The 922,746-nt window shown below is 50.9% G+C and carries 818 protein-coding genes, 2 tRNA genes, 12 pseudogenes and 2 riboswitches (2 of these 834 running past the window's edge); of the genes and pseudogenes, 399 read left to right on the forward strand and 433 right to left on the reverse strand.

Translation table 11 applies throughout. The features are described from left to right. Nucleotides 1-1,106, reverse strand: partial view of a cobyric acid synthase gene (locus VFA_RS10475; RefSeq protein ID WP_004726756.1) — the 5' portion only. Its footprint begins 379 nt before the window's first position; only the first 1,106 of its 1,485 coding nucleotides appear in the window; its start codon is at nucleotides 1,104-1,106; the stop codon falls past the left edge of the window. A 165-nt stretch (nucleotides 1,107-1,271) separates the two neighbouring features. On the opposite strand from VFA_RS10475, the gene VFA_RS10480 reads away from it, so the two are divergent. From VFA_RS10480 to VFA_RS10490, 3 genes are all read left to right on the forward strand, one after another. Then, on the forward strand, nucleotides 1,272-1,643 hold the full coding sequence (locus tag VFA_RS10480) for a YgiW/YdeI family stress tolerance OB fold protein (RefSeq protein WP_004726757.1): 372 nt from the start codon (nucleotides 1,272-1,274) through the stop codon (nucleotides 1,641-1,643). Between the two features lie 151 nt (nucleotides 1,644-1,794). Further along, entirely contained in the window at nucleotides 1,795-2,319 is a 525-nt protein-coding gene (locus tag VFA_RS10485) for a hypothetical protein (RefSeq protein WP_004726759.1), read from the forward strand. Nucleotides 2,320-2,443: 124 nt separating this feature from the next. Beyond that, nucleotides 2,444-3,124: a PilZ domain-containing protein gene (locus VFA_RS10490; RefSeq protein ID WP_004726760.1), complete on the forward strand. Its 681-nt coding sequence runs from the start codon at nucleotides 2,444-2,446 to the stop codon at nucleotides 3,122-3,124. Here VFA_RS10490 and luxQ read toward each other — a convergent pair. The 5 genes from luxQ to VFA_RS10515 all read right to left on the reverse strand — a co-directional run bounded on the left by luxQ (nucleotide 3,121) and on the right by VFA_RS10515 (nucleotide 8,412). Further along, nucleotides 3,121-5,697: a quorum-sensing autoinducer 2 sensor kinase/phosphatase LuxQ gene (gene luxQ, locus VFA_RS10495; RefSeq protein ID WP_038151558.1), complete on the reverse strand. Its 2,577-nt coding sequence runs from the start codon at nucleotides 5,695-5,697 to the stop codon at nucleotides 3,121-3,123. The genes VFA_RS10490 and luxQ overlap by 4 nt on opposite strands. Nucleotides 5,698-5,717: 20 nt before the next feature. Then, nucleotides 5,718-6,815, reverse strand: a complete 1,098-nt coding sequence (locus tag VFA_RS10500) for an autoinducer 2-binding periplasmic protein LuxP (RefSeq protein ID WP_004726763.1) — start codon at nucleotides 6,813-6,815, stop codon at nucleotides 5,718-5,720. A gap of 419 nt (nucleotides 6,816-7,234) precedes the next feature. Then, the gene (locus VFA_RS10505; RefSeq protein ID WP_004726765.1) at nucleotides 7,235-7,525 is read right to left on the reverse strand and encodes a GIY-YIG nuclease family protein; all 291 of its coding nucleotides are present in this window, start codon (nucleotides 7,523-7,525) and stop codon (nucleotides 7,235-7,237) included. A gap of 10 nt (nucleotides 7,526-7,535) precedes the next feature. Beyond that, nucleotides 7,536-8,171 carry a YceH family protein gene (locus VFA_RS10510; protein WP_004726766.1) on the reverse strand — a complete coding sequence of 212 codons (636 nt, stop codon included), beginning with the start codon at nucleotides 8,169-8,171 and terminating at the stop codon, nucleotides 7,536-7,538. A gap of 43 nt (nucleotides 8,172-8,214) precedes the next feature. Next, on the reverse strand, nucleotides 8,215-8,412 hold the full coding sequence (locus VFA_RS10515) for a hypothetical protein (protein ID WP_004726768.1): 198 nt from the start codon (nucleotides 8,410-8,412) through the stop codon (nucleotides 8,215-8,217). Between the two features lie 189 nt (nucleotides 8,413-8,601). Here VFA_RS10515 and VFA_RS10520 point away from each other — a divergent pair, with 189 nt between their 5' ends. Further along, nucleotides 8,602-8,919: a DUF496 family protein gene (locus VFA_RS10520; protein WP_004726770.1), complete on the forward strand. Its 318-nt coding sequence runs from the start codon at nucleotides 8,602-8,604 to the stop codon at nucleotides 8,917-8,919. Between the two features lie 161 nt (nucleotides 8,920-9,080). Here VFA_RS10520 and VFA_RS10525 read toward each other — a convergent pair whose 3' ends face one another. Continuing rightward, entirely contained in the window at nucleotides 9,081-10,049 is a 969-nt protein-coding gene (locus VFA_RS10525; protein WP_004726771.1) for a phage integrase, read from the reverse strand. A gap of 317 nt (nucleotides 10,050-10,366) precedes the next feature. Between VFA_RS10525 and VFA_RS10530 the strand changes: the two genes are divergently transcribed. From VFA_RS10530 to VFA_RS10550, 5 genes are all read left to right on the forward strand, one after another. Then, nucleotides 10,367-11,158 (forward strand): DUF3800 domain-containing protein, encoded by a 792-nt coding sequence (locus VFA_RS10530; RefSeq protein ID WP_004726773.1) that lies wholly within the window; start codon nucleotides 10,367-10,369, stop codon nucleotides 11,156-11,158. Between the two features lie 66 nt (nucleotides 11,159-11,224). Further along, nucleotides 11,225-12,070: an FRG domain-containing protein gene (locus VFA_RS10535; RefSeq protein ID WP_004726775.1), complete on the forward strand. Its 846-nt coding sequence runs from the start codon at nucleotides 11,225-11,227 to the stop codon at nucleotides 12,068-12,070. A gap of 138 nt (nucleotides 12,071-12,208) precedes the next feature. After that, nucleotides 12,209-12,769, forward strand: a complete 561-nt coding sequence (locus VFA_RS10540; protein WP_038151560.1) for a transglutaminase-like domain-containing protein — start codon at nucleotides 12,209-12,211, stop codon at nucleotides 12,767-12,769. 154 nt (nucleotides 12,770-12,923) lie between these two features. Beyond that, entirely contained in the window at nucleotides 12,924-13,895 is a 972-nt protein-coding gene (locus VFA_RS10545; RefSeq protein WP_004726778.1) for a DUF4917 family protein, read from the forward strand. A 66-nt stretch (nucleotides 13,896-13,961) separates the two neighbouring features. Continuing rightward, the gene (locus VFA_RS10550; RefSeq protein ID WP_038151562.1) at nucleotides 13,962-14,543 is read left to right on the forward strand and encodes a hypothetical protein; all 582 of its coding nucleotides are present in this window, start codon (nucleotides 13,962-13,964) and stop codon (nucleotides 14,541-14,543) included. Nucleotides 14,544-14,689: 146 nt separating this feature from the next. On the opposite strand, the gene VFA_RS10555 is transcribed toward VFA_RS10550, so the two are convergent. Together VFA_RS10555 and VFA_RS10565 are read right to left on the reverse strand one after the other, a co-directional pair. Beyond that, the gene (locus VFA_RS10555) at nucleotides 14,690-14,983 is read right to left on the reverse strand and encodes a hypothetical protein (RefSeq protein ID WP_038151563.1); all 294 of its coding nucleotides are present in this window, start codon (nucleotides 14,981-14,983) and stop codon (nucleotides 14,690-14,692) included. Between the two features lie 331 nt (nucleotides 14,984-15,314). After that, nucleotides 15,315-16,040: a phage repressor protein gene (locus VFA_RS10565; protein ID WP_038151567.1), complete on the reverse strand. Its 726-nt coding sequence runs from the start codon at nucleotides 16,038-16,040 to the stop codon at nucleotides 15,315-15,317. A gap of 147 nt (nucleotides 16,041-16,187) precedes the next feature. Here VFA_RS10565 and VFA_RS10570 point away from each other — a divergent pair, with 147 nt between their 5' ends. The 21 genes and pseudogenes from VFA_RS10570 to VFA_RS24030 all read left to right on the forward strand — a co-directional run bounded on the left by VFA_RS10570 (nucleotide 16,188) and on the right by VFA_RS24030 (nucleotide 30,934). Beyond that, nucleotides 16,188-16,646, forward strand: coding sequence for a MerR family transcriptional regulator (locus tag VFA_RS10570; protein WP_004726785.1), 459 nt, complete (start codon nucleotides 16,188-16,190; stop codon nucleotides 16,644-16,646). Nucleotides 16,647-16,703: 57 nt separating this feature from the next. Beyond that, nucleotides 16,704-17,243, forward strand: a complete 540-nt coding sequence (locus VFA_RS10575; protein ID WP_004726786.1) for a phage regulatory CII family protein — start codon at nucleotides 16,704-16,706, stop codon at nucleotides 17,241-17,243. Between the two features lie 9 nt (nucleotides 17,244-17,252). Beyond that, entirely contained in the window at nucleotides 17,253-17,585 is a 333-nt protein-coding gene (locus tag VFA_RS10580; protein ID WP_004726788.1) for a hypothetical protein, read from the forward strand. Between the two features lie 72 nt (nucleotides 17,586-17,657). Further along, the gene (locus VFA_RS10585) at nucleotides 17,658-17,969 is read left to right on the forward strand and encodes a hypothetical protein (RefSeq protein WP_004726790.1); all 312 of its coding nucleotides are present in this window, start codon (nucleotides 17,658-17,660) and stop codon (nucleotides 17,967-17,969) included. Continuing rightward, the gene (locus tag VFA_RS10590) at nucleotides 17,951-18,178 is read left to right on the forward strand and encodes a motility associated factor glycosyltransferase family protein (protein ID WP_004726793.1); all 228 of its coding nucleotides are present in this window, start codon (nucleotides 17,951-17,953) and stop codon (nucleotides 18,176-18,178) included. The genes VFA_RS10585 and VFA_RS10590 overlap by 19 nt, the downstream gene beginning before the upstream one ends. Further along, on the forward strand, nucleotides 18,175-20,805 hold the full coding sequence (locus VFA_RS10595; RefSeq protein ID WP_004726795.1) for a replication endonuclease: 2,631 nt from the start codon (nucleotides 18,175-18,177) through the stop codon (nucleotides 20,803-20,805). The genes VFA_RS10590 and VFA_RS10595 overlap by 4 nt, the downstream gene beginning before the upstream one ends. A gap of 9 nt (nucleotides 20,806-20,814) precedes the next feature. Beyond that, nucleotides 20,815-21,066, forward strand: coding sequence for an Ogr/Delta-like zinc finger protein (locus VFA_RS10600; RefSeq protein ID WP_004726797.1), 252 nt, complete (start codon nucleotides 20,815-20,817; stop codon nucleotides 21,064-21,066). Between the two features lie 248 nt (nucleotides 21,067-21,314). After that, nucleotides 21,315-21,671: a terminase large subunit domain-containing protein gene (locus VFA_RS24295; RefSeq protein WP_222748245.1), complete on the forward strand. Its 357-nt coding sequence runs from the start codon at nucleotides 21,315-21,317 to the stop codon at nucleotides 21,669-21,671. 784 nt (nucleotides 21,672-22,455) lie between these two features. Continuing rightward, on the forward strand, nucleotides 22,456-23,646 hold the full coding sequence (locus VFA_RS10615) for a DNA circularization N-terminal domain-containing protein (RefSeq protein ID WP_004726801.1): 1,191 nt from the start codon (nucleotides 22,456-22,458) through the stop codon (nucleotides 23,644-23,646). Further along, entirely contained in the window at nucleotides 23,643-24,581 is a 939-nt protein-coding gene (locus VFA_RS10620) for a hypothetical protein (RefSeq protein ID WP_004726803.1), read from the forward strand. Before VFA_RS10615 ends, VFA_RS10620 begins: the two co-directional genes overlap by 4 nt. Continuing rightward, the gene (locus tag VFA_RS10625; RefSeq protein ID WP_004726805.1) at nucleotides 24,574-25,149 is read left to right on the forward strand and encodes a phage baseplate assembly protein V; all 576 of its coding nucleotides are present in this window, start codon (nucleotides 24,574-24,576) and stop codon (nucleotides 25,147-25,149) included. Before VFA_RS10620 ends, VFA_RS10625 begins: the two co-directional genes overlap by 8 nt. Then, nucleotides 25,146-25,532: a phage GP46 family protein gene (locus VFA_RS10630; protein WP_014257429.1), complete on the forward strand. Its 387-nt coding sequence runs from the start codon at nucleotides 25,146-25,148 to the stop codon at nucleotides 25,530-25,532. The genes VFA_RS10625 and VFA_RS10630 overlap by 4 nt, the downstream gene beginning before the upstream one ends. Continuing rightward, a complete protein-coding gene (locus VFA_RS10635) occupies nucleotides 25,529-26,575 on the forward strand; it encodes a baseplate J/gp47 family protein (RefSeq protein ID WP_004726809.1) in 1,047 nt (348 codons plus the stop codon). The genes VFA_RS10630 and VFA_RS10635 overlap by 4 nt, the downstream gene beginning before the upstream one ends. Beyond that, on the forward strand, nucleotides 26,557-27,036 hold the full coding sequence (locus VFA_RS10640; RefSeq protein WP_004726811.1) for a hypothetical protein: 480 nt from the start codon (nucleotides 26,557-26,559) through the stop codon (nucleotides 27,034-27,036). Before VFA_RS10635 ends, VFA_RS10640 begins: the two co-directional genes overlap by 19 nt. Beyond that, a complete protein-coding gene (locus VFA_RS24020) occupies nucleotides 27,033-28,265 on the forward strand; it encodes a phage tail-collar fiber domain-containing protein (protein ID WP_004726813.1) in 1,233 nt (410 codons plus the stop codon). The genes VFA_RS10640 and VFA_RS24020 overlap by 4 nt, the downstream gene beginning before the upstream one ends. Next, nucleotides 28,262-28,825 carry a hypothetical protein gene (locus VFA_RS10650; protein WP_140209446.1) on the forward strand — a complete coding sequence of 188 codons (564 nt, stop codon included), beginning with the start codon at nucleotides 28,262-28,264 and terminating at the stop codon, nucleotides 28,823-28,825. Before VFA_RS24020 ends, VFA_RS10650 begins: the two co-directional genes overlap by 4 nt. A 115-nt stretch (nucleotides 28,826-28,940) precedes the next feature. After that, nucleotides 28,941-29,357, forward strand: coding sequence for a glycoside hydrolase family protein (locus VFA_RS10655; protein ID WP_004726816.1), 417 nt, complete (start codon nucleotides 28,941-28,943; stop codon nucleotides 29,355-29,357). A gap of 10 nt (nucleotides 29,358-29,367) precedes the next feature. Further along, the gene (locus tag VFA_RS10660; protein WP_004726817.1) at nucleotides 29,368-29,598 is read left to right on the forward strand and encodes a hypothetical protein; all 231 of its coding nucleotides are present in this window, start codon (nucleotides 29,368-29,370) and stop codon (nucleotides 29,596-29,598) included. Then, nucleotides 29,589-29,840: a hypothetical protein gene (locus tag VFA_RS10665; protein ID WP_004726819.1), complete on the forward strand. Its 252-nt coding sequence runs from the start codon at nucleotides 29,589-29,591 to the stop codon at nucleotides 29,838-29,840. The genes VFA_RS10660 and VFA_RS10665 overlap by 10 nt, the downstream gene beginning before the upstream one ends. A 694-nt stretch (nucleotides 29,841-30,534) precedes the next feature. Continuing rightward, nucleotides 30,535-30,636, forward strand: a pseudogene (locus VFA_RS24025) (KilA-N domain-containing protein); the annotation flags it as partial. 115 nt (nucleotides 30,637-30,751) lie between these two features. Continuing rightward, entirely contained in the window at nucleotides 30,752-30,934 is a 183-nt protein-coding gene (locus VFA_RS24030; RefSeq protein WP_004726823.1) for a hypothetical protein, read from the forward strand. Nucleotides 30,935-31,063: 129 nt separating this feature from the next. Here the strand turns inward: VFA_RS24030 and VFA_RS10680 are convergent, their stop codons facing one another. Beyond that, nucleotides 31,064-31,552 (reverse strand): hypothetical protein, encoded by a 489-nt coding sequence (locus VFA_RS10680; RefSeq protein ID WP_038151579.1) that lies wholly within the window; start codon nucleotides 31,550-31,552, stop codon nucleotides 31,064-31,066. A 112-nt stretch (nucleotides 31,553-31,664) separates the two neighbouring features. Continuing rightward, nucleotides 31,665-31,967: a hypothetical protein gene (locus VFA_RS10685; protein WP_038151580.1), complete on the reverse strand. Its 303-nt coding sequence runs from the start codon at nucleotides 31,965-31,967 to the stop codon at nucleotides 31,665-31,667. Between the two features lie 613 nt (nucleotides 31,968-32,580). Between VFA_RS10685 and VFA_RS10690 the strand changes: the two genes are divergently transcribed. After that, on the forward strand, nucleotides 32,581-33,198 hold the full coding sequence (locus tag VFA_RS10690) for a KilA-N domain-containing protein (protein ID WP_038151583.1): 618 nt from the start codon (nucleotides 32,581-32,583) through the stop codon (nucleotides 33,196-33,198). 168 nt (nucleotides 33,199-33,366) lie between these two features. Here the strand turns inward: VFA_RS10690 and VFA_RS10695 are convergent, their stop codons facing one another. From VFA_RS10695 to VFA_RS10705, 3 genes are all read right to left on the reverse strand, one after another. After that, nucleotides 33,367-34,482, reverse strand: a complete 1,116-nt coding sequence (locus VFA_RS10695; protein WP_140209447.1) for an alpha/beta hydrolase — start codon at nucleotides 34,480-34,482, stop codon at nucleotides 33,367-33,369. A 227-nt stretch (nucleotides 34,483-34,709) separates the two neighbouring features. Continuing rightward, nucleotides 34,710-35,675 (reverse strand): phage portal protein, encoded by a 966-nt coding sequence (locus VFA_RS10700; protein WP_004726828.1) that lies wholly within the window; start codon nucleotides 35,673-35,675, stop codon nucleotides 34,710-34,712. A 10-nt stretch (nucleotides 35,676-35,685) separates the two neighbouring features. Beyond that, nucleotides 35,686-37,410 carry a terminase large subunit domain-containing protein gene (locus VFA_RS10705; RefSeq protein ID WP_004726830.1) on the reverse strand — a complete coding sequence of 575 codons (1,725 nt, stop codon included), beginning with the start codon at nucleotides 37,408-37,410 and terminating at the stop codon, nucleotides 35,686-35,688. A gap of 170 nt (nucleotides 37,411-37,580) precedes the next feature. Here VFA_RS10705 and VFA_RS10710 point away from each other — a divergent pair, with 170 nt between their 5' ends. The 20 genes from VFA_RS10710 (at nucleotide 37,581) to VFA_RS10805 (ending at nucleotide 51,706) form a co-directional block, all read left to right on the forward strand. After that, nucleotides 37,581-38,408 carry a GPO family capsid scaffolding protein gene (locus tag VFA_RS10710; protein WP_004726833.1) on the forward strand — a complete coding sequence of 276 codons (828 nt, stop codon included), beginning with the start codon at nucleotides 37,581-37,583 and terminating at the stop codon, nucleotides 38,406-38,408. A 42-nt stretch (nucleotides 38,409-38,450) separates the two neighbouring features. Then, nucleotides 38,451-39,488, forward strand: a complete 1,038-nt coding sequence (locus VFA_RS10715; RefSeq protein WP_004726835.1) for a phage major capsid protein, P2 family — start codon at nucleotides 38,451-38,453, stop codon at nucleotides 39,486-39,488. Between the two features lie 108 nt (nucleotides 39,489-39,596). Further along, on the forward strand, nucleotides 39,597-40,046 hold the full coding sequence (locus VFA_RS10720; RefSeq protein ID WP_004726837.1) for a head completion/stabilization protein: 450 nt from the start codon (nucleotides 39,597-39,599) through the stop codon (nucleotides 40,044-40,046). Continuing rightward, the gene (locus tag VFA_RS10725) at nucleotides 40,046-40,510 is read left to right on the forward strand and encodes a phage tail protein (RefSeq protein ID WP_004726838.1); all 465 of its coding nucleotides are present in this window, start codon (nucleotides 40,046-40,048) and stop codon (nucleotides 40,508-40,510) included. The genes VFA_RS10720 and VFA_RS10725 overlap by 1 nt, the downstream gene beginning before the upstream one ends. After that, a complete protein-coding gene (locus VFA_RS10730; RefSeq protein ID WP_004726840.1) occupies nucleotides 40,507-41,043 on the forward strand; it encodes a phage virion morphogenesis family protein in 537 nt (178 codons plus the stop codon). The genes VFA_RS10725 and VFA_RS10730 overlap by 4 nt, the downstream gene beginning before the upstream one ends. Continuing rightward, on the forward strand, nucleotides 41,044-41,226 hold the full coding sequence (locus VFA_RS10735) for a DUF2635 domain-containing protein (protein ID WP_004726841.1): 183 nt from the start codon (nucleotides 41,044-41,046) through the stop codon (nucleotides 41,224-41,226). Beyond that, nucleotides 41,223-42,356 (forward strand): phage tail sheath subtilisin-like domain-containing protein, encoded by a 1,134-nt coding sequence (locus VFA_RS10740; RefSeq protein WP_004726842.1) that lies wholly within the window; start codon nucleotides 41,223-41,225, stop codon nucleotides 42,354-42,356. Before VFA_RS10735 ends, VFA_RS10740 begins: the two co-directional genes overlap by 4 nt. Before the next feature lie 3 nt (nucleotides 42,357-42,359). Beyond that, the gene (locus tag VFA_RS10745) at nucleotides 42,360-42,725 is read left to right on the forward strand and encodes a phage tail tube protein (protein WP_004726844.1); all 366 of its coding nucleotides are present in this window, start codon (nucleotides 42,360-42,362) and stop codon (nucleotides 42,723-42,725) included. 10 nt (nucleotides 42,726-42,735) lie between these two features. Continuing rightward, nucleotides 42,736-43,443 carry a phage terminase small subunit gene (gpM, locus tag VFA_RS10750; RefSeq protein ID WP_004726846.1) on the forward strand — a complete coding sequence of 236 codons (708 nt, stop codon included), beginning with the start codon at nucleotides 42,736-42,738 and terminating at the stop codon, nucleotides 43,441-43,443. After that, a complete protein-coding gene (locus VFA_RS10755) occupies nucleotides 43,427-43,714 on the forward strand; it encodes a phage tail assembly protein (protein WP_004726847.1) in 288 nt (95 codons plus the stop codon). The genes gpM and VFA_RS10755 overlap by 17 nt, the downstream gene beginning before the upstream one ends. 35 nt (nucleotides 43,715-43,749) lie before the next feature. Then, nucleotides 43,750-43,857: a GpE family phage tail protein gene (locus VFA_RS23190; RefSeq protein WP_081454447.1), complete on the forward strand. Its 108-nt coding sequence runs from the start codon at nucleotides 43,750-43,752 to the stop codon at nucleotides 43,855-43,857. 28 nt (nucleotides 43,858-43,885) lie between these two features. Beyond that, nucleotides 43,886-45,772 (forward strand): phage tail tape measure protein, encoded by a 1,887-nt coding sequence (locus VFA_RS10760; protein WP_004726848.1) that lies wholly within the window; start codon nucleotides 43,886-43,888, stop codon nucleotides 45,770-45,772. 415 nt (nucleotides 45,773-46,187) lie between these two features. After that, on the forward strand, nucleotides 46,188-46,694 hold the full coding sequence (locus VFA_RS10765; protein WP_038151587.1) for a hypothetical protein: 507 nt from the start codon (nucleotides 46,188-46,190) through the stop codon (nucleotides 46,692-46,694). Nucleotides 46,695-46,805: 111 nt separating this feature from the next. Next, nucleotides 46,806-47,777 (forward strand): nucleotidyltransferase domain-containing protein, encoded by a 972-nt coding sequence (locus VFA_RS10770; RefSeq protein WP_004726849.1) that lies wholly within the window; start codon nucleotides 46,806-46,808, stop codon nucleotides 47,775-47,777. After that, on the forward strand, nucleotides 47,778-48,164 hold the full coding sequence (locus VFA_RS10775; protein WP_038151590.1) for a hypothetical protein: 387 nt from the start codon (nucleotides 47,778-47,780) through the stop codon (nucleotides 48,162-48,164). 156 nt (nucleotides 48,165-48,320) lie between these two features. After that, complete coding sequence (locus tag VFA_RS10780) at nucleotides 48,321-49,166, forward strand: hypothetical protein (protein ID WP_115333281.1); 846 nt, start codon at nucleotides 48,321-48,323, stop codon at nucleotides 49,164-49,166. A 39-nt stretch (nucleotides 49,167-49,205) separates the two neighbouring features. Further along, a complete protein-coding gene (locus VFA_RS10785) occupies nucleotides 49,206-49,637 on the forward strand; it encodes a hypothetical protein (protein WP_038151592.1) in 432 nt (143 codons plus the stop codon). Nucleotides 49,638-49,764: 127 nt separating this feature from the next. Next, nucleotides 49,765-50,232, forward strand: coding sequence for an Sbal_3080 family lipoprotein (locus VFA_RS10790; protein WP_038151596.1), 468 nt, complete (start codon nucleotides 49,765-49,767; stop codon nucleotides 50,230-50,232). 141 nt (nucleotides 50,233-50,373) lie between these two features. After that, complete coding sequence (locus VFA_RS10795) at nucleotides 50,374-50,739, forward strand: hypothetical protein (RefSeq protein WP_081454448.1); 366 nt, start codon at nucleotides 50,374-50,376, stop codon at nucleotides 50,737-50,739. 706 nt (nucleotides 50,740-51,445) lie between these two features. Continuing rightward, complete coding sequence (locus tag VFA_RS10805) at nucleotides 51,446-51,706, forward strand: YgjV family protein (protein WP_004726851.1); 261 nt, start codon at nucleotides 51,446-51,448, stop codon at nucleotides 51,704-51,706. 117 nt (nucleotides 51,707-51,823) lie between these two features. On the opposite strand, the gene glpK is transcribed toward VFA_RS10805, so the two are convergent. Both glpK and VFA_RS10815 read right to left on the reverse strand, forming a co-directional pair. Continuing rightward, nucleotides 51,824-53,344 (reverse strand): glycerol kinase GlpK, encoded by a 1,521-nt coding sequence (gene glpK / locus VFA_RS10810; RefSeq protein WP_004726852.1) that lies wholly within the window; start codon nucleotides 53,342-53,344, stop codon nucleotides 51,824-51,826. 51 nt (nucleotides 53,345-53,395) lie between these two features. Continuing rightward, nucleotides 53,396-54,250, reverse strand: a complete 855-nt coding sequence (locus VFA_RS10815; protein WP_004726853.1) for an MIP/aquaporin family protein — start codon at nucleotides 54,248-54,250, stop codon at nucleotides 53,396-53,398. Between the two features lie 533 nt (nucleotides 54,251-54,783). Between VFA_RS10815 and glpA the strand changes: the two genes are divergently transcribed. The 3 genes from glpA to glpC are packed head-to-tail and all read left to right on the forward strand — an operon-like array spanning nucleotide 54,784 to nucleotide 58,999. After that, nucleotides 54,784-56,454, forward strand: a complete 1,671-nt coding sequence (gene glpA, locus VFA_RS10820; protein ID WP_004726854.1) for an anaerobic glycerol-3-phosphate dehydrogenase subunit A — start codon at nucleotides 54,784-54,786, stop codon at nucleotides 56,452-56,454. Beyond that, complete coding sequence (gene glpB / locus VFA_RS10825) at nucleotides 56,451-57,776, forward strand: glycerol-3-phosphate dehydrogenase subunit GlpB (RefSeq protein ID WP_004726855.1); 1,326 nt, start codon at nucleotides 56,451-56,453, stop codon at nucleotides 57,774-57,776. The genes glpA and glpB overlap by 4 nt, the downstream gene beginning before the upstream one ends. Then, a complete protein-coding gene (gene glpC / locus VFA_RS10830) occupies nucleotides 57,773-58,999 on the forward strand; it encodes an anaerobic glycerol-3-phosphate dehydrogenase subunit GlpC (RefSeq protein WP_004726856.1) in 1,227 nt (408 codons plus the stop codon). Before glpB ends, glpC begins: the two co-directional genes overlap by 4 nt. 146 nt (nucleotides 59,000-59,145) lie before the next feature. Here glpC and VFA_RS10835 read toward each other — a convergent pair whose 3' ends face one another. The 14 genes from VFA_RS10835 to VFA_RS10900 form a co-directional block, all read right to left on the reverse strand. Then, entirely contained in the window at nucleotides 59,146-60,621 is a 1,476-nt protein-coding gene (locus VFA_RS10835; protein WP_004726857.1) for a DUF4832 domain-containing protein, read from the reverse strand. Next, the gene (locus VFA_RS10840) at nucleotides 60,618-61,025 is read right to left on the reverse strand and encodes a hypothetical protein (protein ID WP_038151604.1); all 408 of its coding nucleotides are present in this window, start codon (nucleotides 61,023-61,025) and stop codon (nucleotides 60,618-60,620) included. Before VFA_RS10840 ends, VFA_RS10835 begins: the two co-directional genes overlap by 4 nt. Continuing rightward, nucleotides 61,026-62,126 (reverse strand): glycosyltransferase family 4 protein, encoded by a 1,101-nt coding sequence (locus VFA_RS10845; protein ID WP_004726859.1) that lies wholly within the window; start codon nucleotides 62,124-62,126, stop codon nucleotides 61,026-61,028. It abuts the gene before it with no gap. Between the two features lies 1 nt (nucleotide 62,127). Continuing rightward, nucleotides 62,128-63,339 (reverse strand): glycosyltransferase family 4 protein, encoded by a 1,212-nt coding sequence (locus VFA_RS10850; RefSeq protein ID WP_004726860.1) that lies wholly within the window; start codon nucleotides 63,337-63,339, stop codon nucleotides 62,128-62,130. Next, nucleotides 63,336-64,334: a glycosyltransferase family 2 protein gene (locus VFA_RS10855; RefSeq protein ID WP_004726861.1), complete on the reverse strand. Its 999-nt coding sequence runs from the start codon at nucleotides 64,332-64,334 to the stop codon at nucleotides 63,336-63,338. The genes VFA_RS10850 and VFA_RS10855 overlap by 4 nt, the downstream gene beginning before the upstream one ends. Continuing rightward, nucleotides 64,327-65,706, reverse strand: a complete 1,380-nt coding sequence (locus VFA_RS10860) for a hypothetical protein (RefSeq protein WP_004726862.1) — start codon at nucleotides 65,704-65,706, stop codon at nucleotides 64,327-64,329. The genes VFA_RS10855 and VFA_RS10860 overlap by 8 nt, the downstream gene beginning before the upstream one ends. Then, nucleotides 65,699-66,931 (reverse strand): lipopolysaccharide biosynthesis protein, encoded by a 1,233-nt coding sequence (locus tag VFA_RS10865; RefSeq protein WP_014257466.1) that lies wholly within the window; start codon nucleotides 66,929-66,931, stop codon nucleotides 65,699-65,701. Before VFA_RS10865 ends, VFA_RS10860 begins: the two co-directional genes overlap by 8 nt. A 4-nt stretch (nucleotides 66,932-66,935) precedes the next feature. Continuing rightward, nucleotides 66,936-69,080 (reverse strand): GumC family protein, encoded by a 2,145-nt coding sequence (locus tag VFA_RS10870; RefSeq protein ID WP_038151607.1) that lies wholly within the window; start codon nucleotides 69,078-69,080, stop codon nucleotides 66,936-66,938. Nucleotide 69,081: 1 nt separating this feature from the next. Then, the gene (locus VFA_RS10875; RefSeq protein WP_004726865.1) at nucleotides 69,082-69,657 is read right to left on the reverse strand and encodes a polysaccharide biosynthesis/export family protein; all 576 of its coding nucleotides are present in this window, start codon (nucleotides 69,655-69,657) and stop codon (nucleotides 69,082-69,084) included. Further along, a complete protein-coding gene (locus VFA_RS10880; protein ID WP_004726866.1) occupies nucleotides 69,658-70,944 on the reverse strand; it encodes an outer membrane beta-barrel protein in 1,287 nt (428 codons plus the stop codon). Next, the gene (locus VFA_RS10885; RefSeq protein ID WP_004726867.1) at nucleotides 70,928-72,343 is read right to left on the reverse strand and encodes an undecaprenyl-phosphate glucose phosphotransferase; all 1,416 of its coding nucleotides are present in this window, start codon (nucleotides 72,341-72,343) and stop codon (nucleotides 70,928-70,930) included. Before VFA_RS10885 ends, VFA_RS10880 begins: the two co-directional genes overlap by 17 nt. A gap of 230 nt (nucleotides 72,344-72,573) precedes the next feature. Continuing rightward, complete coding sequence (locus VFA_RS10890) at nucleotides 72,574-75,726, reverse strand: efflux RND transporter permease subunit (RefSeq protein WP_004726868.1); 3,153 nt, start codon at nucleotides 75,724-75,726, stop codon at nucleotides 72,574-72,576. A 9-nt stretch (nucleotides 75,727-75,735) separates the two neighbouring features. After that, on the reverse strand, nucleotides 75,736-76,857 hold the full coding sequence (locus VFA_RS10895; RefSeq protein ID WP_038151608.1) for an efflux RND transporter periplasmic adaptor subunit: 1,122 nt from the start codon (nucleotides 76,855-76,857) through the stop codon (nucleotides 75,736-75,738). A 175-nt stretch (nucleotides 76,858-77,032) separates the two neighbouring features. After that, on the reverse strand, nucleotides 77,033-78,124 hold the full coding sequence (locus tag VFA_RS10900) for a ketoacyl-ACP synthase III (protein ID WP_004726870.1): 1,092 nt from the start codon (nucleotides 78,122-78,124) through the stop codon (nucleotides 77,033-77,035). Between the two features lie 265 nt (nucleotides 78,125-78,389). Here VFA_RS10900 and trxC point away from each other — a divergent pair, with 265 nt between their 5' ends. Both trxC and VFA_RS10910 read left to right on the forward strand, forming a co-directional pair. Next, complete coding sequence (trxC, locus tag VFA_RS10905; protein WP_004726871.1) at nucleotides 78,390-78,824, forward strand: thioredoxin TrxC; 435 nt, start codon at nucleotides 78,390-78,392, stop codon at nucleotides 78,822-78,824. A gap of 197 nt (nucleotides 78,825-79,021) precedes the next feature. Then, nucleotides 79,022-80,176: an MFS transporter gene (locus tag VFA_RS10910; RefSeq protein WP_004726872.1), complete on the forward strand. Its 1,155-nt coding sequence runs from the start codon at nucleotides 79,022-79,024 to the stop codon at nucleotides 80,174-80,176. A gap of 122 nt (nucleotides 80,177-80,298) precedes the next feature. Here the strand turns inward: VFA_RS10910 and VFA_RS10915 are convergent, their stop codons facing one another. After that, nucleotides 80,299-80,694 (reverse strand): nitrous oxide-stimulated promoter family protein, encoded by a 396-nt coding sequence (locus VFA_RS10915; protein WP_004726873.1) that lies wholly within the window; start codon nucleotides 80,692-80,694, stop codon nucleotides 80,299-80,301. A 106-nt stretch (nucleotides 80,695-80,800) separates the two neighbouring features. On the opposite strand from VFA_RS10915, the gene VFA_RS10920 reads away from it, so the two are divergent. Further along, a complete protein-coding gene (locus VFA_RS10920) occupies nucleotides 80,801-80,980 on the forward strand; it encodes a DUF2986 domain-containing protein (RefSeq protein ID WP_004726874.1) in 180 nt (59 codons plus the stop codon). Here VFA_RS10920 and VFA_RS10925 read toward each other — a convergent pair. Then, the gene (locus VFA_RS10925; RefSeq protein ID WP_004726875.1) at nucleotides 80,969-81,442 is read right to left on the reverse strand and encodes a LabA-like NYN domain-containing protein; all 474 of its coding nucleotides are present in this window, start codon (nucleotides 81,440-81,442) and stop codon (nucleotides 80,969-80,971) included. The two genes, VFA_RS10920 and VFA_RS10925, sit on opposite strands and share 12 nt — an antisense overlap. A gap of 200 nt (nucleotides 81,443-81,642) precedes the next feature. Between VFA_RS10925 and VFA_RS10930 the strand changes: the two genes are divergently transcribed. Then, nucleotides 81,643-82,074: a DUF4174 domain-containing protein gene (locus tag VFA_RS10930; RefSeq protein WP_004726876.1), complete on the forward strand. Its 432-nt coding sequence runs from the start codon at nucleotides 81,643-81,645 to the stop codon at nucleotides 82,072-82,074. On the opposite strand, the gene cobA is transcribed toward VFA_RS10930, so the two are convergent. From cobA to nirB, 4 genes are all read right to left on the reverse strand, one after another. Next, nucleotides 82,075-82,797, reverse strand: coding sequence for a uroporphyrinogen-III C-methyltransferase (gene cobA / locus VFA_RS10935; protein WP_004726877.1), 723 nt, complete (start codon nucleotides 82,795-82,797; stop codon nucleotides 82,075-82,077). 257 nt (nucleotides 82,798-83,054) lie between these two features. Continuing rightward, a complete protein-coding gene (locus tag VFA_RS10940; RefSeq protein WP_004726878.1) occupies nucleotides 83,055-83,867 on the reverse strand; it encodes a formate/nitrite transporter family protein in 813 nt (270 codons plus the stop codon). 162 nt (nucleotides 83,868-84,029) lie between these two features. Further along, entirely contained in the window at nucleotides 84,030-84,353 is a 324-nt protein-coding gene (nirD, locus tag VFA_RS10945) for a nitrite reductase small subunit NirD (protein ID WP_004726879.1), read from the reverse strand. A gap of 13 nt (nucleotides 84,354-84,366) precedes the next feature. Further along, a complete protein-coding gene (nirB, locus tag VFA_RS10950) occupies nucleotides 84,367-86,928 on the reverse strand; it encodes a nitrite reductase large subunit NirB (protein ID WP_004726880.1) in 2,562 nt (853 codons plus the stop codon). Between the two features lie 738 nt (nucleotides 86,929-87,666). On the opposite strand from nirB, the gene VFA_RS10955 reads away from it, so the two are divergent. Then, on the forward strand, nucleotides 87,667-87,858 hold the full coding sequence (locus VFA_RS10955) for a hypothetical protein (RefSeq protein WP_038151613.1): 192 nt from the start codon (nucleotides 87,667-87,669) through the stop codon (nucleotides 87,856-87,858). A gap of 139 nt (nucleotides 87,859-87,997) precedes the next feature. Next, nucleotides 87,998-89,812 (forward strand): hypothetical protein, encoded by a 1,815-nt coding sequence (locus VFA_RS10960; protein WP_004726882.1) that lies wholly within the window; start codon nucleotides 87,998-88,000, stop codon nucleotides 89,810-89,812. A gap of 157 nt (nucleotides 89,813-89,969) precedes the next feature. Here VFA_RS10960 and VFA_RS10965 read toward each other — a convergent pair whose 3' ends face one another. Further along, nucleotides 89,970-91,988, reverse strand: coding sequence for an Ig-like domain-containing protein (locus VFA_RS10965; RefSeq protein WP_004726883.1), 2,019 nt, complete (start codon nucleotides 91,986-91,988; stop codon nucleotides 89,970-89,972). Nucleotides 91,989-93,495: 1,507 nt separating this feature from the next. Between VFA_RS10965 and VFA_RS10970 the strand changes: the two genes are divergently transcribed. After that, complete coding sequence (locus VFA_RS10970) at nucleotides 93,496-95,082, forward strand: BCCT family transporter (RefSeq protein ID WP_004726884.1); 1,587 nt, start codon at nucleotides 93,496-93,498, stop codon at nucleotides 95,080-95,082. A gap of 59 nt (nucleotides 95,083-95,141) precedes the next feature. Here the strand turns inward: VFA_RS10970 and artM are convergent, their stop codons facing one another. The 13 genes from artM to VFA_RS11035 form a co-directional block, all read right to left on the reverse strand. Next, a complete protein-coding gene (artM, locus tag VFA_RS10975; protein ID WP_004726885.1) occupies nucleotides 95,142-95,810 on the reverse strand; it encodes an arginine ABC transporter permease ArtM in 669 nt (222 codons plus the stop codon). Beyond that, nucleotides 95,807-96,496: an arginine ABC transporter permease ArtQ gene (gene artQ / locus VFA_RS10980; RefSeq protein WP_004726886.1), complete on the reverse strand. Its 690-nt coding sequence runs from the start codon at nucleotides 96,494-96,496 to the stop codon at nucleotides 95,807-95,809. Before artQ ends, artM begins: the two co-directional genes overlap by 4 nt. Nucleotide 96,497: 1 nt before the next feature. Next, nucleotides 96,498-97,229 (reverse strand): arginine ABC transporter substrate-binding protein, encoded by a 732-nt coding sequence (locus VFA_RS10985; RefSeq protein ID WP_004726887.1) that lies wholly within the window; start codon nucleotides 97,227-97,229, stop codon nucleotides 96,498-96,500. A 49-nt stretch (nucleotides 97,230-97,278) separates the two neighbouring features. After that, complete coding sequence (artP, locus tag VFA_RS10990) at nucleotides 97,279-98,007, reverse strand: arginine ABC transporter ATP-binding protein ArtP (protein WP_086027315.1); 729 nt, start codon at nucleotides 98,005-98,007, stop codon at nucleotides 97,279-97,281. 313 nt (nucleotides 98,008-98,320) lie between these two features. After that, a tRNA-Cys gene (locus VFA_RS10995) sits at nucleotides 98,321-98,394 on the reverse strand. Between the two features lie 22 nt (nucleotides 98,395-98,416). After that, nucleotides 98,417-98,503 (reverse strand) — tRNA-Leu (locus tag VFA_RS11000). A 347-nt stretch (nucleotides 98,504-98,850) separates the two neighbouring features. Beyond that, nucleotides 98,851-100,164 (reverse strand): DUF3644 domain-containing protein, encoded by a 1,314-nt coding sequence (locus tag VFA_RS11005; protein WP_004726889.1) that lies wholly within the window; start codon nucleotides 100,162-100,164, stop codon nucleotides 98,851-98,853. 23 nt (nucleotides 100,165-100,187) lie between these two features. Continuing rightward, a complete protein-coding gene (locus tag VFA_RS11010; protein WP_004726890.1) occupies nucleotides 100,188-101,717 on the reverse strand; it encodes an SNIPE associated domain-containing protein in 1,530 nt (509 codons plus the stop codon). A 398-nt stretch (nucleotides 101,718-102,115) separates the two neighbouring features. Further along, complete coding sequence (locus VFA_RS11015) at nucleotides 102,116-104,272, reverse strand: TonB-dependent receptor (protein WP_004726891.1); 2,157 nt, start codon at nucleotides 104,270-104,272, stop codon at nucleotides 102,116-102,118. 396 nt (nucleotides 104,273-104,668) lie between these two features. Next, nucleotides 104,669-105,634: a GntR family transcriptional regulator gene (locus VFA_RS11020; RefSeq protein ID WP_004726892.1), complete on the reverse strand. Its 966-nt coding sequence runs from the start codon at nucleotides 105,632-105,634 to the stop codon at nucleotides 104,669-104,671. Nucleotides 105,635-105,833: 199 nt separating this feature from the next. Then, complete coding sequence (gene fhuB / locus VFA_RS11025; RefSeq protein WP_370447181.1) at nucleotides 105,834-107,789, reverse strand: Fe(3+)-hydroxamate ABC transporter permease FhuB; 1,956 nt, start codon at nucleotides 107,787-107,789, stop codon at nucleotides 105,834-105,836. Nucleotides 107,790-107,828: 39 nt separating this feature from the next. After that, nucleotides 107,829-108,722, reverse strand: a complete 894-nt coding sequence (locus tag VFA_RS11030) for an iron-siderophore ABC transporter substrate-binding protein (RefSeq protein ID WP_004726894.1) — start codon at nucleotides 108,720-108,722, stop codon at nucleotides 107,829-107,831. Between the two features lie 17 nt (nucleotides 108,723-108,739). Then, nucleotides 108,740-109,507: an ABC transporter ATP-binding protein gene (locus VFA_RS11035; RefSeq protein ID WP_004726895.1), complete on the reverse strand. Its 768-nt coding sequence runs from the start codon at nucleotides 109,505-109,507 to the stop codon at nucleotides 108,740-108,742. A 623-nt stretch (nucleotides 109,508-110,130) separates the two neighbouring features. Between VFA_RS11035 and VFA_RS11040 the strand changes: the two genes are divergently transcribed. Together VFA_RS11040 and alr are read left to right on the forward strand one after the other, a co-directional pair. After that, nucleotides 110,131-111,762, forward strand: coding sequence for a methyl-accepting chemotaxis protein (locus VFA_RS11040; protein WP_004726896.1), 1,632 nt, complete (start codon nucleotides 110,131-110,133; stop codon nucleotides 111,760-111,762). A 94-nt stretch (nucleotides 111,763-111,856) separates the two neighbouring features. Then, the gene (gene alr / locus VFA_RS11045; protein WP_004726897.1) at nucleotides 111,857-113,086 is read left to right on the forward strand and encodes an alanine racemase; all 1,230 of its coding nucleotides are present in this window, start codon (nucleotides 111,857-111,859) and stop codon (nucleotides 113,084-113,086) included. Between the two features lie 43 nt (nucleotides 113,087-113,129). Here the strand turns inward: alr and VFA_RS11050 are convergent, their stop codons facing one another. The 8 genes from VFA_RS11050 to dalD form a co-directional block, all read right to left on the reverse strand. Continuing rightward, nucleotides 113,130-114,062, reverse strand: a complete 933-nt coding sequence (locus VFA_RS11050) for a LysR family transcriptional regulator (protein ID WP_004726898.1) — start codon at nucleotides 114,060-114,062, stop codon at nucleotides 113,130-113,132. An 86-nt stretch (nucleotides 114,063-114,148) separates the two neighbouring features. Then, nucleotides 114,149-115,627: a BCCT family transporter gene (locus VFA_RS11055; RefSeq protein WP_232281704.1), complete on the reverse strand. Its 1,479-nt coding sequence runs from the start codon at nucleotides 115,625-115,627 to the stop codon at nucleotides 114,149-114,151. A 49-nt stretch (nucleotides 115,628-115,676) separates the two neighbouring features. Then, nucleotides 115,677-116,522 (reverse strand): NAD(P)H-binding protein, encoded by an 846-nt coding sequence (locus tag VFA_RS11060; protein ID WP_004726900.1) that lies wholly within the window; start codon nucleotides 116,520-116,522, stop codon nucleotides 115,677-115,679. 123 nt (nucleotides 116,523-116,645) lie between these two features. Further along, nucleotides 116,646-117,305, reverse strand: a complete 660-nt coding sequence (locus VFA_RS11065; RefSeq protein WP_004726901.1) for an NAD(P)H-dependent oxidoreductase — start codon at nucleotides 117,303-117,305, stop codon at nucleotides 116,646-116,648. Nucleotides 117,306-117,497: 192 nt separating this feature from the next. Beyond that, nucleotides 117,498-118,157 carry a hexitol phosphatase HxpB gene (gene hxpB / locus VFA_RS11070; RefSeq protein ID WP_004726902.1) on the reverse strand — a complete coding sequence of 220 codons (660 nt, stop codon included), beginning with the start codon at nucleotides 118,155-118,157 and terminating at the stop codon, nucleotides 117,498-117,500. A 63-nt stretch (nucleotides 118,158-118,220) separates the two neighbouring features. After that, complete coding sequence (locus VFA_RS11075) at nucleotides 118,221-119,495, reverse strand: MFS transporter (RefSeq protein WP_004726903.1); 1,275 nt, start codon at nucleotides 119,493-119,495, stop codon at nucleotides 118,221-118,223. A gap of 116 nt (nucleotides 119,496-119,611) precedes the next feature. Further along, nucleotides 119,612-121,072, reverse strand: a complete 1,461-nt coding sequence (xylB, locus tag VFA_RS11080; protein WP_004726905.1) for a xylulokinase — start codon at nucleotides 121,070-121,072, stop codon at nucleotides 119,612-119,614. 9 nt (nucleotides 121,073-121,081) lie between these two features. Beyond that, the gene (gene dalD, locus VFA_RS11085) at nucleotides 121,082-122,449 is read right to left on the reverse strand and encodes a D-arabinitol 4-dehydrogenase (RefSeq protein ID WP_004726907.1); all 1,368 of its coding nucleotides are present in this window, start codon (nucleotides 122,447-122,449) and stop codon (nucleotides 121,082-121,084) included. Nucleotides 122,450-122,684: 235 nt separating this feature from the next. Here dalD and VFA_RS11090 point away from each other — a divergent pair, with 235 nt between their 5' ends. Both VFA_RS11090 and VFA_RS11100 read left to right on the forward strand, forming a co-directional pair. Then, nucleotides 122,685-123,626: a sugar-binding transcriptional regulator gene (locus VFA_RS11090; protein WP_004726908.1), complete on the forward strand. Its 942-nt coding sequence runs from the start codon at nucleotides 122,685-122,687 to the stop codon at nucleotides 123,624-123,626. Nucleotides 123,627-124,115: 489 nt separating this feature from the next. Continuing rightward, a complete protein-coding gene (locus VFA_RS11100; protein ID WP_004726910.1) occupies nucleotides 124,116-125,588 on the forward strand; it encodes a C69 family dipeptidase in 1,473 nt (490 codons plus the stop codon). A 258-nt stretch (nucleotides 125,589-125,846) separates the two neighbouring features. Here the strand turns inward: VFA_RS11100 and cydB are convergent, their stop codons facing one another. The 3 genes from cydB to VFA_RS11115 form a co-directional block, all read right to left on the reverse strand. Next, entirely contained in the window at nucleotides 125,847-126,863 is a 1,017-nt protein-coding gene (gene cydB / locus VFA_RS11105) for a cytochrome d ubiquinol oxidase subunit II (protein WP_004726912.1), read from the reverse strand. Between the two features lie 11 nt (nucleotides 126,864-126,874). Next, the gene (locus VFA_RS11110) at nucleotides 126,875-128,239 is read right to left on the reverse strand and encodes a cytochrome ubiquinol oxidase subunit I (protein WP_004726917.1); all 1,365 of its coding nucleotides are present in this window, start codon (nucleotides 128,237-128,239) and stop codon (nucleotides 126,875-126,877) included. An 85-nt stretch (nucleotides 128,240-128,324) separates the two neighbouring features. After that, entirely contained in the window at nucleotides 128,325-130,649 is a 2,325-nt protein-coding gene (locus VFA_RS11115; RefSeq protein WP_004726918.1) for an FdhF/YdeP family oxidoreductase, read from the reverse strand. A 775-nt stretch (nucleotides 130,650-131,424) separates the two neighbouring features. On the opposite strand from VFA_RS11115, the gene VFA_RS11120 reads away from it, so the two are divergent. The 3 genes from VFA_RS11120 (at nucleotide 131,425) to fdhD (ending at nucleotide 134,290) form a co-directional block, all read left to right on the forward strand. Then, nucleotides 131,425-132,324 (forward strand): bestrophin family protein, encoded by a 900-nt coding sequence (locus VFA_RS11120; protein WP_004726920.1) that lies wholly within the window; start codon nucleotides 131,425-131,427, stop codon nucleotides 132,322-132,324. A 188-nt stretch (nucleotides 132,325-132,512) separates the two neighbouring features. Next, nucleotides 132,513-133,415: a LysR family transcriptional regulator gene (locus tag VFA_RS11125; RefSeq protein ID WP_004726921.1), complete on the forward strand. Its 903-nt coding sequence runs from the start codon at nucleotides 132,513-132,515 to the stop codon at nucleotides 133,413-133,415. Nucleotides 133,416-133,429: 14 nt separating this feature from the next. After that, complete coding sequence (gene fdhD / locus VFA_RS11130; protein ID WP_004726922.1) at nucleotides 133,430-134,290, forward strand: formate dehydrogenase accessory sulfurtransferase FdhD; 861 nt, start codon at nucleotides 133,430-133,432, stop codon at nucleotides 134,288-134,290. Nucleotides 134,291-134,567: 277 nt separating this feature from the next. Here the strand turns inward: fdhD and VFA_RS23195 are convergent, their stop codons facing one another. Together VFA_RS23195 and VFA_RS11135 are read right to left on the reverse strand one after the other, a co-directional pair. Then, nucleotides 134,568-134,717: a DUF2474 domain-containing protein gene (locus VFA_RS23195; protein ID WP_004726923.1), complete on the reverse strand. Its 150-nt coding sequence runs from the start codon at nucleotides 134,715-134,717 to the stop codon at nucleotides 134,568-134,570. 344 nt (nucleotides 134,718-135,061) lie between these two features. Continuing rightward, nucleotides 135,062-135,973: a LysR family transcriptional regulator gene (locus tag VFA_RS11135; protein WP_004726924.1), complete on the reverse strand. Its 912-nt coding sequence runs from the start codon at nucleotides 135,971-135,973 to the stop codon at nucleotides 135,062-135,064. 103 nt (nucleotides 135,974-136,076) lie between these two features. Between VFA_RS11135 and VFA_RS11140 the strand changes: the two genes are divergently transcribed. Then, nucleotides 136,077-137,063, forward strand: a complete 987-nt coding sequence (locus VFA_RS11140) for an LLM class flavin-dependent oxidoreductase (protein WP_004726925.1) — start codon at nucleotides 136,077-136,079, stop codon at nucleotides 137,061-137,063. Nucleotides 137,064-137,152: 89 nt separating this feature from the next. On the opposite strand, the gene VFA_RS11145 is transcribed toward VFA_RS11140, so the two are convergent. From VFA_RS11145 to VFA_RS11190, 10 genes are all read right to left on the reverse strand, one after another. After that, a complete protein-coding gene (locus VFA_RS11145) occupies nucleotides 137,153-137,578 on the reverse strand; it encodes a VOC family protein (protein ID WP_004726926.1) in 426 nt (141 codons plus the stop codon). Between the two features lie 123 nt (nucleotides 137,579-137,701). Beyond that, nucleotides 137,702-138,499: a slipin family protein gene (locus VFA_RS11150; protein WP_004726927.1), complete on the reverse strand. Its 798-nt coding sequence runs from the start codon at nucleotides 138,497-138,499 to the stop codon at nucleotides 137,702-137,704. 10 nt (nucleotides 138,500-138,509) lie between these two features. Further along, nucleotides 138,510-139,850, reverse strand: a complete 1,341-nt coding sequence (locus VFA_RS11155) for an NfeD family protein (protein ID WP_004726928.1) — start codon at nucleotides 139,848-139,850, stop codon at nucleotides 138,510-138,512. A gap of 68 nt (nucleotides 139,851-139,918) precedes the next feature. Continuing rightward, complete coding sequence (locus tag VFA_RS11160) at nucleotides 139,919-140,329, reverse strand: DUF2000 family protein (protein WP_004726929.1); 411 nt, start codon at nucleotides 140,327-140,329, stop codon at nucleotides 139,919-139,921. 37 nt (nucleotides 140,330-140,366) lie between these two features. Then, the gene (locus tag VFA_RS11165; RefSeq protein WP_038151619.1) at nucleotides 140,367-140,966 is read right to left on the reverse strand and encodes a LysE family translocator; all 600 of its coding nucleotides are present in this window, start codon (nucleotides 140,964-140,966) and stop codon (nucleotides 140,367-140,369) included. 57 nt (nucleotides 140,967-141,023) lie between these two features. Continuing rightward, nucleotides 141,024-141,857 carry a helix-turn-helix domain-containing protein gene (locus VFA_RS11170; protein ID WP_004726931.1) on the reverse strand — a complete coding sequence of 278 codons (834 nt, stop codon included), beginning with the start codon at nucleotides 141,855-141,857 and terminating at the stop codon, nucleotides 141,024-141,026. A gap of 184 nt (nucleotides 141,858-142,041) precedes the next feature. Then, nucleotides 142,042-142,413: a hypothetical protein gene (locus VFA_RS11175; RefSeq protein WP_004726933.1), complete on the reverse strand. Its 372-nt coding sequence runs from the start codon at nucleotides 142,411-142,413 to the stop codon at nucleotides 142,042-142,044. Between the two features lie 218 nt (nucleotides 142,414-142,631). Next, nucleotides 142,632-143,822 (reverse strand): acetate/propionate family kinase, encoded by a 1,191-nt coding sequence (locus VFA_RS11180; RefSeq protein WP_004726934.1) that lies wholly within the window; start codon nucleotides 143,820-143,822, stop codon nucleotides 142,632-142,634. 275 nt (nucleotides 143,823-144,097) lie between these two features. After that, nucleotides 144,098-144,400, reverse strand: coding sequence for a DUF2218 domain-containing protein (locus VFA_RS11185; RefSeq protein ID WP_004726935.1), 303 nt, complete (start codon nucleotides 144,398-144,400; stop codon nucleotides 144,098-144,100). Between the two features lie 41 nt (nucleotides 144,401-144,441). Next, nucleotides 144,442-146,433, reverse strand: coding sequence for a TonB-dependent siderophore receptor (locus VFA_RS11190; RefSeq protein WP_004726936.1), 1,992 nt, complete (start codon nucleotides 146,431-146,433; stop codon nucleotides 144,442-144,444). Nucleotides 146,434-146,611: 178 nt separating this feature from the next. On the opposite strand from VFA_RS11190, the gene VFA_RS11195 reads away from it, so the two are divergent. Beyond that, nucleotides 146,612-147,559 carry a helix-turn-helix transcriptional regulator gene (locus tag VFA_RS11195; RefSeq protein WP_004726937.1) on the forward strand — a complete coding sequence of 316 codons (948 nt, stop codon included), beginning with the start codon at nucleotides 146,612-146,614 and terminating at the stop codon, nucleotides 147,557-147,559. Between the two features lie 18 nt (nucleotides 147,560-147,577). Here VFA_RS11195 and vctC read toward each other — a convergent pair whose 3' ends face one another. The 5 genes from vctC to VFA_RS11220 all read right to left on the reverse strand — a co-directional run bounded on the left by vctC (nucleotide 147,578) and on the right by VFA_RS11220 (nucleotide 152,146). Continuing rightward, entirely contained in the window at nucleotides 147,578-148,339 is a 762-nt protein-coding gene (gene vctC, locus VFA_RS11200) for an iron chelate ABC transporter ATP-binding protein VctC (RefSeq protein WP_004726938.1), read from the reverse strand. Nucleotides 148,340-148,341: 2 nt separating this feature from the next. Continuing rightward, entirely contained in the window at nucleotides 148,342-149,292 is a 951-nt protein-coding gene (vctG, locus tag VFA_RS11205; protein WP_004726939.1) for an iron chelate uptake ABC transporter permease subunit VctG, read from the reverse strand. Continuing rightward, nucleotides 149,282-150,220, reverse strand: coding sequence for an iron chelate uptake ABC transporter permease subunit VctD (vctD, locus tag VFA_RS11210; protein ID WP_038151623.1), 939 nt, complete (start codon nucleotides 150,218-150,220; stop codon nucleotides 149,282-149,284). Before vctD ends, vctG begins: the two co-directional genes overlap by 11 nt. Nucleotides 150,221-150,279: 59 nt before the next feature. Next, nucleotides 150,280-151,191 (reverse strand): siderophore ABC transporter substrate-binding protein, encoded by a 912-nt coding sequence (locus VFA_RS11215; RefSeq protein WP_004726941.1) that lies wholly within the window; start codon nucleotides 151,189-151,191, stop codon nucleotides 150,280-150,282. 178 nt (nucleotides 151,192-151,369) lie between these two features. Beyond that, nucleotides 151,370-152,146 (reverse strand): class II glutamine amidotransferase, encoded by a 777-nt coding sequence (locus tag VFA_RS11220; protein WP_004726942.1) that lies wholly within the window; start codon nucleotides 152,144-152,146, stop codon nucleotides 151,370-151,372. 578 nt (nucleotides 152,147-152,724) lie between these two features. Between VFA_RS11220 and VFA_RS11225 the strand changes: the two genes are divergently transcribed. Beyond that, complete coding sequence (locus VFA_RS11225; RefSeq protein WP_038151625.1) at nucleotides 152,725-152,997, forward strand: hypothetical protein; 273 nt, start codon at nucleotides 152,725-152,727, stop codon at nucleotides 152,995-152,997. Nucleotides 152,998-153,079: 82 nt separating this feature from the next. Further along, nucleotides 153,080-155,836, forward strand: a complete 2,757-nt coding sequence (locus VFA_RS11230) for an immune inhibitor A domain-containing protein (RefSeq protein WP_004726944.1) — start codon at nucleotides 153,080-153,082, stop codon at nucleotides 155,834-155,836. A gap of 125 nt (nucleotides 155,837-155,961) precedes the next feature. On the opposite strand, the gene VFA_RS11235 is transcribed toward VFA_RS11230, so the two are convergent. The 4 genes from VFA_RS11235 to VFA_RS11250 form a co-directional block, all read right to left on the reverse strand. Then, the gene (locus tag VFA_RS11235; protein ID WP_004726945.1) at nucleotides 155,962-156,816 is read right to left on the reverse strand and encodes a lipase secretion chaperone; all 855 of its coding nucleotides are present in this window, start codon (nucleotides 156,814-156,816) and stop codon (nucleotides 155,962-155,964) included. A 9-nt stretch (nucleotides 156,817-156,825) separates the two neighbouring features. Continuing rightward, nucleotides 156,826-157,764: a lipase family alpha/beta hydrolase gene (locus tag VFA_RS11240; protein ID WP_004726946.1), complete on the reverse strand. Its 939-nt coding sequence runs from the start codon at nucleotides 157,762-157,764 to the stop codon at nucleotides 156,826-156,828. 284 nt (nucleotides 157,765-158,048) lie between these two features. Beyond that, on the reverse strand, nucleotides 158,049-160,049 hold the full coding sequence (locus VFA_RS11245; RefSeq protein WP_004726947.1) for a methyl-accepting chemotaxis protein: 2,001 nt from the start codon (nucleotides 160,047-160,049) through the stop codon (nucleotides 158,049-158,051). Between the two features lie 124 nt (nucleotides 160,050-160,173). Beyond that, nucleotides 160,174-160,629: an Lrp/AsnC family transcriptional regulator gene (locus tag VFA_RS11250; protein ID WP_038152219.1), complete on the reverse strand. Its 456-nt coding sequence runs from the start codon at nucleotides 160,627-160,629 to the stop codon at nucleotides 160,174-160,176. Between the two features lie 174 nt (nucleotides 160,630-160,803). Here VFA_RS11250 and VFA_RS11255 point away from each other — a divergent pair, with 174 nt between their 5' ends. Further along, nucleotides 160,804-161,733 carry a DMT family transporter gene (locus VFA_RS11255; RefSeq protein ID WP_232281705.1) on the forward strand — a complete coding sequence of 310 codons (930 nt, stop codon included), beginning with the start codon at nucleotides 160,804-160,806 and terminating at the stop codon, nucleotides 161,731-161,733. Nucleotides 161,734-161,749: 16 nt separating this feature from the next. On the opposite strand, the gene VFA_RS11260 is transcribed toward VFA_RS11255, so the two are convergent. Beyond that, complete coding sequence (locus VFA_RS11260; RefSeq protein WP_004726950.1) at nucleotides 161,750-162,004, reverse strand: hypothetical protein; 255 nt, start codon at nucleotides 162,002-162,004, stop codon at nucleotides 161,750-161,752. A 158-nt stretch (nucleotides 162,005-162,162) separates the two neighbouring features. Here VFA_RS11260 and VFA_RS11265 point away from each other — a divergent pair, with 158 nt between their 5' ends. Both VFA_RS11265 and emrD read left to right on the forward strand, forming a co-directional pair. Further along, nucleotides 162,163-162,471, forward strand: a complete 309-nt coding sequence (locus VFA_RS11265) for a cysteine-rich CWC family protein (RefSeq protein WP_038151627.1) — start codon at nucleotides 162,163-162,165, stop codon at nucleotides 162,469-162,471. Between the two features lie 193 nt (nucleotides 162,472-162,664). Further along, nucleotides 162,665-163,870 (forward strand): multidrug efflux MFS transporter EmrD, encoded by a 1,206-nt coding sequence (gene emrD / locus VFA_RS11270; protein WP_004726952.1) that lies wholly within the window; start codon nucleotides 162,665-162,667, stop codon nucleotides 163,868-163,870. 124 nt (nucleotides 163,871-163,994) lie between these two features. On the opposite strand, the gene VFA_RS11275 is transcribed toward emrD, so the two are convergent. Beyond that, on the reverse strand, nucleotides 163,995-164,339 hold the full coding sequence (locus tag VFA_RS11275) for a HopJ type III effector protein (RefSeq protein ID WP_004726953.1): 345 nt from the start codon (nucleotides 164,337-164,339) through the stop codon (nucleotides 163,995-163,997). 377 nt (nucleotides 164,340-164,716) lie between these two features. Between VFA_RS11275 and VFA_RS11280 the strand changes: the two genes are divergently transcribed. Continuing rightward, nucleotides 164,717-166,714 (forward strand): methyl-accepting chemotaxis protein, encoded by a 1,998-nt coding sequence (locus VFA_RS11280; RefSeq protein WP_038151629.1) that lies wholly within the window; start codon nucleotides 164,717-164,719, stop codon nucleotides 166,712-166,714. 151 nt (nucleotides 166,715-166,865) lie between these two features. Here the strand turns inward: VFA_RS11280 and VFA_RS11285 are convergent, their stop codons facing one another. Next, a complete protein-coding gene (locus VFA_RS11285) occupies nucleotides 166,866-167,360 on the reverse strand; it encodes a hypothetical protein (protein ID WP_038151631.1) in 495 nt (164 codons plus the stop codon). A 35-nt stretch (nucleotides 167,361-167,395) separates the two neighbouring features. Beyond that, entirely contained in the window at nucleotides 167,396-167,908 is a 513-nt protein-coding gene (locus tag VFA_RS11290; RefSeq protein WP_004726956.1) for a nicotinate-nicotinamide nucleotide adenylyltransferase, read from the reverse strand. A 103-nt stretch (nucleotides 167,909-168,011) separates the two neighbouring features. Between VFA_RS11290 and nadE the strand changes: the two genes are divergently transcribed. Together nadE and VFA_RS11300 are read left to right on the forward strand one after the other, a co-directional pair. Further along, nucleotides 168,012-168,842: an ammonia-dependent NAD(+) synthetase gene (nadE, locus tag VFA_RS11295; RefSeq protein WP_004726957.1), complete on the forward strand. Its 831-nt coding sequence runs from the start codon at nucleotides 168,012-168,014 to the stop codon at nucleotides 168,840-168,842. Nucleotides 168,843-169,125: 283 nt separating this feature from the next. Beyond that, nucleotides 169,126-170,451, forward strand: coding sequence for an anaerobic C4-dicarboxylate transporter (locus tag VFA_RS11300; protein WP_038151633.1), 1,326 nt, complete (start codon nucleotides 169,126-169,128; stop codon nucleotides 170,449-170,451). 98 nt (nucleotides 170,452-170,549) lie between these two features. Here the strand turns inward: VFA_RS11300 and VFA_RS11305 are convergent, their stop codons facing one another. The 3 genes from VFA_RS11305 to VFA_RS11315 form a co-directional block, all read right to left on the reverse strand. Beyond that, nucleotides 170,550-171,320 carry a LytR/AlgR family response regulator transcription factor gene (locus VFA_RS11305; protein WP_004726959.1) on the reverse strand — a complete coding sequence of 257 codons (771 nt, stop codon included), beginning with the start codon at nucleotides 171,318-171,320 and terminating at the stop codon, nucleotides 170,550-170,552. Then, nucleotides 171,310-172,362, reverse strand: a complete 1,053-nt coding sequence (locus VFA_RS11310; RefSeq protein WP_004726960.1) for a sensor histidine kinase — start codon at nucleotides 172,360-172,362, stop codon at nucleotides 171,310-171,312. Before VFA_RS11310 ends, VFA_RS11305 begins: the two co-directional genes overlap by 11 nt. A gap of 285 nt (nucleotides 172,363-172,647) precedes the next feature. Then, nucleotides 172,648-173,556, reverse strand: a complete 909-nt coding sequence (locus VFA_RS11315; RefSeq protein WP_004726962.1) for an aldo/keto reductase — start codon at nucleotides 173,554-173,556, stop codon at nucleotides 172,648-172,650. Nucleotides 173,557-173,653: 97 nt separating this feature from the next. Between VFA_RS11315 and VFA_RS11320 the strand changes: the two genes are divergently transcribed. Beyond that, nucleotides 173,654-174,073, forward strand: coding sequence for a hypothetical protein (locus VFA_RS11320; protein ID WP_004726963.1), 420 nt, complete (start codon nucleotides 173,654-173,656; stop codon nucleotides 174,071-174,073). Here the strand turns inward: VFA_RS11320 and VFA_RS11325 are convergent. After that, a complete protein-coding gene (locus VFA_RS11325; RefSeq protein ID WP_004726964.1) occupies nucleotides 174,042-174,590 on the reverse strand; it encodes a hypothetical protein in 549 nt (182 codons plus the stop codon). The two genes, VFA_RS11320 and VFA_RS11325, sit on opposite strands and share 32 nt — an antisense overlap. Before the next feature lie 287 nt (nucleotides 174,591-174,877). On the opposite strand from VFA_RS11325, the gene VFA_RS11330 reads away from it, so the two are divergent. Next, on the forward strand, nucleotides 174,878-176,923 hold the full coding sequence (locus VFA_RS11330; protein WP_004726965.1) for an alpha-amylase: 2,046 nt from the start codon (nucleotides 174,878-174,880) through the stop codon (nucleotides 176,921-176,923). 77 nt (nucleotides 176,924-177,000) lie between these two features. Here VFA_RS11330 and VFA_RS11335 read toward each other — a convergent pair whose 3' ends face one another. Continuing rightward, entirely contained in the window at nucleotides 177,001-178,827 is a 1,827-nt protein-coding gene (locus tag VFA_RS11335) for a M4 family metallopeptidase (protein WP_004726966.1), read from the reverse strand. Nucleotides 178,828-179,177: 350 nt separating this feature from the next. Continuing rightward, nucleotides 179,178-179,822: an outer membrane protein OmpW gene (gene ompW / locus VFA_RS11340; protein ID WP_004726967.1), complete on the reverse strand. Its 645-nt coding sequence runs from the start codon at nucleotides 179,820-179,822 to the stop codon at nucleotides 179,178-179,180. A 439-nt stretch (nucleotides 179,823-180,261) separates the two neighbouring features. Here ompW and VFA_RS11345 point away from each other — a divergent pair, with 439 nt between their 5' ends. The 3 genes from VFA_RS11345 (at nucleotide 180,262) to VFA_RS11355 (ending at nucleotide 182,712) form a co-directional block, all read left to right on the forward strand. Next, nucleotides 180,262-180,606, forward strand: coding sequence for a DUF3316 domain-containing protein (locus tag VFA_RS11345; protein WP_004726968.1), 345 nt, complete (start codon nucleotides 180,262-180,264; stop codon nucleotides 180,604-180,606). A gap of 260 nt (nucleotides 180,607-180,866) precedes the next feature. After that, complete coding sequence (locus tag VFA_RS11350; protein ID WP_004726969.1) at nucleotides 180,867-182,270, forward strand: HD-GYP domain-containing protein; 1,404 nt, start codon at nucleotides 180,867-180,869, stop codon at nucleotides 182,268-182,270. Between the two features lie 103 nt (nucleotides 182,271-182,373). After that, nucleotides 182,374-182,712: a hypothetical protein gene (locus VFA_RS11355; protein ID WP_004726970.1), complete on the forward strand. Its 339-nt coding sequence runs from the start codon at nucleotides 182,374-182,376 to the stop codon at nucleotides 182,710-182,712. A 317-nt stretch (nucleotides 182,713-183,029) separates the two neighbouring features. Here the strand turns inward: VFA_RS11355 and VFA_RS11360 are convergent, their stop codons facing one another. Both VFA_RS11360 and VFA_RS11365 read right to left on the reverse strand, forming a co-directional pair. After that, nucleotides 183,030-184,235, reverse strand: a complete 1,206-nt coding sequence (locus VFA_RS11360; RefSeq protein ID WP_004726971.1) for a cellulase family glycosylhydrolase — start codon at nucleotides 184,233-184,235, stop codon at nucleotides 183,030-183,032. A gap of 144 nt (nucleotides 184,236-184,379) precedes the next feature. Continuing rightward, entirely contained in the window at nucleotides 184,380-185,654 is a 1,275-nt protein-coding gene (locus VFA_RS11365) for an ABC transporter substrate-binding protein (RefSeq protein ID WP_000834890.1), read from the reverse strand. A 327-nt stretch (nucleotides 185,655-185,981) separates the two neighbouring features. Between VFA_RS11365 and VFA_RS11370 the strand changes: the two genes are divergently transcribed. Next, on the forward strand, nucleotides 185,982-187,985 hold the full coding sequence (locus tag VFA_RS11370) for a cellulase family glycosylhydrolase (protein WP_001179672.1): 2,004 nt from the start codon (nucleotides 185,982-185,984) through the stop codon (nucleotides 187,983-187,985). A 121-nt stretch (nucleotides 187,986-188,106) separates the two neighbouring features. Here the strand turns inward: VFA_RS11370 and manA are convergent, their stop codons facing one another. From manA to VFA_RS11435, 13 genes are all read right to left on the reverse strand, one after another. Then, nucleotides 188,107-189,300, reverse strand: a complete 1,194-nt coding sequence (manA, locus tag VFA_RS11375) for a mannose-6-phosphate isomerase, class I (RefSeq protein ID WP_000569777.1) — start codon at nucleotides 189,298-189,300, stop codon at nucleotides 188,107-188,109. 42 nt (nucleotides 189,301-189,342) lie between these two features. Then, nucleotides 189,343-191,316 carry a methyl-accepting chemotaxis protein gene (locus VFA_RS11380; protein WP_004726972.1) on the reverse strand — a complete coding sequence of 658 codons (1,974 nt, stop codon included), beginning with the start codon at nucleotides 191,314-191,316 and terminating at the stop codon, nucleotides 189,343-189,345. 77 nt (nucleotides 191,317-191,393) lie between these two features. Next, on the reverse strand, nucleotides 191,394-192,683 hold the full coding sequence (locus VFA_RS11385) for a carbohydrate porin (protein ID WP_000773470.1): 1,290 nt from the start codon (nucleotides 192,681-192,683) through the stop codon (nucleotides 191,394-191,396). A 302-nt stretch (nucleotides 192,684-192,985) separates the two neighbouring features. Continuing rightward, nucleotides 192,986-194,158 (reverse strand): glycoside hydrolase family 130 protein, encoded by a 1,173-nt coding sequence (locus tag VFA_RS11390; RefSeq protein WP_004726973.1) that lies wholly within the window; start codon nucleotides 194,156-194,158, stop codon nucleotides 192,986-192,988. A 127-nt stretch (nucleotides 194,159-194,285) separates the two neighbouring features. Beyond that, complete coding sequence (locus tag VFA_RS11395; protein ID WP_000111640.1) at nucleotides 194,286-195,278, reverse strand: glycoside hydrolase family 130 protein; 993 nt, start codon at nucleotides 195,276-195,278, stop codon at nucleotides 194,286-194,288. Nucleotides 195,279-195,315: 37 nt separating this feature from the next. Beyond that, nucleotides 195,316-196,680, reverse strand: a complete 1,365-nt coding sequence (locus tag VFA_RS11400; RefSeq protein WP_000429531.1) for a phosphohexomutase domain-containing protein — start codon at nucleotides 196,678-196,680, stop codon at nucleotides 195,316-195,318. A 188-nt stretch (nucleotides 196,681-196,868) separates the two neighbouring features. Further along, nucleotides 196,869-197,873, reverse strand: a complete 1,005-nt coding sequence (locus VFA_RS11405; protein WP_038151639.1) for a LacI family DNA-binding transcriptional regulator — start codon at nucleotides 197,871-197,873, stop codon at nucleotides 196,869-196,871. Nucleotides 197,874-198,021: 148 nt separating this feature from the next. Beyond that, entirely contained in the window at nucleotides 198,022-199,104 is a 1,083-nt protein-coding gene (locus tag VFA_RS11410) for an ABC transporter ATP-binding protein (protein ID WP_004726975.1), read from the reverse strand. 16 nt (nucleotides 199,105-199,120) lie between these two features. Next, the gene (locus VFA_RS11415; protein WP_004726976.1) at nucleotides 199,121-200,341 is read right to left on the reverse strand and encodes an AGE family epimerase/isomerase; all 1,221 of its coding nucleotides are present in this window, start codon (nucleotides 200,339-200,341) and stop codon (nucleotides 199,121-199,123) included. Between the two features lie 20 nt (nucleotides 200,342-200,361). Continuing rightward, nucleotides 200,362-200,979, reverse strand: coding sequence for a YesL family protein (locus VFA_RS11420; RefSeq protein WP_316244997.1), 618 nt, complete (start codon nucleotides 200,977-200,979; stop codon nucleotides 200,362-200,364). Between the two features lie 2 nt (nucleotides 200,980-200,981). Continuing rightward, complete coding sequence (locus tag VFA_RS11425; RefSeq protein WP_004726978.1) at nucleotides 200,982-201,920, reverse strand: carbohydrate ABC transporter permease; 939 nt, start codon at nucleotides 201,918-201,920, stop codon at nucleotides 200,982-200,984. A gap of 1 nt (nucleotide 201,921) precedes the next feature. Then, a complete protein-coding gene (locus tag VFA_RS11430) occupies nucleotides 201,922-202,794 on the reverse strand; it encodes a carbohydrate ABC transporter permease (RefSeq protein ID WP_000482741.1) in 873 nt (290 codons plus the stop codon). 255 nt (nucleotides 202,795-203,049) lie between these two features. Further along, complete coding sequence (locus tag VFA_RS11435; RefSeq protein WP_004726979.1) at nucleotides 203,050-203,898, reverse strand: helix-turn-helix domain-containing protein; 849 nt, start codon at nucleotides 203,896-203,898, stop codon at nucleotides 203,050-203,052. A gap of 121 nt (nucleotides 203,899-204,019) precedes the next feature. Between VFA_RS11435 and VFA_RS11440 the strand changes: the two genes are divergently transcribed. The 9 genes and pseudogenes from VFA_RS11440 (at nucleotide 204,020) to VFA_RS11480 (ending at nucleotide 214,624) form a co-directional block, all read left to right on the forward strand. Then, nucleotides 204,020-205,387, forward strand: a complete 1,368-nt coding sequence (locus VFA_RS11440; RefSeq protein WP_004726980.1) for an MATE family efflux transporter — start codon at nucleotides 204,020-204,022, stop codon at nucleotides 205,385-205,387. 151 nt (nucleotides 205,388-205,538) lie between these two features. After that, nucleotides 205,539-205,646, forward strand: a riboswitch (TPP riboswitch). A 96-nt stretch (nucleotides 205,647-205,742) separates the two neighbouring features. Next, nucleotides 205,743-206,603 (forward strand): bifunctional hydroxymethylpyrimidine kinase/phosphomethylpyrimidine kinase, encoded by an 861-nt coding sequence (gene thiD / locus VFA_RS11445; RefSeq protein WP_004726981.1) that lies wholly within the window; start codon nucleotides 205,743-205,745, stop codon nucleotides 206,601-206,603. A 49-nt stretch (nucleotides 206,604-206,652) separates the two neighbouring features. Next, nucleotides 206,653-207,423: an ABC transporter ATP-binding protein gene (locus VFA_RS11450; RefSeq protein WP_086027300.1), complete on the forward strand. Its 771-nt coding sequence runs from the start codon at nucleotides 206,653-206,655 to the stop codon at nucleotides 207,421-207,423. Between the two features lie 67 nt (nucleotides 207,424-207,490). After that, nucleotides 207,491-208,216 (forward strand): annotated as a pseudogene (locus tag VFA_RS11455) (ABC transporter permease); the annotation flags it as partial. Between the two features lie 24 nt (nucleotides 208,217-208,240). Next, the gene (locus VFA_RS11460; RefSeq protein ID WP_004726984.1) at nucleotides 208,241-209,194 is read left to right on the forward strand and encodes an ABC transporter substrate-binding protein; all 954 of its coding nucleotides are present in this window, start codon (nucleotides 208,241-208,243) and stop codon (nucleotides 209,192-209,194) included. Between the two features lie 15 nt (nucleotides 209,195-209,209). Then, nucleotides 209,210-209,902, forward strand: coding sequence for a thiaminase II (gene tenA, locus VFA_RS11465; RefSeq protein WP_004726985.1), 693 nt, complete (start codon nucleotides 209,210-209,212; stop codon nucleotides 209,900-209,902). Beyond that, nucleotides 209,892-210,686: a hydroxyethylthiazole kinase gene (gene thiM / locus VFA_RS11470; protein WP_004726986.1), complete on the forward strand. Its 795-nt coding sequence runs from the start codon at nucleotides 209,892-209,894 to the stop codon at nucleotides 210,684-210,686. Before tenA ends, thiM begins: the two co-directional genes overlap by 11 nt. Nucleotides 210,687-211,091: 405 nt before the next feature. Further along, nucleotides 211,092-212,831 (forward strand): ABC transporter ATP-binding protein, encoded by a 1,740-nt coding sequence (locus tag VFA_RS11475; protein WP_004726989.1) that lies wholly within the window; start codon nucleotides 211,092-211,094, stop codon nucleotides 212,829-212,831. Continuing rightward, entirely contained in the window at nucleotides 212,828-214,624 is a 1,797-nt protein-coding gene (locus VFA_RS11480; protein WP_004726990.1) for an ABC transporter ATP-binding protein, read from the forward strand. The genes VFA_RS11475 and VFA_RS11480 overlap by 4 nt, the downstream gene beginning before the upstream one ends. Before the next feature lie 253 nt (nucleotides 214,625-214,877). On the opposite strand, the gene VFA_RS11485 is transcribed toward VFA_RS11480, so the two are convergent. After that, complete coding sequence (locus VFA_RS11485) at nucleotides 214,878-215,126, reverse strand: DUF3297 family protein (protein ID WP_004726992.1); 249 nt, start codon at nucleotides 215,124-215,126, stop codon at nucleotides 214,878-214,880. Nucleotides 215,127-215,315: 189 nt separating this feature from the next. Between VFA_RS11485 and VFA_RS11490 the strand changes: the two genes are divergently transcribed. After that, nucleotides 215,316-216,836 (forward strand): EAL domain-containing protein, encoded by a 1,521-nt coding sequence (locus VFA_RS11490; RefSeq protein WP_232281706.1) that lies wholly within the window; start codon nucleotides 215,316-215,318, stop codon nucleotides 216,834-216,836. Between the two features lie 103 nt (nucleotides 216,837-216,939). Here the strand turns inward: VFA_RS11490 and mtgA are convergent, their stop codons facing one another. The 8 genes from mtgA to exaC form a co-directional block, all read right to left on the reverse strand. Continuing rightward, entirely contained in the window at nucleotides 216,940-217,605 is a 666-nt protein-coding gene (gene mtgA, locus VFA_RS11495; RefSeq protein ID WP_004726994.1) for a monofunctional biosynthetic peptidoglycan transglycosylase, read from the reverse strand. A 212-nt stretch (nucleotides 217,606-217,817) separates the two neighbouring features. Further along, complete coding sequence (locus VFA_RS11500) at nucleotides 217,818-218,321, reverse strand: DinB family protein (RefSeq protein ID WP_004726995.1); 504 nt, start codon at nucleotides 218,319-218,321, stop codon at nucleotides 217,818-217,820. A gap of 303 nt (nucleotides 218,322-218,624) precedes the next feature. After that, nucleotides 218,625-219,008, reverse strand: coding sequence for a DUF1090 domain-containing protein (locus VFA_RS11505; protein WP_004726996.1), 384 nt, complete (start codon nucleotides 219,006-219,008; stop codon nucleotides 218,625-218,627). A gap of 480 nt (nucleotides 219,009-219,488) precedes the next feature. Then, nucleotides 219,489-219,704: a hypothetical protein gene (locus VFA_RS23005; RefSeq protein WP_014257562.1), complete on the reverse strand. Its 216-nt coding sequence runs from the start codon at nucleotides 219,702-219,704 to the stop codon at nucleotides 219,489-219,491. A 290-nt stretch (nucleotides 219,705-219,994) separates the two neighbouring features. Next, the gene (gene cspE / locus VFA_RS11510) at nucleotides 219,995-220,207 is read right to left on the reverse strand and encodes a transcription antiterminator/RNA stability regulator CspE (RefSeq protein ID WP_004726999.1); all 213 of its coding nucleotides are present in this window, start codon (nucleotides 220,205-220,207) and stop codon (nucleotides 219,995-219,997) included. Nucleotides 220,208-220,497: 290 nt separating this feature from the next. After that, a complete protein-coding gene (tdh, locus tag VFA_RS11515; RefSeq protein ID WP_004727000.1) occupies nucleotides 220,498-221,529 on the reverse strand; it encodes an L-threonine 3-dehydrogenase in 1,032 nt (343 codons plus the stop codon). Between the two features lie 79 nt (nucleotides 221,530-221,608). Beyond that, a complete protein-coding gene (locus VFA_RS11520) occupies nucleotides 221,609-222,802 on the reverse strand; it encodes a glycine C-acetyltransferase (RefSeq protein WP_004727001.1) in 1,194 nt (397 codons plus the stop codon). Nucleotides 222,803-223,057: 255 nt separating this feature from the next. After that, nucleotides 223,058-224,578: an acetaldehyde dehydrogenase ExaC gene (gene exaC, locus VFA_RS11525; protein ID WP_004727002.1), complete on the reverse strand. Its 1,521-nt coding sequence runs from the start codon at nucleotides 224,576-224,578 to the stop codon at nucleotides 223,058-223,060. A gap of 295 nt (nucleotides 224,579-224,873) precedes the next feature. Here exaC and VFA_RS11530 point away from each other — a divergent pair, with 295 nt between their 5' ends. From VFA_RS11530 to gloA2, 3 genes are all read left to right on the forward strand, one after another. Next, the gene (locus VFA_RS11530; protein ID WP_004727003.1) at nucleotides 224,874-226,622 is read left to right on the forward strand and encodes a sigma-54-dependent Fis family transcriptional regulator; all 1,749 of its coding nucleotides are present in this window, start codon (nucleotides 224,874-224,876) and stop codon (nucleotides 226,620-226,622) included. Between the two features lie 434 nt (nucleotides 226,623-227,056). Continuing rightward, on the forward strand, nucleotides 227,057-227,986 hold the full coding sequence (locus VFA_RS11540; RefSeq protein WP_004727005.1) for a LysR family transcriptional regulator: 930 nt from the start codon (nucleotides 227,057-227,059) through the stop codon (nucleotides 227,984-227,986). 3 nt (nucleotides 227,987-227,989) lie between these two features. Continuing rightward, nucleotides 227,990-228,373, forward strand: coding sequence for an SMU1112c/YaeR family gloxylase I-like metalloprotein (gene gloA2, locus VFA_RS11545; RefSeq protein ID WP_004727006.1), 384 nt, complete (start codon nucleotides 227,990-227,992; stop codon nucleotides 228,371-228,373). Between the two features lie 59 nt (nucleotides 228,374-228,432). On the opposite strand, the gene VFA_RS11550 is transcribed toward gloA2, so the two are convergent. The 5 genes from VFA_RS11550 to VFA_RS11570 form a co-directional block, all read right to left on the reverse strand. Beyond that, a complete protein-coding gene (locus tag VFA_RS11550; protein ID WP_004727007.1) occupies nucleotides 228,433-229,878 on the reverse strand; it encodes a PepSY-associated TM helix domain-containing protein in 1,446 nt (481 codons plus the stop codon). Between the two features lie 107 nt (nucleotides 229,879-229,985). After that, nucleotides 229,986-230,342, reverse strand: a complete 357-nt coding sequence (locus VFA_RS23905; protein WP_038151647.1) for a hypothetical protein — start codon at nucleotides 230,340-230,342, stop codon at nucleotides 229,986-229,988. Between the two features lie 106 nt (nucleotides 230,343-230,448). Continuing rightward, on the reverse strand, nucleotides 230,449-230,835 hold the full coding sequence (locus VFA_RS11560) for a cytochrome b562 (RefSeq protein WP_004727008.1): 387 nt from the start codon (nucleotides 230,833-230,835) through the stop codon (nucleotides 230,449-230,451). A 115-nt stretch (nucleotides 230,836-230,950) separates the two neighbouring features. After that, nucleotides 230,951-231,706 carry a phosphatase gene (locus tag VFA_RS11565; protein ID WP_004727009.1) on the reverse strand — a complete coding sequence of 252 codons (756 nt, stop codon included), beginning with the start codon at nucleotides 231,704-231,706 and terminating at the stop codon, nucleotides 230,951-230,953. A 215-nt stretch (nucleotides 231,707-231,921) separates the two neighbouring features. Further along, a complete protein-coding gene (locus tag VFA_RS11570) occupies nucleotides 231,922-232,371 on the reverse strand; it encodes an SRPBCC family protein (RefSeq protein WP_004727010.1) in 450 nt (149 codons plus the stop codon). A 353-nt stretch (nucleotides 232,372-232,724) separates the two neighbouring features. Between VFA_RS11570 and VFA_RS11575 the strand changes: the two genes are divergently transcribed. The 5 genes from VFA_RS11575 (at nucleotide 232,725) to VFA_RS23910 (ending at nucleotide 239,830) form a co-directional block, all read left to right on the forward strand. Further along, a complete protein-coding gene (locus tag VFA_RS11575; protein WP_004727012.1) occupies nucleotides 232,725-235,601 on the forward strand; it encodes an HD domain-containing phosphohydrolase in 2,877 nt (958 codons plus the stop codon). Between the two features lie 292 nt (nucleotides 235,602-235,893). Further along, nucleotides 235,894-237,396 (forward strand): glucose-6-phosphate dehydrogenase, encoded by a 1,503-nt coding sequence (gene zwf / locus VFA_RS11580; RefSeq protein WP_004727013.1) that lies wholly within the window; start codon nucleotides 235,894-235,896, stop codon nucleotides 237,394-237,396. Further along, the gene (gene pgl / locus VFA_RS11585; protein ID WP_004727014.1) at nucleotides 237,393-238,109 is read left to right on the forward strand and encodes a 6-phosphogluconolactonase; all 717 of its coding nucleotides are present in this window, start codon (nucleotides 237,393-237,395) and stop codon (nucleotides 238,107-238,109) included. The genes zwf and pgl overlap by 4 nt, the downstream gene beginning before the upstream one ends. Nucleotides 238,110-238,123: 14 nt before the next feature. Further along, the gene (gene gnd / locus VFA_RS11590) at nucleotides 238,124-239,572 is read left to right on the forward strand and encodes a decarboxylating NADP(+)-dependent phosphogluconate dehydrogenase (protein ID WP_004727015.1); all 1,449 of its coding nucleotides are present in this window, start codon (nucleotides 238,124-238,126) and stop codon (nucleotides 239,570-239,572) included. A gap of 120 nt (nucleotides 239,573-239,692) precedes the next feature. After that, the gene (locus VFA_RS23910; RefSeq protein WP_004727016.1) at nucleotides 239,693-239,830 is read left to right on the forward strand and encodes a hypothetical protein; all 138 of its coding nucleotides are present in this window, start codon (nucleotides 239,693-239,695) and stop codon (nucleotides 239,828-239,830) included. A gap of 92 nt (nucleotides 239,831-239,922) precedes the next feature. On the opposite strand, the gene VFA_RS11595 is transcribed toward VFA_RS23910, so the two are convergent. The 3 genes from VFA_RS11595 to VFA_RS11605 all read right to left on the reverse strand — a co-directional run bounded on the left by VFA_RS11595 (nucleotide 239,923) and on the right by VFA_RS11605 (nucleotide 243,124). After that, nucleotides 239,923-240,165 (reverse strand): hypothetical protein, encoded by a 243-nt coding sequence (locus VFA_RS11595; RefSeq protein WP_004727017.1) that lies wholly within the window; start codon nucleotides 240,163-240,165, stop codon nucleotides 239,923-239,925. Between the two features lie 182 nt (nucleotides 240,166-240,347). Further along, nucleotides 240,348-242,087 (reverse strand): methyl-accepting chemotaxis protein, encoded by a 1,740-nt coding sequence (locus VFA_RS11600; protein ID WP_004727018.1) that lies wholly within the window; start codon nucleotides 242,085-242,087, stop codon nucleotides 240,348-240,350. Nucleotides 242,088-242,221: 134 nt separating this feature from the next. Next, the gene (locus VFA_RS11605) at nucleotides 242,222-243,124 is read right to left on the reverse strand and encodes a LysR family transcriptional regulator (RefSeq protein WP_004727019.1); all 903 of its coding nucleotides are present in this window, start codon (nucleotides 243,122-243,124) and stop codon (nucleotides 242,222-242,224) included. 108 nt (nucleotides 243,125-243,232) lie between these two features. Here VFA_RS11605 and VFA_RS11610 point away from each other — a divergent pair, with 108 nt between their 5' ends. The 4 genes from VFA_RS11610 (at nucleotide 243,233) to VFA_RS11625 (ending at nucleotide 247,151) form a co-directional block, all read left to right on the forward strand. Continuing rightward, entirely contained in the window at nucleotides 243,233-244,093 is an 861-nt protein-coding gene (locus VFA_RS11610) for an MBL fold metallo-hydrolase (protein WP_004727020.1), read from the forward strand. Further along, nucleotides 244,087-244,716, forward strand: a complete 630-nt coding sequence (locus tag VFA_RS11615) for a DsbA family protein (protein ID WP_004727021.1) — start codon at nucleotides 244,087-244,089, stop codon at nucleotides 244,714-244,716. Before VFA_RS11610 ends, VFA_RS11615 begins: the two co-directional genes overlap by 7 nt. 178 nt (nucleotides 244,717-244,894) lie before the next feature. Further along, nucleotides 244,895-245,815, forward strand: coding sequence for a homocysteine S-methyltransferase family protein (locus VFA_RS11620; protein ID WP_038151651.1), 921 nt, complete (start codon nucleotides 244,895-244,897; stop codon nucleotides 245,813-245,815). Then, a complete protein-coding gene (locus VFA_RS11625; protein ID WP_232281707.1) occupies nucleotides 245,757-247,151 on the forward strand; it encodes a basic amino acid/polyamine antiporter in 1,395 nt (464 codons plus the stop codon). Before VFA_RS11620 ends, VFA_RS11625 begins: the two co-directional genes overlap by 59 nt. Here the strand turns inward: VFA_RS11625 and VFA_RS11630 are convergent. The 4 genes from VFA_RS11630 to VFA_RS11645 all read right to left on the reverse strand — a co-directional run bounded on the left by VFA_RS11630 (nucleotide 247,148) and on the right by VFA_RS11645 (nucleotide 252,154). Further along, the gene (locus VFA_RS11630) at nucleotides 247,148-248,047 is read right to left on the reverse strand and encodes a DUF6279 family lipoprotein (protein ID WP_004727024.1); all 900 of its coding nucleotides are present in this window, start codon (nucleotides 248,045-248,047) and stop codon (nucleotides 247,148-247,150) included. The two genes, VFA_RS11625 and VFA_RS11630, sit on opposite strands and share 4 nt — an antisense overlap. Nucleotides 248,048-248,327: 280 nt before the next feature. Beyond that, nucleotides 248,328-249,476 (reverse strand): glycerate kinase, encoded by a 1,149-nt coding sequence (locus tag VFA_RS11635; RefSeq protein ID WP_004727025.1) that lies wholly within the window; start codon nucleotides 249,474-249,476, stop codon nucleotides 248,328-248,330. 34 nt (nucleotides 249,477-249,510) lie between these two features. Continuing rightward, nucleotides 249,511-250,863: a GntP family permease gene (locus VFA_RS11640; RefSeq protein WP_004727026.1), complete on the reverse strand. Its 1,353-nt coding sequence runs from the start codon at nucleotides 250,861-250,863 to the stop codon at nucleotides 249,511-249,513. A 157-nt stretch (nucleotides 250,864-251,020) separates the two neighbouring features. Next, entirely contained in the window at nucleotides 251,021-252,154 is a 1,134-nt protein-coding gene (locus VFA_RS11645) for a sugar diacid recognition domain-containing protein (protein WP_172475440.1), read from the reverse strand. Nucleotides 252,155-252,329: 175 nt separating this feature from the next. On the opposite strand from VFA_RS11645, the gene VFA_RS11650 reads away from it, so the two are divergent. Continuing rightward, entirely contained in the window at nucleotides 252,330-253,316 is a 987-nt protein-coding gene (locus VFA_RS11650; RefSeq protein WP_004727028.1) for a 2-hydroxyacid dehydrogenase, read from the forward strand. 30 nt (nucleotides 253,317-253,346) lie between these two features. On the opposite strand, the gene VFA_RS11655 is transcribed toward VFA_RS11650, so the two are convergent. After that, entirely contained in the window at nucleotides 253,347-255,062 is a 1,716-nt protein-coding gene (locus tag VFA_RS11655; protein ID WP_004727029.1) for an ABC transporter substrate-binding protein, read from the reverse strand. Nucleotides 255,063-255,152: 90 nt separating this feature from the next. Between VFA_RS11655 and VFA_RS11660 the strand changes: the two genes are divergently transcribed. Then, nucleotides 255,153-256,364 carry an MFS transporter gene (locus VFA_RS11660; protein WP_038151655.1) on the forward strand — a complete coding sequence of 404 codons (1,212 nt, stop codon included), beginning with the start codon at nucleotides 255,153-255,155 and terminating at the stop codon, nucleotides 256,362-256,364. 28 nt (nucleotides 256,365-256,392) lie between these two features. Continuing rightward, nucleotides 256,393-256,845 carry a GNAT family N-acetyltransferase gene (locus VFA_RS11665; protein WP_004727031.1) on the forward strand — a complete coding sequence of 151 codons (453 nt, stop codon included), beginning with the start codon at nucleotides 256,393-256,395 and terminating at the stop codon, nucleotides 256,843-256,845. A gap of 38 nt (nucleotides 256,846-256,883) precedes the next feature. Here VFA_RS11665 and VFA_RS11670 read toward each other — a convergent pair whose 3' ends face one another. Genes VFA_RS11670 through VFA_RS11680 form a run of 3 tightly spaced genes read right to left on the reverse strand, consistent with a single transcriptional unit; the run spans nucleotide 256,884 to nucleotide 259,048 of the window. Beyond that, nucleotides 256,884-257,570 (reverse strand): carbonic anhydrase family protein, encoded by a 687-nt coding sequence (locus tag VFA_RS11670; RefSeq protein ID WP_004727032.1) that lies wholly within the window; start codon nucleotides 257,568-257,570, stop codon nucleotides 256,884-256,886. Nucleotides 257,571-257,623: 53 nt separating this feature from the next. Beyond that, a complete protein-coding gene (locus tag VFA_RS11675; RefSeq protein WP_004727033.1) occupies nucleotides 257,624-258,283 on the reverse strand; it encodes a response regulator transcription factor in 660 nt (219 codons plus the stop codon). A 24-nt stretch (nucleotides 258,284-258,307) separates the two neighbouring features. Continuing rightward, nucleotides 258,308-259,048: an EAL domain-containing protein gene (locus tag VFA_RS11680; protein ID WP_004727034.1), complete on the reverse strand. Its 741-nt coding sequence runs from the start codon at nucleotides 259,046-259,048 to the stop codon at nucleotides 258,308-258,310. A 332-nt stretch (nucleotides 259,049-259,380) separates the two neighbouring features. Between VFA_RS11680 and VFA_RS11685 the strand changes: the two genes are divergently transcribed. Together VFA_RS11685 and VFA_RS11690 are read left to right on the forward strand one after the other, a co-directional pair. Beyond that, nucleotides 259,381-260,169, forward strand: coding sequence for a winged helix-turn-helix domain-containing protein (locus VFA_RS11685; protein WP_004727035.1), 789 nt, complete (start codon nucleotides 259,381-259,383; stop codon nucleotides 260,167-260,169). Then, nucleotides 260,147-260,623, forward strand: coding sequence for a hypothetical protein (locus tag VFA_RS11690; protein ID WP_231623380.1), 477 nt, complete (start codon nucleotides 260,147-260,149; stop codon nucleotides 260,621-260,623). Before VFA_RS11685 ends, VFA_RS11690 begins: the two co-directional genes overlap by 23 nt. A gap of 6 nt (nucleotides 260,624-260,629) precedes the next feature. On the opposite strand, the gene VFA_RS11695 is transcribed toward VFA_RS11690, so the two are convergent. The 6 genes from VFA_RS11695 to VFA_RS11720 form a co-directional block, all read right to left on the reverse strand. Next, nucleotides 260,630-260,920 (reverse strand): hypothetical protein, encoded by a 291-nt coding sequence (locus tag VFA_RS11695; protein WP_231623381.1) that lies wholly within the window; start codon nucleotides 260,918-260,920, stop codon nucleotides 260,630-260,632. Next, nucleotides 260,913-261,986 (reverse strand): fimbrial protein, encoded by a 1,074-nt coding sequence (locus tag VFA_RS11700; RefSeq protein WP_004727038.1) that lies wholly within the window; start codon nucleotides 261,984-261,986, stop codon nucleotides 260,913-260,915. The genes VFA_RS11695 and VFA_RS11700 overlap by 8 nt, the downstream gene beginning before the upstream one ends. A 77-nt stretch (nucleotides 261,987-262,063) precedes the next feature. After that, entirely contained in the window at nucleotides 262,064-263,140 is a 1,077-nt protein-coding gene (locus tag VFA_RS11705; protein WP_004727039.1) for a fimbrial protein, read from the reverse strand. Next, nucleotides 263,131-265,491, reverse strand: coding sequence for a fimbria/pilus outer membrane usher protein (locus VFA_RS11710; RefSeq protein WP_232281708.1), 2,361 nt, complete (start codon nucleotides 265,489-265,491; stop codon nucleotides 263,131-263,133). The genes VFA_RS11705 and VFA_RS11710 overlap by 10 nt, the downstream gene beginning before the upstream one ends. A gap of 75 nt (nucleotides 265,492-265,566) precedes the next feature. After that, entirely contained in the window at nucleotides 265,567-266,250 is a 684-nt protein-coding gene (locus tag VFA_RS11715; RefSeq protein ID WP_004727041.1) for a fimbrial biogenesis chaperone, read from the reverse strand. A gap of 51 nt (nucleotides 266,251-266,301) precedes the next feature. Further along, a complete protein-coding gene (locus tag VFA_RS11720) occupies nucleotides 266,302-266,862 on the reverse strand; it encodes a fimbrial protein (protein WP_004727042.1) in 561 nt (186 codons plus the stop codon). A gap of 667 nt (nucleotides 266,863-267,529) precedes the next feature. Between VFA_RS11720 and VFA_RS11725 the strand changes: the two genes are divergently transcribed. Next, on the forward strand, nucleotides 267,530-268,480 hold the full coding sequence (locus VFA_RS11725) for an OmpA family protein (RefSeq protein WP_004727043.1): 951 nt from the start codon (nucleotides 267,530-267,532) through the stop codon (nucleotides 268,478-268,480). Nucleotides 268,481-268,628: 148 nt separating this feature from the next. Here VFA_RS11725 and VFA_RS11730 read toward each other — a convergent pair whose 3' ends face one another. The 9 genes from VFA_RS11730 to VFA_RS11770 form a co-directional block, all read right to left on the reverse strand. Continuing rightward, on the reverse strand, nucleotides 268,629-270,695 hold the full coding sequence (locus VFA_RS11730) for an FUSC family protein (protein ID WP_004727044.1): 2,067 nt from the start codon (nucleotides 270,693-270,695) through the stop codon (nucleotides 268,629-268,631). Nucleotides 270,696-270,700: 5 nt separating this feature from the next. Beyond that, nucleotides 270,701-271,564, reverse strand: a complete 864-nt coding sequence (locus VFA_RS11735; protein ID WP_038152227.1) for an efflux RND transporter periplasmic adaptor subunit — start codon at nucleotides 271,562-271,564, stop codon at nucleotides 270,701-270,703. Between the two features lie 8 nt (nucleotides 271,565-271,572). Further along, nucleotides 271,573-271,773, reverse strand: coding sequence for a DUF1656 domain-containing protein (locus tag VFA_RS11740; protein ID WP_014257601.1), 201 nt, complete (start codon nucleotides 271,771-271,773; stop codon nucleotides 271,573-271,575). Nucleotides 271,774-272,275: 502 nt separating this feature from the next. Further along, complete coding sequence (locus VFA_RS11745; RefSeq protein WP_004727046.1) at nucleotides 272,276-272,623, reverse strand: helix-turn-helix domain-containing protein; 348 nt, start codon at nucleotides 272,621-272,623, stop codon at nucleotides 272,276-272,278. A 232-nt stretch (nucleotides 272,624-272,855) separates the two neighbouring features. Then, nucleotides 272,856-274,028 (reverse strand): D-alanyl-D-alanine carboxypeptidase family protein, encoded by a 1,173-nt coding sequence (locus VFA_RS11750; protein ID WP_004727048.1) that lies wholly within the window; start codon nucleotides 274,026-274,028, stop codon nucleotides 272,856-272,858. Between the two features lie 329 nt (nucleotides 274,029-274,357). After that, nucleotides 274,358-275,083, reverse strand: coding sequence for an amino acid ABC transporter ATP-binding protein (locus VFA_RS11755; RefSeq protein WP_004727049.1), 726 nt, complete (start codon nucleotides 275,081-275,083; stop codon nucleotides 274,358-274,360). Nucleotides 275,084-275,102: 19 nt separating this feature from the next. Further along, nucleotides 275,103-276,047 (reverse strand): amino acid ABC transporter permease, encoded by a 945-nt coding sequence (locus VFA_RS11760; RefSeq protein WP_004727050.1) that lies wholly within the window; start codon nucleotides 276,045-276,047, stop codon nucleotides 275,103-275,105. Nucleotides 276,048-276,123: 76 nt separating this feature from the next. Further along, on the reverse strand, nucleotides 276,124-276,933 hold the full coding sequence (locus tag VFA_RS11765; RefSeq protein ID WP_004727051.1) for a transporter substrate-binding domain-containing protein: 810 nt from the start codon (nucleotides 276,931-276,933) through the stop codon (nucleotides 276,124-276,126). A gap of 182 nt (nucleotides 276,934-277,115) precedes the next feature. After that, the gene (locus VFA_RS11770; protein ID WP_004727052.1) at nucleotides 277,116-278,345 is read right to left on the reverse strand and encodes a trans-sulfuration enzyme family protein; all 1,230 of its coding nucleotides are present in this window, start codon (nucleotides 278,343-278,345) and stop codon (nucleotides 277,116-277,118) included. 145 nt (nucleotides 278,346-278,490) lie between these two features. Here VFA_RS11770 and VFA_RS11775 point away from each other — a divergent pair, with 145 nt between their 5' ends. Further along, nucleotides 278,491-278,964, forward strand: a complete 474-nt coding sequence (locus VFA_RS11775; protein WP_232281709.1) for an Lrp/AsnC family transcriptional regulator — start codon at nucleotides 278,491-278,493, stop codon at nucleotides 278,962-278,964. A gap of 71 nt (nucleotides 278,965-279,035) precedes the next feature. Here the strand turns inward: VFA_RS11775 and speB are convergent, their stop codons facing one another. The 3 genes from speB to VFA_RS11790 all read right to left on the reverse strand — a co-directional run bounded on the left by speB (nucleotide 279,036) and on the right by VFA_RS11790 (nucleotide 282,897). Continuing rightward, complete coding sequence (speB, locus tag VFA_RS11780; RefSeq protein WP_004727054.1) at nucleotides 279,036-279,962, reverse strand: agmatinase; 927 nt, start codon at nucleotides 279,960-279,962, stop codon at nucleotides 279,036-279,038. Further along, nucleotides 279,963-281,873: an arginine decarboxylase gene (speA, locus tag VFA_RS11785; protein ID WP_004727055.1), complete on the reverse strand. Its 1,911-nt coding sequence runs from the start codon at nucleotides 281,871-281,873 to the stop codon at nucleotides 279,963-279,965. 178 nt (nucleotides 281,874-282,051) lie between these two features. Beyond that, nucleotides 282,052-282,897, reverse strand: a complete 846-nt coding sequence (locus tag VFA_RS11790) for a tetratricopeptide repeat protein (protein ID WP_274612736.1) — start codon at nucleotides 282,895-282,897, stop codon at nucleotides 282,052-282,054. A gap of 304 nt (nucleotides 282,898-283,201) precedes the next feature. Here VFA_RS11790 and proV point away from each other — a divergent pair, with 304 nt between their 5' ends. The 4 genes from proV to VFA_RS11810 all read left to right on the forward strand — a co-directional run bounded on the left by proV (nucleotide 283,202) and on the right by VFA_RS11810 (nucleotide 287,085). Next, the gene (gene proV, locus VFA_RS11795) at nucleotides 283,202-284,389 is read left to right on the forward strand and encodes a glycine betaine/L-proline ABC transporter ATP-binding protein ProV (RefSeq protein WP_038151666.1); all 1,188 of its coding nucleotides are present in this window, start codon (nucleotides 283,202-283,204) and stop codon (nucleotides 284,387-284,389) included. 38 nt (nucleotides 284,390-284,427) lie between these two features. Next, nucleotides 284,428-285,534, forward strand: coding sequence for a glycine betaine/L-proline ABC transporter permease ProW (gene proW / locus VFA_RS11800; protein ID WP_004727058.1), 1,107 nt, complete (start codon nucleotides 284,428-284,430; stop codon nucleotides 285,532-285,534). Then, nucleotides 285,531-286,535: a glycine betaine/L-proline ABC transporter substrate-binding protein ProX gene (proX, locus tag VFA_RS11805; RefSeq protein WP_038151668.1), complete on the forward strand. Its 1,005-nt coding sequence runs from the start codon at nucleotides 285,531-285,533 to the stop codon at nucleotides 286,533-286,535. Before proW ends, proX begins: the two co-directional genes overlap by 4 nt. Nucleotides 286,536-286,596: 61 nt before the next feature. Then, nucleotides 286,597-287,085, forward strand: a complete 489-nt coding sequence (locus VFA_RS11810) for a MarR family winged helix-turn-helix transcriptional regulator (protein WP_004727060.1) — start codon at nucleotides 286,597-286,599, stop codon at nucleotides 287,083-287,085. A gap of 19 nt (nucleotides 287,086-287,104) precedes the next feature. Here the strand turns inward: VFA_RS11810 and VFA_RS11815 are convergent, their stop codons facing one another. Then, nucleotides 287,105-289,462: a methyl-accepting chemotaxis protein gene (locus tag VFA_RS11815; RefSeq protein ID WP_004727061.1), complete on the reverse strand. Its 2,358-nt coding sequence runs from the start codon at nucleotides 289,460-289,462 to the stop codon at nucleotides 287,105-287,107. 330 nt (nucleotides 289,463-289,792) lie between these two features. Here VFA_RS11815 and VFA_RS11820 point away from each other — a divergent pair, with 330 nt between their 5' ends. The 6 genes from VFA_RS11820 (at nucleotide 289,793) to hemB (ending at nucleotide 295,495) form a co-directional block, all read left to right on the forward strand. Continuing rightward, complete coding sequence (locus VFA_RS11820; RefSeq protein WP_004727062.1) at nucleotides 289,793-290,368, forward strand: mechanosensitive ion channel domain-containing protein; 576 nt, start codon at nucleotides 289,793-289,795, stop codon at nucleotides 290,366-290,368. Beyond that, the gene (locus tag VFA_RS11825; protein WP_004727063.1) at nucleotides 290,365-291,714 is read left to right on the forward strand and encodes a magnesium transporter; all 1,350 of its coding nucleotides are present in this window, start codon (nucleotides 290,365-290,367) and stop codon (nucleotides 291,712-291,714) included. The genes VFA_RS11820 and VFA_RS11825 overlap by 4 nt, the downstream gene beginning before the upstream one ends. A gap of 331 nt (nucleotides 291,715-292,045) precedes the next feature. Further along, entirely contained in the window at nucleotides 292,046-292,336 is a 291-nt protein-coding gene (locus VFA_RS11835; protein ID WP_004727064.1) for a co-chaperone GroES, read from the forward strand. 30 nt (nucleotides 292,337-292,366) lie between these two features. Then, nucleotides 292,367-293,959 (forward strand): chaperonin GroEL, encoded by a 1,593-nt coding sequence (gene groL / locus VFA_RS11840; protein WP_004727065.1) that lies wholly within the window; start codon nucleotides 292,367-292,369, stop codon nucleotides 293,957-293,959. Between the two features lie 54 nt (nucleotides 293,960-294,013). After that, a complete protein-coding gene (locus VFA_RS11845) occupies nucleotides 294,014-294,229 on the forward strand; it encodes a hypothetical protein (RefSeq protein ID WP_004727066.1) in 216 nt (71 codons plus the stop codon). 279 nt (nucleotides 294,230-294,508) lie between these two features. After that, the gene (hemB, locus tag VFA_RS11850; RefSeq protein ID WP_004727067.1) at nucleotides 294,509-295,495 is read left to right on the forward strand and encodes a porphobilinogen synthase; all 987 of its coding nucleotides are present in this window, start codon (nucleotides 294,509-294,511) and stop codon (nucleotides 295,493-295,495) included. 112 nt (nucleotides 295,496-295,607) lie between these two features. On the opposite strand, the gene VFA_RS11855 is transcribed toward hemB, so the two are convergent. Continuing rightward, entirely contained in the window at nucleotides 295,608-296,555 is a 948-nt protein-coding gene (locus VFA_RS11855; protein WP_004727068.1) for a GGDEF domain-containing protein, read from the reverse strand. A 30-nt stretch (nucleotides 296,556-296,585) separates the two neighbouring features. Next, nucleotides 296,586-297,713 (reverse strand): HD domain-containing phosphohydrolase, encoded by a 1,128-nt coding sequence (locus tag VFA_RS11860; RefSeq protein WP_004727069.1) that lies wholly within the window; start codon nucleotides 297,711-297,713, stop codon nucleotides 296,586-296,588. A 364-nt stretch (nucleotides 297,714-298,077) separates the two neighbouring features. On the opposite strand from VFA_RS11860, the gene VFA_RS11865 reads away from it, so the two are divergent. Further along, nucleotides 298,078-298,797, forward strand: coding sequence for a prephenate dehydratase domain-containing protein (locus VFA_RS11865; RefSeq protein WP_050780262.1), 720 nt, complete (start codon nucleotides 298,078-298,080; stop codon nucleotides 298,795-298,797). Between the two features lie 107 nt (nucleotides 298,798-298,904). Here the strand turns inward: VFA_RS11865 and VFA_RS11870 are convergent, their stop codons facing one another. Next, the gene (locus VFA_RS11870; RefSeq protein ID WP_004727071.1) at nucleotides 298,905-299,876 is read right to left on the reverse strand and encodes a LysR substrate-binding domain-containing protein; all 972 of its coding nucleotides are present in this window, start codon (nucleotides 299,874-299,876) and stop codon (nucleotides 298,905-298,907) included. A 92-nt stretch (nucleotides 299,877-299,968) separates the two neighbouring features. Here VFA_RS11870 and VFA_RS11875 point away from each other — a divergent pair, with 92 nt between their 5' ends. Next, the gene (locus VFA_RS11875; RefSeq protein ID WP_232281710.1) at nucleotides 299,969-300,547 is read left to right on the forward strand and encodes a ribosome recycling factor family protein; all 579 of its coding nucleotides are present in this window, start codon (nucleotides 299,969-299,971) and stop codon (nucleotides 300,545-300,547) included. A 46-nt stretch (nucleotides 300,548-300,593) separates the two neighbouring features. Here the strand turns inward: VFA_RS11875 and VFA_RS11880 are convergent, their stop codons facing one another. From VFA_RS11880 to ectA, 5 genes are all read right to left on the reverse strand, one after another. Continuing rightward, nucleotides 300,594-301,397, reverse strand: coding sequence for a Cof-type HAD-IIB family hydrolase (locus VFA_RS11880; protein ID WP_004727074.1), 804 nt, complete (start codon nucleotides 301,395-301,397; stop codon nucleotides 300,594-300,596). Between the two features lie 428 nt (nucleotides 301,398-301,825). Next, a complete protein-coding gene (locus VFA_RS11885) occupies nucleotides 301,826-303,262 on the reverse strand; it encodes an aspartate kinase (RefSeq protein ID WP_004727075.1) in 1,437 nt (478 codons plus the stop codon). Between the two features lie 83 nt (nucleotides 303,263-303,345). Beyond that, on the reverse strand, nucleotides 303,346-303,738 hold the full coding sequence (locus tag VFA_RS11890) for an ectoine synthase (RefSeq protein ID WP_004727076.1): 393 nt from the start codon (nucleotides 303,736-303,738) through the stop codon (nucleotides 303,346-303,348). 9 nt (nucleotides 303,739-303,747) lie between these two features. After that, nucleotides 303,748-305,013 (reverse strand): diaminobutyrate--2-oxoglutarate transaminase, encoded by a 1,266-nt coding sequence (gene ectB, locus VFA_RS11895; RefSeq protein ID WP_004727077.1) that lies wholly within the window; start codon nucleotides 305,011-305,013, stop codon nucleotides 303,748-303,750. 11 nt (nucleotides 305,014-305,024) lie between these two features. Then, complete coding sequence (gene ectA / locus VFA_RS11900; protein ID WP_004727078.1) at nucleotides 305,025-305,591, reverse strand: diaminobutyrate acetyltransferase; 567 nt, start codon at nucleotides 305,589-305,591, stop codon at nucleotides 305,025-305,027. Between the two features lie 602 nt (nucleotides 305,592-306,193). On the opposite strand from ectA, the gene VFA_RS11905 reads away from it, so the two are divergent. Further along, entirely contained in the window at nucleotides 306,194-307,093 is a 900-nt protein-coding gene (locus VFA_RS11905) for an AraC family transcriptional regulator (RefSeq protein WP_004727079.1), read from the forward strand. Between the two features lie 96 nt (nucleotides 307,094-307,189). Here VFA_RS11905 and VFA_RS11910 read toward each other — a convergent pair whose 3' ends face one another. Together VFA_RS11910 and VFA_RS11915 are read right to left on the reverse strand one after the other, a co-directional pair. Next, the gene (locus tag VFA_RS11910) at nucleotides 307,190-307,957 is read right to left on the reverse strand and encodes a TerC family protein (protein ID WP_004727080.1); all 768 of its coding nucleotides are present in this window, start codon (nucleotides 307,955-307,957) and stop codon (nucleotides 307,190-307,192) included. Nucleotides 307,958-308,154: 197 nt separating this feature from the next. Continuing rightward, nucleotides 308,155-309,012, reverse strand: a complete 858-nt coding sequence (locus VFA_RS11915) for an AraC family transcriptional regulator (RefSeq protein WP_038152230.1) — start codon at nucleotides 309,010-309,012, stop codon at nucleotides 308,155-308,157. A gap of 97 nt (nucleotides 309,013-309,109) precedes the next feature. Between VFA_RS11915 and VFA_RS11920 the strand changes: the two genes are divergently transcribed. Beyond that, nucleotides 309,110-310,513 carry an MATE family efflux transporter gene (locus VFA_RS11920; protein WP_004727082.1) on the forward strand — a complete coding sequence of 468 codons (1,404 nt, stop codon included), beginning with the start codon at nucleotides 309,110-309,112 and terminating at the stop codon, nucleotides 310,511-310,513. A gap of 120 nt (nucleotides 310,514-310,633) precedes the next feature. Here VFA_RS11920 and VFA_RS11925 read toward each other — a convergent pair whose 3' ends face one another. Next, a complete protein-coding gene (locus VFA_RS11925; protein WP_004727083.1) occupies nucleotides 310,634-310,978 on the reverse strand; it encodes a 4a-hydroxytetrahydrobiopterin dehydratase in 345 nt (114 codons plus the stop codon). Continuing rightward, nucleotides 310,971-311,762 (reverse strand): phenylalanine 4-monooxygenase, encoded by a 792-nt coding sequence (gene phhA / locus VFA_RS11930; RefSeq protein WP_004727084.1) that lies wholly within the window; start codon nucleotides 311,760-311,762, stop codon nucleotides 310,971-310,973. Before phhA ends, VFA_RS11925 begins: the two co-directional genes overlap by 8 nt. Nucleotides 311,763-311,991: 229 nt before the next feature. On the opposite strand from phhA, the gene VFA_RS11935 reads away from it, so the two are divergent. Both VFA_RS11935 and VFA_RS11940 read left to right on the forward strand, forming a co-directional pair. Beyond that, complete coding sequence (locus VFA_RS11935; RefSeq protein WP_004727085.1) at nucleotides 311,992-313,977, forward strand: acetoacetate--CoA ligase; 1,986 nt, start codon at nucleotides 311,992-311,994, stop codon at nucleotides 313,975-313,977. 117 nt (nucleotides 313,978-314,094) lie between these two features. Further along, nucleotides 314,095-315,018, forward strand: coding sequence for a LysR family transcriptional regulator (locus VFA_RS11940; protein WP_014257632.1), 924 nt, complete (start codon nucleotides 314,095-314,097; stop codon nucleotides 315,016-315,018). A gap of 248 nt (nucleotides 315,019-315,266) precedes the next feature. Here the strand turns inward: VFA_RS11940 and VFA_RS11945 are convergent, their stop codons facing one another. The 8 genes from VFA_RS11945 to VFA_RS11980 all read right to left on the reverse strand — a co-directional run bounded on the left by VFA_RS11945 (nucleotide 315,267) and on the right by VFA_RS11980 (nucleotide 322,404). Continuing rightward, nucleotides 315,267-316,685, reverse strand: coding sequence for an ATP-binding protein (locus VFA_RS11945; protein WP_004727087.1), 1,419 nt, complete (start codon nucleotides 316,683-316,685; stop codon nucleotides 315,267-315,269). Beyond that, entirely contained in the window at nucleotides 316,675-317,331 is a 657-nt protein-coding gene (locus tag VFA_RS11950; protein ID WP_004727088.1) for a response regulator, read from the reverse strand. Before VFA_RS11950 ends, VFA_RS11945 begins: the two co-directional genes overlap by 11 nt. 2 nt (nucleotides 317,332-317,333) lie before the next feature. Beyond that, on the reverse strand, nucleotides 317,334-317,969 hold the full coding sequence (locus VFA_RS11955; RefSeq protein ID WP_004727089.1) for a tetratricopeptide repeat protein: 636 nt from the start codon (nucleotides 317,967-317,969) through the stop codon (nucleotides 317,334-317,336). Continuing rightward, nucleotides 317,966-318,811, reverse strand: a complete 846-nt coding sequence (locus VFA_RS11960; protein WP_004727090.1) for an SDR family oxidoreductase — start codon at nucleotides 318,809-318,811, stop codon at nucleotides 317,966-317,968. The genes VFA_RS11955 and VFA_RS11960 overlap by 4 nt, the downstream gene beginning before the upstream one ends. A gap of 10 nt (nucleotides 318,812-318,821) precedes the next feature. Then, entirely contained in the window at nucleotides 318,822-319,505 is a 684-nt protein-coding gene (locus VFA_RS24045) for a TenA family transcriptional regulator (RefSeq protein ID WP_004727091.1), read from the reverse strand. Between the two features lie 48 nt (nucleotides 319,506-319,553). Continuing rightward, complete coding sequence (locus VFA_RS11970; RefSeq protein ID WP_004727092.1) at nucleotides 319,554-321,077, reverse strand: AMP-binding protein; 1,524 nt, start codon at nucleotides 321,075-321,077, stop codon at nucleotides 319,554-319,556. Then, a complete protein-coding gene (locus tag VFA_RS11975) occupies nucleotides 321,077-321,694 on the reverse strand; it encodes a thermostable hemolysin (protein WP_004727093.1) in 618 nt (205 codons plus the stop codon). The genes VFA_RS11970 and VFA_RS11975 overlap by 1 nt, the downstream gene beginning before the upstream one ends. Nucleotides 321,695-321,822: 128 nt before the next feature. Then, nucleotides 321,823-322,404 (reverse strand): class I SAM-dependent DNA methyltransferase, encoded by a 582-nt coding sequence (locus tag VFA_RS11980; protein WP_004727094.1) that lies wholly within the window; start codon nucleotides 322,402-322,404, stop codon nucleotides 321,823-321,825. A 280-nt stretch (nucleotides 322,405-322,684) separates the two neighbouring features. Between VFA_RS11980 and VFA_RS11985 the strand changes: the two genes are divergently transcribed. Next, a complete protein-coding gene (locus VFA_RS11985) occupies nucleotides 322,685-323,563 on the forward strand; it encodes a LysR family transcriptional regulator (protein ID WP_004727095.1) in 879 nt (292 codons plus the stop codon). A gap of 202 nt (nucleotides 323,564-323,765) precedes the next feature. Beyond that, nucleotides 323,766-324,665 carry a cation diffusion facilitator family transporter gene (locus VFA_RS11990; RefSeq protein ID WP_038151678.1) on the forward strand — a complete coding sequence of 300 codons (900 nt, stop codon included), beginning with the start codon at nucleotides 323,766-323,768 and terminating at the stop codon, nucleotides 324,663-324,665. Nucleotides 324,666-324,800: 135 nt separating this feature from the next. Here VFA_RS11990 and VFA_RS11995 read toward each other — a convergent pair whose 3' ends face one another. After that, entirely contained in the window at nucleotides 324,801-325,844 is a 1,044-nt protein-coding gene (locus VFA_RS11995; protein WP_004727097.1) for a GMP reductase, read from the reverse strand. A 566-nt stretch (nucleotides 325,845-326,410) separates the two neighbouring features. Between VFA_RS11995 and VFA_RS12000 the strand changes: the two genes are divergently transcribed. Both VFA_RS12000 and VFA_RS12005 read left to right on the forward strand, forming a co-directional pair. Then, entirely contained in the window at nucleotides 326,411-326,968 is a 558-nt protein-coding gene (locus VFA_RS12000) for an outer membrane beta-barrel protein (protein WP_038151681.1), read from the forward strand. A 144-nt stretch (nucleotides 326,969-327,112) separates the two neighbouring features. Further along, the gene (locus VFA_RS12005; RefSeq protein WP_004727099.1) at nucleotides 327,113-328,108 is read left to right on the forward strand and encodes a 2-hydroxyacid dehydrogenase; all 996 of its coding nucleotides are present in this window, start codon (nucleotides 327,113-327,115) and stop codon (nucleotides 328,106-328,108) included. Here VFA_RS12005 and VFA_RS12010 read toward each other — a convergent pair. Together VFA_RS12010 and VFA_RS12015 are read right to left on the reverse strand one after the other, a co-directional pair. Then, the gene (locus VFA_RS12010; RefSeq protein ID WP_004727100.1) at nucleotides 328,097-329,569 is read right to left on the reverse strand and encodes a bifunctional ADP-dependent NAD(P)H-hydrate dehydratase/NAD(P)H-hydrate epimerase; all 1,473 of its coding nucleotides are present in this window, start codon (nucleotides 329,567-329,569) and stop codon (nucleotides 328,097-328,099) included. The two genes, VFA_RS12005 and VFA_RS12010, sit on opposite strands and share 12 nt — an antisense overlap. A gap of 216 nt (nucleotides 329,570-329,785) precedes the next feature. Beyond that, nucleotides 329,786-330,460 (reverse strand): response regulator transcription factor, encoded by a 675-nt coding sequence (locus tag VFA_RS12015; protein ID WP_014257641.1) that lies wholly within the window; start codon nucleotides 330,458-330,460, stop codon nucleotides 329,786-329,788. A gap of 578 nt (nucleotides 330,461-331,038) precedes the next feature. On the opposite strand from VFA_RS12015, the gene VFA_RS12020 reads away from it, so the two are divergent. Both VFA_RS12020 and VFA_RS12025 read left to right on the forward strand, forming a co-directional pair. Further along, nucleotides 331,039-331,662, forward strand: coding sequence for a response regulator transcription factor (locus VFA_RS12020; RefSeq protein WP_014257642.1), 624 nt, complete (start codon nucleotides 331,039-331,041; stop codon nucleotides 331,660-331,662). A gap of 3 nt (nucleotides 331,663-331,665) precedes the next feature. After that, on the forward strand, nucleotides 331,666-335,238 hold the full coding sequence (locus VFA_RS12025; protein ID WP_004727102.1) for an ATP-binding protein: 3,573 nt from the start codon (nucleotides 331,666-331,668) through the stop codon (nucleotides 335,236-335,238). A gap of 57 nt (nucleotides 335,239-335,295) precedes the next feature. Here the strand turns inward: VFA_RS12025 and VFA_RS12030 are convergent, their stop codons facing one another. The 5 genes from VFA_RS12030 to VFA_RS12050 form a co-directional block, all read right to left on the reverse strand. Beyond that, nucleotides 335,296-336,468, reverse strand: a complete 1,173-nt coding sequence (locus VFA_RS12030; protein ID WP_038151683.1) for an EAL domain-containing protein — start codon at nucleotides 336,466-336,468, stop codon at nucleotides 335,296-335,298. Nucleotides 336,469-336,675: 207 nt separating this feature from the next. Then, the gene (locus VFA_RS12035) at nucleotides 336,676-337,116 is read right to left on the reverse strand and encodes a PAS domain-containing protein (protein WP_004727104.1); all 441 of its coding nucleotides are present in this window, start codon (nucleotides 337,114-337,116) and stop codon (nucleotides 336,676-336,678) included. Continuing rightward, nucleotides 337,116-338,120 carry a response regulator gene (locus VFA_RS12040; RefSeq protein WP_004727105.1) on the reverse strand — a complete coding sequence of 335 codons (1,005 nt, stop codon included), beginning with the start codon at nucleotides 338,118-338,120 and terminating at the stop codon, nucleotides 337,116-337,118. The genes VFA_RS12035 and VFA_RS12040 overlap by 1 nt, the downstream gene beginning before the upstream one ends. 112 nt (nucleotides 338,121-338,232) lie before the next feature. Further along, nucleotides 338,233-338,472: a hypothetical protein gene (locus VFA_RS12045; RefSeq protein WP_004727106.1), complete on the reverse strand. Its 240-nt coding sequence runs from the start codon at nucleotides 338,470-338,472 to the stop codon at nucleotides 338,233-338,235. A gap of 185 nt (nucleotides 338,473-338,657) precedes the next feature. Next, entirely contained in the window at nucleotides 338,658-339,014 is a 357-nt protein-coding gene (locus VFA_RS12050; RefSeq protein ID WP_004727107.1) for a hypothetical protein, read from the reverse strand. Nucleotides 339,015-339,505: 491 nt separating this feature from the next. Here VFA_RS12050 and VFA_RS12055 point away from each other — a divergent pair, with 491 nt between their 5' ends. After that, complete coding sequence (locus tag VFA_RS12055) at nucleotides 339,506-340,669, forward strand: threonine/serine exporter family protein (protein WP_004727108.1); 1,164 nt, start codon at nucleotides 339,506-339,508, stop codon at nucleotides 340,667-340,669. A gap of 165 nt (nucleotides 340,670-340,834) precedes the next feature. On the opposite strand, the pseudogene VFA_RS12060 reads toward VFA_RS12055, so the two are convergent. Further along, nucleotides 340,835-341,032: pseudogene (locus VFA_RS12060) on the reverse strand (alternative ribosome-rescue factor A); the annotation flags it as partial. Nucleotides 341,033-341,440: 408 nt separating this feature from the next. Here VFA_RS12060 and VFA_RS12065 point away from each other — a divergent pair. From VFA_RS12065 to VFA_RS12075, 3 genes are all read left to right on the forward strand, one after another. Continuing rightward, nucleotides 341,441-341,650: a cold-shock protein gene (locus VFA_RS12065; protein ID WP_004727110.1), complete on the forward strand. Its 210-nt coding sequence runs from the start codon at nucleotides 341,441-341,443 to the stop codon at nucleotides 341,648-341,650. A 114-nt stretch (nucleotides 341,651-341,764) separates the two neighbouring features. Beyond that, nucleotides 341,765-342,307, forward strand: coding sequence for a YaeQ family protein (locus VFA_RS12070; RefSeq protein WP_004727111.1), 543 nt, complete (start codon nucleotides 341,765-341,767; stop codon nucleotides 342,305-342,307). Between the two features lie 197 nt (nucleotides 342,308-342,504). Next, nucleotides 342,505-343,614 (forward strand): GGDEF domain-containing protein, encoded by a 1,110-nt coding sequence (locus VFA_RS12075; protein ID WP_004727112.1) that lies wholly within the window; start codon nucleotides 342,505-342,507, stop codon nucleotides 343,612-343,614. A 149-nt stretch (nucleotides 343,615-343,763) separates the two neighbouring features. Here the strand turns inward: VFA_RS12075 and hmpA are convergent, their stop codons facing one another. Next, nucleotides 343,764-344,948 (reverse strand): NO-inducible flavohemoprotein, encoded by a 1,185-nt coding sequence (hmpA, locus tag VFA_RS12080; protein ID WP_004727113.1) that lies wholly within the window; start codon nucleotides 344,946-344,948, stop codon nucleotides 343,764-343,766. A gap of 241 nt (nucleotides 344,949-345,189) precedes the next feature. Between hmpA and norR the strand changes: the two genes are divergently transcribed. Further along, nucleotides 345,190-346,776: a nitric oxide reductase transcriptional regulator NorR gene (gene norR / locus VFA_RS12085; RefSeq protein ID WP_004727114.1), complete on the forward strand. Its 1,587-nt coding sequence runs from the start codon at nucleotides 345,190-345,192 to the stop codon at nucleotides 346,774-346,776. Between the two features lie 60 nt (nucleotides 346,777-346,836). On the opposite strand, the gene VFA_RS12090 is transcribed toward norR, so the two are convergent. The 5 genes from VFA_RS12090 to VFA_RS12110 all read right to left on the reverse strand — a co-directional run bounded on the left by VFA_RS12090 (nucleotide 346,837) and on the right by VFA_RS12110 (nucleotide 353,847). Then, nucleotides 346,837-347,706 carry a mechanosensitive ion channel family protein gene (locus tag VFA_RS12090; RefSeq protein ID WP_004727115.1) on the reverse strand — a complete coding sequence of 290 codons (870 nt, stop codon included), beginning with the start codon at nucleotides 347,704-347,706 and terminating at the stop codon, nucleotides 346,837-346,839. 277 nt (nucleotides 347,707-347,983) lie between these two features. Continuing rightward, a complete protein-coding gene (gene pepT / locus VFA_RS12095; protein ID WP_004727116.1) occupies nucleotides 347,984-349,219 on the reverse strand; it encodes a peptidase T in 1,236 nt (411 codons plus the stop codon). Nucleotides 349,220-349,432: 213 nt separating this feature from the next. Next, nucleotides 349,433-350,641, reverse strand: coding sequence for a NupC/NupG family nucleoside CNT transporter (locus tag VFA_RS12100; protein WP_004727117.1), 1,209 nt, complete (start codon nucleotides 350,639-350,641; stop codon nucleotides 349,433-349,435). Between the two features lie 632 nt (nucleotides 350,642-351,273). Next, nucleotides 351,274-352,233, reverse strand: a complete 960-nt coding sequence (locus VFA_RS12105; RefSeq protein ID WP_004727118.1) for a DUF4382 domain-containing protein — start codon at nucleotides 352,231-352,233, stop codon at nucleotides 351,274-351,276. Between the two features lie 240 nt (nucleotides 352,234-352,473). Then, nucleotides 352,474-353,847, reverse strand: coding sequence for an alpha-amylase family glycosyl hydrolase (locus VFA_RS12110; protein WP_004727120.1), 1,374 nt, complete (start codon nucleotides 353,845-353,847; stop codon nucleotides 352,474-352,476). 315 nt (nucleotides 353,848-354,162) lie between these two features. Here VFA_RS12110 and VFA_RS12115 point away from each other — a divergent pair, with 315 nt between their 5' ends. Then, the gene (locus VFA_RS12115) at nucleotides 354,163-354,816 is read left to right on the forward strand and encodes a DsbA family oxidoreductase (protein WP_004727121.1); all 654 of its coding nucleotides are present in this window, start codon (nucleotides 354,163-354,165) and stop codon (nucleotides 354,814-354,816) included. A 106-nt stretch (nucleotides 354,817-354,922) separates the two neighbouring features. On the opposite strand, the gene VFA_RS12120 is transcribed toward VFA_RS12115, so the two are convergent. After that, the gene (locus tag VFA_RS12120; protein ID WP_004727123.1) at nucleotides 354,923-355,123 is read right to left on the reverse strand and encodes a restriction endonuclease subunit S domain-containing protein; all 201 of its coding nucleotides are present in this window, start codon (nucleotides 355,121-355,123) and stop codon (nucleotides 354,923-354,925) included. A 62-nt stretch (nucleotides 355,124-355,185) separates the two neighbouring features. Beyond that, entirely contained in the window at nucleotides 355,186-357,102 is a 1,917-nt protein-coding gene (locus VFA_RS12125) for a methyl-accepting chemotaxis protein (protein WP_004727124.1), read from the reverse strand. Nucleotides 357,103-357,403: 301 nt separating this feature from the next. Here VFA_RS12125 and VFA_RS12130 point away from each other — a divergent pair, with 301 nt between their 5' ends. The 7 genes from VFA_RS12130 to VFA_RS12160 all read left to right on the forward strand — a co-directional run bounded on the left by VFA_RS12130 (nucleotide 357,404) and on the right by VFA_RS12160 (nucleotide 365,131). Beyond that, nucleotides 357,404-358,360, forward strand: a complete 957-nt coding sequence (locus tag VFA_RS12130) for an AAA family ATPase (RefSeq protein ID WP_004727125.1) — start codon at nucleotides 357,404-357,406, stop codon at nucleotides 358,358-358,360. A 9-nt stretch (nucleotides 358,361-358,369) separates the two neighbouring features. Continuing rightward, nucleotides 358,370-359,293: a DUF58 domain-containing protein gene (locus VFA_RS12135; protein ID WP_004727126.1), complete on the forward strand. Its 924-nt coding sequence runs from the start codon at nucleotides 358,370-358,372 to the stop codon at nucleotides 359,291-359,293. A 7-nt stretch (nucleotides 359,294-359,300) separates the two neighbouring features. Next, nucleotides 359,301-359,786 (forward strand): DUF4381 domain-containing protein, encoded by a 486-nt coding sequence (locus tag VFA_RS12140; RefSeq protein WP_014257658.1) that lies wholly within the window; start codon nucleotides 359,301-359,303, stop codon nucleotides 359,784-359,786. Then, entirely contained in the window at nucleotides 359,773-360,741 is a 969-nt protein-coding gene (locus VFA_RS12145; protein WP_004727128.1) for a vWA domain-containing protein, read from the forward strand. Before VFA_RS12140 ends, VFA_RS12145 begins: the two co-directional genes overlap by 14 nt. Then, nucleotides 360,734-362,677, forward strand: coding sequence for a VWA domain-containing protein (locus tag VFA_RS12150; protein WP_004727129.1), 1,944 nt, complete (start codon nucleotides 360,734-360,736; stop codon nucleotides 362,675-362,677). The genes VFA_RS12145 and VFA_RS12150 overlap by 8 nt, the downstream gene beginning before the upstream one ends. 2 nt (nucleotides 362,678-362,679) lie before the next feature. After that, a complete protein-coding gene (locus tag VFA_RS12155) occupies nucleotides 362,680-364,338 on the forward strand; it encodes a BatD family protein (RefSeq protein ID WP_232281711.1) in 1,659 nt (552 codons plus the stop codon). A 73-nt stretch (nucleotides 364,339-364,411) separates the two neighbouring features. Continuing rightward, complete coding sequence (locus VFA_RS12160) at nucleotides 364,412-365,131, forward strand: SIMPL domain-containing protein (RefSeq protein ID WP_004727131.1); 720 nt, start codon at nucleotides 364,412-364,414, stop codon at nucleotides 365,129-365,131. 25 nt (nucleotides 365,132-365,156) lie between these two features. Here the strand turns inward: VFA_RS12160 and VFA_RS12165 are convergent, their stop codons facing one another. Further along, entirely contained in the window at nucleotides 365,157-367,283 is a 2,127-nt protein-coding gene (locus tag VFA_RS12165; RefSeq protein WP_038151687.1) for a GGDEF domain-containing protein, read from the reverse strand. A 303-nt stretch (nucleotides 367,284-367,586) separates the two neighbouring features. Between VFA_RS12165 and VFA_RS12170 the strand changes: the two genes are divergently transcribed. The 3 genes from VFA_RS12170 to VFA_RS12180 all read left to right on the forward strand — a co-directional run bounded on the left by VFA_RS12170 (nucleotide 367,587) and on the right by VFA_RS12180 (nucleotide 373,098). After that, nucleotides 367,587-368,066: a L,D-transpeptidase family protein gene (locus tag VFA_RS12170; RefSeq protein WP_004727133.1), complete on the forward strand. Its 480-nt coding sequence runs from the start codon at nucleotides 367,587-367,589 to the stop codon at nucleotides 368,064-368,066. A 288-nt stretch (nucleotides 368,067-368,354) separates the two neighbouring features. Then, nucleotides 368,355-372,161, forward strand: a complete 3,807-nt coding sequence (locus VFA_RS12175; RefSeq protein ID WP_004727134.1) for a response regulator — start codon at nucleotides 368,355-368,357, stop codon at nucleotides 372,159-372,161. Beyond that, on the forward strand, nucleotides 372,151-373,098 hold the full coding sequence (locus VFA_RS12180; RefSeq protein ID WP_038151690.1) for a diguanylate cyclase: 948 nt from the start codon (nucleotides 372,151-372,153) through the stop codon (nucleotides 373,096-373,098). Before VFA_RS12175 ends, VFA_RS12180 begins: the two co-directional genes overlap by 11 nt. A 113-nt stretch (nucleotides 373,099-373,211) precedes the next feature. Here the strand turns inward: VFA_RS12180 and astE are convergent, their stop codons facing one another. The 12 genes from astE to VFA_RS12240 form a co-directional block, all read right to left on the reverse strand. Continuing rightward, the gene (gene astE / locus VFA_RS12185; protein ID WP_004727136.1) at nucleotides 373,212-374,204 is read right to left on the reverse strand and encodes a succinylglutamate desuccinylase; all 993 of its coding nucleotides are present in this window, start codon (nucleotides 374,202-374,204) and stop codon (nucleotides 373,212-373,214) included. Between the two features lie 9 nt (nucleotides 374,205-374,213). Beyond that, entirely contained in the window at nucleotides 374,214-375,563 is a 1,350-nt protein-coding gene (gene astB / locus VFA_RS12190; RefSeq protein ID WP_004727137.1) for an N-succinylarginine dihydrolase, read from the reverse strand. A gap of 24 nt (nucleotides 375,564-375,587) precedes the next feature. Then, nucleotides 375,588-377,060: a succinylglutamate-semialdehyde dehydrogenase gene (astD, locus tag VFA_RS12195; protein WP_004727138.1), complete on the reverse strand. Its 1,473-nt coding sequence runs from the start codon at nucleotides 377,058-377,060 to the stop codon at nucleotides 375,588-375,590. After that, nucleotides 377,047-378,090: an arginine N-succinyltransferase gene (astA, locus tag VFA_RS12200; protein ID WP_004727139.1), complete on the reverse strand. Its 1,044-nt coding sequence runs from the start codon at nucleotides 378,088-378,090 to the stop codon at nucleotides 377,047-377,049. Before astA ends, astD begins: the two co-directional genes overlap by 14 nt. Nucleotides 378,091-378,127: 37 nt before the next feature. Beyond that, on the reverse strand, nucleotides 378,128-379,141 hold the full coding sequence (locus VFA_RS12205) for an arginine N-succinyltransferase (RefSeq protein WP_004727140.1): 1,014 nt from the start codon (nucleotides 379,139-379,141) through the stop codon (nucleotides 378,128-378,130). A gap of 3 nt (nucleotides 379,142-379,144) precedes the next feature. Continuing rightward, a complete protein-coding gene (locus tag VFA_RS12210; protein WP_004727141.1) occupies nucleotides 379,145-380,359 on the reverse strand; it encodes a bifunctional succinylornithine transaminase/acetylornithine transaminase in 1,215 nt (404 codons plus the stop codon). A 179-nt stretch (nucleotides 380,360-380,538) separates the two neighbouring features. After that, nucleotides 380,539-381,645 carry a GlxA family transcriptional regulator gene (locus VFA_RS12215; protein WP_232281712.1) on the reverse strand — a complete coding sequence of 369 codons (1,107 nt, stop codon included), beginning with the start codon at nucleotides 381,643-381,645 and terminating at the stop codon, nucleotides 380,539-380,541. 579 nt (nucleotides 381,646-382,224) lie between these two features. Continuing rightward, nucleotides 382,225-383,211 (reverse strand): N-acetyl-D-Glu racemase DgcA, encoded by a 987-nt coding sequence (gene dgcA / locus VFA_RS12220; RefSeq protein WP_004727145.1) that lies wholly within the window; start codon nucleotides 383,209-383,211, stop codon nucleotides 382,225-382,227. After that, nucleotides 383,204-384,226 (reverse strand): N-acetyltransferase DgcN, encoded by a 1,023-nt coding sequence (gene dgcN, locus VFA_RS12225; protein WP_004727146.1) that lies wholly within the window; start codon nucleotides 384,224-384,226, stop codon nucleotides 383,204-383,206. Before dgcN ends, dgcA begins: the two co-directional genes overlap by 8 nt. Before the next feature lie 82 nt (nucleotides 384,227-384,308). Continuing rightward, complete coding sequence (locus VFA_RS12230; protein ID WP_004727147.1) at nucleotides 384,309-385,028, reverse strand: ABC transporter permease; 720 nt, start codon at nucleotides 385,026-385,028, stop codon at nucleotides 384,309-384,311. A 10-nt stretch (nucleotides 385,029-385,038) separates the two neighbouring features. Then, nucleotides 385,039-385,755: an ABC transporter permease gene (locus VFA_RS12235; RefSeq protein ID WP_004727148.1), complete on the reverse strand. Its 717-nt coding sequence runs from the start codon at nucleotides 385,753-385,755 to the stop codon at nucleotides 385,039-385,041. Between the two features lie 61 nt (nucleotides 385,756-385,816). Then, on the reverse strand, nucleotides 385,817-386,599 hold the full coding sequence (locus VFA_RS12240; protein ID WP_232281713.1) for a transporter substrate-binding domain-containing protein: 783 nt from the start codon (nucleotides 386,597-386,599) through the stop codon (nucleotides 385,817-385,819). Nucleotides 386,600-386,829: 230 nt separating this feature from the next. Here VFA_RS12240 and VFA_RS12245 point away from each other — a divergent pair, with 230 nt between their 5' ends. Then, entirely contained in the window at nucleotides 386,830-387,828 is a 999-nt protein-coding gene (locus VFA_RS12245) for a LysR family transcriptional regulator (protein ID WP_004727150.1), read from the forward strand. Between the two features lie 29 nt (nucleotides 387,829-387,857). Here VFA_RS12245 and VFA_RS12250 read toward each other — a convergent pair whose 3' ends face one another. The 5 genes and pseudogenes from VFA_RS12250 to VFA_RS12270 all read right to left on the reverse strand — a co-directional run bounded on the left by VFA_RS12250 (nucleotide 387,858) and on the right by VFA_RS12270 (nucleotide 390,299). Further along, nucleotides 387,858-388,460: a DJ-1/PfpI family protein gene (locus VFA_RS12250; RefSeq protein WP_004727151.1), complete on the reverse strand. Its 603-nt coding sequence runs from the start codon at nucleotides 388,458-388,460 to the stop codon at nucleotides 387,858-387,860. 61 nt (nucleotides 388,461-388,521) lie between these two features. Beyond that, a pseudogene (locus VFA_RS12255) lies at nucleotides 388,522-389,022 on the reverse strand (GNAT family N-acetyltransferase); the annotation flags it as partial. After that, on the reverse strand, nucleotides 389,019-389,456 hold the full coding sequence (locus tag VFA_RS12260; protein WP_004727153.1) for a GNAT family N-acetyltransferase: 438 nt from the start codon (nucleotides 389,454-389,456) through the stop codon (nucleotides 389,019-389,021). The gene VFA_RS12260 and the pseudogene VFA_RS12255, both read right to left, overlap by 4 nt. Nucleotides 389,457-389,491: 35 nt before the next feature. Further along, nucleotides 389,492-389,890 (reverse strand): SRPBCC family protein, encoded by a 399-nt coding sequence (locus tag VFA_RS12265; RefSeq protein WP_004727154.1) that lies wholly within the window; start codon nucleotides 389,888-389,890, stop codon nucleotides 389,492-389,494. A 76-nt stretch (nucleotides 389,891-389,966) separates the two neighbouring features. Continuing rightward, nucleotides 389,967-390,299 (reverse strand): YggL 50S ribosome-binding family protein, encoded by a 333-nt coding sequence (locus VFA_RS12270; protein WP_050780263.1) that lies wholly within the window; start codon nucleotides 390,297-390,299, stop codon nucleotides 389,967-389,969. A gap of 236 nt (nucleotides 390,300-390,535) precedes the next feature. On the opposite strand from VFA_RS12270, the gene VFA_RS12275 reads away from it, so the two are divergent. Next, nucleotides 390,536-390,955, forward strand: coding sequence for a universal stress protein (locus VFA_RS12275; RefSeq protein ID WP_004727156.1), 420 nt, complete (start codon nucleotides 390,536-390,538; stop codon nucleotides 390,953-390,955). Nucleotides 390,956-391,048: 93 nt separating this feature from the next. On the opposite strand, the gene arfB is transcribed toward VFA_RS12275, so the two are convergent. Next, nucleotides 391,049-391,462, reverse strand: coding sequence for an alternative ribosome rescue aminoacyl-tRNA hydrolase ArfB (arfB, locus tag VFA_RS12280; RefSeq protein WP_004727157.1), 414 nt, complete (start codon nucleotides 391,460-391,462; stop codon nucleotides 391,049-391,051). 4 nt (nucleotides 391,463-391,466) lie between these two features. Next, nucleotides 391,467-391,682, reverse strand: a complete 216-nt coding sequence (locus VFA_RS12285) for a DUF3820 family protein (protein ID WP_004727158.1) — start codon at nucleotides 391,680-391,682, stop codon at nucleotides 391,467-391,469. A gap of 106 nt (nucleotides 391,683-391,788) precedes the next feature. Here VFA_RS12285 and VFA_RS12290 point away from each other — a divergent pair, with 106 nt between their 5' ends. Further along, nucleotides 391,789-392,193 (forward strand): cystatin domain-containing protein, encoded by a 405-nt coding sequence (locus VFA_RS12290; protein WP_038151695.1) that lies wholly within the window; start codon nucleotides 391,789-391,791, stop codon nucleotides 392,191-392,193. A gap of 102 nt (nucleotides 392,194-392,295) precedes the next feature. On the opposite strand, the gene lhgO is transcribed toward VFA_RS12290, so the two are convergent. The 4 genes from lhgO to VFA_RS12310 all read right to left on the reverse strand — a co-directional run bounded on the left by lhgO (nucleotide 392,296) and on the right by VFA_RS12310 (nucleotide 398,526). Beyond that, nucleotides 392,296-393,531, reverse strand: a complete 1,236-nt coding sequence (lhgO, locus tag VFA_RS12295; protein WP_004727160.1) for an L-2-hydroxyglutarate oxidase — start codon at nucleotides 393,529-393,531, stop codon at nucleotides 392,296-392,298. Nucleotides 393,532-393,540: 9 nt separating this feature from the next. Further along, the gene (locus VFA_RS12300; protein ID WP_038151697.1) at nucleotides 393,541-395,661 is read right to left on the reverse strand and encodes a TRAP transporter permease; all 2,121 of its coding nucleotides are present in this window, start codon (nucleotides 395,659-395,661) and stop codon (nucleotides 393,541-393,543) included. 105 nt (nucleotides 395,662-395,766) lie between these two features. Continuing rightward, a complete protein-coding gene (locus VFA_RS12305) occupies nucleotides 395,767-396,774 on the reverse strand; it encodes a TAXI family TRAP transporter solute-binding subunit (RefSeq protein WP_004727162.1) in 1,008 nt (335 codons plus the stop codon). A gap of 363 nt (nucleotides 396,775-397,137) precedes the next feature. Further along, nucleotides 397,138-398,526, reverse strand: a complete 1,389-nt coding sequence (locus VFA_RS12310) for a sigma-54-dependent transcriptional regulator (RefSeq protein WP_004727163.1) — start codon at nucleotides 398,524-398,526, stop codon at nucleotides 397,138-397,140. Nucleotides 398,527-398,716: 190 nt separating this feature from the next. On the opposite strand from VFA_RS12310, the gene VFA_RS12315 reads away from it, so the two are divergent. Further along, a complete protein-coding gene (locus VFA_RS12315; protein WP_004727164.1) occupies nucleotides 398,717-400,789 on the forward strand; it encodes a sensor histidine kinase in 2,073 nt (690 codons plus the stop codon). 136 nt (nucleotides 400,790-400,925) lie between these two features. Here VFA_RS12315 and VFA_RS12320 read toward each other — a convergent pair whose 3' ends face one another. After that, entirely contained in the window at nucleotides 400,926-402,056 is a 1,131-nt protein-coding gene (locus VFA_RS12320; protein WP_004727165.1) for a lytic polysaccharide monooxygenase, read from the reverse strand. 36 nt (nucleotides 402,057-402,092) lie between these two features. On the opposite strand from VFA_RS12320, the gene VFA_RS23790 reads away from it, so the two are divergent. Together VFA_RS23790 and VFA_RS12325 are read left to right on the forward strand one after the other, a co-directional pair. Beyond that, nucleotides 402,093-402,545 carry a hypothetical protein gene (locus tag VFA_RS23790; RefSeq protein ID WP_140209448.1) on the forward strand — a complete coding sequence of 151 codons (453 nt, stop codon included), beginning with the start codon at nucleotides 402,093-402,095 and terminating at the stop codon, nucleotides 402,543-402,545. Nucleotides 402,546-402,611: 66 nt separating this feature from the next. Then, complete coding sequence (locus VFA_RS12325; protein WP_004727166.1) at nucleotides 402,612-402,959, forward strand: DUF3316 domain-containing protein; 348 nt, start codon at nucleotides 402,612-402,614, stop codon at nucleotides 402,957-402,959. A gap of 136 nt (nucleotides 402,960-403,095) precedes the next feature. Here VFA_RS12325 and VFA_RS12330 read toward each other — a convergent pair whose 3' ends face one another. Then, a complete protein-coding gene (locus VFA_RS12330; protein WP_038151701.1) occupies nucleotides 403,096-404,661 on the reverse strand; it encodes a methyl-accepting chemotaxis protein in 1,566 nt (521 codons plus the stop codon). Nucleotides 404,662-404,966: 305 nt separating this feature from the next. Here VFA_RS12330 and VFA_RS12335 point away from each other — a divergent pair, with 305 nt between their 5' ends. The 3 genes from VFA_RS12335 to glpQ all read left to right on the forward strand — a co-directional run bounded on the left by VFA_RS12335 (nucleotide 404,967) and on the right by glpQ (nucleotide 409,075). Further along, complete coding sequence (locus VFA_RS12335) at nucleotides 404,967-406,172, forward strand: diguanylate cyclase domain-containing protein (RefSeq protein ID WP_004727168.1); 1,206 nt, start codon at nucleotides 404,967-404,969, stop codon at nucleotides 406,170-406,172. A 310-nt stretch (nucleotides 406,173-406,482) separates the two neighbouring features. Continuing rightward, a complete protein-coding gene (gene glpT, locus VFA_RS12340; RefSeq protein WP_004727169.1) occupies nucleotides 406,483-407,853 on the forward strand; it encodes a glycerol-3-phosphate transporter in 1,371 nt (456 codons plus the stop codon). A gap of 166 nt (nucleotides 407,854-408,019) precedes the next feature. Further along, nucleotides 408,020-409,075, forward strand: coding sequence for a glycerophosphodiester phosphodiesterase (gene glpQ, locus VFA_RS12345; protein ID WP_038151703.1), 1,056 nt, complete (start codon nucleotides 408,020-408,022; stop codon nucleotides 409,073-409,075). Between the two features lie 116 nt (nucleotides 409,076-409,191). Here the strand turns inward: glpQ and xapA are convergent, their stop codons facing one another. Beyond that, nucleotides 409,192-410,022 carry a xanthosine phosphorylase gene (xapA, locus tag VFA_RS12350; RefSeq protein ID WP_172475442.1) on the reverse strand — a complete coding sequence of 277 codons (831 nt, stop codon included), beginning with the start codon at nucleotides 410,020-410,022 and terminating at the stop codon, nucleotides 409,192-409,194. Nucleotides 410,023-410,129: 107 nt separating this feature from the next. Between xapA and VFA_RS12355 the strand changes: the two genes are divergently transcribed. Beyond that, complete coding sequence (locus VFA_RS12355) at nucleotides 410,130-411,050, forward strand: LysR family transcriptional regulator (protein WP_232281714.1); 921 nt, start codon at nucleotides 410,130-410,132, stop codon at nucleotides 411,048-411,050. Between the two features lie 45 nt (nucleotides 411,051-411,095). On the opposite strand, the gene VFA_RS12360 is transcribed toward VFA_RS12355, so the two are convergent. The 6 genes from VFA_RS12360 to rbsD form a co-directional block, all read right to left on the reverse strand. Continuing rightward, a complete protein-coding gene (locus VFA_RS12360) occupies nucleotides 411,096-412,100 on the reverse strand; it encodes a substrate-binding domain-containing protein (protein ID WP_004727173.1) in 1,005 nt (334 codons plus the stop codon). 16 nt (nucleotides 412,101-412,116) lie between these two features. After that, complete coding sequence (gene rbsK, locus VFA_RS12365) at nucleotides 412,117-413,034, reverse strand: ribokinase (protein ID WP_004727174.1); 918 nt, start codon at nucleotides 413,032-413,034, stop codon at nucleotides 412,117-412,119. A 168-nt stretch (nucleotides 413,035-413,202) separates the two neighbouring features. Continuing rightward, nucleotides 413,203-414,081: a ribose ABC transporter substrate-binding protein RbsB gene (gene rbsB / locus VFA_RS12370; RefSeq protein WP_004727175.1), complete on the reverse strand. Its 879-nt coding sequence runs from the start codon at nucleotides 414,079-414,081 to the stop codon at nucleotides 413,203-413,205. 62 nt (nucleotides 414,082-414,143) lie between these two features. Then, complete coding sequence (gene rbsC, locus VFA_RS12375) at nucleotides 414,144-415,127, reverse strand: ribose ABC transporter permease (protein WP_014258007.1); 984 nt, start codon at nucleotides 415,125-415,127, stop codon at nucleotides 414,144-414,146. Further along, nucleotides 415,124-416,629 carry a ribose ABC transporter ATP-binding protein RbsA gene (rbsA, locus tag VFA_RS12380; protein ID WP_004727177.1) on the reverse strand — a complete coding sequence of 502 codons (1,506 nt, stop codon included), beginning with the start codon at nucleotides 416,627-416,629 and terminating at the stop codon, nucleotides 415,124-415,126. The genes rbsC and rbsA overlap by 4 nt, the downstream gene beginning before the upstream one ends. A 31-nt stretch (nucleotides 416,630-416,660) precedes the next feature. Further along, nucleotides 416,661-417,080 carry a D-ribose pyranase gene (gene rbsD / locus VFA_RS12385; protein WP_038151706.1) on the reverse strand — a complete coding sequence of 140 codons (420 nt, stop codon included), beginning with the start codon at nucleotides 417,078-417,080 and terminating at the stop codon, nucleotides 416,661-416,663. Between the two features lie 408 nt (nucleotides 417,081-417,488). Here rbsD and VFA_RS12395 point away from each other — a divergent pair, with 408 nt between their 5' ends. Further along, entirely contained in the window at nucleotides 417,489-417,752 is a 264-nt protein-coding gene (locus tag VFA_RS12395; protein WP_038152245.1) for a DUF3012 domain-containing protein, read from the forward strand. 102 nt (nucleotides 417,753-417,854) lie between these two features. Here the strand turns inward: VFA_RS12395 and VFA_RS12400 are convergent, their stop codons facing one another. From VFA_RS12400 to VFA_RS12495, 20 genes and pseudogenes are all read right to left on the reverse strand, one after another. Continuing rightward, nucleotides 417,855-418,436 carry a hypothetical protein gene (locus tag VFA_RS12400; RefSeq protein ID WP_038151711.1) on the reverse strand — a complete coding sequence of 194 codons (582 nt, stop codon included), beginning with the start codon at nucleotides 418,434-418,436 and terminating at the stop codon, nucleotides 417,855-417,857. A 737-nt stretch (nucleotides 418,437-419,173) separates the two neighbouring features. After that, nucleotides 419,174-421,663: pseudogene (tssI, locus tag VFA_RS12405) on the reverse strand (type VI secretion system tip protein TssI/VgrG); the annotation flags it as partial. A 186-nt stretch (nucleotides 421,664-421,849) separates the two neighbouring features. Next, nucleotides 421,850-423,127 carry a type VI secretion system ImpA family N-terminal domain-containing protein gene (locus VFA_RS12410; RefSeq protein ID WP_004727181.1) on the reverse strand — a complete coding sequence of 426 codons (1,278 nt, stop codon included), beginning with the start codon at nucleotides 423,125-423,127 and terminating at the stop codon, nucleotides 421,850-421,852. A 52-nt stretch (nucleotides 423,128-423,179) separates the two neighbouring features. Further along, nucleotides 423,180-426,725, reverse strand: coding sequence for a type VI secretion system membrane subunit TssM (tssM, locus tag VFA_RS12415; protein ID WP_038151712.1), 3,546 nt, complete (start codon nucleotides 426,723-426,725; stop codon nucleotides 423,180-423,182). Between the two features lie 18 nt (nucleotides 426,726-426,743). Next, on the reverse strand, nucleotides 426,744-428,144 hold the full coding sequence (tssA, locus tag VFA_RS12420) for a type VI secretion system protein TssA (RefSeq protein ID WP_004727183.1): 1,401 nt from the start codon (nucleotides 428,142-428,144) through the stop codon (nucleotides 426,744-426,746). A gap of 9 nt (nucleotides 428,145-428,153) precedes the next feature. Then, entirely contained in the window at nucleotides 428,154-428,765 is a 612-nt protein-coding gene (gene vasI / locus VFA_RS12425; protein ID WP_004727184.1) for a type VI secretion system-associated protein VasI, read from the reverse strand. Between the two features lie 44 nt (nucleotides 428,766-428,809). Next, the gene (locus tag VFA_RS12430) at nucleotides 428,810-430,399 is read right to left on the reverse strand and encodes a sigma-54 interaction domain-containing protein (protein WP_004727185.1); all 1,590 of its coding nucleotides are present in this window, start codon (nucleotides 430,397-430,399) and stop codon (nucleotides 428,810-428,812) included. A gap of 2 nt (nucleotides 430,400-430,401) precedes the next feature. Then, entirely contained in the window at nucleotides 430,402-433,014 is a 2,613-nt protein-coding gene (gene tssH, locus VFA_RS12435; RefSeq protein ID WP_004727186.1) for a type VI secretion system ATPase TssH, read from the reverse strand. A gap of 26 nt (nucleotides 433,015-433,040) precedes the next feature. Further along, entirely contained in the window at nucleotides 433,041-433,814 is a 774-nt protein-coding gene (gene vasF, locus VFA_RS12440; protein WP_004727187.1) for a type VI protein secretion system protein VasF, read from the reverse strand. A 2-nt stretch (nucleotides 433,815-433,816) separates the two neighbouring features. Continuing rightward, complete coding sequence (gene tssK / locus VFA_RS12445; RefSeq protein ID WP_004727188.1) at nucleotides 433,817-435,151, reverse strand: type VI secretion system baseplate subunit TssK; 1,335 nt, start codon at nucleotides 435,149-435,151, stop codon at nucleotides 433,817-433,819. Between the two features lie 6 nt (nucleotides 435,152-435,157). Beyond that, a complete protein-coding gene (gene tssJ / locus VFA_RS12450; protein ID WP_004727189.1) occupies nucleotides 435,158-435,634 on the reverse strand; it encodes a type VI secretion system lipoprotein TssJ in 477 nt (158 codons plus the stop codon). Between the two features lie 2 nt (nucleotides 435,635-435,636). Further along, on the reverse strand, nucleotides 435,637-437,124 hold the full coding sequence (gene tagH, locus VFA_RS12455; RefSeq protein ID WP_004727190.1) for a type VI secretion system-associated FHA domain protein TagH: 1,488 nt from the start codon (nucleotides 437,122-437,124) through the stop codon (nucleotides 435,637-435,639). Between the two features lie 3 nt (nucleotides 437,125-437,127). Then, nucleotides 437,128-438,144, reverse strand: coding sequence for a type VI secretion system baseplate subunit TssG (tssG, locus tag VFA_RS12460; protein ID WP_086027303.1), 1,017 nt, complete (start codon nucleotides 438,142-438,144; stop codon nucleotides 437,128-437,130). Next, nucleotides 438,108-439,877, reverse strand: a complete 1,770-nt coding sequence (gene tssF, locus VFA_RS12465) for a type VI secretion system baseplate subunit TssF (RefSeq protein ID WP_004727192.1) — start codon at nucleotides 439,875-439,877, stop codon at nucleotides 438,108-438,110. Before tssF (VFA_RS12465) ends, tssG begins: the two co-directional genes overlap by 37 nt. A 5-nt stretch (nucleotides 439,878-439,882) precedes the next feature. After that, nucleotides 439,883-440,320, reverse strand: a complete 438-nt coding sequence (gene tssE / locus VFA_RS12470; RefSeq protein ID WP_004727193.1) for a type VI secretion system baseplate subunit TssE — start codon at nucleotides 440,318-440,320, stop codon at nucleotides 439,883-439,885. 2 nt (nucleotides 440,321-440,322) lie between these two features. Next, nucleotides 440,323-441,798, reverse strand: coding sequence for a type VI secretion system contractile sheath large subunit (gene tssC / locus VFA_RS12475; protein ID WP_004727194.1), 1,476 nt, complete (start codon nucleotides 441,796-441,798; stop codon nucleotides 440,323-440,325). Between the two features lie 46 nt (nucleotides 441,799-441,844). Then, nucleotides 441,845-442,354 carry a type VI secretion system contractile sheath small subunit gene (tssB, locus tag VFA_RS12480; protein ID WP_004727195.1) on the reverse strand — a complete coding sequence of 170 codons (510 nt, stop codon included), beginning with the start codon at nucleotides 442,352-442,354 and terminating at the stop codon, nucleotides 441,845-441,847. Between the two features lie 404 nt (nucleotides 442,355-442,758). Next, complete coding sequence (locus VFA_RS12485; protein WP_004727196.1) at nucleotides 442,759-443,766, reverse strand: SEL1-like repeat protein; 1,008 nt, start codon at nucleotides 443,764-443,766, stop codon at nucleotides 442,759-442,761. Then, nucleotides 443,750-444,034 carry a type VI secretion system PAAR protein gene (locus tag VFA_RS12490; RefSeq protein ID WP_004727197.1) on the reverse strand — a complete coding sequence of 95 codons (285 nt, stop codon included), beginning with the start codon at nucleotides 444,032-444,034 and terminating at the stop codon, nucleotides 443,750-443,752. Before VFA_RS12490 ends, VFA_RS12485 begins: the two co-directional genes overlap by 17 nt. A gap of 423 nt (nucleotides 444,035-444,457) precedes the next feature. Further along, nucleotides 444,458-444,901 (reverse strand): Lrp/AsnC family transcriptional regulator, encoded by a 444-nt coding sequence (locus VFA_RS12495; RefSeq protein ID WP_004727198.1) that lies wholly within the window; start codon nucleotides 444,899-444,901, stop codon nucleotides 444,458-444,460. Between the two features lie 109 nt (nucleotides 444,902-445,010). Between VFA_RS12495 and VFA_RS12500 the strand changes: the two genes are divergently transcribed. Further along, nucleotides 445,011-445,598 carry a LysE family translocator gene (locus tag VFA_RS12500; protein WP_004727199.1) on the forward strand — a complete coding sequence of 196 codons (588 nt, stop codon included), beginning with the start codon at nucleotides 445,011-445,013 and terminating at the stop codon, nucleotides 445,596-445,598. A gap of 7 nt (nucleotides 445,599-445,605) precedes the next feature. Here VFA_RS12500 and VFA_RS12505 read toward each other — a convergent pair whose 3' ends face one another. Next, nucleotides 445,606-446,022, reverse strand: a complete 417-nt coding sequence (locus VFA_RS12505) for a MarR family winged helix-turn-helix transcriptional regulator (protein ID WP_004727200.1) — start codon at nucleotides 446,020-446,022, stop codon at nucleotides 445,606-445,608. A 10-nt stretch (nucleotides 446,023-446,032) separates the two neighbouring features. Next, nucleotides 446,033-446,956: a CDF family Co(II)/Ni(II) efflux transporter DmeF gene (dmeF, locus tag VFA_RS12510; protein ID WP_004727201.1), complete on the reverse strand. Its 924-nt coding sequence runs from the start codon at nucleotides 446,954-446,956 to the stop codon at nucleotides 446,033-446,035. 133 nt (nucleotides 446,957-447,089) lie between these two features. On the opposite strand from dmeF, the gene VFA_RS12515 reads away from it, so the two are divergent. From VFA_RS12515 to VFA_RS12535, 5 genes are all read left to right on the forward strand, one after another. Continuing rightward, nucleotides 447,090-447,935 (forward strand): DMT family transporter, encoded by an 846-nt coding sequence (locus tag VFA_RS12515; protein ID WP_004727202.1) that lies wholly within the window; start codon nucleotides 447,090-447,092, stop codon nucleotides 447,933-447,935. Between the two features lie 78 nt (nucleotides 447,936-448,013). Then, on the forward strand, nucleotides 448,014-449,690 hold the full coding sequence (locus VFA_RS12520; RefSeq protein ID WP_004727203.1) for an RluA family pseudouridine synthase: 1,677 nt from the start codon (nucleotides 448,014-448,016) through the stop codon (nucleotides 449,688-449,690). A gap of 136 nt (nucleotides 449,691-449,826) precedes the next feature. Then, nucleotides 449,827-450,426 carry a TetR/AcrR family transcriptional regulator gene (locus VFA_RS12525; protein ID WP_004727204.1) on the forward strand — a complete coding sequence of 200 codons (600 nt, stop codon included), beginning with the start codon at nucleotides 449,827-449,829 and terminating at the stop codon, nucleotides 450,424-450,426. Between the two features lie 89 nt (nucleotides 450,427-450,515). Beyond that, complete coding sequence (locus tag VFA_RS12530; protein WP_004727205.1) at nucleotides 450,516-451,550, forward strand: NADP-dependent oxidoreductase; 1,035 nt, start codon at nucleotides 450,516-450,518, stop codon at nucleotides 451,548-451,550. 10 nt (nucleotides 451,551-451,560) lie between these two features. Then, nucleotides 451,561-452,181 carry a glutathione S-transferase family protein gene (locus tag VFA_RS12535; protein ID WP_004727206.1) on the forward strand — a complete coding sequence of 207 codons (621 nt, stop codon included), beginning with the start codon at nucleotides 451,561-451,563 and terminating at the stop codon, nucleotides 452,179-452,181. A gap of 58 nt (nucleotides 452,182-452,239) precedes the next feature. On the opposite strand, the gene VFA_RS12540 is transcribed toward VFA_RS12535, so the two are convergent. Next, on the reverse strand, nucleotides 452,240-453,979 hold the full coding sequence (locus VFA_RS12540) for a SulP family inorganic anion transporter (RefSeq protein ID WP_004727207.1): 1,740 nt from the start codon (nucleotides 453,977-453,979) through the stop codon (nucleotides 452,240-452,242). Nucleotides 453,980-454,261: 282 nt separating this feature from the next. Between VFA_RS12540 and VFA_RS12545 the strand changes: the two genes are divergently transcribed. Further along, nucleotides 454,262-454,918: an HAD family hydrolase gene (locus tag VFA_RS12545; protein WP_004727208.1), complete on the forward strand. Its 657-nt coding sequence runs from the start codon at nucleotides 454,262-454,264 to the stop codon at nucleotides 454,916-454,918. A gap of 26 nt (nucleotides 454,919-454,944) precedes the next feature. Here the strand turns inward: VFA_RS12545 and VFA_RS12550 are convergent, their stop codons facing one another. Next, complete coding sequence (locus VFA_RS12550; RefSeq protein WP_004727209.1) at nucleotides 454,945-455,664, reverse strand: UTRA domain-containing protein; 720 nt, start codon at nucleotides 455,662-455,664, stop codon at nucleotides 454,945-454,947. 211 nt (nucleotides 455,665-455,875) lie between these two features. Here VFA_RS12550 and VFA_RS12555 point away from each other — a divergent pair, with 211 nt between their 5' ends. The 7 genes from VFA_RS12555 (at nucleotide 455,876) to VFA_RS12585 (ending at nucleotide 462,757) form a co-directional block, all read left to right on the forward strand. Continuing rightward, nucleotides 455,876-456,928, forward strand: coding sequence for an ABC transporter substrate-binding protein (locus VFA_RS12555; RefSeq protein ID WP_004727210.1), 1,053 nt, complete (start codon nucleotides 455,876-455,878; stop codon nucleotides 456,926-456,928). A gap of 9 nt (nucleotides 456,929-456,937) precedes the next feature. After that, the gene (locus VFA_RS12560) at nucleotides 456,938-457,744 is read left to right on the forward strand and encodes an alkaline phosphatase family protein (RefSeq protein WP_004727211.1); all 807 of its coding nucleotides are present in this window, start codon (nucleotides 456,938-456,940) and stop codon (nucleotides 457,742-457,744) included. Next, entirely contained in the window at nucleotides 457,744-458,643 is a 900-nt protein-coding gene (locus VFA_RS12565; protein ID WP_038152249.1) for an ABC transporter permease, read from the forward strand. The genes VFA_RS12560 and VFA_RS12565 overlap by 1 nt, the downstream gene beginning before the upstream one ends. After that, complete coding sequence (locus tag VFA_RS12570; RefSeq protein WP_004727213.1) at nucleotides 458,630-459,415, forward strand: ABC transporter permease; 786 nt, start codon at nucleotides 458,630-458,632, stop codon at nucleotides 459,413-459,415. Before VFA_RS12565 ends, VFA_RS12570 begins: the two co-directional genes overlap by 14 nt. Continuing rightward, nucleotides 459,412-460,431: an ABC transporter ATP-binding protein gene (locus VFA_RS12575; protein WP_004727214.1), complete on the forward strand. Its 1,020-nt coding sequence runs from the start codon at nucleotides 459,412-459,414 to the stop codon at nucleotides 460,429-460,431. Before VFA_RS12570 ends, VFA_RS12575 begins: the two co-directional genes overlap by 4 nt. Beyond that, nucleotides 460,432-461,091, forward strand: a complete 660-nt coding sequence (locus VFA_RS12580; RefSeq protein ID WP_004727215.1) for an HAD family hydrolase — start codon at nucleotides 460,432-460,434, stop codon at nucleotides 461,089-461,091. Between the two features lie 133 nt (nucleotides 461,092-461,224). Continuing rightward, nucleotides 461,225-462,757, forward strand: a complete 1,533-nt coding sequence (locus VFA_RS12585) for an EAL domain-containing protein (protein ID WP_004727216.1) — start codon at nucleotides 461,225-461,227, stop codon at nucleotides 462,755-462,757. Between the two features lie 39 nt (nucleotides 462,758-462,796). Here the strand turns inward: VFA_RS12585 and dkgB are convergent, their stop codons facing one another. From dkgB to VFA_RS12600, 3 genes are all read right to left on the reverse strand, one after another. Then, nucleotides 462,797-463,597 carry a 2,5-didehydrogluconate reductase DkgB gene (gene dkgB / locus VFA_RS12590; RefSeq protein WP_004727217.1) on the reverse strand — a complete coding sequence of 267 codons (801 nt, stop codon included), beginning with the start codon at nucleotides 463,595-463,597 and terminating at the stop codon, nucleotides 462,797-462,799. A gap of 38 nt (nucleotides 463,598-463,635) precedes the next feature. Next, nucleotides 463,636-464,736, reverse strand: coding sequence for an alkene reductase (locus tag VFA_RS12595; protein WP_004727218.1), 1,101 nt, complete (start codon nucleotides 464,734-464,736; stop codon nucleotides 463,636-463,638). A 149-nt stretch (nucleotides 464,737-464,885) separates the two neighbouring features. Further along, complete coding sequence (locus tag VFA_RS12600) at nucleotides 464,886-465,767, reverse strand: LysR family transcriptional regulator (protein WP_004727219.1); 882 nt, start codon at nucleotides 465,765-465,767, stop codon at nucleotides 464,886-464,888. 140 nt (nucleotides 465,768-465,907) lie between these two features. Between VFA_RS12600 and VFA_RS12605 the strand changes: the two genes are divergently transcribed. Then, the gene (locus VFA_RS12605) at nucleotides 465,908-467,089 is read left to right on the forward strand and encodes an MFS transporter (RefSeq protein ID WP_004727220.1); all 1,182 of its coding nucleotides are present in this window, start codon (nucleotides 465,908-465,910) and stop codon (nucleotides 467,087-467,089) included. Nucleotides 467,090-467,191: 102 nt separating this feature from the next. Next, nucleotides 467,192-467,737 (forward strand): nucleotidyltransferase family protein, encoded by a 546-nt coding sequence (locus tag VFA_RS12610; protein WP_050780264.1) that lies wholly within the window; start codon nucleotides 467,192-467,194, stop codon nucleotides 467,735-467,737. 52 nt (nucleotides 467,738-467,789) lie between these two features. Here the strand turns inward: VFA_RS12610 and VFA_RS12615 are convergent, their stop codons facing one another. After that, nucleotides 467,790-468,743 carry a DMT family transporter gene (locus VFA_RS12615; RefSeq protein WP_004727222.1) on the reverse strand — a complete coding sequence of 318 codons (954 nt, stop codon included), beginning with the start codon at nucleotides 468,741-468,743 and terminating at the stop codon, nucleotides 467,790-467,792. Nucleotides 468,744-468,847: 104 nt separating this feature from the next. On the opposite strand from VFA_RS12615, the gene VFA_RS12620 reads away from it, so the two are divergent. Together VFA_RS12620 and VFA_RS12625 are read left to right on the forward strand one after the other, a co-directional pair. Continuing rightward, nucleotides 468,848-469,639: an AraC family transcriptional regulator gene (locus VFA_RS12620; protein ID WP_004727223.1), complete on the forward strand. Its 792-nt coding sequence runs from the start codon at nucleotides 468,848-468,850 to the stop codon at nucleotides 469,637-469,639. 87 nt (nucleotides 469,640-469,726) lie between these two features. Beyond that, nucleotides 469,727-470,101, forward strand: a complete 375-nt coding sequence (locus VFA_RS12625; protein ID WP_004727224.1) for a rhodanese-like domain-containing protein — start codon at nucleotides 469,727-469,729, stop codon at nucleotides 470,099-470,101. Between the two features lie 11 nt (nucleotides 470,102-470,112). Here the strand turns inward: VFA_RS12625 and VFA_RS12630 are convergent, their stop codons facing one another. Continuing rightward, nucleotides 470,113-471,063 carry an OmpA family protein gene (locus tag VFA_RS12630; RefSeq protein WP_004727225.1) on the reverse strand — a complete coding sequence of 317 codons (951 nt, stop codon included), beginning with the start codon at nucleotides 471,061-471,063 and terminating at the stop codon, nucleotides 470,113-470,115. Between the two features lie 231 nt (nucleotides 471,064-471,294). Between VFA_RS12630 and VFA_RS23200 the strand changes: the two genes are divergently transcribed. Genes VFA_RS23200 through VFA_RS23205 form a run of 5 tightly spaced genes read left to right on the forward strand, consistent with a single transcriptional unit; the run spans nucleotide 471,295 to nucleotide 476,392 of the window. After that, nucleotides 471,295-471,846 carry a fimbrial protein gene (locus VFA_RS23200; protein WP_115333267.1) on the forward strand — a complete coding sequence of 184 codons (552 nt, stop codon included), beginning with the start codon at nucleotides 471,295-471,297 and terminating at the stop codon, nucleotides 471,844-471,846. 41 nt (nucleotides 471,847-471,887) lie between these two features. Beyond that, nucleotides 471,888-474,335 (forward strand): fimbria/pilus outer membrane usher protein, encoded by a 2,448-nt coding sequence (locus tag VFA_RS12640; protein WP_004727227.1) that lies wholly within the window; start codon nucleotides 471,888-471,890, stop codon nucleotides 474,333-474,335. Next, a complete protein-coding gene (locus VFA_RS12645; RefSeq protein ID WP_038151717.1) occupies nucleotides 474,328-475,041 on the forward strand; it encodes a fimbrial biogenesis chaperone in 714 nt (237 codons plus the stop codon). Before VFA_RS12640 ends, VFA_RS12645 begins: the two co-directional genes overlap by 8 nt. Continuing rightward, nucleotides 474,983-475,525 carry a fimbrial protein gene (locus VFA_RS12650; protein WP_157132495.1) on the forward strand — a complete coding sequence of 181 codons (543 nt, stop codon included), beginning with the start codon at nucleotides 474,983-474,985 and terminating at the stop codon, nucleotides 475,523-475,525. Before VFA_RS12645 ends, VFA_RS12650 begins: the two co-directional genes overlap by 59 nt. A gap of 6 nt (nucleotides 475,526-475,531) precedes the next feature. Beyond that, nucleotides 475,532-476,392 carry a hypothetical protein gene (locus VFA_RS23205; protein WP_004727229.1) on the forward strand — a complete coding sequence of 287 codons (861 nt, stop codon included), beginning with the start codon at nucleotides 475,532-475,534 and terminating at the stop codon, nucleotides 476,390-476,392. Here the strand turns inward: VFA_RS23205 and VFA_RS12655 are convergent. Beyond that, complete coding sequence (locus VFA_RS12655; RefSeq protein ID WP_140209450.1) at nucleotides 476,389-476,991, reverse strand: hypothetical protein; 603 nt, start codon at nucleotides 476,989-476,991, stop codon at nucleotides 476,389-476,391. The genes VFA_RS23205 and VFA_RS12655 overlap by 4 nt on opposite strands. Before the next feature lie 6 nt (nucleotides 476,992-476,997). After that, on the reverse strand, nucleotides 476,998-477,540 hold the full coding sequence (locus tag VFA_RS12660) for a winged helix-turn-helix domain-containing protein (protein WP_038151725.1): 543 nt from the start codon (nucleotides 477,538-477,540) through the stop codon (nucleotides 476,998-477,000). Nucleotides 477,541-477,943: 403 nt separating this feature from the next. Here VFA_RS12660 and VFA_RS12665 point away from each other — a divergent pair, with 403 nt between their 5' ends. Beyond that, nucleotides 477,944-478,339 (forward strand): hypothetical protein, encoded by a 396-nt coding sequence (locus VFA_RS12665; RefSeq protein WP_038151728.1) that lies wholly within the window; start codon nucleotides 477,944-477,946, stop codon nucleotides 478,337-478,339. Nucleotides 478,340-478,403: 64 nt separating this feature from the next. On the opposite strand, the gene VFA_RS12670 is transcribed toward VFA_RS12665, so the two are convergent. Beyond that, complete coding sequence (locus tag VFA_RS12670; RefSeq protein WP_004727230.1) at nucleotides 478,404-479,534, reverse strand: amidohydrolase; 1,131 nt, start codon at nucleotides 479,532-479,534, stop codon at nucleotides 478,404-478,406. Nucleotides 479,535-479,706: 172 nt separating this feature from the next. Here VFA_RS12670 and VFA_RS12675 point away from each other — a divergent pair, with 172 nt between their 5' ends. The 3 genes from VFA_RS12675 to VFA_RS12685 all read left to right on the forward strand — a co-directional run bounded on the left by VFA_RS12675 (nucleotide 479,707) and on the right by VFA_RS12685 (nucleotide 483,334). Beyond that, complete coding sequence (locus tag VFA_RS12675) at nucleotides 479,707-480,549, forward strand: helix-turn-helix transcriptional regulator (protein ID WP_004727231.1); 843 nt, start codon at nucleotides 479,707-479,709, stop codon at nucleotides 480,547-480,549. An 86-nt stretch (nucleotides 480,550-480,635) separates the two neighbouring features. Then, a complete protein-coding gene (tyrS, locus tag VFA_RS12680) occupies nucleotides 480,636-481,898 on the forward strand; it encodes a tyrosine--tRNA ligase (RefSeq protein WP_004727232.1) in 1,263 nt (420 codons plus the stop codon). Nucleotides 481,899-482,239: 341 nt separating this feature from the next. After that, nucleotides 482,240-483,334: a methyl-accepting chemotaxis protein gene (locus tag VFA_RS12685; protein ID WP_004727233.1), complete on the forward strand. Its 1,095-nt coding sequence runs from the start codon at nucleotides 482,240-482,242 to the stop codon at nucleotides 483,332-483,334. A 25-nt stretch (nucleotides 483,335-483,359) separates the two neighbouring features. Here the strand turns inward: VFA_RS12685 and VFA_RS12690 are convergent, their stop codons facing one another. The 5 genes from VFA_RS12690 to pncB all read right to left on the reverse strand — a co-directional run bounded on the left by VFA_RS12690 (nucleotide 483,360) and on the right by pncB (nucleotide 489,344). Further along, nucleotides 483,360-483,830, reverse strand: a complete 471-nt coding sequence (locus tag VFA_RS12690; RefSeq protein ID WP_004727234.1) for a heme-degrading domain-containing protein — start codon at nucleotides 483,828-483,830, stop codon at nucleotides 483,360-483,362. Then, nucleotides 483,827-484,867, reverse strand: coding sequence for an oxidoreductase (locus VFA_RS12695; RefSeq protein ID WP_004727235.1), 1,041 nt, complete (start codon nucleotides 484,865-484,867; stop codon nucleotides 483,827-483,829). The genes VFA_RS12690 and VFA_RS12695 overlap by 4 nt, the downstream gene beginning before the upstream one ends. Before the next feature lies 1 nt (nucleotide 484,868). Beyond that, nucleotides 484,869-485,636 (reverse strand): DeoR/GlpR family DNA-binding transcription regulator, encoded by a 768-nt coding sequence (locus VFA_RS12700; protein WP_004727236.1) that lies wholly within the window; start codon nucleotides 485,634-485,636, stop codon nucleotides 484,869-484,871. Between the two features lie 179 nt (nucleotides 485,637-485,815). After that, on the reverse strand, nucleotides 485,816-487,723 hold the full coding sequence (locus tag VFA_RS12705) for a BCCT family transporter (RefSeq protein WP_004727237.1): 1,908 nt from the start codon (nucleotides 487,721-487,723) through the stop codon (nucleotides 485,816-485,818). 313 nt (nucleotides 487,724-488,036) lie between these two features. Then, a complete protein-coding gene (gene pncB, locus VFA_RS12710) occupies nucleotides 488,037-489,344 on the reverse strand; it encodes a nicotinate phosphoribosyltransferase (protein ID WP_004727238.1) in 1,308 nt (435 codons plus the stop codon). 388 nt (nucleotides 489,345-489,732) lie between these two features. On the opposite strand from pncB, the gene VFA_RS12715 reads away from it, so the two are divergent. Together VFA_RS12715 and VFA_RS12720 are read left to right on the forward strand one after the other, a co-directional pair. After that, nucleotides 489,733-490,449 (forward strand): NUDIX hydrolase, encoded by a 717-nt coding sequence (locus VFA_RS12715; RefSeq protein ID WP_004727239.1) that lies wholly within the window; start codon nucleotides 489,733-489,735, stop codon nucleotides 490,447-490,449. Between the two features lie 143 nt (nucleotides 490,450-490,592). Further along, complete coding sequence (locus VFA_RS12720; protein WP_004727240.1) at nucleotides 490,593-491,882, forward strand: hypothetical protein; 1,290 nt, start codon at nucleotides 490,593-490,595, stop codon at nucleotides 491,880-491,882. A 91-nt stretch (nucleotides 491,883-491,973) separates the two neighbouring features. On the opposite strand, the gene VFA_RS12725 is transcribed toward VFA_RS12720, so the two are convergent. Next, on the reverse strand, nucleotides 491,974-494,196 hold the full coding sequence (locus VFA_RS12725) for a leukocidin family pore-forming toxin (protein WP_153811103.1): 2,223 nt from the start codon (nucleotides 494,194-494,196) through the stop codon (nucleotides 491,974-491,976). Between the two features lie 735 nt (nucleotides 494,197-494,931). Between VFA_RS12725 and VFA_RS12730 the strand changes: the two genes are divergently transcribed. Further along, nucleotides 494,932-496,188, forward strand: a complete 1,257-nt coding sequence (locus tag VFA_RS12730; protein ID WP_004727243.1) for an SGNH/GDSL hydrolase family protein — start codon at nucleotides 494,932-494,934, stop codon at nucleotides 496,186-496,188. 152 nt (nucleotides 496,189-496,340) lie between these two features. Here VFA_RS12730 and VFA_RS12735 read toward each other — a convergent pair whose 3' ends face one another. Further along, the gene (locus tag VFA_RS12735) at nucleotides 496,341-496,958 is read right to left on the reverse strand and encodes a YagU family protein (RefSeq protein WP_004727245.1); all 618 of its coding nucleotides are present in this window, start codon (nucleotides 496,956-496,958) and stop codon (nucleotides 496,341-496,343) included. A gap of 334 nt (nucleotides 496,959-497,292) precedes the next feature. Continuing rightward, nucleotides 497,293-498,195 carry an EamA family transporter gene (locus VFA_RS12740; protein WP_004727247.1) on the reverse strand — a complete coding sequence of 301 codons (903 nt, stop codon included), beginning with the start codon at nucleotides 498,193-498,195 and terminating at the stop codon, nucleotides 497,293-497,295. Between the two features lie 104 nt (nucleotides 498,196-498,299). Here VFA_RS12740 and VFA_RS12745 point away from each other — a divergent pair, with 104 nt between their 5' ends. The 5 genes from VFA_RS12745 to VFA_RS12765 all read left to right on the forward strand — a co-directional run bounded on the left by VFA_RS12745 (nucleotide 498,300) and on the right by VFA_RS12765 (nucleotide 503,238). After that, the gene (locus tag VFA_RS12745) at nucleotides 498,300-499,676 is read left to right on the forward strand and encodes an aminotransferase-like domain-containing protein (protein ID WP_004727248.1); all 1,377 of its coding nucleotides are present in this window, start codon (nucleotides 498,300-498,302) and stop codon (nucleotides 499,674-499,676) included. A 161-nt stretch (nucleotides 499,677-499,837) separates the two neighbouring features. Next, nucleotides 499,838-500,377, forward strand: coding sequence for a hypothetical protein (locus VFA_RS12750; RefSeq protein WP_004727249.1), 540 nt, complete (start codon nucleotides 499,838-499,840; stop codon nucleotides 500,375-500,377). Between the two features lie 113 nt (nucleotides 500,378-500,490). Then, on the forward strand, nucleotides 500,491-501,285 hold the full coding sequence (locus tag VFA_RS12755) for a PhzF family phenazine biosynthesis protein (RefSeq protein WP_004727250.1): 795 nt from the start codon (nucleotides 500,491-500,493) through the stop codon (nucleotides 501,283-501,285). A gap of 136 nt (nucleotides 501,286-501,421) precedes the next feature. Further along, nucleotides 501,422-502,141: an AraC family transcriptional regulator gene (locus tag VFA_RS12760; protein WP_004727252.1), complete on the forward strand. Its 720-nt coding sequence runs from the start codon at nucleotides 501,422-501,424 to the stop codon at nucleotides 502,139-502,141. A 170-nt stretch (nucleotides 502,142-502,311) separates the two neighbouring features. After that, a complete protein-coding gene (locus VFA_RS12765; protein WP_050780265.1) occupies nucleotides 502,312-503,238 on the forward strand; it encodes a DMT family transporter in 927 nt (308 codons plus the stop codon). 18 nt (nucleotides 503,239-503,256) lie between these two features. Here VFA_RS12765 and VFA_RS12770 read toward each other — a convergent pair whose 3' ends face one another. From VFA_RS12770 to VFA_RS12780, 3 genes are all read right to left on the reverse strand, one after another. Then, nucleotides 503,257-506,142, reverse strand: coding sequence for an alkaline phosphatase family protein (locus tag VFA_RS12770; RefSeq protein WP_004727254.1), 2,886 nt, complete (start codon nucleotides 506,140-506,142; stop codon nucleotides 503,257-503,259). A 21-nt stretch (nucleotides 506,143-506,163) separates the two neighbouring features. Continuing rightward, nucleotides 506,164-507,243, reverse strand: a complete 1,080-nt coding sequence (locus VFA_RS12775) for a threonine aldolase family protein (protein WP_004727255.1) — start codon at nucleotides 507,241-507,243, stop codon at nucleotides 506,164-506,166. 118 nt (nucleotides 507,244-507,361) lie between these two features. Beyond that, nucleotides 507,362-508,336, reverse strand: coding sequence for a GGDEF domain-containing protein (locus VFA_RS12780; RefSeq protein ID WP_004727256.1), 975 nt, complete (start codon nucleotides 508,334-508,336; stop codon nucleotides 507,362-507,364). 159 nt (nucleotides 508,337-508,495) lie between these two features. Here VFA_RS12780 and VFA_RS12785 point away from each other — a divergent pair, with 159 nt between their 5' ends. Beyond that, the gene (locus VFA_RS12785) at nucleotides 508,496-509,845 is read left to right on the forward strand and encodes an MATE family efflux transporter (RefSeq protein WP_004727257.1); all 1,350 of its coding nucleotides are present in this window, start codon (nucleotides 508,496-508,498) and stop codon (nucleotides 509,843-509,845) included. An 84-nt stretch (nucleotides 509,846-509,929) separates the two neighbouring features. Here VFA_RS12785 and aroG read toward each other — a convergent pair whose 3' ends face one another. Together aroG and VFA_RS12795 are read right to left on the reverse strand one after the other, a co-directional pair. Continuing rightward, on the reverse strand, nucleotides 509,930-510,982 hold the full coding sequence (gene aroG / locus VFA_RS12790) for a 3-deoxy-7-phosphoheptulonate synthase AroG (protein ID WP_004727258.1): 1,053 nt from the start codon (nucleotides 510,980-510,982) through the stop codon (nucleotides 509,930-509,932). Between the two features lie 174 nt (nucleotides 510,983-511,156). Further along, nucleotides 511,157-511,765, reverse strand: a complete 609-nt coding sequence (locus tag VFA_RS12795) for a TetR/AcrR family transcriptional regulator (protein ID WP_004727259.1) — start codon at nucleotides 511,763-511,765, stop codon at nucleotides 511,157-511,159. Between the two features lie 189 nt (nucleotides 511,766-511,954). Between VFA_RS12795 and VFA_RS12800 the strand changes: the two genes are divergently transcribed. Beyond that, nucleotides 511,955-513,019 carry an MBL fold metallo-hydrolase gene (locus tag VFA_RS12800; RefSeq protein ID WP_004727260.1) on the forward strand — a complete coding sequence of 355 codons (1,065 nt, stop codon included), beginning with the start codon at nucleotides 511,955-511,957 and terminating at the stop codon, nucleotides 513,017-513,019. A 38-nt stretch (nucleotides 513,020-513,057) separates the two neighbouring features. Here the strand turns inward: VFA_RS12800 and cyoE (VFA_RS12805) are convergent, their stop codons facing one another. The 4 genes from cyoE (VFA_RS12805) to VFA_RS12820 are packed head-to-tail and all read right to left on the reverse strand — an operon-like array spanning nucleotide 513,058 to nucleotide 516,292. Next, nucleotides 513,058-513,954, reverse strand: a complete 897-nt coding sequence (cyoE, locus tag VFA_RS12805) for a heme o synthase (RefSeq protein ID WP_004727261.1) — start codon at nucleotides 513,952-513,954, stop codon at nucleotides 513,058-513,060. After that, nucleotides 513,947-514,996: a COX15/CtaA family protein gene (locus VFA_RS12810; RefSeq protein ID WP_004727262.1), complete on the reverse strand. Its 1,050-nt coding sequence runs from the start codon at nucleotides 514,994-514,996 to the stop codon at nucleotides 513,947-513,949. The genes cyoE (VFA_RS12805) and VFA_RS12810 overlap by 8 nt, the downstream gene beginning before the upstream one ends. Nucleotides 514,997-515,015: 19 nt before the next feature. Next, complete coding sequence (locus VFA_RS12815) at nucleotides 515,016-515,558, reverse strand: hypothetical protein (protein WP_004727263.1); 543 nt, start codon at nucleotides 515,556-515,558, stop codon at nucleotides 515,016-515,018. Then, nucleotides 515,555-516,292 carry an SURF1 family protein gene (locus VFA_RS12820; RefSeq protein ID WP_232281715.1) on the reverse strand — a complete coding sequence of 246 codons (738 nt, stop codon included), beginning with the start codon at nucleotides 516,290-516,292 and terminating at the stop codon, nucleotides 515,555-515,557. The genes VFA_RS12815 and VFA_RS12820 overlap by 4 nt, the downstream gene beginning before the upstream one ends. Between VFA_RS12820 and VFA_RS12825 the strand changes: the two genes are divergently transcribed. After that, nucleotides 516,291-516,518, forward strand: coding sequence for a DUF2909 family protein (locus tag VFA_RS12825; RefSeq protein ID WP_004727265.1), 228 nt, complete (start codon nucleotides 516,291-516,293; stop codon nucleotides 516,516-516,518). The two genes, VFA_RS12820 and VFA_RS12825, sit on opposite strands and share 2 nt — an antisense overlap. A gap of 12 nt (nucleotides 516,519-516,530) precedes the next feature. On the opposite strand, the gene VFA_RS12830 is transcribed toward VFA_RS12825, so the two are convergent. The 4 genes from VFA_RS12830 to coxB are packed head-to-tail and all read right to left on the reverse strand — an operon-like array spanning nucleotide 516,531 to nucleotide 520,831. Continuing rightward, entirely contained in the window at nucleotides 516,531-517,415 is an 885-nt protein-coding gene (locus VFA_RS12830; protein WP_004727266.1) for a cytochrome c oxidase subunit 3, read from the reverse strand. Continuing rightward, a complete protein-coding gene (locus VFA_RS12835) occupies nucleotides 517,412-518,011 on the reverse strand; it encodes a cytochrome c oxidase assembly protein (RefSeq protein WP_004727267.1) in 600 nt (199 codons plus the stop codon). The genes VFA_RS12830 and VFA_RS12835 overlap by 4 nt, the downstream gene beginning before the upstream one ends. A 10-nt stretch (nucleotides 518,012-518,021) precedes the next feature. Further along, a complete protein-coding gene (gene ctaD, locus VFA_RS12840) occupies nucleotides 518,022-519,665 on the reverse strand; it encodes a cytochrome c oxidase subunit I (protein ID WP_004727268.1) in 1,644 nt (547 codons plus the stop codon). Further along, nucleotides 519,662-520,831, reverse strand: a complete 1,170-nt coding sequence (coxB, locus tag VFA_RS12845) for a cytochrome c oxidase subunit II (protein WP_004727269.1) — start codon at nucleotides 520,829-520,831, stop codon at nucleotides 519,662-519,664. Before coxB ends, ctaD begins: the two co-directional genes overlap by 4 nt. Before the next feature lie 314 nt (nucleotides 520,832-521,145). Here coxB and VFA_RS12850 point away from each other — a divergent pair, with 314 nt between their 5' ends. After that, on the forward strand, nucleotides 521,146-522,852 hold the full coding sequence (locus VFA_RS12850; RefSeq protein WP_004727270.1) for a phospho-sugar mutase: 1,707 nt from the start codon (nucleotides 521,146-521,148) through the stop codon (nucleotides 522,850-522,852). 72 nt (nucleotides 522,853-522,924) lie between these two features. Here VFA_RS12850 and VFA_RS12855 read toward each other — a convergent pair whose 3' ends face one another. After that, complete coding sequence (locus VFA_RS12855) at nucleotides 522,925-523,968, reverse strand: alkene reductase (RefSeq protein WP_004727271.1); 1,044 nt, start codon at nucleotides 523,966-523,968, stop codon at nucleotides 522,925-522,927. Nucleotides 523,969-524,119: 151 nt separating this feature from the next. Between VFA_RS12855 and VFA_RS12860 the strand changes: the two genes are divergently transcribed. Continuing rightward, a complete protein-coding gene (locus VFA_RS12860; RefSeq protein ID WP_038151732.1) occupies nucleotides 524,120-524,698 on the forward strand; it encodes a TetR/AcrR family transcriptional regulator in 579 nt (192 codons plus the stop codon). 72 nt (nucleotides 524,699-524,770) lie between these two features. Here VFA_RS12860 and VFA_RS12865 read toward each other — a convergent pair whose 3' ends face one another. Beyond that, nucleotides 524,771-525,403, reverse strand: a complete 633-nt coding sequence (locus VFA_RS12865; protein WP_004727273.1) for a LysE family translocator — start codon at nucleotides 525,401-525,403, stop codon at nucleotides 524,771-524,773. Between the two features lie 188 nt (nucleotides 525,404-525,591). Here VFA_RS12865 and VFA_RS12870 point away from each other — a divergent pair, with 188 nt between their 5' ends. The 3 genes from VFA_RS12870 to VFA_RS12880 all read left to right on the forward strand — a co-directional run bounded on the left by VFA_RS12870 (nucleotide 525,592) and on the right by VFA_RS12880 (nucleotide 527,624). Beyond that, nucleotides 525,592-526,428, forward strand: coding sequence for an AraC family transcriptional regulator (locus VFA_RS12870; RefSeq protein WP_038152265.1), 837 nt, complete (start codon nucleotides 525,592-525,594; stop codon nucleotides 526,426-526,428). 156 nt (nucleotides 526,429-526,584) lie between these two features. After that, the gene (locus tag VFA_RS12875) at nucleotides 526,585-527,307 is read left to right on the forward strand and encodes an AzlC family ABC transporter permease (protein WP_038151734.1); all 723 of its coding nucleotides are present in this window, start codon (nucleotides 526,585-526,587) and stop codon (nucleotides 527,305-527,307) included. After that, entirely contained in the window at nucleotides 527,304-527,624 is a 321-nt protein-coding gene (locus tag VFA_RS12880) for an AzlD domain-containing protein (RefSeq protein WP_004727277.1), read from the forward strand. The genes VFA_RS12875 and VFA_RS12880 overlap by 4 nt, the downstream gene beginning before the upstream one ends. A gap of 31 nt (nucleotides 527,625-527,655) precedes the next feature. Here the strand turns inward: VFA_RS12880 and VFA_RS12885 are convergent, their stop codons facing one another. Both VFA_RS12885 and ohrR read right to left on the reverse strand, forming a co-directional pair. Further along, entirely contained in the window at nucleotides 527,656-528,270 is a 615-nt protein-coding gene (locus VFA_RS12885; protein ID WP_004727278.1) for a fumarylacetoacetate hydrolase family protein, read from the reverse strand. A 104-nt stretch (nucleotides 528,271-528,374) separates the two neighbouring features. Further along, a complete protein-coding gene (ohrR, locus tag VFA_RS12890; RefSeq protein ID WP_004727279.1) occupies nucleotides 528,375-528,851 on the reverse strand; it encodes a transcriptional regulator OhrR in 477 nt (158 codons plus the stop codon). 123 nt (nucleotides 528,852-528,974) lie between these two features. Here ohrR and ohr point away from each other — a divergent pair, with 123 nt between their 5' ends. The 3 genes from ohr to VFA_RS12905 all read left to right on the forward strand — a co-directional run bounded on the left by ohr (nucleotide 528,975) and on the right by VFA_RS12905 (nucleotide 531,751). Continuing rightward, entirely contained in the window at nucleotides 528,975-529,400 is a 426-nt protein-coding gene (gene ohr / locus VFA_RS12895; RefSeq protein WP_004727280.1) for an organic hydroperoxide reductase Ohr, read from the forward strand. Between the two features lie 175 nt (nucleotides 529,401-529,575). After that, a complete protein-coding gene (locus VFA_RS12900; RefSeq protein ID WP_004727281.1) occupies nucleotides 529,576-530,550 on the forward strand; it encodes a porin in 975 nt (324 codons plus the stop codon). Between the two features lie 586 nt (nucleotides 530,551-531,136). Further along, nucleotides 531,137-531,751: a glutaredoxin gene (locus VFA_RS12905; RefSeq protein ID WP_004727283.1), complete on the forward strand. Its 615-nt coding sequence runs from the start codon at nucleotides 531,137-531,139 to the stop codon at nucleotides 531,749-531,751. Nucleotides 531,752-531,818: 67 nt separating this feature from the next. Here the strand turns inward: VFA_RS12905 and VFA_RS24160 are convergent, their stop codons facing one another. From VFA_RS24160 to VFA_RS12915, 3 genes are all read right to left on the reverse strand, one after another. Next, a complete protein-coding gene (locus tag VFA_RS24160) occupies nucleotides 531,819-531,953 on the reverse strand; it encodes a hypothetical protein (RefSeq protein WP_004727284.1) in 135 nt (44 codons plus the stop codon). A 109-nt stretch (nucleotides 531,954-532,062) separates the two neighbouring features. Beyond that, nucleotides 532,063-532,413: a hypothetical protein gene (locus VFA_RS12910; RefSeq protein WP_004727285.1), complete on the reverse strand. Its 351-nt coding sequence runs from the start codon at nucleotides 532,411-532,413 to the stop codon at nucleotides 532,063-532,065. Between the two features lie 89 nt (nucleotides 532,414-532,502). Beyond that, nucleotides 532,503-533,708, reverse strand: coding sequence for a multidrug effflux MFS transporter (locus VFA_RS12915; protein ID WP_038151738.1), 1,206 nt, complete (start codon nucleotides 533,706-533,708; stop codon nucleotides 532,503-532,505). Between the two features lie 87 nt (nucleotides 533,709-533,795). On the opposite strand from VFA_RS12915, the gene VFA_RS12920 reads away from it, so the two are divergent. Next, nucleotides 533,796-534,692: a LysR family transcriptional regulator gene (locus VFA_RS12920; protein ID WP_004727287.1), complete on the forward strand. Its 897-nt coding sequence runs from the start codon at nucleotides 533,796-533,798 to the stop codon at nucleotides 534,690-534,692. Nucleotides 534,693-534,905: 213 nt separating this feature from the next. After that, complete coding sequence (locus VFA_RS12925; RefSeq protein ID WP_038151740.1) at nucleotides 534,906-536,738, forward strand: putative bifunctional diguanylate cyclase/phosphodiesterase; 1,833 nt, start codon at nucleotides 534,906-534,908, stop codon at nucleotides 536,736-536,738. Nucleotides 536,739-536,766: 28 nt separating this feature from the next. On the opposite strand, the gene VFA_RS12930 is transcribed toward VFA_RS12925, so the two are convergent. From VFA_RS12930 to VFA_RS12940, 3 genes are all read right to left on the reverse strand, one after another. Next, nucleotides 536,767-538,080 (reverse strand): peptidoglycan DD-metalloendopeptidase family protein, encoded by a 1,314-nt coding sequence (locus tag VFA_RS12930; RefSeq protein ID WP_086027305.1) that lies wholly within the window; start codon nucleotides 538,078-538,080, stop codon nucleotides 536,767-536,769. 176 nt (nucleotides 538,081-538,256) lie between these two features. Then, the gene (locus VFA_RS12935; RefSeq protein ID WP_004727290.1) at nucleotides 538,257-538,556 is read right to left on the reverse strand and encodes an isoamylase early set domain-containing protein; all 300 of its coding nucleotides are present in this window, start codon (nucleotides 538,554-538,556) and stop codon (nucleotides 538,257-538,259) included. Between the two features lie 156 nt (nucleotides 538,557-538,712). Then, entirely contained in the window at nucleotides 538,713-539,339 is a 627-nt protein-coding gene (locus VFA_RS12940) for a hypothetical protein (protein ID WP_004727291.1), read from the reverse strand. 319 nt (nucleotides 539,340-539,658) lie between these two features. Here VFA_RS12940 and VFA_RS12945 point away from each other — a divergent pair, with 319 nt between their 5' ends. From VFA_RS12945 to VFA_RS12960, 4 genes and pseudogenes are all read left to right on the forward strand, one after another. Next, nucleotides 539,659-541,335: a SulP family inorganic anion transporter gene (locus VFA_RS12945; RefSeq protein ID WP_004727292.1), complete on the forward strand. Its 1,677-nt coding sequence runs from the start codon at nucleotides 539,659-539,661 to the stop codon at nucleotides 541,333-541,335. A 376-nt stretch (nucleotides 541,336-541,711) separates the two neighbouring features. Next, the gene (locus VFA_RS12950) at nucleotides 541,712-543,091 is read left to right on the forward strand and encodes a YjiH family protein (RefSeq protein WP_014257923.1); all 1,380 of its coding nucleotides are present in this window, start codon (nucleotides 541,712-541,714) and stop codon (nucleotides 543,089-543,091) included. Between the two features lie 192 nt (nucleotides 543,092-543,283). Then, nucleotides 543,284-543,754, forward strand: a pseudogene (locus VFA_RS24205) (putative pterin-binding protein). Further along, nucleotides 543,747-544,844: a GGDEF domain-containing protein gene (locus VFA_RS12960; protein ID WP_004727296.1), complete on the forward strand. Its 1,098-nt coding sequence runs from the start codon at nucleotides 543,747-543,749 to the stop codon at nucleotides 544,842-544,844. Before VFA_RS24205 ends, VFA_RS12960 begins: the two are co-directional and overlap by 8 nt. 48 nt (nucleotides 544,845-544,892) lie before the next feature. Here the strand turns inward: VFA_RS12960 and pstB are convergent, their stop codons facing one another. From pstB to VFA_RS12980, 4 genes are all read right to left on the reverse strand, one after another. After that, nucleotides 544,893-545,642, reverse strand: coding sequence for a phosphate ABC transporter ATP-binding protein PstB (pstB, locus tag VFA_RS12965; protein WP_004727297.1), 750 nt, complete (start codon nucleotides 545,640-545,642; stop codon nucleotides 544,893-544,895). 36 nt (nucleotides 545,643-545,678) lie between these two features. After that, nucleotides 545,679-546,542, reverse strand: coding sequence for a phosphate ABC transporter permease PstA (gene pstA / locus VFA_RS12970; RefSeq protein WP_004727298.1), 864 nt, complete (start codon nucleotides 546,540-546,542; stop codon nucleotides 545,679-545,681). 5 nt (nucleotides 546,543-546,547) lie between these two features. Further along, entirely contained in the window at nucleotides 546,548-547,480 is a 933-nt protein-coding gene (gene pstC, locus VFA_RS12975) for a phosphate ABC transporter permease subunit PstC (RefSeq protein WP_038151743.1), read from the reverse strand. Between the two features lie 88 nt (nucleotides 547,481-547,568). Next, nucleotides 547,569-548,390 carry a phosphate ABC transporter substrate-binding protein gene (locus tag VFA_RS12980; RefSeq protein WP_004727300.1) on the reverse strand — a complete coding sequence of 274 codons (822 nt, stop codon included), beginning with the start codon at nucleotides 548,388-548,390 and terminating at the stop codon, nucleotides 547,569-547,571. Nucleotides 548,391-548,768: 378 nt separating this feature from the next. Between VFA_RS12980 and VFA_RS12985 the strand changes: the two genes are divergently transcribed. Continuing rightward, nucleotides 548,769-550,409 (forward strand): methyl-accepting chemotaxis protein, encoded by a 1,641-nt coding sequence (locus VFA_RS12985; protein ID WP_004727301.1) that lies wholly within the window; start codon nucleotides 548,769-548,771, stop codon nucleotides 550,407-550,409. Between the two features lie 118 nt (nucleotides 550,410-550,527). Here VFA_RS12985 and VFA_RS12990 read toward each other — a convergent pair whose 3' ends face one another. Further along, nucleotides 550,528-551,868, reverse strand: a complete 1,341-nt coding sequence (locus VFA_RS12990) for a DEAD/DEAH box helicase (RefSeq protein WP_167498035.1) — start codon at nucleotides 551,866-551,868, stop codon at nucleotides 550,528-550,530. Nucleotides 551,869-552,182: 314 nt separating this feature from the next. On the opposite strand from VFA_RS12990, the gene VFA_RS12995 reads away from it, so the two are divergent. Continuing rightward, on the forward strand, nucleotides 552,183-552,452 hold the full coding sequence (locus VFA_RS12995) for an Lpp/OprI family alanine-zipper lipoprotein (RefSeq protein WP_004727303.1): 270 nt from the start codon (nucleotides 552,183-552,185) through the stop codon (nucleotides 552,450-552,452). 813 nt (nucleotides 552,453-553,265) lie between these two features. On the opposite strand, the gene VFA_RS23010 is transcribed toward VFA_RS12995, so the two are convergent. The 3 genes and pseudogenes from VFA_RS23010 to VFA_RS23805 all read right to left on the reverse strand — a co-directional run bounded on the left by VFA_RS23010 (nucleotide 553,266) and on the right by VFA_RS23805 (nucleotide 554,605). Continuing rightward, the gene (locus VFA_RS23010; protein ID WP_140209451.1) at nucleotides 553,266-553,898 is read right to left on the reverse strand and encodes an SH3 domain-containing protein; all 633 of its coding nucleotides are present in this window, start codon (nucleotides 553,896-553,898) and stop codon (nucleotides 553,266-553,268) included. A gap of 100 nt (nucleotides 553,899-553,998) precedes the next feature. Further along, nucleotides 553,999-554,198, reverse strand: a pseudogene (locus VFA_RS24060) (hypothetical protein). 215 nt (nucleotides 554,199-554,413) lie between these two features. Continuing rightward, nucleotides 554,414-554,605 (reverse strand): hypothetical protein, encoded by a 192-nt coding sequence (locus tag VFA_RS23805; protein ID WP_004727304.1) that lies wholly within the window; start codon nucleotides 554,603-554,605, stop codon nucleotides 554,414-554,416. A gap of 328 nt (nucleotides 554,606-554,933) precedes the next feature. Here VFA_RS23805 and VFA_RS13015 point away from each other — a divergent pair, with 328 nt between their 5' ends. From VFA_RS13015 to VFA_RS13040, 6 genes are all read left to right on the forward strand, one after another. Further along, the gene (locus VFA_RS13015) at nucleotides 554,934-555,578 is read left to right on the forward strand and encodes a phage repressor protein CI (RefSeq protein WP_038151747.1); all 645 of its coding nucleotides are present in this window, start codon (nucleotides 554,934-554,936) and stop codon (nucleotides 555,576-555,578) included. A gap of 145 nt (nucleotides 555,579-555,723) precedes the next feature. After that, entirely contained in the window at nucleotides 555,724-556,875 is a 1,152-nt protein-coding gene (locus VFA_RS13020; RefSeq protein ID WP_004727306.1) for a DNA cytosine methyltransferase, read from the forward strand. Nucleotides 556,876-556,975: 100 nt separating this feature from the next. Beyond that, nucleotides 556,976-558,949, forward strand: coding sequence for a DUF262 domain-containing protein (locus VFA_RS13025; protein WP_004727307.1), 1,974 nt, complete (start codon nucleotides 556,976-556,978; stop codon nucleotides 558,947-558,949). Beyond that, the gene (locus VFA_RS13030) at nucleotides 558,946-560,079 is read left to right on the forward strand and encodes an AAA family ATPase (protein WP_004727308.1); all 1,134 of its coding nucleotides are present in this window, start codon (nucleotides 558,946-558,948) and stop codon (nucleotides 560,077-560,079) included. Before VFA_RS13025 ends, VFA_RS13030 begins: the two co-directional genes overlap by 4 nt. Further along, nucleotides 560,076-561,020, forward strand: coding sequence for a hypothetical protein (locus VFA_RS13035; RefSeq protein ID WP_004727309.1), 945 nt, complete (start codon nucleotides 560,076-560,078; stop codon nucleotides 561,018-561,020). The genes VFA_RS13030 and VFA_RS13035 overlap by 4 nt, the downstream gene beginning before the upstream one ends. A 103-nt stretch (nucleotides 561,021-561,123) precedes the next feature. Further along, nucleotides 561,124-562,167, forward strand: coding sequence for a phage integrase (locus VFA_RS13040; RefSeq protein WP_004727310.1), 1,044 nt, complete (start codon nucleotides 561,124-561,126; stop codon nucleotides 562,165-562,167). Between the two features lie 251 nt (nucleotides 562,168-562,418). Here VFA_RS13040 and VFA_RS13045 read toward each other — a convergent pair whose 3' ends face one another. From VFA_RS13045 to VFA_RS13060, 4 genes are read right to left on the reverse strand one after another with little or no spacing between them, the layout of a single operon-like run. Further along, on the reverse strand, nucleotides 562,419-563,345 hold the full coding sequence (locus VFA_RS13045) for a L,D-transpeptidase family protein (RefSeq protein WP_004727311.1): 927 nt from the start codon (nucleotides 563,343-563,345) through the stop codon (nucleotides 562,419-562,421). After that, a complete protein-coding gene (phrB, locus tag VFA_RS13050; RefSeq protein WP_004727312.1) occupies nucleotides 563,335-564,762 on the reverse strand; it encodes a deoxyribodipyrimidine photo-lyase in 1,428 nt (475 codons plus the stop codon). The genes VFA_RS13045 and phrB overlap by 11 nt, the downstream gene beginning before the upstream one ends. 9 nt (nucleotides 564,763-564,771) lie before the next feature. Beyond that, on the reverse strand, nucleotides 564,772-565,572 hold the full coding sequence (locus VFA_RS13055) for a MerR family transcriptional regulator (protein WP_004727313.1): 801 nt from the start codon (nucleotides 565,570-565,572) through the stop codon (nucleotides 564,772-564,774). Continuing rightward, nucleotides 565,562-566,515 carry a YbgA family protein gene (locus VFA_RS13060; protein ID WP_004727314.1) on the reverse strand — a complete coding sequence of 318 codons (954 nt, stop codon included), beginning with the start codon at nucleotides 566,513-566,515 and terminating at the stop codon, nucleotides 565,562-565,564. Before VFA_RS13060 ends, VFA_RS13055 begins: the two co-directional genes overlap by 11 nt. Before the next feature lie 303 nt (nucleotides 566,516-566,818). Between VFA_RS13060 and deoD the strand changes: the two genes are divergently transcribed. The 6 genes from deoD (at nucleotide 566,819) to VFA_RS13090 (ending at nucleotide 573,993) form a co-directional block, all read left to right on the forward strand. Beyond that, nucleotides 566,819-567,529, forward strand: coding sequence for a purine-nucleoside phosphorylase (gene deoD, locus VFA_RS13065; protein ID WP_004727315.1), 711 nt, complete (start codon nucleotides 566,819-566,821; stop codon nucleotides 567,527-567,529). A 67-nt stretch (nucleotides 567,530-567,596) separates the two neighbouring features. Then, a complete protein-coding gene (locus tag VFA_RS13070; RefSeq protein WP_004727316.1) occupies nucleotides 567,597-569,066 on the forward strand; it encodes a hypothetical protein in 1,470 nt (489 codons plus the stop codon). 161 nt (nucleotides 569,067-569,227) lie between these two features. Then, complete coding sequence (locus VFA_RS13075; protein WP_004727317.1) at nucleotides 569,228-570,715, forward strand: tetratricopeptide repeat protein; 1,488 nt, start codon at nucleotides 569,228-569,230, stop codon at nucleotides 570,713-570,715. Then, nucleotides 570,696-572,276 carry a GGDEF domain-containing protein gene (locus tag VFA_RS13080; protein WP_004727318.1) on the forward strand — a complete coding sequence of 527 codons (1,581 nt, stop codon included), beginning with the start codon at nucleotides 570,696-570,698 and terminating at the stop codon, nucleotides 572,274-572,276. Before VFA_RS13075 ends, VFA_RS13080 begins: the two co-directional genes overlap by 20 nt. Nucleotides 572,277-572,485: 209 nt before the next feature. After that, the gene (locus VFA_RS13085) at nucleotides 572,486-572,863 is read left to right on the forward strand and encodes a DUF3302 domain-containing protein (protein WP_038151750.1); all 378 of its coding nucleotides are present in this window, start codon (nucleotides 572,486-572,488) and stop codon (nucleotides 572,861-572,863) included. Further along, the gene (locus VFA_RS13090; RefSeq protein ID WP_004727321.1) at nucleotides 572,863-573,993 is read left to right on the forward strand and encodes an HlyD family secretion protein; all 1,131 of its coding nucleotides are present in this window, start codon (nucleotides 572,863-572,865) and stop codon (nucleotides 573,991-573,993) included. Before VFA_RS13085 ends, VFA_RS13090 begins: the two co-directional genes overlap by 1 nt. Nucleotides 573,994-574,045: 52 nt before the next feature. Here the strand turns inward: VFA_RS13090 and VFA_RS13095 are convergent, their stop codons facing one another. Next, entirely contained in the window at nucleotides 574,046-575,221 is a 1,176-nt protein-coding gene (locus VFA_RS13095; RefSeq protein WP_004727322.1) for an MFS transporter, read from the reverse strand. A 140-nt stretch (nucleotides 575,222-575,361) separates the two neighbouring features. Between VFA_RS13095 and VFA_RS13100 the strand changes: the two genes are divergently transcribed. The 3 genes from VFA_RS13100 to VFA_RS13110 all read left to right on the forward strand — a co-directional run bounded on the left by VFA_RS13100 (nucleotide 575,362) and on the right by VFA_RS13110 (nucleotide 577,194). Further along, on the forward strand, nucleotides 575,362-576,330 hold the full coding sequence (locus tag VFA_RS13100; RefSeq protein ID WP_004727323.1) for an endonuclease/exonuclease/phosphatase family protein: 969 nt from the start codon (nucleotides 575,362-575,364) through the stop codon (nucleotides 576,328-576,330). Between the two features lie 115 nt (nucleotides 576,331-576,445). Beyond that, on the forward strand, nucleotides 576,446-576,937 hold the full coding sequence (locus VFA_RS13105) for a GNAT family N-acetyltransferase (protein ID WP_004727324.1): 492 nt from the start codon (nucleotides 576,446-576,448) through the stop codon (nucleotides 576,935-576,937). A 71-nt stretch (nucleotides 576,938-577,008) separates the two neighbouring features. After that, nucleotides 577,009-577,194 carry a hypothetical protein gene (locus VFA_RS13110; protein ID WP_004727325.1) on the forward strand — a complete coding sequence of 62 codons (186 nt, stop codon included), beginning with the start codon at nucleotides 577,009-577,011 and terminating at the stop codon, nucleotides 577,192-577,194. Here the strand turns inward: VFA_RS13110 and VFA_RS13115 are convergent. After that, nucleotides 577,185-577,469, reverse strand: coding sequence for a GNAT family N-acetyltransferase (locus VFA_RS13115; RefSeq protein WP_004727326.1), 285 nt, complete (start codon nucleotides 577,467-577,469; stop codon nucleotides 577,185-577,187). The two genes, VFA_RS13110 and VFA_RS13115, sit on opposite strands and share 10 nt — an antisense overlap. Nucleotides 577,470-577,603: 134 nt before the next feature. Between VFA_RS13115 and VFA_RS13120 the strand changes: the two genes are divergently transcribed. Next, entirely contained in the window at nucleotides 577,604-578,353 is a 750-nt protein-coding gene (locus VFA_RS13120; protein WP_004727327.1) for a flagellar brake protein, read from the forward strand. Between the two features lie 80 nt (nucleotides 578,354-578,433). On the opposite strand, the gene gltS is transcribed toward VFA_RS13120, so the two are convergent. Next, nucleotides 578,434-579,660, reverse strand: coding sequence for a sodium/glutamate symporter (gene gltS / locus VFA_RS13125; protein ID WP_004727328.1), 1,227 nt, complete (start codon nucleotides 579,658-579,660; stop codon nucleotides 578,434-578,436). A 580-nt stretch (nucleotides 579,661-580,240) separates the two neighbouring features. On the opposite strand from gltS, the gene VFA_RS13130 reads away from it, so the two are divergent. The 6 genes from VFA_RS13130 to sstT all read left to right on the forward strand — a co-directional run bounded on the left by VFA_RS13130 (nucleotide 580,241) and on the right by sstT (nucleotide 585,618). Further along, nucleotides 580,241-581,161 (forward strand): polyprenyl-phosphate transporter, encoded by a 921-nt coding sequence (locus VFA_RS13130; RefSeq protein WP_004727329.1) that lies wholly within the window; start codon nucleotides 580,241-580,243, stop codon nucleotides 581,159-581,161. 191 nt (nucleotides 581,162-581,352) lie between these two features. Continuing rightward, nucleotides 581,353-581,781, forward strand: coding sequence for a hypothetical protein (locus VFA_RS13135; protein ID WP_004727330.1), 429 nt, complete (start codon nucleotides 581,353-581,355; stop codon nucleotides 581,779-581,781). Then, entirely contained in the window at nucleotides 581,778-582,374 is a 597-nt protein-coding gene (locus tag VFA_RS13140) for an SCO family protein (protein ID WP_004727331.1), read from the forward strand. Before VFA_RS13135 ends, VFA_RS13140 begins: the two co-directional genes overlap by 4 nt. A gap of 4 nt (nucleotides 582,375-582,378) precedes the next feature. Beyond that, on the forward strand, nucleotides 582,379-582,822 hold the full coding sequence (locus VFA_RS13145) for a copper chaperone PCu(A)C (RefSeq protein WP_004727332.1): 444 nt from the start codon (nucleotides 582,379-582,381) through the stop codon (nucleotides 582,820-582,822). Nucleotides 582,823-583,122: 300 nt separating this feature from the next. Next, the gene (gene rsgA / locus VFA_RS13150; RefSeq protein ID WP_004727333.1) at nucleotides 583,123-584,163 is read left to right on the forward strand and encodes a ribosome small subunit-dependent GTPase A; all 1,041 of its coding nucleotides are present in this window, start codon (nucleotides 583,123-583,125) and stop codon (nucleotides 584,161-584,163) included. A gap of 237 nt (nucleotides 584,164-584,400) precedes the next feature. Next, nucleotides 584,401-585,618, forward strand: coding sequence for a serine/threonine transporter SstT (sstT, locus tag VFA_RS13155; protein WP_004727334.1), 1,218 nt, complete (start codon nucleotides 584,401-584,403; stop codon nucleotides 585,616-585,618). A gap of 73 nt (nucleotides 585,619-585,691) precedes the next feature. On the opposite strand, the gene VFA_RS13160 is transcribed toward sstT, so the two are convergent. From VFA_RS13160 to VFA_RS13170, 3 genes are all read right to left on the reverse strand, one after another. Then, on the reverse strand, nucleotides 585,692-586,855 hold the full coding sequence (locus VFA_RS13160; protein ID WP_004727335.1) for a tetratricopeptide repeat protein: 1,164 nt from the start codon (nucleotides 586,853-586,855) through the stop codon (nucleotides 585,692-585,694). A gap of 186 nt (nucleotides 586,856-587,041) precedes the next feature. Next, the gene (locus VFA_RS13165) at nucleotides 587,042-587,872 is read right to left on the reverse strand and encodes a MalM family protein (protein WP_004727336.1); all 831 of its coding nucleotides are present in this window, start codon (nucleotides 587,870-587,872) and stop codon (nucleotides 587,042-587,044) included. A 76-nt stretch (nucleotides 587,873-587,948) separates the two neighbouring features. Further along, complete coding sequence (locus VFA_RS13170; RefSeq protein ID WP_004727337.1) at nucleotides 587,949-589,256, reverse strand: carbohydrate porin; 1,308 nt, start codon at nucleotides 589,254-589,256, stop codon at nucleotides 587,949-587,951. Nucleotides 589,257-589,696: 440 nt separating this feature from the next. Here VFA_RS13170 and glgX point away from each other — a divergent pair, with 440 nt between their 5' ends. The 3 genes from glgX to VFA_RS13185 all read left to right on the forward strand — a co-directional run bounded on the left by glgX (nucleotide 589,697) and on the right by VFA_RS13185 (nucleotide 594,679). Further along, a complete protein-coding gene (glgX, locus tag VFA_RS13175) occupies nucleotides 589,697-591,691 on the forward strand; it encodes a glycogen debranching protein GlgX (RefSeq protein ID WP_038151754.1) in 1,995 nt (664 codons plus the stop codon). A gap of 338 nt (nucleotides 591,692-592,029) precedes the next feature. Further along, on the forward strand, nucleotides 592,030-593,877 hold the full coding sequence (locus tag VFA_RS13180) for an ABC transporter ATP-binding protein (protein ID WP_004727339.1): 1,848 nt from the start codon (nucleotides 592,030-592,032) through the stop codon (nucleotides 593,875-593,877). 97 nt (nucleotides 593,878-593,974) lie between these two features. Then, on the forward strand, nucleotides 593,975-594,679 hold the full coding sequence (locus tag VFA_RS13185) for a DUF445 domain-containing protein (RefSeq protein ID WP_004727340.1): 705 nt from the start codon (nucleotides 593,975-593,977) through the stop codon (nucleotides 594,677-594,679). 65 nt (nucleotides 594,680-594,744) lie between these two features. Here VFA_RS13185 and VFA_RS13190 read toward each other — a convergent pair whose 3' ends face one another. Together VFA_RS13190 and VFA_RS13195 are read right to left on the reverse strand one after the other, a co-directional pair. Then, the gene (locus tag VFA_RS13190) at nucleotides 594,745-595,497 is read right to left on the reverse strand and encodes a phosphatase PAP2 family protein (protein WP_004727341.1); all 753 of its coding nucleotides are present in this window, start codon (nucleotides 595,495-595,497) and stop codon (nucleotides 594,745-594,747) included. 173 nt (nucleotides 595,498-595,670) lie between these two features. Further along, nucleotides 595,671-597,548 (reverse strand): PhoX family protein, encoded by a 1,878-nt coding sequence (locus VFA_RS13195; RefSeq protein WP_004727342.1) that lies wholly within the window; start codon nucleotides 597,546-597,548, stop codon nucleotides 595,671-595,673. 308 nt (nucleotides 597,549-597,856) lie between these two features. Here VFA_RS13195 and fdhF point away from each other — a divergent pair, with 308 nt between their 5' ends. Then, complete coding sequence (fdhF, locus tag VFA_RS13205; RefSeq protein WP_004727343.1) at nucleotides 597,857-601,987, forward strand: formate dehydrogenase subunit alpha; 4,131 nt, start codon at nucleotides 597,857-597,859, stop codon at nucleotides 601,985-601,987. An 80-nt stretch (nucleotides 601,988-602,067) separates the two neighbouring features. On the opposite strand, the gene VFA_RS13210 is transcribed toward fdhF, so the two are convergent. The 8 genes from VFA_RS13210 to VFA_RS13250 all read right to left on the reverse strand — a co-directional run bounded on the left by VFA_RS13210 (nucleotide 602,068) and on the right by VFA_RS13250 (nucleotide 612,547). Beyond that, nucleotides 602,068-602,904, reverse strand: a complete 837-nt coding sequence (locus VFA_RS13210) for an arginase family protein (protein WP_004727344.1) — start codon at nucleotides 602,902-602,904, stop codon at nucleotides 602,068-602,070. Nucleotides 602,905-602,910: 6 nt separating this feature from the next. Beyond that, nucleotides 602,911-603,645, reverse strand: coding sequence for an IclR family transcriptional regulator (locus VFA_RS13215; protein WP_004727345.1), 735 nt, complete (start codon nucleotides 603,643-603,645; stop codon nucleotides 602,911-602,913). Nucleotides 603,646-603,914: 269 nt separating this feature from the next. Next, the gene (locus VFA_RS13225; RefSeq protein ID WP_004727346.1) at nucleotides 603,915-605,801 is read right to left on the reverse strand and encodes a methyl-accepting chemotaxis protein; all 1,887 of its coding nucleotides are present in this window, start codon (nucleotides 605,799-605,801) and stop codon (nucleotides 603,915-603,917) included. A 269-nt stretch (nucleotides 605,802-606,070) separates the two neighbouring features. After that, nucleotides 606,071-606,925: a hypothetical protein gene (locus VFA_RS13230; protein WP_004727347.1), complete on the reverse strand. Its 855-nt coding sequence runs from the start codon at nucleotides 606,923-606,925 to the stop codon at nucleotides 606,071-606,073. Beyond that, nucleotides 606,925-607,788, reverse strand: coding sequence for an ABC transporter ATP-binding protein (locus tag VFA_RS13235; protein ID WP_038151762.1), 864 nt, complete (start codon nucleotides 607,786-607,788; stop codon nucleotides 606,925-606,927). The genes VFA_RS13230 and VFA_RS13235 overlap by 1 nt, the downstream gene beginning before the upstream one ends. Further along, a complete protein-coding gene (locus tag VFA_RS13240; RefSeq protein WP_004727349.1) occupies nucleotides 607,785-608,156 on the reverse strand; it encodes a GntR family transcriptional regulator in 372 nt (123 codons plus the stop codon). Before VFA_RS13240 ends, VFA_RS13235 begins: the two co-directional genes overlap by 4 nt. Before the next feature lie 135 nt (nucleotides 608,157-608,291). Further along, on the reverse strand, nucleotides 608,292-610,832 hold the full coding sequence (locus VFA_RS13245; protein ID WP_004727350.1) for a glycosyl hydrolase family 18 protein: 2,541 nt from the start codon (nucleotides 610,830-610,832) through the stop codon (nucleotides 608,292-608,294). Between the two features lie 317 nt (nucleotides 610,833-611,149). Beyond that, nucleotides 611,150-612,547, reverse strand: a complete 1,398-nt coding sequence (locus VFA_RS13250; protein ID WP_004727351.1) for a tryptophanase — start codon at nucleotides 612,545-612,547, stop codon at nucleotides 611,150-611,152. 447 nt (nucleotides 612,548-612,994) lie between these two features. Here VFA_RS13250 and VFA_RS13255 point away from each other — a divergent pair, with 447 nt between their 5' ends. Next, nucleotides 612,995-613,615: a DUF2057 family protein gene (locus VFA_RS13255; RefSeq protein ID WP_004727353.1), complete on the forward strand. Its 621-nt coding sequence runs from the start codon at nucleotides 612,995-612,997 to the stop codon at nucleotides 613,613-613,615. 52 nt (nucleotides 613,616-613,667) lie between these two features. On the opposite strand, the gene VFA_RS13260 is transcribed toward VFA_RS13255, so the two are convergent. Beyond that, a complete protein-coding gene (locus VFA_RS13260) occupies nucleotides 613,668-614,945 on the reverse strand; it encodes an HD-GYP domain-containing protein (RefSeq protein ID WP_038151766.1) in 1,278 nt (425 codons plus the stop codon). 232 nt (nucleotides 614,946-615,177) lie between these two features. On the opposite strand from VFA_RS13260, the gene VFA_RS13265 reads away from it, so the two are divergent. Further along, nucleotides 615,178-615,726, forward strand: a complete 549-nt coding sequence (locus VFA_RS13265; RefSeq protein ID WP_004727355.1) for a GNAT family N-acetyltransferase — start codon at nucleotides 615,178-615,180, stop codon at nucleotides 615,724-615,726. 27 nt (nucleotides 615,727-615,753) lie between these two features. Here the strand turns inward: VFA_RS13265 and VFA_RS13270 are convergent, their stop codons facing one another. The 3 genes from VFA_RS13270 to VFA_RS13280 all read right to left on the reverse strand — a co-directional run bounded on the left by VFA_RS13270 (nucleotide 615,754) and on the right by VFA_RS13280 (nucleotide 618,893). Then, nucleotides 615,754-617,142 (reverse strand): SLC13 family permease, encoded by a 1,389-nt coding sequence (locus VFA_RS13270; protein WP_004727356.1) that lies wholly within the window; start codon nucleotides 617,140-617,142, stop codon nucleotides 615,754-615,756. Between the two features lie 197 nt (nucleotides 617,143-617,339). Continuing rightward, complete coding sequence (locus VFA_RS13275) at nucleotides 617,340-618,197, reverse strand: alpha/beta hydrolase (protein WP_004727357.1); 858 nt, start codon at nucleotides 618,195-618,197, stop codon at nucleotides 617,340-617,342. Nucleotides 618,198-618,299: 102 nt separating this feature from the next. Beyond that, nucleotides 618,300-618,893 carry a TetR/AcrR family transcriptional regulator gene (locus VFA_RS13280; RefSeq protein WP_004727358.1) on the reverse strand — a complete coding sequence of 198 codons (594 nt, stop codon included), beginning with the start codon at nucleotides 618,891-618,893 and terminating at the stop codon, nucleotides 618,300-618,302. Nucleotides 618,894-619,019: 126 nt separating this feature from the next. On the opposite strand from VFA_RS13280, the gene VFA_RS13285 reads away from it, so the two are divergent. Both VFA_RS13285 and VFA_RS13290 read left to right on the forward strand, forming a co-directional pair. Then, a complete protein-coding gene (locus tag VFA_RS13285; protein ID WP_004727359.1) occupies nucleotides 619,020-619,976 on the forward strand; it encodes an AEC family transporter in 957 nt (318 codons plus the stop codon). Nucleotides 619,977-620,153: 177 nt separating this feature from the next. Beyond that, entirely contained in the window at nucleotides 620,154-620,792 is a 639-nt protein-coding gene (locus tag VFA_RS13290; RefSeq protein WP_038151767.1) for an START domain-containing protein, read from the forward strand. On the opposite strand, the gene VFA_RS13295 is transcribed toward VFA_RS13290, so the two are convergent. The 10 genes from VFA_RS13295 to VFA_RS13335 form a co-directional block, all read right to left on the reverse strand. Continuing rightward, nucleotides 620,793-621,179 carry an MAPEG family protein gene (locus VFA_RS13295; protein ID WP_038151771.1) on the reverse strand — a complete coding sequence of 129 codons (387 nt, stop codon included), beginning with the start codon at nucleotides 621,177-621,179 and terminating at the stop codon, nucleotides 620,793-620,795. 78 nt (nucleotides 621,180-621,257) lie between these two features. Beyond that, a complete protein-coding gene (locus VFA_RS24165; protein ID WP_256619732.1) occupies nucleotides 621,258-621,392 on the reverse strand; it encodes an MAPEG family protein in 135 nt (44 codons plus the stop codon). Nucleotides 621,393-621,440: 48 nt separating this feature from the next. Continuing rightward, nucleotides 621,441-622,547: a hypothetical protein gene (locus VFA_RS13300; RefSeq protein WP_004727361.1), complete on the reverse strand. Its 1,107-nt coding sequence runs from the start codon at nucleotides 622,545-622,547 to the stop codon at nucleotides 621,441-621,443. Beyond that, nucleotides 622,531-626,214 carry a LysM peptidoglycan-binding domain-containing protein gene (locus tag VFA_RS13305; protein ID WP_004727362.1) on the reverse strand — a complete coding sequence of 1,228 codons (3,684 nt, stop codon included), beginning with the start codon at nucleotides 626,212-626,214 and terminating at the stop codon, nucleotides 622,531-622,533. Before VFA_RS13305 ends, VFA_RS13300 begins: the two co-directional genes overlap by 17 nt. 2 nt (nucleotides 626,215-626,216) lie before the next feature. Then, nucleotides 626,217-626,744, reverse strand: coding sequence for a DUF4123 domain-containing protein (locus VFA_RS13310; RefSeq protein WP_038151773.1), 528 nt, complete (start codon nucleotides 626,742-626,744; stop codon nucleotides 626,217-626,219). After that, the gene (locus tag VFA_RS13315) at nucleotides 626,741-628,837 is read right to left on the reverse strand and encodes a type VI secretion system Vgr family protein (protein WP_004727363.1); all 2,097 of its coding nucleotides are present in this window, start codon (nucleotides 628,835-628,837) and stop codon (nucleotides 626,741-626,743) included. Before VFA_RS13315 ends, VFA_RS13310 begins: the two co-directional genes overlap by 4 nt. 151 nt (nucleotides 628,838-628,988) lie before the next feature. Next, nucleotides 628,989-629,507 (reverse strand): type VI secretion system effector Hcp-2, encoded by a 519-nt coding sequence (hcp-2, locus tag VFA_RS13320; protein ID WP_004726027.1) that lies wholly within the window; start codon nucleotides 629,505-629,507, stop codon nucleotides 628,989-628,991. 293 nt (nucleotides 629,508-629,800) lie between these two features. Next, the gene (gene glgB / locus VFA_RS13325) at nucleotides 629,801-631,990 is read right to left on the reverse strand and encodes a 1,4-alpha-glucan branching protein GlgB (protein ID WP_038151775.1); all 2,190 of its coding nucleotides are present in this window, start codon (nucleotides 631,988-631,990) and stop codon (nucleotides 629,801-629,803) included. 164 nt (nucleotides 631,991-632,154) lie between these two features. Then, on the reverse strand, nucleotides 632,155-634,335 hold the full coding sequence (gene malQ, locus VFA_RS13330; protein ID WP_004727365.1) for a 4-alpha-glucanotransferase: 2,181 nt from the start codon (nucleotides 634,333-634,335) through the stop codon (nucleotides 632,155-632,157). Between the two features lie 107 nt (nucleotides 634,336-634,442). Further along, nucleotides 634,443-636,896 carry a glycogen/starch/alpha-glucan phosphorylase gene (locus VFA_RS13335; protein WP_004727366.1) on the reverse strand — a complete coding sequence of 818 codons (2,454 nt, stop codon included), beginning with the start codon at nucleotides 636,894-636,896 and terminating at the stop codon, nucleotides 634,443-634,445. 532 nt (nucleotides 636,897-637,428) lie between these two features. Here VFA_RS13335 and malT point away from each other — a divergent pair. After that, complete coding sequence (gene malT / locus VFA_RS13340) at nucleotides 637,429-640,137, forward strand: HTH-type transcriptional regulator MalT (RefSeq protein ID WP_038151779.1); 2,709 nt, start codon at nucleotides 637,429-637,431, stop codon at nucleotides 640,135-640,137. A gap of 63 nt (nucleotides 640,138-640,200) precedes the next feature. Here the strand turns inward: malT and VFA_RS13345 are convergent, their stop codons facing one another. From VFA_RS13345 to cyoA, 6 genes are all read right to left on the reverse strand, one after another. After that, entirely contained in the window at nucleotides 640,201-640,557 is a 357-nt protein-coding gene (locus VFA_RS13345; RefSeq protein ID WP_004727368.1) for a YibL family ribosome-associated protein, read from the reverse strand. Nucleotides 640,558-640,701: 144 nt separating this feature from the next. Then, a complete protein-coding gene (gene cyoE / locus VFA_RS13350; RefSeq protein WP_004727369.1) occupies nucleotides 640,702-641,568 on the reverse strand; it encodes a heme o synthase in 867 nt (288 codons plus the stop codon). A 10-nt stretch (nucleotides 641,569-641,578) separates the two neighbouring features. Continuing rightward, nucleotides 641,579-641,893 (reverse strand): cytochrome o ubiquinol oxidase subunit IV, encoded by a 315-nt coding sequence (gene cyoD / locus VFA_RS13355; protein ID WP_004727370.1) that lies wholly within the window; start codon nucleotides 641,891-641,893, stop codon nucleotides 641,579-641,581. Continuing rightward, entirely contained in the window at nucleotides 641,890-642,492 is a 603-nt protein-coding gene (gene cyoC, locus VFA_RS13360) for a cytochrome o ubiquinol oxidase subunit III (protein ID WP_004727371.1), read from the reverse strand. The genes cyoD and cyoC overlap by 4 nt, the downstream gene beginning before the upstream one ends. Beyond that, a complete protein-coding gene (gene cyoB / locus VFA_RS13365) occupies nucleotides 642,482-644,521 on the reverse strand; it encodes a cytochrome o ubiquinol oxidase subunit I (protein ID WP_038151782.1) in 2,040 nt (679 codons plus the stop codon). Before cyoB ends, cyoC begins: the two co-directional genes overlap by 11 nt. Before the next feature lie 6 nt (nucleotides 644,522-644,527). Beyond that, nucleotides 644,528-645,445: a ubiquinol oxidase subunit II gene (gene cyoA, locus VFA_RS13370; RefSeq protein WP_049781848.1), complete on the reverse strand. Its 918-nt coding sequence runs from the start codon at nucleotides 645,443-645,445 to the stop codon at nucleotides 644,528-644,530. A 426-nt stretch (nucleotides 645,446-645,871) separates the two neighbouring features. Here cyoA and VFA_RS13375 point away from each other — a divergent pair, with 426 nt between their 5' ends. Then, entirely contained in the window at nucleotides 645,872-646,261 is a 390-nt protein-coding gene (locus tag VFA_RS13375; protein WP_038151784.1) for a thiol-disulfide oxidoreductase DCC family protein, read from the forward strand. A 123-nt stretch (nucleotides 646,262-646,384) separates the two neighbouring features. Further along, on the forward strand, nucleotides 646,385-648,046 hold the full coding sequence (locus VFA_RS13380) for a methyl-accepting chemotaxis protein (RefSeq protein WP_004727375.1): 1,662 nt from the start codon (nucleotides 646,385-646,387) through the stop codon (nucleotides 648,044-648,046). 69 nt (nucleotides 648,047-648,115) lie between these two features. Here the strand turns inward: VFA_RS13380 and VFA_RS13385 are convergent, their stop codons facing one another. Together VFA_RS13385 and VFA_RS13390 are read right to left on the reverse strand one after the other, a co-directional pair. Next, complete coding sequence (locus VFA_RS13385) at nucleotides 648,116-648,991, reverse strand: NAD(P)-dependent oxidoreductase (protein ID WP_004727376.1); 876 nt, start codon at nucleotides 648,989-648,991, stop codon at nucleotides 648,116-648,118. A 1-nt stretch (nucleotide 648,992) separates the two neighbouring features. Beyond that, nucleotides 648,993-649,904: a LysR family transcriptional regulator gene (locus VFA_RS13390; protein WP_050780267.1), complete on the reverse strand. Its 912-nt coding sequence runs from the start codon at nucleotides 649,902-649,904 to the stop codon at nucleotides 648,993-648,995. A gap of 86 nt (nucleotides 649,905-649,990) precedes the next feature. Here VFA_RS13390 and VFA_RS13395 point away from each other — a divergent pair, with 86 nt between their 5' ends. Continuing rightward, a complete protein-coding gene (locus VFA_RS13395) occupies nucleotides 649,991-650,254 on the forward strand; it encodes a DUF2798 domain-containing protein (RefSeq protein ID WP_172475443.1) in 264 nt (87 codons plus the stop codon). Between the two features lie 25 nt (nucleotides 650,255-650,279). Here VFA_RS13395 and VFA_RS13400 read toward each other — a convergent pair whose 3' ends face one another. The 4 genes from VFA_RS13400 to VFA_RS13415 form a co-directional block, all read right to left on the reverse strand. Then, a complete protein-coding gene (locus VFA_RS13400; protein ID WP_004727379.1) occupies nucleotides 650,280-650,999 on the reverse strand; it encodes a YebC/PmpR family DNA-binding transcriptional regulator in 720 nt (239 codons plus the stop codon). Nucleotides 651,000-651,075: 76 nt separating this feature from the next. Next, nucleotides 651,076-651,285: a DUF3283 family protein gene (locus tag VFA_RS13405; RefSeq protein ID WP_004727380.1), complete on the reverse strand. Its 210-nt coding sequence runs from the start codon at nucleotides 651,283-651,285 to the stop codon at nucleotides 651,076-651,078. Nucleotides 651,286-651,445: 160 nt separating this feature from the next. Beyond that, a complete protein-coding gene (locus tag VFA_RS13410; protein ID WP_004727381.1) occupies nucleotides 651,446-651,643 on the reverse strand; it encodes a PA3496 family putative envelope integrity protein in 198 nt (65 codons plus the stop codon). 815 nt (nucleotides 651,644-652,458) lie between these two features. Beyond that, nucleotides 652,459-654,435: a replication initiator protein RctB domain-containing protein gene (locus tag VFA_RS13415; protein WP_004727382.1), complete on the reverse strand. Its 1,977-nt coding sequence runs from the start codon at nucleotides 654,433-654,435 to the stop codon at nucleotides 652,459-652,461. Nucleotides 654,436-655,709: 1,274 nt separating this feature from the next. Here VFA_RS13415 and VFA_RS13420 point away from each other — a divergent pair. Both VFA_RS13420 and VFA_RS13425 read left to right on the forward strand, forming a co-directional pair. Continuing rightward, the gene (locus tag VFA_RS13420; RefSeq protein WP_004727384.1) at nucleotides 655,710-656,927 is read left to right on the forward strand and encodes an AAA family ATPase; all 1,218 of its coding nucleotides are present in this window, start codon (nucleotides 655,710-655,712) and stop codon (nucleotides 656,925-656,927) included. 7 nt (nucleotides 656,928-656,934) lie between these two features. Then, nucleotides 656,935-657,906: a ParB/RepB/Spo0J family partition protein gene (locus VFA_RS13425; protein ID WP_004727385.1), complete on the forward strand. Its 972-nt coding sequence runs from the start codon at nucleotides 656,935-656,937 to the stop codon at nucleotides 657,904-657,906. Between the two features lie 83 nt (nucleotides 657,907-657,989). Here VFA_RS13425 and VFA_RS13430 read toward each other — a convergent pair whose 3' ends face one another. Continuing rightward, nucleotides 657,990-659,024 (reverse strand): ABC transporter substrate-binding protein, encoded by a 1,035-nt coding sequence (locus VFA_RS13430; protein ID WP_004727386.1) that lies wholly within the window; start codon nucleotides 659,022-659,024, stop codon nucleotides 657,990-657,992. A 221-nt stretch (nucleotides 659,025-659,245) separates the two neighbouring features. On the opposite strand from VFA_RS13430, the gene VFA_RS13435 reads away from it, so the two are divergent. From VFA_RS13435 to pdxH, 15 genes and pseudogenes are all read left to right on the forward strand, one after another. After that, entirely contained in the window at nucleotides 659,246-661,300 is a 2,055-nt protein-coding gene (locus VFA_RS13435) for a tRNA(Met) cytidine acetyltransferase TmcA domain-containing protein (RefSeq protein WP_004727387.1), read from the forward strand. Nucleotides 661,301-661,584: 284 nt separating this feature from the next. Continuing rightward, entirely contained in the window at nucleotides 661,585-661,869 is a 285-nt protein-coding gene (locus VFA_RS13440) for an STAS domain-containing protein (protein WP_004727388.1), read from the forward strand. Then, the gene (locus VFA_RS13445) at nucleotides 661,869-662,228 is read left to right on the forward strand and encodes a response regulator (RefSeq protein ID WP_004727389.1); all 360 of its coding nucleotides are present in this window, start codon (nucleotides 661,869-661,871) and stop codon (nucleotides 662,226-662,228) included. Before VFA_RS13440 ends, VFA_RS13445 begins: the two co-directional genes overlap by 1 nt. 57 nt (nucleotides 662,229-662,285) lie before the next feature. Beyond that, nucleotides 662,286-664,472 (forward strand): chemotaxis protein CheA, encoded by a 2,187-nt coding sequence (locus tag VFA_RS13450; protein WP_038151788.1) that lies wholly within the window; start codon nucleotides 662,286-662,288, stop codon nucleotides 664,470-664,472. A 58-nt stretch (nucleotides 664,473-664,530) separates the two neighbouring features. Then, a pseudogene (locus tag VFA_RS23225) lies at nucleotides 664,531-665,023 on the forward strand (chemotaxis protein CheW). Then, the gene (locus tag VFA_RS13455) at nucleotides 665,023-665,487 is read left to right on the forward strand and encodes a chemotaxis protein CheW (protein ID WP_038152282.1); all 465 of its coding nucleotides are present in this window, start codon (nucleotides 665,023-665,025) and stop codon (nucleotides 665,485-665,487) included. Before VFA_RS23225 ends, VFA_RS13455 begins: the two are co-directional and overlap by 1 nt. 10 nt (nucleotides 665,488-665,497) lie before the next feature. Beyond that, on the forward strand, nucleotides 665,498-667,915 hold the full coding sequence (gene aer2 / locus VFA_RS13460; RefSeq protein WP_004727392.1) for an aerotaxis transducer Aer2: 2,418 nt from the start codon (nucleotides 665,498-665,500) through the stop codon (nucleotides 667,913-667,915). Between the two features lie 14 nt (nucleotides 667,916-667,929). Continuing rightward, nucleotides 667,930-668,760: a CheR family methyltransferase gene (locus VFA_RS13465; RefSeq protein WP_004727393.1), complete on the forward strand. Its 831-nt coding sequence runs from the start codon at nucleotides 667,930-667,932 to the stop codon at nucleotides 668,758-668,760. A 6-nt stretch (nucleotides 668,761-668,766) separates the two neighbouring features. Continuing rightward, nucleotides 668,767-669,414: a chemotaxis protein CheD gene (locus tag VFA_RS13470; protein ID WP_004727394.1), complete on the forward strand. Its 648-nt coding sequence runs from the start codon at nucleotides 668,767-668,769 to the stop codon at nucleotides 669,412-669,414. Continuing rightward, a complete protein-coding gene (locus VFA_RS13475) occupies nucleotides 669,411-670,457 on the forward strand; it encodes a protein-glutamate methylesterase/protein-glutamine glutaminase (RefSeq protein ID WP_004727395.1) in 1,047 nt (348 codons plus the stop codon). Before VFA_RS13470 ends, VFA_RS13475 begins: the two co-directional genes overlap by 4 nt. 27 nt (nucleotides 670,458-670,484) lie before the next feature. Continuing rightward, nucleotides 670,485-671,675 (forward strand): methyl-accepting chemotaxis protein, encoded by a 1,191-nt coding sequence (locus VFA_RS13480; RefSeq protein WP_004727396.1) that lies wholly within the window; start codon nucleotides 670,485-670,487, stop codon nucleotides 671,673-671,675. A gap of 9 nt (nucleotides 671,676-671,684) precedes the next feature. Continuing rightward, complete coding sequence (locus tag VFA_RS13485; RefSeq protein WP_004727397.1) at nucleotides 671,685-671,984, forward strand: STAS domain-containing protein; 300 nt, start codon at nucleotides 671,685-671,687, stop codon at nucleotides 671,982-671,984. Nucleotides 671,985-672,010: 26 nt separating this feature from the next. Beyond that, entirely contained in the window at nucleotides 672,011-673,702 is a 1,692-nt protein-coding gene (locus tag VFA_RS13490; RefSeq protein WP_172475444.1) for an ATP-binding SpoIIE family protein phosphatase, read from the forward strand. A gap of 148 nt (nucleotides 673,703-673,850) precedes the next feature. Beyond that, nucleotides 673,851-675,524 carry a DUF342 domain-containing protein gene (locus tag VFA_RS13495; protein WP_004727399.1) on the forward strand — a complete coding sequence of 558 codons (1,674 nt, stop codon included), beginning with the start codon at nucleotides 673,851-673,853 and terminating at the stop codon, nucleotides 675,522-675,524. A gap of 148 nt (nucleotides 675,525-675,672) precedes the next feature. Next, entirely contained in the window at nucleotides 675,673-676,308 is a 636-nt protein-coding gene (pdxH, locus tag VFA_RS13500; RefSeq protein WP_004727400.1) for a pyridoxamine 5'-phosphate oxidase, read from the forward strand. A gap of 32 nt (nucleotides 676,309-676,340) precedes the next feature. On the opposite strand, the gene VFA_RS13505 is transcribed toward pdxH, so the two are convergent. From VFA_RS13505 to VFA_RS13515, 3 genes and pseudogenes are all read right to left on the reverse strand, one after another. Next, the gene (locus tag VFA_RS13505; protein WP_004727401.1) at nucleotides 676,341-677,060 is read right to left on the reverse strand and encodes a helix-turn-helix transcriptional regulator; all 720 of its coding nucleotides are present in this window, start codon (nucleotides 677,058-677,060) and stop codon (nucleotides 676,341-676,343) included. Nucleotides 677,061-677,371: 311 nt separating this feature from the next. Further along, on the reverse strand, nucleotides 677,372-679,192 hold the full coding sequence (locus VFA_RS13510; protein WP_038151793.1) for an SUMF1/EgtB/PvdO family nonheme iron enzyme: 1,821 nt from the start codon (nucleotides 679,190-679,192) through the stop codon (nucleotides 677,372-677,374). A gap of 145 nt (nucleotides 679,193-679,337) precedes the next feature. Beyond that, nucleotides 679,338-680,444 (reverse strand): annotated as a pseudogene (locus tag VFA_RS13515) (PEGA domain-containing protein). A 428-nt stretch (nucleotides 680,445-680,872) separates the two neighbouring features. Here VFA_RS13515 and VFA_RS13520 point away from each other — a divergent pair. From VFA_RS13520 to VFA_RS13570, 11 genes are all read left to right on the forward strand, one after another. After that, the gene (locus tag VFA_RS13520) at nucleotides 680,873-681,697 is read left to right on the forward strand and encodes an AraC family transcriptional regulator (RefSeq protein WP_014257857.1); all 825 of its coding nucleotides are present in this window, start codon (nucleotides 680,873-680,875) and stop codon (nucleotides 681,695-681,697) included. Nucleotides 681,698-681,968: 271 nt separating this feature from the next. Continuing rightward, on the forward strand, nucleotides 681,969-685,088 hold the full coding sequence (gene putA, locus VFA_RS13525; RefSeq protein WP_004727404.1) for a bifunctional proline dehydrogenase/L-glutamate gamma-semialdehyde dehydrogenase PutA: 3,120 nt from the start codon (nucleotides 681,969-681,971) through the stop codon (nucleotides 685,086-685,088). A gap of 24 nt (nucleotides 685,089-685,112) precedes the next feature. Further along, a complete protein-coding gene (locus VFA_RS13530; protein WP_004727405.1) occupies nucleotides 685,113-685,811 on the forward strand; it encodes a 1-pyrroline-5-carboxylate dehydrogenase in 699 nt (232 codons plus the stop codon). 72 nt (nucleotides 685,812-685,883) lie between these two features. Next, nucleotides 685,884-687,374 carry a sodium/proline symporter PutP gene (gene putP, locus VFA_RS13535; protein ID WP_004727406.1) on the forward strand — a complete coding sequence of 497 codons (1,491 nt, stop codon included), beginning with the start codon at nucleotides 685,884-685,886 and terminating at the stop codon, nucleotides 687,372-687,374. Between the two features lie 216 nt (nucleotides 687,375-687,590). Beyond that, nucleotides 687,591-687,818: a hypothetical protein gene (locus VFA_RS13540; RefSeq protein ID WP_014257854.1), complete on the forward strand. Its 228-nt coding sequence runs from the start codon at nucleotides 687,591-687,593 to the stop codon at nucleotides 687,816-687,818. Between the two features lie 197 nt (nucleotides 687,819-688,015). Then, nucleotides 688,016-689,905, forward strand: coding sequence for a methyl-accepting chemotaxis protein (locus tag VFA_RS13545; protein ID WP_038151796.1), 1,890 nt, complete (start codon nucleotides 688,016-688,018; stop codon nucleotides 689,903-689,905). 146 nt (nucleotides 689,906-690,051) lie between these two features. After that, the gene (locus VFA_RS13550; protein WP_004727409.1) at nucleotides 690,052-690,528 is read left to right on the forward strand and encodes an Lrp/AsnC family transcriptional regulator; all 477 of its coding nucleotides are present in this window, start codon (nucleotides 690,052-690,054) and stop codon (nucleotides 690,526-690,528) included. A gap of 12 nt (nucleotides 690,529-690,540) precedes the next feature. Then, the gene (locus VFA_RS13555; RefSeq protein WP_004727410.1) at nucleotides 690,541-691,971 is read left to right on the forward strand and encodes a coniferyl aldehyde dehydrogenase; all 1,431 of its coding nucleotides are present in this window, start codon (nucleotides 690,541-690,543) and stop codon (nucleotides 691,969-691,971) included. 127 nt (nucleotides 691,972-692,098) lie between these two features. Continuing rightward, nucleotides 692,099-692,239: riboswitch (FMN riboswitch) on the forward strand. 112 nt (nucleotides 692,240-692,351) lie between these two features. Further along, entirely contained in the window at nucleotides 692,352-693,008 is a 657-nt protein-coding gene (gene ribB, locus VFA_RS13560; protein ID WP_004727411.1) for a 3,4-dihydroxy-2-butanone-4-phosphate synthase, read from the forward strand. Between the two features lie 361 nt (nucleotides 693,009-693,369). Continuing rightward, on the forward strand, nucleotides 693,370-694,452 hold the full coding sequence (locus VFA_RS13565; RefSeq protein WP_004727412.1) for a glycosyltransferase family 9 protein: 1,083 nt from the start codon (nucleotides 693,370-693,372) through the stop codon (nucleotides 694,450-694,452). Between the two features lie 202 nt (nucleotides 694,453-694,654). Further along, a complete protein-coding gene (locus VFA_RS13570; RefSeq protein WP_004727413.1) occupies nucleotides 694,655-695,848 on the forward strand; it encodes a DEAD/DEAH box helicase in 1,194 nt (397 codons plus the stop codon). A 105-nt stretch (nucleotides 695,849-695,953) separates the two neighbouring features. On the opposite strand, the gene VFA_RS13575 is transcribed toward VFA_RS13570, so the two are convergent. Further along, entirely contained in the window at nucleotides 695,954-697,141 is a 1,188-nt protein-coding gene (locus VFA_RS13575; protein ID WP_004727414.1) for an MFS transporter, read from the reverse strand. Between the two features lie 281 nt (nucleotides 697,142-697,422). Here VFA_RS13575 and VFA_RS13580 point away from each other — a divergent pair, with 281 nt between their 5' ends. Together VFA_RS13580 and VFA_RS13585 are read left to right on the forward strand one after the other, a co-directional pair. After that, entirely contained in the window at nucleotides 697,423-698,391 is a 969-nt protein-coding gene (locus VFA_RS13580) for a LysR substrate-binding domain-containing protein (protein WP_038151799.1), read from the forward strand. A gap of 341 nt (nucleotides 698,392-698,732) precedes the next feature. After that, nucleotides 698,733-699,464, forward strand: coding sequence for a class I SAM-dependent methyltransferase (locus VFA_RS13585; RefSeq protein WP_004727416.1), 732 nt, complete (start codon nucleotides 698,733-698,735; stop codon nucleotides 699,462-699,464). 93 nt (nucleotides 699,465-699,557) lie between these two features. Here the strand turns inward: VFA_RS13585 and VFA_RS13590 are convergent, their stop codons facing one another. Continuing rightward, nucleotides 699,558-700,439, reverse strand: coding sequence for a GNAT family N-acetyltransferase (locus VFA_RS13590; protein ID WP_004727417.1), 882 nt, complete (start codon nucleotides 700,437-700,439; stop codon nucleotides 699,558-699,560). 179 nt (nucleotides 700,440-700,618) lie between these two features. Between VFA_RS13590 and VFA_RS13595 the strand changes: the two genes are divergently transcribed. Then, a complete protein-coding gene (locus tag VFA_RS13595) occupies nucleotides 700,619-701,035 on the forward strand; it encodes a MerR family transcriptional regulator (RefSeq protein ID WP_038151802.1) in 417 nt (138 codons plus the stop codon). 66 nt (nucleotides 701,036-701,101) lie between these two features. Here the strand turns inward: VFA_RS13595 and VFA_RS13600 are convergent, their stop codons facing one another. Continuing rightward, the gene (locus tag VFA_RS13600) at nucleotides 701,102-701,341 is read right to left on the reverse strand and encodes an RNA recognition motif domain-containing protein (RefSeq protein WP_004727419.1); all 240 of its coding nucleotides are present in this window, start codon (nucleotides 701,339-701,341) and stop codon (nucleotides 701,102-701,104) included. A 109-nt stretch (nucleotides 701,342-701,450) separates the two neighbouring features. Further along, nucleotides 701,451-702,692, reverse strand: a complete 1,242-nt coding sequence (locus VFA_RS13605; RefSeq protein ID WP_004727420.1) for an aminotransferase class V-fold PLP-dependent enzyme — start codon at nucleotides 702,690-702,692, stop codon at nucleotides 701,451-701,453. A gap of 137 nt (nucleotides 702,693-702,829) precedes the next feature. Here VFA_RS13605 and VFA_RS13610 point away from each other — a divergent pair, with 137 nt between their 5' ends. Then, the gene (locus tag VFA_RS13610) at nucleotides 702,830-703,300 is read left to right on the forward strand and encodes an Lrp/AsnC family transcriptional regulator (RefSeq protein ID WP_004727421.1); all 471 of its coding nucleotides are present in this window, start codon (nucleotides 702,830-702,832) and stop codon (nucleotides 703,298-703,300) included. 91 nt (nucleotides 703,301-703,391) lie between these two features. Here VFA_RS13610 and VFA_RS13615 read toward each other — a convergent pair whose 3' ends face one another. Genes VFA_RS13615 through ltnD form a run of 6 tightly spaced genes read right to left on the reverse strand, consistent with a single transcriptional unit; the run spans nucleotide 703,392 to nucleotide 709,480 of the window. Beyond that, nucleotides 703,392-704,894, reverse strand: coding sequence for a GntP family permease (locus VFA_RS13615; RefSeq protein WP_004727422.1), 1,503 nt, complete (start codon nucleotides 704,892-704,894; stop codon nucleotides 703,392-703,394). Beyond that, nucleotides 704,895-705,866 carry a D-erythronate dehydrogenase gene (gene denD / locus VFA_RS13620; protein ID WP_004727423.1) on the reverse strand — a complete coding sequence of 324 codons (972 nt, stop codon included), beginning with the start codon at nucleotides 705,864-705,866 and terminating at the stop codon, nucleotides 704,895-704,897. A 44-nt stretch (nucleotides 705,867-705,910) separates the two neighbouring features. Beyond that, nucleotides 705,911-706,687: a 2-oxo-tetronate isomerase gene (otnI, locus tag VFA_RS13625; protein ID WP_004727424.1), complete on the reverse strand. Its 777-nt coding sequence runs from the start codon at nucleotides 706,685-706,687 to the stop codon at nucleotides 705,911-705,913. Further along, nucleotides 706,687-707,319: a 3-oxo-tetronate 4-phosphate decarboxylase gene (gene otnC, locus VFA_RS13630; RefSeq protein ID WP_004727425.1), complete on the reverse strand. Its 633-nt coding sequence runs from the start codon at nucleotides 707,317-707,319 to the stop codon at nucleotides 706,687-706,689. Before otnC ends, otnI begins: the two co-directional genes overlap by 1 nt. After that, on the reverse strand, nucleotides 707,316-708,572 hold the full coding sequence (gene otnK / locus VFA_RS13635; RefSeq protein WP_004727426.1) for a 3-oxo-tetronate kinase: 1,257 nt from the start codon (nucleotides 708,570-708,572) through the stop codon (nucleotides 707,316-707,318). The genes otnC and otnK overlap by 4 nt, the downstream gene beginning before the upstream one ends. 2 nt (nucleotides 708,573-708,574) lie before the next feature. Beyond that, on the reverse strand, nucleotides 708,575-709,480 hold the full coding sequence (gene ltnD, locus VFA_RS13640) for an L-threonate dehydrogenase (protein WP_004727427.1): 906 nt from the start codon (nucleotides 709,478-709,480) through the stop codon (nucleotides 708,575-708,577). A gap of 266 nt (nucleotides 709,481-709,746) precedes the next feature. Between ltnD and VFA_RS13645 the strand changes: the two genes are divergently transcribed. From VFA_RS13645 to solA, 3 genes are all read left to right on the forward strand, one after another. Continuing rightward, entirely contained in the window at nucleotides 709,747-710,547 is an 801-nt protein-coding gene (locus VFA_RS13645; RefSeq protein WP_004727428.1) for a DeoR/GlpR family DNA-binding transcription regulator, read from the forward strand. Nucleotides 710,548-710,784: 237 nt separating this feature from the next. Further along, entirely contained in the window at nucleotides 710,785-712,098 is a 1,314-nt protein-coding gene (locus VFA_RS13650) for a methyl-accepting chemotaxis protein (RefSeq protein WP_004727429.1), read from the forward strand. Between the two features lie 99 nt (nucleotides 712,099-712,197). Beyond that, the gene (solA, locus tag VFA_RS13655; RefSeq protein ID WP_232281716.1) at nucleotides 712,198-713,331 is read left to right on the forward strand and encodes an N-methyl-L-tryptophan oxidase; all 1,134 of its coding nucleotides are present in this window, start codon (nucleotides 712,198-712,200) and stop codon (nucleotides 713,329-713,331) included. A 72-nt stretch (nucleotides 713,332-713,403) separates the two neighbouring features. Here solA and VFA_RS13660 read toward each other — a convergent pair whose 3' ends face one another. Beyond that, nucleotides 713,404-714,297: a LysR family transcriptional regulator gene (locus tag VFA_RS13660; protein ID WP_004727431.1), complete on the reverse strand. Its 894-nt coding sequence runs from the start codon at nucleotides 714,295-714,297 to the stop codon at nucleotides 713,404-713,406. A gap of 142 nt (nucleotides 714,298-714,439) precedes the next feature. On the opposite strand from VFA_RS13660, the gene VFA_RS13665 reads away from it, so the two are divergent. Next, nucleotides 714,440-715,075 (forward strand): NAD(P)-dependent oxidoreductase, encoded by a 636-nt coding sequence (locus VFA_RS13665; protein WP_004727432.1) that lies wholly within the window; start codon nucleotides 714,440-714,442, stop codon nucleotides 715,073-715,075. Between the two features lie 73 nt (nucleotides 715,076-715,148). On the opposite strand, the gene VFA_RS13670 is transcribed toward VFA_RS13665, so the two are convergent. Together VFA_RS13670 and VFA_RS13675 are read right to left on the reverse strand one after the other, a co-directional pair. Then, a complete protein-coding gene (locus tag VFA_RS13670; RefSeq protein WP_004727433.1) occupies nucleotides 715,149-716,048 on the reverse strand; it encodes a DMT family transporter in 900 nt (299 codons plus the stop codon). A 132-nt stretch (nucleotides 716,049-716,180) separates the two neighbouring features. After that, nucleotides 716,181-717,146, reverse strand: a complete 966-nt coding sequence (locus VFA_RS13675; RefSeq protein ID WP_004727434.1) for a GlxA family transcriptional regulator — start codon at nucleotides 717,144-717,146, stop codon at nucleotides 716,181-716,183. A 111-nt stretch (nucleotides 717,147-717,257) separates the two neighbouring features. Here VFA_RS13675 and VFA_RS13680 point away from each other — a divergent pair, with 111 nt between their 5' ends. Then, a complete protein-coding gene (locus tag VFA_RS13680; RefSeq protein WP_004727435.1) occupies nucleotides 717,258-717,764 on the forward strand; it encodes a cysteine hydrolase family protein in 507 nt (168 codons plus the stop codon). Between the two features lie 49 nt (nucleotides 717,765-717,813). Here the strand turns inward: VFA_RS13680 and VFA_RS13685 are convergent, their stop codons facing one another. Continuing rightward, on the reverse strand, nucleotides 717,814-718,749 hold the full coding sequence (locus VFA_RS13685) for a helix-turn-helix domain-containing protein (protein WP_004727436.1): 936 nt from the start codon (nucleotides 718,747-718,749) through the stop codon (nucleotides 717,814-717,816). Nucleotides 718,750-718,927: 178 nt separating this feature from the next. On the opposite strand from VFA_RS13685, the gene VFA_RS13690 reads away from it, so the two are divergent. The 4 genes from VFA_RS13690 (at nucleotide 718,928) to VFA_RS13705 (ending at nucleotide 721,019) form a co-directional block, all read left to right on the forward strand. Then, nucleotides 718,928-719,323 carry a rhodanese-like domain-containing protein gene (locus VFA_RS13690; RefSeq protein ID WP_004727438.1) on the forward strand — a complete coding sequence of 132 codons (396 nt, stop codon included), beginning with the start codon at nucleotides 718,928-718,930 and terminating at the stop codon, nucleotides 719,321-719,323. A gap of 180 nt (nucleotides 719,324-719,503) precedes the next feature. Next, nucleotides 719,504-720,226 (forward strand): sulfite exporter TauE/SafE family protein, encoded by a 723-nt coding sequence (locus tag VFA_RS13695; protein ID WP_004727439.1) that lies wholly within the window; start codon nucleotides 719,504-719,506, stop codon nucleotides 720,224-720,226. Nucleotides 720,227-720,287: 61 nt separating this feature from the next. Continuing rightward, the gene (locus tag VFA_RS13700) at nucleotides 720,288-720,578 is read left to right on the forward strand and encodes an antibiotic biosynthesis monooxygenase family protein (protein WP_004727440.1); all 291 of its coding nucleotides are present in this window, start codon (nucleotides 720,288-720,290) and stop codon (nucleotides 720,576-720,578) included. 9 nt (nucleotides 720,579-720,587) lie between these two features. After that, a complete protein-coding gene (locus tag VFA_RS13705; RefSeq protein WP_004727441.1) occupies nucleotides 720,588-721,019 on the forward strand; it encodes a YccF domain-containing protein in 432 nt (143 codons plus the stop codon). Here the strand turns inward: VFA_RS13705 and VFA_RS13710 are convergent. Continuing rightward, nucleotides 721,016-721,612 (reverse strand): LysE family translocator, encoded by a 597-nt coding sequence (locus VFA_RS13710; RefSeq protein WP_004727442.1) that lies wholly within the window; start codon nucleotides 721,610-721,612, stop codon nucleotides 721,016-721,018. The two genes, VFA_RS13705 and VFA_RS13710, sit on opposite strands and share 4 nt — an antisense overlap. Before the next feature lie 159 nt (nucleotides 721,613-721,771). Between VFA_RS13710 and VFA_RS13715 the strand changes: the two genes are divergently transcribed. Next, on the forward strand, nucleotides 721,772-723,136 hold the full coding sequence (locus VFA_RS13715; protein ID WP_004727443.1) for an aminotransferase-like domain-containing protein: 1,365 nt from the start codon (nucleotides 721,772-721,774) through the stop codon (nucleotides 723,134-723,136). On the opposite strand, the gene VFA_RS13720 is transcribed toward VFA_RS13715, so the two are convergent. Next, a complete protein-coding gene (locus VFA_RS13720) occupies nucleotides 723,133-724,569 on the reverse strand; it encodes a sensor domain-containing diguanylate cyclase (RefSeq protein ID WP_004727444.1) in 1,437 nt (478 codons plus the stop codon). The genes VFA_RS13715 and VFA_RS13720 overlap by 4 nt on opposite strands. Before the next feature lie 224 nt (nucleotides 724,570-724,793). After that, a complete protein-coding gene (locus tag VFA_RS13725; RefSeq protein ID WP_004727445.1) occupies nucleotides 724,794-725,660 on the reverse strand; it encodes a hypothetical protein in 867 nt (288 codons plus the stop codon). A gap of 208 nt (nucleotides 725,661-725,868) precedes the next feature. Here VFA_RS13725 and VFA_RS13730 point away from each other — a divergent pair, with 208 nt between their 5' ends. After that, entirely contained in the window at nucleotides 725,869-726,993 is a 1,125-nt protein-coding gene (locus VFA_RS13730; RefSeq protein ID WP_038151807.1) for a hypothetical protein, read from the forward strand. Nucleotides 726,994-727,082: 89 nt separating this feature from the next. Here VFA_RS13730 and VFA_RS13735 read toward each other — a convergent pair whose 3' ends face one another. Continuing rightward, nucleotides 727,083-727,997: a LysR family transcriptional regulator gene (locus tag VFA_RS13735; RefSeq protein WP_004727448.1), complete on the reverse strand. Its 915-nt coding sequence runs from the start codon at nucleotides 727,995-727,997 to the stop codon at nucleotides 727,083-727,085. Nucleotides 727,998-728,135: 138 nt separating this feature from the next. Between VFA_RS13735 and VFA_RS13740 the strand changes: the two genes are divergently transcribed. Next, nucleotides 728,136-728,855, forward strand: a complete 720-nt coding sequence (locus VFA_RS13740) for an SDR family oxidoreductase (RefSeq protein ID WP_004727449.1) — start codon at nucleotides 728,136-728,138, stop codon at nucleotides 728,853-728,855. Here VFA_RS13740 and VFA_RS23810 read toward each other — a convergent pair. After that, the gene (locus VFA_RS23810) at nucleotides 728,839-729,123 is read right to left on the reverse strand and encodes a hypothetical protein (RefSeq protein ID WP_140209452.1); all 285 of its coding nucleotides are present in this window, start codon (nucleotides 729,121-729,123) and stop codon (nucleotides 728,839-728,841) included. The two genes, VFA_RS13740 and VFA_RS23810, sit on opposite strands and share 17 nt — an antisense overlap. A 479-nt stretch (nucleotides 729,124-729,602) precedes the next feature. Here VFA_RS23810 and VFA_RS13745 point away from each other — a divergent pair, with 479 nt between their 5' ends. Both VFA_RS13745 and VFA_RS13750 read left to right on the forward strand, forming a co-directional pair. Continuing rightward, complete coding sequence (locus VFA_RS13745; protein WP_004727451.1) at nucleotides 729,603-730,709, forward strand: hypothetical protein; 1,107 nt, start codon at nucleotides 729,603-729,605, stop codon at nucleotides 730,707-730,709. 1,018 nt (nucleotides 730,710-731,727) lie between these two features. After that, nucleotides 731,728-732,384 carry a Qnr family pentapeptide repeat protein gene (locus tag VFA_RS13750; RefSeq protein WP_038151811.1) on the forward strand — a complete coding sequence of 219 codons (657 nt, stop codon included), beginning with the start codon at nucleotides 731,728-731,730 and terminating at the stop codon, nucleotides 732,382-732,384. 96 nt (nucleotides 732,385-732,480) lie between these two features. Here the strand turns inward: VFA_RS13750 and VFA_RS13755 are convergent, their stop codons facing one another. After that, nucleotides 732,481-733,386, reverse strand: coding sequence for a LysR family transcriptional regulator (locus tag VFA_RS13755; protein ID WP_172475436.1), 906 nt, complete (start codon nucleotides 733,384-733,386; stop codon nucleotides 732,481-732,483). A gap of 107 nt (nucleotides 733,387-733,493) precedes the next feature. On the opposite strand from VFA_RS13755, the gene accD reads away from it, so the two are divergent. From accD to VFA_RS13800, 9 genes are all read left to right on the forward strand, one after another. Next, complete coding sequence (accD, locus tag VFA_RS13760; RefSeq protein WP_004727454.1) at nucleotides 733,494-734,360, forward strand: acetyl-CoA carboxylase, carboxyltransferase subunit beta; 867 nt, start codon at nucleotides 733,494-733,496, stop codon at nucleotides 734,358-734,360. Between the two features lie 322 nt (nucleotides 734,361-734,682). Continuing rightward, the gene (locus VFA_RS13765; RefSeq protein ID WP_232281717.1) at nucleotides 734,683-735,312 is read left to right on the forward strand and encodes an ArsR/SmtB family transcription factor; all 630 of its coding nucleotides are present in this window, start codon (nucleotides 734,683-734,685) and stop codon (nucleotides 735,310-735,312) included. Nucleotides 735,313-735,565: 253 nt separating this feature from the next. Then, the gene (gene lpdA, locus VFA_RS13770) at nucleotides 735,566-736,960 is read left to right on the forward strand and encodes a dihydrolipoyl dehydrogenase (RefSeq protein WP_004727456.1); all 1,395 of its coding nucleotides are present in this window, start codon (nucleotides 735,566-735,568) and stop codon (nucleotides 736,958-736,960) included. 422 nt (nucleotides 736,961-737,382) lie between these two features. Continuing rightward, nucleotides 737,383-738,567 carry an MFS transporter gene (locus VFA_RS13775; protein ID WP_038151814.1) on the forward strand — a complete coding sequence of 395 codons (1,185 nt, stop codon included), beginning with the start codon at nucleotides 737,383-737,385 and terminating at the stop codon, nucleotides 738,565-738,567. A gap of 40 nt (nucleotides 738,568-738,607) precedes the next feature. Beyond that, nucleotides 738,608-739,036, forward strand: a complete 429-nt coding sequence (locus VFA_RS13780; protein ID WP_004727458.1) for an OsmC family protein — start codon at nucleotides 738,608-738,610, stop codon at nucleotides 739,034-739,036. An 11-nt stretch (nucleotides 739,037-739,047) separates the two neighbouring features. Beyond that, complete coding sequence (locus VFA_RS13785) at nucleotides 739,048-739,371, forward strand: thioredoxin family protein (RefSeq protein WP_038151816.1); 324 nt, start codon at nucleotides 739,048-739,050, stop codon at nucleotides 739,369-739,371. Between the two features lie 100 nt (nucleotides 739,372-739,471). After that, complete coding sequence (locus VFA_RS13790; protein WP_004727460.1) at nucleotides 739,472-739,798, forward strand: thioredoxin family protein; 327 nt, start codon at nucleotides 739,472-739,474, stop codon at nucleotides 739,796-739,798. A 16-nt stretch (nucleotides 739,799-739,814) separates the two neighbouring features. Next, nucleotides 739,815-740,786, forward strand: coding sequence for a thioredoxin-disulfide reductase (gene trxB, locus VFA_RS13795; RefSeq protein WP_004727461.1), 972 nt, complete (start codon nucleotides 739,815-739,817; stop codon nucleotides 740,784-740,786). Nucleotides 740,787-740,925: 139 nt separating this feature from the next. Then, on the forward strand, nucleotides 740,926-741,516 hold the full coding sequence (locus VFA_RS13800; RefSeq protein WP_014257812.1) for a TetR/AcrR family transcriptional regulator: 591 nt from the start codon (nucleotides 740,926-740,928) through the stop codon (nucleotides 741,514-741,516). Nucleotides 741,517-741,628: 112 nt separating this feature from the next. Here the strand turns inward: VFA_RS13800 and VFA_RS24300 are convergent. Beyond that, nucleotides 741,629-741,685, reverse strand: a pseudogene (locus VFA_RS24300) (GlyGly-CTERM sorting domain-containing protein); the annotation flags it as partial. An 82-nt stretch (nucleotides 741,686-741,767) separates the two neighbouring features. On the opposite strand from VFA_RS24300, the gene VFA_RS13805 reads away from it, so the two are divergent. Next, nucleotides 741,768-742,412, forward strand: a complete 645-nt coding sequence (locus VFA_RS13805; RefSeq protein ID WP_004727462.1) for a CatB-related O-acetyltransferase — start codon at nucleotides 741,768-741,770, stop codon at nucleotides 742,410-742,412. Between the two features lie 190 nt (nucleotides 742,413-742,602). On the opposite strand, the gene VFA_RS13810 is transcribed toward VFA_RS13805, so the two are convergent. The 3 genes from VFA_RS13810 to VFA_RS13820 form a co-directional block, all read right to left on the reverse strand. After that, nucleotides 742,603-743,220, reverse strand: a complete 618-nt coding sequence (locus tag VFA_RS13810; RefSeq protein WP_004727463.1) for a 3'-5' exonuclease — start codon at nucleotides 743,218-743,220, stop codon at nucleotides 742,603-742,605. A gap of 107 nt (nucleotides 743,221-743,327) precedes the next feature. Continuing rightward, nucleotides 743,328-744,110, reverse strand: coding sequence for a GNAT family N-acetyltransferase (locus VFA_RS13815; protein WP_004727465.1), 783 nt, complete (start codon nucleotides 744,108-744,110; stop codon nucleotides 743,328-743,330). Nucleotides 744,111-744,128: 18 nt separating this feature from the next. Further along, on the reverse strand, nucleotides 744,129-744,608 hold the full coding sequence (locus VFA_RS13820; protein WP_004727466.1) for a pyridoxamine 5'-phosphate oxidase family protein: 480 nt from the start codon (nucleotides 744,606-744,608) through the stop codon (nucleotides 744,129-744,131). 208 nt (nucleotides 744,609-744,816) lie between these two features. On the opposite strand from VFA_RS13820, the gene yegD reads away from it, so the two are divergent. From yegD to VFA_RS13865, 9 genes are all read left to right on the forward strand, one after another. Then, nucleotides 744,817-746,169, forward strand: coding sequence for a molecular chaperone (gene yegD / locus VFA_RS13825; protein ID WP_004727467.1), 1,353 nt, complete (start codon nucleotides 744,817-744,819; stop codon nucleotides 746,167-746,169). A 109-nt stretch (nucleotides 746,170-746,278) separates the two neighbouring features. Beyond that, nucleotides 746,279-747,295 carry a lipoate--protein ligase gene (locus VFA_RS13830; RefSeq protein WP_004727468.1) on the forward strand — a complete coding sequence of 339 codons (1,017 nt, stop codon included), beginning with the start codon at nucleotides 746,279-746,281 and terminating at the stop codon, nucleotides 747,293-747,295. Nucleotides 747,296-747,898: 603 nt separating this feature from the next. Then, complete coding sequence (locus VFA_RS13835) at nucleotides 747,899-750,349, forward strand: DmsA/YnfE/YnfF family dimethyl sulfoxide reductase (RefSeq protein WP_014257805.1); 2,451 nt, start codon at nucleotides 747,899-747,901, stop codon at nucleotides 750,347-750,349. After that, a complete protein-coding gene (locus VFA_RS13840; protein ID WP_004727470.1) occupies nucleotides 750,346-750,975 on the forward strand; it encodes a DMSO/selenate family reductase complex B subunit in 630 nt (209 codons plus the stop codon). The genes VFA_RS13835 and VFA_RS13840 overlap by 4 nt, the downstream gene beginning before the upstream one ends. Then, nucleotides 750,975-751,826: a dimethyl sulfoxide reductase anchor subunit family protein gene (locus VFA_RS13845; RefSeq protein ID WP_004727471.1), complete on the forward strand. Its 852-nt coding sequence runs from the start codon at nucleotides 750,975-750,977 to the stop codon at nucleotides 751,824-751,826. The genes VFA_RS13840 and VFA_RS13845 overlap by 1 nt, the downstream gene beginning before the upstream one ends. A 61-nt stretch (nucleotides 751,827-751,887) precedes the next feature. Next, nucleotides 751,888-752,499, forward strand: a complete 612-nt coding sequence (locus tag VFA_RS13850; protein WP_038151818.1) for a molecular chaperone TorD family protein — start codon at nucleotides 751,888-751,890, stop codon at nucleotides 752,497-752,499. After that, nucleotides 752,456-752,992: a 4Fe-4S dicluster domain-containing protein gene (locus tag VFA_RS13855; RefSeq protein WP_232281718.1), complete on the forward strand. Its 537-nt coding sequence runs from the start codon at nucleotides 752,456-752,458 to the stop codon at nucleotides 752,990-752,992. The genes VFA_RS13850 and VFA_RS13855 overlap by 44 nt, the downstream gene beginning before the upstream one ends. A gap of 78 nt (nucleotides 752,993-753,070) precedes the next feature. Further along, nucleotides 753,071-753,550 (forward strand): aminoacyl-tRNA deacylase, encoded by a 480-nt coding sequence (locus VFA_RS13860; protein ID WP_038151820.1) that lies wholly within the window; start codon nucleotides 753,071-753,073, stop codon nucleotides 753,548-753,550. Nucleotides 753,551-753,702: 152 nt separating this feature from the next. Next, on the forward strand, nucleotides 753,703-754,629 hold the full coding sequence (locus VFA_RS13865; protein WP_004727475.1) for a LysR family transcriptional regulator: 927 nt from the start codon (nucleotides 753,703-753,705) through the stop codon (nucleotides 754,627-754,629). Nucleotides 754,630-754,699: 70 nt separating this feature from the next. Here the strand turns inward: VFA_RS13865 and VFA_RS13870 are convergent, their stop codons facing one another. The 4 genes from VFA_RS13870 to VFA_RS13885 all read right to left on the reverse strand — a co-directional run bounded on the left by VFA_RS13870 (nucleotide 754,700) and on the right by VFA_RS13885 (nucleotide 759,065). Further along, nucleotides 754,700-756,211, reverse strand: a complete 1,512-nt coding sequence (locus VFA_RS13870) for an AbgT family transporter (protein ID WP_004727476.1) — start codon at nucleotides 756,209-756,211, stop codon at nucleotides 754,700-754,702. Nucleotides 756,212-756,262: 51 nt separating this feature from the next. Then, complete coding sequence (locus VFA_RS13875) at nucleotides 756,263-757,438, reverse strand: M20 aminoacylase family protein (RefSeq protein ID WP_004727477.1); 1,176 nt, start codon at nucleotides 757,436-757,438, stop codon at nucleotides 756,263-756,265. 214 nt (nucleotides 757,439-757,652) lie between these two features. Continuing rightward, entirely contained in the window at nucleotides 757,653-757,832 is a 180-nt protein-coding gene (locus tag VFA_RS13880) for a hypothetical protein (RefSeq protein WP_004727478.1), read from the reverse strand. 150 nt (nucleotides 757,833-757,982) lie between these two features. Continuing rightward, the gene (locus VFA_RS13885) at nucleotides 757,983-759,065 is read right to left on the reverse strand and encodes a glycerol dehydrogenase (RefSeq protein ID WP_004727479.1); all 1,083 of its coding nucleotides are present in this window, start codon (nucleotides 759,063-759,065) and stop codon (nucleotides 757,983-757,985) included. 355 nt (nucleotides 759,066-759,420) lie between these two features. On the opposite strand from VFA_RS13885, the gene dhaK reads away from it, so the two are divergent. Genes dhaK through ptsP form a run of 3 tightly spaced genes read left to right on the forward strand, consistent with a single transcriptional unit; the run spans nucleotide 759,421 to nucleotide 763,543 of the window. Then, complete coding sequence (gene dhaK / locus VFA_RS13890; protein ID WP_038152285.1) at nucleotides 759,421-760,479, forward strand: dihydroxyacetone kinase subunit DhaK; 1,059 nt, start codon at nucleotides 759,421-759,423, stop codon at nucleotides 760,477-760,479. A 12-nt stretch (nucleotides 760,480-760,491) separates the two neighbouring features. Then, on the forward strand, nucleotides 760,492-761,127 hold the full coding sequence (gene dhaL, locus VFA_RS13895) for a dihydroxyacetone kinase subunit DhaL (RefSeq protein WP_004727481.1): 636 nt from the start codon (nucleotides 760,492-760,494) through the stop codon (nucleotides 761,125-761,127). A 13-nt stretch (nucleotides 761,128-761,140) separates the two neighbouring features. Beyond that, a complete protein-coding gene (gene ptsP, locus VFA_RS13900; RefSeq protein WP_038151824.1) occupies nucleotides 761,141-763,543 on the forward strand; it encodes a phosphoenolpyruvate--protein phosphotransferase in 2,403 nt (800 codons plus the stop codon). Nucleotides 763,544-763,632: 89 nt separating this feature from the next. Here ptsP and dhaR read toward each other — a convergent pair whose 3' ends face one another. The 5 genes from dhaR to VFA_RS13925 form a co-directional block, all read right to left on the reverse strand. Further along, entirely contained in the window at nucleotides 763,633-765,561 is a 1,929-nt protein-coding gene (dhaR, locus tag VFA_RS13905) for a dihydroxyacetone kinase operon transcriptional regulator DhaR (protein ID WP_004727483.1), read from the reverse strand. A 179-nt stretch (nucleotides 765,562-765,740) separates the two neighbouring features. Further along, entirely contained in the window at nucleotides 765,741-766,682 is a 942-nt protein-coding gene (locus tag VFA_RS13910) for a Gfo/Idh/MocA family protein (RefSeq protein WP_004727484.1), read from the reverse strand. A gap of 109 nt (nucleotides 766,683-766,791) precedes the next feature. Continuing rightward, nucleotides 766,792-767,325, reverse strand: a complete 534-nt coding sequence (locus tag VFA_RS13915; protein ID WP_004727485.1) for an MltR family transcriptional regulator — start codon at nucleotides 767,323-767,325, stop codon at nucleotides 766,792-766,794. A gap of 61 nt (nucleotides 767,326-767,386) precedes the next feature. Further along, nucleotides 767,387-768,535: a mannitol-1-phosphate 5-dehydrogenase gene (locus VFA_RS13920; RefSeq protein WP_004727486.1), complete on the reverse strand. Its 1,149-nt coding sequence runs from the start codon at nucleotides 768,533-768,535 to the stop codon at nucleotides 767,387-767,389. Nucleotides 768,536-768,648: 113 nt separating this feature from the next. Further along, nucleotides 768,649-770,616, reverse strand: coding sequence for a PTS mannitol transporter subunit IICBA (locus VFA_RS13925; protein WP_004727487.1), 1,968 nt, complete (start codon nucleotides 770,614-770,616; stop codon nucleotides 768,649-768,651). A 904-nt stretch (nucleotides 770,617-771,520) separates the two neighbouring features. On the opposite strand from VFA_RS13925, the gene VFA_RS13930 reads away from it, so the two are divergent. Both VFA_RS13930 and VFA_RS13935 read left to right on the forward strand, forming a co-directional pair. Beyond that, nucleotides 771,521-772,468, forward strand: coding sequence for a M23 family metallopeptidase (locus VFA_RS13930; RefSeq protein WP_004727488.1), 948 nt, complete (start codon nucleotides 771,521-771,523; stop codon nucleotides 772,466-772,468). Nucleotides 772,469-772,476: 8 nt separating this feature from the next. Further along, nucleotides 772,477-772,782 (forward strand): bactofilin family protein, encoded by a 306-nt coding sequence (locus VFA_RS13935; protein ID WP_004727489.1) that lies wholly within the window; start codon nucleotides 772,477-772,479, stop codon nucleotides 772,780-772,782. Between the two features lie 104 nt (nucleotides 772,783-772,886). Here the strand turns inward: VFA_RS13935 and VFA_RS13940 are convergent, their stop codons facing one another. Together VFA_RS13940 and nagB are read right to left on the reverse strand one after the other, a co-directional pair. Next, on the reverse strand, nucleotides 772,887-774,671 hold the full coding sequence (locus VFA_RS13940; RefSeq protein WP_004727490.1) for a M28 family peptidase: 1,785 nt from the start codon (nucleotides 774,669-774,671) through the stop codon (nucleotides 772,887-772,889). 284 nt (nucleotides 774,672-774,955) lie between these two features. Further along, nucleotides 774,956-775,756: a glucosamine-6-phosphate deaminase gene (gene nagB, locus VFA_RS13945; protein WP_004727491.1), complete on the reverse strand. Its 801-nt coding sequence runs from the start codon at nucleotides 775,754-775,756 to the stop codon at nucleotides 774,956-774,958. 318 nt (nucleotides 775,757-776,074) lie between these two features. Between nagB and VFA_RS13950 the strand changes: the two genes are divergently transcribed. Continuing rightward, nucleotides 776,075-776,326 (forward strand): DUF3081 domain-containing protein, encoded by a 252-nt coding sequence (locus VFA_RS13950; protein WP_004727493.1) that lies wholly within the window; start codon nucleotides 776,075-776,077, stop codon nucleotides 776,324-776,326. An 85-nt stretch (nucleotides 776,327-776,411) separates the two neighbouring features. On the opposite strand, the gene VFA_RS13955 is transcribed toward VFA_RS13950, so the two are convergent. Together VFA_RS13955 and VFA_RS13960 are read right to left on the reverse strand one after the other, a co-directional pair. Then, nucleotides 776,412-778,400: a flavohemoglobin expression-modulating QEGLA motif protein gene (locus VFA_RS13955; protein WP_004727494.1), complete on the reverse strand. Its 1,989-nt coding sequence runs from the start codon at nucleotides 778,398-778,400 to the stop codon at nucleotides 776,412-776,414. Between the two features lie 73 nt (nucleotides 778,401-778,473). Then, nucleotides 778,474-778,833 (reverse strand): MaoP family protein, encoded by a 360-nt coding sequence (locus VFA_RS13960; RefSeq protein WP_038151827.1) that lies wholly within the window; start codon nucleotides 778,831-778,833, stop codon nucleotides 778,474-778,476. Between the two features lie 150 nt (nucleotides 778,834-778,983). Here VFA_RS13960 and VFA_RS13965 point away from each other — a divergent pair, with 150 nt between their 5' ends. Continuing rightward, on the forward strand, nucleotides 778,984-779,871 hold the full coding sequence (locus tag VFA_RS13965; protein WP_004727496.1) for a LysR family transcriptional regulator: 888 nt from the start codon (nucleotides 778,984-778,986) through the stop codon (nucleotides 779,869-779,871). Nucleotides 779,872-779,967: 96 nt separating this feature from the next. On the opposite strand, the gene VFA_RS13970 is transcribed toward VFA_RS13965, so the two are convergent. From VFA_RS13970 to VFA_RS13980, 3 genes are all read right to left on the reverse strand, one after another. Continuing rightward, on the reverse strand, nucleotides 779,968-781,245 hold the full coding sequence (locus tag VFA_RS13970) for a cytosine deaminase (protein ID WP_004727497.1): 1,278 nt from the start codon (nucleotides 781,243-781,245) through the stop codon (nucleotides 779,968-779,970). Nucleotides 781,246-781,254: 9 nt separating this feature from the next. Further along, nucleotides 781,255-782,493 carry a cytosine permease gene (gene codB / locus VFA_RS13975; RefSeq protein WP_004727498.1) on the reverse strand — a complete coding sequence of 413 codons (1,239 nt, stop codon included), beginning with the start codon at nucleotides 782,491-782,493 and terminating at the stop codon, nucleotides 781,255-781,257. A gap of 475 nt (nucleotides 782,494-782,968) precedes the next feature. Further along, entirely contained in the window at nucleotides 782,969-783,406 is a 438-nt protein-coding gene (locus VFA_RS13980) for a DoxX family protein (RefSeq protein ID WP_004727499.1), read from the reverse strand. 274 nt (nucleotides 783,407-783,680) lie between these two features. Here VFA_RS13980 and VFA_RS13985 point away from each other — a divergent pair, with 274 nt between their 5' ends. Genes VFA_RS13985 through VFA_RS13995 form a run of 3 tightly spaced genes read left to right on the forward strand, consistent with a single transcriptional unit; the run spans nucleotide 783,681 to nucleotide 785,936 of the window. Then, the gene (locus VFA_RS13985; protein ID WP_004727500.1) at nucleotides 783,681-785,045 is read left to right on the forward strand and encodes a DNA-3-methyladenine glycosylase 2 family protein; all 1,365 of its coding nucleotides are present in this window, start codon (nucleotides 783,681-783,683) and stop codon (nucleotides 785,043-785,045) included. A 1-nt stretch (nucleotide 785,046) separates the two neighbouring features. Continuing rightward, nucleotides 785,047-785,520, forward strand: a complete 474-nt coding sequence (locus VFA_RS13990) for a methylated-DNA--[protein]-cysteine S-methyltransferase (protein ID WP_004727501.1) — start codon at nucleotides 785,047-785,049, stop codon at nucleotides 785,518-785,520. A gap of 23 nt (nucleotides 785,521-785,543) precedes the next feature. Next, complete coding sequence (locus VFA_RS13995) at nucleotides 785,544-785,936, forward strand: hypothetical protein (protein WP_370447173.1); 393 nt, start codon at nucleotides 785,544-785,546, stop codon at nucleotides 785,934-785,936. 8 nt (nucleotides 785,937-785,944) lie between these two features. Here VFA_RS13995 and nhaD read toward each other — a convergent pair whose 3' ends face one another. Then, a complete protein-coding gene (gene nhaD / locus VFA_RS14000) occupies nucleotides 785,945-787,387 on the reverse strand; it encodes a sodium:proton antiporter NhaD (RefSeq protein WP_004727503.1) in 1,443 nt (480 codons plus the stop codon). A gap of 136 nt (nucleotides 787,388-787,523) precedes the next feature. Next, nucleotides 787,524-788,822: a dicarboxylate/amino acid:cation symporter gene (locus VFA_RS14005; protein WP_004727504.1), complete on the reverse strand. Its 1,299-nt coding sequence runs from the start codon at nucleotides 788,820-788,822 to the stop codon at nucleotides 787,524-787,526. Nucleotides 788,823-789,154: 332 nt separating this feature from the next. Here VFA_RS14005 and VFA_RS14010 point away from each other — a divergent pair, with 332 nt between their 5' ends. Further along, on the forward strand, nucleotides 789,155-789,427 hold the full coding sequence (locus VFA_RS14010; protein ID WP_140209453.1) for a hypothetical protein: 273 nt from the start codon (nucleotides 789,155-789,157) through the stop codon (nucleotides 789,425-789,427). A 112-nt stretch (nucleotides 789,428-789,539) separates the two neighbouring features. Next, the gene (locus VFA_RS14015) at nucleotides 789,540-790,430 is read left to right on the forward strand and encodes a helix-turn-helix domain-containing protein (protein WP_231623359.1); all 891 of its coding nucleotides are present in this window, start codon (nucleotides 789,540-789,542) and stop codon (nucleotides 790,428-790,430) included. Nucleotides 790,431-790,527: 97 nt separating this feature from the next. Here VFA_RS14015 and VFA_RS14020 read toward each other — a convergent pair whose 3' ends face one another. The 7 genes from VFA_RS14020 to hisC all read right to left on the reverse strand — a co-directional run bounded on the left by VFA_RS14020 (nucleotide 790,528) and on the right by hisC (nucleotide 797,710). Next, nucleotides 790,528-791,421: a DMT family transporter gene (locus VFA_RS14020; RefSeq protein WP_004727507.1), complete on the reverse strand. Its 894-nt coding sequence runs from the start codon at nucleotides 791,419-791,421 to the stop codon at nucleotides 790,528-790,530. 160 nt (nucleotides 791,422-791,581) lie between these two features. Continuing rightward, nucleotides 791,582-792,895, reverse strand: coding sequence for an alpha/beta fold hydrolase (locus VFA_RS14025; RefSeq protein WP_004727508.1), 1,314 nt, complete (start codon nucleotides 792,893-792,895; stop codon nucleotides 791,582-791,584). A gap of 115 nt (nucleotides 792,896-793,010) precedes the next feature. Continuing rightward, the gene (locus tag VFA_RS14030; RefSeq protein ID WP_038151833.1) at nucleotides 793,011-794,054 is read right to left on the reverse strand and encodes a DUF2955 domain-containing protein; all 1,044 of its coding nucleotides are present in this window, start codon (nucleotides 794,052-794,054) and stop codon (nucleotides 793,011-793,013) included. Nucleotides 794,055-794,066: 12 nt separating this feature from the next. Continuing rightward, the gene (locus VFA_RS14035) at nucleotides 794,067-795,125 is read right to left on the reverse strand and encodes an HlyD family secretion protein (protein ID WP_004727510.1); all 1,059 of its coding nucleotides are present in this window, start codon (nucleotides 795,123-795,125) and stop codon (nucleotides 794,067-794,069) included. A 20-nt stretch (nucleotides 795,126-795,145) separates the two neighbouring features. Further along, a complete protein-coding gene (gene slyA, locus VFA_RS14040) occupies nucleotides 795,146-795,616 on the reverse strand; it encodes a transcriptional regulator SlyA (protein ID WP_004727511.1) in 471 nt (156 codons plus the stop codon). Between the two features lie 223 nt (nucleotides 795,617-795,839). Further along, nucleotides 795,840-796,613, reverse strand: coding sequence for an ABC transporter substrate-binding protein (locus VFA_RS14045; RefSeq protein WP_004727512.1), 774 nt, complete (start codon nucleotides 796,611-796,613; stop codon nucleotides 795,840-795,842). Between the two features lie 23 nt (nucleotides 796,614-796,636). After that, the gene (gene hisC, locus VFA_RS14050; protein ID WP_038151835.1) at nucleotides 796,637-797,710 is read right to left on the reverse strand and encodes a histidinol-phosphate transaminase; all 1,074 of its coding nucleotides are present in this window, start codon (nucleotides 797,708-797,710) and stop codon (nucleotides 796,637-796,639) included. A 182-nt stretch (nucleotides 797,711-797,892) separates the two neighbouring features. Between hisC and VFA_RS14055 the strand changes: the two genes are divergently transcribed. After that, the gene (locus tag VFA_RS14055; RefSeq protein ID WP_004727514.1) at nucleotides 797,893-798,780 is read left to right on the forward strand and encodes a LysR substrate-binding domain-containing protein; all 888 of its coding nucleotides are present in this window, start codon (nucleotides 797,893-797,895) and stop codon (nucleotides 798,778-798,780) included. A 114-nt stretch (nucleotides 798,781-798,894) separates the two neighbouring features. Then, nucleotides 798,895-799,230 (forward strand): DUF134 domain-containing protein, encoded by a 336-nt coding sequence (locus VFA_RS14060; protein WP_004727515.1) that lies wholly within the window; start codon nucleotides 798,895-798,897, stop codon nucleotides 799,228-799,230. Here VFA_RS14060 and VFA_RS14065 read toward each other — a convergent pair. Continuing rightward, a complete protein-coding gene (locus VFA_RS14065) occupies nucleotides 799,227-799,838 on the reverse strand; it encodes an outer membrane beta-barrel protein (RefSeq protein WP_004727516.1) in 612 nt (203 codons plus the stop codon). The genes VFA_RS14060 and VFA_RS14065 overlap by 4 nt on opposite strands. Nucleotides 799,839-799,947: 109 nt before the next feature. After that, nucleotides 799,948-800,844 (reverse strand): LysR family transcriptional regulator, encoded by an 897-nt coding sequence (locus VFA_RS14070; protein ID WP_004727517.1) that lies wholly within the window; start codon nucleotides 800,842-800,844, stop codon nucleotides 799,948-799,950. 133 nt (nucleotides 800,845-800,977) lie between these two features. Between VFA_RS14070 and VFA_RS14075 the strand changes: the two genes are divergently transcribed. After that, nucleotides 800,978-801,787, forward strand: coding sequence for a DODA-type extradiol aromatic ring-opening family dioxygenase (locus tag VFA_RS14075; protein ID WP_004727518.1), 810 nt, complete (start codon nucleotides 800,978-800,980; stop codon nucleotides 801,785-801,787). A 346-nt stretch (nucleotides 801,788-802,133) separates the two neighbouring features. On the opposite strand, the gene VFA_RS14080 is transcribed toward VFA_RS14075, so the two are convergent. Beyond that, nucleotides 802,134-802,757 carry an esterase/lipase family protein gene (locus tag VFA_RS14080; RefSeq protein WP_004727519.1) on the reverse strand — a complete coding sequence of 208 codons (624 nt, stop codon included), beginning with the start codon at nucleotides 802,755-802,757 and terminating at the stop codon, nucleotides 802,134-802,136. A 178-nt stretch (nucleotides 802,758-802,935) separates the two neighbouring features. Beyond that, complete coding sequence (locus tag VFA_RS14085) at nucleotides 802,936-803,247, reverse strand: hypothetical protein (RefSeq protein WP_004727520.1); 312 nt, start codon at nucleotides 803,245-803,247, stop codon at nucleotides 802,936-802,938. Nucleotides 803,248-803,510: 263 nt separating this feature from the next. Here VFA_RS14085 and VFA_RS14090 point away from each other — a divergent pair, with 263 nt between their 5' ends. The 6 genes from VFA_RS14090 to VFA_RS14115 all read left to right on the forward strand — a co-directional run bounded on the left by VFA_RS14090 (nucleotide 803,511) and on the right by VFA_RS14115 (nucleotide 810,758). Continuing rightward, nucleotides 803,511-805,664 (forward strand): TonB-dependent siderophore receptor, encoded by a 2,154-nt coding sequence (locus tag VFA_RS14090; protein ID WP_004727521.1) that lies wholly within the window; start codon nucleotides 803,511-803,513, stop codon nucleotides 805,662-805,664. A 184-nt stretch (nucleotides 805,665-805,848) separates the two neighbouring features. Further along, nucleotides 805,849-806,748 carry a Fe(3+) dicitrate ABC transporter substrate-binding protein gene (locus VFA_RS14095; protein WP_004727522.1) on the forward strand — a complete coding sequence of 300 codons (900 nt, stop codon included), beginning with the start codon at nucleotides 805,849-805,851 and terminating at the stop codon, nucleotides 806,746-806,748. Next, a complete protein-coding gene (locus VFA_RS14100; protein WP_004727523.1) occupies nucleotides 806,748-807,749 on the forward strand; it encodes an iron chelate uptake ABC transporter family permease subunit in 1,002 nt (333 codons plus the stop codon). Before VFA_RS14095 ends, VFA_RS14100 begins: the two co-directional genes overlap by 1 nt. Beyond that, a complete protein-coding gene (gene fecD / locus VFA_RS14105) occupies nucleotides 807,746-808,708 on the forward strand; it encodes a Fe(3+) dicitrate ABC transporter permease subunit FecD (protein ID WP_004727524.1) in 963 nt (320 codons plus the stop codon). The genes VFA_RS14100 and fecD overlap by 4 nt, the downstream gene beginning before the upstream one ends. A 3-nt stretch (nucleotides 808,709-808,711) precedes the next feature. After that, nucleotides 808,712-809,479 (forward strand): Fe(3+) dicitrate ABC transporter ATP-binding protein FecE, encoded by a 768-nt coding sequence (gene fecE, locus VFA_RS14110; RefSeq protein WP_004727525.1) that lies wholly within the window; start codon nucleotides 808,712-808,714, stop codon nucleotides 809,477-809,479. Between the two features lie 193 nt (nucleotides 809,480-809,672). Further along, on the forward strand, nucleotides 809,673-810,758 hold the full coding sequence (locus tag VFA_RS14115) for a protein kinase family protein (RefSeq protein WP_004727526.1): 1,086 nt from the start codon (nucleotides 809,673-809,675) through the stop codon (nucleotides 810,756-810,758). Nucleotides 810,759-810,824: 66 nt separating this feature from the next. Here the strand turns inward: VFA_RS14115 and VFA_RS14120 are convergent, their stop codons facing one another. Next, complete coding sequence (locus tag VFA_RS14120) at nucleotides 810,825-811,751, reverse strand: LysR family transcriptional regulator (RefSeq protein WP_004727527.1); 927 nt, start codon at nucleotides 811,749-811,751, stop codon at nucleotides 810,825-810,827. Between the two features lie 119 nt (nucleotides 811,752-811,870). Here VFA_RS14120 and VFA_RS14125 point away from each other — a divergent pair, with 119 nt between their 5' ends. The 3 genes from VFA_RS14125 (at nucleotide 811,871) to map (ending at nucleotide 813,788) form a co-directional block, all read left to right on the forward strand. Next, entirely contained in the window at nucleotides 811,871-812,629 is a 759-nt protein-coding gene (locus tag VFA_RS14125) for an SDR family NAD(P)-dependent oxidoreductase (RefSeq protein ID WP_004727528.1), read from the forward strand. 156 nt (nucleotides 812,630-812,785) lie between these two features. After that, complete coding sequence (locus VFA_RS14130) at nucleotides 812,786-813,013, forward strand: ParD-like family protein (protein WP_038152288.1); 228 nt, start codon at nucleotides 812,786-812,788, stop codon at nucleotides 813,011-813,013. Then, complete coding sequence (gene map, locus VFA_RS14135) at nucleotides 813,003-813,788, forward strand: type I methionyl aminopeptidase (RefSeq protein WP_004727530.1); 786 nt, start codon at nucleotides 813,003-813,005, stop codon at nucleotides 813,786-813,788. Before VFA_RS14130 ends, map begins: the two co-directional genes overlap by 11 nt. Nucleotides 813,789-813,837: 49 nt before the next feature. Here the strand turns inward: map and VFA_RS14140 are convergent, their stop codons facing one another. From VFA_RS14140 to VFA_RS14170, 7 genes are all read right to left on the reverse strand, one after another. Next, the gene (locus VFA_RS14140) at nucleotides 813,838-814,269 is read right to left on the reverse strand and encodes a GNAT family N-acetyltransferase (RefSeq protein ID WP_004727531.1); all 432 of its coding nucleotides are present in this window, start codon (nucleotides 814,267-814,269) and stop codon (nucleotides 813,838-813,840) included. 176 nt (nucleotides 814,270-814,445) lie between these two features. Further along, nucleotides 814,446-814,940, reverse strand: coding sequence for a GNAT family N-acetyltransferase (locus VFA_RS14145; RefSeq protein WP_232281719.1), 495 nt, complete (start codon nucleotides 814,938-814,940; stop codon nucleotides 814,446-814,448). A gap of 32 nt (nucleotides 814,941-814,972) precedes the next feature. After that, nucleotides 814,973-815,317 (reverse strand): YajD family HNH nuclease, encoded by a 345-nt coding sequence (locus VFA_RS14150; RefSeq protein WP_004727533.1) that lies wholly within the window; start codon nucleotides 815,315-815,317, stop codon nucleotides 814,973-814,975. A 197-nt stretch (nucleotides 815,318-815,514) separates the two neighbouring features. Continuing rightward, the gene (locus VFA_RS14155) at nucleotides 815,515-816,417 is read right to left on the reverse strand and encodes an NAD(P)-dependent oxidoreductase (protein ID WP_004727534.1); all 903 of its coding nucleotides are present in this window, start codon (nucleotides 816,415-816,417) and stop codon (nucleotides 815,515-815,517) included. Between the two features lie 83 nt (nucleotides 816,418-816,500). Continuing rightward, the gene (locus VFA_RS14160) at nucleotides 816,501-817,037 is read right to left on the reverse strand and encodes a Crp/Fnr family transcriptional regulator (RefSeq protein ID WP_004727535.1); all 537 of its coding nucleotides are present in this window, start codon (nucleotides 817,035-817,037) and stop codon (nucleotides 816,501-816,503) included. 217 nt (nucleotides 817,038-817,254) lie between these two features. Further along, on the reverse strand, nucleotides 817,255-817,740 hold the full coding sequence (locus VFA_RS14165; RefSeq protein WP_004727536.1) for a VOC family protein: 486 nt from the start codon (nucleotides 817,738-817,740) through the stop codon (nucleotides 817,255-817,257). 209 nt (nucleotides 817,741-817,949) lie between these two features. Next, nucleotides 817,950-818,978, reverse strand: a complete 1,029-nt coding sequence (locus VFA_RS14170; RefSeq protein ID WP_004727537.1) for a helix-turn-helix domain-containing protein — start codon at nucleotides 818,976-818,978, stop codon at nucleotides 817,950-817,952. Between the two features lie 222 nt (nucleotides 818,979-819,200). Between VFA_RS14170 and VFA_RS14175 the strand changes: the two genes are divergently transcribed. The 3 genes from VFA_RS14175 (at nucleotide 819,201) to VFA_RS14185 (ending at nucleotide 820,686) form a co-directional block, all read left to right on the forward strand. After that, nucleotides 819,201-819,542 (forward strand): DUF805 domain-containing protein, encoded by a 342-nt coding sequence (locus VFA_RS14175; protein WP_004727539.1) that lies wholly within the window; start codon nucleotides 819,201-819,203, stop codon nucleotides 819,540-819,542. A 13-nt stretch (nucleotides 819,543-819,555) separates the two neighbouring features. Next, a complete protein-coding gene (locus VFA_RS14180) occupies nucleotides 819,556-820,137 on the forward strand; it encodes a hypothetical protein (protein WP_004727540.1) in 582 nt (193 codons plus the stop codon). Nucleotides 820,138-820,269: 132 nt separating this feature from the next. After that, the gene (locus VFA_RS14185; protein ID WP_004727541.1) at nucleotides 820,270-820,686 is read left to right on the forward strand and encodes a PaaI family thioesterase; all 417 of its coding nucleotides are present in this window, start codon (nucleotides 820,270-820,272) and stop codon (nucleotides 820,684-820,686) included. Here VFA_RS14185 and dsdA read toward each other — a convergent pair. Next, nucleotides 820,683-821,993 (reverse strand): D-serine ammonia-lyase, encoded by a 1,311-nt coding sequence (gene dsdA, locus VFA_RS14190; protein ID WP_004727542.1) that lies wholly within the window; start codon nucleotides 821,991-821,993, stop codon nucleotides 820,683-820,685. The two genes, VFA_RS14185 and dsdA, sit on opposite strands and share 4 nt — an antisense overlap. A 174-nt stretch (nucleotides 821,994-822,167) precedes the next feature. Between dsdA and VFA_RS14195 the strand changes: the two genes are divergently transcribed. Both VFA_RS14195 and VFA_RS14200 read left to right on the forward strand, forming a co-directional pair. Next, on the forward strand, nucleotides 822,168-822,629 hold the full coding sequence (locus VFA_RS14195; protein WP_004727543.1) for a carboxymuconolactone decarboxylase family protein: 462 nt from the start codon (nucleotides 822,168-822,170) through the stop codon (nucleotides 822,627-822,629). Nucleotides 822,630-822,650: 21 nt separating this feature from the next. After that, complete coding sequence (locus tag VFA_RS14200; RefSeq protein ID WP_004727544.1) at nucleotides 822,651-823,382, forward strand: helix-turn-helix domain-containing protein; 732 nt, start codon at nucleotides 822,651-822,653, stop codon at nucleotides 823,380-823,382. A 67-nt stretch (nucleotides 823,383-823,449) separates the two neighbouring features. On the opposite strand, the gene ppsA is transcribed toward VFA_RS14200, so the two are convergent. After that, on the reverse strand, nucleotides 823,450-825,840 hold the full coding sequence (gene ppsA, locus VFA_RS14205) for a phosphoenolpyruvate synthase (protein ID WP_004727545.1): 2,391 nt from the start codon (nucleotides 825,838-825,840) through the stop codon (nucleotides 823,450-823,452). Between the two features lie 155 nt (nucleotides 825,841-825,995). Between ppsA and ppsR the strand changes: the two genes are divergently transcribed. Then, nucleotides 825,996-826,829 carry a posphoenolpyruvate synthetase regulatory kinase/phosphorylase PpsR gene (ppsR, locus tag VFA_RS14210; protein ID WP_014257746.1) on the forward strand — a complete coding sequence of 278 codons (834 nt, stop codon included), beginning with the start codon at nucleotides 825,996-825,998 and terminating at the stop codon, nucleotides 826,827-826,829. Nucleotides 826,830-826,915: 86 nt separating this feature from the next. On the opposite strand, the gene VFA_RS14215 is transcribed toward ppsR, so the two are convergent. The 3 genes from VFA_RS14215 to VFA_RS14225 form a co-directional block, all read right to left on the reverse strand. Next, nucleotides 826,916-829,774, reverse strand: coding sequence for an FAD-binding and (Fe-S)-binding domain-containing protein (locus VFA_RS14215; protein WP_004727547.1), 2,859 nt, complete (start codon nucleotides 829,772-829,774; stop codon nucleotides 826,916-826,918). A 56-nt stretch (nucleotides 829,775-829,830) separates the two neighbouring features. Next, nucleotides 829,831-830,967, reverse strand: coding sequence for an FMN-dependent L-lactate dehydrogenase LldD (gene lldD, locus VFA_RS14220; RefSeq protein WP_004727548.1), 1,137 nt, complete (start codon nucleotides 830,965-830,967; stop codon nucleotides 829,831-829,833). A 114-nt stretch (nucleotides 830,968-831,081) separates the two neighbouring features. Continuing rightward, complete coding sequence (locus tag VFA_RS14225) at nucleotides 831,082-832,734, reverse strand: L-lactate permease (protein ID WP_370447174.1); 1,653 nt, start codon at nucleotides 832,732-832,734, stop codon at nucleotides 831,082-831,084. A gap of 1 nt (nucleotide 832,735) precedes the next feature. On the opposite strand from VFA_RS14225, the pseudogene VFA_RS24305 reads away from it, so the two are divergent. Together VFA_RS24305 and VFA_RS14230 are read left to right on the forward strand one after the other, a co-directional pair. Then, nucleotides 832,736-832,813 (forward strand): annotated as a pseudogene (locus VFA_RS24305) (deoxyribodipyrimidine photolyase); the annotation flags it as partial. Nucleotides 832,814-832,980: 167 nt separating this feature from the next. Continuing rightward, nucleotides 832,981-833,880, forward strand: coding sequence for a LysR family transcriptional regulator (locus VFA_RS14230; protein WP_004727550.1), 900 nt, complete (start codon nucleotides 832,981-832,983; stop codon nucleotides 833,878-833,880). A gap of 163 nt (nucleotides 833,881-834,043) precedes the next feature. Here the strand turns inward: VFA_RS14230 and VFA_RS14235 are convergent, their stop codons facing one another. Together VFA_RS14235 and VFA_RS14240 are read right to left on the reverse strand one after the other, a co-directional pair. Next, nucleotides 834,044-835,663: an ABC transporter ATP-binding protein gene (locus tag VFA_RS14235; protein ID WP_004727551.1), complete on the reverse strand. Its 1,620-nt coding sequence runs from the start codon at nucleotides 835,661-835,663 to the stop codon at nucleotides 834,044-834,046. 12 nt (nucleotides 835,664-835,675) lie between these two features. Beyond that, nucleotides 835,676-836,170 carry a hypothetical protein gene (locus VFA_RS14240; protein ID WP_004727552.1) on the reverse strand — a complete coding sequence of 165 codons (495 nt, stop codon included), beginning with the start codon at nucleotides 836,168-836,170 and terminating at the stop codon, nucleotides 835,676-835,678. A 234-nt stretch (nucleotides 836,171-836,404) separates the two neighbouring features. Here VFA_RS14240 and VFA_RS14245 point away from each other — a divergent pair, with 234 nt between their 5' ends. From VFA_RS14245 to VFA_RS14255, 3 genes are all read left to right on the forward strand, one after another. After that, a complete protein-coding gene (locus VFA_RS14245) occupies nucleotides 836,405-838,765 on the forward strand; it encodes a Lon protease family protein (protein ID WP_004727553.1) in 2,361 nt (786 codons plus the stop codon). A gap of 258 nt (nucleotides 838,766-839,023) precedes the next feature. Next, a complete protein-coding gene (locus VFA_RS14250) occupies nucleotides 839,024-840,652 on the forward strand; it encodes a methyl-accepting chemotaxis protein (RefSeq protein WP_038151838.1) in 1,629 nt (542 codons plus the stop codon). 250 nt (nucleotides 840,653-840,902) lie between these two features. Continuing rightward, on the forward strand, nucleotides 840,903-842,147 hold the full coding sequence (locus VFA_RS14255) for an MDR family MFS transporter (RefSeq protein ID WP_004727555.1): 1,245 nt from the start codon (nucleotides 840,903-840,905) through the stop codon (nucleotides 842,145-842,147). A gap of 63 nt (nucleotides 842,148-842,210) precedes the next feature. On the opposite strand, the gene VFA_RS14260 is transcribed toward VFA_RS14255, so the two are convergent. Continuing rightward, nucleotides 842,211-843,311, reverse strand: coding sequence for a mechanosensitive ion channel family protein (locus VFA_RS14260; RefSeq protein ID WP_004727556.1), 1,101 nt, complete (start codon nucleotides 843,309-843,311; stop codon nucleotides 842,211-842,213). A 205-nt stretch (nucleotides 843,312-843,516) separates the two neighbouring features. Between VFA_RS14260 and VFA_RS14265 the strand changes: the two genes are divergently transcribed. Together VFA_RS14265 and VFA_RS14270 are read left to right on the forward strand one after the other, a co-directional pair. Next, nucleotides 843,517-844,179 (forward strand): potassium channel family protein, encoded by a 663-nt coding sequence (locus VFA_RS14265; RefSeq protein WP_004727557.1) that lies wholly within the window; start codon nucleotides 843,517-843,519, stop codon nucleotides 844,177-844,179. After that, nucleotides 844,176-845,543 (forward strand): TrkH family potassium uptake protein, encoded by a 1,368-nt coding sequence (locus VFA_RS14270; RefSeq protein ID WP_004727558.1) that lies wholly within the window; start codon nucleotides 844,176-844,178, stop codon nucleotides 845,541-845,543. The genes VFA_RS14265 and VFA_RS14270 overlap by 4 nt, the downstream gene beginning before the upstream one ends. Nucleotides 845,544-845,560: 17 nt before the next feature. On the opposite strand, the gene VFA_RS14275 is transcribed toward VFA_RS14270, so the two are convergent. Further along, entirely contained in the window at nucleotides 845,561-846,055 is a 495-nt protein-coding gene (locus VFA_RS14275) for a DUF2850 domain-containing protein (protein WP_004727559.1), read from the reverse strand. A 440-nt stretch (nucleotides 846,056-846,495) separates the two neighbouring features. On the opposite strand from VFA_RS14275, the gene ppnP reads away from it, so the two are divergent. The 26 genes and pseudogenes from ppnP (at nucleotide 846,496) to VFA_RS14405 (ending at nucleotide 877,862) form a co-directional block, all read left to right on the forward strand. Continuing rightward, complete coding sequence (ppnP, locus tag VFA_RS14280) at nucleotides 846,496-846,777, forward strand: pyrimidine/purine nucleoside phosphorylase (RefSeq protein ID WP_004727560.1); 282 nt, start codon at nucleotides 846,496-846,498, stop codon at nucleotides 846,775-846,777. A gap of 384 nt (nucleotides 846,778-847,161) precedes the next feature. Further along, entirely contained in the window at nucleotides 847,162-847,968 is an 807-nt protein-coding gene (locus tag VFA_RS14285; protein WP_004727561.1) for a hypothetical protein, read from the forward strand. Continuing rightward, nucleotides 847,965-850,076 carry an MFS transporter gene (locus VFA_RS14290; protein WP_004727562.1) on the forward strand — a complete coding sequence of 704 codons (2,112 nt, stop codon included), beginning with the start codon at nucleotides 847,965-847,967 and terminating at the stop codon, nucleotides 850,074-850,076. The genes VFA_RS14285 and VFA_RS14290 overlap by 4 nt, the downstream gene beginning before the upstream one ends. Then, nucleotides 850,073-851,080, forward strand: a complete 1,008-nt coding sequence (locus VFA_RS14295) for an ABC transporter substrate-binding protein (protein ID WP_004727563.1) — start codon at nucleotides 850,073-850,075, stop codon at nucleotides 851,078-851,080. The genes VFA_RS14290 and VFA_RS14295 overlap by 4 nt, the downstream gene beginning before the upstream one ends. A 39-nt stretch (nucleotides 851,081-851,119) precedes the next feature. After that, a complete protein-coding gene (locus VFA_RS14300) occupies nucleotides 851,120-853,183 on the forward strand; it encodes a type VI secretion system Vgr family protein (RefSeq protein ID WP_004727564.1) in 2,064 nt (687 codons plus the stop codon). A 2-nt stretch (nucleotides 853,184-853,185) separates the two neighbouring features. Continuing rightward, nucleotides 853,186-853,767 (forward strand): DUF6931 family protein, encoded by a 582-nt coding sequence (locus VFA_RS14305; protein WP_004727565.1) that lies wholly within the window; start codon nucleotides 853,186-853,188, stop codon nucleotides 853,765-853,767. Beyond that, nucleotides 853,767-854,057, forward strand: a complete 291-nt coding sequence (locus tag VFA_RS14310) for a PAAR domain-containing protein (protein ID WP_014257732.1) — start codon at nucleotides 853,767-853,769, stop codon at nucleotides 854,055-854,057. The genes VFA_RS14305 and VFA_RS14310 overlap by 1 nt, the downstream gene beginning before the upstream one ends. Before the next feature lie 52 nt (nucleotides 854,058-854,109). Continuing rightward, a complete protein-coding gene (locus VFA_RS14315; protein WP_004727567.1) occupies nucleotides 854,110-855,189 on the forward strand; it encodes a hypothetical protein in 1,080 nt (359 codons plus the stop codon). 32 nt (nucleotides 855,190-855,221) lie between these two features. After that, nucleotides 855,222-856,562, forward strand: a complete 1,341-nt coding sequence (locus tag VFA_RS14320; RefSeq protein WP_004727568.1) for a type VI secretion system protein TssA — start codon at nucleotides 855,222-855,224, stop codon at nucleotides 856,560-856,562. A 150-nt stretch (nucleotides 856,563-856,712) separates the two neighbouring features. Beyond that, nucleotides 856,713-857,237, forward strand: a complete 525-nt coding sequence (locus VFA_RS14325; protein ID WP_004727569.1) for a type VI secretion system tube protein Hcp — start codon at nucleotides 856,713-856,715, stop codon at nucleotides 857,235-857,237. Between the two features lie 23 nt (nucleotides 857,238-857,260). Beyond that, complete coding sequence (gene tssB / locus VFA_RS14330; RefSeq protein WP_004727570.1) at nucleotides 857,261-857,767, forward strand: type VI secretion system contractile sheath small subunit; 507 nt, start codon at nucleotides 857,261-857,263, stop codon at nucleotides 857,765-857,767. Then, nucleotides 857,764-859,241, forward strand: a pseudogene (tssC, locus tag VFA_RS14335) (type VI secretion system contractile sheath large subunit). Before tssB (VFA_RS14330) ends, tssC (VFA_RS14335) begins: the two are co-directional and overlap by 4 nt. A 19-nt stretch (nucleotides 859,242-859,260) precedes the next feature. Further along, complete coding sequence (locus VFA_RS14340) at nucleotides 859,261-860,694, forward strand: type VI secretion system contractile sheath domain-containing protein (RefSeq protein ID WP_232281720.1); 1,434 nt, start codon at nucleotides 859,261-859,263, stop codon at nucleotides 860,692-860,694. Continuing rightward, complete coding sequence (tssE, locus tag VFA_RS14345) at nucleotides 860,691-861,113, forward strand: type VI secretion system baseplate subunit TssE (protein WP_004727572.1); 423 nt, start codon at nucleotides 860,691-860,693, stop codon at nucleotides 861,111-861,113. Before VFA_RS14340 ends, tssE (VFA_RS14345) begins: the two co-directional genes overlap by 4 nt. Next, on the forward strand, nucleotides 861,106-862,881 hold the full coding sequence (gene tssF, locus VFA_RS14350) for a type VI secretion system baseplate subunit TssF (protein WP_004727573.1): 1,776 nt from the start codon (nucleotides 861,106-861,108) through the stop codon (nucleotides 862,879-862,881). Before tssE (VFA_RS14345) ends, tssF (VFA_RS14350) begins: the two co-directional genes overlap by 8 nt. Then, on the forward strand, nucleotides 862,872-863,897 hold the full coding sequence (locus tag VFA_RS14355) for a type VI secretion system baseplate subunit TssG (RefSeq protein ID WP_004727574.1): 1,026 nt from the start codon (nucleotides 862,872-862,874) through the stop codon (nucleotides 863,895-863,897). The genes tssF (VFA_RS14350) and VFA_RS14355 overlap by 10 nt, the downstream gene beginning before the upstream one ends. After that, nucleotides 863,863-866,481, forward strand: coding sequence for a type VI secretion system ATPase TssH (gene tssH, locus VFA_RS14360; RefSeq protein ID WP_004727575.1), 2,619 nt, complete (start codon nucleotides 863,863-863,865; stop codon nucleotides 866,479-866,481). Before VFA_RS14355 ends, tssH (VFA_RS14360) begins: the two co-directional genes overlap by 35 nt. Continuing rightward, the gene (locus VFA_RS14365; RefSeq protein WP_004727576.1) at nucleotides 866,478-867,212 is read left to right on the forward strand and encodes a type 2 periplasmic-binding domain-containing protein; all 735 of its coding nucleotides are present in this window, start codon (nucleotides 866,478-866,480) and stop codon (nucleotides 867,210-867,212) included. The genes tssH (VFA_RS14360) and VFA_RS14365 overlap by 4 nt, the downstream gene beginning before the upstream one ends. Nucleotides 867,213-867,220: 8 nt before the next feature. Then, the gene (locus tag VFA_RS14370; protein ID WP_004727577.1) at nucleotides 867,221-868,210 is read left to right on the forward strand and encodes a type VI secretion system-associated FHA domain protein; all 990 of its coding nucleotides are present in this window, start codon (nucleotides 867,221-867,223) and stop codon (nucleotides 868,208-868,210) included. Next, complete coding sequence (gene tssJ / locus VFA_RS14375) at nucleotides 868,207-868,722, forward strand: type VI secretion system lipoprotein TssJ (protein WP_004727578.1); 516 nt, start codon at nucleotides 868,207-868,209, stop codon at nucleotides 868,720-868,722. Before VFA_RS14370 ends, tssJ (VFA_RS14375) begins: the two co-directional genes overlap by 4 nt. A gap of 10 nt (nucleotides 868,723-868,732) precedes the next feature. Beyond that, entirely contained in the window at nucleotides 868,733-870,058 is a 1,326-nt protein-coding gene (gene tssK / locus VFA_RS14380; RefSeq protein ID WP_038151842.1) for a type VI secretion system baseplate subunit TssK, read from the forward strand. A gap of 4 nt (nucleotides 870,059-870,062) precedes the next feature. Then, complete coding sequence (gene icmH, locus VFA_RS14385; RefSeq protein WP_004727580.1) at nucleotides 870,063-871,280, forward strand: type IVB secretion system protein IcmH/DotU; 1,218 nt, start codon at nucleotides 870,063-870,065, stop codon at nucleotides 871,278-871,280. A gap of 12 nt (nucleotides 871,281-871,292) precedes the next feature. After that, nucleotides 871,293-874,703, forward strand: a complete 3,411-nt coding sequence (tssM, locus tag VFA_RS14390; RefSeq protein ID WP_004727581.1) for a type VI secretion system membrane subunit TssM — start codon at nucleotides 871,293-871,295, stop codon at nucleotides 874,701-874,703. Beyond that, entirely contained in the window at nucleotides 874,700-875,503 is an 804-nt protein-coding gene (locus VFA_RS14395; RefSeq protein ID WP_081454452.1) for a protein kinase family protein, read from the forward strand. The genes tssM (VFA_RS14390) and VFA_RS14395 overlap by 4 nt, the downstream gene beginning before the upstream one ends. Then, nucleotides 875,497-876,897 carry an ATP-binding protein gene (locus VFA_RS14400; protein WP_004727583.1) on the forward strand — a complete coding sequence of 467 codons (1,401 nt, stop codon included), beginning with the start codon at nucleotides 875,497-875,499 and terminating at the stop codon, nucleotides 876,895-876,897. The genes VFA_RS14395 and VFA_RS14400 overlap by 7 nt, the downstream gene beginning before the upstream one ends. A gap of 278 nt (nucleotides 876,898-877,175) precedes the next feature. After that, entirely contained in the window at nucleotides 877,176-877,862 is a 687-nt protein-coding gene (locus VFA_RS14405; protein WP_004727584.1) for a response regulator, read from the forward strand. Nucleotides 877,863-878,020: 158 nt separating this feature from the next. Here VFA_RS14405 and VFA_RS14410 read toward each other — a convergent pair whose 3' ends face one another. Next, nucleotides 878,021-878,869 (reverse strand): pirin family protein, encoded by an 849-nt coding sequence (locus VFA_RS14410; protein ID WP_004727585.1) that lies wholly within the window; start codon nucleotides 878,867-878,869, stop codon nucleotides 878,021-878,023. A gap of 221 nt (nucleotides 878,870-879,090) precedes the next feature. On the opposite strand from VFA_RS14410, the gene VFA_RS14415 reads away from it, so the two are divergent. After that, complete coding sequence (locus VFA_RS14415; protein WP_004727586.1) at nucleotides 879,091-879,384, forward strand: hypothetical protein; 294 nt, start codon at nucleotides 879,091-879,093, stop codon at nucleotides 879,382-879,384. 28 nt (nucleotides 879,385-879,412) lie between these two features. Here the strand turns inward: VFA_RS14415 and VFA_RS14420 are convergent, their stop codons facing one another. Both VFA_RS14420 and VFA_RS14425 read right to left on the reverse strand, forming a co-directional pair. Next, entirely contained in the window at nucleotides 879,413-880,651 is a 1,239-nt protein-coding gene (locus VFA_RS14420) for a diguanylate cyclase (protein WP_004727587.1), read from the reverse strand. Nucleotides 880,652-880,767: 116 nt separating this feature from the next. Continuing rightward, on the reverse strand, nucleotides 880,768-881,664 hold the full coding sequence (locus VFA_RS14425) for a LysR substrate-binding domain-containing protein (RefSeq protein ID WP_004727588.1): 897 nt from the start codon (nucleotides 881,662-881,664) through the stop codon (nucleotides 880,768-880,770). Nucleotides 881,665-881,756: 92 nt separating this feature from the next. Between VFA_RS14425 and VFA_RS14430 the strand changes: the two genes are divergently transcribed. Further along, nucleotides 881,757-882,674: a DMT family transporter gene (locus VFA_RS14430; RefSeq protein ID WP_004727589.1), complete on the forward strand. Its 918-nt coding sequence runs from the start codon at nucleotides 881,757-881,759 to the stop codon at nucleotides 882,672-882,674. Between the two features lie 147 nt (nucleotides 882,675-882,821). Here VFA_RS14430 and VFA_RS14435 read toward each other — a convergent pair whose 3' ends face one another. Next, a complete protein-coding gene (locus tag VFA_RS14435) occupies nucleotides 882,822-883,931 on the reverse strand; it encodes a DUF3541 domain-containing protein (RefSeq protein ID WP_004727590.1) in 1,110 nt (369 codons plus the stop codon). Nucleotides 883,932-884,037: 106 nt separating this feature from the next. Further along, entirely contained in the window at nucleotides 884,038-884,652 is a 615-nt protein-coding gene (locus tag VFA_RS14440; RefSeq protein WP_004727591.1) for an alpha-ketoglutarate-dependent dioxygenase AlkB family protein, read from the reverse strand. A 132-nt stretch (nucleotides 884,653-884,784) separates the two neighbouring features. On the opposite strand from VFA_RS14440, the gene VFA_RS14445 reads away from it, so the two are divergent. Both VFA_RS14445 and VFA_RS14450 read left to right on the forward strand, forming a co-directional pair. Further along, the gene (locus tag VFA_RS14445) at nucleotides 884,785-886,146 is read left to right on the forward strand and encodes a diguanylate cyclase (RefSeq protein ID WP_004727592.1); all 1,362 of its coding nucleotides are present in this window, start codon (nucleotides 884,785-884,787) and stop codon (nucleotides 886,144-886,146) included. Between the two features lie 33 nt (nucleotides 886,147-886,179). Further along, nucleotides 886,180-886,614, forward strand: coding sequence for an Mpo1 family 2-hydroxy fatty acid dioxygenase (locus VFA_RS14450; protein WP_004727593.1), 435 nt, complete (start codon nucleotides 886,180-886,182; stop codon nucleotides 886,612-886,614). A gap of 271 nt (nucleotides 886,615-886,885) precedes the next feature. Here VFA_RS14450 and VFA_RS14455 read toward each other — a convergent pair whose 3' ends face one another. Beyond that, complete coding sequence (locus VFA_RS14455) at nucleotides 886,886-888,400, reverse strand: DUF3612 domain-containing protein (protein ID WP_081454237.1); 1,515 nt, start codon at nucleotides 888,398-888,400, stop codon at nucleotides 886,886-886,888. Between the two features lie 158 nt (nucleotides 888,401-888,558). Between VFA_RS14455 and VFA_RS14460 the strand changes: the two genes are divergently transcribed. Continuing rightward, nucleotides 888,559-889,137 (forward strand): aldolase/citrate lyase/malate synthase family protein, encoded by a 579-nt coding sequence (locus VFA_RS14460; protein ID WP_004727595.1) that lies wholly within the window; start codon nucleotides 888,559-888,561, stop codon nucleotides 889,135-889,137. A gap of 117 nt (nucleotides 889,138-889,254) precedes the next feature. On the opposite strand, the gene VFA_RS14465 is transcribed toward VFA_RS14460, so the two are convergent. After that, nucleotides 889,255-890,271, reverse strand: coding sequence for a GGDEF domain-containing protein (locus VFA_RS14465; protein ID WP_038151845.1), 1,017 nt, complete (start codon nucleotides 890,269-890,271; stop codon nucleotides 889,255-889,257). 201 nt (nucleotides 890,272-890,472) lie between these two features. Continuing rightward, nucleotides 890,473-891,369, reverse strand: coding sequence for a DMT family transporter (locus tag VFA_RS14470; protein ID WP_004727597.1), 897 nt, complete (start codon nucleotides 891,367-891,369; stop codon nucleotides 890,473-890,475). Nucleotides 891,370-891,484: 115 nt separating this feature from the next. Between VFA_RS14470 and VFA_RS14475 the strand changes: the two genes are divergently transcribed. Continuing rightward, entirely contained in the window at nucleotides 891,485-891,967 is a 483-nt protein-coding gene (locus VFA_RS14475; RefSeq protein ID WP_004727598.1) for a MarR family winged helix-turn-helix transcriptional regulator, read from the forward strand. Nucleotides 891,968-892,005: 38 nt separating this feature from the next. Beyond that, complete coding sequence (locus VFA_RS14480) at nucleotides 892,006-892,386, forward strand: MmcQ/YjbR family DNA-binding protein (RefSeq protein ID WP_004727599.1); 381 nt, start codon at nucleotides 892,006-892,008, stop codon at nucleotides 892,384-892,386. Here the strand turns inward: VFA_RS14480 and VFA_RS14485 are convergent. Beyond that, nucleotides 892,383-893,306 (reverse strand): chemotaxis protein, encoded by a 924-nt coding sequence (locus VFA_RS14485; RefSeq protein ID WP_038151848.1) that lies wholly within the window; start codon nucleotides 893,304-893,306, stop codon nucleotides 892,383-892,385. The genes VFA_RS14480 and VFA_RS14485 overlap by 4 nt on opposite strands. A gap of 259 nt (nucleotides 893,307-893,565) precedes the next feature. Here VFA_RS14485 and ppiC point away from each other — a divergent pair, with 259 nt between their 5' ends. Next, entirely contained in the window at nucleotides 893,566-893,844 is a 279-nt protein-coding gene (ppiC, locus tag VFA_RS14490) for a peptidylprolyl isomerase PpiC (RefSeq protein WP_004727601.1), read from the forward strand. Between the two features lie 187 nt (nucleotides 893,845-894,031). Here ppiC and VFA_RS14495 read toward each other — a convergent pair whose 3' ends face one another. Beyond that, nucleotides 894,032-894,286 carry a hypothetical protein gene (locus tag VFA_RS14495; protein WP_004727602.1) on the reverse strand — a complete coding sequence of 85 codons (255 nt, stop codon included), beginning with the start codon at nucleotides 894,284-894,286 and terminating at the stop codon, nucleotides 894,032-894,034. A gap of 452 nt (nucleotides 894,287-894,738) precedes the next feature. Here VFA_RS14495 and VFA_RS23915 point away from each other — a divergent pair, with 452 nt between their 5' ends. Then, a complete protein-coding gene (locus tag VFA_RS23915; RefSeq protein ID WP_081454453.1) occupies nucleotides 894,739-895,422 on the forward strand; it encodes a cold-shock protein in 684 nt (227 codons plus the stop codon). Between the two features lie 189 nt (nucleotides 895,423-895,611). Here the strand turns inward: VFA_RS23915 and VFA_RS14505 are convergent, their stop codons facing one another. Then, nucleotides 895,612-896,520, reverse strand: a complete 909-nt coding sequence (locus VFA_RS14505) for a hypothetical protein (protein WP_232281721.1) — start codon at nucleotides 896,518-896,520, stop codon at nucleotides 895,612-895,614. Nucleotides 896,521-896,977: 457 nt separating this feature from the next. Between VFA_RS14505 and VFA_RS14510 the strand changes: the two genes are divergently transcribed. From VFA_RS14510 to VFA_RS14540, 6 genes are all read left to right on the forward strand, one after another. Beyond that, the gene (locus VFA_RS14510) at nucleotides 896,978-897,457 is read left to right on the forward strand and encodes a YehS family protein (RefSeq protein WP_004727605.1); all 480 of its coding nucleotides are present in this window, start codon (nucleotides 896,978-896,980) and stop codon (nucleotides 897,455-897,457) included. Between the two features lie 632 nt (nucleotides 897,458-898,089). After that, nucleotides 898,090-901,440, forward strand: coding sequence for a glycosyltransferase family 2 protein (locus VFA_RS14515; RefSeq protein ID WP_004727606.1), 3,351 nt, complete (start codon nucleotides 898,090-898,092; stop codon nucleotides 901,438-901,440). Between the two features lie 2 nt (nucleotides 901,441-901,442). After that, nucleotides 901,443-902,501, forward strand: a complete 1,059-nt coding sequence (gene ribA / locus VFA_RS23240; protein ID WP_004727607.1) for a GTP cyclohydrolase II RibA — start codon at nucleotides 901,443-901,445, stop codon at nucleotides 902,499-902,501. After that, entirely contained in the window at nucleotides 902,489-903,925 is a 1,437-nt protein-coding gene (locus VFA_RS14530; protein WP_004727608.1) for an asparagine synthetase B family protein, read from the forward strand. Before ribA ends, VFA_RS14530 begins: the two co-directional genes overlap by 13 nt. Further along, nucleotides 903,922-904,611 (forward strand): arylamine N-acetyltransferase family protein, encoded by a 690-nt coding sequence (locus tag VFA_RS14535; RefSeq protein ID WP_038151850.1) that lies wholly within the window; start codon nucleotides 903,922-903,924, stop codon nucleotides 904,609-904,611. The genes VFA_RS14530 and VFA_RS14535 overlap by 4 nt, the downstream gene beginning before the upstream one ends. 772 nt (nucleotides 904,612-905,383) lie before the next feature. After that, nucleotides 905,384-906,649, forward strand: a complete 1,266-nt coding sequence (locus tag VFA_RS14540) for a RidA family protein (RefSeq protein ID WP_004727609.1) — start codon at nucleotides 905,384-905,386, stop codon at nucleotides 906,647-906,649. Nucleotides 906,650-906,813: 164 nt separating this feature from the next. Here the strand turns inward: VFA_RS14540 and VFA_RS14545 are convergent, their stop codons facing one another. Next, the gene (locus VFA_RS14545) at nucleotides 906,814-907,779 is read right to left on the reverse strand and encodes a nitrilase family protein (RefSeq protein WP_004727610.1); all 966 of its coding nucleotides are present in this window, start codon (nucleotides 907,777-907,779) and stop codon (nucleotides 906,814-906,816) included. 99 nt (nucleotides 907,780-907,878) lie between these two features. Between VFA_RS14545 and VFA_RS14550 the strand changes: the two genes are divergently transcribed. Then, nucleotides 907,879-908,748: a LysR family transcriptional regulator gene (locus tag VFA_RS14550; protein ID WP_004727611.1), complete on the forward strand. Its 870-nt coding sequence runs from the start codon at nucleotides 907,879-907,881 to the stop codon at nucleotides 908,746-908,748. Nucleotides 908,749-908,849: 101 nt separating this feature from the next. On the opposite strand, the gene VFA_RS14555 is transcribed toward VFA_RS14550, so the two are convergent. Further along, a complete protein-coding gene (locus VFA_RS14555; RefSeq protein ID WP_004727612.1) occupies nucleotides 908,850-909,674 on the reverse strand; it encodes a helix-turn-helix transcriptional regulator in 825 nt (274 codons plus the stop codon). A gap of 98 nt (nucleotides 909,675-909,772) precedes the next feature. On the opposite strand from VFA_RS14555, the gene VFA_RS14560 reads away from it, so the two are divergent. Together VFA_RS14560 and VFA_RS14565 are read left to right on the forward strand one after the other, a co-directional pair. Beyond that, on the forward strand, nucleotides 909,773-910,489 hold the full coding sequence (locus VFA_RS14560) for a type 1 glutamine amidotransferase (protein WP_004727613.1): 717 nt from the start codon (nucleotides 909,773-909,775) through the stop codon (nucleotides 910,487-910,489). An 89-nt stretch (nucleotides 910,490-910,578) separates the two neighbouring features. Then, nucleotides 910,579-911,343, forward strand: a complete 765-nt coding sequence (locus VFA_RS14565) for an AraC family transcriptional regulator (RefSeq protein ID WP_038151852.1) — start codon at nucleotides 910,579-910,581, stop codon at nucleotides 911,341-911,343. A gap of 58 nt (nucleotides 911,344-911,401) precedes the next feature. On the opposite strand, the gene leuA is transcribed toward VFA_RS14565, so the two are convergent. Continuing rightward, nucleotides 911,402-913,096, reverse strand: coding sequence for a 2-isopropylmalate synthase (gene leuA, locus VFA_RS14570; protein WP_004727615.1), 1,695 nt, complete (start codon nucleotides 913,094-913,096; stop codon nucleotides 911,402-911,404). Between the two features lie 193 nt (nucleotides 913,097-913,289). Further along, nucleotides 913,290-913,496 carry a hypothetical protein gene (locus VFA_RS14575; RefSeq protein ID WP_004727616.1) on the reverse strand — a complete coding sequence of 69 codons (207 nt, stop codon included), beginning with the start codon at nucleotides 913,494-913,496 and terminating at the stop codon, nucleotides 913,290-913,292. 121 nt (nucleotides 913,497-913,617) lie between these two features. On the opposite strand from VFA_RS14575, the gene VFA_RS14580 reads away from it, so the two are divergent. Next, nucleotides 913,618-914,136 carry a TetR/AcrR family transcriptional regulator gene (locus tag VFA_RS14580; RefSeq protein WP_038152307.1) on the forward strand — a complete coding sequence of 173 codons (519 nt, stop codon included), beginning with the start codon at nucleotides 913,618-913,620 and terminating at the stop codon, nucleotides 914,134-914,136. On the opposite strand, the gene rarD is transcribed toward VFA_RS14580, so the two are convergent. Beyond that, nucleotides 914,125-915,150 (reverse strand): EamA family transporter RarD, encoded by a 1,026-nt coding sequence (gene rarD / locus VFA_RS14585; RefSeq protein WP_004727618.1) that lies wholly within the window; start codon nucleotides 915,148-915,150, stop codon nucleotides 914,125-914,127. The two genes, VFA_RS14580 and rarD, sit on opposite strands and share 12 nt — an antisense overlap. A 108-nt stretch (nucleotides 915,151-915,258) precedes the next feature. Here rarD and VFA_RS14590 point away from each other — a divergent pair, with 108 nt between their 5' ends. Beyond that, nucleotides 915,259-915,711, forward strand: coding sequence for an Lrp/AsnC family transcriptional regulator (locus VFA_RS14590; protein WP_004727619.1), 453 nt, complete (start codon nucleotides 915,259-915,261; stop codon nucleotides 915,709-915,711). A 307-nt stretch (nucleotides 915,712-916,018) separates the two neighbouring features. Beyond that, a complete protein-coding gene (locus VFA_RS14595) occupies nucleotides 916,019-916,690 on the forward strand; it encodes a LuxR C-terminal-related transcriptional regulator (protein WP_004727620.1) in 672 nt (223 codons plus the stop codon). Nucleotides 916,691-916,884: 194 nt separating this feature from the next. On the opposite strand, the gene VFA_RS14600 is transcribed toward VFA_RS14595, so the two are convergent. The 5 genes from VFA_RS14600 to VFA_RS14620 form a co-directional block, all read right to left on the reverse strand. Next, nucleotides 916,885-917,205, reverse strand: coding sequence for a heavy metal-binding domain-containing protein (locus VFA_RS14600; protein WP_004727621.1), 321 nt, complete (start codon nucleotides 917,203-917,205; stop codon nucleotides 916,885-916,887). Nucleotides 917,206-917,342: 137 nt separating this feature from the next. Continuing rightward, a complete protein-coding gene (locus VFA_RS14605) occupies nucleotides 917,343-918,506 on the reverse strand; it encodes an oligogalacturonate lyase family protein (protein ID WP_038151855.1) in 1,164 nt (387 codons plus the stop codon). A gap of 62 nt (nucleotides 918,507-918,568) precedes the next feature. Next, entirely contained in the window at nucleotides 918,569-920,338 is a 1,770-nt protein-coding gene (locus VFA_RS14610) for a sodium:solute symporter family protein (RefSeq protein WP_004727623.1), read from the reverse strand. A gap of 377 nt (nucleotides 920,339-920,715) precedes the next feature. Continuing rightward, entirely contained in the window at nucleotides 920,716-922,176 is a 1,461-nt protein-coding gene (locus tag VFA_RS14615) for an EmmdR/YeeO family multidrug/toxin efflux MATE transporter (protein ID WP_140209454.1), read from the reverse strand. Between the two features lie 33 nt (nucleotides 922,177-922,209). Continuing rightward, nucleotides 922,210-922,746: the end of a pectate disaccharide-lyase gene (locus VFA_RS14620; RefSeq protein ID WP_004727625.1), read on the reverse strand. 1,101 nt of this gene lie beyond the right edge of the window; 537 of the gene's 1,638 nt are visible here — the last part of the coding sequence; its start codon lies off the right edge, out of view; the stop codon is at nucleotides 922,210-922,212.

Below are 922,746 nucleotides of genomic sequence, written 5' to 3' on the forward strand. Positions count from 1 at the left end.
GTTAGCGTGGTTTCCATCGCCAATAGCCCAAGGCCTTGCGTGCTGCCGGGTTGACCTTCCACGCCATCTGGGTCATGCACCCAGTCTCCCAGCATCTGATAACCACCACAGATGCCCATCACTTTGCCGCCAAGGCGTAGATGACGCTGAATATCTTTGTCCCAACCTTGCTGCTTCAGGTATTCCAAATCGGCACGTGTCGATTTACTCCCCGGCAAAATAATGAGGTCCGCACGGTCCAAACGTTCACCTTTGCCGACATACCGCAAGTTGATGTCTGGGTTGAGTCGTAATGCATCAAAATCGGTGTGATTACTGATGCGCGTAAACACGGGCACCACCACATTGAGCTTCACCGCTGCGCCCACCACTTGGTTGGCGGTAATCGCATCTTCCGCTTCGAGATCAAAACCGTGTAAATAAGGCAACACGCCAATCACCGGTTTGCCGGTTTTCTCTTCCAGCCAATCGAGCCCCGATTGCAGCAAGCCAATGTCCCCCCGAAAACGGTTAATCACAAACCCTTTCACTCGCTGCTGTTCCGATTCCGATAACAGCGCCAGCGTGCCATACAGGTGAGCAAAAACACCGCCACGGTCGATGTCTGCGACAATAATCACCGGCACGTCCGCTGCTTCAGCAAAGCCCATGTTGGCAATATCATTTTCGCGCAGGTTGATTTCAGCCGGGCTACCTGCCCCTTCAATCATGATGCTGTCGTAGTCTTGTTGCAGGCGGGAGAACGAATCAAGCACAGTGTGCATCGCCACTTTCTTGTAATCGTGGTAGCCATTGGCTTCCATGTTACTCAATGCGCGCCCTTGTAAAATCACTTGGGCACCGGTATCTGAATTGGGTTTGAGGAGCACGGGGTTCATGTGCACGCTCGGGTCAATGCCGCACGCGAGTGCTTGCACAGCCTGAGCACGGCCGATTTCACCACCATCTGACGTCACGGCACTGTTGAGTGCCATATTTTGCGGCTTGAAAGGGGCAACTCGAATCCCCTTGCGGGCAAGCACACGGCACAGACCTGCCACCAACACACTTTTACCGGCGTCAGAAGTTGTGCCCTGTACCATCAGAGCGTTTAGCGACGATTCCATAATTCTGCTGATTGTGAAGTTTGTCTCATTGTATACCTGTTGAATATAAAGAAAAGTGGCACGTTAAATGAACCGAAGATTAATGGTTAAATCAGCCTTGATTCAATGTGATCATGTTGAAATCCCCTTATTGAACCAATAACAGCAAACAATAAGGAAACTCCCATGAAAAAATCCAACGTACTTTTCGCTGCATCTGCACTGATTTTGGCTCCCACCCTGGCATTCGCCGGTGAAAAGCACCACGGCAATACCGTGCAGTTTAACGGCCCGGTTGAAGTCACTTCCGTCCAATCGTTACTCGATGAAAGCACATGGTTTGGCGACAAAGATGTTGTGGTTGAAGGGCATCTGCTGCGCCAAGTGCGTAAAGACACCTTCGTATTCTCCGATGGCAACACCGAGATTCAAGTTGAATTGGATGACGACATCATCCTCAAACAACCCCTTGATCCTCAGACTAAAGTGCGTCTGTACGGCGAATTTGAGAACGGTCGCACGCCAGAAATCGAAGTCGATCATATTCAACTTCTTTAGGCCTCACGGGGTAAAATTTGTCCTGATGCTCATTTTTGCCGCGCCAACCCCGGCAAGTGACGTTATAAGATTGAATTATTTGATGAAATGGCCTGTAATTTGCAGGCCATTATTCTATATTTGAAATCTATTTGATTTAGGACGAACACCCATGCTTAAAAGAACCTGCCTGGCTGGCCTTATCGCAATTGCCAGTGTCCTGCCAACCACGGCATCAGCCAATAACTTTAACTACAACTTTTTGGAAGTGAGGACCGCGCTGAGTCCTGAATCATTTGGTGGAGAATTCAGCACGTTTTTTACCGAAAACTCCCATTTCGTTGGCCGTTTAGATTCCCGCTTTGAGGGCGATTGGGATTTGGCGGGCGGCATTGGCTTCAATGGCCCATTGAACCAGTTTGCTGACGTATACGGCCAAATGCTGATCCACAGCATTCGCGGCAACAGCGACGAAAACCACGAAACCGAAACCAACATGGAAATCAACATCGGCACACGCATTTGGCTCACCAGCCAAATCGAAGGTCATGCACGGATTGGCCGCAACGATGACAACTCCGTGTTCATCGCCGGGGTTCGCTTCCATTCCACGCAGCAAATGGTACTCAATGCCGAAGCGCGTAACGCAGGCGTTTGGGGGCCACAGATCAGCATGGGCGTTCGTTTCCAATTCTAAATCCTGACTTTCGCTTAACGCTTTTCACTCATTCTGATCAATGAGAACGATGGTAAATGTAATATAATCTATCGGGTCAGGTCGTTTTTCTGATCTGAACCGATAGATTAGGACAAGAAACCCCATGGCGACATCAAGCTCCACTGAACCTGCCGATCTCACCAAATTCCTCAAACCCGGAATGAAAATTTCCGCCACCATTCAATTTGGGCCGGATGACAGCTTTGCATTCTCCACCACACTGATTGGGTTTAAAGGTGAGCAATTTCTGATTCTAGATATGCCCCACAAAGTCCATGAAAGCTTGGTGATGCGTAAACTCTCGAATGTCCAGATTGTGCTTCGTGGTGTATGCGACACGGAGCTGGGCCATGTGATTGCATTTAAAACGTCGATTCTGCAGGCGATTTCGTCACCACACACGTTGTTTTTCCTGCGCCCGCCCAAGCATTTCGTCACGAAGACCATTCGCGAGCATGAGCGTTATAAGATTTCGATGCCGGTGACCTTAACCGAGCAAACCGATCAGCTAGAAAAATCGTTCAACGGCACGCTGGTCGACTTTTCCGTCTCGGGTTGTGGCATCTTTGTTTTAGGGGAAAACGAGTTGACACTAAACAATGCCGTTCGCTTTAGCTGTGAGCTGGATTCGTTGCTGCCCGAGGACCTCACGAGCCACATTGCCAACATTCGTCGTCAGCATAAAGGGCACATGATCGGCGTGCAATTTGATACCCCACTCGCGATGTCGGATGAATTGAAGATGGCGATGTTTGACCAAACCTTCAAGCATGCCACGGTCTAACGTTCGGTCACCGCAAGCTCGGCGGCATGCGTTTTGAAATTCACCAAGGCTTGATGCAAGGTCTCTTCTTTGATGGGTTTCACAATGACGTATTCTGCACCCGCCGACATAAAGGCCTCTTGCGTTTCCGCCATACCATCGGCAGTACACGCGTAGACCGGCATCGCCAGCCCCATGTCATGTTTGATGATGCGCGTGGCATCCACACCATCGAGATACGGCAGTTGGTTGTCCATTAAGATCAGATCGTAGGGCTGATGTTTCACTTTCTCGATCGCTTGCAATCCATCAGTCACCCAATCCACATTCATGCCGTATTTTTTGCAAAACGCACGTGCGATGAAGGCATTGGTGTGATTGTCTTCCACCAAGAGCACGTTGACGACTCCGTCAAACAACTCATAGCGTGACTTGCCTTCGTTGTGTGCGACGGTTTGCGTTTCGGCGGTCACAATCTCCAACGGCAATTCGATGGTAAACCGCGTGCCAACGCCAAAGCTCGACTTCACTTCAATCGAACCGCCGAGCATTTCAATCAAGCTATGTACAATCGCCAGCCCAAGGCCGCTGCCGCCATATTCACGCGTGTTGGTCGATTCCGCCTGCACAAACGGTTCAAAAATGAGCGCTAAATCTTGCTCACGAATCCCAATACCGGTATCTAAAACGGTAATCTCAAGTTTCGCGCCCGCTTCAGTCTCTAAAAGATGAAGCTGAATATTGATGGCGCCCTCATGGGTGAACTTCACCGAATTGTTGAGCAGGTTAAACAGGATCTGATTGAGTCGCACTTGATCGGTGCGCACCACCAAATCGTCGCCAATATTGGTGTTGAGAGTCAGCGTTAAGCCTTTTTCACGACACAAAGGCCGATAGATGCGTTCAATGGCAGACACCACATCCACCAACGGGAAATCCGCTTTCTGGATGCGAAATTTGCCTTGCTCAATCTTAGAGAAATCAAGAATGTCATTCAGCACCGCCAATAGATGCTCACCACTGCTGCACAGCACGTTGACCTGTTCGGCCTGCTCTTTCTCCGTGACTGTGCGTTTCAGCAGTTGCGAAACGCCCAAAATGCCATTCAGTGGCGTGCGCAATTCATGACTCATTTTCGCCAGAAAATCAGCCCGAACGCGCGCCGACTCTTCCGCCTCTTTACGCGCAATGCGGCTTTGTTTTTCGGCCTCAGCAATGGAAGTGACGTCTTGACCTTGCGTGATAATCGATTCAATGCGGTTTTCAACCACAATGGGAGACAAGTTCCACAAGATCACTCGGCCATCCACTTCCGTATTCACTTCTTTGAGGATTTCCCCTTGCGCCGCCAATTTAATTTGTGGAATCAGTTGGCGTTTCAGCACTGAAAACAGCGAATGATCGTCGGCGTTATTGCGCAGAAAGTGCGAATGTGCTGACGGGTTCATACGAATCAATTCGCCCTCAGCCGTCCATAAAATGGTGGGTGACAGCGCAAAATTAAACAAATCTTCGAACTGTTTCTCTTGATCGGATAAGCGCTGAAAGGTGTGCTCCAACGTTCGGCCAAAGTGGTCGAATTCATAGATTTTCGAGCCGGGGAAGAAGTCATCCAAGCCCCGCTCCGCCACTTTGTGGGTGTAGGTCATCAAACCATCGATTTCGGATTCAATCCTACGCTGCAACCACCAGCGCGTGAGAATGGACACCCCAACCATCGCCACCAAAGCAAACACCATCCAGAAATAGTAGTTGTTGCGCAGGCTCAGGGCGTTTTCGTTGCTTTGCACAGAATAGATGCTGAGATAGGTCGGCACCCCTTCCACTTCCAGCGCCGTTTTGGCCACCATATTTTTGTCGTACAAGGCATCGCTCAGGCCATCTTCCAGCACATCAAAGGTCGAATAGGATTCATCGCCATTGAGTGTTGAAGCCAACACCTCAGAGCCCACCGTTAAAATCAGGTTTTGCGAGTTACTGCTGTCGCGGATGGTTTCAATCAACGTGAAGTTGTTGTTGAGCACGGTACTGACATACAAAAAGCCAATCACTTCACCCGTTGCCGTATCCACAATCGGTGAGCGGCGAACCAATAAATACGCCGTGCCCAGCACCGATGGCGTTTGAATCAGATGCCAGTTGCTGCTGATCGACACTTTGCGAATGATCTTATTGAGCTCTTTGGGGGGAACGCCGTAAAACTGCGAATTGCCATCTTCCCATACCATCTCTTTGAGGTCGGTGATGAAACGAATGTCTGGTGTATTGTTGAGTTCGAGCTGATCGACGCTCAAGAAATACTGATCCAACGCAGCGCCGCTGTCGCTGTTTAACGCTTGAATAAGACTGGCATTTTTCGCGCTGCTGTCTTGGTGAATTTGCAACGTGGCGAGACGATAATTAAACAGGTTTTGAATCAGACTGGAGGTTTGGGTCGAGGTGCGTGCCACTTCTTGCGAAATCAAGCGGCTGCTGATTTGATAGCTCTGGAAAAGTACCGTCAATGTGAGCGCGCCGAGCACAGTGACAATGGCTCGGCTGATGAAGGTCGCTATTTTTCTTTTCTGTTTGACTGTACTAGCCCTGATGCTCACTCAGTGTTCCCTGTTGCCGACTAACGGTCGGAATAACGAAAGGCGCGTTGCTTAAACAAACCAATTTTTTTCGGCTGATCGTCTTTGGTCACGATCTCAAAGTCACCGGAATACACCACGGGCACGGCCAAACCTTCCAAATCACGTTTGATCGCTTCCGCCATCGCAATGCCGGTATCATCATTGATTCTCATGACAGTAACATCAAGATGACCTTCATCCAAGGCTTCTAGCTCTGCCGAGCCACCACCCCAGCCGTTCACCTGAATATCTTCACGTTTTAGCGCTTGTAGCGCCTTGGCTGCGCCCAGTGCCACATCGGTGGAACAGGCGTAAATAAATTTAATATCCGGGTCATTTTTGACAATGTTAACAGTGGCTTCATAGCCACTTTCTTGGGTCGCTTTGGTGTAATACGACGAGGCCAGCTGGTAATCGCCCGTGCTTTCCATCTGCTGAATGAAAGTGTCGCCACGCGCATCGCTGACGTACCCTTCAGAAAAATACAGCACCGAATACTTGCTGCCTTTGGGCACATGTTCGCGATAATACTGCGCAAGTTGCTGCGCACCGAGTTCATGGTCAAACCCAACGTACATCATCGGCTGGCGTTCATCCCAGTCTCGAACCGGCGTGGTGATATTCTGCAAAATCAATTTGGTCGGTGACGAATTCAGAACGTGTTCAATAAACTTGCGGTGGCGCGTTGTATCCAGCGTGAAAATCAAATAATCCGTGTTGTTCTTCACCGCTTCCATCAACGACAAGCTTTGTTGACGAGTGTCTTGGTTCGGGCGCGTAAACACCTGATTAATCTGGTATTCAATACCTAACTCTTCCAATCGCATTTCAAACGCTTTGATGTTGCGCACCCAGTAATCGGAGATCTGCTGCCCCGGATAAACCACCGAAATGGTCACCGGCGTTTGTTGTTTGACCGTCAGCCGCTGAGACGATTGACGCACCGCATCAGACAACGACTCCGTCAGTGCCTTTTGTTGCGGATTGGCATTCAGAAATTCCTGATAATGCCAGTAACCATTCAGCACTTGTGATGAATACGAAGAGGCAAAAGGAGTGAAACCAAGTAAAAGAGAAAGAAAAAGCGTTTTCTTCATTCCACACATTCCGTCGTTCTGTTGATCATGTCCATCAACAAAGTTTATGAACTGCTTGGCATAACAAGGAAAGAATTCCCTAAAATATCAAGCAAATAATAACGTTTAAGATTATTAAGCATACGGCCCGCAATTAATAGCGCGTAGCACGAAAAAATCATAAAAACATTCAGCAAGTGACTAAATTAACAGCAATTTCTTTAAACCGCATAACATATTTCATCTATCTTATGACCGAATATTATGTCAGCCAGAGAAAATACAGCGCAGCCGAACGCCCGAGCAATGCTTCACCCACAACCCATTAGCTAGGCTAATGGATTTTATTATGAAACTTCACTCTTAAAACGATTGATATGGATAAAGATTAATACAGAGAATCGAATTTCGCCTGTCAAAAGGCAAAAATGATTGGGGACTTAATTCAGTGAAGGCAGTGGATGCTGATCCAAGATCAGACGCTCTTTTTGTACTTTAGAGAGCTGCTTGATGCGGTACTCCAGTTTGAGCGCATCACCTTTGCTTGGGCCAATTTCATGTTGCCAAGCCAGCGTCAACGGTCCTTTGCCCCGCAGCGCTTTGGCACCTTGCCCTTTTTGATGCTGAGTAAAGCGCCGTGCGACATCCGTCGTGATGCCGCAATACAGCGCGTTACTGGAAGTCCGAACCAGATAAATCCACCAGCTCGGACTCGAGATGTCTTCGTTCATGCCGAAGCGGTTACAGCTTTTGTTCGATCAACGCGCGCAGTTCCGCCACTTCGTCTCGCAGCGCCGCCACTTCTTGTTCTAACGCTTCAAGCTGTGAGTTGGACGGTTCGCTGTCGGCAAAGCTTGCCAATGCATCAACATCCACATCGCCAGAAAACAGGTGCTGATAACGAGACTCACGCTTGCCCGGTTCACGTGGCAATTTCACCACCAATGAGCGATTGGCCAGCGCTTCCAGCACCGCTTCGGTTTCTTTTACGTCAGTAAAATTACATAAACGGTTCGTGCGCGTTCTCAGCTCACCCGGCGTTTGCGCGCCGCGCAGGAGCAAACAGCAAACCACGCCAAGCTCTTGCTCATTCAATTTCAAGTCGCCAAATTCGGTGTTGCAAAAACGGTGCTGGTATTTTGAGGCGCGGCTATTAAACGCACTTTCGTCACTCACCAAACGACGCGCGATCAACGCTTCAACCGTATCTTGCACATCCGCGTCCGATAACGACAACACAGGTTCGCGATTGCTCTTCTGATTACACGCAGTGGTCAAGCTGTTGAGCGTGAGCGGGTAATGATCTGGGGTGGTAATTTCCTTTTCAATCAGGCAACCAATGACACGGGCCTCTAGCGGGGAAAGTTCGTTACTCATTTTCGTTTCCTTCTTTTATCGAGGCTAGCCTCGTCTCCCATTCTTAATGTTCTGAAGTCGGTGAAAATCGCACAATGCGTCCGTTTTCATCAATCATGACAACTTTAGAACGGTTTAATTCAATTTCTACTAATTCAAGGCGTTGCCGTTCGCTGATATAGGCTTGACGCAGTTTTGGCCGCAAATCTGGCTTGGCCGATTGCTCGTCGAGTTGGGGAACAACAATTTCTGAAGATTGCATGCTCGAATCATTGTTTCGTCATCAATGGAGCCCATGATATAGCGCAATTTCAGGCAAGTACAATCTCTGCGAAGACCGAGTGACTATTTATTGGTCAAGGTGTCGTCAGGTTTGATCTAAAGGCTGTTATGAGCCTTGATGTTGTGTTTTAATCATTGACAGTTGCATTCATTTTAGGAAAAGGGACCTATGAACAGCGTATTTGAAATCGTGAGTCTGGCTCGCCGCAAAAACAAACTAAAACGTGAACTTCTAGACAACGAGAAGAAAGTTCGTGACAACCGTAAACGTGTTGATTTGCTAGAAAACCTGGTGGATTACATCAAACCTGACATGACTCAGGAAGAAGTGATCGCGATTGTGAAAAACATGAAAGCGGATTACGAAGATCGTGTGGACGACCACATCATCAAAAGTGCAGAAATCTCTAAAGAACGCCGTGAAATCAGCCGTCGCATTCGCGAGCTGACCGAACAAGACAAACTGATTCATCAAGGCAAAAAATAAACCTGATGCTTGAGTTTAAAACCCGCCCATTGGCGGGTTTTTTATTCCCGCCACACCTAGCAAACCCCAGTATTTTCAATGCCTCCAGACATACTCAATCACCTTTATATGTATCGATGTATAGTCTATGTGGTCAATTTGTGGATCATTTTCAGGCCACTTTAAAGGCTGTTTAAGGGGTTGAATCTGACTGCGTCTTGCAGGTAATCCGGCGCGAAATGCGCGTAGGTCATCGTTTGTTGAATCGTCGCGTGGCCGAGTATTTTTTGCAGCGTGAGGATGTTGCCGCCGTTCATCATAAAGTGGCTGGCGAACGTATGGCGAAGGACGTGGGCAGCCTGCCCTTTGGGTAAATCGAAATTGCACTGTTTGAGCTGCACATAGAACTCGGCGTAACAATCTTTGAACAGTCGGCCAGATTTGCCTGTGACGATTTCATCTTGCAGTTCTTGGCTGATCGGCACCGTGCGGTCTTTCCCGTTCTTGGTATCGAGAAAGGTCACTTTGCCATGGCTGACCGTGCTGCCCTTTAACTCCTCCGCTTCGCCCCATCTGGCCCCTGTTGCCAAACAGAGCTTGGCAACCTTGTAGCTATCGCCGGAAAGCACACTGAGCAAGTGATTCATTTCATCAACCGAGAGAAATGCCATTTCGCGCGTTTTGGGGACTTTCAACTTGAAGCCAGAAACCGGGTGCGGGTTGTGGAACTCCTTCACCGCGATGAGCGCGGTAAACACGTTGCTCAAACAGTTCATTTTGCGATTAAAGGTAGTCATCGCCCTGCCCTTGTTAAGCTGAGCCATTCGGTAATCTGCGAGCAGTTTGTGGGTGATCTGGTGCGCTTTAGGAAAGCCGAGTTCTTTGTCGACCAGTTTCACTTCCTTCAGGTAGGCTTCGGCGGTTTTCTTCGATTGCCCTTCGTACTTCCACCACAGTGCAATCAACTCACTTAAAGTGCGGCGATCGGCAGGCTTCTCTAACCACTCTTTATCATGGGCCGTCGCCAGAACATGCTTTTCATATTGGGTGGCTTCAAACTTGGTATCGAACTGGCGGCGGTAGCGCTTACCGTTCCGGCCCTGTGGCCGCAAGTCAACCAACCACTTCTTGCCCTCTTTCTTAATGCTCATAATCTGCTCACTCAACAACATGAACAGAAATAATAAATCACAACTGTACATAAACACAGTGTTTAACTCACACAGAAATGCACATTGATGCGTAATTGTGGTGATAAAGACCAAACCGATCACACCAAAAGACGCAGTCGTTTGATACTGTTGATGTGTGTCAGTTGTGAACACATGAGGCTACCAAAGCGTATGTGCCCAATTTGGCAAGGTGTATTAGATAAACACTGTCTGCATTTTGTTCTGGATTTATACAGACAAAGTCTAGTTAAAAGAGACTGTTAAGTGCTTTCGAGTAATTTGTACATGGAGGTGAAATGCAAGATGGTAAATTAATTTGGCATGTAGCGTGTGATGAATCAGGCGTAGATGGTCAGAAATATTATGGTTTTGGTTCACTTTGGATGAAGTATCAAAGACGCGGAGACTTCGTTCGAATTATTCGAGAGCTAAGAGAAAAGCATAAATATGACAATGAAATTAAGTGGCAAAAGGCTCATAAAAAGCATTATGCTGATTTTTATGAAGATCTAATAGAAACTTTCTTCAAGCATCAATGGTTAGCTTTTCACTGTATTGTTATACGAAAGGGCATGGTTGACAAAAAGTATCACGACGGTGACTACGACCTAGCAATGCGCAAGCATTTCACAAAATTAATTCAAACTAAAATAAGTTCAATTCACAAAGCTCACCCTCAACGAAAATGTGAGTTTCGTATTGAAGTAGATCCTTTGCCTTCGCGCTACAAAAAAGCAGATGAGGCATTTCATAAAATCGCAAATAGCATGCTCAAAAATCAATTTGGTGGTGAAGTACCGATTCGTTCGGTTGTAACTAAAGATTCTAAGGAGTCGGAGCAAATTCAAATTGCCGACTTTTTATTAGGTGCAGTAATGAGTGCATTCCAAGGTAAGGCTAGTTCTCCCGCCAAGCTGAAAGTTGCTGAAAATATTGCGAGTTATCTGGGGTGGGATACTTTACTGCACGATACTAAACCGCATGAGCGAAAGTTTAATATTTGGTATTTTTATGATCCTACTAAAGGACCTCGTGAAGTTGAAACAAAAGAAGTTAAGTTAAAGTACCCGCTTCCAAAACGCACTTAACAAAGCGTTTAAGAGCGATTCCGCAACGCGGCGTTATAAATCAAAAAGAAGAAAGAAGAAGGTTGTATGGGTTTCGAAAAAGCTAATTTTGTTGGTTCTCAATGGGTTGATGTTAATGGGACAAAAGTCCTTCACGTTGAAGAATCGCATGCATTGATAATGGCAGCAGGCTATTTAAAACATAATTCACTTGAAGGGGTGTATTTTAGAGGTCAGTCTAATATTTATCCTGAGTTAAGACCCGCATTGTATCGAGGGATCGATAGTGATGCCGCAAAATATAGGCGGGAAAGTAAGTTACTGGCGAAGATCGATGATTATAAATCTAAATGTAACTGCCTTGTTAAAATGAATAATTACGTTCCTGAGCCTTTACTACAGCACTATGGTTTACAAACAACGTGGTTAGATTTGGTAGACAATATTTGGGTTGCGTTGTGGTTTGCATGTCATGAAGCTAAAGTTACTCGGGATGGACACTTCCTGCACTTTCAAAAGCGAATAGTTAACTCTGATAATCAGTATGCTTATATATATCTAGTCGGAGCGGACTTGGACAAGCGTAATAAAGGGAAGCCTGGATATTGGAATGGTGAAAACACCGAGCTAATTGACCTACGAATAGCCGCACCTTCATACTTCTTGCGTCCGCATGCACAACACGGATTATTATTCCGCTGTAAAGGCAAAGAGAATGGAAGACCGTTGGACTATTCAAAACAGGTTAGAGGATTGGTTCGAATCCCACTTGAAAAAGCTATGGACTGGTTGGGTGAAGGGCATGTAGTTGGCATCCATTCTTTGTTTCCGCCAGCTTATTATGATAACGGATACAAGATCTTGCTTCAGTCTGGAGTGACTTTTGACAACAAAGAAAAATACATAGGAGTTGTTCATTCCGTGGGTGCTTGATTTATAACAATCTGTTTAAGAGTGATTCGCAACGCGTGGCATTTTCGCTATGCGTTGTGTTTAGTGTTTAAGGTGGCATGCTGTAGCATCGGCATTGCGTTGCTCACACCTTAACAGGGCGTTAGAGAGAGTGATGATATGGAAAGTTGGTTAGCAATTATCAATCGTAATATTCAGAATAAAAATGACGAAATCATTTCTCAACTTTATTCAGAGTTGCTTCAGTTTATAGTTGAAACTGAGTACAAAGGTGGTTGTCATGATACATCTGCCGTTCTACATGTTGTGTTGAATGAACTTGGTATTAAGAACTCACTCTGTATCGGTGAAGTGAAAACGGGTGAGAAATATTTCGACCATTCGTGGATAGAAATTGATGGCAAGATCTATGATGCTGCGATTTGCATGCCATTAGATGGTGGTCGCTGGCATCCTCCTGTGTTTGCTTCCATAGATTTGGATAGCGAAACTAAAACCGAGCTGGGTTATGGTATCCCTTCTCCAGTAGGGTTGGATGAACCAGCTAGGAGCATAGCGCAAATAAACTTAGGTAACTATGCGTTACAAGACCCCATGCCTAATCGCTTGTGGTTTATGGCAGAACAGTTTGCCTCAGAGTTAGGGTATGAACTGGATGCAGAAGAATTGGCGCAAAAATACGCTTCAAAGCTTCGAGTATTACGTGGGGACTCTCTCTAACAAACAATTTAAGAGTGATTCGGCACGTGTGGCATTTTTACTATGCGTTGGTTTTAGTGGTTAAGGTGGTATGCGGCGGCTTCGGTATTGCGTGCCTCACACCTTAATTGGGCGTTATGTGTCTGATATTTCGGAATTGTAAGGTAGTTGTTAGATGGATAATTTAATAGAAATAAAGCAGTGGAAAGATGTTGACGATGATTCATGGCGAAATCTGTTATTAGGAAATGGCTTTAGTATTGGAATTAGTGATAAGTTTCATTATTGGACTTTGTTAGATAACGTTAAAAAGCTCGGAATCAAAATGTATCCGCATGCCCAAGAGATATTTGAGAAGGTAGATACGGTCAATTTTGAAGAGGTTTTAAGGATTATTTACCATGCATATATTGTTAACTTTTACAATCTCGATGCAATAAAGTCGCTATATCTGAATGTTAGAAAATCGCTAATAGAAGCTGTAAATGCATCACACGTGACCTATGGCGGTGTACCGGCACTAAATATAAACACTCAGCTTAGGAAATTTCGCTCGATATATACGACTAATTATGACTTAATTCCTTATTGGTCAGTGATGAAATCCAATAGTGACAGTTTTTGTGATTTTTTTTGGAACAAAGCGTGTGTCTTTAATTTATCTGACACTAACATAATTGGTTCTAAATCAGCCTTATATTATCTTCATGGTGCAATACACCTTCAAGAGTCACCTGACGGTTACACATTTAAGGTTACAGCGACCCAAGAGACATCGATCTCTGAAATTATCGATGAGTCAGGCTTCAAAGACACTCCATTGTTTATTTCTGAAGGTAAATCTGAATTCAAGTTAAGGCGCATACGCTCAAACGATTACTTGAATTTTTGCTACAACCGATTTTCTAAAGCGCCAGGTAACTTTGTTGTTTTTGGGCATTCACTAAGCGAGGACTATGATGCTCATATCTTGAGTGCTTTAAAGGAAAATAATGCTGAAAAAATCGCCATTAGCGTGTTCACAGGGATGGAGGAAAAAGATAAATCAAAGTTTATCAATGAAGTTCAAACCTACTTTCACGGTTCAAAGAAAGAGATTGTATTCTTTGATTCTAGCTCCCATCCTTTGGGGCAGGTAAAAACATAACAAAGCGTTTAAGAGCAATTCCGCAACGCGGCGTTATGCCTCAGAGGTCATCAGGAAAAATAGATAATGGAATTAAGACCAACCAAAGCCGAAGAGCAATTTCTTAGCTTAGGATACAACCGATTTTATGATCTTTTTGATGAGGTCATGGCTGATGACTTCTGGGATAAAGACTCTCGCTATAGGTTTAGCAGAGTATCGAGTGTTTTTGCTGTTTACGCTGAAATCTTGTCATATGAACCATTTCAATATGTCCTTAAAGATTTGAAAGTTACACGTCCTCCTATGGAGTCGGAGATTGGTGGTCCTATGTTTAAGTTTGTTCGCAATGTATTGGCTCACTTTCCCTTTTTCGATACATGGGATGATGTTTGGATTAGTAGAGACTTAGTAAATTGGCAACGAGAGGGACTAACGATCGACAAGTTTCTCAAAAAATACGTTGGCTCTAAAGAAGTTAAATATCGGTTCTGGGAGTCCAAGAAAAAGCGAATGACTTACATGAGCATAAACTTCCCGTCAGAGTATGGTGAAAATAGAATCCATTTAAAGGATATGCTTTCAGAAAAAGACGGAGTGAAGTTCTGTCTAATAATGATGCGTCAAATTTTAAATACGCAGGTAGAGTCCGTGGGTGAAAAGGCATAACAAAGCATTTAAGAGTGATTTCCAACGCATGGTACTTTAGGTTTCATGTTTCCGCGTTGATAGCCGACGCTTAATACCCACATACAGCAACGGCTCCAGAGTGATCATAAACCATCACTTTGGAGCCATTGTAACTTTCAGGTTCTTCAGCCAAGGCCATCTTTAGCAGGCTCAGACTCTACGAAAATTCCCGCTTTCTCTTTCTTGTTGAAATAATATTCAACTTCTTCTTTGGTATGATGACCTTCGAGTGTGATCGATGTGTTGTCTGCATACTGAATATGTACTTTTCGGTTTTGCTTCGTTCTAATCCACGCAATTAGAACACTCGCAATTGAGGCATAAGGTACCGTGTTGATTAACAGTGATAAGATATCTGGAACGGCTACACTAAAGCGCTTCACATTTCCTAGTTGGTTTTCAACACTTTCTTTAGTCACAATTCTGAAAGCTCACTTAAGTCTTCCGGATTTCCATCTATGCTGAGGTATCGTGACATGTATTTATTTTCCTTATCGAGTAAGACCTTCACCATCCGCTTACAGATATTCTTTATGCTTTTAGAAAAGGCTTTCGTGTTCCTAGTAACAGGTAAAGCGTATTGGGTCGGCAGTATTACCCCACCCCAAAATCCAGCCGAAAAAGATAAAAGCTCATTGCCTGTAGATGCGAGAATCTTCGAGTTATCTCAAGTAGACAAAATCTACGAACGTAACTCTCTCAATGATTAATTCCAAAACGCAAAAAGCCACCTATCAGGTGGCTCCATTTTTAAAAAATCTTCTTAAACACTGGCGCGATGGCTTTGCCGATAATCTTAAAGTTGCGCCCGTTCTTGTGGTTGATCTCGAATGACTCGTAGGTCGGGTTGTCTGAAATCACCTGGTAAATCCCTTTCGGAATGTTCCATTTCAAACGTTTTACGTAGACCGCATCGTCGATGCGAATCACGTATACCCCATCCGTGACCGGGTGTTGTAGTTCGCGGGTATCAACCAGCAGCCTGTCTTTGTGGCTGAGGGTGGGTTCCATCGAATTGCCGTCAACGTAGATGATGGCTGCACAGTTCGGTGCAAGGCCAAACTCGGCCAGCAGGCTTTTGGGAATGATGAGCTTGTCTATCTGGTACTCGCTGTGCACCAGTGAGCCCGCCCCTGCTGCTGCGTGAACGTCAAACACGGGTAATTCGCACCAGTCTCTGACTTCCGCCAGTGGCACGATTTTAGAAACATTACTTGGTTCTGGAGCTTCCTCTTTTGTAGGTGCTTCCAGTGCCATCAGCGCTTTTGCTTCGCCTGGGTCCGTGATGTATCTCTCAATTAACTGCTTTTTTACGTCAGCATGGAAATTAGAGATATGGTATTCAAACGCCCGCCCCTGCCCTGACGCCTTTCTTCTTAACCATTTGTTTCTTTTAGATTTTTGGCTAATACCCTCTAGGGTATTAGGCGTACCGTCGAGCTCAACTAGCTCATTACTGGTATACCATTCGCGCATAAGTACCTTATTTAGCCCTTAATCTATACCTTAATTGATCATTTAATTGAGCAAAATTAACCAAACACAAGTAAGCACAACTGCACACGATGAAGTTTTGAAGGCATCTACGTGAGCATTTATGCACAGTTATGTATGGAAGATACCATGACCCCGCTGATTAAACTAGATATGCCGTACCTGCCGATCGAAGAGTATGCGCGACGTCAACATATTGATTTGGTTGAGTCGGAGCAACTGATTGAGGCCGGAAAGCTGCCCATGAAGGCCGCGACACGCTGCGAGAAGAAGCGCTTCGTCAATATGGTCACCCTTTCACGCATGCGTTTGTGTAAAGAGTTCAAAGACCAACCTGACCTATTGGAGAAGCTAAATATGCACGTTTCAATTCAACCCGATTCCCCGATCCTCCCTACCTGTGAACTGGCCCGCCGTTGGGGTGTGTCTGAAAACTCGATTCGCAACATGATTCGCGAAGGAAAGCTGCCTGTGATTGAGCGCGATGGCGCCAAGGGCAAGCACTACGTGAACATGGGCGCGCTGTGGCAACACGCCATTGAAGATTCTGAAAAGCCTGAAAACGACCACTTTTATCATTCGTTTTAAGTGAGCAGCCATTGCGGCTGTGAGCTCATTTCACTTGCGACAAGGTGAGTATCAAATATGGACATGAACACTTCAATGTACGTTTTCCTTGAGGGCAAACAAAAGGCATTTGATGAGGCGTGCTGCGCGTTCCGGGCGGCCAACAAGGTGTCGGCCATTGCCGCTGCTGTTGGCTTAGATGCATCGGTGCTGCGCAATAAGCTCAACCCAGAGCAGCCCCATGTTCTGACGTGCGCCGAGCTGGTTGCTATCACCAAAGCCAGTGGCGACTACACCATCATCAATTCTCTTTTGCTTGGCCTTGGTGTGGTGACCGCACAACTGCCACAAGAAGAGAAAACCGAAACCTTCCTCAAGCGGGTGCTGGAACATTCAATGCTGTCGGGCGACCTGTCGCGCATGGCATTAGACCATGGCGGCGACACCCGCCTGCCCCGCACGACCCGACACAAAATTATCTCAAAGGCACAGGCCAGCATCGGCAACCTGATGCTTTTAATTTCTGATCTTGAAAACCGCACCTCTGGGGCGACGCCGTTCTTTGCGATGAGCGTGGATTTTATCACCCAAGGCGCGCCAATTCCGGGCCTGTCCTAAGGAGCCAAGATGAATCAGCTAGCCAGAAACGCACACACCCAACACACGCCGCCAGCGCAAGAGAGCATCGCCGCGTGCAAATCGCTGTTTAACGGCGCCGCCACGCGCTGCCAGTTGAAGAAGATGTTCAACGAGCTGCCAGAGAAAAGCCGTGGTTTGGTGCTGATCGCCGGCGGCCTGCCCGCACGCGATTACAACCGAGAATTCGAATCGTTCGATGACCTGGAACTTCAAAAAATCCGCACCGGAATGCAGTACCTGAAAAACCTGACGGTCACGTTCGACAGCAAGGTTGGCGATGTTCGCCGCCTCAAGCACTACCAGTTCAGCAACACCCATTAACCTAGCCAACCTTTGCCCCCGTGGTATTCCTCTAGGAATGGGGGCCTTTTTCGTCTCAGCGTAGGAGCAAAGATGATGAATGACCCAGTAACCAAAGCCGCGTTTGAACGCGCGATTCTCGCCACCATCACCAGCCTGTATGAGCTGGCCATCGACAGCGCCGATGTGATGAGCGTGCGTATCGAATATTCCTCAAGCATGAAGATGTTGAACGTGGTGATCTTCTCCGCCACCACAACCGACCACGCCCACAGCATTGTGTTGCTCGATAGCAAACAAGCCCTGAAAGACCTGTTGGACATCGAAGATGACCTGATTGAGCGCATCGCTGCGCGTCGCGATGAGTTGGATAAGGAGAAAACGCAATGCAATACGCCGCAGTAATGCTGTGTTCCGATGGCGGAGTGATCCGCCACGAACAAACCCAAGAAGTCGCCAACATTCTGATTGGCGATTTCGATTCGATGGACGATGCCGTACATCAGGCATGCGCCGAGCTAAACTGCAAACACCTTCGCAATGGCGTGATCAGCAAAGGCGAAGGCAAACCGGGCTTTATGTTGGTGACTACGCAAGAGCTGGAGTCTGTGTGAACACCCTCACCGCCCCCGCTGAAATCGACCTATACGAATTCCCATGGCAAGCCCCTTTAACGGAAGTTGAAGCGGGCTGCTTTGGTGATCGCCGATTCAATGAAGTAATCCAGCCAGATAGCCTGAGTGTACTTGAACGCAAACTGTTTGAAGCCAACCCGGACGATTTTTCCTGGGCGCAATCGCGCATCCAAGACTTGCCCGATTACCTGACCAAATACTTCGTCACACGCTACATCAGCGTGTTTGAAAAACTCGGCCGTAAAGAGGCCAACATTTTCCTGCGTGAACGCATGGCACCCGCAACGGAACGCGCGCAAAAGGTCTTGGAAAAATACAGCAAACTACCCACCACGCAAAAAGTGGCGATGTTCTCTAAAGAATTCGAAAGCGGCGATAACGCATTCGCCTCCGTGTACTTTACAGAGCACAGCCTGCCTGAAGACTTTCAGCGCCCTCAGCTCTCTTTTGACTTCGACCAAGCCGAAAAACATACCAAGCCAGAGAAGAACCGCAGCGTTGCCGAACTTGAACCAGACGAACTCAGAGACATGGCATTCAAGCTGTCGCAAATCGCCTCTGCCCGTCACCAACGCTTTGCGGCTTCCGCCATCAAAGAAGTGAAAGCGGATCTGGCGAAGCGCGAGGTCAAAGCCTCTGAATCGAAAATCGGCGAGATTGCTGTGGTGAACACCTACCACAAGCTGGCGGCTTTCGTGAATGAGTTCGGCATCAAAGCGCCCCGCAAGCGCAAGAAGCAAACCGAACTAACGGCCCTGAACGACATCTCAAGAATGCTCGATGAAAAATGGTGGCGCGGCCGATTAGTGCACATTCGCAAAATCATGCGTGAGCATCTGGCAATCGCCATGGGGCAAGTGAGCTACAAAGCCTCGCCTTATGCCTCTTGGGATTGTGTCCGTGAGCATCAGGAGCAGCAGAAAGCCAACTATGAATACATTAAGCAGTGCCAGCTCATCGACGAGATTACGGGCGAAGAAGCCGACTTGTGGGACATGGCGAAAAAGAGCCTGTCGAATCCGGCTATCCGCCGCCATGAGCTGATGGTGCGCTGCCGAGGCTGCGAAGACATCGGCAATGAGCTTGAGCTGCAAGGTTTGTTTCTCACGCTCACTTCGCCGTCCAAGTACCACAACAGCTACAAGAAAGGCGGCTTTATCGACCATTGGAACGGCGCTAGCCCGCGCGATACACAAGCCTACCTTAACAATGTGTGGCAGCGCATTCGCGCCAAGCTAGGCCGTGAAGAAATTCGCTGGTTCGGGGTTCGTGTGGCCGAGCCGCATCACGATGGCACGCCGCACTGGCATTTGCTCATCTGGGTGAAGCCGGAAGATGTCGCGCAGGTGCGTGATGTGTTCATTTCCTACGCCGTCGAGGAAGACAAGGAAGAGCTTTTCCCACAGTTCGACCGCAATCCAAAACGCGCCGAGAAGAAACAGGCCTTTCACGGGCCGTTCAACTACAAGCCACGCTGCGACTTTGGCTATATCGACCCAGCCAAAGGCACGGCAACCGGCTACATCGCCAAATACATTTCCAAAAACATCGACGGCTTTGCCATGGATGATGAGATGTCCGACGAAACAGGCAAGCCCGTGAAAGACATGGCCAAGAATGTGAACGCCTGGAAAAGCCGCTGGGGTATCCGCCAGTTTCAGTTTTTTGGTGGCGCTCCGGTCACGACTTACCGCGAGCTGCGACGTTTTGCCAACAATGACAAAGCCAGCTTTAACCAGTACCTCACTCAGCTGAACTATGAAGAGCTGCTGACCATTTACGAAGAGTTGGACGTCCGCGAAGGCCTCAAGTTGATCGGTCCGCCTATTCCGGCAGAGCTGATTCGCCGCCATAAGAAGTTCGACAGCAAGTATCTGTTTGTGCTGCTCACGCAGGTTTATCAGGCCGATCTGGAACACGAAAACGGCACCGTCACGGAAGTGATGAAAGCCGCCGACCGTGGCCAGTGGCGCGATTACATCATGGGCCAAGGTGGCCCGTTCGTGAAACGTGCCGATCTGCTGATCACCAACGTTTATGAAGAGTTGCCGTTTGCCTCTCCGCACGGCGAAACCGTTCGCAAGTTGGATGGGTTTGACGCTTCCGGCGTGTTCATCAAAACACGCCTCAGAGTCTGGACGATTAAACAGAAATCCAAGGTTGACGATGATGCGGAAGCGATCGCCCAAGGGAGCGCAGCGACCGTCATTGGCGGCACCGCCGCCTCTCGGAGTTCTGTCAATAACTGTACGGAGCCCCGCGAGGATCAGGTCAGCGATCAGCTCACCAGGTTGTTAGCACCAGAACGAAGAAAGGCGAATAAACCGCCAAATATTGATGAAGCGGCACTGGCCGCACTCAGAAAAGGCAGTTCAATTCGCATCGATGATGAACGAAGTATCCAAATCCGCCCTGCGGAGGTAGACGAGTACGGCGAAAAACGCCCGGCTCAGCTGGTCGAAGTCAGCCGAGTGCCTGCCGATGATTTGTCGTGGATGAAATTTGAAGGTTGGGATGAAGTGTTAGCCCAACCTGAAACCAAAGAGTATCAACAACCGGACCTGTCGTTCTTCCCAGAACTGGAAGACGACTGGCCGTTAGCGTGAGGAGATCCCATGTTAATCACTTGCCCTATTTGCGGAAGCAAAGCACGTATTGCGACGTCCAAAGCGATGAGTAACGAAACGCGCGAAGCCTATTGCCAATGTCTGAACCTAAACTGCGGTCGTGCGTTTACCACGCTGACCACGGTTAACCGCATTATTGAACCGACTGGCGCCAAACCAGACCCAGAACTGCAACCGGAGCTGTGCAAGGGAGATGTGGATCAGATGGACATCTTCAGTGCCTTTGAGCAAATCCAATAAACCGGAAGTCTAGACTGCATGAAAATTAATGTCATTCCATCACAGCGTCTGAACGCACTATTGGATGTTCTGCCTCTGCGCGAAATTCCAGAGCAAACAAGATCGGCACTGAGGCTCGTCTTTGAGTCAGGTTATTCATACGAACTCGCGTCCCTGAGAACGGGCGTATCGAGCAAGCGTATCTCTCTGGCTGCTCGCAAATTAGACCAAATAGATAGGATACTTCTCAAAGCATATAGGTTGTCATGATGAACATAGATTCAATCGAATTGCACATTTGCAAAAATGCCCTAGTCGACGCGATTCAAACAAAGGAAAATCAGATATTCTTGTCTGCGTCGACAGATGAGAGCGAGAGGATTCGAGAGCGTATCATTGAGTTGGCGAGCTCGTACGGGCTGACTCTGTCTGGAAACCCGCTTATATTGCCCAATGGTACAACGCTGACGTTCTTACTCCCTAACAGCCAAACATCTGCAGGCTATTCAGGAAATGTTTATGTGTTCAACTGCTTTGATGACACTAACTTTTCCTATATAAATGAATTAGTTTCGTCATGGACAATGCTCAAGAAACATCGAGCTATATTTTTATCCATTGGCTAATCACCCAATATTTTTACTTCTCATTTCGGGACTATCGATGGTCAATATTCAAATCTTGAGACGCGAAGCACTTAGGCTTCGTACTGCAATGGATTCCTGTGACAAAGATTCCTCTACGATATTGACTAATTCCTTTCCCATCATGAACTGTAAATTCGCCTCACTGTTGCTCGCTTTTCACTACTTTCAACGTCTAAACAACATAGAAATAACCTGCGTAACGGGTTATGGCGAGAATATGGTTTCACACGTTTGGTTGGAGATAGAAGAACATGTAGTTGATATTACTGGTGATCAGTTCAACTTGATTGATCATGTTCAACTCAATGAAAAGATACTCAAGTACAGACCTTTCTCCAAAATCCACGTAACCAAAGTTACTCAGAGTTACTTACCCATAGTGTTCAAAAGAACGGAGAGAATAGGTTTAGACAAAGATTTTTCGGATTTCAAAGCGAGCTTTATCGACAAAATGAAGTCTTCTTACTCTACCCTAATTGTGTAAAGATCTTCTTTTCAAAAAAAACGATCAAAAACGCACGTTTGCGATCCCGGCGCTTCTCTAAATCCCCAATCTAAAACAGCCCTGAGTTCAGTTCCCATCAGGGCTGTGGTGCAATAACCCTACCTAATTATTTTGCGTCTCTGATTGCGCAAAATTGCAGTGCTGAATTTTGGTGCGGAGGGAGGGGTGAGTCCGAATTAGGCCTGAGCGCCCTTCCCCGCCATCATTTTTCCAGCCTGCTGCCTTCTTTGATTTGTTTAAGATGAAGTGAGAGCTTTCATGTGGGAACGACAGTACGAGCGCGGGCGATGGAACGGGCATCAGCTCAACATCCTGGCGACTGCCATTGATGGCGGCCAGCGCCTGCACGTCAGCGAAATTCCCTACGCCGAACTACCCAACATCCGTGTGATGGGCAGTAAATCCCGCACCATCAAACTCGATGTCGTCTTTGTCGGCGCCGACTCGCTGGCCGATGCCAACGCATTCATTGCTAACCTGGAGTCTTCCCCTGCCGGAGAGCTGGAGCACCCGTGGCTGGGCGAACTGACGCTGGTGTTCGACACCTTTTCCCAAAGCATTAGCACCAAGCGCGGTGTGGTCACACTCAGCCTGAGCTTTGTCCGTGCCGGCACGCAGCCGACCATCAACACGTCAGCGACCGTTCGGGTGAAGCAACAGGCCAGCGCAGTGGAAAGTGTCTCAGCGCAGTCGTTCGCCCGTGATGTAAAAAGCCTCAGCGTGGCCGACATCAACCAGACTCAGAACGATTTCACTCAGTCACTCAACGTGTTGGTGGACATCACCCACCGCCTGAACCTCGCCGATGACAAGCTGCAAAGCATCAACTCAGCCATCAACGAAGCGTTTGGTGCCATCAGCAGCATCAGCAGTGCGCCGGATAAGTTCGCCACGCTGTTGAGCACCGCCGTTGATCGCGTCGCTGAGGGCGTTCAGTCTGAGCCTGACTCCGACAGTGAGGCCGTCGACAACGCGCGCACTGCGCAGCAGCTGATGTTGGGTCAGGTCAAAGAGGACGCTGTTACCCCTCATCACAACATTCAGATGGTGACCGGAGCCGTGAAGGTCAGCAAAGATGTCACCCGTTTGGAGAAGCAGGACCAGTTTGATATCACTGCCGTGAGCAAACAGCCAGCCATCATTCAAAGCGACCTCTCGGCGCTGATTGACGGCATTGATGAACGCGTGACAGAAACAACAAACGTCTCAACGGTTGAGAGCTTAGACATCTTCGATGCATTGACAGCGCTGAAAGGCGGCATTCAGACGCAGCATGACAAAGTCATCAAGGGTACTGCGGCGCACCGCGTAATTGAGCAGCCGCGCAGCAAACCCGCCCTGACCATCGCGCACGACCAGTACACGGCAGAGCCGATCGTTACCGCGATGAATGCGTTGCAGCACCCTCTGTTTCTGCGTGGTGACATTGCCGTGAGGAACCCGCAATGACCCAGCTTACGATGCACATCAATGGCGCGCAGACCGCGTTTTATTCGGCTGAGCTCAGCTACTCTCTTGAGCAGCTCGCGCACACCTTTCGCTGCAAGGTGCCAATGATGGCCATTAACCAGCCACTGCCGGTGAGCTTCTACCTCGACGGCCAGCTCATCCTGAAAGGACAAATTGACCAGGTAGAGTCTGCCACCGATTCAGGCAGCCGCTCAGTCACCATCACTGGCCGCTCCGTCAGTGCCAACATGATTGACTCGCGCATCACCATGGACGCGCTTTACGACCAGCCGATGGACAAATTACTGCGCCGTCTGGCCGCTCCGTTTGGCTTACAGGTAGAGAGTCTGGTCTCCGCGTTGAAGGCCGTACCTGAGTTTCAGATCAACGCAGAGTCGCCAGTAGAAAACATCGCACAGCTCATTCGAGAGCAAGGCTTGGCGCTGATTGAACGCAATGGTGTACTGACGATTGAGAACACCGCGCACAGCATCATTCAGGGCATCGGGCTTGAAGTCGGCAACAACATCGAACGCCTTGAAATTGCCCGTCAATTCCATACCCGCTTTCACCGCACCGAAGTTCAGGGCGCGTGGGACGATGCCAGCGCGGCGGTCACCGCAGCCGATGTTGATGCTTCGCGCACGCGGGTGATTATCTGCGATCAGTTACAGTCTGCCGACGCGTGTTTATCCCGCGCCCGATACGAACACAACCTTGCGATTGCGCAGAGCCTGACGGCCTCAGCAAGCATTGCCGGACTGTTCCCGGCACTCGCCATCGACGGACTCAACCGGGTCATCCGGGTTATCGACAAGACACAGCAGTTCAGTGAAATGTTGGTCATCAAAGCCTTGAGCCTGTCCGTCTCGGAAAGCGCACAAACCACTTCGATAACACTGTTCCGGCCATTCAGGGAGCAAAGCGATGTCTGACACACTGCTGGCTCGTTTGATGAGCCGAATTAAGAATCTGGTTGGCACCGGCACAGTCACAGGTGCGGAGACGCAGTGGCTACAGATTAAGACCGCCACGGGCCGCACCAACGATCGCATCCGTCGCGTGCACAACTACGGCTTTATGAGCCGTCCGTTAGTGGGCGCCAAAACCTACAACCTGTTTATCGGGGGCGTCACCGCGCGCGGTATCACGGTGAATGTGGAAGACGAACGTTACCAGATGGCGCTGCAACCGGGAGAGGTCGCCATGCTCGATGACAAGGGGAATCTGGTCCATTTCACCGCAGACGGTATCAAGGTGAACACCAAGGCAAAACTGGATATCACGGCCGCAGGCGATGTCAGCGTGACTGCGCCCAAAGTGGATGTCACCGCCCCCCAAGTTTCGTTCTCCGGCAATGTGGACATCGGCGGCAACCTCAACGTCGCGGGCAGCGTTGGCGGCAGCTCCGGCAAGTTTGCGGGCGTTACAGTGGAAACCCACACTCACGACTATCTGGACGACAACAACCAACGCACTTCTGACGGGCCAAACAAATCATGAACTATTTCCGTTTAAATGCGGTCACGGCACCGATGAACTCTGAGGAAGGCATGACACACGCCGTCTGGCAGAGCATTTACAACCACAGCGAGTCGACACAGAACGACCGCGCGCGAATGGCCGAAGACGAACGCGGCGGCAACTGGAGCGACGAACTGCTGAGCATCGTAGGCTCACGCGACTGGACCCTGCGCCGCGATAAGCTCACTCCGCAGACGCTCGTCATGGCCAAACGCTTTTATGAAGAGGCGCTGGCCTGGCTCATCACAGAGGGCCACGCCAAAGCCGTGACGGTTTCCGTCTGGGAAGCGAAACCCAATCAGATGGGGCGTGATGTGATCATTACCCTCACCGATGACACCACGTTTAAGGTCACACTATGAGTACACAACGCAGCCTGCAGACACTCATCGATCGCGCCAAATCGACACTGATGGCGAAAACCGGGCAGAACACACCGGCGATCGATGCCATCGCGTGCGCGATTGCGGCCGTGAGTTACGGTCAGTACGGCTATCAGGATTTGCTGTTTCGCCAGCTTCACCCGGAAACCTGCTCCGAAGCCTGGCTTTATCTGCATGCCAATCGTCATGGCACGCCGCGCCTGCTGCCCACGTTCGCATCAGGCACCGTCCGGTTTACTCAGCTTGGTGGTGTGGTGGTCATTCCCAAAGCAACTTTGCTGACCGATGCTACCGGCAATGAATACGAAACCACCCAAGAGCAATACAGTGACGTGCCGGTCAGCGTGATTGCGCGCGTGTCCGGCACGGCCAGCAATCTGCCAGCCGGAAGTACCCTGACCCTGTCCGAAGGCTTAGGCGGTATCGACCCGAATCAGGTTCAGAGCCTTGGCATTGAGGGCGGCGCCGACATCGAAACTCTCGAACACTGGCGCGCCCGGGTGATTGTGGCCTACGAGAAAAACGACCTGATCGGCAAAGCGGAGGATTATGAAGCCTGGGCAACGTCTGCCCATGCCGATGTCGACTTTGCCTGGGCACTGGATAACACCCCGGAGCGCGGCATGGTGGAAGTGTATATCGGCCGCCGCACAGCAGACCCGACACTGAGCAGCGAAGTGATAATCCTTGTTCAGCAGACCTTCGAAGCGCATCGTCTGGCAGGTTGTCATCCCATCGCCTTACTGCCTGAGCATGTTCTGCTGAACATTGAGATTCAGGGCATTGAAGATCAGTCTGTCCGTGATGACGTGGTCACTGCGCTGCAGAGCCTGACACAAAGCAAAATGGGCAAAATCAACACCGCGACGGGCAATCCTGAATCCATCACGCCGACGGAAATTGTGCTGACGGTGTCGAATGTCACCACCAACTTCATTGTGAAATCACCAACCGATGAAGTGACGATTCAGAGCCATCAGATTCATGTATTAGGAGACGTTACATGGACACCTCCAGCGTAATCATCGATTACAGCGCGGAAGACTTTGCGCAGGCCATCCGCGCCCTGTTGCCCAAAGGGCAATACTGGCAGGAAGTCGACAACCCGGAGCTGACCAGCCTGATTGAAGCAATGGCCACCGACTTCAAAGCCACGCACGATGACATTGAACTGTCTCTGCTGACTGACTTTCAGGAAGCGCTGTTCGGCTGGAAAATCAGCGACTATCAGGCGCTGCTGTACACCCAGGCCGGCGATGATGCCGGAACCGTCTCTGATGACCGGACCACGCCGAATCTGATTTATGTCGCGCTGCAGGAAGATGCCCGAATCTCATGCGCGCAGGCCTGGGCCGCGTTTGAGGAAAAGCGTCTGCCGCATACTGAAATTACCTGGACGTATCAGTCCCGGCTTGATGTCCATCATCAGCTTGCTAACTGCCGGCATATCCGCAATCAACACAATTACGAGGTCACCCAATGAGCTTACTCATCACCCATGCCGGGATTGCCGCCGCGATTCGTGCCGGTGATCTGGGCATTGAATACAAAATCACTCACATCAGCATCGGCTCTGCCGGTTATGTTCCGAATCCGGAGCAGACCGCACTCGTTGCTGAAATCCGGAAAAAAGCCATTACCCGCGGCGCGTTGGTGGCACAAGGCCAACTGCATTTTGAAACGGTCTGGGATGGCGAAGAAGAGTTTGAAGGCAAAGAGCTGGGTTACTGGCTGGAAGACGGGACGCTGTTCGCGGTCGACAGTCGTGACGGAGAGATCATCACCTACAAACGCAAAAACACCGTGGTCACCGAAGCGTGTGAACTGAATCTGTCGGCATCCACCATTGAGAACATCACGGTGGAGTTTCTTGGTTCTCCTTACGCAACAGAGCAAGTATCCGGTACAGCGAAAATCGCTACTTCTGATCTTGTGATTGCAGGAGTCGATGACACGACTATCGTGACACCGAAGAAACTGAACAAGAAAATGGCAGCTCATAAGGAGGAAGATAACCCTCATGTTCAATACCCTTTAGCGGCTATGACTCAAGGCCTGCCATACAGCAATACCCGCATCTATTATCTAGGCGAAGTCTGCTATACCAAAGACGAGGAAACAGGCAAAGTCAGCTATTGGGAGTGGTATTCCAACACCGAATCATTAGCAGGTAAAGACCCTCTGGATCAAGCGAATCGTCGACCGGGCTGGTCTGACACCACAAAACCTTTTTATTGGAAACCTTTCTCCTCCAAAACACCGGGTGAAACCATGGCTTGGGATAGTGAATTGGTTCCAGAACATATGATTGTAGCAATGGGACAGCAACTTCCCGTGACTGTCTATCACTCTCTAGCAGCAGCCAAGCCAGAATGGATTGATGATACAAATCCATTGGTCCTTAATATCCCGGACCGACGAGGACGATTTACTCGTGCTGCCGATGGATCTCATTGGCTTGCTGGGCAATCTCATGATGATGCAATCCGAAACATCACCGGTTCGTTCAATGCCAGTGGTACTACTGGTTCTGCATCTTCAACTAAAACTCAAGGGGCTATTGCTCTAAGCAATACGTCATCATGGCCCAATTATGTGAATGGTCAATCTGGGGCTGGCTACAATTTATTGTTTGATGCATCGAATGTCGTTCCGACATCGGAAGAAAACCAACCTAAAGGTTATATTGAATGGATGGGATACGCGCTATGAATCAGTATTATTACAACTACAACAAAGACACATTAATCGTTAACCAAACACCCCTGTCAGCGAATTGCTACTCCGCCATACCGGAATTCCCCAAAAACGCTCTATTAACTGCGCCATTACCACCAAAAGAAGGTTTTGCTGTAAGAGTTTGTGAATTCAAGGATGGGAGACCAACAAGCACAGAATATGTGATAGACAACAGAGGGAAAAACATCTTCCACACTGAATCCCCTTCCCTATCAAAAAGAATGGAAGAATTAGGTGACCTTGAAGATGGCTGGACGCTTTCAGCGCCTTCAACGCCTTATGATGAATGGGATAAACTTAAAGGCTGGGTAACGAATAGACAAAATCAATATGAATCTGATTTAGAAAAAGTCAGAGAAATACGTGAGCTACTCTATACGCAGATTGTGGATCGCCTGAACAATGAAGCGAAAATGATTCGCCGTGTGGAAGGTAATGAGGCAAAAGCCGCTGAATATGAAGCTCAGGCGGATGCCGCTTATCTGAAAATTCGGGCCGACAATCCTTGGCCTGTTGCACCAATCACCGAATAACCAAACCCGGCCTCAGCGCCGGGTTTTCTACATCCCCCATCTAGAAACCGCTTCAATATCAGTGAGTAATTCGGGGCGATACACTGGCCTTTGTTCATTCAACGAAGGTTAAACCATGAAAGCACTGGCAACCCAACTCATCAAAAAACACGAAGGGCTGCGGCTGAAACCTTACCGCTGCAGCAATCAAAAACTCACCATTGGCTACGGCCGCAACCTGCAGGATAACGGCATCAGCCAACAAGAAGCGGAAACCCTGCTTCAGCACGACCTCGATGCCGCGGTGAAAGAGGCAGAAACGCTGCCCTATTTCGCATCGCTTAACGAAGCGCGTCAGGCGGTCATCGTCGACATGATTTTCAACCTTGGCCTACCCCGTTTTGGCATGTTCAAGAAAATGATCGCCGCCATCGAGCAGCAACTCTGGCATGTGGCCGCCAACGAAATGCTCAATAGCCGCTGGGCACGTCAGGTTGGCAAACGGGCGAAGACACTCAGTGAAATGATGCGCACCGGCGCGCCGCTGCAATAAGGAGAGCACCATGAACTTTTTAACCAGTATCCTCGGCAAAACACTATGGGAAGTTCTGAAAGGTCTGTTTTTTCAGGTTGCCTGGAAAGTCATTCTGGAACGCTTTGCCAGCCGCCTGGTAATTTGGGGATTAGAGAAAATCAAAACCCTGTCCACCAATGATGTGACGCAGGAAACCGTGAACGACATCATCCTGTCGCTGAAAGGCAAAAAACTCAAAGAGGTCGAGCAATGGGAATGACGTTGGACCCAAGCTGGGTGAATGCGGTACTCGCCTTTGGCACGTTCGTGACGTTGATCCTGAGTTTACTGATTGGTTACCTGTTCCGGTTGTCCAAAGAACTGGGCGAATACAAAACCCATGTGGCAGAAACCTACGCGACGAAGGATGATGTCAAAGAACTCGGTGATCGGATTGAACGCAGCATGGTGAAAGAATTCGACCGGATTCATTCCCTACTGCAAGGGAGAGAAGTCGCCTAGTCCGTCGGGAGCCACAAGGTTCCCGTTCCCACTATTGAATCGAGAACTGACCCAGACTTTCACCTTGGCCATTCAAAATTTCTCCGGAGCTCGATTGCTCACAGAATGAAAAACTCACGTTTCTATCAAAAATGGGCAACTTTTGACAAACGTGTCGTCTCAAAATGTCGCTATTCAGTTGGTGAATCAACCCAGACCATCGCTGTTCGTTGTGATTTAGGTAAAATTCTATTTTGAACATTCTTGTTTCTTTCCTTGTACGGATTCTTGTCCACGATTGGTATGATACCAATAGATTTGTCGGCTGGTTCGTCTAGCCATAATAAATTCAACTTTTGTTTGGTTTACGGTAAGGCAGCATGACATTTGATAGTGACAGTCGTGCGAACCTCAAAATACTTCGATAAAAAATGTATAGGGATACTTAAGCTATTTGATGGAATATAAAGAGAAAGTAATCGCAGGTATGTGACGAAAGGATTCGAAAAGATACAGGGAAGAGACTTGAACTTGATGTTACATGAATAGCTCATATTTTATGAGCAAGGCACACTATACACGCAACAAACTAAATAGATAGTTTTTTCTTAGGGCATAACCATCCATAAACGTGGTGATAGCGTAAGCTCTGCTCTGGATGAATACAACTCCACGCCACAAAAGCCTACGCGATCTATGTCTCGAACATCAACTTTGGGTATGCAAAGAACTGGTCTACGCCTACGCGATGTGGATTAGCGCCAGGTTTCACCTGCAAGTCATCCGCGCATTCGACGCAATCACAAGCCAACCGCAAATTGCACCGTCCGGTGTCACTCTCACCGCCAAACAAGCCCGGCTCTTACAATGTGCCTTTTCGCAGTTTGACGAACTCAAAGCGCCACGGGGAAAGCTACCGCCAGTATCAAACTATGCAGCAGCAAATCAACATGATGCGTTCGTTTTGCGATCATATGGAAAGCGAGCTTAAAGCGTTTCACTCGCAGGTAGACGCAGAAATTGATGCGATTAATCACATCAACTTATACAAGGGAATGGTGTTGGAATATCAAGGCGCTGACGAACTAAAGCGCTTCATTGAGCAAAAACATTGATGAAAAATGACTGAGCCTAGGCAACGTGAGGTTGTTCTAGGCTCTGGTGGGCAGGCACATACACAGGCTTACTCAAACTAAAAAGGTCAGGAGTTGGGAATCACTCTTAGACAAATTGGTATGTGTTTTTTACTGGTAAAGAAACTCTAAAGTGTTATTTTTCCCAAATATCCAAAAAGAATTTTTCTTACAGCCGTCTAAACGGTTTCCTTTTTTGTCATAAATATTTACAGTAGTAAAAAACTTCATATCCTCAGCATGTTCAACGTGTGCTTTGCAAGAATCTTCAGATATTTCATTAACTTGAATCTTAAATCCTTCGTAGTTATCCCCTATAGAGGAGATTGTTATATCTTCGTCCCACGAATCCTGTATAAAACTATGATTAATACTTTCATTATCTAAATATTTGTAGTTTTCATCTTCAGAAAAATACTTAACAATATCTCGACCAAGTTGAGATATACGATACGGACGAGACAGTTCATTCTTACCTGTTTCATATGTATCAACTGTATCCTTAACTAATATCACACTTTCCATTTTTGGAGATCCAGCATAGCTAAATAGCGATAAACTAGTAGAAATTACAAAGAGAAACCTACTTAATATTCGCATTAATTTATTCCTTTTTTACTTATAGTTGACCACAAAATGTCCTGTTAAGGCGTGAGCAACGCATAGCGAAAATGCCATGCGTTGCGAATCCGTTTCGAAGCGTTCGTTAGCTTTATTTTGATGCCTCAACTACATTTTTTGCAGGCTTAAATATACACACAGCCCCTCCTGTAGTTAAACTTACGTTGTGACTTAAATCACAATTCAATGCTACAAACATAATTGGGAGCTGCTCATTTCCAAATGAGTTTGGTAGAAACGCAATTTTGCTTCCTTCTTTGCACTTACCTTCATTGTCAACAGCTTTCCAACTTACAGCTGTACACAGTGTTTCTTGATCAATGCCAAAAGCATTTACTTGTAAGGGAATAGATAAAACAAGAGATGTTAAGAGGGCTTTATTGATAATTTTCATATAGAAACTCCATTATATTTAAAATATCCAATGATGATTTTGTTTCGAATTTAAAGCTAAGATTTATCAGTGCGTATGCGTGTCTAACTCGTTAAACCAGTTAAAACGCGCACAGTTAACTAGTTGTTTTGCAGAAAATTATCAGTTTTCCATCAATAAAACCATGCAATATTGCACATATATGCAATTCCCCAAACCTATAATCTAACCCCATGTAACAGGCCGGAAGCGAGTTGCGGCAGCTTGCCAGGACTGATGGCGTCGTGCACAGTTACGCACATTTGTGTGTGGTAAAGCATTGACACCCTACCCTCGCCGCCCTTACCCTATCGCTGTACTGGCAAAATCCAGTACCGGGATTGAGACCCCGCTAATGATCACCGGCACATAAGTGCCAGCGTTTGCTGGTTTTTTTATGTGTGGCTTCGGCACACCTGTACATGGTGAATTTGCTGCGATTATGCGCAAATACATCTCATCAATGGTGGGCTGGGCGGGGCAGCCTTCGGGCTGGCCGTATCGGTGGTGCGGTAGTCTCAACCCTGTTCAGTCCATCACCCGAAGATTGAGACCTTTGCGTGATGGTAAGCAATCCTAATCACCGGAGGTCGCTATGACCCATCTATCTATTCTTTCCAAAGATATCCGCATCTTAGACGGCTTGTATTCTCTGAATGACCTGCATAAAGCAAGCGGAAACAAAGCCAAACACGCCCCTTTTCGATTCATGCGTAATGAACAAACCGTTGAACTAATCGCTGAAATAGAGCGATCACCAGATCTGGTGATCGGTTGCAAAGTGTTACGAGGTGGGAAACTCCAAGGAACTTGGGTATGCAAAGAACTGGTCTACGCCTACGCGATGTGGATTAGCGCCAGGTTTCACCTGCAAGTCATCCGCGCGTTCGACGCACTCACAAGCCAACCGCAAATTGCACCATCCGGTGTCACTCTTACCGCCAAACAAGCCCGATTCTTACAATGTGCCTTTTCGCAGTTTGACGAACTCAAAGCGCGCCACGGGGAAAGCTACCGCCAGTATCAAACCATGCAGCAGCAAATCAACATGATGCGTTCGTTTTGCGATCATATGGAAAGCGAGCTTAAAGCGTTTCGCTCGCAGGTAGATGCGGAAGTTGATGCGATTAACCACATCAACTTATACAAAGGGATGGTGTTGGAATATCAAGGCGCCGACGAACTAAAGCGCTTCATAGAGCAAAAACATTGATGATAATTGACCTGAGCCTAGGCAACGTGGTGTTGTTCTAGGCTCAGGTGGATATGAATAAACTCACATTTGGACAAAGACACGTTATAGATAAAAACAATGTATAAAAAATATAGGAGAAGCACCTAACTTGCTTGGTTCTGTAGTGACGTCCCCCTGATTTGAGCCTTATTTCTTAAACTGCCAATAAGTGCCATTGCTGTTTTCAACTGGCTCTAATCCAGCTCTTTCAAATGCTCGCTTATGATGATGAATAAGGCTATAAATATCCATCATGACAGGCCGAACTTCAGCAAAAGTTGAGTGGTTAAGGAAACCTACACCAACATTGGTCACATCAATAGTATCAATACCTTCTACGATTACTGGCTCCCCACCTGAATAGCCTGCTCTTGAGTAACCGCCATGTATTGTCTTAGACATCATAAGTGCAACGTCCGTTGAAGAAACATACAAGGTAACCGAGCTGTTTTTACTTACCATTTTAGGGGCTATATCTTTCTTGAAAAGATCAGCATCAATATCAGGGGCGGCCAAAATAATCTCTTTGATTCGGCTCTTTGCCGAAGGAATGTCATCCATAACATCAAGGTATGCCTGTGTAAGTGCACGGGTTCCCATGCTATGAGCAATCAAATAGATGTTTTGGGATGTCGTTTTTTCTAATACTTGGGTAATGAAATTCTTTATGTTGCCCTGAGACCACCTGATGTTATTTTCATCAGTCATATAAGACTTCTCTTTCGCTTGAGATGGCCAACTGTAGAACACTGGTGCACCTTTAAAACTTAGATCATAAGCTATCTGAGCAGTTCTAAGTGCAGCATCCTCAAATGACACATTATATCCATGAATAAAGATAAGAAGATTTTCAGAATCAACAAACTGTGAACGTAACCTGTTAAAATATAGTGACTTATTAAGTATTTCTGTTTTCCTCAACATCAGATGGTCATCTGGATCCTCTGAAAACTCCAGTTTCCAATATGCTGGCCTTTCAATCTCTCCAATCTTGTGACCTTTAGGGATACTAACTTCAGCCACTCCATAGGTTATATCTTTCGATCTTCGTGTCCCAAATGAAGTATTGTTCTCTGTATTATCAACACGTTGGCGATCTGTCGCATAGTACACATCCATAACGACATGATTAGGTCTATCGTCTGCTGGACCGAATAACTCCATAAGCCAACACATCACCCCCCCACAAGCTTGCGTGACTTCTCCGCCAATAGCAGCACTAGCTTGACCGGAGCCAGCAGGGCCCGCAGTATCAACTGCCATAACATTAGTATCTTCCGCTGGTCTCGTAGAGTCAGATTGGCTGACACAACCTATAAGAATCAGTCCGGCTAAGAGACTGACGATTAATTTGTTACACTTCAAAATATAATCCTTTATCTAAGAAATAACTCTGATTGGAAAAGGCCAAATAGTTAGATTGCTGGGGCAGGTTACTATATTCCTCCGACTCAGAATAGATTGGCGGATTCTTAAATTGGTTTGAGGCTTCAGCTCTCTTTTACCAAACTCACGTACTCGTTGAGTTTCAACACTTCACTCCCCACAAAATCGTTCAATTCAGCCAGTGAATCAATCAGTGGCAGCAGCTCGTTTTTATGGAACAGCCAGTCCACCTTGTTAAGGTCGAGTGAGGTAATGCTTTCACGGCGAATGCTCATCAGCTCGATCGGTACGCGGTGCAGGGCCAATACGTCGTTCATCGTCTGGTTCTTCACGTCTTTGAACGAATCTTTTGCTTCCACCTGGCCGATGGGTTTAAGTTCCGGCGCTTTGGTGTCCTTACCCTTGGCATTCACAAACAGGTTTTTGAACGCCATCCCCTCTTTGGCCTGCAGCTTGTTGCGAATGTCGTTCTCTGTATCCTTGGTCATGCTAGGCTCGTTCATATACAGCAGGTAACCTGCGTGGGAACCATTGCGGTAATACTGGCGGCGGAACAGCGTGGCATCATCGTTGAGCCAAATAGAGGTCAGCCCGCTGACGTGTTGCGGCAGGCCGTACAACTCCTGCGCCACATCGTATTCAGCCAGGTGAAAAATCTGCCCGTCGCGATAATCAATCCGCCCTTCATTGCTGTAGGCGCGGGGCTTATAGGTGTAACCTAAATCACCTCGGCGGCGCATGTAGAGCGCCGGAAGGTGTCTGATGTGAACCACCTGCCCGAACAGGTTGCGCACCACCTGAAAGTAGCCGTTGCCAAAGGTGAGGTAGTCCTGAATAAACCGTTTCAGGTCGCGGCGCGGCAGTACGTCGCTCACCGTAACGGCGTACGTCAGCGTGTTGCGTTTAAACTCAATCGCGCTCGAGTGCATCGGATTCACGCGCAGCGCTTTGGCCAGCGTATCAAGTGCAATCGGCGGCTCGTACAAATCATCAATCAGCGCCACTTCAAGGTAGCTGAGAATATCGCTATTCATCACACTGACCGGGTTAGAAAATTCAATCTCAATCACGTTCTGTCTCCTAGAAGAACGACACCGTGGTGTCATCCTCACTGTGAATATCAATCGGCTCCCAGTGCATCACATGCATCGAAGCCCAGGCCAGGTCAGCGTGCGAGCCCACCTTGCTGCGGTTAGAAATAAAGGTCACCTGATTGCTGGCTTTGGTGGTCTGCTGGCGAATCATCAAAAAGGAATGCACTAGGTCATCCCATTCGCCGTCGAACTGCAGGCGCCCGTCGTTGATGATTTCGCGCGCCTTGTACACCATCATCCGTTTCACTTCCGGCGAGTAATCCAGCTCAATCAGGCTCGGGTAGAACTTGCGCACCAGCTCGGCCACCGCCGACCCGACGCCGCTGACATCAATCGCCAGGTGCACCACGTTGTATTTTTCGGTCATGGCTTTAATCGCGAGCGCTTGCTGCTCGTAGCTGGAGCCTTTCAGGCGCGCCCGTTCAATCAGCCGGAACACGCCGCCTTTGCGTTTGGGTTTGAGCGCAACCACCAATCCGGCATCGTCGGACCCTTCGCCCTGACCGCCGCCGCGCGGGTCATAACCCACCAACACTTCGGCATTGCCCGCAGGCCGCGCTTTGTTGTGGTCCACGTCCTTCCACAGCGATGAATCGGTTTTACACGCCAGCAGCGCTTTGAGCGCAAAGATGGACGCCGAATCATCGAGAAACACGCAACGCAGCAGGTTGTCGAATACGGTTTTGTCCGGGTACTTACGGCGCAGTTTCTCCATGTTGAAGAACGTGGCGCCTTTCTCAATCGCGTCATCAATGGTGATGATCTGGCGGAAAATGCCATCAACGCCCAGCGAGCCGTTCTTAAGCGCCGAATGGCTGATGTCAATGCCTTGCTCTTTCTTGCCCTGCCACTTCGGATACGCTTCATGCGCCACGGTCGACGGCGTCGACAAATACGTGGTGCGGTACTTGTCGTGAATCGACATCCCGCCCGCGTAATCGTCCAGCTCACCAAATTTGGGGATCCAGAACACTTCATCGAAATAGACATGGCCGTTGAAGCCCTGCGATGTGCGGGCGTTGGTGGAGAGGAAGTAAAACGTCGCGCCGTTGGAGAGTTGCAGCTCATCTTTGCCTTTGAGCTCCACGTCGCCAATCTCCAGCGCGAAACGGCGGATGTAGTTTTTGAAGATCTCAGACTGTTTGCGCGAGGCCGACAAAAACACCTGGTTGTCGTCGTTCAGTACCGCATCCTCAAACGCTTCATAGGCGAAGTAATACGTCAGGCCAATCTGGCGCGATTTGAGGTAGAAGCGGAACTCGTTCAGTTCGGGATTGCACTTGTGGGCGTGGATGTCTTTCTGGTACTCGAAAAACGTCTTCTCTCGAAACTCGTCCAGCACCGTTCGGGTGATGTGCGACACGTCGTTCTTCACCTTGTTCGGCTTGCGGCCGCGCTTGTTGCCTTCGCTGTGGCTGCTCGCAGGCCGATGCTGCCGGCTCTCGGCTTCATCGCGTTTGCGCTTTTGTGCCAGCAGCATTTCCAGCTCTTTGAGCTGCTCATCGTGCTTTTGGTCAAGCCACAGCAGATAGGCAATCCGCTGGCGCAGCATCAGCTCTACGGGCGCATCGTCCCGCATCGCTTTCCAGTCAAATTTCGAAATCCATTGCTGGACGGTTCGCACGGCAACGCCCACCGCCTGCGCGACTTCGGCAGGTTTGTACTGACGCAGATACAGCCCAAGCGCTTTGGTTTGGTCTGCAGTGTACATCGGGGAGGATTGCTCAATAGCCAGATTCGTTTTCATGCTGGCAGTGTGCAACAGAGCCCGCCGCGACTCAGCAGAGAGACTTTCTATATCGGGTATCTAGAATCGCCGTGAATACAAAAAGTTAAGGCCATTGGTTAGATTGGAATCATCGAAACGAGAAGAGATATTCCATGTTTAAGTCAGAGCCAATTTGCATTCTGAAAGCTGGCCCCACTGTCGACGGGCGAGATATCCCGCAGAAAGTGATTGACGATATCGCGGAAACGTACAACCCAACCAATTATGCCGCGCGAATCAATGACGACCACTACGACAGTGGCTGGAAAGGCGGCACCGTATTGTCGGTAGAAAAACGCGATGACGAACTGTGGGCTGAAATCAAACCCAACTCTCACCTGCTGCGAAACATCGAAAACGGTCAGTTGCTGCATACCTCATGTGAGTATCAGGAAGATTTCGCGAATAGCGGAAAAGCTTACTTAACCGGACTTGCCTTCACGGACAAACCCGCCTCGCTGGGTACCACGCAAGTGCATTTATCGGCCAAACGCAATGCAAAAAATGTGTTTCTTGTCTGTACCGGTCAAACGGTGAATTACAACGCATTGCATGTTTCACAACCCGACTTGTCCGATGAAGACACGTCGCTGTTTCAAAAATTCAAAAGCTGGCTCAAAGGCGAAAACGCGCCCGAGCAGCTCTCTCACACTGAGGAAGAAGACGACATGAACAAAGAAACCGAAGAGCTGCTGCAGCAACAAATTGAGCAGAACACCAAGCTGAGCGATCAGCTCGGCCAACTGGTGCAGACACTCAGCGCCAAAGAGCAGCCCGCAGAGCCGGAAGTTAAAGACGAGCCGCAGAAAAGCGAGCTGGAAGAAAAAGTTGAAAAGCTCTCCTCCCAGCTTGGCGAACTGACCACCAAACTGAGCAGCATCACGGATGAGCAGGCGCGCATCCTTGCGGGTCAGGATGCGGAACCCGAACAGTACCTGTAAGCGCCGGCTTTAGTCTCTCACCCCATTTGTATAGGTAAACACATGCAAGAGCATACCAAAAAGAAACTGAGCGCCTACGTTCAGGCGGTCGCGCAGCAAAACGGCGTCGAGAACGCCACCGAGATGTTTAACGTCTCGCCGAACGGCACCCAGCGCATCATCGCGGCCATTCGTGAAAGCAACTGGTTCCTGAGCCGCATCAACATCATCACCGTGAAAAACCAGATTGGTGAAGCGATTGGTCTGGGTGTGAGCGGCATGATTGCCAGCCGCACCGACACCTCCGGCGACGGCGAGCGCAAGCCGAAAGACTACCACGGCATGAAAGCCATGCCTTACGCCTGCGTGCAGACCAACTTCGACACGGCGATCCGCTATGCCAAGCTCGATGCCTGGGCGCACATGAAGAGCTTCAACCAGATTGTCTCCAAACACACCCGCGAGCAGATCGACGCCAACAAAATCACCGTCGGCTGGTTTGGTCAAACCGCGGCCGCGGATACGGATGCCACCGCCAACCCGAACGGCGAAGACGTCAACAAAGGCTGGTTCCAGGCGATGCGCGAGCACAACGCCGAACGTTTAATCACCGAAGGTGCGGAAGGCTCCGGCGTTATCCGAATTGGTGAAGGCGGCGACTTTACCAACCTCGATCTGGCGGTGCTGAACCTGAAAAATCTGCTGCACCCGGCATGCGAAAACGACTCTGACCTGGTTGCCATCATCGGCTCTGATCTGCTGGCCTATGAGAAAGCCAAGTTCTACGACGCGCACGGCAATACGCCGACAGAAAAGAGCAAGATTCAGGAGCGTCAGGTCATCGGTACCTATGGCGGCCTGCCTGCGGTGTCGGTTCCGGGCTTCCCGTCAACGGGCATCATGGTGACCAGCTACAACAACCTGTCTATCTACATTCAGGAAGACTCGGTTCGCCGCACGGTCGGTAAGAAAAACGACGCCAAAGACCAGATGGAAAACTTTGAGTCGATGAACATGGCCTACGTCATCGAGCAACTTGAAAAGGTGGCGGCGGTCGAGTTCGGCAACGTCAAACTGAAAATCAACGGGGCGTGGGTATAACCGCGCCAGACTGACACCCTCCAATGCAGGCTCTGTCACGTTATCAGTCTGGCTCCTACACAGATTGTTATTCGTGCACTGCTGCCTGCATTCCCTCAAAGGTGATGTATGGAATTTATCGGCAATAAAAGCGATCTGTATGCCTCCGAGCTGCCCACCACGGATAACTTTCCTGCGCTCAAAATTTCAGAGTTTCAGTCTCTGTTTCATTTCCTCAGCAATGAGACAGAGGCAGGCATTCTGCAACAGGCGAAAGTCTCGCGCATTAAGGTGCACCGCGAACTTGTGAATACCATCGCGCAGTACGAGAGCCTTGCCGCGCTCTCAAAGGACAAATTCGGCGATGAAGAATCCGGCACCACGCTCTACACCCAGGCGGTGTTTGCGCTGACGGCCAGCGAGCTGATCGGCATCCGCCTCAGCTCCGATGCCACCGCCGAAGCGGCCGAGCGTCAGGAAGCGCTGAGCAGCAAGAAATACCATTGCGAGGTGCAATACCGCCAAGCGGTGGACCTGCTGCTTCACGGGCAGGAAACCTACTGTTTTGAGGTGGTGTGATGAAAGCGCTGCAAAGTTTAACGGACCTGTTCAGAAAGCACGTGATTGATGCCAAGAACTTCACCGTCTGGGCCGAAGACGGTGCGCTGTTCTGCACTCAGGGCGACAGCGTCGACGGGTTTGAGCTTGAGTACACCGCCATCGTGTTCATGCAGGATGTCAGAGTGCAGCCGCACATTCTGATGATGCACTTAGTCTCCTGGATGAATACGCACGACCCGTACCGGATGGAAAAAGGGTTGCCGTTTCCGACCTTCGCCACCGAGCTGCTGGATAACGGCCGCTGCGACATCAAAATCAAGATTGACCTGCGGGAAGCCTTTGCACTGCAAGCCCACCCGCAAGGAAACTGGAAGCAACACGGCGAGCGTTTTGAATGCGTGGGCGATTTTGCTGCCCGTGTCGACGAAGACGACCTGAACGAACTGGTGCTGTTTGTCGGCCATCTGGATGACTTGCCATGAACGAACTCACACTGAAAACACCGGAGCAGCTCACTCAGGTGGTCGAGCGTCTGGTGCTGACCGCCACTGACAAACTGGATTTGAACCGGCGCATGGCCAATCGCGCGCGCCAGTTCTTCCGCGCTCAAATCCGGGCGCAGCGGGACATTGAGAATAACCCGTACCAGAGCCGCACGGGCCGCAAAAAAGTGAGTCTGCGGGACGGGACGTCACGCCATACCGTCAACAACAAGAACATGTTGATGGGCCTGTCGAAATCCCTGCGCACGCAGGCCGATGAACACCATTTTGAAGTGGGTCTTGCGGGCGTCGCCGGGCGCATCGGCCAGGAACACAATCAAGGCAGCCAGCTCTCGTTTACCACCCGCGTGAATGGCTTCTTCGACAGCAGGACCGGACGCTGGCAAGGCGGGCGGCGGGTCAAGCAGAACTATCAGATGCCCCGACGTACCTTCATCGGCTGGACGCCGGAGATCGAACGCGAGCTGCTCGCCATGGCGGCCGAGCACTTTACAACTGACGTGGAAAGTTAAATGCAAACCATCAAAGTCAAACCACAAAAAGGGTTACTGGTTCGTGACCCGGATACCCGCGAGCCGTTAAAGACCGCGGGCGAAGAGAAGCCGCGTAACCCTTATTGGCTGCGTCGCATTAAAGATAAATCCGTCGTGCTCGTCACCACGAAAACGGCAACGAATAAGGAGAACGGCCAATGAGCATCAGCTTCTCAGAAGTTCCGGCCAGCGCTTATGTGCCCGGCATGTATGTCGAAATCGACAACAGCCTGGCCAACAGTGCGGAAGACCAGCAACTGTGCCTAGTGATCGGCAACGCGGTTGCGGGTGCCTCGGTGGCGCCCAACACCGTCGTATTGTGTATGGATGAAACCAAAGCGCAGGTGCAGTTCGGCGCTTCAGACATCGTCGACATGGTGACCTACTTTCGCAAGCAGGATGAAAGCATGCCCGTCTACGCCATCAGCGTGGACGCGGCCGATACCATGTCAGCACTGGCGGCTCTGGGTGATGTGCAGTACCACCACATCCTCTGCTCGCTCAATGATGACACCACCATCCGCGACTTGGGCGAGTTTCTGGAGAAACGTTATCAGGCGCTGCAGCAGATCCCAGGTGTGGCTTATATCCCGAAAAAAGGCACCCATGCGGAGCTGATTACCTTTGCCAATAAAAGCAACTGCCCGCTGATCAGCTTTATGCCGGTGAATGCGCTCGGTAACTCTGCCAATGAAGCCCTGTCGGATGCAGCGGCGATCGGTGCCTGGGCGGGACAAATTGCGCCGTCACTGGCTAACGACCCGTGCCGCCCGCTGCAAACACTCAAGATGAACGGCGTCTACTCCGTTGCGGACACCGAGTTTGACTGGGCCGAGCGTAATCTGCTGCTCCATGAAGGGATGGGCACGTACGTCGTCACCTCCACCAAAGAGGTGCAGGTGGAGCGCGCGGTCACCGCTTACACCGAAAACGCATCAGGCATCGCCGACAACAGCTACCTCGACATCATGACGCCGGCTACGGCGATGTATTTTCGTCAGAAACAACGCTCGCGCATCTTAAGCAAATACGCCCGTTTCAAAGTGGCCAAAGACGGCACCCGCTTTGCGCCGGGACAGGCGATTGTCACGCCCAGTATGTTCAAAACCGAGCTGCTGGCGCTGTACAAAGAGCTGGAATACAACGGCATCGTGCAGGACTTCGACGGCTACAAGAAGTCGCTCATTGTTGAGCTCGATGACACCAACAAGCAGCGGATCAACTATCAGGACTCACCGCAGTTCGTGAACGGATTGATCATCGTTGCCGGCAAAATTCAATTCAGGAAGTAAGCCATGGGAACCACAATCACCAGCCGCGCCGTGCTGAACGCCGGCTCTCTGGGCCGCCTGCCCATTAAAGAAGGCGCAGAAATCGGGTTTGGTAACCTCAAGCGTGAAGCGGTCATGGGCGATGACGGCGTGCTGGGACACAGCGAAGTGTACGACGGCGCGCCCTACATCAAAGCCACCATCGTGCATGCCAAAGCGACCGATGAAGACGCCATCAAAGCGTTCGTGGATGAAAACATCACCCTTGAACTCAACAGCGGCAAAGTTTACACCCTCACGGATGCCTGGACGGTGGACCCGCTTACGCTGAACGTCAAAGACGGCCAGCTGGAAGTGCTGTTCAACGGCTACGAGCTCATTTCGCAATAAGGAGCGTGACATGCTATCGATCTTGTTAAAACGTCAGGCTCAGCAACAAAAGGCGGCTCAGGCCAATCCGCTGCCAGCCGTGGCGCAACCCGTAGCGACGGGCAAAAGCGCCCGCCCGACGCTGGCCGACAAACCGTGGGAAGAAACGCAGGCCATGCTTAAACAGGATTTGGCGTTCCTGCGCACTCTGGCCGGCTCTCAGGAAAAAGACCCGTACAAAGCCGAGCTGGTGAAGAAATACCAGCCGCTGGTTGAGAAGCTTCTCACTACTCATACCGACCTCGGCAATCTCGATGTGGTGTGGTGGTTCTATCAGTGGCAGGTCGATTTAGGCCAACTGACGACGGTACACGACAGCTTCCGGGCGGCCATCGACATGGGACTGGAAACGCCGGACAGCTGGAAGTCAAACGGCCAGACCGCGTTCTGCGACATCGTGTTTCAGTACTCGCACAGTGCCTCGAAAGAGAAGCTGGCGTTTAACCGCGACTACCTGCTCCAGGCTGTCACCGATTTGCAGGCCGGAAACCTCGCCACCAACGCGCCGCTCAAAGTGAAGATGTTCCGTCTGGCAGGTGACTGGTATGACGCAGACGGCGACACAGAGAAAGCGTACGCGCTGTTTGATGCGGTGATGAAACTCGACCCGAACAAAGGCGGTCGCAAGACCCGGCTCAACGAACTGAAGGAAGAACTCGGTTATGGCAACTCCGATTAACAATCAGGCTGAAGTGAAAACGGCCACACTGGCCACCCCTATCGTGAAAGATGGCGTGGAAATCAACACGGTGGACATTCGCAAACCGCATTCAGGCAACCTGCGCGGGCTCAGCCTGATTGATGTGTGTGAGATGAAATTTGAGGCCGGCGAAATCCTGCTGCCGCGCATTTCGTCTCTGACTGAGCGCGATGTGCTGAACCTGCCACCGGAGAACTGGGCGCCACTTTTGACCACCATCGCCTCTTTTTTCGTGAATACGGAACTCTGATAAACCGGGTTGAGGACTACTACGCCGACATCGCCATGGCTTTTCACTGGCCGCCGAGCGAAATAGACGCCCTCAGCTACGACGATTTATTACTGTTCCGCGAGCTGGCACGGCAACGAACCGAAACACAAGAGAGCGATTAGCTCTCTTTTTTGTATGAAGGACATCCGGATGAAGATGAACCTCTCCGTGGTGATGGGACTGAAAGACAAAGTGTCCGCGCCACTCAAAGGCATGGCGAGTGATTCCGACCACTACGCCAAAGCCATCAAAAAGATTCAGAAAGCGCAGGCGGATGACTCGGCCGCGATCGGCATGATTGGCTCATTCAAAAACACCAAAAAGGCGATGAGCCAGAATGCGCTTGCGATGGCATCGGCCAGTGAAAAACTTCGGGAGCTGCAAGCCAACGCGGCAGCAGCGGGTAAACCGACCGCCGCCCTCACTGAGAAAATTGCCAAACAGCAGCAGCGGGTCGATAAGCTCACACAGCAGCAGGACCAGTACAAAACACACCTGGTCAAATTGGGTGGTGAGCTGAAAAAGACAGGCGTCAAAGTGCACGACCTCGATGGCGAGAACAAGCGGCTGGAAAGTCGCTACAAAAAGCACGGCGCGGAAATTGACAAGCTGACAAAAAGGTACAATCGATTTCGGCTCGCGGTGACCCCTCTGCAAAAACTCAATAGCATGATCCGCCTGCCCAATGTGGCTGGTTCCGCACTCGGGAAAGGGACCGCCCTGCTCGGAGGTTTCAGCCTGGCCGGACTGGCAGCCGAGGTGAACAGCAGCGCGGCAGAGATGGACAAACTTGCCAAGAAATCCGCCAACCTCAATCTGCCGATCGGCGAACTGCAGGCCATGCAATCGCAGGCCGAACACGCGGGCGTGAGCGCCGATGCGCTGTCGGCCTCGATGACCCGCTTTACCCGTCGTCTGGGTGTACTCCAAACCACCGGAGCGGGCGCACTGGGCAGTTATCTGAAAAAGAGTAAGAACGCCGCGTTCCGCGATTTACAGGGCGCGAAAGATACGCAGGAAGCCTATCAGATGCTGCTGGAGTCTTTCTCTAAACTTAAAACCGCGCAGGAGCAGATGGCGTTTGCGGATGCCGCCTTTGGTGACAGCGGGCGGGAAATGCTCATCATGCTGCGAGAAGGCACGCAGGGGCTGACTGCTGCGCGTCAGGAATTCAACGATTTGGGTGGTGGTGCTACCGCCGAAGATGCGGCAAAAGCCGAAGCGTACAACGACGCAGTGCAGCGCATTTCAGAAAGCCTGCGCTCGATTAAGTTTGCCGCGCTGGCGCCGATTATGGAGAAAGCTACCAGGCTGTTTACCGAGTTCTCGGAGAAATTCAAAAACACCCAGTGGCGCACCGAGTTTATGGACAAAGTGATTCAGACCGTCAACGGGCTGTATCAGGCGCTGGAGTTCTTGGGTAAAGGGCTGATTTTTGTTACGCAGAACTTCAAAGGCATTATCACCATGTTGGCGATCGCCAAAGTGGCGCTGATTGGCCTCAATGCGGTGATCATGGCCAACCCGATTGGCATGATGGTCACGGCGATTGGTGCCGCAATTATTGCCATTACCTATCTGGTGGATAAGTTCATCGGCTTAGACAAAGTTGTCAACTGGGTGAAGGATCAATTCAGCGGACTGTGGGACGGGATTAAGAAGCTCATCAACCTGCTGCCGGACTCTCTCATTCCTGACGGCTGGAAAACTGGTTTGGACGATGCCGGCACAGAAGTCGATAACCTGGCGAACAAACTCGACAGTATCAAAGACAAGAACGCCACGCTGGGAATTGTAACCAACGAAACCCGCAACCAAACAGACCGCACCAAAGCCTATACTGACGGACAAAGCAGCGGCCTATCGGCTGCCAAACCGAACAATCCCTATCAGCCAATCAAGAGCCAGACGTTGAACAGCCGATCGGAAGTCGCACTGACAATTAAGTCAGACAAACCGGTGACGGTGGACAAGGCAAAGAGCGACAAAGGAACCGATCTAAATCTGGATGTCGGAAACTTAGGCTGGAGCTATTAGAACCACACCTGAGGACAAAATGTGGTCATTAAATTTATACAAGCAATATAAATCAATTACTTAAATTGAATATCAGCCCGCCCATTGGCGGGTTTTTGTTTATCTGTATGAATTCAGACCAGATCTGGCAGTGACCTACTGTTTACCCTCTTTCTTGATGCTCATAATCTGATCAACCAAACGAATGCACATTGATGCGTAATTATGGTGATAAAACCCAAATCGATCACACCAAAAGACTCACTCGTCTGATACTGTTGATGCGTTTCATTTGTCAGCTTTGAAACATGAAACTACTAAAGCGTATGTGGCCAGTTTGGTATGGTGTATTAGATAGACACTGTCTGTATTTTGTTCTGAGCTTATACAGATTAGGCCAAATTAAAAGAGACTGTTAGCATTCATGAGGAAATAAATGAGTATTGTAGATGATTTGAAAAGTTTGGATACGAATGCTGTAGTTATCATTTCTGTGTTTTTCGTATCTTTTATCGCACCAGCATTTTTACTAATTTATAAGTTGAATAAACCAATTTTTATTCAGTTGGATACAATTAAGTTAATTATACTGTCTATATCCATTGCATCACCCAGTTTCCTGTTTCTGTTTATTGTAACTTGGGTTTCGGATGCAGTCTTAGTGCATTTTAAGTATTACCCAGCGGGGCACTTAGGAACAATGGCGGACTGGTTTGTTTTACAGGGCATGTCGAACACATCAATTTTATATATAGTATCTTTCTTAACTTATGCGTTTGATTTAACTGTTAAAAGCGTTGTTTGGTGGATGGTCGGCTTAATCGTGTTATATACAATCCATGAGTTCTGGCGTGTATTAGTAGTTGCGAAACGACCTGAATTCAAGGCTAGTGCACTGCGTATGAGCCCAAATGCTAACAAAGCGTTTAAGAGTGATTCGTAACGCGTGGCATTTTCACTTTGCGTTGAGCATCGTGTTTAAGGCGCAATATTGAGGCTGTGGTGTTGCGTTACTCACACCTTAACGCGGCGTTAGTTTTTATTAGAGGTTTAGATGTCCCAAGATTTAGTTTTGAAGCAAATCCTACTAACAAAGCTGAACAATGTATTGAACCCGAATTATGTTAACAAAATTATACTGTTAACATTTACCCTAGGGGCGACTTTAATTGGAAAAAATCTTTTAATTGAGCTTTTGTTATCTTTGGAGCTGATTACACGTGACTTTGTGCTTAAAGTGCAACTGTCTGATGGAGCGAGTACTACAGTTTTCTACGTAGGAGTGTTGTTTGTGCTTGTTTCACTTTGGCTGTTCTACAAAGCCCATCTTGAGCAAGGTGATAAAAGTTGCAAGCAGTTTGCTTCTCTAAAGAAAGCCACACCAACATTAATAAAATTAATAGAAGAGAATGAGCGCGTATTTAAAGAATGTGGTCCTAATTCATCTCAGCACAATCAAGAAGAACTGCGTATGGAGTTTTCTGTGTGGAACAATGCTAAATTAGAGATTATTTTACCCAATAATGCGAAAATCTATCAAATAATCAGCACTATAAAGAGATTCACACCTGTAGAAAAACGCATTATCGACAAAATGAAATCACATATTGAGCACTTTAAAGTTCATGTTGAAAATGGCGGCATTGATTATTCCAACCACCAGTTTCCACAAGAGTTTGCTGACCTAATTTATAGCTATAAGAAAGTAAGTAAAGCTCATCTACGTAGAAAAGAAAAATTGTCTGGTTGGTTACAGAGTGAGCTCTCAGGGTTGGATTTGGAAAGTGTGTATCTGTTTGGTAGCTTTTTGTACAACGAAAATTATCATGATATAGATATTTTAATAAAAACCAACTCATCTACTTTTGTAGGCATCAAAGAAGTGGCAAATCAACTCAAAGGTATTGTGGATAAGTGTAAAACCGAGAAAGGTGAAAGTTTGCATCTTTCTGTATTTAGTGAAATTGAGAAAGAAAGTTTCCTTTCTTTCAAGAGCAAAATTAAAAATTTGGAACAGGTAATTTAAATGGGAAAAGATCTACATTCTTCAATCCTGCCATTCTGGGAAAGAGCTTTAAACAACCATTCTAACGTTGCGTCGTGGGAAAGAGTTACAGACCCATCGGACTATATCTATAGAGTTACGCGCGTAAGAGGTGGAGACATATTGATCCTTGCTTCGGATTGTTACCGCTACAGTCTTACTGATTTCTTAACTAGAAATGAACACATTGGCGCAGGGACTATGATTTACATGGCGAAACCTGAATCAAACTATTGCCTTGAAGTAGCTGATGCTTGCAAAGAAGAGCATGTAACTATTGGTATGCTTGGTGAAATACTCGGAGCCTTAAATATAGATTCACACTGGAATTGGGAATCAAGAGACAGAAAAGAACGTCGTAAAAGATAAAAACTAACAAACGCTTTAAGACGGATTTGCAACACTAGGCAGCTTTGGTTTTAATTGGCTTTTGTGTTTACGGCGCAATAATTGAGTGTTGTGGTAGCGTTGCTCATACCTTAATGTGGCGTTATGTGTTCGCGCACAAATGTGGGAGGAACTTCAGTGACTTTAAAACAAAAATTTCAGTATAAATTACTTCCTAAAGTTGTAGATAAATACATTGAGTTCCGAAATTCATGTATCGAAAAAAATCTACGTAAGCTCAAAGTTACTTCAATTTTAGTGGACAACACAGTTCTGTTTCACGGTGTTACTCATGAAACCGCATGGATATCAAATGGTAGAAAAAAGTGGGGCGATACTACAATAGATACTGGTTACCTATCTAGAATTCCAGTGCATAGAAAAGGTTGCAAATATCGTGAATTTGCCTCAATTAAATATTTGCCAAGTATTGTAGATTTAGCTAGGCGTGGTGTAATTGAACTGTGTCTTTCTGATGAATTGAAAGATGAACAATTAACTCAACCTATGGGAAGATTTCGAGGCTATAGGATGTTTGATAGCTCATTATTTAAAGCGCTTGATATGCGAGTTATCCATGACCCCGATTATACATTTGCTATTGGCTCTGGCTGTAGAAGTCTTGAAGAGCAAAGAAAAGATAGGTTGGCATCAAAATCTGACCCACTTTATCATGACTTAATTCGAGTGCTAGGTAAGAAAAACTCACAGGATATCTGGCATATTGTCACGGCGGAAAGAAATGACTGCTACTGTTTTTTAACTATGGATTTTAAGTTGGTAAAAAACCTAGAAGCACAGAAGAATAACCCTGCAGTTAGATCGTTAAAAACTAAGGTTCTGACGCCAGAGCAATTTGGTGTAGAAGTTAATCTGCCGTCAATTTCTCCCCGTTTTTACTCGTACCATATGGCAGATTGCCCCGTGAATAGCGAACTTAACTGGCACGATTCGAAAAGACAGAAGCCGAGAAAAAACACATAACAAAGCGTTTAAACGGGGCTAGATTTCACAGGAAGTATTATGCTTGAATTACCTTATGCGAAAGAAACATTTACCGTTGCTTTTACTGCTTTATTTAGTTTTATAATTTCATACCTTTTCTTTAAAAGGCAGGAAAAATTAGAAAAAAGAAAGGTGTTTTATGAAGCAGCATCATCGATGATAATCAAGTATATAGATGAGCTTATGTTTGCGTTATCTGATTTATCATACTCTACCAAGGACAATGAAGATGCTCTAAGAATAGCGTTAATGAATGTAGTAAAGAAAAAACAAAATGTTGTTGAGAGTCGCCTCCTTCTGCTAAATGACAAAGACTTAGTTAATGAATTTGATTTGTTTCTTCAAGTATGTACAGCTTATAGTATCAATACTGGGTTCACAAAACCTAATAATGTGCCTATAACATTGGTTACAGTTCAAGCACATAAGGTATTGAAAAAATTATTATAAAATCTAACAATCTGTTTAAGAGTGATTCGCAACGCTTGGCATTTTCGCTTCGCTCACACCTTAATGGGGCATTATGCAGCTAATTGCAATTCAAGAAAAATAATAGTTCTATTTAAAGAGAAGTAACATGTACAAGAAACTACTTATCCTTAGTCTACCTGTGTTTTTGGCAGCATGCGCTACTCCGAAGTATACAGCGGAAGCAATCTCGCAAGAGAATCAGAGTAAAGAGATCACTATTGTCAAAGATAACGCGACACGAGAGATCTTCTTAGATTCAATGCAAGAGTGGTGTTTGGATACTGCGCATAAATGTACTGTTGTAAGTGATGGAACTACACCGAAAAGTTCGGAGCTTACACTTACCTATATATCACGTTGGAGCTGGGACTTCAGAACGTTTATCGCAGATGCCAAAGTTAAAGCGTATAAAAATAGCGAGAAAGTCGGTGAAGTCGAATTCAAGGCACCAAATAGTGCAAATTCAGATAAGTGGGGAGATGACCGTAAACGAATCATCGCAATGATGGATTTGTTGTTTGGTAAGCAGACCGTAAGTGAAGCTCAGTCCAAAATTAAGTCAGGTGAAATGTAACAGTATAACAAACCGTTTAAAAGTGACTCGCAACATGTGGCATTTTTACTATGCGTTGCGTTTAATGTTTAAGGTGATTGGTATTGCGTTGCTGCTCCCCTTAACAGAGCATTATTTTTGTATTTCAATGAGGAGTTTAAGTTGAAGAAGTTTACCATAATTATTGGATTATTTTTTTCTAGCATTGTATTTGCTGCCGAGCCTAGCTTTTCAGGGGTGTTTTACAGTGACTACCCTGGCGGTTTGACTGATAAAAATTGGACTGGCTATCCATCTCACAATGCATCTTACGCCGGAGATGGATATCTTTTCCAAAAGAATACTGACTCTGTCAATTATGTATCTAATCAAAAAAATTTGTTTATCAAAAACGCTCGAGAAGAAGCAAAAGAATTCGCGGTTTCTAATAAAAAAAATTCCTATGCTGTCGTAAACATGTCTTTCCAAGTTGTTAGAACTGAAAATACGACTGAGCTATACGCCGATTACTATGTTGTTGCGTGGTAGATTAATATTTTTGGGTAACCTGAAACATACAACAACGGCTCCAGAATGCTCATAAACCATCACTTTGGAGCCTTTGTAACTTTCACGCAGAACCCTCAACCAAGGCCATTTTTAGCAGGCGCAGACTCTACGAAAATTTCCGTCTTCTCTTTCTTGTTGAAATAATATTCAACTTCCTCTTTAGTATGATGACCTTCGAGTGTGATTGATGTGTTGTCTGCATACTGAATATGTACTATTCGGTTTTGCTTCGTTCTAATCCACGCAATTAGAACACTCGCAATTGAGGCATAAGGTACCGTGTTGATTAGATATCTGGAACGGCTACACTAAAGCGCTTCACCTTTCCCAAGTGGTTTTCAACACTTTCTTTAGTCAACAATTCTGAAAGTTCACTTAAGCCCACTTCAAACGCTCTATAGACACGCCTCGTCAGTTTCACCCGCTCCCTCACCCTGCCCTTTTGCTTACTTTTTGGACCAACAGAATTGGGTAATGACAAAACTGTGAACAGCATTAAACGTTTGCGTAATCGCTAACCTTCACCGAACTCGTTTTTGAGGGTTTTATCACAATAACCCTGTTGTTATAGTAATCATAGAAAACAACCGAACCATTCGAGGCATGGAGCATCCTCACTTATCTCACGACGAGAAGATTGGTACCGACACTGACACTGTTCGGCAAACTTAAAGAGGGTCAAAAAATGGACATGAACATGGTTGAAATCATGGGCTACGCGGCATCAATCGGCGTGGCTATCTCACTTACGATGAAAGACATCGTCAAACTTCGCGTTTTGAACTTTATCGGCTGTGCACTATTTGTTGTGTACGGTTTGATGATTAACGCATGGCCCGTGGTCGCGACCAACGCGTTCATTGCGTGCGTTAACGTATATTTCCTGTTCAAAATGCAGCAAGAAAAGAAGGCTGACAAAGCCGAAGGCGTGCAAAACGCCGCTTAAATAAAAATAAAAAAAAGACGTGTAAAAAAAGCCCGGGCAATTGCCCGGGCTTTTACTTTTCCCCGATAACCGCTTCCCCCCTACGAAGAAACGGTCATTCACACAATGGTTGTTACATTACTCTTCTTCGTGATGTAACTCAGCCCATGCTTGCGCACATTTCACCGCGCGTTTCCAACCTTTGTAACGACGTTGACGTTTCTCTTCATCGTGGTGAGGTTCAAAACTGCGATCAATTTCGGCTTTATCTTTCAATTCTTCCAAGTCATCCCAGAAACCAACAGCCAAGCCCGCCAAATAAGCGGCACCCAGTGCTGTGACTTCGGTGACTTTTGGACGATGTACTTCGGTATCCAGCACATCAGATTGGAACTGCATCAGGAAGTTGTTGGCAACCGCACCGCCATCCACACGCAGTGCAGACAGGCGAATGCCGGAGTCTGCTTGCATCGCATCTAGGACGTCACGAGTTTGGTAAGCAATACTTTCCAATGTTGCACGGATGATGTGGTTTGAGTTCACGCCGCGAGTCAGGCCCACAATGGTGCCACGTGCGTAAGCATCCCAATATGGTGCGCCAAGGCCCGTAAATGCAGGCACCACGTACACACCGTTTGAGGTGTCTACTTTGGTTGCGAAGTATTCTGAGTCGTGCGCATCAGAGATCAGTTTCAGCTCATCACGCAGCCACTGAATAGAAGCGCCGCCCATGAATACTGCACCTTCCAGTGCGTAAGCCGGTTCGCCTTTCGGACCACAAGCCAGAGTCGTCAGCAGACCATTTCTTGACGTCACTTTTTCCTGACCGGTGTTCATCAGCAGGAAGCAGCCTGTGCCGTAGGTGTTTTTCGCCTGACCCGCTTTCACACACATTTGGCCGTACAGCGCCGCTTGTTGGTCACCCGCAATCCCTGCGATTGGAATACGCGTACCGCCTTTACCACCGATGTTGGTTTGGCCGTACACTTCTGAAGAGCGCTTCACTTCTGGCATCATTGCCAGCGGAATGCCGAACTCTTTCAGGATCTTCTCATCCCACTGCAGTGAGTTGATGTTAAACAGCATGGTACGCGATGCGTTGGTGTAATCAGTCACGTGTACGCGACCTTGGGTCATTTTCCACACCAACCATGTATCGACGGTACCAAACAGTAGTTTGCCCGATTCAGCCGCTTCGCGTGCGCCTTCAACGTTGTCCAGAATCCACTTGATTTTGGTGCCCGAGAAGTACGGGTCAAGCACCAAGCCGGTGTTTTCGCGAATGTACGCTTCCAGTCCGTCACGAGATTTCAGCTCTTCACAGATTTCAGCCGTACGGCGACACTGCCATACGATGGCGTTGTAAATCGGTTTGCCTGTTTCTTTGTCCCAAACGATGGTGGTTTCACGTTGGTTGGTAATACCAATCGCCGCGACTTCATCACTACGGATCCCCGCTTTGCCCAGCGCTTCAACCAGCGTTGAACTTTGCGTCGCGTAGATTTCCATTGGATCATGCTCAACCCAACCCGCTTCTGGGTAGATTTGAGTGAATTCACGCTGAGAAACGCTCACAATATTTGCATCGTGGTCGAGTACAACAGCTCGCGAGCTGGTGGTGCCCTGATCTAATGCAACCACATATTTCTGCTCAGTCATGGTTTATTCCTTATAGTTTCACGTTCTTGCTAACTTCGAATTACTTTCATTTTAGACGTGTGCTTGTTCACTTTCTTCCACGTCATCACACTGGTTCGGGATAGTACAGCCCGTTCCCACGGTTGGAAGATAAACCGCGATAAATTTCGGATATGCCCACGCACCAAAACATGCACCTAAAATTGGCGCTGCAATCGGGACGATGAAATATGGGATGTCTTTGGCGCCGCTCAGTGCATAATCCCAACCGGCCAGGTAAGCGAACAGCTTCGGACCGAAGTCACGCGCTGGGTTCATTGCAAAACCAGTTAGTGGACCAAGCGAGCCGCCGATGATTGCAATCAGAATACCGATCAACAATGGGTTCAGCGCATTACGGTGTGCACCGTTGTTTTCATCGCCCAGTGCCAAAATCGCAAACATCAGTACGGCTGTAATGGTAAATTCGACCGCGAACGCACCGCCAAACGACAAGGCAGCATTCGGATACGTCGAGAAGATACCCGCAGTGGCCAATGCTTCTTGGCTGCTACGTACAAAATTGTGCGCGATTTCGTAATCGGTAAAAAGGTTGCTGTACAAGCCGTAAACCAATGCTGCCGAGCAGAAGGCACCCAGCACTTGCGCCACAATATAAGGAACCACTTTCGCTTTATCAAAACCATGGAAAGCGGCCAGAGCGATCGTTACCGCGGGGTTAATGTGAGCCCCTGAGACACCAGCTGTACAGTAGATGGCGATGGCAACGCCCATGCCCCACATGATACTGATTTCCCATTGACCAAATTGTGCGCTAGTCAGCACGAGTGCTGCCACACAACCCACACCGAAGAAAATCAGCAGTCCGGTGCCGATAAACTCCGCGATACACTCTCCTAAAAGAGTATGTTGTTTTGTTCGAGTCATAAGTAAGAGTCCTGTTTATAGTTATGTACACAAACTTTGTGTGGGGCAAATCTGACACAGAAGAGCACTCTCGAAAATCGAATAAGGAAATTTATGAGCGTTCGAGCACAAATTTGTTAATGTCAAACTCGTTTTTTGTTAATTGGCGCATCATTTTGATCATTTCATCAGTAGGGTTAGTTTTTATCGCGCCATTTTCTAATCAAGAAACCCTAATAAACTGAGCAATTGCTTATTAAACAAGGCATCATACGTTTTCATTTGCCAACAACGTTCTTGACTCCGCTTGCACATCAGACCAGCTCGTTAGCGCATTTATTCCTGTTTTCATCGATTTACATGTAACAAATATGTGCCTAACCCTGTTAAATATCAGCAACATTGTTGGTTAATTTCTCCACACCGACACGAAACAATCACCAAAACTATCAATTTAACGCTCGTTCGCGCTTTTGTGAGCAATATATCGAACGTAAATGATAAAAAAAGACATACTAGTTGTAAGTTTATTAAAGTTGCATAAGGTAAAGGTCATGACGGCTTATCAACGAATGGAAACCGACGTTGTCATCATTGGCGGCGGCGCGACCGGCACAGGCATCATGCGAGACTGCGCATTGCGAGGCATCGCGTGCATTCTGCTAGAGAAAGATGACATCGCCTCCGGCACCACAGGTCGTAACCACGGCTTGCTGCACTCTGGCGCGCGCTATGCCGTCACTGATGCAGAATCGGCCAAAGAATGCATTCAGGAAAACCAAACGCTCAAACGCATCGCTCGCCATTGTGTGGAAGCGACCGATGGCCTATTCATTACCCTGCCTGAAGACGAACTCAGCTTTCAAGACACCTTTATTCAGGCTTGCGGCAATGCTGGTATCGAAGCGACCCGTTTAACGCCGAGAGAAGCACTCGCGCTCGAACCGAACGTGAACCCAGCGCTGATCGGCGCGGTAAAAGTACCTGACGGCACGCTGGATCCGTTCCGTTTGTGTGCCTCAAACGTCCTTGATGCCAAAGAGCACGGCGCGCGCATGTTCAACCGCACCATCGTCACCAGTTTGATTCGCCAAGGCGATACCATACTCGGTGTACGCTGTTTGCAATTGGGCACCAACCAACAGTTTGAAATCTTTGCCAAAGAAGTGATCAACGCCGCAGGCATTTGGGGACAACATATCTGCGAATATGCTGACCTCAACATCAAGATGTTCCCTGCCAAGGGTTCGCTGTTGATCCTCGATTACCGCATCAATAACTTAGTGATCAACCGTTGCCGTAAACCTTCTGATGCCGACATTCTGGTGCCCGGCGACACCATTTCACTCATCGGCACCACGTCCGAACACATTGATTACGACCAGATCGATAACTTGCACGTCACCGAACGTGACGTGGATGTGCTGCTGGCAGAAGGTGCGAAACTTGCGCCGATCATGGCCAATACGCGCGTGCTGCGTGCCTACGCGGGGGTACGTCCTTTGGTATCGGTAGATGACGATGGCAGTGGCCGGAATATCAGCCGCGGCATCGTTTTGCTCGATCACCAAGAGCGCGACGGCCTCAAAGGCCTCACCACCATTACCGGCGGCAAACTGATGACCTACCGCTTAATGGCGGAATGGGCGACCGACTTAGTGGCGAAGAAACTGGGCAACACTCAAGCGTGCGAAACCCACACGCGCCCACTGCCGGGGTCAAACGAAACGCCAAAAGCCATCAAGAAAACCGCCAGCATCGCCAAACCGGTGTATGAATCCGCCATTTATCGCCATGGTGAACGCGCCACGCAATTCTTGTCTGACGATGCCAAGAGCCAAGCGATTATTTGTGAATGTGAAATGGTCACCGCGGGCGAAATTGAATACGCGATTAAACAGCTCGACGTCAACAACTTGGTCGATCTACGCCGCCGCACTCGCTTAGGCATGGGCCCTTGTCAGGGCGAACTGTGCAGCTACCGTGCGGCCAGCCTGTTTTCCGAATATGGTCAGGTCGATGGCTGTCAATCGAGCGAATTGTTGGTCGATTTTCTGGAAGAGCGCTGGAAAGGCATCAAACCCATTTTCTGGGGGGATGCGCTGCGCGAAGCGGAATTCAGCTATTGGATTTACGAAGGATTACTCGGTGCCAGCGACCTGCCCCAGCCCGCTCAATCAGAACACCCTCAAGCAGAACAACAAAAACAGGAGGCGGAATTATGATGCATTATGATGTGGCCGTGATCGGCGGCGGCATTGCGGGTTATACCGCTGCAATTCGCAGCCTGCAAGCTTGCAAAAAAACCGTGCTCATCAATCAAGGCCAAAGCGCGTTGCATTTCTCTTCCGGCTCCATTGATGTGCTGGCGAAATTGCCAGATGGCAGCGCGGTCACCCACCCGTTTGATGCCCTCGACGCATTGCAGCAACAAGCGCCGTCCCATCCGTACAACACGGTGGGTCGCAGCACGCTGCAAAAAGGGCTGGAATGGTTTCGTCAAACGCTCGCTACCGCGAACGTGCCGCTATCGCATCAAGATGATTTGGCCAATCACGGGCGCATCACGCCGCTTGGTACGCTCAAAGCGACTTGGCTATCGCAGCCATTTGTTTACCAACACCGCCAAGAAGTTTCGTTTGAGCGTATTGTGGTGGTTTCAATCGATGGCTATCGCGATTTTCAGCCACAAATGCTGAAAGATAACCTTCACCAGCATCCCGATTTTCAAGGCGTGCCGATTCACACGGTCACCCTGTCGATTCCGGGGTTTGACGGATACCGCCGCAACCCAAATGAGCTGCGCTCAATCGACATTGCACGTTTGCTGAAACACGATGCCGCGTGGACCGCGCTATGCGATGGTTTGATGCGTGCAGCCAATCGCAACGACTTGGTGATCATGCCCGCGATCATGGGCAACGGCGATGGCCTAACGCTGCTCTCGAAGCTACGCGACACCACGCAACTGCAATTTCACGAAGTACCGACCATGCCACCATCGCTGCTGGGTATTCGCATTGAAGAGGCGCTCAGTCGCACCTTCCTGTTGCTGGGTGGCATTCATCTCAAAGGCGACAAAGTGGTCAACGGCACGTTTGACGGCGAGCGTCTGGTTAGCCTGCAAACGCAAAACCTGCGCGACATGGCCATCAGCGCTGACAACTACATCATGGCAACCGGCAGCTATTTCAGCCAAGGGTTGCATGCCGAGCAACACGCCATCCAAGAACCGATCTTTGGCTTGCAAGTGACGCATAAACCAGCGCGCGTTGATTGGCGCAATCCGGCCTTCTTTGCCGACCGTTCACACCCTTTTATGGCATTCGGTGTCGAAACCAACGCGCAGCTGAACCCACAGCGCAGCGGCGTCACCATTAAAAACTTGTACTGCTGCGGCTCCATGTTGTCGGGTTACGATCCCGTGTTTGAAGGGTGCGGTGGCGGCGTCGCGATTGGCACCGCCTACCACGCCATCATGCAATGCCTAGAACCTCAATTGTCAGCGTCTCACCCAAACCCATTCGATCAGGAGGTGCTCGCATGAACGCGCCATTTTCAAAAGCTGCTCCTCTGAACACCAGCTTTGACCAATGTATTAAATGCACCGTCTGCACGGTGTACTGCCCCGTGGCAAAAGCCAACCCAGATTACCCAGGCCCGAAACAGTGCGGGCCGGATGGCGAGCGCCTGCGCATTAAAAACCCGGAATATTACGACGAAGCGCTTAAATACTGCACCAACTGCAAACGCTGCGAAACGGCGTGTCCATCTGGGGTGAAAATCGGCGACATCATCGCCGTCGCGCGGGGTAAACATGGCAAGAAACCGCTCAATCCGAAACTGATGCGTGACTACGTGCTGAGCCACACCGACCTGTTCGGCTCACTGGCCACGCCATTTGCACCAGTGGTGAACTTCGCCACATCGATGCCACTGGTGAAAAAGATCATGCACAAAACCATCGGCGTGCATGACCACAAAGCGTTGCCGAAATACTCGCACGGCACGTTCCGTCGCTGGTTTAAACAAAATTGCACCAGCCAGCCGCTGTATCAGCGCCAAGTCACCTACTTTCATGGCTGCTACGTCAACTACAACCACCCACAATTGGGCAAAGATCTGGTGAAGGTGTTGAATGCGATGAATATTGGCGTGCGCTTGCTGAACAACGAGAAATGCTGCGGCGTGCCTTTGATTGCCAACGGTTTTCATGACAAAGCGCGTAAAAACGCATTGCTGAACGTGAAGAACATGGAAACTGCGGTCAATGAATATCATACCAAAGTGATTTCAACCTCCTCGACCTGCTCGTTCACGCTGCAACAGGAATACCCGCATGTGCTCGGCGTCGACAACAGCCAAGTGTCCAACGACATTGAATACGTCACGCGCTTCCTACTGAAAGAGTTTATGAATGGCAATGCGCCGAAAATGAAACCGGTCAACCTCAAAGTGGTTTATCACACGCCTTGTCACTTGGAACGCAGTGGCAACGTGATGTTTACCATTGAGTTGCTGCGCATGATTCCGGGCCTAGAACTGATTGTCCTCGATAGCGAATGCTGCGGTTTGGCGGGCACCTACGGCTTCAAAGAAGAGAACTATGATGTGTCGATGAAAATCGGCTCGCACCTGTTTGACTCGATCAAAGCCTCCGATGCTGATTTTGCGATCACCGACTGCGAAACCTGTAAATGGCAAATCGAAGAGAACACCGCGCTGGAAACCATTCACCCCGTCAGCTTGCTGGCACAAGCACTGGCTTAGTCTCCCAACCCCAAAAAGGCGTCTTCAAAGAAAGTCGTTTCAACGCTCAACGTACAAAAAAGCGGGCATTGCCCGCTTTTCTTCTGTCACTTTCGTTTTTCGTTTGCTGCTGTATATCGCACCACAGCATAGCGAAGGCTGTCGACCTAACGAATGGTTACGTCAGATAAGCGATACCAGCCCGATGCCTGCAACCCTTCATTGGCCAGATTCACTTCTGCCTCAGCATGGCGATCGACCAAGGCCAACTCAAGGTAGTAATGGCCGGTGGGGATCGTTTCAGGCAAAGTGAAACTGCTGGAGGTCGCGTGTTCACCCGGCAGCCAACGCATAACATCTGCGGTTGAGACGTTGAAAAACGCGGTTTCTTCGTCCTCATTCACCAATCGATACGCCAGATAATGGTGCTGATACGGTGGCGCATTTCCTTCGTTCACAAGCAAGGCCTGAACCGTCATGGTCGCGCCCGGCGTCAATTCAGCAGGGTGCACCAGCGTGTCCACACGCAGACGATAGCCAATTTGAGTCAACGCATCGTCCAACAAATCACGATACTGAGTCGGCACCACGTGCGATTTCAGGTTCAATGTCGAAGCGTGCTGCGCAATCGCCCAATCTAAGCTCGCTTTCACTTGCTCGCGGGTGTAATTGTACTTGCTCCACCATTCCGACATATTGCCGCACGTTTCCAAGGAAATTGGCGCGGTTTGCCATGCCTGATTGAACTTGGCATAGGTTTGCTGAGCCATGGCAAGACGATAAGGATAGTCGTCAACCATATGGCTCCATGTGTCGGAGAAGTTATGCCAGTCGCCCCAGCAGTCTGCGCGCCAACCTGCGCCCTTCTCAACCGCGTAAGCCAAGCTGTTTTCGCCGCTGATTAACATCACTTTAGGCGTGTTGGGAAACGCCGCAAAATGCATGTCGATCAACTTATTCAAATCATTGTCACTGTAGCGCTGATGCAACGACTCCAGCTCAGTAAAGTTACTGTTGTGCCATTCCCCCCAAGAGCCAACCATGCCGATATCGATGTGACTCAAGTTGGTGTTGCCGTCGTAACGCTGACCAAACGCATTGAGCAGTTTTTCCACATAGTGCAGATACAAGCTGTCATCGAGATCCGGCACGAAGGTTTTGCCATCGGACGTCCAGTTCCCGCGAATGCCTTTTTTAATCAGCCAATCTGGAATTTTGCTGCCGCTTTCAGGGCCGTCTGCCGTCATAAAACGCAGCGCCACCATTTGTGATGGCAACGCGGCACGGTTTTGCGCTAGCAAACGGTCAACCATACCAAAGGCGTATTCGCCCTCTTCCGGCTCCAAATCGGTCCAGTAAAAACGAAAGTAATCCACGCCAGACTCGGGATAGAGCTCCAGCGGCAGTGGCACTTCCCAGTTGTTATGAAACGTTTCAACCCCAATGCCCGGGTTGGTGATCGGCCCCGACAATGCCGCCGGATGCACGGTAATTTTCTGCTCATCACGCGATACCGACGCGGTCGATGACGACGACGCATTCTTGCTCTCCGCCTGACACGCTGAAAGTGGCAACATCATCAGCAAAACCAACCCCGCTTGACTGGCCAAATTCAGCCGACACGCTGCTGTTCGTTGTTTCATTGCATTAACCCTTTAAACCAATCCCAAATCCCGAGTGAGTAGTTGGGAAAAATATCAATGCCCATGGCGGATTTGATCAAGTACAGCGCAAGGAATGACAAACCTAACAGCGCGAGCAGCCCGACAATCATCAAGGATGTCACGACAAAATTCGCCCATTTGGATTCCGACGGGCGCAGTTGATGACGGCGATCGCGCCCCATCAACAACACCAGGTAATACCGTTTACCAAACCAAGGTAAACTCTTGCGTACATCAACGCCGTGACGATGTACCAAGCCCACGCTTTTGATCGCGTGTTCAATCGCTTGTTTCTGTGTATCGGTGAGCTCTGCTGCCACTCGTTCATCAAGCGCATGATAGAACTGCGTCACCGTTTTGTTCTCTTTTACGGGTGTTGACACTTATTGCCCCACAACTTTTTGATACACCTGCATGGTTTGCTGCGCGATTTTTTCCCAGTCGTATTTGGCTAGGTACTCGGCGTAGTCCACACGGGCTTCTTCACTTAATGCACTGAGTTTTTCACCTAATGCAGCCACATTGCCAACCGGGAAATAACAGGTTGGATCCAAGGCCACTTCCGTGTTCGCCGGAATGTCACTCACCAGCGCAGGCAGCGAGAAGGACATGGCTTCAAGCAATGCGATCGGTAACCCCTCGTGATAAGACGGCATCACAAACAGTCGCGCTTGCGAAAATACCGCTTTGAGTGCGTCCCCTTTGAGAAAACCGGTCATGATCACGCCCGGCGTGCTACGCGCTTTCTCTTTCAGCGCAGCGCTGTAAGGGGTTTCATGGTCAGTATCGCCCACCAGCACCAACGGCATGCTGAGTCCGGATTCACGATAAGCATCAATCAAATCATGAAAGCCTTTTTCCTCGACGAAGCGGCCCACGGCCACCAAGTAGTTTTGCGCCGTCAACTGATACTCACTCAACGTGGCGTTGATACTTTCGGCGCTGAGCGCCTCGGGCGCAAGCACACCGTTGTAGATCAAGTTGGCGTCGAAACGCTGATATTTTTGCTGCAAAATGCGATTAATGACTTCAGAAATCACAATCACTTCATTGGCCCATTTCGCGGCAAATTTTTCGCCAAGCATCAAAATTTTCTTGGCAAATCCGCCCCATTTCTGACGGTCATAATCTGGGCCGTGATGGGTAAACACCACTTTTTTGCCCAACAAACGCAGTAGCGGCACCACTAAACCCGGGCCGATGGCGTGCACATGCACCACATCCGAACCATCAAACAGGGTCGAAAACGCAGCCAAGGTCGAATGTACAATCGCTTCCAGCGACTTTTTCTTCGGCGCCCAAATGGCTTTGGTTTGCACGCCCAAATAACTGGAGCGTTTGTATGGCACATACGGCGAACGCGCGATCACACACACCTCCACCCCAAACTGTTTCACCAATTCAGGATAAAGATGCTGACAATGGGTTTCGACGCCCCCCAACACATCGGGAATGCCCCGCGTGCCCAATACAGTAATTTTCATGTTAAGCGGCCTCACCAACGAGTTGCTGATACAAATCTAATAAACGTTGTTCATGGGTGGTCAGTGAGTATTTATTCAGTAGTCGCTGACGTGCGTGACGCCCCATATCAACCGCGGCGTCTTTCTGGATGGCAAACTGATCCATCACCTCGGCTAACGACGCCGGGTTACCCGCTTCAAACAAACGGCCTTCCACGCCGTCTCTCACCTGCTCCGGGATCCCGCCGATGTTGGCGCCGATCACGGGTTTGCCATACGCCATTGCTTCTAATACGGACATGGAGCAGTTTTCATAACACTCTGAGGGCACAATCACCGCACTGGCTTTTTTGATCAAGCTGTGCAGCGCGTCGCCACTTTGAAATCCGAGAAAATCGATGTCGCTGTGCGCGGCCTTCAATGGTTCATACAACGGCCCGTCGCCCACCACTTTCAATGGCATACGCTTTTGCGATTGTTGATAAGCCTTCGCTAAGGTCGCCACGCCTTTTTCTTGGCTCAGACGGCCCAGATACAAGAAATAGCCCTCATCGCTGCAACCGGTGGTGTCGACGTGTTCATCAATCCCATTGACGATCACATCGATACGATTGTTCGGTAACTTTTGGCGAATGATGTTGGCCAGAAACTCACTGGGCGACACAATCACATCCAGCGCTTGGTAGTTCCCAGCCATTGATTGATACACCGCCTCCAGCGACAACAGTGCGCTCTTAAACAGTGATCCTTGCTGGCAGCGGTAACGGCACGCATTCCACACCGAACCATGCAGACACGCTTCACACGTGTGACCATCGCGATACATGGTGTAACTCGGACACGCGATTTTGGTGTCATGCGCGGTCAACACGGTTTTGCAGCCTAAAGACTTCGCCACTTTAATGATCGACGGTGTCAATTGGTGGTAAATGTTGTGAAAATGCACCACATCCGGGCGTTCTTGTTCAATCAGCACGCGAATTTTTTCACACGCTTCGCGATTGTGAATGAAATCCAACGCAGTACGCAGGCTGCCCATCAAGCCGTGACCGTCGTAGTAATCGACGTTGGAGACAAAGAAATCTTTGTACGCAGAGTCGACGTTTTTCTCATGTTGCATAGAAAAATCGACGATGATAGCGCCAGATTTCATCAGCATCTCACGCTCTTGGAAAAAGACGGTTTCAGCGCCCCCTTTCAAAAAGAAGAATTTATTGACCAACAAAATTTTCATTGCTCTTCTCCTCGAATCACACGATTTTCCGGTGCGACCGCAGGATCTTTGAGCGACACGCCCAAGCCCCGTAAAAACCCAATCGAAAACATGGTGAGGTTAATGACACTCATGGCCGCATCTTTCAGTGAGCGGTTTTTCATGGTTTTCAGCGCAAAGAAGGCGACCAGTGGCAGCAACGCAATGCCAAACCACATCCACGACAAGCACAGCAACGCAAACAGCACGCCCAGTAAATATACGGTGAAAATCACTTCGTTCTTCACTTCTTTCACCGCATGCATGAAATGAGGTTGCCCCCACGACGATTTAAGCAGCTCACCCGGCGCGCACAGGTAACGGCTGCGCCAGCGGTGTCGCAACAACGCAAAGGTCGACATCACGTGCGAGGTGTGGTGGAAATAAGGCACGTCCAAACGGCGCAATTTAAAACCGGCATGGATCAGGCGCATGCCGAGTTCCGCCTCTTCGTAAGCGTGTAAATTGCGGTTGGTGAGGTAGCCGATTTCATCAATCGCCGATTTACGATAAAGACCACCGCCCGCCAAGTGATCATTATCCCCCAGCGGGTAGATCAGGTGCAGACGCTGTTTACGTGATTTGAATTCGTAACTCACTGCTTCATCCATTTCGACTTCGCCTGCAACCCCAGCATAATCTGGATGGGTGTGCAGAAATTCGATGCCTTTTTCGATGAACCCAGGCGCCAATTGCATGTCACCATCCAACAGCAACAAGAATTCACCCTGTGCATGCAAATAGCCGAGCTGGTGCCCAACGCCACAACAGCGCTCTTCCCCATTCACTAAAGTCACCACCGTCGCCCCCAATTCCAGCGCAATGTGTTGGGTGTTGTCACTCGACAAACTGTCGGCGACGATAATTTCATGCGGGTACGCATGCAGATTTTCACGAATACTGTTGATGGTCTTCGCGATCCCTTTGGCTTCGTTGTAAGTCTTGATAATGACGGAGACGGTAGGAATTTCACTCATAAGAACGCTCTCCCAGTGTGAGTACAGACTTGCGGATCACTAAAGCTGCACCTAGAGAAAAGAAAAACATAAATTGCATCATCGGAACCAACATTAAGATCTGGCTATAAGGAATACTCATTAATCCTGCAAGACCAAACGCAATGTACGCCGGTTGGTAGGCCACAAGTTGGATATCGGCCAAATCCATGTTGGCCCCATGCAGCATCGGTTTCGGAATACACACCCAAACCACCATACCAACCACCAACAGAAACAAACATGTGCCAATTAAACCGATTTCCCACAACAACATGCTCATGGAGGTAGAATCTAAAAGCACATTAAACACATTATTGAGGAAACCTGGCGCGACCGAACTACCATGGTTTGTGGCATTCAGCCCATAGCCGAACAATAGACTCGGCAGACCATATAAATCACTGTTTTTCAGCCAGAAAAATACGGTGGTCATGCGGCCTAACTCACCATTTTCCATGATGAAGTTCGGGTCAAAAATATATTCCATCGATTCAATGAACAGTTCAAACGCGCCTTTGCTCGGGTCAGCACCAAACGCCGATGAATACGACGAAGCAAGCGCAAAGACCGCCAACACCAGCAAGGCCACCGAACCACCGATCATGATTAAGATGATTTTGGCGTTATACCGTTTCATGCCATGCATGTAGCTCGGTACAAACCAAACAAATGCCAATAGGATGGGCGCAATGAGAATGACGAATTTCACCTCACCCAAAATGCACATGATGAATGCGGAAATCACGTGAAACGCGGTGCTGGTTTTACTCGCCACCCCGTGGCGGTATTCCGACACCTTCAACAGCATGATCAGCAAACAAAACAGACCGAGCGCGGCGGTATTCCCTCCGCCCATCGGGTCGCCGCCAAAAGTGCCCACCACCGAGTCCCACATTTCGAACTCGCCTTTGATGGCAACACGTTTGGGCACCACCACCATGAGCTGGTAGAGCATCACCGGAAACTGGGCATAGAAAATCCAGTACATTGTGCGAGTCAAGCGATGGATCTGCGACTCGCGGCAAAAGCCCATCAACAAACAAAACATCACCAGTGCAATCGCCAGTTCATTTTTCAAACCAACAATCGTGACCACCACGCCGTTTTGCAGCACGGTGGAGACCGTGGCCATTGCAAAGAAAGCGACAAACACCACAGCAATGATCCGCTCGCGGTGATCAAGCACAAACGGCGTGTAGCGCGTTTGCAGCATCATCAGCAATAACATGGCGCAGGCCAGCACAAACGGCAGCCACAACACCGCGCTGATCCCAGTGAAATATTGCACCATGCCGCAGACCACCAGTGTGACCCACAGGTAAATCTGCATGTAGAAACCGTTATTAAGCATCCGAGCCGTCCATTGACTCACGCATCTCGCGCGCGCGTTGATTGACTTTCAAGTAGATGAAGCCGTAACGCACGGCCGAAAGCACCGCAAACGCCAAAACCGACATGCCATAATCTGGGTGGAAATATGGCAACACCACAAACGCCAGCACAACGGCTGCCAATTGCTCAATTTGGATGCGCAAAAAGTAGCGCGGCGAGCCAAACACCAGTTCAATCACAGTTAACGGACACACGGCCAACGCCGGAAACAGATAGGGCAACATGTAGCGCGATGTCGGAACCGATTCGACCCACTCATGGCTCACCCAATGCTGCGCGTAAGCAAATTCCATCACCAAAGGATAGAAGAGGAATACGCCCGCAGTGGCGACCAAACCCAGGACAAACAGCAGCTTGCGAACCTTAATGAATTCCGGATAGTTGAAACGCTGATGACGAAAATCAATCGACCATTTGGAGAAAATTGAGTTGCGCACGGCGTTGCCGACGATCACCACTGGCGACAAACAGAACCGGCTCACCACGGCAAAATAACCCGCAGTGACTGACGAGAACCAAAAGTTAATCAGCACCATCGGCAAGTTGTTATTGGCCATCGCCAGCACTTCAGCACTACCCACTTTCGAGATGTGATGATGATTGGCGCGATAGAAGTGACTCAGTTGTGTCCAAGAAAAATGACTCACGCGCACTTGTTTGAGCGGTGTGGAATAACCCAGCCACACAATGATCAAACCAAACGCCAGCGATGCCCACGCCCAGTAGAACCAGATCGCCACATCAGACAGCGCAATCATCGAGATCACAACGATCGACATCGAAATCCGTTGCAGCGCCAGCAGCGCCATTTTTTCATCGCGCATCAGCAAGTTTTCAGAAATCAGCACCCACGCGTGAACCACAGTTAAGAGATAAAACAAGCCAAACGGCTTATCAAACAGCACCACCACGACCGCGGTAAACGGCAGGGCCAGAATCAGGCTCTGCAACAAGCAAAACACGATATTCTGCACCAGCAGGTCATCGTGCTGCTTGGGCAGGAGCAATTGGGAAGCGAAGGTACACACCTGCGCCCCAATCAATACGATGCTGTAGGTCAGTGCGTAGATCCCAACCTCACCCATGCCGTAGCGATGAGAGATGAGCCACAACGATGCCGCGCCAATCACTTGCGACAGCACCGAAGACCCGGCGATGGTTGAGATGCTTCTAAGCAGACTCATAGGTTTACTCCGCCGTTGCGAACGTCGTGAAACTTCCCTGAGTGATAAATCGCTTGCTCTCCTCGCCTTGCAGGTTTTCTGCATTCACTTGGTTGAGCACTGCGCCGACCACATCAATGTTGTCGCTGTGTAGCTTACGCAAATCATGGACAATCGCAGGTGCCTGACGTTGCTCTGCGCGCACCACCACCAACACCGTATCCACAGCTTGCGCTGCCAATTGGCTGTCTTTACTGTCGCTCAATGCGGGCAGGTTGACGATCACACAATCGTATTGCCCTTTGAGTTGGTTCATTAAAGCGCTGTAACGCTCGTGAGCAAACAGCACCAACGGTGATGCGGTCCACTCGCCGCGTGGCAAGAAATCGCATTGCGAACTCAAGGGTTGAATCAGCGTCTCAAGGTCATGCTGGTTGTTCACCCACTGCGCCACGCCAAGGGGTTCGGGTTGCGGGTTCGCGACCACGCTAAACGACAAGGCGCCAGTGCCACGATAATCCAGATCCACCAGCAGTGTGCGCTCATTTTGGCTCCACGCTTTTGCCAGCAATTGCGCCAGCATTGACGCCCCTTCTTGCACCGTACTCGATGCAACCCCAATCACACGCGCTTGCGGCGCAGCCAGTCGAATGGCCGTTTTCAGGCCCAGAATCGTTTCCATCGCATACGGATTGGACTCAATCAGATTGACCAAATGTTCGCGCGGCTCTTCGCCATCAAAGTGCGGAATATCGGCCAGCGGTTTCAGCCCCAGTTTCGGTTGCACTTGGCTGAGCATATAGATCTTGCGATCCAGCCCGGCGCGAATGATCAAATACAGAATGCACAGCGCAGGCGTTAGAATGGCGACCATCGCCAACAACAACGCTTTGTTCGGTTTTTGAGGACGTTCTGCCGCTGCAGCGGGGTCATAAAGCACCGCATCCGGTTCGCGGTATTGCGAGGTTAAGCTTTGCTCTTTACTGCGCAGGAACAGTTGACGATACAAGTCTTCTGTTTTGTCCAAATCGGTTTTCAAGCTTTCATACTGGTCACGTTTGGCAACTAAGGTTTTGAAATCATCTTTTTGTACTTTAGCCAACGCTTTGTAGCGGTTTTCTTTCGCTAAATCGGTTTGGTACTGTTTCAACAAACCTTCTTTTAACTCTTGTAGCAGCAAGCGAGTTTGATCTTCAATCGCTTGAATTTGCGCTTTGGCTTCCAGCACTTTGTTGTGTTTTGGACCATAACGTAGCCCCAAGTCAGCCAGGTGACGTTTGGCTTGGATCAGCGCGATGCGCAGATCTTGCATTTGTGGATGGCCCGAAACTTCTGGCATCGACGCAATATCTTCAATCGGCGCATCCATGTTACGCGCCACGATTTCATATTGTGCTTGAGACGCTAAACGGCGTTCTTTGGCATCGGCGAGCTTGTTGGTCACAATGCCCAGTTCTTCGGTTTCATACCCGTCAATACCGCGAAACGTCAGCAGCCCATTCTTATCAAGAAAGCGCTCCATCTCTTTTTTCTTTGCCGTCACTTGCTGGCGCAGATCTTTCATCTGCTCTTGGTTCCAGCGCAGCGCATTTTCGGTTTTCTCTACTTTTTGATCGACGGTGTAGTCGATAAACGCTTTCGACACGCCGTTCGCAATGCGCGCAGCTTCTTGCGGCTCTTTGGATTCAAATGAGACGTACACCAGTTGCGTTTGACGCACCACCGTAAACGTGATGTCTTCACGCAGCACTTTCAGTGCTTTCTCCATACGCTCTGATTCAGACAGCGTCCACTCTGGATGAGACTCATCCAATGGCTTATCCCCGTTGTAACGGGCATCTTCATCCATTTTGAGCATTTTGATGGCGCGTTCGAGCACCACGCGGGATTGCATGAGGTTGTATTGCGTTTCGTAATAGGCACTGCGCGTTGAATCGTAACCGTCGACTTGCTCAATCGGCGTCGCGTTGTCTTCCTGTGCTTTAATCAGCACTGTCGCGGTCGAAATGTATTTCGAACTCATCGACATCACCAACGGCACGCACGCGCCCGTCACAAGCACAGTCGCCAGAATGACTTTCCATCCATGTTTTTTTAGCGATTTAACCAGCGGCGCGAAATCAATGCTGCTTTCCATTTTCTTGCCGCTTTCTACCATTCCTACTGACATATTAGAAAAAACTCTGTTCGACGATGATGGTGTCACCGGGTTGAATAAGGTGCGTTAACTCGACTTTTTTTATTAGTTCATGGTTTGAAGCAACGCGGATGTTGATGTCTTTGCGATCGGCCCGATCGGTGAAGCCGCCCGCTAACGCGATGGCTTGTTCAACCGTTAAATTCGGCTGGTATTCGTACCCGTTCGGTTGTTCAACCTCGCCTGAGACGTAAATTTTTCGAAACTCGGCCAAGTTCACCGTCACCATTGGGTTGAGCAAATAATCGCCCCGTAAACGGTTTTCGATGTCCGCTTCCACTTGTGACGGCGTTTTGCCAGTCAGCGTGATTTCACCGATGTACGGGAAGTTGACCACGCCCGCTTTCGATATTTTCAACTTCATCGACATGTCTGGTTCGCCGTGAACAATAATGTCGATCATATCGCCCGTCCCGAGATGGTAATCCTGCAGCTCACGTGCTGGGGCATCATCCACAGATTGTGCTGAGGGTGACGGCGTCTCTTGAGCCGACACAGGCGATACCACCAGCCACATCAAACTCAACCATGCAATAACTAATGCTCGCATCTAAATCTGTACCTTTAATTGCAACTGAATCAGAGATTGTTCATACCCCAAGTGTCGTAGCACCTGAGTGTTTCCGTTATTAATAAAGAATGCGTCCGTCTCTTTATTGGAACGCATATCGCTCCATTGATAATTCATTTCAAGACGTATCGAGGGTCGGAAATCGTATCCAATCGTCACTTTCGCAACTTGGTTTTTATCAAAACGGTCTTTGTTAGGAATACGATAATCATCGGTTTGATAACCGTAATCTAACGTGGTGGAAAAGCGATCAACCCACCAATAATGCGTCCATGCGATGCCATATTTGTTATCCAAAACATAGCCGCCTTCCTGCTCGGGATCTTTCACTTTTTGCCAAGTGTAGAGTGTAAACTCAGAATGCTTGACTGGCTTCCAGTTTGCTTCGATATCCCAGTTAAAACCTTTAAAATCCTCGGCATTCTCATCATTGGGAAACTCCTTGTAGAGCAAGGCAACGTTCCCCTCGATGGTGGTCTTGCCGGTACGCTCACTTTTTAACCCAAACAGCAAATAGTATTCATTACTGCGCTTGTTGCTGGCGTGCTCGTAGTGGCGTCGGTTGGTAATAAAACTGTAGCGAAAACGGCTTTTGCTGCTGTATTGGTCAAACAGATCAACCACTAAACTGTCTTCCCGCCACTCCTGCTCCAGCAAGTAGTCGTAAAACGCTGGCGATGCCTGTTCGATGTCGTCAGTGTCGCGAAAATGGAGCTGCTTGCGTTGCAATAACACTTCCAATTTACCGCGACCTTCTGGCGCGCCGTAACTGTAGCGAACGCTGGTATCAAGCAGCGAATTTTTCAATCCTTGTTCGTCAAAGCCATATTCAGCGAATTGACTGTCGGTAAAGCCTTCCGACATGTCCTGACCACGCTTTTCTTGGCCTAACGTTTGCGAGATGTTGAGCGTGAGTCCGTGCATGCGCCCAAAACGCCACGCGTTGTCCATCATGAAAAAATGGCGATCGTAATCGTCCGCCGCAGAGTCGTCATAGCGACGAAACTCGCCGCTGTACATCAGGGTGTATTTGTCTTCGCCCCGTTCCCCCACCGCCTGCAAGGTTGGGGTGACGGTCCAGAAATCCGAAGCCACGGCCGGTGCAGCGTTTTGTTGGTAGGTCACGTTGTCGTCGTGACCATAATCCACACCCACTTGGCTTTGGAAATCAATGCCCGCCGGCCCAATATGGGACTTGGGGGTTAACTCTGCGTGCGCGGCCGGAACCAACGCCGCAATGCATAACGCACTAGTAAGCCGTCTCACTCACAAAGCCTTTAAATACGGTCAAAAAGATAATTTTGATGTCGAGCCACAGGCTCCAGTTTTGCATGTATTGAATGTCGTAACGTACACGTTTTTCCATTTTGTCGACCGTTTCCGTTTCACCACGGTAACCGTTGATTTGCGCCCAACCGGTAATACCCGGTTTGATTTTGTGGCGAATCATATAGTTATCAACAATCTTACGGTACTGCTCATTGTGTGCGACCGCATGTGGACGCGGACCAACGATGGACATTGAGCCCTGCAGCACGTTGAGGAATTGAGGCAATTCATCGAGCGATGTCCGGCGAATGAAAGCACCAAACTTGGTCACGCGTGGATCGTTTTTGGTCGCTTGGGTCACCACCGCATCGTTTTCCATCACTTTCATCGAGCGGAATTTCCACACTTTGATTTTCTTACCGCCCAAACCGTAACGGTCTTGCTTAAACAGCACTGGGCCAGGTGAGCTCAGTTTCACGCCAACCGCCACCGCAATGAGAACGGGAGAAATCAGCAATGCAATCATCGAACCAATCACAATGTCTTCGATACGTTTGATCACTTTACCCATGCCATCAAATGGCGAGCTGAAAATACTGAAGGTTTGTACGCCGCCAATGCGTTTCAACTGCGACACATTCAGATTGTAGGTGTAAAGGTCTGGCACCAGATAGGTATCCACTGTGCTGTCTGACAATTCATCCAGATAGTGACGAATGCGATCGCGTGCCACCATCGGCAGCGCAATGAACACTTCGTCGATCCCGCCCTCTTTGGCCAGTTCAATCAGTGGCGCGACTTTGCCTTTCATCGGCGAGCGAATCGGGTACGCAAAGCGGTTTTCGTTGCGATCATCGTAGAAGGTGATTTCGAGATCTTGCGGGCGATGCGCACGCATCAAGGCACGTTCAATGGTCAAACCGCCGGGGGTCAAACCAATCACTGCCACGCGGCGCTTTTTATTCATCGATTTACGCACCAAACGCACGATTGAGATGGTGACCATGCGCACAGCAGCCAAACACACCAGCAGCAGCACGTACCATTGATAAAAAATGGTGTTGTTCAAATTGGTGATGGTGTACCCATCCAGATTGCGGAAAGTGTATTTCACCACCTGCATCGCCAAGGCGGCAACAATCAACGTACACACTAAACGAACGAATGATCGACGAACTCGGCTCAGCACACTGTGTGCGTACAGGTTGATGTATTCGCCGGCAAGAAGAAAGATAACAGAAAACAGGAAAGCAGCCGTCGCATCGATGGCGGTTTCTTTTGCACCAATCAAACGAATGATAAAGGTGAGAGAGATATTAATGATCAGAAAATCGACGATTTTGAGTAAAGTCGCATAGCCATCGCCTGCCAATTGCAACGCTTTTCTTGATTTCATGGATGAATCGCCTAGTTAGAGGTACTCTACAACTACAACATGTTGCAGATAAACATACTACAGATGATTTGTGACTACCATGTTCCTGCGGCGAATTTCAGTCTCCATCCCAAAAATCACGGCGATAGATTAGAAGATTATTGAAAAGCAAAATGTCAATTTTGAGTCAGGATTAGAGTAGAAGCACTACCACCACGGAACTCGGCGGTAGTGCTTTGATCTACGACAAATTATTCGTCATCTAAATCCACTAAACGTGTGTTTCCATGATGAATTTTCTCACGTTGGCGTTGCACCAATGCATAAAATCCAGGAATCAAAAACGTACCGGCAAGCAGCACACACAACAAGCCGCCGACCAGCGAAATCCCCAGCGAGTTTTGGCTGACATGACCTGCGCCAGACGCGAAGATCAGCGGGAAAATGCCGAGGATAAACGACCAAGACGTCATGTTCACCGCACGAAAACGCAGTTTGCCGCCATCAATCGCCGCTTGTTCAATCGGCAGGTCTTTCTCTTCACGTTCCATCTTGGCAAATTCTACAATCAAGATGGCGTTCTTCGCCGCCAGTGCAATCAATAACACCAAACCAATTTGCGCGTACAAGTTCAGCGCGGTTCCGGTCAGGGTCAACGCAATAAACGAGCCCAACGTCGCCACTGGCACCACCAAAATGATCGCCAGCGGAATACTCCAGCTTTCATACTGCGCCACCATGAACAGGTAGATGAAGATCAGCGCCAGTGCAAACGCGTAAATCGCTTGGTTGCCCGCCAAAACTTCCTGATACGCCATTCCGGTCCACTCATATTGGTAACCTTGTGGCAGCGTTTGCGCAGCAACACGTTCCATTGCAGCCAGCGCATCACCACTGGAGTAACCCGGCGCAGGTTGACCTTGAATGATCGCGCTGCGATACATGTTGTAACGCCACGCCACATCTGGCTCAAACACTTCGCTGTAGCTGACTAAGGTGCTGAGGGGAATCATGTCCCCAGACGCCGAGCGCACGTGGAAATGGTTCAAATCGTCCATTGAGTTTCGATGTTCGCTGTCGGCTTGCATCGTTACGCGGAAGTTTTTACCGAACATGGTGAAGTCGTTGACGTACATCGACCCCAAATTGCCTTGCATGGTTTGGAAAATGTCCGACAGCGAAATCCCCAGCTGTTTGGCTTTTTCACGGTCGATATCGACGTAGTAATGCGGCACGTTGGCACGGAAGGTACTGAACGCGTAAGCGATTTCCGGCTGCTGCATCGCAGTGCGAATCACATCGTCCATCACCATGGCCAAATCGTTTCGGCTTCGGCCCAGCGCATCTTCGAGCACAAATTCAAACCCGGAAGCAGCCCCCATGCCCGGTACGGCCGGTGGCCCCATGGCAAATACGATCGCTTGCGGCAAGGTTTGCGCCGCATGGCCGTTGATGCGCATGGAAATGGCGTTCGCCGAGTGATCGCCCGGTAACGCGCGGCGCGTTTCCCAATCATGCAGTTTGATAAACATCGACGCACCGTTCGACGCCGCGGCCCCCGTCATAAACGAGTAACCGTTCGCCACGGTCACGCCATCCACGCCCGGCTCTTTCTCGACCATCGCCATCAGTTGCGCAGTGGTCTCTTCAGTGCGAGACAACGACGCCGAATCCGGCAACTGAACGTTAACCAGCAAAATGCCTTTGTCTTCTTGCGGTACAAACGCGGTCGACGTGTTTTTCGCCATCCAGCTCACTGCACCAACGGCAACCACAAAGAACACGATCAGCATCAGGCTTTTCTTCACCAGAATGCCAGCAATTTGTCCGTAGCGATTCGTCACGTGTTCAAGGCCGCGGTTAAACGCTTTGAACCAGCGCGCAGTGTTATCACCGCCCTGCTTCAGCACCATCGCACACAGCGCTGGCGATAGCGTTAACGCGTTGATCGAAGAGATCACCACCGAAATACAGATGGTTAGGGCGAACTGGCGATACATGATGCCGGTGATGCCCGGTAGCATGGCCACAGGCAGGAACACCGCAAGCAGAACCAGGGTTGAGGTGATGATGGGGCCGGTCACCTCTTTCATCGCCATCAAGGTCGCTTGGCGCGGGCTGAGTGTTGGGTCTTTGGCCATCGTGGTATCGACGTTTTCGATCACCAGAATCGCATCGTCCACCACGATACCAATCGCCAGAATCAAACCAAACAGCGTCACCGTGTTGATGGTGAATCCGGTCATCAGCATGACCGCAAACGTGCCGATCAACGACACCGGAATTGCGACCACCGGAATCAAGGTCGAACGGAAGCTACCCAAGAACAGGTACGTGACCGCAATCACCAGAATAATCGCTTCCACCAACGTTTTGACAACGCTTTTGATCGACTCAGCCACGAACAGTGTGGTGTCATAACTGGTCTCATACACCATGCCGTCCGGGAAGTTACCGCTGAGGGTTTCCAGCATGTCCATCACGGCTTGGCCACTTTCCAGCGCGTTCGCATCCGATTGCAGCGACAAGGCAACAATCGAGGAATCACGGCCACGGAATTTACCATTGCCATCGTAGAACTTCTTGCCCAGCTCAATGCGAGCAATGTCTTTCAGGTAGATGCTCGAACCATCGTTATTGGCACGCAGCACGACATTTTCAAACTCTTGCACCGATTCCAAGCGACCTTTGGTCACAAGGTTAAACTGCACGTCCTGCGCATGGTTGTAGGGCGCAGCACCAATACGCCCAGCGGCAACCTGCACGTTCTGTTCGGCCAACGCCGCATACACATCCGAGGTGGTCAGTTTCAGACTGGCCATTTTCTTCGGATCCAGCCACACGCGCATCGCGTATTCACCGCCGCCAATCACGTTGACTTCACTGATACCTTTAACGCGCGCCAGTTGGTCTTTGACGTTCAAGTTCACATAGTTGGTGAGGAACATGTCGTCGTAGCGGCCATCGGGTGAGAAGAAGTTCAGCACCATCAGCAAATCTGGCGAACGCTTTTTCACTGTCACGCCAACCATGCGCACTTCTTGCGGCAGTTTCGATTCGATCTGCGCCACACGGTTTTGTACGTTGACCTGAGCCATGTCCGGATCCGTGCCGACATCGAACGTCACCGTCAGGTTATACGATCCGTCATTGGCACTTTTCGACGACATGTAGATCATGTTTTCGACGCCGTTGACCGAGGTTTCAATCGGGTCGGCGACCGCTTGTTCAACCACCTCCGCGCTGGCGCCGGTGTAGAATGCTGTAACGCTCACCGACGGCGGACTGATTTTAGGATATTCCGCAACCGGCAGGATCGACAACGCGATCGCGCCCGCCAGCGTCAGAATAATCGAAATGACCAGCGCAAATTTGGGGCGCTGAATAAAGAAACGACTGAGCATAACGTCCCCTTACTCTTGAGTCGCAGGCTGAGGACGCACCGTCAGACCGTTGCGCACACGTTGTAACCCTTGAGTGATCACCACGTCGTCGCTGCTAATGCCAGACTTAATCACGATGCCTTGCGGCAGTTGCGTGCCCAGTTCAACATTGCGGCGCTCCGCGACATTGCCTTCGCTCAGCACCATCACATAATGACCTTCCAAGTCCATTTGAACCGCTTTGCGCGGGATCACCACCACGTCGCTGGCATGCTTGCTACGCAGCATCACGTTGACATGCTGGCCTGGCAAAAGGCGATGCTCAGGGTTAGGCACCAAGGCGCGCATGGCAATTGTTCCGGTGTTGACGTCGATGCGGTTGCCGAGAAAATCCAGTTTCCCGAGGTGGGGATACAGTTCGCCATTTTCCAGCACCACTTGCACGTCTACGCCGTTCGCTTCGCTCGACCCATCGCCCTGCACTTTGTCCATGGCAAACGCCAAACGCTCACGTTCACTGATGTTAAAGCGGGTACGAATCGGGTCTAGGCTCACCAATGTGGTCAGCACGCCACTAGAGGGCGACAGCAGGTCACCTTGGCTCACTTTGCTGCTACTGATGCGGCCCGTAAATGGCGCGCGAATTTCGGTGTACGAGAGATTCACTTCCGCCAAGTTAAGCTGGGCGCGAGCCGCTTCCACCGCCGCTTCTGCGCCGAGTAAATTGGCATTCAAGTTATCAAATTCAGACTGAGAAATACTGCCGCGAGGCAACAGGGTTTGCGCGCGTTTAAAGTCCATGTCGGCTTTCTTTAGCCCGGCCTGAGCCTGAGCGAGCGCGGCTTTTGCGCTGGCAACTTGCGCCGTGAATGAGGATGGCTCAATGCTGTACAGCAGTTGGCCTTTTTCGACAATCTGGCCTTCCGCGAAATGACGCGCTTGCAAATAACCCGTCACCTGCGCGGTGATGGCCGTATCTTCCATCGCTTCCGCGCGGCCAATGTAGGTCGTGCTCGGTTGATACGCTAAGACATCAACGGGCGCCGTGACCACCAACGGAGCGTTGGCCGGGGCAGCAACCTGGGTTGCATCCTGACAACCCGCTAATAAAAAAACCGCTGTCGTAGCGGCGAATAGAGTACTTTTTTTCATGACAAACCAATTTATCGATCTTGATGCATGCAATCTAGGCAAAGGGTTTGCAAGAAATGTCCGAGGATTATCAAGAGAATCGGGGGAATTGTATCAGTCTGTAAGTTCTGAAAATGGCGTGTAAAGGCCAATAAAAAAGGGCGATGAACGCCCCTTTTTCAATAATCTGCACCAATCAATCAGCGGCGTGATGACGCTTGCAGTGCTCGATTGCATTTTCCAACAATTGCAATGCGGTTTGCTCGCATGCTGGCAGCGTGGCCTCGCTACGCGACAGCGGTGTGACACGTTCGCCCCATTTAATGTGGCCAGCGCCCCATGTCAGCCCAGCGCCAAATGCCGCCAACAGAAGGTTATCACCCGGTTTGATTTTGCCAAGCTCCAGTGCTTCACACAGCGCAATCGGCACCGTGGCCGCCGACGTGTTGCCGTAGTTCTGAATGTTCACAAACGCTTTGGCTTGATCGATGCCCGACAAATCACACAAGGTTTGAATAATGCGGATGTTCGCTTGATGCGGAATCACCACATCAATGTCGTCTTTGCTCAGGCCACTGCGCGCCAGCACTTGCTGCGCTGCAGCGCCCATGCCTTTCACCGCACGTTTGAAGATTTCTCTGCCGACAAAATCAAACGTCCAGTACCCGTTTTCTTCATCAAAACGATCCATCGCAGTACCAAATTTCGGCACGGCCAGAATATCACGCCCCGCCGCATCACAGCCGATTTGCGCATCTTGCAGGCCAACCGGCGCGTCCGTGCGGCTCAATACAGCAGCGCCCGCGCCATCACCAAATAGCACGGCGGTGTCACGTTTAGTCCAATCCAAATAGAATGACAGACGCTCTGCACCAATCACCAGCGCATGGCGATAGTTGCTGGCTTGAATCAAGCGTGTCGCGGTTTCCAGACCATACACGAAGCCGGTACAGGCAGCATTGAGGTCAAACGCAGCCGCTGCGGTAATCCCTAAGTTCTGTTGCACTTTCGAGGCAATGTTTGGGATCAGAGAGTCCGGTGAGCAGGTCGCCACAATGATGAGGTCAATATCGTTGGCATCAAGGCCGGCACATGCCAGCGCATGTTTCGCAGCCACAGTCGCAAGATCGGAGGTGTTCACATGGCTAATGCGGCGATTTTCAATCCCGGTACGCGAGCGAATCCACTCATCGTTGGTTTCAAGAAAGGTACCCAGATCGTCATTGGAGAGCGTCGCGGGTGGCAGGCACTTACCCCAACCCGTGATTTCGGCATAAAACTTAGTCATTGTAATCCTGTTTTTTGTTGTCGTTATCTATTGTAATCGCGCAACCTGCCCCCACATGTTGTGTTAGAGAAAGTGAGAATGAGCAGGCGAACTGTGTCTCTTCATAACATCACGCACAAAAGAAATACACAATTCGACGACCATTGAAATTTGCGCAAACGCGTAAATTATACGCTGATTTGCCCCCGAACGTTAAGGGTTCAGCCCAACAACCCGCCGTTTCGAAGCTTCGGGGATGCAACCAGCAACTGATTGAGAGGAAGTTATGACCACATTCAACACACGTTGCCCATCTTGCCACGGCCTGAACCGTGTCCCAACAGAACGCATCTCAGAAAGCCCCAATTGCGGCAAATGTCAGGCCTCGTTGCTTGATGGTGCACCGATTGAAGGCACCGAGGCCAACTTTGACGCCTTATTGCAAAGCGCACAGCCGGTAGTGGTCGATTTTTGGGCGCCGTGGTGCAACCCGTGTGTCGGTTTCGCGCCCATTTTTAGTGACGTGGCGGAAGCTCGCAAAGGCCAAGTTCGCTTCGTGAAAATCGACACCGAAAGCCAGCAGAATTTGGCGGCAAAATTTCAGATTCGCAGCATTCCAACCATTATGGTGTTCAAAAACGGTCAAAGAGTCGATGTGATCAACGGCGCGTTGCCAAAATCCCAGTTTGATCAATGGCTCAACCAAGCGTTAAATAAATAACTCCAGAGCAAAAACAGACAATAAAGTTGGCATTTTTTACTGAATTATGCCAACTTAACCCCTCATTTCACTGCTTGGCAGATTGATAAAATTTGTTAATCGTCAAGACCATAATTTTTCGTTTTACCTTTCCTGTCTTTAGTTCCATATTCGCCGCGAAAATCCCCTGTTCTTCCACTTGATTTCGAGGCTACGCCGTGAATACGTCCGCTGTTCCTGCGCAACGCATTTCAGTGCCAGTCATTGCTTTGGCGCTGTACGCGATCGCGTCTGGCTACTTGATGAGCTTGATCCCGCTCATGCTTTCTCACTATGGACTAGAAGAATCGTTGGCCAGTTGGCTGGCGAGTGTGTTCTATGCAGGTTTACTGCTGGGCGCGATGATCATGGAACCGTTTGTCAATCGTCTGGGTCACCGGATGGCATTTATTTGGTGTTTGGCCATTTTGCTGCTGTCGATTGTGGCATTGCCCTCAATGCCGTTTGCCTCGGCATGGCTGATCACACGCTTTATCGCGGGTGTCGCGGTTGCTGGCGTATTTGTAGTGGTGGAATCTTGGTTGTTGCACGGTGACGAATCTGGTCGTGCAAAACGTTTGGGCATCTACATGGCGTCGCTGTACGGCGGCACCGCGATTGGTCAATTGGGCATCGGCGTACTGGGCATCTCTGGTGGCGTGCCGTTCATTGCCATCACCACACTGCTGCTGTTAGCGTCTGTGGTTTTGATTTACGGTGAATCCGATCAACCGCCAGCACAACATTCTGCCAGCTTGTCGTGGAAACAGATGAGCAAATTGAGCCATGCAGCCATTATCGGTTGTTTGGTGTCGGGCCTCACCTTAGGCGCCATCTACGGCTTAATGCCGGTGGAATTGGCATCCCGTGGCATCGGCAACACACAAATCGGCACCTTGATGGCCTTGGTCATTTTGGGCGCGATGGCGGTGCAACCGATGGTGCCTTGGCTGTCTAAATTTTTGGGGCGTAAATTGCTGATGGCGATGTTCTGCCTTGTGGGCGCAGGTGCAACCGCACTGCCTTTGATTTACTCAGGCCTCAATATGTTGGCGGCCGGTCTGTTTTTGCTGGGTATGGCGACATTCGCGATTTACCCAATTGCGATCAACCTTGGCTGTGACAAACTGGATGCAAGCTACATTGTTTCCGCAACCCAAGTGATGCTGTTTAGCTACAGCGTGGGTTCTGTGGCAGGCCCAGTATTGGCCGACTGGTTTATGCAAGGCACACAAGGCCTATTGGGCTACCTGTTTGTGACCCTGTTGGCAACGTGTATCTACATGTTGATGTCGAGCGTGAAAACCAAACGCGAATGGGTGGCCGGCGAATAACGCCAGCACATCAAATACACATATCGTATTCAGAAAAGGCAAGCTTCGGCTTGCCTTTTTTATTGGCGTGATTCGTCGTTAGCGAGATTTGCGCCTGTGAGTTGGTGTTTCGTGGCAGAGATTCATTTCACCTGTTGACGCTGATGACGATTAGACTGGTTCGCCGGAGGCTTGGCCGGCACTCGGCGGCGCTCATGCAGCAAGTGACGCACCGCCAAAATGGGATGATGCAGTAACATTCGCGGCCCCGCGTAGCGCATCACCGCTCGCATCTGCGCTTTGGGTTCGGGCTTATAACAATGAATCGGGCAACGATTGCAAGTTGGCTTGTGCTGACCATAGGGGCAGCGATCAAGGCGTACCTCTGCGTAATGTTGCAGCGCGCGACACGCTTCGCAGAGTCCATCCTCACCTTTGATCTCACTTGGATGATGCGCTTTGCAGTAAATCTGCAGCATGCCGTGCACCGTTTTAAACTCCGTCAACAACGCGCCGCCCAGCAGCGATGACAATGCCATGTAGTCACCCTTTCAAACCAATCGAAAACCGTGTACGCGGCTGTTGAGCTTACGGCTGAAAACAAGTAAGCTCCGCACCTCGCAACCTTGACTCCCAGAGCCAGAGATGAACCGTAAAAAGAGAATCAACCAAATTTTAAAAACGAAGCTGAAAAAGCAAAACGCGAAACTGCACAACAGCAACAAGCCTCGTTATATTTCTAAAGCTGAACGCGCCAAGATGGAAGCGGAACAAGCGGCCGCAGACGCGACCGTGGACGAAAGCGTCACCCCATCAGAGGAGTAACGCACCTTCAATCGTGACGTAGCGATTGGCGGCGTCAACCAAGCTTCTCGCCGTCAATCCTGGCACACCATACACTTCTACTTGCTTGCCGTATTTATCCTGAATACGCTTGGCTAGAATATCGAAATCCCCGTCACCCGAGACCAGTACCACCGTATCCACGTCGGGTGCCAGCTCAATCGCATCTAAAGTAATCCCAACATCCCAATCCCCCTTCGCGCTGCCATCAGAACGTTGAATGTAAGGTTTCAACATCACTTCAAAGCCGATGCCCCGCAAAATATGGTGGAACTGACGTTGGCGGCTGTCGTTGGAGGCAATCGCGTATGCGTTGGCTTTGACGACATGGCGACCGTTCGTCACCTGTTGCCAAAAATGGTTATAGTTAAAGTGTCGCTGGTAGCGTTCTTTGCAGGTGTAGTACACGTTCTGAACATCCACCAAAATGGCAATCGTTTCCATAATTTTCGTCTGTGCTGCGCGGGCTGGTGAACTCGGGCTCCCGAAGGAACGTAAGAGTAACAAGACCCGAATGTCTTAAAAGGCGGTAAGTGTGCGACCTTACCACACAACTTGCCTTGAACGCGAAAGTTGACGTCACGCGGATACCTGTCATCCAGCCATTGTGACCCTTGGACATCGCCACAGGAGGACGTATGAGAATGAAGTTATGGGCTCTTTGCCTAAGCGCCCTGCCGCTGCTGGCCTTCGCCTACCCACTGAACTCGAATGCATGGTCACATCGCAGCGTGCTGTTCTTCGCGCCAACGGAAGATGATTATGTGCGTCAGTTCTTACTGGAGACCCTGATGCACGAATGCGAACTGGAAGAGCGTGACGTTGTCACCATAGTCATCACCGAAGACGGCTTCAGCTATCCCACTTGGCTTAAACACGAATTCAACCTGCAGGATGTGTCGATGATTTATCGTGTCCCGACCGGCAGTCACACCACGCTGCTCGTTGGCAAAGATGGTGAAGAAAAACTGCGTTGGGGCAAAACCACCGACTGGATGCAGGTGAAAAAGACCATTGATGCCATGCCGATGCGCCAACAAGAGATGCAGCGACGCGTTAGCCGCTGCCAAATCTGATCAGCCTTTAAACCATTTGAGCTTCTCGTGCAGGCTGGTGACGCTGCCCACCACAATCAGCGCTGGGCTCTCGGCCTGTTGCGCCAACTGAGGCAAAGTAGCCAGATTGCCGCGGTAAACGCGCTGCTGCGCCGTCGTGCCCCGTTCAATAATGGCGCATGCGGTGTCACCGCTTAGTCCCGCATTAAGCAGTTGTTCGGTAATGTGCGGGCTCTGTTTGAGGCCCATGTAAAACACCAAGGTTTGGTTGCTTTGCGCCAGAGATTGCCAGTTGATGGGTTGACCATCTTTTTGCAAATGACCGGTGATGAACTGCACGCTCTGCGCGTGATCGCGATGGGTCAGCGGAATGCCCGCGTAGGCCGTTGCTCCGGCCGCTGCGGTGATGCCCGGTACAACGTCATACGCAATCTGGTTATCCGCCAGCACTTCAAGCTCTTCACCGCCACGACCAAAGATAAACGAGTCGCCGCCTTTCAGACGCACCACGCGCTTACCTTCGCGCGCTTTATCGACCAGAATCTGGTTGATTTGATCTTGCGGCACGCAGTGAAAATCGAGTTGTTTGCCCACATAAATGCGTTCTGCGTTTTGCGGGGCTAAATCCAGAATCGCTTGAGACACCAACCGGTCGTACACCAGCACTTGCGCGTGCTGAATCACGCGCAGCGCTTTCACGGTCAGCAGATCCGGATCGCCCGGTCCGGCACCAACCAAAGACACAAAGCCAGCGCATGCCTCTGGGCATTCCTCTGAGCATTCCTTTGTGAATAGCTCAGTAGGAAGCGAGGTCGAGTGAGATGTGGGATGAGTCGTCATAGCAGCATCAATCCATTCAAATTTGAGTATAAAAAGTCACCCTCTGCGCCGCTGGCGGTGGAATGATGACTTGTTATCGTCAAACCTCAGTTGTGATCTCCTCGCTCGGGTTTACAGCGCGCGAGGGAAAGGCTCCGCTTGCGCGCGGAGCCTCAGCTCAATTATTTAGTGCTCAACGCTGGTGCTGTTTTGGCGTGAGTCAGGTAGAGCGGAATGGCGGTAAACAGCAGACCACCAACAATGTTACCCAGAATGGTTGGGATCAGGTTGAAGTTCAACCAAGTCGCGATACCAAAGTCAGCGCCAAGCATCATGCCCAGTGGGAACAGGAACATATTCACCACCGCGTGTTCAAATACCAACGCGAAGAAGATGAAGATGGGCAGCCACATGGCGGCAATTTTACCCGCGACGCTGCGCGCGGTCATGTTACCAATCACGCCCAGACACACCATCAGGTTACACAGAATGCCGCGCACAAAACAGGTGATCCAACCGTCTACGCCCAGATTTTCAAACCCCACCGTCCGTGCAGTGGCCACTTTAATAAAAGTTTGACCCACAGCGTTCGGCTCGACACTGAAGTTCATGGTCAGTGAAAGCGCAATCAACGCTGCGACAATCAGCGAACCGATCAGGTTGCCTAACCCGACCAAACCCCAGCAGCGCAGCACGCGTCCCCACGTAGCCCCTGGGCGGTTGTCGAGTTTTGCCAGCGGCGCCAAGCCAAACACACCAGTCACCAGGTCATACCCCATCAGGCTTAGAATACAAAAGCCCACCGGGAAGACCAGCGCGCCCACCAAGCCAATGCCGGTTTGGGTGATGGCAGTAATCGCGACGACAACCGCCAAGGAGAGAATGATCCCGGCCATGGTGCCGCGCAAAATCAAATCACGCGCCGCAGTTTTGATTTTGGCTTCGCCAACGTCCACCATGGTTTGAACAAATTCAGCGGGTTTTAATGCAGACATAAGTGTGTCCCTATCTAAAAAGTGAAATTTAAAAGTGAAAATTGAATAGAGAAAGGCATCGAGAACATCGCTATAAACGGGGGGCTGATGCGTCAAGAAACCTTTGTCTATTGAATCGTCGATGGAGCGACATCCCTCCTCCGCAGAGGAGGGATGGTCTGATTACGCGGCGATTTCCACGTCACCGTTCACCACTTGGGCGCGATACGCTTTCACGCTGAACTGCGCATCTTCCATACACAAGCCCGTGCTCAGATTAAAGCGCTGCTTCTTCAGCGGGCTAGCCACCCACAGCTCGCCTTGATGTTCACAAATCAAGCCGCGTGACAGCACATTGGACTGAAAGTACGGGTCCGTATTGCTGATCGCCAATACCGCTTCAGCCTCAGTTGGACGAAAGACGGCAACCTGCTCGCCATTGACCAGTGCACACACGCCAGTGCCTGGAATGATGTCGTTGATGTGACAGATTTTTTCAAAAGACATAATCCACCTTCCCTTATGCTTCAGTCGCCGCGACGTGCAGAATGTCGCCTTTGGCTTGCGGATGTTTTTCAGTAAATGTCGCCGGACGATGCTGCGCACGCTCTGGCACAAACACCACGTTGTCATCACGCTGGTCTGAGTTAATGAAGTGCGCGAAACGCGTCAGTTGCGATTCATCGTTAATGGTCGCAGTCCACTCACATTCGTACTCGGCCACCAGTTTGGCAACGTCGGCTTCAAGCTGGTCGTTGATGCCCAGTTTGTCGTCCACAATCACTTCGCGCAGGTAGTCGACGCCACCATCCAGATTGTCCATCCAGACTGAGGTACGTTGCAGCGGCGCCGCGGTGCGAATGTAGAACATCATGAAACGGTCGATGTATTTAATCAGTGTTTCACGGTCAAGATCGCTTGCCAGCAAATCCGCGTGACGCGGTTTCATGCCGCCGTTCCCACACACGTACATGTTCCAGCCCGCGTCGGTAGCGATGATGCCCAGATCTTTGCCCTGCGCTTCCGCACACTCACGCGTACAACCCGACACACCAAACTTCATCTTGTGCGGCGTACGAATGCCTTTGTAGCGATTCTCAATAAATGACCCTAAACCGACGGAGTCTTGCACGCCGTAACGACACCAAGTTGAACCGACACAAGTTTTCGCCATGCGCAGTGCTTTGGCATAGGCTTGACCGGTTTCAAATCCAGCTTCAATCAGTTTGCGCCAGATGGCTGGCAGGTCATCTTTTTGCGCACCGAACAGGCCGATACGCTGCGCACCAGTCACTTTGGTGTACAGCTTGTACTCTGCCGCCACAGCCGCGAGCGCGCCCAAGGCTTGCGGCGTCACTTCACCGCCTGCCATACGAGGAATGACTGAGTAAGTGCCGTCTTTTTGAATGTTGCCAAGGAAGTTGTCGTTGGTGTCGTGCAGCTTCACCAGTTGGGGTTTCAGAATGTGCTCGCCCCAGCAAGAGGCCAGAATTGAACCCACCAACGGTTTACACACTTCACAGCCGTAACCTTGGCCATGTTTTTCCAACAACTCATCAAAGGTTTTGATCTCTTCGATGCGAATCAGGTGGAACAGCTCTTGGCGTGAATACGCAAAGTGGCCACACACATCGTTCTTCACTTCGATGCCTGATTTCGCCAGTTCCGCATTCAGTACCGACGTCACCAGTGGAATACAACCACCACACCCAGTGCCAGCCCCTGTCGCTGCTTTGACTTCTGCCAACGTATGACACCCATTGGCCACCGCTTGCGCGATTTTGCCTTTGGTAACATCGAAACAAGAGCAGATCACCGCGCTTTCCGGTAGCGCGTCTGCGCCCAGAGCGGGTTTCTCTGCGCCAGCATGCGCCGGCAGAATCAGCGTATCCGGATGTTTTGGCAGCTCAATTTCGTTAAGCATCAGTTGTAGCAAGTCACCGTAGTCAGCGGTGTCGCCCACCAGCACGGCGCCCAGCAGTTTTTTACCATCTTCAGAAACGATAATGCGCTTGTACACTTCCTCTTCTTCGTTCTGGTAAACGTAGCTTTTGCAATTGGGCGTGCGGCCATTGGCATCGCCGATGGAGCCCACTTTTACGCCCAACAATTTCAGTTTGGCGCTCATGTCTGCGCCTTCAAAACGGCTGTCGTTGCCGACGATGTGATCCACCGCGACGGTCGCCATTTTGTAACCCGGCGCGACAAGACCGAAGAATTTCTCGTTCCACGACGCACATTCGCCAATGGCGTAGATATCCGGATCGGAGGTTTGGCAGTGATCGTTGATGGCGATACCACCGCGCGGTGCGATGTCTAGCCCCATTTGACGCGCCAGCTTGTCTTGCGGACGAATACCGGTTGAGAACACGATGAAGTCCACTTCCAGCTCAGAGCCGTCGGCAAACTTCATGGTGTTGCGCGCCGTGGTGCCTTGCGCCACGATTTCTTGCGTGTTTTTGCTGGTGTGAACCTGCACGCCCATGTGCTCAATTTTGTTACGCAGTTGCAAGCCACCTTGCAGATCCAACTGCTCAGCCATCAGCACCGGGGCAAATTCAATCACGTGGGTTTGCACGCCGAGCGCTTTGAGCGCGCCAGCCGCTTCAAGACCCAGCAGACCACCACCGACCACTACGCCGCTCTTGCTTTTCTTCGCGCACGCTTCGATTTCTTTGAGATCTTCAATGGTGCGGTAAACGAAACAGTCTTTGCCTTCGTTGCCTTGGATTGGTGGCACAAACGGATACGAACCGGTGGCCAGAATCAGTTTGTCATATTGGACTTCACGGCCCGCACTGGAGTAAACCGTGCGCTGCTCGCGATTGATGTTGATTGCACGTTCACCCATGTGGACTTTGATGCCGTGCTTTTCATAGAAACCCGTTTTAACCAGCGACAGCTCTTCTGCGGTGTGGTGGGAAAAATAGGAGGAAAGGTGCACACGGTCATAGGCGACGCGCGGCTCCTCACAGAAAACAGTGACGTCGAGTTCAGACGCATCCATTTTCTCCACGAGATCTTCGATATAGCGATGGCCGACCATGCCGTTACCGATGATCACTAGCTTCAACTTGCTCATACGGATTCCTAGATAATTGTCATATTTCGTTAAGCAAGATTGTTAATTATGAAAGAAAATGAATTCATGATGTAAATCAATTACAAAATTAAACTACCCTAAAGGGGTAGTATGATGATTCACAACTCATTAACAGCAAGGCATTTGCCATCACACCTTCGCCATTGCTCGGGGCCATTCAGCCAAGACAATCATTACCAAATTGAAAGTAGCAGACAAAAAAATAGGTCACCCACAGGTCACCGATACTTTCTGAACCCAGCGCATCAATGATGGCTGGATGGGTTGCATCTGTTCATCGTGTAAGTCGGCATAAAAGTGAGCATTGATGCCTCACGAGCCCGTGAAATACGGCCTTCGCACCATAAAAGTGTTTCATGTGTTACATGCTAATGTAACAGTTCACACCACCGCACCCGCGCCGTGGCCTTTTGCTAACTCATTCGTTTATCTCGTGTTTTATACGAAACGATGAGTTTCACGCCACATCCCATCAACCATGGTGTGACACCGCAAGTGTCCGCGGACAGTTCACCAAATCACAATCCTCATGATTTTCAATCCATTAAGATCAGGATCGCTTCTTGCCTTTTAACCCGCATCCGCCTTATCGGCAGACCCGTTTCAAACGCTACCAGCAATTTGGCCTTTGAAGCAGATCCGTAGTTTGACCCGGTCATTCAGCCGTATCACACCATGCGACTTGCTCAACGTCGCTGACTCTTTGGAGAAAAAGTCATGAAACACATTCATTTAAAAGCGCTTGTCCTTGCTGCAGCTTTGGCTGCTTCAAGTGTTGGTGTCAGTTTTGCCGCAACATCGAACCACGCAAACCAAGCACCCGGAGCCAACACCAACACCATCATCACCATGCCAACCACATCGTACCGGCCTTGTGACGAACCCGATACCTGTCGTGATTTGGGTTAACAGTGCATCCGACAGGCACCGTTTCAATCACTAACCAAGGTGCTTGTGCGCTGATCATGTTCGGTGCCAAGCCCTGATATGCGGTAAGCGTCATCACTTACCGCCTTGCCTTGTGCGAAAGCACATAAGGAGCAATAAGATGAACATCATACAGGCTCGGAAGTTCCTTCTGGCCGGTATCAGTGCGTTATTTGCAGCGTTACTCAGCTTTTCCGTGATGGCTTCTCTTCCAGGATTGGATCATGAAGAAATGGAGATGGATGGTAACGTTGAAGATACAAACTTTGATGGTCTTCCAGACTGGGAAACCATTAACGACCAAGCCACTTTGGTCGGTATCGCAGAGTTCTTCCAAAAAGATAAAAACGGCACCGACGAAATCTTCTGGAAAGGTAGTTCCAAAGATGAAATCGACATCACCGAATGGTGGTTCCGTTCCGGCTCACCCCAGCCAAAAGATGACTTTACTAACGCTTATGCTGCGGCGTTTTACAACGATCAAGGCGAATTGTTGCTGTACTACGGTGCCGATCGCTACGCCAACAACGGTGATATGTACGTCGGTTTCTGGTTCCTACAAAGTAACGTCGGCATTCCAGAAGGTCAGGCACGGGGCGAGTTCTACGGCGCTCACGCTGACGGCGACATCTTGGTGTTGATCTCGTTTCCGCAATCGGCCGCGGGTAAACCTTACATTCAAGTATTGGAATGGCAAAGCGGCGGTGGAGATGTGGCCACCAACTTAGTTGAACGGTTTGTCACCTTTGGCGACCCGAAAGATCCAAGCTTTGTTGGCGCAAAATGTGGTGAAAGTTTCCTTGGAAACGACTTGGTGTGTGGGATTGCCAATGAAGAACCGGTGCCCTTACCCAATGTGGCAGGCTGGACTTATCAAGCCAAAACCGGGGAAACCAACGAGTTTCCATATGAATCGTTTGTCGAAGGCCGCCTCAATCTGAGCCAACTCTTTTTAGGCCGTGACATTCCTTGTTTCTCCAGCTTCTTGGTGGAATCGCGTGCTTCACGATCCATTGATGCCAGCTTGGCTGACTTCGTCGTCGGCAGTTTTGAGTTGTGTAGTATCGATGTGTCGAAAACCTGTAGCACCGCCAGTTTTAACAACGATGGTACGTTCAATGTGGACTACACCATTCAAGTGAAAAACACTGGCCCAGGGACCATTGATGGCTCACAAATCGTGACCATTGATGACACCCCAAGTGACGGCACCCCATTTATGCTGACCAATAGCGCGGCAGGTTACGGCGCGGGCTCAGTCTGGGAAGTCAACGAAGTACTCAACATCATGGGTTCGTACGTGTCTGATGTGAACGGGGGCACCAACTATGTCACCGCCAGCGTCACCACCGGCCCAACGTCGTCCATTTCCGATTCGCTGGATGCGGCGGTTCCGTGTGATGCGTTGCAATTGACGCCATTGCTAACCATCAGTAAAGCCTGTGATGCGTACCTCGAAGCCACGGGCGGACTATTGGCCGTCGCGAAACAGTATGAAATCGAAGTGTGTAACACCGGTAACGTCCCATTAGACGTCACCAGTTTGACCGATGACAAAGACGCCTCACTCAATGCCAGCTTCGATCTGGATTATGCACTGAGCTGTAACGACCCATCCGATACCAGCTGTGGGGCGGGTAATGAATGTGCGCTGTTTAATTCAGAAAGTAACCTGTACGCCTGTCGAAATACCGCAACCACGGAGTGGATGCCAGCAGGCAGCGGAGGCGACATTTGTGTGGTCACGTCCGGTTCGTACTACCCAAGTTCACTGGCTGAACTGGTGGGCATGAACGGCACATTGTCGAATCAAGCGACAGTCAAAGCCACATCGCCCGTCGCAGACACTGGCTTGCTGAGCACCGTCGGACAACAATCCGACCCAGCAACCTGTGATTTGTGCCCAGCACCAACCACACCGCCAGCCTCGAATTAATGGGCTGACAGACAGTGAATGAGCTGACAGACCATGAATCAGCTGACACACAAAAGGGGCGATAAATCGCCCCTTTTTATGCAATGGATACAACTGATGTAATGGAGATAACTGATGCAATAGATACCGCGCTGGGTGATTGTCTGTTGCGATCCGTTTAACGCGTTTTACCTTTCCCGCCTTTTGACCCCGAAGTGGTCTCCGAACCGGAACCAGTACTGCTCTTTTGCAGCTCGATGTTCACGGTCGCGGTCGCGGTCGCGGTTCCATCAGTGATGGTGTAAGTAAAACTGTCCGTCGACTTGAACGATTTCGCAGGCACGTACGTCAGCGTACCGTCACCATTGGCATAGACCGTCCCTTTGCTGCCTTGACTAACCGACACCAGTTGCAAGTTGTCGCCATCGGCGTCGTAGTCATTACTCAGCACATCAATGGTGACCGCGGTGATGCTGTTGATGATGACCGTTTCACCCATCGCTTGTGGCGCTTGGTTGGCCGTGCCAGTGTCGCTGCTCGTCACTCGCACTTGATTGGTCGCACTGCTTGTGGCGCTGCTACCTGAGCGTTGCGCGTTTGCTTGCACCCAATAGTCCGCTGCGTCTGCGTCGCTTGGCACCATCACACTCATGCTCACTTGCTGCGTTTCACCCGGCTGTAAAGTCAGTTGGGTTTGACTCAAGTCTGCGCTCCATCCGGTGGGCAGCGTGTCACTGAACGTGAACGTTGCCGAGCCACACTCGCTGGCATCATTGTTGGTCACCGAGTACGTGAATTGGACGGCGTCCCCCGCCTGAGCATTGACGATCGCGGTGCTGCTGGCCGTCAGTGTCGCCGATTCAACTGTGCACGTTGCCGCGCTTTCATTGCCATACAGCACCTCCAACGTGACACTGGCAGCGTCTGACGACACCACGCTGATGCTGATACCGTTGTGTGCATCTTGGTAGGTCTGCCCCGGATGTAAGCTGATGTCATACCAATCCGACCCTTCATCAGTCGCACTTTCTGGCGTTGTATCTAGCAACAAACTGCTGCTTGGCGTGTTGTCTGTGCCTTCACGCAAACGCACGCCATCCAGATAGTGCGCATAGTAAGTCCCAAACGCACCATCAAACCCAACCGCTTGACGGTATTCAATGTAGTACCATTCCGCATTACCGCTGGCATTGATGCCCTTCAACACTTTCAGCGTTTTGGGCGCGCTGTTATCGCTTTCTTCAAACACCGACAACGTCACCAAGCCGCTGCTTTGCAACGTCACCACGCGGTTGTCTAACCAGCCCAACTGCTCTTTGTGGAAGCTGTTGAAATGCGTGGTGTAGGTTGCGTTCCCCATGGCGCTTAAGGTATCGCCATACTCGGTCACGGTGCAGTTGCTGCCATCGGTGACGGCCGTGCCACACTCTTTTTTGTTAGCATGATACAGCCCCAAGTTATGGCCCAGTTCATGGAATACGGTGTCGGCGGCAAAGCGGCGAATAAAGGTATTTTTGCCCGACACTTCGGCCTTGCCCGACCAAGAGCACGCGCCGTAGTAAGGCATCAGGTACATCACATGATCATAGGCGTTTACGTCGTAGCCACTGCTCGCCAAAACAGCTTGTGCTTTCATCGCCAGATCCGGTGTTTTGCAGCTGGTGGTGTCGTAATCAACCACAATGGAAGGCGCAACCTGCCCTGTCAGGCTCATCGCGCCGTAAGAAGTTTCTTGGAAAAATTGATTGGCTTGGTTGAGCACCAGCTCACTGATCTCCGACGTGGTGTAACGATCAACGTCATAAGATGGCGCATGTACTTCGACGACTAAAATCGTACGCTCGCCACTGATTGCCGTTGAGTTGGTTGACGTCACTGTGGTTGTGGTTGACGAAGACGACCCCGTAGATAAAAGCGTGATGCCTTCATCGTCGACAGCGAACTTGTCGTTGTTCGCTTGACCGTGCAAACGCACATGCTGACCCGATTTCAACCAACCGGGATTGTGGGCTAAGGCGATTTCACTGCGATTGTTCTGATTGTCGATGAGCCAATATTTCAGCTGACTATGACCTTGAAAATCTTCATACTCGATACTTAACGTCCCTTCCAGCGCAGTGGTTTGTGCTGCGTAAGCGGTATTTACAGACATAAGGACGCCGATGGACGCAAACAGGCCCAGCGAAAATTGGTTCATATCAAACCTCGCGGTAAAGCAAAAACACAGAGAAGAGTCATTCGAGTTTGCGACAGCAAATCGCTGATATAAATAAAATTGCATACCACTGCAATTTTTATTTAATGATCAGAGAAATATCTCTACATTTATAGGGTGTATAACAGTTTCATTGCAATCGCGTACATATATTCCATTGCAATGACGATCTTGTGAATTAAATTAAATCTAAATCCCCCCTCAATATAAACCAATGAATATTGAGAGCATCACTAAATCATAAAACTCATGTCACTCACGAGATGCTTTATCAGTAACCAGTCGCATATTTCTATTTAGCTTGCCGAATAAAATACCTCTTGAGCGGTGAGAATACTAACAAAACCACTGGTTAAAATTCAACCAATTTTATTTATAAAATGATAAATAAATAGAAATCGACGGAGAATCAAAAACCTACAAATAAAAATAAATGGTGAAATTCATTTTCCATCAAATGAAGAGAAATTAGACTAACAGCTCGAAAAAAGACAACATTCCTTTGTCATGAATACAATAAATATCAAAAAGTTGATTCACGAAATGACAAACTTTTGACAATGACAAAAAAACGTCATTTTATCTCTAACTGATATTTAATTCAGGGAAGAAATACCATCATACGACGATATACACATGGCAACACATCGATTATAAACGGAGAACATGAATTTTATTAATTGTCGATATCATATTGCCTTTTATAAAATATAACAAAATTAATACCCCTAAGATTAACACACTCAATAAAATACCAATCGTTTAAAAACAAACTGTATTTAAATGATTCATCAACATTCCAACTTTGATATTTAAAACAGCTACGTCGTTGTTTCTAGATTCAATTTTTCTCATCCGTACGGCATCATCAACGCAGCAACAAAATAAATTCTCTTGCTCATTCATTGCCCTCAGATGGTTTATTTAAAGCCCCCCCTCAAGTCGGATCCACACCGAAATAGAGCGCGTCGATTGACGTAACAATTCGCGACTATTGTTCATTTTGGTTATTTTATGAACAATATTTATCATCCGCCGTCACCACATCCACCATGAATCCGCGCTGCTCGGCCGCCAACGTTATCCACCCAAACAAGTGAAACCTGACAGCCTGGGCAGATCGCATGGCGTGGATCACACTGCCAATCAAGCCAATCGGCAGACCATTCCTCTATCGAGCTTATCAATCGCCCTTCCTCGTGAGCCTCCGCCACAACGTCACCTTAACATGTGCGAATGACTGCATTGCTCTCGACATCGGACCGAACAAACAAATCTTTCGTACACATAATGATTTACGTTAAAAATGAAGACGTTTAAACCGTCTCAAAAGCCAAAAACATTGACTAATTTGACTTTAATGCTCATTTTTAGTTATTATTTCGCCAACAAAAATAATTCGAGTACAAATCAATTTAATTTTTAACCTGCTATCTGGCCTTGTTGAGACAAGCAATTTGGATAGAGCACAAAACATTTGAGCGATTTTATGGAAGATGCTTTAAAGAAATACAGTATAGAAACGACCGACTATCAGGTGGGTCAAGACAACATTCAGAAATGGGGCTTTGACGTCCACAACGCCGTGTTTGGTATCAGTGCAGGATTGATCATTCTGTTTCTGGCCTCACTGCTGATTGTTGACCCGATCACCGCCAAAGACGCACTGAACGCGTTGAAGAACGGCATCATTGACGACTTCAGCGCCTTCTTTATGTGGGTGACCAACTTTTTCCTCCTTTTCACCTTTGCATTGATGGTTTCTCCTTTTGGTAAAATCCGCATCGGCGGTAAAGATGCCGTGCCGGATCATTCCCGCGTCTCTTGGTTATCGATGCTTTTTGCCGCCGGGATGGGGATCGGCTTGTTGTTCTGGAGTGTTGCCGAACCAACCGCTTACTTCACCGATTGGTGGGGCACGCCATTGAACGTTGAACCCTACACACCAGAAGCCAAATCGCTGGCGATGGGCGCCACGATGTTCCACTGGGGCATCCATGGCTGGGCCATTTATGCGATTGTTGCATTGGCGTTGGCTTTCTTCGCGTTCAATAAAGGTTTACCGCTTTCCATTCGCAGTGTGTTCTACCCTATTTTTGGTGACCGCGCGTGGGGCTGGCTTGGCCACACGATAGACATCATGGCCGTGTTGGCCACGTTATTTGGTTTGGCGACCTCGTTGGGCCTAGGCGCACAACAAGCCACCAGCGGCATTAACTACATTTTTGGTACCGATGGCGGCATCGGCATGCAGCTTGCTGTGATTGTGTTTGTCACCCTCATTGCCATCATTTCCGTGATTCGAGGCATCGATGGCGGCGTCAAAGTGCTCAGTAACGTCAACATGGCGTTTGCGTTTGCCTTGCTCATCTTCATTATCGCCGTCACTTTCGACACGGCCATCACGTCCATTCCTGAGACGTTCATGGCGTACGCGCAAAACATCATTGGTTTGAGTAACCCGCACGGTCGTGAAGACCAAGTGTGGATGAATGGCTGGTCTGTCTTTTACTGGGCTTGGTGGATTTCATGGTCACCATTTGTCGGCATGTTTATCGCACGCGTCTCTCGTGGTCGTACCGTCCGTGAATTCCTGTGTGCCGTAGTGTTCATCCCAACCCTACTCACACTGATTTGGATGGCTGTTTTTGGTGGCATCGCCCTTGATCAGGTGGCGAACAAAGTGGGTGAACTGGGCGCACATGGCCTGACCGACATTTCGCTGACCCTGTTCCACGTGTATGAACAGTTGCCATTTGGTCGTGTGATTTCGATGATCTCGATTGTGTTGATTCTGATCTTCTTTATTACATCGTCTGATTCAGGCTCACTGGTGATCGACAGCATCACCGCTGGCGGTAAAGTGGATGCACCGATTCCGCAACGCATTTTCTGGGCGAGTGTTGAAGGGGCGATTGCAGCCGTGATGCTTTGGATTGGTGGTAAAGAGGCGCTGCAAGCACTGCAATCTGGCGTGGTCGCCACCGCCCTGCCATTCAGCTTTGTGTTGTTGCTGATGTGCATCAGCTTGGTGAAAGGGTTACGCACCGAACAAGCACTCTACGCCCAACCCTAACGCACTTTAAAACGCAAAAAGGTCAGCCTCGGCTGACCTTTTTTAGTGTGTCGCATCAATTAATACGCTTCAAACGCTAACGCTTTGCGCTCGATCTGGCGAAACACCAACGTCAGCAATCCATTGACGCTCAAGTAGAACAGCCCCGCGACACCAAACACGGTTAATGTATCGTAGGTTTGCGCATTGATGCGCTGCGCATAACCCATCAAATCCATGATGGTAATCGTGCTTGCCAGCGACGTGCCCTTAAACACCAAAATGACTTCATTGGAATATGCTGGCACAGCGCGGCGCAAGGCGTATGGCAGCAACACACGCAGCGTTGCTATTTTATTCATACCCAGCGCGCGGCAAGCTTGCCATTGCCCATCTGGAATCGCGTTGAACGCCCCTTTAAACAGTTGCGAGCTGTACGCGGCCGTGTTGAGCGCCAACGCCACCATGGCACAGAACCAAGGCTTGCTGAGCCACACCCACAGCACGCTTTCGCGAATCCATTCAAACTGACCCGGTCCGTAATAAACCAAGAAGATCTGCACCAACAGCGGCGTTCCGGTGAACAGCGTGATCACCGCGCGGCTCACCCAATGCAGCAGCGGCGTGCGCATCACCAAAGACACCGTCATCAGCAATGAGAGCAAACAGCCCACCAACAGCGAGGCAGCCGTTAACTGTAAGCTGGTGCCTAAACCTTCGAAAAGTTGCCAAAGATGCTGTTCTTTCATGCGCTTGCTCCTTCTTGGGAACTCATGCCTTGCACGGCGAATTTCTTATCGATCACTTTCACGGCGCGTTGGGTGATCAACGTGATCACCAAATACACCGCCGCGGCTGTGGCGTACCACGTAAAGGCTTCGTGAGTCGCCGCAGAGGTCAACTGCGCTTGCTTGAGCAAATCGGTCACCCCGATCAACGACACCAACGCCGTATCTTTCAGCAGCACCAACCACTGGTTCATCAGCCCTGGCAGCGCATGTCGCACCGCTTGAGGCAACACAATGCGAAAAAACGCACGGCCCGGAGAAATACCTAAGGCACTAGCCGCCTCACGCTGACCTCGACCCACCGCTTTCAGTGCGCCACGCAACGTTTGCGCAGCGTACGAGGCAAAAATCAAAGAGAGGGCGATGACCCCAGAAATAAACGGACTGATCTCGATAAACTCGCCGGTGATCAGAAACAGCACCTGCGTTGAACCAAAATAGATAAACAGCACCACCAATAGCTCCGGCAGGCCGCGGATCACCATCACCAACAACGTCGTTGGCCATTTGATCAGTTTCATTTTGGCCATTTCGCCACTGGCGAACAGTAACGCTAATAACAAACCGACCAGCAAGCTGGCAAACGCGATTTGCAGCGTCATCCAGCTTGCGTGTACCAGCGATAAAGAGTAGCCCGTTAATGCCATCTTACTTTCCGAAATACTTATTGAAGATCGAGGCGTACACGCCGTTCTCTTTGACTGCGCTCAACGCGTTGTTCAGTTGTTCCAATAGCGCTTGATTGTCTTTGTTGACGGCAATACCAAAGCCGTTGCCAAAGTATTGTGCGTTCGTCACGTGCTCACCAACATAAGTCAGGTTGCTGTCGCCTTTAAACCACTCAGCCACCACCGCAGTGTCCCCGAACACGGAATCAATACGGCCGTTTTTCATGTCGATAAACGCATCTTGATAGCTTGAGTAAGGGACCGCGACCACATCCGGTAACTGCTCAAGCAGGTAACTTTGGTGAGTCGAACCATTTTGCACGCCGACACGCTTGCCTTTCAGCGCCGCTTGATCAGCCACTTTGCCCGACAATGACACGAAAGCAGCAGAGTTATCGTAATAAGGATGAGAAAAGTTCACCTGCTCTAAACGCGCTTCAGTAATGTCCATCGCTGAAATCGCTGCATCGTAACGCTTAAATTTCAGTGCTGGGATCAAGCTATCGAACGCTTGGTTGTGGAAACTACATTTGGCTTCCAGTTGTTGACACAGCGCATTCGCCAAATCGACGTCAAACCCTTGAATTTGGTTATTTTCATCCACGAATTCAAACGGTGCGTAGGTCGCTTCCATTACGAATTTGATCTCTTGCTGCGCGCTCGCGCTGGCTGAAACCAAACCAATCAAAGATGCTAAAAGGATCTTCTTCATTGCAATACTCCAACTTTTGCAGGACTGGCACGTGAAGCCAGAGGGATAATTAGTGTTTTAGATAATCCGCAAACTGTTGCGTTTGCGGCTGGGTAAATGCTTCGTGAGTGCCGTGTTCAATGATGCGGCCTTTCTCCAGGTACAACACATGGCTGGCGATTTTCTTGGCGAAATCCACTTCATGCGTCACCACCACTTGAGTGATACCAGTACCACTTAACTCTTTGATAATTTTGACCACTTGGTTGGTGATCTCCGGATCAAGCGCTGCGGTCGGTTCATCAAACAACAACACATCGGGTTTCATCATTAATGCACGCGCAATGGCGATACGCTGCTGTTGGCCACCCGACAGTTGCAACGGCCACGCATCGGCTTTATCAGCCAGTTGCAGCGTCGTCAGGATCTCAATCGCTTGCTGCTTGGCTTGCGTTTTATCCAGACCCGACACTTTCACTGGGGCTTCAATCAGGTTTTCCATGACCGTCATGTGCGGCCACAAATGATATTGCTGAAACACCATGCCGACTTTGCGACGCAGCGCTAACCCTTGCTGCTCAGAAGGGTTCTGAGAAAAATCGAACGATTGGTTGGCGATGTTGAGTCGGCCGCTATCGGCTGTTTCCAGCAGATTCAGCACTCGCAGCAGCGAACTCTTGCCAGCCCCACTTGGGCCAAGCAACACCAAGGTTTCGCCCTTCGCGCACTCAAAACTGATATCGTTCAGTACTTGCGTTGTACCGTATGACTTATTTACACCATCAACCCGAATATTCATGCCTAAATTCTGCATTAATTACCAATTATCGGTAATACTACTACGACCGCGTTTTTATGCAATAAAAATGTATAAAAATGGAAATGATGAGTTTTTTGTATAGATATGTTGCGAGAATGTAGTAAGAACGACTAATTCAAGGCAATGGCAGTAGAATTGAAAAATCACAGCGAGTTCAACACGAATCCAACGATTCACGCGAACAATTGCGAGCAATCGATGAGAGCATCAAACGAAAGATGTAAAAGAGAAAATCAAATGGAAGATATAAAAAGGAAGTGGTACGAAGAAATCAGATCATGAAGAAGAGAAATGGAGGCGCGTCCCGGAGTCGAACCGAGGTCCACGGATTTGCAATCCGCTGCATGGCCACTCTGCCAACGCGCCTCAATGGATGGTATCTGATTGATGGTGCCCCGGGCCGGACTTGAACCGGCACAACTCGAAAGTCGAGGGATTTTAAATCCCTTGTGTCTACCAATTTCACCACCAGGGCAACGCAATCATGCGATGGTAACACCATCCGTTCCAGCAACATCATTGCGGGAACGGGGCGTACTTTAACGGATTGAATGTTCAGGTCAACAAAATAATTCATATTTATCAACCGAATGAACAACAAACACTCCACGCGGTATGTTTTGCGCCCAATGCGGATAATGATTGAACGTAAAATTATCGGAAAAGCAGGCTAACAGACAATAAGGTCAGCTCCGTTTCACACATACTTTCAAGCAGAGCAATTGCAGGAAATGAGTTCTAACGAAACTTTTTTTAGACGCAGAATGGGCACCAAACCTAACAAAGATATGTGTTTAAGATAGGAGCCCACTTTGCGATACTTCATGCTTTTTGTTTGACTCTTCTATTTAGTTTAGCTTTAGCTTGCTCTAGATATTTCTCATCGTCCGTGATCCTTGAGAGAATCTCTTCAACCGCCTGCTGTGAGTATATATGTCGGTTTGCCATTGCCTGAAAATGATGGAATTCGTTGTTGGTTTTCTTCCAGTTTAATTTTTCCACCACGGCTTGAAAGCAATTGCTATTAAACGTCAGGTCGCCATTTTTGTCGCGAGCGACCAAACAACGGCTCAATTTTTCGGCAGCAAATTTTTTTAGTTGTTCGTTGATTACCCTAATAGCAGAATTTTGGCTATATATATGCGACTTCTCAGGGTCAACAGCCTTTTGGACAATTAGAGCATTTCGCAGTTGTTCAATATCACCGGATTTACCATTAGCTTTTGCAATGATTACCTGACCTTGCTCATCATCCTTTGCATAGACAAGTGAAACATTGATAGGAATAGCGAACTCAATATCATTCGCTTGTTCGATCTCGTGTTCAACCGTCTTCGCTAGTTCCAATATATCTTCTGCTGCTTGACCATAGTAACTTGTCAACAGTGATTTAGGTGGTAATTTAAAATCACCAACCAAAGAAATCATTCCGGAGTGCTGTGATTGCAAGAAAGGCACCTCAGTAAACTGTTCAAATTTTGTAGAGTAGTTGATCACTCCCGATTGAAATACTCTAGAGGCCAACCCCTGTAATTCAGGTATCAAAAGGTGCACAGCATCATCACGCCAACCAGCAATCAACTCTACGTTTTTTCTAGTGTTGTCATTATTTTTGAAAACCTTGTCCAAGCATTTCCGTAAAGGAATAGTTTGCTTAATCCCTTTTTTGGTTGGGTTACTGTAAATAGCTAACTCCCCCTCACGTTCAATGATCATCGCTTTTAACAGCTGTTCCCATGCGGTGGAAAATAACATTACAAAGCCATCTAACTTGTTTTCTAAAGAAGGTCGATTGTACAATTCTAAAGCTAACATCATGTTATCACGGGATTTCTTTATGAGTGCCTTCGCCAGATTTGATTTACATCTATGACCAAGTTCTTGGTAATGTTTACTTTGAGATAAGCGCTTTTTAAACTCAATAAAATTGATATCAAGCGTATTTATTGATTCATATTTATCATCACCAATAAAAGTTAGAAATTGTGTTATCTGGCCTTTACCAAAATAGGACTTGAACGTAGAAGCCTTCCAACCGGTCGCATCAATTACGTCCTGCTTTGTAAAATATTTTTGCTGCAATTGTTTACGCTGCAAAAATTCGAAGAAGTGTTTCTGTGCTGTATCTCTCGACATATAATGACCCGATTCACCTAGCCCTAAAGTACATCGGCAAACTCTGGGAGCCTGCTAGAAGTGACTATTTCTTCCTCATCCAACTTCCCTTCTTTCAAAAGCTGCTGCTTTTTCATGGCCTTTGTCTCGTAATAATCCTGCGCGACCGCTGTTTCAATGAATTCTACAACCTCATCAGTAAACCCTTGGACCGCTTGCTTAATTTCATCGAGAGATACGTTAAAGAACTCCTTACGCCTATTCACCATGTTTAATCGACGCGAATCGAATTTATCGTGTAAGTTCTTCTCTAGTGCTGGAGCATCAGTGGTGTGGATCATTGCATGAACGTCGAAAGTAAACGGAACGGAAGCATCACCAAGCTCTTTTACTCGATCCATCGGCTCTAAGCGTCTCGTCATACCAATTTTGTATACTTCTTCGCCAAAAGAGCCAATATTGGAAATAATGTAGACATGACCTTGTTTGGTTTGTTCAGCCATAGACTGCGCGCGTTGATGCTTACGTTCAGCCTCCTCAAGGCTTGCTTGCAACTCAGCTATTTGAGACTCCAAAGCGGCTTTTGCTTCATCACTAGCCTCCGTAAGCTCTTGTCTGGCTGTTTCTAGTGCTTTCTGATAGCGTTTTTCCTCCTTGATAGCGTCCGCTTCGGCTTTCTTGATCTCCGCTTCTATCTTCGCCTCTTCACGCATTTGGGCTTTTATTTCTGCTTGTTCCTCTTTTTCTCGCTGTCTCTTCTCATGATATTCATAAGTTAATTGAAGTTCTTTTAGCTTCTCATCCAAATAACGCTCAGTAATTGAAATTGCATTCGACTCATTCAGTTGATTGATGGCAGAAAATGCTTTTCGAATACGCTCTTCCATCTTAACGACATTCTTCCATGTGCAGTTTGCAATCGCAGCTTCACATTCATTATTAAATGCTCGGGCAGTCAAACGTATCCCTTTGTTCGTCATTTTCTTACCTTCTGTTCGAGATCCATCGACAGTCCAATCACGGTAACAATAGATGGCACCGCTTGACGAATGCTCTCTTAACAATGATTTTTGACGTTCCTTACAACTCTTAATTGCTTCTTTAAACCTCTCAGATACATCAAAATCGAACTTAGGTTCATAAAAACCTAGTTCAATTAACTCTACGTCTTCGCTAAAGATGGCTATTTGTTTACTTAGCGCGTCATAGGTATTTTTCTTGTTTTTATAATCCATTCGCAGATTTTTGATCTGATCTTCAATATTTAGCTGATCTTTAGAAAGCTGCGCTTTCTGCGCCTCCAATTTTTCTAGCTCCTGCTTTGATCGCGCTTCAATTTCTGATTTCTCTAGCACTAGCTCTGATCTTATCTTTTCGCATTCCGCATCAAGGTCTATTACTTTTGCGTATTTTTCTTCGTATTCCTCTATCAAGCTTGTTGCTGAAGATACTTTTGTTCTTTCTTTCCTCAGCTCGTCTCGCAACCGTTTAATTTTTTGACTACTGATCAATAAGACGACCAACAAAATGACAACACCGACGATAGCCCCGTGTATTACTGAAATTTGTTCCATTTACCCAGCCTTTATCACTAATTTCATTAGCCATAAAACATAGCGTATATTAGCAACTCATTATTTTATCTGGTTCACAGACCAAGTCTCTTAAGTGGTTGCTGTTGATCTAGCATACCTATCGTCAATGAATATATTGCCCATATTTATCTGAAAAGCGACGAACAACCTGAATAAAGGAAAAACCATCACGAGAGTTCAACAAGATAAGTCGTTAATGATTGATTTATCGTTACCGGATTAGAGCACCAAAACACTGGGAAAATTGATAGAAAGAATTTTCTAAATGAAGTCGTTGACTAGGTAGGCTGCAGAATGAACAACAAACACGCCACGCGGTATGTTTTGCGCCCAATGCGGATAATGATTGGGCGCAAATTTGGGTGTGACGGGATGGGTTAGAAGGTCACTTGGTAGTTGAGTGTGTAGGTGCGACCACGACCTTTGTAGTCATACGCGGCGGCATCATACTGCGCCGAGTACAAGATTTGTGCGCGCTGACCCCAAATGGTGGTGTAATCGCGGTCAAACAGGTTTTGGATACCAAAACCTAAGCTACCGACAGGCAATTGATAGCTGCCGACCAAATCAAACACGGTGTAGCCGTTGAGTTTGTTATCCGAGGCATCGGTGTAGTCAAACATGGTTTGGCTCTGCACTTTAACAGCCAGCGCGTTGTCCACCCAACGGGCCCAAGCGTTCGCTTTTGAGGTGCTGGCTTCACCGGCGGTGTAATCTTCCCAACCGTCGTCGCCTTTGACTTCCGAAATCACATAATGACCCGACGCGCCCAGCTGAATGTTTTGGTGTACCCAATAAGAGGCGAGCGCTTCTAGACCGTAGACGCGTTTCTTATCTTCAATTTCTTCAATCAGCATGGTGGTTCTGTTGTAAGTCACCGATTTATCCGATTGAGAATAGTACGCCGCTGTTTGTAAGTTGAACGCACCCGTATCGAAGCGGTAACCCAATTCTACACTGTCGGTTTTAATGCCCGACATTTTCGAATTGTTGACGTTGATGCTGTCGTTCAACTGCCAATGATCGCCCACCAATGAATAACTGCCTTGGCCGTAGTATTTGGCCGGATCGGCGAGATCAAAACCTTGGGAGAAACTCGCCCAGATTTGAGAATCACGGTTGAGGTGATAAATGGTGCCAAGGTTGAACAAGCCCACGCTGTAGTCGGTTTCGCCCCCCGGAACGGCGTCAGCCGAAGTGCCATTGCCCGCCGCAATTTGGCGTTGTTGGCTGTAACCGACGAAGTCATCAATCTTGTTTTGCAGGTATTGATAGCGCACGCCCCCATCAACGCTCCAGTCGTCGGTGATGGCATAATCGGCTTGGACAAAACCCGCAACGGAAAGTACTTCGACACCGGGGTAACGGCCGACTTGCGCATAGGTTTTGTTGATCAAGTTACCCGAATTGTTCGCGATGGTGGAATCGTACAGCGCTTGGTTGCTGTCAAGTTTGTCTTGATACGCATCCACGCCATACACAAGGTTTAACTTGTTAAAGCTTTTGGCCAGCGCCGCTTTGAGTGAAATCACATCAGTGATCTGTTGACCCGAAGATTGGTAGTAAGGTGTGTAAGTCTGGTCTTCTTTTCGGTACGACGCTTCGGCGATCAATTGATGGCCGAGGAACTGTTCATCGACATACGATGCGCTCAGCATGATGCGTTCGGTACCATGCTCGCGATCTGAATCGAACCCTTTGCGCACATCAACAAATTTGTTGTTCACAATGTACAAGCCGTACGGCGAATCTTGTTGGCTGTCGTAGTATTGCGCCAGCAAATTCAACTTCTTGGTTTCCGAGAGATTCACGCCCACCGTGGTGAGGAGATCGACCGTTTCGTTGTATTGCAGCGAGCCTTGCGAAATATCTGGGGTGACGATGATGCCATTGCCGTCGTAGAACCCTTGCGTTTTGGTATAAACCACCGAAGCGCGCGCTTGAACGGTGTCATTACCGCCGGCAATGGACTGACCGATTTTGTAGTCGGCATCTTCGTTGGAATTAAAGCCCGATGTGCCGCCGACGAAGGTTTCCAATTCCAACTCAGGGCTTTGCGCTTTCTTGGTGATGATGTTGATGACACCGCCGGATGCGCCCGCGCCATACAGTGACGTGGCACCAGACAGCACTTCAATGCGATCGATGTTAAACGGATCAATCGAATCCAGATGACGGCTGATGTGACGTGACGATTGCAGCGACACACCATCAATCATCACCAACATGTTGCGGCCACGTAGGTTTTGTCCGTAGTTGGTGCGCGCGCCACTGCTGACATCCAGTGACGGAATGGCCGTTGCCAAAATTTCGCCAAGTGATTTACCGCCGCGGTATTCCTGTTCAATCTGCGCCGATTCGATGTACCACACCGTGCCGGGAATGTCGCTGATCGCTTTGGGAGTGCGGCTTGCCACCACCACCACTTTCTCTTGTGCTTTAATCTCTTCTGCTTGGGCTGAAAATACGGTCGTTGCAGCGGTGACCGCGGCAGCAATGGTACAAAGTTTGAAACTGCGTGTTAGAAATTCCATTTTATTCTCTGTGTTGAATCTCAGGCAAAGCGCCACGAATTCTGCGACTCATGTGCGTATTTTGACCGTGGTTTGGCTCAATAAGCGCATCGTCCGATGTGAGCTGACTCGGACGCGCTTACGCTCGTGAAAAGACACAAAATGCGATGATGCATACGGGCTGACCGTTCAAACCGCACGCTTCAACGCCATGATCAAGCGATGAACGCCACTGCTTTTCTGATTACAAATAAGAATCATTATTATTGTACTTTCGCATTCAAAAAACAATACACAAGCGTACAATTATTTATAATTTGGATAATTAAAGGAATAACCCATCATCTGGGTGAAACGCCTGGCAGGGAAAAACAAGAAGTAATTCAGCCGAGATAACCTCGGCTGAACAAAAGAAAGTTATTGAAATGAATGGGATTTGCTTGCGATGCTGTCGATCAGCGCTTCACGTTGAAGCGGCGTGACGTTCATGACGTCGTTATAGGTCCGTGTCATGACGCGAATGTCATTCTCCAGCAATTGAACCAGTTTTTTCGCCGCAGCCTGATTCTCTCCATCCAATACAAGCTCGATGATATCCAATCGGCGCTGGCACGCTTTGCTCACCGACGACTGCAGATGCATCGAGACCAGATCGGTCGCTTTGCGCAACCGGTTATGTTGCTGCATGGTGCCAAGCAAAAATCGATTTCCGGAACACGCCGCAAGTAACTCATGAAACTCGGCACTGAGGTGAAACAACTGGCTGGCATTGATACTTTGCGGGCTGGCGATCGCCTGCTGATGTTTGTCTCGGCAGCGTTCAAACGCCGCGCGATCCAACTGCCAACTCGGCTCCAATAAACCTGCAGGTTCAAAAATCAAACGACAGCGATAGCTTTCGGTGTGGCGTTCCAATGTATTGAGCACGCCATCCAAGTGCCATTTATATCCGGGACTGCGGCGCACAATGGCATCGTTTTCCAACAGTCGCAGCACCTGTTGAATCTCGCCGCGATTGGCGTCATAGCGCTGCTGCAACTCCTTTTCGGAGAAGGTGGATTCCATGTCGCCAAAAAACAGGTCGGTCAACAAACGCAGATAGAGTTCATCCAATCGCGATTGCTGACTGCTCACATTGTCGATCGCTTGTATTTCGGTGGCATCCACCAACAGCACAAACCCTTTGTAAGGCACCGCTTTGCAAATGCCCCGCTCACACAAGTGCTTGAGTACCGTGCGCACCGGCGTGCGCGATACTTCAAACGCTTGCGCCAGTGACGATTCATTCAGGCTGCTGCCGGCTTTCAACTCGTCCGCTTTAAATCGGGACACCATTTTAAACAGCAGTTCTTGTTGCAGCCGCGTATTGGCGCTCTTATCCATATCCGTGATCACATCGATTGATTGTTGGCTTTATGGTAAACACAAAGCTGCCCCTTTGCCAAAATTGTATTTTCGCAACCAGAATACAATCTGCTTTTACATACTGTTAGTACAAACGGTTCATATAATCCGTTAGTACAAACCAACCACTTGGCAGTCCAACGGAACAATCCAACTGAAGGGGCAAGCCGTGAGCGGGTTAGCGTCTCATGAGGTAAAGGAAGTAGCCGCCGCCGATCAGCGATGCGAGTAACCCTGCGGGGAATTGCCAAGGAAACCACAAGGTTCGACCGATCCAATCCGCGCACACCATAATGATTGCGCCGAGCAAAGCGGCGGTCAGCAGTTGAGGCACAGCGCGATATTGATGCAGCGAACGCGCCATGTGCGGCGCCAACAGGCCAATGAAGCTCAGGGGGCCAATCACAATCGTGCACAGTGTCGTCAGCCCCGCCACCAACAAAAGCAGTACCAGACGCACCATTTTGACATCAACGCCAATGCTTTGGGCGGTGGTGTTGCCCAAGCCAATCAGTTCAATCCAGCGATGCAGGCTCAGCGCCAACGCGCCGATGATGGTCACGCCAACCGCCAGTAAAGTAACATCTTGCGCGGCCACCAGATAAGTCGACCCTGACAGCCAAGTGAGCAGCGCGGTCGCGTTGTCGCCACCCGAACTCATTACCACACGCAGCAAGGCATCCAAGCCAGCGCTCAGTGCAATACCGGTTAACAAGGTTTGCGTGGGCGCAAAATTGTGCTTTCTGCCCATCGCCCACACCAACGCTGTTACGGACACCGCGCCCAAACACCCCAGCAACATTTGCTGCTCACGGCTCACGGTTAGCCCCAATTGCGTTCCTAGCACTAACGCCAGCGCCGCGCCAGAGCTGATGCCCAATACTTCTGGGCTCGCCATCGGGTTATTGGAAATGCGTTGAATAATAGTGCCCGCGAACGCTAAGCCGATTCCCGCCCCCAGTGCAACCAGCACGCGAGGCGCGCGCAGTTCAAACAACGAGGGCGTGAGTGCGAAATTCCACCCCGCTTGGTTTTTCCCCACCACCACCGCAAAAATACACAAGCCGATCAACACCATCGCCAAGATCAGCAGCACTTTGCGGCAATCAACAAACTGATAATGGCCGACTGATTCCGATCGTGCTTTGAGTTCCGATTTCAAATGGGTGCGTTGCAGCAACCACAATAAAAATGGCGCGCCCAGCAAGGCGGTCATCGCGCCAGTCGGTAGCAGTTCACCGCCCGCGCCTGAAAACGGCTGAACCACAAGATCCACCATTAGCAGCAGCGTGCTGCCGATCGCGCCACTCAGCGCAATTTGTTGGGTTAACGTTCTCGCGCCCAGCATGCGCGCAATAGCTGGCGCAACGATACCGACAAAGCCAATCAACCCCACTTCACTCACCACTGCGGCGGTCATGAATATTGCCAGTGACAAACACAGCAGCTTGATTTGCTTAATATTGACGCCCAATGACGTCGCCACTTGGTCGCCAAACTGCAATGCTGATAACGGGCGTTGCAACATAAGCAACAACCCCGCTGGCAAAAACACCGCAGGTAGCAACGTTTGAGTGCTCGACCAATCATTCTGATTGAGCGCGCCGGCGCCCCACACGAATAAGCTGGTCAAGCGCTGTTCATGCAACATCAACATCATGGTATTAAGGGAGCCAAGAAACAGGCTGACCACCATCCCTGCTAACACCATGTGCAGCGGCGAATAGCCTCGGGAAGCGCTGAGCGCAAACACCAATCCGGTGGCCATGCATCCGCCCATGAAGGCTGGAACAAAGCCCGGCACACTCCATTGTATCGGCACAAACAACATGCCAAGAATGATGCCAAACTCCGCGCCAGCCGCGACGCCGAGTGTGGTGGGCGAAGCGATCGGGTTGCGCAGCACAAACTGCATCACGCATCCGGCAACCGCCAACGCAAAGCCACACAACAGTGCCATGCTCAAGCGTGGTAAATAAGTTAGCTGAGTGATCAAATGCTGGTAGTTCGATGCATCGAAATGAAACAGCGTGTCCCAGATCAGGCCGATGCCCTCGGCATACGGCGCGGTCATATGAAGCATTACGCCGATGAACGCGATTACCGCAACCAACGGGAAGACGGTGCGACTCATCGGCAACATTTGGCGAGGCGGGGTTTGTACGCTATCCATTTATTGGCCAATCAACTGTTGCGTAATGTGGTCACTAAAGCGCTGCGCTGCGATTAAACCGCCAAAAGTCCAAATCGCGGGCAGTTCGTAGACTGAATCACTGCGGGTGAATGCCATGGCTTGCCACAACGGCGACTGCGTCAGTTGCTGATGTGCAGTCGGCTCCAAAGGCCCGAAGATCATCACGCGGCTATGTTGGTGCTCAGCCACTTTGGCAATGCCCGCGGTGGTAAAGCCCCACAGGTTCGTGGCTTCCTGCCAGTCGTTCTTGAGCCCCATCGCGCGGATCGTCGCATCCGCCAACGAGCCTTGGCTGTGAATGCGCAGCGTTTTGTCGTTGATAAAACGCACAAACAGCAACGGCTTATCGGCGGCGCCAGCCATGCGTACTTTGTCACCATTGGCCGCCAAACGTTGCTTGGTTTGTTCAATCACGTGCTCAGCTTGGGCTTGTTTATCCAACAGCAACCCCAACGAGCGCGTCGTAGATTGCGCAGCTTGCAGCGGCGCACGTTGATCGTCATACAAGGTATACACCAACACCGGGGCGATTTTATTGAGCTGCGCGTACGCGGCGGCCATGTGTTTGCTGATCAAAATGACATCGGGTTTGAGCTCGGTGAGTAACTCCAAATTCGGTTCGCGGCGAGAGCCCACATCCGTCACAGCTTGTGGCAATGTCGGTTCCACCACCCACTGGCGGTACCCTGCTGCATCAGCCACGCCGATGGGTTGCACGCCCAAACTCAATACGGTTTCTGCCAATCCCCAATCCAAGGCGATGACGTTTTGAGGCGGCGACTCGAACGACGCCACCCCCATTTCATGCGTCACGTCGAAGGCATACGAAGAAAAAGTGCAGATTGAAAGCAGCAATACGATGACTTTATTCACAATGAAGTCCTTGTCATTTAAGGGATATAACTGATGGGCGTACCGGTTTTCGGATGCGGGAACAGCGCCAATTCCATACCGTAGATCTGTTGCAGCGTGGCTGGTGTCATTAATTCGTCTGGCGTGCCGGAGGCAATCACCTTCCCGCCCCGAAGCGCGATCAAGGTGTCGCTGAATTTGGCCGCCATGTTCACATCGTGCAGCACCATAATCACGGTAAGATTTAACGTACGATTCAACTCTTTGATCAGTGCCAGTAGTTCGTATTGATGCGCCACGTCCAGTGCCGATGTCGGTTCATCGAGCAAAATGCATTGGCTCTGCTGCGCCAGTAGCATCGCCACCCAAGCACGTTGCCGCTCACCGCCAGACAGCGTCGCCACAAATCGATCCGCAAACGCATTTAAACCCACCTGCGTAATGGCTTGCTCGACAATATGATGATCGTCTTTGCTATAGCGGCCAAATGCGCCTTTCCATGGATAACGCCCAAAGCGCACCAGTTCACGTACGGTGACACCGTCGGTGATCGGCGGATGCTGCGGCAAGTAAGCCACACGGTGAGCAAATTCAAGATGAGAGTATGAAGCAACGCTTTGTTGGTCGTAGAACACCTGTCCCTGCGTGGGCGCATTCTGGCGACTCAACAGCTTGATCAATGTCGATTTACCACAGCCATTATGTCCCAGCAATGTGGTGATTTTTTGGGGTTCAAAGGTGAGCGTGGTCGGCGATAAAATCGTCTTCCCGTCTATATCAAAGGACGCATCGACAAGTTGGTACATGGCGGATTACAACGTGAGTGATCAGTGATGAGCCCAGCATGTTAACAGATGACAATATGAATGATAACTATTTTCATAACTAATCCTTATGCCTCGTACTCACCCCAACCGTCTCATTCGTCGTCCGGATTGCGCAGCACGTCGCCACTCAAATCCCCCCATGTTGAGCAGCGTTCGGCACATTTACGCCAACCATCCCATCAGATTCGAGATTGATTTCTATTTTTTCACCAAGATTTGAAGCGTATTCACATGATTTTTTCAGAATAAAAAAACATATTTTCCGCGCACTCGTTTGCGTGATAAAAAATGAATACACCCAAATAAACACCTACCCCTTTAGGGTTAGTTTAATTGACGTTTTTATTTAAATTTTGCGTAAATAAATACAATTGCACGATATTTATTCATCGTCATAATTATGACTGCGTCAAAATTTACATGTTTATGGCATGTATCAAATTATTAACATAAATTATTTTATATTTAATCAATAATCCATATCGAAAATCGAATCGATTAATGGTAACTTGCACGCCTTGCGGTAAAAATACGGATCAAATTTACATATACGGACATGGTTTACTTTGTAATCAAAATAATAAATCAAGGTATATCAAGATATGTTTATCAAGAATCTTTCGATAGCAAAGAAGATTTCTTTTTCTTTTCTGATCATCGCTCTGATTAATATTGCCTTCGGCGTGTTCTTATCGACAGAACTGAAGAGTATTAAGGCAGAACTGCTGAACTACACCGACGACACCTTGCCTGCCGTGGAACGTGTAGACGCGATTCGCGATGATCTTTCGCGTTGGAGACGCTCTCAATTTGTCGCGTATACATTAGATGACGCTGATAAAATAAGTAATCAAATTGCGGGAAACATTCGCAAAAGAAACGAAATTGCTCGTGAATTAGAAGCTTACGGAAAAACTGTTTGGCCGGGAGAAGAAGAGCAAACGTTTAAACGAATCATGCGTAACTGGGAAATTTATCTCGGTACGATGGATCAATATAACGCCGCCATGTTAGCGAACGACAAAGTCAAAGCACAACCTATTCTTGCCTCATCTTTATCTGCTTTCCAAGACCTTGACGCTGAACTGGGCGAACTGATTCAAGTGCTTAAAAAAGCCATGGAAGATAATAAACGTCATATTCTGACCTCGGTAAATGACTTAAGTACGTCTTCAATTACAAGCAACATCATTATTCTCGTCATGATGATTGCAATGACGTTGGTATTAACTCGTCTGATCTGTGGCCCACTTAAATTAGTGGTAGAACAAGCGAACTTGATTGCGAAAGGCGATCTCTCCAGCAGCATCGATCGCGACGCCATCGGCAACGACGAATTGGGCGAACTGGCTGATGCCACCAGCAAAATGCAAGACGACCTGCGCCAAGTGATCGACAACGTGATTGCCGCAGTCACTCAATTGAGCAGCGCTGTGGAAGAAATGACGCAAATTTCCGATTTGTCTGCGGCGGGCATGAAAGATCAGCAACTGCAAATCACTCACATCGCCACCGCGATGACTGAGATGAAAGCGGCGGTAGCCGACGTCGCACGCAACACTGATGAATCCGCCCGCCAAGCCAGTGAAGCCAATGAGCGAACACAGCACGGCGTGCGTGAAACGCAGCATATGGTCGATACCATTGAAGACGTGGCGAACGTGATCGGCAATGCTGGTGACACCGTGACCGAGCTGGAACTGCAATCCAGCAAGATCAACGTGATTGTGGATGTGATTCGCGACATTGCTGACCAAACCAACCTGCTGGCATTGAACGCCGCGATTGAAGCTGCACGTGCCGGTGAATCAGGCCGTGGTTTTGCTGTGGTGGCTGATGAAGTGCGCACACTGGCAGGCCGCACGCAGCAATCGACCGCAGAAATCACCACCATCATCGAGCAGTTGCAAACGCTGGCCAAAGACGCCAAATCAGCGACCGAATTGTCACGCACCAGCATCACCGGCTGCGCGCAACAAGGCCTGCAATCGAAGCAGTTGATGGGTGAAATCGAAAGTGCGATTGCCGACATTTCGGACATGGGCAGTCAAATCGCGACCGCCTGTAACCAACAAGATTCAGTCGCAGAAGAACTCAGCCGCAGCATTGAAAACATCCACTTTGCTTCGCAGGAAGTTTCGCAAGGCTCAGAGCAAACGGCGCAAGCCTGCCGCGAACTCAGCCAGTTGTCTGTGTCGCTCCAAGAAGTCATGGGACGTTTTAAACTGAGCTGATCGTCACGCACTCCGGCGCCGTCGGAGTGCATGATTTCCGCTGTCTGATCCGTAGATTTACCCAACCACTCACGTATTTTCGTATGGAGACATTATGCGCATTAAACAAACCTTCCTTGCTTTGTCCATCGCTGCCGCCACTTTCGCGACCGCTACACCAGCGCTCAGCGCGCCTTTACATATTGCCAGCGACGACAATCAGCAACAGAACATCCAAGCAGCCAACGCTTGGCTTGAAATCAACTTGACGCAATTTCGCGACAACATCGAACAGTTCAAATCGAAGATGAACAACCACACTAAAATTTGTGCGGTGATGAAAGCCAACGCTTACGGCAATGGCATTCAAGGTTTGATGCCAACCATTCTAGAGCAGCAAATTCCTTGCGTGGCGATTGCCAGCAACGCCGAAGCGCAAGCCGTGCGCGACAGCGGTTTTAAAGGTGAATTGATGCGTGTTCGTTCCGCCAGCCTGGGCGAAATCAAAGACGCGATGCACTTGAACGTCGAAGAGCTGATTGGTAGCGCAGAGCAAGCTAAAGCGCTGTCTGCTTTGGCGAAAAAGGCCGGTCACGACATCAAGGTACACCTAGCACTGAACGACGGAGGCATGGGTCGCAACGGGATTGATATGACCACCGACGCGGGCAAAAAAGAATCACTACAAATCGCGGCCGCCAAAGGCGTGCGCATTGTCGGTATCATGACCCATTTCCCAAGCTACGATGCGGACGAAGTGCGCCAAAAACTGGCGTCATTCAACACCCATTCAGCATGGTTGATCAAAGAAGCGAAACTGAACCGCGAAGACATCCTGCTGCACGTGGCGAACTCGTTCACCGCGCTGAATGTGCCAGAAGCGCAACTGGATATGGTGCGTCCGGGCGGCGTCCTGTACGGCGATCAGCCAACCAATCCAGAATACCCATCAATCGTGTCATTCAAAACGCGCGTGGCATCACTGCACCACCTACCGAAAAACAGCACCGTGGGTTATGACAGCACCTTCACCACGCAGCAAGACAGCCTGATGGCGAACATTCCGGTCGGTTACTCAGATGGTTACCCACGTAAAATGGGCAACAAAGCGCAGGTGATCATTAACGGTCAACGTGCCAACGTGGTGGGTGTGGCGTCGATGAACACCACCATGGTGGACGTGACTCATATCAAAGGCGTGAAAGCGGGCAGCGAAGTGGTGTTGTTTGGTCATTCACAAGGCGAAACTATTTCTGCCTCGGAAATGGAAAACAACGCTGACGTGATTTTCCCTGAACTTTACACTTTGTGGGGCAGCGCGAACCCACGGGTTTACGTGAAATAAGCTTCCGTTCTCAAGTTAAAAGCGAGCTATTCAGCTCGCTTTTTTAGTTCATATCGACATAGTCGAGCCAGAATGGCCGCTCGCCGAGGTGGTTCAGCAGCAAACTGACAAAATCATCAACCAACAAGCTGCGCTGGCGATTGGGATAGATGGCGTAGATGCCGGTACTCATGGTGGAAATCACATAATCCGGCAGCAATTGCACTAACCCCGCCTCTTCTAATGACTCTTCCAAACCAAACATGTCAATCAGTCCATACCCGACGCCCTTTTTGATCGACTCCACCACCAGCTTCACATCATTGACTTTGAAGTTGCCTTTCATGGTCAGGTTAAGCATCTCTTGGCTGCTCGGTTCGCAACTGATGGTCAGTTTATCCAACGTCACATCGCCATTGGCGTAAATCACCGCAGGTAGCGCAATTAATGCCTCAGGGCTTTGCGGCAAGCCATGTTTCGCCACGAAATCATTGGACGCGATCAGCACAAAATTGGTGTTGGTGATCTTCTTGGCGATCAAGTTGGAATCGGCCAATTTGCCGATTCGAATGGCGACATCAAACTTATCCGCAATAATGTCGGCGCGTTTGTCATCTAAGATCAGCGTCAGCTCTACATCCGGGTATTTGCCAATGAACGCATCCAGCACCGGCTGTAAATAGCGCTGGCCGAAGTAGTTAGGCGCAGCAATTTTGATGCTACCACTCGGTGTTAATTGATGCGTTTCGGCAATGCGCTGAATATTGTTGAGTGTGTCTTCCAACACTTGTGCTTGCTGATAGATCTGCTCCCCCACCGGCGTTAGTGAAATGGTGCGGGTTGAACGATTAAGCAATTGCACGCCCAAGCTCTGTTCCAGTTTTTTGATCTGCTTTGACAGCGCCGAGTTATCCATATCATGCAATAACGCCGCTTTGGTAAATGACCCCTGACGAACCACATCGACAAACAGAGACAACTGGTGACTAATTGACATAGATTATCCAATCAAAAAAGCAATAAAGGGTGAAGCCGTTCTATCTAAACAATGCATGTCTAAACAATGCATGGTGAGTGACGGCTTTAGGCAGTCGACGATTGATATTGTTTGACCATATCATTCAACATAGAAACGATTTGCACAATGAGAACAAACGTGAAAGGTAGCGCTCCGGCAATGGCGACCTGTTTGTTGAGGTTCACATCGTTGATATAGATCAGACTGAGCGATAAGCCCAGCAGTACAACCGCCCAGAGCATGGTGTTTCTTTTCCCAGTTTTTCCATCCAACATACCGCAAACCAGTAACGCAGAATCAGCGCTGGTAATGATAAAAGTGATTAACAAAACAATCGCGAGGCAGGCAATCATGCTGCCATGCGGCAATTGGTCCAAAAACAGAAACAAGCCTTGCGTATAATCCAGATCCACAGCATCAATAATTAGACTAGCAGAGGCTTGTTCCAAAGCCGTACCACCAAACACCGTGAACCATAAAACTGAGGCCAATGACGGTACAAGCGCGACACACAGAATAAACTGGCGAACCGTCCGACCTTGGCTAATTCTTGCGATGAAAGGGCCAACAAAGGGCGCCCAGGCGATCCACCAGACAATATAGATAATCGTCCAGCCCACACTCCATTGCTCATCGTTGGGCGCAAGTGAAAATGAAACGTCGGGTAAGATTTCGACGTAGCGAGCCGTAGATGACAGCACGCGATTTAGAATCGTGATGGGGTCAAATGACATCACGACAAACATCATCATCACCAATAGAAGCACGATGTTGAGTTGACTCAGTCGCTTAATTCCCTTGTTTAACCCCAGTAATGATGAGCCTGTAAAGCAGATAGAAATCAAAAAGATGATGCTGTACCTAAACAGCACAGAGTCTGCATTGACACCAAAAATATTCTCCACACCCGCCTGAATCAAAGCAATGGTATTGGCAAACGTCCCCGCGACACCAAACAGAATCGCCACAATGGCCAACCAATCCATGGTCACAAATAAACCGCGTTTAGACTCAGCATTCACACTGGAAGAAATGAACAAAGGTCGCCCGCGATTAAACGTAAACCACGCGATGGTAAGCCCAGCCAACGCATAGATACACCATGCATGTAGTCCCCAGTGGAAATAAGTCAGCGCCAAAGCGTTGTCGATTTTATCTGCAGGCGAAATGCCAAAAGCAGGCATATGAGCAAAATGTGACGTTGGCTCCGCGACGCCCCAAAAGACCAATCCTGATCCCATGCCACAGGTAAACAGCATGGTTATCCAACTAAACGTTGAGAATTCAACCTTGGCCGCTTGCCCCCCTAATTTGATATTCCCTATCGGGCTCATTGCAATCAGCAAGCACACAAAAATCGTAGCGGACGAGAACAACAAGAAGCTGAGACCAAAACGTTCAACGAAGGTTTGCGTGACATGAGAAATCGCGGAAATGCTATAGCGTGGAAATGCGATGAGAACCAGAGATAACAGCGTAACAACAATGAAACCATAGTGCTCATAATGTAGCTGAAATCTGCGTCGGGTAACTGATGAGTTCATAGTATTGATCTTAAGTTGTTGTCTAAATGCCACTTGTCGTGGCATTTATTTATGATTTCAAACGTTGAAAGTACTCATCCCACGTGATGTGTTGCCTGCCCGCTGCAGCGTAAAACTGACTTTCATTGTTCAGTTGGTTGGTCTGAATGCTCTCATATATGCCACCCACCACATTCCCTAAGAAATCGCCCAATTCAGGAATACGGCTCAATCTAAATGCTTCAGTATCCATTGGAACATAAACTAAGTGCGTATTAAAAGTTTCATTTAAATAACGCACCAATTGATACTGGCTCATTGGCTGACCATTGAGATTGTAAATCTGGCCATTGTGCTTATCGTCGGTCAGAAGTTTCGCGTAGGCATAAGCCAATTCATCACGCGTGGTATAACTACATAAGCCATCTCCGGCACTATTTGCCACTTCACCGGCGGCAACGTATTCATTCAAATATTCCACGTCCGGTTCGATGTAAATCCCATTGCGCCCAATAACCCAATCCAATCCAGATTGCTGAAGCATCAACTCGGTTTTTCGGTTACTTTGCACCACAGGAGAAAACGCAGTGTCGTGCTCTGCCCCTTGAATACTGGTATAAACGATTTTACGAACACCAGCTCGCTGCGCCGCCGTAATGACATTGCGATGTTGAATCATGCGTTCATCTGCATGGCTCATACTCGTCACCATCAATAACGTATCAATGCCTTGCAGTGATTTTTCAAGCTGTGCCTGTTGATTGTAATCGCCTGGACGAACCTCAACACCCAACGACATCGCTCTTTCAACGGTACGCGCGAGCGCTACCACTTGATGAGATGGCGTAAACTGAAGCAGTGCTTTGACAACGGCTGAGCCTAATTGTCCACTGGCTGCTGCGATGGCTATTTTCATCTTACTTTCCTCGACAAAGCGTAGCATCTCACTACGCTTTGTCACTGATACTCAAAGACCCAATACATGGTTCGATAAAGTGTGAGTCACGTTTTAATGCATGTACTCATCATCTATCTAAAATCAAAGAACAGTCAGAACGTCTTCCATTGGCAAACGCGCTTTTGGCAAGCCATGGTTGTAGTCCTCCAGCTCTAGGTGGTAACCCATTGCGACTGCCACATCACACACATACCCATCCAGCTCTTCGCTGAACACTTCGCCAATCAGCGCTTGGTCGACACCTTCCATCGGAGTGGAATCGATGCCCAGACGCGCCAGCACGTGTAAAAGGTTACCCAATGCGATGTATGTTTGCGCTTTGGTCCAGTGACCGTTGAAGCCGTTTTCGTCGGTGTTGGACTCGGCAAAGGTATACGCACCATTGAGGAAACCGTCGTAACGCTCCGCTGGCAGGTGACCTGAAGAGACTTCAACGTCCGCAACTTTGCGATAATCTTCTTTAGTGAATTTAGGGTTGTATGCCAGCAACACGGTGTGCGACGCCGCTTTCGCGTGCGGTTGGTTGAACTGGTGCATGCGGGAAAATGTGTCGTGGAAACGCTGCTTCGCGGCATCACTCTCAATCACAATGAACTTCCAAGGCTGTGCATTGATCGATGAAGCCGACAGGCGCAGCGCCTCTTTGATGATCGCCATATCGTCAGATGAGATTTTTTTGTTCGCATCATAACGTTTGGCTGTGTAACGTTTAGTTAGGTCGGCAATAATTTGGTTAGACATGGTATTTCCCCGCAAAAATAATGGATGCTTGGCTCTCGCTCAAGCTGGCGACTGAGTCGCTGTGTTTTCAAAGTGATTGCATTATGCGTCGGAATCCGCGGGGATTCGATTGCCAACACTGCCAAACATTGTGGAACTAAAAATCCATAATCAACGCAACCACTGAGGCTTATTTAACCACAATTACGCCTATCATGACGCTCGGCACTGGGTACGCAAGGCGTCAATCACCGCTGTCAGGTTGAAAAATTGAGCGTCAGCAATGGCAAAGCGCGCTTGGTCAGCATGTGGTGATACCAAATACGTGGTCATCTGGGCGCGTTTGGCCGCAGTTAAGCCGGTAAAGCTGTCTTCAATCACCAAGCAATCCGGCACCGCAACGTCGAGCTTACGAGCAGCGGTCAAGTACACATCCGGTTGCGGCTTGCCGTGCTTTTCATCTTCCGCACTGCAAATCACGCTAAATTTGTCCCACAGCGCTAAACGATCAAACACCGCTTGGATCACCACATGGTTTGAAGAGGTCGCGAGCGCAATGCGCATGCCTTGTTCGGCAAAAAATCGCAAGGCGTCGTAGACACCAGCCATCGCTTCGCCCGTTGCCGAAATGCGCTGACATAGCTTGGTCAGAATCAGGGTTTCTAACACTTGTGAATCAACCGACAGCGAATACGTTTGACACCAGGTGCGTGCGATCTCATCAATGCGCTTGCCCATGGTCAGTTGTTCGCAGTCCTGACGGGTGATCGCCACACCAAACCCAGCCAACGATTCAATCTGCGCTTCTTGCCACAGCGGCTCGGAGTCAATGATCACGCCATCCATATCAAAAATTACTGCTTTCTTGTTCATACTTACCTCAAAAAAAATAAAAAAGGGATGGCAATCAAAGCCATTGCCATACCCTAAACCGTGTTATGCAACGGTGACTTTACCTGAATCAACAAATTCGGTTTCAAATCCAGGTTGCTCCACCTTGATGCGATAGGTGAAGAAAAACGCCAGCACGTACAAGGCAGTATAGGCAATCACGACCCCGATGGTGCTGAAGTACGGCAACACGATCACCGCAATCGCTGGTGCCAAAAAGTTCGATAAACCAGCCGACAGGTTGTACACCGAAATCGCCGCGCCTTTATGATTCGGCTCCAAGGCCGGAAAAACGGCGGCCATTGGCACAAATGCGGCGACAAAAATACCCAGCGCAATCGCCGGGATCAGCGCCATAGCGAAGTTATTGCCAAAGTGCTGCGGAATGTAATAGAACGCAAGGCTCGACAGCGCCATGCCCACACACCCAAACCAGCGCACCACTTTCAACCAACCCAGTTTTTCGCCCATGATGCCCCAGAAGACATTGGAAAAGATGGTGGTGAAGAAGAAGACCGCCCACACCTGAAGCCATTCGGATGTCGTAAAGCCTAAATCGTCGACAAACATCATCGGCATGATGACCGCAAAACCAAACAGCGACAGCGTATTGATGATGCGAACAAAGCTGGAATAGAGCACATTTTTGTTGGTGTAAAGCAGCGTCACGGCGCGGCTGAGCTCGGTCAGTTTCTGCTTGGTGGTGAGATTGTGCATGTGCGTTGGCGTTTTCACCTTGCGCAGCGCAATCATGGCAATCAAACCGCCAGCGGCACAAAACGCCAGTGACAGCCACAAAGTACCCAGCTCGCCAATCCAAGGAATAGTGAAACTTGGAATGTAGCTTCCGGCCACGCCGATGCCGATCGAATACACCGTCCAGAACCAACCCAGCGCGGAACTGACACCATCACTGCGCACGTTGTGCACAATCACCACAATGAAGGAGTAGAGGAACAGCGGATAAGCAAAGCCGCGAATGCCGTAGAACAGCAAAATGAGCGCGTAGTTTGACTGCCCTAACCCGAAGGTTAAGAACAGAACGTGGAAAGTACACCACAGCAAAAAGCCGATTTTCATTGTTTTCTGCGGTGTGATGATTTCTGCGACCACACCGGACACCCAAGCTGCCAGCGCAGCGGCTAAACCATACAGCGTAAAGGCAAAAGAGGACTGCGCTGGCGTAAAGCCCAACTCAGTGATGTAGTGCGACAGGAATGCCAGCTCAAAGCCATCGCCGGTCATAAAGATGGCAATCGCGATGTATCCCCAGATCAGATTGAGCGGCAATCCAAGCCACTGTTTGCTTACGTTTTCCATATATTCCTCGTTTCGTAGGGTAAAGGAATCCCACGCCCCTTTGCAGGGGCGCAGTCCATGAGGTTTGTGATGATTCTTCTAAAAATTCTTTTTAAATAGGCTCTTAATGGCCGAGGTTATGACCGTAAGGCCAAATCGTTTTGATAAAGGGCGCGGAACCGGGCATAGCGCTCGCTCAACACGGGCTTGCGATCCGCGCAAGGTTGGTAAATGCGGTGAATGTCTGGCTTTTTACACACCTGTGCCACGGTTTTACCGGACGCCAAACATGCCAGACGCGCTGCGCCCAGTGCGCCGCCGGTTTCACCGCCTTTGTGCGTCACAATCGGCAGGCCAAGGGTGTCTGCCAGCAATTGCGCCCAGAATGGGCTGCGAGCGCCCCCGCCGACCAACGAACACTGGTCAATCTGGGTGCCGCTGTCTTGCAAGACGCGCAGACCATCGGCAATCCCAAAGCTCACACCTTCAATCACGGCATAACCCAACAACGCGCGATGGGTTGAATGGCTCATGCTGTGGAACATGCCCATGGCTTGCGGGTCGTTGTGCGGCGTGCGTTCCCCAGAGAGGTAAGGCAAGAACAGCGGCGCTTTGGCTTTTTCTTCCTCACTCAATTGCTCGATGTCCGCCAGCAGTTCCACCTCGGTCGTTCCGACAATGCGGCAGAACCACTGCAAACAACTGGCGGCACTGAGCATGACGCTCATCTGATGCCAACGCTGTGGCAATACATGACAAAACGCGTGCACCGCCGATTGAGGCGCGGGGCGATATTGTTCGTTCACCACAAACAGCACTCCAGATGTGCCCAAGGAGATAAACGCATCGCCCGGATTTACCGCGCCAACACCAATCGCACTCACGGCGTTATCACCGCCGCCACCAGCAACAATCACCGATGGACTCAAGCCCCATTTGTGCGCCATCTCCGCCGAGAGCGACGCCGACACATCGCACCCTTCCACCAATTCAGGCATCTGAGCGCGCGTCAGTTGGCATGTATCCAGCAGCGCATCGGACCAATCGCGCTTGGCGACATCCAGCCACAAGGTGCCGGCCGAATCCGACATATCCGAGACTTTGCGTCCGGTCATTTTGAGGCGCAGATAATCTTTTGGCAGTAGCACGGTCTGAATGCGCGCAAAGTTTTCCGGTTCATGTTTACGCACCCAAATCAGCTTCGGTGCGGTAAACCCCGGCATGGCCAAGTTGCCCGCAATGTCATGCAAATCCGGTGCTGCCGCTTCCAGTTCCGCGCACTCTTCGTGGCAACGCGTGTCGTTCCACAAAATCGCCGGGCGAATCACTGCGTCGTGGTCATCCAGCAACACAGCACCATGCATCTGCCCCGACAGGCCAATCGCTTTGATTGCGCCCCAATGTTCGGTGCACTTTTCTCGCAACGCGCCAATCAGATAGTTAGTCGCTTCCCACCACTCTTGCGGCGCTTGCTCAGACCAATGCGGATGCGGGCGTTGAATCGTCAGCGGCGCGCTGTGCGTGGCGACGGTTTCACCGTGCTCATCAATCACCAGCGCTTTCACTTCCGACGTACCAAGGTCAATTCCTAAATACATACCTGCTCCTTACTGAATCATGGGGTAAACGGCGGCGATTTTTTCGCGCAGCAGCGCTTCAAATTCAGCGCGCTCAGCCAATTCACCAAACAATGCTTTGTCATGTGCATAGACTGCAATTGGGTCTACCGACTCAAACATCGCATGCACTGCCGCCGCATCCAGAATGCCGTCTTGATACTCATAAGGCAGCTTGCCTTGGTGCCACTGCTGCATAAACACGAAGAACAACGCAGGCAACATCGCGGTTGCTTGCGGCGCGACGCCACGTTGGTAACACTCGATCATCGTTGGGGTGATCATCGCCGGAATTTTCGAGAAACCGTCTGCCGCCACACGCTGGTTGGTGTCTTTGATGTATGGGTTAGTAAAACGCTCTAACACCACATCACGATACGTGGGCAGGTCGATACCGTTGTCACCCAAGCAAGGGATCACATCCTGCGTCACGTAATCATGCGCAATTTTGTAGATGCTCTTGGTCAGCGTGCTGTCGTGAATAAACGACTGCCCCAGCAAGGTGCCCGCCCACGCAATGCAGCTGTGCGATGAGTTGAGAATGCGGATTTTCGCTTCTTCATACGGGATCACTGAATCCACCATTTCAACGCCCACCGTTTCCAGCGCTGGCCGAGCGTCTTTAAAGTTGTCTTCAATCACCCATTGAATAAAGGTTTCGCCCATCACGGGCGCTTGATCATCAATGCCCGTTTGCTGTTTGATGCGAGCCGGTAGATCAGCCGCTGGGCGCGGCGTGATGCGATCGACCATCGTATTCGGACAGGTGGTGTTCTCTTTCACCCATTGCAACACATCGGTTTTGCCAGTCAGCGTCAGAAACTCCATCAACCCATCGCGAAAACGTTCGCCGTTGTGACGCACGTTGTCACAGTTAAGCAGCGTCACCGGGCCTGCCTCGTCCGCCATGCGGCGCTCAAGAATTTTCGTCACGGTGCCGTAAATGGTTTGATGACCGCCGTTGAGATCAGCGTTTAAGACCGCACTGTCGACATCCAGCGTATGGTCGGTTTTGAGGTAGTAGCCCCCTTCGGTCACGGTAAAAGCGATGACTTTCGTCTGCGCTTTGGCCCCTTCGTCAATCAGCGGTGCCAGATCAGCTTGCCAAGGCAGCAGCGTTTGAATCGACTTGATGACTTCGTAGTGACGCTCACCCGCCGGACTCACGGTTTCCAGCACGTATTCGCCGTTTTGCGCTCGCAACGCGTCGACGGTGGCTTCGGCATCATTGCGAATGTTGCCCGCAGCGATATGCCAGCGTTGATCGCCCGATGCCAACAATTTGTGCAGATACCACGCTTGGTGCGCGCGGTGAAATGAACCCAGACCGATGTGAAGCCACGTGTATTGGTTTGTCATGATGATTCCTCGTTCTTATTGAATGACGCCACTCTAATCGATCAAATTATCAAATAAAGAGCCATAGATCACAAATGAACAAAAGACCGCTAATGGGTCTTTTGTTCATTTGTGAGTAATTGATAGCTATTGCACTCCGCAAGCGTTCGCGAGAAGATACGAGGTATTCGCGCGCCCAAGACGAAAAATCAAAGCTTTAGAACAGGCGCAAGACATTGAATAGTAAGGATGAAACGTGGCAAGAGACGACAGTTTTAAAACCGACCAAATGGTGCGTGCCGCTTGGATGTATTACATCTCCGGCCGCAATCAGAGCGATATTGCGTCTGAACTCGGTTTATCCCGTCCGGTGGTACAACGTTTGATTGCGGCGGCCAAAGAGGAAGGCATTGTTTCGGTTGGCCTGCACCACCCGATTTCAACCTGTTTAGATTACGCAGAACTGCTGAAAGCGAAGTATCAACTGGTGGAGTGCAACATCGTCCCGACCACCAGCGGCGAGGAAACCTTAGATAACGTGTCGTTTGGCTGCTTTCAGTTGATGTCGAAATACGTCAAAGACCAACAGAATCAAATCATCGGTATCGGCTCGGGACTGACGCTGAAAAAAGCGATCAACCGGATTGATTTCGAATCGCCCAATAGCCAATGCGTGGCGTTGATCAGCGCGATGGGCGTGAATGGTCAATGTAACTACTACGATGATGTACCGCTGATTCTGGCGCGGAAAATTCGCGCCAACTATTACCAGTTGCCTGCACCGCGTTACGCCCTGTCAGCCGATGAACTGAAAGTTTGGACAGGCATGCGTGTGTTTGAAGAAGTCGCCGCCGTTGCCAGCAACGCCAACGTGGTGTTTATCGGTATTGGCTCATTGAGTAAAGCAAGCCCAATCATCCAAGATGGCTTTATCTCCGCCGATAAGGCCGACGAGCTAAATCAACAAGGCGCCGTGGGAGAAATTCTCGGCCGCTTCATCAACGCCCAAGGTGACGTGATTGATTGCGCCATCAACACCTTCATCACCAGCCATGATATTCGCAGCAACGACTGCCCACGCATCGGCGCTGCCTGTGGTGAAGACAAACGCCCCGCCATTCTCGCCGCGCTGCGCGGTCGCTGGATCAACGGTTTGGTCACCGACGAAACCACCGCCCGCTGGCTGTTGACTCAATAGATAGCAAAAAGGAACGCTCAGCGTTCCTTTTTCATTGCATCGCACTCTCGCCACTTAACCCATCCTGATATGGATTAAATCCTTCAACATATCCATTTCGTTACGCGTCAGCTTGGCCTGAGACATTGGTTGTTCAACACCCATCAGCATGCCTCGATTTTCAAGATGCTGCACATTCAAATGTTCAGCACGACGCTTTTCCCCTCACTTTCAATGCGAAAGTTATCTATATTTAAATATGCAAAAACGCATATTTTTCAAATAATTATCCATAAAAACAAATACTACTTATGTGATCAATTGATGAATATTTGTTCTTCTTGGCAGTTACACTCCAAATGCAACATTCTGATGAATACTACTCGAGTTGGATCTCAATCTTATTTATCTTACCCCTGAGAACCGACCCGGTAGAGATAACAACAATAAATTCTGCAAATACAACAGACATGAACTTCGGTTCTTTCACATGATATGCGGAGAATAAAGATGAAAACTTGGTCTGTAACTTTTTTAGCCAGCGCAGTGGCCATTGCGCTTAGTGGCAACGCTCTCGCTTGTACCGGAATCATCGTTGGTAAAGGTGCTTCAACCGACGGCAGTATTATGATTGCCCGCAACGAAGACTTTGGTATCAATAACTGGAACAAGTATTTAGAGTATCGCCCTGCACAGGACAACGAAGAGGGAGATTGGACGCTGGGTAACGGACTTGTTGTTCCTATGCCTAAACACTTCTTCGCCTACTCAGCGATACCAGATTGGGATGCCAAAACTGTCGATGGCGACGGTAAATTTTACGAAGAACGCGGCGTCAATGAGCACAATGTCGCTATTTCGGCGACAACCAGCGTAGAGATCAACGAGAAAGTCGCGAAAGTCGATCCTTTGGTCGAAAATGGCGTAATCGAAGCCATCATTCCTACCCTACTTCTTCCTCAATCTACCAGTGCTAAGCAAGCGGTTGAGCTACTTGGCAACTACGTTGAGACCTATGGTGCTGGTGAAGGAAACAGCCTGTACATTGCCGATATCAATGAAGCTTGGCTGTTTGAGATCGGTTCAGGTCACCATTGGATCGCAGTAAAAGTACCTGATGATAGCTACGCAATGATTGCTAACGGTTTACGTGTTCATGGTGTGGATTTATCGAGTAAAGATGTCCTGCACTCAAAAGGCATGTTTGAGTTTGTTTCTGATCACAAGTTACTCGACAAGGCGGACAAGACGTCATTTAACTTCGCAAAAGCGTTTGGCGTCGTTGGCGATGAGTACAATACCGACCGAGAATGGTTAGGACAAAAGATGCTAACGCCTTCAAAACATCAGCAAAGCCGCATCGCTCAGTACCCACTGTTTATGAAGCCAGATGAGAAAATCTCAGTTGAGGATGTCGCAGAGTTATTGAGTGCGACCTACAAAGGCACCGTGTTGGAAGGGAAGAGCACACGTCCAATCCGCGTAGAGCGTCAGGTAGAATCGCATATTATTCAGCTAAGAGAGCAAATGCCAAAAGAACTTCAGGGCGTTATCTGGCAAAGCTTTGGCGTACTTCCTGAATCTGTGCTCGTCCCCCTTTACTCGACGTTGACCGACTATCCAAAAGCGTACCAAGTTGGTGATGACACCTATAGCGACGACTCCGCATACTGGCAGTTCCGAAGCTTAACCGCACTCGCAGCGGCGAATCCAGACAAGTATCTACCTCTACTTAAGGAAACTTGGGATAAGGAAGAAATACGCTTGTACAAACAAGTCGCGAATTTAGATAAGACACTAACGACGATGTACAAAGAGGATAAACAAGCTGCACTAGATATGGCCGCTGACTATTCTTATGGACAGCTTAAACGTACGTTGGACATAGCAACGGACATCCGTTACAAAATGATGACTGACTTAACTAAGAGCACTGAGAAAAAGTACTCTGAAGAAGAGTTCAAAAAGATCATGAGTTTGTGAACCTAAGATTCTAGCAAACACGTTGTAGATGAAATCCGCCTGTCTAGCGCGGATTTCATTTAAAAAATAATGTGTGTGATGCATAGAGATGGTTTCAATTTTCTTAGCTGAAGATCGAGCTTGTCATTTTGCTCTTGAAACCTCTCTTTCCTGATCTGGTCGTGCTGAGATACCTCTTCACTCAGGGAGTTTGATCAGATAACTCCGTCATCCTGTCTATCAGTGTCATCTGAAGCCCTTTTTATGGGCGGGACGGTGTTAGTGATACGCCTCGCCCACCTGCACTTTGCCGCGAAAGACGTAGTAACCCCAAGCGGTGTACGCCAGAATTACGGGCAGGATAAACAGCACGCCTATCAACGCAAACAGTTGGCTGGAAAGCGGTGACGCCGCCTGCCAGAAGTCAACCGATGGCGGAATGATGGTCGGCCAAATGCTGATCATCAGACTCACATAGCCGAGTGCAATCAAAAACAGCGTGGCAACAAACGGTTTGTAAGAGTGGCGTTTGCGCAGATTACGCAGAATCAGCGCCACGGCAATCACCGCCAACACTTCCACTGACGCCGTAAAGACCCAGTGATGACCGCTCAGCCATAAGTTAGCGACTTGCGGGTTTAACCACGCGGTCCACACCGCCACCATCGCAATCATCACGATCAACGCGTAAGTCAGCGGGCGGCTGTAGTGGCGCATTTTGCTCTCCAGCATGCCGTCGGTTTTCATCAGCAACCAGGTACTGCCCAGCAGCGCGTAGGTCAGCGTCAAACCCAACCCACACAGCAGTGGAAACGGCGCCAACCAGTCAAAATCACCACCGGCAAACTGGCGGTTCACCACGGGAATGCCCGCGACGTAAGTGCCCAGTGCGACGCCTTGGAAAAACGCCGCCATGATCGAGCCACCAATGAACGCTTTATCCCACCAGTGACGCGATTTCGCTGACGCTTTAAAGCGAAACTCAAACGCGACGCCACGGAAAATCAGCCCTGCTAACACCAGCACCAGCGGCAGATACAGCGCTTCCAGAATGACGGAATACGCCAATGGGAATGCGGCGTACAACGTCGCACCGCCAAACACCAGCCAGGTTTCGTTGCCATCCCACACTGGCGCGACCGTGTTCATCATCACATCGCGCTCTTTCGGGTCGGAGATGAACGGAAAAAGAATGCCTAAGCCTAAGTCAAAGCCATCGAGAATCACGTACAGCAGCAAGCCAAACGCGATGATCACGGCCCAAATCACGGATAAATCGATACCTTGAATGGTCATGTTGTCCTCCTTTATTTCGCCAGACTGAGCGGGTCATCGCTCACGCGTTCTTGCTCAACCGCTGTCGGGCCTTTGCCCACCAGACGCATCATGTAGGTGATCCCGACGGTAAACACCGAGAAGTAAATGATGACAAACAGCGCCAGCGTGATACTCATCTGCAATACATCATGGTTCGACGCCGCATCGCGGGTGCGCATCATGCCGTACACCACCCATGGCTGACGGCCGATTTCGGTCGTGAACCAGCCTGCCAGCAGCGCAATCAGTCCCGATGGCCCCATCAGCAGGACAAAGCGATGGAACAACTTGGTGTCGTAGAGTTTGCCTTTGCGACGCAGCCACAACGCAGTCAGGGCAGACAGAATCATCAACATGCCAAGGCCAGCCATCACGCGGAAACTCCAGAACACGATGGTTGAATTGGGTCGGTCTTCTTTCGCAAAGCTTTTCAGCGCCGGGATCTGTTTCTCCAGGCTGTGGGTCAGAATTAAGCTGCCCAGATACGGCACTTCAAGGCTGAAGCGGGTTTTCTCCGCGTCCATATCCGGAATCCCGAACAGGATCAACGGCGTCGCTTCGCCCGGTTTGTTTTCCCAGTGCCCTTCAATCGCCGCAATTTTCGCGGGTTGATGCTCAAGCGTATTTAAACCGTGTGCATCGCCCACCACCGCTTGCAGTGGTGCCACCAGCAGAATCATCCACATCGCCATGGAGAACATTTTTTTCACTTCAGCACTCTTGCGACCGCGCAGTAAATGCCAGGCCGCTGAAGCGGCAACAAAGAATGCCGTCGACAGGAAGGCAGCCAATGCCATGTGCGCCAGTCGGTAAGGGAATGACGGGTTGAACACGATTTTAAACCAGTCGACAGGCACCACGCGGCCATCCACAATTTCAATGCCTTGCGGGGTCTGCATCCAACTGTTGGATGACAGGATCCAGAACGTTGAAATCAGCGTGCCGATCGCCACCATCACCGTGGCAAAGAAGTGCATGCGGCGGCTGACTTTGTGCCAGCCAAACAGCATGACACCCAAAAATCCGGCTTCGAGAAAAAAGGCCGTCAGCACTTCGTAGGTCAGAAGTGGGCCGGTGACACTGCCGGCAAAATCAGAAAAGCGCGCCCAGTTGGTGCCAAATTCGTACGACATCACCAAGCCGGACACCACGCCCATGCCAAAGTTAACGGCAAAAATTTTGCACCAGAAGTGATACAGGTTTTTGTACACCGGATTGCCGGTTTTCATCCAGCGCCATTCCAGCACCGCGAGAAAACTGGCCAGCCCAATGGTGATCGCCGGAAAAATAATGTGAAACGACACCGTGAACGCAAACTGAATGCGCGCCAGGTCGAGAGCCTCTAAATGAAACATACCAGAATCCTTAATCTTTCAGAGGTCGCTGACCCTGCCGCACAACACAAGGCAGGGCCAATGAGATAAACAGAAGTAAACCGAATTACAGTGCAGTGGTTGGAATCACGCTGCTTGGTTTGGCTTTTTCCAGTTTGATGGCCACAAACTTGGAGGTCGGCGTAAAGGTGCGGTCGCCGTAGCTATCGAGCGGTACCAGCGGATTGGTTTCCGGGTAATACGCCGCGGCCTGCCCGGTTGGCATGTCATACGCCACCAGTTCAAAACCGCTGACACGGCGCTCCAACCCGTCGTCCCACAAGGTCACCAAGTCCACTTTATCGCCCGGTTCATAGCCCAGACGACGAATGTCCTCTGCGTTGACGAACACCACATCACGCATACCAAACACGCCGCGATAACGGTCATCCAGCCCATACAACGTGGTGTTGTACTGATCGTGGGAACGCAGGGTTTGCAGGATCAGATCCGGCGCATCGCCGCGTTGAATCACGTTTTCGTTCACCAGTTGCTCCGGCAGCGCTGGCGCAGCAAACTGCGCTTTCCCGCTGGCGGTATTCCATTCACGACGGGCCGCCGTATTACCCAGGTAAAAACCGCCCGGATGCTGCAAACGCTGATTGAAGTTTTCAAACCCGGGAATGGTGTCAGCGATCAAATCACGAATGTGACTGTAATCAGCGATCGCCCAGTCCCAGTCGATTGGGAAATTACCCAGTGTCGCTTTGGCAATCCCCGCCAGAATCGCAGGCTCAGAACGTAGAGATGGCGAGCGCGCTTTGAGCTGGCCATAGGAGAGGTGCACCATGCTGAAAGTATCTTCAACCGTCACGCCCTGCGGGCCGTTGGCCTGAATATCGATTTCAGTACGGCCAAGGCATGGCAGGATCAACGCATCGCGACCAGTCACCAGATGTGAACGGTTCAGTTTGGTGGCGATGTGTACGGTCAGCTCGCAGTTGCGCAGCGCATCATGAGTACGTGATGTATCCGGCGTCGCCTGCGCAAAGTTACCGCCAAGGCCGATAAACACTTTGGCGCGCTTCTCTTCCATCGCCTTGATGGCAAGCACGGCGTTATGGCCATGTTCGCGCGGCACTTTGAATTGGAAGCGTTTTTCCAGCGCATCTAACAGAAACTCCGGCGGCTGTTCATCAATCCCCATGGTGCGGTCACCCTGCACATTACTGTGACCGCGCACCGGTGATAACCCGGCACCCGGTTTGCCAACGTTCCCGCGCAGCAGCTGCAAATTCACCACTTCCTGAATGGTCGGCACAGAGTGACGGTGCTGAGTCAACCCCATCGCCCAGCACATCACCACACGTTCAGCACGGCGATACATACGCGCCAGCACTTCGATTTCATCGAGTCCCAAACCCGATTGCTGAGTGATGTGTTTCCACGAGGTACGATCGACAACGTTTAAGTAAGCCTCCACACCCGTCGTGTGCTCACGAATAAAATCGTGGTCGAAAACCGGCGCCTCACCCAATGCTTGCGCTTCGCGCTCCCATTGCAGCAGAAACTTCGCCATACCGCGGAACACAGCCATATCCCCGCCCAAAGCGGGGCGGAAATAAGCACTACTGGTCGGCTCCGAGCCGTTGCTCAGCATTTCAATCGGGTGTTGTGGGTGTTGGAAACGTTCCAAACCGCGTTCTTTGAGCGGGTTCAGACAGATCACCTGTGCGCCGCGTTTAACCGCTTCACGCAAAGGTTCAAGCATACGCGGGTGGTTGGTCCCCGGGTTCTGGCCGATGACAAAAATCGCATCCGCCAATTCCAAATCTTTAAATACCACCGTCCCTTTGCCGACCCCGATGGTGTCGGACATGCCAATCCCACTGGCTTCGTGGCACATGTTTGAACAGTCAGGGAAGTTATTGGTGCCAAACGCTCGCACAAACAGTTGATAAATGTACGCCGCCTCATTGCTGGCACGACCAGAGGTGTAAAATTCCGCTTCGTCCGGAGACGCCAGCGCGTTGAGATGGCGTGCGACCATCGCAAACGCATCGTCCCAGGAGATTTCGACGTAGTGATCAGTTTCAGAATCATAACGCATCGGATGACTCAGGCGGCCCTGGTATTCCAGCCAGTAATCGGTTTGTTTCGCCAGTTCCGAAACGCTGTATTTGGCAAAGAAATCCGGATCCACAAGACGGCTGGTGGATTCCCAGTTGACGGCTTTTGCGCCGTTTTCGCAGAAATTCACCATCCCGCTTTCCGGCGATTCACCCCACGCACATCCCGGACAATCGAAGCCGCCGTTCTGGTTGGTTTTCAACATCGCTCTCAGGTTACGAAACGCATTCTCACTGCCTAACCAGCTTTTGGTGACCGCTTTGAGCGCGCCCCAGCCTGCTGCAGGTCCGGGATACGCTTTAATGTGTTCCTTTTGGTTCATGACGACACTCCTCTCTAGGAATTTCAATGAACGATGCGTTATTTACCGGTGAGCGATGGCAAATATGATTTCGACCATTTGTGCTTATATTGATGCACAAAGATGCACGAAATAAATAAGGTTCATTGAGTTGTAATTAAACACAACCAACGATATTTTTTGGTCGTGCCTTTTATTTTCCTAGAGCGTAAATCGTATTTTCACGACCGTCCAATTGAACTTATTGAATTAATCATCGACGAAATCTATCACTCAGACAAAGCAGAAATAACCACACAAAAAGTAATTTATTGATTCATTATTCAATGAAAGCAGACGTTATTTTTAATCTCGACTCACGCTCAAGACGCATACATTTCGAATAAGCACACCGATGCACTTGTTCGAGTAACTCACTCTAAATTCGGCACTTATTTTTACTTCAAATACGGAACCAACCATGGGTTTCGCGTGATAGAAACGCTCTATCACGTGATAAAAACAACTGATTTGACCCGGGGTGTTTTCGATCTTACTCTTGATTCAGATCAAAAAACATGCAGATTTTAATCGCAATCGAGTCAGTTTTTGTATCCGTTTTTGTATCCGTTTTTGTATCCGTTGTTGTCAGTGTGCTAAATCAGACCTTCGACAAAATAGCGTTTTTAAAAAGCATGTGAGATGCCATTCAACCGGCATCATCAATAGGATTAAAATAGAATATTGTCGCCATTGAACACTTCAACAATAATATTCTGCTTAAAGTAACGTTAAAACTATTACTCATGGAAAAATCATGATCGTTCATCCTAAACCTAATTTAACGAACATTTTATTTTCATTAAAAGGTTCCATTGCAAAACGTATTGCTAAACGCAGTTTTATGATCACCGCTCTGGCGTCATTAATTGTGTTAGTGGAAGGGATGTTGCCGACATTTTTTACCCATGTGAATGCCACGCCGTTTACTTTGTTGGGTATTTCGCTGTCCATCTTTATGAGTTTTCGTAACAATGCCTGTTACTCACGTTGGTGGGAAGGTCGTCAGGCGTGGGGACACGTGATTACCGAAGTGCGCTCATTTACCCGCGCCAGTGAAGTGATTGACGATGAAGCATTACGTACGTCGCTGTTAAAAGAGCTGTGCGGTTTTACCCACGCGTTGGCGGCGCGGCTGCGTAACGAAGATGAGTATCAGGCTGCGAAAGACTGGCTCAGTCAAGGGGCAGAGACATACGGACACAACGTCAGCGACGGAATTTTGCGCCATATCAGTCGCGGCTATTCCAAGCTCGCCAAAGCAGGCAGCATCAGTGAGTGGCGTTATGTGGTGCTGGAAGAGCGGTTGCAACACCTGTCGGAGGCACAAGCAACGTGTGAACGTATAAAAAGTACGCCACTGCCCTTTCCGTACACCTTGCTCTTTCACCGCACCAACTACATTTTCTGTTTGTTGTTGCCGTTTGCGATGGCAGAACCGTTGGGCTGGATTGCGCCGATTTTTACCACCATCGTCAGCTACACCTTTTTTGGTTTAGATGCGATTGGGGACGAACTGGAAGATCCCTTTGGCCGTGATGAAAACGATCTGCCAATGGATGCGCTGGTCAGAATTATTGAACGTGACGTTTTGGACGCGCTCAACGTGGCGGAGCTGCCACCGATTTTGCAACCGGTTGATTATGTGCTCAACTAGTCGAAACGCATAGCCACCCCAACGGATTTGGCGCAGCGGACACCGCTGCCACTTCAAGTCCGGCGGGTATAAGATAATAAGTACTGAGCACACTCAGTCTGTCAGTCTCAACACAAGTGGCCGAATAACAATACGAGCACGACAACGTGCCGCCCAAGTAAAAAACACCGGCCGCTTAAGGAAGCATTATGGACATTAAGCAATTGAAATATCTCATTGCACTCGACGAAACCCAACACTTTGGGCAAGCCGCTGCAATGTGCCACATCACGCAGCCCACTTTGTCGATGCGCATTCGCAATCTGGAAGACGAGCTGCAACTGACCCTGATTAACCGCGGTCAGCGTTTTGAAGGGTTTACTGAAGCGGGCGACCGCATTCTGGCCTGGGCGCGCAGCGTGCTCGCTGCCCACGATGGGTTACAGGCAGAAGCAGCGAATTGCCGCGGCCAGTTGGTGGGCAGCCTGCGTTTTGGCATGGTGCCGCTGGCGAGCCTGAATCCCATGGCACTGCTTGAGCCGCTGTCTAAACGCTACCCTGAACTGCGGTATCAGTTGTGCTCGGTGACGTCTGAACAGGTGATTGACGGCCTCAACCGCAATCAGTTGGATTTGGGCTTGTGCTATCTCGATCAGGTCGATACCACCCATTTTGAAGTGATTGAACTGGCGGCTACCAGCATGGGGCTGCTGCACGATACCCGTCATTTCGGATTTGCTGACACGCAGATGGATTGGGAAAGCCTCGGCCATATTCCGCTGGGTTTGCTGACCAAAGGGATGCATTACCGCCAGTCGATTGACATGAGCTTTAGCAGCAAAGGGATTGAGCCACATATTCAGGTGGAGAGTGATTCCACCTTTCAGTTACTGCAAGCGGTCCATGCCGGGTTGTGCTGCGCCATCATGCCACTGAACAGCGGTATGGAGACCATGAACGAGCACTTGCGCATGATTCCGATTGCACAGGCCGAAGTGCATTCACGCATCGGCTTACTGATGCGCAAAACCGAGCCGCGCTCCGCGTTGGCTGAGCGTTGCTTTGCCAAAGCACAGAAAATTTTTGCTGCCAACCACAACGTGTCGGATTAAACCGGGAGATCACCATGACGTGCACTGTGACTCAACTGACCGAACTGGCTGAAGCGAATTTCGCTCCGCCCGCCCCTGATCAATATGGCTATGTCGAAATGAATGCCGAACACACCCAAGGCGTCAATGCGCTAGCCAGTGAAACGGCGTTGTCGATCAGCTACAACGGCATCAGCCACGCAGTCATGATGGTGACGCCCGGCAACCTTGAAGATTTCGTCAAAGGATTCAGCATCAGCAGCGGCATCGTCGAGGCTGCCAGCGAAATCCACGACGTGCAATTGAGCATGGGGGCAGAGTCTCATCATGCCGCCGTCGACATCGCCAATCGCGCCTTCTGGTCGCTGAAAACCCAGCGTCGCCAACTGGCCGGCACCAGCGGTTGTGGCATTTGTGGTGTCGAAGCGCTGGATCAAGCGCTGCCATCGTTAACGCCGCTGTCTCCTGTTGCGCCACCGAATCCGGTTCTGTTCAACGGATTGCGCGATCGTATTCAACAAGCACAGGTTCTGGCCCGTCATAGTGGCGCGTTGCACGCGGCTTTATATGCCAACGAACGAGGCGAGATCACGCTGTGCCGCGAAGATATTGGCCGCCATAACGCATTGGATAAATTGATTGGTGCGATGGTCAATGACAAAGTGAATCCACAACACGGCTTTGTGGTGATGACCAGTCGCTGCAGCCTGGAACTGATTCACAAAGCGGTGCGCGCCAAAATCGCCACCTTAGTGACTTTGTCGGCACCGACGGCGTTGACCGTGCAATGGGCACGTCGCCATCATCTGAACCTGATTCATCTGCCAAAAGGCAGCGCACCGCGCTTATACAGCCCGGCCCCGGTCAGCAGCAATATTGTCGGTCTGCACCGTTAATTTCTACTGCGGAGACAACGTGCTCCGCGGTTATTTTCACTTTCTCGATTATTTTTACTTTCTCGATAATGGATACCCCAATCACCTTGGGTAACAAGGGTATGTTTACGTTGTTCCTCTTCGCAACGACTTGAGATAAATAATTCTATTTCCGACGGAATTATTTATCTCTTTTTTTTACCCCGAATATCGATAATAAAAAAGCGAACAACGTCATCGTCATTCGCCTTATTTCTTCTCGCACAATTGAAACATTAAAATCTGCTTTGCCAACGATTCAGTGGCTACTCATCCCTGCAGCAGACATCAGGGCACGAAAGCCCATGGCGACAACGCCCAGCGTCAGCACACTGCCCGTCCAGATGGCGCCCATCCACAGCAGGTCCATCGCCGTTGAACGCGGTTTCTCTTTCAAATGATGATTCATGATCGACTCCCAATAATAGATTCACCAACGGAAAGTTATTTCCGTCAGCCGAATCAATACAGACTTGATTCATCCATATTAATCCTCGCGTCACTTGGGTCAAATCGGTTTAATAAATAGACTCATCGATGTCATCAATCACTAAAAATAATACGTTGAACCCCCGATGAATTTAATTTGCACCTTTCATTATTATGTATCCTCAAACTAATTGGAGTTGCAGGTAGGCGGCGAGCGATTTAATCCCCATGAGCATAGATCAACTATGTGATTGGGTCGGGCTGGCGCACCAGTTAAGTCGTGAAGCCAACACCGCTGCAACTTCAATTAGGCAGAGGATATGTTTAATCGAATTGGCCTTGCTGCGCAAACTCTACCAACTCATCAATCACAAAGCGGACTTTCGGCAATAAATGGCGGTTCTTCGGCCATACGGCGTGAATCGGCGATGAACCTGCACAATGGCCCGGTAACACCTCCTGCAATCGGCCCGCTTGCAAATCATCACGAATCAGCCACAGCGGCAACTGGGAAATTCCGCAGCCAGCGATCACGGCTTCACGTATCGCGTCGCCGTCACTGAATTCATGGGTCGCTGGCGGCTTAAAACGCACAGTTTCGCCGTCGCAGTTTTTCACTACCCACGAGAGCGGCTGATTCTGCTTTAAACTCACCACGCAGTCGTGATTTTTCAGATCATCAAAACTGGATGGCACGCCACGGCGCGCCACATAATCCGGCGCCGCACACATCACCATTTTTTGTACCGTCAGATGACGCGCCACCAGCCCGCTGCTTTCCTGCAGTTCACCAATGCGCACCACCACATCCAGCCCTTCTTCGACGATATCGACAAAGCGTTCGTTGAACGTCACTGCCAGCGACAGTTCCGGATACTGTGCGCTCATGGCCAAGAGCAAAGGCAGCACCTTTTTGCGCCCGAATGCCGCAGGAAGATCAATCCGCAGCTTACCCGATGGCTTGTCGACTTTGGCTTGCAACAGCGCTTCAGCGCACTCAAGCTGCCCCAGAATATCGAGGCAGCTTTTGAGGTACGCCTCCCCTTCCGGCGTCAGTGTCAGTTGACGCGTGGAACGATGCAGCAGCTTGACGCCAAGGCGCTCTTCCAAACGCGACACGCTTTTCGCCACCGCAGATTTAGTGAGGTTGAGCCGCTCGGCAGCGGCGGTGAACGTTTTGTGCTGAGCGGTGCAGACAAACGCTGTGATGCCGCTGAAATGATCGTCTTTACGCATAATTGTAGAACTGAATTCAACATAGAATCGATTTGAAGGCAGTTTATCTTAGTTAAAGAAACAGGCATAGTCTCATCATTACTGATAACAAGAATGAGTCGTCATGCCTTTACCTCCGTTTTCGATTCTGGATTTGGCTCCGGTTTCAGAAGGTTCTGATTTCCATCAGACATTTCAACAGTCCGTTTCGTTGGCTCAACACGCCGAAAAGCTTGGCTATCAACGTTTCTGGATGGCCGAACACCACAACATGCCAGACATCGCCAGCGCCGCGACCGCTGTGCTGCTCAGCCACATTGGCGCGCAAACCGACACCATTCGCCTGGGTTCCGGCGGCATTATGCTGCCCAACCATGCGCCGCTGATTATTTCAGAACAATTCGGCACGCTGGACGCCTTGTATCCGGGCCGGATTGATTTGGGTCTTGGCCGCGCGCCGGGCACCGATTACCCGACGATGCATGCACTGCGCCGCGATCCTGAGCGAATGGATCCTGATTTTGATGAACTGCTGGAAGAGCTGCAGTTTTTTATGGGGCCGATTTCTGATAACCAGCCGGTCCGTTCGTTCCCGGGTAACAATGCCAAGGTGCCTTTGTGGCTATTAGGATCAAGCACTTACAGCGCGCGCCTTGCCGGTATGAAGGGGCTGCCTTTTGCTTTTGCGGCTCACTTTGCACCGGATGCGATGCTGCGTGCGTTGGAGATTTACCGCGAACACTTCCGCCCGTCGGAACAACTCGACCAACCTTACGCCATGATTGGGGTGAACATCATTGTGGCAGAAACCGACCGTCAGGCGCAGTATCTGGGCACGACGGAGAAACAGAAGTTTCTCAAGATGATTCGTGGTGGGCGCGACAAGCTGCCGCCACCGGTGATGAGCATGGATCCACTGTGGTTGCCGCATGAGCAGCGTCAGGTGGAAAGTCAACTGCGTGAATCGATTCACGGCAGTCCGGACACGGTGCGTCGCCGCATTGAAGCACTCGTTGAACGCACAGGCGCTGATGAGATCATGGTCAACGCGATGATTTATGATCATCAGGAGAAGCTGCGTTCTTACGAACTGCTGGCGGAATTGCGCTAAACGTTTCCAGCACACCCCGTGTCAGGGGAGTCAGCATTCAACGTCAAAAGCCGTGTGAACACACGGCTTTTGGTTTGTTGCGAGCAAAACTATTTAGCAAACAGCTGACTCATATCTTTGAACGCTTTGAATTCCAACGCGTTGCCGCACGGGTCGAAGAAAAACATCGTGGCCTGCTCGCCAACCTGCCCCTGAAAGCGAATATACGGCTCAATCACGAACTCGACCTGATGCGATTTCAACCGCTCTGCCAGCGCTTCCCAATCGTTCCACGCCAAAACCACACCAAAGTGCGGCACCGGCACATCATGGCCATCGACGGGGTTGGTCACTGCCCGCTCCTGAACGGCCGTTTTCGGGTGGTAGTGAATCACTAACTGATGACCGAAGAAATTGAAATCGACCCAACGCTCAGCCGAGCGCCCCTCTTCCAGACCAAACACCTGATTGTAAAACTGACGTGCAAGCGAAACATCGTAAACCGGAATGGCCAAATGAAACGGCTGTAAACTCATGCAAACTTCCTTGGTTATAAATCGCATTATGGGAATGCGGTGTTACGCTATCTCATTGAAAAAGCGCAAATCACCACACTTAAAGATAGGCGATTTGCGCCAAGTTGCACGCCAGAAATCTCGTTATGACTCGGGGTCTTTTTTATCTGGCTGATTGAGTTTCTGAAACAAGCCTTCCATCAATGTCGTTGGCATGGGAAACAGAATGGTCGAGCTTTTCTCACCCGCGATTTCCGTCAGCGTTTGCAGGTAGCGCAGCAATATCGCGTTCGGCTCTGCCGCCAAGCGATTCGCCGCTTCCACCAGTTTTTCAGACGCTTCCATTTCCCCCGAGGCGTGAATCACTTTCGCACGACGTGTCCGTTCCGCTTCGGCCTGACGGGCAATGGCGCGAATCATCGACTCGTTCAAATCAACGTGTTTGATTTCTACATTCGACACCTTAATGCCCCACCCTTCCGTACGCGCATCCAGAATCGCCTGAATGTCCGCATTGAGCATTTCGCGGTTGGCCAGCATTTCATCCAGCTCATGTTGACCAAGCACCGATCGCAAGGTGGTTTGCGCCAATTGAGACGTAGCTTGGAGATAGTTTTCTACGTTGATGATCGCCTTTTGCGAATCGACAACGCGAAAATAGATCACGGCATTGACGCGCACCGAAACGTTGTCACGGCTGATGACGTCCTGACTCGGCACATCCATCACAACGGTGCGCAGATCCACCCGCACCATTTGTTGAATGACCGGAATAACGATAATCAGCCCCGGACCTTTGACCTTCTGGAAGCGGCCAAGAAAGAAAATCACGCCACGCTCATACTCGCGTAAAATTCGAAACAGCCGCACGGCAATCAGCACGATCAACACCAGAAGCAGAATCGGTGTCAGCAGCTCAGTGTTTACTGGAATAGCCGGCATAGCCGCCTCCTTATTTTTTGGTCACTTGTAAGGTCAACCCGTCTACGGCAACCACCCGAATCAGGTCACCTTTGCGCAGCGGGACATCGCTCAGCGCTTCCCAGCGCTCCCCATCGACATGGACAAAACCTTGGCCTTCAAAGCTATCGAGCGCCATGCCTTCCATCCCCAACATTGCTTCCTGGCCGCTCACCACCTGTTTTCGTCTCAGCTCCATCACTCGGCTGAGAACGAAGATGATCAGCGCCGCCGAGACGGCCGCGATACTGTAAATCAGCCCCAGAGACACTTGCAGTTCCGGCAAATCGCTGTCGATCAAAAACACCGAACCAAGCACAAATGCCACGATTCCACCGATGCCCAGTAAACCGAAACTTGGCAGAAACGATTCAGCAATAAACAGCGCGATCCCGAGCAGCATGAGTCCCATGCCGACGTAGTTCACCGGCAGCAGTTGGAAGGCATAGAGCGCAATTAACAATGAAATCGCCCCGGTGATGCCAGCAATACCGAAGCTTGGGGTGTAGAACTCAAGCAGCAGACCGTACACGCCAATCATCATCAGGATATAAGCCACATTCGGGTCGGTGATGGTGGCAAGAAACTGATTGCGCAGATCCGGCTCGCGAGTCTCGAGTTGTGCCTTATCGACATGGAGACTGACAGCGCGGTGATTCACATCCAGCGTTTGTCCGTTCACGGCATTCAGTAAATCCTGCGGCGATTCGGCCATCACATTGATGACATTCATCTCCAACGCTTCAATCGCAGACAACGTCGCCGCATCGCGCACCGCTTTTTCAGCCCATTCCACATTGCGCCCGCGCAGCTGTGCCAGCGAACGAATGTAGGCAATCGAATCATTGAGTACCTTTTTCTCCATCGCGGTCGGTTCGCTCGGTTTATCCTGCTGCTCACCGCCACCTGGCGACGGGCCGCCAATTTGAACCGGGGTTGCAGCGCCGAGCGTGGTCGCTGGCGCCATCGCAGCAATGTGGCAGGCATAGAGAATGTAGGTACCGGCACTGGCGGCGCGTGCGCCCGGCGGATAGACCAGACACAACACCGGAATGTCGGAGGCGAGAATATGTTGGTTAATGTCGCGAAGGGTCGAGCTGAGGCCGCCCGGGGTGTCGAGCGTCACAATCACGGCTGGGGTATTCACTTGCTGATTGGCGCGCTGAAGCTCTTTGATGACGTAATCCCCTACAGCAGGGCCGATGGCACCACTGATGGCGATCACTGGAACGGTTTGAGAAGGCGCCGCTGGCGCATTCGTTGTATCAGCCGTCGCCAGTGTTGAAAAACTCAGAAGGCTGGTGAGCAGCACTTCCATCACCCGACGATACATACGCAGTTCCGATACAAAACTCTACTTTGAGTGTAGTCGAAAATGCGCACTCAGTCGGGCGACGCGATTTAATCGTGCAATTTGGCGCCTTTAAACACTTTATCGACTTGCTTCTTCTCGCCAAACATCGCCAGCCCAACCAACGGTAATTGCTCGCTCGTGTATTGGCTGACCGTTTGGCGGTTCGCTTCGTCATGACCGGAGGCGAACATGTCTTCGACAAAAATCGCCGTCTCCGCTTGCGCGCGATTGGCGCGTTGAATAAACGTAGCGAGCTTTTCTCGGCTCGCTTTGAGCACAATGATCGGCTGCACGCACAGAGGCAGGTATGCGTTGCCTGAAGCATCGCGATAACACTCCCCAGTTTTCACTTGCGGGCTACCGGTCACGCCGCCGGACAGAAAACTGACCACATTCAATTTCTGCCAAGTTGGCAAATCGTCCGCCACCACAATGGCGAATTTGGTATCAAACTGCATGCTCTTTCCCTTTGAATAGACTTGATTCATGATGGTGTTATAAAAACGCGCTCAGCCCCATGCTCACGGCCACGAACATCAGAAACAGCGCCATGAGCTTATTGATGATGGTGAGGTAACTCGCCTGACGAATGTTGTTGCCCAGCAGTCGACCGAAGATGAAATAAGACCAAGGCGCGCCAAAGGCAAACACCGCAAGCCCCACACACCAAGCAAATAAGCTCACACCTGCAATCCCCGCCGCAGGAAACTGTACCGTTGCGACAGGCAGCGCAACCGTGATGCCTTTGGGATTGAGCAGTTGCATCATCAATCCATCGCGAAATGTCAGCGCGCGCACTTCGTTATTTTTATCTTCACCGCTGTTGCCTTGAATCACTTGCGCGCGGAAGATTTTGATGGCCAGCCAGAAGATATACAGCCCGCCTAGCACTGATGCACCTTGCAGCAGCGATTCATTCATGATGCGCTCGCCAATCAAGGAAACGCTAAAAAACAGGATGAACATCGCGACGGCAACGCCGAAAAAGAAGCCAAAAATACGTTGTTGTTTTTGAATGCCATGATTGAGGCCAATAGCATTCACCGGCCCAGGCGTGTACATCACGCCAAAGGCATAAAGAATTATGTCTGTCATGGGGTGCTCTGAGAGTGGTTAAGATTGACGAATCAGACGATTCGTTGTCGTTAAGAGTCAGCTATCGCTGGCGTGCAGTTGTCGCTGATATTGATGCGGCGTGATGCCAAACACCCGTTTGAATTTGCGATTGAGATGGCTGACATCCGCAAAGCCTAAGTCGATTGCCACATCCGACGCTTTGTCGCCCACTTCCAGCGCTTGCTTGGCGCGGTTCACCCGGCAATTGAGTACGAACTGATGCGGCGTCATACCGAACTGTTCGTTAAACAGGCGGATAAAGTGGAATTTCGACATGTTGGCAGCTTGGCAAATGTCATCCACACTCAGCTTTTGATCGAGGTTGCTGAGGATGTACTCTTTCGCGCGCAGCAGAAGCGTATCTTTGCGGCCATGATCATGTCCGGCGTTGAGCGAGCCGCCCCCCAAGCGGAGCATCGATTGGGCAATCGCCAGCAGCGCCGCTTCTTCCTCTAATGCAGACAACGTCGGTTGGCGCATCATCTGGCTCAAATTCAGCACTTGATGGCGCAGCACTTCATCATGAAACAGCGATTGCTTGAGGCGTGCCTGATCGGGCGTAATTTGTCCCAAAGATTGCATCATCGCCATCAGCGTGTGCTGCGGAATATAAAGCATCTCGTATTCCAGCGCCGAGCGTTCCCCCGCGCAGCCGTCATGCACCTGCTCCGGGTTAAAGATCATCACATTGCCGACATTGCTTTTGTGATACGCGCCGCCGCTGAAAAAATCCTGACGCCCTTTGCGAGTCACACCAATGCTGTACTCTTCATGAGCATGCTTATCGTAGCTGAACTCCTTCATTCGGGCAGAAAAGGCGCTCAGACCATCGGTATGCTGGCTGGGAAGATACTGAAACTGCTCTTGCATGAGGTTCATTCACTCGCGTTCATCAATAGAGCCAGTATAGAAACGCGCGCCGCGATTGAATAGAACAAAATTGCGAACTTTCACGACGAAAAAGCCAGAGACAAAAAAAGCGAACCCGAGTAAAAAGGCCACGCGTGCCGAATCACTTTGTAAGCAGATGGTGAGGTATTTCTAGCAGCCACGCTTAGATGATTGAGTCAACACACGCTTTTCGTACCGTCTTCTGAAACTCTCGGACCGTTACTTCACCTTTTATTTTGGGTTCATCTTCTTCTTCATCGAAATAAACCAACGGGTCGACAACGTCCTCGTCTTTAAGCTCAACATCTATAGCCGCTTCCACATCAACAACCACAAGTATGATGCCATAAACATCCGCTTCAAAATTCTGATCATAGAAGGTCTTATCCAGCTCGATGTCATCCGAATGAACATCAAAAACCTTCGCCATTGCTTCTAATACTTTCGCATTTACTGCATCACAGTTAGCCGCCAAAACAATATTTGAGTACGAAATAGCTAACATTGAGCAGGCGATAAGTTTCAGATATTTCATGTTTTCCTCGTTGAGACCTAACCGTGTCTTCAACAGACATTGTCTATAAAATTTGTTCATCCAATGCAGATACCGTAGCAGCATACGGCTCTGCCTGTCTTTACGCGCAGGCTGTTATTATGCGCAGGCGTTGCGACGGTCTATTCCTTACAAAGCATAAAAAAGCGAACCCGAAGGTTCGCTTAAACATCATACGATGTGTGGAGCAATGCGTGTGATTACAGCAGCGCAACCGATTGTTGAGCAATCACGAACTCTTCGTTGGTTGGAATCACCATCGCCAATTTAGAGTCGGCTGTTGTCACAGTACCTGACTGACCAAAGCGCGCCGCCGCATTGCCAGCTTCGTCTTCTTGGTAGCCAAATACTTTTAGATACTTCAGGATTTCGCTGCGAATTGGCAGTGAGTTTTCACCAATCCCACCGGTGAACACAATGGCATCCACTTCTTCACCAATCGCGACCATGTATGAACCGATGTATTTGGCCACGCGGTAAGTAAAGATATCAAACGCCAGTTTGGCACGTGGGTTGCCGTTGTCCATCGCTTCCAGCACGCCACGAGCATCGCTGGTGATGCCAGACACGCCAAGGAAACCTGATTTTTTGTTCAGCATTTCAAACAGTTCTTCTTGTTTCCAGCCTTTGCGGAACAAGAATTCGATCACGCTTGGGTCCAAATCACCACAACGTGTGCCCATCATCAGGCCGGCAAGCGGTGTTAAGCCCATGCTGGTGTCAATGCATTGACCATTTTTAATCGCACTGACTGACGCGCCGTTACCAAGGTGAACCGTAATGAAGTTGCTTTCTTCAACAGGTTTGTTGATGGCTTTCGCGGCCTCACGGCTCACGTAGTAGTGGCTTGTGCCGTGTGCGCCATAACGACGAACTTTATGCTCTTGGTACAGCTCGTATGGCAGCGCGTAAACGAACGCTTTCTCTGGCATGGTTTGGTGGAAAGCCGTGTCGAAAACAGCAAATTGAGGCAGATTCGGGAACGCTTCCATCGCTGCGCGCATACCCGCCGCGTTGGCTTTGTTGTGCAGTGGGGCCAGTTCAGCAAGACGTTCAACGTCAGCAATCACAGACTCATCCACTCGAACTGTTTCTTTAAAGGTTTCGCCACCTGCAACGATGCGGTGACCCACAGCGACAAACTTAGAACTTAGGCCCAGCGTTTCAAGCAGAGCCACCACGCGGTTGACTGCGTATTTGTGATGGTTCCCGCCAGCAGGAATCGCTTCTTCGGTTTTCTCACCTTGATATTTCCAGCTAATGACCGCTTCTGGCAAACCAAAGCATTCACCAAGACCTGACACCAATGCATCACCCGATTGAGAATCGATGACTGCGAATTTAAGTGAGGAGCTACCTGAGTTGATGACCAACACATACGAGTTCGACATGGGTTTGTATCCTGTTTCCGACTGAGAGTTCGAAGCTTGAGCTTCTCCATTTACGGTTACCATTATTCAATAATTTTTGAATCTTTCAACTTTGTTTTAGTCTTTTCTGTGATTGAAACGGTTTTTTGTTGATCTTTGACAAGCATTTATTTTTTTTGAGGGCGGAATTATTTCGACCTGTCACAGATTGGTGCATAAAAAAGGCCCCGACCATCACGGGCGGAGCCTTTGTTTCCTAGCTTTTCTTGATGTTGTTATGAATATTATTTTAGTGTTTATGCAACCAGAATCTCATCCCAGTCGAGTTGAATCGGTTCACGGCGGGCAAACATCACAATATGTTCGTTGATGATTGCTTGCTGCACCGCGACCTTTTCTTCACTGTCGCTCTGGCAAACAAAAGTCAGACACTGCTGCGCGTCGTCGAGTGACAAAGTCGTCACACCGGATGGAAATTCCACACGGCCTTGCACCTCATCCCATTGCGCGGGGACTTTTCGGGCAAAATGGCGGCAAAGGGTCACCAAATATTTGGCGACGTGTTCAGAGTGTAATTCGGCTTTAGCTTGGTATTGCATCACTTATCCTTCATGCTGCCCGCACGCTCGCGGGCAAAGGGTTAGAACTGGTACGAGGCGGAAATTTTCACGCTGCGACCCGGTTCGTAATCATTCATTGTCCCTGCGCGAGCGTTCACCCCGGTGCGGGAGGCGTGGGACACATACAGCTCGTCAAAGATATTATCGATACCAAAGGTGACGGTCAGATCAGGCACGGCGTAAGGCATCCACTGCGCGTACAGGTTGTGCGTGTCATACCCTTCTTTCTTATCGCTGTCCTCTTCGACGTTGGTTTCATCCAGCACCACGATAGATGTCCAACCAAACAGTGTGTCGATGGTATCAGCGTGGTAGCCAAGGTTCAGAGCAATGCTGTCACCCATGTCGGCGCTTCGGCCGTTGGCATCCAGCATTGGGCCGCCGTTTGATTTGTCACGGGTGTCAGCGCGTGAGTAAGACAGACGTGAGCTAAACGCTTGGTAGGCGTACGTCGCACTCACTTCAAAGCCTTTAATCACCACATCACCGGCATTCTCAAAACGATATCCAGACACAGCACCGTCATAAGTTTGCGTGATGTAATCGTCGATTTCAGTGCGGAACATGGTCAGGTTCGCGGCGATGAAGTGATCATCAATGCGCTTATCAAAACGCACACCACCTTGCGTGTTCAGACCCGATTCGGCTTTGATGCCGTCTGCCAGATAAGAAGTTTGCTGATACATCACGAATGATTCCAGCAGCTCTGGAGCATTAAACAGCGAACGCGCGTTCGCAAACAGTGTCCAATCGGAATCAACCGCCCATTCGGTGCCTAACGACCAAGTGACGTCATCAAAGCTCTTGGTTTCGCTCACCGCTTTGCGCTTCACATCGTCGTAGCGCAGACCTGCCGTGATGTTCCAACTCTCGGTCAATGACAGCGTGTTTTCCGCGAAAATGGCGTTCGACAAGCGAGACTCATCCATGTATGACGCGCCGGCGTACGTGCTCTTGCTGGTTTGGTCGACCACGTCAGCGCCGTAAACCACGCGGTTATCTAAGCTCAGCAGTTGATAATCAGACTGGAACTTGGCACTCAAGCCCACGTTGCGGTTAGTAGCAGTGTTGGTCGCTTTAGGACGCGGCCAATTGCCCGTGATATGGCTTTCATCACGTTCGATTTCGGTTTCGCTGCTGTACAGCGTGACGGTGCCGCTGTGCTTTTCTTTTGTCAGTTTGTATGACGCAGTGACAGTGTCACGATTATATTTGGTTGGCAGCAGGTCATCAGCTGTCAGGTTGGTGTTCGCTGAACCGTTCATATCCGGACGTGGGCTGTAATCGCCGTCATCGCGGTACACGTCATAGGCCAATTGAAAGCGGTGACCCGGTGCCGGTTCAAAACCAACTTTCCCCAAAATGTTATAGGTATCGCCTTCCACACCAAACGTCTTATCGCCGTTGCCGTTTTCGAAGTCACCGCGAGAGATGCCTTGTGCGTAAAGCATGGCGTCGACTTTATCACTCAGTTGACCGTACACGGTCACCGAGCCTTGCTCGCTGTCATTGGAGTTGTAACCGCCAAACACGCGAACCCCGAACTTCTCGTTGCCGCGCAGCAGATCTTTGGCATCTTTGGTTTCGAAATAGACCGCGCCGCCAAGGCCACTTTGCGTCACCGAGTTGTTACCCACTTGAATATCGGCTGATTTTAAAATGTCTGGGTTCAACGTGAGGTTGCCGATGTGGTGGAACATGTTGGCGTGCTGTGATGCGCCATCCAGACGAATATCGAGATCCGTTTCGTTCAGGCCACGAATGTTGATGCGTTGGTTGACCGAGTGTGTCCCGCCGACATCCACACCGGGAATGTCGCGCAGTAGGTCGGACATATGATCCGCCTGTTTCAAACTGAGGTCATCTGTGCCCAGAGATTCTGAACTACTTGATACTTTTGTGCCCCAAACCACGACGTTGTCGGCCTGAGTCTCTTCTTGTTGGGCAAAAGCCATATTGCTTAGCGCAGCGCCGATCGCCAAACAGACCACTGACTTGTGAATAGAACGCATTTTCTACATTCCTTATGTTTTAGTTATGAAAATACAAATGATAATAATTCGCAAGCATGTTAGAGTGACGCCCATAGAATGAGAAGATCAATAGGTTATGCAAAACCGCATAACACTTATGAGAAATAACCGTATGTCAGTCAGTCAACGTCAGGAAATCCCCCCAAAAAAGGTCACGATGACCCGAAAACTGCAACAGGATGATAAGCAGATTATTGTCAGTCACGGCCAGAGGCACGCTGCCACATTGGCCGAAGGATCGTACATCAGCTATAGCAATGAAGGCGCTTTTCGTTTGCATGGCGGGATCAGCCACGAACTGACGAATTCCAATGTGATCGCCACAACACCGGCGTCCGTGATCATCACCTTGCTGTTGGAAGGTCGTTTGATCTTTGGTTACGACGATCTGGAGTTTGATTTAGATGCCGCCACGCAAGCACAAGGCGTGATTGTCAACTTCACGCAGCCTGCAAGCTTTCGTCGCCAACTGCAAAAAGACAATCAGGTGGTCAAACTCAACATCATTCTCGAACAAGCCTGGCTGAGTAAACGCATTGGCACCCCCTGCCCGCTGACGCAGTTTATTCAGCAAGACAAAGCGTGTTGTGCGCTGACTTTGAGTGAAGCGATGGTGCAAGGCGTGCGACGTGTGTTGGCCATGCCAAAGCCGCAAACCTTATTGGAAACATTACATTTGGAGCACGCGGCCATTGATCTGGTGCTAAGCGCGGTTGCGCAGATCCCCCCACAATCAGACGTGGCAATGCCGCCCACAGAAGTACGCGGTTACTGCTCGCAAATGGGCCAGATTGTCCACTTTCTGGATCAGCACCTGTACGAGGAATTACCACTCGATGCACTGGCGCAGCATATGGCGATGAGCACCTCGAACCTGCAACGCCGATTCAAGCAGCAAATGGGCATGACGGTGGCAAACTATGTGCGCCAACGACGCCTCAACAACGCCCGTCAACAACTTGAGCGTGGCTACGTAACCATCACCGAAGCGGCGTATGAAGCGGGTTATCATCACCCGTCCAACTTTACAGCGGCATTTAAAAAAGCCTTTGGTGAATCACCGCAGGCTTTTATGACTAACTTGTCTTCGGAAGCGTTGGCCTAAGCACAAGACCAGCAGGCATCAGTGCGTGTGGTACAAACACATGCGCTTGCCTTCAATTTCCAATACACGGAATGGCGTTTCGTAGATATCACCCAGCACGTCTTCGCGAATCACCTCTTCCACACTGCCCGTCGCCACCACTTCGCCTTTCTTAAGCGCAATGATGCAATCGGAGTAGCAGGACGCAAAGTTGATGTCGTGGATCACCACCACAACAGCTTTATTCAGCTCGTGCGCCAAACGTTGAATCGTCGCCATGATTTGCAGCGAATGTTTGATATCGAGGTTATTCAATGGCTCATCGAGGAACACATAATCGGTATCTTGGGCGATCACCATGGCAATGAAGGCCAATTGGCGCTGACCGCCGCTCAGCTCATCGAGGTATTTGTGTTGAATGCTTTGCAGATCCAGATAAGCGATAGATTGATCGATCACGTCCTGATCACGCGCATCTAATTTGCCTTGTGAATAAGGGAAACGGCCGAACGACACCAACTCGCGCACCGTAAAACGCATCGTCAGTGTATTGGCCTGACGCAGCACCGACAGCTTTCTCGCCAGCGCTTTGGTATCCCAATCCACCAGCTCTTTGCTGTCGATCCACACTTTCCCTTCGTCGCGATTCACCAAGCGGCTCGCCATCGAGAGCAGCGTACTTTTCCCGGCACCATTGGGGCCGATAATAGACGTGACCTTGCCTTTTTCAAACTCAGCGCTGGCGTCTTTCACCACCGCGTGTTGGCCAAATATTTTTGTCAGTTTATCGAGTTGAATCATCGCTAGACCACTTTGTTACGAATCAGAAGAGACAGGAAGTAGATGCCACCAACGAAGTTGATGATGACGCTGAGTGTGGTGCCAAAATAGAACACTTTTTCGACGATCCACTGACCAGCCAGCAGCGCAAATACCGACATCGCCGAGCAGGCAATCAGCAGCACGCGATGCTGATAAGATTTAAACCATTCGCGCGTCAGGTTGGTGACCAAAATGCCGAAGAACATGATCGGGCCAATCAGTGCCGTTGAGATAGAAATCAGCACTGCGCTCAGCATCAACACATTCCGCGTGGTTTTACGCACATCCACCCCAAGGCTGACGGCGTTGTCGTTATCCAACCAGAACACATCCAGCACGCGGTGCATGCGAAACAGCAAGTAAGAAACCGCGAGCAGCAGCGGCGTGGCAAAGTACACCAAGCTCACTTTCACGTTGTTAAAGCTGGCAAACATGTTGGCTTGCACCGAGGCAAAATCGTTCGGGTCCATCAGCATAATGAGAAAGGAAGCGATATTGGAGAACAACTGCCCCAGAATCACGCCCAGCAGCAGCAACGCAATCAGGTTGCGCTTCTCTTTGCTGAAATAGAACGTAAACAGCACGGTCGAAAAGCCCAGCATCGCCGCAACCGACAACGAGAAGTTGAGGTAAGCGTTCATCGCAAAGCTGCTCAAGCCACCAAACAGCGCCACAATCCCCACCTGGACAAACAGATACAAGGAATCAAAGCCCATGATGCTCGGCGTCAGGATGCGGTTGTGGGTGATGGTTTGAAATGCCAGCGACGACTGTGCAATCGCAATCCCAGCCAACACAATCGCCAGCACTTTGGGCACGCGGCGCGACAAGAAATACTGATAGTTATCTGGCGTCAGGCCGACACCGATAAATGCGGCGGCAAACACCATGGCCAGCACAATCAGCAGGGTGAGTTTGAGTTTATCGTGCATGGCGCTGGCCTCGCAGAATCAGCGCAATAAACGCCACACCACCAAAAATACTGATGATCATAGAAATTGGAACTTCATACGGGAAGATAATCACGCGGCCAATCAGGTCGCACAGCAGCACCAACAACGCGCCGAAAATGGCGGTGCGCGGAATGTTGAGTCGCAAGTTGTCGCCGTAGTAATAGCTCACCACGTTCGGCACAATCAGACCCAAAAATGGCAGCTGACCAACAATCATCACCACCGTCGCCGACATCACCGACACCAGACAGACGCCAATCACCAACACTTGCTGATAGTTCAGACCCAAGTTGACAGCAAAGTCTTTACCCATGCCGACAGCAGAAATGCGCGCGGCATACAGATAACTGAAGATCGCGACGGGAATGGCGATATACAACAATTCATAATTGCCTTTGAGCAGGTTGGCGAAGTTGGCCACCGCCCAGCCCGAGAGGTTTTGCACCGCGTCGTATTTGTAGGCGATGAACGTGGCCGCCGAGCTGACGACGTTGCCGAAAATGATCCCGACCAACGGCACAAAGATGGCATTCTTAAACTGAATGCGCTGGATGAACTGGACAAAAATCAGCGTGCCCGCCATCGAGACAGCGAAAATCAACCACAAGTTGTTGCCATCGCCAAAGATAACGAGGCTTAACACGTAGCCCAACATCGCACACTCGATGGTGCCGGACGTAGACGGCGCGGCAAAACGGTTCTGGCTGATTTGCTGCATGATCAGGCCCGCGATACTTAACCCCGCACCGGCCAGTAAGACGGCAAGAAGACGTGGCGCACGGCTGGTCAACAGCAGGTTCCAACTGTTGGCATCGCCATTCATCAAGGCGATAAAAGACAAATCGCCCACCCCCACAAATAGTGAAGATAGGCTAATCAGCACAAAAACAAGCAATAATCTTTTCAAAACTAACCTCAGCTTGCTGGCTTGCAGCCTGCGCGTTCAGCAGGCTGCGCCATCGCTTATTACAGCAGACCGATCGACTGCTTCATGTCCACCACCATTTGTTCGGTCGCTTTCACGCCGGAAATAGAGATGTACCAAGCATTGAGGTCAAGGTAAGTCATGTGTTGGTTTTTGTAAGCGTCGGTCGCTTTCACCAGATCGTTTTCAAACTCGCGATGGGTGTTGCTCTTGCCCTTGTTAACCAGTTTGTCGCGGTCGATGATAAACAGCGTTTGCGGGTTGTGTTCACGAATGAATTCGTAAGAGATCAGGTCACCATGGCGGCCGCCCTGCTTGACCTTCACATTTTCGTGGAAACCGAAGTCACGATAAATCGCCGAGAAACGCGATTCAGCACCGAACGTTGTTAGATTGCCCCCGGAACTCATCACGGTGAGCGCGTTCACTTCATGCGTTTGCGTGTAATCCTTCACCGCTTTGAACTGCGCGTTGATTTCCGCAATTTTGGCATTCACTTGATCTTCGATGCCGAAAACCTTGCCTAGGTTTTGCCACTGTTCCTGCGTGCTTTCCCAGTAGCCTTTGCTGTCGTCAGCAGCAAACACGATGGTCGGTGCAATCTTCGACAATTCGCCGTAACTGGTGGCTGCACGTGGGCCGATGATGATGACATCTGGCTTCTGCATGTAGATTGATTCGAAATCCGGTTCAAACAACGAGCCCGCTTGACCGTATTGATTGCCTTTGTATTTCTCAAGATACGGGGGCAACTGAGGAACTTTTGAAACCGCTACCGGCTGAATCCCGAAACTGTCGACGGCATCCAACACACCCAGACCAATCACCACCACGCGTTGTGGTTTCTGCTCGAGCGTGGTTTTCCCCATCTGGTGTTCAATGGTTACCTGCGCCGCATGGGCAGAGAAAGACATCACCAAGGCCAAAGACGTCAAACTGAGAACGGATTTCATAATCTTCCTTTTTATTAATTATTGCGATGAATTTTGATAAGCATTCGCATTAAGATGGCGCAACTATACCCATATCGAAGTGTTGCCGCAACTGAGTTGCGTCACTTCTGTTTGTAAATCTGTGTAAAAGAAGGAAGATGTTGATCTGACGTTAAATAACATCAGATCAACCGGTGATTTATGCGGCTTGAACAGCAGAAAATGTGAACGTTTTACAATGCGTATCATCGACGTGCGTGATGGTTTGTGGCGCCACGATGAGCCACCCCGGTTCACTGTCGAGCGGTTCCGATGCGAGAATAATGCCGTCGTCCACCACTTTCGTGAACACGGTCGGTGGGTGTTGGTCTGAACTGTAACGCACCAACCAGAACTGCTGACCATCGGAAATACAAATCGAAGCTTTGAACGGCGTCTGCACTCCCTTCTCGCTCATCACCTGTTCAATCTCGGCGATGGTGAGGCGAATCGCCTCCACTGGGTTGTCGATCAATCCATTTTTCATCATCAGCAAAAAGATCAATTCGCTGTCGGTGGTTCCGGTACGTTTGACGTACAGCGATTCTGGCAACAAACGCTCCAGCGTGTATTTCACTTTGTCATATTCGCCAATCTGACCGTTGTGCAGAAACATCCAGTTATCCAAGATAAACGGATGGCAATTGCGACGCGATACCTGCGTGCCGGTGGACGAACGCACGTGCGCCATAAACCGGTGCGACCGAATATGATGCGCGAGTGAGCGCAGGTTTTCGTCGCTCCACGCGGGAAGCACTTCATGAAATTGCCCGGGCGTACTGCGTTCCGTGTACCACCCCAACCCAAACCCATCGGCATTCACGCGCGTTACCGCTTTGCGCGCTTCAATACTTTGATGAACCAAGGAGTGTTCCGGTTGATAAACCAGTTGATCGAGATAGATAGGATGGCCTTGATAGGCGAGCCAGCGGCACATGACAAATACGTCCTCCAGACAGCAAGATGCTTCAATTAACCACGTTTATCAAACGCAGGCAATATCCAGACAAAAATTGTTTTTATTGCCCATCCAAGCGTCAATTTTATCGACCATGGTTGCACTTAATTCGAGCAAGAATCACTGTTCTCATCAGGGTTGCACCACCATAAAGCAAGGTATTCATTTGTTTACATTTTCCACAGGCAAATCCATAGATAATAAATATGAATCGAGTTCAAACTTTCGTCACCCGCGTTTTGCACGCCTTGTTGAGTCAACCGTTAGTTATTTTATCAATCTCAGTGATCCCTCAAATTAAAGTAAAAACTCTAAAACACTTGATTGGCCGACGTTGTCACAATCATTCCTGCAGATTAATTAAGTTATTTATCTATTAAATATTTAAACATCATGAATAATTAAATAACTGACTCATCAATATTAATCTTTATTTCATGTTCACTGATTCTGTGTAATTTGGAATGGCTATTTCAGAGATCCATTCTTTCATCTTGTCGATGAAATAACCTCGCTATAAATTGTTACAAATATTTCACACACGTAGAGTTGACTTGATGAAGGTTATTTTTACATCCCTATTCATGCTGGCAACCGTTCAAGCCCATGCCCATGTTAGTACCACCGCACAGCCCGATGACGAACGTTTACTCGCGGCCTTAATTGAGCGTGGTGTGATTTGCCAAGGGCTCACGGCCGAACAACAACAACGTGCGTTAACGATTTATTTAAATAAAAAACACAACAACAAAAATCCCAATCATAAAGAAACCAATTCTTCTTCAGACCCTAACCCGACTGAACACTGTATTTCTCCGGACACCGAATAAATACATAAAAAAGAATTCATGCAGGCAGCGTTTTCTGTCGGCATGTTTGCACCATAAATATGGGAAATAATAAGGAAATAGAATGAAAAACATGAGGAAAACCTTGCTTGCCTCCGCAGTGGCTTCTTGGTTTAGCGTCGGTGCATTGGCACAAACCCCGGTGGACATGGGGGTCGTTAACGAAGACAAATTGATCGACATGTTGGTCCGCAACGGCACCGTGAGCGCAGATGCAACCGCAGCAGAAAAACGTCACGCATTGGATCTTTATCTCGAGAGCAAAATTCGCTCCGGCTTTAAAGGTGACGCTCAGTTTGGCAAAAAGGCGCTGGAACAACGCGCAAAAGTGCTGAAGGTGATCAAGAAAGAAAAAGGCATGCACAAAGCCAGTGTGTTCGCGCTGGAAATTGGCCAGCAGCGAACCGATAAAGTGCTGGCGTTGCTGATTGACTTCCCAGATCTGCCGTGGAACGACAACCAGCTCACCAAAGCGCATACCGAAATGCTCTACGACAATTACGATGCCGCGCACTATCAGGATTTGCTGTTTTCAGACACCGGCTACGCCGGACCGAATGGTGAAAACCTGATCTCGATGCGTCAGTACTACCAAAATGAATCAGGCAAGAGTTACAGCGTGGCAGGTCAAGCCGCAGGCTGGTATCGCGCCTCCAAAAATGCAGCTTATTACGGTGGCAACTCGCCAGCAACCGACAGTGATATGCACGCACAAGAACTGGTGCGTGAAGCGTTGGATCAACTGGCGCAAGATCCCAACATCAACCTTGCAGACTACGATGTCGAAGACCGTTACGACTACGATGGCGACGGCAACTACCGTGAGCCCGATGGCGTCATTGATCACCTGATGGTGTTCCACGCCTCTGTGGGCGAGGAAGCCGGTGGGGGCGTGCTGGGCGCGGATGCAATTTGGTCCCACCGCTACAACCTCGGCCAGTATCATGTCTTAAAAGGCACCAGCAGCACCGTACCGGGACGCTTTAATGGTCAATACGCCGCGTACGATTACACCATTCAGCCGATTGATGCCGCGGCCGGGGTATGTGCCCACGAATATGGCCACGATTTGGGCCTGCCGGATGAATACGACACCCAATACACGGGCAAAGGTGAACCGGTCTCTTACTGGTCCATCATGTCGTCTGGCAGCTGGGCGGGTAAAATCGGCGGCACGCAGCCCACCGCGTTCTCCGCGTGGTCCAAGCAATTTCTACAAACCGCAATTGGCGGCCGCTGGATCAACGACGACCAGATTTCCATCGACGATCTGAAAAAAGGCGCGCGCACCTTTACCCTGTTCCAAACCACCGACAACGCACGTCCGAACTTGGTGAAAGTGAATCTGCCGATGAAACGCACTGAAGGCATTCAGCCGTACGAAGGCCAATACGCGTTTTACTCCAACAAAGGCGACAGTCTAAACAACCGCATGAGTCGTCAAATTACGATTCCAGCGGGCAGCAGCGCGATGCTGACGTTTAAAGCGTGGTATCAGATTGAACAAGATTACGACTTTGCACGCGTGTTGATTAACGGCCAGCCGATTCAAGGCAACATCACGTCGATGGATGACCCGAATAACACAGGCCTCGCACCAGCCATTGGGGGGGAGTCAAACGGTTGGGTGGATGCGCAGTTCGATTTGTCGGCGTGGGTAGGCCAAACGGTTGAGCTGGGTTTTGACTATGTGACAGATGGCGGTCTGGCGATGGAAGGATTGTACATCGACAATCTGGCGCTGGATGTCGACGGCAGCATCACTGCGCTAGATGATGCAGAAAACGGTTCAACGTTTGCGCTCAACGGCTACACCACCAACGACGGGTTCCACGAAGCCAACCATTATTACCTGCTGCAATGGCGCAGCCACAACAACGTCGATGAAGGTTTGGCCAACATCAAACGCATGGGTCAGTTGATCAGCTTTGAACCGGGTCTGCTGGTGTGGTATGTGGATGAATCGTACAAAGACAACTGGGTCGGTAAACACCCAGGTGAAGGCTGGCTCGGCGTGGTCGATGCAGACCAAAACGCGATGGTGTGGTCGAACAGCGGTGAAGCGGCGCAAACCCGATTCCAAGTGCGTGACGCTGCTTTCTCACTGTTTGACCAAGCGCCAATGCGTCTAGAAAGTGCCGATGGTGATGTGCTGGAAGATGTGAGCTTGATTGGCAACGCCAACTTCGCCGATGGTCAAGATTACAGCTCGCCGCTCGCACCAGATTCTGGCCGTTTACTGACTGAATTTGGCCTGCAAATCGACATCGTGAATCAGAGCCAAGACAATGAATTTGGTGTGGTTCGTCTGTCACGCGCCAACACGGCCAATGTGCCGCCAACCGCGAACTTCGAACTGGATGTGAATGGTCTGAGCGTCAATGCGCACAACCACAGTCAAGATTCGGATGGCGAACTGGCCAGCTACGCGTGGGATTTTGGCAACGGCGAAACCAGTGATGCCATGGCACCAAGTTGGCGTTATGACGCCGCGGGCACCTACACCGTTCGCCTCACCGTGACCGATGATCAGGGTGAGAGCGACACTGTCACTCAAACCATTACCGTCGTGCAACCGAACCTGCCGCCACAAGCGAGCGCACGTTATGTGCATTTGGGTCGCTGGGTCACCATGTGGTCAACCAGCAGCGACAGCGATGGTCGCATCGTCGACACCGAATGGACGCTGCCGAACGGCAAAATTAAACGGGGTCGTGTGTTTACCGCCATTCTGCCGCGCGCAAGCGAGCAGGTCGTCACACTCAAAGTGATGGACGATGACGGCGCAAGCACCACCACCACCATTTCTCTTGATCTGTAAGTCCCACCTTATGTTTCTTGCATAGAAACAGTTGAGCGCAACGCCCGTTGCGCTCTTTTTTTGCTCATCGCGCTGTACTTTTTTGCGGTCATTGTTTTTTGCGGTCATTGTTTTTGCGATCATTGTTATTGCGTTTGCATGCGTTCCAACGCTTCCACTCTACGCCATTGCTTGGCATCAAAGCGCGCTTCACGCAACGCGGTAATTTGCTGCGTTTTTTGCGCCTCACTCAAGTGACTGTCGGCAAGCAGTGCCGCGCGCTCTGCCAGATAAACCGCCAACGTCTGCTGAAACTGCGTGCGCTGCGCATCCAATGCACTCAAGCGCTCTGCGCCAGCTTCTCCCACCGCCGCGACGCGAGCAAGATAACGCGACTGTTCATCATTATCGCCATCTGCGTTGTAGAGTCGGTTCACCAAATCGGTATTGTGTTCACTGCGCTGAATATAATCGGCTTGCTCTGCCACAACGCTTTGCCATTGCGATTTGGCATCTGCAACATCGCTGGCCTCACCAGCAATTCGCAGCTTTTCCATCGCCAGATGCCGGAGCTGATTCTCTTCGCCAAACAAATGCTGTTGTTGCTCCGACGTAAAAAACTGTAATTGCAACGCGAGGATCTGCTGATTGAGCGCCGATAGTGCGGCGTGATCCAGCGCGTTAATGGGCACCGACGGTTCAAGCTCCGCCAACGCCTGTTTATAGCGAACAAATTGCTCAAACAGCGCCCCATCGACCAAAAAGCCGTTGGTTTGCTGCTCGTAATTGGCGACGTGGTGCTCTATCGCCTTTAAATCGCCTTCTCCCAAACCAGACACAAAATAGTCGAGCAGATCTCGCGGTGAAGATTCATCCAACTCGGTATCGCTTTGCGACGCCACCTGCATCGCAACCGGTGGCGCGGCGTCGGAAGGCCAAAAGGCCGCACTGAGGCTCCCCAATACGGCCACTATTCCTAAACACAGTGCGGTCTTTTGCATGTCGACTCCTTACAAACCTTGCAGTTTCAAACGATTAGCGTGCTGGCGGTACAAAGTAACAGGGTCAGTTTCAAACAGGTGATGAATACCGAGCAAGCCGTTGATTTCATCCAAATGATTCATGGCGTAATCGTCTCGAATCACCTGGCCTAAATGGGCACTGCACGCCCCCACCAAGCCGTCACTCGGGCCATCAAACGCCAGCCCTAACACGGTCATCGCCGCATCGGTAGGATCAAGCGCGTTGGTAAACGTTGATGCACCAGTCCACGAGTAATAACGCACGCCGTTTACTTCATAATCGCCTTCGCCGCATGCCGTCGCGGGAATGCCTTCCGGGTAGTTTTGGTTGAACGCCAGTGAGCCTTCCGTGGTCAGCGCATCCAGCGATGCCAACGCATCTTGTTCCAGATCGCCACCCCCAGAGAGCAGATTGATCAGCGCCACCAACCCATCGGCCAATTTAACCGCTAAGGCTTCCGTGACTGAGTCTTGCGGAATGGTATTGCGCACCAAATCCGCTACCGCCGAGCCTTTATTCACGCCGCCAATACTGGTGGCCGAGGCGACTAAGTCGGGACGAACCGAGGCCACGTAACGCACCGTCGGACCGCCATGACTATGGCCCATCAAGTTGACTTTTTCCGCGCCCGTGGCAGCCAGCAGCGTTTCGACCTGCGCCAAGAGCTGTTCACCGCGTAATTCGGTGCTGTTGGTGGCAGACACCTGCGCGACATACACCGTTGCGCCATCTTTGGTTAATGATTGCGGAATACCGTAGAAGTAATCCACGCCAGCCAAGGTATCGAAACCAAACAACCCATGAACCAGCACGATGGGGTATTTGGTGTGGGTATAGCCTGTTTGATCGAGCGCACTTGCACTGGTGGCGGCCAGTGACAACGAGCTGAACAGGCAGAGAGCAGAAAGTAATAGTTTATTTTTCAAATGATCTTCCTTCTTATTCGGGGATCGGCGCCTGAGAACAAGGCGCAGACATCGGACCTCTGAGGAGCAATCTAACGTTAGAAGAAAGAGACAAATTTACCGATGACCACAAACGCGCTTCGTGAAGCGGAGTCCATATTCAACAGATTCAATAAACATCATCAACGTAATTCCAATAAAACATAGAACGCTTGAATGAAAGACAAGAAGGGAAAGAGGAAGGGAACGAGGAAGAAAACGAGAAGGCAGCGCCACGTGCCGATCGCACGCAGCGCCTATCGATATTACGCCAGTTTAAACTGCGCCATTTCGTGGTTCAGGTCAGCGACTTGTTCACGCACTTGCTGCGAGGTTTGGTTGGAACGCTGGCTGATCGCCGCCACATCTTCCACCGCATGCGTCACACCATGCATCAGGCTGGTGATCGCTTGGGTGGCTTGCGTCTGCTGCTCTGCCGCGCTGGTCAGCTGTGCCATTTGATCGTTCAGCATCGCAATCTGTGTCGTGGTGGATTCCAGCTTCACCACCGCTTCTTCGATGTGCTGCGCGCCGACGCCAGCAATTTGCTGACCTTGCTGAATCTCGTTCACCACCGAAGCGGTCGACGACTGAATCGCCTGCACAATCTGGTTAATCTCGGTGGTCGATTGCGTGGTGCGCGTGGCCAGCAAACGGACTTCATCCGCCACCACCGCAAACCCGCGACCATAGTCACCCGCCCGCGCCGCTTCAATGGCAGCGTTCAAGGCCAGCAAGTTGGTTTGCTCCGCCAAGCCTTCAATCACTTCGGTCACTTTGCCAATCGCTGCACTTTCCTGACTGAGTTGGCTCACCAGCACGTTGGCGTTTTCAATCGTCTCATGCAGCGTCTGCATGGTCTGTTTGTTGCGAACCAGCGACGCTTTCCCCTGTGCAATTTCGCGTTGTGATGCCGACAGCGTGTCAACCGAACGCTGCGCCTGCTCCAATGTGTGCGTGGTCGATTGCGCGACATCGGATAACTCTGCGTCCATTTCGGTAATGTGTTGCTGCTGGTTTTTCACCTGCGTTAGGGTCTGCTGGCTGGAATCAAGCAGCGCAGTCATGCTCTCGCTCACCTGATTGGCTTTGTCGGTCACGCCGCGCACAATGCCCGCCAAAGAGGCGTTCATGCGGTTGATTGATTCAGTGAGTGCCGACAGTTCATCATTGCCCTGTACGGCGAGCGGTTGCTGCGACACATCGCCTGCGGCAATGCGCTGCGCGCGCTGTGAAATCTCCGATACGCGGCGGCCAATGCTGCGCCCCATGTAATTGGATATCGCCAATGCTGCAACAATCACCAGTACCAGCGCGACAACCAGAAACGTCAGCACTTGATGAATGGACGCTTCAATGCCCTGCCCACTGCGATCAGCCTTTTGCTGTTGCGCGGCCACCACATTGTCTAAGCTCGCAGCCAGCGCACTGGCCGCAGGGAGCAGCTTTTGAGCCATCTCTTGGTTGGCCACGTTCCAATCCGGTGACTGGCGCAGCGCAATGGTTTGATCTGCCAAGGGGAAATAGAGCTGCTGCATCTCTTTGAACAGATCCCACAATGAGCGGTCGCTGTCGTCTAGCAGATCGAGTTTGTCTTCAATCTCACGGACCGACTGATTGTGCGCCTTGATAAAGTCGTGATACTTGCTCAAATATTCCGGCTTGCCATAAAGCAAAAAATCGCGCATCGCCGATAACGAGTTGGCCAACGAGTTGTAGCTGTCGGCATACACTTTAAACAGGCGCTTGCGGTCATCGCCCTCTTTCTTCGACGCTTCGTCGTTGATCAAGCCTTGAATCTGATCCAGCGCGACTTCTGCAATCGGCGCAGCTTCGTTGATAAAGAGGTTATGCGCTGGCAAGTTTTCCGGGCTGTGCGCCAGTTCGATAATCTGATGGACGGAGGTTTTCACCGCATCCCATTGCTCAACCACCGTTTGATAATCCTGCGCAGCAATCAGCGTTTCGAGCACCGGCAAGCTCTCATCGGTTTGCGCGATGATGGTATTTAACTGCTGTTTGAGCGTTTCACCCGCGGCTTCGTCACTGCCCAACAACATATAGGCGCGCACGCTGGATAACGTGGCTTGAATCGATTGTTGAATGCCGCGACTGGTGTCGACGGTCGGCAAATCAGAATTCAGAAGGGATTGCGTGTGGCGTTCTAATACCGACACACTGCGATAGGTCATCGCGGCAGACGCGACAAATAAAAGGGCCAACAACAAAAAACTGAGCTGCAACTTCCCTGAAATCGTTAGCTTCATCCATAAGCTCCTGTACAACGTTAGGCGGTCACTATAACGTTAAAATTCTGTTACGCAAACCGAGTCACCAGAGATACCGTCATGCGCAACGGACGGATATCAAATCCCATGCACGTCCATCTGGTTAACGAAACACGGGCAACGAGCCAGCCTGTTTCACCTGACGCATCGCCAGATGAGTATGAATGTCTTTGACGTTGTCCAATTGCTGCACTTTGCGAATAAAGCGCTCGTAACCCACCAGATCCGGGCTGACCACTTCCAGCAGATAATCGTACGCGCCCGACACCACGTGCGCGCTGATCACTTCATCCATCTCCACCAGCGCCGATTCAAATTCATCAATCGAACTGGCTTGATGATTATTGAGACTGACTTCGACAAACACCGTCATGCCGATGCCGACCGCTTTGCGATTCAGCGTCGCCTGATAACCATCAATCACACCTTCATCTTCGAGCCGCTTGATGCGCCGCGCGCAGGGAGAGGCTGACAACCCGACCAGCTCCGCCAATTCAGCCGTCGAGAGTCGGCCTTGTTTTTGAATCAGCGCCAGCAAGTGGCGATCAATTCTGTCCATTTTCATCATTTGGTGATTTCCAGCGTTATTTCCATATTTATTGATGGAATCCATCAATAATTCCATTTATATAAACTAAATTCGCCGAATATCAGCGTCAAGTTCTCGTGATAATAAAACCCTCGGCCGATTGTGCGCATGGCACGCGGCACCACCGATCATCAGGGATGACTTATGCTTTCAGGATACTTGGCCATGGTGGCCACACTGCTGCTTTGGGCGGGCTTTTTCTTATCACTGCGCGAAGGGGCCATGAGTGCGCTGACACCGGCCGATATCGCGCTGACGCGCTTTTTGATTCCCGCCATACTGTTGTTGCCGTTTGTGATGAAAGCCAGAGCACAAATAGCGATGGTGCCCAAGCGCTACTTGCTCGGCATGTTTATCGGTTGCGGCCTGCCTTACCTGCTGTTAACCGGCAGCGCGATGCACTTTGTGCCAGTTTCCGATGGCAGCACACTGGTTCCGGGCACCCTGCCGCTCTTTGTCTCCGGCATTGCGGTATGGCTGTTTCATCAGCCGCTGAGTCAGCATCGTATCTTTGGGTTGGTGTTGGTCTTGGGGGGAATTGGCGTGTTTCTCTCCACCAGCGCCATGGATTATCAGAGTGACAAACTGTTGGGTCACTTGCTGTTTCTGCTGGGCAGTTTGATGTGGGCCGTATTTACCATCTGCGCTCGTGTCGCGAACCTGCATTCACTGGCCGCAGCCGGATTCATTTCCCTGTTGTCCGTCACCTTGCTGCTCGCGCTGATCGCCACTGGCGTGCTGCCAAGCCATTTAGCGCAAACGCCGATCTCGGCTTGGCCATGGCAAACGCTATTTGGCCACAGCTTAATTCAAGGTTTGGGAGCCGGTGTGATTGCCGCCTTTACTTACCTGCATGCGGTGACCACACTCGGTGCAGAGCGCTCTGCGGCATTTGGTTCAGCCACGCCAGCCCTTGCGACGCTATTGGCGATACCACTCTTTGGCGAGATGCCAAGCACACTCATATGGGTCGGGTTGGGATTGGTCAGCTGCGGCAGCTTAATTGCTAGCAACGTGTTGATGAAATATGACGCGTCACTGGCGTATCAACCACCGCAACACGGTCGGAATTGATGGAACAGGCACGCCGTCAGCGAACCACTTCCAAAATTAACGGCACCACCACACACAGGCCAAACAGCGTGTTGGCCTTATCGCTGTAGCGTAAATGGATCAGAAATGGCGAGGCGACAAACAGCGTCACCAACACTGGCACGGCGCTAATCACACCCAACAGATAGAGCGCCACCAGCAGGACAGACAAAGTGACCGTCCAGCGCACCGGCACCAGCAGCTTCTTTCCTAATCCAAACATAAATACCAAGGCAGCAAGCAAAGGTAACATCAAAACACCTTTATGATATTAATTCTCATTTAGATTCATCATAGTCACGCGCCGCCACAAAAGCAATAGCCGCACAACGAAAGATCGACCGCCTCCAGTTGGGTCACGGCACAACTTCAGGTATATTTCCGGTTCACTCACTCAAGAAGTTCGCTGTTATGAAAACCCCATGTATCGCCGCCTGTAAAAACAATGGCGGAATCTGCTCTGGTTGCCGCCGCACGATGGATGAAATTATTCAGTGGCGCCATCTGTCCGACGACGAGCGCGACACCATCATGCAGCGATTATCCGGTCAACAATCCACCCACACTTGCCCTGCTTGCGGCGAGCCAGCACATTGCGACATCATCGCGGGGAAAAGCACCTGTTGGTGTTTTGACGTCGAAAAACGCGACGTGTCTGCCCAGCAAGAAAGCTCGGTTTGCCTGTGTCGAAAATGCTTAGAAAAACAGCCGATTGAATAATAATTTCGCATTACTTTTTCTAATTCAAAACATAGATTTTTATCTTGCTTAAGATCACATTTTTCGATTGCTTAAGCACTCCACCCTCACTAATATCTCGCGCCGAGAGCATCGCTTTCCTTCCCGCTCTCATTAGTCATATTTTTGAAATTTATCTTTCTCGCGTTATTGATGTTGTTGGGTGGAGAAAAAGATGTCTGCAACATTTCCGTTAGCTAAACTGACGTTCCTGATCGCCATTCTGACCGCTGTTGGTCAGATGACTCAGACCATGTATGTGCCTTCCATTGGTCACATGGCCGATGATTTTCTGGTGTCTGCCGCATCGCTGCAGGCGGTAATGGCGTGCTATCTGATCCCGTATGGTCTGTCGCAGTTTGTCTACGGTCCGCTGTCCGATCGTTTGGGCCGTAAACCGATCATCATCGCGGGTCTGGCCATTTACATCGTAGGTTCATTGGTCGCGCTATTTGCCCATGACTACGCTTGGTTCTTGGCAGGTAGCTTTATTCAAGGCTTGGGGATTGGTTGTGGCGGTGCGATGTCTCGTACATTAACACGCGACTGCTTTACCGGCGCAGAACTGCATCACGCGAACAGCCTGATCAGCATGTGTTTGATTTTTTCTCCGCTGATCGCGCCAGTATTGGGTGGTTACCTGACTGAATTCTTTGGTTGGCGTTCAAGCTACCTGTTCTTGTCGCTGTTTGCGATTGCCGTGGTCATTACCATGATGACCAGCATGGTCGAAACGCTGCCAAAAGAGCGTCGTAAAAAAGAGTCGGTACTGCACAGCTACAGCTACGTGATGTCCGATCACCGCTTTCAAGGTTACTTGATTTGCCTTGTCGCCACCTTTGCTGGTGTGGCGGTATTTGAAGGCGCGGCCGGCGTGCTGCTGGGTGGTGTTCTGGCGCTGCCAGCAACCACCGTGAGCTTGTTGTTCGTCACCCCAATTCCGGGTTATCTGGCCGGTGCGTGGCTGTCCAATGTGATTGCACAACGTGCCAGTGAAAAACGCGCACTACAAGTCGGCTTGTTCGCAATTATGCTGGGTTCGATGATCGTGTTGATCCCTGGTTTGATGGATCACACCACGGCCCCCACTTTAATTGGCGGTGCAACGGTGTATTTCTTGGGTGCTGGTATTTTGTTCCCTGCGGCAACCACGGGCGCGTTAACACCGCTGCCTTACCATGCTGGTACTGGCGGTGCGATTCTGGGTGGCATGCAAAACTTGGGCGCTGGCTTGGCGACCTTGATGGCATCCATGTTCCCAGCATCCAACCAACTGCCACTGGGCGTGATTATGATGGTGATGTCGGTGCTGGCGCTGCTTGGACTACGCCGCGTGTACAAACGCCACGATCCATCCAAACACATGCCACTGGCGATCTAACGCCACGCATCAATGACCTAACGTCAAAGACCCAACGTCAAAAAGGGAGGCTCATGGCCTCCCTTTTGTTTGTCTGATCTATTTGTCTTGTGGACCACGTTTCTCGTGGCTCACTTCGCGTGACTTATTTGGCGCGTAGCGCCTCGCCTTCAAAGGTCACGCCATCCCAACCAAAGCGCATGAAGTTGCGAATGTTCTGATGATCCGCATTCTCCGGGTGCTGCAACACATCCTGACGGTAAAAATCACCAAAGCAAGCGAGCGTGGCTTGCGGGCTTAGTTGATGAAGCTGCGCAAAGGCAAAAATCTTACATGAACCGTTGTTCTGGTTCGCTTCGTTGCGGGTCTCGCCATTGTCAAACGTCGTTGGCGTGAAATCGTAATGCGCATCAATGGTCGCAATGACCTCAGCAAATACAACGCATTCAGGTTGCTCATTCAGTTGCGTCAGTAGCGCGCTCAGTTCCATGTCAGTCTATTCCTGTTGAGATCGAAAACCCGCAGTCTAAAGAAATTTAACTGCGGTGAAAACCGATGCACGGATTGAATCCATCACTGCATTTCCATTCAATCGGATCTAGCGCACAAAATTGAAGCAAAAACAGCGCCCGTATTGCCCCTGTTGCAGCATCAATGGGCGCACAATCAAGTCATGCGCTCGCATGAGGATTCAATTATTGCGTGAATGCATCCGTTGTGTTCTTTAATCCTTGTCTACACTAATGTTTTATATCAGAAAGACTGCTTTACCTAAGAAGCAATGTTTTAACTAAGAACCGATGTTTTACCTAAGAACGGATGTTTTACCCAAGAACTCAATAATAAATTAACTCGTCAGAGGGCAACATGAAAAAACTATTGCGGCATTTCCCTGTGTACAGGGTGGTTACGCTGATTGCAGGCCTACCTATCGCCATTGCATTGATACTTGCGACGTTGAACGTGCTCGACCTCAGAAACCATGTGGAAGTCGCTGAGCATGACCAAGAAACCGTCAACCTCATTCTGCTCTACGATAACCTCGCACACAATCTGGCGTTAGAACGCGGCCTCACTGCCGGTGTACTTGGCGCTAAAGGCCAAGGCCCACAAGTCGAGCAACTTCGTCAGCAGCGCAGCAAAACCGATACACACGTGAAAGCGCTGCAAAACTTTGCCCCCAAAACACTCGATCCACAATTAACGCGCACATTAAAAGCCGATGTCCTCAATCAACTGACGCAACTCTCCGACGTGCGTAAACAAGTTGATGCCCTCGCGCCCACCATTTCTCCGTTTGCCTACTACTCCAACCTCAATCAACTGGCAATCGATGATGCGCAAGTCCTGCTCTCCACCATCGATGACGTCAATGTGGCCGAAATGGGCAGCTCATTAATTGCCATCGTGATCATGAAAGAGCGCGCCGGACAAGTTCGCGGCGCGCTCAATGGGGCGTTTGCGCGCAAAGCATCGACGCCCGCGCAATACACCGCAGTCAACGGGTATATTGAATCCGGGAAATATGCAGAACGCATGGCAACCCTGACGATGCCCCCCGCGTTGAACCAGAAGCTGACGCAAGCCAAAAACACCGACATTTGGAAAAATGTGGAAGCGATTCAACGCGCCTATTTGGCCCAAAGTGACACGTTAAATGCCTTGCAAGGCCCTGCGCCGTCGGAATGGTTTGGCGCCGCAACCGAACGCATCAAACTGATTAACCAACTACGAAACGACATTCAGCAACAAATGACCACCCTATCGGCCACGCAAGCAGAACAAGCCATTTGGAACCAAAACATCATCTTGGTGATCAGTATCATCGTGGGATTTGTGTTGATTTGGAGTTTGGTCACCAGTGTGATGACGCTGCGCGAGCGCGTGGGGAAACTCAACAAAACACTGCACGCCATGGCATCCCAACGCGATTTGAGTGTCTCTTTGGCTTCACCCGGTCAAGATGAAATATCGCAGATCTCGCAGAGCGTGAATGGTTTAACCACCAACATTCGTAGCCTGCTGTCCGATGTCACCACCACCAACGAACACAGCGCGGAACGCCTGACCAAAATTGTCCGCAGCGCGCAAGATCTCGGAAAGAGCAGCAGCGCGACAACGGCCAAATGCGAAAACATCGCTGCGGCAATGACTGAGCTGTCGCAATCCAGTGTTGAAATTGCGCAGTCGTCGGAACGAGCGTTGGAAGAAACCCGACAAATGACCCAACGGGTGGTCGAGTGCCAAGATCAAAGCCAATCATCATTCAAAGCGGTTGAAGCCTTGGTGCAGCAAATCGAACAGACGCAAACCTGCATGACCGAGCTGGAAAAAGACGCCATGAGCGTGAGTAAAATCGTCGATACCATCAATGGCATTTCAGAACAGACCAACCTGCTGGCCCTCAACGCCGCCATTGAAGCGGCGCGCGCTGGTGAACACGGGCGCGGTTTTGCCGTGGTCTCCTCTGAAGTGCGCGATTTGGCGCAACGCAGTAAAGACGCGACGGAGCACATCAGCCAACTGCTCGGCAATATCACCAACAACACGGCCACAGCAGTAAACAACATGGAGAAAAGCCGCGAAGCGACTCACGACACCTTTGCGTCCGTATCGACCGTGACCAACAGCGTGGCGGCGCTGGAAAGTGTGATTGAAGAAGTCAACGCACACATCACCAGCATCGCGAACGCCACCATTGAGCAATCCAAAGCCAGTGAAGCGGTCGACCAAGACGTCGACATTCTGGCTGACATTGCCCAGCAAACCGGTGAACTGGCCCAACAAATGAATCACATTGTCAGCAGCTATCATGGTGAAGTGGATCGCGTGAAACAGCAGCTCGGCGCATTCAAACTGAGTTAAGCGGGAATGCCAAAGTACTACGAAGATAAAAAGTACTGCGCAGATAAACCGTCTTAGACAACGCAATACACCATCAGGTGCAGATACAAAACGGCGCAGACACAAAAAAAGGTCATCTCACGATGACCTTTTTTACCATATGCTTCACGGCTTAAAATGGCACTTCAACCTGCATAAACCAATCGGCTTGATACACTTCGTGCCAACGATAATCTAGGCGAACACGCGGTTCTCCCGTTTTCTTCTGGCCAAACCCCAAGCTCAGCTTGAGGCCATGGCTCTTCACCCACTCTTCAGTGGTCATTTGTTCTTCACGTGCAGCCAAATCCGCCGGCATCCAAACGCCCACACCCAGATAACTGTTGTCCATCTGTTGGGTCAAAAATGGGCTACTGTCGTTGACATCAGCAGCCAACCAACCATCCCAATATTCACCACTGCTTGGTGTTGCATCCGCTTCGGCATCAAACGTTAACAGATGTTCCGAGCCCGGTTCTTCACTATTGAGAGAAACGCAAATGCCGGCGTTCTCCATGTAGTTGATCTCAACGAGTTCTTCTGAGGGCGTTGCCGAAGTATATAAGTCGCAGTCCAACGCCAAGGTCGGCAGAGAGAAAAGTGCTAATAACAACACACACTTTTTCATGGTTCACGACTCCAGCCCAACACGGGCAAAAATAATTAATACACGCTGAGTTTTTGCAGTAACTGTGCCACTGAAGGGGTTGTCATGGTGGAGATGTCCCCTTTTTCAGCTAAACGCTGGCGAATGTCCGTACTGCGTACTTTGACTTTTTCCGGACAGGCCATCACGGACCAACGCTGTAAAATCTCTTGAGATTTAAAAAACTTACCGAAATTGAACAAATTATCAGGTCCGACCACGAAAGTAATGTCAGCGTGAGGAAAGATTTCCTGTAAACGCGTCAAAACCGCGTAAGTCGTGACACTTTCACCCGGTTGGATCAAATCCTGTTCAACTGTACTTCGTTCTAACTTATGAGATGAAAAATCACCAATAAAAGCATCAATAAGGTTGCAGCGGATCTCATAATTCAGCATTTCCTTGCCCCAAGCATGAGAAATGCTCGGCACGAGTAAAATGCGATCAAAATGTTCAAGTGAGTCAATGACGCTCTTGTGGCCCAACGTGGGTGGGTTAAAAGCGCTGCCAAAAACAGCAATTTTTTCCATCTTTTTCCCGATTAAGAGTGAAAACGGCATTCACGGTTTTCTAATTGAATGTTTGCGGTATGATACTACTAAATGTTTATTGCTTGCAGGAAAAGGAACGCTAATGGAACAAATTATCCGCGAAGAGATGCGAGTGCTACCAAGCATCGATCCAGCATTCGAAATTGAACGCCGTGTTGGCTTTATTAAACGCAAACTGACTGAATCTGGCTGCAAAGCACTCGTTCTTGGCATCAGTGGCGGTATCGATTCCACCACATGCGGTCGTTTGGCCCAATTGGCGGTGGATGCCCTCAACCAAGAGCACGGCACTGACCAATACAAATTCGTTGCCGTTCGCCTGCCTTACGGTGCACAAAAAGATGAAGATGAAGCGCAGCAAGCGCTGGCTTTCATTCAACCGACCTTCTCAGTTTCCGTGAACATCAAAGCGGGTGTCGATGGCTTGCACGCCGCATCACATGACGCATTGGCTGGCACGGGGCTGATCCCAAGCGAAGCGGCGAAAATTGATTTCGTCAAAGGCAACGTCAAAGCGCGTGCTCGCATGGTGGCACAATATGAAATCGCCGGGTACGTGGGTGGTTTGGTGCTGGGGACCGATCATTCAGCCGAAAACATCACCGGCTTCTACACCAAATTTGGTGACGGTGCGTGTGACCTTGCGCCGCTGTTTGGTTTAAGCAAACGTCAAGTTCGCCAAGTCGCCGCAGCACTGGGTGCGCCAGAGCTGCTGGTTCACAAAACCCCAACGGCGGATTTGGAAGAGCTCGCGCCGCAAAAAGCGGATGAAGATGCGTTGAACCTGACTTACGAACAGATCGATGATTTCCTCGAAGGCAAACCGGTCACTCAAGCGGTGATTGACCGTTTAGTGAGCATTTACAAAGCCACGCAGCACAAACGTCAACCCATTCCGACCATCTACGACTAAACGCGTTGCATATTTTGCGTTGTTTTATGCATCAAATTACATAAGTTCTTGTAAAGCCAAGCCTTCTGCGCTTGGCTTTTTATTCACAGGACACACATTGTGGCACAACATTCTCGCTACAAAATCACTCCCAATATCATTACTTATCAATCAAATACCGTGACTGTCCTCCCATTACTTTCATTCCATTTTTTGTAGCCCAAGTTGTGTGAACCAAGCTTCATATTTTTTGTGAATAGCGTCGGAAAATATATTCATCTCTCATTTCATAAGGTTCACAAATATGTTGTACATGGAGTTCTTGTTCCTCCTAATAATGCTGTACATCGGCTCGCGGTATGGCGGTATTGGCCTCGGCGTTGTATCGGGTATCGGTCTGACGGTCGAAGTCTTTATCTTCAAGATGCCGCCCACGTCACCACCCATCACCGTTATGCTTATCATTCTTGCGGTGGTCACGTGTGCTTCGATTTTGGAAGCCGCTGGCGGCCTGAAATATATGCTGCAAGTGGCGGAGCGCTTGCTGCGTAAAAACCCCAAACGCGTCACCATCATTGCGCCGCTGGTCACTTACTGTATGACTTTCCTGCTCGGTACCGGTCACGCGGTTTACTCCATCATGCCTATCATCGGCGACGTGGCGTTGAAAAACGGCATTCGTCCTGAACGCCCAATGGCGGCGGCTTCTGTGGCATCGCAAATCGCCATCACCGCGTCTCCGATTTCGGCGGCAGTGGTGTACTACTTGGCGGAGCTGTCCAACATCAACCACAACATCACACTACTGTCGATTCTGATGGTCTCTGTACCAGCCACGCTGTTCGGAACCGTGCTGATGTCGCTTTACAGCCTGCGTCGCGGTAAAGAGCTGGAAGATGACAAAGAGTACCAAGCGCGCCTGCAAGATCCGGTATTGCGTGAAAAGATCTTCAGCACCACAGCCACATCGTTGAATGAACAACTGCCGACATCAGCGAAGAACTCCGTGCTGCTGTTCATCCTGTCGATCATTGTGATTGTACTGGTGGCGATGTTCCCAGAAGTGCGTCAAATCGGTGATGCAAAACCGATTAACATGGCAACCGTCATTCAGATGATGATGCTGTGTTTCGGCGGTATCATTTTGCTGGTCACCAAAGTAAATCCGAAAACCGTGCCGGAAGGTGTGGTGTTCAAATCAGGGATGGTGGCGGCGATTGCGATTTTTGGTATCGCATGGATGTCGGATACCTACTTCCAATACGCGATGCCGCAGTTCCGCTCTGGCATCATTGATATGGTGAACGCCTACCCTTGGACGTTCGCGCTGGCACTGTTCATCGTGTCCGTAGTGGTGAACTCACAAGCGGTGGTGGCAAAAATGATGCTGCCGGTGGGCTTAGCGCTGGGCTTAGAACCTGCCCTGCTGATCGGTTTGATGCCTGCGCTGTACGGTTACTTCTTCATTCCGAACTACCCGTCTGATATCGCCACGGTGAACTTCGATATCACCGGCACCACCAAGATCGGTAAGTGGTACTTCAACCACTCCTTTATGGCGCCGGGTTTGGTGGGCGTGATTGGTGGCTGTTGTATGGGCTACGTCCTGGGTCAAATTGTGATTGGCTAACAAACCAATGCATACAAGAAAAGCGGACTTTAGGTCCGCTTTTTATTTTTGAATCACTTTTGATCTTGAACCAAGCCTATGTGAACGGGATTTGACCGCTATTTAAATTGACCTTGCAGTGCCCGGCTCACCGCCAGTTTTCGCTCCCCGATATAAACGTACATTTTGCCGGTGAACTCCTTTTTCACTTTATCCACCTTAGCGACATTGACGGCGACTGCGCGATGGATTTGCCAAAATTGGTCGGGATTGAGCTGCGCCAACAGCTCCTTTAGCGATGCGCGCAGTAGATACGCTTCGATTCCGCGCTCACCTTGCGTATACACCGACAGGTATTTGTCTTCGGCCTTGAGATACAGCACATCTGCCGCGGCAATCAAATGAATCTCCTCACCTTTGCTCGCTTTCAACCAAGTCAAATAACCGGGTTGGCGGTTGAGCTTTGAGAGTTGAGAGATCAGCTGCGTCATGTCCGGCGCAGTTTGCTCGGCGCTTTGTAATCGCTGCTGCAACCGTTCACAACACTGCTGCAAACGAGATTCGCTCACCGGTTTAAGCAGATAGTCTGCCGCGTTGGTGTCAAAAGCGCGCAGCGCGTACTCATCAAAGGCCGTCACAAACACCACCAGCGGCGGCTTGACCAGCGCCTTGAGTTGATTCGCCAAAGCTATGCCATCGAGCTTGGGCATTTTGATGTCCAGAAACACAATATCGGGCTGATGCTGATGAATCGCGTCAAGTGCGGTTTCCCCATTGTCCGCCGTCGCTACCACATGGAGTTGTGGCCACAACTCAGCCAACGATTGATTCAAATGGCGGCGCAGCAGCGGTTCATCGTCTGCAATCAGCGCGGTCACGTCAGGCCACATCGTGCTCTCCTTGTAAATGTGTCATCGCGTGTTCAGCGATTCGAATCGTGGCGGTCACGCCGTCTTTGGCGTTCTGAGTCAGCGTAAACTTAGCATCTCGGTCAAACAGCCCCTGAAGACGCTGGCGCACATTCTCCAGCGCGATACCATTGCCTTTGGGAATCTCACCAAGCCCGGCGCCATTGTCTGAAACGGTCAGCACAATCGCATCCTGCAGGCGTTCAATCGTCACATTCACTTCTCCACCCTCCGCTTTGGGTTCAATGCCATGCTCGATCGCATTTTCCACCAGCGGTTGCAACAACATCGGCGGCAAGCAGAGCGCGTGCCACTGCGGATCGTTAGGTAAGCTATAGCGCAGACGATTTCCCAAACGAATCGATTGAATCCCTAGATAAGCATCAATCAGTTCCAGTTCGTCTTTGAGGGTCGAAACACCCTCGCGATGGCGCATTGAACTGCGCAATAAATCGGTTAGTTTTTCCAGCATACGCTGCGCTTTGTGCGGTTCGCTGGCAATCAGCGCGTTCACATTCGCGAGCGTATTAAACAGAAAATGCGGTTCAATCTGGCTTTGCAGCTGTTTGAGCTGGCTCAGCAGCAAGGCTTTTTCCTGTTCGCTCTGACGACGTTTCGCCACTTCGAGCGCATTTTCCGCCACCAGCTTTTGCTCATGAGCGTAAAAATAGAAAAAGCACAGCGCGGTAAACATCAACCCCAACATCATCACCGGTTTAAGCGCCGCAAGCGTGTCGAAGCCCGGGTATTGATTCAACCAGATGTACGCGTTGGTGGTGCCAAACACCATGGCGCCAGCCAACGCAAGCAGGTTCACGTGACGGGTAGAGAGCGAGGGAAACACCGCGCCCAGCACCAGTGCGCACAGATACGCACTCACACCGTAACCAAAGCTGATGATGAGATGGCCGCGAAGCGGACTTGGCCAAATCGCCTGCGTACCGAGCGCAATCACAAAGCAAAACAGCGCGGTGAAGGTCAGGCTCTTGCCATGACGTTTTAGCCAAAGAGTTGTGTCTGTCATAAGACGATTCCTTTATCAATGAGTGGATCCTAAACAGTTCAGGCGGGTTTGCCTATGCACGCCCTGCAATGCCGCTCGTGAAACGTGCGGCACCTCCCTTTTCTGTGTGGTCAGGAATCAGATTAAAGCGATTGAAAAACTCATTTGGCGCTTTGCGACGAACGGTCATCCGCTGGCGTGAACGGTTACCCGCCACCGTCATTGGCGCGGTGAAATCGAACCTGCGACATGAAGTGACAAAAAAACCAGCCCGAGGGCTGGTTTTTATCTGTTCCGCAGCGTGGTCTATGGCACGCCATGACCTTTCGACGCCACCCAAACACGATACCATTGTTCGCGAGTCAGTGTCAGATCCAATGCATCCACCGCGGCTTGTACACGCTCGATTTTACCCGAGCCGATGATGGGCAGCGGTTTCGATGGCAGTGCGCGTACCCACGCGTAAATCACTTGATCAATGCTTGCAGCGCCTAACTCTTCACGCAGCGTTTCTAACACCGCGCGCACCCGTTTCGCCTGCTCAGATTCACCATTAAAGATAGCGCCGCCGCCTAAACAAGACCATGCCATCGGACGCGTGCGCAGCATCTGCATTTGGTCCAGCGTGCCATCATGGGCGACGTCAAAGTTCAGCGGGTTGATTTCCACCTGATTGGTTACCAGTGGTTTGCCCAAACGCGATTGCAGTAAATCAAACTGCGCTGGCGTGAAGTTCGACACACCAAAGTGTTTCACTTTGCCCACTTTATGCAGTTCGGCAAACGCCTCGGCCACTTCATCGGCATCCATCAGCACATCTGGGCGGTGAATCAGCAGCACATCAATGTCATTGACACCCAAGCGTTCCAGCGAGTTGTTCACCGATTGGTAAATGTGCGCGGCACTGGTGTCGTAATGATTGATCGTACGTTCAGGGAATTTAGCGCTGCACAGCTTGATGTCACACTTAGTGACAATCTGCATCTGTTCACGCAAAGACGGTTCCAACGCCAACGCTTCACCGAACAGTTGTTCACACGCGTAGTTACCGTATATATCGGCGTGATCAACTGTGGTGATCCCAAGCTCGAGGTGCTGCTTCAGGAAGGTCAAACGTTCTTGCGGTGTCATCCCCCATTCGCCCAGACGCCAGTATCCTTGTACTAGCTCAGAAAATTCCGGGCCTTGAGAGGCAATCGTGACTTTCGCAACCATGGTTTTACTCCTTTTCTCTCTTTGGCCAACATCCTAAGCTTGTTTCCCAGCCACCTCAACGGATAGACTGGAGAAGTTCGAACTGGAGTACGAAGTTGTGAGTTTTGCGACACGTTTACAAATATTAATTGGCGAAGAAAGTATCAGCGGGTTTGCGCGTCGCGTCGAGCTGTCAGAAGGTTTGATTCGCAAATATCTCAAAGGCAGTGAGCCGAGCCTGACTAAAGCGAATCAGATTGCGATGCGCGCCAATTGCTCATTGGAATGGCTGGCGACCGGTTGCGGTTACTTGTATCGCCAAGCTGAAGTGGTAGATATGGACGCCTACGCGCTGGCGCATCAATACGTCACCGGAAATGCGCTGCCTCTTGACCAGCAAGAGCAGCAGCGACTGATCATCTCAGGATATCAATACTTACGCGCGCATAAAAAATCCGATGGCTATCTCGACGAAGCGGCCATGGCGGCATTTTTGCAGCGTCACCCTAAGGAGCGAACGCCGTCTGCGTCAAAGTAAGCGACATCGTCACACCATCGGTGAACAACGTGGCTTGCGCGTCTTGATGCTGCCATGTCAGCGTTTTAGGGAACGCCCGCGCCTGTTGATTGAGAAACAGCACCAACGCTTTATCCGTGTCTTCCCAGCTTTGTGTTTGCCGCTGCTGCGCCACATCAAAGCGGGCCTGCGCCAGTTGAGCGTTTTGAAGCTGAAAGCCATCTTTGCGTAACCCAAGCTGCAATTGGCTCCAGTGATGCTGACTGTAATCGGCGTGCAGCACCATCTCACTGCGATGATCTGGGTGAAACGTCACCTCCGCCCACACTGGGGTCGCATAATAGGCAAACGGCTCGCTGCACCACGCATTCACCGACGGCATCGCACTGCATTCCATCCACTCGCTGCGCTCAGAAAACGCCACCTCAGTTACCGCTTGTCCCGCCAGATAAGGCTGCAGAAAGTCCGGATGCGCCGCGACTGACGTGAGGCTCCAACACCCCATCACCGCCACACTCATCCAGTGCCATTTATTCATGGGCTTCTCCTCTTTGACGCCAGTGTGCCGCCAATCAGACACCAAAACAAGCGCCCGACGATCTACGCCCTAAAACGATAAAACGTGAGTCAGTTCAAGCTCTTGGGGCGTAGGTTTGAGAATGATGTGTCGACAAAATAGACGAGGTAATGTGGAACATGAATAATTCCAACACAGCCCAACCTACTGAATTTCGTGACCTCAACGGCAAAGTAATGGCTACCGCTTTGCGTTGGTTGAGCGAGACCTCTGTAGTCAGGGACGATGAAACAAGGACTTGATAGAGTATGAAACTCAGCACCCTAACACTGGCGTTACTCGCTGTGGCGCCGACCGTCATGGCCTCGCCCAACTTGGCCATATCCACCACCACCAACAGCCGCGATTTTCCGCTCAGTAGCGAAGAGCCGCTGGTCATTCCACTCACCAAAGATGACTACACGCTGCGTATCACCGGCGTCGAGGGTCAATGTGAGGCGCCCGCCGATCAACGCGTTAAATTCAACTCACCCATCGCGCTTAATTGTGGCAGCGCAACTGAACTGCCGCTAAAGATTCGTTTTACGGGAGAGTACGCGTTCAGTTATGACGCCAAGGCCCATACGCTGACGTTTGTACGTCAGGCCACGACCTCGACCAAAACCGAATTCAAACGCCCGATTCCGAATGTCACCTGCGAAGTGTACCAAGGGGGCGATGTGACGCTGGCGCTGGGCAACACCTACGCCGATGGCACCCAACTCAAAGATGCCTTTACCCAACAAGTCGTTACTGTGCAGCAGGGCAAAGTCACGCTCACCCCATCAAAAACCAGCGGCGGTTTGGTGTTGTTAGAGCCGGTGGAAGCCAAAGCGCAACCTTTCACCTATCGGAACGCCAACATTTACTTTGTGATGGTTGACCGCTTTAAGAACGGCGACCCAAGCAACGATCACAGCTATGGCCGCAAAAGCGATGGCAAAGATGAAGTCGGCACCTTTCATGGCGGCGACTTAAAAGGCGTGATCGCCAAGCTTGATTACATCAAGAGCCTTGGCACCGACGCCATCTGGCTCTCTCCGATTGTTGAGCAGGTACGCGGCTTTGTTGGCGGCGGCGACAGCGGCTCATTTCCGTTTTACGCCTATCACGGCTACTGGACGCGTGATTTCACCAAAATCGATGAAAACTTCGGGGTGGATGACGACCTGAAAACATTGGTCACTGAGGCGCACAAACGTGGCATGAAAGTGCTGCTAGATGCGGTGATTAACCACACCGGTTATGCGACGCTGGCTGATTTGCAATTCGACGGCGTTGACGTGGTCAATCCGCGCAACTTACCGAAAAACTGGGCCGATTGGGCGCCTCAAGCCGGTGAAAACTGGCACAGCTTCCACCAAAACATCAACTACCAAAGCAACCATTGGCGCGATTGGTGGGGCGGCGATTGGGTTCGAGCGGGCCTTCCCGGTTATCCCAAACCGGGCTCTAGCGACATCACCATGTCACTGGCTGGGTTGCCCGATTTTCGCACCGAATCGACTGACTACGTGACGCCGCCCAAATGGCTGCTCAACAACCCGGGCACTCGCGTGGTCGCCAAAGACAACTACACCGTATCGGATTACTTGATTGAATGGCAAAGCGACTGGGTAAAACGCTTTGGCGTGGATGGCTACCGCGTGGATACCGTGAAACACGTGGAAGGGGATGTGTGGAAGCGCCTGAAACAGAAAGCGAGTGAAAGCCTCGATGAATGGCGTGCCGCCAATGGCCAGCAAGGCGAACCATTCTGGATGATGGGTGAAGTGTGGGGCCATCGCGCTTACCGCAGCCCTTACTTCGATGATGGATTTGACGCGCTGATCAACTTCGACATTCAAAAACGCATGGATACCGGCGCAGCGTGTCTGAGCCAAATGGCGATGGTGTACCGCGACTATGCCGAAACGCTGGCGAAGTACCCCGATTTCAACCCGGTCAGCTACATGTCTTCGCACGATACCGAGCTATTCTATGGCCGTTTCAAATCGCTCGACATGCAGCGGAACGCAGCCAATGCGTTACTGCTGACTCCGGGCGCAGTGCAAGTCTATTACGGTGATGAAGTCGCACGAGAAGTCGGCCCTTATGCCGATGATTTCCATCAGGGCACTCGCTCTAGCATGAACTGGGATTTGGATGCGGATCGCCAAGCGCTGCTGAGCCATTGGCAAACTGTCGGCCAGTTCCGTCACCGCCATCCGGCCATTGGTGGAGGCGAACATCAGGTCATCGAACAAAAAAATGCGTATGTGTTCTCGCGTACGCTGGGCGATGACAAAGTTGTGGTTGCGTTTGTCGGCCGCTAGCTCAGCCATCCAAAGAAAAAATAAAGCGCACTCAGTGAGTGCGCTTTTTCTTAAGGGAAATAACAAGGGAGCAATAATTAGTCCAGACGCAGCGTCACACCGGAGTAGGCGCTGTAGCCTTTCAGCATCACGTGATACGTGGTGCCTGCAACAGCCGAGATCGAACACTGCTCGTTATTGCCCGAACGATATGGACGGCAATCCCAAGAACTGGTGGTCGGTTTACTGCCCGCTTTCACGTACAGATCCACATCACCCGAACCAGAACTGATCGAGACCGTCGCGGTTGTCGCGCTGTTCACCGTAAAGGTGTAGAACGATTCAGAACCCGCAGAACCAGAAAGACCAGTCACGGGTTGGCCTTTAACAAGTTCATTGCCAGAATCCACAGAACATGACGAGTTCACGCCAACCGTGGTAAAGGCCGCAGTCACATCATTGACGTTGTAACCCAAATCTTGCGCAGCTTTCACCACACCACACGCGCCTTCATCAAAGGTGCTGTTTGGCGTCCAGTAGAGTTGGTTTGCCACGGCAAACACTTCAAAACCTTTGCGCACATCCCAACCTTGTTTGTTCGAAAGCAAGTAGAACGCACGGTTGAACACACCGCTTGAATGGTGCACGTCGATGCCGCTGTAGTACTGAGAAGCGTGATCAATCGAGCTGCCATCTTTCGACGGCGTATCGAAGTAGCGCAGGCCGCCGGACGACTTAAAGATGTCGCTGCCGACCACCCAGTCTACCGAACCGCGCATGTAGTATTCCGCCGCTTCGCCCGCGATATCCGAGTAGGCTTCGTTGATACCGCCTGACATACCTTCATATACCAGACCTGAGTTTTGCTCAGTAAAGCCATGGCTGACTTCGTGCGCACTCACGTTGATGTCCACCAGCGGATAAAAGGTTGAATAGCCGTCACCAAACGTCATGGCAGAGCCATCCCAGAACGCGTTCTCATAATTGCTGCCGTAATGCACACGCATGGTTAGCTGAAACGTCAGCGGCGAGGTATTCAACCAATCGTTGTACATGTCGAACACCACTTTACCGAAGTAGTGGGCGTCATTGAGCGGCGAATAGGCACCATTCACCGCTTTGTAATCGTTGTAGTTACTGCTGTTGTTACAGTCGTAGCTGTAGGCTGTCGTGCCTGATGTTTTGTTCTTTAGGTCTACGGTTTTGACCGCAGAACTCAGCATGGTACAGGTTGAACCGGTTTTACTCACCGCAAATCCCGGATAATCGGTGCCGTATTGATACATGCCTGTTTTCTGGTTACCGCCAGGGCCAGTGCCCGTCGCTTCCGCGTGCGCCAAACCATCCCACTGTTTCACCACGTCGCCACTGTTGGCATCAATGAAGTAGAAAGGACGCGCAGGCGTATCGGACGCCACAAAGAAGTTCACCAGATACACCAGTTGTGCCTGCTGCTGGTCATCCAAGCGCACCATCAATACCGCCGATTGATTTTCCATCGGCAGATCCTGCCCCGTAAATGACGCGTTGGCGGCGCTAAAATTGTCTGCTGCTTTGGCGATGGCCTGCTTCTCATCGAGCGTCGGCTTAACGGTGGCAACATCGGCTTCAATGCCCTGTGCCATCATGCCCTGCACTTTGGTGATCCCTTTACTCGATTCGGTCGAAACCACCGCCGTGTTGAATACCGGAACGCCGTGATACAACTGCTGATAACGCACTTTCACTTTTCCGTTGGGCAGTTGAATGGTTTTGATGGCCTGATAGCCATTGGCAGGCGTGACGATGCTGCCTTTTTGTGCCACTAATGTTTGCTGAAACTGACCACTGTCTTCGACGGCGACCCATTGCGCTGCCGAAACCGGGAAAGCCATCACCGTACCGACTGCGAGTAAGCCTTTAACTTGACGTTGTAATGTTTTCATTTCTCATTCCTAGAGAGTGTGAAAATAGGTAGATTGCCTTGATTCAATTGGCATCTGTTGACCTGCGACATTCGTCGCCCATTGAAAGTGGAACAAGAAAATCCAGCTCGCCACTCGAGCAAAAAAATAATTTGCACCCGATGTTCAAGAAAACTGACAGTCACACCATGGAATGAGGGAGCATTGATAAACCCATCAGGAAAATCTGGCTTATCAATCAAAAGTTTATATTCAATTGATAAATATATGCAAACAAAGGCATACACATCTTTATCAATAAATTTTGTCCCGACAGGCACAAAAAAAGGGCAGCTATCGCTGCCCTTTCCAATAAAAATATCGATTAAAAATCAGAACTTATAACCACCTGCGATCATGAAGACCCATGGGTTGATTTTCACATCAGTTGAGTATGATGTGCCGCCTGCTTTGTATTTCGCAGTAGTTTCGATGTTGGCGTACCACGCTGATGCGTTCAGGAACCAGTTGTCGTTGATCTTGTAGTCCATACCGATGTTCGCCGCCAGACCCCAAGAGTCATCCAGTTTCAGATCGCTCAAACCTGCTCCTTCACCGGTGCTATTGAATTTCTCGTCGAAGAACACGGTGTAGTTGATACCCGCACCCACGTATGGACGGAAATCAGACTGAGGCTCACCGAAGTAGTATTGCAGCATGAATGTTGGCGGTAGATGTTTAGTTTCACCGATTTTACCCAGACCGCCTAGGTCCGTCGAAATATCGTGAGAGAAAGGAGACGCGGCCAGCACTTCAAAACTGATGTTGTTGGTTATCATGTAACCCAGCGTTAAGCCTAACTGTGTGTTGCTATCCACTTTCAGCTCTTCTTGGCTACCCAGAATTTTATCACTGCTGTCATTTGGGACGACTGACGCTAAACCAGCACGAACAATAAAGTCACCTTCTTGATGAGCCAGAACGTTTGCTGAAGCCAACGCTGAAAGTACAGCAAGTCCACAAAGTGTTTTTTTCATTATTTGATTTCCTTTTTCTTGGGCTAGAGTTTGTAATTCTTATGTGGCGCACAGTAGCACAGAGAGACCACACATTTTTGATGGAAATCAATTTGTAAAATTTATTGCTACAAATAGTGAGAAAATGCAGGGTTCATCACTTTTTATTGCAATTAAAAAACAATTATCTAATGCAACTTTCGCGTGCGTCACGTGTCCCCATTCGAACCACACTTGACTTGGATCAATTTTGATGAAATTTGTCTGTCGAGAATTTGAACCCATTCTGCACTTATGCCGCCGAATCGCGGGGAATGACGGGCCACATTGAATGTGATAATTATCACAACACCACGTGCTATCTGTGGATAATTTGCTGATCTTTTGACCTTTTGCTAACACCGCCCCAGCGGATCACGAAGACAATAACGACGTAAATTGAAACTTGAATGGAGTAAGTATGAAGAAGATCATTCTGCTGCTTGCCGCCATGTTGTTTAGTAGCGTTGCGCTTTCCGGAATGCGTTTCGGTGCCCCACAAACCAATTTGAGTACCGCCAGTTACCAGACACAACAGCAAGCCGCCGAAGCCGGCGAGGCCATGATGGCCAACCTCAAAGCAATGCCCTCGCAAGAACTGCTCAAAGTGCTGCCCATCTACGATGACAACGTAGACAGCAAAAGCGTGCGGATCAGCCAAATTCGACGCAGCGTCAAACCGGTTGCAGAGCAAAACGGTCAAATTGAATTTCAAAGCGTCTTGACCATCGACTACCGCTATCAATATTACCCACACGACGATTAATCGTTCCCGCCTGATGAGTTCCCTGCTCATCAGGAATTTCTATTGCTTGCCTCTTGACCATCGAGGCCAGCACCCTTTCATCATCGAATAGGCCAAATGCCTGAAACTTCGCATGCAATCACCCGCTCATCATTCCCGTGACTGAACGCTCAAAATTGCACTGATGAATCCACGACAGCATTTTTATTGTTTGTTTGTCATTCGATGACAATGCAAGGTTGCACTATATTTTTTATTTATGTCTTGATGAGTAGCGTTCGATGTTATTACAAGGTTCGAATCTCAATATGCCTTTAGCCGAGCTGGTTTCTTCATTGACAGTGGCGCTAGATATGACCGAAGGACAGCCCCCAGAGCACAGTATGCGTTGCTGCTGGATTGGCATGCATATTGGTGAGCGAATGAACCTCTCATCATCGGAGCTTCATGACCTGTATTTTACGTTACTTCTCAAAGATGCTGGCTGCAGCAGCAATGCTGCTCGAATCTGTGAACTCTACGCCACCGATGATCTTACATTTAAACAACAATATAAAACGGCCGGTACGAGCCTGACGAGTGCGATTAATTTCGTATTGAAAAATGCAGGCTCGGGTGAGCATTGGCGTAAGCGTATCTCTACCACGATTGATATTTTGAAAAATGGGAAAGATTATGCTCAAGAACTGATTCAAACGCGTTGTACAAAAGGCGCTGAAGTAGCTCGTGAGCTTTTGTTCAGTGAAAGTGTGGCCCAAGGAATACAACATTTGGATGAGCACTGGGACGGTTCAGGTCGTCCTGATGGATTAGTGCGTGATCACATCCCATTATTTTCAAGAATTGCCCTACTCGCTCAAGTGATGGATGTTTTTCAACGTGAACATGATTTGAATATCGCATTTTCTGAACTCGAAAGTCGTTCCGGAAACTGGCTAGATCCTCACTTAGTCGTGATGGCTAAGCAGTTGAAAGACAATCCTGAGTTCATCAGCGCACTCAATGCCTCATCCATCGTCCCTTTTGTCCTATCTATGTCACCCGCCCAAGCGATGATTCCATTAGATGATGATTATTTCGATCGAATTGTGACGGCTTTCGGCAAAATCATTGATGCCAAGAGTCCTTTTACCTCCGGACACAGCTCTAGAGTCGCTATTTTTAGTACGCTCATCGCCGAAGAACTCAAGATAGACGCAGAAGATCGACTATGGCTAAAACGAGCAGCACTCTTACATGATCTAGGCAAACTCGGGGTCAGTAATACGATTTTAGACAAACCTGGGAAGTTGGATGATGACGAGTGGGCAAAAATACAAAATCACGCGGTGTTTACCCGAGAGATCATTGAAAAAATATCCCCGTTAAAACAGTTTGCCAAAATGGCCGCGGCTCATCATGAAAAATTAGATGGCACAGGCTATCCCGATCAATTGCTTGCCGATGAAATTTCGATGATGACACGGATTATTACGACAGCAGATATTTTTGACGCCATTACGGCTGAACGCCCTTATCGAGGAGCGATTCCAATTCCCAAAACTTTAGAAATCATGGAAGAAAATGTGGGGACGGCCATCGACCCATTGTGCTTTAATGCACTCAAAGCGGCACTCAGCAAACTTCCTGAGAAGTACATGAAAGATATTGGTATGAGCGGGGTTCCCGCGTCACCGATGCTCTAAATGCATGCTCAAAAACAAGGATGCCGCCGCGCCTGACTAAATCCCTACGACGTTCTCGCCTGATAGTGATAACATCGCCGCATCAGAATGAGCGAGAAACACCATGTTTATCCACCACGTGAACGACATCGACTGGCTGGTGATCACAGCCTTTGAAGAACTGAAACCGCTATTCATCGAAGATGCTGGCGCCATCCCCGAATACTTCTCGACCACCAGCGAATTAAGCCTGATTGACCAAGCTAGGCGCGCTTACGGATATTTGCCGGCACTGCGCGGCGTCATCACCGATACCGGCACCTTTCAAAGCGAAGATAACGACGAAGATTTGAACCCACAACTTGCCTGCCTCGTTGAAGGGCGTGGCCGAGTATTTATCTATCACGGCGGCTTTGTGGCGTTTGTGGACGACGAACAAACCTTCATTACTCGAATGAACTGAACATCATTCAGTCTGTTGAAATCGACGAATAGAACGGTGGTAGCGTTGCGCCACTAAGAAAAGTCATTTTGCGGTTCATTAGCGTGATACATCCCAAACAAGGAGTGGGGCAATAACTCTTGCTTTCCATTCCAGCTAGCCCTCCCGGCCGCTGAATAGTGACCGCAAACACCGCAGTATGAATACTCAAAGCCTATATGAGCATATTCCTAATACATTTCCACAGTCATCGTTGTTGAATGTCTCAGTCCATAAGCATCCTGCATACTTAAAAGGATGCTTATGAACTACAACTAGCCATGTCGAGAATACGCTAATCAATAATCTGCGTTAGAACCTTTCACAACACACGATTCGTTATTTTCCCATCCCCAACCGTCACCATCTGGATCAGATGATTCAGATGAACAATAAGCATAACCATTAGGAGCGGTTTCATTTGAGTCTTGAACGATACAGCTTTGCTCATTTTCCCACCCCCAACCATCACCATCAGGGTCAAGGGAAGATGAACTACAAATGGGATACTGAGTACTTTCGCCAGAACAATCATCTTTACACGTAAAAACTGTTGCGATCTGAGAAGTCGATTTTATTCCATTTTCGCCATTGATTAATGTATTACCCCACTTCGTATAAGAATCATTATTCCAATTATTGACAATATCCAAATCAGCTGTCGAATCATCATTTCCTGACCACGACCAACCGATATATCCTAAACTTAATGTTTCTGTTCGTTCCATGATAGCGCTTTCATCTACATTAGACCCTTTATGTGTCGCCGCAAATTCACCCACAACAAGAGAGAGTCCTTTATTGATAAAAGACGAGATATAATTATTTACAGTGCTATAATCGCCGTAAACTTCATACATATGCACACTAAAAATTATATTATGTAAAGGATCTGAATCTAAAATCGAGGTGGCATTATCTAACATTATATTTTGCCAATCTTGTCCCCAATTCGGTGCATCGACCATGATGACATGATTCATACCTTCACTTCTTAACCGGTTAATTGCATCTTTATGTGCCTTTACCCAATCACTACTAATGATTCCATTACCGAACGGTTCATTGCCTAAGTTAATAATAACGTAGTTTTCTTCACCAATTAGTTTTTCTTTAATTTCGATCCAATAATCCGCCGCAGAATTCAAATCAGCTGCGCTGCTTTCTTCACCGTAACCTGTCGTATCATGCACCTCTAAGACTGCAATCAAGTTGTATGATTTAGCTAGTTGGATAATATTGCCAACCTCTTCGGCACTAGTCTTATTCCATCGATGTCCGTTGCTCAATACGATCCTCACCGTATTAGCTCCTGTTGATGATATACCCTGCAATGCAGTTTCTAGCTTATCTGCATACCAAGCATGAGCGTGATTAATGCCTCGGATCTTAAATGGGATTCCATTGTATTCATAAAGCACACTGCCAGAAACATAAAGCCCAGCAAAAACCGTATTAGAAAATAAAAATAAAAGCGTTACTATGCAAAAATTAAAATATTTCATTTCTATATCCTTAGATTATAACGTTAGTTCGTTCTAAGTGTTTTTCCAACAACTATATAGAAAATACTCAGTAAAAATTTAAAAAAAAGGTCGCTCCCCCGAACGACCTTGGCTATAAGCCAATTTATGCTGCCGCAATTCAAACTACTTCATTACCCGTTTTTTAGCGCGCTCCCAACGTGAGTCCAACTTTTCAAGAGCTTCATTAAAGTTTTTAGATGTAATCACATCTTGAATATATCCGCCTGAATAGAAATCGATTTTCGAGCGATTAGTTACTTCAATAAATGTCGATGAGTTAACAGGAGTTTGAATTACATTAGGTTCATAACTCATATATTCATTGAGCTGTTCTAAAGATGGTTTCTTGCTTTTTAACGTAGGAATAAAGCCTGCAATTTTCTCGAAATCTGAATCTTCAATCAGATATTTAAGATAAGCCTTAGCTGTCTCTTTGTTATTTGAAAACTTACTAACAGCATAACCCCAGTCGTGATTCATTTGCGCATTCAACTCACCTTTATCATTTGAAGGCATTGGCATGAAACCGATGTTGTTCGACGCAGCGCCACGCTCAATCACTTGAGGGATAACCCAGTTTCCTAGGTAATACATACCCGCATCACCTTTTGCGATAGCATTCTTGGAGTCTTCCCAAGAATTCGTCATCAAGTCCTTTTCAGTCAACCCATCATCGATTAACTTTTTAAGTACACTCAATGATTTGTTGTAAGCAGTGTCACCTGAAAACGGCTTATCCTGAGTAAGCATTCGTTCATATACACCATCGTTACCTTCCACAACCAATGGGAATTTATCCCATTGTTGGAGCGGCCATTGAGCACCAAAATTGATATAGAGCGGGATCTGACCATTTGCTTTGATCTTTTGTGCCGCATCAAAAAAGTCAGATAGCGTCTTAATTGGCACTTCAACGCCAGCTTTCTCAAGAACTTCTTTATTGTAAACTAGACCTTCAACCGAGTTACCCATTGAGATGCCATACGCATTGCCATTGTTCTCCCAAGCATCATAAAAATAAACTTGTTCCGGTGAATAAAGGGCGTTCAAGGGTTCATAGAAATTTCCATATTGTTCTGAAGGAACAGAAGGAAGAATCAGAACGAGGTCACCATAATCACCGGTATTCATCCTTGGACGTAAACCGCCTTGATAGTCAGCAAAACCAATCACTTTCACTTCAGTAACGTTGGGATAGATATCTTTAAACTCTTTCTCATATCGCTTATAGACTCCCGCCTCAACAAGGTCAGTACGGTTCGTATAGAACGTAATTGATCCTTTCACTAGAGCTTGATTGATCCCATCGGTCACGACAGCATGTGCCATACCATTAGTCCCGAGCGTGATTGCTCCGGCGATGAGTGTCTTTGTAATTGTGGGTACAAATGATTTCATTCTCTATCTCCATGTGTATCAAAGCCGATACTTGGTTGTTTTGTTTGCCTAAATATTAACGTTACGATTTTATTAATCTAGTTGAAATGCATTGATACGTGAGCAAAATCACCACAAGATTCAGAGTTTAGTAATAAAAATTTAATTAAATTCAATAAAAACAGCATCATAGTTAATTAACCATAACAATAATTAAATTGAGACGGCAGTCACAAAGCGTCATATTTATTGAAGTAAAACACATAATCGAAACGTTACCATTAATTTTGCATCGAGTTTTGAGGACAATAGCATTGTTAAAAATACAAACATTAAAAAGGACTATGTATGCAGAACATCCGCTATGCTCTACCCCTATTGACGATCATTGCAGGTTGTAGTGGTGGTGGGGTCACATCAACACATCCCTTTCCTACCGACTCAATGAACAATTTTGTTGTCCAACAAGGCCAATCATTCATGGTTGGCGGGCAACCATTTCGTATCGTTGGCACGAACAATTACTACATGCATTATGCATCGCATGACATGATTGATTCCGTCTTAGACGATGCAAAAGACATGGGACTGAACACCATACGCGTTTGGGGATTTATGGAAGGAGTTAGCCATGGGCATACCATGCAACCCGAACCAGGAATATATACCCCACCGGCCGGCGTTAAAAGCGCTTTAGAGAAACTGGACTATACAGTTTCAGAGGCGAAGAAACGTGGTATTCGGGTGGTTATCGTACTGACGAACAACTGGGGCGATTTTGGTGGAATGCAACAATATGTCGACTGGTTTAACGGCACTCATCATGATGATTTTTACAAAGACATCAATATTAAAGACGCCTATAAAAACTACGTAAAACATCTCATAGAACATAAAAACCGCTATACAGGTATTATCAATAAAGACGAACCAACCATCTTAACTTGGGAGCTGGCAAACGAACCTAGAGCACAATCAGATAACACGGGTGAGTTGCTGCTTAATTGGACCAAAGAGATGAGTGACTTTGTTCGAGAGCTTGCACCGCATCAATTGATCGCTCTAGGGTCTGAAGGCTTTTTCAACCGCGAAGGCAATACAGACTGGACATATAATGGCGGTGAAGGTGTCGATTGGGAACGTATCATCACGCTGCCCAATATCAACTACGGTACATTCCATTTGTACCCTGAACACTGGGGAAAACATAACGCCGAAGAATGGGGAACCCAGTGGATCAAGGAGCATGCAAAAGCCGCGAAGAAAGCTAACAAACCGGCTGTACTTGAAGAGTATGGCATTGGCAAGAATGAGCCACAGAATCGAGACTTCATCTATCATAAATGGACAAATACAGCCTATCAAGCAGGCCTAGCTGGCAGTATGTTTTGGATTTTAACCGGTACAGACCCCGATCAACCCAATAACCTGTACCCTGATTATGATGGCTTTAGAATCTTAAATGATGGTGGTCGCACGGCACAGATCCTCACCAACCATTCGAAGCAAATGAGAGGAGTGGAATACTCAACAAAAGACACCGTGTATCTCACGTACCCAATTGACGGAATGAAGATATCTGAACCAACGTTTACTGCGCGCAGTTATCCAATGCCTAAGCTAGGCAATAAAATCACAAAAATGCAGCTAAGAATTCCGGAGAATGATTTAACTGTAGATATGGTTGATACCAATGGCGACGGATATTTTGAAGCAAATTTGGTTTCTGCCGATATTGGGTATGGAGCCAAAACATTTATCACCGTCGCAACATTTGCTGAAGGTGAGCGTCAAACCGATAAAGCAAGCGTTGACATTAATCGACCAATTAAGGGATATGAAGTCGAGACTAAATACGATTTTAGTGATCGCACAACTCAAGGATGGCAAAAAGACGGCACATGGCAAGCCAGTTGGAATACTCCCGCGATTGAAGTATCTGAAAAATTGGGCAAGCCAATGCTACAACTCAATGTAGATTGGTCTGGTAAACATGACTGGGAAGAGCTCAAGATTCGAAACCAAGCAGTTTCTAATTTTTCACAACATACCAAGATGCGCTACACACTCTACGTTCCCGTCAACAACGACGATAAAGGTGGCCTGAGACCTTATGCAGCTCTCGGTGATGGTTGGGTTAAGCTTGATGCTGACAAACATCGAGTTCAAGTTAAAGACCTAGATAAAGTGAAAATGGGTGGTCAATATTTTTATAAACAAGTCGTAGAAATCAACTTAGGGGATCTATCCAAGAAATTACCTGATATGTTTGTTTGTATTGTCGGTGATAAATTCCCACTGAACGGTTCAATCTACATTGAAGACATCGAGTTTCTTAAACCTGTCTACTAAAGAAGATAAACTAGATACTAAAACGCCAGCTATACTGCTGGCGTTTTAGCTGGTGACTTCCTGTGTCTTAACATCGGAGAAGGCTAAGGCCCTATTGCTGATCCGACATAAATGAATTGAATTAAGAAAAAACTCTGGCTGACACAGAAGCTCGATAAATCAAAGCATCTGAAGTTGCATGGATAACATTGACTTCTTCTGGACGTTGATAGAAAGCACTACCAGAGCGAGAATAATGGTGATGATTTCCGAGTCTAATTTCTCCACTTAGAACAAACCAAATACAAGCTCCCAGCTCATCCGGAGTAGTAAGCGATTGACCCTTATCTAGTCGATATTCTCTTAGTTGGAAATCATCTGATTCTACAATGTAATCTAATCCTCCATCCAAACTCGGTTTACCGGCTAAAGTCTTCGGCACAATTGGAGAAAATTTAGTGATAGCCAGCAGTTCTTGGATATCAATATGCTTAGGCGTAAGCCCACAGCGCACTACGTTGTCTGAATTCGCCATTAACTCAAGATTCTGACCTTCAAGATAAGCATGCGGCACCCCAGCATCCTGAAAAACAACGCCACCTTTTGGAACATACATCAGGTTCATAATAAAAATCATGATCAAACCAGGGTCAAGCGGTCTAGCTTTTTTCTGAATAATTTCTACCGATCTCATAAACCAAAAAAGTGGCTCGGATTTAGAAATTTCATTTTGATGATAAGCGTTGCGATACTGCTCAATCACAGGAAGAAGCAAAGACCGGATCCTATCCGCTGGCAACGCGAAAATTGACGATACAAACCCTTGAATCCCTAGATCTGAATACAAGCGAACTAACGGGTCGAAAGACTTAAACAAACTAAGTTCATTCAAAGCTTCCGTAACGTTACGAAATCCATGTAGCAGATAGAAATCGGAAAGTGCGAGCATCAGCTCCGGCTTATGGTTCTCATCCATATAACTTCTCAATTGAACCGGAATTCCCAGAGAGTGCTCTCGAAGAAATCCCTGTTTAGCTTGCTCCAGTGTGGGATGAACTTGAATAGATAAAGGCTCCTTAACATCAAGGATTTTAAACAAATATGGCAGTTGAGTACCAAAACGTTGAACCAACTTTTTACCTAGACGATATTCAGGGGAAGCTTCTATCCATTTTGAAAGCGATGATCCGTCAACAAGCATAGAAGAGCCGGACTTATGATCGCCAAGCCACAACTCTGCCATAGGCATATCTGATAAATCTGAATCTGTCATCATGGAAATGTAATGATGACCACCCCATTCGTAGTTCTTAATCACACCTTTAATTTCAATCATACTCTCACCTCAAAATAAAATAACATCAACAATAAAAATCAATTACGTTAGAAATTTATTTAGCTCTTCTTTCTGACCATTAGATAGGCTTAATAAGCTATGACTCGCTCCAGAAACGTTATCTAAATATTCGACACTCTTATCAAACCCTAGAACAACAGAAGAAACAGAATTCGCAATATGTCCACATGATTGAAACTGCTCCTGAGCATATTGAGCAACAATATCTGTCTGTTGAACTAACTCCGAGACATGTTCACTAATATCAGATATTGCCGCTTTAGTTTGTTGTAAGTCCTTTGAATTTTTTTTCATTTGTTCAGTACAAACAGACATGCTTTCTACAGCATTAGAACTAGCCATATTCAATGCTTCAATTAGTTTTTGTATTTTATTGGTGGATTGCGTTGTTTGTTTGGCCAAATTACTGACTTCATCAGATACAACAGAAAAACCTCGTCCATAACTTCCTGCCCTAGCGGCCTCAATAGCAGCATTGAGTGCCAACAAATTCGTTTGGCTAGCAATATCATTAATAACATCGACAATATTTCTAATATCTTTCGTCCTAAACTCAACCTCTGAAATAGTCAGTGAACTTTCTTTAATCATCTCGCTCAACAAGTCATTTCCATCCACACTGCCATCGATTAAGCAAATGGCATCATCAACAGAGTTACTTATTCCTCGTGTATGATTTCTCGTGTTATTTATATAACTTTCCGTTTCTTTACTTGTTTGTTCTAACTGTTCAGAAGCTGCTGATATAGAATGTACAGCTAATACTTGACTATTGTTAAGACCCCGCAGGTTGTCTACACAACGTGCATTATCTTCACTTGATGAGAATATGCTCAAATTGTTCGACTTTACTTTATTTATCAACTCTCTGTTAGTAACAATTACTTCATTTAATTGGTGAATAAGTAAAGAAAACTCGAGACTCCACCCCTGGCAAGTCACAGATTGGGAATAATTCCCTTTAATTAACCCTTGAAGCACATCAAGTAAATAATTGATTGGCGTTTTTATTTTTCTTGCTAAAATACAAGCTGAAACAACAATAACAGTACAACAAAGGAATAAGGACACTAGCTGAATTTTAACAATGGAATCAAGTGTTATAGAGATATCTTTCTTTACGACCTCGTTACTTTTACTTGCGTCGTTTCTGATTTCGATTAATTTTCTCGACAATTCTTCTTTCTTTTCAAGATAATTAACATTTAACTGTTCAAGTTCATCATTATACCGTATGACATTTAACTTGGACTGAGGAATGCTATTTTCAGAAAAGAGGATTCTCATTAACTTATCATTCGAACTTATATAATCTTTTTCATTTCTAATCGATGGTAATTCTTCATAAAGAAACTCTTCATCATCCTCAATTAGACTTTTGAGGTTATTCATCTGGTTGACAACTGTTTTTGCTTCGACTTCATCATCGACAAACAAAATCTTATTCGTCATTGCTATGGATGCGTTTATTTTTTCGAGATATGACTCTATATCTTTAATTAAAAACTCATCAGGCTCATTAGACATTGTCAATGTTCGTTTAATTATAATAGCCGATGAAACGGAAATATTTTCCATTTCATTTCGATCTGTTTTTATTTTATTTTCTTTATCAAGGATTAATTTTTTAATTGATATTTTTTGTTCAATAACTTCCTTTAAATCATCAGCAATATTTTCTAGATAATTCACATCAGCAAGGTGAGATGAAGACAATGAATTGATAAAGGCATCCATTTTCTCATGTAAATAAAAAATTTCATTATTAATAATATTGGCATCATTAGCATTCATAACAGTTGACAGTTGAATATCAATATTTTGACTTTCACTTTGTAGCTGACTGGCTACTTCATTCAAAGAAAGCGATTTATTGATTGCGAACTCAATGTCATCCTTCGCTGAATTTGAATGATAGATTACGAATGAGTTCGTCAATGTAAGAATCAATAGAACACTAACAAAGGCTATTATAATTTGGGTTACAACTTTCATGGCATTCCTTCACCAATATTAAAAAAGGAGAGAGCAATGCTCTCTCCAAAGAAGGACAGTAAATCTACATAGATAACCTAGAACCAAACTTCCGCTTGAATACCGAAGTTCAATGTATCTGTTTCACCATTACGAGTGTAACCAGAATCAATTTTTGACGATGCACCATCATCCCATTTCGCATAAGTGACAAAAGCACGAATTTGTGGACGAGCCCAGAAGCCAGTTTCCAGCATCAATGTTGGAGCGATAGTTGCCTTATAGAAGCCACCATCTGCGCCGTCAGCAACGTCTTCTTTAATATGCTCATAACCAAGTTCATACTGCATTGCGAAATTTTTGGTGATTTGGTTATGTGGGCGAACGCCAATTGCGTAGATATCGCGATCTGCACCAGTTTTGGTACCGGCCCATGGCGCATAATCTGAATCACTCTGATAAAACGCAAAAGTAGATAGCTCCCAAGACTCACTTAGATTTGCTAGGCCATCAAAAACAATACGCGCTGACTTAGCGTCTTTAGCATTACCAAAACCCCAACCGTTTTTACCCAGTGAATCCCCCGCAGCAAGACCTTCACCATATTGAGCAGTAATGCGAGAGTAGCCGTTCGTTAAGCCATAAAAGCCATCGAAGTTATAAACCGCGGTCAATCCCAAACCACTTGTAGGACCATTTTGACGCCACGAGCTTTTCTCCATTGTGTGCCCTACAACTTGGAAATCTAAACCTGAATCAGCGATTTTTTTGAACCAAACATTAAGAGAAATATCTTCTGGATAACCTTGGGTCGAGCTATCGTCAGGATCTGCAGAGTTTTCGCCACTAGGGGTAAAAGCGTAAACACCTACGTCCATTTTTGCGAAGCCAACATCAATTTTGTCAACGCCACCACCGGTACCGTTGTATTGAATGTACTCCCAATCGTATTGATGGCTCGATGTGTTAGATGAACTGTATCGTTTACCTGCCCAAAACACACTCTCTGGCGCAAACGAAAACCCGCCCATTTCAACGTAGCCTTCGCGGAACTGAATGTCATGATCATCCCCATCAACACAGTTCCAGTCTGCTGTACACTTCGTTTCGTGCGTCAAGTTCGCTCTTACTCGAGCCCATGTTCCTTCGTCAGTGGTAATTTTGATTGTAGGCAAAAGCTCGATTTTGGTGTTTTGTTCGTTCCCAAGACGGAATTTACCGTAATTGGTAAAAAGCCCTAGGGAGTTGGAGCGTGTTCCATCACCGTTGAGTAATAGACCCGATTTGAGATAACCGTGTAGCTCTCCTGAAGTCTCTAAAGCAAGCGCAGGGGCAGACGCTACAAATAATCCAAGGATGATACCTTTTGCTAATTTATTTAGTTTCATAGTGCTTCTTCTTATCGTTACTGTTTGAAATTCAAAAAGACCCACCCAACAAAATCCTTTTACTTACTGGCTTCATTTGGGTTGAGGTAACTATACCAAAACAAAAAATGGTAACGTTACGATTTCGATCACCATTTATGATTGAGAATATAAGTTATGATCATAAATGAGATCCAAGATCTATTTCCATGTGATTACCTAATATTAATATTCTATAAGCATCACATTTTTATTTTTTTATATAACTTAGATCACAAATAATATTATAGATAAATAAAAAGAGCACATACGTGCTCTTAGCGTCATACATATTTTTCGTTTGACTTAATTAATTCAATTCTTTGAGCAACACATTGATATGATGTTAACGGATCTTCTGGTGTATTCATCACATAATCGACCAACTGATCGACAGTTGTGGTTAATACATGACAACGAGTATCTGATGATGCGTAGTAGATAAACACTTCACCATTGTCTCGAGCAATTAATCCATTGCAAAACACGACGTTGGACACATCGCCTACCCGCTCCTCTCCTTCAGGAGCCAAAAAGTATCCGCTAGGTCGATGGATCACTTTCGTTGGGTTATCGAGTGCAGTCATAAAACTATAGAGAACATAACGAAGACCTGCGGCAGTATTGCGCACACCATGAGCAATGTGTAACCACCCTTGACTCGTCTTAATTGGCGCTGGTCCTTGACCATTCTTAGATTCTTTTATTGTATGGTAAGTCTTTGGATCAATGACATATTCCATGTCAACCACAGCACTTTCCATAGAATCGGTGTACCCCCAGCCAATGCCACCACCACTGCCCGCTTCAATAAAGCTATCTTGTGGTCGTGTGTAAAGTGCATACTTGCCGTCTACAAACTCAGGATGCAGAACAACATTACGTTGTTGCGCCGAACGAGTTTTAAGATCTGGTAAACGCTGCCAGGTTTTTAAATCAGTAGTACGTACAATGCCACACTGTGCTACAGCCGAAGACTCATCGCCTTTGGGAGCTTCAGGATCTTTTCGCTCAGTGCAAAACAGGCCATAAATGTACCCATCTTCATGCTTCACTAAACGCATGTCGTAAACATTTGTATCAGGCTCAATCGTCTGCGGAATAACACAAGGTTTATCCCAGAATTTGAAACCATCAACACCGTTTTCTGATTCCGCTACGGCAAAAAAAGACTTACGATCATGTCCTTCAACACGCGCAACTAAGTAAAACTTCCCATTTAACTCGATAGCACCTGGGTTTAATACAGCATTAATACCTAGGCGTTCCATCAAAAAAGGATTCGTTTCTGGATTCAGATCATAACGCCAAGCCAATGGTGCATGTGCCGCTGTCAATACAGGTTTTTTGTAGCGATAAAAAATTCCATTTCCTGGAGTAATTGGTGAATTTTCATATTCATTATTACGAGAAAAATCTGATTTCAAATCAGAAAGTCTTTGGCTAAAAATAGACATATTTGACCCTAAATTTTAAAACAGACATCATCATCAGACGATGAATGACAATCGTTATAATGATGACAAATAAAAACTTAACGTTACGATTTATCATCATTATGTGCTTGATATTTAAAGTTTGACGTTAGAAAACTTCAGATTTTGTTTTTAATTCACGCATGAGGTCATCAACAGTTGTGTAGGCGACAGCTGAATAGGTATCAGCCGCTCCATAATAAACTGCGATTCGTCCCGTTTCAGAGTCCGCCAACGCGGCACATGGGAAGGCAACGTTCGGAACAAAACCTGTTGTTTCATAGCTCTTTTCAGGCGTTAAAATGTAGTCTCGAGTACGGTATTTCACTTTCCATGGTTCATCTAAATCAAGTAATGCAGCACCAAAACTGTATACAAAACCATTGCATGTCCCAGATACGCCATGATAAATCATCAACCACCCTTCCGAGGTTTCGATAGGAATAGGCCCAGCACCAATCTTGGTTCCCTGCCACCAGCCATTGCCACCTTTGCCCATCACATGGCGATGTTTACCCCAGTATTCCATGTCATTTGAATGGCTTAGGAAAATATCGCCAAACGGAGTGTGGCCGGAATCAGAAGGACGATTCAACATCAGAAATTGACCATTGACCTTACGAGGGAACAAAACACCGTTGCGGTTAAATGGCACACATGCATTTTCTAAACGCGTAAACGTTTTGAAATCACGAGTCATACCAACACCCAACGTGGCACCATGGTCATCAGTACACCAAGTCACGTAGTAAATGTCCTCGATTTTTACAACTCGCGGATCATAGGCGTATGTGGGTTGAAAAGGCTTTCCGTCAACATCTAACCATTGGATAGGATCTTGTTGAAATTCCCAATTCAATCCATTTTTTGAATGCCCAACATGCAAATGCGGACGACCATTTTTATAATCACAACGAAATACACCGATAAACTCGCCATTAAACGGTACGACGGCAGAGTTATACACTCGAGCAGCGGCAGGAAACGGGTTCCAGTCGATGATAGGATTCTCAGAGTGACGCCACATAACCCCTTCTTCGCCAACAGGCTTCTCTTGCCAAGGCATGTTAGGAATTGCATCACCAATAATTTTTACAGACATTTTATTCTCCAAACTTAAAAATCAAAAAAAGAAGGTACTACTGTTGTAACAGCGCCAGAATCTGATTTGTTTTCTGTTCAACTAAGATAGGGTTACGCTTCGATTCAACGTTCAAACGAACAACAGGCTCAGTGTTGGAGGAGCGTAGATTAAATCGCCAATCTTCAAATTCCATACTGATACCATCAGTAATATCTGTCACAACCGCACTATCAATGAAGGCATCCCAGACTCGGTTAACCGCAACTTCAGGATTCGGAACAGTACGATTTATCTCGCCCGAAATTGGATAGCAGGTTTGAGCTTTGGATACGAATTGAGATAAGCTCAAACCTGTTTTTGATACGAGTTCAGCAATCAATAACCAAGGCAGCATACCCGAGTCACAATAAGCGAAGTCTCGGAAATAATGGTGTGCAGACATTTCCCCACCATAGACAGCGTCCTCTTGACGCATTCGCTCTTTGATAAACGCATGCCCAGTTTTTGATTGAATGGCAACACCACCAGAATTCGAAACTACATCGATGGTATTCCACGTTAATCGAGGGTCATGGATGATCTTTGCACCCGGTTCTTTATCAAGAAACGCTTGAGCCAACATACCTACGATGTAATAACCTTCGATAAAACAACCGTTTTCATCAAATAAAAAACAGCGGTCAACATCACCATCCCAAGCAACACCAAAATCGGCTTTCTTTTCGATAACGGCGTCAATTGTCGCTTGTCGATTGTCAGGTAATAATGGGTTCGGTATCCCATTAGGGAAATTGCCGTCAGGCGTATGATTGATTTTTATGAACTCAAACGGTAAATGAGCTTCTAGATTGTCAATCATATGGCCAGCGGCACCATTGCCTGCATTCACGACGATACGCAATGGCCTTAGTTCGCTTTTATTGATGTAACCAAGCAAATGTTTCGTATACTCACCCGATATATCGTAACGTTTCGATTTTTTGTCATAAAGAGCAATATCGTTGGAAGGTAAATAGGGTTGGGACTGTACGAGCGCCTTAATGTCATTTAAACCCGTGTCACCGCTAATCGGTTTGGATTGTTCGCGAACAAGCTTCATTCCGTTGTATTCTTTCGGATTATGGCTAGCAGTCACCATGATGCCGCCATCGAGGTTTAAATGGCTCGTCGCAAAATAGACCTCTTCTGTTCCAACTAAACCTAGGTCAATGACTTCAGAACCACCATCGATCAGCCCCTTGCGAAGTGAAGATGCCAAAGACTCACTACTTAAACGAATATCGTAGCCAACCGCGACTTGTTTTGCCTGAAGATACTCCGCGTATGCTCGACCAATTCGGTAAGCAATATCTTCATTCAATTCATCTGGCAGCCGACCTCGAATGTCATAAGCTTTAAATGCTTGGACTAAGTTTTCCATTATTCTCTCCAAAAATCGTAACGTTACCATTTTTGAGTTTTTGCCAAAAAGTTTCAAGAACATCTGCATTATTTAGACAATAAGTGTGATGTATATTGAGTTTTAACAGGCGAAACAACACTAAAAAGAAAGCCAGAACTTCTCGTTCTGGCTCTAAAATGAAAGGCTTACGATTGCACCGTAATTAGTTATCGAGGATATAGCGTTGTTTTTTCGACATATCTCAGATCTTTTGGATCCGCCCCCTCAACACACTTGACGATGTAGCGAGACAACATCTTACCGACACTGTGAAAATCTTGCCTTAAACCCGGAATTGGCGGCATAAAAAAGCTAGGCAAATCACACGTTTCTACCGCAATCAATTCTATGTCTTTTCCGATCTGTTTACCCGCATCTTGAATCCCGGCAATCATACCGCAAGCACTGATCTCAGAACCACAGATGATACCGTCTGGAGCATTCTCTCCTTCCATCAATCGTTTTGCGTAATCTCGATAGTTATCAACATCAGTGTCAAAGATAATGTCTTTGTCTTTGGCAAAAGACATTCCGTATTCCATGGATGCCCTTTTGACACCGTAATACTTATGCCAGGCGTAGGTATATACTTGTGAGGAGCTGAGCAAACGAATATGCTCACATCCTTTGTCGTATAGATAACTTGCCGCTCGATACCCGATATCATAGTTATCGATATCGACATATGCGTGCTCGACACTCATCTCCGTCTGACCAAAAGTGACAAATGGAATACCTTGCTCGTGGAGATATGTCACTCGTTCGTCTTGAGTCAGAGTCAGGTTAAAAATAATACCACCAGCCAAGTTGTTTTCTACAGCATATTTGACCGGAATCAGCGGATCCTGTCCCGGTTCTAAAGGTAACACTGTCAGATGGAATGGTGTTCCCTCAAGGCCCGCAGTCAACCCGGCGATGAGCGCTAGAGTACCGACATCACCGACAATATCACCGGGTTTTGTCACCGGTAAAATCGCACAAATATTGTAGTTGATCCCCGTTCTCAATCCTAAACCAGAAAGATTCGGTCGATACCCTAGCTTTTCTGCTGCTGCTTTTACTTTGTCTTTCGTGGGTTGTTTGACATCATCTCCGTCTTTCAAAGCACGAGAGACCGTGGTAACCGATAATCCAGTAAACTCAGCAATAGTTTTTAACGTAGCTTTAGACATAAATTTCTTCGGGCTGCAAAAATTCGTAACGTTAAGAAAGTGTCGCATTGAAGCAATCAGGACTCAAGTCTATGTTGGTAAAATTTTAACTGAATCAAAAAAAACAGGCAGTTAATGCCTGTTCTTATTAGTGGAGAGTATAGATAGACTAAATTCGTTCTTCAGTAGCAGCACAGAAAATCGATACGTTTTGAAGATTCAAATGCAGATTGAGCGATTCTCCATTCTTGATTTGCTGGTTAGCATCGAGCTTAGATCTCAGCGGTTGCCCATACATATCAAACTCCGCAAGTGTTTCAGAACCGGTCATCTCAAAAGCGTTGACTGGCAACTGAATCTCAAAATGGCTATTGAGCGGTGATTGAGTCACATGTTCAGGACGAATACCAAATAACACTTTACGATCACTTACCGGCTTCTCTGAAAACTCATACCCATCCACAGGGATCCATACATTATCAACCAGTACCCCCCATCGATCGCCCTCTTTATACAACAGACCTTTCAACAAATTGATCTGCGGTGCTCCCACAAACTTCGCGACAAACACATTCGCTGGCTTGTTGTAAATCTCATAAGGTGTCCCGATTTGCTGTGGGATACCTTTATTCAGCAGTACGATTTTGGTCGCCAGAGTCATCGCCTCAATTTGGTCATGAGTCACATAGATGATCGTTGAGTCCAAAGTCGCATGTAGCTTTTTCAACTCGAGCCTCATCTCACCACGTAGTTTTGCATCGAGGTTAGATAATGGTTCATCAAACAAGAACACTTTGGGCTGTCGCATCAATGCTCGACCAATGGCAACACGTTGTCTTTGTCCACCAGACAATTGAGCCGGCGTTCGGTCAAGCAAATGACCAATTTGCAACATATCAGCAACTTCTTTCACACGCTGCGCTATCTGGTCAGCTGGCTTCTTATTAATTTTCATACCGAAGCCGATATTTTCACTGACCGTCATATGAGGGAACAGCGCGTAGGATTGAAATACCATAGCGATATCACGATCTTTAGGGTCTGCGAGCGTCACGTCTTTACCGCCAATCACCACTTGGCCAGAAGTGACATCTTCTAATCCAGCGATAAGGCGAAGCAGAGTCGACTTACCGCAGCCAGAAGGCCCCAGAAGCACCGTGAAGCCTCCAGCTTCCATTTCCAAATCAATGTCATTTAGGATGACCGTTTTACCAAAAGATTTATTTAGTTTTTTTACTTCTACAGCATGCATGTTGTCATCCTCACGTTTATACAATTGTGGCCTTTTGAGCAGCACCGACTAACTCAATTCGTTTGATCATTTCAATACAAGCACGCCCGTTATGATATGGGCATTTCCAAGGCTCAACTTTAGGGGTCTCCTTGTAGGGTTTCCCATACCGATTGACTTTCCAAAACCACTCACCGTTTAGGCGATCTTTTAGCTGCCCTTTAATGACGTTCCAGCACATCTGAGCGTTTTCTAGAAACATTGGCGCTTGTTTTTTCTGATATGCATTGAAAAATCCAACCATGGCTTCTGCCTGAACCCACCAAATCCGGTCGGAGTCAAGTAAATGACCTTCCCGCAACTCATTGAAAACGGCGCCGTCTTTATCAACGCCTTCAGTACTCGTCACTATCGCCATTTCATAGCTTTGGTCAACAATCTGCGTCAACAATTGCTCGTTGTTTAACTCATGAGCCGCTAGATCGATAAGCCAGGAACCCTCAATGTCATGCCCATAGGACACATCCTTAGAAACGCAGCGCCAATCACGGGTAAAAAACAGGCCATAATGCATATTCTCATCCACAACTTTTGTGGACATCAATGTACATAACATTTCTAGCTTTTCTGCTACCTTTGGAAGTTGTGTTGCTTGGTGAAGCACGGTGTACGCTTCTAATACATGTAAGTGCGTGTTCATTGATTTTTCAGCGAGGATGCCTTCTGCAGTGTCACACACCAGCTGATTCTCTATTGGGTTCCAATACCGATCAAATGCTTCTCGGTAACCACCGTATGCCACATCAAAGGCATGTTTCTCTATCAAGTCAAAGAGCGATAATGCTGTATCTAAAGCCGTTTGATTGCCTGTCGCTAAATAGAATTCGCACAACGCATAAATAGCAAATCCTTGATTATAAACATGCTTCTGCGAATCCGTAACGTTACCATTTTTATCTAAAAGCCAATAGACGCCACCATTTTCCTTGTCGATCGCTTTATCCACAAGGAATTGGTAGCAATGCTCAGCAGCTCGTAGATACGCTTCTTTTTTTAAGACTCGGTATGCGGCAGAAAACGTCCACAATATTCTTGAATGGAGTAGAACAGCTTTGTCATGCTCCGGATCAATGTTACCAACAAAATCAGCAAAACAGTAAAATCCACCTAGATTTGTATCTTGGAATTTTAGCCAAAAATCTAGAATATGCTCAGCTTCTGCCGCAATCTCATTTTTAAACTTATTTAAATCTAACATAATTTCTCTCGTAATTTTGGTTATGAATCATACGCATTGTATTGGAATTCACTATTTTTCAACCAAAGTAAGGCAATTGTGCAAAAACATATAGGTGAAAGACCGAATAACAAAAAAATTATCGGAAAGAACAAACCAAACAATACAAATATCATCCCTACCAAAATCGTCATTAGGAATGTCTGCTTATCATTTATCAACAATGATAAAGCACTAACAAAATTATTTTTTATTCCATCTGTATCATAAATACTGATTTGAATCATCAAATAGTATATTAATGCGATTAGTAATAACGTTAAAGGGAAGAAACTTATTGCTATAAGCGAATATAATTCACTTAAATTTATTATTCCCCAATTTACGTACCAGAGAAGTGACAATGTAGGTATTAATACTGCCCAACCAACTTTATTACTTCGTAAAAATTCACGTTTAAAGACAGTCCACATCGTCTTGAGCGTCGATTTTTCAGCACCGTTAAGATATTGTCGGATGATGAAACACATTGTGACGGTCGCAGGGAAAAAACCAAAGACAACACCACCGATTAGTGTGAACAAAACCCATGTAATATTCAACCAAACCAAACGCGATAACCACCGACAAAAATTGATCAAAGGCGACGTTGACATCATCTTTATCCCTTCACCGCACCGTTAGTTACACCCGCATAAATTTGCTTCTGTAGGGATAGGAAGATGACGACCGAAGGTACAAGAATAATAATAATTCCTGCAGATATTGTGGTCCATTCCGTACCGAATACCGATGTAAATTTATAGAGAGCTGTCGATACTGTTACCTGTGAAGATTCTGGCAAGTACAACAAAGGGAAATAAAAATCGTTGTAGATAAAAATAGTTCGTAGGATGATGATGGTCGCGATAGCTGGTTTCAACAAAGGCAGAATAATCTTTCTATAGATAAGAAAATACGATGCCCCTTCCATTTTTGCGGCCTCATCAAGTTCGACAGGAATACCTTTCATGAATTGAAGGAAAACATAGATCATTACAACATCAGCACCAATATATAATAATACGACTGAAGCTTTATTATTGATTAATCCCAATGACTTGATAACTTCGAAGGTCGCGACTTGTGTGGTAACCGCAGGTATAACCATAGCAACAACGTAAGCTAATAAAACTAACTTCTTCCCACGAAATTCAAATCTCGATAACACATAGGCAACTTGGGTTCCGAAGACGATAGTAAAAAACAACGAAATTAATAAAATAGTCCCGGTATTGAGAAAAGCTAAACCGAGATCACCATCGGTAAACACTTTAATATAATTACTAAAGTTAAGAAACGAATCAGGTATACCAACCTTACTCGTATTATAATACTCATCCAGTGTCTTAAACGATGCCATAAGAACAGAATATGGTGGTACAAGTACAGCTAATGAAGCCAAAGCTAATGTGAGATACTTAAAACCTGACCAAAATACCCATGAAGGATTTGACATATTTTTTCTAAAACGGGCTTTTCGCATTTCTCGTTTAGAACGCTCAACTCTATTGATAACCAGTTGCTCTTCATATGTCGTTGCAGTGGTTTGTTCAGACATATCAGTTTTCTCCTTTAAACAACACTTTTTGAAGAATCATAAACAAGACAACGATCATCAGCAGTAGCACTGCCATCGCAGAGGCAAGGCCAAAATCATTGAAATTGAATGCAGTTTCCAATGTAGCCATTACAAAGGTCTTGGTTCCGTTTGCACCTTTCGTAATGATCATAGGGATTTCAAACACCGACAGGGACCCCACAAATGCTAACAGCACTTGCAATCCGATCACGAGTTTAATGGAAGGTAACGTAATAAAGCGGAATTGTTGCCATTCACTAGCCCCTTCAATTCGTGCGGCTTCATATTGGTCTTGCGGAATCGACTGTAAGACACCAAAAAATAGAATTAGGTTAAAGCCCAAATAACGCCAAATCGATGCTGCAACAAGCGCCCAGTTAACAACATTGCGATCCATTAACCAAGGCTTAATCCAATCATCCAAACCAATCAAGATCAAGAAGCTATCTAACGCGCCATCGACTTGGTAGAAAATTTGAAAAACCATCGAGGCCGCGACTGCATTCAAAACAAACGGGATAAAAAGTAGTGTCTTAAACAAATTCCGGCCAGCGAGTTTGGAATTGACCAGTACAGCAAACCACAGTGACAGAGTCAGTTGAATGACCGCGCCTGCAAAGTAGTACAACGTCACTAACAAAGGATTCAACTGATCAGGTTCTTCCCATAAGTACGTATAATTTTCTAGACCAATAAAATTTTTGACTGGTGCATAACCATCCCAGTCGGTAACACTCATGTAAAACAGTTGGCTGGCAGGGTAATACGAAAAGGTAAATAGTAATGTCAATGGTATCGCCAAGAACATGACAATAATCAACCTCTGCTGCTGCTTTAACGTTAAGTTAAACATAAAAACTCCCAATAACGTCCAACCTTCAACTAGTTCAGTCAGACTAATTCATCTCATTCCCGAACAAATCTTAACGTTACGATTTTGTCATCGCAATCAACTATAAGCGTCACATAAGGTTAATGTGAAACGGATCAATAAACAGTACCTCTCCACCCTATCATTTGTGATCAAAGCCCACATATGTCCGCTTTGTTAAAGAAACAAGATTCTCTCCTAATTATGAGAACCCAACAAAATCGAAACGTTACGAATTTAAGTTAATTTGCTTGGTAATAATGATGCTCTGTAGTGAGTAGGCGGCTTTCCAAAGTGCTTTTTAAACCGATGAGTGAAGTTATTAGGGTCTTTGTAACCTAATCGTAAAGCAATCATCGCTATCGACCAATCTTTGTGGCTCAGCAAATCCGTCGCTTTTTTCATGCGTAAAGTTAAAAGATAATCACGCGGCGACATACCAACAAGCTGCTTAACAACACGATTTAACTGTTCTTCACTCAGAAAAGTAAGTTCAGCGATTGTCGACACTTTCCAATCAAGATGCAGTTGCGATTCGACGCTATTCAACACACTAAGTACCCGCATATGAGTATCTGAAATATTCGCGGTAACACTAGACAATACTTTCGCCAACTCACTTAGCATCATGTTCCTAAAAGCAGAACGGCCGCCAATTTCTCTGTAAATCAACGAAGTAAGAGACCAAATAGATTCACAAGCATCAAAGTGAATAACCGGACGATTGATTCGTAACAAATTTGTCCAAGTGTCTGAACTATGTAAAAGGAGCCAAACCATTTTCCAAGACTTGCATGGGTAAGCAAGCTCAAAACAAAATGGCTTCTCACTCGGTAGTACTGTGATTGTATTGGGCAATATATCAAAAACACCTTCATCTGTAGAAAGTACTCCCGCGCCTTCTAATGTCACCAGCACAGTATGAATATCAGGCCGAGAGCGCTCGACTCGATAACCCTCTTTAAGATGAGCAAGACCAGCCATGAAAATATCATACTGCTTCATCTCTGCGATATCGGACGCAACAAGGAAGCGCTCTTCACATTCGGCAGCAAGATAAACTTCATCATTCCAAATTTTACACATTGCTTAACCTCTCACATGACGGATTCGAACAGATTTTCACCTGAACACAACATTCTCAATCGTTATTCGTTCGCTTAAAGTTCGCACATCCAAATTCATTCAACGATGAGACGTAGCCTACATGTTTCAAATCGATAATAAAGACAAAAATTTGCTTTCTCAAACGGTCAGAATCGGCCTGCCCGTTGCAATACAAAGTGCTTTAGTCGCAATACTGTCTTTAGCTGACGTATTGATGGTGAGTAACTTTGGGACAGAAGCGACCGCGGCGGTCGGTCTTGCGTCTAAATGGCACTTCGTCGCTATCATGCTTATGGCGGGTCTATCGACTGCAAGTGGCATTTTAATTGCACAATTTTGGGGGAAGAACGACCCAACATCAGCCAAAACGGTCACCATAATTGCTATCAAAGCCGGAACGATTCTTTTGACCCCCATCAGTGTCATATTTGTTGTGTTTTCGGATCATATACTTCATATCCAAACCAATGACATGAATGTCGTCCGACTCGGTTCTGAATATCTGTGGTACGCATCCCCCGTATTACTTCTGACCCATTTAGTTATCGTATTCGAGTCAACCATGCGCTCTACGAATGACGCTTTTACACCCTTACTTATCGCAATAATGACGATTGCCATCAACATCATACTGAATTACGGTCTGATATCTGGAAATCTTGGTATGCCAGCATTAGGTGTTGCCGGAGCCGCCTTAGCGACCACAATATCAAGGATTGTCCAGCTTGCCGTTTTTTTGAGTTACTTTCATATCAAACGACATTGGCTACAGTCAGTCTCTCAACTTAGAGATAGCGCCACGCTTAGAATCACTTATAGAAGACTAGCCATTCCAGCTGTTGCAAACTCATTGTTGTGGGCCATGGGAACAATGGTCTATCAGACGATTTTTGGCCACATGGGAACATTGGAACTTGCGGTATACAGCACATTAGGCCCATTTGAATCGCTGTGTTATTCGTTGTTCTTTGGGCTTTCTGTCGCTTGTTCTGTCATGATTGGACAACGTTTAGGCGGGAAAAATTATGACGATGCATTCAAGACATCCGTGATGTTTACTAAGGTCTTTGGCTTACTCGGTATTATTTCATCTGCTGTTTTGCTTTTACTACAACCTTTGCTTTTACGCTTATTGGCAATGGACTCAGAACAATTTTTGCCAATCTCAAAACCCGCAATAACAATACTAAGTATCGCTGTCAGTCTGAAAATGATTAACATGATTATGATCAATGGCATTTTAAGATCAGGAGGCGACAATGCATTCTGTTTACGCACCGATTTCGTGGCAATGTGGCTGTGTGGTATACCCATTACAGCTGTCGGCGCATTTTTCATGCAGATGGATTTCCAATACGTCTACGCACTCATGCTCGTTGAAGAATTCATTAAGTTGTTTATGTGTTGGCGACGCTATCGAACAAAAGTCTGGCTTCGAGATTTGACTGATGAAATCGTTCTAAGTTAGAAAAAAAGTTCATCCTGCCGCTAAAACGGTTATTGCTCTATCACAATTCATGTTTAATGGCACCGAGTCTATTCACACGGATCCATCATTCACCTTAAACACGAACACTGAAAAAACGTATCCCTTGGTGATGTGTCCTGTTATCATCCAAGCGAAATAGTCGGGGGGCCACGCTGAACGCGTTGGCTGAGATCGAAATTCGAGACCCGTTGAACCTGATTCAGTTAGCACTGACGTAGGGAACTATCAGCATTTGCCTTCGCCGAACTTCCTTTGGCGAGCAGCGGCTAATCGGGAAATCGATCGGCGAGCGCGGTAAAAGTCAGTTCCTATACGTCTGGTTATAGGAGCGACCATGACGCAGCATTCACAGCCTTATTCACACCAAACGCCATCCACAACAACACCGCCAGTCGTGTTGACGATCGCTGGTTCAGACAGCGGCGGTGGCGCGGGCATTCAGGCCGACATCAAAGCCATGTCGGCAACAGGCAGTTTTGCCTGCTCTGTCATTACCGCCATTACCTCGCAAAATACACAAGGCGTCTCCGCCATTTTCCCAATTCCACTCGATCATGTGGAAAGCCAACTCGATGCCGTGTTTACCGACCTCAATATCGTGGCCGTTAAAATCGGCATGCTGGCCGATGCCAATATCATCAACGTGGTCACGAACAAAATTAAACAGTACCAACCCAAGCACCTGGTGATAGACCCCGTGATGGTCGCCACCAGCGGTGATTTATTGCTCGAACACGCCGCAATCAGCACGTTAAAAGAAGCGCTCATTCCGCTTGCGGACATCATCACACCCAATCTTCCAGAAGGTGCCGCGTTAACGGGAAAACCGGTTCCCAACTCTGAAGCTGAAATGAATGCGATGATTGACGATCTTCGTGCGCTTGGCGCCAAAGCGATATTGCTCAAAGGCGGTCATTTGGAAGACGATGAAAGCAGCAATGACCTGCTGATCACGCCAGATGCAGTGGAACTGATTCGTGCAACACGTTTTCCCACGCAAAACACGCACGGCACAGGCTGCACGCTTTCTTCTGCGATCGCCTCTTACCTTGGCCAAGGCAACAACCTCCACAAAGCCGTACATTTGGCGAAACAGTATATCTCTCAAGCCATCGCCCATGCCGATGAACTAGACGTCGGCCAAGGTCGCGGCCCGGTTCACCACTTCTTTGCAGGTCACGCGAATGTTCGTTAATACGACGACGTCCGTGAATACGATGAAGTCCATGAATACAGTGAAGTCCATGAATGCAACGAGATCCGAGAATCGCATTGGCATTCAGTTTACCAACGCCCGTCTGCAATACAACGACAGTGCCACACCCACACTTGCAGGCGTCAATATGACCCTTCCTGCCGGGCAGTGGACCGTCTTATTGGGGCGAAGTGGCTGCGGGAAAACCACCCTGTTGCGTTATCTCGCCGGTCTGCTCGATGAGCAGGTGATGTGGCAAGGCGAACTGACGACCACAGACGGCATTGCGCTGCACAACCGCATCGCTTACATGGCGCAGCAAGATTTGTTGTTGCCGTGGCTCAACGTGCTCAACAACGTCTGCCTGAGTTCCCGCTTTTCTCACGCTCGCTCAAATCAAGTTGTTGAGCAACAGCGAGCGATGCAATTGCTCGAACAGGTTGGATTAGCTGACTACGCCGATGCCAAACCCGCCCAGCTTTCCGGCGGAATGCGTCAACGCGTGGCACTGGCGCGCACGCTGATGCAGGACAAACCATTCGTTTTGATGGATGAACCCTTTTCCGCGCTCGATGCGGTGACCCGCCACAAGCTGCAAACCTTATCGGCCACACTGCTCCAAGGAAAAACCGTCGTCCTGATTACCCACGATCCGCAAGAAGCCGTTCGTCTCGCCAACCAGCTGTATGTGCTGCAAGGTACACCCGCACACGCGCAACATCTGCAAACGCCAGATTCATTGCCTCCGCGCGTACTGGATGGTGAATGTGCCACCTTGCAACAAGCAATTTTGGATCAACTGGAGAGCGATTATGCGTGAGATGACTCAATACAACGCCGTCTCGACCCGCATTCGTAAGAAAGAACGAGTCACGCATCCGATGCTACGCGTGGCGATCAGCACGGCGGTCATCTTGGGCTTGTGGCAACTGATTGTTGTGGCGTTCCAGATGCCAAGCTTCATTTTGCCAGCCCCCGTGGATGTGCTGCATCGATTGGTTTCACGCTACGACGTGTTGCTTGCGCACACCTGGGTCACCGCGCAGGAAATCCTGCTGGGGCTTGGGCTTGGCTTGTCGATGGGGTTGCTGTTTGCACTGCAAATGTTGTTGTTCGAACCGCTCAAACGTTGGTTACTTCCCTTGCTTATCGCCAGCCAAGCAATTCCGGTGTTTGCTATCGCGCCGGTGCTGATGCTTTGGCTTGGTTACGGCATCGCATCAAAAGTGGTGATGGCCGCAATCATCATCTTCTTTCCTGTGACGACGTGCTGTTACGACGGTTTACGCAATACCCCAACCGGCTATCTGGATTTGGCCAAAACCATGGGGGCGTCGAAATGGCAACTGCTGCGCCACATTCAATTACCTGCGACGCTGCCAACCTTGGCCTCGGGTATCCGTGTCGCGGTGGTGATCGCGCCGATTGGCGCAGTCGTCGGCGAGTGGGTCGGCTCAAGCGAAGGTTTGGGGTATCTGATGCTGCAAGCCAACGCGCGTATGATCATCGACGAGATGTTTGCAGCGCTGTTTATCCTCGCCGTGCTGTCCATCGCACTCTACTTCATCACCGACAAATTATTAAAAACAGCCATCCCCTGGGAAAACAAATAGGCATAACTTCAAAGGAATAACGCCATGAATAAAAACAAACTGATGAGCGCAGCCGCGCTGCTTGCTGCCATGATCTCAACGAACGTGATGGCAGCCGAAAAAGAGCTGACGCTGATGTTAGATTGGTTCGTGAACCCAAACCACGGCCCCATCGTCATTGCCAAAGAGCGTGGCTACTTCAAAGCGCAGGGGCTGAACGTCAACATTCAAGAGCCGGCCGATCCAAGCACGCCACCGAAACTGGTCGCGGCAGGCAAAGTGGATATGGCAATTTCATACCAGCCCAGCCTGACCATGGATGTCGCAGCCGGGCTGCCGCTGATTCGCTCAGCAACGCTCATCGCAACCCCACTCAATACCATGATGGTGCTGGACAACGGCAAAAACGATCGCCTTGCGGATCTCAAAGGCAAGAAGATCGGGATTTCGATTGCGGGAAATGAAGAAGCAACCATCGGCACCATGCTGGCGCAAGAGAACGTGAAATTGTCTGATGTTCAGATCATCAACGTCGGTTGGGCCCTCTCTTCCGCGCTTGCATCGGGTAAAGTGGACGCCATTTGGGGCGGACTACGTAACTTCGAAACCAACCAACTTGCCTTGGAAGGTTACCAAGCCAAAGCCTTTTTCCCAGAAGAGCACGGCGTGCCGACCTATGATGAATTAGTTTTCGTTGCAAATGCAAAAACGTACGACAAAGCAGCCATCAAAGCCTTTAACACCGCACTTGAACAAGCGGTCACGTACATCGTGAACCATCCACAAACCGCTTGGAAAGAGTTCGTCGCCTACGCGCCCGACACGCTAAACAACGAACTGAACCAACGCGCTTGGAATGACACACTCACCCGTTTTGCGCTTCGCCCGTCAGCAGTTGATCTGAAACGTTACGACGATTATGCCAAATTCATGTACGCACAACACATCATCGACACGCTTCCTAAAGCAAAAGATTACGTCCCGAACTTTGACGAATAACGAGGCAACCCAGCCATGACATACCAAGATTTGATCGACGCTTGCCACGAGGATTGGCAGGCATACACGGAGCATGCTTTCGTGCAGCAATTGGGCAGCGGCACGCTGGCTCAGCCTTGTTTTTTGCATTACCTAAAACAGGACTTTTTATTTCTAAAACAATACGCTCGCGCCTATGCATTGGCGATTTACAAAGCGCGCACCTTGACTGACATGCGCCGCGCACTGCCAAGTGTTCACGCGCTGTTGGACTCAGAAATCGCGCATCACGTCACGTACTGTGGTCAATGGGGATTGACGGAATCCGATCTGGAAAATGAAGCAGAAGATTTTGGCACCGTGGCCTACACACGTTATGTGTTGGATGCAGGAATGACCGGAGATTTGGTTGACCTATACGCCGCATTAGCGCCCTGCTCTATCGGCTATGCCGTGATTGGTCAAATGCTGATGGACGATCAAAATACGCTGATCGACGGCAACCCGTACGCCAGTTGGATCACCCTTTATGGCGGTGAAGAGTTCCAGTCTGGCGTTGCCCAAGGTGCCGCGCACTTTAATGAGCTCTTGGCTGAAATCGACATCAACAGCCAGCGCGGCCAGAACCTCATTCAGGTCTTCAAAACCGCGACGCGAATGGAAGTTGCATTCTGGCAACAAGGTTTGAACGCTCAGCACTCGTCATCGGAGAATCAACATGCTTACTGAACAAATCACGCAAGCCTTGAGCGCAGTGCGCCAACACAAACCCTTGGTCGTGAACATCACCAATTACGTGGTGATGAACAACACGGCAAACGCGCTGCTTGCGATCGGTGCATCTCCCATCATGGCGCATTCCCAGCAAGAGATGGCAGAAATGATGTCATTTGCAGGAGCGCTGGTGATCAACATTGGCACGCTCGATAGCGTTTGGACACCCCGCATGCTGTTTGCCGTCGAACAAGCGAATCTCAACGGGAAAGTCGTCGTCCTTGATCCCGTCGGTTGCGGCGCAAGTACATTGCGCACCGACACCTCCCGCCAAATCGCACGCTTGGCAGAGAAGCTCATTATTCGAGGGAATGCATCAGAGATCATTGCGCTGGCGGGTGAACAAGCGACAAGTAAAGGGGTCGATGCTTTAGATAGCAGCGATGCTGCCTTGGGCGCGGCGCAGTGCCTCGTGGCGGAATATGGCGCCAACGTGGTGATTTCTGGCGAGACCGATTATATCGTGACTAAATCGCAGACCATCACCCTCAGCAATGGCCATGCGATGATGCCCTACGTCACGGGCATGGGATGTACACTGTCCGCACTCACGGGAGCGTTTGCCGCCATCGGTGACGAAACCGGTTTGGCAGCAGCGGCCGTGCTTGGTGTCGCGGGTGAAATCGCCGCGGAACAAGCACGCGGGCCCGGCAGCTTGCAATTCATCTTGTTAGATACCTTGTATCAACTTGATGAGCACACCTTAGCGAATCGACTCAACATTCAACGTCTTTCTTAATGAAACGATGAATTGATGAAATAAGTACTGCATCATCTTGAGGAAGGGCGCTCCATCGCCCTTCCTTTTATCATTTCCTCTTTGACCAGCCTCTTGAATACTGGCGACCAGTGAACTGCCAGCGGCTTCGCAAAATCGTATTCATATCTCCTTATTTTTTGCCTATTCGTCCAATCCGGCGCTTGGCCGGGGTGTGCGTATTTATCCAACGCACCGCTTGCGTTATGATTGGCGAAAACAAAAGCAATTAAACAAATACGGACACTGCGCCGAGCCTTTCACGCTTTCATTCCCTCGTTCCAACCTGACGTTTTAACGCGGTTCAATAAAAGTGCCCCTGCGCTGGTGACGCCTCGCTGCGTGACTGAGAACGGCCGTATCATTGTCTCGTCTGGACTGTCACTCATGCAATTATTTCAACACCTGAAGTGGTTTTTCCGCCAGCATCGCTGGACCTATGCGTTGGCGCTCTCGATGCTTTTTGCCGTCGCGATGCTCAACATGGCGGTGCCGTGGTTTATCGGTCACGCGATTGATAAGCTCTTGGAAACCCGTGATTTTTCTCAAGCAGAATATTACCTGTTTGCCCTTGTTGGCGTCAGTATTCTGGTTTATCTGTTGCGCTACGGCTGGCGTCGCGTGCTGTTTGGTACGTCTTACCAACTCGGCAATATTCTGCGCGAGCGCTTTTATCATCGCTTACTGCGACAAGGCCAAGCGTTCTATAACCTGCACTCCACGGGCGACTTAATGGCGCGCGCCACCAACGACATTGATGCGGTGGAAATGGCGGCCGGTGAAGGGATTTTGTCCGGTTTTGATGGCCTGATGACCTTCATTTTGGTGTTGGTGATGATGTTTGTATTTATCGACTGGCAACTGGCGGTGCTGGCGATTTTGCCTTTCCCGTTTATGGGATATGGCTTCTACAAGCTTTCGAACCGCATTCACTACCAATTCAAAGACACACTCGATACCTTTTCGACCCTTAACGAACAAGCGCAGCAATCGGTGGCTGGCATTCGCATGATCAAATCCATGGGTCGCGAAACCATCGAAGCCAACAAATTTGAACAGATTGCCGAACAAGCCGCGCAAACCACGTACAAAGTGCAGCGCTCAGAGGCGCTGTTCGACCCAATCATTCAGCTCAGCTTAGGTGCCGCCTTATTGATTGCGCTGCTGGTCGGCGGCTGGCAGATCAGCAACGGCGCCCTCACGGTTGGGCAACTGACCAGTTTCACGCTCTATCTTTCTGAGCTGATTTGGCCGATGTACGCGTTCGGCTGGTTGATGAACATTCTGCAACGCGGAAATGCGGCCATTGGCCGTTTGGAAGCGCTTTTGAACCTGCCCGATTCCATTGACGATCGCGGCACCACTCAGCCCAGCGGCTATGCGCTTGATATCGACCAACTGCGCTTTCAGTACCCAGATACCCAACACCCCTCGCTCAACGATATTTCCGTCCGTGTCGATGAGAACCATGTGCTGGGCATCGCCGGTGCCACTGGCGCAGGTAAATCGACCTTGTTGCATTTGCTGATGCGTTATTGGGAGGCCGAGCAAGGCGCGATCCTCGTGGGCGGCGTGCCGATTCAGTCCATTCCGTTAAGCGAGTTGCGCAGTTTGTATGCGTACGTGCCGCAGGATGCATTTTTGTTCAGCATGAACATCATGGAAAACATTCGAATCGGGCGCAGCAACGCCACGGATGACGAGGTATACCAAGCCGCTCAACTGGCCGCGATTCACGACGATATTGAGCAATTCCCTGACGGCTATCAAACGCTGGTTGGCGAACGCGGCGTAACGCTTTCCGGCGGTCAGCGCCAGCGTATTTCGATTGCGCGCGCTTTGATCAGCCAAGCGCCGATTCTGGTGCTGGATGATGCGCTGTCGGCAGTCGACATCAAAACTGAGAAAGTGATCATCGAACACTTACAGCAACGACGCGAGCAAACCCTCATCGTGGTGAGTCATCGCTTATCTGCGATTGAACGTGCCGACAACATTGTGGTGTTGGCACATGGCGAAGTGATTGAAAAAGGCACGCACCGCGAGCTGATTCGTCAAGATGGTTGGTACGCACGCATGGCCGCTTATCAACAAATGGAGCAAGCTTTGGAGAACGAATTACAATGAGTACCCAACCGACACAAGCCAAAAGCTCCGGCTCACTGAAATTGTTGATGAGCTATGTATTTGCTGAAAAAGCCCTGTTCATCAAAACCTTGCTGTTGGTGGTCTTGGCCACCGCGTTTGACGTGCTTGGGCCAATGCTGAGCAAAGTGTTCATCGATGAATTCGTCATGCAGGATCATTACCCGCTGTGGCCTGTGGTGGGCGTGATCAGCCTGTTCGTTTTTTCGGTGCTGATGGGAACCTACCTCAAATACAAGCAGACGCTGCGTTTTCTGGATATTGCATTAAATGCCGTGCTCGATATTCGTAAGCGATTGTTTAAACACGTGTTGACGCTGCCGGTGTCTTTCTTTGATTACGCGCGTACCGGGCAATTGGTGAGCCGACTGACCAACGACACCGAATCGATCAAAGACATTTACGTGCAGTTTTTGTCGAACATTCTCGCCAACTTGATCATGCTGATCGGGATTTTAACCGCCATGGCCATTTTGGACATTCAGCTGATGCTGGTCGCGTTGCTGCTGATCCCGGCGGTGGTGATCCTGATTTATCTTTACCAGAAATTCAGTGTCAAAGCGGTCACCGAAAGCCGTCAACTGCGCTCAGACATTAACTCAACCATGAATGAGTCGATCTCTGGCATGACGGTGATTCAAGCCACCAATCAGCAACACGCCAAGCTCGAACAATTTCAAGCCATCAACCAGGGCTACTACACCACGCGACTAAAATCAGTCACCGTCGGCTCTTTATTACTGCGTCCGGCGATCAACTTGTTGAGCATTTTGGTGCTCGGCGGAGTGGTGTGGTTCTTTGGTTTGAAAGTGGTGCAAGGCGTGGCCGAAATCGGCGTGCTGTATGCGTATCTGAACTATTTGGGACGCTTTACCGAGCCCTTGGTTGAGATCACGCAGCGCTTTAGTCTCTACCAGCAAGCCATTGTGGCGGGCGATCGCGTACATGAATTGCTGCAAGAGCCAGCGGCCAATGAAGGCACTGCGCGCTGGCATGAGATTTCGCGCGGCGACCTGAGCATTGAGCAACTGACGTTCAGTTATCAAAAAGACAAACCCGTTCTGCACAACATCGATGTCTCCGTCGATGCGGGGCACTTCTACGCCATCGTCGGCCATACCGGCAGCGGTAAATCGACGCTCCTTAACTTGCTGCTCAATTTCTATCAGCCTCAATCCGGCAACATTTGCATTGATGGCCATCCCTTGAATGAGTATGACCCGCACACGCTGCGCCAAGGCATTGGCTTTATTCCACAAGAGCCGTTTGTGTTGGCCACCACCGTATTCGACAACATCGACATGGGAAGAAATTTGACTCAAGAAGCGGTGGAACGTGCCGCCAAACAGGCGCACCTGCATGACGTGATTTGCGCGATGAACGACGGGTATCAAACCGAACTCGGCGAAGGCGGATTGCGCCTCTCGACCGGTCAGCGCCAGCAGTTGATCATCGCCCGCGCGTTAGCCGGATCCCCCAAAATTCTGCTACTGGATGAAGCGACCGCCAACATCGATAGCGAAACCGAACACGTGGTGCAACGTGCGTTGAATGAACTGCGCGGCAAAGTGACGTTGATTGTGGTTGCGCACCGCTTGTCGACCATTCATCACGCCGACAAAATTCTGGTACTGGATAAAGGGCAGTTGATCGAGCAAGGCAATCACCAACAGCTGATGACTCTCCAGAACGGACGTTACCGCGCGATGTATGAGCTGCAACAACAAGAGCAAATGGTGGCGCAAGCCGAGCAAAGCCGATACGTTTCCGCCTAGCGCTCTGCTTGATGCTCAAGATGCGTTCAGCGCAGCAAGCAGGGGGAAAACCACATGCAGAAGATAGCTTCCCTGCACAGACAATAGCTTCCGCGCATAGAAAATCACTTCGCGCATAAGAAATAGATTCCGCGGGTCGAAAATCGTTTCGCGCATAAAAAAGGCCGCCGAGTGTGCACTCCGCGGCCATTTCTTTATTCAGTGCCAACATCAAGCTGACAGGGCTTCGCCGCCCCATGGGCAGCGACAACCATTATTTGTAGTACGCTTCGACCGTGCCTTTCAGCGTCATCAGCAGCGGTTGACCACGACGGTCGAGTGCTTTTGGCGCAGCAACTTTTACCCAGCCTTCGCTGATGCAGTATTCTTCAACATCAGTACGCTCTTTGCCGTTGAAGCGAATGCCGATTTGGTGCTCAAAGCATTCCGCAACAAAATGTGGGCTGCGAGGATTACCGGCGAGGCGATCGGGTAGTGCTGGTTTTGCAGTCGTGTCGTTCATAGTATTGACCCAGTGTCATGAAAAAGTGCGCCATTTTAGACAAAGCGCTGCGTAGGCTCAAGCAAACAATCTCGCTTTGTGCGCGCGAATGCGCTTTATCTGACACAAATAATAGCGCGGAATGATTGTATCCGACGTCATCTCTGAGCATACTGATGATTCTGTTTCGTTTGGATGACATAGGCAATCATGGCAAATCAGGCACTCACAAGGCTGGCCATATTCCTCGCCGCTTTTATCATCACTTTAGGTCTTATCGAAGTGACGGCTTACTCTGTTCAGAAAGATGAACAAATCCGCTTCGCCCACGAAGTATTGCACGAAGCCGAAGACGCCTCCGAACAAATCACGGATGCGCTCACCGTCACCAATACCATCGCTGAACCCAGTTGTGATACCGCCACCATGACGGTGATTCGCCAGTTGGTTCACGAAAATTCTGAAATCTACGACATCGGCTTCATGAACGACGAGTCCGTGCTATGTACTGCGAATTGGGGGCGATTTCCCCCCGTCGATATCGGCCACAAATTCCAAACCGCATTCAAAGGCTATCGTTTTTACAAGCAAGTCGAACATCTGTTTCCCGTCGACGACAAGTATGATTTAACTCGCTTGAACCACTTCGTCACCTTGACGATTCCCGATCAGTATCAGCACTTGATGCAGCGCATGCCCAAGTTTCGTTTCAGCGTTGAATCGGCCACACATGAACACATTTTCACTCAGTACACGCCCGGCTCTCACTACGGAAACGACTTCCCTGCCCTTCGCATTGACACCGAAACCTGCAGTGACAAATTCAATTATTGTGTCCATACCGCCAATACCAAAGCAGGATTAGCGAATTACTCGCTCGATATGCTGCTGATTTGTATCGCGCTCGCGCTGCTGTTCAGTTTGCTGCTCGCCTACTTTTTCTGGACATTCATGGGCCGTCGCCACTCCATGGAGCAGCGCTTTCGGGAAGCATTGTCGCAGAAAAAATTGTACATGGAGTACCAGCCGATTGTGGTGGCGCGCGATCAGCGCATTAAGGCCGTCGAAAGTTTGGTGCGTTGGGAAGACAGCCAATATGGCCGCGTGTCGCCAGAACTCTTTATTGGCATTGCTGAAAAATTGTCGCTGTACCCACAATTGGCCTACTTCATCGTTGAGCGCTCCATCAGTGAAATGGCGCCCATCATGCGAGAACATCCCGATTTAGCGCTCGGCATCAACATCACTGCGTTCGAACTTCAAGACCCGCACTTTCTGCCGTATCTTGACAAACTGACCACCGAATATGGGATTCCAAACGCCAAGATTAAGATAGAAATTACCGAACGAATCGACCTTCCGCTACTCGAATTGGCCGACTTCTCGCGAGATGCAAAAGCGATGGGATTCGTGGTGGTGCTGGATGATTTTGGCACCGGCGTAGCGAACTTGGTGTGGTTGACGGAAATGGACTTCGACTACATCAAAGTTGACCGCGTGTTTGTGAATGCGCTCAACTACGACATCAAACGCAACATCGTGCGCCCGGTGATGGAACTCCTCACCAACCTCAACAAACAAGTCATTTTCGAAGGGGTTGAAACGGAACATGAGTTCAACATCATCAAAGACAACTACCCCGACGCCTCAATTCAGGGGTGGTACTTCTATAAGTCACTGCCGTCTGGTGAACTTCGTGACGTGCTCAATGCGCGCAAACCTCGCGGCTAGGCAAACCTCGCAGCTAGCCACGCATCGTGAGTGCAAAAGAGCGAGCACAACCAGCGCCAGGTGATGAAGAATGAGCTGCGCCCATCAAGGACGAATGAATCAGCTATAAAGCGACGGCGCCAAGGTTTTGCATTTGACGCAATACCCAGTTCACACGCTGCTGCACATACTGCGTCATCGGGTACGGTTGAATTCGGTACGGATTGGGTAAAACCACGGCCAGTTGCGCCGCTTGGTAACGCGTTAAATGCGCCGCCGACACGCCAAAGTAGTGTTCACTGGCTGCTTGAATGCCATAAATCCCCGGTCCGAATTCCACCACATTGAGGTACATCTCCATGATGCGCGCTTTGCCCCAAATCAGTTCCAATAACAGTGAAATGTACAGCTCATAGGCTTTGCGCACATAGGTGTGGCTTGGGAACAAAAACACATTTTTCGCAGTTTGTTGGGTGATGGTACTCGCCCCGCGATCGGGGCCGTTCTCACCTCGATTTTTGATTACCGACGCTAACGCATGGGTGTCGATGCCCCAATGCTCTGGAAAACGTTGATCTTCAGACGCCATCACCGCCAAAGGCAACAGCGGCGATGCTGAGGCCAAGGGAATCCATTGATGTTGTGTGTGTGACGGATAGCCTTGCGGTGGAAACAGCATGCGCGACACCTGCCAGCCCCAAAAGGGCGGGTTCACGAATTTCAGCACCATCACCAGCACCACCGGCACGCCCAATGTTAGGACGATGGCGGTCATCAACAATCGTTTCATCCGACGTCGAATTCTTCGAATCAACACATTCACCTTTTGCCTTTTCCTCGCCGTTCACCGACGTTGAAGCACGACTCAAAAGCGCTCAGTTAATACCATCTCGCGCAATCAGTTGTCCGTTGTATGTAAAAGTGGTGACAAATTTACCGACTCAATAACATCAAGACACATTGCAATCAGCCGAGCAAACACAAGCAAACATCGCTGCAGCGTTAACGCGCAGCGCCTGAACGTCGCTGTGGCTCCGCTTGATGCAAGTACCGCGTGAACGTATCGCGTGGGCGCTCAAGCCCGTTTTCGGCCAGCACCCGCGATGCCATACCACGATGATTGCTGCCATGAGTCAACAAATGCAACAAGATCTCTTCCACACTCAATTGGCCAGAATCGCCATCCACAAAGGTAAAGGTCACGACACGTTGCAACGCTTCTGCACTCGCGGTTTGCGCAAACGTCTCCAACCATGAATCGTGGACGTCCATGGTTTGGCGCAGTTCGGCAATGGTCGGGGTTTCGGGGGTGTTGTCGGCGCGGTGTTGCTCCGGCTCGCCCTGAATGCGGCTGATGAACAAGCTATCCACCACCGTTGTATGATTTAAAATACGCACAAAAAACGTTGCGTCGTGCTCAGGCAATTGAGAAAACTGCTGCTCCCCCAACGCCAACAACTCACGGTTCGCCCACTTCTTATATTGAAACGCTTTGCCAAACTGCATCATTTATCCTTATCGGTTGTCTTTTCCATCGCCCTCACGGCTTCATTGATTGGGCGGAATGCTCACAGCCAATCAACCGACAAACACGTTACTCGGATTCCTCACGGACGTCGATAGGGAATAAACCCCGAAGCCGTCATTGTTCAGATGGGATTAAGTCGATAAGTGTACAAAGCGGGTTTGCAAAGCGGGGTGTCGCGGGATGAACCATAAGCATGGCTGAAACACAGATGGGGTTGAAGTGTGACGTCAGCGGAAAAGCGCAACGCGCCCTTCCGCGAACGAAATGACCTGCGTATGAGTTTACTTGAGCAGTTCAGCTTTCGCTTCTTCAAGCTCGGCTTTGGCTTCTTCTAGTTTTTGCATTCTTTTCTTGATCTTATCTTGCTTGCCGGATGCTTGAGCATCTTTCAGATCTTGAATTCGCTCTTCAACTTCTCGTTCTTGCTTTTGCACCTTCGCTTGTCGATCGCGGAGCAATCCTTCGTCGGTACAGTGTTGACGAACTTGGCTGAGCGCTTCTTCCAATCCTTCCAATTTACGTTGATTATCGTACTTTTTGGCTGACTCGATTTGCTCCAAAATGGCGTGTTCTTTAGCAGCGCACCCTTTTAAAGCGCCATCAGCCAATGCATGCGACAGTGGCAATAACGCCAACAAACCAACACAAAGCGACTTTTTAATCATACAACCACCTTTTATTTATGAAGGAGTGAGTATGCCATAGGTACGAGAGTTGAAAGTCCACACTTTGCAAAACTTCCCTTACAAATTGCTCACAGAAGGATTCATTTTGCAGGTATTTCTATCGACCATGTCACCAATAAACAGGCAACGCAACAATGAAAGCACGCGCAAGCCAAAGTGGTAAGCCGTCGCACGATTTGAATCGATGATTGGAAGTCACTTAAGAGTCAATGGCAGAGAGCATTGAGGTCTCAGAATAAACAGATGACTTCATGATTGGTCATCCGTTTATTCTGACCGTTAGCGATCACTGGTTCATACCACAACGTTCGGTTCTGATTGCGCGTGGATTTTTATATTTTGCATCAGTGTATGGTTCACATCACTGTCGCTGTCAGAAGCGTGGGAACTCAGTCGATCGTAGGGGTAGCGGTTCTAAGCAGGAAAGCTTTGAATGCACTTAATGTGGATGAGATAAAATTATTTTGAGTTGTTAATGTAGCGCTCAGCACTCGCAAATAGCTTATTACATAGCTTTTCCTGAGCAACATATTCTGCTGAACCTTTGGTCATCGACTCAAGAACTTCTTTCGCATCTTGGTACTCTTTGACCATGACAGCAAATCGTTCTTCAAAGTTATTTTTCTGCATTTTGCTGCTCGATTTCTTGCTCGATTTTCTTACAGGCTTTCTCATATCGTTTCTTACCTTATCTTAACCAAAATGGTATCTGCTCGTTCTAATCGATGAGCGTCAGTGCTTTCGTATGTGATGCAGATGAATTAGAACGCTCATTGGCACTTGAATTCATCACCAAGGTGCATGGCCGGTTGGATGCCGAACGATGAAGTGATTGATCATGGCGTCGTTTCCGTTCACGCAGAACAGAACCCCATCGATCATTCGATTGGCGTTTCGAGTATGGGAGTGGTGATGATATAAAGAAAAAAGATCCCTTCTGTTGAAGGGATCTTTTTATAGAATTCTTAGATTACAGTAACGTTGCCAGCTTGTGGGCCTTTGTTACCTTGTTCTACATTAAAAGAAACCTTTTGGCCTTCAGCTAATGTTTTGAAGCCTTCGCTGGCAATTGAACGGAAGTGAACGAACAGGTCAGCGCCGCCGTTGTCAGGAGTGATAAAACCAAAACCTTTAGTTTCGTTGAACCATTTTACTGTGCCAGTTGCTTGATTTGACATATCTATCTCATTGTGTTGATTGAATTAAAAGGTAAGCTACTAAATAAGGAATGAAGAAAAAGTATCGCAGGATAGATTGACCGACTTTCATCGGAAAACCTAAGAAGATCTTGAACTAAACATACTATCTTATAGCCCACCATTAGAGCTGCGAATACTATACACGAAACACACAGAATAGATACGCATTTCTTCATTAATTTTTTCTTACCATCGACCAAGCTGTGTCAGGTCATTATTGAAAGCAAACAAAAAGCGCCCCAATCGGAGCGCTTTCTTATTTGAATGGGTTATTCCCAATCCAGAATCACTTTACCGGAAGCGCCGCTGCGCATCGCGTCGAAGCCTTTTTGGAAGTCATCCACTTTGAAATGGTGCGTGATGATTGGCGTTAGATCTAGGCCAGATTGAATCAGGCTTGCCATCTTGTACCAAGTCTCAAACATTTCGCGGCCGTAGATGCCTTTGATCACCAAGCCTTTGAAAATCACTTGGTTCCAGTCGATCGCCATGTCTGATGGTGGAATCCCCAACAGGGCGATACGACCACCGTGGTTCATGGTTTTTAGCATGGAACTGAACGCGCTTGGTACGCCAGACATTTCCAGACCAACGTCGAAACCTTCGGTCATGCCCAGCTCAGCCATCACGTCTTCCAGCTTTTGCTCAGCAACGTTCACTGCGCGGGTGACGCCCATTTTACGCGCCAGATCCAAACGGTATTCGTTCACATCGGTGATCACCACATGACGTGCGCCCACGTGTTTTGCAACCGCTGCCGCCATAATGCCAATTGGGCCTGCGCCCGTGATCAGCACGTCTTCACCCACCAGGTCAAACGACAGTGCCGTGTGCACAGCGTTGCCGAACGGGTCGAAGATGGATGCGAGATCGTCTGAGATGCCTTCTGGGATCTTGAACGCGTTGAATGCTGGAATCACCAAGTACTCAGCAAATGCGCCAGTGCGGTTCACGCCGACACCAATGGTGTTGCGGCACAAATGCGTGCGGCCACCACGGCAGTTACGGCAGTGACCACACGTGATGTGGCCTTCGCCAGAAACACGGTCGCCGATGCTGAAACCGCGAACTTCCTGACCAATCGCAACCACTTCACCCACATATTCATGGCCGACCACCATCGGGACTGGAATGGTTTTTTGTGACCAGTCGTCCCAGTTGTAGATGTGGACGTCTGTACCGCAGATCGCGGTTTTCTTAATCTTGATCAGCAGATCGTTGTGGCCCATTTCGGGTTTATCCACTTCGGTCATCCAGATGCCTTGTTCAGGCTTTAGCTTCGAGAGCGCTTTGATTTTCATACTATTCACCCAATATTGCCCCGCTCAGTGCGAGGCAAAAAATTCCCTATTCTTCGTTATCACTAATGGCCGTGAAAACTTAGATGATGCCCATGTCTTGACCGACTTCGATAAAGGCATCAATCGCTTTATCCAGTTGCTCGCGCGTGTGCGCTGCAGACATCTGAGTACGGATACGAGCCTGACCTTTTGGTACCACTGGGAACGAGAAGCCAATCACGTAGATGCCTTTTGCCAGAGCGCGCTCAGCAAATTCCGCTGCAACTTTTGCATCACCTAGCATGATTGGGATGATCGCGTGGTCAGCACCCGCCATGGTAAAGCCCGCATTCGTCATGCGCGCGCGGAAGTGCGCCGCGTTGTCCCACAAGTGTTTACGCAGATCGCCGCTTTCTTGCAGCAGATCCAGCACGCGAATCGATGCAGACACAATCGCCGGCGCCACAGAGTTCGAGAACAGGTATGGACGAGAGCGCTGACGCAGCCAGTCGATCACTTCTTTCTTACCTGAGGTGTAACCGCCTGAAGCGCCGCCCATGGCTTTGCCCAGCGTCCCGGTAATGATGTCGATGCGGTCAATCACATTGTGGTATTCGTGCGTACCACGACCGTTTTCGCCCATAAAGCCAACCGCGTGAGAGTCATCAACCATCACCAGCGCGTTGTATTTGTCTGCCAGATCACAGATAGCCGGTAGGTTTGCGACCACGCCATCCATTGAGAAGACTCCGTCGGTCACGATCAACTTGTGACGCGCGCCTGCAGCATCAGCGGCAATCAGCTGCTCTTCCAGCTCTTGCATGTTGTTGTTGCTGTAACGAAAACGCATCGCTTTACACAGGCGAACACCGTCGATGATCGACGCATGGTTCAGCGCGTCAGAAATGATGGCGTCTTCTTTGTCTAGCAGCGTTTCGAACAGGCCAGCATTGGCATCGAAACAGGAGGTGTAAAGAATGGTGTCTTCTTTGCCCAAGAATTCAGACAGCTTCTGCTCTAGGGTTTTGTGCGTGTCTTGTGTGCCGCAAATGAAACGCACAGACGCCATACCAAAACCGTGAGAGTCCATACCCGCTTTCGCCGCTTCAATCAGCGATGGGTGGTTTGCTAGGCCCAAGTAGTTGTTGGCACAGAAGTTCAGGACTTCTTCGCCAGACGCGATGTGCACCGCCGCTTGCTGCTGAGAGGTGATCACTCGTTCGGCTTTGTAAAGACCCTCAGCTTTCACTTCCTCAAGCTGATCGCGAATCTGTTGGTAAAAAGCAGAAGACATTGCATTTTCCTTCTTGTTTTTTCTTTGCCTTGCGGCATGTAGGGTCAGTGAACGGATCTTTTCGGTCGATCCATTTACACTGTAAAAATTCAACTCTTCTAAGTGTAATCCAAGCACCGAAAAGGGATTATCCTGCTTTGCGGAAAAGCATTGGTGATTTGAAATCACAAATAAACTCTATTATTCCTCTATCGCCGAAAAAAGAGACAAAAAAAGCGCCTTATCAAAGGCGCTTGGGTTAGATTTTTAAACGATTTAGAAGAAGCCGAGTGGATTCACATCGTAGCTCACCAACAGGTTTTTAGTGTTCTGGTAGTGATCCAGCATCATTTTATGGGTTTCACGACCGATACCAGATTTCTTATAGCCGCCGAACGCCGCATGCGCCGGATAAGCGTGGTAACAGTTGATCCACACGCGACCCGCTTCGATGTTGCGTCCCATGCGATACGCGAGGTTAGTATCACGAGTCCACACCCCTGCGCCCAAGCCATATTCCGTGTCGTTGGCAATCGCCAGCGCTTCCGCTTCATCTTTAAAGGTGGTGATCGCAATGACCGGACCAAAGATCTCTTCTTGGAACACGCGCATCTTGTTGTGACCGGCCAGCATGGTTGGCTGAATGTAGTACCCTTGGCTGATGTCGCCCTGTTGATGCGCGACTTCACCGCCACACAACACTTGCGCCCCTTCCTGACGGCCAATTTCGAGGTAGCTCAGGATCTTATCAAACTGCTCTTGCGATGCCTGCGCGCCCACTTGAGTATCGCTGTCTAACGGGTTTCCTTGTTTGATGGTTTTCGCGCGATCCACCAGCTTGGCGATGAACTTGTCGTAAATCGATTCGTGGATCAACACACGCGACGGACAAGTACACACTTCGCCCTGATTGAAGAAGGCCAGTAACGTCCCTTCCAGACATTTTTCCAGATACGCATCTTCGTGATCGAACACATCGGCGAAGTAGATATTCGGTGATTTACCGCCCAGCTCCACCGTCGATGGAATCAAGCTCTCGGCTGCGCATTTCAGAATGTGGTGTCCGACATCGGTTGAACCGGTAAACGCCAGTTTGGCGATGCGATTACTGGTCGCCAGCGCCTGCCCCGCTTCTGCGCCATAACCGTTCACCACGTTCACCACGCCCGGGGGCAGCAGATCACCAATGGTTTCCATCAGCACCAGAATCGACGTCGGCGTTTGTTCTGCCGGTTTGAGCACCACACAACACCCGGCGGCAATCGCCGGTGCGAGTTTCCACGCCGCCATCAGCATCGGGAAGTTCCATGGAATGATCTGCCCGACCACACCAATCGGCTCTGGGAAGTGATACGCAGCGGTGTTGGCATCAATTTCTGCCGCACTGCCTTCTTGAGCGCGAATACAGCCGGCAAAATAACGGAAGTGATCGACCACCAAAGGCAAGTCTGCCGCGAGCGTCTCACGAATCGGTTTGCCGTTTTCCCACGTTTCAACAAAAGCCAGTGTCTCGAGATTCGCTTCCACGCGATCGGCGATTTTGAGCAGAATATTGGCGCGCTCAGCCACGCTAGTTTTGCCCCACTGCGCGCGCACTTCGTGCGCTGCATCAAGCGCTAAGTTAATGTCTTCGGCACTGGAGCGCGCCACTTGGCAGTAGGCCTGCCCGTTCACCGGTGACACGTTATCAAAGTACTCACCATTGACCGGTTTCACCCATTGGCCACCAATGTAGTTATCGTAATGGCTCTTGAAGTTGAAAATCGCATTGCTGGTTCCTGGTTGCGCATAAATCATCGTTCGATCCTTCTCACTTTCTCATTCACGTTAGGTTGTTGTTCGGGTGTCGCGTTTTCCTTTTCATTCCGCCCTTTAGGGAAGTGTTTAAAACAGACAAACGGCGCACCTTCTTCACTTCGTAACGCAAATCACACGCCAAGATGCGAATTCTTGTTGTTAATAAAATGTAAAACTATGATTAACAAAATGATTAAAAGATCAGTACTGAAATGGAATCGCTGTTCGGGAACTGCCACCCGATGTTCCAGTGTCCCAAAATGACACACAGCCACTGTGACAACATGGAACAGTTATGCAAATTCAAACCGTTAACCAAGATTGGCTCACCACTTCCTGGCATCGCAGCCAAGAAGCCGGGCTGACACAGCGAACCCGGCCGGAGCATATTCGCCTGCCGAACGATGAGCTGAAAGAACGTCAATGGCGCGCCACATCGCTGCTGTCTGCCGTCGAGCAACACGCGCTGCCGCTGTTCAACCAAATGTGTGCACGCAGTGACAGTCGATTAATTCTGACCGATGGCGAAGGGGTGATTCTGGCCACTTGGGGCCAGCAACGTTTCCATGAAAAGCTCACTGAAATCTCACTCGAGTCCGGCGCCTGTTGGCAGGAGAACATCAAAGGCACGAATGCGATTGGCACCGCGATTGTCGAAGCGCGCCCCGTGACCATCATCGGCAACCAGCACTACATTCGTCAGCATCATTTCATCAGCTGTTCGGCGTGTCCGCTGTTTAATCATCACGGTGAATTGCTCGGTATTCTCGATATCACCAGCGAGCAACAGCAGCACGATCTCTCCACGCAAGTTCTGGTACAGAATATGGTTCAGTTAGTGGAGAACCATCTATTGTGTGATATTCCGCAAGGCGCAACGCGCATTGATCTTGCCTACGACCGCTCGCTACTCAATAGCGGCTGGCAAGGTATCGTCATTGCCGATGAAAGCGGAAAAGTCCTGGCCCATAACCACATCGCCGCGCAACTATTAGCGCAAAACTCGGTGGTGGGACATACCATTGAAACGCTGTTTGATACCCAGCACAGCAAGTTTGTGTTTGAAAAGCATGCGCTCAACACCAAACCGCATCGCACTCAGGCCTATTCTGCCGCCTGCGATCTGCATTTTGGTGACAGCAACGTCGAACAAGCGTGGCAACAAGCCAATAAACTGATCGATAAAGACATTCCATTGCTGATCCTCGGTGAAACTGGGGTCGGCAAAGGCGAGTTTGTGAAAGCATTGCACAAACGCAGTTCGCGCCACAGCAAACATCTAGTCAGCGTCAATTGCGGCGCACTGCCCAAAGATTTGATTGAATCGGAACTGTTTGGCTATGTCGCGGGCGCCTTTACCGGCGCCAACAGCAAAGGCTATCAGGGGAAAATTCGCCAAGCCGATCAGGGCATTCTGTTTCTAGATGAAATCGCCGACCTGCCGTTGGAAGCGCAGTCGCGCCTGTTGCATGTACTGCAAGATAAGGTCGTGGTACCGGTGGGATCGAATCACAACTTCCCAGTGGACATTCAAATCATCGCTGCAACCCACAAAGACCTTGAGCAAGCGATGACCGAAGGTCGTTTTCGTCAGGATTTGTACTACCGCCTCAACGGATTGATTCTGCAACTGCCGTCCCTGCGTGAGCGACAAGACAAAGCCGCGCTGATTGAGCAGATCCACCACAAATATCGTATTGGCGCACAAGCACTCTGCCCTCACCTGATGACACTGCTGTGCAGCTACCCTTGGCCGGGAAACATTCGTGAACTGGATAATGTGATGAAAGTGTCGTCGCTGCTCGCTTGTGATGAACCCCAATTACGCCTTGAACACGTGCCCGGTCATATGACGGAATCACTCACGTTGAGCAGCTCCAAGGGTGACACGCCGAGGGTAAACGATCTAAAATCAACCGTCGACGACACATTATTGCAGGCCTATCAAGCCAACCAAGGCAACATCAGTCGAACATCAAAAATGTTGGGTATCAGCCGAAACACGCTGTATCGAAAACTCAAATCGCTGGGCATTTTGACCTGATCCACCCCGAGCGTGAAATTGCTGTTTTTACCCGTCAGGCTCACTTTTCAGCGCGAGCCTATGGGTTTGTACAAAGTTGACATTTTCGCGCAAATTCGCGCTTTTTAATGGTGATATTTATGACTTCAATTCACCAATCGAGCATAATAAATTTTATCCTTATCAATTATTTAGCCCTCAACGGTCGTTCTATCGGCTCGATGAATACAATTCTTTGGCACAGCGCACAGATTGAGATATTAAAAACGATACTCGGACACGCATTGGTCATAAATCTGCCAAAATAATGCACTTTTGTCACACTAACCGCACGATTACCGATAAACTCGTCGGCTAGCTGTTTGCCACTCTGTCCCGTTGCACAAGGAAACTGTGGCAGCAATAGAGAGCATTTGAACCATGAATTTTTTGGCAATTGAAGAAGTAGAAAGACCATGCTAAATACCAAACTCATTGGCCTACTTCCTGACTTAGCGACATTTATTTTGGTGGTAAATGAGGGCAGTTTTACCGCGGCTGCCAACAAGCTTGGGGTGACCCCTTCAGCACTGAGTAAATTGATCACTCGTCTGGAACTGGCACTGTCCGTCAAGCTGTTTGAACGCACCACCCGCAAGCTGATCATCACGCAGGCCGGGCAAAAAGTGTACGACCAGTGTTTGGTGATGGTGAACGCCGCCCAGCAGGCTGTGGAGCTGTCCAGTTCGGACCACACCGAACCCTCAGGCGCACTGACCGTCGCGGCGCCAGAAGCATTTCTCAACTCGGTACTGCAACCGTTTGTGGTGCCATTTTTGAAAAAATACCCGCAGATCCAGCTGAAATTACGCGCCGCCGATGGCGAAATTGATCTGTTCAAACACAACATTGATGTGGCGTTTAAACTGACTGATAAACCAGACGAAAATCTGGTCTTGCGCGAGCTGTGCAAAACCAACTTGGTTTTGTGTGCCAGCCCAGATTATCTGGCCGAACGAGGCACGCCTAAGCACCCCACCCAACTCACTGAGCACGATTGCTTGTATTTGGCCGAAACCGACAAAGATCACCTGTGGGATTTTCTCAAAGACGATGAGTTTCACACCGTCCCTGTGAGCGGGCGCTATGCCGTCAACCATTCGCAAATGCGTTTGAATGGGGTGAAAAATGGCTTGGGCATCGGCATCTTTCATGACTTCGTGGTACAAGATGCGTTGGCAGAAGGCAAAGTGGTGCAACTGCTCAAAGATTGGACCATCAAAAGCAACTATCATGGCGCCATCGCCATGCAGTACGCGCAAACCAAATACATGCCAGCTCGCCTACGCGTGTTCATCGATTATGTCATGAAGCACCTCAGTCCGAAGCTGAACGAAAAAGGATAGTCCATGCTGAAACGGATTCACCACGCCGCCATTATTTGTTCTGACTATGCTCGCTCAAAAGCTTTCTATACAGAAGTGCTGGGGCTGGAGATTGTTGCAGAGAATTACCGCGCCGCACGTGATTCCTACAAATTGGATTTAGCCTTGCCCGACGGCTCGCAAATTGAGTTGTTTTCGTTTCCGGATTCACCGCAACGCCCAAGTTACCCAGAAGCACAAGGCCTGCGCCATCTGGCGTTTGCCGTAGACGATGTGATGCAGGCTAAACAGCATCTCGAAGAGCAAGGCATTCACGTCGAACCCGTGCGCATTGATGAGTACACCGGACGCGCATACACCTTTTTTCAAGACCCGGACGGCTTGCCGCTCGAACTGTATCAAGCATAACGACACAAAAAAGCCAGAGGATGAACTCTGGCTTTTTCATTTCATGACAGCATCAAGGCTTATTGCAGGGCATTGCGTAGCTTTTCAACTCGGCTGAAGAGCAGCCAATCACATAGCAGTACGGTCACAATCGTTGCGCCCGCCAGCGGAAACGCCACACCAATCACCACCAGTGTCACCAGCCCCACTTTCCAGATGCCCGCTTGCGCAAAACGCGGCGGCACGCCCAGCTTGCCTTTCCCAACCGGGCGACGAATCCACCACATCACGATGCCACTGAGCGCAATCAACGCAAACGCGACACAAAATGCGACGTTCAGGTATTTATTCAATGCACTGAGATCGCCCTGATGAAGTGACACTCCCGCCGCCATCGCTTTGGCAAGCGGCGTGTAATCTTGCCAGGTGACATCCATCAGCAGTTCGCCGGAGTATTGATCAAAATGCGACGTGCGATCGTTGCGCGGATCGGTAATGTCGCCCGCCATGGTGTTCGCCGCCACGGTGTACACGCCGGTTTCATTCTTAGGGAAGTAAACGCGGTAATGCGCAAACCCTAACGTTGTAGCTTTGGTGATGATGGTGTCGATGTTGACCGCATTCGAAGCCATCATGTGCGCCGCCTCCATGCCCATTTTGGAGTGGTCATGCGCCGCTTCAGGTTCAGCCGATTGCGGCATCGGCGTGTGTTCCAGGTTCCAAGGCATCTCTTCTTCTGAGCCGTGATTCAAACTGGCGTGTGTCACCAGTGTTGAGGTCGGTTTTTGCCCCCACGTGTAATAGGTTGGAAACGTGTTCCATGCCTGCACCAGCGTTTTTCCCCACAAACCGGTCCACGAAAGCCCCGAAATCAAGAAGAACAACAACACAATTGACAGCACGCCACCCAAATTGGCGTGTAGGTCCCGCATCACGATGCGTGTACCACTGCCAAAACGAATTTTCAGAAACCCGGCCTTGCTCGCGTTATCCCGTGGCCACCACAGGTACAAACCGCTCACCAACAGCAAAATGCCCAGGCTGGCTGCGATTTCTAACAGATAATCGCCAGTATCGCCAATCAGCAACGTGGCGTGAATCGAGTTCGCCAGTTGATACCAGCTTTCAGAACGATCGATGGTTCCCAGTACGTGGCCTGAATATGGATTGACGGTCACAAATCGTTCGACACCGTCAGCCATTTGCACGGAGAATTTATTGGCGATGTCTGCAGATGTCGACGGCAAGAACTGGGTGACCACCGCATCGGGAAATGCGTTTTGCACCGCCATCAACTGGCGAGACACCGCCACACTGTGATGCTGCGGAATAACGTGCAACAGTTCGCTATAACGCGCTTGTTCGATTTCATCATCAAACAACATCACCAAGCCCGTCAGAGAAAGAATCAACATAAATGGGACGACGAACAGGCCAGCATAAAAGTGCCAGCGCCAAGTGAGAAAATAGAGCGATTTTCCGCGCGACGCAGAATCGGGTTGAGGCTTTGAAGCGTTGCTCAACATGAGTTTTCCTTTTGAATAAACGCAAAACACCCTCTTCAATACTAGATTGAAAGGGCGCCATACGTGTGACTTTACTGATTTATTTATAAGTATTATGAGAATGATTTTTACGAGGCAGCGGACTGGGGCGGGCCGCGAGGCACCTGCCGTTCAAATCGTACACTTAGAGCCAAAAAAGTGTAGCGGTCTGAAATGACAGCGCTCTGTGTGGTGTTGGGTCGTGTTGTTGGAAGCTTGTCAGTATGAAAATTCGAGAAATGGGCAAACGGACATGGTTTACCGTGTTGCGTTTGCGGCTTGCCATCGTCCACCTTCACCAGTTCAAAACCGTTGATGGTACAGAGGGTTGCCCAAACGCCCGCGTGACTGCCGTGCGCATTAATCACAGGCATGAGTGTCACCAATATCCAACTCAGGATACTGGCACGTAACATCATGCGGTGAAATGGCCGGTGGCGGATCATATCGATTCTCAAATCAAATGGTCCGCCACTATATCGGCTCATCAATAAAATAACAGTGCTAATACTCAGAAATTTAACAAAACCTGCGAATTTCTAAGGATATCCATTAACCAAACAGACGTTGCCAGATACTGGGATTGCGCTTGTCGTGGTACTCTTCGCGCAAACCATCCACCTCTTGCAGGCTGGTTTTGGCGGCGTCAAACTCACCATTATCCAGCTCGTTTTCAATCTTATCTAGCGTCACGCTCAGCTTGTTGAAGCCTTCCAAATACACATCCTGCTTCTCAGGTGGATACTCGCCCTGCTTGGCCTGTGCGACCAATTGCGTCAGTTCTGCGATCGGCGCTTGCATCGCTTCACTGGTTTGCGCTTCAGCGGCATGCTTAAACGCGGTTTTCATCTGTTTCATGATCTGCTTGAGATCCGAATCCGCCGCGAACGCCTGTGTGGCCATGAGCAAGCCAGCCGCCAAAATCATTGCTTTTTTCATTGTTTTTCTCTTCCTTTTTTAGGTTTGGGGACAGTCTACGCCATCCCTCTGGTGATGTTCAGCGCGAAATTGTTTCAAATGCTAAAGCATCGGGTATGAATCACCGGGCTTGCGATTAACGCTGTGCATGCAACGCTTGGAACTCGTCGATCGGTTGACGGCCGCGCGTTTGCAAAAATTGCAGGAACTGACTGGTGGAATGGGTAATCACTTTCTCGGGGGCGATGCCAACTTTGTCGAGCAGCTCGCTGGCTAACGTCAGGTTGCCCACATCGTGGCAGAAATGCGCATCGCTGCCGGTGGTGATCCACGCGCCGGCCGCTTTCGCCACTTCTGCAATTTGGTAGCAGCGATCCACGCTGCCTACGCGGCTGTGTCCTTTCAGCGTGCTGTTGTTGATTTCAATGGCGACATGGTGCTCTGCCGCGCAGTGAATCACGCTGTCAAAATCAAAGTCGAAATGGGGATTGCCTAAGTGACCCAACGCATCCACACGACCACTTTGAATCACGTTCAGCAGCGCTTCGGTATGATCGCGTTTGTCTGATGGGCGAAAAACAGGCTCATGAAAACTGGCGATCACCCAATCGAGGTTTTGATCCACGGAAGGATGGAGATCGACCTCGCCTTTGGTGTTCATGATGTTAGATTCCACACCACGGATGATGGCAACCCCTTCCAGAAAACGAGGCAGAATGCGTTGGTTGGAGAAGAACCAGTAGTGCGGCGCACCGGGCATCGATTCGGCGTGATCGGTGGTGCAGAACATGGCCAATCCGCGTTCGGAAGCGGCTTTGGCATTTTCGATTAACGTGCTGTAAGCATGACCACTGGCATAGGTATGAGTGTGTGTATCGACGGCTAATTTCATTTCGCTATTCCCTGACTCCATAATGAGAGCAGTTTATCAGCCAGTTCCGGTGGTTACCAATAAACCAAGGCACACGCGCAGAATTCGAGCGAACGCCTCAATGCCCGCCAGGCAATATATTCATCAAAGGAATAGGATTGAACGATTCTGCTGGCAAAACCGTCTGTTCGCTTCATCTGTTGTTTATTCCGTCTGCTGTTCACTTCGTCTGTTGTTCACTTCATCCGTTGTTCACATAGCAGCTTGATCATCGGTAGCGCCTTTTCCCACCCATCATTAAACATGCTGACAAAGTCTGCATGCGTGGTGACCGTGACGCGCAATAGCACGCTGCCCGCTTGCGGAATGATGTGATAACACTCCGTCGACCCAATCCATTTGCGCGCCATGTCACTGTCAATGTCTTGAACGTGCTCTGGCGTGAAGATCGCCACATGGTGATACGCCAGCGACTGACCCGGTTCAACCGTATCCAGCACCGCACGCGTACCGCCGAGTTGTGGGTCAAAAAATTTCATGTCAGCGCCTTCGCGCCATTCACCGCTAAAACGCGATTGCGGCGAAAACGCAGTCGCCCATTGCGTGTAGAGCTCCAGCTCCGTCAACATCTGCCACACTTGGTTTGGGTCGGACTGAATTTCAATCTGGTAATTCAACGTTAACATGCCGTTTGCCTCACTGATTCCGTGTTTCGATCACCTTGGGTTTTCCTGCCCGATTCTTCGCACTCGTCTCTTCAACATCCCATCGATTCAACATCCCTTAGTTTAACGGATTGGTTTAACGGATGGCTTAACGGATTGGTGTGATGAATGAATGTGATGGATTGAAAAATCGTCGCTTGGGTAAAGTTATAGATGACGCGGACAACAAACCGAGCGGTTTTCATTCGCTGCACCCGATATCTGTGAACCCATATGGGTTTTTCTCAAAATTGAACGCACGCAATATGCTGATATTTTTGCAAGTTACCTAAGTTGAACAATACTTATACCATCGTTTAACTATGGAATGGTTTATGACGAAGCGCCTCTATCCGCTGAGCATTCAAATCAGCAGCTTATTTCTGATATTAGTCACATTGATCGGTGCTGCTCTGATTGCCATCAGCTACCAACATTCACAACAATTATTGACCACCAGTGCGAAAGAAATCAGCCACGAAAATAGTCGAAAACTGGAAGCGGCGTTTCGCCAAAGCGCTTCCCCCATTCTGGCCACATTGGACTTTATGGCGTTCAGCGATTTTATCGACAAAGAGCGCCACGCCAATGACGAAGCGCGCTGGCTCGGCTCGTTAAAACTGGTGTTTGAGCGCAATGAAGACTTGGTTGCGCTGTACTTTGGCAACGATGACGGCGATTTCACCATGATTCGTCCGCTATTAACGCCTGAAGCGCGCGAACGCTTTGAAGCACCACCAGAAGCCTCGTTGTTTATCAACCAAACGAAAGTCGATGGCACCAACAACATCTACTTCCTCAACTCAGAATTTGAGCTGATTGACCAACGCCAGATGCGCAACAATGAGTACGACCCGCGCCAGCGACCTTGGTATCAATCGGCACAAAATGACGGTGCCATTCGCCTCACCGAACCTTACTTCTTCTACTTCCTCAAAACCCATGGGGTGACGCTGTCGCGCCGCTCGGTCGATGGAAAAAAAGTAGTCGCTGCCGATTTCACGCTGGATTCGCTCTCCAACCAAATTGCGCGCATTGGCTACTCGGCCAACACCAAACTGGCGCTGTTTGACCACCAATTCCGCCTGCTCGCGGAACATAACACGGCGATGGCCGTCGGCGACGACGCACCGGACACCAAAACCAAGCTGGCCTCTGGCATCTTTGCCTCAGTCGCCAATCGCATCAGTAGCCAAACCTTGTATGAAACCACCGACTTTGAAGGCGAGGATTGGTCAATCACCCTCACGCCCGTCACGCTCAACAATCACGTGCATCTGCTGTTAGCCGAAGCGACGCCGCAAAACGATCTGCTCGCGTCGTTGTTATCGATGCGCGACAAACAAGTCGCCGTCGCGATTGCGCTGCTGGCCATCTGCTTTGTGTTGGTGTGGTTGGTGGCGACCCGTTTGGCCAGCCCGCTGACCAATCTGGTGATTCAGACCGACAACATCGCGCGTTTTGACTTTAAAAAGACGCGCTACCCCAAAAGCGTGATCAAAGAGGTCGCCGACTTAACCCAATCCATCGAACTGATGGAACACACGCTGCACGATTTGTTGCGCTTGCTGCGCGATACGGCGTCGAACCAGCAGTTTGATGTGTTAGCCAAAACCATCACGCATCAAAGTTATTTGGTCACACGTGCAGAAACCATTTTGCTCTACACCTACTCCAACGAGAAACAGCAATTCGCCACCGTGGCCAATCACGCCATCATTCCGTTCAAAATTGATCTCAATGATTTGGTGCAAGACACGCCGTGGCTGCTGGCAGAGCTACGCAAAGGCGAAATTGTTCACCTCACACGTGACGACAACATTCTGCGCAAACATAAAGATCAGCTCTACAACAGCGACATTTACCTATTCCCGCTGCTCAATCGCGCCAAACAGTTGGTCGGGGTGCTCAACCTCGGTTATGAACGCACCACCACCAAAGCCCAACTCGACAAACACGCGTTTCTGCGTGAGGTGCTGAGCTTTGCGGAAATAGCCAAAGACAACATCGACAAGATGCAACAGCAAAAAGACATGCTCAATGCCTTTATTGCCCTGATTGCATCGGCCATCGATACCAAGTCGCCATACACAGGCGGCCACTGTCAGCGCGTGCCGGAGCTGACGAAAATGCTCACCGAAGCCGCCGCCAAAGATAACCACTACTTCCCCCATTTCAAGATGAGCAGCGAACAGTGGGAAGAACTGATGTTGGCCGCATGGATGCACGATTGCGGCAAAGTCACCACACCCGAATATGTGGTCGACAAGGCCACCAAACTGGAAACCATTTACGACCGCATTCACGAAATTCGCATGCGTTTTGAATTACTCAAATTGCAGGCAGAAAGCGACTACTGGCAAGCGCTCGCGAGCGGCGGCGATGCCAACGCGTTGAAGGCTGAATTGGATGCCACACAAGCCACCTTGGATGAGGAGTTTGCCTTTGTCGCCAACTGCAACATCGGCGGCGAATTCATGAGTGATGAAGACATTGAACGCCTCAGTCAGATTGCCCAGCGTCAATGGAAGCGCACACTGGATGACCAACTCGGTATTTCTTGGTTGGAAAGCGAACGCTGCGACGAAAAAGCCGATCTGCCCGTGATGGAACATTTACTCGCCGACAAAGCGGTGCATTGCGTGCCTTGGGAGGCCGGGAAACGCCCGCAAGATGCGTGGCTGGAAGAGTTCATCCTCAAACCCGGGGCGCTACAACACAACCGCGGTGAACTATACAACCTCAGCATTCGCCGTGGCACCTTGACCGAAGAAGAGCGTTTTATCATCAATGACCACATCGTGCAGACCATTGTGATGCTGCAACGCCTGCCCTATCCAGAGCACCTAAAAAATGTGCCGGATATTGCCGGCGGTCACCATGAACGCATGGATGGCAAAGGCTATCCGCGTGGGCTCCATGAAGATGAGCTGTCGATTCCAGCGCGCGTGATGGCGATTGCTGATGTGTTTGAAGCGCTCACCTCCAATGATCGCCCGTACAAAAAAGCCAAAACCCTGTCGGAATCAATCAACATCATGACCAGCATGGCGACCTCCGGACATATCGATCCCAAACTCTACGTGCTGTTCCTCGAAAAAAGTATTCACCAAGCGTATGCCGAGCGTTTTCTTGACGACGAACAGCGCAATGAAGTCGATATCGCCGAGCACATCAAGCGCGTCAAAGCCTACATGAAAGCGCAGTTCTAACTAGAGCAATCACTCTATATGCAATCAAAGCGGCCAAATTCGGCCGCTTCCTTTAAAATGAACCACTTACCTAAAAAACGACTCAATATTTAATCGATTGCGTTATCAATAGTTGATGTGTGTCAAATAGTCGTAGACAATAGACACCCGGGCGAGATCGCAAATCTACTTGTATTTGTGATCTCGCTATCGGTTTTGTCTATATGAATGATAGGCACGGCCTTCTTTCTATTTGTGTATTGCGCTGCTAGGGTTGGCGCATGCTAACTACCTCGTTTTTAAGGGAAAGATGATGGTAATACCTGAAAACAGCAGCATCGTGATTTTTGGTGCTTCGGGAGACTTGACGTACCGCAAGTTGATTCCTGCTCTGTATCACTTGTATGCGAGCAAACAACTGCCAGAATCCTTTGCTATTTTGGGCGTAAGCCGAACTGAATACAGCGATGAGTCATACCGCGAGAAGTTAAAGCGCTCACTCAAGGAACTGGAGAAGACAGAACCTGAGATTCTTGAAGCCTTCTGTGAACATCTTCACTATCAAGCAATCAATACATCCGATGTGGATGATTACGCGAAACTCACCACTCGCCTTGATCAACTTGCTGACAAGTACGATCAAACGGAACGCAATACACTTTTCTACCTTGCGACCCCACCAAGCCTTTACGGCGTGATTCCTGGGTGTCTTGCCGCTCACGGATTGAACGAAGAGAAAAACGGCTGGAAACGTCTGATCATCGAAAAACCATTTGGTTACGATCTGAAGTCGGCGCAAGAGCTGGATATCGAAATCCACAACCATTTCAAAGAGCACCAGATCTACCGTATCGACCACTACTTGGGTAAAGAAACGGTCCAAAACCTGCTGGTATTCCGCTTTGCCAACGGCATGTTTGAACCTCTGTGGAACCGCAACTTCATCGACTACGTTGAAATCACAGGCGCGGAATTCCTTGGTGTGGAAGAACGTGGCGGTTACTACGATGGATCAGGCGCCGTACGCGACATGTTCCAAAACCACCTGCTGCAAGTCTTGGCCATGGTCGGTATGGAACCCCCAGCGGCGATCAACGCCAACTCGATTCGTAACGAAGTCAACAAAGTGCTGCAAAGCCTGCAACCTTTGTCAGACGAGGATCTGCGCAAGAACTTGGTGCTGGGCCAGTACACCGAATCGGAAGTGCGCGGTCAGTTTCTACCGGGTTACCGAAATGAACATGGCGTTGCAGAAGATTCACGTACCGAAACGTATGTGGCGCTGAAAATGTTCATCAACAACTGGCGTTGGAATGGCGTGCCATTCTACGTGCGCTCGGGTAAACGCCTGCCAACACGCGTGACCGAAGTGGTTATTCACTTCAAACGCACACCGCACCCAGTCTTTGGTCAAAACGCACCGGAAAACAAACTGATTATTCGTATTCAGCCGGACGAAGGCATCCTGATGAGCTTTGGTTTGAAAGAGCCAGGCGCAGGCTTCAAGGCGAAAGAAGTATCGATGAACTTCCACTACACATCGCTTGAAGAGACCACGATGCTGACCGCTTACGAGCGTTTGCTGCTGGACGCGCTGAACGGTGATGCGACTCTGTTTGCCCGTACCGATGCGGTGGAAGCGTGTTGGAAGTTTGTTCAGCCAATTTTGGACTTCAAACAAGACCCGCAATCCCTGTATGGTTATGCGTGTGGTACGTGGGGGCCAAAAGAGTCTGACGAGCTGTTGACCAACGACGGCCGCGACTGGCGTTACCCATGTAAAAACCTGACGAACACGGACTACTGCGAACTATGATCAATCATAAGATTTTTCCAACTGCCGATGCGGTGGTTGAATCCTTAGCGAATGACATGAAAGCGTACAGCGAGCTCGGTCGCCCTGTGCACATCTCACTGTCTGGCGGCAGCACACCTAAAATGCTGTTCAAACTGCTGGCTTCTGACGCATACGCCACTACAATTCAGTGGCACAATCTGCACTTCTGGTGGGGCGATGAACGCTGCGTTGCACCAGACGATGCCGAGAGCAACTACGGTGAAGCCAACGCGCTGCTGTTTAGCCACATCGACTTGCCTGCAGCCAACATTCACCGCATTCTGGGTGAAAACGAGCCACAAGCTGAAGCGCAGCGCTTCGCGCAAGAAATGGCAGACATCATTCCATCAGAAAACGGCACACCCGTGTTTGATTGGATTCTGTTGGGTGTTGGCGCCGATGGCCATACCGCATCGCTATTTCCGGGCAAAACCAACTACGACGATGAACATCTGTCGCTGGTTGCAACGCATCCGGAATCCGGCCAGCTTCGCGTGTCAAAAACGGCGAAAGTGCTGGAAGCAGCAAAACGTATCAGTTATCTCGTTCTTGGCGCTGGTAAAGCCGAGATCGTTTATGAAATTCACACAACTCCAGCCGAAGATCTGCCTTACCCGGCAGCAAAAATCCAGTCCACGACTGGTGAAACGGAGTGGTATTTAGATTTAGACGCAGCAACGAAGATTGCGTGAAGGAGAGAAATAAAATGAAAGGTGATATCGGTGTAATTGGCTTGGCAGTAATGGGCCAAAACCTAATCCTGAACATGAACGACCACGGCTTTAAAGTGGTTGCGCACAACCGTACTGCGGCCAAAGTTGACGAATTCTTGGAAGGCCCTGCCAAAGGCACCAACATCGTTGGCGCTTACACGCTGCAAGAGCTGGTCGACAAACTTGAAACACCACGTAAAGTGATGCTAATGGTGCGTGCTGGTGCCGTGGTTGATGCGTTCATCGATCAACTGGTTCCTCTGCTAGACAAAGGCGACATCATCATCGACGGTGGTAACACCAACTACCCAGATACCAACCGCCGCGTTGCTGCGCTGCGCGAAAAAGGCATTCACTTCATCGGTACTGGCGTATCCGGCGGTGAAGAAGGTGCGCGTTTCGGACCATCGATCATGCCTGGTGGCGCACCAGAAGCATGGCCAGCAGTGAAACCGATTTTCCAAGCAATCTCTGCAAAAACTGACTCAGGCGAGCCATGCTGTGATTGGGTAGGTAACGACGGTGCAGGTCACTTCGTGAAAATGGTTCACAACGGTATCGAATACGGCGACATGCAGCTGATCACTGAAGCGTACCAGTTCATGAAAGATGGCCTGGGTATGACTGCAGAAGAGATGCAAGCCGTATTTGCAGACTGGAACACCACCGAACTGAACAGCTACTTGGTAGAAATCACCGCAGACATCCTTGGCTACAAAGATGAAGACGGTGAAGCGCTGGTTGAGAAAATTCTCGACACGGCAGGCCAAAAAGGTACCGGTAAATGGACAGGTATCAACGCACTGGATCTGGGTATTCCACTAACGCTGATCTCTGAATCTGTATTTGCGCGCTGCTTGTCTGCACTGAAAGACCAACGTGTTGAAGCCGAAAAACTGTTTGGCAAAACCATCACGCCAGTTGAAGGTGACAAACAAGTGTGGGTTGATGCACTGCGTCAAGCGCTGCTGGCTTCAAAAATCATCTCTTACGCACAAGGCTTTATGCTGATGCGTGAAGCATCAAACGAAAACGGCTGGGATCTGAACTACGGTAACGTTGCGCTGATGTGGCGCGGTGGTTGTATCATCCGTTCTGCATTCCTGGGCAACATCCGTGATGCATACGAAGCAAACCCAGACCTAGTATTCCTAGGCTCTGATGATTACTTCAAAGGCATCCTGACAGGTAGCCTAGCCGCATGGCGTAAAGTGGCAGCGAAATCGCTAGAAGCGGGTATTCCAATGCCATGTACCACATCCGCACTGACCTTCCTGGATGGTTACACCACCGCTCGTCTGCCAGCGAACCTGCTGCAGGCGCAACGTGACTACTTCGGCGCGCACACCTATGAGCGTACTGACCGTGCACGTGGTGAGTTCTTCCACACCAACTGGACCGGTACAGGCGGTGATACTGCGTCGACAACTTACGACGTATAAGACGTAACTTGGGGCCATATCACCCCCAAGCCTACGCCTGACAATAGAGCATCAAGGAGGATGTTAACATCGTTAACATCCTTTATTTTTTGCTCAGATTTCCTACTTAGAGAACTAACAATGACCTCAAATATTGACTATGTTTTCGTTCCAAAGGGTTTGGAACAAGAAGCGGGTAAGGAAAAAAAACCACTGTCTGAGCAAGAAGCGAAGCGTCTTGCCATGGTGCAAAAAGCACAACAACAAGGCGGTTTATAAGTAAACCCACACATGAAAAAAGCACCCTTGGGGTGCTTTTTTATTTGGTGCAGTGCGTCGCGATGGACTCTGAGCGGCCATCCGCCGCGCTTTCATCCTTTGTGCTTTGGCTTGTGTCCTTTGCCCGGATTGTTTTTGCCTTTGAAACTGCGATGTTCTGGTGGCTCAGCCTTGGGCTTTTTGGCGTCACACTCACCCGCCCCAATCGTGATGCCTTGGGTCGACACTTCCAAGCAATCCGCCGAGAGCGTCACCGGCTCATTGATGAGTTCGACCTTTGCTTGCGCAGCGCCACACAGCGTCGTGAGCACCATAACCATGCCAATACGTTTCATTTCTCTTCCTTATCAAACAGACTCGCACGCATTGAACCCGACTCTCATTTTCGGCTCAATATGCCGCTCGAACCCTGACAAGAAAATCACGTGCTACACACCGTTCGCTAAAAACCGTGGATAAAAAACGAGCGCCATGGGCGCTCGTTGTCATTGAGGATGATGAAAAATGCTCAGCACATTTACTGTACTTTAAACTGCCCGACAACGTGCGATAGGCCGTTCGACGTGTCTCCCAATTCACGGCTGATCACATCGGTATCCGACGCGTTGTGATTGAGTTGACCAATCAGGTTTTGAATCGCCGCCATATTGCGGCTGATTTCCCCGGTCACTTGGCTTTGCTGCTCCGCAGACGTTGCCATCAGCGTGTTGAGGTCGTTGATTTCCACCACCGACGTGGTCACCGTGTTGAGTGAGGTCATCACCTTGTGCGTGCTATTCGATGTGGCTTCACAGCTGCGACGCGTCGATTCCATCTTGGTCACTACGTTGTCGCTGGTTTGACGTAGTTTCGACAGCATATCGTTGATCTGCGCTGTGCTTTGCTGCGTGCGCGCAGCCAAGGCGCGAACTTCATCAGCCACCACCGCAAAGCCACGGCCCTGTTCACCCGCACGCGCCGCTTCAATGGCTGCGTTGAGTGCCAGCAAGTTCGTTTGCTCTGCAATGTCGCCAATCACTTGCAACACGGTGCTGATCTGTTTGGTGTCTTCGCTCATCGCACCAATGGTGTGCGACATTTCTGCCACATCAGATTCCAACTCACTGACACTGCTCACAGCATCATTGACGGTGTGTTTCGATTCATCAGCGTACGTATTGGTGCGTTCGGTGAGTTTGGCCGCATCGGAGGCACTTTGCGCAATCGATGCCGCGGTGGCGCTCATCTCTTCAATCGCAGCAATCACTTGCTCGGTTTCCACCGTGTGCGATTGCAACATCTGAACGTTAGACGCCGATTGGCTGCTGAGCTGGTTCACCGCACCATCAATTTGCGACGAGGAACTGGAGACCTGAATGAACATGCCTTGCAGCTGTTCAATAAAGCGGTTGATGGAGGCGGAGATCTGGCCAATTTCGTCTTTCGACGTGGCTTCCAAGCGCTGCGTCAAATCACCGTTGCCTTGTGACAAACCGGCCACCAAATCTTTCAGACGCAACAGAGGTTTAAATGCAAAATGCAGCATCAGCACACTGAGCGGAATGATGATCGCAGCGCTCGCCAACAATGCCAAGGTGATCATCCAGTTCAAGCGGTTGGTGTTGCTTTGAATCTTATCCAAATCGATATACCCGGTCAGCGTCCAGTTTTGATCGCCCACTTTCACTTCGCGAGAAATCGGGATCAAGTTCGTACCGCTTTTATTAGAAAAGATCGTGACGTTGTTGCTAGAGGTCAATTCAAGGTAGCTGCCTTCCAGCGAATAGTTCTTCAGCACACTTGTCAGCTCATTCAAATCGAGCACAAAAAAGTTGACCGAATCATCCACGCGTTTGACCGAAATCGTCAGCATCGGATGCCCGTCTTCGATTTCAACCGGGCTGATGGTCGGTTCCATGCCTTGTGTTTCGGCCAGCCCAATATATTTCTGCGCTTTGGCATCATCCATTGAGCCGGTGTCATCAAAAGCATATCCGCTCACAATCTTAATGATGCGGTAAAAGCCGGAATTCTCTTTGGTATCGACAATGTCCATCATGCTGAAGTTCAAGCTGCTCGCGAGGGCAATTTTTGCGCCCAGTTCGCTATTGAGCTTGTGATCAACCAAGTCGATGTTGTGGGTAATGTTTTTGGTGTCTGACTGATAAATGTAACCACTGATAAAGTGGTTCACGCTCAGGTATGAGACAAGGATGGTGACGGTAATGATCGAGACTATTAAAAGTATTAATTTATTTTTAAACGAAAAGTTTTGCATGACACTTTACATCCATCAAAGTGATCTTAGTCCATGGGTATCCTACACATTGCAGTGCATCTGAAATGTAATGAAAATGTTTCTTATATTCATCTAAACAACATGCTATGCGAGCTTTGTTTTTCATGCAAATACTAAAGTTTAATATTCTGCCACTGATTGTATTTAAAATAGTCAACAAGGTGATCAATTAAGCTGCGCACGGCCGGAGCCAAATGTTTGCGCGATGGGTAGAGTGCATAAATATCCATCACACTCGGTTGCCATTGCGCTAACACCGGCACCAACTCGCCGCGCGCCAACGCGCTCTGCACCAAATAGGTCGGTTGCATGCTCACCCCCATTCCCAACACGGCGGCACTGAGCAACGTGGTTGCTTCATTGGCGGTCAGGGCGCAGTGCACTTCCACCGCGGCTTGTTCACTTCCGCGGGTCAAATTCCACACATGGCGATCAAAGTTTTTGTACCCCAAGCAACGATGCTGCGCTAAATCGGCAGGCGTGCGAATGTCACTGGCGTTTTCTAGGTAATCAGGCGAAGCCACCAGCACCGAATCACAGCGCCCGATGCGACGACCAATCAACGACGGATCCGGATTGGCTGCGATACGAATTGCCAAGTCTATGCGTTCCGTTACCAAGTCGGCAGCTCGGTCTTGTACATCAATGTCGATTTCCACCTGCGGGTGATCAGCCAAAAACGAATTGACCGCAGGGATCAATTGTGAAAAGCCAAACGACATGCTGGTTGCCACCCGAACTTTGCCTCGCAGCTCATCGCGATTGAGCAAACGGTGTTGCAACCCTTCCGCTTGATCCACCCAAAGTGCCACTTCCGCCAAGCACTCTTCACCCGCAGTGGTTAACGACACTTTGCGCGTGGTGCGATTGAGCAATCGTACATTCAGCCAGCTCTCCATCGCATCGATGTAACGCGTCACCATAGGGCGTGACATCTCCAAGCGATCCGCCGTGGCGGTAAAACTGTTGGTTGTCGCCACATCAATAAACACTTTGGCCGCAATCAGTCTGTCCATAATTAGCTCGATTTAAGAAACAATGATGCTAATTATTCGCTATATATCCGAACAAGTCCAATCCGTACACTGCGCTCATCAACTCAACGAAGTGAATAGGACAACAACATGAAAACCACAATCGCATTAAGCACAACACTCCTGATGTCTGCTGGCACAATGGCGGCACAACCTTTGACGCTGGATATCTACAACGCCGATGGCAACAGCTTCCATGTCAACTCAACTCTGGTGTACGGTGAAACCGAAGCGATGGTGATCGACACTGGCTTTACCAAAGCCGACGCGCTGCGCATCGCCGCCAAAGTGGCCGATTCAGGTAAAACACTGACCACCATCTTTATCAGCCAAGCGGATCCGGATTACTACTTTGGCGCGGAAGTGCTGCATGAACTGTATCCGAACGCAAAAGTGCTGACCACGCCAGCGGTGCGAGCCACGATTGAAGAGAATTTGGCTGGCAAACTGGCTTTCTGGGCACCGAAAATGGGCAGCAACGCACCGGTGAAACCGGTATTGCCGACGGCGTATAACGGTCATACCCTGAACATCGATGGTCGCACCATTGAAATCCGTGGCAGCAAAGGCGAACTGAATCATCGCCCTTACTTGTGGATTCCAGCCAATCAGGCGATTCTAGGCAACGTGGCCGTCTACGGGAACGTGCATTTATGGATGGCCGACGCGCAAAGCGATGCAGAGCGTCAGGCATGGACTCAGCAGTTGTCTGACATGGCCGCGCTGAAACCGAAAATGGTCATTCCGGGCCACATGATGCCGGGCACCAAAACCGACAGCAGCGCGATCAAATTCTCACAACAGTATCTGGCTGATTTTGCGAATGCGAAAGCGCACAGCAAAAATAGCCAGCAACTGATTGAAATCATGCAACAAGGTTACCCGACCGCTGGCTTGCCAATGGCACTGGAAATCGGCGCGAAAGTACATACAGGAGAGATGCAATGGTAACGGCTCACTATATTTTTGATCCGATGTGTGGCTGGTGTTACGGCGCCACCGCATTGATGGAAACCTTGGCAGCGCATCCCGACGTGAACTTGGTGATGCATCCGCGCGGCATGATGACACGCCGCCCCCTGAGTGATGACTTTCGCCAACACATTTTGGAAGCAGACCAACGCATCGCGGGCCTCACGCGCCAACCGTTTGGTGACGCCTACATCGCCAGAGTGCGCAGCGGTGAAACCATCATGCTCGATTCGTACCTCACGGCGCAGGCGATTTTGGCCGCCGATATCGCAGAGCAATCACCATTTGCGATGTTGAAACGCATTCAGCAAGGACATTATGTTCACGGCTTTGCGGTTGCAGAGCGCAACGTACTTGATGGCATCGCCACTGACATGGGCATCGACGCCGAGTCTTGGCAGCGCGCCATGCAAGCAGCAGAAACATCGTTGATGGCGGAAATCGAGCGCACGCAAATGCTGATGTCACAATGGGGGCTGGGCGGTTTTCCATCCTTGGTGTTAGAACAAGACGGACAGTTCAAATCCGTGCCAGTCAGCCACTATTACGGCCGCCAAGACGATTGGCAAGCCTTGTGGCAATCCATCACAGCCAAGGCCTAACCCACACCTCACAACGCACCGATCTCGGTGCGTTTTTCTTTTGATTGCACCTGTCCAAACGAACTTTTTTTGAATCCAATCACTTTTTCTGTTGAATCTGACTACACGAACCTTTACTTTAATAGACGTCTAAACGTCCTTACGTTTAAACATCTAATAAAAATAACGAGGTATTACTATGTCAAATCATGCTGTCAGTGTTCTCGACGGGGGAATGGGTCGAGAGTTGGAAAAACGTGGCGCGCCGTTCCGCCAGCCTGAGTGGTCCGCACTGGCAATGATCGAAGCACCGGAAATCGTGCGGGACGTTCACCGTGCGTTTATTCAAAGTGGCGCCGACGTGATCACCACCAACAGTTATGCGCTGGTTCCTTTTCATATTGGCGAAGCCCGTTTTCACCAGGAAGCACAACTGCTCGCACACCGCGCGGGCGATGTGGCACGTCAAGCGGTTCAGCTGGAAGGCCAAGCAACGCGCGTTGCGGGCTCTATTCCGCCGCTGTTTGGTTCTTACCGCGCCGATCTATTTGATGCATCGCGCGTTGCGGAGATTGCCACACCGTTGATCAACGGCTTAGCGCCGCACGTCGATTTCTGGCTGGCAGAAACGCAAAGCCTGATTGGGGAATCGGTCGCGGTGAAAGCGCTGTTGGATGCGCAGGATACACAACACAAACCGCTGTGGGTATCGTTCACCCTTGAAGACGCAGAGCCGACTGATGTGCCGCGTCTGCGCTCGGGCGAAACCGTGGCTGAAGCAATTCACGCTATGATCGCCCTCAACGTCAGTGCAATTCTGTTTAACTGCTGCCAACCCGAGGTGATTGAAGAAGCGCTCGCGATCGCGGCTGGCATTCTCAAAACAACCGGCGCGCAGCAGATTCAATTGGGCGCGTATGCCAACGCGTTTCCTCCTCAACCGAAAGATGCGACCGCCAACGATGGCCTCGACGAGCTGCGCGCCGATCTCACCCCGCCCGCTTATTTGCTGTGGGCTGAAAAGTGGCAACAACAAGGGGCGAGCTTGATTGGCGGCTGCTGTGGCATTGGCCCAGAGCACATCGCAACGCTCAGCCAACACTTCAGCCACGCTGGGTGATGGCATGCAGAACACACAAAAAATTGGTTTAACGGCGCTCACCGCGCTGGTGTTTAGCTCCATGGTGGGCGCAGGCATTTTCAGCCTGCCGCAGAACATGGCCGAAGTGGCAGGCGTGGATGCAATTCTCACGGGTTGGCTCATCACCGGCGTGGGTATTTTGCTGCTGGCGGGCTGTTTTCTTCATCTCTCGCGCCTAAAGCCGGAGCTGGATGGCGGTATTTACACCTATGCGCGCACTGGCTTTGGCGACGTGGCGGGCTTTCTCTCCGCGTGGGGTTACTGGCTGTGCGCCACCATCGGCGTGGTTGGCTATTTGGTGGTGGCCTTTGCCGCCATCGGCGCGTTTGTGGACACCCCCGACTCGGTGTGGTTTGGCGATGGCAATACGCTCCCGGCGTTCATCGGTGAATCCATCATTTTGTGGTCGGTACACTATTTGGTGCTGCGCGGCGTCAAACAAGCAGCATTCATCAACCTACTCGCCACGCTGGCCAAAAGCCTGCCACTGATTGCGTTTATCATTTTGGCGTATCTGGCGTTTGAACCCGCGACGTTCAATCTCGATCGCGCAGGCCGCTCACTCGACACCCCATTTATGGATCAGGTGAAAAGCACCATGCTGATCACGCTGTGGGTCTTCACCGGCATTGAAGGGGCGATCGTGTTGTCGATTCGAGCCAAACGCCGCGAAGACATCGGCAAAGCAACCTACCTTGGCGTAATCTTCGCGCTGGTGTTGTACGTGGCGATTACATTGCTCTCTCTCGGTGTGATGAGCCGTGGTGAGGTCGCGGCATTGAGCAACCCGTCGATGTCTGGCTTGATGGCGCACATGAGTGGCAGCCTCGGTCAATGGTTCATTAGTCTTGGGTTGATTGTGTCCGTGCTGGCTTCGTATTTAAGCTGGATTCTCTACTCCGCCGAAGTGCCTTGTACCGCTGCACAGCACGGCGCCTTTCCGCGCTTTTTTGCCAAGCAAAATGAGCAAGGCACCTCGACTGCATCCCTCACTCTGACCAGCCTGACCGTACAACTCTGTTTGGGGCTGATTTTATGGACGGGCAAGAGCTACAACACCTTGGTGTTGGTCTCTACGTCGATGATTCTGGTGCCGTACTTTTTGGTGGGTGCTTATCTGGTGAAAGTGGCGTTTGAACAACGCTGCCGCTGGCGCATCAAAGCCATTGGTTTGGGGGCCAGCGTCTATGGATTGTGGTTGATTTATGCTGCAGGGCTCAACAGTTTGGCACTCTCGACCCTGCTCTACATTCCAGGGTTGATGGTGTTTTTCTACAGCCGTCGTAAGCATCGCCAACTGGCGCTGCAACCTTAACCCTGTTCTTTCGTTTGCTCTGCCCTTTGCTTGGTAAAGGGCAGACGCGCACTGCTCTTGGCATCGGCATTTAGCTCCTGCGCCAACTGCTTCCAACCCTGCACTTCATTGCGAAAATAGCGCACTTGCTTGGGTGTTGCCAAACGCACAATCCTCACCACATACGCATTCCCGACGCCATCGTTATACGCCTGCTTGGCTTTCAGCACCGGGCTGTAATACTGCTCTGGCTCAAACAACAAGGTTTGCAGATGCGCGGTAAATCGTGCTTCATCATGGCGTTCATCAAGCAGCAGGCGGAGTTCATGGCGCAAACGGGTTTGAAACGCCATCCAGTCGTGGGGCGTCACCTGCACCTCATTCGCCCACTGGGTCACCAATGTTTGCTGCACTGGCGTTAAATCGCCCAACCACTGCGCCATCCGCTCGGAGAGACGTTCGACGTAACGGTTGCGGATCTCAGGCTCGCTGAGTCCCTGATATTTATCGGCGAATTTCTGATGGCGCTTGGCCACCCCCTGTAAAAACTCCTCAGCCTGCGCCTCGCTGAGGGTATTGGCAAGCTGATACACATCGGGCAAAAACTTCACCAGCAAGCGTTGGTAGTGCTCATTGATCAACGCTTGCTGCTGCTGGAGATCGCGCTCGGTAAAATGTGTTGGATCGAACGCCAACCACTGATCCAACTGGTCAATGTAGGCCGGTAACTCCGCGCTTTGATGCCACTGACTAAGCAGCATAATGCGATCGCTGAGCCGATCTTCCTGCGCGTCGGTCAGATCGACGTAATCTTCCAGATAGTCGATCACGAACCAGTCGATGTTGTGATACACAAATTTAGTGCCGCATCCCACCAGCAGCATTGTGCTGAGCAGAAGCGTTGTCCATTTCGCCATGCCGTTTTATCCCTGTTGCTTTGTGAGTAACCATAGTCACTGAAATCACATGATGCGACTTTCGCACACGCTGATGAGTTCTCTGTGTTCATGCCACACCCGGCAGCGATGAACTTAGGTGATGTAAGAAAGCCGATCATTACTTATTCCTTAAACACCAAAAAGACCTAAAAAAGAATGACAGTATGGAAAATAATTCCACAATTACCCCAAAATAAAACGGCACAACAGGGTGAGTGTTGTGCCGTTGAGGCCGGATCAACCGCGCCTAACGATGGTGTCAATGAGCGCGTGGCGGACGGGCGATATGCCACAATCGGGCGACGTTTTCGGCCAAATCAGCGAGGTTGAAGTCGGACTCTTTGAGCGCATCATCTAGCGTCATGGCCCGTGGTACCGCGGCAAACACGGCGTCGATGCCGCACTCATACACGGCTTGGTAGTTGTCACCCGTGCAGCCTGACAGTGCAATCACCGGAATATCAAACCGCTTGGCCACTTGCGCCACGCCCATCGGGGTTTTGCCATGAACCGTTTGGCTATCAATGCGCCCTTCGCCGGTGATCACCAGATCCGCACCCTCAACCAACTCAGCCAATTTGACCGTTTCGAGCACGATGTCGATACCCGGCTTGAGCACCGCTTGCGTATAGCCCAATAGCGCCGCGCCCATACCGCCTGCCGCGCCCGCGCCCGCCGCATCGATGACGCTTTTACCGGTCGCGTGTTGGGTGAGGACACCAAAGTTCTTGAGCGCATCATCCAACAATGCAACATCCGTCGCGGTGGCCCCTTTTTGCGGGCCAAAGATGGCCGATGCGCCTTTCGGGCCACACAGCGGATTGTTCACATCGCTGGCGACCAGAATTTCACACTGGCTTAGCCTTGGGTCGAGCGCTTTGAGATCAATCTGCGCCAGTTCCGTCAGGCCGCCACCGGTCAGCGCAATGCTATCGCCATCCCGTTTGAGAAAGCGCCCCCCCAATGCGGCCAACATGCCAACTCCGGCGTCGTTGGTTGCACTGCCGCCCAAGCCGATGATTAAACGTTTCACGCCGTGATCCAGCGCATGACGAATCAGCTCACCCGTGCCAAAACTGGTGGTCAGTTTCGGGTCACGCTGCGCAAGCGGCACATGGTGTAACCCGCTTGCTGCCGCCATTTCAATCACTGCGGTCTGGCCATCGCCCAACATGCCATAGAAAGCATCAACGGGCTTGTTTTGCGGCCCTTTGACGGCGAGATGCACCAAGTGACCTTCGGTGGCATCCACCAACGACTGAACCGTACCTTCACCGCCATCCGCCACGGGCACGGAGACAAATTCAGCGTCCTGCCACACTCGCGCGAGCCCGGCATGGATGGCGTCACTGACCTGTTTCGCCGTTAAACTTTCTTTAAACGAATCTGGGGCGATAACCACTTTCATATCACTCTCCTCAATTAAATGACAACAAGACGAATTACAACAGGATCAAGCTCAATAGATAGACGACGATCATTGCTGTCACGCCCTGCACCAACGTTGCCATGGTCTGCGCGCGGTACGCAAGGCCGACACTCATGCGGCTAAATTGCGACACCACCCAGAAGAAACTGTCGTTGGCGTGCGATACCGTCATCGCACCCGCGCCAATTGCCATCACGGTGAGCACGCGGCCCATTTCGGAATCTAGCCCCAATTGGCTTAGCATAGGCGCCACCAAAGCCGACGTGGTTACCAGTGCCACCGTCGAAGAACCCTGCGCCGATTTCAATGCCGCCGCGACGATAAATGGCATGAAGATGCCCACACCCAGAGCCGATAACGTGGTGCCAAGGTAGTCGCCCAGTGGCGTCGCTTTCAATACCGCGCCAAACGCGCCGCCTGCACCAGTGATGAGCAAAATCGGCGCTGCGGCTGTAATGCCTTGGCTGATGCGTTCACCAAATTCCGCCACTTTGTTGTCGGATTTAAGCAGGCTAACCGACAAGAATAGACCAATCAGCAGTGCCGTCAGTGGCTGACCCAAAAAGCTCAGCAGCTCAAAGAGTACGCCTTCACCCAGCGGATGGCTTGGGAATTTCGCCACCGAGCCCAAACAAATCAGCAGAATCGGCACGAAAATCGGTGCAAATGCCTGAGTGGCGCTTGGCAGCTTGCCATACGACGCTTTCAGCGCTTTCCAGTCTTGTTTCAGGTGTTCTTCATGATCGAGACCATCCGGCTCTACGGATTTGAAACGGTTCGCCCACAGCATGCCGGCAATCGCCGCTACGGCTGCGACAAACACGCCCACCGCGATCACCAAGCCCAGGTTGGACTCCAGCCCGAGGTTGCCTGCGGCCGCAATCGGCCCCGGCGTCGGTGGTACAAAAGTATGCGTGGCGTAAAGGCCCGTCGCCAACGCTACACTCATGGCGACGCTAGACGTGCGCAGGCGTTTGGCGAGCGACTCTTTAAGCGAGTTAAGGATCACAAACCCAGAATCACAGAACACCGGAATCGAGACGATGTAACCGATGATGCTCATGGTCAAGGTGGGGAAACGCTCGCCGAGCAGTTTAATCACGGTGTCCGCCATGGTGATGGCCGCGCCGCTTTTCTCTAAAATCACGCCGATGATGGTGCCAAGCACGATCACCAGACCAATGTAGCCCAGAATGCCACCAAAGCCAGAAGCGATGGTTTTCGCAATGCTCTCTGCCGGCAGTCCATAGGCAAACGCCGCGAGAAATGCCGCGACGATCAGTGCTAAAAAGGGGTGTAACTTAAACTTGGTGGTCGCGAGCACGATAAACGCGATCACTGCCAGCAGAATCAGGATAAGACTCATAATAACTCCATGTCATTTTTATCAGGTTCAGGCCTCAAAACGGGCCTGTGTAGGGTGAGTCTATTATCCGAACTCTGCGCCCCGATTCCTTTAGGCAAGTCGCCAAATAAACAGGGTGAATCATTGTAACATTTTGTGCATGCGCACAAATTGCGCCTCATTCTGAGATCTGACACGCAATATATAGTTCCACCAGCCCCACGAAACTTTGGGTCGAGATTCCGGTGATGTCGGTGATCTTATCCAACCGATACCGCAGCGTATTGCGATGGATATAGAGCACGTTGGCGCACTCAGACAAATTACCGCCACAGACAAACAAGGTGTGCAGCGTTTTCATCAATTGACCGGAACGATCCCGCTGTTTGAGTTTGTCCACCGACTCGCACAACTGCTCGCCCTGCCAATAGTCGCGTAGCGGCGACATCAGCACTGGCAGCCGCAACGTCTCAAACAGATGCTTGTGTTGCTTGGGGTGTTTTTCTTTGCCCAGCCGCAGCACCTGTTTGGCGCTCTGGTAAGAAAGATGCAGCGCATTGGGGTCAAGGAACATCTGCCCCAGCGCGATATCGTAGCCGTCGATCTGGTGCTCCCTGAGGCGAGCGATCAATTTATCGATGCGCAAGCTCTCATCATCGCTGGTCCAGTGCTCGGGATGTTTGACCGGTTTGAGCACCACAATTTCGTTCATCGACACCACCGCGACCAAATTGTCGCGCTCCGGATGCTCGAGCAAGTCAACCACCTGACGCACGCTGTCGACATGCTTTGCAGCGGTTTGCTGGCGAAATTCAATCACCACCGCCACGCGCGGTTGGGTGACATCCAGCGACAAACGCGTCGCCCACGCCGTCAGCTCATCTTGATTCAATTGGTCGTTGATCCAAGCGGTGATGAACTCTTCACGGTGGCGGCGATCCCATTGTAACTGCTCAACCAGTTCCGCTTGGTCGATGATCATCTCTGCACTCATTTTGACCAAATTGGCAAACTCACGAATTTCATCCGGCTCCCCCGTCACACCGACTACGCCCACGACCTGCGCGCCCTGTTTCAGCAGCATGTTGATGCCCGGCTTCACCCCTTTCAACGACTGACAACTGTGGGAATTGAGTTCGATGGAATCCCCATGCTTGAGCGCCAGAATGGCGCCATCATGCACATGGCCAAGGCGGTCGCGGTCACCGCTGCCGATGATGATGCCCGCGTGATTCATGACGTTGATGTTGTAGCCAATGATCGACATGGTGCGATCAACGATCTGCTGCGCCAAGTTTGCATCTAACATGATGTTCTGTCCTAATGATCAAATGGGTCACCGATGAGCTTATATACGTTAATCGTATGAACGTCTTTTTCAATCGCTGTTTTTGTGAGTACGCACAACACCGATTCGGTCGTCACGCCGATCGCCCGTTGCTGCGCAGACTTTTCGATGCTTCCATTCGTCAGTTAAGGAGAACCCGATGAAACCTCAAGTTGTGCTGTACAAATCCCTGCCCCCCGACGCGCTGCGCACGTTACAAAACCACTTCGATGTCATTCAATTTGATGGCGTTCATGACGACAATTTCGCTGCGTTTAAGCAGGCGTTAACTCAGGCTGAAGGCTTGATTGGCAACGGCGTAGAGATGACGCCTGAATTGCTTGATGGCGCGCCTAAGCTGAAAGCCGCGGCCACCATTTCGGTCGGCACCGACCAGTTCGATCTCGACTATTTGAGCCAACGTGGCATTCCACTGATTCACACACCGGGCGTGCTCGATGAAACCGTTGCTGATACGGTGATTTTACTGGCGCTCGGCGCAGCGCGGCGCGCAGGAGAAATGTCCGCAATGGTCAAGGCAGGTCGCTGGACACAGAACCTCACTCCAGCGCAGTTTGGCGTCGATTTTCACGGCAAAACGCTTGGCATTGTGGGCATGGGACGCATTGGCTACGCCGTCGCCAAACGGGCGTACTATGGGTTTGGTATGTCGATTTACTACCATAACCGCTCCATCAATGGAGAAGCAGAACACGATTTCGGTGCGCTGCGGATGTCGTTGGATGATCTGTTACAAGTGTCTGATTTTGTGGTGGTGTTGGTACCGCTCAGCGAAGCGACGGAGAAACTGATTGGGGCCAAAGCGTTCAGCTTGATGAAACCCAGTGCGGTATTTGTCAATGCCGCGCGCGGCAAAGTGGTAGATGAGCAGGCGCTGATTCATGCCCTGCAAACCGGGCAGATTCGTGCTGCCGGGTTGGATGTGTTTGAAACCGAACCCCTGCCCGCCTCGTCCCCACTGACGCAGCTCGACAACGCCTTTTTGCTGCCACATATCGGCTCAGCCACCACTGAAACGCGCCTGAAGATGGTGCACTGCGCGGTCGATGGGTTGATCGCCGCAATGCGTGGCGATTACTCGCAATCTTGCGCCAATCGACGCCAACTCGAACACCCGGACGCGTAACCCGCAAAACGCGCCCTCGGGCGCGCTTTGTTAGGGCGTGATCACCACTTCTGAAAAATCCACCCAGCCATTGGCCAGCAGTTCGCTGGTGCTCACCGATTTGGCCACCGATAAAGTTTGCTGCACATGAAAGCGCGGCAAATAGAGTCCTTTTTTGATGAGCTTCTTCTCCAGCGCTTGGTAAGCTTTGAAACGCTTGGCTTCGGTCAACGGATAAATCGCCGCCAACGCCTCGTGAAGCCACTGCTGCTGGGCCGGCGTCATGCACGCTTGCAAGCTGGTGCTGGCCAATAACCATCCTAACCACGACATGTCCGCGTCATCGCCAAACACTTCACCAGACAAAATGATGTCGGCGTGTTGCAGCGTCGCCTGTTGGCAAAATTCAGGAAACGGCAACACCGACACCTCACAGGCAATCCCCAACTCACGCAACGCCGTCGCCAAATGATGTGCATAGTCGATGTGCTGGCCCAACGCGTACGTCAGCAGTTGTAGGGGCTGCGGCGGTTTGCCTAACTCATCCGCCCATTGCTGCGCTTGATGAAGGTTTGCCGTCAGTCGCGCCGATGGCGACGACAACATCCCTTCCGCTTTGGCCACCTCATCTGCAAACGATGCGGGCACGCCGAGCGCATCCAGGATTGCCATCAGCTTCTTCCGGCGACTTAAACTGCCCAGCCACGGCGAACGATTGGCGTTGAGCAGTATATATTCGCAGCCCGCTTCCCATTGCGCTCTCTGTTCGTAATCGGCCGCCTGAGCACGCGGCTCCAGCAATGGGTGGAACAGGTGGCTGTTAGGGGCAAACTCTTTGGCTTTGTCCCCGACATTCCACACCTCGATGCCATCCACCCACGGGCGATAACCGTGATAATACCGCGACACGTTCATCAAGGTGCGCCACTCCGTTTGCTCAACCAACTCAAATGGGCCGCTGCCAATCACTTGCCCTTCGCGGTCTGCATCCCCCTTGAGCCACAATGCGATGCCCATCGCGCCCGCACACAGCAGTTTGGGCAAAAGCGTCGCTTCTACCGAACTGATGATCTCGAGTCGGTAGCGATCCTGCACCTCAATCGCATCAATCAATTGATATAGCGAACGATAATGTTCAGATGTGGTGACCAACCGCGTGAAGTGTTGCTGCACGGAGTGCGCAGTCAGTGGCTCGCCATTGTGAAAGTACAGCCCTTTGCGCAGAGTGATGGCCATGCCCCGTTCGGTGGTCTGAAAGGTCTGCGCCAAATCGCCACGATAACCGCGCGCTTGCGCATCAAAACGCAGCAAGTTCGCATACAAATAGCGAGCAAGGTGTTGTTCGGTACGGCGAGTAATATCAATGGGATCAAGTGCATGCGTGCCGCGATAAAACGGGATTTGCAAAATATCGTCACGGTGGGCGTGCGACTGGTGCCGCGCGATGTATGCCGCAATAAATGCGTCGCGTTGGGCGGGCGCAATCAAGCTGATCGCCATCGCCACCTTCCCCTCTTCAATCCAGCGACGGGCTTTGTTTTCCAACATCGGTTGCGGATCTTTGAGTAAGGTGACAATCGGGAAATTACCGCGCCCCACGGAAGATTGCCAACGGATGATGCCGTTGCCCACCAGTTTTTTCACCACCAACTGCGCGTTGCGTTTGGTGCATCCCAACTCCTGCGTCAGGCGATCCAGTGAGAGCGGCACCGGGGCTGCAACAACCAACTGGTCGCGCAAAAAAGCCAGTGCTTTCCAGTAATGCATAAAGACGAAATCCTTTTTCTATCTTTCTATTTTTATTCATCTTTTATTTTCGATAATGATTCAACAACTTCGGTTAAAAAGGAACCAAAAATGAATACGTTAACGGATTATCGAACCTCTATCTGGAAAAGTTCCAGTTTTGTCATTCTATTCTCTAGTGCTTTTTTTGTCGCTTTGGGAAGTAAAATATACGACTTAGCTCTCCCATTGTTGGTCTACGAACTCACGCAATCGTCCCATATGATGGGCTGGATGCGAGCGGTTGAATTTCTGCCCAACCTCTTACTGGCGCTGTTCATCGGCGTGTGGGTGGATCGCTGTGACAAGAAATCGTGGTCGCAAGCCATGTTGCTGGGTCAAATCCTCACTATTTTGCTCTCCTACTCGGCGGTGAGCTGGATGGCGGAGCCGCTGTATGTGCTGTTTCCGTGCGCGTTTTTGATGATGGCGTTTAACTACGGCTATCACAATGCGCGCATGGCGATGCTCAAATTGGCACTGCCGCACGCGCAGCAAAATACCGCCACGGCGCGCATGAGTTCGCTCTACAGCTTGATGGAAACTGTCGGGCCGGTGTTGTCCGGCGCGCTGCTGCTGTTGTCTGAGCTGCATCAAATCTTTCTTGGTTTAGCGCTGTTGTGGTTGCTGGCGTATTGGCAACTGAATCGCCTGACGTTGGAAACTCCTCAAGTGAGTGAGCACCCACCCGTGTGGCAAGCGCTGCGCGAGGGATGGCACGTGCTCTACCACGAAAAGAACATGTGGCGGATCACGCTGGCAGTGATGGTGATTAACACCATCGGTTCGATCTTTTGGATTCAGTCGATCTACATTGCCAAAGCAGACTTATCGCTGAGTGCCATCGACATCGGCTATATGGTTGCTGCTTCAGGCATTGGCGGCGTGTTGAGCGCATTTGTCGCCGACACGGTACGGCGTCAAATCGGCCTTGGAAAACTGCTCATTATCAGTATTGCACTGGAATCGATTGGGTTCATTCTGCCCGTACTGAGCCAAACGCCAATGATGTTGATCGTGGCATTCTTCTGGGTCTCTGCGGTGGGTCTGTTTAGCAACATTTGTATCTGGAGTTACCGCCAAGAGGCATTTTCGCAGCAGCACTTGGGCCGCATTGCTGGGCTGACGGGCTCACTGTTTAAACTGTTGATGCCGTTTGGTTTGGCCGCATCCGGCTACTTAATGACACGGTATGGTTCAACGATGCTGTTCAGTGCCTGCTTCGTGGTGCAATTTGTAGTGGCGATTTTTTTGCTTTTCAGTAGAGTGAGAGCGATACCGTAATCGACGCGCGAACCACTGGACATACTCGATGAAGCTCTCTTTTCGCCCCGCCACCGACGCCGATGATGAATTTGCTTTTGAGCTCAGAAAGGCCACCGAGCACGATTTGGTGACGCAAACTTTTGGATGGGATGAAGCGTTGCAGCGAGCGCTTCATCGTCAAGAATGGAAATCGGGATTACCAACCCTCATTTGCGCCGACGACCAACCGATCGGCACCTACATGCTGCATGACAAAAATGACACACTCTATTTTTCGCGCTTTTTCATTCTGCCAGCCTATCAAGGCCAAGGCATTGGCAGCCAAGTTCTGCGAGACATCACCGAGTTTTCGAACCAAGCCAAGCGGCCGTGTTTGCTGTGCTACCTGCAAGGCAACCGCGCCGCTCATCTCTATCAACGCTTTGGTTTTCAGGTGTATCGCGAAGACGCGCCGTTCGTCTATATGAAATACAGCCCCGTCAGCCACACGGCGCCATAAAGCAGCGCCGTGAATAAACGCGCACCCTCAACGACCCATTAAGTATCGGAATGCGCCATAGAACGATGTGATGGGCTGCCCGCGTGCACCAAGCGGTCAACTAACGTGGGCGGCAGCGGCCGCGAATCATGCAAAACCAGCCAACGCACATCACCTTCGCAGCTCCGCTGCTCTCGATAAGCCCCTTTGACGCACACGTAATCATTCGAAGCGGGCAATAATGTGTCGATGGGAAACGGCTGGCTAAACTCATGGTTCAGCAGCCGATCTGACGAGAGGCTGTCTACATACCGCTTAAACCGCAGGCTTTGCTGATCGCGTTGATACAGCATCGTCAGGATCATCAGATGCCCCGCGGCATCTGCGTTCACAAAATGCGCTTCCATCGTGTCGCTGCCCTCGTCATCGTGGGTAAACGAGTCAAAATGCAGATGAATCTGCTGTAAGTGGTAGGCAGTTCCCCCCACGTACAGTTGGTTTTGGCCGTTAAAGCCTAACACCAGCACATCGTTGGTTAAGGTGGAGGAAATCACCTGTCCGGCGTATAACCGAGTGATGGCGTGGGCATCTCGAATAACCAATTGCCCTAGAAAATCGTAATCCAACACCAGCTCAGGGGCGTGTTGGGATGACTGAAAATCATCATCAAAATGGTGAGGCGCTGGCGCTGAACATTTCCATAACAGCAGGCAGAGCGCGATGAAGGCAAGCGTCCAATTCTTCATGAAACGAGGAATCCATAGTCAAACAAAAACGGGCATCACACGTCAGGCCGCGGCTATCGCTTAATGCAATAACCGACGCCATAAATGGTTTCGATGCCAATGTCCGGAAAGTACTCTCTCAAGCGTAAAATATGCGTATCCACAGTGCGCGTGTTGAGTGAACAGGAGTATCCCCAAACTTTTTCCAGCAATTCTGAACGCGAAAACACCTTACCGATATTCAGCGAAAGGAAGAAAAGCAGCTCAAATGCCTTTTTGGACAGATGATAACGGTCGCCTTTGTACCAAGTTTCCCAAGTCACGCGATTGATCGAAAAACCGACATCAGAAAACTCAACCTGATATCGGACCTCGCGATCTTTGGAAAACTTTCTGAGATGCGCTTTCACACGCGCATACATCTCGAGGCCAGAAAAAGGGCAATCCAGAAAATCGATCGCCCCGCTATCGAGCCATCTCACCTTGTCTGCGACCGTACACCCGTCACCGACCATCATCACCGGCACGTTTTTCAACGCCAGCAACATGGGCAGATCAAACGTGGACTGGTCTTTTTTCACATGCCAAATCACCAAATCTGCTTTTAACCAATCGGACTTGGCAGAAAAGAGTTTACGGTGATGCACACATGCGTAACCTACGATTTCAAAACTTAAGACCAACGCCGAAGCGATGGCATTATCTTGATCAATAATAAGAATATTTTTAGACAAAGCGACAACCTAGAAATGAATAGACTAAATAGTATTTTTTAAATTAAGCACTCGTATTTCCGCCCAATAATGCCCTTGAGCAAGATCAGCTTTCGTTGAGCGAACTAACTTCAAATCTTTTTCAGTTTCAATACCTTCGATCAATACATGGCCACAGAAATTTTTACTCTTTGCAATCAAAAAATTGAGAAGCTTTTTATTTTTTCTTAATGTCCAAAATGTTTCTTTATCAATTTTTCCACCATAGAAATGAATCCCCGCGTCAATGAAGAAATCCATCAGGTCTTCGTTCAAATCATCAGCCCAGAGTTCCACCCCTAATGCTTGAAGTTTTTTCACTTGATAACGCAGCTGATTGATTTCAATGGGTTCAAATTGATAGACATCGTGAAGATCCTGTAATTCCACAGAAATTGAAGTTGGAATCATGCCAATGGTTTTTATCTCTAAGAGCAAATCATTGGTTAATATCTCTCTCAATGGGAGATTGATGTAGATACGACAATTCGTAATGTCTTTAATCAACTCCAACTGATTAAAAAAAAGACATTTCTTCGTTGAATATTCCAGACGGCCAAATGAGGCCTCTACGTCAATATTCGGCTCACACACCGAAAGCATTTCATAAGCAATTGTGGTAAGGTTATCCAAATCAACGATCGGTTCAAACTTCAAATCGTTAATAAATGGGACATCGATTTTTATATTGTCTATAGCTATTTTCACGTCATTGAATGATGTGAAATTTATGTTTGGATAAATCATTATTATATTTCACCGACCAATACTTTCTCATAACTGATTTGCCACCGTCATTGGCGCATATCGGCAAGCATCGATAGCAAGACGAGCGGCTTGGGATAAGATACATAAGAAAAACCTAAACAAATACATTATAAAGGTATTTGAATCATATCTAGCATTTTTATCTGTTTAATTTAACTTTTTAAACAATTGATGCTAATATTTATGTTTGTACAGCATTTACTATTAATATCAAAAAGCATAATTCAACCGTATAAAAAACAACCACATCAACTGGTAACTATTTGATTTAATGCTATAATGTTTTCAGTTTACAATGTTGGAAAAAGCGAATGAAATTGCTTCTCAATCATACGGTCATCTATAACTCAAGCGATGGCACGCTCAAGCTATCAGATGCAGAATCCGATCATGAAAGCCTCACGCTGACACCAACCGCTAATCGTTTATTGGAATTATTGTCAAAACATCACGGTACACCAATGGAACGTGATGTTTTATTGATGGAAGGTTGGGATAAGTTTGGATTAAAGGGGTCGTACAGTTCACTCAATCAATATATTAGTCAACTGCGAAAGACGTTGCATAAATTTACGGGCGTGGATGATATTATTTTAACCATTCCTAAAGTTGGATTTATGCTGAACAACGAGTTCCCTATTAAAAACATGGACCCGGAACCCATTGCTGTATCGGAATCAACGGCCAAAGCACATCATGCCCCCAAGAAAAAAGTTACATTCAAGAAATATCTATACCCATTTCTTTACACCAGTTTATTTGGCGTACTGGTCACGGGCACGACTATCATTTCCAAAAAGTTTTATCAAGATGCTTACCATATCGGTAAAATTGAGCAATGTGATGTGTATAATTTTAGAAAGCGTTCCGATGAAGGCATCGCCTTTCAATTATCCATTCTCAAAGAAGAAATGCAGAAGTTGAATATTCATTGTGGTAAGACAGAAAAAGTTTTTTTCCATAGTCAAAACAGCTTATTTTACGGTCACTCTGGTCGACTGTTTTTCTCTAAATGTTTTTTAGTGGATGGCAAGTTTTCTGCTTGTGAGAATTACTATTACTACCAATGGAAGAAAAATGAAAAAATTAATCACCTTTAGTTTAATCGCTTCAATTTCCGCTGGGTATCTTTACTATGATTATGATAAGGCGAGATATTTGTCGTCGACTTGTCGAGCCACGCTCAATTATTATAACAGCGATGACATTAACAATGATTTTTCCATGTATGCTGATATCGCATTTACGTTCCATAAAAACAAAACGGGAACCGTGTTTATCTCGGGCGATGCTGTGTATCAAGGGCAACGATACGTGATTCATAAACGAGAGAATTTCAATTACGAACACATTGATAATAACAATTACACCTTCTCTATCAATCAATCCGAGAGTTTGTTCAAAGACGGCATGCAAAACGATGTCATGGATAAATACTTACCCTCTTTGATTGTGGGTACATCGCGTTCCATAACCTTGGAAATGATCAACGTGAACACCCTGCTCATTTCAAATCGCTATGCCCCCGTTCTCACTTGCGTCATTGATCAATAAAGCGCCCTAAGGCGCTTTATTCATTCGAATTAAGTTTTCGTGATCATCAAAATAATAGTTATCTTGATAATCGATAATATCTTGATTTCGTTGTAACATTCGGTCGATTTTCATCTGCACGAATGGTTGATGAGGGCATAAAAACAGATTCTGATTAAAGATAAATACGCGCCCATCAGACATACAATAGACACAGTTTTTATTAATGGAACAGTGGAAGTTTTTCCCGGTATTTTTCAGCAGTGCCTTAGCGACACAACGTTTGATATCGTCATTTTTATTCATCGTATTAATCATAATTTATCATCACTGTGGCCGTCGCTTCGACGCTTCCCTGCTGAGGTTTAGCGTCGTAGATGGCATACGCGGCGTAGATCGAGACTTGCTCCACGTCAGAAAAGATGTCGTCTTCATCGATGTCCAACACCAAATCGGCATCGTTCACCGCCGTTCGACTGTTCGAAAGTTTGATAGGGTGACCACTCGCGTTCAGCAGGTTGATCCCGACGCCAGTCGATGACGACGTCGTGCTGCGCAAGACCGTCTGGTTATCGTTCACGATGTCTCCGCTGTACAACCAAGCATTGATGTCATTGAGTGCCGTATGGTTAGCACCACCACGACAATTAAAGCTCAGCACAAAGGGCGTTTTCGGCGACGTGCCGTTGCGAATACTCTCAATGGAAGTTCTATCTAGCGTGATGGTTTGCCCTGGCACATTGCACGTCGTTGCCGTCGGCTGGTACACCACCGTCAGTTCTTCATACGCCAGCCATTTCTTGGTTCCCCAATTGCCCGTTGACCACGATTGATAAGCATCAAGGCTGCCGTGTTGCTCTGAAGCCAACATCACCGTGGGAATGACCAGTTTATTATTGGATGTTTCGAGGGAATAACTTGGCGCTATCGGCAACTTGCCAAGGTATCGGAACGTTAAACGATAGCTCACATTGATCACTGAACTATTGATACTGAATGAACCGGCTAAAGTGGACACCGTGCCGGACGAATTCAACAACTGTGATTCAACCAACACCCATTCATCGACCCCCGAGGTTTTGTCGATGAAATGCAGATAAAGCCCGCTATTGGCCAAACTTAAGGGGTTGATGTAATAAATTGGATTGCTGCCGATCTTTTCGCACCAGCCATAGCCATTAAATTGCGCGCGATAAACAAACGAGGCGCTGGTGCTGCCACTCATGAACATATCGGAATAATTGTACGACCCTTTACTGGAAGGCCATGGCGCGCGCGCGTTACTAAACACCGACTGTCCATCGATGGCGTAGCAGGTATCTGCGGCGTGCGCCCAATACGAGAGCATCACCAGCACACACATCAGCGCGATTTTTCTTACCATCCAACTGCTCATAAACACTTCACAATATAATCAAATTTTCTTGTGCTTCCTTGCCCCCATGGTCATCCATCTCCTGATTAGTCGTAGCCAATAATAACCGTCGCGGTAGCTTGTACAGTGCCTGGGGTCGGGTTATCGCCATAAATAGCGTATGTGGCAAACGGGTAGGCCGTTTCCGAGGCATCGAACACTTTACCCGCTTCAACATCCAGTAAAATATCCGCGTCGTTGATGGCCGTTTGGCTGTTCGAGAGTTTGATCGGGTTGCCTCGGTAGTCCGTGATCACAATACCAATATCGTTTGCCGTCGATGCGCTATTACGCAACACATCCGGATCAGTACTGACAATATCCGCACTGTACAGCCAAGCCGTCACGTTTCTTGATGCCACGCCGTTGGTCGTTCCGCCACACGAGAAATCCAGGACAAACAAGCGGCGGCTGGCATTGCCACGACGAATTGCATCAATCGAAGTTTCAGGCAATGCAACCGTTTGATCCAACACGGTACACGTTGTGTGGTTCGGCGAATACGTCACGGTGAGGTCTTGATATGCCAACCATGACGTGCGACCCCAAGCATTGTTATTCCAAGCGGTGAATGCTTTTTGATCAGAACGGCTTTCTCCAGCCGCGGCTACTGGCGCAATATCGATATTGCCAGTTCGAGTACTGATCGCATTGGTTGCATCAAAAGGAAGGACATAATCCAATAGTTCAAATGTCATGGTATATGTCACGTTATAGCCCAAGGAATGCACACCAGAAACACCATTCACACCTTCATAGGCTTTGGAGATTTGCGTCGTCACTTTAATTGAATGTGAGCCGTCCTCATCGTGAAATGTAATGAAATAGGCGTCTTCACCAGACCCCATAATCGGTGAGTGGTAATAGACATAGTCCGTCACACCGTACGTACAAAACATACTGCCACTCCAGTTGGTGGTGAGCGTGACATTGACTTTTTTGGTCGTTGTAAACGCTTCGGACAAATCAAGGCTGTTGTGGCCTACATACGGCGCGCGGCCGATGATCGCCACCGATCCGGGAATACAAGTGTCACCCAATAGACCAGCCGACACCGCTGGCGAGAACAGCGAAGTCAAACCACTCATCAACAGCGTGAGCAATAACCAGCGATTTATAAACATACGGCTTTCTCTGTCGTCGAAGGCGTTAATACACACGTCATTGGACGCCCTTGTTTCTGATACACAACGGTCAATTTTTCTGGGTATTGTTCGCTACGCACGGCAATTCGTCCGCCCTGCAGCACATACCCAGCCACTTCGCCGTCACTATTTAACACATCCGAACCAAAGGGTAATGGCGCGCCTTGGCTGTCGCTGGCGGCAAACACATAGTTCTTACGAACATCCGTTTGGTACGTCACTTTTGAAATACTGCCTTTGACCGGTGCAATGTATTTCACGTTTCCGCTGATTTCCCCCTCGCCCGTTTGGTTCTGGATGCGATAGGTATTTTTGCGATACGCCGCAGCGGAAGCGATTAACGCGCGGCCTTCGGCATCGGTTTCAATGCTGGCATTGTTGTTGATCATCGCCCCTTCGACGCCCGGCGCTTCCAAGATCACGAAGTTCGTACCACTTTGTGAGGTCGCCAACACGCCGCCGTCATAAGCCACCACACTGCCACTCATGCCAAGTGAAACTTGTCGCTGCGTTTCAGATTCACCATAACTGCCGTTGAGGTACGCCTTTGACCCGCGATGTGACCCGTAGACACTCGCATAAGATTTTGAATAGCGATCGTGCCCGGCGTTCACACTGTAAGAATCGACCCCATCCGAACCACTGAGTGACACATCTGACGATGCGTAGTCACGGCCGTCGAAATTCACGCGCGATGCAAAACGGGTATTGTGACCCAAACTGCTCAACGGGATCGAGACAGACAACGCGATCCGATCGTCGGTCGTTTTGACATCGGTGTAATCGGCGTAGCTGTAACTGCGTGTCGCAGAAATGGTGTAGCTGGTCTGGTGATACGTGGTGCTGTAACTCAAGTTATATTGCTTATCAAACGTGTCGTGATTCACGCGACGCGTAAAATAACCATCAAAATAGAGACGGCCCCAGTGATCGCCGAACGGTTGACTGACATTAAAGCTGTACCGCTCTTTGGTGCGGCTGTTGATGGCCGATTCACTGACCGCATCTTTAATGCGGTAATAATCACGCAGCGTCAAATATTCATCCGTTTGGTAGTAATAACTCGCCAGCGTTAAGTTGGTGCGCGTCGAAAAATACTTACTGTAGGACAACTTATATTTTTGCCCTTGATAGGTATCGAGGTACGTCATGTCGGCAAAAGCGGTTTCCACATCAAACGAGAACGAACCGATATTCGGCACCGAAATGGCGCTACCCAACAAATACGACTGATAACCCTTACTTTGGGTTGTCCCCACATAACCGGTGAGGTAATTGTTCAACCCACGCGAGTATTCCCCCTGCGCAAACAAATCGTCGGTGTAGTCGTAATCGAGATAACCAATATTGATGTTGTAATCCGATGACCCTGAACGCAGCATGCCTGGCACGGTGGAATATGGCACCACGTAAGACTCGTTGCGGCCGCTGGCGTACGTCAGCGTGACGTCCAGATCGCTACGCGATCCCGTCGGCATCAGGTCATCAATCTCATAGTCGCCCGCAGGAATGTTGAGCACTTCCACCACGCGGCCATCTTGAGAAATCGTCACCACAGCCGCTTCCGTCGCAACGCCTCGAATCACGGGCATATACTGGCCGTAAGAATCCGGCAACATGCGCATGTCTTTTCTCAGCGAGAGACCTTGATAGGTATTGGTATCAAAGTAGCTGCTATAAGACGACTGTTTACCGACGCGAAGCACAGAGTCGATGTCAATCAGTGGTTTTTCCACGTAACGATAGGTGTTGGTGTACGAGGTGCTATCCACCGCATCGCCATTGAGTGACCCCACTTCGATGAAGTGAAAACCATACAGATTGATCCCGCCGTTGAGAGAGGCAAACAGGTTTTCGTTATCTGTATGGTTTTCTTTATAGTAATAATTGGAGTAGTTGACGTTGTAGTTGAGATAAGCGCCATTGATACCATGATCCCAACGCTCTTTTGACACCCAATTCGAGTCGGTGTTGGAAACAAAGGCTTGAGGAATCGTCAGGCGAATTTTGAACCCATTTGGGTCAAAGGTGAATGAACCGCCTTTGAGGAGCGCATTCACATTCACCGCCTTTTGTTTGGCATCAAGGTCGAATGCATCGAGCTTCAGCCCAAACGTTTCGACATCGTTATAGTCGACATACAAGTTTTCTTTGGTGCCATCTTGCACATCAACCGTGAACTTCCCGATCCATTTATCATTGATAAATAAATCGAAATCGTAACGTCCCGGGGTAATTTCTACATTGGAGTTCCATTTTTGCGCAGACGATTTCCCCACCAAAAAGCTTGAGTTAAACGACGCAGCATAGGCAGTATGAGAAAGCGTCATCGCAGCAACAGAACAAAAAACGACAGAATATAAAGAGCGACCACGAAATCGATGAATGCCTTGCATACTGAACTCTTACAAAAGAACTGACTTCTTACTTCCATAGTCATCTAGCCAGACGACCTTATATTGTCCTGAGTGATCCAGTGTGACGCCATCCACCGCATGGCAGCTGAACGGCTTAATCATAAAGGACTGCTCGAGAATTCTTTGATTGTCCTTCTCCATATCAACCACACTGACGTGCAATGGAGAACGATTTTCTAAACAGTTCCCCGCCACATTGACGCTGAGGTTTTGGCCGACAAATTCTTCCGAGGCGTCCAATCCTGCAGGGCGGTAAAACAGTTTGATTCTGGTTCTGAGCGCGACTTGTAAATAATTTTGTTCGCCACGTTCAGCACCATCCGGAATAGGCGGAATATCCAGTACATTAATCCAAAATACCGATTCGCGATCTTTGGCAATATGATGAGTATCACCGACACGACGAATTTTAATTTCCTGACCATTTTCCGGACCGATTTTTACAATCGGCGGTAAAATCACAAAAGGCACGTCAATCTCTTCAGGGCTTGCCTCTATTTGACCATCATCAATCCAACTTTGGACGAGATGCGTCGTCGGGCTGCGGTTAATTAACTGAAAAGATGCTTCTTTTGCATCGTGACTAAATACAACTCGAGTTCCATTGATAATGACACTGGCATGAGCGTTCCCTGTCATTAACGCCAGAACTAAAAGCAGTGTTTTTTTCATTCGTGCCTCTGTGATTGGATCAGGAGGAGCGAACTCCTCCTTGTCATTTAATTATTGGTAATCAAATGTGTATGTTGCGCTAGTCACAACAGTACCTGCTGTTGCAGCATCTTGACCGGCAAAGTTGTAGTAGTTCGCGAAGTAAGAAATGGTACCGTCCGCTACATTTTCGCCAAGACCAGTAGCCACGGCTTTGTTGAGGTCAACTTTCCCAGCAGCAGTACCATCAGAAGTAATCGTAATACCAACACCAGTTGCTGTACCTGTGTCATTTTTTAGGTACAACTCATCATCAGAAATGTTCGAACCACTGAATGTAATGTGCAGAGATTCAGTGCCACCGTCAGTGTAACCAGTACAACCGGCCACTTTCATATCAAATTGTTTCGCACCTGCGCTTGCTACGCCTGGATTTGCAATGTCAGTCAGTGCTACAGGAGATAGTGTGACTGTGAAATCTTTGTCACCGCTGGTGGTCACGTCACACGTGGTATCAGTGACAGAACCAGTGAAAGAAATCGTACCACCCGCAACTGCAGTGCTGGTCGCAGCCATTGCGCCATTTGCTGAAAGTAGAAGACCGAAAGCTGACGCGACTAGCGTTTTTTTCATTAGCGTGTTCATTAGATAATTAACCTCAAATAATGCTCTTTTTATAATCAGAATGTGAACGGGATTTCATAACTCCCTCACCACGAAGCGAATTAAACATCAGAATATTTATCTTGTAAACACCACTAAATTTCCAATAAACACCGCACTGTAAGCTATTTTGCAGTGTTTAATTTTGTTAAATAACCAACAACCAGTACAAGCGCAAAGATTAGAGTAATTGATCTATTTCCAAATTTATGAAGTCACTGAATTTGATCCAGTTTCGCTTTTTTTAATTTTTTCTAAAAAAAAGAAATTTATTGGTTCGAATAAACAATAAAATAACAACATCAACAAATCATCAACGCGAAATTGATCTAAAACAATAAAATCAATTGATATTAGTTATTAATTCGATAGGTAAAACATTACAAAATAAGAAAAGACCATGTCGCCGTTTACAAATACTTTAAATTTTAAATTTCCCGGTCGTTGCATTCGCATGAAACCAATTTTATTTCTATCTCCTTAAATTGATCTAGTTTCCTATTTTTCTTTATTGCGGGAATTTGTTCACAACGTTCTGACATGAGTTTTGACTCGAGTTTCAACAATATTGTGCAACCTGATTTTTCAATGTTGCTTGGATTCATTTGAAATTACTTTAACTAGGAAAGAGGTCTTCATGCGTCAACAGCATGTGTTGCTCAGTCTTTTATGTGTCTCCGTTTCCTCGACCGCTGCGCCTTATTACCTTGGCGTAAAAATCGGGAAATCGTGGTTGTCTGAACAATGCCAATCATCGGAAGAAAATTGTGTCACCGATAATCCGGCTTACGGGCTGTTTGCGGGCTATCACGTCAACGACACGTTGGCATTAGAAAGCAGCTATGAAGATTTAGGGACATTCACGGTGAAGTCGTTGCACAGCGACACCATTCGTTTACTCACGCTCGCGCCAAAATTGACGTTCCCAATCGTTGATGACTATCGCTGGTACGTCAAAGCGGGGATGGCGTATGCCAATACATCTGGCCACAGTGACGGCTCTTGGTTTGCCGCAACAGGGGTGGAATATGACCTGAGACCCCAAATGACATTGCGCGTGGAATACAGCGTGGCAACCGATGTCAATGATGGCACCAACCGTTATACGATGAATGGTGCCGCAGTGGGCATCCGCTATGCATTCGGTGCCAGCAATAAGCCGCGTTCGCTTCACGATGCGGTCGAAACAACCTCGTTCATTGCGCCTGCCGCCCCCCAAACCACACCGCCGGTTTCAAGCGAGAGAACCACGACCTATACCTACGATGCGCTGAGTTTTGACAGCAGCAGCTTAAATGCCACGCAGCAACAAGCATTAAGCACGCTTGCCGAAAAATTAAACCAGCAACCCCAAGCGCAAGTTCTGATCATCGGCCACACCGATTCGACAGGCAGCGACGCGTACAACACCAAGCTATCAACGCGCCGAGCGCAAGCCGCTGCCGACGTGCTGATGGAAAACCAAGTCGCCGAACATCGCATCAAAGTGTTCGGTGAAGGCCAAACACGTCCTATTGATACCAACACAACCCCAGCGGGACGTGCGCACAACCGCCGCGTAGAGGTTCAAATCAACATTGCCCCCTAAAACAAGCACCAAATGGCACCATAAGGCATGACACCAGTAAAATGGCGTCGTAAAAATTGCCTCGAGCAGAGACCACCGCAGAAAATAGTGCCTTAGAAAATAAAAAGGCAGTGCCGAAGCACTGCCTGAGTTCACATCCTTGTGGGACTTAATTTTGTCGCGCTGCCTGATTCTCAGCAATGGTTCGCGCGCTGCGCTCAAATGTCATCGCCAACCGTTCAAACATCCCTTCCACAATTTCAAATTGTCCTTTCGCGAGCTGTTCCTCCCGCAACACATTCAGTAAGGCATCACTCACTTGGCCAAACGGCGCATGCGTTTTGCCTTTCGAACACCAGAAGAATGCATCCGCCAACGCTTGCTGCCATTCATCCAGCAACCGTTCGACCAAAGGATTCTTGGCACCGTTGACCAATCGACGCAGGCGAATCGACACGTGCCCTAAATTCAGCCCGGTTAATGCCAAGTCGGTAATGTCACGCGTGCGGCTCGCCATGCTTTTGTCGTACGTCGCAATACGCAGCAATCGGTCGCCCATGCGCGCATTGAACCAATGATCCGGCGCAGGATGCGACATCAACTCACGTAAATCCTTTTGCGTCGCACGCATCAGCCGGTGTTGCATCAGTTGTAGCCCCGGGCCGGTGATCATCTTAAACATCCAGTACAACACGGTCACCCCGACAAATATCGACAGCGCATTGCTCAAGGTTGAATCGATAGAAAACGCGCGCGTCATGTCGTTGCTCGGGCTGATCAAGATGGTAAACGGAATGCAAAATCCGAGGCCGTAAGGCAGGGTCGGACGATTGGCCAGCGCAAGCAAACCAAAGAAATAAGGGCCAGCCAGAATCATCACCAGCAACTCGTAATCACCACTGCTTTGCGCCAGCAGCCCCAAGCCGTAGAAAATCGCCACCGGCACCGCGACCATCACCCCCATCAGCAAACGCTGCAGCACAATCATTAAAATGGTGAGGGGCAAGCGCGCCATCATGATGGAGAAAATGACTGGCAAAATCATCATCATCAGCACGGCGCTTGAGCCTGTGCCCACCCATAACCCCGCGCCGACGGCAAACACCGCCATGGTGCGCAGGCCAGTAATCAGCCCCACCAGCGGATCTTTGTACGGTTTGAGATTGGGCGCATTCAACAGCACCGGCGATTTGCTGATCAGTGCGTTATAGCCTTTCAGAATCATGACCAAATCGGCGCTGAGTTCGAGCGATACTTTCATTAAACGCGATTGCAGTGGCGTCAGGTCAACGGCTTGGTTGCTGTACACCAACTGGCGACGACGCAAGGTTTGCGCCAAGTGGTAGCACGCCGCGTAATCGGTGGTCGCTTGCATGCGGCTAAACATCTCGCCCATCTCTGCCATCATCTCTGCCAGCTTGTCACCAATCAACTCTGGGTGTTTCCGCTGTAAACGGCCAAAGATTTGAATCACCGCCAGCAGCGACAACGTCTTGTTGCAAATAAGACTGGCCGCTTTACTCTGCCCCGGTCCTTCCGGCCCTTCGTACACCACACCACTCAAATCATCACTCATCACCGCAATGGACTCGAGAATTGAATCAATGTGTTGATGTCGGTTTTCGTGCGAGCCGTTTTTGTCGAGTTCTAAGCTCAAGTAGCTGAGCGTCTGGTTGATCACATTGCGCGCATGAAGACGCAGGCCATCTTTCACTTTGACCGGGAAAATCAGCTTGCTGACCAACGCCGCGCAAATCGCACCGACAATAATTTCACTGACACGCGCTTGCGCCACCTGAAAAATGGACTGACTGCTGACGGTCGACGGTTGCACCATCACCAACAGCACAATCAGACACGCGGTAATGCCTGCCATGGCAAAGGCGTAAATGAAGTTAACCCGGCGCACCATGGCGCCCATCCCAGAGTTAAACCCGAGCCATAACGCCAGCAACGGCAACGCGATTTCCGGATACGGCGCAAACCAGTTCAGAATCGCAATGCCGACAAGCCCGCCGATGAGAGTGCCCACAATCTGACACAAGCCTTTCTCGATAACCAAGCCACCTTCAGGGCGAATCTGCAAGAAGACCGCCGACACCAACGCCCAATATGGTCGATCGAGATTGAGGAACATCGCGATATAGAGCGAGAGCGCCATCGCGATAACCCCTTTGATCGCAAACATCACCGCCCGTTTGTCGGGCATGAGCAGGCTGTTGAGCAACACACCCATGCGCTTTACTCAGCCTCTTGCAAGTAGATAGACACGGTCATCCCCGCGCTGATGTTGATGCCTTCTGGCAGCGGGTCGAGTTTGATGTCCACCGGAATGCGTTGTGCCAATCGCACCCAGTTAAAGGTTTGCTGCACTTGCGGCAACAACTGACCATTGCTGCTGGTGTTGCTGTCTGCAATCGCTTTGCCGATGCTCACCACCGACCCTGTCAGCGGCTCGCCACCACTCATCAAACTGATTTTGGCGGTTTGCCCCACTTTGATCAGCGGCAGTTTGGTCTCTTCAAAATACCCGGTGACATAAAAGGAGTTGGCTTTCACCAGCGAAATCACCGAACTGCCCTGACTGACGTAGTTTCCTTCGCGCAGATTGAGGTTAATCAGCGTGCCATCCGCCGGCGCATGAACTTGTGTGCGATCGAGGTTGATCTGCGCGCTGTGCAACTGCGCTTTGGCAATGTCTAAGCTTGCCTGCGCCAATTCAGTATTGATACGTGCACTTTCCACCGTCTCTTCACTGATCAGTTTTCTGTCAGTCAGTTGTTGGCGACGATGGTACTGATGACGCGCCAAGTCGAGTGAATACTGTTTATTCTCCACTTGTGCGGTCAGCTCTTTAATTTTGGCCTGATACCGAGTGTCATCGACGCGAAAAATCAACTCCCCTTTGGTCACGGGTTGGTTGTCTTTGACCTTCACTTCCTTCACCCATCCCGACACATCCGGCGCAACGGTAATCACTTCAGCACGAATACGCCCGTCACGCGTCCAAGGCGAGTAAAGGTAATGGTTCCAGACCCAATGACCCGCGATAACCGCCACAATGACGATCACCAGTGTCAGTGACATTCGAAATAGTTTTCCCATGCGCAACATTAACTCCCGAAATAATGGACGACGACAGCCAGATAACAAACAAACAGACCCACCTCAAACCACGCGGCTTTCCACAATTGATGGTATACACCGGTTTTATGAAGGACGAAGCGGGTTAAACAGGAAAGGATGAACGCCATCGGTGCAAACAACACCAACGGGCTGAACAACAAGCCTCCCAGCGCTAATTCTTCAAACATAACGAAATAATCTCAATGAGTTAGATTAGAAGTATAGAACAGTAGAATTCAGAATCAGCCACAGTGCGCAAGATTTGAAGCAAAGCATTGGCTCGATACTGAACTTCATCACCTTCTCGTCGCCTCTACCGAACGAATGTATGGATAGACGAAAGATGACCAGAAAGGGTCCGCAAGGATGCGGAACGGCTTAACGTGGTGACATGAAGGCTGGCGACTGGATTTATTCTTAGTGTGTTGCCATTCTGCGCCTGTGTTTCATTCCTGACAAGCACCAATCAGGACGCAGACTATTCACTTTCAAGAACAAATTGTAGGTAGTGAAGCGATAAAAAAGCCGGGGCAAGACCCGGCTCCGAAGCGATACATGGTTCTGTGGCGATACATCGTTCTAAGACAAACCATAGTTCTGAGACAAACCATCTCTGGTTACGGTGACTCTCAAACCAACGGCGCCCCTAAAAAGTAGCGTTGATGCCAAAGGCCGCATGAGCCGCCTCACTCAACGTGCCAAATGGGTATATTCAATAATCACTTGGTTGCCATCAACCATCACGCGCTGAATCTCACCATCGACAGTCACGCGGTTTTGCAAGTGAACCAGATGCTCACCCGCGATAAATTTGTTCTTCAACGTCGGCAACACGTTGTGCGGTTCTACATGCAACTGCTGACAAAACTGGGTCACAAATGCCATCGTCAGCGGCGCATTGCCTCGCAGAATATTTGAAAATTCAACCTGGCTTACGCCCAATCGTTTGGTCATTTCCATCTGCGTCATGTGCATTTTTGCCTTTTGGGACATCCAAACATCGTACAGAGCAATACGATCCTCTGGGCCAAACTCCATTGTGTTTCCTCGATTCATTCTTTCATGCGATGAAAATGACAAAAACCCATAAATCGTATGTCAATCGAAAGTGAGTTTCTGTCCAAGATTTGCTACAGGTCGAGGGTTTGGAAGCCAGATCGCCACCAATGTCATGGCTACGTTGTGGCCAAAACAGCCACATGACAAGACCGAATTGGCCACAAAAAAGGCCCGCATTCGCGGGCCGTTGGAATCAATCAGGGGTCAAATTTTATGAAAATAGGCCAGCAATAAAGCGCTTGATCCAATCCATCGATTGTTTGAACCAACTGCCTTTTTCCACACTTTCTAGCGCAACCAAAGGCGCTTCGCCCACTTTACGTTGCCCGATCTGGTAGATCACTTTGCCGACCACATCCCCTTGTTGAATCGGCGCTTTCAAATCGCGATCCAATTCGATCAAGCCGCTCAATTGTGACATTTCGCCTTTGTTCACCGTCAGATACGTGGTCTGTGCGACCCCAATGGCCAAGTCATCACGCTCCCCCATCCAGACGCGCGCGTTCTCGATCGTCTCGCCCTGTTTGTGCGGCGCAACGGTATCAAAGAAACGGAACCCGTAGCTGAGCAGTTGCTTGCTGTCCGATTCACGGCTCTTCATGCTGTTGGCGCCCATCACGGCCGAAATCAAACGCATGTTCCCGTTGGTTGCCGACGTCACTAAGCTGTACCCAGCGCCACTGGTAAATCCGGTTTTCATGCCATCGACGTTCATGCTGCGATCGCGCAGTAATCCGTTGCGGTTGTATTGGGTAATGCCGTTGTAAGTGAACGAGGTTTCGCTGTAGATCGGGTAGATCTCGGGCAAATCACGAATGATCGCTTGCGCGAGCTTTGCGATGTCATAAGGTGTGGTGTAAAGGCCATCGCTATCAAGCCCGTGGGGGTTTGTAAAGGCAGTATTGTTGAGCCCCAAACGCTGCGCCCACGAGTTCATCAGATCCACAAACGCGTTTTCAGAGCCCGCAACGTGCTCGGCAATCGCCACACTCGCGTCGTTCCCCGATTGCACAATCAGGCCGCGATACAGATCCATCATGTTGACGCTGGTGCCAACCTCGATAAACATTTTCGATGAATCGGGGAAATTCTTCGCCCACGCTTTTTGGCTGATGGTGACTTGATCCGTCGGTTTGATATTGCCACGCTTCATCTCCTGACCTGCAACGTATGACGTCATCAGTTTGGTCAGGCTGGCGGGGTTCATTTTTTCATTGGCGTTGTGTTCCACCAGCACCTGGCCAGTGTTGTAATCCATCAGCACATACCCCTTGGCTGACAGTTGTGGCGGGTTGGGAACAACGATCGGCGCTGCAAAGCTCGTGGCCGATAATAAAGACATACAAGTCGCGGACAGCGCGACGATTAATCCGGTTCTATTCATATCCCGCATCCAAGAATCACAAAGTGTAAACCTAAAACGCCAAGTAGTGCGTGTGATGGCTGGCGGTGATAGACCGGCGCAAACCAGTTCACAGCTTGAATTCGGTCAGCTACTTGGGCGTGCTAGTATAGCGAAGCGGCAAAGTATCACGCGCCATCTTTACTTACTCTTACAGAGGTGTAAATGATCGTAACAAGGCCACGAACTCAAGCAGCAAGCATGAGCCAAGCTGCCCATAAATTCAGCGAAATCGCCTTAAACTGTGCTTTGCTTAACAAAAAACCGAGCCCTGTCGAGGCTCGGTTTGTCAGGAATGAACGGGGAAATCGTTACAAAACTTTCGCAAGGAATTGTTGCAAGCGCGGGTGCGCCGGGCTATCAAACACCGCATGCGGGTTATCATCCACCAATAGCTTGCCATCTTCCATAAACAGCACGCGATCTGCCACTTCACGGGCAAAGCCCATTTCGTGAGTCACGATCACCATGGTCATGCCCTCTTTGGCCAATCCTTTGATCACGTCCAACACTTCCCCCACCATTTCTGGGTCAAGGGCCGATGTCGGTTCATCGAACAGCATTAAATCCGGTTTCATCGCCAGCGCGCGAGCAATCGCCACCCGTTGCTGCTGACCGCCGGACAAGTGCGACGGGAAGTTGTTCATGCGATCGTCCAGACCGACACGCTTGATCAGCTGCTTGGCATCCGCTTCCACTTCGGCTGTCGGACGCTTGGACACTTTGAGCGGTGCCAGCATCACGTTCTGCAGCGCCGTCATGTGCGGGAACAAGTTGAAGCTTTGAAACACCATGCCAACGTTCTGACGCAGCACGTTGATGTCGGTGGTTTTGGCGTACATGTCAAAACCATCCACAATGATGGTGCCAGAAGAGATCTCTTCCAACTGATTCAGGGTGCGTAAAAAGGTCGATTTACCGGAGCCCGATGGGCCGATGATCACCACCACTTCGCCGCGTTTCACGGTCGTCGAGACGGATTTCAACGCATGACAACCGTTGGGATAAAATTTGTCGACGTTGTTGGCGTACACCATATCGACGCCGTTGTATTCACTAGTCACTGGCCGATAACCTCTTCTCTAAACGTTGAATAGCCCAAGACAGGGTACCGGTCACCAGCAAATAAAGTGCTGCGACGGTGAACCACACTTCAAATGGAGCAAAACTACCACTCACCACTTCACGACCCGCTTTGGTCAAGTCGGTAATCGAGATCACCGAGACCAGTGACGAGTCTTTGATCAGGTTGATGAACTGGCCCGCGAGCGGAGGCAAAGTGCGTTTGAGCGCCTGCGGCAAGATCACGTAACGCATCGCTTTGGGATAAGTCATACCAAGCGAGCGCGCCGCTTCCATTTGACCATTTGGAATCGCCTGAATGCCCGCACGCACAATTTCCGCCACGTACGCCCCAGTAAACACCGACAGCGCGACCACGCCCGCAGTAAAGCGATCAAAATCAAGCACCGTGCCGATAAAGAAGTAGACGATAAAAATTTGCACCAAGAGTGGCGTGCCGCGAATCAATTCCACGTAGGTTAACGCGAGATTTCTGGCCGTTTGATTTTTGGCCACCCGCATCAAGCCAAAGATGAGGCCAAGCAGTACGGCAAAAATCAAGGAGATGAAGGAGATTTCGATGGTCACCCACAAACCATGTGCAATCGGGCCGAATTTCCATTCATTGAGCTGGGCAACGGTGTCCCCTTGAAAAATCAGGTCCCCTTCGCCAACAAGTAAGTGTGTGTAATGTTCAATCACTTGTGGGGTATTTTGCCCATCAAGTGTAATCACCAACTGACCATCTTGGAGCGATGCGGTGCCGTCGCCCGTTGCACGAATTTCCTGCATTTCGGTGTTCACGACGTAAGGCCACAAACGGTCCCAGTGCCAGTTGTAATTGATGCTGCGTCCGGAGAAATAAATCGCTCCCACCAGCAGCGCCATGATCAGGACATAAATACCATGTCCGACCCATGTTGAGGATTTAGACTGCATCACTCAGATTCTCTTTATTCTTTTCAATACACCGGGCAAACGGCTTGCCCGGTTATGGTCGATAATCGTCGTGCGATTATTGAACGTCTTTCAGCCAGCTGTCTGACTTAAACCATTTGTCGTACACGCGATCATACGTGCCGTCGCCTTTGATTTGACGCAGGTAGTTGTCCAAGAAGTTGAGGAAGTTCGGATCGTTTTGACGAATCGCCCAACCCAGCGGTTCATAGGTGAACGGTTCAGCCAAGTGAACCACTTTGCCTTCGTTTTGCGCGCTGTAGATGGCGTTGTATGGGAAGTCGTAAACAAACGCATCCGCTTTGCCGTTCACCACTTGCAGCACGGCGTCTACTTCGGTGTCGTAAAGGTCAAGTTTCGCGTTCGGTACGTATTTTTTCGCCGCTTCGACGCCCGTTGTACCTAGTTTGGTCGCGATGGTGTATTTCGGATCGTTCAGGTCCTTGTAACTCTTCACCTTCCCTTCCAGTTTTGGCGACAACACAACAGACTGGCCAATCACAATGTAAGGCGTTGCGAAGTTCACTTTCAGGTTTCGTTCGGCAGTCACGGTCATGCCGCCCATGATGATGTCACATTTGCCCGTCAGCATGGCGGGAATGATGCCGTCCCACGCGGTGTTCACTGGGGTAAATTTCACGCCCATGGAACGCGCCATGTGCTTGCCTAAATCGATATCAAAGCCGATGTAGCGGCCATCTTTAGTCTTCATCTCAAACGGCATATAGCCAGCATCGAAACACACTTTCAGTTCACCGGTGTTCAGCACATTTTCCAACGCTGACTCAGACGCCATCGCTTGATTGGCACCCAGTAATGAGCAAGCCACTGCCAGCCCCGCTGCCGTAGACTTCATGAAGTTTTTCATAGTATCCCTTATGTAAGAATTGTTATGTTGTCGTTCGTCCAATGACACATACGATGTTGTGTTACTGCATGTCACGCGCACGCGATTGACATCAGATCCTTACAGATAATGCGATACAATATGGCAACATTTCAACAACTTTTCGAATTTATCACTAATATTTTAGAATAAATATGCAACCATTACCTGAGAGCTAGTTCGAGATCCCGGATTAAATCTGTCGCGGATTCCAAGCCAATGGACAGCCTGACGATGCCTTGCCCAGCATCACGACAGAAATGTGCTTTTTGCTCCGGTGTAAATCGATAAGTCGATGCATCTAGATCATCAGTTCTCATCACCACCGCTAAACTGCGTTGATGACCCATGGAAAAAGCGTAATAAAACATCGCCGATTCGTTCGCAAAACGCTGCTCGATCAAATCGATGTCATCCACTTGGAATGCAATAATGCCGCCAAAATGATCCATTTGTTGTTGAGCCAGTGAAAATTGCGGATGCGAGGCCAACCCCGGATACAACACCCGAGTGACACGAGGATGATTTTCCAGCCACTGCGCGATGCATTGCGCCGTTTCACACACGGTTTGCATGCGCGGATACAGGGTTTCCATACCCCGCATAATGAGCCATGCACTTTGCGCCGCCAACGTCGCCCCCAAGTAGATACCCGCCAGCGATCGTATCTTTTGGATCAATAACTTAGATCCAAGCACACACCCACCCAGCACATCGCCATGCCCATTGATGAACTTGGTCAGCGAATGAACCACGATGTCTGCGCCGAGGGTGAGTGGTCGAGTGATGACTGGCGTTGACAGGGTCGAATCGGCGCAAAGCAACACGCCGTGCGCTTGAAGCAGCGTCGCCAGCGCGGCGATGTCCGTCAGTCGCAACAATGGATTGCACGGCGTTTCAATGTGCACCAGTTTTGTGCTTTTTCGCAGCGCACGTTGCACAGTCTCAGTGCAAGTTGTATCCACCACCGACACCTCGATGCCATACAAAGGCAGGATTTGCGTCGCGAATTCATACACGCCCGCATAGCAAACATCGCTGATGATGAGGTGATCGCCCGCGCGCAGCAGAGACAAAAAGACCGCCGATATCGCCGCCATGCCCGTCGCGGTCGCCATGGCATCCTCGGCTTGTTCCAACACGGCCAAACGCTGCTCCAGCAAGCGCACCGTGGGATTGGTCCACCCCGCATAGAGAAACGGCGCATCCGCCACATCCCCCACACCTTGAGCGGAGAACGCCCCGAGTGCCGGGTCAAACACATGGTTCACCGACATCACCACATTCGGCGCAATGGCTGCCGTTGATGGGTCCGCCGCGATCATCGCGTGAACAGCCTGCGTTTGCGGCGAGCTGGATTGAAAGCGAGAAACTTGAGCCTCATTTTTGTGCATAATTATGCAACTCCATTTGTTAAATTTTAATTTAAACATTGAAGCTATTGTGGATTTCAATCACTCACAAAAATCAGCTATCCTAGCCCGCTGAATGCAGAAACTCCGCGTTTTCACGCGCGATTTGCGGCATAGCCGCGCAAGGATGATGATGACCCCAACACTGGATGCCTTTGACCATAAAATTCTAGAGCTGATGCAGCGCAATTGCCGGCTTGCCAGCGACCTGATTGCCGAGCACATTGGGCTCTCGCCATCGGCGGTGCAGCGGCGCATCAAACGGCTACGTGAAGTGGGCGTGATTCAAGCAGAGGTGGCGATTGTCGACCCGGCCGTCACGACCCACACCATGACCTTTCTTGCGGGGTTGGAAATCGACCGAGAGAACTACGCCGTATTGAGTCAATTTCGGCGCTGGGCGGAGCAACAACACCTGATCCAGCAGGTGTTTTATGTCACCGGTAGTGTCGACCTGATGCTGGTGATCACCGCGCCCAATGCCAAAGCCTACGATGGTTTTATGGAAGCACTCATGGCGCTTTACCCGCAGATCCGCCGCGTTACCACCAACGTGGTGCTCGATACGCCAAAGAGAAGCTTGTACGTGCCGCTGGGCTAAAGCCCGCGGCATTCAAATAACACGCATAAAAAAACCGAGGCCATGGCCTCGGTTTTTCGTGGTGCTGAACGTTACTCAGCCGGTTTGTTGGATGCCCACACGTAGAGCAGTTCCAGTGCGATGGTCGCCCCTGCCAGAGAGGTCAGATCGCTCTGATCGTACGGCGGTGACACTTCCACCACGTCCATCCCCACCATGTTGATGCCTTTCAGGGCGCGAATGATCTTCAAGATTTTGTCTGAAGTCAGACCGCCACACACTGGCGTCCCCGTCCCCGGCGCAAACGCAGGATCCAGACAGTCGATATCGAATGTCAGGTACACGGGCTTGTCACCCACGATGTGTTTGATTTGACCTACAATCTCATCCACCGACATGTCGTTGGCTTGCATCGCGTTGATCACATTAAAGCCGTGACCTTCTTGCTTGTATTCGGTACGAATGCCGACTTGCACCGAATGTTTCGGTGAAATCAAGCCTTCTTTCGGCGCATGATAGAACATGGTGCCGTGGTCGTACGCACTGCCGTTCGCGTAAGTATCGGTGTGGGCGTCAAAATGAATCAATGCCATTTCACCGTGATGTTTCGCGTAAGCACGCAGGATAGGCAGTGTGATGAAATGGTCACCGCCGAGCGCCAACATGGTTTTGCCGCTTTTCAAGATCTCGTTGGTCGCCGCTTCCAAGCGATATGTGAAATCTTCTGCGTCACCACAGTCAAACACCAAATCCCCTGCATCCACCACATTGATGCGATTGAACAGGTTAAAATCCCACGGGAATTTTTTGCCTTCCCACGCGAGGTTCACCGACGCGCGACGAATCGCATCCGGCCCCATGCGCGCGCCAGGACGACCCGAGGTCGCCATGTCTAGCGGCACACCCAGCACCACGACATCAGCGTCAGTATCAATGGGGTTGCGTTCGTAAGGACGACGCACAAACGTCATCGCATTTGAATACAGTGAATAATCAGTTTTAGTAAACAAATCATTCATTTAGAAATCCTCTAGATAGGTATAACCGCTCAAACCTTGTTCTAGCTCAGCCAAAACAGTCGTTTGTTCTTCAGCCGCCACGCGCTGGCTCACCAGTTGGCGGTAATTCATGCGAATGGCGTCCACATCAATATGGACGTAACGCATCATGTCTTCGACTGTATCACCTTCGTTCACGAACGTCAGATCAGACTCGCCTTGGTCAGTGATGTTCACCACCACACTGTGAGTGTCGCCAAACAAGTTGTGCATGTCACCCAAAATTTCCTGATACGCACCCACCAAGAAGAAGCCCATTAGGTAGGGTTGATCAGGCGTCCACGCTGGTACAGGCAACGTGGTTTCAATGCCTTGGCCTTCAACGTATTGCTCAACCGCGCCGTCTGAGTCACAGGTGATATCGAGCATCACCGCGCGGCGATCTTCCACGTTTTCCAGTCCAGACAATGGCAGCACCGGGAACACTTGGTCGATGCCCCATGCATCTGGCAACGACTGGAACAGCGAGAAGTTCACGAAGAACTTGTCGGCCAAGCGCTCTTGCAGCTCATCCAGAATCGGACGGTGGAAGCGGTTCTTGTTGCTCATTTTCAGGCGCAAGTCGTGGTAAATACGCAGTGACAACTGCTCGACCCACGCACGGTGTTGCAGGTTGATCACGCCTGTAGCAAACAGGCTGTGCGCTTCCGACAAATCGCTTTGCGTGTCGTTATAAATTTCAATCAATGCGCGCGCATCGGTGCCTTCATGCAGGTTTTCCCAGCTGCGCCACATGTTTTGCATCAGCAGCGGAGCATCCTCGGCTGGTGCTTCAATCGCTTCTGGTTTGTACGCTTCTGCCCCGATCACGTTGGTGATCAGCACCGCGTGGTGCGCGGTCAGCGAACGGCCCGATTCTGAAATAATGGTCGGCATCGGCTGGCTGTACAGATTACACATGTCGCCCACGGTGTTGACGATGTTGCGTGCGTATTCCAACAACCCATAGTTCATTGAGTTCGAGGATTGGCTACGTGTGCCGTCGTAATCGACCGCCAAGCCGCCGCCCACATCAAAGTACTGAATTTGTGCACCCAGCTCACGCAGTTCGCAGTAGAAACGTGCCGCTTCGTTCACGCCGTTACGCACGTCGCGAATGTTCGCCATTTGCGATCCCAAGTGGAAGTGCACCAGTTGCAGCGCATCCAGCTGTTGTTCCGCTTTCAAACGTTCAATCACAGTCAGCACTTGAGACGCGGCCAAGCCAAATTTCGACTTTTCGCCACCGCTGGATTGCCATTTACCGGCGCCTTGCGAGGCCAGACGAATACGCAGTCCCAAACGCGGTTTCACGCCGAGACTCTTCGCTTCTTTCAGCACCAGATCCAGTTCAGACAGCTTCTCTAAGACGATAAAGACTTTGTGGCCGAGCTTTTCGCCGATCAGCGCCAAGCGCATGTATTCGCGGTCTTTGTAACCGTTACACACGATCACCGAGCTCGCTTGTTGCGCCATCGCTAGCACAGCCAGCAGTTCAGGCTTACTGCCCGCTTCCAGACCCAATTGCTTGGTTTCCAGTTCAGCTTGGCTCGCCAGAATCTCATCCACGACTTCTTTTTGTTGGTTCACTTTGATGGGGTAAACCAACAGGTATTTGTTCGGGTAGTCATACTCTTCAATGGCCTGGTTAAAGGCATCACAGATGTTGTGCACGCGTTGGTGCAGGATCTGCGGAAAACGCACCAGCACCGGCAAATTCAAATTACGCGCTTCGAGCTGTTTTACAATCGAACTGAGTTGCGTGGGGTGTGCACCGTCTTTTCGCGGTGACACATACACTTCACCGTGATCATCGATGCCAAAGAAGCCCTGGCTCCAGTAATGAACGTTGTAATCAGCGCGAACGCTGTCTAATTTGGATTGTTGTTCCACATCATATCTCGCAAGAACAAAGAGAATGTAGTGGTTTCGAGGATCGAAACCACGCCTGACACCCTTGATGTCACGCGCTTTATCGGTGAAAACCTAGGGTGTGTCTAATGATAATAATTTGTCGTTAGGACAAGTGTTGGTTATCACACATAAGTTTTCAAATTTCTGTGTAAACCATTCATTCTGTTTGTGAACCGCTGACCAAAAGATCGAATTTTTTATTCCCGTACAGCGATTCAAAATCCGCCTCATCGGCAAGCAAATCGCGCAGGGATGGGATGATATCAATCGCGCGTTGGATGTCTTCCAGCGCTTGCTCTTCCGACCCCAAGCGTGCATACGCACAAGCGCGCTGATACAAGGCTGGGCCGTTATTGTCATCCAGTTCGAGCACGCGGTTACACAGGCTCATCGCCCAGTGGTACTCTTTGATTTCCATCGCCGCATCCGCTTTGTAGGTCAGCGCTTCCAAGTCGCCCGGGCGAATCTTGAGAATTTCATCGTACACTTCGATGCGTTGATCGGCCGTTTGCACACTCTGTGCCCGTAACCACAAGTTGTGAATTTCGTTGATGATCTCAATTTCACGGTTGTTTTCAGAGATAATGCGTGTCTTGCGTTTTAAATCACGCTCCAACGCAACAAACTTCCGCTCGTACTCCACCGCGATTTTATTCAACCGCTTATCGGCCATTTCTCTGGTGTTGTGTTTCACTTCTCGCAGCGATTGCCACCCCACCAGCGCCACCAGCGAAGCCACGCCCGCGATAATGTAGAAGAAATAGGTGACGGTCACGTTGGCATAGTTCATCGATTTATCGGCAACCGTCAGTTCGCGGTCAGTGATTTGCACGATCAAACGGCGTTCCAGATCTTGCTGATCTTGACGCAGTGATTTGAGCTCATCGAGGATATAACGCTCCATCAACGGGCGATCAAGCACGGCGGTTTCAGAATAGGCAGGCGCCTTAGCCGGCGCAGATTGCTCCTTTGCTGCCCACACATTGGCAGCCACTATCGTCATCAAACATCCCACTACTAACCAAATTTTCTGCACGCATTGCTCCTTACACCTGTTTGAGATTACGAAGACGGCATGTTGAACTCGTGTTGACCGTCACAATTAAAACCCACACGAAACATTCTAACTCAAATTAAATGTAAATTTTTTAGAATTTAATTTAACCCATTAAATCAATAAGATAACTAAAACATGAACAATAAATCGCTGAAAGTCGCCTTGATAATTGCCAATTCAATGTTTAGTGTACTATACATATTTACAATTTATCGTCGCACACATTCGACGACAACAAAGGATGTAAATGATGTCAGCTATGCTTGAAGTCAAGAACCTCTTTAAAGTGTTTGGAGAGACACCGGACGAGGCGTTTACTCTCATTGAACAGGGTTTAAATAAAGATCAGATATTTGAGCAAACGGGCCTAACCGTCGGGGTTAAGGACGTTTCCTTGTCAATCAACGAGGGTGAAATTTTCGTCATCATGGGCCTTTCCGGTTCGGGGAAATCGACCCTCGTGCGTCTGCTCAATCGCCTGATCGAACCCACCCGCGGCAGCGTGCTGCTCAAAGGCAAAGATATTGCCCATATCTCCGATACCGAACTGCGAGAAGTTCGTCGTCAAAACATTTCGATGGTGTTTCAAAATTTCGCGTTGATGCCGCACATGACGGTGATTGAAAACGCCGCGTTTGGTTTGGAACTGGCAGGCGTGCCGGAGCAAACGCGTCACCAAGCCGCAAAAGCTGCGCTGGAACGCGTGGGGCTCGATGCCTATTGCGAATCCTACCCTGATGAACTGTCGGGCGGGATGAAGCAGCGGGTCGGGCTGGCGCGTGCGCTGACCAATGATCCAGACATTTTGTTGATGGACGAAGCATTTTCGGCCCTCGACCCGTTAATTCGAACCGAAATGCAAGATGAATTGATTCGCCTTCAAAACGATGACAAACGCACCATTGTGTTTATTTCCCACGATTTGGACGAAGCCATGCGCATCGGCGACCGGATTGCCATCATGCAAGATGGCGTGGTGGTGCAAGTGGGCACGCCAGATGAAATCCTGCATCAACCCGCCAATGATTACGTCAGTTCCTTCTTCCGCGGCGTGAATGTGGCCAGCGTGTTCTGCGCCAAAGACATTGCGCGCAAGAAACCGGCGGCAATGTTTAAAAAACACGACAACGACGGCCCAGCGGCAGCCATGCAGATGCTGCTCGACCACGATCGCGACTACGGCATCGTGGTCGACCGCGCCAACAAATACACCGGCATTGTCTCGCTCGAATCCCTGCAAGAGGCGAAACGCGAACAGCGCTCGCTCAGCAGCGCCCTGCTGCCTGACACCATCACCATTTCGCCTGAAATTTCGGTGGGTGATTTGATTGGTCAGGTGGCTGAAGTGCCTTATGCCGTACCGGTGGTCGATGACGACGGACACTACTACGGCGTGATCACCAAAACACGCTTGCTGCAGACACTCGATCGCGAATAAACGCCACTCAGGACAATCTTGGTCAATAGGAAAGAATCATGACAACGGAAACCACAGTTTCAGCGGCACAGGCAGCCGACCCTTGGGGCGCTGCCACGCAAGCTGCAACCACTACTGATCCTTGGTCGACAGGCACCAGCGCTGCCGCCAGCAGCGATTGGCTCACGGCGGCCGCTCCCGCCGACACGCCTTTTGATTGGATGCACCCTTTTCAGGACGCCATTTTACCGTTCGACAGCTGGGTCGAAACCGCACTCAACTGGCTGGTGACGCACGGACGCCCGCTGTTTCAGGCGATTCGCGTACCAATCGATTTCATTCTCAGCTCATTTCAAACCGCGTTGGTCTCCACCCCTGCGCCCATCATGCTGCTGATCCTGTTTCTCATCGCTTGGCAACTGGCTGGGTCGCGCATGGGGATCGCGTCATTCTTATCACTGATGGTGATTGGTCTGATTGGTGCTTGGGACCAAGCCATGGTCACGCTGGCGCTGGTTATGACATCGGTCTTCTTCTGCTTGCTGATCGGGATGCCGCTTGGGATCTGGCTGGCGCGCAGTGACACGGCGGCCAAAATCGTCAGGCCAATACTGGATGCAATGCAAACCACCCCAGCTTTCGTTTACTTGGTGCCTATCGTGATGCTGTTTGGTATCGGGAACGTGCCGGGCGTGGTGGTGACCATCATCTTCGCGCTGCCACCAATTGTGCGTTTGACCATTTTAGGCATTCAACAAGTGCCGGAAGAGCTGATTGAAGCAGGTCACGCGTTTGGTGCCAGCCCGAAACAGATGTTGTATCGCATTCAATTGCCACTGGCGATGCCCACCATCATGGCTGGCGTCAACCAAACTTTGATGCTGTCGCTGTCCATGGTGGTGATCGCCTCCATGATCGCCGTCGGCGGTTTGGGTCAAATGGTGCTGCGCGGCATTGGCCGACTCGACATGGGACTTGCCGCCGTGGGTGGCTTGGGCATCGTGATTCTGGCCATTTTGCTGGATCGCATCACCCAAACCATTGGCGCCAATAGTCGAGATAAGAAAACCCATTGGTATGAGAAAGGCCCTGCCTCACTCGCCTACCAACTGAAACTGAAGTTCACACACACCGAAGGTCAGAAAAAACTAGGAGAACAGAAATGAACGTAGCATGGAAGACAATGCTCACCACGGGACTTGTGGCCGGCACAACGCTCTCAGCCTCGGCTTGGGCGAAACTGCCGGGCGATGGCATTACAGTGCAACCGGTTCAGTCGACAGTGGCTGAAGAGACGTTCCAAACGCTGATTGTGAATAAAGCGATGGAAGCGCTCGGTTACACCGTACTGCCCACCAAAGAAGTGGATTACAACGTGGGTTACACCTCCATCAGTGAAGGCGACGCCACCTATCTTGCCGTGAACTGGGCGCCGCTGCACGAAGGCAAATACATCGCCGCGGGTGGTGATTCAAAGTTCTACCGTAAAGGCGATTACATTGCCGGGGCAGCGCAGGGCTACCTGATTGACAAAAAGACGGCCGATCAATACCACATCACCAACATTGAACAATTGAAAGATCCCAAAATCGCCAAACTGTTTGATGCCAACGACGACGGCAAAGCCGATCTCACCGGCTGTAACCCAGGTTGGGGCTGTGAGAGCGTGGTGGAACACCAGATGGATGCGTTTGGCCTGCGTGACACAGTCACCCACAACCAAGGCAACTACGCGGCGATCATCGCCGACACCATTTCGCGTTACAAAAAAGGCGATTCGATTCTGTACTACACCTGGACACCGTATTGGGTAAGTGGCGTTTTGGTACCGGGGAAAGACGTGGTGTGGTTGGAAGTGCCTTTCTCATCGCTACCGGGCGATCGTAAAGACATCGACACCACACTGCCGAATGGCAAAAACTACGGCTTCCAGATGAACTCGATGAAGATCGTGGCCAACAAGCAATTTGCAGAGCAAAACCCAGCGGCTGCTAAATTGTTTGAAATCATGAAGCTCAACATCAACGATGTGAGTGCCGAAAACATGATGATGAGCCAAGGACACAATTCAGAGAAAGACATCGAAGCGCACGCGAACGGTTGGATCAAAGCACACCAGAAACTGTTTGATTCTTGGGTCGCCACTGCAAAACAAGCCGCCAAATAATAACAATGGCTCAGGCAGCGTGCTGACCGGCTCGCTGCCTCTATGCCTAATGGAGGATGACTTGGATATTCACGAGGAAGTATTAGTCTCAATTCGCCAAATTATTCGCGCCATCGATCTGCATTCTAAAAAGCTCAACAAAGATTATGGCCTAACCAGTCCGCAGTTACTGCTGATGAGGGCGATCAAAGCCGAACCCAGCATGACGATTCGCCAATTGTCGGTGGCCACCAACATGAGTCAGGCAACCGCCACCAGCATTTTGGACCGACTGGAAAAACGGGAACTGGTGATTCGGGAACGCGACACCATCGACAAACGCAAAGTCCACGCGATGCTCACCGCACGCGGGGAACACATTCTGTCTGAAGCGCCGCAACTGCTGCAAGATGATTTTGTTCAGCGATTTCAATCGCTCGATGCGTGGGAGCAAACGTTGTTGCTGTCATCGCTGCAACGCCTGTCCCGCATGATGAATGCGCCGGAAGCAACCACCCGCGTCGAACCCTTATTGCTGGCGATTGACGCAGAGTCGTTGGATCTCTCCTAACCCGCAGGCGCTGCTCCAGTTAATCATCGCTGCGAACTTTCGCGCGTCTTGCGGTCGAGAAATCTTCCTTCGTCACTTGGAACAGGCTGGCGAATGATTGCAATCTCGTCCCCATTTTATTGATGTCTTCGCCAATCACCGCACTATCTTCAATCGCATGTTGAATCACATCAAACTGCTTATCCATGTGCGAGAAATGGCTGGAGACCACATTCAGTTGTTGATCCTGTTCGCTGATCGCACCGCCAATTTTCTCCACATGCAGTGAAATATTGGCAATCGCCTCTTCAATCTGATGCCACGTCTCCTGCGCCTGATTCACCCGTTCTGCGCAAGCGGTGGCTGATTCCAAACTGTCACTCATCACGTTCTCAACGCGCTGGGTACTGGTTCGAATCGCACCAATCAGTTCACTTACGCTGTCGGTCGAAGCGCGGGTTTTCACCGAGAGGTTACGCACTTCATCAGCCACCACCGCAAACCCGCGTCCCTGCTCGCCAGCGCGAGCTGCCTCAATCGCGGCGTTCAACGCCAGTAAGTTGGTTTGCTCTGCGATGTCGTTGATCACTACGATCACTTGGCGAATTTTCTCCGCATCGACGGTGAGGTTGCTCACCGCTTGTGCCACCAGCGATAGGTCGCTGCTGAGTTTGTCCATTTGCGACACCGTTTCGACCACCGATGCGCGACCGCTGCCCAGCACGGTGACTGTATTTCCGGACGCGTGTTGAATGCCTTCCAGCTCGCCACTCACCAAACGGCTGATTTCCGCCGAATGCATCATCTGATCTTGCACCTGCTGCGACTGATGATGCATCGAGTTGGAGGCCTTGGTCAGTTTCACATTCACATCGTTCACGTCCTGCGACATCGGCTCCATGCGCGTGATGGAACCCAGCAACGTCGAAAAGGTATTGTCCAGATGATCAATGAACGCATTAAAGCTACGCGATAGCGCCGTCACTTCATCATTGCCTTTCTCTTCCAAGCGGTAGCGCAAATCGCCCGAACCAGAGCCCAGTTGTTTCACAGCTTCCAACATGCGATGCAGCGGCGCCAGAATGGAATGCGACATCAACCACCCGATGCCCAAACCAATCAAAATGGCGGGCACCAGCATGTACAGCACCGCATTTTTGATGTGTGTTTTCAATGTGGTCAAAAACGCCATCGCTTCCGCTTCATCAATTTCACTCAAGAGCACCCATTTCAGCCCGTACAGCTCCAGCGGCGCGTACGCCGAAAGTACCGGAATATCGCGATAATCTCGAATCAACTCAAAACCAGTTTCGCCAGCCAGTGCTTTGTTGACCGCTGTGGAATCGACGGTTTGCAAGCCAATCGATGTTGAAAGCGCATCCATCTTCGCCAACGTCGCGCTGTCAGCGCCGAGCGTTTTCATCAGCGCGAGGTAACCTGCTTTGTCTTCAATGACAAAACGCGAGTTCGAACGCATGATTTTGTCGCTGCCGACTAAATAGGTTTCACCCGACGCACCCAGCCCCGATTTTTTCCAATCTTGGTTGTGGGTCATGATGTTGTTAATCACATCCAGCGGCATCTGCATGATCAGCACGCCGACGGTTTGTCCGTTTTCACGAATGGGCGCGCTGACAAATGCTGCCTGCGCTTCGTAGGAGGGCGTGTAAGGTCTGAAATCGGTGAAGAAGCTGCCGGAAGAAAGCTGCATCGCACCGCGATACGCGTCAGCCAAGCCGCTGTCTTTATAAGGGCCAGATTTGAGCGAGGTGGCAAAGTCGAGCTCTTTGTACGCGCTGTACACCACGAAACCGGTGTTGGCATCGACCAGAAACACATCGTAAAAACCAAAGTTTTTAATGAAGTCGGTGAAGAAAGGATGATAGGTTTGATGCAGGGCATCATATTCGCCCCCCTGCTCACCGGTGGTGAGTTTGTCCTTGCTACCCAGCGGATTGGGGTTGAGGGCAATGTATTGGTTTTGCAGTGTTTTAGCGCGCTCAGAAATTTGGCCAAACAAACCATCCGCATTGATGCGATCGACGGTGTTGATCTCTTGATAGCGAGCCGCAAACTCATTGCGGTAGTAGCCTTTCAGCGCGTCACTGGACGTGGTACTGAGCGGATAATCCATAAACGCTTGGGTAAAGCCGACCACCGCGTCCCGAACACTCAAGTCATGAGACATATTCTGCGCCTGCGCATCCACCGTATCAAAATAGCGCTGAATCTGTGACGCGGTTTCATTGCGTGAGATCACCAATTTATCTCTGGCGGCTTTTGCCAGCGTTTCAGAAGCATCTTGGTACACAAACCAGCCCAGCGCCACACAACTGACCGCCGTGAAGCACGCCGCCACCACCACATAACTGATAAACATTTTGCTGCGTAATTTCATCCGCCCATCCCTTGAAAGAAAAAACCCTGCTAATGCTTAGGTTTAGTCTAATTCCCTTGCCTACGAATGGGCTTTCGGCGGATTAGTGACTTTTGTCACATATGAGTGTTGTTGCTTCTAACCCTTTATTAGTAATAAAAGCATCAATGCGCGATCCGTGTGCACTGAATTGCCTGAAAATCCGGTATTGCGCCGTGACGCAGCATTGATCCCCTGATTCACCCACCCGCTTGCTGACGAAAGCAGCGCTTACGTGGGTTGTCACAGAAATCCGGTTGTAATTCACCGGTTTTCAGTTATTTTGAACAAAACCCTGTTTCTCACTATGTTATGGACTACATCGCCTTACTCAATTTAATGCAAGATTACTATCAGTGGCTGTTCACGCTGCTGATGCTGCTTCTCTATCCGAAAGTCGCCAAAGTGACGCTGCGTGTGTTTGAAAAAACCGTGATTGGTCGTGACGACGTGCATCGCGTTAAACGCGCACGCTGGCTGATCAAAACCGCTCTGTTGATTGCGCTGTTGATGACCCTCATGATCATGTGGGGGATTGAACTGCGCGGGTTGCTGGTCGTCGGTTCTTCCATTTTTGCGCTGCTGGGTGTGGGTTTGTTTGCCAGTTGGTCGCTGCTGAGTAACGTGACCTCGTTTTTTACCCTGTTTGTGCAGAACTATTGCCGTATCGGGTTATGGGTACGCGTGGTCGACGGCGCGAACTTTGTCGAAGGCAAAATCATCGACATGACGTTTTTGAACGTGGTGCTAGAAACCCTAGATGGCAACCGCGTGCTGTATCCGAACAACTTGTTTATTGTTCGCCCAGTCATTGTCCTGAGTAAAGCGCCAGAAAAAGCCGCCAAGAAAGCCGAGAAAAAACAGTTACCGATTGGAGTCAAACGTTGAGCGAGTATCAAGATCTATCCCAACAAATTGAAGCGCTCGCCAAAGCCGAAAATGATGAGCAGCAGGTCTCGCTGCTAGGCGAAATGGTTGAAAATGGCTTGGATGAAGGCCCACTGGCGCTGATTCTCGAAGCGTTTCCCGTCGATGACCGTGTGCGTTTGTGGCGCAGCTTGCCACTGGAACTGCACATCGATGTATTGACCGAAATGCGCGCCGATGTGCGTGTGTCGATCATCAAAGCGTTGTCTGAAGTCGAACTGAAACTGACGCTGGCCAAACTCGACAACCTGTCGCTGATCGAGTGGGAAGACTCCCTGCCCGACGACATTGTCACCGAAGCGCTGCGCTTAATCAGCCGCGACGAGCTGGAACTGTACGATCAAGCCAACGAATTCAACGATGACGAAATCGGCCACTGGGCTGACCGAAAACTTTATACCCTGCCGTTTAGCATCAGCGTCAACCGCGCCAAGATCCTGCTCGATAAATACCATTTGGAATCGCCGCAATACATTTACCTCATCAACAAAGCCAAGAAATTTCGTGGTCTGGTGGCGTTCAGCGACATTCTGTTGGCCGAAGGCACCACACAGCTTAAAGCATTGAAGAAAGAAGATTTGGTGCTGATCAACGCGCATCAATCGCTGTCTGATGCGGTCGAAGCGTTGGAGCACGCCGTGTTGCCCATCGTTCCGGTGGTCAGCGATGACGATACCCTGATCGGCGAAATTGACTGGCACTTTGCACTGGGCACGCAACGTGAAATCTACGAATCGCGCTTGATGGCCGGTACCGGTATGGATGAAGGCGATGACCTGTTTGCGCCGGTGGTCCGCAGCTCCAAGCGCCGCGGCGTATGGCTGGGCATCAACCTTTTGACCGCGATTCTGGCGTCGATGACCATCGGTTTATTTGAGAATGTGATTTCGCAAGTGGTGGCGCTGGCGGTGCTCATGCCGATTGTCGCTTCCATGGGTGGCATTGCAGGGAGCCAAACGCTCACCTTGATGGTGCGTGCGATGGCGCTCAATCAGGTCACTACCGGGAACCGCTTTGCGCTATTGAAAAACGAATTGGGCATCGGCTCGATTAACGGCGTGGTGTGGGCGCTGATCATCGGCGGCGTGGCCGGATTATGGTTCCAATCTACCCTGATTGGCTGCACCATCTCGCTCGCAATTGTGGTCAACATCATCACCGCCGCGCTGTTTGGCGTACTGATTCCGATCATCCTCGATAAATTTAAGCTCGATCCGGCTTTGGCTGGTTCGGTGATCCTCACCACCGTCACCGACGTGGTTGGCTTTTTCGCCTTCCTCGGCACGGCGAGTTTGGTCATGCTGTAATCCTGACGCCTCGCTTCGCGGGGCGTTTTTTTTCGCGGGCGTTGTTGTTCCTGGTCGTTTTTTCAAGGTCACTTTTTTTACTGTCACTTTTTTCACGGACATAGTGCGCCCCAACTGCACGTTTTCGGCCAAAAATTTTTTTAAAAAATTTTATTTTTCCCCTCTTGAAGTTCAATTTTTTTACCCTATTTATATCCACGAGCGGCAGTGATGCCACACCGTATCTGGGTTCGCTCTCCTTTCTCGCGTTGGACACCCCAGCGCACCGCGACCCCATATACGTTTGTCTTTTATTTTCGATGAAAACGATTTTAAGTAGGAGGCACTCCCAATGAACATTCGTCCTTTACATGACAAATTGATTGTTGAGCGACTTGAGGTCGACAACACATCTGAGGGCGGAATCGTACTGACATCCAAATCGGCGCAAAAATCAAACCGCGGTAAAGTGCTGGCGGTCGGTCAAGGCCGTCTGCTCGACAGCGGCGAACGTGCGGCGATGGCAGTCAAAGTGAATGACCACATCATCTTCCACGATGGGTATGGTGTGAAAACCGAGAAAATAGACGGGCATGACTACCTCATCCTGTCTGAATCAGACGTATTGGCGATTATTGAATAATTTTGTTGTGAGTTTTTAAGGAGAGACACAATGACAGCAAAAGACGTTTTATTCTCTAACGACGCTCGACAAAAAATGCTCACCGGGGTGAACTTGTTGGCCAATGCCGTGAAAGTCACGCTCGGTCCCAAAGGTCGCAATGTGGTGCTGGATAAATCTTTCGGCGCACCGACCATCACCAAAGATGGGGTTTCCGTAGCCAAAGAGATCGAACTGGAAGACAAGTTCGAAAACATGGGCGCGCAAATGCTCAAACAAGTGGCGTCCAAAGCCAACGACGAAGCAGGCGATGGCACCACCACCGCGACCGTATTAGCGCAATCGCTCATCAACGAAGGCCTCAAAGCCGTGGCGGCGGGCATGAACCCGATGGATCTCAAACGCGGTATCGACAAAGCCGTCGAAGCCGCAGTCGACAAACTACAGCACATGGCCCAACCATGCAGCGACAAACACGCCATCACCCAAGTGGGCAGCATTTCAGCCAACAGCGATCGCGCGATTGGTGAAATCATTGCTGAGGCGATGGAAAAAGTGGGTCGCAATGGCGTCATCACCGTGGAAGAAGGTCAGGCGCTGCAAAACGAATTGTCAGTGGTCGAAGGCATGCAATTTGATCGCGGCTACCTATCGCCCTACTTCATCACCGACGCCGAGTCCGGCGTGGTTGAATTGGACAACCCATACATCCTGTTGGTCGATAAGAAAATCAACAACATTCGCGAGCTGATCCCGCTCTTAGAAGCCGTCGCGAAAGCCGCTCGCTCGCTGCTGATCATTGCCGAAGATGTAGAAGGCGAAGCCTTGGCAACATTGGTGGTGAACAGCATGCGCGGCATTGTCAAAGCCGCTGCGGTGAAAGCGCCGGGCTTTGGTGACCATCGCAAAGCGATGCTGGAAGACATTGCCGTGCTCACCGCAGGCCGTGTGATCGCGGAAGAGATTGGCCTTGAACTGGAGAAAGCGACGCTCGACGATCTCGGCAGCGCGAAAAAAGTCACCATCAGCAAAGACACCACCACCATCGTCGATGGCGCAGCAGATGAGCGTGCAATTCACGATCGCGTGGCGCAGATCCAGCACCAGTTGGACAACACCACGTCACAATATGATCGCGACAAGTTGCAACAGCGCATTGCCAAACTGTCTGGCGGCGTAGCGGTGATCAAGATTGGCGCGGCAACTGAAGTCGAGATGAAAGAGAAGAAAGATCGCGTGGACGATGCACTGCACGCCACTCGCGCAGCCGTCGAAGAAGGCATCGTGGCTGGCGGCGGTGTAGCGCTGACCAAAATTGCCAAATCGCTCAGCGATCTGCAAGGCGACAACGATGATCAAAACGTCGGCATTCGCGTCGCACTGCGTGCGATGGAAGAACCGTTGCGTCAAATCGCCATCAACGCGGGTGACGAAGGGTCTGTTGTCGCCAACGCCGTGAAGGCAGGCGACGACCACTACGGTTACAACGCAGCGACGGGTGAATACGGCAACATGATTGAACTGGGCATTCTTGACCCAGCGAAAGTCACTCGTTCTGCATTGCAATATGCCGCCAGTGTCGCAGGCCTGATGATCACCACCGAAGCGATGGTGACAGATGCGCCTAAAGCGCCCGAGGCTTAATCGTGAAATAGATTGAGGGGGCATCCCCCTCCCCCTCAATCAAGTGAGGTGAAGATGAAACAGTATCCAGCGCTGCATTTAGAAATTGCCGAAACCGCCGCAGGCCCCGGTTCCCCCACCTGGCCTGCGGTGCAGAATTTCCCTCGTATTCACCGTGACGCAATCTTCTCGCTGCCGCCAGCGCGCGTGTCCCCCGCTCAGCCCCGTATCTGGGTAATCACGTTCGATCTGGCCAAGCTCGCCGAGCTGATTCACCGCACACTTCACTGATGCCCTCCCTGACCCGCCTCGCGCGGGTCAGTTTTTATCGCCGCGTTGACACCATGTAAAGTTCATCGAACAACCCCGCATGCAGTCAATATCCAGATAACACTACACATTCATCCCTCAGCCGTTACTATGTAGGGGCTTTCTGCAACCTCGTTGCCTTTCAAGCACTCCTTGTTGCCAATCCGTCATGAAGACACGCTCAATGCCGCCGAAGGATTCCGCCGCTCAGGCACTGTGGCTATTGGCATGATCCAGACAATAAAAAAGAAGGTGTCTCCAATGGAAAGTCAGTCTCATCAAGTATTAATGAAACGTCCACGCCGCCTGCGCGCGCATCAACACATTCGTCACATGGTGCAGGAAACCCAGCTCAACAAGAGCGATTTGATTCAACCCATTTTTGTCGAAGAAGGTATTGACGCGCCCGTCGCGATTGACGCGCTACCCGGCGTATGCCGTATTCCAGAATCCCACATCGCCGATGAAGTGACGGCGCTGTATGAACTCGGCATTCGCTACGTGATGCCATTTGGCATTTCGCATCACAAAGATGAGTGTGGCTCCGACACATGGCACGACAACGGCTTGCTCAGTCGCATGATCAAAGCGATCAAAACCGCATGCCCCGACATGATTGTGATCCCCGACATCTGTTTTTGTGAATACACCACGCATGGCCATTGCGGGGTAGTGCACGACGGGTCAGTCGATAACGACAAAACCGTTGAGAACCTCGTGAAGCAGTCTGTTGCAGCAGCGAAAGCAGGCGCAGACATGTTGGCGCCATCTGCAATGATGGATGGCCAAGTCGGCGCGATTCGCCGTGGCCTCGATGCGGCAGGGTTCCCGAACGTGAGCATCATGGCGCACGCGATCAAATTTGCCTCCGCATTCTATGGCCCATTCCGCTCCGCGGTGGAATGCACGCTGGAAGGCAACCGCGATACCTATCAAGCCGATCCGCACAATGGCCGCCAAGCCTTGGTTGAAGCGGCATTGGATGAAGAAGAAGGCGCAGATATTCTGATGGTGAAACCCGGCACGCCGTATCTGGATGTACTGAAATCGCTCAGCGACAACACGCGCCTGCCACTGGCGGTGTATCAAGTCAGCGGTGAATACGCGATTTTGAAAACAGCGGCACAAGCTGGTCTGTTAGATGAGAAACGCGCGGTACTGGAAACCATGATTGGCTTTAAACGCGCTGGCGCGAGTGTGATAGTCACCTACTACGCGAAAGAGCTGGCGCAGTGGCTGAGTGAATAATTCCGTCATCAACCAATTGCCCGTCACCGTGACGGGCAATATTTTAATAACGATGTTTTGATCGTGAGACTTTAATAACAATACTTTGATAACGATCCTGGGATAACAATGCTTAGGCGCTGACCCAGCGAACACCATTCTTCCCGCTGCGTTTCACTTGATACATGGCTTCATCTGCCCGTTCATAAAGGGTGTCAAAGTCATGCTGCCCCGGCGCAAACTCGCACACACCAATACTCAACCCAATCTGCGCTTTGCCATTTTCCAGCACCACCGGTTCGGCGACCTGAGTCAGTAACTGATCGGTCAATGTATTCAGCGCCTGCGTTTCTTCTTGCTCGCACAACAGAACAAACTCATCGCCACCAAGACGCGCAATCACCGACTGTGGCGGCGCAAACTGCTTCAACCATTCTGCCACGACCACCAGCACCGCATCGCCCGCTTTGTGGCCGAGATGATCGTTGACCGTCTTGAAGTTATCGATATCGATAAACACCATCGCCGCCAGCGATTCGGACTTAGCGTGATTGATGCGGTTAAATTCACTGTGCAGCGCTTTGCGATTAAGCAGATTGGTGAGCGGATCCTGACGCGCTAAACGCGACAATTCCTGTTCGTAGCGTTTTTCGTTGGTGATGTCGATATGCGTGCCCATGATGCGTAGCGGCGAACCATCCTCGGCGTATTCAACGATACGCCCGCGATCCGACACCCAACTGTGACTGCCATCTTTGTGCAGCATGCGATGCACCACCTGATAGGTATCCGCGCGGCCTTGCAGATGATCCTCAAGCGCACCGACGGCGAGATCGTAATCGTCCGGATGCAATTTGCTTTTCCACGTTTCAACATTGGCTTCCAACTCGTTGGGTTGAAAGCCGAGCATTTTGCCCCACTCCATGTTGAATATGCGCAGGCGCCCCGTCGGGACATGTTGTTCCCACAAGCAGAGCCCAGTGCCATCCAGCGCGGCATTGAGCTTCTCTTCTAAGCGCTGCTTGTCACGAGTGAGCTGCGCTACCTGTTGTTCCAGCAGTGTGATGCGATCTTGTTCCATGCTCTTGTTTGGGTGTCACTCTCCGAACCCTTAGTCTGCCACAGTTTCCGGTTGAGTCGCATCCTCGAATTGATGACGAATGTGCAACATGCTATCGAGATGCTCGAGAAAGCAATCCAACAAAAGCGGATCGAAATGCTTTGCACGATTCTCGCGCAGGTATGCCACCACCTCAGCCACACTCCAAGCCCGTTTGTAAGGGCGCGTCGATAGTAGCGCATCAAACACATCACAAATCGCCACTATGCGCCCTTCCAGCGGGATCTCTTCTCCCGCCAGCCCCGCCGGATACCCGGAACCATCCCACTTTTCATGGTGTGTGAGCGAAATGCGGCGCGCCATACGAATCAGCTCGGATTTGTTGTCAGGAATGATGTCACCGCCAATGGCCGGATGTTGTTGCATCAATTTCCACTCATCCGCATCGAGTTTGCCCGGCTTGAGTAAAATCTCATCCGGCACACCAATTTTACCCACATCGTGCAGCGGGCTGGCGATTTGAATCATCTTGCACCAGTGCGCCGGTTGTCCCAGCGCTTTGGCCAGTTCAAAGCTCATGCGGCTGATGCGTTTAATGTGTTCGCCAGTTTCGTTGTCACGAAATTCACCCGCTTTGGCAAGGGCAAAATTGAGTTCGTAAGCCAGCTCTTCCAACTCAAAACAGGCGGTATCGTAATACACCGCGGTGGCGAGTCCTAAATCCAAGAAGATGGCACGATTGAGCGCCGACATGTAGCGATGAATGTTGTCGATGTTGGGGGCGAGCGATTGGTAGACCACGCGCGCCAATTGACTCATCACAATGCAATACGCGCCAGAATACACCTTAAAATCGATGCCAAGCCGTTGATGGGTTTGACCAATGCGAATGGTCGCGTTGTAGTAATTCACGCCAAAGTGACCGCGAAACACATAAAGCATCAAGTGGTCACGCAAATGCCCACGGGCGCGCACGATTGATTGTTCGTTTTGGTAAAATTGCGCCGTTTCCGGACAACTGCCGAGATGATCGTACACAAACGCCAACACCTCATCGATGTTGCGTTCCATGATCCAGTAATACTCGCGCAGTGCATCCACCGTTTGCTGATCAATGGCCAAATACGATGCCCATCGACGAATCGCATTGCCTGGATCCGAGCCAAAAGCCACTTCCATAATCCACCTGACTATTTTTCATTGTAATTATTCGTATGTGCTGCACAAAAACCATACTTTTTGTGTAGTTAATGTACGGATATAACAAAAGCGTCTGCGCTCTTAAAGAGCCGCATCGACCAAGTCCTTATTTTTTATAAGAGTATTTGCACAGGTTCACATTATGATTGGAATCGACTTCACACGTTTCATTTTGTTCGTGCCACAAGTTCGACGTCTGCTTCGTCGCGCAAAGACAAGGTCAAGGAAGCCCGATTGCGTGAAGCGAGATCGGCCTTTGTCAAAAAAATGTTGCAATAATGCTTCTCGGCCGAATGATTAAATAATAAGCTCTAAGTTCCATATAATAATAAGGAGATTTATCGTGAGACGATTGGTATCCCCCTTCTTACTCAGTTCGGCTTTATTGGCATTTTCAGGGTTCGCTTGTGCAGCCAACCACATTTACGTTCAAGCGTCGAAAGGCAGTTTTAACGATGCCGCGATCAGCAAACTATTTGAGCAACAACCGGCTCTCAAAGCGGACGTTGATTTTTCCGGCACACCACTCAATACCTTCATGCAGGCCGATTTAAATGATGGCTTGGCCTTTAGTGCGGTGGAAAATTCTACCATCAATGGTCGCTTGGTTCAGGCCACGGTTGAGGCGCTACAACAATACAAAGTGGTCGCGGTGAAAGCATTTATTGCCACACCGATTGAAATGTGTGTGCTAATGAACACGCACGATGTCGAGGCCAAACGCTCGATTGCCTTGATCGCGTCACACCCTGCGGCGCTCAAGCAGATTGATACTTGGAAACATCACTTGAAAGCGAAAGAACTCGCCGTGCCAGAAGGCACCGCCGCCGCCGCGCAGCGTGTATCCGATGGTGAAATGCCCGATGGCACCGCCGCTATTGGCGCGTGTGTGCTGGAAAAAGTCTACCCCAATCTAGTAGTGGTGGAACAAGGCGTACAGGATAACAAGAACAATAAAACGTCATTCTTGTTGATGGATGTGGAGAAGCGAATCTCGCCGATTGGGGAAAGCGACGCGCGCAAAGAACTCGAAAGCGCGATTGAAAAAGGCCAATTACTGTAAGTTTAGCCAAGAGGACAGTTTCTCAAAAAGGTCAGTTTCGGGAAGACATACCGACTGCACGCGGTATGTCTTCAATGACCATGAGGAGGCGGAAAAGAAGCTGCGCGTTACTGATAAGTCATCAGATCGCGATCATCAAACCATTTGGTCAGTTCTGCTCGCGGCAGATGGGAGGTATTTTGAATCACATTTTTGGTTAAATGCGGCGCAAATTTCTCAATAAAGTCATACATGTACTGCTGCAAATAGGTGTTTTTGTTATAACACAACCAAGCGTAACAATCCGGCACCAACCCTTCCAGCGAACGCACCGTAATCGAGTCACTTAGCGCGTGTGTCGCCACTGATGCGATGATGCCAATGCCCACCCCTAAACTCACATACTCTTTGATCACTTCCGCATCCATCGCCGTGACGATGTATTTCGGTGTCAGACCTTTTTGCTTAAACGCATCATCAATCGCGCCACGCCCGGTCGACTTGAGTTCGTAACTGATGAGTTTTTCCTGCGCCAACTGCTCGAGCGTGATGTTCTCTGCTGTCGCCAACGGATGGTTGGACGGCACAATCAGCGCCAGTGACCATTTGTAAGCGGGCAGCACAGCTAAATCCATCTGCTCATCGACGTCCTGCGCCACAATCGAGAAATCGTACGGGCCAGAAGGCAGCGTATTGCCACGGGTTTCCGGCTCAATCGTCCCCATGTGCAGCGACACTTTCGGGTATTTTTTCATAAAGAAGTGCACCGTTTCCGGCAACAGGAACTTCGCAATCGCATTGGTGGTGTAGACATTCACTCGTCCCATATCTGGCGAGGTCACACTGGCCGAGAGCGCTTTGATGCGTTCTTCGATTTCCAGCATTTTGCTGGCTTCACGAATGATCTGGCTGCCGATTTCGGTCGCGCCGGAAAGGTGTTTACCTTGGCGCTCAAAAATCTGCACACCCAGCTCATCTTCCAGCAACGCAACTTGCTTACTGATCCCCGGCTGAGAGGTGAATAATTTGTCTGACGTTAACGAGATATTGTATCCATTCCGCTGGATCTCGCGGATATAGCGCAGTTGCTGTAGCTTCATTGTGTACTCCTAGGTCACAAAATGATTGCATAACAATCACTTAAATGAGCCATTAGTTATACAGGATTCGACGAGTTCGAGCTAGTCTAACAATGAATAAAAAGCGCGGCCATCACGCGCGCATGCAACACTGCCACCGCTCGATTCACCAAACGGCAAAAGGGCGATTCCGCGCAGAGACGATTTGCTTTAAGATCCAAATCGTTCACGCTCACCACGCTTCGGTCACACACCAACCGCAGCCACACCGCCATGAGGAATCCTCCCGTTTGGTTACCAAAGTCTCTGATTCGATGCTGACAATTGCCCTACCTTCGCTGATCCATCGCATTGGTCGCGAGCACGCCACCGCTTTACAAGCGTTTGCTACTGAGCACCGCTGCACCCTCAAACGGGTACGCCGCTCGCGCAACTGGCAATGTCAGGGCGAGCCGGAAGATATGCTGTTGTTGCTGCGTACCATTCAAGCGAGTGAGATGGCGTTGTCGGTGTCGTTTGTGGTGACCAAACTCGAATCTGGCATTCAGCCGTATCGACAAGACACGCTCAGTGAACGACTGGCGCATTTCGTGCGGGAGAATCCGGCGATGACGTTGGCCGAATTGATGGAAAAAACGGACTGTACCGTGGCTCAAGCCAGAGCGGCGCGCGAAGCGCAAGAAACGTGGTAAACCAGCACATACATCGATGACTGGTTTACCTGAACGTGGGCGAAAATTAGGCTTCGCTAAGCAGCGCTTTGATAATGGTCAGCACACCGCCGTCACGGTTACTTGGCGCGCGGAAACGGGCGTACGTTTTCACCTGCTCATGCGCGTTCTCGACCGCGTACGAGTAGTAGCTGGCTTGCAACATTTCAACATCGTTGAAGTAGTCGCCAAACGTCATGGTTTCCTGCTCGGTAAAGTGGAACTTCGCTTGCAGTTGCTTAATGGCTGTGCCTTTTGATGCTTCGGCATTCATGACATCCAGCCAGATTTTCGCACTCACCACCACTTTATGGCTGTCGCCAAATTTCGCGTTGATGCTTGGGTAAACCCATTGTTCCGTGCCATCAAAATGACAAATCGCCACTTTAATGAAATCGTCCTCAACCGATAGTAGATCCGACACCGACTCGCAGCGATGGTAGTACTTTTGAATTTCTTCCATCGCCTGTGGATCTTGGGTTTCAATATAAGCGGAGCGCTTACCACACAACACCACATGCGTGCCTGCAATGCTTCTTGCGGCATTGATGATGTCGGCAATCGCGACTTTGTCGATCGTGCTGCTGTAAAGCTCTTCACCTTTGTACATCACCAAGGTGCCGTTTTCAGCGATAAACATGATGCGATCCTGAATTTCCGCGAAGGTATCCAGCAAGCTGTAATACTGGCGACCAGACGCCGCAGCGAACAAAATGCCGCGTTCATCCAACTGTTTGTGCAGGGAGAAAAATTCTGGGTCGAGCTGGCCTTTCTCGTCGAGAAGCGTGCCATCCATATCGGTGGCGATGAATTTAATAATGCGTTGTGACATAAAATGAAAACTCATAGATTCAAAAATGCGTGGGCTGGGCCATCCTACCATATTCCGCCGCGGCTTATTTAGTTTGCTGTCAGAATGCATGAGAATCCGATTCAACCGACACAGCCATTCGGCAGGCGTGATCATTTACGCGATTAAAACTCAAAAATAATTGTAATAAACTCAAAAAATGTTTAGTTTTAAGGCGGATTTATTTGAGGAAGTGTCATTATGAGCTTTAAACAAGCCTACCTGTTTTACCTAACTTGCGCCGCCACCATCAGCTTTGGTTTTTCGTTTCTGGTGCTTTACCTAGCAATCAACAGCTAAGTATCCTATCGCTGAACACGATAAGCATTAAAAAGCCGCTGCAGAGACGATCTGCGGCGGCTTTATATTTGGCTTGAAGAGACCACGTGACGTGGCTTTAAGAAACAACGTTATGCGGCTTTCACCGATTTGGTATTCGTCGCGCTTGGACGAGCTTTTTCACGAATGAGCGCTTCGTGTAGCGCGCAAATCGCGCTGTTGTAATCACTGTCTTCAACCACAAATTGCACGTTCACATTGCGCATCGAAGAGTGCGCCGCCATCGGATTCACATTCAGTTCCGCCAAAGCGTGCATGCCGCGCGCTAACGCTTGGTTGGTGTTGATGTTCGCACCAATGGCCGAAATCAACGCCACCATTTTCCCAGAGATCGACGCGTTCGGGTAACGCTTCTCCGCTTTGTACAACACCTGATTGAGGTTATCGCTGGTGCCGCTTAAAAAGTACGTCATCGAGTTGGCATTCATCTCTTTTCCAACCAAATGCACTTTGGCTTCAGCGATGATTTCCATCAAGTCGTAGCTCACGTTATCCACTTTGCCGACCATGCTCTGATCAAACATGTGCAGCGCAAACACCTTGTTGCGCCCGGCAATGATTTCAACCTTATTGTCTTCCGGTTGATGATGATTGGAAATCAGCGTACCCGGGTGGTCGGGTTCAAAGGTATTTTTCACCCGCAGCTCAATGCCCTGATTGCGCAGACCCGCTGCCGCATTGGGGTGAATCGCTTCCATGCCGAGGTTAGCCAGTTGATCGGCCACATCAAAGTTGGTCAGCCCCATGGGGCGTACTTTCTCTGGCCCCACGACGCGTGGGTCGGCCGAGCTGAGGTGATACTCTTTATGAATGATCGCTTGGTCCGCATGCGTCAGCGCAGCAATGCGGCTGAATGTCATCTCGCTGTATCCACGATCGTAAGTTTTCATCAAGCCTTCATCGCAATAGGCATAGCCCGTCACGATCGGCAGCTCTGTCGAAACATCAATCTCTTCGAAAGCGCGCAGAATCACCTCATCCAGACGACCTTGCGTGCCTTCGTTCCACCCCGACAGGTCGACAAATCGCGCGTTGATGCCGAGCGTTTTCAATTTCAGAGTCGTGTTGTACGCACTGTGCGCTTCACCAATCGACGACAGAAACTCGCGAATTTGGGGTAGATAATGACGCAATGAAAACTGCCCGTATTGGCAGGTTTCAAGAATATTATTGATGCAGTTCACTGCTTCAGAAATGCGGGAACGAATGAACTTATCGGCGCGAATCCGGCTCATGGGATCGGCAAACAAGTGTTCATTGGTCAGCAACATACGCTGTTCCAGCTCGTACATTGCATCCGTCCAACTGTCGTCGCGTTTCGCGATCATTTGATAAATGCCGGGCTTGCCAGTGCGTTTGCACTCCAACAGCGCATCGGTCATGCCCGAGTAAGCCGACACAACAAACACGCGGTCGTACGGATCGCTCGGTTTAAGCAGAATATTATCAAGGACCGCGTCAAACGCAGTCATGGAAGTACCACCGATCTTTTCTACGGTGTAAGACATGGGGTCTCCTCGTTATTTTAAATTTACAGGGTGTGGCGTGCGTCAGGTTGCCAGCAGGCGCCAGCAACCTCAGTCAGCCTGCACTAATCGGCGATGGGGTAAACGCCGTTTTCATCGTGCACTTCCGCCCCTGTCAGCGGCGGGTTAAACACGCACGCCATGACCATATCGGCACCTTTGTAGGCGCGCAGGTAATGTTCATCGTGTTTATCCAAGATGTAGAGCGTTCCCGGTTTAATCGGGTAAGTTTCACCACCCACCACCGCAATTTCGCCCTCACCGGACATGCAGTAAACGGATTCCAGATGGTTTTGGTAGTGAATGTGGGTTTCAGTGCCTTTGTAGATGGTCGTGATGTGGAATGAAAAGCCCATCTGATCGTCTTTGAGCAACATGCGGACACTTTCCCACGTTCCGGTTTCAGCAACGATACGGCGTTCGCTTTGGCGACATTCATCCAAGGTTCTTACAATCATGACTCTTCCTTATGAGGCTTTTTTAATGAATTGAGGGGCGATGTGTTCCACCGCGCGTTCGAAAATGGCCAGGCCTTGTTCCAGCTCGGCTTCACTGATGGTCAGCGGACAGAAAAACTTCACCACTTCATCATTCGGGCCGGCGGTTTCAATCACCATGCCTTGACGAAAACATTCGCGAGCAATTTTTTCTGCGATGTCGCCATGTTGACAGGCGATCCCTTGCATCAGGCCACGTCCTTTAAGACGCGTAAACAGCTCGGGGAAGCGGCGCAATGCGGTTTGAATCGTGCGCGTGACTTGCTGCGCTCGCTCTTGAATATGCTGAGCAAAATCATCGGTCGCCCAATAGGTTTCCAGCGCTTTCGCTGCCGTCACAAACGCGTGGTTGTTGCCACGGAATGTGCCGTTGTGCTCACCCGGTTTCCACTGATCCAGCTCGGGCTTAAACAGCACCACCGCCAGCGGTAAACCGTAACCGCCGATCGATTTCGATAGCGTCACGATGTCGGGTTCAATCCCCGCAGGTTCAAAACTAAAGAAGGTGCCCGTACGGCCACAACCGGCCTGAATGTCATCGACAATCACCAGCACGCCATGTGCTTTACACAGCTTACTCAGGCGTTGCAGCCACTCATTGGATGCAGCGTTCAAACCGCCTTCCCCTTGCACCGCTTCCACCAAAACTGCGGCTGGCTTATCCAAGCCAGACGAGTTGTCGTTCAGCATGGTTTCAAACAGCGCAAGGCCATCGATATCGGCATAGCCGTCATACGGCAGACGCGTGACGCCAGAAAGGCCAAGCCCCGCACCACCGCGATGATGCTGGTTCCCCGTCGCCGCCAATGCGCCGTAAGAACAGCCGTGAAATCCGTTGGTGAAGGCCACAATATTGGCGCGTCCGGTGACTTTACGTGCCAACTTCATGGCCGCTTCAACGGCGTTGGTGCCGGTTGGACCCGTGAATTGCACTTTGTAATTCAGGTCGCGAGGTTCAAAGATGTAGGTTTGCAACGCATGCAGGAATTCCGCTTTCGCTTCCGAATGCATGTCCAGACCGTGCGTGATGCCATCTTTGTCGATGTACTCAAGCAGTGCTTGTTTAAAAATGGCGTTGTTATGGCCATAGTTCAGCGAGCCAGCGCCCGCCAGAAAATCGAGGTAAGCATCACCATCTTTGGTATACAGCCAGCTTCCTTTTGCGGTGGAAAACACCACAGGGAAATGGTTAGCATAAGATTGAACGTTTGATTCTTTCTTCTTAAAGATATCCATAACGATGGGATTTATCCTTTTCGGTTGGTTCGTGGATTAAGGGGGATTCGGTACAGGTATTCGGTGTCGTGCTCGCCATTAAAATGGCGGGTTTCATCAAGAAACGTTGACACTTCACCCCGTTCACCGTGGGCCCGATCCAATTTCTTAAACAGGCTCCAAGAGCCGTTGTTGTCTCGAGTAATGGTGGTTTCCAACACCTCAATGTCGGTTAGCTCATCGCGAGTCAATAACTCGTTCAGCATATGGAAAGCCAGACCCATTCCGCGTGCGTTTTCATGCACCGCGACTTGCCAAATAAACAGTTCGCCCGGTTTATCCGGCTTGCGATAGGCTGAAACGAAACCCACCATGTCGCCATTGCGCTCGGCGACCACACAGGTACTTTGAAAGTGAGTGGATTGCAGGAAGTTACAGTAAGCGGAGTTCTCATCCAGCGGCGAGCACTGAGACACTAACTCATGTACGCGCTTGCCATCCGTTCGATTGGGAGTTCGGAACGTCCACTCTTCCTGAGCGTTGTGCATAATTTCAGGGTATGCAACCCATGGTGCTGCTGTAATCATTGTCTGCCACATATCAATTCAATTAGAACTCTAAACAAATTCCTTTTATAAACTAACAGCTCAAATGATTATTTCAACCCCACGATATAAAAAATAATAATGGATAATTCAATAAAACCATCCTAATCAATCGATTATCCCATGTAATTTAATATATCGGACACAACAAAAATAGTTAGACATGTAATCAAAATGACAATCACATAACAATACGATGTCAAAGTGATTAAGTTACATTGCTATCACTAGCAATTTGAACGCAATTCGCATTTTGCATTCGCATAATGCAATTGATTGAGCAAAAATAGGGCTTAAATCGACCAAAATCGTTCAATATATAGTCAAAACAGTGCTCTGAAAGTTGGCACATATACTGCATTATATTAGTCGACCCTTATTAAGCCGAGGGTCACCTAGCCAACTGACGTTGTTAGTGAATACATTTTGTTCACACTATATATCAGCCAATCGTGCTCATTACGATTGGCTATTTTTTTGCCTGCAATTCGCGATTGAGATCGTGGCTGAGAGCTTTGGCACACTTCTTAACACAGCGCTTTACCTCCTCAATTTCCACAGTAAAGTAAACACGTCAATGACCATCAGAATTGCCCATGAAAACGGACTATCAAAAACGCTTACTGCCCGTCATTCGCTTTCTCGAAACGAACTTCGATCAGCCCTTTAATTTGGAAGCGGTCGCGCGTATGGCGTGTCTCTCCCCTTATCATTTTCATCGTATTTTTAAGGCGGTGGTTGGCGAAACGCTCAACGACTATCTGCGCCGTTTGAGAATGGAAAAAGCCGCCAACCAGCTATTTTATAAAAAGAAAACGGTGGTTGAAGTGGCTTTGTCTATGGGCTTTTCCAGCTCGCAGGCGTTTGCCAAAGCGTTCAAACAACATTTTGGCCTGACCGCCAGCCAGGTGCGTGAATGCGACAATTTGGAGGCGTTTACCCTATTGCTGAAAAATAGCAAGATAGGACACACATTGCGCAAGGATGGACACGCGTTCGATGCGCCGGGCACGTATCATGACCAAACATTGAACACAAGGAGTCAGCACATGGAGCTACACACTTTTGAACCCAGCGGTTTGGCATTCGTGCGCGTAACCGGGCCGTATGGCGAAAACTACGATCCCGCCATTGGCACGTTGTATGGTTGGGCAGGCCCGGCCGGATTGGCGCACCACACATCAATTTTCATTTATCACGATAACCCAGAGCTCACGCCCGCCGACAAATGTCGTACCGACATCTGCCTGCAAGTGCCCACAGGCACCGACGTACCAGCGCATATCGAATACACTGAGTTTACGGGTGGGAAATACGCGACGATTCGCCGCACCGTGACGGACAAATCTCAATATGTGCAGTATTGGAATGAGTTGATGGAGAACGTGGTTGAACAAGGCCTCGATTGCGACGATCGGCCGTGCTTTGAGCTGTATCACGACTGCAACTTAGAAACGGGCGTCGCCGACGTGAGTTTCTGCACCGCCATTCGCTAGCTTCATCCATCACGCTGTTTAGAAACCATCAGGGGAAGCCAACGCTTCCCCTTTTTTGATGTTTGTTCTGTCGAATTGCCATTGATGTTGCCGGGCTTACCGCAGCAACATCTGACGTCCGTCCATGCGCAGTGGTCGCACGCGCTGAATGCTCAGTGCCTGTTTTTTCTTCCACTGAATGTGGCACAGCTCCATCACCAGACCAAACGCCATGGCAAAGTAGACGTAGCCTTTGTTGATATGCAGTTCAAAACCTTCAGCCATCAACAGGCCGCCCAGCAATACCAAGAACAGCAGTGCCAAAGTTTTGAAACCGGGGTAACGGCTGACCAAGGCGTTAATCTTGGCGGCAGTTAACATCATGATCACCGCAGAGACCAGAATCGCCGCTACCATCACTGGAATATCGTTGGTCAAACCGACGGCCGTGATCACCGAGTCCATCGAGAACACCGCATCCACCGCCACAATTTGCAGCAGCACCACCGTCAATCCAGCGCTCACGTTGGCACGGGCATGCTGCTCGACTTCAGTCAGCCAAGACCACAGCTCTTTCGCCGCTTTGACAAGTAGGAAGGCGCCACCGCCAATCAAAATGAAATCACGGCCAGAGAACGCGTTCCCCAAGACCGTCACGATAGGGCTGGTCAAAGACATTACCCAACTGATCGAAAACACCAAACCGATTCGCGCGGTCACGGCCAGCGCAATACCTAAATTGCGCGCCAGTGCTCGCTGATGCAGCGGCAAGCGTTCACACAGTACGGAGATAAACACCACGTTGTCGACACCCAATACCACTTCCAATGCCAGCAGTGTGGCGAAGATGGCCCAGGTTTCAGGTTGGAGAAACAGTTCTAACACACGGCCTCCTGAGAAAAGGAAGCGGAGTTAAGGGAAAAAAGAAGTGAAGTTGGTCGCCTTAAGGGGTCGTCCATTCGTTGTTATAACCTCTATGACTTAGGAGGCATCAGTAAATCATTGCACCCTTTGTTGAGCAAGATCTCCATTTGTAACAAGCTGTAAAACAGCCTATTTTCGGCATGCTGCGGTGTGGGAAATTATAGTTTGGCGCCGTTTTGATACTCATAACGATGCTGGCGGGGCGTTTTTCCGCTCCAGCGTTTAAAGCGTGTACTGAAGTTGGCACTGTTGGGATAGCCCACCATTTCGCCGATATGTTGCACCGACCAATCGGAGCGCGCCAGCAAACGAGCAGCGTACTCCATGCGCAGCCGCGTCAAGTGCGCTTTGGGGCTGTGATGATAGTAAGTTTGACTCAAACGATGCAGGTGCGGCACGGAACACGGCACCAAGGCCGCCAGTTGTTCCACGCTCCATTCACGATGCAGTTGCTTTTGCACCTGCTCAAACGCGCGATTCAATCGCACTGCCATGCGTGGCTGAGGATGGGGCGTCGGGGAATTCAACAACACATTGATTTGTGCAACCGCGTATTGGGCGATAGTTTCGCCGAGTTCGGCAGGCAACGATAGAGTACGCACCAAGGTTTGCGTACAGGAAAACATCACATCAGTCACGGGCGTCAGATCGTAGCGAATTGTCGCATCAACCACACAAGGCCAATCGCGCTGGGGTGACAAAAACAGCCACGCCAATTGCCAATCTTCTTCTTCAATACCAAAGCCATTCTCAACGCCCGCAGGCACCACGATCATCGAACCAGGCTCCAACACATAACGCTCTTGCCCGCTTTGCAACCAACCTTTGCCCTTCACGGTAAACAGCAACATGTGCTGCCCGGGTGACTTCCGATACACGCTAAAAGACTCGCGACAGGTGGCTAACCCACACTGAACAATGCCGCTCTGCTCAAGGTGCAACGCATGCTCCTGATCGATCACCTGATGGGTGGTTTGATCGGAAATTCGATAATGTTCTTGCGTGTCCTGAATCATGAGAGTTTGGCAAATATTTGGGATGGAATTGAACAATACAAAGGAACGCTCTGCCCCTACACTGACAGCGTTCATTTCTTCGAGTGAGATCGCACCCATGTTGGCCTCTTTTCATCATCTGGATCGCCCGTTCTGGCAAAAACTGATCAGCATTGGCGTGCCCGTGTCCATGCAATCTATGCTGTTTTCACTGCTGGGTGTGGTGGATATTTTTATGGTCAGCCAACTGGGTGAAGCCGCCACCGCCGCCGTCGGGGTGGGCAACCGAATCTTCTTTTTCAACTTGATCGTCATTGTTGGCGCGAGCAGCGCAGTAAGCGTGTTGGCGTCGCAATACTTTGGCGCGGGTAATCTCGATGGCGTGCGCCGCACACTCGCCCAATCGTGGGTGGTCGCCCTTGGATTCACGCTGCCATTTATGGCGCTGTATCTGATATCGCCACAATCGGTGGTGTCGATGATTGCCTCAGACCCCGAATACATCGCTTTGGCGACCGATTACTTGTGGGTCACCGGGGCAAGTTTGTTCTGCACTGCCTTGGTGGTGCCGGTTGAGGGCGTGTTGCGTTCGGTTGGCGAAGCCAAACTGCCGACCCGCGTCAGCATCATTGCCATCATCATCAATGCGATCCTCAACACGCTGCTGATCTTCGGCCTGTTCGGTTTCCCTGAACTGGGCGTTTTGGGCGCGGGAATTGGAACCTCGGTTTCTCGCGTGTGCCAGACCGCCATGTTGTTTTACGCGTTGCACCGCCGTTACCCGCACCTGCTGCCGACACGAACACATTGGCAGCAAGCGAAGCTGCGCCTACACCGCGTACGCTACTACAAAGTCGCGTGGCCGATGATTGTGCACGACACGGGTTGGGCCGCGGGCATTCTGGCGTATAACGTGATTGTCGGTCAGTTGGGCGTATCAGAGCTGGCGATCATCTCGTTGCTTTCACCGATAGAAAGCGTGTTGATCTCGGCGTTTATGGGATTTGCGGTCGCTGCCTCAATCATTTTGGGCAATGAAATTGGCGCTCAGAATTATCAACGCGTCGAGAACACCGCGTGGTGGTACGTGATTACGAGCTGCGTGCTGGCGTTGCTGTTGGCACTACTTTGCTATCTCGCCAAACCAGCACTGGCATGGCTCATCAGCCATAGCCCGCTGGAAGATTCAGCCATGGCATTGAATGTGTGTTTGGTGATGGCATTTGGCATGGTGCTACGCGTGTTCAACATGGTTGGCATTGGCGGCGTGCTGAAAAGCGGCGGCGATATTCGCTACAGCATCTTTATTGACCTGTTCGGCCAATGGGCCATTGGGATTCCGCTCGCTTACTTCACCGGTTTGGTACTCGGGTGGCCGCTGCACTGGGTGTTGATGGCAATTTGGCTGGAAGAGGTCGCCAAGATTTTCCTGACCACGCAGCGCATTCACTCCAAACGCTGGATCAACAACCTGATTGGCGACAGTGAATCGCCATCGCTCATCGCGCAGCAAGCGAAATGAAAACAGCCTGACGCGCAACAACGTTCGCGCGTCAGGCGTAATTAAGCAAGACTGAGGTCTGATTGGCATCGACTGTGATTAGAACCGATGCCGTGCAATCGCCACGCAATCGCAGTCCAACTATGACGACATGGACGCAGTCACGCGGTCGCATTTGGCAGCGCAAATGAAATCATTTTTGTGCAGCCCTTTGATTGAATGGCTCCACCAAGTCACGGTCACTTTTCCCCACTCAAGCACGATGCTGGGATGGTGGAATTCGTCTTCAGCAAGCTGAGCAATCTGATTGGCGAATGCCCAAGCCAGCTTGAAATTCTTAAAGCGATACGCTTTTTCCAATTGTGGAATGCCGTCGCGGTGGATCAGCGCCCAGCCTTCAAGTTCGCTTAACAGCGTTTGCTGTTCGTCCTGAGTTAACGCTATCGCATCAGCGCTGCACGCTTCGCAACGTAATTCATCAAGCATGTGTTTCTTCCTTCGGGGTAAATAAAGGGGGCAGCAGTCCTGCCGCCATGGCCTGTTCAACATGGCCCATCAGATCGGTCTGACTGAGCTGATACAACTGGCGAATATCGTCCAAGACGTAGTACACCGGCTGCATGATATCAATGCGGTACGGGGTGCGCAGGACGTTGTGCACGTTAAAACGCTCCTGTGTCGGAATGGGGCTATCGAGCGAATAGATTGTTTCGCCCGGCGATGAAAGAATCCCGCCCCCATAAATTTTGGTGTGATTTCCCTCGTTCACCAACCCAAACTCCACCGTAAACCAGTAGAGACGCGCCAGATAAGCCCGCTGCTGCGGTGTGGCGTTTTTGCCCAGTTGCCCATAAGTATGGGTGAACGCGGCAAAATCGGGATGCGTTAACATGGCGCAATGGCCGAAGATCTCATGGAAGAAATCCGGTTCTTGCAAGTAGTCAAACTCCTCACGGCGGCGCAAAAACGTCGCGACGGGGAATTGCTTCTCTGCCAGCAGCGCAAAGAAGCGATCAAAATTGATCAGTGCTGGCACAGGTGACACTTGCCATCCCGTTTCTCGCAGCAACACGCGATTAATTTCCGGCAATTGCGGCACGTAGTCGAGGGGCAGATTGAGCATCTCCAACCCATCAAGGTAAGCCTGACAAGCACGCGAACGAATGACCGATTGTTGGCGCACAACCAAGTCGTGCCAAATGGCATCTTCCTCGGGATCCCAATCGACAAATCCTTTGTGATTCACTGGTTTGGAATGATACGTCGTCATCACCCCATCTCCTTAACAACCTCGTTACATTAAGCCTATCGCCTTCGATTTTGGCTGCCAATGATCCGCTCTGAATACCCGCACAAAGCAGTGTAACATTTTATTTACATTCACTATTTTTTTGCTTATATATCAGCGATCTGATCATTGGCCGCAGGTTTGACTTTACGGAAAAATGGTCAAAACTTGATGCATTGCAGAAAAAAGAAAACCAATCATCGAGGATGTTATGTCAAACGCCACGCCCCTTTGGACGCCCAGTCAGGACCGAATCAACGCTTCCAACCTGCAGCAGTTTCTTCGTCACATCAACATGCAAGGCGAAGCGTTTGAGAGTTATGACCAATTGCACCGGTGGTCGGTAGCCGACAAGAAAAAATTCTGGCTCGAGGTGTGGCAATTTTGCGATGTGATTGGGTATTGCGGCGACTGCATTCATGGCGAAGGGATCGCGCGCTGGGATGAATTTGAACCCGCCAGAGACACCATTTGGTTTCCTCAGGCGCAGCTCAATTACGCAGAGAATTTACTCTCTTATGCCTATCAGCAGCCCGATGGGGTGGCCATTTGGTTTAAAAATGAAAATGGCCAAAGCCGCAAGCTGACTTGGCAGCAAGTGTGCGATCAAGTTTCCATCGTTCAGCAATGGTTAACCCAAAACGGCGTGGGCCGCGGCGATGTGGTCGCTGGCTATCTGCCCTATCTGCCCGAAAGCGTGATTGCCATGTTGGCGACCACCAGCCTAGGCGCAATTTGGACGTCAACCTCGCCTGATTTTGGCGTCGAAAGCGTGGTGGAGCGCTTTGGTCAGGTGCAACCGAAAATTCTGTTTTGCTGTAATGGCTACCGCTTCGGCGGCAAAAACCATGTGATGGAAGAACGCAACGCCAGCATTGTCGCGGCGATCCCGTCGATCGAAAATACCTGTCAAATCGAATACCTCCAGCAGCGCAGTTACAGCCAAGATTTCAACGATAGTTTTTCTGACTGGCCAGCGATCCTCGCCAGCTATTTGCCGCGCGGTATTGAGTTTGAACGCGTGGGGTTTAACGATCCGCTGTTTATCCTCTACTCCTCCGGCACCACTGGCCAACCCAAATGCATCGCGCATTCCGTCGGCGGCACGGTGCTGAACCACCTCAAAGAGCATCAACTGCACTGCGATATTCAACCGGGCGATCGGGTCTTTTATTACACCACATGCGGCTGGATGATGTGGAATTGGCACGTGTCCGCGCTGGCAAGTGGCGCAACCTTAGTGATTTATGACGGCAGCCCGATGTACCCACAGCCGGGCGTGTTGTGGGAGTTGGCTCAAGAAACCCAAATGACGCTGTTTGGCACATCAGCCAAATACATTGAAGCGTTGCAAAAAAGTCACTTCTCGCCCAGTGATTTCTACGATTTAAGCGCGCTGAAAACAATTTGTTCGACGGGCTCGGTGCTCTACCCCGAGCAATTTGAGTACGTCTACGCCGACATTAAAGCCGATTTACATTTGGCATCTATTTCGGGTGGTACCGATATTTGTGGCTGCTTTGTGTTAGGAAATCCAATCTCGCCGGTCTACCGCGGTGAATGTCAGGGCGCGGGACTTGGCCTTGACGTGGCGGTGTACAACGATACCGGCATTGCCGTGAGCCAACAGCGCGGCGAACTGGTGTGTCGCAACAGTTTTCCCAACCAACCGATTGGCTTTTGGCATGATGATGGCGAACGCTATCACCACGCGTATTGGGACAAGTACCCCGGTGTTTGGCATCATGGCGATGAAATTGAATGGACAGCGCAACGCGGTTATCGCTTTTATGGACGCAGTGACACCACGCTCAATCCGGGCGGCGTTCGGATCGGAACGGCGGAAATTTATCAGCAAGTCAATCAGTTAGATGAAATTGTCGATTCGATTGCGGTCGGTCAAAAACAGGGCAATGACGAAGCCATCGTGCTGTTTGTGCAGTTGGATAGCAAAACCTTTTTAACCGATGAGCTGAAAGAGAAGATTCGTAAAACCCTGCGCGCCCACTGCTCGCCACGCCACGTGCCAGCGTCCATTTATCCTATCAGTGAGGTGCCGCGCACCAAATCGGGCAAGTTGGTTGAGCTGGCGGTCAAGCAGACTTTGCAAGGCCAACCGGTGAAGAATATTGGCGCTATTGCCAACCCGATGGTGTTACAAGAAATAGAGCAGCTGTTTGAAAAGCATGAGGTTTAGCCACCAACATGCACATAAACATGAACGATACTTCATGCTGGCGTGAGCAATTTTCATTACTGTATTTTTCTTCAATAATGCTATGCTTGCGCCACCGTATTCTGCTTTATTTATTTTATGGATTATATTCATCTATCGAGATTCAGTTTAAAGCACCTGACGGCACTGCACGTGATGCTCAGCACACGCAGTGTGACGCAGACCGCCGCCCGCCTGTGCGTGAGCCCGTCCAGCATCAGTAAGATTCTGGCCCAGTTACGTGAGTTACTCGATGATGACCTGTTCTATCGTGATAGCAACCAGTTGATTCCAACCCCTTACGCGTTGCAAATGGGCCCGGCTGTTCACAGTATTCTATCCAGCATGAATGGCCTGTTGCATCAGGCAAACTTCGACCCCAAACAGTACAGTGGGCACTATCGGCTGGCGATGCGCGAAAGTACGTTGGAGCTGTTTGCAGAAGACATTGCCAACATCATTTCCGAATGCTCACCCAATCTTTCATTAACCATTCATTCCAAAGAGTATTACGGATTTGAAGCGCTGCAGCGCGGCGTGATTGATTTCATGATTCTGCCGCACGACATCAGCCAACCGCCGACATACGCGCAGGACTTGGTGTGGCATGTGATCACCGACGATGAGATGGTGTGTTTAATGCGGCCAACGCATCCGCTGGCAGATAAAGAGATGACCACGGAAGATTATCTCTCATACAAACACATCGCGATTTTGGATAAGGAACTCAGCGAACCCTTCTTTGAGAAGAACCTCGCTCAACGGCATAAATCGCGTCAGGTGAGTGTGACGACCGCCGATTTCGGCGCGGCCGCCATCATGTGTCAGCACACCGATTTGCTGTTTACCTGTTCAAAACATTGGGCAGAGCGCGCGCATCAGGCGCAAGGCTTAGTCTGCAAGCCGCTGCCGTTCGATTACGGCACCGTGGCGTACAGTTTGGTGTGGAACAAACCGAGCATGAACGATCAGGCGATGAAGTGGCTGTGCAAGCAACTGACCAAAGGTCAGTGCGGCTGCTAAGTGAAATAGGGCAAACAGAAAAGTAAAAAGGTCAGCAAACGCTGACCTTTTTACTTTTCTGTTTTTGATTTTATTTATGTCAAACCCTAGCCATGAGTTGTTAGTCAATAAACAGATTTCGATGATGAAATCAGCCAAACGATAAGTTTCGCTACTAATTTCATATCTGCAGTGTATGTATTCTGAGGGATTTCCGACAGTGAAATTACGTAAATAGTCAATTTACGTTTTGGAAAAACCTTGCAGGACTAGGCTTTAGGCAGGACTACCCAGAAAGTATTACGCTCATTTTCTCTTGGCATCAAGGTGATCGTGCCGTGATGCAGCTTAGCAATGTCCTTAGTAATGGACATACCCAGACCGGCCCCATCCCCTTTTTCGGTGTTGGCTCGGTAGAAGTTTTCAAACAGTTTCTCACGGGTCTCCTCGCTCAGCGCTTCCCCCGTATCGCTGACCCACACATTCACAACCTGACCTTCCTCTTGCACCTCAACTTTGATCTGTCTGCCTGCCCCCGAGTAACGAATGGCGTTATCCACCAAGTTGGTAAATAGAATCCGCAGCAGGGATTCATCCCCCAACACAAAAATATCGTCGCCGTCGAGAGAGAGCTCTTGTTGATTGCGCAGCGCAAGCGGCACCAGTTCGGCAATCACACCTTGCACCAGCTTCGTCAGGTTGATGCTGGAGAACGTTAAATCATGGATGCTTTCCACCCGCGCCAACATCAGCAACTGTTGAATAAGGCGATCCGTGCGCTCAATGCCGCGCAGAATATTGCTTAAATCGGATTTCAACTGCGCTTCATTTTGGCTCAGCAGGGCGTTTTCCGCATTCAATCGCAACACCGTCAACGGCGTTTTCAATTCGTGAGCAGCCATGCGGGTAAAGCGTCGTTCACGCTGCCACGCCTGATCCAACTCGGCCAGCAATCTATTTAACGAGTCCACCAGCGGAGAGAGTTCCTGCGTGGGGTTCGACACGTAAATGCTATCAAGCTTGTTGGCACTACGCTGGGTAATGGCGCGTTTGAGCTCAGAAATAGGTTCAAAATGTTTGCCAATCAGCAAGGCCATCACCAAAGCCAGACAGGGAATCAAAATCAGTTGCGGCAAGGCGGTTGAGAGCGCCAATTCGCGGCTCATCTCGTCTCGAATCGACTGTTTCTCCGCCACAATCACGTATTCTGGCTGAGTATGATATTGCGTCGGCAGCGGTAATTGAAAAAAGCGCCATGGCTTGCCCTCAATATCCAGATAGCCAAACCCGGCGTAGCGCGGATCGTGCGCAACCCGGCTGATCGTGGGAATGGAACTCCACACCAGCTCCCCACTGAGGTAAAACTGAATCAGAATATTGCGCTCATAAGGATGACCGAAAGTGGTGGGCGAATCGCCGCCTTTGGATTGCTTGGCAATGCGCGCCATCCAAGTATCAAGAATCTCGCTGGCGCGGCGTGCTTCCAGCCCGTCTTCTTTGACGGGTATCCCCAGCAACAGCATTTTAGCCGACTGCCCTAAACGGGCATCATACACTTCTTCAATCTCGTGCTGCGACGCGGAAAAGCTGAAAAACAGTGACACAAGGATCAGCACCGTCGACAGCAAGACCACGGCGATGGTGAGACGTTTCTTGATTGAAAACGCGTATTCCGCACTATTTTTCAATGATGTACCCTACACCACGAATGTTTTTGATCACGTGATTTGACACCTTTTTCCGCAGATTATGAATATGCACCTCGATGGCATTGTCGCTCGCCCCTTCATCCCAGCCGTGCAGGGATTGTTGCAGTTGCTCTTTGCTCAGGACACGACCCGCGTGCGTCATCAACGACGCCAACAATTTGAACTCGTTATTGGTGAGTTTCAGGCGGTTGCCCTGAAAATCCACCGACTGTTCAGACAGCGACAACGATAACTCCCCCACGTCGATGCGCGTGTCACAGTAACCCGATTGACGGCGAATCAGTACCCGCAAGCGCGCCATCAACTCTTCCAGCGCGAACGGTTTGATCAGGTAATCATCGGCGCCGCCATCCAACCCTTTCACGCGATCGTCAATGTCATCGCGCGCGGTCAGAATCAATATCGGCAGCGTAAAACCAGCGCGGCGAATGTGACGCAGCACCATCAACCCATCAATATCCGGCAGGGTGAGATCGAGGATCACCGCCATAAACTGCTCGGTTTTGAGCACGGTCTCGACGCCCGAGCCGCGCTCGACCCAATCGACGGTGTAACCGTGGCGACTCAACGAGGTCACCATTGAGCGGCCTAATAAAACATCATCTTCGACAAGCAGCAAACGCATTTCTAATTCAACGCTCCCAGTTTCTTCGCGATCTCTTGTTGTCGCCCTTGATCAGCCAGCGGACGCGTTGGACGCGGTTTGGCCTGCTGGGCTTTGGTCAAATACTGAATCGCTTCGGCTTTGCGGCCGTCCTGCGCCAGAAAATCACCATAAAAATAGTTCGGATCGATGCCATCAGGATTGATTTCCAAAGCTTTTTTCAGCATCGCTTCCGCTTTGTCATCGTCGCCAAAGCCAATTGGCCAACCCGGTACTTGATAGTATAGCGAACCTAAACTGGTATACGCGGAGCCATCTAACGTTTCTGGCGCTGTTTCAATCACTTGTTCCAGTAACACTTTGGCCTCTTTCACCAACGACAAGGCGCCCAAACCGCCATCCGCCCCAGCAAGGGACGATTTATTGATCGCCAGCCAAACTTTCAGTTCCTGACGCTCGGGCGCGGCTTTTAATGCCTCTTCGTTCCGTTGGATCAGATTTTCCAAGCAATACACCTGATGATCTTTGTCCTTCGATTGATACTGACACACGGCCCATTTTTTCTGAATGGTTTGCAGCGGGTCAGCACCGGCGGCTGCGACAGACATGGTTGCACCTAAAGTTAAAGCTGCGATGCTCAGCGTGATCGTCCGTTTCATCGTTCGTCCCTCATGATGTGCGGTGAGCGAGGCGGCTGCACCGCTCCCGGCGTGATGTAGTGATGAATGGTGTCTTGTTGTTTGCGAATCGAGGCAGACACCACCGTGGGAATCAGCTGGTTTAAGCGCGCAAACAACTTTTCCGGCCACCCAATCCACATTGACGCGCGCTCTTTTTCCAAGATGGACACCACATGGCGTGCGACGACACTTGGCGCATCGCTGCGGTTGCCCAAATCACGATTCATTTGCGTAACACGGTCATCATTGAGATCGGTGTTGGTCGCCCTTGGCGCCAGATACAACACGCGAATTCCCGCGCCATCTAACTCGCGATCCAACGCCTCGCTGAATCGCTGTACGCCCGCTTTCGCGGCGCAGTAGCTGGTGTAACCCGGAAAACCAATCGAACCGAAGGTCGAGCCGATGTTCAGGATGATGCCCGGGCGTTGCAACCAACTCAACGCCGACTGACTGGTCAACATCGGTGTCATCAGATTCAGGTGGATCTCTTCGCGCAGTGATTTCGCGCTGCGCTGAGCCAGAAAACTAAACTGGTTATTGCCCGCATTGTTAATCAGCACATCGATGCGCTGATCGCGTTGAACCTGTTCAAGCGCGAAGGCTTTAAGCACATCTTCGCTATCAGGATGTTGGAAATCGATGGCCAGAACGTGATGACGCTCTGGACACTCAAGGCTGTTTTTCAGCGCTTCCAACTTATTGCGGCTGCGCGCCACTAAGATTAGGGCGGCACCTTTCGCTTCCAGCGCTTGGGCGATTTCTCGGCCAATGCCACCTGAAGCACCAGTTAACAGCACCCGTTTACCTTGTAAGTTCATCGTCTTGTCCTCACGCCGCGTGTTGGAATGCATGCGGTGTCAGCTCACGAAGCATCTCGCCGTAGAGTCGAAACACCATGTTGGCTGAATCGATGATCGCTTGTTGATCGACCGGATCGGTAATTTGGTTCATCAACCCTTCAAACAGTTGAATGTGGTCTTGATCCAGCACGCTGTGCGACGTTAGATAACTCATGGCATTCTCCGGCAAATTTAGCGTCTGTTTCACCAAGGCGGCGACCTCACCGCCCACCCCGACACTGGTGCCTTCCAGCACCCAAACCATGCCAAACAAAGCGATGGGATTGACGCGATCGATTTGGTGATAGAGATAAGCCACCATCAATTCAATCGGCGCGCCCACTCGGCCCTGAGCCTGATTGGCTCGTACCAAGTCAGCGTCAGCACCACACGCAGTGATGTCGTTGAGGATCCATTCGTGATGCCCACTCTCTTCGTCGATGTATTCCCCAACAGCTTGGCGCAGCCATTCATATTTCTCGGGCAAGCGTCCACCACACGCCATCAACAGCGGCACCGTGTGTTTGACGTGATGAAACGCCTGCGTCAAAAATGCCACGTAGGTTGCGCGGTCAATGTCGCCACGGGCACATTGGGCGAAAATCGGCGCCTGTAATAAGGTTTGCTGCGCAGCTTGCGTTTGCTGTTTTAGTGTTTGGAAGAATTCACTCATGCTGTTTTCCTCTTTCCATTCGGGTCAATGGCGATTGAGTCCCACGGCTCAACCCCACGATTCATGCTGTTGCGTTGTGTGATTCGAGTTACTCGTGTCATTCAAGTTGGTCGTGATGATGTGCTGCCCGCCAACAGGAAGCTGCGCCAGCCAATGTTCAAATTGTGCCCGCACTGGTCGCCCATTGGCAGTGTATAACCCAGGCTGCTGTTTGAGCCCAGCCAGCGTCACCACTTTGCCAATGCGGGCATAGTCCGGCAGCGCGGCATTGAGCTTGCGTAAGCTGACCGCCACAATTTCGGGCTGATTGCTGTCGACCACCGCCGTGAGGGTCGATTGTCCTTCCCCTACCACCACCATGCTATGCAGCGCGGGCAACACTTGCGCTTCCGATTCCAGCCACTCCGGCGACACGTTGCGCCCAAACGCGGTGATGATTTGATTTTTCTTGCGGCCATTGATGGTGAGAAAACCCTGCGCATCCAGATGTCCCAAATCGCCAGTGGCCAACCATGTTTGCGTAAACGCTTCGCCGATATAACCCAGTGCCACGTTACCGCGCACCAGCACTTCACCATCATCAGCAATTTTCACCTCGACATGCGGCAGCACGCGGCCACTGGTACCCGGTTTGTGAGCGCTGGGCGTGTTCAAACTCACCACGGAAGCACATTCCGATAAGCCGTATCCTTCAAATGCAGGAATGCCCAATGCGCGTGCCTTGTTTAGCAAGGCTGGCGTGACACGAGCGCCGCCGACCGCGACAAACTCAAGCGAACGCGCCAACGTTGGGTTCAACGTAACAATATGAATCAGCGCCATCAGCAGTGCGGGGGTTAACACCAAACTGCTGGGTTGATACTGACTGAGCGCGACCGCAAACTGATTGGGATTGAACTGACTTGAGCCAGACAGCCCCACATTTTCCCCTGGCACCACCACCGACGTAGCACCGAGCAACATCGGTACGTAAATGCCGGTAATGTTCTCCAGCAAAGTGGACAGTGGCAGTAAAATCAGGTGCGTTTTGCAGCGCGTTTCCGTCGCGATCGCATCGGCCAATGCGCCACTGACTTGCGCCAGTTGTTCATCGCTCAAGCAGACGCCTTTGGGTTGCCCAGTCGAGCCTGAGGTGAACGTGATTTTGCTGCTTTCAGGTAACCAATGAGCGCCATGAGCATGTGAATTGCGCCACAATGGCAAGCCTTCCAATTGCCCCAGCAGTTCCGGTTGTAAGCTGTGCCATTCACCAATCAATACATCGGCGCCTGAACGCTCCAAGGTATGCACGATTTGGGTTTCACTAAAAAACATCGGTACGGGCACGACCGGAATGCGCGCCTGCATCGCGGCCAAATCGGTAATCACCCACCCCAAGCTATTTTCAGCGCGCAGTGCGATGCAGCGCGCTTCAAGCTGTGTGAGCAGCGCTGCCGCTTCTTTGACACGCACCCACAACGTCAGATAACTGATGGATTCGATCTGTTGTGTGCGCTCGCTGTAACCTTGAAATGCAATCGCATCGGGCGTCGTTTCCGCGCGTTGGGCCAATGCCTGTAAAATGGTGTTCATCAGAAACCTCCGCTTAAACGATGTTTGCGGTCGGAAAACAGCGCCTGCAAATGCACCAAAGCGCCTTTCAGATTACCGGCGACAATGCGCGGCTGATAGTGGTAATAGCTGCCCCAAATCGTGTGGGCATCTGGAATACGAGTGGGATCGGCCTCAGCCAAGATGGTCGGGTCCAACCCCAAACGACACATCATGGCGTAGAGCGGGTCGGTGGCGGTAAAAATGCACCATTCAAAGCCCTGTTCGACCAGCTTTTGCGTCATCAACAGAAAATGCAGGGAGGAAAACCCTTTGGAAAACGAAGCCAATTGGCCAAATTCGATCAATTGAGTGCGCTCGACGGGACGCTTGAACGTGTTGGCAAGTAAGGCGTCCGCCGGGTGATCTAAATATTGCTCAAGAAACAGCGCCTCGTCGCTGGCAACACGGTAACCACACAAGGACTTAATGTGGTCATCATCCATCAACGCCATGAAGGTCGGCATAAAGCAATTGAGACGCGCATCAAACGCCAATGAATAACGTTGCGCGATATAGTGTTCGACTTCATCCCGCTTGGGATGGTTACGATCAATGATCGCCAGTTCAAGCGCGTGATCGTGAAAAAAGTCTTTCATTCAGAAGCCCTCTCTGTGCCCGACACCATGAGCTTATGGCGGCAAGCTTAAGAGACACTTAAGAATCTTAAGAAAACAAAAAAGCCGCGGCAGAAATCCTGTCGCGGCTTAATTTAGTCAATAAATTTCTATTTTCGGCCGACGCCCATCACCACGGGCATCACGCCTTGTGGCGTTTTCACGTCAAACACTTTGCTCACTTCAACCGTCGCAAAGCCCGCTTGCGTTAGCATGGCGTGCGCATCACGTTCGCTTAAGCCGAAGTCCGGATCGTTGTCGTCCACCAGCCAATCCCAGTGCACAAATAAACCGCCTTCGTCTAGCAAGGTGTAGATGATTTCAGCCATTTCTTCATGGTTCGGCACAAAACCGCACACTGAAGAGGCAACCACCACATCAAACTGCTTGCGAAACGCCGGATGCTGCGCAACCAAGCCACGCGTTAAGTGGTCCACTACCGGCTCCACATTCACCAGCTCTTTCTTGTCCAACTCTTCAATCATGGCTTCGGACGCATCCAAAGCCACAATGTCTTTTGCCACTGGTGACATCAGTTGACTTAGCAAACCCGTGCCGCAACCAAAATCAAGCACGTGCTTGCCTTCAAGCGAAATGAGCTTATTCAGTTGCTGAAAAACGTTCTGCGCAAAAACGGTTGTCGCTTCGTCTTTTTCCCAATCCGCTGCGTATTCGTCCCAGTCGTGTGCCATCATGGCCTCCGTGTTACTTCTTGTATTCGGGCAAATGTGCCCAAGTGACCTCAAATTGGCAGGCTCATTTCCTGAATGCACAAGCATTTAGGTTAAACCCGTAAGTTTGAGACTACTCGAACACACCAAGATTAAACCAAAACGGAGTAAAGTTCATAGAGTTACAACGCAATCTTGCGCAAGAAAATCTGAATTTGAGTCAATTGGCGAATATTAGAGCAGATAGGCAGCCTGACGAAAATTGTTTATGATTCGGCAACTTCTATCCAATGAGTCTGCTATGAACCTGTCCCAAATTGAAGCTTTCTGCACCATCGCCAATACGGGCTCGGTTTCCGAGGCTGCCCGCCAGCTTGAGTGTAACCGCACCAAGCTGAGCATGGCGATCAAAGCATTTGAAACCGAGCTGGGTGTCGAACTGTTTACGCGCACCGGCAACAACCTCACGTTGTCTGAGGCGGGGAAAGCCATCTACAAAGATTGCGAGAACATGCTCATCACATCGACCCGCATTCGCCGCACCTGTTCGCAAGTTTCTGATGAGTTTGCCGCCGAGATGTGGATTGCTCGTGATGACTCGCTGCCGGACTCGTTGTGGCAAGATCTGGCGCACTCACTTAATAAGCTCTTTCCCAACACCTCCTTTAACATCGTGTTGGCTTCCAGCGGTGACTTGGCAAACTTGGTCTCGACCCAACAAGTCGACTTTGCTTTTGGGGTTGACTACGAACGTCTCGATGACCCACGCATCGGTTATCAGCCACTCGGTAAAATCCGGATGATGTCGGTGTGCAGCACCACACACCCGCTCACCAAAATCAAACGCGTGACCGATGAAGACCTGCGTAAATCGATGCAAGCAGTGATGGTGTACCTCAACGAACGTGATAACTCCAGCCTAGAGCCCTTTTCTCGCCGCTACATCGGCTTTTCAAGCTTTGAATACATGTTGAGTACCATCCTGACCGAAAGTGCCTGGGGCGTGCTGCCAGAGCCGTTGATTCGTCACCATTTACGCGAACAGCGATTGGCCGTGATTCGCCACACTTACGGTTTGACTCAGGAAGACTATTGTATGTTTAGCGTCGCCGGCAGTTCAGAAAACCCGGCCATGGTTTGGCTTGCTGACAAGCTCAGTGACTATCTATTTGACTTCTAATCGCTGTTTATTTTGCACTCGACTGGCGAAAGGCCAGTCAGTGTCAATATTATTGACAGAAATTTAAACTCATAACTCATTGATATTTAAAAACTAAATCTAAAACCCTTCAAAACTACCTGTTCAAAAAAGCAAATCACCATTGTAAAGCTCGGCCGATCAGCCAAAATAACCTCAGTTATCCAACAGGTATAAAAATAAAATGAGTGCTCCAAAAAGTTTTAACGAAAACCGTGTTCTGACCCTCTCAGCCCTTTTCGCATCTATGTTTGCTGTAGCTGGTCTTGTTGTCGGTCTGCTTGTAGGCTCTCTGGTTATCGTGTTCGACGGTGTTTATTCTCTCGTCAGCCTACTGTTAACAATCTTGTCGCTAGTGGCGGCACGCTACATCAGAAAACCTTCTGATTCTGAGTTCCCATTCGGACGAGCATTGTTTGAACCAGCCGTGATTGCGGTCAAAGGTACCGTCATTCTGATGCTTGTCTGTTACTCACTGTACTCTGCGATCGGTTCTATGTTTACCGGTGGTCGTGAAGTCGATGCGTCTATCGCAACTGTATTTGGTGCCATCAACGTGATTGGTTGTGCCATCGCTTGGTGGTACATGGTGTCACTGAGCAAGAAACACTCTTCTGGCCTTATCGGCGCTGAAGTAAAACAGTGGCAGATGGATACACTGCTGAGTTTAGCGGTAACAGTCGGCTTCGTGGTCGCATGGTTGATGACTCTGACACCGATGGCAAATTACGCGGTCTACGCTGACCCAGTGATGATGCTTGCTATGTCGTTCTACTTCATCAAAGTTCCGTTTGACATGCTACGCTCAGCAATGCGTGAAATCTTCCTGATGTCACCAAGCGAAGAGATTTGCCAAACCGTTGACCAAAGTGTGGTTGTGGCCTGTGAAGAGTCCGATCAGGAAATTGAATTGGTCGGTGTAACGAAAGTTGGTCATGAGCTTTGGGTTGACGTTGATATCTACCCAGAAGACAACTGTGACACGATTCTGGTTGAAGACATCGAACAAACGCGTCAAACCATCGAAAAACATCTCGAAAAATTGCCGCTGAAACTGCAAATTACCGTAAACATCGCAAGTTAACGACAATTGATAAGAACCCGCCGAACGGCGGGTTTTTTATTTGGCGTGACATTCGTATCAAGCAAACATTGAGATAAAAAAGAGCCGCTAAAAGCGGCTCTCAATCGTTGGTATTTTCGAATAATCTTGGCCGGATCACTCTTTACCGAAGACGTTGTTCTCTTGCTCTTGTACGCGGATGAACGTGGTACGCTTGGTTAGCTCTTTCAGCTTTGCTGCGCCTACGTAGGTACAGGTTGAACGCACACCGCCGAGGATGTCTTGAATCGTGCCGTGCACGCTGCCACGGTATGGCAATAGGACGGTTTTTCCTTCAGCTGCGCGGTAGCCCGCGACGCCGCCAGAGTGTTTGTCCATCGCGCTCTTAGAAGACATGCCGTAGAACTTCATGAACTTCTCGCCATCTTTGTCGATGATCTCGCCGCCTGACTCTTCGTGACCAGCCAGCATGCCGCCCAACATCACGAAATCTGCGCCGCCACCGAACGCTTTTGACACATCGCCAGCGCATGAACAGCCGCCGTCACCGATGATTACGCCGCCAAGGCCGTGCGCTGCGTCGCCACATTCAATGATGGCAGACAGTTGTGGGTAACCCACACCGGTTTTCACGCGCGTGGTACATACGGAACCTGGGCCAATGCCTACTTTCACGATGTCTGCACCGGCCAGAATCAGCTCTTCACACATGTCGCCTGTGACCACGTTACCAGCCGAGATCACTTTGTCTGGGAAGGCTGCGCGCACGCGCTCTACGTATTCCACCAAGTGCTCTGAGTAGCCGTTCGCGATGTCGATACAGATGAAGATGAATTCATCAGACAGCGCCATGATGTCTTGCGTTTTTTGGAAATCAGCATCCGACGTTCCGGTTGAAACCATCACGTTGTTTAGCGTTGCTTTGTCTGCTGTTTTTGCAAACTCCGCCCAGTCCGCCACTGTGTAGTGTTTATGAACCGCGGTCATTACACCATGCTCAGCGAGGGCTTTCGCCATGGCAAAGCTGCCCACTGAATCCATGTTCGCCGCTATAACTGGCACGCCAGACCATTGACGGCCACTATGCTTGAAGGTAAACTCGCGGGTTAAATTTACTTGAGAACGGCTTTTCAGGGTTGAACGTTTCGGGCGAAACAGGACATCTTTAAAACCTAACTTAAGTTCTTGTTCGATACGCATTGTGTAATTCCTTGATTGATTCACAGTTTGTGTCTCTGTTTGCAGAGTGCGTTGTACTTCGGTTGGCAGACTTCAGTACTTTTCGGACACAAAAAAACCGGAGCGTTGGCAGACGCTCCGGTTTTCAGCATTATAGGTTGTGATTTCTTTCCGGCAAGTCTGATATTTGTATTTTTTTTATGTTACGCTGTCGAAGATTTCATACCCATTGCCATTTTCTACGCTTCCCCCAATACAACATTCCATTAAACCTCATCGTAATCAACGAGTTATTAACAAAACCCTTATTTACTTGATCACGTAAACGTTCACCGCAAACGTTCACTTCGATGACATCAAATATTAAATTGCGATATAGCTCTCACTTCCATAGGCTAATTTTTGTTCAATCCTAAGTGTTCTTCCCTGCAATTTCTTTGTGGATCACACATTTTTTTCTTTCTCTCAAGAGAATCATAGAATCGGTTCGAATATTGCTAAGGTTTTACTGTTGCCTGCAACTTTGCCGTGTGGCAATGCCAAACACCGGTTTGGCTCACTTCATTTCATGGCAGTGGAGAACGAGAATGAAAAAACTAGGGATAACAGGGATCACGTTGGCCGCATTGTGTGCCGCAATGCCAACAATTGCCGCCACTAACGGCCAACATCAGTTTAGCGTCGATGCCGGGTACAGCACGCTCGACAACGGTCACAGCAGCGATCAAGTCTTTACCACGACCGTAGGATACAGCTATTACTTCTCCACATTCTTGGGTGCGGATTTGGGGTATACCGGCACGCTCTCAAGCAAAGCCAAGCTCAACGACGGCAACGGAAATGACATCGAGACCCAATACGACAGTTTCTATGGGGGTGTTCGTGTAGAAGCGCCGATCATGCAGTTTGCTACCGTGTATGCGCGTGGCGGCGTCTCTTATACCCAACTCGAAGAGACGAACGTCTCGTCTTCGCCCAGCACAACCTCAACGCATTCTGGGGTGAATCCATACCTGAGTGCCGGGGCGCGCGTACAATCCGCTTTCAATCCAAATCTCGAATTCAATGCGGAAGTGACCTATCAAGATCTCGACAAAGGTTACTCCAGCACCGCCTTCAGTTTGGGCGCTCGTTTTCGAATGTAACGATTTTTGCCGCAATGTGAACAAACGGTAAGCGGCTTACGCCCAGCCTTTGTTCACATACAAAAGTTAGGGTTTATTTTTCTCACCATCCGTTTAACTATAGCGATAATTACTTCAAGTCAGGTCTTAATTAAGGAGACTGCTATGATCGATATCGCTTTCTTCAGCGCAAAAACATACGACGAAGCCTCATTCAAAAAAATCGTCGATAAAAACACTTTTACGCTGCAATTCCACGACTTTCGTCTGACCAAAAAAACCGCCAAAATGGCCAAAGGCAGCAAGGTGGTGTGTGCGTTTGTGAACGACGATTTGAGTGCGACCGTGTTGGAAGAACTGTATCAAGGGGGCACTCGCCTGATCGCTATGCGCTGCGCGGGCTTTGATAAAGTGGATTTAGACGCCGCAAAACGCATTGGCATGCAGGTGGTTCGCGTACCGGCGTATTCACCAGAAGCGGTGGCAGAGCACGCGGTCGGGTTGATGATGTGTCTGAACCGCCGTTACCACAAGGCGTATCAGCGCACACGTGAGGCCAACTTCTCGTTAGAAGGCTTAGTGGGCTTTAACTTCTATGGCAAAACCGTGGGTGTGATTGGTTCAGGCAAGATTGGCATTGCAGCGATGCGTATCCTCAAAGGCCTTGGCATGAACATTCTCTGCTTTGACCCGTATGAAAACCCATTGGCCATTGAAATCGGCGCGAAATACGTTCAATTGCCGGAGCTGTATGCAAACAGCGACATCATTACGCTGCACTGCCCAATGACCAAAGAAAACTACCACCTGCTGGATGAGCAAGCGTTCGCTCAAATGAAGGATGGTGTGATGATCATCAATACCAGCCGTGGCGAATTGCTTGATTCAGTTGCAGCCATTGAAGCGCTCAAACGTGGCCGTATTGGCGCGCTGGGCTTAGACGTGTACGACAACGAAAAAGATCTGTTCTTCCAAGACAAGTCGAACGATGTGATTGTGGATGACGTGTTCCGCCGACTGTCCGCCTGCCATAACGTGCTGTTTACCGGCCATCAGGCGTTTTTGACAGAAGATGCCCTGCACAATATCGCACAAACCACGCTTAACAACGTGCTGGCGTTTGAGCAAGGCACCAAATCTGGAAACGAATTAGTTAACTAAACTGCGCAGATGGTGCAGTAAGTCACTGGCGAGCAAGCCTCGCTCGCCAAAGGCTTTCGCGTTCTGATCGGCCGCTAAACTGTGGATCAGAACGCCCATTTTTGCCGCCTCAAACACGTTCAGGCCCTGAGCCAACAACGACACAATAATGCCGGTCAACACATCCCCCATGCCGCCCGTTGCCATGCCCGGATTGCCCGCCAGACAGACAAATATTTCTTTGCCGTCACACACCAACGTCCCTGCACCTTTCAAGACCACCACGCCGCCATATTTCTTCTGCAACGCTTTAACCGCGCTATACCGGTCGGCTTCAATGTGCGCCACTTTGGTGTCGAGCAACTTAGCCGCTTCTGCCGGATGCGGGGTGATAATGCGTTGGTGATCAAAATTGGCAGACTGCGCCAGAAAGTGCAGCGCATCCGCATCCATCACTTTCGGCTTGGTTTGGTTTTGCACTTTGTGCATGATTTGACGTGCGGTGTCGTTGCGGCCAAGCCCAGGACCAATCGCCACCACGTCACACCACAAGAGGCGCTCCTCGATCAACGATTCATTGCTCCACCCCGCGGCCATGATTTCAGGGCAAACCGACAGCAGCGGCGTGGTATTGCTCGGGTGCATCAAGCTTGCCGTTAAACCACTGCCAACGCGTGCACAGGCTTGAGCTGCCAGAATAATCGCACCGCCCATGCCTTCGTTTCCCCCGACAATCACCGCTTTGCCATGGCTGCCCTTGTGCGAACAGGGTTCCCGTTTCGGCAGCAGGTGTTTGATCGCTTTGGGATCCAGCGACTGAACCGTCGGCGCATTCTGCTGGCTAAAACTCTCTTCCACTCCAAGGCCCGCGAAATGCAACTCACCGACGTAATTGCGCGCTTTGCCCGTCACCAAACCTTGTTTTAAACCAATGAAGCTGACCGTGTGCTGAGCATGAATGGCCGACCCCAACACTGCACCGGTGTTGGCACATAAGCCCGAAGGAATGTCGATGGCGACGATCGGCGCAGAACAGCGGTTGAGCGTGTCGATGAGTTGCTGCATTGGCTCACGAACCGTGCCCGATAACCCCGTCCCCAGCAAGCCATCAATGACCAAATCTACATCATCCGGCACCCTATCATCGATGGGGTAAACATCGCCGCCGTGATCCAACCAATGGTAATAGGCCGAAAGCGCATCGCCCTTGAGTTGCTCTGGGTCACCCATTTGCCATACCGTGACTTGCACGCCAAGTGAGCGCGCCAGGCAAGCCACAATATACCCATCGCCACCATTATTACCGCCTCCGCAACACACCAGCCAGTGGTGCGTTGCCGGGTACTGAGCGTACGCCACGGTAAACACCGCTTGCCCCGCCCGCTCCATCAAGCTGAACATCTCCAGCCCTTTGGCTTTGGCGGCCATCACTTCACCTTGTTTGACTTGTTGCGCGGTATAAAAAAGACGTGGTAGTGGCATTTGGAACCTGTCCCTGTATAAATCTAAACTTATAGTTTATACCAAAAATGGCGCATCAATGATTTGCAAACCATATTTGTGCAACAATCCATGCGGAAATAGATAGAAAACATCGTGCCTCTACATCATCAGTCGAACGAAATAATGTAGAGGGCAATATCGAATGAAACGGGGCAACAAGAAACGGCTGCGCATGAAATCGGAAAAAATAATGCGTTAGAGCGTGTTCGCCTTTAAGCAATAGCCAATCCCGCGAACCGTTTTGATACTCACATCAGGGAATCGCTCTCGAAGACGAAATATATGGGTATCCAGCGTTCTCGTTTTCATGGACTCGGAATAACCCCAAACATTTCGTAAAATTTCATCTTTTGAACACACGCGGCCAGAGTTTTCTAGCAGAAAATACAAGAGATCAAATTCTTTGGTAGATAATCGGTATTCCTTACCGTGATAAATCGTTTCCCAAGAGACACGATTTAATGTAATTGGAATTCCAGGACATATTAAGGTGGTCATTTTACTTTTTAGCGGATAGAACTTTCGAATATGGGCTCGAATGCGCGCCAATAATTCTAAACCGGAACAAGGTATATCAACAAAGTCGATTGCTCCGGCATCCAAAGTTCGGACTTTTTCACCCGTGCTAAAATTAATTCCCAGCACAACAAGCGGTAGTCGCTTACATGCCATCATCCGAGCGATGAGTGGCAAATCCTTGGTGCTGTTCATTTTCCAGATCACTAAGTCTGCATCGACCCAAGCATCCGTCTGAGGGCGGCAGTTGACGTGAGTTAAACATTCACACCCAACCATTTCTAGCCCCATGACTATCGCTTCGGTTAACGCCTCATCGTCATTGATGATCAATATTCGTTTGTTTGAAAACATTTAAAACTTCAAAATAAGCGGCATTAAAAATAGTCATGACATGATGATTTTTAATGACTAACGTCTATTCCAATATCAACTCATCATTTCATTCATATTTTACTTGAGGTGAACGAAACCACCTTTCTTCTATTTTACCTTGTTACACATGACGCCCTTGTAGGAAATTTCCGATAAACAGGGAAGAATTGTCCCGCCTATCACTGGGAATGGTTTATCTTTTATTTGAGCATGTATATGATCAAAACGATTATCACAGCTAATCATTCACGGCATAAATTTAACAGCAACGAATTCAGCTGAGTGATGGCTAAAATTCATTTACTTAAATAATAGTATTGTGAGCATAAAAAACGGATTCAAAATAAACACATTTTTAACATTTTAGCAAAGATTATATAAATAATAATAAATCGTAAACACGACACCCAACATAACAACCAATAGGAATAGAGATAAATTGCGAACGAAACATCATATTTTTCAATTTTTTCGTGAATAGATACGCCCCAAATTGTATCCAAAGACACAGTATTTAACTTATCCACAAAAAATTCGTTATCTCAAAGAGATTACATATGAAAAATATATTAATTGTTGATGATCACCCAGCAATCAGAATGGCTGTCAAAATACTCTTAGAATCGGCAGGGTATGAGGACATTCGTGAAGCAACCAACGGGGTTGACGCGGTTAAAATGGCCCATACGGAGCGCTTTGACTTGGTGATTTTGGACATTGGCATTCCACAGCTTGATGGCATGGAAGTCATGAACCGTTTAAGAAAGCTACAACCCATTCCCAAGATCTTGGTGCTGACCACACAACCCAGCGAACACTTCGCAACACGCTGTTTACATATGGGGGCATCGGGTTTTGTCTCGAAAAGTGAAGATATCACAAACATTATCGACGCCAGTCGCGCGATCTTATCCGGCCATAGTTATTTCCCGGTCGCCTCATTTCACCATCAAAATGCAGCCCTTTCTGGTCAAGAAAGTGAAATGCTGAAACTCTTGTCTGACCGAGAAATGATGGTATTACAGCAATTGTCCCAAGGCCTCACAAACAAAGAAATTGCTGACAAAATGATCCTCAGCAATAAAACCATTAGCACGTATAAAACCCGTCTAATGGAAAAACTAGGGAGTAGTTCGCTACTGGAGTTAATTGAGTTCGCCAAAAGGAACGGTGTCGTTTAATTTATGAAAAAAATACTCGTTTTTCTCATTGTCTTATTCTCTGGCCATCTCGTTTATGCCAACGAGCACTATCAAGAACTCAAATTGTACGGTCGTGAAGAAAATCGAGTACAGTCTATCCCATTGACCAAGGAGCAGCGCGATTGGCTACGGCAAAAAAACGAAATCGTTTTAGGCACGTCAAACCCTGACCATGCTCCTTTTGACATCACCACCAGCGGCGTCGATTTTGAAGGCATTACGGCCGACTACTTAGCCTTGATCGCAAGCATGCTCGAGGTGAAAGCGACGGTCAGAGTGTATCCCAACCGAGAGCAAGCCATCCAAGCCCTCAACACTGGGGAGATCGACTTGATTGCCGGCGCCAACGCATTTGAAGTGCATCAGCAGCCGTTCTCTCTCACTCATCATTACGTTCCCGACCGCTCCGCGTTTTTTACCAAAGATCATCGCCTCACGTTTTCCAACAGCGATGACATCGATCAGCAATCGATCAGTGTCGCCAATGACTATTTGCCGAAAGAGTTTCTCACCACGCTCTACCCCAACGTGGCATGGAAATTCTACCCGTCCATCAACGCCGCGCTGAGCGCATTAGCGTTTAATGAGGTCGATTACTTCTTGGGCGATCTGGTCACCACGAACTACTCGATCAACCAGCAGCTTCTCAATGGGATTAAGCCCCATCGATTCATTGAGATGGCACCCACCGGGTTTGGATTTGCCTACCGAACGTCAGATGCACTGTTGGGGGATGCCATCAATATCGCGTTGGATCACGTCACGAAAAACCAGAATCGAAGCATTCTTAAGCGCTGGAGCGCGGGCTCAAGCAGCTACTTGTACAACGACCCCATTTCACTGACCGCCGAAGAAAAGCAATGGATCAAGGAAAATCCGGTCATTAACTTCGTCACCGTCGACACCATTGCGCCGCTCTCATTCCTCGACCAAAACCAAAATTTCCAAGGTGTCTCCAAAGACATTTTGAGCATCATTAGCTACCGAACGGGTTTGAGTTTCAACGTCACCATGGCCGACTCCGTGTCCGAAGCCAATCAACAGATCATCAACGGCGAGTCCGATCTCACCATCCTCACGCCCAGTGAGAGTCGGGGGAAGGACATGCTGTTTACGCGTCCGTTTATGCAATCCAATTTGGTGTTGGTGACGCGGCATAGAAGTGCCATAAGTCGCATGTCTGACTTAGAGGGAAGGACCCTTGTCTTGGATAAGGGCAATATCATCATCGAGAAAATCAAGCGCGATTATCCAGGCATCAACATCATGATTGCGGATAACACGCTAGATTCGATGCGAGTACTCAATAGCGCAGGCGCGGATGGCACGATTACACAACAGAAAGTCGCGCAATACTATGTGAATCGACTTTATGACAAGAAACTCAAGATCGTCGATATCGTCTACCCGTCGATCAATGTCAGCTTTGCGGTCTCGATGGCCAATCACCCGTTAAAGTCCATCGTAGAAAAATCCATCATGACGCTCTCCCCCGATGAGCTGTCAATTATTGCCAATAAATGGTGGAACAACGCTTATTTTAGCTCTCAAAGTTGGCGCGACTATCAGAGCCAAATTTATCTCATTGCCGCATTTCTACTGTCTTTAGGCATCATTTCCACATTTTGGAATCGACGCCTCGCCCAACAAGTGAAAGAGCGACAGGCCGCCGAGAACTCACTCAGCGCGCAGTTACAATTCATGCAATCGCTGATTAATGGCATTCCGCATCCAATCTACGTCAGAGACAATCAACTCAAACTGGTCACTTGCAACAGCCAATACTATCAAGTGTTCGGCCTCGACCGAGCTTCGGCCATTGGCAAAACGCCACAAGAAGTGAAGAAGAACTTACAAGAAGCCGTCAAGTTTGAATCGGATTATCAGCAAGTCATTCGAACCGGAGAGCCGATTCTTGTTGACCGAACCTTGCATGTTGCAGGCACTGAGCTGAGCATTTATCACTGGATTGAACCGTATAAAGACACGGCTGGACATTGCCTTGGGGTGATTTGTGGCTGGATCGACGTCAGCGATCGCCGTGACCTTATCGAACAGCTCACGCAAGCCAGCAAAGCAAAAACCACCTTCTTGGCGACCATGAGCCACGAAATCCACACGCCGATGAATGCCATCATTGGTTTACTAGAGATTGCGATTAAGAAATCCCATCAAGGCCATTTCGATGTGCCCGCGTTGGAAGTCGCTTACGACTCTGCACATAATCTTCAGGTGTTAATTGGCGATATTTTGGATATTGTTCGCATCGAATCAGGCCATATCAGCATTGCCCCTCAGCGAGTCAACCTGCGGGATCTGGTGGAATCAATTACGCGTGTCTTTGATGGATTGGCGCGCCAAAAGTACATTCAGCTCGACGTGCATATCGACCCGACCATCACCCAAGATGTGTATGTTGACCCCACACGGCTCAAACAAATCCTCTCCAACTTACTGAGCAATGCAATTAAGTTTACCGATCAAGGTGGCGTCACCGTGACCGTCACCAATCATGGACCTAGCGAGACAACGTTCACAGAACCAGAACAACAAGGCTCCATCGCCGAACGCTATAGCTTTGTGGTGAAAGACACGGGCACTGGCATCAGCGAGGAGGCGCAGCAACGCTTGTTTGCACCTTTTGTACAAGTGCACAGCGATGTGGACAGACGGGGCGCAGGCCTGGGGCTGTCGATTGTTCAGTCCTTATGTAACATGATGGGTGGCACGATTGCGCTATGCAGTGAAGTGGGGGTTGGCACGCAAATTGAGGTGTCGCTCCTATTGCCCGTGCTGGAGCCTGAAGTGGCCAAGGTCACTGCCTCATTGCCGAATTTGGCGCCACAAACCCACCTGATCTCGAAAAAAGTATTGATCGTCGACGATCATGCCGCAAACCGATTATTGCTTGGCGAGCAACTCAAATTCATTGGCTATCAAGTGATCGTCGCTGACAATGGCTTTCAAGGTTTTCAAAAGTGGAAAGCACAACCGGAAATTGAAATTGTGATCACGGACTGCAACATGCCCGGAATTAACGGCTATCAATTAACCCAAAAAATACGCCAAGCCGAAGCCCAGTCAGAGCGCTATCACACACATATCATTGGTTTTACCGCCAATGCTCAGCTCGAACAGCGGCAGCGCTGTTTAGATGCCGGCATGAATGATTGCCTCTTTAAGCCACTCATCATCAACGACTTAAAAGAAGCGCTCGCTAAAATAGCCAAGCAAGTCCCCGCCTCGCCCACACTCAATGACAGTGCTTTAGGTGACGACATTCGCCAACGGATTGTCAACGAAGTGGTAAAAGAGAACGTGAACGACAAGCAACGCCTGCTGACATCATTGGCAAATCATGATTATCAAACGCTGGGCGATATTGCTCACAAAGTGTGTGGTGCCGCCAAAATCATCAGCGAACACGATCTTGCAAGCGCCTGCAAACAACTAGAACAGTTGGTGAAAACTGAGGGGGACATCGTTCATCACGATGTGCAAATGGCCGTCAATCGAATGGTTGAATTGATGGATGCGTTAGCTAAAGAGAAATAAAAATGTGGTGGCTTATATCGCGATTAAGCCACCGCACTTATATTGCAATCATCATCGTTATTCACTCTGGCATAATACGTTTAATATGTCGCTTGAACCTTTGGGTTTCGAATAATAAAAACCTTGCGCTAAACTGCAGCCGATGTCTTTCATGAGGTTGACATGGCTGATATCTTCCACGCCTTCGACCACCAAACTCAAATGCATGTCGTTGGCCAGTGAGAGCACACTGTTGATCGCCAATTTACTGTTTGGGTTGTCGTGGATACTGCGGATAAATTTAGCATCCAGTTTTATCTCGGAAAATGGAAAACTCAATAAGCGACTCAGCGATGAATGGGACACGCCGAAATCATCAATGGACAATTTAATGCCTGCGTTCGCGAGGCGAATAATATTTTCCATCACGAGCGGCGATTCAATCACATCCGACGTTTCCGTCAATTCGAGCGTGACGCAGCTGTAATCTAACGTATAGGCGTTGATTTTCTGGATCACCGTCGTCGCGAAATTCTCGTTCAATAGCTGACGAATATCGATGTTATACGACACTTGAATCAGCTTCCCGAGTTCCATCAAGCTTTTTTGAAACGCCAGCCCATGGGCAAAAATACTCTCAAAGAAATCATCCAATAAATCATTGTTGATGATGTCATCCATGAATAATGCGGCACTGAGTACGCCACTTTTGTGGTTGTTCCAGCGCGCCAACGCTTCCAAACCAATCAAACTGCCAGTGTTGATATTGTATTGCGGTTGATAGTGATACACGAAGTCGCCGTTGAGCAATGCCGCTCTCAACTCTTCCAACGTAAAATAGATTTCCTTCGTGCTTTGGTTATAAACCGTTTTACCAACGGCGCCGTTGATAATTTTATCTTTGATCTGTTTCAGCGGGGAATGGACACTGATATCGCCAGAAAAACTGAAGTCAAGCAGGGAAACAAAACTGGCGATAGAACTGCACAAGGCTTCTCGCGATTCACCAATGTTGTACACGCATTTTAACGTGCAATTGTACTTATTGATTTTGCGTAAAAATGATAACCCTTCCGCTGTTTCGGCAAGTAAATCAATAAATAGGGTGTAGATTTTCCCGTCAGACAGTATTCTGTCCAAAGCGTTATGCTCTTCTTCGATCACCACGGATCGGAAAATGCCAATTTCTTTGAGCTTTCGTCCCAACCCGAGATTATCGTCAGTTCGCCTACCCACAATGAGCGCATGCATAGTTGTATTCCTAGTTGTACAGGTAGCCACAGAATACTGCGCGGTTCACGCTAACGTTATCAGCTCCGACTGAGGGCGACTTCTCACCTTCCTAGCGCTGTGTAGGATTTTTCTTATCCACCAATGTCCTTATCCACGAACAAGAAATAGTGAAAAGACGTCATGTGAACATGAGTTCACGTTCAGCATGACGACGCTCGTTGGGTGTTATTGAGATTGCTTCACGACCAGCGCTTCTGCGGTGGCGTCCTGAATCGATAAAAACAGTGAGTTTACTTTGCCCGTTGGCGTGCGCATTGGGTTCAGTGTGATGTTTTGATACATAAATTCCGCTTGCTGCGTCACGGGGCGCACATTGCGACACTTAAAGAGGTAAGGACGCTGCTGCCAGGTGATAAAGCTACGGCACCCCAAATCATAAACGGGTTTGGTTTTGAGTTTGAACCACTCTTGATGAATTTCAGGGAACAAGGTGAACAACGACTGACCAATGGCTTCGTGCGCTAACTTGCCGCTATGGTGGGTCATAAACCCGTTCCACACTTGCACGTTGTAGTCACGATCAAGCACGATCAAGCCCATATCGACGTTTTGTACCATGTCCACCATCCAGTGGAACTGTTCAAATTCTGCAGGAAGCGACAACATCAGAAATCCTCCATCAGGTACGCAAGTTTACTGTCCAGCAGTGGCAGCGATTCGTCGACAAACATAAACAATAGATCACAGCGAATAGACGTGCCTTCGATGTTGTAGCTGACTTCAAACGTCATGGTTTTCTTAAACGAGCCTGCTGTTGACTGAATCACCGAATCAATCGGAATGTGCTGCCCAAGCAACACGGGTGAACTTTGGAAAAAACGCACTTCGGCTTGTTCGCCCAACCCGTTCAGGAACGAGCCGACCAAAATGTTGGACACATCCATCAAAAGCTCAAGCTCTTCCAACTCTTCACTGTCGGTTGGGACTTTCATCAGTTTCTTCAAATCTGCAACGCTGGAGTCTGTGAGCAGCACTAACGCCTCTCCCGCAATCCCTTCGCCGCTAAACCCCTGACACACCCCCGAGACGTGAACGTTATCGGCCAAATCACGCAATGCCATGTGTAATTCGCTCACTTCAAAGATATTGACGTTGGGCAGGGGCAATTGCACAAACACATCAAAATGACGCGCCAGCGCATCAGCCGCACGACCAATCGACACGTTCGCCACTTCCATGTAGATGTCGCGGCGACGCAAAATTGGCAGCTCGATGGATACCGGGGTCACAATACGCGGCTGAGCGGCAGGCTCGACCAACGTACGAATAACCGCATTGAGGTCATCTTTATTGATCGGTTTTTGAATGAAGGCTTTGGCCCCCAGCGCCATCACCCGTTCTTTGGCTTTGGGTTGGATATCGCCAGAAACCACCACCACTGGCGTGGTATGGCCTTTGTCACGCATCGCTTCCAACGTACCAAACCCATCGAGTTCTGGCATCGTCAAATCAAGGAACATGAGCTGGAAGTCTTGCTGTTCAAGGGTGCTCAGCGCTTCCAAGCCATGCACAGCAAAGGTGATCTCTGCATTTAACGATGCAGGAAGAGAGCGTGCCATCTGCTTTCGGGCCAACGCCGAGTCATCGCAGATGAGTACTGAATACGACATATCATCACCTTCTCGTTCTCATTTTGGGTTTACCCTAAAGTGTATACCTAATTTCGTGAGAGAGGCTAGAATACAGCGCTTAATTATTGATAAATAGGATGATTCCTACTTGCTAGTAATTTGGCCAAATCATCAGCAGAATGATTCTCAGCACGAAGGCACACACCATCATCGCAATGCCCAGTCGATACCATTTGTATTCAGCAATCGTCATGGGAATGCGTTTATAAAACATCGTCGCCACACCTTTCCAGTCGTGACTGCGTCTCCCGTACTGAGTAATGCCAGTGAGCACAAACAAAATGCCGCCAATCAGCAGGCCTTTTTCAATCAAAAACAGTGCGGTTTCCATGCGTTCATCGTCCTTTATTTACTACATCAAAGAGAGTGTATAAATAAACGCGGACGCTGACTGTAGAACTATAGTCGAAGAAAGCGCCAAGGGTTGCACGCTATGCCCCGGTTGCCAGCCCTAGATGAACGACGTAAAAAAGAGGCCTTGCGGCCTCTTTTTAATGATTGATTGATGCGATCGGATTAATGATGCAATGTAGGTTTTGGCACCACCGTGATGCTGTCTCGATAGCTGAACCACAAGTAGCTCACCACAATCGAGAAGAACAAATACGACAGCGCAAAAATAATGGGCGACGTAATCAGTTGTGCAGAGAGCCCCCAAGCCACGCCTAGGACCGTCACACCTACTTTGGCTAACAGGCCACAAACCAGCAGAAAAACGGCCAGTTCAGGAAATCGCGTGCTGCGGAAGGCAAACCAGTAACAGCTACCAACCGCCAAGGCGGCAACGGACAAGCCAAGCATGAAAGAGTGGAAATGTTCAGCGGAGGCGACCCCTGCCGAGACTGATGCCATCATGATTAATAACAGTTTCATAATCTGCCTACCTTAGTTACAGAAAGCATCCTTTCAAATTTGGAATCTCACTTTTTGTCTATTTTCTCGCATCAAATAATTATTTCAAGGTCAAAAAAGCAACAAAAAATAAACAGAATGTTGAGACGAAGTGTTTGTTAAATAGACGTTAAAACAAACCAAACTCCACTTATCGATTTACCAGTCACTTCGGGACTAATGATTTGCAAAACTTGACATTTTGAAACAAAAAATTAACCACAAATTTTTTATGATTAATGTTTTCAAATTGTGACAAAGGCACAGTTTGCGCTCGAAGAAAAACTTCAGATTGCAAAAATGGAAAAACTCAGTGGGCACGCCGCCTGCAAACCGTGCGTGGTAAAACACCATAACAGTTGAGTCCATCACACTTCTCACCTATTGATGAATCGAACAGCACGCGATTTCTCGTCTTCATTCGAACACTCTGATACGTTTGCGCCACCGAACGTTAACCCCATAATGACTTCATGCCGTCACAGTATCGAATCAACAAAATTGTTGAGATTGGCGACACACTCCACCGCAGCGGATGCGCCCCTTACAAAGTCGAGAAATACACTCAATTTTATGCCCAAAAACATGGCGTGGATGTCATGATTCAAGCCACGCCAACCACCATCAACTATCAGTTTCCCGATGACAACAACACGGTGGTGATGAAGCGACTCAAACCCGCATCCATTAATTTAAGCTTGCTGGCCAATACCATCATTCGCATCAACCAACCCAGTCACGAGCCGGTTCCTGAGCCCATCGGCTATTCAAAATGGATTATCGCGCTGGCCAACATGGGCATTCCGCCCGCCTACTTGATGCTGGTCGGTAGCACCTTAGAAGCAGTGATGATTTCAGTGGTGTTGGGCTTGCTGGTGTGGGTCAGTCAGTTGGTGTGCCATTCAAGACGTGCCATCGCGGTTGAATTTGTGGCCGCGCTCATCACAGGCATCTTAGTCGCGTTTTTAGCCAGCACAGGCTTACCCATCCCGGTGTGGGCGCTGTGCGTGGCCGCCGTGATCTTGTTTGTGCCCGGCTTGTCCATTGCGAACTCCTTGGAGTGTTTGGCCTTTAACGACTTGGTTTCAGGCACCAGCTTATTTGGCCAGAGTGCCTTAACGCTGATTAAGCTGTTTGTCGGTATTGTGATTGGCTTAAATATCGGTGAAGCGATTTGGGGACAAGCCCCCGCAACCACCTATCGCAACGAAGTGCCATTGGCATTGCACATCTGTGGCCTCTTCTTACTCTCCGTGTCGATTGGTGTGTTGTTTAATGCGCGTCCCAAAGACATTTTGCTCGGTTTACCCGTGGCCGTACTGGGGATGTGGGGGCCGTTTTATCTCGGTTTTGATGCTGGCTGGGTGGTTGGGACTTGGGTCACGACGGTGTTGATTACGCTGTATGGCACATGGCTGGCAAAGAAAATGGAGCTCACTGGCTCCATCTATATCGTGCAGGGGATCATCATTTTGGTACCGGGCAGCCGCGTCTTGATCAGCGCCAGTCAGTCGGTGTTTGAACAATCGATTCTGCCGATCCCAAGCATTGGCCTGTCAGCCCTGTTTATGTTCTCGGCAATTGTGGCGGGCCAAGTCACCGCCTATTCGATTTATTCACCCAAAGTCGAACGTTGATATTACCGAACGTGGATATTGCCGAACGTGGATATTGCCGAACGTGAACACCGATCGTTCGCCTATGGCGGTCATCGGCTGCCTCTTTGGTCGCTGCGTTTCAACCACACGTTTCAGCCACACAATGAAAGAAAGAGCCCTAGTCGAAAGTCACTATTAAGCAGCTTTTGAATAGGGCTCTTTGCCTCTATGTTTCATTTTACGGCTGAAACTACCTTTACCTTTTTTCGCTTTCTCAACGCGTTGCTTGAACAGTTGACTGGTGACAACCGCTTTCAAGGCGTTATCTTTAATCGTGCCTCGACCAAACTCGGTGTCCATCACCGGGTTGTCACGAGACGTCTTTGATGACTGGCTCATCATGGCCTCCTTTAGATTGGTTTGACTACAGATGACACCGTTGGTGACACTGTCGTTGGATGAGATTATTCCGATGCATATTTTGCGCTGAATTATTGGCGTGTCAATGGTTCAGCCGTCTCACCGAGCACCATTTTTAATACTGAGTACATGCTTAATTACATAGAAATGGAGCATGGAGCAAAAATTTGCACAAAATCCAAAAAAGCTTTTCGAGTGAAGTCAAGATTCGATTGACAACCCTACGGATTGCTCTAGACTCATTAGCAGCTAGAAATGAAGTTCTTTGTATACACATTCGTTGGATTACTTGTAACTCCCGTCGTGTCGTACGCAATAGCAATCTACTTTTCCACGCTATCCGCGCCGTAATCGGCCACATATTTAAATATATTTTTTAGGATACACACTATGTCAACTCCAGTTACTGGTACCGTTAAATGGTTCAACGAAACTAAAGGCTTCGGTTTCATCAAACAAGAAAATGGTCCTGACGTTTTTGCTCACTTCAGCGCAATCCAAGGCGACGGTTTCCGTACTCTTGCTGAAGGTCAAAAAGTTGAGTTCGTAATCACTCAAGGCCAAAAAGGTCCTCAAGCAGAAAGCATCAAACTTCTGTAATTGACTTTCCGAATTTTAATAGCCAGCTTATAGCTGGCTATTTTCGTTATTGGGCCATCCTTTTTCGGTTCCAACTCCTACTTTTTCTTCTCAGTTTTAGCGTGAGCCGTATTCATGGCATTGAAACCAACCATTTATAAATTCCGTATCGCTCTGACGGACATGAACCGTGATCATTACGATACACTTAACCTGACCGTTGCCCTGCATCCTTCGGAGACTGAAGAACGCATGATGGCACGCGTATTGGCCTACTGCCTGAATGCCCATCCGCAATTGCAGTTTACAAAAGGCATTTCCACCGCCAACGAACCCGATATCTGGCAACAGGATTTATCCGGTCATCATGAACTGTGGATTGAATTGGGTGAACCGGATGTGGAGCGAGTGAAAAAAGCCACCCGTCTCGCTGACACCGTGAAAGTGTACACCTATCAAAATCGCTCAGACATCTGGTGGCAACAAAACAAAGGCAAGCTTGGCTACCTCAAGGCCGAGATTGTTCGTTTCGATCCAGAAGCGATCAGCGCCATGGCGCAACATCCTAAACGCACCGTGGACCTGTCAGTCATGGTGACAGGTCACACGCTGTTTGTGGAAGGTGATTTAGAGAGCCACGAGATCAACTTCGACCTACTGCAATCGCTACCGGACTAAACGGTCACTGTTTTCTGTTCGGTCATTGTTTCGCAGACATCAAACTTTTGGAATGGCCGGAACGATCATCACTAGCGATAGTGATGATTTTCCGGCAACATAAGGCGCAAAAATTAGTCTTCAAAATAAACAGATCAGCAATATGTCACTCAGTTGTTGATCCATAAAAGTCAGTTTCCCCGGCTTTGGGACTCCAAATGATTGCACGGCTTATCAACCAAAATCTTCAATTAACCCACGATGATGAACAGTATCGGCGTATCTATCTCAATTGCGCATCAGCGTTACTGCTCGCAGCAAACAACGTCTTCTTTCTGTTCTACAACACCGTGATCGACTTCTATCCCCCTTTGATCTATGCCCACCTGGTCACGTTTGCGGTGGTGTGCCTCAGTCAATACCTGTTGTTCGTCAAACGCAAAACGCGTACGTCCGCCTTCATACTCACCTGCGTGATCGCCCTACTGACCCATTTCTACATGTTTGATGAGGGCAACCGAGAATACGCATTGATTTTTGGCCTCATCACGCCCGTGGTCGCCATTGCTTTATTGCCCCGCAAAATCTCGCTGCTGTTTATTGCTGTCCAGTTTGCCGTCTTTAATGGCTTGATACTCTCCAACATGCAGACCTGGCAACCCGTCGAAGACAACGTTGCCAGTTACATTAATCTGGTGGTGGTCTGGATAACGTTGGCGCTCATCATTTGGTATTTTGAGGCCAGCCGTCTGCACGCGTATCGCAAAATGAATGAAGCGAATCTCAAGCTGGAAAAGCTCGCGATGACCGATTCACTCACAGGCGTCTTCAACCGTCATTACATCGAAAGACGCATTGCTCACAGCACGCGTCCATTTCATGTGGCGATGATTGATGTCGACAACTTTAAGTTGGTTAACGACCAGTTCGGTCATGTCGCAGGCGATGGCGTGCTCAAAGGCATCGCCGATGTGCTGAAGCAATCCTTTGCCAATATTGGCATCGTGGGACGTTGGGGCGGCGAAGAATTCATCGTATTGTTGACTGAGGGCAGTGATGAGGACATCTATCGTTTAACGGAGCAAGCACGCGCCAAAGTAGCCGCCACTCCGTTTGGAATTCAGGCCGCCGTGTCCATCAGTATTGGTTTGGCGCACCATGATCTCGGGGACTACGAAGCCACATTACGTAAAGTCGACAAAGCGCTTTATAGCGCCAAATCGGAAGGCAAAAACCGCATTGTGTCGATGCTCCAATACGAAGATATCCAACACAAAAGCATCCCGCGTGAAGAGATGGAACATAACGGCGTTCCACACCAAGGTTAACGCTTTCCTCAAGCGTTAACCTGCCAGCAGGTCCTACCGAGCGCGCATCACACAGACGTCACGAGCACAAAAGGCCCATACGGGCCTTTTTCATCGCTTGAGTCGTTGGTATTGAATGACGCGCTGGAAATGACAATCGACCTTAAGCATTAAGCATTAAGCGTAGCGTGGGGGCCAAACACTTCGTAGTGTATACGCTCGCCACTCACGCCCAAGGACATCAGTTGTTTAACAATGCTTTCCATGAACGCCAATGGACCACATAGGTAAAAATCGGCCTCGGCCAGCGGTAAATCCACGGCGTTGAGATCCATCGCACCCCGGCGCGATTCTCCCCGTTGACCGTCGAGGTACCAAACGTGCTGCTGCCACTTTTGGGCTGCAATCAGGGTCGCCGTTTCATCCACAAACGAATGTTGCGCAGGAGAATTGCAAGCATGCAAATACGTCACAGACGGCTTATCGCCCTGCGCCAGCGTTTGTAGCATCGCTTGTACGGGCGTTGCGCCTACACCAGCGGAGATCAACACCACAGGCCGCTCACGTTCAACGTAGAAGAAATCCCCCGCGGGTGCGTATAAAAATACGCTGTCACCCGTCTGCACATGATCGTGCAGATAGTTCGATACCAGCCCTTCCACCTCACGGCCTACGCCTTCGCGTTTCACTGAAATGCGGTAATCCTTGCCATTTGCGGCCTGCGACAGTGAGTACTGACGAATCTCTTTGTATGCGCTGTCCGTCGGTGTCACCTCTATCCCGATGTACTGCCCCGGTTGGTAGTCCAGCACCGGCTGACCATCTTTCGGCACCAGCATGAAACTGGTGACTAACTCAGATTCCACGCGTTTGTCGGCCACGATAAATTCACGTGCGTTAGCCCAACCACCCACCGCGTGTTTGCGTTGCAAATACAACTCCCCTTCACGGTCGATAAACACTTGGGCGAGAAACAGATACGCCGCCGTCCACGCCTCTTCAACCTCGCGTGTAAACGCTTCGGGAGCCAGCTCACGTAGGGTTTCAATCAGGTGATGCCCCACGATTTGGTAATGCTCTGGCTGAATGTTAAAACTGGTGTGTTTGTGCGCGATTCGCTCTACCGCTGCGGTTAATGCCGCCAAATTTTCAATATGTTTGGCGTACGCAGCAATCGCTTCAAACAGCGCGACACTTTGACGCCCCGTTTTCTGGTGCGTCATATTGAAGATGTCTTTCAGTTCCGGATTGTGGTGAAACATACGCTGATAAAAATGCTGTGTCAGAGCCGGACCGGCCGACTCCAGCAATGGAATGGTACTTTTAATTACAGCAATCGTGTGGTTGTTGAGCATAAATCCAAATCTCCTCACTCTCGGATAATGGTATTAAAGGTGGCTACAGCCACTCTGTTTGAGGTCAAGCATGACTTTCTCAATCTGACATTGCACTATCCGTACCAACAAGCATAAAAACTATCTTATTGATTTTAATTAATTTATATAAATTCCCACCTCTTTATTCGTGTCAAATTAACCCTTTTCAATCAGGTCACTTTGACACTAAACTATCTAAAACGAACAGTTGGACGCAACGATGCAAGATTTCTCTATTTCAACCTTAGTCGACATGACCATTGGTTTGGCGAGCGGGCTCAATGATGAAGACCGTTTCAACCGCCTGCTCGATGCGGTACGAAAAACCATTCAGTGCGATTGCGTGGCGCTGATGTCCCTGCAAGGCGACACCTTGGTGCCACTGGCCATGCAAGGGCTCACGCGGGATACGCTTGGCCGTCGCTTTTTGATTCACGAACACCCGCGCCTTGATCAAATCTGCGCCTCCACCACGCCGGTGCGCTTTGACGCAGACAGCCCACTGCCCGACCCGTTTGATGGCCTGTTGTTGGATCACGATGATGACCTGCCGATGCACTCGTGTATGGGATTACCCTTGATCTTCGGTGACAAGCTATTGGGCGTGCTCACGCTCGATAGCCTTATGCCCAATGCGTTTGAGCACATTCCATTGCGCAGCTTAGAAGTGCTCGCGGCCATCGCGGCCTCCACCCTCAAAATGGCGCTGACGTTTTCTCAGTTAGAAACGCAAGCCAAGCAAACGCAGCAACGCCTGGAAGAGCTCAATGAAGAGGCATGGGTGCGAGATGGCGGCGAAATCATCGGCTCCAGTGAGGCCATGCAAGTGATGAAAGCAGACTTGGAAGTGGTGGCGCCATCGAATTTTAATATTCTGATCCACGGTGAAACAGGCGTGGGGAAAGAGCTGGTTGCCCGCACGATTCATCATCTCTCTCCCCGCAAACGTCAGCCGCTGATCTACGTCAACTGCGCCGCAATTCCCGAGAATCTGGTGGAAAGCGAACTGTTTGGCCACGTGAAAGGCGCCTTTACCGGCGCGGATCGCAATCGCTTGGGTAAGTTTGCCTTGGCCGATGGCGGCACGCTGTTTTTGGATGAAATTGGCGAACTGCCACTGGCGGCGCAAAGCAAAATTTTGCGGGCGCTGCAAAACAACGAAATTCAACCTGTGGGTCAGGATCAGGTCCAAACCATCAATGTGCGAATTCTGGCTGCCACCAACCGCGATTTAAAACAAGAAGTCGACGCCGGACGCTTTCGCGCCGATCTGTATCACCGCCTCAGTGTCTACCCGATTCACGTGCCACCCCTGCGCGAGCGTAATGGCGACGTGACGTTGCTGGCGGGCTACTTTCTAGAAGTCGCGCGGCGCAAACTGGGCATCGTGCAACTGAAGATTCATCAGCAAGCGCTGAGTCATCTGATTTACTACACGTGGCCGGGCAACGTGCGAGAGTTGGAACATGTCATCAACCGCGCGGCTTTGAAAGCACGTGCCAAGCACCCGATGCAAACGCTCATCACCGTGAGCGCCGAAGACATTGGCGTGTTGGAAGGTGATGCACACACCCCCGCCAAAGCGGTGCCATCTGCCCAAACTGAGCCGGTGATTGATTTGTCGAAAGGGTTACGTGACGCCACCGATGACTTTCAGCGCCGCCTTGTCAGTGAAGCGCTGACGCAAGCCGAATTCAACTGGGCGAAAGCCGGGCGATTGCTGCAAGTCGACCGAGCCAATTTAACACGCTTGGCAAAACGCTTGGGCATCAACGTCACCAAAACCCACAAGATTGAACCCCGTTAACTCGCGCGCACAAAAAAGGGATAACGGCGGTTATCCCTTTAAGCGATCAGCGTGTCGAACTTACGCCGCTGCGGATGATTCGGCCACCACCGGCTGACGCGGAAACGCCTTCTCGTACTCTTCCATAAACGCGCAGCGAATCAGTTGTTCCAAATGCGTGGCACGCTCCGTCGGACAGAAAATCATAAAATGCACAATCTGCTCGCCCGCTGGCGCGCTGGAGATCTCGATGTGCGGTTCAGCGTTCGGCAAATCGACGCCCGCGTGCTTTTCAATCATGCTGTTGTAACGGCGCGCGACATCGATAAAGTGCGAAAAGTGCTCTTCAATACGTTCATGCATCACCGGCAACAACGGGTATAGATTCACAAACTCGGGCACCACAACATGAAAGTTATGGAATACGTAACGCTTCATGAAGTTGAGATTTTTGACCGGATAAGTGAAAAACATGCTGTTGGGCAGCGTCGCCGTTTTGCCGGTGTAGTGGTACTGGCCGTGTTGCAGGTCAATCTCTTGAATCACCGTCGCCATCATATTGTGTTCAATCACTTCACCACTGAGTTTGCCCACTTCAATCCAATCGCCAATGCGAAATGAACGCGAACTGGCACGCTGAATCGAGCCGGTAAAACACAAAATGATCTCTTTTGATGCAACCACAATGGCGACCGCAATCGCCGTAACCGATAAGGCGAACTGGCTGATCTCTGGCTGCCACAGGACAAACATGACCAACAAGGTGGCCGCAAACGTGCCGTTTTTGGTGCTCGACATCCATTTACGCTGATGCTCGGTTAAAAACGCCGCGTCACCACGGATCTGAGACAGCACCATGCGACGCATCATCACCGCAAACAGCAATATCAATAAGGTAAAAATCAGTTTATGCGTTAGCAGATAATCGATGACCGCGTTGAGCTTCTCCATTACCCTCTCCTACTTCGTCATGTACAGCAACTTGCCTATTCATCTCTGCGGATGATGAAACGCTGTGATTCAGTCAAATGTGCGACATTGTAACCAAGCATCGAGGGAGTGTCGGTACAGGCTGCTCGTTCTATGCGCCCTGTCAAAAGTTTCTGCCTCTGCCGCCTAAGTTGTGTACACCCACGGGCGAGCCGCTTGCGCCAGAATGTCATTGGCACAAAAAAGCCGCCATGCGTGAGCACAGCGGCGTTGAATCAAACTCGAAGATGGCGGTGAATTAGGCGTTGTGATAATGGCGCGCAGTCTGCTCCGCCAATTTCACGATCACTTGTACGGCCTGTTCCATGCCTTCGATGGTGATGAACTCATGGATACCGTGGAAATTGTAGCCACCGGTAAAGAGGTTCGGACATGGCAAGCCCATGAACGACAGACGCGCACCATCGGTGCCGCCACGAATCGGTTTGATCAGCGGTTGAACATCGCACGCTTCCATCGCAGATTTCGCCAGCTCGATGATGTGCGGATGCGGTTCAATCATCTCTTTCATGTTGGCGTAGTTGTCATTGATCACCAGCTCAACATGGCCTTTTTTCAGCTGACGATTCAACTCATCAACGGTTTTTTGCAGGAATGCTTTGCGCGCTTGCAAGCCGTCGCGCTCAAAATCGCGGATCAGGTAATCCAGTTGCGTCTTCGCCACACCCATTTTGGCCGATTTCAGATGGTAGAACCCTTCGTAGCCATCAGTGCATTCCGGTGTCTCTTCTTCCGGCATCATCAGGGCAAAACGCGCGGCGATGTGCATCGCATTGACCATCTTGCCTTTGGCCGTGCCCGGGTGAACGTTCACCCCATGGCAGATCACTTCTGCGCTGGCGGCGTGGAAGTTTTCGTATTCCAGCTCTCCCACAGGGCCACCATCAACGGTGTAAGCCCACTGCGCGCCAAATTTTTTCACATCAAAATGATTCGCGCCGCGGCCAATCTCTTCATCCGGTGTAAAGGCAATACAGATGTCGCCATGCGGGATCGACGGATCCGCAATCAACATCTCAACAGCAGTCATGATTTCCGCAATGCCGGCTTTGTCATCTGCGCCCAGTAAGGTGTTGCCATCGGTGGTGATAAGGTTGTGGCCGTGCAGTTGGTGCAGATCCGGGTATTGAATCGGAGACAGCACTTCATCGCCTTTGCCCAGCGCAATGTCGCCGCCCTGATAATCTTCAACGATCTGAGGCTTTACATTCTTGCCTGAGGCATCGGGTGCGGTGTCCATGTGTGAAATAAAGCCGATCGGCGGCACCGCGTAATTCACATTGGACGGCAGTTTCGCCATGACATAACCATGTTCGTCCACACTGACGTCGCTCAAGCCGAGTTCCAGCAGCTCATCATGCAGTGCTTGAGCAAAGACCTTCTGCCCCGTCGAACTTGGGCAGTGGTGGTTTTTCGGCTTCGATTGAGTGTCGTAGGTTACGTAGCGCAAAAAGCGCCCAACAAGATTATCCATAGCAAGTCTCACTGTCTGTCAAAACGCAGTTGAGCTTCTCCTCAACTGAAAGAAAACGCGGTCTATCCCTGTTGGCAAGACGCCGAAACAGAGATACGCAGTCAATTGCAATCCATAGTACGGATTCTTCAGAGTGATGATTTGCTATAAATCAGTTTTTGGTGGATTAAAAAGAGAAACGCCCTACTCACAAATGAGCAGGGCGTGTCAGTATTACAGCGAGATAAAGATGCCTGCCAAGCAAGCGCTCATCAGGTTGGCAAGGGTGCCTGCCAGCACCGCTTTGATGCCCAGATTCGCCACTTCGGAGCGGCGCTCTGGTGCAATCACCCCAATGGAACCCAACTGAATCGCGATCGAACCAATGTTGGCGAACCCGCACAGCGCAAAGGTCACAATCACTTGCGAGTGCTCGGTCAACAGTGCGCGGTGGTCGACAAAGTCAATGAAGGCCACGAACTCGTTCATGACAATTTTCTGGCCAATGTAAGACCCCGCCAGCAACACATCACTGCTTGGCACACCAATTACCCACGCCAGTGGTGAGAACAGGTAACCAAACAGCGCTTGTAGCGTGATACCGCTAAAGCCCAGCACTTCGCCCAAACTTTCTAAGCCTGTGTTCACCATGGCAATCACGCTGACAAACGCGATCAGCATCGTGCCCACAGCCACCGCCACTTTCATCCCGTTCATGGCACCGCTCGCCAACGCGTCAATCACGTTGCTATCGTTCGCACTGTCCATTTCGATGTCGCTTTGATCGACGGGTGTATCGCGCTCCGGCACGATGATTTTTGCCATCATCAAACTACCCGGCGCCGCCATAAAGCTCGCCGCAATCAGGTATTTCAAATCAACCCCTAAACCGGCGTAGCCACCCAGCACGCTGCCGGCGACTGATGCCATCCCGCCAGCCATCACCGCAAACAGTTCAGAGCGCGTCATGCGTGACAAGAATGGACGTACCAACAGAGGCGATTCGCCCTGTGACAAGAAAATATTCCCGGTGGCCACCAGCGATTCCGCTTTACTGGTGCCAAGGAACTTTTGAATGCCGCCACCGATGAACTCAATCACCTTTTGCATGATGCCCAGATAGTACAGGGCTGAAATCAGCGCGCTGAAGAAAATGATGATTGGCAACACGCGAATGGCAAAGATGAAGCCTGAATTGGCAAGGTCACCGAACAGGAAGCTAATGCCCTCATCAGCAAAGCCCAGCAAGCTTGATACGCCGCTACTTAGCGATGCCAGCGCGCTTTGCCCCCAAGGGAAATAGAGCACCAGTGCGGCAAAACCCACTTGCAGCAACAATGCGCGCGAGACGGTTTTCCAATTGATTGATTGACGGCTTTCAGACAGTGCGAAAGCGCACAGCACCAGCACCAGGACACCGATGAATCCAAATAAAATTGTCATTGTTTTACCCAGTTAAAAGTTTGTAATAAAAGGAAAAACCAAAAACTTGGTAAAGGAGGAAACATGCACGTCATCGGCACGGTCAGCAGACAGCGCACCGTGAAGTGTGAACAGTGTGTTCATAGAGAGATCACCTTATACAAGCGTTGGATGGATCGTAGCTGGTCCGGTCCGTGGGGTCATTCACAGTTCCATGTGACGGCTTGTATTGGCTGAGCACCGGCTCATAGCCGGGCGGAAAGTATAGCGATCGAAAATAGAACTTCATCACATTTTTTAACGCAAACGTTCAAGCGTTCAATGTATGAACAATCGATCAACAAATTAAGTAATGGGAGAACCCATCACGTCGCGTGATACCACCGAAGTGCCACCTTGCTTCCAGAAGTGAATAAAAAAGACGCGATCGCCGCACGGACATTTGCAGTCTGGCTGATCGCGTCTACGCTTATCGGAGTCTCTCTAAATCCCTTAGATACTAAAACGCTAACAACGTCATTGCCTCTTGTGATCTGTCTTCAGGTCCTTGAGGCGTTTTTATATGTCGGCATCACGCCTGCACTCTAATTTAAGTGCCCCACTTTTAGCGACTCAACTTACGCGCCTCAATGTAAGCACTTCGGTCTCAGCGCTTAGATCACCGGGGAGAAATCCACGGTTTCCGCACCGCTCGACAACGTCACTTCCGCAACTTGGTCTGCTGGTAGTGGCAGCGTTAACCCATCGTACTGCACCGGATCATCGTCATCCCCGTTGCACGTAAAAGCCACGGTGTAATCGCCCAGTGGCAGGTAACCAAACGCATAACTGCCATCATCCCCCACCGCAGTGGAGGCATACGGCGTCACCACGCCATCGGGCACCGGCACATCCGTGTCAAAACTCGCATCGCTTTCATCCACCAAGTCGCCCAACGTTGACGCCGCGACGCTGCCTTCATACAAATACACGTAATTGCCAGTATCCACGGTGCAGCCCGTGCCTTCAGTAAACAGGGTTTGGTCCACCGTACCAGACAAGCTGGCGACATCGCTGTTGCTCAGAATCGATACGCCATGAGGTTTGAGAATGTAGCCATTGCTCGACCCGCTGTTCCCGCGCATCACCAGCGCATAGCGGAGGTCAAACTCGATGGTAAATGCCTGCGTCGATTCGTTGCTGACGGTAAAGCTACCCAAACGCAGCTTGTTGCTCGGCTGTTTGAGCGCCTGCGTGCCATCACCATCCACCACAAAATTGACGTTCGATTCGGTACTGACATGCAAAATCAGGTTCTGATACGTCCCGACCGGAATCGACTGGTCGCTGATAATCAGCGCAGCATCACTTCCCTGATACGCCATCAAGTCAATCTGCTCATAATCCATGCTCGGATCCGACGGATTCACATCGAGGAAAATCGACGAACCGTCAGACTGCACCAATTCGACTTGTGTAAAGCCGACCGTGACAGAACTCGCGCTGTCAACTGGCGCATCCGACACCGAAAAAGAGACTTTAGACGTCTGTGTGGACGCGTCGCCATCACCGCCACCACAACCGACCAAGAGAAGTGCGGCACTGCTGAGTGCCATCCAAGGTAAAGTTTTCATGTTCACACCACTTATTGACATACAGCTCAATTATAGAACATCAATTTTGTGATTCATGAAAACAATAAATAAACTGGCAGGAGCCTGACAAATTGACGCTTTTTAACAGAACGCTGTCACTAATAAAGCACAAACCATTTTTCAGACGAATAAAATCAATCACCTATCCTCGCTGATAAGGATATGACCTCCCTGTCTTTTCGATCGTTGTCGAAATTTAAGCCGCAGCCACCGCCGCGGCTATTTTTTTGTCTGCGCGTCAGGCGCAACCCACAACATGCGACTCGTCATGGGCGCGGTGTCAATCTGCACGTGTGTACCGTTCGATGCGAACACGTCATCACTCAACACATCGGTTAACGCCTGTGGCCAATTCAATTCAACCGTCTGGCTGCGGGACGATTTATTGATGATCACCACCCCTTGCTCACCTCGGCTGAACACCAACAAATCATCATTGGCTTCAAGATTGACCATCGGCAGCCCATGCATGCGGTTATGAAACGCAATTCGCGCCACCATGTGTGGCTCGTGCCAGCTCTGTTGCCAGCGCGGCTCACCTTGCGCATTGCGAATGCCGCTCGGATCCAGATCGGTGTAGATCAACGGCACCCCGCCATCTCGCCCCAACACATAGCTGTAAGCCAACGCTTCGCGTTCCGGAGACATCACCAAATTGGCGAACACGTCGTTGTTGGGAATGTCATGGGTAATCGCAAACGTGATCGCCCGCTCTTTCGACAACGCATCCCCGAAACAATACGGATCAATCAACCCTTTTAAGCTACCGCTCTGTTGCAGGGCATTAAACAGCGTTTGAAATAGCGGAAAGTCATACGCCCCCAAGCGCGTCTCGGCCAAATATGGCTGCAAGAACAGTTGATACTCTTCTTTGGTCGCCCCACCATCGGTGATGATTTCGCCGAAAATATGCACATCGTGTGCAATCGCGTCGGTCCAAACCTTCTTCAAATGCGCAATGGTCATGTGTTTTGCGGCATCAATGCGAAAGCCTTTGACGCCCAGCTTTTTCAATGCCACCAAGTAATTTTGTTGCTGCGCGACCACATGGTCGTTATCACGCAGCGTTGGCAGACCTTGGTCATGCGGGCCGCCCGTGATCCGTCCGTTTTGCACCTGCCATTTGTCTTTCCAATCGTTGATGCCAAAGGCTTCGACGAAGTCGTCTTCTTCAAACAGTGGCTGAGACAAATCGCCAAACAGGCACTGTTTTTGGTAGTAATCCGGCCGCTGGCGATAGGCCGCCATGTCCGCGTCACTCGGGTATTGCAGATCCAAACGCTGTTTGGATTCGTTGGCCATGTGGTTAAACACCACATCAGCGTACACCCACAAGTCCCGCGCGCGCAGCGCATCCACCATGCGAATGAAGTCTTGCGTGTCCCCCAGCTGATTGTCGATAACGCGATAATCCTGTGGCTGATAGCGCTGCCACCACGGTGTGCCCGATGGGTGTTGGTAAGATTTCATCGGCGGTGACACCAACACGGCTTTATAGCCCGCCTGTTCAATCGTCTCGGCACGTTCTGCAATCAGAGAATATGGCCAGTCGAACGCATGCAAAATGACATCCGTTGGATGAGAACTGATCATGATTTATGCTCCTTCTACGTCAGCAAGCGAAGAATACGGAAAATAATGAATGCAGCTTGCTAATATTGTTGCTGATTATAAATCGACCAATCGCGGCGCAATCCCCCTTGCACAAATAATTTGTGGGTGAGCGACAGGGCGTAGACTCACTCGATTGCACCGATTTGGTTAAACTTTGACTCACTCCCAAGTAACGCATGATGCAAAAGCTATACTGAGTTGCATGCTTCTAACCCTTTCTGGCTGACAATTCTGCTCATCACTGAGTCAATTCAAGCGGTTAGGGTTTCATTCATGGTTACGACGGAGATGACTATGCGTACACTTCGAATTGACATCGTCTCCGATGTTGTTTGCCCTTGGTGCATCATCGGTTACAAAAGGCTGCAAGCCGCACTCAGCATCCTGTCAAACGAAGTTCAGGCCGAAATTTATTGGCATCCTTTTGAACTCAACCCGACACTGGCGCCGGGCGGCGAAAATCTGCGCGAGCATCTGGCGCGCAAATACGACACCACACCGCAAGCGAGCCAGCAGGCGCGCGACTCGCTCATCCGTTTTGGGCAAGAAGTCGGCTTTACCTTTCACTTTCACGATGACATGCGCATCTACAATACCCGCAAAGCACACCAATTATTGATGTGGGCCAACCGGCATTATAAGCAAGCCGCCTTAGAAATGGCTTTATTTGAAGCCTATTTCTGCCACGGTTTGGCAATGGATGAGGACGACGTGCTACTCAGCCTTGCTGAGCAAGTCGGCCTCAGCCGTAGTGAATGCGCGCAAGTGCTGGCCGATGAATCGTGGGCCACCGCAGTGGCCAACACCGAACAGCAGTGGTTACAAGCCGGGATTCACGCCGTGCCCGCGATCATCATTGAGCAGCGGCACATTGTCTCTGGCGCGCAAACGACCGAGAGTTTACTCAAGCTGCTGCGCGAAATCCTGAGCAAGTCCCCCACGCATTAAGGGTGATTCACCGCCGGTTGATTCGCGCTCGCGCACACCCTGCCCCTGCGCAGAAAAAGAAAAAGGCACCGCGAGGTGCCTTTTCAATTCAAACGTGCCACTTCGCTTAGTGAACTGGTCGGTCTGATTTTGCGAAGAACTGACCGAAGTACTGTTCCATCACTTCCGGGGTCAGTTTGCCTTCGGCTTCCAGCTTTTTCAGCTCAGCCGCAATCGCTTTCTGTTCTTCCAGGCTTGGCAGCGCCACTTCCGGCTCATCACCCATTTCCTGAGACATCAGCTCCAGTTCTTTCTCAAAATCGCTCATTGTACTTACCTAATCATTCAAAAATCACTGAGGGGGAGTTTACCCAACTCCCCCGCCGGATTCTAGAGCTTAAAGCTACCAACCATCTTATCTAGACGCGCAGACAGGTCACGCAGCTCTTGGCTCGCTTCCGCCAACTCTTCCGCCGTGCTGGTGGTGACTTCGTTGATGGCATTGATTTCTTCGATGTTTTGGTTGATGGTGTGAACCACCGTTGATTGCTCCTCAGTCGCGGTGGCCACTTGCGTGTTGCGATCCGAAATGTCGTGAATGCGATCCGAAATGCTCACTAGCACCTGCACCGCTTCATCTGATGAGGAAACGCCCTCGGACGTGACCGCAATCCCCGCCGACATCGCCGACACCGCATCTTTGGCATCGCTTTGCAGCTGGTTGATCATCTTTTGAATCTCTTCGGTCGATGAGGCAGTACGACTGGCCAGATTACGCACTTCATCCGCCACCACCGCAAAGCCGCGTCCTTGTTCACCGGCGCGCGCCGCTTCAATCGCTGCGTTGAGCGCCAACAAGTTGGTTTGGTCTGAAATATCGCGAATCACATCCAGAATCGAGCCAATATCTTGCGTGGTTGACGCCAGTTGTTGCACCACCTGACCGGTACTTTCGATGTCTGCCGCCAATCGGCTGATCGCATCTTTGGCTTTGTTCACCACCACGCGGCCTTCGTCTGTGTTGCCAGACGCCTGATTCGCGGTTTCTGCCGCCGTGGCCGCATTGGATGCAATTTCAGAAATCGTCGCGCCCATTTGGTTAATCGCCGTCACCACCTGAATGGTTTGGTCACGCTGCTGCTGACTGTTGTCGTGTGTGGTATTGGCTTTGTGCGACACCGTTTCTGCCGCCACTTGCAGCGAATGACTGGTCGATGCCACCTCTCTCATCGATTGATGGATCTTCTCAATGAAACCGTTAAAGCCCAACGAGAGCTGCGCAATTTCATCTTTGCCGTCGATCGCAATGCGCTGCGACAGATCACCGTCACCTTTACCGAGATCCGTAAAGCGCTGCGCGATTTGGCGAATCGGGTTGGCAATGCTGTTGGCCAGCACAATCCCCATCACGATGAAGATCGCCGCAACCACGATGGTGATGATCAGCATACGCTGCGCCATTTGATCGAGGTCGGCAAACACTTCATTGACCGGCACGGTGCCAATCACGAACCAGTCCATTGATTTGATGTACAGACTGGCGACAAACACTTGCTCGCCTTGGTAGTCGGTTGTGATCAAGTTAAAGCCAGATTTGTTCAGCAGCTGGTTGGACGCTGCGCCATACAAACTGTCCAACGACGCTTTGGCCTGACTCTTTTGACGGTGAATTTGGATGTTGCCTTTGGCATCGGTCAGAAACACAAAGCCGCTGTCTTCAATCTTAAAGCCGTTTAGAAGCTTCACCATGTCATCCATCGATTTCGACAAACCCGACATGCTGACGCCGTTCACCACCTGATAGTTGGCAAACATTTTCACTTCGCCCGTTGCCTCTTGGAACATGCTGACCATGGTCGCATTGCCCGACGACGTAAAGCCAAAGAACCAGCCATCCTGCTGCTGATTCAGCTTGCGTAGGAAACCGTTCTGGTTCCAGTAATTCGCGGTGTTACGGTTCGCCACAGACGCGTCATTCAACTTGTATTGGCTACGCACGTTGTTGAGCTGTTGAATCAGCACCGCTTGCTGCGTCGGGTCGATGGACTCGTTGGTGATCGCTTGTTTGATGAATTCGTTGTTCGCGATCTGTTCCGACGCCTGCAGCAGCGTGCTCACTTCACGATCGATTTGCGCACTGATCTGCTCCAACATCGACGGCAGCTCAATGTCTACCAAACGATGTTCAAGCACATCACGCGCCTGACGTTGCGCCATCACCCCTAAAATGATGGTCGAGGCGAGCACGGCAAGGGTAATCCCGAGCACCACCTTTTGTTTAATGGTCATTGTGTTGAATTTGAACATCTTCTCCGCCTTCTACTCTGGCTCATGCTGTTAACGAGCAACTTGTCGGCCACTCGAATGAAATCTTGAGAGTTATATCTGATTTTTATGTAAGAATTTTCTTATGTTTCACAAATTTGCAGGTATGGCATGACGAAATTTCTCATCTGCCCCCACTAAGCATGGTCGATGTACGTCATAAACGGCTAACTTTTCGCCAAACGATATCTGCGTCGAAGTTTTTCGGAACTTTTTCAGACAAAACACTCACTAAATGCCCAGAGTAAGCAGGGTAGATAAGCTCCAAGGAGAGTTGGGTTTCATGCAGTCACAGACTTTTCAAACATTACAGACCTATCTAAATCAACAAGTCATCGGCCAAGCATCGCTGGTGGAACAACTGCTCGTCGCGCTGTTGGCCGACGGCCACATTTTGGTGGAAGGGCCTCCGGGGCTGGCAAAAACACGCGCCGTGAAATCCCTTGCCGATTGCATTGAAGGGGATTTTCACCGCATTCAATTCACCCCCGATTTGCTGCCCGCCGATTTAACCGGCACCGACATTTACCGCCCAGAAACCGGTGAATTTACCTTTCAATCCGGGCCGATTTTTAACTCGCTGATCCTCGCCGATGAGATCAACCGCGCACCTGCCAAAGTACAGGCCGCCATGCTTGAAGCGATGGCGGAAAAGCAGATCACTGCGGGGCGCCAAACCTACCCGTTGCCCGAGCTGTTTTTGGTGATGGCGACGCAAAACCCGATTGAGCAAGAAGGCACTTACCCGCTACCAGAAGCGCAGCTTGACCGTTTTTTGCTGCATCTGGATGTGGATTACCCCAGCGCCGAACACGAACTGGCGATTTTGCGCCTTAATCGCGGCGAAGCCCAAGGCAGTGCAACAGCGACGCCGCCAGTCGTGACGCAAGCACTGATTTTTGCCGCGCGTCAGGAAGTATTGGCGATCCACATGTCAGAAGCGATTGAGCATTACGTGATTCGTTTGGTGATGGCCACACGTCATCCCGCGCAATACGACAGCAAACTTGCCGAGTGGATTGAACTGGGCGTCAGCCCCCGCGCCACCATTGCGCTCGATCGCTGCGCCCGCGCCCATGCGTGGTTAAACGGGCGTGATTTTGTCAGCCCCGACGATGTGCAAGCAATGCTGTTCCCAGTGATGCGCCATCGCCTGCTGCTGACCTATCAAGCACAAGCCGAAGGCGTGCATCCCAATCAGGTGATTGCGCATCTGCTCTCGTTGGTTGGTAGCGCGTAAGGTCGACTCATGGCTACCTCCCCTCAACAATTGCCCCCGCACGCCAACGGCGTGACGCTATGCCTTGAAGAACTGCTGCCCTATCAACAGCAAAGTGTGCGCTGGCTGCCGCCGGCGCGCAGCCTGTGGACGCAGATGGCTGGTCAGCACCAAAGCCGCAGCTTGGGCCGCGGCATGGACTTTGCGGAAGTGCGCCAGTATCAACCCGGCGACGACATTCGTACCATCGATTGGCGCGTCACGGCACGCACGGGCAAACCGCACACCAAGCTGTTTACCGAAGAGCGCGAAAAACCAGTGGTGCTATACATCGATTTAAGCGCATCGATGCAATTTGGTTCGCAATTGATGCTCAAATCGGTGCAAGCGGCGCATGTCGCCAGCCTGATCAGTTGGCTCTCCGTGGCGCAAAATGATCGCGTCGGTGCGGTGATCGATTTGGGGCATCGACAGATTGAACTCAAACCGACCAGTCGCCGCCAAGGGCCACTGCAGTTAATGGCACAGTTAGTCAATGCGCAACAAGAAGCGCTCAGCAGTCATCCGCCGGAACAAGCGCCGCTGCACAACGCACTGCAAGTGCTCAACCGCCTGTGCCCCAAAGGCAGCGAAGTCATTTTGATCAGTGATTTCGTTCGCTACGACGACTCACTCAAACCCTTATTCAACCAACTGCGTAAGCATAACCGCGTCCGCTTGGTACATATTTATGACCCGCTGGAGCAAGGGAACACCGCATTTCGCGGTGTCGAACGCGTCACAGATAACCAACAAGCGCGTTGGCTCAACTTTTCGATAAATAGTACGCGTTCAGGTATCAAAAAAGCCTTTGAATCTCAAAAAGAAAAACTAAAATCATTGAGCCAATCTATGGAGATGGATTATCGCTCACTGACTTGTGAGATCCCTTTGCTGCAACAACTGTCCGGATAATAAATATATGAAGGAAACATCGTCGACACCGCTTGAATTGAATGCACTGCATCTGCCTGACGCACCCACTTGGTGGCCTTTGGCCTGGGGATGGTGGGCTGGTGCGGCAAGCATTGTTTTGGTTGTCGTAATTATCATGTTGGTGATTCGCTGGAAACGTAAACGCATGGCACCGAAGAAAACGGCGCTGCGTCTGCTCAACCCGCATCTGAAGCAAACGCCGTCGTCGGCGATTGAACTGCTCAGACAAGCGGCGCTTTGTTATTTTCCACGTGAAGAAATCGCTCATCTGACGGGCAACGCGTGGTACACCTTCCTCGATACGCAGGTGGGTCGCCCCCTATTTGTGCCGAATGAAACTGTGTGGCAGCAAGCCTTGTATCAAAAGCAGAAAATCGCCGACGCCGACGCGTTGGTCGCAGACTGCTATCAATGGGTGAATGATGCGTTGCCGCCAAAGAAAAGGAGACCCGTAAGCGTTGGCAAACATTGAATTTGTATGGTGGTGGCTGTTTGTTCTGTTGCCACTGCCGCTGATTGTGTATCGTTTTTTACCGCCGGTAAAAGAAAGGGCAGCCATTCAACTGCCCTACCTTCCTCAACAACATCAAACCATCGCGCCGCGACAATGGTTCACCAAAGGCTTGGTGATCGCACTTTGGATCGGTTTAGTGACCGCGGCGGCGCGTCCTGTGTGGTACGGCGACCCCGTCACCACCTCGCCCAAACACCGCGACATGATGTTGGTGGTCGATTTGTCATACTCCATGAGCCAGCAGGACATGAAATCCGGCGATCAATTCATCGATCGTCTCAGCGCCGTCAAACAGGTGCTGTCTGATTTTATTGCCAAGCGCCAAGGCGACCGTCTCGGGTTGATTTTCTTTGCCGACCACGCGTATCTGCAAACGCCGCTGACACTCGATCGTCAAACCATCGCTCAGCAGCTCAACCAAGCCGTACTGCGCTTAATCGGCACCCAAACCGCGATTGGTGAAGGCATTGGTTTGGCCACCAAAACGTTTATCGACAGCGATGCGCCGCAACGCGTGATGATTCTGCTCAGTGACGGCAGCAACACCTCAGGCGTGCTTGATCCGATGGAAGCGGCCAAAATCGCCAAGAAATATCACACCACCATTTACACCGTCGGCGTTGGTGCGGGCGAGATGATGGTCAAAGAGTTCTTCATGACCCGTAAAATCAACACCGCCGAAGATCTGGATGAAAAAACCTTGCAAGCCATTGCCGATGAAACCGGCGGCCAATACTTCCGCGCGCGCAATCAGCAAGATTTGCAACACATTTACGACACCATCAACCAGCTTGAACCGATCAGCAAAGCCAGCCAAACTTGGCGCCCGCAAAGCGAATGGTTTGGTTATCCATTGGCGTTCTCACTGTTGCTGTCGGTGGTGCTGATTCTGGTGAGGAGAAACCATGTCTGATTTCGTCTTCCTCTCGCCGCAGTGGTTCTGGGCTCTAATTCCCTTGGGCGGACTGGTGCTGTGGTTAAGCCGCCGGTCGAAAAACCAAACGCTGATTGCGCCGCACCTTGCCACAGCGTTGGGCCTTGCCAGCCCCAAAAACCAACGCGGCGCGTTGCACCTCGTCGCACTCGGCTGGCTGATTGCCGTGACGGCATTGGCAGGCCCGAGTTTTGAGACCCAGCCACGTCCGAGTTACAGCGCCAACAACGCGCGTGTGGTGGTGATGGACATGTCGTTGTCACTGCACGCGACCGACATCAAACCGAATCGATTGGCACAAGCGCGCTACAAAGTGCTGGATCTCCTCAAAGGCTGGCCAGAAGGTAGCACGGGCTTGGTGGCCTACGCCGGTGATGCCTACACCGTCAGCCCGTTGACCAGCGACAGCGCAACGATTGCCAATTTGGTGCCCAACCTATCGCCGGAAATCATGCCGTTTCCCGGCGCAAATGCGGCAACGGGCGTCCAACGGGCAATTGAAATGCTCAAAAACGCCGGACTCAATCGCGGCGACATCATTCTGCTGGCTGACGATCTCGATGCAAGCGAAAGTAAAGCCATTCGCGCGCTACTTGAAGGCACCCAGTGGAAACTGATGATTGTCGGCATTGGCACCCAAGCCGGCGCGCCGATCCTGCTGGATGACGGCTCGCTACTCAAAACCGATGCGGGCCAAACCGTCGTCGCCCGTACCGACTTTGCCACCATGCAGTCGCTGGCGTCAGCGGTGAATGGCGTGTTTACGCCTTATCGTGCGGACGGTTCGGATGTTGAACGCATTCTCGCCGAAACGCGCAGCGAACATCCGGTCACTGGCAGCAAAAATGCACAAACCATCCGCGATCATGTCAATCAAGGCTATTGGCTGGCTCTCATTCTGCTGGTGCCTGCTCTGCTACTCTTTCGCCGTGGCTTTGTGTTCGTCGCGCTGCTTGGCGTGACGTTCGGATTACACGCCCCAACGGCTGAAGCGTCGCCTTGGCTCAACCGCAATCAACAAGCCATGCAAGCCTTTGAGCAGAAAGATTATCAGCATGCCGCCGAGCAATTTACGGACCCGCAATGGCAGGGCATTGCTCGCTATGAAGCAAAAGATTATCAAGGTGCAATTGACGCGTTTTCGCAAGTCGCAGCCCCCGACAGCCGCACCCAATACAATCTGGCCAATGCCTACGCCCAAGCCGGTCAACTGGAACAAGCGCGCGACCGCTACCAACAGTTACTCCAAACCGACCCTGACAACGCGGATGCCAAACACAATCTGCAAGTGGTTGAGCAGGCGCTAAAACAGCAACAGCAACAGCAACAGCAACAGCAACAGCAACAGCAACAGCAACAGCAACAGCAACAGCAACAAAAATCGTCGCAGGGTTCTGAGCAAAAGCCAAATCCATCGTCTTCAAATGGCGATCAAAGTAAGGCTGCGCAAAACTCGTCATCACAAACCGCCAAAGATGAGCAGAACCCGTCCCAGTCGTCGAATCAGGCGTCGAATCAATCGGCGCAAAACTCAGATTCTGCCAACCCGTCTGAGGCGCAGGCCAATTCGCAGCAAAACCCGCAGAACGCACCTGCGCGCTCCCAAGGGCAGAATTCAAAGCCACAACATGGCGAGCAAAATACGCCGCAAGAATCGCAAGCCAAAGCTGATCATGAGCAATCAGCGCAAGCAAGCCAAGCGCAAGCAGCGTCTGCCCCAGCGTCCGACCCGCATGCGCCGCCGCCAACGGATGTCACTGCTCAGGCGAAGCCGACGACTCAGAGCGTTGACCCGCAGCTCAGAAAACTCGAACAGGTCGAAAGTGCGCGCGATCCAAGCCAATTGCTGCGCGCGCAACTCTATTTGCAGGCGCAAGACAGAGAGCCTCCACAAACTCAAGGTAAGAAGTGGTGATCATGAAATTGTTACAACCTCGTCTCTCCCCGCTCAATCGTCTTCTTGTCGGATTGAGCACCCTGCTGATGTGCCTTATCAGTGTGTCAGCACAGGCTGCCACGGTTTACGCCAGTGTCAGCAAAAACAAAGTCGTCAAGAACGAAGTGTTCCAATTGACGGTGGTCAGTGATCAGAAAGCGTCCGGTGACGACCTTGATTTCAGCGCGCTGGACCAAGATTTCTTTATGAGTCGTCCGAGTTTCAGCTCATCCATGAACATCATCAATGGTAGCCGCAGCAACCGCAGCGAATGGACAGTGTCGTTGGCGGCCAATCGCCTCGGCGTGGTGACCATTCCAAGTTTTGAACTCCATGGCGCTAAAACACAGCCGATTGCGATTCAAGTGACGCAGGATGAACAAGCGCCCAGCAGTGACGATCTGGTTGAAGTTCGCAGCCAATTGTCGCGTTCGACGCTGTATCCAAACGAAAGTGCACTCTTTAAAGCACGTTTGATCATCAAAGCCGATCCACGCCGTTTGCAAGATCCGAAAATCGCGCCACCGACCATCGACGGCATGGAACTGAAAGCGGCGAGCGAGCCCAACCAATACCAAACCGTGATGGATGGCATTCAGGTCACGATTGTCGATCAAGATTTTCGCATTACCGCAAGCCAAGCGGGTGACTTCACCCTCACCGAACCGAGCCTGCAAGGCGCGCTGATCTACGGCAGCAGTTACAACGGCGGCACACGAATTCTGCCACTGAAAACCACGCCAAAGACCTACACCATTCATGTGGAACCCAAACCCGCCGACTATCAAGGCACTTGGCTTCCCACCAGCCAACTCACCTTGCGTGAGCAGTGGCTCGACAGTCAAGGCAAGCCGATTAGCGGCAGCCGCTACGCCACCAAAGTGGGCGATTCGATCACGCGTGAAGTGACCGTGCAAGTCACCGGTTTGACACAAGAACAACTGCCCAACATTCATCTCACCTACCCCGATTCGGTAAGGGTGTATGACGAAAAGCCGCAGTTTGCGACGCTCGATAACGGCGATGTCACCATGACGCTCAAACAAGTGCTGATCCCACGTCAAACGGGCGACATCACGCTGCCAAAGGTGGCGATGCAGTGGTGGGACACCGTCACCAAAGCGCAGAAAACCGCCAGCGCTGATGGCCTCACGTTGAGCGTGGCGGCAGGTGAACCGAGCACCGTGACCGCATCAACGCCGCTGCCTGCTGCACCCGCGCAAGTGCAAACGGTCACCGTCAACGATGCTGGATTTTGGCCTTACTTGACCGCGCTGTTTGCCCTGCTCTGGCTCCTCACGCTGGGGCTGGCTTGGCGCTGGAAATCCTCGTCCAGCGTGACGCAACAAGCGCCCGTTTCGCCTGCCGACCTGAGCGCCTATGCACAATTGCAACAAGCGTTGAAAAACGACGACGGCATTGCCATTTCACGCGCCCTCACGGTGTGGATGCAACAGGTCACGCTGACCGATGCAGAAACGGCGCAATTAACCTTGGCGCTGCACGAACTCAACCAAGCACGCTATTCCGCCCAGCCGAGCACCTATCGCAGCGGTGAACTGAAACGTGTGGTGAAAGCCATTGAACAGCAGCAGCTCAAACGTAAGAAACAAGTCAAATCACCGTTAGCCAATCTATGAACGTGATCTGACGCCTAACTCAACGCCGATGGTTTGGTCTACGCTGTCGGTGTTGAGTGGAAAGGAGACCAACATGACGCAATTCAACACCAAATCAGCGCTGACACTCGGCGTCAGCCTCTTACTGGGGCTCGGGCTGCTGGGCTACTTCGTGCAACAGGCGGCGGTGAAGTTCAAGGAATACGACCGTATCGTCACGGTCAAAGGCCTCTCCGAGCGAGAAGTGCCTGCCGACACCGTCATCTGGCCCATTCAGTTCACCTTGGCCGACAACGACCTGCCCAACCTATTGACCGCTTTGGATGCACAAACCCAACAGGTGATGCAGTTCCTGGCGCAGCAAGGTATCGATGCCGCCGCCATTTCGCTCTCGGCGCCGTCGGTCATCGACAAAAAAGCGCAGCAATACGGGGGCGAAGCGCGCATTGAATATCGCTATCTTGGCACGCAAACCGTCACCGTCTATAGCACGCACGTGGAATTGGTTCGCCAAGCCATCAGCCAAATCGGTCAATTGGGCAAACAAGGCATCGTGTTTAATCACGACAATTACAACAATAGAGTGGAATATCTGTTTTCTGGCTTGAACGACATCAAGCCGGCGATGATTGAAGAGGCGACCAAACAGGCGCGTGATGTGGCCGAGAAGTTTGCCTCTGATTCACAAAGCAGCCTCGGCAAAATAAAGCGCGCGACCCAAGGCCAGTTTTCGATAGTCGATCGCGACAACAACACGCCGTATGTGAAAAAAGTGCGCGTCGTGTCAACGGTCGAATATTTTTTGTCTGATTAATGACTTGCTGTCTGACGAATGCACTTCAGGCCTGTGCGTGGGTGCAGGCCGTTTGATGCGCCCCAACCACACGGTTACGCCCGCGATTTTTCGCGTCATACAAGGCTTTATCCGCCTGGGTGTACATTTGATCAAACTGAATTTCACTTGGCTGAATGCGCGCCACGGCAAAGCCAATCGACACCGTCAACCAGTCGCCATCAGGATTACAACCGTGCACAATCCGTTCATTCTCAACGCTGGCACGAATGCTCTCGGCCAAGGCTTCCACTTGCTGCGGTGAATGATCCGCCAGCAGCAAAATAAACTCTTCACCGCCAATACGGCAGAACCCTTCATCGTGCGCCGCCGTGTGCTGGCTGAGAATATTGCTGATACGCATCAACGCAATGTCCCCTTCCAAGTGGCCATATTGGTTGTTAAACAGACCAAAGTGGTCGATATCGAGCAGAATCACCCCAAAGTCGACACAGCACGCCTCACGACGTTCACACGTTTGTTCTAACAGATGAGTCAACATGCGGCGATTGCCTAGGCGAGTTAACGGGTCCATTTTGGCCAGCAGGTCGAGCTTCTCGTTGGCTTTTTGCAGATCGCGTGTGCGATTGCGCACCTCGCGCTCCAGATTCTCGTTCAGCTCGCTAATGGCCTGCTGCGCTTTGGCGCGCAGTAACACTTCGGTGAGGTTGGACGCAAACATGCGAATCACATCTCGCAACTGCGACGACAAAGGAGAACGACGAATCAGGTTGTCCGCCGCAATAAAGGCGATCGGTTTGCCTTTGTCGGCCAGCATGGTCATCGCAGTCCAACCAAAGCCGACAATACGGCTGTCGTGATAAATCGGCACTTGCTCTTTGAAGACCACATCGCTCGGGTGGCTGCGCGCCAACGCCACGATGTCGTTGTGTTCCACCGTTGAGCGAAAATAGGATTCATCCACAATGTTGCCCTGAATGTTGGTGCCCCAAGTCCCTTGCAGATAGGTGCACGCTTCATCGGTCAGAAACACCGCCATGCGATCAATGCCCATGCGGTTGATGGCAAACCCCACCGCTGATTTACACACATCGCTGACCGTCAAACAGCGTGACAATTCCACCATGCTGGCGTGCAACATACGCACGTTCTGCTCCTGACGTTTGCGAATGTAGATTTGCGCCAACAGCGACCCAAACGACTCCAGCATCTGTTTTTGATACGCATCGATCGGCTGACGATGCAGGAAGTTATCCATCGCGATCCAACCAAACACATCCTCGCCATCGCGCAGCAGCAACATGCCATTCCAACCTTGGCCAATCACCTGCCCCGCGGTATACAGCGGTGCATCGTCAATCACCACCAAGGTTGAATTGCCGTCGGCCATTGCGTCGAGATAGCGCGCTTCCAACTGATGTAAATCGTACTGGCTGTGATGTTCGCTGATGGTTTGGCCGTGTTCATCGGTGCCATAAGTACCAATGAAGCAGCGCTTTTTCATGTCGAGCAGAAAAAACGCCACGCGGTCAAAGCCCAAACGGTCACGCACCGCCTCCACCGCTGTGCGATGCAATGCATCCAAACTGTCGGGGTTCGCCAGTTCCAGCGTCAGTTGGTGTACCAGCTTCATGTTGTCGATAAAGGTTTCACGCTGGGTGATTTCATCGCGGTATTTGGCTTCACGAATGTCACGATGTTTGAACTCTTGCGCCGCATCCGATTCAGCGCGAATGCACTGCCAACGAGTTGCAATCAGGTGCAAACTATCCAGCTCGCCCTCATTGAGCATCTGCGTCACGCGATCCTCATCCACGGCTTGAATCAGTAAATAGCGGCGCCGCTCGGTATGGTCATCGAGCGTGAGTAGGTAGCTTTCGCCGCCCATCAAAGCACGATACTCCCAGCCACACGTATTAGTCGCCAGTGGAATGAGGCTATCAGACGTCTCGAATTGTGCCGCCCACGACCAAAATGTATCGGGGAACTCGCTTAACGGCGTCGCATCGCCGCACGCAAACAGTATTTCTGGGCGGTGTGATGAAGACGGCGCGTAGCAAATCGACATCGCACGCGGTGTGAGTAACGGTTGCAGAAATGCAAACGTCGCGTCAGCCAGCATCTGATCGTTGCGGCAGGAAGAGAGCGATTTCAGCAAAGTCCGAGAAAGCATAAAAAAGCCTGAAAGTGGAAGTCTTAACCAAGAGCTTAAAAAATCCACCCAAAGCTTCAATCATTCGCCGAAACCGATGTTAAGCACGCCGCAAATCAAGACCGCGAATTTTTGCATTCTGGAGCCAAACGGCATTTTTGGGATGTTGTTTCCAATTATTTTCATCCTCAGATCGCCCGTCATACGACAATCTCAGAAATAAGACAGGATAAATTCACACTTTTCGAGCCAAAGCAAATCATCGCTGGCTCAAACAATCGCTTGCCACGCATAATAGCGGGCACTGTTTGCGGAATCCTGTGTATGCTCAAAATCGTCTGGCTTTGCCTCTTTTCTCTGTTGAGTACCACCGCCTTCGCCGATGTAGAATTGGTGAAAGTGGACAAATCGAAACGTCGCATGTATCTCATCGACGACGGGCACGTGATCCGTGAATTTCGCATTGCGCTGGGAAAAGCCCCCAAAGGCCACAAACAGCAAGAGGGCGATCAACGCACGCCGGAAGGACGCTACTACCTCGACTTCATCACCGAGCACTCCAATTTTTATCGTTCGATGCACATCAGCTACCCTAACCTGCGCGATCAGCGCCACGCGGAAAGCTTGGGCGTTGACCCGGGCGGCGAAATTAAAATTCACGGCTTAAAGCTGGATTATCAAGGTCGCCCCGAGTTTATTCAGAGCTTTGACTGGACCAACGGCTGCATTGCCATCACCAATCAGGAAATGGATGAATTCCTGCGTTTGGTTAAAATTGGCACTCCCATTGAAATTCAATGGTAAAGCGAACGTCAACACGACGTCAGCCAAAGCCATTGTGTGATTCCTATTCACTTTCTCCGCCACAAAAACCACCACTAATCCTCTGATTGAGCTACAGTATTTGTTAACAACAGTTGCCAATGATGTGTTACAAAAGAACAACATCAAGAGGATCTCCCTCTGCACATCGATCATGTTTGGTTGTGTGGTGCACCCGCAAGACCGGTTCCTGTCACTGGACACTGGCCATTGCTGACGTCATGAAATGCACGACATGCCATGTTCAACAGGGAAAGGTTGAAGGGAATAATGCCTAAGCAAACGCCCCCCATTTACAAAACTCTGCTCAATGTTCTCTGGTTACCGCTGATCATTTTTGGTCTCGGTTATCTGGTCGCCACCTATCTGGATAGTCAACAACAGCAGCAAAACCGTCAGACCATTCAACGCGAGCTGGATGTGCGCCTCAAGCAAATCAGCGAAGGGGTGGTCGAACGCGTGACCCTCTACCAATACGGCATTCGCGGCGTGCGGGGCGCGGTCATGACCGCGGGGCTAGACAACTTCGATTACGATCAAATGCAAACCTACACCCAAACGCGTGACTACCCGTTGGAGTTTCCCGGCGCGCGGGGGTTTGGCTTGATTCGCTTTATTCTTCCCGATCAAAAAAACGCATTTGTTACCAAAGCCGCGGCGGAGCGTCCGGATCAACATTATGACATTCGCACCCTCACGCCGCACAACGACAGCCTGTTTTTGATTCAATACATTGAACCAGAAAATCGTAACCGAGAAGCCGTCGGGCTCGACATCGGTTCGGAATCGATGCGACGTGATGCGGCGCTTAACGCAGCGCGTTATAACGAAGTGCGCCTCACCGCCCCGATCACACTGGTACAAGCGAGTAAAAAAACCAAACAGGGCTTTTTGATTCTGATGCCGATTTACCAGCACAACGACGTGCCGGCACGCATCGACCAGCGTTTACAAGAACTGACAGGCTGGAGTTATGCCCCGATTCTGATTGATGAAGTGCTCAGCTCGGTGTCTGGGCTCAAAGACGATGTCTCCCTGAGCATTGCGGATGTCACCAACGGCGCGCCGCAGCCGTTTTTCTCACGCGGTACCAATGAAGCCGATACCCCCTATCAAACCCAGCAAATTATCTGGCTGTTTGGCCGTGACTGGGCGCTGAACCTGACCGCCAAACAGAGTTTTGTCGATTCGCTGCCGTTGCCGCCGAATGAGTATATTTATCGCGAAATTCTTGGCAGTACCTTGGTGATTATGTTGATCGTCTTCAGCTTGCAACTGGTCACCACGCGTCGCGCGCAAGCCGCGAAGCATGAAGCGGAACTGGCGCTTGCCACCGAACAAGCGCTGAAAGAGGCCAACGCCAAGCTTGAACAACAAGTTGCCGAGCGCACCGAAGCGATGGCGCAGATCAACGCCATGCAGCGCACCATTCTCAGCAGCGCCGGTTACGCCATCATCGCTTCCGACCTTGATGGCATCATTACCGTGTTTAACCCGTCGGCAGAAAAACTCTTGGGCTACACCGCCGCCGAAATGGTCGGCGTGTGCACCCCGTCCCGCTTCCATCTGATGGAAGAAGTGGCCACACGCGCCAAGCAATTGTCCCAAGAGCTGGGCGAAACCATTCACCCCGGTTTCGATGTGTTTGTCGCCAAAGCGCGCCTTGGTTTTGTCGACATCACCCGCTGGACCTACGTGCATAAAAATGGCCATCATATTCCGATTCGCCTGATCGTCAGTTGCCTATTGGATGACCATCAAGAACCGGTGGGTTACCTAGGCATCGCTTACGACTTAACCGAAACTTTGCAGCGTGAAAAAGAGCTGGCAGAAGCCAAGGAACTGGCTGAGCAAGCCAACCGCGCTAAATCCGACTTTTTGGCCAACATGAGCCACGAACTGCGCACGCCGATGAATGCCATTCTCGGTTTGCTGCAAATTGCACAGAATACCGATCTCAACAAACAGCAGCGTGATTACCTCAACAAGACGCAAAATGCCGCGCAATCGCTGCTGGTGCTGCTCAACGACATCCTTGATTTCTCCAAAGTTGAAGCGGGCAAAATGGAGATTGAGCAGCAACCCTTTTCTCTGCCCGAACTGATGCATGAAACCGGCATTCTGCTCTCCTCCAACCTGCAGCATAAGCATCTGGAGATCATTTATCAGATTGATGAAGACGTGCCGACGTACCTGATTGGCGATAGCTTGCGTCTGCGTCAGATCCTGCTCAATTTAGCGGGCAACGCGATCAAATTCACCGAAGCCGGTGAAGTCAAAGTATCGATCCAAACCGAATCTCACAACGGCGATCGCTGCGTGCTGCGCATCACGGTCTCCGATACCGGCATTGGCATGACCGAAGAGCAACAGCGCATCGTGTTCCAAGGCTTTAGCCAAGCAGAATCCTCCATCAGTCGCCGCTATGGCGGCACGGGGCTTGGACTTTCCATTGTGAAGCACTTGGTCGGCTTAATGGAAGGCAGCGTGCAAGTGAAAAGTGAGCAAGGTGTGGGCAGTGAATTTAGCTTTACCGTCAACCTTGGCTGCGTTGATGAGGAGCGTCAACCCGAGCCCAGTGCGGAATTACCCAACGGCCTTCAAGTCCTGATCGTGGAAGACAACAACACCGCGCGCCTGATTTTCGACGATCTGTTGCAACGCTTGGGTTGCCATGTCACCGCGGTTGCCGATGCCGAACACGCCCTCGACACCATTGAACAAGCAGATGCCAATGGCCAGCCATTTGATCTGCTGTTTATCGACTGGAAACTGCCCGGGATGGACGGCCTGAGCCTGACCCAATCAGTGCGCCACGGCATGGCGCTGAGTAAAACGCCGTTGGTGGTGATGGCGACTGCGTTTGGCCGTGAGCTGTTGGATGAGCACTTGGAAGAGACCCAGTCACTGCTCGATGCGCTGTTGGTGAAACCAGTCACGCCCGACATGGTGAAAAATACCTTGCTGGATGTGGTCAACAATCGCAATCAGCCACGCGATGAGCAACTCGGCTACAGAGCACAATCGCAAGCGCTGTTAGGCTTGAAACTGCTCTTGGTGGAAGACAATCCGACCAATCGCTTGGTCGCCACCGAACTGCTCAGCCAGCAAGGGGCCACCATTGTCGAAGCGGAAAGTGGCGTGGAAGCGTTGGCGGCACTCGACCAACAGGAATTTTCGCTGGTCTTGATGGATGTGCAGATGCCGGATATGGATGGTTACGAAACCACGCGGCGCATTCGCCAAATGGCACATTTTGCCGACCTGCCGATTCTGGCCATGACCGCCAATGCCATGCCAGAAGACAAGGTGGCGTGTCTGAATGCCGGCATGAACGATCACATCGCCAAACCCTTCCACATTGGTGAAGTGGTCGAAAAAATCCTGCAATACACCAGCGCCGTGCAGCAAGAAGCGCCTTCGGTCGCAGCCGAAGAGACGCAGTCGGCGCGCCCGTTACAAGCGATTGCATACGGAGAGACCCATCATATTGATGTGACAACCGCCATTGAACGCCTTGGCGATCGCAGCATTTACGCACGCGTTGTGCAGCAATTTGCCGATGACATTCAGCAGGCGATTCCACAATTTCAGCAACCCCAGCTCCCCGCGAAAACGGCGCGTTTGCTGTATCACAGCCTGAAAAGTGGCGCGGCCAGTTGTGGGCTGGCCTCTCTGGCGAAAAAACTGCAACAGGCCGAGCAATACTGCGCGCAAGATCCCGACAGTGTCATCGCACGCAACAGCAGTTTGCTGGCGGAGGTCTTGGTGGCACATTCTCGCTTGCGCAACCTGCATGACTTGCTGCTCGCCGACCACGCCGACTCAAATCACCCTGACACCACTGGGGTTAAATTTTCTGAACTGGATTCAAAAATCGAGCAACTTTTCCATTGTTTGAAGACATCGAACATGGCTGCAATGAGTTTATTTGATGAAATTCATGAACAACTTCAATATATTGATGCATATCAGACAGAGGAACTGTCTACGCATATGCAGAATCTGGCATTCGAACAAGCCGCTGCAATTTTAGGACAAATCAAAACGAAAAAAGGCTTAGCCGATGCATCATAACTCTTTTTCTCCAGAGTTAATGGCAGAACCCAAATTCACCGTGTTAGTGGTCGATGATCAGCCCACCAATATTCAGTTGATCTACCAGTTACTGAAAAAAGAGTACGATGTTCTGATGGCCACCTCCGGCCAACAAGCGCTCGCGGTCTGCCGCGAACACAAACCGGATCTGATTTTGATGGATGTGTTGATGCCAGACATGAACGGCTGGGACACCTGTCAAACCCTCAAACGCGATCCGGACATCGCCACCATTCCGGTCATTTTCGTCACCGCCCTCACCGATCAAGACGATGAGAATGCCTGTTGGGATGCGGGCGCGGTCGATTTTCTACAAAAACCGATCAACGCCAATACACTCAAGCACCGCGTGCGTGCGCACCTGACCTTAAAGCATCAATCCGATTTGCTGCGCTCACTGGCTTATGTCGATGGCCTGACGGGGGTGAGTTCACGCCGCCATTTTGATCAGTACCTCGACACGCAACTGGGCCATGCCTTTCGTAAACAGGAAAGCTTGGGCGTGCTGTTAATCGACATCGACTTTTTCAAGCAGTACAACGATCGCTACGGCCATATCGCCGGAGATGACGCATTGCGCCAAGTCGCGCAAAACCTGAAACAGAGCTGCCTGCGTTCTACGGATCTCGTGGCACGTTATGGCGGTGAAGAGTTTGTGATGGTGCTGCCCGATACCGACGAAGCGGGGCTGGCGCACATTGCCCAGCGCATCAAACATCAACTTGAACAGCAGGCAATCGCGCACACCGGTTCGCCAACTGCGCTACTCACCGTCAGCGCGGGCGGCGCGATTTATTGGCCGGGAGAGCAACCGGGCAGCACCGAAGCGATGTTGATGCTCGCCGACACCATGCTCTACAAAGCCAAAGCGCAAGGACGCAATCAAAGCTGCGTCGAAGCGCTTCAGCTCAAATAACGCCCTGCGAAATAGCGGACAGAAAACGGCCCCCCAGCCTAGCTGGGGGGCTCTAGACAAAAAAGAGCCACGACAAGGCGTGGCTCTCGGTGACCGTGATGCGGTGATGCAACTCAGGCAATCCATTCATCTAGCGACGAGCGGGTCAGCATCAATCCAGCACGTAAGCCCGGACGAACGCCGCTATTCGGGAAGATCAGCCATTCCTTTTCCTGCTGAACTCGGTATTCCGTGTCCCCATCTTGCGCCAGCAGTTCACCCCGTTCAAATGCGGTAAAGTTCTCGACGCTTTCGGCGAAATTGAGCCTGAACGCTTCCGACCGTTTCGTCAGTTCCTGACTCACTTTGTACACCGGCATCGCCTCGGCGCTGTGATCCGGCGTGACTTCATCGCTGACCAGCGCTTGCAACCCCTGCTCGATACCGACAAACTGGCTGAGGTCGTTTTCGCCAAACGGTAATGCTTTCCCCAGTTCCAAGGTGCAGCTGTCTGCGCCGCATTGTTGGCTGGAGAAGTAGCTGAACGTCGCTGCAGGTGCATGGTTGATCACCAGCGCTTCGAGGCCCACACGGCGCAGCCATTCGAGGGTGTCTGCCGGATATTTGCCACAGTCGACATGCGGCATCAGACCAAAGCGAACATGGAACGATGGTTTGCGCGCGGTGTGCAGGTCAAAGTGCACACGTTGCGTCTCTGGCTCAGCCTGATAAAAGGTGCTAACCAGCGTTTCAATCAGCGCGGCGCGACGGGTTTCGTCACACGGCTCATAATTATGATGCTTGCCACTGAACAGGCGGTTCATGTCCACATCCAGATAGCGTTCACCACTGCGCAGCGCCGGCAGATTCCCCAGAATTACCAGCAAGCGTACCGCCAGTTTGCGCTCGCCACTGAGCAGATCCTGCACCAGTTGCGCCACAATCTCGACCGGTGCCGTTTCGTTGCCGTGAATACCGGCAGAGATCACGACACTCTTGTCGCACGCCGCTTTCGACGTGAATTCAATCACGCCGGGCGCGCTACGCTGCCAATGTAGCGCTGGTGTTTCACCAGACTGCGGGGAATAAACATCCCCCGCCAATGTTTCGTGCAGAAATTGCATCATCGCAACCTCTTAGCGCTGGAACGGATAAATTGAACCCAGACCCATGATCTGCGTCAGCTCGTCCAGTGCAGTGCGGTTTTCCACCAGCAATTGTGGGTCTGCCAAATCCGCCTCGGTCAGACGATCACGGTAGTGTTTCTCAACCCACTGCGTCAGGGACAGATACAAGCCATCGTTCATCAGGGCTTTGGGGTTCGCCGCACGCAGTTCGTCGTCGTTTAAGACCACACGCAGACGCAAACACGCAGGACCACCGCCGTTGCACATGCTTTCACGCAGGTCGAACACTTTCACTTCGTTGATCGGGCCGCCGCTGGTCACCAGTTCATTGAGGTACGTCCACACGCGCTCGTTCTTGCGTGACTCTTCCGGGACCACAATCATCATGCGACCGTCGGCTTTGGTCAGCAGTTGGCTGTTAAACAGGTACGTACCGACCGCATCTTCCACCGACACTTTCGCTGACGGTACTTCAATTGGGGTGAATTCACAGTCAAAACGGCCCAATTTGTGGCGAATTTCGTCAAACACTTGCGCTTGATGAATAAACGCTTCCTGATGGTGGAACAGCACCGGACCATTGCTCACCGCGATCACGTCATTGTGGAACACACCTTGGTCGATCACCTCCGGATTCTGTTGCAGGAACACAGTTTGCGATTCATCCAGTTGATGCAGACGCGCCACCGCTTCACTTGCTTCACGGGTTTGACGCGCCGGGAATTTCTGTGGTTCAACCTGACCACCAAACGCCTGACGACCGTAAACAAACACTTCCACCCCCTGCTCGCCGTAGCTGCGGCACAGGCGGTTGTGATTCGCAGCGCCTTCGTCGCCCATCAGCGCTTGCTGAGGCAGCGCCGCGTGGTGCGCAAAGTGGTTTGCATCGGCAAAAATCGCCTGCAGCGCATTGCCAGTGGTGATGTCTTCAATCGAGCGGTGGAACTTGTTGTTCAAGTTCGCCACGGTAAAGTGCACTTTGCGATCCGCCGTGTCGGCTGACGGTGACACCGTCGCCGCGTTTGCGACCCACATGGAAGAAGCCGAGCTTACATTCGCCAGCAGTTGCGGCGCTTTCTTCGCCGCCTGCGCAATCACTTCAGCATCGGTACCCGTGAAGCCCAGTTTACGCAGCGTGTGCACACATGGACGTTCTTGGGGTGGCAGTACGCCTTGTTTGAACCCCATGTCGGACAGGGTTTTCATCTTTTGCAGACCTTGCAGCGCCGCCACTTTCGGGTTTGCGACCGCATTTTTGTTGGAAGTCGAGGCCACGTTGCCAAACGACAGACCGGCATAGTTGTGCGTTAAACCGACGAGACCATCGAAGTTCACTTCATACGCTTGTTTCACTGACATAGGGGAATACTCCTTCTCGCCTTTTTAGTTAAATTGTAGGCCGGGTAAATGTTTTTCTGGCAGGGTCAAATGATCCTGTTCCAGTGACGCCATCGGCCAGGAACAGTAATCCGCGGCGTAGTACGCGCTTGGGCGGTGGTTACCGGATGCGCCGGTGCCACCAAATGGCGCGTTGCTGGACGCGCCAGTCAACGGTTTGTTCCAGTTCACAATCCCAGCACGCGCTTCAATCAGCAGTTGTTCATATTTTTCACGTTGTGGCGAAATCAGACCGGTCGCCAGACCGAAACGGGTACGGTTCGCCAGTTTGATGGCTTGATCATAGCTGTCGTAACGAATGATGCTCAGCAGCGGACCAAAATATTCGTCATCCGGCAGCTCGCTGACCGACGACACCTCAAGAATGCCCGGCGACAGCATGGCGCTGTGATCATTGAGCTTTGCCATACGCAGCAACGGCTCAGCACCAAGGCCAATCAGTTTGTCCTGCGCCGCCAGCAGTTGCTCTGCCGCCGCGGTTGAAATCACCGGGCCCATGAGTGGCGCCGGATCGTCGTTCCACTGACCGATGCGAAGATCACGCGTCACGGCAATCAGGCGACGAATCAGCGCATCACCCTGTGCGCCAGCGCGCACCAACAAACGACGTGAACAGGTACAACGCTGTCCGGCACTGATAAAGGCCGATTGCACCACGATGTTTACTGCGGCATCCAGGTTGTCGTATTCATCGACGATCAGCGCGTTGTTGCCACCCATTTCCAGCGCCAGAATCTTCTCCGGCTGGCCGGAAAGCTGACGATGGAGCAGATAACCGGTATTGGCTGAGCCGGTAAACAACAGACCATCGATATCGGTATGTGAAGAGAGGGCAATCCCAGTCTCTTTTGCGCCCTGAACCAAGTTGAGTACGCCAGCCGGTAGACCCGACTGCTGCCAGATTTCCAGCATGACTTGCGCCGTCCACGGCGTCAGCTCACTTGGCTTAAATACCACGCAGTTCCCCGCAAGCAGCGCGGGCACAATGTGACCGTTTGGCAAATGGCCCGGGAAGTTATACGGGCCAAACACCGCCAGCACGCCGTGAGGGCGGTGGCGCAGCACGGCCTGACCTTCGGCCATCGCCGTCACTTTCTGCCCACTGCGTTCGTGATACGCCTGCACGGAGATCTGCACTTTGTTCATCATCGCCTGCACTTCGGTCAGCGCTTCCCATTTGGGTTTACCCGTTTCTTGAGCAATCACGTCCGCTAGGCGATCGCGCGCTTCATTCAGGTTGGCAACAAAACGGTTCAGAATCTCGATACGCGCTTCAAGCTCCGTGCGCGCCCAGCTTGGGAACGCTTCACGGGCGGCTTGGACCGCTTGATCCACCTGCGCATCGCTGGCCGCATTGCCCGACCAGAGGGTTTGCAGATCGCCCGGGTTGTATTTCGACAAAGCAGCGCCTTGGCCTTGCAGCCATTCGCCGTCAATCAACAAATCACGCGAGGTCATGACGTTTCTCCTTGGCAAACAGCGGCGCAATGCGCACGTGGTCACCATCGCTCACCTGCAGCGCTTTCGCCTGCGCTGCCGACAGCACAATGTCCGTCTCGGTGCATGGCTGATTGCCAATCAGCGCGCGGTAGTTCTGGTAGCTTTCGTTGCCGATCAGTAACGTGGTTTCAGTGTCTTCGATGTGCTCAGCAATGACGACTTTACGGGTTTCAAAATCACGCACGATGCGCAGATCTCGGGTGTACGCTTCCAGCGTTGGGCCTGCATCAAAGATGTCGATGTAGCCTTCGTAACGCATGCCTTCGCCTTCCAGAATCTTGCGCGCTGGCAGCGTGTTTTCATGCACTTCGGCAATCACGGCTTTGGCTTCTTCCGTCAGGAAATCGACGTACAGTGGGTGCTTTGGCATCAGTTCGGCAATGAAGGCTTTCTGGCCGATCCCCGTCAGGTAATCCGCTTCGCTGAAATCAATCGCAAAGAAATGGCGACCCAAACTTTCCCAGAATGGCGAGTGGCCGTTTTCATCCGACACGCCGCGCATTTCAGCGATCAGCTTGTCGGCAAATTTGTCCTGAAACGTCGCCATAAACAGCATGCGCGACTTTGACAACAGGTGACCGTTCTTACCCTGGCGGTAATCCGGGTCAAGGAACAGCGTACACAGTTCGCTGTAACCGGTGTGGTCGTTACTCAGAAACAGCGTCGGCATCTGCGTATACACATTCAGTTCTTTGGAGGCATGAACCAGTGTGCCGACACGAAAATCGTACCAAGCTTCCGTCAGGCCAATCGCGACTTCCACGCCGCTGATCCCAACCACTTCACCGGTTTCGGTTTCTTCCAGCACAAACAGGTACCCCTGATCGTGCAGTGGCGCGTCACCTTCCCAGGTCGCCATCATCCGTTCGATACGATCGGTCAGACGCGCTTCGTTGTTTGGCAGAGACGTAAATCCTACCCCGGTTTTGGTCGCCAGCTTCAGCAGCGCCTGTTTGTCATCCCTCGTTACCGGGCGAATTACCATCATAGTCCTGATTCCTTGTTCCTTGTTGACGATGAAAGCGTTACAGCGAGACAATCCACACCGGCTGGCCAGATTGCAGCCCTGCTTCTTCCATCATTCCTTGCTCGATACTCAACTGGTTCCCTGACAACGTGCCTTCAGCAATCATGGCGCTGAAGCCGTGCAAACCTTCAAAGCCGACCAAAAACGGCATGCCTTTTCCACCGAGTGGTTGCGCTGCAATTCTGCCGCGCTGCATGCTATGCCACACCGACAACGTATTGCGCGGTGCGGTCAGGATTGGACCTGCATCGAAGATCTCAACGTATTTATCTGGTTCAAACCCTTCATCGCTCAGCAGCTGGCACTGCAATTCCGCATCCGGGTGAACCTGCCCCATCACCGCTTGCGCTTCTTCATCAATCAGCGGCACGTACAGCGGGTGGTGTGGCATCAGCTCGGCAACAAAGGTTTTGTCGCGCGTGCCGTTGTAGTACTCGACCTGGTTGTAATCCATGCCGAAGAATTTTCTGCCGACATGCTCCCAGAACGGGGCTCGACCGTTCTTGTCTGCAATACCCGGCAGAACCGCCATCCATTCACTGGCAAAACGAATCGGAAACGCGCTCATATAGAGCAGACGGCCGAGGGTGATCAGTGAGGGGTAGGTGGTCGCTTTGAGTGAGGGAACCACATAAAACGAGCACAATTGGGAGTGATCACTCAGATCGTGATTCAGCGTCAACGCATGGATGCGGCTGTGAACATTCAACGCTCGTGATGAGTGGATCAGAATGTCATTGCGAAACGCGTAAAACGGTTCGCGGTAGCCCGCCAATGCGTTGATCGCTCCCGTGCCCAATAAACGTCCGGTTTGGGTCTCTTCCAACACAAAGAAGTAAGACTCTTCTCCCGGACAAATCACGTCCTGCTCAAAGGCGGAAACCGAACGTTCCACTTTTTTCATCAGGTGATCACGCATGGCGGGCAAGGTGCACACCATCGGCCCACTGTCGTGTGCCAGACGCTCGATCTCGTTCAGATCACCTAAGTTTGCAGGACGCAATAAAATCATGATTTATTCCTTATGCGTAAAGGCTTCCAGTGCCTGTTCCAATCGATCCAGACCGGTATCGATTTCGTGGGTTGTGATATTCAGTGCCGGTGCAAAACGAACCACGTTCGGGCCGGCAATCAGCGTCATCAGGCCGTGCTCGGCCGCCATGTTGCTGATGGTTTTCGCCTGCCCCGCGTGCTCTGCAGTCAGTTCGCAGCCGATCAACAGACCGAGGCCACGCACTTGCTTGAACACGCCAAGTTTGGCATTGATACTTTCCAGACGCGTTACAAAGTGATCGTGCTTGGCTTTCACGCCTTGCAGGAACGCGTCCTGATTAATCTCGCTCAGCACGGCACCCGCAACAGCCGCAGCCAGCGGGTTACCGCCGTAAGTCGTGCCGTGCGTGCCAACCGACAGCGCCGGAGCAAATTGATTGGTGGTCAGAATACCGCCAATCGGGAAGCCGCCACCCAGTGCTTTGGCCGTCGACAGCACATCCGGCGCCACGCCATAGTGCATGTACGCATACAGGTGTCCGGTGCGGCCAACGCCCGTTTGGACTTCATCGAAAATCAGCACGGCATCGTGCTCATCACACAGCGCGCGCAGGCCTTGCAGGAACTCAGGCGTTGCCGGAACGACACCGCCTTCGCCTTGCATGGGTTCCACGATGACCGCACACGTTTGTGGGCCGATCACCTGTTTCGCCGCATCCAGATCGTTGAAATCAACGTGGTGAATTCCCCCTGGCAGCGGCGCGAAATCTTGTGAGTACTTTGGCTGACCGCCCGCGGTCACGGTGAACAGCGTGCGGCCGTGGAACGCATTGCGAAAGGCGACAATCTCATTCTTATCGCTGCCGTGTTTATCCAGCGCGTACTTACGAGCCAGTTTCAGCGCCGCTTCGTTCGCTTCCGCACCCGAGTTACAAAAGAACACTTTGTCTGCGAAAGTGCTTTCCACCAGCGTGCGAGCCAGCGCCAGCACTGGCTCGTTGGTGTAGCCATTGCCGAGATGCCACAACTTGTCCGCTTGCTCGGTCAGAACCGCTTTCAGCAGCGGGCTCGCATGACCCAGCGCGTTCACCGCAATGCCACCAGCGAAATCGATGTATTGTTTGCCTTGCTGGTCATAAACGGTCGAGCCTTCACCGCGAACCGGAATAAACGGTGCAGGAGAAAACATTGGGATCATGTATTGGTCGAAATCGGTTCTGTTTGGCGTGAGCGTCATGTTGTGTGCCTCGTTGTGTTATTCCATTGCCACCAGATTACTCAATCAGTTGCCAGAATTCGTTCGGATTTCCGACCAAAACTTATAGATTTTCACCCCCGATTTAAACGGACGACTTAAACGGGCTGCTTTATGAAACGGACTGTTTTATTCAATGGACGACTTTAAAACGGACAGCTTTAAAACGTTTTGAAGCGTTTTGCCCGCTCATCCCTCGGCGTCATGTCGTAGTGCGCCTTATAGGCCGACGAAAAATGAGGCCCGCTGGAAAAGCCACACATCAGGCCAATCTGCACCACCGACTGGTTGGTGGTTTGCAGCAGATGACGCGCTTTTTTCAGCCGCAACTGCAAGTAGTAGCGCGCTGGCATGGTATCGAGGTAACGCTTAAACAAGCGTTCTAGCTGGCGACGGGAAATGTGCACCAGCTCTGCCAGTTCATCGCTCGACAGCGGCTCTTCGAGGTTGCTCTCCATCAGCGCGAGCGCCTGTTGCAGCCTCGGTTGCATCTCTGCGCCGCTGGTGACGCGCTGCTTATCACTGCCCGGCCTGACCCGTTCAAGACACAATGCATCTGCCAACGTTTGAATCGTCTCTTCGCTTTCAAAACGGCTGAGATAGGCCAGCAGGCAATCGAGCGCGGCCGCCTGACCGCAGCCACTGCTGAGGCGCTCACCGAGCACGTAAAGTTCGTGACTGAGCGCCAGTTGCGGATAACGCTGCGCCGCCGCATCCAATGTGTGACCATGCCACGCCCACGTTGCGTCCAGCCCGATGCCACTCTCCAGCAGCCACCAGCCGCCGTTATCCAGCGCCAGCAGGTGTGAATCACCGCGGGCGGCATACTCAGCCAGCGCTCGTTTGACGTCATCGCTCAACGCCGCTTGCGGCGCATGGCTTGCCAGTACAATCAACAGCTGGCAATCGAGCGCGTCGCTGATGGCCTGTTCGGCAGGAAGCGTCAGCCCTGCCGCTATCGTCACCGGTTGGTCGGTTTGTTCGGCAATGTAAAAGAGCGTGTATTTTTCTTCGTCCAGCATCTGGTTGATGCAGGCCAGCGACTCGGTGATCGCGCCCAAGGTCAGCAGTGAGCAAGGTTGAGGGACATAGAGTCCGATTCTGTGAGGCGAGGAAGATGAGGTCATATCGTGATTACTACGTTCCATGTTGGGTGGCCGACTCGCGCACCCATTTTCGGTTGACCATTCACCTTCACTCACCGCAGCAATCTGCTTGCTCGGCCAAGACGGGCAACACACCGAAAGTCCTTTCGCGTCGATTTGCATGAGCGGTGATCGAATCACCTAGGCAGTGACCTAGGTAGCGACCTCAGTCCAGCCTGAACCGATTTGACCAAGAAAAAGCGAATAATTAATCAGCTTTATTTCTTCATCATGAAAACTCATGCAAATAAAACAAATAAAATGAATTTTTATATTCCATTCCGCCCATAATAAATATCCATAGGGCTCGTCACATAGTAAATTTAAACACAATAAAATATCAACATATTAAACAAAATCGAAACATATTCCTTTGAATTCATTTCAAACAAATTTAATTAACTAGTTGTTTTATAATGCTTATTTATAGAATAAATCGAGAAGAGAAACGCAATGATAAGATTATTTTCAACTTGCGCATCAATGCAACACTTTGATTAATTCAAATTCAGATTTTTATTTAATTATTTTGAATAAAACATCAAATTAAATATGGGCTCTAAATAACAGCTCAATCCGGATGGAGATAGATTCAAGAGTGGACGTCACGGCAAAAATTCATCCGCAAAAACAAAAAAGCCATGGCGAATGCCATGGCTCAAGGGGAACAACAAACAATCACACCGTGGCAGACAATCCGCCTCAGCCCCACACGCCTTCGCTCGGTTCCACCACACTGTCACGGTAGTGGAGCGAGGGAGAGCGATCTTCTGACAATAATAAAGGCCCGTCGATGTCCACCCAGCGCGCTTGCTGCGCCAGTAGAAGTGCCGGAGCCATCGCCAGTGACGTCCCAATCATGCAACCGACCATCACCTCAAAGCCCATCGCCTGCGCCTCTTTGAGTAGTGCCAGCGCTTCCGTCATGCCGCCCGTTTTATCCAGCTTGATGTTTACCGCCTGATAACGTCCTTTGAGCGCCGCCAGCGAGGTGCGATCAATGCACGATTCATCAGCAGTGATCGGCAGAACCGGCGTGATGGTTTCCAGCAGATGCTCTTCTTCAAACGCCAGCGGCTGCTCAACCATTTCCACCCCCAGTTTTGCCAGCTCAGGCAGATAGTTACATAACTGAGCAAAGCTCCAGCCCGTGTTCGCATCAATCACCAAACGCGTATCAGGCGCGGCGGCGCGCACTGCACGTACCCGCTCTAAATCGCCGCTGCGGCCCAGTTTGAGTTTGAGGATCGGTCGATGCTTCTGCGCGGCAGCGGCACGGCCCATATTCTCCGCGCTGTCGAGTGACAAGGTAAAAACGGTCGTCACGGGGTGCGGTGCGGCATCAAATCCGGCCATCTGCCAAGCAGGCTGCTGCTGTAATTTGGCTTCAAGTTCAAACAGCGCGCAGTCAATGGCGTTGCGTGGTGCGCCGGAAGGCAGCAGATCGCGCAGTGTATCACGGCTGATGCCGCCTTCAACCGCCGCCACTGCAGATTGCACATCCGCCAGCACATCGAATGGATAATCGGGCTCGAAAATGTCCATGCGCTCGCATTCGCCGCGCCCCACACAACCATCCTGCTCAATTTCAACCACCACGACTTCGCCATGCAGCATCGGCGCCATGCGAGAAATGACAAACGGCTCGTGCAGCGGCCATTGTTCAACGCGTACGCTCATCTTACGCATAACACACCTCAGTCAGGCCATCGACGATCTTCGCCACGCCTGTGCGCACTGGATCAACCACGGGTACACCAAACTGCTTCTCAACGCGGGCGATTTCAGCCAGCGCTGCTTCCTGAGTCAGGTTGACTGTGTTCAGCGCAATGCCACCTAAGCGAATGTTCGGGTTCGTCACGCGGCCCATGGTCAGATTGATGTCGATGGTGGTTTGCAGATCCGGCACGCTAAAGCCCGGCATTTCGTCCATCTGCGTGCGGCCCGCTTCGTGGCACACAATGATCACATCCGCCTGCGCGCCATGCAGCAGACCCAAACTCACGCCTGCGTATGCCGGATGCAGCAACGAACCCTGGCCTTCAATAATGTCCCAGTGCTCCGGTGCGTTGTCCGGCGACAGGTTTTCCACCATGCCGGAGATAAAATCAGAGACCACGGCATCGACCGGGACACCGCTGCCTTCAATCAGAATGCCGGTTTGACCGGTCGCGCGAAACGTCGCGGCCACGCCACGTTGTTCCAGTTCACGATGAATCGCCAGCGTGGTGAACATCTTGCCAACACAGCAATCGGTGCCGACACTCAGCAGACGTTTCCCACCACGGGGTAACCCGGTACCACACACCATCGGCCCTTGTGGCACACGCACATCAATCAGCTTTTGCCCGGTGCGCTCAGCCGCCGCCACCAGCTCAGGGATATCGTTGAGGCGCATGTGCAGGCCGCTGGCGATATCCATGCCCGCTTCCATTGCGTCAATCAGAATATCCAACCACGCCATTGGCAAAGTACCGCCCACCGGTGCCAGACCGAGAATAAAGGTTTTGGCTCCGCACGCCGCCGCTTCACGCGGTGACATTTCCGCTAAACCCAAGTCGGCTTTGGCACCCGGAAGACGAAATTGCGCCAGGCATTTTTCTGGACGCCAATGCGCCACACCTTTCGCCACTTTCGCCATCAGCAGGTCATTGGCATCGCCCAGAAACACTAAGTAAGGGGTTTTCAATTCAATCTTGTTCATTGTGTTAGTCCTTTTTAAAGTCAAACGAGCCCACAAGAGCCATCACTCCTGCTGCCATCAGGTTGTGGTTAGCGTGGAAAAATCAGGTCGCAGCAGCGGTCACGGGGGTTGCTTCCGGTGTTCGCTGAATCTGGTGTCGGTAGAGGTAACGCTCTGCCTGACGCCAGGCCATCACAAACACCGTCGCAATGATGAGGTACAACCCTGCCGCCAAAAAGTACGTCGAAATATCAAAAGTTTGAGAGAAAGCGCGCCGTGTTTGGCCCATTAAATCCATCACGGTGATCACGCTGGCCACCGCGCCGCCTTTGAGCATTAAGATGCATTCATTGCCCAGTGCCGGAAACGCAATCCGATACGCCAGCGGCAGCACAATGTGGCGATACAGCAGGCTATTGTTCATCCCCATCGACTTGGCTGCTTCAATTTCACCGGCGTCGACCGACTGAATCGCGCCGCGCAGAATTTCCGTCTGATAAGCCAGCGAGTTGAACGTGAACGCCAGCAGCGCGCAGTTAAACGGGTCGCGGAAAAAGTGCCACAGCCCCATCTCCATCAACCAAGGACGAAATTGCCCGGAGCCGTAATAGAGTAAAAACAGTTGTGCAATCAGCGGCGTGCCGCGAAAGAACGAGATGAACCACTGCACCGGCCAGCGATACACGCGCGAACACTGAATACGCAGCAGCGACATCGGCAGCGCCAGCAACGCCGCCAGTGACACCGAGATAAAGGTGATTTTGAGTGTCATCCATGCGCCATCCAGCAACATCGGCGCGACTTTAGCGATAAATTCGGTCATGACGGTCTCCTTATCGACTCACGCGAATGCCGCGTTTAGAACGCACTTCCATCGCAGCCAGTACCCGCTCACAACAGACGCACACGGCCCAGTACGCCAAGCACACGGTGAGATAAAACAGGAACGGTTTCTTGGTTGCGCCTACCGCGATATTCGCCGCGCGCATCAAATCATCCAGCGCAATCACCGACACCAGCGCGGTGTCTTTGAGCAGGTTGATCCAGAGGTTGCCCAGTCCCGGCAATGCCAAGCGCAGCAGTTGTGGGCGCTCAATCAGCCAGAAAATCTGCCCGCGGCCCATCGCCAGTGAATAGCCCGCTTCGCGCTGGCCTTTATCCATGGCTTTCCACGCGCCACGCAGCACTTCCGCCGCGTAGCCACTGAAGACCAAGCCCAGCGCAATCACACCCGCACCAAACGGATTGAGTTCAAAAAAGCCGTTGCTCGGATCAAACCATTTCAGGGTTTTGTTAATCAACAGCCCGACGCCGTGGTAAATGATGAACAGCGTCAGCAGCTCCGGTAGGCCGCGCAGCACCGTGGTGTACACGGTGGCAAACCAGCGGTGGCCTTTGTGCTTGCTGATCGACAGTGCGGCAACGCCCGTGCCAAGCACCATCCCCACCGGTAACGCACACAGCGCCAACCCGAGCGTAATCGCCAGCCCTTTGAGCAGTTCGTCGCCCCAGCCACTGTCACCCAGACTCAGATACATCAAATCATCCATCGCGTCGCTCTCTTCGTGATTCCATTCAAGTGGCGACGCTCGCCGCCACCCATCGGCTGACTTATTTCAGCGTCAGCAGGTTAATCTTGAAAAACTCGTCGTTGATTTTCTGATAGGTGCCATCTTTGATGATGTTCGCGAGCGCCTGATTGACGCGCTGACGCAGGGCGTCGTCTTCTTTGCGCAGCGCAATGCCCACGCCGTCGCCTACGTATTTGCTGTCGGTAATCAGATCGCCCGCTTTGTGGCAACACGCACCGTCGTCTGAGCTCAGCCAATCGGTCATTGGCATGATGTCGCCCGCCTGCGCATCAATCCGGCCACTGGCCAAATCGAGGTTCACCGCGTCCTGAGTCGGATACAGGCGCACATCCGATTCCGGATAGTTGGCCAGCAGATATTCCGCCTGCGTCGTCGAGCTTTGCGCACCGATGATTAAGCCTTTCATCGCTTTCGGCGACACATCTTTGATGCCTGAGTTTTTATCAACCACAAAAGTCATCGCTGACGCCTGATACGGCGCGCTGAACGAGACCTGCTGTTTACGTGCTTCGGTAATAAACATCGAGGCGAGAATCATGTCGTACTTACCCGCGAGCAGCGCCGGAATAATGCCGTCCCAATCCTGAGCGACAAATTCACATTCCACTTTCATTTCGCTGCACAGCGCCTTACCAATTTCAATATCAAACCCAGCCAACTGACCATCAGCGGTGTAGTAATTGAACGGCGGGTACGCGCCTTCGGTGCCAATTTTAATGGTTTCTGCGCTGGCGCTGGTTGACGCCGCAAATGCCAGTGACGCGGCAAACAGTGCGCCCCATCTTTTTCCTTTTGCCATCATGGATTCCCTTCTACTTTTGTTATGCCCGTACGACGCAAGAGACGCCCGGTCGTTTGGGTGAATGATTTCATTCCAGACTGTCGTTTGCCGTGAAGACCGCTTCCTTTCACAACCGCAAACGATGCAAGCTCACTAATGAGTATGTTGAAAGTTGGATAAAATCCATAATGATGAATAAGTATGATATACATAGCGTATCGCTATGGATAACTCATCAAGGACATCGCGCCATGCTCAACGCCAAAGATCGCCTGCTGCGCAATCTCGACTGGAATCTGCTCTATACCTTTCTCACGATCGTGAATGAAGGCGGCATCAGTGCGGCGGCACGGAAGCTGTCACTCAGCCAGCCCAGTGTCAGCAATGCGTTGAAGCGTCTGGAAGAGCATGTCGACAAGCGGCTGATCCTGCGTAAAAAAGGTGTGTTCGCCCTGACGCTGCACGGCATGCGAGTGTACGAATACGCCTCTTCGGTGGGACGAATCATCGGGAACATGGCGGATCAGTTTGTCGATCAAACGGATAATATTCAGGGTGAGTTGAATATTGAGATTGCCAGCCATCTGCAATGCCCGGCGTTTGACGCTACCCTCGCCCAATACCATGCGCTGTTTCCCAACGTCATTTTCAACGTCAACACGCACCCGAGTGCCGACATTGTCAGCCATGTGGCCGACGGCCTGCTGCATATTGGCCTCAGCAACAAAAAAATCGCCAAAACTGGGATTCGTTGCGATTTTCTCGGTTATGAGCAGATGGGTTTTTACTGTGGCCATCCCCATCCCTGCTTTGGGCGCGATGACCTGACCCTAGACGAAATCAAAGGCCTGCCCTATATCTCGTTTGAAAGTGACCAACCCGGCGAAGGCTTGGACGCGATTGCTCACTTTCGCGATCAGCAGCAGTTTTGGGGTAAATTGGTTGCCGTATCGTCGAATTTAGAGGAAGTTCGCCGCATGATTATGGCGGGACTTGGTTTTGGCGCGCTGACGGTGGAAAGCGCCAAGCCGTATGTGGCGCAAGGGTTGCTATGGCCGCTGCCGCCCTATGAGTCGCTGCCAGTGACCGAAATGTATCTGGTGACGCCGGAAACCGTTTCGCTGAGTGATATCGAAGTGCATTTTGTGCGCCTGCTGAAACAGCAAACCCAAGCGCTGGTGCGCAGCACGCTCAATGCGATCCAGAGCGCGCATCACCAGCCATTGAGTGACTCACCATTGAGTGAATAACCGATGCATACTGCGTGGATATCGCGCAGTTATGCGTCGATAAAGGGCAAAATCACCGACATCGCGTGTTGCACGGTCTGTTCCTTTTCTCCAACGGGCGCAACGTAAAACATCGCCTCTCTTGCGGCCTGCGTGCCGGCCAATGTGGCAATCGCCCACGCGGCGAGATATTGCGACGCTAAGCAGCCACCCGCCGTCGCGATCGACCCTTGGGCAAAAAAGGGTTGATTAAGGACCTCAACGCCCGCCTCGATCACCCAAGGTTTGGTGGTTAAATCGGTGCAGGCTGGCAGGTTTGTCAGCAAGCCCAATTTTGCCAGCAGCAGCGCGCCCGAACACTGCGCACCAATGAGCTGCTTGGCCGGATTGAGTGCCAGACGTGACAAGATTGCCTCATCGCTTGCAATATCCCGGGTCAGAATGCCACTGCCAAACAGCACCACATCGGCCTGATTGGCAAATTCCAGGGGCTGCTGCGCATCAATGGTGACGCCATTCATCGAGGTCACCTGCGCCGTTGGCGAGGTGATTTGCACGTTCCACCCGTCGCCTTTCATCCGGTTTAAAATGCCCGCAGCAATGAACGAGTCGAGCTCATTGAATCCTTCAAACGTCAGTATCGCGACTTGCATGTGTTTCTCCCTGTGGTGTGATGTCAGTGGTGTGATGACCGAGATGTAATTCCTGTAGCGGTAAGGTTTTTTCCATGCGCACTAAATTCCAACTGTGGCCGTTGAATGAGCGCGTGCCTTGCTCCCGCTGTGTTTCGACAAATCCCAGTTGTTGATAACAATGACGTGCCACCGCGTTGTGTTCAAACACGGCGAGGCTCAACAAACCCGCATTGAGTCGCTCTGCGGCGACGTCGATGGCCAGTTCGATCATCGGGCTGGCCAGCCCTTTGCCACGTTGAGCGTGAGCGATAAAAATGCGACATAACCGCACATGCCGGCTATCGACCTGATACAACTCAATAAACCCCGAAGCGACACCCTGAACGTGAAACAAAAACGGATACACCTGTGGCTGCGCGCAATGCGCCTCGATTTGTTCGACCGTCAGCGGAAACTGATAATTCGGCCCACCCCACAAATAATTGAGTTCGTCACTGTCGATCCAATCGATCAATTGCGCATAATCGGCCGCAGTGAACGGGGTCAGTGCTAGGGATGATTGATCGACAACATCATTCATGCCGGACACACAATGTCGTATTCAAATTCAGACTCGCCAGTACGCTGAAATCCAAGCCGCGCATACAGGTGCTGCGCCGGATTACTCTTCAGCACGCTCAGACCAACGCTGGCGCCTTCTGTTTTGGCTTGCTCAATGAGTGCAGCAATCAGGCGGCTGCCGATTCGGGCATTCTGAAAATCGGGATGCACCTGAATTTGCACCAGATACCATTGATTACGATCGGGTATGAAGGTGGCTTTAAATAGCCCGGCGGGTTGGTCATCAATGAGAACGATTTTGGCGTCATCAAAATGGTAGTGAATTCGCTGAAGAAAGGCCTCGCGCGACGTCGGCGCACCGACTTGTTCAAGGTAATGGCGCATGGTGACATCACGCAGCGTCAGCAAAAATTCCATATCGTTTGGGGTGGCCTGTCGCAGGCTAAAATCCATCGTCGGCTCCTTGACTGATAGATGAGGTTAAGGTGTCAGTGGTTTTCCATGCGCTCTTTTAACGCGTTGAGATCGTTGATGACCGCCATTTTGTCGCGAAAGAAGGCTTCATCGCTCATGCCATCGCGGCGAAATAGGGTGAAGGTGAATTCGCAACCTTCGCCATGGGGCACAACGCGCATCGGGTTATACACCCGTTCGCCATCTTCAAGTTCGACCGTGTGGTCCATGACACCAAAGGGATTGGCCGGAGCGAATTCAATCCGCACCCGGCCAAACGGCGCCTCAGCCCACCAGAGGTTGCCCTCTTGAATCACGTTGGACTGCGCCAACCCAGCCGCCCACAAAGGCAGATTGACTGGGTTCGACGCAAATTGATACACCGTCTGCACGGGGCAGTCGATGTAAAGACTGAGGTGGTGCACTTCGTTCATACGACGCCTTTCAAGACTGGCTATTTTAACGCCAGTCTACGAGGTAAAAAGTGCACAAAGCAAGCGAAGAACGTGCTTACTCGCCGTGGTTGATGTCAACCAGTGCTTCCACCTGCACCTGTGAGCACATCGCGTGTTCGTTCAGCCACTTTTCAACCGCTGCACGGTCTTCATCCGTTGCTGAATCGTAGCGGCCTTCGGCAACCACAAACCCATCAAACGACTCGTGATTCGCGCCACCGCCCATCACCAGATTACGGCTTTCAATGAAATCGATGAAGCTGTCGAGCAACACGTCGTATTGCGTGTCGTCATCGGCGTTCACCTTGCACGAAAACGCGAAGCCCAGTACCTGAAATTCACCCACGTAAAGTTTCTTTCTCAGTCGTTTGCTTCTGTTGGTTGTCATTGTTATTTCCTCGTTACTATCAAAAGTGCAATGCGCTCGTTACCGCGGTTATCGTGTGTATAATCGCTGTTTTTTCGAGCATTTTTCTTCAATCTGTTACCGCTGCGACACAATTTTTTTTCGCGCGTTCTATGATGACGTTATCGCCCGATCACGCCCCGCAAAAGTTTGCAAACCCAGTCATGGTGCGCAATCTGTTGATCGGCAAACCGTGTCTAAGCATAAGGAGTGTCGTGATGAAATACCAACATATCCTGGTCGCGCTCGAACTCTCAGACGACAGCAAGCCGCTCATCGATAAAGCGGTGTCGTTTGCCGAGGGAACCGGCGCGGATGTGTCATTTATCCATATCGATGGCACCATTGGCGAGATCTACAAAGAGCTGATCGACATTCAGGCCGATCCGAACCAGAAACCGCTCAATGACCACTCAAACAAAATGCTCAAATCGCTACAACAATACAGCGATTTTCCGATCAAACATTTCTATGTTGGCACGGGCGATCTGAGTGACAAACTCGGCCAAGTCATCATCGATAACGGCTTTGATCTGCTGATTTGCGGTCATCACCATGACTTTGTCAGCAAGTTAGTCTCCTATTCTCGCCATCTGATCAACAAATCCCCCATCGATATTCTGGTGGTTCCGATCTGATCCTCAACCTCACGTAAGGTCATCAACACGCGAAAAAAAACGATAACCCCAAGCAACCTCAACCGACTTGGGGTTATCGTCTCTTCCCTTCACTCAATAATCGACTTTCTTTCTCAAGACTTTGGTTTCGCCACGTTTGGATTTACCATCCATACGGCGGCGTTGTGAGCCCAACGTCGGTTTGGTCGCGCGACGTTTTTTCTGCACCACCATCGCGGACAAGATCAGCTCTTTGAGTCGCTCCAACGCGGCTTCTTTATTCTGCACTTGGGTACGAAATTCCTGCGATTTAATCACGATCACGCCCTCGGTCGTGATACGGCTGTCGGACAATTTAAGCAATCGTTCTTTGTAAACCGCAGGCAGCGACGAACGCTTGATATCAAAACGCAGATGAATCGCAGTGGCAACCTTGTTGACGTTCTGGCCGCCATTGCCCGCCGAACGAATCGCGTTGATTTCGATTTCCCAGTCGGCCAGCGTGACGCTGTTTGAAATCACCAACATGCCGTTACATCCGTTTCAGTGGCTTGACCACACTGTCGAGACCTTCGATTTTCAGCGCCAAGCACAACTGCAACAGTTGCCCCAATTCGCCTTCCGGAAAACCTTTTTTATCGAACCACAGCAGATACTCTTCCGGCAGGTCAATCAGCACACGTCCGGCGTATTTGCCAAACGGCATTTGCATCCGAGCCAGTTTCAGCAGGTTTTCTTTTTCTAACATAAGCTTGACGGCCTTTTGTTTCTGTTCCGATATTGAGGAAGTACAACGTAATGGAGCGAAGGACGCAAGTCTAACCCTTAACGATGTGTAAACCAAAAGGTCTCGTATGAAAAAGTTCGTAATGCCTTGCCTCGGTCTGATTCTGCTGGCCGGGTGCGATCAGGCTCAGCAATCGACAGCAGAAGGCAACTCGACCCAAAACGCAGCGCCGCAGGTGACCGACAATGCCAGCAGTGCCATGTGCAGCAATGAGAAGCTGGCCGGAGGCTGGCACGACGCCGAAGTCTCTCCGGAATCAGAACAAGCGGTAGACGCAGTGCTGGCGCAGATGGGCAACAATGTGCGGCTGAAATCGATTCTTGCAGTGAAAACGCAGGTCGTGAATGGCACCAACTACGCACTGGCGTTCGACACGCAGGATGGTCAAGTGTGGCATGCGGTGGTGTATCGCACGCTTGATGGTGAGCTCACCATCACCCAAGGTGCAACGCTGGGCGACTTGTGTAGCTAACTGGGACGCGCCATGCGGCTAAACCACTGCAATCAATCCCATGAAGTCAAACGCATGCGATCAAAAAAGGGGCGAACGCCCCTTTTGTCATATTCGGTCAGATTACGCCGCCTGAGATTGCGCGGACGGCGCTTTCTGTGCGATTTTCTGACAGATGTATTCCCCAATCGGCATTGCCGAGGTTGCGGCGGGCGATGGTGCGTTGCACACGTGCAAGCTGCGCGGGCTTTCGGCAAACAGAAAATCATGCACCAAAGTACCATCCGACAACACCGCCTGAGCGCGAATCCCCGCCGGATAAGGTTGCAAGTCCGTCAGTTCAATGCTCGGGCAATATTTGCGCACCAGTTGCAGATAGCCGGGTTTCCACAGCGAGTTTTTCATCTCCACCAATCCGGTCTTCAGATTCTTCGCGGTGACTTTCCAAAAACCACTAAAGCGAAGCATCTCCCACACATCGCGCACGCTGATGTTCACTTTGCCATAACCTTCGCGCTTAAACCCTTGCACCGCATTCGGTCCAACCGTGACCGAACCATCAATCATGCGCGTTAAGTGCACGCCCAAAAACGGCAATTCCGGATCCGGAATTGGATAGATCAGGTGTTTCACCACCTGATTGTGTTTGGGCGCTAAGCGATAATATTCACCGCGATACGGAATGATCTGAAAATCTGTTGCCAGCCCCAGCATCTTGGTCATGCGATCGGCCATCAGGCCAGAGCACGACACCAGAAACTGACTGTGGAAGGTGATCGGCGAGCCTTTGTAACGACACTGCACGCTGATCTCCTGCTCGGTTTCGTTCAGCCCCACCACTTCGGTGCTCAGGCACACTTCGCCACCCAATGCTTTGAACTCTTCCGCCATTTTCTCGGTCACTAAACGGTAGTTGACGATGCTGGTTGTTTTGACATAAATCGCGCCAAGCCCCGTGATGTTGGGTTCCGCCAATTTGAGCTGCGCCGCATCCAGCAGTGCCACATCGAGTTCATTTTGCAGGCAACGTTCAAACAGTGCCTGCATGCGTTCCAGCTCAACCGCATTGGTCGCGACCAAGAGTTTGCCGCAGTTCTCCACCGGAATATCGTGTTTGGCACAGAACGACACCGTGCGCTCGACGCCACGTTTGCAAAAGTCGGCTTTGAGGCTGCCGGGCGCGTAGTAGACGCCCGCGTGGATCACCCCGCTGTTGTGGCCGGTTTGATGGCGGGAGAAGCCCGCCTCTTTCTCCACCAGCAAAATCGACTTGTCGGGGTATTGCTGCTTGAGTTGCCAAGCCGTCGAGACGCCCACAATGCCGCCGCCAACAATCACATAATCAAAATGAGTGTTCATGTGTACTCCTTAAGCCGACGCCGCTTTCATCGCGACGTTCGGACGTCGACCACTGTAGATGAAAATCGCCACAAACAATGCCACACACACCACGCGAATCGCCAATGGGATGTTTGGCCACACCAGCGCAATCCCGATCACCGCCAAGACAGCGCGGATCAACCAGTTAAGCGGGCCTTCCAAGAAGCCTTCGATCGCCCCGATCATGGCGTACGTACCCACGATGGCAAAGAAACCGATCGTCATCACGGTGACCGGATCCCAGTCGATCAGCTGCGTGTACGCAATCAGCAACGGCACCAGATACAAGCCTTTGGCAATTTTCCACGCCGTCAGGCCGGTGCGCATGGGCGGAGTTTTGGCAATCGTCGCCGCGGCAAACGCCGTCAGACACACTGGTGGCGTCACGTTGCTGTCTTGCGACAGCCAGAAGATGATGAGGTGCGCAGAAAGGAGCGCTAAGCCCACCGCTTCAAGACCCAAGCTTTGTTGTAGCAGCGTATCGAGGAAATCCGCCGGCACCAGATCGACCAACGCTTTGGCGTTTTCCAGCGCCATCGGCGCATTGAGCAGTTCCAGTTTATCCGGCGCTGCCAGCATGAAGATCGCTTTGGCCTGTTCAGGCAACTGGCCCGCAGCAATCATGTCAACCAACTGGCTTTCTGCAATCAGTTTGTACAGCGCAGGCGCAGAGAGTGTGCCCAACACAATGTACGCCGCCGTAACCGGTAGCCCCATCCCGAGCACCAAAGACGCCAGTGTGATCAGCACCAACATGGTGAGTAGATCGCCGCCCGACCAGTTATCGATCATCAGTGAGAAGGTGTTACCGATGCCGGTGGTACTGATCACGTTAATGACCAACCCGATGCCCACCAAAAGCACGGCGGTCGTGGCCATGTTCTTCGCGCCTTGCTCCAGCGCATCAATGATTTCCTTGAAGCCCATACGATGCTCTTTCGAGAACCAAGAGGCAACAATCACCGACAAAATCGACAGGCCCGCCGCATACGTCGGGGTAAATCCTTTAACCAGCAGCGTCACCAACACCACCAAGGGGATCAGGTTATGCCAACCCGAGACTAAGACTTTGAGGAACGATTCCTCACTGGTGGTCACCTTCTGCACGCCGCTGCGTTTGGCTTCAATACGGACGAAAAAGGCCACAGACAAGAAATAGATCAGCGCCGGAATAAACGACACCGCAACAATATCGACATAGGGAATTTGCGTGTACGACGCCATGATGAACGCCCCCGCGCCCATCACCGGTGGCATCAACTGCCCACCCGTGGATGCAGCCGCTTCAACCCCGGCAGCAAATCGCGACGGGAAGCCCGCTTTCTTCATCATCGGAATGGTAATTACGCCCGTCGATACCGTGTTTGCCACACTAGAACCCGACACCGATCCCATCAAGCCCGAGGCAAGCACCGCAATGAATCCCGGGCCGCCAATCACTTTACCCGCAGCCGCTCGGGAAACGTTGATGATGTAATCGCCCACCCCGGAGCGCACCAAAAAGGCGCCAAACAGGATGAACATGAAGACAAAGCTCCAACTGATACGGGAAATCGACCCGAACATCCCTTCCGACGAGTAGAAACTGCGGTACAGCAGGGTTTCCATACTCAGTCCCGGAAAGTGGAAAATGCCACTCGCCCATTTGCCCCACAACACCACGTAGCTTAAACACACGAGGATTAACATCGGAATAAACCAGCCCATGGTGCGGCGAATCATTTCAATCACAATCACAATCGCCAGAATGGCAAACACCCAGTCACTGGTGACGAATTTCACGCCGCGCGCATAGAGTGCATCTTCCGCCAAAGGGATATAAATCAGACACGCCAACGCCGCCAAGGCGATGATCACATCAACGCCAAGCGCGATTTTGCTATCGCGCCAACGAATATTGGCCGGGTACCACAGCGCGCAGATCATCGCAAAGCCAGCAAAGTGGGTGGCAGAGATCCACAGTTCCGGTAAGGTTGAAAAGGTATTAAACCAGATGTGCGCCAGCGACAGCAGCACCCCCAGCGTAGCAATGGTTTTAGCGACCCACGGAAACGCATCACGGGTCGGCAGTTCGTATTTTTGTAGTTCTTGATCCAGTGGTTCACTCATCATCATACTCCACGGCTCTACAGCTAATGCCCGTTGCACGCCGGGCACAATTAACCATAGAAAATGAGAAATACCGCCTCGCACGACACGAGGCGGCTTGCAGCATTACTCAGCGATTAACTGAGCCGGGATGTTGATACCCACTTCTTTGTAGTAACGCGCCGCGCCCGGATGCAATGGCAATGGCAGGCCAGCGATGGCTTTTTCAATCGCCATGGCTTTAGTTGCTTTGTGAATGCCTTGCAGGAACGCGAGGTTTTCGTACATGGTTTTGGTCAGTTGATATACATCTTCATCAGAGACGTCGTCACGCACCGCCAGGAAGTTTGGCTGCGCGATGGTGGTGATCGGCTTATCCAAACCCGGGTAGGTGTTGGCTGGAATCACATATTTGGTCCACAGCTCATAGTTGCCGTTCGCTTGTTTGATCTGCTCATCGGTGAACGACAGAATTTTGATGTCGTTGCCCAGCGCCGCAAACGCCTGAGTCACCGCGCCCACAGGCACACCCGCTGGCGTGTTCATGCCATCAATCGTGCCGTTTTGTAGCGCGCTTGCACTGCCGCTGTAGCCTAGATAGGCCAGATTGAAGCTATCGGGATCAACATTCAGCCCTTTCATGATCTGACGACCAGAAAATTCCGTGCCGGAGTTTTTTGACCCGATAGAAAACTTCTTGCCAGCCATATTGCTCATGTCAGAAATGCTGCCGTTGGGCGCTAAATCAGAACGCACAATGAAGTGCTCGACGTTTTGCCACAGCATGGACACTGAACGCAGTTGAGTTTGACGCTCTTTGTAAGGGCCTTCACCCGCCCAAGCCCACGCGCCGTACAAGCCTTGCAGAATCGCAAATTGCGCTTCATTTTCGTTGAGCATTTTGACGTTTTCGCCCGACCCCGCAGAGCTGATCGCAGAAAGGGAGAAGTGGTAAGTCGGGCTGAGTTTAACTTTGCTCAGTGTCGCCAGAGCAACACCAACTGGGTAATAGGTTCCGCCCGTTGAGGCAGTCGCCATAATGTAGCTGCGTTCTTCCGCCGCGTGCGCGCCAGCAAGCAGGCCAAAAGAAGCGGCGGCAGCCAGTAGGGTTTTGGCAAGGCGTTTGTGTTTCATCTTTACTCTCCGTGTCATTCTTGTTGTTCGCCGGAAATAGCGAGTCACCCTTCCGATCGACCGTGCGGTGATGGGCTGAAAACGAATGCCCGCCGCCCGAGTCGATTGTTTAGGTCTATCCCGATAGAGCAAAGAAGATGCCAAAAACTAAGTGATTGAATTGATTTGAAATAATGAATACAAAGCAGCGAAATGAGCAAAAATCCGCTGATTCGCCCGATGAGGCATAAGCAAAATTTCGCCGATGGGGACGCATAAAAAGCCGTGCTGATTGCGGTTTTTGATCACAACTCATTAACGAATTGTGATCGATGTTAATAAATACCTCAAAATCTATATGAGCAAAATTTTGCCTATCCCAAATTACTTGCCGTTGGATTGGGAACGCGGCTCTTCTTCATCCTGTGTGTAATCGCTGCGATTGAGGCCATACTTCTGCATTTTCTGATTGAGCGTGCGGCGCGGCAGATCCAGCTCTCTCATGGTGTCGCTGATGCTGCCGCGATGGCGAGTTAATGCGTCGTGAATGACTTTGCGCTCAAAGGTTTGCAACTGAATCGACAGCGGCAGCCCGGCGCTGGCTTCTTCGGTGGTGGTATTCGGGCGACTGGCCAGAATTTCCCCCACCGTCAGCGATTCATCCAGTGCGAAACGCATCGCAACGTTGCGCAGCTCGCGCACATTGCCCGGCCACGCATAACTGAGCAGCGCATGCTGATCTGCATCACTGGCCACACGGGTGTGTGGGTTGGCTTGCTGCGTGAAGTGTTCAAACAGCAATAACGCGTCTTCGTCACGCTCACGCAGCGGCGGCAAATAGAGCTGCGCCACGTTGAGGCGATAGAACAAATCTTGACGAAATTCCGGATGCTCCAGCAGATCGTCTTTGGCCGCCGCAATCACACGTAAATCGATCGCCACTTTCTGATTCCCGCCGACGCGCTCCACCACATGCTCTTGCAGCACCCGCAGCACTTTGACCTGCATCGACAGTGGCATACTTTCGATTTCATCGAGAAACAGCGTTCCCTTGTCGGCAAACTCCAACTTGCCGATGCGCTTTTTCACCGCGCCGGTAAACGCGCCCGCTTCGTGGCCAAACAGCTCGCTTTCAAACAAACTTTCCGGAATAGCGCCGCAGTTGATCGGCACAAAATTGAAATGTCGGCGCGGACTTTCCTGATGCAAGCACGTCGCCACCAGCTCTTTACCACAGCCGGTTTCGCCGTAGATGATGACGTTGGTGTCAATCGCCGCCACTTTGGCGATTTGCTCACGCAGCGCCGTCATCACTTTGCTACGTCCAATCAGGACTTGCTCCAGCCCTTGCAGGGTGGAGAGATACTGGCTTCGGTCTTGCGACTGCGCTTCACTGTGAAACTTGTTGACCGCATCCGCCACCGTGCTCGACAGGCGATCCGGATTGAACGGTTTTTCAATAAAATCGTAGGCGCCTTTTTGCAACGCTTTGACTGCCATGTCGACATCGCCATGGCCGGTGATCAAGATGACCGGCGTATGCGGCTGCAAGCACTTCAGCTCAGACAGCATCTCGACGCCATCGTAGTCCGGTAAACGCACATCACTGATGATGGTCGCAAAGCGCTGCGCAGCCAACCCTTCCAGCGCCGCTCGCCCATCGGCAAACCCGCACACATCAAACCCCGCCAGTTGCAACCACTGACTGGTGGCCTGACGGACAATGTCATCATCTTCAATTAACGCGATCGGTAATGCGTCCTGACTACTCATGCCATGCTTCCTTTTCTTATCTCGCGATACGGTAAGGAAAAAGACGCCGCAAAGAAAGGAGCTGCTTCTCACTTCTGGGTTGCCGAGCGGAACAAACAGTGTGATTGAGGCAAAGGAACGCGGGCAAGGCCGCTGACACCAGACGCAAGCGCGCTATAGTGTCCCTTCGACACATGGAATGAGTGAAACAATGACGCTAGCGCAGAAAAAGTTGGGATGGGTGATATTGGCGCTGTTGCTGATTCTGGGCGTGAAAACGGCATCGACCACGATTGCCAAGCAGTGGCAGTTGGAACAGGCGCAAAGCCACGGTGAGCAGCGCTTGCTGGATTACATTGGCGATGTGCGTCAAACGCTGCGCCGCTTTTACCATCTGCCCTACCTCATCACCAATGAGGCCATCAGCCAACGCTTGCTCAGCGGCGATGCGTCGGTGATTGAGGAGATGCAAACCACGCTGGGCCAACTCGATAAAGCCGCCAACACCAAAGGGTGGTACGTGCTCTCGCCGAGTGGTGACGTGTTGGTGTCGAGCAAAGACGCCGAGAACTGGAATGGCCATGACGGCGATGCGATCGTGGCGAAAATTCACCAGCAACGCGAAGGAATTTCGATTGTCACCAAAGCCATCGGGGCCACGCCGATCTACTTTTTGGCGGCGCCAATCTACATCGATCTGGACATTGTCGGCATCGTCGCGGTGCAGATTGACCTCAGCGTGCTGGCCGACCAATGGTTTGCCAATGATGAACTGATCCTGTTTCAAAACGCCAGCGGCCAATACTTTCTTTCCAGCAGCCCGCAATACAATGCCGACTGGCTGAACGCCCATCCGCACATCACCAATGCCGCCCAACCCATTCATCTCTACAACGACGCGCGTTTGGTGCAGTGGCATTTACAATCGGATCCGTACCTTGCACAATCCGTCACGTTGGATGATTTAAACTGGACGTTGACCTATCTGACACCGATGAAATCGCTCTATCAAACGGTCAATTGGCTCAGCATGAGCTGCGTGGTGGCGGTGTTATTGCTGATGCTGCTTGGCACGCTGCGTTACGAGCAGTACCAAAAACAGCTCAGCCAGCGCAAACTACAAGACATTGTCCAAGAGTCTGAGCAGCGACAACGCAACATGATTCAGAAAACCCACGTCGGGTTGTTGTTGCTCGATGAAACGGGCCGTATTGAAGAGATCAACCCGATGGCGAAACGCTACTTCAGCCTGTCGGAGTTGATGGTGAAAAACGTGCGCGCATGGGAGCTGTTTGATATTGGCAACCCAAATGCCACCATTCCGCTGCTGCTTGAGAACTTGGCGCGCAATCAGGAGCTGGCCGACATCACCTCCGTCGAAACCATGGCACGGCGTAGCGACGGCAGCCTGTTTCCGATTTTGTTCTCGCTCACCTCCGTGCAATGGAAAGACAAGCGCCATTATTTGGTGACGATCCTCGACATCAGTAAGCGCAAAAAAGCCGAAATCGCGCTACAGACGGCGAACCAAGCGTTGCAACACCGAGTGGAAGAGCGCACCGCAGAACTGAAGTCGGCCCAACAAGAGCTGATTGAGGCCAGTAAAATGGCGGCACTCGGGCGCATGTCGAGCGCCATCACCCACGAACTCAACCAGCCATTGACGGGGCTGCGCACCCTGCTGTCGAGCAATGAATTGCTGCTGGCGCGCGGTGAAACTCAGCTCGCGCAAGCCAACATGAAGCTGGTACACACGCTGATCGATCGCATGGCGAACATGACCACACAGCTCAAATCGTTTGCTTTTAATCGCCCCGAAACGCTGGCGCCCGTCTCCATTCCGGATGCGCTACAAGAGATCCTGCGCGTTCATCAGGCGCGTCTGGAACGCGTGGATGTGCGCGTGCGAATGTCATCCGATCTACCATTGGTACGCGGCGAAGCCCAACGCCTGCGCCAAGTGCTGGGCAATTTAGTCACCAATGCACTCGATGCGATGCAAGAGCAGCCAGCCCCCAAACTGATCATCAGTGCAGTGGTCGATGCAGACACCGTGTTACTGCGTGTACGTGACAACGGCTGCGGCATTGCAGAAGAGCAACTCACCACTATCTTTGAGCCGTTCCAAACCAGCAAAAAAATGGGCGAAGGATTGGGCTTGGGGCTGTCGATCACCGCCAACAGCGTGCGCGATATGCAAGGCGCCATTCGCGCGGTCAACAACCCGGAAGGCGGCATGACGTTTGAAGTGATGCTGACCCTCAATCCGCCTGATTCGGCATGAGCCCACTAAAACCACGAGCCCGTTAAAATGCACTCACCTCCCGTCACGTAACATCACGCCATAAAAAAAAGAGGCACTCACGCCTCTTTTTATTCATCAAACCTCTTTCATCCATCAAACAAGCACGCTGGCTTGGCTAACGCCAAACGCCCCACTCGCCGGTGGTGCCCGGTTCATCCCCTTGCGTCCACCACTGCGCTGTCCATTCGCGGCCATTGTGGCTGACCACATCGCCCGCGTTATAAATGGCGTCGCTGCTCCATGCGTTGTCCGGTCCGGTCGGCGGCGTCGTTTCGCCTTTGATCAGAGACAACTGATAACTGAAGGTGGCATTCGGCGCCAACACCTGATTCGCGTAGATATTGGTGGTATCAAACATGTAGTGGCCCATCGCCTCATGCCAGATGCCGATATACCATGCCCCATTCGTCAATTGATTAAATTGCCCCGCCAGTTCCGCCGCCCAAGTCGCGGTGTTGTTGGCCGAGATGGCTAGGCTGAGGTCAACCTGTTCATTGCCATTGGCATCAAAGGTGCGAAAACGCACGCTATCCCCCGATTCGACCGGGCCGAAGCCCTGCGCAATAAAATAACCCAGCGCCGTCAGTGCAGCAGGCTGCGTCGGATCGGTGGGATCTGTGGGTGCCGCGCCGCCATCAAAAGAGATATCACTACAGTTGTAAAACCCTTCGCCCGCCGCATCTTCACGCTGCCAACGGGTATACAGCACCGCATCACCACTACGCCCAGCTGGGAAAGTCACCGCAATGCGGTATTTTTTATCGTCGCCGACCGCGACATTGCCTGCGGTGTCAATCAGTTCTAAATCCGCCCAGGTGAGCGGGGCCGCCTGATCGTATTCCGGCGTCGTCAAATAGAACTGCCAGTAGGACGGGCTGTGCGGCGCGGTGGCATTGAACACCAGTTCGATCTGCTGATTCGCATCCAGCGTAATGGCGGTTTTCTGCCAATCCGGTGACGCAACGTTTAAGCCCGATTTGGCACTGTCCGCCGCCGAACACAATGAACCATCGCGCACAATGGCTTGCACATGCGCCATATCCTGATAGTTAGGCACGTTGGCTGAAATTTCATTTCGCTGTACAAACGGAAACGCGCCCGATTCATCAAACGCGGCCTGACACGCCGCATTAGGGATGGTGTTGTCCCAAAAGCCGCCATCCTGATAACAAGTATTCTGGCGAGCACTGGGAAACTCCACCCAACCATGGGCGGCGACCGGCAGCGAAACCGTACTTGCGAGCATCAAGGCGCTAAGCGCCCCGCATTGAAGCACCTTGTTTTGAAGCCGATTGTTTTGAAGCCGATTGTTTTGAAAACTGTTGTTTTGAAGATTGTTGTTTTTACAACGATGGTGTTGAAAACGATTGTGTTGAAAACAATAGTCTTGAAGCATCTTTTGCATGATTTATCCTTTTTCACTGACGTTGAAGCGACCCCATGCGCACGCCGCAGGGGCTCAACAAAGCTAGCAAGAATTTGTCATCACACAGGCCATGCCATGGCAATTTCGCATGATTTGAACGTCAAACTGATGGGTCGTTTCCAAAGCGGCGTCTGCGGTTTCTTGTCATCACATTTCGCTTCGAGTCACTTCAAACTTTCGCCTGTCGGCGGCAGGTCAATCGCCGTTCAATCTTTGGTCATTAAATTCACACTGTTGAAAAATCCACCACCAAATCCGCGTTTGTCAGAAATCTTAAACAGACGTTATCCAAAGACTGACGCACGCTGACGGACTCCTCACAGAAGATTTCATAAGATGAATGCGTGCATATCGCACAACAACAGGAGAAAAGTTATGAAGAAAGCACTTGTGATCTTAACGACTATGACCCTTAGTGCTGGTGCATGGGCATCCATTGGCACCACTGAGCACGAAACGACGCTAACCACCCACGCGTATGCCTCGGAACAACAAGCGTATGATGCCGGCTTTGCCAAGGTGGATGCGCTGAAAAAAATGCCGTCGAACGAGCTGGCCAACGCGCTCAATGTGTATGACACCAAACTGGTCCAAAACACACTGAAAGTGAGCGACGCCGAAGTGAAGGTTGAATCCTTTGCGAAGCAGGATGGTCAAGTTCAATATCGCGCCGTGGTGGATGTGGACTACCAATACACCGTGCGTGAAGGGAAAAACAGTTAATCCTTCAATCCGCGCCATCGTTCAGGTAACAGGGTGAGTGACACGCTCACCCTGTTTGCCTGCCCACGAGCGTCCCCGCGTGGGAACGCCCTCACGGCATCAGCTGTTAATCGTGTTCAAGTTAATCGCGCTCAAGTTAGTGACGCTCAAACTGATGAATCAACCGCTGCAGTTGCTCGAGATTGTGCACCAGATGACGCGTGCGCTGCACCGATGACGACGATGCATCCGAATTCTGCTGCGTCAGCGTTTTGATGTTGACCGCATTGGCGGTAATTTCACGCGTTGCACTGGCTTGTTGCTCCACCGCCGCCGCGATTTGCTGGCTTTCAAGCGTCACTTGTCCCAGCTTGGCCGCAATGTCTTGAATCACCCCACCCGTCGAATCGGCTGCTTGCTTACAGGCCGAAGAGAGCGCTGAACCACGCTGCATGGAAGCCACCGCTTGGGTTGCGAGCGATTGCAGCTCGGCGATCATGGTGTGTATTTCACTGGTTGACGCACTTGTTTTCGCCGCTAGTTGGCGCACTTCATCCGCCACCACCGCAAACCCGCGCCCCGATTCACCAGCGCGCGCGGCTTCAATGGCCGCGTTAAGTGCCAGCAAATTCGTCTGTTCTGAAATCGCCGAGATGACATCCAAAATGGTTTCCACTTGCTGGCTGTGCTTAGCGAGCGTGGTCAAAATGGTCTGGCTGTCAGCCAGTTCGCTATCGAGCGCATTCACTTGCACCACGGTGTCGCGGATCCGCGCCAGTCCGCACAACGAATCGTGTTGAGCAATCTCGGTCAATTGCGATGCCGCCGAGGCGCTGTTGGCAATGTCGTTGATAGAATGCGTTAGCTCTTCCACCGCAGTGGCAACCTGCTCGGTTTCCTGCAATTGCTGCACCAGTGCTTGCTCAATATCCCGCGTATTGCCCAGTTCACGCTGCGCATCTTTGAGAATCTGTCCCGAAGTTTCGCTGCTACGCGCCACCACAGCGCGTAGCTCCGCTTTACGCATCATCAGCGCCAGTTCAACTGGCGAGCATTCATCGCAATGGCCGGTATACACTTTTTCCATCAATGGGTTGCTGTACGCTTCACGAGCCAACTGAGACAGCTGCGCATGGCGTTTGTGCAAGTGCCTCAGCCCCAGCAACACACTCAACTGAATGCCCAACAACACGCTGCCCGGCAACCAAGCATGTTGCTGCCACATCCAACCGGCGCTCACCAGCAGGCCAAGCCACGCTGCCCCTTGCATAAGGCGCATCACAGGCCAGCGTCGCACGGACACCGATTCGCCTTGATTGAGTTTGGCATAGAGCGCCTCGGCGCGCGCGATTTGTTCTTTGCTGGGTTTGGAGCGCACCGACTGATGCTCAACGATGTTGCCTTGGGCATCTTTTATCGGGGTCACAAAGGCCGACACCCAATAGTGCCGCGGGCCTTTACAGCGGTTTTTAACAATCCCCATCCAACTGTGTCCTTGGTTGAGGTAATGCCACAACTGCTCGAACGCCGCTTTGGGCATGTCTGGGTGCCTCACCATGTTATGCGGCTGCGTCAGCAGATCATCAAGTGAATATTCGGCGATATCGCAAAACGCCTCGTTGGCATACGTAATGTGGCTGGAAGGCTGGGTGGTAGAGATAAAACTGATATTCTCCGGATAATCTTTATTCTCGGTCGCGGCCATGCTGAGTAAGTTCTTCATTTATCGGAAGTGAGTCGTAAACAAAGGTGTAACACGCGCAATTTGTCGCCATCTTGACACACATCAATTCTATCAATACCTTGTCACACTAATACCAAATACGAGACATGTTATTTTCCTGTTACATTTTTATAGCGATATGCTCACATTAATTTGAGAAAACAGGCCGCACGATCCGACGAATGCAGGCGCTGAGCGTAAATCAATTAAACTTAACTCAATCTTGTCCTTCGATGACGCCTCAAAAACAACGTCAAAGACGACGTGATTGACCTATGCCACACGACCCATTTCAGGATGCGCCAATGGATCAGCTGAAACAGTGCTACTTTGACCAATCCCCCGCCGGCATCGCGATTACCGATCTCGATGGCCTGATCGAACTCGCGAATGAGCGTTTTCACCAATTGACTCATCTTCACGAACAGCACAACATCACCCCGATGATGAACCTCGCGTTGCCATTGAGCGTCCCCCAAATCATTGATGATTTGGTGCAGGGCAAACAGGTCATGCACATTTTTGAAATCAAACACGGCTTTACGCCCGATACCCTCAACTGGTGCATCATCAAAGTCAGCTTGGTGGACAAGAACGAGAAAAAACACGTCTCATTTGTGATCGAAGATATCAGTCGCAACCGACAACTCAACCCGCGCATGAATGTGCACCTCAACACCATTGTCGATAGCTTGCCAGTGTTGATTGCCCAGATTGATGCACACAACCGTTACCTGTACGCCAATAAAACCTACGAAGCGTACTTTCACACCACGTTGGATCAGGTGATTGGTGAAACCATCGAAAACCTGATTGGCGACGAATCATTTTCACACAGTGCGCCGTTTATTGAACGCGTACGCCAAGGCGAAACCGTCACCTTCGACAACACGCTGTTCTTCACCAACGAATTGCGTGTCTTGCACCTTAAATTGGTTCCGGATGAAATGAATCGCGGCGGGTTTTACATCTTCGGTCAAGATGTCACTGAACTGCGCGCCTTTCAGCGCAGCTTAGAATTTAAGACCTACCATGATGCGCTCACTGGCCTGCCCAACCGTAGCTTTTTTATGAAATCGCTCGCCAATGTGCTGCGCTATAAACAGCACGGCTCAGCGTTACTATTTCTAGATTTGGATGGTCTGAAACTGGCTAACGACCGTTATGGGCACCATATCGGCGATGGCTTATTGAAAATTTTCGCCCACGTGCTGCAAGATGCAATTCGCCCGCAAGATTTCGTGTCACGCCTGGCGGGCGATGAGTTCACCATCATTCTGACGGAATTAGACGATCCGCTCGCGAACATGCGCGAAGTGTGTCAGCGCATCCTCGATCGCCTGCCAGCCAGCGTCGAGATTGAGGGCCACGCCATTCCATGCAGTTGCAGTATTGGCGCAACGTTGCTTGATCATTCCCTGCACCTGTCTGAAGAAACTTGGTTAGCGCGCGCCGATGCGGCCATGTACAAAGCCAAAACTGGCGGCAAAGGTGGTTTCGTCATCGAATAATTTTTCGCCGTTTATCCCCGCAACGAACTTTCGAATGGGTATTTTTAGCAAAATACCCTCACTTCACTTACGCCTTTTCGAGCAAAAACAATCATTTATAAGCGTTCACTAAAACACAATTTATGTAAAAAGTTTGAAGCAACTCAATAATTTTGCAAACTAATCATTTGTTTTTATGTTCAAATTAATTCACATGCAACATTTATCACAGAAATAAGAATACTTTCGAACAACAATTCACGAAATTTCGAACGAAACTAATTTTTCTCGTTCGCACTTCAAAACCATCGCAAAATAAATGAGGTCACCAATGTTTGGGATTTTCAAACCACAAGCTCACATCGAACGGCTATCGCCGGATCGGGTTGAGGGCGCTTATACACGTCTACGCTGGCAACTTTTCATCGGTATTTTTGTAGGCTATGCAGGTTACTATCTGGTTCGTAAGAACTTCAGCTTGGCCATGCCATATCTGATCGAGCAAGGCTACAGCCGCGGCGATCTCGGTGTCGCACTGGCTGCGGTTTCGATCGCTTACGGCTTATCTAAATTCTTAATGGGCAGCGTGTCTGACCGTTCCAACCCACGTTATTTCCTCAGTGCCGGCCTGCTGTGTTCTGCATTGGTCATGTTCTGCTTTGGCTTTATGCCATGGGCAACCGGCAGCATCACGGCCATGTTCATCCTGTTGTTCCTGAACGGTTGGTTCCAGGGCATGGGTTGGCCAGCCTGTGGGCGAACCATGGTGCACTGGTGGTCGCGCAAAGAGCGGGGTGAAATCGTTTCGGTATGGAACGTCGCGCACAACGTCGGTGGCGGTCTGATCGGTCCTATCTTCCTGCTGGGTTTGTGGATGTTCAACGACGACTGGCGCACTGCGTTCTACGTGCCTGCCTTCTTCGCGGTTCTGGTTGCAGTCTTCATCTGGATCACCATGCGTGATACACCGCAATCGTGTGGTCTGCCACCGATCGAAGAGTACAAAAACGATTACCCGGACGATTACGACACCTCACACGAAAAAGAGATGACGGCCAAAGAGATCTTCTTTAAGTACGTGTTCTCTAACAAACTGTTGTGGTCTATTGCGATTGCCAACGCGTTCGTTTACCTGATCCGTTACGGCGTGCTCGACTGGGCACCAGTCTACCTGCGTGAAGCGAAAGAATTCACCGTTGATAAATCGTCTTGGGCGTACTTCCTGTACGAATGGGCGGGCATTCCGGGCACACTGCTGTGTGGTTGGATTTCGGATAAAGTGTTCAAAGGTCGCCGCGCACCTGCGGGTATTCTGTTCATGGTACTGGTTCTGCTGGCCGTTCTTGTCTACTGGTTCAACCCGGCTGGCAACCCAGCGATTGACATGGCAGCACTGGTTGCGATCGGCTTCCTGATTTACGGCCCGGTTATGCTGATTGGTCTGTACGCGCTGGAACTGGCTCCGAAGAAAGCGGCGGGTACTGCGGCTGGCCTGACCGGTCTGTTTGGTTACCTCGGCGGCGCTGTGGCAGCGAACGCAATTCTGGGTTACACCGTAGACCACTTCGGCTGGGACGGCGGCTTTATTATCCTCGTCGGCTCATGTATCACGGCCATCATCTGTTTGATTTACGCTTTGATTGGCGAGCGCGCTCACCACAAAGCGAAAGCAGAAAAAGAAGCCAAGGAAGCCGTCGCGTAAGTCACGCTTCCTCACGCAAAACGGGCACGACATCTAAGGTGCCCGTTTTTGAACGTGTCATTTTATCTCCATTTCGGTGTGGTTAACTCCCCCATTCATCGCGCTCTTCCCCCGATTCAGAGCGCGATTTTTTCTAACCACGCTCTGCAAAACACAAGGATTCCACATGAACAAGATGCTTTCCCTTTCTCTGCTCTCTCTGGCCTGCAGTGCCAGTGTGTACGCCAACCCCTTAGTGATCGCGCACCGTGGCGCATCGGGCTATTTGCCGGAGCACACGCTGGCAGCCAAAGCGCTGGCCTACGGCATGAAACCCGATTACATCGAGCAAGACGTGGTAATGACCAAGGATGACCAATTGGTGGTGCTGCACGATCACTACCTCGATCGCGTCACCGATGTTGCCGAACGTTTTCCAGATCGCGCACGTGCTGATGGCCGTTACTACGCCATCGACTTTACATTGGCGGAAATCAAAAGCCTACGCGTGACCGAAGGGTTCAACATTGATGACCAAGGCAACAAAGTGGCCGGATTCCCCGACCGTTTCCCAATGTGGAAATCGAGCTTTACCGTGCCCACCTTTGCAGAAGAGATTGAGCTGATCCAAGGACTGAACAAATCGCTCGGTTATGACATCGGCATCTATCCTGAAATCAAAGCGCCGTGGTTCCATCGCCATGAGGGCAAAGACATTTCGAAAGCGGTATTGAACGTGTTGAAACAGTACGGCTACGACAGTAAAGACGACAAAGTCTACCTGCAATGTTTTGATGCCAACGAGCTGAAACGCATTCACGATGAGCTGCTGCCATCGATGGAAATGGATCTCAATCTGGTGCAGTTGATGGCTTACACCGACTGGAATGAAACCATGACCTATCAAGGCGATACCGCGACGCCTTACAGCTACGATTGGATGTTTGAGCCGGGCGGCATGAAGCAAGTCGCGCAATACGCCGATGGTATCGGCCCTTGGAAACCGATGCTGGTGGACGACAAGAGCACCCAAGACAACATCATCATCAAACCATTGATGGGTGAAGCCAAAGCCGCTGGCCTCGTGGTGCATCCGTACACTTTCCGCGCTGATAAAGGCCGCATCGCACCGTATGCGCAAAACTTCGATGGCATGCTGGATGTGTTCTACAACCAAGTGAAAGTCGATGGCCTGTTTACCGACTTCCCGGACAAAGCGGTGTCATTCCTGAACCAGCAGTAACTGACGTTGCGCTGAATTAAAAAGACAGTAAAACCCATCGACACAGCAAGTGGGTTGGGGATAGAAAAAGGGACGATCATGGATCGTCCCTTTCGTTTTCACGCGAGCTGCAATGATTACGCGGCAAAATGATGGCGCATAAAAGATTGGATCAACGTGATGAAGTCTTTCTCCGCCAGTTTTGCGCAGCGCAGTGTTTGCTCGTGAGACAGCGCCACATCCCCCAGCCCTTCGGCCATGTTGGTGATGGCGCACACCGCCAGCACAGGCAAGCCACAATGCGCTGCTGAGATCACTTCCGGCACGACCGACATGCCGACGACGTCTCCGCCGATGATTTGCATCATGCGAATTTCTGCTGCGGTCTCAAAGTTCGGGCCGGTGTAGGAGACAAAAACCCCTTCATTGAGATGAATATTCTGCGCCTTGGCCACCGCCAGCGTCTCTTCACGGAGCGTTTTATCGTACGCATTGGCGAGGCTAAAGAAGCGGGGACCGTAGGCGTCATCATTCGGGCCTGTCATTGGCGATTCCGGCATGGTGTTGATGTGATCGGTAAACACCACCAGCGAACCGACATCAATGCGTTCTGGGCGCAGTGAGCCCGCAGCATTGGTCACCAGCATGAATTCACAACCCAGACGCTTAAAGGTACGCACCGGATTGGTCATCACTTTCATGCTTTGGTGCTCGTAATAGTGACCCCGACCTTTCATGCACACCACTTGTGTGCCAAACAGTGTGCCCAGCACCAATTCGCCAGAGTGCCCTTCGACCGTGCTGACAGGGAAGCCCGCCAACGCCTCGTAAGGAATCACCACTTTGTCTTCCAGCTCGTCCGCGATCACGCCAAGACCAGAGCCAAGAATGAATGCAGCCTGAGGCTTGAAGCCAGGCTTGTGCGCGTAGATCGTTTCCAGAGCTTGATTCACCGGATCAGACATGATGTTCACCTCGTTATGTTGTTTACATCACTCTAACGCAATCACTGTGCTGACAAAATCACAAAATTTGGCACAATTATGTGATTATTCAGCACAATCAGAGCCCCATCATGTTGCCACTCAGTCAACGCATTACATTGAAAATGCTGCGCTATTTCTATCAGGTCGCGCAGTGCCAACAATTCAGTCAAGCAGCAGAACAACTCAACATCACCAAATCGCCACTCAGTGCGCAGATTAAAGAGCTGGAGCAAGCGCTGGGCGTGGTGCTGTTTGAACGCGATACACGCAATGTGCGCTTAACCACCGCGGGCAAACAGCTCAATCAGGAGTGTGAGCGTATTTTTGACGTGCTGGAAACCTCACTCAATCGCGTGGCGCAAAGTGCGCGCGAAGAGCAGGCGACCTTGAATCTCGGCTTGATGAGTTCGATTTTCTGGGCCGGATTTGGCGATGCACTGCATCAGTTGCAGCAAACTCACCCAACCTTGACGCTCAATCTGTTGGAGCTATCGCCAGAGAAACAAAAACAGGCGCTGCTGCAACACCACATCGACATCGGACTGGTGCGTTACGCCGACACCATGCAGATCGCGCCGCTGCATGCGCGCAGTTTGTATCAGGAGAAAATGGTGGTCGCATTGCCGACACAGCACGCGCTGGCAGCACGTAAGCAGCTCTCACTACAAGAGTTGCGCGATGCAGAATTTGTGATGCTGCGCCAAGAGAATTCCGCCTCGACCGCGCTGATTCGTCAGCACTGTCAACAGGCGGGATTTGAGATGACAATTTTACAAGAAGTGGTGGAGCCCAATACGCTGCTGGCGGTGATTTCCACCCGCGGATTGTTGTCGATTGTGCCCGCCAGTTACGCCAACTTAGCTTGGCCGCACGTGCGGTTTGTTGCATTGAAAGAAACCATTCGCGCCGATATCTGCGCGCTGTCTGCCAAAGCGTCACACCCTCTGACCGACGCGCTGCTAAACCAGTTGAGTCAGGCCTTACTCAACCCTCGAACGAGCGAACTGTAGAACGGTTGAATGGTTGAATGGTTGAATGGTTGAATGGTTGAACGGCTAGTTGAGCAGTTTCACGCTTTTTCTCACCACCAACGTGGGTTCCAATTGCACCACTTGCGGCTCATTGGTCACTTTATCGAGTTTTTTCAGCAATGTTTCCACCGCCGCCTTGCCGAGACGATACTTCGGTTGGTGAATGGTGGTCAGCGCAGGTGACATGAATTTTGCGATGTGAATGTCATCGTAACCAATCAGCGAGACATCGTCGGGAATACTCAACCCCTGCTCATTGGCTGCGTTAATCACCCCCATCGCCATCATGTCGTTGCTGACAAAAATCGCACTCGGCAGCGGGCCACGGGCAATCATGGCATTCATGGCGTCATAACCGCCTTCGCATTCAAAGTCGGCTTCGACAATCCATTGCGGATTGATCGCCAACCCAGCTTCCAAAATGGCGCGCTTGTAGCCTTCATAACGCATCTGCGCCTGCTGGCGGATCAACGGCCCCGTGATACAGCCAATCTGTGTGTGGCCGCAGGCAATCAGGTGCTTGGTCGCCATATAACCGCCCTGCAGCGAGTTGTCCTGAATCTTATCACTGGCAAACAGCATCGGTCCCCAGTCCATCACCACCACCGGAATGTCCGGGTAACGGTCGAACATATCGATGCGCTCGCCCGCCAACGTAGAACACATCAAAATCACCCCATCCACGCGCTTTTGCAGCAGCGTATTGATGGACGCTTTCATGCGTTCGTGATCGCCTTCGGTATTGCACAAAATCAGGTTGTACCCTTGGTGATAACAGCTGCGTTCGACCCCTTTCACGACTTCGCCGAAAAACGGGTTGGTGGAGGTTGTCACCAGCATACCGATGGTTTTGGTGCGGTTCATTTTGAGGCTACGCGCCAGTGCAGACGGCGCGTAATTGAGATCTTGCGCGGCTTTGTTGACCCGTTCGGCGATTTCATCGCTGACAAAACGGGTCTTGTTGATGACATGGCTGACGGTCGACGTCGATACGCCGGCAAGTCGTGCAATATCCTTCATGGTTGCCATGTCATGGTCTCCTTGATTAATGATCGGCCAAAAACGCGTCCACTTCCTCACGGTTCGGGATGGAAGTTTGGGCGCCAAAACGAGTGACCGAAATGGCTGCCGCCGCATGAGCAAACTTAATTGCTGATTCTAAAGGCATTTCCTCTAACAAACCAGTGACCAGCGCCCCATTAAAGGTATCGCCTGCGGCGGTTGTGTCCGTTGCCTGAACGCGGAAACCCGGGATCAGCGCGCCACGGCCATTCTGGCTCAGCCACACGCCTTTTGCACCCAGCGTGATCATGACAATTTCAATCCCTTTACCATGCAGTGCATCCGCTGCCAATTGCGCAGACGCGTCATCGCTCACCGTGATGCCCGTCAGCACTTCCGCTTCGGTTTCATTGGGCGTGATCACATCCACACAACTTAATAAGACATCCGGCAATTCACGTGCGGGCGCAGGGTTAAGAATCACGTTCGTGCGCGCTTCTTTGGCCACTTGCGCCGCTTTGACGATGCCATCGAGCGGCGTTTCCAGTTGCATTAACAGGTATTTCGCGTCACGAATGTGTTGCAGATCGGGGTCGATTGCTTCAGCGGTCAGTTTGGCGTTCGCTTCAGCAGAAATGCAAATGCTATTTTCGCCGCTGTCCGAGACCTGAATCATCGCAATGCCGGTTGGGCAGTTCGGCTGCATTTTCACGCCGCGAATGTTCATGCCATCGAGCTTAAAGCTTTCTCGAATGTTGATGCCAAATGAGTCATCACCGACGCAGGCAATGAAGCCGATATCGGCATTTAAGCGCGCGGCGGCGACCGCTTGGTTGGCACCTTTGCCACCTGGGATAACTTGGTAGTTGCGACCGTGCAGCGTCTCGCCGGGGCGAGGAAAAGAAGGCACTTGAAGAACATGGTCAGCATTGACACTACCTAATACCACCAACTTGTTCATAAGGGTTATCCTCAGTTTGAATAAAATCGATTGGGAACGGAAATAGAGAGAGATTTGACGCCTCACGCGAGACGCAAAGCGTCAAAGCTGTCTGTATCATCCTGCGCAACCTGCGTGGCGCAAGGCGCTGCTCTCTCCTGAGCCTCTGGAGAGAGCAGTAAATGACGCTTATTCAGCGATAATTTTCAGCGGAACGGGAATGTACTCATCCACGGTTTCGCCTTTCAGCATGTGGTCTGCGGTTTCCACGCCCAGCGCACCAATCAAGTCAGGTTGCTGCGCCACAGTGGCTGCCAGTTTGCCACGTTTCACGGCAGCGATACCGTCGTCCGTGCCATCAAAGCCCACAATCATCACGTTTTTGCCGGAGGCTTGAACTGCGCGCAGTGCGCCCAGCGCCATTTCATCATTTTGGGCAAATACGGCTTGAACATCTGGGTTCGCGGCCAGCAAGTTTTCCATCACGTTCAAACCTTTGGTACGGTCGAAATCCGCAGGTTGGCTGGCGAGCAGTTGCATTTCGCTGCCCTTCACCGCATTCATGAAACCTTCACCACGTTCACGTGCGGCCGATGTGCCGGCAATGCCTTCAAGTTGAATCACTTTGGCTTTTTCGCCCACTTTTTCCATGATGAAGTGACCGGCCATTTCGCCGCCCACCACGTTATCAGACGCAATGTGGCTCACCACGGTGCCACGGCTTGCACCACGGTCAAGTGTCAACACAGGGATGTTCGAGCGGTTGGCAATGCGAATCGCGTTCGAGACTGCATCAGAGTCGGTTGGGTTGATCAGGATCGCTTTCACGCCACGTACGGTCAAATCTTCAATGTTCGACAGCTCTTTACTTGGGTCGTTTTGCGAATCCAGCACGATCAAGTTGTACCCCAACTCTTTCGCTTTCGCTTCAGCGCCGTCTTTCATGGTCACAAAAAATGGGTTGTTCAGCGTCGACAGCACGATTGCCATCGTGTCCTGAGCCTGTGCTGACACAGAAACGGTGGTAGACAGCAGCGCAGCGGAAATTAAAGTTGCGAGTTTTTTCATGTTCATCGTCCTTTATTGTAGGGGACCGGGTCAGGAATCCCTGAACCCGGTGGTTTCACTGTTTACTTGTTTTTGTTGTCTACCAGTACCGCGAGCAAAATCACGACGGCTTTTGCAATCATCTGGTAGTAAGAAGACACATCGAGTAGGTTCAATGCGTTATTGAGGAAGCCGATAATCAGCGCACCAATCAGGGTGCCCATGATGCGACCTTTACCGCCCATCAAGCTGGTGCCGCCCAGAACAACGGCTGCAATCGCATCCAGTTCGTATCCCATCCCCGCAGTTGGCTGCGCAGAAGAGAGACGAGAAGTCACGATGATGCCCGCCAATGCAGAGAGCAGACCACAGATGGCGTAGACACCAATCTTGACGCGATCCACGTTGATGCCCGACAAACGTGTCGCAGATTCGTTACCGCCCAGCGCATACACATAGCGGCCAAAGCGCGTGTGATTGAGCAGATACCAAGCCGCTGCAAACACCACCACCATGATCCACACCGGCACAGGAATGCCCAGCGCGTAGCCCGTACCAAACCAAGCGAATGCATCCGCCGTATCGGTAAAGCCAGTCGAAATAGGACGACCATCGGTGTACACCATGGTCACGCCACGCAGCAACGTCATGGTCACCAACGTGGCGATAAACGCCTGCACTTTCCCTTTGGCGATGATGATGCCACTGATCCCACCAAGAACCGCGCCTGCGAGCAGCGCCGTCGGTACTGCCACCAACACGGGCACTTCCATCGCAATCAGGCTGGCGGCAAACGCACCACACAATGCCAGTACGGAACCCACACTCAGGTCAATGCCCGCGGTCAAGATGACCAGCGTCATCCCCACGGCGATGATCGCATTCACCGACGTTTGACGCAGAATGTTCATCAGGTTATCGAAGGTAAAAAAGTTCGGGTTTAGAAACGAGACAACGACGATCAGAAACAGCAGTGCAATCAAAGATTTCTGTTCAATCAGCCACTCTTTACTCAGCAGCTTTCTGCCGCCAGTTTGGGTTGGGTTGGTCATGCTTTTTGTACTCATGCTGCGTCCTCGTTCAGCGTTTTGCCAACGGCACACGCCAGTAGATTTTCTTGGTTGGCATCTTTCGCGTCGAATTCTCCGCTAATGCGACCTTCATGCATCACCAGAATGCGATCGCTCATGCCTAGCACTTCTGGCATTTCAGAAGACACCAAAATGATGCTCATGCCATCGGCTTTAAATTTGTTGATCAGTTGGTAGATTTCTTTTTTCGCACCAACATCCACACCGCGGGTCGGTTCATCCAAAATCAATACTTTTGGACGTGTCATCAGCCCTTTGGCGATCGCCACTTTCTGTTGGTTACCGCCAGACAAATTGCCGATGATTTGATCGCGACTTGGCGTTTTGATGTTGAATAGCTTGATGAAATCTTCCACCGCCATCACTTCATCGCTGTGCTGAATTTGCACACCTTTGGTCAGTTGATCGAGCGCGCACAACGACATGTTCTCTTTCACCGACAAACCGAGGATCAAGCCATCGCCTTTGCGGTCTTCCGAGATATACGCGATGCCATTGGCCAGTCCATCTTGTGGGCTGACGGGGTTAATGGTTCGGTTGTTGAGATTGATCACGCCCCGTTCAGAAGGCAGCGCACCATAAATCACTTTCATCAACTCGGTACGGCCGGCGCCCATCAATCCGGAAACCCCTAAGATCTCGCCGCGATTGAGCGTGAAACTGACATCGTGCACACCCGAGCCCGTCAGACCAATCACCTCAAGACACACGTCACCATGTTTCACGGCGACGCGTGGGTACTGTTCTTCGAGCTTGCGGCCAACCATCATCTCAATCAGGCCGTCTTCATTGGTGTCCGCGACGCGGCACTGGCCAATAAATTTGCCATCACGCAGCACCGTGATGTCATCACAAATCTCAAAAATCTCTTTCAGGCGATGCGAGATGTAAACAATGCCACACCCTTGCGCGCGCAATTCGTTGATCACGTTAAACAGCGATTCGGTTTCGGTGTCTGTCAGCGCGTCCGTTGGTTCATCCATGATGATCACTTTGGATTCAAACGACAGCGCTTTGGCAATTTCCACCATCTGTTGCTCACCCAAGCTCAGCTCGCCAAGCAACGTTTTCGAACTGTGTTTCACGTTCAGGCGTGCCAACAGTTTGTCGGCTTCGGCATACATGTGTGACCACAAAATGCGCCCCAGCGCGCTGGTTTTTTCACGCCCCAGAAAGATGTTTTCCGCAATCGTCAGTTCCGGGATCAGGTTCAGCTCTTGGTGGATGATGCTGATGCCTGCGTGTTGCGAATCACGCGGACCTTTAAAGCTGGTTGGTTGACCCTGATACTCGATGCTGCCAGCATCTTTGGTATAGATGCCAGTCAGCACTTTCATCAGCGTCGATTTACCCGCGCCGTTTTCGCCCATCAACGCCATCACGCGGCCCGGATAGACGTTCAAGCTCGCTTTATCCAGCGCTTTCACGCCCGGAAACGCTTTTTCAATGTTGCTGAGAGCCAGAATTGGTTGAGTCATAATCAGTCCTCAATCGAGTGTGAGCGTGGCGTTAAAACACCACGCCAGCTTGGAAAATCACGTTTGCGTAAGGCGTGCATTCTCCGGTTCTCACAACAGCACGGCTGTAATGAGTACGAGCTTTGAACTCTTCGTGAGAGACGTAAGCGATGGCGATGGATTTGTTGCAACGTACTTCTTCGGCTTTCAGCTCGTCAAGCAGCGCAGCGTGTAGTGCGGGGCTAACTTTGGCAAATTCTTCCGCCAGTACCACACCTTCAATTTGTGATTCCGACAAGATCACGCGTACGGTGTCCATAAAACTGGGCACCCCATGCGTGAGGGCTAAATCAATACGTTGTGTCTCTTCAGCAATCGGCAAACCCGCATCACAAATGGTGATTTCATCGGTATGACCAAGCGTCGCGACCAAATGAGAGAGGTCAGCATTAAGTAGGGTACTTTTTTTCATCGTTTTACCTTCGTGTTCGCTCACGTTCGACTTCTTCCGAGCATTTTCTAGGGCAGAAAAGTAAGAAAAACACTCATCGAAACGTTTCGATGAAATCCTAACGCAAGTTTTTTGATTTGCACTAAGGTAAAAATCAGAGTGTGAGTTCGATCGCCGAAATCGATTCACAATGCCTACAAAGGGTGAGTGTGATCACTGAGATTTCTATCATCAAGACCGCTTTTTGATCGGCATCGATAACGGCGAATCCGACATCCAATAAGCATTCACATGCATTCCAGCCCGCCACTGCCTCATGCGATAAACTCTGGTCGAGCGCAGATATTTGGCCTAGATTTAACAAAGCTTCAACCAATTTGGGTATAGTGACGCGCATTAAGCACTTGCAGCGGAAAAGGATTGTTTATGATAAAGAAAATTGCACTGGTCATGCTAAGCGCACTCGCCCTCACCGCGTGTGACAATGAGGTCGGTAGCGCTGGCTGGTGTCAGGATATGCGTGAAAAACCAAAGAATGAATGGAGCGCGCAAAACGCCGTCGATTTCGCGAAACACTGCTTGTTCCAAGAAGAGATCGGAACGCCCCAATGGTGTGAAAGTATGGATGCCAAACCGAAAGGCGACTGGACTGCAAACGAAGCCACCTCCTACGCCAAGCACTGCATCTTTTAATCAATTCAGATCGTTCGTGTAATAAAAAATCAGGCCGAGTGGCCTGATTTTTTGGAGTGAGTCACGCTGGATCTTCGATCTTCGCAGATCTGGGAGGAATTCTTAGTCGTCGAAATCATTGCATACTTGGGTTTCAAAAAGTCTTTTATAAACCCTTTTTTCATCATAGTAAGGGTAATTAACTTTTGGCGGCTCATCGTCAATGATTAAGCGATTGAAATAATCATCACCGTAAAAGTATTTATTTTCTTTAATTTCATCTCTGTCGAACTTTCCATTCATATATTCATATATATATGGCGTAAATTGAATATACCAAGGATATATATTACTAGAGCTAGAAAATCTCGTTTGAACAAACAAAATTGTCTTATCACCACTTTTACATGTAAGCACTAACGCGCTCTGTCCATAAGGGTTAAACTCTTCTTGACGAAATAGGAGAGATTGCTTCCCATCGACAACGTAGAAAACTGACAAAGATTCGTTATTCAATCCTTCTTCGTTTTTGATAAAACCATTTTTCTCGAAATAAATTTCAAAGTCATTGTGTTTAAATGACGATATATTTTCGTGTTCTGTTTCCAAATAAGATGTTTGGATCAAACTATGAACACTTTTTTCACTAGGTTGAGAAAAAACTAGAGGCGAAAAAAACGACATAAAAAGCAATAAATATCTCATAATATTCACAATCCAAAATAAATTTTTAATTTATCAAACTTGTTCATACGGTCCTCTAATCCATTAGAACTTCCGTAATTTCCACCATTTACCGCTTGGCTTACCAACTTTATATCATCCGGAGCATTATCTATCAGAACATTGATGTCTCCATTCGCATTAAACTTCTTAGATAAAGCACCCCAATTTCGCCAATACATACATGCAGATTCTACAGCATAATCAATATTATCCGACACTAACTCTGGCATCGTTGAAAAATCTCGAAGATCATCTGTACTTTTAGCGTTGTGCGTAGTCGTGAACTTTTCATACTTTCCTTTACCTGTAATCTGAATCAGCCCTCTACCTCGATATTTGTACCCATCCCCTGAGCTTTCATCACCATTCCCATTGCTATCTGAATAGACAAAGTTAAACAGATCTGGTTGCTTGCATCTTGACGGATTATCTTCTCGTAAAAATCGATTTACTGATCCAGGTTTCAATGAGTTTACGTAAGCGCTATACTTTGAAAATTTGATTTTTGCTGCCATATGTTGATAGTTGCTGCCTTCAACAAGACTACTAAAGCAACCACTTTCATGGGCCACCTGAGCAAGAAAGTGGCTAATTCGAACAGGCGTATTGATCTCGTACAATGGACAATATTTATTTAATGCTGCCAATAAGCTCTGATCGTTTCCCGAACCTGGACAAACAGTGTCCAACATACCTTTAGTAATCAGCTCACAAACCCACCCATCAACCAATGCCTCATCCAAACCCAGCAAGGTTCCTTGACCCACAATGCCATCAGCCTTGCCGACTTTATAGTCGGGATGTGTTGAATGGGACGGCGTATAGCTTTGCTGGAACATTTTGACCTGACGTTCCGTAGTACTGCCAAAACTACCATCGGCGCCGTAGGTACCGAGATCAAACCCCAGTTTTATCAGTGCCTTCTGAATCAATTCAACTTCTTGACCTTTTGAACCCGTTTTGTAGGAAGCAACTTCACGGTCTGCCAATTGATTGAGCGTTTCGGAAGGTTTCAACACATCAGATTTCAGTCGAGGTTCTTTCGTTGATTCAACGTCGTTCTCCGCTTGCGGCTCAGCTTGCGTTGAATTTACCGCTGAACCCGATGCTGCCTGAGATGATGCGCTCTGCTGTTGAGCGCCCTCGCCTAAGACGGGGGCCACCAGTTCAGACACGGTCACGACATTTGCCTCACCAGCGACTTGGGTGGATTGAATTGCCGCCAGTTGCAATTCTGCTGGCGATTCCAAACTGACAAGATTCTTGGCAAGCAGGGCGGACTTGCCGCCATAACCACTCCCACTGCCTGCACTTCCCCCAGCATTAAGGTTAATCGCGGATCCTGAAAGGTGGACGCCACCGGCGTCCACCTTCACAAAACTTCCTCCTGCCTTTAAGGTGACCTCTGCACCAGCTTCGACCACAATTTTGGTGCCACCTTTCAGTGAAATTTCACGCCCGGTTTGCACAGCAATCAGCTTAGCGACTTTGTTTTGTGAAGCGCCAGCAATCTCAACACTACGGTCAGCCACGATTTTGGTGCGGCTTTCACCGCCCACCGTCAGATGCTGATTGTTTTTAATTTGAGTAAAGCGATCGTTCTCCACCGTGAGGTGTTTGTCGTGCTTAATCACGCTGGTGTGGTCGTTTTCAATCAGGCCATCAAAGTCTTTCTGCGCGTGCAGGTAAATTTGTTCGCTGCCGGCTTGGTCTTCAAAACTGAGTTCGTTATAGCCCTGCCCTTGATGGGTTTCGGTGCGCAGCACAGTTTTGGTTTTGTTGTCTGGCAACGTATATGGCGCAGTGTTGGTGGCGTGATAGGTACGGCCGGTGACAATTGGTTGGTCGGGGTCGCCATTGAGAAACGACACTATCACTTCATGACCAATGCGCGGAATGGCGATCATGCCGTATTGGCTGCCCGCCCACCCTTGCGAGACACGCACCCAGCACGAACTGTGCTCATCACCGTTGGAATAGCGATCCCATGGGAAATGCAGTTTGACGCGGCCGTATTCATCACAGAAGATCTCTTCGCCTTCTGGGCCAACGACTGTGGCAATCATCGGGCCATCAACCTGAGGTTTGGCTTGCGGCGTGGCGCGCCAGGTGCGATGCGCCGGGATGAGCGAGAATTGGTTCGCGTAGGTGGTCGCGCCATTGCCGCCAGCTTCTTCCAGCGCCTGAGGCTGCGTGCCTTGGCTGATGACACGCACCACCAACCAATCTCGGTTTAAGGTGTCATCGAGGTGCTCTTGCAGGTCAAACTTCACCCCCGGACGCAGCAGCGGTTGGTTGCTTTTGCCGGTTGCGGTGTGCGCGTTGCGGCGCAGGTAATCGAGGCGGATCTGGCTGAACGCTTTGCCGCTAACATCGTCTTTATACCGCCCCGACGCATCGAAATGTTCGTAATCAGGTTGCTGGTAGTCCATTTCGGTCCCGACCGCTTGCTGGGCAAAGGCGTATGTCGGCTTTTTGAAACTGTAATCCTGCAGCGCCGTTTGACTCACCTCCGATTGGGTGTGCACGCTCAGCACCGAGATGTAGGGCGATTCAATCATGCCGCCTGCTAGCGTGTTGTACGGGATTGGCTCGCCGAGTTTCGGCAGGCTGTCTGTGGCGTCACTGAATATTAGCGTGTGTTTGCCCTCTTCATGAATAAAGCTGTACACCAGCCCTTCTTCGGCCGCCAGGCGATGAAGAAAATCTAAGTCGGTTTCACGGTACTGAACGCAGAATTCACGCTGCGCGCAGTCGCGAGTCAGCGCAAAGGCGTAGTCGTTGATGCCCATTTCCTGCAACAGAATGGAGAGGATTTCCGGCACGGTTTTAAGTTGGAAGATGCGACTGTTGTGGCGCAGAGACAAACGCTCTAAAGCAGGGACTAACGTGAGTGAATAGAAGGTGTGGTGGTGGCCGGTATCGCCCTGCGTAAAGCAACGCACGATGCCGTTCACGCGTTGAACGAGCACATCGTCGCGATAGAGCGTCAGCTCCGCGACTTTATCTACCACCGTCTCCGGCGTTAAATTGGCAAGCCGACTGGCCAATTCCAGTTCATAACGAAAACCGTGGCACGGTTGTTCATTCAATAGCTGCCCATTCATGCGTTCGCTGGAAAGCGTCTCCTGCCCCTCGAACCCACGCACCACCAGCGTGTCGTCCTCCAGACCTTCCACATGAAACTGATACTTTAACGTCGCCATCCTGCCATTCCTATGATGTCACTGATTTCACTTGATGCGCCGAATAGTCAGCAAGCGCAGTGCCAGTTTGTTTTTATTGATATTCAATGAGTTAAAATGGATTCTTCACTCATTAAGGCAACTATCTGCCTGCCCCAAGCAAGAAGCTGCTTTTATCGCAACTTCTTGCTTCTTGGTCTTGTTGCACTATTGCGCGATTGGCTGCCCACTCAACGACTCTTCCAGTTGAGCCATCGTCCAGCTCAAATTATTGAGACGAGTTTTCAGAATCTCCAACTCTTTGCGCGCCGATTCGATTTCGCCTTGCTTAATCAGATTCTGCACATAATCGACCCGGCCATAGACCGGCGACAAACTCACAGCAAAATCTTCCAACGATTTGGTCTGGCGCTGTAAATCACGCCATTTTTCGCGCTTGGCCAACAGCGAAATATTGGCCATCTTGGTACGAATTTCACCAAATCGCTGCACAAACAGTTCGGTTTGCTCCAGTGCAGCTCGCTGCGCTGCACTAAACGCTTCATCGCTTGTTTTAATTTGCTCATCGTCTGGATAGAGTGTGCGTAGTGTTGCCATTTCATGCATCGCTTCGCGTTTGCTCTGTTCCATCGAAATAGCGCTTTTTTGCCCGATTGATTGCTCATAAAGTGGCACCAGATCGCTTTTCCAACGTGCAATTTGATTGTCAGACACAGACTGTTGAAAATGGCGGCGCGCATCGTCACTGCTGAGCGTCGCGACCTCAACACGCATGGCGTAATCGCTGGTGTGAAACCACGGAATCACCTGATATGCCCACACCGCGCCCACAGACAAAACACAACCCGTCACAAAGGCCAGCGACAATCGCATGCGATGGACGCGTCGCAGCACTTGTGGCTCTGCGTCCCCCGCCTGTTGGTGCTGCCGTTTCACTAGGCTGTGATATTGGGTTTCAATGCGGTCGATGTGTTCAAAGAGCGCAAACCCGACGCCTTCGAAATCCACCAAATACTCCGGTTGCTGCCGCTCAAGCTGATGGTGGATACGTTCGCAAAAACGTTCGCAACGATATAAATCGCGTAGCGATTCGTAGTTGGGCTTCAGGTCTTTGAGTTCCTGCACCACTCGGGCGTTGACCCAATCCAAGACTTCTTTACGCATCTTGGCGGTTTTCACATCCGGCTGACTTAGATTGCTCAAACTGACACTCAGCAATTCCAACCCGTTGGCATACCCCGCTAATCCCACCGTTTTTAGATTGGCGACCGCAAAGTAACCGCACATCAACAAGTCCAGCCCGGCACGCTTTGCCAACGCGTCACAAGATTCGCGCACGACTTCCCAATCGGTTCCCCCCGCTAACGGATTAAATCGACGGTTAATCTCATCTCTGATTTTCTGGTAAACATCCAGTTGACGAATAACATCGGTGTCATTGGTCAAACGGTAGTAAGCGTTATCAATAAATAAAATGTTGGACATGTACAACGTCGTCCTAAATCAACAGGAGCGGGAAACCCGCTCCTTTATTTTTTTAATACAAGGTTTTAGACAGTTTGAACGATCTGAACAGACGTTCCGTAAATGGGTTGGCATCGGCTTCAGCGTTGATGCGGTAAATCATATCGCCGCCATCCACCGCAAATTTGTAATCCACCGACGTGGTACTCGCGGCCACCACGTCCCCTTGGTCAAGCAGGCGGAAGAATGCCCACGGCCCCTGAATATTGATGCTGCGTGGTGACATGTTGGTTTTGGTCGGAACCAGCGTCACTTTCGACACAGCCGAATCCCGCAGTGTGTTTGGCCAAATCAGCTCCACGCTATCGCGCGGACCATGGCTATACGCCAGATATTGACCATCGACATTCAATACACTGCGGCGTTTATTGCCACTCAAACGCAGCGGTTCAACTGAGAAACTGACATCCAAAATGCCTTTGCGGTTAAAGAAGGCTTCACGGATTTTTTGCGCCTGTTTGATCTGACTGAGCACGTCTTTGCGAATGATCGACTGCGAGGTGTCGTCGTTATTCACCGTGATGTTCTCTTCGATGAACATACGCAACTGATTGTTGTAGAAGCTATCCAGCGTACCATTCGGAGCAAAGAAAGCTTCGAAATCTTCCAGTGACGCATCTTTTTTCGATGCGGCATTGAACGGATAACGCCCCGCCAGTTTCTCTTCGAACGTCTTGTAGACATCTTCATGCCAACGCACTTCGAGGTGTTTGATCGCCTCTTGTTTCACCACATACCAGCTCTCATCCGCCAGTTTAGCGACCATCGTATCGAGCGGTTTGGGCAAGCCAGACGCGATGCGTTTCAAAGTATAGATTGGGTCTGCATTGACGAGCTTCACTCGCGCCTTGGTCGCATCAAGCGCTGCCATGCCAACATCCGGTGCATCCTGAATGGATTTCAGGTAGTTCTTCAGCTCTTCCACCGATGCCAACACTTCATGAAGATACGCAGGCTTATCACCAACGGGTTTGATCATGTTGTTCAAATCAGAGAACGGCGCTTCGATCATCGAGGCCACTTTATATTTGGGACTCTTGAGCAGCTCTTTCTGCGCGCTGTCGTCTTTTGGCAAGGCGGCAAACATCTTGGTGTTGTCGTCGAGTGTACGCAGCAGACGTTGCAGCGGTTCGATGTTGCCCGTCAGGTTGTCCAGCACCGTGACGGCATCATTGATATCGCTGAAATATTTCATGTCGATTTCATTTAACGCCGCACGCCAAGTGTTGGTGTAATCCGCCACGTACAGATTTCGAATCTTATCGCGCAGCGCTTGTTTGTCCGCTTCACTGAACTGCGCCGACTTCGACTGCCCTAAAACCCAACTGTCGATCAATGCCAGTTCCGACACCGATTCAGACTGCGGCATAAAGTAATCTTCAAAGCCGCGCTTGGTGAGCATTTGCGGAATGTACAGCGTGCTGCTGTTCATCACGCGCTCTTCAAACACCACGTCAAATACCGGCCCCACCAGATTACGCAGGTTGATCGCCGGGCCAAGCACCGTTTGCGCATTCAGCTTCAGGTTACGGTAAACACGTTGATCGTTTGGCATTGACCCCAAATCACGTTGCACATTCGCGATGGTATTGTCATACGGCTTCATCACCTGATTGGCGACTTTATCGCCGCGCGCACGCTCACCCGCTAAATCGGTATGACGCATGGCGTAATCGAGGTGACCCAACAGTTCTTCCTGAATTTCACGGCGACCTGAGAACTCCTGCTGCCAATATTTGGCAAAGTAGTCCATCACGTAATCTTTGTAGCGACCGCTTTTATCTACCATCATGCGATACACGCGCAGCACCGCCAGTTTTTCTTCATCCGTTTGCGCCTGATTCAGGTCAACCACCACATCCGCCATCAGCAGCGGCAGAAAACGGCTTTCCAGCAGGTTCAAATACGTCGCTTCCACCATCGGCCCGATGGTATGGCCCTGATACAGGCCAAAATCAGAAATAAAGCGCGGTTTTTCACGGAAGAAACCAAACTCCAACGTGGCTTCACGAATTTTGTTCAGCGGCTCCAGCACATCTTTTTGCGACGCCAGATAGACATTGGACGGGTATTGATCGTTGTACTGGTTCACCTTCGCCAGCACCGCATCGGAATGCTTGATGTTGGCCAAGTAGTTACGATGCCAAGTCCCGGCAAGCAGCACAGTCGCAATCGAACAAGTGAGGAACGACAACGCAATCAAGCGGCGCTTTTGGCGCGCAATTCGAAAGTTATCCGACGCCAGTCCGGCTTCCGGATAAATGATGTTACTGAACAGCTTTTGGGTGAAATAGATGGTTGAGTTTTTCGCGCGCTGAGCAGTATTGACCGCATGCGATAAACCGTAACGGCGCGACGCCGCATCATCGAACGCATTGGTCGGCACACCTTGCTGATACACCGAAGTAAAGTAAGCCCCACGTACCAGTGCGGAAGTGGAGAACTGATCACTCGCCAAAGCATCTTGGAAAAATTGCGTCAGGATTTCTTTCAAACCGGAGATCTGGCGCGTGAAACTGTAGATGGCATTGCGTTCATCCAGCGACATCGGCGCCGAAACCGCATGGGGCAAAACCCCATGAATCCGCTCGACAAACTCGGCGTATTCTTTGGCAAACTCTTCCAACCAGTGATCCAAGTTATCAATTGAATCCAGCGAGAAGGTAAAGCCCAGCACTTCTTCACGCTGGCTCTTGGTGTAGTGTTTGAAAAACGGTTCAAAGCCATACAGAAGATCAAGTTTGGTCAGTGCAATGTACACCGGCAAACGCGTTGAAAGAGTTTCCATCAGCTCACGCAGACGAGCGCGCAGCAGACTGGCGTAGGCTTTACGCTCCGATGCCGTTGCCGTTGCTAAGTGTGACACATCCAACGCCAAGACAATACCGTTCAGCGGACGGCGACTGCGAGTTCTGTCCAGCCAATTGACAAAATGCAGCCACAAACGGCGCTCCATCGCTCCGTCGTTGTCTTCACTGCGATTGCCCTGTGTCAGCAGCTCACCATCCGGGTCAATCAGTACCGATTCATCGCCAATCCACCAATCAAACGAATACGGATTTTCGCTTTTCTGTCCTGAAGCACGCATCACCGACGAGAACACAAATTTCTGGCCGGAGCGGTTAATCAGGCTGGTTTTACCCGCATTTTCTAGCCCCAACACCAGATACCACGGTAGCGCATACAAATAATTGCGCTTATTGAGGTTCTGTTTCATGTTGACCATGACCTGATTCAGTTCGACTTCCTGACGTTCCTCGAATAACTGAATCGGGTCTTGGCGCAGTTGCTCATCACGTTTCTGCTGCGCTTGATAGCCTTGCAGTTTACGCCATTGCCAAAAGCCCCAAACGGCGAATGCGCCCAGAGTAAACAGGCTGCTTGCGACCGCACGAGCCCCCACAGACTCGAGCGGCTTGTGACCGGAAACCTCTAGCCAAGGGCCCGCCCACCAAATTGCGACGTTCAGTAAAATGAACGTGGTGAATAGCAAAATCGGCAAAGCAGCCACCATTCCCGGCTTGAGCTTTCTCACTATTCCAACAATAAATTTCCACATGTGAATTGTGTCCTTCGTTTACTCTGACGTTGTATATCGTTCTAATTGTTCCACCAACGATGGTTCCCAATCGGTAACCTGCATGGTAGTGACTTGATGATGTAAGGTTTGATACTGCGCTTTCGCCATCGCATCGAGATGATTGGCGTTGAGCAGATCGGCAGAAAGCATCCGCCAGTAAAATTTGTCGCGCGGCTCCGTGGCTGCCACCAGGCCGTCATTGAGCATCGACAAGGCGACCGCGATGCCGCCTTCTTTTGCCAAAGCCATCGCTTCTTTGCGTTTTTCCTGCCAATCACCGCCCACACTTTGCCCGCCAGTCGAGCCGTTGGCGGATGCCAGCCATTCCTTCACGCTGTCGGAAACAAACGGTTCGCCCCCTTTAAATTTGAGTTCCAGCAGCGAAGGCATCCGGGCGAGAAATTGCTGCGTTTCTTCTGTGATGGCTAGGCACCAGCTCTCTTTACCCAAGTGTTGTGCAATGGTGAAGCTCATCAGTTGGCCGTCAAACCAGTACGGGGAGAGCGTGAGGCTCTGCTCGACCTTACGCCAAAGCGTCAGATCCGCATGACGCATCTGATCCTGATAATCTTTCATTCGGTCTTGCTGCATGCCGCGCAGCATGGTTTCACCATCGGCTTTGTGATCCGGCAACGTGGTAATCGTCCCCCAAACGGCGTAGCGGCGCAGGCGAATCGACAGCGCAATGCCAAACTCCTGCTCAGCAAGAAAATCCGCGACTTTGAGCAGCGTCTGCTTGGCCGCTTTGTCACTGGAGTTATCTACCGACAAGGCTGAACTGGTCGTGGTCGGGCGCGGCGACTCAACAGGCTTGGCCGTTTGCTGCTGTTCGGCTTGCTGACGCGCTTCGACTTTATTCAGTTCACTCTGAACCGAGCGAGCCACGGCTTCGACCACATCCGAACTCAGCCCCTGCGCGTCAATGACGTTTTGCCATGCACCCACCGCCTCATTCAATGCTTGGCGGTCCTGCGCATCAAACTGATTAAAATCGATTTTTTCAGTCGCCATCGAAAAACGCTGCGCAATCTGACTGAAAAACTTGCGTCTTGGCAGGTTGCCGCGTTTGCCCGGCGCGGGATAACTCGCTTCCCAGAAAGACGCCATAAAGTCGCTCATCAGCTCAAAGGAGAGAATAAAGCGGGATGGCGACAGTTGGTTGTGCAGGCATTGCAGCAGATACACCAGCAGCTTGATGTCTTTAGTTTTGCCTTGCAGCAATTTCAGCGCACTGTGTTCCACTTCGTCCCACTGCACGCTGCCGTGCGATAGCGAGCCCACTTTCATCATTTGATCTTCGATAAACTCAAACAGAGGATCGTCAATCAAACGCTCGCCGACCGGATTGTCTCCGGCAATCGGCTGTGCCACACAGCGGCGGTATTCCGTTAATTCCATGCAGGCCTCCTACCAACCACAGCGTTCACGCAGTGCCGACAACGCGTCGTTTAGCTCACCTGCATCAAACTGCAAACCGTCCGCAAATGGCGCGTTGGAGCGCAGCACCAGACGCGGCGCTCTTGCCATCGATTTCATCATTTCAATGGCGGGAATGCCGCGTGCCGACGACATCAGAACACCGCTGTCATCGCTGCGCAGATACTCCGGCGGTGCATTGGCTACCGATACCTGAATGCGCGCATCGTCCACACTGCTTGGCAGCGCCAGTTCGACGCGGCTCAGGTTATCAATGCAACTCATCATCAGGATGGGTTTGGCATCGTGCTCAAACCGAGTGGTGCGATTGAGCGCCTTCAACGTGACCCAAGCATTGCTGCCTTTGCCTTCCCCTTCAGTCACCAGCACCATCGCCGCATCGCTGCCGCCAGCCGCTTGCATCGCTCGCTGCCAAGACGGTGGCACGTTCTGCTTAGGGGCGCTTGCCACTTCATCCACGGGCGTTTGAAAAACGTGGTCAAAACAGGCCAAACGTTCTAAGCGCCCCGTGATGGCGCGGCATTGCTCCGCCTGCATCACCAACGCATTAGACTCTTGCGCCCATGCCGAAGCCGACAGCATCAATAGCAGTGCACTGGCCCCGGAAAATGCATATCGCGATCTTGTCATAACGCCTTAATCTCCAGCTTCTGACATTTGTACGCCAAGGTGCGCTTCGGAATACCAAGGCTCTGCGCCGCTTTGGCGCGGTCACCCGAAAAGTGATTGAGGCGTTCGCGAATGATTTTTTCTTCAAAGTCGCTCAGTGCTTGTTTGAGATCGTGAATCACCGAGTAGTTTTGTCCCGTCGTTGCTCGGGCGTGCTGAGGTTGAGTTGCCTGCGGCATGATTGGCTCGTCGTGAGCAGACACCGCTGGCGATAGCATCGCCATCGAAGCAATGCGGTGCGTAAAACAGTGCTCTTCAACCTGCGTGCCATCGGCTGTTTGCGCGCAGCCAAATTCAATCAGATGCTTGAGTTCACGGACATTGCCCGGGAAATCATGTTGTTTGAGGCAATCGATCGCGCTGTAGTGCAGGCCACGAATGTTTTTGCCGTGCTGCTGATTGAACACACGCACAAAATGTTGCGCCAGCAGATCCACATCATCCAGACGGGAAGCAAGGCGTGGCAAGGTGATCGGATACTGGAACAGACGATAGTAAAGATCCTGACGAAACGCTTTGCGACGCACCTGATCCAGCAAGTTGACATGCGTTGCCGACACCAAGCGAAAGTCTGATGTCAGTTCTTGCTTGCCCCCGACCGGACGGAAGGTTTTCGACTCCAGCACCCGCAGCAACTTTGCTTGCAGCGCCAGTGGCATATCGCCGATTTCATCGAGAAACAAGGTGCCACCGTTGGCTTGGGCGATCAGTCCTTGCTTATCGCTGTCTGCGCCCGAGAAGGCGCCTTTGCAATACCCAAACAGTTCACTTTCAAGTAAATTTTCGGGAATGGCGGCACAGTTGATGGCCACAAACGGCGCATGTTTGCGTGATGAAAGATCGTGTACCGCTTCAGCCGCCAGTTCTTTCCCCGTACCCGTTTCCCCCTGCACCATCACCGACAAATTAGAGCTGGCTGCACTAACGATTTGCTCACGCAGCTTCTGCATCACCTCACTGTCGCCAATCAGTTTGCGCGACAGGTCGCTCACCAATACACGCTGCACGGAATCACGTTGAATGTCACATAGCGACTCTTTAAGCGCGCGGCGGTTTTGTTCTTCCCGTTCCATGTCATGCAGCAGTGACCACTGCTGCGAGAACACATCGATGAATTTCAGGAAGGCATCATCTTGGAAAATGTTCGCCACCACATGACTTTCGCCAATCAGCAGCAAAATCGATTGCACATGGCGATGCCCCATCGGCAACGGTTGAATCCACACGGAATCAAACATTCCCACTTTTGACACCAGTTGGCTGAATGTGCGATTTGACTGCCAAAACACCAGCTCTTCCGCGGTCAGATGCATAGCTTTTGACGATTGCAGCACATGCGCAAACGGATTATCAAAATCGGTGACCGCCCATGAATAGGTCAGGCGTTCATCATGAGGGACCAAGAGACGACCATCAGAGCTGGGCATCAACAACATCGCGTTCGAAAGCCCAAGCTCCTGCGCGATAATGTCAACAAACCGGGTCGCCAACTGGTGAGGCTTTCGAAGGCCCACCAGATCGGCAGTGAACGCGAGCCAGTTACTCATGATTACGCCACCTCTCCTTTGAATTCACCGTCCTGCGCATCCAAATGAATGCGATGCACGGGTTGCTTCTCTGCCAGTTTATTCAACAGCGCCAGCGACACAGGCGGCAGCAGTTGACCTTCAATGATGGCTTCGAGCATGCGAGCACCGTTTTCGCTGCGCGTGGCGCGATTTAAGATCTCTTCAATCAGGCGATCTTCAATCACCACCTCAGCGTTGTAGCGATCGCGGAACAGTTTCTCCAGACGTGCCAGTTTGCCTTTGACGATCAGCTCCAGAATCGCTTTGTTGAGTGGCATATATGGAATCACTTCCATACGCGCCAACAGCGCAGGTTTAAAGAATGCGGCCAATTCGGGGTACAGCGCTTCATCCAGAGCCTTGGGATCGTCCGCGAAATCCACGATGGTTTGATAACCAAGATTCGAGGTGAGGAAGAACACAATATTTTGGCAGTCGATTAAGCGTCCTTCGCCATCAGCCAGCTCACCTTTATCAAACGCTTGGTAAAAGATGTTCAGTACTTCAGGGTGGGCTTTTTCCACTTCGTCCAGTAGCACAACGGAATATGGCATTTTGCGAATCGCTTCGGTCAGGATGCCCCCTTCGCCGTAGCCCACATAGCCTGGCGGTGACCCGATCAAGCGAGAAACTGTATGCTTCTCTTGGTACTCCGACATATTGATGGTGGTGAGGAATTGCTTGCCGCCATAAAGCTGTTCGGCAAGCTGCACCACCGTTTCAGTTTTACCCACGCCACTCGGCCCCACCAGCAAGAAAGCGCCTTTCGGACGTCCCGGACGGCGCAGATCCGCACGCGCCGTCAACAAATGGCGATGGACACGCTCAATCGCAGTATCTTGGCCTTTGATGGCCGCGCCAAGGATGTCCGTCAAGTGGGTAATTTTATGCAGTTCATCGGTGTTCATTTGATCAACCGGAACGCCCGTCCAGTCGGCAATCACTTCGGCGATTTGCTCTGCATCGACTTGGGGGTGCATCAAACGCTCATGGTGCGCAATCGCCGCCAGCGTTTGATATTGCGTGTTGAGTTCAGCTTGCAGTGCCGCGCGAGCATCCTCTTCCACATCATCTGCCGTCGACATGGCCATGAGTTCCGCTCGCAGACTAATGATCGACTCAATCAATTCTTTTTGTTGCTGCCAGCTTGAGGTCAGCGCGGCTTTTTCCGCTTCGTCTGCCTGTTCCTGAGTGCGCAGTTCATCCAGACGAGCATGATCAACGTCTCGACCGAGGTATTGCGCGCGCTCCAGCATGTCAATTTCCAACTGACGTTGGTGACACGCAGTTTCGAGCAGCGCCAGACGTTTGGGCGGCGTGGTCATGTTGATGGCGATACGGGCACAGGCGGTGTCCAGCACATCAATCGCTTTATCTGGCAGCTGACGACCTGAGATGTAGCGCGCAGATAATTCTGCCGCCGCTTTTAACGCATCATCGGTGATCAACACGTTGTGCGCTTTTTCATACACACTGTTGAGGCCGCGCAAAATGTCGACCGCTTGGGGAATCGTCGGTTCTTCTAACTTCACCAGTTGGAAACGGCGCGTCAGTGCCGGATCTTTTTCAAAGTATTTTTTGTACTCTTTCCACGTCGTCGCCGCGACGGTGCTCAGCTCGCCACGCGCCAGAGCGGGTTTCAGCAAGTTTGCCGCGTCACTGCCGCCTTCCTGATTTCCGGAGCCAATCAAGGTGTGCGCTTCATCGATAAACAGAATGACCGGCTTTGGCGAGCTCTTAATCGCATCGATCACGCCTTTCAAGCGTTTCTCAAACTCCCCTTTCACCGAAGCACCCGCTTGCAGCAAACCGAGATCCAGTGAGAGCAGCTCAACGTTTTGGAGCTGTGTCGGCACGGTGCCTGCGACCACACGCAGCGCCAAGCCTTCAATCATGGCGCTTTTACCGACACCCGCATCCCCGACCACAATCGGGTTGTTTTTGCGGCGGCGGCACAAAATATCGATCATCAGGTTGAGTTCGTTCTCACGACACAACACCGGATCCAGTTCTTGATTGCGCGCCTGTTCGGTCACGTTGGTGCAGTACTTAGTCAGCGGCGAATTGTTCCCTTCCAGACGATTGGCGGCGCCCTGCGTTGCTGCGGGTTTACTGACTTCAGTTTCTGCCGAATCAGCCACAATCACATCAAAATGTTTTTTCAGATTTTCACGGTTAATGCTTTCAAACAGACTGATCAGTTTAAAAGGCAGATAACGGTCAGCGCGTGTGATTGCCGCAAGAAAAATTGCACCCGAGCGCAATTCGCTTTGGTCCAGTTCGGTGGTGGAAAGCAGCCATGCTTCTTGCAACAGCTCGACCAGCAAGGGGGAAAATGCTGGATACGTATCGAGCACTTGTTCGCGCGCATAGCTGGCGGCCAAAGCTTGTTTTACGGTATCCAGTTCCAGATTGGCTTGTTTCAGAATCAAGCGCACATCCGACAGCGGGTTGTCCGTCAATACATCCAAATAATGTTCAAACGTCACTTCCGGATGCTGACGTTCGATACACAGCGAGGCAGCCTGCTCAAGAGCCAGCTTGCTTTGGGCGTTTAATTTTGAAATCAGAGTGGGTAGTTCAATACGAATCACAGCGATTACCTAGCCTTATAATTGTTTTAAAGTATTTGATTGAGTTGATTTAACACGTCGCTTGATTTGCTGTGCAGCAAATAGGTATAGCCGAGAAAGAGTCCGACCCACAGCAGGGCAAAACCGGCAAAAATCGACCAAATCGGCAACTGACGGCTCAGTTTGTATTTGGCGCGCACAACATGGTCGGTGGCACGCGTGAGATCCTGCGGTTCTTCCTCTTCAAGACTCGCGAGAACATCATGCAAACGGGTAATGACCTTTTCACGTTCCAGTTGGCCACCATCCATCACGCGGTATTTGCCTTCAAAGCCCAACACCAAACATTGATAAATGAATTCCAGCAGCGCCTGATAACGCTTCGGTTCGCCTTCCAAACGGCTCAGAATCGTGAATACTTTTTCGCCGCCCCACGTTTCATTGTGAAAACGCGACAACATGGAATGCTCCGCCCATACGCTGGATGCACCCCATTCGGTGCCCATCACCGCTTCATCCAGAAACGCACACAAGATGTAGCGATACGCCATCAAAATCGCGTGCTCAAAGCCTTGTTCAGCCAGCTCAATCTCGATCGCTTTGATCTCTTCAATGGTCTGGTTGTAGATTTGCTCAATGTTGTCGCAGGCTGCCAAAGAACGGACGCGCAGTGACAAGCCAAACAGCGGCGTCGCTGCGTCGATCAACACATTGGGATTATCGCCACGCAGCTGGAACCAGAAGTCCTGATCATGGTTGATCTGCTGCACGTCATCGAAGAGCAAGCTGCTGTATTGGGTCTCTTTTTTACTTAACGCCATGATTAACTCCTAATCGCCCAGAATTGCAGGTCGAGATCATCAAATGCTGCTGCGACGTGGAACGCAAAGCCGCTCGAATGATTCAGCATCGCCCACGCGGGGCTGGTTTTATCCAGCTGGTAATAGGTGTATCCCGCGTGATACGGCAACTGACGAGGAGCCACTGGCAATGAAATCAACGGGATACCTGGCAATTGCAGGGAAATCAGTTCGCGAATTTTTTCCACCGATGACACTTTGGTCTGTTGGGTAAACAAGCGACGCAGATCGTCGAGCGGCATCCGCGCTTTGACCGCAATAATAAATTCGGCGCTGTCCATCAACTGCGGATCGTGCACCGGCGCGACCATCAGGCCGTACTTGCGTTTGTCCAGTTGAATTGAAACGGCGCGAGGTTCCAGCACCACACTCAAGCTCTGACGCAGATTGCGAATTAAGGGACCAAACGACTGACTGGGCATATCGTGGTTATAACTTGGCAGCGTTGGCGGCAGACGGCTTTCGTCTGTAAATGTGGCCAACTCACCACACACGGACGCCAAGCATTCGAACAAACGTTCGGGATGCAGGCTGCGCAGCTCTGCCAGATGTTGCATCTGTGGCTGTAGGCGGTTCAGGGCTTGCAACAACATAAAATCCGACACATCGGCAACGCCGCCTTGCGATGGCGCGCTGATCCGCTGCGCAATGTTCTTGGCGCGCTCGCGCATCAAGCCCGACATTTCATTGATGAAACGGTGCAGCGCAGCATTGCCGACCACGTTGAGGTGGCAAGGGATGAAATCCGGGTCCATGACCACGCTGCCGTCCGGGCGTTTTTCCAGAATGCGCGCAATGGCGATGGAGGCAAATGAGCTGCGATCTTCTTTTTCCAGCATCAGTTGCATACGCACCGGCGAGACATCGATGGTCGTGGTATCGCCCTGCACGGTGTGCACGTCACGCACTTCTAAGCGGCGACTGACATAGCGCCCGGTGCCTCGCTCTTCCGGCCAGTTGACCTCCATCAGCGATTCACTGCGTAGTGGCACCGCCAGATACACCAGTTGGTTCGCCAGCGACGCATCGTCGATTTCTAAGGCGTCTGGCATCGCATCTTCTTGCGGAATCCGAAACGCGGTGCCATCGGGCATGATGCCGACCGCACGTTCAATGGCAATGCGACCAAACGACAGATATTCAGGATTGAGTGACAGCTCAGACACGCCATACAGATAACGGCTGACAGCGGTCATGCGCTCGTCGATGTGGTACTCCACATAACGTTGCTGCTGCTGGAAATGTTGCGGCTTGATAAATAGCCCCTCATTCCAAATGACTCGGTTACGCGCAAACATCTTTTGTTATTCCACCCTATCCAATTTCACATCGTAATCTTTGAAAAACATCAGCAAGTGGTATTCCCTGCCTTTGTTCAGCACTTTGACGGCCTTTTTCCATTCACTAATTTCCGGATCAGAAAAGTGCGCCATCACACCGATGTAGTTTGTTTCTTCATCCACTTCAAACGCATTCACAAACTTGAACTGGCCCGGCATCAGCACGTAGTCGTAATTTTTGACGAAGTTGCTGCGCAGTGATTTTTTATAATCCGCTTTCAGTTGGTCGTAGTCGGCGGACATGAACATCGAGTCATCTTTGAGTTCAAACACCTGAATTTCGACCGGAGACGCTTCTCCCCAAATACTGGGGTTGACGCCATCATCCGCGAGCAGACTGAACGTGACTTTCGTCGGCTGTTTCGCTGGCTCGTACGGTTCCGTCGAACTGCAAGCGGTCAATACCAGCAACGAAAGCAGCATAAACAGCAGTTTGTTCACGATTAGAGCTCCAGTTGCTTCTCACGAATTTTCTTGTCGTAAGCCTGTTCGAAAATTTCCCAGAACAGCTTTTCAAAACCGCGTTGACGGTTGGAAGTCAGCTCTTGGTAGTAGTTGCAGTACATGTTCCACGCCCACGCTTCATCCGAGGTGGCGCTGGTGTCTGTATTGCGTTTGTAGTGATGGAAGCGGCGCAGCAACACTTGTGGAGAGAATGCGTTCAGAATCTGATTCAGCGCTTCCGAGGTGGCGTGTTGCATCGCTTCGTTGTGGTCGCGGACGTTCTTCAGGCTTTCTGAAATCGCCGCCGGTGCAGAGAGGTGGACCAAACTCTTGTCGGCATCGTACATGGTGCGAATAGTTTGTTCATAAGACAGACCCAAACGCAGCGGGTTATCTTCAATGGGTTGCAGGTTACGGTTCATGGTTCCGAAGCGACCGTCACTCACTTGTTGATGCAGTTCCAGCAAGCCTTTCACACACGCCTGCAGCGACTCACCCAATTCCTGAGACAAGAGGTGCATGCGTTCCATGTCAGTATCCTGACTGAGATCGATCCCCAGCCCCTGCAGCATTGGGCCGGTCAGCAAATGTTTGCCGCCCGCAGAACTTGTGGCAGTGTCGGCGTTGGCAGGTTGCAGACTTCTGGCGACTTCTTCTTCAAGAAGATCCAATACTTTTTCATCCATTGTTAAGCCCTCTGATACGTTGTGAGTGTTGATTGGTGATGATGGTGCTGTTGTTGTTTGTTGTGGTGACTGAGGCTGATGCGCTGGCGCGATGTCCGGTTGCGCGACATCGTCTTTACGCGGGCCAAAGCCCAGAATTTTTTTCAATCGAATGGATGACGTCATTTCGTACTCGCTGTCTGCCTGCGGGGTAAATTTCAAATCATGAAGCACCAAGTTCTCTTCCGGCACCAATGCATGCGACTGGTCACCGTCGTCTAGTCGTTCCACATCGCGCAGCAGCGCTTCGGCGTCGTCTTTGGCCTCAAGTAGCGCATCCAGTGCCAAGAGCGGATCAGCATTCGCCGCAAGCGGAGCCTCGTCTTCTAGTGCTTCATCATCGAAGGGGTCATCCGCCAGCAGATCGACCTGATCCGCTTTAAACATCGCATCCAACGGGCCAGCATTGCGGTCGTGCTCATCCGCATGACCAAACGAAACTCGTAGCTGATAAGGCCCCACGGTGATTTCGTCTCGATGCTCCAGCTTTGCTAACTGATCTTTACCCAGCGGCATGTGTGAACCATTCACATAGGTGTCACCACACAAATCACGGACACAAAACGCGCCATCAATCGAGACAATGGCACAATGCTGCGGTTTCACGCGGCCTTGCGCGTCTTTGAGTCGCCAAGTTGCCCATGATTCGGATCCAATGTTGCCGCCTTCTGGCGTCCAGTGCGATTGGGCGGTCAAACCCGATTCGAGCAGTTGTACGTTGGCCACTTGAAGGATCAGTGACGTCTGAGTCATTGCGTTCATCTGTTATTGCCTCACTTGAATCAGAACGTGTTGGTCTTGCGCGTTGTCTCCCAGAAACGAAGTCCATCCCAAAGCTACGCCACTATCGGCCGCCAAGCTCAATTTGGGCGCTTCATCTTCATCCAAGGTCAGCTCGACGTCGTAGGCCATCTGCTCACGCAAAATAAATTCCACTAATTTGCACAGTGGTTGGTGTTCCTTACCGGAAGGAAGAAAATCGGCGAAACGCTCGCGCGACAACTTTCCAATGCAGATGACAAACTTACCGTTGCAGTCCATCACCGATTCACCCACCATGCTGTCAACGCCCAGTTGGGCGTTCTGTTGTCCCAGCGACAGTTGCTGGGATTTGTCGATCTGCACCTTGCGGCGCACCCACTGGCGAATGCTCACGTCTTGCAAATCGAAACAGTGGGCGATGATGCCAGCCACCACTTGCGGTGATCGGCTGCGTCCTGCCAAGGTGCCGGCGTAAGCCAGCATCTTGCACCAGTTGATGGGCGTCTCGCCGCGCAGGTCGGTATCACCCAATCCCACCAACGCAAACAACTGGGTAGAAAACGCATCTTGCGCATCTGGCTGAAAACGCACGTAGTAACGATATTTGCGCCAGATGCGGTACACCAAGTTGATCAATCGGTTATTAAAAAAGTCAAAAAATGGCTGTTTGAACCCGCCCGGTTCTTCGTTGACCAATTGTTCGATGATGAACCCGGGCAGCGGCGACTGCGCGCCAGACAGACCAAAAAAGTTGGTCAACATCACCAAACGTTCATCGTCACGCTCATGCAGAGAATTCACATCAGACGGCGAAAACCCCAAGCTTGGGTTGGCACTAAACACCAACTGACACTGACGCTCCCACTCTTCCGATTCAGGGTTGAATTGCTGCAGTTTTTGCAACAACTCAACCAACTGATAGAAGTTGTAAGCACGTACATCACCAGGCAAGTGCAATTGGGGCACCAGCTGGCCGTCAGCCGTCATATCAACGGCTGCATTCCGGTCTGTGTTCCCCATGTGTACTTCTCTTGGTTACTCACGTTGATGACGACCAATTCGTGAAACGAATTGATGCTGGCGTAGAGCGCAAAGAAATGACTCAGCACCGTGCCAAACAGATACAAATCGCCTTCCGAACCAAACCCTGCTTGGTCTATGTAGAGGGTTGATTGCAGGCCGCGTACGGGTAAGCCGCGCAGCATTTTGTCTACCGGTTGCGATTCGATTTTACTGATGCCATCCATGCGCAGACGCGCCACACGCTCAGCTTGGCGATCCACCAACGCGCGGAAATCGTAAGCCCGCAGCACACAGCTAAGCGCATCTTTGGATAGCAACGACAAGTAGTTGAGTGACAAGTTGGAAATCAGTGTCCACAGCAGGCTGCCATCAAGCACCGGACGCAGTGACTGCGATGGCACGGTGATGTTGCGAAACGTCGCGTACGGCGGCGAGGTGTCGGTCGGCTCACAAATATCGCCCACACCCAGCTCCAACGGTAACAAACGGTTGGTACAGGTCAGTTTGATAGACACCGCTTCATCCACATCAACCGACAGGGTTTCATCGCCACGAATAAACGACACGAACGAGTCAAACCCATCACCGCGAATGCTTTCTTTAATCCGTGTGCGGTAATACAGCGCTTGGCGATGACGCACGCGTTCGACTTCGTGCTGAAAGCTTTCAAATGAGGAGTACACGCGCTTTTCGCCACGAACCCGTTGACCCGCTTGGCTGTTGTCCTGCCAACCCACCACGCTGTCGACGCTAAACACTTCGTAATGCGCCGGATAGCGGCTGGATGGCACAATGCGGTATTCCGATTTACGACCATTGAGGTCGATGGGGTCAGCATCGTGCTCGAAGAGATTGATCACTGGTGTGCAATAGAGCTGAAAGTTGTCTTTGCGCACACGCACATCAGCGGGTAATGTTTTGGATAAATGGATGTGCAACGTGAATTCACCGTGCACCGATTTTGGCAGCGCTTGCCCCAAACCCTTGAGATCAAAAAAGTGGAATGCTTCCGGAAATGACAGGTACTCCTGCAAAATGCGGTAACCTTCGTAAACATTGGTTGGGTAAGGCAATAACGATTCGTCGCTGTGAAAGCCCACGGTTGCAAACGCATTGCGCGGCAGCGTAAAGACGGCCCCATTCACTTCAACACTGACTTTTTCCAAATAGTGATTGAGCCACAGATACAACATTTGCGAACTGTACTTGTCTCCGCCGAGGTAAAAACGCAAATCCCCCAGCTCAGCATCACCAATTGAAATGTCGCCGTTCATCTTCATTGTCAGCTTAATGATGGTGGCTTCACGCGTGTGTTCCGCGTTGGCATCCAGACAATGAAGCGGATAGAGCGCCACATCGCGGCAGGTTCGAAAATGACACTTGGTGCCAAACACCGGTTTGCTATCCAGTTGCGTACCGCGAGCAATCGTCTGCTTTTCACTGACACTTTTGTCCGGTGTAAAGGCCACCACGCTCATGCTCGGCACAGGCCGCAAATAGTTCGGCCACAGCATATTGATGATCGAGTGTGTCAGTTCAGGGAACTCATCTTCGACTTTTTCACGCAGACGCGCAGTCAGGAACGCAAAGCCTTCCAACAGACGCTCAACGTCTGGGTCGGTTGTTCTGCCATGCAGAAAGCGCGACAGCTGAGGGTGAATTTCGGTAAATTCTCTCCCCTGCTCTTTAAGAAAAGCGAGCTCTTCCCTGAAATACTTGTCTTGAGTCATGGTGATTAAAACACTCGATACTTTCTGTTTTGATCCAGTAACAGACTGAACTGAACTTTCTTGTGTAATGCATCGCAGTTAATGCTGGCCACAATGTGGAAACGCAGCGTTAAAGGATTGAAATGGTCCGAATCGGCGCGCACCAGTACCTGCTTTAAACGTGGCTCATAGCGTTCCAGACAATGCTGAATCGCCAGTTTGATACGCAGCGACAGATCCATGGTTTCTAAGGTGGCGTCGTTAAAATCCACTAACCCGAGATGCGGCGCGCTTTGCGCACCACCGATTCGTGTATTGAGGATATTGGACACATTACGCTTAACGGATTCGAGTACATCCCATGCATCTGGCCCTTGGGTCAGAGACATGGGTTTAGCATTGGCTTCTAAACGTTCAAAGAAGCCAACACCAAATGCACTCTCTTCAGGTGCAATGTAAGTCATGGTTATGCTTGATCCAGACGGCCTACCAGCGACAGTTCGAAGTTCGCACCCATGTATTTAAAGTGCGGACGAACAGCCAGAGACACTTGGTACCAACCTGGATTGCCTTCCACATCCATCACCTCGATTTTCGCGGCGCGAAGTGGGCGGCGGCTGCGTACGTCTGCCGGCGGGTTTTCCTGATCCGCAACGTATTGCTTGATCCACGAGTTCAGCTCGCGCTCCAGATCTTGGCGCTCTTTCCATGCACCAATCTGTTCACGTTGCAGCACTTTCACGTAATGCGCCAAGCGGTTGATGATCATCATGTAAGGCAGTTGCGTGCCCAACTTGTAGTTGGTTTCTGCTTCTTTGCCTTCCTTGGTGTTCGGGAAGATTTTGGCTTTCTGAATGGAGTTTGCCGAGAAGAATGCGGCGTTGTCGCTGCCCTTACGCATCGTCAGGGCAATGAAGCCTTCTTCCGCCAGTTCAAATTCTTTACGGTCGGTGATCAACACTTCCGTTGGGATCTTGCTTTGTAGCGCACCCATGGATTCAAATACGTGCACTGGCAGATCTTCCACCGCGCCGCCACTTTGTGGACCAATGATGTTTGGACACCAGCGGTATTTCGCGAAGCTATCTGTCAAACGAGTCGCGAATGCAAACGCCGTATTACCCCATAGGTAATGCTCGTGTGATTGGCTCACGTTCTCTGAATAGTTGAATGATTTGATTGGGTTTTCTGTTGGATCATACGGAACACGCAACAGGAAACGAGGCGCCGTCAGGCCAATGTAACGCGCGTCTTCTGACTCACGCAGCGCACGCCATTTGGTGTATTTCGGGCTTTCAAACGTTGACTTGATGTCTTTGATGTTTGGCAGTTCTTCAAATGAATCGATACCAAAGAATTGAGGGCCAACGCTGGAGATGAACGGCGCATGCGCCATCGCGCCGAGGGCACCCATGTATTGCAGCAGTTTCATGTCTGGCGTCGAAGGGGTAAATGCGAAGTTACCCACGATCGCGCCGGTCGGTTCACCACCAAACTGGCCATAACCGGAGGAATAAACGTGTTTGTACAAGCCAGATTGAGTTGTGTCCGGTGCAAATTCAAAGTCTTCCAGCAGCTCTTCTTTGGTGACGTGCAGCAGTTCAACTTTGTTATTTTCACGGAAATCGGTGCGATCCACGAATAGTTTCAGACCACGCCAAGCCGATTCCATTTGCTGGTATTGCTGATCGTGGAGAATTTCATCCATCTGTGCGCTGATTTTCTTGTCCAGCTCAACCAACATTTGGTCAACCAGAGACTTATTCACCGCTTCATCCAATTGGTTGCCACCAATCAGATTTTCGATAAATGCAGCCACCCCTTTTTTCGCAACATCGTACCCTTCTTCGCTAGGAGCGATTCGGGTTTGCGCCATAATTTCGTCCAGCAAGCTTCCTTCAGCCAGCTGCGGTCTTTCCAGTACCGTTTCAGTCGTAGACATCTTATTGTTCCTGATTAAGATTTAATGACAAAAGTATCAAGTCAACTTAGGCTTGAGTTTCTTCTTCTGATTCACTAACAAGATTGAGTTCTGCCAGCAGTTTCTCGCGTGACTCTTCCGAGTTCAGCAGATCTTGCAGGCGCTCACGGAACGCAGGAATATTACCCAGCGGGCCTTTCAGCGCGACGAGCGCCTCGCGTAACTCAATCAATTTTTTTAATTCAGGAACTTGTGAAGCGACAGAATCTGGGGAGAAATCCGCAAGGGATTTGAAGTTCAGCTCAACCGGTAAATCGGCAGTCTCATCTTCACCCAGTTTGTTCTTCACGGTGGTGGTCAGTTTCAGATTGCTTTCACGCATCACCGCTTCAAAGTTGTTCTTATCCACAGAAACGGTTGAGCGCTCTTCAACTGGCGTCTCTTCTGAATGACCTTTGAAATCACCAACCACTAAGGTTTTCAATGGCAATTCCACTTCAGCCTGTGTATCCCCAGTCGCAGGAATATACTTAATATTAATGCGCTCTTTCGGAGCTACACTTCCTTCTTTAGACATATAACGTCTCCAAATACCTATGCCAGTCGTTGTCGTTGAAATAGCTGCGTCAATATCTGAATTTGCTTTAACTATCAGAAATATCGACACATTAGAAATATCTAAATTTTCTTATTTTAATTTGAGTAAATATAACTTCTTGATAGCAGGCAATTGAAGCATCGCTGGATGACAGCCACACAATCGCCCGAAAAGAATGCAAGTTAAATTCACATTTAAACTTTTTATTTATAAAATGATAAATAAAGAGATTAGCCACTCTCTTTATTTTAATTATTATGAAGCGGGCACATTCTATTCATTTAATATGCGTTTGTTGTACAAAAAAACGCAAAAACATGATCTTCACCCAAAAAATACTTACTTCTCTCACACGTATTATCGGTAGCTAATATTAAGTAATTCTAAATATCCCAAAAAAGATCATGGTTATAAAAATCCACACTATTTTTCAGGGAAGATTCAATTTTATCTGCCGCTTTTTCTTGCTCAGCATTAATACGTGGTGTGATTTGTTGATAGCTCTCAGCCACCGTCGAATAAAGGGTTTCGAGGCGATCCGTTCCAGCCATTTCCATGTACAAATCCAAGTAAGCCTTCGCCAAAACCAAGTCGGTTTCGATGAAGGGATACCCTTCACTTTGGCCGCTATAGATAAAGCCCAGCGCAGCGAGCGACGTCAGATCGCCGGCTTGTAACGCCTTTCTGCGCCAATCAAACGCTTCTTTGTAGCGCCCTTTGTCTTCGAGCAAATTAATGTAAGCACGAATCGCAGGCACATAGCCGGTTTCGGCTGCGGCCAAATACGTTTTACGCACAACCGTTTCACGCTCACCCGGCATCACATAGGTTCCCGCACCCCGCTCGATACGCCGCGCCTGTTCCATTAACGCGCGGGGATGACGAAAGGCAGCCGCCTTGGTGAGATAATATTCTGACAGTGCTTTATCGCGTGCGTGATAATACTGAGCCAGCTCGAACAAGGCTTGTGCCGGCGCAGTTCGCCCTAAGCGAATCAAGGCATCATGATACTGCTGCTGCCAATCAAGGCGATCTTTTTTACTCAACCACTGCCCATTCAAATAGAGGTGCTGCATCGCATGGCGATTACCGCCTTGCGCAGCTTGAAGCAAGTAATCACGGGCTTCTTGCGGCGTACGGATCGTGGTTTTGTAGTTCGATAACTCCATCGCATAAAGGTAAGCCGCATCGGCATTTCCGCTGTCGGCGGCATGTTTGAGAAACGGTCTTGATTCGACATTTTTGAATTGGGCACGCAACAAACGGCCATTTTCAAACGCCTGTTGCGCCGTTAATGCGGATGCATCGTACGCTTCACCAAAGGCGGTAAAGCTCGTGACGCCAAGGGTGAGTGCCAGCGAGACAAGGCAGGACTTAACCAATGTTGACACTGCTACCACCTTGCAACACGCCACCACAGTCAACTGCATCACCCGCTCTTGCGGCTGGTTTGCCATCAATCATGACACTTGAAGAGCCCGCGGCAATACTGCGCGGATGAGAAGGATTTTTAGGTTTATCATGCGGAGCCAGCGGATCGCCTTGACGGGCCGCGGGAATCCCATCGATTTTAACCGAGCCCGAACCTGCGGTGACCGGCGTCGGTGGGAATCCATCATGCGCTGTCCCTATATGCCCAACAACAATACCATTTCCCATAACAAACTCTTCTCTGAAATATAATTAAACACGCCTGATATGAGAAATAGCAAAATACATACCTGTTTTAAGCCCAGTCACTGGTTAAACCAGCATAAAATCAGGCAACTATTTGCCCAGAGCAAGCAACTTATTACCTTAAACCACGCGAAAATTTGCTCACATCGCAACAAATGTCAGAGCAATGACATTTAATAAAGTAAAAACTCTAATTTATGAATACAATCAACACATCTATCACTTAATCATCGTTTTATGGGAACAAATGTCACTGGATTGAATTTATATCGTGATTAATAACTTCTTATTTCTGAGAATAAACATTAAATATTATTTTTAGAAAATAATATGACTGCGTTTTTATTGAATTCATTCAGTTGAATATAAATTTCTTTTATTATCTTCTTAATCTATATCTAAATATTATTGGCGCTCATCTTTGGATGAATCCATAACTACCATTGTTGTAATCGATTGCACATATTGACACTCACCTAATACATCTTCATGAAAACGTTTGTACGCCGCGAGGTCTTGCGTTTCGACGCGCAACAAATATTCGTTCATGCCGGTGATGTTGTGACATTCCACCACTTCATTCGCAAAGCGCACATGCTCCTCGAAGCTGCGTTGTGACTTTTTCGTGTGGTTATTGAGCCCAATCGAGACATAGGCGACAAATCCAACATTGAGTTGTGGCTTGTCTAACACCGCACGATATCCTTTGATCACCTTTCGGCGTTCAAGTTCCTGCACTCGGCGCAACGTGGCTGAGGGCGACAAACCGACTCGCTCTGCCAACTCAACGTTTGAGACTCGTCCATCCAATTGCAGCTCACGCAATATTCTTTCGTCAAACTTATCCATAACCACCATTCATTGCTAATAAACTCATTCAAACACAAATATAAACATAAAATTGCGCCTCATGGCCATTACTATCTTTGCATGTTTAATGAGGAATGAGTAACCGCAAATGGATTACAGTCAATGGGGGCCTTTGGTGGCTTTCGCTTTTGTTTCAACCTTTACCCCTGGGCCCAATAACATCATGTTGATGACATCCGGGGCCAACGTGGGATTTTGGCGCACGTTGCCCCATATGTTGGGCGTGACGTTTGGGTTTAGCGCGATGGTGCTGCTGGTCGGTGTTGGATTGACGGGCTTGTTTCAAACCTCACCTTTGTTGCAACAGATCCTGCATGTCGTGTGTCTGGCCTATCTGGTTTATCTGGCGATTCAGATCGCACTCAGCAAGCCAGCCAATCCAGAACATCAATACAAGCCGATGTCGTTTTTGGCCGCAGCGATGTTCCAATGGGTCAATCCAAAAGGTTGGTCGATGGCACTCACGGCGGTCAGCGTTTACAACCAAAGCGCAAGCTGGCTGCAATTACTGCTCATCGCGTTGGTCTTTGCGATCGTGAATATTCCATCCGTGAGCATTTGGACGGCGGCGGGTAAGCAGTTGAGTCACTGGATGACCCACCCCAAGTATGTTCGTTGGTTTAACGGCGCCATGGGCGGCTTATTGCTGCTCTCCACCGTCCCGATGATAGGATAAGACGAGGTCAGAACTCTTGATTCATCTGAGTCAGCATCTCCACTAACGCCTGATGTTGCGGCTCGGAGAAATGACGGGTGAGCTCTTGCGTGAGCGCAAGGTGCAGTGCGTTGTGCTCACGATAAACATTGTGGCCTTGCGCCGTTAAGTCGACCACAATCGAACGTCGGTCTCCTTCCAGAGACTGACGTTCAATCAACCCGGCCTGAACGAGCTTTTCGACCTGTACGGTGAGTGTACCCGTGGTAATACTCAGGCGGTTGGCTAACTCTTTCATGCGCATGGCACCATGACTGCCCAACACTTCCAGCGTGTGGATCTGCGCCAGCGAATAGCCGGTTTCTTTCACCACCGACAGTTCCCACGACGACATTTTGTCGTAAAACTCGGTGATCAGGTTGTTGAGTTCAGTCAGATGTTGCATGTGTTTGCCTTTACTTCGAATTCACCTCAAGTGTGAGGTGGTGCAGTTTATCAAACTCGGCCAGTTGCTGTCTAAAGTACGCCGCATCTTTGTTCGCCTCACTGTTCAAGCGGATTGTCGCCGCATAGTGACTCGAACTCACTTTCCACATGTGAATGTCCATCACCTCGCCGCCGCTTTGTGCCAGCTTGGTCAACAGCTTTTGCTCATAATTCCGTTCAATGTGCGCATCTAGCAAAATCGGGGCGGTCTGTTTCATCAATCCCACCGCCCATTTGGTGATCACCAACGCGCCAACGATCCCCATGATGGGATCCAACCACACCCAACCGAGGTACTTGCCCACAATCAACGCCGCAATGGCGAGCAGCGAAGTCAACGCATCGGCCAGCACATGCATGTATGCCGCGGTCAGGTTGTGATCATGAGCGTGCTCATGGTCATGGTCATGGTCATGGTCGTGATGGTCGTGATGGTCGTGATGGTCGTGATGGTCGTGCAATAAGAACATACTGGCGACATTGACAAGCAAGCCAATCACCGCCACGACGATCGCTTCATTAAACTGAATCGACAACGGATTGAACAGGCGATGCAGCGATTCACCGAACATAAACAACGCCACCAGCCCCAAACCAATGGCGCTGGTGTAGCCCCCCAAGACGCCCACTTTCCCCGTCCCAAACGTGTACTGACGTGAGTCCTGATGTTTGCGGGCATAGCGAAACGTAAACAGCGTAATGCAGAATGCTGCCGCGTGGGTGCCCATGTGCCAACCGTCTGCCAACAGCGCCATCGAACCATAAATCGACCCAGCACTGATTTCAGCCGCCATCGTGATTAATGTTAACAACAGCACGTACAACGTGCGTTTTTCCCCTTTTTCATTGGCATAAGAAAAGGTGTGAGTGTGAGGACAATGAGGTGTTTGCATGATAGATACTTTGATAATCAAATTTTCAAAATAGTAATTAGTTTGACTATCAAAGTAAAACACATTTGTTCCATTTTGTTTTTTCGCCTTAAATGGAGTGAAGATCATTCATCCAAACCCCCAAGGATTCCCTGTGCATCCAGCCCTGCTCACTGTCATCACCATGATGGCCTTTGCGGCCAACTCCATTCTGTGTCGACTGGCATTACAAACACACGCCATTGACGCCGGATCGTTCACGGCGCTGCGCTTGATCTCGGGAGGAATCACATTAGTCGTCTTGCACGCCATGGTCGTGCGCCGCGAACATCGTCGCTATTCGCTGCCGTTCGCCCTCAAAGCCGGCGCATCACTATTTATCTACGCGCTCTGTTTTTCCATCGCTTATCTGACCTTATCCGCCGGAACTGGCGCGCTGCTGCTTTTCGGCACGGTACAACTCTCACTGCTCGCTGCGCACTGTTGGCAAGGCAATAAGATTCGCACGTTGGAATGGCTGGGGCTGGCGATCTCTATCGCCGGCTTTATCTATTTGATGCTGCCCAGCGCTGAACAACCCGGTTGGATATCCGCACTGCTGATGATCATCGCTGGCCTTGCATGGGCGGTGTTCAGCCTACTTGGGCGCAACAGCGGCAATCCAACCCACGCGATCGCTCAAGGGTTTTGGGCAGCAAGTCTGCTGTGTCTACTCGTGTCTCCCTGGATGATTCATCTGGACACCCTCTCAACACGCGGCGTGGTGCTTGCGCTGTTGTCGGGCAGTCTGGCATCCGCCGCGGGTTATATTCTCTGGTATCGGGTCATCAGCCGCTTAACCATGCTGCAAGCCTCCGTTGCACAGTTATCGGTGCCCGCCATCGCTTTGATCGGGGGCAGCCTGCTATTGAACGAGCCGATGACACTGCGCTTGATACTGGTGAGCCTGATGATCCTCGGCGGCATCTTGTTGGTGTTTGTCGCCCGCAAGCCTGAATAAGCCTCGGTGATTCTGCGCTGGCTTTTCTAGGTCAGCTCAGTACAATTCAGCCCGTCTACTCCACTCGATTGTTTTGCTATGTCACACACCAACCGCTGCTTCACGCCTTTTCAGGCCGACGTTTCTGCCATCGCTTTGCCGGATCGTTTTACCTTTCCGTTTTGTTACGAGCCGCATCCTTTGTGTGTGATTGCCGCCGAGGAGCTACAGCACCACATCAGCACTCAACAAGCATGGTCGCACCCTTTTGGTCTCGACGGTGATGAAACCGGAGCGCACGGCAAAATGTTTGGCGTCTTGGTGGTCAAAACCCCAACGGGAGCACTCGGTTATCTCTCGGCGTTTTCTGGCCAGTTGGCCGAGCAAAATCACTTGCCGGGCTTTGTGCCGCCCGTGTTTGATCGCTTTGCTGACGACGCGTTCTTTCGCACCGAAGCCAACCAGATTGCGGCCATCAATCAGCAAGTACGCGTGCTGAAACAGAACACACAAGCCGATGAACTGCGCAGCCGCCTTGCCGAGAGTCAACAGCAAGCGGACGCTGAAATAGAAGCGCTGCGTCTGCGCATGATAGATACGCGCGCTGAACGTAAACAGTTGCGTGCAGATGCCGACGCCCATTCGAACGACTCAGCCCCCTTGCTGGAACGTTTGGCCAAAGAGAGCGTGGCGGAGAAAAACCAGCTCAAGCAATTAAAGCTGCAGTGGGAACAACGCATTCGCACCTTACAGGATGACTTAACAGCGCAAAACGCCGAGCTGCACGCCTTGCAAGAGCAGCGCAAGCAGCTCTCGGCAGCACTGCAGAAAAAGCTGTTTGGCCAATATCGTTTCTTAAACCAGCGCGGTGAGGTGCAATCGTTGAATGATATTTTTTCGCTGGCCGTGAATCCAATTCCCCCCGCGGGTTCTGGCGAATGTGCAGCGCCGAAGCTACTGCAATATGCGTTTACGCATCAACTGACCCCAATTGCGATGGCGGAATTCTGGTGGGGACGCTCTCCCAAATCAGAGATTCGCCAACACAAGAAATTCTATCCGGCCTGCCAAAATAAGTGTCATCCGATCCTCGGTCACATGCTGAGTGGCATGGCGCTGGATGACAATCCGCTGCTGAACAATCCCGCCGAAGGTCAAGAGATCGAGATTGTGTATCAGGATGAAGCGATTGTGGTGATCAACAAACCGGCGGAGTTTCTTTCGGTGCCCGGCGTGAACATCAAAGACTCAGCACTGACGCGATTGGAGCAGCAGTTTCCCGAGGTGGAAGGCCCGTTTGTGCTGCATCGTTTGGATATGTCGACTTCGGGGTTACTGGTCTTCGCACTCACACGTCGCGCCAATAAAAGCCTGCAGAAACAGTTTATTACTCGCGGTGTCGAGAAGCGTTATGTCGCGCTGCTGAGTGGTGAAATCGCTCATGGTGAAGGCTGTATTACCCTGCCGCTGCGTCCAGACTTAGACGATCGTCCGCGTCAAATGGTCTGTTTTGAGCACGGCAAAGCCGCCGAAACTTACTGGCAGACGATCGGCACCGAACAAGGACGCACGCGCGTCTACCTCTTTCCCAAAACCGGTCGCACCCATCAGCTGCGCGTGCATTGCGCGCATGCGCAAGGCTTCAATACGCCGATTTTGGGCGACGATCTGTACGGCGAGAAAGCCAATCGCCTGCACCTGCATGCAGAAAGCCTCAGTTTTGATCACCCCTACACCAAGCAGCGTATGACATTTCAGGTCGATCCCGATTTCTGATCTCAGCGCGAGCATCGCCGTTCGTGACGTGATCGCCCGTTTTTGCGCGCGGCTATTCCGCCACTGACACGACGCGCATCCTCATGCCAACAACCAACACTAGACGACTGGTCTAATTATCACTATATTTCACCTCATGAACGCAAAAACACACGATACACGACAACATATTCTAGAAGTCGGTTACCAACTGGTGGTAAACCGAGGCTTTACCTGTGTCGGCTTGTCGGAGCTGCTGAAAAGCGCCGATGTGCCTAAGGGGTCGTTTTATCATTACTTCAAGTCCAAAGAGCAGTTTGGCGAGGCATTGATTGAGGCCTACTTTGCCCATTACCTCGACAAACTCGACGCCCTGTTCAACGGTAATGGCGGGACTCACTATCAGAAATTGATGCGGTACTGGCATTTCTGGACAGAGCAAAACAGCTGTAATTGCTCCGCCGGAAAATGTCTGGTGGTCAAATTGGCAGGAGAAGTCGCCGATCTGTCTGAACCGATGCGTCTGGCCCTGCTCAAAGGCACCAATGCCATCACGGCCCGCGTGGCCGAATGTATTGAGCAAGGGATCCAAACGGGTGAATTGCACGTACAAAACAGCCAGCTCACGTCCGAGTTACTCTACAATCTATGGATTGGGGCGAGCTTGCTGAACAAAATTCGCCAAGATGACGTCAGTCTACAGCAGGCGTTACTGGCCACCGAGCAATTGCTGAAAGGCAATCCGCTCAACGGATAAACACCATTCACGACCGCTATCTCGATAGCGGATTTTTTGCCACGAATACTAGACGACTGGTCTAATTGAAACACAAAAGGAAACCAGAAATGACTGAACTGATGAACCAACGCATCGTGCTTGCTTCACGTCCGGTTGGCGCCCCAACAAAGCAGGACTTCCGCTTGGAAACCGTCACACAGCCGCAGCCGGGTGAGGGCGAAGTATTGCTGCGCACCATTTATCTGTCACTGGATCCGTATATGCGCGGCCGCATGAGCGATGCCAAGTCTTACGCCGATCCCGTCGCGCTCAATGCCGTGATGGTTGGCGGCACCGTGTGTCAGATCGAAGTGTCCCATCACCCTGATTTTGCCGTGGGCGAATGGGTATTGGCCTACACCGGCTGGCAACGCTACGCCATTTCCAACGGCGACGGCCTGTTAAAACTGGGCACTCAACCGACGCACCCTTCGTTTGCGCTTGGCATCATGGGCATGCCCGGCTTTACCGCCTACATGGGGCTACTGGATATTGGCCAACCCAAAGCGGGAGAAACCATTGTGGTCGCGGCCGCCACAGGGCCGGTCGGCGCGACCGTGGGTCAAATTGGCAAAATCAAAGGTTGCCGCGTGGTTGGCGTGGCGGGCGGCGAAGACAAATGTCGCCATGCGGTTGACGTGCTGGGCTTTGATGCCTGTATTGACCACAAAGCCGATGATTTCGCAGAGCAGTTGGCACAAGCTTGTCCGCAAGGCATTGATGTCTACTTTGAAAACGTGGGTGGCAAAGTGTTTGATGCGGTCATGCCACTGCTCAACACCAAAGCACGTATTCCGTTGTGCGGCTTGGTGTCTCAATACAACGCTACTGCGCTGCCGGAAGGCCCCGATCGCCTGTCGAGCCTCATGGGCATGCTGCTGGTCAAACGCATCAAAATGCAGGGCTTTATTATTTTCGATGACTACGGCCATCGTTACAACGAGTTTGCCCAAGACATGAGCCAATGGTTGGCTGAGGGCAAAATGCAATACCGCGAGCAGATCGTACAAGGACTGGCGCAAGCGCCAACCGCGTTCATGGGGCTGCTGGAAGGAAAGAACTTCGGCAAGCTGGTGATCGAAGTCAACACACCGCTGTCATAAGGAGCCCACAATGATCACATTACACCACCTGAACCAATCACGTTCCAAGCGCATCATCTGGTTGCTAGAAGAGCTGGGCGTCGACTATCAAGTTGTTCCCTATCAACGCGATGCCTTGACCTTTCTGGCACCACCAGAGCTCAAAGCGGTTCACCCGCTGGGCAAATCGCCGGTGATTGAAATCGACGGACGCGTGATCGCCGAATCAGGCGCGATCACGGAATACCTGATTGAACGCTTTGCCGCGGAACGTCTGGCTCCCGCACGGGACAGCGCCGAGTACATCGACTACCTGCAATGGCTGCATTTTGCCGAAAGCTCAGGCATTCTGCCGCTGCTGCTCAAACTGTTCTTAGCCAAAGACGGTGCCAAAACGCAGTTTTTAGAAGGCTATGCCAACAGTGAAGCGGCAAAAGTCTTGGGCTATGTGAATGCGCAGCTCGAAGGCAAACGCTACTTGGTGGCCGACAAACTGACCGGCGCAGACATCATGATGTCGTTTATTGCCGAAGGTGTACACGCCAGCGGCATGTTGGATCATTTCCCTCACATCAAAACCTATTGGGCAGGCTTGGCAACGCTACCGGGCTATCAAAAAGCCAATCATACGGAAGCGTCGCTCAGCGTTTGATGATGAAACCAGCACGATGAAAAAAGCCTGCCAATCGGCAGGCTTTTGATACTTGAACTTACGCCACTTCGGGCACCGGTTTGGGCAGCGCATCGGCTTCCGGCTCTTTCTGAACCGGCGGCACTTGCCCCTCTTCCACCGCTTGTTGGTAACACCCACTGAGTTTGATCGCCAAATACATATCAGCACGTAGCACCAACCCGCCGTCGCCGACCGGCACACCGCTCAACTCACACCATTGACGCATACTGCGCTTACGTCCGGCCAGAATTAAACGAATACCGCGTTTTTTCAGGATGTTCTGCACATCCGCCAACATCGCCATCACGCTCAAATCGAGGTGCGTAAAGCTCGCCACCGCATCAATCACCACACAGTCGACGCTGGAATCGCTGGTTTCCACCAATTCCAATAGACGACGCTTGAAGTACGGCGCATTGAAATACGTCAGCGGCGAGTTAAAACGATACAGCATCAAGCCAGGAATTGGCGTGGCTTTTCCGGTGCCATCCACGGTGCGAATCGTCCCGTCTTTATCCAGCCCCAAGCGTTGATCGCTCGGTCGCATCACCACGCGTAAGAACTGGAACAATCCGAGCAACACCGCCAGCGTGATACCGGGGATCACGCCGACAATCAGCACGGCAATAAAGGTCACCGACGCCAAATAAAACGCATCTTTATCGCGCTTTCTCAGCCCCCACAACCCTTTGAGATCCAGCAGCGAGGTCGAGGCAATGATCAACACCACACCCAATGCAGCCGTTGGAATGTACTGCAGCGGACGATAAAGGAAGATCGCCACCAATCCGATCACCACCGCCGCAATCACCGAGACCAACTGCGATTTACCGCCATTGGCGTCATTCACCGCGGTGCGGGAATCAGCACCACTGATAGCAAAGCCTTGTGAAAATGCCGACGCTAAGTTGGCAATCCCGAGCGCTCGAAACTCTTTATCCGCATCGATATCGTAGCCATTTTTGGCCGCAAAACTGCGCGCGGTCAGCATCATACTGACAAAGCTCACCATCGCTAAGTTGAGTGCAGGAACCACCAATTCACGGCTGATCCCGATGTCAAACGTCGGGGTTTGAAACGCCGGTAAGCCGCCCTGAATCAAGCCAACCACGTTCACGCCTTGGCTATCCAATTGGGTCGCCCACACCAAGATGCCTGCCGAGATGATCGCCAGCATCGCCGCCGGCCACGATGGGCGAAAACGCTTGGCGGCAAAATAGACCGCCACCGTCAGCACACTGACCACCACGGTTTGCCAATGCACGTCAAACAAGCGCTGCGGTGCTTCCGCCAAACGTTCCAACAAGTAGCTCTGCTCGTACTTCACGCCGAACACTTTACTCAACTGACCCACGATGATGGTCAACGCCACCCCGTTGAGCAGCCCCATCAGGATCGGACGCGAAAGAAAATCGGCCAAAATACCGAGACGGAACTTACTGGCGAGAATACACCAGATCCCCATCATCGCAGTCATGGTCATGACCAGTTGCCAATGCTTGGTTGGGTCGCCCGCGGCCAACGGTGCCACCACCGCCGCAACCACCGCACAGGTCGCGGCATCGGGGCCGACAATCAACTGGCGCGAGGTACCAAACAGCGCGTACACCAGCATCGGTGCCACACACGAATACAACCCGACAATCGCCGATACCCCGGTTAATTGCGCATACGCAATCGCCACGGGCAGGGCCACAGCCACCACAGAAAATGCCGCTCGCACGTCATCGACCAGCCAAGCGCGCTCATAGTGTTTAAACTGATACAATCCCGGCATCCACTGCCGAATCCACGCCGATTTCAACTTCACTTCACCTCTAACTCATGTTTTGCGCCTGCAAAACGACTCACTTAAGCATAACTCAAGAACCGCAAACTCTCGCTGCTAATTTGCTGATTTTACAAAGGATTGATTTTCGCTCAGCGAATGAGCACAGTCGTGCATTTTTACCATGTTGGCCACGTGAGAAAAGTGACGTCAAACAAGAAAAAAGTCGCCGCACCCCTGCGCTTTGTGTGACAATGATCCGCTAATTCGCCCCTCAACGATATGAACCCCATGAACTTCCAAGCTGCTATTTTCGACATGGATGGGCTGCTGCTCGACACCGAGCGCGTCTGTATAGAAATTTTTGAACAAGCCTGCCAAGCGGTCGGCGTTCCGTTTTTACGTGATTTGTATTTGTCGGTGATTGGTCGCAATGCCGCCGGGATTGAAGCCACGCTGCGCGCGGGATACGGGCCGGATCTCGATTACATGCAACTGCACAATGAGTGGCGCACTCGCTATAACGCCGTGGTGAAACATCAAGCGATTCCTGTCAAACAAGGCGTGATTGAATTGCTGGAATGGCTCAAAGCAGAGCACATTCCAACCGCTGTAGCGACCTCAACTCAGCGGGATGTGGCGAGCATTAAGCTGCGCCTTTCGGGGCTGGATCGCTATTTCGATGCCGTGGCGACCGGTTGCGAAGTCAGCCAAGGCAAACCGCACCCAGAAATCTATTTGCTGGCGGCCAGTCGCCTCGACGTTGCACCAGCGCAGTGTCTGGCGTTTGAAGATTCTAACAATGGCGTGCGCTCGGCAGTCGCCGCGAAGATGATTGCTTATCAAATTCCGGATTTGGTCATGCCCAGTGACGACGTGGTGGCTTTAGGTCATCGTATTCGCCCAACCCTCAGCGACGTGCTAGAGGAACTGAAAGCGAGTCGTTAACTTGCCTTGGCAATGTGTGGCGGCGCTCAGTCGCCACAACTGTCGATGGTGATCACCACCGAATCGGGTCGCCAATATTCAAATTCACAATCCATGATCGCCCCATCCTGTTTGTAATTCACTCGGCAAATTTTCAGCACCGGCTGTCCCGTGGCAACATTGAGCGCTTTCGCCACATGCGATGGCGCGGCGGTCGGAATGACGTCAAAACGCGAACGCTGAGTGCGGTAACCATATTTTTCCGCGTACAGACCTGTCAAAGACCCGTGCAGATTCTCCTGCAAAATGTTGGGAAACAGACGCGCAATCAGGCAGTTTTCGACAAACAACACCGCGCGCCCGTCGATATAGCGCAAGCGCTCGATAATATGAATCGGCGTAATGCGTTCGATCTGCATCGCTTTGGCATACTCGCGCGAGGCCATCACACTGCGCACATTGAGCACTTTGGTTTCCGCGATGCGGTCTTGCTCGCGCACCATCTGATGGAAATGCGAACGCGACAGCGGGTTGTAACGCACCCGTTCTGGCGACACAAACCAACCGCGGCGCTCTTCACGATAAATCAGCCCTTCGGTTTCGAGCGACACCAATGCGTCCTTGATGGTAATACGCGTCGTTTCGAACAGCTCACTCAATTCACGCTCCGACGGCAATTTTTGCCGATCGTTCATGATGCCGCCGCAAATCTGCTCGCGTAGGGTGGATTTTATTTTTCCCAGTTGGGTCGTCGCCTGTAGCTTCATCCTGATCTAGTCCAATACGGTCTCTCTTTTTTCAGACTAATCAACGCACATAACAAATTTATTACAGCTAACCCGCTGTTAATCAAAGACAACTGAAACATAACTGCCATAAAACTAACGAAAAAGCGTCATCTGGATGAACCCAAAACGTCACATTCGCTGCCTAGGATAAAAATCAAACTTACTGACCTAGTCCAGAAGGATGGAGACCATGAAAACGTTACTGACCAGTGCAACGCTGCTTGCGACCACGCTCGCAATGCCCGCTTTCGCCCAAGACGGCGATATTCAATCGCTGATCGACGCGGCCAAAAAAGAAGGCGCTGTTTACAGCGTCGGCATGCCGGGAAGTTGGGCAAACTGGAAAGACACTTGGAATGACTTGAACACCCATTACGGCCTGACTCATCAGGACACCGACATGAGTTCAGCGCAGGAAATTGCCAAGTTCGAAGCGGAAAAGAAAAACGCGACCGCCGATATCGGTGATGTCGGCTTTGCCTTTGCCCGCGTTGCGGTCAAAAAGGGCGTCACTCAGCCTTATAAACCGACCACGTGGAGCGACATTCCCAACTGGGCCAAAGACAAAGATGGCCACTGGGCACTTGCTTACACCGGCACAATTGCGTTTATCACCAACAACAATTTGGTCAAGCAAGCGCCAACCTCTTGGGCTGATCTGCTCAACGGCCAATACAAAGTGACCGTGGGTGATGTCGGTGTCGCGGCTCAGGCCAATAACGCGGTACTCGCGGCCGCATTTGCCAACGGCGGTGATGAAAGCAACCTGAAACCAGCGCTGGATTTCTTCTCGAAACTGGCGAAACAAGGCCGCCTGTCGTTTACCGACCCAAGCCTGGCTAATCTGGAAAAAGGCGAAGTGGAAGTCGCGATCATGTGGGACTTTAACGCGCTGAACTACCGCGACCAGATTGATCGCAGCCGCTTTACGGTCACCATTCCGCAAGACGGTTCGGTGATTTCGGGCTACACCACCCTCATCAATAAATACGCGAAGAATCCGAATGCGGCCAAGCTGGCGCGTGAGTACATCTTCAGTGACCAAGGCCAAATCAACCTAGCACAAGGTTACGCACGTCCGATTCGCAGCAACATTGAGCTGCCAGAATCAGTCAAAGCGAAACTGCTGGCCAACGATCAGTACCAGAATGTTCACCCGGTCACGGACTTCAATGCCTGGGAAAAATCCGCCCGTAAACTGCCGCGTCAGTGGCAAGAAAACGTCCTCATCCACCAGCAGTAAGAGGTGTTCATGAACAATAAGGTGATCCTTGTTGTGCTTGATGGACTCAATTATCAGGTAGCCCGTGATTGCATGGGCTACCTCAACGGTTTAATTGAGCAGCAAAGCGCCACACTTTACTCCCTACAATGTGAACTGCCGTCGATGTCACGCCCACTCTACGAGTGTTTGCTGACCGGGGTTCGTCCGGTTGACAGCGGCATCGTCAACAACCAGATTGTGCGTCTGTCGCATTTCGATTCGATTTTCAGCCTCGCCAAATCGCAAGGTAAAACCACCGCCGCGGCCGCGTATCACTGGGTCAGCGAGCTGTATAACCGCGCGCCTTTTGATGCCGTGCGTGACCGCTTTACCCATGATGCATCGCTCAACATTCAGCACGGCTGCTTTTACCACTGGGACCATTATCCCGATGAAGCGCTGTTTCTTGATGCCGAGCATCTGCGCCTGTCTCATCAGCCGGACTTTCTCTTGATTCATCCGATGAACATCGATGATGCCGGACACAAATTTGGCCTCGATTCACGTCAGTATCGCAACAGCGCCCGCCATGCCGACGTGATTCTCGCCAACTATCTACAAGGCTGGATTGATGATGGCTATCAGGTGATGGTGACCAGCGATCACGGCATGAACAACGACCTGTCACACGGCGGAATTCTGGCTGAAGAGCGTCAAGTGCCGCTGTTTGTCATCGGCGAACACTTTTCTCATCACGCCGAGGCCACCCTCGCGCAAACGGAGATTTGCGGCACGGTGTGTGAATTGCTGCGCCTTGAACACGATAAGCCCGTGGCCCAGCAGGTATTAGCATGATGAGCAGTCCCACCCTCTCTTCACGCGCTGCCAATCGCGGCGACACCGCTGCATCGCAGCCACGTCACGCCTGGCAGCGTTTTAAGCCGCTGGCGTGGCTGTTGCCATTCGCGCTGTTTTTCTATCTATTTCAACTGGCGCCGATGGTCTGGGTTGGCGTCAACAGCTTTCAGGTCGACGATGAATGGTCGCTGGACAATTACCGCGAAATCCTCGATTCCGGCTTTATTCAACAAGGTTTTGGCAACAGTTTGTGGCTCTCAGTCTGGTCCAGTCTGGTCGGGCTGGCGATTGCGGCGCTGTTGGTCAGTTCGCTGCGCCGCGTCAGTGGCCGCCTGCGCGATGCAGTGATCGCCTTTACCAACATGAGCAGTAACTTCGCGGGTGTCCCGCTGGCGTTTGCCTTCATCATCATTCTCGGCACCAACGGCGCACTGACGTTGCTGCTCAAACAGTACGGCCTGATTGACGATTTCAACCTGTACGGCAAATCCGGGCTGATGGCGATTTACATCTATTTTCAGATCCCGCTGGCGGTGTTACTCCTCTACCCGGCCTTTGATGCGTTGAGCGACGACTGGCAAGCCGCCGCCGCGCTGCTGGGCGCCAAAACCTGGCAATATTGGGTCAAAATCGCGCTGCCCGTGTTGTCTCCGGCACTGCTGGGCACGTTTATTATTCTCATCGCCAACGCCATGGGCGCTTACGCCAGCGTGTATGCACTCACTTCCGGCAACTACAACGTGATCACCGTGCGTATTGCCAGCCTGGTGTCCGGCGATCTGTTTTTGGAACCGAATCTTGCGGCCGCAATTTCAGTGGTGTTGATGGCGCTGCTGGCGTTCATCACGCTGATCAACCAATGGCTGATTGCAAGGAGTTACCATGCAAAACGCTAACCACAGCCTCTATCATAAAACCATGGTGTACGGCATCGTCGGCATTATGTTGGTGCCGATTATCGCCACGCTGGTGTACTCGCTCTCCTCACGTTGGGGCGCAACCATTCTGCCAGACGGCTTTACCCTCGACTGGTATCTCAAACTGCTCAGCGATGCGCGCTTTATCGCAGCGTTCGGACGTTCACTGTTGGTGTGCGTGGCCGCGTTAGCGCTCAGCACGCTGCTGATCCTGCCCGCGATTTTTGTGGTGTTTTACTACTTTCCGAAGCTGGATCGCGTGATGAACCTGCTGATCTTGTTACCGTTCGCCGTACCGCCCGTGGTCTCTTCAGTGGGCCTGTTGCAGCTCTACGCTGACAGCGCCGTGCCGATTGTCGGCACACCGTGGATTCTGATTGGCACCTACTTCACCATCGCGCTGCCGTTTATGTACCGTGCGCTGGCCAACAGTTTCTCGGCGATTCACCTGCGCGATTTGATGGACGCGGCGCACCTGCTCGGCGCGAGCACGACCCAAGCCTTTCTGCAAATCGTGTTACCCAATGTGCGTAAAGGCCTGATGGCGTCGCTGTTTCTGTCGTTTTCATTCCTGCTGGGTGAATTTGTGTTCGCCAATATTCTGGTCGGCACACGCTATGAAACGCTGCAAATTTATCTCTACAACATGCGCCAGACCAGCGGCCACTTCACGTCCGCGTTAGTGATGACTTACTTCCTGTTTATCTTTTTCTGTACTTGGCTAGCAAGCCGATTGGGAGCAAAACCATGAGTGACGTTTCTGTTCAGCAACTCACCAAACGCTTTGGCAACAACACCGTATTTGAGTCGATTCAGTTCGACATTCAACAAGGCGAATTCATTACCCTACTCGGCCCAAGTGGCTGTGGGAAATCGACCCTGCTGCGCAGCTTGGCCGGCCTCAATCCAGTCGACAGCGGCTCGATTTTCGTCGGCGGCGAAGAGATCACCCACGCCGCACCGCAAAAGCGCGGCATTGGCATGGTGTTCCAATCCTATGCGCTGTTTCCGAATATGACTGTGGCCGGCAACATCGGCTTTGGCCTCAAAATGCAAGGGCGCGATAAAGCCACCATGGCCCGTGAAGTTGCCCAAGTGATTGAGCTGGTGGCATTACAAGGCAAAGAAGAGTGCTATCCGCACCAGTTGTCCGGCGGCCAGCGTCAGCGCGTCGCCTTGGCGCGCGCGCTGGTGGTGAAACCGCGGATTTTATTGCTCGATGAACCCTTGTCGGCGCTGGATGCCAAGATCCGCAAACACCTGCGCCAGCAGATTCGTGACATTCAGAAAGAGCTCAACCTGACCACGATTTTCGTCACCCACGATCAGGAAGAAGCGATGACGATGTCGGATCGCATCTTTCTGATGCATCAGGGAAAAATTGTTCAGCAAGGCTCGCCGGAGTCGATTTATACGCAACCGGCGAACGAGTTTGTCGCCGGCTTTATGGGGCATTACAATCTGGTCAATGCCGCTCAGGCGAAAACGCTGTTGAATCTGGACACGCCGTGGAAAGTCGCGATTCGTCCCGAGTCGATTTATGTCGCCGAGCAAGGCCGTCACTATGGCGCGCATATCTCAGCGCCGCAGCGCGCGGTGATCAAAAGCCATCAGTTGCTGGGGAACGTGATTCGTTATCACGTGGCGGTGGATACGTGCGAACTGACGGTCGATACCCTGAACCGTTCATCCGAGCGTCTGTTGCCAAGCGGCAGTGCGCTGGAGCTACGTTTTAATCTGAATGAAATTCAACCTGTGAGTGCCTAAATGTCTCAACCTCTGTACGTCTTTGATATGGACGACACCTTAATTGACGGCGATTGCGCCATGATCTGGAACGAATTTCTGGTCGACCAAGGCATTGCCACCGACCCAGATTTTCTCGCGCAGGATCGCCACCTGATGTCGCTGTATGCACGCGGCGAAATGGACATGGAAGATTATCTCGATTACGTCATGCAGCCGCTGTTTGCGCTGCCAGTCGAACAAGTGCACGCGCTGGTCGAAGCGTGCGTCGACAGTCGCATTCTGCCGCGCCTGTTTCCTCAGGCCAAGGTGCTGATTGAGCAGCTAACAAATGATGGCATCCCGATGCTGATCATCTCCGCTTCCGTCAGTTTTCTGGTTGAAGCCGTGGCACGCAAAATTGGCATTGAGAATGCGTTGGGGATTGATATGGCGGTGCGTGATGGCCGTTACACCAGCGAGATTGTCGGCGTACCGAGTTATCGTGAAGGCAAAGTCACGCGCCTTGAAAACTGGCTACTGACTCATCCCGAGCTCGTGGGTAAACTGCATTTTTTCACCGATTCGATTAACGACCTGCCGCTGTGCCTACATGCAGATTTCGCTTATCTGGTGAACCCCTGTGAACGCCTCGCGCAGCATGCGCATCAGCCCCACTGGCAAGTGTTGCGCTGGGGTTAATGCCGCCACCTCAATGTTACGGCATCCGTGACATTGAGGTAAAAGCCGCCCATTTCTCTGTCATAAATCTCACCTATGCATCCGCTTGAGTGCTAAAGTGGAGAGCATTCCACACGCATGGGTGAGATTTTGCATGCTGCGCACGCCAAAGAAAATCGTGATCGTCCTCATTTTGCTGCCAGTGATGGTGTTTTCATTGCTGCTGCCCCTGCTCGAACGTCAATATTCCCTGTTTCTGCTCAACCATAAAATGGACGAAGTCAGTCGCTATCTGGCTGAACGCGGGCGCGTGCTCAATCACATGATGATCGAACAAGCGGACCAACTGCAATTTGATTGCAGCGAGGACGACATGCACCTGATGCGCGCGCCGAAATATTACAATCATTATGTGCGCCTGATTGGCGTCATCACGGCAAACGGCAAAAGCTGTTCGACCGTGGGCGTGTCTCTGGTTGCCGATGAGCTCGAAGGCGTACGCATTCCCGCCACGGGATTTTACATGGCCACCACACCCGCCTACGAACACAGTGAGAGCGAACTGCTGGTGATGTACAAAAAAGGCGGCAACCTCATCTACTGGGTGTTGTATGGCGGCTGGGGACGCGAGCTCTTAAAAACGCCTTGTGATGATTGTTTTTATATGACGTTTCGTTTTATGGACTCGGCATTTGAACACATGCGCATTGAGCGCGGCGATCCCGCCATCGCCACGCAATCCAACCGCATCATCGCGACCATGAGCAATCACGACACCCAACTGAACAGTGAAATGACGCTGTCGGCCGCCGAGCAACTGCACGCGTATGTGCGTCATCGCTTGGTCATGTGGGGGCTGCCACTATCGCTGCTGGCTGGGCTGGTCATGGGGTTTGGTTACTTCATGGTGCGCCATTACCGCAACTCGATTGAAGGGCTGATTGAGATGGCAATTCGGGATGACGAATTCGTGCCGTTTTACCAACCAGTGGTTGACAGCCGCACAGGGCATATCGTGGGGTTTGAAGTGTTGCTGCGCTGGCAGCGCGGCCATGAATGGATTGCGCCGAGCCAGTTTATTCATGTCGCCGAAAGCTCTGGGCTGATCATGAAAATTACCCAACAGCTGATCCAACAGGTGGTGGAGGACATCCCCAAATTACAGCCTGAGCAGTGGGTGAGCATCAATCTGGTCGCTGAACACGTGGAAACCGTCGCCCTGCACGACACGTTGAACGCGCTGAACTGGCCGTATGCCCACCAGATTCAATTTGAAATCACCGAACGTGAGCCCATCAAGAATTTGCTGATGGCAGACGACATGATTCAGCGCCTGATTCAACGCGGTTACCACTTTAAGATCGACGATTTCGGCACGGGCTACGGCGGGTTTTCCTACCTGCAACAGTTGCAAATCGACAGCATCAAAATCGACAAGATGTTCATCGATACGATTGACACCACCGACATCAAACGCAACATCCTTGAATCCATTATCGCCTCAGCCCACAAAGCCAACGTCGAGGTGATTGCCGAAGGCGTGGAAACCACCAGCCAAGTGGCCTATTTAGCCAAGCGGGGTGTCTATCTGATTCAAGGGTTTGTCTATTATCGACCGATGCCGATTGCGCAAGTGTTGCACTACATTCAGCGCCCTGAGTCCGCAGACCCTGAACGTTCGGCATAAAAAAACCGGCGAGAACGCCGGTTTGTGTTGCCAAGCGGCTTAGTCCCACTCAGGCGCAAAGTCTGGATTAGCCAAACGATGGTTGCGATCCAGCGTCGCAATGCGCGCCATGTCGTCGTCACTCAACGTCACGTTCACGTACGCCAGATTGCTCTCGATATTGGCACGTTTGGTCGACGATGGAATGGTGACAAACGCGTTGGCTGCCATCCACGCCAGCACCACTTGCGCTGGTGTGGCTTGATGCGCGGCGGCAATCTCTTGAATCACAGCGTCTTTTAGCACCTCACCGTAAGCAAATGGCATGTAGCCAGTCACGATGATGTTGTGCGCGCGGCAAAACGCCACCACTGCACGGTTTTGCAGGTAAGGGTGCACTTCCACTTGGTTGGTGTAAATTACACCTTCACCAAGAATCTCAATCGCCTGCTGCATCTGCGCAACGGTAAAGTTCGATACACCAATCTGTTTTGCTAGGCCCAGATCCTGCGCAGCTTTGAGGCATTGCAGGTATTCGTCCATCGCCACGGCGTTGTCTTTGAGCGGCCAGTGGATCAGCAGTAAATCGACATAATCGGTTTGCAAGTCACTCAGGCTCTGTTTCAAGCTTGGCAAGAAGGACGCTTGACCCAGTTTATCCGTCCAGATTTTGGTGGTCAGAAACAGCGTTTCGCGCGCCACGCCGGAAGCGGCGATCGCTTCACCCACTTCTTTTTCGTTGCCGTAAATCTGCGCAGTGTCGATGTGGCGGTAACCCGCCTCCAGCGCCATGGTGACCGAATGAAACGCGTCTTCCCCTTTCAGGCGGAAGGTGCCCGCACCAAGCTGAGGTATCTTCATGGTTAACTTTCCTTTCTCTTCATTTTTATGGGTATACGTTACGCAGCGCTGTAGGTTGGGTAGTCGATCAACCCTTTCTCTGCGCCGCCGAACAGGGTGTCTGGGTCGTGTTTTGCCCACGGTTGGCCCAACTGAATGCGCGCCGGTAAATCGGGGTTGGCGACAAACGGACGACCAAAGCCAATCAAATCAGCCAAGCCCGATTGCACTGCTTGTTCAGCGCGTTCGGCGGTGTATTTACCGGCGTAAATGATCGCGCCAGAGAACACATCGCGCAGCGCACGTTTGAAGTCTTGTGGCATCAGCGGCGCATCTTCCCAGTCGGCTTCCGCAATGTGCAGATAGGCAATGTCGTGCTGGTTGAGCAGTTTGGCTGCCGCCACGTATGTTTCTTCTGGGTGATCATCCACCGTGCCATTGAGCGTGGTCAGGGGTGCCAGTCGAACGCCGACGCGATCCGCGCCAATCGCGTCACACAGCGCGGTCACCACTTCGTCTAAAAAGCGCAGGCGGTTGGTTAGGCTGCCGCCGTATTCATCGGTGCGATGGTTCGATTGTGAGTCAATGAATTGGTTGATCAGGTAGCCGTTCGCCGCGTGCAGTTCAATACCGTCAAAGCCCGCCAGCAACGCATTTTTAGCCGCCTGACCAAACTGAGCGACCACGTGTTGGATATCGTCATGGGTCATTTCGCGCGGTTCAACCACATCGACAAATCCCGGTGCATCGGTGCCGTTATCGATGAAGACTTTGACGTTTTCCGCCTTGATGGCTGAGGCCGAAATCGGCTGCTCGCCGCCGATGTTGTCTGGGTGTGTCACGCGGCCAACATGCCACAATTGCGCGAACATCAAGCCGCCTTCGGCGTGCACGGCGTCGGTCACTTTGCGCCAACCGGCGATTTGCTCGTCGCTGTAAATCCCCGGTGTCCAAGCATAACCTTTGCCCATCGGTGAAATTTGAGTGCCTTCACCAATGATCAATCCGGCGCTGGCACGTTGGGCGTAGTATGTTGCCATCATATCATTGGCAACATCACCCGGCTGCGAAGCACGCGAACGGGTCATCGGCGGCATCACAATGCGATTTGCTAAACGAAAACGGCCCACTTGCAGTGGTTGGAATAGAGCGTTAGTCATACGGTTCCCCTTCATGAGTCAGGCGAGAGGCTCAGATGGTTTGTCACGCACCAGAGTCACTCAGCGATGGAACCATGCTAATCGCCTGATAGCATGAAATTAAGTCGCAAACAGACAAAACATTTTTGTCCGATTTGCAAAAGTGGCAATCAAAGGTTGAACTTGGGTTGAATGAAGTCAATGAAGGCCGAAATGCGACGCGCCACATTAGACGATTTGTAATACACCGCATTGATGAATTCGCGATCCGAATGCAGCTTGCGGTGCGAATCCAACAGCGCAACCAAACGCCCGGCGGCGATGTCTTCTTTGACCATAAAGCCCGACAAACAGGCAATGCCATTGCCGGCAATCACCAACTGACGCACTGTTTCGCCGCTGCTACATGCAATCGTCGGTTCGATAAACTCAGTGCCATTGAGCGGCCAGATATTCAAGGTACGTGGCGCGGTGAAGCCAACGATATCGTGCTGATGCAACTCTTGCGGCGTGGTTGGGAACCCGCGCTGAGCGAGGTAATCCGGCGACGCCACAACATACAAAGCACTTTTCCCCAACGGCCGTGCATGCAAAGTCGAATCATTGAGTTTCCCGATACGAATCGCCACATCGGTGCGCTTTTCCAACAAATCGACAAAGCCTTCGTTGGAGGTCAGTTCCAGATCAATATCGGGATACGCGGCGTGAAATTCACGCACCAAGGGCACCAGTTGGTGGAGCATAAATGGGCTGGCCGCATCAACGCGCAATTTGCCTTTGGGCAACTCGCCACGAGAGACGATGTCCTCTTCGGCCTGACGCAACTGTTGTAACCCAGCGCGTACCGATTCCACAAAGCGCTTGCCCTCTTCAGTCAGTTCCAGCCGCCGCGTGGTGCGATTTAAAATCGTGATGCCCAGTTGCAGCTCCAACCGACTGACGGCACGCGAAACTTTCGCCACCTGCACATCCATCACTTCCGCCGCTTGCGAAAAGCTGCCGCTATCTACCACCGTGATGAGAATTTCCAAATCGTCCGAACGGGTCAGCATACGCACTCCATTTATTGCAAAAATCACAAAATTGTTTTGCTAATACTAGCGTTTTTCGCAAATAAAAGCTCATGAATAATGCACGCCATCGCACAGCTCGCTTCACGTCACTGACGCTGAAGCACAACGAGGAAACTGTTATGCCCATTGCTCTATTAGCTCTTACGCTCAGTGCGTTTGCCATCGGCACCACTGAGTTTGTCATCGTCGGCTTGATCCCGACCATGGCCCATGATCTGAATGTCTCACTCCCTTCGGCCGGTTTACTGGTCAGCCTATATGCGTTGGGCGTCGCCATCGGCGCGCCCGTGCTCACCGCCTTAACCGGTAGCTGGAATCGTAAACGTGTCCTGTTGTCTGTCATGGCGCTATTTGTGGTCGGCAACGTGCTTGCTTGGCAATCTCCGGGTTACTCTACCTTGATTCTGGCCCGCATTTTGACTGGCCTTGCGCACGGGGTGTTCTTCTCGATAGGTTCCACCATCGCCACCGGACTGGTCTCCAAAGACAAAGCCGCCAGCGCGATTGCGATCATGTTTACCGGCCTGACTGTCGCTCTCGTCACCGGTGTGCCACTGGGAACTTACATCGGCCAAACCTTGGGTTGGCAAACCACCTTTTTGATCGTCGCGATTTTGGGTCTATTGGCTTTGATCGGAAGCGCATTTTTGGTGCCAAACAACCTGCCGCAACCGCCACGAACCACATTGACCGAGCAGGCCAAAGTGCTGGCACAGCCTCGCCTTCTGCTGGTGTTTGCCATCACCGCACTGGGTTACGGCGGCACCTTCACAGCCTTTACTTTCATTGCACCGATTCTAGAAAACGTCTCTGGTTTTGCGTCAACCACCATCAGTATTTTGATGCTGGTGTACGGCGCCTCCGTTGCGGTGGGTAACATTTGGGGTGGCAAACTGGCCGACAAACATGGCCCAACTCGCGCGCTGACCATCATTTTTGCTGGCTTGAGCCTGATTCTGCTGCTGTTCACCTTTGCTGCGCCGCACCCTGTCGCTGCCGTGCTGATGGTCCTGATTTGGGGTGCCTTCGCTTTCGGTAACGTCCCTGGCTTACAAGTGTATGTGGTCAAACTGGCGGAACACTACACACCGAAAGCCGTTGATGTGGCATCGGGATTGAACATCGCTGCCTTTAACGTCGGCATTGCGCTCGGTTCATGGGGCGGCAGTATCGTGGTGAAAGAATCTGGATTGATGAGCACGCCATGGGTCGGCGCAATCATTGTCGCTGTCGCGTTGCTGCTCACCCGCTGGAGCCATCGCTTAGACCAACGTCAACCCGAGATTGCTCGCTCACTGTAACGGTCATTCATCAAACCCAAGCCCTCATTTGAGGGCTTTTTTTTATTGGTTTCCTGCCACGTCGTTTTACAATGTCACTCTGTATTTTCACTGGCTACCCCGATGAATGCTCTCTGCCGAACCGACACTCTGCTGCGCCAAGACGACTTGCGCATGCGCTGCCTGCGCGCGGTGCAATCGCTCAATCTGCCCGATGGTTATCTCGGCGCCGGATTTCTGCGCAACGCCATCTGGGATGCGCTGCATGACAAGCGTGAGATGACGCCGCTCAACGATGTGGATGTGGTTTACTTTGACCGCGATGATTGCTCACTCGATACCGAGCAGCAGTGGCAACGTCAGCTCCATCACTTGGTGCCAGAGATTCGCTGGGAAGTGCGTAATCAGGCGCGCATGCACCTCAAACAGGGGCACGCACCGTACATCAGTTGCGGCGATGGGATTGCCCGTTGGGTGGAAGTACCAACGTGTGTCGGCGTGCGGCTGGAAGCCGATGGCCACCTGCACTTTTTTGCGCCCTTTGGCTTAGAAGAAAACTGGTCGTTGCAGGTGCGCATCAATCCCGATTTTCCCCAGCCTGAGATCTTTCGGCAGCGAATCGCGACCAAGCGCTGGCTGACGATTTGGCCGAAATTGCGTGTGAAGTAAAAACGGCCCACCCCAAGGGTGAGCCGCGCAATCCGTTCATCGGGTTTATTCGTTAATCGGGTTTGATGGTGGGGTTGAGGCTGACTCGGCGACGCGTCAGCAGCTGCTTGATCCAGCCATGACCGCTGACCAGCACAATGCCACCAATCACCATCACGGAACCATACAAGAATCCCGCTTCGATTTTCTCACCGAGAATCAATGCGCCCAACACCACGCCATACAGCGGGGTCATAAACGACAGCACGCCAAGGCGCGAGGCGATGTACGTATTGAGCATCCAGAACCAAACCAGAAAGCCGCCAAACGAAATAATTAAGGTTTGAAACGCGACACTGGCGAGCGCCAATGGCGTTGGATTGATGGCCGTTTGATCCATCCAAATGGCCGCGCCAATCAGCACCACAAACGCCACCACCAGTTGATAAAGCAAGGTTTGTTCGGAAGAGACATTGGCCAGTTTCGAGCTGCGAATCAGCACCGTGGTTAATCCCCATGAGACACCCGCCAGCAGCGCCAAAAAATCGCCCCACAGCATGTCGGGTTGCGTGGACACCGCAGTCCCCGGATGCCACAAAAACGCCACCGCAATCCCGGCAAATGCGAGCAAAATGCCACACCATTGCACGGGCGACAGACGCTCCGAATCAATCAGAAAATGGAGGATCAACGCGCTGAACACCGGCGAGGTATAGAGGAAAATCACCGCGTGCGATGCCGAGGTGTAACGCAGCGCTTCGCCAAGAAACAGGTATTCGAGTGCAAACAGGGCGCCCACCGCCAATCCGGGCTTCCAGTTGCCATCGGCAAACACCAGTTTTCTACCGCGCAGCAGCACATACGCCATCACCAAAACGGCTGCAATGCCCGAGCGCATCCCAATTTGCAAGATCGGGGCAATGTCGTTGCCGGTGGATTTTAGTGCAATTTGCTGCAAGCCCATGGTGAAACAGAACACCACCATGATGCCGAGCGCCATGCCATCGATTGGTTTGCGCGACGTCATTCTTGTTATCCATATGATTGATGATGGCTACATTATGCGTTGTCGTGATTCAGACATATAGCTAGAATCTGACAACGCATAGCGTTGATGTGACAGAGTGACCCATGAGTATTTTAACCAAACAGCTGCATACCCCACCGTTCAGCACCACATTGCCTGCGCCATTGGTGTTTCGCACCGCTTGTATGCCTGCCGATGCGGCCTATCCGCGCCATAGCCACCCTTGGGGCGAATTCGTTTACTCGTTCAGCGGGGTGATGGAAGTGAAAGTCGGCAGCCGCCAGTATTTGACGCCATCACAATATGGCTTGTGGCTGCCGCCGAATGTTGAACATCAAGGGCTCAACCGCTACGAAACCTGCCACAGTTCGCTGTATGTGGATGAAAGTTTGTGCCATCACATGCCGCAGCACACCTGCGCGCTGGAAATCAGTCCGTTGGTGATCGCGCTGCTGGAGCATCTGCGCCAAACGCTAATCACGCCGCCCTACCGTGACGAGGAGTTTCGCTTGTTGCAAGTGTTGGTCGAACAGCTGACCCACGCCACGCCGATTGGCAGCTATCTGCCCACCTCAACCGACCCACTGCTTAGCAAAGTGCTGACGTGGCTGGAGCAAGATCCCGCCAGCAACGCCTCATTGCAAACACTGGCCAAGCAAGCCCATACCACGGAACGCACCCTGATGCGCCGCGCTCAGCGCGATTTAGGCATCTCGGTGTCGGAATGGCGTCAGCGCCTGCGCGTGGTGAAAGCCATGCCAATGCTCGAAGCAGGCGATAAAGTGGAGAACATCGCTCATGATCTCGGCTACGCCAGCGCATCGGCCTTCATTGCCATGTTCCGCCGCTTGATGGGCGTCACGCCCGACGAATACCGTCGCAATCTCGGGGCCTGAAGAACCTAAATTGGAATCGGCATCATGGAGAAACCACGCGCTATCACCCATAATCAGCTCATCGGAAACCTCACAAGGAAGAAGAGTATGTCAACCTTTCACTGGAAAGCGGCGTGTTTAGCGCTGCTTTTGGCCCTGCCCGCGGCGCCATTGCTGGCATCTGAGCGCTCAGAACTGGCATGGCAAATGATTGATAGTGGCGCTCTGGTGGTAGATGTGCGCACGCCAGATGAGTTTGCCGAGGGCCATGTGGAGAACGCCCACAATATTCCGCTCAGTGATGTCGCGACTGGTTTTGCAGCGATTGATAAAGACCAACCGATCGTGGTCTATTGTCGCAGCGGAAACCGCTCTGCCATGGCGATGCAAGCGCTGCTAGAACAAGGCTTTACCAACGTGCACAACGGCGGCGGCCTAACCGAAATGCAAAACACCCGCTTAGAGCTGACGCCGCTTAATTAAAGCATATGTGGTTATATACTCAGAATCATCTCCACTCTACGGTTTTTCTTCCGTTGCTCCAAAATCGCATTATTCGCAATGGGCTCAGAATCGCCTCTGGCTTCAATGACGATTTGCTCTGGGTCGACACCTAACTCCACTAAAATATTTGAAATAGTCACCGCCCTTCTGAGAGACAAAGCATAGTTATATTGGTTTGAGCCTTGATTATCAGCATGACCGACCAAAAGCACTTTTATACGGCTATCTTTAGAAATACAATCGATCACCTTAGAATAAACAAAAACATCTTCCAGTGCCTCATAGTGAATATCAAATCCGAAGTGGAAGGCGTACTGTCCAGAGAGCATGTTTTCTATACTTTCAGCGCACATATCTTTGGGAATATGATATTCAATGGGGCTATTATTCATCATCGGTTCGACCTGACTACTATCAATAACCATTTCAGCTGGTCTCGATTGCAATATATCACTAGTAACAACTTGATTGTCCACCGGGAAATAGTAATTCACACCAAGTGATATCATATTTATTTTATGACCATCAACAGCATCACCTTTAAATATGTATTGATTATCAAGATGTAACCTAACATTTGAATCAACATTTAAGGCGAGTCCAATACTCCCCCCTTTCGAAAAATCCATGTCATGTTCATAAACACCAAACCTTGTGTAGAAGTCCATATAATCATTGATAGGTATAGACATTTTTCCTGAAAAGCTCACCAAATTAGACAAATATTCAACACTGGTATTTCTGAAATGATGAAAACCTAACTCTGCAGAAAGATACCCTAAAAACTCTTCACCAACGACGCCTTGTAAATAACCGCTATTCCCACAATCAATACAATCATCAAAAGATGAAGCATTTCTTCCTGCATATCCTCCAATATATGTATTAGATTCAACATAAAAAGATGTAAATAACAAAAAACAAAAAACTAAACGGAACATAAAACCAAATTACCTATAGTAATACACTATCAATTAAAATCGTAACTAGTTGATTTTGTTGAATAATTTAAAGTAACTTTCTTTAACTACCTTTCCAAAGATCAATCAGTAAGATTCATCCTCGTCCAGTAAGGATATGAAAAACCGTTAGGCAGACACTTAACAACATAATTTAAAATTGGAAGCAGTCAAGCAACAAAAAATGTGTACTGTGTTTAGAGAAAAATAAATATGACTCATACTAAATTATTAATTTTACCAGCAATTATTTCAGTGTTTTTATCCACCACTGCGGTCGCAGATCCAAGCGCAGGAACGGGTACAATCACATTCTCTGGTGCAATTATTGATGCACCTTGCTATATCGCACCAGGAAGTGACGAACAAACAATTTCACTCGGTCAGGTCAATAAATCACTTCTGGCGTCAGGTGGTGAAACAGCGGATGTGCCATTTTCTATTAAATTAGATGGCTGTGATCTAGACACGATAAAAAATGTAACGGTCACATTTAAAGGTGAACCTGCAGACACATCTAAAAAATCTCTCGCAATTAATGGGACAGCATCAGGCGCTGCCGTTGCACTGATGGAATTTGAAGGTGACAGAATTACACTTGGTCAGCCGACCAATAACATTAATCTTGTTGATGGATCCAATGAACTGAAGTTCAAAGCAAAAATGACAGGTGTACAAATCCCTAACGGTGAAGGTGTTGAACTTGCACCAATTAATGTCGGTAACTTTACTGCAGTAACCGACTTCATCTTAGAATATAACTAATAAAAAAATGACAGGGATGTCAGATAAATAAGAGTTATACAATGACACATATTCACCCACGTTTGTTACTAATACTGGCGTTATTGGCTCCAATAATTCAGGCAACTGAGTTCAATCTAGATCTGCTCAGTACTGAAGAAAAGCAGTCTATTGATTTTTCAAAATTTGAATCAGATAACTTCATACTTCCTGGTAAATACGAACTCAGTATATATGTCAATAATGTTAATACTGCCAGAATGCTTAATATCAATATCTATGAATCATTGATATCGGGTACTTACGTATGCATTGATAATGAACTCGTTGATTTAATTGGAATGAAAACAACAATTAAAGATGCGATCATCTTTGATGAGCAAGGATGTATGAATTCCGAACTATTCGATATACATACCGACGTATCTCTAGTCAACGACAGCCTGACTGTAACGATACCAAAGCAAAACTTGGAATACAGTGATAGTTACTGGGACCCGTCGGAACGCTGGGTTACCGGAGAGACAGGGTTAATCATTGATTACAATACTAACTTTAGCCATCGTAAATCCACCGACGGAACATCAAAAAATTCTTCTGCTTATGGTGTTGCCGGGCTAAATTTCGACCGTTGGCGATTCAGAACGGAGTGGCAAACTTCAACACGCAGTAACTCGGGCAATAGCGAACACACTGGATTAGTTGCCAACCGATATTATGCTTATACCGACATCAAAACACTTGAAAGTCGAGTAACAATTGGTGAATCAACGCTCACATCAAAAATATTCGACAACTTTTTATATCAAGGCATAAACCTGACCACGAACGAATCCATGATTCCACCGCACCTTCGTGGTTACGCGCCTGTGATATCGGGTTTTGCGCAAACAAACGCAAAAGTGATCGTGACACAAAACAATCGAATTCTCTACGAAACGACCGTACCACAAGGATTCTTTAAAATAGAAGATCTCGACAGGCAAATCAGTGGCAAACTGGATATTCGAATTGAAGAGGCTGATGGGAGTGTACAAGAATTCACCTACAATACATCATCAATACCTTATTTAACTCGACCAGGAACACTACGATACAACCTAACTGTGGGGCAACCCAATGATAATCAGCATAATAAAATAGCATCTGGTTTTTTATTTGGTGAGACATCTTGGGGAGTTAACAATGGTTGGTCACTTTACAATGGTATCATCGCTAGTGACTACTATAGTAATTTTGCGATTGGCACTGGTTGGGACTTAGATAATTTAGGAGCGGTCTCCTTTGACTGGAGTCATTCAAATTCTAAATATTCTTTTAATCAGCATTCCCACGCTCAAGGAAATTCTTATAAAATTAACTATTCAAAAGAATTTAGCGACTTATCTAGCCAAGTAACATTTGCAGGTTACAAATTTTCAGACAAGAACTACATGTCAATGTCTGATGCTATCAGTGCAAAAAGCAAAGATATTATCAATAAAAATGAGAAAGAGACTTATGTGATCGTGCTAAGTAAACAGTTTGATCAATCCAATCTTTCAACATTTATAGATTATACCAAAAACTCATATTGGGATAATAATTCCAATGAAAGATATAGCGTTTCTATATCGGGTTATACCGAGCTGTTCGATGTAAAAAACATCAACTGGTCACTAATTGGTTATCGAACATATAGCGATATAAATTCAGAAAATGGGTATTACTTGAATATCTCTGTGCCACTAGGAAAGGCTCGAATGTCTTACCATAACTCTTCGTACGCAGGGAATATGACACATAATGCGAGTTATTCCAGTAGGAATAATAATGACAACTATGTCGTCACACTCAACAAAAATCGAGATATCAACGGAATTTCCGGTTACTACACACATGATTCAACCATGGCCAAAGTCGCAATAAATGGTAGTTCTTACTCTGACCATTCTCGAACAGAGAATATAAACATTCAAGGTGGACTAACAGCAACTAAGTATGGGGCAGTTCTACACAATAATTCCGTAGCAAACAGTAGTCGAATTTTTGTAACGACACCTAAAAGCAAAGACGTTCATATTGATGGTAATGGCATATCTAATCCAACAAATAGAAAAGGAAATGCCATCGTTAGTAATATCAATGCTTATAAACGAAGTTCAGTGTCAGTCGATGTCGATAATTTACCAGACAATACGGAGATATTAAGCAATTCTGTATCTACGTTTACGCTCACAGATGGTGCAATTGCCTACCATAAGTTTGACGTTCTACATGGTCAAAAAGGCATGATCAACATTCGACTAGAAAATGGCTCATATGTTCCATTTTCATCAGTGATTGAAAATGGTGAAGGTCAATATATGGGTATGTTTACTGAGAATGGCAATGCGTATGTATCTGGTATAAATTTTGGTGAATATGCATACGTTAATCTAGATAACACAAATAGATGTCGCATCTATTTGGATGAGAACATATTTACAGAATATTCTATTTGTAGAAAGGTAGATAACAACCATGAATAAATTATTTATTTCCACCCTGTGTGGCGCTATATTTTTCTCTCCTTGCTCATATTCAGCGATTGCGATTGATCGAACTAGAGCTATATTTTTAGAGGGAGAAAAATCCATCAGCTTAAAGATCCACAATTATAGTGAAAACGCACCATATTTAGTTCAAGCATGGGTGGATGATGGAAACGCTCAAAAAGACCGCTATTTCACAGCCATCCCTCCAATTCAGCGTGTTAACGAAAACTCTGACACGAAATTTAGAGTTGTGGACATCAACAGTCAATCTTTACCAAATGATCGTGAAAGTGTTCAGTACCTTAGTATTCGGGAAATTCCGCCAAAATCATCAAATGAAAACGTACTTCAAATATCCACACAAAGTCGAATAAAATTATTTTATCGACCAAAATCAATCTCTAGTTTGATGACTGATAACTATAGTCCATTAAATGAACTCACCGTATATTTTAGTGAACAAAAAATGTTGCTAGAAGATAATTCTCCGTTTCATATAACAATTAGTTCAATTGAAGATGAAAATAAAATAATTTATGACAAGGCTTTAATGATAAAACCATTTGAAAATATTTCTATAGATATAGAGAAAACCATTGACAGCAAAAAAACATTATTTATTACTTATATTGATGATTGGGGTGGAAAAAGAAAAGAGACTTTTTCTTGTAATTGGGGGAAATGCAAAATTGTCCAATAATTTTCCATTCTTCATATATTCAATTTTTATTTTTTTTAGTCATCTATGTTTAGCCGAAACAGAATATTTTCAGATTGAGTTCAAAGGAAAATTCACTGTTGAAACGTGCGCCTTACTTTCTGAAAGTGAGAATATTAATATACCATTTACCGATACAAAAATTGAATATTCAGAAAAAATATATTCTGAAATTATAGAGATAAAATTTCAAAACTGTGAACACACTAAATCCATAGATAATATTATATTTTATGGCAACACTTTAAATGAAACAGCAGAGTTGATTGAGACGTCTTTACAGGGATTAGCGATTGGATTAGAAAACATCGACGGATCAGAAGTGATATTCAACACTCCTAATGATTTAACAGATTTTCAATCAAATATCTTATTTTACAAGGCTTACATTGAACGCATAAAAAATGGTGATTTTCATGGTGGTGAATTTACTTCATCACTCACATTTGTAATAGAATATAAGTAGCTGAATATGTTTAAAACAATAACACATATCATGACAATAATAACTATTATATTTTCAAACTTAACTTATGGCGGAGAGTTTATATATGTTCCGATGATCACTGGTGTCGGTAACTATGATTATCTTATGTGTCAGCACTGGTCTCTTCCCGTAACGGTCACCGGGATTCCTTATCCAAAAAGTGTCGTTGAAAGTTGGGCAAAACCAGCACCTGATGGAGACGGGAATATTGCAGGATTAACACATGTCAATTACGACGGACCTGGGTATTGGAACGTTTCAGGCGGACCTGCAGAAACTTATGTCTCAATCAAGAAAACCGACTCACTGATATCAGCTATTGAATTGTTATCAAAGCATTACGGCATCGAAAACGGTGGTTCAACCACACTCACTGTACAACACCATGGTGGTTGCCCACCGAACAATGAAAAAGAATGTTTAGGTATATTTTATTTCATTGGATGGATGATGAATACTAATTATTCATCATCTGAACCAGTAAAAAAGAATGTTGTTCCTAGTGGTTGTTACAATGTTCCGCCAACGACACATCGATGCTTATGGAAAAATAACAATTTAACCATTGATGTAGGTACATGGAGTGTACCTCACACGAGTGGAACTTCAGGAGAAAGAGATCTACAAATTGAATGTACTACAAATACAGACATAAAAATATCATGGGAAAACCCATCGACCCTTTTAGATGGAAGAATATCCATTACAATTAATGACAAAGAGAGCAATAAAATTCACTCAGTCAATAGCGGCATAAATGTCATAAAAATGAAATACAACTACCAATTTCCTACACAACCTGGAGATGATTATGCCACTACGTTTTTACTCATTGACTATATTTAAATTATATTGCTAATCCCATGGAGATATATAATTTCACCGTTATAATTAGTAGAAAAATATATATCTCCATTTACTTTTTTGTAAAATAAATCGTTGTCAGACACTGGGATATTTAGAATATGTGAATAGTTTTTGAATAAGTCAAACCCATCTGGCAATTCTAGATTATAGCTTAAATTATACCGATTGGACTGATAATTACCTTTAATTTCATTCCCTTTTACATTTCCATTGCTATGATAACTTGCTATTTCCTGACCATCAGAAAGTTGAATTTTCACATGATTTTCTTGGTGATAAACATCTTTATTTATCTTGTAAAGCAGTGCTTTATTATATTTATAGATGCAATCATCTAGTGACTTAAATTTAGAGTGGCAATATACAGATGACTGGCCATATATAGACATCGTATCAGAAAATGCATTTTTTGTATGAACTAAGTTTCCATAATCGGATTCTACAATATCACTGATTTTTTTGACCCAATGATCTATTAGCTCAAAGTTGTCATTGTGGATTATATTTATAACGATAGCCGAAATATTAAAAATATGGATAGATAACATCTTGTCTGTAACTAATATGGTGGTACTCAATTTTCGTTATTTTACTGCTGGAATATTATTAAATAAATATAAAATTTTTCCATAATCAACATCATTGTTATTTATGGAGTACAACGAAACAACATCATTACTGACTTTGTGAGAATAACTATCTTGATTATTATAATAGTCGCAGAGAAGGAACATTGTAATAGAAGCACTAATACCATAGTAAATGATATTTCTAACGCTCAGATGATTAATTCTATCTATGTGATTGATTTTATTCTCTATAAAAATAAGCACGGATACATCTTTTATATAATATCCTACAGTTGGAACTGTATAAATTACATCATCAAAACCTAAATTAGAAAACTTGCGCCTTAGAGAAAGAATATATTTATTTAAACTTGAATCAGCATTAATAGAATGGGGCCATACTGCTGATTTTAAATCACTTCTAGAAGAAATATGGCCAAGTTTACTTTTATCAAAAAGTTCTACTAACAGATGTTTTTCTTTGTTACTCAAGCGCTCTTTTATTTTTGTTTTATTGTTAATAATTATATTTTTTGTTGTGTCAAACTTAACTTTCATGTTCGTAATACTTCATTAAATACGTCGTGGAAATATAATGTTTTTTATCTTATTGTCAATATATAAAGAGGTTTTATGTTCTACTTTGTTAGATTTGATGGTGACCTATACTTTCAAAAAATATTTAATTCTCCTCAAATGAGAGAAATCGGTTATGAAATATTGTTCAGACCAAGAAAAATAATAAATCGTTCTTTTTTTGGTCTAAAATCCATAGAAACAATCTAGAAGAAAAGGTGGATTTTACAATCTTAAATAAATTGTTAACCTATTTAAGCACGATGCACTTACCTAAGCATAAAACCATCTCTATAAACATACATCACGTCAGTGTATTGGATGATTACAATCAGAAACTTATATATAAAATTGCTCAGTACCTTGAGCTAAATGAGTGTACTTTGTGTTTGGAATTAGTAGAAAATGGAGCAATCCCAAACTATTACTTGTTAAAAAATCCCTATCGACGTTAAAAAAACAATGCACAAATTTAAAAATTCACCTAGACGATTTTTCTGAAGGGTTAAATAACATTGGGATTATGTATTACTTAGGCGGTCTAATTGATGGTATAAAGATTTCACATTCAACAATGTCTTCCGTAAAACACAAAAACCTTATCGATTTTTGTATTTACTTCTCAAAGAAATTTGATATTGGAAGCATTACGTTCGAAGGAATTGATGAGGCCGCAAAAATCGCAACCGTCAAAGGTCTTGATGTTGCACAAATATCACTGCAAGGTTTTTTGTTGCATAAACCTGCACCAATTACAGAACTCAACATAGAATCGTCTTAAATTCATCATTAGATCAAAAAAATAGGCACATCATTTGTGCCTATTTCATCATGCAGTTCAAATATCAAAAACCGTTAATCTGCTCAATCAAACTGGCAAAAATGCGCTGACCAATCGGCGTCAATTCATCGGGGAAATCGTAGTCCGGGTTGTGCAGTTGTGGGCTTTGTTGGCCCGAGCCGAGCACGAACATCGCGCCCTCTTTTGCGACCGCGGTAAACTGACCAAAATCTTCCGACCAACGCATCGGCTCGTCAAGCAGGGTGCACGGCGTCTGGGTGTTTTGACACGCTTGCACCACCAAATCACAGCCCAGTGACGAATTCACGCTGGCCTGAAACACATCCTGCCATTCCAGAGACCACGCCAGCCCGCTCGCTTGCGCGCTCTGCTGCGCTAACTGCGTGGCGGCTTCCACCAACGTTTCCATCGCCTGATTGGTTTCACTGCGCAGCGTCGCCATCACCACCGCGTCGCCCGGCGCGGTGCCAAACGCAATTTCGCCTAATTTGGCGTGAATGACCGTCACCCAACAGCGCTCCGTGAGCGATGCCGGCAACGCGTTCAATTGCTCAATAATCTGACACATGGCCAGCGCCGGACTCACACCGTTTTCCGGATGCGCCGCGTGAGACGTTTTGCCTTTCAGACGAATGATCATGCCGCGTGACGCGCAATTAAACGGCCCAGCTTTGACCGCAACATGGCCCAGTGCCAGCCCCGGATAGTTGTGCAGCGCAAAGGCGAAATCCGGCATGAACGCAGCAAATTTGGCATCGTTCACCATGTTGATCGCCCCTTCCCCGGTCTCTTCCGCGGGTTGGAACGCCAACACCACTCGTCCTTTTTGCGGGCGTTGCTGGCTCAACTGTTGGCCGAGCGCGCTGACGATCGCCATGTGACCATCGTGGCCGCATTGATGTGATACGCCCTGATGCAGCGAGCGGTGCGCAAACTGGTTGGTTTCTTCAATCGGCAGCGCATCCAACTCACAACGAATCAGAGTGGTTGGCCCCGGCGCTTGGCCTTGGAATACAAACGCCACGCCGCGGCCGCCCAATCCCGTCACCACCTCATCGGGCGAGAAAGCGCCAAATTGCGCGAGAATGCGCTCAGCGGTCTGATGTTCCTGATTGGAGAGTTCCGGGTATTGATGCAGTGTGCGACGAAACTGCGTCCAACAAATCTCAGCCATAAAGCGGCGCCTCCTTGGGTTAACAAGCCTGTGAATGTTCAGCTTGCCGCAACATCGGCAATAAAATATTGATTCGCTTCACACTTTGTGGGGTGCGGCGCTTGGACGTCGCGCTCGATCTGTGGCGTGCAAACAGGCATACTGCCGTGATGTTTTCCAATCGGTAGTGTGTGTGCACGTCTCTCTTTCCGAATATCACGCCTTAGGTGATGCGATTATCGCACTCAATACGCCCGCCTTTACGTCGCGCTATGTGGCGCTGCTGCGCGAGATTATCGATTTTGACTGCGCGGTGATGCTTGGCTATCGCCACAACAAACACCCGATTTATCTCTACGATTCGATTCCGGATAACCGCGAACTGCTGTTTCAACGCTACCTGACGGAGTCATATCAGCACGATCCGTTCTATCGTTTGGTGGCCGATACGCAGCGAGAAGGCGTGTTTCATCTCAGCGAGATGACCGATGCGCCGCACAGTTATCAGCAACACCATTACCAACAGCAGTTTTATCCGCAAACCGGCTGGCAAGATGAAATGAGCCTGGTGGTGCAACTCGACCATGAGCGCTGGATTTTGCTCTACCTTGGCCACCTTGCTGCCGGGCGCAGTTTTTCCGCGCAGGACCGACAAGCGCTCAAACAGCGCTTTCACACGCTGGCGCCGCTCTGCCGCCAACATTGGAGCGCCAATGCGCTGCTGCTGGCCCACAGCGATGACACCGCGCTGGAAAGCGAGACCAACCACACGCCCGACATGCGCCGCTGGGTGGAACGCGCACTAGCAAGCTTTGGCACCCAACTGCTGAGCCCGCGCGAGCAGCAAATTACCGCCTTGCTGGTACAAGGGTTGGATTCGCAAGAGATCGCCACGCAACTGGGCATCACACACGGCACGGTCAAAAATCATCGCAAGCGCATCTACGCTCAGCTTCATGTCGCCTCGCTCAGTGAACTGTTTCAGCTGTTTTTAAATCACCTGATTGGCGCGCCCAACCATTCACCACGCGCTTGAAAAAATCACCGCGATTATCCCTTTAGGGACATCGCCGACCCAAAGCCCTTTCCGTTACTCTGCCTGCAAGACATCTTGGAGGCTGTATGAATTCCCAAACCCTATTTCATGATTTAACCGCGCGCGGCCTGATCGCGCAAAGCACATCACTTGATGAACTCACCGCCCTATTCTCTGAACCACAAACCCTGTACTGTGGCTTTGATCCAACGGCGGGCAGCCTGCACATTGGTCACTTGGTACCGCTATTGATGCTTAAACGTTTTCAGGATGCGGGGCACCAAGCCATTGCGCTGATTGGCGGCGCAACGGGCATGATTGGCGACCCAAGCTTTAAAGCCACCGAACGCACACTCAACTCAGCGCAGACCGTGCAGCAATGGGTGGACGATTTACGCCAGCAGATCACGCATACCATGACGCCGCATCTCACCCAGCCACTGCGGTGTGTCAATAACGCCGACTGGACAGGCCAAGTGAATGTGATCGACTTCTTCCGCGACATCGGCAAACACTTTTCGGTCAATGCGATGATCAACCGCGAATCGGTGAAACAGCGCCTGGCTCGTCCAGACCAAGGCATTTCGTTCACCGAATTCAGCTACTCGCTGCTGCAATCGTTCGACTTTGCCCATTTGAACCGCGAACATCAGTGTCGCCTGCAAATTGGCGGTAACGATCAATGGGGCAACATCGTCAGCGGCATCGACCTCACCCGTCGCCTGAACAACGAAACCGTGCATGGTTTAACACTGCCACTGATCACCAAATCCGACGGCACCAAATTTGGTAAAACCGAAGGGGGCGCCGTTTGGCTGGACGCGAGTAAGACCTCGCCCTACGCGTTCTACCAGTTCTGGTTGAACACCGACGATGCCGATGTATACCGTTTTCTGCGTTACTACACCTTCCTGTCGGTGGACGAGATTGCACGCATTGAAGCCGAAGATGCCGCGCGAAGCGGCAAGCCGCAAGCGCAGCAAATTCTGGCCGAGAACATCACTGCGTTTGTGCATGGGGAAGCGGGCTTAGCGAGCGCGCAGCGCATCAGTGACGCCCTGTTCAGTGGCGCTGTTGCGCAGCTCAGCCGAGATGAACTGGCACAGTTGGAGTTGGACGGGCTGCCGTGCACCACCGTCAGCACCGCTGATGATGTGGTTGAACTGTTGATCGCATCGCAACTCGCCAGCTCCAAGCGTCAGGCACGCGAATGGTTGGCCAATGGCGCCATTCGCGTCAACGGGGAAAAAATGGCCGACGCCGATTTAAGCCACAGTTTTGCGCTGTTCGATCGCTACTACCTGCTGCAACGCGGTAAGAAACAGTTTGCGCTGATCAAACTGAGCTAAGCCGAGCACCTTAACATTGTCCGCCGCGCTGCTGGTGTGGCGGGCAATGCCTCCATTCCCACTCCAATTCGCTCATTCTGCCGCCAGAACTGAGCACTCAATACCGCCATCATCCGCCGCACAGATAGAAACCTAAAACTCATTTAAATAACTAATATATAAGTAATTTTTTCTTTCACAATTGCTGGGTATTTATGCATTTCTATGGTGTAACTCTCGAAATGACGGTGACTGAAAATGGCATAATCTCGAGTGCAATCGATATCACGCATCAACGCGTGCAACACAAAGCGGCAGGGCATTGCTGCTTGTTGTTAGTTCAGCTAATTTGGGAGGCAGCAGTGTTTAACCATAAACTCAAGCGCGAGCTTGCAGACATGCGCCGTCAGCAGACGGAAACACATGAACAACATCAACGAGAGATACAGGATTTAGTCGACCAACTGGCGCAAAAAGAGCGCGAGATTTGCAATCTCCAACAGAGCGACCAAACCACCAACGCAGTCATCCGTGCGCAACTGCGCGGCGGTGCCATGCTGGAAGCGATTCGCACTGGGCTGGCGCGCAGCGCCGAAGAGATGGAACAGGAATTGAATGAACTGCATCAGTTGGATGACATGTTTGCCCAAACGCAATCGGCCTTGAGCCGCCTGTCTGAACGGGCGACGCGCATCAATCAACAAGCGATCAGCAACATGGAAGCTGCCGCCATTCTCGATACCACGGCGTCGTCCATCGGCCAACTCATAAATGCAATTCAAGAGATTTCTGCACAAACCAACCTGTTGGCGTTGAATGCCGCCATTGAATCGGCACGTGCTGGCGAAGCCGGACGGGGGTTTGCTGTGGTCGCCGATGAAGTTCGCGCGTTGGCGGGCAAAGCGCACCACGCTAGCGATCAAATTGAACACTTGGTGAAACAGGTGATCACGCAGACTTCCGACATCAAAGCATCCATCAACAGCAACCAAACGTATTCGTTGGAAGTGGCAACCTCCTCGGAGCAAATTGAGCAGGTGGTGAATGCGGTACTGGCGAAATCACAGCACATGCAAGAGGTGATTCGCATCGCGACCGCACGTTCCTTCCTCGATACCGTGAAAATTGATCACGCGGTGTGGAAAAACCACATCTACCAACACATTGAGCAGCAAGCGTTCGACAGCAGCGTCAATGCGCACACCGAATGCCGTTTGGGTCAATGGTACTTTAAAGGCAACGGCGCCAAGCTTTACAGCCACTTGCATCACTTTGCCCGATTGAAGGAGCCGCATCAGCGCGTGCACGACGCTGGCAAAGAAGCGCTGTTGGCCGGACAGCAGCAGAACCTGAATCAGTTGGTGGATGAACTACAAGCGATGGAAAGCGCCAGTGAACAGGTGGTGGAAACCATCGATCATTTGATGCGAGAAGTGATACTCGATCAACCGGCCTAAAAAAGCCCCGGACGGGGCTTCGTGTTTATTGGGCGCTGGAGAGTTGCAGGCTTTGCAGCGCATCACTCACCATCAGGTGATCGTCGATTTGAGCCAAACCCGAGACCGTCACCGCCCCCACCAATCCCGACCCGGCAATTCGAATCGGAAACGAGCCGCCATGAGCGCAATATGCCGCCGCATCAATGTGCGGCTGCGTCTCAAATTCGCGCTGTTTTTGCGCGTTGTACAGCGACAGATAGTAAGAACTGCGGCCATAACGCAGCACCGAATTGCGTTTGCGGCGCATCCAATCAAGATGATCCGCGCACGTGCCCGGCATAGCGTATTGGAACAGCGTTTGGCCAAAACCATACACTTCAATCGCCACCGCAACTTGCTGGCTTTCCGCCATCTGCTTGAGCGTGCAGCCCAATTGCCACGCCACATCGTGGTTAAAATGGCTCAGTTGCAACGCCTCTTCTTGCTGCGCAATCTCGGCCAGTGTCAGGCTCATAAGTTCACCTGCAACGTTTGACCCGTTTTACTGCTCTCCAGCGCCATTTCAATCAGCGCGATGTTTTGCAGTGCCTGCTCTGGCGGCACCGGGTTGGCCGTGCCGAGACGAATCGCATCCGCTACGCCTTTGAAATAGAGCTGATAGCCGCCCAGTTCGGTCGCAATGGTTTCTGATCCCGTTTCGCTGTGTAGCTGACCATACAACGACGCTTCTTCCTGCGACCATTGCGGGCTGTCTGGTTGCTTGCCTTCTTTGAGGTAGGTTTCCTGTGGATCGAGGCCGTATTTCTCATACTTCGCCAGGCTGCCTAGCACTTTGTAGCGCAGGTTCGGCTCTGGGCTGTAAAGGTTTGAATGCAGGTGCACCAAATGATTTGGATAGTGCAGGATCAGGTTGTAGTAATCGATGGTGGTCGCGCCCGGGCGCATCATGCGGCACTGCGCATTGATCGCCTGTGGCACCCCAAACAGCGCCAGCGCTTGGTCCAGCAGGTGCGGCGCCAAATCAAACAAAATACCGCCGCCATCTTGCGCCAGTTCACGCCAGCGCTGACGAATTTGTGGACGGTAGCGGTCGAAGTGGGATTCAAACAGTTTGATGTCGCCCAAACGCCCTTCCGCCATCAGCTTTTGCAGAGTGAGGAAATCGCCATCCCAACGACGGTTATGAAACACGCTCAGCGTGAGACCTTTTTCCGCCGCCAACGCAATCAGCGCTTCGCCATCTTCAATACGGGTCACGAACGGCTTTTCAACGATCACGTGCTTGCCATTTTGCAGCGCGCGTTTGGCCAGCGGGTAATGCACATCGTTCGGCGCGGTGATGATCACCAGCTCCGCATCGCTGTTGTCCAGCAGGTCATTTGCATCACCAAACCATTGCGCGCTTGGCCAATCGGCCGCGACTGCCACTTGCTGGCTGGAACTGATCGCACTCAGCGTCAGCTCAGGCAGCGCGTTGATGAAAGGCAAGTGAAAGGTTTTCGCCGAATAGCCGTAGCCAATCACGGCGGTTTTTACCGGAGCGTAAGTCATATCAAAACTGTCCTTCTGGTGCGGTCGCCACAACACACTGAATGTCGTGACGGTCAAATAATTCTTGCAGTGCTGGCGCGGGTGGCGCGTCGGTGATCACCATGTCGATCGCCGCCACATCACACACGTGATGAAAATTCTCGGTGCCCATTTTGCGCTGTTCACACACCAAAATGATCTGCTGCGCTTGCGCCATCATCGCGCGTTTCATCGACGCTTCTTGTTCATAATTGGTGGTCAAGCCGCGCTCAGACAGGGCGCACACGCCAATAAATGCCTTGTTGACATGATAGCCTGCCATTTGCTGCTCGGCCTGCGGGCCCAAAATGGCGCGGCTGTACGGATCAAAATGGCCGCCCAACAAATGGACTGTATACGAAGCCCCCTCTTCAACCTGAGCCAGCGTGTTGACTGAGTTGGTGACGATGGTCGCGGGGGCGGCCAGATAACCGGGGACGAGCGCCAACGTGGTGCTGGTATCGAGCACAATGTAATCCTGCACATCCACCATCGATGCCACGCACTGCGCCAACGCATGCTTGCTCGCGCTGACGGTTTTGGCCGCAAACGGTTCGCTTTTCGGCGACACTGGCGCCAGCATCGCACCGCCTCGAATGCGCTGAATGCCCGGCAACTGGGTAAGCTTCACCAGATCGCGTCGCGCGGAATCACGCGACACCCCAAACTGATCACAGATGTCGGTCAGGGTCATTTTCCCCTGCTGCTTGATCAGCATTTGTAAGTGAATCAGGCGCTCTTCTTGGGTCATAAACTTAAAATCACGTAAGCAGTTTTAATGCATTATGCCGCATTGACCCCTGATGTCACGTAAAAGATCGCACGCAGCATTGAAAAATCCGCAATACGCAGACACAAAAAAAGCCAGTCCGATTCGAACTGGCTTTGCGATCAAAGGGCTGCGAATCGTCGAATTCGCAAATCGTGGATTTAGGCTTGTGCTTGCGCAGATTCCGCCTGACGCTCACGCAAAAGCTCGTTGAACTCAATCCGCGCCTGCTGCGCGCTTTCAGACGCCTGCAATTTGTATTGTTTGATGGCCATCATCTCATCCGTCAATTGCTGCAACCGATCGAGGTCGTCCTGTGAGGTCGATTCCGGCTCCAGTCCCTGCTCTTTATTGGCTAACGCTTGAGAGCGCAGCAGTTTCTGGATGGCCCAAATCTCGGTGCGTTTTTCGCGCTCCTGATCCGCAGCATTAACCGCTTCGGCTTTGAGCTTTTCAAAGCGAGCCAATGCAATCCCTTCGCGCGACCAAGGATCGATTTCCGGCAACTCTTCAATGTTGATCACCGGATCCTCATACCCTTCCTGATGCATCAAATCGAGGTTCGCCGCACGAATACCCGACATCATCAACATCACCGCAATCACCAACAGCGGCAGGCCGCCGACGATTGCCGCGGTTTGCAGCGTCGCCAGTCCGCCCATGAACATCAACACCGACGGCATCACCGACAGCGTAAAGGCCCAGAACAAACGGTTCCAACGCATCGGCTCTTCTTCAACGTTGTTTTGCACCACTGCCGCGAGAATGTAGGAGATGGAGTCAAACGTGGTCGCCGTAAAAATGATGCACAGCACCGTAAAGACCGCAATCACCACCGTGCTGAAAGGCAGTTGTTCCAAAATACTGAAAATTGCCGCCGTTGGACCGGCTTCATTGAGGATCGCCACCACATCCAACTGCCCCGACAACTGCAACGATAAGCCGTAGTTACCCAGTACAATGAAGTACATCGCGCAGCCTGCCGAGCCATAGAAAATCGACCCCGTCACCATCTGTTTGATGGTGCGACCGCGCGAAATCTTGGCCACAAACAGGCCCATGCTTGGCGCGTACACCAACCACCACGCCCAGTAGAAAATGGTCCAATGTTGCGGGAAGTGCGTGTCTTCAAACGTGCCGTAACCACCAAACGGTTCCGCCCACGTGGCCATGGAGAAGAAATTACTCAGCATGCGGCCCACAGAATCCAGGCCGGTTTCCAGCATGAAAATGGTCGGCCCGGCCACCAACACAAAGGCCAGCAACGCCATCGCGCCCCAGAAGTTGATGTTACTCAGCACCTTGATGCCGCCATCCATCCCCTTGTACGACGAGTAAGCAAAGATCACCGTACACAACATCAACACGCCAATTTGCGACATGGTGGTCGCCGGAATGCCAAACAAGTAACTGATGCCTTCGTTGATCAGCGGGGCCGCCAAACCGAGTGTGGTCGCAGCACCGCCCAACAAGCCAAAGATAAACAGAATGTCGATGACTTTACCGGTTTTCCCAAAGCTGCGCGCTTCACCGATGATCGGCATCAGCGCCGCCGAGACTTTCAGCACCGGCTGCTTTCGCACGTAGAAGAAGTACGCAATCGGCACCGCCGGAATCAGGTAAATTGCCCACGCAATCGGCCCCCAGTGGAAGATCCCATACGTGGCCGCCCAGCGAATCGCCGCTTCGCTGCCGGGTTCGAGCTGGAACGGTGGCGCCATGTAGTAATACGCCCACTCAATCATGCCCCAGTACAAAATACTGGCGCCGATCCCGCCACAAAACAGCATCGCCGCCCACGACGCCGTGCCGTATTCGGGCTTTTCATCTGCATCACCGAGCTTGATTTGCCCAATGTCACTGAAGATGATGTAAATCATGAAGAAGATGGCGCCAAGGCCTAAGGAGAGATAGAGAAAACCGAGCTTGTCGGTCATAAAGGTTTTGGCGACGGCAATCCAATCTGCGCCTTCTGCTGGCCATAACGCCAGTGGCACGACCACCAGAAACAGCAGGCCAAGCGCGCCAAAAAACGTGGGTTTGTCGATCAATTCGAAATATTTTTTCATTCCATTCACTTCGCGATGATTATCCTTTCATTGTCTTTTAACGCGTCGTGAAACAATGCACAAATGCAATCATTAATGATGAAAATCAAAAACAATTATCTTACAAAACAGATATATAAAAACAAAACCATTCAAAAATTACGTGAATAAAAACCAACGCAATCACAACAATTATCGCCCGATTTCATCCTGTCGTTGAGGCAGAAAAGATCTGACCTCGTCAGCGTGGCTCAAGCGCAGCATCAAGTGAAGCACCGCAGCAAACCCGGGAAATCCGAGACGAAAAAAAACGGCGCGAACGCCGTTTTTCTAATCATGCTGCTGCGATGTACTGCCGTTTGGCTCGCTTTTGATGTTTGAGTTCCTCAATCAGCGCATCAACATCCAACTCGATGTTGAATCGGCGTTTGAGGTTGGCCAAGAACAGCGGATCCTCACACATGGCTTTTTCAGGCTCATCGCTGATTTTAGCCACCGGACGACCATTGCATTCGGTCAGCTTAATCACGATCGACAATGGTTGGTAAGCGATGTCTTGCTCGTTGGTCCAACCGCCCAGATCGTTGGTCAGGAACGTGCCGATGCCAAACGAAATGCGCACGCGACCTGCGAAGTATTCACACAGATCCAGCGCTTCATCAAAGTTCAGGCCGTTGGAGAAGATAAACACTTTCGACGCGGGATCGATGCCCATATTTTGGTAGTGCGCCAACATGCGATCGCCCCATTTGAATGGGCAGCCCGAGTCGTGACGAATGCCGTCGTACGCCTTGGCAAGATGCATATTGAAGTCTTCTTGGAACGCGTCAATAGTCAGCGTGTCTGTGGGCGCAATTGACAATTGACCGTCGAACGCTTTCAGCCATTGCTCCAACGCCACACGCTGTGAATCACGCACATTAACCAGCGCCTGATGCCCCATAAACCATTCATGGGCAATGGTGCCAATCGGCTTCAGATCAAACTCGCGCGCAAAATGGTAGTTGCTGGTGCCCAGCAACAGCTCAGGCATTTCTTGCGCCAAATACGCCATCACATCCCGTTGCACTTGGCTGGAGAAACGGCGACGAGTACCCATTTCGGTGAGCGAGAAATTGGTGATGCCTCGCTTTGCAATGTCTGCTTTGAGCTTTTGCACTTTTTCCGCCAGCACTTGCAATGGCAGTTCCGCAGGCACCTGCGCCCAGCGGCGGCGGTTGCGCACTTCAGACACAATCGACATCACGATGGTTTCGTACAAAATGGTATCGCGCCAGCTGCCTTGAATCCCAATGCGCAGCTGATGTTTGCCATCTTGTTTGATCACGCCAAACTCGACCTGACGATCCGGCTGAAAATGGAAGTAGCGTAATGCTTGCAAAAATGAGGTTTTCAGATGCGGAGAGCTTTGTTTCAGATACACAATGTCGGCATCCGAGAAACGCAGGGATGCCAAATGACGAATCTCATCGCGCACTTCTTCCAACAGCTCGCTCACATCCTCATCACTGCGTACGATCAGTTCGTAACGCACCTGCGCGTCTGGATAGAGGGAGTGGATCGCCTGCATCATATTGATTTTATAGGCATCGAGATCCAACAAACTGCGGATGATGTGTGGAGAAAACAGGCGAGAGTTCATGATGCCTTCCTTCAATTCACGACATGGGGGTTAGTCATGTTAGTAACATTGTGTTCCTAACTATTTCCGGCACATTAAATGAGCACACGAAGTTTGTCAACTTTTGTGACAAACCTAACAATAGTTACATATCCACAAATCAATCATGGATATTGATGCAAAACAATCAGATTCCAAGCCTTTACAGCCGAGGAAGGCATCAACGCATTGAATAAAATTTAGTTTGTCACATTATGTTATTTACATTTGACCCAAACAGATCGCTTGCCTAGAATGAGCCCATTGTTCGTCACACAACGCACTTGCAACACGCTGGCGTGAATCACGCGCAAAACACACGACTGGCGATGAACACGAGCCAGAGATTCACTGCCGTTGGGAAAACACTATGATCGTCACCATTGATATGATTTGCCTTCGCTTGGCCCCTTCGGGGATCCAAACCCTGCTGGTGAAGCGAAGTAATCCGAACCGACCCGACTGCGGCAAATGGGCTGTTCCGGGTGGCTTGGTGTACGATGAAGACCTGACCGCGAGCGGCGGTGAACCTGCCGATGAAGATTTCGATTCCGCACGACGCCGAATTTGTCGCCAAAAAGTGCACACCTACCCCAACTTCATCAGCGACCCCTTGGTAGACGGGAACCCCAAACGTGACCCCGATGGCTGGAGCGTCAGCATTTCGCATTACGCGCTGCTCAACCCATCCAACGTGCAACAAATCGAAGATTTTGGCATCGACCGCAGTCGCGCTGGTTGGTTTGATCTCGAACCGCTGCTCCATGGCGACATGGCGCTGGCCTTTGACCATGTGGCGCAAATCCAACACGCGTGGAAAAAGCTGCGCGCAGCGGTGGAATATACGTCTGTGGTTCTGTTTTCGTTGGAAAAAGAGTTTCTGGTGGCCGACATCATCGAGGCTTACGCCAAGTTTGGCGTTGAAGTGAATCGCATGACGGTCAAACGTCGCCTGATTGATACGGGCGTGATAGTCAGCGCCAACAAGATTGCGGCCTCCAGCAAGGGCAAAGGCGGCAAACCGGCGACTGTTTATCGCCTGCCCAGCAATGAAGTGACCTACTTCCAAACCTGTCTGCGCGGCTAAGCGCTCCGCACGCAATCGCTTGCCGTGAGTGGCTGGCTCTGATTATGATGTCAGCAAGACGACTCGCGCTTCATCACGCCCATTCCGGACGTTGCCACGTCGGCACTCAACGTCGTCCAACTTCACGAGCGTACACACAAGTTATGAATCCAACGATTGCTGCCACCGGTGGCTGGCTGCTGATGGCGAGCCTTTTCCTTTCGCTGAGCGCCCAACTGACTGATCACATCGCCGGCTTTTGGGCTGGCATTCCGATTTGGATCGCCGCAGGCTTATTCCTACCCGCCGTCAAACCGGCGCAGAAAAAACAGATTCTGCTGCTATTTGGCGTGGGCACCGCGGGGCTGATTTATGGCCTACTGAATGGCAGCGACAGTCACTACCTACTCAAAGCCATCGAAGCCAACCAAAACGTGGTCACCATGCTGATTGGGGTCGGTTTTCTGCGCATTTTCGCCATGGAGAGTGTGCGTACCGGAGAGCAACTGCCGCAAGGTCAATCCGCGTTGGTGCGCACGCTGTTTGGCGCGCATTTGTTTGGCGCGGTACTGAATATGTCGTCGGTGATCATCGTTGGCGACAAATTGTCCTCGAAAGACAAACTCACCACCACGCAAGGCTTGGTGTTACTGCGCGCGTTTGCCACGTGCGCGTTTTGGTCACCATTTTTCGCTTCGATGGGGTTAACCCTCATCAGTGCGCCGGGCACGCAACTGGGCACATTGGTGTTATACGGCTTGCCGGTGAGCTTGGTGGCGCTGTCACTCAGCGCATGGCAGATCACCCGCCGCTCGGATGCCGAGCAGATGAACGGCTACCCGATTTCGTTTTCGTCGCTGTGGATGCCGGGGCTGCTGGCGCTGGTGGTGATGTCCGGTCACACGCTGTATCCACACATCAGCGTGTTGTCCTTGGTGACGCTCACCGCGATTGTGTTTACAGGCAGTTGGTTGCTGCTAAAAAAAGGCAAATTAGGGCTCTACAGCGCGCGCAATCACATTACCTCCGGCGTGGCGGGTTCGGCCGGAGAAGTTGTGCTGTTTGCTGCCGCAGCCATGCTGGCAGCAGGCGTAGCGTCGGCACTGGCAGCAACGCAGATTCAGCTTGCGCCCACTCAGTTCGGCGCGCTGGAAGCCAGCCTCACTTTGGTGGTATTGGCACTGCTCGCCCTCAGCGGCATGCATCCGGTCACCAGCGTGGTGCTGGCAGGGAGTGTACTCTCGCCGACCGTCAGCGATCCGGATTTACTCGGCATGACCCTGCTGATGGGCTGGTCGCTGGGCATTACGCTGTCGCCATTTTCTGGCGTTCAACTCAGTATTCAATCGCGCTACGACATCAGCGCGAAAGCGTTGCTGCATGCCAACTGGCGCTACATTGGGGTGATGTATCTGGTGTGTAGCGGCGTGTTGTGGTTCTACACGCACGGTTGATGCCCCACTATCGATGGTGAGGGTTGAATCAAAAAATCCCCGCCAAATGGCGGGGATTGTTCATTCCGAATCGACTGAGTTCAGTTCTCAGTTAATTCAGTTCCAGTTGCAGCCCTTTGACCAACCAGTTGTCGGCCCAAATTTTAACCGCCGTGATGGACTGGCCTGCCGGCACATCAAAACGATCCTCATGCAGATGGGTGCCGTACTGTTTTGACCCAAGCGTCTGCACGCTGCCGTCAAGATACGTCAACGTCAGCGCCAGCAGTTGCTGTCCGCCGTAGTTAAAATCGCCTGAAGTCGCGACCACCGATTGCACTTGGCGCAAATCCACTTGGCTCAGCGAGCCGCCGCTGCCACCGACCATCAACCCTTCTGCGGTACCGAGCGCATCGATCGCCGCTCCCGAGCGCACAAACAGGGTGCCTTCCGCACTCAACGGTTGTGCGTTAAGCTGCCCCACCGCCAGCCCCAATACCGGCGAGGTTTGCTGCTGGTTAAATACATCAGTGTAGGCGGTGATGGTGCGCAGGCTGACGCTGTCACTGGCGGAAGCATACAAGCCCAGTGCACCCGTTGCCGTATCGTGCCCCAGCGTTTCGCCACTGTAGACGTTGGTCAGCGCGTCACTGCCCTCTTGCCACTCCCAGCGTTGGCTGAGACTCTGATTACATGCTTGCAGCGCATCCAACGCATTGCCGTCCAGACAACGTTTGGTGTCGAGCGCACTCACATAACGGCCCAGTTGATCGTAGATGAACGATTGACTTGCGATTTGGTTGTCACACGTGCTGGCCGTCAGCGTGCCGTCAGCTTGCACCGTGACGCAACGATCATTAAAGCTGGCCAATTGCAGATTCACCGGGCGACCCCCGGTAAATACCGGATGATCCCAGTCGACGGTAAAACTGGCGGATTTGGTCACGCGGCGACGCGGTGTGTCTTCAAAACCGTGATACGACTGATGCGCGCCGACGACATAGTAGTGTTTGTACGCGCCATTGTAGATCGGGCGAATATTGACTGAAGAATCAATCACAAACTCGGTCGAACCACTCTCGCTTGGTGACGCTTTGTAAATCACGTCCATTTTTGGCACGAAGCTGGCGTAGCCGATCGGATTGATGCGGTTCACATCCAGCGGATAGGTATTGACCCACAACGCATCGGTGGAGCGGTTCAGCAGCGATTCCGCAGTAGCATACTGCTGGCGCGCCCAACTAAAGCTAATGTTCTGCGCATTTTTAGTGGCGCGTTCAATACGGTAATCCTGCGTATTGAACGTTAGCCAGCGGCTCTGCGAGTAACTCGCGCGCGCTTCGAGCTTGCCTTTCGGCCCTTTGCTGTCGGCTTCCACGCCGCCCGACACGCCCAGCTCAAACCCAGACACTTCTTTGCGCTCAAAATTGGCGTTGACGTTGCTGGCCGGAAACGTTTTGAGAACTTGCGCTTTGTTGTTGGAGGCATTGAAGGCGAAGCGATAATCCTGCGCAATCGCATCGGTCGACCATTCGCGGAAATAGGCATCCAACGTCACGTAATCGGCGCCGAACTGGCGGTAACTCAGTTGATCGTTGAGATGAATGCCCGCGCCCGTGCTGTCATCATCCAAACTGATGCGAACAATTTTCGCATCCGGTGTCGCCGAGCCGACAATGCCATATTGCAGTGAACGTTCCAGATTAACGCGATAAATCAGGGAGATGTTGGCATCGTGACAGAATGAGCGGCGCCCTTTGTCACTCTTCCATAACCAAGAATTATCAAAGGTACACTCTTCGTCGCTGATCGCGCGGTTGACGTTAATATAGAACGCCACATGCGGCAGTGTATTGGTTTCACCACCACTGACGCGCTGGCTATCCGACAGTGAGCGGCGTACTCGCTTGGCGGCCGGCGCTTCCAGCAAAGCAGGGTTGACGTCATCCGCCGCATCAAACGGCGTAAACAGCAGTTCCCCTTTATGTTCGGTCACCAAGACGAACCGGCTCGCAAAGCTCATGCCATATTGCTGACGAAACAGCGCCTGCATCACTGCGCGCTCTTCGTTATTTTCGATCTGGCTGAAATCCATCAAAATACGTTGTTTCTCTTGCACAACGAATTGACGCAATTGTGCCAGAGTTGGCATATCGGAATCGTTTTCCTGCCAATATTGCGCGTTGAAATAATTAATCTGACTCGAATCAGAAACCTGACTCAAAATAGAAACGGCTTCGCCAACCGGATCATGGATATCGGCCAACGCATCGCCACTTGTTGAAAGTGAACATAATACCAACGTAGTTGCTGCATAAGAATTTAGTTTTCGCATAGGTGCCCTTTATTATTTTCATTCTACTTCACGTAATCACGTCAAATAGAATGGTTTATTATTAATAGGCTTTCCCCTTGTCGACAGACAATAGGAAACCGCTCCAAGCCGCTCAGAATAGAGGGCTAGATTTTATTATTCAATTGGTTAGTAAACTGACTCGTTCAGTGAGTCAACGTGAGCGCCACAACCGCAGGAAGGCTGTTCAGGTCTACAAAGATGGGGTAAATCTGCTGACGCTCAAGTGATCAATATAAGGAAGTGCATTACAAATAAAGCTGATTCACAAAAAGCATCGCACAAGATCACGTTTTAAATTTGTTTTAAACAGATTTCTTTAACATGGCGAATAAAAACACAAATAATTCATCAATATTTAATTTAGCGATCATTGTTTTATTATTTACTTATTTTACACACACTAATTTAGATAAGGCGAAATAACTCGCACTCATTTTATTATTGTTCATATTTTCTCATTGCATCCTTCAAATAAAAATAAACGTTGTTTTTTTGTCCGAATTTATTCATGCCGATGAACAAATGCACATTCAAGCATGATCTTCCTCCCAAGCACCACGCCTTATGCTTTCAATTGCATTAGTGGTGTGAATAGATATCACATTGAACACCTCCGACCAGAAGGTCAGTGGCTAACCATGGCTGATTCGGTCATCGGGTACACAGACCCGACGCTGAATCAGCCATACAACCAACACAATAAGAAGAGACACGATGACATTACAACACACTCTGCTGATTGCGAGCCTCAGCGCCATTGCGCCAGCGGTATTGGCAAACGACATCACCCCAGCACCGCTCATGGCGCCATCTGAAGCGGATTCGGCCCAGACGCTGGGCAGCCCAACGTACACCTATGTTCGCTGCTGGTATCGTCCGGCGGCGACGCACAACGATCCGTACACCACCTGGGAGTGGGCAAAGAACGCGGACGGCAGTGATTTCACCATTGATGGCTACTGGTGGTCCTCCGTGAGTTACAAAAATATGTTCTACACCGAGACTCAGCCCGACACCATCCTGCAGCGCTGTGAAGAGACGCTGGGCCTCACCCACGATACTGCCGACATCACCTATGCCGCAGCCGACACCCGTTTTTCTTATAACCACACCATCTGGAGCAACGATGTCGCCAACGCGCCAAGCAAAATCAATAAGGTGATCGCCTTTGGTGACAGCCTGTCGGACACCGGCAATATTTTTAACGCCTCACAATGGCGCTTCCCGAATCCGAACTCTTGGTTTGTCGGCCACTTCTCAAACGGGTTTGTCTGGACCGAATATCTGGCGCAAGGTTTGGGGCTGCCCCTTTACAACTGGGCCGTGGGCGGCGCGGCGGGACGCAATCAATACTGGGCGCTGACTGGCGTGAATGAGCAGGTCAGCTCGTACCTGACCTACATGGAAATGGCGCCGAATTACCGTGCGGAGAACACGCTATTTACGCTCGAATTCGGCCTGAATGATTTTATGAACTACGACCGTTCACTGGCCGACGTCAAAGCAGATTACAGCTCGGCGCTGATTCGTTTAGTGGAAGCGGGGGCGAAAAATCTGGTGCTGTTGACCCTGCCAGATGCCACGCGCGCGCCGCAGTTCCAATATTCAACGCAGGAACACATCGACGAGGTGCGCGCCAAAGTGATTGGCATGAACGCGTTCATTCGTGAGCAGGCACGCTACTTCCAGATGCAGGGCATCAACATTTCGCTGTTTGACGCCTACACGCTGTTTGATCAGATGATCGCCGACCCAGCCGCGCATGGCTTTGATAATGCCAGCGCGCCGTGTCTTGATATTCAGCGCAGCTCTGCGGCGGATTATCTCTACACCCATGCGTTGGCTGCCGAGTGTGCCTCATCCGGTTCAGATCGCTTTGTGTTCTGGGATGTGACTCACCCCACCACGGCAACGCATCGCTACATCGCCGACCACATTTTGGCGACTGGTGTTGCGCAGTTCCCGCGTTAAGCGCGAGGGCATCAAACACGGAGCCATTCAACGCCAACGCGTTATCGCAGGGCTGAATGGCCCTTTTCTTGATGTGCCGGGAAACAGTGAAACATCCCAACGGAGCGCATAAAAAAAGGTCGCCTCAGCGACCTTTTCAATAACCTACGGAATTAACGAGTTGCGGCCGTCAATGCCACTTCAGGATCCGGTTCACGCGTAATGCGGTTGCGTAGATCTCTACGAATGATTTCAATCGACCAGAACCAAACCAGGTGGCCAACGATTTCAGACACGTGTTCGTACCATGGCCATTCCATCACAGGCGGAGTCAAACCCAGCAGTGGGAAGGTGATCATGTGAACGCCAATTTGTGCCAATGCACCAGCAAACAGACCTTGCCACAATTTGATTTTCGGGAATTGTTCTGCAACCACGCAGTAACCCACCGCAAAAACGATTGAGAAGATAATGTGTGTGACACCAACCCAGTTAAAAATGTGGCCTGCAAAGGTATAAACGGCTTCGTTTGGATCAACAACACCAATCCAGTCGCGCAAGAAAACGTAAGGTGGATTGAGGAAATTACGTGAGCAGTCGATGTTTTCAGCCGCACGAATCAGTGATTCTGGCGAACAGGCCGCTTGGAAAATATCCACTGGACTGCGCGGTGGAAGCGGAACTTCAGCACCCCATTTCACGAAAGCGGACACAACACCCGCGATTAAGCCAATAAAGGCAGCCAAGCCATAACGTCGACGTGACGGATCGGTTTGTTCAAATAAATTCATATTTTTATTCCCATTAACAAACTGTTACATATAAAACAATGTGAACCATATCACCTAAATCAATAAAAGAACACACATCTAAGTCAAAAAGTTGTGACAAAGTCGACTATTGTTGGTTATGTAAATAAATGGAATATTTCAAGAGATGAATAGATTCTTATGCGAGATTGACCCGTTCACGAGCATCGCAAAGGGCGTATGTCATCGATGAACCCCGCCCAAAGCATCGAAAACGCCGCACCAAAGACACCGAATGCGGCTGCAAGAAATGTGATTTGAAAGGCATACAGGCTGATTAAAACGCCCACATGAAATCAGGTAAGCCAACGGTGCGTTACAACGCCGAAGGATTCGCCACCGACTTGCCTACCGATCCCACCGGTTTGCGCTGCGGATACAGCACCAGACCAATCCCCAATAAGAACGTGCTGCACGATACCCATTGCGCCATGGACAACTGTTCATCATACAGCGCGTACCCGCTCAGCAGCGCAAACACCGACACCAACAACGTCATGGGTGCCAATTGGCTCATCGGGTATTTCAACACCATCTTGTTCCACACCCAGTAACCAAACACTGTCGTTGGGTAAGCCTGAAACAGCACCGACAGCCACGCATTGCTGTTCCATTGCTGATACGTGGTGCTCAACACCTCCCATCCGTTAATTCCCACGCTGAGCGCCACCAGCGGGAGCGGCGCAAATAGCATGCCCCAAATGTTGAACGCAAACGCAGAACGCGTGCCCGATGCGCGCACAATCACGCCAGCCAGCGGCCAACAGATCGCAGCGATCAGAATCAACACCACGCCAGCAAACGTGACATTGCCATTGGTGTACATGATCGACACCACCAATCCAGCCACCGACACCACAATGCCTGCAGCCATGCGCGGAGAAATCACCTCTTTGTAAAGCAACACCCCCACTAGCACCGTAGTCAGTACATCCGTTTGCAGCAGCACCGACGCCATGCCAGAGGACAAACCCCACGTGATGGCACACGACGCCATGCCCCAGATTCCGGTACCAAACACCACGCCATACGCCATCAAATAGCGCCACGGCACCGTGGGTCTGCGCACAAAAAAGATGATGGGAAAAGTGGCGCAGAAAAAGCGCGCGGCAGCAATCAACAGCGGATCCATCTCGCTGACGCCCAGTTTGATCATCGAAAAATTAAAGCCCCAGATGGCCATCACACTGATGATGAGCAGTAAATCTCGTCCCTGCATGGGTGTTCTCCTTCCTGTTTTATAGAACACTCAGTCTCCCTTGCCGAACAAAAACAGTACAGATACAATTTATTAAAATTTAACCAGTACAATTTGGTGACCGCATGGCGCGATATAAACAACTGGCAGAGAAATTCATTCACGATATTGAGGCGGGAAAGCTCAGCCCGGGCGATCGCATGTTGTCATTGCGCCAGTTTGCCAACCAGCAAGGGGTGAGCGTCTCAACGGCGGTGAGCTGTTATGCCGAACTCGAAGCGCAAGGCTGGTTGATTGCGCGCCCGCAAGCGGGGTTCTTTATTGCCGAGCAACACACCATCGCCCCCACGCCCAGTTGGCCCCCTTTTCGCAGCCAAGTGACCACGCCAACCACGATTCGTCACCGCACGCTCGCGCCTTGCGGCCCGCTGGGCACCTCACGTCTGCAATTGGATAAAACAGCCCAACAAGCGCTGGATCGCAGCCTGCGCCGGGCGATGAAACGGGCCAGCCCTCAGCTCACCTACTACCCCGCACCACAAGGTGAACCCGCGCTACTCAATGCGCTGGCCCAGCATTTCACCCACAGCGGCTTTGCCCTCAACGGCGAAGAATTGGTGATCACGCACGGCTGTATGGATGGCGTCAAAACGGCGCTGATGGTGTGTACCCAACCCGGCGATACGGTCGCCATCAGCTCCCCCTGCTACAACGGTTTGCTCGATCTGCTGTCGCAGTTGTCGCTGCGCATCCTCGAAATTCCTTCGTTGGCAGAGGGCATTGACCTCGACCAATTTGAACAGCACCTGCAACGCGGGACGGTGCAAGCCGGGTTGTTCTGTACCACCCACATGAATCCGCAAGGCATCACACTCTCCAGCCAACAAAAGCAACGCTTGGCACAACTCGCCAACCGCTATCGCATTCCGGTCATCGAAGATGATGTGTATTTGGAGCTGCCCCATCGTCATCAACCGCCATTGCCCGCGGCCTACTACGATGAAGGGGGGTACATGCTGTGGTGTGGCTCGGTATCGAAAACCTTGTCTCCCAGCTACCGGTTGGGTTGGTGTCGTCCGGGGCGTTACTTTCAGCCCTATCTCAAACGGGCACTGGGGGTGCCCACACTGGTTCAGTATGCGTTGGCCGATTTTATTGAGTCAGGCGCTTACGCGAGCCATCTCAAACGAGTGCGCTATCAACTCAATCAACACAAAGCCTACTATCTCCAGTACTTGAGTGAGCATTTGCCGCCCGGCAGCACCATCACCCAACCGGATGGCGGCTTGGTGTTATGGATGCAAATCCCCGGCCTCGATGCCCAAGCGGTCGGCGATGCCGCTGAACAAATGCAGCTCGATATTCGCATTGGCCCTTGGTTTACTGAATCGGAGCGTTATCAGAATTGCTTGCGCATCAACATTGGTTTTGCGCCCACAACGGCGATTGAAGACCAACTGGCGCAGCTGATGCGCTTGATTGCTCAACACCAGACTGTTTAAAGGCAATGCCTGTCTTGCGATTAAGAATCTCGGTGCTCGGTTGGACAAAATATAGACAGCGCAAAAAACAGCTTCTACACTTCTGGTGCCGTGAATAACGTGCTGAAAAACATAATAATAGCCCTGATGCCAGTTGGCTTAAATACCAAAGGAACTGCTGTATGAAACGCTTCCCCTTGTGGGCGGGTTCACTGCTGATGCTCTGCTCAACCCCGACGTTGGCTAAAACCGTCTTAACCGAGAAAAACCTCAATACCTATCTGCAAATCATGCAAGAACGCGATGCGTTGGATGACAGTTCGTACGAACCGGATGAACCGGCAACCGAGCTCACCTTCGCCACGCATTGCGACTGGCAACGCCATTACCAAGATGCGGTCGCCACCGCGCCTGCCAACGACGTGGCCGAGGTAGAAGCGATCGCCAAACGTCACGGCTTTGCGCCCGTCGACTATTATGAGTTCACCCACAAGCTGCAATGGATGAGCTTAGAAGAGATGCAGATGGTGCTCAAATCCAGCGAAGCGATGTTGAATACCTTACCCGCCGACAGCCGCGCCGAGCTGGAAATCGAAATCATCAATCAAAACAAGATCATTGCACTGTTACAGCGCTGCATGACGCAAGAAGACAAGCAAGCCGCCCAACGTCTCAAGCCCGTGATGATGAAAAAAATCATGCAGATGATTGACAATAGCTGACCCGCTGCGCGAGGCGGCGACGGTGCCGCTTCGCGTTTTCTTCCTGAGATACCGTTGCTATCTTGCTGATTTTCTGTATGTTAAAAATCACACCAAGGAATCGGAAGCGCAACATGGAATTGGAACTGTTTGTTGTCGACGCGTTTACCACTGAACGCTTTAAAGGCAATTCAGCGGCGGTCGTGCCAGTCACCCACTGGTTGAGTGATGCACAGATGCTCGCCATCGCTCAGGAAAATAACCTGTCGGAAACGGCATTTATCAAACGCTTGGCTGCAAATCACTACGCGATTCGTTGGTTTTCGCCGCTGACCGAAATTGATTTCTGTGGCCACGCGACGCTGGCATCAGCGTACGTGCTATTCAACCACTTCGCGTGTGACGCCCCTTTAAATTTTGAGACCGCGGCGGTCGGCACACTCAGCGTCACTCAAACTGCAGACAAACGCATTACGATGCGCTTTCCCAACCGTGCGCCGCAGCCCGTTGACGACATACCAGCGCCCCTTCTCGCCGGGTTGTCCATCACGCCGGATGAAGTTTGGCTCAGCCCACAAGCGTATTTTGCGGTGTATCACGATGAACAGGCCGTGCTTGAGGTGCTGCGCGATAATGAGCAACTCAAACAATTGGCTCCGTATGATGTCGTGGCAACAGCCCAATCGAACGATTATGATTTTATCTCGCGCTATTTCTGGCCCGCGAACGGCGGCGATGAAGATCCCGTGACTGGCTCCATTCATGCCGGTTTGGCGCCATTTTGGGGTGAACGTCTGGGAAAAACCGAATTGATTGCGTATCAAGCCTCACACCGTGGCGGCGTGTTGCAATGCGACTGGCAAGGCGAGCACGTGATGGTTTCCGGCCACGGCGTCCTCTATTTACATGGCACAATACAGGTTGATTAACGCCTTCACTCTTGGTGAGACTTTCATTCAATGCAGGACGACTTTATGCTTTGCGACCACAGCAGGCACATCGCGCTGAACAGGCCACGCGCCATCCCCACGACCAGCAAATGCACCAGCAGCATTGGGATTGATCATGCGTGACCGGCTTTCCATTCGCTCCTATTCAGCGCACGCGACGAGCCACGTCCACCACTATCATCAGTTGGTCTTACCGCTGTCGGGCTACATCGACATCGCCGTCGATGACGTAGTGCTCAAATGCGGTTTCGGCGATTGCGTGGTGGTGCGCGCCGGGGCGCGTCATGATTTCAGTGCGCCAGAAACGTTTCGCTTTTTGGTGGCCGATCTCCATGAACTGCCCCCCAACCTCAGCGCGTCCAGCGTGGTCAGTTTTCAATTGGATCCTGCGGCCTTAGCATACATTCAATTTGTCGATAAACAGCTCCGCACGCAGGTAGATCCCACCGTTGAAGCGATGACGTTGGCGCTGTTTTTGGCTCTGTTAGCCAAGCAAGGCTTTGCGCGCGCCATTGATCCACGCATTCAAAAAGCGGTGCAAGCGATGCGCGATCATCTGGCGCAACCGCTCACCATCAATGAACTGGCCAGCATCGCGTGCTTAAGCACCACGCAATACAAAAACCTATTCAAAACCAATCTGGGGATGACGACGTTTCAATATCTGACTCAATTGAGGATGGAACGGGCTCGCGCGCTACTGACACACTCTGATTATCCCATCGGCCTGATCGCCGAGCAGGTAGGGTTTCAAGATCCGTCAGCGTTCAGTCGCAGTTTCAGCCGCTACTTTGGCCAGCCCCCCAAGTTCTACACTCGGCTTTACAGCAAATAACGACGCATCTCGACATGCCTCACTACAAGCATCACGACGCGCATCGTCCCCCACTCAGAGTTGAACATCAAAATGAGCGTTGCGGCGTATCAAAGTGTCTTTTCTGCACAAACAGGATAAAAATTCTCTTTATCATCGAGAGAACTCATAGATCAAACCGAGATTAATCCATGTTGCGAACGATGCGTTTCACCCCTTCGATATCCCTATTGACGCTGGCTCCCATTCTGTTTTTGTTGATGTGGAGCAGTGGGGCGGTCATGGTCAAATTGGGGGTCGCACAGGCGTCCGTGTGGAGCTTTTTGATCGCCCGTTCAGCCATCTCGCTGGCCTTAACACTGCTGCTGCTGCGCGTCATGCGTGGTCGTTGGCTTCCGCGTTTGGCGCACAGCTCTCGCGCCACGCGCTGGAACCTGCTGGGCTCGGGTTTGCTGCTGCAGGCTGGTTACCTCAGTACTTATTTCTTAGCCATTTCCAGCGGGCTCTCTCCGGGCCTCGTCACCGTGATCCTCGGTTTGCAACCCTTGATCACGCCGTTGCTGGCTCGCCAGCGTCAAAGCCGCCGCGCCGCTCTGTTTCTGCTGTTTGGCTTTGCTGGCTTGTGCTTGGCAGTCGCAGGTTCGGCACAATTGGGCGCGCTCAATTGGCATGGGATCGGTTGGGCATTGCTGGCGCTGGCGGCCATTACGGTCGGCACCATCTGTCAGGGGCGAATTCAGTTGGATAACTTAGATTCCGTGGTCAGCCAAAACAGCATCGCGCTGTTGATCTTTGGTGCCATTCAACTGACTCAGCCGTGGTACATGCTTTGGAATCCGCAGTTGGTCGTCGCGCTGCTGTGGATGAGTGTGGTGGTCTCCACAGGCGCATTGCTGCTGTTGATGTTGATGCTCAAACATCAGTCGGCCAGTCAGGTCAGCGTGCTGTTTTATTGCATTCCAGTGCTCACCATTCTGTTTGATTACGCCCTATTTGGCACCACGCTCAGCGTGATGTCATGGGTGGGCGTCATCACCGTTGCCGCCAGTGTGTGGGGGTATCAACACGACAAAGCCAGACGTGCGCAGCAAGTAATCGCAGCGTCTGGCTCAGCGTGACAAGCCGCATGAGCGCCTTTACGGTTGGTGAATATCCAGCCGGTTGAGCAGCGATGGAAAACCCCAGCCATCTTGGCCCGGCACCACCGGTTCACCGGTTAAATACTCAAACAACGTCGGCGCCAACGAGCCGTTCGCTTCACTCAGCAGCGGCTCATGATTGGCGCCCACTGGCGCGCCCCAAAAGCCCAGAAACGCATCTTTTTCTAAATAGCTTTCCCCAGCATGACGCCCCGGCACTTTGGTGTTGTAGCCAATGCCATCACGAGGAAACAGGTTAACGGTGCCTGCGCGATCCTCTTCGTAGAGGGCCGCGAGCTGATTCACCGAATCGGGCCGCGCGCTAAAGCGGGTTAAGTCGCGCCACTGAGCGGCATCACACCAACTCGCCACATCTTCCGCTTTGGCGGCATAAAGGCATTGATCCACCAACTTGGCGTACTGGTTGAGCGCCTGTTCGCTTGGTGACGACAGATAAGGATTGAGTACTTGCACATCCAGCAGGCGCGCCTTGCCATTGACACCTGCGTAATAGAGTTTGTCGCCTTGTTTACGAATGATCTCATCCACCCGCTGGCCGTCGCGTTCGCCAACCAAGCGCACCGCACATTGGTTCACAGTGCAGGCACTTTCGCGTACCACCAAGTAATCCAGCGTGTCCCCTAGGCGCTGCACACTTTCGGCGATCACATCGACTGGCATATCGCTTTCCGCCGGTTGCCATTGGGTCAATTCCTGATACACCGGCTGCACCTGCCAACCCGCTTTGGCATTAAAGAAATCGAGCATGAAGTTGCCGCCCGCCGTCGAGGCAACCACCACATCAACCTGATGATAACCCGGCGGATTGAGTGCATTGGTCAACTTTGGCCCTTCCCCTTCATCCGAAGAGATTTTTTCCAGATGAATCGTGATTCCGAGTGCTTTCGCCAGCGGGGTAAAAATCTGCTTTTCCGGATTGAGCGCAAAATAGACCGGCGCCAAGCCGTGATCCCCCGCCATTCCCCACAAGGTGCGCTCATACACACCGGCATCCCGATAAGCCTTTTCCATCCGCCCTAACCAGTAATCGAGGCGGTTGAGCTCGCCCGTGGGCATGATGACTTCATCGCTGAACGGGCCGGTAAAATGGGCGAAATGATCCGGCCACGGGTTGTACACCAAGGTGTAATCCGGCAAGCCGTGCATGTCTTGCTCGGCATAATCAGCCAGTGCCTGTTGCAACGCCCATTTACGGCTCAGACGCGTGTAAACTGCCCATTGGGAAATGTCCTGATAGGCGCTCACCTGCTCAATCAGTGTTGCGCGCACGCCATGCAGCGATTGCTCCACTTTTGCTCGTGCTTCGAGGTCGCGCAAGCAGCGTTTTTCACAAAAGTCACGCTGCGCCTCGCCAACACCGAGGTTGATTAAACCATCGTAGGTCACGTGCGCATTCCAGTCGTATTGCGCGTTGCAGTTAAGCGTTTTGAGATAATCCAAACGATCAAACATGGTTTGAACGTGACGTTCGCCAACCAGCTTATCGAGCTGCAGTGCATCATTGCCGTAGAAGTAATACGCTCGGTCTGCCTGACGGTCAACAAAGTGGAAATTGGGAATGCCGGTGCCGCCATCGCCAGAGACCTTCGCCCCGGTTTTGATCAGCGGCAGGTTGCGCACGCTGATGGTGGGCGTCGAGGAAATTCCTACCTGCACGATATTACTGTGATCACTGCTGTAGAGACGTTTAAAGAACGGTAGGTAATAGGGATCGTGATACGGCTGCTCAGCGAGAATTTGCATAAAGCGCACCTGTTGCTGATGGGCGGGCTGCTCATCCGTCAGCGGTGAACGCATCGATGCCGCATTGACCTGACGGCGGTACACTTCACCGATAAATGGCTGGCTCGGATCAACCAGCCCCTGCATCAACCCTTGTTGCAAACCATCAACGGTCACCTGCACCGCAAGACGGCGCTGCTGCTGAGAACGCAGAAAATCCACCACCTGTGCCGGGTTACTGTCGAGCGTATCCACCAGCCAATCCGTCAAACGTTCCGTGCGTTCTTGCTGATACAAAAACTGGCGATACCCTTTGAGCACATTGAGACGCACAAAATCAATCAAGCTGACGGTCACAGCTTCCGCTTTGTTGTTGATTTTGCTGGCGTTGGCAGGTTTGGCATCATCCATCACCGCCAGTAGCGCATGTTTCATGTCGCCATCCTGCATACCCGATGCCGCTTTCTCCAGCAGCCCAACCACGATGGGTTGAATCTTCGCGACCAAGGCTTTGTCTTGCGCGCTACCGCTCAGGTATTGGTACTGCGGCGGCAGTTGATCCACATGTTGCCACTCGCCCACCTGAACCAACGCATCATAGAGCGTCACCAGAGTAGCGATGAAATCACGATCAATTTTAATCCCTTCCTGATGTGCCTGATCTTTACTGCGCATCTCAGGTTCATCCGTGGGTTTATTCCCCACGTGATATAAGCTGTGTTCAAAGCCTTTGAGCGCCTGATCGTCGTACACCGTGCTGAGATACGCTTTGAACTGGTCGCCCGGTTCAATTCCCGCGTAACGGTCGTAATATTGATAAAGGAAATAGCCGAGCGGAATGGCGTAACGCGGATCGGTGATCTGTTTCATCACGCGAGCTTTGACTTTCGCATCCAGTGGCAAGGTCAGAATGTAGGTATCCAGCGATACGCCGGCAATGGTAAACAGCGTGGCATCTCGCGCCACGGTGGTCGAATAGCTGAGCGATGAAACAATCTGATTTTTAAGGATGGCTGCGGAGTTAAACACTCCGCCAATGAGCGGTGTATCGCCCAGCCCCGCTTGGGCAGGCGATGCGAGTAAACAGGCCGACACCGCAGCGATAAGCGGTGCCTGACGCATCAATTTAACAGAGGACATAGAGAAAGATTCCGTCACGCATTAGGCGTTGAGTTGATCGCGTATCCAATCGAGTACTTCGATCAGCTGATGATCGGGCATGTTGAGCAGTCGATCGCCCACATACCACTCGATGAAGCTTTGATTGGGTTGCGGCGCACTTTGTGGATGACCGAGCCAGATTTTCTTGTCTGATGCGAGGCGGTTACGCAGCACAATGGCATTGTCGACGCTCAGCGGCAGATAGAGATGCAGCATGTTGGCTTGCGGCTCAATCGGATTAAGGGTGAATTCAGGGTAATCGAGCAGAATCTGATAAATCTGTTGTGTGCGTTCAAACAGCACGGGCATGACAGCCAAACGCGGCTCAAACTGCATCGCGGCGGATACCACATAAGGCGTGCGATGATAGACATTACCTCCCTGACGGCGCATCCACACCGCCGCTTTATTGATAAACGCTTGGCTGCCGAGCAACATCGAACCGCCCAATCCATTGATGCCTTTATACAACGAGACATACGCGGTGTGAAAACCGGCAGCGATGTCGCGATAACTCTTTTGATAAAACGCTGCCGATTCCCACAACCGCGCGCCATCCATGTGTAGGTGAATACCCTGTTCAGCGCAGTAGGTTTTGACCGCTTCCAGCTGTTGCCAACTCGGCAACTGGCCCCCAAGCTCACGCATCGGTAGTTCGTACACCGCCGCCGCAATTTCATCTGGCCACGCTTTGAGATCCTGCACCAGCCACGGGCGATGACGGTCACCAATGGGCAGCACCTGAAAACGTTGCTGCATCTGATACCCCTGCGCTTCATGGGTGAAGATATGACACGTTTCATGCATTGCGACCACCGAGCAACGCTTTTCCTGACACACCAGTTGCAGCGCGGTGGGTTGGGTCATGGTACCGGTGATGACAAACAGCGCCGCCTCAAAGCCCAATCGCTCGGCGACTTGCTGTTCAAAATTCTGAATGGTGTTTCCGCTGCCGTAAGCATCATGGTCCACCGCATGGGTTTCGCACCACTCAGCCATCTGGCGAAACAGCGTGGCCGGGTCTGGTTCATGGTTGCCCGCGATAAAGGTGTGGCAGTGTTGGCGAAGATCAGCATCCATACGTTCTCATCCTATTGCATATCATCTCAGCGAAACGATATCACTCTCGAATGAATTTTCGATACTGATGCATGAAAACTGTGAAACGCAGTGAGGAACGCGGTTCTGCGTCTGAGATTTAACGTGTTTTGGCCGCGCGAATCTGCGATTTCTGGCGATACATGACCTGATCCGCTTGTTCAAGCAAGGTATCAATATGCACTTCAGACAAGCCATCCCCCGCCACGGTGCCACTGCAAAACGCCAGTTGATACGGTCGATTCGCGGTGTCGTTAAATTCCGTCACCGCATGACGAAAGCGCTCGATGGCTCGCTGCGCTTCCTCGTCGAGCGTGGATGACATGAACACCACAAATTCGTCTCCACCAAGGCGGGCAATCAAATCCGATTCGCGAAAACTGCTCAACATGAGCTGGGCAAAATCCTGTAATGCATCATCCCCAACCGAGTGCCCGAGCTGATCGTTGATCGCTTTGAAACCATTCAGGTCAAAAAACGCCAAGCAATAGGGAATGCGATTAAAGCGGCAGTGCATCAAGCTTTTGCTCACCAACGACAAAAAGCCACGGCGATTCGAGATGTTGGTCAGCTCATCGACCGAGGCATTATGCGTGGCCGCCAGCTCTCGTTCAGCCATTTTGGCCAAATCCAGCAAATCAATGATCTCGTCGTGATTGAGATTGCGTGGTTCAGTATCAATGATGCATAGCGTGCCCAGTTTCGAACCGTCTTGAAACACCAAAGGCACGCCCGCGTAAAAGCGAATGTGCGGATTGTCGGTGACCAGCGGATTATCGGCAAAACGTTCATCGGCAACGGCATTGTTGATGATAAACGGCTCGTCACCCAAAATGGCATGACCACAAAACGAGATATCCCGCGGCGTTTCACTCACGTTGAGCCCAAAGCTGGACTTAAACCACTGGCGCTTTTCATCCACCAAGGTGACCAGTGCAATCGGGACATCAAAGAGACGCCGAGCCAAACGAGTCACGCGATCAAAACGTTCCTCCGGCGCGGAGTCTAAAATACCGAGCTTATGTAAGCTGGCAATGCGTTGTTGTTCATCGATAGGTTTGGCTGGTTTTTGCATAGCGACTAGCTGGTTACACTGTTAACATGCTTCTACAATAGTTGAGTTGCGGAGTCAGGTAAATGTTTGTCATGCAGACATGCCGGTTGATTTCCGAACTTTCGCCCGCATATTAGCTGACAAACCACTCGTTGATATTCAACAAACCGATAGGTTCCCATGCAAAACCGTCAAACCATCACTCCCCCTTCGTTGTCGCGCCAGTTGTTCCAAATGACCTGGCCGATGCTCTTCGGCGTCCTGTCGCTGATGAGTTTTCAACTCGTCGACAGTGCCTTTATCGGCCAACTTGGCGTGCTACCACTCGCCGCGCAAGGCTTTACCATGCCCATTCAGATGATCATCATCGGGATTCAGGTCGGCTTGGGCATTGCCACCACCGCGGTAATTTCGCGCGCGCTGGGCGCCGGTCAAGAAAAGTACGCCAAACAGCTGGGCGGCTTAGTCGTTGCCATGGGGAGCATCGGGGTCGCGGTCTTCGGCGTGGTGCTGTACCTTTTACGCCATCCCATTCTGGGGCTACTTGGCGCACCAGACAGCGTGTTTCCCATCATCGACAGTTACTGGATTTGGTGGGTGGTGAGTGCATGGACAGGCGCTGTCTTATACTTTTTGTACAGCATTTGTCGCGCCAATGGCAACACCATGCTGCCGGGCACCATGATGATGATCACCAGCGTCTTGAACTTGTTGCTGGATCCGCTGTTTATTTTCACCTTTGATCTGGGCATTAACGGTGCTGCCATCGCGACCATTTTGGCCTTTGGCATCGGGATTGTCATCGTCGCGCCGCGCGTCTCCGCCAAACACTGGATGCTGTTTGATTGGCGCGATCTCAACATCGCCCACAGTGTGCGTTCTATCGGCCATATCATGGGTCCCGCGATGCTGAGCCAATTGCTGCCCCCTCTCTCTTCCATGCTGGCGACCAAATTACTGGCCGGCTTTGGCACCGCAGCCGTGGCCGCATGGGCACTGGGTTCGCGCTTTGAATTTTTTGCGATTGTGTCTGTGCTAGCGCTGACCATGTCCATTCCTCCGATGGTGGGTCGCTTGCTCGGTTCCGACAACATTGCAGATATTCGTAAATTGGTCACGATCGCGATTCGTTTCGTGCTGGTGTCTCAAGTGCTGATCGCACTCATCACGTTGTCGCTCGCCACGCCATTGGCAGGGCTGATGACCAGTGAAGAGAGTGTGGAGTCAATTCTGAACTGGCACCTGACCGTGGTGCCGCTCAGCTTGGGGCCATTGGGCATCTGTATGTTGATGGTGTCCGTCTCCAATGCGCTAGGGAAATCCTATGTCGCGTTGACGATTTCGGCACTGCGTCTGTTTGCGTTCTTCTTGCCATGTCTGTGGCTCGGCGCGCAAATCGGCGACCTGAAAGGGCTGTTTGTTGGCGCCTTTATCGGCAATATTTTAGCGGGTGCGACCGCGTGGAGCATTTACCAGCGCGCGCTGCATCGCATTGAAATGAGCATCAACCAAGTTGACCGAACGTGTTGAGATCACAACGAAAAAGGCGCTCTGATGAGCGCCTTTTTTATATGGAAATATCTATCTTGGTATGGTATCGATGGCCATCCACACTTAGCGATTGCGACGAGCTTCCACCGCAGCTGCCAACTGGCGCAGAACCGTTTCAGTGTCATCCCAACCGATACAAGCATCGGTAATCGACTGACCGTAAACCGGCGCTTGACCTTCCACCAAGTCCTGACGACCTTCCACCAGATGCGATTCAATCATCACGCCGAAAATGGCATGTTCACCACTCGAGATTTGCGTGGCGATGTCGTCTGCAACCACCATTTGACGCTGGTACTGTTTCGAGCTGTTCGCATGGCTGAAATCAATCATCACTTTCTGCGACAAACCTGACGCTTCCAGTTTCTGCTTCACGTCACCCACATGGGCCGCACTGTAGTTTGGCTCTTTGCCGCCGCGCAAAATGATGTGGCAATCCGGGTTACCCGCCGTTTCAACAATCGCTGAATGGCCGTATTTGGTCACGGAGAGAAAATTGTGAGACGCGCTTGCTGAGCGAATGGCATCGGCTGCAATCTTGATGTTGCCATCGGTACCATTTTTGAAACCCACAGGGCATGACAAACCCGATGATAGCTCACGGTGTACCTGAGATTCCGTAGTACGTGCGCCGATGGCACCCCAGCTGATCAGATCAGCAATGTACTGCGGCGTGATCATATCGAGGAATTCACTGGCAGTTGGCATGCCCATGTCGGTCAAATCCAGCAGCAGTTTGCGGCCAATGCGCACACCGTCGTTGATTTCGTAAGTATCGTTGAGGTACGGGTCGTTAATCAGCCCTTTCCAACCCACCGTGGTACGCGGTTTTTCGAAGTAAACACGCATCACCACTTCAAGCTGGCCACTCAGTTCATCGCGCAGCACTTTCAGGCGTTTGCCGTACTCGATAGCCGCTTGCGTATCATGAATCGAACACGGACCAACCACCACCAATAGGCGATCGTCTTTGTCTTGCAAAATGTTGTGGATCGCTTCGCGGGCTTGAAATGTCGTCGAAGAAGCAACTTCAGTCGCTGGGTATTTTTCCAGCACAGCAACAGGGGGTAACAACTCTTTAATTTGTTTAATATTTACATCATCAGTTTGGTGCATCGCTTACTTCTTCCTATATCTTGCCGCTGCTGGCTGTTCGAACGGAAACAGCCTCTCCCAAGAGCAGCGTCATTTGCTCTTCCCGTAACTTATCCACTTCACGAAGTAAGCGCAACCATTATTTTTTGTCAAAAGCAATATGTGTAAATTATTTACACCAAAACTGCAGTGTAATTATTTTTTTACACCGTAATGACTGAGGAAGAACTGGGCGCTTTGTTGGGCCAGTTTACGGCGCTGCGCTTCGGTTAAAGAAGGCTTTAACCCTAAGATTTGCGGCCAGAAGCAACTGCCTTTGATCAAACTGTGTAACTGGATGTTAGCCAACTCAATGTCTTCAATCGTCAGGCGCTTCGCGTCACCCTGATGTGTCAGCCAACGCGCGAGCTGAGTCTCTTTCATCGCCATCTGTTCAGAATGCTGTGTCAATTCTTCTGGACGATACAAATAGTGCCCTAACACCACTCTCGCCAAGTCGAGGTACTCACTGGAAGCGAGGATTTCGATTTCGCTCAACAGCAGCTGTTCCAACTGCTCATTCAAGGGCAGCGAGGCCAGTTGATCCGGATCCATCAAATTGGCTGTGGCTTTCCACAAATCTGCCAGCAACGTCATCACCAGCATCTCTTTCGACGCAAAATGGTTATAGACCGTGCGCTTTGACACCTGTGCCATGGCGGCAATTTTATCCATGCTGGTATTTTGCGCGCCAAACTCTCGAAAAGCCGCCATCGCCGCCGACAATATGGCTTCGCGCTTCAATTCACTGCGAGTCTTTTTCATCTTACTTGCCTTGGTTGCATGTTCATTTTTGGTCAATATTACACTAAGCAGTTTACTTTTCACTACTCAATATGTAAACTACACCGACTAGTTTACTTTAAAACTTCTAATATTCGTCACAAACACTTCATGTTGATCGCTAAAGATGTCTCGAGGCGTTTGTGTCATCGCACACCACAGGAGGAAGATATGAATATCGAAACAACCTGCTCAACCGCGAACGAACTTCCCATGCTTGATGGCAAATTTGCCAACAGCGAAGTCGTGACCAAAACCACCATGCGTGACTTCCTGACCATTTCATGGGCCTATTTAACCGCTGATCGTGAGGAAGCTGAGCCAAAAAAGCCGATACCTGTTCAGTCGATCACCACTGAGCAGCTAACCCAAGAAGATCAAGACGTGGTTTATCGTCTTGGCCATTCCACCGTGCTGATGAAACTGGATGGACAATGGATCCTCACGGATCCCGTATTCAGTGATCGCGCCTCCCCAGTGCAATGGATGGGCCCGAAACGCTTTCACGACACCCCCATTTCGCTTGCCGAATTACCCTTCATTGATGTGGTGCTGATCAGCCATGATCACTATGACCACCTAGACAAAGCCGCGGTCAAACTGCTGGCTAACCACGTCGGACGTTTTCTGGTGCCGCTTGAAGTGGGCAAATTGATGGTCAAGTGGGGACTGCCGGCAGAAAAGATGAGTGAATTGTCTTGGTGGCAAAGTGCGACCATCGGCAACACAGAGTTTGTGTTCACGCCAACGCAGCATTTCTCAGGGCGGGGTCTGAATGATCGCAACACGACCTTGTGGGGCAGTTGGGTCATCCGTGGTCAGGACAAATCGGTATTTTTCAGCGGCGATTCAGGTTACTTCGGCGGCTTTAAACAGATTGGCGACCGCTATGGTCCGTTTGACCTCACGCTCGTGGAAACGGGTGCCTACAGCTCACTTTGGTCGGACGTTCACATGTTCCCGCGAGAAAGCCTGCAAGCGCACTTGGATCTGAAAGGTAAAGTCATGCTGCCCATTCACAACAGCACCTTTGATTTGTCCTTGCATCGCTGGTACGAGCCCTTGGAACAAGTGACGAAACTGGCGCGCGCACTGAATGTCACGGTAACCGCACCGATGATTGGTGAACGCATGCTGATTGCACAACCAGCGCCCTTGGAAGCATGGTGGCTCAATCACGCCAGTGAACGCGAGCCAAGTGCAGCAACAGCACCATGTTTGAACACGCCAAACTAACTAAGCCGCACGCGATAGCGGTTGAGCCGCTTGGTGCTTTAGAGGTAGTGATCCAGGAGTAACGCGATAAACAGCATCATCAAATGATAGATGGAATACTTAAAGGTATTGATCGCCGAGCTGTTTTCCGGATCGTACTTCAGCGCCCACGCGGAATAGATAAACCCAAGGCTCAGCACACTGGAAGCGGCGAAATAGATCACGCCACTCATACCCACCAACACGGGTAACACACACACCAACGCCAGCAAAAACGTATACAGCAAAATCGATGTTTTGGTGTACTCCACCCCATGCGTCACAGGCAGCATCGGAATGTCCGCTTTAGCATAATCGTCTTTGCGATGAATCGCGAGCGCCCAGAAATGCGGCGGCGTCCAGATGAAGATGATCATCACCAATAACCACGCATTGGCATGCAATTCCCCAGTGACGGATGTCCAACCGAGCAGCGGCGGCATTGCGCCAGCCAGCCCCGCAATCACAATATTTTGTGGCGTCGCGCGCTTCAGATACAGCGTGTATACCACGGCATAGCCCAGCAAACTGGCAAAGGTCAGCCACGCGGTTAACCCATTCACGCCCCAATACAATATCGCAAAACCCACGATGCCCAGCACGAACGCAAACAGCATGACGCGGCTGGCTTGAATCTCACCAGACGGCAACGGCCGCTTGTAGGTACGAGCCATCATCGCATCAATGCGTCGATCAATCAGATGATTCAATGCGGCGGCCGCCCCGGCCATCAACCCAATGCCAGATAGCCCCAAAACGGCCGCTTTGAACGGCATCAACCCCGGCTGCGCAAGGCACATGCCCACCAACGCGGTGAGCAACATCAGGGCGACCACTTTCGGTTTGGTCAACGTGAGATAAATCTGCCAGCGACTGACTGCAGAGGCGGTATGGACCGCCGCGATCGATTTACTCATGAGACACACTCCTTGTTTGACTAACGGCAAGCGTCTGCGGCCAAAGCAGATCATTGCATTTCAGCACCGCGATCAACAACAGTGCCGCGCCCAAGTTATGCAGCACCGCAATGGTCAAGGGCAAGCTGAGCAACACATTGCCCACTCCAAGCAGAACTTGCACCGACAACGCGCCGAGTACCATCTTGGCAGGTTGGAGATAACCGAGCGCTCTCAACCGCCATGCCAGCAACCCCAGCAAAGCGATGGTCACCATCGCGCCCACGCGATGCGCAACATGAATGGTGAGCCTTGCCCCGTAATCGAGCACGCCAAATTCATAGCTATCGTGGCCATAATGAACTGGCGTAAACGCGGTACGAAAATCAAGATACTGCGGCCAATTGCCTTCACAAATGGGTAAACGGCTACACATGAGCGCCGCGTAGTTGGAGGATGTCCAGCCACCAAGCATGATTTGCACCACCACCACGCCCAACGACAGCATCGCAAGCACACGTAAGTTAAGCGGCGCAAAAGAAGGGGCTCTTGGCGTTGCCGCCTGCAATCGCCAATACAGCAACCACAAGCAACTCAGTAAACTAAAACCGCCGATCAAATGCCCCATCACCACCAGCGGCAACAATTTCAGCGTCACCGTCCACATGCCCAGCAGCGCTTGAAACACCACAATGGCCGCAATCACCAGCGGCAGCGTCATCGGCACAGGGCGATAGCGCAGACACAAATAAGTGATGCTAAACACCACCAATCCGAGCGTGCCAGCAAAATAACGGTGAATCATTTCCGGCCAAGCTTTATGAGGTTCAACATCCAAATGGGGATAGAGAAACTCGGCTTTTTGCAATGCGCTGGGAGAAAGCGGCACGGTGTAGTGTCCATAACAGCCCGGCCAATCCGGGCACCCCAGTCCGGCATCCGCCAAACGGGTGTAAGCGCCCAATGCGATGACCGCCAACGTCAACACAAGACTGAAACGAACCAGATGAAGCCAACTGACGCTTGGGGTAGACGCTGCAAGACTGTGCGTGTGATTCGACATACCACCCTCCCTGATGTGTTTAGCCGACGCGTGATAACTTCAGTAGTTTGCGTAGATCCGCCAGCACCTTGCGGCTCTGCGCGATTTGTTGTGACGCTTCCGGCTCGGCAAAACGCATCACCAACTGACCGAGCGGGTCGACGATCACCACATCGCCGGCGTCGATGTGCTGCATAAACTGCGTATTCACCGGAATCTGTTGTAGCGTCATGCCCTCCAGTGCCGCGATGTCACTGTGCGCACTCACCAGCAATACGGGCGTCACTCGGCTTTGTTCTTTACCAAGCGCCGTATGGCTTTGCGCCAGCAAGTAAATTTGCTGCTGACAATCGGCGGTGCAGCTCGCTGGCACCACGTAGGCCATCTGCCAGCTCACCTGTTCAAGCGGGTTAAACACCCCAAGCGACGACATCGTCACACGCGGCTCAATCAACTCCCCCGTATTGGTCGCACCAGACTGATACCAGTGATTGGCAAGCACTGCTTGCGCCACCAAAGCAGGCAGCGCAAAAAACAGCACAATCCCCACCAAGATCAGGCGACCTTTACTTTTATCCGTCATGAATGCCTCCCTGCTCGCCAAACTCTTACGCCAATCACCAACACAATCACCGCCAAAACAGCAGCCATCGTGAACCATTGCAATGCGTAGCCGAAATGTTTCTGCGCGCTCATCGCCAGCGGCTGCCAAGGTTGTGGGTAAGGCCAATTCGCCTGCTGTGGCTGAAATGCCACGGGCAAAATCGGTGTGCCCAGCCACTGCGACAGCGCCTCCACATTGAGATTTTGAATGCGGTGCGGATTACCCGCCTCCAACCCCAAAGCATCACTGAAAGGATTGGTTGAACGAGCATACAAACGCCCCGTCAGCGTTTGCGGCTCAGTAAGCCAGTCCACTTGAGGTAGCACGCGGCGGTCGTTTCCTGCGGGCACAAACCCGCGCTCAATCAACATCCAATGCCCATCCTGTTGTTTCGCCAGTTGATAGGCGAGATAGCCCACTTTGCCGTCGAACGTTTGGTTATCAAGCAGGAATGTCGCGTCACTATGCGGGTCCAACGTCACCGTGACGCGAAGCCCCGTGAGCTCAGCCATGGGGTAACGTTCCAGCGCCGTCGCCAAACTCAGCGGCGCCATTTGGGCTCGTGCGGCCAAGCGTGTTTCTAAATGCAACTTTTCTTCACCTCGCGCCAACTGCCAAAAGCCCAATTTGACCAGCAGCGCAAACACGACCACAGTTAAAACAGCGCCCACCCAAACTTTCCCTGACCACACGCGCTGTGAAGGAGCCGCCATGCTGCCACTGGTTGTAAAAATTGCTTTGGTTTTGCTTTTACTGTTCATCATATTCAATCTGGCCCGCGCGCTGATTCGCATGGTGAGTGAACCCAAAGAGGGCGAAGAAGAACGCCCAATGAGCTATTATCTCGGCCGCCGTTTGATGTTCTCGGCAATGGTGGTCATTGTGCTCATTTTCGCGCTCCTCAGCGGTTGGCTGCATCCCAACGCCACGCCCTATTAGCTTTTAAAATCGTTATAAAACATACACAAACACAAACAGACACAGCCAAACCACATCCACGAAGTGCCAATACCAACTCCCCGCCTGAAACGCAAAATGGTCTTTCGGCGTGAAGTGGTCTTTGGCGATGCGCGCCAGCAGCACCGCAAGGAAAAGCGTGCCCAAACAAACGTGCAGCCCGTGAAACCCCGTCAGCAAGAAGAAGGTATTGCCGTACACACCCGATTGCAGCGTCAGCCCCATTTCGTGATAAGCATGCAGGTATTCAACCGCTTGGAAATAGAGAAAGAATCCAGCCAAAATAATGGTGATTTCCAACCACACCACTAGCGCCATGCGTCGGTTGCGCTCTAAACTCAAGTGCGCCATGTGCAAAGTGATGGAGGACGTCAGCAGAATGATGGTGTTTTTCAGTGGAATCCCTGCCCACGGCATCGCCTCGGTCGTGATGCCGCCCGGTGTCGTCAAGAGCGGCCACACCGCTTCAAAGCCCGGCCACAACACTTCATGCGTCATCGCGTTGTTACTGGCGCCGCCCAACCAAGGTACGGCCACCATGCGCGCATAGAACAGCGCGCCAAAAAACGCGCCGAAGAACATCACCTCAGAGAAAATAAACCAGCTCATGCCTTGGCGGAACGAACGGGCGATTTGCGCGGAATATAGCCCCGCCAGCGACTCACTGACCACATTGCTAAACCAACCCGCCAGCATGTACAGCAACACAAAAAATCCGGCGAACAGAATCACTTTGCCAATCACGCCCCCCGCACCGTCGGTGCCGACATGTTGCACGGTGACGCCTGCACCCACCGCCAATAGGAATAGGGCCACCGCACCGACGATGGGCCAGTGACTCTGAGCTGGAACATAGTACGCATTCGGTTTGTCACTCATTGGGTTGCTCCTTGCGAAACTGCCGTGCCCGCCTTCGCCAAGGCGGGTTGGGGCGCAGCTTTATCCGTCATGTTGTACAGCGTGTAAGAGAGTGTCAGGGTGTGGATGGTGTCCGGAATGTCCGGCTCAATGTAGAAAATCAACGGCATTTCCGCATGCGCTTTGGCCATCAGCGGCTGCTGACTGAAACAGAAACACTCGATTTTGTTGAAGTAGGTCGCCCCCTGCCCCGGAGAAACCGATGGCACCGCCTGCCCCACCAAGTCCGAACTCGACAGATTGTCGGCCAGATACGCGGTCTGAATCACTTGGCCGGGATGCACATCGATGTGCGTCAGCTTGGGCGCAAATCGCCACGGCATGTTATGACTGATGTGCGCCATAAATTCGACCCGAATGGTGCGCGACTCATCAATCTGCATCCCTTGCGGTTGAATGGCGGCGACCTCGTTGGTTTTGCCATTGATGCCAAGCTGCTGACACATCACGTCATACAGCGGCACCAGCGCAAAACCAAAACCGAACATCAGCACCACTGCCAGCAGTAGCTTGACGGTCAGTGGACGATTTGAGGTTCCGGACGTTGGCTGTGTCATGATTCACCTCCTATTCGTCCACTTTGGGTGGGGTTGAGAAAGTGTGATGTGGTGCGGGGCTCGGCACCGTCCATTCCAACCCTTCGGCACGCTCCCACGGTTTCGCAGCGGCAGGCTCGCCACCGCGGACACATTTAATCACCAACCACAAGAAGATCAGTTGAGACAGACCAAACGCAAAGCCGCCAATGGAGACAATCTGGTTCACATCCGCAAACTGAATCGCGTAATCGGGAATTCGACGCGGCATGCCCGCCAACCCTAAGAAATGCATCGGGAAAAACAGCACATTGACCGAAATGACCGAGCACCAAAAATGCCAGCGGCTCAGGCGTTCGTCATACATGTGTCCGGTCCATTTGGGCAGCCAGTAATACGCCGCGGCCATGATGGAGAACACCGCGCCGGAAACCAGCACGTAATGGAAATGTGCCACCACAAAATAGGTGTCGTGATACTGGAAGTCCGCTGGCACAATCGCCAACATCAGGCCAGAGAATCCGCCGATGGTGAACAAGACAATGAAAGCGATCGCAAACAGCATCGGCGTTTCAAAGGTTAACGATCCTCGCCACATAGTCGCCACCCAGTTAAACACTTTCACCCCAGTGGGCACCGCGATCAACATGGTGCAGTACATGAAAAAGAGCTCGGCAAACACGGGCATACCGGTCGTGAACATATGGTGCGCCCACACCAGAAACGACAAAATAGCGATGCTACTGGTCGCGTAGACCATCGAGTGATAGCCAAAGAGCTTCTTGCCGCTAAATGCAGGAATGATCGCCGAAATGATACCGAACGACGGCAAAATCATGATGTACACTTCCGGATGACCAAAGAACCAGAAAATGTGTTGGAACATCACCGGATCGCCGCCCCCCGCCGCATCAAAGAAGCTGGTGCCAAAGTACTTATCGGTCAGCACCATGGTGACCGCACCCGCGAGCACCGGCATCACCGCGATTAACAAAAACGCGGTGATCAGCCACGTCCAGACAAACATCGGCAGCTTAAACCACGTCATGCCAGGCGCGCGCATGTTCACGATCGTCACGATGACGTTGATCGCCCCCATGATGGAGCTGATGCCCATAATATGGACGGAGAACACAAACAGCGCGGTGCTGTCCGGCCCATAGGTGGTAGAGAGCGGCGCGTAGAAGGTCCAACCAAAATTGGGGCCGCCCCCTTCGGTAAACAGTGACGACAACAGAATCAAAAACGCAAACGGCAGAATCCAAAAACTGAGGTTATTCATGCGTGGCAACGCCATGTCCGGCGCGCCAATCATCAGTGGAATCATCCAGTTCGCCAAGCCGGTAAAGGCCGGCATTACCGCACCAAAGACCATGATCAGCCCATGCACGGTGGTCATCTGGTTGAAGAACTCCGGCTCGACCAATTGCAAGCCCGGTTGAAACAGCTCCGCACGAATCACCATCGCCATCGCGCCACCAATCAAAAACATGGTGAAACTGAACCACAGATAAAGGGTACCTATGTCTTTGTGATTGGTGGAATAGAGCCAGCGGGTCAGCCCTTTCGGCGGACCGTGATGTTCGTGTTCATCCAGCGCCAGCGTGCTGTGTGCACGGCTGAGATCCGCATCCGTTACCGGAGCCGATTTGGATTGTTCGGTGGACGGTTTCATTGCCCCTCCTTGCCACTGGCTTGTCCCTGAGTTTTAAACGCATTGATGTCTGACGCCTGCACCGCATCGCCGGTATTGTTGCCCCACGCATTACGTTCGTAAGTAATGACCGCCGCCAGCTCTTTCTCACTCAGCTGGTTACCAAATGCCTGCATGGCCGTGCCCGAACGGCCATCGACCACTGTCGCGATATGCTGATGCACATCGCCGGTGGTAACCGGGCTGCCTTTCATCGCCGGGAACGCCCCCGGAATCCCTAGCCCCGTTGGTTGGTGACACACGGCGCAGCGGTCGAGGTAGACTTTCTCGCCCAGCGTCATCAGTTCTTCAAGCGACATCGAGCTTTGCAGCGCTTTTTCGGCTTCCTGTTTTGCCAGCGCAACTTCGGCTTTTTTGTCGCTCAACCACTGGTCATACTCGTCTTCGGCCATTGCTTGCACCACAATCGGCATAAAGCCATGCGCTCGGCCACACAGCTCAGCACACTGGCCGCGATAAACGCCCGGCTCATCAATGCGCGTCCACGCTTCATTAATAAAACCGGGAATGGTGTCTTTTTTCACTGCAAAGGCAGGCACCCACCACGAATGAATCACATCATCAGAGGTGAGCAGAAAACGGATTTTGCGATGCACCGGCACCACCAGCGGCTGGTCCACTTCTAATAAGTAGTGCGCGCCTTTGGCTTCAATGCCGTCAATTTGCTTTTGAGACGTGGCAAGTAGGCTGTAGAACGCCACATCTTCATCGAAATAGCTGTAGTGCCATTTCCACTGTGAGCCGGTGATTTTGATAGTTAAGTCCGATTGAGAGGTGTCTTCCATTGCCACCAGCGTTTTGGTGGCCGGAATGGCCATCGCAACCAAAATGACAATCGGAATGATGGTCCAGATGATTTCGACTTTGGTACTTTCATGGAAATGCGCGGCCACCGCCCCTTTGGATTTGCGGTGCTTATATATGGCGTAGAACATCGCCCCAAAGACCACGAGTGCAATGGCGACACAGATGTAGAAAATCAGCATATGGAGGTGATACACCTGGCCACTGATTTCGGTGACACCGGGGGTCATGTTCAGTGATCGTTCAGCAGAAATCGCTGGAGCCGCAAAGCCAATCAATATCAGATCGGTCCACAGCCACAGATTGGTCACAAATCTTCTCAAGAGATCTCTCCTCTGCTCAGCCGCACGGCATGTGCGTCTCTGGATGGGCTCCGTGTGAACAGCGAATTCGACACTAGTTGTTATATTTATGTTAACTAAGGCTAGTTAGTGATTTGCGTTTGTTCAAGAAACAAACAATAAAGTCGTGAGGGAGATAAGTGTCTGAAAATTTGTCCTAAGATTGGAGAAGGAGAAGACGTCAACGGACGTGCTACAAAAGCGTGGACGCGTAAAAGTTTAGCGATTGCGTCCTCATAATCGAGAATAAATATCACTTACACTAATAACTCAATGCATAAAATAAGGTGACAACCATGATGCAACAAGTCACGCAATGGTTAGCGAAAGATCCCGACCCAAGAACCCGCGAAGAGCTTCAAGCGCTGATTGATGCGCAGAACCTCGACGAACTGCAGGAGCGATTTAAATCCCGACTGGAATTCGGTACCGCTGGCCTGCGTGGAAAAGTCGGCTGCGGCCCCAATAGAATGAACCGCTTGGTGATTCAAGAAACGGCAGCCGGACTCGGAGAATACCTCATCAAACAAGTCGACAATGCCAAAATGCGTGGTGTGGTCATTGGCTATGATGGTCGCCCAGATTCGCAGCAATTTGCCCACGATACCGCCGCAGTGTTGGCCTCACTCGGCATCAAAGTTTACCTGACTTACAAAGTTGCCCCGACCCCAGTGGTGGCATTCGGCGTAAAACACTTCAATGCGGCGGCCGCTGTCGTGGTGACCGCCAGTCACAACCCGCCGGAATACAATGGCTTTAAAGTGTACTGGGAAAACGGCGCGCAAATCATTCCTCCGCACGATTCCGGTATTGCTGGCGAAATCGACATCGCGGCGCAGCGCGCGGTGCCATTGATAGCTTTAGACGATGCCCATCAAGTTGGTTTATTGGAGTGGCTGGACGACGCCTACTACCAAACGTACCGCAAAACCATCGACAGCAGCCCACTGTTGAATAACCACACCAATCCGCAGGCGGTGACCATTGCCTACACCGCAATGCATGGCGTGGGTGCAGACATGGCTGAAACCCTGCTGCACGACGCAGGCTTTAAAAACTTGCTGAGCGTCAAAGAGCAACGTGAACCGGATGGCACGTTCCCGACTGTGAACTTCCCCAACCCGGAAGAAGCAGGCGCGATGGACATGGTGATTGCACTCGCCGACTCTATCGACGCTGAACTGGCGTGTGCCAACGACCCAGATGCCGACCGCTTTGCCGTGGCCGTGCGCAAACCCGATGGTCACTACCAAATGTTGACTGGCGATCAGGTCGGCACGCTGTTTGGTCATTACTTACTGAGCAAAACCAACGCCAGCAAACAATTGGTGGGAAATACCATCGTCTCTTCAAGCCTGCTGGGCAAAATCGCGGCAGCACATGGGGCGAAATATTATCAAACGCTGACTGGCTTTAAGTGGCTGACCAACATCGCCATGCAACAACAAAGCGAGCAACATCAATTCCTGTTCGCTTACGAAGAGGCGCTGGGCTACACCGTGGGTCACTCGGTGTGGGATAAAGATGGCCTGTCGGCGATGGTGGCGTTTGCCCAATTGGCGGCCGAGTTGTACGACCAAGGCAAAACCATTTGGGATCAATTGGAAGCCATTTATCGTCAACACGGTTTGTATGTCACCGCGCAGCGCAGCATCGCGCTCGACCCAGCCGCGCCGCCAGTCGGCGATCGTCTACGCAGCGAACCACCGCATGAAATTGCCGGTAAAGCGGTCCTCAGCACCGATGATCTGAAGCATGCGGTACGTCGTTTTAAAGATGGCACCACCGAGAGCATCGACCTGCCAAGCAGTGACGTGTTGATTTATCACCTCGATGGCGGCGCGCGCGTGATTGTTCGTCCATCCGGTACCGAACCCAAACTGAAATGCTACTACGAAGTGGTGGGCAGCTTTGCCGACAACGAAAGCTTCGAGAGTGCGCAAGCTCGTGCGGATGAACAGATGGCGCTGCTGATCAGCGAACACCAAACCAGCCTGGCCTAACACAAGACCACGCAAAAAGCCCCGCTAAAGCGGGGCTTTTTTATGACGAAACATTAGCGCAAAACCGGCGACTTACACCAATTCAGCCAGCATACTTTCGTCGTACGCTTTGACCGCTTGGCCATCACGTACCAGTGACACGTAATTCGGGTTGGCGATGAACGCACGGCCAATCGCCAGCAATTCAAACAGACCTTGTTCAATCGCTTGAGCGCCAGTTTGTGCGGTGAAACCACCCACCGCCATCAGCGTTTTCGAGTAATGCTGACGCATGTATTCCGACACTTTCCCGCCGAGGTAATCGAATTCCATGCTGTCATCAAACATGCCTTCGTGCAGGTACGCCAGTTCGCGTTGTTCCAGCTCGGCCAGCAGGTAATCAAACACCGCGCGGTCACGTGGATCTGGGCTGATGTGCGCATATGCCCCCGGAGACAAACGTAAACCAGTGCGATAGCCACCGATGCGTTCAATGATGGCATCAATCACCGCCAGCGGGAAACGGGCCATGTTCTCTGGCGTTTGGCCAAATTCATCCTCACGCAGGTTGGTGTCGTAGTGCAGGAACTGGTCGAGCAGATATCCGTTCGCGCCGTGGATTTCGACGCCATCAAACCCCGCCACAATCGCGTTTTCTGCCGCGACGGCGTAGTCTTCAATCAGTTGGGCAATCTCTTCTTTTGTTGCGGCTTTGGGCATGGTGTAAGTCAGGTCACGACGACGTGGCACCGTGCCTTCAAACGCGACAGCTGACGGAGCGAGTACATATTCGCCGTCAAAAAATGCTGGGTGTGCAACTCGGCCCGTGTGCCACAACTGGGCAAAGATCTTCCCGCCACGTTCGTGCACGGCCGCGGTCACTTTCTTCCAGCCTTCCACTTGCTCAGCAGAAAACAGCCCCGGCGTGCTTGGGTAACCCTGACCGTCTGGGCGAATGATGGTCGCCTCAGAGATAATCAAGCCCGCATCAGCGCGGCGCGCGTAGTACGCCGCCATTTCATCGGTCGGCACCAAGCCTTCACCCGCCATACAACGAGTCAGTGGCGCCATGACAATTCGGTTATTCAGTGTGATCTGGTCATTCAGTGGATAAGGTTGAAACAGTAAATCGGTCATCGCAAAGTCCTTGCATCTATTCAATGGGCTTATGCTAGATCAAACTTGAACGATCATTCAAGATATATTTTGAATGATCGTTCAAGAAATTTTGTCAGGGTGACGAAATCAGCGTAGAATTGCGCCGAGATAACCAAGTTAGAGAAGCGATGTGCGCGTAGCGGAATTTGACAGAGAGCAGGTATTGCGCTCTGCGATGTACGAATTTATGTCGAAGGGATTCAATAAAACCAGCATGCAAGACCTCAAAAGAGCCACTGGTCTGCATCCGGGTTCCATTTATTGTGCCTTTGAGAATAAACGCGGCTTATTGCTGGCAGCCCTGGCACATTACGCCTGCGAGCGTACCGAAGAGTTCAACGCCATTTTTGCCGCGCAGCCTACCGTGATGGCCGGATTGAAAAGCTACTTCTGCATGGTGGTGGATGAATGCGCTCGTGAAGAGATTAAAGATTGCTTGCTGCAAAAAGCCTTGAGTGAGTTGTCTCAGCAGGATGATGAAGTGGAGCAAGTGATTCGCGACACGTTGAATATTTGGAAACTCGGTTTGCTGGCGCAACTCAAACTCGCGCAGCAGCGCGCTGAAATCCACCCAGATGCGGACTGTGAATTTCTGGCAGAATATTTGGTGATGGGCATTTACGGTTTGCGTTCATTTGCGCACACCAAACCCAAAAAAGAATTGCTATGCAAAATGGCCGATCAATTACTCTCGACCATTCAAGCATAAGTCCAAGCATCCATTTAGACACGAAAAAGGCACCCTTCGGTGCCTTTTGTTGTTGAACGCAGGGGCACGCCATTAACGCAGTAAGTCGCTCAGCATCCACAGCGCCAACACAAAGAAAATCAGTCCCATCAATTTGTGCTGATAGGTACGAAACTTCGCGTTCTCCAGCAGCGATTGACCAAACAACCCCACCGCCCCCACCAGCAGCAAATTAAACAGCAAACCACACACATTGAGCAGCAGCCCCAGCGCCAACATTTGTTCGCCCGAGGACGCGGCAATATTGCTCGACACAAACTGCGGCAGAAACATCACAAAGAACACCAATGCTTTTGGATTGAGCAAGTTGCTCACCAAGGCACGCTGATAAAAAGTGCTCGCCATCGTATGGCGGCCATCCAACGCTGGCGCTTGCGCGGCATTGGCACGCATGCAATCGAACCCCATTTTGAGCAAGTAAGCACCGCCCAACAGGTGCAATGCTTGCAGCGCCATCGGGCTCATGGCAATCAGTGCTGACACGCCCAGCGCCGCCAACAGCGTCAGAATAATTCCGGAAGTGGCGTTACCTAAGCTGGCAAACACCCCCACTTTTCGTCCGTAGCTGAGGCTTGAACTAGCAATCAGCAACATATCTGGCCCCGGCAATAACAGGAGTGCCACCACCGCGGTGAGATAGACTGGCAAAATAGCAAAGTCGATCATAGTAATATTTCATAGGAATCAGGAAGCGGCGGATTTTATATCAACATTAAAGATCAATCCAATACCATCCTCCAATTAACCAAAGATAATTGGTTAATGATTTTATATTCAATCACATGAGCAATTTTGTACAAAAAGCGAAGGACAGTTTGAAGTACACTGGAAAGCCGTTGAGCGAAGAGTGGATTATGGATAAACAACGCGCCCCAAGAGCAAAGGAAAGTGCCAAGTTTCAGGTGGCCGATGAACTCGGCGGTATTGAGCTGCTCGACGCCCAGTATGAAACCCAAAACTTCTCGCGTCACAGTCACGAAGGGTACACCATCGGTGTGATTGAACGTGGCGCGCAACGTTTCTACCGCACGGGCGGCAATCACGTGGCGCCGCAAGACAGCATCATTCTGGTCAATGCCGATGAAGTCCATACCGGTCACTCCGCCGTTGAAGGCGGCTGGGCGTACAAAGCCATGTATCCGGTTCCTGAGCAGTTTGAGGCTATTTCGCGTGAGCTGGGTAACAGCGGCTACGGCACGCCTTACTTTCCCGAAGCCGTGGTGCACGACCCAGAACTCGCCAGCCAATTTCGCTTAGTGTTTGATACGCTTGAAAAATCAGACAACCGCTTGCTGCGTGAAACCTTGGTGTACGCCAGTTTGGTCAAGTTGATGGCGCGCCACGGGAAAACGCCGCCGAAGCCCGTTGAAATGTCGAAAGCGCAGCAGCAATTGACGTTGGTGAAAACGTTTCTGGATGATTTTCCGCAGGCAGACGTTTCGCTAGAGGAACTGGCAAAACTGGCGGGGATCAGCCCGTTTCACTTGGTGCGTGCGTTTCAAAAGCAGTTTGGCTTTCCACCCCATGCTTACCAGATTCAAGCCCGGCTGCGTTACGCTCGCACGCTGCTCAAAGCGGGCCATTCGATTTCAGATACCGCGCAGGAATGTGGCTTTCACGACCAAAGCCATCTTCATCGTCACTTTAAAAAGGCGATGGGCATTACCCCCAAGCAATACGTGCAGCATTAAGCGCTCGCGCCGTCGTCATCCGAGCAACTTTGTACAAGTATTTGCCTTCTTGCTGTGGTGTGATGACCTGAGCCGTCGCAGCGCCAAGGTCATCGCCGCACACGGCCGCTTTACTTCCGTTGCGGATCCCGTCAGCATTCACCACAGGACGATTTTATGAGTAGTACCGTTTTGTCACAGCCTTCTTATACCGATTCCAAATCCCGCCTGTTTTGGCAGGGAACTGTCGCCATGCTGCCGCTGAGCGTGGCCGTGTTGCCTTGGGGCTTACTGGCCGGCTCATTTGCCATTGATGCGGGGCTGACGCCGTTTGAAAGCCAATCGCTTTCGATGATTTTGTTTGCCGGTTCGGCACAATTAGTGGCCACCGGCATGATCAAAGCCGGGGCTGGCCTCATGACCATGCTGATCACCACGTTGTTTATCACTTCACGCCATTTTCTCTACAGTGTGTCGATGCGCAGCAAAATCAGCCCGCTGCCCACCCGTTGGCGTTTGGCGTTGGGTTTTCTGTTAACGGACGAGCTGTTCGCGCTGTGCGGCCAGCAAAGTGACAAACAATTCAACCGTTGGTATGCCTTGGGCGCCGGGCTCAGTTTCTACTTGGTGTGGAACCTGGCAACCTTGGTTGGCATTGTCGCAGGTAGCTACATTCCCGCACTCAATGAACTGGGGTTGGAATTTGCGGTGGCCGCAACCTTCATCGCGATTGTGGTGCCAAACATTCAAAGCTTGCCCGTGGTGGTTTCGGTGTTGGTCGCGCTGCTGCTCTCCGTCGGCCTGACCGTGATGCATGTTGACGGCAGCCTGATGATTGCCAGTATTGGCGCGATGGTGGCCGGTTACGCCACCGAACGACTACAAGGAGGAAAAGCATGATCATGCTCTCGATTTTCGCGATGACCGCGCTGGTGTTCATGAGTCGTTATCTGTTTCTGGAACCCAAACTGCCGCTGCGGTTAAGCCCGAGTTTGCAGCGCTTGCTGAGCTATTCAGGCCCCGCCGTGCTGACGGCCATCTGGGCGCCGATTGTGTTCACACATGAACAATCGCTGTGGCTGGAAAGCACCAATCCCTACATTTGGGCGGCGCTGCTGGCAGGGCTGCTCGCCTGGCGCACCAAAAACATTCTATTGACCACCGTGGTCAGTATGGCGGTATTTTTGCTACTCAACTTAGTGGTATTCAGCGCCTGATCCGCATTGATTTAAAAGAAAAAAGGCTAGCCTATTCGGCTAGCCATTCAATTTCGAGCAGGACGTGGTCGCCGCATTTCAGGCGCCCGAGGAACACATCCCCTGCATGCACGACCCCAACGCCTTGCGGCGTACCCGTCATGACGATATCCCCGTCAATTAGCGTGGTGTACGATTGCAGCTCTTGCAGAATCATCGCCGGTTTGAACATCATTTGTGCCACGCCGCCACACTGCACGCGCACACAGTTAATGAAGAGTTCCAGTGACAACTGTTCCACATCGAGACCATCGAGCGACACGAAACGGCTGAACACCGCGGAACCATCAAACGCTTTGGCGCGCTCCCACGGCAGTTGCTTTTGTTTGAGTTGTGATTGCAATTCACGCTTGGTCAGATCCAATCCGAGTCCGACGCCCACGTACTGGCCGTTTTCCACCACAAAGCAAATTTCCGTTTCGTAATGCAGCGGTTCGTCATGAAAGGCGCGCAACGTGCCGGAAATGCTGCTATTGGGTTTGTTAAACACCACCATCTGATCAGGCATGGCGTTATTCAACTCTTTGACATGTTCCACGTAGTTGCGTCCAACACACAACACTTTGGACGGTGTGACCTGTTGCTCTTCGAAACGAACCGTCTTCATAGCTCTTCCTTGAATGATAATTGAGCGCAAAGTGTATCGTATCTCAAGCCATCGCCAACAAAATTAGCGTGCGCGATGTCAAAATTCTGATCCTTGGCAAACTCTTATCCGTTGAGTTTCCCCACCACCTTTTCACACAGCTGTTTGAGCATCACCAGTTCATCTAAGTCGAGATCAAACTTGCACACCATGGATTTGGGCACCGCAAGCGCCTGCTCGCGTAACGCCGTGCCTCGCTCAGTGAGCCACAACTCGCGAGCGCGCTCATCGGTCACGCTGCGTCGGCGCTCCACCAGCCCTTTACTTTCCAGGCGTTTGAGCAGCGGCGTCAACGTACCGGAATCTAAGTGCAATTTTTCACCCAACGTTTTCACGCTGATGGCGTTTTGCTGCCACAACACCATCATCACCAGATACTGCGGATAAGTCAGATCAAGCGCATCCAACAACGGGCGATACGCGCGCACCACCGCGTTTGCGGCACTGTAGAGCGGAAAGCAGAGTTGGTTATCGAGCAGCAACAGCTCGTCATCAGGGATCGGAAATGGGGTCTGGGAAGGGACACAACGGCTCATGTTCATCACTCACAATTAAATTGTGCACAATATACTTGCATTCTATCTCAAGATCGATTTAAGATTGCAAACAATTAGATTGCACACAACTTAATTTTACACAAAGTAACCCCTTCAAGGAGCAACATCATGAGTACGCTATACACAACAAAAGCAACTGCACTGGCTGGCCGTAACGGTAAAGTTTCTACAGATGACGGACTCCTGTCACTGGAACTAAGCTATCCAAAAGAGATGGGCGGTACAGGCGCGGCGACGAATCCGGAACAACTCTTTGCAGCGGGGTATTCGGCCTGTTTCTCTAACGCGATTCTGCACGTGGCGCGTGAAGCCAAAGTCGCACTGAAATCAGCCCCCGTGACTGCGGAAGTCGGCATTGGCCCGAACGCGAACGGCGGCTTTGCCCTGACGGTGAATTTGGCAGCGACGCTGGAGCTGCCAGACGCACAAGCGGTTGAGTTGGTGAAAACCGCGCATCAGGTGTGCCCTTATTCAAACGCAACGCGCGGCAATATCGCCGTGGGTGTAATTGCCAACGGTGTAAAAATCGCTTAATTCGATTCCTCTTTGTACACAAGCCCGCCCATCGGCGGGCTTTTCATTTTTCTTCAACAAAAACAAAACTTAAACGTCACAATCTAGAAATCAAACCGTCATTTAAAAAACCTACCTTACTCTCAACCAAACGAAAGAGCATCGAAGCTCGTAAACTATGAATAAGGTAATAACAATGAAACAAGCAGCAGTAGCAACCGCGATTTTCGCAGCACTAGTTTCTGGTTCAGCAATGGCAGCAACAGTGTATAAAGCAGATGGTACAGAACTGAAAGTCGGTGGTCGTGTTGAGTTCCGCGGTGACTTCATTGGGACAGATGATGGCGCAGAAATTGAAGGCACCATGGAAGACAGCACACGTGCTCGCCTGAATCTGAAAGGTACCACTGAACTTGCTGATGACCTGACAGGTTTTGCTTTCTACGAAGCAGAGCAAAAAACAGGTAAATCTGAATTCAAAAACCGTTACATGTATGCCGGTTTCGGCACCAGCATGGGCGATTTGTCTTTCGGTAAGCAAGACATGGCTGCAGTACAAATCTCAGACATGACGGATATTACTGAATTCTCGGGCAACCAACAGTACATCGACTCTGCGTCTGACAAAACAGACAGCGTGATCGCTTACCGCGGTCAATTCGATGCGCTAAACCTGCAAGCCACTTATTCTGCGAACAGCGAAAAAGACGCTGACCTATACGGCATCTCTGCGCTTTATGCGCTGCCATTCGGTTTGGATCTCGGCGCGGCCTACTCAGCAGGTGACAACGGCACAGGTAACGGTCAGCAAAACCAAGTGCTGTTCGGTGCAGGCTACACACTGGATGCACTTTACCTTGCTGCAACTTACTCGTTCGGTGACCTAGATGACGACGCTAACCAAGAGTTCAAAGCACTGGAACTGGCAGCGGCTTACAAATTTACCAAGCAATTTACGCTGAAAGCGCTGTACGCGAAAACCGAAGACAAAGATTCTGGCACAAAAACAGATACGGCTGATTTCTTCGAGCTGGCTGGCTACTACAAGTTCAACTCAAACCTGAGCACTTACGTGGCTTACAAGCTGAACAATCTGGATGACGTTGTGGTTGACGGTCTGGAAACGCAAAGCGAAGACACAATGCGTCTGGGCTTGAAATACGCATTCTAAAACGTTCCTCTTGACTCCCGAGGAAACTGTCCTGATTGGCCAAGCATTGCTTGGCCTTTTTTTATGGCATCAATTGATGGCGTGCGTTGCACCACATCACAGCAGCCTGCCCCATCGCGACGCATCTGGGTGAGCAACGGCTCCACAGGAAAAATGTGTAAGCTATTGATTTTAAATGAATGAAAAAGTTGGCACGCTGCCTGCATTATATACATTACAAATGCAGGCAGCGTTTGTGCTTCTTTTCAGTGATATGGCAGAAATCACTGGTCACTTCATGTTCTTTGACCTCCCTCTGGGAGGTCTTTTTTTTTTGCGCTGCTGATGCAACGTCTGGCCAACAGCATAGTCGCTTTCCATTGCTTATGATTTGAGCACCATCAATATTTTCGAATTCTCTCCCCCACACCGCACATTGGTTTCAATCGCGTTCCCGCGTATGATGCGTGCACCATATTGCTCACTCACCTGATGGCGGCGCATCCGTTGCGTGGATGACGCATGGAAACAAAAAAGACGCCACGTGAAATAAAAGCAACGTAAAACCTTTCCTATGCTGTAAGAACATCATTTTTGAGGAACTGATATGGCAACGCCGATCAACGTCACTCTCTATCGCTGGGCGGGTCAATTCGGCCCGTTAAAGGTCAAAATCCCCTGCGGTGAGTGCACTCTGACCAAAGACATCTTGCTCGATGCGTTCAGCCATGAGCTGGCAGGCATTCCGATTGAATTGGAAGTCAAAGACTGGCTCACGCATTGGTGGGAGCCGCTGCGTCATGGCGCTTGGCATGCGCCGATTGTGATTGTGGAAGGACATGTCGTCAGCCAAGGCGAAGCACTCAATCGCGGCGCGCTGGTGCAATCCGTCATTCAAGCCTGGGTCCCCAGAGAGCCGATCAGCGGAAATATCGTGTTTGGAAAAGCCAATTGCCCTTACTGCACCAAGGCCAAACGCTTGTTGCAATCGGCAGGCATTGATTACGACGACCGAGATGTGGTGAAAGACAGCGCCGCGTTATATCGCATGATCCCTGCCGTGAAAGCCATCATCGGCGAGAAAACACCCGTGACCGTGCCACAAATCTGGCTCGATGGGGAATATATCGGGGGCTGTGATGCATTGGAGGCGTGGTTAAAAACCCATCCGCACAAGTTGAATGCAAACAACGTGGTTGAACTCGGCGCCAACATTTCGTAATTTTCTTTCAGAAAAGCAAAAGGCCTCAAGCTTAACACTTGAGGCCTTTTTAATTCTTTAAGGCGACTTACTTAGTCATTTTCTTCCACATGGTTTTGATGAAAGATTTTTTCTTTGGCTGAGCTTTGCCGTAAAGCGCTTCGTGCATCATCTGTTTTGCGATGATTTGGCCAACGTATGCAGCACCTAAATCGTTACCCATGATACTCTCCTACACTTGATTGTAATTTAACTACCTTTTGCAGTTAATATAGCATCAAATTGGATTATAACAAGACATAGATCACAAATTTATGTAATTAATTTTCAGATTAGCTACGCTTTGGTTGCTTGTACGTTTTACCCGCCGCTTGATACGTGTCTTTGACTTTCACATCAAACATGATGTCGAAGAACCACGCGACAAATTTCACCACGTCATCCCCTTCGTTCATGATGTGCTCAACGTATTCCTGCTCAACGCCCTGTTCGTCTGCTCGTACAGTGACATGATAAATACGCTGCTCTCCTTCGACATCAGCCAAGGCAAACTGGCCAGTCAGAGACTGCGCGGCTTCCGCAATATCGGCATCATCACTGGCGCGCAGCATATCAAGCGCTTGTGGCAGGGCCGCTTGTGCGCACAGTTGCTTCACTAGCGCTTCAAATTCGTTCTGTTGCATGATCAATCCTCTCAGTAGCAGCGGCGGATTATACCCACAACCGGTGACAACTGCACTACAGACAATGCCAATGATGTCACTGCGTCAATTTAGGTCGAGGGTTGCGTCGACACATCGCGCTGCGCTGCCGATAAGATAAGCACCAACAACATGCTGGAACTGGTCGCGAGATAGAACCATCCCAGCGCCCCTTGGCTCGTCACACAATGTTCTACCAGAAATCCGCCGAGCACCCCGGCGATCACCATCTGAATCGACCCCGATAACGCAGAAACGGAACCCGCCTGCGTTTTATGTGGCGCAAGCAACATGGTAGTGGAAATCGGAAATGACATCCCTTGTGCCACCGTCAACCACGTGAACGCCCAGATCAGGTTGAAGACGTTAAACGGCATCAACAGCAGCCAAACGCCAGCAAAAATCATAATGCCAATCGCTGCGCCAAGCAGTTGCCGCGATGAAAAATAACGATGGAAAATGTTGACCAGCACACTCCCGGTGAGCAATCCCGCCGAGGGAATGATCATGATGCTGCCATATTCTGCCGCAGTCATGCCCAACTGCTTTTGCAATAGGAAAGGCAACACAGACAACGTGACTAAGCTCGACAAGTAACTGATCCAGTTGTAGCTTGCGCTGCTTAGTACTTGCCAGTTGCGCAGCAGCGCCCAGTAATTGCCCACCACTTTGGTCGCTTCAAATCGCTTTTTCGCGTAGGGCAATGTTTCCGGCAGAATGAAATACCCCAGCGTAAAAATCGCGCTGATGTAGATCATCACGAAGGTAAACACGGATTGCCAACTCAAGTGGTACGTCATCCAACCACCCACCACCGGTGCCACAATGGGCATGATGGAGGCCGTGATGGCAATATACGACATCGCTTTGGTCAGATGCGGGCCGTCGTAACTGTCTCGCAGCACGCTGCGCCCAAGCACCGACGCGCTACCCGCCCCCAGACCTTGCAACAATCGCCCCATTTCCAATGAACTAAAATGGTCGGAGAACGTCACGCACAAAATGGTGCCGAGCAGGTATATGCCCTGCCCTAGAATAAAAGTCGGACGACGTCCCACCGCATCAGACAGTGCGCCATAAAAGAGTTGTGAACCCCCAAAGCCAAGTAAAAACAAGGTGACCAGCATCTGGACACTGGCTTGATCGACTTGTAAATCTTGGCTAATCATTGGCAGTGCAGGCAAGTAAATGGCCACCCCAACTTGCCCAGTAGCGATGATCATCATCGCCAGCAGCATGGGTGTTTTTTTAAAGGAATGTTGTGCTTCTCTGTTCATAAGCGCAGTGTATATTGGTAACCTACACTTGATAATGATGCTTTCAGGAAATGAATTAGTTCCAAACCGGAACAAGTAGGAGAGACGATGGATTGGTTACAAAGCGCAAAAACTTACATTCGCGTGGTGGAAGAAGGCAGCTTTAATGGCGCCGCTCGTAAATTGAACACCACCAGCTCTGCGGTCAGTAAACGCATTCATTGGCTCGAAGAGCGCATCGGCGTGCAACTGCTAAAGCGCACCACGCGTTCGGTGACGCAAACCGAAGCCGGTGTGCTGTTTTACGAACGCGCCAAAGCGCAGCTGGAAAGCTGGCAATCCGTGCTTGATGAAACGCGCTCACTCAATCAAAGCCCGGCAGGCTTACTCAAGATTGGCGCCACGCTCGCTGTCGGTTCCAAGTTTCTGATGCAATATGTCGATGAGTTTCTGCAACACTACCCAGACATTCGCATCCAGCTCACCACCACCACGCCCGGCCAGTTGCCAGAGCTGCATCTCGATCTCTTTATTAGTCGCGAAATCGATCAGCTCAATTCGCTGAGCTTCAAAGCCACGCCCTTGTTTGTCCACAAAGCGGGCTTTTACGCGTCGCCGCAGTATTTACAGCGCCATGGCACGCCATCGACGTTGCACGATCTGACACAGCACAACGTGCTGTGCTGGGGCGAGCAAACCAGTCGCGAAGTCAAAACCAACAACCATAAACGCCTGACCTTATCGGGCAACTTCGCCACCACCAACCCAGAAGCGCTGTTTTATGCGGGCAAGTGCGGCATGGGGATTGTGGTGTCCAATCACGTGATGTTGAAAGAAGAGCTGAAACAACGCACTTTAGTGCGCATTCTGCCGGACATCACCATCGATCAAGCCACGGTGTTTGCTTACTATCCCAAGCTCGATTACCAACACACGCGCACGCACCTGTTTCTCAACTTCCTCAAAGAGAAATTAGCGCACTCGCAAGATGGCGACAGCGCATAAACCGTACGATATGTTTGATGTACAAGAAAGTACCAATGTTATGTCGCCGAATAACCCATTGTTCTAGAAAGCCATTCTTGGCTATACACCTAAAGTCGTAAGGACCCTCGGTGGAAAAAACCAGCACAATCTACCATAGTAACAAAATGCATATTATGAGATCTGTTCCTTAGTTCTCGGCATACAGATCAATCACAACGTGAGTGCTGGATTATGACTACAACATCACTGGCTAGAGATGCAGTTAGTCTGGATACAATCAATGAGTTAATTTTGTTGGACGGGAAAGCGTTGCTGGACCGGGCCACCTACGTGCTGCATACCCACTTCAACTCCTTTTGTACCTGCATCATTGAACTCGATAAATCCCATTACAAGGCCCATACGATCGCTTACGTCGCGGATCGTGAGCTGAAAGAGGGGGTTTGCTATCAGATGAAAGGCACGCCCTGCGAACAGGTCTCGAAGTCGAAGCAGGAGTATTGCCTGTTTCCCTCCCAGGTCACCAAGATTTTTCCGTACGACGATTTTCTAAATGATCACCATATTGAAGCGTACATCGGCATTCCCCTGCGCAGCAAAAGTGGCGAAGTGCTGGGGATCTTGATCTCCACATTCACCACAGCCGTGCACGATGAAGACCCGGTGATCGAGTACCATCGCATTCTGGCGCGCATCATCGTCCACAGCTTGCGTAATAAATGGCTGTCGGAGCGCTCGGAAAGCTTGGTCAATCAACTGAGTTACGAAGTCTCACACGACAACCTCACCAATTTGATGAACCGGAACTACCTGTCAGACAAGCTGGAACGCTTGGTTGAAACCAGTAGCGAACCGTTTACGTTGGCTTATCTCGACATTGATAACTTTAAATCAATCAATGATTTGTACGGCCATTACATCGGCGACCAAATCATCAAATTCGTCGCCAACTCCATTTTGCAGTGCGTGCGTGAAGAGAACCTCACCTTTCGTATCGCAGGGGACGAATTTGCCTTCATCACCTTCTCTAACGACCCATTGAAGATCTGCCGCGCGATTCTCGATAAACTCGACCAAGGTTATTTTGACCCGTCGCACCGCATCAAAGTCGGGTTGAGCATTGGCATCGCCAAAAAATCGCACGAACCGATCACCGCAGACCAATTGATTCTTAACGCCAGCCTCGCACTCAAAGACTGTAAGCAGAGTCGCAGCAGTCAAATTCGCTGCTACGACACCCACTTGAGCAGCCAGTATCACCGTCGCACTCAGGTGATTGATGCGCTGCGCAGCGAGCTGGATAAAACCACGATGGCCGATTCTGAAATCTACGTGGTGGTGCAACCCATTGTTCATCGTCGCCAAAAAGAGTGGAACTATTTTGAAGTGCTGGCGCGCTGGAATAGCGCTTCATTGGGCTTTGTCTCGCCCATGGAATTCATTGACGCGGCGGAACAATCGGGGCTGATCATTGAGTTGGGCGAGAAAATTGTCGAGCTGGCTTGCCAAGCCAAAGCAGACTTGGAACGCCAATTTGGCTACAAGGTCAAACTCGGCCTCAACTGTTCCGCCCACGAGCTGACCAATTCAACCCGTTACCTGACTCACTTGATGCAAACGCTCAACCAATACGGATTCGAGCCGCGAGAATTCACCATTGAGCTGACCGAAACCGTGCTGCTGTCGCAAACCACAGAAGTGAAATACATCCTCGATAAACTGCGCGAACTCGGTTTCACCGTGGCACTGGATGACTTTGGTACCGGCTATTCGAGTTTGAATTACATTCACAGCTACCCGATCGACTGCATCAAGATTGATGCGACCTTCATTCGCAATATGCTGTGCAATGAAACGGCAGAACGCGTGGTGTGGCTCATCATTCAGTTGGCCAAACAGTTGAATGTGGACTTGATTGCGGAAGGGGTCGAGAGCCAAGAAGCGCTCGATAAGCTCTATGCGATGGGGTGTGACCAGATCCAAGGTTACTTCTTTGCCAAACCCGAAACACCAGTCAAAATTGTGCAGCAATGGTTGGCACTTCAGCAGCCGCGCCGCGCATAAAAAAGGCCCTGAAAACAGGGCCTTTCGTTTAACTTTCTGGCGTTGCCTGTGCGTTGGTCGACGCCAGCAATCCTTCTTGGTGAGCCAGCATTCTGTCTAACTCATTGCGACGGGCGGTGAAGTTCGCCATGTCTTTCTTCGGCACCGAATTGGCCATCGGGATATTGGCCTTCATCGCATCCACCGGACGACCGCGCACGATCAACTCATAGTGAATGTGTGGGCCGGTCACTCGACCGGTTGCGCCAGACAGACCAATCCGCTGGCCGCGCGACACTTTCTGCCCTTTACTCACCAGAATTTTGCTCAGGTGCAAGTAACGCGTCATGTAAGTGCTGCCGTGCTGAATCACGACGTAATTGCCCGCATACGGGTGATTTCGTGTCATCACCACCACACCGTCACCGGTCGAAACCACTGGGGTTCCGGTTGGTGCCGCGAAATCCGTACCGTTGTGCGGCGCAATGCGCCCGGTCACCGGATGACGACGGTTCGGATCAAAGCCCGACGACAGACGCCATTTCCCCGTGGTGGGGTAACGCTGGAATGCGCGCTGCAGACTTTCACCGTTTTTGTCGTAATACTGACCATCTTTATACAGATACGCCGTCACATCATTGCTGCGGCTGAAAATCTTAATGGCTTGAATTTCGCTATTTCCCGTCAGTTGATCACCGACGAATTGACGCGACAACACCACTTCAAAGCGGTCGCCAGCGCGAACATCACGCACGAAATTAATTTTATCTTTCAGTAGCGTCACAATCTGATCAATATCTGAACTGCCCAACCCCAGTTGGTTCGCTGACTGTGAGAAACTGCCCTGAATTTCACCAATCAGCGGATATTCTTTCCATGTACCCGGGATTTTGACATCCTTGAACTCAAAACTGCCATCGTCCGTTCGCACATACACCGCGCGTTCAACCAAGCTGAACTTCAGCTCCATTTTCGCCAATGAACGTCCGTCTTGACTACGCCAAAAACGAAGCACGTTACCAGGCTTGAGGGTGTCGAGCGCGAGGTAGTTTAAGTCGGTTTCCATAATCTTCATCAGTTCTTGGTAGCTAAAGCCCAACTGATTGAAGATCGTGCTCAGATTATCGCCAGATTTAATCTCATACTCGTAATCCGGGTACGATTGTCGCGGTTCGGTCGTTTCCGACAGAATCGACTCCACGATGTGCGATTCAGGAATCGACAATTCAATTTTACGTGGGTACGACGGATTGCTGAGTGAGGATGAGAGGGCTGCCACTGCCAGTAGAGGTAAACCTACAACTGTTGCTTTCTTACGCTTTGAGAGCTCGGAAAATCGCAAAAATAGAGACTTGGGTAGCACAATCTAACCTGTGGATAATGTTAAAAGAGGTCAAAGAGTAAGACTTTCTTATCAAATTGTCACCTGTGATATGTCAAAGAACCATTAAAAAAGGCACCAAAGTGCCTTAATTTTTAATAAATATGCAACTTAAGCAAACACTTAACTTGCTAACCGGTCAATTTTGACCATTCGGTTCATTGAGAGGTCTTAACCAGACAATTATCCTCACCAAATCCATTCGGAATGTATTGGTCAGCATGGGAATCGTTCACCCACTCTTGCGCATCGAGCAAGTAGCGGAACTGAAATTCAGCGTCTTTGGGTAAGCGAGTTTTGAACTTAAACGTGCTGCTCTTGGCCACTTTCTTCATCGGCTCCGGTTGCCAGTTCAGAAAATCGGCGACAATTTCAACCTTAGAGGCCTGTGGTGGCACATCCAGTTCAAATGTCACTTCCACCTCATCTTTGGTTTTAAAGAAACGCTTGATAATCATGATAAAACTCCGTTTTGGTATGAATTCATTCAGCTTGGCAGATTATAATAAACCTGGTGCACATGCTCAAATCGAACCACATACTGATTAACAGCGTTATCTCAACGAAAATACCGTCCTGACGCCTTCTCAACCCGTTGCCCTAGCAAGTGCAGATCATTGTTGAATTAATTGATATTTCTGCGATATCAGAAATAGTATAGACACAAATTTTGTCGGTGTATTTGCAAACGCTTCCCCCGCCTCATGCGTGAGAAGTGACACATTCAGTTGCGCATTTTCTTGTGTAACAGATTGTATCTCAACCCGATCGCCCAACCATTCGCTGCTCACCATCACCATGCGCAGACGCAATTCATCGTACTGAAACAGTGCCAGATAGCTCATCACACCGGAGCCTTGATTCGACACCCGAATGATGCCCGCGTAACCACGGCGCTGCTCGTGGCCTTTCACGGCCACCAGCGAATGCGTATCAAGCGCCACTTGCCCCCGTTCACTGCCCGAATCGTAATCCCCCATCACCCAACGCTGCGTCTCGTCCCAACGATCCAGCAGCGCAAAGCTGACCGTTTCGGGGACCGGAATCGTCAGCGGCGTGGTGACATGGAGATCAAACAGACGCGCCACAATGGGGTCCGCTTTTAATGGTTGAGCAGGAAATTTCGACAGAATTTGCTCATCAGACAGTGAAAACCGGTATACCCCCGCGGCCACCACTAACACCAACAGCACCAGCGGCGTTAGTAAAATCAAAGGAATCGGAAGCCAACTTTTTCTCATGTTATGTCCGTTACAACTGACTAAAAGGGGCCGCACTATACCTTAATCACCACCTGAAGCGGACTATCACTTTGGCAGAATGTGCCCCATCCTATGTTTTCAGTCGCCTATTCTGATAATTGAATCACAACATAAGTAACACCGAGGTAAATCAACGGATAAATCAAGGTTAATATACTGATATTTCACATATTTAATAATCATGCATTACAATATCCCACTCATCAGGTTAGTGATATGGATCCCACTTTACAGGGACCAAAATGAGCGTAGAATCCACCGGGTTTCCAATTCCCTATCGTTAATAAGGTAATCGTTTATGTTTGCCATCTATGAATCCTATAAAGCGGGTTTACTTAAGCCAAAACAATGGATCACCAATATCAGCGCAGGATTGATCGTTGGGGTCGTGGCGCTGCCACTGGCGATGGCATTTGCCATTGCATCTGGAGTGAAACCAGAACAAGGCATTTATACCGCGATTATTGCCGGTATCATCGTGTCCCTGTTTGGGGGATCACGTGTGCAAATCGCCGGCCCAACGGGCGCGTTCATCGTCATTCTTGCCGGCATCGTGGCGCAATACGGTGTGGCCGGTTTGCAAATTGCCACCATGATGGCCGGGGTCATTCTTCTGATCCTCGGTGTTGCCAAACTGGGCAGCATCATTCGTTATATTCCAGCGCCGGTGATTGTCGGCTTTACCAGTGGTATCGGTGTCATCATCTGGGTCGGTCAATGGCAAGAATTCTTTGGTTTACCGGCCATTCACGGTGAACACTTTCACCAAAAGCTGATCGCCATTTTTCATGCGTTCCCACAGTTTGATCTCACCACCACGCTGCTTGCGGTGTTCTCTTTGGCGCTGGTGATTGGCGGTCCGAAAATTCCAAAACTGAATAAAATTCCAGGCCCACTGCTGGCTTTGGTGGTCGTGACCTCACTGCAATACACCATTGGTTTCGATGGTGTACGCACCATTGGTTCTGCGTTTGGCGGGATTCCACAAGGGTTACCCAAACTGGCGATTCCTGACATCACCTTCTCACAGATCATTCAGTTGATTGGCCCTGCGTTTGCGATTGCAATGCTAGGCGCGATTGAGTCGCTGTTGTCGGCCGTCGTGGCCGATGGCATGGCTGGCACCAAGCACAACTCCAACCAAGAGCTGGTTGGTCAGGGTTTGGCGAACATCGTCGCACCTCTGTTTGGCGGTATCGCAGCAACGGGTGCCATTGCGCGGACGGCAACCAACATTCGTAATGGCGGGAACAGCCCGATTGCGGGTGTGGTGCACGCTGCGACCTTGGTCATCATTTTGCTGGCACTTGCGCCACTGGCCGTCAACATTCCGCTGGCAACGTTAAGCGCCATCTTATTTGTGGTAGCGTGGAACATGAGTGAAGCACCTCACTTTATTAAGCTAGTAAAACGCGCGCCAAAAGCGGATGTGGTGATTTTGCTGCTGACGTTCGGCCTGACCGTGTTTGCTGATTTAGTGGTGGCCGTGAACATTGGGGTCATCATTGCGATTTTGCATTTCGTCAAACGGATGGCATCCAGCGTGGAAGTGAAAGCCAGTACTTCCCACGACTTGGGCAGTGAGCTGCGCACACACAACTTGTCGCAACTGCCACGTGAAATTGCCGTTTACGCGCTAGAAGGCCCCTTTTTCTTTGCGGCCGCCGAAACGTTTGAGCGGGTGATTAGCACCATTCAAGAGACACCGGAAATCCTTATTATCCGCTTGAAATGGGTGCCGTTTATGGACATCACCGGTTTACAGGCGCTGGAAGAGATCATTGAGAGCTTCCAGAAGAAAAACGTTAAAGTGCTGATTTCCGGCGCGAACCCTCGCGTCACTCAGAAACTACGTCGCGCGGGCATCGTTCAACTGGTGGGTGAATACCACTTCTATGACGAATTTGAAGCCGCGCTGAGCGCCAGCTTGGCGGAAATTGAAAGCCGTCAGAGCGCTGAACTGCCCGCCTCATAACGTTGCATTAATTATCCATCCCTCATAAAGCCCTTGAGTTCACAACTTGAGGGCTTTTTTCTGTCCGTTTTGTCGATAAAACCGCCACTCCTGTTTTCTCTCTTCATAAAAGCCGACGACTCTGTGCCCGCGATCACACAAAGAACACAAAGCGTTTTAAACAAATAATTAACCAGTGTAACAATGGCAAAACAAATCACTATGATTTGCACATCTCGCAGTGCAATGGAATGAATATTTAGCCCTTTTTAATGAATAGTATTGCAGAGCCATTAAAAACTGGATATTCTTGCACGCATGAGTAAATACGGATGTTTAGTGAATTAATATGCCAGGGATTTGGATTTAATTGACTAGTAGTCACACGAGAGAAGTAATGCAAGATAATGCTCAAACCTTAGAATCCCCGGCAGAGACGAACACTTCCGGCAGTTTTTGGATGTTCTTGATCCCGTCACTGGTCGGGGTCTTTCTATTTATGGCGCCAATCAGCTACGACGGTTCATTGACCATCCCCGTGGCCATTCTGGCGAAATCCATCCAAGCGCTGTTTGGTGACAGCCTGGTCGCGATCGTGACCGCCATCATCGCATTTATGTCGGTTGCCTCCGTTTTGACTAAAGTTTTCAAACCGGCATTCATCACGCAAAGTGGCTTTTTAAACAGCCTGTTTAACCCAACTTGGGTCTGGTTGCTGGTGCGTGTGATTGGTGGTGCAGCGGTGATCATGACATTCTTCCAAATCGGTCCAAAAGCGATTTGGGAAGAGAACACCGGGGGTTTGGTGTTGGAAGGCCTTCTCCCAACCCTATTCTCTGTGTTCATTTTTGCAGGCCTGCTGCTGCCGCTGCTGCTGAACTTTGGTTTGTTGGAACTCATGGGCGCGCTGCTGAGTAAAGTGATGCGTCCGCTGTTTAACCTGCCCGGTCGCAGTGCGATTGACTGTGTTGCGTCATGGCTTGGCGATGGCAGTGTCGGTATTCTGCTGACCAGCAAACAGTACGAAGACAAATTCTACACGCAGCGTGAAGCGGCGGTGGTCGGCACCACTTTCTCTGCGGTCTCCATCACCTTCAGTTTGGTCGTGATTGCGCAAGTTGAGCTTGAACACCTGTTCCTGCCGTTCTACGCAGCGATCTGTTTGGCAGGTTTTGTCGCGGCGATCATTATTCCGCGTCTGCCCCCACTCAGCTGGAAGAAAGACACCTACATCGATGGCAGCAAGCCAAACCCAGATCAAGATGCCGTGCCAGAAGGCCACTCCTCTTTCTCTTGGGGGATGGAACTGGCGTTGACTAAAGCGGGCAAAGTCGACTGCCTGAAATCCGTATTTGGTGAAGGCATTCGTAACGCCGTTGACATGGTATTCGGCGTACTGCCGGTGGTGATGGGCTTGGGAACCATGGCGCTGGTTGTAGCAGAATACACACCGGTCTTCTCGGTACTGGGCCAACCGTTTGTGCCTTACCTTGAATTGCTGGGTGTACCCGAAGCGGTTCAAGCATCACAAACCATGGTGGTTGGTTTTGCAGATATGTTCATTCCATCGATTCTGGCCGCGTCAATCGACAATGAAATGACCCGATTTGTTGTCGCAGCCATGTCGGTCACTCAGCTGATTTACATGTCAGAAGTGGGCGCGCTGATGTTGGGCAGCCGTATTCCAGTCAACATTCTGGAACTGTTCATCATCTTCATCGTACGCACGCTGATCACCCTGCCGGTGATTGTGGGTGTTGCCCACCTGATTTTCTAACCCATCGTTTGACGTCGCTCTCGACGCCACACGCGAAAAGGCTTCCACTGGGAAGCCTTTTCTTTGTTCGTCATCTGAACCAATCAGTTAAACTAATCATTTAGTCAATAATTCATTTCATTGCTCAAACTCTCGCCTTATACTTTAAAAAGCACCACAACTTCGAACCATCACCCGCAGAGGGAATTCCTTATGATAAGGCACCTGTCTTTCATCTGGTTGCTGCTGTATAGCGTCCACAGTGCCGCGGTCGAGATCACCGTCAAAGTGGGTGAGCACGCGCCACACATCATGACACTGGTGCAGTTGCAGTCAGCGCTGCCGGTGAATGCCTTCACCACGCACGTCCCTTGGTTGACCGAACCGCACACCTTTACTGGTTTTACGCTGACCGATTTACTCAAGTATCTCAAGGTCGAGAACGCCTAGTCGGTGTCGCTGATCGCACTCAACGATTACGCCGCCAACATTGCCATAGACGATGTGCAGCAATACAACCCAATTGTGGCCTACTTTTTGGATGGTAAACCGATGCGCGTGCGAGACAAAGGCCCGTTCTGGCTGGTCTACAACCTCAGCGCTTATCCGCAAATAGACGAACCGATGCACTACACCCAAATGGTGTGGCAGATTAAAGAGATATTGATTCACACGCATGATTAAACCGATACAAAGTCAGGCCCTCCATCCTTGGGTCTACCGTGCAAAAACATTGCTGATCCTCATCTCTGCGCTGCTGGTCGTGGCGAATCTGTACACCCTCAGCAGCACGCGCGATCTCGCGCGATCGTACAGCGACCAGCAAAATCAGGCGACGTGGTTTTTGTTTCAGTTGACCAAAGAGTTTACCGAGATGATTGCGGAATCGCCGTATGCGATCCATTCCGAGCAGAAGATGGCGCGCGTGTGGCTCAAATACGAGCTGACGTGGAGCCGCTTTGACGTGATCCTCAACAGCCGTGAAGCCGAGGGGTTTATGGGGTTGGAAGGCACCTACCCGTTTTTTAAACGGGCCTTTGACGATTTTAAAATGCTGGAGCCTTATTTGATGGCTGCCAAAGACGAAGCCTCCATGGCGCGCTTTGAGGCCCAATCGCAGCAGCTTTATCAGCGCATCATCAGCTACATCAACGAAAACTTTAAGATTCAAAGCCCGATTTACCTGCACCAAAAACAGCAAGCATACTGGCTGACTCAGATTCAGTTTGCCTTGATGTTTGTGCTGTTCGCCTGCATCGGTTTGGTCAGTTACATTTTGCACGCAGAAGCGCGTTTTCATAAGTTGCTGGCGCTGACCGACCCACTCACCGGGTTGTCGAATCGCTTGGCGATGTTTGCTGCGCTAAAACGCTACACCGTGCAGCAGTCATTTTCGCTGCTGTTACTCGACCTAAACGGGTTTAAAGCCATTAACGATACACTCGGTCATCAAGCCGGCGATTCAGTGCTCAAGCAAGTTGCACATCGATTGGCGCACATTCCGACGTTCGATTACTGGGTATTTCGCATGGGCGGTGACGAGTTTGCCATCATTCTCGACAGCGTTGACCCCGACGATCTGGCGGGCATGCAAACCCTGATTATGGAATGTTTTGACGCGGCGTTTCAGTTGCCAAGCCTTGAGTCCTACCCACTCAGCACCAGCATCGGCGTGAGCCGCTTTCCTTACGATGCGCTCGACATCAACCAACTGGTCCACATCGCCGACAAGAACATGTACCAGATGAAGTTCCAACAAAAAAGCCCCTCATAAAGAGGGGCAAAGTTACCATCGCTTATAGTTATAATCAGGTTCTTTCACTTAACCGAAGTCACCGTTCACGTAGCCTCGTGTGCGGTCATCTTGTGGTTGGTTGAAAATAATTTGGGTGTCGTTGTGCTCGACCAGCTCTCCCATCAGGAAGAACGCGGTGCGGTCTGAAATTCGGCGTGCCTGCTGCATAGAGTGCGTGACGATCACGATCGTGTAGTTCTTTTTCAGCTCTTCCATCAGCTCTTCGATTTTATGAGTCGCGATTGGGTCAAGTGCCGAGGTCGGTTCGTCCATCAAAATCACATCCGGCTCCATCGCGATAGTACGCGCGATGCACAGACGCTGTTGCTGCCCCCCTGATAAGCCGAACGCGTGTGACTTCAGGCGATCTTTCACTTCGTCCCACAGCGCGGCGCTGCGCAGTGAACGCTCCACCACTTCATCGATGTGTTTTTTGTCTTTCACGCCTTGAGCACGCAGGCCGTAGGCCACGTTTTCATAAATGCTCATCGGGAATGGGTTTGGCTTTTGGAACACCATACCGACTTTGATGCGCAGGTCAGCCACGTCGACGTTGCCATACACATCTTCGCCATCCATGGTCAGTTTGCCGGTAATTTTGACGCCCTCAATCAAATCATTCATGCGGTTCAAGCAGCGCAATAAGGTCGATTTACCACAGCCAGACGGGCCGATAAGCGCAGTCACCTGACGTGTAGGAATCGGCAGGTTGATCGATTTCAGCGCTTGGTTCTCACCGTAAAACAGGTTCAGGTTTTCAATGCTAAATTTGTTCATTGTCTTTATCTCGTAAATTCTGTCAGTCGTGTCGGTTTAGTAAGTCGCCGTATTGAATCGCTTCGCGATCAATTTGGTAAACATGTTGATGAGCAACACGACGACGATCAGGACGGTCGCTGTACCGTATGCCTGATTCCACTCTTCGATAGTAAACAGCTCAGTGGTCAGCTTGTACAAGTGCACAGTCAGCGTACGGCCTGAATCCATCAAGGAGTCCGGAATACGCGCAACCATACCTGCGGTCAAAAAGACCGGCGCCGATTCACCGATCACACGACCGATACTGAGAATGACTGACGTCATAATACCTGGCATTGCGCTTGGCAAAATCAAACGCCAGATAGTATAGATTTTTGATGCGCCAAGGCCGTAAGAGCCTTCGCGATACGTTTGTGGCACCGCCATCAACGCTTCTTCTGTGGTTCGAATAATCACCGGCAGAATCAGGATACTCAAGGTCAATGCGCCCGACAGAATCGAGAAGCCAAAGCCCAGAATCGCCACGAAGAACGTCATACCGAACAGACCGAAGATGATTGATGGAATCCCCGCCAGCGATTCGGTACAGAAGCGAATCACTTTCACCAGTCGGCTACCCACTTTGGCATATTCAGTCAGGTAAATCGCAGTCATGATGCCAAGTGGCGCCGCCACTGCAATCGATGCAATCACCATGTAGATGGTTGAGACGATCATCGGGAAGATACCGTGCTCATCGCCCGTACGCGTGTAGTTGTCGGTAATGAAGTTCCAGTCTACATGCTGCAAGCCATTCGACAGAATGTACCAGATGATCCAGAACAGGAATCCAACCGTCAGTGCCGCAGCGAGCCAAATGAAGCTGCGCAGCACGTTGTCTTTCAATTCACGAACTTGTTTTAGTTTTGCGCGATCCATCGTCATTACCTCGCTTTCTCACGGTTCAGGTACAGCAGTGCCGCGTTCAACATCATGATGAACACCAAAAGCACCACACCGGTCGCGTACAACGCATTGGCGTGCACACCGCTGGCGTACGACATTTCGATCGCGATATTTGCGGTCAACGTACGCGCTGAGTCCAGAATGCCCTGAGGCATCGCTGGCGCGTTCCCCATCACCATGATGATGGCCATGGTTTCGCCCAACGCACGACCGATCCCCAGAATCACACCAGTCATAATCCCGGAGCGAGCGGCAGGAACGAGCAATTTGAAAATGGTGTAGATGTTGGAAGCACCCAGCGCCAGAGACCCCTCTTTGTAGGTTTTTGGCACCGCGCGAATCGAGGTTTCCGATACCGTGATCACCGTTGGCAGAATCATCACGCCAAGGACGATGATCCCCGCCAGAATGGTGTTACCGGCTGGCACCTGAAAGATGTTTTGAATCAGTGGCACGATAATCACCAGGCCAAAGAAGCCATAGACCACCGAAGGAATACCCGCCAGGAGTTCCACCGCAGGGCGAATCACATCAGCCACACGTTTAGGTGCGATTTCCGCAATGAAGATGGCCGTGAGCACGCCAACCGGTACGCCCACGATCACGGCGCCAAAGGTCGACACCACTGACGCGACGATCATCGTCGCCACACCGTACAGTGCTGGTGGCAGCCAATCTTGGCCTAAAACGATGCCCGTAATGCCGGCTTCTTGGAAAGCAGGGATACTTTCTCGAATAATGAAGTAGGCAATCACGGCGAGCGATACAATACCGATGACTGCACTGGTTAAAAACAAACCGTGAAAGAGGCGCTCTTTCCAGTCGATACGCTTTTTAGCGCGTAAACCGCGCTTTGTTGCTTGCGTCTTTGCACTGTTCATAAGCTGGTCACTATTTGTCGCGATGGTCATATTCATCTCACTTGTCGAACGAGTCGAGGTGGATTGAAAGCGCTCAGCCCTAATTAAGCGGGCTGAGCAAACTGATTAAATGGGGTTCTTAGTTCACAGGGATGTAGTGGTGAGAAGCAACAATCTTTTGCGCTTCGTCAGACAGCATCCAATCCAGGAATTTCTGTGTTTCAGCCGATGGTTTGCCTTCTTTGTACAGCACCAAGAATGGGCGAGCGACTTTGTAAGATCCTGCTTTCACATTCTCTACGGTTGCTGGTGTGCCATCGATCGATAGAGCGTGTACTGAACCATCTACTGTACCCAGTGAGATGTAACCGATTGAGTATGGGTTAGAAGCAACCATGGTTTTCAGACCGCCGTTACCGTTAGCAACTTGCGCGCGCTGAGAGATGGCAGAAACTGTTTTGCCAGAGATTTTCTTTTTCAGTTCCATGATTTCTTCGAATGCACCGCGTGTACCCGATGCTGTGTCACGAGTAATCGCAACGATTGGCTTGTCTTCACCACCCACTTGTTTCCAGTTGGTGATGTCGCCTTTGTAGATTTCTGATACTTGTTCTGCGGTCAGGCCTTTCACTGTGTTGCTTGGGTGCACAACAACCGCGATGCCGTCACGAGCGATCACTTCTTCAACCAAGGTTGGCTCTTTCTCTGAATCCTTCAGATTACGAGAAGACATGCCGATATCCGCGCTGCCGTTTTTCGCCGCTTTGACACCTGCAGATGAACCTGGGCCTTGCACTTCAATAAACACTTCCGAATTTTTCTTCATGTATGTTTCAGAGAAAACTTCCATCAGTGGAGTAACACTGCTAGAACCCACTGCAGAGATGGTCTCTTTTGCTGAAACTGGGTTAACTGCTAGAGCGCCTAGAAGAGCGATTGCACCGATTACTGTCTTTTTCATCACAATTTCCTTAAGTGGCTTTATTGCCGTTGTGTTTCACTTGGACGAGGGTCACTTTAGGCCTCGAATATGACAGTTGTGTTTCAGTTCATTGAAAAGTCGATGACAGGTTGAAATATTTGCAGCAGAGAAAAACTCTCTGGTTTGTCCCTGTTTCATTCGCAAAATCAAACATTTCACGCTCGTACATTGATGCCATGAAACACCGTTTTTTATAACGCATTGAAAAGGTTCATATTTCCACTTTAGCCGCTAGAACTGAAAAGCATAAGTCAGTTAAAAATCCGATTGAAATCTTATAGTTAGCAGATATTATCTGGGGTGCTATTCATAAAAATGATAATTATTTTCTCCCCAATATTTCAGAAGAGGACCACCATGCGCCAGTTACTGAGCGGTTTGTCGATCAAGCTGCAAGTTGTAGTACCGGTGTTTATCACCATGTTGTTGCTGATTTCAGGGATCAGCTACAGCACCACCACGCTCAAACAAGCGTTTCGCGACATGTCGCAATCGACCGAAACACTGGTCAATCATAAAGATGAACTGACCGATATCATCGACAACACGTACGCCATGCGCATCAGCGCCATTTACAGCCTGTTCCAACCAGAAGAAGTGAACGCCTTGCCTTCTGTACTCGAGCAGCGCCAAAGCGAAAACCTCACACACCTGAACTCGCTGGCCAAAGTGGCGGGGCTCGAGAACGAAATTGCCGAGCTGCGCCGCGCCATGCAGCGCTACGTGGATTATTCCATCCAAACCATGATTCCGCTGCTGAACACCAAACACCATCAGCAGGTGTCTGCGGCTTTTGATGCCGAATATGAGCGCGCCACCGACGTGTATCGCGATGCGGGGCGTGACATGGTGAATGCGATTCAAGCGCTGTCCGACCAACTCAACACGCTTGCATTGACTGACCTTCACGCCAATGAAGCGCACAACCACAGCGTGATGGACATGTCGTTGGCGGGTTTGATTGTGGTGTTACTGCTGGCCGCAGTCAGCAGTTGGCTGCTGGCGGGCGTTATCGTGACGCCGATTCGTCAGCTACAACAGACGGTACGCGAAGTCGCGCACGGGAACCTGCAAATTCAAGCCAACGAGGAAGGAAACAACGAGATTACGGAACTGGCGCGCGATGTAAACGCCACTGTATCTCAGCTACGCAGCACCGTGGATGCGCTGATTCGTATCAGCGTCGACGTGGCGTCTGCCTCAACTGAGCTGGCCACGGTGATGACGCAATCTAGCGTCAACTCAGATCAAGAAAAGCAAGAAGTGGAACAAGTGGCCTCGGCGGTGAATCAGTTGGAAATCGCCGCAGGCAGCGTCACCGATAACGCGACACGTGCCGACAGCGCCGCGCAGCATGCCAATCAACTGGCACAAAACAGCCTGAGCATGTTCGAACAGAGCAATCGTGCCAACGCGATCATGACCGATAAACTCAGCGATGCCGCCCATGTGGTGACCAGCTTGAAAGAGCAATCCGAACGCATCGGTAAAGTCATTGAAGTGATTCAGAGCATTTCTGAACAGACCAACCTGCTGGCCCTAAACGCGGCGATTGAGGCGGCGCGCGCCGGAGAAAGTGGGCGCGGGTTTGCCGTGGTGGCAGATGAAGTGCGTATGCTGGCAGCGCGCACGCAAGATTCGACCAAAGAGATTCAGGTCATCATTGAAGAGCTGCAAGATAAATCCGGCATGGCGAACGACAGCATGAATTCGAGCTTGAAAATGCTGCAAGACAACCAAGCGTTGGCCGCGAAGGTGAGTACGGCCTTGGAAGAGATCAACGGCTCGATTGCTGAACTGAGCGCCGTCAACACGCAAGTGGCGTCGGCATCGGAAGAGCAGAATCAAGTCACCTCCGACATCAACCGCAATCTGGGTAACATCTATGAATTGGTGAGCCAGAACGTGACCGGCATTACGCAATCAACCGCGGCAGCACAAGAGCTTTCGCAACTGGCCGAACAACAGAAACAGCAACTCAATTACTTTCGCGTGTAACGCCAAAGGCACACGGCCATTCCCCTGATGCGCCGTATTGTGCACAATAAAAAACCACCTTCTCAGAAGGTGGTTGAAAAAGAACAAAGCCGCCTGATGAAGGCGGCTTTGTTATGCTTTATTCGTCGTCGACTCTCGGCGCCACTTTCTTCTTCGGAATGAAGACGGTATCACCCACAGCCACGTGATCGTAGAACCCTTTATCGCGCTTCACGGGTTTCTTCGCCACTTTCTTCGCTTGCGGTTTCGCTTGGCCACGTTGTGGCTTGGCTTTGTTCACAGGCTGACGTACTTTCAGGCCTTTGAACTTGCCTTGCAAACCTTCCAACACATCAAATTGAATGTCTTGCTTCAGGTAGGCTTCTACGCGTTTGAAGCTGTCCCAATCTTTTGGACCCACCAGCGAAATCGCATCACCTTTGTTGCCCGCACGACCCGTGCGGCCCACGCGGTGCACATACTCTTCCGTATGTTTAGGCATATCGAAGTTAATCACGTGCGTAACATTGGCGATATCCAGACCACGTGATGCCACATCGGTCGTCACCAGAATCTTAAACACCGCACGTTCAAACTGACTCATAATGGTATTGCGCTGAATCTGGTTCAAGCTACCACTCAGCGCCACGGCTTTGAGTTTGCGTTCGTTGAGTTTCGCCGTGAGACGTTCGGTGTCATCACGGGTTGCGGTAAAGATGATCACCTGACGGTAATCGGCATCATCCAGCACGCGATCCAGCAGCGCTTCTTTATGATCCAAATGGTCACACAGGTAGAAACGTTGGGTGATGTCTTTGTGTTGCTCGTTCGAACCACCGACCGCAATGTGCTTGGCATCGTTCAGCATCTCGTACGCGATGTCGTTCACTTGCGCGTGATCCAGCGTCGCAGAGAACAGCAACGTCTGACGACGGCGGTGTTTCGCGGCGTTGTGAATGTGGCGCAATTGCGGCGCAAAACCGAGATCCAACATGCGGTCTGCTTCATCCAGAATCAACGTTTCCAGACCTTCCAAGAACAGAGAGCGGTGCTCCAAGTGATCAGCCAAACGTCCTGGGGTCGCCACGATAAATTTCGGGCCACGACGCAGCGCTTTCACTTGGTCGTTAAAGTTTTCACCACCGGTGATCAGAGTGGCAGTGTAGCTCAGGCCCGACAGCATGGTACGCAATTCACCGTACACCTGTTTGGCCAGCTCACGGGTCGGAACCAGAATAACACCTCGCGGATCACGGGCTGACAACGCTTTGGTCTTCAACGCTTTATGAAGCATTGGCAGCAGAAAGGCTAGCGTTTTACCCGAACCCGTTTTAGATGAAGCCAGAAGATCTTTTCCGGCCATGGCAACAGGAATAGCCTGCTGCTGGATTTGGGTCGCTTGCTTGAAATCAAAATGAGCCAAAGTTTTCAATAAGCGATTGTCTAAACCTAAATCTTTGAACTGCAAAGGATTCTCCAATATTGTTGTAGCGCCTTGCACCGCAAGGCTAAGGTCAAAATAAAAAACGCGATATGATAGCGCGAATAGTGCACAAATAGATAGAGATCACACAAAATATTCTAAATGTAGCAGCAAAATGGGGAAGCGCGGATCAACGCGTGTCTCTCAGGAGTGAGAGCCTTCGTCAATTAATTGATTACTGGATAAAATTTTGGATTATTTTGACTTTGTTGATATAGGCGAAGATTAAAATAGTGTCTACACTTTAAATCGTCACTATATGGACAAAAATGTATAGGGCGTAATTGATAAATGTAAACAAGGAGTTCGATATGAACAAAATGTTAATCGCAGCTGCAGCGTCATCTGTACTTCTACTGGCAGGTTGTGCATCAGGTCCAGACGAAGCGACCACAGCAAAATTGGATGAACTGAACAACCAAGTTAGTCAGCTAAGCGATCAAGTTGCATCGCTGAAAAGTGACCATGCGGCTATGATGTCGAAAGCGAATGCCACTTCAGATGCAGCCATGGCTGCTCAAGAAGAAGCAGCGCGTGCAAACGAGCGTATTGATAACATCGCTCAGTCTTACACGAAGTAAGATTAACTAGTGTTATTGGCCATTAAAAATCAATAAGTTAATTAATGGCTAAACGATATTTGGCGATGAAGTGGCGACATTCTTTAATGTCGCCACTTTTGTTTTGTAGCTATGCACTACTACCCATCCAACTTGTGATTAGATGTCAAGACGCTCTAGCATGTCGGCTTGGGGGATCCTCGGAATATAAAATGCGTGATAACACTAGCGCCCACGGCCGTTGCATGTGTGTGGCCACTCAATTGTGTTCTTCGATAGGTTTACTCGATAGACGCCTTGTTTACATTCACCGCAAGGGAACTCACCTCTGCTTGAATGGTTTTGGCAATATAGCTTTTATCATCGTCGTTTCTTCCGCAAAATCTTGCGTTTCGTGTCATCTAAATTGTTAGATCTACCCTTAGGGTTGTACTAACAATCCTGAAACAAATTGCAAAATTTTGTTAGGTTCCAGCGCGTCTCTAACCCGTGCGGTGATTGGCTTTCGCCTCACCTAACCAGATCATTAAAAATCGCCCTAGATCTTTATAAAACCTCACAAAAACATCTTAATCATTTAATTTCAGCAGGTTACAAACACACACTTGATCGATTCAGATCCTTAGTTTTGCAATTTCTTGCAAGAAATTTCAACTTCCGAAATTTTATGCAGCCTGATTTCAGGCATTTTCTAGGGTTTCACACATTCGCTCCCCCCTTGTCGCGTAAGGCTTGGCGTGTTGTTAGTGCTTTGGTTGGTACGTGGACGGGCAAAAAGAAACGCAGCCGTATGGCTGAGCATAATATTTGGTCATTTTATCAGAAGCCTTAACCTTACTTGAGCTGAAATTCATCGTAGTAAAATCGTTGCTTATTTCTACAGTCCACCCAAAAGATTAAATGTTGTATTGAACTTTTATCGCTTATATCTGACATTTCTATGAAGTCACACTGACCACTATCAATTGCCATCTCAGCAGCCTTTCTTCTGAAGCGTTCAACTTCTTTCAAACGGACACCATATTTTTTTACTATCTTAGGATAGGCTTGTTTTGTATAAGGAGATAACGCATGTGAACTAATTTTCTTGGCATATTTATTACCTTTGATGTTTTTACCGGTATCCAGAAATTGACTGGCTACCCATCCAATATGAGTTTCTGCTAACCAATCGGGTGTGACAACCTTTATCCTCGACCAACCATCCTTAGTACAGTCTTCATAAACGGTAACAGTATCATCTATCTTGATATACTCCTTCGTCCCCAAAATATTTGATGCCTTTTGATTAATTATCTTTTGATATGAGGTGCTTGGCCCTTTTCTTACATTAATACCAGAGCCCAGAACGTTATATATTTTACCTGTTGCCAAAGATGAAGCGTCACAAGGCAGTGTTGAATCTTGTTTTTCTGAAGCCACTGACTGACTAGTTAAGTTAGCCCCAAAAACTCCAACGATAATCATCGAAACGATACGGCTAGCGAAAAGACTCCTGACCATGATAATGATGTACCTTTGCAGTTCTTCTATACAAAATAGTAGACCATCGATACAAATTCAGACTTCAGGTAATCGGCCACTGTCCTTCCGAACTACCTCTAATGCCATTGGCTTTAGCGTTGGCCTGTATCTCATCCACTATCGCGTTGGCGATAACCTCAGCCATCTTCTGAGCCATCGCGTGTTCGCCGTCTGTCACAAAGTCTTGGGCTTGAAAAGTTCAATGATAAGTCGTTCTTTCAGTGATGCTTTACTTAGCGCCATTATTTGCCGGCCTTAACGATACCGGATAGGCCGGGATGTGTTTTCCCGGTGAATGCGCAAATGCAATCGCCCTGTCCGATACCTTTGCCACCGTTCATGGTGATAAGGTTGGCCGTAAAGCGCTAGTCCGCGGCGCTTGCTTCCCAGTCCTTCTCTATGGCTTCCAGCTTTTGCCCCATGATTTTGAGCTTGTCATCTGGAGCTATGATGATATTTCACAGTTTTCCGGTCACCGTGACTAACTCGCCAGAGGTCACGATGTGCATATTGCCCAAACTGCCCAACTCCTCAAGATTATCGCCGGCAAGTAGCTCAACCGCACCCAACGCTTCAATGACCTTTTTACCTACGATGTCCTCTTTGCTGTGCCCTTTCACATCGACGTTATGGCTACTCAGTGTAGCCATATAGTACGCGACTTGTTCGGCCCACTTGATACAGGTTCACCAATACGGTTGATTTGGCTGAAGGCTTCTCCATAACAGGGATTCGGCCTGCACTGCGCAGGTTGTCGAAGGTAGACGACGTCATACCTGTTCGACGAAGAAATTCACGTTTAGTCACATAGGGTGTATCTATGGCTATTTGTATGCTGGCCATGGTGGTATCCTTATGAGTTAGCGCTTATTTGTGGTTATCTAGGCGCGATTATTGAACACACAAGGATTATTGATCGTCATTTGCGAACTTTCAATAGGAAATGATGAAATAATTCGAATATGAGAACTTATTGGTATGAATATTCGGAAAATAGAACCATTTGATTATCTAAAAGGTTCTGATTTCACTGAGAATTTAAAGCGTTTGACTGGATGCAAGAACTTTCAGGAAATGGCGTTCGTATATGACGTCCCAAAGAGTACATTTAGTACATGGAACACTCATGACCGAACTTCGCACGAATTAATGGTTAGAGCCCATTTAGCTTTAGGTATTCCTATGGCTGACCTTGCACTTAAACCTGAAGATAGAAGTAAAGTTAAAGTCGTTGAAGAACAGCCAAAAGTATTCATTTCCGAACTAGCTACGAATCCTCAGCACAGTTCTGTGCTTATCAAAAGCTACTGCCTAACCAATGGCGAGCTTTTGGACACGGGCGAACTGCCCTACGCGACCCGCAGAATGAATAGCTTTAACCTGAAAGTTGAATCCACGATTGAAGTGGAAACGAACGAAGCACTTTATCTTGTAGATAAAAGCTCTACCAACCCAGCATCGGGCAAATACCTGATTGATATCGATGGCACTCTATCGATCAACCACATCCAACGCTTGCCAGGTAAAAAGCTTGCAGTGGTGTTTGGTGATTCAACGGTTGAGGTTGCTGAAGAAGATATCAAAGTGATTGGGCGTGTTGCGGTAGAAATGAAGAAAAAATAAGCTAGTTAAGATGGCTAATGAGTCTAGTAAATGTTACCAAGAATTAGCTTTGTTAAGCTTTGTGAGATAGGGTATTATCCGCATCCTTTCAATAGTTTCAGTTAATGATACCAATTGAATAGCGTAAGATACTAAGGAACATAGCTTGTTGACCACTTCTAATACAACCAATACTATAACTCGCAAACAGCCAATTATTTTTTCGTTCTTTGCAGGTACTGGATTTTTAGATCTCGGATTCGAGCGCTCTGGCTTTGATATAAGGTTTGTAAATGAGTTTTATAAACCTTTTTATGATGCATACAAGTATTCTCGCAAAAAAATGGGCCATCCTGAACCTCAATACGAACACCACCTTGGAAGCATAGATGAATTATTGGCCGGCCCACCCAAAAAGCGTCTAAAACAATTTTTAATTGATGCTAAAAAAGATGGTCTAGTAGGCTTTATAGGTGGCCCACCCTGCCCAGACTTCTCCGTTGCAGGTAAAAACCGTGGACGCGATGGTGATCATGGTAAGCTAACTGAATCGTATATCAATGCAATTATCATGTTTAAGCCTGATTTCTTTTTGGTTGAGAATGTAAAAGGTTTGCTAACCAACAAAAAACATTCTGTATTCTATAAGGAAATGAAGAGCAAATTAGAAAATGCTGGATACCTACTCACAGACAGATTGACCAATTGTATTGAAGTTGGCTGCCCTCAAGATCGAGACCGAATTTTATTATTCGGTATTAAGCAATCTAAGGTGAAGCGCAGCCAAAGAAACAAGCTGACTCAGAATTTCAAATGGAATACCTATCTAAAGTTTGATAGTACTGCCATTCTTGAAAAATCTTTATGGCCGAACACTACGCCTTACGCTCCCGATCGCGACCTACCAGCTCCAAGTCACCTCAAAGACTTAGAGACATTAACTATTGAGCATTGGTTTAGGAAAAATGACGTTTATAACCATCCGAATGCGAAACATCATTTCAAACCGAAATCAGGTCTGCCAAAAATGCAGACTATTGAAGAAGGTGATGTAAGTGGTAAGTCTTTTAAAAGGTTGCACCGATGGAGATATTCACCAACAGCAGCATATGGCAACAATGAAGTTCATTTGCACCCATATAAATCTCGCCGACTAACAGCATCAGAAGCGCTTGCCATACAGTCGTTACCTAAAGAATTTGAACTACCTCAGGATATGACTTTATCAAATATGTTTAAGACCATTGGGAATGGTGTGCCATTTCTAATGTCTGAAGCCGTAGCCAAAACAATCAATGACTTTTTGAGAACCATCTGATTATTAGGCAAAACTTTAATGCGTGTTTTGGGTGACATATGACACGCATTGACACGCTATGCTAACATAGCACCAATAACTTTTGGCTTTTTGGTGCTATATGACTTTTGAAAACCTGCTTGATGAAATAGAACAGCTTATCAACCTCCCATTGAAAGCTATCACCGGAACCACTGCGGGTATCACACTTCTTTCAATTGACCGTGAATCAGGCAAATATGTTGTAAAGCCTGAGGATTCAAAACGTGAGCTAAAACGAAGTATTCGTGAGCTAGAAGCAATCTATTCCAGCCTAATAAAAGATGGATACTGTAATGTAGAACAAGCTTTACAAGGCTCATTTACAAGCAGACATCAACCAGAAACCATTTTCGCAAACCTTCCTTATATTCAATACTTTAGATTTGAAAGGCGTAAGCATCTAGTTCTCAGAGAAGGCAACCATCATCCTTTAGGTGAAACTCAAGAACTTCCCGCAAAAGAACAACGACAAATTCGTAAAACTTTAGCTTTCAATAAAAATTTCAGCTTAGGGCTGTTAGCTTCAGAGCTTGATGAAACGCTAACTAACCTAGACAACGAAATTCGAACATTACATGTTAAACAACCTGGCTTCCTTGTCGACACGCACATTCGTGAAGTTTTAGCAAACCTCAGTAAGATAAATCAATCTATTCAATCAGCAACAGTTTCTTTTAGTGAAGGAAATGATAGCGCGGAAAATGATAGCTCTACAGCGCTAGCGAGGGACGAAGAGTTTGATATGTCAGACCTTGTGGATCTATCGTCTTTAACCGGTGTTGACGACGGGAACAAAACCAACGACGAAGATGACTTTGAGAATGAGCCGGAAGAAGATGATGAGGACGATTCAGAACTCATCGTTCCCAACATTCGACGTCAAACCCCAAGCCTTTACGCTCTCTACCAACGCCTTACTTACGAAGAAATAGAAATTCAACCCGATTATCAGCGCAAAGACAGAATATGGAATGATGAAAAGAAATCGAAACTTATTGAATCAATTTTGATGGGTCTGCCACTCCCGATTTTTTATTTTGGCGAGCGAAAAAATGATAATTGGGTGGTTATTGATGGTCTACAACGTATTACCACAGTCCAAGATTTTATGATGGGTGAGTTCCCATTAAAATTGGATGAAGACTCCCCTGTTTATGAAGCAAATGGGTTGCTTTTTACTCAATTTGACAGAAAGCTAACTCGTGCAATTAATGAGTTTGAGATTACTGCCTATGTTATTGATATGGAGGAAGAACCTAAAAACAAAGGTACAGTAAATAAATTCATTATAGAACTTTTCCACCGTATAAATACTTATGGTGTAAAACTAAGTGAACAAGAAATTCGCTCTGCAATTAACTTTGGTAGCAGTGTCTTTTATCTAAAATTCCTTGCATCTAGTAACACGTTTATTGAGGCCACTAATAATACTGTCAATCCAAAACGTCAAAAAGATTTGGAAGTATGTTTAAGCGGGTTAGCTTTTTTAATTTTCGGGTACAAAGACTTTAGAAATTCAAAATATGATGATTTTTTAAATAAGACTATGAATTGGATTAATGACCAAGACTTCCGAAAAATAACTAACGACAATAATGAAGTCGACTATAAATCCGAATCCCAAGTAATTGTGTCTCTCACATCTCGATTTGAATCTAGCCTTAACTTCAATTTAGAGTTATTCGGGGAAAGTGCTTTCAAGAAAATTCGCAACCCAAATAAAAAAGAACCAATAAGTAAACCTCTGTTTGAAGTGCTGGTCGCTCTGTTTGCTAATATAAATGACGAGCAAAAAGAAATAATACGAGAGAAGAAAACTGATTTTATTCAGTGCTTGTATGACGCAATTAATAACGATTCAAAAGAATATGCTGAATGGTTAAGCCCAGTTTATGCAAACTCAGATAGAGGATTACATTATTCACTTTCCTCTTCAACTGGTAAGAAAGTTACTATTAACTACCGTTTCGAATCGATTATTAATATTTTAGAGCAAACTACTGGTTGCAAAATTGATATAAAGCCAATAGCTAGGTTGGAACATAAATCATGATAACAGAAATAGAATTAACAAATTTCAAGTGTTACAAATATCGCAAGTTCGAAAATCTCGGGAATTTAACTGTTTTTTGCGGTAACAACTCTGTAGGGAAAAGTACGGCAATCCAAGCTTTGGCTATTCCTTTTCAAAGTAAGTTCAATCAACAAGCTCAGCTCAATGATAGTTTAGTTGAACTCGGCACAGTGAGTGAAATATTTTCTACGCATGCAGAGGAAGATAATAGCCTAAAACTCTCTATATATTTCGACGAAAACAAGTGCTCTTGGGGTTTTGACAATGCTGTTGAACAAGGGACATTAAAAAGTCGTCTGTTGAACAAACAGATGGATGTCGCTGCTTCAGAATTATCACAGCACTACTTTTTAGATAAAGGTTTTCAGTTTTTACAAGCTGAGAGATTTGGTCCACGTTCATATTTAGAAAACAGTCACGATGAATCGATTCGTTATTGGTTAGGAGCTCAGGGTGAGTATACCTATGAAGTGCTGACTGATCTTACCAATAATGGGGAGCGCTTATCTCCAACCGATAAGCGAATATTGAAAGAAGATGAAGGCCCTACTGTCAGACGTAATATCATTAATTGGATGGCAGAAATTTCGCCTAGATTTAACTTTGAAGCCGATACTGTAAATAATGCCGAAATTAGCCATGCTCAGTTTCAGGCTTATGGCTCCCGCAAAACTAATCCTTTAAACATGGGGTTTGGTCTAAGCTATTCGTTAGGAATTGTTTGTGCGTTATTACTAACAAAACCAGGTGGCTTAGTAGTCATAGAAAACCCTGAAGCCCACTTGCACCCAAGGGGACAAAGCTACATTGGCCGATTAATTGCGAGAGCAGCATTAGCTGGAGTTCAAGTCATTATAGAAACACACAGTGACCATTTACTTAATGGCATCCGTGTTGGAGCTCGCTTAGATGATGATTATCAAGCTGACAGCTTCAAGGTTTATTATGTTTCAGGAGTCCAAGATAGTGAAAGTACCGTGGAAGAAATCAGCATAGGTGAGAATGGTCAACTATCTTCATGGCCAGATGGATTTTTCGATCAGCAGGCTTACGACCTAAAAACATTAATGAAAGGAGAAGAAGTAACAGACTTAGGGAGACGAAAATGAGTGATGCTGCCAAGGTTTACTTATCTTTATACAGCGTCGACAGCCTCAATTCATCCAATATTTATGAAGATATTGAAGGTATAGCTAAATGTCTAAAAGACAATCTCACAGTATATGAGCGTTCAAACAATGTGCATGTTGAATGTCCAACCGATTTTTTCGACTTCGGTGAAGTTGGTTCTTCATTAAATGACAGGTTGTTAGATATTGCGAATGACAACTGGGATCTGTACCAATTAGCCTTAAGTGAGTTAAATAAAGTCGTATTAGATTTCGTTAAAAACAACGATACACAAAGATTGATTTCATTAATTAATCATCAGCAGCTTACTCTCCCCAGACATTATTCATTTGTGATATCTGACTCTTACCAATGGCCAAATGTTGCTGCTGACTTACACACTGATTCATGGACTGACACTCTCAGAAAAAACTCCAAGTTTATTTCAGACCATCACAGTAACATAGGCGAGTTTATTTCATGGTCAAAGATGAACTATGAATATCTCGATTTTCATCCCAACTTAATAAACACATTGTCAACAATCAAAGTGGGTACCTATCTTGACTATAAAGAGCAGCTATCACACGGCTTAAATACGTTGAATCAGGCATATCACTTAATTTCCACCGATGCTAACCAAAACCAAGCAGATCTCAACGTAATTGCAGAACATACTCACAGATTAGGGAAAAGCTTGGGATGTTCAAGACAAGGAAGTAATAAAGTTCCTACCATCTTCAAAAAGCCTCCATTAGTTACCCCAAGCGGAAACGAAACAATTAATTGTGAATATCACTTAAAAATTGATAACAAGGACAATGGACAGCCTATACCTCACGGTAAAGGCAACCCCGTTAGAATCTACTTTGGGCTCAAGACATACGACGAATATGAGCGAAAGCAATTCAAATTGGCTCACATGGGGAAACATCTCTAGGCAAATTTGCGTTATTTGCTATTGTTCGCACCGACCAAATTTAAACATTGAAGATAGACGCTCACCGACATACTGTATATAAAAACAGTATGTCGGTATATTTATGTCTATTCGAAACCTAAAAGACGGACACAAAAAGCCTTGGCTCTGCGAGTGCTACCCAAAAGGCCGAACTGGTCAGCGCGTGCGCAAACGCTTTGCCACCAAAGGCGAAGCGTTGGCGTTCGAAAAGTTCATCATGAAGGAAGTGGATGAGAAGCCGTGGCTGGGTGATAAAAAGGATTTACGCACGCTGCAAGATTTAGTCGAGCTATGGTACAAACTGCACGGCCAGAACCTAAAGTCCGCAAAAAAAGTTTACCCTCGCCTCCGCATCATCGTGGAAGAACTCGGAAACCCGTTTGCAATCAAGTTCACGGCGAAAGATTTTGTTCACTGGCGTTCGGGCAGGAAAGCCAAGCACCGCCACATGGAGCCTGGCACATGGAAGGCAATCTCAGCCCCGACGAACAATCTTGATTTGAGATACCTTCGTGCCGTGTTCAATGAACTGATATCCCTTGGCGAATGGACTCAGCCCACACCCCTAGCCAGTGTGAAGCAGATTCCGGTGAATGAATCTGAAATGGGATTTTTCTCAAATGACGATATCACCGCACTCTTCGATCGCATCAGTAAAAGCAAGCGAGCAAAAGAATTCGAACTTGTCTGTAAAATCTGCTTATCGACTGGCGCACGAATTTCAGAAGCGAACAACCTGCGTCTTTCTCAGATCACACAGTACAAGATCACGTTTGTTGATACCAAAAGCAAAAAGAACCGCACGGTACCGATCACCGAAAAGCTCTATAACGAATTAATGGCATTTGAACGGACGGGCGAAAAAGATAGGTTGTTTAGCAATTGTCTTTACGGCATTGCCTACATTGTCGATCAGACATTTCCTGACTTACCGGATGGACAAAATACACACGTCTTTCGACATACCTTTGCCAGCCGATTCATGGAAGCGGGCGGAAACATTCTGGTGCTACAAAAAATCCTCGGTCACAGTGATATTAAAATGACCATGCGCTACGCGCATTTCTCTCCCGATCACTTGATTCAAGCCGCCGAGTTGAACCCGATTTCCAGACTGGGACTGTAGATAAAAAATGGCGACAAAGTGGCGACAGATTTTATTGATATTGAGGTCTATTTGATGATATTTGGTTAACGGCAATTTTATAAGCCATTGAAACACAGTAGAAACCCTTGGTATTACTGGGCTGACGAATGCGCTATGCATTACACGAAGTAAGTCTCGCTGAATTAAGAAAAGAGCCTGCATTGCAGGCTCTTTTTGTTTAGGGAACAGTTGAGAAGACCGCATCAACTCATGCGATCCGCGGCGCACATTCACTCGCCATCGAGCAAAGAGAAATCGGGGCTCACCACTTCAACGGGCACGCCGTTTTGCGCCAAAATCACCGCGCGCGCTTTGGCGTCGGATTGATTAAATTCTTGCATCCACCAGCTCAGTTCAATCGGCAGTGCCAAATCTTTCTTGCTGCCATCGCTGCGCGTCAACGGCTCATGCGCTTCGACAAACACACTGCGGTCGGGCTCCAGCGCCACTTTCACGGGTTCATTAATGATGCGGACTTTCTCCCCCCGTTGCACCTGCTGGAACAGCCATTCGATGTCTTTCGGATCCATACGAATGCAGCCAGAACTCACGCGCATGCCGATACCAAAATCTTTGTTGGTGCCATGAATGAGGTATTCCCCATTGCCATAACCCAAACGCAGCGCGTATTCGCCCAATGGGTTTTCTGGCCCAGCTGGCACGACCGCAGGCAGTTCAATGCCTTTCGCCAAATACTCTTGGCGAATCGATTGCGGCGGCGTCCACGTCGGATTCGGCCGCTTTTGACTGATCACGGTTTCCATTTCTGGCGTATCCCGACCAATGCGACCAATCCCCACCGGGAAAATATGTACTTTGCGGGTTTCCGGTTCGAAGTAGTACAAACGCAGCTCGGCCAGGTTGACGACAATGCCTTCGTACGGCACTTTCGGCAAAATAATCTTCGAGGGGATCATCAAGACAAATCCCTCTTGCGGAAGAAACGGATCCACGCCGCGGTTGGCAGCCATCAAGGCCAAAAAGCCAACATCATACCGTTTGGCAATTTCTGCCAACGTTTCCCCTTTGTCGATCACATGATACTGCGTATTGCCGACCATGCTGCTGCCTTCCATCGGGAAGTCATAAGTGGCGGCCCAGACTTGGCTGGCAAAACTGGCGGCGAACGCCCCCAACACCAATAACTTACGCAACATGCTCCACATCATCCTTCGCTTCTTTATACAAGCGTAAGGTTACTTCCCTTTCTGCTTTGTGATCAACTATCGGCTGCGGATATAACAGAGAGTTAACACCGCCCCAATTGGACGGGGCATGAATGTGCGCCTCTGGCACCGTGGCCAGTTCTGGAACCCATTGGCGAATGAAACGCCCCTGAGGGTCAAACTTTTCCCCTTGCGTGGTCGGGTTGAAGATACGAAAGTAGGGCTGTCCATCACAACCGGTTGAAGCGCACCACTGCCAGCCACCATTGTTGGCGGCGTAATCGCCATCCACCAAATGCTGCATGAAGTACCGCTCCCCCCAACGCCAGTCGATGTGCAGATCCTTGGTGAGAAAACTCGCCACTATCATGCGCAGGCGATTGTGCATCCAGCCCGTTTGGTTCAATTGGCGCATCGCCGCATCGACAATCGGGTAGCCCGTGTTGCCTTCGCACCAACGGGCAAATTTGGCTTCATCCGTCCACCACGTGAGGCGCGCGCCCCATGCTAGAAAATCTTTGCTCTTGGAGAGCTTGGGTTCGAAGGTCAGCAAGTGCTGATAAAATTCGCGCCAAATCAGCTCACTTAACCAGGTTTGCGCGCCGTCAGACAACGCCCCCATGGCTGATTCCGCATACACACGCGCAATACATTGACGCGGCGACAACGCGCCAATCGCGAGATAAGGCGATAACGAACTGGTGCCGTCCTGCGCCGGAAAGTCACGCTGCTGTTTGTAGTCATCCAGCTGCTCTTGGCAAAATGCGCGCAAGCGGCGGCGAATGGTGTCGAAATCGACCGGCCACGCATCGCTGCTGACACGCGGGTGGGTAAACGGCTGCGCCTCACACCAGAGCAGCGATTGCAACGCCTCGGGAAGCGACCAAGGCTTCGCGGCGCGGCTGGCTTGAATACGCGGCGGTGAAAATTGGGTCAGCCAAGCGCGTTTAAAAGGCGTGAATACCTTAAAATAGTCGCCCTGCTTATTGCGCAGACTCCCCGGCGGCATCACGCATTTATCGTCAAACGACTGCCATTCAATCCCTTGCTGGTGAAGGCGCTCTGCGGCCTGTGCATCGCGCTGCTGCTCGTTGAGTTCATAATCGCGATTGGCCAAGACCTGATTGGCATGTAACGCGCTGGCCACTTCGGTCACGGCATCAACTGCCTCGGTAAACGTCGCCACTTCGCGATACAGCAGCGGCACATTCAACGCCGCCAACTCAGTTTGCAAGACAAATAGACGACGATGAATGAAATCGGCCTGCATCGGCGCCATATCGTGCTGTTGCCATTGGGTCGGCGTCGCCACAAACAGCGCGCACACCGCCTCATCGCTGGCGAGCGCTTCATTGAGCGCCGTGTTATCCACCGAGCGCAGATCGCGCCGTAGCCACACCAGTTTCATTGCGTGCTCCTATGTGTTAACCAGCGATTGCAAGACATCCGACAAAAACAGGCGGTCGCCAAATTGCATCGCCAAGCGCTGCTGCGCCTGCATTTGGCTTTCCGCCAACCCGCGATGAGAAAACAGCGCCAACGCGTTGTAAGCTGCCAAAGCGTCGTTGTCGACCAAACCGGTCATGTCTTCAACGCCATCTAAAAACGTCACATTGTAGCCTTGCTCGGCCCACGTCACGGCCCACAACCAGGCCAGCAAACTGCCAGTCGGGTCAAAGCTGACCACCAAGCATTTGCCTTTGTGCGCCGCTTTGTTTTCCGATTCCAAAATGCTGGACAACTTACTGAGCATGATGCTGTGAAACAGCCCTTTTTGCAGCGACCGCAGCGGCCCTTTGACTTTGTCTAACGCATCCACCACTGGCAGCAGAAACTGGCGTTCCACGTGATTGAGCGGGTATTCCTTCATGACCGTCGCCAGCACACTCTCGGCTTTCCCGCGATTCAATTGTGCCAACGCGCTCAACAGTGTTTCACACTCTTCGAGTTCGGTATGCAGTTCTGGGCTTTCCGCGATGTCCCCCCCACTGCCTTGCAACAACTGGCTGACTTTACCGATCGACACCCCTTTCAATAACCAGCTTTGGATCTGGCGAATGGTCTGAATGTCGGCATCGGTGTAAAGGCGGTGGCCTTTTGCAGTGCGTTGCGGCTGAACCAGATTGTAACGGCGCTGCCACGCTCGCAGCGTGACCGGTTTGACGCCAGTGATTTCCGAGACTTCGCGAATGGCGTACAACGTTTGCTCACAAGCCATAACGTAATTTCAACTCCTGAGGGTGTGGATCCAGATAACGCTGTTTGCTCAAGTACGCATCGGGATACATCGATAAATAGTGTTTGATGAGTGTCAGCGGCGCGAGTAGAGGCAGCGTTCCGCGTCGATAATCGTGAATCAGTTGCGCCAGCTCCGCTTTTTGTCGGCGGTCGAGCGCGCGCTTAAAGTAGCCCTGCAAATGCATCAACACGTTGGTGTGGTTTTTGCGGCTCGCACGATGGCTGAGCGCCTGCATCAGCCCCAAGCGATATTCACGAATAAATTCATCGGTCTGATAGTGACTGACATTGGCGACCAAACGGCCCAACGCTCGATACGAGAGCGGGTGGTGCGCCATCAAGGATAATTTATAACGGGAGTGAAACTCCACCACCTTTCCAGCACTCGGTTCATCGCCAAGGCAGCGATAAAAATCATCCAAACAGAACACACGGGTGATGAAGTTTTCGCGCAGCACCGGATCATTCAGACGGCCGTCTTCTTCCACCGGCAACCAAGGCATGGCGCGCATTAAGGTTTGGGTGTACAACCCCACGCCCTCTTTTTCAGCGCCATGTTGTTTATACACTTTGACACGCTCCATGCCGCAGGTGGGCGATTTCGCGCAGACGATGTAACCGCGTAGCTGATGCTGCTCAAGTTCCACCACTTTGTGTTCAGAATACGCCAGCAGCGCATCGGTGTGATCGCGGCTCACGTTGTTGGTCTCGACCAGCGCGATGCGCTCGTCGTTAGACACCAAGCGAATGGTCGGGCGCGGCACGGGCAATCCCATCCCCACTTCCGGGCACACCGAGACAAAATCAAAATAGGGCGCCAGCTCTTGCGTGACGAACTGACTTTGCTTGTGCCCGGCATCAAAACGAACTTTCTCTCCCAGAATACAAGCACTGACCCCAACACGAATACTCGCTGATTCCATCTTGGCCTCCAACTTATACAAACGTAAACTTTGTATAAGATATAGCACACACGCCAAGAGTTATACAAACAAAATTCTTGTACAAATAAATCAAACGTTTTCCCGAATCGATTGCCTTACCACTTTCAACACATTTAGTTATCAATAGAGCTTATCAATCACTCTCCGACTCATTTTGTGACAAATCTCTCAAGGAGCCTTGGGGTTACTGGCTAGTATTGCCGCAACAGATGATTCATCAGTCAACAAAAACCGTAATTTGTATCGGTGTATATGATGACTGACCTACTTTGGAGAGAAACGATGGCTACCCCACACATTAATGCACAACCAGGTGATTTTGCGGATACTGTGCTGATGCCAGGTGACCCACTGCGCGCAAAATTCATTGCGGAAACTTACCTGGAAGACGTACAACAGGTTTGTGACGTTCGCAATATGTTTGGCTACACCGGCACCTACAAAGGCAAAAAGGTGTCAGTGATGGGCCACGGCATGGGCATCCCATCGTGCAGCATCTACGTTCACGAACTGATCGCTGAGTACGGCGTGAAAAACATTATCCGTATCGGTAGCTGCGGCGCAGTACGCGATGACGTCAAACTGATGGACGTGGTGATCGGCATGGGCGCCTCTACGGACTCGAAAGTGAACCGCATCCGTTTCAGCGGCCACGATTTCGCCGCCATTGCGGACTACGATCTGCTGGAAACCGCAGTCAATCAAGCGCGTGCGAAAAACGTACCGATCAAAGTGGGTAATGTATTCTCCGCCGATCTGTTCTACACACCTGAGCCAGAAATCTTCGAGAAGATGAAAAACCTTGGCATTTTGGGTGTTGATATGGAAGCGGCTGGTATCTACGGTGTTGCCGCCGACCTCGGCGCACGTGCACTGACCATTCTGACCGTGTCTGATCACATTCTGCGTGGCGAGAAACTGAGCGCAGAAGATCGTCAGAAATCATTCCACGACATGATGCAAGTGGCTCTGGAAACCGCAATCAATATCTAATTTGAAGACTTACACTCCGCAGCCGGATTTAACCGCCGGCTGCCAGAATTACCCCGAGGGGGCGATCGTGTCTAACGACCAATTACCGGCGGATGCTGATGGTTTGCAACTCAACTTTTGTAAAACATTGGCGTGTGACAACTTTGGACTGAGTGACGCAGAACGTTATGTCCTGCAACGCGCAAACCCCAAGCGTCCATCGATGGTTTGTCGTGAATGTGGAGCTTTCCCCCCCTTACTTAACAACCGTGAAGTGCTCAACGAACTTCATCGCCTGCGTCAGCTGCACAGCGAAGGGCTGCCGGCATGTCGCAATGACGACTGCGCCAACGTTGGCTTGTCCGTCCATACCCACAAGCACCTCTATCACGCCTTTGGCTACAGCGGCGACCGCCAACGGTATCGTTGTAAACAGTGTCATGCCACCTTCGTGGACAAATGGTCCGGTGCCAATAAGAAACTCAGCTTTCAAGAGACCTTGCTCGGCCTGCTCTTTATGGGCTATTCCGTGCGCGAGATCTGTCGCAAGCTCAGCATCAATCCCAAAACCTTCTACGATCATGTCGATCACGTTGCCAGTCGATGCCGCCGTAAATTGGCGATGATCGACGCGCGCTGGGTCAACCATGCCGAATCTTTCCAGTTCGCCTCCCGTTACATGCCCCTGCAACCACAAAGCAACAACGGCGTGTTGTGGATTGCAACCGGCGATGCGCGAACCGGTTACATTTTGTGCCAGCACGTCAATTACTCAGCGCAAGAAGAGCCTGCGGGCAGCGTCGATCACAATCCGTATGGCTTTCCAGCTCGTTTTGTGTCTCGTGAACACTCTTCAGAAGCCAATCAGCCAGTTCCTGATCCGTCACCGATTCTGCGTGAACGCATCGACCAGAAATATCAAACCATCCTGGCGCGCGGCAACGTCGAGGATCCGATGGGCAATCTGACCGTGTTCCATTACCCATCCAAAGGGGCGTTGATTCGGCCACCGTACACCTCCTATGCCCACTACTTGCATGTGCTGGATATGTGCGAAGCAAGCAAACGGGTGTCGATTTTCATGCCGCAAGATCCGGTGTTGCGTGCAGCCGCACTGAGCGTGTGCTTGTCGCGCATTCGCGACAACAACGTCGACTTGATGTACGTGGAAGAAGACCACGGTTGGCAGCCGATGGGCGAGTTCAACAAAACCAATATCGTGCTGATGGGGTGGTGGCGCGATCGCTGGGCCATTGCCAGCCAAGCGAACGGTGACAAAGGCATTTGCTACCTTGCCGGAGACAATGGTGAGCCGCAGCAGTGGCTGCAATCGGCTTCGATTCGTCAAATCGAGTTCTATCAGCAACGGTTTCAACTGCTGTTTGAATCCTTCATCAATGAACCACGTCGCAAACTGCGTCCGGGCGGGCTACAACCGTTACTGGATATTTTCCGTGCGTGGCACAATCTGTGTTATCAGGATAAACATGGCTTTACAGCGGCGCAAAACCTTGGGCTGACTCAGCATCCGTTGACATTAAAAGAGCTTTTATCCTAAACATTTGAAAGATTTACCTAGCCAAAAATGTGAACTAAGGTCAATAAATATGCCGATAGCTAGTCAATCGGCTCAATTTATTGCTGTAATGAGTGCGAAAACCGAACAGCGCCATATAATGATGCTGTCATTCAGAGCCGCAAAGCCAAGGATCATGCAGTTTGGATAAAAGCCAGTACCTACTTAAACTTGAAATTGACCAACTTCGGCACCGCATCGAGTCTGAACCGCAGCAAGTGCTAGCGGTGGCGGAGCAATGCTTAACGCGGGCCAAACAAATCGAGTTTTCTGACGGTATTCTGCAATCGCTGATCATCATGTCACGCTGTCTGTGGTGTGATATGGATTACCGCGCTGGTCTCAAAACCATCAAACAAGCCTTTACCTACCAAAACAGCCTCGAGACCGACGATTACCTGCCGGAAATTCTTCATGTACATGCTCTGCATTTTTGGGGGCAAGCCAAGTATTACTCTGCGCAGCAATTCTGGATCAATGCACTGGAACAAGCGGCGTTGGTGGAAGAAAACGAAATTCTGATCGAATGTTTGATTGGCCTTGGTAACGTGTGGCGCATCACCAACGAACACAAACTAGCGGGTGCGACTCACGAGCTGGCGGTGAAAGTGGCCAATAACACGCGCATTCACTGGCTGGAAGGCAAAGCGCGAATTTTGTGGGCATGGGATCTCTACCTGCTCAACCAATACGTTGAAATGCTCACCGTACTTGATGGGGCCGAGGAAGCGTTACGCGGCCATCCCGATCGCACTTGGCAAGCCGAAGTGTGGGATTTTCGCGGCCTTGCACTGCTGGGGTTAGAGCGCCTCAGCGATGCGGAAGAAGCGACCCAGCGCGCGCACGAACTCGCGGTGAAACACGATTTAGTGTGGATGAAAGCCCACTCGTTTATCAGCCGAGCACGGCTGGAACTGCTGCGCAAAAACCTCGATCACGCGACCGAACTGCTGCAACTCGCTGAAGCCTCAGCCGACAAGTTTGATAACGGCGAATTGCTATCGCAAATTTGCTACCAACAATCACGCGTGGCAGAAGAACAAGGGGATTTTCGCGCAGCGCTGGCCGCCTTTCGCAAATACCGCCAATTTTCGACCGCCATGCTACGTGAACAAACCATTCGTGCCGGTTTGGATAAAGCCCGAGCGTCAAAACGCCAACTGGAACAACGCGCCCGTAAGCTGATCAACCGCGTTCGCGCGCAACATGAATACGATCCGGAAAAGCACCTGTCGAATGTGGTGTCTGAAACCTATTGGTGGGAACAAATGGTGCAGTTTAAAGCCGAGCTGCAACACGCCACCCATTCCGTGATTGTCATTCAGCACCATGACGCCCACTTTCTCGATGTCTGTACCGAACTGGTGCATTCGCTGTGCGCCTCCCAAGATTTACTCTCTCGCCTCAGCAGCCAACGTTTGGGGCTGCTGCTGGCCGAAAAAGACGACGCAGCCCAGCAGGTCTATCAAACGCTACTCAACATGCTCGCGATTTATCCGTGGCAACGCAAAGGGCTGAGCGGCGAACAGCCCATCGTGACGCTGCACAGTATTCTGAGTTTCCCGTTTACCCTCGAACAACTCGAAGAGATGTCACCACAGGAAGAGTCGTATGGAAGCTCTACTCAATAAAATTCAAGATGCCGGGCTTGATGCCACGTCCGTGTCCGGTGAAGAAGCGATTATTTTCTGGGATCATGTCCGCCAGCACGTGGCTTCAACTGCGGAAGAAAAAGCGCTCAGCCTTACGTTCAGTGCCGAATACCGCGCCGAACTGAACCAACTGTCAACCAGTATCGAAGAGCTGCGCGCGGCGCTGCAACTGCTGCTGGGCAGTACATCTTATGAACTGATTCTGTCGTTGAAAAACAGCCTCAGCGAACGCTTGATGGAGCAAGGCGACTACAACGCAGCGCTCACTGAATACATTTCAGCGTCGAACATTGCCGTCGAACAAGGCTACATCGATGATTACGTGCTGGCCGTGCTTGGCATGGGTAACTTGTGTGACGCTTATGGCGATCACAATCGCGCCCTGCGCTACTACCAAAAAATCGACAGCATCGATCACGCCATCTCCAGTCGTTCACTGCGCCTGCGCTACAAACTTTACATGCTCGCCTGCTATCTGCACCTGCGCCGCTTTACTGCGGCCAACGATTTGATCAAAGAGTGCGAAGAGCTGAGTATTTTGGTCAGCGACAAAACCTTGACCGGGCAAATTCTGCTTTATCAAGCCAAGCTCTACCGTGAACAAGGCAAGCTAGAACAAGCGCTGTCGATGTTAGGCAACGTGCAATTTACACTGGGGAATGTGCACTCAAGCTGGCTGTCGAACATGATTCGCATCGAAAAAGCCTACTGCTTAATCGCGCTCAACAAGCCGCATTTTTCCAACTTCATTCTGGAGTCGACCGAAAAGCGTTTACCGAAGTTGGTCGCACCGATGTTGGAAAAGCATCTGTACGAAGCGTTCAGCGATGTGTGTGAACGCCAAGGCTTGTATCGCACCGCGCTGAACTACGAAAAGAAAGGCTTTCGCATTGAATCGGATCTGATGAAACGAATTCCGATCAGCGAGCTGGGTGCAACTCAGCTACGCAGGCTGGCACGCTTTGAGCTGCAATTGAAACTGATCTTGTCGGAGCTGGAAAATCGCGAGCTCAAAGAAACCACCGAGAATCAAAAGAACACCGTGGCGCAGTTACAGCAAGATGTGTTCACTGACCCACTCACCAAGCTGCACAACCGCCGCTGGTTGGATGTCAAACTCAAAGATTTGCTGCTAAATGAAACATCATTCGCGTTTCTGGTGGTGGACATCGACCACTTTAAATCCATCAACGATGAACTAAGCCATCTGGTGGGGGACAAAGCGATCGTCAATGTGTCCAACGAGATTGCCCGCTACTTCCGTTTTCGCGGCACGTCCTGCGTTCGCTTTGGCGGTGAAGAGTTCTTGGTGATTTTAGAACATGCCACGCTCGAGCAAGCCGCAACGCACGCCGACGCCTTCCGTGAGCGTATCTACCAATTCGATTGGCAAGACATTCTCGGCGAACGCGGCCTCACTGTGAGTGTGGGCGTCACACTGCATCGCGATGGCGAAAATACGCAGCGTACCTTCTACCGCGCCGATAAAGCGCTCTACCGAGCCAAAGCCAACGGCCGCAATCAGGTCTGTACAGAATAACCCTTCGTCCTTTCTCAAAAGCAGCACAGCCTTAATGTGCTGCTTTAATGTGCCACGCCACAAAACGTGATCCACGGCCAAAATCACGGCCAATGTCCTCTCCTCAAGTGCATTATATTCCGATGAGTAATGGAAACTTGTTTAATATAAATAAAGCGTTATGTAAAAACTAACGCCAAATCACTTCACTTGGTTACAAGGACTTCACCATGTTTTTAGATTATTTTGCCCTCGGGTTATTGATCTTTGTTGCCTTGGTTATCTTCTACAGCATCATTGTCATCCATGACATTCCGTATGAGATCGCCAAAGAACGAGGCCACCCCCATCAAGACGCCATTCATGTGTCCGGCTGGGTAAGCCTGTTCACGCTGCACGTGTTATGGCCGTTCCTATGGATTTGGGCCACGTTGTGGCGCAAAGACCGCGGCTGGGGGTTTGCCCAATTACAAGAAGAGCAGCACGACATCCATCACCGTGTTGATGAACTGATTGATGAAATCAACACGCTCAAAGCCGAAGTGGCAGCGCTCAAACAATCCGCGCCAACAGCCACCAAAGCCGAACCCAATGAGGAGCAACGCTGATGGATCTGTTACTCATTTTGACCTACACCGCCCTGTGTGTGGCGATCTTTAAAATTTTTAAAATTCCCCTCAACAAATGGACTGTTCCCACAGCGGTACTCGGTGGTGTGGTGCTGATCGGTACCCTGATTTTACTGATGAACTACAACCACCCCTTCACCGCCATTGGTGGTCAGGTGTACAACACCACGCCGATTGTTTCGAGCGTGCGCGGCAAAGTGATTGAGGTCGACGTGGAACCCAATACACCACTGCGCAAAGGCGACATTTTGTTCAAAATCGATCCCATTCCGTTTGAAGCCGCCGTCATTCAGAAACAATCAGCGCTCGCCGCCGCAGAACAAGATGTGTTGAGACTGGAAGCGGAATACAAACAAGCCACCGCTGCCACAGTCAAAGCGCAGGCTGAACGCGATAAAGCGCAGCGCGAGTTCGCACGTTACGAAAAGGGCTTTAAACGCGGTGCATTTACCGCGCAACAAGTCGATACCACCCGCCAAGCGTACAAAGGGGCGCAAGCCGGCTATGAGGCGGCTCAAGCATTTGAAAACGAAACCAAGCTGGCCTTTGAATCGCAAATTGATGGGGAAAACACCACCGTCGCGCGCATTCGAGCAGAGTTGGTTCAGGCGGAGTTTAATCTGAGCGAAACCGTGGTTCGTGCCCCAACCGATGGCTATGTGACCCAACTGGCTCTGCGCCCGGGCATGATGGCAGTACCGCTGCCATTGGCGCCGGTGATGACCTTCATTCATACCGAAGAGAAATTCTACGTCGGCGCTTTCCGCCAAAACTCGCTGCAACGCTTGTACCCGGGGTTTGACGCAGAGTTTTTGTTCCGCGCACTGCCGGGCAAAGTGTTCAAAGGAGAAGTGGTCGAAGTGATTCCGGCCATCGCAGAAGGCCAGATTCAGGCCCGTGGTTCACTCCTAGGGACACAAGCACTCAATACGCAGGGGCGCGTCTTGGTGAAACTGCGCATCACCGATGACATGAGTGAATACCATCTCCCACTCGGCACCAACGCAGAAATTGCCGTTTACTCGGATACCTTTGAGCACATCTCCGTCATGCGCAAAGTGTTAATTCGCATGAAAAGCTGGCAAAACTACCTGTATCTGGATCATTAGTCCTGACGAAAAAAAACCGCCGAACTTCGGCGGTTTTTGATTGAGCGAGGCTTCAACTCCAGCGCAACACGCGCACCTCATTGCCCTCTTCAGGTTGCCTTGGAATGTTGAGCGACAGCAGCAGCGACACGCCCGCCATACCCGCCCCGATATAAAACACCGCAGCAGGCGATACCAACCAAAGCAGACCGAAACTCACAGGGATCACCACCGCCGCAATGTGGTTGATGGTAAACGCCACGCCCGCGGTCGAGGCCATATCAGCCGGATCGGCAATCTTTTGGAAGTAGGTTTTGATCGCCAACGCCAAGGCAAAAAATAGATGATCGACCACATACAGTCCGGCAGCCCAATGGGCATCGGTCACCAAACCGTAGCCAACAAACACAAAAATCAGCCCCACATACTCAAACATCAATGCTTTGCGCTCGCCCACCACGCCAATGAAACGGCCAATGCGTTTGGCAAACAAAAAGTTGAATACGTAGTTAATCAGAAACAGTAAGGTGATGTCGGCCGCTGAATAGCCAAACTTTTCTACCATCAGAAACCCAGCAAAAACCGTGAAAATCTGGCGGCGAGCCCCACTCATGAAGGTCAACGCATAGTAAAGCCAGTAACGCTTTCTCAGCACCAGTTTCTTGTTTTGCGGCGTTTCTGATTTGAACTCTGGAAACGCAAACGCCAGCAAGACCACCAGCGCGAACGCCACGCCTCCTGAGATGCCGTAAACCCATTGAAAACTGAGATGCAATTGCTCCAGCATGACCCACAGCGCGCCATACGTCAGCAACGACGCCAAAGCCCCCACGGAGATCAGCTTGCCCAGCATTTCCGGCGCTTCTTCTTTTTTCAGCCATTGCAATGACAAAGATTGCTTGAGCGTTTCAAAGTAGTGAAACCCCGTCGACATCAACAGCGTGGTGAGCAGCAAGCCAACCAATGAGGGGAAAAAGCCGGTGATCGCCGTGCCAATCGTGAGCATGCCCAGCGCAAGCACCAAGAAGCGTTGCTCACGAATAAACAACAGCACAAACACTGCGGTAAACGACAAAAAGCCCGGGATTTCCCGCACGCTTTGCAACAACCCAATATCCGCACCGTCAAAATGCGCTTTCTCGATCACGAAATTGTTGAGCAGTGCCATCCAGCTTGAAAATGCGATCGGCACAATAATGGAAATGATCAGCAGAAAGTTTTGCGGCGTACGCCAGTTCTTTGCTTCCATGAGAATTATTATCATCCTTGTTCATCAGAACGCCAGTTTACCCAAACTTAGGTCCGGTGTAACCTTTTGTAACACATCCCGCTTTTCCAACCTATCGTTTGCACGGCAGCATAGGCAGGATGAGTCACCCCGAGGTTTTTATGCAAGTTCGTTTTGCCACCGCTAATTTATTCAACTACCTTGCACCGCCGAACGCGTTTTATGAGTTCAACAACATCTATGAGCAGACGCAATGGCAACAAAAACAGCGCTGGCTGAGCCAAAAACTGACCGCACTAAACGCCGATGTCATCGGCTTTCAAGAAGTGTTCAGTCCGCACGCCTTGCGCGACCAAGTGGCGGCGCTGGGCTACCCCTATTTCGAGGTCATCGACACGCCACACGTCAGTGACGACTACATCTATTCCTCGCCGGTGGTGGGCATTGCGTCGCGCTTTCCACTCAGCGAAGTGGCCGCCGTCGAGACATCGCTGGACGGGTTTCATTTTCATCGCAAACCACTGCGTGCAACGCTCAATCATCCTGCACTGGGGCAGGTGGATGTGTATGTGGTGCACTTTAAGTCGCAGCGTCCGATGCTTCATGAACCGATCGGCGACACCTTGGTCGATGCGTGGCAGCAGGAATTGCAGGGGCGCTGGCAATCGGCAATGCAACGAGGTCAGGAAGCGCATTTGCTGCATCAGGCCATCGTCCAGCGCAAACAGCAACGTCAACATCCAGTCGTCTTGATGGGCGATTTCAATCAGGTTTTGAGCAGCATGGAGTTTGCCGCGCTGCGTGCCACGCACCGTTTTCGTCAACCGGAAACCTGTCGTCCTCTGATTCCTTATCATCTGTTGGACAGCTGGACGTTGTTTAGCCACAGCGGCGACGAGCAGCGCCAACCGACCCACTACACTGGCGCTGCCGGCCAAGTGTTGGACTACATTTTGCTGTCGAGCGAGTTTAGTCGCGACGCTGATTACCCCATCGCCCTCGTGAGCGATTACCATGTTGAAGACCAACACCTGATCAACCCCCATTTCGACACCGACCGTTTTGCCAGCGATCACGCGTTGGTCTCGGTCACAGTCGAATGTGCCAAATCACTCGACCATCTCTCCTGAATAATGACCCTGAATCGCGATCCTGAATATCACGCCTGAAGCTCATTCCCTGCTTTTCATTTGTTCATGAAATAGTTAGATTGATTAAAAAATAACGGATAAAAAGAAGGAAAGCATGGAGATTATAATCAGACCCACAGAAGTCAGTGACGCACGCGCTTTATGCGATATTTACGCCCAACCCAAAGCACAGCGTGAAACCCTGCAACTGCCGCACCCAACCGTCGCGATGTGGCAAAAACGACTGGAAACCATGCCAGAAGGTGTCTTTAGTTTTGTCGCGGAAGTCGATGGCCGTGTGGTCGGCAACATCGGTATGCAAGTCTCGCAACGGGAAAGAACCGCACACTGCGCCAGTTTTGGTATTGGCGTACATGATGAATTTCACGGCCACGGCATTGGCAGCAAGCTGATTGAGACCGTGCTGAACCTCGCCGACAACTGGCTCAACATCAAACGCGTACAAATCGAAGTCAACAGTGACAACGCCAAAGCGATCGCCTGTTACAAGAAATTTGGCTTTGAAATTGAAGGGGAAGCCAAGTATTCGGTGTTTCGCGAGGGCGAATTCATCAGCACCTACTACATGGCTCGCATAAACGCGTAATCCCACGCGCCATCGCGCGCTCACCCCATCATTTGCCACTATACTTACCTAGATGGACGTAAGGAGTGGCAATGATGGATTTTGTCGACATGATGCGTTTACGCGGCCAAGCCGCAGAGAACATTTATTTTGCTCAGCGCGAGCGTGAATTGATTGACGCACTGCACGCTCATCCTGAGCGCTTGCACCAATCACCGCCCGATTTAGACTGTCCCTTAACGGACGCAGGCGATCAGTCAGACCGCGCTCAAGATTGATGACGTAGATGCTGCCACTGCGGGTGGCGCGTCAAATAGTGATCCACGTAGCTGCACTGCGGCACGATGGTCAAACCTTGCTGCTCAATCAGGGGCAACACCGCTTCCATCATCACTTTGCCATACCCTTTGCCTTGTAAACGCTCTGGCACGCGCGTGGACGTAATCGTCATGACGCCAGGCGCCAATTCATAGTGTACCAGCGCATACTCGTCCCCTTCCAAATGCACTTTGAAGCATTGCTGTTGTGCATCTTGTATCACTTGTTCTTTCATTCTCACTCCAAATTTGATAATTAACTCAAATAAATTATGGCAAAACTGAATTGAAACTCGCCGTATGTAGTCATAAAATCGCTGAATCTGCAGGAAAAACAAAAAATAAAGCAGTACGTTATACGGAGAGAGACATGCGTTCACAGTCAGTGGCTACTCAGCACGACCCCAGCGGTTCCAAGGTGAGCTCGCGCCACAAAACTATTTCGACCCTCAATAGCACCGACGCTTTGGCGATGGTCGAACACGGCAGTGAACTGACACTGAGCATTACCACTCCCGTCGGCACCAAATTTATCTGCAAAACGCCATTCATCGGCACCCACTCTGACACCTACCTGCTGATTGAAATGCCACAGGTCTCGAGCGAAGACCTCACCTACTTCTTTCAAGAGGGCTTTTGGATTAACGTCCGTGCGATTTCACCTCGCGGTGAAGGGGCAATGATTCATTTCCGCAGTCAGCTTTTACATATCATGCACGAACCGATCACCTTGGCAATGCTTTCCATTCCAAACACCATGCAAGTCACGCAACTACGCAAAGAGCCGCGTTATGAAGTGAACTTGTCGGGTAAAGTGAATCAAGGCGAGCGTAAATCGGAATGTGAAGTGCGCGATCTGTCGAAAAGTGGTTGTCGATTTATTACGGCGCCGCTCGGCCGTTCGTACCAAGTGGGTGATCAGGTTTCGATTGAAATCTTCGCCGACAAACGTGGCAGCAAAATTTTCGACCCCTTGGTTGGGCGCATCTGTAACTTACAGCGCTCCATTCATTACGCGCGCTACGGGTTGGAGTTTACCGATCAAGGCAAAACCAACGCCAAAAATCTGCTCGGTCAATTGAAGTTCAACGGCACTAAACTGACGCTGAACGTGGAATAACACCGCGCCTTTCGCCGCGTTCGGCAACTGTGAATCATAAAAAAGGCTCTGCATTGCAGAGCCTTTTGGTTCGTGTTGGGTTAGCCGATAAACGAGATGTAACCTTGTAAAATAATCAGATTCACGATGTCGATGAAGAACGCGCCCACAATAGGCACCACCATGAAGGCCTGTGGCGACGGGCCGTAACGGTTCACCAGCGATCCCATGTTCATCACTGCGGTCGGTGTGGCCCCCAAGCCAAAACCGCAGTGGCCGCCAGAAATCACCGCCGCATCGTAGTTCGACCCCATCACTTTAAAAGTCACGAAGTAAGCAAAAATACCCAGCACGACCGACTGAACGGCCAAGATCACCAGGAAAGGGATGGCCAAATCAAAAATGTTCCACAGCTTCAGGCTCATCAATGCCATCGCCAAAAAGAGTGACAACGACACGGTGCCGAGAATATCGACCGTGTCCGTATCCAGCTTGTGCACCTTGGTCACTTGCAACAGGTTGGTGATGAACACGCCAATAAACAGCGCGTAGACGAAATCTGGAATCATTAACCAACTGATATGAAATGACTCGACCCATCCTTCCAGATACTGCGCGCCGGTGACACAAATCAGCAGCACAAACAGCACTTCAATCACCTTCTTCGAGGTCACTTTGTCTTCTTCGTACTCGTTGTATGTCACCAACTCAGGGAAGCGGCTGTGCGCCTGCGTGCCGCGCCCATATTCCGATTCAAAGTTGTGCTTGTCGATCAGCTTTTTCGCCACTGGGCTGCCAATCAAACCGCCCACAATCAAGCCGAAGGTGGCCGATGCCATGGCGATTTCCAGTGAATGGTCTAACCCGTAGTTTTCACTGAACGTTTGCGACCAAGCCGCGCCCGTGCCGTGACCACCCGATAACGTAATGGAACCGGCGATCAGGCCCATCAACGGATCTAGCCCCAATGCGGTCGCGAGCGTCACACCCACGCCGTTTTGAATGATGATAAAGAACGATGCAACGGCCAGGAACACCAGCACTTTCGCGCCACCTTTCACCAGTTGTGTGTAGTTCGCGGCCAATCCCACCGTGCTGAAAAACATCAGCATAAACGTGTTCTGCAGCGGTAAAGAGAATTCCAACTCAATGCCATTGAAATGCAGCACGGTAATCAAAATGGCGACAATCAAACCGCCAACGATGGGCTCAGGAATGTTGAATTTGGTTAAAACCGGCAGTTTGGCGTTAATAAAATGCCCCAAAAATAACACGCTAATGGCGATCAGGAATGATTCCAGCGTGCCGACGGAGATAATGTGATTCATATAACCTCAAATGTATATCCACACTCATCTTCCTTAATGAGCTACAAGCGATGGCAACCTGCGCCATGCTCTGATAAACGACCATACCCGTGTCGTCGAAAGAAACCTCTTAGGTGTGACTTTACGTCACGTCTCTGTGTCAATGTTGAAATGAGAACTTGTTCACTGAGCTAAATGAGTCAGTGTGAGGAGGTGAAGGGAGACATAATACCTAACCAGAAAAAAAAGAGCCAATCGCAAAACGGCGATTGGCTTATGTATGATGTGAACAAGTATCTATTCACTAACAACGTCAGTTGGCTAGGTGACCCTCGGCTTTAAGAAGGGTCGAAATGAATTATGCATTAACCGTGCCATCTTGAAAAGCGCTATTTTGGGCGGGAAAGCACAAATTCTGATAAAACACCGACAATATTTTTGCATTTTACGAATTGCAATTTGCAATTCGGCGCATTCTGATACTCAACCGCATGCTGAGCAACCTTGTATTAAATTTTTGCCAATCCTCATTGTTCGATCGGATTCAGCGGCCATTTTTCGGTATAATCCCCGCTTCAGTTGGTCCCAATTAAGGTTTTCAATGAATTACTTGAGTACGTTTTTGAAAGGCATCGCGATGGGCGCCGCAGACGTCGTTCCGGGCGTGTCTGGCGGTACGATTGCTTTCATCACGGGTGTGTATGACACGCTGCTGGAAAGCATTCGTCGTATCAACCCAAGCCTGCTTCGCTTGTGGAAACAGGAAGGATTCGCCGCCGCGTTTCGTCACATCAATGGTGGTTTTCTGATTGCGCTGTTTGGCGGCATATTCACCAGCATTCTCACCCTCGCTAAGCTGATCTCGTGGCTACTGGTGACGCACCCGATTCCTATCTGGTCGTTTTTCTTTGGTTTGATTCTGGTGTCGGTGTACCACATCCTCAAACAGATTGAGCACAGGACATTATCTCGCTGGGCCTTTCTCATACTCGGAGTGGCTTTTGCCTACGCAATCACGGTGTTAAAACCGCTGAACATGGAATTTACCAGCCTGAACATTCTTATTGCGGGCGGCATTGCCATCTGCGCGATGATCCTGCCCGGCATTTCAGGCAGCTTCATTCTCCTGCTGATAGGCATGTACACGCCGGTCCTTGGCGCGGTGAAATCTTTACAAATCGATGTGCTGAGCCTGTTTCTACTGGGCTGTGTGATTGGTTTGCTGAGTTTTTCTCATGTGCTGTCTTGGCTACTCAAGCACTACCGCGACGTGACGCTGGCATTCCTAACGGGCCTCATGCTGGGCACGCTGCCGAAGATCTGGCCGTGGAAAGAGACCATTAGCTGGCGCGTGAACTCACACGGCGAACAAGTGCCGTTGGTTGAACATAACCTGAGCCCATTTAATTTTGAGGCCGTGACGTCACAACCGGCTCACCTCGGCATCGCCATTGTGTTGATGCTGTGTGCCATCCTGCTGGTGCTGGGGCTGGAACGATTTGCCAAAACGCACGACGTCTAATACGTGTATCACTCAATCTCAGGTGGCTTCGGCCACCTTTTTTGTTTGCATGACTGCCAGCACAGTTTTCTCGTTCGCTCACAACCGCTGATCATCCCTTGTGCTACCATGCCGCTTTCTTGATTCCGAGCCGATGGTCGCTCGAAACCCTTTGAACGCAGCCCAATGCTGCGGCGTGATGAGGAAGATCTATGCGCAGAGCATTTCGTTTGATGGTGGTGATTGCCGCACTGCTAGCCGGCTTTTTCGCCAACGACCTGATTGGTTATTTTCAGGCTGACTCACCTCCCAAAGACCTGAGTCGCTATTGTACGCTCTCAACGCAGCGCTGCGATCAAAACGGCGTGGGCATGACACTCGCTCACGATACCGCTCATCCATTGGTCGCAACACCGCTTGAAGTCGATTGGCCCAACGCCGCGCAAGACACCTTGCTGTTAACCCTAGAAGGACTTGAAATGGATATGGGTCAAACCAAGTTTGTCTTGAAACGCCGTGGCGATGGACGTTTCGGCGCTGATTTGATGTTGCCGGTCTGCACCACCGCCCACATGACTTGGGTTGGCACTCTGACCGATGGACATACCACAGTTTATCCCGCGATAAGGATGCAACGATGAGTAAAAACTGGTCCCTGATTCTGGTGGTCGCGTTCGTACTTGGCTTTGGTTTCAAAAGCTACCTTGACGCGCAACCTGAGCCGACGAACCTCGCCGATTCATCCACGGTCACCCTGTTCGGCCAAGACAACCAAGCCGTGAATATCTTTGACGCCAGCGATCCACGCATTCGCATTGTCTATTTTGGCTTTACCCGTTGCCCGGATGTGTGCCCAACGTCTCTGGCCATGCTGGCTGGCGCGCTCAATGAACTGGATGCCGACACGCAAAGCCAAGTGCGCCCGATGTTTGTGTCACTCGATCCGGAACGGGACAATGCACAAGCGTCGGCGACCTACGCGCACTATTTCCACCCCATGATTGAAGGTTTGTCAGCGCCCTTAGACGTGACCACCGCACTGGCTCACCGCTACGGCGTGATTTTCCGCAAAACCGAATTGCCGAACTCTGAGTTGAAATACACCTTGGATCACAGCTCCTATTTTTACTTCCTTCAACCAGACGGCACGCTTATCACCAAAGTACCGCATACCCAAAACCCAGCTCCGATCGTGGATGCAATTAAAAAAACAATAAATACATCAAAAGGATAGTGACATGAAATTGAAAGCTGTTGTGTTGGCCAGTCTGCTTCTCAGCCCGCTGAGTTACGCCCAATCCGACGTCATGGTGCATCACCCGTATGCACGCGCCACACCGCCCAATGCGCCCACCAGCGCAGTCTTTGCTGAACTCTCCAACACTGGCGACCACGCGCGCTACATTGTGGCAGCCTCAACGCCAGCAGCCGGAAAAGTGGAATTGCACGATGTGCTCAAAGACGGAGACGTCATGAAAATGCGTCAAGTGGAAGCCTTCACCCTGCCTGCGCACGGTTCACTGACGCTACAACCGGGCAGTTTTCACATCATGCTGTTCGACCTGAAACAACCGTTCCACGAAGGCGAAGCCATTGAGGTTCAACTGACATTTAAAAACGGGGAGCAACAGTCGTTTACTGCGCCAGTGAAAAAAGTCATGAACGGTATGCAACATCACTGATGTTTGGCACAACCTTATCAACCTGTGGCGAAAGTCGCAGCCTGATCAAAAAGAGATGGGATTCCCCATCTCTTTTGCTATGATGTCTGCGCATTCAGCCCACTCAATATTTGGAGGATTTTAATGATTGTAATCACTCACCACCGCGCAAGTTCAGTGAAGAAAGCGTAACCCAATAGCTCACCTTTCCTTCCCTAGAATTGCCCGGTGTTCTTAACCGGGGTCACACAATACCATTTCGACCCTAGCGATATTTCATGCGTTCAAGGCAGCGTTTTTGCGTCTGTCTGGGGTAACCAAATGAGTTTAATCAATACACATACTCTCTCACTGCCACAGTTAGGGTGGCGACCTGTATTCCAACAACAACTGAGCTTGGAAGAGAGCGAACATACTGTTTTCGCCCGCATCGCCGCGCACCATCGCAGCGGTTATGTTTGCTGGAGCGAGCACGGAGAATTTCATCTCGACATTCACGCGAAACTTCCCGCGATGACGGTCGGCGATTGGATTTTGATCGATAGCAACCAGCAGTTTGTGCGCTTGTTAGACCGCCAATCGCTGTTTCGGCGCAAAGCAGCCGGCAGCCGCGCCTATGAGCAGTTGATAGCGGCCAACGTCGATACGTTGTTTATCGTCTCCTCGCTCAATCAGGACTTTAATCTCAGCCGCATCGAGCGTTATCTGGCGTTGGCACGAGAAGCCCAAGTTGAGCCAGTTATCGTGCTGACGAAAGCAGATTTATGCACCGATGGCGAAGCGAAGCGCCGCGACGTACAAGCGCTTAGCCCGCTGCTCAATGTCGAAACCATCAACGCACTCGACCACGACAGTTGCCAGGTGCTGCATGCATGGTGCAAAACCGGCAGTACGGTCGCCGTCATGGGCTCATCCGGCGTCGGGAAGTCGACGTTGGTCAACACCTTGATGGGCGAAACCATCCAGAGCACCGGTGGCATTCGCGAACAAGACAGCAAAGGACGTCACACCACCACCGCACGCTTCTTGTTACCGATGCCGGAGGGCGCACTGTTGCTCGATACACCGGGCATGCGTGAGCTGCAAATTGCTGATTGTGAACACGGTGTTGCAGAAACCTTTGCCGATGTCGCATCACTCGCGCAGCAGTGCCGCTTCGGTGATTGCCAACACCAGTCTGAACCGGGATGCGCCGTTCAGCGCGCGCTCGAAACCGGAGAATTGGATGCGAGACGATTGAGAAATTATCAGAAATTACTCGCAGAACAGCTCTATAACAGCGAGACCATTGCCGAGCGGCACGCAAGACATCGCCGCTTCAGCAAAATGGTTCGTCATGCACAGATAATCAAGCAGTCATAAAAACTGCGTATTAACCCAATAGAGGGTGAATGTTCGCCCTCTATTTTCAAACCCATTCGCTACATATTTTTAACATCAACTCTAAAATGCGTTGCATTTCAACATATCTGGTAATTTTTTGTTCTAATTATCAATTAATCCTAGACACATTATCCCGTCACGTTAATATTGGCCTTATTCAGTGATATCCACTGAAATAACTACAAATCGAATCATATATTCATTACAGGGATAACTATGCAAAGCAACAATATTTTTGCCCGTTTTGCTCGTGGTAACCTCGTGCTGCAGATCCTAGCCGGTATCATTCTTGGTGCTGTGCTGGCGGTTGCCGCGCCGGATACTGCGCAAAGTGCTGGGCTACTCGGAAGCCTTTTCGTGGGTGCACTCAAAGCAGTCGCACCAATTCTGGTCTTTATTCTGGTGGCGGCGTCTATCGCCAACCAAAAGAAAAACCAACACACTTACATGCGTCCTATCGTCGTACTCTACCTTTTTGGCACCTTTACCGCTGCGCTGACTGCCGTGGTACTGAGCTTCCTGTTCCCGACGACCCTGACGTTAGTTGCTGGTGCTGAAGGCGCAACGCCGCCTCAAGGCATCGCAGAAGTTCTGCAAACCCTGCTGTTCAAACTGGTTGATAACCCAGTGAACGCGCTGATGTCTGCCAACTACATCGGTATTCTGGCGTGGGCGGTCGGCCTAGGTTTGGCACTACACCATGCATCTGCGACCACCAAAGCCGTGTTCGAAGATCTAAGCCACGGCGTTTCACAAATCGTGCGTTTCATCATTCGTTTGGCGCCATTTGGTATCTTCGGCTTGGTTGCATCAACCTTTGCAACCACCGGTTTTGATGCACTGGCTGGCTACGCGCAACTGCTTGCGGTCCTACTGGGCGCGATGGCGATCATTGCACTGGTCGTGAACCCAATCATTGTTTATGTCAAAACACGCACCAACCCATACCCATTGGTTTTCCAATGCCTACGTGAAAGTGGCGTCACGGCATTCTTCACCCGTTCAAGTGCGGCGAACATTCCTGTGAACATGGCGCTGTGTGAAAAACTGAAGCTGGATGAAGACACGTATTCCGTATCTATCCCTCTGGGTGCAACCATCAACATGGCAGGCGCAGCAATTACCATCACCGTACTGACGCTGGCGGCGGTTCACACCATGGGCATTCAAATCGACCTGCTGACTGCACTGCTCCTGAGCGTGGTAGCGGCAGTCTCTGCGTGTGGCGCATCGGGCGTTGCGGGTGGCTCTCTCCTGCTGATTCCACTGGCGTGTGGCCTGTTTGGTATTTCAAACGACGTGGCGATGCAAGTCGTGGCGGTTGGCTTTATTATCGGTGTGATTCAGGACTCAGCAGAAACCGCGCTGAACAGCTCAACCGACGTGGTGTTTACGGCAGCCGTTTGCCAATCACAACACAAACCTTCCGCTTAAGCGCGTCTTAGGCGATCAAAAAAGCCCCGACATGTCGGGGCTTTTTTTGTCTCTGGTGGTTCGTATCAGGCCATCAGTGTTTATCCATCGAGGTCTGCGAGAAGTTTAACGGCGCGGGTTTCTCTTCCGTCGGCTGAGCGGCTGGCTCTGCCATCATGCCGCCATCCAACTCATCGAAAATGCCATCACTGGTGCTATCAGCAATCTCATCATCTTGCATCGATTCCCCTTTTTTCGGCACCGGCACGCCCCGTTTGTAGAGCTTGTTCAGCGCGCGAATAATCGCGTGTTTACTGACCGTCCCCGAACGAATTTTTTGTTGCAGAGGTTTCGCCAGCGATTGCAGCCCGACCACTGAATCCACGCCGATGCGCCCGCCCACTTGGTCGCGTAGCACTTTCGCGGGCTCGTAACCAAAGTAAGCCGAAAGAAACAGCCAGATGTAGGCAATCGCATTGCCATTGGCCCCGCGATCAATCCACGCTTCACCGGCGCAGTACATCGCTTCTGCATACCCTTTCTCACTGGCGCGTTCGAGCCAGTACACCCCTTTGAGGAAATCTGCCGCGACGCCCACACCTTTGATGTAGTTGATGCCCAGCTTCATCATGCCTTCCAAGCTGTTGAGTTTTGCAGCTTTGGAATACCAATAGGTCGAATCGCCCGGCGCTGGCGCGATGTTGTCTTTGGAGACACACCAGTCGCCCATAAACATCATGGCATCGATGTATTTGTCTTCTGCCGCATCTTGAATCATGGCAATGCCTTTCGACACATCCACTTCAATCCCACGGCCATACACCAACGCACGACCCGTTTCATACTTCGCCGCCAGATCCCCTTCCTGACCCTGAATGCAGTTCTGCCAGAATTTGGCTTTTTCCTTGAGGATCACATCATCACGAATCCGTTGGCAAATGCGCACAATCCCGTACATGCCGGTAATGTTGTCGTTATGTGCTGCTTTTTCGTACCAGAATAGCGCTTCTCGAAGGTTGGTCCGCTCGGCTTCTTTGGCCAGGTAAAGCATCGTCGGCACATGACCGGATTCCGCCTTGTACAGACGCTCTTTACGTTCTTGATCGCGCTGGCGTTCCAGTGCTTTGCGATAGGCTTCTTCGCGGGCTTTCTTTTCCGCTTCGAGTCTCTTCTTGCGAACAGACAGCGAAATCATCCACACAAATATCAGAATCAGTGACAACCCTGTTGCCCCGATCGCAATCCCAATAGTATTCATCAAATAAGGTTCTTAACTCAGTCTTTGTGACTGTATCGGCTGAAATAGCAAAAACTTAATTCTCACCAGACGTTACAGTTTGTCTCCAGATAAAAACAATAGTACCGCACTCCTGACGAAGTGCGGTACTTACAAAATCGTTCGCAACAAGAATTGTGCTACACGGCGCGTTTCAATCAGACAGGCTTATTGCGCCGATTTACGGTTCACCGCTTTGACAAAGACTTCTTGTGCCCCTTCAATCCCCAACGCTTTGGCTTCATCCAACAAGCTCAGTGCTTTCGGAATATCGTTGGCGGCCACCGCTTTTTCGATGGTTGAGAAGTAATAGGCTTTGGTGTCTGGTTGCACCGTCACAGGTTGCACCGGCACGTTGCTCTTTAGATGCGCTGACGCAAAGCCACCAACCATGGTTTTAGTCTCTACCTTGAGCTCAAGTTGACCACTGGATGAGGTTGCATAAGTCGGGTCAGTGACGATAGGCAGTGGATCACCCGATTGCTCGGCGCGTAGCTTCGCTGGATGAGGAACGGTGACTTTTTCACCCAATGCATTGGTCTCGCTATAAATCACGAGATAAGGCGTTTGTTTTGCATTCACGCTGAGCTCGATTTCAAATCGGTTGCGGGAAAGCGCATCAGAAAAAAGGGTTTTAAATTGATCCGAGGAGATCGTGCGCACAACGTTAAAGCTGGTATCTAGCAACTGAACGGCAGGTTTCAGTACGCGTCCCTCTTGCATCACACTACGAATACGAACGTCAACATTGCCGGAGCGATCAGCAAACTGAAACGCAGCAAAGTAGCTTTTGCCCGTATCAAACTGCCATACTGGTGAACTGGCATCTAAACCAAAGTTCAAATCTTCGTTGAGTTCTAATGCCGCCCAAGGCGCGCCACTCAGGGACTCACAACAAACATCCGTCTGATTTACATCTACGTAACTATTAGGTTCGTTCGATGATGTACAGCCCATCAAACCAGCAACACTCAGAGCGAGTACCCACATTTTCTTCATTGATCGAATCCTATATCAAAACAAAAGGCAGTCTGATGACTGCCTTCAAATAGTAACAGTAAATTAGACTAACAACTTAGAACCAAATCTCGGCTTCAACACCAAAGCGAGTTTCGTCGCCTTTTGCATCGTTGCTCCAACCGTAGTTATCTTCACTTGATTTCATGTAAGTAACGTAAGGTTTGATTTGTGGACGACCAAAGTAATCCGCGTTCACAGTGAATACTGGTGCAATCGTCGCGGTGTAGAAACTGGTGTCTGCTTTTTCACGACCCCAATCCGAACCGTTACCCAAGCTTTCTACTGCGTAAGTCAGCGTGGTTTCTAGACGGAAGTTCTCGTTGAATTTGTACGATGGTGTCGCACCAAAGAAGAAACGATCTACGCCATCCTCAGAACCCCAAACTTGGTCTTTCGTGTCGTTGTACAGTTTCCAGTACACCAACTCGGTACCAATTTGTAGGTTATCGGTCACGTTCAGAACACCGTAAGAGGTCAAGAAAATAGACTCATCGTCTTTATCCCAACCGCCGTTCCATTGACCAAAGTTCACACCTTTAGTTGACGCAATACCTGAACCGTAAGTCAGTGCTGTGGTTGTCCAACCATCCAGACCGTAGTAGTCACGAGAATAAGTTACAGCCAGACCGTAGCCATCTTTCGCCGTGCTATCTTCGTCTACGTTTTTACGCGACATGATTTTCGCGTCAAAGTCAAAGCGGCCGCTCAGCGCTTCCACACCGTAGTAGTACAGGTCAACCGAGGTCAATGTAGTACTGCTGCCATTGGCGTCAACATTGCCCAGTTTTGAGTTGTAGCTATCACCAGCATCTGCTGAGACAACAGCAATACCCATATCTTTGTACTGAATACCGCCACCAACACCAGAAGATTGTTTCCAGAATTCTTTAGTAATGATACCAGCTTGACGGTTTAGGTAACGTTTACCAGCCCAAATGCTCAAGCCTTCTGGGAAGTAAGAAAGATCGCCCAGTTCAACGTAAGCTTCTTTAAACTCAAGTTGACCTGATTCACCAAAACCTTCACTACCTGAAGATGAAGTATAGAAACCACGGCCGCTACCTTCGTTGTTGCCGTATTCAGTCTTCAGAACGTATTTAGACCAAGCGCCATTGTCGTAGTTATCACCACGAGTGACCGTAAATTCAACTTGGTTTGGGTTACCAGAAAATGAAGCACCAGCCGCACGGTAATCGCGACGATGTTCATACGATTCATTTAGGGCTAAAGATTGACCTGCGTTATACAGTAAATGGCCGTATCCATTAATTTGCCAACCTTGATTTACTTTGTCTTCAGCAAAGCTGGAGCCAGCAGCCAAAGACGCAACCACTGCGGCAGCAATTACACTTACTTTTCTCATTATAAACTCCATTTAGGGTGTATTAATCTCGCCCTCTCTCTCTGTTTCATCCTAAAAGGCAGAAATAAGATACTGTCAAAAAGAGAGGTAAGATGGGACGAATCCCCAGTTGTTTCAACACTGTTAAGACTACTGAAATTGGGCAATGCTGACTTCCTCCACCCCTAAAATATTGGGGGGGGATGAGAAAGGCGTAGATATTTTACCGTATGGTGTTTTTAAAGCCTCGATCACGGATTCGAGGGGGAGGCGCTTGTTCACTTCCGAGCATATGGAATACAAAATGCATAATTGATCACTATTTCAACGCAATAACGTCATAAAAATGAAAGAAAATTACATGAAAAATTTTGTGACAGGGCTCTTGACCTAAGTCGGGCAAAGCCTTTTACTTAAAACGGTGGTTACTGCTGACTCAATAACAAAAACGACTGCTTACGATGAAAACAACCTGCTCTCGCCCGTACCCTTTAGGTGCAACACTTGATCCAAATGGATGCAATTTTGCTGTGTATGCACCAGCAAATAAGGACCTGCTTTTGGCGCTGTTTCATGCCGATGGCAGTTATGAAACTCACCCGCTCGACGGGGAATATGCCGGTATTCAGCACACCTACATTGAAGGCGTGAAAGCTGGGCAAAAATACGGATTTATCATTCATCACCAAGATGAACTGCTGTACCTGTCCGATCCGTATGCGAAAGCATTGGATCAAAGCCTGACTTATGACGTTCCGTTTGATGCGGCCAGTAGTTTTGACCTCGCAAAATGCGTGGTGATCGACCCTGAATTTGATTGGCAAGACACGCCAAAACCCCTGCGTCCACGGGAAGAGATGGTGCTGTTTGAAACCCACGTAAAAGGTGTCACGAAGAAAAACCCGGATGTCGACGACGCACTGCAAGGCACTTACCTTGGCTTGGTGAGCGAATCGATGTTGGCGTTTTATCGTGAGCAGCACATCAACACGCTGCAATTGCTGCCAATCGCGGCCTGTATGCACGAACCGCATCTGCTGGAAATGGGCAAGGTGAACTATTGGGGTTACAACCCGTATGTGTTCATGGCCCCCGATCCACGTTATGCGCAACACGATGCGGTCACGGAACTCAAAACCACCATTCGTGAGCTGCACAAACAGGGCATCGAAGTGATTCTGGATGTGGTCTACAACCACACCGCCGAAGGCGGGGAAGATGGGCCAATTTTCAACCTGAAAGCGCTCGATCCACACTATTACCTGCAACATGGATCCCATTTCGCCAATTTTACCGGCTGTGGGAACACGCTCGATTTGTCTTACCAAGCGTCGTTAAACTTGGTGATGGACACCTTGCGTTACTGGGTGAGTGAATATCACATCGATGGTTTCCGTTTTGATTTGGCGGCAACATTGGGCCGAATCGGTGACGATTTCAGCCAAGACGCGGCGTTCTTTAAAGCCGTGGCACAAGACCCGGTGCTGCGTCAGGTGAAGCTGATTGCCGAACCTTGGGACATTGGCCCGAACGGGTATCAAGTGGGCAACTTCCCGTTTGGTTGGAACGAAACCAACGACAAATTGCGCGACATCACACGCAGCTTCTGGCGCGGTGATCAAGGCTATTTAAAAGAGTTTGCCACACGCTTAATGGGCTCACGCGATCTCTACAGCGCAGCGAACTGGCCGTACAAACTGACGGTCAACTACATCACCTACCACGACGGTTTCACGCTGCAAGATTTGGTGTCGTACAAGCACAAACACAACGAAGCCAATGGTGAGCAAAATCGCGACGGTCACGGTGACAACCGCTCCGACAACTACGGTGTGGAAGGGGAAACCGACAACATGGTGGTGCGCACCATTCGCGAACGCCAAAAGCGCAACTTCATGGCCAGTTTGTTGTTTGCGTTCGGTATTCCGCACATTCTCACCGCCGATGTGCTCTCACACACGCAGCAAGGCAATAACAACGCCTACTGTCAGGACAACGACATCAGTTGGCTGGATTGGAGCACATCAGAGCGTAAATCCGACTTCAAAACCTGGCTGGCAGAGATGGTCGCGGCACGTCAAACGTACATGGTGCCGTTTATTCGCGCCTTCAGTGGCGAAGAGCGGAACTTCAACCGCATTTTCTGGCGCCGTGTCGACGGCAGCTTGATGGAGCATGACGATTGGAACCGCTTGTGTTCCGTGGCGCTGCACATTGGGATTGGTGAAGATGGCCAAGAGCTGTTGTATCTGATCAACCAAACCAACGCGCCCGCGCGTTTTACCTTGCCCAATGATCGAGCGCAGGATTGGCACGTGATCTGTGATACCAACATGCGCAACATGCAACCGGATCATGCCGAAGGCGAAGTGCTGCAATTGCCAGTCTCGATGACCATTTTGCATTATCAGCCGAAGAAAAAATGCCGCGCCCGCCCGGCCAAAGGAACCGCGTAATCAGACAAAACACCGCATCCGCGGTGTTTTTTTATGCTGCCGTAGCCACACGGTTTACCGTGTTGTCATCGAATCTCAATTCCAATGCGCATATTTTCATCAGTTCAGGTTATACTAGCCACAGCTCGCGAAACAATCAGTTGCATATTTAAGTGGCCGCATTGCTTTCGCCATTTACCCGTTCACCTCACATCAACCCCAACAACGCGCGTTCGTGCCCGGGCTCATCGCCCCCTGCGGTGGCTTTCGGTCAAGACAACCGCCTTGGCGCAGCAAAGCCATGGCACGAATCAACACCATCACACGTACAAAGAACGGGACACCATAAAGGATGCTGCATGTATAAGAAGTTTGAAAGCTTTACCAAGGCTTTCCCCCAAGATGAACCCCAGCGCCCACCCAACACGCTGTGGGCATTCTGCCGTCACTACACCAAAGGGTACGAGAAGCCGCTGTTGATCATGGCGCTGCTCAGCACCACCATTGCCATCATCGAAGTGTCGTTGTTTGGTTTTATGGGCCAACTGGTCGACTGGCTCTCCACCAGCAACCCGGACACGTTTCTCGAAGAGAACCGGAACACGTTGATTGGGCTGTCATTGCTGCTGTTGGTGGGGATGCCGGTACTGGTGTCGATCTACTCGTTACTGATCCACCAAACCATGCTTGGCAACTATCCGATGTCGATTCGCTGGTTGGCACACCGCTACCTGCTGCGACAAAGTTTGTCGTTCTATCAGGATGAATTTGCCGGACGCATCGCCACCAAAGTGATGCAAACTGCGCTGTCTGTGCGCGAAACGGTGATGAAAACCCTGGATGTCTTCGTTTATGTCGCGGTCTATTTCACCGCCATGGTGGTGATGCTGGCGCAAGCGGATTGGCGTTTGATGATGCCCATGCTGCTGTGGCTCGCGGCCTATATTGCGATTCAAGTGCGCTTTGTGCCGAAGCTCAAACAAGTGTCGGCAGAACAAGCCGATGCGCGCTCGTTAATGACGGGCCGCATTGTCGACAGTTACACCAATATTGCGACCGTGAAACTATTCTCGCACAGTCGCCGAGAAACCGACTACGCCGAAGAAGGCATGGAAAGCTTTCTCGATACCGTGTACCGCCAAATGCGCTTAGTGACTGGGTTTAACATCTGGGTCGAAGTGGCGAACTACCTCTTGGTATTCACCATTGCGGCGATGTCGATTTATTTGTGGATGACCAGTGCGATCACCATTGGTGCGATTGCGATTGCCATCAGTTTAGCGCTGCGTATCAACGGCATGTCGAAATGGATCATGTGGGAAGTCGGCGGCCTGTTTGAAAACATGGGCACCGTGGTCGATGGCATGAACATGCTCTCCAAGCCGATCACCATTCAAGACCAACCTAACGCCAAAGCGCTGCAAGTGACCACTGGCGCGATTGAATTTGAGGACGTCAGTTTCCACTACGGTGAAAACAAAGGGGTCATCAACCACCTGAATTTGACCATCCACCCCGGCGAAAAAGTGGGGCTGGTTGGCCGTTCCGGTGCGGGTAAATCGACGCTGGTCAATCTGCTGCTGCGTTTTCATGACGTGGAAAGCGGCACCATTCGCATTGATGGCCAAGACATCTCACAAGTGACTCAAGATTCACTGCGCAGTGAAATCGGCATGGTGACACAAGATACTTCGCTGCTGCACCGCTCAATTCGCGACAACATTTTGTACAGCAACCCCAATGCGTCGGAAGACGACGTGTTGCGCGCGACCAAGCAAGCACACGCGCACGAGTTTATCGAAACGCTGACCGACCCTTACGGCAACGTCGGGTACGATGCGCAAGTGGGGGAACGCGGCGTGAAACTGTCTGGCGGCCAACGCCAACGCATCGCGATTTCGCGCGTGCTGCTCAAAGATGCGCCGCTGCTGGTGCTGGATGAAGCGACCTCAGCGCTCGACTCTGAAGTCGAAGCGGCAATTCAAGAGAGCCTGAATGAGCTGATGCAAGGCAAAACCGTGATTGCGATTGCGCACCGTTTGTCGACCATCGCCGCCATGGACCGTTTGATCGTGCTCGACAAAGGCCAAATCGTCGAACAAGGCACGCACCAACAGCTGATCGACCAAAATGGCATCTACGCCCATTTGTGGGCGCATCAGACCGGTGGGTTTATTGGCTGCGACGACGACATCAACGTCGCCTAAACAAAATGCCGGAGCCTCGCTCCGGCTCTTTTCCCTGCGTGCAATTTCTCTTAAAATTCCGCTCACTTTTCTTTTAATCAACCTCAACGTTTTTGCTATGAACAAAAGTCTTATCACCAATGTGATTGCCTTGGCTCTGCTCGGCGCCGGTTATTCACTAGACAACACCTTTGCGTTTTACGCGGGTCTGTTTGCCTTCTCGGGCGCGATCACCAACTGGCTCGCGATCCACATGCTGTTTGAGAAAGTCCCGGGGCTGTATGGCTCGGGCGTTATCCCTGCGCGTTTTGAAGCGTTCAAAGCCGCCATCAAAACCCTGATGATGGAGCAGTTTTTCACTGAATCGAATATCGATCGTTTCTTAAACCAAGAGATGGTGGGCGACAAAACACTCAACTTGGAGCCGGTGATTGCCAAAGTGGATTTCAACCCCACATTTGATTCTTTGGTTGAGGTGATCAGCAACTCGTCGTTTGGCGGCATGTTGGCCATGTTTGGGGGTAGCGAAGCCCTGCAACCACTCAAGCAACCCTTTGTCGAGAAGATGCAAGAAGCCATGGTTGAGATGAGCCAAAGCGATAGTGTCAAATCCGCGCTGAAAGCGCAGTTAGAATCACCCGCGATGATGGGCGAGATTCAGGCCAATATCGAAAACATCATCGATCAACGCCTGAGTGAACTGACGCCCAAACTGGTCAAAGAGATGGTGCAGAAGATGATCAAAGAGCATTTGGGCTGGCTAGTGGTGTGGGGCGGCGTCTTCGGCGGCCTGATTGGCATCGCCTCGGCGTTCATTGCTTAATCCGCCCTGACGGAGTCTGTTCTCGCTTTTTCCGCATAAAAAATGGGCCTCAACGGCCCATTTTTTCATCTGGCTTGTGGCAACACTCGCCCGAGCAGTTTTTCCGCCAACGGATAGCGCCTTGGCACCACAAAATAGAGCACGCCCACCAGAATCGCCGCCCCCAGCAAATCAGCCGGACGATGCATCCCCAGCCACAATCGTGAGAAACCGATACTGGCGCTCCACATCAGCAACACCACCGCACTCGCGCGACGCTGCTGTTCTAACAAAATACCGCCAAAAAACGCCAAGCAGAGCGTGGCAAACACGGTATGACCCGATGGGAACGAATAGTCCGTTTCCTTCTTCCAGCTCTCGATGCGTGCCGGAGACACCTGATCGGCCATCTCATCCATCACCGCGAGTTGTTGCGATCTATCCAGCTTGTAGAAATGTTCCGGTGACGGCAAAATCAATGCCTGTGTCATCGCTTCCGTATACGGCCGCGGACTCTCCGTCATTTTCTTCAGGCCACTTTTCATTCCCACCGCCAGCACCAGCAGAATGCCCAGTTGTATCGCCTTATTGAGCCACTCGGCTTTCGTGGCGCGCACGCGCCAACCCGTCCAGAGCATCAAGAGGATCAGCGTGAGCAAAAACCCTTCCGGGCCCGCCGAGTGCGTCAACATCACCACTGCGCGCACGAGCGTTTCATTGGTGGGTTGCAGAAAATCCAGATTCATACACGCGGCCGAAATCGGCGCTAGAATCAATACAAACAGCAATAACAGTGCTAAACCGGATTTCCGATCGTCTAATCGTTGTTTCAAAAACATGTCCATTCACCTCGCCACAGAGCCGGCAAGTGTAATGCAGGGGGCGAGGCCATGTATCAACCATCTGTCAAATTCAATGCAAATTCCGGTTACGACATGTGCCAAATAAAAAACATCCCGGAAAGTGGCTTGAACTTTCCGGGATGAATCAATGCAGACGGTTTCGTTTGCGATTAGGCGCCGATCACGCCACCATCATCGCGCGTGATCATCATCACCGTAGAGCGCGGTTTGGTGCTGCCGCCGTCTGGGAAGTGCGACGGTGCGCCCTCTTCGCCCGGGTGCTGCACGCCCACAAACATGGTCTTGTGATCCGGCGAGAATGCTAGGCCAGTGATTTCACACGCCACAGGACCCGTCAAAAAGCGCTGCACTTCACCGGTGATCGGGTCGCCACACAGCATCTGGTTGTTACCTTGACCAGCAAAATCGCCTTTGTTGGAGTAATTGCCATCGGTCAGAATCCATAGGCGCCCTGCGTCATCAAACCCCAAACCATCCGGGCTGTTGAACATGTTGTTGGCATTGATGTTGTCGCTGCCCGCGTACAGGTCGCCATGATGCACCGTAGGGTTTCCGGCAATCAGGTACAAATCCCAGGCAAACATCTCCGCGGTGTGGTCGCCATGCACTGGCATCCAGCGCAGAATTTGGCCGTAGTTGTTCTTGGCACGCGGGTTAGGGCCGCCCACCGGCTGGCCGTCTTTCACGCCACGGTATTTGTTGTTGGTTAAGGTGCAGAACACGTGTTGGTTGTCAGGGTGTACTGCAACCCATTCCGGACGGTCCATGGTTGTCGCGCCCACTTGCGTGGCTGCACGGCGGGCAAAAATCAGCACTTCCGCTTGGTTTTTGAACCCATTTTCCGGCGTCAGGCCATTCTTGCCAAACGTCAGTTCAATCCAGCGTCCTTGGCCTTTCAGCTCTTTGTCCTGCATGTCGAATTTCGCAACCGACAGCGTGCCCTCATCAAGTAGCTTGCGGTTGGCCGCATCGTTGCCTTTCTGGTAACGGTTTTTCGACACAAAACGGTACAGGTGCTCACCGCGCTCGTCATCCCCCAAATACACGACCGCGTAGCCGTCGCTGTTGAGCGTGAAGGCTGCGTTTTCATGTTTGAAACGGCCTAACGCGGTGCGTTTCATCGGCGTTGAATCCGGGTTGTGCGGGTCGATTTCAACGATCCAACCAAAGCGGTTCGGCTCATTCGGGTTCTTGGTGACATCAAAACGCTCGTCGTGCTGATGCCAATGGTAATCACTCGGTTTGGCGGCGATGCCATAGCGTTTCTGGTCAGCGTTCACCGTGCCCTCTTCATTGGCCCCGAAGAAGTCATCGAAGTTCTCTTCACACGTCAGATACGTGCCCCAAGGCGTCTGACCGTTTGAACAGTTGTTAAATGTGCCCAGTGCCAGTGTCCCTTTAGGATCGGCCTTCGTTTTCAGCCATTCGCTGCCTGCCGCAGGACCCGTGATTGCCATCGGCGTATTGGCCGTAATACGGCGGTTACGCTGACCTTCACGGTCAATCATCCACTTGCCATTCTTGCGCACAATTTCAACCACCGTCACACCGACTGCCGCCTGCGCTTTGCGCACGTCGTCCGCCGTCATCGCCGCGCCTTTGTGGTCGAACAGATATTCGTAGTTGGTGTATTCGTTGTTGATCGCCAGTACTGCGCGATCGTCACTGATAGGGAAGAAGCTCATGCCGTCGGTGTTGTCACCAAACTGACGCGCTTGCGCACGTGAATCTTGTTTACCGCTTTGGTCAAATGCAGGTGCATCAGCGAAAATCGGGTCACCCCATGACATCAAGGGAGTGGCTTTATAGCCTTTAGGGACCACCACCATGTCTGCCGTGGACGCAGGAACCGGTTCAAAGTTCAGCAAAGAGGATTGCGGTTTTGCAGCAACGGCTTTCGCAACAGGGTTTAAAGTCAGAAATGCGCCCGCACTCACCGCCGCGCTGCCCGCGAGGAAACGGCGGCGTGATAAACGCGCTTCAATCATTTCGCTAAACTGTGAATCTTTCTCATCACGGTTCCACATGAGCTTGCTCCTTTACTTTCGTCATAATTATTGTGTGTTGCATCAATGCAAATTGATGATGGTTCAGGAGCTTAGCGTTGTTAAATGACTGATCGGTGAAGATTGTGTTGCTGAACGATGACAATTGCGTCTCGGATTTGGGAGCTGAGTCGTGGGCAGGCCCCACCCCATTCACTATACTTCAATAATAACCACAATTTTTATGCAGACTTTGCGAAGGTAAACACACGCAGCGGTATGCTTCAACCTTGCCATTCGCATGACAAAGGCCAGTCGAGTTGCACCGAGTCGGTGCCAGAGAGGTATCTATGCAAGTGGTCGTGAATGGCATCGCCTACCCCTATCACCGTGGGCAAACTCTGTTTCAATTCCTGCAGTCGATCGACATCGACATTCCTCATTTGTGTGCCACCAGCCATCAAGCCGAAAAACAGCACTGCGATTTGTGCGTGGTTGACGTTGATCAGCTCGGTGTCGTACGCGCCTGTGAGCACCCAGTACAGCCGAATCAGGTGATCGAGACCCACAACGATACGCTCTATCAGCGGCGCCAAGCAGCGCTGAAACGGCTGCTCTCCGACCACAACGCCGATTGCGAAGCGCCGTGCCAAATCGCCTGTCCGGCGCACGTGGACATTCAATCTTACCTGCATCACATCGCCGAGGGCGATTATCACAAAGCGGTCGACGTGATCAAACGCCACCTGCCGCTGCCCGCCTCGATTGGCCGTGTGTGCCCGGCGTTTTGTGAATCCGAATGTCGCCGCACCTTAGTCGACGAGCCTGTCGCCATTCGTCAGCTCAAACGCCATGCGGCAGATATGGACAGCCAAAGTCAGCCTTTTCAGCCCATCGTGCCGCTCGGCAATGGCAAACAGGTTGCGATCGTCGGGGCCGGGCCGGGCGGGTTAGCGTGTGGTTACTATCTGCGCCTTGCCGGTTTTGCCGTCACAATTTATGAAACCATGCCCAAACCTGGCGGTTGGCTGCAATATGGCATTCCGGAATACCGCCTGCCCAAACAGATACTGGATCAGGAAATCGACCTGCTTTGTCAGACGGGCATTCAGATTCGATGTCATCAGAAAGTCGGCCGCGATTTCACTCTTGAGCAGCTTCAGCAAACAAATGACGCGGTGTGTATCGCCATCGGTGCGAGTTTAGCAGTTAGCGCTCACTATCCGGGCAGTGACCTTGCTGGTTGCTATCTAGGCGTCGATTACCTCAAAGACGCCGCAACCGAGCGCACACTCATCACTGGGAAACAGGTCGCGGTGATCGGCGGCGGCAATACCGCCATCGACTGCGCGCGCACGGCGCTGCGTTTGGGCGCGCAAGTCACGCTGATTTATCGCCGCACCGTCGATGAAATGCCAGCAGAAGAATACGAAATTGAAGCCGCGGCGCACGAAGGGGTGCAGTTCTGTTTTCTCACTCGTCCGGTCGAAAACTTAGCCGACGCACACGGCCGAGTGCGTGCCATCAAACTCGAAACCATGGCGCAGGGTGAACCGGACGCCTCTGGCCGTCGCCAGCCCGTGCCAACGGGGGAATATCACCAACAAGCATTTGATACGGTGATTTCTGCGCTGTCGCAAACGCCGGATTTGAGCCTGTTTGGGGCGAAATGGGACCACGTGCCGCTGACGCGCAAACACACCGCCGACGTTGACAGCGACACACTGCACCACTTTGACAACGTCTACGCGATCGGTGATTTTCGCCGCGGCCCTGCCACCGCCATTGAAGCCATCGCAGATGGCAAACGTGCGGCCGAAGCCATCACGGAGCGGCTGATTTTGGGCACGCCTGCTCATACTTCAGCCCCCTTCACTAGCCGCAAAGCCGAAAGCCTCAGCCGGGTTAAACGCAGTGAATACCGCTTAGAAGCCAAACGGCGCCGCATTGATTTTCCTCATTTGCCCCCTTTACATCGACGCAAAAACTTCTCGGAAGTGGAGCTTGACCCCGGCGATTTGGCGGTGCGCATGGAAGCGGCACGCTGCTTAGAGTGTGGCTGCCAAGCCAACACCCAGTGCGATTTACGGACCTACGCCTCTGCGTATCAGGTCGATGCTGCCCACCTCGATTGCGGCGAAAAACAACGCTTTGCCGTGGATAAGAGCAGCGAATTCATCGTCTTTGATGCCAATCGCTGCATCAGTTGTGGCGCATGCGTCCAGACATGTCAGGAAGAGACCGTGCACGGCGCGCTGCATTTTTCGCACTCACAAAATCGGCCGATGTTTCACGATGGCACCTTGATGGGCGATTCCAACTGCGTGCAATGCGGAGCGTGTGTGCAGGTGTGTCCGACGGGCGCGCTGGTCGATAAACGCGACAAATCCCACGCACGAGTTGAAGTGCTCAAACCGGTGACCACGGTCTGCACCTACTGCGGCGTAGGCTGCAACGTGGTGATGTATGTCGACGAGCAAGCGAACCGCGTGCGTTACGTGCAAGGCGATACGCGCTCTCCCGTCAACCAAGGCATGTTGTGCGTCAAAGGCCGCTTTGGGTTTGACTTCATTCACAGTCCGCAGCGCCTCACTCAGCCGTTAATCCGGCGGCACGGTGAATTGCAACCCGCCAGTTGGGACGAAGCCATTGCCCTGATCGCCGAGCGCTTTCGTCACATTCAACAGACGCATGGCAGCGATGCGCTGGGCGGCTTCTCGTCCGCCAAAACCACCAATCAGGACAACTACCTGTTCCAAAAATTGATGCGCCGCGAATTGGGCACCAACAACGTGGATCACTGCGCGCGGCTGTGTCACGCCTCCACCGTCACGGGGCTAGAAGCCTCCCTTGGCAGTGGCGCCATGACCAACGACATCGCCAGCATTGCGCATTCGGATGTCATTTTGATCATCGGCTCTGACACCACCGCCGCACACCCGATCATCGCCTCGCACCTCAAGCAAGCCATTCGCAAAGGCGCGCGATTGATTGTGGCCGACCCGAAACGCATCGAGATGGCCGATCACGCTACGGTGTACGTCGCGCAGCGCCCGGGCACCGACGTGATGCTGCTCAACGGCATCATGCAGCAAATCATCACGCATGCTTGGTACGATGACGCCTATATTCGCCAACGGGTGGATGGCTTTGAGGAGCTGCTCATGGAAGTCATGTCGGATCGCTACCTGCCCGAGAAAGTCGAACTGGTGACCGGCGTCCAAGCCGCCGATGTGATTCGAATCGCCGAGATGATCGGCACCGCGCGCGTCACAGCGGTGTATTACGCCATGGGCATCACCCAGCACACCACCGGACACGACAACGTGCGTTCCATTGCCAACCTGCAACTGCTGTGTGGCAACATCGGCGTGGAGGGTGGCGGCATCAATCCGCTGCGTGGCCAATCCAATGTGCAAGGAGCGTGTGATATGGGGGCGCTGCCCGGCGACTACCCCGGCTATCAAAAAGTCACGAACCCGTTGGTGCAGGCCAAATTTGCGCAAGCTTGGCAGTGCGATCACCTGCCCATCACGCCCGGGTTAACCCTGACCGAGATGATTGATGCTGCGGCCACCCAGCAGCTGCGCGGTTTGTATGTGATGGGCGAAAACCCGGTGCTGAGCGATCCGCATCAAGCGCACGTCATCGACGCGCTCAACACGCTCGATTTTCTGGTGGTACAAGACATCTTTTTGTCGGAAACCGCACAGTTAGCCGACGTGGTGTTGCCATCTTGCTCGTTTGCTGAAAAACAGGGCCACTTCACCAACACGGAACGGCGCGTGCAGGCACTCTCACCCGCGATTAAGCCGCCAGGCGCAGCACGTGAAGATTGGCGCATCATCACCGAGATTGCCAATGCGCTCGGCGGCAACTGGTATTATCAACATGTTGAGCAGATCCAACAGGAGATCTGCTCAGTCACGCCGCAATACGCCGGGATGGATTGGCAGCGTCTTGGTCATGAAAGCCTACAATGGCCTTGTAACGAGCACGCGCCGAATGGCACGCGGATTCTGCATCAAACCAGCTTTAAACGTGGCCGGGGCGAGATGGTCGCAGTGCCGTTTGAATACGCCGCAGAATTGCCCGATGACGCGTACCCGCTCATCCTCACCACCGGCCGGCTGCTGGAACAATTTCACACCGGCACCATGACACGCAAAACCAAAGGGCTGGATCAGCGCGCCGGACCGCGCATCATGATCAGCGTGCAAGATGCAGAGCGGCTCGGGATTCACAACAGCGAACGCGTTCGTTTGTGCTCTCGACGTGGTGAGATTGAGGCGCCAGCGTTTGTGACCAAACGCATGCAAGCGGGCGTGGTGTTTGTGCCGTTCCACTTTGCCGAGTCCCCCGCCAACCGCTTAACCTCCGAAGCGCGTGACCCGACGGCCAAAATTCCGGAGTTCAAAGTCTCGGCGGTGCGACTGGAAAAAATTGTTCCGGTGACGCATCTCGTCCCGTATGAGGCGTAACCAAACGCCGCCGCTGAGTCAGCGGTACACGCGCAAGAAAAAAGCCACCTCAATGGGTGGCTTCTTGATGCACTCAACACTTAGTAAGCGTGAGCGACTTCGGCAGACAGGCTACACAACTCGTCGACAATTTCTTTGGTCTGTTTGGAGTAGATCAGTTTGTCTTTGGCGCCGACAAGTTGAATCATTTTCACTTTGCCAGACATCACCGCTTGGCGAATGGCGCGCAGAACCAATTGGTTATCGAGAATCTTATGTTCGTCCAGGCCATTGCCCGGCACTAATGAGGCTAGATCCACAGAGAGTACCAGTTGATCACAGTGTTCAATGTAATGGCTCAATTGGCTTTTGAGCTGATTACGATTTCGGAAACTGCACTCTTCCTCGGTCAACCAGTCACACCCTAAATCTTCCGCGTATTCCCAAGTTTGGCTCGGCACTCGCTCTGCATCGATCCCTAAGCAGAACAAACGCGCATTAGAAAAACGCGACAAGGCGAAATGGTAAACGGAACCCACTTGTGGATCTAAGGTTTGTTTCAGCTCAAAGTCATGACCCACGTGAATGATGCCAATTTCTTCATTATCCAGCGCCAGCACTGGCAATGCGTTGAGCAGCAGCTCGTGGCAGTTCGCCAGCACGACGGGGACAGAGCTGAGCGCCAAATGACGGCTCAAAACATGCTGATAGCGTGCATCGGATGCATCGTTCAGTACCAGATGGCCCGCATCAGCGTAATTCGGATTGGACTGTTGTTGATACAACCAGTCAGAGGCAAATTCTAGGCTTTGTTGAGCAAATTCAAACTCTACGCGTGACATGGGTTTCACACGCTCACACACGGTCATAAAGGTAAACGCGGAGATGTGAGGAACCGCAGTGCGGCTCAGACGGTAGCGTTTGAATAAACTTAACATGATGAATTACCTTTCTGGTGGCAACGCTCGCGCGGCCTGCAACACATGTAAAATGATACGCTGCTTGTGAGTTTCGACGCGATGGGCTGGGGCCATCACCGAAATTGCACCGATCAACTTACTCCCTTTCATCACCGGAGCACTGATCCCCGACACTCCGGGGTCAATTTCGGAGGTGCTCACGGCATATCCATGTCGACGTATTTTTTCCAAATCGGTTTGCCATTTGTCCATTCGATGTTCTTCACCGAAATAGCGCAGAATTTTTTCGCAACGCTGCGCAGGCATATACGCCAACATAACTTTAGATGAGGCGCCACGAAGCAGGGGTTGACTTTGACCCTGGACGAAGCTGCATCGAAGCGCCTGCATGCTCTCTTTTTGGCTCACACACAAAGCCCGGTATCCGACCGGCACCATGTACGCTGCCATTTCGCCAGTCTGTTTCTGCAATCGACTCAACACGGCGTCGACGGCATCGAGATTGTGCTGGCTGGTTTCATAACTGCGCATCAGAAGAAGGGCCGCTGAACCGATGATCAACGTTTTGTCATGCGGGCTTTCTTCTATCAGGTTCCACTCTTTCAGCAGTTTCAGATGTCGGTACAAACTACTGAGGGGCACCTGCAATTGTTCACTTAATGTTTTGGCCGAGACCGGTTCATCATTCACCGCGACCTGCATCAGCAGTTGCAGTGATTTTTCGTTAACTTGATTCGCAGATTGTTTTGTTTCGCTCATGACTGCTTTTTAGCCTTTATCGTGTTTCAGCTCAAACCTTAATTCTTATATATCGAGAATTTAATTTGAATTAAAGGATTGCATTCTCACCAAGTGAGAAAACGATGAAAATTAACAAATTTAAACATAATTTGATGAGCGAAAAATCGCTGCAGAGTTGCGCAGAATACGGTGAATTTCCACCCAGCTTTTGGCGGAATTTCCGACAAAAAAGCGACGCCGAAGCGTCGCTTTTTGCGGTTATTGGCAGTTTTTGCGGAGACTGGCAGTTAGGCGAGTTTAAACGTCGCCACTTTTGCACTTAACTCCGCCGCTTGCTGCTTGAGCACGTTAGACTGATTCAAACTGTCGTCTGCACCCTCGACCAATTGCTCGGTCACATCCTTAATCGCCGTGATGTTTTGCGTGATTTCGCTGGTCACGTGGGTTTGCTCTTCAGCAGCCGTCGCGATTTGCGTCGCCATATCACTGATCAGCGCCACCGCCGCGTTAATTTCTTCCAGCGCATGGGTCGCTTTATCGGCATCATCCACCGAGTTGGCTGCCAGCGTTGAACTGCTCGACATGAGGCCCACCGCCTGTTGGGTGGTTTGTTGCAGCGTCTCGATGGTCGATTTGATCTCTTCCGTTGACGTGTGCGTGCGTTGGGATAACACGCGCACTTCATCCGCCACCACCGCAAATCCGCGGCCCTGTTCACCGGCACGAGCCGCTTCAATCGCCGCGTTCAGTGCCAATAGGTTGGTCTGTTCCGCAATGCTCTGAATCGTGGCCAACACGGTCGAAATCTCTTGGGCATGTTGATTGAGCACCGAAATGACGTCACTGGCCTGACTGACTTCATGGGCCAAGTTGTTAATGGAGGCTTTGGTGTTCAAGACCAGCGTACGACCATTGGTGGTACTGGTCGACGAGTCTTGCGCTGCGTGGGCAGTTTGCTCTGCGTGCGAGGCGATTTCCTGCGTGGCCGAGGCCATTTCAGTGACCGCCGTGGCCACCATGGTGATCTCTTGCTGCTGCATACCCAGCTCTGATGCCGATTGATTGGCACGTTGCGAGCCATACTCGGCTTGCTGCGTCAATTGTTCTGACTGATGGCGAATGTGACCGATCAACTGCTGCAGGCTGGCAACGAAGGTATTGAAGCTATCGGCCAATTTGCCGACTTCATCGTTGTTTTCCACCACGATGCGTTGCGTTAAATCGCCGCTACCGTTGGCAATCTGTTCCAGCGCATGCGAGACGTTTTTCAACGGACGGAACAACACGTTACACAACACATTGAACAAAATGGTGCACAGCACGACCACCAGCGCCGTCACCAATAATTGGCCCCACAGCGCATCGAACAGCGGTGAAATCAATGATTGATAGTTAATGACAACCACGGTGCTCAGCGTCGTGCCGTCAATGGCGCGCGCAACCAACACATATTGGTCGCCATTGATTTCGACTCGGCTGTCTTTGCCCGACCGTTCGGCCTGTTTAATGGCGGAGAAATCGATCCCCAACTCAGCAACACTCTTGTTCAGCAGTTTGGTGTTCGCGTGCGTAAAGATATTGCCTTGCGCGTTGACGATAAACATGTCGCCGGTGCCCGGCAACACCACCTGTTTCATGTTATTGAGAATGTCGGTAATTTCCACATCGGCGCCCAGCACCAATTGTTGACCGTACAAATCCACGGCTTTACCAAGCGACACCACATTGGCCCCCGTTGCCGCCGCAACGGTTGGGTTATCCATGAACACATTGGCCGGATTCGCTTTGGCATTGATGTACCATCCCCACTTGCGTGGGTCGTTGTTGTCTGGCGGCAGCACCACACCGTTGGCGTTTTGTTGTGAACCATCTGGATAGGCGAGGAACACGTTGTCGAAGGCCGCGGCGTGCTTCACCTGTTTCAGGTGCGTCACGATGGCCTCTTGTTTGGCGTCCGAGGTCAGCGACGTCAGCGCGCGCTGTTTCGACACCAGCCAGTCCGACACGTATTGATTGTATGACGCGGTGACGCCTTGCAGACGCTGTTCAACCTCAAGATCCAACCGACTCAACGACGCATTGAATGACAGTGCTTCGACCAGCACGCCCCCGATCACAATGGCAGCGCTGGCAGAAATGGCCAGCTTATTTTTTAACGATAGATTTTTGAACATACCCTGTCCTGATTGTCATTATTATTTGCTTCACGACGAAGCCGCCCTCAGGGCGTCCGCATTATAATTTTTAGCCTCGAAATAAATGAGAACCGCCCAACGAAAATCACTTTTTATCGCCATGCCTTGTCACAAGTGTCGTATTGATTCCATTTTTGTCCATTCAGAATACGCCAGGCATTGCATAAAATGTGAAGCACGCGAATGTGACGACGACATCTCAGGCACAAAAAAAGGAGGCCATCGCCTCCTTTCTGTTCGTGTCCTGACTAGCGCTGCAACAGGGTGCGCCACGAGACGTCGTCCGTCTGGTAGCATTTCAGGCTCAGCATAAAGCTGACGACACCCAGTACGATGTAAATCAGCGCATTGACGGTGCTGATTTGCGTCATCACCTCAGACAGATTCGCATCCATTAAGATATTGAGCGGTAACCCCAGCACTTGGTGAAAGAAATCTCCCACCACTTCAGTGCCAAACAAGCCCAAGCTCAACCACTTCAATGCATACACACCAATGAACATCACCAGAATGGGTGAATTCACCAATTGAGACAGCAGCAGCGTGATGCACGCCAACGGCAGTAACGCCACAGCCACCAGCAGCATTTGACCGAGGTAGCTCAACCAATGCGTCACCGCAAACAGCAGTGAACGTTGATGAAACAGCAGCGGAATCGCATCATCCGTGACCATGTTCACCAACCAAAACATCACATCGGACGCGATGACTAAAACGGAGCACACCACCGGGATCACCAGCAAACCAAACGCCAGTTTAACGCCGTGCGTTTTGAGGTTGCTGACCGGCATGCTGCGCCAGAACATAGAACTGCCTTCCTGACGTTCTTTGCGCAGTGTTTTGGGGATGTAGAGCGTGCTGAGTAGAATCGACAGCGCGCCAGCCACCACAATCATGAACGAGCTGAATTGATCGACAAATTGCAGATCCAACGGTTCAAAACCACTGTAACTCATCTCAAACGAGAGGTTGCTCTGCAGATTGCCATTGCTCAACAAACCGATAAACAGCACCAGCATGCACGCCAGCACAAACAACGGAATTCGAGTAACCACTTTGTGTTCGATCCACTCTTTTTCTAACATGTAGACGGATGCATGCATTATGCGTTCTCCTTCTGCAGAGCCAAAAACAGCTCTGCCAGTTTTACACTGTAAATACGCCCCAAACCTTCCACCGCCTCACGATGCTGCGCTTTCAACAGCCACTGCGTCGTCCCCAAGCTCGCCTGAGCAGACAGAGGCTGCAGCGCATCAATTTGCCCCGCCAAAGACGTCGGCGCATCCAACACAAAGTAACCTTGCTCAACCTCGTCCATGCCCGCTTGCAACACCACGCGGCCTTGCTTAAGAATCAACACATCGGTCAACAGGTGTTCGATTTCCGACACTTCATGGCTGGCGATAATCAGCGCGCGTTCGCCATCGTGAAACCATTCCAACAAATGACGATAAAACGTGTCGCGATAGATGAGATCAAGCCCTAATGTGGGCTCATCCAGAATCAGCACTTTGGTGTCCGTGGCAATCACCAATGCCAGATGCAATTGCACCTTCATGCCTTTCGACAACGCTTTGATTTTACTGTGTAAGTGAATGTCCGTTTTGGCCAGTACCGACTGCGCTTTGCCCAGCGAAAAGCTCGGATGCACACCCGAAGTGTATTTGAGCAGTTGCTGCACCGTCATCCACTCCGGCAGCACATTGACGTCCGAAATGTAGGCCAAATGTTCCATGACTTGAGCACGTTGCTGGATGGGATTGCGCCCTAGAATATGAATTTCACCCTGATAATGGTGCGCGCCCAGCAGCGCTTTGATTAACGTCGACTTGCCCGCGCCGTTATGGCCAAGCAACCCCAACACCTGTCCCGGCGCTAGGGTAAAGCTGACCGGATGTAGCGCCGTTTCTCCATGCGAAGCCGAATACTGTTTCGACACCTGTTTTACTTCAACATACGGCCTCATGCTGCATCCTCAATGTGTTGTTTTAACTGTTGCATAAAATCGTCTAGCGACATGTCCAGTTGTGCCAGCGTCGCCGCAATCTGTGGAATTTGCTGTTCTAAAAACTGCTGTCGCTGCTGCGTTCTCAGTTGGCTGAGTGCACCACTGGCCACAAACATGCCTTGGCCGCGGCGCTTTTCCACCAGCCCTTCATCCACCAGTAACTGATAGCCTTTCATCACCGTCAGGTGATTAATTTTCAGATCGGCGGAAACGGTTCGCACGGATGGAAGTGCTTCACCTTCGGGCCAGATGCCCTGCAAAATCTGCTCGGTGATCTTGTCCGCCAACTGGCGAAAAATCGGTTGGTTATCCTGCCATTCTGTCACTGTGCATTACCGATATGGTGTTATATATGTATATAACACTAAACTCGATTACTGTTTTTGGCAACATGCTTTTTCATCCCCCATGAAAAAGGCCCTGCCGAAGCAGAGCCTTTCATTTCAATCACGGGATTAAAATCAATTCGTTGCGCAGTCTGCGTCCCCAATCAATTTCCACACACCCCACTCACCCGATTGCGTTGGATCGTCACCTTGTGTCCACCATTTGGCTTCCCACACACTGCCCGACCATGTGACTTGGTTGCCACCCACGTACACAGCACTGGCATCCCACAAGTTGTCACACGTTTCACCGCCGCTGGATGTTTTCAGCACCACCACATCCGTCGTTGCGGACGCACTCGCCTGACCATCGCTGACCGTCACCGAGAAACTCAACGTGGTATCTTGGGTGTACTCCGGCGCGACAAACGTCACTTGGCTGCCATTGATCGCCGCCTCGATTCCAGCAGGCACCGTCCAGCTAAAGGTCAGCGTATCCAGATCCGCATCGCTGGATGCCGACGCATCCACGACCACCGTCTCCCCTGCATTAACCTGTGCTGGTGCGTTCACGACGGCCACTGGCGCAGTATTTTCAGCGCCGCCAACCGGTTTCACGGTTACCGTCGTCGTTGCCGAAGCGCTGGCGCCATCGTCATCCGTCACGGTGAGCTTGAAGGTGAAGCTCTGTTCACTGGTCACTTCCGGCGCAGTAAAGCTCGCCTGAACTGCGCTTGCATTGCTCAGCGTCACCGCATCGCCGCCGGTTTGTTCCCACAGGTAGCTGGCGATTGTGCCATCGCTATCGGCTGATGCGCTGCCATCCAACGTTACACTCGCAGGACCTGTCACCGTTTGAGCCACACCCGCATTGGCTGTTGGCGCGCGGTTTGCTGGCGGTGTACCGCCGTCCGCCAAACCTTCATGCATCGCATTGAGAATATCACCGTTGTCGGCATCGATTTCCCACGAGAACAAACCCGCCAAGCCTAGGCTACGTGCATACGCACCTTTGGCTTTCACAGAGCGGTCATCATCAAAGGTAATTAACTGACCCGAAGTGCGATTCCACACCCAAGGTGCTTCTGCTTGCGCATCGTAGCCATATTCAAACCCATTGATGCCGGTGTTATCCGCGCCCAACATGTTGGCTTTGATGCCTTTGTAGTCAATCACACCTGCTTCCCACACGCCTTGCGCGGTTGATCCGGTGAGTTTGCCATTGCCCACACCGGTCATCGGGTCGGTCGGATCGCTCAAGCTGGACGGCATCACACCATCCCAGCCACGGCCGTACATCGCCGTCCCCAGAACCAATTTGTTGGCTGGCACGCCTTGGGCCAGCAGAAGCTGAATCCCACGGTCAGCGGTGTACGCCGGGCCTTTGTATGCTTCACCATTTTCATCTACACCCGTTCCATCACATTGGCCTGGGCGCATGAACGTGCCGCAGTTCAGTGCGGTTTGGTGACCCAACACGTTGTTCCAGCCGCCGTAGAAATCGTAAGTCATGGCAAAGATGTAATCCATGTACTGCACCGCATCGGCGTAGTTCACGTCTTCAATCTTGTCGTAACCGACGCCAATCGCTGATGTCAGTTCATAAGTGCGGCCGGTTTCGGCTTCCAGCCCATCCAACATGGTGCGCAGTTCTTGCATCAAGGCAACGTACGCTGGGCCGTCATTGACTGGATCGCCCAGATCAGGCGCCGCGCCATCACCGCCCGGGAATTCCCAGTCGATGTCCACCCCATCAAAGAATTTCCATGTGGTCAGGAAGCGTTTGACCGAAGCCACAAACGTGTCGCGATTGGCTTTAGTGGTGAAATCGAAGAAGGGATCAGAGAGCGTCCAACCGCCAACCGAAGGAATGATTTTCAAATCAGGATAACGCTGCTTCAGCGCCATCATCATGGCGTAGTTGCCCTTGATTGGAGAGCTGTATTCATGACCGGCCTGAGCGAAACTTTTCTGATATGCCGCCCAAGGGTCGTGGATCACCACTTCGTAATCGGGCACGCCCTGACACGCCGTCATCAGCGCGTTGTAGCTGTTGCCGCCAACCGATTTCACCGACTCGTTCGGCCCACAAATCGGGATAAATCCATACAGAATGTGCGTTAAGTTTTGTGCTGGAATGTTATCCACGGTGTAGTTGCGGCCATAAATGCCCCATTCAACAAAGTACGTCCCGACCACGGTATTGGCATCGGTGGTGTAAGTTTTGTTGTTGGGATCCACGTTCATGGTCAGCGGCTTGAGATGTGACCCGTCGGTATCGGCAATGGTCAATTCAACGGGCGCGCTGGTACTGCAACCGCTGTCATCACACGCGGCCACTTCCAACTGGTACAGGCCGCCTTTGCTGTAGGTGAAACTGGCGGTCGTTTGGCTGCCTGAAATGGGGCCAGACGCCACTTCTTCGCCATCGAAATAAATCTTATAGGTGTTGCCCGTTTCACCACTCCACTGGTTAAACGTAATGCTGATGGGCGCTTCGTCGTGGTATGTCACCATCTGGTTGTAGCCCGCGGTGGTTTCCATCGCGAGTTCAATTTTCGAAAATTGCAGATTGTTCGACCCGTAGACATCAATACTTGGTGCCGCCGGAGCCGCTAAGGCCGATCCAGACAGAGCCAGTGCAATACTTGCGGCGCACAGAGTAATACGATTCATATCTATTTCTCTCATTCCTTGCAGATTGTACTCAACATGAGTTGGCTGCTCTTCGGTCACACATTGAAGAACATCGGCTTCAGTATTTGGGAGACTTTATTTTTTTGAAAAAAAATTAAAACGCTTTTCGAGTCACAACGAGCAATTCGTAGCGAAAACGCACGCGATTGCACGCTAAATTCTACTCTGTGCCAGAAATTCAGAATTTTGACACAGCGAATGAGGCAAATTTATTTTTTTGCACTAATAAAGATTCGAAATGATGGCTAAAACAGAAAAGCCCTCTGAAAAGAGGGCTTTAGTGAACAACAACTCAGTTAGAGTGGACGAAACTTCGCCGTAAAATGGCGTAATACCGGCGGTTCATAGGTAAATTCAAGCCCTTTAAAGCACGACGCGCGCTTGGCCAGTGCAATGATCGCGTCAGCAATATAATCCATGTGATCGTTGGTATAGACGCGACGGGGAATGGTCAGGCGCATCAACTCCAGCTCTGCCGCCTTTTGCACACCCGTTTGCGGATCGCGCCCCAGCAGCAGCGAACCGATTTCGACCGCACGAATGCCCGCTTCGAGATAGAGCTCGTTGCACAGCACTTGTGCCGGAAACTGATCGGCTGGAATGTGAGGCAAGATCTTCGCCGCATCCACAAACACCGCGTGCCCACCAGTTGGGTATTGAATCGGAATCCCAGCCTCACGCAGGCGCTCGCCCAAATAGGCCACCTGACTGATGCGATAGTGCAAGAAGTCTTCGTTGGCCGCTTCGTACAAGCCACGTGCCAGCGCTTCCATGTCGCGCCCGGCCATGCCGCCATAGGTCACAAACCCCTCCATCGGCACACAACGTGTGCGCACCGCTTGAAACAGCTCTTCGTGATCGCGAATACAACACAGGCCACCAATATTGACCATCGGATCTTTCTTGGCCGACATGGTGAGCATGTCGCCGTATTGATACATCTCGCGGATGATGTCCAAAATCGTGGCATCGGCGTAACCGGCCTCACGCTGTTTAATGAAATAGGCATTTTCACAATAGCGCGCCGAGTCGATCACCACCGGAATGTCGTGACGGCTGGCTATCTCATACACCGCACGCATGTTCGCCATCGACACGGGCTGCCCGCCCGAGCTGTTACAGGTGACCGTGGTGATGATGGCGCAAATGTTCTGGGCACCGTAGTGATCGATGGTGGTTTGCAACTTGTCGAGGTCGAAATTGCCTTTCCAGTCATACGGCGTGGTGGTATCAAATGCTTCTTGAGTCACCACGTTGACCGCGGTGCCGCCATTGAGTTCGATATGACCGGCGGTGGTGTCAAAATGGTAGTTGGAAATAAACACCGGCGTGGTGCCGCCGCGCACTTGGCGCATACGTTCAATTAATGCAGGAAACAGAATTTGCTCGGCGCCGCGGCCTTGGTGCGCAGGCACCGTCAGTGAGTAACCAAAGAAGTGCTCTACCGCCGCACATAAGTTGTAGTAATTGCGACTGCCAGCATAGGATTCATCACCGAGCATCAAGCCGGCCCATTGGTTGTCACTCATGGCGCCGGTGCCGGAGTCGGTGAGCAGATCGATGTATACATCGTCGCTGCGCAGCAAAAATGGGTTGTATCCGGCCTCTTTTAACGCCTGTTGACGATCGGAAAAGGTGGTCATTTTAATCGGTTCCACCATTTTAATGCGGAACGGTTCTGGAATGCGTTTCATACTTAACGGTCCTTCATACGCCGCCCAAACCCGCAGGGTGTGGCAGCGTTTGATTCATGGATGGGTGTGCCACAAGCGGCACAGGGCGGCCTGAATCAGGCCAAGGCGTTAAGCGTGAGAAGCGGTTTTGCTGAGCAGTGACAAGCCGAAATCAAGGTTATACCAACACGACAACACTAACTTGATGTCGTGCTTTGCATTGAAGTCCATCGCGTTATCTTCTGGTTGGTGAGTGATGTCATCACTATAGTGCAGCGGGCGGGATATTGACGTGCTTAAAATGCACACTTTGCCAGCGCGCTCACATCTTACGCGGTGTGCGTGATTGCCTGAGTTGTTAAATTTTGATGAAATTCATCCATCCGTGCGGGGGAAAACTTGCAATTCATAGCGACAATCGGCACCCTCACAGGTTATTACGCGAAAGCGGTTAAAAGGATAAAACTAATGAATACAATCAAATCTTTATCATGTCTTTTGGCTATTATTTTTAGTGCTTCAGCTGCCGCAAAAGTAACATTGAACATTCCAGATTCCATCGACCTTTTGGTGGTCAATGGCGCCAAACCTCAATCTTCAGGCAGCATTTTCTCATCCACCAAAAGCGTTGAAATGGACGATGGCCAGCAACAAATCGTGTTCCGCTACAACCCATACTTCACGCAAGGGAATGACCGCATCGGTGTCGAAAGTGACGTCGTGATCGCCAAATTCACCGCCACCGACAAAACATTAGACTTCGACATGCCGCAGTACCGCAACGCGGATGACGCGCAAAACAACATCAAAGCGATGGAATGGGCACTGCGTGATCAACAAGGCAACGCCGTGGGCCTTGAGCAAGACCGCCTGATCAAACAAGGCATGCAGATTGGCCGTGACTACAAACAAGAAACATTTGAGTACAACCTGCAAGGCGGACCTGCCGCAATCGCCACCGCGTTTATCAAACCAAGCAAAGAAGGCTCTGCGGGCGACACCACTGCCGAAGAAATGCTGCATTTCTGGTACAACAAAGCCGATCCACAAACGCAAGCTCGCTTTAAAGCGTACGTGAATCAGAAATAAGTACTGCTTATCGAATGAGCAAAACGGGCGTCCAAAGGGCGCCCGTTTTTCATTAAATCACTTGAGACTGCGCCAACGCGTCATCATCGCTCGAAATCTGATAACAGCATTCGGCGTGCTGCTTGAGGCAGGTAAAGATCTCGCGATCCAACTGATTGGCATCCACCAACGATTCCACAATGCTCAACGCTTTTTCCAGCGAAATGCCATCTCGATACGGACGAGACTGGGTTAGCGCCTGAAACACATCAGACACGGCGATAATTCGACTAGGCCGGTCCAGATCCAAGGTCGTTTTGCCCAGCGGATACCCCGACCCGTCTAGCCGTTCATGGTGATTGGATGCCCATTCGCAGATTCTCGGCGACGTAATAATCCCCTGTAGAATAAAGCGCGTGTCCGTCGCATGACGTTTAATGCACGTGTACTCTTCCGCAGTGAGTTTTCCCGGTTTATGCAGCACCACATCCGGCGTGCGCAATTTCCCAATGTCATGCACCAACCCCGCCAAATACAACATGTTTTGCATTTTAGGCGAATAGGCTAACTGCTTGGCCAGATACTTGGAAAGCTGTGCCACTTTGAGTGAATGCTGAAAGGTAAAGGTGCTTTTGGCGTCGACCACTTTGGCAAACAATTCCGCAATCGCGATGGTTTGCTCAAGCCCCAAGTTACTTGAGAAAAAAGGCACCACATCAAGGTTGAGCATTTGCGCTTCAATGTAATGAGGATGCATGGCAAACCAAAAGTCATCGTTGTCCACCAGCTCTGTCATGTGCTGGACCATATTGGCTTCAAACACACTGCCCGAATGCTGCTGTAACTGGTGCGCGATGGACTGTTTCGCTGCTGCGTTGAGGTTGCCATATTTATCTTTGGTCTGCTGGCGGTACAAGTGATCCACGCGGTTGACCAGATAAATGAGGGTTGCCAATTCTTTGTCCGTATCGGCAATCGGCAGGTGCTGCAACTCGCTCCACGGCGTGTGGTGATACAACACCGGCGTGGCAAAACACGACAGCGGCGCACATTCGCTCAGTAGGTTGTACCCTTTTTCACAGTGGCGAGCAAAGCTGCCAGGCTGAAAGGGAAAGAACAGCGGCATCGATGCCGACGACTGCGTGGATCCACAGTCGTGCACCAAGCCGGTCGAAAAAGCGAGCTGAGCCTGTTCTTCATCCCAGCCCATTAATTTAGCGCACCGATAAGCCATGTACCCGACTCGGTGGCTATGATGAGGTTCGTCAAACCCGACCGCATCCAATGCTTGAGCAATGCCCAATAACACCTTGCGTAAGTCAACACTGACTTCTTCCGTATGCAATTCCATATTGGCTAACTGACACTAAACGATTGATGAATAATCATGTGGTTCGAGACTAATACAAACGGACTACTTAGTCCTGACAATTCTTAAGGTTTTTGTGGAATCTGTGACGAATTCTATGTGCCACAAGTTTCATCTTGATATGAGGTACGAATAACTTACCGTCCTCGCGAGAAAAGTGTTACGGTACACCTCACAATAAAGAACAAATAACATACAAAATCAGGTGGTTAGAATGTTTACTCTCAACGTGGATGATGAACTCCAGCTGGCGATGATTGAAGAATCCTTTGCCCCGCTTTATGCGCAAATCGTGGCGGATCAACGTGTGTACCTGTCGCAATGGTTGGCCTGGCCGCCCCATTGCCGAAGCCAGCAAGATTTTGAATTGTTTGCACAAAATATGCTGCACGATTATGCCGATGGCAAAGTGCTGGTGTGTGCGATGTTCTATCGAGGTGAATTGGTTGGTAACTGCAGCTTGCAGGACATTAATCGCGATTTGGGCAAAGCCAGAATCGGCTATTGGTTATCACAACCTCATCAAGGGAAAGGCATTGCCACGCGCGCGGTAGCCAAGTTGATCGAGGTGGCGTTCCATCAGTATCAGTTGGAAAAAGTGGAATTGGCGGCGGCCAGTGGCAACCTGCCGAGTCAAGCCGTGGCCAAGCGCTTGGGGTTTGTTCAGGAAGGCCTCATCACGCGAGCGGAAGACCTCAATGGGCGCGTCGTAGACCATATTGTCTATGGCCTAACGCGCGCCCACGCCAATCAACATCCATAAAAAAGCGGAGCTAAGCTCCGCTTTCCGTTATTGCCAGAAGAACATTGCAATCATCGACAACAAGGCGATACACGCAATATTCAAGAACATCCCCACTCGCATCATCTCGCTTTGCTTAATGTGACCCGTGGCGAACACAATCGCGTTCGGTGGTGTTGCAACAGGCAACATAAAGGCACACGAAGCGGCAACAGCAATCAAGACCGATAGCAAGATGGGCGAAATACCAAACGCTTCAGCCACACTGGCAAACACTGGGATGAGCAGCGCAGCACTCGCCGTGTTACTGGCAAATTCAGTCAAGAACACCACAAACGCCGCAATCACCAAAACGATGAACAGCAAGTTCATGTCGGCAATCATCGCACTCAGTTCATTAGCGAGGAATACGCTGGTGCCGGTTTGTTTCAGCACGTTACTTAAACAGATACCACCACCGAACAGCAGCAATACACCCCAGTCGGCCGTTTTCTCGATGTCTTTCCAATGCACGACACGCGCAAAGCTGACCAGAACAATCGCTCCCAACGCAATCACGGTATCAAAGCTCTTGAAGCCGCCCAGCATGGCGTTCACCGGCTTACTGAAGATCCACAGGAAAACAGTCAGTGCGAAAATGGCCAGCGTGACCACTTTACCTTTATCCCAATCCACCGCTTGGTGATTCAATTCAAAGTGACCACTCAAGTCCGGTTTCAACAGCAGATAAAGCACCACAATGGCCATCGGCAACATCACCAGCGTCGTGGGTAGACCAAACGCCATCCAATCGGTAAACGACAAGCCAACTTCAGCGGCCGCAATCGCATTGGGCGGGCTACCAACCACGGTGGCAATCCCACCAATACTGGCACTGTATGCAATGCCGAGTAGCACGAAAACATAAGTGCTGTGGCCACGATCGTCATCCACTTTGCTCAGCACGCCAAGTACCAGTGGCAACATCATCGCAGCGGTGGCGGTATTACTGATCCACATGGACAGCACCGCCGTGACACCAAACAGCATAAACACGGCCACACTCATTTTGCCACGCGCCATAATCAACACTTTGTCGGCGATGACTTTATCCAACCCTTGGCGGTGCATCGCAGCAGCGAGCGCAAAACCACCCAAGAAGAGGAAAATCACGGAGTTAGCAAAGTTGTTGAGCGCAGCCTGCGTATCGAAAACACCAAACAACACGGCCATGATTGGAACCAAAATGGCGGTGACGGTGACGTGCAGTGCTTCGGTCAACCAAAGGACAGCGATAAACGCCAACATACTGATACCGAGGACAACATTCGGTTCAAATGGCAGCGTCTTAAATAAGATAAAAAATAGCACCACATCCGCCAGGATGATGAGGCTATTGCGGTTAAGAAACCATTCTCGGGTATTGTGGGGTAAAGGGACACTATCGTTTCGATTCATTATTATTCTTCCTTATGGAGGCCAATCGGCATCCTGATCATCACATAGAATCAAACAAAGGAGATAATAATTATTGCGAAATTGTTAAGCCTATCAAAACTATCACTTACAATTTAACACATTGAAATAAATAGAAATCCCAACCCCACAAAATTTAACAAATCAGGAAAACACGTGTTTCAATTAAAACAATTTACCTAGTCAATGAATTTAACAATTTGTTCAAAAGCAGATTTCACTTCATTTCCTTTCATAATTCTTCCATGTCCTTGATTTTTGGTCGTAATCAAAGTGACGTTTGCAATTTCCTCGGCTGCCTTGTGTGATTCGGCATAACGCGCAAAGCGATCCTTTTCATCATGAACAATGATGGTTGGTGTACGACGTAACGTCAGGCTTTGATACGGTTGAATGGAATGGATGGGATAACGGTACTCATCTTGAACTTCGTTAACCACTTCTTCAAACAGACGCATCGAATAACCAGAGCGAGCCACTGTGCCAAACAAATTGTCCAAGTAGTCGAGTACTGGTGCGATGAGCATCATCGGGCAGTCTGCCAGCTTGGCATGGCGACATTCCAGCGCAGTGACGTTCCCCATGCTGTGGCCGATCAACCCGATGAACGCCGGTTCACTGTCAAGAATCGCCTCCAAACCACGCACAAACGCCGGAACGTGACCAAATGCCCCTTCACTCTCACCATGCGCGGGATGATCGTAAGCCAGCGCGGTATAACCTTGCGCTGCGATGTGCTCCATCAAAGGAAAGAACTGGCTCGATGCCCCCGACCAGCCATGAGTCAGCAACCACACTGGCCCTTCGCCCAGGCGATAGGTGGTTAATTTGCCTTCCGCAGAATCTACCTGACTTTTGATCATGCCTTGCGGCACCTCGTTCTTTGCCGTCATGCGAGCAGGCGTGAGCAACAATTTGCGCGCCGTTTTACGCGCATGGGCTGGCGCCACCGTATGGTGCAGGCGGGTGGTCCAATTCACGAGGCTGCGACGCAGACTGAATTTGCCAGACGTATTGAAATAAATCTTCTCACTCATGGTGTTATCCTTCAGCACAAAAACGAACGTTCGTGCTTTTTATTAGTAAAAATTTTTGTGTTCAGGCTCACTCGCTAAATGGACACGCGTGAGCCAAATGCTTTAGGCCTTTTTCCAGCGCGCCAGCAGCGCATCGACGCCCTGCCAAAAATGCTGGTCACTTTGCTCTTGCCCATAGATTGAATAAAACAGATGCGCACTCAGATAGAGCCCATACAATTCATAACTCGCTTGCTGAGCATTCAGGCTTGCGACAAACTGCCCTTGCTCAACGCCTTTGCTGATTTGAATCTGCAAATAGTGAATCCAGCTCGAAATCGCCGCTTTTAAGGTTTGTTGAATGGCACAATCGGTGTACGCCGCTTCTTTCCACGCATCTAAAAACATACAACTGCCTTGAAACGATTGGTTCCAGCCCAACCAGTTGTCCAAAATTCGGCGCAGTTTGCGTTCGATGTCGCCATCACCCAGTTCACGAGCCGGCACGATCACTCGGTGGATAAAGGTTTGATTCGCAAATTCCAACACCGCGATTTGCAGGTTCTCTTTGGAATTGAAGTGCGCGAACAACCCACTTTTAGACATACCACACTGCTTAGCCAGCTCACCGATGGTCAAACTTTCCAAACCATTGGCGCTTGCCAGCTCAAACGCCGTGAGCAATATATTCTCTCGAGTGATTCGACCTTTACTCATTATTGACCGCCGTAATTACAAGACACTCTATTTTTAGCACGTTCGTTCTATTTTGCAAATTTGATTTCTCGCGCACCTCAATCTGTGAAAGAATGATGAAATTGCGACCACATTCAAAGGATTGATATGGAAGGGATAATAGAGCAACTGCAGTTTTCCGCGTCGATTACCGGCCCGATTTGTCTCATGCTGGTTTTGGGGGTTGTGTTTAAACGCATGAACCTGATCAACGAAAACTTCATTGAAGTTGCGTCCCGTATGGTATTTCAAGTCACGCTGCCCGCCATGCTGTTCCTCAGTATTGTCGGCTCTCATCACGACTTCTCATCCAGCGCAGCGCTAATCATCTTTGGGTTGGTGGCCAACTTTTCGTTCTTCCTCTTTACCACCATCATGACCAAACGCGCCTTTCGCGACCCGCGCGATCAAGGGGTGATCATTCAAGGCGGATTTCGAGCCAATACCGCCATCATCGGCCTGGCGTATGTTGCGAACACGTACTCCGATGCCGGGGTGGCGTTGGCCGCAATTTACGTTGCGGCGACAACCGTGCTGTATAACATTCAAGCCGTCATTGCACTGACACCGAAAGGTGAAACCACAGGCCCCAAGGCCAGCGCACTGATTCTCAAAACATTGACCAAGAACCCGTTGATCATCTCAATTCTGCTCGGTGTGGTGTGTTATTTTCTCGCCGTGCCTATCCCCGATATCGTCACGCAGGCAGGGCATTACTTTGCCAATATGACACTGCCTTTGGCCCTGTTGTGTACTGGCGGCTCGTTGGACATGCGCTCTCTCAAAGATGATAAGAGTTCAGCGTGGTTTTCCACAGCATTCAAGCTGGTGTTATCCCCCATCATGATCACCGGCGCAGCCTTACTCTATGGCTTCCGCGGGATTGATTTGGGCTTGATTTTCCTGATGAGCGCATCGCCCACCGCTGCAGCCAGCTATGTGATGGCGCGCGCTATGGGCGGCAACGCCACATTGGCCGCCAACATCATCGCACTCACCACCGTATTCTCTTTGCTCTCATGTACGCTGGGCATTTTCATTCTCTCTAGCTTGCAGCTCATCTAGCCGCGAAACGGTTGTTCCCCGTTCAACGTACGGACGTTGGGCGGAACACCAAACCGACGTGATCGCGCCGCTCACGCACGCGACATTTGCCTGATGGTCATTTCGCCCGCTACGCTTAACGTCAGAGATAGAACGAACCGCCTGAAATCGCGACTCTTTTGTGAAACAAGGAACCTTATGTTGGCACGTTGGCTCAGCACCGCTTTGTGGATACTTCCTATGCTTTCTTGGGCAAACGACGCGCCCCCGATCGCGTGGCATATGGCAAAAAGCGACAACGGCATCACCATTCAAACCCGAAAACATCGTGACGGCTTGGTCGAAATTCGCGCGCAGATGTTGGTACCCACCACATACGCAGCTTTCATGAACCTGCTAGAAAACAGCAGCAATCTGCCCAACTGGATTGATCATGTCGCCTCTAGCCGAGTCCTCAAAAAGATTTCAGACCACGAGAATATTGTCTACACGCGTTTCTCGGCGCCCTGGCCAGCTCGCGATAGAGACATGGTGACGTATTCGCAGTTTCAGCAGTTTCCTGGGTCTTTGGTTTTAACCATTGAGGATGCGTCGGATCAGTATCCGGAGAAAGAAGGATTTGTGCGAATCAAAGCGGTGAAAGCAACGTGGGTACTGGAAAAACTAACCAATGGCATGACACACATCGACTACACCGCCTTTGCCGATCCGGGCGGCATGCTACCCAATTGGCTGGCGAACAAACTCTCTGTGTCGAGTGCTTTCAATACCTTTGAAGCGTTGAGGGAGCAGCTCCCCAAATACCAAGGTAAGCGGCACCCTCATGTGACCGAGTGATCAGAACAGTTTGCCGTAGGGCAGATAAATCAGATTCAGCACCATCAAGACCACCATCACGCCAAACGTCAGCTTCATGCCTGTAACGCGGCCTTTAAGTTGATCGTTTAAGATCGCTTTGGCATGCAGCAAACGACCGAGAATGAAAGCGATGCCAGTCGCATGCAGCCACCATACATTCGCGCCGTTGAACTCAGCAAAGCCCATCAAAATCAACGTGATCGGTATATACTCCGCCGCATTGCCCTGCGCACTACGCGCCAAAGTCAACGCATTCACGCCCCCATCCATATACTTCACCTGATGGCGCCGACGCTGCTTGATCACCTGCACCGCCAACCCTATCAATAACCCAGCCAAAATGACGGCATACAACGCTGTAACCATAAGATTTCCTTACTCTCCATTGAGGAGATAAGTGTAGATGAAAAGAGAGGAAAGAAAAAAGCGCTGCGTGCAGCGCTCTTAGGTATCGCAGAGAAAGGCATCCACATCACCATCAGCAAACAGCACCTGATGTTTACGCCGCTGACGAATCACCTGTACGGCTAAGTAAATTGACCAGCCGCACAGAACGACGGCATACCCTGTTGTGACCATATCCGTTCCTAAACACGAATATCTAGAAAAGTGAGTATAGATGAAAGTTTAATCCACCCAATCATTACGGCGAGTAAAACCATCTATGTATACCATTGGTGTTATATCTTTCATAAATAACTTAACTTTTTCATTTACCTTAGCCTTTTCTTCCTCATTTAAGGTATGAACATCAAAAGCATATTTCCCTGACAACCCTTTATAGAGAGCATTATAGAAATATTTATTTTCACTGCCTTCATGAGAACGATGGTATTTATATTCCACTGCGCTTGTAGAACCCAGTTTTAAGGCTAAATTTCTTAATCTCTCACTCTCTTCCTTTGATGTTTCTTTTAAGTAATAAGCCAAGTCATTTACAGCAGGTATATAATTATTATTGGCGGCAATCGTTAACAAATCGATGGCTAATTGGTACTGCTCTACTGTTTTGGATTCAGACTTACCTTTACTCGGTGAATAAATTAAAATGGTATTTACATAGTCCATCAAGGGTTGGTAATAATGATTTTGAGAAAAGCGAATTACCTCTTGAATATACTGAGCCCGAGTCTCTTTCGATTGGTCTAATTCTTGCTGTTTTAGTAAAAAATATTGAGCTCGCAGATCACCTTTCTCAGAGAGAGGTTTAAAAAGTTCGATGGCTTTTTGAAAATTATCGTCTGTGCAAAGTTGAGCTGAATTTGGATCACTAATTCCTAAGGATTGAGCAACCTGACTATCTAATGAACCAGTGCCCAAATAGGCACAAGCGTGACTATTTTTTGCGATGGCTAAAGCTGCGTATGGATTGCCCAAGGTTAACGACTTAAAGATTAAGTTAATAACTTCGCGTCTCTTGTTGTTATCCAACAACAACATACGAGCGTACCATAACATGGCATCTGGATTGCCCTCATCTATCAAGCTTAATAAGCCACCTTCTGCGACATCCCATTGACCATGCTGAATGTTGACTAATATCTCATACATCTTATCTCCCGGCTTTACGGTGCTCGAGATGTAAGGATCAGCCGCTTTTTTATTAATATTTTCGGTAATAAATGGCTGAAATAGTGCAATATCGTCTTGTGGGTTAGGCTTACAAGCCACCAGCCCAATCATAATGCTCAGCAGCAAAACAAAACGGGCAATTCGATTAGGATAAGGCTTCATGAATACTCCAATTGATAATAGTTTCGTTCTTTTTCACTAGCTCACTTTGTGACTCTGTTTCTAGCCATATTTGCACTTTTTGACCGACCACTGGATTTTGTACCAGACCAATCGGGTAAGCAAAATACTGGGTTGGCTTTGGAATTCCAACCAACAGGCCGCTCTGGAACGACTCATCATAACGAGTTAATACCATATTTTTGCAAAGTGTTTTACTCGCGTCATCAAACCTGTTAGAAAATATCTTATCCTTGCTGAAATCCGAAGCTTTCACAAACCTCGCCAATCTTAGCCACTGGGCTTGATAGGTTTGCCATTCCACCTGATGGTCTTTTTTGCCTGCGGGAAGTTTCCCCATCGCAATCAAAGTTTCTTTCCACTGCCTCTGGTTGGCTTCTTCACCAACGCTCTCATCTGCCGATAGCCATTGCATAATTTGTACAATGGCTTGGGCTTGAAGTTGATTCGCTTCTTGCTTCGTTCTGGATTGGCCTTGAACTAAACTGCTCAAAATATTACAGAGCGTTTCTGGTGGTAATGTCACTGTCCATTTACGCATAATGTCACTTCGTTTGGTATCTGTTATGCGTTCGGCTAAAAACGGTGCATATTCCTGACTCAGTACCTGCTGCTTATAATCCGTTAAGGCTGTTTCAGGCATCAGCAATACCTGCGCCAACCCCAAACCCAGACCGAACGCAAGCGTCATTAAGCTATTGAGTTCGTTAAAACTATCGTTAATGCCATTGGCATCCGCCTCTCCGAAAATCGCTAAGCGGCGGAAATGACTCTGTTTTAACACGCCAAGTAAACAACCAATAAACTCATCAGCGGCGTTAGCATCAAGATTAATCGCCACTTTACCTGTGCAGCCGGGTCCCACAACTAGGCCCGCTGAAGCCACTAAGATGATAACTCCACCCTGAATCAGCAAACGAAACTCGGCGTGATAACCCGCACCAAATGAACCTGATAGTTCGCCATCAATTGAGCCCAACTTTTTCGGTGGCTTAGGAGGCTTACTCTGAGTTACACACTTAACCTCAGGTGGAGCCCAATACACCGCAGCGCCTAAAGTACCCCCTGCCTCTACCCCAGCAAATGCATCCACACTAATCGCCGCTTCTCCGGCATAACCGGCTTGTCCTGCACTCCTTAAATTGCCCCCCCCAAAGGTATAGGCATCGTAAATATTGGGATCCAATAACCCGATAGTACTGCCTTTAATACCAAAGCCGTCACTCACATCACTCGGCCCTATAGCGACCTTAGCGCTTAATTGACATGATGCAGCAGCCAATCCGTAAACGGAGCCTGCGATGCAAACCCGCAAATCACCAGCTTCATATTTATGTTCACGACTGTGTTTATCAACGTAGGTTAAGCTAATATCATACCCTTTCACTTGCTCCACCTGCTCTGGCTTCATCGCTTTATTTTCAGGGATAAACGGGAGCCAAAATGCAAAACTAAGCTGCCCTTGCAGAGCCGTGAACTGAGCAGATATTGAGCCAGAACCACCTATATTTCGGCGCTTTTTGATTAAGTTTTGGTAAGAGCTTACCGGTGAATTGAGATCAGCTTCAGCTTTAGTAGATAAGCGCAATAACTGAGCACCCGCATCAACCGAATAAGCCGATGTTTCACCATTTGGTCCTTTACCACCTTGGTAATGGTAGCTATCTTGCCAGAATGCAGTGTCAAACTCAGCACTAGCTTTGATAGGCATTAAATCCAACTTATTTTCTGGCTTACTCAGCGCATCCAGTGCGTCAGTCAATGAACCGGCTTCGACAATATTTTTGCCTGTTGATTTCGTTGCACTAAAGGTTATCCTTTCGGTGATTACTCGTACATGCCCTGCCGCTATGGCCGCTTCTCGATCCTCGTTGTTTTCTGGAATAAGCCAATGTGGGCCTCGGATATAGAACACTTTCTTATCTGAAAGTAAGCAACACTCCACCGCTTGGAGATCGTTAGCTTCTGCTTTATTAATAAAACCTGACTTCTGCTTTTCTTTAGGCTTATATTTAGTTTCATCCCATAGCAGGGTCAGCGTCGGCGGCATTTCGCTTTCATTACCCAGAGTAAACTCTAAACTACCTGCACCTTGCGCAGCGCGTTTTTGAGCCAGTGATTTTAAGTACTCTAAGCGAGCTATCGCGAGTTTTTTAACCCAAAGTAATTGCTTAAACAGTTCATCAATCGGAGTTGAAGCGCCGCTACCCAGCACCTGTGACAGAGCATTTTTATGTTTATTGATTGTCGCATCGATAACAGCTTCCAGTGCCGTCGCCGTAAAGTAGGACCACGCTGCCGGGCCTGTGATAATTCGGTTGAGATTAACATCCAAAAGATCATTATCAAATTGATCGCCAGCCGTTTCTGCATACAGGTTTTCGATTAGCTGACTGTCATTGATGATATCGAGTGCTTTGCCCGACTCTCGCCAATTGCGAATTTTTTTTAACGCTGCAGGGCCACATGCGATGCCAGATTCGCCTTCCAACTGATTTAAAGTTAAACACTGCTCTTTAATGACCAAACCATAATGGTTGAGACTTTTTAAACTTATCGCACATACAAACGCTTTTTGATTAGCAACGAAATTTTGTTGCTCTTGAACAAAAAGCATCATCATACGAGAACCTTGTTCTAAGGCTTGTTGTAACTGTGTAGGCCACGATGCTAAATAAGCTCGAGAACGTTTCACGCCCATGCTCAGAAAATTTTGCTCAGACTTACCGCGGCTGGAATGCATTTGCCGTATCAATAATGCCAACGCATTTTGGTGAGTACTGGTAAAGTACTTGAGCTGCTTATCGTAAATAAATTTACTGCCATCATCAGCCACATGGCCTTTTGCGGCATTTTCGGCAGCCTTTTCAAGCCGTTCGATCTCTTCTTTAATTTTGTCGATAATCAAAGTCCGTAACTGGTGATTGATCTGTTTTTCAAACACTGGGCCTTCTGGTGATGGGCGATATAAACTACCGAATTTTCCGTAGTATAAGTGCCTGTTTTTTGCTTGCTCTCGATCAGATAACTTCTTACGAGTTTCTTCCAGTGGCACATCAATCAATAGAGCGACATCAAGCAAAAAGTCATTGGGATTCCTCCCATCAACTCTAAATGCTTCATTTTTAATCACAAGATTAGCCAGTAAGAGGGCCTTATACTTTTCAACCTCTTCTGGTGTCATAAATTGTTCGTGAACTTTTGCCGCAAACTTTGAAATTAAGCCCAATTTATTGAGGTTTTTCATCGTGGCTTCGGCATCATTCTCAACTATAGCTTGCGCCATGTGCGCCCTTTCTATTGCAATTTTTTCTTTGGCTTGCTCGGTTAAGGCATACCAAGCTTTTTTCCCCGTTTTAGGGTGGGCAGGCACATACAATATGTCATCGTATTTCATGGGACTTTGGCACGTATCGTTACCGCAATTTGGCCGAGTCGGTGGCTCAACTAAGTCAATACGAGAACCATCAAACTCAATGGGCTGGATTAAATCTTCTGGAAGCTTTAGAACGTCACCTTCATAAATGAGATTGGGATCTTTAATCTGTTGGCTGTTGAGTTTGATCAATTCATCAACAGACACGTTGAAACGCTTAGCTAATAGACTTAAGCAATCGTTCTTTAAAATTGTATAGGTTCTATCGGTCATGTTTACACCCACAGCTTAAAAATCGGCGAGGTCAGGTTAAAGGCTTGAGAAGGTTCAGACACTTGAACTGGATAGTGCAATATTTGTTTATGATGTGCGGTATCCACCCAGTGAATAGCCTGAGCTGGGCCTAACAGGGTTGCAATGTCTATATCGTTTAGCTGTGATGCGGTTTGATTCCAAAAAGCATTGGTATAAAACCGCAAAAAACAGGCTTTACTATCAACCTTAACCTGAAGTAGTGACTGTAAATAGTCGGTGAATTCAAATCCATCGTAGCGAGAATCTAACTCAAATATCACTGAACTTGAGTCAAAGTTAGGAAGTGTTAGCCACTGCTCCAATACTGCGCTATTGCTACCGATATTAAGTACCAATGGGCTTTTGTCCTTCAAATAATCAAAATCGGAACCTGCGAATAAAACTATCGCTTGCTCGACTTTCATCTCATTGGCGATCACCGATATCGCATCAGGGATACGAATCGTATCCACCACTAACCAATAATTAATGGTATTCCGTTGACTCATGAGGCACCTCGTTCACATGGGCAATCATCTCGTGGACATGAGCCATCACTTTGCCTTTGACACATTTTTGCAAGCGGTACGTTTGCCATCGCTAAGGTTGCCATCGTGGGCGCTGAAAGTTGTAGAGGTAGTGGATTGGGTGCAGCTGGGGTGGCCTCTATCTGATGTGGCAAATCGGCCATTTTACCGCCATAACCCGAGCCGGATCCGGCGCTGCCACCAGAGTTGAGGTTGATTGCAGAACCGACCACATGCACGCCGCCACCATCGACTTTGATAAAGCTGCCTGCGGCTTTGATGGTGAGTTCACTGCCCGCATCGAGGACCAACTTGTTGCCTGCTTTGAGGTGTACTTCGTTACCGGAGTCAAAAATGGTCTTATCGGCCACTTTCTGATGCAGCGATCCGCCGATTTCAATGCTTTGATCTAACGCGATTTTGGTGCGGCTTTCGCCGCCCACCGTCAGATGCTGATTGTTTTTAATTTGAGTAAAGCGGTCGTTCTCCACCGTGAGGTGTTTGTCGTGCTTTATGACGCTGGTGTGGTCGTTTTCAATCAGGCCGTCAAAGTCTTTCTGTGCGTGCAGGTAAATTTGTTCGCTGCCCGCTTGGTCTTCAAAACTGAGTTCGTTATAACCCTGCCCCTGATGGGTTTCGGTGCGCAGCACGGTTTTGGTTTTATTATCCGGTAGCGTATATGGCGCGGTGTTGGTGGCGTGAAAGGTACGGCCGGTGACAATCGGTTGATCGGGGTCGCCATTGAGAAACGACACAATCACTTCATGGCCAATGCGCGGAATGGCGATCATGCCGTATTGACTGCCCGCCCAACCTTGCGAGACGCGCACCCAGCACGAGCTGTGCTCATCACCGTTGGAATAGCGATCCCACGGGAAATGCAGTTTTACGCGGCCGTGTTCATCACAGAATATCTCTTCGCCTTCTGGGCCAACGACTGTTGCAATCATCGGGCCATCAACCTGAGGTTTGGCTTGCGGCGTGGCGCGCCAAGTGCGATGCGCCGGGATGAGCGTGAATTGGTTCGCGTAGGTGGTCGCGCCATTGCCGCCAGCTTCTTCCAGCGCCTGAGACTGCGTACCTTGGCAGGTGACACGCACCACCAACCAGTCTCGGTTTAAGGTATCGTCGAGGTGCTCTTGCAGGTCAAACTTCACGCCCGGACGCAGCAGCGGTTGGTTGCTTTTGCCCGTTGCGGTGCGCGCGTTGCGGCGCAGGTAATCAAGGCGGATCTGGCTGAATGCTTTGCCGCTGACATCGTCTTTATACCGCCCCGGCGCATCGAAATGTTCGTAGTCTGGCTGCTGGTAGTCCATTTCGGTCCCGACCGCTTGCTGGGCAAAGGCGTATGTCGGCTTTTTGAAACTGTAATCCTGCAACGCCGTTTGGCTCACCTCCGATTGGGTGTGCACGTTCAACGCTGAGATGTACGGCGATTCAATCATGCCGCCTGCTAGCGTGTTGTACGGGATTGGCTCGCCGAGTTTCGGCAGGCTGTCTGTGGCGTCACTGAATATCAGCGTGTGTTTGCCTTCTTCATGAATAAAGCTGTACACCAGCCCTTCTTCGGCCGCCAGGCGATGGAGAAAATCTAAGTCGGTTTCACGGTACTGAACGCAGAATTCACGCTGCGCGCAGTCGCGAGTCAGCGCAAAGGCGTAGTCGTTGATCCCCATTTCTTGTAGCAGAATAGAGAGGATTTCCGGCACGGTTTTAAGTTGGAAGATGCGACTGTTGTGGCGCAGAGACAAACGCTCTAAAGCAGGGACTAACGTGAGTGAATAGAAGGTGTGGTGGTGGCCGGTATCGCCCTGAGTAAAGCGGCGCACGATGCCGTTCACGCGCTGAACCAGCATATCGTCGCGATAGAGCGTCAGCTCTGCGACTTTATCTACCACCATATCGGGCGTTAAATTAGCAAGCCGACTGGCCAGCGCCAGTTCATAACGAAAACCGTGGCATAGCTGCCCATTCATGCGTTCGCTGGACAGGGTTTCCTGCCCGTCGAACCCACGCACCACCAGCGTGTCGTCCTCCAGACCTTCCACATGAAACTGATACTTTAACGTCGCCATCCTGCCATTCCTTCATACTCAGTAAAAATGGTGAAACCTTAAGCGCAAAACACCCGAAACCGAGCGGATGCTAGGGTGCGGGTTGGATGCTTTGTGCTTAAGGTTCACAAGGTTGCCCGCCTTGAGACGGGCAACGCAGCTCGCGCGTAAATTACGCTTCGACTGGTTTACGCCAATCGTCTGAGCCTGAAGTACCCGCGTTCACGTGATCCCACGTGATTTTGCGGTAAGACATCGAAACAGTCAGGTTCTGAGTGAAATCAGATTTTGCTGGATCTTGGCAGTGTGGCATTTCACATTGGATATCCACGATAGACGCGTTTTCCAGCTTGGTGGTGAAGAAGTTTTCTTGTTTGCCTTCGATAGACGTGCGGTACCATTTCAGTTCAACAGTCGTCATCTTCTCGCCTGAAGCCAGTGCGTTGTACAGCAGAGGAACAGCTTTGTTCAGAGACACGGTGAATTTGAATGGTTTGTGCACACGTTGACCTGAAGGCTGACCTGATTGTGGGTCAGTCGGTACGGTAACGATGTGGTCGAACTGCTGAACCAGCATTTCGTCTTCGTGACCTTCAACGAATGAATCGCCGATAGAATCCGCAGTACAAGCGCCTGCAGTGATAAGACCCTGAGTTTGACCTTCGATAGAGATATAACATGGAGTTGGCATTGCTCATTCCTTTCTAACTGGTTGTTTATCAGGCAACGGGTTAAGACAACCTTTGCCATTCGATAAAATGTTCGTGATGTAAGTGCGCTCAGCGCGAATTCAGTGATTAAGGGAGCAAAGTCGATGCCACTTTAGCATTCTTTTAAAATCAATCAGTTATATTTAATTCATTACAATTAGAGCAATAAGCTGCCTTTGTGCAAGCAAGATCTTGCTTGTCGGGCAAGGATCCTACGATACAAAAAAGCCCGATTTACATTGTAAAATCGGGCTTGAATCGCGGAATGATGACGTTAATCGATCAACTTATACATCAAGGTGGCCAAAGGCGGCACACGCAGTTTTAGTGACTGAGGCAGACCTTCACTGGCTACCTTCTCCGTCGCCACCAGCGTATTGACCTCAAAGCCACTGCCACCATACTGAGTGGCATCGCTGTTGAGCAGCAACTGATAACGCCCAGTATTCGGGACGCCAAGGCGGAACGATTCGTGCGGTACAGGCGTGAAGTTCGTGACCACCAGAATGCGCTCGCCATTTTCACTAAAGCGTTCATGGGCAATCACGCTGGCTTCAGCAGAATCTTGCAGACGCCATTCATATCCTTTCGGATCGCAATCTAACTCATGCAATGCCGCTTCATGGCGATACAGATGGTTCAAATCACGCACCAGACTTTGCACCCCTTTGTGACGAGGAAAGTCCAACAAGAACCATTGCAGCTGATCGTCATGATTCCACTCCGCCGTCTGAGCGATTTCTGCGCCCATAAAGTTGAGTTTTTTGCCCGGCTGACCATACATGTAGCCCAAATAAGCGCGCATGTTGGCGGTTTGCTGCCATTCATCACCCGGCATTTTGTAGATCAGAGAGCGCTTGCCGTACACCACTTCATCGTGCGATAGCGACAAAACGTAGTTTTCGCTAAAGGCGTAAATCAGCGGGAACGTCAGCGTATTGTGGTGATACTTGCGGTGCACTGGATCTTCCTGAATGTACGACAGGCTGTCGTGCATCCAACCCATGTTCCATTTAAAGCCAAAGCCCAAACCGCCCATAAAGGTTGGCGCAGAGACCCCCGGAAACGCCGTGGATTCTTCGGCAATGGTCATCGCATTGGGGAAGTATTTGTAGACCTCCTCGTTCATCCACTTCAACGTTGCAATCGCATCGTAGTTCTCACGGCCGCCATCGACGTTGGGAATCCACTGATCGTGACTGCGCGAGTAATCGAGGTACAGCATCGATGCCACTGCATCAACGCGAATGCCATCAATGTGGAACATCTCAAACCAGTACAGCGCATTGGAAACGAGGAAACGGCGCACGTGCTCGCGCCCTAAATCATAGATGTAGGAGTTCCAATCCTGATGCCAGCCTCGGCGTGGATCAGGGTCGTGATAGAGCGGCGTGCCATCGAAGTTGGCCAAACCATGGTCATCCGATGGGAAATGAGCTGGAACCCAGTCAAGTACCACGCCCAACCCCGCTTGGTGACAGGCATCGACGAAGTATTTGAAATCATCAGGCGTGCCGTAGCGACTGGTTGGCGCAAATAAACCCACTGGCTGATAACCCCAAGAGCCGTAAAACGGATGCTCAGACACCGGCATCAGTTCCACATGGGTGTAACCCATATCGACCAAATAAGGCACCAGTTGATCCGCCAATTCACGGTAGTTGAGGAAACGGCCATCTTCGCCACGTTTCCACGAACCCGCGTGTAGCTCATAAAACGACAGAGCTTCTTTGCGTTTTTCAGTCACCGGGCGAGTTTGCCACACCGCATCCTGCCATTGATATGCGTCGTGATCGTAAACCACGGAGGCGAACGATGGGTATTGCTCGGCATAACTGCCCCAAGGGTCTGCTTTGTGAGGCAAGCCTTCACCGTTTGGACCTTTGAGTTCAAATTTGTACTGCGCGCCCGCTTCGAGTCCGGGAATAAACAAGCCCCAGATGCCGTAGTCCAGGCGTTGCATCGGATGGCGGCGACCATCCCATTGGTTGAATGAACCAATCACGCTGCACGATGACGCGTGCGGCGCATAAACTAAAAAGCGAACACCGGTAATCTGTTTGCCATCACGTTCTTGTGTCGTGAAATGCGACCCTAGGAAATGATACATCTGCTTAGGAGTGTGCAGATCATCAAACTCAGCATAAATCGAATGATATTGGTACGGGTCATCAATGAGCTGCTCAACACCCGCCCAATTCACCGCTAGTTGATAATGAGTAAAACGAAGGTCACGGGATGATTTGAGAACAAATCCAGACTCATCTTCGCGCGCCAGCGCGATTCGGGGTTCGCCGTCAATCACCAGCTCAACGCCGTCAGCACCGGGCATCCAAACACGCAACGCGTCGTGTTCACCCGTTATATAAGGACCTAAAAAAGCGAAGGGATCAGCAAACGCGGCACGGGAAAGTTGTAGATAGGCCTGTTGCTGTTTGGACGGCTTCTTTTTTGTCGTTTTCAATATATCGACTCCTAACCTTAACTCACTAAAAAGAAAAAAAGGCCCGCTAAAGTGCGGGCTTGCTAGCGTTAAACCATCTTATCGAACTCATGTTTGACTTGGAGTGACCTAAGCTCAACTTCTCGTTGTAATTCATGAGAAAATGCTAAATCACTCCGTCAATCTTATCGGCTCGCTTTCGCACGGACTTCCGTCAGTTTCGACGCAATGCGGTTCACGTCGTCACGGGCGAAAATTTCATCCAGATTCATAGACAACTTACGGCGCCAGTTCGGGTACTCATTGACCGTGCCCGGAATGTTGACCGGTTTATCCATTTCCAACCAGTCTTCAAGCTGAACACTCAGCAATGCTGAAGCACCTGCCGCAACGTGCAGTTGCAGCGCTTCGCTGAGGTAGGAATCCATCGGGACGAGGCTGGCATCACGGCCAACGCCGTCAGGCAAGAAACCGTGCCATGCCACTGAATCCAAAATGCCTTGCTTGCACTTCAGGCGATCGTCAAACAGCGCCGCCAATTGCTCTGCGTCTGGATACAGACCAATTTCACCGCCCAATTTCAGGTCGTCGCAATGCCAGAAACCACGCAGCGTCGGCATGTCATGCGTACACAGCGCTGCCATAGATTGCTCAGCGTAATGCTTCGGCGAAATGAAGCCGCCATCATCTTTTGACGTTTCAAAGAAGAACACTTTGTACGAATGCACACCTGCATCACGCAGCAGTTCAACGATTTCATCCGGCACGGTGCCCAAGTCTTCGCCGATCACGCTGCACTGATGACGGTGAGATTCCAGCGCCAAAATCGCCAGCATATCTTTCACTGGGTAGTAGATGTACGCGCCTTTAGTCGCGTTTTCACCCTTAGGAATCCACCATAAACGCAGCAGACCCAGTACGTGGTCAATACGCAGCGCGCCGCAATGTTTCATGTTGGCACGCAGTAGCTTGATGTACGCATCGTACGCCGTGGCTTGCAGCACTTGCGGGTTCAGCGGTGGCAGACCCCAGTTCTGACCCAGTGGGCCCAGAATGTCTGGCGGCGCGCCAATGCTGGCATCGAGGATCAAGTTGCCGTCATCCGCCCACGTTTCAGAGCCTGAATCCGACACGCCCACCGCTAAGTCACGGTACAAGCCAACAGACATGCCTTTCTCTTCCGCCAGCGCTTGTGCTTCATTGATTTGCGTGTCCGCAATCCATTGCAGGTACATGTAGAGATGCACGCTGTCTTGGTTCTCTTCAATGTATTTCTGCACGGCAGGGCTGTCAAAACGGCGATATTTCTCAGGGAATACCGGCCAGCCCCACACTTGGCTATCTTTGGCGTGTAGATCAGCATGTAGCGCATCAAATGTTGCTTGATGCAACAAGCTCTCACCGCCCTCTTCAACAAAGTTGAGGAACGCGTTGGCGCGATCGGTATTTTTATCGAGATGGCGTGTCTTAAACTCCGCAAACAGTAGCGGTAATACGCTCATCTTCATTTGCGCCACTTCGGTGTAATTCACCCAGTGCTCTTCGCGCACTTTTTGCAGACGTTGCTGGAAGTCAGGGCTACCGACGCGTTGCTGCGCTTCACCGCTCAGCGCAAATTCCGGCACAGAGCTCACGTCGATGTAAAGAATGTTCAACCAACGGCGAGACGACGGGCTGTATGGGCTCGCGCCTTCCGGATTGGCTGGGAACAGAGAATGAATGGGGTTAAGACCCACAAAATCGCCACCACGCGATGCGATGTCGGCAACCAGTTGTTTCAAGTCGCCAAAGTCACCAATGCCCCAGTTATGCTGAGTGCGTAGCGTGTACAGTTGCACACTTGGGCCCCACAGTTTTTTGCTTTGTTCCAGAGCGGGTTGCTTAAAGCAGGCCGGCGGCGTGATGATCAGCGTCATTTCATATGGCGCTTTGCGACGTTTACGTGTGATGTGCAACGTATGGTAGCCCCACGCCAAATCGCTTGGCAGGGCAAACACTAGAGGGCCACCCTCGGCACGCTCGTCTCGAACGATTTGAGATTGAAGATAGCCTTCAAGTACCTCTCCTTGCTCGGTTTCAAGACGCCAGTTAAATTCGCTTTCGCGTGCGCTCACGCCCAGATAGAGCGGAACTTCTACCGCTTCACCTTCACGAATCACCAGAACAGGATCCAACACGTCTTTCTTGTGCTTTTTCTCTGCCGATTTAAGTAAGGTGTCATCATTGGTGATGTCATACCCCAAAGACGCCAAAAGACGACGGATAGTGTCGTCTTCAACGCGCGCTTCATCGCCCCATGCGCTCACATAGTGATCGGCAATCTTTGCCATCGCTGCGACTTGCTTTAATGCATTTTGTTCTTTCATCGCTCTCTCCGAAGGGACAACTCTCCCCTTCAAAACATGTAGGGTGTTGTAATTAATATGGTTGTGACACAGCCAAGGCACGGGCCTTGGCTGTTTTTTGGGCTGATTTAGCGTTTCACCGCTTCCAGTTTCCAGATGTTGTTGACGTAATCCCGAATACTGCGGTCTGAGCTAAATTTGCCGACCAGCGCGGTATTGAGAATGGCTTTCTTCGCCCAGCCCGCTTGGTCGCGGTATTGCTGGTCAATCGCTTCGTGAGCCGCCACATAAGACGCGAAGTCCGCCAGAACCAAGTACGGGTCGCCGCCATCAAGCAAGCTGTCGTAGGTTGCGCGCAGTTTGCCCGGTGCGCCCGGCGTGAACTCGTCGCCCACCAGCAGATCTAGCGACGCTTTCAGCAGCGGATCCGCGTGGTAGAAGTCGTACGGGTTGTAACCGTTGGCTTTCAGTGATTCCACGCCATCGACTTCCAAACCGAAGATGTAGATGTTGTCGTCGCCCACTTCTTCACGAATTTCAACGTTTGCGCCGTCCATGGTGCCGATGGTCAATGCACCGTTCAGCGCCATCTTCATGTTGCCGGTACCCGATGCTTCTTTACCTGCAGTCGAGATTTGCTCAGACACATCCGCCGCTGGAATGATGATTTCAGCCATGCTGACGCGGTAGTCTGGCACAAACACCACTTTCAACTTGTTGTTGATGCGCGGATCGTTATTCACTTTCTCGGCAATCTTGTTGATGGCGTAGATGATCTCTTTCGCTAGGTGGTAACCCGGTGCCGCTTTCGCAGCGAAGAACACCACGCGAGGATGCATGTCAAAGCTTGGATCGTTCAGCAAGCGGTGGTACAGCGACAGAATGTGCAGCATGTTCAGGTGCTGACGTTTGTACTCGTGCAGACGCTTGATTTGGACGTCAAAGATCGCATTGGTATCGAGTTCGATGCCCATGTTCTCTTGCACCCAATCCGCCAAACGCTGTTTGTTCTCTTTCTTCACGGCCATGAATTGCTTCTGGAATGCTTTGTCGTCAGCGAACTGAGCAATCGACTCCAGTTGATCCAGATCTGCCGGCCATTGGTCACCAATTTTATCGGTGATCAGCGCAGACAAGCCTGGGTTACAGAATTTCAGCCAGCGACGCGGCGTAATGCCGTTGGTCACGTTTTGCAAACGGCCCGGATACAGTTCATTGAACTCAGGGAACAGATCGCGTTTCACCAACTCAGAGTGCAGCGCCGCAACGCCGTTCACCGCGTAAGAGCCAATCACACACATGTTCGCCATGCGTACCATGCGGTGGAAACCTTCTTGGATGATCGACAGTTTTTGCTGTTTCGCGACATCACCCGGCCATTTCGCACGTACTTCTTGCAGGAAGCGATGGTTGATCTCGTAGATGATTTCCATGTGACGCGGCAGCAGACGCTGAATCAGAGATTCGCTCCACGTTTCCAGTGCTTCTGGCAACAAGGTGTGGTTGGTGTAAGCGAAAGTTTTTGAACAGATCGCCCATGCAGCATCCCATGACAGATCGCGTTCATCGATCAGAATGCGCATCAACTCAGGAATCGCGATGGTTGGGTGCGTATCGTTGAGCTGAATGGTTTCTTGCTTTGGCAAATCTGCCAGCGTGAAACCTGCTGCTTCATGGCGACGTAGAATGTCGCGAATCGACGCGGCACTGTGGAAGTACTGCTGCATCAAGCGCAGTGTCTTACCTTTTTCGTGGTTGTCGTTCGGGTACAGCACTTTGGTGATGTTGCCCGCGTCAATCAACGCGTGCTGCGCTTCAAAGTAGTTACCGTTGTTGAAGCTTTCTAGAGAGAAAGGCGCAATTGCACGACATTCCCAAAGACGCAGCGGGTAAACCGTTTCGCTTTGGTAGCCAACAATCGGCAAGTCCCACGGCATGGCTTGAACCATCATGCCCGGCACCCAGCGGCGTTTTTCTTTGCCGTTGTCTTGGTACACATCCACGTGGCCGTAGAAACCGATTTCCTGTTTCAATTCAGGACGAGCGACTTCCCAAGGGTAACCTTCGACACCACGCCATGCGTCTGGTGCTTCTTTTTGATGGCCTTCATCAAACGACTGTTTGAACAGACCGTATTCATAGTGCAGGCCGTAACCGACCGTTGGGTATTCTTGTGCAGCACAAGAATCCATAAAACATGCAGCCAGACGACCCAGACCGCCGTTGCCCAATGATGGGTCGCGCTCTTCTTCCAGCAGATCAGTCAGACTTTGACCCAGTTCGGTCATCGCTGCTGAAATCTCTTCGTACAGACCCATGCTGATCAGGTTGTTGCCTGTCAGACGGCCAATCAGAAATTCCAGTGACAAGTAGTTCAGGCTTTTCGCGTTCACGATGCGCTCGTCCTGCTCGGTTTGCAGCAGGTCAAACGTGGTTAATTCTGCCAATGCGCGGCCCATCGCCAAATACCAAGCGCGGCTCGAAGCGTGCTCAATCGTGGTGGCATAGGTTGCAGTCAGGTGGCGTTTTACGTTTTCTTGGAACAAAGCTTTATCAAAACTTTTTTGTTGAGTAGGTTTCATTGAGAAATCTCACTTTTCGGTTCTAATCCATCTGCGACATATCGTGCATCTGCTCTGCCAGCAAAACATCCTCCTGTTTCCGGCCGAAGTTGGGAGGAGGAGCAAGGGCGTAGAAGGAGGCGCACCTGAGTTGGAGTGATCTGCCTCTCAATGATTTAGCAAAGAGCGAAATTATGAGTGACTGGGATCACGACAATCATCTTCCTAACCCTAGTGGAGATTTATAAAAGAGAGGTTTCTGGCTCTGAAACCATTTGCTCAATGTGCGGCGGGATTCACAAAATCTTCGCATTCGTTACGCAGATTTCATGAAATATCGTAGAGGGTGGACACTTCACCTTAGCCCTCACGCACCACTTTGGTGACAAACCTCACAAATTTGGGGCGTAGTTGTCCGGGAAGTGTGAAACCTGCAGGAATCTCGTGGGCGATCAATAAACGTAGGGAAAGACATCAAGTAACATCTTCATCATTAAACCGTGAGCTAGCCCTCACTACTGATTACCACGAGACGGAAACGGGAAGTACAACGATGTGGATACCCTCGAAATTAACTCGCCCCGGACGGCTGCATAACGCCATCGTCAGGCCGCGCGTGTTAGAACTGTTGCAACAAGCGCCTTGCTATAAGCTCGTGTTGTTCCGTTCTCCTGCGGGTTATGGCAAAACCACCATGGCAGCGCAGTGGCTGGCAGACAAACCCAATGTGGGTTGGTACAGCATCGATGAAAGCGACAACGACACGTTCCGCTTCATGAACTATCTGCTGCAAGCCTTGAATAAAGCCACATCGCAAAGCTGCCCCAATGCGCAAAAGCTGGCCGAGCGTCGCCAATTCTCATCGCTGCATTCGCTGTTCAGTGAAGTGTTCGCCGAAATGTCGAATTTCCATCACGAGTGTTTCGTGGTGCTCGATGACTATCATCTGATTTCCGATGAAGAGATCCATGAAGCGATGCGCTTTTTCCTCAAGCACATGCCGGATAACCTCACCTTAGTGGTCACCAGCCGCATGACACCGCCACTGGGGACCGCCAACCTGCGCGTGCGCGACCTGATGATTGAGATCGGCAACGAACTGCTGGCGTTTGATAACGAAGAGACCACCCGCTTCTTTAATCAGCGCGTTGCGGATGGCATCGACGACACCACGGCCGTGAGCCTGCGTAATTATGTTGAAGGCTGGCCGTCTGCGCTGCAGTTGATCGCCCTGCAAGCGCAGCATCAAAAACGCACCTTGGCGCAAACCGCCGAATCGGTGTCGCACTTTAACCATGCGCATTTGTGGGATTACTTGGTGGAAGAGGTGTTTGATCTGCTTGACCAAGAGACCCGTTACTTCCTGATGCAGTGCTCGGTGCTGGATCACTTTAATGACGCTTTGGTCGCCGCCCTCACCAAACGTGACGACGCGTTGAGTATGATTGAGTCGCTCAATCGCTACGGCCTGTTTATCTACCCGCTGGAAGGCGAGCAAAACTGGTATCGCTTCCACAATCTGTTTGCTGAATTTCTGGCTCACCAACGCATGGCGCGCATTCCGCAACAAGAACAAGAGTTGCACCGCGCCGCTGCACGCGCGTGGCTGGAAGCCAGCACACCACATCAAGCGCTGCGTCATGCCCACCTTGCGCAAGACACCGATCTGCTGGCCAGTATTCTGACTCAGTACGGCTGGAAAATGTTCAACCAAGGCGAATTGGAAGTACTGGAAGCGGCGATTAACCTGCTCACACCCACGCAGCTCTACAGCGAACCGAAGCTATGCCTGCTGCAAGCTTGGCTGGCCCAGAGCCAACACCGCTATGAAGATGTCGGCGACATGCTGATCCGCGCCGACAAAGAGATGAAAGCGCTGAATGTCGAGCCAAGCAACAGGCAACAAGGGGAGTTCAATGCGCTGCGCGCGCAAGTGGCCATCAACCAAAACGCCCCGGAAAAAGCCTTGGAGCTGGCGGAACTGGCCCTGAGCCAGCTCGACAACACCATTTATCGCAGCCGCATCGTGGCAACCTCGGTGGTAGGCGAAGTCAATCACGTGCTGGGGCAACTGAGCCGCGCGCTGTCGATGATGCAGCAAACCGAGAAACTGGCGCGCCAATATCAGGTGTACCATCAGGCACTGTGGGCGCTGCTACAACAAAGCGAGATACTGATCGCACAAGGGTACGTACAGGCCGCATTCGAAGTGCAAGACAATGCGTTCAAACTGGTCGAAGAGCAGCATCTGCACCAAGTGCCGCTGCACGAATTCTTGCTGCGTATTCGCGCGCAAATTCTGTGGTGCTGGAACCGGTTAGATGAAGCCGAAGAGTGCGCCTATAAAGGGCTGGATGTGCTTGGCAATCACTCGCCAAGTCAGCACTTGCACAGCTATTCCATGCTGGCGCGCATTGCCATTGGTCGCGGTGAGCTGGATAAAGCCGGCCGCTTTATCGAACAGATTCAGCATTTAATGAAACAGTCGAACTACCACGTCGACTGGACGGCGAACGCCTCGCTGTCGCTGATCCTTTACTGGCAAGCGCGTGGTGATATGGATGCGATGGAAACGTGGCTCGAAACCACCACACGCCCAGAACGCGCCTGCAACCACTTCTCTCAATTGCAGTGGCGCAACATTGCACGCGTGCAAATCAACCTAGAGCAGTTTGATGACGCGCAGCACACGCTGACCTTCATGCAAGCGCAAGCGGAGCAGTACCAGCTCATCACCGACATCAACCGCAACCTGATTGTAGAAGCGAACCTAGCGACCACATGTGGCCAAGAAGAGTTGGCGCGCGAGAAAATCAAAGAGGCGCTGCGCCTGACCAACCAAACCGGCATGATCGGCAACTTCCTGGTTGATGGACACAAGATTGGTCATCTGCTGGAAAAACTAGTGCATCGCGTTGAGCTGGGTGATTTGGAGCGCCACCGCGCGCAGCAGTTGATGAAAGAGATCTCCACCACCCAGCGCAGCCGCTCAGTGCATTTTGACGAGGAGTTTGTCGAGAAGCTCATCAACCACCCGAACATTCCGGAGTTAGTGCGCACCAGCCCGCTGACGCAGCGTGAATGGCAGGTGTTGGGGCTCATCTACTCTGGCTTTAGTAATGAACAGATCGCGCAAGAGCTGGATGTGGCGGGCACCACCATCAAAACCCACATTCGCAACCTGTATCAAAAGCTCAACATCGCCAACCGCAAAGAGGCGATTCGCACCGCAGAGAACCTGCTGCAATTGATGGGGTACTAACCCACCTTCAGAAACGCAAAGAGCCAGCAATCGCTGGCTCTTTTTTATGTTTGCGGCGTCGCCTTAGAACGGCTTTGGCGCAAATCCGGTCATCACTTCCAAACGCAGCGCTTTACCGACTTTAGTCATCGGGTGCACCACAACCAGACCTTTGACTGATTTTTTCAGTTTCCCCAGATCCGCTTGCTCAGCTTTGGTGATTTCGCGCGAGAAAGGCATATCCGCCAGTTTCTTACGCTCTTTATTGGTCTCGTAATCGTTTTTGCCTTTCAGGCCGTTCAGCTTCTTCGACAGCTCTTCCACCTCATCGGTGAACTTGCTGATCATCGCGTCATCGCCGCGAGTCTTAGCAGCATCCAACTTGTGACGGCAGGTATCGAGACGGTTATGCATTTGTTGAATGTCGTTTTTTAGACTCATGGAAAAACCCTCTTTGTAGATCGGGCACGGAGTATAGCACAATGCGCCAATGCGTAACGGTTTTCTCACCAACAAATATTCCGCGACCGCAGAAAAGAAAAGGCGCCCAGAAAGGGCGCCTTTGAGCTTGTGACGGGTTGTAAGCTAGATAATCAGAGGAATCAGTTCCAAGCCAAGCACAGAACTGATGCCCATCACCACCAGCAGTGACACTTTAAACACCGTTTTTGACCACGCGACATAGTTGTCTTCGGTCACCGGTTTGAAAGTCACTTTGGTCCACATGAAGCATACGGCAGCCGCAATCACCAGGTACTCATAGCCACACTCCCCAAGCAGGAATAAAGCCAAAGCCACCAAGTTGAATGCCACCACATACGCGATCATGTGTTTGCGTGCTTTTTCAATGCCAGAGACAACCGGCAATACAGGAATGCCAGCAGCCTTGTAATCTTGCATACGGAACATCGCAATCGCATAAGAATGCGGCATCTGCCACAGGCAGAACAGTGCAAACAGCAGTACCGCTTCCAAGCTGATGTAGTTGGTGACAGCCAAGTAACCCACCAGCGGTGGTACAGCGCCAGAGACGCTGCCGACTAACGTGCCGTACACCGAGGTGCGTTTGTACCACATGGTGTAGAAGAACACGTAAAACACGTATCCCAGCAACACCACCACGGTGGACAGCGGGTTCGCCATGCGATAAAGCAGAGCCGTGCCGCCGAGCAGCAGAGCGATGGCGTAAACAAACGCGTGGTCAACATTGATTTCCCCTTGCGCCAGCAAGCGGCCACGGGTGCGATCCATTCGCAAATCGATATCACGATCGAAAATGTTGTTCACCACACAGCCTGACGCAATCACCATTGCCACACCCGCCAAGGTGTATGCCAGCAAAGCCACATCGGCCGCCTCAGATTTCGCTGCGAGGAAGTACCCCGCAGCGACTGAGATCAGGTTACCGATGATGATGCCCGGCTTGGTGATAGAGATGTAACCTTTGATCATAGATGACCTACTACATCATCATGTTGATGTTGAGGTTCCACATGATCCAGATTGAACCACCAATCAAGATCAGGACCACAAGGGCGGTAAACATCAAAGACACCAGGTTCCAACGGCCATCTTCGGTACGCGTTTCCATGTGCAGGAAGTACACAAAGTGCACAAACACTTGCACAATCGCACAACCAAACATCAGTGCAAAAGTCACCGCTTCAGGCAGGCTTTGAGTCGCGACAAAGTAGAACGGGATAATGGTCAGGATCAGTGACGCAATAAAGCCCTTGATGTAATCGCTTTTACCAGAATCTACATGTTGGTTGCTCATGACATTACTCCCAGTAGGTAGACGATGGTGAATACACAGATCCAAACGATATCGAGGAAGTGCCAGAACAAGCTTAAGCAGTTAAAGCGGGTTTCCATCATGTCGTTCAGGCCTTTGGTATTCAGCTGCCAGTAACACACGGCCAACCAAATCAGACCAAAGGTCACGTGCAGACCGTGCGTGCCCACCAGCGTAAAGAACGCCGACAGGAATGCACTGCGCTGCGGACCTGCACCTTCTGCAATCAGGTGATGGAACTCGTACAGTTCCATGCCGATAAAGCCAGCACCCAACAGGAAGGTCACCGCCAGCCAGCGTTTCAGGCCAGCGATGTCTTTGCGTTTCATCGCAATCATCCCGAAACCAAACGTGATACTACTGAACAGCAGCAGCATGGTTTCAGCAAAAACGAATGGCAGTTCAAACAGCTCTTTGCCGGTTGGACCGCCTGCGGTCGCATTCGACAGCACGGCGAACGTTGCAAACAAGCTTGCAAACAGAACGCAGTCGCTCATCAAGTAGATCCAGAAACCGAACAGCTTGATGCCACCGGTGTCGTGGTGATCGTGGTCATGTGCGCTGTGAGCATTAGCGTGCATAGGTCACCTCCATATCTTCATCGTCACCCTGGTCGCCAGACGCTGGGTTCGCTGTCGCTTGCGCGGCACGTTGACGATGCGCTTCTTCAATCGCTTTAATTTCATCCACCTGAACGTAGTAGTCGAGGTCTTCATTGAAGCTGTGCTTGATACTGGTCACGACGATACCGATGAAGCCAATCGCCGCCAGCCACCAGATGTACCAAATCATCGCGAAACCAAAGATCAGCGCCCATGCAGAAACGTACATACCCGTTGGCGTATTTTTCGGCATGTGAATTGGCTGGTATTCCACTTCTTTATTCAGATCGTGTTCACCACGCTCTTTCTGGTACCAGAAGGCATCCAACTCGTCGCCTTTTGGCAACACGGCAAAGTTGTAGAACGGCGGTGGTGATGACGTTGCCCATTCCAGAGTACGGCCACCCCATGGGTCGCCCGTCAGGTCTAGGTTCTGTTTACGGTCACGCACACTCACGTAGATCTGAATGAACTGACACAGCACGCCCAGTGCGACGATCGCGGTACCAAAGGCAGCCACCGCCAAAAACGGGAAGAACTCAGGGTCAATGTTCTGGCTGATACGACGAGTCATCCCCATAAAGCCCAACGCGTACAGCGGTAGGAAGGCCAGAATGAAGCCAGTCAGCCAGCACCAGAACGCGCGTTTACCCCAAGTTTCATTCAGCGTGAAACCGGTCGCTTTCGGGAACCAGTACGTGATCGCTGCGAAACAGCCAAACACCACACCACCGATAATCACGTTATGGAAGTGCGCAATCAAGAAGACCGAGTTGTGCAGCACGAAGTCCGCGCCCGGTACGGCCATCAGAACGCCAGTCATCCCGCCGATAGAGAACGAAATCAGGAAGCCAACCGTCCACATCATCGGCGTGGTGAATTGAATGCGACCACGGTACATGGTGAACAACCAGTTGAAAATCTTCACCCCGGTCGGGATAGAGATGATCATGGTCGCGATACCGAAGAACGCGTTCACGTTCGCGCCGCCACCCATGGTAAAGAAGTGGTGCAGCCACACGATAAACGCGAGAACCGTGATCACGATCGTTGCCCACACCAGCGAGGTGTAGCCGAACAGTTTCTTACGCGAGAACGTTGCCGTCACTTCTGAGAACACACCGAACACTGGCAGCACCAGAATGTACACTTCTGGGTGACCCCACGCCCAAATCAGGTTGACATACATCATCATGTTGCCACCCATATCATTGGTGAAGAAGTGCATCCCGAGGTAACGGTCCAGCGTCAGCAGTGCGATGGTCACGGTCAGAATCGGGAATGAGATGATGATCAGGATGTTGGCGCAGAACGATGCCCAAGTGAATACTGGCATTTTCATCAGCGGCATCGACGGCGTACGCATACGCAGAATTGTCGCGAAGAAGTTCACACCGGTCAGCGTCGTACCGACACCGGAGATCTGCAGCGCCCATATCCAATAGTCGACCCCGACCCCCGGACTGGCATCAATGCCCGACAATGGCGGATAAGCCAACCAACCCGTACGGCCAAACTCACCCACAGCCAGCGACATGTTGGTCAGAATGACACCGACAACAAACAGCCAGAAGCTCAAGTTGTTCAGGTAAGGGAACGCCACGTCACGAGCACCGATTTGCAGCGGCACCACGATGTTCATCAAACCGATGACCAGCGGCATGGCCACGAAGAAAATCATGATCACGCCGTGCGCAGTGAAGATTTGGTCGTAGTGGTGCTGCGGCAAGTAGCCCGCTTCACCCGCTGACGACAATAATTGTTGGCTACGCATCATCACGGCATCAGCAAAACCACGAATTAACATGATCATCGCAACCGCAATGTACATAAAGCCCAGTTTTTTGTGGTCTACTGAAGTAAACCATTCATTCCATAGGTACTGCCATTTGCCCATACGCGTAATGGTCAGCACGACCGCAAGGCCCACAATCGCAATCACGGCCATCGTGATCATGATGATAGGCTCATGATATGGAATGGAATCTAGTGTTAGTCTTCCAAACATCGTTTGTTACCCTTTATGTTCTGCCATGTTCATATGACCGTGCGCTTCTTTCGCTTCGCCACCCATGTCGTGAGAACCCATAAACTGCATCACTACAGCCGAGAACAAATCATGAGGCACGCTGGAGAAGTAAGTCACAGGAACGTCTTCACTTGGTTTCGCTAGCGCTTGGTAATCGCTGAAATCATGCAGCTTGTTTGGCTGTGATTTCACGTCGTTCACCCAGTTGTCGAAGCTCTGTTGATCGGGCAATGCATTGGCCACGAACTTCATGTGAGAGAAACCTTCGCCGCTGTAGCTGGCAGACATACCTTTGAACTCACCTTCGTGGTTCGCAATCAGGTGCAGACGAGTCACCATGCCAGGCATCGCGTAGATCTGGCTGCCCAGTTGCGGAATAAAGAAGGAGTTCATGATGTTGTCAGACGTGATTTTGAACTTCACCGGAACATCTTTCGGGAATGCGACGTAGTTGACGGTAGCAATCTGCTGCTCTGGATAGATGAATAGCCATTTCCAGTCCAGTGACACCACTTCAATCGTCATCGGTTTGACGTCGCTTTGGAGTGGGACGGATGGCTCCAGCTCATGCGTAGAACGCCAGGTAATCACACCCAAAATCGCGATGATGATGATTGGAATCGTCCAAACCACCACTTCGATTTTGGTCGAGTGAGACCATTCTGGTGTGTACTCTACGTCAGTGTTGCTCGCACGGTATTTGTAGGAGAAGTAAATTGTCATCAGAATCACGGGGATGACGACAATCAACATCAGAACAAGAGCGGTGATGATCAACTCTTTTTCACGTACCCCTACCATGCCCTTGGGATCAAGCAAAGCAGATTGACATCCTGAGAGGAGCAAAATTGCAAAAAACAATCCCGCTCTCGACAAGATGTTTTTGTATCTTGAGGCTTCCATTGACTTTCTCGACTGTATTTGCAGATTTCCACCGACAAAAGTTGGCACTTTTTGGAATCTGCGGTTGATGTTTATGAGTATTTTTATGTGTGTTGAGCTTGAACAAATGTTTACTTGAGGTAACATTCGCGTGCACGCAAGTCATGAACATCGACATACGTCCAACAATTCAACTCACGCCAAAACACAAATGTCACAGTCGGAAACATTTTGTTACATCCGGCGCATTATGCGGGCAATACACCCGAATCACAGTAGATCAAATTGCAATCTTACCTTTCATAAATGGAATCATTAGTAAAATAAATCCTTTGCTAATACAGGGATATCCCCCTCAAACACCTGTTATCTATAAAAAGTTTCTTTGATTTAGATCAAAAACTGTCATACTTTTGTGCTAAGAAAAAAAGTTAATAAGCTCGAAATATGTCACAAATTACGATTTTTTTTGATGGGCGCTGTCCGCTCTGTTTTCGCGAAATGTGCGCATTAAAACAACAAGATGTTCACAATTGCATCACGCTGATTGATATCCACAGCCCCGACATGGCAGATTATCCGGCGATCGATCTTGAAGAAGCGCAGCGTATTTTGCTGGCCTACGATGCACAAGGTCGCTTGGTACGCGGATTGGACGCGCTGCATTTGGCATGGTCGCTGGTTGGAAAACCGTGGCTATATGCCCTCACGCGCTGGTCTTTGATTCGCCCTCTCGCCGATCGCGCCTATTTATGGTTTGCGCGTCACCGCTACACCCTCTCCGGCTGGCTGACTGGTCAGCGCCGCTGCCCGCAGGGTCAATGTCGACCCAAATAACAAAATCCAATCAACGTCCCTCCCCCGTCGAAAAACTGCGCTACGCTTACTGAGTAAAACAACAATAAATCGCTTCATCAGAACGCGAGACCATCACCCACTTGTTACTGGACGGGAAACGCTATGAGTTTAACCATTCGTCATCGACTCTACATTTTGTCGATCGTGCCGCTGCTCATCATTGCCATCAGCATGATGTATTTGACCTTCACTGAAACCCAAAGCCTGAGCAAAACCCAAATGGCCAACACGCGCGAAGCGATGATGGACATGAAAAAAGCAGAGCTGAAAGCCTATTTGCAAATCGCAGAGAGCGCCCTTACCCCATTAAAAAATCGCCAAGCCAGTCGCGAAGAGGCATTAACCATTCTGCAAGAAATCGCCTTTGGTAAAAATGGCTATCTGTTTGGTTACGACAGCCAAGGGAATCGTGTGCTACTCGGCAAAGGCCAAACGGGCCTCGGCGATAACTTCATGGACTTGAAAGACTCGCAAGGCAATTATCTGGTGCGAGATCTGATCAAAAATGCCAAAAGCGGTGACTTCACTACTTACTATTTCCCCAAACCGGGGGAGAGCCAACCGTTACCCAAATTAAGTTATTCCGTCTATCTGCCGCAATGGGATCTCATCATCGGCACCGGCTTCTACACCGATGATGTCGATGCGGAAATTGCTGAAATGGAAGCCTTGGCGTCGGAAAAGTTGACCCACAGCTTATGGACGTTAACCACGGTCAGTGTGGTGATTCTGGTGCTGGTGGGGATTGTCGCGATGTTCATCAACCGCAGTATTTTGCATCCGCTGCGCCTGTTTGATCAGTCGATTCGCTCATTTGCCAGCGGCGATGCCGATCTCACCGCGCGCATGGAACGTTTTAGCGTGCCGGAGTTTGCCCAGTTAAGTGACAACTTCAACGCCTTTGTCGCCAGCCTGCAAGACATCATCAAACGAGTGAACTTGGTCGGCCAGCAAGTGGTGGACGAAACTAACTCCATGACCCAGCGCGCGACTCAGGTCGATGATTTGGCTTCCGGTCAGCGCGAAGAGACCGAACAGGTTGCCACCGCCATGACGGAGATGACCACCACCGCGCACGAAATTTCCAATAATGCCAGCCAGGCTGCCCAATCGGCCAAAGAGGCGGATGACAATGCAAAAGAAGCACATTCCATTGTCGATACCGCAGCGCGCTCGGTGCAATCGCTGGCAGAGGAAGTCGCAGAAGCGAGCAGCGTGATTTCCAAATTGGAGAGCGATGTGAAGAACATTTCAACATCTCTGGCCGTGATTCAAGACATTGCTGAGCAAACCAACCTGTTGGCACTCAATGCCGCCATCGAAGCGGCGCGTGCAGGCGATCAAGGACGCGGCTTTGCGGTGGTTGCCGACGAAGTGCGTAAATTGGCGAGCCGCACGCAAGACAGCACCGGCGAAATTCACGCCATGATTGAGCAGTTGAAAGCCGCCTCCGACGCAGCGGTGCGCGCAATGGATTCCAGCCAAAATCGCAGTGTCTCCACGGTGCAAGAAGCCAACGCCGCAGCCAAGGCACTGGAGCAGATTCAGCAGTCGATTGGGACGATTATGGATATGAACTCGCTGATCGCCACGGCGACCGAGGAGCAGAGTTTGGTTGGGCAAGAAATTTCACAGCGCATCGTGGTGATCTCCGATCAAAGTAGCCAATCCGCCGATCTGGCCAATGAAAACCGTCAAGGCAGCCAAGGGCTGAACGGCCGCGCGCACGAACTGTATGATCTGGTTGCCCGGTTTAAAGTTTAACCAGTTTTACACTGTAAACCGCCATGAAAAAGCCCCCGAATTCGGGGGCTTTTTACGCGATAAGGTGGGCTATTGTTTGGCAGCCTGCTTGACCGCTTTAATCAATACCGAGGTGTCCATACGCCCCTCTCCATTGGCAGACAGGCTGCGATAGGCTGCGATGGTGTTTTCGGTCATCGGTAAACGCACGCCCTGACGCTCAGCTTCATCTAAACAAAAGCCCAGATCTTTGATCATCCAATCAATGGCGAAACCAAAGTCGAATTTATTCTCTGCCATGGTCACGGCGCGATTTTCCATTTGCCATGAACCCGCCGCACCGTTTTTCAAACACGCAACCAGCGTGGGAATATCCAGCCCGGCATTTTCAGCCAGAATCAAGCCTTCCGACAAACCGTTCAACACCCCCGCAATACAAATCTGGTTGACCATTTTCGCCCGCTGGCCTTGACCCACACCGCCCATCAGCACCGAAGAACGACCATACGCGTTCAATACAGGCTGCAGTGCATCAAACAGATCCGCTTCGCCACCGCACATGATGGTGAGTACGCCGTTTTCCGCGCCCGCCTGACCACCGGACACAGGAGCATCCATAAAGCGAACACCGACGTTCTGCGCCGCCGCACCCAGCTCTTCTGCCAACAACGCAGACGTCGTGGTGTGGTCGACTAAAATCGCTCCGGGCTTCATAAACGCTAACGCGCCCTGTTCGCTGGTGGCCATGCTCCGCACATCGTCATCGTTGCCGACACACATCAGTACCACATCCGCCTCACGCACACACGCTTCCACAGTCGGAGCTGCGCGCCCGCCGTGCTGCGCTGCCCATGCCTGCGCTTTTGCCTGCGTGCGGTTAAACACCGAAACGTCAAATCCGGCGCTCACCAAATGGCCTGCCATCGGATACCCCATGACCCCTAAACCAATAAAACTGACTTTCATGTTAATCTCCTTTTACGACGGGCGCGCCTTGCTCACGTGTGCTGACAGCGTCAAGCAACGCTTCCACCAACAAGGTCAGCGCCCTGGGCTGATACTTTCTATCCCGATAAACCAGATGTGCTCGCTTGGCACTGCGATGATAATCCGGCAATAACTGTACAATATTCATGCTGGGTGACACATGGCGATATGGCAGTGACGCCACGCCCAACCCGCGTTCAACAGCGCCCGCAATGGCTTGGATATCATTGACGACCAATTTGGGCTTGATGTGAATCAAGCGCACGAACGTGTCACCGCTGAAAACCGGGACGGCTTGTGCGCGATCGACCGAAATCCAATCCAGTGCTTCCAGTTGATCCAGCGTCGTGACGGGCCCACATGTTGCTAAATAGTCTGGGCTGGCAAAAAAGCCGTGATGCGCTTGAAACAGCGGCCGCGCGATCATGCCTTCCAGATGATCAATCTCGAACGTGATCAACAGATCGCGGTTGGTTTCCGGCGTCACAGACTCCTGACTGAGCGCCAATTCCACATTCACTTTTGGATGCTGACGCACGAACTCTTCTACCACACGACCAACAAACGCGCGGTAAAAATTATGCGGAATCGCCAATTTGACGCTGCCGGTCACGTCTTGGCTCTCCGAGAGCATTTGGCTGAAAGTGCTTTCCAAATTCTCCATGCCACTGCGAATCGCCAGAAAGGCTTGCTGACCACTTTGCGTCGCCACCAGTTCTCGGCCCTGTTTTTCCAGCAAGCGCAGGTTGAGGCGCGATTCCAGTGCCGATAAACGGCGAGACATGGTTGAGACCGGTAACTTCAGTTTCTTTGACGCCGAGACCAACGAGCCCTCTTCCACCACACAGAAGAACAAGTAAAGATCATCAATGTTTCCGAATATGGAATTCATACTTCTTTTCTTGGTGATTTTTCTCAGTTATGGACAGTTATATCCTAGATATCACCAAGATGAAACCAAAGAGAAACTTCTGAATGATGAGTCGAAAACAGTTTTGGCTAACAGCACTGATGACGTCGTTTGTCATGGCCGTGATCATGTCTGGCGTGTTGTCAGGGTACAAGCTGGGATTCAATGCCCAATGGCCGCCCGTGTGGCTCAGTGGCTTTAGCGTGGCCTGGCCGGTCGCATTGCTTCTTAACCTCACCGTCTTGCCGCAGATCCGCAAGTTGGCCGATTGGCTTTCCACGCCCAATCACGTCAAAAAACCGCAGCAACAGAGACAAAAAAACCGAGCGTAAGGCTCGGTTTCTTTGTTTTGCGTGCTTATTCGATTTCAGCGTTGTGGTATACCTGCTGAACATCATCGCAGTCATCAAGAAGGTCAAGGAACTTCTGGAATTTCTCTGCGTCTTCACCCGTCACTGGTGTTGGGGTTTGCGGCACGAACGTGATTTCTTCCACATCAATGGTTAGATCAGGGAATGCAGCGTTCAGTGCTGTTTTGGTTTTAAAGAACTCATTGTGAGGCGCAAAAACCGTGATCACACCATCTTCGAGTTCAACGTCAGTGACATCAACATCATCCATCATCAGCGTTTCAAGAATGATTTCATCATCTTCGCCTTTGAATTGGAATACCGCTTGATGATCGAACATGTGCGATACAGAACCTTCCACACCAATCTTCGCGCCCACTTTAACAAAGCACTGACGAACATCTTGGAACGTACGGTTGCCGTTGTCAGTCAGACAGTCAACAATCACGCTTGTACCGCCAGGACCAAAGCCTTCGTAACGTGCTGGTTGGTAATCTTCACCGCCGCCGCCGTTTGCTTTATCCAGTGCTTTTTCAATCACGTGCGCAGGAACCTGATCGCGTTTCGCTTTGGTGATCAGGTGACGCAGAGACAAGTTCATGTCTGGGTCGCTGCCACCGTTCTTTGCACACACGTAAATTTCTTTACCGTATTTGGAATAAACTTTAATTTTTGCGCCTGCAGTTTTCGCCATAGAGGCCTTGCGCACTTCAAAACTTCTTCCCATCGGGATGTTCTCTCTAGTTCAAATTTGATGCGACGGATTTTAGCAGATAGTCTTCGCTTCTGCTGAGAGCCAAGCGTTATGCCACGCCCATCACTCGTTTGTATTTATCTATCGAATGTTGAAACCACTCTTTTTCCTGCTCGGAAGTCAGTTTGGTTAGCTGCTTAGTGATCTCTTCTGATCCGCTTTTTGCCTGCTTCATCTTCCAAACTAAAAAAGAAGCCTGTTTGTCGAGTTCTATTTTGTTTTTCTCTGAAGCATCTAGCAATGCGAGGTTGAAAGACATTAGTAAGCCCACAGTCGATAAAAACGTGGAGCGAAATATATCATAGGAATGGAAAAAATTAAGAGTCAAAATGTCGGTTTAAGCGGCTTTAATCAATAAAAGCATTAAAAATACAAAGGGTGGCTTTCGCCACCCTTCTCAATTCGCCAACTGGTCCTGCTTAGTGAAGCAGGCCCAATTCCTTTGCTTCTTCAATGGTTAATCCACTTTCACGGATTTCTCTTAGTGTCTCGATACGACGACGAGCTTCCGCTGATTTCAGATTTTTCATTGGGCGTGGAGCGACGACTTCTTCCGTGAAGTCCCAACTATTTGCGATGTTAGTCATTTCATCATGGTCAATTGAATTAATGGACATTGTAACCTCCGAACAAACCATGCCAGGGACATGTAATCTGTAGCAAAGCCCCAAATTCTTGTTAAGAAGATTTGAGCAAGAATGTGATTCCAACGAGGATTCAGACATCTAATCTACAAATGGCTCAATTATGTTTTGCGCTCCCCAAAATGTCGAAGTACATTGAAAGGATTCCCGCGTAAAAAAGAAGCCGATCAACCTCTCACTTCTTCACTCACCATCCCTTGTGTCCCTTAGCCTCAGCGGTGATTTTTCATTCAGTTTTTTAGCATGCTCAATGGGCATATTAAACACACCTGCACCACCGAGAATACCCGCGATGCTTCTCTGACTTTAGCACGCCCAACGGAGGTTTCCAGGCCACCTCTCGGCAAGCCTCTCTTCTTCTCCCCGCTCACAGACGGAACGATGATCATGGTGATTTGATGCTCGCGTCGGCGCCGGGATGATAGCGAGTCATGACACCACGCGATCACGGCACGCAATCACGGCACGCTGTAACAAGCGGATCAGGATCGCGATAAGGAACAAGGAAACATGATCAAGGGAAAAGCGCTGATCGGCGGGCGATCCGCAAGCATGATCAAGGCGTAAAGGCGGTCTATTTCGGTAAGCAGATGAATTTCAGGCAAAAAAAAGCGAGCTCTCAGGAAGAACTCGCAAACTAATTCAGAACGAATGTAACAATATGAGCCAATCTATTAATTCATCAGATAGGACAAAAGGTTGTCTATTCGAGATAAACTTTAACCACTCGACGGCTTGACATTGTCAGACATATGTCAACGTTGTGTATCAATACTGTAGTTTCCGTTTCAAATACCAATGGCAACTTCATCTAATGCCCGAAAAACAGATTCATCAAGATGCCCTTCGTGTACCTGTTTACACACTTTCCGTCGCACGGCCAGCCCCGAGATCAAACGTTCGATCGACAAATGCTTGTTGTCATTTTGGGTGTTATACAGCTCGATCAACTTGCTCAACGTCTCATACGGGATCACGTTCTCATCCACACGCAGCCAATCGAGCTTGTCAATCAGCTCTACACACTCTTCTCGGATTGATGAAGGCGCGTGTCCAGTCATCGCCGCTAAAGCCGTTATACTGCGTTCTAGGGCCTCTGGAGAGGTATATTTCGATAACGTAATGGTGATTTCGTCTGCGTTGATCTCCACCAAGTGCTTACGCAGCTTCACGCGACGGCCCAATTTACCTCGTGGTGACGGGGATTTACGTTGAATCGGTTCAAATTCGCCATCGATTATTTCTGATAGCTCTTGTAATTTCTGTTTCGACACCATTTCGTGACGCAGTGGGTTTGGCAGCGTCGGCGCCATGTTGCGTTTACCCGCGTTGGTGGTTTTCGCCCGCGAATAACGCAGCACTTCCTCAACATCGCATTTGATGTCGACTTGGTAATCGCTCAACTTGCCTTTGTCGATCAACGTGGTGATCGTCAGGTGATAGCCCCACAGATTGACCACAAACAGATCGTCATTGCCTTTGCCTTCCGACAAACGGCGCAGCTCGCGGATCAGATCCATCGAGAAACGACGCCATTCAATGTTGCGTGCCAGTTTTTGATTCAGCTCGCTCAGCAGCATCACATCGGTATGACGACGCGACATGCGGCTTCGGAAATAGGAGTACAGTTGGAACACCAAGGTGTGCTGTTTCAGAATCTCTGGCGGGAACAGGAAGAAATAATCACGCGTCATCAACTCTTCAAAGAACGACGGCTCCCACACCAGAATGTACAGGTTCGGTTTGATCTTGATCTCACCATCACTGCCTTCTGTGGGCGCTTCTTCCGAAGCGGTGATCGTGCGCGCCAGAAAACGGAAACGATCACTCTTGAATCCTTCCGGCATGTTTTCGCTCAACCAACGCCCGGTCAGTTCATGCAGTTGGAAATCGGTAAATTCAATGCGATCAATACTGTCACGAATCGAATCACGCGCAGGACCGCTGTCCTTTTTGCCGCGCAGCGACAAAATATCCGTGATGTAGAGCGGGGTTTTGTTTGGCACGTGGCTCGCGTTGAGCTGATAATCTTCGTGGTGATGATCGTGGTATTGAACCGTCAGTGTGAACAGCGCAAACAGGGTCATGAGATCGTCGACCGTCATGATATTTTTAGACGATCGTGTTTCGATCACTGCACGTGTGCCTGAAATCGACACCATGGATTTTTGGTAGCTTTTACGCGTACGCGGTGGTGCCAGTGCTTGGTCAATAATCCCCGCCCAATTGGTGGGCGAAACCACAAACTGATCCGCCTCGTCTTTCATCGCTGGCGGCGTATTCAAGCCATGCTCGGTGAGCAAGCGTTGATTGACCTGCGTTTGCGCCAATGCTTTTGAACGTTTGCGCTTTTCACTTTGCTTGACCGATTCGGTCACCAAGCTGGTGGATCCTAATACCGAGATCAATTGGTTGGGATTGACGAAACGGTGCAACATGGTTTTGCCCGCAAGGCCTTCTTCAAAACGCACTGGGATCTGTTTAAATAACCCGATCGAGACCGCAGCTCTGAGGCGTTGCTGAATGGCCGCCCGTGTTAACTGACCGTCGGTTGCATCGATCAATTCGGTAGTGGATACCAGACCATCTTTGCTGCGAAAGCCACGCAGCGAGATCAAATTCAGGAGTTCGACGATACTCTTCGTCACCCCTTTGAAATGCTGATATTGTTCAATCCAGTCCACTGCGGTTTCAGAAACTTCAAAGAGATGACCATCTTTGTGGCTTCTGGGTGCTTTGATCAGCAACTTTTCTTCTGATGTCATTATTAGATCCGTATCACACTAGCCGTAATATCGCTATAGTTCCAAGAGAATAAAGAAAAAGAGATCATAAATAAAGAAAAAATTGCTGGTTTTAAATAACTGATCTTTTTGATTATTCTGATATAGAGTGATCTATATGATTATATGATCCGAGTGAAAGGTTGCTTGTAACATACTGTTTTCAATATGCTTTTAAAAATGACACGCGAAAGCATGATCATGAGTTTACTGAAACGATGATCATTAAGTCATTGAAAGCATGATCAAACCCTTCCCGATCAATGATCATGACAATCACGAATCAATGATCAACGAATTCCCTAAACCATGATCAAGGTGGACGCACACCTTATCCACAACCCCCTGATTCATCGTCGAGTTCTTCTCCCCTATTGACGGGCTGTTTTGTCGTTTCATCGACACATGGGGTCGGAAACATGATCAAGAGAAGCGCTGAAAAGGCCATTTTCGTACAAGATTCCATCGTTCGCGCAGTTGGTCTGCATGTTGACTGACGAATGCCGTGATACAAGGCACAAACGACGAATTGACGAAAGCATGATCATGGTGAATGGCAGGCTAGGCCTGTTGGTTCAATTGGCGCTTGCGGCGGGCCAATGACACAGCGAATTGCCCACAAGCCCTATTCTGTCTGACATCGTCCGTAATTCAGCGCGAAATTTACATGCTTCCGGCACGCATGATCTCTTGATCATTGATCCGATCTTGGATCATTTTGAAACAACGGTTCGGCGATGACGTGTGATGCGTTAAAATCCCTTGATCATTCTTCCTTTGCGATAGATTTCAAACGGAAACATGATCATGAGAGTACCCTTGATCATGCTTTCGGCAGAGCTCTCTTTGGATCAAATCAGTATAGCGTATGGCATGAGTGTGTATGGATGCGCCACCATGTTGATGAAATGCAACGAGTGTTACGAAATGGAGATTGAAATGACACGCGCCGTAATTTAACCACTTGACTTAATCGTTCCGGTGGGAAATCGAGATGATGTTATCCACGAGGTGGTTCATGAGGTTTACAATGTAAATAAGTGACGATGTAACATTTAAAATCTGACGCAGTTTGAGAGGATTTATCCGCTGAGTTTTGGGGCGGTTTATTCAGCAAATCTTCATGATTCAATGAATTTCGTGTTAAAAATCTATTTAATGTGATTTTTATCTAAAATTGTCTGTTCACCTTTTTGTTGTATATGGTTAATATTGCTGTACTATTTGCTGATAGGCACTAATTACGGAATTTGGCTATGAAAAGAGAACAAACCATAGATAATCTCTATACGCTCGCTGAACTGACTCAACAGGTTCAAGCGGACCGCATTGAGATTGTATTGGAAGAGCGTCGTGATGAGCATTTCCCTCCGATGTCGAAAGCCTTAATGGAAACCCGTTCAGGACTGACGCGTCGTAAGCTTGATGAAGCCATCGCCAAGATGGAAGAAGCAGGGCATCAATTTACCAAAAACAACGCGAACCATTACTCCATTTCTTTGGCGGAAGCGCACATGCTCATGGATGCGGCGGGCGTGCCTAAATTCCATCAGCGTAAAAAGAATACTGAAAACAAACCGTGGATTATCAACGTCCAAAACCAGAAGGGCGGCACCGGTAAATCGATGACGGCTGTGCATTTGGCGGCTTGCTTGGCGCTGAATCTCGACAAGCGTTACCGTATCTGCCTGATCGACTTGGACCCGCAAGGGTCGCTGCGTTTGTTCTTAAACCCACAAATTAGCTTGGCTGAACACAGTAACATTTATTCTGCCGTCGATATCATGCTGGATAACGTGCCGGAAGACGTTGAAGTGGATAAGGCGTTTTTGGAAAAGAACGTCATGCTGCCAACACAGTATCCTAACTTGAAGACCATCTCTGCGTTCCCAGAAGATGCCATGTTTAACGCCGAAGCTTGGCAATACCTGTCTCAAAATCAGTCGCTGGATATCGTGCGTCTGCTGAAAGAGAAGCTGATTGACAAAATCGCTGACGAATTTGACGTGATCATGATTGATACCGGCCCACACGTGGACCCGCTGGTTTGGAACGCGATGTATGCGTCGAATGCTTTGTTGATCCCATGTGCGGCCAAGCGTCTGGACTGGGCGTCAACCGTGAACTTCTTCCAACACCTGCCAACCGTATACGAGATGTTCCCGGACGATTGGAAAGGGCTGGAGTTTGTACGTTTGATGCCGACCATGTTTGAAGACGACAACAAGAAGCAAGTCTCCGTGCTGACGGAAATGAACTACCTGCTGGGCGATCAAGTGATGATGGCAACCATTCCCCGCAGCCGCGCCTTTGAAACGTGTGCCGACACCTATAGCACTGTGTTTGACTTAACCACCAGCGATTTTGAAGGGGGTAAGAAAACCTTGGCCACCGCGCAAGATGCGGTACAAAAGAGCGCGCTGGAACTGGAACGCGTACTTCATTCACACTGGACTTCACTTAATCAGGGGTAAGTAACACATGGCAATTAAAACGTCGGATCTGAACGCAAAACTTTTTGGCAAAGCGGACAAGCGTCGTGCGTCAACCCCACAGGAAGCGCAGGCGGCCGCGAAGGCCCAAGCGCAAGTGATTGAGCTGTCTGTGGCTGGTGAAGAGCTGGTGACGTTTGAACTGGTGCGTATTCCGGCCGCAGAAGTGGCGACACGCACCACGGTGTTTGCGGAAAATGCCCGTGAACAAGCTTTTCTCAACGAACACGCACTGTCGGACGTGCTGAGCACACTGCGTGAGCGCGGTCAGCAATACCCAGCCGTGGGCCGCAAAACGGCCGATGGCAAAATCGAAGTGCTTGATGGTAGCCGTCGTCGTAAATCGTGTATTTTGGCCAATCAGGAGTTCCTGGTTTACGTCGCTGACAACATCAATGGCGAACATGCGAAATTCCTGTCGGATGTCGCGAACGCACACAAACCGTTGTCGCTGTACGAGAAAGGGCACGAAATGCAGGCCAAACTCGATAGCGGTGAAGCGGAAGATCAAAAAGCGCTCGCGAAAATGTTCCAATGCAGCGAAGCGTTGGTGAGCGGCGCGTTGAAAGCTGCGGCATTGCCCCTTGAGCTGCTGCAAGCGTACCCGAATGTGGTTGAACTGGGCCGTCCGACCATCGTGAAGCTGCACAAGCAGTTCAACGATTTGAGCGCCGAGCAACAAACGGAGTTGCTCAATAAGTGCCATCAGGCGGAAGGTTTGGTGTGGCAGCGCTGCCAATCACAAGGCGTGGCTCGTATCACCAAAGAGGTGACTGAGACGATTGAACAGTGGATTGCGGAGTTGGTACCGCCAAAACGCGCGGTCAGCAACAAAGTCGATTTGGTCAAAGGGCGTGTCAGTTACTCGCGCAAAGGGTCCAATTTGGCGCTGAATCTGAAAAAAGTCGATGACGCGCTGATGAAAGAAATTCTCGCCTTTGTCGAACAAAAACTGAGTTAAACAAAAAGCCCGCATTCGCGGGCTTTGTATTTTCTATTCCTAAACCACCTGTTATGCCGGTGGTTTTTTACTGCTTATCGCAATTATTGGTTTCTTAGGCGCTGCCAGTATTTCTCATAAATAGCCAGGGCTTGGGGGCCAACATCATTGATGAATTCACCCTTCGCCATGTCCTCTTCTGCAGGGAAAATGGTGGCGTTATTGCGCAGCGCTTCAGGCAGTAACGCGCGACCACTTTTGGTCGCTGAGGCGTAGCCAAGGCTGTTCACGATCTCCGCTTGGTTTTCAGGTTGGTACATAAAGTTAATGAACTTGTGCGCCAACGCTTTGTGCTCGCTACCCGATGGAATCGTGAAGTTATCCATCCACAACACCGCGCCTTCCGCTGGCATCACGAATTTCAGCTCTGGCATTTCTTGTTGGCCCTGATACGCGTTGCCATTCCATTGCATGCCCAGTGACGCTTCGCCGGACACATACGGTACGTGCGGTGCATCTGAGTTGTAGAGCAGCACGTTATCTTTCAGCGCCGCCAGCGACTGATACGCTTGCTCAATTTCTTTCTCGTTCTTGGTGTTGATGCTGTAGCCGTTGAGTTTCAGTGCCATACCAAACACATCGCGAATGTCGTCAATCAACATCACTTGCTGTGCGTATTTGCTGTTCCACAAATCTTTCCACTGGGTAATGCCTTCCGGAATCATGGCTTCGTTGTAGCTCAGACCAGTAACGCCCCAGATATACGGCAGCGAATATTTGTTTTGTGGATCGTGCGCCTGGCCGAGTAGGGAAGGCATCGTATCTTTCATGTTGGGGATTTGTGCGTGGTCGAGTTCAGCCAACAGGCCTTCACGGCCCATCTTTTCGATAAAGTAAGCTGATGCAAACACCACGTCATAACCGCCGCCTTTCAGAAGTTTGAGTTTGGTGTACATCGACTCATTGTTCTCAAAGGTTGAATAGTTAATGGTGACGCCTTCTTGCTGCTCAAATTTCTTCAGTGATGCTTCGGGCAGGTAACCTCCCCAAGCGTAGACATTCAGCGTTTTTGTCTCTGCATTCACTTGGCTAGAAGCGACCACTGCAGCGAGTACCAATCCTTTGATGAAATTTTTCATTGTATTTTGATTCCTAAAGGCCAGCACCACGCTGGATTTCGCATGCATCATTAGTGAAATGAGAAGCGCAATAAAGCAAATATAATTTGTCGTTATGGAAAAAGATTTTAGCCTTCAAATGACGAATTTGGTGCAACCGCGCGCAGGCTAATCAGGACGGAATATGGCGCAGGTGCACGCCTGTGCTACCATGGTGCAATGGCAACAACTCACGGTTTTTTATGGCAAATCCAACCGCAACTATTTTGCAATTTTTTGATCAGCTTCAGCATTTAGCCGTCACGTGCAATGGCCGTTTCGGTGTGCGTCTACAAGGAACACTGGAATGGCAACACGCCGTTGTAGATGCATTGATGCAGCAGCTCGCAAGCGATAGCACAGTGTTTCAATTGGGTGGCATGGCTCGTGCGGGCGTAACGCCAGTGGCATTCAATAAAGGTCAGTATCTCTTGGGGCGTGAATGCCAATGGCTGATTTGCGATGTCAGCGAGGGATTTGATGCCAACAGCTTTAGCGCTGCGTTGGGAACATTGACCGGCGGTGGTCTTTTGCTGCTGATTGGCGATCAAGTGGTGAGCGAAAATCCAGCTCAGCAATGGCTGGCCGCCGCGTTTGCAGAATTACTGCAAGTCACTCCAACTACGCTGGCGTCTTTGCCGCCAGTACCGATGTCGCCGAAGGTCGACGTGGCTGCGCCTGAAGATGCCTTTGCTCAGCAAGCCGAAGCGATTGCACAGGTTGTCCGTGTGGTGGAAGGGCATCGTAAACGACCGCTGGTGCTGACGGCTGATCGCGGGCGAGGTAAAAGCAGTGCGTTAGGGATCGCTGCGGCGCAATTGATGCAGTCCCGGTCGTTGAACATCATCGTGACGGCTCCCACACTGGCCAACGTTGCGCCGCTATTTCAGCACGCTGCGCGATGTCTTCCGTTGGCGCAGGCATCCAAAGGTGCGCTGCATTATCAGGCATCGCAACTGCGTTTTATGGCGCCGGATGAGATTATCTTGCATCAGCCAGAATGTGATGTGTTATTGGTTGATGAGGCGGCAGCGCTGCCGTTACCCATGTTGATGACTTTTGTTGAGCGTTATCACCGCGCGGTGTTCTCGACCACCATCCACGGCTATGAAGGGTGTGGGCGAGGATTCACGTTGAAGTTCCAACAGTGGTTGCAACAGCAGCGACCGCAGATGCGCACGTTGCACCTTGACCATCCGATACGCTGGAGCCCTGATGATTCGCTGGAAGCATGGCATCGGCGCGCGTTCTTACTTGATTCTGATGTTGCATTGTTGCCCCGCGATCTCAACCTGACGTCACTACGCTATCAAGCCATTCCCCAAGCTGAGTTACTTCAGCAACCCGCTTTGCTGGCTGACATCTTTGCCTTGCTGGTGAACGCCCATTATCAAACATCGCCCAATGATGTGCTGCACCTTCTGGGAGACGATGCGATGTGCGTGTTCGTTGCGCGCGCCGACGAGCGCGTAATTGGCTGCATATTGGCGGTGCGGGAAGGGGGATTGGATGACACATTGATTGAACAGATTCAGCGCGGACAACGTCGCCCTAAAGGTCATCTTGCACCGGTGACGTTAGCCAATCAACTGGGCATGGCCGTTGCTGCTCAGCAAACGTGTTTGCGGATCATGCGCATTGCCATCCATCCTCAGTTACAGCAGCGCGGTGTCGGTTCGTCTTTGTTATCGAACTTTGTGGCGAGTCATCCTGCTGATTACTACGCCACCAGCTTTGGCGCCACCTCTGAGCTGGTTCGCTTTTGGCAGCACAACCAATTCTGCGCCGTCAAAATCGGCTCGCAGCGCGACCAAGCCAGCGGCTGCCACTCCCTGTTGATGATTCAACACCATTCACAACCTTGGGTGGAAGAGGCGACGGCGCAATTCCCGATTCATTTGAGCTATGAACTCAGTGAGACGTTACGAACGTTAACGCCTGCATTGGTGCGTCAGTTAATGAGTCACGCCAAAACGCCAGTCACAACGACCATCCCGCTGACGTTATTGCAGCACTACGCCAATGGCGGCGCAAACTATGAAAGCGTTGCCGCGTGGATTGAACAACTTTTACTGAGTTTGCGCGCAGAACAATGGTTAGCGGTGTCGGATGTATTGATTGCCAAAGTCTTACAACGACACACTTGGCAAGAATGTGCCAATGCATGTGATGGTTCGGGCCGAAAACAAATCGAAGCCAAAATTCGTGAATCACTCGCTAAGTTACTGACAAATTTACAGTGTAAAACGTCGCAATGAGATCGGTTTGAGTGGGGCTGATTTACAGTGTAAATGCTTCCCTCCGCGCTTCCATGTCAAAAAAGTCCTATGTATTACTTCACTTTCGTAGGGCTTTTTCTTTTTCGTTACCGCCCAAAAAAATCCTTTAGATTAAGTGCCTTATCTTCTCGTCTAACTCAAAAGTTGTATTGACCAGAGAAATGAATCCCTATTATGCAATTTGCTAATTAAGCATTCCTTTCTACACTCACAAAAGAAAAAAAGGAACCTTCATTAGCGCACAATGACAAGGAATTCGGCTTGTGTTCACCTTAAATGAGAGTCTGGACATCAGCAATGTGGTTGATTGCAAAGTCCAATATCAAGAATGGCTGCAACAAGCCACCCCTTTGGTCATTGATGCCACGCATGTGTCACGTGTGGACGCAGCGGGCATGCAGCTTCTGGTCTCGTTTGTTGAGTCTGCACGTTTGGCAGAGCGCGACATCCGTTTAGAAAACATCTCTGAAGCGTTACAGGAAGGCATCGATGTGCTGGGCCTTGAGCGCTGGTTTATGGAATCTCAAGATGCAACAAGGAAGACGTAATGACAAAAATTCTCGCTGTAGATGACTCCATTTCTATTCGTCAGATGGTTAGCCACACCCTTAAGGATGCAGGGTATGACGTCGAAACTGCCAATGATGGTCGCGAAGCCCTGACCAAAGCGCAGAGCACCAAATTCGATGTGGTGATTTCCGATGTCAACATGCCCAACATGGGCGGCTTTGAATTGGTCAAAGCGATTCGCGGTAACCCACAATACAAATTTATTCCCATCCTCATGCTGACCACAGAAACCAGCATGGAGAAAAAACAAGAAGGCAAACTGGCGGGCGCGACCGGCTGGCTCGTCAAACCGTTTAACCCGGACACGTTACTAAAAACTCTAAAACGCGTGCTGTAATTTTTGCTTCGACTTGGAAGTGTTGAAACTCGATAACGTCAATTGGCAGGACTGCATATGGCTTTAGACATGGAACAGCTGCGTAAGATGTTTTACGAAGAATGTCGTGAAAATCTTGAAGTGCTGGAAAATGTGCTACTCCATCTTGACCCACAAGAGGGAGATCACGAAACCATTAACACCATTTTTCGCGCCGCTCACTCCATCAAGGGCGGGGCCGCGACCTTCAATTTGCTTGATATCAGTGAGTTCACTCATTCGGTCGAAGCCTATCTCGACAAAGTTCGCAATCAGGAAACACAATTGTCAGCGCAAAGCGTGGATGTGCTGCTGAAAAGCTGCGACGTGATTCGAGATATGTTGGAAGGACACGAAACCGGATCGGATGTCGATGTTGACTTGAAAGCCTCGGTAAGTCATCAGCTTGCTGCGTTACTTCAGGCCGTTGCTGCCCCTGACGCTGCGGCGCAACCTGTGAGTGACCAAACTTCAGATGAGGCGTGCGATGAGGCCTTAGGCCCTTGGATGGTGGGCTTTGTGCCTCATCAAGAACTGTTTTTTAGCGGCAACGATCCGCTGCGCATTTTGCGCGAGCTGCATGAGCTTGACCCGCAATGTGAGATTGAAGCCGATGCCTCTGCACTGCCGGAGTTGCTCGAAATGGAAGCCGAGCTTTGCTACCTCGCGTGGCGAGCACGTCTCGATGGGGCGGTGGAAGAGGCGGCCATTCGTGAAATCTTCGAATGGGTGGAAGATGAGTGTGATTTGCTTCTGACGCGAACGCCCGTTGATTCATCCCTTGGTGCGGATGAGGTGAGCGCGAAGGCGAGCGATACAACTGACCCTTCGGCAACAGAGACAGCAGCGCCTATTCAAACCGGCCATGCTGCACCTTTACATGACGCCAACCTGCCCAAAGCCAGTATGGACGATGGGCGATGCCACGATACTTCCCTGAGTGAAACAAAACGCCCCGAAACGCAAAGTCAGGAAAGCAAAGAGAAAGCGCCGGTGAAAGCGGCGAAATCGGAGTCGAGCGTGACGTCGATTCGGGTCGATATCGATAAGGTCGACAGCCTGATTAACCTTGTTGGGGAGTTGGTCATCACCCAATCGATGCTGACTGAAATCGGCCACGACTTCTCGATGGATAAACTGGAAAAACTGCAAGCGGGGCTCGCGCAGCTATTGCAAAACAGCAAAGACCTGCAAGAAAACGTGCTCAACATTCGCATGTTGCCGATGAGCTTTGCGTTTAGTCGTTTTCCTCGCTTGGTGCGCGATTTGTGCGGTCGTCTGGAAAAGAAAGTCGATTTGCAGATCCAAGGTGAGAATACCGAACTGGATAAAACCGTGCTCGAACGCATTGTCGACCCATTGGTGCATTTAGTGCGCAATGGCATTGACCATGGGATTGAGCGTCCGCAGCAACGTTTGGATGCAGGCAAACCGGAAATGGGGCTGATCGAACTCGACGCCTATCATCAGGGTGGCTCCATCATCATCGAAGTGAAAGACGATGGTGCGGGCATTGACTGCGATCGCGTATGGCGCAAAGCGGTTGAAAAAGGGGTGTTACCGGCCGACTCCCGCCGGGATGAAATTTCAGATAAACAAGTGCTCAACCTGATTTTCGCGCCCGGTTTCTCGACCGCCGATCAAGTGTCTGACATTTCCGGTCGTGGCGTCGGCATGGACGTGGTGAAACGCAACATTGAAGAGCTGGGTGGCCACATTGAAGTGGAATCAAGTCTTGGTAAGGGCAGTCACTTCACCATCAGTTTGCCGCTCACGCTCGCCATTCTCGATGGTCAACTGGTGCGTGTCGGCAGCGAAGTCTACATCATTCCTCTGCTGACCATCGTGGAATCGATTCAAATCAATCCATCATGCGTCAAGTTAGCGTCCGGCGGCGTTGAGTTGTATCGCCTGCGGGACGAGAACATCCCCATTTTACGTTTGCAAGATGAACTGGAAATGGGCAGCAGTGGCGCGCTCGGCAGACGGCTACTTTGCTTTGTTGAAGCGGCGGGCAATCGGGTTGGGCTGCTGGTCGATGAACTGCTCGATCAACAACAAGTGGTGATCAAAAGTCTCGAATCGAATTACGCCAAGGTGGCCGGTATTTCTGGCGCCACCATTTTGGGCGATGGCTCTGTGTCTCTGATTTTAGACATTCAGGGATTGATTACCACGTATATGAAACGCCGCAGTCTCGGTGGCCAAAAAGGCATGGCCGCCTAGTTGTGAAGGAGAGCGACGAATGGATATCGAACACGCACACCCACTTCAACATGAATCAATGGTGCACGCTGCACTGATGGCCAGCCACGATGATTCGTCACGTGGCGCCGATTTTCTCAGCTTTCGCTTAGCCAATGAACTCTATGGCGTCGCGATTCGCGACGTGGAAGAGATCCGCGTGTGGGAGCATCCTACGCCGATTCCCCGTTCCCCCCATTTTGTGAAAGGCGTGATCAATCTGCGCGGCATGATTGTGCCGATCATGGATTTGCGCCTGCGTTTTGGCTTAGGCACCAATGACTATTTACCGACGACGGTGGTGCTGGTGCTGCGCAGTGATGTGGGCGATCACGCACGGCTGATGGGGTTGGTGGTCGACGCGGTCAGCGATGTGATTGGTCAAGGCGATAACGACTTATTTCCCCGCCATTGGCGAGACGTCCGTGGCGCCGTATCTCCAAGGATTACTGAACGTTGGCGAGGAAGTGATGTCGCTGCTCGATACCGATTCACTGCTGGATATTGCCCGAATTTTGGGCGAGGAGGCGTGATGGCGGCGCAAGAGTTTCTCAGTTTTGTCTTGGATGAAGATGAGTACGGCGTGTTGATTCTCGATGTGCGCGAAGTCCGCGGCTGGAATGACGTGCGCTCGGTACCCAATTCGCCAGACTACATGATCGGCGTGCTGGATATTCGCGGGGAATACGTCCCGATTGTCGATTTACGCATGCGTTTTCATCTGTCGCCTGCACAGATCACGGCCACCACCGTGGTGGTGGTACTCAACGACAGTCAGAAACGCCCGCTGGGGCTGATTGTGGATGGGGTCGCGGAAGTGTACGAACTGCATCCGGAGCAGATCAAACCAGCCCCACATTTATCGAGCGCAGCAAAACAACAGTTTATTAAAGGCATTGCCGCCGTCAAAAGCGGTCATTTGATTTTGATTGATATTGAGTCGCTGTTTGACGTGGCAGAACTCAATCACCACACCATTGAAGAAGCAATCATGTGAGGGAACACTCATGGCATTTTGGAATCGCAACCCCCAAAAAGAACAGCACTATGTCGCACCTGCGGCCGACTCATTGCTTGATGAGTTTGAAAACGAGGCCGAGAAGGGAATTTCCAATCAGCAGCTTCTCTCCGCACTCAATGCGGCGCAGACCGCACTGATGATGATCGACCGAGATTTTAAAATTACCTATCTCAATAAGCAGTCGATGAATTTGCTTCAGCAACATGAAAGTTTGTTCAAATCGGTGTGGCCCAATTTTCGCGCCGATGAAGAATTTTTGATGGGTTACTGCATCGATAATTTTCACGGCAATCCAGCGCATCAACGCCAGATGCTCTCCACGCCCGCCAACTTGCCGTACGTGACGACCATCGATATCAAAGGGGTCAAGATTGAACTCAACGTCGGGGCGATTATCGACCAAAACGGCATTTACATCGGCAACACGCTGGAATGGCAAGACGTGACTGCGCTGCGTCAGCAGGAAAATGAAGTGGCGCGTCTGCGGGCGGCGATTGATCAGGCGCAGACGGCGATGGTGATGATCGACCGCGATTTCAACATCACTTATATCAACACAGAGACACTGACGCTGTTTCGCAAGCATGAAATGACGCTGCGCACGGTATGGTCGGGCTTTACCGCGTCGTCGGAATGGTTGATGGGACGCTGCATCGATGAGTTTCACCGTAATCCAGCGCATCAGCGCAAATTACTCAGCGATCCCAATAACTTACCTTACAGCACCGACATTACGATTGGCCCGTTGAAAATCGAGCTCAACGTCGCGGCGATTTTCGACATCAGCGGTGCCTACATTGGCAATACGCTGGAGTGGCGCGATGTCACCGAAGAGCGGGCCAAAGAGACCGAAATTGGCCGTTTGGCGTCGGCCGTAGAGGGCATGACCACTAACCTGATGATGGCCGACCAAGAAGGTATCATTCAATACCTCAACCCGTCGTTGGCGGCATTGCTGCGCAGTCGAGAAAGCGAATTGGCGCAGGCGTTTCCGGGCTTTGAGGTCAGCAAACTGGTTGGACGCAGCATTGACACCTTCCACAAAAATCCGTCCCATCAGCGCAGCATCATCAGCAATCCGGATCGGCTGCCATTCAGTTCGAACATCAAAGTGGGCTCATTAGAATTTAACCTCACTTGCATCGCGATGCGTGATGGCAAAGGCAACTATATTGGCCCGGCGCTGCAATGGGTGGATATCACCGAACAGCGTGATGGTCAGCGTCAGGTGGAAAGCCTGATTCAAAAAGCGATTGATGGCGAGCTGCACGAACGCATTGATACCTCAGTTTACAACGGCTTTATGCGCGAACTCGGTGATGGCATTAACAACCTATTGGATACCTTGGTGGAGCCGCTGGGGCAGTGCATTGATGTCATGAGTCAAGTTGCCGAGGGTAACCTCAACAACCAGATGCCGCACGAACATCAGGGTGAATTTGGCCGGTTGGCGGAAGCGGTGAATACCTCCATCACCAACATACGCGCCATGGTTGACAAGATCACCAAATCCTCGGCGCGGGTGGCAACGGCATCGACTGAAATTGCCGAAGGAAACAACGACTTGAGCCAACGTGTTGAAGCGCAAGCCTCCAATCTGGAGCAAACGGCGGCCAGCATGGAACAGATGACCGCGACAGTGCGCCAGAATGCCGACAACGCAAAAGACGCCAACGGCGTGTCCACCGATGCCGCGAAAAAAGCGACGCGAGGCGGCGAAGTGGTTGGGCAGGCGATTAACGCCATGGGTGAAATCAACACTGCCAGCAAGAAAATTGCGGACATCATTGGCGTGATTGACGAAATCGCGTTCCAAACCAATTTGTTAGCGCTGAATGCCGCGGTTGAAGCGGCGCGTGCAGGTGAACAAGGTCGTGGTTTTGCCGTGGTCGCGGGCGAAGTTCGCAACCTTGCACAGCGCAGTGCGGCAGCAGCAAAAGAGATCAAAGGCTTGATCAAAGACAGCGTGGAGAAAGTGGACGAAGGATCGCGCTTGGTGAACGAATCGGGATCCACCTTGAATGAGATCGTAGAAGCAGTCAGCAAAGTGTCGCATTTGATCGGCCAAATCGCGTCGTCCAGCATCGAACAATCGACCGGGATTGATGAGATCAACCGTGCAGTGACGGCAATGGATGAGATGACGCAACAGAACGCGTCGTTGGTGGAAGAGATTTCCGCGGCCAGCCAATCACTGAAAGATGAAGGCAAAGAGCTGTTGAATCTGATGAACTTCTTTACCACCGACAGCAACATCACCACGTTCGAAACACGCAAGTCGACCGCACCCGAAGTGCCCAAGCAATCGAAACGCAGCAATGTTAGCGACCTGCGTTCACCGGGCAAAGTGGCGAATGCCCGGCTCGATTTGAACGACGATGGTGATGAGTGGGAAGAGTTTTAACAAGGGACTCAGCGATGTTGGCTTTGAATGAACAAGAATTTGAACTGACGGACAAAGATTTCAAGTTCATCCAGTGGTTTATGCACAAACGGGTTGGCATTTATCTGTCTGACCGCAAGCGAGCCATGGTTTACGGGCGTATTAGCCGTCAGATGCGCCGCCGGGGCTTGAACCGCTTTGCGGAATATCGTGCGTTGATTGAACACGATGAGCAGGAATGCATTCACTTTATTAATACGCTGACCACCAATAAGACCCAATTCTTTCGCGAATATCATCATTTTGAATTCCTTGAAAAAGTGGTGGTGGAGGGGTGGCGCAGCTTGGGCAATCACAACATCAACATTTGGTCGGCAGGCTGCTCGACGGGCGAAGAGCCGTATAGCGTGGCGGCGTCTTTGCTGATGTCGGGGACGTTCGACTTTGCGGAATCCGTTAACATCTGGGCGACAGACCTCGATACACAAGTGCTGGATCACGCGCGTCGCGGCATCTATTCGCAAGACGCGCTGGCGAGCATTCCGAAGCCGTACCTCAAGCCCTGTTTTCTACGCGGTAAAGGTGACCAAGCTGGCAAGATCAAAGTGGCGCGCAAGTTACAACAATTTGTGCAGTTTCATCAGTTAAATCTGGTCGATCACTGGCCGATGCGCGATGAATTCGATCTGATCTTGTGCCGGAATGTGATGATCTACTTCGACAAACCGACACAAGAGCTGTTGATCACGCGGTTCCATGATCGACTCAAACCTGGCGGCGTGTTGTTTCTGGGTCATTCTGAAAGCTTGGGGCGTTGCAGTTCGATGTTCCACCATTTAGGCCAGACGATTTACGTCAAGATGTAGCGCAGCATGATGGATAGCCCAGCCACCACGACAATCAAAATGGAGAACGTGAAATACGATCGTTTTCCCAATTTAAAACCCAACATGCCGTGGGTTAAAGTGCTGCCGGGCGGTGTTTATGCCACAGCGCAAGAGGAGATCATTTGTACTGGGCTGGGTTCGTGTGTGTCGGCGTGTATCTGGGATGAAAAAGCGGGCGTGGGTGGCATGAATCATTTTTTGCTGCCGTTTGATACCAGCGCGCAACTGCATCATTGGAAGCCCAACGAGATTCTCTCGACGGCTTCGCGCTATGGCTGTTATGCGATGGAGCTGCTGATCAACCAACTGATTAATATGGGGGCTGATCGGCGCGGCTTGAAAGTGAAGTTGTTTGGTGGTGCCCAATTGATGGGTTTTCAATCGTTGATTGGGATTAAGAACGTGGAGTTTGTGCTCGATTACGTCAAACGCGAGCACCTCAATGTACAAGCACAGGATTTGGGTGGGTCTGAGCCGCGACGTGTCCTGTTTGATCCCAAAAGCGGCAAGGTGTGGATTAAGCGTATTCCATGCGCTGAGGTGACGGCCATTCGACGTCATGAAGCGCGTTATTCGCATCAACTCGATCAAGCCACACATGCCGAGTTGACCCCAGTGGAGCTGTTTGAATGAGCAAAAAGATCAAAGTGTTGGTCGTGGATGATTCGCCGGTGTTTCGCGCGCTGCTGATGCAATTGATTGATTCAGATCCGGATCTTGACGTGGTCGCGGGCGCTGAAGATCCCTATCAAGCGCGTGAACTGATCAAACGCCACAACCCGGATGTGCTGACGTTGGATATTGAAATGCCCAAGATGAATGGGGTGCAATTTCTGCGCAATTTGATGCGTCTGCGTCCGATGCCGGTGGTGATGATTTCCACCTTGGCGCAGCATGGTGCAGACGCCACATTAGCCGCCTTGGAGCTTGGCGCTGTTGACTATTTCCCCAAGCCGTCGGTCGACAACACCGCCGACATGGTCAATTACAAAACGTTGGTCAACGAGAAAATCAAAATGGCGGCGGGCGCAAATGTCGCCACTGCCACCAAAGCGGTTTCGGCGCCTCCGTTGCCGTTCACGGCGGGGGAGACGCGTATCCAACTGCTCGCGATTGGCGCTTCAACCGGGGGGACGGAAGCGGTGAAAAGTGTGCTGTCGGCGCTGCCCGCCACGTTGCCACCGATTGTGATCACGCAACACATCAGTGCCATGTTTACGCCATCATTTGCCAAACGCTTGGATGATCACAGCGCCATCAGCGTACAGGAAGTCACCAGCGGCCACACGTTACTGTTGGCAGGACACGCGTATTTGGCGCCGGGCGATCGCCACATGGTGGTGGTCAAACGCGGCGCGCAGTTTTATGCCGAATTGGATGACCGCGGCCCGGTCAATCGTCACAAACCGTCCGTGGATGTGATGTTTGATTCGGTGGCAGAAGTGGCGGGCGATCGCGCCATCGGCGTGATTCTGACCGGCATGGGACAAGATGGCGCGCGAGGTATGTTGCGAATGCGCCAACAAGGGGCTCCGACGGTGGCGCAAGATGAAAAGAGCAGTGTGGTGTGGGGCATGCCGAGAGTGGCGGTTGAACTCGGCGGCGCGCTCGATGTGCGCGCGCTCAATGCGGTGCCGCAATGGATCTGTGAACAAATACAAATGCACAAAAAATGACGTTGGATGTGGTGCCCAGGAGCGGATATGAAAGAGACAAAAACACGCAATAGAAAAGGCTTGATTCTGCTTGCCCAAGTGGTGGTGTTAGGCGGTTTGGCGATGCTGGCGCAGAGCGTGTGGTTCATGCTCGGCGCGATGGTCGCAGCGGCATTGCCTTGGTTAGTGTTGTCGGCGAGGCAAACAGTTGACGCCACCCCTGCGGCAGCCTCGGTGCGCCAAACTAACGGGGCCGTCCAGACATCACAGCCGCCATCAAATCAAGCGCATCAGTCCAGCGAACGGCTTGAATCGGTGGTGAGCCTGAATATCGAACGCGTGCGCGAACCGTTGGAAAAGCAGCATCGCATCGTCGATGAATCCGTCGAACTGCTCAACGAGAGCTTTTTCGGCCTGCAAACCGTCAGTGAACAGCAATCGGCGATTTCCAGTACGTTGGTGAATAACCTACTGGCCAACCAAAACAGTGAATATAGCTTAACCACGGTGCTGCCGCGCACCGAAGCCATCATCAATGAATTTGTTTCTACGCTGTTGAATGTGTCGGAAAAGAGCACCTCAGCCGTCAACAGCATTCGCGACATGTCACTCAAGTTGGACGTGGTGTTTCAGTTGCTTGATCAGGTGCGGGGCTTGTCTGAGCAAACCAATCTGTTGGCGCTGAATGCCGCCATTGAAGCAGCACGCGCGGGTGAGGCTGGGCGCGGATTTGCGGTGGTGGCCCAAGAGGTTCGTAACCTGTCGGTGAAAGCGGAAGCGCTCAACAGCCAAATCGAAAAAGAGATCCAGATTGCGCAGCAAACGGTGAAAGAAGCCAATAAAACTGTGGGTGAAATGGCATCCATTGATATGTCACACGTTGAAGCCTCCAAAGGCAAAGTGGATGACATGCTGCATGGGGTACAACAGGTGAACACCGAAATTGAGCGTGAAGTGCAAAAAATGCAAGAGCTGGGGCAAGTGTTGGTTAAACACGTTGGCGATGGTGTGCGTTCGCTGCAATTTGCCGACATAGTGGTTCAGCAAGGGGATTATGCGCAGGATTCACTCAATTACTTGGAAGAGGCCATTAGCTTGCTGAGTATGCTGCGCCACAACACACAGGCGCTGGAAGCGGTCACGGCACAAATTCAACAGCTGGAGGAGCGCTCGTCCAAACGCAGCGCGCCAGCGGCCAATCAGAGCTGCATGGACGAAGGTGAAGTGGAGCTGTTCTAAGGAGAAACTATGGGCATTGAAACCAATATCGACAATGAGAACAAGCACGTGACTATCTCGGTGGAGGGCACGTTCTGTTTTAATTTGGTGCAGGATTTTCGCAGCAGTTATGCCAAACGCTTTGACCACCGTTACACCGTCGACATGCGCAAAGTGAACTACATTGATAGTGCGGCCTTGGGGATGTTGTTGAACATGAAAAATTACCTCGAACAGCCAGATGGCATGATTCGCATCATCAACACGCTGCCGCAAGTCAGGAAAGTGTTGATGATTTCTCGCTTCGATAAGAAGTTCTCCATTGAATAGAGCGTGAGGCGACCCCTATGCGAGTGATGGTGATCGACGATCATGCCACCAATCGAGAGCTGTGCCGGTTTATGTTGGCACATGTGGCAGAACACATTGATGTGTTTGAAAACGGCCAAGGCGTGGTCGAGGCGATGCAGCAGATGACATCGCTGCCCGATTTGATTCTGCTGGATGTGATGATGCCGATCAAAGATGGTTTTGCCACTGCGCAAGACATTCGCCGTGCATTTCCGGACAACTATATTCCCATCATCTTTCTCACCGTTCTGGATGATCACGACTCGTTTGAACGCTGCTTGTCGCTGGGGGATGATTTCATCCTCAAACCGGTAGAACGCAGTGTGTTGATTGCCAAAGTGCAGGCGCATTATCGAGTGGTGAAAATGCACAACGAGGTGACGGAGCAGCGCGATCAACTGCAACACTTTCGTGAACAGGTTCAATACGACTACGCGATCTCCGAATCGATTTTCTCCAATTTGATGGAAGAGATGAGCGCGCAGGTCGAGCACATTTTTGGCATCGAATACATTTCAACCCCCTCTACCATTTTCAATGGCGATCTGATTGTGGTGGCCAGTCGGCCCTATGGCGGCGTGTATGTGATGATTGCCGATGCGACAGGCAGTGGTTTACCAGCGGCCATCTCAACCATTCCGGCCACGCGCACCTTCTTTTCGACCGCTGCACGGGGATTATCGCTGGGGGAAATTGTCACGGAGCTCAATCGCTCCCTAGAAAGTTTTCTGCCGACCGGCATGATGTTGGCCGCGAGCGTGTTTGAAGTGCGAGCCAATGGATTTGAAGTCTCGTGGTGGGGCGGCGGTTTACCCGAAGGGTATGTGTTGGATGAGTCCGGCCAAATCATTAAACGCTTAGTCTCGTCGCACATGCCGCTTGGCGTGCTCAACGTTCATGAATTTGAAAGTGATATTCAGCAGGTCAAATTGGAGCCGGGGCAGCGGATTGTGTGTTATACCGATGGCATCACGGAAGCAGAAAATGCCGCCGGTGAATTGTATGGTGAGGCACGTTTAGAAACGCTGCTTGGCCGGGTGCCGCAGGGCGAGCTGATTCCCACGCTGTACGATGAAGTGCAGCGATTTGCCAAAGCTGGCACCAGCGACGATCTCTCCATTTTGACCATGACGTTTCCCATTACCAACATCAGCCCAGTGCAATTGACGCCGCCATTGCTGTTGAGCAAGTTGCCGGTCAAAAGTACGCTCAGTTTCCCAGCTTCAGTGTTGCGTGAGGTGGTGGTGATGAATGAAGTGCGCACCTTTCTTAAAGGCATTGTGTTGGGCGGTGCGCATTTGGATCTGTTGTGTTCGATTTTGTCGGAGCTCTTTTCCAATGCGATTGAACATGGCTTGCTGGCGCTGAAATCGGACATCAAAGACGATCCCGATGGCTTCATTCGTTACTACCAAGTGCGCGAAGAGAAACTCAACGCGCTCGATGATGCGCATTGGATTCGATTGGATGTCGATTATCAGCCGAGCCGTTCGCGGATTGAATTTACCTTGGAACACAGTGGCAGAGGGTTTGATTGCCAGCAGCAGCGCAGCGTCGATGCCGACTTCACATACGGTCGAGGTATCTTGTTGGCGTCTGAGTTATGCGAGTCGCTGCACTATTCCAATGGCGGTAAGTGCGTGCATGCCGTGTATGTATTTAGCGGTTCGCATCCTTTTCCGTCACCCATCCCCTAACCATTTACACTGTAAAACCTGATTCATGACCTAGACTTTGGTTCCAGAAGTGATGCAAGCCTTAATTTGAACATCGAATTATTTCGACTCCGTATCATTTTTTATACACTGTGTTGTAAACGACAGGAATGCCGTAAGGTGACGCAGTATGTGGAAGGATTTGATTGCTCTCTCTGAGAACAAAAAAAGCGTCATGGCCAAATTGCCTTCAGATAAAACGGTCGATAAATCTTTTTCGGCGGCCGGATTAGTTGAAGCGTTGGCCGAGATTGGCGCGCGTAAGTATTTGGTGCTCGACAGCGAAGTGACTCGCTTTGTGAACTGCGCCAAAGAGTCAAAGGGAGAGGTCTACGAAGGCATTGTGGTCGCTGAAATGCGCAATGCCAGCGTGGAAGTGGTGTTGAGTGAACAGGACATGCTGGCCAGCATGGTGGTCACCGGGGCATATGGCGGACGCGGCCTTTACGGCAGTGAGCTGGTGCATGCATTGGCGCAATCGCACGTGATCAAAGGCATCAACAAACTGGCGCTCAAGAAAGTGCTGTTGATGAGTAACACGCTCAAACCCGGCGAAACCTTTACCCAGCCTGTCGCCCAAGGCAAAGAGGCGGTGCAAGGGCAGGATGCGCAATTTATTGCGCTGGTGGACGACGTGACCAAACGCGTTCTCGCGCCCAAAGAGCGCAAGAGCCATGAAAAAATCGACATGCGTAACCTCGGCGAAACCATCACCGTCGGCGTCAATGAAGAAGTCATGCGGCGTAAACCTGCAACCAAAGGGGAACCGGGTTTTACCGTGCAAGGCAAAGTCATTGAGCCGAAACCGGGCAACGATTCGGCGCTGGTGGCTGGCAAAGGTACCAGCATTTCTCCTCACGATCCTAACCTGCTGTTGGCCAACCAATCTGGCATGCCAATCATCAAAGGCAAAACCATCGATGTCGATAACGCGCTGTGTTTGAATAACGTCAGCGTGGCGACGGGACACGTGAAATTCAAAGGCTGTGTGGTGATCGCGGGTGACGTGGAACCCGGCATGATTGTGCGCGCGACCGGTTCGGTCACCATTGGGGGCTTTGTTGAATCGGCCGATGTGCAGGCGCAGGGCGACATCGAAGTGGGCAAAGGCATCATCGGTCATACCGTGTCCGAAGGAGACGATAAGAGCTGCGTGGTTAAATCGGGCGGCAGCATCAAAGCCAACTACGCGCAGTATGCGACGCTACAAGCCGCAGAAAACGTTCAGTTAGCCGTGCACAGCATGAGCAATGAATTGCGCTGTGGTGGCGATTTAATGGTGCTGGATGGCTCTGAGAAGCAAGGCACGCTCAGTGGCGGCACTGCCAAAGTGGGCGGGAAGATTGCCTGCCTCAACCTTGGGGTAGAAGGGGATACGGCGACGAACATCGAAGCGTTTGCGCGTTTTAGTGGCTACAAAGAGCGTATCGCCAAACACAAAGAACAGTACAAACAAGCGCAAGAAGAAACGATGGATGTGATTCGTCGTGAGCTGGAATTTAAAAAACGCCCGAAAGCTGAACGGACGGAGGAAGAAGAGCTCAGCATCGATGAGCAGAAACAGAATGCCTCTGAACACATGGAAAAAGTCAAAATGGCGCTGGAGCTGCTCAACGAAGAGTTTGAGCAGATGCTAGAAACCAACACGGTGGAAGCCAAAGGCAAAGTCTTTACCCATGTCAGCATTCAATATGGCGAGGAACGGGTGACAACCAAACGCGTACATGGCCCGTCTGTGTTTACGTTTAATCAATATGAGATTCAGATGTCATCGAAACTCGATGAAGAGGATATCGGGATTTAACTTCCCCCATCTTCTCGAAAGTGGAATGAGAAAAGGGAGCGGTGGCTCCCTTTTTCTATGCCGGTAGTGAGGCACCCTTTTGTCCGCTTGTGGCTTGAGTTCTGAGGCGTATAAGCGCACAATCGGCAAAAAATAATGAGGAGTAGAAATGGATCTTTCAGATATTCGCCGCGAGTACATTCAAGGTGGTTTACGCAGAAAGGACTTACTTGCAGACCCGATTGACCAGTTCAATTTTTGGTTGCAGCAGGCGATTGATGCCAAATTAACAGACCCAACAGCAATGACGGTGGCAACGGTCGATGAAACCGGCCAACCATTTCAACGAATCGTGTTGCTGAAAAACGTCGATAAAGACGGCTTTGTGTTTTACACCAACTTAGGCAGCCGTAAAGCGCAGCACATTCAGCACAACAACAAAGTGAGTTTGCATTTCCCTTGGCATCCGCTTGAACGTCAGGTGCACGTTACCGGCACGGCGGAAAAACTCACGGCGCTGGAGAACATGAAGTACTTTACCTCTCGCCCTAAAGAGAGCCAAATCGCCGCGATTGCTAGCCATCAAAGCAGTCGAATTTCTGCGCGCGGTGTGTTGGAAGGTAAATACTTGGAGTTGAAACAGAAGTTCGCCAAAGGGGAAATTCCGGTCCCGAGTTTCTGGGGTGGATTCCGTATCAAACCGGAAAGCATGGAGTTTTGGCAAGGCGGTGAACATCGCTTGCACGACCGCTTCATCTACAGCCACGCAGACGCGGGTTGGAGCGTGGATCGCTTAGCGCCTTAATCTCGTGTTGAAGAATATAAACACACGCCGCTTTATGCGGCGTGTTCGTTTTTTAGCACCACGGAGAGCTGCGTTTTGAGCAGCGTTTTCGGAATCACCGAACCAAATCCCAGATCCAGCGCCACATCGAGCAGATTCTCTTTGCTATGCGCGCCAAACTTATTGCGCAATCGCGCTTCGTAACCTTCTACCGTTTTGATTGAAATGCCCATCACGCGCGCAATGTGCTGCGGTTTCTTGCCGTACAGCATCAAAAACAGCGTTTCTGATTCGCGGGTGGTGAGTTTCGGCAGGGGCGTTTCGCTGTGACTGTTCGACGATTTGAATGGTGCAGTTAAGCCAGTGGCGCGGCACACCCAGTGACCCACTTCCAATATTGCGGTGTCCGTTAAGTCTTGGCCGTAGAAAATCGTGCCCTGAATGTTGCCGTCGGCGTCTCGCCATGGGCTTTTGGTAAAAATATGCGCGTGCCAACGGCCATCGGGGTAGGGGTGAATGTCGAGCACTTTCAGTGAGCGGCCGGTTTGCATGACGTAGCGATCTTGCTCTTGAAAATCGCCTGCGCAGGCGACGGTCGGGCTGGGCATGTCGAAATCTGTGCGTCCCACACACTGCTCGGCGGACGCCACCCCGATTAATTCACCGTATGCGTCGTTGGCATACACAAAGACAGAATTGAGATCTTTACAGCCCCAATAACCGGGCAATTGTTTAAACAGTAGAATTTGTTCGGCAGTCAGCGGAGTAGACACACACAGTTCCTCATATACAACGGGCTAATGATAGCAAGCGCGAATCCGGTTGTAAGCAATGAAATGCAGTGAATTGATATGAGCTGGAGGAAAAAAAAGCCAGCCTGAAGACGGGCTGGCAACAAATACAAGAAACATATCTTGTCGACGTGTAGAAGAGGTTCCATGATTTCAGCGAGGGTCTGCTGAAAACACAGAGATATCAATAAGATATCGGGCGGTAGGTCTGACCTAACGCTTGGAGCTAACTATATTGAAGCTCCCTGAAACACTAAAGGGGGGAAATCCCCCCTTTAGTGAAAAAGTGACGCTTAAAGTTCGCGAAGTATGCGGAAACCGACGTAATTGGCCGCCGCCGACGGGGAAATGAACAGCTCACTTTCTGCTTTTGCCATTTCTGGCGAGAAACTCCACGCGCCGCCTTTGGCTAAGCCGCGGTCATCGTTGGTCCATTGCCAGACGTTCCCAACCACGTCGTAGAAGCCCAATCGGTTCGGTTCAAATGCGCGCACGGGTGATGTGCTCTTATTTGACCATGGCGTGCCGCCCCAACCGGTGTTGGCTTGGCCGCTGCCAAATGTATCGCCCCACCAGTAACTGGTTTTGCTCCCTGAACGCGCCGCAACTTCCCACTCATCTTCGCTGGGTAGACGATAGGTAAAGCCGGTCTGTTTCGAGAGCCATTCGGTGTAGGCTTTGGCGTCGTTGCGGCTGACACACACGGCTGGCGATTGCGCCGACTGTTTGAAGCCGGGGTTGCGCCAGTAGCTGTCTGGAACCGGCATGACTTCGGAGTTGTTGACCGCGATACACAAGTTTTGCAGCTCGGCATCGGTTTGGTAACTGGTTTGATTCACAAAGGTTTCAAACTGGGCCACAGTGACGGGGGTGGCGCTAATCGCGAAAGCATGATCAAGGTGAACTTGACGAGATGCGTTTTCGCCTAGCAGGTATTCCCCGCGCACCAAAGTGATCATTTCAGGGGCTTTGACGTTGCCTTTGAGGGAATCAGCAAACTTAAAGCCTTGTTTTAAAACGTTTGCATGTTCACGCAGCACGGCGCGCAGCGTGTGGTCAGAGCGAATGCTCAGCTCTTGATGGAACGAACGATAGCCCTCTTTTTCGACCGTAATCATGTGCTTGCCAACCGGAAGCATGATTTCAACCGGGGTGCTGCCGTAGCTGACGCCATCAACCGAGACTTTGTCGTTGTACTGATTCGAACGCACGGCCAAGCTGACCCACGCAATCTCTTGCTGTTTGCTGGTCTGCGTGTTGTCCCCAGGGGCGAAACAGTATTGCGAGGCCACATTGAGCAGCTTGCACGGTGTGTTTTCTGCAGGGCGCGCATCGAGCTGTGCAGCAATAACTGTTTTGAATTTACTGCCGTCAAAGAAGCCAGAATCGGTGGTGGTGTGCTTGAGCACATGGATATTGAGCGATACGTCCGACAGATGCTGCTTCACGATGGCTGCTTCGCTGGTTTCATCAATCAGCCAACTTTGGAACTGTTTCACTGCTTTCTGTAGCGCCAGATCGGTGGTTTGTTTCGCACATTGTGCCAGCGTCATGTCGGCTTTACAGGCGTTCGTGAAACTAACTTTTTGATCGCCGCTGCGATTGAGCTCTGTACGCAGACGTGCCACCCGCGCTCGAACTTTATCGTCATCCAACTGCGCGATGTTTTGTTCAATGACCTGTTGCGTGGCTTGCGCTTGCACCAGTGCGGCTTGTTGCTCTTGCAGTTTCTGCTCGGCTTCTAAGCGCGCTTTCTGATTCTGTTTGACGTTGGCCCAAGCGGCCTGATAGGCGTTCTGAGAGACCGAGAGATCCAGATCAGGTTCATCAATCATCTTACGATAATCGCGTTCGAGATTCGCTTTGGCGGTACTCAGCGCTGCGTCCAAGCTTTGCGTTTGTTGATTGAGGCGATCCAGTTCGCTCTGCTGATTATCGACAGCAGTTTGCTGAGTCTGGGTTGCCTTTTTTGCATCCTGCAACTCTGAGTGCTTACTGAACAGCGCGTCGTCAATGGCCATAACGGTAGCGGGTGCTACGGTTTCAGCCATGGTGGGCGCGGCAATCAAGCAAGGCGAGAGTGCGAATAACAGAGCGGGTAAACCTTGTCGCATGGTTGTCTACTTCAGTTAAATGTTGAAAAAACTGTCGGTTATTCTAAACGAAAACGCCATTTTGTCAGAAGTCATCTTTCAATAACTTAGTGACAAAATGGCGTTGAAACGACAGCGTTGTGATACGCGACGACCAATCCGATGATTAGCTGTCTTTATTTGGGCGAAGCTTCACCCAAACGGTGTCATTGCCGTTCACGGTAATCACGCGGTTGTAGCTTTCATAACCGTCTTTCGACACGGTAACCTGATGGCGACCGGCAGGAAGAACGATTTCAACCGGGCGTACTGCCGTAGCTGATGCCATTGATGGTCACTGAATCATTGTACTGATCCGAACGCACGGTCACGTTGGCCCACTGCTTGTCTTTTTTAACGTTCTTCTCATCAGAAGGCGCCTTTTAAGCAGAAGCGGCTCGACACGTTCAGCAGTTTTACAGGCCGCCACCGCTTCTGGCTTGGCCTGAAGCTGCGCTTGCATCTGGGTAAAGTATTCGTTGTTGCCTTCGAAACCACTGCGAATGATTTGACTCTCTTGTACGTGAATGTTGAGTTCTACGCCATTGAGGTTTTGTTTCGCAATCACAGATTCGGTTAGGTTATCCAACAACTTCGCGCGAAAGGTTTTCACCGCTTTCTGCTTGGTTAGGTGTTGGCCTTGGCTCGAACATTCGCCCAGCGTCATGGTGGTGGAACACGCCGTCTTATAACTGGTTTCCATCACATCGCTTTCACGCAATTCAGCATCCAGACGTTTGACGCGCGCTTCGATTTTGCTCTCTTCCAGATTCGAAAACTCGGTTTTCAAACGCGCTTGCTTCTGTTTAATTTGAGACAGACGCATTTCGCTTTCGGTGATCGCTTGATCGTTGGTCAGCTTTTCAGACTGGTTGTCTTTGACGGCTGTCCAGCTTTCTTGATACTTCTTCTGGAACGTGACTAAGTCGGTGTCCGGATCTTCGAGAAGACGGCTATATTGTTTGTCCAGCGCCGACTTGGCACGGTTACGTTTAGCATCCAGCTCTTCGCTTTCACGCTGCAGACGAGCTTGTTCGTTCTTTAGCTGCTGAAGTTTTGAGCCTTCTGTGTCGTACTCAGAGACGATAGAATCGATCTCGCTCTGTTTTGTACTGATTTTCTCATCGATAGCGGCGACAGGATCTACCTGTGTTATTTCATCCGCGTATACCGATGCAGATACCCAAACTGGGCTTAGCGCAAGCAGTAGCGCTGGGAGGCGATGTTTAATCATAGGTCCCTGCAACAAATTGATATGGTTCCACTGGGAGCAGTGGCAATAGACAAACTTTTGACAGCGTTATCAATACGCTGGCTCTTGTAATGCAAATGCTCTTTTTTATAGCAAAAAAATCACCAAAACCGGACAATAGGCCACTGATTTTGTGAATCTTATAACTCTGCAAACTCCATTTTGAGCAGATTATCGAAATATGCAAGCTCCGATTCCCGATCTGGTTTGACGTTTTTCAATTGAACACTCATTGACCGTAATTTATGTGCACTTGATCATTGTTCCGAGATGTTCCACGCGGTCAATTTCATCCGGTCGACCCATCCAATTGGCGTATGTTTAATTTCTGAGCGGCGACAGAGGCGAGATTTTCGCTTCTGACAAATTTGTTATAAAATGCAGACCTGTCATCGTGAGGTGAAACGATCATGAGTAATTTATCTTCACACAATCCGCCCATTTTGGAGCAAAGAGCCAAACTTTTGTCGCCCAAACCGGCGGAGCTGGTGACTTTGCCTTCGCACATGCACTGCCACGATCACAGTTACACGCAAATCGTTATCGGCTTAAAAGGTCAGGCTGAATTTGAAGTCAGCGGCATGGGCAATATTGTCGGCCCGGGGCAGGGGTGCGTGGTGACGTCAGGCTCTGACCATGCCTTTGGTGGCATTGTCGGGCAGTCGGATATTCTGGTGCTGAACATGCCGCAGGCTTCGGCAGACGATCCGTTGATGTTGCAAAAAATCAATGATTTATCGCGCGCTGATGTCTACTTCCAACTGGATGGCCAGATTCAGAAACTGGTGCAAATGTTGGTGCAGGAAATGCAAAACAGCCCAGAAGATATGCTGCTTAGCCGCGCCTGTGGTGACACCGTTTTGGCGCTGTTGCAGCGGCATATTTCAGCGTTTGAAACCCATCGGAAAGAGTCGCGCTTCGATTTAGACGCCATTGACCGTTACATCGAACAGCACATCAGTAGCCGCATTTCAGTGGCGCAGCTTGCGGGCAGCGTGTTTCTGGGTGAAAGCCAATTCCATATGCTGTTCAAAGAACAAATGGGCATCACGCCGCACCAATACGTGCTCGGTAAGCGCGTGGATATGGCGAAACACCTCATCGAGCAGGGCCGATTGACGTTTGGTCAAGTGGCAGAACTGAGCGGTTTTTCGAACCAAAGCACCTTTGCCCATACATTTTCTCGCCTTCAAGGGGTTTCCCCGTCCCAGTACAAAAAAATGTGTCGTAATTAAACGCTGAATATTGCGAATTTTAATGAGAATTATTCTATAACCCGAAACTGTTCACGCGGTTTCGGGTTATTTATTTGCGAAATTTGGTAAATGAACAGCATTTTATTTTGTCTAAATTGATGTGATTCTGTTTTTGTTTTGTTAAAAAACCGAGTTTTTGGCAAAAAGCTCGGAGTTTTTGACAAGTATTCTTCACGCGCTCAAAATACACTGCCAGCCATTGTAGGAAACCCGACCCTATCATTCTCGGGTGTGAGATTAAGGAAAACGCATGTTTACAGCAACTGATGTGTTGAAAGCAGAATTTGTTGAGCAGCCGCTCAGCAAATTGTGGTCACAGATCTCGCCACTTTACATGGTGGACGAATCCCAATGGCTAAAACAACTCTTACCGTTGGCGACCCCAAGCGATGCAGAAAAATCATCGATGGCCGTCAAAACCACTGAACTGATCGAAGCCATTCGCAGAGACAAAAAGTCGATTCAGATGATCGATGCGCTGCTGCTTGAATACAGTTTGGATACGCAAGAAGGCATTCTTTTGATGTGTCTGGCAGAAGCGCTGATGCGTATTCCAGATACGGAAACCGCCGACGCGTTCATTCGTGACCGTTTGGGTGTGGCCGACTGGAAATCGCACCTCAAAAACTCCGATTCCGTGTTCGTGAATGCGTCCACGTGGGGATTGATGCTGACGGGCAAAGTTGTGGGTCTGGCCGATGCAGAAGGCACCAGCCCGGTTCAAGCGGTCAACCGTTTGGTGAACAAGCTCAGTGAACCTGTGATTCGTAAAGCGATGCATCAGGCGATGAAGATCATGGGTCACCAGTTTGTGCTGGGCCGCACCATCGCGGAAGCCCAGAAAAACGGCCGCACCATGCGCGACAAAGGCTACACCTACTCATTTGACATGTTGGGTGAAGCGGCGTTGACCACAGCAGACGCAAACAAATATTTCAAAGATTACTTGATGGCGATTGAAGCGGTTGGCCGCGACAAATACGGTCTAGATACCAGCCCTGCACCCTCAGTATCGATCAAACTTTCTGCGCTGCACCCTCGTTATGAAGTCGCCAACCGCGACCGTGTGATGACCGAGCTACATGACACACTGATCCAATTGCTGGAACGTGCGATGGAGCTGGATGTCGCGATCACGATCGATGCCGAAGAAGCGGATCGCCTCGAACTGTCTCTGGAGCTGTTTGAAAAAGTTTACCGCCACGAAAAAGTCGCAGGCTGGGGCAAGTTTGGTCTGGTGATTCAGGCGTATTCCAAACGTGCTTTGCCAGTTCTGGCATGGCTGACTGCGCTGGCAAAAGATCAAGGCGACCTGATTCCGGTACGTTTGGTGAAAGGCGCGTACTGGGACAGCGAAATCAAGTGGTCACAACAAAGTGGCTACACCGGTTACCCGGTTTACACCCGCAAAGAAGCGACGGATGTGTCGTACTTGGCGTGTGCGCGTTTCCTATTGAGCGAGAGCGTGCGTGGCAATTTGTTCCCACAATTTGCAAGCCACAACGCGCAAACCGTGACCGCCATTGCGGTGATGGCGCAACACAAAGATTTTGAATTCCAACGTCTGCACGGCATGGGTGATGCGCTGTACAACCAAGTGATGGCCGCATACAAGCAATCGGTGCGTATCTACGCTCCGGTGGGAAGCCACAAAGATTTGCTGCCTTATCTGGTTCGTCGTTTGTTGGAAAATGGTGCCAACAGCTCGTTTGTCCATCGTTTGGTGGATGCGCGTTGCCCGATCAACACGCTGACACAGCACCCTGTGGACATGTTGCTGGCGTTCGATACGCTCAACAACACCAAAATTCCGCTCCCGACGCACATCTTCCCTGAGCGCAGCAACTCGTACGGTGTCAACATCGACATCGAAAGCGAAGCGAAACCGTTTGAAGAGCAAGTGAACGCGTTCCTGAGCAAGCAATGGCAAGCGTCACCGATCATCAACGGAGAGATCCAATTCGAAAGCATGATCAAGGCAGCTGCCCAACCTGAGTTGGTGAAAGCGCCGTACGATCGTCGTATCGAGGTGGGTCAAATTTTCCACGCGAACCATGATCATGTTTCCGCTGCGATCGAAACTGCTCACGCTGCATTTGCCGCTTGGAACCAAGCGCCAGCGCAAGCTCGCGGTGAAAAGCTCGACAAGCTGGCCGATCTGTTGGAAGCCAACTTGGCTGAATTGGTGGCGATTTGTCATCAGGAAGCCGGAAAAACCATTCACGACAGCATTGATGAAGTGCGTGAAGCCGTCGATTTCTGTCGCTACTACGCCAAACGCATCGATACGTTGGGTCAGTTCTCCATTGACGGTTTTGATGGTCAGAGTCGCCAAGTGGCTCGTCAAGGTCGTGGCGTGTTCGTGTGTATCAGCCCATGGAACTTCCCATTGGCGATTTTCCTTGGCCAAATTACCGCGGCCTTGGTGGCCGGAAACACGGTGGTTGCCAAGCCCGCTGAACAAACCAGCCTCATCGCAGCGCGCGCTGTGGAACTGATGCTGGAAGCTGGTTTCCCTGGTGGCGTGATTCAACTGCTGCCGGGTCGCGGCTCGCAAATCGGTACGGCACTGACGTCTCACCCTGCGATTGCCGGGGTGGCGTTTACGGGGTCAACCGCAACCGCGCAGCGCATCAACCAAACCTTGGCTGAGCGTGATGCGGATCCGGTGCCGTTTATCGCAGAAACTGGCGGTCAGAACGCGATGATCGTGGACAGTACCGCGCTGCCAGAGCAAGTGGTTCGTGACGTTCTGCGCTCTGCATTTGCTTCTGCAGGTCAACGCTGTTCAGCGCTGCGCGTTCTGTATGTTCAACAAGACATCGCCGATCGCATCATTACGCTGATTCAAGGCGCAATGCAGGAGCTGTCTGTAGGCACCCCGTACCTGCACAGCACGGATGTTGGCCCGGTGATTGACACCAAAGCGAAGCAAGGCTTGCTGGCGCACATTGAACGCATGACGCAAACACAGAAGAAAGTGGCACAACTGGAACTGGGTGAAGCATGTGAACACGGTGATTTCGTGGCGCCAACGGCGTTTGAAATCTCGGGCATTGATTGCCTGACCGAAGAGCAATTTGGCCCAATCCTGCACATTGTTCGTTTCAAAGCGAGCGAATTAGCCAATGTGGTACAGCAAATTAACGAGACCGGTTTTGGTCTGACGATGGGGATCCACAGCCGCAACGAGACCACCTATCGTTGGATCGAGAAACATGCGCGTGTGGGGAACTGTTACATCAACCGTGACCAAGTGGGTGCGGTGGTGGGCGTTCAGCCATTCGGCGGTCAGGGCCTGTCCGGCACTGGACCGAAAGCAGGTGGTCCACACTACCTGTATCGTTTCACACAAGTACAGTACAGCTAATCCGTTCAGCGAAGGAGACTAACCATGGTGCATCAAGTAACTCGTTTTTCTGACGCTTTTTCGGCTTGGGAAAATTGGAATCTGACTGGCTTTGACTCGAAATGTGAGTCACTGCTGTCGGTGAAAAAGAATTTAGAAAGCACGATGCCAGCTTTGGCAAAAGTGATTTCTTACCAACTTCAACAGGCTTCCACACTACTGGCGCATCCGCACCAATTTGTGGGGCCAACTGGAGAAACCAACGAGCTTTATACTGCAGGGCGCGGTGTTGCCCTCATCGTTCAAGATGACAGCAGTAATGAAGCAAAACTGGCGGTCGCGGCTCAACTGTGTGCTGCGCTGGTCGCAGGCAACAGTGTCGTTTTGTGTAGCGATGATGCTGAGCTGACGTCCGCTCTTTCGTCTGCTTACGAGCAGTCCACCTTACCGGCTAACGTGCTGCAGTTTGCCACGTTCGATGCTTACCATCAGTTGATGGAATCGGACATTCGCTGCATGGGTTATGTCGGTAAAACGGCGGTCGAGCGTAGCCTCAACCGTCAGTTAGCCAAACGTTCAGGCGCAATTGTGAGCCTGGTGTCTGAAACGGATTTCGCCGCATTGCCTGTGGCGAACGATCCACACTTATCGCTGCGTTTTATTACCGAACGCACGCGCACAATAAATATAACAGCAGTGGGCGGCAACGCGACCTTGCTTGAGCTTGGGAACGAGGCCCACTAATCCTTTCTGTAGTTCTCCCCTCACCCTTTGTGAGGGGACATGGAAGGCGATCGTATATAAGAGGACATTTCAATGGAAAATAGCTTTGCTATTACGACCACGTTTATCGTCTACCTCATCTTGATGTTGGCGATTGGGGTCATTGCATATCAGCGAACGAAAAACTCGTCTGATTACTTTTTGGGTGGCCGTTCGTTAGGCCCGTGGCCTGCAGCACTTTCTGCCGGTGCCTCTGACATGAGTGGCTGGTTGCTGCTGGGTTTGCCGGGTTATGCGTACGCGGCAGGTATTGAAGCGTTCTGGTTGGCGGGTGGCCTGCTGATTGGTACATGGGCCAACTGGCTGATCACCGCAAAACGTCTGCGTACTTACAGCATTACGACGGATGCGCTGACCCTGCCTGAATTCCTGTCTCGTCGTTTCAACGACAATTCGAAACTGATTCAAACCATTTCAGCATTCTTCATTCTTCTGTTTTTCCTTTTCTACACCAGCTCAGGCTTGGTGGCAGGCGGTAAACTGTTTGAAACGGTCTTCGGCATGGATTACAGCACTGCCGTGATCATCGGTACGGTGTGTGTGGTGTCGTACACGCTGTTTGGTGGTTTCCTTGCGGTATCATGGACGGACTTGGTGCAAGGCCTATTGATGGCAGCAGCGTTGCTGATTGTGCCACTGGCGGCAATGAACGGCGGTCTGACTAAACTGGATCACGACTTGGTGGCGATTAACCCAGAGCTGCTGACCATGTGGAATGACGTGAAAGGCCAGCCGCTGTCGGCGGTGGCGATCGTCTCGCTGGTTGCGTGGGGTTTGGGCTACTTTGGTCAGCCACACATTTTGGCTCGTTTCAAAGCCACACGTTCAAACAAAGATCTGACTACAGCACGCCGTATCGCAGTGATTTGGACGGGTCTGTCGATGATTGGCGCGATGCTGGTCGGCTTGGTTGGCCTGATCTACGTGACCAACAACGGCAACATTCAGTTGGATGACGGCGAGAAAATTTTCATGCTGCTGGTGAACGCGATTTTCCACCCAGTGATGGCGGGTATTTTGTTGGCAGCAATTCTGGCGGCCATCATGAGTACCGCCGATTCTCAGCTGTTGGTGTCGTCGTCAGCGATGGCTGAAGACTTCTACAAACAAGTGTTTAAGAAAGACGCGACGTCGGAAGAAATCGTGCGAGTTGGCCGTGCGGCGGTAATCATCATCTCCATCATTGCGCTGATTCTTGCAATGACGCCAGACAGTTCAGTTCTTGGCCTTGTGTCTTACGCATGGGCTGGTTTTGGTGCCGCCTTTGGTCCAGCACTGGTTCTGAGCCTGTACTGGGCTCGCATGAACCGCAACGGCGCATTGGCGGGTATCCTCGTTGGTGGGATCACCATCGTGGTGTGGAAACAGCTGTCCGGTGGTTGGTACGACGTGTACGAAATCGTACCGGGAATCATCTTCTCGACCATCGCGATTGTGGCAGTGAGCCTGCTGACGGGTGAACCGGAAGAAACGGTGAAGCAACAACACAAGACCTTCAAAAAGCACTTGGTTGAACTCGATTAATTGACTATCGATTGACACAACTGAGCAAAGCCCCACCGATGTGGGGCTTTTTTGTGCTTGTGTCAGCCCACTGCAATAGCAGAAACTCAATCGAAAGTGGGTGTTGTTTTTTGAATCTAAATCACAAACTTAAAACTAAAGTTTGGGACAATGGAACCAATCGATTCAAAATGCGTCAATTGTCAATAACTGAGCACACTGATAGGAGGACCCACCATGCCAGAAGCGTATTGCAACTGTTGTCGAAAAACCACACCGCACAAAGTTGTAATGAGGCGTAGCCAGGCGGAGGATGTGTCAGGCTGGCAGGGTTTTCAGCAGTTTATGGCAGCATTGATGCACGGTGAGCACTATTACAAAATGGAGAAACAGGGGTTTTGCCGCGTGTGTAACCAACAATCGGATCTCTCGCCCGCCGATTTCTCTCGTGCCAGAGTGATTTAGTTTGATGACAACAAGATGGCTTCCGTGTGACACAGGGAAGCCATGGTTGTTTCTGTGCTCACAATGGGCAGTAGATCACTGATTTCACCTGACGCCTTCTCTGTTCTTCCCTTATTGGGAACTTTCGCAAAGTAATCTCTCTTCGTTCAGCTAATCTGTAGGTAATTTATCTGATGATATGACGAAGGAGCCCATTCATGCAGTTAAGTTTAAAGAGAAAGATGGTTTTCTCTGTGGTGATCGCGATCGCACTGACCGCCATCGCATTGGTTCTCGCGGGCTACAAAACCTTCCAGCAGGACAGTTGGCGTGCCATCGAAAGCGAAAGCCGCAATACGCTGCAAGCTCACGCGAAGGGGATTGGCGACTGGTTCGCGACCAAGCAACATGCGTTAAAAGGCTTGCGCGAAGAAATCGAACGTAACCCCAATCTCGACTTGGTGCCGCACCTGCGCCAAACCCTTGAATCCGGTTCATTTGGTCTCAGTTACTACGGTAACGAACAGGGCGAAATGTTCCGCCAAGATCCCTCTCTCAATAAAGCAGGTTACGACCCCCGTGAGCGCGGCTGGTACAAAGAAGCCAAAGCGGCGGGCAAACCCACCACCACAGAACCGTATGTCAGTGTCACCATGCAAACGCTGGTGGTGACGTTAACGGAACCGGTGCGCCTCAACGGCCAATTGATCGGCGTGGCTGCGTCCAACTTGGCACTGGACAAGCTGATTCAAGACGTGTTGGCGATTGAAGTGCCAGGCAAAGGTTACGCCATTCTGGTGAACCAAAAAGGCAAAATCGTCGCGCACCCAGACAAAGACTTGATTCTTAAACCCACGCAAGACATCGCACCGGGTTTAACCGTGTCGGCGCTGCAAGGGGTGGCGCATAATCACCAACTGCTACCACTGGCGATCAACGGCAAAGACAAAGTGCTGATGGCACAAAGCATCGACAACACCGATTGGATGTTGGTGATGGTGATGGACAAAGCCGTGCTGGAACAGCCGTTAAATCAAATGTTGCTGACCCAAACCTTGATCGGTTTGGTGATTCTGCTGGTGATGGCTTTAGCCACGTCGTGGTTTGTGGCGCGTCAGCTCAATGAGCTGAGCAACATTGCGGCGGCGCTGGGTGACATCGCTGAAGGCGACGGCGACCTCACGCGTCGTCTGGCCGTGAAAAGTGATGATGAAGTCGGCATGCTGGCTGATAAATTCAACATGTTTGTCGATCGCCTACACGTGATGGTCAAAAATGTGCGTGACGTGTCTGTCGCGTTGAACGACGGTGCGAACCACGCGGCGCGCTCTGCGGGGCAGCGTAGCGAGCGCATTCGAACGCAGCAGGACGAAATCACCATGGTCGCGACCGCCGTGACGGAGATGGCGTCGGCCACCGCAGAAATTGCTGGCAATGCCGACAACACCGCGAAAAACGCCAACCAATCGGTCGAACTGGGCGCGCAAGGGTACCAACAAATGCAGCAAAGCAAGCATTCGATTGACCAGTTGGCGCAAGAGTTGACGGGCGCGGTGACCATCATTGGCGAACTGGAAGATCACGCCAACGAAATCTCGACCATTCTGTCGACCATTCGCGCGATTGCCGAGCAAACCAATTTGCTGGCGTTGAATGCGGCGATCGAAGCGGCGCGGGCTGGCGACCAAGGCCGCGGTTTTGCGGTGGTGGCCGATGAGGTGCGCGTGTTGTCGCAGCGCACGCATGCGTCGACAGAAGAGATTCAAACCAAGATTGCTGGCCTGCAGAAAGTGACGGCGAATGCGGTGACCGTGATGACGGAAAGCCACAAACTGGTGGAAACCAGCGTCACGGACGTCAATCAAACTGGTGAAAGCCTGCAAGCGATCAGTGAAGCGATTCAGTTGATTAGCGACATGGCCACGCAAATTGCTTCGGCGGCAGAGGAGCAATCGTTGGTGACGGCTGATATCAACGGCAATACTGAATCGGTGCGCGAAGTCAGTGATGCGTTGGCAAGTGAAGCGCAAGATGCGGTGCTGCAAGCCAAAGAGCTGCACAGCCTTGCGAAAGAGTTGGAGCAGGAAATATCCCGCTTTAGGCTTTGATTGACCGTAAACTACCAAGGGCATCTGATGATGCCCTTTATTTTTTCACTGTGAAGACAATCACAACCCGTATTGAAACGCTTCGTGCGGCGTCGATTCACCAGTATGGTATGCACCAATGATGTGTCACAGGGAATTCGAACATTATGCATTTAGACCGAGTGGACCAACAAATTCTGCGTATTCTGCACGACAAAGGACGCTTGCCCGTGGTGGAGTTGGCCAAGATGGTCAATCTCACCACTTCCCCGTGTTCAGACCGGGTCAAACGGTTGGAAAAAGAGGGCTACATTAAGGGCTATCACGCTGAACTGAATGCGGAAAAACTGGGGTTGGATGTGCAGGTGTTTATTCACATTCGCCTCGATCAAACCAGTTTTTCTATTTTTGAGCGTTTTGCCGAAGCGGTGCGTGATGTCCCGGAAATTGAGGCCTGTTATTCACTGTCCGGAGATTTTGACACCATGATCAAGGTGCGGGTTCGGGACATGAAAGCCTATCAAGCCTTTATGTCGGGTAAACTAGGCACGTTACCGGGAGTCATTCAGACCCGCAGTGAATTTGTCATTGAAGAACACAAAACCAGTTTCGGCATCAACCCGGAACTCATTTGTGCGATATAAGTTGGAGAGATTATGGCGCAGTTAGCCGATGTGACCACGGAGCCGGTGGGTGATGTGGCGCTGTTAGACGCTCAATTTGGCCGTTTAAGCATTCAGTTTGCTAACGACCCGTATCCTTCACTGGAAAAGCGCCAGCAGCGTTTGGTGGCGCTGAGACAGGCTTTGCTCAGCGAACAGAATGCGCTGGCAGAGGCGCTCAGCCAAGATTTTGGTTTCCGTAGCCGTTTTGACAGCGTGCTGTGCGACATCGTTCCGGCGGTCAGTCAGCTCGACTACACGCTCAAATCCCTCAAACGATGGATGAAACCGCAGCGACGCAAAGCGGGGCTGATACTTTCCCCCTCGCGCGTTCGAGTACGCTATCAACCGCTGGGCGTTGTGGGCATTATTGTGCCGTGGAATTTTCCGGTGGTGTTGAGCCTCGCGCCACTGGTGACGGCCGTTGCGGCGGGCAACCAAGTGATGCTCAAACTCAGCGAGCACACGCCGCACACCAATCAGGTGTTGCGCCGCATCGTGGCCGCGCTGGGGGACATTGCACTGTGCGTTGAAGGTGAAGCGCATGTGGCTTCAGCATTTAGCGCGTTGCCGTTTCAGCACCTGTTATTCACGGGCTCGACGGCGGTAGGGCGCAAAGTGGCCTTGGCTGCTGCGCATCATCTCACGCCCGTCACGTTGGAACTCGGCGGTAAATCCCCGGTGATTATCGCCCCTGATGCCGATTTAACTCGTGCGGTTGACCAGATCATGTTGGGTAAAGCGACCAACAGTGGCCAGATCTGTGTCGCACCGGATTACGTGATGTTGCCCGAGGCGCTGTTGGCGTCGTTCGCCGAGTGCTATTTGCGCCGCTTTGCCAAACGTTTCGTCAACAAGCAAGGTAAACTCGATTGCACGCACATCATCAACGCCGCCCAGTATCAAAGACTACACATGCTGTTGGATGATGCACGTCAACATGGCGCCGAGGTGAGTACGTTCAGCCGTCCCGTTGAACTGGCCGAAGGACAAATGGCACCGCATGTGATCACGCAAGTGACCGATGCGATGCGCGTGATGCAAGAAGAGATCTTTGGCCCGATTCTGCCCTTAATCGGTTATCGCACCATTGAAGAGGCGATTGAACGAGTCAATGCGCAGCCACGTCCGCTGGCGTTGTATGTGATGAGTGATGATCAAGACATTATCGATTACGTCCTCAAACGCACCCACAGTGGCGGTGTGGCGATCAACGACACCTTGTTGCATGTCGCGGCTGATGATGCGCCATTTGGCGGTGTGGGGGAATCGGGAATGGGGCATTATCATGGCATCGAAGGCTTCCAAACCTTTTCCCACGCCAAAACCGTCCTGCATTCTTTTAGCAAACTGCCGCGCAGTCGCTGGTTGCTGAACCACCGCAAACTGTGGCTGAAGCTACTCAGCCGTTTTGTGCTGCGTTAACTCAGGCGATGGCAGAGGTGCTGCGGCGCTTTTTGCACGATTTGTGTCAGCAACGCTTTTCAATCGTCTATGAAAGCACTACCATACTCGCAGTCGCGGTGCTGAACGCCGCGACGTTCTATCTTTTAAGTATTCTCAGGGCGGGGCGAAATTCCCCACCGGTGGTATGCCCCATGGGGCGAGCCCACGAGCGCTCGATTCGTCGAGGTCAGCAGATCTGGTGAGACGCCAGGGCCGACGGTTACAGTCCGGATGAGAGAGAATGACAAACACACCAACCGCATGGATTGAGGTTCCCTCATTCCTTGGATTTGGTGCACTTGGTTTTGGCTTTTGATCCCTCATAACAGCCCTGATTCTGGTCATTATTAGGAGTAACCATGAATCAGTTATCGCTACTTGCCGAATTCGGCGACTCAATTACCCGTGTTGAAAATGCACTACAAGCGCTGCGCGAAGGTCGCGGTGTATTGCTGCTCGACGATGAAGATCGTGAAAACGAAGGCGACATCATCTACTCAGCAGAGACCCTCACATCCGAACAAATGGCGCTGATGATCCGCGAATGCAGCGGCATCGTGTGTCTGTGTCTGACCGATGAGCAAGCCAACAAGCTGGAACTGCCACCTATGGTGCAAGTGAACGACAGCAAAAACCAAACCGCATTCACCGTGACGATTGAAGCGCGCCATGGCGTGACCACCGGCGTCTCTGCAAAAGACCGCGTGACCACCATCAAAACCGCGATCAACCCGAACGCCAAACCGGACGACCTAGCACACCCAGGACACGTGTTCCCACTGCGCGCGCGCAAAGGTGGCGTGATGGCGCGTCGTGGCCACACCGAAGGCACTGTGGATCTGATGCAAATGGCGGGTCTGCTGCCATCTGGTGTCCTGTGCGAAGTGACTAATCCCGATGGCACCATGGCTAAAACGCCTGAAATCGTGGCATTTGGTAAACTGCACAACATGCCTGTTTTGACCATTGAAGACATGGTGCAATACCGCATGCAGTTCGACCTGAAGCTGGCTTAATCTCCCGCTTTACAGTGTAAAGGCGCGCTCAGTCGCGCCTTTTTTTGTTTTTGTGATGTCTTGGCGCCGGGTTTGGCTGGTCGCTAGTTCAATTTCAAATTCTGTGCAGAAATGATGTTGAACATTGTTGTCATTTTGAGGTCTGAATTCTGATTTAGAGGGAAAATGAACACTGTTTTTCATTACGGTGATGGATGGAATTTTGACGTATCATCAGCAGTATCATTCGCTTAGCATCACTACGTTATTTTTATTCTGGATATTGTTTCTGTTTGTAAAATATTCCGTATAATACTTAGCATTTTCTCCTCATTTAGTGTTTATTGTCGTCAACTTTTTGGCTTTGGAATCCCCGCTTTTTATGTTACTCAAGCTTTTGTTTAAATGGAGTATTAACTTCGTTGGTCAGCCTAAACAGTCAACGGTGAAGGATTCTGACAAGCCAAGAATTTTGATTATCCCTTACAACGCGATTGGGGATATGGTGATGACTGCGCCCCTGTTTAGTGCATTAAAGCAGGCGCATCCTGAGTGGCAGTTAGAAGTTTTATGCAGCTCGCGAAACCACGAGATCATTCGTTATCATCCTGCCTTGAGTCGTTGTTGGTTGCTCGATATCGACTTAAAACCGCAGCGCGCATTTTCCCAACATCGTTTACGTCAAGAACTGTATGAACAACAGTTTGATAAAGTGGTGTATTTAGGGGAACGTCGGAACTGGATTGAGCTGTGGCGCATCCATCGCATGAAGGCGAATCAGAAAGTTAGTTTGCCGTATTCCGATGAAGCGCGACAAAAACAGAAGAAGAAGCTGGATCCGTTTGCGCTGAATATCTTTAATGGTGTGGTGGGGAAAAACAAGCATCAGGTGCCGCACTTTACGCGCCGCATGATGAGTATTTTACCGGACTTCGGTGTGCAACAACCTGAGAAATTGGCGTTTAACCTGAATCTCCCTCACGTTGCGGACAAAGCGCATTCGCTGCCTCAAGGCATTCGATTGCTGTTCAACCCATGTGGTTCGCAAACCGGCAATACGTTGAGCGATGAGCAAGCCGTTTCCATTTTAGACGGTTTGCTTTCGCTGGGTATTCAAGTGTGTGTCTTTGATCTTCCTGAAAATAGAGCCAAGTTGGCGGCGTATGGGCACGATGAGCGCGTGAATTACATTCGTTCTGCGTCGATCAGTGATGCCGGCGATTGGCTGCGCGATATGTCATTGGTGCTTACGACGGATACGTCAATGGGGCACATCGCGTCAGCGTTGGACGTGCGCACGCTTATCATGAGAGCCAATGAAGAGTGGCGTGCAAATTGCGACCCAATCTCTGAATTTGCCTCGATGCTGGTGGCGAAAACTCACGGACACATTCAAACCATTTCTGCTGATCTGGTGATGAATGAGGTCAAAATGCTTCTGCAAACCTTGCCTCAGGCGAAGTAGTTTCCGCACGCTTTCCGTCTCTTATCCCTTTGTCTCAGTTCGTCCTCCTTTCACGTGATGTGAGCGTCTGTGCCTAAAAACGCCATCATTGGTACGTGATTCATGGGGTCGTTATTCATTGTCTCGCGGTGCAATCATGCTAGAATTCCGCGCTGTGGTAGAGCATGCTCTACTTTAACGGTTACCAATTCAGAGTCTGTTCATGTCATTTTCCAAACTTGGACTGAGTGAAGCCCTGACACAAGCAGTGGCAGAACTCGGTTATCAAAAGCCAACCACCATTCAAACCAAAGCCATCCCGGTGATTTTGCAGGGGCAGGATTTGATCGCTGCGGCGCAAACCGGGACGGGTAAAACCGCCAGTTTCGTGCTGCCTATTCTGCACAAACTGCAAGGACGTGAAACGCAGCGTAAAAAACGCATTCGTGCCCTGATTTTGGTGCCGACTCGCGAGCTGGCGATTCAGGTGGCAGACAAAGTGGCGCAGTACGGTCAACACACCGGACTAACGACGCTGGCGATGTATGGTGGCGTGGAAGAGCAGGCTCAGAAACAGCGTCTGATTGAGGGAGTGGACGTGTTGGTGGCGACGCCGGGGCGTTTGCTGGACATGTACGGTCAGCGCGCCGTCTATTTCGAAGAAGTGGAAATGGTGGTGTTGGATGAAGCCGACCGCATGCTCGACATGGGCTTTATCGACTCGATCAACAAAATCATCGATCGCCTGCCTCGGGATGCGCAGTACCTGCTGTTCTCTGCCACGTTGTCGCACAAGGTGCGCGATCTGGCGAAAACTGCGGTGAACGACCCGTTTGAAATCAGTATTGCGGCGAATCAGGCATCAAAATCGAACATCGAGCAGTGGCTGATCACGGTCGATAAAGACAAGAAATCTGCGTTGTTGAGCCATCTGATCACCGAAAACAACTGGGATCAGGCGCTGATTTTCATCGAAACCAAACATGGCGCGGCAAAACTGGCGAGCCAGTTGGAAAAACGTGGCATTACAGCGGAAGCGTTCCACAGTGGTCGCAGTCAGGCGGTGCGCGTGCAACTGCTGGAAGATTTCAAAGCGGGCAAAATCAAGTACATGATCGCGACTGGCGTGGGCGCACGTGGTATCGACATTCACGAACTCTCTCGCGTAGTGAACTACGATTTACCATTCCCGGCGGATGAGTACGTGCATCGCATTGGCCGTACGGGCCGTGCCAACGCCAAAGGCGAGGCGATTTCGTTTGTCTCCAAAGACAACTTCAAAAACCTGTGCATGATTGAAAGCCGTCTGGGTCACTTGATTGAGCGTCGTGTGGTGGAAGGATTTGAACCGAAAAAACCAGTGCCAATCTCGATTCTGAACTACGTTCCGAAAAGCAAACGGATGCCGCAAGACTAATCTCCGCCAGCATTGCGCCGCTATCGGTGCAATGCTGGACGCTTGGCGCGATTGACTATTGACGATCGCGCGAACGGCTTCCTCTTTCTTCTTCATTTCACGATGTTACGACTGACAAGCGTGCACCTTCGGCTTGCGCCAGGTCAGCCCGACAATCAGCACACTCATGATGGCCACCCCAAACACCCAACTATGGCTCTGATTGGTGCCCCCGGCCAACATGGCTGCTACGCCCGCCATCGATTGTTGCAAGAAACCGCACAGGGCAATGCTGCGTGCGCCACTGTGCGCAGCATGGCTTGCGGCCAGCGACATGCTGTTGGGAAAAATCACCGCTTGACCCCAAATGATCACCAAGTACAGCGCGAGATAACCGCCCGTCAGGATGTGGGGTGGCAGCGTATCGCTCAGCAGCCACAGGCCCAACATCAACAGGGCACTCATTGCTATGCAATAGGCGCCGCGCCGCAACATCGGCTGGCTGCCGATTTGAGTCACGTGGCGCTTCACGTGCAGTGACCCCAGCAGGTAAACCAAGCCTATCGCCAAACCAAATACACCAAACCACTGGTTCGAAAGGTGCAGCGTTTCGGCAAAGACAAACGGGCTGGCTTGCTGCAACGTGACGATCGTAGCAAAGCCCAAGCCGCCTTGAACACAAGGCACGAGAAATCCCTTGTCTTGAAGAATGGTCAGGTAGTGGGTGCTGGCGTCAGGTGTGTGCTGGGGTTGCGCTGGCCCTTTGAGTGGGAAACGAGAGGTGGTCAGTAGCGCCAGCAGGGCAATCAACGCCAGCAGCAGAAAGCCGACGCGCCAGTCACTGTAGCGCGTGAGCATCGCCCCCACAAACTGCCCTAGGCCCAAGGCGGCGATAAAGGCCATCGACAACAACGAGAGTTTTTGCGCCAACACGTCACCGCTCCAGTAATCCCGAATCATGATTCGAGCAATGATTGCGGCTCCGCCAGCGGCTGCGCCTTGTATCACGCGTGCCAGCAATAACTGGGTCAGCGATTGAGCCATGTAGAGACTCAAGCAAGCACCCATAAACAGCAGCAACGCCAACGAGAGCGCGGGCTTGCGGCCGTATTTTTCGGCGGCATGGCCCCAGTAAATGACAGGAAGCGCCGCGCCGAACACAAACAATGAAATCGAGAGTTCAGCGCCGTAGCGGCTGATGTTGAGCTCGTTCGCCACCAAAGGTAGCGCGGGTAAGTACAAGGTGGTGGACATTTGCGCCATCAACACCAGTGAGCATGAGAGCAGCAGCAAACGAGTGCTAAGGGTTTTCATTGTTTCACCTCCGATGGCGTTAAAGTGCGATTCCTGTTTGATGCGATAGGAAAATAACAATCAACGCGATTGAAAATAGTCCCTAAGATCGGGGCGACGTGATTTCTGAATGGTTTGCGATACAAAACGAATCCTTATGATGAGATGACTCATGATGGAGAGGCGAATTTGTCGTTCCCCCGTGACAATCAGCTGTGCGGCTTATCTTGGTTTCATATCTTTATGAATCAGTGTTAATCTGGCAAACGATCATTCCTTACCTCTGATTAAGGCTGAGTTAATTGAAACGTCGACACCTGCCCCTGCAAGGATTGCTTTATTTCTATAAGTCTGCCGAATTGGGCAGTTTTAAATTGGCGGCTCAGGATTTATGTGTGTCTCCTGCGGCGGTGAGCCAGCAAATCCGCCAACTGGAAGCCACGCTCGACACGTCACTGTTTACGCGCAATCATCGCACTATCTGCCTGACGCCCAGCGGCGAAAACCTCTATCAAGAGGTCAAACTCGGCTTTCACCATTTGCAGGCGGGCGTGGATGCATTGACTGCGGATGAGCGCCCCAACCAGCTCTCCATCTCTGCGCCCAGCTCGTTCGCTCATCACTGGTTGATCCCTCGATTGCAGGCGTTTCGCGCTCAGTTTCCCGACATCAGCATACTGATCGAGCCCACCAATCGCCTCACTTCGCCCGACGACACCCGCGTGGATGTGTGCGTGAGATTCGGTTCAGGGCAGTATGCTGGTATGCATAGTGAATGGTTGATGGATGATGCGATTTATCCCGTCTGTCATCCTCATTATCAGCAGGAATTCGGCATTGAGACGCTGGCGGATTTGCAGAAAGCTGCGCTGATTGAAGATATTCATACCGACATGCGGTGGGAAACGTGGCTGAATGAGCATCACCAACCGGTGAAGCAGCCGACGCTCTTATTTGATGGTTCTCAGTTTGTGGTGGAAAGCGCCTTAGCGATGCAAGGGGTCGGCTTAATTAAACACAGTTTGGCGCAGCGATATATTCAAAACGGCACGCTGGTGCGAATTGATGTGCAGCAATCTCAGCCTCAAGCCGCTTATTTTATTTGTTTACCGGAAAAGAATTTACAGCGACCCAAAGTGCGCTGTTTTATTCAGTGGTTGAAGCAAGAAATTGCGGGCGATGCCATGCCATCAGCACGTGTCGCGCACCTTGACCAAGTCACCGCACTTGACTCTATGCCCGAACGGCATAAAATTAGCGTCGATTTATAAACAGCAAGTTGAAGAAAACGACCATGCAACCGCTTTACGCCTCGGATCAGCGAGTGACCCGAGTCAGCTCTGACAATTGTTTGCGATGAAACATTGGACAGAGCCAACGAAATAAACATTTCGACAAATTCATCGCTATGGTTTTGACTGATCTCTTTACGGAGAGATCACGTCATATCGATAGCGAGCGAAACAAGGGCTACGGATGAGGTTTCACCGTGGCCCTTGTTGTTTCTGCCGTTTGTCGGCAGCACGAGCGAACGGGGCCAGCCAGCCCGGTTCGCTTTTTTTATGCCTCGCATTTGAGGTCACTGATTTTTATAGATTGAGGAATGAAGACCATGTCTCAGAATATTTATGATAACGCTGCGTTTTTTGATGGTTATGCGCAGTTACCGCGCTCGCAGTATGGACTCGACGGCGCGCCAGAATGGGCATCGATTGAAGCGATGCTGCCGGATCTCACCGGAAAAAGCGTGGTGGATTTGGGTTGTGGCTACGGCTGGTTTTGCCGTGCGGCGACCGACAAAGGCGCAGCCAAAGTGCTGGGAATCGACTTGTCGCAAAAGATGCTGGATAAAGCGCACGCTATGACTTCGGATGCGCGCATTACTTATCAGCGTGGCGATCTGGAACACCTCGCGTTGGGTGATGCGCAGTTCGATCTCGTTTACAGCTCGCTGGCGCTGCACTATCTGCCCGATCTCAACCCCATATTCGCCACTGTATTTCAGGCGCTGAAACCCGGCGGTCAGTTGGTGTTTTCCATGGAGCACCCGATTTTCACCTGCGCGCCGCGTCAGGGGTGGCTCACCGATGCCGATGGCCAACGTTCGTGGGCTGTGAATCGCTATCAGGATGAAGGCCAGCGCGTGTCAAACTGGCTGGCTGAGGGCGTCATCAAATACCACCGTACACTGGGTTCGATTCTCAATGCGCTGATCGCAGCAGGCTTTGTGCTCGAACACATCGATGAGTGGGGACCAAGCGCCGAACAAATTGCCGCGATGCCTGCACTGGCGGAAGAGGCGGAACGTCCGATGCTGGTGCTGGTGTCGGCGCGCAAAGCGTAACTAAAAAGGCACACCGCTAGGCGGTGTGCCTGGAGAGATCCGCTGTACTGACTTCATGTTGTAGAGGCAGAGCTTGCATCTGCCTCTCATCGGCTATTGCGTGGCACGAAAACGCGTGGCGGTGAGACGCATCGGCGTGACGGGCATGCCGTAGAAATCAAATGCGTCACCCAGCACCTCACCGCCGAGTTGGCGCACGATGTTGACCGTGGTATCGCGCGCTTCAATCAAGATTTCCGGCGCCGTTGCGAGCAGCTCCGTCAGCGAGGTCAACGCCAGTGATTTTCCAATCCCCAAACCGCGAAACTGATGGTTCACGGCAAAGCGGCCCCAGTGCCAAGCGTCCCCTTCGCGCCAGGCGGCGACGGCGCCCAAAATGTACTCGCCCGAGCGAGCGACCCACCATTTCACATCGCTGTCCTTTGCAAATGGAATCAAGGCTGGCGGAATATTCTGCTCCTGCGCAAACACATCCATCACCAGCTGCTCGACTTCGGCACGATAAACCGGATTCAACGCCTCCACTTGTACGCGGGCTTGCTGATGGCGGGTGTTGTGGTGAAAGGCGCTCAGGCGCAGCGTACGCAGGCCATGGAGCACCGCCGTTTGTGCATCTTCAGCCAGCGAATCTATCACATCACCCAATGCGTGATTGGCGGCGTGATTGGCGCGCTGCAGGGTTTCGCTGCCCGCTGGTGTGAGTTGGTAGTATTTCTGGCGTTTGTCGTGTGGGTGCGGTATCGGCTGCACATCGCCATTTTCGACCAGTTTGTTGATGGTGCGACTGAGCGACGCTTTGTCGGCGTTGAGTTGAATACACAGTTCGGAAAACGGCGTTGCGCCGTTGTTGCTGAGGTAGGTCAGCAGGTGTGCCTGACTGAGCGACAGCCCCGAATTCCAGCAGTTTTTGTCCAATAATCCCAGTTCCCGCACTAGATAACGCAGTTCGCTGCGAATCTGTTCCACTGATGCCATAGGCCGTGCCCTTTTTATGTTGATCGTATCAACGAGATGATTTTGGGCAGCGTAACGAAACTTTGTTGATAGTGTCAACAATTTGCTTGAGTAAACCGACCATGTTGGCTTTCAACAGCATTGACCTTCAAGTTCACTTAAACTTTATAATGACTCATCGTCACCACAGGATGAAGACCATGAAGATTGGAGAGCTGGCTAAACGCACGGGCTTGGCCCCGTCGGCCATTCGATTTTATGAAAGTGCTGGATTGTTAAAAATGGTCCAGCGTCGTGCCAATGGGTATCGCAGCTATCCCGAAGAGGCAGTGCTGGCGCTGGAGCTGATCATGCTCGGTCAACAGGCGGGGTTCAGTCTGGAGGAAATCGGCGCGCTGTTGCCGTCGGATCTCACCCAGTGGCAGGGGGAGGTGCTGGTAGCACGGCTGCGCAGCAAAATAGCCGATATTGAGCAACTGCAGGCCAAACTTGCTGAAACCAAAGCGCATCTGCTGCGGATTGTCGAAGATATTGAATCGCGACCGGATGACGTGGATTGCGCGACCAATGCGCAGCGTGTGCTGTCGCGTTTGAAACAGGGGGAGGAGAGCGCTTAAGCGTGTTTCGTTGCGGTACAAAAAAGCCAACCCGAATGGTTGGCTCTCTCTCGGCAGAATGCGAAATTACTGCTGCGCCGCTTTCACGCGGATTTTGCTTTTTGCAACGCTTGTCATGTTCAGCGCATTGAGGGCTGTTTTGGCTTCTGCGTCGTCTGGCATTTCAACAAAGGCAAAACCTTTGGACTGGCCAGTTTCCTGGTCAAGAACCAGCGTGCACTCTTTGACGGTGCCGAAATCAGAAAACAGCTTGCGGATGTCCTGTTCAGTGGTTGAACGAGCGAGGTTGCGAACTAAAAGTTTCATAATGAACCTTAATCTAAAGAAACGCCGCTATTGTCGCAGTAAATCTGGCGATGACCAAGCGATTGTTTCGCTCGCTTGGTCAATTGTTCAGTGAATCAGCATGCGTCGTTTACGCGTCCAGCACTGCATCTAATGTGTCGATGAGATGCTGCACCTCGTCTGGGCTGGTGTTGTGCACCATCGAAAAACGCAGCACGCCTAATGCCGGGTCGATGTCCATGCCTTGCAGCAGGCGATAGGAGTAAAAGTGGCCCGCGCCGCACAAAATGCCCGCCTTGCCGAGTGTTTCTGCCAGTTCCAGTGGCACATGGCCGTCGACCGTGATCGATACCGTGGGCGCGCGGTTGTCCAGCGTGTCCGGGCCGACGATGCGAATGGCCGGATGCGCTTGCAAATAGGTCATCAACGGCGCTAGCAGGGCCAGTTCGGCCTCATGCAGCAGCGTGCGCACCGCTTGCGCTTTGTCGGCGTCACTGGCGTGGTCGGCATTGGGGAAATGATGCTGATACAGCGCCGAAAAATAATCGCCCACCCCTTTTGTGGCGGCCACTTGCGCGTGATCTGGACCGGCTGGATAAAGCACTTTTTCGCGCACACTGGCGTTAAAAAAGTGGCCTTGATTGCTGAGCTTTTCCGCCATCTCGGGTTGAATCACCATCACGCCCAAATGCGGGCCGTAAACTTTATACAACGAAAACAGATAGATATCGGTGCCCAGTGCGGGGACATCTGGCAGGCCATGACCGGCGAACGAGACACCGTCAACCACCGTGCGCACGCCGTGCTGATGTGCCAGCGCGCAAATCTCGGCCACCGGATTCACGTAACCTAATAGGTTTGAGCAGTGCGGAAAGGTCAGCAGTTTGGTGTTGGCGTTCAAGAGCGGTGTCAGAGCATCTAACTCCAGCATGCCTGTGGCACGGTTGACGGCCCATTCACGCACCACGATGCCGCGCTCGGCTAAGCGTCGCCACGCGCCGCTGTTGGCTTCGTGATCCTGATTGGTGACGATGATTTCATCGCCCGGTTGTAGCCAACCCATCACGGCGTTGGCCAGCACATAAGTGTTTTGTGAGGTGGATGGGCCAAAATAAATCTCGCTGGCGGAAACGCCCAGCCAAGGCGCAAGCGCCTGATAACTTTCATCCATCCATTGACCCGCTTTGCCCGACACCGCATTGGGGTAATAGGGCTGTACTTTCAGTTGATGAAAGTAGGTATCGAAGCGATCCAACACCTGGCGGCACAGGTACGAGCCGCCAGCATTTTCAAAAAAAGCCTGATCTTGAAGGGAAGGTTGCTCAAACGCAGGAAATTGTTGGCGAATAAAATCGAGGTCGAGTGTGCGCATGGTGGCTCCATTCCTTGGTAAACATGATGATGTCTATCATACGAACAATGCCATGCGTTCTTCTTGGCAATCTGCACTTGAAAAGGGCGGGTTAATGCGATAAACCAAGCATAAATAATGATATTAAGGACGATATCGTGCATTCCATTGCTTTAGACCGCCTCGATGTGCGCATTCTCGAAATGCTGCTCCAAGACAGCCGCATTCCCCGTTTAGAACTGGCTGACGCCGTGAATCTCTCCTCATCACAATGTTTTCGGCGCCTGAAACGGCTGGAACAGTCGGGAATTATTGAGCGTTATTCGGTGGTGCTCAACCCAGCCAAAGCGGGGTTTGATGTCAACGCGCTGGTGATGGTGCAATACAGCAAGTCGGAGCCGGATGCGCGCCAGAAGCTGCTGGCGTTGATTGAGCAAACGCCGATTATCCACGAATGTTATTCGATCACTGGCGAGCACGATTTTGCGCTCAAAGTGCGTTGCGCCAGCATGACGGCATTCAATCAACTGATTAACGAAACCTTTCAGACGCGCTGCATTTCCGGTATGCACTCGTACATGCTGCTCGATTGCTTTAAGAACACGCCAGCGCTGCCGTCGGCGCAGTGAGCGCAATAGAGCGTAAGACGACAGAGAGAATGAAGAAGCGTGCTCAGGTACTGAAAAAAGAAACCCCCTTGCGAACAAGGGGGAGAGCACGTTATTGATTGGCTTGCGCGACCACGTGGTTAGCGGCGCGACTTTGCGACTTTACAAAGTAGAGGCAACCGGCCAGTACGACGAGTGGTAGCAGTGGATCATAAATCGAGCCTGCGGTGCCAAAAATCAGGTTGAGTGTCATGATCAGCGTGCCGCCGATCGCCCATGCGATGGTGGTCGGAATGGTCCAAATCACCAATTGTTTACGCACTTCGGTGACACCCATCAAGCGGTTCACAATGTGGAACAGGCTGTCGTTGAAGTAACCGGCGAACAGGCTACCCATGGTCGCTGCAGATGCAGCAAACAGCATGTTCACTTCTTGAATTTCTGCCAACACGGGCGCGGAAATCGAGGCCGCGGTAATCATAGACACCGTGCCGCTGCCTTGAATGACGCGCACCAATGTTGCGATGATGAATGGAATCATGATCGGTGAGATCGACAGCGATGCAATTTGGTTAGCGATCTCCGCGCCTGCGCCGGATTCACGTAGCACGTTGCCAAGCGCACCGCCTGCACCAGTCACCAGCAGAATGATCCCGGAGGTTGAAATGCCTTCTTCAAGTTTTGCGGTGGTCTTCTCTTTGTCCAAATATGGCGTCAGGGTGTAGACCGCCAGCAGCGTGCTGATCGACAGCGCGATGACAGGGTGGCCCAAGAACTGAATGGCTTGACCGAGGAAGCTCGCGCTCAGCCCAGTTAATCCCAGTTGTTTTTCTGCCAGTTGCGTTAACGAATTAGCCAAAATCAGCAAGATCGGCACCGCAATCGGCATGATGGATTTGGTTAGCGATGGCAGTGCTTTAGACGACTTCGACGCCATGTAGTCGGCATGCACTTGTTTCAGATCGTCGGGTGCGTGGTTCAGCTGCATCGGCGCTGTGTATTCCGGAAAATGCTTTTCTAGCCAGCGCGCATACATCACGATGCCACAAACCGACGGTAGTGCGATGATCAAACCGAAGCCCAACATCGAAGCGATATCCACCCCAAAGATGCTGGCGACGCCGAGCGGGCCAGGTGTCGGCGGAATGCAGTGGTGTGCCACCACTAAACCACCAGCCAACGCGACTGTGAGGGTTAAAATGGAGCGCTGTGAAGTCTTCGCCAACGATTTGGCAATCGGGTATAAAATGATCAGCGCGCTGTCGACAAACACCGGAATGCTGACGATGTATCCGGTGATCGCCAACGCCAGTTCTTCTTTGCGTTTGCCAAGCCATTTAATGAAATGATAGGCAATGGATTCACCGGCGCCGGACGTTTCGAGAATCGCGCCCATCATCACGCCAAGGCCAATCACAATCCCGATGCCGCCCAAGGTGCCGCCAAAGCCTTTACTGATGGCCGCCATGGTGTCATTCACGCTCAATCCGCCGATTAAGCCAGCGATGCAGGCCGCTGCCAGCATGGCGATAAGAACGTGCACGCGTGTGCGAAGCACCAGAAAAATCAACACGAAGACGGCAATGATGAGGCCGATAACAGAGGTCGATAACATTTACGCGCCCTCCATTTCAACAACTGGGTGTGTGCTGATGTAGCGTGCCAATACCGCATTGAAATCTGCATCGGCTCGAAAGCCTAGACTGAGTTCGTGCGTGTTATCAATGGCTTGTGGCCAGCTTGCGACGATCGCTTCAATGGCGCGGTCTTTCGTCACGCTCACCAATTGGGTGCGTGCTGGATCGATACGTTCGGCCATCGCTGCGAGCATGATGCGCGGCGTGACCTTGATGCCCGGCAGATTGAACGTTCGGTAACCCTGAATGGCGCTACGCTCAAGCTGGCTGGCGTGAATGATGTTCTCAATCACGGTCTCGGGGCTTGAGATCCACAAGCCCAAATCCAGATCGACCGGGCAGTTCGAGGGTTGGCCTTTCAAGGGTTCACGAATGATGCCGCTGACAAATGATGACGCTGCTTGATTGGGCACGCCAGGGCGAATGCAGATTGTCGGCAGGCGCACGCTGATCGCATCGACCAGATGTTTGCGGCCGTAGTCGTTGACCAGCAACTCGCCCATCGCTTTTTGTGTGCCGTAGGAGGAGCTGGGCTGCGTGGCCGTCATGGGGGTGACGACGTCAGGCAATTGCCCACCAAACACCGCCAGTGAACTTGAAAAAACGAAACGGATGGCGGGATTGACGCGGCGGCACTGCTCCAATAACAGTTGCGTGGCCGTGAGGTTGACTTTGATCCCCAAGTCGAAATCTTGTTCGGCATGGCTGGAGACGATCGCCGCCAGATGGAACACATGGGTGGTGGTCGGGGCAATCAGCGTCTCGATTTGTTGTGGATCAGTGATGTCAGCCACGATCGCTTTCACGCGTGAGTCTTGCGTCACGGCGCTGTTTGGCGCGACGCGATCCACAACGGTCAGGGATTCAATGGTGTCGGCATGATGGTGCAGTAGGGTTTGAGCCAGCATGGCGCCGAGAAATCCGGCGCCACCGGTAATTACGATGTTCATACGCATGTCCTTGTCGTCTTTTATTTTATTATTGTTATTGAGCGTTACAGATAAGGTTTGACCCAGGCCAAGCCCTGCTCTGTGGTGGTTTTTGGTTTGTATTCGCACCCAATCCAGCCGTCGTAACCGGAATCGTCCAGTACATCGAACAGGTACGGATAGTTGATTTCGCCGTCGCTGGGTTCATTGCGGTGCGGCACAGACGCGATTTGAATGTGGCCGGTAAACGGCGCTAAATCGCGGATCAGTACATCCAGATCGCCATCCATGATCTGCGCGTGGTACAGGTCCAGTTGCAGTTTCACGTTCGGACGGTCGACCATCTGAATCAGTTCTACCGCGCGGCGCTGGTGGGCGACGAAGTAGTTCGGTACATCGCGGGTGTTGAGTGGTTCAATCAGCACATCAATCCCATGTTCGGCGAACGTATCCGCGGCATAACGGATGTTGGCGATAAAGGTGTCGATGTGTTGTTGCATGCTGTAGGCCGGATCGATGATGCCCGACATGGCGTGCACTTTTTTGCAGTTCAGTGCTTTGGCATACATCAGCGCGGTGGCCACGCTCTGTTTGAACGCTTGCTCGCGTCCCGGCAGGGCAGCAAAGCCTTTTTCGCCCGCATCCCAGTCGCCCGGAGGCATGTTGAACAGCGCTTGCTCAAAGCCGTACTGTGTCAGTTTTTCCGCCAGCACATGTGGTTCGAACGCATACGGAAACAGAAATTCGATCGCCTTAAAGCCGGCGCGGTGCGCTTGTTCAAAGCGCTCTAAAAATGGCACTTCGGTGAACAGCATGGTGAGGTTTGCAGCAAATTTGGCCATTATTTTCCTCTCCCTTTCAGGTCGTCCACTTCCGCTTCGGTCAGGTAGCGAATGGGGTGATTGTTCAGTAAAAACATCAGTTTGGCGGTCTCTTCCAGCTCTTCGGCGTTATCGACCGCATCTTCCATGTCAGTGCCGGTAATCACCGGGCCATGGTTTGCCAGCAAGAACGCGCGGTAATCGGCGGCGCGCTTGCCCAGCTCTTCAGCAATGCGCGGTTCCCCCGGACGCAGATACGGAATCACCGGTAACTGGCCGATACGCATCACGTAGTACGGCGTAAACGGGCGAATGGCGTTTTTTGCGTCGAGGTGGTCGAGGCACGACAGCGCGGTCAGATACGTCGAATGCAGGTGCACAATCGCGTTGCATTTCGGGTTGTTGCGGTAAATCGCCAGATGGAACGCAATCTCTTTTGACGCGCGTTTGCCGGAGATCTGATTACCGTCGATATCCACCACTGAGAGTTCATCGGCGACCAAGCGGCCGAAAGATGAGCCAGTCGGGGTGGCAAGAAAATGGCCGTTCGGCAGTTTGAGCGACAGATTTCCTGCGCCGCCGGTGGCGTAACCGCGTTCGAACATCGAACGTGCCAGGCTGACCATCTGTGCTCTGAGTTGTTGTTCTGTCATAGATAAAAATCCTGCGCTTTTTCGAAGAACCGTTCATCGCCGAAGTTGCCTGACTTCAGCGCCAGCGACAGTGAACCGTCGATGGATTTGACCCAAGGCACGCCCGGGGCGATTTGCGGTCCGATGTGAAAACCTGTGACGCCAAGGCTCTGGGTCACGGTGCCGGATGTTTCACCGCCCGCGATGATAAAGTTCTGCACGCCAAACTCCTGCAACTGGTGCGCAAGCTGGCTGAAAAACTGCTCCACCGCTTCGCTTGATGCCGCCGCGCCGTATTGCGCTTGAATGGCTTTGAGTTGCTCGGCGTCAGCGGTGGCGTACACCATCGGTGCGTAGTCGCCATCCAGCTGTTGGGTCACCCAGTCAAACACACGCTGCACGTACTGCTGATCGCGCAAACATGCTTCAACATCGACAGCAAAATGCGGTGCCAGTGTTTGATAACGGGCCACTTGTTGATTGGTCATCAGCGAGCAGGAGCCAGACAGCACCACACTGCGCGCACGCTGCGGCAGGCCTGCTGATTTGGCTTCGCTTTGGTCCGCCAGTGTGTCGGCCCAGTTTTGTGCGATACCCGCGGCGAGACCTGACCCGCCGGTCATGAGTTTGAGCGATTTGGCTGCCTGACCCAGTGTGACCAGATGAGCGCTGTTCACCGCATCGACTACTGCGTAGCGTTTACCTTCACGTTGCAGCTCGGCAAAGCGGGCAACCACGGCCTCTGCGCCTTGCTCAATCACCTGATAGTTCACTAGGCCACAGTCACCTTGCGATTGACGATTCATCAAACGCACGACGCTCGAATCGGTCATCGGTGTCACCGGGTGATGACGCATGCCGGATTCGTTCAGCGGTTCACCCAGCACAAACAGGTGGCCGTTGAACACGGTGCGCCCGTTCACCGGCAGTGCCGGACAGACGATCGTGAAGGGTTCATTCAGTTCGGTCAGCAGGGCATCGGTCACCGGCCCAATGTTGCCTTGTTCGGTACTGTCGAATGTCGAGCAGTATTTGAAGTAAAACTGCTGGCCACCCTGCGCCTGTAACCAGCGCAGCGCAGCCAATGACTGGCTGACGGCTTGGTCGGCCGGGCATGAGCGTGATTTGAGACTGATGACGACCGCATCGGCGTCCACTTGCGTGTCGCTTGCTGGCACGCCATTGAGCTGCACCGTGCGCATGCCGTTTTCCACCAAAAAGCCTGCAATGTCGGTTGCGCCGGTAAAATCGTCGGCAATGACTCCTAGCAACATGATTATTTCTCCCCGCCAGGTAGCTCGATGCCGTCAAAAATCTTGATCACGGCGCTGTCATCTTCTTGACCAAACCCGGCGTTGCTGGCGGAGGTAAACATGTTGAGCGCCGTGCTTGCCAGTGGTAGTGGGAATTTCAGATCCTGCGCCGTATCGGCGACCAGATTGAGGTCTTTGACAAAGATGTCGACCATGGATTTTGGCGAGTAGTCGCCATCCACCACGTGTTTCATGCGGTTCTCAAACATCCAGGAGTTGCCTGCTGCGTTGGTGACCACGTCGTACATCAGATCGAGAGGAATGTTGGCGCGCGCGGCCAGTGCCATCGCTTCGGCGCCTGCGGCAATGTGCACGCCCGCGAGCAACTGGTGAATGATTTTCACCGTGGCGCCAAGGCCGATATCGGTGCCGATGTTGTAAACTTTGCCCGCGGTGGCATCCAATACCGGTGCCAGTTTTGCGAAAGCTTGCGCGCTGCCAGACGCCATGATGGTCATCTCGCCCGCTTCCGCTTTGACTGCGCCGCCAGACACCGGCGCGTCGAGCATGAGCAGGTTATGTGCCTTAAGGCCGGCTTCAATCGCTTTGGCATCTTGCGCGGAAATGGTCGCCGACACCATCACAGCGGTGCCCGGCTTGAGGTTCGCGGCCAGACCTGAATCGAACAGTACCGATTTCACCTGCTTGGCGTTGATCACCAGCAGCAGGACCGCGTCGAGTTGGCTGGCAAATTGGTTTGCATCGCTCGCGACTGCTTTCGCGCCGTAGTTGCCTAGCGTTTCCAGTGCTTGCGGGTTGAGGTCCACGCCGTACACATCGAGTCCGGCGCGCACACAAGATTTCGCGGCGCCCATGCCCATCGACCCCAATCCGATCACTGCAACCGACTTAACTGGTTGATTATCCATACACTTCTCTCGCTCTACGTCTGTGTTGAAATGTTAATTTGTGTTCTTTGTTGTGATTATATGTGAATTTCAGGCGAGTTTCCTGTGTTGTGACTCACAAAATTTACCATTCACTAACAACAAGGTGAAAACTAGCCCTCGATTCACGGTTGAAATGCGCACTTTATCGCCAAGTGAGACTTGGTTTTCACAAGAGTTAACACAACTTCACACATTGCTGGTGGGCTGGTAAGATGGACACTCTTCTTACCCACGGCTCAGTCTTTATGATTCCAGCAGAACGTCACAAAACCATCCTCTCACTGCTGTCACAGCAGGAAGTTATCAGCATCAATGAATTGGTTGAGCAACTCGATGTGTCGCATATGACCATTCGTCGCGATATCGCCAAACTCGAAAAATTGGGCAAGGTGCTGTCGGTGTCGGGCGGGGTGCAACTCACCAAAGTGTTGCATCAGGAGCCATCTCACGATGCCAAAGCCACGCAACATGCCAGCGAAAAAGCCGCGATTGGCCACATCGCCAGTCAACTGGTGCCAAGTCATTCGACGGTGTATCTCGATGCGGGCACCACCACGCTGGAAATTGCCCATCAACTCGCGCCGCGTGATGATCTGTTGTTTATCACCAACGATTTTGTGATTGCGGCGTATCTCACGCATCACAGCCTCAGCGACCTCTATCACACCGGCGGGCGCGTGGATCGCGAGAATCAGTCAAGCGTTGGCAGTAAGGTGTCGGACTTTTTGGCGGGGATGAATGTGGATGTGGCGTTTGTGTCGACTTCATCGTGGAACCTGCGCGGCATCTCCACGCCGAGTGAACCGAAAGTGATCGTCAAAAAAGCGGTCGCGGCAGCGGCGCAAAAGGTGATTCTGGTTTCCGACTCATCCAAATACGGCAAAGTGGCGACGTTTCACGCCCTCGATATTCAGAGCTTTGACGCAGTGATCACCGATGCGTCTTTCCCGACTAGTGTGCGTCAAGAGCTGGAAGAGAAAGGCATTCAAGTGCTGATGGAGACGTCGGCGGTCAGCGTGACAGCGCTGGGAGAAGCCACCGTCTGAGGCCGGGTTCACATAAGTGACAATCCATAGCCAGCGCTTGTTGCTGGCGTTGTTGTTTCTGCATCGCGCTAGACGCGCGGCATAACCCATTGCTGTCATGGATAGAACGTCAGAATTGAAGTGATTTTATTGATATGTCACGAAATAAGGTTAACTTTAGTAAGAGTTTTGCTGATTTTTTATGCAGCGTTGTGCCACTTGTTTAACCACGCGCTGCGGCCACGCAAGGGAGTGAGCATGTTATTTCGTAAAACCAATTCTCAAACCAAAGATAACAATCATCAAATCATTCATGCACTGCAGGCGGAGCTGTCGAGCATTGCCAACTCCTGTGCGACGATCTATTTCACTCCCGACGGGGAAGTGGTTGATGCCAGCCCGCTCTTTTTGAGCACCATGGGTTACACCCTTGATGAGATCAAAGGTCAGCATCACCGTCTGTTTTGTCCGCCTGAATTGGTCGACAAACCGCAATATCGTCAGTTTTGGACCGATTTAGCCAAGGGCAAACCGCAGCGAGGCACTTTTTTGCGCCGGGACAAACAGGGCAAGGATGTGTGGTTGGAAGCGACCTACATTCCGATTGAGCAGGATGGCCGCGTGGTGCGGGTGATGAAAATCGCCAATGACATCACCCAAAACTTTGAAGAGTCGGTGGACGACAAAGCATTGTTGCAGGCGATTCATCGCTCCAATGCGGTGATTGAATTTACCGTCGATGGCCGGGTGATTGATGCCAATGATAACTTTGTCCACACGCTGGGCTACAACGAGTTGAGAGAAATTAAAGGCCAGCATCATGAGATCTTCTGTCCGCCGGAATTTTATCAACAGAACCCGACCTTTTGGCGCGATCTCGCGAGTGGTCAGGTGAAAAATGGCTTGTTTCGCCGTGTGAGTCGCAATGGCGATAGCGTGTGGATCGAAGCGACCTACAATCCGGTATTTGATCACCGCGGGAAAGTGATCAAAGTCACCAAGATCGCGTGCGATATTACGGAACGCATGGAGCGCCAATTGGCGATCCAGAAAGCGGCGGAAGTGGCGCACAGTACGTCGGTGGAAACGGCTCAAGTCTCGGAACGCGGCGCCAATATTTTGCAGCAGAACCTCAACAATTCAGAAAAAATCTCCTCAGACATTCGCCGTTCGTCGGGGCTGGTGGACGATCTCAATACCCAATCGGAAGAGATCGCCAAGATTGTCACCACGATCAAATCCATTGCCGATCAAACCAACTTATTGGCGCTGAACGCGGCGATCGAAGCTGCGCGGGCAGGGGATCATGGCCGTGGGTTTGCGGTGGTGGCGGATGAAGTGCGTACACTGGCCTCACGCACCACGCGTTCAACGGAAGAGATCAATACCATGGTCGATCGCAACAACCAGTTGGTGGGTAATGTGCGCAGCAGCATGGTCGAAGTGACCGAACAAGCGACACGCAATGCCGACTTGATTGCCGAAGCGTCTGAGATCATTCACGAGATTCTCAAAGGGGCGGATTACGTGTCGCACGTGGTGGGCGATTTGGTCAACAGTTCGCACCGCTGACGATTTTTCAGTATCCATCGCCCAGCGAGGCAGTTAGAGTAAAGCAGAGGGCGGGTCACCGATCCGCCCTCTGTATTTGTTCGAGCAGCCAAAGGAGAGGTGGATTTGAAATACGATGTTGTGGTCGTTGGGGCCGGTTCGATGGGCATGGCCGCGGGCTATTTTCTGGCCAAACAGGGCAAAAAAGTGTTGATGATGGATGCGTTTGATCCGCCGCATCACCACGCCAGTCACCACGGTGAAACCCGCATTATTCGCCACGCATACGGCGAAGGCGAAAAGTACGTGCCGCTGGCATTGCGCGCGCAAGCGTTGTGGGAAGCGCTGCAAGCCGAAAGTGGCCAAACGCTATTTCTCAAAACTGGCGTGCTCAATATGGGCGAAGCCAGTTCGCCGTTTATTCAGATGATTATCGCCAGTGCGAAGCAGTACCAACTGCCAATCGAGGTGTTGACTGCTGCGGAGATTCACCAACGTTTTCCCGGGATCACGCTGCCCGACAACTACATCGGCTGCTTTGAATCGACTTCGGGCGTGCTGCGCTGTGAAGACTGTATCAGCGCTTATCGTCAGTTGGCGCTGGCGCATGGCGCGGAGCTACTGACCTATCATCCGCTGGATGAGATTGACGTTCAGGACCATGGCGTGACGCTGCGCAGCGGTGACACCGTGATTGTGGCGGATAAAGTGATTGTTTCAGCCGGTGCGTGGGCGACCAAACTGATGAGCGCGCTGGATTTCGCACTGCCGATGCAGCCCAATCGCAAAACCTTCGCTTGGTTTGAAGCCGATGAAGCGCTCTACGGCGAAGGTTTGTTCCCGGCATTCTCGTTTGATTCCCCGCAAGGCATGTACTACGGTTTTCCGAGCATTGATGGCGCAGGGCTGAAAGTGGGTCGCCACGATGGCGGCGAGGCGCAAGATCCCGACACGCCGATTGCCCCGTTTGACACGGTGGTCGACAGCGTCGATTTGGAGCGCTTTTTGGCGACGGTTATGCCCCAAACATCGAGTCTGATGTATGGCAAAACTTGCCTGTACAGCATGACCGCCGATGAGCACTTCATCATCGATACCCACCCGAAACACGACAACATCATTATCGCGGCTGGCTTTTCTGGCCATGGGTTTAAGTTCGCCAGCGTGATCGGCGAAATTCTCAGTGATTTGGCTGTGCGCGGCGAAACAGAGCACGATATCTCGCTGTTCTCGCTCAGCCGTTTTCAGGCATAACCACGCGCATGCACAGCGAAAGGAAGCCATTTGGCTTCCTTTTTTATCATCTGAGTTTCTGCGGGATGGCGCTTAAATTGGCACGCGAATGTCGTCTTGCCAGCGTTCGGCGACAAAGTCGATGAACTGGCGCACCAAGGGCGTTTGATAGCTGCGTGACAGATACACCGCCCATAGATGGCTGCTGGGGCTGTGATAATCGGCCAACACTTTGACCAGTTCACCACGGCGTAGGCACGGATTGGCGAGATCGCATGGCAGCCACACCACGCCTTTGTGATGCAGCGCCGCACTGCGCAAAATTTCCATGTCATTGGCGCGAACAGTGCCGCTCACCCTGACGCTGAAGTGTTGATTGTCGCGCACCAAATCCCAAGTGTGGTTGGTGAGGTGAACAAAGCAGTTGTGGCGGCTGAGATCGGCGGGTTCGATGATGGGGTCGTGCGTTTGCAAGTACTGCGGCGAGGCGCACACCACGGTGTCGACTTGAATCAGGCGGCGGGCGATCAAGCTCTCATCCGGCTGTTGGGTAAATCGCAGCGCCACATCGACCCGATCGTCGACCAGTTGCGACAGGCGATCCGAAGCGAGAATATCAATCGTCACTTGCGGGTGTAGCTCGGTAAAGGCTTCGACGGTATCGAGCAGCAGGTGCTGCGCCAACCCAATGGGGGCGGAAATGCGAATGCTGCCGGTGAGCGATTGTGATTGCTCCAGCGCGCGAATCTCCAGTTCGGCCGTTTGGTCGAGAATTTGCTCGCAGCGGGTCAGCGCCTCTTCGCCGGCGGCGGTCAGGCTCACTTTGCGTGTGGTGCGGTGCAGCAAGCGCTGCTTGAGCCAGTCTTCAATTTCCTGCACATGGCGCGTGACCTGCAAGCGACTCAGGGTCAGGTTGTCGGCGGCTTTGGTAAAATTGCCAGTGTTGGCGACTTCAACAAAGCTGCGCATCGCGGTCAGTCGGTCCATCACGATCTCCGATTAGTAACTTATATTGAAACAATCTACATCGTTTATGTGTATTTTTCACGGTTTGGTTAGCAACTAAACTGAGTTCCGTTGATTGGAAACATCCATTGAAAAATTCAGATTCCAGATGAGGAGAGTTCAGATGAAAGTAGCAGTATTTGGTGCAACCGGTTGGATTGGTAGTCACATTGTTGAAGAAGCCAAAGCACGTGGTCATGAAGTGATTGCAGTGGTGCGCGACCCAGCCAAAGTCAGCGCCGAAGGCGTTGAAGTTCGTCAATATGATCTGCAAGCCGGTGGCGACTTGGCAGCAGCTGTGGCGGGTGCTGATGCAGTGATCGCTTCGATTGGTGGCCGTGCCACAGGTGCACATGCGATTGTGGCGCAAAGCGCAGCAACGCTTCTTGCTCAACTACCAAACGCTGGCGTTGAACGTTTGCTTTGGGTGGGTGGCGCAGGTTCACTGGAAGTGGCGCCGGGCGTGAAATTGGTGACCGTGCCTGATTTCCCAGAAGCGTACAAAGCCGAATCACTGGCGCAAGGTGAAGCGCTGGATGTATTCAAGGCTACTGATAGCAGCGTGAACTGGACTTTCATGAGCCCAGCGGCGGAAATCTTCCCGGGTGAAAAACAGGGTGCTTACCGCGTCGGCGGTGACCAACTGCTGAGCGATGCTGAAGGTAACAGCCGCATCTCTGTGGCAGATTACGCAGCAGCCTTGGTTGACGAGCTAGAAAGCGGCGCGCACCCCCGTCAACGCATCGGTTTTGCTTACTAATCTCACGCCATTCACGGCTAAATGAAAACCAAAAGCCAGCCCGAAACGGCTGGCTTTTTCATCTGCAATACGCTTAGGACAGCTCTTGCTGCGCGAGCGCTTTGTTGCGTTTCGTGCGCCACATTTTGCGCCATAAGCGACGCCATTTGACTGGCATCATCGGCACCACGATGAGCAAGATGCCCACCACGGTGAGCATGTCCGGCACTTCGTCAAACCACATCACGCCAAACCAAGTCACGAACACCAAGCCGGAATATTCCGCCAGTGCGATTCGGTTGGCTTCCACCCCTTTGTACGCCAGTAGTACCAACACATGATAGCCCAGCACCAGCAGGTTGATCACCACAATCCAGCCCAGATGACGCCAGGAAATCGGGGCCCATTGTGGCAGTGCGAGGAGCAGCGCCAGCGGCAGCGTCATGACGCCGGTCCAAAACAGCGTGGCGGCCATGGGCTGCTCGGACGGCAGTTTGCGAATCAAAATATTCCCCAGCCCCATTGAGAGCGCACAACCTAATCCGGCAATCGCCGCCCAGTGAAAATGCTCCGGACGCAGCACCACCAGCACGCCCGCAAAACCAATCAAGGTAGCGACAATTTGTTTCAGTGCCGGGCGTTCACCGAGCAGGGTAATCGACAGGGGCAACATCAGCAGTGGGCCGACGTAGAACATTGCGTTGGCGGTGGCGAGCGGCAAGTAAGTGATGGCAATCATGGCGCACGCACTGCCCATGAGGATCAGCTGCGCGCGCGAAAAAGTCACCCAGCATTTACCGCCTTGCATGCGTTCGGCCTTGGGCAAACGCCACCACAGCGGCAGCATGATCAGCGTGCTGATCAGTTGGCGAATAAACACATATTGAAAGGTGGGCACTTCGCCGTTGAGGACTTTAAGCGACACATCAGAAAACGAGGCCAACAGGTTGGCCAGCACCAACAAGGTGATCGCGCGCGAAATGGGGTTCGACATGAAACGAGCCTGCAAAAATGAGGGCGCGACTGCGCCGAAAAGTGGCGCTATTGTAGAGGAATTGCTCAAAATGAAAAGGTGTTTTAAAAATGAATCTTGTGCATTTTTAAAACACTGAGTTTGGCGCGGGGATCAGTCGCTCTGCACCACGGTATCGACGGTGTAATGCGATGGGGCGAAGCGGCGGCGAAACTCGCTGGGGGTTAATCCCATGATTTTGATGAACACTTTGCGGCACGCGCTCACGTCTTCGTAGCCGATGTGATGGGCGATCCACTCAAACGACTGCGCGGTGGATTCCAACCAGTCACACGCCTTTTGAACCCGCACGCGTTGCAAGTACTGAATTGGGTTGAGTCCGGTCGCTTTGAGGAAGCGGCGCTGCACCGTGCGTTCGGTGACGTTGGCGTGCTCGGCGAGTTGCCACAGGGTCAAGGGCGCTGCAAATTGGCGGTGAATCAAATGTTGCAGCGCGACAATGCTCTCATCGCCGTGCAAAAAGCTGGGGGTGAATTGCTGATAATAGCGCTGCTCGCGCAAGCCCGTATCGACCACCAACAATTTGCCCACCTGACGCATTACGGCAGGCGAAGCAAACTGCGCGATGAGTTCTAGCCCTAAATCAATCCACGACATCATGCCGCCAGCGGTGATGATATCGCCTTGGTTGATCAAAATGTCGTTGGTGTTGAGTTGTAACTCGGGATGGCGCTGCTGAAACAGTTCGGCCAAGCCCCAATGGGTGGTGATGACTTTGTGCGCCAGCAAACCGGTGTCGGCGAGCAAAAACACGCCTGCGCAGGCGGACGCGAGAATCGCGCCTTGTTGATGATGCGTGTGCAGCCAGTCGGTGAGTTCAACCGGCGCTTTGACATCAAAACCGCGTTCACGACTGGGGGGCAGTACCACTACCGCGTATGGCACATCGTTATGTGTGGTGGCATCCAATGGCCAGCGCAACACATGGCAATCAAACTGAAACGGCTGATCCAGTTCGGCGCAGGCGCGGGTCGCCATCCATAACATCTCTTCTAGCCCATGCACCGCAGAAAGCAGGCAACCGGGGTAGGCGAGTATCGCAATCGGAATGTGATTCACGAAACGTCCTTGCTGTCGTTTTTGACTCGATTAAAGTCATTTTAGACGCTGAACAACACAATGCAATCGGTGGATACTCTGGATTCATCTTAACAACAAAAGGAGACAACCATGAGTCACACGGCGCTTATTGTGATCGATCTGCAAAACGACTACTTTCCGGCGGGTGCTTACCCGCAATATCAGGCAGAGCAGGTGCTCGCTCACACCCTGTCCGCCATCGATATCGCGCAGCAGCGCGGCTGGCCCGTGGTATTGGTGCAGCATGTCGGCGGCGCAGAGGCCCCCTTTTTCAAAGCGGGTAGCGACGGGGTGCAATTGCATTCGGCGTTGCTTGCCCAAGCGCCCGCGAGCGTGGTGGTGGAAAAACAGCACGCCGACAGTTTTCTCAACACCACCTTAAGTGATGTTCTGCGCGCGCAAAATATCCGTGAGTTGGTGGTGTGTGGCATGATGACTCAAAACTGCGTCACCCACACCGCGCTGTCGCCTGTGGCCGGTGATTACTCGGTTCGTGTACTCAGTGACGCGTGCAGCGCGCCGGATGCCATGGTGCATGGCATTGCGTTGCGCGCCTTAAGCGACCGCGTGCCGCTGATGACATTGGATGATTTGTGAGCACTCACTTTCTCTTTGTCTTCTGATGCAAAAGGCATTAGCCGATAAGTTAAGGAAGAAACTGCTGCTGATACTGCTTGGGGGAGACGCCGAGTAAACGGCGAAAATGGTGACGCAGCGTCACCACACTGTCAAAGCCAGATTGCTCCGCGAGGCGTTCCAGCGGCAGCGTGGTTTCTTCCAATAATCCTTTCGCGCGCTCGATTTTTTGCTGAATTAACCATTCGTTCGGCGAGAGGTTAAAACTAGCGCGAAATTTACGCTCAAAGGTACGGCGCGACATGTTGGCGCGCGCGGCCAATTGGTCGACATTGATGGGCGATGTCAGGTGTTGCTGCGCCCAATCCAGCGCGCCCGCAAACTGGTTGGGCACCGCCAGCATCGGCGCTTCCACAAACTGCGACTGACCGCCGGCGCGATGCGCCGACATCACCAATCGCCGCGCCACTTGGTTGGCGACCTTGTAACCGAAATCGTGGCGAATCACCGCCAAACCCAAATCCAGCGCCGCCGCACTACCCGCCGAGCAGCCGATGGGATCCTGCCACACGTACAACACGTCATCGATGTAATCGACTTGGGCAAAGCGCGCCTTGAACCGTTCAGCATAACGCCAGTGGGTGGTGGCCTGACGGCCATCGAGCAGGCCCAGTTCGGCAAGTAAAAATGCGCCCGAACAAAAGCTCAGCAGGCGTTTGCCTGCGTGGGCAAAGGCGCGTACTTCGCGGGCAAGTGCTTCGGGCACGGGGTCGCCTTGCGTCGGCCAGCTGGGAATCACCAAGGTATCGTAATCGCTCAGGCTGGCAACGCATTTGGCTGCAATGGTGACGCCTGCGGTGGACTCAAATGGCGCGCCTTCCAAGTTGACCACATCGCAAGCATACCAATGTGCGATCTCCGGGCGGGGCAGGGCAAACAGTTCGACGGCGCAGCCGAGTTCAAACAGCGAGCAGTGGGCATGAGTGAGAATGGCGATACGGCGCATAAGCTTCCTTGAGCGTGAAACGGAGATCGATGTATTGGCGTAATGTTATCGATAATTGGCGTTTGCGCCAGTGTTGCGTGAACAAAGTGTGCGGCACACTACGCATTCCAGTGACACATCACGGTGACACACCATGATGACCACCACTGACGCATCAATCATGAAAAGGAGAGTCATTATGTCGAGCGCGGTATCGAGAATTCCTGCGGCCAGCAGTGAGCAAGCACTTGCTCATTTTTCCACCTTATTGCAATTTGAAACCGACTGTTGGGATGTGCACCATGCGCTGACCAACCACACGCAGGACTTTATTTTGCTCGATGTGCGTGGCGAAGCGCTGTTCGCTGAAGGGCACATTGATGGCGCGATCAACCTGCCGCATCCACGCCTCAATGAGCGCACCTTAGCGGCGTACCCGCCCGAAACCCTGTTTGTGGTCTACTGCGCGGGGCCACATTGCAATGGCACAGAAAAAGCGGCGATTCGTTTGGCAAAACTGGGGCGGCCGGTGAAAAAAATGATTGGCGGCGTGACCGGTTGGTTGGATGAAGGGTTTGCGCTCATTTCCGCCTAAGTGGAGCAAAGCGAAACGTTTTTATTGCGAAAATTGAGTAAACTGTTACCGTTCAAAAGTCATGCAATCGCATGACTTTTCTCGTTCTCTTGCGGCTTTCGCCCACCGATTCAATTGCAGACACCGTCAGTGACAGCTCGCCCTGCTGCCACCGTCATTATAAGGAGATCAGGCACCCTCATGGATTATTTCAGCAGTACGGCGCTCATCGCGATGTTACTTATTTTTGTTGGTTCGTTTGTGCAGACCGCGATTGGGTTTGGTTTGGCGGTTGTGGCCGCGCCGTTGCTGTTTATGGTCTCGCCGGATTATGTTCCCGCGCCGATCTGTTTGGTGGCGCTATTCATCTCCTTGCTCAGTGCGATGAAGCATCGCAGCAGCATCTCCATCGGTGGCTTGAAAATGGCGTTGATTGGCCGTGTGCCCGGCTCGATTGCTGGTGGTTTGCTGCTGGTGTGGGTCTCGACCGATGTGTTGGCGCTGTGGCTGGGCGTGTTGGTGCTGTTTGCCGTCGGGGTGAGTTTTCTGCCGTTTCGCATTGAACCGACGCCTGCGCGCATGGGCATTGCCGGTTTCTTCTCCGGCTTTTTCGGCACCAGTAGCGCGATTGGCGGGCCGCCGATGGCGCTATTGCTGCAACATCAAGAAGCCAACCAACTGCGCGGTAATTTGTCGGCATTTTTTGTCTTCAGCTCAATCATTTCGCTCATCATTCAGATTCCGGCTGGCTTTTTGACCCTACATCATCTGCTCATCACCATTCCGCTGATCCCCTCGGCATGGCTGGGGTACGCATTGGCGCGTAAAACCACCCAAACCCTGCCGAAAGAGAAAATTCGCGTGGGTGCGTTGTCACTATGTTTGATCAGTGGCCTGACCGCGCTGATCAAAGGCTTGATGTAACCCATTGAACCATTTAGGTTAAACGCTGAAACACCCATTCATCTTCAGTTAAGGAAAAATCATGATACTGGAAGTCGCGGTTCTGGATGTAAAACCCGAGCAGGAAGCGCAGTTTGAACAGAGCTTTGCTCAAGCGCAGCAAATTATCGCCAGCATGGCGGGCTATGTGTCGCACCAACTGCAACGCTGTATGGAAAACCCAAGTCGCTACATTTTGCTGGTCAACTGGCAGACACTGGAGGCGCATACCGAAGGGTTTCGTCAATCGGCGGAATATCAGCAGTGGCGCGCGTTGCTTCATCACTTTTATGACCCGTTTCCCACGGTGGAGCATTATCAACGTGTGTTTTAAGAGGAAGACATGAGAACGATCGGTAATATTATTTGGTTTCTATTGGGTGGCGTGATGATGGGCCTCGCCTGGTGGTTTTTCGGCTTGCTGGCCTTTATCAGCATTGTCGGCATTCCTTGGGGGCGCGCCTGTTTTGTCATCGGTAATTTTTCCTTCTTTCCGTTTGGTCAGGAGGCGATTGGCCGCGATGAACTGACCGGTAAAGAGGACATCGGCACTGGCGGTTTTGGGGTGATCGGCAACGTGATTTGGTTCTTGCTCGCTGGTGTGTGGTTGGCGATTGGTCATCTGTTGTCAGCGGTGGCGTGCTTTATCACCATCATCGGCATTCCGTTTGCCCTGCAACACCTCAAACTGGCGGTTATTTCGCTGGCCCCGATTGGTCAGACGATTGTCTCCAAAGAAGCGGCCGCCCGCGCCCGGTACGGCCAGCGTCGTTAAGCCTGAAACAGCACCGGCAGAATGGTTGCAAAGGTCAATCCGCTCAAGCTGTAATTAAAGGTTCGAATCTTACGCGGCGTGTCGAGATACCGGCTCGCCGCTTTTCCCATCCCCGCCCAGCACAGATTACACAGCACACCGGTCACGGTAAACGCGGCCAGAATCCATAGCACCGATACCCAATACAGCGACGGCAGGGTGTAGGTGGCAACCACCGTCAAGCTGGCCGCCCACGCTTTGACATTGCCGAGTTGAAACAGCGCTGCTTGCAGGCACGTGAGTGGTTTGGCTGCGTGGCTTTTGTGCAGATTGCCGCCTGCCAAAATTAGTTTGATGGCCAGCCAGCTCATGTATGCAAACCCAACATATTTAAGCGCCGTATAGGCGAGCGGATAGGCTTGCAACAGCACCCCAACACCTGCCGCGCTGAGCAGAATCAACCCGCTGACCCCCACACGAATGCCGATGATATGGCGCCACGTTTGGCGCAGACCAAACTGAGAGCCGGAGCTGGCGAGCAGAAAGTTGTTCGGCCCTGGCGTGAAGGCGGTGATGAACGCGAACAAACACAACGAAGGCAACAGGGTCCACATAAATTAAGCTCCTTGAATTGGCGATAGGGCCACTCTAATCTGCCTGCCAAGTGAACCCCTAGTGTTTATGCGTCACCATGACACTTTTGTATTTCACATTCCGCCAACCCTTGAATATGCTTAACTTTCCAATCAAGTGTATCGATGACAATGGTGACAATGTTTATTCCAGATCTCACCGGCCGCGCGGGGCCGAAATACAAAGTGCTGGCCGATGCGTTTGAAGAAGCGGTCGAGCGCGGCGAGCTGAAAGCGCACAGCAAATTGCCGTCGCAGCGCATGCTCTCCTACAAGCTTGGCGTGACGGTCGGCACCATCACGCGCGCTTATCAGGAACTCGAACTGCGCGGCGTCACCGTGCCCGTGGTGGGCAGTGGCACTTACATTAAAGATCGCCGCCACGAGCAGCAGGATTATTATCATCCGTTGGTGTCGCGCGGCGGGGTCGATTTGTCGCTGTGTCGCCCGTTAATTCTCAGCCAGCAGCGCCATTTGATGGCGGCGTTGGGCGAACTCGCCAGCCAGCCGACGGCGCAAAAAGCGGTGCTGGATTATTTCTCCGCCGATGGTTTGCAAGGCCACAGCGCCACGTTGCAACGTTGGGTCAATCAGCGCTGGCAGTGCGACATTGACCGTTCGCGACTGCAGTGGACCTACGGTGGTCAGCATGCGTTGAGCACGGTGTTGCAAGCGCTCACCCGCAGTGGCGACACCATTTTGCTCGAAGGGCTGTGCTACGGCGAATTTATCAATGCCTGCACGCAGCAGGAACGCAAAGTGATCCCGGTGGCGATTGATGACCAAGGCATCGTGCCGGACGATTTGCTGCTGCACTGTCAGCGCCATCGTCCGCGCTTGCTCTATATGACACCCGCGATTCAAAACCCAACGGGCGTGGCACTGAGTGATTCACGGCGGCTGAAAATTATCGAAATCTGCCGCCGTTTCGATGTCTTGATCATCGAAGATGACGTGCTCTATTGTCCACCGGAGCATCGCCGCTCGCCGCTGGTGAGCATCGCGCCGGACATCACCCTCTACATCGGCAGTTTCTCGAAGTATTTTGCTGGTGGCATTCGCGTCGGTTACATGGTGCTGCCGACCAACCTCAAACTGCCGCTGCAAAAAGCGCTGCGCGCATCGTGCATGCATGTCAGTCCGATCCTCGTGGATTTGGTCTGTCGCTGGCTGAGCAATGGCGCGATGCAACAAGTCGATGAAGACATCGCGCTGGAACTCAGCGCCCGTCACCGCATTTTGCAATCGGTGTTCCCTGAGCGCCAAACTGCGGCGATTCCCGGCTTTAACTGTTGGATCGTGCTGCCAGAGCATTGCCCAGCGAGTGAGCTAAAACAGCAGCTCGCCGAAGAGGGCGTGTTTGTGCGTGATGCCACGTTCTTTCGCGTCGGTTCTTACCCCTTGCCGAACGCGATTCGTATTTCACTCACCGGGCCGCTATCGCGGGAAGACTTAAAGCACGGGTTGCAACGTATCAAAGCGCATCTGGACGGGGCCGTGCGTTAAGCCATCGACCAACAATCACGGCCATTTTCTTTACTGCGATACAGCGCTTTGTCGGCGTGATTCACCAGTTCACACGGTGTATTTGGCCCGATGCTGACGCCAATGCTCAGGGTCACGTGGCAGCCCTGCTCGCGCCATTTCTGATGACGCATGTCCAGCACCAAACGGTTGAGCTGTTCCCCTAAAGGGGCGTCATCATTCACTGGTACCAGCGCTGCAAATTCGTCGCCACCAATGCGGTAAATGCTGTGGGTGTCGAGATTTTTGGTTAAAACTTGCGCCACGCGCGCGAGCACGTTATCGCCAAACTGGTGTCCCCAAGTGTCGTTGACGTGTTTGAACTTATCGACGTCGATCAGCAGCAGCGCGTAGGGCGACTGCTGATTCTCGGCCATCGCCGCCAGATCGAGATCAAACGCCCGTCGGTTCTGAATGCCGGTGAGCGTGTCCAACCGCAACTGTTGATGGTGGGCGTTGTATTGTTGTTCGATGGTCGTCAGGCTGCGGTCGACAAACCACGAATGCGGTGGCATGCCGCGCGGTGCGGCAGGGGCGAGCGGGCCGTGATGCCATTGCTGCAAGTTCGTTTCAACCAGCTTGAGTTCTTGTTGAAAGATATTGAGCAGCGTACGGATGCCCAGTACGGTCACGATCGTGATGGCGCAAATCGGGGCCATCAGTTTCAGCATTTGGTCAACCAACGCGTGATGAAAGCGCTGCGGTGGCGCATAAATGCCCAGTTCCCAATCGGCATAGGTGAGCGCTTTGGTCTTCACGATGCCGTCAAACAGTCCGTGCAACCACTCCGATTCGCGGTTTTCAATCACGCGATCCAGCTTGAGCTGAGCTTCATTGACCGTCGAGAAACGCACTTTGCTTTCCTTATCGCGCAAAAACAGCGAGATATTCAACTCAGGCGCCATCCGTTCCAACACGCGGTCGATGGTCTCCACACTCATGTCGACCATCATGAGGCCCAACAATTGCCCATCGGCGGAGATAACTTTCTGCCCCAGCGTCAGCACTCGTTTCTTGCTGCTGAATTCTAAGTACGGGCCAAGCCAATGGGGATCGGTATCGGGATGATGGAGGAGTTGGAACCACGGACGCGTGGACGCTTGATATCCTTCGGGCGCTTCCCAATGCGGATACCCATCGATTCGTCCGGTGGAGACGTTGTAGAAATAGAGGTAGTGATCGGCGTCCATTTTGACTTTGTGCGCGGCGCGCCACACCGGGTTGAACGCTGACTCTTCGTGGCGAATTTTCTCTTTGTCGAGCGAATTCACCAGAATATACAGCTGACGTTCGTTCTCTTTCACCAATTCATAGAGATAGGTCGTTTTCAGGGTCGACAGCAATTGATCGTACCCTTGCATGCGTGTGTTGACATGGTTTTTATAGTTCAAAGCAACCATGAATAACGAGAACATTACAATCACGATTCCCAACACAAGGAAAATCTTGGTCAGAAGATAATTATGTGAAGAAAAGGTATAAGAATTAGTCATATAACACACCGATGGGATTTTGTTTATCCTACAGGTGACGGTAAAGATGAGATTTGATAATGGTCATTTTTTCTTCTTGGTATTGATAGATGTATTACCTATCTCGACCTGATTCAAAGATTTTTTCGTTTTTAATGTTTAATTTGTCAGTATGCTTTAATGCCGTGCTCCCGTAGCCGAGCGGGCAGAATATCGTCGAGCTGATGCACCTCTTCGGGAGTGATTTCAATCAGCTTGAATTGATGGTCGGCATACACCGCGCGGGTGGCCTCGCGCTGCGTGTCGTCAATCGGTGCACCGTCGGTGCCCCAGAATTGCAGATAGACATTGCCAGACGGCAGATAAAAATCACTCATCAGCGGCTGTTCGATTGGCAATGGGCGCTGGTAGGCGTGCGCGACGCCAGCGAGATACAGCCAGTTGTCTATGAGCAGTTCACCCACCGAGCGCACGTAATGGCCATCCAGCGTACGGTGTTTGGCTGCAAACTTCTGGCGAAAGCTGGCATAGGATTTGTCGGTTGCTTGTTCGTCGGCATCGTGACCAAGAAACTCCACCACCGATTGACGCAGGTGCGGGTTGTGGCGAATCGAATCGTGCCACACCACAAATTTTTGCGCCGAAGCTTTGTCTTCACGCTGCTGGGCGCCAGCCCGCAAGCCGGAGGCAGTCGCACGCCAACCCTGCTCACTTTTGGTGATCCAGCCCAGTTCGCTGAATAGCTGGTTCATTTTCTTCGGATTGAGTTTGAAGTACTCGCCGACTTGCGTTGCGCTGAGTGTGCTGCCGCTGGTGGCCGCCATGTCGATGAGTAAATTCTCAGGCCAGACGATAAAGGTGCCGAACTTGGCATGCTGAACATATTCGCCGCCGAATTTTGCCCCGAGTTCGGTCAAAATCCACTGCTCGTCGTGACGATTGATGTAGCCTGCCTTTTTTAAATCCGCGAACAGTTGCTTGGCATCAAGACCGCGCAGTTTGGCCAGTGCTGAGGTCGAGAGTTTGTCAGGCATGTGAGCATTCCTTAGCGAAGTGATGGTGTTATTCAAGCAGGTTGCTGCGCAGCGCTCAATCTTTGGCAGCGCACCACGCGTAAAATCTGTGAGCGCGCCGTGCGATTTACATTGTAAACAGGGTGGAGAAATCTTGACGTTGGCGCGCTTTTCTCAGCACTGAATTCGTTGCTAGGATAGGGGAACGAGGTTTCACAGGCGGTGCGCGATGTTCAGACGGCTTTTCAAATTCACGCTTTTGGTGCTGGCGCTGGTTTCGGCGGGCGTGCTGTGGCAGCAAGCGCAGTTATCGGTGCTGGCGCTGGGGCGCATCGACCCGTTGCCGGAAACTCGTCACATGCTGGCGGAGCAGCGTTATGCCGATGCGGCCAGCTACCTCGGCTTCTTCATGGACTACGACTATGTGCGTGACAACCCGAAAGCGCAGGCGCTGTATGCTGATATCACCCGTATTCGCAGCGACTGGCGTTATCAGTTCGACAAACTCAGCGAAGGTTTATTGACTGGCACCAGCGATGAAAGTATCGGACAAGTCGCGGCGGTGACCACTGATTTTCTGGTGATTGGCGATATTCGCGATCTCACGTTGCAGGGCATGAATCATCTGCAAGGGGAAGCAGTGGATGAAACATTGGTGGCTTTGTCGGCGCTGGGTTTAGTGGCGACAACAGCGCAAATTGTCAGCGGCATCGGCACCGTCGAAACCGCGGGTGTCGCCGCACCGACGTTGGTCGCCACCACTGCGACCAAAAGCGGACTCGTCGCGCTGAAAACCGCCAAACGGCTGGGTAAACTGCCGCCTTGGCTGGGCAAATCTTTAGTGCGGGAAGCCAAAATCGCACAGCAATCGAAAAGCCTCAGCGCAATGACGGCGATGCTGAGCGATGTCACTACGCTTGCTAACACCCGCGGTGGATTTCGTTTGCTGAGCCGAACCAAGAACAGCGCCGAACTGAGCCGCATGGCAGCGTTTGCCAAAGCGTTCGGGTCACAAAGTGCCACGCTGTATCACCTCGGCGGCGATGCCGTGGTGGCGATGACGCCACGCGCCGCGCAATTGGGCAAAGAGAGCATCAAACTGGCGGCCACGTTTGGCCAAGGCGGGCTACGCTTGCTGGATCATTTGGGCGCGTTGAAATTCACCAAATTGGCTGCGCGCGGGGCGAAAATCGCCTACAAAGGCGATGCCATTGCGCTACTCGCGAAGTGGCTATTGATGCTGCCCGTGTGGGGGCTGTATGCGGTGATGGGCTTGGCGGCGGTGGTTTGCTTTCCGAGGCGCTGGCTTGGTTTCCTAGGAGATGGAGATGGAGATGGTTTTCGGCGTTCCTGACGCCGAAAACCTAAATATTCGTCGTGAATTTTTCCCCTGATTCAGTGGCAGATAAACCTTTTATTGGGTAGCGGCTCAGCTTTTTCACCTTACCCATCGCGCAGTGTTTTTTGTAGGTCGCGGAAGTACTGGTTGGTGAATTCAATAAAGGTGCGAATGCGTTTGGGCTGGTAGCGGTCGCGATGGTAGAGCGCGGAGAACTCGACACTTTGAATGTTCCAATCATCGAACACGGGTTGCAGCGCGCCGCGGGTGACTTCGTGCAAACAATACAGCGCCGGCACGCGAATGATGCCGTTGCCCGCCAGCGCGCCTTTGATCATGACGCGCCCGCTTTTACAACGCAGTTGCCCTTGAATATGACACTCCAGCGACTCGTGGCTCTGCTTGTGTTGAAACGCCCAGCGGGTGACCGAGCCGGTTAAACATTGGTGATGTTCCAGCTCTTTCGGGTGCGTGGGGTGGCCGTGCCGATCAAGGTAACTTGGGCTGGCGTAGGTGCCCATCTCCACATCCATCAGCTTGCGCGACACAAAGCCAGAGTCTTCCAGTTTACCCATGCGAAACGCGACATCAAACTCATCTTCAATTAAGTCGACGCGGTGGCTGCTTAAATCCAAGTCGACCCGCACGTGTGGGTAGCGCGCCATAAACTGCGTGATCAAATCGGCGACGATCTCTTCACCCAAATAGCCGCCGACACTGTTGATGCGAATTTGGCCGCGCACGGCTTCGGTGTCGTCGACTGCCGCCAACACCGCTTGGTCGATGCTGTGCAGCGCCGCTTCACATTGCGCGAAAAACGTTTTGCCTGCTTCGGTGAGTTTGAGCGAGCGTGTGGTTCGAATCAGCAGTGTCACCCCCATTTGTTGCTCTAACTGGCTGATCTGGCGCGACACGTGAGAGCGTGAAACGTCCAGCGCTTCGGCCGCTTTGGTGAAATTGCCCAGTTGGGCGATCAGGACGAACGAGCGGATATCCGCCAAATTAATCTGATTTTGCATCGGTGCTCTCTTTTCTCAGTTCACGCTTTATTGTTGCTATATAACAACAGAGTTTCAACTAGGGTGATATATATCAACAAAAAACTTTTTCATAGACTAGCTCCCAACACGACACAAGGTCTTATTGAGGATTCAAACATGAAAAAATTAGTCGTTATTACTGGGGCAAGTTCTGGTATTGGAGAAGCGATTGCTCGTCGCCTGAGCGCAGAAGGTCATCCGTTGTTACTGCTGGCACGCCGTGTGGAACGTTTGGAAGCATTGAACCTGCCAAACACATTGTGCGCTCGCGTGGATGTGACCGAGCAAGCGTCGTTTGAAGCGGCGATTGCCAATGCGGAAGCGGAGTTCGGCCCAGCCGATGCGCTGATCAACAACGCGGGTGTGATGCTGCTGGGGCAGATCGACACGCAAGATGCCAGCGAATGGAAACGCATGTTTGATGTGAACGTGCTTGGCCTGCTCAACGGCATGCAAGCGGTACTCGCGCCGATGAAAGCGCGCAACACCGGCACCATCATCAACATCAGCTCTATCGCGGGTAAGAAAACTTTCCCGGATCACGCGGCTTACTGTGGCACTAAATTCGCGGTGCATGCGATTTCTGAAAACGTGCGCGAAGAAGTGGCGGCCTCGAATGTTCGAGTAACCACCATCGCCCCAGGCGCGGTTGAAACCGAGCTGGTGTCTCACATCACTTCTGATGCGATCAAAACTGGCTACGATGCGTGGAAACAAGAGATGGGCGGCGTGCTTGACGCCGATGATGTTGCAAGAGCCGTGGTGTTTGCGTATCAACAACCGCAGAATGTGTGCATTCGTGAGATTGCATTAGCGCCGACTAAGCAGCAACCGTAATCCAGTTATTTTCTAATGAGAAAGCCAGCATAGCGCTGGCTTTTTTCTTTTGTGATTGGAGGTGGTGGATTGTCACGCTGGTCGGTTCAGTGGTTTTTCTCCGCATTGTGTGGGCGCGCCAGTTACTCTTTGCTGGCACAAAGAGTAACCAGAAAGTGCCTGTTGGTTCTTTGGTGTTGGCCGGGCCGGTTTTAGGCGTTCCCGACGCCGAAAACCTAAAAATTCGTCCTGAATTTTTTCCCTGATTTTCTGGTTTCAGAGAGGGCATAAATTGTTTCTGCCCCAAAGTGAGCCAGAAGTGGCTTTACCGAAACCAAATTTTTGTAGTGAGAAAGAGTCTTCCATGTAGGCGTTAAATCCACAATGCAAGATCTGACACCGCATATTCGACTTCACCTAAGAAATCACGGGCTCGGCCGCAAGGCTTTCAGCCCTCTTGACATCACCCCAGAACCTACTTTACGATTAAGGTTGTTGGCCCCCGACTCAGCCTTTTAGGTCGTTAGCAGTTGGTGTGTGTTAGCACTGGTGCGAACGACCTGTCTCTCGCTTACTCCCCTGTGGAGGCCCGTTGAAGGGCAAGGCAAACTGCGACATGCTTTAGGCATGTGTAAGACCTCCGAAGTGTACTAATGCGTCTCGCGTTAGGTATTTCATAGCTTATTTCCCAACGAAACCAAGCTGACGCTAGGATGAATCGAGCGAGCATCTCATAGCAATTCAGCGACTGTTTCGATGGAGATCTCTATGAAACAACTACATACTAGTACTCCCCAAAAACCAACCCGCAAGGGTAATCTACGTCGCCCTCAGCAACAGCTCCGTGAGTTGGCCCTGACCGAAGCCGATGGCTTTGCCGATCTAATGGCCCTTGTCCGCCACTTTAGTGAAACCCAACTGGGCACCCCACTCAATGACGGCAAGTGCCGAGAGAAAACAGCCGCCTTACTCGGCTACCCTAAACACAGCCTGTTCCGAAAGGACTACAAGGCCAAGCACGCCCTGCGAGCGGCCATCGACAAGCTGAAGCTGGAGGAGCTGCGCCTCACACTGGACGAGACCCACCGGAATAACAAAAGCATGTATCAGGTGCTAATCATCCGACCGAATAACCATATCAATGATCAGCTCTGTGAGGTCTATTTGGAGTGGACCAAGCGACTGCGTGAGGCCATGGGGCGCCGTGACATACAGGCCGATGCCGAGGCTATGGCTGACTACCTGAGCCAACTTTGTGGGGTTACACCCCGGGTACGGATCACCGAGACCCAGCGCTTTGAGCAGTGCAATCCTGAACAGTTGGCGATGGATCACATCCGCCGCCATGGCTTGTTCCTGTCACCCCGCAATCAGGGGGAAGAGAGGCTGGAGCATAACTCAGAGACCGACTATAAGGTTGCCATTAGCCCCAGTGCGGTCTTCCTCCACCAGTCCGATGCTTTTTTCGGGCGCTGGCGCGACGAGCACAATAAGACGTGGAAACTGCGTATCCATGCCACACTCGACAATGTCCTTACCCTTTCGACGCTGCAAATTGCCCTGAATCAGATCCACCTGCTGTGCCCAGCGCTGGAGCAGTGCTACCTCTTACCCGAGCAACTCCCGGAGATGTTGACACGATTTCTTGAAGGCGAGCCGAAATCCCTTACGCTGCACTATACAGTCCCCGAGCACGGCCAAGCGCCCAATCCGGTCGTGCTGGATATTGGCAGTGAAGTCATGAGTTTCTCCAATAACTTCAAAGGCGGTGTTTGGGGCAATGTGAATATCGAACCGCAACCTTTACCCGTGAATACAGGCCACCCGCTGTGGGAGGAGGCCCACATACAGCCAGATTACCCTATTCTGGATTAAACCAAAGGGCTGAGCCACACTGACTTAGCCCCTACGTTTTGGGAATCTAAACAGTTGTGTCCCAGGCTCATTCATGGCGGAGTCGCCACTTGTGCCAGCAACAGTGGTCATGTGATATTAGCCGCACCATACTATTTGCTGGGGAAATACCGAGGCGGCATGACCGCCTCGGCCTTTTCCTTAGTCAGTGGGCGCACGCCAGCAACAATTCCAAGTAGGGATATAGCTGCGCGAGCATCTCTGGCAGTGTCACGATAAGCAGGGCGGCATTGCTGTTTGGGGGTTGTGTCATTACGGCGACCTCACGTTGATTTTAAAAAAACGCACTGGACGGAATTGTCCTTAAAGTGCTGAATCTCATGACGGTTCACGTTGACTCAATTTTATGAGTTGGCTTTGCCTTGTTCAATCTTTCGGTATGCGTGAAGTACCGTAGTATGATCGCGAATTACTAGAGTTTTTTCCTTCTACCCCAATCTCTACTTATCTGAAGTAGACGCTTTTGGGCGCAATCCCTAACTCGCTTCTGTCCAGTTACGATTTTGCTTTAAACCCCACAAACAGGGAAAAATTCATGGATGAATTTTTAGGTTTTCGGCGTCGGGAACGCCTAAAACCGTCCCGGACAGCGATCGAGAAGCAAAAGGCACTTTCTGGATACTCTTTGTGCCTGCAAAGAGTATCTGGTGCGCTTTAACCAAAGCCACGTGGTTCGTTAAACCCAAAGCGCAACAAACCCCACCCAGCTAAACCCACACCCAACTAAACCAACAAACCCAATCTAACCCTCCTCCAAACATCAAATTCGAATTCCGTCTGTATCCGCCTGTATTGAACGAAACTTTTTTTCAGGTAATTGCATTTCCGTTTTTATTTATTCATGCCTCTAATCGCCAGTTTGGTGCCTTAAAATGGCGATTTTGGGGTGTTTTAACTGACTGTTTTTCAAGGAGTTGTTTTTCTTGAGAACTTAAGCCCACATGGTAGTCTGCGCACTCCACAGGCTTAGGGGCGAAACATGAAATTAAACCATCACACTTACCAACACACCGATTTCTCAAATCGGGATTTGTCGAATTTAGTTTTCAACGATTGTTGCTTCTATCAATGCAACTTTAGCCGTGCCGACATGCGTGATTCCAAATTCATCAATTGCAGCTTTATTGAGAAAAGCGATGTGGAAGGATGTAATTTTGCGTATGCCGATCTCAGAGATGCATCTTTTCAACACTGCCGATTGGCGATGGCTCATTTCAGCGGGGCGGACTGTTTTGGAATTGAACTGAGAGATTGTGATTTGAAAGGTGCCAATTTTTCTCGCGCCCGCTTTGTTAATCAGGTCTCGAATAAAATGTTTTTTTGTTCCGCGTACATCACGGGATGTAATTTATCCTATGCCAACTTGGAGCGGCAGTGCCTCGAAAAATGTGATCTGTTTGAAAATCGCTGGATTGGCGCCAACTTGCACGGGGTTTCTTTTAAAGAGTCTGATTTAAGCCGGGGTTCATTTTCAGAGGACTGCTGGGAACAAGCGCGTTTCCAAGGCTGTGACTTAACCCATATTGAACTGACCGGGTTGGATCCCCGCAGAGTGGATTTAACGGGGGTAAAAATTTGCGATTGGCAGCAAGAACAACTGCTAGAGAAGCTGGGTGTGATTGTGGTTCCTGACTAATTCAGCATCGTGGCTTTGCCTTCGAGGGGCTGCGTACCATTGATTTTTTTGGGGCGTTTGATTGGCACGCCGGTCTCAAACAAAGGGTGCTTCTGCCTAGTTGCTGTTATCTAAATTTGCTTGGTGCTGTAAGTGTTCAATAAACATTGGGATCTTTTTGGCCAAGTGTTTTCTGGACGCGTAAAAGGCATACAAAATCAAATCTTCAGGCTCATATTCCATGTTTACAATCTCCAGAGCGCCAGCATTTAACTCATGACGGCAGGACTCGGTTGGGAGTATTGCGAACCCCAAACCCGCCAATGCGCCTGATTTCGCGAGATAGCCACTATTAACTTTAAATGCAGACTGTACCTTTTGAGTGATCAGTTCACCTTTGGCGTTTTTGAAGACCCAAGGTGTGCCATTTAACGCGGTAAAGCTATTGATACACGGCACGTGTTTCAAATCGGTAATCTGAAAAGGTATGGGAGACGTCTGTAGGAGTTTGGGGGATGCCACAACAGCACTTGGCCAGCGCTTGATCTCTTTCGCTATCCAACGATGGTCTTCAAGCTTTCCTCGATGAAAACTTAAGATGATGTCAAACCCATCTAGTAAATCCGCTTTCGGGCTAATGCTGGTATCGCAACATAATGAAATTGAGGGGTGCTGGGTACAAAAAGAAACCACAGCTTGGGCTAAGGCGGGTGAATCCGGCATGAGCACTCTCAGTTGCCCCATGACTTCATGCGACTGCTGCGTCACTTCCTCAAGTGCATCATTTAGTTTGTCGAGCAATGGCTGCGTGCGTAAATAAAGGTGCTCTCCTGCATCCGTCGGAGCGATTCGGCGTGTGGTTCTGTCAAATAATCGCGTATCCAACCGTTCTTCCAGCAACGCGATATGGCGGCTCACATTGGATGTCGGCAAGCTGAGAAATTCCGCCGCTCGTTTAAAGCTGTTGTTCTCATACACACAGTGAAAACTCTTAAGCCACTGTTGGTCAATCTTATCAAGCATTGCCTTTAATCCCATTATCTTGGTTTATCAAACCCATAGAACGTACTTTATTACCAGAAATAGGCTTATACAATACTCCTCATGAACGTTCTTTGGAGAAATGACCGATGAGTTGGTTAGAAAGACTATTTGATAAGCAGAATATTATCAGTACACGTAAAGCGATGATTCCTGAGGGGATATGGGTGAAATGCCCTGCCTGTGCCCAACCGCTGTACCGCATCGCACTTGAGGAGAATCTGTCTGTGTGTCCAAAATGCGATCACCATATGAGGATGGCAGCACGCCACCGTTTAGACCGCTTTTTAGACAAAGGAGAGCGAGTCGAAATTGCCAGTGAACATGAGCCGAAAGATGTGCTGAATTTTAGGGATCTGAAACGCTACAAGGAGCGTCTGGCTCTCGCCCAGAAAAGTACGGGAGAAAAAGATGCCTTGGTTGCGATGAGAGGAACACTGATGGGCTTACCGATTGTTGCTTGCGCATTTGAGTTCTCTTTTATGGCAGGCTCAATGGGTTCAGTGGTCGGTGCTCGTTTTGTTCGGGCAGTGGAAGAGGCGATTGATGCACATTGTGGGTTTGTGTGCTTTTCGGCCAGCGGCGGCGCTCGTATGCAAGAATCGTTGATGTCGTTAATGCAAATGTCAAAAACCAGCGCTGCGTTACATCGTTTGTCTAGTCGAGGCTTGCCTTATATTTCTGTTTTAACCGATCAAACATTGGGTGGCGTCTCTGCAAGTCTAGCCATGCTAGGAGATATTAACATTGGCGAGCCGAAGGCCATTATCGGCTTTGCTGGACGTCGTGTGATAGAACAAACTGTTCGAGAGAAATTGCCAGAGGACTTTCAGCGAAGTGAGTTCCTCTTAGAGCATGGCGCGATAGACATGATTGTGGATAGGCGTGAGATGCGCAAACGAGTGGGCGGACTCATTGCAAAAATGACCCATACAACGACGCCACTCGATGGATAGCGTCAAGGTTATCGAAGCCTGATTGTGTGGTTTTAAAGAGGGCGTAAATTGTTTCTGTCCCATTACGATTCAACGTCAGATTAGCGAATAGAATCAACAGAACGAAGATTCACTTCAGATAAGCGGTCACTCAAAACCGTCCCGGCCAGCGAGTGTGAAGCCAAAGGCACTTTCTGGATACGCTTTGTGGGCAGGTCGTTAGACCTATATTTCTCATGCAATGATTCATGTAGTTCCATCAAATGTGTTCATGATGATTTGTAAACTCTGCCAATGTATACTCGCCTGTCTAGTTACGAGTATTGGGTTTGGAGACAGAAGTTTGGTTGATTCTTATGCGTATGAAAATGTTGGTGAGTTTGCCAAAGCTTTAGGGCATGAAAAGCGGTTACTCATCATTGAGCTACTGAGTAGCCATGAACGTTGTGTTGAAGACTTAGCCACCGCGATGGGAATTGGCGTGAAATCAGTTTCTGCCCACCTTAAGGTCATGAGAACTCAGGGAATCCTAACGACACGGAAAGAAGGTCTTCGAGTTTATTATCGACTACGTAACGACAATATATTGAAATTATTTCAGTCTTTATGGGAAGTGGCATTATCCAATAAAGATATCACTCCTTTAGACAAAAATAGTGATTTTTGCCTGACACTCAAAGACTTACTTGCTGCATTAGAGTCAAAGAAAACGGTGTTATTGGATGTCCGTGAATCCGATATGTACGAAGAAGGCCATATACCTAGTGCAATTTCTATCCCTGTTGATGAACTGACACAATGGGCCGAAAACTATGAAAATTCAGATGAGATGATCATCGTTTATTGTGAAGGCTACTATTGTATCCAAGCCATTGATGCGACAAATTTCCTGAAGGAAAAAGGGCTGAACGTAAAAATGTATCGCAATGGCCTAGATGAATGGGCTGCGTCAGGGTTTGATGTTGCGAAGTAATTCTAATAAATTCATTTATAATCAATAGATTATATCCTTATCTTATCTGCTTTTCCCGATCTACAAGAAGACAAAGGCAATTGCGAGAATGTCTCTTTTGCCTTATCCATTATCAGCAAATTCGCATAATTCTAAAAATCATTAGATTACTAGAATAACATTGATCAGAAGCAACTTTCGTTTCCTTCCTTATGCTAGTCTCACGGTTAGTTAATTCTTAAAATCTTTAGAATATTAGATATAGAGGCTTGTTATGAAAACTGACATTTTAGTGATCGGTGGTGGTCCTGGTGGTCATGTCGCGGCAATTAAAGCAGTTGAATTTGGCGCGAAAGCTATCGTTGTTGAGAAATACAAACTCGGTGGTACTTGTTTACACCAAGGTTGTATCCCAACGAAAACACTATTGCATACGACAGATGTGCTTCATGAGATTAAGCATGCTGCAGAACTTGGTATCAACGTTGGTGCCGCTTCAGTCGATATGGAGCAACTACAAAAGCGTAAACGTCACATTCTTGATACGATCACGAATGGCGTTAATGGGTTAGTTGAAAGCAAGAATGTAGAAGTGTTATACGGCAATGCTGAAATCATCTCTGACCATAAAGCAAAAGTGATTGCAGTTGATGGTACTGAACAAGAGATCGAATTCGACAAGCTTGTATTGGCGACTGGCTCTGTTCCTACCATGATTAATCTCCCTGGTTCTGATTTACCTGAAGTGATTACTAGTAACGAAGCGTTATCTTTAACTGAAGTGCCAGAAGAATTCGTCATCATCGGTGGTGGGGTAATTGGTGTTGAGTTTGCTCAGTTGATGACTCGTCTTGGTTCTAAAGTATCCATCATCGAAGCACACTACAAAATTCTGTCTCATATGGATGACGAATTATCTGAACAGCTTGCTCAAGCTTTGATTGCAGAAGGTGTTGATATCCGTGTGAACGCTAAAGTCTCTGCAATTGAGAAACAAGACAAAGGCGTGAAAGTATTCTTCGAAACTCAAAATGGACGGGAATCGTTATCAGCTTCTACCGTATTAATGTCTGTTGGCCGTAAACCACTTTTAACTGGTTTTGGTCTTGAAAATACGGGTGTTGTCGTGGAGAAAGGTGCTATCGCTGTGAATGAGTACATGCAAACAAATGTGCCTCATATCTACGCATTAGGTGACTGTACTGGTGGTTACATGCTCGCTCACGTTGCTATGGAGCAAGGCGTCGTTGCTGCGAAGAATATGGTGACAGGTAGCAAAGTTGCCTTTGACGGTTCTACAACGCCTGCTTGTGTTTATACAAGCCCTGAATTTGCGAGTGTTGGTTTGTCTGAAAGAGCGGCTAAAGAAGCCGTTGGCGACATTAAACTGGGCAAATCTGATTTAGCAGGGAATGCAAAAACGATGATCGTTCAACAGCACGGTACTGTTAAGTTTGTTGTTGATGCAAAAACTGAAAAAGTATTAGGCATGCACATCCTTGGTCCACGTGCGAGCGATATGATTCACGAAGGCGCACTGGCTATTAAGATGGGTGCGACGATTGAAGATATTATCTCAACGATTCATGGCCATCCAACCATTGCTGAAGGGGTTCATGAGGCGGCGGAAGATGTATTTGGTCATGCGATTTATAAAGTCTATCCATAATTGATTTGTTGATAGGGCTATCCATTTGGGTAGCCCTTTTGTCTCTGTGTTGGGCCAATGATTGCTGCTCTGAGACTTGTCGTGATCAACGCTCGTGTTTTTGTAAAGACGCTGGAGCCTCGCGTAGGGGGCGTTGTTCATCGATTGAATCAGCAAGCGATTCAATCAATAAAAAGCACGATACATTTTCCATTTCAATACATTTTCTATTCTCCAATCCTGTAATCTAAAAAGTTTTAGAATACTATCTCGTCATCTATTCATCTATAATTTATTTAAAATCAATGAATTATGTTGGAGTGGCTTTTGCTGAGCATTCATTTTTCTCTTAATTATGGAACGGTCATTCTTTAAATCCGTTGACAGAAAAATTTGTTGATCATAACTTGTAGATCAATCGTTCTGTAATTAGGGTTTTATTTATGCCTGTTGCTTTATATGCACTCGCAGCAGCTGCGTTCGGGATTGGTATGGCAGAATTTGTAGTCGTGGGTATTTTGCCCGTGATTGCAGGTGACATGAATGTCGATATTCCGACGGCTGGACAACTTGTTTCTTACTACGCGTTAGGTGTTGCGGTTGCCGCGCCGATTTTAACTGCACTTTCGAGCAAATATGACCGCAGAAAATTAACTGTTGGGTTGATGCTTCTGTTTGCACTGGCAAACCTGTTAACGACTCTTGCGCCAAGCTATTCGTTGCTTCTTTTCGGTCGTGTTTTAGCCGGTGTGGTTCAAGGCGTTTTTTATTCCATTGCAACAGTGATTGCTGCGGATTTAGTGTCTAAAGATAAGTCTGGTCGCGCTATTGGTATTGTCTTTTCTGGTATGACTGTCGCGATTGTTTCTGGTGTTCCAGCAGGGGCATTTATTACTGAATGGCTCAACTGGCGTGCGGCATTTGCGCTCATCAGTGTGCTGGGTTTTGTGAGTATGGTTTCACTTTGGTTCTTGTTACCCGCAAACCTTAAGCGCCCTAAACCGGCAAGTGTATTCAAACAACTTTCTGTTATCGGTGTTCCAAGAATGCTATTGGTGTTCCTGATCACGGGGATAGGCTATGGCGGTTCATTTATCGCGTATACCTACCTGTCAGAAATCCTTGGGAAAATTACCGGATTCTCAACATCAGCAATCGGCACCATTCTAATTTTCTACGGTATCGCAGTTGTATTTGGCAATACTTATGCGGCGAAATGGGCGGATAAACAAGGTCCGTTGAAAGCATCCGCAGGCATTTTCATTTCGTTAGCTTTGACACTGCTTCTGTTTGGCTTCGTTGCAACTAACAAATACTACGTTATCCCGTTAGTGATGATTTGGGGCGCTGCGGCATTTGGTAGTGTACCGGTTCTTCAGCTGTATGTTGTTCAGCAAGCCGAAAAGCACTTTCCACAAGCGATTGATGCTTCATCGAGTATGAATATTGCTGCGTTTAACCTTGGTATTGCTGTTGGCGCTTCGGTTGGTGGCTTGGTGGTTACGAAATATGGCTTATTGGCAACGGCACCCGCTGCTGCGGTTGTGGTCGCTATCAGTGTACTGTTGATTGTTTACAGCGGTGTACTGGAATCCAAAGACAGCAAAAAGTTAGCAATACAAGACTGAGTCAATTCAAATTTTTAGACACATATCGTGAGGAGAAATCATGGATATTAAATTAGACCTATCTTGGCAAGGTGGTATGAAAGGTTCAGGTTTGATCGAGAGTGAAGGCCTGTCGACTAAAATCAGTATTCCTGCTGTCTACGGTGGTTTGGGTGAATACAGCAATCCAAAAGAGCTGTATGTGTCGTCAACCGCTGCGTGCTTTCTTTCGACCTTAATTGCAATTTCTGACAACAAAAAGCTTCCTCTGGACGCGATGAAAGTGGAGACCACTGCTCAGGAAGATGGCGATCATTTCGCCATTCATCACCTCGCGAATATTGTATTGTCAAAAGCGGCAACACAAGACGACGTTGCTAAGGCAACTGAGTACACCGCAAAGGCTGACAAAATTTGTCTGATCGGAAACCTTGCACGCAAAGCGGGTGTAGAAGTGACCGCACAAGCGAACGTCACTTTCGCTGAATAAGCGAAGTACGCATGCCGGTTTTAGACGCGAATACTAAGCGATTTAATCAGGTCGTTAAGCAGAAACAGGGAGTTTCCCTGTTTCGGTTCTGGGCAAGTTGGTGTCCGCCTTGTCGGATGATGACGCGGGTCTATCAACAAACAGAAAAGAAACTTAGTGATAAAGCTGAATTTTACGATGTGAACGTTGACAGACATCAGGAACTCTCTGAACGGTGTCGTATCAGAAGTATCCCAACGATTGTCATCTACAAGCATGGTAAAGAAGTAAAAAGAATCGACGGTGTGATTCTGGCTGATGACCTTCAGCGTCAGGTTGAAAAATATCTCAAGTAACACACCACTTTTATTCATGCGGCAAAGTCACGATTCAATGATGACTTTGCACGCCCAAATTATGGATTACTTATTCCATAATTATAAGGAGAACATTTATATGACTTCAAAAGTAACGACATTGAATGATGCGACATTCCAAGAAAATCTACAAAATGGTTCTACATTTGCGGTTCGCTTATGGGCGGAATGGTGTATGCCATGCCGCATGATGTCTCCAATTTATGAGGATGTCGCTGGTCGTATCGCTGATGATTCATTAATGATGGGAGAAGTGAATATTGATGAATTTCCATCAGTCGCGGTTCAACTTGGTGTAAGAAGCATTCCAACCGTGGTTGTCTTTAAAGAGGGTAAAGAAGTCTCGCGATCGGCGGGCATGATGCCAGCGCCACAACTGGAACAACTTGTACTGAGCGCAAAATAAGCAGAGGTATCAGAGTATGAGTACACATCGCAAATTAATCATCTTAGGCTCTGGCCCTGCCGGTTATACCGCTGCAATTTATGCTGCCCGAGCTAACCTTGAGCCACTCTTAATCACAGGTATTGAAGTTGGGGGACAACTGACGACGACAACGGATGTTGAAAACTGGCCAGGTTATCCTGATGGCATTCAGGGGCCAGAGTTAATGGTGCAACTAAAAGAACACGCTGAAAGGTTTAACACTGAGATCGAGTATGACTACATTACTCAGGTTGACCTGAACCAGCAGCCTTTTGTGTTGAAAGGTGAAAATACGTATACGGCAGACGCGCTGATTATTGCGACCGGTGCAACCGCTAAGTATTTGGGGCTGGAAAGTGAAGCTACCTTTAAAGGGCGTGGTGTATCGGCCTGCGCTACTTGTGATGGTTTCTTTTACAGAAATAAACCGGTTGCTGTTGTCGGTGGTGGGAATACTGCGGTTGAGGAAGCCCTGTATCTCGCCAATATCGCTTCACATGTGACCTTGATTCATCGACGTGATCAGTTAACGTCGGAAAAGGTACTGCAAGACCGATTGTTTGAGAAAGTAAAACAAGGAAAAGTCACCATCAAATGGCATTCTACACTCGATGAAGTGTTGGGGGATGACATGTTCGTGACAGGTTTGCGAATCAAATCAACCACAACCCAAGAAATCGAACATCTTGATCTGGATGGCGTATTTATTGCCATAGGACACAAACCGAATACAGGCATATTTCAGGATCAGTTAGAGATGAATAACGGTTACCTGAAAGTAAACTCGGGTACGAATGGTAACGCGACGATGACCTGCATTCCTGGCGTGTTTGCGGCGGGTGATGTGAGTGATAGCCACTATCGTCAGGCGATCACGTCAGCGGGCAGCGGTTGTATGGCAGCACTTGATGCAGAACAATACTTAGCAAGCTTAGGTGATTCATTGGACCTAATGGCTTCTAAGTGATGTGATAAAGCTTACATTTAGTAAGAATCAGGCCCGAAAACATGGTATATGTTTCGGGCTTGCTGCTTTTCAATCAGTTAAAATATCCAGTTCATTCACTGGCAATGAATGTATTCCCTTTATTTTGTGAGGTATTGATATGGCTCGAACAGGGCGTCCCAGAGAATTTAACCGCGATGAAGCGGTTAAAAAAGCAATGGATTTGTTCTGGAAAAAAGGGTTTGAAGGAACGTCACTATCGGAACTTCGCACTGCGTTGGGTCATCTTTCTGCTGCTAGTTTTTATGCTGCCTTCGGTTCTAAAAGAGCACTGTACCAAGAGTGCTTGGAACTCTACACGCAGACTTGTGGTGAGACACTTTCTGAACTCAATCATGAAGACGTTCCGGCGAAAACAGCAATTAAGAATATGTTGGTAAAAACCATTAACATGCAAACGTCACCGATGACACCGACAGGCTGTATGGCGGTGCTTTCTGGTCTGAATTGTTGCGATGATAATAAAGAAATTGAGCAGATGGCACTTTCCGTACGGAATGATATTCGTAGTGCACTGAAAAAGTGTGTGTACCGTGGCATTGAGCAAGGGGAGTGGCAACAGGATCTGGATGCAGATAGCTTTATATTGATGATTGATACTTTTATTAATGGCCTTTCCATCCAGTCGAGAGATGGGATGTCTCGGGAACAGCTACTCGACGCTTGTGAGCAATTTTTAGAAAGGTGGTGAGTCTTACTAAAGTTAAAAGCACGGCTGTACGAGAGAAGAGCGACATTGGCGCATTGAATGCGGTGACGACAGAGCAAGCCGTCACCCGTCACCTTAAGCGTTTAGCACGTTGTTATCTCGTTATGAAATATACAAGATAGAGAAACCACCATGAAACTGATCCCCCGCCTTAAACAGCCTCGCATCCACTGACTAAACTCGCCAAACAATCAAAATTTTCAATGATTTAAACGCGAATTTAGAGGTGAACAATGGAAAACAAACATTGGTCGAAAGTGCAGTTATTGCACGAGGTGGTCACCAACCCGAATATTGTGGTGAAAGGGCAGCACAGCTATTACAGCGATTGCTGGGATAAAGGCTTTGAAGCGTCGGTGGTGCGCTACCTGCACGGCGACGAAGTGAGCCGCGCGTGGGAGCCGAAGTGGGACATTGACCGCTTATTCATCGGGGATTACGTCTGCATCGGCGCAGAAGCCGTCATTCTGATGGGCGGAAACCATACCCATCGGGCGGATTGGTTCTGCCTGTATCCGTTTATGGATTTCATCGAAGAAGCCTACGTGGGCAAAGGCGATACTCAGATTGGCGATGGCGCATGGATTGGCATGCGCGCGATGATCATGCCGGGCGTCACCATCGGTGAAGGCGCGGTGATCGCGGCCAACAGCGTAGTAACTAAAAACGTTGAACCTTACAGCATCGTCGCGGGATCGCCGGCGAAACACGTGAAATATCGGTTTGAGCCAGCGGTGATTGCCGAGCTGTTGTCACTCAATATCTACGAGTGGCCCGCGGAAAAGTTCGACGCGCTCAAACGTCACTTATGCAGTGCTGATATGGACGCGCTCAAAGTGGCGTTGGCCGCCTATGATGCGGGGAACCTCAATCCATAACGTGGTCGTTCGCGTTAGCTAGACGATTCCGGCTTTTGGATGTTGAGAGAGTCAATCTGTGGATTCGCTGAAACGATCATTCAAACGCTGTCTTGGTTAGCGAGTGCTGAATCAAAAGCACTTTCTGGATACTCTTTGTGCCTGCAAAGAGTATCTGGTGTGCGTCAAATCTCTCACGCTCACCAAACCCTCACCCCATATACTCCGCCAACACACCTCGCAATGCCCCTTTATTGGTTTTACTGATCTTCTGCATCAACGCAAAACTCGGGTTGAGAACACCACGTTCGCGCAGGTCGTTGACCATCAACATCCACAGGCTGGCGGTCATTTGTGAGTCGGCTAACGCGCGGTGAAAGGTGCCGTCGTTTTCGATTTGTTTGAAGCGCACCAAATCGCCTAGTTTGTGGGTCGGCGCGTTTTGAATCAGGCGGCGGGCAATCAACATCGAGCAGGCAAACTGACCGGGATAGCGCACGCCGATGCGGTCGAATTCGGCATCCAAAAAGCGTTTATCGAACGACGCGTTGTGCGCAACCAGCGGCGTGTCACCGATGAAGTGAGCGAACTCAGCCATCACCTCTTCACAAGGGAGCGCAGTGCGCAGCATGGTGTTGGTGATGCCGGTATAGCCTTCAATAAACCCGCTGACGCGAAAGCCCGGATTCATCAACTGTTGAAACGTACCTGCGACCTGACCATCGACGAGTTTCACCGCACCGATTTCAATCGCGCGATCGCCCATGTTGGGAGAAAGCCCAGTGGTTTCAAAGTCGAGAACAATAACGGAGTGAGCGGGGTGGTACATAGCAAAGCCCTGAAAAACGCAAAGCGCGAGTATACCCCGATTGACGCCAAGAAGGTAAGCAGCGGCTGGCGCGAATCGGTTATTCCCGCCGCGCGAGCCACATCATTTCAATCTGATTCGCTTTGACACCACACCTGACGGGTCACCACTGGCTCAAAGCCGACCGACAGGCAGTTGCGTGCGCTGGTGCTCTCTGGCATCACATCGGTGAACAGCAGCGTGGCACCGTGTTCAATCGCATCGCGAATGCGTGCGTGCAGCAGCGCGGTTTGGCAGCCGTTGCCGCGCGCCGCTTCCTGCGTGAACGCATTGGCGAGTGTGGCGACGTCTTCATCGAGATAGGTGGTTGCCCACGCGCAAGGCGTATTGCCCTGATAGGCGACAAAGCAGCGAAACGCGTCGGTGCAATACAGGTGGCGTTTGGCTTGCCAGATGGCATCACTGCATTGCAGGCCGGAGGTTTTCAGTAGCGCCAGAAAGTCATCGGCACGGGCTGAGGTCCAGCGCTCCACACGCACCCGTGAATGGGCGTTGCTGGCCGTGTAATCACGGCTGCGCAGTTGCAAAAACTGATGGTTAAATTCGCGCTGGAATCCGTGTTCGCTCATCCAGTTGCGCAGGGTGGCGCTGTCGGCAGCGGGTGCGACACTGATCTCTGGTGCAGGCGTGTTGGCATACAGCGCGAGCGCTGTGGTTAACTGGCTGGCACTGGATTCGGCCTGAATCAACAATTGGTTGTCGTAGCGGCGCGTCGGGTCGATGTAGGCTTGATATACCCCGGCGTTGAGCACGCGCAGCTCACTGGGCGCATCGGTCGATAGCGTGCGCAGGTTATTAAACTGAAAGTAGCGCGCAAAAGCGCGGATATGCGTGGGCGATGTATGAGTCATGGGCTTACTTGGGGTGCGTTATTCGGCGGCGTTGAACGCGCGAGGGCGCTCAACCTGATAAGTGCTCAGCGCGCTTTGCACTTGCTCTTCGACTGTGGTGTCGCTGAACAGGAAATAACTCGGCGCGATGATGGTGGTGCTGGATTGAATCTGCACCTCAAAAATGTTTTTGATCGGGAAACGTTCGTCAGCCAGTTTGCGCAGCGCGTCAATGTAGTCGTGCCATTCGAGATCGTCGGAGCGCACAATGCGCGCTTTGCCGCTTAGCTTGTAGCCGCGCTGCTCAAACACATCAATCATCGAAACGCACACGTTCGGGTTGGCAAGAATATTTTGCTCGCTGACTGGCGAGGCGATATTGGCGATCAACAGGCGTTCGTCATCCCACAAGGTGAATATCTCTTTGGGCGACACATTGGGAACGAGGGTGTGGCTGACGGTGGCCAACCAGCACAGCACGCTGCTTTCGCAATAGGTGTTGAGGTCCATCTTCATCATTTTCTTCCTGAATTTGGGAGCAGGCGTCGGGCAGTCGTTATCCGACGGGTTGCTTATCTTTACAACTTGTTCACACAGAATCAATGTTGAACAGAAAATGCGCGAAAGCGCTATCAAACTGCATAAAAAATAACAATTTCCGCTAGAGATCAGGCAAGGCTTGCGGTAGTATCGCCGACCTTTTTTGCACAAGCGTGGGAGTAAGCAGATGTACATAGGGTTTGACTACGGCACGGCCAACTGTTCGGTCGCCAGCATGCAGGATGAGCATCCGGTGCTGATCCCGCTTGAGCGCGACAGTCTTTATATTCCGTCGACACTGGCGGCACCCACCCGTGATTCGGTGTCGGAGCATCTGTTCCGCCATCGCCACATCTCGCCTGCGGATGCGTTGGGTGAGCAACTGCTGCGCCGTTCGGTCGCAGCCAACCGCGATGAAGACATCAACCTGCAATTTGATGATGTGGTGTTTGGTCAGGCGGCGCTTGATCTCTATTTGTCGGACCCGCACGAAGTGTATTACGTCAAATCGCCCAAATCGTTTTTGGGCGCGATGGGGCTGCACGACATTCAACTGCGTTTTTTTGAAGATCTGGTGTGCGCGATGATGGCCAACATCAAAACGCAGGCCGAAACGCGTGCCAATGCAGTGATTGATGATGCGGTGATTGGGCGTCCGGTCAACTTCCATGGCCGTGGCGGGGAAGATTCCAACCAACAGGCAGAAAACATTCTGCGCCGCGCGGCGACACGTGCCGGATTCCGCCACCTTGAGTTTCAGTTTGAGCCGGTGGCGGCGGGTCTGGAATATGAAGCGACCTTAAACGAAGACAAAACCGTGCTGGTGGTCGATATCGGCGGCGGGACCACCGACTGTTCGTTGATTCAGATGGGGCCATCGTGGCGCGGCAAAGCGGATCGCACTCAAAGCCTGATTGCGCACAGCGGTCAGCGTGTGGGCGGGAACGATCTTGATATTCATCTCGCGTTTAAACAACTGATGACGCCGTTTGGTTTTGGCAGCCAGACTCAAAGCGGGCTGGAAATGCCAATCACGCAGTTCTGGAACCCGATAGCGATTAATGATGTGAGCGCGCAGGCCAAATTCTTCGCCCGTGAAAACCTCGCAGACCTAAAGCGTTTGCACAAAGAAGCGCGTGAGCCGGAGAAACTGGCACGTTTGCTGGCGGTGTATCACGACACGCTCGGCTACAGCTTGGTGAAGAAAGCTGAAGAAGCGAAGATTGCGCTGTCGGAATCGGCGCAGGTGACGGCGCAAGTGAAGGTGCTGTCAGAGCTGCTGGAGGTCGATATTCAACGCGAAGCGATGATTGAAGCGATTGATGCGCCCAAAACCAAAATGATTGAACTGGTGACAGAAGCGGTCACCTTGGGCGGCGTGACGCCGGATGTGATCTTCATGACTGGCGGTAGCGCGCGTTCACCGATTTTACGTGCGGGTGTGGAGCAGGCGCTGCCCAATGTACCGGTGGTGAGTGGCAACTACTTTGGCTCGGTGACCGCCGGCCTTGCGCGCTGGGCGCAGGTCTGTTTTCGCTGATGTTGAAAGCCTTCTTCGGAAGGCTTTTTTATGCCGCTTTCGCTCGTGATTGGCAGCAGAATCTCGTAACATAGCGGCATCTTCCCTTCTGTTTGGTGCGAAAACGACAATGACAAAGACCCGCATTCTGATCTCCGATTCTACCGACCCGTGGTTTAACCTTGCGGTGGAAGACACCATTTTCCGTGCCATGCCTGCGGACCAACGTGTGCTGTTTTTATGGCGTAATGCCGACACGGTGGTGATTGGCCGTGCGCAAAACCCGTGGCGCGAGTGTAAAACCGAGCGCATGGAACAAGACCACGTCAAACTGGCCCGTCGTCAAACCGGTGGTGGCGCGGTGTTCCACGATTTGGGGAATACCAACTTCACCTTTATGGCGGGGAAGCCGGAATACGACAAAGAAGTTTCGACCAACATTGTGCTGGCGGGGCTCAGAAAGCTCGGCATCAACGGTGTGGCTAATGGTCGCAATGATTTGGTGCTGGAAGATGAGCATGGCATTCGCAAGTTCTCCGGCTCTGCGTATCGTGAAACGCTGGATCGCGGTTTTCACCATGGCACGTTGCTGCTGAGCGCCGATCTCAGCCGTTTGGCGGATTACCTCAATCCGGACATCAAAAAGCTGCAAGCCAAAGGCATCACTTCGGTCAAATCGCGGGTGATCAACCTCAACACGGTGAAAGCCGACATTGAACACCAAGCGGTGTGCGAGGTGATCATGGAGGCCTACTGCGAGCACTACCAGCAAGCGGTGGCGCCGGAGTTTATCTCGCCGCAGTCGTTTTTAGATTTACCGGGCTTTGAGCAGAAATTTGCGCTGCAAAGCAGCTGGGACTGGAACTTTGGCCAAACGCCACCGTTCACCCACAATATGGACGAGCGCTTTGGTTGGGGCGGGGTGGATGTGTATCTGGACGTGGAACGCGGCGCGATTGTGCAAGCGACCATTTTCAGCGACATGCTCGATCCGTACCCGATGGAGCAATTGGCGATGGCACTCAAAGGCCAAGGCTATCAGAAAGAGAGTGTGGCAGCGTGCATCGACCAGTTAATCGCCACGATGCCGCAGTACACCGACCCGCTGCAAGATGTGAAAACCTGGTTGCTGACTCAGCTCGATTAAAGCCACCGATATCCATTCAGGGCGCGAAACACCGTGGGCGGTGCGCGCCCTGTGCTGATGTCAAATGCGTATCTCAACGCCAAACGCAATTTTCGAAAGCATGATCAAGGGAAATGAGCGTCAATATACTGCTTTACACGTTGTGAAATTTATTTTTTTGCGACGTCTCTCTCGTTATTTAAATAGCAATCGTTATTATTTGAAATCTCGCATATTCCACGCATAAATATTTATCTGTTCACTTATATTTATTGAGTGAATTAATGCTGTTTATTTAATGTACCAATCAATAAATAAGAAAATAAGAATTGATTGCCGTCAAATCATCCATCCACCAAATTCCGCACAATGCCTTGGTACACATAGTGCGGTCTTAACGTTGCTCTCTTATCTCGTCTTTGGGATTGATTCGAAATCTCTGTCTCGCCATCGGATTCTGCGGTGATCTTCCGTGTTGATCTTGCCGGTGAGAGTGGTCAGTTATCTCTTTTCTTTATCATTAGATCGGTACGAATAAACCGGTTTTCTCGCGTCGATTTATTCAGAACACATTAAGGCTTGGCGCTAACAATCCCATTCAACGGTTATTAGGAATAGTTAGCCATGAGTCAAAATGGTAAATTTAATATGACCCGCCGTGACGCCTTAAAAGGCGGCTCTGCGCTCGGGGCACTGGCGTTAGTCGGCGGCACCATTTCACTACCGTTCTCAACCCAAGCTGTGGCCAAAGAAACGCCCGCTGCAGCGGATGAAAAAATCGTCTGGTCGGCTTGTACGGTGAACTGTGGTTCACGTTGCCCGCTGCGCATGCATGTGGTGGACGGCGAAATCAAGTGGGTAGAAACCGACAACACGGGCGATGATGTGTTTAACCATCACCATCAAGTGCGCGCGTGTCTGCGTGGCCGCTCTATGCGCCGCCGTGTTTACAACCCAGACCGCCTGAAATACCCACTGAAACGTGTGGGCAAACGTGGCGAAGGTAAGTTCAAGCGTATCAGCTGGGACGAAGCGTACCGCACCATTGGCGATAACCTTAAACGCATCATTCAAAACTACGGCAACGACGCCATTTATCTCAACTACGGCACCGGCACACTGGGCGGCACCGTGACCAAGAGCTGGGATCCAAGCAGCACGTTGGTCGCGCGTTTGATGAACCTGTGTGGCGGTTACCTCAACCACTACGGTGACTACTCGGCGGCAAACATCGAGTGTATGTCGGAATACTTCTACGGCACCTGGATCACCACCAACTCAGTCGATGACATTCAAAATGCTGACCTGTGCCTGCTGTTTGGTAATAACCCAGCCGAAACGCGCATGTCGGGCGGTGGCCAAGTGCATAACTACGTTGATGCGAAAAACATCAACAAAACTCGCACCATCTGTATCGATCCGCGCTACACAGATACCGCTGCGGGCCGTGAAGATCAGTGGGTGCCTATCAAACACGGAACCGATGCGGCCTTGGTGGCGGCGATCGCACACGTGTTGATCACCGAAGACAAAGTCGACCAAGCGTTCTTGGATCGCTACTGCGTGGGTTACGACCGCGCCACGTTGCCAGCATCTGCACCGAAAAACGCCAGCTACAAAGATTACATTCTGGGCACCGGCCCGGACGGCTTGGCGAAAACCCCAGCATGGGCGCAGCCTATCACCGGGATTCCAGCCGACATCATCATCAAATTGGCACGCGAAATCGGCGAAGCCAAACGCATCTACATCTCGCAAGGTTGGGGGTTGCAACGTTCAGCCAACGGCGAGCAAGCGTGTAAAGCGATCATGATGTTGTCGCTGCTGCGCGGCCAAGTGGGCCTACAAGGCGGCGGTACCGGTGCGCGTGAAGGCGACCATTCCTACCCATTCGTGCGTTTCCCGAAAGTAGCCAACCCGATTGAAGCGTCAATCCCGATGTTCTTGTGGACGGATGCGATTTTTCGCGGCACCGACATGACTGATCTGACTGACGGCATCAAAGGGGTGAAACAGCTGAAAAATAACATCAAGTTTATCTGGAACTACGCCGGTAACTGCTTGATTAACCAGCACTCAGACATCAACCGCACACACCAAATCCTTCAAGATGAACAGGCGTGTGAAATGATTGTGGTGATCGACAACCACATGACGTCATCTGCCAAATACGCCGATATCGTGCTGCCAGACTGCACCACGTCTGAACAGTCGGATTTCTGTATGGATGGCGCGGCGGCGTCGATGCCGTACTTCATCTTCGCCAGTCAGGCGATTGAACCGCGTTTCGAATGCAAACCGATTTACGAGATGTTGTCGGGCGTGGCGAAAGAGATGGGCGTGTACGATGCCTTCACCGAAGGTCGCACGCAAGAAGAGTGGTTGCGTTGGATGTATGCGCAAACCGTGCAACAAAACAACGATCCCGATCTGCCATCGTATGACGCGATGCGCGAGCAAGGGATCTACAAGAAACAATTTGATCGTCCGTATGTGGCGTTTGAATCGTTCCGTCACGATCCGATTGCGAACCCGCTGCCAACCCCATCCGGCAAGATTGAGATCTACTCTGAAACGCTGGCCAACATTGCCGCGACTTGGGAGTTGGATGAAGACGAAAAAATCACCCCGCTGCCAGAATACGTGTCGACTTTCAACGGTTGGGATTCACCAGAACGTGCGGAATACCCACTGCAATTGACTGGCTTCCACTATAAAGCGCGCGCGCACTCGACCTACGGCAACGTGGATGTGCTCAAAGCGGCTGCGCCCCAAGAAGTGTGGATCAACCCCATGGACGCTGAACTGCGCGACATCGCCAACGGCGACTTAGTCAGCATTCGCAGCAAACATGGTGAAGTGCACATTCGCGCCAAAGTGACACCACGCATCATGCCGGGAGTGACCGCGCTGGGTGAAGGGGCGTGGTATGCGCCGAACCGTCAAGGGGTCGACCAAGCAGGCTCAATCAACGTGCTGACCACGCAACGTCCAAGCCCTTTGGCGAAGTCGAACCCAAGCCACACCAATCTGGTAGAAATCACCCTGATTAAGAAAATGGGAGCACAGTCATGAGCACCGCAAAGCAATATGGCTTTTACATTGATTCCAGCAAATGCACCGGTTGTAAAACGTGTCAGCTCTCTTGCAAAGACAACAAAGACCTCGGCATTGATCGCAACTTCCGCCGTGTGTACGAATACGTCGGTGGTAACTGGACGGCTGAAAATGGCGCGTTCCGTCAAAACGTGTTTGCCTACTACTTGTCTATCTCGTGCAACCACTGTTCCAACCCAGCGTGCGTGAAAGTGTGTCCGTCTGGCGCGATGCACAAACGTGACGAAGATGGCTTGGTGGTAGTGGATGAAAGCGTGTGCATCGGCTGTAAAAGCTGTCACATGGCGTGTCCTTACGGCGCACCGCAATACAGCGAAGAGAAAGGCCATATGACCAAATGTGATGGCTGTTTCGAACGCGTGGCGCAAGGTTTGATGCCCGTGTGTGTCGACAGTTGTCCACTGCGTGCGCTGGAGTTTGGCCCGATTGACGAATTGCGTGCGAAATATGGCAGCAATGCTGATGTGGCGCCGCTGCCTGATTCACGCCTGACCAGTCCAAACCTGATCGTCAAACTGAATCCAAACGCTCGCCCAAGCAATGACCGTAGCGGATTTTTGCAAAATCCAAGAGAGGTGAAATGATGTTTTATGAAATTCCATTAGTCGCCTTTACCGTGTTGGCGCAAACCGCCGTGGGCGCGCACTTGACGGTCAATGGGGCGCAGTTGCTCGCTAAACCCAACGCACAAACGGTGGCGCGTTTGAACTGGGGCCGTTTTGCGATTTTGGTGGTGATGGGGCTGGGCTTTTTGTTCTCGACCACTCACATGGGCAGCCCGCTCAGAGCGTTTAACGCGTTCAACAAAGTGGGGTCGGCAGCACTCTCTAATGAGATTCTGACCGGCGCGTCCTTTCTGACCTTTGCTGGGTTGTACTGGCTACTGACCGTGCTCAATGTGGCGGGTGCGGGCGTGCGCAAAGCGCTCAACGTGATCTCCATCGTGCTGGGTGTGGTGTTTATGTTTGCCATGGCGAACGTGTACCACATTGACACCGTACCGGCATGGCACACACCGCTGACCGTGTGGACGTTCTGGTTCACCGTGGTGACGCTGGGTGTGATGTTTGCCGCCGTGATCGTCAACGTGGCGGGTGTAGAAAGCCGCTGCGTGAGCCGCACACTGATGGCATTGGGCGTCAGCCTGATTCTGTGCCACTTGGCCGTAACCGCAATGCAAGTGCTGTACTTTGCCGGTTTGAGCACCGCGATCAACAGTGGCGTGGCGCACATCACGGCGCTGTCTGGGTCACTGAGCGCGCAATTAACCTTGACCGTGATTGCTGCGGTGATTTGGTTGCTGGCTGAGCTGAGCGCGCTTCCCGCGAACGCAAAACGCTGGGTGCTGATCATCGGTTTTGTCGCCCTGTTTGCGGCAGAAATCTTTGGTCGTAATGTGTTCTACGGCATGCATTTTACCTCCGGTTTGTACTAACGGAGTCGCTGGGCAAACCACGTGGTTTGCCCATGTTTTACTTACATCATTAGAGTGATTTATGTCATATACCCAACTCGAAGCCGTTGACCTAGGGACAGTGTTAAAGCTCTTTGGTGCGTTGTTTTACTACGCACCCAACCAATATCAGAACGCGAATCTCGATGTGATATTGGCGGAACAGGACGTACCGTTTGCCGCGTTAAAAACCGTGATGGATGCCTTTGGCTACTCGGAAGTGGACCTGTTACAAGCTGAACACGATCGCCTGTTTGCGGGGTTGGGTGACATGCCTGCGCCACCGTGGGGGTCGGTGTACCTCGACAAAGAAGCGGTGTTGTTTGGTGAATCGACAGTGATGTATCGTCAATTTCTACGTGAGTGCGGCGTGGCGTTGTCCTCGCAGCAAAATGAGCCGGAAGACCAAATCGGCTTGATGCTGATGGTCGCGGCGATGCTGCTGGAAAATGACCAGCACGCGCAGTTCAAAGCCCTGTTGGGCGAGCATTTAATGCCTTGGTTTGGTTACTACATGGCGGAGTTTAAACGCGCGGTGGAATCACCAGCGTACGCGCTGTTGGCCGAACAAACTCAAGAACTTCTTCATTCGGTGTGTGAACGCGATGCGATTGTTCCGATCCAAAAAAGAAACTACTTCAACGCCATCCTGTGAGCCGGAGGTCGATCTCGGAAAACGACGTTTTCTGACCTTATCGACCTTCGCCCAGACGCCACCCCGTGCGGTGCGCCGTCAGGCCGCGCGTCCGCCCTTTGCGGTGGACGACGACCTGTTTGTGCGCCTGTGCGATGGATGCGGTGCGTGCGAAGTGGCTTGCCCGCAAGGTGTGATTGTTTTAGACCGCGGCGTGGCGGCGCTAGATTTAAGCTACGCCGCGTGTGATTTCTGCGGCCGTTGCCAGCACGCGTGCCCGACGATCGCGCTCTCCAATCCCCCCTCGACAACGGGGTTGGTGGCGTATGCCACCGACAGTTGCGACAACCTCAATGGCTACTGCGATAACTGCACTGACCGCTGCACGCATCAGGCGTTGACGTGGCAAGAGGGCGCGAAACCGCGTATCGATGCCACCGCGTGTGTCGGCTGCGGTGAATGCGCGGCCAGCTGTTTCACCAACGTGATTCAGTTTCGTCTGTCTGATCAGTAGATCGCGCTTTACGGCGCGCGGCGAAATGTGGGTTCTTTTTCTATACTCAGAAAGGGGAAAGGACATGCGGAGGATTGTATGACCATGGAAACCCGCTTCGACCACTACTTACGCGATCATCATATTCCGTACCAACGTGTGGTGCACCGCCACAGCAACAGTTCACTGCACAGTGCGCATAGCGCCGCCATTCAGCCGATGCATTTGGCCAAAGGCGTGGTACTCGAAGATCATGATGGCAAACACTTAATGGCCATTCTGCCTGCAAACGCCAAGGTGAGTTTGCACGTGCTGAATGACGAATATCGAGCCAACTATCATCTGGTGAAAGAGCGCGATATTTATCGACTGTTCGATGACTGCGACCGCGGCGCGGTGCCACCCATCGGCGCGCCCTACCACATGAACATGGTGTGCGATCAGGCGTTGACTGAACTCGACCACGTGTACATGGAATCTGGTGATCACGAAACGCTGATTCGCCTCGACCGCCACGCGTTCAACCAACTCATCGGCCATAGCCGCTGCTTGCGCTTTGGCAGCGAACTCTTCCATTAAGCTAACCCACAAAACCGAGCGTCCGGCTCGGTTTTTCTTGGCCGATTTTCTCGGCATATTGTCTCAGCAGATTTCTGAACAGACCACGTCCTGTGATAGGTTGGGTTAAGGTATACTGACGCCGTTGTTATTCACCCAATATGAGCCTGCCTATGGACATCAGCTATCGCCAACTCAAAGCCTTTATCGCGCTGGCTGAAGAGCGAAACTTCACCTATGCCGCCGACAAAGTGCACATCACGCAATCGGCGCTGAGTCAGATGATGAAAAAGCTCGCCCAGCAGCTCTCGTGTGAACTCTTTGAGCGCAAAGGGCGCACCATTGTGCTGACGGAGGCCGGTCATCACCTCTATCAAGAGGCGCGTTTTATCGTCAATCGCTTGGAAAAACTGGTGCAGGAGAATCATGACCGTCAGCACGGTTACAACAAGTCGCTGGTGGTGTCCTCGCTCTACACCTTGTGTGCCTCACTGGCCCCAAAAACGCTCAATGATTTGAAGAAACGTTACCCAGATTTCACCTTTCGCCTCATCGAAGAGCGCGTCGACGACATCACGCATTCGGTGCTGGAGGGGCGAGCCGATATCGGCATTAATACCAACCCTAATCATCCGGATTTGAACTTTGATTTGCTGTTTCGCGACTCGCTGTGTTTTGTGTGTCGCGCCGATCATCCGTTGGCGGAACAACAGGACATCAGTTGGGAGCAAGCGCACCAATACGCCACGATTGGTGTGAGTCCGGGCAACAGTTTACGTACCTTGGCAGATGAGGCATTTTCACGCGTGGGGCTGACCTACGACCCAGAATTCAGTGCTTCGCACACCTCGACGCTGCTGGGCATGATCGCCAGCGGGTTGGGCTCGACCATTTTGTCGTCGACCATCGCTGGGCTCAATGCAAGTGACACGATCCGTTTTATTCCGATTGTGCAGCCGGTGCAATTTCGTTTGGTGGGACTTATCACGCGTAAAGACACGCAGCGCGCGTTGGTGGATGAGTTTGCGCTGATCCTGAAAAAGCATGTCAGCGACTCGACGTTGTGGGAGGCGGGGATGGCCATGAGTGAGCCTCGTTAAGAGGCTCACGTGATACGGTCAAATCTCTGGGGACAAGATTATAGGGTGATTCGATTCGAGGGGGACTCGATTACATGGGGCCAACCGGCAGGCCGGTGAGCATGTAGAGCAAGAAACACGCGCCCCATACGCCAAACAGCACCAGTGCATACGGCACCATCATTGCCAGAAACGTACCGAATTTGACCTCAGGGTTGTACTTGGCGATGAGCGCCAACACCATCGGAATGTATGGGTTGGTTGGCGAGATGATGTTGGTGGTGGAATCGGCGATGCGATAGCCCATTTGTGTCACTTGCGGGTCGACGCCGAGCAACATAAACAACGGAATGAACACCGGCGCCATAATCGCCCACTGCGCCGAGCCGCTGAAGACAATCATATTCATCAGGCCTGCCAGCACCATAAATACGGCCATCATTGCCAGTTTGGGCATTTCAACCGACGATAACCATTCTGCGCCATTGACCGCAATGAAGATGGCCAAATTCGACCATTTAAACCACGCGATAAACTGCGCAATCACAAATACCAGCACAATGTATCCGCCGACCCCTTTCAGCGCTTTGGCCATCAACTCCGGCACGTCACTCGCTTGTTTGATGGTGCCCGCTTTCACGCCATACACCACTGCGTTCATGATGAAAAACGCCATGATGATCGGAATGATGCCGCTCAAAAATGGTGAAGGCACCAAGCCGCCCTCAGCATTACGCAGCGGAGAATCACTGGGCCACAGGAGGGCAAACAATGCGGTGATGAACAGCAGCGATGCCAACCCCGACCATTTCAATGCGGTTTTTTGCTGCGCCGTGATGGTGAAAGATTGTTGGGTGGTGGCTTCGTGCGCCACCATTTTGTGGGCAAAACGCGGCTCGATGTATTTGTCGGTCAACAGCGTGCCCGTCACGACCAGAATCGGTACCGAGATCAGCATGAAATACCAGTTTGCCGCTGGGCTCACTTCCACGTAGGCCACAATGTTGGAGGCTTCGGTGGTGATGCCTGATAGCAGCACGTCCGTGCCGGCAATAAACACGTTGGCGGTAAAGCCAGCCGCGACGGCCACGAAACCGGCCGCAATACCAACAATTGGGTTGCGGTTGGTGGCGGCGAAAATCAGGCCAGCCAACGGCGGCACCAGAATAAACGCCGCATCAGAGGCGAGGTTGCCGATGATGCCGGTGATGAAAATCGAGGCGGTCACGTACTGGCGCGGGGCGTTGAGCAGCGATTGTTTGATCGCGCTGTCGGCCAAGCCCACTTCTTGCAGTAACCCGACAGCGAGCATCATGCACAGCACCAGTCCCAGCGGTTTGAACGAGACGAAGTTGTTGACGGTGGATTTGAGGATGTATACCAGCCCTTCGCCACTGAGCAGGTTTTTGACGTGCACCAGCTCGCCGGTGGCGGGATGGGTGACGCCACCGCCGCCTATCGACAGCAGCCAAGAGAGCGCCATCACGCCCAAGCACAGGAAAATAAACAGGTAAAACGGGTGGGGCACTTTATCCCCGAATCGCTCAATGCGATCGATCATCGACGCGCGTGGCGCCGCTTTTTGTGAAAGTACGGTCGACATTGCTAGGACACTCCTTGTGTAACGAGGGGAGTCACTTCCCCTCATGCGGTGTTAGTGTTTTTCAATTAAATGGATGAAATAGGCAGCCCCAATGGGAAGTAAATTGTCATTAAAATCATAGGCTTTATTATGCAGGCCCACGCCGCAGGTGCCGTTCTCGCCCGCTCCGTTACCCAGAAAGCCGTAGCAGCCGGGTACTTGGTTGAGGAAGAAGGCGAAATCTTCGCTGGTTAGCTTGGCCTCACAGCTCGGGTTCACGTGCGCGGCGCCGACAGTTTTCTGCGCCGCCACAATGGCTTGCGCTGTTTCTTCGGCGGTGTTGACGGTTGGTGGATGTGAGATGGGGCCGAGTTTGAATTCAGCACGCATACCATGCGCTTTGGCGCTGTGTTCCACTAGTTGGGCGAGGCGTGCCACCAAACTGTCGCGCGTCGTTTGATTGAGCGTACGGAAGGTGCCGCTCATGTGCGCCTGATCAGCAATCGCGTTGGTGGTTTCGCCGCAGTGCAGTTGCGTGACGGACACCACCAGCGGATCAAACGGGTCGTAGCTGCGGCTCACCATACCTTGAATGCCCTGATAAATATGGGTGGCGACCAGCAGCGGATCTTGCGTGAGGTGCGGCAATCCTGCATGGCCGCTTTGGCCGTTGATGGTGACAAACAGGCGATCCGAGCTGGCCATGATGGGGCCGGTTTTAAACGCAAAATGCCCCGCGGGTATGCCCGGCATGTTGTGCAGCGCGTAACAGGCATCAATTGGGTAGCGCTGGAGCAGGCCATCGCCAATCATGGTTTCAGCGCCGCCGCGCCCCTCTTCCGCCGGTTGGAAAATCAGCACCACTCGGCCGCTGAACTGGCGCGAATCCGCCAGATAACGTGCTGCCAGCAACAGCATCGTGGTGTGACCGTCGTGGCCGCAGGCGTGCATTTTGCCGTCGTGGCACGACCGATGCGCGAAGGTGTTCTCTTCGTGAATCGGCAGGGCATCCATGTCGGCTCGCAGGCCAATCGACGGGCCATCGCCCAGCGCGCCGTTAATCACACCGACCACGCCGGTTTTACCGAAATCCGTGCACACCTCATCCACGCCGTAGCGGTGTAGCTCTGCGGCTACCAACGCCTGCGTGTGGTTCTCTTCGAAGCCCAGCTCCGGGTGTTGGTGAATGGCGTGACGAATGCGAATGGCATCTGGAATCCAAGGTGTTAAAACATCAATCGTGTTCATACTGCTCCCCTTTGTTTGGGTTAGATTTAACACGATTGAAACATTTCAAACAAACCCGATTACTACTCAAACTATTAGCCATGCTAATAGTTGATGCATGAGGCGGTGAAGTGATAGCGATTGGACGCGATATAGATTGGAAGTGATGCAGGTGTGAATTACGAAAGGGCGCGCGGAAAGAGACAACCGGGCTGAAGGCCCGGTTGTGGTGGTGTCAGGATTCGTCCCGGTTATCGTGTGGACGGCGACGTTGCTCGGCTTTGGCTTTCCAATGTTCTTGCTGATCGTACGCTTCGTCACATAAATCGATGGTAAAGCCCATGTCGCGCACCTCTTTTAAGGTGAGGTTGTCGGCAATGTGGGTCACCTGACCAGATTGATTGCGCAGTTCCATGATGCCTCCTTTGGCTGGGTCTGAGCGTTGGGATGTCCAACAACAGGGTAAGTATAGGCAAAGTGGGACGGGTTATGGCGCAACAAAAAAGGGCAAGCATGCGCTTGCCCTTGAGGGGGTTGTTCTCGCACAAGCGTGCGAGGCGGGCGTTTATTGGCCCAGCGTGTGCGCAGCTAGAATCGCGGCATACACGTTGTCGGCGGTGACCGGGAATGGCATGTTGTGAATAGTTTCGCCTTCTGCGGTAGAGGCTTCCGCCACGTCACGCAGTTTGGCGTGATTAATCTCTTTCACGCCCATGTCAAACAGGTTGGTGGGTAGACCGACCGAGCGGCAGAACGCCAAAACGGTGTTGATTTCGGCCATATCGGCATTTTCCAGCACCAATTGCACCAAGGTACCGAACGCCACTTTTTCGCCGTGGTACAGGTGGTGACACTCTTCAAGTTTAGTCAGGCCGTTGTGAATGGCGTGCGCGCCCGCTAGGCCACTACTTTCAAAGCCGATGCCGCTTAAGTAGGTGTTGGCTTCAATGATGTTTTCCAGTGCTTTGGTGCTGACACCATTTTCAACCGCCGCTTTCGCTTTCAAGCCGTCTTCAAGCAAGGTTTCGTAACACAGTTTTGCCAGCGCTTGCGCTGAGCGAGTGGCCAAACCGCCAGCCATGGTGGCTTTGCCTGAGGTCATGTTGGCGCGGGCTTCAAAGTAAGTGGACAGCGCATCGCCCATGCCGGAAACCAACAAGCGCACAGGCGCTTTGGCAATCACGGAGGTGTCCATGATCACCATGTCTGGGTTTTTCGGGAACATCAGGTATTCCGCGAATTCACCTTCTGGCGTGTAAATCACGGCCAAGGCCGAGGTAGGGGCGTCGGTTGATGCGATGGTCGGTACCACAACCACCGGAATTTTGGTGTAGAACGCGACTGATTTGGCGGTGTCGAGAGTTTTACCGCCGCCGACACCCACAATCACATCGTGTTTTTGTGTCGCACACAGATCGGTAATGCGTTCAATTTCAACGCGGCAGCATTCGCCGTGAAAAATGTTCATGCTTAGCGGTAGTTTTTCGCTCGCAAAGCTCTCTTTCACGGTATCACCCACCAAGTTCATCACGAACTCATCAGCAATGACCAAGGGGTGTTCGCCGAGTGTTTTGACATAACTCGCGATAGCGCTAAGAACTTGTTCACCTTGCACGTATTTACTTGGGCTAATAATAATTTTATCCATGATTTCAAACCTTTATTTTTATTTGTGGTTGTTTTTTTGCTTCAGCGCGGTGCGTTGAAACCATGGGTTCATCTTAGAGTCGAGTGCGGAGCCGAGAGAAGCGATCGCGCTGTTTGTCGGTGGCTTTTATGATCGGGGTGACAAACTGACGGTTGGAACGGACGCGGTTTCCGGCGCTTTATGCCCGCGATCACCTTTCCCGTAGATTTTGGTTTTTTCGTTCCATTATGAAACGTAAAAACCAAAAATTTTGTTCCAAATCGAAACGTAAATACTTTTGTTGAGGCTTGGATTTCTGCTCTTAAGATGAATCTACCCCTACATAAAAACTTGAAACTTGAATGAGAGCAGAATGATGAAAAAGCTAATCAATAACGTAGAAGACGTCGTCCTTCAGCAAATGGAAGGGCTGGCTCTGTCTCGTCCTCAACTGAAAGTCAATTATGAACCCCGCTACATGTGGCATGAAGAAACGCCAGGACACGTGGCATTGGTGTCCGGTGGTGGCTGTGGTCACGAACCGCTGCACGCGGGCTTCATCGGTAAAGGCATGTTGACCGGGGCTTGTCCGGGTGAAGTATTTACCTCGCCCACGCCGGATCAAATGTACGAATGTGGCAATCAAGTCAACACCGGTGAAGGCGTGCTGTTTATCATCAAAAACTACACAGGTGATGTGCTGAACTTTGAAACGGCGGTGGAGCTGCTGCACACCGATGGCATCAAAGTTGGTTCCGTGTTGGTGGATGACGACGTGGCCGTGAAAGACAGTTTGTACACCGCGGGTCGTCGTGGTGTGGCGGGCACTGTGCTGGTGGAAAAACTGGTGGGTGCGGCTGCGGCCAAAGGGTACTCGCTGGAGCAGTGTGAAACCTTGGCGCGCCGCGTGAACAACCATTGTCGCTCGTTTGGTGTGGCATTGAACGCGTGTGTGGTGCCTGCTGCGGGTAAACCGTCGTTTGTTTTGGCCGATGGCGAAGTGGAATTTGGCGTGGGCATTCACGGCGAACCGGGCATTAAACGCATTCAATACACCACGGCAGATGCGCTGGTGGATGAGATGTTTGCCGAATTGGTGGAGAACACCCCATATAGCCGCACGCTGCGGATCTGGAACCGCGCGGAAAGCGATTGGGATGAAGTGGAATCCACCATCGAATCCTTTGCCGCCGATCACGACTACATCGCGCTGGTGAACGGCATGGGCGGCACGCCGATTTCAGAGCTGTATGGCGTGTATCGCCGTTTGGCGCACAACTGCGATCAAGCAGGTTTCCGCATTGTGCGTAACCTCGTGGGCAACTTCTGTACCTCGCTCGACATGCAGGGCGTCTCAATCACCTTGCTCAAAGCCGATGCTGAAATGCTGGCGCTGTTTGATGCGCCGGTCGATACCGCCGCGATGAAATGGTAAGGGAGACACATCATGCACATTGAGAAAAAACACATTCTGAGCTGGCTGGAGCTGTGCGCGAAAACCTATCAGGAAAACCAAGAATTTTTGACCGATCTCGACCGCGATATCGGTGATGCGGACCACGGCCTCAACATGAACCGTGGCTTTAAGAAAGTGGCGGAAACCTTGCCGAAAGTGGCAGAGCAAAACATTGCGACCATTTTGAAAAACACCGGCATGACTTTGCTGTCGAGTGTGGGCGGTGCCAGTGGCCCGCTCTACGGCACGCTGTTTATTCGCATGTCGGCGGCCGTGGGCACCCGCGAACAACTGACGTTTGAAGAGCTGATTGATGCGCTCAAAAGCGGCGTTGATGGCGTGGTGTCGCGCGGCAAAGCGGAGCTGGGTGATAAAACCATGTGCGACGTTTGGCTGCCGGTGCTGCAAAGCATCAAAGCGTCATTGGCGCAGGGCCAAAGCCCGGATCACCTGCTGAGCGAGATGGTGGAATTGGCAGAACACAACGCCGTCGCCACGATTGAAATGCAGGCCAAAAAAGGCCGCGCCAGCTATTTGGGTGAACGCAGTGTGGGTCACCAAGATCCCGGTGCAACATCTTCACTTCTGATGATCAAAGCATTGCAACAGGCAATTGCGGGGAACTAAGCAGGGTATTGATATGGTGGGAATTGTAGTTGTATCTCATAGTCGACGTCTTGCAGAAGGGGTGGCCGAACTGGCCACCCAGATGACACAAGGCAAAGTCAATTTGGCGATTGCGGCAGGCATCGACGATCCGGAAAACCCAATTGGCACGGACGCGATTGCCGTGATGGGCGCCATTGAACAGATGTGCGATGCACAGGGCGTGGTGGTCTTGATGGATCTCGGTAGCGCGCTGCTCAGCACTGAAATGGCGCTGGAACTGCTCGATGAATCGATTCGCGACAAAGTCACCTTGGTTGCCGCACCGATTGTGGAAGGCACCATGGCAGCCTCCGTCGCGGCGGCGGCAGGGTTGCCCATGGCGACGGTGGTTGAAGAAGCACGTCAGGCCTTGAGCGTCAAACAAGCGCACTTGGGCGAAAGCGTGTCGACAGCGGCAGAAGCCGAAGCTGCCACGCCGAACGCAGCGCTGGCGAACGACGCGCAGACGTTTGAATGGCACGTGAAAAACCCCCATGGTTTACATGCCCGTCCGGCGGCGGCGATCGTCGGCGCATTGGCTGATGTAGACGGCGATGTGTGGCTGCAAAAAGGCGATCAGCGCGTGAGCGCTCGCAGCCTCAACAGCATTGCCAAATTAGGTGTGCGCTGCGATGACGACATCACCTTTGTGGCCACAGGCGCGCAAGCGGCCAACGCGGTTGAGCGTTTTCGCCAACTGGCGCAAACCCACTTTGGTGAAGCCGATGCCGTGGCGCGTGGCGTAACGACAGACGTTCAACCTGAGGCGTCAACCACGCTAGATGCCCCCGCGGTGGCGGGCGCGGTGAGCGGATTGAGCGTGAATGAAGGCATTGTTTCGGCCCCCGCGGTGCTGTTTACGCACTCGATGCCCGCCGTGCCTGAACGTGACGCCCGTGATGCGGCGTCTGAAATTGAGCATGTGAAGCGCGCCATCGACACGGTTGCGGCGCATTTGGATATGCAGGCCAAACGCCCACATGGCGATATTTTTGCGGCCCACAGCATGATGCTGCGTGACCCCGAATTGTGGCAAACGGTTCAAGCGCGCATTCAAGCGGGCGCGATTGCCGAACGCGCATGGGCCGACGCGCTGCAAGCATTGGCAGACGATTTCCGCGCGGCCGATAGCCAATACATGCGTGAACGTGAAGCCGACGTGCAGGACATTGCGCGTCAGGTGATGATGGAAATGACCGGCGAGCCTGCGGCTGCAGTGGCAATTGAACAGCCGAGCATTCTGCTGGCGCGTGATTTAATGCCATCAGATGTGGCGGGGTTAGATACGGCCAAAGTGCTGGGGATTTGTTTGAGTGAAGGCGGCAAAACCTCACACAGCGCCATTTTGGCGCGCGCAATGGGCATTCCGGCGCTGGTTAAAGCGCGTGGCTGCTTAGAGCAGGTCACCCCAGGTCAAATGGTGACATTGGATGGGTTTGCTGGCTTGCTGTGGTTTGCGCCCTCTGCGGCGGTGAGCGCGCAATTAGCGGCGCAGCGTGATGCGTGGCAAACCGAGCAACATCAGGCCAAACAGCGCGCGCTGCAACATGCGTCCACCACCGATGGCATTTCTGTCAGTGTGCTGGCCAATATCGGCGGCCCGGACGATGTGCGTAAAGCGCTCGACAGCGGCGCCGAAGGCGTGGGGCTGTTTCGCACCGAATTTCTGTTCCAACGCAGCGATAGTTTGCCAACCGAGCAGGAGCAGTTTGACGTGTACTGTGACATCGCAGCCGCATTGGGCGACCAACCGCTGACGATTCGTAGCTTAGATGTCGGCGGCGACAAACCGTTAGCCGCATTTCCTATGCCAAGCGAAGACAACCCATTTTTGGGTGTGCGCGGCGTGCGTTTATGCCTGAAACACCCTGAGCTGCTCGTGACGCAGTTACGTGCCATCCTGCGCGCTCACCAGCAGCATCGTAACATTCAGTTGATGATTCCGATGGTTGCGCGGGTTGACGAAGTGCGCCAAGTGAAAGCGCTGCTCCAACGCGAAGCCGATGAACTGGGTTTGGATGCCAGCACGCTACCCGTAGGCATCATGATTGAAGTGCCGGCGGCGGTGTTGAATGCGGATGCGTTGGCGGCGGAAGTGGATTTCTTCTCCATCGGCACCAACGATTTAACCCAGTATGTGATGGCGGCAGATCGCGGCAATACCGAGCTGACCGACCTCATCAACTACTTTGACCCTGCGGTCTTGCGTGCGATTGAAATGACCTGCGCCGCTGGCGGAAAAGCAGGCATACCGGTGAGTATGTGCGGAGAAATGGCGGGCGATCCGAAAGCGACGCAGCAACTGCTCAACATTGGGCTGCGTAAATTCAGCGCCAGTGCAAGCCTGTTGCCCGCCCTCAAAGCGCAGATTCGTCAAACGGCGGTGATGAAATAACGCGACCTGAACGCGATCACAACAACCCCGGCTGGTCACCGGGGTTTTGTTTTTTGTGCGTGTGGTGTTTTGATGACGGCTGCTAACTGCTAACTGCTGAGCTTGAGTTGCTCGGTCAATTCGAACTTATTGATTTTGCGCCACAAGGTCGTGCGGCCGATTTTGAGCGCCCTGGCCATTTCATTCAACTTGCCGTCGCACAAGGTCCACGCCTGAATGATCGCTTTTTTCTCCACCTCTTCCAACGACAGCACCGGCTGATTGTCGGTGGACTGGTTGAGGTTAAATTTGATGTCTTCGGGAATATCGCTCAGGCGAATCAGGTTGGCGCTGCGGTTGAGCAGCATGCGTTCGGTGCGGTTGCGCAGTTCGGAGTTATTACCCGGCCAGCGGAAACTCATCAATGCATCCATCGCCAATTTTTCCACCGAAATCGTCACGTTGTGGCGACGTTCGTAATGGTTGACGATTTGCTGCACCAGAAATTCGATGTCTTCTTTACGCGTTCTCAGGGGGGGAATGCGCAGTTCATTGGCTGAAATTTCGTAATACAGTTGGCGGCCAAATGAGCGCTGTGTGACGTATTCGCTGATCTCTGAGGCGGTGCTGGTGATGAGCTGAAAGTCGACTGGAATCAAGCGCAGGCTATCGCTGCGGCTGACTAAGCCGGTTTTCAGCAGTTTCAGCAGCACCGATTGCAGATCCGGCGACAAGTATTCCACCTTCTCCAAAAACAGCGTGCCACCGTGGGCCAACTCGAATTTGGACGGCATGCCTTGGCCTTCGTCGTAGCCCAAGGTTTCACGAATTTGCTGCTCACTGGTGAGCGAGCGGCAGTTGAGGGTGATGAACGGCCCCTCTTTGTAGTCGCTCTCGTTGTGAATCGCCATCGCCAGTGTGGCTTTACCCACCCCTTCTTCGCCGGTGATGAGGATGGGCGATTTGGATTTGGTGGCGCGTTTGGCCACGGTGATCAGGTGCTTCATTTTACGCGACACCACCGGCAAAGAGCTGAATGTGTAGCGCGCCTGGCCGCCAATTTGTTGCTGCGCCAATTCGCGGATTTTGTCGATCGGGTGCAAAAACAGCAGGCTGGATCCGTCGTTGAGTGGGCGTAGGGTGATGATTGCTTCGACAAACTCGCCGTGCACTTCCAGCGTGGTGAGTTTGCGGTTGATCTGCGCGCCTGCTTCAATGCTGCTGACGATATTGGGCGCAAAACGCAGCACGGAAAACAGCTCTTTATCCAGCACTTTGGCCATGTCGAGATTGAGCAGCCGCTCAGCCTGATTGTTGGCCATGGTGATGTGTTGCTCTTCATCCCAAGCGATGAGGCCATCGTCCATGCTCTCGAGCGTCGCGTTGTGCGCGCAGGTCAACCGGTTGGTGTTCTCTTGTTCCGATTGAATGTGAATTTGCAGACTCACTTCTTTGGCGCACGAGGCGATGATAACCAAGTTCTCTTTGCGATAGGCATCGGCTTTTTTGAACAGACACGCGGTGCCGCGCAGCTTGCCGAATTGATCGAAAATCGGCGCGGCGGCAGACGCGTAAGCGTGCAGATGGCGGTTGAAGTGCTCGGCGGCAAACACATCGCACGCGACGTGGGTGTGGACGCACAAATTGGTGGCGTTGGTGCCGATTTTCCCTTCCGACAAAAAGCAGCCTTGTTTGATGCCGAGGGCGTCCATCTCTTCTTTGAGTTGCGAATGGCCCACCAACGAAAGAATGCAGCCGTTGTCATCGGTGACCATCAACAGCAGGGTGTCGTCGTCGAGCATGTCGTAGGTATCTTCCAACACCGTGGTGGCGCATTGGATCAGGCGTTCGTTGCGCCGCATCAGAGAAGCGAAGGTGTAGCCCGAGGCTAAGTGCGGTTTAGACCAAGTGTAGGGGCTGCACTGCTTGATGCAGCGCTCCCAAGATTCGAGAACGTGTGAGCGGGCAAATTCCGGCGAAACCCAATGATGTTTCTGAAAGAAATCCCATTTGGTTTTGTTGTCTTCGATAGAAAGCATTCAATACCACGGCAATCGGTGCAAGGTATGGCATACGGCGATTGGCAAGCTGCAAACGCGTGGCCAACAGGAAATGGGGTTCATACTAAAGGGCTTTGAGCGGGGAGACTGTGACCGTGTTCACGCGATCTTGGGGGGAATGTCCCACAGGCGATGCGTGCTGCATCGCCTGATGAAGATTAGCGCAGATTGGCGCTCACTTGCGCGCTCACTTTGGCGCACACCGCTTCTGCCAGTTGGTGGCTGGCGAGGTTGCGGGCGATGACCTCTTGGCTCAGTTGGCCGCGTTGCACCACGTTCAACCAATCGTCGATCATGTCGGCAAAGCCTTTGCTGGTCAGCATCGGTGTCCAGTCTTTGAGGGCCAGCGTGGTGGTTTGATTGGCGTGCCAGCGTTTGCCTTCGACAAATGAGTCAAACTCATAGGCGTCATTGATGAACTGCGCGCTGATGCGCTCACCGGTTTTGCCAAATTGGCGATTCATCGACGCGTGCAGCACTGTGTCACCGTGCTGCCATTGCACGTCGATGCGCGCCAGTTGGTTGCCTGCCATCTGGTGCGTGACATACACGTCATTCAAATCGGCTTTGGCAAACAGGTTGACGCTGTCGAGCGGGTGAATGAAGTCGTCAAACAAAAAGGTGCGAATCTCGCCGGTTAAATCGTAACGGTGCTTTTCCCAACGCAGGCCGCGTAGATCCGCACGTTCTCCGCGTTGCATGCCCTGAAGGTGCGTGTTGAACAGGGGAATGTGGCGGCGGTTAAAACCGACATACAGCGGTTGCTGATGCTGTTCAGCCAGCTCATATAGCTGTTCGCAGGCAGCAGCGCTGTCGGCGAGTGGCTTGTCCACAAAGGTCGGAATCCCGCGGCTGAGAAAGAAGCGTGCGATCTCAGGATGCACGGCTGTTGCGGCGTGAATCATCACCGCATCGGGTTGAAAACCGAGCAGGTCGCGATAGTCGCTGCAGGTGGCTTGAATCCGATATTGGCTGGCCAGTGAAGCCAATGCACTGGCGCTGCGGGTACAGAAGATAAGCTCGACGCCGGGGCGCTGTGTGATGACCGGAAGGTAAGCCTTTTGCGCGATGTCGCCCAGGCCGATGATGCCGATTTTCATGAAACAATCTCAATGGAGGAACATGCCCAAAGGCTAACACGCGGCGAAGAATTTGGTCGAAGAAATACGAGAAAATGGGAAGGCGATCCTTGCCCTGTGATCCAATGCGTTAGAAGGGGCTTTCTCGGTTGAGTTCATTGCAGATTTCAATGATGGCAAGAGAAAGACCCGATTTGATGATTTGCTGCTGGCGTTGCAGTTGCAAATGGTAGAACTCAAGATCGATGTCGTCATCGGGTTCATCCAGCGGGCTGAATTGCACCATGCCCATTTTTTGGACGAGGTTGAGGGTTTGAATCGGGGCGATGATTTTGGGATCCGTAAACGAATATTCCGCCCCATCGCTGTTAAGCTGATTGCGCAGTTTGATGATGCTTTCGATGTCGTGGTAAACGGCATCGGGCAGCACCCCTAAACCGTACAACAGTTTGAGACGCACGGACAAATTGCCCAACGGACCGGTGTCTTGCAACAACGGACCGACCACCGATTGAACCGCAAAGTTGTCTTTACGGAAAATGCGTTGCATCAGCGCATCAATGGCGTCATTGAAGACTTCGACGGTTGCAATGAAGAAACCACGGACCGATGGTGCATCGTTCAGTCGTTCTAGAATCTCGGTTTCGTTAATTTTTTCTGCCATATACTGATCTAAGTGTTTTCTTGGGATGGAGGGCGAGTTGCCCTCCAATCGTTCGGCACCGTTAGAGTTGGTTGTAAAGCGACGCAATGGTCTGCACTTCTGCGCTGTGTTCATCCAGACCGGTGTAGTGGGCCACTGTTTGAGTGACGCCGTGCTGGCTGAGCGACGTTTGCAGTTCGACAGCTTGTGGATCGCTGTCATTGGTGTATTTCAATGCGGCGGCGATGCCTTTCAAAAGTGTTTTATTTTCAGTGCCATACTCGATTGTACCCAGTAATGGCTTCACTAATCTATCATTTGGACCCAATTTACGAATTGGCTGACGGCCGACGCGATCCACTTCATCCACCAAGTACGGGTTGGCAAAGCGGCCGAGAATCTTGTCGATGTAGGCGTTGTGCATGTCACGATCGAAGCCGTAACGGCGGATCAGCACCTCACCACTCTCCTGCATGGCCTGTTTCACTTGCGTGCGAATGGTTGGATCTTCAATCGCTTCGCGAATGGTGCGATGGCCACTCAAACAACCCAAATACGCGGTGATGCAGTGACCGGTGTTGAGGGTGAACAGTTTACGCTCGACAAACGCCATCAGGTTATCGGTTTTTTCCATGCCGGCGATGGTTGGAATCTCGCCTTTGAACTGTTGCTCATCGACAATCCATTCGCTAAAGCTTTCCACGGTCACTTCCAGTGGGTCGTCGTTGGCCGCTTCTGCCGGTGGCACAATGCGGTCGACGGCTGAATCGACAAAGCCAATCAGCGCGTCAGCTTTGGCGTGCAACGCTGTATCGAGGTGTTTGTAGACTTCACCTTTCAGGTGTGTGGTGCCGCGAACCATGTTCTCGCACGCGATGATATTGAGGGGCGCTTCATTGCCGACCTCAAAGCGTTTGGCGATGCCTTGGGCGATGGTTTTGGCGATGATGTCGAGCACGTTCGGGCCCACGGCGGTGGTGACCAAATCGGTGTTGACGATGCGGTCGATGACGTCTTCGCTGGCAGAGTTCACGGCGGTGACGTGCGTGACGGTGTCGATTTGGCATTCAGTGCCGACCACTTTCACTTTGTACTCTTGTTTGTGGCTGAGCTGGTCGACGAGCGGGGCGTTCACGTCGGCGAACGTGACGGCCACGTCGGCGTCTGCGAGAAGTTTACCAATGAAGCCACGACCGATGTTGCCTGCGCCAAAATGTACTGCGTTTTTCATAATACTTACCTACCAATGTCTAAAATGTGACGAACGAATTGAGGGTGAGGCCAACCGCATAGGGGGTGACAGCTGACCTCATGTTTGCTCAGGAGCAAATGACTTGGGCGTGATTAAGCGGCTTGCTCGCGACCCAGGATGGTGAGGATTTCCTCGATATCCGTGGTGCTGGTTAGCGTTTCAATCGCGTCCGGCTCATCGAGCGCGTTCGTGATGGTAGTGATGACTTGAATATGTTCATCGTTCTTGGCGGCAATGCCGATCACCAGTTTGGCGACGTCATCGTGGTCATCGGTAAATTGGATGCCAGATGGGTATTGGCAGATCACAATGCCGGTTTTCTTCACGCGGTCTTTCGCTTCCACGGTGCCGTGGGGGACAGCGATGGACTCGCCAAGGTAGGTGGACACCAACGCTTCACGTTCAAACATGGCGTCGACGTATTCGGGTTCGGCGTAACCCAGTTCAACCAACTTGTTCCCAGCAAAGCGAATCGCTTCTTCTTTGTTGGCGGCTTTCAAGCCCAAGTGAATGTTTTCTCGTTGGATTTGGAAAACCGAAGGTTGCTGTGGTTCAAAACTGTCGTCGTTCGCGGCGAGGACAGACACTTTAACCATCTGCTCGTCGTTGGCTGCCGCCGGTTTTTGCGCGGCCAGCAGTTGGGTGACCAGTTGGTTGTACATCTGGCTGTCAAGGAAGTTAGTCAGTGAGATGTGGTGTGCGTTTGGCGCGTGCTTACGTGCACGATCCGTCAAATCTTTATGAGTAATCACGATATCTGCACTCTCGGTTAAGCTGTTAATGGCGAGGTTGGTCACATGAATCTTGAGACCGGCGTCCTGTACTTTCTTGCGCAGCATGCTGGCACCCATGGCGCTTGAGCCCATGCCTGCATCACAGGCAACAATGATGCTTTGTACAGTCGCAAGGTCGATGTCACCCTTGTTCTCGCTGTTCACGGCTGCGCCATGGTTCGAGCTCGATTGTTTCGAGGCAGATTTCATCTCTTTCATTTGTGAAGTGGCTTTGTCGAGCGCGGCTTCATCGCCTTCTTCTTCGGTCGACGTTTGGGTTTTCATCAGCAGTGATGCCACAGCAAACGACACGCCTGCCGCAGAGGCGATAGACGCCAGTACGCCGACAATGGATGCTTTTTGTGTCATCAGCAACACGGCGAAGATTGAACCCGGAGACGCGGGTGACACAATGCCTGCATTGAACATGGTCAGCACGAAGACGCCGGTCATCCCGCCGGCAATCGCTGCCAGAATCAGACGTGGGTTCATCAGGATGTATGGGAAGTAAATCTCATGGATACCGCCGAAGAAGTGGATGATGGATGCCCCCCCCGCGGTTTGGCGCGCTGTGCCTTTACCAAAGACCATGTAGGCCAGCAGAATACCCAAACCCGGACCTGGGTTCGCTTCAATCAAGAAGAAAATAGACTGACCGGTTTCTGAGGCTTGTTGAATGCCCAGTGGCGAGAAAATGCCGTGGTTGATCGCATTATTCAGGAACAGGATTTTCGCAGGTTCAACAAAGATAGAAGTGAGTGGCAGAAGGTGTGCTGACACAAGGAAGTTAACGCCAGCCGCTAAGGTGCCAGACAGGACTTTCACAAACGGGCCGATGAGGTAGAACGACAGAATCGCCAGCAGCATACCAATGATGCCCGCCGAGAAGTTGTTGACCAACATCTCAAACCCGCTTTTGACTTTGCCATCGATGTAGTGATCGAATTTCTTGATCGCCCAACCACCCAACGGACCGACCATCATGGCGCCCATGAACATTGGAATGTCGGTACCGACAATCACGCCCATGGTGGTAATTGCACCCACCACCGCGCCGCGGTCGCCGCCAACTAATTTACCCCCGGTGTAACCGATGAGCAGTGGCAACAAGTAAGTGATCATAGGACCAACCATTGACGCTAGCGTTTCATTCGGTAGCCATCCAGTTGGAATAAACAGTGCTGTGATAAAGCCCCACGCGATAAACGCGCCAATGTTTGGCATTACCATGTTTGACAGAAAGCGACCAAAATTTTGTATCTTGATCTTGGCATCTGGTGATATCATAACAATTCCCCGTTCGATGTTCTGATGAATATTGTTGTCGTAAACGGTTCGTCAAAACCGTGATTTGATTGCTTAGTACCCAATCAATTTACCACACATTTTCTCATTGGAACTGACAACGGGTTTTTTGTGATCCGCGCAACGTAATCCTCGCTCATCAAACTATTTTTCTGTGATCTACCTCCTCTCTTGACCATGTAATTTTGCTACAAAAGCCAATGTTTTTATTTTGCAATTACTTTGTAATGTTTAACATCACAAAAATAGAAAGTTCAAAATCAAATAAAAGGTGATTTAAATCACGTATTGAGTTGATTTTTGGACTGGAAAAAATAGCGAAGTGATCTATGTCACTCATTGCTATTTATTTCAAAAGTCGAAATAAATAATCCAAACGTGTAATGAGTGTTTTGTAACTTATATACGAAATTTATCGGCGTCCTCGACGCGTTTTTCCTGAATAAATCGATGCTGTGAATCATGCTGCCAACAACGTGCGATCTGACGGGGGCGCTTGCGTGACTTTTGGCACGAATCGCGATTAAAGATACGGCGCCAACGGGTCGCCTATTTAGAGAGAAGCACCAGAGAAGGGCTGAACGGGTTCGGTGGTGCGGGCTGTGAGAGCGGGCAATCGGTGATGTAAAGCGTCCGCCATGGCAAGGCGGTAGGACTTTTCTGAAATTTGCGCATGCACGCGCAGCCCCTGTTTTTGGGCGCTGTTAATAACTTATTGATTTTAAATTAAATGGATTGAGTCATCGCATTGCATGTTTATGCTTTGATTCACAAACTAGACAATAAGGACGCAAGTTGCGGAAGAGATGAGCAGCAAACAGTTTAGTCAATAAACGTTCCCTGCTAGAATTCTGCCACTTTCAATAATGACAATTAGAATTTGTACATGAAAGAAAACGTCATTGTTTCGGTTTCGTCTATTCACGGAACACGGCATTTTCATATTGGCAAATGGTATCGTCACTGTCTTAAAGGCTTCGGCTATGTCCTGCTTGCAGGCGCAGTTGCGGCTGGTGGTGTTATTTACTACCTCGTCGGTGAAGTGGACTTTGCCAAATTGAAACAGCAAGAGCTGGAAAGCCAGTCAACGTCGCTGCATGAAGAAGTTGCCTCGCTGAAAGAGCTGAAAGAGAACCTAGAAAACGATCTGCTCGAACGTGAAGAAAAGATGCAGATCGTGTCGGATCGCCTCGGCGATTTAGAAAAAGTGTTGGGCGTGGAAGACTCCGGCGCGGAATTGGAATCGCGTTTAGATACCGCGGCGATCACCTCGTCGGTCAGGATGGTGATGTTAACCCAAATCCCAAGTGGTGCACCTGTCCAAAAGGCGAGAATTTCGTCAGGATACGGTAAACGTGTTCATCCTGTGACCGGGGAAGTGAAATTCCATCGCGGCCAAGATTTTGCCGTCAACATCGGTACGCCGGTGTATGCCCCCGCCGATGGGGTGGTGGAAGTGACACGCGCAAGCAACAAAGGTTCGGGTAACTTTTTGCGGTTGCAACACGCATACGGGTTCTCAAGCTCTTATTCACATTTGCAAAAATTTGCGGTGAAAAGCGGAGACTTTATTCAAAAAGGTGACCTGATAGGTTACTCGGGCAATAGCGGCCTATCATCGGGCCCGCATTTGCACTATGAAATTCGATTTGTCGGACGACCGTTAGATCCCAGACCATTTGTTGACTGGGGTGTGAATGACTTCGATTCGATATTCAGCAAGGTAAGAGGTATTCGATGGGAATCTTTAGTAAACAAAGTCGAGCTAAGAGTCAGCGCTCAGCTACAACTCTCATCGCAAAGGGGTGTTCTATCAGCGGACAACTCCGGTTAGAGAGCAATATGCAGGTTGATGGCCAGATTGATGGCCAGATCCATGTGGAAAAATCGTTGGTGATCAGCGAAAGCGGCTGTGTTAGCGGCGAAATTTACGCGGAACATGTCATTGTGAACGGTGAATTTGAAGGCATCTGCCACGCCGACAAGATTGAGATCTTAAGCAAAGGCCGCGTCAATGGCAGTATCTACAGCGATGACCTGAGTATTGAACAAGGTGGCCGTTTTAACGGTGTGACCTACCCAGCAGAGCAGTCGAAAGTGGCTGAGCTGGTGGAAATCAGTGAAGTGAAAATGGCCGCTGAAGGTTAATTTAACGCTCACGTGAACACAAAAAGCCCCGCAATGCGGGGCTTTGTCGTTTTCTCTCCCCAAGCACCGGCTAGGCCGATGCGATGGATGAGCCAGTCTGCGGATTACTGTTTGTCTTGATCAAAGTCGCCGTGGAAGTGGGCGTGATCCGAGTGACTCTTCGCCGCTTTGAGTTTTTCGCCAATGCGCAATTTTTGTGTGCTTTGTGTCGCACTCATACTGCGCAGCATGGGTTGCTCGCTCTCGGCCTCTGCTGGGAACAGCGGACGGCTCATCGCATAATAGGTGGTGACATAGGCCAGCGCCTGCGTGTTCACCCACAGGGCTTGTTGGCTGATGTTGTTGAGATCATCACACGCCTGGTGGTAACAAACGTCGTAGGCCACATCAATCTCCCCGCCAAATTGTTCCACTTCTTGTGCGGTTTTGGTTTGTTCTGCGCCGGTGAACAGGCCACCAAACGCCACGCCCCAATCGGCAAAGCCTGCGTAATCCGAGCGTTTCGATAGGGCCTGAGGAACGGTCGCGCTGTCTTTCGAGGTGAAGAATTCGTTGAAGATAGATTCGATGTCTGAAGTGCCGTAAGGCGGTTCAAAATCACCCGTGTAGGCGTTGTCCGGGCTGTCTTTGGTATCGGACAAGTCGCCATCCATGACGCCGTAGATGTAGTTCGGAGAACCAATCATGTCGAAGTTGAGATACAGCTTCACTTTGTTGAGCTTGTTGTATCGCGCATCGACCAATTCCAGCTGCGCTTGTGTCAATTGCGCGGGATCGCTGATGCCCAGTTCATCCATGATCTGCTGCTGCGCTTTATCGTACAGCGGGGCAAACAGTGCATTGGTGTAGTATTCCGAGCCCACTAAGCCCGCTTCTTCTGCCGCCCACCACGCAAAGCGAACGCGGTTTTTCACCGGCACCTTGAGGTTTGCCAGTGTCACTGCATATTCGAGTAAGCCAGCGGTGCCGGAGCCGTTGTCGTTGATCCCCGGTCCTTCGGGCACCGAATCCAAGTGCGCGCCCAGCATGACGATATTGTTCGGGTTACCGCCGCGCGTTTCGGCGATGACGTTTTGCGTCACCACCATGTCATCTTTGACATCAATGCTCAGTGTGGCTGGAACCGCGGCTGATTGAGCGGCTTGATACCAGCTTTCGCCCAGTTCATAACGCACGCCAAAGGCTGGAATGGTTGCGGTGGTGTCACTGCCGAGCGTGCCATTCACCACGCCTTTTCGGCCCTCATCATTGCCTTGGTTAAATACGATGGCTGCGATGGCGCCCGCGTTCTGGGCGTTCACCACTTTGTCGCTAAAGCTACACGCGCCGCGTTGAATGACGGCGATTTTGCCAGCAATGGCTTTGCCTTCGAAATCGGAAGCTTCACAGCCATCGCTGCTGTCGTAGCTGTCGGACTCAAAATCGAAATCGGGCGTCACAAACACCAGTTCGCCGCTCAGCTCGCCATTCGAGCCGCCGGAATAGGACATTGCCGCGAAGTCAGGTTCGGTGCCGTCGGGCGCATTGCGCGTACCGACCAGTTCGCTGCCATTCACGGTCAAATGGGTGTTGGCGAGCTCTTCCCAAGCGCGGAAATCAAACTCTTGCGTGGTGACTTTGTAGCCGTGCGCTTTCATGGTGGCGATGATGTAATCGACCGACTCTTTATAGCCTTGGCTGCCCGCCGCACGCGTGATGCCGCTGTTGTCGCTGGTTGGCGAGGCAAGGCCTTCCAGCGTTTGCAAATGATCGACGACCTCATCCTGTTCAATGGCCTGACTGACGTGCTCTGCGACCCAACGTGGGTCATCAAAATAACAACCGCTGAGCAGCGTGGCGCTGACGGCCGCCGCGATCAGGGTTCTTCGAGTGGTCATGTGTGCTTGCATCGGTAACTCCTTGTTGAGTGATCCAAGCCATTGTTCGCCAGTGATTTAGTTAATGAAATGTTAATTTAAGCATCGTGATGCGTATTATGGCTGAATATCAAACTCTGTGAATGCAACACGAGGTGAATTCATCGCATCAATGAGTGGTTATCACTAAATACACAGAATCAGTAACGCATTGTTAATTATAGAAATGTTAGTAATGATAAGGTGGGCGATGGCAGGAAAGGCGGGCACAAAAAAGCCCCGCGATCAGCGGGGCTCGAACCGATGCAGAGCGGGGCTTAGAAGCCTTTGATGTTTTCCGCTTCAAGTTCAGTGAAGTATTTTACAGTCTTCACTTTCAATTCTTGTGTTGCTGGCTCGTCACACACGATGACTGCTTTTGGATGCAGTTGCAGCGCCGATACAGTCCACAGGTGGTTCACGCAACCTTCGACCGCAGCTTCCAGTGCTTGTGCTTTGTTGTGACCGGTCACGAGGATCATCACTTCTTGCGCATCTAACAGGGTACCCACACCGATGGTCAGTGCGTATTTTGGTACTTGGTTGATGTCGCCATCAAAGAAGCGAGAGTTTGCGATGCGGGTGTCGTGAGTCAGGGTTTTGATACGCGTGCGTGATGACAGAGAAGACGCTGGCTCGTTGAATGCGATGTGACCGTCGTTGCCCACGCCGCCCATGAACAGGTTGATTTTGCCGTACGATTTGATTTTCTCTTCGTACAGACGGCACTCTTCATCGTGATCGTCGGTGTTGCCGTTCAGCAGGTTGATGTTCTCTTCTTGAATATCAACGTGGTTGAAGAAGTTGTTGAACATGAATGAACGGTAAGATTCTGGGTGGTCGGCAGGCAGGCCAACGTATTCATCCATATTAAAGGTCACAACGTGTTTGAAGCTCACTTTACCTTCGTTGTAAAGCTCGATCAGTGCGTTGTAAGTTGCCAGAGGTGTACCACCTGTTGGAAGGCCTAATACAAAAGGACGCTCCGCAGTTGGCTTGAAGTCGTTAATGCGTTTTGCAATAAATGCTGCAGCCCATTTACCTACTTGTGCCGCGTTGTTCAGTGGAATCAGTCTCATGGATAGCCTCTAATGTGGTAATTCGTGATTCGGATAATCATTAATTCGCATTATAAAATAAGTTGGTGGTAACGGCTATTGCTTTGGATCGCATTTTTTAAAATAGTTTTCTTTTTCGTTGCAATCGTCGCAAAAAATGGCGTTCTGCCACATAATTCACCGATCATTAACACGTTCTCTCCCCAAAGCGTAGTCAAAAAGTGTGAAAAAATTTATTTATAAAATTAAGTATTTTTTTGATGTGCTTCGTGTTGTGCATTGGCGAAGGTGCGGTTCGTTATCCATACTTGAAACGACGACTAAAAAGGAGCGGTGCCGATGAAAAATGAACTGGATCCTGCCAAAATTTTGCACGCGTACGAAGTGGTGATGGAACATGGTACACCGACCGAACATGGCAAAATTTATGAAGGTATTGAAGCGTTTGCCGACTATGACGGCTACAACGTCTATATGCGTGGGAATGGCGTTGAGCTCAAAGTCGGCTTCCATAACACGTATCACCTGGAGTACGACCAAGAACACTTGCGTGACAGCTTTTTGAAAAAAGTGGCGATGTTGTCGAAATAGGGCGCGTGTGGGCCACGCAAGAAAAACAAAGCCCTAGGCGAGAGGCGCTCTAGGGCTTTGGGAGAAAGATTCTGTCAGAGCCGATTCAGTAACGTAGCGAATCGATGAGGTATTTCAACACGGGTTCTGGCTCGATGTTTTTATCGTCAAATCGATGTTGCGGTTTGACCAACCAGCCTCGTTCCACCAATTCGTCAATCAAATCCAAATAGGTGTGACTGCACTTGCCCACCAACAGGTTGTCGATGCTGCGTTTCTGCGCTTGTTGCAGCGTGTGCAGGAAGCCTTCCAGATAGAGATGATCTTTGGTGAAACCGCCGCCGCGATACACGCGTGTGGTGGTGACAAAGGCACTGTCTCGATCCAAACCAAACTCATCAACCAGAAAATCGAACGTTTGATAAAAATTCTGCTCTTTGAGCATAGAATCCACGGCAAGCACGCGGGTTGCAAGTGTCTGCAATCGATCATGTGACATGTAGCCCGCTTTATATTCGGCCAAAATCGCCAAACCTTCCTGCGATTCGGTTGAGCCCGGCAGGCCAATCGAAAATACCTTGAGCGGCTGCAGGCGCGCATTAAAGGTGGTCGCCATGTGTACGCCCAACTCATGTTGAATCAAGCGCTGTACTTCCGCGTGCGAGTAGGTCGCTTTGCTGTTGAGATACAGCGTGGGCGGTTTTTTCCCGCTCACCATGGCTCGCGCGGCCAATGACGATGTTGGTGTCACGTTGCAGGCCATGCCCCAAGCTTTGGCTTTGTTGGCCATGAGCACGGCTGCTTCATCTGCGCTGTAGAGAGGGCCTTTTTCTTCGGGCAGCGTTTTGGCATACAACAGAAAGCGCGCATTCTCAATGGCGGTGGCGCTCGGACGACCATAAAACCGCAACGAGTTATACAGAAACGCCTCGTGGCCAACGCTGGTGAGCAAGTCAATTTTCTCGCTCAGCTTGTTGACCATCGCGCTGTAAAGCTGCTTAAGGTCGGGATCGGAAATCGACTCGATCGGCAACTGAAACAGCTTGTGTTTGAATTCGTTGGCGTGAATCGGTAATTGTTTGTAACGAAAATCTGGCTTGTAGCGGCTCGGCGCTGCATCAAATCGCTTTCGCTCGGCATTGATATTGGTGGGATTGACGTACTTGAGCGTTTCCACTTTTTGCGTCAGCTTGGCCAGCGCTTTATCAATGGCCAGCACGTTCGGCTCAATGGATGAACTGAGCATGTTGGCTTTGGTGGTGCGGCGGCGGTTGTGGCGTCGCTGAAAATAGGCGCTGGTTTGGCTAAAGGCCTCTTTCAAGCCGCTTTTGAGTGCATCCATCACCAACGGATACACCGTGCCGTCGCTCTCCTCCATGAAAACTTTTTTCACTTCGGTGGGCAGTACCAGCGTGCGGTCGAAATGCGCGTTGGTGTGCGCAATCAAATACCCTCGCCCTTCAAACACCGCGTTCATGGCGGTGTGGTTTTCCAGATGAGGCAGTTGAATTTTGCCCAGCTCGGTGCAAAAACGCTTCACCACCGTGCCCCAACGTTGCATGTCGATTTGCGCCGTACCCACGTTAAACACGGGCGTCGGCTGGGGCAATGACTGGTAGTTGTAAGCGTAGAGGTCAAACACAATCACCATGCCAAACTTGGATTCAAGTTTGCGGATCAGTGCTTCATACAGCTGATAAAACAGGCCATGTTTGAGGTGGCTGGCGGCGCGCTGCTTGTCATTGAGCGGTTTTTTCCACGCGGATTTATAGCGGGTACTCAACGTGCGGGCACGATTGAGATCGTACTCAAAGCGTGAATCCAGTCCCCATAACGTAATGGGCTGGGAGGCAATCAGTTGATCGGTGAACGGAGCTTCTTCGAGGCGGCGCTCAGCTTTGGACAGCTGACACTGTTTCTGCAAGTCGTCGCGCAGGCGGCTTCCCGCGTGAATGGCGGTGCAGACCACAGGAAGGTATTGTTCAATTTTGATGAAGCAGCCCGCGGACTCGAGTTCACCAGAGAAAGGTTGCCCTCGCTGAATCAGCGAGAGCATCTCTTCTAGAGAATAAACTTTGGATACTGGGTTGGGCATGCGGGACCCTATAAGAAGACGGCTATTCTCGTCGTTGAAGTAGGCGGCGCTGAACGGGCAACGCCGGGTACAATTAGTCTTCTTCGGTCAGGCTTGGCTCGTCATCGGTATAGTCGTCTGCCGCGTCGGGCTTGTTACGACCGTTCAATGTATGGAAGCGCTTGCGACCGCGCGACAGACGAACATACTTCATCCAAACGCGCTCGATCTTGCTTTGAGCGAGATCTGGGTTGACCAACACGTCCATAAAGTGTTGTTCTTCCGCGTTCTCAGGCTGTAACGCTCCGGTCTCAAGGCCAACCAGAGTCTCACCGTACAGCGATAGAGTATCTTCTTCTGCAAGTGTGAAATCACCAGACTTCGCAAAGCCTCGTGGGAATTTTTTAGTGTCGAAAAATCGTTTTTTTCCTTGACGAAATACTGTCTCAGACATGTCTACCTCGTGTGAATATATGCTACCACTACGCAGCCGTGGTTCACGGCGAAAGTTAGGCGTAAAATCTCGAAAAGAAAAACAAAAATTTTTTATCGTCATTATTGTACTTCCTTGTTAATCTTCACGAGGAATATCAGAGGATTCAATATGGACGTCAAAGTCTTTCGCACTTTTCTTGAACTGGCAAAAGTTCGCCATTTTGGGCGGGCAGCAGAGAATCTGTACCTCACTCAGGCCGCCGTCAGCGCACGCATTAAACAGCTCGAAAGCTATTTCGATGCTCAGTTGTTCACGCGTGATCGAAATAACATCAAATTGACCTCCGCCGGTGAGCGTTTGGTGAGCTATGCCGAAGTCATGGTGGCGACGTTGCAACAGGCCAAATTTGAATTGTCGCTGGAAAGTGGTAAAGCACTGCAATTGACTTTAGGTGGCACACCGAACATTTGGGATGCCTATTTGCAGAACTGTTTGAGTGTCGTGACCGATGCGTTCAGCGGTTATGGGTTTATGGCCGAAGTGATGGGGCGAGAGCAGCTCAGCCGTTGCCTGCTGGAGCGCACGCTGGATATGGCGTTTGCGCTAGACCAAATCAAAGCGGAAGAGTTGCAGTGTAAGAAAGTCGCAGACTTGGTTTTGGTGTTGGTGTCGACCCGTCCTGATACCGCTGAGACGGCCTTTGAACACCAATATGTCTACGTTGACTGGGGCGCGCGTTTTGCGTCAGAACATGCCGACCGTCATCCGAAAGCACCGGCGCCATTCCTACGCACGTCTACCGCACGTATTGCGCTGGATTTCATTCTGGAAAAAGGCGGCAGTGCGTACTTGCCGGCATCGGTGGTGGAACCGTTCCTCAATTCTGGTCAGTTGCATCGCGTGGACGACATCGAAGATTGGTATCGCCCGATCTACCTGAGTTACCGCAAGAACAGCTCGTCGATCGATGCGATCATGCAGGTGGAGAAATTGGTGAAGAGCATTGATCCACTGACGGCTTACAGTTTGCAACGCGCCGGAGAACTGGGCTCTTAGGGGCTCAATTGGAGAAAAAGGCGAGCTGAAGCTCGCCTTTTTTTGTGCTTTACCGTCGGACGCATTGCGTCATCGCCCGTTCGACAGTGACGCTAATCAGCGTCGAAAATCGACTCGCTCGCTGCGGTCGAGATGGATCTCGGTGGTTGCCGGTTGTGTTTCGGCAATCACCTTGCCGCCACGCACAGAATAGCGCACAGCGACTTGGCGACGCACGGCGTCAAATCCGTTCTCAGCGGGCAGCACCAACAAGTTGCCCGGTTTGCCAACCTCAATACCATATTGGTCTTGACGATGCAGCGTGCGCGCGGAATGGCGGCCAATCAGCTTTAATGAGTCATTGATTTGCTCATAGCCCATCACCTGACACACGTGCAGCCCCATGTGCAGCACTTGCAGCATGTTGGCTGTGCCGAGTGGGTACCACGGATCAAACACGTCATCGTGGCCAAAACAGACGTTAATGCCCGCATTCAGCATCTCTTTCACGCGGGTCACGCCACGGCGTTTCGGGTAATCATCAAACCGACCTTGTAGATGAATGTTGACCAGCGGGTTGGCGACAAAGTTAATCCCTGACATGCGCAGCAAACGAAACAGGCGTGATGCATACGCGCCGTTGTAAGACCCCATCGCTGTGGTGTGGCTGGCGGTTACTTTTTCGCCCATGTCATATTTCAGCGCCAGTGCCGCTACAGTTTCGACAAAGCGGGACTGCTCATCGTCGATTTCGTCGCAGTGCACGTCAATCAGGCGGTCGTATTTTTGAGCCAGTTCAAAAATATAGTGCAGCGATTCCACGCCATACTCGCGGGTGAATTCAAAGTGCGGAATGGCACCAATCACATCCGCGCCCAATTTGACCGCTTCTTCAAGCAGCGCTTTGCCATTGGGGTACGAGAGAATGCCTTCTTGCGGAAATGCGACGATTTGAATGTCGACCCAAGGCTTCATGGTGTCGCGCACCTCCAGCATCGCTTTAAGTGCGGTCAGGGTTGGATCGGAGACGTCTACGTGGGTGCGCACATGCTGCACGCCATTGGCAATCTGCCATTTCAGGGTTTGAATCGCGCGCGCTTTGACATCTTCCACCGACAGCAGGGCTTTGCGTTCAGCCCAGCGTTCGATGCCTTCAAACAAAGTACCTGACAAGTTCCATGCTGGTTCACCCGCCGTTTGCGTAGTGTCGAGGTGAATGTGTGGTTCACAAAAGGGAGGCACGACCAAACCGCCTTGGGCGTCTATCGTTGGGCCGTGATGCTCAATCGAAGCGCTTTCATCATCGATACGGGCAAAACGACCGGATTCAATCAAAATCTGTTTAAGCTGTGATTCGCCCTCAAGACGGGCGTTTTTAACGAGTAGAGTTGTCATGTGATGTCCTTACACCGCTTGAGTTTGTCGTATGTTCTTGTTCACAAGGGGATTGATAATGAAGTAACTGAACGCGCCGCCGAGAACGGCATTAACGGGCACAATCCCTGGCATAAAGTGACCAGCTGCAATCCCGATTGCGACTGCAATAATGGCCGCCCAGTTGATGGTTTGAAACTCTGTATGGTGAAAATCGCGATAGCGTTTCCGGTTGACCAGAAAATCGGTAATCAGCACACCACCAATCGGTGGAATTGCCAACGAAAGAAAGGTTAACCAGCCGACGAAATTATTATACAGCCACAGCGCACATAAAGTACCGATGACCCCATTCACCATCGAGATGTATTTGCTAGGCAACCCGGTGATGTTGGAAAACCCTAAACCGGAGGCGTACAACGCGTTATCGTTGGTTGTCCAGATGTTTAGACCCAACACGATAATTGCTGGAATCAACAATCCTTGCGCCATCATGACCTCTGAAATATCCGACTGACCGGTCACCGATGAACCTGCGGCACCAAAGATAAACATCAAAGAGTTGCCGACGAAAAAGGCGATCATGGTGACCAATACGGCGGCGGATGGCTTTTTGCCAAAGCGAACAAAGTCAGCGGTGAGCGTCCCTGCGCTAATGAACGAGCCCACAACCATGGTCAGTGCGATGTGGAAATCCATCGGTTGAGCCGGTTGTTGCGCTTGTAGTTGGGCAATGCCACCCACGCTACTCACGGCATCAAAGACCGAATAGCCCCCTAAAATGGCGATGGCTGGTACGGCCAGTGCTGACAGGATCATCAGCGCTGAAATACCAAAGTAAACGGTAATCGTCATCAGTAGGCCGGAGGCAATGATCAATACGTTGGTGTCAATGCCGGTGGCTTTTTGCACCGGTAGCGTAAACATCGCTACGCCGACACCAAACCAGCCGACTTGCGTGCCTCCCAATAATGCGGAAGGAAACCAAGAACCTTTTAAGCCAAAAGAGAATCGCGCGAGGAGGTGGGTGGAGAGGCCAGTGGAAGCGCCGATGTAACCAAGAAAGGAGGTGTAAATACCGAGGATAAGATTGCCGATGAGTACTGCAAGAAAAAAGTCATTGAATGTCAGTCCGGTGCCAAGCGCCCCGCCGGTCCACATGCTGGCGGAAAAAAAGGTTAACCCCAGCATCACCATCGTTAACGATATCACGCCTTTTCTGGCCGTTTGGGGGACAGGCCCCAATCCGAAATCATGATCTGTCGCCATAGTTTGAATATCCTCCTTATTCATGGGTTGAATTCTATTTCACCAAATTTAGGCAAAACGGCGCATAATAGGTACACAATCCCCGATGAGTCAAATGATTCGTCAACATGATTCACGATTTAAATACCGTTCATTAATTCAAGTAAATAAACGATGGCAAACGATTGCTCTCATTAATAATTATGTCGGTTGCTTTCGATGTCGTCAGTGATATTTGATGGTGGGAATCATATTCACATAGTGAATCGTTTTTTAAATGAACAACAGTTTGGTCGGTCGGGAAGATGACGTTTAAATCGCTGAATAGGTCGTGCTGATACATCAACACGAACCGAAAATCGAAAGGATGATCACTCCCGCGCGATGGCGAGAATGCTCAATGATGGGATGATGATACGAAAACAGGCCGCGTACGATACGGCGTAAGCACAAAAAAAGGGCGAGATGATCTCGCCCTTTTTCCTGTTTTCGACAGTTATTTGCCGCTGACTGCTGAGTCGATGCTCGCTTTGCCTGCGCCTGAAATTGCTAGGGAAACGCTGGCTGCCAGTAGCGCAAGGCCAAATTCGTAGCCGTTGTTTGCCATGAACAGACCGTTACCGATGTGGACGCTCAGAATGGCAACAATCATGGTAAACGCAGTCACCACCGCTGCTGGGCGAGTCAGTAGGCCGATCAGAAGGAACAGACCGCCGAAGAACTCACCGCTACCGGCAAGGAATGCCATCAGGACGCCCGGTTCAATACCGATGGAAGCCATCCATTGACCTGTACCTTCCAGACCGTAGCCGCCAAACCAACCAAAAAGTTTTTGTGCGCCATGCGCCATGAAAGTGATGCCGATTGGAATACGGAGTGCCAGTGGTGCGTAGCCTGCGTCAGTGCTCATGAGTTTTTTCAATAGTGCGTTCATATAGGGTTCCTCAACGTTCGATATTCTGAAATAAGTGTCGTGCATTGTTTTGTGCCGATGGAGAAAGTGTAGGTGAGTTTGATAAATTAGATAACGCCTGCTGCTCGACATTCTTATTCAAAAATTTTGAATGAGTTTCTGTGAACTTTATTGCGTCTTTCGGTTCGCGATTGCGTAGGGTGTCCATCGGCGTTCCATCATTGAGTTCCGAAAATGGCTAGTGTTCTGTTGGTGACGTCGTACACTGTGCGTAACCGTTGAAAGGAAGACCGTGATGGACACTGAATTTGCACTCACTTCGCAGGAATGCCAGCGCGCAAGAATGAGCCGCGACCCCCGATTTGATGGCCGTTTTTACGTGGCGGTCAAAACCACGGGGATTTTCTGTCGCCCGATTTGCCCGGCCAATCTTCCGAAAGAAGAGAACGTCGAATACTTCATTAATCAAGCGCAGGCGTTGCAAGCGGGCTATCGCCCGTGCTTGCGTTGCCGCCCTGATAGCGCGCCCAGCTCGTGGGCTTGGAAAGGCGTGGAAACCACTTTTTTGCGCGCCGTGAAGTTGATTGATAACGGTGAGCTGCAAGGCCAACGTTTGAGTGAGCTGGCGGAACGATTGGGCATCAGCGATCGGTATTTGCGCCAGTTATTTCAAACGCATTTAGGCATGTCGCCAAAGCAGTACGCGCAATACCATCAATTAATGTTTGCCAAACAATTGCTACACACCAGTCATATGACGATCACCGACATTGGGTTTGCGTGTGGCTTTAACAGTACGCGACGTTTCAATGATGCATTTCAAAAAGTGCTGCAGCTCACGCCAAGCCAAGTGCGTCGCCAAGCGGCATCGGTGACGGCGCAAAACCGCTTATTGCTGGCCTATCGTGGCCCGTTTGATTGGGCGCACATGTTGGCATTTTATCGCCTGCGGGCGGTGGCTGGCATTGAACAGGTGGACGACACCAGCTATCAACGCCATGTGATGATGAATGGTTGTGCAGGCTGGTTTAAAGCTACGCTGGCGTCGGACTCACAGCTGGAAGTTGAATTTGAATTGGCCGAGCTCACAGCGCTGCGCCATTTGGTGAGCCAACTGCGCCGTGTGTTTGATCTGGATGCCGACATCGTGGGCATTGAAGCGCAGTTAGAACAAGCGGCGCCGGGGCTGGTCACGCATTCTGGCATTCGGATTCCCGGCGTGTGGAATGCATGGGAAGCGGGCGTGCGCGCAATTTTAGGCCAACAAGTGTCGATCAAAGCTGCCATCGGTCAATTGAACTTGCTGGTGGCCACCCTCAACGAAGGCGTTGCGCAGCCGTGGTATTTTCCGACACCGCAACAGGTGGCAGCGGCCGATTTAAGCTTTCTGCGCATGCCGCAAAGCCGCAAAGAAACCCTGCATCGCTTTGCGGTGTTTTTGACGCAACACCCCGAGGCGCCGCTGGAGGATTGGCTGGCGCTCAAAGGCGTCGGGCCTTGGACGGTCAACTACGCCCGCTTGCGCGGGGTGTCCGACAGCAACTGTTTTTTACACACCGATTTGGTGGTGAAGAAGGCGCTGGCGGCCTTTCCACAGCTCACGCCTGAACGCGTATCGCCTTGGGGCAGTTACGCCACATTCCATTGTTGGGACCAATAACATGAATCAGTTTACCTACTTCGACAGCCCGCTGGGCCAAATGACGTTACAAGCCAATGCGAAGGGCCTGTTGGGCGCGTGGTTTGAAACGGAAACCACCTTGCCAAATGAGTTGGGTCAATACAATGAAAATTGTCCTATACTTGTCATGGCGATCAATCAGTTAGCCGAATATTTCGCCGGGCAGCGCCACACATTTGATCTGCCGCTGGCCGCGACGGGAACGGCGTTTCAGTGCTCGGTATGGCAAGCGCTGCGCACCATTCCTTACGGTGAAACCTGGAGCTACCTGCAACTTGCCGAAGCGATTGGCAATCCCAAAGCGGTACGGGCGGTGGGGTTGGCCAATGGCAAAAATCCGCTGTCGATCATCGTGCCGTGTCATCGCGTGATCGGTAAAAACGGCAAACTCACCGGGTATGCGGGGGGCGTTGAACGCAAAGCCCGCTTACTGGCACTTGAACGAGAAAGATAATTCAGAATATGTCGATCCAATGTTTGCACGCTCCCCTCCTTTGTCTGGCGGTCGCCGCGACGGTGTCCGGTTGCAGTCAGGAAGATTTGGAGCGTTTGGCTAACAGAGAAACCTTAGCCTTTGAAGGAACGTACGATAATCAGTACGACCAACAGCTGTTGGTATTTAAGGAAGGACGCGTCTCGATTCATCAACAGGGGGATGAGCCGCAGTGGCAGCACACCTTTCAGGTCGAAGAGAGCTTATTAAATATTCGTGTGCGTCAAAGCTCGCGCGAGAAACGTGATGATTTGGTGATGCGCATTCATGGCGGGGGGGAGGTGCTCACGTGCAGCGCCTGCGCCCGTCTTCATCTCAGTAATGTGTGGGTGCGCCAAAACGCCGCGCCACAAAATGCGGCCACGGCGTCGCCTTAAGCCACGGTTTACGAGGCAAACAATGCCTGATTCAGGGACAGATGAATGGCGATACTCACCACATACCCCAGTAGGATCACGGGCGTCCATTTCAAATGACCAAAGAAGGTGTATTTGCCATGAGAGGCGCCCATCAACGCCACACCTGCCGCCGAACCAATCGACAACAAGCTGCCACCAACCCCCGCGGTGAGTGTCACCAATAACCAGTTCCCAATCGACATCGATGGTTCCATGGTTAAGACAGCAAACATCACCGGAATATTATCGACAATGGAAGAGAGAATGCCGACCATGATGTTGGCCCACATCGGATCCCACTGCGCGTACATCACCTGCGAAATCAGCCCCAAATAACCGAGTAAACTCAAGCCGCCCACACACATCACCACCCCGTAAAAGAAGAGCAACGTGTCCCATTCTGCATGGGATATGCGGCGAAAGACGTCGAAAGGCACCACGGAGCCGATGCGCCGCAACGCCGCTTCATCATGGTTGGCGATGGCCAGTGCGGTTTTCTTCGCCAAAGAACGGGCCAATGTTTTACGCAGGAAATAGCCAAAAAATTGCAGGTAAGCGAGGCCCATCATCATGCCCATGACTGGGGGAAAGTGGAACAAGGCGTGAAAACTGACCGCCGTGAGAATAGTGAGTACAAACAGCAACACAATGCGCCGCGCGCCGCGTTTGAGCTCGACATGTTCATGCATGACATCCGGTTGTTCGGTGGGCAGAAACAGCGACATCACCAGCGCCGGTACGAGGTAATTGGCGACGGCGGGGAGGAACAAGTCCATAAACTGCATAAACGAGACGTGACCGGCCTGCCAGACCATCAACGTGGTGATGTCGCCAAACGGGCTGAATGCGCCCCCGGCGTTGGCGGCAATCACGATGTTGATACACGCTAAATTCACAAAGCGGCTGTGTTTGCCGCCGACTTTCATCACCACCGCACACATCAACAGCGCGGTGGTCAGGTTATCGGCGATGGGGGAGATGAAAAACGCCAGCAGGCCAGTGATCCAAAACAGCGAGCGAAAATTGAAGCCTTTGCCAATCATCCACGCTTGCAGGGCATCAAACAAGCGCCGTTCTTCCATCGCGCTGATGTAGGTCATCGCGACCAGCAAAAACAGCAGCAATTCGGCATATTCCAACAGGTTGTATTCCAGCGCCTCGCGGGCGATGTCGGCCATACCGTGTTGTTGGTACACGTAGCCAATCATGGCCCAGATCAGCCCCGCCGCCAGTAGCACGGGTTTGGATTTTCTTAGTTGGAGGTACTCTTCGAGCATCACCAAGGTGTAGGCGAGGCCAAACAGCAGCAACGCGAGGTAGCCGATGACCGATTGCGTGAGGGGTAAGGGCGATTGCGGCGCAGTCGAGGCAAAACAGAACGAGGAAAACAGGGACGAACAAAGGATCAGGCCTAGCCAAACTCGCTTCATAATCTGCGCTCCAACTGACGGAAATTACACAAATTTTAGAACCAATTTCGCCCGTTAGGTGTGAGGTGTATCGAATCTGACGGAATGCCAGATAATAAAAAACCCCGGCAAGCCGGGGTTTGTCAACACGGTCGTGTTAGGCGCGTTTCAGATGCACTTCTTCTTCTTTCGCGCCAGCCATTGGGTCGTTAAAACGGGCTTCATCCAGCGCATTTTCCGACTTGGCCACAATACACGTCACACAACTGTCACCCGTGATGTTGACCGCAGTACGAATCATATCCAGCAGACGGTCAACCCCCATGATGAGCGCGATCCCTTCCAGTGGTAGACCCACTTGGTTCAGTACCATCGCCAGCATCACTAAGCCGACGCCCGGAACACCTGCCGTCCCAATTGACGCCAGTGTCGCGGTCAGGATCACCGTCAGGTAGTCCCCCATCGACAGGTCGATGTTAAACGCCTGGGCGATAAACGCGGTCGCCACACCTTGCATGATTGCGGTGCCGTCCATGTTGACGGTCGCGCCCAGCGGGATGGTGAATGACGCCACTTTGTTGTCGACACCAAAACGGTTTTTCGCCGTTTCCATGGTCACCGGAATGGTGGCGTTGGATGAGGCGGTTGAGAACGCAAACATGATCGCATCTTCCATTTTACGGAAGAAGGTGATTGGGCTCAGGCCCGCAAAGCTCTTCAGCATCACGCTGTACGTAACCAATCCGTGGATCAGCAGCGTTGCCGCCAGCACCACAAAGTACTCTGCCAGATTCAAAATTGCGCTCAGACCCAGGCCGGTGAACAGTTTCGCCATCAGGAAGAATACGCCGTATGGCGCCACATGCATCAGCATGGCAACCAGCTTCATGATCACGTCGTTGAGATCATTGAACACGGCCGCGATGCGCTCGCCCGGTTTCCCGGCTGCGCTGATTGCAATCCCAAACAGTACCGCAAACACAATCACCTGCAGGGTTTTACCTTCTGCCATGGCATTGATTGGGTTGGTCGGGAACATGTCGATCAGCACTTTACCCAGCGAAGGGGCTTCTGCAGATGTAAACCCGGTGGCTGCGGTGAGATCGGCTCCGGCGCCCGGTTGGAAAATGGTGCCCATGGTCAGTGCCAGCGTGATCGCAATCGCGGTGGTGGTGATGTAAAACGCGAGTGTTTTACCGCCCATGCGGCCCAGTGTAGAAAGGTCTTTCAGTGAACTTGTGCCGCACACCAGAGATACAAACACCAGTGGGACAACAAGCATTTTCAGGCTGGCAATGAAGATCTTGCCGCCGACTTCGAATAATCCATTAACGATATATGCGTCCACAAATCCGTTGTCCGCAAACAGGGTGCGCAGTGCAAACCCTGTCAAGATACCGGCTACCATGCCTAAAATTACGCGGCTGGTGAGCGACATCGGTTTCTTGGTATTCATCTTGAACACTCCTTATATTTATGCACTTCGACATCATTTCAAAGCGAGCGGCAGGTTAGCAGGCGTCATCCAAAATAAAAAAGTAAATTCACAATACCTATTCATTGGTGTGATCTTGCTCACTATTTGTTGGGTGTTTTTAACTAAAAAATAACAATTTAATAGTGATTTAATTCAGTTGTTCGTGAATTAGTAACATATAGCGTTAGCGATGCAACAATGTTCACGATTCTCATGCATTGATAATTCGAGGGTTTTTCCCCTTTACTTCCCAAAAATTAGGCGCATATTTAGTCGAGTTTATGCCTTTTTGTGCATAAGATTGCACTTGTGTGTTTTCTGGTATTGATGGGGTGAATGGTTTGGGTGCGCCTTCACGTACATCAGAACGACCGATCGCGACATGGATAAGAGGAATGCGAGGAAAGGGATACGATGAAAGCGAAATCGTGCATGGAATTTCGGGGGTGGGGGTGAAATATCAGGAGCATACACGATTTCGCCTGATCACAGTTTGGCAATTTGCCGCCAAATGGGTGATGCAATTTTGGCAAAAAATAATACTATTCCACCAATATGAAGTCTTGATGACGTCAGAATTGTAGAAAACAGTGATATTGTCGAACACGACAGCTCTATTGCAGGACACGATTGTATGACAGGAAACGACTGTATTGCAGAGCACGACGGTCGTGGTCGATTGGCGTTGGTGGAAAAATGATGCGTGCCCAGTTTGAAAAAGTGGAATATCGGGATGACAGTTCGTGGCGATTGCTGATTCGCGAACTCGACACCATTCCGTTTGGGTGGCACTTCCATCCCGAGTATGAACTGACGCTGACCCTCAACAGCGCCGGTGAACGCTACATTGGCGACAATATCAGCAAATATGAGCATGGCGATTTAACCTTAGTCGGCCCCAACATTCCCCACACGTGGCAATCGCAATGGCACTTGGATCCCACACTGCCGCAAAAGGTGTACGTGTTGTGGTTCGACCAAGCGTGGGTGGATAACCTGCTGCGGTCATTCCCTGAATTTGCCCCGCTCGATGCTTTGTTTCAGCAGGCGCGCCATGGCGTTGCTTTTCCCACGTCGTTCGCTTTGTCGCTGCTGCCGATGTTTGAGCAATTGGATAACGCGTCGCCTGCGCGCCGCTCCACGCTTTTACTCAGTGTGCTGGCTTCGCTTGGAGAGTGTGACACGCCACAAACGTTGGGCGTGGAAGGCGGGATGCGCTTGGCGGAAACGCACGGGCGCGATCAGCGTGTGTTGTCTCAGCTGTTGGAGCGCATTCACGCCCACTACACCGAGCCACTATTTCTGCCTGAATTGGCGCAAGATGTGGCGATGAGCGAAAGCACATTGATTCGCTTTTTCAAGCGGTTGATGGGGCAAAGTGTCAACCGCTACATCACGCAAGTACGCATTGGTAAAGCGTGTTCGTTATTGATTCGTACCGACTTTCCGGTGTCGCTGGTGGCTGAGCAGGCGGGGTTTACCAATCAGGCCAACTTTAACCGTTTGTTTCTCAAATATAAGCAGATGACGCCGCGTCAGTTTCGTCAGCGGTTCAAACAACTCAACCTCATCAAACGGGACCGTTAGGCCCCGTTGTCTTTTTGGTCTCGCGTTATTTTTCGGATAGAGCGGACTGCTTTATGGAAAGGACAGACGGTTTTATGGATAGGACTGACGTCGTTGGTTATGATGCGGCGGGCTGACGTGCGCGCAGCAGGGCCAACGGGGAAAAGCCCGTGACCATCATGGTGCCAACCAAGACCAGTGCGGTGCCCAGCAGCGTATTGAGTCCGATGGTTTCCCCCAACACCAAGTACCCCCACAAAATGCCAAATCCCGGAATTAAAAAAGTGACGGATAGTGTGGGCGATGGGCCGATGTCTTTGACCAAACGGAAATAGAGCAGATAAGCCAACCCTGTACACAAGATGCCGAGTGCCACCACGGAGAGCATTTCGACCCCGCTCGGCACCGCGCGCATGGGCATCAAGGGAAGTAGGGGAAGCACCCATAGCGACGCCGCCCACATGCTGCCGTGTGCGTTGTCAAATGATGAGATCGACGGCGCGTTTTTGGTGTAGTTGGTCGCAATGCCATAGCTAAAGGCAGCCAGCGTGGCGGCGATCATCGGTAAGGCGGTTTCAGTGCCCATGAGCGAACGATCCAGCCCGACAATCACCGACACGCCAAGTACGCCAACCAACAAGCCGATAATGGCCTTTGGGCTGAGCGGCGTTTTGTGCCACACATAGCCAATCACTGCGCCCCAAATCGGCGCGGTGGAGTTCAAAATCGATAAGGTTGAAACGTTGAGCACCTGCGCTGCATAAGCAAAGAGCAGAAAGGGGAGCGCGCTGTTAAACAGGCCAAGTATCATAAAGTGGCGCCAGTGCTGGCGAAACGGCAGCGATTTTTTTAAATAGATGCCAATCAGCAGCAGACTCAGCGCGGCAAATCCGACGCGCGCTTCAATTAAATATGCTGGGCCAAAGCTGTGCGCAGCGAGGCGTAAAAAGAGAAATGAGCCACCCCAAATGGCGGCCAATCCAAGCAGTTGTAAAAAGCTGGCGACAGGCATGACGAATCCTTGTTGTGTCTGGAAACGCTACTGTGAAGCAGGGGCCAATGTAGGTCAATGGCTAAAAAGATAACAGTGCCGGAAATGGCTAGTTTGAGCCGATGTTGCCTCTCACCGCAGGCCGAAGCCTGCGGTGAGAGGCAAAGACAAACAGAACGCGTTATAGCAACGGCTGGCCTAAGTTCGCCGCTGTCTGTTCGCCCATGGCGATCAGCGTATCCAGAATGTGTTCCCCGTCGACACGTAGGCCGTTGTGTTCATATTGGTTGGTGATCCACGCTTGGCTGTTGGGGATGTGTCGGAGGGTTTCACGGCTGATGTCCATCTCAACAAACATGTCGTCGGCGTAGACCGCGCAGCTCACCGGCACGCTGTTTTGTGCCAGCGCATTGGCATCGTACAGCGCGTGCCAATCGTCTTTTGCGGCCAGTAAATGCGCCGCATCGTTTAACGGCTGCAACTGCGTATATTGATCGAACATCCACGGGAACACCATCTCACCTGTAAACAGGAACGCTTGCCCTGGTTGGTAGTGAAACTCCGGAAACGCATCCCGCATGCGATGGGCCGACCATTGCGACGCAAAGCCCTGGCAGTAGATCGCTTCGTGCAAAATGGCGTAAATCGGATTGGTTTGAAACCCTTGGTCCATCATCATGTGTTGCAAAAATTCGTAGCGCAGCGTTTCTTTGCCCTCGACCTCAATCAAGGCGTTTTCCAGCGTAAAGTAGGTTGGCAAAAACGCATCGCTCATGCCGAAATGAATACCGATTTGCTGGAACTGCTCGACGGTAAAACGCTGACCGTTTGGTAGGCGAACATCGTTTGCCAGTAAGTGATCGGCAATGCGCTGACACATCGCTTGCGCGTGGGGAAATTGGCGAAAGAACGCAGCGTTTTTGTCCAGCGTGCGCTGGAAGGTGGCGCGGTAGACATCGTCGGGATGACGCGACAGCGATGGCACGCCGCCGGTGATGTAGCTGCGCAGCAAGCTGTTTGGAAACAGCGATAAATAGGTGAGTGAACAGAAGCCGCCAAAGCTTTGCCCGAGGATTGCCCAGCGATCAATCCCCCATTGCTGACGAATGAATTCGGCATCACGCACGATGTTATCGGCGCGAAAATGACTCAGGTACTCGGCTTGTTGTTGCGGGGTTTGACCCGCCAGTGTGTGGTGGGTGATCACACTGCTTTGGCCGGTGCCGCGTTGGTCTAGCAGCAGAACGCGAAACTGTTGCAGCGCGCGTTTCATCCAGCCGCTACTGGCGCTGGCTCGTGGCGCCGGAAAGCCGGGTCCGCCTTGAAAATAAACCAACCAAGGCTTGTGCTCATCGTGGCCATCAGCGGCCGTGACGGCGCGGGCAAAGACGGTGAGAGTGTCGCCATTCGGTTGCTGATAATTCAACGGCACAGAGAAGGTGTACGGCGTGTAACGAACGCCCGCTTCAACGAAGCTTTGCTGGGAATGCATCATGACTGACTGATTTCCTTGTGAGTCATTGTGTGAGTGAGGCAGACGATAGCACAAGGCGGAGGAGGGAGATATGACGCTCTGCAATTATTGCCGCAGAGCATCATGGGGGTGTTGCTTAGCCTTCAATCGGCCCGAAACGAGTCGATTCAAAGCTGTTGAGAATGCGGTGGATCAAATAGGTGATCATCAGCGTGACCACGATGGCAAAGAAGATGCTACTGACGCGATACAAAGCGCTGTACACCAAGTCGCCGCCGGGGCTGAGGTACTGACCAAACAATATCCCCAACGTGGTTAAGCCACCAAAACCGGCACCTGAACCGCTCGATTCTTTGACGTGCATGTAGCTGAACAACATCGACCCCAACCACAACAACGGCACCACAAACAGCAGTAAGTCCGACCAATCGTAGAGCAGCAATTGCCCTGCCAATCCAAAGGTCACGCCAAGAATGGTGCCCATGCCGCGCTTGCGTGCGTACCCCATCGCGCCGTTCCAATGCATCGGAAACAGCAGCAAAATGGTGGTGGCTTGCGCCGACAGCGAATCGCTCAGATCGAACACCTGAAACACCACAAACGACAGCGTAGTGATGCTCGCGCCCATCAGGGCTTCATGGCGCATGCGATGCGACTGTTTTGGCGTCGCCGGACGTGGCGGCGGTTGGCGCGGTTCAGTATCGGGAATCAAAAACGTCATCAGATACGCGATCATCACCGAAAGAATGTTGGCGTAAAAGTTACCAAAAATCAGCTCGTTGAGATCCGTGGTCGGATAACTGGCAAAGTGCAGCATGATACTGAGACTGATGACGCTGTTGGCGCCAAACAGAAACAGGCTGCCCTTTGACATGCAGGCAAATTTATACAGAAACAGAAAGAAGGCGATGAGCGTCATCATGCCAGGGTGCGAGCCAAAAAGCCCCCCCAGAATCCCCACTTCCAAGCCACACACGACCGCCGCAGCCAGCAGTTGACGCGCGGCGTGGGCGCTCATGACGGGCACCATGCCCAACAGCAGCATCGGTGTCACGGTATAAAACACACCGTAGTTCCACCCCATTAATTTATTGAAGGTGAACCCCAGTGTGGCGCCGGTGGCAATCCGCAGACATTGTCGGAGATCGTTGTCCGACATAGGATGGTCCCATAATTTCATGCCACCCCCTGCTTAGTAGATGTAGTGCAGCGCACTCAGAAAGCGAATCTGAAGTTTCGCCAGCAGTTTAAACACGCTGTTTTCTGGCAGCAGTTGCACGGTGGCACGTGCGCCCGCAGGCAGTTTTTGCAGCTGCTCATCGCTCAACGCCAAATGCAGACGCATGCGCTGTGCGTCGCGCACCCAACGTGTAGAAGAGGTGGGTGAGGCCAGCAAGCCGTTAGCATCGAACTGACCCGAACTGACCCCTGCATCCACACTGCTCACGCGAGCTTCAAACACTTGGCCCGGTTTGCTGTCAAACGCAATCAGCGCGTCACTTTCGGTGTTAAGGTGGCGCAAACTTTTCTCACGGAAATCGGCAATCACGTCGACTTGGTTATCCACCAGCGCGATCAGCGGGCTGCCTGCCGCCGCGTAGGTGCCTGCTTCTAGTTGCAGGTTGGTCACCACGCCATCATTTTCTGCCATCACTTTGGTGTAAGAGAGGTTGAGCGTGGCTTGGTCCAACTGGTTTTGTGCCACGCGAATGCTGACGTTTGAACTGTCGGTATTGCCGCGGCTGACTTGCAGCTCTTTCAAACGGGCACGCGCCGCCGCCAAATTGGCTTTCGCTGCCGTTGCCGCACTTTGCGCATCATCGCGCAGCTGTTGCGAGGTGCCGTTGCGATGAAATAGGGTATTTAAACGGTTGTATTCGCGTGTTTTCTGGTCCGACACAATCACCGCAGCGGTCACGTCTGCTTGCGCAGCCACAATCGATGCATCGAGTTGATCGTTGCTCTGCATGGTGCGTTCTAAATTGAGTTGTGCTTGTTCGACCGCGAGCTGGTAAGGCGCCGGATCGATTTGAAACAGCACGTCACCTTTATGAACCGCTTGGTTGTTGTTGACGTAAATTTCTGAAATCTGTCCGCTAACGCGTGGTGAGACTTTGGTGACCACGCGGGTCGCCATGGCTTGCGGCGTGAGCGGCATCGCAAGGTCGGCCACGAGAAAATAAGCAAAGACGAAGACAAACACGAAGCTGGAATATTTGATCCAGCGTGCGAATTTCTGATCGGGTGTCATGGGGGATTATTTCTCTTCGATTAAAGGTTATCTGACTTATCACTAAGTGATTCGAGGGCGTTGTTGGCAATCTGTTCAAGGACTTGACCCAGCTTGAGCAGTTCTTCATCGTTGATGTGGCTCAGCAATTGGCGACGAACCTGAAGAATACGCGTCTCCATAAGCTTGATCATGGAACGGCCTTGCTCGGTCAAACTGACAATGCGTGCGCGTTTGTCGCTGCTGCAGCAGTGTCGTGTGATCAGGGATTGCTCTTCGAGTTGGTTGAGCGTGCGCATTAATGAGGCCAATTCGATCTCCAGCGCTTCAGCAAGGTGCTTCTGACTGATGTTATCGCCGAGGCGTTGTAGCTTCCATAGGGCTGTCCAGCGAGGATGCGTGAGGCCCAAAGGCGCCAGCTCGCGATCAGCCACCATCTTCCACAAACGCGATACACGGGCGAGTTTTTCGGCCAGCGTTAACTCGTAAAGGCTGTTGATGTCTTGAATCATAATGCGTCCTAAATACTTAGCGTGCTAAGTAATATAGATTAGTTAGCACGCTAAGTAAATGCAATGTGATACAAATCACAGTAAAATTTCTAATTTGATGAGAAAGCCGCTGATAGGCGCACAAAAAAAAGCCACGCAGGACCGCGTGGCTAAGGCTTGGAGTGTGGTTTTCGTTGGCGCGAAGCTCGCTACCATCGGCCGTGGCCGCAACAAGGTGTGTGATTTACAGGTTCTCGCCGTAAATATCAAAGCTGAAGTATTTAGCGGCGATTTTGTCGTAAGTGCCGTTGGCGCGAATGGTTTCAATCGCTTGGTTGAGTTTCTCCGCCAGCGCTTGATCTTGCTTACGCAGCGCCAGTGCGGTGCCTTCACCAATGTAGGCTTTGTCGGTCACGGCGTCGCCTTTGAATTCGAAGTCTTGGCCATCGGCTTTATCGAGGAAAGCAAGTGAGAGCTGATCGGCGTTGCCAAACGTGGCGTCCAAGCGGCCGTTTTGCAGATCGATATACACTTCATCTTGGCCGGTGTAGCGTTTAATGTCGGCCACAGCGCCAAATTTGTCGGTCACGTAACGGTCATGAATGGTGCCTTGTTGCACGCCAATCACTTTGCCGGTCAGGCCCGCTTTATCCAACGTGAAATCAGCGCTCTTGCGTGTGACGAAACGCGCTGGCGTTTGGTAGTACTTGTGGGTGAACAGCACTTTCTTTTTGCGATCATCGGTGATGCGCATCGACGCCATGATCACGTCGGATTTTCGCGCCAGCAGGCTGGGGATCAAGGCATCCCAGCTTTGTGCAACCCAAGTACAATCCAGTTTGGCTTCTTGACACAACGCATCGGCGATTTCGATGTCAAACCCCACCGGTTCACCGGCGCTGTTTTTGTAGTTGAATGGGGGGTAGGTAAAGTCGGACGCCAGACGAACTTCTTTTGCAGAAACCGCGGTGCAGAACAAGGTGGCGACACACGCCAGGCCAACAGCAAGTTTTTTCATGATCAAATTCCTTTTCTAGACAGCTATGATTGCGACGGGTAACGACGGAGCACATCAACCACTTCTTGCATGCTCGTTCGGCGCCCAATGGTGATGCGCACGCAGTCTCTCAGCGCCGGATCATGACTTTGATTACGAGTCACAATACCGTGCTGCAGCAGATACGCAAACAGATCGTCATTGGGGTGCGCGCGCAATAGCACGAAGTTGGTGGACGAGGGGTAAATCTTGTGGATGAAATCCAGCGTTTGCAGTTCGCCGATAAACCATTGACGAGTCTCGATGAGTTGCTGCGTCATGTGGCGAACTTGGGTTAATCCGGCTTCTGATAACGCCTCCAAAACAATCGTGGCGCTGGAATCGGGCATCGGGTACGGCGGGATCAGCTTGGCGACGTACTCCATCACGCTGGCATCGGCGAGGATAAACCCGCAGCGCACGGCGGCAAGACCAAAGGCTTTGGACAGGGTACGAATCACCACCAAATTGGGGTACGTGGCAATCAACGAGGCCACGCTCTGATCGAGTTCAAATTCAATGTAGGCTTCATCGACCACCACCAGCGCGTCGTGGCGGGTGCCTTCAAGCACTTCAATGATCGCGTCGGTGGCCAGCGGGTTGCCGGTTGGATTATTGGGTGAGCAAAGGAACACCACATTGGCGTCTTTGGCCGCGGTAATTACCCCGTGCGTATCGAGCGCGAAGTCATCCCCCATCAGTGGCACATGCAGCGTTTCAATCGCCAGCGCGTCGGCGCAAAATTCGTACATGGCATATGTTGGCGAGCAGACGACAATTTTATCTTTGCCCGGCTGACAGAAAGTGCGGATCAGCAAATCAATCGCTTCATCCGCGCCGCGCACCGCCATCACGGGGGTGGTCACTTGGCAATAGCGCTGATAGGCGCTGGCCACATCGTGCGGCAGAAAATCGGGGTAGCGGTTGTAGTTTTGTTCGTGGCGACCGTAGTGAATGGCGCTCTCGAGTTCGTTGGCATTCAGCCACACGCGGCCGGCTCCACCAATGCGGCGTGCCGATTGGTAAGGTATTAATTTTTTTATGGCCTCAGGTGCCAGTGTCGATGCAATGGAAGACATGTGTGACCTCGTTCTGCTGTTATCTAGTCGCAGTAAATGATTTTTTATGCTGATAATTGCACTTGTGTTGCGTTTATTTTCAATTTAATCAGCAATGGATTCATTCAAGCAAAAAGCGTTTGTAAAAAGAATCGAAATAAACACATACTAGCCATGATAAAAAATCATAGCTAAGGGCCGCGATGCATCTTCCTTCCACCAAAACGTTGCAGGCGTTTCTCGCCACTGCAGAACACCTTAATTTCACGCGCGCCGCCGACGCGTTGAACCTGACGCAAGGGGCGATCAGTCGTCAGACTCTGGCGTTAGAAGAGTTGTTGGGGGTGAAGCTGTTTTTTCGTCATGCTCGCGGGTTGTCGCTGACGCAGCAAGGCGTCAAGTTTGTGCCGCATGCCGAAGACATTTTGCACCGTTTGCGCTTGGCCATTGATGACGTCTCCAGCACGCCGTCCACCATTAAACTCAATGCACCCAGCTGCGTGACCGCTTGGCTGCTGCCGCGATTGATGGCGTTTCAGGACGCGCATCCAGATATTGATGTCGAACTCACTTCAACCATCAAGCACCACCCAGATCCCAACTTCGATGTGTTCGATGCGGTGATCAGCTACGGGAAAGTGCCCAAGCTGCCGTCGGTGGTGAGTCATCTGCTGTTTGAAGAGCGGTTAACGCCCATTTGTCGACCGGAACTGCTGCAAAGTCACGGCGGTGACTTATCGGTGAAGCAACTGACACAACTGACTTGGCTGCACGCCAATGCCGAACAGAGTGACTGGAAATTGTGGCTGACTCACCATGGCGAGCGCGGGTTAACTAGCAAACTCAATCAACATTTTTCTACGCTCGATCAGGCGATGAACGCCGCGCAGCAAGGCTTTGGTATTGCCGTCGGTGATGTGACGTTGGCCGAGCAAGATTTGGCGATGAAACGCTTGGTCATGCCGTTTGACGACACTGTGCTCTCGGGGCACAGCTACTATTTTCTGTTTCCCAAGCAAAGCGACAATCCGATGTTGGACCGATTGCAGCATTGGTTGGTCGCGGGGTATCAGGCGCAGCGCGTCGACTAAATGCGGATTCGGTGAACGGGTCGCGGGTCGCCAGCCACGCGGCGGCGTTGCGTTTCCAACAAATTGCGCCACAATAGGGCGACTTGTTATTTGAACGGCACGAAAGGAACCTACATGGCTCGGCCTAAAATTCCTCGACAAATCTGTGGGACGCCCGCGCAAAGCTGCTTTAAACCCAATGGCATTCCGATGTCTCAACTTGACACCATCACCTTGCAAGCGGATGAATTTGAAGCGCTGCGGCTGGTGGATTACCAAGGCATGCAGCAGCAGGTGGCTGCGGTGGAAATGGGGGTGTCTCGCCAAACGTTGGCAAATTTAGTCAAAGCTGCGCGGCGCAAAGTGTCGGATTGCTTGCTTCATGGTAAGGCGCTGGTGATGAGTGAGGCCAGTGCAGCGCCCGAGGCGAACGCGTCGTCGCTGGTTGAACAGCGACGACTGAAAGATTAGAAGCTGAACACCAAGTTCAGGTGAATGTTGGTTTCGTCGACATCGACGCGGTAGTCGCCCTGCTGAAAATTGTCGTTCATGGTTTTCATCCATTCCAACTGCACTTCAATGGGCGCGCCTAAGCTCAGTGAGGCACCAAGGCCATAGGCCATATCGGTATCGCTGTCACTGTAATCCAAGACCGTCAGTTTTTGGTTGCCAAAGCCCATCAGCGCATACGCTTCAAACATCGGGTTAAATGGCACGATAAATTTCGTAAATGCGCCGTAGTAATAGTCGATGGATACGCGCTGGCCTTGATAATCCCCTTCCGAGGCATTGCCATACGCGCGCAGTTCAAACGCGACGTTTGGTGTGACGCGCAAGCCAAAGATTGCCCCAGCCAAACTGTTGTTATCGACGTTGAACGATTGGCGGTTGCCGCTGCTGTTTTCGACCTCAATATCCACATTCGCAAAGTTAAAGCTCATGCCCACATAAGGGCGGCCATACAGCATCAATGGCGTGCCCATGGGGCCGCCGCGAGGACCCATTCCGTAGGCTGAGGCGACATTCGGCAGCAGCAATCCGGCGCTGGCGATCAAGGTGGTGATGGAAGACTTTCTCATAAGAGGGTTCATGGCTCATGGTTTTGCTCTGTTATAATCCTTGAACCCGCTGATTTCAAATCATTCCTAGCTATTGATCCGCAACCGCATCACGGTGTCAATGGCGCTACTATCGATCCCAATACGGCACGTCGCCATAATAGTGTGAGAGAAAATCAATAAAGTGGCGCACTTTGGAGGCGAGAAACTCGCGATGGCTATAGAGAGCGTACAACCCAAGGGGGTCGAGCGCGAATGAAGAGAGTACTTCCAAGTCACCGCGCTTGATGGCGGCGCCCGTCAAAAACGTCGGTTGAATGGCGTAGCCGCGCCCCAGAAGCGCCGCATTGACGATCACATCGCCGTTATTGCTGGAAAAATCACTGGCAAAATCATGAATCGAGACGTGTTTGGGCCAGTCACGAAACCAAGCGCGCGGGTCTGAATAGGTAAACCTTAAATAGTTGAGTTGGCTCAGCGCTTCAAACTGCGTGGGGCGGCCATGCTGTTGCCAGTAGTGCGGCGCGGCGCAGATCGACAAATGAATCGGCGTGATTTTTTTGGCGACCAACGCGGAGTCTTTGAGGTGCCCAATGCGCAGCGCAATATCGACCCCTTCATCGAGTAAATCCACTTTGCGATCGGTGAGCAGCAATTCCACTTTCACGTCGGGATAGCGATCCTGAAACAGGGCGACCGGTTTGGATAAATGGTGCACCCCAAACGACATCGGCGCGCTGACGCGTAGCGTGCCCGACACCTGACTCTGCAAGTTCGACAACGCATTTTCCATGTCGTCAATGTCTTGCAAAACCTGCTGGCAGCGTTCGAAATAGGCTTGACCGGCTTCGGTCAGATTTACGCGCCGTGTGGTGCGATTGAGTAGCCGCACTTTGAGCGCATCTTCAAGTTGTGCAACGTATTTGCTCACTAGCTGTGGCGACAAATCCAACCGTTCGGCGGCTTTGACAAAGTTGCCTTCGCTGACCACCGTGGTAAATGCACGCATGGCGCTGATCTTATCCATATTAACAACACTCCGTTGATAATGACGCAATGATAACGGGTTTTATCATAGTTTAGTGGATAGGTATATTGTCTATATCGCAACGAGCCAGTGAGGGCACTGGCGATTGAAACGATTTTTTGGAGAGATTGCCATGATGAACCCAACACCCCGCATGCCAGCTTTGTTCTTATCCCACGGTTCGCCGATGATGGCGATAGAACATTCAGAAACGACCGAGTTCTTTCAACAACTGGGGGCGAAATTACCCAAACCGAAAGCGATCGTGATCTTTTCTGCGCACTTTGACCGTCGCGGCCCAGTGGTGATCACCTCCGGGCATACGTTAGGCACGATTCACGATTTCTACGGCTTTCCACAGCCGTTGTACGACATTGAATACCCAGCGCAAGGTGCGCCGAACTTGGCGTTAAAAGCGGAAAAAATGCTCAAAGATGCCGGAATCCCAGTTCAATTGGACAGCGAGCAAGGCTTAGACCACGGCGCGTGGATTCCGATGCTGTATCTGTATCCGAATATCGATGTGCCGATCATGCAGGTCTCCATCAACAGCGCGATGGATGCGGTGGCGCACTTTGAAATTGGCCGCTGGCTGCGTCCGCTGCGTGAAGAAGGGGTATTGTTTGTCGGTTCGGGTGGCATTAGCCACAACCTGCGTGAAATTTTCTCGCCTATGCCGGATCCAAACCGCGTCAGCAAAGTGAATCAGTTCACCACGTGGGTGAGTGAGCAACTGGCGCAAGGCAATGTTGATGCCTTACTCGATTATCTCGACCAAGGGCCGCATGCGCGTTTCAATCACCCGACGCCGGATCATTATCTGCCACTGCCAAGTGTGCTGGGTACCAGCTATGAGGACGAGATTGGCGAAGTATTGCACCGCGCCATCGACCTGGAAATCCTCGCCTTGGATGCCTACGGCTTTGGCATGGCCGCCGCGTAATTGCTCGTCGATTCGTGACACCTTGATATAACGCCCGCGACTTAAAATCGTGGGCGTTATTGTTTTTATCTATTAATCAAATAGGAAGAAGCAACCTGCGTGAATGAGTGGTGTGGGGTAGAGTTGCCCCTCAAATGACCGGTATGGCTGAATGCCCTTGGATCTGGTGATGCGTTGGTTTGCGATGACTCGGCTGGCAAAGCTCATGTCCAGTCACAGCAAACAGACGATCAAAGTCAGCATCAGATGAGGCCAGTCTCGGCGGGTTATTCCATGATTCACCTGGTTCCCGAGTGAGCGTTCCCTGTTTCCATGCGCGCTGACTCGGGCTTTTTCGCGTCTGGCATTAGGCGGCCTGATGCTCGAATTGATCGTGGCGAATGAAGTAATCAATCTGGCGGGCAACATAAGTGCTGTAGATCATGCTGGTGTGGGTGGCGCGCGTTTCCAGATGATCGGTCATGCCGGTGATTTTGGTTTCATCGACCGTCACTGTGCCATCCGACATCAATTGGTTGCCCATCAACACCCGGCGCATGCCAAAGGCGACCGTGCCAGCAATGCTGCCCAGTTTCTGCTCAAACTGCCATTCGTCCTCGTGCGTTTCTAAGCCAAAATGGGTGGAATTTCCGAGGATTGCCCCCAAGCCCATTTGCTGAATTTTCCCCACGATCGACGCACCTTTGAGCGGCGAGCCAATGGTCACCACATGTGAGATCTGCGTGACACTCGGACGGCGTGACGCCAAGTAATGTTTAATCATCAGGCCGCCAAGACTATGGCCGACCAATACATTCGGCTGGTCTGGATTCAGCGCTTGGTCGATGGTGCGAAACACTTTTTCATCTTGAATGGCCACGGTGTTGTAACTGAGCACTTCGGTCGTGTAACCCAGTTTATTCAAACGTTGGCCAAGGGGATGCATGACGAAACCATGCATATACAAACCATGGAGGATGATAATTTTCATGAAGCTCCTGAATGATTGGCGTAAGGCTCTGACTGCTAATCTACTCAACTGCGGGCGAAATGAAAAGCTGGCTGCAATGCGCCAAAACAAAAACGCGGCAGAGTGAAATCACAAGCTGCCGCGTTCAAGCACAATTATATTCAAATCCATTGAATGTTAATCCCTGATTTTTCGTGAATTAGTCATTGTCACGGCCAACGAACGTGGTTTTTTCCACCAGGTTGCCTGCTGAATCTTTGGTGGCGAATTTCACGGTTTTCGCGTTGCTTGCGTGGTTTTTGTAAGTCACGGCACCGTTTTGGTCGGTCACGTAGTGCTGGCCTTGAACATCAACCGGATAACTACCGAGTGCTTGACCGTGTTGCGTCACATACGCAGTGGCTTGATTATCACGAGCGGACACGCTCATTTGCAGATCCGATGCCATGGCGCCAGCCGCAAACGTGGTTGAAATTACGGTAGCAGCAAGAATAGAAGCGAGCTTAGTCATGTTAGTTTCCTCATTCGATTTGTGTTTGTGTCGCACCTCAGTGCTTGGGATAAATAGTAGATCTAAGTCACACTTCGTTCGATAGGATAGATTGGCTGATCATGTTCAAATAAATCGAACAAATAATGATCGGTCCAATGAGTGATTCTCATGATATTGATGTGACTGATGGCGACGAGGATCACAAAATTAATTGTAATGAGAATTAAACTCAGTTAGATTCTTGAGCCTTGTCGTTTACACAACATCTATAAGAAATATTAATGAAGGCTAACATTCATCCTCTTGTTCTGGCTGTGCTTGCTGGTTTATCCGCGCAGGCTGTTGCAGCCGATGACGTTTCGCAAACCAACACCATTTCTAGCAATACCGTTCCCACGAATACAGTCGCCACCAATACGGCCGCCTCGAGCACCGCGCCCGCCAGCAACGATACCGTGACCGTTTACGGCCGTGCATTGTCGCTCTACCGCGCGCAAGAAACGAGCTTAGCCACCAAAACTCCCACGGCGATTGACGATACACCGCAGTCGATTCAGGTACTGCCGCAACAATTGATTGAAGACCAAGGCGCGCGTCAGGTGACCGACTTGTATCGCTCGATCAGTGGCGTGAGCCAGTATTCCTACTCCGGCGTGACGTTTCGCGGTTTTCGCCAAGATCAGATTCTTTATGATGGCGTGCGCGGCGACCCGTTCAACGGTTTCGCCATTCCGCAGCTGTTCAACATTGAGCAGGTCGAAGTGCTGAAAGGCCCGTCTTCGGCGGTGATGGGCAGCGGGGAACCGGGCGGCGTGATCAACTATGTGACCAAAAAGCCGACCTACGACACCAAACGCCGCGTGTCAGTGACGGGCGGCAATCAGGATTTTGTCAGCGGCAGTGTGGAGTTGTCAGGGCCAGTAACCGACGATAAAAGCCAGCGCTATCGCGTCGCGATTTATCAGGACCACGAAAACCCGTCACGCAACAACACCGATGTGCGCAACCGAATCATCGATTTGGGCTACGCGTGGGATATGACGGATAACACCACGGTGACGGCGCAATTTACCGACATCATTCAGCATTACGGCGGCGCGCGTCTGCGCGGCATTCCCACCGATGATGACGGCAACTTCTTGGCCGATATCGACTGGAACGCCAACGAAGCGTCGGACTATCAAGACTTAGAAGCGCAGGTGTACCAGATGCGCGTTGACCACAGTTTCAACGACTGGCTGAGCGGTGATGTGACGCTGCGGTACTACGAAAACACAGAAACGCAGAAGTATCACGAACCCAACGGTTTGGTGGATACCGATGGCGACGGCGTGGTGGATTGGAGCAAGCGCCAATACCGCGATCAGGTGCGTCACAACAAAGCGGGGTCGGTGACGGCAAACTTGGTGGCGGAACTGGGCGATCACACCGTGCTTATCGGCGGTGATTATTACCGTCTTGATGAAGATTATGTTTATTACCGTGCCAATGTGGACGGCATCAGTCTGACTGATCCGGAATATGGCGCGGATACCTCCAGCTACACGCTGAAACTTGCCAAGCAAACCGATTCGCGTTCGCAGCGTTATGGCGCGTATGTGCAGGATCAGTGGGCGGTGACTGAGCGCTGGAACGTGCTGTCGGGCCTGCGCATCGATGGTTACAAAGACACAATCAACGACATCAAAGCGGGCAGCGAGAGCGATTATACCGGCTCTGGCATGTCTTACCGCTTGGGGTCTACGTATCGCATCAACGATCAATGGCATCCGTATGCCGTCGTGGCGACGGGTTTTGTGCCGCAGGATGTGTCTGACCAAGCGGAGTCGAACGGTGGCCCGTTTGATCCGGAAGAGAGCCTGATGTACGAAACGGGTGTGCGCACCTACTGGCTGGACAATGCGCTGAACGTCAATGTGGCGCTGTACCACATTATCAAAGAGAACATTCTGCAAACGGATCCGGACGATGACACGCGCTCAGTAGCCTACGGCAAAGTGCGCAGCCAAGGCGTTGAAGTCGACATGCTGGCGGATTTGACCGACAACTGGAGCGCCAACCTGAGCTACGCCTACAACGACACGCGCGTGAAAGAAGCGTACGACGGCATCAGCGGGACAGTGGGCACTCGATTTGCCAACGCGCCGCATCACCAGTTGGGCGTGTGGACGCGCTATGACATCACCGCCATCGACTCGTCTGTTGGCTTTGGTGCCGATCACGTCAGTGAACAGTACAACCAGAGCGGCCAGACGGTGAAAGCCTTCACCGTGTTTGATGCGTCATGGCAGACCCGCTGGCAACAGTGGCAGTTCCAGTTCAACGTGAAGAACCTGTTTGATAAGAAGTACGCGGTGAGTGGCTTCATCGACCGAACCGGTTCCTTCCCGGGTGAGCAGCGTCGTCTCTACCTCACGGCGAGCTACGATTTTTAAGTGTGACGATCAGGTCCGGCATCCGCTGGGCCTGTTTCGTTTTGAGCCTAGCTCAGTCTGTTGAGTGATGGAATATGAATAATTCTCAATAAAATTTGCATTCATTTTGTGAGCTAAATCATTACAATCACCGATGGTGATGCGGCCAATGAATGTTAAATCTCAATCAATTAGGTAAAGAACAATGAAATGGTGTCGATGGATTGTGCGCAGCGTTGTGCTCGTCAGTGGCTGTCTAAGCTTGATGGCCTCGGCTGTAACTGTGACGGACAGTCACGGTGAATTCACCTTGAATCAGGTGCCACAGCGCATTGTTGCGCTGGAATTTTCTTTTGTGGATGCACTGGCTGCGGTGGATGTCAGCCCAGTGGGCATCGCGGATGACAACGACCCAAGTCGATTGCTGCCTGCGGTGAGTGCCAAGCTCGGCCAGTGGCAGTCGGTCGGCACGCGCTCTCAACCGAGTCTGGAAGTGATTGCGTCGCTGAAACCGGATCTGATCATCGCAGATGTTGATCGCCACTCTGCGGTGTATCGCGATTTGTCGAAAATTGCGCCGACGCTCTTACTGCCTTCGCGTCGCGAAACTTATGAAGATAACCTTAAATCGGCGGCGATCATCGGCAAAGTGATCGGTAAAGAGGCTGAAATGCAGCAGCGCTTAGCGCAGCATCATCAGTTGATGGCCCACTACGCGGCGCAGTTGTCTGGCCTGAACCATCAGACCGTGCAATTTGGTGTGGCGCGTGAAAATGGCTTTTATGCGCACGCGGCGGAATCGTATGCGGGGGGCGTGATTCATGCGCTGGGACTGGCTGCACCCACTGGGCTGAAAAATGAAAATGCGTCGCGCCAAATCAGTTTAGAGCAGCTGTTGGCCCTCAACCCGAACTACCTGGTGGTCGGCGATTACACCGAACAGAGCATTGTCAGCCGTTGGCAGAAACAGCCGTTGTGGAACGTGCTGAATGCGGTGCGAGCCAAGCAGGTGCTGCATGTGGATGGCAACATGTGGGCGCGCTGCCGAGGCATTCTGGCCGCGGAATACATGGCGGCAGATCTGGCGAAACTGGTTCAATCCTGATGCGGTTGACGCTATCGATTCAACGAACGGGCGTGGTGATCACGCTCGTTGTCTTTCTGCTGCTCGTTGCTTGGTGCGCGCTGTTTGCTTACTCGGCGGTGCCGGTGTCTGCGACGGATGCGCTGACGGCACTGTGGGCGCCGAATGAGCAGGTCATTGCGCATGTGATTGTGCGCGATATTCGTCTGCCGCGGGTGCTCGATGCGGCTTTGGTTGGCGCCAGTCTGGCGGCGGCCGGCACGTTGATGCAGGGACTGACTCGCAACCCGCTGGCATCACCCAGTTTGTTTGGTGTGAACGCAGGTGCGGCGCTGGGCATGGCGCTGGTGACCACCGTGTTTGCCGCTTCATCGTCACTCAGCAGCCCGCTGGCTGCGATGATCGGCGGGTTGAGCGCATGGTGCTTGGTGATGATGCTCGGCGGCGCGTGGAAAATGGGTGCCGAGCGTGGGCAACTGGTGCTGGCGGGGATTGCCATCTCCGCCTTGTGTAGTGCCTTGACCAAAGCCAGCGTGATTCTGGTGGAAGATCAGGCCGCCAGTGTGATGGTGTGGCTGGCGGGCTCGTTTGCCCATGTGGAGTGGCGCACTTGGCACATGAGTTGGCCGCCGCTGTCGCTGGCGCTGGTGCTCAGTATGTTACTGGCTCCGAAAGTGAATGTGCTGGCGATGGGGGATGAGCGGGTGAAAAGCCTGGGCGTGAACCTAACGCTGCTGCGCGTGCTGGTGGGGCTAGCGGTGTTGGTGCTGGTTGGCATTAGTGTCAGCACGGTCGGCGCGATTGCATTTGTGGGGCTGATTGTGCCGCACATGGCTCGCCTTCTGGTCGGTTACGATCACCGAATTTTGCTGCCGGTGGTGATGCTGTTGGGCGCTATTCTTACGCTTGGCGCCGATATCATCAGCCGCGCGGTGGTGTTTCCCACGGAAACGCCCGCAGGGGCGGTGTTGGCGCTGATTGGCGCGCCGTGTTTCCTCTATCTGGTGAGGAAAAAACAATGAATCCGATCCGTAAAACGCAACTGATTCTGTTATGTCTGTTGGTGGTGGCGGCTGTAGCCAATCTGAGTTTGGGCGCGGTCAATCTCAGCACGGCGCAGGTGTGGAATGGCCTATTTCAAGGCAGCGAACACTATTTCACCATTCACGACTATCGCCTGCCCCGCGTGTGGATTGCACTGCTAGTGGGGGCGATGCTCGCCACCGCGGGCGTGCTGATTCAAGGCGTGATTCGCAACCCGCTCGCCTCACCAGACATTCTTGGCGTTAGCCATGGCGCAGGGCTTGCAGCGGTCGCGCTGATGACGCTGTGGCCGACCCTCTCCGTCTATTGGTTACCGGCAGCGGCGCTGGCGGGCGGGATGGCCTCGGCGCTGGTGCTGGCGTTGGTGTGCGGTGGTCAAACTGCGCCGGTCAAACTGGCGATTACCGGCGTGGCGCTCGCGGCATTATACGGCAGTGCGATTGACTTTTTGATCCTCACGCAGCCGCTAGAAATCAACAATGCGTTGCTGTGGCTGACTGGCAGTTTGTGGGGGCGCGGCTGGTCGCAACTAACGCTGCTCTGGCCGTGGTGGGTGCTGCTTCCTGTGGTGCTGTGGCTCAGCAATGCGCTGAATCTGCTCACGCTGGGTGATGAACGCGCCACAAGCCTCGGCATTTCGGTCGCTTGGGTCCGCGCTGGCGCACTGCTGGTGGCGGTCATCTGGACCTCAGCGGCGGTCGCGGTGTGCGGCCCGCTCAGTTTCCTCGGCTTGGTCGCGCCGCATCTGGCGCGGCAACTGGTGGGCGGGCGCCATCAACAGCTGCTGCCGACGGCGATGCTGGTCGGCGCTCTATTGCTGCTGGTGGCCGATCTGATCGCGCGTATCATCCATCCGCCGCTGGAACTGCCCGCGGGGATCCTGACCGCGATCATCGGCGCGCCGTACTTTTTATATCTGTTAATGAGAATGAGATAAGCCATGCGTTTAACCACTGAAAATCTGATTGTCGGCTATGGCAAAGGGCCGATCGTGAACGGTGTGGATGTCGTCATTCCGGAAGGCAAAATTACTGCGTTGCTCGGCCCCAACGGCTGTGGGAAATCCACGTTGCTGAAAACCTTGTCACGCATTCTCCATGCCGAAAGCGGGCAGGTGTTGTGGCAGGGCAAACCGATCGCGCAGGTGCCGTCGCGTTTGTTGGCACAGCAACTGGCACTGTTGCCACAATCGCAGGAGCCGCCGGAAGGGGTGAGTGTGCGCGAAGCAGTGGCGTATGGTCGCAGTCCGTACACTGGATTCTGGGGCCAGCTGTCTAGCGAGGACAAGCGCATGGTCGAGCAAGCGATGCAGGCGACCGGCGTGGCGGAATTTGCCGAGCGCGCGGTGTCGGATCTGTCCGGCGGTCAGCGTCAGCGCGTGTGGCTGGCCCTGACCTTGGCGCAAGATACCGATTTTGTGCTGCTCGACGAACCGACGACTTACCTTGATATCAACCATCAGGTCGAACTGATGAAGCTGATGTGCCTGCTCAATCAGCAGGGCAAAACCATTGTCACGGTGCTGCACGACATCAATCAGGCATGCCGTTATTGCGACCACCTGATTGTGATGCAGCGCGGACGCATTGTTGGCGAAGGGGCACCTGGCGACGTGATGACGCCGCAACTGCTCGCCAATGTGTTTGAACTGGATGCGGAAATTCACCGCGACCCGATTGCTGGCACGCCAATGTGCATTGTTCGCTGATCTGCGCGCACTCCCCAGTACTTCCCGCTTGAGATTGAGGCCCTGAACCTCGTCTAAGCGGGAACATTTTTCTTGTCTACGCCCCGATGATCGTTCTCCCTCTTTCATTCTGCGCCCAAGGTTTTAGCTGGGGGTAGGATGCTTTTTTCACCCGATCGCGCTGCAATGGCAGCGTGACATCAACGAGGTGAACATGAACGCAAGACAACAAGCCCAACAACACTTTGATCAAAGTGACGCGCCGCTGATCGTCGGTGACGTGAGCCACTGCCCGTTGCCGCCGGAGCAACTGGCGACATTAAACGCCGATTCGCCATACGTGGTTGAGGTGATTGGTTCTGGTCTGACTGCGGAGGTGTTTCACCTGCGGGTGAACGGGCAGGATTACAATCTGAAAAAACGCCGCCAGACGGCCAAAGTTGCCAATCTTGACGGGCAATATTCGTTTCTCAACGAAGTGCAGCGCAGGCGAGATTTTCATGCCCTGAAAGCAAATCCGGCCACCGCGCCGCGCTTTGCCCACATTGTGCCCACGCTCTATGCGGATTATCGGCTGGGCATTCTGCTCTCGCCGTGGATTGACGGGCAACACATCCAAACGCTGACGCCGGATTTGATGGAGCAACTGTTGGTGACGCTGGAGGCATGCGAAGCCCAAGGGCTGATGGAGTGGGATTTGTGCAGCGGGAATATGCTGGTGGACAGCGACAATCAGCTGTGGCTGTTTGACTTTGGTTACATGTACCCGTTTGATCCGCTGCGCGAGTTCAACAGCAACGGCACGCAAGACCCGATATTTCATGCGGTGGAACGTTTTGAAACCCGCTTCTTCTTTGGCTGGTTGTTGTCCAGCGCACTGACCGAGACGCAGCAACTGACCCTGTTTCGCCAACTGAAACAACGGGCTGTGGCGAGTTATCAGCGCAAAATGCATTGGCTACACACTCAGCAGGCGACTTCACCCGTGCTGGCGCATTACCGCCAAATCATAGCGCGTTGGCAAACGGCGCTGAGCAGTGAACACGCGCTCGTTCATCTGTTTCAACTGGAGGCGTTTCGCTCTCACGTGCTCGATATTGAAGACGATCTGCACGGTCAGTCGTGCACGCCGCTGACCCTGAAACGCATCGATTACGTGCTGGATGTGATTGCGAACGATTACTCCAATATCGCGCAACATGGCGGCCTGTTTTATGCCAATCACGGCAAATCAGCCACGCAACTGACGAATGATTATCAACGCAAGCGTGAGCTGGCGCAGCAGTATCAGATTCGTTAGCCCAGCAATTCGTCAACTTGGCGATGGGTTGGTTCAGAGCGCCGTTTGCGCCGCGCAGTCCGTTGACTAATCATGGCGGGGCTCATCATGAACGGACTGCAATTTGTGCTGAATCAACGCCGTCATCCAGTCCATCAAAACGCGGACCCGCTTGGCGAGATGTCGGCGATGTGGATAGAGCAGGTACACGGGCAGCGGCTGACAAGTGAAGTTTGCCAGCACTTCAACCAATTGCCCGCTGGCGACCAGCTTACGCACGCCCGATTCTGGCGTTTGAATCAGCCCGATGCCCGCCAAACACGCCGCGGTGTAAGACTCGGCATTGTTGACCGTCAGCGCGCCCGCCATCTCAATGGTGCGCAACCGTTCGCCATCCCAGTATTCCCAACCGTCCGGCTGACCGCCGAGATTTTGCGCGTAGTGCACCAGTTGATGGTGCGATAAGTCATCCGGCGTTTGCGGCTCGCCATGGCGCGCCAGATAGTCGGGGCTGGCATAGGTACGTACCGCCATGTCACACACCTTACGTGCGATCAGCGCTGAATCACTCAACTGCCCGGCACGAACCACAAAATCAAACCCTTCCCGCACCACATCGACGCGGCGATCAGTGCTGCTCAGTTCCAACTGAACGCCCGGATGCTGCTGCAGAAATTCGGCCAGATGCGGCACAACCACGCCTTTTGCCATCCCCGTTGGCATGTCGACCCGAATGCGCCCGCTGAGCTGCTGCTCTGTTTGGACGAATAAAGTATCGAGTTCTTCAAATTCAGCCAGCAGATCGAGGCAACGCTCATAGTAGGTGCGTCCGTCAGGCGTTAACGACACTTTGCGTGTCGTGCGCTGCAAAAGGCGCGCGCCTGCCTGCGTTTCAAGCAGTTGGATGTGATTTGAGACGCTGGCTTTCGGCAGCCCTAACTCTTCGGCAGCGCGGCTGAAGCTGGCAAGCTCCGCAACGCGCACAAAGGTGTGCATGGCAGTCAGGCGATCCATGGATGGCTCCTATTGTTCGTGAATGATGAATAGTGTAATCAATTTATCGTTGTTTATCCTACTTATGTTGGCTAATAAGCTGTATTGACTGTAACCCAACACCAAAAAAGGAAACTCCAATGGATTCTCGTATTGCTTTGATCACCGGTGCCAGCCGTGGGCTGGGCCAAAATGGCGCGCTGAAACTGGCCAAGCAGGGCGTGGATATTATTCTCACCTACCACAGTCAGGCCGAGCAGGCGCAGCAAGTGGTGGCAGAGATTGAAGCGCTCGGCCGCAAAGCCGTGGCGATTCAGCTCGATACCGGCAACATCAGCGAATTTGAGCCGTTTGTGGCCGAAGTGAAGCAGGTTTTAGCCACACATTGGCAGCGGGACGATTTCGATTTTCTGGTCAACAATGCCGGCATTGGTATGGATGCCAGCCTGACCGACGCCAGCGAAGCGCTGTTTGATCGCCTGTGCAATATTCATTTCAAAGGTGTGTTTTTCTTGACGCAGGCGCTGGCTCCTTTGCTACGTGATGGTGGTCGTATTCTTAATGTTTCATCCGGCCTGACCCGTTTTGCCATGCCGGGGAAAGGGGTGTATGCCGCGATGAAAGGAGCGATTGAAGTCTATACCCGTTATCTGGCTAAAGAGCTGGGCAGCCGGGGGATTCGCGTTAACGTTCTCGCGCCAGGGGCGATTGAAACCGATTTTGGCGGTGGCGCGGTGCGTGATGTGGAGGCGATCAATGCGCATGTGTCGGCCAACACCGCGTTGGGCCGTGCGGGGCTGCCGGATGACATCGGCGGCGTGATGGCTTCACTGCTGGTCGGCGACACCGGATGGATCCAAGGTCAGCGCATCGAAGCGTCTGGCGGCATGTTCTTATAAGTTTTATCGAGCGTATTGAAATGCCCCGGGCCGTTGGCTCGGGGCGTTTTGTTTGCACCGGGCAGCAGGCATGACGACACGTCGCAGCTCTGCCGCTTGACTCATGAAACATTCTCAATACAATGCATGTACGTTTTATATATGTATCGTATCATCATGGGCATCGTAAAAATCTCCGATGAGCTGCATGAAGAACTGCGCAAAGCAAGTTCGGTGATGTCACGCTCAATCAACTCTCAAGCAGAATTCTGGATCAAAATGGGCATGTTGGCGGAATTGCATCCGCAACTCTCTTTCAATGAAATCGTGGCGAACTTAATGCAATCGGTGAATGTGTCTGCCACCCACATTGCGGTGACCGCAGAGGCAAATCATGAATCATGACATTCACATCAAATCGGAAGATGACATTGCATTGATGCGCGAGTCGGGCAGATTACTGGCGCAGGTGTTCAAGATGTTGGACACCTACGTTCAACCGGGCGTGTCGACCATGGACATCAACAACACGGTGGAAGCGTTTATTGAACAAGAACTGAACGCACGCCCAGCCAGCAAAGGCCAATACGGCTATGAGTTTGTGCTCAATTCATCGATCAACGAAGTGGTGTGCCACGGCGTGCCGAAGGTGACGCAATTTCTCAAACGCGGCGACATCGTCAACCTCGATATCACGCTGGAGAAAAATGGTTTCATCGCCGATTCGAGCAAAATGTACGTGATGCCAGATGCCTCACCGCTGGCCAAAAAGCTGGTGGACACTACCTACAACGCCATGTGGGAAGGGATTAAATTGGTGAAACCGGGCGCAAAATTGGGTGATATCGGCCACGCCATTCAGCACTATGCAGAATCTCGCGGTTATAGCGTGGTACGCGAATACTGCGGCCATGGTATTGGGCGCGAAATGCATGAAGAACCGCAAGTGCTGCATTACGGTTTGCCCAATCGAGGGTTGACGTTGAAAGAAGGGATGACCTTCACGATCGAACCGATGATTAACCAAGGCACCGCCAAGATCAAAACCAAGAACGATGGGTGGACGGTGATCACGCGCGATAAAAAGCTGTCGGCGCAGTCAGAGCACACGATTTTAGTGACTCATACGGGCTATGAAGTGTTGACGCTACGCGATGAGGAACAATTGCCAGAGGCCTAAAGGGCGTCAGGCCATGCCACATTTGGGGCTGGGCACGGTGTATCGACCGTCACCGCGCCATGTGCAGAATCGGGAACGGTTTGCCGAGGTCGTCTAAGGGCGATCGGGAGACCACATGAAAGCCCATGTGCTGATAAAACCCCGTCGCAGCGGGGTTTTGTTCGTTCACATCGACGGCGTTTGCAGCCATGTGTTCCATGGCGTGCAGTAACAACTGTTTGCCGATACCTTGACCACGTGCTTCATTCAACACAAACAGCATTTCAATCTTGCCCTCGTGCACGCCAATAAAGCCGACAATAGCGCCTACCGCGTTTCTGATGTAGCGCAGCGCGACCGCCGAAAAGGCGTGTTCAAGAATCAGCGGTTTAAAAAACGCGATGTCATCTTCTGTGATGAAGTCGTGTGTGGCGCGAACGGAATTTTCCCATACCGCTAACAGTTGCGGATAGTGTTCAGGCCCTGCGGTTTCGATGATCATGGGGCAATCTCTTGGTGCATTCTTTTCGTACATTTTGTTGGTGTATTCTTCTGGTATGAGGGGCGCTGTTCAACACCATCGTGCGATCCATTTAAGGTGCTCTCCATTTACGGTGCTCTCCATTTACGGCGATATCATTCGCTACGTTTTACGCCGATCAGGTTGTTTTTCGCGGATCAGGGTGTTTCGCGCCGCAGTGGCTTGGTCAGCAGGTGCTGTTTTTCGGCAAAGCCGGATTGTGCGTAGAAACGGATGGCGCCATCGTTGTTTGACCACACGTGCAATTCAAGCGCTGTCGCACCTTGCGCGGCTGCCCAGCTTTCAAATGCTGCCAACAGGTCATCGGCGACGCCTTGTCGGCGAGCGTGCGGTGACACAATCAACTCGTCGACGTATCCCGTGCAGCGCGACTGTACCCACCGGTGTTCTCGCGTCCGGGTGATTTGACCAAGTAACGCGCCGACCACGAGGCCTTCGTGTTCGGCCACGAGAAGCTGCTGCCCGGCATCATCGATGATCGCTTGCAACTCTGGTGCTGTCAGCACATCGCTGGTGACGCGCACGGTCTCCGGCGCCAACGTGGCGTTGTGTTGGTTCTCCGTCACAAAGAGCGCCACCAAGGCGTGCAGATCGTTCACCGTTGCTTCGCGTGTCACGCGAGGCTTCTGCACGCTTGAGTCCAAAAGCGCAGGCTCAAGAGCCATTATTTTTTCATCATCTTGGCTAAGTCTGCAAACGGGTTGTACGTCGCGCCTTGATGTTCATCTTGGCCGGGCTTAATTTCGCTGCCGTACAAATCATGCTCGAGGTATTTGCTGTGCTCATGATCATGGCAATACAGACACAACAGTTCCCAGTTGCTGCCATCTTCAGGATTGTTGGTGTGGTCGTGATCTTTGTGGTGAACCGTCAATTCACGCAGGTTGGAATAAACAAATTCTCGTGCACATCGGCCGCATACCCAAGGGTAGAGTTTGAGTGCTTTTTCGCGATAACCGGCTTCTTTACGAGCGTAATTGGCACTGGTGCCGTAATGATCTGATGACATGGTTGTCTTCCACAAAATAGAGTATGCGCCGATGCTATCACGACAACGAGGCCGGAAACAGTGACCCAGATTCAGTGGGGCGTTGAGTGGGCTGGGATTGAGATGTACGCAGAGCGTTGCGATCCCGTTCCCCGTTGCCAACGAGCGACAGGGAACGCAATGACCTAATGAGGAAAAAGGAGGCTGAGTGGGCCATTTTATTGGTTGGACAACCCTGCCAACTGGCGTGTGATCTCGGTTAATGCACTCCAGTCTTTATTACCTAAGCCGTTGGCGTTGGCGGCAATTAAATTCTCTTTTGCGCCTAAAATTGCTGAAGGTTTCACGCCACAAGCGGTGAACGCGGTATCAAAAATCAATGCGTCTTTCAATCCGGCGCTCAGGTCAAACCCCACAGTGTCAAATTCTCGATTTGCTATTTTTTCTGCGTAGCTGCTCATTGCTTCGTTCCCAGCAAAGAACATTTTGGCCACGGCGAGCACTTGTCTTTGATCCAACTGACGTTTCTCAGCAAAGGTAAAGATTTCGCCCAACATGGCGAGCTGAGCCATTGCCATGTAGTTCACGCATATTTTCATGGCGTTGGCTGAACTTGCCACTGAACCGACCAAGACGTGTTTCACGGTATAGGTGTCAATGATGGGTAACACCGCGTCGATCGCAGTCGTATTACCGGCAAGAAACGTAATCAATTGACCCGCAGCAGCGGCGTCTGGGCGGCCGACGACCGGTGCAGCAATGTAGTGGCACGCGCGTTTTTCATGTCCCGTTTTGAGCGCATCTGCGGTGGTTGGTTGGATGGTTGTCAAGCCGACATGGATCTTCCCTGCGGTCATGGACTCGAGAATACCATGTTCTCCTTGGCATAAGTCGTTGAGCGATTTGTCATCCAGCACACTGGTGAAAATGATATCGGATTGCTCAACGAGTTGTTTGATGCTGCTTGCGACGTTAGCGCCACGTTGCTGGAATGGCTCCGTTTTCGATACGGTTCTGTTGTAAACCGTTAATGAATATCCTGCTTTTTGAATATTTTCACAGATACCTGAGCCCATTTTACCAAGGCCAATAAAACCAATTTTGAGTGCTGATGTGTTCATATGTATTCACCTACTAGGGTTTGTCTTTGATGGTGAACACTTTATCGAGCGAGGTGTTTTCAGCCTTAACAATTGTTAACGAATCACCGACTTTTTGCTTTGATGCGGCTTAAAGACACAGGGGTGATGCCCAGATACGTGGCGATGTAATGATGAGGAACTTTGTCAAAAATATCGGGTTGCTTGTGGAGTAACTCTTCGTAGCGCTGTTGGGGGTTGTTTTTGATGCGCGAGATGAACAACGCTTGGTAATGGTAAAGCCGTTCTGTGATGTAATCATCAACGGCTTGCTTGAACGGCGCGTGATCCGCTAACTGTTGATTGAATTCATGTTTGTTGATGGCGTGCAACCGACATTCGGTAATGGTTTCGATGTTGTATAGCGCTGGAAGGTTGCGTTTGAAGCTATCAAACGATGTGACGATGTCGCCTTCAAAAAAGAACTGAAACGTCACATCGTTGCCATGATGGTTAAACCACGATCTCACGCAGCCTTTCTCGATGATGTACACCGCATCACAGATGTCTCCCTCGTTAAGAAGGGTTTCTCTCTTTTTGACATGACGGATGTGGCCCACTTGAATCAAATGTGGAAATGTTGAGAAGATTGAAGAACTCATGGTGTTTCCCCAGAACGAGTGCAACGATGTTGTGCAGCGTTCAGACTATCACAGCGTCAATTCCCAAGTCTTCTTCTCTCGGAATCCAGTGCACAAATCTAAAGCGGGTTTGCGCGCAGGTCATGCCGCGGGGTGACCTGCGCATTCATTGGGATGTTCGGGAAGAGAAAAAAGGATTGGCCGAGCGACCAATCCTTGTGAGCTTGGGAAGGTTAGCTTACTCGTAATCAGACGCGTATGTTTCTGCGTAAGTGTGTGAGTAGAGTTCGAACAGGTTGCCGAACGGGTCTTCCAGATACACCATTTTTGCTTGTTTGTTGTCGTCTTCTGGGTGGTAGCGCATGATGTCCATTCGCACTTTACCGCCAAACGCTTCCACGCGTTGAATGGTGCCTTCGAAATCATCGGTTTGCAGACAGAAGTGGAAGATGCCGATGCGAGAAAAGTCGACTTGGTGACGTTCTTGGCGTTCTTTCATTTCGAACAGCTCGAAACCGATGCCATCATTGGTTAGCAGATGCGCGATGTTAAAGCCTTTAAACCCTTCCCCAAAGACTGCGATACACATGCGGCCAATTGCGGTTTCGCGCTCTTCGGTCACTTGGGTATTGTCCATCACAATGCTCAGCCCCAAGGCTTTTGTGTAGAACTCGACGGCTTTGTTCATGTTGCCAACCATGATGCCCACGTGATTCATTTTCATACGATTCTCCAAAAATTGAGTTGTTTGTTTCGCTGTTTGTGTCGATGGAGAGAAGTATAGGGAATTGGATTTGAATTAAAAAATTATCAATATTTATAAAAATAATAATGTTTTGTTATTGTTTTCTGCCCGTTCGGGACGTCGCGACACCGCCGATGACGTGACTCGTCGAACACCATCGCGGGGTTTATCGAGCGAGATGGCATGGCTTATTGGGTTTCACGTTGACGAAAGCCGCTGGGCGTCAGTCCGGTCACGCGGCTGAATTCACGATTGAAGTTGGATTTGGTTTGAAAACCGGAATTCAGATAGACCTGCGTAATGCTCTCATCGCTGCGTAGCAAACGCTGCTTGGCGTACTCGATGCGATATTCATTGAGTATTTTTGAGATGTTGCGGCCGTGAATCTGATTGACCGCCATTGAAATCTGCCGCGCGGGAATCGTCAGTTTGCGCGCCAGACGATCCAGGGTTAAATCCGGATCGAGAAATGCCTGCTTTTCTTTCATCAGCGTATCGAGTCGCGTCAGAATCGCCTGCGCGTGTTCATCACTCATCGCATTGTTGTCGCTTTGCTCAACGGCAGAGTCCGGCGCGCTCGCTTGTGGCGCTTCTTCAGTTACGTGCAAAGTACTTTGCGCCACCATCACCACTGCTAACGCCAAGGTGGGCAACAATAGGGTGTAACCGACCGCCAGCACATACATCGCGTGGCGGCCCTCATACAGCGCGAAATCAAGCGTTAGCGCGCCATCAATGCAGGCAGAAAACAGCAGCATGCAACCGGCGATGCGCTCGGCGTAGCGCACCCAGTCCATATCGGACAACCGAACTTGTGGCGCTTCACTGCGCGAGGCCAGCAGCAGCGCGATACCGTAGCCGATATACAGCGCCGTCAGCATCAAATCCAGTGGCGCATGCCAATACGGATAGCTTAGCGACCCCACGGCAATCACCAGTGGCCCGAGCCAATGCAGGCGCGCAAGTCGTCCGGGTTGGTGGGCGCGGCGAAAACAGTGCCAAGCCGCCATCGGCACCATCGCGGCACACACTGGCTGCAACATGCGAAACAGCGCGATATCCAGCGTCCAGCGCAGGCCGACAATTGCTGTGGTTAAAGCGCAGAGCGCGGTAAACCAGCTGGCGGGTTTGGTCGCCGCATCGGATTTGACCCACAACACGATCGCCAACATCAACAGCAGCAATGAGACAACAAAGGGCAGGGGAATGGCGATCATCGGGTTTCCTTACATGGGTAACGTTTCATCATCCAACGTGCTAAGCCTACCGATTTCTCTGCGTCACGTGAAGCGATTGCGGTCCTCAAACCGGATTGAGGAAGTCCTCGAACCGGATCGAGGACGCGCCCGCCAAGGCATTGCGCCAAATTGACCCTGTTCGGCGCAATTGCCGGACAACATGTTTAACGACAGAGGTCATGGGCGAGAAAAAGGAGCGCGATGATGAATTGGTATTGGCAGGCGTGGCAACTTGGGCTGAGTTTTTCCGGGCGAGCGACGCGTCAGGCGTACTGGATGTTCTTTTTAGTCAATCTGCTGGTCAGCCTTGTATTGGTGGCGCTGGAGATCAACGCCGGTTCGCCGCCGTGGGTGGAAGTGGCGTACAGCATTCTCAGCTTTTTACCGCTGGTGGCGGTGACGGTGCGCCGTTTGCACGACACCGGACGCTCTGGCTGGTGGAGTTTGGTGTGCTTTATTCCGGTGATTGGTGTGGTCGTGCTGTTGGTGCTGATGGCGCTGCGCAGCGAGCCGCACCGCAATCGCTTTGATGTCGTGCAATAGGGAGGAACGGAAGATGAGACGAATTCAAACAGCGGCTTGGTTGGCACTCGTGTGGGCATTTGGCCTATCAAGCGCGGCGCAGGCAACGGAAAACCCGCGGGTGGATGAACATGGACAAGACACAACGGTGGCATGGCTCCCCAGCGATGTGCAAGGTCTGGTCATCGTGCCCACCGTGGCGGAAGGGCATCTGGTTTATCTGCATGGAATCGCTGGCAAAGGCGCGTACCTGAGTCGCAATGAGGATGGTGAACTGTGCATTGTGGCGCCGCTGCACATCGTGGCGGGTAACTTTGAACAAGGCGGTATTGTGGTCAAAGAAACCGGCCCGGTGACGCTGCGCATATACAGTCGCGAAGTATCGCAAGCGCTGCAAAACGGCGATCAGGTCACAAGTGAGCACTTACACGTAACGCAAGGGCTCAACCATGAACCCGGTGATGTGGCGATCGAAAGCGGCATCGGCAGCCAAGTGCATTTTATTTTGAACCCGCGCCGCAAGTGGACCTCGTGGCTCAATGGCGAATGGTCAGCCGCGCGCTGTCAAACCGCGACCGAGGCACAACTCAAGCAGCTCTACACACGTCAATATTAGTGTCAGGTTCGTGAATCGTGACTCGGTTTATGAATCGCTATCAGGTGCATGGGGCTGCAAACATTGATTCCACCTCAGAATTCGATTTGTTATTGGCATATGCTAATTTCATTTTTGAGAGTGAGGTGGATGATGACCAAGGCGTTAGAATCGCACGCAATGTGCGCGGTGTGCTCGCCAGCCGAGCACAATCCTTATTCATTGGGCGTGGCTTTGGGGTGCGACGAGCGCGGGCAAGTGAGTGGTCACTTTACCGTCTGTTCGCGTCATCAAGGATATCGCGGAAAGCTGCATGGCGGAATCGCCAGTTCGCTGCTCGATGCCGCGATGACGCACTGTTTGTTACACCAAGGTATCGAAGCGTTGACGGCGCAGTTGGACGTGCGCTTTCATCACCCGATTGTGGTGGGGGAACAGGTGGTGATTTCGGCGCACTGCGATACGGTGCGCCGAGGGATTTACCTGCTGACCGCGCAGCTGCACGTTGACGGTGAGCTGCGGGTCAGCGCCAGCGGCAAATTTCTCCAAGAGAAAGTGAAAGCGAGCTAGCTGCGCAGGTATTTGTCCATTTCCTCTTTCGGCACCATGCCGCCCCCGGTTGCCCATACCAAGTGCGTGGCGCGGCTGAGTTGGGCGTCACTGAAACCATGTTGAGCGAGATAGCCGTGATCGCGCTGCGCGACGACCGGCCCTTTCATGCCCGCCAAAGCTGACGGTTCGAGCTGAATCTGTTCATAATCGCTGAGCATTTTCAGCAGCGTAAATAACGTTTCGTCGCTGACGGTGTAATAGCCATCGAGCAGGCGTTCCATGGCGCGGCCGACAAAACCCGATGCCCGCCCGACGGCGAGGCCATCGGCTGCGGTGAGGTTATCGATGCCCAAATCTTGCACGCTGATGGCATCGTGCAAACCGGTGTGCACGCCAAGCAGCATGCACGGCGAGTGAGTCGGTTCGGCAAACAGGCAGTGCACGTGATCGCCAAACGCGAGTTTGAGTCCAAAGGCAACGCCGCCCGGGCCACCGCCCACGCCGCACGGCAGGTAAACAAACAGCGGATGCTCGGCGTCGACGCGAATTTCGCGCTGTGCCAATTGCGCTTTGAGGCGCTCACCGGCCACCGCGTAGCCCAGAAACAGCGTGCGGGAGTTTTCATCGTCGATGAAAAAGCAGCTCGGATCGTTTTGTGCCTGCGCGCGCCCTTGTTCAACGGCGACGCCGTAGTCGCTGTCGTATTCCACCACGGTGACGCCATGTGAGCGCAGTTTGGCTTTTTTCCATTCACGGGCATCGGCCGACATGTGCACCGTGACGCGAAAGCCGAGCTTGGCGCTCATGATGCCAATCGATAGGCCGAGATTTCCGGTGGATCCGACGGCAATCTGATGCTGCGAGAAAAAGTGGCGCAGTTCATCGCTCGCTAGGGTGCGGTAATCGTCTTCAAGGTGAAGTAAACCCGCTTGCAGTGCGAGTTGTTCGGCGTGGGCCAGTACTTCGTAAATCCCGCCTCGCGCTTTGATCGAGCCCGAAATCGGCAGGTGGCTGTCGAGTTTGAGCAGCAGCTTGCCCGGCATGTCGGTTTGGTAGTGAGATTGCAGCGCGCGGCGCATGTGATCGATGGTCACCAGCGGCGATTCGATGATGCCCTGGTTGACGGCGGTTTCAGGAAACACGTGTTCAATATACGGCGCGAAGCGGCGCAGCCTTGCAGCCGCATCCTGCACGTCTTGCTCACTGAGGCCAACATGGGGCAGGCCTTCCGCCAGCGTGGTGATGTTGGGGTTGAACCATTGCGTTTCTTGCAGCGCAATGAGCTGTTTGAGCAATGGAAATCGTTCAATAAGGGCTTCGGTCATGGGGCACCTTCTCATCGGGTTTTAGCTTGTCATCATAACGATTTGTGTCGGTTTGCCTAGGGCGGGGCAATCAAAGTCTGAACCGATGCGTCACCTTGGCCGAGTGGATGTCGAAAATCTTCAATCTCTGGTGCTTCTCTTTCCTTATGCTGTGAAAAACAGAGGAGAAAGACCATGTCAAAACGCATCAACTACATCCACATCGCACCGCAAGCCATGGAAATTTTGTACACGCAAGAAGCGTACTTCCATGACCAGTTTCGTCAGTCGGACACCCTAAATATGACCATCTGGGAACTGGTAAAGTTGCGTGTGTCGCAAATTAATCAGTGTGCCTTCTGTATCGACATGCACAGCAAAGACGCGCTCAAAATGGGTGAGCAGCCCGAGCGAATCTGGGGACTGAGTGCCTGGAAAGACATGCCACTTTATAGCGAGGCTGAACGCGTGGCGTTGGCGTGGGCAGAACTGCTGACGGCGGGTCAACCCGTGGATGATGACGCCTATCAGCTCACCTTGAATACCTTTGGTGATAAAGCTATGGTGAACCTGACGGTGGCGGTGAATGCCATCAACAGTTGGAACCGGATGGTGAAAGTGTTTCAGCCGCAGGTGGGGCTGTATCAACCCAACTAATCGCAATGTGGGAACATCCGTTTGGATTTAGATTTTGAGATCTTCAAACCGCAGGGATTATTAGCCGGCCAGATTCAGGCAATCTGGTCGGTTTCTGTTGCGCCTGAAACCAAGCAAACCGTGCGCAGGCAACTCCTCAGCGATGCAGGAACGGGCGTGACCTTTATTTTGCAACAGCAGGTGCAAATGGACGACGAATGGCAGTCGCCGGGCGTGGTGTTGCTGCCGGTCAGCACTTTGGCTCATCAGGTTGGCTTGCCACCGGGAGCCGTGGTGGCGGGGGTACGCTTTCATCCCGCAGTTGGCTATCAGCTGTTTGGTGAACGGCTGGAGACGCCGCTGCGCATTGCAGGCGACCACCCACTTGCCGCGTCGGCACAGACCGCCTTTTCTGCGCTGCAAAGCGCGCGTTCTCCGGCTGCCAGAATCACCACGTTATATCGCTGGTGCCACGCGTTGATTGCGCAGTATGAGCCGCAAGATGTGGGGCATATCATTCATCGCCAGCCCGAGACGCTCAGCCAGCGTCAGCGCGAACGCCAGTTTCAGAAATGGCTGGGGATCACGCCGAAACAGTATCAACGCATCGTGCGGGTGAAACAGACCTTGGAGCAATTGCGTGCGCAACCCCATGTGTCGCTTGCCGATTTGGCGCTCGAACAGGGTTTTGCCGATCAGGCCCACATGACGCGCGAGTGCAAACAGATCGCCCGCATCACGCCCAAACAATTTGTCCGCCAGCGCAAGTCCTGATGGACTGGCCAGCAGGCATAAAAAAAGCGCCGCAAGACGGCGCTTTTTCGATGGAGCGGTGAGCGAATTATTTCGCAGCCACTTCACCCAGTTTGATCCACGTATCAATCACGGTGTCTGGGTTGAGCGAGACCGAACTGATGCCTTGTTCCATCAGCCATTCCGCCAGATCTTCGTGATCGGATGGACCCTGACCACAAATGCCGACGTACTTGCCCGCTTTGGTTGCCGCATCAATCGCCATCTTCAGCATCACTTTCACCGCAGGGTTGCGCTCGTCAAACAGGTGCGCCACGTCACCGGAGTCACGGTCAAGGCCAAGGGTCAACTGAGTCATGTCGTTTGAGCCGATAGAGAACCCATCGAAGTACTTGAGGAACTCATCCGCCAGTACCGCGTTGGATGGCAGTTCGCACATCATGATCACTTTCAGGCCTTGCTCGCCACGGCGCAGGTCAAACTTCGCCAGCAGGTCAATCACCGATGCCGCTTCGCTTGGTGTACGCACGAATGGAATCATGATTTCGACGTTTTTCAGTCCCATTTCGTTACGCACGCGTTTCACCGCCAGCGTTTCCAGTTCGAAACAGTCTTCAAACACTGGTGAGATGTAGCGAGACGCACCGCGGAAGCCCAGCATTGGGTTCTCTTCGTGCGGTTCGTAGTGCTTGCCACCCACCAGATTGCTGTACTCGTTCGATTTGAAGTCTGACATACGCACGATCACGCGTTTTGGCCAGAATGCTGCGGCGATGGTCGCGATACCTTCAGTCAGTTTGCTGACGTAGAAATCGATTGGATCTTTGTAACCACGAATGCGGTTGGTGATTTCAGCTTTCAGTTCATCGGTTTGCGCGTCGAAGTTCAGCAGCGCTTTCGGGTGAATGCCGATCATCTTGTTGATGATGAATTCCAGACGCGCCAGACCCACCCCTTCGTTCGGAATTTGTGCAAAATCGAAGGCACGATCCGGGTTACCCACGTTCATCATCACTTTGGTGGGCAGCAGTGGCAGTTCATCAACCGATGAGCGGCGCACTTCAAAGTCCAGCAAGCCTTGGTATACGTAGCCGGTTTCCCCTTCCGCACACGAAACGGTCACGGTTGCGCCGTCTGTCAATGTGCTGGTGGCGTTCCCACAACCGACGATCGCCGGAATGCCCAGTTCACGTGCGATGATTGCCGCGTGACAGGTACGGCCGCCACGGTTAGTGACGATCGCAGTGGCTTTCTTCATTACCGGTTCCCAGTCTGGGTCGGTCATGTCGGTGACCAGTACATCGCCTTCTTTCACCAGTGACATTTGATCTAGGGAATCGACCAGACGAACGGTGCCGCTGCCGATGCGCTGACCGATCGCACGGCCTTCAATCAGGATGTCGGCTTTGTTGTTCAGCTCGTAACGCTCAATGACGTTCTGTTCGCTTTGTGAACATACGGTTTCTGGACGCGCTTGCACGATGTACAGCTTGCCGTCGATGCCGTCTTTCGCCCACTCAATGTCCATTGGACGCTGGTAGTGCTTCTCGATGATCATCGCTTGTTTTGCCAGCTCTTTGATCTCGTCATCGCTTAGAGAGAACTGGTTACGTTCGGCGTCGGTGGTGTCGATGATTTCAACCTGTTTGCCGATCACTTGGCTGTTGGCGTAGATCATTTTCACCAGCTTCGAACCGAAGGTTTTCTTCACGATCGGTGCTTGGCCTGCTTCCAGCAACGGTTTGTGCACGTAGAACTCATCTGGGTTCACCGCGCCTTGCACCACCATTTCGCCCAGACCCCAAGCTGAGGTAATGAAGACGACTTGGTCGAAACCCGATTCGGTATCGAGGGTGAACATCACGCCCGATGCCGCTTTGTCTGAACGCACCATGCGCTGGATACCCGCCGACAGCGAGATGCCGCGGTGGTCAAAGCCTTGGTGAACGCGGTACGAGATCGCGCGGTCGTTAAACAGCGACGCGTACACGTGCTTGGTCGCTTCCAGCACCGCATCGATGCCTTTCACGTTCAGGAAGGTTTCTTGCTGGCCCGCAAACGAAGCGTCTGGCAGGTCTTCAGCGGTAGCCGAAGAGCGAACCGCGACCGAAAGCTCGGGGTTGCCTTCGATCAGGGTGTCGTAGTTGTCTCGAATGTCCTGCTCTAAATCCGCAGGGAATGGGGCATCTAATACCCATTGACGGATGGTGGCACCTGTCTTGCGCAGGGCTTCTACATCGTCAACGTCCAGTTCGTCGAGCAGGGTATGAATGCGATCGTCCAAGCCTTCAAAATCAAGGAATTGGTTGAACGCGTAAGAGGTTGTCGCAAAACCGTTGGGTACGGACACACCGGCGTTGGCGAGGTTAGATACCATTTCGCCAAGTGATGCGTTTTTACCGCCGACTTTATCGACATCTTCCATGGATAGGCTATTGAACCAGAGGGTGTTCTTTTGCATGTCTTTCTCCAGAAACATTGCAGCTTTGTAGGGGAGGGCAATCGATTACGTGGCAACTGAAAAAAATTCCGAGGAATTTTTCAAAGCTGTGGGGGCCGTAATGGCATGCCGGGTTTTATTATCGGTATTATGTAAACCATCGTAATAAAATTTATTTGAATGTTTAAACGAAAATGGAAATAGATTGTCAAAGCCGTGATGTATTCTACGTTTCGGATGGAACCGCGATTACATGTGAAACATTAGGTCACGTCGTTCTCGGCCAGTTTTCTTTTGTGCCGAACGAAAAGACCTTCCCGTTTGTCGAAACCGACGACAAACTGAGCGACCTCATCAAACAGATCGAGCACTCATTTCAGCGCAACGGCGTTCGCCCGTTGGTGTTCTTCTCCATCGTCATTCCTGAGTTTCGCACGCGTCTGCTGAATGCGCCTGCGCACTGTTATGACGTGCTGGAAAGCATTGTTCAGCGCGTCAAAGATGACATTCAGATGGAACCGACGCCCAAACTGCAACGTTCGCGCAGTGTCGGCAAAGATTCCAACACCTACTTTGACCGCATCGCCGCGATTGAATACACCCTGGCGCACGATGACGGCATCTCCACCAAAGGCCTCGATCAGGCTGATGTGATTCTGCTTGGCGTGTCGCGCAGTGGCAAAACCCCAACCAGTTTGTACATGGCGATGCAGTTTGGCCTGCGCGTGGTGAACTATCCGTTTATTGCCGATGATATTCGCGCGCTCAAACTGCTGCCGGAATTTGAAATTCACCGTCACAAGCTGTTTGGCCTCACCATCGACCCGGAGCGCCTGACCGAAATCCGCGAAAACCGCTTATCGGGCAGTGACTACGCCAGCACCGAGCAGTGTCAGACGGAGCTCGCCACAGTCGAAGCGCTGTTTCGCCGCGAAGCGATTCCGTACATCAACACTTCATCGTTGTCGGTGGAAGAAATCTCCACCCGTATTCTCGAAAAAGCGGGGCTGAAACGGCGCTTATTCTGACCTTAACGCCCATTTTCAAGCCATCAACAGGGCGCCTCGGCTCCCTGTTTTTTCAGCGCTCAGACCAGTGGTATTCGCTAACCACTTTAATTAACCGGGCGCGCCACTTCATCGACTAAATACAGAATCGACTGGTACGGAATGCCGCTGTGATGTGACAAGCCAATTTCACACGTGCGGCTGTTACTAAAGCCGCGCGAACAGGCTGACGGTACTTGTTCTTTCAGCGGATGCACCGCCGCCGCATTCAGCTCTGGGGTGGTAAAGCCTTTGTCGCCCGCCCAACCGCAGCACTGAATGTGCTCTGGCACCACCACGTCAGTCACGCACGCCTGCGCCAGTTTGAGCATCTCGTTTTCCAGCCCCATGCGACGCGAACTGCAGGTGATGTGCAGCATCACGGTTTCCTGTTTCGGCGTGATTGTCAGATGATCCAACAGATACTTGCTGACAAAACCCGTTGGTTCGAGAATTTCCAGCGGTTTGGTGAACTGCTCCATGCTGCGTTTGGCGCACGGGCTGGTGTCCATCAGCACCGGATAGGTGCCGTGATGGCTCGCTTCCCATAGCGCTTCTTCCAGTTGCTGGGCTTTGCTTTGCGCCAGTTCGGTCATGCCTTTGCTGTCGTAGGGCATACCGCAGCATTGGCTGCTGAGTTCGCTCGGCAGAATCACCTCAAAGCCCGCTTTATTGAGTAGCGATAAAGTCACCTCGGTCAGTGGGCGCTGATCCTGCGCGTCGCTTTGCTGGCCCATATTGCGGCTGGCACACGATGGCAGATAGACCACTTTTTTCTCACGGCGCGGCAGATTCTCGGCGGCGAGTTCAAGTTGATGGGTGTTGGCCTGTGGCATCTCCGGCATCCACAGCGGTGTTTTGCCTTGGGTCAGATTGCGCAAGCCGTTGGTCAGGTTACCGACGGTTTTCTTACCCAGCACCTTGGTCGCCAGTTGGTTCGCTTTCAGTCCGCTGCGCGCAATGGCGGTGGTGGCGGAGAAGTGCTCGGCCGTCCAGCGCGCAATCGGCGTGAATTTCTGATATTTAGCGGTGCGAAGTTTCTTCACCAGATCGCCGGTGTTGATGCCCACGGGGCAGCGCTCGGCACACAACCCGGTCGCGGCGCAGGTATCTAGCCCCTGATACTCGAACACTTGTTCAAGTTCGCTCGCCTGCACGTTTTCACCTGCGGCAATACGGCGCTGCAATTCACGGAACAGCACAATGCGCTGACGCGGAGAGAGCGTTAAGGTGCGCGACGGACACACCGGCTCACAGAAACCACACTCGATGCAGCGGTTGACCAGATCATCGGCCGCCGGCATTGGTTTGAGATTGCTGATGTGCGAATGGGGATCGGTGTTGACGATGACGCCCGGGTTGAGCAGGCCGCGCGGGTCAAACAGCGCTTTGATTTTCTGCATCAACGCGTAGCCGTCTTTGCCCCATTCCAGCTCCACATACGGCGCCATGTTGCGTCCGGTGCCGTGCTCCGCTTTCAGCGAGCCTTGATACTTCACCGCCACCAGTTCGGCAACATCGTCCATAAAGGCGCCGTAGCGGTCGATCTCTTGCTGGCTGTCAAAGCCCTGCGTGAACACAAAGTGCAGGTTACCTTCCAGCGCATGGCCGAAAATGATCGCTTCGTTGTAGGCGTATTTGTCGAACAGTGCCTGAAGGTCGCGCACGCCAGCGGCGAGATCTTCAACCGGAAACGCCACGTCTTCAATGATGACGGTGGTGCCGACTTCGCGCACGGCGCCCACGGCCGGGAACATGCCTTTGCGAATGCCCCACAGCGTCGCCACCATACGGCTGTCGGTGGTAAAGGGCACGGATTCAAGAATGTGATAGTCGCCGAGCGCGCGCATGATCGCGTCGCACTGCGCATCCAGCGTGGCTTGATCGCTGGCGTGGGATTCGATCAGCAGCGCGGCTGCTTCGAGATCCAATGTGGCGATAAACGCAGGCATGCCTTTTTTATCGGCCACCGAGCGCATCGCGCGGCCATCCATCATTTCAACCGCCGCGACCGGTGATTTTGACAGCGTGGTCACGGCTTGACTGGCTTGTTCAATATCGGCAAACACCAACAGCGCCGACGCTTTGTGCGCGTGTTCAATGACGGTGTTGTAGGTGATCTCGGCGATAAAGCCGAGTGTGCCTTCTGATCCGATCATCAGGTGCTCAAGCACCTCAATCGGATCGCTGAAATCCACCAGCGCATTGAGCGCGTAGCCGGTGGTGTTTTTCAGGCGGTATTTGTGACGAATACGTTCGGTTAATGCTTGATTGGCGAGCGTTTCAGCGCACAGCGCTTCAAGGCCAGCGACCAGATGCGCTTTGTGTTGCTTGAAGTGTTCCACGCTGGCGGCGTCTTTGGTATCCAACACAAACCCGTCGGCGAAGACAATTTTCATGCTGTCGACGGTGCGATAGGAGTTCTGCGCCGTCCCGCAGCACATGCCGCTGGCGTTATTGGCCGCGATGCCGCCGATTTTACAGGTATTGATCGACGCCGGATCGGGGCCGATTTTGCGCTGAAATGGTGCCAGGTATTTGTTGGCATCGGCGCCAATCACGCCTGGTTGGAGAAGAATCTTGTCGCCATTTTCTAGGATCTGGTGACCACGCCAATCGTCGGTCAGGGTGATCAGCACCGAATCGGACACCGCCTGACCCGACAGGCTGGTGCCTGCTGCGCGGAAGGTGAAGTGAATGCCGAGTTCGCCGCAGCATTCAATGGCAAAAATCACTTCGTCGAGTGATTTCAAGCGCAGTACGATTTTGGGTACCAAACGATAAAAACTGGCGTCGGTGCCGTAGGCGAGGCGCTTGGCCTCCTGAGTCACGATACGTTCCGGGTCGATTTGGCTGCTCAGTTTCTGTTCTAATTGACGATAATGTTCGGCAGTAGGTGACTGATTCATCATAGCTTCCAGTGTCATGCTTTCAGTGTTAGGAAAGAAGGCTTCAAAATGGAATTTCGAAGCCTTCTTGGGGTTTATCCGTTGACCAGCGATTCACGCGACAGGTCCTGAATGGTTTTAGCGCCGGTCAGCGTCATGGCGACTCGCATCTCTTTTTCAAACAAGTCGAGTAGGTTTTCTACGCCGGCCTGTCCTTGGGCGGCCAGTGCGTAAACAAAGGCGCGGCCGAGGAGCGTACAGTCGGCGCCCAGTGCCAGCATGCGCACCACATCGAGGCCCGTGCGGATGCCGGAGTCGACCAGAATCTTCAGGTCGCCTTTCACCGCATCCGCGATGTCTGGCAGCGCACGTGCGGTCGAGAGGACGCCGTCGAGCTGACGGCCGCCGTGGTTCGAGACCACGATTCCATCAGCACCAAAACGTACCGCATCTTTGGCATCTTCGGTATCCAGAATGCCTTTGATCACCATCGGGCCGTCCCAGAAATCACGAATCCATTCCAGATCTTTCCACGAAATCGACGGGTCGAAGTTTGTGCCCAGCCAGCCGATGTAATCTTCCAGTTTGGTGGGTGTGCCGCGATAGGTGGAGATGTTGCCCAGATCGTGCGGTTTGCCCAGCAGACCCACATCCCACGCCCAGCTTGGGTGCGTCATGGCCTGCATCACGCGGCGCGCGGCCGCGTTCGGGCCACTCATGCCGGAATGCATGTCACGATAGCGTGCGCCCGGCACTGGCATATCCACCGTAAACACCAACGTGGTCACGCCAGCGGCTTTGGCGCGTTCCAGTACGTTTTTCATAAAGCCGCGATCTTTGAGTACATACAGTTGAAACCACATCGGGCGGTCAATCGCTGGTGCCACTTCTTCAATTGGACACACCGAGACGGTAGAAAGCGTAAACGGAATGCCTTTGTTGCTGGCGGCGGTGGCGGCCTGCACTTCGCCGCGGCGGGCGTACATGCCGGTCAGGCCAACTGGCGCGAGGGCAATCGGCATCGCCAGCGATTCACCAAACAGTTCGGTCGACAGATCAAGCTGTGACATGTCGTTGAGCACACGTTGGCGCAGCGCGATGTCAGACAGGTCGTCGGTGTTGCGGCGCAACGTATGTTCACTGTAGGAGCCGCCATCGATGTAGTGAAACAGAAACGGAGGCAGTTTGGCTTTCGCCGCAGCGCGGTAATCGGTGGATGCCGAAATAATCATAGATACATTCCTAATGTTAGCTCGTGCAGGTCAGATGCCTGCTTATGCCCGTGAACCGAAACGCTGCTGATGAAGGCTGACTGCGCAGCGTCAGGTTGGCGGGGTCTCGTTGACTTAAACGTTCATTAATGCGTCGGTCATGTGGAAACCGTAGATCACGGCCAGACCAATTAATCCTGTTACTACAAGGTAGTAGAAAGTTGGAATGATGGTTTTGCGCAGTGTCGCACCTTCACGACCCAGCAGGCCGACTGTGGCCGATGCCGCCACCACGTTGTGAATGGCAATCATGTTACCGGCTGCCGCGCCCACCGCTTGCAGAGCGATGACGATGACACTCGATACGCCCAAGGTTTGCGCCACTTCAAACTGGAACTGGCTGAACATCATGTTTGAAATGGTGTTGGAGCCTGCGATGAAGGCGCCCAAGGCCCCAACGGTTGCGCTCAGTGCGGGGAAGGCATCGCCCACTAATCCTGCGGCAAAGTTCGCAGTCGTCACCGGCATGCTTGCCAGATCCGACATATTCACGCCTGAGTTGATGAAGATACGCACCATGGGAATGGTGAACACCAACACGAAACCGGCGCCAATCAGGGTTTTGGTCGATTCACCCAGCGCTTGCCCCATCGGTTTGAGACTGCGCGCTTGCAGCAAGACGGCCAGCAATGCGGCGAAGACCAAAATCCCACCCGGCAAATAGAGCGGCGCAATCGAGGCGCTCACGCCCACTTCACCGAGAATGTTGTTGAATGCCAAATTCACGCTCAGCAGCAGGCCTTTGAAATCCGCACTCACGCGGCTCAGCACCAGAATGACCGCCAGCAGCACGTACGGTAGCCACGCCAGCGCGAGGCCCATCGGTTTGCCTTTGATGTCATCGAGATCCATTTTTAGCGAGCCGAGCCATTCCGCTGGCCATTCGTTTTCCGGGCGAAAATCCCAGTTCTGTTTTGGCACCAAAAAGCCTTTTTTCGCTGCGGTCACCACAATCGTCAGGCCGAACAGACCACCCACCAGTGAGGGGAATTCAGGGCCCAGCAGCACGCCAGTCAGCGCGTAAGGAATGGTGAACGCGAGGCCGGCAAACAGCGCAAATGGCAGAATGCTCAAACCTTCGGTCCAGCTGCGGTTTTTGCCAAAGAAACGGGTCAGCATCATCGCCATCAACACGGGCATCAAGGTGCCGACGCTGGCGTGGATTAACGCCACGCTGGCGGTGATCTGCTGCAGGTACGCGTCCCAGTTTGAGCCGTGTGCCACCAGCGCTTCGGTGATGTTGTGTGTATCCAGCCCTTTGTTCACCCCAACCAGAATCGGGGTGCCCACCGCGCCAAATGAAACTGGCGTCGACTGAATCATCATGCCCATCAGCACCGCTGCCAGCGCAGGAAAACCGATGGCCACCAGCAGAGGCGCAGCAATGGCTGCAGGTGTGCCGAAACCGGAAGCGCCTTCAATGAATGAGCCAAAACACCAAGCGATGATGATGGCCTGAATGCGGCGGTCAGGTGAAATGTTGGTGAACCCATTGCGAATCACGGTAATCGCGCCGGTGTATTTTAGTGTGTTGAGCAGGAAAATCGCTCCAAACACGATCCACAGTACGGTGACGGTGATCCCCAATCCTTGCAGTACGGATGCCAACACGCGGTTGGCCGTCATGTCCCAAAATGTCAAAGCAATCGCCACGGTCAGCGCAAACGCGACCGGCATGGCTTTTTTCGCTGGCCAATTCAGGCCAACCAGAAGAATGGCTGCCACCACAATCGGTGAAAACGCAACCAATGCTAATACAGTGTCGCTCATGGAATACTTCCTCGTCCTTGAACTCTCCATCCATCAATGATGGCTTAACACGTGATGTAGGATACGGGTTAAGACGTTAGAGCTCGGTGTTACAAATTTTTATAGTTGTGATGGGTTTGTTAATTCGGCGTGAATGTACCCCTTTATTTTTTTGCGATATAGGGAAATAATGAAAATAATTAGTTCCAAAATTGGCATAATCGAATGCGTGCAGACGACTTAATTCTGTTTTCTCAGGTGGTAGAGCTGGGCAGTTTTAGTAAGGTGGCTGAACAAAATAACCTTACGAATTCGGTAGTTAGTAAAAGAATGGCGCGATTGGAAGAGGAATTGGGCGTTCAACTATTATATCGAACAACGCGTAAATTGACCCTGACCGAAGCGGGCAAGGCGTTGCTGGCGAGTGCGAAAAATGTGAAGCAAGCCACTCAGGAGGCGATGGATGCAGTGGCGGGGTTTGGCGAAAATGTCAGCGGTCACATTCGCATGTCGGTGCCCAGCATCTCGGGGGATTTGATTCTGGCGGATGCGGTGGCGGAATTTTGTAACCTGCATCCGGGGCTGACGGTGGAAATGTCGCTCGATAACCGCTTCGTTGACTTGGTGGAAGGTGGGTTCGATTTGGTGATCCGCACCGGTTATCTCGAAGATTCCAGCCTGATTGCGCGTCATATTCTCGATTCACAATGGGTGGTGTGCGCGTCGCCTTCTTACATTGCGCGTAACGGTAAACCGATAAAGCCGGAAGATTTGGTCAATCATAACTGCCTGCAATATGCCTACCAAACGACGGGGGCAACCGATTGGGAGTTCAAAAGCGCCAAAGGCAACTACATTGTGCGCGTGTCAGGCACCTTCACGACGGACAACGCCACGGCGCTGCGCAAAGCGGCACTGGGTGGTCACGGCATTGCTTACGTGCCGCGCTGCTTGGTGTATCACGATTTTCGCAATGGTGAGCTGGTGGACATTTTTCCGGAGCAAGTCGGCAAGAAACTCGGCATCTACGCGGTGTATCCGTTTACCCGCCAGCCGCCGAACAAAGTCCGTTTGCTGATTGAGCACATTCGCGCCCGTTACTTGGCTATTTCCCACTATTTCTGAGCTTTTTGTTCTCTTTTCCTGATTATCCGTTGCGATCGCTTCGTTGTGAGCGCTCGTTCCAGAAAAGAAAAATGCCGCATCCGTGCGGCATGTTCGATCGGCGGCCAAACCGATGTCACTGAGATTGACTCCGCCAGTATGGCAAGGGTCGATGACAGTTTGATTACGCGGCGACTTCCTCATCCACATCAAACGAGGCGGCAATCAATTTCTTGGTGTAGTCGTGCTGTGGACGATGGAAAATGTCTTCGGCGCTGCCTTGTTCCATCACTTCGCCTTTTTGCATCACCATCACGCGATCCGACAGCGCTTTCACCACGCTGAGGTCGTGGCTGATGAACAGAAAACCGATGTTGCGGCGCTGTTGAATGTCTTTGAGCAAGTCAATCACGGTGAGCTGCACTGAACGGTCGAGGGCCGAGGTCGGTTCGTCGAGCAAAATGAAGGACGGTTCGAGGATCAGCGCGCGTGCGATTGCAATGCGTTGGCGCTGACCGCCAGAAAACTCGTGCGGGTAGCGGTTGATCGCGCTGGCATCCAGACGCACCTCTTCCAGTGCTTTGCGTGCCCGTTGCAGACGTTCTGCTTTGCTGATGTGCGGTTGATGCACCAGTAATCCTTCGGTGATGATTTCGCCAACCGTCATGCGCGGTGACAGGGAACCGTAGGGATCCTGAAACACCATCTGAATGTCTCTTTTCAGCGCCAATCGCTGCACGTCGCTCAGCTTGCGATAGTCCATGCCTTTAAATTCAATCTCGCCTGTGGACGGCAATAGGCCAATCAGCGCGCGGCCTAGCGTCGATTTGCCGCTGCCGGACTCGCCGACAATGCCGAGCGTTTCACCCTGTTTGAGTTCGAGTGAAATGCCTTTCACCGCTTCAAAGTACTGATTCCGGCTGGCAATGAAATGCGGTTTGATGAGGAATTTGACTCGAATGTCGCTTGCTTTGAGCAGCGCGGGCGCATTCGCATCAACCGGATCTTTGCTGCCTTTAGGAATGGCGTTGATCAGCATGCGGGTGTAGTCGTGCTTGGCGTTGGTAAACAGCTCTTGGGTGTCACCTTCTTCGACCACATCGCCTTTGCACATCACCAGCACGCGGTCGGCAACATAACGCACCACGCCCAAATCATGGGTAATGAACAAAATCGCCATGCCCATTTTGGCTTGAATTTCTTTGATGAGTTTGAGGACTTCGGCCTGCACCGTCACATCCAGCGCAGTGGTGGGCTCGTCGGCAATCAGAATGTCGGGCTCGTTGATCAACGCCATCGCAATCATGATGCGTTGCAATTGGCCGCCAGAAAATTCGTGCGGATACTTGCTGTACGCCTGCTGCGGATTGGGTAAATGCACCAGTTCAAACAGTTCCAACACGCGCTGTTTGGCCTGAGCCATCGACACGTTGCGGTGGCACCTCATCGCCTCTGCCACTTGAATGCCCACGCGCAGGTAAGGATTGAGCGAGGTCATCGGCTCTTGAAAAATCATCCCAATGCGATCGCCGCGAATGCGCTGCATGTACGCTTCGCTTTTTTCCAACAGCTCTTCACCTTCAAAGCGAATGCTGGATTGCGGATCGAGACGCGCGTTGTTAGGCAGCAGTTGCATCAATGCGTTGGTGGAGACTGACTTACCGCTGCCGGACTCGCCAACAATCGCCAGTGTTTCGCCGACATTCAGCTCAAAGTTGACGTTTTTGACTGCTTCAACCACGCCATCGTTGGTTTGAAAGCTGACCGACAGGTGTCGAACCTGCAACAGAGGGGAGTGTGACATTGTGCATCCTTATCAATTGATCACGGGCACGCGGCTTTGCAGCTCGCGATACGATTTTAGCTGGGTGAAATAGTGGTGCGCTTTTTCAACCTGTTCATATTCCAATTGCCACGACGCATTGCGCTGCGCGAGGCAGAACGCGCCAATGTGGCGCAGCAAATCATGACTGTGTTTTTCCAGCACGGGAGAGACGGCGGCTACCAAATCCAACTCTTCAATCGACATGAATTGCAGCAACGCGTAGGCTTGATTGAGCACCTCAAACGCGCGCTGATATTGCCCCATGTTGTTGAGAATTTCCGACTGCGCGACGGCGGCGTCGCGCAATCCGGCGATCAAGCAGCTCATTTGGCACGGCTTGGTGTTTTCGTCGTGCGTCGCATGCTGAATGTGGTGCGGCAGATGATGCAGCACATCCTCAAACAGATAGTGGGCCTGTGGCCAATGGCCCTGTTCGAGCAATTTTTCCGCCTGAAGATAGGTGGTCCAACATTGTTGCAGATTCATCGTCCGCCTCCTGTGCAATGATGGAGATTATTTAAATGCAAATAACTATCAATTGCAAATGATTGTCATTTTTAAATTGAGGCATGTGATTGGCGAGGAACGCTCGTTTGGCGGTGAAATTGATTGTTATTTGTTCGATTGAGCGCGAATCCAGTCTAAGTCACTAAAAAGTCAATGCTTTACATCTACACTTAGGCTACAAAACAAGAAGTATAAACACCGAAGGAGGGGAGTATGACGATTCAACAATTGAACGCAGCGCAGCTCTACCACGTCGCAGAGCTTGAGCAACTGCCGTGTAAGTCGACCAAAGAATTGGCTCCCATTGATGAAATCGTTGGCCAGGAACGCGCGCAAAAAGCGGTCGAGTTCGCCATGTCCATCAAGGAAAAAGGTTACAACATTTACGCCATCGGGCGGAATGGTTTGGGGAAACGCACCATGATTTTGCGTTACCTCAGCCGTCACAAACACGGCCCCATCGATTTGTTCGATTGGTGCTATGTGGCGAATTTTGATGATATTCGTGTGCCACGCGTGCTGAAGCTGCCGTGTGGCGTCGGGCAAGCGTTCCGTCAGGACATTGAAAAACTGATGGTCAAATTGATGAACGCGATTCCACTGGCGTTTGACAATGAGCTCTACTTCTCTCGCGCTGAAAAGCTGAAAAATCAACTGGCTCAAAAACAGCAAGATGAGCTGGAAGAGATTACCCGCAAAGCCAAAGAGCGCAGCATCAGCCTGACGATCACCACCCAAGGCGATTACCAATTTGTTGCCATGAATGGGGAAGAACTGCACACCGAAGAAACCTTTGATGCACTGAGCAAAAAAGAGCAAGAGCAGTTCAGCCAAACCATCGATGAGTTGGAAGTGGCACTGCGCAATATGGTGCGCCAGTTGACGGAGTGGGAAGAGTCATACAGTGAAAAGATTAAAAAGCTGAATGACGACGTGACGCTGGATGTGATCGGCCACTTTATCAAACAGTTAAAGCAGGATTATTCCAAGTACGCGGAGGTCAAAACCTATCTGACCGATCTGCAAAAAGACATCGTCGAAAACGTCGAAATCTTTTTGGATGAAACCGGTGAGCAAGGTGAATTGGCCAGTGCGGCGTTGGATAAAAAGCTGCCACGCCGTTACAAAGTGAACGTACTGGTGAGTCGCACCAAAGAAGATTTTCCGATTGTGGTGGAAGAGAACCCGAACTACCACTCGCTGTTTGGTTACATCGAAACCGCCACTTACAAAGGCACCGTGTTTACGGATTTCTCACTGATTCGTGCCGGTAGCTTGCACAAAGCCAACGGCGGCGTGCTGCTGATGGACGCGGTCAAAGTTCTGGAACAACCCTATGTGTGGGATGGCCTGAAACGCGCCCTGCGTTCGCGCCAGCTCAGCTTCACTTCATTGGAAAAAGAAGTGACGTTGACGGGCACCGTGTCGCTCGACCCAGAACCGATCCCACTTGATGTGAAAATCATCCTGTTTGGCGATTACCGCACCTACGAGCTGCTGACGCATTACGATCCAGAGTTTGGGGAGCTGTTCCGCGTGACCGCCGATTTCGAAGATGAAATGAAGCGTACACCAGATACCGAGCTGCATTACGCGCGCTTTATCTCCAGCATTGTGCACGACAACAGCATGTTGCATTGTGACCGCAAAGCGATCGCGCGCATCATCGAACACAGCTCACGCATCACTGGCGATCAGAACAAGCTATCGTTGCACTCGGCGCACATCGCCAACTTGCTGCGCGAATCCAACTACGTGGCGCGTCAGGCGAACTCCAACATGATTCGTCAGAACCACGTCGATGAAGCATTGCAGAATCAAGAAATGCGCGTGAACCGCTTGCAAGAAGGCGTGATGGAAAGCTTCGTCAACGGCACCACGCTGATGGAAACCGAAGGCATGGCGATTGGTCAAGTGAACGCATTGTCGGTCCTGGCGACCAGCGATCACGCTTTTGGGGTGCCCAACCGAATCACTGCCACCACATCGTACGGCGACGGTGACATCATCGACATCGAACGCAGCGTGGATCTGGGCGGCAGCATTCACTCCAAAGGGGTAATGATTCTGTCGGCGTATCTGAGTTCAGTGTTTGGTCGCACCGCACGCGTGCCACTGACCACGACCATCACGTTTGAGCAATCGTACGGCGGCGTGGACGGCGACAGTGCCAGCATGGCTGAATTCTGTGCCATTGTGTCGGCATTCTCCAAACAGCCCAACCGCCAAGACATCGCCATCACTGGCTCCATGAACCAGTTTGGTGAATCTCAGCCGATCGGCGGGGTGAACGAGAAGATTGAAGGCTTCTTCGATGTGTGTGGCATCAAAGGTCGCCACAATACCCAAGGGGTGATCATTCCGCGCTCCAACCGCCACAACTTGATGCTGCGGGCGGATGTGGTGAAAGCGGTGGAAAAAGGAGAGTTCCACATTTGGACGATTGATCATGTCACCGAAGCGATTGAAATCCTGACCGGTAAATCGGCAGGGGTGGCAACGGATGACGGCAGCTACCCAGTCGATACCATCTTTGGGTTGGCGCAAGCGAAACTGAACGCACTGCGCAAGTAAACGGATGATTGCCATCACCTGCTGAAACGGCCACCCCAAGGGGTGGCCTTTTTTTATACATTCTTTCATAAATTGTCACGATTGTTTCATCATTGTCAGCGTTGTCATAGGCCAAACGTTTACCTTGTTAACAGTATGATTCGTGTGCAAATTAATACTGGACATGAATATCATCTTTGCCTACTCTCCGCGCCGAATACACTCTTTTGGGCGAACGCCCGCTGCATGGACGCATACTTTTTATTGTGAGGTTGTACCATGCAGGTTTCATTGAAAAACATATCAATACGCGTTCAGATTTTATTACCCGTGGCTTTTCTCACGGTGGTGTTGCTCATCGCACTCTGGATCACCAAATCGAACTTGGTTCAAGAACAAGAATCCGTTGAGGCGAACACGCAGACCTTAGTGCAGTACAAAGACACGCTGGCGCAAGTGGATGACACCATTTACCCGCTGCGCATTAGTGCGGTGTATGCGATTTACGACCCCGCTCGTCGAGACGTGTTTCTGCAAGAGCTCACCAGCGGCTTGAAAACGGTAGACGACACCCTTGAAGCGATGCAAAAACAAAAGCTATACGATGAAGAAATTGAACGCGTGCAACAGCGCATCGTCGATTATGTGGAGATGTCGCAGCGTGCGGTGGCGTTTTTTACCCGTCGTGATGCCGGTTTAGTCAGTGAACAGGAGTACCGCCAATTCATCGCAGAATACCGCGTGGTGGGAAACCGCATGGTGGAAGCCATTAATAACTTGTCACAAAAGGTCAATCACTACGCGACTCAATCCATGCAACAAAGCGCGAAAGACAGTGATGTTGTCATGCAAAACGCGATGTGGAGTGTGTTGTCGGTCTTGGTGGTGTCGCTGGGCGCCGCTTGGCTGCTGTCGGGGGCGATTGTGGCACCGATTCAGCGTTTGCAAACGGTGATGCGCAAACTGGCGCAAGGCGATTTGTCGGTGCGTGCTGATGCGAGCGGCAACAACGAAATTGCGCGTTTAAACAAAGACGTCAACCAAACCGCAGCGCAGTTGCATGCCACGGTCGATCAACTGACGCGCATCAGTGAAGACGTGGCCTCGGCGGCGACGGAACTGGCGGCTGTCATGACGCAGGCCGAAAGCAACGCGCAGCAAGAGCTGATGGAAATCGAGCAAGTGGCTTCGGCGGTGAACGAATTGGCGAGCACCGCCAACAATGTCAGCGACAACGCGACCTCTGCCGATTCAACGGCGCGCGAAGCGGATGGCTTGGCGCAATCGGGCTTGTCGATCTTTTTGGAAAGTGGTCAAGCCAGCGAGCAGATGTCGGTGGCACTTAACGATGCGGCGCAAGTGGTGCAGCGTTTGAAAGAGCAGTCGGAACAAATCAGCAACGTGATTGAAGTGATTCGCGGCGTGTCTGACCAAACCAACCTGTTGGCGCTGAATGCGGCAATTGAAGCGGCGCGCGCAGGCGAATCTGGCCGTGGGTTTGCGGTGGTCGCCGATGAAGTGCGCATGCTGGCCGCGCGCACGCAGGCATCGACGGAAGAGATTCAAGCCATCATTGAGGAACTGCAAGGTCAATCGGTGCTCGCCAACGAAAGCATGCAAACCAGCTTGGCGATGCTCAATCGTAACAATGAACTGGCGCTGCGAGCTAACGATGCGCTGGTTGGGATTACCGAATCCGTCTCGGCCATCAATGACACCAACGCGCAAGTGGCCACTGCTGCTGAAGAACAATCGCAAGTGACGCAAGACATCAACCGCAACGTGGTCAATATGTCGGAGCTGGTGCAGCAAAATGTCACCGGGATCAGCCAGAGTGCCAGCGCGAGTACCGAGCTGTCTCGTTTGGCCGAAAAGCAAAAAGAGCAGCTTTCCTTCTTTACACTGTAAATATTCTGGAAATCAACAAGCTAAGCCGTGCAATACCTTGTATTGTGCGGCTTTTTATTTGCACCGAAGAGGATCTAACTAGCTGTATCAATTAGGTTTTATGAACCATTCTTCTTATTCCGTTTTGTTATGAATTCAATGTCACATATCACTATCTTTCTTTACATTTCCTCACTATATTGGCGATAAAACAGCGAAAAGTGTGACAATTGTCGCGCAAAAATAACGTCAGTGGGATCGAGGAGAATGCATGGAAAAACCAGAGAGTTTGTTTGAGTGGCAGAGGATACAACGCTTTAATTTTTCAGTCTGGACCGTCTTGGCCGGCACCCTGTTTGCGCGCACCAGTTTTTTTATGGCGTGGCCGTTTTTGATTGTGTTTCTCTATCAGGATTATGGTGCGACGGCGGTGGAAGTGGGCACCATGCTCGCCAGTTCAGCCGTCGTCGGTGCGATCACCGGGCTTTATTCGGGTTATCTGTCGGATAAGTTTGGTCGTAAATGGGTGATGGTGGCGGGGGCGTTGATTGCCTCTTTGGCCTATACCGGCATCGGTGTCGCGAATCAGATTTGGCACTTTTACGTCTTGGTGATTTTGGCCGGTTTGATGCGGCCGATGATTGAGGCACCAGCAAAAGCGGTGCTGGGCGATAACCTGAGTAACCTCAAAGATCGCGAATTGGCGATGAATGTGCGTTACTTTCTGCTCAACCTTGGCGGCGCGATTGGTCCGCTGATTGGGATCACGCTGGGCTTGGCCCACCCGCAGGTGCTGTTTATCGCTACGGGGATTACCTACCTGATTTACGCGGTGTGGCTCCTGATGGCGATTGAACGCAAAGGTCACCATGTCAAACCCGATCCCTCGCTGTTGCCGAACTTTGGCCGCACCCTGCGCGTGATTGGTAAAGACAGCATTTTCGTCAAAATGATGATTGCCAACTTCATCATGATGTTTGTCTACGCGCAGATGGAGTCGTCAATTCCGCAGGTGATCGTGCGCTCCAGCGTGTCCGATGCCGCGCAATTGGTCGCCAGTTTGGTGTTGGTGAATACGCTGACCATCATCATCTTTCAGTTCCCAACCCTCAAGTGGCTGGAACATGTGCCGCTGTTTGTGCGCACGCGTATCGGTATGGTGCTGATGATGTTAGCTCAGGTCGGCTTTTTGCTGACACCGTCTGACTGGCCATATGGCTGGTACATTGCCGGATTTGTACTGAGTATGGGTGAAGTGATTGCGTTTCCGACCCTCAATGTGCAAATCGACCGCATGGCGCCCGCGCATCTGCGGGGTTCCTATTTTGGTGCTGCTGCGCTGTATTCGCTGGGCTTTGCCATTGCACCGCTGATTGGCGGTGTGGTGATTGAATCGCTCAATCCGAATTGGTTATTTGGCGTGTGCATTGGCTTGTGTTTGGTGATGATCTGGCTCTACTGGCTGGCCGAACATCAAGACGATCCCGTGCAGCGCGACGTGGCGGTGCAAAACTAACCGCAAATTACTCGACAAAAAAACCGCCACGTGGGCGGTTTTTTTGTCGGTGGACGCGCGGGATTAAGGCTGCACCGATGGGGCCGGCACATCACCGGCGCTGGCCGGATCGATAATCAAGGTGCGGGTTGGGAAGGCGACATCAGCACCATTGTTCTGAATAATGGTCATGATTTGCAACAGCACATCTTGCTTCACTTCGTGGTAACGAATCCAGTTCACGGTTTTGGTGAAGGTGTAGATGAAGAAATCCAGTGACGATGGCCCAAACGCGTTAAAGTTCACGATCAGGGTTTGATGTGCATCGATGTCTGGGTGATTTTTCAACATCTCGCGCACTTCGTTGATCACGGTTTCCATCTTGTTTGCGTCTTGATAACGCAGGCCAATGGTTTCGTGAATGCGGCGGTTTTGCATGCGCGACGGGTTTTCTACCACGATGTTGCTGAATACCGAGTTCGGGACATACAGCGGGCGTTTATCAAACGTTCGAATGATGGTCATACGCCAGCCGATGCGTTCAACGGTGCCTTCAATCTGGCGATCCGGTGAACGAATCCAATCGCCGACTTTAAATGGGCGATCGAAGTAAATCATCAAGCCACCAAAGAAGTTCGACAGCAGATCTTTGGCCGCCAAACCGACCACCAGACCACCGACCCCGCCAAAGGTCAGCAACCCTTTCAAACTGAGTCCGAATGCCTGCATCACCGACAAAATTGCGGTGATGATGATCAACATGCGTGTCACTTTGGAGATGGCCTGCACGGTGGTCTCATCGCGTTTGCGCTGTCTGAGGATATAGTGCTCAATTTCACCCACCAGGCGTAGCAGAATCCACACGAAGATGGCAATCAACATCAATTTCTTGGTGTTTTGCAGCCAGTTAAATTTGGTTTGGAAGTGATCATCGAGCAGCAAGCCCAGAGAAATGGTGCCCGGCCAACACCAGATCAAGGTACTGATGGGCGTTTTGAGAGCGTGCAGGACCACGTCATCCCAATGGAATGAGGTCTTTTCGGTCAGGTTAAACAAATAGCGGTAAGCCAGTCGCCATACGCCCCAAGCCACAAAGCTGGCAAGGGTGATAAACAGCACACTGTTGTCCCAGTCTTTTAAATAAGGCGATGCCTGAAAGCGAAGAATTAAATCGTCAATGCTCATCGGATGGTTGCACTATTCAGTCGGTGAATTTTGTTGCCCAAACTACCAGAAAATGCAGGGATTCTCTATAGATGGCGTCACTGTGACGTTTCCATCCCATACGCGTTTGGTATATAAAATGGAGAGCACATGATTTGGATACGCAGCGCTTGAACGCTGCAAGGCTCAGTATTGTTATTGTCAGTAGGGTAATAAAGGCAACGTAATGAAAATTCGTGATAAGCAGTTCGCAGTCATTGGTTTAGGTCGTTTTGGTTTGTCCGTGTGTCAGGAGCTGACGGAAGCAGGGGCGCAAGTGCTCGCGGTGGATGTCGATGAAGAGAAAGTCAAAGCGGCGATGAATTACGCCACGCAAGCGATTGTGGCCAACTGCACCATTGAAGAAACGGTGTTTGAGCTGAAACTGAAAGATTACGACATGGTGATGGTCGCGATTGGCGAAGACATCAACTCATCGATTCTCGCTACTTTGGTGGTGAAAGAGTCGGGCGCGAAATCGGTGTGGGTGAAGGCCAACGATAAGTTCCACGTCAAGATTCTGCACAAGGTCGGCGCCGACCACGTCATCATGCCGGAACGGGACATGGGGATTCGCGTGGCGCGTAAAATGCTCGATCGCCGCGTGCTGGAATTCATTGAACTGGGCAGCGGCTTGGCGTTAACGGAAGTGGTGATCGGCTCGCGCATGATGGGCAAACAAATTGCCGAAATGCCCATTTGTCAGGAAGCGGGCGTGCAAGTGCTGGGCTTTAAACGTGGCCCGGAAGTCACCAAAGCACCGTCGCTTGATACCGTGCTTGAAATTGGTGATATGTTGATTGTTGTCGGCCCGCAACAAACGCTGACTAAGCAGTTGAAAACCTTATGAACCCGCTTGAACGCAGTGGTATTTTCTACGCGCTGGATAAAGACAAAAACAGCAACAACGGTTCAGAACCCAAGATCATTCTGGTCAGCTTTTTGTCGGTGTTGCTGCCGGCGGCTGTGCTGTTGACGCTGCCCGTATTTTCAAAATCCGGGCTCAGCTTTACCGATGCCTTATTTACCGCAACCTCTGCCATCAGTGTGACGGGCTTGGGCGTGGTCGACACTGGCACCCATTTCACCATTCACGGTCAGATTTTGTTGCTGCTGTTGATGCAAATCGGTGGCCTTGGCCAAATGACCTTGTCGGCGGTGCTGCTCTACATGTTTGGGGTGCGTCTGAGCCTCAAACAACAAGCGATCGCCAAAGATGCTTTGGGGCAAGACCGCGCGGTCAACCTGCAAAAGTTGGTCAAACGCATCATCATTTTTGCGCTGATTGCCGAAGGCATCGGCTGGGCGATTCTGTCGTTTCGGTGGGTGCCGGAATTGGGCTGGTCGCAGGGGCTGTTTAGTGCGCTGTTCCATGCGGTTTCTGCATTCAATAACGCGGGCTTCTCGTTGTTCTCTGACAGCATGATCAGCTATGCCGATGATCCTACCATTCTGTTGACCCTCGCCGGGCTATTTATCTTCGGCGGCCTCGGCTTTACGGTGGTGGGTGATGTGTGGGCACATTGGCGCTCGGGCTGGCGCTATTTCAGCTTGCATACCAAGTTGATGTTGGTGGCGACGCCGGTGCTGTTGCTGATCGGCACCTTGTTCTTCTGGTGCTTAGAACACAATAATCCGCACACCATGCAACCTTTGCCGCTGTGGCAGCAATGGCTGTCGGCTTTCTTCCAATCGGCCACAGCGCGGACGGCTGGGTTTAATAGCGTCGACATTGCGCAGATGAGCCAACCGGCGCTGCTGATCATGATTATTCTGATGCTGATTGGTGCGGGTTCGACATCAACCGGGGGCGGGATCAAAGTCTCGACGTTTACCGTGGCGTTTTTGGCGACTTGGACCTTCTTGCGTCAGAAGAAACACGTGGTGATGTTTAAGCGCACCATCAACTGGCCGACCGTCACCAAAGCGCTGGCGATCATCGTGGTCAGTGGCGCGCTGTTGACCATCGCGATGTTCCTGTTGATGTTGACGGAACAAGCCAGTTTTGAAGCGGTGCTGTTTGAAACCATTTCGGCGTTTGCTACCGTGGGATTGACGGCGGGCCTTAGCGCGCAGCTGTCAGAGCCGGGCAAATACATCATGATTGTGGTGATGATTATTGGACGGATTGGGCCGCTGACCTTGGCGTACATGTTGGCAAGGCCACAAGCGACGCTGCTGAAATATCCGGAAGATAATGTGCTGACGGGTTAAATCTGAGGCGCTTCGTCTCAATCGTTGAAATGCGCTGAGAGTGCCGCTCGGCGCGTTTGCCCGGCGTTGCCCTCGCTGTCGGTGATGGTGTCTTCATAGCCTTGTTTGACAAAGCGTTGAATGGGGCTGCTGGGCTCAATGCGTTTCAGTTGCGGCGATTTCATGGTGCCGGTGACTTGGTAAATGGTGATGCCCAGGCCGGTCTCGACTTCGATATTTTTGCCGTTGTAATCAAAATTGGTGCTCACCAAGCGGTTGTTGCGAAACACGCCGCGTTCATCGAACGTCAGCACTTCGGTCTGGTAGCTGGGCGCGCCAATTTCAACCCACGAACCATGCACATGTTTGGGGTCGACGTAATCCTTGTAGCTGAACAGGAGCAGCGCGCCAAAGCCACAGGCGAGCAGCGTTAAACCGCTCCAAAACACGGTCTTGAATACGGTCTCTTTCGAGACGATGGGCGGTCGGGTGCTGTCGGCATCCGTTCGCGTTCGTTTCTTCCCTGTCGCCACCTTGGTTTACTCCTGTTCCCGGCTCTCCTCCTGTCGATGGGGAGGTTGAATTGAAAGCATCGTCCTGTGCGCGCGTACATCGTTTGGGCGCTGTGCCCCGAATCAATGTTCAGCCCGGAAATCACGTCAAGCCACATGCGCTGTTCTGCCGAAAAATTATCGCAAAATAAGCGTGAAATAGCTTGGCGTCGGCGCAAACAGAACGCAATTCGTGGTCAGCAAAGTATGATCTTGCTTCAAGAATTGAGCTTTCTATCAATGGACGCCTCGGGTGATGTTCGTGCCACAAAATATAGGTCAAGATGGCGTGTGACGCCCTCAATGAAAAGAGTCAAAGAAAGCGGCAGCTAAACCTTGTGTCGACGACGTTCTTGAGTTAAAAACAGAGCATCCGTGCGCTGGCTGCGCACGGCATGCATTCAATTCAACAAGGAAGAACAATGATTAAAGAGAACAGCTATTTCGAAGGCAACGTGAAGTCTTTGGGTTTTCAGCAGAATAATAATGACATCACGGTTGGCGTGATGGCGCCGGGTGAATACACCTTCGGTACGGGCGCAGCAGAGCGCATGACGGTCGTGAAAGGCGCGCTCACCATCAAACGTACAACAGACGCCGATTGGGTGACGTTCAACTCAGGCGAAGCATTTGAAGTGGAAGGCAACTCGTCGTTTGATCTCCAAGTGGCGGTCTCGACCGCGTACTTGTGCGAATATCTTTAAGTATTGCGTTGGCGCTTCGTCGACGGATGAATGAAAAGGTCACACGCAGGTGTGGCCTTTTTTATTGCGCGGGGGTGGCGAACAGGCCCAATAAATCATTCATTTTTTGTCTCGTGATGGCGTTATTTTGCTTGAACAGTCAAATGACCTTTCTATATTAAAATTCCCTTATATATGAGCTAGTTAAATTTAATCGATTTAGATTTATCTGAATAAGAATATGCTAATTAACGATTAATAAATCAGCAAAATAGATATATTTTTGTGATCTGAGTTCACTCTAGGTGAGAAAAATCACAAGCTGCACAATTTATGCAAATTCCCAATCTAGTATCTCGCATGTGAATCATTCTAATATGAAGTATTGGTTGGGTAACTGTATTTATGAGAGCTTTCTTTGAAGTGCATCTGCGGTTGGTGATTACCGTTTGGGTGATCCTGCTGTCCGTACTCAGTTTGCTGTACTTGATGAACTACATGAAGTTCGACAGCCTGATGTCGCACGTGGTGTCTTCAAAACTGGAAGTGATCTCCTCCTCACTCGCCAATTCGGTGGAACGGGTCGAGCGTCTCGGCATTCCTTATCAATCCGCCAAAAACCTCAAACAACAAATCGACCAAGCCCGAATTCGTGAACCAAATGTGGTCGCGGTGGCCTTGATTGATCAGCACGGTCAACCCTTGGTGCAATCTTACGCTGACAACAGCTCGGTGCAGACCCTACCAGAAGATGTGGTTCGCCGCGCCCTCAAATCCAGTGAACCAAGGTGGACGCTGAGCGACGATTCCGAGCTCTACAGTGGCCTGCAAATTTACGACAGCTTTGGCACGTTCGCCGGCAGTATCGTTATCGTGTACGACAAATCTGCGCTGTTTGGCGTGTATGCGTTGGTGCGTTTGCATCTGCTAGAAGCCACCGTGGTGATTTTCCTGCTCGCGTCGTTGCTGGTGTTTTTCATCATTCGTCTTGGTTTTGGGGATGTCACCAACGTCATCAAGTTGATTCACGGCTATTCAACCGGCGATCAACAACGCCTCGACCACATCCCGCAAGGTCAGATGACCCAAAGTCTGGCCGAACAAATTAAGCAAAGCGAAAAGATGAAGTCACTGGTGTCGGAAGAGCTGGAAAAACTTCAGGACCTGACGGGCAGTCAGCCATCGACGCAAAACACTGAGGTGCGTTCATGAACAAAGCCAAAAGTATGGCCAGTTTTATTAACCGCCGTCTGATTCTGATTACGATTCTGAGCGCCTTTATTGCCTCGGGACTGAGCGCGGTTTACACGCTGGTGGAATTCAACTTTTCGGTGAAACCTGAGCTGCTGAAAAAAGCCAATGCCATTGCGCAGAGCGTGCATGATGATCTAACCACGGCGGTGGATGCGGGCGTGCCGTTTGATCAGATTCGCGGGATGGATGCCTACCTGAAAGATTCACTGGATAAGTACCCGGAGCTGACGTTTGTCGCCGTGACTCAGGGCGACACCGTACTGTACAAAGCGGGCAAAGTGTCCAATTTGGATCTGGCCGATGACAAGACGTTTGAAAAATCATCGACTCAATATCTCGGCGCGTCACTACTCGATCGTTTGAGCGTGGTGGTGAAAGAGCTGCCACTGCTGTTTGAATCATCGTTTCTGGGCAACTCACCGCAAAGTGATGTGTTTCGCCTCGATATCGATACGTCGGGTCAAACCGCTGGCCGCGTGTATGTCGGCCTGAGCGCAACTTACGTACAGTCGCAACTGACGGATATTTTCTTTGATATCGCCATTGTGCTGGTGGCCGTGCTGCTGGTCTGTTTCGAAGTCGTCATGGTGGTGGTGATGTTCTACATCTCCGGCCCGCTGGAAGAGTCCGAATCGATCCTTAAGCGCCAGGTGAAAGGCGACTTCTCCGTCAATGAGAATGTGGCGACTCACGGCACCATCGGCACATTTGCTGACCGCCTCAATCAGGATTCACGTGAACTGCAAAGCCGCTTCAGCCGTCTGTTTGGGTTGCTCAACAGCGAAAGTGCGCTAGAGCTGCAAAACCGTCTTAAATCGATTGCGGAACGTTTTCGTCTGCAAAGCCGACTGGGCATGCGCAAAGGCGACATTGTCGATGCGCGGATTCCGCTGTTTGTGTTCTCGTTTGCCGAAGAGCTGCAAAAATCATTCATGCCGCTGTTCGTGGAAGAATTCTATGAGCCTTCTTCTTGGATCTCCAAAGATGTGATGCTGGGCCTGCCGATTTCGGTCTTCATGCTGGTGATCGCTGCGTGTACGCCTTTCGCCGCGAAGTGGGTGGATCGTTGGGGCCAGAAACGCTTGTTCCTGTTGGGATTGATCCCGGCGATTGGCGGCTACTTTGGCTGCGCCTTTGCGACCAACAGTATGGACATCGTGATGGCGCGCGGCGTGACCGCGTTCGGTTACGCGGTGATCACCATCAGTTGTCAGAGCTACATCGCTGCGGTAGTCACTTCAGAAAACCGCGCCAAAGGCATGTCCATCTTTGTCGGCGTGCTGATGACCGCCACCATGTGTGGCACCGCGCTGGGCGGCATCATTGCGGACCGTATTGGTTATCAACCGGTGTTCCTGATTTCTGCTGCGCTGGCCGCGTTTGCTGGTCTGCTGGCGTGGCGCATGTTCTCGGGCAGCGTCAACGATGGCAAAAAGCAGGGCGCAAAGAAAGGCAGCATCAAACTGTTGGCCAAAAACGCCCGCTTTGTGGCGGTGACCGTGTGCTGCGCGATTCCCGCCAAAATTGTCCTGACCGGTTTCCTTTACTTCACCGTGCCGCTGTATCTGGTGTCACTCGATGCCAGCCAGTCTGAAATTGGCCGCATCATGATGATTTACTCTTTGGTGATCATTCCGCTCAGCCCGATTGCGTCCGGCATTGCTGACCGCACCAAGAAGATGCGTGAACTGATCGTGCTCGGCACCATTTTGTCGGGTGGCATTCTGGTGTCGCTCTATGGCGAAGCGTCCATCATCAAAATGCTGATGGCGGTGACACTGATGGGGATTGCACACTCCATTTTGAAAGCACCACTCATCGCGTGTGCGCTGGAAGCGTCGGAAGACACACCTGAAGTTGGCCGCACGGAAGTGCTGGGCGTGCTGCGCACCGCGGAACGTATCGGTAGTGTGCTTGGCCCGGTGATCGTCGCTTCGCTGCTGGCGGTGTATGACTTTGGCGCTGCGATGGCGATTGTCGGGTGCGGCATTATTTTCTGCGGTGTGATGATGATTCTTTTCCTCAATATGCCTGCTCGCCGCCGTGGCATGGAGGCCGAACTATGAAATCCATTCTTTCGGGTCTGTTGCTGTTGATTTGTGCACAAACGCTGGCGGCTGAAGAACACAAAACGGTACTGATGACGGTGTGGCGCGGATGCGAAGAGTCGTGTCAGGGCTTTCAGGATTACCTAAAAAACAATGGCTTGCCGGTGGATGTCATTGTGCGCGATGCGCAGCGCGACACCAGCAAACTGGCGGGCTTTCTGGATGAAGCCAAAGCCATGTCGCCGGATTTAGTGGTGACCTGGGGCACCAGCGTGAGCAAAGCCATGATCGGCACACGTGCTGAATTCGGCGAACAAACCAAGCTGGGTGATATTCCGGTGATGTTCATGGTCGTCGCTGACCCGGTCGGCGCAGACATCAGTGCCGCCGCCGATAAAACGGGTCGCCCAACGGTAGCGGGCATTCGCAACCGCATCAGCGAAGACACTCAGATTCGCGCCATGCGTGAATATTTCCCGGTGACCAAAGTCGGCGTGGTCTATTCGACGGCGGAGCTGAACTCTGTGCTCAACACGCAGGAGCTCAAGCAGCTTTCAGAATCGATGGGCTTTGCGGTGTATACCGAGACCTATGCGCTCGATAAAGCGGGCAAGCCACTACCGAATCAGTTTGACGAGAAAATGCAGCACCTTGCAGAGCAGGGCGTCGACGTTGTGTACGTCGGATCCAGCTCGTACAACTTGGCGAACAGCGACCGTTTTACACAAGCCGCGATGAAATACGGTTTGCCCGTCGCGAGCGCCTATGACTCGATGGTGACGAATTCGTCGGCGCTGATTTCGGTGTCCAACAAGTATTACCGTGTGGGGCAGTTGGCCGCCAACCAAGCGAGCAAGATTTTGTTTGATGATGCCAAGCCGGGTGATTTACCGATTGCTGAACTGAGCAACTACGCCATCACCATCAATATGGATGTTGCCCGCAAGATGTCACTGTTTCCGCCCATTCAGCTACTGCGATTTGCCGATCTGGTCAATGTGCAGCAGGAGCAGGCGCAATGATGACTGACCGCAAAGACACGGCATTAAGGGGCGTCGCCGATGAATGAATTGATTGATGCGCAAGGCAGCTATCTGGTGGTTCAGGACGCCAACGGCAATGAGTTTGTGGCTTCAACCCTGAGTGTGACTGAGCAGATCAACCAGCACTATGAGTGGCAAGCCGACATCATCGTGTCTGATTCTTCGCCCGCGGATTGGATTGGCACTGAAGTCAGCTGCTCGGTCTACAACGTGATTGGCGATTCGCGCACCAGCCTGCGTCAGTACCAAGGCTATGTGGTGAAAGCGCAGGCTCAGTCGCAACGGATTGATTCCAGTTACTACGGCATCAAACTGACCGTTCAGCCATGGCTGTTCCTGCTCAAGCATTCACGCCAGTGCCGCGTATTTCAGGAGCAAACCGCGCAAGACATCGTGACGTCCATTTTCGATGAGCTGGGCTTTAGCGGTCAGTACACCGTTAACAGCATGCCATCGACCAGTCGTGAATATTGCGTGCAGTTCGGTGAGTCGGATTTTGAGTTTGTCACGCGCTTACTTGCTGAAGATGGCGTGCATTTTTACTTCGGCAAAGATGCCAACGCGGCAAAACTCTATCTGCAGGAAGCGCAGATGTCGTTTGAACAAAGCGACATGGCGACGCTGGATTACGTCGCCGCGCCATCGGGTGATTACGACGTGTTGGAGACGTGGCAGCGTGAGTATGCGTTTCACAGCGCCTCATTGGAAATTGCCGGTTACGACTACTCACAATCGAAAGTGGTGACCAGTGGCGCCAAGGCGTCGAGCTACGCTGTTTCTGGCAACACCAAACTCAAAGAGTACCGTTATCCGACGGCATCGATCACCAATGATTTCAGTAGCCTGACCTCAACCCTTGGCACGCTGCAGCGTGGTCAGCTCGATTCTGGCTATGACCGCATTCACGCCAAGACACCATCGGCAGATTTGTGTGTCGGTCAGTATCTGAAACTGGCGGCGCATTCAGACAGTGCCGAAGAAGGCAACTATCTGGTGACCGAGCTGCATTATCAGTTTGAAAACCAAAAAGGCAATGCGTTCAGCGCGCAGGCTGAGCTGGTGTGTGTGCCAGAAGATCAGGTGTTCTATCCGCCCGCGAAAGCTCGTCCCGTATTACACGGCCTGCAATCTGCGGTTGTGGCGGGCAGTACCGAGAGTGAACCTGCCAGTGATACGTCGGGTCGCGTGCGGATCAAATTCCATTGGGATGACGAAACCGGCGACAAAACCAGTTGCTGGGTTCGCGTTGCCCAAGGCATGGCCGGTAGCGGCTACGGCATGCAATTTCTGCCACGCGCGGGTCAGGAAGTGCTGGTGAGTTTTATCAACGGTGACCCGGATCAACCCGTGGTGGTGGCGAGTGTCTATAACTCGACCAACACACCGCCATACCCAACGGAAAACACCACTGAAAGCGGCGTGAAAACCAAGCTGGCGGGCGAGTCAAACGAGCTGCGTTTCGACGACAAGAAAGACAACGAGCTGCTGTATCTGCACGCCGCCAAGGATTTCACCAGTGAAGTTGTGAACGATCATAGCGAAACCGTCGGTGGAGAAATGACCTTGGCGGTCACCAAGAACCTGACGGAAACCATTGAGCAGTCACACAGCCTGTCTGCCAAAGAGGGCATCACGCTGACGACGGAAAAATCGTATGCGCTGACGGTGACTGAGTCGATCACGCAAGACGGCAAAGACATCACCCTCACGGGCAGTGATTCACTGACCTTAAAAGTGGGTGACAGCAGCATTGTGATGAGCAGCGACAAGATTGAGATTTCCAGCAGCACCATCGCGTTAACCGCGGATTCTGCCATTTCTCTGTCGGGTGGTGACATCAGCCAATCGGGTGATTCGATCAGTCTCGATTCCGATGGGTCTTTGAGCGCGTCGTCGGGCAGTTCGATGTCTCTGAGTGCGGGCAGCAGCTTTACCGCGTCGGCCAGCAGTTCGGCCACCGTGTCTGGCCTCAACGCGACACTGAGCGCAGATGTTACCGCGACCGTGTCGGGCAGTGCGACGGCGGAACTGAGTTCTGACGGTCAGGCGTCTATCAGCGGCACATTGGTGATGGTGAACTAAACATGATGAAAAAGATTCCTTATCCGGCAGCGTCCAGTGTGGTGAAACGCACCAAGTTATCTGGCGATGCGATGGATTTAATTGAACTGCAGGATACGCCACAAGCCGCCATGACCGCGCTGGAAGAGGCGGGGCTTAACATTGACCTGACTCATTTTCTGGCTCACGCCCTACCGATGCGAGAAGCGATCTGGTGGACGGCGTTGGCGTTAAAAGCGCGCCAAGAAGAGTGGCAGCCGAAAGAGCAAACACTGATTGATGACTGCATGCGCTGGGTGATGGAACCCAATGAAGCGCTGCGTCGCCGGATTGAAAGTGACATCAAGTCGCTGGCCAATGATCGTGCGCCGCGCTGGTTGGGGCAAGCGGTGTTCTGGAGCGGCACGGGCAGTATCGCACCATTGGGTAACCCGATGGTGATGCCGGCGGAGTTTTTGTATGCCAAAGCGGTCGCCGGGGCGATCAACACCGCTGCCGTGGTGCCCGAGTGGAAAGGCAACAAAACCTTTTACCGCAATGTCTTTCGGATGGCTCGTGACTTAGCCGAGGGCGGGAACGGTTCAGCAAATGGAGAACCATTGTAATGGGTATGTGCGCAGCCAGATTAACCGATATGCATACCTGTCCGATGGCGACAGGGAGTGTGCCCCACGTCGGCGGGCCGATTCTCGGACCGGGCGCGGCAACCGTACTGATATGCAGCCTGCCTGCTGCGGTGGTGGGTGATTCAATTACCTGTGTCGGTACACCCGACACTATTGCGGCGGGCAGTACCACGGTGCTGATCAACAGTACCCCTGCGGCACGGCTGGGCGACAGCACCAGCCACGGCGGTGCCATTGTGGCCGGAGCGGCAACCGTATTGATCGGTTAATCCATCGGAACTCGGACGGCCTGAAAAGGCGACAAGAAAAATAGGAATCGTTATGCCAAGTACTTATACCTGGGGAGATCGTATCTCTCAGACGACATTCACCAGCACGTATGACAAGCGTGGTCAGATTGAAGAACTGGTCGAGCAAGCCAAACTGGCCAACAACAAGCTGCATTTGTTCATGCAAGGCTTGACCCAAAAGGTCAATAACGAGTCTGGCAAACGCATTACGTACTCGCGAGGCCCGCTGAAAACCCGTCAACGTATCGCCGAGAAATGTGGCATCACCAACTGGGATGACACGACGACAGACATCACGGGTGCCGGGGTGAAAACCCCGCTGGAAGTCAAAGACATCGCACGAGCCACGATTGTGTTCAGCACCATTGCGCAGATGTTGGCATTTCGCGATTTCATCTACACCACGGATGAATTTACCGCGCTGAAAAAGCCTCAGTTTGATCGCTCTCCGGCGGTCAAGGATCTGTGGGCCAAGAACATTGAAGATGTGTACAAAGATGTGAAGTTCTTTCTGGCGATGGATATCGATTTCAAAGGCCGAACCATTCCACACATCGTTGAGCTGCAATTGAACGTGTCACAAATGTCACGCGGCAAAGCTTACGGCCATGCTTTTTATAACCTGACGCGTTTGGCTTATATCCAAGGTGAGCAACGTTTCGTTTGGGATGACGACGACTGCATCATTCGAGTTGGCGGCGACATCAAAGGCAAAATCGGTGACAAATTACGCACGTCGATTACCCACTGCCGCAGCATGGCCGAAGGCGATCAAAATGTGCTGCTGGCTTGCGAAATTCTGTCCAAATTTTTGACCCTCAAGCTGCGTCTTCTCAGTACGCGCGAAACGCAAAAGCTCGATTCAAAGACCAATCGCATGAAAACCGTCACTGAGCACAACGTGTTTGCCAATGGTACGCAACCTCTGGTGATCCGTGGTGGTCAGGCCTTCGCGCTGTCGCTGAAAAATGGCCGGCCCGACATCAGTTTGCAGGGCGCGCAAGCCTGGGCTATCGCGTATCTGTCGAGCTTCATCTGGAGCAAGTTCACCAAGTTCCAGAACCTGCCCGGGGTGACGGGGTTGGCGTCCAATATTCACGCCAAGCGTTGATCCGCAGACGATAGAAAAGATTAGGAACCGATATGTTTGAACATCTGCTCAACCCGATATCTGACGAACACCCGAGTGGCGAATATCTCAAAGATAATCGCACCTTGTATCGTACCTATCGGAATGCATTCAACGTTGCACAATCCTCGTTTCGCCAACTGGTAGAAACACCGGATGCAATGCAGGACGCGGTGGTGGTCCACACCAACGCGGAGAACTGGGATGCCTTGGCCAAATTGTGTGAAAGCTGTCTGACTGAGCAGTCCAAAGATGTCGAAATCTACTCTTGGTTCACCATGGCGCAGCTCTTTTCTGCCTCGCCTCTCGAATCCTTGGCGCAGGCGCTCCATACGCTGGAGCAGATGATTGAGCATTTCTGGGACTCACTCCAGCCAACACTGCCGGAGAACAAACGCAAAGCAGACGGCGACGCCGAACAACGCAAAGAAGTGGCGGAACACCGCGTGAAGCCGCTGCTGCAACTGGTTGGCGATTCCGCTGAAAGTGGCCTGCTGTACATGCCGCTACAAATGCTGCCTCTGGTCGGCGACATTGATTATGGCCGTTTCTTTGCGGCAGAAAAATCGGGTTCGTTGCCGCAGTTGAAAGCGGCCGCGCTGGCGGATTTTGCGCGTGAGAAAGCGGACGTGGAAGCGCGCATTCTGGCACTCGGTGCAAGTAAAGATGCGTTGCATGCGCTGGAAACCACGCTGCAGCAGAAATGTGCGGCGGCTGGCACCCAGTCGATTAATTTTCGCTTTGTGAAAGAGGCGGTCGAACGCCTGATCAACGCGATTCATTTTCTGGTGGGCGATCAATTTGCCCGTTGGCCTCTGGATGCGGCTATGGCTGACGCTGAAACGCCACAAGCCGCGCCGGAGCAAACCATGGCCGCCGTTGACTCTCAATCCTCTAAATTTGCGCCAACTGAATCTGTCCATCAGCCAACGCAGGGTCAGTCACAAACAGCGCCCGTCATGGCGCAAACTTCGGCGCCGATGGCAGTACCTGTGGCGTCTCAGGAGGCGCTGGCGTCACGTAAACAGGCATTTACCGAACTGCAACGCATTGCGGACTACTTTCTCGCCACCGAACCTCACAGCCCGATCTATCTGTTGCTGAAACGCGCGATTCGTTGGGGGGGGATGTCTCTTCCTGAACTGTTGGAAGAGCTGGTGGGCGACAACAACGCGGTGCAGCAACGCATTGAACAATTGGCCGGTCTGGAAAGCGCGCAGCATCAGGCAAGCCGAGCGGCGGCCCCCGTTGCCACTGCACCACAAATGACGATGCCGGAGGCTGCGCCTTCGGTATCTCCGACTTCATCGACGACAAACGGCAGCGACAGCGGTCTGTCAGCGATTGAATGGTAGTGTTCACTCACTCTCAATGGGGTGGGGAACCGAATAACAATGAGTAATCCGACGAAGTCGTCGTTACTTAAACGGTATTTGTTACTTACTCGTAACGGTACTCAACCGTCATAACACCTATGACAAACGGAAAACGAAAGAGGAATAACTATGGCATCTATCTACATGCGAATTGACGGACTGGACAATATCAAAGGTGCAGCGACGATCGGCGACATTGGCGGCAAGAAAGGTTTCTTTGCGATTGACACCATGAACTGGGGTGCCAACCGCGGTGTGAGCGTGGATGTGGGTAACGCAAACAACGCAGACAAAGGCATGGTCTCTCTGGATGCAGTGTCGGTTACGCGTAATTCTGACGGTGCTTCACCACACCTGACGACGTTCCTGTTTGCACCCGGTGCAGAAGGTAAAACGGTTGAGATTCTGCTGACTAAACCATCTCGTGACGGCGCAGGTTCTGAGCCATACATGGTGCTGACTCTGGAGAAGGCACGTATCGCGAGCTACAACATCCACGGTTCAGACGGCAACCTGCCAGTGGAAGACTTTGCCATGACGTACACCACGCTGACTAAGGTTTACTACCAAGAAAGCGCAGGCGGCAAGATCGAGAAAGGCGATACGGTGAAGTTTGACTGTACGACAGGCAAATTAGAGTCAAAAGCAGCTTAATTTAGCAAGGAAGGAGACACAACGTGGCTTTAAATTCTCAGCATAAACGTGTCAGCAAAAACCGGGTCAGTATTACTTACGACGTTGAAACGAATGGTGCCGTTGAAACCAAAGAACTTCCGTTTGTCGTCGGTGTGATCGGGGATTTTTCGGCGCACAAAGAAGACAGGGAAGAGTTGGAAGATCGCACGTTCTACCAAATCGATAAAGACAACTTTGACGCCGTTCTGAACCGTATCGGTCCAGAACTCAAGCTAAAAGTGGACAATACGCTGGTTGAAGACGGCAGCCAATTTGAGGCTGCGTTGTCTTTCTCCTCAATGAAGGATTTTCAGCCGGATGCGCTGATCGAGCAAGTTGACCCACTGAAGAAACTGGCTGAAACACGCCAGCAACTGAAAACCTTGCTGTCCAAGGCTGACCGTTCACGTGATCTGGAAAAACTGCTCAAAGAAGTCTTGCAAAGCGCAGACCAGATCAACGCGCTGTCCAGCGAACTGGGCCTTGAGACGAAAGGAGAAGAGTCATGAGTACTGAGTTAGAGAATCAGGTAAGCCCTGAAGCGGGTACCGAGTCACTCAGCCTGCTGGATCGCGCGATTGCAGCGACCAACCAGACGCCGGCTGATCAAACCAAGGAACTGTTTTCCGTTCTGGCTGAACAAGCGCTGAGCGGCACTGTGACTTGGGATAAAAACCTGACCAAAACCATCGAAAATGCGATCGCGGAAATCGACAAGCAGATGTCTCGTCAGCTGTCTGCGATCATGCAGCAGGATGAGTTCCGTCGTCTGGAAGGTTCATGGCGTGGTTTGAACAAGCTCGTCACTGAAAGTGAAACGGGTCAGTCGCTCAAGATCAAGCTGGTGGACTTCACCAAAGATGAACTGATTGAGCAATTTGAAGACGCACCTGCGGTTGACCGCAGCCCGCTGTTTGATGCGTTGTATCAGAAAGAATTCGGCACGGCGGGTGGTGAACCTTACGGCGCACTGATTGGCGACTACACCTTCTCGCACAAAGATGAAGATGTGGCGCTGATGCGTTACATGGGCGAAACCGCGGCGGCAAGCCACGCGCCATTTATCGCGGCGGCGAACCCGGAAATGTTTGAGTTTGACTCGTTTGAAACCTTCAATGAGGGGAAACCCGTTGCGTCTGGTTTTGACTCGCCAGCCTACGCATCATGGAATGCCTTCCGTGAAAGCGATGATTCACGCTACGTGGTGCTGACGTTGCCTCAGACGCTGGCACGTCTGCCATACGGCGACAAAGGTCTGGGCACCAAATCGTTCGCATACGAAGAACTGGCAACCGACGCGGATGGCAATCCGAAGCCAAAAAACAATGCGCAACTGGTGTGGTCAAACGCAGCTTACGAACTGGGTCTGAAAATGACTCAGGCGCACACTCAGTTCGGCTGGTGTACCGCAATTCGTGGTCTGGACAACGGTGGTAAAGTCGAGAACCTGCCAAACCTGACTTACAAGTCAGAAGCGGGCGATTTGATGCAGCAGTGTCCGATTGAAGTCAACCTGACTGATGAGCGTGAAAAAGAGCTGAGCGATCTGGGCTTCCTGCCACTGGTGCACTACAAAAACACCAACTATGGCGTGTTTATTGGCAGTCAAACTGCGCAGAAGCCAAAAACGTACACCGCCCTGATGCAACGGGTAACGCGGCAATTTCTGCCCGTCTGCCTTACATCATGGCCAGTAGCCGTATCGCACATTACCTGAAAGTGATGGGCCGTGACATGCTGGGTTCAAACCTGGAAGCGGCGGACGTGCAGAAAGATCTGCAAACCTGGATTGATCAGTACACCAACTCAGGTGCGGTGGGCAATGCAGAACGTTCTAAAACGCCTCTGTGTGAATCTCGCATTCAAGTGGTGGAGCAACCGGGTCGTCCGGGCGCTTATTCAGCAGTGGCGCATCTGCGTCCATGGCTACAACTGGAAGAGCTAACCACGTCTGTACGTATGGTTACTAAGATTCCAGGCTAAGGCCAGATTGACTGCTGAGATGAATGCTATGTTTGATGCTGATTTTCAACACGCGTTTTGCCAGCTCAACCCTGAGGCGGAAGATTTTCTGCCTCAGGCGTTGGCGCAACTGTTGAAACTCGACCCACAGATGTTGAGTAATCGTGAGGTGCTGTTGGCATCACTGCTGCGTTTGATTGCAGAGATTGATGACCGCATGTCGCGTCAGCTGTCAACCGTCATTCATCATCCTGATTTTTCTCGTCTCGAAGCGTCCTGGAAAGGGGTCGAGGCCTTAGTGTCTCTGCCGGTGAATTACCAGAAAGTGCAGATTAAAATCAGAAATATGTCCTGGGAGGATCTCTCCCAGGAACTTAACACCGCTGTTTCGTTACGACGCACATCCCTCTATAACCTGATTGGTAACCGCGAGCTCAATACCTCCGGTGGTCAGCCATTTGGTCTGGTGGTGGTGGATCATGCGTTGTCGATGAGTCTTGATGGTGACTACGATGACCTCTACACATTAGAGCTGTTGTCTCAACTGGGTGATCTTTGTCTTTGTCCGTTTATTCTCTCTCCGTCGGATGACTTTTTTGGCGAATCAGGCGCCGATTGGTTTTCAGACATTGAACGGGTAAAGAAAATATTACACGGTCCGGAATTTGTGGCCTGGCAGCGGGTGAGACGTTTGTCTTCCGCCCGTTTTATTGGTTTGGTGGTGCCGAAGATTCGCCTGCGCGAAGCGTATGGCCGCAGCGCCAGCAGCGCCATTCAATTTCGGGAATACAGCGCGAATCCGGCCGGTTTGTGGGGCAGCGCGGCGTATCTGTTTGCCTCGGTTGCGATTCGTGAATTCAATCGCATCAACTGGTTTGGCTTTATGAAGTCGCGCTGGCAGGACAAATATTACGGCTCGCTCGGCAATGTGCCGCCGGGCGGCGCAGGCGTCAGTGCCACACTCAGACCCACACCTGATATCCGTTTGATCACCGAGATGGGCACGTTTTACGCCGACGAAGGCTTCATTCCGCTCTGTCATAGCCTGACCACGGAGAAATATTTCTTTCGCGGCAACAACTCCATCTGGAGTGAAGCGAAAGACGATACCGAGTCGGTGATGGGCCAGATCCAAACCACGCTGATGATTTGCCGCATTGCGCATTATCTCAAAGTGCAGATCCGCAGCATGATCGGGAATTTCCAAACTGCAGAAGAGTGTGAAACCTACCTCAACCGTTGGTTGGATAAGTATTCCAGCAACCTGTTTAACGCCGATGAAGCGACGCTGGCCAAGTATCCACTCAGTAAAGGCCGGGTTGAGGTGCGTGAAATCGCTGGTCAACATGGTCGCTATACCTGTGACGTGTTCGTTCAGCCTCAGTACCAGTTCGATAACGTGTGCGGCGAAGTGCTGCTGTCGACGGATCTCGGGCCGGAAAGCGAGCCAAGATTTGCCGGAGGTCTGGTATGAGTTTCTGGCGCACATTCCTCGATAAAAGTGGCAGCAGCAATCATGAGCTGCTTGATTCGGTACGCTACCAGCTGACGGCGCTGCTCAATTCTGAAGCGCCGATGATGGCACTGCCAAAAGGCTTTTCGGCCGTCGAAGCCTCCAACTTTTGCTTCGGTCTGGACTGCGCACACAGCATCAGCAGCCAGATCAACAAAGATCAGTTTGCCCGTTCGATGGAAAAGTGGGTCAGAACCTTTGAGCCGCGCCTGTCAGAAGTGAGCGTCTTTGTCGAAGAGAGCCAGCCGGGCAAAAACGTGATGCGTTTTTCGCTGATGGCCAAGGTGAAAACCGCCAACGGCGAGCACGTGTTCCTGTTTGATTCCAATATCAGTCTGTCCAGCCAGACCGCCCGTATGGAGGGACAAGAAGTTGTCTGATCAATTATTGAGTTATTTCGAGCGCGAGCTCACCTACATTCGTCGTGCGCTGGATGGGTTTGGCAAAGACTTTCCCGAACACGCTTCGTCAATGCGTCTGAATCAGAGCAGTCAGGAAGACCCGAATATCAGTCGCCTGATTGACGCGGTGGCGCTGCTGACCGCGAAAACTGAAAAACGCATGGATGAGCAGTTCCCTGAGATCCTGCAGGATCTGTTTCACGTCCTGTATCCCGGCTATCTGCAAATTGTGCCGAGTTATGCGCCACTGTCGCTCAACCTAGAAGACAACGCAGTGACCGAAGCGGTGGTGTTGCCGCAAGGCTCGGAAGTGGCGGTGGAAGTGAACGACGCCGAGTGCCGCTTTACGCTGGCGCAGGCCTTGACAATTGAGCCGTATGTGATTGCGGCGCTGCGCGCCGAGTCGGCGCCGTTTAATTTCCCGACGCCAGCCGGACTGCGTCGTGCAGAAGCGGTGATTCAGGTTGAACTGGCGTGCAGCGATCCTTCCGTTTTGTTTTCGCAGTTATCGCTGCAACATTTTGATTTCTATGTGCGCGGGTTTGAAAACAGCGCCCGTGGTCTGGTTGACATGTTGCTGCTCAATACCGAAGTGTTGTCGGTATTTGATGCGTCTGGTCAGCAACGTGTCGTCGATGCGACGCGGTTGAAATCGCGCGTGGCCGATCCCGATTTTCACTGGCTGCCGCAATATGGCAACCACTTGGGTGGCTTTGACCTGCTGCGCGACTACTTTGCTTACCCGGACAAAGCGGCCTACTTGCGGATTGCTGACCTTGGCAAGGAACTGATGAGTTTAGACGCCAACCGCGTCACGCTCAACTTCTTTGTGCGTCAACTGCCAGCAGAATATCTGCGCCTGTTCAGTCGTGACGTGTTGGCGCTCAACACCGCGCCGGCGATCAATCTCTACGCTCAGTATGGCGATCCGATTCGTTATGATTTCACGCGCCTGTCGATGCCGGTTGTCGCGGACACGCGTGCTAACAACGAACTGACGGTGGTCAGTGTGGACGAAGTCAACGAAGTGCTGCCGACGGGCGAAGTGCCGCTGAGTCCGAACTACGAAGGCGGATACTGGCTCGATGATGAGTCACCGCGTTGGCAGATTCATCAGTTCTGGGACGAGCGTGGCCGCCGTCAGATGGACATTTCCGTCAGTTATACCGAGCTGCAACCGGCTCAGGAGTCGGTGGTGCTGTCGCTGCGTCTGCACGTGTGTAACGGCCGTTTACCGTGCCTCATCCCGGCGAATGCGGTGATGGAATCGCTGGCTGCGATTGATCTACCGGGCGATCTCAAACTGCTGAAAACGCCGACCGCGCCGCAGTATCCGCCACTGGACAATCAGCTGAGCTGGCGTTTTGTGGCCATGCTCAACGCGAACTTTTCCGGGCTGATTCAGAACGAAGACCCGACCCGAATGCTGCAGGACGTGCTGCGTTTGTGCAGTAACAGCGCGCAGTGCGCCGTCGCGGATGCGATTAAAAAAGTGGCTTACAACCACGTGGTTGCGCCGCTGACGATCAATGGCCGCAGCATTTTTGCGTCCGGCACTGAAGTGATGATTCTGATCGATGATGAACTGCTCGACAGCAACTTTGCCGTCGTCAGCGAAGTGCTGAATGCCTATTTCCGCCAATATTGCAGTTTTGACCGTTTCGTTCAGGTCAGTGTGGAGCGGTTTGGGAGCGATGAGGCCGGGATTCATTTCGACAAAACGCACGGGAGCCAGCTATGTCTCTGAGCGCGCGCCAGACGGTCAAACAGCATTTGCTGACTCACCCGCATGAATTTGATTTTGTGCAGGTGATTCGTCTGTTGCAGGCGATCAGCCAACAAGAATCGCTGTCGGTGCGTTTGCAATCGGATCCGATGCCACATGGCGCGCCGACTGAAGTCACGCGTATCGAAAAAGAGCATGACGAAGTACGTGTTCAGCTTGGCTTGGAAGCATTGTCCGGTTGCAAAGGGGTCATTCCCGATTATCTGTATGCAGAAATGCTGCATAGTCTGCATCAGGATGATCGCGCGCTGCAGCGCTTTCTGGATGTGTTTAACCAGCGTTATTACGAACTCAAAGCCTATGTGGAAAGCGCTGCGAACCTGATGCTGCGCGAGGAGCGCGAAGCGGCGTCTCGTTATGCGCTGTCACGCCTGACTCAGAAGCAGGCGTTGGCCTGTATGTTCTCGCTGCCCATGCAGCGCGGGCAGAAAGTCGATCAGAGTGTGCTGCGTTATGGTCTGGCTCTCGCGTCCCGCAACCGCAACCTGGCGCAACTCAAGCGTCTTCTGTGTGACTATTTCGACCTCGATATCACCCCCAAAGTGGTGCCTTCGGCGGTTTATCGCATTCGCAATCAGGACCAAACCCGTATCGGCGGTCACCGTGGTCAGAACCACCGTCTTGGCCGTGGCATGGTCATGGGCCGTCAGGGCAATCAGGCCTACCAGACGTTGGAAATCTGGATCACGCCCCGCAACCGCAATGAATTTATTGGCTTAGAACGCAATCGTCATTTTGCCCGTTCACTGAAATCTCTGGTGCAGTCTTACCTGCGTGAAAGTCTGGAAACGCGCCTGTACCTGTATGTGAAACGTGAATACATCAACGCCCCGGTGATATCGGCCGTGGCTGGAGGCGTTCGCCTAGGCGAAGCCAGCTGTCTTTCCCCGCAGCGTCGCGCTGCGGATTATCGGAAAATATTATTACAATCGGAGAACGTCTATGTCACAGGTAAAACTGGGCAACCTGGTCAGTAAACTGGCCCCGGAGCTGAAAGCATCACTGGAAGAAGCAGCCGGTGCTGCGATGACACAAACGGTGGCCGCCATTGAAATTGAACACTGGTTGGTGCAACTGCTGTTGTCCAAAGAAACGCATCTGATGGCGTTCATCAATCAACAGCACATCGATGCGAACCGCCTGATGGCCGAGCTGACTGCGCGTATTGAACGCCTGACGAAAGGCTCTGCCAGCCAACCTGCGATCAGCAGTGCATTGAGCTCGCTGCTGGAAGAGGCCTGGTTGCAGGCGTCGGTCAATTTCTCTCAGGGGCAGGTCAGCAGCCTGCATCTGCTGTTAGTCCTGACTCAAACCGACAGTTTTGGCGTGAAGAAACTGGCACTGGAGAGTTTGAAAGACGTGTCTCAGGAAGCGTTGTCTGCTCAGATTACGCAGTTGCAAACCGTTCAGGCGGGTTCTTCTACTGCGCCTGCTGCCAGTGGCCACAGTGGTCCGGTCGCAGGTGGTGCGCTGGATAAATACACCGTCAACCTGACGCAACAGGCGCGTGAGGGCAAAATTGATCCGATTTCGGGTCGTAACAGCGAAGTGCGTCTGGCGATTGACATCTTGTGTCGTAAACGTCAGAACAACCCGATTTTGGTCGGTGAACCGGGCGTGGGTAAAACCGCAGTGGTTGAAGGTCTGGCGCTGCGCGTCGTCAGCGGTGAAGTCCCGCCAGCGATTCAGGGCGTGGAAATTCATACGCTGGATCTGGGTCTGTTGCAGGCGGGTGCGAGCATTAAAGGCGAGTTTGAAAACCGCCTGAAAGATGTCATTAACGAAGTGAAAAACTCACCGACGCCCATCATTGTCTTTATCGATGAAGCACACACGCTGATTGGGGCGGGTGGAGCTGCGGGTCAGAACGATGCGGCGAACCTGCTGAAACCTGCGCTGGCTCGCGGCGAGTTCCGTTCCATGGCCGCGACAACCTGGGCGGAATACAAAAAGTACTTTGAAAAAGATCCCGCATTGACCCGTCGTTTTCAGGTGGTGAAAGTGGAAGAGCCAAGTGCCGACGATGCGCTGCAAATGCTGCGCGGCGTGGCACAGTCGCTACGTCGTCACCACGGTGTGTTCATTCGTGAGGACGCGCTGGATGCGGCGGTACAACTCTCGATTCGTTATCTGCCCTCTCGTCAGTTACCCGACAAAGCCAGCAGTCTGCTCGATACGGCTTGTGCGCGCATTGCGCTGACGCAGGGCGCAAAACCAGAGCAGATCGAATCGCTTGAGCAGCAACTGCGCTACCTCAACAGCGAACTTGAAGCGCTGGAAAATGAAGATACCGTGTTGGTTGGCAGCGCGGTTGATCGTCAGTCGATCAAAGACACCGTGGCGCGCAAGCAAGCCGAACTGCTCACGCTGACGGAACGTTGGGAGCAGGAAAAAGCGCTGGTTGCGGAAATCAAACAGCTGACCGGCGAGATTGAGAGCCGCTTCCATGCTGGCGAAGCCGCGGACCCACAAACCCAGCACCGATTGCAAGGCAAGCTGGACGAGCTGGTTCAACTGCAAGATGAAGAGCCGATGGTGTTCCCCATGGTCGATGCGCAGGTGATTGCGGAAGTGATCTCCGGCTGGACGGGCATTCCAAGCGGCAACATGGTCAAAGAAGAAGTGGCGTCACTGCTGTCGCTGGAAGACTCGCTCCACCGCCGCGTGATTGGCCAGAAAACTGCGATCAACGAGCTGGCGAAAAGTATCCGTATCTCACGAGCTGGCTTAACCGACAGCCGCAAACCTGTCGGCGTGTTTCTGATGTGTGGCCCGAGTGGTGTCGGTAAAACCGAAACGGCGATGGCGCTGGCAGATGAAGTCTTCGGCGGCGAAAACAACATGACCGTGATTAACATGACGGAGTTTAAAGAAGAGCACAAAATTTCCATGCTGCTGGGTTCACCGGCCGGTTATGTCGGTTTCGGTGAAGGCGGCGTGCTGACCGAAGCGATTCGCCGCAACCCGTACACCGTGTTGCTGCTGGATGAGATGGAAAAAGCGCATCCGGGTGTGCATGACCTGTTCTACCAAATCTTTGATAAAGGCCATATTAAAGACAGCGAAGGCCGCACGGTCGATTTCAAAAATACCATCATCATCATGACCTCTAACGCGGCCGATCAGGCGATTTGCGATGTGTGTGATGACAACGAACAACGTCCGGAAAATGACGATCTGCTGGAGCAAATCCGCCCAGCGCTGCTGCGTCACTTTAAGCCTGCGTTCCTCGGCCGTACCACGATTGTCCCTTATTACCCGCTCAATCAGGACGAGTTGAGTCAGATCACCGCGATCAGCCTGAACCGCATTGCGAAAAAACTGCACGAGCAGTACAAGGCCGAGTTTATCTGGGATCAGGCCTTCGTTGATTTTGTCGTCGGACGCAACACGGACCCAACCACGGGTGGCCGCGCGGTGGAGCAAATCATCAATCGTTCGCTGATGCCACGTTTGGCGGAAGAGTGCATTCAGCGCCTGAGTGAAGGGCTACCGATCCAGAAAGTTTCGGTCAGTGCGGATCTCAATCAAGGCGGTGCCTTGCTGCTGGATATCGTATGACCGGGCCGGGCAAACTCACATTACGCTCCCATTTTCGCAGCGCGTTGTACGCGCTGCTGATGGGTGGTTTCTGTGTTTCAGCCAGTGCCGCCGATCGACTGTTGCTGGCCACGCAAATCTGGACGCCGTACCAGACGGTGGACGAACAGGGGCGCATCGGTGGATTGGCGGTGGACCGGGTGAAGTGTGCGCTGGGTGATATGGATCAGCCCTATGAGATTCGTGTGATGCGCTGGGATAAGGCGCAGCTCTTGGTGGAATCGAACCAGATGAACGGTTTCTTCTCTGGTTCGGTGAACTCACAGCGCGCGACGTACGCCGAAGCGTCGATTCCTGTCGTGTCGGAATATCTCGCCTGGTTTAGCGCGCCGAATATCACCGCAGACTTGGATGATGGCAGCAACAAATACACGCTGCGTTTTGGCGCCAAGTTCAACACCAACAAATGGCTGAGCTTGAAACGCAAAGGCTACAACGTGATTAAAAAGCCGCGCGATGCGGATGCATTGTTGCAGATGCTGCTCGAAGGCGATCTCGATGTGGCTTATGAGTACGAACTGGTGTTTCAGGACGCGATGAAAAAAGCGGGCGTACCGCTCGACTATTTCCACACGGTTCGCGAGAAAAAACAGGATTTGATGGTGCATTTCTCCAAACAGTTTTTGAGCGATCACCCAGGGTTTTTAACGCGATTTAACACCTCGCTGCACGCATGTATAGAGACGAAATAGGCAGGATTATGACGATCAGTTTTCAGATAATCGACCTTCCTGAAGATGAACAAATCGGTAGCCGTCAGGTATCACTGCCGGTCAGTGGCGGCACGTTAGGACGCTCGTTTGAGTGCACCATTCAGTTGCCGGATTTTCAGCGCACCCTGTCACGTGTCCACGCTGACATTCAACCGCATCCGAAAGGCGGCTACCAAATTATCGATCGCAGTACCAACGGCGTATTTGTCAACGATGTGCTGGTGGGCAAAGGCGAGTCGCAGCGCCTCAGCGATGGCGACCGGATTGTGATTGGAGCTTACACCTTATTGGTCAGCGATATGGATGCGTTGTTGACGCGCGCGCCACAACCGAGCGACGACACCGAAACGGCCAGCCTGAATGGCGTCGCCGATTCGCCGTTTGCGGCCAGCTCGGTCTTAGATGACAGTCAGGACAACGCATTTGGTTTTGCGCATCTGGACGAGATTCAGGATGCGGTGCAAGACGAAACGCCGTTTTCGACGGAGAACGTGCTGGGCGATGACCTGTATGGTTACGACCCGTTTGAAGACGATGAGCGTTGGGTGCTGGAACAGAGCCAAAGTGAAGACACCACCGAACAGATTGTGCTGATGCCCGAAGCGACTCAGTTCAATGACAGCAATCATACCCCGCAGCACAGTGTGACGGTCAGCGATCATCGTCAGATAGAGTCACTGGAAAACAGCATTGAACAGCTGAATTCGATGCTTAAACAGCAACAACTGAGCGTGGCGGGTGGCATTGACCGTGAACGTCTGATGACCTGCATCGAGTCGACACTGGACAAATTCCTCGACAATTTCAACCCGAGTCATCTGGAAGATGAGTTCAACGACTATCTTTCTGGCTGGGGGAACAAAGATAAAAAATATTGGGCGCTGTATAAGAAACAGTTCCAGCGCAAAACCGAGCGTCGGGAGTTTTCCCGTCAGTTCTCCTCCCTGTTATTTGAAGCCCTGAGAGAGAAACGATGAGCTGGCTGAATAGGATTCGTCTGGCCGCAATCGGCTGCTGCGCGTTGGTGCTGAGTGCTTGTAGCTCAAGCAGTTCAACCACCACGTTTGCCCCGACACTCAAAGTGCCGCTGGTGGTTGAAGCGAGTAAAGACATCAATGTGTTTGATGATGAACAAGCGCGACCGGTGGTCGTGCGCGTGTATCAGCTGCAGGATGCCGGCAATTTCCAGAAAGCCGATTTCATCAGCCTGTACAACGCGGATCAGAGCGTGCTGGCCGATTCGCTGGTGGATTTGCAGACACTCGCGCCTGTCCTGCCGGGAGAGCTGCGCAACCTGACCTTGGATGTCCAGCAACAAAGCCGTTTTATCGCCGTATTGGTCGAATTTGCCCATTACGAAACCGCGACCGCCAAAGCGTATCTGGCGCTGGTAAGCGAACCCGAAGAGTACCCAGTTTATATCCACATCACCAAGCAGAAGGTTGAGCTGACTCAACCGGTCAGCAAGTCGTGGTGGAACGTGTTTTAAGGAGTGTCATTTGAAACACCAGAGTAAAGTCGTATGGAGAGAGGGCATGTTTATTGCCCCGCAGCATTTTCAGCAGCAGGACCGCCATACGCATCAGTACATTCAGAAATATGTTGCCCTGTCTTCACAGGGCAGTGGTTTTGGTGTGTCGGCGCTGGAGCTTGATCATCATTGCCTCAAAATCGGCAAGTTTGGCGTGGTGCATTGCCAAGGGATTTTCCCGGAAGGGACGCTGTTTGATTGTGTCAAAGAGCTGCTGCTGGATATTCCGGAAGGTACCCTCAACCAACGCGTCTATCTGGCGTTGCCATTGTCGGTGGAAGGCGAAAATGAGTACGGCAGCCGTGCAGACAAGCGTCGTTACGTGGTGTCGCAGGTCAATCTGTTTGATGCCAGTGATGTGGTGCAGAGCGCGATTGAAGCCGAACTCGCCGAGCCAAATATCCGTCTGGTACTCGAAGGGGAAGACGTGACGGGGCTGGCGTTGTTGCCGGTGGCGAAAGTGTTGGAACGGCAGGAAAACGGGGAGGTCATTCTTGATCGCAGCTTTATTCCGGCGTGTCTCCACTACGGCGCCTCGCAACTGCTCAAAGAGCGTTTGAAAGAGATTTTCATCCTGACGCAAGCCCGCGCCAACAGCGTCGTGCAACGCATTGGTGCGGGGCAGCAAACCAAAAGTGACCTGAGCCTGATGCGCGAATTTCTGTGGTTACAGACGTTAAACCGCTGGCTGCCATGGCTGCATCTGACACTTGAACAGCCACAGACCAGTGTGGACGCGTTGTACGAAGGGCTGGTGAGCTTTTCCGCTGAACTCGACAGCTTTAAACCAGCGATGACGGCCATGCCGGAACCACTGGTGCGTGATGATCTTAAGCAGGGCTTTGCGGGCGTGTTCGCCCAACTGCGCGAGAAACTGTCGATGGTTCAGAGCGACAACGTGACGGAATTCAGCTGGGATACCAACCTGTTCGAGCGTCGCCGCTTGCTGCGTTTGTCGATTCCGAACCTCAATCAGATTGAAGGCCGCCGCTTTGTGATGGCGGTGCATGCGTCGATTGGGACCGCTGCGCTGCTGCAGGTGTTCCCGAGCGCGTGCACGCTGAGTGGGTTGAGCCAGATTGCCGACTTGGTGCGCAACAGTCAGTCCGGTGTGCCGATTCAGGTGCTGCCGGTTGCACCGAATGAGCTGAAAGCGCAGGCGGATGTGGCGTATTTCGAAATCGATACCGCCCATGAGTACTGGCAACAACTGAAAACCAAACGAGAGCCGATCGCGCTGCACGTCGACAGCCGTGTGCCGGATCTCTCCATTAAGCTCTACGCCCTGGGTTGAAGCAATGAATCAATTGTTCGATGAAGATACCGTCACGATCGCCGCCAATGAGCCGACGCCTGCATCCAGTCAGCCGGAAAAATCCGTTCGTCTGAGCCACGCCAATATGCTCAAAAACCATGCGCGTTACAGCATGGCTCAGCAGCAGGGGCAACTGTTTGACAACAGCATTCTGCGCGTCAGTTCGGACTTACTGTCGCTGATCATTTCGGTCAAACGCATGCAATGTCCGACCGATCTTTACACGTTCCGCGCGGGCATCAAGCACGCGATCACCGAGCTGAAATATCGTATTGCCGCGTTGGATTATCCGCCTTCGGTGGCGGACAAAACCTGTTTTCTGTTTGCCGTGATGATCGACGAGCAGATCTTGCACTCGTCGTGGGGCGATGAAGCGGGTTGGGAAAATCAAACGCTGGTCAGCGAACTGTTCAACATCAAAAACGGCGGTGAACAGTTTTACATCATTGCCGAGCGTGCGCTGCTGCAGCCTGTGTTGTTGGTCGATCTGCTGGAGCTGATCTACATCATGCTCAAGATGGGCTTTCGTGGTCGCTATCGCACCAAAGGCAAGGATCAACTGACCGCGCTGATGAAACGTCTGGAAGAGGCGGTGTTTGCCAAACCGGTGGCGTATTCGGCTGCTGAACGTCTGGCGCCCGTGGCCGCCGACGATGTGGCCGCTCGTCATGCCAAACGGCCGAAAAAACCGGTCGGCGTGTGGCGTTCGGTGGCGCTGTTTGTGGTGATGTCGGCTTTGGTGTGGGGCGGATTACGCTATTGGTATGACGTGACTTCGCCGCAAAAGGCACTGCCCTTTACCCAACTGACGCAGTTTACCCAAACGTATTACAGCAAGGGCAGCGTGCAGGACCAAGAGTACGTGTATGAAAGTACCTCGTCGGACATGGCATCGGAAGGGTGGCACCCCACGCCGCAAACCGTCGCCGATCGCGAGCCGGCGACCCCTGCAGTGGCAAAACAACCCGCAGGCAACCGTCAGTGGTTGGTGCAACTGGCGAGTTTTAACAATCCGAGTGATGCGGCCAAGTTCATTGCTCGCTACAAACCTCGCGTACCGAGTGCTCAGGTCAAAACGGTGAACGGACGTTACCGCGTGGTGAGCGAAAGCTATACGACCAAATCGGCTGCGATTGAAACGCTCTCTACCGCCAAAAGTGCCGGGATTTCCGATGCCTTTTTACTCATTGATACCAATTAGGTTGTAAACAACATGATGGATAAGAAAAAAGCCATTCTCTTTTCAACGCTGGCGGCATGCCTGGTTGGCCTCGTGACGAGTGTGGTGTTGTGGCTGACCGGAACTTACTGGTTGACGCCGTGGTGGGCGGTGGCGCTGCAAGTAATGGTGATGGTGCTGATTCTGGCGCTGGTGGGGTGGGGCGTGTACGCGTATTTGCGTCGTCCAAAAGTGGATGAAACCCTCAAGCAGCACGACGAGTGGCGCAAGCGCGTGCTCAAAAACCGCTTTGCATTGATTTGGAAAAAGCACAGCAAGGTGACTTCTAACCCGTATCATGTGCCTTGGTATGTGCATGTGTCGGCAGACGTCAATTCTGACGTTCGTTGGTTGCAGCAAATGGGGTTTGAAAGTGTCGAATCCATCGAACCTGTACCAGATGATTTGATTGCGGTGCGCTTTTGGGTGTCCGACAGTGCGGTGCTGATCTCCGTTGATATGAGTTTTCCGCTCGCCACACGTCAAGCCAGTTTGGATGTGGTGTGTGAACTGGTGATGAAAAAACGCGACCGTCAGGCGTTTAACGGCGTGCTGTGCACGGTGGACCTCGACCACCTGTTGCAGAAAAACGAAATGGCGGTCAGTGAGTTCAGCCAACAGTATCGAACGCTGCTGAGTGATTTAAACCAACGCACCGGATTGTCGCTACCCACCTACTGCGTGTTGACCAATATGGCCGCAGTGCGTGATTTTTGTGAGTTGTTCTCGACCTTGGATGAAGCCGCACGCGAGCAACCTTTTGGCGTGTTGCGTCCGGTTGACGAAGGCAAAGGGTATGACAAAGCGTGGTTTGATGAATCGTTTGACGACCTGACGCGACGCTTGGCGGTCACTGCCAGCGAGTCGCTCAAGCAGCAATTACATGCCGATTATCGCGCCGCATCGGTGGCGGGCATTTTCCAACTGTCGGCGCTGCGCTACGACATTGAAGATTTCTTGTCACTCACCTTCAGCCAGCATGCGTTTGATGAAGTTGCGCTGCATTTTCGTGGTTTCTTCTTCGTTAACGTTGGCGGAGAAGGGGCATCCACTGACATTTTGACTTACATGCATGCCTCCGATCTTGGCTTTGAATCGCTGGCCGGAACGCAGCAACATGCCTCCAGCCCGAGCCTATTTGGCAAGAATCTGTTTCGCAGTTGTATTGTCAAAGAAGCGCCGTTGGTGGGGGTATACCGCCAACGTGAATGGCGTTACCGCGCTTCGCGAGTTGCGGTTTTCGGTGGCTTATTGCTGCTGTTTGGTGGCTTTTTGTGGATGTTAAAGGCGAGTTTCGACTATCAGCAGGCCTTGGACAATCAAGCGCTGATCAAACTCAACCAATACAAAGAGAACCTGAAGCAGGACACAATGGTTGCCGATGATCTCTCATCGCCGGTATTCAGCTTGTCGGAGCTGCGAGACATCAACACTCTGTACGACAAACAGCATCGTCCTTGGTATGTCAGTGACTGGCTGCCAGATTCCAGTATCAGACGTTTTGTGCATCAGACCTATTATGAAGAACTGAGCAGCGTACTGCTGACCCTGATGCGCGACTACATCCTCAAAGATCTGTTTGTCTACAACTCACTAGATGACAAAGTGAAAATGCTGGAGCTGCTGAACTATCATCAGATCCTCTACAGCAAGCATCGTGATGATGTCGATTCACTGGTCAATTACTACCTGACTTCGCTCAAAGAGGAAGGGGAAGGCGATGTCGCACTGCTTGAACGCTTCACGGCATTGGCTGAAGATTTGCTGCGCAGCGGGGCCACGCCGCCAGACGCCGAACCGGAGTTACTGGCGCTGGTGCGCAAATCGTTGTCGGCCAACGACATCAGTGAATTGCTTTATCAGCACATTTTGCAACACCCGGATTTTTCACGCCGTGTCGATATGCGCACCAAACTGAATCCGTCTTATCAGAACGTGTTCGTGTTCAAACCGGGTTTTACCGGCTATTTGATTCCGTACCTGTTTACCCGCGAAGGCTTTGAGGATCTGTACAACGAAACCGGCTTTCAGCTGGCGTCAGAGGCGATCAAATCTTACGAGGGCGTGATGGGCAATATCAGCGGTGACGCTGAAATGAACCGCATTAACCGTCAGTTGCGTGAACGCTATATCGGTGATTATGTCCGATATTGGCAAGCGTTAATGGCCAACGTCAGTTGGGTGGACGTGTCGGGATGGGGCGAGGTCAGCAAGCAGATTGAGATGACGGTCGATCCGGTCTATTCGCCGCTCAGCCAGTTCTACCATCTGGTCGCGGTGCATACCAATCTGAGCCAGAAAAAAGAAGGTGAGCATGCGCCCAAAGAGAGCCGTGAAGCCAAAGAACAACAGACGGAGGCGGGCGAGCCGAATGTGACTGCGATCAGCAATACCAGCGAACGGGTGCGAGCCTCGATTGCTGCGCCGTTTAAGGCGATGCATCAACTGGTGGCGGTGAACGAAGCGGGACAAAGCCGACTGAGCATTGCGCTTTCGCAACTGCAACAAACCGGTGATTGGATTGCGAAATCCAAAGAAACACAGGATCGCGGCAGCTACTTCTTGGCGCAGTTGCAAAACACCGATTCGAATAACCCGTTGGCGCAGCTCAATGCCTTGGCGGCAGATTACAATGATCCCGTGCTGCCGATGTTGATGCGCGGCGTGGCACGAACGACCAACCGATTGGCACAAAGTGCGATGAAAGCGGTGATCAACCACGACTGGAGTGTGTTGTACGGCGGTTATGTGCGTCACTTTGCCGGCCGTTATCCTTTCGATAAACAGGCTGAGTTTGATGCCTCGTTGGCCGATTTTGCTGATTTCTTTCAATCCGGAGGTCAGTTTGATGAGTTCGCGCAGAAATACGCCGCCTACTTTGACCTGACACATGGGCGCCAAACGCAGCTCAAAGGCTTTATCGTCAATCAGACATTGCCACTGTCCGATGCATATCAACCATTCAGTGATGCGGTCAAACGCATGCAAAGTGGCCTGTTTATTGATGGCCGTGTCGGCGTCGAGTTTTTACTGCGGGCGGAAAAGATGTCGCCGGACTTGACAGGATTTACGCTCGAATCAGGCAGCAAACTGTTTGAATACCGCAATGGGCCGTTATTGTGGCAAGCGCTCAGTTGGCCGATTCCGGCGAACCAAACGCAGGACATCGCCATCATCACCAAAGATGACAAAGGGGCAGAAACCCGCGAGAAGCTGAGCGGTGAATGGAGCTGGTTCCGCGTTGCCGACAAGATGCAGAGCGCCGCCGTGGTGGGCAGTGATGATGTGGCTTGGCGCTATCAGTCAGCCAACAACGAAGTCAGCCTGCAAATTAAGTCGAAAAGTGCGGCCCAGCCGTTTGCCCCGCGTTTCTTTGACGGCCTGACCATTCCAATCGAACTATGAGTTGCCTGATACCAACATGGCTGGAAGGTTTGCTCCCCGACGGGGAGCGAATCCTACTGGGGCGCCGCTGCCTGCTGGTGCGTGATGAGCAACAGGCATGGCGAGTGAAATTTGGTGAAACGGTGGAAGATGCCTATGTGCTACAACGGGAAGCGCTGTGGTTAATGCGTTTGCGTCATCTGGACATGCCGTTGCACCGGACGTTATCACTCCACAAAACGGCCGACAAGACCGTTCTGGTGACCACCTATTTGGAAGGCCAATCGGCCGCGTTGGTGTGGCCGGGGTACGATGCTCCTCACGTCCATCAGTGGTTTGCGCACAGCCTTCCGACGCTGCTCGGCCGTTTGGCAATGTTGCACGCATCGGGCGTGGTGCATGGGGACATCAAGCCCAGCAATATTCTCTGTTTGCCGACGATGGCGGCCTGCTTTGTTGACTTTGCCAATGCACGAAGAATCGGTGACCCGTGGAAAGAACGTGGTATGGTGCAGTTTACGCCCAGCTTTCACTACCCGCCGTCTAGCCCTGTGGCGAGCGTGGAACACGACTTCTACGCTCTGCTGATTTGCATGGCTTTGCTCGCTGCGCCCTCTCAGCTCGCAGCATGTTCGACGGTCGGTGCAGTATTGACGCTGGTGGAGTTGAAATCCACGGATTGGGGCGTATCGGATGAAGTCGCAAAGACACTGGCACAGTGGATTTCAGCGATTCGATTGGATTTAGGCGCCAAATTAGACACAGCACCGCAATGGTCTTGTGGACTGACATCGTTTGGCGACACGGAGATGTCATGTTGAAGAAAATCTGGCAGCGACTCAACCTCATGCAGAAGCTTAAGCTGGTGTTGATGACCATGATGCTGACCTTGACCGCGGCGATGCTACTGATGGCACGCTGGAGCTATGAACAGGGATTTTTTGATTACACCAATGCACTGGAACAAACGCGACTGGAGATGTTGTCTCCTCAGCTGGTCGATCTCTATGTGCTGTCGGGGCAGAACATTCGCGCGATGCCGAAAAATGAGATCAGCGCCATTTTGGCCAGCTTTCCCAAGCATCCCGAAGGGCCAAATCTGAACCGCTTTCCGAACAAGCCGCTGCCTGGCGTGAAAGCGCCTAGCGCGGCGCTGTTTGATCTCAACGGCCACTTTATCGCCGGCGCAGCTATTTTAAGCAACGAGCAACCCAATGCGGTGCGCGTGCCCCTGCGATTTGAAGGAAAAACGGTGGCGTGGCTGAAAAGCCTGCCGGTGCGTCATTTCAAAGACACGATGGAAACACAGGTCTCCCGCACGCAGTTTGAACGCAGCTTGTGGTTGGGGGGCATCAGCTTGATCATCAGTTTTATGGTCTCTTATGGCTTGTCTATTTTTCTGCTGCGCCGCACGCGTGAGGTGATCAGCGCGATTCATCGCATGTCGAGCGGGGATTACGACATTCATTTGGTGGACGATTCCAAAGATGAAATGGGTACACTGATGCGTGATGTGAACCAATTGGCGCACATCCTACACAGTTCGATGTTGTCGCGTAAAACGTGGCTGGCCAACATTTCTCATGACATGCGCACACCGCTGACCGTGCTCACGGGGGAAATTCAGGCCATTAAAGATGGCGTGCGTCAGTTCGATATGGATCGTTTGCGGTCAATCGAACAAGAAGTCGACCAATTACGTAAGTTTACTGATGATATCTACGAACTTTCTCTGTCGGACATTGGCGGGTTGCGTTATGAATTTGCGCGGGTCGACCTGTTTGATGTGCTCAGTGAAGCCGTGGATGCGATGCAATGGAAGGCGGAAGAGAAAGGGCTGACGATGACGTTTGCTGGTCAGTCTGCCGTCACATCGGCCGACCGCTCACGCATACTGCAACTGATGAAGAACCTGCTCAATAACTCGGTGAACTACACCGATGCGCCGGGTGTGATTCAAGTGATGCTGTATCAAACCAAACAGCATGTGGTGATTAAAGTGAGTGACTCTGCGCCGAGTGTTTCATTGGCAAATTGCCAATACCTGTTTGATCCGCTCTATCGTGAAGACAGCTCGCGCAATCGTGCCCACACCGGGGCAGGGCTTGGGCTGGCGATCTGCAAAAACATCGCCGATGCGCATCAAGGCACCATCAAAGCCATCCCGTCGGATTGCGGCGGTTTAGAGGTGGTCGTGGAACTGCCCCGCCATTAAGGATGTTTGTGTGGCAGGGGTCGGAAAGTGCGCATGGAAACGAGAAACATCGCGATCTTTTTTGCGGATCAGACACCATTTTTTATTAAGAAAATAGATTCCTATGCAACTTGGGTTAGGCTTTTAAGTACGTCGAGCCCTTGCATTACAACGCTTTGTTAACAATGTTAACGGTGTTAAGCTCGCCAGTTGCATTGCGGATCGGAATCGGTAAAAACCATAAAAATTGATTCTGAAGACGCCACAAAACATTCACTGCTTAAACAGGAATAATAAGAATGGCGCTTGTCTATGTTGTAGAAGACGAAATAAAAATTGCAGAAATACTGTCAGATTACCTGACAAAACATGATTACGAATGCCGCATCCTCAGTTCAGGAAAAAATGCGGTGGCCGAAATCACCAATGGGAACCCAGACGTCGTCATTCTTGACGTGATGTTACCGGAAGTCAGTGGATTTACGATTTGTAGTCAACTGAGAGCCATGGGAAATGAAGTACCGATTATTCTCCTCACCGCGCGAGTGGATGAAGCGGATCGGTTAAACGGTCTGAATATCGGGGCAGACGATTATGTCTGTAAACCGTTTTTGCCCAACGAAGTGGTTGCGAGGGTCAGCGCCATCTTACGTCGAGTGCAAAATCAGAAAAACAGTGGAGATGAACACAGCAATGAGCGTAGGGTCAGTTATGGGACGATTACGCTCGATATGGACCGCTTTGTATGCATTGCGGATGGCAAAGGGGTTGACCTGACGCCCGTGGAGTTTCGTTTGCTGCATTCGATGATGATTCGGCCAAGCCGCATCTTCTCACGCGAGGTGCTGATGCAAACGTGTTACACCGATGATCGCATCATCAATGACCGCACCATTGACAGCCACATGCGAAATTTACGCAAAAAGCTCAATTGTTCGGGTGAGGTCATCCACACCATTTACGGTGTTGGCTACAAGGTTGAATGATCCTTTTCACTTCCCTATCTTGCATTCAACGTGCTAGTCGATAGACAAAAAACTGCCACACTCATCGAGTGTGGCAGAACAACACAAAAGCTGGCAATGGATGGGTCGCTTTGTGTGTGGATAAGGCGCCCAATGCAGACGCCAACATCCATTAATCATCAATACGTTTCAAATACACCGGCGTTGTAATCGTGAATCGCCTCTTCAATTTCTTGCACGCTATTCATTACAAATGGCCCGTAATGCACGACCGGTTCGTTGATGGGTTCGCCGATAAAAATCAGCGCGCCGCTGGTATCACTGGCAAATAACGCCGCCTGTTCACCGCGTGACAATAATGCCATCTCGCCTTGCATCACCACGCGACTGCCGACCTTGATGCTGCCTTTGTACACATACACCATCATGGTGTGTGACTCGATGGTTGCCACGTTTAACTCACCGCCAGGGCCAGTTTGCCAATCTGCCACGGTTGCCGGTACACCGGTTTGTGTCAGTGGGCCTTGTAACGCCTCGCCATTGGCCTGAATGTCTCCTGCGATCACGCGGAGTAATCCCAGCTGCTGCGTACGATATTCAGTGATGGTTTCTGGCTGAAAATCGTGGTACTTGGCCGGAATCATTTTGTCGCACGCCGGTTGGTTGATCCAAATTTGGAAACCGTGCAAATCGCCGTTTTCCATGATCGGCATTTCGCTGTGAATCACACCTCGCCCTGCAGCCATCCACTGAGCGCCACCGCTGCGCAGTTCGCCGACATTGCCCATATGATCGCGGTGCTGAAAGTGCCCTTGCAGCATATAGGTTAAAGTTTCGATGCCTCGATGTGGATGAGGAGGAAAGCCGCCGACGTAATCTTTACGTTCGTCCGATTTCAGTTCATCCACCATCAGAAACGGTGAGAAGCTCGCGTTATTGAATCCGGCGATACGACGGATTTTTACGCCGTCACCGTCAGACGTGGCCTGCGCGGGGATCAGCTGACGAATTTCTCTTACTTTGCTCATGGTTCTTCTCCGTTGGTGGAACTTGCTTGAATTGTAGTGGAGTGTGGCGCAAAGAAGGAGGGGGCGCATTCGAGGCAGTCATTCGATAAATTCGAACAATCCACAATCTGCATGCGGAAAGGAGCAATGAGGGCGATATTGGCTGCGGCCAGCCAGCGGCGACACGATGTATTGAGTTAGTCTATAATTTAAATAGATGAATTGATTACGAGGAGGTCACGATGGCTGTGCTTCCCAAACATACCGACCAAAATCCGCGTTACAACCCTGATGACGACATGACGCTGGACCAACTGCAGCGTTTTACCCGCGCGGCCAATAGTGCGCAGCAAAAACGTCAAGAGCAGCGTGAGCATGACGCGCCGTCGATCGTGGAAGTTGCTCGACGCGCGCGCCGTGCGGCGATGCGGCCGGTGATCAAAGCGAAAGAAAATAAACCCAATGCAGCTCGCTATGCCATTTGGCTGGTGGTGTTTGCCATCACCTGCTTGTGGATCATGTACATGAGTGGTTAGTGAAACGGCATAGGTGAGTGGTTCTACGCTATGAGTGTCGTGACGACTTGACGTGAGCCAGCGGCGTGACATGACGCGGTGCATCGGAGCGAGACATATCGGTGCGAGGTGCATCAGTGAGAGGTGTATTGGCGCGTGGCACTTCCACCGCTTGCCCATCGTGTTGCGCGCTCACGCTTTGGTAGTAACGGTACTGATTCTTGCCCCCATGCTTGGCCGCGTACATGGCTTTGTCGGCGCAGCGGGTCAACTCTTCCAAATTATCGGCATCTTGCGGGAACAATGCCGCGCCTGCGCTGACCGTTAAATGGTTCAGCAACTTCGTTTCTCTTTCCTGATAGCGGTCTTCGAACAGATGGCTGATGCGATGCAGAATGTTGTCGAGATCGGTCAGCGTGTTGACATCATACAGCAGCAACACAAACTCATCGCCAGCAAAGCGCGCGATGGAATAATCGTGGCGCTCGGTGCGGCGGTCGCGATGGCGCACATTGTTTCTCAATCGTTGGGCAAAGTGTTTCAGCACGCGGTCGCCCACATCGTGACCATAGTTATCGTTGATCGCTTTAAAATTATCGATATCGAGAAACACCAATGCGGTGATGCTGTGGGGCTCTTTGCGCTCGGCAAGTTTGCTGGTCGCCCAGTTTTCAAAGCTCCAGCGGTTTGCCAGCCCGGTTAACTGGTCGGTATACGCCAGTTCCTCAATGCCTTCGCGATACAGTGAATGAATGTAGCGCATGGCTTTGGAGTAGAAATACGCCGAGGTGTTGCAGATCGCGGTGAGGGAGATCAGGCTGAGAATAAAGTAGTCGGATGCCAGAATCGTGTTGGGTGGCTGCTCAGCATGGTGGGTGAGCACCGACAGTGCAGATAACAAGCAAAAGCCGACACTCAAAAACAGCCCGGTTTGAAAGCGGTTAATGAAGATGATGGCGGCGACAATCGGACAAATCCAAAACAGCTTATTGCCTTCAATATCGCCGAGCACCAGCAGTACCATCGCTTGCGCCAAGAGCAAGCTGGTTAGGATCAGGTCAGCATGGCGGGAGCGTTTTCGGCGCAAGTAGATCACGTTGCCGAAGGCGACGACGGCGCAACTCACATTAAACAGGCAGTAGAGAAATTTCTCGTCAAGGTAGAGCAGAATGCCGTTCAAGCTCAAGACGGTGGCAGCAAGGATGGAACTGATCAGCACGACTTTCTGTTTCCGCAGACGACCGAGTTCGGCCATCTCTTTAAGTTGTCGTCCTACCAGACTTTTCATTCCGTGTCTCATCCTTGATATAAAATCGGTCAAGTACAGTCTAGTTAAGAATTGAATGTCTGAAGCAAGGTATGAAAAAAAGCGTGTGACCTAATTCAATGTTTTCAAAAGATTCTTTATTCGGCGTGAGCAAACTCCTGTTTTAACCATTTGCGCAGCAACAAAACGCTTTCCAGTTTGAGCTTGTCTTTGGGGCAGGCGAAGTAGAATCCTTGTTCGGGATGCAGCGTGCTGTGGCCGATCTCAATCAGTAAGCCAAGCTCAATCTCCTCGCGCACAAATTGGCGGTGGGTGACGAACACGCCCAGTTTGCGCATGGTCGCTTGCACGGCCTGCGCCGATGTGGAAAAGGTCAGGTTCTTCTGTTGTGGCGGGAGCGGCAACTGGTTGGCTTGGCACCAAATGGCCCAATCACTTTGGCGTCGCGGGTTCGCTGCCACAATCGCCGGATAATGTTGCAACAGCGCTGTGGCGGACGTCGGCTGTGCCGCCACCAATTCGGGGTGGCAGACCAACACCAATTCATCATCGGCCAGCTTTTCACAGTAATAGCTCTGCCACTCTTGTTCGACACCATGGATCAGCGCCACATCCACCCCTTCGGCTTCGAGCGAAAACGCGCCGGTTAAGGTAGAAATCCGAATATCGACGTTCGGGGCGAACGCTTGAAAGGTGGGCACCCGAGGAATCCACCAGTGCAGCGCCAGTGAGTTAATCATGTTGAGCGTCAAGCGATTGGTGTTGTGGGTGACCAGCATGGACTCGGTTGCATCGACGATTTGTTCGAGCGCGGGTGCGACTTTGCGATAGTACTTTTGCCCAGCATTGTTCAAGGTGACGGTGCGACCGACGCGATTAAATAGAGGCTGATTGAGCTGACTTTCCAGTGATTTGATGGCCTGACTGACCGCCGAGTGGCTGACGCTCAGCACTTGCGCGGCTTCCGTCATGCTGCCGGTTTCGGCGACGGCCACAAATGTGTAGAGCGATTTGAGTGGGATCAGTTTGCGCATATGTAAGTTTTCCTAACAGGTTTGGTCAATATTACTCGTTATTCTTTGCGATGTCATCGGCGTACCATGACGCTCAGGTTAAGGAGTCTTATATGCCAAACAAATTTTTGCCCGTTGTGTTTATGTTGTCGTCAACCGCGAGCTTGTCAGTCACGGGGTTACTGACCAAATATCTCACCACGGCCATTCCCGTGAGCCTGCTCAGTTTTCTTCGTTTTGCAGTGCCCGCATTGATTCTATGGGCAGTGCTGTCGATGACTCGTTTGAATGTCCCCAATCGCGCCATGTGGAAGCCGTTGGCGGTGCGGGCGATTTGCCTTGCCACGTGTCAGTTGTGCTTTATTTATTCGTTGCAGCATCTGTCGTTGGTGGAAAGTGTGGTGTTGTTCAGCACTGGGCCTTTGTTCATTCCGTTGTTAGAAAAACTCATCTTTGGTGTGCGCATGCCTTGGGCGACTGTGTTGGGCTTGGTCGCAACGTTTTGCGGGGTGCTGCTGCTGTCGGGCAATGTCGCGCAAATTGAGTGGCGACCAGAGCTGATGGCGGGGTTGTTCGCGGGCCTGTTTAATGCGGGGTCTCAATTGAGTTTGTATCGCGCTTCGAAAAGCAGTATGCGTTCGGCGGAAATTAATGTGTGGAGTTTTACCATGGCGGCCGTGTTGCTGCTGCCGATGCTGAGCATGGTGCCGTGGCACGATGCGCATCAGGTGGTGTTCGACCGTCACCTCGCACTGATCGCTGTCACGATGGTGGCGGTGTCGCTGCTGGTGATCAACACACAGGTATTCCGTGCCAAAGCCTACCGCTTGGCAGCGTCGGGTTCGCAACTTGCGCCCTTGATCTTTACCAATTTGCTATTCACGGCGGCGCTGCAACTGCTGTTTTTCAATGTCACTTACACGCCTGCACAAAAGCTGGGATTGGCGCTGATTATCGTGGCGACGGTGAGCACCAGCGTGTTACCCAAGTTATGGAAGGCGGCGGTGACGCACAAATTGCATTCTGCTTAAGCCAATGGAGTTAAGCCAATGGGGCTTGCCATGAAAAGAATCAAGCGAATCAAAGCGCGGAAAAGTCATTGATGAAGCAAGAGAAAAGGGGCGAATCGCCCCTTTTTTGATCGCCCGCTTACTGTGGGTGACGGTGTTTCGGCTGGCTCAGTGCACGCGATCATCGGCGACTAAGCCGTAAGGCAGGCTACTGAACACCTCGGGTTGATGCTGAATGGTTGGCGCGTCGTGCACGCCTTTCCAATCGAGCAGCATGATGGCCAACACATTGCGATGTTCCCCTTCAGAGACATTGGTGCTGCCGGTGGTTGATGGCACCATGCCTGCGTCTTGGTTGACGGCCTGTTGAATGGCTTGGCGTGTTTTCTCAACCACGGGATCGTCATCCAACCCTGCCAGCAGAAAGGAAATGCCGACTTCTGCAATGATGTCCTCTTTCGCGCGCTGCAAAATGGTGTCGATGTTGGCGCGATAATAGTCGTAAATCCATTGATACTGCTTTTCGCTCACGGTGTGCTGATAGTATTGCGAATCGGCAAAAATAATGTGGGTCATGCCATAGAGTTTGTTGCCGTATTGCTGGCTTGAAAGTGCGCTGTCTTTGTGGTCTGGATAGGTGTTGCGGAACGCCTCAATGAAGTCGTCCACCACGTCTTGTTCACCCAATTGACGCAGCCAGTACACTTGGTTGGCGAGCTGCGCAGCCCACGCTTCAATCATGGGGGCGTTGGTGGCGTACTTGCGAAAATCATAACGACGAATCACGTCTCGCAGCTTTTGATCGTCGATGTGCTTGAGGCCGTACTCGTTGGCTCTGGCCATCGAACCGAGTAAGTCGATGCCCAAATACAAGTATTCGGGCATGCTCTGAGACACCTGATAACGCAGCATGGAGCGCTCGTCTGTCTCATCTTGGTAGTCTGCTAATTCTTGTTGTGCATAACGGGCAATTTGCTCAGGTGTGTGCACCTCAGCGGCAAAATAGTTCAAACGACTCGCGACCCGCGCCATGTCGCTCCACACCGCGGCTGAGTATTTGTGATCAAGCGTTTGACGATACATCCGCAGGCCATAATGCCCCTCTTTAAAGGCCGGCAAGGTGAACAATTGGCTTTCGTAAGTATGACGGATTTGATCGGCGGTGTGCGCGTACGGCGTGCCTGCGGTGGCAGGAACCGTTTGGGCTAGTACGCCAATCGAGGGAATCAACAAAGCGCTGCTCAACAGGAGCGCCAAACTGGTTTTACGCAACGACATAGTGAACCGAGAGTGAACCGAACATAACGTCATACGTTACGCCGGTGAAAATGCATTCGCGTGAGGAATGAGTCAGCGTTGTGTGAAAAACCACCGAAGTGTGGGGTTAACACTCATCTCGAATATGACGAAATGTGAGATTAATGCGTGGGGCTTTTGCGCGAACGGTTTTGGGAAGGCTATGTTGCCAATCATGCTGGGTGTCGCCTGCCATCACCAACAGCGAGCCGTGACCTAACGTCAGCTCAAATTTCTCTTTGGTGTGCAGATGGCGTAACACGAAACGGCGCGACTCCCCCAATGAGAGCGATGCGATAACCGGTTGGCGCCCGAGCTCTGGCTCGTTGTCTTGGTGCCAGCCCATGGAATCGCGCCCATCCCGATACAAATTGGCAAGTACGGAATTGAACGTGCACCCCGCCATGGCTTCACAGCGCGCTTTCAACGCTGCCAGTAATGGTGTCCACGGCGTTGGCTGCATGGTCAAACCTGAGTATGTATAAGCTTTCTCGCCATACCAAGCTTGTAAGCGAGGTTGTAGCACTGACTTGCCAAACAAGGTGATCGCCTGTTGCTGCCAATCCAATTCTGAAGTGAGTACGGAATATGCATGATCAGCCTCTTGCTCCGTGAGAAAATGTTCGACCCACAACAGGCGACTATTGGGCAACGTGAGCCATTGAGGTTCGTTTGCAAACAGACTAAAGGTTTTAGATTCCATCGTTTATATCAATAAAATTGTCGTTTAGTGATAGATTTGCGGCGTGATTTGGTTATTCTAGCCGAGTAACCGCTATGCTAATAATAGATATCGAACCTGGCGCAATGAAAGCTGGGCAAAGCGAGGAGCTGCATGAGTCACATCTCAGGCAAAAGGAAGTCTTTTCGAGCACTGTTTCTGCTGTTTATTCTCTCCTGTATTGGATTGATAGAGCTGCTCAACAATCATCAGATCATGTACATTCGCGACAGTTTACGGTCGCATGCACGTGAAGAGCTCTCATTGATTCGATTTCGGCTGGAAGCGTCGATTTTGTCCGATATCTACGTGGCCAATAGCCTTTCGACCTTAGTCACGCTCAGGCCCGATGTCCGCATGCCGGACTGGGACAAACTCGCCACGCGCATCCTGCATGAAAGCAAACATTTGAAGGTGATTGGCCTTGCTCCCAATGACGTGATTCGCTATATCTTCCCCTACGAAGACAACAAAGCCGCCATGGGGCTTGATTATCGCACGGTGCCGAGCCAATGGGCGTCGATCGTAAAGGCACGCGACGTGAAACAGATCTTCATTGCCGGGCCTGTGAATTTGGTTCAAGGCGGTCGCGCGCTGATCGTGCGTATTCCGATTTTTACCGATCCACCCGCCAACCAAAACTATTGGGGCGTGTGCAGCATTGTGCTGGATTGGGAATCACTGTTTTTGGCGTCGGGGATTGAATCGTTCAATTATTCCTACGATTTCGCCATTCGCGGCATTGATAGTTCGGGGATGGACGGGAAGGTGTTCTATGGCCTGCAAAGTACGTTTGATAACGCCTTTGCCACGGAAACCGTGCATTTCCCTTATGGCAGTTGGGTTATCGCCGCCGCAGACAAGCACGATCAGTTGCTGACCATTCCTTGGTATCAGTTGAACTTGATGCGTTTGATCGGCTACCCCGTGACGCTGCTGCTGGCGATGGCGTTTGTGGTCATTTATCGTTTGTATCGCACGGCCAATACACGGGCGATGCATGATGAACTGACGCGGTTGCCGAACCGTCGCTACTTTATGTTTACGCTGGAAAGCTTCTTTGAACGTGCGCGTCAATCTGCCGGGGGCGACAGCTTTGCGCTGCTCAACATCGACCTCGATAAATTTAAACTCATCAATGACACCTACGGCCACGCTGCAGGGGATAAAGTGTTGGTTGCGTGTGCAGAACGGCTCAAATCGGTGTTGCGTGCGTCGGATGTGATTGCACGTATCGGCGGCGACGAATTTTTGGTGCTGTTACCACGCATTGTCGAACACGATGTGAAAACCTTGATGGGCATGGTCGACACTGCGCTTTGTCACACGCCGGTAATTTATGAAGGGCATCTGATTGATTTACATATCAGCATTGGCCACGCTGTGTATACAGATGACATCGACAGTACCGATGCGCTGCTCAAACTGGCTGATGAGCGAATGTACCATGCCAAACGGCGACAAAGCCGCCATTAGCCCCGTCGAACTCTCGTTATTCAAGGATGAATCATGCGAACTCTCGAACAGTGGCTGGACGCGTATGCCGTCAGCCACCAACATCCCACCAATCAAGCCATTCACCATATCGCGGTGCCGGGGATTTATTTATCCATCGTGGGGTTGATCTGGTCGTTACCGTCCCTCTCACCGCTGGGGATGGACATTCACTGGATTTGGCTGGTGAGTGTGCCGGTCTTGTGGTTTTACGCCCGACTCTCGATGGCGGTGTGTTTGATGATGCTGGGGTTTACGCTGGCGTGCATCGGATTGGCGTGGAGCGTTGAGGCGATGGCGCTCCCCTTGGCGGCGTTGTCGTTTGCGCTGTTTGTACTGCTATGGGGCGCGCAATTTGTTGGCCATCGGATTGAAGGCAAGAAACCGTCCTTTTTTGCCGACCTACAGTTTCTGCTTATCGGCCCGTTGTGGGTGTTCTATAAGCATTAAAGTGCAAGCAAAAAGTCCCATATGCTATTTGCAAACTGCATATATTCGCAATTTGCAATTCAATTATGATATCTGTTGTAATGAAACCGGTGAAAAAGTAACCGAAACCCGCAGTTTTCGTGGATTTAAAAGTTGGCACGCTATGTGCTTTATATAAATCGACCCTTCTAAGCCGAGGGTCACCTAGCCAACTGACGTTGTTAGTGAACCTTCTTGTTCACACATATATATGGCCAATCGCGCTTATTGCGATTGGCTTTTTTTATGCCTGTCATCCACCGCATTTCTCATAACAACTCGGCTTCCTCGGACACACCGCGCCGCGCGAGCAAATCAATCGCGCATCATTTTCAATCCCGCGTTCGATCCAGTTGATGTTTAAGATCTTGGCGATGGTCAGCAGATCTTTTTTGATATGACGTGGGATCACCGTACTGCCGCCTTGACTCACGCAAGAAGCTTTGAGTTCTTCGGCGATTGAACGCGCATCACCGCCTTGCGCCGCAATGGCTGGGTTCAGGTCGATGCCCGCGCACAGCACGCGGTTGTTGCCCGCAGGATCAATCATGTTGACCGATTCACAGCAGTAAATTCGCGGCTCATCACCAACATTCAAAATGGAGATCTGCGCGGAGCTGACATCTTGCGGTTCAGAAAGACGGCGGAACACTGCCCAGTGCTGGCAGGGGTCGTTCACTTTACGCATGTTGCCCCAAGGCAAAGGAATGCCATTACCGCGATACACGGCTTTGAGTTTGCCTTCGCCGTAGGCGTCGAAATAGTGCCAATGCGGATACGGCGAGACCACCGTCATGCGGCGCATCGCCACTGACGGTGAAACGCCGGCCTTTTTGTGAACGTCAATTTCATAGCCATTGCGGTCAAGCAATTGACGAAATGGCACTTTAGGGCACAGCAAAGCGCCAGCAAAGAAACTCGATTCGAAGTCGCGCCATGCTTGCAAAATATCTTGCGAGTTGAGTTCTGACGTCGGTTGTGCGTCTTGCTCTTCCCACCCTTGCGTATGGCCGACAGAAAGGACGCTCTTGAGGCCATCTTTGCTGTGCAGCACGTTGTGGCCGATGTATACCGCCAAATCGTATTTGAGCCGCGTGGGGTAGTGACGCAAAATCTCATTAAGATAGATGGTGCCCGGCGGTTCAAAGAACGATGTCACCAACTGTTTCGCGCTCACACCCAATTCATCAACCACATCGTGCGGCGTGCGTTGTACCCAACGAATGGTCAGGCCAAGGCTTTTCGCAATATCAAACAGATCTTCCACCGCTAAATTCAGTCGCTTTAAACCGACGTCTTCTGCCGCTCGTTCCAGATCTGGAAAGTGGTTTTGCAAGCTTTCTTGGTGCGCGCGAATCAGCAAGTGAGCGAACTGACGCCCGGTGATGCCGGTTTGAGACAGCATTTCGGGAATCGCAATTTGCAGAATGTCGTTGGAGAACAGAAAGCTCGGTTCCAACGCCATACCGCTGATGCCACCGCGGTTGCCTTTGTCGGGGGTGATGTCGGCTTGCTCGGGTTCATCGTCCAGAAACCATGCGGGATCTTTTTGGAATACTTCGGCGATCACTTCCAACATTTCGACGCTGGGCACACGTTTTCCGCGCTCAATCATCGACAGGTACGAAACCGAAGGGGCGTACTCCGGATTGATGCGAATGCAACGCGCCGACAGATCTTCCATCGTTAAGTGGTTGCGTTTCCTTAAGTTTCTCACTTTAGTTCCCAAAAAATGAGATTGTCTAACTAAGCTTTTTGACACGGCCATTTTGTAAAATTCACATTGTAAAATTTTTGTTGTGAAATTGTAGTTAAAAATCCGCTAGTCTACAAATTAAGCAAGTCACAAACTTGACCGAAAATTAAACGCAAGTTTGGAATATTTGCTCTAGGACGAAATCTAATGTTATCCATGAGGGAAAGACGATGAATATGCTGACTTTCGATAAAACAGAAATCCAAAAACAACAGAAACCCTTTATCGCTGAAGCAGTCTTCGCCGTCGAGACAATCAGCGCAAACCAGCAACGTGAAAAACAGCTGAAAGCGAAGCAATTGCTTGACCGTTTGTTCCCGTTGGAAACAGGGTCACACCAGGACGTTACCAGCTACGTGATTGATTACCACCATGTCTTGGCGTATTTCAAAGACGGTCGCCACAGTGGCTTGAAGCATCCGAAACACTTCATTGCGTTTACCGGTGGCAAAGATAACCCATGTTCGATTCTGTTCCGTGACGGCAGCGGCTGCCACGTGGAAGTGATGCTGGGGTGTCAGAAAGGCACGGGGTGTGTTGAGTTGGTGGAGATTGACGACATTCAATTGGAAACCTGCACCACGTTCACACAAATGAGCGAGGACACCACGCCTACCGCCGCGATGCGTCACTGGATCAGTCTGATCAAAGGGGATGAACGCGGTAAACCGCAGGCTTGCAGTGAAGACAAAGAATACACCGCGAAAAGCGGCGAAGATTACTACTTAAACTACTGCTTCAACCTGTAATTCATTCTTCCTGATGAAATGCTCTCCATAAAAAAATCCTCCCAACGGGGAGGATTTTCTATATCTATCTATTTCTACTGTTGTTGATGTCGCTCCGGTGGCGCTGACCGTGAGCAGCTACAGTGGCATCACACGGTTACGGCCAAGATTTTTTGCTTCGTAGAGCATCTTGTCGGCGCGATCGATGAGCATATCCAACGTGTCATTGGGTTCGCTTTCTGCCACGCCAAACGACGCCGTAATGTTCCCGACTTGCATGCCAGTGCGGCGATCGCGCACGCTCAACTTTTCAATGGAACGACGCAGGGCATCCGCAAACTGACGCGCGCTGCGCAGTGAACGATTCGGCACCAGTAAGGCAAACTCTTCGCCGCCAAAACGATACGCCGTAATGCCTTCACGGCAGCTCGATTGAATGCGTTTGGCCAGCGCGCGAATGACGGTATCGCCAAATAGGTGGCCAAAATCGTCGTTGTAGGTTTTGAAGTGGTCAATATCAAGCAGCACAATGCTGATGGATTGCTGCGCATGCAGCATGGCGCTCAAGTCGTCGTCAAATGAGCGACGGTTGTACAATCCGGATAAGCCATCAAACAGGGCATCTTTTTGCACTTCGGCCAATTGGGTTTTCAGGCGCGTGATCTCTTCGCTGGCGTTTTTTAACTGACTGTTGAGAAAGCGTGTCGAGTGGCGAATATCGCGTGATTCACTTACCAGTTGGCGGATCAGCGTCATCACTTCTTCAATCGACAAGTTCTCGTTTTCAACCCGTTCCAGATCGCGAAAGCTTTTATCAATAATGGCTTCAAACGCCGTGGTGTCGGTCATGGTGTCCGACATGGAACTGGCGACTTCGCTCACCAGCAGCTCAATATTGGCGCGCAGATCGCCCACGCTGGTTTCGGCTTTGCTGGCAATAAATTGTTTGTAAAGGTAGTCGCCAGATGCTGGCGGGCATAGCCCGAAGTTGTCTAATACAACATCCATTTCCTGGTTGAGACGAGGAATGGTGTTGTCGACATAGGTGTACCAAAGGGCGTAGTTAGCCGGTGTTGCCGCGACATGATGTTTCATCATCAGCGGAACAGCCTTTTTTAAATTCGATGTGGATTTCTTAAAGTCGTCGTCAGTCATTATGGGGCGTAATGTTAGGCACCTAAACTCAATACGCTAAGATTAGCGGATCTCGCCTCTAAACGCCGCAAAAAAACCGAGGGAAAGTGAGGGTAATTCGAACGATTGTAGGTTTATCGTTGCTCTCTGTGACCAATCGCACGCATTCTTGTGTGCTGCAAAGGGGGCGGGCAAGCGCTTTATGACACTTGCCCATCCTCATTATGATGGCGATGCCAGCGTGACTTTGCGACGCCGACGGAGCAGGGAAACCACCTGTGGCAGCAGAGACATCACGATCATACCCGCCATCAGTGCGTATTGGTCGGCGCGGAACACTTCATTGAGTAGCACGCTACCACACACAATGCCTGCCACCGGGTTGGCAACGCCTGCGAAGGTAAAATCGACCACCGACATGCGTTGCAATAACCAGACGTAAAGGCCGTAACCCAGCGCCGTGTTGAGCAGTACAATCCACGCGATGCCGAATCCATTGCGCAGGCTGAAGTGCGTGAGGGCATTGAGGTAGGCTTGGGGGGCGAAATACGCGTGGACCAAGGTTGCGATCGCCAGTGCCACACCGCCGATGATCAATTGCCAGCTCAACACGCTCCACCAATGGGTTTTACCGCCCAGTGATTTGGTTAATGTAGAGCCGAAAATAATGCACATAATGGCGGCAAATAAGGCCATCAAACCAATCGGATTGAGGTTTAAGGATTTCGGGTCAAACAGAAACCATGCCAGCGCAATTAAGGCTGCGCCACTCAGCAGTTGCATCGATGACGGGCGTTGACGACTGACCAGCCAGTGGTAAAACATCGCAAACACGGGAACCGACACCATACCCACCCCAGAAATGGCCGAAGGCAAGGTCAACGCCATCACGAAAATGAGACTGAAAAAGGCAGCGATGTTGACCAAACCAATGGTAAGCAGTGGGCGCCAGCTTGATTTTTCTGGCAGGCGAGGGCGCAGCGCCAGCAGCAATAATCCGGCAGGCAGCGCGCGAAGGGTACCGAGTAGCAGCGGCGGCCAATCGGCGAGTGTGTATTTGGTGACCGCGTAAGTGGTCCCCCAAAAGAAGGCAGGAATCATAGCAAGTAAAATGTTCATGTAAAGTATCTTTATGTTGAGATATCTAATTGCAAAGCTAAAGCAATAAATGCTTTTTGTAAAGTATCTTTATGTTAAAGTATTTTTTCAGCGAATTAATGGAGATTCAACACTGATGGATGCGATTGACCGCGTGTTAGCGCAGTGGCAAACCGAACGACCGCAACTCAATACGTTACCGATGGGTATTATGGGACGCATGATGCGCCTTTCCAAGCATTTAGAAGTCGCCGTGGCGGAGGTGCATAAACGTTACGGGCTTAAAATGGGCGAGTTTGACGTATTGGCAACCTTGCTGCGCTCAGGAGAGCCGTATCGATTGACGCCGTCGGAACTGCTTGGCTCCATGATGCTAACATCGGGGGCGATGACCAACCGTTTGGACAAACTGGAACAAAAAGGTCTGGTGCATCGCTTGCACAGCATCGCCGACCGGCGCAGCATCGAAGTGCAGCTCAGCGACGACGGATTGGATTTGGTCAATGAACTGGTGATCGAGCACGTCAAAATTCAAGAGACATTGGTTGAAGGTTTATCCGGCGCTGAGCAGGAACAACTGACTCAACTGCTGAAACTGTGGCTGTCTAATTTCGAATAACTCAACCCGTAAATGCCGTGTGGCATAAGGACGCGATCATGATGAACGTAACGCAACTGACTGATTATTTGGATGCTCTGGTTCAATCCGAGGCTTGTTATCCGTTCGGACCAGAGTGTTTGGTGTATAAAATTCGCGGCAAGATGTTCGCGTACATTGCGCAAGATCGCGCGCCGACATTTGTAACGTTGAAATGCACGCCGCAGGATGGAGAGGTGCTGATCAGCCAGTTTTCATCCATTCGACCGGGTTATCACATGAACAAACGCCATTGGATTTCCGTCGATCTAGATGGTGATGTGGAAGCGGGCATGATTGAAGATTTGTGCCAGCGGTCGTATCAGTTGGTGGTGAGCCAATTGAAAAAGTCCGACCGGGAAGCCTTGCAAAGCCTGACCTTGCAAGGCGCCGTTCGTTAAGCGGTGTGTGATGTGTTTTGAGCTTCGAGCTTTTTCGCACCACGCAGCATCGCTTCGATGAGTTCGGTGGCGTTGAACTTCTCTAATGCCTCATGTGCGCCCACTTGATGCGCGCGATCGACACAGATTTCGCTCGACAGTGAGGTGTGCAAAATACAGTACGCGTGGCTGAGTTTCGGATCGTTTTGCACTTCAAAGGCCAGTTCGTACCCATCCAAGCCTGGCATTTCAATATCACTCACCAAAATATCAATCGCTTGATTCTCATTGGCGCGCTGCTTCATCAGCTCGGCGGCTTCTAAGCCGTTTTTACAGATCTGATATGGAATGTTGATCCGATCGAGCGCATCCGCGAGCTGCTTCCGCGCAATGGATGAGTCGTCGACCAGCAGAATATTCAGCGCTTTCAAACGTTCGCGTTCGATGTCGGTCAGCATCGGTACTTTGGTGGATTCGTACTGCGGATAGATTTTCGACAGCAGCAATTCCACATCCAGCAACTGAACAATTTGCTCTTGATAGCGGGTGATGCCTGTGACAAACACGTTGTGGCCCGTTGTTGGCGGGGCCGATTCAATCGCTCGCCAATCACACTCAATGATTTTCTCAATCCCGCGCACCATAAAGGCCACGACGGTCCGCAGGCAGTCGGTGACAATCAGGTAGCACTGTTTGTATTCCTGCGGGGCAATGGGACGAAAACCAATTGCGGCGGCCATATCAATCACCGGCACCGTCATATTACGGATCGTCACAGTACCCACCACATGGTGGTGTGAATACGGAATTTGAGTCATTGGGAGGTAAGGAACAATTTCTCGAACTTTGAGAGTACCAATCGCAAACAACTGCTTTTGCATGTTCAGCGTGAACATCAACATGCCTTGTGACTGATTTGCCTTACTGATGGTTTTAGCCATAACGAAATTCTTAATCTAAACGCCTAGGTCACTATACTAACTGAAAATATCGTATCAGCAACGGTATCAACCGAATTTTGCCGATGAGTGAGGCTTTACGTCATCAGCATCGTTCCTTTGTTTCAAATCGTTTTGCGCTCGCTAGCAGAAAAAGATACGCCGATACAAAAAAGTAACGCACATGCCCAGTGCAACCGAGGCTCAGTTCCGCTAGACTAGGCCACTTTTTTAACCGAACGACGTTGTTTGAGGGTCGAAAATGGCAAGAACCGCAGCCGCACTTCATATTCTGGTGAAGCATAAAGAACAAGCTGATGACATCATGCAGCAGCTCAAAAAAGGTGCCAAGTTTCAAACGCTAGCCAAGAAATATTCACTGTGTCCATCAGGTAAAAAAGGTGGTGATTTGGGTGAATTCCGCCAAGGGCAAATGGTGCCGCAATTCGATAAAGCCTGCTTTAAAGGAGAAATCCTCACGCCTCAACTCGTGAAAACGAAATTCGGTTGGCACGTGATTAAGGTGCTGTATCGTACGTGAGGGCAGGTGGCAGCTTTGGTCACACTGCGTGACGATTGGCAGAGTCAATCATTTGTACTGAATTTTAAATGGGCTCCTATGTGGGCCCATTTTTGTGGCGGGTGGATGGCTCGATGTTCTCAGGTTGTATTCTTACCGCACGCCCATGCATCCAAACAGCTTACATGGAACGGGTCAATCCAGCGTGTTAGGGAAGGTCGAGATACCAGTTCGTCGCATATACGACGACAATCACCAGCAGTGTAAGCAGAGTTGGAATGGCAAGCATGCTCGCCCACTTTCTCATTGCGCTGGGTTCATCAAATACCACCCCCGCGGCTTCTTTGACGCGTCTGTCTTCATCAAAATGCCATTTGATCGCTAAGTAGGCGCCAATGCCTAAGACAATCAGCTTAAAAGCACCAGCAAAATACGGAAAGAAGTTCGCCCAACTGCCGTTCATTCTCTATCTCCATCCTATTTCATATTGATTTTGGCGTCGCATCATCAATGATTCATGATGAGTGCGCACCCCAAATCACATGTTCTAACTCGTGCAGTCTAATGATCGTGTGCGTGGCCGACAACCCTCTTTGCCATAATTGAGGCGATTGATGGCAGGTTGAATTCGAAAATATGTTGATGGGTTTGTGTTTCGTCGCTTTATCGTGAATCGGATTTTGTTTAAATATTATCCATTGTTTTCGAACCGCGACGATATATGAGCCGCATCTTAATTTGAATGATCAGATAAATTATTTGTGGAGATGGGGGCTATTCTAGTTACGATGCCACTCCACCACGTGTGGTAAATAGCGTTCATTTAACTATCAATTCCAATAATGATTGATGCAGAAGAATTATTCTATATAGTGATTTGGTTTGTTGATTTATTTGAATATATAGAGGCACATTTTGAAAGGAACGTTGGTTTCATATGTCCAAACTAAAAAATATGGTTTTGTCAAAGGAGAAGATGGCGAGAGCTATTTCTTACATGTATCGAGTCTTGTTGATAAAACCGACGAATCAAAGTTAATTAAAGGCGTCACGGTTGAGTTCGATCCGATTCCTACTCCCAAAGGACTTTCAACAAAAAAAGTATTCATTCCTGAGGTAATATTTGAGCTCAAGCTGGTCGACTTTTTTATTACGAAATCAAGCAAACCTAAGTATGGGGATGTTGTGCATCAAGCGACGATCGCCACACGATTCTTTAAAGATTTAGACGAAGCCAAAGCCCACCTCAAGGATTTAGCGGGGAGCGTCGGTGCAAACGCTGTCTTGAATCTAAAACATGAGAAAGACACATTTAACGATGGCAATTATAAGTACACCGTTCATGCTTTTACCGCTGATTTAGCATTAGTGACCGAAAAGATTCCGTGTACTTTTGAAGGTGAGGCTCGGGACGCATTGGCGCGGGTTAAAAGCCGAAAAACTTTATTTAACCACAAGTTTGAGGAAATCGTCCGAATCGAAAGTGAAGCGCGTGCACGCCAACTCAATAAAGGATGCGCGTTATTTATGATATCCATCATTGCGATACCAGCATGCTTGATTTCGGTTTATCAGTGGATAGGAGAGCGCTTCATTTAAGGTACGCGACCCCGTCGTGATTACGAAGCGTGAAGCCGTGATTGGTCGTTTACCATGAACGAGCGTTCTATTCACAAAAAGTGTTTATAGAAAGTGTTCCATCCCCGCAATCAATTCACTGGCTGCGGGGATGATATCAACGTTCATTTGAACCGATGTTTATTCTTTCGAGCGTTGTTATAAAGCTTTCTACGGGCGTTCAAATTGATATTCACGTCCATGCCATATCACGAATGGTGGTTTGTCATAAGTCGCCGGAACAAACTTAACAAGCCACTCAGGGTAGTGTTTCATCAGCGGCTTCTCGAAAGTATCTTGAATGGCCATTTGGTTGTTCTTCACGGTGAGCATATCGAATGTCCCTAATTGACCCCAAGTCGCGACCGTATAGGTGCGTACAATCGGCGCATTGCGAGATTTAGGGCTCCAAACCCACGATTTGTATCCACCGAGTCCCTCTGGTGCGTATGCGATGACCGGTTCTTCAATTCTGATTTGGTAACGACATTGCGTGTCTAGCTTTTGGCAGAGCGGGTGTGAGAACTCATGTCCTGTGCCGTATTCAAATTCAGAATCCGTCTCTTTTAGCGCCATCTCATTGTTTTTCATCACATGAACAAAGTAATTAAATACATAGGCGCGCGCATCTTCTTGGTTTTGAGCGAACTCATAGGGCAGATAGATGGCAAAGTTTTCGTAGTCTGTGATGGTTTTTTTCTCTGCAGTCCCAGCCCCCATGATAAAGCTGCTCTCGGCTGAATCGGAAGCGAGGTCATGAGCCGTTGTCAGTGGCAGGCCAAGAGATTTGGCCAGCGTGAACGACACCAGATAACCCGACAACGACGAACTTAATCCGGCTTCCATCATGGATTCTTTTCGCTCTTTCAGTAGTGTTTCGGCTTCGCCTTTGGGCAAATCCACCGCGGAGCTTAATCCCATGGCGTGTGATAAATGGAATGCATAAGAGTGGGTCGGATCTAAAGAATAAGGTTCTTGGGGTAATTCAACCGGTTTTACTGCACAACCGAATAGAGTAAAACTCACGGTCGCTATAAAAGGAATTCCTAATTTATTCATGACGTTATAGTAAATAGACAAAAACATGACCTTACTTGATTCATTTGCTGAGTCAATGGGTGGTGTCGTCTTATTTCGTTGAGTGGCTATTCAGTCTCCCTTCCCGGCGCATTGGTTCAAATGTATTGACTGAGCAGAGGGGGTTGAACATGCTCACTGAGTTTTATCTACTTCGAATCGATGGGAGCTGTGTTGAGTTAGTTGTGCCCCATTCTTGCCAGTAACCTTCTACCTCACCAATCACAGTGAGGTGGTTTGACCGATTTCTTCTAATCAGCATCGTGTCTATGAAAGTGGGGTCTTACCAACTTAGCCAACGAGTTCGAATAGGCCGTCTTATTTCTATTTTTTAACCTACCGAAGAAACGTGTTCTCTGTTAGAGTCACCGTCAACTACGCTATTGAATAAAGACACTCACAGATCGCATGTCATTGATGGATTTTTATTCACCCTTAGAACTCATTTTAGGAATCCCTAGTGACTAACAACGAAATTTTACGTCGTATCCAACACGCGTTAAACCTGAAAAACGCGCAGATCATGAAAGCTTTCGGGCAGGCCGAAGTCACTGTGGCTCACGATAAAGTGGCAAACTGGTTAAAAGATGAAAGCGACAAATCTTCCGTTAAGATGAAGGATCAAGAGTTAGCGGTATTCTTAAATGGCTTTATTAACCTCAAGCGAGGAAAAAAAGACGGCGAGCAACCTAAGCCAGAAGTCACGTTGACCAACAACATGATTCTTATGAAGCTGCGCATTGCGCTAGACATGAAAGCAGAAGATGTGTTGGACGTATTAGAAGTGGTTGGTATTAGCTTAAGTAAATACGAAATTGGTGCGTATTTTCGCAAGCCAAACAACAAAAACTACAAACAGTGTGAAGACCAACTGCTGTGCGACTTCTTAAACGGTGTGCAGTTTACCAATCGTCCCGATTCTGAAGAGTTTACTGGATAATTTTTATCTCGAATCGAACGTGGTCATTGATTAAAAAAGCGAGAACCATTTTATTTGGTTACTCGCTTTTCTCATGCTAAAGACCGAGATTAGAGCTTCACAATCACGTCTACTCTTTGTCTTTCTTCAGTCGATACCTATCAAACCACGCTGAAATCTGGTCGGTTTTTAGAATCAAGATACACACCGCCCCCGATGACCCTACCAAGATAAACCCAAGCTAAAACCTTAAGCCAGCTAGGAGCCACTATTCTGGTCAAGATGTTCCAGACATCTTGTCGTGATTCACTAAAATTGGCCACGTATATAGCATTTTTCCATGCTTTTGGTCATGCGTGCAGAGTCACGACTGACGCCATTGGTAACACGAATTTGCCCCATTGTAAGTTTACGTAACAGAAAGGTGTTCTTGCTTAATAGAAAATTCCCCAATATTTCTTAATGACTGGTCATGCAAAACCGATGTATGGTTTATCCCAAAAGCGTTTACTTTTAACATTTCTAGTTAAGTCACTTATTTGCATACCTATTCCTGAGCAGTTGAGATAAAATTCTGTCAAATTTATCAAGTTGTGGCATTTCATAAGGCCACTAGAGTACTAACTAGTTGTTCAGAAGTAACGGAGTATAGTTTGACGCACGCTTGGCAAGTAGCAGCAATTATTGCGACTAAAAACAGGCCTGACTTGTTGAAAAATAGAGCATTACATTCAATCCTAAACCAATCTAGATTACCAGATTACCTTATAGTAGTAGATGACTCACCAGAAGATGTTCAGCAACAGAATCGATACGTTGTTGAATCGCTCCCATTGAGTAATTGCCACAAAAAATATCTGATAAATCAGAGAACTAAAGGTGCTAGCGGGGCGTGGAATACAGCTATAGACTACCTGTGTGCTCAGCAAGGTAAAGATTTTGACTCGTTGTTTCTGGCGTTTCTTGACGACGATGATGAGTGGCATTCTGATTATTTGGAACGCTGTTTAACTACAGTAAGTATGAAAAAATGCAATATGGTCGCCGCTGGATTTTATCGCTACGAAAGTAACGACCGCCCGCCTATTGAGAGTTTACCCCCTACGTTTTTAGATGAAGACCTATTCCTGAGAGGAAACCCAGGTATTCAGGGGTCTAACTTGTTCTTGTCTCTTGATATTATGCTGATGGCCGGTTGCTTTGATGAGCATTTAGCCAGCAGTACAGACCGCGATTTGTGTATACGCCTCTGTGAGATAGGATCTCTTCAATACCAGAGCATAGATGAAGTGCTGTTAAATCATTATGCAGATAGCGGTCGTCAACGATTAAGTACACCAGATTCACCATCTAAGCAAAACGGTTTGTCTGCATTTTGGCAGAAGTACCATGGCCGGATGAGTAGTGTACAGCATGACGCATTTCTTAAGCGTGCTCAGAAGCTGTTTAATTGGCAGCCTAAATTACCCTTGCTACCACAAGAAGCATTAACGTCCGCAGTTCAAATTGGGCTAACACTTGGAGTTGATTTAGGAAATACCTCGTTTGGTCAACTAAAGAATCTCATCATTAAAATTCATCAAGTAGAACAGCAGAACTTAGTTGGTTTTAACCTGCTCTTGACCGCAACAACTGAAGAATTGAACCTACATGGTTTGAATGATTTTCTTGAATTTGTGGGAAATCAGGGTATCACCTATTACAACTTATGCGATCAGCAAACATGTGTTGAAACGGCTACTACAATTGTTGCCCAAGAGAACGTAGGTCATAGCGCATGGGTCTTAAAAAATAGGGAGCATCAAGGTCAACTAACGGATAAAAGTGATAACGATACTTTAACACTGCTTCGCCAGTTAGGAGCTTATCAGTTGAAATGCGTTACCTTTGATGACCAGTTTAAGAAACAACGAACAGAACTCGTTCAAAGGATAAAACAGTGCCGTATTGAAGCTGCTCAATCTCGAATATCAAAGCTATTTCGTATGGACGATCTGATATTGCTTGGTACTGGTTCGGAAGCCATTGTAATGACCGATGGTAAACGAGTTTTTAAGTGCATTGACTACTGGAAAACTCGTTTACCTGCTAAACAAATTAAGTTTCTACAACAGAGCTGCTCAAAATGGCGTGACCTGCCCGGTTTATATGCTCTGGACGAAGTTATTATTAAAGGAACAAGCTTAGTTATTACTTATCCTTACGAGGAAAGCACCCCTTATCAAGGTGGTGACAGTGAACACGTTATTAATCTGCTTCACAGTTGCAGCAAAGCGGGTATTGTTTGTAATAACATTCATCCTAAAAACTTGATTAAAACCAAGTACGAGGTGAAGTTAATAGATTACGGCTCAGATATTCGACCATGGAATGAACTTGGTTTTGAACATATGGCACGGCGAGCATATCTAGCTATATATCATGCAGATAATCCTCGTCTTAAATCCTTAATGCGTCAGTCGTTGCAAACCACAAACATGCCAGAAATGCAGGGTTATCAAGTTTTTCGCCAACGATTAGCTGGTATTGATTGCAACTTAGAGCAAGCAAATAAAGCAAGACTGACGCTAGCGCCGGCAGATCCAGTAACCCCTTTTGTTTTGACCATTGGTGTCATTACCGGAGATGCCTATAAATTGTTACCCTTGCTTAACAGCATTGCTGAATTAGCGCAGTGTAGTTACTTGACCGAGGTAAACACAATCGTTTTGTGTAACGGTTGCTCAATCAGAACTGTTGAAGATGTTCTTATGCATAGCAAGCGTCCATTGAGTACTGTAAGAATAATAAGCGAAGCGCAACAAATAAAAGATGCGGGCAATGGATTATTCGGTCTTTGTTTCGCTCGTAGACAGATTGGGCAGGTAGGTATTGCCCATGCTCGCAGTATGCTACAAAAGTATGTCGGTTTAGAGTGTGAAACGAAGCCAGGTAGCGTTGCTTGGATCCTTGATGATGATATGCGTTTAGATGCCCGAGCGAAACAGTATCTCCCTTGGTTACAAAAATTCAGACAAAATGATGTTGATGTTGTTATTGGGCAATATGAGGGTTCCTCACCTAATCCGCCACTAAATGGGTTACGTGGCCAGTTGTTGGATCTGCTACATAACTTACGTTGGTTAGAGACATTATCGAACGATATTGAACTTCCAGATCGAAGCAGTGAAAATACCATTCTTCGTAACAAATACCCTGATTATTACTACGACCTATCACGTAAACACTCAGGTCATGTTGAAGTCCCATTTTGGATTGAGCCTGCTTATATTGGTGAAACTGTTGCAGAAGCACGTGCTCGTTTATTTGCTTTTGCACCAATGTTAGTCACTGGGTTTCCACTTACTCGCGGTATAATCCCCTCATGCAGTGAAAATCCATTAATGGCAGCGAAAGACACTGTTAACCGTGGGGGTAATACCTTTGTTTTAAACCCTAAAGCGTTAACACAAATACCCAATGTGATACCAAGAATAAATGGCCGTGAGGTCCGCCGTTCAGATATGCTTTGGGCAATAGCTAACAAGCATCATAATGGACTGAGCATTAAAAGCGGCCCATTCCCTGTACAGCACACTGGCCGTGTGCAAAATGAGAAAATATTAGATTTGGAGAAGGTACAGGATGAGATTATGGGTTCAGCGTTGTATGCAGGTTTACAAGAATTCTTGTCAGCAAAAGAACAACATAACTTGGTTTTTACTCCTGATGAGATCTCTGACGTCTGGCAAGCAACCAGAAATGCACGCAATACCCGCCTTGCACGCTTAACACTCAGTTACTACAGAATTAATGGATTGGCACAGGCGTTATCCAAGTATCCAGAGCTTACTGAACTGAGTGATTATCTGACACGATCTTTTAATTCCAGTACAATTGAGAAGCTTAAAAATCAGGTTGAGCAAATGAATGAGCACCATATTTGCGATTTTTTAAACCAAATAGTGCCGCAAAGTACCTGCTTTGCGAATGCAGATAAGAAAACTTTTGAGATAGTTGTATAAAAATGCCGTATAAAAATTACTGTGAGCTCCCTACACTACACGGTACATTTCGAATGTATGACACTGGAAATGAGTTGTTTAGAGTGGTTACCTTTGGAGATATCAGCAACCTAGGTAGTCAGCCTATGGTAAGAATACACTCTTCATGCCTTGCTTCAGAAGTATTTGAAGCTCGAGATTGCGACTGTGCAGACCAATTACGCGAAGCTATGAAAGCCATGGCTCACGATGGAAGTGGTATTATTTTTCATTTACATCAAGAAGGAAGGGGACAGGGTCTATCTAAGAAAATTCAAGCAGTGTACAAAATGCAGGTGGAAGCCCTTGATACAGCCGAATCATTTCAAGCTATGGGCTTAGAACAAGATATTAGAGATTACGAGCCAGCGATTAGTGTACTGAAAAAAATGGCTATCGAAGAAGTGCGTCTAGTCTCAAACAATCCGCGAAAACGAAGTGCTTTAGAACAAGCTGGTATTGCGGTAGAAGTTGTGAATACTCATCCGCAAGTCCGCCCCGAAAACGCAGGCTATTTGCAGAGTAAAAATGATAAATTGGGGCACTACCTGCCGTTAAGTGCTGAGAATGATAATTCTAGTCCAATTCATTTTTATCATTCAGACCAAACATGGGGAGCGTTTTCCAATTTTTCACAACATGCAGTATATCTGCAAGGCAAAATTTGGCGAACAACCGAGCACTTTTATCAAGCACAAAAATTTACTGACCCAGTACTACAGGAACGTATTCGCATAGCTGCAAGCCCAATGTTAGCCAAAGAAATAGCCAGTCAGTTAGAAGTAAAACACCTTCAAGAAGATTGGCATAACAAAAAAGAGAAGGCGATGTGGCAGGCAATATCAGCGAAGTTTACTCAACACCCTGAACTCAAAGAATTATTGTTATCAACAGAGCAACGTAACATAGCAGAACATACGAATAATGATAGTTATTGGGGGGATGCTGAAGATGGTTCTGGATTAAACCGATTGGGTGAGTTATTGATGCAATTACGTAGTCAGTTACTGGATAGCAAAGTACAGACGTTATGTGCGGAATAGTGCTGCTATATGGCGATAATGCAAAGAAAAACATTTCTGCCTCATTAACCAAACTGTCTCATCGCGGGCCTGATGATCAGCACTGTTGGACAAATGGGCAATTAGCTATAGGGTTTGTCCGTTTGGCTATTAACGATGAAAGCACTGCTGGGAGACAACCATACAACGCTGGTGAAATGATTGGTGCAATTAATGGTGAAATATACAATGCTGATGCTCTTGCTAAACAATACCACCTCACGTTAAAAAGTGAGTGTGATACTCATGTCGTCGCTCCTCTATTTACTGAAATAGGTAATAAGGTACTGGCCGAGTTAGATGGATTTTATTCAGGTGTAATCTACCAATCTGATACGCAGACTCTTTATCTGCTTCGGGATCATATAGGGAAAAAGCCCCTATTTTATGGCCGAGCAGATAATAACTTATTTGTTGTAAGCGAGCTCAAAGCATTGCAAAACATTGAATGGTTTGAGCAAGTTCCATTAGGAATTAGCCAGTTAGAGTTAACTTCTGGAAAGTTAAAACAAATAGCAGAGCACCCAGAACTAGTCACTACAAAGCCGAATCTTGCTATGGCAATGGAAAAAGCCGTGATTAAGCGTTTACCAAAGCAACCGGTCGGTGTTTTTCTGAGTGGTGGTTTAGATAGTTCAATTATTGCGGCTTTAGCTCAACAATATAATCAAAATATTACTTATTTTGTTCTGGGAAATCCGGATAGTCCTGATATAGAGATGGTTAACAAGCTTGTTAATCACTTGGGAATAACTCGGATCAACTATATTCCACTGCCAACGGGACAAGAGTTACCAACTTTGATTGCCAAGATAGTCTACGCAACTGAAAGCTACAATCCTTCGATCATTAGCAACGGTTTGGCGACTTACTTATTAGCAGAAGCGGCACAAAAAGAAGGATTAAAAGTAGTCCTAACCGGAGAAGGTGCAGATGAGCTTTTTGCTGGGTATCACGAAAGGCTATCGGAAAATGAATGGCAATTAACTCGTTCGAATCTGATAAATGACATGCGATTTACTGAATTACGTAGATTAGATAATTGCAGTATGGCGAATAGTATTGAAGCTCGTTGTCCATTTTTGGATCGGACAGTGAAGAGTATCGCTGATACCTTAGAGCACAAAAACTTCTATTCGTATGACCAAAATAAGGTAGCACTTAGGAGTACCTTTGGGCATTTATTACCTGTTGAAATTGCTGAACGAAAGAAAACTTCATTTGATGTTGGCAGTGGTATCCGCAAGTTGGTCGTCGATTACTTAACCCGTAATGATAATACAGAAATAGCTGAACTCAAGAAAATTTGGAGTCAAACATTTACACACGATGCTGAAAAATCTTACTTTTTTAGTTACCCAACATTCGATAGCGCTATTGCAAAGCGTGGGGGAGCCCACAGATGACAGTAAGGTTGGCCCAACAAATACTGCTCGATAAGTTTCAACAAGAGCCATTTCACAACTTCTATTTACTCAATGATATCCAGCCTACCACCTTGCTATACGGGGGCACCTGTTCAGATAAGACTCTGAGTTACTTAGAAGCAGTAAAAGCTGCTGGGCTAGATGCGCATTTGCATTCTGCACGTATTGGAGGGAATGAAATCCATCGACTGGTGAGACTTGAAATAGATAATCAGCGCTATTTTGCTGATATTGGAAATGGCTGGCCATCTATTCATCTTTTCCCTGTGGATACACCAATTGAGTATGAGTGTTACGGAATGACTTATAGAACAAAAATAAAAGATGGTGTTATCACTGTGTACCACAAAAAAAACGGCGTCGAAAAACAACAAATGGAAATCGATATTGCAGAGAAATCGGATGCAGAAATACGCCAAAGAATAGCTAATCGTTTTTCAACCAATATAATTTATCCATTTAGCAATCAGCTGAGATTCTCAATGGTTGTTGGTCAACGTTTTTTATTTATTCGTGACACTCAGCTAGAAATATACAGTAGCGATGGTTACGAGGAAGTATCCAGTATCACTAAAAGTGACATAAAAACAGAGATAATGAAGTATTTTAACTACGATATCTCACCACTTGAATCATTCATTCTTAATAAAAAATTTAACATATAAACAACGAGTAACCCTCTATTATGATTAGTAAAGTGAGACGCTGGTAGTGAATGAATTATCGATAAAGTTGCATAATTTTATAGTGTAAAGTAGGCGGTTTTATCTTCTGCTTTGCCATTTTCTTGAATCTAATGCTATGCGACAAGCGGTGCCTTATTGCATTATGGGATACCAAAAGTTATCGATAGACTGGATATTGGCACGTTGTCGTAACTCATCGAAACCTCCTCCATAAAGGTCTTCCCCGAAGGGTATCTGGCCAAATCCCAAAACACGACTTTGCACCAACCATGAAAGCTTGGACAGTCGCGTTAGCTGTTTAAAGTAAATGTAGATAAATTGTTTAAAAGTTCGCCGCGCGGTTGCTTTTTTGTATCTTTGATATTTCAAATAAAAATCTATTCATGAAATTCGGGTATCAAATCACTCAATTTGGTCACGGGCGGGTCGTTTACTGAGTATGTTGTGAAGCAGCCATCATATTTGAACATCTAACATAAAATAAACGGCATATTTTAAATGCTATATATTCATTTTCAGGGAATGAATACGCTTGTTGAAGAAATAGAATGCGATTTATTCTGGATGATGTGGATATTTAATCTTGCTCTGACTAATTATCCACCGCGTGTCGGGTTGCTAGCGAAATTTAATTTTGAATTCCATCACACTCATGAATATAGCCTTGAATTACCATCAGCGCTCTTAGAAAGATAAGCCCTAAATCATCACGATTAAAATCCCCTACAAACCGATAAGGATACCTATCATCATGAGCGGTAAGATCATCAAGCTATCTCGAAATACAGGCCAAGCGCCAATCAATGCATTCTCTACACAAAGCGTTGCTTTCTCTCATTACAACAATATTTCAGCGCAACTGCCGATTGATCCTCAAAGTGGTGAGTTGGTGATCGGGGACATCAAAGCGCAAGCGAAGCAATGTTTTGAAAACATCAAATCTATCGTAGAGAGCATTGAGCACGTGATGGATGACGTGGTGAAAGTGAATGTATTCCTGAAAAATATTGACGATGCAGACGCCGTCAACGACGTGATGGCGGCGTTCTTTACAACATACTTCCCAACAAAAACCGTGTCTGCCGTGGCCGAACTCCCTCACCGTGATGCGCTGATTCAGGTGGACGCTTTGATCTCGAACGGTGAAGGGACTCAGCCCCAAGCCCCTTGCGCTTTGATTAAGCTGGCGAGAAACAGTGATCGCGTGGCTCAGAGCGCAACATCAACTCATTCAGTGGCTTTCTCACACTACAACAACCTTTCTGCGCAACTGCCCATTGATCCAACTACAGGCGCGTTGGTGGAAGGGGGAATCAAGGCGCAAGCGGCTCAGTGTTTGCGTAACCTCAAGACCGTCTTAGAAAGTATTGATGTGCCGTTTGATGACATTGTTAAAGTGGGCATTCAGGTGAGCGATCTTGCCGACATCGAGCAAGTGAATGAAGTGTATATGACGTTCTTCCCTGATTCGGCCATTGCGCGCAGCGTGGCTTATGTTCCAGCACGTACCGTGACCCAAGCAGCAGGTCTGCCCATGAATGCATTGGTTCAAATGGATGCGGTTATCTCTCATGGCGACGGCACGCCCCCACAAGCCGTGGAAGACAGACACGGGCTTGTGATTTGGGCGAACAATACCGAGTTGGCACCGATGAGTGCGCTTTCAACGCAAACTGTTGCTTTTTCTCACTACAACCACATCTCGGCGCAGCTTCCTGTGGATGCACAGACAGGAAAACTGGTCGCAGGCAATGTGGGCGAGCAAGCGAAGCAGTGCCTCACACACATTCAGTCCATTGTTGAAAGCATTGGTCATGACATGGATGATTTGGTGAAGGTCAACATTCAACTGACCAATGTCGATGACTTGCATCTGGTTGATGAGGTATACACGACGTTTTTCAATGGCAAACTTCCAGCCAGAACCGTGATTGGCGTTGAAAAGATCCTATCAGGCGCATTGGTTCAGATTGATGCGGTTGTTTCAAATGCTGAAGGCACGCCACCAACAAAATAATCGTATTGCTGCCTGATATGTTGAACCTCAGCATATCAGGCAGTTTGGCCTTCCTCAAAATAGCCTTTCAATAAAAAATAGCTTTTCAATAAACCCGTGAGAACGAACGGGTCAGCTCATCGCTTTCTCATTCGTTGACACAGGGCTGTTTGATATAAGGCTCGCTACTCGATGTCTTGTTCTGAAAATCTGGCATGAAACGGTGACAGTTCATTGTTGGCGACGGTGAGTGGTTGATAAAGAGCAGGTCTGCGGCCTCGAATCCAACGACGGCCGGTGCACATGGTTAATGCGTCCGCGTTGAGGTCGGCAATTACCATATCGTTATCCACGCTATCGGTTTCCGCGATGATTTGTCCGTACGGGTCAATGATCATCGCATTGCCGGTTCGAACCTCGTCCATATCGACCCCCACGCCATTGCTGAAGATTAGAAACATCCCATTGTCATGGGCGCGCGCAGGCAACCAACGAATGAGCCATTCACGGCCCTTTGCCCCCTGCATTTCCGCTCGAATCGCATCTGGATTTTGTTGACGGTTGTACCAGAGTTGCGGATCGATAGGCCCCATGGCATTTGGACTGCGTGAATTACAACCTCCCGTTTGATGGGGTGCAATAAGAATGTCTGCGCCTTTTAACGCGGTAATTCTGGCGTTCTCCACTAGGTTGTTATCCCAGCAAATTAGGATCCCCAAACGACACCCATGCGGCGTGTCAAACACTGTGTATTCATTACCACTGGTCATATGTTGGCTAATGAACGTATGCAGCTTGCGGTGCGTTGCGATGTTGCCATCGGGCATCGCCATCACATAAGCGTTATACAGGTTTCCCATTGCATCTTGCTCAATCAAACCGGCGCCGATACTGATGTTGTGCTTCATTGACATCGCTAATAACGCTTGGCTTGTTTCTCCATGGGGAATGTATTCTGCGAGCGCAACAATGTCGGATTTGGTGAGTGTGGAGACGTGCCAGTAACCTGTGATGCACATTTCAGGGAACACAATGATCGCGACGTGTTCACGGGCGGCTTGTTCCACATATTGTTCAATGATGGATAAGTTGTACACTTTATCGTTCGCACGATGGTTAAACTGGACGGATGCAACTCGTATGTCTTTCATTTGGCGTTCCTTGGGTTGGTTTCAGTTGACGCCGTCAGTGTAAAAAGTCATTTTCATTCCGTATAATGAAGATAATTACAATTTCAATGAGTATAAGGAATGGAACTGGATCACTTACGCACTTTCTGTCAGCTTGCGGAAGATGGCAATTATCGGGTCGCAGCTGATCACCTGTTCATCACTCAATCGGCGTTAACCAAGAAGATTCAGCGTTTAGAGTCACATACGGGGCTGACGCTGTTTGAGCGCGGAAGACACGGCGCCTGTTTGACGCAGGCTGGGTTAACTTTGTTACCGGAGGCGCAGCGTCTGGTCGCACGTTTTCAGGCCTTTGAATCTTTCACCAATCTGGTCGCTGAGGGGACTGCCGGACATTTAAATCTTGGGTTTGGCATTTCCACATATCATCTTGCGCCGCACTATATTGCCCAGTTCAAACACGCTTTTCCGAATATTCACATCACACTCAATGACATGCCTTCTCAACGTCAAGCGAAGGCGTTGCTGCATGGCGACTTACAACTCAGTTTCAACCGCTTGCCTGTTGCTGCGCCGTTGACGAGCATCAAACTAGGTTCCGATCATTTGGTTGTCGCGGTGCATCGCAGCGAGTCGATGGATCTTGATAACGTGTGGACCTCGCTCAAAGGTCGTGATTACCTCAAGCTTCATGCGGAACGTGGGCAAGGGCTGAGTCAGCAAATCACTGCGCTACTGGCGGAGCATCATCAGACGCTACATCCGGTTCAAGAAGCCGATGATATTCAGACGCTTTTAGCATTGGTTTCTGCCAACCTTGGTTTCACCATTGTTCCCGCTAGCGCCAAATACATCGCCAATGATCAGGTCGTTTTTGTCCCGCTTGATGGAGAAAACGCGCAGTGGGACATTGGTTTAATTTGGAATGAAGCGATAGACAGCCCAATGAGAGCGCGCTTTATCGAGTTTATGACCTGCACAAAGCGCTGACGTTTGCTAGCACAATCTTAGGGCTATGCCTGTGATTGCCAAACGTCGTACAGGTATCAAACCGCTTCGTTAAATGCCCTCATCAAGCACTTCTTTATCAATCACTCGTTATCAATCATTCCCTCAGCAACAAGCTGCGTTAAATCCTGCCCGTGGTTTAACAGGCTGTGGCGGTATTTACTTGGGGTGTGATGAAACAGTTTCTTAAAGGCATAGATGTATGCGGAATCGGAGGCGTAGCCCAACTCCAGCGCAATATCTTGAATGGTTCTCGGGGTACTCAATAATTGCAGAGACAAAACGAGTCGCACATTTTGCCGCCACAGCGAGAACGATTGATCAAACTCTTTGGCACATAATCGAGAGAGCGTGCGTTCTGACGCCCCAACGTGCTTCGCCCATTCGTTTAAGCTGAACTTCACATCGGGTTGCGCCGTCAATTGTTCAAAAATGGCTTTGAGGCGTTTGTCGCGGGGGATCAGCAATGGGATCGCATACTGACCTGCGGTATCGATTTGATCGCGTAACACCGTTAAAAGATGGATGAGATTCTCGGGTGGCTGCGCTTGAGTCGAGCGATTAAATAACAGCAAGATCAAGGCCTTGAGAAACGGCGTCACCAAACACGATTTCGCCTCAACGCCGTAATTCACCCCGCTTTTGGGGTTGAGGTACATCGCCAAAAATTGCGTGTCGGTGACCGAGACCGATTTGTGCACCGTGTCGGCGGGGATATACAGCATGGCATTGTGAGGGACGATGACCGATCTGTTTTCAATCGAGGATTGCAATAACCCACTGAGCGGAAAGATGATTTGGTGCCATGGGTGTGTGTGAAAATCATCAATGTAGCCCGCACGCATGTGGATGGTTTTGGTGATGAACGCCTGATGAGGGGACGATTGAATGAGGTGGTTAGCTTGCATAATTGGCGACTTATCGATGTTTAATGTCAGATAGTATATAACGCGTCACTTTCGCTTGATATAGCATCAACGGCCTACTCAACGAGAAAGGCTGCACTATGCGAATTCACTTTATTATTCATGAACATTTTGAAGCGCCAGGCGCTTATGAAATCTGGGCGACTCGCCGTGGTTTTCATATCGGATACTCTCGCGTGTACGAAGGCGAGCCTTTGCCATTGAATGTTGACGCGATCGATCTGTTGATTGTGATGGGCGGGCCGCAAAATCCCGCGACCACGCAAGCGCAGTGCGCTCACTTTAACGCGAAAGCGGAGCAGGCCTGCATTCTGTCGGCGATTCGTGCCGGAAAAGCGGTGATTGGGGTCTGTTTGGGCGCGCAACTTATTGGGGAAGCGTTGGGAGCGCGCTACGCAGCGAGCCCGGAACGCGAGATCGGTAAGTTTCCGATCACACTCACGCCAGCGGGGTTGCACCATCCGCTGATGGCACATTTTGGTGCCATGTTACCGGTCGGGCATTGGCACAATGATATGCCCGGGTTGACTCCCGACGCGCACGTTCTTGCCTTTAGCGCCGGGTGCCCACGGCAGATTGTCGCTTACAGTGATGTCGTTTTTGGCTTCCAATGCCATATGGAACTGACAAAAGAGGTGGTGGCGCTATTGATTGAACATGATGCTGTTGAGGTGTCTGAACATCATCCGTTCGTGGAATCGCCACAGCGCCTCATGCAGCATGACTACGAGGACATGAACCAAACGCTGTATCAGTTTCTCGATCAGTTAGTTGCTTATTACCAAGCGCGGTGCTGAAGGCTTGCATCTCACGGTGGTGTCGTTAGTATGATTTTTTTGATGATTTTACTGCCACGTTCAATGAGGCTCGCTTTCGCGAACACACCATGAAATTTTGCGACGAAATGTTGGGGCCGCCCGTGCTGGCCTATGCTCACGATTACATGCATGGGGACACTGAAGCCGCACACGAACATCAGTGTGCGCAGTTTTTGCACGCGTTAAACGGGGTGATTCGGGTCGATACCGCCGCCGGAACATGGGTGGTGACGGCAAATAAAGGCATGTGGATTCCAGCCGGCGTTTCGCACAGCCTGCGAATTACGGGCCATGTCAAAGTGCGCACGCTGTTTGTCGATGCGATGGCACGAGCCGATCTGCCCAACACGTGCGTGCTGTCGGAAGTGCCATCTTTACTGAAACATCTCATTGTTGAAGCCGTGTCGCTGCCCGAGGAGCGGATTGCTGGAACGCGGGAAGAGCGTATTTTCGAGCTGATTTTGGATGAATTGCGCCGACTCAAACCGGTCGATTTTTATCTGCCTAATCCAAGCTCCGATGGGTTAATTATGCTGTGTGATTACGTCTCGGATCGCATTGCCCACCCTTGGACAGCGACTGATGCGGCGAAGTATTTGGGGCAGAGTGAACGCACCGTGTCGCGCAAATTTCAGCAAGAACTGGGGCTGACGTTCACCGAATGGCTGCGTCAGAAACGCTTGGTTCACGCGCTTGAATTATTAGCCAGCGGCCACAGTGTGCTCGACAGCGCGCTGGAGATTGGATATGACAGCCCGAGTGCGTTCAGCGCCATGTTCAAAAGCCGTATCGGGCTGACGCCGAGCGAATACACGGCGTCTATCTTGTTTTAATTCAATGTCTCTGTAGTCAACGGTGACCTGATTCCACGGCAATCTGAATCACGGTCTGTCAGTCTACGGAGCGCGAATGGGGCTGCGTCTTGAGCATGTTGGCGTAGGCATTCATGACGGCTTGCAGCGATGCCTTGGTGGCATCCTCATCAATCGCCACACCAAACTGGGTCACATTTGACGTCGCCGATTGCAATTGAACGTAGCTCACCGCTTTGCTGCGAGTGTTCGAACCGAGCGTGTGTTCGTGATAATCAACGATGTTGCAGGTTATCCCAAACTGCTCGGTCAGTGCGTTTAACATTGCCGAGAGTAACCCGTTTCCTATGCCCGAACACACCATTTCTTCTTGGTTGAATCCCACACGGCTCTCAATCTGTTGGCCTGTTGCCGCTGGCTGGCTTTGATAACTCAGCAGGCGCAGTTCGGGCGAGGGCATCAATCCATAGGCTTGCCTGAACAACTGCCACAATTCGGCAATCGAGATTTCGCGCCCAGTTTGGTCGGTATGACGTTTCACACGTTGACTTAAATCCACTTGCAGCATTTTGGGCAGTGATAAGCCGTGGTTTTCTTGGAGCAACCATGCCGCGCCACTTTTCCCCGACTGGCTGTTAACCCGAATCACCTCTTCATAATTGCACCCCAGATCCATCGGATCGAGCGGCAAATAAGGGATCGACCATAGCGGTTGCGGCATGTGATGATGGCGAGCAAAGCCTTTTTTAATCGCGTCCTGATGCGAACCGGAGAACGCGGTAAACACCAATCGGCCGCCATAGGGATGGCGTGGATGCACCGGCAGTTCATTGCACTCTTCAACCACTTCGACCGTGCGTCGAATGTCTGAAAAGCGCAGTGTGGGGTCGATACCTTGCGAATAGAGATTGAGCGCAATCGTCACCAAATCCGCATTGCCCGTTCGCTCGCCATTGCCAAACAAGCATCCTTCAATACGTGTGGCGCCCGCCAACATAGCAAGTTCCGCACTCGCAACGCCGGTGCCGCGGTCGTTGTGCGGATGCACGCTGAGGGTGACACACTGCAAGCACGAGAACGAGCGAATAAAGTGCTCGATTTGATCGGCGAATACATTCGGTGTGTTGCACTCCACCGTGGTGGGTAAGTTTAAGATCAGCGGGCGCTGCTGGCTGGGCTGCCAAGCGGCGGCCACGGCTTCGCAAATCTCCAACGCAAATTCCGGTTCGGTAAAGTTGAACGTTTCGGGCGAGTATTCCAGTGTCCACTGCGTGTGTGGGTGCTGGTCGCACAAGGCTTTGATCTGTTTCACACCCTTGACGGCGAGAGCCAAGGTGGCTGGCTTATCTTGCTCGAACACCACATCGCGAAAGAGCGGCGCGGTCGCATTGTATAAATGAATAATGGCCTTTGGCGCCCCGTCGAGTGCGGCGATGGTGCGCTCAATCAAATCTGGTCGCGATTGGGTGATGACCTGAATGGTGACGTCGTCGGGGATTCGGCGCTCTTCAATCAGGCAGCGCACAAAATCGAAATCGGTTTGTGAGGCAGCAGGAAACGCGACTTCGATCTCTTTGAATCCGCATTCGACCAAGTGGTGAAAGAATTTCAGCTTGCGTGCTTGATTCATGGGATTCGCGAGCGCTTGATTGCCGTCGCGTAGATCCGTGGAACACCAACGCGGCGCTTGTGTCAGCACTTTTGAAGGCCAAGTGCGTTGCGGGAAGTGAATAACCGGCGCCGGTCGGTATTTGTTTGCTGGGTTCTCTAACATGATGAATTCGTCCGTGGAGCAGTGAGTCGAACATTCATCCTAAATGGGCTTTGCTGAACGATCTGCGCAGAAGTGGACAAGCATCGTCGTGATTTGGACAACGCCTGATGATGCTTGCCGCTATTGCCGTGTTTTATCGCTATGTCCGTTGCGGGGCTTGATGACCGCACGCGGGCATGTTGTGCGCCATCCATCAACGTGATGTCACCCAGCCTTTGAATAGGCTCTTCATTTCAGAGCGGACTTCTTGCCCGCCAATCACGGCCAAAAGTAACAGACCGCCGGGCACCAAGACCACAATCAACAGTGGCCTGAGCAGGTATGAAAAGCACAGTAAGCCGGGTAAGAAAATGAACCATTGGCAAAGTGTCAGCATGCCGGTTTTAAGCAGATTTATCATTCCTTTCTCCTCGTTATGATTTTAATTGAGCATGCTCAATTTTATAAATGAGCGCGCTCAGTTTGTCAATGTGAGAGGGGAAAGGTATGATGCAACGGCATGACATAATGATGAGTCGATGATGGGTAAACGAGAGCAAACGAGAGAACGAATACTGGCTGCGGCGTGGCAACTCTTTGAAACGCAGGGATATCAAGAAACTTCAACGCGCCAAATTGCGCGCCAGGCTGGTGTGGCCGATGGCACGGTGTTTAGCCATTTTGAGACCAAACTGGCCATCCTACGCGAAGGCGTGATGAATCAACTTGAGCGACTGTCGCAACAAGGATTCAACGCCCCTTCGCAAGATGCGTTTGAATTGGCGATGCAGTTTGCCCGTACCTACTACAGTTACTATTTTGCCAATGTAAACTTGAGCCGTGCGCTGCTCAAAGAAGTGGTGTGGGACATGGATTACTACCAATCGTTCAATCAAACCCTGTTTGAGACGGCCAATCTTCCGGTGGCATGGGGTGAAAATATGCCCGTGTTGCTCGATTGCTATTTCATGACTTTGATTACTCATTTGAGTAAGCCGGAACCCAATCTCGAACACGCGCTTCACGCGTTGGAAAGCAAATACCGCCACTTATTTCGTTGATTGAATCGGGTCATTGGGTTGTTCGAGACTCGACTCATGGCCGGATTCGTGGCTTTGTTCGACATTTTGCTCGTGGCTTTGCTTGAGACCTTGCTGGTGATGACGCCGTGCGCGCTTTGCGGCTTTCGCCCGCCACAAACTCAATCCGCCTTCGAGCATCAGCACCACCACCGCCAGCCAAATGGCTAGGTAAGTGGGCCATTCGCTGGCGTGAATGTTTTCCCCGAGCAGCAGCGCAACCAGCAGCAGTAACACTGGCTCAACGTAAACCAGCAAGCCAAACAGCGTGATGTTCAGATGCGGTGCCGAAAGCGATTGAAACGCCAGTGCCAACGCGCTGATCGCGCCCAAACCGAGAATCAACCACAGCAGATCCAGATTCGCGCTCACAGCTTGCAACACATGGCCGCCGTGACCCACAAAGTAGAGGCTGACTGGCAGGCTGAGCAGCATGTCAAACCAGAGCCCGCCGATGTGATTGGTGTCGGTTTTGTAGCGCAGCCCAAAATAGATGGGATACCCCAAACATACTACTAGCGTTGGCCACGATAAGGTTTGAGAAATGGCCAATTGATTGATCACGCCAAGCAACGCAAACAAACATGCCCATTGCTGAAAGCGTGACATGCGATCGTGAAACACCACGCGCCCGACCACCACCATGGTGATGGGCATGATGAAGTACCCCAAAGACACCGACAGCCCGTATCCGTTCACCGGTGCCCACATAAACAGCCACAGCTGAATGCCAATCAAAAACGATGATGCCACGCGCGTCAGCCAGAAATAACGTTCCGTGCGCAGGCGCTGAAACAGCGTCGCGACTTGGGGCCAGTAACCTCTGAGCAGAATGAACAGCGTAAGCAGCGGAAAGGTGAGCAGAATTCGCCAGCCGTAAATTTCTTCGCCTTGGAGTTCGCGCAATAAAGCGGTGTAGGCAAACATCAGCGCGAAGAGGGCAGAGGCAATCACATTGAGCGTGACACCCAGTGGCGTGTGCGTGGTTTTTGGCATCGTTATCGACCGAGTCAGGGGGAATGGCGATATTTTATTGCGTCGGACTTGATAAAGGCGCTCGAAATTCATAACGTGAGTGAGAAAATTTCTCACTGGACGAGTCTGATGTCATTGGATAAATACGATTATGCGCTGTTGGAATGCTTGCAGCGCAATTGTCAAACTCCGCTGCGTGAGTTGGCGGACGCCGTTTACTTATCGACCGCATCGGTGCAGCGGCGCATTCAAAAGCTCAAAGAGCAAGGCTACATTCAAGCCAACGTGGCTGTGCTCGACCCCGACAAACTCAATCAAGTGATCACGATTGTGGTAGAGGTTCAGGCCGACAAAACCTACGCGCTAGACCTCGACGTGCTCAAGCAAAGCTTCTCGGGGCCAGAAGTGCAACAGTGCTATTACGTGACTGGCGATGTGGATTTCGTTCTGGTGCTGGTGGTGCCCAACATGCAACGCTTTCAGGCGATTTGCGATAAATTGTTCCACAGTAATCCTAATGTGAAATGGTTTCGAACCATGGTCGCATTAGACCGGGTCAAAGCAACGTTAGATGTACTTTAGTTCGCCCTGACCCCCTGATGTTGGGGCGTGAATCCACCGGTCGAATACAACTGTTAATTATTCATTGATTAATATGGCCATCAATATTTGTGAATTGCGTCGTTATTTAAGCTTCGCTAATAGACAATTATAATTAAAACTGTCAATGCTTCTCATATTTAAGACGTACTATTAAGTTGATGAATTATTTCAACTAAAGTGCGCACCTTTCGTATATAAATACGCTACGCCAAAATAGGCACATTGACTTCCTCTTTCTGAAGGTTAGTTTTACTTATGTCAGTCATAAGGCTTAGGAGTATTTGTAATGAGCGAAGGAAAAAGACTAAACGTACGATTACTTTCTGACGTATGCATGCAATCGAGATTATTAAAAGACGCGTTAGAATCGCGGCTTCCGATTGGCATCGACATTTCGCCATTTAATGAATTGTGGCAGCACGAAAATGATCCCGCGTGTCACGACGTTAAAATTATCATCATCGACTATTCGTGCATCGACAGCACCACACTGAGCGATTACTACACCTTTAAACAGATGTCATGCCCGGAAGCCAAAGAAGTTGTGATTAATTGCCCCCCGGAGGCGGATTCTAAGTCATTGTTTAAGTGGCAAAAACTTTCGGGTGTATTTTTCGCTGATGACGACATTGATGCACTCGTGAAAGGCATGAACAAAGTGCTGGAAGATGAAATGTGGCTGACGCGCAAGCTGGCGCAAGAGTACATCATGCACTATCGTGCGGGCGCCCCGGCGGTGACGTCGCAAGCATATACAAAATTAACTCGCCGCGAACAGCAAATTATTAAGCTGCTTGGCAGTGGGGCATCCAATATCGAAATCGCCGACAAGTTGTATGTGAGCGAAAATACGGTGAAGACGCATCTACACAATGTGTTTAAGAAAATTAATGCGAAGAATCGCCTGCAAGCATTAATCTGGGCGAAGAATAATATTGCGATGGAAGAAGTGAGTTGATTTTTTCTATTTGCAGAGTTGGAACACGGCGCGCGTGATACAACGGTGTTCAATACACAGCACTCAGGATAAATAGCCGCGTGACTGGCAAATGATATTCGACGTGGCGTGATGTTTCAGGGGCGTCACTCGGGCAGGATAAAGGCAGCATCGGCTGCCTTTTTGCTTTTCGGCGCATGGGGTGATTCGTGGCGTTAGTCCACAATCACTGCGGTGCCGCTGACCGACACCATCAACATGCCGTTGGTTTTACCAAACGTTTCGTAATCGAGGTCAATGCCGACCACAGCATTGGCACCCAATTCTGCCGCCCGCGCTTCCAGTTCCTGCAGCGCGATGGTGCGCGCTTTCTGCAGTTCGTGTTCGTAAGTGGCGGAGCGCCCACCCACGATGTCGCGAATGCCTGCAAACATGTCTTTGAAGATATTGGCGCCCATGATGGCTTCGCCCGCAATCACGCCACAATAGCGCACGATGCGTTTGCCTTCGACGTGAGGCGTCGTTGTGATGATCATAATTCGTTCTCGTGTGAATCAGTGAATGCCTGTTAGAAGTGTAACTCAGGCCAGAGTTCCGTGTGCGGGAGAAAAGTGAATAAAAAAAGCCTTCGCAACGTGCGAAGGCTTGTGTGGAGCATTTGGGGGTGGGGAGATTAACGCAGCGCTGTTGGAACGTCAGCGATGTAGATGGCCGGTACGCCTTCGAAATCACTGGTGAACAGCACGCCGGTATCGCCCGGTGTAAATGATGGGTGTGGGTGGGTGATTTGGCGGTCACCATCAAGCACATCCCATGAGGTATTGTGTTTCGCGAGTTTCGCGTAAGACTTGGTTTTGGTGTTCATGATGTACAAGAACGGGTCGTTTTCGATGTCGTAGCTTTCTGCATCTGCAACGTCGACAGGGGCATCACAACCGTCACCGACCATCAAGGTGCCATCGAAGTTACTCATCAGGTGAGAACAAGGTGGCATCACCATCACTTCTTCGTTTTCCAACGTTTCTGGGTTGGCTTTGTAGATCACGCGCTCAGTTTGGCCTTTGAAGTAAGACACATACGCCATCGCGCTGCCATCTGGAATCCAGAATTCGTGCGTGCACGATTCACCCGGCGCGTGTTCTTTGATCATGCGGACATTCGTACCGTCTTCGTTCACCAGCCACATACGCGCGTCAACCAAGTCGTGTGGACCTTCGTGGCAGAAGCCAACCGTTGAGTCGTCGAATGGGCGGTAAATTGGGTGGCCCAGCCAAGCGTTTTCTTGGTGGATCACTTCCAGTTCGCCCGTTTGAATGTCGACTTTAATGAGGCGGCAAGTTGGGTTGGTGTGGTAGAACTCGGCAAATTTTTCCCATGAGGTCAGCGGTTGCCAATCACGTTTTAGGATTTCGATGCCAACCAGTTTGGTGCACGCAGAGTTCGCCACCCATGTGCCGTAACCTTTCCATTCTTCGTCAACGGTGTAGATGACTTGCTCTTCCAGCGTTTCTAGGTCCACTTTCATCAGGTTCAGTTCGTTTTTCACGTAGAAGAAAGAACGGTCATCGTCTGAAATGAAACCACCAAAGGTGTTGTCGCCTTTGCCTTCTGTCAGCTGTGTTGCTTGTTGCGTGTTCAGATCGGCCAAGTAGTAGTTACGGTTCCCATCGAAGTCACCTGCAAACAGCAGCTTGCTGCCATCTGTTGTAAAGCATTTTTGATAGAAGTAGTTACGGTGACAAATCACGTCGGTTGGGGTTAGACGAGTCACTTTCACTTGGGTGTCGCTGTCGATGAACGATTCGAACGTCAGCTGAATTACATCACCTTTAGCCATAAACATAGCCTCCGAAATAGCACTGCCAACCGGTGAGGATTGGCAGTGAAAACTTAATGAAATCAGTTAGAAGAAATTACGCATTTGTTGGTTGCGTTGTCTAGGCCTGCACTGCGTTTCAGCGCGTAGCCTACGATGGCAATCACCGCCGCACAGCCCAAGAACAACAGGCGTCCCCACATTGGGTTCGGGATGAGAATCATCAGTGACAAACCTGCTGCCATGTACATCACCAACGTACCCAGTTTGTTGCGTTGCATACGGTCAACGATGTCTTGACCTTCTTCAGCCACACACTCGGTGTCGATGTCTTTAAAGAAATCTTGTGTTGATGCGATGTATGGGTCTTTCTCTTCTTTGTAGAACAGTGTGGTCAGACAGAAGAAACCAGCGGTCAGGAACAGGTGAGCGGCGATGGTGATCATCGTGCGCATTTCACCAATTTCACGGCGAGTTAGTTCTTCTAGGCCGAACCAGCTACCCACGTATTCTGGGGTGAAGATTTTCACAACCGACCAAGACACAGCCATACCGAATACAACCGTTGCCCATGGTGCCCATTTTGGCGTTTTACGAATCAGCATACCCAGGAATAGCGGTACCAGAATCGGCGATTGCAGTAGGGTCGCAACTTGCATCATCAGGTCAAACAAGCTCAGGTGTTTCAGTGAGTTGAAGAACTGCGCCATGAAGATAACCAGCAGGCCGTTGATCAAACATGCGATTTGGCCAGCACGTAGCTGCTCTTTATCGGTCGCTTGACCTTTACGCATGATCGGTGCGTAGAAGCTGCGAACAAAGATGCCTGAGTTACGGTTCAGTGCAGAGTCCATTGACGACATGGTTGCTGCGAACAGACCCGCCATCAGAAGACCAACAGTACCCAACGGCATGGTTTCACGAGCAAACACAAGGTAAACCGCATCGCCAGCTTTCGCGCCCAGTGATGAGTATTGTGTTGCTGCATCTGGGTAAAGAATCGCAGAAGCCCATGGTGGAATGAACCAAATCACCGCGCCCACGACCATCATGCCCAAAGCAAGTAGTGCGGCTTTGCTAGCGTTTTTCGAGTCTTTTGCGTTAAGGAAACGGTAAGATTCCTGCATGTTGTTGATACTTTGCAGCTGTTTCACCACAAAGAAGATGAATGTACATACAAGTAGCAACGGATAGTTCATATCCGGGCCCATCATGAAGCCGCCAGGGAAGTTCTCAACGATCTCGCCTGGGCCGCCCACAACAACCAATGCAACCAATGCACACGCCACGGAAATCACGGCAACAACCAGTGTCTGAATAAAGTCAGACGCCACAACGCCCCATGCACCACTCAATAGCGAGATGGCCAGAACCGCAAGACCGGTAATCCAAATGGTGGTGACGATGTCGGCATTAAATACAGCAGACGCGAACACGCCCAGACCGTTAAGCCATACACCAGCGTTGATCACGCTCAGAGGAATGATCACCCAAGTAAAGAACTGTTCGTTCACGCCGCCAAAACGACGTTTTACCGCTTCAGTTGGTGTGTCGACGCGCATTTGACGGAAACGGCGAGCAAAATAGAAGTATGCAAACACATACGCCACCATGTTACCAACAAACACCGCGAGAACCGCGAAGCCGTCGCTGAACGCTTTACCGGCTGCACCGGTGAATGTCCAAGCTGAAAATTGAGTCATAAATGCAGTGGCACCTACCATCCACCAGAGCATTTTACCGCCCCCACGGAAGTAGTCACTGGTACTGTTGCTCGCCATTTTTTTAAATATCAAGCTGATTGCCACCATCAGGGCAAAGTAGCCTGCAATGACTAGATAATCGTATTGCATGTAAACCTCGAAACGCTGTTTTAATTTTCGTGGATTATATGGAAAGAAGTTGAAATGGTATGTGATAAAAATCGAAACAATGGTTCATTTTTTATATTTTTCTCAAATTAGTGATCTGAGTCATACACAAATCGCGCGGCGCGTTTGGGGTGTAAGAATTGTCTGAGCCTTGTGCCCCAAGGTTTACCAGCATTTAACATCCAAGAAAAGTAATCCGTCAGCGGCGATCACAAGCGTGAAAAAATTAGCGAACATTGTACGTTTTGAGCAGGTGGCGTGACGCTTGTTTACGTTTGTGGTGCGGCGCAGCATACGCGATGTGGTGAAAAGTTGTGTGTGGCAATGGTTAAAAATGAGGCGCCCAACGGCGCCTTGAGTCAATTCATTCGTTTTTTCTCAGCGGTGAGATAAGCGGTCAGCCAGCGCTGGCTGATCATGCGGTATAAATAGAGCGCGCCGCGCAACCACCAATCGGCAAACATGCCAAGCCAAATGCCGTAAATGCCAAAACCAAAATGAATCCCGAGTAGATATCCCAGCACAATGCGGCATCCCCACATGCTCATGATCGCGGTCCACATGCTGTATTTGACATCTTTGGCGCCTTTGAAGGCTGCCGGTAAGACAAACGATGCAGCCCAGATCGGCATCATCAGGGCATTGAGGTAAATCAGGTTCACCACCACATCAATCACCGCCGCATCGTCGCTATAAATGGCGCCGATGTTGTGGGCAAAAGGCACAAATGCGATGCCGAGCACGGTCAATGCGCCAGTGGCGAGCAGCAGAATCAGGTGCATTTCCAATCTCGCCACGCGGGTTTGCCCTTGCCCCAAGCGTTTCCCTATCAATACGGTGGCAGCCATGGCGAGTGCGTTACCGGGAATGTTGACAAACAGCAGCACGGAGAAGGTGATGACGTTACCCGCCATCACAATGGTGCCCATGCCTGCGACCATGATTTGGGTGATGAGTTTGCCGATATTAAACATCAGTGATTCGACACTGGCGGGCACCCCAATCACCAAAATTTCGCGCAGTATCAAGCGATTGAATGGTTTAAGGAACGCATTGGCAGGCACACGTAATGAACCGTTGTGGGTGAGCACAAACAGAATCATGCCTGCGCCAATCCAGCGTGCTGCCGTGATGCCAATCCCGGCGCCGATCATGCCCAGTCCTTGCCATTGCACTGCGTCGATACCGTAAATTAACGGATAGCTGATCGCGATATTGAAAATGTTCATCAGAATGTTGGTGGTGGCAGGCGAGCGAGAGTTGCCCACGGCGCGCAAAATACCACTGCCAGAGAGCGTGATGGCCAGCGCCGGATAGCTGAGCGCGATAATTTTAAGGTATTGCGCCGCCAAGTCGATCACCTCGGGTTCTGCGCCGTAGGCCACAACGGTCAGCACCGATTCGGAGAACAGAAACATCGCGGCGCAGCAGAGTAGGCTCACCAACACGCCCAGGTTCATCACTTGGCTGGCCCCAAACAGCGCTTTGGGGCGATCGCGGCGGCCAAAGGCTTGGGCGATCAGAACGGAGCCGCCAAGTGCAATGGCGGTGAGCAGGGACAAAATAATATAGGTCACGCTGTCGGTGATCCCAACCGCGGCCGTGGCGTCTTTGCCAATCCGGCTGACCAGAATGGTGCTGACGATGCCCATCAGCACCACGCACACCAGTTCGATCAGAATGGGCCAAGTAAACGGAAGAATGCTGCGCTGAATGAGCACCCGGTGGCGATAGCGCAATTGCCAACGGCGCCGAAGATACGGCGGTTCGGAGTCAGGCTGGGCAGCCTGCTCCGGTACAGAAGAACATGAGTCAGACAAAGTTCACTTCCATTATTTCAAGAGACGTACCGGTCAGGCCTCTGCGGTCTGATTGTAAATCACGTCGTAGTCGTACACCGTTTTGATCGTGTCACCGATTAAGCGTTCACCATGCAGGTAGCCACCGGTGGAGATCATGACGGGAATGTCGGTGTACACGCCTTGATGCGCGGCTTCGAGGGCCAGCAAGGCATAAGGCAGTGGATCATCGAGTCGAGCATAACGATGGTGCGGTCCGGGTAAGAAGAAGCCGGCATGATAGTGCTGGCTGAGCAGATTTTCTGCGACGCCGTCGGCTAAATGCAACAGTGGTTCCTCTTGGGTGGCGGTGTGCAATTCGAGCAGCGCCATCAGCAGATACGCCGAAGCCAGCGACGTACGCTCACTCACCTGACTTGGGCGCAGTGTGTGTGGGTCGAGTTCACCCAAACCAAAACGTTGCCACATGCGTGCGGTTAAGTCGCGCAGTTGCGCGTCTTCACTTTGCAAGCTGGCGCGGATCAGTGTGAGCAGATAGGCCGGATCGGTTGGTTGGCGAGTTAATGTGGTGCCTTTGTCGCCGTAATACCC

The organism is Vibrio furnissii CIP 102972 (assembly GCF_000176175.1).
GTDB lineage: Bacteria > Pseudomonadota > Gammaproteobacteria > Enterobacterales > Vibrionaceae > Vibrio > Vibrio furnissii.

What these genes read in the sequence shown, in the direction of transcription:
- VFA_RS10480 (WP_004726757.1), top strand. Translation starts at nt 1,272, where the DNA reads ATGAAAAAATCCAACGTACTTTTCGCTGCATCTGCACTGATTTTGGCT.
- VFA_RS10485 (WP_004726759.1), top strand. Translation starts at nt 1,795, where the DNA reads ATGCTTAAAAGAACCTGCCTGGCTGGCCTTATCGCAATTGCCAGTGTC.
- VFA_RS10490 (WP_004726760.1), top strand. Translation starts at nt 2,444, where the DNA reads ATGGCGACATCAAGCTCCACTGAACCTGCCGATCTCACCAAATTCCTC.
- VFA_RS10500 (WP_004726763.1), bottom strand. Translation starts at nt 6,815, where the DNA reads ATGAAGAAAACGCTTTTTCTTTCTCTTTTACTTGGTTTCACTCCTTTT.
- VFA_RS10505 (WP_004726765.1), bottom strand. Translation starts at nt 7,525, where the DNA reads ATGAACGAAGACATCTCGAGTCCGAGCTGGTGGATTTATCTGGTTCGG.
- VFA_RS10510 (WP_004726766.1), bottom strand. Translation starts at nt 8,171, where the DNA reads ATGAGTAACGAACTTTCCCCGCTAGAGGCCCGTGTCATTGGTTGCCTG.
- VFA_RS10515 (WP_004726768.1), bottom strand. Translation starts at nt 8,412, where the DNA reads ATGCAATCTTCAGAAATTGTTGTTCCCCAACTCGACGAGCAATCGGCC.
- VFA_RS10520 (WP_004726770.1), top strand. Translation starts at nt 8,602, where the DNA reads ATGAACAGCGTATTTGAAATCGTGAGTCTGGCTCGCCGCAAAAACAAA.
- VFA_RS10525 (WP_004726771.1), bottom strand. Translation starts at nt 10,049, where the DNA reads ATGAGCATTAAGAAAGAGGGCAAGAAGTGGTTGGTTGACTTGCGGCCA.
- VFA_RS10530 (WP_004726773.1), top strand. Translation starts at nt 10,367, where the DNA reads ATGCAAGATGGTAAATTAATTTGGCATGTAGCGTGTGATGAATCAGGC.
- VFA_RS10535 (WP_004726775.1), top strand. Translation starts at nt 11,225, where the DNA reads ATGGGTTTCGAAAAAGCTAATTTTGTTGGTTCTCAATGGGTTGATGTT.
- VFA_RS10540 (WP_038151560.1), top strand. Translation starts at nt 12,209, where the DNA reads ATGGAAAGTTGGTTAGCAATTATCAATCGTAATATTCAGAATAAAAAT.
- VFA_RS10545 (WP_004726778.1), top strand. Translation starts at nt 12,924, where the DNA reads ATGGATAATTTAATAGAAATAAAGCAGTGGAAAGATGTTGACGATGAT.
- VFA_RS10550 (WP_038151562.1), top strand. Translation starts at nt 13,962, where the DNA reads ATGGAATTAAGACCAACCAAAGCCGAAGAGCAATTTCTTAGCTTAGGA.
- VFA_RS10565 (WP_038151567.1), bottom strand. Translation starts at nt 16,040, where the DNA reads ATGCGCGAATGGTATACCAGTAATGAGCTAGTTGAGCTCGACGGTACG.
- VFA_RS10570 (WP_004726785.1), top strand. Translation starts at nt 16,188, where the DNA reads ATGACCCCGCTGATTAAACTAGATATGCCGTACCTGCCGATCGAAGAG.
- VFA_RS10575 (WP_004726786.1), top strand. Translation starts at nt 16,704, where the DNA reads ATGGACATGAACACTTCAATGTACGTTTTCCTTGAGGGCAAACAAAAG.
- VFA_RS10580 (WP_004726788.1), top strand. Translation starts at nt 17,253, where the DNA reads ATGAATCAGCTAGCCAGAAACGCACACACCCAACACACGCCGCCAGCG.
- VFA_RS10585 (WP_004726790.1), top strand. Translation starts at nt 17,658, where the DNA reads ATGATGAATGACCCAGTAACCAAAGCCGCGTTTGAACGCGCGATTCTC.
- VFA_RS10590 (WP_004726793.1), top strand. Translation starts at nt 17,951, where the DNA reads ATGCAATACGCCGCAGTAATGCTGTGTTCCGATGGCGGAGTGATCCGC.
- VFA_RS10600 (WP_004726797.1), top strand. Translation starts at nt 20,815, where the DNA reads ATGTTAATCACTTGCCCTATTTGCGGAAGCAAAGCACGTATTGCGACG.
- VFA_RS24295 (WP_222748245.1), top strand. Translation starts at nt 21,315, where the DNA reads ATGAACATAGATTCAATCGAATTGCACATTTGCAAAAATGCCCTAGTC.
- VFA_RS10615 (WP_004726801.1), top strand. Translation starts at nt 22,456, where the DNA reads ATGTGGGAACGACAGTACGAGCGCGGGCGATGGAACGGGCATCAGCTC.
- VFA_RS10620 (WP_004726803.1), top strand. Translation starts at nt 23,643, where the DNA reads ATGACCCAGCTTACGATGCACATCAATGGCGCGCAGACCGCGTTTTAT.
- VFA_RS10625 (WP_004726805.1), top strand. Translation starts at nt 24,574, where the DNA reads ATGTCTGACACACTGCTGGCTCGTTTGATGAGCCGAATTAAGAATCTG.
- VFA_RS10630 (WP_014257429.1), top strand. Translation starts at nt 25,146, where the DNA reads ATGAACTATTTCCGTTTAAATGCGGTCACGGCACCGATGAACTCTGAG.
- VFA_RS10635 (WP_004726809.1), top strand. Translation starts at nt 25,529, where the DNA reads ATGAGTACACAACGCAGCCTGCAGACACTCATCGATCGCGCCAAATCG.
- VFA_RS10640 (WP_004726811.1), top strand. Translation starts at nt 26,557, where the DNA reads ATGGACACCTCCAGCGTAATCATCGATTACAGCGCGGAAGACTTTGCG.
- VFA_RS24020 (WP_004726813.1), top strand. Translation starts at nt 27,033, where the DNA reads ATGAGCTTACTCATCACCCATGCCGGGATTGCCGCCGCGATTCGTGCC.
- VFA_RS10650 (WP_140209446.1), top strand. Translation starts at nt 28,262, where the DNA reads ATGAATCAGTATTATTACAACTACAACAAAGACACATTAATCGTTAAC.
- VFA_RS10655 (WP_004726816.1), top strand. Translation starts at nt 28,941, where the DNA reads ATGAAAGCACTGGCAACCCAACTCATCAAAAAACACGAAGGGCTGCGG.
- VFA_RS10660 (WP_004726817.1), top strand. Translation starts at nt 29,368, where the DNA reads ATGAACTTTTTAACCAGTATCCTCGGCAAAACACTATGGGAAGTTCTG.
- VFA_RS10665 (WP_004726819.1), top strand. Translation starts at nt 29,589, where the DNA reads ATGGGAATGACGTTGGACCCAAGCTGGGTGAATGCGGTACTCGCCTTT.
- VFA_RS24030 (WP_004726823.1), top strand. Translation starts at nt 30,752, where the DNA reads ATGCAGCAGCAAATCAACATGATGCGTTCGTTTTGCGATCATATGGAA.
- VFA_RS10680 (WP_038151579.1), bottom strand. Translation starts at nt 31,552, where the DNA reads ATGCGAATATTAAGTAGGTTTCTCTTTGTAATTTCTACTAGTTTATCG.
- VFA_RS10685 (WP_038151580.1), bottom strand. Translation starts at nt 31,967, where the DNA reads ATGAAAATTATCAATAAAGCCCTCTTAACATCTCTTGTTTTATCTATT.
- VFA_RS10690 (WP_038151583.1), top strand. Translation starts at nt 32,581, where the DNA reads ATGACCCATCTATCTATTCTTTCCAAAGATATCCGCATCTTAGACGGC.
- VFA_RS10695 (WP_140209447.1), bottom strand. Translation starts at nt 34,482, where the DNA reads ATGGCAGTTGATACTGCGGGCCCTGCTGGCTCCGGTCAAGCTAGTGCT.
- VFA_RS10705 (WP_004726830.1), bottom strand. Translation starts at nt 37,410, where the DNA reads ATGTACACTGCAGACCAAACCAAAGCGCTTGGGCTGTATCTGCGTCAG.
- VFA_RS10710 (WP_004726833.1), top strand. Translation starts at nt 37,581, where the DNA reads ATGTTTAAGTCAGAGCCAATTTGCATTCTGAAAGCTGGCCCCACTGTC.
- VFA_RS10715 (WP_004726835.1), top strand. Translation starts at nt 38,451, where the DNA reads ATGCAAGAGCATACCAAAAAGAAACTGAGCGCCTACGTTCAGGCGGTC.
- VFA_RS10720 (WP_004726837.1), top strand. Translation starts at nt 39,597, where the DNA reads ATGGAATTTATCGGCAATAAAAGCGATCTGTATGCCTCCGAGCTGCCC.
- VFA_RS10725 (WP_004726838.1), top strand. Translation starts at nt 40,046, where the DNA reads ATGAAAGCGCTGCAAAGTTTAACGGACCTGTTCAGAAAGCACGTGATT.
- VFA_RS10730 (WP_004726840.1), top strand. Translation starts at nt 40,507, where the DNA reads ATGAACGAACTCACACTGAAAACACCGGAGCAGCTCACTCAGGTGGTC.
- VFA_RS10735 (WP_004726841.1), top strand. Translation starts at nt 41,044, where the DNA reads ATGCAAACCATCAAAGTCAAACCACAAAAAGGGTTACTGGTTCGTGAC.
- VFA_RS10740 (WP_004726842.1), top strand. Translation starts at nt 41,223, where the DNA reads ATGAGCATCAGCTTCTCAGAAGTTCCGGCCAGCGCTTATGTGCCCGGC.
- VFA_RS10745 (WP_004726844.1), top strand. Translation starts at nt 42,360, where the DNA reads ATGGGAACCACAATCACCAGCCGCGCCGTGCTGAACGCCGGCTCTCTG.
- gpM (WP_004726846.1), top strand. Translation starts at nt 42,736, where the DNA reads ATGCTATCGATCTTGTTAAAACGTCAGGCTCAGCAACAAAAGGCGGCT.
- VFA_RS10755 (WP_004726847.1), top strand. Translation starts at nt 43,427, where the DNA reads ATGGCAACTCCGATTAACAATCAGGCTGAAGTGAAAACGGCCACACTG.
- VFA_RS23190 (WP_081454447.1), top strand. Translation starts at nt 43,750, where the DNA reads ATGGCTTTTCACTGGCCGCCGAGCGAAATAGACGCCCTCAGCTACGAC.
- VFA_RS10760 (WP_004726848.1), top strand. Translation starts at nt 43,886, where the DNA reads ATGAAGATGAACCTCTCCGTGGTGATGGGACTGAAAGACAAAGTGTCC.
- VFA_RS10765 (WP_038151587.1), top strand. Translation starts at nt 46,188, where the DNA reads ATGAGTATTGTAGATGATTTGAAAAGTTTGGATACGAATGCTGTAGTT.
- VFA_RS10770 (WP_004726849.1), top strand. Translation starts at nt 46,806, where the DNA reads ATGTCCCAAGATTTAGTTTTGAAGCAAATCCTACTAACAAAGCTGAAC.
- VFA_RS10775 (WP_038151590.1), top strand. Translation starts at nt 47,778, where the DNA reads ATGGGAAAAGATCTACATTCTTCAATCCTGCCATTCTGGGAAAGAGCT.
- VFA_RS10785 (WP_038151592.1), top strand. Translation starts at nt 49,206, where the DNA reads ATGCTTGAATTACCTTATGCGAAAGAAACATTTACCGTTGCTTTTACT.
- VFA_RS10790 (WP_038151596.1), top strand. Translation starts at nt 49,765, where the DNA reads ATGTACAAGAAACTACTTATCCTTAGTCTACCTGTGTTTTTGGCAGCA.
- VFA_RS10805 (WP_004726851.1), top strand. Translation starts at nt 51,446, where the DNA reads ATGGACATGAACATGGTTGAAATCATGGGCTACGCGGCATCAATCGGC.
- glpK (WP_004726852.1), bottom strand. Translation starts at nt 53,344, where the DNA reads ATGACTGAGCAGAAATATGTGGTTGCATTAGATCAGGGCACCACCAGC.
- VFA_RS10815 (WP_004726853.1), bottom strand. Translation starts at nt 54,250, where the DNA reads ATGACTCGAACAAAACAACATACTCTTTTAGGAGAGTGTATCGCGGAG.
- glpA (WP_004726854.1), top strand. Translation starts at nt 54,784, where the DNA reads ATGACGGCTTATCAACGAATGGAAACCGACGTTGTCATCATTGGCGGC.
- glpB (WP_004726855.1), top strand. Translation starts at nt 56,451, where the DNA reads ATGATGCATTATGATGTGGCCGTGATCGGCGGCGGCATTGCGGGTTAT.
- glpC (WP_004726856.1), top strand. Translation starts at nt 57,773, where the DNA reads ATGAACGCGCCATTTTCAAAAGCTGCTCCTCTGAACACCAGCTTTGAC.
- VFA_RS10835 (WP_004726857.1), bottom strand. Translation starts at nt 60,621, where the DNA reads ATGAAACAACGAACAGCAGCGTGTCGGCTGAATTTGGCCAGTCAAGCG.
- VFA_RS10845 (WP_004726859.1), bottom strand. Translation starts at nt 62,126, where the DNA reads ATGAAAATTACTGTATTGGGCACGCGGGGCATTCCCGATGTGTTGGGG.
- VFA_RS10850 (WP_004726860.1), bottom strand. Translation starts at nt 63,339, where the DNA reads ATGAAAATTTTGTTGGTCAATAAATTCTTCTTTTTGAAAGGGGGCGCT.
- VFA_RS10855 (WP_004726861.1), bottom strand. Translation starts at nt 64,334, where the DNA reads ATGAGTGAAATTCCTACCGTCTCCGTCATTATCAAGACTTACAACGAA.
- VFA_RS10860 (WP_004726862.1), bottom strand. Translation starts at nt 65,706, where the DNA reads ATGCTTAATAACGGTTTCTACATGCAGATTTACCTGTGGGTCACACTG.
- VFA_RS10865 (WP_014257466.1), bottom strand. Translation starts at nt 66,931, where the DNA reads ATGAGTCTGCTTAGAAGCATCTCAACCATCGCCGGGTCTTCGGTGCTG.
- VFA_RS10870 (WP_038151607.1), bottom strand. Translation starts at nt 69,080, where the DNA reads ATGTCAGTAGGAATGGTAGAAAGCGGCAAGAAAATGGAAAGCAGCATT.
- VFA_RS10875 (WP_004726865.1), bottom strand. Translation starts at nt 69,657, where the DNA reads ATGCGAGCATTAGTTATTGCATGGTTGAGTTTGATGTGGCTGGTGGTA.
- VFA_RS10885 (WP_004726867.1), bottom strand. Translation starts at nt 72,343, where the DNA reads ATGAAATCAAGAAAAGCGTTGCAATTGGCAGGCGATGGCTATGCGACT.
- VFA_RS10890 (WP_004726868.1), bottom strand. Translation starts at nt 75,726, where the DNA reads ATGCTCAGTCGTTTCTTTATTCAGCGCCCCAAATTTGCGCTGGTCATT.
- VFA_RS10895 (WP_038151608.1), bottom strand. Translation starts at nt 76,857, where the DNA reads ATGAAAAAAAGTACTCTATTCGCCGCTACGACAGCGGTTTTTTTATTA.
- VFA_RS10900 (WP_004726870.1), bottom strand. Translation starts at nt 78,124, where the DNA reads ATGACTAAGTTTTATGCCGAAATCACGGGTTGGGGTAAGTGCCTGCCA.
- trxC (WP_004726871.1), top strand. Translation starts at nt 78,390, where the DNA reads ATGACCACATTCAACACACGTTGCCCATCTTGCCACGGCCTGAACCGT.
- VFA_RS10915 (WP_004726873.1), bottom strand. Translation starts at nt 80,694, where the DNA reads ATGGCATTGTCATCGCTGCTGGGCGGCGCGTTGTTGACGGAGTTTAAA.
- VFA_RS10920 (WP_004726874.1), top strand. Translation starts at nt 80,801, where the DNA reads ATGAACCGTAAAAAGAGAATCAACCAAATTTTAAAAACGAAGCTGAAA.
- VFA_RS10925 (WP_004726875.1), bottom strand. Translation starts at nt 81,442, where the DNA reads ATGGAAACGATTGCCATTTTGGTGGATGTTCAGAACGTGTACTACACC.
- VFA_RS10930 (WP_004726876.1), top strand. Translation starts at nt 81,643, where the DNA reads ATGAAGTTATGGGCTCTTTGCCTAAGCGCCCTGCCGCTGCTGGCCTTC.
- VFA_RS10940 (WP_004726878.1), bottom strand. Translation starts at nt 83,867, where the DNA reads ATGTCTGCATTAAAACCCGCTGAATTTGTTCAAACCATGGTGGACGTT.
- nirD (WP_004726879.1), bottom strand. Translation starts at nt 84,353, where the DNA reads ATGTCTTTTGAAAAAATCTGTCACATCAACGACATCATTCCAGGCACT.
- nirB (WP_004726880.1), bottom strand. Translation starts at nt 86,928, where the DNA reads ATGAGCAAGTTGAAGCTAGTGATCATCGGTAACGGCATGGTCGGCCAT.
- VFA_RS10955 (WP_038151613.1), top strand. Translation starts at nt 87,667, where the DNA reads ATGAAACACATTCATTTAAAAGCGCTTGTCCTTGCTGCAGCTTTGGCT.
- VFA_RS10960 (WP_004726882.1), top strand. Translation starts at nt 87,998, where the DNA reads ATGAACATCATACAGGCTCGGAAGTTCCTTCTGGCCGGTATCAGTGCG.
- VFA_RS10965 (WP_004726883.1), bottom strand. Translation starts at nt 91,988, where the DNA reads ATGAACCAATTTTCGCTGGGCCTGTTTGCGTCCATCGGCGTCCTTATG.
- VFA_RS10970 (WP_004726884.1), top strand. Translation starts at nt 93,496, where the DNA reads ATGGAAGATGCTTTAAAGAAATACAGTATAGAAACGACCGACTATCAG.
- artM (WP_004726885.1), bottom strand. Translation starts at nt 95,810, where the DNA reads ATGAAAGAACAGCATCTTTGGCAACTTTTCGAAGGTTTAGGCACCAGC.
- artQ (WP_004726886.1), bottom strand. Translation starts at nt 96,496, where the DNA reads ATGGCATTAACGGGCTACTCTTTATCGCTGGTACACGCAAGCTGGATG.
- VFA_RS10985 (WP_004726887.1), bottom strand. Translation starts at nt 97,229, where the DNA reads ATGAAGAAGATCCTTTTAGCATCTTTGATTGGTTTGGTTTCAGCCAGC.
- artP (WP_086027315.1), bottom strand. Translation starts at nt 98,007, where the DNA reads ATGAATATTCGGGTTGATGGTGTAAATAAGTCATACGGTACAACGCAA.
- VFA_RS11005 (WP_004726889.1), bottom strand. Translation starts at nt 100,164, where the DNA reads ATGTCGAGAGATACAGCACAGAAACACTTCTTCGAATTTTTGCAGCGT.
- VFA_RS11010 (WP_004726890.1), bottom strand. Translation starts at nt 101,717, where the DNA reads ATGGAACAAATTTCAGTAATACACGGGGCTATCGTCGGTGTTGTCATT.
- VFA_RS11015 (WP_004726891.1), bottom strand. Translation starts at nt 104,272, where the DNA reads ATGGAATTTCTAACACGCAGTTTCAAACTTTGTACCATTGCTGCCGCG.
- VFA_RS11020 (WP_004726892.1), bottom strand. Translation starts at nt 105,634, where the DNA reads ATGGATAAGAGCGCCAATACGCGGCTGCAACAAGAACTGCTGTTTAAA.
- fhuB (WP_370447181.1), bottom strand. Translation starts at nt 107,789, where the DNA reads ATGAGTCGCACCGTCTTCCCGTTGGTTGCGGTAATCGCGTTCATCGGC.
- VFA_RS11035 (WP_004726895.1), bottom strand. Translation starts at nt 109,507, where the DNA reads ATGTACCAACTTGTCGATGCGTCCTTTGATATAGACGGGAAGACGATT.
- VFA_RS11040 (WP_004726896.1), top strand. Translation starts at nt 110,131, where the DNA reads ATGTTTATCAAGAATCTTTCGATAGCAAAGAAGATTTCTTTTTCTTTT.
- alr (WP_004726897.1), top strand. Translation starts at nt 111,857, where the DNA reads ATGCGCATTAAACAAACCTTCCTTGCTTTGTCCATCGCTGCCGCCACT.
- VFA_RS11050 (WP_004726898.1), bottom strand. Translation starts at nt 114,062, where the DNA reads ATGTCAATTAGTCACCAGTTGTCTCTGTTTGTCGATGTGGTTCGTCAG.
- VFA_RS11055 (WP_232281704.1), bottom strand. Translation starts at nt 115,627, where the DNA reads ATGAACTCATCAGTTACCCGACGCAGATTTCAGCTACATTATGAGCAC.
- VFA_RS11060 (WP_004726900.1), bottom strand. Translation starts at nt 116,522, where the DNA reads ATGAAAATAGCCATCGCAGCAGCCAGTGGACAATTAGGCTCAGCCGTT.
- VFA_RS11065 (WP_004726901.1), bottom strand. Translation starts at nt 117,305, where the DNA reads ATGTCTAACCAAATTATTGCCGACCTAACTAAACGTTACACAGCCAAA.
- hxpB (WP_004726902.1), bottom strand. Translation starts at nt 118,157, where the DNA reads ATGAACAAGAAAGCAGTAATTTTTGATATGGATGGCGTGATCATTGAC.
- VFA_RS11075 (WP_004726903.1), bottom strand. Translation starts at nt 119,495, where the DNA reads ATGGAAAACGTAAGCAAACAGTGGCTTGGATTGCCGCTCAATCTGATC.
- xylB (WP_004726905.1), bottom strand. Translation starts at nt 121,072, where the DNA reads ATGTATTTAGGAATTGACCTTGGTACGTCGGAAGTGAAAGCGCTGGTG.
- dalD (WP_004726907.1), bottom strand. Translation starts at nt 122,449, where the DNA reads ATGACAAACCAATACACGTGGCTTCACATCGGTCTGGGTTCATTTCAC.
- VFA_RS11100 (WP_004726910.1), top strand. Translation starts at nt 124,116, where the DNA reads ATGAAAACTTGGTCTGTAACTTTTTTAGCCAGCGCAGTGGCCATTGCG.
- cydB (WP_004726912.1), bottom strand. Translation starts at nt 126,863, where the DNA reads ATGACCATTCAAGGTATCGATTTATCCGTGATTTGGGCCGTGATCATC.
- VFA_RS11110 (WP_004726917.1), bottom strand. Translation starts at nt 128,239, where the DNA reads ATGTTTCATTTAGAGGCTCTCGACCTGGCGCGCATTCAGTTTGCGTTC.
- VFA_RS11115 (WP_004726918.1), bottom strand. Translation starts at nt 130,649, where the DNA reads ATGAACCAAAAGGAACACATTAAAGCGTATCCCGGACCTGCAGCAGGC.
- VFA_RS11120 (WP_004726920.1), top strand. Translation starts at nt 131,425, where the DNA reads ATGATCGTTCATCCTAAACCTAATTTAACGAACATTTTATTTTCATTA.
- VFA_RS11125 (WP_004726921.1), top strand. Translation starts at nt 132,513, where the DNA reads ATGGACATTAAGCAATTGAAATATCTCATTGCACTCGACGAAACCCAA.
- fdhD (WP_004726922.1), top strand. Translation starts at nt 133,430, where the DNA reads ATGACGTGCACTGTGACTCAACTGACCGAACTGGCTGAAGCGAATTTC.
- VFA_RS23195 (WP_004726923.1), bottom strand. Translation starts at nt 134,717, where the DNA reads ATGAATCATCATTTGAAAGAGAAACCGCGTTCAACGGCGATGGACCTG.
- VFA_RS11135 (WP_004726924.1), bottom strand. Translation starts at nt 135,973, where the DNA reads ATGCGTAAAGACGATCATTTCAGCGGCATCACAGCGTTTGTCTGCACC.
- VFA_RS11140 (WP_004726925.1), top strand. Translation starts at nt 136,077, where the DNA reads ATGCCTTTACCTCCGTTTTCGATTCTGGATTTGGCTCCGGTTTCAGAA.
- VFA_RS11145 (WP_004726926.1), bottom strand. Translation starts at nt 137,578, where the DNA reads ATGAGTTTACAGCCGTTTCATTTGGCCATTCCGGTTTACGATGTTTCG.
- VFA_RS11150 (WP_004726927.1), bottom strand. Translation starts at nt 138,499, where the DNA reads ATGCCGGCTATTCCAGTAAACACTGAGCTGCTGACACCGATTCTGCTT.
- VFA_RS11155 (WP_004726928.1), bottom strand. Translation starts at nt 139,850, where the DNA reads ATGTATCGTCGGGTGATGGAAGTGCTGCTCACCAGCCTTCTGAGTTTT.
- VFA_RS11160 (WP_004726929.1), bottom strand. Translation starts at nt 140,329, where the DNA reads ATGCAGTTTGATACCAAATTCGCCATTGTGGTGGCGGACGATTTGCCA.
- VFA_RS11165 (WP_038151619.1), bottom strand. Translation starts at nt 140,966, where the DNA reads ATGACAGACATAATTCTTTATGCCTTTGGCGTGATGTACACGCCTGGG.
- VFA_RS11170 (WP_004726931.1), bottom strand. Translation starts at nt 141,857, where the DNA reads ATGCAAGAGCAGTTTCAGTATCTTCCCAGCCAGCATACCGATGGTCTG.
- VFA_RS11175 (WP_004726933.1), bottom strand. Translation starts at nt 142,413, where the DNA reads ATGAAATATCTGAAACTTATCGCCTGCTCAATGTTAGCTATTTCGTAC.
- VFA_RS11180 (WP_004726934.1), bottom strand. Translation starts at nt 143,822, where the DNA reads ATGTCGAACTCGTATGTGTTGGTCATCAACTCAGGTAGCTCCTCACTT.
- VFA_RS11185 (WP_004726935.1), bottom strand. Translation starts at nt 144,400, where the DNA reads ATGCAATACCAAGCTAAAGCCGAATTACACTCTGAACACGTCGCCAAA.
- VFA_RS11190 (WP_004726936.1), bottom strand. Translation starts at nt 146,433, where the DNA reads ATGCGTTCTATTCACAAGTCAGTGGTCTGTTTGGCGATCGGCGCTGCG.
- VFA_RS11195 (WP_004726937.1), top strand. Translation starts at nt 146,612, where the DNA reads ATGACCCGAAAACTGCAACAGGATGATAAGCAGATTATTGTCAGTCAC.
- vctC (WP_004726938.1), bottom strand. Translation starts at nt 148,339, where the DNA reads ATGATTCAACTCGATAAACTGACAAAAATATTTGGCCAACACGCGGTG.
- vctG (WP_004726939.1), bottom strand. Translation starts at nt 149,292, where the DNA reads ATGCACGATAAACTCAAACTCACCCTGCTGATTGTGCTGGCCATGGTG.
- VFA_RS11215 (WP_004726941.1), bottom strand. Translation starts at nt 151,191, where the DNA reads ATGAAATCCGTTCTCAGTTTGACGTCTTTGGCCTTGGTGATGTCTTTC.
- VFA_RS11220 (WP_004726942.1), bottom strand. Translation starts at nt 152,146, where the DNA reads ATGTGCCGCTGGCTCGCCTATCAAGGCCATCCTATCTATCTCGATCAA.
- VFA_RS11225 (WP_038151625.1), top strand. Translation starts at nt 152,725, where the DNA reads ATGAAGGTTATTTTTACATCCCTATTCATGCTGGCAACCGTTCAAGCC.
- VFA_RS11230 (WP_004726944.1), top strand. Translation starts at nt 153,080, where the DNA reads ATGAAAAACATGAGGAAAACCTTGCTTGCCTCCGCAGTGGCTTCTTGG.
- VFA_RS11235 (WP_004726945.1), bottom strand. Translation starts at nt 156,816, where the DNA reads ATGCAAAAGACCGCACTGTGTTTAGGAATAGTGGCCGTATTGGGGAGC.
- VFA_RS11245 (WP_004726947.1), bottom strand. Translation starts at nt 160,049, where the DNA reads ATGAAGCTAACGATTTCAGGGAAGTTGCAGCTCAGTTTTTTGTTGTTG.
- VFA_RS11250 (WP_038152219.1), bottom strand. Translation starts at nt 160,629, where the DNA reads ATGGACAGAATTGATCGCCACTTGCTGGCGCTGATTCAAAAACAAGGC.
- VFA_RS11255 (WP_232281705.1), top strand. Translation starts at nt 160,804, where the DNA reads ATGCTTTCAGGATACTTGGCCATGGTGGCCACACTGCTGCTTTGGGCG.
- VFA_RS11260 (WP_004726950.1), bottom strand. Translation starts at nt 162,004, where the DNA reads ATGTTACCTTTGCTTGCTGCCTTGGTATTTATGTTTGGATTAGGAAAG.
- VFA_RS11265 (WP_038151627.1), top strand. Translation starts at nt 162,163, where the DNA reads ATGAAAACCCCATGTATCGCCGCCTGTAAAAACAATGGCGGAATCTGC.
- emrD (WP_004726952.1), top strand. Translation starts at nt 162,665, where the DNA reads ATGTCTGCAACATTTCCGTTAGCTAAACTGACGTTCCTGATCGCCATT.
- VFA_RS11275 (WP_004726953.1), bottom strand. Translation starts at nt 164,339, where the DNA reads ATGGAACTGAGCGCGCTACTGACGCAACTGAATGAGCAACCTGAATGC.
- VFA_RS11280 (WP_038151629.1), top strand. Translation starts at nt 164,717, where the DNA reads ATGAAAAAACTATTGCGGCATTTCCCTGTGTACAGGGTGGTTACGCTG.
- VFA_RS11285 (WP_038151631.1), bottom strand. Translation starts at nt 167,360, where the DNA reads ATGAAAAAGTGTGTGTTGTTATTAGCACTTTTCTCTCTGCCGACCTTG.
- VFA_RS11290 (WP_004726956.1), bottom strand. Translation starts at nt 167,908, where the DNA reads ATGGAAAAAATTGCTGTTTTTGGCAGCGCTTTTAACCCACCCACGTTG.
- nadE (WP_004726957.1), top strand. Translation starts at nt 168,012, where the DNA reads ATGGAACAAATTATCCGCGAAGAGATGCGAGTGCTACCAAGCATCGAT.
- VFA_RS11300 (WP_038151633.1), top strand. Translation starts at nt 169,126, where the DNA reads ATGTTGTACATGGAGTTCTTGTTCCTCCTAATAATGCTGTACATCGGC.
- VFA_RS11305 (WP_004726959.1), bottom strand. Translation starts at nt 171,320, where the DNA reads ATGTGGCCTGACGTGACCGCGCTGATTGCAGACGATGAACCGCTGCTG.
- VFA_RS11310 (WP_004726960.1), bottom strand. Translation starts at nt 172,362, where the DNA reads ATGACAGACACAACTCTTTGGCTAAAACGTCATGGCAAGAGCCTGACC.
- VFA_RS11315 (WP_004726962.1), bottom strand. Translation starts at nt 173,556, where the DNA reads ATGGTTGCGAAAGTCACGATTGCCTCTCAAGGCCCGGAATTTTCTGAG.
- VFA_RS11325 (WP_004726964.1), bottom strand. Translation starts at nt 174,590, where the DNA reads ATGAATAAATGGCACTGGATGAGTGTGGCGGTGATGGGGTGTTGGAGC.
- VFA_RS11330 (WP_004726965.1), top strand. Translation starts at nt 174,878, where the DNA reads ATGAAACTCAGCACCCTAACACTGGCGTTACTCGCTGTGGCGCCGACC.
- VFA_RS11335 (WP_004726966.1), bottom strand. Translation starts at nt 178,827, where the DNA reads ATGAAAACATTACAACGTCAAGTTAAAGGCTTACTCGCAGTCGGTACG.
- ompW (WP_004726967.1), bottom strand. Translation starts at nt 179,822, where the DNA reads ATGAAAAAAACACTTTGTGGACTTGCTGTACTTTCAGCGTTGGCTTCA.
- VFA_RS11345 (WP_004726968.1), top strand. Translation starts at nt 180,262, where the DNA reads ATGAAGAAGATCATTCTGCTGCTTGCCGCCATGTTGTTTAGTAGCGTT.
- VFA_RS11350 (WP_004726969.1), top strand. Translation starts at nt 180,867, where the DNA reads ATGTTATTACAAGGTTCGAATCTCAATATGCCTTTAGCCGAGCTGGTT.
- VFA_RS11355 (WP_004726970.1), top strand. Translation starts at nt 182,374, where the DNA reads ATGTTTATCCACCACGTGAACGACATCGACTGGCTGGTGATCACAGCC.
- VFA_RS11360 (WP_004726971.1), bottom strand. Translation starts at nt 184,235, where the DNA reads ATGAAATATTTTAATTTTTGCATAGTAACGCTTTTATTTTTATTTTCT.
- VFA_RS11365 (WP_000834890.1), bottom strand. Translation starts at nt 185,654, where the DNA reads ATGAAATCATTTGTACCCACAATTACAAAGACACTCATCGCCGGAGCA.
- VFA_RS11370 (WP_001179672.1), top strand. Translation starts at nt 185,982, where the DNA reads ATGCAGAACATCCGCTATGCTCTACCCCTATTGACGATCATTGCAGGT.
- manA (WP_000569777.1), bottom strand. Translation starts at nt 189,300, where the DNA reads ATGATTGAAATTAAAGGTGTGATTAAGAACTACGAATGGGGTGGTCAT.
- VFA_RS11380 (WP_004726972.1), bottom strand. Translation starts at nt 191,316, where the DNA reads ATGAAAGTTGTAACCCAAATTATAATAGCCTTTGTTAGTGTTCTATTG.
- VFA_RS11385 (WP_000773470.1), bottom strand. Translation starts at nt 192,683, where the DNA reads ATGAAACTAAATAAATTAGCAAAAGGTATCATCCTTGGATTATTTGTA.
- VFA_RS11390 (WP_004726973.1), bottom strand. Translation starts at nt 194,158, where the DNA reads ATGTCTATTTTTAGCCAAAGACTTTCTGATTTGAAATCAGATTTTTCT.
- VFA_RS11395 (WP_000111640.1), bottom strand. Translation starts at nt 195,278, where the DNA reads ATGTCTGTAAAAATTATTGGTGATGCAATTCCTAACATGCCTTGGCAA.
- VFA_RS11400 (WP_000429531.1), bottom strand. Translation starts at nt 196,680, where the DNA reads ATGGAAAACTTAGTCCAAGCATTTAAAGCTTATGACATTCGAGGTCGG.
- VFA_RS11405 (WP_038151639.1), bottom strand. Translation starts at nt 197,873, where the DNA reads ATGTCTAAAGCTACGTTAAAAACTATTGCTGAGTTTACTGGATTATCG.
- VFA_RS11410 (WP_004726975.1), bottom strand. Translation starts at nt 199,104, where the DNA reads ATGCATGCTGTAGAAGTAAAAAAACTAAATAAATCTTTTGGTAAAACG.
- VFA_RS11415 (WP_004726976.1), bottom strand. Translation starts at nt 200,341, where the DNA reads ATGTTAGATTTAAATAAGTTTAAAAATGAGATTGCGGCAGAAGCTGAG.
- VFA_RS11420 (WP_316244997.1), bottom strand. Translation starts at nt 200,979, where the DNA reads ATGATGTCAACGTCGCCTTTGATCAATTTTTGTCGGTGGTTATCGCGT.
- VFA_RS11425 (WP_004726978.1), bottom strand. Translation starts at nt 201,920, where the DNA reads ATGTCTGAACAAACCACTGCAACGACATATGAAGAGCAACTGGTTATC.
- VFA_RS11430 (WP_000482741.1), bottom strand. Translation starts at nt 202,794, where the DNA reads ATGTTTAACTTAACGTTAAAGCAGCAGCAGAGGTTGATTATTGTCATG.
- VFA_RS11435 (WP_004726979.1), bottom strand. Translation starts at nt 203,898, where the DNA reads ATGTGTAAAATTTGGAATGATGAAGTTTATCTTGCTGCCGAATGTGAA.
- VFA_RS11440 (WP_004726980.1), top strand. Translation starts at nt 204,020, where the DNA reads ATGTTTCAAATCGATAATAAAGACAAAAATTTGCTTTCTCAAACGGTC.
- thiD (WP_004726981.1), top strand. Translation starts at nt 205,743, where the DNA reads ATGACGCAGCATTCACAGCCTTATTCACACCAAACGCCATCCACAACA.
- VFA_RS11450 (WP_086027300.1), top strand. Translation starts at nt 206,653, where the DNA reads ATGAATGCAACGAGATCCGAGAATCGCATTGGCATTCAGTTTACCAAC.
- VFA_RS11460 (WP_004726984.1), top strand. Translation starts at nt 208,241, where the DNA reads ATGAATAAAAACAAACTGATGAGCGCAGCCGCGCTGCTTGCTGCCATG.
- tenA (WP_004726985.1), top strand. Translation starts at nt 209,210, where the DNA reads ATGACATACCAAGATTTGATCGACGCTTGCCACGAGGATTGGCAGGCA.
- thiM (WP_004726986.1), top strand. Translation starts at nt 209,892, where the DNA reads ATGCTTACTGAACAAATCACGCAAGCCTTGAGCGCAGTGCGCCAACAC.
- VFA_RS11475 (WP_004726989.1), top strand. Translation starts at nt 211,092, where the DNA reads ATGCAATTATTTCAACACCTGAAGTGGTTTTTCCGCCAGCATCGCTGG.
- VFA_RS11480 (WP_004726990.1), top strand. Translation starts at nt 212,828, where the DNA reads ATGAGTACCCAACCGACACAAGCCAAAAGCTCCGGCTCACTGAAATTG.
- VFA_RS11485 (WP_004726992.1), bottom strand. Translation starts at nt 215,126, where the DNA reads ATGAACGACACGACTGCAAAACCAGCACTACCCGATCGCCTCGCCGGT.
- VFA_RS11490 (WP_232281706.1), top strand. Translation starts at nt 215,316, where the DNA reads ATGGCAAATCAGGCACTCACAAGGCTGGCCATATTCCTCGCCGCTTTT.
- mtgA (WP_004726994.1), bottom strand. Translation starts at nt 217,605, where the DNA reads ATGAAACGATTGTTGATGACCGCCATCGTCCTAACATTGGGCGTGCCG.
- VFA_RS11500 (WP_004726995.1), bottom strand. Translation starts at nt 218,321, where the DNA reads ATGCAGTTTGGCAAAGCGTTTCAATATAAGAAGTGGGCGAACCGTGAG.
- VFA_RS11505 (WP_004726996.1), bottom strand. Translation starts at nt 219,008, where the DNA reads ATGATTAAAAAGTCGCTTTGTGTTGGTTTGTTGGCGTTATTGCCACTG.
- VFA_RS23005 (WP_014257562.1), bottom strand. Translation starts at nt 219,704, where the DNA reads ATGAGAAAGCCTGTAAGAAAATCGAGCAAGAAATCGAGCAGCAAAATG.
- cspE (WP_004726999.1), bottom strand. Translation starts at nt 220,207, where the DNA reads ATGTCAAATCAAGCAACTGGCACAGTAAAATGGTTCAACGAAACTAAA.
- tdh (WP_004727000.1), bottom strand. Translation starts at nt 221,529, where the DNA reads ATGAAAATCAAAGCGCTCTCGAAGCTAAAGCCTGAACAAGGCATCTGG.
- VFA_RS11520 (WP_004727001.1), bottom strand. Translation starts at nt 222,802, where the DNA reads ATGTCTTCTGCTTTTTACCAACAGATTCGCGATCAGCTTGAGGAAGTG.
- exaC (WP_004727002.1), bottom strand. Translation starts at nt 224,578, where the DNA reads ATGATTTATGCGCAACCAGGAACCAGCAATGCGATTTTCAACTTCAAG.
- VFA_RS11530 (WP_004727003.1), top strand. Translation starts at nt 224,874, where the DNA reads ATGCAAATTCAAACCGTTAACCAAGATTGGCTCACCACTTCCTGGCAT.
- VFA_RS11540 (WP_004727005.1), top strand. Translation starts at nt 227,057, where the DNA reads ATGCTAAATACCAAACTCATTGGCCTACTTCCTGACTTAGCGACATTT.
- gloA2 (WP_004727006.1), top strand. Translation starts at nt 227,990, where the DNA reads ATGCTGAAACGGATTCACCACGCCGCCATTATTTGTTCTGACTATGCT.
- VFA_RS11550 (WP_004727007.1), bottom strand. Translation starts at nt 229,878, where the DNA reads ATGTTGAGCAACGCTTCAAAGCCTCAACCCGATTCTGCGTCGCGCGGA.
- VFA_RS23905 (WP_038151647.1), bottom strand. Translation starts at nt 230,342, where the DNA reads ATGATCCGCCACCGGCCATTTCACCGCATGATGTTACGTGCCAGTATC.
- VFA_RS11560 (WP_004727008.1), bottom strand. Translation starts at nt 230,835, where the DNA reads ATGAAAAAAGCAATGATTTTGGCGGCTGGCTTGCTCATGGCCACACAG.
- VFA_RS11565 (WP_004727009.1), bottom strand. Translation starts at nt 231,706, where the DNA reads ATGAAATTAGCCGTCGATACACACACTCATACCTATGCCAGTGGTCAT.
- VFA_RS11570 (WP_004727010.1), bottom strand. Translation starts at nt 232,371, where the DNA reads ATGTTAACGTTGAATTACCAGATTGAAATTCAGTCCGACCCAAACCAA.
- VFA_RS11575 (WP_004727012.1), top strand. Translation starts at nt 232,725, where the DNA reads ATGACGAAGCGCCTCTATCCGCTGAGCATTCAAATCAGCAGCTTATTT.
- zwf (WP_004727013.1), top strand. Translation starts at nt 235,894, where the DNA reads ATGGTAATACCTGAAAACAGCAGCATCGTGATTTTTGGTGCTTCGGGA.
- pgl (WP_004727014.1), top strand. Translation starts at nt 237,393, where the DNA reads ATGATCAATCATAAGATTTTTCCAACTGCCGATGCGGTGGTTGAATCC.
- gnd (WP_004727015.1), top strand. Translation starts at nt 238,124, where the DNA reads ATGAAAGGTGATATCGGTGTAATTGGCTTGGCAGTAATGGGCCAAAAC.
- VFA_RS23910 (WP_004727016.1), top strand. Translation starts at nt 239,693, where the DNA reads ATGACCTCAAATATTGACTATGTTTTCGTTCCAAAGGGTTTGGAACAA.
- VFA_RS11595 (WP_004727017.1), bottom strand. Translation starts at nt 240,165, where the DNA reads ATGAAACGTATTGGCATGGTTATGGTGCTCACGACGCTGTGTGGCGCT.
- VFA_RS11600 (WP_004727018.1), bottom strand. Translation starts at nt 242,087, where the DNA reads ATGCAAAACTTTTCGTTTAAAAATAAATTAATACTTTTAATAGTCTCG.
- VFA_RS11605 (WP_004727019.1), bottom strand. Translation starts at nt 243,124, where the DNA reads ATGGACAGACTGATTGCGGCCAAAGTGTTTATTGATGTGGCGACAACC.
- VFA_RS11610 (WP_004727020.1), top strand. Translation starts at nt 243,233, where the DNA reads ATGAAAACCACAATCGCATTAAGCACAACACTCCTGATGTCTGCTGGC.
- VFA_RS11615 (WP_004727021.1), top strand. Translation starts at nt 244,087, where the DNA reads ATGGTAACGGCTCACTATATTTTTGATCCGATGTGTGGCTGGTGTTAC.
- VFA_RS11620 (WP_038151651.1), top strand. Translation starts at nt 244,895, where the DNA reads ATGTCAAATCATGCTGTCAGTGTTCTCGACGGGGGAATGGGTCGAGAG.
- VFA_RS11630 (WP_004727024.1), bottom strand. Translation starts at nt 248,047, where the DNA reads ATGGCGAAATGGACAACGCTTCTGCTCAGCACAATGCTGCTGGTGGGA.
- VFA_RS11635 (WP_004727025.1), bottom strand. Translation starts at nt 249,476, where the DNA reads ATGAAAGTGGTTATCGCCCCAGATTCGTTTAAAGAAAGTTTAACGGCG.
- VFA_RS11640 (WP_004727026.1), bottom strand. Translation starts at nt 250,863, where the DNA reads ATGAGTCTTATCCTGATTCTGCTGGCAGTGATCGCGTTTATCGTGCTC.
- VFA_RS11650 (WP_004727028.1), top strand. Translation starts at nt 252,330, where the DNA reads ATGAAACCTCAAGTTGTGCTGTACAAATCCCTGCCCCCCGACGCGCTG.
- VFA_RS11655 (WP_004727029.1), bottom strand. Translation starts at nt 255,062, where the DNA reads ATGCATTACTGGAAAGCACTGGCTTTTTTGCGCGACCAGTTGGTTGTT.
- VFA_RS11660 (WP_038151655.1), top strand. Translation starts at nt 255,153, where the DNA reads ATGAATACGTTAACGGATTATCGAACCTCTATCTGGAAAAGTTCCAGT.
- VFA_RS11665 (WP_004727031.1), top strand. Translation starts at nt 256,393, where the DNA reads ATGAAGCTCTCTTTTCGCCCCGCCACCGACGCCGATGATGAATTTGCT.
- VFA_RS11670 (WP_004727032.1), bottom strand. Translation starts at nt 257,570, where the DNA reads ATGAAGAATTGGACGCTTGCCTTCATCGCGCTCTGCCTGCTGTTATGG.
- VFA_RS11680 (WP_004727034.1), bottom strand. Translation starts at nt 259,048, where the DNA reads ATGATTTATCCAAACATAAATTTCACATCATTCAATGACGTGAAAATA.
- VFA_RS11685 (WP_004727035.1), top strand. Translation starts at nt 259,381, where the DNA reads ATGAAATTGCTTCTCAATCATACGGTCATCTATAACTCAAGCGATGGC.
- VFA_RS11690 (WP_231623380.1), top strand. Translation starts at nt 260,147, where the DNA reads ATGAAAAAATTAATCACCTTTAGTTTAATCGCTTCAATTTCCGCTGGG.
- VFA_RS11695 (WP_231623381.1), bottom strand. Translation starts at nt 260,920, where the DNA reads ATGATTAATACGATGAATAAAAATGACGATATCAAACGTTGTGTCGCT.
- VFA_RS11700 (WP_004727038.1), bottom strand. Translation starts at nt 261,986, where the DNA reads ATGGTAAGAAAAATCGCGCTGATGTGTGTGCTGGTGATGCTCTCGTAT.
- VFA_RS11705 (WP_004727039.1), bottom strand. Translation starts at nt 263,140, where the DNA reads ATGTTTATAAATCGCTGGTTATTGCTCACGCTGTTGATGAGTGGTTTG.
- VFA_RS11710 (WP_232281708.1), bottom strand. Translation starts at nt 265,491, where the DNA reads ATGACGCTTTCTCATACTGCCTATGCTGCGTCGTTTAACTCAAGCTTT.
- VFA_RS11715 (WP_004727041.1), bottom strand. Translation starts at nt 266,250, where the DNA reads ATGAAAAAAACACTGCTTTTAGTTCTGGCGTTAATGACAGGGAACGCT.
- VFA_RS11720 (WP_004727042.1), bottom strand. Translation starts at nt 266,862, where the DNA reads ATGAAAAAAACGCTAGTCGCGTCAGCTTTCGGTCTTCTACTTTCAGCA.
- VFA_RS11725 (WP_004727043.1), top strand. Translation starts at nt 267,530, where the DNA reads ATGCGTCAACAGCATGTGTTGCTCAGTCTTTTATGTGTCTCCGTTTCC.
- VFA_RS11730 (WP_004727044.1), bottom strand. Translation starts at nt 270,695, where the DNA reads ATGGGTGTGTTGCTCAACAGCCTGCTCATGCCCGACAAACGGGCGGTG.
- VFA_RS11735 (WP_038152227.1), bottom strand. Translation starts at nt 271,564, where the DNA reads ATGGGAAAACTATTTCGAATGTCACTGACACTGGTGATCGTCATTGTG.
- VFA_RS11740 (WP_014257601.1), bottom strand. Translation starts at nt 271,773, where the DNA reads ATGTTTGAAGAATTAGCGCTGGGAGGCTTGTTGTTCAGCCCGTTGGTG.
- VFA_RS11745 (WP_004727046.1), bottom strand. Translation starts at nt 272,623, where the DNA reads ATGGAGTTTGGCCCAGAGGATCGTATTGCTCTGTACGATGTTTGGATG.
- VFA_RS11750 (WP_004727048.1), bottom strand. Translation starts at nt 274,028, where the DNA reads ATGAATAGAACCGGATTAATCGTCGCGCTGTCCGCGACTTGTATGTCT.
- VFA_RS11755 (WP_004727049.1), bottom strand. Translation starts at nt 275,083, where the DNA reads ATGGTGTACGCCAACAACGTCGACAAATTTTATCCCAACGGTTGTCAT.
- VFA_RS11760 (WP_004727050.1), bottom strand. Translation starts at nt 276,047, where the DNA reads ATGCAGTCTAAATCCTCAACATGGGTCGGACATGGTATTTATGTCCTG.
- VFA_RS11765 (WP_004727051.1), bottom strand. Translation starts at nt 276,933, where the DNA reads ATGAAAAACTTCATGAAGTCTACGGCAGCGGGGCTGGCAGTGGCTTGC.
- VFA_RS11770 (WP_004727052.1), bottom strand. Translation starts at nt 278,345, where the DNA reads ATGCACAAAAATGAGGCTCAAGTTTCTCGCTTTCAATCCAGCTCGCCG.
- VFA_RS11775 (WP_232281709.1), top strand. Translation starts at nt 278,491, where the DNA reads ATGATGATGACCCCAACACTGGATGCCTTTGACCATAAAATTCTAGAG.
- speB (WP_004727054.1), bottom strand. Translation starts at nt 279,962, where the DNA reads ATGAATGATTTGTTTACTAAAACTGATTATTCACTGTATTCAAATGCG.
- VFA_RS11790 (WP_274612736.1), bottom strand. Translation starts at nt 282,897, where the DNA reads ATGACGATAGTGGCTGCCAATGTGTGGGCAGCAAAGGAGCAATCTGCG.
- proV (WP_038151666.1), top strand. Translation starts at nt 283,202, where the DNA reads ATGTCAGCTATGCTTGAAGTCAAGAACCTCTTTAAAGTGTTTGGAGAG.
- proW (WP_004727058.1), top strand. Translation starts at nt 284,428, where the DNA reads ATGACAACGGAAACCACAGTTTCAGCGGCACAGGCAGCCGACCCTTGG.
- proX (WP_038151668.1), top strand. Translation starts at nt 285,531, where the DNA reads ATGAACGTAGCATGGAAGACAATGCTCACCACGGGACTTGTGGCCGGC.
- VFA_RS11815 (WP_004727061.1), bottom strand. Translation starts at nt 289,462, where the DNA reads ATGAAATTACGCAGCAAAATGTTTATCAGTTATGTGGTGGTGGCGGCG.
- VFA_RS11820 (WP_004727062.1), top strand. Translation starts at nt 289,793, where the DNA reads ATGGACTACATCGCCTTACTCAATTTAATGCAAGATTACTATCAGTGG.
- VFA_RS11835 (WP_004727064.1), top strand. Translation starts at nt 292,046, where the DNA reads ATGAACATTCGTCCTTTACATGACAAATTGATTGTTGAGCGACTTGAG.
- groL (WP_004727065.1), top strand. Translation starts at nt 292,367, where the DNA reads ATGACAGCAAAAGACGTTTTATTCTCTAACGACGCTCGACAAAAAATG.
- VFA_RS11845 (WP_004727066.1), top strand. Translation starts at nt 294,014, where the DNA reads ATGAAACAGTATCCAGCGCTGCATTTAGAAATTGCCGAAACCGCCGCA.
- hemB (WP_004727067.1), top strand. Translation starts at nt 294,509, where the DNA reads ATGGAAAGTCAGTCTCATCAAGTATTAATGAAACGTCCACGCCGCCTG.
- VFA_RS11855 (WP_004727068.1), bottom strand. Translation starts at nt 296,555, where the DNA reads ATGGAACAAGATCGCATCACACTGCTGGAACAACAGGTAGCGCAGCTC.
- VFA_RS11860 (WP_004727069.1), bottom strand. Translation starts at nt 297,713, where the DNA reads ATGGAAGTGGCTTTTGGCTCGGATCCAGGCAATGCGATTCGTCGATGG.
- VFA_RS11870 (WP_004727071.1), bottom strand. Translation starts at nt 299,876, where the DNA reads ATGAAGCTACAGCAACTGCGCTATATCCGCGAGATCCAGCGGAATGGA.
- VFA_RS11875 (WP_232281710.1), top strand. Translation starts at nt 299,969, where the DNA reads ATGAATAAAAAGCGCGGCCATCACGCGCGCATGCAACACTGCCACCGC.
- VFA_RS11880 (WP_004727074.1), bottom strand. Translation starts at nt 301,397, where the DNA reads ATGTCACAACGCATTATTAAATTCATCGCCACCGATATGGATGGCACG.
- VFA_RS11885 (WP_004727075.1), bottom strand. Translation starts at nt 303,262, where the DNA reads ATGTCTTACACCGTAGAAAAGATCGGTGGTACTTCCATGACTGCGTTT.
- VFA_RS11890 (WP_004727076.1), bottom strand. Translation starts at nt 303,738, where the DNA reads ATGATTGTAAGAACCTTGGATGAATGTCGCCAAAGCGAACGCCGTATC.
- ectB (WP_004727077.1), bottom strand. Translation starts at nt 305,013, where the DNA reads ATGGATATCTTTAAGAAGAAAGAATCAAACGTTCAATCTTATGCTAAC.
- ectA (WP_004727078.1), bottom strand. Translation starts at nt 305,591, where the DNA reads ATGTGGCAGACAATGATTACAGCAGCACCATGGGTTGCATACCCTGAA.
- VFA_RS11905 (WP_004727079.1), top strand. Translation starts at nt 306,194, where the DNA reads ATGAAAACGGACTATCAAAAACGCTTACTGCCCGTCATTCGCTTTCTC.
- VFA_RS11915 (WP_038152230.1), bottom strand. Translation starts at nt 309,012, where the DNA reads ATGATTCAGGACACGCAAGAACATTATCGAATTTCCGATCAAACCACC.
- VFA_RS11920 (WP_004727082.1), top strand. Translation starts at nt 309,110, where the DNA reads ATGTTGGCCTCTTTTCATCATCTGGATCGCCCGTTCTGGCAAAAACTG.
- VFA_RS11925 (WP_004727083.1), bottom strand. Translation starts at nt 310,978, where the DNA reads ATGCTTGATGAATTACGTTGCGAAGCGTGCAGCGCTGATGCGATAGCG.
- phhA (WP_004727084.1), bottom strand. Translation starts at nt 311,762, where the DNA reads ATGACGACGTATCATTCCAAACCAGTGAATCACAAAGGATTTGTCGAT.
- VFA_RS11935 (WP_004727085.1), top strand. Translation starts at nt 311,992, where the DNA reads ATGTCAAACGCCACGCCCCTTTGGACGCCCAGTCAGGACCGAATCAAC.
- VFA_RS11940 (WP_014257632.1), top strand. Translation starts at nt 314,095, where the DNA reads ATGGATTATATTCATCTATCGAGATTCAGTTTAAAGCACCTGACGGCA.
- VFA_RS11950 (WP_004727088.1), bottom strand. Translation starts at nt 317,331, where the DNA reads ATGCGTTTGCTGCTTGTCGAAGATGATGTTTTATTAGGCCGCTCAATG.
- VFA_RS11955 (WP_004727089.1), bottom strand. Translation starts at nt 317,969, where the DNA reads ATGAAACGGACGATCACGCTGAGCATCGCAGCTTTAACTTTAGGTGCA.
- VFA_RS11960 (WP_004727090.1), bottom strand. Translation starts at nt 318,811, where the DNA reads ATGAACTTACAAGGTAAACGGGTGCTGTTAACTGGTGCTTCAGGTGGC.
- VFA_RS24045 (WP_004727091.1), bottom strand. Translation starts at nt 319,505, where the DNA reads ATGAGTGAATTCTTCCAAACACTAAAACAGCAAACGCAAGCTGCGCAG.
- VFA_RS11970 (WP_004727092.1), bottom strand. Translation starts at nt 321,077, where the DNA reads ATGAACACCATTTTACAGGCATTGGCCCAACGCGCGGAAACGACGCCC.
- VFA_RS11975 (WP_004727093.1), bottom strand. Translation starts at nt 321,694, where the DNA reads ATGAAAGACTTTTTTCACGATCACGCGCTTGAACTGGCGATCATTGAT.
- VFA_RS11980 (WP_004727094.1), bottom strand. Translation starts at nt 322,404, where the DNA reads ATGGCACACGACTGGGACGAATACGCAGCGGATTGGGAAAAAGACGAA.
- VFA_RS11985 (WP_004727095.1), top strand. Translation starts at nt 322,685, where the DNA reads ATGAACCTGTCCCAAATTGAAGCTTTCTGCACCATCGCCAATACGGGC.
- VFA_RS11990 (WP_038151678.1), top strand. Translation starts at nt 323,766, where the DNA reads ATGAGTGCTCCAAAAAGTTTTAACGAAAACCGTGTTCTGACCCTCTCA.
- VFA_RS11995 (WP_004727097.1), bottom strand. Translation starts at nt 325,844, where the DNA reads ATGCGTATCGAACAAGAACTTAAGTTAGGTTTTAAAGATGTCCTGTTT.
- VFA_RS12000 (WP_038151681.1), top strand. Translation starts at nt 326,411, where the DNA reads ATGAAAAAACTAGGGATAACAGGGATCACGTTGGCCGCATTGTGTGCC.
- VFA_RS12005 (WP_004727099.1), top strand. Translation starts at nt 327,113, where the DNA reads ATGATCGATATCGCTTTCTTCAGCGCAAAAACATACGACGAAGCCTCA.
- VFA_RS12010 (WP_004727100.1), bottom strand. Translation starts at nt 329,569, where the DNA reads ATGCCACTACCACGTCTTTTTTATACCGCGCAACAAGTCAAACAAGGT.
- VFA_RS12015 (WP_014257641.1), bottom strand. Translation starts at nt 330,460, where the DNA reads ATGTTTTCAAACAAACGAATATTGATCATCAATGACGATGAGGCGTTA.
- VFA_RS12020 (WP_014257642.1), top strand. Translation starts at nt 331,039, where the DNA reads ATGAAAAATATATTAATTGTTGATGATCACCCAGCAATCAGAATGGCT.
- VFA_RS12025 (WP_004727102.1), top strand. Translation starts at nt 331,666, where the DNA reads ATGAAAAAAATACTCGTTTTTCTCATTGTCTTATTCTCTGGCCATCTC.
- VFA_RS12030 (WP_038151683.1), bottom strand. Translation starts at nt 336,468, where the DNA reads ATGCATGCGCTCATTGTGGGTAGGCGAACTGACGATAATCTCGGGTTG.
- VFA_RS12035 (WP_004727104.1), bottom strand. Translation starts at nt 337,116, where the DNA reads ATGTTGTCGCTTCCTGCAGAATTTGAACAGTTCCACTGGATGGTGGAC.
- VFA_RS12040 (WP_004727105.1), bottom strand. Translation starts at nt 338,120, where the DNA reads ATGTCGTATTCAGTACTCATCTGCGATGACTCGGCGTTGGCCCGAAAG.
- VFA_RS12045 (WP_004727106.1), bottom strand. Translation starts at nt 338,472, where the DNA reads ATGGAAACCGCACTGTTTTTGATTGAAAAAGGCCTGCTGATTGGCGGC.
- VFA_RS12050 (WP_004727107.1), bottom strand. Translation starts at nt 339,014, where the DNA reads ATGAAACTGTTATTAATCATGATGGCATCAGTCTCGGCAGGGGTCGCC.
- VFA_RS12055 (WP_004727108.1), top strand. Translation starts at nt 339,506, where the DNA reads ATGCCGTCACAGTATCGAATCAACAAAATTGTTGAGATTGGCGACACA.
- VFA_RS12065 (WP_004727110.1), top strand. Translation starts at nt 341,441, where the DNA reads ATGTCAACTCCAGTTACTGGTACCGTTAAATGGTTCAACGAAACTAAA.
- VFA_RS12070 (WP_004727111.1), top strand. Translation starts at nt 341,765, where the DNA reads ATGGCATTGAAACCAACCATTTATAAATTCCGTATCGCTCTGACGGAC.
- VFA_RS12075 (WP_004727112.1), top strand. Translation starts at nt 342,505, where the DNA reads ATGATTGCACGGCTTATCAACCAAAATCTTCAATTAACCCACGATGAT.
- hmpA (WP_004727113.1), bottom strand. Translation starts at nt 344,948, where the DNA reads ATGCTCAACAACCACACGATTGCTGTAATTAAAAGTACCATTCCATTG.
- norR (WP_004727114.1), top strand. Translation starts at nt 345,190, where the DNA reads ATGCAAGATTTCTCTATTTCAACCTTAGTCGACATGACCATTGGTTTG.
- VFA_RS12090 (WP_004727115.1), bottom strand. Translation starts at nt 347,706, where the DNA reads ATGGAGAAGCTCAACGCGGTCATCGATTATCTGCTAACGCATAAACTG.
- pepT (WP_004727116.1), bottom strand. Translation starts at nt 349,219, where the DNA reads ATGGATAATCTTGTTGGGCGCTTTTTGCGCTACGTAACCTACGACACT.
- VFA_RS12100 (WP_004727117.1), bottom strand. Translation starts at nt 350,641, where the DNA reads ATGACAATTTTATTTGGATTCATCGGTGTCCTGGTGCTGGTGCTGTGC.
- VFA_RS12105 (WP_004727118.1), bottom strand. Translation starts at nt 352,233, where the DNA reads ATGAAAACTTTACCTTGGATGGCACTCAGCAGTGCCGCACTTCTCTTG.
- VFA_RS12110 (WP_004727120.1), bottom strand. Translation starts at nt 353,847, where the DNA reads ATGATCAGTTCTCATCCAACGGATGTCATTTTGCATGCGTTCGACTGG.
- VFA_RS12115 (WP_004727121.1), top strand. Translation starts at nt 354,163, where the DNA reads ATGCGTACACTTCGAATTGACATCGTCTCCGATGTTGTTTGCCCTTGG.
- VFA_RS12120 (WP_004727123.1), bottom strand. Translation starts at nt 355,123, where the DNA reads ATGAGCGATTTTGAGAAAGAACTGGAGCTGATGTCTCAGGAAATGGGT.
- VFA_RS12125 (WP_004727124.1), bottom strand. Translation starts at nt 357,102, where the DNA reads ATGTTCAAATTCAACACAATGACCATTAAACAAAAGGTGGTGCTCGGG.
- VFA_RS12130 (WP_004727125.1), top strand. Translation starts at nt 357,404, where the DNA reads ATGCAGTCACAGACTTTTCAAACATTACAGACCTATCTAAATCAACAA.
- VFA_RS12135 (WP_004727126.1), top strand. Translation starts at nt 358,370, where the DNA reads ATGGCTACCTCCCCTCAACAATTGCCCCCGCACGCCAACGGCGTGACG.
- VFA_RS12140 (WP_014257658.1), top strand. Translation starts at nt 359,301, where the DNA reads ATGAAGGAAACATCGTCGACACCGCTTGAATTGAATGCACTGCATCTG.
- VFA_RS12150 (WP_004727129.1), top strand. Translation starts at nt 360,734, where the DNA reads ATGTCTGATTTCGTCTTCCTCTCGCCGCAGTGGTTCTGGGCTCTAATT.
- VFA_RS12155 (WP_232281711.1), top strand. Translation starts at nt 362,680, where the DNA reads ATGAAATTGTTACAACCTCGTCTCTCCCCGCTCAATCGTCTTCTTGTC.
- VFA_RS12160 (WP_004727131.1), top strand. Translation starts at nt 364,412, where the DNA reads ATGACGCAATTCAACACCAAATCAGCGCTGACACTCGGCGTCAGCCTC.
- VFA_RS12165 (WP_038151687.1), bottom strand. Translation starts at nt 367,283, where the DNA reads ATGCTTTCTCGGACTTTGCTGAAATCGCTCTCTTCCTGCCGCAACGAT.
- VFA_RS12170 (WP_004727133.1), top strand. Translation starts at nt 367,587, where the DNA reads ATGCTCAAAATCGTCTGGCTTTGCCTCTTTTCTCTGTTGAGTACCACC.
- VFA_RS12175 (WP_004727134.1), top strand. Translation starts at nt 368,355, where the DNA reads ATGCCTAAGCAAACGCCCCCCATTTACAAAACTCTGCTCAATGTTCTC.
- VFA_RS12180 (WP_038151690.1), top strand. Translation starts at nt 372,151, where the DNA reads ATGCATCATAACTCTTTTTCTCCAGAGTTAATGGCAGAACCCAAATTC.
- astE (WP_004727136.1), bottom strand. Translation starts at nt 374,204, where the DNA reads ATGATGCAATTTCTGCACGAAACATTGGCGGGGGATGTTTATTCCCCG.
- astB (WP_004727137.1), bottom strand. Translation starts at nt 375,563, where the DNA reads ATGTCAGTGAAACAAGCGTATGAAGTGAACTTCGATGGTCTCGTCGGT.
- astD (WP_004727138.1), bottom strand. Translation starts at nt 377,060, where the DNA reads ATGACCTCGCGTGATTTGTTGATTGACGGCGAATGGCTGCAAGGCCAA.
- astA (WP_004727139.1), bottom strand. Translation starts at nt 378,090, where the DNA reads ATGATGGTAATTCGCCCGGTAACGAGGGATGACAAACAGGCGCTGCTG.
- VFA_RS12205 (WP_004727140.1), bottom strand. Translation starts at nt 379,141, where the DNA reads ATGATTTTATTGCGTCCTGCAAACTTAGGTGATCTGAACGAGATCGAG.
- VFA_RS12210 (WP_004727141.1), bottom strand. Translation starts at nt 380,359, where the DNA reads ATGACGCTCACGCCAAACAGAACCGATTTCGACCAATACATGATCCCA.
- VFA_RS12215 (WP_232281712.1), bottom strand. Translation starts at nt 381,645, where the DNA reads ATGCAAATCGACGCGAAAGGACTTTCGGTGTGTTGCCCGTCTTGGCCG.
- dgcA (WP_004727145.1), bottom strand. Translation starts at nt 383,211, where the DNA reads ATGCGTAAGATGAGCGTACGCGTTGAACAATGGCCGCTGCACGAGCCG.
- dgcN (WP_004727146.1), bottom strand. Translation starts at nt 384,226, where the DNA reads ATGAACAAGATTGAATTGAAAACCCCTTACTTAGTGTTTCTGGGCGAT.
- VFA_RS12230 (WP_004727147.1), bottom strand. Translation starts at nt 385,028, where the DNA reads ATGACCGAATTTATCGCTAAAGTCGCGCCGATGTTGCTGGATGGCGCA.
- VFA_RS12235 (WP_004727148.1), bottom strand. Translation starts at nt 385,755, where the DNA reads ATGGATGATTTGATGTATCTGAGTCTGGGTGACAGTGGCTGGGGCGAC.
- VFA_RS12240 (WP_232281713.1), bottom strand. Translation starts at nt 386,599, where the DNA reads ATGATGGCAAAAGGAAAAAGATGGGGCGCACTGTTTGCCGCGTCACTG.
- VFA_RS12245 (WP_004727150.1), top strand. Translation starts at nt 386,830, where the DNA reads ATGCTCAACGCCAAAGATCGCCTGCTGCGCAATCTCGACTGGAATCTG.
- VFA_RS12250 (WP_004727151.1), bottom strand. Translation starts at nt 388,460, where the DNA reads ATGCAAGTCGCGATACTGACGTTTGAAGGATTCAATGAGCTCGACTCG.
- VFA_RS12260 (WP_004727153.1), bottom strand. Translation starts at nt 389,456, where the DNA reads ATGGATTTTAGCCTGCGACAGGCCACCCCAAACGATATGGAATTTTTG.
- VFA_RS12265 (WP_004727154.1), bottom strand. Translation starts at nt 389,890, where the DNA reads ATGAACGAAGTGCACCACCTCAGTCTTTACATCGACTGCCCCGTGCAG.
- VFA_RS12270 (WP_050780263.1), bottom strand. Translation starts at nt 390,299, where the DNA reads ATGACAACCAACAGAAGCAAACGACTGAGAAAGAAACTTTACGTGGGT.
- VFA_RS12275 (WP_004727156.1), top strand. Translation starts at nt 390,536, where the DNA reads ATGAAATACCAACATATCCTGGTCGCGCTCGAACTCTCAGACGACAGC.
- arfB (WP_004727157.1), bottom strand. Translation starts at nt 391,462, where the DNA reads ATGTTGGTGATTTCAAACAGCGTCACGCTGGCCGACTGGGAAATCGAA.
- VFA_RS12285 (WP_004727158.1), bottom strand. Translation starts at nt 391,682, where the DNA reads ATGTTAGAAAAAGAAAACCTGCTGAAACTGGCTCGGATGCAAATGCCG.
- VFA_RS12290 (WP_038151695.1), top strand. Translation starts at nt 391,789, where the DNA reads ATGAAAAAGTTCGTAATGCCTTGCCTCGGTCTGATTCTGCTGGCCGGG.
- lhgO (WP_004727160.1), bottom strand. Translation starts at nt 393,531, where the DNA reads ATGAACACTCATTTTGATTATGTGATTGTTGGCGGCGGCATTGTGGGC.
- VFA_RS12300 (WP_038151697.1), bottom strand. Translation starts at nt 395,661, where the DNA reads ATGAGTGAACCACTGGATCAAGAACTACAAAAATACGAACTGCCGACC.
- VFA_RS12305 (WP_004727162.1), bottom strand. Translation starts at nt 396,774, where the DNA reads ATGAAACACAAACGCCTTGCCAAAACCCTACTGGCTGCCGCCGCTTCT.
- VFA_RS12310 (WP_004727163.1), bottom strand. Translation starts at nt 398,526, where the DNA reads ATGAGTAGTCAGGACGCATTACCGATCGCGTTAATTGAAGATGATGAC.
- VFA_RS12315 (WP_004727164.1), top strand. Translation starts at nt 398,717, where the DNA reads ATGACGCTAGCGCAGAAAAAGTTGGGATGGGTGATATTGGCGCTGTTG.
- VFA_RS12320 (WP_004727165.1), bottom strand. Translation starts at nt 402,056, where the DNA reads ATGCTCGCAAGTACGGTTTCGCTGCCGGTCGCCGCCCATGGTTGGGTG.
- VFA_RS12325 (WP_004727166.1), top strand. Translation starts at nt 402,612, where the DNA reads ATGAAGAAAGCACTTGTGATCTTAACGACTATGACCCTTAGTGCTGGT.
- VFA_RS12330 (WP_038151701.1), bottom strand. Translation starts at nt 404,661, where the DNA reads ATGAAGAACTTACTCAGCATGGCCGCGACCGAGAATAAAGATTATCCG.
- VFA_RS12335 (WP_004727168.1), top strand. Translation starts at nt 404,967, where the DNA reads ATGGATCAGCTGAAACAGTGCTACTTTGACCAATCCCCCGCCGGCATC.
- glpT (WP_004727169.1), top strand. Translation starts at nt 406,483, where the DNA reads ATGTTTGGGATTTTCAAACCACAAGCTCACATCGAACGGCTATCGCCG.
- glpQ (WP_038151703.1), top strand. Translation starts at nt 408,020, where the DNA reads ATGAACAAGATGCTTTCCCTTTCTCTGCTCTCTCTGGCCTGCAGTGCC.
- VFA_RS12355 (WP_232281714.1), top strand. Translation starts at nt 410,130, where the DNA reads ATGTTGCCACTCAGTCAACGCATTACATTGAAAATGCTGCGCTATTTC.
- VFA_RS12360 (WP_004727173.1), bottom strand. Translation starts at nt 412,100, where the DNA reads ATGGCAACCATGAAGGATATTGCACGACTTGCCGGCGTATCGACGTCG.
- rbsK (WP_004727174.1), bottom strand. Translation starts at nt 413,034, where the DNA reads ATGAACAAGTTGGTGGTATTAGGTAGTGTCAATGCTGACCATGTTCTT.
- rbsB (WP_004727175.1), bottom strand. Translation starts at nt 414,081, where the DNA reads ATGAAAAAACTCGCAACTTTAATTTCCGCTGCGCTGCTGTCTACCACC.
- rbsC (WP_014258007.1), bottom strand. Translation starts at nt 415,127, where the DNA reads ATGAGTACAAAAAGCATGACCAACCCAACCCAAACTGGCGGCAGAAAG.
- rbsA (WP_004727177.1), bottom strand. Translation starts at nt 416,629, where the DNA reads ATGACTCAACCAATTCTGGCTCTCAGCAACATTGAAAAAGCGTTTCCG.
- rbsD (WP_038151706.1), bottom strand. Translation starts at nt 417,080, where the DNA reads ATGAAAAAAAGTACCCTACTTAATGCTGACCTCTCTCATTTGGTCGCG.
- VFA_RS12400 (WP_038151711.1), bottom strand. Translation starts at nt 418,436, where the DNA reads ATGAGATATTTATTGCTTTTTATGTCGTTTTTTTCGCCTCTAGTTTTT.
- VFA_RS12410 (WP_004727181.1), bottom strand. Translation starts at nt 423,127, where the DNA reads ATGTCCAACATTTTATTTATTGATAACGCTTACTACCGTTTGACCAAT.
- tssM (WP_038151712.1), bottom strand. Translation starts at nt 426,725, where the DNA reads ATGTGGAAATTTATTGTTGGAATAGTGAGAAAGCTCAAGCCGGGAATG.
- tssA (WP_004727183.1), bottom strand. Translation starts at nt 428,144, where the DNA reads ATGGAATTAACGGAATACCGCCGCTGTGTGGCACAGCCGATTGCCGGA.
- vasI (WP_004727184.1), bottom strand. Translation starts at nt 428,765, where the DNA reads ATGCTGTCGGCTTCGGCATGGGCGCAAGAGTCTAATGCGTTGGTGATG.
- VFA_RS12430 (WP_004727185.1), bottom strand. Translation starts at nt 430,399, where the DNA reads ATGAGTAACTGGCTCGCGTTCACTGCCGATCTGGTGGGCCTTCGAAAG.
- vasF (WP_004727187.1), bottom strand. Translation starts at nt 433,814, where the DNA reads ATGGCGTTAAGTAAAAAAGAGACCCAATACAGCAGCTTGCTCTTCGAT.
- tssK (WP_004727188.1), bottom strand. Translation starts at nt 435,151, where the DNA reads ATGTTTGCGCGTAACCGAGTCATTTGGAATGAGGGGCTATTTATCAAG.
- tagH (WP_004727190.1), bottom strand. Translation starts at nt 437,124, where the DNA reads ATGAACGCAATGACTCAGACGTCACTGATCCTTCAAGTGGCCAACGTA.
- tssG (WP_086027303.1), bottom strand. Translation starts at nt 438,144, where the DNA reads ATGGGGAACACAGACCGGAATGCAGCCGTTGATATGACGGCTGACGGC.
- tssF (WP_004727192.1), bottom strand. Translation starts at nt 439,877, where the DNA reads ATGACTCAAGACAAGTATTTCAGGGAAGAGCTCGCTTTTCTTAAAGAG.
- tssE (WP_004727193.1), bottom strand. Translation starts at nt 440,320, where the DNA reads ATGACTTACATTGCACCTGAAGAGAGTGCATTTGGTGTTGGCTTCTTT.
- tssC (WP_004727194.1), bottom strand. Translation starts at nt 441,798, where the DNA reads ATGTCTACGACTGAAACGGTACTGGAAAGACCGCAGCTGGCTGAAGGA.
- tssB (WP_004727195.1), bottom strand. Translation starts at nt 442,354, where the DNA reads ATGTCTAAAGAAGGAAGTGTAGCTCCGAAAGAGCGCATTAATATTAAG.
- VFA_RS12490 (WP_004727197.1), bottom strand. Translation starts at nt 444,034, where the DNA reads ATGGGAAATGGTATTGTTGTTGGGCATATAGGGACAGCGCATGATGGA.
- VFA_RS12495 (WP_004727198.1), bottom strand. Translation starts at nt 444,901, where the DNA reads ATGGATAAGTTTGACGAAAGAATATTGCGTGAGCTGCAATTGGATGGA.
- VFA_RS12500 (WP_004727199.1), top strand. Translation starts at nt 445,011, where the DNA reads ATGGATTACAGTCAATGGGGGCCTTTGGTGGCTTTCGCTTTTGTTTCA.
- VFA_RS12505 (WP_004727200.1), bottom strand. Translation starts at nt 446,022, where the DNA reads ATGCAACATCTGACTGAACTCAACAACCTGATCACCGAGTTTTACGAC.
- dmeF (WP_004727201.1), bottom strand. Translation starts at nt 446,956, where the DNA reads ATGCAAACACCTCATTGTCCTCACACTCACACCTTTTCTTATGCCAAT.
- VFA_RS12520 (WP_004727203.1), top strand. Translation starts at nt 448,014, where the DNA reads ATGTCACACACCAACCGCTGCTTCACGCCTTTTCAGGCCGACGTTTCT.
- VFA_RS12525 (WP_004727204.1), top strand. Translation starts at nt 449,827, where the DNA reads ATGAACGCAAAAACACACGATACACGACAACATATTCTAGAAGTCGGT.
- VFA_RS12530 (WP_004727205.1), top strand. Translation starts at nt 450,516, where the DNA reads ATGACTGAACTGATGAACCAACGCATCGTGCTTGCTTCACGTCCGGTT.
- VFA_RS12535 (WP_004727206.1), top strand. Translation starts at nt 451,561, where the DNA reads ATGATCACATTACACCACCTGAACCAATCACGTTCCAAGCGCATCATC.
- VFA_RS12540 (WP_004727207.1), bottom strand. Translation starts at nt 453,979, where the DNA reads ATGCCGGGATTGTATCAGTTTAAACACTATGAGCGCGCTTGGCTGGTC.
- VFA_RS12545 (WP_004727208.1), top strand. Translation starts at nt 454,262, where the DNA reads ATGAACTTCCAAGCTGCTATTTTCGACATGGATGGGCTGCTGCTCGAC.
- VFA_RS12550 (WP_004727209.1), bottom strand. Translation starts at nt 455,664, where the DNA reads ATGAAGCTACAGGCGACGACCCAACTGGGAAAAATAAAATCCACCCTA.
- VFA_RS12555 (WP_004727210.1), top strand. Translation starts at nt 455,876, where the DNA reads ATGAAAACGTTACTGACCAGTGCAACGCTGCTTGCGACCACGCTCGCA.
- VFA_RS12560 (WP_004727211.1), top strand. Translation starts at nt 456,938, where the DNA reads ATGAACAATAAGGTGATCCTTGTTGTGCTTGATGGACTCAATTATCAG.
- VFA_RS12565 (WP_038152249.1), top strand. Translation starts at nt 457,744, where the DNA reads ATGAGCAGTCCCACCCTCTCTTCACGCGCTGCCAATCGCGGCGACACC.
- VFA_RS12570 (WP_004727213.1), top strand. Translation starts at nt 458,630, where the DNA reads ATGCAAAACGCTAACCACAGCCTCTATCATAAAACCATGGTGTACGGC.
- VFA_RS12575 (WP_004727214.1), top strand. Translation starts at nt 459,412, where the DNA reads ATGAGTGACGTTTCTGTTCAGCAACTCACCAAACGCTTTGGCAACAAC.
- VFA_RS12580 (WP_004727215.1), top strand. Translation starts at nt 460,432, where the DNA reads ATGTCTCAACCTCTGTACGTCTTTGATATGGACGACACCTTAATTGAC.
- VFA_RS12585 (WP_004727216.1), top strand. Translation starts at nt 461,225, where the DNA reads ATGCTGCGCACGCCAAAGAAAATCGTGATCGTCCTCATTTTGCTGCCA.
- dkgB (WP_004727217.1), bottom strand. Translation starts at nt 463,597, where the DNA reads ATGAAGATACCTCAGCTTGGTGCGGGCACCTTCCGCCTGAAAGGGGAA.
- VFA_RS12595 (WP_004727218.1), bottom strand. Translation starts at nt 464,736, where the DNA reads ATGACTAACGCTCTATTCCAACCACTGCAAGTGGGCCGTTTTCGTTTA.
- VFA_RS12600 (WP_004727219.1), bottom strand. Translation starts at nt 465,767, where the DNA reads ATGCTGACCCGTTCGGACGATTTGGAAATTCTCATCACGGTGGTAGAT.
- VFA_RS12605 (WP_004727220.1), top strand. Translation starts at nt 465,908, where the DNA reads ATGCCCATTGCTCTATTAGCTCTTACGCTCAGTGCGTTTGCCATCGGC.
- VFA_RS12610 (WP_050780264.1), top strand. Translation starts at nt 467,192, where the DNA reads ATGAATGCTCTCTGCCGAACCGACACTCTGCTGCGCCAAGACGACTTG.
- VFA_RS12615 (WP_004727222.1), bottom strand. Translation starts at nt 468,743, where the DNA reads ATGACGTCGCGCAAACCAATCGATGGCATGGCGCTCGGCATCATGGTG.
- VFA_RS12620 (WP_004727223.1), top strand. Translation starts at nt 468,848, where the DNA reads ATGAGTATTTTAACCAAACAGCTGCATACCCCACCGTTCAGCACCACA.
- VFA_RS12625 (WP_004727224.1), top strand. Translation starts at nt 469,727, where the DNA reads ATGTCAACCTTTCACTGGAAAGCGGCGTGTTTAGCGCTGCTTTTGGCC.
- VFA_RS12630 (WP_004727225.1), bottom strand. Translation starts at nt 471,063, where the DNA reads ATGTTCCGTTTAGTTTTTTGTTTTTTGTTATTTACATCTTTTTATGTT.
- VFA_RS23200 (WP_115333267.1), top strand. Translation starts at nt 471,295, where the DNA reads ATGACTCATACTAAATTATTAATTTTACCAGCAATTATTTCAGTGTTT.
- VFA_RS12640 (WP_004727227.1), top strand. Translation starts at nt 471,888, where the DNA reads ATGACACATATTCACCCACGTTTGTTACTAATACTGGCGTTATTGGCT.
- VFA_RS12645 (WP_038151717.1), top strand. Translation starts at nt 474,328, where the DNA reads ATGAATAAATTATTTATTTCCACCCTGTGTGGCGCTATATTTTTCTCT.
- VFA_RS23205 (WP_004727229.1), top strand. Translation starts at nt 475,532, where the DNA reads ATGTTTAAAACAATAACACATATCATGACAATAATAACTATTATATTT.
- VFA_RS12660 (WP_038151725.1), bottom strand. Translation starts at nt 477,540, where the DNA reads ATGAAAGTTAAGTTTGACACAACAAAAAATATAATTATTAACAATAAA.
- VFA_RS12670 (WP_004727230.1), bottom strand. Translation starts at nt 479,534, where the DNA reads ATGGCTGAGATTTGTTGGACGCAGTTTCGTCGCACACTGCATCAATAC.
- tyrS (WP_004727232.1), top strand. Translation starts at nt 480,636, where the DNA reads ATGAATTCCCAAACCCTATTTCATGATTTAACCGCGCGCGGCCTGATC.
- VFA_RS12690 (WP_004727234.1), bottom strand. Translation starts at nt 483,830, where the DNA reads ATGAGCCTGACACTGGCCGAGATTGCGCAGCAAGAAGAGGCGTTGCAA.
- VFA_RS12695 (WP_004727235.1), bottom strand. Translation starts at nt 484,867, where the DNA reads ATGACTTACGCTCCGGTAAAAACCGCCGTGATTGGCTACGGCTATTCG.
- VFA_RS12700 (WP_004727236.1), bottom strand. Translation starts at nt 485,636, where the DNA reads ATGACCCAAGAAGAGCGCCTGATTCACTTACAAATGCTGATCAAGCAG.
- VFA_RS12705 (WP_004727237.1), bottom strand. Translation starts at nt 487,723, where the DNA reads ATGAAAAAATATTTCGAATTGATCGACAAACCCACGTTTTTTGGCGCG.
- pncB (WP_004727238.1), bottom strand. Translation starts at nt 489,344, where the DNA reads ATGAACTCTCGCCTGTTTTCTCCACACATCATCCGCAGTTTGTTGGAT.
- VFA_RS12715 (WP_004727239.1), top strand. Translation starts at nt 489,733, where the DNA reads ATGATCGTCACCATTGATATGATTTGCCTTCGCTTGGCCCCTTCGGGG.
- VFA_RS12720 (WP_004727240.1), top strand. Translation starts at nt 490,593, where the DNA reads ATGAATCCAACGATTGCTGCCACCGGTGGCTGGCTGCTGATGGCGAGC.
- VFA_RS12725 (WP_153811103.1), bottom strand. Translation starts at nt 494,196, where the DNA reads ATGCGAAAACTAAATTCTTATGCAGCAACTACGTTGGTATTATGTTCA.
- VFA_RS12730 (WP_004727243.1), top strand. Translation starts at nt 494,932, where the DNA reads ATGACATTACAACACACTCTGCTGATTGCGAGCCTCAGCGCCATTGCG.
- VFA_RS12735 (WP_004727245.1), bottom strand. Translation starts at nt 496,958, where the DNA reads ATGAATTTATTTGAACAAACCGATCCGTCACGTCGACGTTATGGCTTG.
- VFA_RS12740 (WP_004727247.1), bottom strand. Translation starts at nt 498,195, where the DNA reads ATGCAGGGACGAGATTTACTGCTCATCATCAGTGTGATGGCCATCTGG.
- VFA_RS12745 (WP_004727248.1), top strand. Translation starts at nt 498,300, where the DNA reads ATGGCGCGATATAAACAACTGGCAGAGAAATTCATTCACGATATTGAG.
- VFA_RS12750 (WP_004727249.1), top strand. Translation starts at nt 499,838, where the DNA reads ATGAAACGCTTCCCCTTGTGGGCGGGTTCACTGCTGATGCTCTGCTCA.
- VFA_RS12755 (WP_004727250.1), top strand. Translation starts at nt 500,491, where the DNA reads ATGGAATTGGAACTGTTTGTTGTCGACGCGTTTACCACTGAACGCTTT.
- VFA_RS12760 (WP_004727252.1), top strand. Translation starts at nt 501,422, where the DNA reads ATGCGTGACCGGCTTTCCATTCGCTCCTATTCAGCGCACGCGACGAGC.
- VFA_RS12765 (WP_050780265.1), top strand. Translation starts at nt 502,312, where the DNA reads ATGTTGCGAACGATGCGTTTCACCCCTTCGATATCCCTATTGACGCTG.
- VFA_RS12770 (WP_004727254.1), bottom strand. Translation starts at nt 506,142, where the DNA reads ATGTCCTCTGTTAAATTGATGCGTCAGGCACCGCTTATCGCTGCGGTG.
- VFA_RS12775 (WP_004727255.1), bottom strand. Translation starts at nt 507,243, where the DNA reads ATGGATGCTGATCTTCGCCAACACTGCCACACCTTTATCGCGGGCAAC.
- VFA_RS12780 (WP_004727256.1), bottom strand. Translation starts at nt 508,336, where the DNA reads ATGCAAAAACCAGCCAAACCTATCGATGAACAACAACGCATTGCCAGC.
- VFA_RS12785 (WP_004727257.1), top strand. Translation starts at nt 508,496, where the DNA reads ATGCAAAACCGTCAAACCATCACTCCCCCTTCGTTGTCGCGCCAGTTG.
- aroG (WP_004727258.1), bottom strand. Translation starts at nt 510,982, where the DNA reads ATGCACCAAACTGATGATGTAAATATTAAACAAATTAAAGAGTTGTTA.
- VFA_RS12795 (WP_004727259.1), bottom strand. Translation starts at nt 511,765, where the DNA reads ATGAAAAAGACTCGCAGTGAATTGAAGCGCGAAGCCATATTGTCGGCG.
- VFA_RS12800 (WP_004727260.1), top strand. Translation starts at nt 511,955, where the DNA reads ATGAATATCGAAACAACCTGCTCAACCGCGAACGAACTTCCCATGCTT.
- cyoE (WP_004727261.1), bottom strand. Translation starts at nt 513,954, where the DNA reads ATGAGTAAATCGATCGCGGCGGTCCATACCGCCTCTGCAGTCAGTCGC.
- VFA_RS12810 (WP_004727262.1), bottom strand. Translation starts at nt 514,996, where the DNA reads ATGTCGAATCACACGCACAGTCTTGCAGCGTCTACCCCAAGCGTCAGT.
- VFA_RS12815 (WP_004727263.1), bottom strand. Translation starts at nt 515,558, where the DNA reads ATGACGGATAAAAGTAAAGGTCGCCTGATCTTGGTGGGGATTGTGCTG.
- VFA_RS12825 (WP_004727265.1), top strand. Translation starts at nt 516,291, where the DNA reads ATGCTGCCACTGGTTGTAAAAATTGCTTTGGTTTTGCTTTTACTGTTC.
- VFA_RS12820 (WP_232281715.1), bottom strand. Translation starts at nt 516,292, where the DNA reads ATGGCGGCTCCTTCACAGCGCGTGTGGTCAGGGAAAGTTTGGGTGGGC.
- VFA_RS12830 (WP_004727266.1), bottom strand. Translation starts at nt 517,415, where the DNA reads ATGAGTGACAAACCGAATGCGTACTATGTTCCAGCTCAGAGTCACTGG.
- VFA_RS12835 (WP_004727267.1), bottom strand. Translation starts at nt 518,011, where the DNA reads ATGACACAGCCAACGTCCGGAACCTCAAATCGTCCACTGACCGTCAAG.
- ctaD (WP_004727268.1), bottom strand. Translation starts at nt 519,665, where the DNA reads ATGAAACCGTCCACCGAACAATCCAAATCGGCTCCGGTAACGGATGCG.
- VFA_RS12850 (WP_004727270.1), top strand. Translation starts at nt 521,146, where the DNA reads ATGATGCAACAAGTCACGCAATGGTTAGCGAAAGATCCCGACCCAAGA.
- VFA_RS12855 (WP_004727271.1), bottom strand. Translation starts at nt 523,968, where the DNA reads ATGACCGATTTACTGTTTCAACCTTATCCACTGAATGACCAGATCACA.
- VFA_RS12865 (WP_004727273.1), bottom strand. Translation starts at nt 525,403, where the DNA reads ATGATCGACTTTGCTATTTTGCCAGTCTATCTCACCGCGGTGGTGGCA.
- VFA_RS12870 (WP_038152265.1), top strand. Translation starts at nt 525,592, where the DNA reads ATGGATAAACAACGCGCCCCAAGAGCAAAGGAAAGTGCCAAGTTTCAG.
- VFA_RS12875 (WP_038151734.1), top strand. Translation starts at nt 526,585, where the DNA reads ATGAGTAGTACCGTTTTGTCACAGCCTTCTTATACCGATTCCAAATCC.
- VFA_RS12880 (WP_004727277.1), top strand. Translation starts at nt 527,304, where the DNA reads ATGATCATGCTCTCGATTTTCGCGATGACCGCGCTGGTGTTCATGAGT.
- VFA_RS12885 (WP_004727278.1), bottom strand. Translation starts at nt 528,270, where the DNA reads ATGAAGACGGTTCGTTTCGAAGAGCAACAGGTCACACCGTCCAAAGTG.
- ohrR (WP_004727279.1), bottom strand. Translation starts at nt 528,851, where the DNA reads ATGAACATGAGCCGTTGTGTCCCTTCCCAGACCCCATTTCCGATCCCT.
- ohr (WP_004727280.1), top strand. Translation starts at nt 528,975, where the DNA reads ATGAGTACGCTATACACAACAAAAGCAACTGCACTGGCTGGCCGTAAC.
- VFA_RS12900 (WP_004727281.1), top strand. Translation starts at nt 529,576, where the DNA reads ATGAAACAAGCAGCAGTAGCAACCGCGATTTTCGCAGCACTAGTTTCT.
- VFA_RS12905 (WP_004727283.1), top strand. Translation starts at nt 531,137, where the DNA reads ATGGCAACGCCGATCAACGTCACTCTCTATCGCTGGGCGGGTCAATTC.
- VFA_RS24160 (WP_004727284.1), bottom strand. Translation starts at nt 531,953, where the DNA reads ATGGGTAACGATTTAGGTGCTGCATACGTTGGCCAAATCATCGCAAAA.
- VFA_RS12910 (WP_004727285.1), bottom strand. Translation starts at nt 532,413, where the DNA reads ATGCAACAGAACGAATTTGAAGCGCTAGTGAAGCAACTGTGCGCACAA.
- VFA_RS12915 (WP_038151738.1), bottom strand. Translation starts at nt 533,708, where the DNA reads ATGAACAGAGAAGCACAACATTCCTTTAAAAAAACACCCATGCTGCTG.
- VFA_RS12920 (WP_004727287.1), top strand. Translation starts at nt 533,796, where the DNA reads ATGGATTGGTTACAAAGCGCAAAAACTTACATTCGCGTGGTGGAAGAA.
- VFA_RS12925 (WP_038151740.1), top strand. Translation starts at nt 534,906, where the DNA reads ATGACTACAACATCACTGGCTAGAGATGCAGTTAGTCTGGATACAATC.
- VFA_RS12935 (WP_004727290.1), bottom strand. Translation starts at nt 538,556, where the DNA reads ATGATTATCAAGCGTTTCTTTAAAACCAAAGATGAGGTGGAAGTGACA.
- VFA_RS12940 (WP_004727291.1), bottom strand. Translation starts at nt 539,339, where the DNA reads ATGAGAAAAAGTTGGCTTCCGATTCCTTTGATTTTACTAACGCCGCTG.
- VFA_RS12945 (WP_004727292.1), top strand. Translation starts at nt 539,659, where the DNA reads ATGTTTGCCATCTATGAATCCTATAAAGCGGGTTTACTTAAGCCAAAA.
- VFA_RS12950 (WP_014257923.1), top strand. Translation starts at nt 541,712, where the DNA reads ATGCAAGATAATGCTCAAACCTTAGAATCCCCGGCAGAGACGAACACT.
- VFA_RS12960 (WP_004727296.1), top strand. Translation starts at nt 543,747, where the DNA reads ATGATTAAACCGATACAAAGTCAGGCCCTCCATCCTTGGGTCTACCGT.
- pstB (WP_004727297.1), bottom strand. Translation starts at nt 545,642, where the DNA reads ATGAACAAATTTAGCATTGAAAACCTGAACCTGTTTTACGGTGAGAAC.
- pstA (WP_004727298.1), bottom strand. Translation starts at nt 546,542, where the DNA reads ATGGATCGCGCAAAACTAAAACAAGTTCGTGAATTGAAAGACAACGTG.
- pstC (WP_038151743.1), bottom strand. Translation starts at nt 547,480, where the DNA reads ATGACCATCGCGACAAATAGTGACCAGCTTATGAACAGTGCAAAGACG.
- VFA_RS12980 (WP_004727300.1), bottom strand. Translation starts at nt 548,390, where the DNA reads ATGAAAAAGACAGTAATCGGTGCAATCGCTCTTCTAGGCGCTCTAGCA.
- VFA_RS12985 (WP_004727301.1), top strand. Translation starts at nt 548,769, where the DNA reads ATGCGCCAGTTACTGAGCGGTTTGTCGATCAAGCTGCAAGTTGTAGTA.
- VFA_RS12995 (WP_004727303.1), top strand. Translation starts at nt 552,183, where the DNA reads ATGAACAAAATGTTAATCGCAGCTGCAGCGTCATCTGTACTTCTACTG.
- VFA_RS23010 (WP_140209451.1), bottom strand. Translation starts at nt 553,898, where the DNA reads ATGATTATCGTTGGAGTTTTTGGGGCTAACTTAACTAGTCAGTCAGTG.
- VFA_RS23805 (WP_004727304.1), bottom strand. Translation starts at nt 554,605, where the DNA reads ATGGCTACACTGAGTAGCCATAACGTCGATGTGAAAGGGCACAGCAAA.
- VFA_RS13015 (WP_038151747.1), top strand. Translation starts at nt 554,934, where the DNA reads ATGAATATTCGGAAAATAGAACCATTTGATTATCTAAAAGGTTCTGAT.
- VFA_RS13025 (WP_004727307.1), top strand. Translation starts at nt 556,976, where the DNA reads ATGACTTTTGAAAACCTGCTTGATGAAATAGAACAGCTTATCAACCTC.
- VFA_RS13030 (WP_004727308.1), top strand. Translation starts at nt 558,946, where the DNA reads ATGATAACAGAAATAGAATTAACAAATTTCAAGTGTTACAAATATCGC.
- VFA_RS13035 (WP_004727309.1), top strand. Translation starts at nt 560,076, where the DNA reads ATGAGTGATGCTGCCAAGGTTTACTTATCTTTATACAGCGTCGACAGC.
- VFA_RS13040 (WP_004727310.1), top strand. Translation starts at nt 561,124, where the DNA reads ATGTCTATTCGAAACCTAAAAGACGGACACAAAAAGCCTTGGCTCTGC.
- VFA_RS13045 (WP_004727311.1), bottom strand. Translation starts at nt 563,345, where the DNA reads ATGTTGCGTAAGTTATTGGTGTTGGGGGCGTTCGCCGCCAGTTTTGCC.
- phrB (WP_004727312.1), bottom strand. Translation starts at nt 564,762, where the DNA reads ATGAAACTGGTGTGGCTACGGCGCGATCTGCGCTCGGTGGATAACACG.
- VFA_RS13055 (WP_004727313.1), bottom strand. Translation starts at nt 565,572, where the DNA reads ATGGCTTGTGAGCAAACGTTGTACGCCATTCGCGAAGTCTCGGAAATC.
- VFA_RS13060 (WP_004727314.1), bottom strand. Translation starts at nt 566,515, where the DNA reads ATGGAATCAGCGAGTATTCGTGTTGGGGTCAGTGCTTGTATTCTGGGA.
- deoD (WP_004727315.1), top strand. Translation starts at nt 566,819, where the DNA reads ATGGCTACCCCACACATTAATGCACAACCAGGTGATTTTGCGGATACT.
- VFA_RS13080 (WP_004727318.1), top strand. Translation starts at nt 570,696, where the DNA reads ATGGAAGCTCTACTCAATAAAATTCAAGATGCCGGGCTTGATGCCACG.
- VFA_RS13085 (WP_038151750.1), top strand. Translation starts at nt 572,486, where the DNA reads ATGTTTTTAGATTATTTTGCCCTCGGGTTATTGATCTTTGTTGCCTTG.
- VFA_RS13090 (WP_004727321.1), top strand. Translation starts at nt 572,863, where the DNA reads ATGGATCTGTTACTCATTTTGACCTACACCGCCCTGTGTGTGGCGATC.
- VFA_RS13095 (WP_004727322.1), bottom strand. Translation starts at nt 575,221, where the DNA reads ATGGAAGCAAAGAACTGGCGTACGCCGCAAAACTTTCTGCTGATCATT.
- VFA_RS13100 (WP_004727323.1), top strand. Translation starts at nt 575,362, where the DNA reads ATGCAAGTTCGTTTTGCCACCGCTAATTTATTCAACTACCTTGCACCG.
- VFA_RS13105 (WP_004727324.1), top strand. Translation starts at nt 576,446, where the DNA reads ATGGAGATTATAATCAGACCCACAGAAGTCAGTGACGCACGCGCTTTA.
- VFA_RS13110 (WP_004727325.1), top strand. Translation starts at nt 577,009, where the DNA reads ATGATGGATTTTGTCGACATGATGCGTTTACGCGGCCAAGCCGCAGAG.
- VFA_RS13115 (WP_004727326.1), bottom strand. Translation starts at nt 577,469, where the DNA reads ATGAAAGAACAAGTGATACAAGATGCACAACAGCAATGCTTCAAAGTG.
- VFA_RS13120 (WP_004727327.1), top strand. Translation starts at nt 577,604, where the DNA reads ATGCGTTCACAGTCAGTGGCTACTCAGCACGACCCCAGCGGTTCCAAG.
- gltS (WP_004727328.1), bottom strand. Translation starts at nt 579,660, where the DNA reads ATGAATCACATTATCTCCGTCGGCACGCTGGAATCATTCCTGATCGCC.
- VFA_RS13130 (WP_004727329.1), top strand. Translation starts at nt 580,241, where the DNA reads ATGAATTACTTGAGTACGTTTTTGAAAGGCATCGCGATGGGCGCCGCA.
- VFA_RS13135 (WP_004727330.1), top strand. Translation starts at nt 581,353, where the DNA reads ATGCGCAGAGCATTTCGTTTGATGGTGGTGATTGCCGCACTGCTAGCC.
- VFA_RS13140 (WP_004727331.1), top strand. Translation starts at nt 581,778, where the DNA reads ATGAGTAAAAACTGGTCCCTGATTCTGGTGGTCGCGTTCGTACTTGGC.
- VFA_RS13145 (WP_004727332.1), top strand. Translation starts at nt 582,379, where the DNA reads ATGAAATTGAAAGCTGTTGTGTTGGCCAGTCTGCTTCTCAGCCCGCTG.
- rsgA (WP_004727333.1), top strand. Translation starts at nt 583,123, where the DNA reads ATGAGTTTAATCAATACACATACTCTCTCACTGCCACAGTTAGGGTGG.
- sstT (WP_004727334.1), top strand. Translation starts at nt 584,401, where the DNA reads ATGCAAAGCAACAATATTTTTGCCCGTTTTGCTCGTGGTAACCTCGTG.
- VFA_RS13160 (WP_004727335.1), bottom strand. Translation starts at nt 586,855, where the DNA reads ATGAATACTATTGGGATTGCGATCGGGGCAACAGGGTTGTCACTGATT.
- VFA_RS13165 (WP_004727336.1), bottom strand. Translation starts at nt 587,872, where the DNA reads ATGAAGAAAATGTGGGTACTCGCTCTGAGTGTTGCTGGTTTGATGGGC.
- VFA_RS13170 (WP_004727337.1), bottom strand. Translation starts at nt 589,256, where the DNA reads ATGAGAAAAGTAAGTGTAATTGCTGCCGCAGTGGTTGCGTCTTTGGCT.
- glgX (WP_038151754.1), top strand. Translation starts at nt 589,697, where the DNA reads ATGAAAACAACCTGCTCTCGCCCGTACCCTTTAGGTGCAACACTTGAT.
- VFA_RS13180 (WP_004727339.1), top strand. Translation starts at nt 592,030, where the DNA reads ATGTATAAGAAGTTTGAAAGCTTTACCAAGGCTTTCCCCCAAGATGAA.
- VFA_RS13185 (WP_004727340.1), top strand. Translation starts at nt 593,975, where the DNA reads ATGAACAAAAGTCTTATCACCAATGTGATTGCCTTGGCTCTGCTCGGC.
- VFA_RS13190 (WP_004727341.1), bottom strand. Translation starts at nt 595,497, where the DNA reads ATGTTTTTGAAACAACGATTAGACGATCGGAAATCCGGTTTAGCACTG.
- VFA_RS13195 (WP_004727342.1), bottom strand. Translation starts at nt 597,548, where the DNA reads ATGTGGAACCGTGATGAGAAAGATTCACAGTTTAGCGAAATGATTGAA.
- fdhF (WP_004727343.1), top strand. Translation starts at nt 597,857, where the DNA reads ATGCAAGTGGTCGTGAATGGCATCGCCTACCCCTATCACCGTGGGCAA.
- VFA_RS13210 (WP_004727344.1), bottom strand. Translation starts at nt 602,904, where the DNA reads ATGTTAAGTTTATTCAAACGCTACCGTCTGAGCCGCACTGCGGTTCCT.
- VFA_RS13215 (WP_004727345.1), bottom strand. Translation starts at nt 603,645, where the DNA reads ATGAGCGAAACAAAACAATCTGCGAATCAAGTTAACGAAAAATCACTG.
- VFA_RS13225 (WP_004727346.1), bottom strand. Translation starts at nt 605,801, where the DNA reads ATGTTCAAAAATCTATCGTTAAAAAATAAGCTGGCCATTTCTGCCAGC.
- VFA_RS13230 (WP_004727347.1), bottom strand. Translation starts at nt 606,925, where the DNA reads ATGCATGCATCCGTCTACATGTTAGAAAAAGAGTGGATCGAACACAAA.
- VFA_RS13235 (WP_038151762.1), bottom strand. Translation starts at nt 607,788, where the DNA reads ATGAGGCCGTATGTTGAAGTAAAACAGGTGTCGAAACAGTATTCGGCT.
- VFA_RS13245 (WP_004727350.1), bottom strand. Translation starts at nt 610,832, where the DNA reads ATGAATCGTATTACTCTGTGCGCCGCAAGTATTGCACTGGCTCTGTCT.
- VFA_RS13250 (WP_004727351.1), bottom strand. Translation starts at nt 612,547, where the DNA reads ATGAAACGCATTCCAGAACCGTTCCGCATTAAAATGGTGGAACCGATT.
- VFA_RS13255 (WP_004727353.1), top strand. Translation starts at nt 612,995, where the DNA reads ATGAATACAATCAAATCTTTATCATGTCTTTTGGCTATTATTTTTAGT.
- VFA_RS13260 (WP_038151766.1), bottom strand. Translation starts at nt 614,945, where the DNA reads ATGGAATTGCATACGGAAGAAGTCAGTGTTGACTTACGCAAGGTGTTA.
- VFA_RS13265 (WP_004727355.1), top strand. Translation starts at nt 615,178, where the DNA reads ATGTTTACTCTCAACGTGGATGATGAACTCCAGCTGGCGATGATTGAA.
- VFA_RS13270 (WP_004727356.1), bottom strand. Translation starts at nt 617,142, where the DNA reads ATGAATCGAAACGATAGTGTCCCTTTACCCCACAATACCCGAGAATGG.
- VFA_RS13275 (WP_004727357.1), bottom strand. Translation starts at nt 618,197, where the DNA reads ATGAGTGAGAAGATTTATTTCAATACGTCTGGCAAATTCAGTCTGCGT.
- VFA_RS13280 (WP_004727358.1), bottom strand. Translation starts at nt 618,893, where the DNA reads ATGAGTAAAGGTCGAATCACTCGAGAGAATATATTGCTCACGGCGTTT.
- VFA_RS13285 (WP_004727359.1), top strand. Translation starts at nt 619,020, where the DNA reads ATGGAAGGGATAATAGAGCAACTGCAGTTTTCCGCGTCGATTACCGGC.
- VFA_RS13290 (WP_038151767.1), top strand. Translation starts at nt 620,154, where the DNA reads ATGTTGGCACGTTGGCTCAGCACCGCTTTGTGGATACTTCCTATGCTT.
- VFA_RS13295 (WP_038151771.1), bottom strand. Translation starts at nt 621,179, where the DNA reads ATGGTTACAGCGTTGTATGCCGTCATTTTGGCTGGGTTATTGATAGGG.
- VFA_RS24165 (WP_256619732.1), bottom strand. Translation starts at nt 621,392, where the DNA reads ATGGTCACAACAGGGTATGCCGTCGTTCTGTGCGGCTGGTCAATTTAC.
- VFA_RS13300 (WP_004727361.1), bottom strand. Translation starts at nt 622,547, where the DNA reads ATGAAGCCTTATCCTAATCGAATTGCCCGTTTTGTTTTGCTGCTGAGC.
- VFA_RS13305 (WP_004727362.1), bottom strand. Translation starts at nt 626,214, where the DNA reads ATGACCGATAGAACCTATACAATTTTAAAGAACGATTGCTTAAGTCTA.
- VFA_RS13310 (WP_038151773.1), bottom strand. Translation starts at nt 626,744, where the DNA reads ATGAGTCAACGGAATACCATTAATTATTGGTTAGTGGTGGATACGATT.
- VFA_RS13315 (WP_004727363.1), bottom strand. Translation starts at nt 628,837, where the DNA reads ATGGCGACGTTAAAGTATCAGTTTCATGTGGAAGGTCTGGAGGACGAC.
- hcp-2 (WP_004726027.1), bottom strand. Translation starts at nt 629,507, where the DNA reads ATGCCAACTCCATGTTATATCTCTATCGAAGGTCAAACTCAGGGTCTT.
- malQ (WP_004727365.1), bottom strand. Translation starts at nt 634,335, where the DNA reads ATGAAAGAACAAAATGCATTAAAGCAAGTCGCAGCGATGGCAAAGATT.
- VFA_RS13335 (WP_004727366.1), bottom strand. Translation starts at nt 636,896, where the DNA reads ATGAAACCTACTCAACAAAAAAGTTTTGATAAAGCTTTGTTCCAAGAA.
- malT (WP_038151779.1), top strand. Translation starts at nt 637,429, where the DNA reads ATGTGGATACCCTCGAAATTAACTCGCCCCGGACGGCTGCATAACGCC.
- VFA_RS13345 (WP_004727368.1), bottom strand. Translation starts at nt 640,557, where the DNA reads ATGAGTCTAAAAAACGACATTCAACAAATGCATAACCGTCTCGATACC.
- cyoE (WP_004727369.1), bottom strand. Translation starts at nt 641,568, where the DNA reads ATGATCAAAGGTTACATCTCTATCACCAAGCCGGGCATCATCATCGGT.
- cyoD (WP_004727370.1), bottom strand. Translation starts at nt 641,893, where the DNA reads ATGAGCAACCAACATGTAGATTCTGGTAAAAGCGATTACATCAAGGGC.
- cyoC (WP_004727371.1), bottom strand. Translation starts at nt 642,492, where the DNA reads ATGCACGCTAATGCTCACAGCGCACATGACCACGATCACCACGACACC.
- cyoB (WP_038151782.1), bottom strand. Translation starts at nt 644,521, where the DNA reads ATGTTTGGAAGACTAACACTAGATTCCATTCCATATCATGAGCCTATC.
- cyoA (WP_049781848.1), bottom strand. Translation starts at nt 645,445, where the DNA reads ATGGAAGCCTCAAGATACAAAAACATCTTGTCGAGAGCGGGATTGTTT.
- VFA_RS13375 (WP_038151784.1), top strand. Translation starts at nt 645,872, where the DNA reads ATGTCACAAATTACGATTTTTTTTGATGGGCGCTGTCCGCTCTGTTTT.
- VFA_RS13380 (WP_004727375.1), top strand. Translation starts at nt 646,385, where the DNA reads ATGAGTTTAACCATTCGTCATCGACTCTACATTTTGTCGATCGTGCCG.
- VFA_RS13385 (WP_004727376.1), bottom strand. Translation starts at nt 648,991, where the DNA reads ATGAAAGTCAGTTTTATTGGTTTAGGGGTCATGGGGTATCCGATGGCA.
- VFA_RS13390 (WP_050780267.1), bottom strand. Translation starts at nt 649,904, where the DNA reads ATGAATTCCATATTCGGAAACATTGATGATCTTTACTTGTTCTTCTGT.
- VFA_RS13395 (WP_172475443.1), top strand. Translation starts at nt 649,991, where the DNA reads ATGAGTCGAAAACAGTTTTGGCTAACAGCACTGATGACGTCGTTTGTC.
- VFA_RS13400 (WP_004727379.1), bottom strand. Translation starts at nt 650,999, where the DNA reads ATGGGAAGAAGTTTTGAAGTGCGCAAGGCCTCTATGGCGAAAACTGCA.
- VFA_RS13405 (WP_004727380.1), bottom strand. Translation starts at nt 651,285, where the DNA reads ATGTCTTTCAACCTCGCATTGCTAGATGCTTCAGAGAAAAACAAAATA.
- VFA_RS13410 (WP_004727381.1), bottom strand. Translation starts at nt 651,643, where the DNA reads ATGTCCATTAATTCAATTGACCATGATGAAATGACTAACATCGCAAAT.
- VFA_RS13415 (WP_004727382.1), bottom strand. Translation starts at nt 654,435, where the DNA reads ATGACATCAGAAGAAAAGTTGCTGATCAAAGCACCCAGAAGCCACAAA.
- VFA_RS13420 (WP_004727384.1), top strand. Translation starts at nt 655,710, where the DNA reads ATGAAAAGAGAACAAACCATAGATAATCTCTATACGCTCGCTGAACTG.
- VFA_RS13425 (WP_004727385.1), top strand. Translation starts at nt 656,935, where the DNA reads ATGGCAATTAAAACGTCGGATCTGAACGCAAAACTTTTTGGCAAAGCG.
- VFA_RS13430 (WP_004727386.1), bottom strand. Translation starts at nt 659,024, where the DNA reads ATGAAAAATTTCATCAAAGGATTGGTACTCGCTGCAGTGGTCGCTTCT.
- VFA_RS13435 (WP_004727387.1), top strand. Translation starts at nt 659,246, where the DNA reads ATGGCAAATCCAACCGCAACTATTTTGCAATTTTTTGATCAGCTTCAG.
- VFA_RS13445 (WP_004727389.1), top strand. Translation starts at nt 661,869, where the DNA reads ATGACAAAAATTCTCGCTGTAGATGACTCCATTTCTATTCGTCAGATG.
- VFA_RS13450 (WP_038151788.1), top strand. Translation starts at nt 662,286, where the DNA reads ATGGCTTTAGACATGGAACAGCTGCGTAAGATGTTTTACGAAGAATGT.
- VFA_RS13455 (WP_038152282.1), top strand. Translation starts at nt 665,023, where the DNA reads ATGGCGGCGCAAGAGTTTCTCAGTTTTGTCTTGGATGAAGATGAGTAC.
- aer2 (WP_004727392.1), top strand. Translation starts at nt 665,498, where the DNA reads ATGGCATTTTGGAATCGCAACCCCCAAAAAGAACAGCACTATGTCGCA.
- VFA_RS13465 (WP_004727393.1), top strand. Translation starts at nt 667,930, where the DNA reads ATGTTGGCTTTGAATGAACAAGAATTTGAACTGACGGACAAAGATTTC.
- VFA_RS13470 (WP_004727394.1), top strand. Translation starts at nt 668,767, where the DNA reads ATGATGGATAGCCCAGCCACCACGACAATCAAAATGGAGAACGTGAAA.
- VFA_RS13475 (WP_004727395.1), top strand. Translation starts at nt 669,411, where the DNA reads ATGAGCAAAAAGATCAAAGTGTTGGTCGTGGATGATTCGCCGGTGTTT.
- VFA_RS13480 (WP_004727396.1), top strand. Translation starts at nt 670,485, where the DNA reads ATGAAAGAGACAAAAACACGCAATAGAAAAGGCTTGATTCTGCTTGCC.
- VFA_RS13485 (WP_004727397.1), top strand. Translation starts at nt 671,685, where the DNA reads ATGGGCATTGAAACCAATATCGACAATGAGAACAAGCACGTGACTATC.
- VFA_RS13490 (WP_172475444.1), top strand. Translation starts at nt 672,011, where the DNA reads ATGGTGATCGACGATCATGCCACCAATCGAGAGCTGTGCCGGTTTATG.
- VFA_RS13495 (WP_004727399.1), top strand. Translation starts at nt 673,851, where the DNA reads ATGTGGAAGGATTTGATTGCTCTCTCTGAGAACAAAAAAAGCGTCATG.
- pdxH (WP_004727400.1), top strand. Translation starts at nt 675,673, where the DNA reads ATGGATCTTTCAGATATTCGCCGCGAGTACATTCAAGGTGGTTTACGC.
- VFA_RS13510 (WP_038151793.1), bottom strand. Translation starts at nt 679,192, where the DNA reads ATGCGACAAGGTTTACCCGCTCTGTTATTCGCACTCTCGCCTTGCTTG.
- VFA_RS13520 (WP_014257857.1), top strand. Translation starts at nt 680,873, where the DNA reads ATGAGTAATTTATCTTCACACAATCCGCCCATTTTGGAGCAAAGAGCC.
- putA (WP_004727404.1), top strand. Translation starts at nt 681,969, where the DNA reads ATGTTTACAGCAACTGATGTGTTGAAAGCAGAATTTGTTGAGCAGCCG.
- VFA_RS13530 (WP_004727405.1), top strand. Translation starts at nt 685,113, where the DNA reads ATGGTGCATCAAGTAACTCGTTTTTCTGACGCTTTTTCGGCTTGGGAA.
- putP (WP_004727406.1), top strand. Translation starts at nt 685,884, where the DNA reads ATGGAAAATAGCTTTGCTATTACGACCACGTTTATCGTCTACCTCATC.
- VFA_RS13540 (WP_014257854.1), top strand. Translation starts at nt 687,591, where the DNA reads ATGCCAGAAGCGTATTGCAACTGTTGTCGAAAAACCACACCGCACAAA.
- VFA_RS13545 (WP_038151796.1), top strand. Translation starts at nt 688,016, where the DNA reads ATGCAGTTAAGTTTAAAGAGAAAGATGGTTTTCTCTGTGGTGATCGCG.
- VFA_RS13550 (WP_004727409.1), top strand. Translation starts at nt 690,052, where the DNA reads ATGCATTTAGACCGAGTGGACCAACAAATTCTGCGTATTCTGCACGAC.
- VFA_RS13555 (WP_004727410.1), top strand. Translation starts at nt 690,541, where the DNA reads ATGGCGCAGTTAGCCGATGTGACCACGGAGCCGGTGGGTGATGTGGCG.
- ribB (WP_004727411.1), top strand. Translation starts at nt 692,352, where the DNA reads ATGAATCAGTTATCGCTACTTGCCGAATTCGGCGACTCAATTACCCGT.
- VFA_RS13565 (WP_004727412.1), top strand. Translation starts at nt 693,370, where the DNA reads ATGTTACTCAAGCTTTTGTTTAAATGGAGTATTAACTTCGTTGGTCAG.
- VFA_RS13570 (WP_004727413.1), top strand. Translation starts at nt 694,655, where the DNA reads ATGTCATTTTCCAAACTTGGACTGAGTGAAGCCCTGACACAAGCAGTG.
- VFA_RS13575 (WP_004727414.1), bottom strand. Translation starts at nt 697,141, where the DNA reads ATGAAAACCCTTAGCACTCGTTTGCTGCTGCTCTCATGCTCACTGGTG.
- VFA_RS13585 (WP_004727416.1), top strand. Translation starts at nt 698,733, where the DNA reads ATGTCTCAGAATATTTATGATAACGCTGCGTTTTTTGATGGTTATGCG.
- VFA_RS13590 (WP_004727417.1), bottom strand. Translation starts at nt 700,439, where the DNA reads ATGGCATCAGTGGAACAGATTCGCAGCGAACTGCGTTATCTAGTGCGG.
- VFA_RS13595 (WP_038151802.1), top strand. Translation starts at nt 700,619, where the DNA reads ATGAAGATTGGAGAGCTGGCTAAACGCACGGGCTTGGCCCCGTCGGCC.
- VFA_RS13600 (WP_004727419.1), bottom strand. Translation starts at nt 701,341, where the DNA reads ATGAAACTTTTAGTTCGCAACCTCGCTCGTTCAACCACTGAACAGGAC.
- VFA_RS13605 (WP_004727420.1), bottom strand. Translation starts at nt 702,692, where the DNA reads ATGCGCACACTCGACCTCGATTTTATTCGCCAACAATTTCCTGCGTTT.
- VFA_RS13615 (WP_004727422.1), bottom strand. Translation starts at nt 704,894, where the DNA reads ATGTTATCGACCTCTGTTATCGGCCTCATCATTGCCGTCTTCGTGTTG.
- denD (WP_004727423.1), bottom strand. Translation starts at nt 705,866, where the DNA reads ATGAACATCGTAATTACCGGTGGCGCCGGATTTCTCGGCGCCATGCTG.
- otnI (WP_004727424.1), bottom strand. Translation starts at nt 706,687, where the DNA reads ATGGCCAAATTTGCTGCAAACCTCACCATGCTGTTCACCGAAGTGCCA.
- otnC (WP_004727425.1), bottom strand. Translation starts at nt 707,319, where the DNA reads ATGACAGAACAACAACTCAGAGCACAGATGGTCAGCCTGGCACGTTCG.
- otnK (WP_004727426.1), bottom strand. Translation starts at nt 708,572, where the DNA reads ATGTTGCTAGGAGTCATTGCCGACGATTTTACCGGCGCAACCGACATT.
- ltnD (WP_004727427.1), bottom strand. Translation starts at nt 709,480, where the DNA reads ATGGATAATCAACCAGTTAAGTCGGTTGCAGTGATCGGATTGGGGTCG.
- VFA_RS13645 (WP_004727428.1), top strand. Translation starts at nt 709,747, where the DNA reads ATGATTCCAGCAGAACGTCACAAAACCATCCTCTCACTGCTGTCACAG.
- VFA_RS13650 (WP_004727429.1), top strand. Translation starts at nt 710,785, where the DNA reads ATGTTATTTCGTAAAACCAATTCTCAAACCAAAGATAACAATCATCAA.
- VFA_RS13660 (WP_004727431.1), bottom strand. Translation starts at nt 714,297, where the DNA reads ATGGACCGACTGACCGCGATGCGCAGCTTTGTTGAAGTCGCCAACACT.
- VFA_RS13665 (WP_004727432.1), top strand. Translation starts at nt 714,440, where the DNA reads ATGAAAGTAGCAGTATTTGGTGCAACCGGTTGGATTGGTAGTCACATT.
- VFA_RS13670 (WP_004727433.1), bottom strand. Translation starts at nt 716,048, where the DNA reads ATGTCGAACCCCATTTCGCGCGCGATCACCTTGTTGGTGCTGGCCAAC.
- VFA_RS13680 (WP_004727435.1), top strand. Translation starts at nt 717,258, where the DNA reads ATGAGTCACACGGCGCTTATTGTGATCGATCTGCAAAACGACTACTTT.
- VFA_RS13685 (WP_004727436.1), bottom strand. Translation starts at nt 718,749, where the DNA reads ATGCGCCGTATCGCCATTCTCACTCATGCCCACTGCTCGCTGTTTGAA.
- VFA_RS13690 (WP_004727438.1), top strand. Translation starts at nt 718,928, where the DNA reads ATGTCGAGCGCGGTATCGAGAATTCCTGCGGCCAGCAGTGAGCAAGCA.
- VFA_RS13695 (WP_004727439.1), top strand. Translation starts at nt 719,504, where the DNA reads ATGGATTATTTCAGCAGTACGGCGCTCATCGCGATGTTACTTATTTTT.
- VFA_RS13700 (WP_004727440.1), top strand. Translation starts at nt 720,288, where the DNA reads ATGATACTGGAAGTCGCGGTTCTGGATGTAAAACCCGAGCAGGAAGCG.
- VFA_RS13705 (WP_004727441.1), top strand. Translation starts at nt 720,588, where the DNA reads ATGAGAACGATCGGTAATATTATTTGGTTTCTATTGGGTGGCGTGATG.
- VFA_RS13710 (WP_004727442.1), bottom strand. Translation starts at nt 721,612, where the DNA reads ATGTGGACCCTGTTGCCTTCGTTGTGTTTGTTCGCGTTCATCACCGCC.
- VFA_RS13715 (WP_004727443.1), top strand. Translation starts at nt 721,772, where the DNA reads ATGTTTATTCCAGATCTCACCGGCCGCGCGGGGCCGAAATACAAAGTG.
- VFA_RS13720 (WP_004727444.1), bottom strand. Translation starts at nt 724,569, where the DNA reads ATGTTCTCGTTATTCATGGTTGCTTTGAACTATAAAAACCATGTCAAC.
- VFA_RS13725 (WP_004727445.1), bottom strand. Translation starts at nt 725,660, where the DNA reads ATGCCTGACAAACTCTCGACCTCAGCACTGGCCAAACTGCGCGGTCTT.
- VFA_RS13730 (WP_038151807.1), top strand. Translation starts at nt 725,869, where the DNA reads ATGTTCAGACGGCTTTTCAAATTCACGCTTTTGGTGCTGGCGCTGGTT.
- VFA_RS13735 (WP_004727448.1), bottom strand. Translation starts at nt 727,997, where the DNA reads ATGCAAAATCAGATTAATTTGGCGGATATCCGCTCGTTCGTCCTGATC.
- VFA_RS13740 (WP_004727449.1), top strand. Translation starts at nt 728,136, where the DNA reads ATGAAAAAATTAGTCGTTATTACTGGGGCAAGTTCTGGTATTGGAGAA.
- VFA_RS23810 (WP_140209452.1), bottom strand. Translation starts at nt 729,123, where the DNA reads ATGCCCTCTCTGAAACCAGAAAATCAGGGAAAAAATTCAGGACGAATT.
- VFA_RS13745 (WP_004727451.1), top strand. Translation starts at nt 729,603, where the DNA reads ATGAAACAACTACATACTAGTACTCCCCAAAAACCAACCCGCAAGGGT.
- VFA_RS13750 (WP_038151811.1), top strand. Translation starts at nt 731,728, where the DNA reads ATGAAATTAAACCATCACACTTACCAACACACCGATTTCTCAAATCGG.
- VFA_RS13755 (WP_172475436.1), bottom strand. Translation starts at nt 733,386, where the DNA reads ATGCTTGATAAGATTGACCAACAGTGGCTTAAGAGTTTTCACTGTGTG.
- accD (WP_004727454.1), top strand. Translation starts at nt 733,494, where the DNA reads ATGAGTTGGTTAGAAAGACTATTTGATAAGCAGAATATTATCAGTACA.
- lpdA (WP_004727456.1), top strand. Translation starts at nt 735,566, where the DNA reads ATGAAAACTGACATTTTAGTGATCGGTGGTGGTCCTGGTGGTCATGTC.
- VFA_RS13775 (WP_038151814.1), top strand. Translation starts at nt 737,383, where the DNA reads ATGCCTGTTGCTTTATATGCACTCGCAGCAGCTGCGTTCGGGATTGGT.
- VFA_RS13780 (WP_004727458.1), top strand. Translation starts at nt 738,608, where the DNA reads ATGGATATTAAATTAGACCTATCTTGGCAAGGTGGTATGAAAGGTTCA.
- VFA_RS13785 (WP_038151816.1), top strand. Translation starts at nt 739,048, where the DNA reads ATGCCGGTTTTAGACGCGAATACTAAGCGATTTAATCAGGTCGTTAAG.
- VFA_RS13790 (WP_004727460.1), top strand. Translation starts at nt 739,472, where the DNA reads ATGACTTCAAAAGTAACGACATTGAATGATGCGACATTCCAAGAAAAT.
- trxB (WP_004727461.1), top strand. Translation starts at nt 739,815, where the DNA reads ATGAGTACACATCGCAAATTAATCATCTTAGGCTCTGGCCCTGCCGGT.
- VFA_RS13800 (WP_014257812.1), top strand. Translation starts at nt 740,926, where the DNA reads ATGGCTCGAACAGGGCGTCCCAGAGAATTTAACCGCGATGAAGCGGTT.
- VFA_RS13805 (WP_004727462.1), top strand. Translation starts at nt 741,768, where the DNA reads ATGGAAAACAAACATTGGTCGAAAGTGCAGTTATTGCACGAGGTGGTC.
- VFA_RS13810 (WP_004727463.1), bottom strand. Translation starts at nt 743,220, where the DNA reads ATGTACCACCCCGCTCACTCCGTTATTGTTCTCGACTTTGAAACCACT.
- VFA_RS13815 (WP_004727465.1), bottom strand. Translation starts at nt 744,110, where the DNA reads ATGACTCATACATCGCCCACGCATATCCGCGCTTTTGCGCGCTACTTT.
- VFA_RS13820 (WP_004727466.1), bottom strand. Translation starts at nt 744,608, where the DNA reads ATGATGAAGATGGACCTCAACACCTATTGCGAAAGCAGCGTGCTGTGC.
- yegD (WP_004727467.1), top strand. Translation starts at nt 744,817, where the DNA reads ATGTACATAGGGTTTGACTACGGCACGGCCAACTGTTCGGTCGCCAGC.
- VFA_RS13830 (WP_004727468.1), top strand. Translation starts at nt 746,279, where the DNA reads ATGACAAAGACCCGCATTCTGATCTCCGATTCTACCGACCCGTGGTTT.
- VFA_RS13835 (WP_014257805.1), top strand. Translation starts at nt 747,899, where the DNA reads ATGAGTCAAAATGGTAAATTTAATATGACCCGCCGTGACGCCTTAAAA.
- VFA_RS13840 (WP_004727470.1), top strand. Translation starts at nt 750,346, where the DNA reads ATGAGCACCGCAAAGCAATATGGCTTTTACATTGATTCCAGCAAATGC.
- VFA_RS13845 (WP_004727471.1), top strand. Translation starts at nt 750,975, where the DNA reads ATGTTTTATGAAATTCCATTAGTCGCCTTTACCGTGTTGGCGCAAACC.
- VFA_RS13850 (WP_038151818.1), top strand. Translation starts at nt 751,888, where the DNA reads ATGTCATATACCCAACTCGAAGCCGTTGACCTAGGGACAGTGTTAAAG.
- VFA_RS13860 (WP_038151820.1), top strand. Translation starts at nt 753,071, where the DNA reads ATGACCATGGAAACCCGCTTCGACCACTACTTACGCGATCATCATATT.
- VFA_RS13865 (WP_004727475.1), top strand. Translation starts at nt 753,703, where the DNA reads ATGGACATCAGCTATCGCCAACTCAAAGCCTTTATCGCGCTGGCTGAA.
- VFA_RS13870 (WP_004727476.1), bottom strand. Translation starts at nt 756,211, where the DNA reads ATGTCGACCGTACTTTCACAAAAAGCGGCGCCACGCGCGTCGATGATC.
- VFA_RS13875 (WP_004727477.1), bottom strand. Translation starts at nt 757,438, where the DNA reads ATGAACACGATTGATGTTTTAACACCTTGGATTCCAGATGCCATTCGC.
- VFA_RS13880 (WP_004727478.1), bottom strand. Translation starts at nt 757,832, where the DNA reads ATGGAACTGCGCAATCAATCTGGTCAGGTGACCCACATTGCCGACAAC.
- VFA_RS13885 (WP_004727479.1), bottom strand. Translation starts at nt 759,065, where the DNA reads ATGGATAAAATTATTATTAGCCCAAGTAAATACGTGCAAGGTGAACAA.
- dhaK (WP_038152285.1), top strand. Translation starts at nt 759,421, where the DNA reads ATGAAAAAGCTAATCAATAACGTAGAAGACGTCGTCCTTCAGCAAATG.
- dhaL (WP_004727481.1), top strand. Translation starts at nt 760,492, where the DNA reads ATGCACATTGAGAAAAAACACATTCTGAGCTGGCTGGAGCTGTGCGCG.
- ptsP (WP_038151824.1), top strand. Translation starts at nt 761,141, where the DNA reads ATGGTGGGAATTGTAGTTGTATCTCATAGTCGACGTCTTGCAGAAGGG.
- dhaR (WP_004727483.1), bottom strand. Translation starts at nt 765,561, where the DNA reads ATGCTTTCTATCGAAGACAACAAAACCAAATGGGATTTCTTTCAGAAA.
- VFA_RS13910 (WP_004727484.1), bottom strand. Translation starts at nt 766,682, where the DNA reads ATGAAAATCGGCATCATCGGCCTGGGCGACATCGCGCAAAAGGCTTAC.
- VFA_RS13915 (WP_004727485.1), bottom strand. Translation starts at nt 767,325, where the DNA reads ATGGCAGAAAAAATTAACGAAACCGAGATTCTAGAACGACTGAACGAT.
- VFA_RS13920 (WP_004727486.1), bottom strand. Translation starts at nt 768,535, where the DNA reads ATGAAAAACGCAGTACATTTTGGCGCAGGCAACATCGGTCGTGGCTTC.
- VFA_RS13925 (WP_004727487.1), bottom strand. Translation starts at nt 770,616, where the DNA reads ATGATATCACCAGATGCCAAGATCAAGATACAAAATTTTGGTCGCTTT.
- VFA_RS13930 (WP_004727488.1), top strand. Translation starts at nt 771,521, where the DNA reads ATGAAAGAAAACGTCATTGTTTCGGTTTCGTCTATTCACGGAACACGG.
- VFA_RS13935 (WP_004727489.1), top strand. Translation starts at nt 772,477, where the DNA reads ATGCAGGTTGATGGCCAGATTGATGGCCAGATCCATGTGGAAAAATCG.
- VFA_RS13940 (WP_004727490.1), bottom strand. Translation starts at nt 774,671, where the DNA reads ATGCAAGCACACATGACCACTCGAAGAACCCTGATCGCGGCGGCCGTC.
- nagB (WP_004727491.1), bottom strand. Translation starts at nt 775,756, where the DNA reads ATGAGACTGATTCCACTGAACAACGCGGCACAAGTAGGTAAATGGGCT.
- VFA_RS13950 (WP_004727493.1), top strand. Translation starts at nt 776,075, where the DNA reads ATGAAAAATGAACTGGATCCTGCCAAAATTTTGCACGCGTACGAAGTG.
- VFA_RS13955 (WP_004727494.1), bottom strand. Translation starts at nt 778,400, where the DNA reads ATGCCCAACCCAGTATCCAAAGTTTATTCTCTAGAAGAGATGCTCTCG.
- VFA_RS13960 (WP_038151827.1), bottom strand. Translation starts at nt 778,833, where the DNA reads ATGTCTGAGACAGTATTTCGTCAAGGAAAAAAACGATTTTTCGACACT.
- VFA_RS13965 (WP_004727496.1), top strand. Translation starts at nt 778,984, where the DNA reads ATGGACGTCAAAGTCTTTCGCACTTTTCTTGAACTGGCAAAAGTTCGC.
- VFA_RS13970 (WP_004727497.1), bottom strand. Translation starts at nt 781,245, where the DNA reads ATGACAACTCTACTCGTTAAAAACGCCCGTCTTGAGGGCGAATCACAG.
- codB (WP_004727498.1), bottom strand. Translation starts at nt 782,493, where the DNA reads ATGGCGACAGATCATGATTTCGGATTGGGGCCTGTCCCCCAAACGGCC.
- VFA_RS13980 (WP_004727499.1), bottom strand. Translation starts at nt 783,406, where the DNA reads ATGAACGCACTATTGAAAAAACTCATGAGCACTGACGCAGGCTACGCA.
- VFA_RS13985 (WP_004727500.1), top strand. Translation starts at nt 783,681, where the DNA reads ATGGACACTGAATTTGCACTCACTTCGCAGGAATGCCAGCGCGCAAGA.
- VFA_RS13990 (WP_004727501.1), top strand. Translation starts at nt 785,047, where the DNA reads ATGAATCAGTTTACCTACTTCGACAGCCCGCTGGGCCAAATGACGTTA.
- nhaD (WP_004727503.1), bottom strand. Translation starts at nt 787,387, where the DNA reads ATGAAGCGAGTTTGGCTAGGCCTGATCCTTTGTTCGTCCCTGTTTTCC.
- VFA_RS14005 (WP_004727504.1), bottom strand. Translation starts at nt 788,822, where the DNA reads ATGAATACCAAGAAACCGATGTCGCTCACCAGCCGCGTAATTTTAGGC.
- VFA_RS14015 (WP_231623359.1), top strand. Translation starts at nt 789,540, where the DNA reads ATGATGCGTGCCCAGTTTGAAAAAGTGGAATATCGGGATGACAGTTCG.
- VFA_RS14020 (WP_004727507.1), bottom strand. Translation starts at nt 791,421, where the DNA reads ATGCCTGTCGCCAGCTTTTTACAACTGCTTGGATTGGCCGCCATTTGG.
- VFA_RS14025 (WP_004727508.1), bottom strand. Translation starts at nt 792,895, where the DNA reads ATGATGCATTCCCAGCAAAGCTTCGTTGAAGCGGGCGTTCGTTACACG.
- VFA_RS14030 (WP_038151833.1), bottom strand. Translation starts at nt 794,054, where the DNA reads ATGAAATTATGGGACCATCCTATGTCGGACAACGATCTCCGACAATGT.
- VFA_RS14035 (WP_004727510.1), bottom strand. Translation starts at nt 795,125, where the DNA reads ATGACACCCGATCAGAAATTCGCACGCTGGATCAAATATTCCAGCTTC.
- slyA (WP_004727511.1), bottom strand. Translation starts at nt 795,616, where the DNA reads ATGATTCAAGACATCAACAGCCTTTACGAGTTAACGCTGGCCGAAAAA.
- VFA_RS14045 (WP_004727512.1), bottom strand. Translation starts at nt 796,613, where the DNA reads ATGAAAAAACTTGCTGTTGGCCTGGCGTGTGTCGCCACCTTGTTCTGC.
- hisC (WP_038151835.1), bottom strand. Translation starts at nt 797,710, where the DNA reads ATGTCTTCCATTGCATCGACACTGGCACCTGAGGCCATAAAAAAATTA.
- VFA_RS14055 (WP_004727514.1), top strand. Translation starts at nt 797,893, where the DNA reads ATGCATCTTCCTTCCACCAAAACGTTGCAGGCGTTTCTCGCCACTGCA.
- VFA_RS14060 (WP_004727515.1), top strand. Translation starts at nt 798,895, where the DNA reads ATGGCTCGGCCTAAAATTCCTCGACAAATCTGTGGGACGCCCGCGCAA.
- VFA_RS14065 (WP_004727516.1), bottom strand. Translation starts at nt 799,838, where the DNA reads ATGAGAAAGTCTTCCATCACCACCTTGATCGCCAGCGCCGGATTGCTG.
- VFA_RS14070 (WP_004727517.1), bottom strand. Translation starts at nt 800,844, where the DNA reads ATGGATAAGATCAGCGCCATGCGTGCATTTACCACGGTGGTCAGCGAA.
- VFA_RS14075 (WP_004727518.1), top strand. Translation starts at nt 800,978, where the DNA reads ATGATGAACCCAACACCCCGCATGCCAGCTTTGTTCTTATCCCACGGT.
- VFA_RS14080 (WP_004727519.1), bottom strand. Translation starts at nt 802,757, where the DNA reads ATGAAAATTATCATCCTCCATGGTTTGTATATGCATGGTTTCGTCATG.
- VFA_RS14085 (WP_004727520.1), bottom strand. Translation starts at nt 803,247, where the DNA reads ATGACTAAGCTCGCTTCTATTCTTGCTGCTACCGTAATTTCAACCACG.
- VFA_RS14090 (WP_004727521.1), top strand. Translation starts at nt 803,511, where the DNA reads ATGAAGGCTAACATTCATCCTCTTGTTCTGGCTGTGCTTGCTGGTTTA.
- VFA_RS14095 (WP_004727522.1), top strand. Translation starts at nt 805,849, where the DNA reads ATGAAATGGTGTCGATGGATTGTGCGCAGCGTTGTGCTCGTCAGTGGC.
- VFA_RS14100 (WP_004727523.1), top strand. Translation starts at nt 806,748, where the DNA reads ATGCGGTTGACGCTATCGATTCAACGAACGGGCGTGGTGATCACGCTC.
- fecD (WP_004727524.1), top strand. Translation starts at nt 807,746, where the DNA reads ATGAATCCGATCCGTAAAACGCAACTGATTCTGTTATGTCTGTTGGTG.
- fecE (WP_004727525.1), top strand. Translation starts at nt 808,712, where the DNA reads ATGCGTTTAACCACTGAAAATCTGATTGTCGGCTATGGCAAAGGGCCG.
- VFA_RS14115 (WP_004727526.1), top strand. Translation starts at nt 809,673, where the DNA reads ATGAACGCAAGACAACAAGCCCAACAACACTTTGATCAAAGTGACGCG.
- VFA_RS14120 (WP_004727527.1), bottom strand. Translation starts at nt 811,751, where the DNA reads ATGGATCGCCTGACTGCCATGCACACCTTTGTGCGCGTTGCGGAGCTT.
- VFA_RS14125 (WP_004727528.1), top strand. Translation starts at nt 811,871, where the DNA reads ATGGATTCTCGTATTGCTTTGATCACCGGTGCCAGCCGTGGGCTGGGC.
- VFA_RS14130 (WP_038152288.1), top strand. Translation starts at nt 812,786, where the DNA reads ATGGGCATCGTAAAAATCTCCGATGAGCTGCATGAAGAACTGCGCAAA.
- map (WP_004727530.1), top strand. Translation starts at nt 813,003, where the DNA reads ATGAATCATGACATTCACATCAAATCGGAAGATGACATTGCATTGATG.
- VFA_RS14140 (WP_004727531.1), bottom strand. Translation starts at nt 814,269, where the DNA reads ATGATCATCGAAACCGCAGGGCCTGAACACTATCCGCAACTGTTAGCG.
- VFA_RS14150 (WP_004727533.1), bottom strand. Translation starts at nt 815,317, where the DNA reads ATGTCATCAGATCATTACGGCACCAGTGCCAATTACGCTCGTAAAGAA.
- VFA_RS14155 (WP_004727534.1), bottom strand. Translation starts at nt 816,417, where the DNA reads ATGAACACATCAGCACTCAAAATTGGTTTTATTGGCCTTGGTAAAATG.
- VFA_RS14160 (WP_004727535.1), bottom strand. Translation starts at nt 817,037, where the DNA reads ATGAGTTCTTCAATCTTCTCAACATTTCCACATTTGATTCAAGTGGGC.
- VFA_RS14165 (WP_004727536.1), bottom strand. Translation starts at nt 817,740, where the DNA reads ATGAAAATGAATCACGTGGGCATCATGGTTGGCAACATGAACAAAGCC.
- VFA_RS14170 (WP_004727537.1), bottom strand. Translation starts at nt 818,978, where the DNA reads ATGATCGCCATTCCCCTGCCCTTTGTTGTCTCATTGCTGCTGTTGATG.
- VFA_RS14175 (WP_004727539.1), top strand. Translation starts at nt 819,201, where the DNA reads ATGATGAATTGGTATTGGCAGGCGTGGCAACTTGGGCTGAGTTTTTCC.
- VFA_RS14180 (WP_004727540.1), top strand. Translation starts at nt 819,556, where the DNA reads ATGAGACGAATTCAAACAGCGGCTTGGTTGGCACTCGTGTGGGCATTT.
- VFA_RS14185 (WP_004727541.1), top strand. Translation starts at nt 820,270, where the DNA reads ATGACCAAGGCGTTAGAATCGCACGCAATGTGCGCGGTGTGCTCGCCA.
- dsdA (WP_004727542.1), bottom strand. Translation starts at nt 821,993, where the DNA reads ATGACCGAAGCCCTTATTGAACGATTTCCATTGCTCAAACAGCTCATT.
- VFA_RS14195 (WP_004727543.1), top strand. Translation starts at nt 822,168, where the DNA reads ATGTCAAAACGCATCAACTACATCCACATCGCACCGCAAGCCATGGAA.
- ppsA (WP_004727545.1), bottom strand. Translation starts at nt 825,840, where the DNA reads ATGTTTCTGGAGAAAGACATGCAAAAGAACACCCTCTGGTTCAATAGC.
- ppsR (WP_014257746.1), top strand. Translation starts at nt 825,996, where the DNA reads ATGGAAATAGATTGTCAAAGCCGTGATGTATTCTACGTTTCGGATGGA.
- VFA_RS14215 (WP_004727547.1), bottom strand. Translation starts at nt 829,774, where the DNA reads ATGACACTGGAAGCTATGATGAATCAGTCACCTACTGCCGAACATTAT.
- lldD (WP_004727548.1), bottom strand. Translation starts at nt 830,967, where the DNA reads ATGATTATTTCGGCATCCACCGATTACCGCGCTGCGGCGAAAGCCAAA.
- VFA_RS14230 (WP_004727550.1), top strand. Translation starts at nt 832,981, where the DNA reads ATGCGTGCAGACGACTTAATTCTGTTTTCTCAGGTGGTAGAGCTGGGC.
- VFA_RS14235 (WP_004727551.1), bottom strand. Translation starts at nt 835,663, where the DNA reads ATGTCACACTCCCCTCTGTTGCAGGTTCGACACCTGTCGGTCAGCTTT.
- VFA_RS14240 (WP_004727552.1), bottom strand. Translation starts at nt 836,170, where the DNA reads ATGAATCTGCAACAATGTTGGACCACCTATCTTCAGGCGGAAAAATTG.
- VFA_RS14245 (WP_004727553.1), top strand. Translation starts at nt 836,405, where the DNA reads ATGACGATTCAACAATTGAACGCAGCGCAGCTCTACCACGTCGCAGAG.
- VFA_RS14250 (WP_038151838.1), top strand. Translation starts at nt 839,024, where the DNA reads ATGCAGGTTTCATTGAAAAACATATCAATACGCGTTCAGATTTTATTA.
- VFA_RS14255 (WP_004727555.1), top strand. Translation starts at nt 840,903, where the DNA reads ATGGAAAAACCAGAGAGTTTGTTTGAGTGGCAGAGGATACAACGCTTT.
- VFA_RS14260 (WP_004727556.1), bottom strand. Translation starts at nt 843,311, where the DNA reads ATGAGCATTGACGATTTAATTCTTCGCTTTCAGGCATCGCCTTATTTA.
- VFA_RS14265 (WP_004727557.1), top strand. Translation starts at nt 843,517, where the DNA reads ATGAAAATTCGTGATAAGCAGTTCGCAGTCATTGGTTTAGGTCGTTTT.
- VFA_RS14270 (WP_004727558.1), top strand. Translation starts at nt 844,176, where the DNA reads ATGAACCCGCTTGAACGCAGTGGTATTTTCTACGCGCTGGATAAAGAC.
- ppnP (WP_004727560.1), top strand. Translation starts at nt 846,496, where the DNA reads ATGATTAAAGAGAACAGCTATTTCGAAGGCAACGTGAAGTCTTTGGGT.
- VFA_RS14285 (WP_004727561.1), top strand. Translation starts at nt 847,162, where the DNA reads ATGAGAGCTTTCTTTGAAGTGCATCTGCGGTTGGTGATTACCGTTTGG.
- VFA_RS14290 (WP_004727562.1), top strand. Translation starts at nt 847,965, where the DNA reads ATGAACAAAGCCAAAAGTATGGCCAGTTTTATTAACCGCCGTCTGATT.
- VFA_RS14295 (WP_004727563.1), top strand. Translation starts at nt 850,073, where the DNA reads ATGAAATCCATTCTTTCGGGTCTGTTGCTGTTGATTTGTGCACAAACG.
- VFA_RS14300 (WP_004727564.1), top strand. Translation starts at nt 851,120, where the DNA reads ATGAATGAATTGATTGATGCGCAAGGCAGCTATCTGGTGGTTCAGGAC.
- VFA_RS14305 (WP_004727565.1), top strand. Translation starts at nt 853,186, where the DNA reads ATGATGAAAAAGATTCCTTATCCGGCAGCGTCCAGTGTGGTGAAACGC.
- VFA_RS14310 (WP_014257732.1), top strand. Translation starts at nt 853,767, where the DNA reads ATGGGTATGTGCGCAGCCAGATTAACCGATATGCATACCTGTCCGATG.
- VFA_RS14315 (WP_004727567.1), top strand. Translation starts at nt 854,110, where the DNA reads ATGCCAAGTACTTATACCTGGGGAGATCGTATCTCTCAGACGACATTC.
- VFA_RS14320 (WP_004727568.1), top strand. Translation starts at nt 855,222, where the DNA reads ATGTTTGAACATCTGCTCAACCCGATATCTGACGAACACCCGAGTGGC.
- VFA_RS14325 (WP_004727569.1), top strand. Translation starts at nt 856,713, where the DNA reads ATGGCATCTATCTACATGCGAATTGACGGACTGGACAATATCAAAGGT.
- VFA_RS14340 (WP_232281720.1), top strand. Translation starts at nt 859,261, where the DNA reads ATGAATGCTATGTTTGATGCTGATTTTCAACACGCGTTTTGCCAGCTC.
- tssE (WP_004727572.1), top strand. Translation starts at nt 860,691, where the DNA reads ATGAGTTTCTGGCGCACATTCCTCGATAAAAGTGGCAGCAGCAATCAT.
- VFA_RS14355 (WP_004727574.1), top strand. Translation starts at nt 862,872, where the DNA reads ATGTCTCTGAGCGCGCGCCAGACGGTCAAACAGCATTTGCTGACTCAC.
- tssH (WP_004727575.1), top strand. Translation starts at nt 863,863, where the DNA reads ATGTCACAGGTAAAACTGGGCAACCTGGTCAGTAAACTGGCCCCGGAG.
- VFA_RS14365 (WP_004727576.1), top strand. Translation starts at nt 866,478, where the DNA reads ATGACCGGGCCGGGCAAACTCACATTACGCTCCCATTTTCGCAGCGCG.
- VFA_RS14370 (WP_004727577.1), top strand. Translation starts at nt 867,221, where the DNA reads ATGACGATCAGTTTTCAGATAATCGACCTTCCTGAAGATGAACAAATC.
- tssJ (WP_004727578.1), top strand. Translation starts at nt 868,207, where the DNA reads ATGAGCTGGCTGAATAGGATTCGTCTGGCCGCAATCGGCTGCTGCGCG.
- icmH (WP_004727580.1), top strand. Translation starts at nt 870,063, where the DNA reads ATGAATCAATTGTTCGATGAAGATACCGTCACGATCGCCGCCAATGAG.
- tssM (WP_004727581.1), top strand. Translation starts at nt 871,293, where the DNA reads ATGATGGATAAGAAAAAAGCCATTCTCTTTTCAACGCTGGCGGCATGC.
- VFA_RS14395 (WP_081454452.1), top strand. Translation starts at nt 874,700, where the DNA reads ATGAGTTGCCTGATACCAACATGGCTGGAAGGTTTGCTCCCCGACGGG.
- VFA_RS14400 (WP_004727583.1), top strand. Translation starts at nt 875,497, where the DNA reads ATGTTGAAGAAAATCTGGCAGCGACTCAACCTCATGCAGAAGCTTAAG.
- VFA_RS14405 (WP_004727584.1), top strand. Translation starts at nt 877,176, where the DNA reads ATGGCGCTTGTCTATGTTGTAGAAGACGAAATAAAAATTGCAGAAATA.
- VFA_RS14410 (WP_004727585.1), bottom strand. Translation starts at nt 878,869, where the DNA reads ATGAGCAAAGTAAGAGAAATTCGTCAGCTGATCCCCGCGCAGGCCACG.
- VFA_RS14415 (WP_004727586.1), top strand. Translation starts at nt 879,091, where the DNA reads ATGGCTGTGCTTCCCAAACATACCGACCAAAATCCGCGTTACAACCCT.
- VFA_RS14420 (WP_004727587.1), bottom strand. Translation starts at nt 880,651, where the DNA reads ATGAAAAGTCTGGTAGGACGACAACTTAAAGAGATGGCCGAACTCGGT.
- VFA_RS14425 (WP_004727588.1), bottom strand. Translation starts at nt 881,664, where the DNA reads ATGCGCAAACTGATCCCACTCAAATCGCTCTACACATTTGTGGCCGTC.
- VFA_RS14430 (WP_004727589.1), top strand. Translation starts at nt 881,757, where the DNA reads ATGCCAAACAAATTTTTGCCCGTTGTGTTTATGTTGTCGTCAACCGCG.
- VFA_RS14435 (WP_004727590.1), bottom strand. Translation starts at nt 883,931, where the DNA reads ATGTCGTTGCGTAAAACCAGTTTGGCGCTCCTGTTGAGCAGCGCTTTG.
- VFA_RS14440 (WP_004727591.1), bottom strand. Translation starts at nt 884,652, where the DNA reads ATGGAATCTAAAACCTTTAGTCTGTTTGCAAACGAACCTCAATGGCTC.
- VFA_RS14445 (WP_004727592.1), top strand. Translation starts at nt 884,785, where the DNA reads ATGAGTCACATCTCAGGCAAAAGGAAGTCTTTTCGAGCACTGTTTCTG.
- VFA_RS14450 (WP_004727593.1), top strand. Translation starts at nt 886,180, where the DNA reads ATGCGAACTCTCGAACAGTGGCTGGACGCGTATGCCGTCAGCCACCAA.
- VFA_RS14455 (WP_081454237.1), bottom strand. Translation starts at nt 888,400, where the DNA reads ATGGCCGTGTCAAAAAGCTTAGTTAGACAATCTCATTTTTTGGGAACT.
- VFA_RS14460 (WP_004727595.1), top strand. Translation starts at nt 888,559, where the DNA reads ATGAATATGCTGACTTTCGATAAAACAGAAATCCAAAAACAACAGAAA.
- VFA_RS14465 (WP_038151845.1), bottom strand. Translation starts at nt 890,271, where the DNA reads ATGACTGACGACGACTTTAAGAAATCCACATCGAATTTAAAAAAGGCT.
- VFA_RS14470 (WP_004727597.1), bottom strand. Translation starts at nt 891,369, where the DNA reads ATGAACATTTTACTTGCTATGATTCCTGCCTTCTTTTGGGGGACCACT.
- VFA_RS14475 (WP_004727598.1), top strand. Translation starts at nt 891,485, where the DNA reads ATGGATGCGATTGACCGCGTGTTAGCGCAGTGGCAAACCGAACGACCG.
- VFA_RS14480 (WP_004727599.1), top strand. Translation starts at nt 892,006, where the DNA reads ATGATGAACGTAACGCAACTGACTGATTATTTGGATGCTCTGGTTCAA.
- VFA_RS14485 (WP_038151848.1), bottom strand. Translation starts at nt 893,306, where the DNA reads ATGGCTAAAACCATCAGTAAGGCAAATCAGTCACAAGGCATGTTGATG.
- ppiC (WP_004727601.1), top strand. Translation starts at nt 893,566, where the DNA reads ATGGCAAGAACCGCAGCCGCACTTCATATTCTGGTGAAGCATAAAGAA.
- VFA_RS14495 (WP_004727602.1), bottom strand. Translation starts at nt 894,286, where the DNA reads ATGAACGGCAGTTGGGCGAACTTCTTTCCGTATTTTGCTGGTGCTTTT.
- ribA (WP_004727607.1), top strand. Translation starts at nt 901,443, where the DNA reads ATGCCGTATAAAAATTACTGTGAGCTCCCTACACTACACGGTACATTT.
- VFA_RS14530 (WP_004727608.1), top strand. Translation starts at nt 902,489, where the DNA reads ATGTGCGGAATAGTGCTGCTATATGGCGATAATGCAAAGAAAAACATT.
- VFA_RS14535 (WP_038151850.1), top strand. Translation starts at nt 903,922, where the DNA reads ATGACAGTAAGGTTGGCCCAACAAATACTGCTCGATAAGTTTCAACAA.
- VFA_RS14540 (WP_004727609.1), top strand. Translation starts at nt 905,384, where the DNA reads ATGAGCGGTAAGATCATCAAGCTATCTCGAAATACAGGCCAAGCGCCA.
- VFA_RS14545 (WP_004727610.1), bottom strand. Translation starts at nt 907,779, where the DNA reads ATGAAAGACATACGAGTTGCATCCGTCCAGTTTAACCATCGTGCGAAC.
- VFA_RS14550 (WP_004727611.1), top strand. Translation starts at nt 907,879, where the DNA reads ATGGAACTGGATCACTTACGCACTTTCTGTCAGCTTGCGGAAGATGGC.
- VFA_RS14555 (WP_004727612.1), bottom strand. Translation starts at nt 909,674, where the DNA reads ATGCAAGCTAACCACCTCATTCAATCGTCCCCTCATCAGGCGTTCATC.
- VFA_RS14560 (WP_004727613.1), top strand. Translation starts at nt 909,773, where the DNA reads ATGCGAATTCACTTTATTATTCATGAACATTTTGAAGCGCCAGGCGCT.
- VFA_RS14565 (WP_038151852.1), top strand. Translation starts at nt 910,579, where the DNA reads ATGAAATTTTGCGACGAAATGTTGGGGCCGCCCGTGCTGGCCTATGCT.
- leuA (WP_004727615.1), bottom strand. Translation starts at nt 913,096, where the DNA reads ATGTTAGAGAACCCAGCAAACAAATACCGACCGGCGCCGGTTATTCAC.
- VFA_RS14575 (WP_004727616.1), bottom strand. Translation starts at nt 913,496, where the DNA reads ATGATAAATCTGCTTAAAACCGGCATGCTGACACTTTGCCAATGGTTC.
- VFA_RS14580 (WP_038152307.1), top strand. Translation starts at nt 913,618, where the DNA reads ATGGGTAAACGAGAGCAAACGAGAGAACGAATACTGGCTGCGGCGTGG.
- rarD (WP_004727618.1), bottom strand. Translation starts at nt 915,150, where the DNA reads ATGCCAAAAACCACGCACACGCCACTGGGTGTCACGCTCAATGTGATT.
- VFA_RS14590 (WP_004727619.1), top strand. Translation starts at nt 915,259, where the DNA reads ATGTCATTGGATAAATACGATTATGCGCTGTTGGAATGCTTGCAGCGC.
- VFA_RS14595 (WP_004727620.1), top strand. Translation starts at nt 916,019, where the DNA reads ATGAGCGAAGGAAAAAGACTAAACGTACGATTACTTTCTGACGTATGC.
- VFA_RS14600 (WP_004727621.1), bottom strand. Translation starts at nt 917,205, where the DNA reads ATGATCATCACAACGACGCCTCACGTCGAAGGCAAACGCATCGTGCGC.
- VFA_RS14605 (WP_038151855.1), bottom strand. Translation starts at nt 918,506, where the DNA reads ATGGCTAAAGGTGATGTAATTCAGCTGACGTTCGAATCGTTCATCGAC.
- VFA_RS14610 (WP_004727623.1), bottom strand. Translation starts at nt 920,338, where the DNA reads ATGCAATACGATTATCTAGTCATTGCAGGCTACTTTGCCCTGATGGTG.